The following is a 922746-nucleotide window of genomic DNA, read 5'->3' on the forward strand; positions in this document are numbered from 1 at the left end:
TGGCGGAGAGGCCACACCTGTTCCCATGTCGAACACAGCAGTTAAGCTCTCCAGCGCCGATGGTAGTTGGACTGACGTCCCGCAAGAGTAGGACGCTGCCAGGCTGTTTTAATAAAATTAAGTAAAATAATGATTGATTTTTAACTCAATATATAAGATAATAATAACTTACATGGAGAATTAGCTCAGCTGGGAGAGCATCTGCCTTACAAGCAGAGGGTCGGCGGTTCGAACCCGTCATTCTCCACCATGCAGCCGGCCTAGCTCAATTGGTAGAGCAACTGATTTGTAATCAGTAGGTTGAGGGTTCAAGTCCTTTGGCCGGCACCATCTCTTATTTAGAGCCATTAGCTCAGTTGGTAGAGCATCTGACTTTTAATCAGAGGGTCGCAGGTTCGAATCCTGCATGGCTCACATTTAAATACGCGGGTATGGCGGAACTGGCAGACGCACTAGATTTAGGATCTAGCGCTTCACGGCGTGGGGGTTCGACTCCCTTTACCCGCACCATTTTTAATCAAAGTTTTTTAAATAGTATAGTCAGCGGAAGTAGTTCAGTGGTAGAACATCACCTTGCCAAGGTGGGGGTCGCGGGTTCGAATCCCGTCTTCCGCTCCAGTTTAAGCCGGGGTGGCGGAACTGGCAGACGCACAGGACTTAAAATCCTGCGATAAGTGATTATCGTACCGGTTCGATTCCGGTCCTCGGCACCATAATAGAAAAATATTGCAATGCGCCCATAGCTCAATTGGATAGAGCGTCTGACTACGGATCAGGAGGTTAGGGGTTCGACTCCTCTTGGGCGCGCTTATAGAAACGGGAAGTAGCTCAGCTTGGTAGAGCACTTGGTTTGGGACCAAGGGGTCGCAGGTTCGAATCCTGTCTTCCCGACTCTTTTAAAATTTAATGTTTATAATGGGGGCTTAGCTCAGCTGGGAGAGCGCCTGCCTTGCACGCAGGAGGTCAGCGGTTCGATCCCGCTAGTCTCCACCATTATTTAAAAGCAAAGTTATAGTGATAATTAATTTAACTCGGCGGCGTAGCTCAGCTGGCTAGAGCGTACGGTTCATACCCGTGAGGTCGGGGGTTCGATCCCCTCTGCCGCCACCATATTTGGACCTTTAGCTCAGTTGGTCAGAGCAAACGGCTCATAACCGTTGGGTCGCAGGTTCGAGTCCTGCAAGGTCCACCATAACTTTATATCGCGGAGGAATACCCAAGTTCGGCTGAAGGGATCGGTCTTGAAAACCGACAGGGGCTTAACGGCTCGCGGGGGTTCGAATCCCTCTTCCTCCGCCATTTTTAATTTAATAATATTAGCGCGGGATGGAGCAGTGGTAGCTCGTCGGGCTCATAACCCGGAGGTCGTAGGTTCGAATCCTTCTCCCGCAATTATTTTTATGTAAATATATTTTAGGTCCCGTGGTGTAGCGGTTAACATGCCTGCCTGTCACGCAGGAGATCGCGGGTTCGATTCCCGTCGGGACCGCCATTTTTTAATATAATAATTTAATATAGTGGTTTAGTAGCTCAGTTGGTAGAGCATGTGATTGAAGCTCACAGTGTCGGCGGTTCGATTCCGTCCTGAACCACCATTTAGCCGGCCTAGCTCAATTGGTAGAGCAACTGATTTGTAATCAGTAGGTTGAGGGTTCAAGTCCTTTGGCCGGCATATTTTACGGAAGGGTAGCGAAGTGGCTAAACGCGGCGGACTGTAAATCCGCTCCTTCGGGTTCGGCAGTTCGAATCTGCCCCCTTCCATTAGTATAGGGGTATCGTATAATGGTAATATAGAGGTCTCCAAAACCTTTGATGTGGGTTCGATTCCTACTACCCCTGCATTTTAAAATGGCGGTTGTGGTGAAGTGGTTAACACACCGGATTGTGGTTCCGGCATGCGTGGGTTCGATCCCCATCAGCCGCCCCATTTTTGGGCTGTAGCCAAGCGGTAAGGCAACGGGTTTTGGTCTCGTGACGCGAAGGTTCGAATCCTTCCAGCCCAGTTTTTATAGATTCCTTTGGCGCCATAGCCAAGTGGTAAGGCAGAGGACTGCAAATCCTCTATCACCGGTTCAAATCCGGTTGGCGCCTTAAACTATACTTTCATGCGGAAGTAGTTTAGTGTTTAGAACATGCTTCTTCCTGAAGCAAGACATAGGTTCAAATCCTATCTTCCGCTCCATATTATTTAACTAATTAGAAGACTAATTAGTCTTTTTTTTTAATGAGCCACCGTGGCGGAATTGGCAGACGCGTTGGACTCAAAATCCAATTCTCGTTAGAGAGTGTCGGTTCGATCCCGACCGGTGGTATACATACACTGTGCATAGTGCACAGTGTATTTTTTTTGTTCTTATCGAGAATGTTATATAATGACTACATGATAATTATATATGACAGGGGTTATTTTTATGACTGACAGAAACTATATTCGTCTTCCTTTAGAGGGTATTACTAACTGCAGAGACCTTGGCGGTTATGCTGCACTAAATCAATCTATTACAGAGTGGCATAAGTTATTGCGCTCAAGTGACCTTAGCCTGATGACAGAATCTGATAAAGAAATGCTCTATAATTACGGCGTTAGAACAGTGATTGACTTACGGTCTGATACAGAACTTTAAAATAGTCCTAATCCGCTAAACGGATATAAAGACATGGATTTTTATCATGTGAATTTGCTGGATGTTACTGCAGCTGGCAAAGAAAATTTTAAAGATCTTGATTTAGAAAATGATCCCGTTCTCAGCATGATATATACAGGTCTTATTAAAGAAAAAGAACAGCTTGGTAAAGTACTGCAAATTATACTAAACAGCTCAGGCGGTGTGCTCTATCACTGTTCGGCAGGCAAAGACAGAACAGGTGTTGTTTCTATGCTTTTAATGGGTCTTTTAGGGGTAGACAAACTGGATATCTTAGCGAATTATGAAGTGAGCTATACTTATATTCAAAGTAATTTAAATGAAATGCTAAGTGCGTGCCCATTAAATATTTTGAAATCTGATCCTATAGATATATCGGCAGCGTATGATTCTATTATCGAAAATTACGGAAATTTCTATAAATACTTTGAATTATTAGGATTTAGTGAAAATATTCTCAAAAATTTCATAGATAGTGTAACTTATTAACAATAATCATCTTAATTTATGTTAAAATAAGTTTTTATTGCTTAAATTTATTATTATTTAAAGCAGTAAAAAGTGAGTCAGGAGGATAACAATGCATCCTAAAGAAAATGACGTTTTAAAACATATTAAGGATAACCCTTTTATTTCACAAACAGAGCTGGCTAAAAAAGTAGGTCTGACAAGTTCTTCAGTTGCTGCGATTATTTCTGATCTTGTAAAGAAAGAATTTATACAAGGACAAGCTTACGTATTGAATGCAGAGTATCCAATCGTTTGTATTGGTGCTGCCAACCTCGACAGAAAGTTTTTTGTTGATGAGGAATTAATTCATGGGACATCAAATCCGATTCAGTCTGCACAGTCTGTCGGCGGTGTAGCACGAAATATCGGTGAAAATCTCGGCCGACTCGGCGAAAGCGTCGCTTTAATAACGGCACGCGGGGACGACAGTGAGTGGCAGACGATTCATGATCTGTCAGCACCGTTTATTAATCTGGATTTTGCAGAGTATATAGATGGTCAGAGTACAGGCTGTTATACGGCTTTAATTAGTCACCAGGGCGAGATGGAGTATGGTTTGGCAGATATGAATATATATGACTATCTGACACCTGAAGTACTGATTAAGCAGACATACATATTAAAACGTGCCAAGTGCATCATTGCAGATTTAAATACACCGAAAGTTTCACTCGATTTTTTATGTGCCTATGCAGAAAAGCATGATATCAAACTTGTGCTTATTCCTGTATCAGGTCCAAAAATGAACCGTCTGCCTGATAATCTAGATCCTGTAGACTGGTTAATTGTCAATCGTGATGAAACAGAAACACATTTTAATATAAAGATTAACAGTGATGAAGAGCTGCTGAGATCTGCAGCAATGTGGAATGATGAAGGTGTGAGTCATGTAATTGTTACCAATGGAGTAAAATCCATAGCTTACAGCGAAAAAGACGGCGGTAAAGTATACAGTATCATTCCATCTGACAATGTAGTCGACGTAACAGGCGCCGGGGATTCATTCTCCAGTGCGATTGTACATGGCTGGCTGAAAGGCTATCCAATTGATGATATAGTGAAGATGGCTATGATGAACAGCAAAAAGACAATTGAAACACCGTATACCGTTCGTCAAGATTTAACAGAAAAACAACTTATTAAAGACATGGAGGAAGTTAAATGAATCATTTAATCGAATTACACCCTGATGTTAAAGCAGCCTTAGACAGTAATAAGCCGGTCATCGCCTTGGAATCTACTATTATTTCACATGGTATGCCTTACCCGCAAAATATTGAAATGGCTAAAAAAGTAGAGGATATTGTTCGTGAAGGCGGCGCAACACCAGCAACTATTGCAATCATGGATGGAAAAATTAAAGTTGGTTTAGATGAAGCATCATTAGAAAAGCTGGGTAACTCTGAAGGTGTAGCGAAAGTATCACGACGCGACCTTGCAGAAATCGTTGCTACAAAGCGCATCGGTGCAACGACGGTTGCTTCAACGATGATCTGTGCAGAAATGGCGGGGATAAAATTCTTCGTAACCGGCGGTATCGGCGGTGTTCACCGCGGTGTTGAAGATACGATGGATATTTCAGCCGATCTTGATGAACTTGGTAAAACAGATGTTGCTGTAATCTGTGCAGGTGCAAAATCAATTTTAGATTTAGATAGAACGATGGAATATCTAGAAACAAAAGGTGTGCCGGTCATCGGTTATAAAACAGATGTACTGCCTGCTTTCTTTACTCGTACGAGTGATATTAAACTTAATACGACTGCAGATTCTACTGAAGAAATTGCAAGTATCATTAAAGCAAAACACGACCTTGAACTGGGGGGCGGCACTGTTATTGCCAACCCTATTTTAGAAAGCGATGAGCTCCCTAAAGAATATATCGACCAAATCGTTATGGAAGCAGTTCAGGAAGCTGAAGAGAAAGGCATCGGCGGTAAAGATTCAACACCGTTCCTGCTTGGTAAAATTGTCGAAAAAACAGAAGGTAAATCTTTAGATGCAAATATCAAATTAGTATATAACAATGCTAAAGTCGGTACACAGATTGCTGTAGATTACTTTAATAAGCAATAATTATAAATTCAGACCCTAATCCTTACATTTCTCTAAGGATTAGGGTATTTTTATATATAAGGAACTACATCAATTAAAGAAGGTGCAGAAGTGACTGAGTTTACTAAATATCTCTCGTTAAAACTGGACAGCAGTAAAGAAAATCTGTATGTAATTTCAGATGAGACGGGAAAACGCGAGCTACACAGTTATAACTTAAAAGATGACCGTTATGTAAAAGTGTCCAACGAGAAAGAAAATGTTAAAAATTACTGGTTTGAAGACGGGGGACTGTTAATTGCAACCGATTTTAACGGTAACGAGCGGGAACAGCTGACATATTTTAAAGATGAAGAGACAGTTCAGCTGACGTCGGATGATGATTATTACCATCACTACGGCATTCATATGAACGGGAAGTTTATCTTCTTAAGACATCATAAAGATGGTAAAACATTTGAATTGGTTGAAATATCAAACGGCAGCCGGAAAGTGCTTAATTCGTTTGACACACCGGTTTCAATTACCGGTAAGTTTGATGATTACCATATACTGATGACTCAGGCTGTAAATAATATCGACAAAACAGTCTGTTTGTATAATGTTGATGAGAATGTATTAAAAGAGACCGGTCTGCCTGCAGGGCGTTTCGGCAGCTACCGTTCACTAAATGAAGCTGAGGCTTTGTTTACCAGCGATTATTTAGAGGGACATTTGAATTTATATAAATTAAATAAAAACACATTTGAGTTTAAAAAGCTGACGTACTTTAAATGGGATATTGAAAAAGTGATTGTCCTTGAAGATAAAAATACCGTTATCTTTGAAGTGAACAAGCAGGGATTCTCAAAACTGTTTAAATATAACGTCCAGGATGATCTTCTGGAATCTCTGGATTTTTACTCGAGGGGCGTCATCCATTCATTGGTGAATTCAAATGATAAACTGTATGTGCTGTATTCCGGCATGGTAACACCGCATGCTGTATATGAATTTGATTTAACGAAAAACAGCACGGTAAAATTATTCGGCAATGAAGATATTGATATTGAAATTCAGACAATGCATGCCACGTACCCGTCATTTGACGGTCTGGATGTACCATATTATTTATATGAGCAAAAAGGCAGTCAGAGAGGGACTGCAATTCATGTTCACGGCGGACCGGAATCCCAGGCCCGTCCGGAGTTCAACGAATTGTATTATAAGCTCTATAAAGAAGGCTATCAGATTGCTGTACCGAATATCAGGGGATCAACAGGCTATTCCAAATTTTATATCGGCCTGGATAATCAGGAGAAACGGATGGATGCAGCTAAAGATGTTGTGGCACTGCGCCAGCATTTAATTGACCATCACCAGTCTGATAAAGATAATATATTTATAATGGGACGGAGCTACGGCGGATTTATGACGCTCTTGTTAATTACCCAGTTCCCTAAGTTATGGAAAGGCGCGGTGGATATCGTCGGGATATCACACTTTACAACGCTGCTGTCGAATACGCCGGCATGGCGTAGGGAACAGCGTTCGCATGAGTACGGTTTTATCGGGGAGCACGATGAGTTTATGCAGTGCATTGCTCCGTTAAACAATACACAGAGAATCCGTACGCCGCTCAGAATTTTCCACTCTCATCACGACGTGAGAGTACCGTTTTCGGAATCTGTGCAAATGTATGAAAAAATGACAGAAGAAAACAAAGACGTGGAACTCACGGCTTATGAAAACGAAGGCCATCAGTATTTATATACTGAAAATCAGGACGATATGAACACGAAATTAATTAACTTCTTTAATGAACTGACTGAATAACGATAAAAACCGTTTCACCGGAATCAGGTGAAGCGGTTTTTTTATTCCATCAATTGATTAAATTTATGAAGCAGACGTGCAAACTCTTCAATTTCTGTTTCATCCCATTCTTCAATCATTCTGGAGAAGCGTTTCTGTCTGCCGTATCTGTTATGAGTAAGGACATCCCAGCCCTTATCGTTAATATCATATAAGTACGATCTGCGGTCCGTTTCAGACTGTTTCTTTTCAAGCAGTTCGTCAGCGAGTAAATCAGCCGCCTGTCTGCTGACTGTTGAAATATCGAGGTGAAGTTTTTCAGCTATAAGTTTGACACCCATCGGGCCATTTTTGGACAGAAGCAGCAAAATTAAATAACTGGCGCGTTTCAGCTCCTGTTTTTTATCCTGTTCGGCATTTCGTGATCTCAATGCGCGGACCATCATCGCGATTTCCAATTCCAAAACTTCCACTGATTCATCATTTACCATCTCTATGTACACTGCCTTTCAGATTTTATGATTGACTTAGTAAGTAGTTGTATTATACAATCATTTATTATGTATGTCTATGAAAGAAGGAAAAGGAATGTCTTTGGAAAATAACAAGAACAGTAAATTAACTAAGAACAGCAGAACGATACTTATGGCAGTGCTTCTGTCCGGTGCATTTGCGGCAATACTGAACCAGACGCTCCTGGCAACGGCGATACCGCATATCATGACAGATTTAAATCTGGACGCGGATGTTGCACAATGGCTGCAGTCGGTATTTATGCTTGTTAACGGGATTATGATTCCGATTACAGCATTTTTAATCAATAAATTCTCAACGAGAACATTGTTCTTTACAGCAATGTCACTCTTTGGGCTCGGTACGCTGATTTGCGGCATCTCGCCGTCATTTCCGGTACTTTTAGGCGGACGTGTACTGCAGGCTGCAGGCGCAGGGATTGTAATGCCTCTGATGCAGACGATACTATTTCTCGTCTATCCGCGTAATGAACGCGGGAAAGCGATGGGGATGTTCGGACTCGTCATCAGTTTTGCTCCGGCAATCGGACCGACATTGTCAGGGTGGTTTATCGATATCTATCCGTGGCGCGGTTTGTTCTATATGGTACTGCCGATTGTTGCAATCGACTTAATCGTTGCGTACTTTATATTAAAAAATGTCACGGAAAAAACAAATCCGAAGTTGGATATGACGTCAATTATTCTTTCAACGCTTGGGTTCGGCGGACTGCTTTACGGCTTCAGTGCTGCAGGAAACAGCGGCTGGCTGAGTCTGACAGTGATATTGCCAATTATTATTGGTGCGCTGGCGCTTTATATGTTTATTAAACGACAAAACAGACTGGAAGAACCGATACTGGAATTTGGCGTATTTAAAGATAAAATATTTACTTTATCAACGTCACTTGGGATGATTGTCTTTATGGCGATGATCGGCGGGGCTGTTATATTGCCGATATTCATGCAGACGATGCTCGGATTCAGCGCATTGGAATCAGGCATGATGCTGCTGCCAGGTGCATTGATTATGGGACTGATGAGTCCTGTTACGGGCAGAATGTTCGATAAGTACGGCGCGAAATGGCTGGCCGTCATCGGACTTGGTTTAGTTACGATTACGACAATGATGTTTGCAAATCTGGATACAAAAACGACATTTACGTATCTTGCAGTAGTCAATTCGTTCAGGATGCTTGGTGTCGCGATGGTAATGATGCCGGTGACTACAGAAGGACTCAACCGCTTATCGAATAAGCTGGTACCCCACGGGACAGCGATGAATAATACGATGAGACAGGTTGCAGGTGCTGTAGGTACAGCGCTCCTAGTATCGATTATGACGAATACGATGATTCCTGAAGACGGGGTTCAGGGTATGATTCACGGCGTAAATATGTCATTCCTGTTTGCAGGTGTACTTGCATTTATCGGTTTTGTACTGGCATTCAGACTGCCGAAATCAACAGATATGAATTAACAAAAGCGTGCTGTCAAAAGACAGTACGCTTTTTTATGATTCCTTATTCGCTTGTTTTGATCTGATATACTGGCCGATAATAATGAGAATCAGCCCAATAAACATAAAGTACTGCACGATAAACTCCGACAGCCCGTTTAAAATATCAAACGGATAGAGGAGGCGTCCGGCACTGTAAATCAACAGCACAATAAAAATTAATTTACTCGCCCATGACTCACTGGAGAAAATGAAGTACACAGAAGCGGCTGTGACGATAATAAATAAGACGTAGAGCAGTGATTCTGCGAAAGAAGCATCGAGTGCTGTAATTTTCAGGGCGCTTAGAAATTCTGAGTTCATAAAAAGAATCAATAAATTAGCACTGACAAATAAAATAATAAAAATGAGACCAGATAACATCTGATTATTGCCGCGTCGTGAGGTCTGATGTTTAATGCCGGTATTCATAAAGGGCACCATCAATAAAATTAAAATAATCACTAGAGGCAGAACAAATGAAATGACTATTTCACCCAGAATAAAAATAGTGACTGAAAATAATACAGCAAAATATACACCTAAAATCGCGGCATCAGACCAGTATTTATTACGGTGCTTAGGTAAATCTTTAGATGCTACACGGGCAACATCTTTCGTTTTGGCATTGTAGTATTCCACGTAATTTTTTCCTGAATCAACCATGGATACGGCCATTATATAGAGCTTTTCATACTTCGCATCTTTGGTGACAAAGTGTTTATCAAACTCCTGATTCAGCGAATTAAAAGCGAGCTGGTCATCATCGGAAAGACCGCTGAAGATAGATTCGTACTCTTTTTTATAATCCGTCATAAAAACATCCTTATGTAATATATTACTCATTATTATATCAGACAATGAGTAATATATAATGTTAAATGTTGGCGTTTTCATGGAGGTCATTAGAAATATCAATCTCTTTTGAAACTTTAATTACATCCGCTTTCGACTCTTCGATGACACGGTTGTTGAGGAAGTTGAGTGTAACGGTAATCAAAGCGATAAAGCTGATACTGTGAATAATCCAGTAAGGTAAATTATCGTAGGCAAAACCGTACAACAATGTTCCGAGTAATAGAAAATTTTTCTTATAAAATGTATGAAAGACCTCAGGCACAGCATCAGCTCGACCGTGTATCATTCGCTGTTAGAAGTATGGTGTATCCACTGAGTTTATTTGAATTGGGCAGAGTAGATGAAGCGCGGAGTTCCTATCAGATCATTGAGGATACAATAGCTGATATTAAAGATTCAGTCTTTGCTAAAGAAATGTATATGATTAGAGATATAATATTCGGTTGATTGGTGATGAATCAGAACAGATCATCAGATTTATCACCAAACCCTCCAGAAAAACACCCCCTTACCAAGGAGCACACCAGTGTTCATTGTTAAGGGGGATTTTTAAATCATTTTTTATGCTTTCGAATATTTTTTTGGATAGCCGATTAAAATCGCGATAATTCCGCTGATAATTAATAGTGCAGGATATATTGAATAAGGAATTATTTCTACCGGCGACAGACCCGCAGCGAGTCCTGAAGCGGCAAGCATCTGTCCGCCGTACGGTATGATTCCCTGGAATCCTGCAGCAAATGTATCCAGTATACTTGCAGATTTTCTCGGGTCAACATCGTATTCATCAGTAATGTTTTTCGCCAGCGGTCCGGTCATAATAATTGAAATTGTATTATTTGCCGTCGACATATCTGTGACACTGACTAAACTTGCAATTCCGAGTTCAGCGCCTTTTTTGCTTTTAATGCGGCTCATAATCGTCTCAAGCAGATAGTTGATTCCACCGTAATGACTGACGAGTCCGATCATTCCGGCTATTAATATAGTAATAATTGCTATTTCCTGCATACCTGCAATACCTTCACCGGCAGCTGTGATCAGTGTGAATATATCAAAAGCGCCTGTAAATAATCCGAGCACTCCGGCAAATACTGCGCCGCCGAGCAGGACAATCATTACGTCGACACCCAGCAGTGCAATTATCAGGACAGCAAGGTAGGGCAGTACTTCGACTAAGTTATACGCGTAATTTTCTGTCTGGTCGAGTGAAACATCAGCTGTAATGAAATACAAAATAACGACAGTTAAAATAGCACCAGGCAGCACAATCCAGAAGTTTACTTTGAACTTATCAATCATTTTTACACCCTGTGTACGTGTGGCAACTATGGTCGTATCAGATATAAACGATAAATTATCTCCAAACATTGCACCGCCGATTACTGTCGCTAATGCGAGCGGCAGCCCGATATCTGTCTGTTCCGCAATTCCGACAGCTATCGGTGCAATCGCAACGACTGTTCCCATACTCGTTCCCATTGATAATGAAAGAAAGCAGCAGATAATAAATATTCCGCTTAAAAGCAGACTGCCCGGAAGAAATGTTAAACCGAGGTTTACAGTCGAATCAACGGCGCCCATCGAATTGGCAACACCTGAAAATGCACCGGATAGTAAAAAGATGACGACAATCATCACGACATTTTCCTGTGCAGCGCCTTTTAAGTATGCTGACAGTTTATCTTTAAACGGCTCTTTCAAATATAAAAAGAATCCTGCTACTGAAGCAATAATTGCTGCAACAGTAATCGGCATTGCATTAAAGTCACCTGCGAACAGCCCGGTACCGATAAATAAGGCGACAAATATAACTAAGGGCAGCAATGCGAGTGAGCTGCCTTTTTTATTAGACATCTAAAATCCTCCTAAAGAAAAATCCCCATCCTTTATCTTTAAAGATAAGTGATGGGGAAGTCCTCAGCTTATCTTTGAGCAGTTGATGCTCCTGGAATTAGCACAGTACCAAATGGTCTGTTGCTGAGGTTTCAACGGGCCAGTCCCTTCACCTCTCTGGATAAGAAAATATTTAATTAATGAGATTAAGGATACACGCATGCCTAATAAAGGTCAACATATTAATACTGCTAAGGAAAAATGTTTAATTTACAGAAAACAGGCAATCGATGATTGATGGACTTAAAATAAGAAAATGGATTAAATTTAATTTATTTTAAGTTTGTTACTTGCTTTTTGTAACCATGTGTATTAATATAATTATTGTGATAGTTCGAAAGCGAAGTATTTCATTAAAAATCAAAACAAATCTATGGAGGATGAATTAATTATGGCTAAATTTACAGCAGACACAGCACACTCAGAATTAGAATTTCAGGTAAAACACATGATGGTAACTAAAGTTAAGGGAACTTTCGGTGAGTGGTCAATTGATGTTGAAGCTGACAATATTGAAGATTTCACAACAGCAGAAATTACAGGTAAAGCGAATGCAGCAACTATCAATACTAAAGTCGCTGACCGTGACGCTCACTTAACTTCTGCAGACTTTTTTGATGCAGAAAAATACCCTGAAATGACATTCGAATCAACTAAAATTGAAGGTTCAGGCAAATCATTTAATGTTACAGGAAATCTGACTATCAAAGATGTAACAAACGAAGTCACTATTCCACTTGAATACAATGGTCAAGGTGTAAGTCCTTTCGGACCGACAGTTTACGGTTTCGAGTCTAAGTTCACAATCAACCGCGAAGATTTCGGTTTAACTTGGAACCAAACTCTGGAAACAGGCGGCGTACTTGTATCTAAAGACGTTAAAGTAACTCTTGAGTTACAACTTAACCCTGCTGAAGCATAAGACAGTAGAAGTAGCTGAAAATTTTATATAAATAAATGGGTCAATGTCTCATGATTTCCTTGGATGGATTTCATGAGACATTTTTTATGTTTATAATTAAGTAACGTCATTTATAGAGGAGACTCACTTATGGAACTTAATAAGCGGATATTAGTTGTTGAAGATGACGAAGCGATCAATACTCTACTGTCAGATATTGTTAAAGACAGCAGCTATATACCGCAGTCTGCGTATTCGGGAACTGAAGCGATGCTGTATATCGACCGGGATGACTGGGATCTAATTCTGCTTGATCTCATGCTGCCAGGTATGCCGGGTGAAGAAATATTAGCTGGAATTATCAATGGAAAACAGACACCGGTCATTATTATTTCTGCTAAAAATGAACAGGAAGTAAAAATTAAAGCGCTCAGAATGGGTGCGGATGATTTCATAACAAAACCTTTTGATATTGAAGAAGCGGCTGCACGGATTGAGTCTGTTTTAAGACGGTCATACCAAAAAGAGAAGGTATCAGCTCACATATTAACCTATAAGGATATTATTTTGAATGCTGATGCTAAGACAGTCATTGTGAATAGCAGGAAGATTACTTTAACAGCTAGAGAATTTACGATTTTATCAACATTGATGAAGCGGCCTGACAAAGTATTTTCTAAAGCAAATATTTTTGAAACTGTATGGGACGAACCCTTCCAGGGCGACGATAATACAGTTAATGTTCATATGAGCAATCTGCGCAGTAAGCTTGCGGCAGCAAATCCAAATACTGATTATATTGAAACGGTATGGGGAATGGGTTATAAAATGAAATCTTAATAGATTCTTAAGAATTGATTTAAGACCTTCTTATGAATTAGCTTCTATAATGAATGTATCGATTAAGAAGGAGCGAAAAATATGAGTGAATATATTTTAAGAACACATGAACTCACGAAAACTTATAAAAATCATAAGGCCGTCGATAAAGTAAACATTTCCATTAAGAAAGGGGATATTTACGGTTTTATCGGACAGAATGGTGCAGGTAAATCAACGCTGCTCCGTCTTGTTACAGGCTTGAATTTTCCGAGCGGAGGTTCAATTGAAATTTTCGGTGTGAACACTGAAACGGGCTTAAATGATGCACAAAAGAGAATGGGAGCGGTGATTGAAAATCCTGCACTGTTTTTAAATATGACGGCGAGACAGAATTTAGAAGTACACCGTTTGCAAAAAGGAATTCCCGGAAAATCGTGTATTGATGATGCACTGAGTCTGGTGGAATTAAAGAATACCGGCAATAAGAAAGTTAAAAATTTTTCTCTCGGTATGAAACAGCGTTTGGGCCTGGCAGTTGCACTGCTCAGTGATCCTGAATTTCTTATTTTAGATGAACCGACTAACGGACTGGATCCAATTGGTATTGTGGAACTTAGAGATTTAATTAAAAAGTTAAATCATGAAAGAGGTCTGACAGTACTGATTTCCAGTCATATTTTAAGCGAGCTTTACCAGCTGGCGACGACTTACGGTATTATTCATAACGGTCAACTCATTGAGGAATTAAGTCTGTCTGAGCTGGATGAAAAATGTCAGCAGCATTTAAAGATTAAAGTGGATAACGCCAATAAAGGTGCGACAGTACTGGAAGAGATGATACAGACCGCAAATTTTGAAGTGATGCCGGACGGGTATATTCATTTGTATAACCATCTGAATGATGTCTATACCGTGTCTAAAACATTGACTGACAGCGGCTTAGTCATCGAGCATTTATCTCAAAACGGGGACAGTCTTGAGAGCTACTTCTCAAAGGTCATCGGAGGTGAGCCGCATGCTTAATATGATTCAAGCTGAAATGTTTAAATTAAGACTCAACAAATCATTCTGGGTAATATTGCTGACCTCGCTTGTACTGAGTGCTGTGATGCACTATTTAGCAATCACTGAATGGTGGCAAGTTTATAATACACCGTTTGATGCAGCAGGACTTTCTGAAATGAACGGTCTGTCTATGTTCATGGCACCATTGTTTTTTAATCTTATGATTGGGACACTCGCGGCATTTTATATTTCTACCGATTTTGGTCCAAGCGGTGTGATAAAGAATCAGATTATCAGCGGTAAAAATAGAAAACTGATTTATTTTGTAAAATATATAGTCTACTCTGCAGCTGCAGTCGTGATTGCTGTACTTATTCCGGCAGTGACGGGTATCATACTGAATATCATAATGGGCAACGGTGGAATTTTTACATTTGAAACCATCACTTATCTGCTTGGGGCGTACAGTTTATTTTCCCTCCAGCTTTTGGGTTACACAGCAATTATCAGCCTGCTGGCAATAATTACTGAAGACAGCGGCAAGACAATTATATTCTCGATATTATTCACAATTGTCATGTATATCGTTGAAAAAATGCCGAAGTCAGGTATTATCGAGCGCATCTATGAATATTCTATATTTCAGCAGTTTAATCAGGTCCTTTTCCCCGAACTCGGGATAGAAAGTATTATGACCGGACTTGCTGTCGGTTTAATCACAATGGCAGTACTGTTGTTTATCGGCATGATTGTATTCAGCAAAAAAGAAATTAAATAAAAAAGGCGGGTGATAAGAATGCTTATTATAATACTGATTTTAATCATTGTAATAGTCTTCTTAAGCATCCGCTTATTTACTATTTCTGGAGAAATTAAAAATATCAACAGACAGCTTGCCTCATACAATGATTTAAAGACCGAAAAGAAAATAGATATTAATTTAATCGATAAACACATTGAAACACTCGGATCTGAAATAAACAGGCTGATGGATCATTATGTTAATTCAAACCGTGAAAAAATTCGTTCTGATAATGAGTTGAAAAAAGCAGTTGCAAATATATCTCATGATTTAAGAACTCCTTTAACGTCTATTAAAGGGTATTTGCAAATGATTGAATCATCAAATTTAACTGAGGGCAAACGGCACGAATATTTGTCAATTGCAATTGAACGGTCAAAACATTTAGAACATCTGATCAATGACTTTTTTGAATTGAGCACCATTGAATCCCCTGATTATAAATTGAATGAAGAACAGATTAATCTCTCTCAGCTGGTTAATGAAGCAGTTTTATCTTTTTACAGCAGTTTTAAGGATGTTCATATAGAACCCGGTATAGATATTGAAATGGGTAATGTATTTATTGACAGCGACAGGGATGCGGTATGGCGTGTCCTTGAAAATTTACTGTCCAATGCGATACGTTATTCGGACGGTGAAGTTTCTGTCAGTTTAAAAAAACATGGTGATTATGTTCATATCAGTATTGAAAACAGTACCCGGCTGACGGCAAAGGAAATGGACTTAGAATTGTTTTTTGACAGGTTTTATATAGCAGATCAATCGAGGACACATCAAAGCACAGGGCTCGGTTTATCTATCGTTAAAAGTCTGATGGAAAAAATGGATGGTAAAATTAAAGCATCATATGAGAAGGAGAAATTAACATTGACCTGTATATGGAGGCTGGCAGACTAGGCACTAGGTTTCTAAAAACAATATTAAGGGTAAATATTTAAGATGAAAATTTATAGATAAATTTAAGGAGATGCTGAGTTTGAAACAATTTGACGCCATTATTACAGGTTTCGGCAAAGCGGGTAAAACATTGGCTGCTGAGCTGTCGAACAGAGACTGGAAGGTTGCACTCATTGAAGAAGATGAGATGATGTACGGCGGTACATGTATCAATATTGCGTGTATACCGACTAAATTATTAATGCATGATGCATTGGATGGCAGAGAGTATAAATCAGCGATAGAACGTAAGAACGGTGTCATTGGAAGGCTGCGTGATAAAAACTATCACAGCGTTGCAGATTTAAGCAATGCGACTGTTTTTGACGGCCGTGCGCAGTTTGTCAGCAATAATGAAGTTGTAGTCACTGATAAGAACGGGAATAAAGAAGTGATGACTGCAGATAAATTCTTTATAAATACCGGTGCTAAAAGTATTATTCCTCCAATCGAAGGAGATATAGATTCTGACAGAGTGTACACAAGTACGACGCTGCTTGACGAAGATATTCTTCCTGACAGACTGACCATAATCGGCGGGGGTTATATTGGTCTTGAATTTGCAGTGATGTACAATGCATTTGGTTCAGAAGTGACTGTCATTGTACCGGATGAACAGCTTCTTAAAAATGAAGATTCAGATATCGCTGCTGAGATGAGTAAAGATATGGCGGACAGCGGCATACACTTCTTGTTCGGAGAACGTGCAGAACATGTAAAAGATGATAAAAATAGCATTACAATCACACTATCCGGCGGAAAAGAGCTGTCTTCTGATGCAGTTCTATTTGCAACAGGCCGAAGACCCAACACAGAAAATCTTGGACTGGAACATACAGACATCAGCTTGACTGATAGTGGGGCAATTAACGTCAACAGCCATCTTCAGACAGATGTAGAAAATGTATATGCACTGGGTGATGTTAAAGGCGGTGCGCAGTTCACCTATACGTCATTAGATGATTTTCGTATTGTGAAGGATCATTTATTCGGTGATGGTGAGTACACTTTTGATTCCAGAACAAATATTCATTATACAATGTTTACGGATCCGCCATATTCACGTGCAGGACTGACTTTAAAAGAAGCGGAAGAACAAGGTTTTAAAGCACAAGAAAACAGTATGCCGATGTCAGGTCATCCAAGATCCCATATTAACAATGAACTGCGGGGACTATTTAAAGCAGTAGTGGATACCGAATCTGGTAAAATCCTTGGTGCACACCTTTACGGTGTTAACTCCGAAGAATTGATTAATATGGTGAAACTGGCTATGGATCACGATATTCCATATACAGCACTTCGTGACATGATGTATAACCATCCGGTGATGAGTGAAGCGTTCAATACACTGTTTGATATTTAAATAGACGGGACTGGAAATAAATATCTATATAATAAATCATCCGTACGTCAGCTGACTTGGGGAAATCCCCTTAGGCATCCGGCGTACGGATTTTGTTTTGTGTTATTGTTCCAGTTCCGGATCTACAAACTATATTTTTTTAAAGCTCTATAAACTTTTGACAGCGGGAGACCGACAACGGTATTATAGTCCCCTTGTATTTCTTTCACAAAGACAGCACCAAAACTCTGTATGCCATAGCCGCCGGCTTTATCGTACGGTTCATCACTGTGAACATAATCTTCGATTTCTTCTGCTGTCAGCGTATAAAAAGTGACTCGTGTACAGTCGGAAATAATTTCTTCAAAGTCTCTTGACTTTAATATTGCAGCGGAGTACACTTCATGAGTGCTTCCGGATAAGGCGGTTATCATTTGCCGCGCTTCATCAATCGTGTCAGGTTTTTCGAAGATTTTATCGTTAAAACTGACGACTGTGTCACACGTTAAAATAACTGAATCATCATCCAGATTCAGCATCGACGCTTTTAATTTAGCGGTTTCGATGACTTTAGTTTCAGGATGTGTACTGGTGATAAGATCTTCATCAGCATTTGGAATAACGACTTCGTACTCCAAGCCGACTTGTGAGAGAAGCGTGCGGCGTCTCTCGGATTGAGAGCCTAAAATGAGTTTCATTAATCGTACCTCCGGTAAAAAATATACTGATAATCATTGTCTTTGGCACACAAAACGTTATAATAGCGATATCATGAGTTTTCGATCGAAACATAATAAGACAATTAATTTTAATAATACATAGGTTAAACCTAAATATAAAGCCGTTTGAAGAGGGGAGCAATCATGAGAGTAGAATTGACGAAATACAGAGTTAAAGCAGGAAAAAGCGAACTGGTCGATGAATGGATTGAATATATGCACAATCATATGGATGACGTCCTCATGAACCTCGAGGGCGAGAAGATGTTCGTAGAAACAATTTTTAGAGAAGCATTCAATGATGTGGAATATTTATACTGGTACAGTGTTCAGGACGACAATCATTCAGAAGATAAAATATCTGAAACTGAACTGGACGAGAAACATTTGAAATACTGGGAACAGTGTATCGATAAAACATTCAGACCGGAAGATATGAAGGCTGAAATTGTAATGATTCCTGAGCGTATTAGACGTGCAATGGATTACAATAACGAGTAAAGAGCGATAGAATATAATATGTATTAAATCCGTACGTTAGATTCCCAGTGGGGAAAACGTACGGATTATTTTTGTTTAGAGATGATAGTGTAGAAGTATATTACTTTGTGAGTAGTGTATTGTCATTCAAGCTGCCTTTTCATCTCGTTTTTTTCTTTTATCAATCTTTCAAATTCTGCTTCCAGTTCTGGAGTGGATTCTTCCGATAATTGACTGAGTACCCGGGTAATCTTATTTTCAAGAACCATCATTTCATCTGCTGCATGACTGCGCGGTGCGGCATCATTAGGGTTAACGAGGGTTTGATTTTGAATGTTATATGAAACAGAAGTGGTACTTTCTCTAAATCGTTTATCATGAGAGACGAGAATTAATAAGCCCGGGTAACTTTTCAGCATGTGCTCCAGCGCCTCGATAGAATGTACATCTAAGAAATTTGTCGGCTCATCCAGTATAAGTACTTGACTGTTAGACATTAAAAGCTTGATCAGCTGTACTTTGACGCGTTCACCGCCGCTGATAACAGAAACGGTTTTATAAACATCATCCGCTTTTATATTTAAGCGGGCGAGGGCAGTTCTGACCGTTGTTTCATCGTAGCGGCTGGTGCTGAGAATATTCTCTAGAATACTCGAATCCAATGCCAGTGATTCCAGCTGCTGATAAAAATAGCCAAGCTGTAAGTTAGAGTGTTTATACTTCTCGTAAATAGCATTTAGCAGGGTTGTTTTACCTGACCCGTTTGCCCCGGTAATACACACCTTATCTTCTGCTTTTAAATAGAGAGAAACATCCTTCAGCAGCTTCGTGTTTTCCCGGCTGATATTTTCATGTTCGAGACGGATAATAATTTTACCGCCTAGTTTTTTTATTTCCTGATTATAGAAAATGACCTGCTTATCTTCTTCAGGTTTTTCTTTTTCTTCAAGCTGGTTTAGACGTGTCTGCATGCTGGTTCGGACTTTATCGAGTTTCTTTTGCATTTTATTAAAGTAGGGTGTCTCTGCTGTGATGTACTTTTTAGATGATTTGTCATATATACGGTTGGAGAGAGCTGCCTGTTTTGATTTATTTTCAACTGCTTGCTCCAGATGAGCTTTCTCACGAATATATTTATCGTATTCATCCTGAGCACGCTGTTTGTTGTGAGCAGATATTTCTTTATAGTGCGTATAATTTCCTGGATATATAACAATTCCAGTATCTTCAATTGACCAGATTTCATCTGCAATTTTATCGAGAAAATCACGGTCGTGTGAAGCGATAATCTTTATTGCTTTCTTTTGATTCAGTTCATCGAGCAGCCATGACGCATTTGTTTCATCGAGATGTGTCGTCGGCTCGTCAAAAAGAAAGATACCTGCCGTCTGATTCAGTGCCTGCTGCAGATATATTTTTGTTGTCTCACCGCCGCTTTTTTCAAGAGTATTATTTTTCAGCTGCGGAATATAAATGATTTTCTGGTCAGTATAAACAGTGCTGTGATTGACGATATGTTTTAGTAGTGTTGTCTTTCCACTGCCGTTTCGTCCAATCAGACCGATGGTTTTATATTCCTGCACAGTGATATTATCGATTGAGATAATTGTTTCGCCGTTAATGTCTAAAGTTATATTATTAAGATTCATCATAAAAAATGGCCTCATTTCGTTGTCGAAATAAGGCCGCATTAAGTATAATACAAAATATGCAGGGTATATTTATCTGTAAGAAAAGGATGAATATCCGTGCATGAAATTAAATATTATAGTTGAACTGCGTATGACTACCCTTATTTCGACAGATTTTTCGCATAGTAAATAAGCTTAAATATGTCATAGGAAAAAGGATAATCTACTTCATTGTCCTGCAGTTCACCTCGCACTTGTATTTGTTATAATTAATATAAATCAAGATCATAGATTTTGCAAATAAAGGAGGGATACTATGGACCGCCGCGAATTTAAGAATCGTATCATTGAATACGCTCATTCTATCGGGATAGATGATATCGGGTTTACAACAGCAGAGCCGTTTACCGAGTTTAAAGCTAAACTCATCGATTACTATAAAAATGGCTATGAGTCGGGATTTGAAACGGGCACGATCGAAGAACGGACGAATCCGAAAGCGAGTCTGCCAAATGCGAAAAGTATTATTTCCATTGCTGTCGGCTATCCTAATAAACTGCGAAACGCACCAAAATCAAAACAGGGTGAGCGCCGCGGGATTTTTGCGAGAGCATCATGGGGGATGGATTATCATACCCTATTGAGAAGCCGGCTTGAAAAATTGGAAGCTTATATTAAGCAACTTGATCCTGACATTGATTGTAAATCGATGGTGGATACCGGAGTTTTGAGCGATCGTGAAGTTGCGAGACGCAGCGGGCTCGGTTTTGTCGGCAAAAATGGTTTTGTTATTAATCCAAAGTTAGGGACATATTCCTACTTAGGTGAAATGATCGTGAGCTATCCTTTTCCTGCAGATGAAGGACTCTTGGATTCATGCGGAGACTGCAATATTTGTGTGGACCGCTGTCCAACAGGAGCACTTGTCGGCGACGGCCAGCTCGATTCTAAAAAGTGCATTTCATTTTTAACTCAAACTAAAGGTTTCATGCCGGTGGAGTACCGTTCAAAAATCGGCAACAGATTGTACGGCTGCGATACGTGCCAGCAAGTCTGTCCTAGAAATAGAGGAATTAATACAGAACACCATGAAGATATCGTACTTGAACCGGAAATTTTAAAACCGGAATTGACCAGTCTGCTGCAGATCTCGAACAGAGATTTTAAAGAGACTTACGGTCATCTTGCCGGAGTGTGGAGAGGCAAAAAGCCGATCCAGCGCAATGCTATTATTGCACTCGCGCACTTTAAAGAAAGGTCCGCACTTGATATACTTAAATCTGTTGCCGAAACGGACATGCGTCCGGTCATTAAAGGCACAGCCTATTGGGCAATCGGACAAATTGCCGGTGACGAGGCATTGGACTACATTCATGAACGGTATGGTATTGAGACCGATGATGATGTAAAAAAAGAAATGCTCCTCGGCATTCAAGAAGTGAGTTAGGAAGAAGGAAAATAGAATGAATCACGTTGTATTATATCAGCCGGAAATTCCCCAGAATACAGGGAATATCGCAAGAACATGTGTCGGAACAGGCACACCGCTGCACTTAATTAAACCTTATGGCTTCAGCCTTGAAGACAAGTACGTTAAGCGTGCAGGGCTCGATTACTGGAAAGATTTAGAGCTGTATGAATATGAATCCATAGAAGAGTTTTTTGAAAAGAGCAGCGGTAAATATTATATGATTTCAAAGTTTGGCAAAAAACATTTCACAGATATGGATTACAGCAGTACAGAGGTCGATCATTATTTTGTATTCGGCCGGGAAACAAAAGGTCTGCCGGACTGGCTGAAAGATGAATATCAGGATTCATTAATGAGAATTCCAATGACTGACAAAGTGCGTTCATTAAATTTATCAAATACAGCAGGCATATTAGTGTATGAAGCATTAAGACAGCAAGGGTATCCCGGACTGACATAGGAGGAATTTTTTATGAATGAAGTTATAAAATTATTGAATCATCACCGTTCTTTAAGAAAGTTCACTGATGAAGAATTATCTGAAGAGACAATTAGAACGCTGGTGGGTGCTGCGCAAAGTGCGAGCACGTCCAGTTATGTTCAGGCATATTCTATTATGGGTGTCACAGACCCGGGAAGAAAAAAGCACTGAGAGAAATCAGTACACAGAGTTATGTTGAACATAACGGTCATCTTTTCGTTTTTGTCGTCGATTATTATCGTCATCAGGAACTGGCTAAAAAAACGGATGCAGATATTTCTATTGATAAGACAGAAAATCTGATTGTGGGTGTAGTCGATGCGAGTCTGGCTGCTCAAAATATGGCAGTAGCTGCCGAAAGTATGGGGCTTGGCATTTGCTATATCGGTTCACTGCGCAACGATGTTAAAAAAGCCAGTGAAATTTTAGGTCTGCCTGACGGTGCTTTCCCGCTGTTTGGTATGGTTGCCGGCTATCCGACAGAGGAAGGATCACAAAAAGAGCGTCTGCCATTCGAAGCTGTGTATCACGAAAATACATACCAGCGCATCGATGAAGTAGAAGATGATATCGAAGCATATGATCAGCGCGTCAGCGACTACTACAGTGAGAGAACAGAAGGTAAACGTGACGATAAATGGAGCGGACAAGTGATTAACATGCTCAGTAAAAAACAGCGTCTCGATGTCGATGAAGTACTGAAGGAAAAAGGATTTTTAGGACAGTAAATAATAAAAACCAGCAGAGCTCAGAAAATGAGCTCTGCTGGTTTTTTTAACTCGTAAAGAATTGATCTTTTTGACTTTCGTGCTTATCGAGTGAAATTTGATGATTGGGTATGCCTTGTTTCAGCAGCATATCTACATTTTGTTTAAGGAATTCATCGCTGCCGACAACATAAAATAAAGCATCTTTGTCTGCTGTCAGTTTTTCTGCTGCTTCATAATATTCATCGCGGCTGCTGACAAAGTGTGCAGTCATATTTTTATCGGAATTATTTTTAAAAATATCGGTAAATAAATAGTGTTTAGATGAATCGATATTTAAAGAATGGATTTTTTCTACATTATCGCTATTATTTAAATAATCCAGTGCAAGCGGTCTGAATGTAGCCAGACCGACACCTGAAGACAGCATATAAATATTTTTGCCTTCACGTTTTAACGGCACATTAGTATGCGTTTTAAAAATTGCGGCCTGTTCGCCAATAGCCATATTATTTAAAATATTTTTGAATTTAGATGATTCCTTGCGAATACGCGTGGTAATGCCGATTTTGTTCTCGTCCATCAGCGTTGAAATCGACATGTGGCGAATCAGGCTTCTGTCGGGTTTTTCACCTGTATTGAAGCCTTCGAGGGCAAGGTGAATATGAGAACCTTCGTCCCATGTATAATCTTCCGGGCATTCAAAAATGAAGGTCTTTACTTCGGGCGATTCAGTGACTACATCTATAAGCTTACTCCAATATATCTGCATGTACTTTCTCCTTGTAAATCTTTTTTATAAGTATATTTATCTGTATTATATAACGAGTGATAATAATTCTCAATTATCCGGCTTATATATGATAAGCATAAATTAAAAAAAGCTGAGCAGCATAATGCCGCTCAGCTTGAAAAATTGAATTGAATAAAACTATTCTCTAATTTTTTTCTCCCCGTCATCTTTATATCCCCATTCAGTCTCGCGACCTGCAGTAAGAATTGAAGTCAGGAAGGCTATACAAACCATTAAAATAAGAAATGCTTTCATTATTGATTTGCCCCCAGTACATAGATTAATTACATTTATTATAAACCATTATGCAAAGATTAAAAAGCCTTAGTTGAAAAAAACATGTGACTCATGACTAAATTATTATTTCTTAGCCGGATTACGTTATTTTAATTACAGATTAGGGTAAGATAAATGTAATATAAGATTATATAATAATGCATCGATTATTGGAGGATAAAATTATGGCAATGAATTTTAAAATATTTGAAACGAAAGAACTGACAGACATCTTTGCTGCGGATTTATTGCGCAAGCAGATCCACAACAATCCGGAAAGTATTTTAGCACTTGATGTAAACGAAGATTTAACTCAGGCTTATCAAAAATTTGTCGGTGAAGTAAAAAATCATCCTGCAGATTTATCAGAAGTACAGATTTATGCTGTAGGTTCGGAAGGGCTGGATGTATTTAAAAATCTGGATATTCCATCGTCTCAATTAAACAGCGGCGGTACTGCAGATGACCTTGACAATAAGGGTAAGAAAAAAGTCAATGTTGCGCTGCTTAATTTGAATGCCAATAAAAAAGTTGGATTTAACAATGATAATGATGAATTACTGAAAGCAAAAGAACTCTTTATTTATGCAACGGGGAAAGATAAGAGTGATGTTGTCAGAAGGCTGTATGATGCAGAACTTGAAGGCAGCGGTATGCTTAGTGAAATAAAAAGTCACCGCATGGTCACAGTGGTAATTGATAAAGACGCAGCAGGCGGATTAGACCAAGATATAGTAGAATATTACACTTATAAGTTTGCATAGCTTTTTCTTAATGAATCCTTTCGCAATATAGTATAGACTAGTAATGAATACTATATTTCGGGGGGATTTTTGTATGTCATTTAGAATAGAGCACGATACAATTGGTGAAATTAAGGTGCCTGCTGATAAGTTTTGGGCAGCTCAAACAGAAAGAAGCCGCCAGAATTTTCCGGTAGGCAAAGAAAAAATGCCGATTGAAGTCATTGTTGCATTTGCGCATTTAAAAAAAGCCGCAGCAATTGTTAATAATGAATTAGGGAAATTACCAGATGTGAAAAAAGATGCGATTGTCCATGCTTGTGATAAAGTCATTGCACGCGAACTGGACGAGCATTTCCCGCTTGTCGTATGGCAAACAGGAAGCGGAACACAGAGCAATATGAACGTCAATGAAGTCGTGAGCTATGTAGCGAACGACTATCTTAAAGAACACGGCAGTGATGAAGTTGTGCATCCCAATGATGATGTGAACAAATCACAGAGTTCAAACGATACATATCCTACTGCGATGTACGTTGCGCTCAGCCAGGCAATCGAACATCAGCTGATGCCTTCACTGGATAAACTGCACAATACATTTGCAGAAAAACAAGAAGCGTTCAAAGATATTATTAAAATTGGACGTACGCACTTACAAGATGCCACACCGCTTACTCTGGGCCAGGAAATCAGCGGTTGGGCATACATGCTTGAAAAATCTAAAGAGCTAATCAGCCAGTCTAAAGCACAGCTGGCTAACCTTGCGATCGGCGGTACTGCTGTCGGAACAGGTATTAACGCCCATCCTGAGTTCGGTACTAAAGTGGCAGCACAGCTTGAAAAACAAACGGGGCTGACATTTGTGTCATCACCTAATAAGTTCCACGCTTTATCTTCATATGATGAAGTGGTTTACGTTCACGGTTCATTAAAAGCACTTGCTGCAGACTTAATGAAAATTGCCAACGATGTCAGATGGCTGTCTTCAGGTCCGCGTGCAGGTCTGGCTGAAATTGAAATTCCAGCTAACGAACCGGGATCTTCAATCATGCCGGGCAAAGTCAACCCGACTCAGTCTGAGATGCTGACTATGGTTGTTGCACAAGTATTCGGTAACGATACAGCTGTCGGCTTCGGTGCCTCACAGGGGAACTTCGAACTGAACGTATTTAAACCGGTTATTTTATTTAATACCTTGCAGTCTATTTACCTGCTTGCTGACGGAATGAGCAGTTTCAATGATAACTGTGCGGTAGGAATTGAACCGATTGCTGAAAACATAGATAAATATTTAAATAATTCATTAATGCTTGTGACTGCATTAAATCCGCATATCGGCTATGAAAATGCTGCTAAAATTGCTAAAAATGCACACGCTAAAGGAATCACATTAAAAGAATCTGCGCTTGATTCAGGATTACTGACAGAAGAACAGTATGACGAATGGATTAAACCGGAAGACATGATTCACTCTAAAGAGTAGGGGTTTTTCGATGAAAAAAATAAGCTTAATAGATATCGGATCCAACACGATTCGACTTGTACTTTTTGAATACACAGAAAAACACGGCATAAAAGAAATCAGAAACATTAAAACACCAGCGCGTTTAGCTCAGTACATCGATGCAGACGGCTATATGGCTGAAGAAGGTGTATCAGCACTGCTGAAAATTTTACACAGTTTTAAACAGATTTCCGAAAAATATCATATAACTGATATTTATCCTATGGCGACTGCTGCTATTAGACAGTCTAAAAACCGTGAAGATATTTTAAAGCGCATCAAGGCGGAACTTGATCTTGATGCTAAAATTATCAGCGGAGAAATGGAAGCAGCGCTTGGTTTTGAAGCGGCTGTCCATACAATCAGCTACTGTGATGCCGTGACAATCGATATCGGCGGGGGAAGTACAGAGCTTACTTTTTACGAAGATAAAGAAATTATTTACAGTATCAGTTTGTCTTTCGGTGTTGTGACTTTAAATAAAATGTTTTTTGAAGGCAAAGACCACAATGATAAATCAGCAATTAAAGACACTAAAAAGTTTGTTGAGGACGAACTGAACAAAGTGAACTGGCTCCGTGACAGAAAAGTACCTATTTTAGCCATTGGAGGGAGTGCGCGTAATATTGCGCGCATCCACCAGGCTTTAATCAGCTATCCGATAGCGGGTGTTCATGGTTATACGATGGAAAAAGAAGATTTACATGATGTGTATAAACTTCTTAAAACGACAGATACAGAAAATCTGGATGATATCGACGGGCTAAGTAAAGACCGTGCAGATATTATTTTACCGAGCAGTATCGTCTTTAAAACGCTGTTTGATGTTGTCGGGGCAAATGAGTTTAAATTCAGCCGAAAAGGGCTGCGTGAAGGCATGGCTATGAAGATTATCAGCAAAGATTTCCCGGTCGCATTTAATAAATACAGAGTGTTTGAAGACTCAATAGAACAGCTGGCAAATGATTTTAATCTCGATGAAACAGACAGCAGAAAACGGACTGAAATTGTTGATCGCTTGTATCATGAGCTGGAAAGACTCGGTATTTTATCGTTGTCAAAAACGAATAAAATGATTATGAAACATGCTGCAGGGATTTATTATTTAGGGGACTTTATCGATAGAGATGCGTCCAGTCAGCATACTTACTATTTAATTTCCAACAGTAATATTAACGGGATTATTCACCGTGACCGGGTCAAATTAGCGCTGATCGCCAGTTATAAAAATAAAACTCTGCTGGATTTTTACGCTAAAGAAACGGGCTGGTTCGATGATGAAGAGCTGAGTGAAATTCAGGCGCTCGGTTCACTTGTTAAATTTGCAAATGCTTTAAATATTTCTAATACGGAAATTGTGGACAGTTTGAAAATGTCTGTTTCTGGAGATGACTTCAGACTGGATATTAAATATAACGGAGATCCGATCGCAGAAGAGTATCATGCTGTACGTCAGAAGAAGCATATTGAAAAAATTCTCGGCGGTAATTTGTGGATAGAATTTACAGAATCTTAATATTCATACGCTATAATATTCAAGGGTCAGGAGGATTATTATGTCTTATAAATTAAATGATAAATCATATTATAATAACCGGGAATTAAGCTGGTTGCGTTTTAATTACAGAGTATTAGCTGAAGCAGACGATACGCGTAATCCTCTTCTTGAGCGATTAAAATTTATAGCAATCACAAGTTCTAATCTCGATGAATTTTTTATGGTCAGAGTTGCCGGTTTAAAAGACCAGGTAAAAATGAACTATGCAGAACCGGATACTAAAACCGGAATGACGCCTGAAGAACAGCTTCAGGGTATCGGAGAACTTAACCGTGAAAACTGCCGTATTCAATACGAATCGTATCATGCATTGATGAGCGAATTAGAGGATTTGAATGTCTTTATCAGAAGACCGCATCAGCTTGCAAAACCATTGCAGGATAAGCTGGAAAATCTATTTGATGAAGAAATTCTGCCATCATTAACACCGCTTGGTATCGATGCTTACCGGCCGTTTCCTAAGCTGATGAATAAAAAAATTAATATATTCGTCGACTTATCTAATGAAGTGGGCAAGCAGACAGCAATTGTTCAGCTGCCGACTGTCATTAAACGATTTTATGAATTGTCTCATGAAGGGAAAACATACTTTGTTCTTGCTGAAGACATTATTGAAGAGTATGTGTATAAATTGTTTAACGGCTATCAAATCGACAGAACATTCCCGTTTAGAATTACTAGAAATGCAGATTTAACAATACATGAAGAAGGCGCTGCAGATTTACTTATTGAAATTGAGCGTTTCTTAAAAGAACGAACAAAAGGTGCGGCAGTCCGTCTGGAAATAGACAGAAGCCGGGATGAAACGATTAATGGATCATTTTTAGAGAGCCAGCTGTCACTTCATCCTGAAGATGTGTACCGTTTTGACGGACCGCTGGATTTAACTTTCCTGTTTGAATTAACAAGCAAGTTAAAAGAACGATTTCCAAATCTGCTGTTCAAACCTTTCTTCCCTCAGCAGCCTAAGTTTTTAGGCAGCAGAGATGTGTATGAAACGGCGTTGAAGGAAGATATATTTTTCCATCATCCGTATGAATCATTCCAGCCGATCGTGGAATTTGTTCAGCAAGCCGCGACGGATAAAGATGTTCTGGCAATCAAACAGACCCTTTACCGCGTATCGAGTGACTCACCAATTATTGAATCATTAAAATTAGCAGCAGAAAACGGCAAACAGGTGACTGTGCTGGTAGAGTTAAAAGCGCGTTTTGATGAAGAAAATAATGTACATTGGGCAAAAGAACTTGAAGATGCCGGCTGTCATGTAATTTACGGTATGAACTATTTAAAAACACACAGTAAAATTACACTAGTTGTTAAAAAAGTGAATAAAAAAATAGTGAAATTCGTCCATTTAGGTACCGGCAACTATAATGATTCAACGGCAAAACAGTACACTGATATGGGAATTATTACGACAGATCCGAATATCGGTGACGATGCAGTCAACTTCTTTAACTATTTAAGCGGTTATTCACTTAAACCAGAATATAAAGAACTGCATGTCGCGCCATTTGAAATCCGCGATATGTTTGCAGAACGTATCGACTTGGAAATTGAAAGTCATAAAAAACACGGCAACGGCTACATCTTTGCCAAAATGAACTCACTAACAGATAAGAGAATTATCGATAAATTGCTGCAAGCTTCGCAAGAAGGTATAAAAGTGGACTTAGTCATTCGCGGTATATGCTGTATGAAGCCGGGTATTAAAGGTGTCAGCGACAATATCCGTGTCATCAGTGTTGTCGGCAGATTTCTAGAACACTCCAGAATCTATTATTTCTATCATAATGGAGATAAGAAAATGTTCCTATCATCAGCAGATATGATGACGAGAAATATGATTAAGCGTGTTGAAATATTATTCCCGATTAACGATCCGAGAATTGTGGAAGAATTAATTGAAATCAATAATCTATTCCTCCATGACAATGTCAAGGCACGCAGACAGCTGTCTGACGGGACTTATGAATATGTTAAAAATGACTTGCCGCCATTGAGTGTTCAGGATGAACTGATGAAACGTGCGGTAGAAAATGGAGAACAGAAGAAAACTGAAATGCTGCAGGAACACAGCAATATACTGGAACGGATTAAAAGCCGATTCAGAAAATAAGCTGTACAAATATGCTGCCCGAATCGGGCAGCATATTTTTTATTAAATAAATATCTATCTTCCAGTCCAGATTTAAGTTAGATATCCAGACTGACACTGATTTCTTCATCAGTAATCGGGTGTTTGAATGAAACCTTATAGCCGTATAAGTGCAGGTAGGGTGACGGTGGTCCGCCATACAGTTTATCCCCGACCAGCGGGGCATTTAAGTGCTTCATATGTGCACGGATTTGGTGCGTGCGTCCCGTTTCCAGTTCAATAATCAGTTCTTCATATTTGTCGGTCACTTTTTTATCGATAATATGAGTGACTGCTGATTTTCCAGTTCTTGTGACATGAAAAATATTCGTATGCGGCTTTTTACCCAGCGGCGCGTTTACTGTCTGGACTGCGATCTTACTGTTTTTCTTCACATGACCCATGTAAACACGTTTAATTTGGTTTTCTGCCAGCATATAATCCAGCATTTTCTTCATATAGGCATTTTTAGCCATCAGGACAATACCTGTTGTATCGACGTCTAAACGGTGCACAGCTTCAACATATGCGCTGTGCACGGTGTTGATGACATCATTTACAAGCGTATTTTGTTCAGAAGCTTCATTTGGATGAACTTTTTGACCGGGCGGCTTAGATGCAATCAGCAGGTTTTCATCTTCAAATAGAATGACAGCTTGTTTGCTGCTCTTCTTATAGCTGCTCGCTTCACTGAAATCAGGGAGAATCACCGTGTCGCCTTCAGCAAGTTCTGCTTTTAACGAATTTTGCTTATCGTTGATCAAAATGTCTTTAGACATGCGCAGCCAGTGCATTTCTTTTTTAGGAATATGAAGCGCAATCAGCGTATCTTCCAGAGTGAACTGGTTAAACTTCTGAGGTACAGTAAATTTCATCTTATTCTCCCGCAGCTGCTGTCATAAATTCTTCAAAACCGTCAACTGATCCAGGGTTACCTTCAAGGCGTTCAACTTCTTCGCCGTTTTCATAGTAAACTAAAGTTGGTGTTGCGCTGATGTTGTACGTTTCCCAAGCCTGGTCATATTCTAATACGTTAAGCTGAGTAACTTCGCCGTCGATGCTGTCGAGTGCATCAGTCAGCATTGGTGTCGCTGCCTGACAGTGCTGGCATGTCGGACTCCAGAAGTATACGAACTCACCTTCACCTGAGTTTACGATTTCTTCAACTTCTGCAGGTGTTTTGTTGCTTTGGTAATCTTCGTCTTCAAGTTTGTCGATTGTCGGACCGCTCAGTTCTTCAGGTTCTTTATCAGTATATGGATAATACGCATAGTCCTCTGCTGATTTTTCATTGCCGCCAATAACAACAGCAATAATAATGAATGCTACTACGATTAAACCGATAATGCCGTAAAATATTTTGTTGCCCATAAGTTAATAACTCCTATTCTTTAATCTTTTTTAATGAAAAATGATAAAATGAAAATAATGATAAAAGCAGTCAATGCAAGTAGCGGGATCGTAATGAATCCAGCCCAATTTATATATTGCACTGTACAGGAAACACCCATACAAGAATTGCCGCTCTCACCGAGTGCCGGGATTTTCTGGAGTGCATAGTGATACGTTGACATAAGTATACCAATACCGCTCATCACGCGTACATAGAGGCGGACATGGCTGTCATCTTTTATAATTCCGATAAAAGATAAAATGACAATCGGGTACATTAATATGCGCTGATACCAGCACATCTCGCACGGTTCATACATTCTGATTTCACTGAAATACAGAGAACCGAGTGTGGCGAGCAATGACACGATAAAAATCATTTGCATGTAAAGTTTGTTACTTTTCATATCAGTGCCTGACCTTTCATTATTATTTTGTAACTTACTATTTTATTATAAGTGAAAACGGCTATTTTAAGTGTAACAAATTTCGTACAATTTATTTAAAGAGGGGATAATGATGAAAAGCAAGCTCCAGCTCTTAAAAGATATCGCTGAATTTTTAAATACAGAAACGCATCGCCAGTCTATGATCGACGGTGCTTTAAAAATGCTGATTGATCATTCCAATTTTAACACAGGCTGGATATTTTTTATAAATGAAGATGGAAAACATGAACTGAGTGCACATTATCAGCTGCCTCCGACGCTTCAAAATGAAAATCATACCTACTTACGGAATGATAAATGCTGGTGCGTCAATAAGTTCAATAAAGGGGAGTTATCCAATGCAACGAATATCGTTGCATGCTCAAGGCTGGAAAAAGCTGCGAGAGAAATACCGGATGAAAATAATGGTATTACACATCATGCGACGGTGCCGCTAATTTCAGGGGATGAAACTTTCGGCTTGCTAAATGTGGCGAGTCCCTATACTAAAGAGTTTCAAAAGGATGAGCTGGATTTGCTCGAGTCAGTCGCTTTCCAGCTGGGTTCGACTTTAAAAAGACTGGACTTAACGACGCGCGAAAAAGAAAATATGATTATTAAAGAACGTCAGCGCCTGGCGAGAGAATTACACGATTCAGTGAATCAGATGCTCTTTTCTATCGGTATTACTTCACACGCAGGAAAATCATTGAAAGACTCAGCTCAAAGCGGCCTTGCTTTTGAAAGAATTGAAAATACATCTAAGTATGCCATGAAAGAAATGAAGGCTTTAATATGGCAGTTAAAACCAATCGGTCTTGAAAATGGCATGATCGAAGCGGTGAAGCACTATGCCAGAATTCTCGAATTGGACATAGAAATCACAATGAACGGCTTCTACAATATAGAAGATGATATGGAAATAGAACTTTACAGAATTATTCAGGAAGGTCTGAATAATATTAGGAAGCACTCAGGAACTAAGAATGGTGAGGTGCTGATCGAGATTTCAGAAGAAGAATTGCTGCTCGTTATTAGTGATAAAGGAAACGGCTTTAATCCTGCTGAAACGAATGGCATGAGCCACGGACTGACAAATATGCACGAACGTGTTCACAAGATGAATGGAAAGCTGGAAATCCAATCTGAAATCAATTTGGGAACGACTTTAATGACACGTTTGAAACTCGGAGGGAATTAAATGTATAACATTATTTTAACGGATGATCATCAAGTCGTAAGAGAGGGCATGAAGTTTTTGCTGTCTACGACTTCTGATATCAATGTAGTAGAAGATTTCGACAGCGGTGCTGAAACACTTAAATATTTGGAAACACATCACGATGAGATTCACCTGGTTTTAATCGATCTTGTCATGCCTGAAATGGACGGCATTGAACTGACTAAGTTAATGAAAGAAAAATATAAAAATATTAAGGTGCTCGTTCTGTCCAGCTATACAAGTGAAGAATATATTCATCCTGTTTTTCGAGCGGGGGCGGACGGCTACATCATTAAAGAAATGGAAGTAGATGAGCTGATTGGCTCAATTAAAAGTGTGATAGAAGGGGACAGGGTAATCCACCCTGATATTCTGAAAGTTATCGACAAGACCGGCGATATGCCGCATGAAAGAAATGGACTGTCAAAAAGAGAAACTGAAGTGCTGAAAGAAATCGTCAAAGGCAAGTCGAATAAAGAAATCAGCGAAGCACTCTTTGTGAGTGAAAAAACTGTAAAAACTCATGTCAGCCACATATTGAATAAATTGGAAGTTTCTGATCGGACCCAGGCAGTGATTTATGCAATAAAATTCAATATTATCGATTTTTAGTGTATATTCACAATAAAACTTTCTCCCTTGAAAACGCTTCACCAAGCGTTTTCAAGGGCTTTGTTAGAGATTTCATTCTTATTTTTATGGACAAATCTGTAAACGGCAAAGTATACTTGGATATATATTCAGAGATATAAGTTAAGGGGGATACACATGAAGGTAGGTAACAAACTCACACTCTATATTGTAATCGCTTTAATTGCCGGTATAGCAGTGGGTTCAATATTTAATACAATGGCGGATGCCGCTTGGGTACAATGGATAGATCAGTATATTTTTAACGTTTTAGGACAGATATTCTTAAACCTTATATTTATGGTTGTAGTGCCTGTCGTATTCATCTCTATAGTTCTTGGTGTTGTCAGTGTCGGCGACCCGAAAACATTAGGATTAATCGGAATCAAAACAATGATCTTTTACTTAGCAACAACAGCGATTGCAATTTCATTAGCAATCGGGATTGCATTAGTACTCCAGCCGGGTGAAGGTCAGGCGGACTTACTGAATACCGAAGAAGTATCGGAGTACCGCTCGACTGAACTTGAAGGCGGAGATACAGAACTCGCTATGGAAACGACGTTTGACCAGACATTAATTAATATCATTCCGGATAACTTATTTATGGCAATGGCGGAGCAGAACATGCTTCAGATTATCGCTTTCGCTATTTTCATCGGTGTCGGACTAATTGCAGTTAAAGAAAAAGCAAGCGGTATAATTAAGCTGTTTGAACAGGCGAATGAAGTGATCATGTGGATTGTACTGGCGATTATGAAATACTTTGCAGCGCTCGGTGCATTCGGTTTAGTCGCAACAGCATTTACACAGGCGGGCTTCGGCGCAATTCAGCAGCTCGGTATGTACTTTATCTGTGTGCTGCTGGCACTATTCATTCACTTTGCAGTAGTGTACGGTTCTGTCGTACAGTTCCTTGGTAAACATAGTTTCGTATGGTTTATTAAACAGTTTATGCCTGCGATGACAGTGGCATTCAGTACATCATCATCCAGTGCCGTATTACCGGTATCATTGGAAACTGCACAGAATAAATTAGGTATCAGAAAGAGTATTTCATCTTTCGTACAGCCTTTAGGTGCAACGGTGAACATGGACGGTACAGCAATTATGCAAGGGGTGGCGACAGTATTTATCGCACAGCTGTCCGGAATTGATTTAACAATCGGCCAAATGGCGACAGTTGTTATTATCGCGACGATTGCTAGTATTGGTACAGCAGGTGTACCAGGTGTCGGCCTTGTTATGCTGGCGATGGTACTGACAGCGGTTGGACTTGATCCTGCTGCCATCGGTATTATTATCGGTATTGACCGTCTGCTTGATATGACTCGTACATCAGTCAATATTACAGGTGATGCGACAATCGCACTCGTCATTGATCACCAGCAAAACGTTAAAGAAGGCAAGTTCATTAAAGGACAAAGTAAATATGTCGAAGGTGAAATTGTAAATAAATAAGTACATCTAAGTATGAATGAGAACTGAGACTTCTCATTCATACTTTTTTTGTTTTTAAGCAGAATGAAAGAAAATGTTCAATAGTGAATAATTAGTGAATTTTTTCCTAATCTCTTTAAAATGTAATGATTATCAATTACAATGTATATCAGGTAAATTGATATACGAGCATGATTGATTAGTTTTAATCGCAGTGCTATGAAGGGACGATTTTAATGGATAAGCAGGAATTTACAGAAATTCTACAGTCGAAGTTCAAGATAGTAAGAACGGAGGCTGGATACACCCAGGATGCTATGAGTCATACCATTGGATTATCCAAAAAGACGCTGGTACAAATAGAAAAAGAGCGGATCTTGCCTAACTGGACAACATGTGTTTCGCTTTGTGCACTGTTTAGAGATAGTGAAGTACTGACGAATATTTTTGGCGGCGATCCGTTGGAGCTGACACAAGTGTTGTCACGCGGCTCAGCGATATACCCAAACTATGATAAAGAAAATATATACTGGGAAACACTCGAATCGAATAACGGTTACAAAATGGAATTCAACAAAACAAATTCTATTTACAGAGTATTAAATGCAAATAACCAGCCGGTTCACGCATCTTATATTGAAAGAGAAATACGCACTTACTTTGAACGTAAAAGCAATCGATAAATTAAAGCACCCAGCAGGGTGCTTTTTCTTTTATTTATGTAAATAGTAATATATAGTTATGTAGTTGAATAAGAGGTGAGAATATGAATCCAGTCATTCAGGTTCTTCTGATGGCACTGATCGGTGCACTGATCGGGGGAATGACTAATACAATCGCAATTAAGATGCTTTTTAGACCGTACGAAGCCAAATATTTATTTGGCAAACGGCTGCCGTTTACACCGGGCGTCATTCCAATGAGACGTGAGGAAGCTTCGGCTAAACTTGGCGATATCATTACGGGTCACTTATTAACTCCGGAAGTATTCGAAGAAAAACTGAAGAGTCCGGAAACTGATCAATTGATTATGCATTTCATTGACAGACAAATAGAAACAATTGAGACAGAACGTCTGACACCGTCATATTTTTTAGAACGATTGTCTTCAGGCTTGACTGATAAAATTGTTTTATCTTTTAATGAAGAAATACGTTTAAAAGTGTCTGAAGAAGGCAATAAGCTCTATGGCAGAACCATTGACGATATAATGCCGCCGGACGCTTTAAATGCTGTCGACAGCAAAGTTGCGCATTTGGCTTATGATATCAATGACAAATTGGTTCAATATATATCATCGGATAAAGGATACAGCGATATTTACACTATGGTGGATGAGCTTACAGAAAACCGCGGCCGCCTGGCACGGAGTTTGAAGTACATTATGACGAAAGACTCGCTCACTGAACGTGTTCAGTCCGAACTGCTGAAACTCATTCAGCAGGAAAAAATGATTAATATTGAAAACCGCGTGATTGAAGATGAATATAATAAAATAAAGCAGAGCGAATTGCAGGAACTGACGACGCATTCAGATCTGGATAATATTTTAAACAGTATAATCAAGGTGCTGCAGGAAAAAATTGATATTAGAGAAATATTAAACACACCGATTACAGACTTTAACAAAGAACTGTTTGACCGTTTTAAAAACTATGGAAAATACCAGCTGAAAGATAACTTTATCGAGTATTCAGGAAAAAATATGAGCAAGATCATGAATAAATTGCAGCTGGCTGAAGTGATTAAAAAACAAATCGACAGTTTTGAACTTTCCAAAATGGAATCGCTCGTCATGGATGTTGCCAATAAAGAGTTCAAAATGATTATGCTGCTCGGCTATGTGCTCGGCGGAATTGTCGGAGTCGTACAAGGTGTAATAGTATTGTTTTTCTAAATAGTAAATTTGTGTTAATGTAACACTATCAAACTAAAAGGAGTTTTATATTAATGGTTAATGTATACGATCAGGCGAATGCACTTGAAAGTGCGTTACGTGAATCAGAAGAATTTCAACAAATGCAGGAACTTTACAGCAAAGTAAATGAGGATCCTGAATCTAAAAAAATGTTTGATGAATTTAGAGATATTCAAATGACTTTACAGCAAAAACAAATGCAGGGTGAAGAGCTTTTAGAAGAAGAAATTCAGCAAGCTCAAACTTCAGCGCAAGAAATTGAGAACGATGAAAATATTAAAGGTTTAATGGAAGCTGAACAAAAAATGAGCCAGCTTATCCAGGATTTAAACCGTGTAATTATGAAGCCGATTGAAGAGCTTTACCAAATTAACAATCAATAATTAGAAAAAAGAGATGAGAGGCCGTGCCGGCCTCTCATTTTTGTTATAATATTGAGGAATAGAGTTTTTGATATGAAAGGGTGACCCTTATGGTTAAATTTATCCATGCGGCAGACCTGCATCTGGACAGTCCGTTTAAATCCCGGTCTAAAATGCCAAATAATATACTGGAAATATTAATGACAAGTACATATAAAAGCGTATCGCGCATGGTCGATTTCGCGATAAAAGAAAATGTTGATTTTATACTTATATCCGGCGATGTCTTCGATCAGTCGAACCGCTCTTTAAAATCAGAAATTTTCCTTAAAAAGGAATTTAGCCGATTAAAAGAAAAGGGTATATTCGTCTACATGATTCACGGCAATCACGATCCAATTTCGTCAGGTTTTAAAACAACCTGGCCCGATAACGTATCGGTATTTAAAGAAAATGTAGAAACTTATGAAATGCTGAGTTCAAAAGGCGAGCGTGTTTACCTCCACGGCTTCAGTTATCTGCTGGACGAATCATATGAGAACAAACTGGATGAATACCCGACCAATACTGATAACCGGGGAATTCACATCGGCCTGCTGCACGGCACTTATGCTAAAACAGTGTACGATGCCAAGCGCTATACCGAGTTTAATCTGGAGGCGCTGAATAATAAGCTTTATCACTACTGGGCACTCGGACATATACATGTTCGGTCACAGCTGTCAGACTTGCCCCAAGTTCATTATTCAGGAAACATTCAAGGGCGTCATAAAAATGAAACCGGAGAAAAAGGTTTCCTGCTCGTTCAAGGTGACGACGTATCTTTAAGAACTGACTTTGTACCCGTTCAAGAAGTGATCTTTGAAAATCTTGAACTTGATACTGACACACTAAGAAAAGAGGCGCTGTATCAAAAAATTGTTGAGTTTAAACAAAATCTTAGAGAACAGAGCAAATATATTGTCAATCTTCAGCTCAACTATGACGGCGAAGATGAAATCTCTCAAAGTGATTATGCTGAACTGATGGAATTGCTGCAAGAAGATGAAGTGGATATCGACCAGTTTGTCTGGATTGATAATCTGAACGTCACGTATAATAATGAAGAGCAGATTGCACTTTTAAAAGATATTAAATCCAGTTACTCAGATAATGAAGAACTATTCAGAAGTGCGGTCAATACTTTATATATGGACCCAAATATTAACCGTTACTTGCCCCCAATTAATGAAGTATCGCCTGATGAACTTCTTAAAATGGGCGAAGAACGTCTGAAAATGTTGATGAGGAAGTAGTGAAAATATGAAAATCCTATCGGTGAATATATACGGCTACGGTAAAATTATAAAACAGGAATTCAATACCAATCAGGACTTCGTGCAGATATTCGGTGAAAATGAAGCAGGTAAATCGACGATGATGTCATTTATTCACTCGGTTTTATTCGGTTTCCCTACAAAGAAAGAACAGGAGCCGAGACGGGAGCCCCGTATGCACAATTTATACGGCGGCAAGCTGACTGTGAAATTTAAAGACGAACCAGAACCTGTTGAGATTGAACGTCTTAAAGGTAAAGTTCAGGGTGATGTGAAAGTTTACTTCAAAGACGGAACGAGTAAAGGTGAGGAATGGCTGACTAAAAAATTGAACTATATAGATAAGCGGACCTACCGCTCTATATTTTCATTTGACGTGCTCGGCCTTCAGGATATTCATAAGAATATGACAGAAGACAAACTGCAGGAATATTTACTCCGTGCTGGTGCGCTCGGTTCTCACGAATATGATGAAATGCTCAGTGCCATCGACAAGGAACTGAAATCCCTGTACAAGAGAAACGGCATTAACCCTGTGATTAATACAGAACTACAGGATTTGAATGAATTAAGCGGTAAAATTCGAACGCTTGAAAAAAATGAAGAAGAGTATAAATCGCTGATTAACGATCAGCTGAAAACGCTGGAAAGTTTAAATGCTAAAAAACATGGCCTGAATCAGATGGAAATGATTCGCAAACAAAAGATGAAGGAAGTTATGTATCACAAGGATATTAAGGACTGGAAGCAGCTTGAAAGCAAGTTGAACATAGAACCGGTCAACTTCCCTGAACGCGGTATAGAACGTTATGAATCACTCCGCAACCATGTTAAACAGTCTGCTAAAGATATCGGTCTTCGCCAGGAGAAGCTGAAAACACTCATAGCGGAAATTCAGCATGTTAAACTGCCGGATAAATCAGTAGTCAGCTACTTGGAGGCACTGCAAAAAGAAGAGCCTGAAATTAAGCAGCAGAATTTGGAAGTCATGCGGCTGACAAATTCAATTTCGAATTTAGAAAGTGATATTCTTAATCTGCAAAAAGATATCGGCTGGCAGCAGGAACATCCTGACGTTGATGATTCTAATATCGTCAGGGAATCGGTCCAGTCTCTCTTATCGAAATACGATGAAATTATGCTGGAAGAGCAGTATTTAATTCGTGAAATCGATCATTTAAGAGCAGATATTAAACAGCTGGATGCAGAAATTGAAGAATCCGAAAAAAATCAGATCGATGATACGAGAATGAAAAAGAAACGGGAAGTACTGGACCGGGAGTTTGAACTTGTAGAGAAAAAACGGATGTATCAGCTGATTGAGAAAGATTACGAACGTGAAAAACGAGAACGCGACAGAGTGAAAAACTGGCAGGCGGCACTTATTATTTCAATTAGTGTTGTTGCGATTGCTATCGGTGTCATGTTTATCATCAACAACAGTTACTTATACGGCGGTCTTGGACTCGCTGTCGGTGCTGCAGCACTGTTTATACTCGTAGTAACGAATAACCGGGAACAGGACACACTGAAGACAGATTATCAGCAGGAAGTTGAAAATCTGCAGCAGAATATCGATGATTTAAAAGACGGCTATAATCTCGACTTTGATATCGATGATGCCAAAGATTTAAGACAGGAACTGAAAGGCCTCCGAGGGAAGCGCAATTCATTTTCTGTTAAACTGGATGATTTAAAACAAACGCTTTCAGTCAATGAGGCGAGTCAGGATCATTTAAATACCCAGCTGTCAGAAGCTAAAAATAAATTAAAAGTTAATCCAGAACTCGATGATAAATACATCGTCGATGCGATTTACACGATTCGTCAGATTAAACAAAAACGCCATCAGATTAACAAAGAAGATGAATCGAGAAATAATCTTTATAAACAATTGAATGACTTTGACAGCCGTGTCAGCGAAGAAGTGAGCGGCTTAGGCATTCATTACAATAAGACTTCAGTTTTCCATGAAGCGGCACAGCTTGCGTCTAAATTAAGTAAAGATGAGTCGAGATATTACAGTCTGCGTGAACAGGCTGACTTATTGGAAAATGAAATTACAGTGCTGGAAGAGCGTAACAGAACATCTCAAAAGGAACTGAATCAGCTGCTCGATTATGTCGATGCAGATGATGAAGAAGAGTACTATTACTATGCTAGAAAGCATAATGAATATGTGAATAATGTCAACAGCTTTAAAGAATTGAGCGATAAACTCGACGAAGAGCATTTCGATTACGATATGAGAAATGAGTTGTCGGGACGGCTTCTCGCTGATTTGAAAACAGATGAGGACAATATTAATGGTCAAATTGATAATCTAAACGAACAAATTCAGCTGGAACAGCAGTCGCTCGTCGAAATTAATAACGAAATTAAAGTGCTCGAAAGCGACGGCAAGCTGAGTGAGCTCAATCACTTGTACGGTATGCGTAAAGGCGTTGTGCAAAGTCTGGCGGAGGAATATATGTCCCTGACATACATCCGTATTTTAATCGAGACACATATTAAAGCGATTAAAGACGAACGGCTGCCGATAGTTATTGAAGAGGCGAGGGAAACATTTGAGTTTGTGACTAAAGGCCGCTATATTAATGTTATCTACAATGAAGAGGGCATTTATGTTAAACATAAAAACGGTCAGATTTTCCATCCTCTGGAACTGTCACAGTCGACGAAAGAAATGCTGTACATCAGCTTGCGTCTCAGCCTTATCAGAGCCTTAAAAGGCTACTATCAGCTGCCGATTATTATAGACGATGCATTCGTTCATTTCGACAGCGAACGTACAAAAACGATTCTTGATTACTTTAGAAGTAAAACAGATGATCAGGTGCTGTACTTTACATGTAATTTAAATACAAGTATCCCATCTGCCCAAACGATTAAATTGAAAGAAAAAACGAAGTAGGAGGGTTAAGTAGTGAATAATATTTCATCATTACAGCCTGGAGATTCAGTAGATACATTTTTCCTCATTAAACGCAGTCAGCAGGGTGTAACGACCCAGGGTAAACCGTACATGACAATCGTGCTGCAGGACAGAACCGGTGAAGTAGAAGCGAAGCACTGGAACGTGTCGACTAAAGATATTGAAGTCCTTATACCTGAGACGCTTGTAAAAGTGAAAGGTGATATCATCGACTATCGCGGCAAGAAGCAGATGAAAATTGCCAACTTCCGTCTTGCAACACCTGAAGACGGACTGGAGGCAAAAGACTTCGTTGAAAAGGCGCCGATAGACGGCGATGAATTGTACGATAAAATTTTAGATTACTGTCTGAAGATAGAAAATGGCAGCTTACAGCGTATTACACGCCAGCTGCTGACTAAGTATCGTAAAGAGTTCTCATACTTCCCAGCAGCCATGACGAACCACCATGACTTCGTTTCTGGTCTCGCATATCATGTGTATTATATGCTGCGAACAGCAGATGCCTTATGCGACATTTACCCGTCTTTAAACAGAAGCTTGCTGTTCAGCGGAATTATACTGCATGACTTAGGTAAAGTGAAAGAACTGAGCGGTCCGATTGGTACGACGTATACAAATGAAGGAAACTTACTCGGCCATATTGTAATTGGTACTGAAGAAATTACAAAAGTTGCTGACCAGCTGAATATCGAAGGTGAAGAGGTTATGCTTTTAAAACACTTAATACTGAGCCATCACGGTAAGCTGGAATACGGCTCACCAAAAGTGCCGATGATTAAAGAAGCAGAAATTCTGCACTTTATCGACAATATCGATGCCCGTGTGATGATGATGGATAAACATATCGAAAAGGCAGATAAAGGTAAGTTTACTGAAAGAATTTTCCCGCTGGAATCGCGTAATTTTTACCGTCCAGAAAGCTTTTAATGATTCAAATGAAAAAAGGTGCGCCGCAAAATAATTGCGGCGCACCTTTTTTTATACCGTGATTGAGTTAAATTTACTGAGCGTCTTCTTCTGAATCTGCTTCTTCTGATTCATCAGTTTCTGCTGCCTCTTCTTCTTCAGCATTTTCTTCAGTTGGTGCACCTTCAGATTCTTCTTCACTTGAAGCGTCTTCCTGCTGTGCATTTTCTAAAGCTTCGTCAGCATTTAAGAATGTATCTTCAATATAAGTTTGAATTTCTTCATTCTCGAATGAGACATTATATTCTTCCATTAGATCGCGGTAGCCTTGTAAAGCTGCCTGTGGATCTTCCTGGATATTCTGGTTAACGATTTGTGTTTTAATCGTACGCAGTTCTTCTGCCGGTGTATCTTCGAGCGAAGCGTCTTCATTTAAAATAATGTGATAGCCGAATTGTGATTCAACAGGTTCAGAGATTTCTCCAGGTTCAAGGCCGAATAGAGCAGTTTCAAACTCTTCAACCATTTGTCCTTCGCTGACATAGCCTAAATCACCATTTTGCTGAGCACTGCCTGTATCATCTGAATGCTCAGTCGCCAATTCGCCGAAGTCTGCACCGTCATCCAGCTGTGCTTTTAAATCATCAGCTTGTGCTTTTGCTTCTTCTTTAGTCAGAGGCTCTTCAGCATCTTTACCCTCAGCGGCTTGTTCGCCTTCTTCACCGAATGATATAAGTATGTGTGATGCTTTTCTGACGCTGTCAAATGCTTCTTCATCTGTAATTTCAAAATAATCAGCGAAGTATAAATCATTTAAAGCATTTGATACACGCTGCTGTTTGTATGCGTCGACAGTCATTCCAGGCTGTGATTGCTGCAGCATCATCTGGAAATTATCTTCACCGCCGTACTGTTCAATTTCAGCATCTATCTGGTCATTTAATTCGTCCATATTAATTTCTTCACTGTATTTATCAGTTAGAACCTGATCTAATACAAGCTGGAATGTTTGGTTTGCGACTTGATTTGTACCGATTTGATTCAGTACGTCGTCGGAAGTAATCTCACCCGCATCGCTTGTTGCGAGAACGTCTCCGAATTCAACTTCGCCTTCTTCAGTCGATGCTGAATCAGTATTTTCCTCACTGTCATTGCTGCATGCAGCTAGACTGACCAAACCTAAACCTAATATAAATGGCGCTAATTTCTTCTTCATCAAATTTCTCCTCCCAGTTGCATATACAAGGCATAATATATCATATAAAAAGACCGGTGCACAAATTAAAACACACCGGTCTTTGTAAATATTCAGTTTTTAATGATTATTCCTTACTGTCTTCATCTTTTTTACTGTCGCCGGTCATTTCTGACACAGCAGAATCAGCTTTGTTGGAAATATTTTCGATGTTAGACTGGAGTCTTTCGATGTTTGGATTAATGTCCGCTTGGAAGTTCGAAATCATCGATTTAACTTCATCACCGAGAGTGGAGAAGACTTCACTTGATTCGTGTTTTGTTTTGAGGAAAGAATTTTTAATTTCTTCACCTTCAATTTTAAGCTGGTCCATTTGTGATTTTAAATCATTTGAACCGGTTTTTAATGACTGTTGTAATTCTTTTCCTGATTTAGGTGCATTTAAAAAGGAAATCAGCATGCCGCCTGTGACGCCGACTGCAAATCCTACACCGATATTTTTAAGTTTCATACATTCACATCCTTATCTCAAATCATATACCCGCATTAATATATATTTATTCACTTAATTTGTTTTTAATTGCAGCTTCAATTTCTGTGCGAACTTCTGCAGTATTATTTTCATCTGCTGTGCTGACCCATTTATAGCCAAAACCGTCGTGTTCTTCTTTATAACGCGGAATGATATGGAAGTGCAGGTGAAACACTGACTGTGAAGCGTATGCGCCATTATTCTGTACGACATTTAAGCCGGCAGGTTCAAAGGCATCTTTAACTGCATTGGCAACTTTAGTAATTGTCTTCATTACTTTGGCACCGGTATCTTCATCCAAATCATAAATATTTTCTATCACTTTTTTCGGTACGACTAATGTATGACCTTTAACGATAGGGAAGGCATCCATAAAGGCGATTACATGATCATCTTCGTATACGATATTTGCCGGAATCTCTCTGTCGATAATTTTTTCAAAGATTGTCTTATTCATCTCAATATCCTCCATTAAAAACTTATGATATAGTTTTACTTAAGTATCAGTATACAAATAATTAGAATTATTTAAAAGGAAGTCAGATGATGGTTTTAGAAATAAATGAACTTACAGGCGGGTATTCGAAAGAACCTGTCATTCACGATATCTCTTTTAAGATTGAGCCGGGCGAAATTATCGGCCTGATCGGTTTAAATGGTGCAGGTAAAAGTACGACAATTAAACATATCCTTGGTCTTCTAAGACCGCACAAGGGCAATGTAAAAGTCATGGATCAAACGATTGAAAATGACGTGGAAGCATACCGCAGACATATGGGCTATATTCCGGAAGCGCCAATATTATACGAAGAATTGACTTTGAGAGAACATATTAACATGACAGCGATGGCTTACGGTTTAACACCGGAGCAAGTCGACCAGCGTAAAGGACCGCTGTTAAAACGTTTCCGTCTGGAAGACAAGGAAGACACTTTTCCGAGTCATTTTTCAAAAGGCATGAAGCAGAAAGTGATGCTGATTTGTGCGTTTATCGTTGAACCTGAACTGTATATAATCGATGAACCTTTTCTCGGACTTGATCCGCTCGGTATTGAATCATTGATTGAACTCATGATATCTGAGCGCGATAAAAACCGGTCAATATTAATGAGTACACATATTTTAGCGACGGCAGAACGCTACTGCGACCGATACATCATCATCGATCAGGGCCGTAAAATTGCGGACGGCACACTCGATGAGCTGCGTACGGCAACCGGACTGCATGAAGGTTCGCTGGATGATGTGTATATACAGCTGACTGGCGGGAACAGCCATGAGCAGTAAACTGTTTAACACAAGAATGGAAGAAGATATAAAGATCAGGAGTTATTACGGCAAATTTATATTTAACAGCCATTTCCTCGTCTTTCTGATGATTGCAGGGGGTGTGCTGCTGTATACACTGCTGGGCTTAAGAGAGACGCTCAGTCCGAGTATTTATATCGATGCACTTTGTGCGATTCTAATGGCAGTTGTACTGCTGCCGAAGTACAGGACGCTGTTAAAAGAAGCGGATATGCTGTTTTTGCCGCCTTACGAAAAGAAAATGACTGCATACTTTAAGCGGGCCAATCTTTACAGTCTGTCGCTCGGCCTGGCCTTGCCGGTAATCACTGCTGTTGCAGTACTGATTCTCTTATCTATCGGCCACGGTCTGACAACGATTGTATTGTTCTTTTTACTGGCAGCACTTTTATATTTCAGCGGCTTTAATATCAGAAGGCTGTCTGTCAATACGGGAGCGGGTAAATGGCTGATCACGGCAGTTTTAATTGCCGTAAATTTTATTTCTCTGCTGCTGGTGCTGCTGCATCCTTATTTCATCGCTCCAGCGCTCTTGTGCATCGTTATATTTACTGCAATCATGAAGAAGCAGTCCTATAATACGATATCCTGGCTGGATTACGTGCAATATGAAAAAGAAGCACTGCAACAGTACTACCAGACGGTCAGCATGTTTACGAATGTGAAGCGGATCGACAAGGCCTTTAAAAGAAGACGATTTCTCGACGTCTTTTTATGGACGCCAAAAGCAGACAAGTTTAACAAAAAATATATGTACGAGTATTTATTTTACCGGTCATTCATGCGGGATCACGATTTGCCGATGATCGTGCTGCGCATTATCGTATTATTTTTCATTATAATTTTCTGGATCAGTAATATATATGTGTCGCTGATATTCAGTCTGTTTGGTATCTATTTAATTGTGCTTCAGATGTCTCAAATATATACCGCACAAGCATACTTGCTGTGGCCGAAAGTATGGCCGGTCAAGAGAGCCTATATACAAAAAAGCTACATCAGCTATTCACATAAAGTTGTGTTTATCATTACGCTGATCTTTGCTGTAATGTTTATAGTGACCCAGCCTGCAGAGTTTTTCTATGCATTTCTCTTCCCTGTTTGGGGTTATGTGCTGAACAGAATACTATCTAAATCAATTTATAAAAAAGAAAGAGAGCTGAGCGATTAATCGCCCAGCTCTTCTTTTTCTTCGTCTGTATATTCGTTATCTTCAACAGTGTAATACATTTTGGAAGATAAATAGTCACCGAAGAGAGATTCTTCATTGCGGAATTTCTTCAAAGCTTCAGATGTTAAATATTTTTCAAAGGTATCCGTGTGCTTAAAGTCATTATAAAGACTTGTGTCCGCCCATTTAATAAGAACCAGATAATTCTCATCGCGCGGGCTGATACCCACACGGAAAGAAACAAGTCCATTTAAAGTTTTCAGCTCATCGGCAAAGTCGGACAAGTGGCCTCTTAAAGAGTAGGTCCCGTCGCCGGCTGCCGGTATGTAAAATACAGACATCGGTGTTTCTTCATCCAGTGACCCGCTCTCGTTTATCACTTCATAGGTCATATTTGTTTCAAATATTGATTTTTCCTGATCGTCTTCATAATATAAAACTGCTTCAGAACCTCGTGCGCTCAGTGTTGTCTGAGGATTTTTTTCCTGCAGTGTGCTTAAAAAGTCCAATGTTCCTGTTGTAATGTGCAGATACAATATCCTTCACCTCTATTATTTAATGTTAATTACTCTATACCTTAAACAATACAATGTTAAACACATCTTAAATAGAACGATTTATTGACAAGTGCTGCACAAATAATAATTGTTCTAAAGAATGTGATAAAATGTGTTAATGTATGAATATATAAGATATTAGGGGGTACCACTGTGTTTAATGATACGCTCATTCGAGCAGCTCGCGGGGAGAAGACAGCACATACACCAGTATGGTTTATGAGACAGGTCGGGCGTTCCCAGCCGGAATACAACAAGGTTAAAGAAAAATATTCTTTAATCGAAATTACAAAACAGCCTGAACTGACTGCTTATCTCACAGCGACACCTGTAGATAATTACAATGTCGATGCAGCAGTACTGTATAAGGACATTATTACACCGCTCGCACCAATCGGTATCGATGTGGAAATCAAATCTGGAATCGGCCCGGTAATCGATAATCCTGTCCGCACGATTCATGATGTTGAAAAACTCGGTGAACTGGATCCATTTAAAGATCTGGATTATGTGTACAAAGCAATTCAGATTTTAACTCAGGAGAAACTTAACGTACCATTAATCGGTTTCTGCGGGGCACCATTTACAGTTGCCAGCTATATGATTGAAGGCGGTCCGTCTAAAAACTATCACCGTACGAAAACGATGATGTATAACGATCCTGAATTATGGTTTAAATTAATGGATAAACTGGTAGAAACGAGCATCACGTATTTAACTGCACAAATTAAAGCGGGTGCAAGTGTGATCCAAATTTTCGACTCCTGGGGCGGAGCGCTGAATAAGGCGGATTACAATTATTACCTGGCACCAGGTATGAAACGTATTATCAGTGCAGTTAAAGCACAAAATGTACCGGTGATTATTTTCGGAGTCGGTGCCAGCCACCTGGCAACTGAGTGGGATAAGCTCGGCAGTGATGTGCTCGGACTTGACTGGAGAATGTCAATTACCGAAGCGAGAGAACTCGGCATTACAAAAGCGCTGCAGGGGAATTTAGACCCGGCAATACTGCTGTCCGACTGGTCAATTATTGAAGAACGCGCTAAGAAAATCGTTGAAGAAGGAAATAGAACAGGGCATATTTTCAACTTGGGTCACGGCGTCTTCCCTGAAGTCAGCCCTGACGTTTTAAAACGACTGACAGAATTAGTACATACACACAGTAAAGGATTGTGATTTTAAAAATGGCAGAGAAAAAAGCATTATTAGTAATGGCATACGGCACACCTTATAAAGAATCGGACATTGAACCGTATTACACACACATCAGACACGGCAGAAAGCCGAGTGAAGAAGCACTTCAGGATTTAAAAGACCGTTATGAAGCAATTGGCGGAATTTCTCCTTTGGCAGATACGACTAAACGCCAAGCGGAAGCGTTAGTAAAAACTTTAAATGAACAAAGCGATGATGAGTATGAACTGTTTATCGGTTTAAAACACATTCATCCTTTCATTGAAGACACGGTAAAAGAAATTAGTGAAGCGGGCATTAAAGAAATCCACACAATTGTCCTTGCACCGCATTATTCAAATTTCTCTGTCGGGTCATATAACAAACGTGCGGCGGAGGAAGCTGAGAAATACGGTCTGACTGTAAAATCTGTAGAGGCGTTCTTCCAGCAGCAGCCGTTTATCGATTTTTGGGTCGATGCACTTGAGAAAACTTTTAAAGAAGATATTCCTGCTGATGAAGCGGATCAGACAGCGATTGTTGTCAGCGCGCACAGTCTGCCTGAAAAAATTAAAGAGCATAACGATCCATATCCAGATCAGCTCGTTGCAACAAAAGATTTAATTAAAGAACAGTTCAATAAGGGACATTACTTTGTCGGCTGGCAGTCGGAAGGAAATACACCTGATCCATGGCTTGGACCGGACGTTCAGGATTTAACGCGCGATCTGTTTAATGAACACGGCTTTAAACACTTCGTATATATTCCTTTAGGATTTGTATGTGAACACTTGGAAGTGCTGTACGACAACGACTATGAATGTAAAGTAGTGACTGATGAAATCGGTGCGGTATATCACAGACCGGATATGCCGAATACAGATGCGAGATTCATTCAGGTAATGGTGAACGAATTAATTAAATTGTAATAAGTGAGGCGTTAAGTGTGAAAAGAGTAGCAATCATAGGTGCAGGAATTACAGGATTATCAGCAATGCATTATCTGCTTAAAGAAGGCAAGGATCTGACTGTTGATTTATTTGAAGCATCAGGCCGGGCCGGGGGCAAAGTCAATACTCATAGCCGAGACGGCTATACGATAGAGCTCGGACCTGAGTCTTATTTAGCGCGTAAAGAAGTCATGACAGAACTCGCTTATGAAGTGGGACTTGGTGATACACTTGTCCGCAATCAGACGGGCCAGGCATATATCTATGCTAAAAACAAACTGTCTCCGGTACCAAAAGGTACTATGCTCGGTGTACCTATGGCGCTCTCACCGCTCTTGACGACTGATTTAGTCTCCTGGACGGGAAAATTGCGGGCAGGACTCGATTTTCTAAAACCTGCCATGCCGTTATATAAAGATATTTCAGTAGGAGAATTTTTCCGTGCGCGTTTCGGGGATGATCTTCTGGAACATATGATCGAACCGCTCTTAGCTGGTGTTTACGGCACGGATATAGATCAGCTGAGCCTGATGTCGACTTATCCGAACTTTAAAGAAACAGAAGAGGCGTACGGCAGTTTGATGAAAGGCTTAATTGCTGAGAAAAAAGATAAGCCGGCAGCGCCTAAAACGAAAACCGGAGCATTTCTGCAATTTAAAAATGGTTTGCAATCGTTTATCGACCGGCTGGTCAGCGAAAACGAAAAACGCGGCGGACAGATTCACTTTAACTTCGATGTCACTGCGATTGAAAAAACTGAAGACGGCTACGACCTTACAGCTGACGGCGGCACGCATCATTACGATGAGGTCATCGTCACGACACCGCACTTCCAGTACAAGCGCTGGTTTAAAGATAAAGAATTTGAGTACTTCAAGCATATGGAAGCAACGAGTGTTGCGACAGTTGTAATGGCCTTTGATGAAGAACAGGTGAAAAATACGATTGAAGGTACTGGATTCGTAATCAGCCGAAATATGGATACATCGATTACTGCATGTACATGGACGAATAAGAAGTGGGAACACTCGACACCTGAAGGCAAGGCACTGCTGCGCGCTTATGTAGGGCGCCCCGGTGACTTTATCGTCCATGAGAAGTCGGATGAAGACATCGTCCGTCTGGCACGAGAGGACCTCGATAAAATTATGGATCTCGACGGTGAACCAGAATTCACGATTGTAACGCGGATGATGAATGCGATGCCGAATTATTTTGTCGGACATAAGTATATTATTGATGATATTCAAAAATACGCAACAGAAAACTATCCGGGACTGCACTTAATCGGTGCCTCGCATTATGCAGTCGGACTGCCGGATTGTGTGCAGACCGCAAAAGACACTGCAGAAAAAATATTAAACAAATAAAAATATGATTTTAAGACCTGCTTCCTTTATAATGGAGGCAGGTCTTTTATTATGTACCAGGGGGAAAATACAATGAAGTTTATTTCAAACAACGACATCAAAGATCCGATGATTAATCTGGCGATGGAGGAATATATACTAAGAGAAATTCCGACGGATGACTCTTACTTTCTTTTCTATGTAAACCAGCCGTCGATCATTATCGGGAAAAACCAAAATACAATAGAAGAAATTAACGAACCGTACATTAGGGAGCACGGGATTAAAGTGGTCAGAAGAGTATCAGGCGGCGGGGCAGTGTACCATGATGAAGGAAATCTGAACTTCAGTTTTATTACAGAAGACGACGGAAACAGCTTTCACAACTTTAAAAAATTCACACAGCCGATTGTCGATGCCTTGAAAGAAATGGGCGTTGACGCTGAACTGTCGGGGCGTAATGATATAGAAATAGACGGCGGTAAAAAAGTATCAGGGAACGCGATGTTCACACAAAAAGGACGTATGTTCTCACATGGAACATTAATGCTGGAAAGTGATATATCAGAAGTACAAAATGCACTGAAAGTAAACCCGAAAAAAATTCAGTCAAAAGGCATTAAATCGGTGAGTGCCAGAGTCGGGAATATCAATGATTATTTAGATGAAAAAATAGATATAGAAGAATTTAAAGAAAGGATTCTTGCAAATATATTCGGCGGCTTAGACAACGTCGAAGAATACAAGCTGACAGATGATGACTGGGCGAAAATTAACCAGCTGTCTAAAGAAAAATATCAGACGTGGGCATGGAACTACGGCAAAAACCCTAAATATAACTACGACAACTCTCACAAATACGATGCAGGCTTGCTTGACGTGCGTTTAGAAGTTAAAGGCGGCCGCATTGAACATGCGAAAATCTTCGGCGACTTCTTTGGAGTAGGAGAAGTTGTGGATATCGAAAATCTGCTGATCGGTGTGGAGCACAACCGGGAGCATATTGAAGAAGCGATCAAAGATGTGGATATCAGCCACTATTTAGGACGGATTACGAGGGAAGAATTTTTAGATTTAATTTCGTAACTTACACATTAGAAGGAGTTTTATTTAAGAAAACTCTTTCTATTTATAATATATTTTTTTCTATAGGGAGGATAGCATTATGAATTATATAGGTGCTACTTGGAATAAATGGAATTTACATATTCATACACCTGAGACTGCTAAGAATGATAACTTTAAAGGTGACTGGGATTCATATTTAAATAAGATAGAAGAATCAGATATAAAAGTATTAGGTATAACTGATTACTACCTAATAGAAAACTTCAAAAAGGTAAAAGAGTATAAAGACTCAGGAAGATTAGAAAATATAGAGTTACTAATTATTAATATAGAAATGAGATTAGAAAACTCTACATATGGTGATAAAGGCGTTAATTATCACATACTTTTTTCGGAAGAAGTATATAACTCAATTCAAGAAAAATTTCTAAATAAATTAAATTTTGAATATAATGACCAAACATATAATGCAACTAAAAATGATTTTATTTCTTTAGGTAAGAGTTTTTCGGGAAATGCTAAACTATCTGATAAAAAGGCACTAGAAATAGGTATTGAACAATTCAAAGTTAATTACAAAGAAGTAAAAAGAGTATTGAATGAGAATAAGTCAATATTCGAGGGGAAATATTTAATTGGTGTAGCAAATAGTAGTAATGACGGAGCATCTGGCATTAAAGACAATCAGATGAAGGGGATTAGGGAAGAAATACTTAGATCGTGTGACTTTATTTTTACAAGTAATCCAGGTGATATAAAGTACTATTCAAATTCACATGAGAGAAAATTACCATGTATACATGGTTGTGACGCTCATATCCTTGAAAAAGTTTGTAATCCTGATTTAGATAGAAATACATGGATAAAAGCAGAATTATCATTTGATGGGTTAAAACAAATAACACATGAACCAATTAGTAGGGTGAAAATACAGAAAGATCATCCAGATGAGAAGAAAAACTATGAAGTTATTGAATCGGTTACAATTAATGATGAGTCTAACTTATTTGGAAATCAAAATATTAATTTCACATCGGGTTTAAATACTATTATAGGAGGTAAATCTTCAGGTAAGTCTTTATTACTATATAAAATTGCACAATCAATAAATCAAAGTTTTATAGATAAAATAAGTGATGAAAAATTGTGGAATAATAATTATAAGAATTCAGTAATTGAAGGTTTAGAGACAAACACCATCTGGAGAAACGGAATTAAATCTAATATTGATAATCAAGAAGGTAATATTACGTATATTCCTCAAATGTATATAAATGAACTTGCAGAACGTGAAGATAGTCCGATCTTACAAGAAAAACTAATAAATTTTATTTCAGAGAATAAGCATATAAATACAGAATTAGAACAACTTAATAATCTAGAAAAACAAATTTCTAAAGATAATTTTCAACAAATACAAATAATAGAAGAAAAATCACGGCATAAAATAGATATAGAGATGAAAAAAGCTGAGATAGGTTCTTTGTCAGCAATTACTCAAGAACTAAAAACTTTACAGTCGGAGATAGATATAAGAGTTGCAGAAAGTAATATTGATTCAAAGAATGTTATTAAGTATAAAGATTTAAAAGAAAATATAAAGAACGAATATGAAAAGATAAAAGCCATCGAAAAGTGTGAAGAAGAATTAATAAGTTTACAATCAAATATTAAAGAATATTTCCAGAATTTTGTGAACAGTCTAGATTCTCAAGTCTATCCAGAGAAATTATTGAGTCAATATGACTTATTCAAACAGAATCTAAATAATGATAAAAATACCTTTATAAAAGAAATTGAGCAAGTAAAGAATCATGAAATTACTAATAAAAAAACCATAATTGACACTATTGGTGAACTTGAAATAGAAATAGACCCATATAAAAAATTAATGGAGAAAAAAGATGAAATAGAGAAAATCGAGAAGAAAAAAGTAATAGAGGAAGATAAAATCACTTCTATTGAAAATTACGAAAATGAAATAGAGGAAGTTTTACAATCCAAAAATTCTGCTATTTCTCAGTTAAAAGAGAATACTAAAATCTATTATGAAACCTTAAATCAGGTCATTAAAAGTATAAATAATAATCCTATAAAGTTTAACGATGTAACAATAGTAGCTGAATTTAAGGAAAACACTAAGACATTCGAAACATTCTTAGAAAAAATTAATCAGAGAAGCTATTTACCAAAAGATTTATTTATAAGTGAAGATGAACACTATAAGATAAAGTATAATCCAAGTGATATTGAAGAGATTATTAGTACTATTATTTTAGATACAGATGAACTTTTAAATTTATCAGAATCAAAATTTAAGAAGCATGAAAATAGATACTTAATACTACAATCTTATTTACAGCCAATGTTGAGTTTGCATTTAACAATGAAAGATAATGATGAAGTAATCTCTAAGATGTCACCTGGTAAGAGTGGTTTAGTGATTTTGAAATTGTTAATAAATACGTTGAATGATAATCATCCAATTCTCATTGACCAACCTGAAGATAATTTAGATAACAGAACAATATCTACAGATTTAGTAGACACAATAAGAGAGATAAGCGAACAAAGACAAGTTATTATGGTGACACATAATGCCAACTTAGTGGTTCTTACAGATTCAGAAAATGTCGTGGTTGCTAACCAAGATCGCTTAAAAAAAGAAAACTTTCAATATGACTTTGAATATATAAATGGACCTTTGGAATCTAATATAGTTGAAGAAAATAAAGGTTTATTAAAAGAAAAAGGGATTAAAACACATATTTTTGATATTTTAGAGGGTGGAGAAAGAGCATTTAGTATCAGAGAGAAAAGGTATGAAGTATCATATGATAAATAGAATAGAAGTTTAAAATTATTCAGAGATATAATAAATAAATATAGTAGAGAAAACACAAAAAATCAGGAACACATTTTAAATGTGCTCCTGATTTTTTGTCCATCTATTACAGTTCTTTTAGTAAAGTAGTGTACATCATGAATTTTTCTTCGTTTTTCTCGATGAGTGATTCCTCTATTTTTGCATTATATAATTCTACATTAAAATGGTGCATGGATTCTTGCAAAACAAGATCTGCTGATAAATCGTTAATTGTGTTAATGAAGCCTCTTAATTGATTTGCAGGATAAACTGGTCTTCCCATTTTTAATTACCCCTCTCAAAAATCTATCTTTAACCGAATTATATACCACATTCTCATTTAGGTCAATGATAATGAGAATCGCGAAATTATTTATTCTGATAATTTAAACATAGTGTTCTTTTGTAATCTGCTCAATCTATTGTTTTGAGTAATACCAACTATCCTATATAATATAAGGTAGATTAATGTATTCTATTATATAAAACTAATTAGGAGCAATGAGAATGTCCTTAGATATAAAAAAAGTACAAGAATGGGTAGAGGCTTTAGAATTTAAAAAGATACATAATAAAAATATTTGGGAACTAATAATTAAAAATAGTGTTGTTACAGTCGACTTTGATAACAAAAAAATAATTTATCCGAATAATATAGAGATTGGTAGAACAACTACACTAAATTTTTCTGCAGAGGAAAATTTAGTAGTCTTAGATATTGTAGTTAATTTACTTAAGCAAGGTTATAAAGAGAATAATATTGTGATAGAAAAAGCATATCAATTGGGAAGAAATAAGAAATCTGGAAATGCAGATGTAACTGTCCATAATAATCAAATGGATGTTTTCATGATTATTGAAGCAAAAACTTATGGTGATGAGTTTGACAAGGCTTGGGAAAAAACAAAAAAAGATGGCGATCAACTTTTTAGCTATGAACGTCAAGAAAATTCAGCAGAAGTTTTAATTTTGTATACAAGTAGAATTCAAGAAACCGATATTATCAGATACTATCACGCAATCCCATTAATAGATAATGAAAAATTTCTAGATACTTTAGAAAATCCGAAAAGCTATAATGCAGCAAAAGGTGGTAATGATAAGTTTGAAGTTTGGAGAGATACTTATCAGTTAGACTCTCTAGAAAACGGTGTTTTAGAATTAGATATACGTCCTTATCACGTCAATAAATCAAAGAAATCTATTAAAGATTTGAATGATATTACTCATGACGAAGTCCAACGTAAGTACAATGAGTTTGCCTCGATTTTGAGAAAATATAATATCGGTGGTAGAGAAAATGCTTTCGATAAACTTGTGAATTTATTTTTAGCTAAAATTGTAGATGAAGAGCAAAATCCTGACGACTTACAGTTCGTTTGGAAAGGTGTTACCCAAGATACATATTTTGATTTAGTAGATAGATTACAAAAGTTATACCAGATAGGAATGCAAAAATTTCTAGATGAATCAGTAACATATGTTGCGGAAGAAGATGTATCTAAAGCCTTTAGTCTAACTAAAGACGCTGCTAAAGATGCAGTTCTTGATTATTTTAAACAATTAAAATATTTTTCAAATAGTGATTTTGCATTTTTAGAAGTGTATAATGAGCAATTATTCTATCAAAACTCTAAAGTGCTAGTAGAGTTAATTAAAATGTTTCAGAATAAAAACTTGAAAACCGAAAGTCAAAATCAATTTTTAGGGGATCTTTTTGAAGGTTTCCTTGACAATGGTGTTAAACAATCAGAAGGTCAGTACTTTACACCAATTCCAATAGTGAAGTTCATAGTTTCATCTTTACCGTTAGAACAAACTGGACAGTCACCGAAAGTAATAGACTATGCATGTGGAGCTGGTCATTTTTTAAATGAATTTGCAGAACAAATTAAATCTATATCAGTCACTTCTTCGAATACCGATTTGTATTCGAATATTTATGGGATTGAAAAAGAGTATAGATTGAGTAAAGTAGCTAAAGTCTCTGCATTTATGTATGGCCAAGATGATATAAATATAATATACGGCGATGGTTTGAAAAAACATAGTGAAATAGAAGAAAAAAGCTTTGATTATGTTATAGCAAACCCACCATACTCTGTTAAAGGCTTTCTAACTACTTTATCTTTAAGTGAGCAAGATTCTTTTGAACTTAATAAATATGTTAGTAATACCCATACATTCAACTCTATTGAATATTTCTTCATTGAGAAAGCGTATAAACTTTTAAAACCTGGTGGAATTGCATCTATCATACTCCCTGTATCCATATTATCTAATAGTTTCGTTGTAGATATAGCGATAAGAAAGTTTATATTGAGAAAATTTGATATAGTTTCAATTGTACAATTAGGTAGTAAAACTTTCGGAAGTACTGGACAAAATACTATTGTCCTATATTTGAAAAAGAAAGATTATCCACCAAATATCTCTGATCATTATTTTTATTCAGTAGAACGTTGGTTTAATAATGAAAATGTTCAAAAAGACGATATAAAATTAGTTAAACAGTATTGCTACGATTTAGACATTGACTATGAGAGCTTTTGCACTTTACAACAAGGAAATAATGATGTAGAACCACTTTTTAAATTTGATATCTTTAAAGAATATGAGATAAATTTTTATAAAAGTGCAGAATATAAAAATATAAACAAAAAGAAAATTACAACAAAGTATACAAAAGACATGAAAGAAGCTTCAGAGTTATTTGCCCTAAGAAATTATATTATTGAGGTAGAAAAAGAAAAAGTATTCTATCACGCATTAACTTACAACCAGAAACAAAAAGTTATAGTTGTGAAATCACCTAGTAAATCAGCAGAGATAAAGAAATTCTTAGGGTATGATTGGAGTACAAGAAGAGGTCAAGAAGGTATAAAATATCTTGGAACAACATTATCAGATGAAGAAATGGATGTTTCAAAAAATCAAGCGATAAATAATATTAAAACACCTTTATTTAATCCAGCTGATTTGGATGATCCTACAAAAATCAATACACTGATCAAAAAGAATTTTAAAGATGAAGAACTGGAAATAAGTGATGAAAATAAAGAATATGTATCTATTTTAAATGCAAAAGATTTATTAAACTTTAAAAAAACATCATTCAGTGCTCAATTCAAAACTACAAAACCAAAAGTTATTAAATCTAGTTACCCTGTAAAAGCTTTAGGTAGTTTAGTAGATGTTAAAATTGGTGGAACTCCATCTACATCTAATAACGATTATTATGTTGGTGATAATTTATGGGTGCAAATCTCAGAAATGAAAAGTGACATTATTAATGATACTAACTCGAAAATATCTGATTTAGCTGTTAAAGAGTCTAATGTGAAACTTATACCTAAAGGAACTACATTAATAAGTTTCAAACTCAGTATAGGGAAAGTTGCAAAAGCTGGTAAGGATTTATACACTAATGAAGCTATTGCTGGCCTGGTCCCTCTCACGGATGATATTAAAGACGATTACTTATTTGCATTATTTGATTCAGGAATGGTTATTTTAGATAATGGCAACAGCAAATCATTTGGTAACAGTTTAAATAGTAAGTTCTTACGTGAAGAGATTTTAATACCTCATCCTCCTTTAGCAATACAAGATAAGATAATTAAAATATTTAACGACATTACAAAAAATATAAATAATAATAAAGATTTAATTATTGAAAATGAAAAAGAAATTAAAATGTTGTTAGAAAATCTGCAAAGAAACGAATTAAAAAGTTACAGATTATCTTCTGATTTATTTGAATTAAATATTGGAAGAAGAGTTTTAAAATCTAAATATACAGAAGAAGGAATCCCAATTTATTCGGCGAATGTCATTGAGAGTAGTGCTCTAATAAATGATGATATTGTTAAGGATTTTTCAAAGCCATCCGTTCTATGGGGAATCGATGGTGACTGGAATGTAAGCTACCTTCCTGAGAATCAAAAATTCTACCCTACAGATCATGTAGGGTATATAAGATTAAATACGAATGAAATAGATTATAGATACTTATCTCATGTACTTTATGAGGCGGGTATACAGGAAGGGTTTTCTCGCAATAATAGAGCATCTACTGATAAAATAAGAAATTTAATTTTATCATTTCCTGATTACAGTAAACAAAATCAAACAATGAATAAAATTGATGAAATTAAAGAAGAAACAGCCCAGTTGAATAATGAGATTCAGGTATTATTATCTGATAGAAAAAGAGAAATTATTAATATATTAAAATAACTTATTTAATCCACCTTGATTAAATGTTTATTCAATTAAGGTGGATTAAATTTATTAAAAAGGATATATTTTAACTTTACAATTAAAATCTTTAAGTTGGACATTATTTGAAAAGTAGTTTAAATCTGTTAATAGAATAGTCTAATTCAATAAAATATAGATGATTCATAGAAAAATAATAAATTATTTATCAATTTTTTAAATTTTGCTTAACAATTATTAAGTTTACTGTTGATTTAATTAATATTCGTTGCTATAATGAATCTTGTTCAGTTGAAACATACATACTATTCCACAGTAGCTCAGTGGTAGAGCTATCGGCTGTTAACCGATCGGTCGTAGGTTCGAGTCCTACCTGTGGAGCCATATGGGGATGTACTCAAGTGGCTGAAGAGGTGCCCCTGCTAAGGGCATAGGTCGCATTGCGCGGCGCGAGAGTTCAAATCTCTCCATCTCCGCTTATACAAGCTCAATTCCAAAAGGAATTGAGCTTTTTTTGTGCCGAAATTTACATAGATTAAATTTTGTCATTTTACCTCCAGTTTTTACTCTTAAATGCGAAAGGAATTAAGTATTTAATTTACATCAATGGTGTTATGCTTAAACCATCAAGAGGAGGAAATTTGTGGATAACATTTTAAATTTAATTAATTCTAAGTACTGGGTCATCGTTACGTCTACCGATAATGAGATCGTTTTTGCTACGGAGCGTCACGAGTACACCATATACAAACGCCCGATTTTCGGGTTTCGTTTCACAGTTTCATCACTCATTCATATTGAGCGCCATGATATTATTTTTAAAGATGAAGAGGAATTAATTTCATTTATTAAAACAAATAAGGCTTCGTGGGAAGAGAAAGTCATTTCTCCGATCGCATAACCGCTTTTTAAATACAGCAAAATAAAAAGCCACCTACTCTGTAATATTAAAGACAAGTAATTATACATGATGTCTTATTACATCATATCTTGTTTATAATGTTACACACATTATAAAAATGCACATTACTAAGAGTTAACTTTAGTGGTGTGCACTTTTGTTTTAACTACCTTTTTTCCTGTTTTATTAAAGAGTTTAACATTTTACAATTGCTATGAAAAAACATTATAATGGAATAATTGTTCTTTTTTAAGGGGGCTAATAATTGTATTGGTATGAGTATTGTCCAAAACATGTTATAAGTAAATATCAGCTATTAGTATTTAAAGATAACCAACCCTTTCTACCTTTGACAGATTATTATCAAGATTGTTTAGGGAGAATTGATAAGAGTTCAGCAACATCTTATTTAAGGTGCTTATTACCCTTTTTCAAGTGGCTTGAGGAAGAGAGTAACTATCAGGGAAACCCAGTCCAATGGAATGATTCAGAAGAGAAAATACGTGTGGCTGTTGAAGATTACTTACTGTATGAAATGAGATGTAAGATTCGTGATAAAGATTCGTTTCGTTTTGTAAACTTAACAAATAAAAGTCCTAATACTATAAGCCGTTTTTTATCAGCATTAAAATCATTTTATAAGGCTATGATTCGTTTAAGGTACTATCCATACTATAACCCTTTAATTGATGGACAAGCTATTCTGCATATCTATAAAGATGAATTAAAAGGTGTTCGAGAAGATAAACCTAGAATGCCTTCAGTTGCAGGAACAGAAGACCCTATCATTCATCGAAGATTAACAGATTCCTATTTCAAAGTCATCAATGAAGAATGGCAGCCTCAAATTATTGATGATATGAATTTACCTTATCAAGTTTATCAAGCAGGGAAAAAAGTAAATTGGTCGCAACGTGAAATGATCGTAGCTCGTATGCTATTCGAAACGGGAGCAAGGGCATCGGAAATTATTGAACTAACTGTTGGAGATTATCGTCAGCGTAAAAGTCATCAAGAGGTCAGTACGTTTAACAAAGGGAGTCATGGTAGGAAGATCAAGTTCCTACGTTTTAGTAAAGATACAGTCAAGCGATTGTTTCACTATATATACACCGAGAGAAAATCCTATGATGAAAACCATTTAGAATTTGACCAATTACCTGATGATGCACCAATCTTCTTATCTGCAAATGGCACACCATTTACTTATCACGCATGGTACTATCATTGGAATCGAGCAATGATTGTCAATGAAATGAGTTTAAATCCACATAAAGCAAGACATTGGTTTGTCACTTCCCGCCTAAAAGAAATCTATAATGTTTCAAAAAATGAAGCTGAAATTCAACAGCGTAAAAATGAATTAATTAAATACATGAAATGGAAAAATCCAGATACCATGAATGTATATGAACATCATTTTGACGAAGCAAAACATCGTGAAGCTCATGAAAATATGCTGGAACAAATGGCACAAGGAGAGCGAGAATACACCAAACAACGTAAATCCTCAAGAAAACTAATGCCAACAGTCATCGAAACAACAAATATTGAATTGGTTGATGAAGAGTTACAAGAACTATTAGAAGGGTTGGAATAAAATTGGCTGACACAATGCAACTAAGACCATCAACGGAATGGTATGATAAATGGATTGGTAAAATGGATACAAAGCTAATGTGCCTACAAAATTGCCGAAATGAGTTTTTAATCGACAAGGTAGATGAACGGCTTTTTATCTACCTTAATAGGAATTGCTTAAATTTTGATTGGAAGAATCACCTTTTATTAATTATATTAATTGAAACAACTCAAAAAAAGGATGTCGGCACTACACAACGGATCATCGGGACCTTAAACACACGATTTAAAGATATTTTTACTAATTTTAATATTACTAGACTTTTAGATTTCGATGTGAATGTTCATTTATATTCATATTTGAAGAGTGAAATCTTTCCTAACGATTCTAACAACAAAAGGTTTGATTTATGGCGCTGCTATAGTGTAGCTGAGTACCATACAAAGAAATGGGTTTATAACAACTTATCTTTTGAGGAACAAGAATATTATAAAAAGTTTCTATTGCAACCTACCACATTTGATTCAAGAGATTTTTCATTCCGAAAGTTAGCACTAGAACACGCTCAAGTTATACGTAAAGACGAAACAGATGCTATTGTGCCAATGCTTCCAACGATACGTGCAGAAGCAAACTTACGATGGAATCAAATGAAAAGGCTACGTGAAGCCTTTCATCAACAAATACAAGAGGTAGAAACTAAATCATTATCACTGCCAATTGAATTTTTTTATGATGAACCTGAACGTATCGGAGAGCGATTTCATTTTCGTTTATGGGATAAACCATCCTTTGTATTGCACCACCAGACACATTTTTCGAAAAGTGTTATAAAGCAAGCAACTCAGAGGAAATTAACTTATTCTAATAAAAATAATGCTTATTTCCTAGAATTTATTCGTGCGGAATCACTTGAGGGTGAATCAGAAGGAGAAGGTCTCTGGTTTAACGAATTGATTGAATTTAATGTTCTCGGATATTGGTTTAAAAATAGACCAATTGAAGAACATGAGCGTATTCTAAAGGTTTTATCTTTATGGGGCTACGAAAATGAACATGGGCAAAATCCTACTTCATTTTCATCTAGCCATAAAGGCATTTTAACACCGTCACTTTTTATAGCTTTGAACAAATACAAAGCACAAGGTTTATTGATTGATGTAGAGCCATTTTACGCCGCTTGCACATTTGGTCTATTGGCTACGGATATTTTAACAACCACTGGTGCAAGAATTAATGAATTACTTCAAATCAGTAATACGAAAGAATGTATCCTTATAAAAAAGGTTAAAGAGAAGTTGCATTTCTCATTTAAAGTTATCCCTAAGGGACGAGATTCTATAGAAGAATTTTATATAAGCAAACAGACTATGGAGCATATTCAAACCGTAGCAAGACTGTTAAAAGAGCATTATGCTACCGAGAAAATACCGAGTAATTTATATAGAGGTGTTAGAAGGCATCTTTTCCCTAAACCTATGCCCTATTATTTTCAATACGAAGGTAAGGTGATGAAAAAGGAAACTATATATAGTTGCATTAAATTTCTTCTTCATGGATTGGTTTTTGAAACACAGAGTGGTAAGCCTGTAACAATCAAGACGCACCTTTTACGCCATGCTTTTGCAACAGAAGCAGTCCAGCGACAAAACGTGAATATTGATATTGTAGCAAAGATGTTACATCAAAAGGATTTGAATGTAACATCTTATTACTCCGAACCGACGCCATCACAAATCTCTGAATCAGTAAGTGAATTACATGATGTTATTTCAAGCTATGTTGATATTGATGATGCGTATTTAAGAAGCCCTAAAGAGCTGCAACAGCAATTTGATGAACATGCTGAAAAGGTTGGGGTGTATAACAAAGTATTAGGTGGTACGTGCGTAACTGATTTCGTGTGTCCAATTAAAATGCAATGTCTAGGTTGTAAAGCAAAAGTGCCTGAACCAGACCAAGAGGATGAACTTTTAGAAGTTATTCAATTATCAAAAGATATGGAGAAACGCTTTAAGAGTATCGGATTAGAAGTTGAAGTTCGTAAAGCAAAAGAAATGGCGAAGCAAGCTAAGATCGAATTAAAAGAGATTGACTTGATAAAACAATATAGAAAGGAACGTCATTATGAAACAGCAACAAAGCTTAACCCATTCAGATAAGCGGCAATGGCTCCATAAAGTACATAAGCAACGTAAAGAGCGTTCACTTACTATCGGTATTCAAACAATTGATTTTCTATTAGAACAAACGATTCCTGTAACATATCACAACATTAGTGAGCACTCAAAAGCATTTGATGAAAAAGGAAAAGGCATCCATCAAAATACGATTAAACGAAACGGGGAACTACATTCTTATTATCAAAAGCATAGCAGAACGTATAAAGTAAAAAACACACGTAAAAATCCTGTAATACCTTCTATATTTGACGAAGCATCTTTAAGAAGAATTTCGTCTGAACGTGATGTAAGCATCGCTAAAAAGAGGTATATGCAGCTTTCGAAAGAGGAATTGGCAAATAGATTAATAGCAGTTGAAAAATACGTTGCAGAAAATCAAGAGCGATGGGTAACTAACCAATTTGAGCAGTTCAAATAGAACATTAATAATATACAAAAATAGCCTTGTTAAAAATAATTTAACAAGGCTATTTTAACTATCTTGTTCAACTAACGCGCCCGATTGCTTAAGAAAGCTAGAAGTCATTTAATTTATCTCTGGTATTCAACTTTTAAATTGAATTTGTCTTCGTTTATATACATTCAAGGTGATCAGCCAACTAGTGACAACGACTCCTGTAAAAAGGAATAGCATATTACTATACAAGTAAGTGGATTGATCAAGGTCCATAGGTAGCAACTTCTGATTCAGTAAGCGTACATCCGTTAAATGGCCCGTTAGTTGAAGAACTATTTATCATCATAGTACCATAGTAAAGTATTTAGAAGGCATTAAGAATAAAGTGCTACACATTATGGTCTGGAAACGACAATAGAAGATCGTCTATTGACAATCTTCTATTGTCCAACTAATGCTTATTATAATGTTGCACATTATATAAAAGATACTGATATATTAAGTTCTCTACATTATTTATTGACTTTTAATAAAAATTACAGGCGGCTGATTTCTTCATATTTTATCTTCTTAATATTAACCATTCTTTTAAATACTCGTTACTATAAGATAAATTCCAGTTAATATTAAAATGACATATGTAATATATAAAAATAGTTCTTGGCTGATTTTTTTAAAGATCAGCTGACCGATAACGACACCGATAAAGAGTGCCGGCAGCGCCAGCAATGACATTTTCCATATTTCTGTATTCGTGCCGCCAAATGTGATCTGCATCAGCAGACTTGCAGTATAAGCAAATAAATAGAAGGCAAGTGTCGTACTTCTGAGTACGGTTTTATCGATTTTTGCACCAGCAAAGTAGAGCAAAAGCGGCGGACCGGGTACGCCGATACTTGTCGTTAACAGCCCCGACAAACCGCCCGCAGTATAATCTTTCTGGGGGCTTCTTTTTATTGTGAAATTGCTGATGAGCATGACTGTTAAGATGAGTATCATGATGCCAACTGTCAGTGTTAAAACACTAGTATCCATGAACAGGTAGAGTAGGAGGCCGGCAATCAATCCGGCGATACTTCCTTTAATAAGTTTCTTCATAAGATCTGTGTCAACTTCACGGCGTATTTGGTAAATCATTACTGCTGATAAACAGATTGAGAGTATGATGTTAATCTGAATGGCTTCATGAAAGGGCAGTATGATAAGTAAAAATGGTGTGCCGATAATTGAGAAGCCATACCCCGTACTGGCCTGCAGTGATGCAGCGATGATTACAATTAAAAATAATATTAGGATGTCTTCATTCATATTTCATCAGCGCTCCATCATCTGCGTGTTTAACATTTACTCCATATTAACAAAGGGTTTATCAAAATCCAATTCACCTTTTATTTTTGTAATGTTAATGTTTTCTCCCTGCAGCCATTTTTTAAAATCAAAGATGACCGGTTTTCTATCCAGTCCTATCACAAAAAGCGTTTTAAGTGTTTTTGGTATATAGACTGAAGTATGAATCGTTCCGGCTGAGGCATCGTATTTTGTTGAAGCGATATCTTCATCGAGACTGTTCATTATTTTAAAAGCTTCATAGCTTGAAGTGGTGTGTTGTTGCTTATTTATGATATTTTCTTCACGCTGTCGTGTTTCTTCTTGTCTGTAGCGGTTTTCTTCATACAGCATATGGAAGTAATTGGTACATACATTGGACTGTCTGACTGCAACGTTTCTCGGAGATGCTTCGATGACGTAGGACACGCCGTTTGAATCCTGGACAACGTAACTGAATGAATGTCTGTGGGGAATATCTTTTAACAGTGCAATAGCTTCATGAACGTCTGCACATGTTTCTAAAACCAATCTAGCAATCATACTGCACATAAAACCGTCAAAGGATTTTTTGGTATGTGTAAAGTTATAGCCGATCACGAGCCCCTTTTCATTCATACCGTCATTACGCTCTGTAATTTGCATCGTCGGGCCCATAAAAGCATAGCCGCCGTCAGCTGGCTGGAAGAAAATATACCTGCCTTCATAGCCTCTTGGGTGACTGTCGTAATTTCTGACTCGGTAAATATGGAGCAGCCGCTTTTTGGCGTTTCTAAATAATAGCCGCCGAACATTTTAAAGGCATCTGCCAGACTTACTTCTAGCGCATCTGCCAGACCGTGAATTTCATCGATTAAAGCCGGTGCAATATCTTTAATTATATTTATAGAAGTGTCTGTATCAGTAATAAAATGGCGTTTAGACCGTTTCCCCCATTGTTTTTCACGATTCGGTAAAATGGGGGAGTATTTTAGCTGCTCACCCTGATAATGACCGAAGTCATAATGAGTGCCTCTGAATTGCATCACATCACTGTAATAAGATTGCATAATTGAACTACCTCTTTCTTATAGTAAGACCAGTGTATTATGAAATGAAAAAAGCTGGAAATGATTAGCTTAATCAATAAAATAAAAGGAGTATTTATTCTATTAATTACTAAAGTAACTTGTATGGATAATTGCACAAATATATTTCTCAAAAGTATCTGTTTATCTGGTAAAATTATTAAGGCTTAATTTTGATTGGAAGAAATCATTAACGACAGTTTAAGAATAATAGATAAATTTGGTGAATAAAATGAACCATGGAAAAGGTGAAGGTATATTGATTACATTAGCAGGAACAATCGGAGCAGGAAAAACAGAGTGGGGAAAAGTAATCGCAAAACATTTTGATGTTGATTTGCTGGAAGAAAAAGTTGATGGCAATCCATTCCTGGAAAAATATTATGATGAACCGGAAAGATACAGTTTTCATCTGCAGGTATTTTTCTTAAACCATAGATTTAAAGCGATTAAAAGTGCCATGGCACATCCAAATTCAGTATTAGACCGTTCTATATATGAAGATGCGATGATATTTGCAAGACTTCAGTATGAAAATGGCTCTATGGACAAAGCGGAATATGAAACGTACTTAGACCTGCATGAAAATATGATGCAGGAACTGAACGATTTGTATAAACAGCAGGTACTCTTTAAAAAATCACCTGATTTAATGGTGATGGTTCATGGTTCATTTGATGAAGTCATGAGAAGAATTAAAAAACGCGGCAGAGATTTCGAACAGATTGACGGCAACCCTGAGCTTTATAAATACTATCAAGATCTCTATGATATGTACGAAAATGAATTTGTACCTGAGTACATTAACAAAGGTATTTCACCAGTGTATGTTATAGATATCGATAAGATGGATTTATACAATCCAGAGCATGTCAATGAAGTGCTGGGCGGTATAGAAGAGACCTTGAAGAACGATCGCGGCTTTGTATATCCGGAAGAAATAGAATAGTTTTTAAATATATTTTTAATAACTGTTGACAAAAGAACAAAAGCACTGTAGTATATGAAGAGTAGTTTTTAATCAGCAAATATTTTAATTGTTTCATTCGTTTGAAAAACTCTTAAAATTTTTACATTAACAATTGCAAATATTTAAGTGCAAAAGCACTAGGAGGTTTTTTCTATGAACGAAGGAACAGTAAAATGGTTTAACTCAGAAAAAGGATTTGGATTTATCGAACAGGAAGCTGGAGACGACGTATTCGTACACTTCTCAGCAATCCAAGCTGATGGTTACAAATCATTAGAAGAAGGACAAAAAGTTAGCTTTGAAATCGAAGAAGGACAACGTGGCCCACAAGCTACTAACGTCACTACGATATAATATAGAACTTTCAAGAGACAGCTTCGGCTGTCTCTTTTTTTATGATCTTTTTCAGCAAAAAGAAAAGCCATACCCTGGGTCTGGGTATGACTTTATGAATGTGTAACGATAGATTAAAGTAGCTGAAAATGATTTTTATTAATAAGAGGGGGCCTATTAATTTCTAACTGATAATCATTTTCAATTACTAATATACAATACGCATTGAGAATGAGTCAAGCCTAATTGAGAATCTCTTTCAATTAATTGTGTCTGTTTTGTGTCTGCATTCTAATATGATTACCTGATGGATCCTGTGTTGAGATATAGCCGGCTTCTTTATTCGCAGTGAAGCCGAGAGCGGACAATCTGTCAGCTGCCAGGTTCATCGCTTCAGCTGTTGGGTAGACGACAGTAAAGTAATCCAGTCCGATACTGCCTTTTTCAGATGCAGCGGCACCCAGTCCGTTCCAAATATTCGCTGCGATATGGTGGTGGTATTTCTCACTGCCCATGAATAATGCCTGGCCGCCGAAGTTAAGTATAACTTCGAAGCCTAGTCCTTCAATATAAAATTCATCAGTTTTTTGAAGTTCGCTGACGTGAAGGTGAACGTGTCCCATAACTGTATCTTTCGGCAGACCTTTAAAGTCTGCAGGATCAGGTCGGTCTTTAAGCAGATCTTCTGCATTAAGCTGTTCAGTCACCATGTGAACCTGGCCGTTATTCCAAATCCAGTGTTCAGGCGCTCTGTCGATATAAATTTCAATGCCGTTGCCATCTGGATCATCCAAATATAATGCTTCACTCACATGGTGGTCAGCCGAACCGAGCGGTATTCTTTTTGAAGCAAGATGCATCGTCATTAAAGCAAGATCAGCTCTTTCGGGTAAAAGCAGGGCAAAATGATAAAGTCCTGCAGATCTTGGGTGCGTGCGTTCTTTATCAACCTGGTTTAATATAAGAAGAACATTGTCACCATCAGCTGTTAATTCAGCGTAAGTTTCGTCCTGCTTCAGTACTGAAAAACCAATTGTTTTAGTATAAAACTCTAATGAACGATTTAAATCCTTAATATTTAATGATACTGTTTCTACATATGTTGCTTTGCCACTATGGAATGTCATAGTATTTCCTCCTAATTGGTAACTTAATGTAACCTAGTGTATAATGATTATCACATTATATCAAGTAATAAATTTTACTTTTATTATGTGATGATTTGTGCTATTATATTTTAATAAGGAGTGATATATATGTCCCAAAACGAAATGTGTCCTCGCTTTGAAAAAGCGGTAAATATATTAAGCCAAAGATGGACAGCGCTTTTGATTTACCAAATGCTGGATGGCAATTCCAGATTCGGTGAAATTCAATCAGCAACTGGTGTCAGCGGCAAAGTATTATCAGATCGCCTTAAAAGTATGGAACAGGAAGGGCTTATAAACAGAGAAGTGATTCCTGAAACCCCTGTCGTGATTAAATATACTCTGACAGAAAAAGGACTTTCACTTGAGCCTGTACTAAGAGATATTGAAAAATGGTCTCAAAACTGGATCGAAGAAAAACAAGAAGCTTAAAAAACCTTGAAATCCTATTAGGATTTCAAGGTTTTTTTACTGTTCAGACCACATGCCGGCACCGGCTTCTTTTGCTTCATCTTCAGCATCTCTTAGAAGATCTTCGTACTTATCGTTTGGTTCGTGAACATAGTCTACTGAAGCCAGACCTTCTCTAACCAGTGTTTCATTGACCATTTCTCCGTCAGCATAGACGTATGCTAAATACCTGTCGTAGTGATCCTGTTCTTCTTCGTCGAACTCGACAGTAATCGTATCCGCGTTATCAAGAAGCTCCTGAGTGCGTTCAAAGGCCTCAGCAGCATACGGTTCATCTTCCTCACCGTCTCTGCCGATTTCCGGTGTGTTAATAATTAAGTATCTAAAACTTTCTGAGCTGCCATTGTAATTAAAACGTGTCGTATCTCCGTCGATATGCTGGTCGACAGTCACTTCATTCTCGCCGCCGGACTGCTGTTCATTACTTTCCCCTGAAAAATTATCATTATAAACTGTCACCCCAATAAATAAGAGGAGTATGACAATCATGCCCGGAAGGCCTAATTTTTTTAAATGCCTCGGCCGGATAAATTTATTATTTTTTTGATTATTATTGTTCGCCATTCGATTCTCATCCTTTATAAAATCTGTATTACCTTTATATTATAGTTAATAAGGTCTTAAAACAATTATAATTTCAGTGTTGACCCTGACTTTACGTGATACTTTATACTCGAATTAAAGAGAGGTGAGAAGAAATGAGAACTAAGGAATTAGCCGATATTGCGGGCATCAGTGTCAGAACTTTGCATTACTACGATACGATTGGACTTTTGAGCCCTGAAATTGATCGGGAAAACGGCTACCGTAATTACAGTGATCAAGATGTTTCAACACTGCAGCAAATATTGTTTTTCAGGCAGCTGAATTTTAAGCTGACTCAAATTAAAGACATTCTGAACAGTCCGAAATACCATCAAACCGAAGCGCTGTTAGAGCAAAAAGATATTATATTAAAAGAACAAACACGGCTGAACAATATATTGAAATTAATCGATAAAACGATTCAAGCCGAGAGAGGAGAAATCACAATGACAAATGAAGAAAAATTCAGTGGAGTAGACTTTTCACACAATCCGTATGAACAGGAAGCGAGAGAAAAATGGGGCGATGAGAAAGTAGAACAAGCGAATCAAAACCTTAAAAAAATGGGGGCGAAAGAAGCGGAACGCGAGTTTGATGAGATCTATACACAGCTTGCTGATTTGAGACACTTAGACCCGGAATCAGATGCAGCCCAGCAGGAGATAGGAAAATGGTATGACTTTTTAAATAAAGTAGGGGAATATACACCTGAAATGTTTAAAAATCTGGGTGAGATGTATACAGCAGATGAGAGATTTACAAAAAACATCGATAAATATGGTGATGGTCTAGCTGAATTTATGAAAGAAGCTATGACTGTCTATTATGAGCAGCATAAAAAATAATTCCTTATTTAAGGAATTATTTTTTATTAATTAAGAAAGTGTAAATTTGTTATATGAAAATGGTTAAAAAGACTTGAAAAATAAGGATGAAACCTATAGTATATATAACAGACATTAAATATATGTTAAATAATATTGGCGCGGGATGGAGCAGTGGTAGCTCGTCGGGCTCATAACCCGGAGGTCGTAGGTTCGAATCCTTCTCCCGCAATTTTTAAAATACATAAGTGTGGTCCCGTGGTGTAGCGGTTAACATGCCTGCCTGTCACGCAGGAGATCGCGGGTTCGATTCCCGTCGGGACCGCCATTTAAAACTTCATATATTCAGGTTCAGTAGCTCAGTTGGTAGAGCATGTGATTGAAGCTCACAGTGTCGGCGGTTCGATTCCGTCCTGAACCATATTTGCTTTATTACCTTTAGCGGGTATAGTTAAATGGTATAACCTCAGCCTTCCAAGCTGATGTTGTCGGTTCGATCCCGTCTACCCGCTCCATATGTATTATTCCACAGTAGCTCAGTGGTAGAGCTATCGGCTGTTAACCGATCGGTCGTAGGTTCGAGTCCTACCTGTGGAGCCATTTTGGCCCGTTGGTCAAGCGGTTAAGACACCGCCCTTTCACGGCGGTAACACGGGTTCGAGTCCCGTACGGGTCATACTCAGAAGTGTAATCGCACTTCTGTTTTTTTATTCTGGACAGTTGGCCGAGCGGCTGAAGGCGCACGCCTGGAACGCGTGTAAACGGCAACCCCGTTTCGAGGGTTCAAATCCCTCACTGTCCGTTAATACATTTTAAATCTCTCTCAATTTTTTTGAGGGAGATTATTTTATGTCTCTATTAAATATTTCATATTTTTTTACAGTAAGTTTACTTAAAAAATATTGATTTTTTTGACGTTATCATAGCAATGGCAGAGGATGAGGTGCTATGCATTGACTTGCTTGCGTTTAGAAAAGAATAAAAAAATAGAGTTAAGAAATGCAATCGGTTACAAATAAATCACTGAATCCGTAAGTATATAAATTTATGGTATTTATTTGAAAATATATGTCTAAGATGTGAAAAGTGCTAATAAGACAGTGCAAATTTCCTTAGAGATTCAATGAGAGTGTTTGTTATAGTATTTAATAGACTAATAAATTTCATCGAAAGACCGTAATCACAGGTATTCTATTCCTCGTTTTATGTGTTGCAGAAAAATTTTTAGGTCAATATATATAGAAGAGGAAGTTATAAATTTGGAATCACATTTAAAAGTAAGTCACCCTAAGTTGATGGCAGCTGTTTTAATGTTTGGATCATTCATCGGTTTGTTCGCTGAGACAGCTTTGAACATGGCACTGACTGATATTATGGAGGATTATTCGATTATTGCGAGTACAGGGCAATGGCTGACGACTGGTTATTTACTTGTCTTAGCAATTCTTGTCCCTTTATCGTCATATTTAGTCAGATGGTTTACAACGCGTCAGCTCGTCACAGCAGCCTTAATAATATCTACAGCAGGTGCGTTATTTGCTGTTGCTGCTTCAAGTTTTTCAATGCTGCTGATCGGACGTTTAGTTCAAGCGATTGGGGCAGGGATATTTCTGCCGCTGATGTTTAACGTCGTACTAATGATTTTCCCTATTCATAAACGCGGTGCCGTTATGGGGATCGTCGGTTTAGTCATCACAGCAGGACCTGCGCTCGGACCCACATTGAGCGGTTTGATTATCAGTGTATCCAGCTGGAAATATATCTTTGTAATTATGATGGTGTTAAATATTATTTTATTAATCGTCGGTGCACCGAAAATGGATAATGTTTCGAACATTACTAAACCGAGAATCGATATATTATCTCTGGTTTTATCGACAGTTGCTTTTGGCGGAATTGTTTACGCATTGGCAACATTGGCAGAATTGCCGCTGTCTGACATCAGTATTTGGCTGCCGCTTGCAGCAGGCATTATAGCCTTAATATTGTTTACTTTACGTCAGTTTAAAATGACTGAGCCAATGGTGAATCTGAGAGTCTTTAAATACCCGATGTATACAGTCGGTACGATTTTGATGATTGCTACATTGTTTATCATTTTAACTGTGGCGATCCTTTTACCTCTATATCTTAAGAGTGTATTAGCTTATACAGCAATTGCTGCAGGACTGTTGATGCTGCCGTCAAACCTTTTGAATATTATTTTGTCGCCGATTGTCGGATCCAGTTTCGACAAAGTCGGCGCGAGAGTCTATACACGTATCGGGTTTACACTGATTACAATCGCAGCAATCGTTCTTATAGTAATCATTTCGTCTACAACACCCGTATGGCAAGTGGTTGCTGTACTTTGTATATTATTTGCAGGGGTTGCTATGACTATTATGCCTGCACAAACCAATGCTTTAAATCAGCTGCCGCCTGAATTGTATGCAGATGGATCTGCAGCAATGAATACTTTAACTCAAGTGGCAGGTGCAGCAGGTACAGCTGTTGCAATTACAATGTTCACTGCTGGACAGAATAAGTATATTGAAGAATTTGGCGCTGAAGTCCCTGTTGAATTTTTAGCAGGCGGTATCAACTACGCATTCTACTCAGTATTAGTTACAGGTATTATCGGGCTGATTCTTTCATTCTTTGTTAAAAACAGCCTTCCAAAAACTAAATAGACAGAAACCCATTATATTTTAAAATATAGTGGGTTTCTTTTTTCGATTATTAATTAAAAAATAGAGTGGTGGACGGACCAATTTCTAGTTCTTGGCCATTTTTCAGGTATAATGTCAAGTCATAAATATTTCATATTGATGATGGTAACATTTTCTGATTATTCATTTATGGGTTTTACTATAAAACAGCTTAGTATCAATGATATCAGTAGTTACATACTAAATAATAGAAGTTGGTACTAAGACTAAGTATGAAATAATATAATATAAATTTTCATTAAATTATGAAATGAAAACGTTTACAAAAAGTAAAGACGATGATACATTTGAAAATGTGAAGGGGATAAAAACAGAAAGGGTTATATTCAAAGATTTTCATCTGAAATATAACGATGTCGGGAGAATAGAATATGGAGATTATTTCATATAATGATTTAAGAAATATTATTAAACGCGGCGACGTTATTTCCATCGCTGCTTTATCTGCAGGCAATCTTCCTATGGAAGTGCTGAAGTATTTAGCGGAACAATACGATGAAGATAAGAAGACAGACAATTTAACTTTTGTTGTGTCGAATGATATTAGTGATTTTGATGATGGTTTCGATTTAGATTCTTTCGTTTCAAGAGGAATGGTTAAAAGAATTATAGCGAGCCTGGTAATTGCTTCACCAGTCACGGTCGAAGCAATTAAGAATAACAAAATTGAAGCATATTTTCTGCCTCAGGGTGTTATCGCTACTTCATACCGTGAACAGGCATCTTCTTCACCAGGCATGATTACTAAAATCGGATTGAACACAGTAGTAGATCCCAGAATATTCGGCGGCAAAGTCAATGATCTGACTCGTGAGGAGTTAGTTTCTTTAATTAAAATTAATAATGAAGAGTATTTACATTACGACTTTCCGAAAATTGATATTACACTTTTGCGGGGGACATATGCCGATGAGAGCGGAAATATTTTTATGACTCATGAATCTCATCTCGGTGAAGGTTTCAGTGCAGCTTCCGCAGCAAGACAAAACGGCGGGAAAGTCATTGTTCAAGTGAAGGAGATTATTAAAAAAGGCGACTATAAGCCGAGTGACGTATTTATTCCTTCAGAACTTGTCGATTACGTCGTTGTTAATAAGAATCCAAAATATCATAAGCAGGTGATACAGACATATTACGATCCCGCTTTATCCGGCCATCACAGAATTGTACAGAGCAAGGAGAGCTTTTTAGAATTTGGTTCCAGAAAAATTATTTTAAGACGTTCGGCACAGTTTTTAAAACCGGGACATGCGGTGAGTATCGGCTACGGTATAAATAATGAATTATCAAATGTACTTCGTGAAGAGCAGGCAGAAGAGCTGGTCAAATTGAATATTGATACCGGTATATTTGGGGGAATAATCGGCAGCAGAAATCACTTTGGCATGAACTACAATCTCGATGCGAGAATGCGTCACGAAATGACATGGGATTTCATATTCAACGGCGGCCTCGATATTGCATATTTAAGTTTTGCTGAAATTGATCAGTCCGGCAGCGTCAATGTATCGCAGTTTGGGGACAGAATGAATGGCAGCGGCGGTTTTATCGACATCAGTCAGACTGTTAAAACATTAATCTTCTCAGGAACGATGGTCGTTGGGAGCGAATCGCACTGTGAAGATAATGAACTGATTATTGACCGTGAAGGCCATTCTAAAAAGTTTGTAGAAACAGTACAGAGTCTCGACTTTAATGCAGCGTATTCCAGAGAGCTGGGTCAGAATGTATTTTACGTGACAGAACGTGCAGTATTTCAGCTGACTGATTCAGGATTGGAGCTGATTGAAATCGCTCCGGGGCTGGATTTGAAAAAAGATGTACTGGATCAAATGGCTTTTAAACCCGCAGTAGCTGAAAATGTAAAAATAATGAATAGTCAATTGTTTCAGGAGACTTGGGGAGAGTTAAGGGAATCAATTAAAAATAATCATTAACAAAGGGGAAGATACAAATGAATTATGATTGGATTAAAACAAGATCAGATTACGATGAAGTCAAACCGGCAATTATAGATCCTGCAAAGGGGACGCAATGGTCATATCAGGATTTAAATATACGTGCAGAAAATCTGGCCAATTATTTACAGGATCAAGGTGTTAAACGCGGAGATGTCATTGGGGTTTTTGCACCAAATGATGTTGCTGTATTTGATTTACTTTTCGCTTCTTTTAAACTCGGTTCAGTTTTCCTGCCGATGAACTGGCGGTTAAAACCTCAGGAAATTCAGAGTGTAATTGCTGACTCCGGCGTCAAAATGATTTTTTACTCACTGCGACATAAGGAAAGTTTAATTGGTACACCGGAAGAAATACTGCACATGGATATTGATTCAGCAGAATACGATGAAATCTGTAATCCGAAGTCGCATCGACCATTTGAATCGGTAGATGTTGAAAGTGATGATCTCGCGTCGCTGATGTACACCAGCGGTACGACAGGACTGCCTAAAGGCGTCATGTTTACTTATGAATCATTTGTATCCAATGTAATTAACGCTGCTTTAACGTATAAAGTTACAGGAGACCAGACTACTATTATTTCAACACCGACATTCCACGTTTTAGGCTTGAATGATACAGCACTGCCTCTAATTATGGCAGGCGGAACACTGGTGCTGCATCGTTACTTTGATGGTGCACAGTTGAACGATTTGATGAGCCAGTTTAAACCGGATTATCTGATTATGATTCCAACGATGTATTATGGCATGCTGGTTGCAGATAACTTTGATATTAAGAACTTTGAAAATATTAAATATCTGATTCAAGGCGGATCTTCACCGCTGCCTGCTGTACAGAAAAAATTCGAAAGTATGGGACATACGCTGATTAACGGTTTTGGTTTAACAGAAGCGCCGTTGACTATGGTTAACACGCCGCATCATTCAAAAGTTAAGCCGATGACAATCGGTAAATCGATTATGTACGTCGACAGCAAGCTGCTTGATGAAGATGGCAATGAAGTGAGGATTGGCGAAATCGGTGAGCTGGCAGTGAAAGGTAAAAACGTTACGCCGGGCTACTGGAACAAACCTGAAGAAACAGCGAAAATATTTAAAAATGGCTACTTGCTGACAGGAGATTTAGCTAAAAAAGATGAAGACGGAGATATCTTTATCGTCAACCGCAAGAAAGAATTGATCATTACCGGCGGTGAAAATGTCTTGCCTTCAGAAGTTGAATCGGCTTTATCTGAACATCCAATTGTCCGTACTGCTATTGTTGTAGGGTATGACAGTCCACAATACGGTGAATCAGTATCCGCAGCCATTGTGCTGGCAGAAGAAACGGAGAATTTTGAAGAGATTCTGGACAAACATGTCAGAGAACGGATTGCAGGGTATAAAATACCGAGACTTTACATGCAGATGAAAGACATTCCATTGAATTCTACATCTAAGCCGGACAGACTTGAGATTCAAAAATTGATGAATGAAAAAGCTAAAATACTGCAGACGGAACTTTAAATTTTTTTAATATAAATTGAAAGCGTTATCAAAAATGGAGGAAATATAATGAGTGAAAAAATTGAAACTTTAAAAGAATTGTACCCGGAAGATTTAATGAATGTATCACATGAATTAACGGATGGAGAAGTGAAATTTTTAAAACAGCTGAATGATTTATTAGAAAGCAAATACCGTGAATCTATTAATGATCACTGGGCGAATGCTACAGTACCTGAAGACTTCTTTGATGATATGGGCAAGCTGAACTACTTTAGAAATCCGCTGCTTTTCGAAGGACGTGACGGCGCTAAAATGCCGAGTCAGCTTTTCCAGTTCTTCATGTCATATACTGTAGCCCGGTTCGATGTATCTTTAGTGACTTTACTCGGTGTACACCAAGGGCTTGGCCATAATGCTTTCTTATTTGGCGGCTCAAAAGAACAGGTGGCTCACTATATTCCTAAACTTCAATCGCATGAACTGAGAACGTGCTTTGCACTGACAGAACCTGAACACGGTTCGGATGTCGCAGGCGGCTTAGAAACGACAGCAAAACGCCAAGGCGACGAATGGGTCATTAACGGTGCGAAGAAATGGATCGGCGGAGCGAATGTTTCTGATGTTATTCCTTTGTTTGCAGTAGACGTTGAAACTGGGAAACCAAAAGGATTTATTATCCGTCCTGAACAGGAAGGTGTAGAAATCGATGTCATTGAAAATAAAATTGCGCTTCGCATTATTCCAAATACCAATATCCGTTTAAATAATGTAGTGGTCAAAGAGTCTGACAGACTTCAAAATATTAACAGCTTTAAAGATATTGCTAAAGTTCTTTATTCTACACGTGCAGGTGTGTCTTACATGGCGACAGGTGCGATGGCAGGCGCGCTGCGTGCAACACTCAATTACGTGACTGAACGTAAGCAGTTCGGCAAAGAAATCAGTAAGTATCAGCTGATACAGGAAAAACTTGCAATGATGCAGGGGAATCTGTCACATGCCATTGCCTTATCTGCACAGCTTGCACGCATGCAGGAGAATGGTGAATACGACGAAGTTGCAACGTCGACTGCCAAAATGATGAATGCATTAAGACTGCGTGAATCGGTATCTATGGGACGCGGCATTACAGGCGGCAACGGAATTTTAGCAGAGTATGATATTGCGAGATTCTTCTCTGATGCCGAAGCAGTTTACACTTATGAAGGGACTCACGAGATCAATGCACTGGTGATCGGAAGAGCATTAACAGGCGACTCGGCTTTCATTTAATTCTAAGTGTTTACACGTATACAGATAATTTAATTTGGAGGGTTTTTCATGACGATAAGAAAAGCAACCGTGCTGGGCGGAGGAGTAATGGGCAGTCAAATTGCTGCCCTGCTCGTAAATGCAGGATTAAAAGTAAAAATACTCGATGTAGTCATCGATAAAGAAGATCCAAATAAAATTTCCAGAAAGTCTTACGAAACAATTACTGATAAGAAGAGGCCGCATCTATTTGATTTGGATTTTGCACCGAATTTAACATACGGTAACTTTGACGACGATTTGCAGGGAGAAGATGACTCTGATATTTATATCGAAGCGGTCAAAGAAGAGCTGGATATTAAGCATAATGTATGGAAACTAGTTAAAAAAGTAGCGAAAGACAATGCGCTATTTGCGACGAATACATCTGGAATTCCGATTGAATATATCGCGAAAGTATTCAGTGATGAAGAACGCCAAAGATTTTTCGGCATGCATTTCTTCAACCCGCCGCGCATTATGAAACTGGTTGAAATCATTCCGCTGAAAGATACAGCAGAAGAATCTGTTAAAGCAGCTCAGGATTTTGCTGAAAATAAACTCGGAAAAGGCGTTGTTATAGCCAATGATGTACCGGGCTTTGTTGCTAACCGAGTCGGGACTCAAACGATGAATGATATTATGCACCGGGCTGAAGCGCAGGGGATTTCTATATCTGATACCGATGCATTAACCGGCAGAAGTATAGGGCGTCCAAGTACAGGTACTTACGGACTGAGTGACCTTGTCGGTATAGATATTGCAGTCACAGTCACTAAAGGTCTGCAGCAGGTGCCGGGAGAAGAGAAGTTCTTCCACGACACAAAAATAGCAGAAAAGTTAGTAGAAAATGGTGCGCTCGGCAGAAAGACAAAAGCAGGCTTCTATAAAAAAGTTAAAAACCAAATTCTCGTATTCGATCCAAAAAGCAACGACTACGTGGAACAGTCAAAACCTGAATTTCCGATTCTAGGAAAATTCAGCAAAGATTTAAAAGCAAATATGGATGTTATCTTTAATGCCGATGATGCAGCCGGCTTGTTCATGTGGGAAACAATGAGAAATAATTTCTACTACTCAGCTTTAAACGTGCCTAAGGCAGCATCGGATTATAAAGATATCGACCGTGCTCTAGTATGGGGGTTTAACTGGAAAAAAGGACCATTTCAGCTTTGGGATATGATGGGCTTTGAGCGTGTTAAAGAACGGATGAAAGCGGAACTGGGTGAATTGCCGTCCTGGATTGAAGAACGCACAGAGCCATTTTACGGAAACGAAGAGACGATTGAACGTATCACGCCGGTCAGCCAGTTAATTGAGAGTGAAATTTGGAATCGTGAAGATTCGAACTTGTCTGTTGTCAATACAGATCAGCTGCTCTTAAAACTCCAAAGCGGCAATAACATTATATCTGACGGTTTTGCTAAAGATTTAATTGAGGCAGTGGATTTACTGGAAACTGAAGATTTTTCAAGTATGGTTTTATATGCTGACGGCAGAAACTTCAGTGTCGGTGCCAACTTATATATGATGAAAAAAGCACACGAAATGAAGCAGGTCGATGAATTGGTCGGTCCGGCAATCGATACGCTCCATGAAAGCTTCAGCAGACTGAAATATGCGCTGAAACCTGTCGTTACTGCTGTACAAGGAAGAGCACTCGGCGGAGGCTGTGAATTAGTGCTGCACTCGCCATTTGTTGTGGCAGCGAGTGAAACGTATATCGGTATGGTTGAAGCAGGTGTGGGCCTCCTGCCAAGCGGCGGCGGTCTTGCTGAAATGTCAGACCGTATACTCAGCACCAATCATAAGACGGATGACAAGCAGCAATCGATGAGTGATGTGCTGATGAACATCGGTATGGCAAAAGTATCGACAAATGCTTATGAAGCAAAACGATATGGTTATTTAAGAGATACCGACTCTATTATTCTGAATACTGAAAAACGTGTCGAAGCAGCTTTAAATAAGGCGCGTTTGGAATCCGAAATGAACTATATTCCTAAACCGAAAGACAAGTACATTGCTTTAGGCAGTGACTTTAAAGCGCTGGCACAAGGTATGCTCGATGCTCAGCGGCTCGGACACTTTATCAGTGATCACGATTACGACATTACACTGAAAATTGCCGAAGTACTGTCAGGTGGAGATGTACCGCGCAATACGTATGTGAATCAGCGTTATTTACAAAAACAGGAAAAAGTACGGTTCTTAGAACTGTTGAACAACGAAAAAACATACGCGCGTATCAGCTATATGCTTGAAACAGGCAAACCGCTAAGAAATTAGGAGAAGGTATAAACCAGGAAGGATGAAGATAAATGCAGGATGCATATATAGTAGCTTACGGAAGATCCGCTGCCGGCAGAGCCAAAGGCGGTGCGATGTTCCACGACAGACCTGATGAAATCGCAGCACAGGTATTAAAAGGTGTGCTGAACAGGGTGGACGGTAAATTCAGCCCGGATATGGTTGAAGATGTGATTGTGGGGAACTCGTTCCCTGAAGGACTGCAGGGACAAAACATAGCACGTTCTATTGCTTTACTTGCAGGTATGCCGAATGAAGTACCAGGGCAAACAGTCAATCGCTATTGTTCATCAGGACTTCAAACGATTGCCATTGCATCAAATCAAATTATGGCAGGTCAGGCAGATGTACTGGTTGCAGGTGGTGTAGAGCTGATGAGTGCTGTTCCTATGGGCGGTAATGAGCCGACAAACAGTCCGGTCTTACAAGACAAAGACTCGGGAGTATCATATCCGATGGGCCTAACAGCAGAAATGGTTGCTGAAGAGTATAAAGTTACAAGAGAAGACCAGGATGCATATGCTGTTCAAAGCCATCAGCGGGCGAAAGCAGCCCTTGATGCAGGTCGCTTTGAAGATGAAATTATACCGCTCGAAGTCAACGATGTATCCTACAATGAAGACGGTCCGGTAATATCTAAAAAAGAATTTAAAACAGATGAACATATTCGTCCGGATACGAACATGGAAGGACTGGCAAAACTGAGAACGGTCTTTAAAGCAGATGGGACAGTAACAGCAGGAACATCGGCACCATTAACAGACGGTGCAGGATTTGTAGTAATTATGTCAGGCGATAAAGTTAAAGAACTTGGTGTAACACCAATAGCAAAATTCGTCGGCTTTAAAGCAGTCGGTGTCGATCCGAAACTTATGGGAATCGGTCCGGCATATGCAATACCGGAAGTGCTGGAACAAGCTGGCTTAACAGTTGATGACATGGACTTAATTGAACTGAATGAAGCATTCGCTTCACAAACAGTAGCCTCGATTAGACAAGCAGGACTCGACATTGAAAAAACAAACGTCAACGGCGGAGCTATTTCCCTCGGCCACCCGCTGGGCGCATCAGGCGCTATGCTGACGGCAAGACTGCTTGCTGAAATGAAACGTAGACCTGAATCTAAATACGGCATGGTGACTATGTGTATCGGTGTCGGTATGGGTGCAGCAGGAATATTTGAATACGTAAGATAAAAATAAACTCTCCGGAATTTTACCGGAGAGTTTATTTTAGTTTAATTATTACTTCATTTGGATTACAAGACTGAACCTGGTTGCGACCTAGTTTTTTGCGATATAAAGCCTTTCGTCAGCTGTATCATAGAGTTCTTGAATACTTGTGTTTTCTTCTGGTGATTTTGCAATGCCTATAGAGACAGTAATTTTAACTATCTGTGTGTTGTCGTTAGCGACTATATCTAGATGCTCAATATCACTTCTAATCTTCTCAGCGATCGTATTTACTTCACTTAATGAAAAATCCCTTAAAATAATTGAAAATTCTTCGCCGCCAACCCGTCCAACTGGAGCATCTTTAGTAACGACATTTTTAAGTGTATCTGAAACTTTTTTCAATACCATATCTCCTGTGATATGACCGTATTTGTCACTAATATCACATATTCTGCATAATTTTAGATGGAACTGTTTGATAAAATTAATCCATACTTAATTTTAGGGGATTTATCATATGAAGAAATTGTTTATTTTTTCAGGTTTAACACTTGCACTGGCTGCATGCGGTAACGGAGCTGATGAGGCGAAGAGTGAAGAAACGCATGAGGCGCATGAGGAGAGCGGGGAGCATCATCACGAGCATGTTTTAGATATCAATCTGACTGTGGATAACGAAGCGGATCCGAACGTTATCAGTGTAGAATTATTAAATGACGGCGAGGCTTATGAAGCAGACCGGGTGAGATTTGAAGTTCAGGCGCCTGAAGAAGAAGATACAGTATGGCTGAACGCTGAACATCAGGGCGAAGGTGTGTATACTGCTGAAGCTGCGGAAGTTGAAGCGGGCGAACATACGATTGTTGCGCACATCAACGGACCTGAAGAACTTCACGAACATACAGAAGAAGTATTTGAAATTAAATAATAAATGTATCATTTATAAAAGTTGTTTAGCTTAGTTAATTTAGAAGTTGAACAGTTTGATAAGGCATGTTCCTTGTAACTTTCAAGGGATGTGCCTTTTAATCTTTTCATTATATGCAGGCTTCTTTGGCCGGAAGACAACGGCGATTTCTATTTTATATATTCAACGGTTTTTATCAACACTTATAAAAATAGCGATAGATAGAATAATCAGCAGTATAAAAGCGATACCGATGCCGCTCAAAATTTCAATCATATAGTCGACTCCTTTTGATAATTGATATTCCATATAATGTAACATAATTGTTTTCAATGTACATTTAATGATAAAATTATATAAACGATAAAAAGGAAGTTGGCAGATTGATGGACCCATTATTAGTATGGCTTAATGTTCTTATTTTACTTGTTGCATTCATCGCTTTAGTCGTCGGATTAAGTGTATACTCGTCAAGAAAACGCGCGGATATTATGGTGACTCAGCCCTTGTTAATGATCGATGAGGTCGGCTGGAGAAAAGATGACCGCGGCATGTATAAAATGTTCAGAGTAGAGAACAGAAATAACAACCCGTTTCATATTGAGAAAGTTTATATCAAAGGGTATGACTTCACTACTAAATATCATTACATCAAGGAAGAGGATGAAAATGATGTCGTCATTCTGAAGTTTTATATGCAGCCTGATCAGACGATGAATTTCCGTATTCGTATTATTTACAGAGATTTCAATAACAAATCACATGTCATGATGTCGGTCCGTATGGATATGGAAGGCGGAGAATTGACTTACGAAGCGGAAGGTACGAAGTTTATACTGACGAAAACGAAATAAGTTTAACAATATCTAAATAAAAAGACAGCACATCAAAGTGCTGTCTTTTGTTATTTATTCTTCTGTTGCTTCTTCAGATTCTAATTCAAGTTCAATTTCATGGTCGAGTGATTCTGTTTCTTCAACCGGATTTTCTCTCGCCTGCAGGTGAGTTGGAAGTTCCGGATCTAGTGGCCCGTAAGCAACGACTGTTGTTGCACTGTCGCCAGGTTCCACCATTTCACTGGCAGCGGCTTTGCCGTCTGCAAATTCCCCTTCATCGTCCAGGTCCATCGTATAGTTTTCAGTCGGCGCGTCTCCTGTATCGCTGACTTGGCGAATTGCCATGTCCAGACTGAATGCTTCTGATGGTGTTGAAGTACGTTCAGAAGTATTTGTATACTCAAACTCAACCGCAACAGCTTGGACTGTCGTTTCATTGCCTTCGGCGTCTGTTGCCGGTATTTCAACTGGTGTAAAATTAGTAAAAGTGTAGTCACCGTTTACGCCTGAATATGTCAGTGCGTCTTCTGATGTCTCTTCAGCAGTTTCTTCTTCAGTGCCTGCTTCTTCTGTGCTCTCCCCGTTACATGCTGCAAGCAGTAACATACTCGCCAGTCCTCCGGCGAACAACGTGCGTTTCAACTGCATGATAAAATCCCCCTAAATTGTTTGTTTCATCTACATTATATAGCTCATGTAGTTAAATTACAATTTTACAGAGAAATTATATGCCAGTAATTCCGTAAATGATCAGACCAATCGTCAGCAGCAGTCCCATAATAGTATTCAGTTTACCCATAGAAGCCATTGCCGGTATTAATTCAGGCGGTGTATCTCCTTTTTTCATCAGCATAATCGTCTTCATCGCAAGCGGTATAGACAGCAGCGGAATGAGCAGAAACAGTGAGCCCATCGATGTAAAGAATGTGATGTAGATTAGAAATACATAGCTGAAGATTAGAAGAACTGCAGCTGTCATAACAGCAATCGGCTTACCGACGAGTATAACGTATGTTTTTCTGCCGCTTTCTTTATCTTTTTTACGGTCGCGTATATTATTCGCCATATTCAACAGGCCAATTGTAATGGCCGGCGGAATGCTCATCAGCAGCGGAAATACGTGCAGAGTACCGGTATGGATGGAGAAGGTAATCATAATGATCACAGTTCCCATAAAGAATCCGGCAAAGATTTCACCAAAAGGTGTCCATGATATCGGCACCGGACCGCCGGTATACAAATAGCCGACTGCCATCGATACCGCACCTATGACGAGTATCCACCATGATGAATTAATCGTTATTATAATGCCGATAACGGCAGCAATGCCGTAAAATATAAGTGCAATTGTCAAAACGAGGCGGGGGCTCATGCCATTTCTGACGATGGCACCTGCGATTCCGACGGATTCATGGGAATCCAGACCGCGTTTGAAATCGTAATATTCGTTAAACATATTCGTCGCTGACTGTATTAATATCGTTGCGATTAACATGAGGAAAAACATCCCCCAGCGTATATCAGCGAACAGTAATACACTTGCTGTTCCGACAAAAACAGGCACAAAACTTGCTGTTAATGTGTGCGGACGCGTCAGCATCAGATATTTTTTAAATCCAGTGTGTACTTGTGCTTCCTGCATGACTTTCTCCTTTAAAACATGATGGCTTTAATTTTATCATATTTAAGGGTTGTCCATACACACAGTAGTAAAAAAATGATAAAATAGAGTTAATTATGATGAAAGTAGTGTGACTCATGAAATTACAATCGTCTCGAACATTTATGGAGAATATCAGTCTGGATTCTGACAGGCAATATCTGACGCTGCATATTCCTGTGAGTGAATATAATATTGACGAAGAAAAAATATTTACATATTTTAACGAATCAAAGGGCTCACGCTATTGGTTCAAGTCAAAAGACGGCACTTATAATGTCGTCGGTATTAATTATATAGAAAGCATGTGGCGCAATAAGTTTCAGCCGGAACTAGTCACGGCGAGTAAAAATGCCTTATATGCCAAGCTGCAGCAGGAAGCGCTCGGGGATGATTTGAAATCAAAACTGAGCTTATTTGGCGGGACTTTATTTGATGATAAAGACACGACAGATGAATGGAACGACTTCAAAATGGTTGAATTCCAGCTGCCAGAGTGGCAGTTTGATCTTAAAAACCAGGAAGTGTTTTTAACCCGCAGTAAAGAAGGACTGAATACGGACGGACTGCTGGAAGAAATCGACCAGATTTTGACTGAAATTGAAGAGACGGAAATTACTGAAAAAGAAAAACCCGTCGTTAAAAGTAAAAGAGATATCTTCCCGAAAGAATGGAAGGGACTCGTTGAAGAAGCGGTAAATAATTTAAATGATGAATTTAAGAAGGTCGTTCTGGCCAGACAAAAACTCATTACTTTTGAGTCAAAAGCTAAACGTCTGTATTTAATCAGAAGACTGAAAGATGAAGCGGACACTTATACGATTTATTATGAAAAAAATAAGTCCACCTTCGTTTCAAAAACGCCTGAAAAACTGTTTTCAATTGATGGTGAAGTTCTTAACACTAATGCTGTTGCAGGCTCTATTCAGCGTGTTGATGACCAGGAGCAAAATAAGGTGCAGACCGACTTCCTTTTAAACGATGAAAAAAATCTTTTCGAACATCGGGTAGTCAGAGAATCGATTGTGAATGATATTTCTCCGTTTTCAGAAGGCATGAATTACAAAAAGAATCCGCTCTTAATGAAAAATAAATATATTTACCACTTATATACTCCGATTCAGGCAATGTTAAAAGCAGGTGCTGATGAATTTAATATTCTAAAAGAAATTCATCCGACACCGGCAGTCGGCGGACTGCCGAAGGCATTGGCGAAAGAATATATTAAAGAACATGAATATGGGACGAGAGGACTGTATGCAGCACCGCTCGGTATTATTCATGAAGATAAGGAATGTGAATTTGCTGTCGGACTCCGCTCTATGCTGATTTCAGCACGCAGTGCAACGCTTTTTGCCGGCTGCGGCATCGTTAAAGGATCAGATCCTGAAGCTGAGTTTTTAGAGACAGAAGTTAAGTTCACACCGATGTTGAACGTCTTGGAGGCGACTACTAATGAACTACACACAAGCACTGACGGTACAAACGTTTAGTATTATAGATGCATTATATGAATACGGCATGACAGAAATAGTCATTAGTCCGGGGTCCCGCTCAACACCGCTTGCCATCGCTGCAGAACTGCATGAAGGCATTAAAACTTATATTCATCCGGACGAGCGGGGTGCCGGTTACTTTGCGGCCGGTCTGACTAAAAAAAGACGTCAGCCGGTCGGTATGCTGTGCACTTCGGGAACTGCTGCGGCCAATTACACACCGGCAGTAGCAGAAGCGGGGCTCAGCCACCTGCCTTTGGTTGTAATGACCTCTGATCGTCCGCACGAACTTAAAAACGTCGGCGCACCGCAGGCGATCGAACAGAATAATATGTTTAATAACTTTGTACGCTACCAGACAGAGCTGCCGATTGCAGACGATCACAACAGTGCCGAGTCACTGATTAACGATAAAGTGCTCCAGGCCAGTCAGTATTTTAACGGCATTAATATGGGACCGGTTCATTTTAATATCCCGGTCCGCGAGCCGATTATGCCGGACGTGAACCGTGTCGATTTGTTTAAACGTCAGCAGAAAGATATGACGCCGGCGCTGACGATTCCGGGCAATATAAAGAAATTATCGGGCGCCGGCCTGGTAATCATCGGTGAAACGGCAGAAGATTTAAGTCCGCTCGCACCCATTCTTAATCAGGGCAATATTATCGCTGTCTGCGATCCAAGACAAAATGTGCGGACAATTTTATCAGATGCAGTCGTTAATCACGATATGATGTTTTCGAATTTTGATGAAGACCAGTTTAATACTATAAATGACAATCTTGATTTTATTATCCGAATCGGTGAGCCGGTAACATCAAAACAGACCAATGCATTTTTAAAATCAACTTCAGTGCCGCAATATTTAATCAGTGAATTCCAGGATATTAAACCGTTCCCGGTGACTCCGGATGTCACTTATGCCGGTACTGTAAATGAAATATTGCCGAGATTAATCGGTGAGGATTTTAACAGCAGTCTTAAAGCGTCATTCCTCAATTTATCAAAAGATATTCACAGTTATATCGACAGCAATATTGGCCAGTACGATGATGAAGGCCGCTACGTTTATGATATTATTCAGCAGACTAGTGAAGAAAGGACATTTTTCTTATCGAGCAGCATGCCGATCAGGGATTTTGAACGTTATGATACTAAAGTCCAGCATGATGTCTTTGCAAATAGGGGAGCCAACGGAATTGACGGTGTCATTTCCAGTGCACTCGGCATCGCTGAAAAAGATCAGGTTACTATGCTGATTGGCGATGTATCGATGAATCACGATTTAAACAGTCTGCTGCTTGCTAAACTGGAAAATATCGATTTTACGGTCATTGTATTTAATAATAACGGCGGCAACATTTTCAGCTACTTGCCACAATATGCGCACAAACCGCATTTTGAAAGACTGTTCGGTACACCGCTCGACCTGAATTTTGAACACGCAGCCAATCTTTATGATTATCACTATACTCAGCTTGAATCACCCGCTGATTTAAAGGCAGATATGCTGAATCAAAAAGGACGCCAGCTGATCGAAATTAAAACTGACAGAGACCATAATTTAGACAGCCATAATCAATTAAAAGCGCAGCTTAAAAAGCTGGTGACTGATTTTGAATTTTAATTACGAATATTTAGACCGCGGTAAAAGCCGGACGATTCTTCTGCTGCACGGGTTTTTATCGTCTAAAGAAAGTATGCGCCGTGTCGCAGACGGTCTTAAAGATATTAGAAATGTGATGTTGGTAGATTTACCGGGCTTCGGCCAAACGAAGAGCGCGGATATCGACTACAGTATGGATACGATTGCAGATGGCTTAGTGAGTCTGATGAAACATCATGATATTCATCAGTTTGATGTTCTGGGTTATTCTATGGGCGGACGGACGGCGCTCGCTTTAACGGCGTCCTATCCAAAAATGATTAACAAATGTATATTAGAGAGTGCCTCACCGGGTATTATCGATGCTGAGAAGAGAGCAGAAAGGTACAAAATTGATTCTGAGCGGAGTAATTTTATCGTTAAAGATTATGATGCTTTTCTTAAATTTTGGCAGGACATGCCACTGTTTAACAGTCAGCAGCGTATAAGCCCTGAACTGTTAAACGCCCAGCATCAGGAAAGACTGACTCAGCAGCCAAAAGAGGCAGCGGACAGTCTGCTTAAATACGGCACAGGTGTTCAGCGGTCATACTGGGAAGATTTAAGTCAGCTGGATAATGATTTTTACCTGATTGCCGGCAGTGATGACGAGAAGTTTGTTGCTGTAGCACAATCGATGTCAGAACGCTTGAAAAGTGCTAAACTAAATATAGTTGAGCATGCAGGACATAATGTTCATCTTGAAAATTATCATTCGTACATAAAACAAGTACGGGATTATCTTAAGGAGGATAACTCATGACAAGAGTTTGGGAAACACTTAAAGAATATAAAGAGATAAAGTATGAATTTTACAACGGTATCGCTAAAGTAACAATTAACCGACCGGAAGTGCGCAATGCATTTACGCCGGATACGGTTGCGGAAATGATCGATGCATTTACACGCGCCAGAGACGATCAGCGCGTATCCGTAATTGTCTTAACTGGTGAAGGGGATCTTGCATTCTGCTCAGGCGGAGACCAGAAAAAACGCGGACACGGCGGCTACGTCGGTTCTGATGAAGTCCCGCGTTTAAATGTACTGGACTTACAGCGTTTGATCCGCGTCATTCCTAAACCGGTCATTGCTATGGTCGCAGGTTATGCCATTGGCGGCGGACATGTCCTTCATGTGGTATGTGACCTAACAATTGCTGCTGACAATGCACGCTTTGGCCAGACAGGACCGAAAGTCGGTTCATTTGATGCCGGTTACGGTTCAGGTTATTTAGCGCGTATCGTCGGTCACAAAAAAGCGCGTGAAATCTGGTACTTATGCCGTCAATATGACGCTCAGGAAGCACTGGATATGGGCTTAGTCAATACGGTAGTACCGCTTGACCGTCTTGAAGATGAGACTGTTGAATGGTGTGAAGATATTATGAAACACTCGCCGACAGCGCTTCGTTTCTTAAAAGCTTCAATGAACGCTGATACTGACGGACTTGCTGGACTCCAGCAGCTGGCAGGAGACGCAACACTGCTGTATTACACGACAGATGAGGCAAAAGAAGGACGCGATGCATTTAAAGAAAAACGCGAACCTGACTTTTCTCAATTCCCTAAATTCCCGTAAACTGAATATATTTAAAATCCAACACCCGTCTCTGATGGGTGTTTTTGAGGTGAAGTAATGTCTTATAAATGGCTTGAAACCGCGAGTTTTACTTATCCGGATCATATTGCTGTTAAATATAACGGTGAAACTTTAACGTATCAAAAACTGTATATGCACGCGCATTCTTTAGGGACGCATCTTCAATCATTGAAGAAAAAAAGGGTAGGTTTATATATCGATAACTCTTTGGATTCAGTAAAACTGATTCACGGCTTAATGCTGCTCGGCGTTGAAATGGTCATGCTGAATACAAGATTGACCGCTCTTGAAATGAAGAGCCAGCTGGACGATGTGTCGGTCGATACGGTAATCGCAACACGGTCCTTAGAGATTCCTAATATAAACGTAATTCCTTTTAATGAAATTTACGCGCTGCCGTCAGAGACGTTTATGGTCAACCAGCCGAATCCAGATGATGTATTGTCGATTATGTTTACTTCCGGTACGACCGGGCGGGCTAAAGCTGTGCCTCAAACGTATAGAAATCATGAGGCCAGTCATTTAAACTGTCAAAAGCATTTTATGTATGATGAAACGAGCAGCTGGCTGATGGTTAATCCTGTCTTTCATATTTCGGGGCTGTCTATTTTGTTCAGAACAGTCCTTGTTGGATGTACTTTAATTGTTGAAAACAAATTCAATCCATCTCGTGTATGGCACATTTTAGAACAGGATAAAGTGACTCATACCAGTATGGTGCCGGTAATGCTGAAACGGCTAATGAATTCAAATGGCATCCATTATTTAAAAGGGCTGCTGCTCGGCGGTGCAAGTACGACACCGCATCTGCTTGAACAGTCTATCGAGAAAAATTTGCCAGTTTACAATTCTTTTGGCATGACTGAAACATGTTCTCAAATCGTCCAAATCTCATATCAGGACCCTAAAATTTTGAGTGGTGCAGTCGGCAATGTGGCAGGTTATGATATTAAAATTAAAGAGAAGACGGATGAACTGCTGATTAAAGGGGACAGTGTCGTTAAAGATTATTTAAATGCAGATTTAAAATTAGAAGACGGTTATTTCAATACAGGAGATCTCGCAACTATTGATGCGGACGGCTATTTATATATATTAGACCGCAGGAGTGATTTGATTATCAGCGGCGGGGAGAATATTTATCCCAAAGAAATTGAAGATGCTGTATATATGATGGCGGATGTGAACCGCTGTGTCGTCATTAAAAAAGATGATGAAGAGTGGGGGAGCGTGCCTGTGCTGCTGCTGGAAGATACGGTAGATGAAACGGCACTGCTTGATCATTTAAGTCAACAGCTCGCTAAATATAAAATGCCGAGGGAAATTCACTACGTCGATAAAATACTGATGACGTCGACGGGTAAAATATCCCGAAGTAAAAATCAAAAAATGTTTCTGGAGCAGTAATTACAGGTATGGATTAAGAAGGGCATATTGACCTATGAATTCTTTTTGTTTTTATTTATTGGAACAGGGTCAAAACCGCCTTCGTGGAATGGATGGCATTTTATAATACGTTTGGTTGCCAAAAAGCTGCCTTTAAAAGCACCGTGCTCGGCCAGCGCTTCGAGCGCATAATTCGAACAAGTCGGGTAAAACCTGCAAGTTGGCGGTGACATTGGCGAAATATATTTCTGGTAAAAATGAACAGAGCCGATTAATACTTTTTTCATTAAAGCATCACCTTTATAAAATTAATATAACTATTGTAAGCCGATATTCAAATGAGTGCAACCGGGAGGGGTTTAAATGAAAACATTTACTGATAATCAGGGCAGGCGTGTCACGCTTGTCAGCAGCTATGTTGAAAACACTGAGCATGTGTTAATTATTCCTAAATTTAACGGACAGTTTTTACTAACAAGCCATAAACAGCGCGGGCTGGAATTTCCAGGCGGCAAAGTAGAACCTGGTGAATCATTAGTCGAAGGCGCTCAGCGCGAACTCTACGAAGAAACAGGCGGCCTGGTTGGCAATCTGCACTTTGTCGGTACATATACAGTACATGACGGTGACAGCACATTTAGTAAGGCTGCATTCTGCTGTAATATTGAACGGCTCGATCAGCTGAAACATTATTATGAAACGGATGGGCCGATGCTCGTTGATCATATCGATGATATTAAAGAAGATGAGAAGAGTGAACTGCTAAAAGATGACTGCATCATATTTTTATATAATGAAGTGCGTGAAAATGGCTGTCAGTAATTGAATTTAATTTTCTGACATAAAAATTTCCAGAAAAAAATAATCCGTACGCTAGACTTCGAGGAGTCTAGCGTACGGATTTCTTTGTTTTGTAGTCAATATAATATTAGAATCCGCCTTTTTCAGCAATAGCTGCTGATTCTTCACCGAATTTTTTGAAGTTCTCAATGAACTGATCTTTAAGACCTTGTGCTTTTTCATTGTATGCATCTTTTGATTCCCAAGTGTTAATCGGTGCAAGAATTTCTTCTGGAACACCTGTCACTGATTTAGGAATTGACAGACCGAACATTTCATCTGTCACGAATTCTCCGAGTTCAAGTTCTCCGCTGATTGCTCTGCGTACCATTGAACGCGTGTGTGCCAGATTCATACGTTTACCAACACCGTATTCACCGCCAGTCCAACCTGTGTTTACAAGATATACGTTAACGTTGTGCTTGTCGATTAAATCTCCAAGCATGTTCGCATACACTGTAGCATGGAGCGGTAAGAATGGTGAGCCGAAACATGTTGAGAATACAGGCTGCGGAGTTGTTACGCCGCGCTCAGTTCCAGCGAGTTTAGAAGTAAAGCCGCTTAGGAAGTGATACATTGCCTGATCTTTATTTAATTTCGCGATTGGAGGCAGGACACCAAATGCATCTGCTGTTAAGAAAATAATTGTTTTCGGATGACCGGCAACTGAAGGAATACGCGCGTTATCGATATGATTCAGCGGGTATGCTGCACGAGAATTTTCAGTCAGTGAACCGTCGTCGTAATCCGGATTGCCGTCTGAATCGATAACAACGTTTTCAAGTACAGAACCAAATTTAATCGCTTCAAAAATTTCAGGCTCTTTTTCTTTCGATAAATTAATTGTTTTCGCGTAGCAGCCGCCTTCGATGTTAAATACACCGTCGTCGTTCCAGCCGTGCTCATCGTCACCGATCAGGTCGCGTTCAGGGTCAGCAGATAATGTTGTTTTACCTGTTCCGGATAGTCCGAAGAAGAGAGCAACGTCTTTGTTTTCACCGACGTTGGCGCTGCAGTGCATGCTGAGTACGCCTGCTTCAGGAAGCAGGTAGTTCATAATAGAGAAGATAGATTTCTTCATTTCTCCGCCGTACTCTGTACCGCCGATTAAAATGATTTTCTTCTCAAGTGAAACGAGGACGAACACTTCTGAACTTGTACCGTCAACAGCAGGATCTGCTTTAAATGTTGGTGCAGATACAATTGTAAATTCCGGATCAATTGCTAATGCTTCATCTTTTGTTTCAGGGCGGATAAACATCGTTTTAGCGAACATGTTATGCCAGCTGAATTCATTCACTACTTGCAGTTTAAGCTGTGTTTGAGGGTCAGCGCCGGCATAGCCGTTAAAGACAAATAATTCTTCTTTACTGTCTAAATATGTAGTCACTTTATCAAATAAATTATCGAAAACTTCTTCTGAAATTGGCTGGTTTACTTCTCCCCAGTCAACTTTGTCTGCGGATACGCTGTCTTTGACGATGAAACGGTCTTTCGGACTGCGTCCAGTATATTCGCCGGTCTGCGCACGGAGAGCACCCGTATTAGTCAGTACTGCTTCACCGCGTCTGACAGATGCTTCAACGAGTTCAGCGTTTGAGAGCTGTTGGTGTGTTGATGTCTTATTAACAAGATCTTTGATTAAACTTTTATGATTAACCATGATTCGCCTCCAGAATATTATTCATTTAACACATTATTTAGAAATTAGTATAACACATTAGTTTTTATGTTTACACAATAACAATATAAGGATTATTTATATTGAATTCTATTTTACAACAATAAACCATAAGTTTAAATTATTTAATAGAACAAAAATATTAAGTATTTATTTACTGATATAGTTCTTACAGCTGTTTACAGGCTAAATAATTCTGCTTAATCTTGATTTGATTATTACTATAATGTAAGATGTATTTAAGTTATCTCTTATCCAGAGGTGGTGGAGGGATTCAAACCCTGTGAAGCCAGAGCAACCTCCTTTTCAAGAAAGGTGCTAAAGAATGCAGAGTAATTCTGAGCGATAAGGGAAAAGGGCGAGCCTTTTTCTCTGTTTATTATGGAGAAAAAGGCTTTATTTTTTGCTTTTGAGAGATAGCTAAATTAGCTATAAAGGAGAAATTTTTAAATGTCAGAACGTAAATTATTTACTTCGGAGTCAGTCACAGAAGGGCATCCCGATAAAATTGCAGACCAGATTTCAGATGCGATTCTCGATGCAATTTTAGAAGGAGATCCATACGCGCGCGTCGCTTGTGAGACTGTAGTTAATACAGGTCTCGCTATGATTGTCGGGGAAATCAGTACAGAAACTTATGTAGATATTCCGAGAACAGTCAGAGAAACAGTTAAAGAAATCGGTTATGTCGATGCAAAGTACGGTTTTGATTATAAGACGATGTCAGTACTGACCGGTATCGATGAACAGTCTGAAGATATTGCAGTCGGTGTGAACAATGCTTTTGAAACGAGAGAATCTCAAGGTGTATCTACCGGTGCAGGAGACCAGGGTTTAATGTTCGGCTATGCAACAAACGAAACGAAAGAGTTTATGCCGCTGCCAATTTCATTAGCCCATAAAATTTCACGCCGCTTAACTGAAGTGCGTAAAGATAATACAATTTCATACTTGCGTCCGGACGGTAAGTCGCAAGTCACGGTGGAATATGGAGAAAACGGCCAGCCAAAACGTGTCGATACGATTGTTATTTCAACGCAGCACCATGAAAACATTCCGGCAACTGAAATATATGAAGATATTTTAAAACATGTCATTCAGGCAGTGGTTCCTGAAAACCTATTAGATGAAGAAACTAAATATTTCATCAATCCGACAGGGCGGTTTGTGATCGGCGGGCCGCAGGGAGATGCCGGTTTAACCGGACGTAAAATTATCGTCGACACATACGGCGGCTATGCGCGTCATGGCGGCGGTGCATTCAGCGGCAAGGATCCGACAAAAGTAGACCGCTCTGCAGCATATGCTGCGCGCTATATCGCAAAGAACATAGTAGCAAGCGGTGCCGCTGATAAATGTGAAATTCAGCTCGCATATGCAATTGGTGTATCACAGCCGGTTTCTATTGCTGTCGATACTTTCGGCACAGGGAAATATAATGAAGAAAAAATTACAACAGTCATCAGAGAACTGTTTAATTTATCACCAGATGGTATTATAGATATGCTAAACTTGAGAAGACCAATTTATAAACAAACTGCGAGTTATGGACATTTTGGTCGCACTGACATCGACTTGCCTTGGGAAAGACTGGACAAAGTTGATGCTCTAAAAGATCTTCTTAGAAATAGCTAATTTAAGCAGTTCGGAAAGAGAGGAACAATATGAATACTGATATTTTTACAGATCCGATTTTTATCGCGATCGCAGCAGTCCTTCTTATTATTGCAATCTGGTTTTTAGTGTATTACTTTAAACACCGCAAGGAAGTTAAAGCTGTAGAGGAAACGCATGCGAAAGAAAGAGCATCTCTGGTTGAAAAATACGAGAGTACGCACGAGGAAGAACGTTTAGAGCACAAGAAAGAAATGTCGACTTTAAATGAGAAGTATCATAATGATACGACGCTTCTCGATAATAAGCTTTCCAGTCTGCATCAGTTTACTGTAGATAAAGGCGAATATTTAACAGACCTTGCTTTAATTCAGTTAAAGGAAAAACTTGTTAAAGAGGAAAAGATCCGTGAAACGGATATGATTATTCTTTCAAATATTTATTTACCATCAAGAAATTATACAAATACGCGTAAAATAGACCATTTAGTATTAACACGTACTGGTATTTACTTAATTGATTCTAAATACTGGAGTGGACATATTTTACACGGTGTAAATGAAAATCAATTTGAAGAAGTGCCTTATATCGAATCATTCTTTGATCTTCTTGAACTGAACAAACAGCACGAACAGACATTGATTTTTGAAAAAGCAGATGCTGAAAATGTCTCTGTGAACCATTACAATGGTGTGATTGATGAAACGAAAGTTACTGCTGAAAAACTTAAGAATAAATTTAAATTACAGTATGATATCGTACCGATTATTTACTTTAACCCGAAAGATAATGGTAATTATTCAATTACTAATTATTCTGAAGATCCATCAATCCGAGTGATTGTCGGCCAGGAAGATTTAGAAGCATTCTTCCTGAAATATGTATTCCACGGCAGATTCCAGTACACAGTCAAAGACCTGGATGAAATTGCGAATGCATTAATCGATCAGAGTCTGTAACTCTTAAATTTTGTAAAATAAAATTAATCGTCCTATAATTATTTATAGGACGATTTTTTATTATGGAGGGAATTTTAATGGCAGAAGAACTGATTGTAACTAATCCGGCAACAGGTGAAGAAGCAGGCCGCGTCGACAAAGATACGAAGGATTCGATTGAGAAGAAAATCCGCATTGCCCACGAAAAATTCCAGGACTTTAGAAAAATGAGTGCAGCAGACCGTTCGGACTTACTATTTAAATGGGCGGAAAAAATTGATGAAAATAAGCAGGAGATTGCAGAACTGGTCACACTGGAAGGCGGTAAACCGCTGGCGGAAGCACTGGGAGAAGTTGACTATGCCAACAGTTATATTAAATATTATGCTGAAGAGGCAAAAAGAATATACGGACGCACAGTACCGGCAAACGGTGATGACACGAGAATTGTTGTCACAAGACACCCCATTGGTGTCGTCGCAGCGATTACACCGTGGAACTTCCCGGTAGCGATGATGGCACGTAAAGCAGCGCCTGCAGTAGCAGCTGGAAATACGTTTATCGTTAAGCCGGCCAGTGCAACACCGATGTCGGCGATGAAATTTATCGATTTGGCTGTCGAAGCCGGTTTTGATCAAGGCGTGATTCAATACGTTAACGCTTCCGGCCGGGATGCCGGTGAAATATTTACAAGTTCAGATAAAATAATGAAGCTGACTTTTACCGGTTCAACTGAAGTCGGTAAGCAATTAATGAGTGATGCAACAAGTACTGTTAAAAACGTTACGATGGAACTCGGCGGCCATGCACCGCTAATCGTTCATAGCGATGCGGATATAGAAAAAGCAGTTGATGGGGCGATTGCATCTAAATTTAGAAATGCAGGTCAGACTTGTGTCTGTGCCAACAGGTTTTACGTCCATGAAGATGTACTGGATGAATTCACCGAAAAATTTACTGAAAAAGTCAAAGCGCTTAAAGTCGGAAACGGTATGGATGACGATGTTAAAATTGGACCGTTAATCGATGAAGACGGTTATAACAAAGTGATGAAACACATTGGAGATGCGGTTGAAAAAGGCGGTCAGGTGACGACTGGCGGCAGCGGCAATCATTCAGGCGGCTATTTTGTTGAACCGACTGTGATTACTAACGTGACGGATGACATGATCTGCATGTCTGAAGAAACATTTGGACCTTTGGCGCCGATTCAGAGTTACTCTAATTTAGAAGAAGTAATCAAAAAAGCGAATGGCACTGAATACGGACTTGCAGCGTATTACTTTACTGAAAACTACAAGACGGGTATCCGTTTAACAGACGAATTGGATTTCGGTGTACTCGGCTGGAATAACGGTGCACCAAGTGCTGCTAATATTCCATTTGGCGGCATGAAAGAAAGCGGTGTCGGCAGAGAAGGTGCGCCGGAAGGACTGGAGCCTTATACAGAAACGAAAGTCACATCTATAAAATTATAATTTTAAAAGCGTCAAATACAAAAGATTATTGAACGTAATAAATTTTATACAAGACAAAGAAATCCGTATGTTAGATTCCTATAGGAAGCTGACATACGGATTATTTATATTGGTAATATTTATGCCTCAGCTGTTATGTTTATTTCTCTTTAACGTGATTACTCTTTTCTGCTGCTTCTGCATCTTTTTTAACATTTGAGCGGACAGCTAAAGATAAAAATGCGACGACTGCAGGCATGAACAGCGAATTTAATACATTGACCTGGTCCAGGAAAAAGTACTGTACGGTAAGTAATATCGCCAGAACAATAATGTACATAACAATAAAGCGGATTAATTTTTCTTTATTCATAAGCGCTCCTTTTGTAAGCGTATTCTTACTTAACAGTTTGGCAGTAAAACTAAACAATATCAATAAAAACTTTCTTCTCAAAAAAATATAAATATACGTTGATGAAGTGATGGGGATATTATCAAACTTAACGATGGATGCTTCTTTAGAAACACCGGGCGGAGCCGTTACTATTACAGAGGAAATTCTGTCCTATGTCAATCCGGACAAAACAATGCTGATGCTTCTTTTACTTCTGTCACTTCTGAATGTGTTAATCATTCTGTTTATCATCATTCTCGTTAACAGATGGCTTGCCAACTTGAGAAAAGGCAACATTTTAACTGTACAGAACAGCAAATATATTGAGTATATCGGTTACAGCTTTGTCGCTTTTGCACTGATGGAAATGCTGATGTCTATTGCGGTGTCGCTGCTTATAAAAAGTTCAATCGCAATATCGGAATTACCGGCGGATTTCCGCGAATTCTTTGATATAGAAAACATAGGAATTACTTTCGATATCAATCTTATACCAGTATTCACAGGGATTTTAATCTGGATGATTGCTAAATCTTTAAAATATGGTTCGTATCTGCAAGATGAATACGATCAGACAGTATAGGCGGGGTGAGACAGATGATTGTTGTGAGACTGGACAGAGTACTTGCAGACCGCAAGATGGCACTTGGTGAACTGGCAGAAATCGTAGGGATTTCAAATGTCAACTTATCAAATTTAAAAACCGGCAAAGTTAAGGCGGTGCGATTTTCGACCCTTGACGCTATTTGCAAGGCGCTGAATTGCCAGCCGGCTGATATTTTGGAATATCAGGATGATGAAGAAATGAATTAGATGACGGACTTTGGTTTCCTGTGATACGTTTAATAGTAAGATGACTTCAAAGAGAAATAAGGAGCAGGATATAATGAACGGTACAGGACTTGTTTTAGAAGGCGGCGGTATGCGCGGTATATACACTGCGGGCGTGCTGGAATATTTTCAAAAAGAAGGGATACACTTTCCGTATGTCATTGGCGTATCCGCCGGTGCCTGCATGGCTGCATCGTACTTATCAGAACAGCCGGGCAGAAATAAAAAGGTGAATATCGATTTTGTAAATGATAAACGGTATTTATCGTATATGAATTTAATTAGAAAAGGCGAATTGTTCGGCATGGACTTTATATTTGATGAGATTCCGAATAAAATTGTGCCTCTGGATATTGGGAAAATTATTTCTGGACCTGAGGAGTTTGTTATCGTCACGACGAAATGTGATACGGGAGAACCGATGTACTTTTATAAAGAAGATTACGATGAAAAAACGCTCGGCACCTTGCTGAGAGCATCGAGCTCCATTCCGTTTTTCGCTGAAGCAGTTGAACATAACGGTATTCATATGCTGGACGGCGGCATTGTCGACCCGCTGCCGATTGTAAAGGCGGAAAGTGACGGACTCACTAAAAATGTAGTCGTCCTGACTAAACCGAGAGGCTATTATAAAAAGCCGAGCAAAATATCCAACATTGTAAATTATAAAAAGTATCCAAAAGTCGACGAACGGATGAAAATCAGATATAAACATTACAATGACCGGCTTGATTATATTTTTGAACAGGAAGAAAAGGGTAATATCATTGTGATTGCACCTAGCGCTGATGCGGGTGTCGGACGGACAACGCGCAACCGTGACAAGCTGGAACAGTTATATGAACTCGGCATCTCAGATGCAAAAGAGAAATGCCAGGCGATCAAATCGTTTATAAATGAATAAGAATGATAAGCTTTAGCTGATGCTGAAGCTTATTTTTTATATAATAGACATTGGAGGTGTTGTGGGTGACGGAAGAAAAACTTCACATTGATGATCATGAAGAGCAGATTAAAGATGTTGTTATGCTCGCAGCACGCATTCTGCTGGAAGCAGGTGCTGAAGGGACGCGGACTGAAGAAACGATGAATTACATAGCGTCTCATTATGGTTTTGTTAAAAATAACAGTTTTGTCACGAATACGGTCATTAACTTTATTTTGCACGACCAGTCTTATCCAAGAATTTACAGAATAAAAGAACGGAATACCAATTTAATTAAAATTTCCAAAGTCAATACTGTATCAAGAAAATTAGTTAGAGATGAATTGACACTTGATGAAGCTTACAAAAGACTTGAGGAAATCTATGTTAAAACAATCGCTGGTGCACTTATCGGACTCAGCTTTTTGTATTTACAGGACGGTATTAAAATTGATATTTTAACTGTGCTGTTTGCCGGCGGAATTGGTATTTTAGTCACCGAAATGATAAAAAAACGTATGCGCACTCAATTTATACCGGAGTTCTTTGGAGGATTGAGTATTGTCCTGGCTGTCGTTGCCGGACATTATTTTATTCCCGGAGGGAACTTATCGGTAATGCTGATTTCATCGGTGATGCCAATCGTTCCAGGTGTGCTGATTACCAATGCGATCCAGGATCTGTTCGGCGGTCATATGATGATGTTCACGACTAAATCATCAGAAGCACTCGTCACATCTTTTGCTATCGGTGCCGGTGTTTCTGCAGTTTTAATATTCGCTTAAGAAGGAGAAATGATGGAATGGTTATTAAACTTACTATTTAGCTTTACCGCATCATTCTTTTTTGCTGTCGTATTCGATGCGCCTAAAAAATTATTTCTCCCGGCGGGTATTGTCGGTGCGCTCGGCTGGATGATGGGGCAGACAGCGGGAATGCTGTTCGATTTGCCGCTGGTTATGGTAAACTTTATCGGTGCGTTTACACTGGGGATAATGAGCCATGTCATGGCCAGGGTGTATAAAGAACCGTCGACTATTTTCTTAATACCGGGAATTATTCCGTTTGTACCCGGCGGGCTGGCGTACGATGCGACCAGCAGCATTATATTATCGGATTATACCGGTGCGGTAAATATTATCATGGAAGTCATTATCAGTGCCGGTTCGATCGCAGCAGGGATATTATTTGCAGAACAATTCGCCCTGCTGTTTATTAAAAAAAGACGTGTATTTTTCATGAAAAAAAGATAACTGAGGAGCTTAATTATGGAAATTAGAAATTATCAGGCAAGTGACGAAAGAGGCTGGGTGAGATGCCGGGTTTTATCGTTTTTAGATACGGCGTACTACGACGATGTTCATAGAGAGAAAGAAAAGTTTGAGAATCCATCGATCGAACTTGTCGCAGAAAAGGGTAATCAGATCGTTGGACTGATCGACATTGAATATGACACAGAAGATGAAAAAGTATGTTCAGAAGAGGGCACAGGCGGCATGATTTGGCATTTAGCTGTCCATCCTGATTATCAGAATGAGGGTATCGGCAGCCAGCTGATGGAACGCGCTTCTGAAGAAGCGATTAAATTGAATCTGGAATTTTTAGAAGCATGGACGCGCGATGCCGGCAATTCGGCAGCATGGTTTGAAAAGAACGCTTATAGACAAGTGGATGAGTACTATCATCTGTACTTATCAGATCAGGATATGGCGCATACAGTACAGCCGGGGGATGATAATCTTCAACCTTTATACATGTTCGCTCAGTATACCGGAGATAATATCGAACAGTTTGAATCGATTGAAAGAAAGTATAAATGCATGTGCTACATTAGAAATTTGTAATTAAATGGATTGTTTAAACTAAGATCTGTGATGGTATTGATAAGTGACCCCAGGAGGTGTCTTTTATGTTTACAATAGCAGAATCACTCATCTTACTTGGTACCGACGATGAAAAAGGTACATCAGTGTCGTCAGCGAGCCTGGGATACGGTCTCGCCGGTTCTATACTGGCAGAGCTCGCTATGATGGAACGCCTGAGCCTTGAAGATGATAAAGTAATTATAATCGATGATACATTGACCGAAGTATCGTACTTCAATTCTGTGATTGAAGAAATTAAAGCCGATCATAAAGCGCGTACAGTGGAATACTGGGTAAACCATTTTGCCAATAATACGAAAGCGGTACATGACCCGGTATACTTATCATTAGTCGATAAAGGCATATTAAAAGAAGAGGATAAAACGTATTTTTTCTTTTTCAATACAAATGTCTATCCTACGGTGGATGACCGTCCGGAGCAGGCAATCAGAGCGCATGTCAAAGATATTGTATTTAACGGTAAAGCGCCTGATCCTGAAATTGCACTCTTATTAAGTATAATAAAAACATGTGATTTAACAGCAGAAGTGTTCGGTAAAAAAGATAAGAAAGCTGCTGAGAAAAAACTGGATGAGATAATTGAAAATAACGAATACGGCAAAGCGGTCAGCAAGGCGGTTGAAGACATGGAAGCGGCGATATTAACCGCAGCGACAACCGCGGTCATGACCACAACAGTGATTAATAATTAAAGATTAAGGTAGAGGCGGAGCTTATGCTCTGCCTTTTTCCTGTTTTCATAAAGCCCGGACTGATGTATTATTAAAAGATATTGATATTACAAGTGAGAAGGGTGTTTACGAGATGGAATATGGTTTGTTATCACTGCTTCCGCCGCTATTGGCAATTATTATTGCCATCATTACTAAACAGACCGTCGTTGCCTTATTTTTAGGTGTATGGTTTGGTGCAACGGTAATGAACGGCTGGAATCCCGTTTCAGGCTTTACATATACAGTGAATGAAATTATGGTTCCGTCAATTGCGGACCCGTGGAACGCGTCACTTATTCTGCTGGTTGTATTTACTGGCGGATTCATTAATGTGCTTCGTTCGACAGGGGCCGGCAAGGCATTTGCAGAATTTGCGACGAAGAAAGTGAATACGCGTCAGAAAGGCCAGAACTTTGTCTGGGCAAGCGCCTTCCTGTTTTCTTACACAGAACCGGTATTAATACTCGGAACTGTCACGCGGCCGATTACTGACCGCTTAAAGATATCGCGTGTTAAACTCGCATACATCGTCGATTCGATGGGGAGCCCGGTTGCTTCGATGTCACCGATTAGTGTGTACGCACCTTTTATTACGGGTCTAATCGCGACCCAGCTGGCAGCGCTCAGTTTATCGGAAAATCCATGGTCGCTATTTATACAGATGATTCCGTTCCACTTATACGGAATCTTTGCGATTGTGGGCGTGCTGCTTGTTGTAAATATGAAAATTGATATCGGTCCGATGTATAAAGCAGAACAGCGTGCCATTGAAACCGGTAAATTATACGGTGAACACGATAAACTGATGATCAACGATACTGCTGATGATGACGCTCAAGATGCAGACATCTTCAGTTTCCTGATCCCGCTGGCACTGCTATTTGCAGGGATTTTTGGCGTGATATTCTGGACCGGAGATATCGGCACAAACGGACTGGCAGGGTCATTCTTAAATGCGGATATCATCTTTGCAATTACAACAGGATTTTTCCTCGGTTCAGTCGGAGGAATGCTGTATGCAAAGCTGCGCTACAAACAGCCGCTGGAAGAGCTCTTGAACGGATATGTAGACGGTGTTATGCAGGTTATGATTGTACCTGTCATTTTAGTTATGGCATGGTCAATAGGAACAGTCGCAACTGAAATGGGACTTGGAGAAGTCATTGCGCATTACGCAGGAAGCTACCTGCCTGCATTTTTAGTACCGGTAATTATCTTTTTACTAGGCGGACTGATTGCCTTTGCGTCAGGAAGCTCATGGGGAGTGTTCTCAATTATGCTTCCGATTGCGATTCCTATGGGGATTGCACTTGATTTAGAACTGGCACTAGTTATCGGAGCGGCAATCAGCGGCGGGGTATTCGGCGACCATTGTTCACCAATATCAGATACGAGTATTATGTCGTCCACAGGGTCAGCTGCAGACCATATGGAACATATCCGTACGCAGCTGCCGTATGCAATCATTATTGCACTGTCAGCAGGCACGGGATTCCTGATGACCGGATTAACACAAAATTCAATTCTCGGTATTATTACGACTGCAGCTGTACTGGTTCTGATACTGCTGTTTGTTAAAAACAGAATGAAAAAGAAATATCCAGCTGCATCCGAGTAAAAAAAGCACTGAAATCATTTAACAATGATTTCAGTGCTTTTTCATGTTTGATTCTAATATTTCTTATACCATTTCGGAATAGTCAGTTCAAAACGATCATACCAGCCGAGAATCTCAGTATAGGAACGTCTCATCGTTTTAATTTCTTTATCGCCAAAAGGAAGTGCCCATGGCAGGGAAGACAGCATGTTAGCTGAGATATATAAAAGCAGCAGTTTCCAGAATTCATCCGGCACATCGTTATTAAAATAACCATCGACTCTGCCGCTGGCAAAAGCGGAACTGGTACTCGCTCACCAGGTAATTCTATTGAATTCCTCATATGCTTCACCGGTATCATGACGGTCGAAGTCTATAATATGCAGCTTATTATTGCTGTCAATCAGCATATTGCCAATATGAAAGTCACCGTGGTGCTGCACATTTCTATTATTATCAATCAAGTGTCTATATTTACTGATGGCGTCCATTAAAAGGTGACCGTTATCATACTTCAATTCGCAGTCATTATACATTTTTATTTTTTTATCAATTTTTCTGTTATATCTTGTCTTCCATGATTCTTTGTCTTCACTGACAGGTTTAAAACTATGAATCTCAGCTAAAATTTCCCCAGCTTTGATGCCAAAGTTATACTGCTCTGATAAAGTGAAATTATTAATTACATCTCCTGCATCATTGCCATCGATCCAGTTTAGCAGCAGGAAATAATAAGTATCATTTAAACACTCACCATGTGCAGCAAGTTTGTGAGTAGGGATATTTTTTTCCCTAGATTGCATTAATAAGTCTTTGTGCTCCAGGTACGCCTGCTTATTATTAATATCAGTCATTCTAAGTAAATACTTCTTAGCTTCAGTTACAACGATAAACTTATGATCATTGGACCATCCTTTGTTAAAGGGAGTAATAGATTGAATATTTTTAAGCGGCAGTTCTGATAAGAGAGAATTAATCATCACTTCAGACATTTTAACCATCCTTAATATTAATAAGTTAAGACAATTATAATATACTTGGAGTATCATCAATAATGATATTCGGAAAGTGAGTGATATAAATGAAATTTATCGGGATAGATCTGGCATGGACTTATAAAAACGAAAGCGGCATTTGTGTCATGGATGAGAACGGGGAAGTGCTCATCCTTGAATCTGCAGTATTCAGCGATGAAGATATCGTTAAGATTATTAAAAACTACAGCGATGAAATGCTGCATATCGCAATCGATGCGCCGCTCGTCGTTAATAATGAGACCGGTTCACGTCAGGCGGAACGCGATCTGCAGAGAGGCAGAATCCACGGGCATCGTCTGTTTGCGTTTAACTCCAATAGAACATTTATGACTAAAGCATATAAAGGAATAAGAGGAGAGGTGCTGAGTCAGTTAATTAAAGAACATCTTCCAAATATCAGCATCGGTATGAATGATAAGGGCTCGAATATTATTGAGACATTTCCGACGGGTATAGTAAGCGGCTTATTTCCGGATATTTTTCCGGTTAAATATAAACGTAAAAAAGGAATGACATTTGAAGAAACAGTTGGTCAGATGAAGCTGCTGACAGAACGTATTGGCCTGCTTGAACAGCGGGGTATTATATCCGGATTCAAAGAAAAACTGATGGTGGATGCAGCAGCGATTAACCGGAAACATCATAAGCATCTGGAAGATAAGCTGGATGCTGTCCTGTGTACTTTAGGACATTATCTGATTTATAAAGAGATGGCTGCTGCGAGAAAATTCGGCACAGATAAAGATGGTTTTATACTTCTGCCGGAAGCTCTTGAAGAAATATAGTTTACACTTGTGATTCCTTTCACAATAAGTTATAATATAAGTAAGAAAAACATTCAAGGAGTGAAGTGGTTTATGAAAGCAGTAGTATACTATGACACAAAAGATGTTCGAATCGAAGAAGTGGCTGAACCTAAAGTTTATGCTGAGGGTGTTAAAGTAAAAGTTGCCTGGACAGGTATATGCGGTACTGATCTGCATGAGTATCTCGGGGGTCCAATTTTTATTCCGGGAGACGCGCCGAATGGTGTGACAGGTAAAGAAAGACCTGTAATTATGGGACATGAATTCAGCGGTGTAATAGAAGAAGTCGGAGAAGAAGTTGAGGGACTGGCTGCCGGAGATAAGGTTGTTATCAACCCTGTTCTGACAAATAAGCAGCATGACAATCCTTTATACGATTTCTATAAAGAAGGAACGTTTATCGGTCTCGGGGATGACGGCGGTTTTGCTGATTTTGTCGTCGTACCTGCAGAAAACATTGTTAAACTGAAAGACAGTACTTCCTTGAAAATCGGTGCCTTGGTAGAGCCGACAGCAGTTGCGCTGCAGGCAATCCGTGAATCGGAACTTAAGTTCTCCGAAACGGTTGCGGTCTACGGTGCAGGTCCTATCGGTCTTGTGACTATATTAGCTGCACGTGCAGCCGGAGCGAAAGATATCTTTGTCTTTGATTTATCGGATGAGCGCCTCGAGAAAGCTAAAGAATTTGGTGCAACACATACTGTAAACAGCGGTAAAGAAAATCCTGTAGAGTATATTAAGTCGATTTACCCGGACGGTGTCGACCGGACATTTGAAGTCGCGGGTGTGAAACAGACACTTGAACAGTCTATTCAGTCGACTAGACCGAGAGGCATGGTCTGCATTGTTTCCATCTTTGAAAAAGAAATCGATTTTAATCCGATGATGCTGACAGCTTCAGGAGTAAGAATATCAAGTTCTTTAGGTTATGAACCGGATATCTTTGAAGCGACTGTAAAAATGATTGAAAGCGGCCAGATTGATCCGTCGCTGATGATTACTGAAGAAATAGAACTCGATGAAGTGATAGAAAAAGGTTTCAATAAATTAATTGAAGATAAGTCTCAGGCTAAAATTCTCGTTAAACTGAGCGGGGAAGAATAACTGAATATATACTTTTAAAAACCGCGGTGATTATATCAATCACCGCGGTTTTTTATCTGTTATAGTAGTTTTAAAAGAAGTTTTTAAGAATTTATTAAAGGATTGAGAATATGGAGAAAACATCATGGCATGTACTGTCAAATGGCGAGTATTTAACTGCTTCAAGCAAATTGTCCATGGCGCTTGATGAAGCGGATGCTGTATTAATCGGTGTTGGCGCAGGCATGGCGGCGGCAGATGGTTTTACATATGCAGGACCGAGATTTACACAAAATTTTCCTGATTTCATTGAAAAGTATCGCTGGCTGGATATGTTTCAGGCAAGCGTATTTGAATTTGAAAATTTAAATGAAGAATGGTCATTTTTCAGCCGTTTTGTCGATTTAAATTATATGAGTCAGCCGCTCGGGGAATCTTATATACGTCTGAAAGAATTACTGGAAGGCAGAAATTATCATATTATTACATCCAACGCAGACAATGCTTTTGAAAAAGCCGGTTTTGATAAAAATAAAGTATTCGACATGCAGGGGAAATATAACTTACTGCAGTGTTCAAAAGGATGTACTCCAAAACGTTATAATAATGAAGAGTTAATGAAAGACATGATCGACCGCCAGCGGGGTATGAAGGTGCCTGACGATTTGATTCCATATTGTAAGGAATGCGGTGCGCCTATGGAGCTGAACCGGCGTAATCACACCGATTGGATGGTGGAAGATGCTCGATTTTTCAAAGAGCAGAAATTATATAAACAATTTCTTCAAGAGTATGCCGATAAAAAGCTGCTGATTCTGGAACTCGGCTGCGGGTATATGGCCCCTCAAGTTATTAAGCATCCATTTCAAAATATGACAGAAAATCAAAGTAACAGTTTATATATGACTGTTAATTTGAAAGATTACAGCATACCGCAAAATATAAGAAATCGGACGATTTGGCTGCAGGAAGATATTAAGGACCTGTTATTAAATATTCAGCAGGAACAGCAGTTTACAAAAATGAATTTTTACGAAACGGAGCAATAGCGGATGTATCTTATAGAAGTTAAACGTGACGGCAAATATATTTACGATGGTGCAACGGCGCTCGCCGTACAGGTTTACGCACAAGAAAACCTGTTTTTGGGTGAGGACATGGTGTTTCCATATTTAACAGAACCGCTTGTTCAAGTCGGCCGCTATCAAAATGCACGTGAAGAAGCGAATTTAGAATTTATGAAAAAGGAAGATATTAAGCTGGTCAGAAGAGATACCGGCGGCGGCACAATTTATCTCGATATGGGCAGCGTAAATTTTTGTTTTGTTGGTGATCATTCAAAGACAGATTCCGCTGTCAACTTTGAGCAGATGTACCAGCCGGCGATCGATATACTTAAAGAGTTAGGTGTTAAAAATGTCGAAATGAGCGGCAGAAATGACCTTCAAATCGATGGTAAAAAGGTTTCCGGTGCTGCGATGAATATTGTCAACGGCCGAACATACAGCGGTTATACGCTGCTGCTCGACATTGATGATGAAAAAATGGAAGGTGCTTTAAAGCCGAATAAAAAGAAAATGGCTTCAAAAGGAATTAAATCTGTCCGAAAAAGAGTGATATCGCTCAGAGATTACCTGGTTGACGAATATAAAAATCTGACGTCTAAAGAATTTTATGAATTAATGATTTTAAAGATTTTTAGAACTCAAGACCGAAGTAAAATAAAAACATATGAATTGACTGATGAAGACTGGGCAGGCATCGATCAGCTGATGAATGAAAAATATCATCATTGGGATTGGACCTTCGGTAAATCTCCGAGATACACATATTCAAGAGACGGGCGCTTTTCAATCGGCACGCTTGATATTACGCTCGACGTTGATGAGGGTATCATTCAGCATGCAAAAATATACGGTGATTTCTTTGGAAGCGAAGATATCGGAGCAGTAGAAACGGCACTTGAAGGTGTAAAACTAAAAGCTGACGACTTAAAAACTGCTTTAAGTCATATCGACTTAAAACGGTATATCGGAAATGTTACAGCAGATGAAATTGTTAAGCTGATTATGGAGTAAGATTCAGCATTACGGGTATCGGATAATAACACAGCGTATAAGGAGCGAATGCACAGTGGTGGAATTAAGAATTAATGAAGACAGATTATTAAATAGAATTAACGAACTGGGCGAGATTGGCCGAAATGAAAAAGGACAGCTGACCCGTTTAGCCTTAACTGACGAGGACAAGGCGGGGAGAGATTTATTAGTCAGCTGGTTTAAATCACTCGATTTAAAGGTGGAAATCGACAGCTTCGGAAATATATTTGGCACATGGGAAGAGAATCATAATAAAAAAGAAAAACCTTTAATGCTGGGCTCTCATATTGATTCAGTGATTGATGCGGGTAAATACGATGGAAGTTACGGTGTTTTATCGGGTCTGGAAGTCGTTGAAACACTAAAAGAAAATAAGATTAAAACAGATTTACCAATCACCATCGCAGCTTTTACTAACGAAGAAGGCGTCAGATTCCCGCCGAGTATGCTCGGTTCACTCGTGTATTCAGGAGATTTAAATATCGAAAAAGCACTGGATACGATTGGTATGGACGGTAAAAGAATGGGAGATGAGCTGGAGCGTATTGGTTATAAAGGCGACAAGGCCCCCGGTTTTATTCAGCCGGCAGCTTATATTGAACTGCACATCGAACAGGGACCGGTTCTGGACAAAGAAGAAATAGATATCGGTGCAGTACATAATCTGCAAGGGAACTCGAGACGTGAAATTATATTTACTGGTGAGGCTAATCATGCAGGTTCTACGCCGAACAGCATGCGTAAGGATCCAATGCAGGCTGTGACGTATTTCATGTCGACTTTATATAACTACATTAACAAAAACGGTCTGGATACTGTAGCAACACTGGGGTCAATCCAGCTGGAACCAAATGCAGCAACAATAATTCCTTCCAGAGCCGCATTTACTTTAGACATGAGAAGTCCGTCAGCTGATGGATTTTTAGAAGCGCAAACCTTAGTGCGTGATACGCTTGAAGAAATTAAAGCGGCAGGAAAAATAGGAGTCGAAGCAACAGAATTTGCAATATTTGAACCAGTCATTTTTGATAAAGGCATTGTAGAAAATATTGCAGCATCATCGGATGAATTGAAATTGACATCGAAATTAATGACATCAGGTGCCGGACATGACGCACAGATGATCAACCGTATCGCACCGTCAGCTATGATCTTCGTACCAAGCAAAGACGGTGTCAGTCACAATCCACTGGAATACACATCACCAGAACAACTGGTGAATGGGGCGAATGTACTGCTCCTGACAGCTTCAAAAATAGTCAATGCTAAATAAATCATAGACAGGAGTTAATTTTAACAATGAATAATATTTTAGAAGTCACTTTGTTGAATGAAATTACAGTGCCGGAAGACATTGAAAACATGCTGGTCAATGGCGAGGAAGCGGTAAAATCGTATAAAACATTTCGAGACAGTGTGACGTTTACGACAAAACGTATTATCCTCCGAGATTCTCAAGGTGTGACAGGAAAAAAAGTAGAGTTGTATTCAATCTCTTATAATATTATTAATATGTGGTCTTCAGAAAATGCCAGAGGAATGTTTGATATGAACGCTGAATTAGAACTCTGGACAAGAGCCGGGCAATTTAAAATCAAACTCGATAAAAAGATTGATATACGTGAAATTGATATGCTGATTGCGAACGCAACGCTCTAATTTGTTATAAAATCCTCTAAAAGGGTATTACTAATGTAATATAAATTTTGAGGTGAAAGAAATGGCTAAAAAAGAGAAGAAAATTATTAAAGAAGCATGGCAGGAAACGAAAAACTTAAAAGAAGGCGAAGTTTTTCTGTTAAAAGATTTGTTCAAAGGATATAAATGGAACCGAATTAAAACAGAAACACGAAGCAGCTTAGGCCGTTTATTTTTAGAAAAAGTACAGAAAAAAAAATCAGTCGAAGCAATAGAAAAAACATCATCACAACAGCAGCAGTACAGAAAACTGGGCTAATATTTACTCGGCCGATACAATTTTAACCGTTACTTTACGAAATGCAGCTTGGCAACAAGTTACAGTGATAAGTAACAAGGTTGTGGAGGCTGAGTATGAATATTTCTAATAAAGTATTGAGTGATGAAGTGTTAATTCATGAAAATGTGAAAATTACTAATTGTGATTTTGGCGCATATACAGAAGTCGGTATGTTTAACTTTTTAGAGAACAGCACGTTTGGAGATTATTCTTATACGGGGCAGTTCTGTTTTGTTCAAAATACGGAGATTGGCAAATTCTCAAATATTGCAGCAAATGTCAGAATCGGTCCGACGGATCATCCTTACGCTCGGCCATCATTGCATCACTTTACCTATAGGCAGAAAATGTACAGTTTTGCTGACACTGACGATGAGCGCTTTTTTGACCACAGACAAAGCAGGAAGACATACATCGGGCATGACACCTGGATTGGACACGGGGCAATTATTTCGCCGGAAGTTACAATCGGTCACGGTGCGGTAATTGGTGCAGGTGCGGTAGTGACTAAAGACGTTGCACCGTATGCAATAGCCGTCGGTGTCCCGGCAAAAGAAATAAAGAAACGGTTCAGTGAAGAAATTATAGAAGAATTGCTGCAAATTAATTGGTGGGACTGGAGTCATGAAAAGATAAAAAATCATCTGGAAGATTTCCATTTGCTTATAGAAGAATTTACAGCTAAGCATGCTAAAAACCAGAGGTGACTCTGGTTTTTTTGTTTATCAGTCTAACGAGAACACTCATCAACCTGACAGCAAAAAATGCCCGGCTCATCGAAGAGTCCGGGCATTTTAGTCTATATAAACATACTTCCCGCGATTAATCCGCAGGCAACTGCAACCAGGGTGAAGAATATAGTTACACACGAATATTTTAAAAATAATTTTGTTTTCTTTTCACGGAGCAGATTGAACTGATCCAAAGCGAATTGTGAATAGGTAGTAAAGCCGCCTAAAAAACCGACAGCAATGATTAAATAATACTGTGTATTTTCCGCGACCATTATTGCAACCATACCCATTAAAAATGCCCCGGCAATATTCACCGCTATGGTACCGTATGGCATGTCCTTATTTTTAAATACGGACAGCTGGCTAATATAAGCGCGCAGGCAGGCACCAAGTGCTGCAGCGACCATCATCGTCATCAGGTTAATCATTGACTTTTTTACCTCCCAGCGTAAATCCAAGAAAGACCGCCGCGAGTCCCAGGGATAAATTAATACCGAGGTAGACGATAAACATCAAATAGTCACCGTATGACAGCAGCAAATACTGTTCATAACTCAACATTGAAAATGTTGTAAAGCTGCCGAGAAATCCCGTGATTAAAAAAGCGTTCAAACCCGGTTTCAGTTCTTTGGCGATAAAAATACCAATTAATAAGGCGCCGGCCAAGTTTACGATTAAAGTACTGCTGTAAAATGGCAGCTGGAGCGTAATAACTCCTATGGACAGTAAAAAGCGCAGCAGTGCACCGAGTGCTGCTCCTGCGCCTATACTCAAATATTTATTCATAAAAATTCCAATCTATTTTTTAGTTTTAAATGCTTTGGCTAATAATGCAACACCTGCAACAGCAGCGGCTGCAATTGCACCGTATTTCACTTTATCATTCGATGTGAATGATTTAACGACCAGGTTAAGGTTTTGAGGTCTTTCTGCCAGACGTCTCATGAAATACGCGTACCAGTCCGTACCGTATGGCACATAGACACACATGTTATATCCGCGGGCAACTAAGTCCTGCTGATAGTCTTTACGGAAACCATAGAGCATCTGGAATTCAAATTCGTCTTTCGAAATACCCATTGTTTCGATAAAGCGAATCGTTTTTTCAATGATATTATGGTCGTGTGTTGCAATGGATGTGAAGCCGTTGCCTTCTACTAAATGTGTTTTAATAATTTCAAAATATGACTGATCGATATCTGCCTTGCTCTGATAGGCAATCGTTGCAGGTTCTTTGTATGCGCCTTTCACCAGACGTGTGCGGATATCTTTATATTTTCTGACGTCTTTTTTAGCATCGTAAAAATATGCCTGAATCACTGTACCAACGTTGTCGTATTCTTCAAGGAGCTTATCTAAAATCGTCAGAGACGGTCCTTTAGACAAATAGTTCTCCATATCCAGATTCACGAACATATTTGCTTCTTTAGCAGCATCCAGTATTTCTTTTATATTTTCATAACAGAATGTTTCATCTATATTTAAGCCGATTTGTGAAAGTTTAACCGATGCGTGCACAGTCAGATCTTTTTCATTAACCGCCTTAATCATTTTAATAATATTATTTTTCTCTTTTTCCGCCTCTTTGCGGTCGGATATGAATTCCCCTAAGTTATCAAATGTAATACTCATACCTTGATTATTCAGATCGGCGAAGCGAACGAGAGTGTCATCTACACCTGTTCCTCCGACTACTTTCTGTGCACCAAATCTAAGTCCCATTTTCTTTGACGCATCATTTAAAATCTCGTTTTCCGATAAACCGATGAATAAATCTCTAACTACTCCCATTGCTAATCCTCCTGTAAATAAAGCGTTTTCTTAATGCTGAATTTATTATACCGTCTTTTATAAGAAAAAGGGTGTAAAAGATTTAAATTATTTAATTTTTATAGTTTGGAATGTGACCAACATATGTCTCATTAATGCGTTTCATCTCTTCTAAATCCTCTTCTGTCAGCTCTCTGACAACTTTTGCGGGACGGCCGAATGCTAAAGTGTTCGGCGGTATAACAGTGCCGCCGGTAACGAGCGAACCTGCACCGATAAAGGAATTTTCACCAATCACTGCTTCATCAAGCACAATTGAATCCATACCGACTAAAGCGCCTTTTTTAACTGTGCAGCTGTGGAGCGTGACCTTATGTCCGATCGTGACGTTATCTTCGAGCGTCAGCGGAAGGCCGGGTGTCTGGTGAAGCACAGACAGGTCTTGCACATTGGTGTAATTGCCGATACGAACGGGTGCAATATCTCCGCGGACAACGGATCCGAATAGTACGGATGAGTGTTCGCCGATTTCTACATCTCCGATAACTGTTGCATTGGGTGCGATAAAGGCACTGTCACTAATTTTTGGTGTGTGGTTTTTATAATCGATTATCATTTTGAATTTCCTTTCCCATCTCAAATGTTATAATAAATTCATCATATCAAATTTGCGTATTTTTGTAAGGAGAAAGCTTATGTGGAAGTGGGAGACAGAAAACGAAGCGAAAGGTGTCGCGGTCATCGTTCATGACCTTTTAGAGCACCACGAATATTACGATGAACTGACTGTGAAATTACGCCGTGACGGCTACCATGTCATTATCGGAGATTTACCCGGACACGGTCAGACAACACGTGTAAATAAAGGACATATAAACAGTTTCGATCAGTACATCGAAAGAGTGACGGAGTGGCATAATCTGGCGCGTCAGTATGATTTGCCGACCTTTATTATCGGCCAGGGACTCGGCGGTCTGATCGCACTTGAGGCGCACAGGCAGAACCGCATTCAGTCGGACGGCATTATTGCTTTAAATCCGCTGTTATCGTTTAAACAGTCATTTATGAACCGTAAAAATACGATTTTAACGAGCGTGCGCGTAACGAGCGATGAATCCAGATTTAATTTAGGGATTAAGATGAATTATTTTACTGAAGATAAGCGCTTTTTACAGCGCTATAAAGAAGATGAACTGATTGTTGATAAAGTAAGCTTCCAATGGTATAAAACGATTATCAACCAGATGAAAGTGACATCTGAAAATATGGAAGAAGTCAGTGATGTCCCCATCCTGACTATGATGAGCAGCGACAATCAGATCATTAATCCTTACTTATCTTCAAAATATATTAAGCGGGCTTTATCGGATGATTTCAGATTTGTCATGCTGAATTCTGCTGAACACAGTATCTTCCAAAGAGAAAATATTGAACAGCCTTATTATTTGATGACTCAGTTTTTAAATGCCCAGCTGTTTTCAATCGGAATTATACCGGAATAAATAAACAGGCCGTACGTCGGTTTTCTATTTTGGAAAATGATGTACGGATTATTTAGTTAGCGCAGTTTTTCTATCACTAAAAGAAACGGTGCATTGTTCTTTTGATTGATATATTGATACATGAGTACTTGAGCCTGGTTCTGATCCCAGCTTGTTAAATGATCGAGCAGGGCATCTCTTTCAATTTTACCGCTGTCATGCCCGTGATAGACGACGATAATGATCCTTCCGCCGGCTGTCAGCAGTTTAAATAATTCATTGATGGCAGCAATGGTAGTCTGGTAGGCGGTTGTAATCGATTTATCACCGCCCGGTAAATAACCCAGGTTAAATATCCCGGCTTTTACAGGGGCCTTGACATGGCTGCCGATATTTTCGTGGCCGTCATGAATAAAAGAAATATTGGTTTTCGGATAGTTGTTTTTGGCACTTTCAATCGCCTGACTTTGAATGTCGAAACTGTAGACATGACCATTTGGAACGAGAGCGGACAAATAAGCAGAATCATGCCCGTTGCCGCAAGTCGCATCGATCAGCGTATCTGCCGGATCAACGATTTCTTCGATGAAGTCTTTCCCGGCAGGCAGAATTTTTTTAAACATACATATCAATCCTTTCAGTACCGTTAATTTTATCACAAGAAGGTTGGGTCTATTATGATTACAGCAATAAATTTAAGTAAAACATACGGCGAAAAAACCGCAGTTAAAAATATAAATATCGAAGTGAAAAAAGGGGAGCTGTTTGCTTACCTCGGACCGAACGGTTCGGGCAAGTCTACCACTATAAAAATGCTGATGGGACTCTTGGAACCGACCGAAGGATCAGTCGAAATATTAGGTGAACCGATGGACCTAAACAATATCGAGCTGAAAAGAAAAATCAGTTTTGTACCGGATACCCCGGATATTATCGGCAAACTGACTGGTAATGAATATTTAAATTTTGTCGCGAGCGTCTATAAAATGGAAGCAAATGAATACGAAAAAAAGCGGACAGAACTCGTCGATATGTTCGAACTCGGCAACGATCTCGGCACTTTAGTTGAAGAATATTCCCACGGCATGCGGCAAAAGCTAGTAGTAATCGGCGCGCTCATGCACTCTCCTGAAGTCATCTTTTTAGATGAACCGAATGTCGGTCTCGATCCAAAAAGCAACCGCGAGTTAAAAAACTATTTAACGGACTATGTTAAAAAAGGCAATACGGTCTTTTTAACGACGCACACCCTCAGCCTGGCTGAAGAAATCGCAGACCGGATCTGCATTATATACAAAGGAGAGATTAGAGCACTCGGCACGCTCGAAGAATTGAGTGCTGGCCTGGACGGCTTAAAAACTCTGGAGGACATATTCCTATACGTAACCGGTGAGGAGGATGCTTATGAAGAAGAGCATTCTGAAAGTTGAGTTCCAGTCCCGCCTAAATTATTTTAAAGCGATGAATACCGGAAAAATTATTATGTATTTATTTTTGGCACTTATCGTATTTTCTTTAATTATTCCCGGTATCTGGATGGTTTTAAATATTTTTTTAAGCAATGCTGATGAAATTATGATCGGCAAAGCAATGTTTTTACTGTCTGTATTTATCGTGCCTGTACTGTCTCTTTTTTTAGTCAACGGCATTATAAAAGAAATGTTTATGGATAAAAATATCGATTCCTATCTGGTGCTGCCTGTAACGCCAAAAGCAGTATTCAGTATAAAAATGCTGTATCAATTTACTTTAAAAGTGCTGCCTTTCGTTATATTTTTAAGCATTGCAACAACGACAGCACTGGCTGCACGCTATGCATCATTAGTGCTGTTCTTTTCTCATTTAAGTTATTTTTTATTTCTCGGTGTAATCAGTATCGTGCTTGCTTACGGCATCGTATTTACTGTAACGAAAATATCTTCGGCTAAGCGTGTGGGGGAAGTGCTGACACTGGCAGGCGGTGTTGCCAGTGTACTGCCTTATTTTATCTTTTTAGCCGGCAGCCAGTATTTAATGGACGTGCTCCAATGGATGCCGGATATGAGCAGTGTTTACCAAGGCTTTCTTTACAGTCCGAATAATATGAAAGTCATAATCGGCGGACTGCTTTTAATAGGCGGCAGCATTTTATTAATCAGCCTGATGCTGAATTATGTCACAGCTGCATTTACAAAAGGGCGGAGTCAAACTGGAGCGGTAGCCAGCAAGAAAAAAAGGGGCGCACTAGTTGTAGACTCACCGGTAAAATCATTATTGAAAAAAGATTTAACGATGACCAAAAGGGATTTTAAAGAGTGGTCAGCAGTGCTGCCTCAATATTTATTTCCCTTCGTATTTTTGTATTTACTGTCGACCAACCCGATGATTTTCGGAGGTGAGGCAGGTTCCCATGATCAGATTATGATTTCAATCGCTTTTGCCGGTTCAATTATGATTTCTCTATTCGTCGCTGCGAATAATACGGCGCGGGATGCTCAAATCTATTCATTTTTAAAAATGATGCCGATCAGCGGTCTAGATATCGCTAAAGCAAAATATTTATATAATATTATTACCATTGCCCCAATGTATATATTTATTACGATAATTATTTATTTTATATTGGACGTTCCGTTCACGACACTGCTGTACTCGATCGCAGTTTCTGTATTGTTAGTTATGACGGCAGCACCTTTAGGCATGCTGCTCGGTGTAATGAACCCGGTGGTATCGAAGAAAAATCCTGCAGTCAGACTGGATACTGCGGCCAACGTTATTATTTCAGTCACGATTTTCGCCCTTATATTTTTAATGGGCTATATGACTCAGTTTACCGTGGGATTTGATGGTGAGAAATATGTGCTGAAAGACGGGACGATGCTGATGGTAATCGGTGCTTTAATCGTTTTGAGTATTTTATCGTATGTAATTTTGTTAAAACGGGTCGGTTTGACGTATGATAAAGGATACAATATTACTTATAAGGACTGATATGATGACAGTATATTTCAAGGCGTTTGATGTCGGCTGGCTGAGAATTGAAGCGGATGATGATGCAATTGTAAGAATCGATTACAGTGACCAGGCGGAGCCATCAGATGACATGACACCTGTTGTCGAACAGTGTATTAGAGAGTTAAGTGAATATTTTAAAGGCGAGCGTCAAAATTTTGATGTCAAACTGAATCCTGAAGCAGGCGGTACGGATTTCCAGCAGTCGGTTTGGAAGGAACTCAGAAAGATCCCTTACGGAGAAACGATCAGTTATAAGACACTTGCAGAGCGAATCAGCGGCAGCAATTATTCACGTGCCGTTGCCAATGCGAATGGTAAAAATCCGATTTCGATTATTATTCCGTGTCACAGAGTGATTGCGAGCAATCATACGCTCGGCGGCTATACCGGCGGCCTCGATAAAAAGAAACTGCTCTTAGACATAGAAGGACAATGACAGTCTTGCTATATTGATAAAATTCAGCTATATTTAAAGTATCAGAAGCAGTAGCATACACGTTTTTTTAAGCGAGCCGGTGGCTGGTGTGAACCGGTATAAGCGTTTTGTGAACTTGTCTGTGTGAATTCAATATATTTTAAAGTTGCACATTAATGTGAATGCGGGTGGTACCGCGGTCGTATAGATCGTCCCATATCTTTTTTAGATATGGGATTTTTTTATTTAATAGGAGGAAAACCAATGACGTTTAAGCACAGAGATATTGAAAAGAAATGGCAGCAGCACTGGGAAAACAGCAAGACATTTAAAGCGGAAGATGAAATCGGCAAGGAGAAATTCTATGCCCTGGATATGTTCCCATATCCGTCAGGCGCAGGCCTGCACGTTGGACACCCTGAAGGCTATACAGCGACGGATATCGTCAGCCGTATGAAACGCATGCAGGGCTACAATGTTCTGCACCCGATGGGCTGGGATGCTTTTGGTCTCCCTGCTGAACAGTATGCGATCGATACGGGGAACGACATTCATGCATTCAATGAAAAAAATATAGATAATTTCCGTCGTCAGATTAAAGCGCTCGGTTTCAGCTACGACTGGGACAGAGAGGTTAATACGACAGATCCTGAATACTACAAATGGACACAGTGGATTTTTATCCAGCTGTATAATAAAGGATTGGCTTACGTCGATGAAGTACCTGTTAACTGGTGTGAAGCACTTGGAACAGTTCTGGCGAATGAAGAAGTCATTGATGGCAAAAGTGAACGCGGCGGGCATCCTGTAGTAAGAAAACCAATGCGCCAGTGGATTCTTCGTATTACTGAATATGCGGACCGTCTGCTGGAAGATCTTGATGATCTTGACTGGCCTGAATCGTTAAAAGATATGCAGCGCAACTGGATCGGTAAATCAGAAGGGGCAAATGTCACTTTTGAAATCGACGGTTTCGATGAGTCATTCTCTGCATTTACAACACGTCCGGATACGATTTACGGTGCGACGTATGCAGTACTTTCTCCTGAACATAAATTAATCGATAAAATCACGTCTGATGAGCAGCGTGAAGCGGTCAAAGCCTATCAGGAAAAAGCAGCGCACAAGAGCGAGCTGGAACGTACAGATTTAGCCAAAGAAAAAACAGGTGTATTTACTGGCAGTTATGCAATCAATCCAGCTAGCGGTGAAAAACTGCCGATTTGGATCGCGGACTACGTGCTGGCATCTTACGGTACCGGTGCAATTATGGCAGTACCTGCGCACGATGAGCGCGACTACGAATTTGCTAAGCAGTTTGGTCTGGAAATTATTCCTGTGCTGGAAGGCGGCAATATTGAAGAAGAAGCCTTTACCGGTGAAGGTGTACACATTAATTCCGGTCCTTTAAACGGACTCGGTCTGTCAGACGGCATCGCTAAAGCAATCGCACTGCTCGAAGAAAAAGGAGCAGGTGAAGCGAAAGTTACTTACCGCTTAAGAGATTGGCTGTTTAGCCGTCAGCGTTACTGGGGAGAGCCGATTCCTGTCATTCACTGGGAAGACGGAACGATGTCGACAGTGCCGGAAGAAGAACTGCCGCTTGAATTGCCGGTAATGACTGAAATAAAACCGTCCGGCACAGGCGAATCACCGCTGGCCAATAACACTGACTGGATAGAAGTGGTGAGAGAAGATGGCGTAAAAGGCCGCAGAGAAACGAACACAATGCCGCAGTGGGCCGGCAGCAGCTGGTACTTCCTGCGCTTTATCGACCCTAAAAATACTGAACAGCTGGCAGACCCTGAAAAACTGAAACACTGGCTGCCTGTTGACTTATATATCGGTGGAGCGGAACATGCTGTACTGCACCTGCTTTACGCAAGATTCTGGCATAAGTTCCTCTATGATATCGGTGAGGTGCCGACTAAAGAACCATTCCAGAAACTGTATAACCAGGGGATGATCCTCGGTGAAGGCAATGAAAAAATGAGTAAATCTAAAGGGAACGTCGTGAATCCGGATGATATCGTATATTCACACGGTGCGGATACTTTACGCCTGTATGAAATGTTCATGGGGCCGCTCGATGCTTCCATTGCATGGAGTGAAAACGGGCTCGACGGTGCGAGACGATTCTTAGATCGTATTTGGAGACTCATTATTAACGAAGATACTGGAGAACTTTCAGACAAAGTAGTCGATAAAGACACGCCTGAAATGGTTAAAGTCTATAACGAAACGGTTAAGAAAGTAACTGAAGACTTTGAATCCCTCTTATTCAACACAGGTATTTCACAATTAATGGTATTTGTGAATGAGTCATATAAAGCGGCTGAAGTCAGCAAGACTTATATCAGCAACTTTGTAAAACTATTATCACCGGTTGCACCGCACATTGCTGAAGAATTGTGGGAAAAACTGGGCAACACTGAAACGATTGCTTACGAAGAATGGCCGACTTACGACGAATCTAAACTTGTTGAAGATACGATTGAAATCGTCGTTCAGGTCAACGGCAAAGTGAAAACTAAGCTGGAAATCGAAAGAGATATGTCGAAAGAAGAGACAGAAGCACTAGCTATGGAAAACGATAAAGTCAAAGATGCAATAGAAGGAAAAACGGTACGTAAAGTCATCGTTGTCCCTCAGAAATTAGTAAATATTGTAGCTAATTAAAAAGATACCGCCCGAAGACTGATTATTGTCATCTTCGGGCGGTGTTTTTGTTTTGTATTGTCGTGTTTGGTTTGATTAATGTGTATTTTTTGTCAGGTCATTGGGGTTGGCTCATTGGATGAGTAGGCGGTCTAGACCGCATAATCACCAAAATTACATCATCCCGCAAAATTAACTGCTGGAACAGTGATATCCCGCAACGTAACCGGTGACCAGGGCGCTCGTAATATTATAGCCGCCGGTATAACCGTGAATGTCGAGCACTTCGCCTGCAAAGTGAAGGCCGTTAATTAGTTTGCTCGACATTGTCGACGGGTTGATTTCCTTCAAATTCACTCCGCCGCCGGTTACGAATGCTTTTTCAATAGACTGAGTGCCGTTTACGTTAAAAGTAAAGCGTTTAAAGAATTCTACCAGCGCCTGCTTTTGTGCATTAGATACGTGATGGCCGCTCGTCGTGCCGTCGATTTTTAAATAGTCGAGCACAAATGTAATCAGGCGTTCCTGATGTATATTTTTTAAAATGTTTTTAAGGCTTTTATCGATATTATCTTTAATGGTCTGATTAATATATTCCTGCATTTCTCCCATAGTATATTCGGGGAAAAAGTCGAGCTGCATTTTAATATTTTCCTTTTTCTGTGCGAGTTGTTCCTTATAAACAAACTGGCTGCAGCGAAGTGCTGCCGGGCCGCTCACACCAAAGTGCGTAAAAATCATATCCATCTGGTGGGTAATACGGGGTTTGCCATTTTTCTTCAAGACGGATAAGGCGACATCATCGAGGCTAATGCCTTTTAAGGAACCATCGGTAAAGAAACGCTGATTCGATGTTATCGGCACTTCGGTCGGAAATAGATCAGTCACCGTGTGGCCGAGTGTTTTTGCGAATTTGTGCCCGTCGCCTGTGGAACCGGTTTGCGGCACGCTTTTACCGCCGGTAGTTATGATGACGTTCGAAGCTGTATACACCGAACCGTCTGTCGTTTTAACACCCGTAATTTGCTGGTTTTCCGACAGGACAGCAGCGACTTCGGTTTCAAACTGGATGTCGACTTTATTCGCTTCCAGCTGGTTTAAAAAGACATTGAGCACGTCTTTCGCTTTATTAGAAACCGGGAACATGCGGCCATGGTCTTCTTCTTTTAATTTAACACCGTTTCCTTCCACGAATTTAATAATCGATTCGTTATCGAAAACTGAAAATGGACCGTATAAAAATTTCCCATTGCCGGGGATATTCTGAATAATTTCTTCATAGGGCAGGCGGTTGGTCACATTACAGCGGCCGCCGCCGGAAATCAGCAGTTTTTTGCCTAATTTTTTATTTTTTTCTAAGAGCAGCACTTTGTTATGATTCAGACTCGCAGCGTAAGCTGCCATAATTCCGCTGACACCGCCGCCGATTACTATTGTATCGTACATAAAGTTTTTCTCCTTTTAGTTTTAAAGTATTCCTTTATCTATTATAATGATGGGTATGTTTATTATAGATAAGAAGGGTTAATATATGTCGGATCAGAAAAAGATGTTTCGCGGTACATTTCTTTTAACCGCAGCTACATTTACAACTCAAATTTTAGGAATGCTGTATTTAATTCCATTTTACAGCATTATGGGCGGAGAAGAAAACCTTGCCCTGTACGGGTATGCTTATACACCGTACACGATTATGCTGTCGGTGGCTGCCGCCGGTGTACCCGGTGCAGTATCGAAATTCGTCGCCAAGTATAATGCACTCGGCGCCTATGAGACCAGCCGGAAGTTATACAAATCCAGTCTCTTAGTCATGATGGCGTCAGGTGTAATCGCGTTTCTAGCCTTATATTTTATGGCACCTGTAATCGCCGAAGCACAAAGTGCAGCGGGCGGCAGCGGAGAGCACCGCTGGAGCACTGAAGATATTACAAGTATTATTCGCGTCATCAGTTTCGCTGTAATCGTCGTACCGTTCATGGCAACCTGGAGAGGTATTTTCCAGGGGCATGAATCATTTGGTCCAACGAGTGTATCTTCAGTCGTCGAACAAATTTTAAGAATCGCAGTACTGTTATCCGGTGCTTTTATCGTTATTAATGTTTTAGATGGTTCGATAAAAACCGCTAACGAAATTGCCGTGTTTGCTGCTTTCGTCGGCGCAATCGGTGCGACAGTAACACTCGCTGTGTTCTGGCGAAAGAGAAAACCGATGATGGCAGAACAGCTCGCACAGGATAAGAGCGGAATTAATTTATCTTATAAGGATATGTATAAGGAAATTATCCGATACGGTCTGCCATTTATTATCGTCAGTGTCAGTATACCGGTCGTCTTATTTATCGACCAGATGACACATAATAATGCCTTGTCATTAGCCGGTGTGCCAGGCAGTCTGCAGGACTCCTGGTTTGGTATGCTGAACTTAACGACGCATAAATTAGTCATGATTCCAACTGCATTTGCTTCGGCATTTGCCATTACGATCTTGCCGTTTATTACAAAAAACTATCAGCAGAAATTATTTGATAATGTGCACAGCCAAGTGAAATCGATGATTCTTATGCTGCTGTTCTTCGTTATCCCGGCAGGTATCGGCATGATGATTTTATCTGCACCGATTTATACTGCTTTTTACAGCTATAACGAAATCGGTATTATGATTCTGACATTCTACGCGCCGGTCAGCATTATTATTTCGCTGTTCTCTGTCACGTGCTCTATCGTGCAGGGGATCGATAAGCAGCATCTGACATTCTATGTCGTTATTATTATGCTGATTATTAAAGCCGGAATCAATATTCCGCTGATCATGAACTTTTATACGCCGGGTGCGGTGATGGGGACAGCAATCGCCCTGGGTGCCGGTGTCATTATGAACTTAATCATTATTAAAAAACACGGTAAAATCCGATTCCGGGCGTTCGTTGCACCGATTTTCAAAATTATCGCGTGTGCACTGATGATGCTGTTGTCAGTTGAAGTGGTGTATTATTTATTAATGATGAATATCAATATGGAAGATATGACGAAGATGACTTCAGTCATTACTTTAGTCATTACAGTACCGGTCGGTGTGATTGTGTATCTGTTTATAGGGTTTAAAACAGGACTTGCCGATGAAGTGCTCGGAGAACGGGCAGAGAAAATCCGCAGGAGAGTGAAATTTTTATAATGAGACTCGATAAATATCTTGCGAATGCCAATGTCGGCAGCCGCAAAGATGTCAGCAAGCTGATCAAGAAAAGTTTGATTACAGTCAATGGTGCGGTCGTTAAAAGTCCAAAGGCGGAAGTATCATACGAAGACGAGATTCTGTATGACGGTCTGCCGATCGTGCTGGAAGAATTTATCTATTTAATGATGAACAAGCCGGACGGCGTCATTTCATCGACAGAAGATGGTCCGACAGCGACGGTCATCGATTTAATTGCCCATCCGCAGCAAAACGAACTTTTCCCGGTCGGCAGGTTGGATAAGGATACGGTAGGCCTGCTGTTCATTACGAACGACGGCAAATTAGCCCACCAGCTGTTATCGCCGAAAAATGAGTATTATAAAACTTATTTTGTAACTGCCAGAGATAATGTAACAGATGAAGACCTTCACAAGCTTGAGTCCGGCATCGACTTAAAAGATTTTAAGACGAAGCCTGCCAAGGCCGTACGGGTCAGTCCAAAGGAAGTCGTCCTGTCGATTACCGAAGGGAAGTTCCACCAGGTGAAGCGGATGTTCCAGGCGCTCGGCAACGAAGTCGTTAAGCTGAAACGTACTGGTTTTGCCTCGCTGACACTCGATGAAACATTGAACGAAGGCGAATATAGAAGGTTAACAGAGGACGAAATAAAAAATTTAACAATTTAAGTTTAGATTGGTGATGCAGGGGTATTATTTATATTAAGTCCAATGAAAACAATTTTATAATACGAGGTGTATCAAAATGGGAAAATTATTTAATTTTGTATTTAGAGTCGGTGCAGTACTGGGTATTGCATACGCTGCAAAAAAACTTGCAGATAATAAAGAAACTGTAAAACAGGAATATGCGAAAGCGAAAGAAGATCCGAAAGCTTATGCACAAAACGTGCAGGAAAAAGCGACAGCTAAAGCACAAGATCTGCAAGCTAAAGCACAGGAAGAGTATGCTAAAGCAAAAGAGGACCCGCAGGCATACAGAGAAAACGTTCAGAATAAAGTGACTGACAAAGCAAAAGAAGTACAATCTAAAGCGAACGAGCAAGTCGATGCAGCGAAAGTGAAAGCATCTGATTTACAGTCAAAAGCTAAAGATGAATATGCAAAAGCAAAAGAAGATCCTGAAGCTTACAAACAGAACTTAAAAGAAAAAGGTCAGGAAAAAGCTGAATCAGTTAAAAATGAAGCGAAAAAAGCTCAGAAAAACATGAAGAATAATAGCGCATCAGCAGATGTTAAGCCGGATGCAGAAAATACTGATGACATCGAACAAAGAGAATCAGTTCTTGCAGACGAAGGCGGTATTTCTGAGAGCGAAGTTAATAAGTACGAAAAAGAACACAATGTTGACGTGATCGATGATGAAGGCGAACGTAATGAAAACCACAACATTCACATCGTGACAGATAACAAAAAAGATAATAAATAATCTTTATATTATTCCCTGTGTAAAGGCTGCTCTTCGCGGTCCTTATACGGGGAATTTTTTTGCCTTTAATATTTTGGGATTCTCTGCCGAAAAGTATATAATAGAAGAAAATCAATCTACAAGGGAGCCGATGAACTTGGATGCAAAAGAATTAGTTATTCAATATAAGGATGAGCTGATTAAAGATTTGATGGGTCTTTTATCTATCGACAGTGTAAAAGGAGAGTCTGTTAAAGACGCACCAGTGGGCGAAGGTCCAAAAAAAGCACTCGAATATATGATTGAACTCGGTGCGAAAGAGGGACTGCCGACAAAAGTGGTCGCTAATTTAGCCGGGCATATTGAATTCGGCAAGGGTGACGAATTGTTTGGCGTACTCGGACACGTCGATGTTGTGCCGCCAGGTAAGGGCTGGACGTCGGAACCGTTTGAACCTGTGATTAGAAATAATGAAATCGTTGCACGCGGTGTTCAGGATGATAAGGGACCGACGATGGCTGCGTATTATGCTTTAAAAATTTTACATAATGAAGGCTATGAATTTAACAGAAGAGTACGGCTGATTGTCGGCACAGACGAAGAGTCTGACTGGCAGTGTACTGACGCTTATTTTAAAGAAGAGGAAATGCCGTCTGCCGGATTTTCACCTGATGCTGAATTCCCTGTCATTCACGGTGAAAAAGGGATTACTTCATTTAATATCGTACAGTCCAATTTAAACGATGAGTTTATCGACAGCGATATTGAATTAAAAGCATTCATTTCAGGCGAACGCTACAACATGGTGCCTGAATCTGCCGAAGCCAAATTAAAAGTGATGACGAAGATGAGTGCGATTATCCAAGCATTTGAAGGATTTTTACGAAAAAGCGGCAACAGAGGAAAATACGAGATTGACGGCGGTTTCTTAAAATTAGAGCTCGAAGGTCAGAGTGCGCACGGTTCGACGCCTGAAGAAGGTGTAAATGCCGGTACGGAACTCTTAAAATTCCTGAGTGAAGTAGAACTTGATCAGAATGGCAAACAATTTGTTGATTTCGCGGATCAATATATTGTCGGCAATTTAAACGGCGAGGCATTCAATATGGACTATCATCATGAAGAAATGGGAGACGTCAGTGTAAATACCGGCATGATAAATTATACGGAAGTCGACGGCGGTATTTTTGGTGTGAATCTGCGCTATCCAACAGGATTGGATTTCGATGCAGGCATTCAAGCTCTGAATAAAACGATCGAAAAGACCGGTTTTACAATTGAAGATGTCAGCAATCAGGCGCCGCATTACGTCGATAAAAATGATCCGCTCGTGACTCAATTGCTAAAAAGTTATCAAAAACATACTGGAGATATGACTGAGGCTTATACTATCGGCGGCGGGACATATGCAAGAACACTTGAGACGGGTGTTGCATTCGGTGCCATGTTCAAAGACACTGTCGATACGATGCATCAGAAAGATGAACGGATGAATATCGATGAGCTGCTCTTAGCTGCCCAAATTTATTTAGAAGCACTCTACAATGTGTGCGTCATCAAGTCATAGGGTAAAATCGCCTATTCCCAGACAGATGAAAAACTGTTATACTAACATTTGCTTCTTTGCCTGAAAATATGCAGGCAATATAAATGAACTTCAAGTGATGACATCACTTAGTTAACTTTAAACAACATTTTGTTTAATGTATAATAATATATCTGAACAAAATCACAGTTACTCTGTACTAACATTCAGTTGGCAAAAGTAATCCATCTTTTGTTCTTGAAATAAGACTATAAACCCGATAAAATTTTAAACATGAACTTAATTTGCGCTATCTGATTAAATATATAGCGCAAATTTTTATTTGACCGATGAAACGAGGTGTAAGAATTGGATCATTTCTATCAACTCGGCTGGCAATTAGATCCTTTAGGCGGTTCCTCCGGTGAAGCTTATAAAGCTGAACAGGACGGGCGTAAACTGTTCCTTAAAAGAAATGCCAGCCCTTTCCTTGCGGCGTTATCCGCTGAAGGCATCGTTCCGAAACTCGTTTGGACAAAACGTATCGAGACGGGCGAAGTGGTAACAGCACAGCACTGGAAAAATGGCCGGGAGTTGACTCGTGAAGACATGGGAGGGCTGCGTGTCGCAGCTTTGATGAGTAAAATACACACATCAGAACCGCTCCTCACGATGTTAAAACGTCTAGGCATGAAACCGATGCTGCCGGAAGTATTACTTAACAAAATACAGTCATCATTATCACCAAAAGTGAATGCGCATCATGTCGTTAGAAATGCCATCCAATACCTCGAAAACGCAGTGCCGGAAATTGAGGTTGCCGATTGCAGAGTATGCCACGGTGATGTTAATCATCATAATTGGCTCTTATCGGACACTGACGAACTATTTTTAGTCGACTGGGAAGGTGCGATGATTGCAGACCCTGCAATCGATCTCGGAATGATTTTATATCCTTACATCGACCACAGCGACTGGGGTGAGTGGCTCCATAATTACGGTGTAGAGCTTAACAACGATCTGCACTCCCGTATGAAATGGTACACATTCGTTCAGGCGATTACGATGATTCAGTGGTATGAAGACCGCAAACGATTTACTGAAATGAATGAATGGATTATATTCCTGTCGAGAGTAATGGACAAGGACCGTCTTATTTAATAATTGAGAGTAGTGAATATTTTTGAGAATGCGCAACAAACCCTGGGCGATCGATTATTTGGAATCTAATGCCCATATCGTGGATGTTAACAATACGTACAGTAAAAAAATAAAAACGTTTTTTGATAAGGACCAGCCAATCCACATCGAAGTGGGAACGGGTATGGGCATCTTTATCACGACGCTGGCACAGCAAAATCCGGAGATTAATTACGTCGGTATTGAAATCGATAAAAACGTTATGATCCGCGTCACTGAAAAGGTGCTTGAGCTCGGCTTAAGCAATGTCAGACTGCTCCTTTTAGATGCGAACACACTGATGGATTATTTTAACGAGAACGAAGTAGATAAAGTTTACTTAAACTTCTCGGATCCATGGCCAAAAGTGCGTCATGCTAAAAGAAGACTGACGCACAGCCGGTTTTTATCGAGTTACAAGCAGCTGCTGAAAAAAGATTCTATCGTAGAATTTAAAACGGATAACAGAGGCTTATTCGAATTCAGCCTAATTTCTATGAACGCATTTGGCATGACGTTTGAAAACTTGAATCTGGACGTTCATGACGATGAACCGAAAGAAAATATACGCACTGAATACGAAGAAAAATTTTCTCAGCGCGGACATAAAATTTACTGGATACAAGCATCTTTCTAAGGAAAGGTGCTTTTTTATATTCGTGTATTATTCCCTGAAAGAATGTTAAAATGTAAAGATACAGAACATTTAGAGTGGAGGAATATAATGACACAATTCGATTTTAATCAAAAAACGTCAAGAGAAGGTACATACAGTGTTCAATATGAGGGTACCGAAGCTTTATTTGGAGCGAAAGGACTCGAGCCTTTCTGGATTGCCGACATGGATATACAGACGCCTGTTATGATCAGAGATGCTATTAAAAAACGTCTGGATAACGGGATTTTCGGTTATACGATGTGGCAGAATGAACGGTTTTACGGACCGGTAAAACACTGGTGGAAGACACGCTTTAATATTTCTTTAAACGAAGCGGATATTCATTATGCAGCGTCTGTTTTATATACTGTCGGTGAAGTCATCAGACAGACGACAGAAGAAGGAGACGGTGTTATTTTAACGACGCCTTCATATAATTCATTCCCGAATTTAATCCAGGGCAACGACAGGAAAATTATAGAATCTCCGCTGGTTTACGATGAAGATAAAAAAGAATACTTTTTAGATACTGAATCGTTTAAAAAGCTGTGCGAACGGGATGATGTTTCATTGTACATCCACTGCAACCCGCATAATCCAACCGGGAAAGTATGGACACTTTCAGAACTTAAAGAAATCAAGCAAATTTGTAAAGACAATAATGTCTATTTAATCAGCGATGAAATCCATATGGACTTTGTCAGACCAAAAGAAGATTTTGTCTCTGTTGCATCGCTGCTTGAAGAAGATGATGCTGTGCTCGTCACGACAGGTCTTGGCAAGTCGTTTAACTTAGCGAGTATTCCGCATTCATACTTTATAACGAAAGACAGACATTTAACAGCTGATATTAATTCTGCAATGGGGAGCAGATATAATGTCAACACAGCGTCAAGTCTGGCACTGGCTGCAATAGAAGCGGCATACACAGAGTGCGGGGGATGGATCGATCAGCTGAATGAACATATCGAAGAGAACTTCCAATTAATAAGCGATTATATCGATGAACATCTGTCGGATGTTTTATCATTTGATATTCCAAAAGCGACTTATCTCGGCTGGATCAGCTTTGAGAAATCTGGTCTGGATGCAGCAAAAGTGCATCAGGCACTCGTTGAAGTCGGCGGTATTGCGGTATCACCAGGCAAGCTGTACTTAGACCATGAAAATAATCACTTCAGATTTAATGCAGCATCGAGCAGAGCAAGGATAGAGGATGGCTTAGAACGTATCAGAAAAACGTTTGAACATTTAAGCAAATAAAAAAATCATGGGGATTACTGAACAGTAATCTCCATGATTTCAGCTGTGTAAGGATCTGCTAAAAAGTTATATTTTACAGTATTTTCATCATTGCCGACATGCAGCACGCCGCTGACTGTATTTGTGTTTAGACCGAATCGGTTTTGGCCGTCTGCCTGATAGTCGAGCGAAATGAATGAAATGTTTTCAAATTGAAGATGCAGGTTATCGACGATTTTTTTAGTATCGACTCTGCGGTGGAGTAATAACCACACCAAGAGCGGGATAACGGTAACAGCTAACAATGTAAATATAATTAGATTACGCTTCATATGTACATCCTCCTTATGAAGTAGTTTAACATAGAATATTAAGAAAATAACAACTAAAAGGGGTATTTTTATGGAACTGTCAGAAAAAACGTTAGATAGAATGAAGACATTAACAGGGCTGCATGGGGCACCCGGTTTTGAAGATAAAGTACGTGAATATATGAAAAAAGAACTGTCGGAATATGCTGATGAAATAATTCAGGATGGTCTGGGCGGTATTTTTGCGGTTAAAAAGAGTACAAAGGAAAATGCACCCAAAGTACTGGTAGCTGCACATATGGACGAAGTCGGCTTCATGGTAACAGCTTTAATGGATAACGGCTTTATTAAATTTACGCCGCTAGGCGGCTGGGCATCTGACGTCCTTCTCAGCCAGCGTTTTTCAGTGCGTACGAGTCAGGATGAGGAAATCACAGGCGTCATCGGCAGTGTGCCGGTACACTTTAGAAGAGGCGGCAGCAAAGAAACTAAAATTGAAGATATGCTGCTGGACGTCGGTGCGGATTCTAAAGAAGAGCTTCTTGAGATGGGGATTAATCTTGGAGACTCTATCGTCCCTGAAGTTGACTTTAAAGTGCTTAAAAATGATAAGAAATTACTCGCTAAAGCATGGGATAACAGATACGGCTGTCTGATTGCAATCGAAGCGCTGGAATCTTTAAAAGATACTGAGCTCGACTGCGATTTATATATCGGTGCCAATGTTCAGGAAGAAGTCGGCCTGCGCGGTGCAAAAGCCAGTACTCATATGATTGATCCGGATATCGCTTTTGTTGTAGACTGTTCTCCGGCAAACGATATGATGGGCAAAAAAGATGATCTTGGTAAAATTGGAGAGGGAACGCTTATCCGCCTGTTTGACCGCACGATGATCTTAGCGCCGAGAATGCGTGAATTTCTCCTTGAAACAGCTAAAGAGTCTGATGCTAAGTATCAGTATTATCATTCACCGGGCGGTACGGATGCGGGCAGCATTCATACGTCAAATAACGGTGTGCCGTCAGCTGTAGTCGGAATTTGCTCGCGCTATATTCATACGGCAAACTCAATTATTAATTATGAAGATTATTTGCACGCACATAATTTGTTAACATCGCTGATCAAAAAGGTCAATACTGACACTGTTGATAAAATAAGAGGATAGGCCATGAAAAAATTACTGCACCGCTGGTTTATAGAGGCGATGAGTTTTATGGCGCTCGGTCTGTTCGGCACTTTAATTATCGGCCTGATTATTAATACAATTGCATCTTACATTCCGTCTTTAAGCGGCTTGTCGCTAATTGGCGATACGGCACAAAGTTTAACAGGTGCGGCGATTGGTGTGGCGATTGCTTACGGTTTAAAATCGCCGCCGCTCGTTATTTTTTCTGTGCTCGCTGTCAGTCAGTATGCTTATGATTTAGGCGGTGCGGCTGCGAGTTTCATCGTCAGTCTAATCGTCATTGAAGTTGCACGGCTGTATCAGCAAAAAACCAAACTGGATATTATCGTATCTCCGTTTTTAACGCTTGTTATCGGTCTTTTGCTGGCCGGTCTGATCGGTGAAGCAGTCGGCGGCGTTATGACCGGTCTTGGTGATGTGATCATGTTTGCTACAGAGCAGCGTCCATTTATGATGGGCATTCTCGTCAGCGTCGTTTTCGGTATTACACTGACGGCACCGCTGTCGAGTGCGGCACTCAGCCTGATGCTCGATTTAAACGGTGTTGCAGCAGGTGCGGCTGTTATCGGCTGCTGCTGTCACATGGTGGGTCTTGCTGCGATGAGTTATAAAGATAACGGCATTTCAGGAGTGATATCTATCGGTGTCGGTACATCGATGCTGCAGGTGCCGAATATTTTAAGGAATCCGTTTATTATCATACCGCCGGTTATCGCCAGCGCTATTATTGCGCCGATTATGACTGTCTTTTTCCCGATGGAAAACAATGCAGCAGGTGCCGGCATGGGTACAAGCGGTTTTGTCGGACAAATAATGGCGATCGAAACGATGGGACTGTCTACGTCTACAGTTATAATGGTTTTAGTATTTCATATCGTTTTACCTCTAATTGTAACTCTGATATTCTATAAACTGTTTAGCTTATACGGGTTTATTAAACAGGGCGACCAAGTGATAAGTTTAGGAAAATAATACAGGAGGTAAATCATGAATATATATAAATTACGTGATTTAATTATAGAAAGAATCACTGAAAAAAGAGATGATTTCTCTTATAAATTTGACCGCGAAAATGAAGCGCTTCGGGTTGAAAGAAATGATAACGGTAAGGGAATTACAATTGCCTTATCAAAAGCGCTGAATAAAGCAAAGAATGATGATAAAATTGTAGATGAACTCGTCTATTATATCGACGAGTCATTGACGCGTATGGGCGATGAAAAAATCGATGCTGCATCCGCAATGATTTACCCGGTTGTCAGAGCGACAAGTTTTCCTGACAAATCAAAAGCAGGAGAGCCTTTTATCGTCACACCGCATACGAACGAAACTAATATTTACTACGCGGTTGATTTTGATAAAAGCTATCGTCTGATCGACGAGCCGCTGCTGGAATCTCTCGGCATGTCCGAAGAAGATATGAAAGTGCTGGCAGCGAATAACTTAAAAAATCTGCCGATTGAAGTGAAAAAGCAGACCGTTCAGGAAAATGATTTCTATTTTGTAAATCACAATGACGGCTACGATTCATCCAGAATATTAAATACAGATTTTCTCCATGAAATGCTTGGACAGGCAGAAGGGGAAATGCTGGTCGGTTTGCCGCATCAGGATGTATTGATTATAGCGGACTGTAAAAATAATGTCGGCTACGATATTATGGCTCAAATGATGATGCAGTACTTTACAGAAGGCCTGACGCCGATTACTTCGCTGTCATTTTCATATGACGGTGAAAAACTTCAACCGGTATTTATACTCGGAAAACAGAAAAATTACAGTAATAAAAACAAATAGAGAAGAAAGTAGTGACCAAAGGTGAGACTCACATATAATGAAAATGTCGGAGATGTATTGTTCGTAACGTTAAGAAAGACTGAAGATGTATCCTATGAACATCACGGCGATATTACACTGATTAAAGATAATGATGAAGTGATTGGTTTAAACATTTTTAATGCTGAAAATAATTTATCACTCAGTGATAAGGATATTAATGACTATGAAGTCATGGTACCGGAAATTAATAATCTCCTGAGTAAAAACGGCATTGAAAAGCTTGAATTTGATTTAAAACCAAAATTCATCGTGGGTAAAGTCATCGAAAAAGAAGCGCATCCGGATGCAGATAAGTTAAATGTAACCAAAGTTGATGTTGGGACTGAAGTGCTGCAGATTGTTTGCGGTGCGCCGAATGTTGATACTGAACAAAAAGTAGTCGTGGCACGCGTCGGAGCGATTATGCCTGATGGTTTATATATTAAACCTTCTGCACTTCGCGGCGTAGATTCAAACGGCATGATCTGTTCTAAAAAAGAATTAAACTTAAAAGATGATGGGGTAAAAGGTATTTATGTCCTGGACGACAGTTATAATGTCGGCCAGCCATTCCCGGTCGTATAAAGGTGAGATTAAATGACAAGAAGAAAAAAACGAGAATTTAATAAAGAACGCCACGAACAGGACATGAATAAAGAAGCGTTTAAATTTCCTCTCGATATCGATGGTACAGACAGCAGTGATGACGGTGCGATTCAGCCTTTAGATACACCGCCTGCATACGTCAGAAGACCCCAGCGTGAGACGAAATACAAGACGCATAAGCCGTCGGTCAAACGTCCGACAAGAATGACGATCTCAAAAGCACGCCAAGTACCTTCAGCTGTTTACGGTTTAAATAAGCCGAAGCGGTCTGATCGGGATGAGCGTGAAATTTATCTTGAAAAATTTAAAAATTATAATTCTGTCATTGTCGATAAAATCGTTGAAGAACGTATGCAGCGTGAAAAACGCAAGGACAAGCAGAAACAAAAAGAACAGCAGAAAAGAGCAGAACTGGCTGCACTGAAAAAGAAAAGAGATGCTCAAAAAGCAAACGGTGAAATAGTCAAAGCAAAAGCAGAGCCTAAAAATAAGCAGCATGATACACTGAGTGTACTCGGCAGCAAACAGAATAAACTGCGTGAAAAACAGCAGGCTGCAACAGGTAAACGCATCGGTCCGAACGTTACACAGCCGGGAGTCAGTATTCTCGGCACTGCGCAGGCAGCAGATTATAAAGCGCCTGACAATAATCTGGCTAAACAAATTGATGATGCATTTGACAAATTAAATGTCGAAGGCCGCGTCACCGGCTATACTTCAAACGGCGTAATCGGCCGCTATGAAGTCAAGCTGAACCGCGCCTTTAGAGTCAGTAATATTCCGCGTTTAAATACCGCTTTAAAAGCGGAACTGGGTTTGGATGAACTGCGTATAATGAGTCCATTAATCGGCACGTCGAATATCGGGCTAGAAGTCCCGCTTGCTGAAGTGAGACCGATTACTTTCAGGACACTGTTTGAGGCGAGCAGTTTAAAACTGCGCAAACCCGATTATAAATTTGCAGTCGGTAAAACTGTGGATGATAAAATTTTCAGTTACGAACTATCGAAAGCTGGACATATTTTGATTTACGGCAATCAGCCGAATTACGATACGAACGTTATCGATAATATCATGTTATCTCTGTTAATGAATCACAGTGCACATGAGTTAAAAGTCGCTGTGGCAGCAGCGGACGATACTTATGATGATTATTTAGATGTGCCGCATTCGTTCGGCAGAAGAATGGCGCCGGATGATCCGGAAACGATGAAAATCTTTTTGACAGAACTGAATGAACGCAGTGTTCAGTTTAGAAGAGCACACGTCAGAAATATTCAGAGTTATAATAGCCGTGTGAAGTTTGAATCTAAAAAAGCAACCTTAGTTATTATCATCGATGATCTTGCAGCAATAATAGAAAATAAAAATTCGGAACCGCTGCGCGGCCTGGTACAAATATTAAAACAGGGCAAGCCGCTCGGTATACATGTGATTGCAAATAATATGAATACTGATCAGAATATCCGTTATGAACTGCTGCAGCTGCTGCAGACTAAAATTGCATTTTACGATGCAGAAAACAAAGCAGTCAGCGGCACGGATGAGCTTACACAGGGGAATGATGCACTTGCGGTCATTCCTACCTCGAATAAGCCGAACAGGATTTCTGTTGGTACGGTCAACAAAAATGTCAGACAGAGTGTGTTTGATCATATAAAACATAATAATCGATGAAAGCTTGGTGTAATCGTGAAGAAATATCATTTTATCGGAATAAAGGGTGCAGGAATGAGTGCACTTGCTCAGGTGCTTTTTGACATCGGTCATGAAGTTCAGGGCTCTGATATTGAAAACGAAGTATTTACAGAGGGGCCTCTTAGAAAAAAGGGCATTAAAATATTGCCATTTTCTGAAGAAAATATCGTTGAAGGCATGACCTATATTGCCGGAAATGCTTTTAAAGATGACCATCCTGAAATTAAAAAAGCATACGATATGGGCTATGAAGTCATTCGCTACCATGTATTTTTAGCGGACTTCATGAGTAATTATATCTCTGTCGGCGTGACGGGGTCCCACGGAAAAACGTCTACGACAGGACTGCTTTCCCATGTGATGAACGGTGATGTGGATACGACGTATTTAATCGGTGACGGCACCGGATTCGGCATGCCGGAAAGTAAATATTTTACTTTTGAATCATGTGAATATAAACGTCATTTCCTGAGCTATTATCCGGATTATGCAATCATTACCAATATAGATTTTGATCACCCTGACTACTTTAATGATATTTCAGACGTTGTAGATGCATTTAAAGAAATGGCATCGCAGGTGAAAAAATGTATTATCGCTTATGGGAATGATCCGCATATTAATGAAATTAAAAATCATACACAAAATCTGATTACTTACGGTATAGAGAGTGATGATGATATTTCAGCATACAATATCAGAGTGACAGAAAACGGGACAGCTTTTGATGTGAAAATTAAAGGGGACTATTTTGATACATTTGAAATACCGATGTACGGTGATCATCTGGTTTTAAATTCTCTTGCTGTAATCGGTATCTGTTATTTAGAAAAACTCGATATTGAACTGATTAAAGCGTCATTCTTAAACTATAAAGGGGTCAAACGCCGCTTTACTGAAACAAAACTTCACAACATGGTGATTGTAGATGATTATGCGCATCACCCGAGAGAAATTGAAGCGACACTTGAAACGGCAAGAAAGAAATACCCGAACCGGGAAATTATTTCGGTTTTCCAGCCGCATACATTTTCACGCACTGAGAAGTTCCTAAAAGAATTCGCAGATGTGCTGTCTCAGTCGGATAAAGCATATATTGTCGATATTTTCGGCTCAGCCAGAGAATCAAGCGGCAGCTTATCAAGCATGGATTTAGTCAATTTAATTCCAGAGGCAGAACTGCTGACTGAAGCAGATTTAGAACGGCTCGATAAACATGCTGACGGCGTAATTATATTTATGGGTGCAGGAGATATTCAGAAATATGAGAAACGCTTTACTGAATTATTATCTTAAAAATAACCGAAATTTATCTATAAATAAATGTTTATAACAATGTGAATTAGGTTATGATAATTAAGAATACAGAAAAGAAATAATGGAGGCGTTAAAATGGATTGGCAAATAGTTTTATATATTGCCGCGGGTATTGCAGCAATTGCATTTTTAGTATTATGTGTCGCAATTGCAGTCGTACTGTTCTCGGTTAAGAAAAATCTGGATCACGTAGCCAGTACACTGGATGGCCTGGATGGTCAAATTCAAGGTATTACAAGGGAGTCAACAGATCTCCTGCACAAATCAAATCGTTTAGTTGAAGATATTCAAGGTAAATCTGAAAAACTTAATGCTGTTGTTGATGCAGTACAAGGTGTTGGTTACTCTGTAACTAACTTAAACGACTCAGTCGACCGTGTAACAAACTCAATTACGCATAATATTTCACAAAATGAAGACAAGATTTCACAAGTGGTTCAGTGGTCAAATGTGGCAATGGAAATTGCTGACAAATGGCAGGTCAGACAGCAGCAGAGAAACAGAGCTTACAGCAAAGTAAATACAGACGTAGATGTAAAGTCTGAAAACTTATAAGGCTCATTGATTAATTCTGTTTGGAGGTTAGCTCATGGAAACATATAACAGAGACAGACATGTCAAAGGCGTCGAACGTTACGACTCACAAGTCGAAACTTCGACGGGCCGCGACTTTACATTCGGACTTGCATTCGGCTTATTAGTCGGTGTTGTCGGCGGTCTGTTTATCGCACCTAAATCGGGCGACTCCCTGAGAGATGATATTAAAAAAATCCAGAACTCTATTGCAAGTGACGAGGGCAGCGGATTTTCAATCTCAGAGAAAATCGACGGTAAAGTCAGCGATGTAAAACAGATGGTTAAAGACAAAAAAGCTGAGATGGACGAGAAATCACGAGTAAAAGAACTCGATGAATCTGATGTTCAGCTGCAGCAGCAGGCGATTAAAGAAGAAGTAGAAGACAGTAATCTTCAGCGTCCAAATGTCGTTGACATGTCGAAATACGCTGAGAAATCAGGCACAAAGCCGAAAAAATAAGATAAATGATTCAGTCACACTCCATGTGGCTGAATTTTTTTGTTATAATATTGTTACATATTCAGTACCATTGGCTAAGAAAATTTGGTATGATTAATTAAAACGTTTACATTTTTCACATTAGACTCGGAGGGATATTATGACAGTTACTATATATGATGTGGCTAGAGAAGCAAAAGTCTCAATGGCAACAGTTTCTAGAGTCTTAAATGGTAATCCAAACGTCAAACCAGAAACAAGAAAAAAAGTTAAAGATGTTATAGATAAATTAAATTATCGTCCAAATGCAGTTGCAAGAGGACTGGCGAGTAAAAAAACGACGACAGTCGGTGTTATTATTCCGGATATTTCAGATCTTTACTATTCAGCACTGGCACGCGGGCTGGAAGATATTGCAGAAATGTATAATTACCAGATCATCATTACAAATACGGACCAGGATCCTAAAAAAGAACAGAATGCATTTTTAAACCTGGTCAGCAAACAAGTAGACGGCATTATTTTCTTAGGCGGAAAATTGAGCGAGGCAGTACTTCAGGATATCGAAACTTCAAAAGTTCCTGTCGTCATTTGCGGTTCAGGCGAAGCAGAAAACGATATTCCAAACGTTAATATCGATTATTTTGAAGCAGCCAAAGAAGCGTCCAGGAAACTGATTGCCGACGGCACTAAAAATATCTGCTTCGTTACAGCAGGTTATTCAAGATTCCAGGAATCACGCATGATTACCGGTATGAAAGAGGCATATGCTGAAGCCGGATTAAACGGTGATGATTATTTAATGGTCGAAGATGCTGCCGATTATGAAAAAGGCAAAGAAATCTTCGGTAAGTTGTTAGACACTGACCGTGACGCTGTTATCGTAATCAGCGATGAAACAGCCATCGGTATTTTGCACGGCGGACATGACCACGGTGTAGCAATGCCGCAGCGTCTGCAGATTATCAGCTGTTCAAATACGCGTTTAGTCACGATGGTCAGACCTAAAATTTCAAGTATTGCTGTACCTTTATATGATCTCGGTGCAGTAGGTATGAGATTATTAACAAAACTGATGAATGAAGAATCAGTTGATACAACTTCAGTCGTCTTGCCGTACAGTATAGATTACCGTACAACAACACGATAAAAATAAAACGGAAGCTTTCTCTTTTATGAGAAACAGCTTCCGTTTTTTTATTTATAATTATTGATTGAGATACATCAGAATGCGGTCGAGGGCCGTCTGGTTTTTCTCTGTGATTTCTTCGCGTCTGGGTATGTCTGTAAAGTCATGTAATGAATCTTCCCAGTTTACAGGGAAATCAACTTGGCATTTTTCTTTATAGGTCTCTATAAAATGGTCCGGCAATCTGCCTGAAGGTGCGTCGATATCTTTCATGGCGAGCCATACTTGGCTCCACATGCGCGGAACGACCTGCCAAATATTATAACCGCCTCCACCGACAGCAATCCAGCTGCCGTCTGTGTATTTATCGGCCATGCGGCTGACAAATCTCGGAATTTCTTCATAAGCTTTTGATGTTAATGATAAGTGTGTCATCGGGTCTCTGTAATGGGCATCAACACCGTTTTGACTCAAAATTACATCTGGTTTAAAGGTTTGAATGACCTTTTCCGCACTGGTTTTAAATACATCTAAAAAGGACTCGTCTTCTGTAAAGGCATCGATAGGCAGATTGACTGCAAAGCCGAAACCGTCTTCAGTTCCTCGCTCTGTTGCACTGCCTGTACCGGGAAATAAGTATCTGCCGGTCTCATGTATTGAGTAAGTTACGATATCTTTGCGGTTATAAAACGTCCACTGGACACCGTCACCGTGGTGGGCATCTGTATCAATGTACAGCACTGTTTTGCCGTATTTTTGAGCAATATATTCACAGGCAATCGCAGTATCATTATAGACGCAAAAGCCGCTGGCTTTACCGCTGAAGCCGTGATGGAGTCCGCCTGCTAAGCTGAGTGCTTTTTTAGTCTGATTCGTCATAACGAGGTCGACAGCAGTCAGTGTTGCACCGACGAGCGCAGCACATTTTTCATGCATATTTTTAAAGCTGGGCGTGTCATCTGAATCGAGTCCGTATTTTGCAAGATCTTCAGACGATAATTCATTATTTCCAGCAGCTTTAACGGCATTAATATAATCTTCAGAATGCACTAAAGAAAGTTCTTCATCTGTCGCAATACGCGGTTTGACAATATCATCTGCATTTAAATAGCCGGCATCCGTTAATAAATCCGTCGTTAGCTTTAAGCGCATCTGATTAAAAGGGTGGGTATCATTAAACCGGTATTTCAGCAGTGCATCGTCGTAAACATACAATGGTTTCATTACGACATCTCGCTTGGATCCAGAACTTTAAATCCGGATTCCTTCAATTTTTCTATAGCAATTAACGGATTCATTGCATCGATACGGAGTACGATAATTTTATGGTTTTTCTTATCGGCATCAGGATAAATTGAAATACTGACGATTTTAATATTTAAGTCTTTAAAAACTTTGCCGATTTCAAAAATGACACCCATCCGGTCTTTAATTTTAATTTCTATTATAGAGCCTGGTTCTTTAATACCTGTAAGTTCTAAGAAAGTATTCAGCATGTCTTTTTGAGTGACGATGCCGACGATTTTTTTACCGCGCATAACAGGAATTGCTCCGATGGCAAAATGATAAAAATCTTTAGCGATTTCCTCTACAAAATCGAGCGGATGGCAAGTCGTGACCTGCTGGCGCATTATTTTATTTACTTCGAGATCGAGCGACAGCTCAGCATCGCTGCTTGCAATCGACGGCAGGGCGAGATTAACGTCTTTATCGGAAATAATTCCTGCGAGATTGCCGTCATCGCCGACAATTGGTATATGCCGGATAGAAAGCCGGCTCATCATATTCATAGCATCGTGTATCGTATCGTTAACGTGGAGCGTTTCCACGGGTGAAGTCATAATTCTTTCTACTAACATCTGTCATCGCATCCCTTATTAAATTAAAAATCTGTTTTTAAAGCGTATCTCATCAAATTGCTGCATTTCTTTATCGGTAATATTTTTGCCTATACGGGCCATCAGCGTATTAGCGGGGTGGCCGGTAATTTCCGGATCATTGGTTTGGAATACTTCAAAACCTGCCCGCTGCATTAAGCGGATCATTAAGTTTTTATATTCGTATACATCGAGCCCGCTGTTTTTTAAATCCCAGTGCCAGTAATATTCTGTCGTTATAATAATATAGTTTTCTACAAAATTATCGCGTACAGATAATTCCAGCATTTTACCGGCTAATCCGAGACTTCTGTGCTGGTGGGCAACTTCGATGGCGCCGAGCTCCATGATGAATTCATGGTTGCCGTCTGACCAGCGTTCGAGTGGATCCGGGTGGAGCAGAATAATATAGCCGACAATATGTTTATCTATTTGACTGACAATAATTCTGCCTTCAGGCAAATCAGCGATTTCAAGAAGTGCCTGAAATTGTTCTGACGGCCGTCTGAAGGCATTTAAATTATTATCAAAAGTATATGATTTCAAAGTTTCACTGTTGAGCGGACCTTCGATAATGACTGTGTCCGTATCGGTTTTAGTCTCTGTTTTAAAATAGTGTTTTTGATGCCTCAATGGAACACCCCTTTTAAAAGTAATTAAATATTATATGAAAATATATTCATCATCATTATATATTATCGACTTGACATACTAAAGTGAAAGCGTTTTAATTACTGAATAATTAAAGAAATAAAATAAATCAGTCATTTTCATAGAATTCTGAACTATCTTTCAATATAATGGTACTATGAAAGCGAAATCATAAACATAAACAAGGGGTGTCGTTAAGAATGAAAGTAGAACTTTACAAAGCAACAGATCAGCAATCGAATATGCCGAATTACGAAACGGCAAAAGAAAATTTCTCATGGGAAGACATTGAAAAAGAATTTTCCTGGTATGAGACAGGTAAAGTTAATATGGCTTATGAAACGATAGATAAGCATGTGGATGAAGGTTATGGGGATAAAATTGCCTTACATTATAAATTAGATGATCAGATTCAGTCGTTTACATTTAAAGAGATGAAAGAACAATCCAATAAAGCGGCCAACGTTTTAAAAGATGCAGGTGTTCAAAAAGGGGACCGCGTGTTTATCTTTATGGCACGTTCACCTGAATTATACTTTGCATTACTCGGTGCATTGAAACTGGGTGCAGTTGTCGGTCCGCTGTTTGAGGCATTTATGGAAAAAGCAGTTAAAGACAGACTGGAAAACAGTGAGGCCTCGACGATAATTACTTCGCCTGAACTGTTGTCAAGAGTACCGGTTGATGACCTGCCTGACTTAAAAAATGTCATTGTTACCGGCGGAAATACAGATGAAAAATATATTGATTTTAAAGAAAAATTTGAAGCAGCATCAGATGAATTTGAAATCGAATGGCTGGATAAAGAAGACGGCTTAATTTTACACTATACGAGCGGATCCACAGGTCAGCCAAAAGGGGTGCTGCATGCACAATACGCTATGGTGCAGCAGTACATTTCAGGTAAATACGTGCTCGATTTAAAAGAAGATGATGTTTACTGGTGTACAGCGGATCCAGGCTGGGTGACCGGGACATCCTACGGTATTTTTGCACCGTGGCTGAACCGGGCGACAAATGTAATTGTCGGCGGCAGATTCTCGCCTGAGTCATGGTATGGTGCACTTGAAAAATTAAAAGTGACTGTCTGGTACAGTGCGCCGACAGCATTTAGAATGCTGATGGGCAGCAGTGACAATGCAGTGGAAAAATACGACTTATCTGCGCTAAGACACGTATTGTCAGTCGGAGAACCGTTGAATCCTGAAGTTGTAAAATGGGGGATGGAACTATTTAATCTCCGTATCCACGATACGTGGTGGATGACTGAAACAGGTGCGCATATGATTGTGAACTTCCCGTCAGTAGATATTAAAGGAGGTTCAATGGGTAAACCGCTGCCTGGTGTTGAAGCATCGATTGTCGATGACCAGGGCAATGAACTGCCGCCAAACCGTATGGGGAACCTGGCATTAAAAGCAGGCTGGCCGGCGATGATGCGTGAAATTTGGAAGAATAAACCGAAATACGATTCGTACTTCGTTGGCGACTGGTACATTTCAGGTGACTCTGCCTACCGTGATGAAGATGGTTACTTCTGGTTCCAGGGCCGTGTAGATGATGTCATTATGACTGCCGGTGAACGCGTCGGGCCGTTTGAAATTGAATCTAAACTGGTCGAACATGAAGCGGTGCAGGAAGCTGGAGTCATCGGTAAGCCTGATCCTGTACGCGGGGAGATTGTTAAGGCCTTTATCGCTTTAAGAGACGGATATGAGCCGACAGATGATCTGAAAGAAGAAATCCGTGTATTTGTGAAGAATGGACTTGCGGCACATGCTGCTCCAAGAGAAATTGAATTTAAAGACAGCCTTCCGAAAACGCGCAGCGGTAAAATTATGAGACGTGTCTTAAAAGCATGGGAACTCGATTTGCCGGCAGGCGATTTATCTTCTATGGATGATGATTAAAATGTAAAATTATAAGAAAATTGAAGCTTATAGTTAAAAGCAGACCGTTTGTAATGGTCTGCTTTCAACTTTTATGTCATAATGAATTATGAAGTTGTGAAATCGTTTTACAACGCAAATTATATTTAGGAGCTGAGAAGATGGCACATTTGACTGACCAAGAAATTGCGTCACAAGCCTCAATACAACCAATTCAGGATATTGCAAAAAAAGCAGGTATTCCTGAAGAAGCATTAGAAATGTATGGTAAATACAAGGCAAAAGTAGACATCAACCAACTGGAAGGAAACAAGGAAGATTCTAAAATCGTTCTTGTATCCGCGATGAACCCGACACCTGCAGGTGAAGGTAAATCAACAGTGACTGTTGGTTTAAGTGATGCTTTTAATAAAATCGGCAAGAATGTAATGGTGGCACTGCGCGAACCTTCACTTGGACCTGTAATGGGTGTTAAAGGCGGAGCGACAGGCGGCGGTCATGCACAAGTATTACCGATGGAAGAAATAAACCTTCACTTTAATGGTGACCTGCACGCAATTACTGCAGCAAATAATGCGCTGAGTGCATTTATCGATAACCATATTCACCACGGCAACAAATTAAATATCGACCCAAGACGTGTATCTTGGAAACGCGTTATCGATATGAACGACCGTGCACTGCGTCAAGTCGTTGTCGGTTTAGGCGGACCAACTAGAGGGGTTCCTCGTGAAGATGGTTTTGATATTACAGTGGCATCGGAAATTATGGCTGTACTCTGTTTATCAAACGATATCATCGATCTTAAAGAAAAATTAGCTAAAATTGTATTCGGTTATACTTACGACAAAAAACCAGTAACAGTTGGAGAGCTTGAAGTTGAAGGTGCTTTGGCACTTCTTCTTAAAGAAGCGATTAAACCTAACCTGGTACAGACTATGGAAGGCACACCTGCCTTAATTCACGGCGGTCCATTCGCTAACATCGCTCACGGCTGTAACTCAATTATTGCAACAAACACAGCAAGACAGCTTGCTGATATCGTCGTAACAGAGTGCGGATTCGGTTCTGATCTCGGCGGTGAGAAATTCATGGATATTAAAGCACGCATGGGCGGCTTTAAGCCGGATGCTATCGTTTTAGTTGCAACAATCCGTGCACTTAAGATGAACGGCGGCGTCGCTAAAGCTGACTTAGGCGAAGCTAATGTTGACGCACTTAAAGAGGGTGTTGTGAACTTAGGTAAACACATCGAAAACGCTCGTAAATTCGGCGTTGAGCCGGTAATTGCTTTAAACGACTTTGTAACTGACACTGATGAAGAAAGAAACTTCGTTCTTGACTGGTGTAAAGAACAGGGCGTACGCGTTGCCTTAACACAAGTATGGGAAAAAGGCGGAGAAGGCGGCGTTGACTTAGCTAACGAAGTATTAGCAGCAGTTGAAGCTGGAAACGACTTCCACCACCTGTATGAAGATGAACTGCCAATCGCTGACAAGATTGAAAAAATTGTTACAGAAGTATACGGCGGGGACGGTGTTATCTTAACGGATAAAGCTAAAAAACAAATTGCTGATATCGAAGCTAACGGCTGGGGCAACTTCCCAGTATGTATGGCTAAGACTCAGTATTCATTATCTGACGATCCTAAAAAACTTGGACGTCCGACAGGTTTCAATGTAACTGTCCGTGAAGTTATCGCCAAAGCAGGTGCAGGATTTGTTGTAGCACTGACAGGTGATATCATGACTATGCCTGGACTTCCTAAAGTACCATCAGCGAACAAAATGGATGTAAATGCTGACGGTTCATCAACTGGTTTATTCTAAGCAATATTTAAAGCTCAGAAATCCTTAAGGATTTCTGAGCTTTTTTGTGCTAAGACTATAAAGAAATCCCCTCTGCTGTTGCAGGGGGATTTCATATTTGCTGGGATTAGTTATCCTCTTCATCTTCGTCTTCATCCTCGTCCTCATCGTCATCTGATGAGCTTGAAGATCTTCCGACAGTGTATCTGTCGTCATAAGTCCTTGTCACACGTCCGCGAAGATCGCTGTTTGTCAGTCCGCTGTCAATAGATGCACCCATGCGCGATTGAATTTCAGGGTCGCTGAGTGAGCTCTTATTAGAGAACTGTGTATCTTCAGCGATGAGTCCTTCGATAGGTCTGTCCATGCTGCTTGAGCAGTCATCTTCCAGTTCCATCGTCAGTGCACAGAATTCTTCTTCTCTGACTGATGAAGGCTGCTGGAATTCTTCATAGGCACCCATTTGTTCAGGAGCAACGCTTGTCAGTGCCTGAGCCATATTTCTCCAGTTGTACAGGTGGTAGTACTGCTCATCATCTGTATCATACACTTGAGGAATACTGCGGTCGTAACCCATCCATATACCTAAGGTTACTTTCGGATTAAAACCGATCATCCATGAATCGACGAAACTTTCTGAAGTACCGGTCTTGGCAGACCAGTCGTATACGCCCTGTACAGAATCATAGTAATCTTTAATATGATATACAGAACCTGTCACAAATGATTCTTTCAGCATATCTGCCATTAAGAATGTGGTTGAATCTTTAAAGATTTGTGTTGGATCCTGCTGCTGTTCATAGATGACCTCGCCGCTCGGGTCAGTAATAGTTTCAATCATATAACTTTGGGTCATTTCACCCTCATTGCCGAATGTAGAAAATGCATCGACATTTTCTTCGACTGATACTGTATTTGTACCAAGCGGCAGTGATGGTGTACCTAATAATTCATCTGACACATTCATACCTAAGTTATCTAAATACTGTCCCGGATTATGATCCTGTACTTGTGACCACAGTCTTAAAGTACTCAAGTTATATGAGTTGCTGAGCGCGTGCTTGGCTGAGACTAAACCGTACTCTTCAGTAGAGTAGTTTTGAGGAGAGTAGTTCAGACTTTCAATCGTGAACTCTTCATCCAGCAATACTGTATCCGGTACGATTAAGCCCTGATCGATTGCAGGAGCATAAGTACTCAGCGGTTTCATCGTTGAACCGGCCTGACGGCTTGTTTGTGTTGCGTGATTTATTTCTGATTCTTCGTAATTGCGGCCGCCGACAAAGCCGAGTATTTTACCAGTGCTGTTATCTTTTAGCACCATGCCGACTTCGTGATCAAGCATTGTCTCTTCTTCACTTTCAGTAGCATTGATAGCCTCCAGGCTGCTGCGCTGGCCGTAGTAGCTGAAAGTATTGTCTTTAGTGTCCTGCATCGTATCGTAAATTGTCTTATCAATCGTCGTCTCAATCTGATAACCCTCATTGCGCATTGCTTCGTTCGCTTTTTGAGTGTACTCCTGATTAATTAACGGCGTTGAATCAACGTCCTCACGGCTGATGCCCTCTTCTTCGGCGAGAATATATTTAATAATCTCCACACCGCGGCGTTCTATTTCATCAGTTAAGAACGGGTAATTCTGGTTTGGAACAACCACACTGGATGCCATATTATCGTAAATATTATAAGCAACAGCCTGATCGTGTTCTTCTTGAGTAATCGCACCTTCTGTCAGCATTCTAGACAGAACAAATTCCTGGCGGTTCTTGCCGGCTTCAAGCATTTCTGGTTCTTTCATTGAACCATCCTGGTTGAACGGCGTGTATGCGTACGGGTTTTGAGGCAGTCCTGCTAAAAAGGCACTTTCAGCAATATTTAAGTCAGCTGCCGATTTACCGAATACACCCTCTGCTGCAGATTCAATACCTGCGATGTTCTGACCGTTGGCATTCCGTCCAAACGATACTGCATTTAAGTATGCTTCTAAAATTTCTTCTTTAGACATTATATTTTCAACTCTGAAAGCAAGTAATAATTCCGTTGCTTTACGGTCGAATGTCGGATCGTTCGTCAGCATTTGGTTTTTAACCAGCTGCTGGGTAATGGTACTGCCCCCTGAACTTGCGTCACTTCCGGAAACTTCCTGCAGCGATGCACGCAGGAATGCTTTTGGAACCACACCATTATGTTCATAAAAGTGCTCGTCCTCTGTAGATATCAGTGCATCTGTGACGTTTTCGGAAATATTTTCATATTCAGTGGTATCCCGGATCAAGTCGGATCTTAATGTTCCGAGCACCTCGCCGGAGCCGAATGTTACAGTCGTACTTTCAGTCATTTCGGTTAATGAAGTTAAAATTTCATCTTCTGCCTGCACTTCTTCATCTGAGACGAGTGCTGCAAAGTAACCGAGACCGATACTGAAAAGGAATATCCCAAGCAGAGTGAACGCTAATAGTAAGAATAAAACGACGTTCCATATAGTGTCATATGCAGTAAAGAACGACACTCTGAGCGGGGACCCTGCTTTTTTAAAGCGGGCGACTGTATTATGATATTTGTCCTTCGCAGTTGCTCCGTGAACCTTGTCTTTCTTTTTGTCAGGATCTTTGCGGGAGAACAATCTTTTTATACTATCAATAAAGTCATTTTTCTTTTCCATGCCAACCTCCTATTAAAAAGATTATATCATATGTCCTTCATACACTCATAGTGATAAAAGCCGGTGTAAACATAATGTAATTCAACTTGCTCATCGTATATCAAAATGATAAAAAATCAAAACAATACGAATGGTCAACCTCTGATGCGCTTGACTTTTAAGTGTGTGAATAATATACTAATGTAAATTTAATGAATAATTTGAACGGTGAGAGAAGTAGTAATATGATTTGATTCAGAGAGCCTGCGGATGGTGAGAGCAGGTGAGAATGATATTATGAATACACTCATATTGGTGTTCAGATCGTTATAGAAGACGTACATTCTAATTTAGAGATAAATTGTTTGGTGGTACCGTGTCACGCACCCATACTGTAAAAGTATGGGTGTTTTTTTATTCATTAAAATCATATTATTGGAGGAAATTATGACTACATTATTGGAAGACTTGCAATACCGGGGTATTGTTTATCAGATGACAGACGAAGAAAAAATTAGTGAAATGCTTGAAAATGAGAAAATTTCGCTGTACTGCGGTGCGGATCCAACTGCGGACAGCCTGCATATCGGACACTTAGTGCCGTTCTTAACACTGCGCCGTTTCCAGCAATACGGTCATCGTCCGGTAATATTAATCGGCGGCGGCACTGGTATGATTGGAGACCCTTCATTTAAAGCGGATGAGCGTAAACTGCTGACGGAAGAAGAAGTCGATAAAAACGTAGAATCAATAAAAAAACAAATGGAAAACATTTTCGATTTCAGCGATGATAATGCTGCTCTGATGGTGAATAACAAAGACTGGCTGAAGAATATCAGCTTGATCTCTTTCCTTCGCGATTACGGCAAGCATGTCGGCTTAAATTACATGCTGTCTAAAGATGCGATTCAGTCACGCTTAGAAACAGGAATTTCATATACTGAGTTCACTTATACAATTTTACAGGCAATCGATTACGGTCACTTAAACAAAGAACACGATGTCAGAATTCAAATCGGCGGTTCCGATCAGTGGGGCAACATTACAAGCGGACTTGAATTAATGCGCAGAATGTACGGTACAACGAACTCTGAAGGACTGACCATTCCATTGATCACGAAAGCAGACGGCAAAAAATTCGGCAAGACAGAATCCGGAAATATTTGGCTCGACAGCAAACGTACTTCGCCGTATGAATTCTACCAGTTCTGGCTCAACCAGCGTGATGAAGATGTGATTAAATTCTTAAAACTGTTCACATTTGTAGAACGTGAAGAAATTGAAGCACTGGCTGAATCAGTCGAAAAAGAACCGCATCTGCGTCAGGCTCAAAAACGTCTGGCAGATGAAATAACAGAATTCATCCACGGCAGCCAAGGATTAGAAGAAGCTAAAAAAGTGACAGAAGCACTCTTCAGCGGTGATATTAAGTCGCTGGATGCAGCCCAAATTAAAGACGCTTTAAAAGATGCACCATCTGCAGAAGCAGACAAAGAAGACAGCAGTCTGGTAAACGTCCTGGTCAATGCAGGCGTATCACCATCAAGACGTCAGGCTCGTGAAGATATTCAAAACGGCGCGATCTACATTAACGGTGAAAGAAACCAGGATGTAAATTACGAAATTAATGCAGAAGATAAAATTGACGGAGAATTTACGGTTGTCCGCCGCGGCAAGAAAAAATATACAATTATTAATTATAAATAACAGCAAGAAAAAGTATATAAAGTAAAAAATCCGTACGTTTAGCTCGAGGGAGCCGAACGTACGGATTTTGTTTGTTTAGAAAATAATAAATGCTGCAACGATCACAATCGGTAAAGTGATGACTGTTCTGATCAGGAATATCATAAAGAGTTTCCCAAGGCCTAAAGGAATCTTAGAGCCCAGAATAACACCGCCGACTTCTGACAGATAAATCAGCTGAGTAATACTCATTGCACCAACGATAAAACGTGTCATATCGTTTTGAACATTCTCGATGAGAATAGCTGGTAAGAACATATCAGTAAAACCGATAAACAGCGTTTCACTCATTGCCTGTGCTTCAGGTATGCCGATCAGTTCAAAAAGCGGAACGAATGGCGCACCGAGCCAGGAGAATATCGGTGTATACTCAGCGAGTATTGTTCCGAGTGTACCGATGGCCATAACGATCGGCAGGACTCCGAACCATGTATCAAATACAGTTTTCAGACCTTCTTTAATCAATGACAGCAGACCTGGAGATTTTTCAGCTTTAACCATAGCTTTTTCATATCCCCATGTTAACGGGTTGTGCGTCGAAGGCACTGTTTCTTCAAGTTCAGAACCTTCATTATAATACGTATCTTCGATTCTTGATAAAGGCGGGATGCGCGGCATAATAAGTGCTGCTGTAACACCGGCAACGATAATTGTTAAGTAGAACTGGCCGAACATATGCATTAGACCGATTAAATCCAAGACGACAATCGTAAATGTGATGGAAACAACAGAGAATGTCGAAGCAATGACACTGGCTTCACGTTTAGAATAATAACCGTCTTCATACTGTTTACTCGTTAAAATAACACCGACCGTACCATCGCCGACCCATGATGCTAAGTTATCGACTGTCGAGCGGCCCGGTAATGTGAACAGCGGACGCATAATTTTAGAAAATAAGGTTCCAACAAATTCGAGCAGCCCGTAATTTAAGAGCAGCGGCAAGAAAAATCCAGCAATAATGAATACTGTAAATAAGGTCGGCAGCAGGTCGTTTAAGATCATCGAACCGGTACCGCCGGAAATAATCATTTCAGGACCAGCGCCTAAATAGGCAAGTACTGCAAATACTGCACCGATTGCTCTTAAAATGACCCAGAAGTTTGTAGTATTAAATACATCGTTTAAAAATCCGGAACCGGATTTTAGAATCCAGCTGTATAATATACTCATGACAGCCGAGATCACAATGGTAATCACTACTAACAGGGTAATCGTTTCTATAGTAAGCGTATCTATGATGAAGTTTGCAAAAAATGCAACGGGAACTGTCGTTTCACCGTCTATGTTCAAAGGAACGAGGAACATAAATATACCGATGATTGACGGGATAAAAAACTTTAGGAATGTAATAAATCTCGACATAAAAAACCCTCTTTTTTATAGTAATTTTTAGAATTTATGTAGAATGTACTAAATAATTATACAATATAATGAATAATAGTAAAGAAGTAAACGTTTTCATACGTATTGATTTCCATTATAATGGAATTATAGTGAAAAGGGGAGATATTTTTATGAATATTATTGATACACACTGTGATGCTTTATTGAAACTGCAAGGAGATGCCAGAAACACACACGGATACTTTCAGCAGGAGCGCCAGCTGAATTACTTGAACTCAGATGCTCTCGATATGAATATGGAAAGACGGATTAAAGGAAATGTGAAAGTACAGTTTTACGCTATATTTATCTCTCCGGGAATTCCGGACAATGAAAAATGGCAGCACGCCTTAGAACAGGTCGATGCATTTTACGAAGAAGTTCTGACGATGGAAAACATGGTTCATATTACAAATCTGTCGGATATTAAACAGTTAAAAGATCATGAATACGGCGCGGTGCTGACATTGGAAGGTGCGGATGCTTTCGGCAACGATCTGATGAAACTCCGGACGCTGTTCAGACTGGGTGTTTTGTCTGTCGGACTGGTTTGGAATAACGGCAATCTCGCTGCAGACGGCGTCGGTGAAGTGAGGGGCACAGGATTAAGCGAATTTGGTTTTAAAGTAGTCGGAGAATGCAATAAAAATAATGTACTGATAGATGTCAGTCATTTAAATGTCGAAGGTTTTAAAGATGTCATTGAACACGGCAAGTATGTTTTTGCCAGTCATTCTAATGCAAGAAGTATTCATGATCATCCGAGGAATTTACACGACAGTCAGATTAGCCAGCTGATCGACAAAGGCGGAATGGTTAATATTGTATTCTGTCCATCGTTTATCGGTGAAGGCAAGGTGACTATTGATGATCTGTTAAAACACGTCGATAAAATAATCGAACTCGGGGGAATGGAGCATATCGGCATCGGCTCGGATTTTGACGGTATTACCGAGTATGTCGACGAACTGGAAGATGCATCGCAATACAGCAATTTAATAGAAGCTTTAGAACAAAAATACGGTAAAGAAGCTGCTGAGGGCATTGCTTCAAAAAACTTTATACAGCTATTTTGTTAAAAAGAAAAAAGTCTCGGCACGCCGAATTTTAATAATCGGCTTGCCGGGACTTTTCAAGTTTATTCAGTGCCGCTTTCGGCAATCATTTGATTCACATTTTTTTTAGCAGCATCCATTTCTTCTTCTGCCTGATTAATTTTATCGAGTTCCTCGTTTAAAGTTTCATCGATGGAATCATCAGACAGCGGATTAACAAAAAAGAATTTTTCGTTAAAATTACTGTAGAGCTCCATTAAATCTTCGACTTCATCTAAATAATCCACCATGGCTTCCTGGACTTCTAAATGCTCATCATTACTTAATGTGTAGTTATTAATCGTGTGACGAAAATCGTTCACCTTAGGAATAATTTTTTCATTGATAGTCTGCAAAGCCTTATCCCGATTCGACTCGCTGCTGATGTTTTCGGTCGTTTGATCGAGCATTGTATTCAGCTCGCTGTCGTGGCGTTCAAAAGCACCCAGCATTTGCGTAAAATTTTCTTCGGATTCACTGCTGCATGCACTGAAAAACAGCACGATAAACGGCACTAAAAACACTATTCTTTTCATAATTACACCTCATAAGAATTTAAACGTAAGAAAGACATTTGAAACACTTTTCTTTTATTGTATAATAATCAGGTTACTCTTTTAAACTATATTATATTAAATGTGAGGAATACATATGAACAAAAAATTAATTATTACTTTTACAGTGGGGATATTCCTGCTCGGAATGATGGAATTAATCGTTTCGGGTATTTTGGAATTGATGAGCAGCGACCTCGGCATCAGTCATGCTTTAACGGGTCAGCTGATCACTGTATATGCAGTCAGTTTTGCGCTGTTTGGGCCGATTTTAATTCGTCTGACAGAAAATATGCCGGCAAAAATTGTTGTGCTACTGTCACTGATTGTATTTATTATCGGGAATGTTGTCTTCGGACTGGCCGAGACATTTTTAGTTCTGTCCATTGGACGGGTCATCACAGCGATGGCTGCCGCGGTGTTTATCGTAAAAATACTGGATATGACCGTGATGCTTTCAGAACCGCGAGTTCGCGGTAAAATGCTGGCGCTCGTTTATATGGGCTTTAGTGCAGCGAATGTTTTCGGTATACCGATTGGGACGATCATCGGTGCTCAGTTTGGCTGGAGAGTAATCTTCCTGATGGTTATTATTTTGGCAATTCTAGTCGGACTCGGCGTGATTTTCTTCGTGCGCTCACAAGATCTGACGGACCGTGCACCAGCCGGTGCAGAGAAGAGCCGTTTGAAATCGAAGAAAAACGTTGCTTTATACATTGCAGTCACATTATGTGTATTAATTGGGAATTATATTATTCTCGGTTACATCTCGCCGCTGATGACATCTCACGGTTTCACACTTGAAAACGTCTCATTCGCTCTCCTGACTACAGGAATCGGCGGTATGACAGGGACTTATCTCGGCGGTAATTTAATCGATAAAATCGGTCCTAAGAAAACAGTTATGATTATGATGTCACTATTTCTTGTCAGTATGGCGATTATGCCATTCTTATATGAAACACCGATTTTGTTCTATATTAATATATTTGTCTGGAGTCTGTTCCAGTGGTCGACATCTCCGGCAGTACAGGGCGGTCTGGTTGAAAACGTTGAAGGCTCAAGCTCCAACGTCTTCAGCTGGAACATGTCAGCCTTGAACCTTGGAATTGGTGTCGGCGCCGTCATCGGCGGGGTGTTTATCAGCAACTTCGATATCAGCTACGGCCCATGGCTCGGCTTTGTTATTGTCCTGTGTGGATTGATTGCAGCAACTCAAATTAAACCGCAGCATGTGTAAATTCTTGAATCACTGATAAAATCCTATATAATTAAATCACGGAAAAAGGGAGCGGTTAATGTGTTAATGCGTTTAGTGATAATTATTTTAGCCAGCGTCGCATCGATTTTTGTGGTCAATTATACGGGATTATATATTCTTGATTACACTTGGCAAAATATACTGTATGGTGCGCTGATTATAGTAGCACTTATGATTATATATAAAATTTTGACTAAATTTTTAAAGCTGTTCTTATTTGTAGTCATTGTTGTACCGGTGCTCGGTATTTGTTTTTACTACATTTATTCATACGTGATGGGCGAACCCCCGTCATTTATGCAGTTTTAATAAGGAAACCGAAAATCTCATGTGAGATTTTCGGTTTTTTTTGTTTTGGTATTGCTGGTGGAGGGGCTTGCTGATTATTGTTGTGTGTAAATTGGTTATCGTCCGCTTGTGAGGGTCACAAGAGTGTGTTGATAGAATATTGCCCGCATGTGCGGGTTACAAGCGGGTGTTGATGGATTATCGACCGCATGAGAGGGTCACAAGCGGGCGTTGATGGAGTATCGACCGTATGAGCGGATCACAAGCGGGCGTTGATGGAGTATCGACCGCATGAGCGGATCACAAGCGGCCGCAAATGGATTATTGACCGCATGAGCGGGTCACAAGCGGCCGCAAATGGATTATCAACCGGATGAGCGGATCACAAGCGGCCGCAATCAGATTATCCCCAGCAACCACCCGAATCCCAGCCTCCACCACCAGACTATTGTTTAATTTTCAGTGCTGACGACGTATACTGATTATAAATGGAGGGTGAGCTATGGGGGACAATAATCCGATAGAGTTTAATCAGCGGGTGTTTGAAATTGATGGTGTCAGAGGTTTTGCTTTACTCGGAATTTTAATGATGAATATTATGTCATTTGCCGGTCCGGATATCGATGACAGTTTTACAGGGACGCGCAGTGAAATTTATACAGGTTTCTGGAATGAGTTGTCTCTGTTTTTTATAAATACTTTTGTTACGACTAATTTCTATACTATGTTTTCATTTTTATTTGGCCTCGGGTTTTTCATCTTTCTGTCGAGGGCTGAAACTAAGACACAGCATACGGCTGCGCTATTTTTAAGACGGCTGGGACTGCTCTTAGTTTTCGGTCTCATGCACGGTATTTTACTGTGGTACGGAGATATTTTGTGGACGTATGCAATCGCAGGGCTATTCCTGCTGATTTTTTATAAATTTAAACCGAAAATCAACCTGATTATCGCAGCTGTTATTTTAATTGGCGGTTCTGTGCTGGTTATTTTAAGTACAGCGCTCGTCTATATTTCAGCTAAATATTCGAGTGCTGCCGGTCTAGAGTCAGAAGGGTTTGTGTTTTCATTAAACATGACTGAAACTATTTTAAACGGGACTTATCTGGATATTGCAGCCATGAACGCAGCGATTTTAGGTTTATCGGCTTCCGGTGCGATTTTTGTTATCCCTAATGTACTGGCGATGTTTTTAATCGGCTTGTACGCTGGTCAAAAAGGTGTATTTCAAAATTTAACTGCACATACAGATCTGCTGAAAAAAGCAGCGGTCATCGGCATCGGTGCCGGCTTACCTGTAAAAATATTTACCGGATATTTAACGACCTATCAAGGTGATGACATGGTCTATGTGCAGCTGGCGCAATTATCGAGCACGCTCGGCGGACCTTTAATGTCGATCGGTTATATCGCAGCATTTACGCTGATTTTATTAAAAGTACCGAAGCTGCTTAAGCTGCTGCAGCCTGCAGGGCAGATGGCACTGACGAACTATATTGGCCAGACAGTCATCATGCTGCTTATATTTTACGTTTTCGGCTTATTTAACAGTGTGAATGCAGTATGGTTTATTCCAATTGTGCTCGCGGTGTTTATCGTTCAGCTGATTCTGAGCCATATATGGATGAAGTTTTTCAATTATGGACCGCTGGAATGGATTTGGAGAACGTTTACTTATTTAAAAATTATGCCGATAAAAAAACGGTGAGGGGCTAAGAAATGAAATTACTTATCATTGAAGATGACAGCGTCTTAATGGATGAATTGACTGCTCGATTTAAAGAGTGGGATATCGATGCGTTTGGCATTACTGATTTTAATGATGTGATGAATGACTTTATAAAACATGAGCCGGAACTCGTTATTGTAGATATCACTTTGCCGAAATACGACGGGTTCTACTGGTGCCGTATGATCAGAAATGTTTCCAGTGTGCCGATTATCTTTTTATCGTCTAGAGATCACCCGGCCGATATGGTGATGAGCATGCAGATGGGGGCGGATGATTATGTGCAGAAACCTTTTAATTTTGAAGTGCTGAACGCAAAAGTTCAGGCACTCTTAAGACGGACTTACGAATACCAGCATAAGGAAATCGACGTCTTTAAATTTCGAGATGCTGTCTTTGATTTTAAAAAACTGACGGTTACTGCGGGGGACGATGTCATAGAACTTACGAAAAATGAGTCGTATATACTGTCGATACTGTCACAAAACACGGGGGATTCGGTATCAAGAACGGAGATTATCGAATCGCTGTGGGATGATTCGAAATTTATCAGTGACAATACACTGACAGTTAACGTTAACCGTCTACGTAAAAAGCTCGAGTCTATCGGACTGGATCATGCGATTGTGACTAAAACCGGCATCGGCTATATTTTAAAGGAGTAGATGATGATGTATTTTAAAGAGAATATTCCCATCCTCCTTTTATTCGCGGCTTTTAATATAGTGATTTTACTGATTGGTATACTCGACAGCAGCATTCCGAATGTCGCTGTGACTTATATTTTCCTGTTTAATCTGCTGATTTTTGTCGTGTATATGATTTGGGATTATACGAGAAAACGGTCATTTAATAATGAACTTTTAAAACTAGGTTCACTGAACGATATTGCCGTAATGTCGACAGGGAATACGCCGGCTCAGCGGCATATTTACGTTAAACTCGACGAGCTGAGAGTCGAACATCAACATACAGTCGATAAAGAATCTCGAAAAACACGCGAAAATTTAGATGAGCTGACTCGATTTATCCACGATATGAAAATGCCGGTAACGACGATGAAATTGATGATCGATGATCTAGACGGTTCAGACCGTCAAAAATTATCGGGTGAATGGACGCGTCTGAATGGCATGCTGAACGAGATATTGTATTTAAAACGCCTGCCGAATATTAAAAATGACTTATATATCGAAGATATTGATATAGAGAAAATCTTAAACACTTCTATTAAAAAATTAAGAGATATATGTATGGAAAAAAATATCGGCTTTGATATTCATCTGCATGAAAAGAATGTGCACACAGACCGAAAATGGCTGCAGTTCGTAATGGATCAGATTATTACTAACAGTGTAAAGTACTCTTCTGACAACGACATTGTAATTAAAAGCCAGGTGACAGCAGGCAGAATGCAGCTGTCTGTGACAGATTACGGCAGAGGGATAAAAGAAAAAGATATTCACCGTATATTTGAAGCGGGTTTTACTTCAACGAGTGACCACCATGATGACCAGTCGACGGGCATGGGAATGTATTTAACTAAAGAAGTCTGTGTCGCGCTAGCTATAAATATCGATGTGACATCTGTTTACGGTGACTATACAACCGTAACTTTAACGTTCAGCAAAGCAAATGAATTCAGTAAAATCACTATGAAGTGACGAAAATGTCACTTTATAGTGTTTTTTGTTCGCTGAATCAAACGATGCGGTGAGACATACGGTGTAAACTGTAGTTAATCACTTGAACACAGGAGGAATCAATTATGCTGTTAAAAGCGACAGATATTAAAAAAAGTTACGGAAATAAATTTAACCGCACAGAAGTATTAAAAGGCATCGATATTAGTTTAAACAAAGGGGAATTCGTTTCAATTATGGGGGCGTCCGGTTCCGGCAAGACGACGCTTTTAAATGTGTTAAGCTCGATCGATAATGTGACAAGCGGTCACATTTATATCGACGGCATCGATTTTACAACTTTAAAAGATAAAAAACTCGCAGACTTTAGAAAAAATGATCTCGGTTTTATTTTCCAGGATTATAATTTACTCGATACTTTAACGATTAAAGAAAATATTATGCTGCCGCTGTCCATCCGGACCATGTCTAAACAAGAGGTAGAGCAGCAGTTCGACAGTGTTTCACGCCAGCTCGGTATTTTTGACTTAGCGAAAAAGTACCCGAGCCAAGTGTCAGGCGGACAGGCTCAGCGCACCAGTGCAGCACGTGCTTTTATCCACCAGCCGAAAATTATTTTCGCCGATGAGCCGACGGGAGCCCTCGACTCTAAATCTGCCAGCGATCTTTTGAAAAAACTGCAGCAGCTGAATAATACTTTAGATACAAGCATTATAATGGTGACTCATGATGCAACTGCAGCGAGCTTTTCTCACCGTGTGATTTTCTTAAAAGATGGTCAGGTCTATACGAGCCTGTCCCGCGGTGAAATGACACAGGATGCATACTACAGTGAAATACTGGATACGCAGCGTGTCTTGGGCGGTGTCGTCGATGAAGCTGAATAATTTAGTAATCAAAAACTTCTTACGCAACTTAAAAAACTACGGGCTTTACGTTTTTGCACTCGTGTTCAGTGTGGCCTTGTTTTTCTCGCTGCTAACTTTGACGCTCGATGACACAGCGATGACGGAAATTACGGGAAGCACACCGATGACTGCACTGTTTTCAATCGGTTCGGTGGTCGTCGTTATCATTATTATACTGTTTGTCTGTTTCGCTAATATGATTTTCATCAAGCGCCGGCATAAGGAACTGGCTTTATTTCAGCTAGTAGGTATGAACAGAAGCAAAATATTTAGAATACTGCTGCTCGAAAACTTCTTCATATATTTCGGAAGTTTAATCGGCGGGGTCATACTCGGTTTCTTCATATCTAGACTGCTGTTAATGATTTTACTAAAAATTATGCGGGTAGATATGATGGTGGAAATGAACTTTTCACCGCTGGCATTATTCATTACGGCAGGTGTATTCGTCTTTATCTTTTTCATCTTAATGATTCAGAACTATGTATTTTTAAAACGCACTTCACTGATTAAAATGCTGAAACTGAATAAAACATCAGAGAATACAGGTCAACCGATTGGCAAGATGACGATTATTTTCGGTGCAGCCGGGATATTAATGATTGCAGCCGGTTATTACATGTCTACGGAAATGTTTGACCGGGCAATGGAAAATGGACTGCTGCTGCCGATCTATATGGTTTCTATATTATTCCTGACAATCGCAGGAACTTATATTACCTTTAAATGTTCAGTCGCCTTTGTCTTAAATATGATTCGACGCAGTAAAAACGGGCATGTCAATGTCAACGATGTACTTTCAGTGACGAGCGTCATGTTTAAAATGCGCTCCAACTCATTTTTACTGACAGTCATTGCTGTCATTACAGCAATTAGTATTACAGCGATGTCATTATCGTATATTTCATACTATTCAACCGATAAAATGCTCGACAGCACGACGCCTTACGAATATACAGTTGACAGCTCAGAGAATCTTGATTATTACGAAGAACTGCTGAATGAGAACGGGATTGAAATTAACCGAATTGAAAAATCATTTATGCATTACAGCGTCGTAGGCACAGATGAAAATAACAACTTACAAAATAGTGAGGAGTCCGGCGTGAACGGCAATGAACTCGGTATCGTTATTGCCAGTGATCAAGAATTTGAAGGATTTGATGTTGCGAAAAATGAAACGAAAGTTACAGGAACACTCGCCATACTGGATATGTACTTATCGTTTAAAGAAGGAGATCCTGTCACATTTACGAACGGTGACGGTTTTGAAAGAACTGTCGAAGTGACAGAAACGACAAGTGAGGGTATCCTGCCTTCAAACTTATCATTCGGACTGCCGGCACTGATTGTCGATGATTCAGTCTATCAGGAACTATCAGAGAAACAGCCGGCAGAAAATCAAGAATATGACATGCCATCTGAACTGTATGCATTTAATATTGCCGGCGGCGACACTGAAGAGGTACTTGATATTATGGACAAGGAAGACAATCCACCGTTTGTGTCAAAACAGATGGATTATAACGAAATGGTGCAAATGTCAGGTATGATGGCCTTTATCGTCGGGTTCTTAGGGTTTGCCTTCCTCTTAACATCAGGCTGTATATTATATTTCAAACAGATCGATGAATGTGAAGAAGAAAAAGGCAGTTATACAGTGCTTAGAAGACTGGGCTTCTCTCAAGGAGAAATATTGCGGGGACTGGGTCTAAAAATGATTATTTCATTTGGTATTCCTCTAATTATCGGACTGCTGCATTCGCTGTTTGCAGTAAAATCAGGCTGGTTCATATTCGGAATTGAAATGTGGACACCGACACTGATTGTCATGGGCGTATACACAGTACTGTATTCAATATTTGCACTGATGTCATTGGCTTATTACAAGAAAGTCGTTAAAAATAGTATATAATCATGAGACAAAATGAAAAGGCATAGCCCCGTAAAAAAGTGGGCTATGCCTTTCTTTATAATTGTTATTAATATGTTCAAGTTTTTATCGAATGGTTAAAGCTGTTCAGTCACTTCTTTAAGCAGCGCGCGTTCTTGACCGAGCTGTTTCCTTGCCAGTCCAACTAGCAGATACACGATCGGCGTATCCAGCATGACAATTACAATTTTTGCAATGTATTGCATAAAAATCATGCTGATCAGCACTTTCAAAGGGACTGTACCGAAAAATGCGATGACGATAAAAATACTCGTATCAGCAAGCTGTGTAATCAAAGCTGAGAAGTTATTCCGGAGCCAGAGTTTTTGTTTGCCGTGACGGTCTTTTAACTTATGGAAGATAAAGACATCTAAGTTCTGGCTGACAAGGTAAGAAACCAGGCTGGCAATAATGACTTGAAAACTGCCGCCTAAAATCATTTCGTACTCTGTCTGCATTTCAAAAAACGGGGCAGGGGGCACTTCTACTGCTATGTATATAAAGAATAAAACGATGACTTGTGCTAAGAATCCTGCACGTATTGCACGAGCTGCCATTTTTTTGCCGTAGACTTCTCCGATAACATCGGTGATTAAAAATGTTGCCATATATACAAGTACAGCTGCCGGCAAATCAAATCCTAAAACTGTAAATACTTTTACTGCCAGTATATTTGATACAACCAGCAGTCCTGCAAAGAGCGCGGTCAAATAAAAAATCAATATATTCCCTCCATTAACATTCGGAAGAAATTCTTAGCCATCCTCATTTATCTGTTATCTATCTTTTCCGGATACATATCGTGGTTCATCAAACGGTGGTCTGCCATTTGTTCATATTTGGTACCTGGTTTGCCGTAATTAACATACGGGTCGATTGAAATACCGCCGCGCGGTGTGAATTTGCCCCATACTTCAATATATTTTGGATCCATTAATTCAACTAAATCATTGACGATCATATTTACACTGTTTTCGTGAAAACCGCCGTGGTTTCTAAAGCTGAATAAGTATAATTTTAATGCTTTGCTTTCAACCATTTTAAGGTCGGGAACGTAACTGATATATAGAGTTGCAAAATCAGGCTGTCCTGTCATCGGGCAAAGTGTTGTAAATTCCGGGCAGTTAAATTTAACGAAATAGTCGCGGCCGGGGTGGCCGTTATCAAATGTTTCTAGAATACCTGGGTTATAATCAAATGAATATTCGACGTCCTGATTGCCGAGCAGACTTAAATCTTTTGAATAATCTTCAGTCATAAAAAAATCCTCCTTTAAATAAAAAAACACGCGCCAAAAGGCACGTGAGTCGTGTCTTAGTTTTTTTAAGAGGGTGTGGCTAAGAACCTCTTCGTGAATTTATTTTACAGTTTATTATACATCGTTGGAGCATAAAGGTCCAGACTACATATGACAGGCATTTTTTTGGTATCATTAAAGTAACAAGAGTACGGAGGCATAGTGATGGAAATTAAAAAATTCAAAGTGGGTAATTATCATGCAGAAGTAACAGCCATTCTCGGGGATTCAGGTGTTAAATTTGAAGCGAAACCGGCTGTTGTCATTTGTCCCGGCGGCAGTTACATGTACGTATCTAAACGTGAAGCGGAGCCGATTGCATATGATTTTCTTGCTCAGGGCTATCAGGTCTTTATCCTTAGATATTCCACAATTGGCACGATGATTGAACAAGAGGGCAGAACTGCTGAGCGGGATGAAATGTACAGAATTGCTTCTATGGTTGAGCCGGATAAAATACTGGGCTCCGAGTTTCCGAATCCTTTAATTGAACTGGCGCTGACTATGGCACATATTCGGGAAAATATTCATGAATACAACGTTGACTCTGATCGTATCGGAGTAATCGGTTTTTCTGCCGGCGGTCATTTAGCAGCGAGCCTTGGGGTCCACTGGAACCAGAACTGGCTGCAGGAACTGACAGGTAAGGAATCCAGATGGGTTCGGCCGAATTTCCAAGTTCTCGGTTATCCGATTTTAGATTACGATTTGAACAGAGTGATCGCTAATGAACGCGGTGTCGGAGATCCTAAATTTATGTCGATGGCAGGACGTATGGTGTTCGGAGCAGAAATTACAGATGACACTCTCGACCTTGCAACGATTAAAAATCACGTTTCCGATCAGACGCCGCCGGCATTTATTTGGCATACCGGTGAAGATAAACTGGTATACGTTAAAAATGCGCTGGATTTTGCAGATGCGCTTGAGCGTAAAGGCGTACCTTGGGAACTGCACACGTTCCATAAAGGAGACCACGGTCTCAGCACTGCATCTAAAATAACAGGGAAGGTCAATCCGCATGTTCAAAAATGGGTGCCTTTAATGTTTGAATGGCTGGATGAATTGCAATAAAAAAAACAGCCGTTTTTACTAACGGCTGCGGTTCAAATTAAATTCTAAATATAGCTCTGTATGCTCCGGATAAATTAATTCAACTAATAGATTTTCTTCATCAAAGTCATTCGTTTTTCTCATGCAGGTATATATGAAGTCATCTAAAGATCCATTTTTGGCATCTCTTTGCTTTATCAGTTTAAAAAAAGTTTTCTCATTGGTGGAGTCTATACATTTAACTAATATATTCAATTTACACCAACTCCTCAATATATCAATAACCAGAAATAAGTAAGGGTAAACATAAAAACATTGAGAAAGGCGGTATTGCCATGGAATTTGAAAAACTCAGCACAAAAAATATCGAAGAAATTATGCAGCTGCAGGACCGTGTATATGAAGTGCTGGAACAAAAAGAAGTACTGGAAAAACTGTCTAAAGAAGAAATGGAAAGCTGTCTGAATCAGGGCTATGTTACCGGTGTTTTTGACAACGGTAAACTTGCTGCTCTCCGTATGATGTACATCCCGTCACTAGATGAAAAAGAACACCTGGCTGATGATGTCGGTGTTCCGAGAGACCGCTCAATCTATTCTGAAACTTCGCTTGTCGATCCGCCGTACAGAGGGCAGGGGCTTCAAACAAAAATGGGCGAGTATTTAATTAAGCAGGTGAAAGAGAGCGGGGATTTTGATTATATCTTCTCAACCGTAATGCCTGTTAATCTGGCGAGTTTAAAAGACAAATTTAGGCTCGGCTTTAAAATTATGAGAACAAGATTGAAATACGGCGGGAAAAGACGCCATATTTTATATATGCCTTTAAAAGAAGAGCTGCAGGTCACAGGTGAAGTACTGAAGATTAAGTACGATAACTACGACTGGATGATGAACGACGGCCAGAATTTTATCGGCTATACTTTAAACGGTGAATTTATTGAATATTATAAAAAAGAAAATTAATTTTAAGTTAAACAGAGGTGAATAGAGTGGAAATAGCAGAGAAAATTATTAATGATGCGATTGAATTCAGAAGAGTGCTGCATCAAAATCCGGAATTAAGCACTAAAGAGTACGATACATCTCAGCGCATTCAAAATAAACTGAAAGAATTTAATATCCCTTATCAAACGGGTTTTGCAGACACAGGCGTGCTCGGTATTATTAAAGGGGAACAGGGCGGAAAGATAATCGGTATTCGTGCAGATATTGATGCATTGCCTATCGAAGAAATTTCCGGTGTTGAATTTTCGTCTTTAAATAAGGGTGTAATGCATGCCTGCGGCCATGATGCACATACATCGATGCTGCTGCATGCCGGTAAAGTTTTAAACGATAATAAAGATAAAATCAAAGGGACAATACTGCTGATTTTCCAGCCTGCAGAAGAGTTATCACCTGAGGGCGGTTCACAGCGCATGATGGATGACGGTGTATTCGATGAATATAAACCGGACATGCTGCTGGCTCAGCACGTTTGGCCGGATCTGCCTGTAGGTAAATTTGGTGTAATGGCAGGTCCTATCATGGGGAACTCAGATCGTTTTAAATTGACGATTACGGGGTCCGGCGGTCATGCATCTATGCCTCACGCAACTACAGATGCAATTATAGCAGCGAATCAGGTTGTGACTGCACTGCAGACTATTGTGAGCAGAAACGCGGACCCGATGCAGCCGGCAGTTGTGACGGTCGGCCGTTTTGATGCCGGAACGAAACATAATGTCATTGCAGAAACTGCTGTACTTGAAGGTACGATAAGGACTCAATCGGATGAAATCAAGGAATTGACTAAAAAACGTTTCTTTGAAATCGTCGAACAAGTGACAAGTGCCATGGGTGCTTCAGTAGATATTGAATTTTATGATGGTTACCCTGCAACAGTAAACGACGCAGAGTGGGCGGCTGAACTTAAAAAATCTATTAATAAAATATATGGAGAAGAAGCAACACCAGAACTGCTGCCAAGTCTTGCCGGTGAAGATTTCAGCCGCTTTTTGCAAGCTTATCCCGGCGTATACTACTGGCTTGGAACGTCTGTAGGCGAAGGGCAGAAACCACTCCATAATCCTGCCTTTAAATTGAACGAAGATGCATTTGAGTACGGCATGACTGCCATGGTAAATATGGCGATTGATGCGCTGAATAAATTGGCGGAGGTGTAATGATGACAGAACTGAAGGAGCAGTTAATTAATACTCGGCGAAAATTTCATCGTTTTCCCGAAGTTGGCTTCACTGAGTTTATAACAACTTATGAAATATACAAGGCTTTAAAACCACTTGCATATACTTTGTATTTAGGTGATGATGTGCTTTTAAGAAGCGCACGTGTGGGTTTGCCTGACGACAGCGTATTTGAAAAAAGTTATGATAGAGCGATTAAATACGGCGTACCGAAAGAGTTTTTAGAATATGTTAAAGAAGGTACGACAGGGGTTATAGCAACTCTGGATACAGGGAGACCGGGACCGCACTTTGCTGCGCGTTTTGATATAGACGGTCTGCCGATTACAGAATCTGAAGATGCTTCTCACAAACCAAAAACCGAAGACTTTATCTCGCTCCATCACGGCGAAATGCATGCCTGCGGTCACGACGGCCATATTACGACAGGCTTGTATTTGGCAGAATATATTAACAAGCATAGAGATCAGCTTAAAGGAAGATTCACTTTAATTTTTCAAGCGGCTGAGGAAAGTGTCAGAGGCGCTAAATCTGTCGTTGAAAAAGGCTGGCTCGATGATGTTGATTACTTTTTCTCAAGTCACTTAGGCATTAGAAATTTACCTGCAGGCACTGTCAGTGCAGCTACAACAGACTTTTTAGCCAGCACAAAATTCGATGTGAAGTTCTCAGGTAAATCAGCACATGCAGGCGTTGAACCGAATGCCGGCAACAACTCTCTGCTCGCAGGTTCACTGGCAGCATTAAATTTAAATGCGATTGCCCGTCACGGCGGGGGATCCACTCGGATAAATGTCGGAACAATGACGGCGGGAAGCGGCAGAAATGTTATCGCCGACCAGGCGTACTTGGAAATTGAAACCCGGGGCGAGACAAAAGAGCTCAATCAATATATGTTTAATAAGGCTAAAACCATTATTCAGGCAGCTGCAGATATGTATGAAAATGATGTTGAAATCATTCCGGTAGGTGAGGCGCCGGATGCAGAATGTTCAGCGGAATTAATCGATGCAGTCAAAGAAGCTGTTAAAAACAACAATCACATTACAGACTTAAAAGATACACTGTCATTCGGTGCTTCTGAAGACGTGACGATGATGATGGAAAGAGTGTTAGAAAAAAATGGGAAAGCGACTTATATGCTGTTTCCTTTCGAGCTGGAATACGGGCATCATCATCCGAAATTTGATTTAGATGAGAGCGTTTTACTACTTGCGGCATCAGTATACACAGATATTGTGAACTATCTGATGAAAAACGACTAAATATTTCAAAAATTATAATGAATCAGTTGGACTATTTAGTAAATAATGTTATCTTAAAAATGCGGAAAAAATTTAATAAGTTTTATTTATATACCAAAACAAAGGAGAATTTATTTTATGATACCGTACAAACATGAACCATTTACAGATTTCTCATTAGATGAGAATCGCAAGGAATTGAAAAAGGGGTTTGAAACAATTAAAGAAGACTTTGGATCGGATTATCCGTTAATCATTAACGGTGAACGCATCCTGACTGATAAAAAACTGGATTCATACAATCCGGCTGTAAAATCAGAAGTAATCGGCCGTATGTCTCAGGCTGGAGAAAAAGAAGCACTGCAGGCTATGGACGCTGCAAAAGAAACATATAAAGAATGGAGAAAATCATCATTCCAATTCCGTTCTGATGTATTATTCAAAGCAGCTTCAATCGTGCGTAAAAGAAAATTTGAATTTACAGCTTTACTTGTAAAAGAAGCAGGTAAGCCATGGAAAGAAGCAGATGCAGATACTGCAGAAGCAATTGACTTCCTGGAATACTATGCGAGACAAAATTTAGAATTAAAAGATGGACGTAAAGTAGAATCACGTCCAGGAGAATTTAATAGATTTGACTATATTCCTCTGGGTGTAGGACTCGTAATTTCACCGTGGAACTTTGCATTTGCAATTATGGCGGGGACGACAGCAGCTGCACTGGTAACAGGTAATACAGTGCTGTTAAAACCATCTTCTAAAGCATCAGTAATTGCTTACAAATTTATCGAAGTATTAGAAGAAGCAGGACTGCCTCAAGGTGTTGTTAACTTTATCCCGGGTTCAAGCCGTGAAATTGGTGACCTGTTAGTAGAACACAAAGATACTGCCTTCGTATCATTCACAGGTTCAAGAGATGTGGGTGTCAGCATTTACGAAAAAGCAGCAGTTGTACGTGAAGGACAAGTTAACCTGAAACGTGTTATTGCTGAAATGGGCGGTAAAGATACAATTGTTGTAGACAGCAGTGCAGATCTTGACCTCGCAGCAGATGCGATCGTTAAATCAGCATTCGCATTCAGCGGACAGAAATGTTCTGCATGTTCACGTGTCATCGCTCTGTCAGACGTTCACGATGAATTAGTAGAAAAAGTAGTTGAAAGAACGAATAAATTAACAATCGGCAATCCTGAGGAAGATAATTACATGGGACCGGTTATTGATGAATCTTCAGTTGAAAAAATCCAGAAATATATTGAAATTGGTAAAGAAGAAGGCGAACTTAAAGCGGGCGGTAAAATTGATAATGAAACTGGCCATTTTGTTCACCCGACAGTATTCGCAGGTCTGAAACACGATGACCGTCTAATGCAGGAAGAAATCTTCGGACCTGTTGTCGGCTTTGCAAAAGCAGACAACTTCACTGAAGCAATCGAGTTTGCAAACGATACTGATTATGGTCTGACTGGTGCTGTAATTACTAAAAACAGAGCACACATTGAAGAAGCACGACGCGACTTCATGGTCGGCAACCTTTACTTTAACCGTGACTGCACAGGTGCAATTGTGGGTTATCATCCATTTGGCGGCTTCAAAATGTCAGGAACTGACTCAAAAGCCGGCGGACCGGATTACCTTCAATTACACATGCAAGGTAAAACAACTTCAGAAATGCTGTAAGCAGTTAGTTATAAGAGACCGCTCTAATCAGAGCGGTCTCTTTTTATGAAAAATCATAATGATTGCTATCTTGGTCAAAACTTCCAGTAATTGTTTATTCACAGATACTTTTTATCAAGTATAATGTATAGATATGATTATTAATGGAGTGCAGAAAAGATGAGTATTTTATTCGGATTATTAATTTTTGTTGCAACGATATCTACAGCAGTTCTATATGGCTTGGCCATGCAGGGACACTGGAGCGGTAAAGTAGATAATAGAGCACTGTGGAAACCGGTTTTTGTACTGTTAGGCGTATCAGGTATTTTAATGCTGAACCGGGCGCTGGTTGTCGAAGGCGCATCGATTAATGAAGCCTTCCTGATTCTATGGGTCATGGTGTCGATTGGAATGTTTATATCGATGGCATCGAGCCGTTTTTATAAACTGAAATATAAGGAAAAAGGGAAATTCAAGAAGATTTCCCGCAATGCTTTTATTATCGGTTTTGTTATGTTTCTCTTATTCGCTGTAACATTACCCGGCAGCAATGTAGAAGAAAATGCTGCAGCGACGGAATCTGAGACTGTAGAAAAGGCAGAAACACTTGCTGACAATAATGAAAAAAGAGAAGGTCAGCAAGCAGCTGAAGCTGAAAAATCAGCAAAAGAAAAAGCTGAACAGCAGGAAGAAATTGCTCAGAAGAAAGCTGCTGAAAAAGCTGAAAGAGCGCAAAAAGCTCAGGCTGAACAAGAGGCGAAACAAAAAGCTAAACAGGAAGCAGAAGAAAAAGCTGAACAGGAGAGGGCTAAAGAAGAAGCGGCTTCTATAACAGCAGGACTGACTGCAGTGACACTTTACCGTGTCGTCGATGGTGATACGGTGCATGTGATGGACAGCGATAATAATACGCTGAAACTGCGTCTCCTATTAATTGATACACCGGAGACGGTGCATCCTAATAAACCAGTAGAAGCATTCGGTCCCGAGGCATCTGCGCGGATGACCGAACTGCTCAGCAGTGCAGAAGAATTACATATTGAATACGATCAGGGTGATCAAACAGATCATTACGGCAGGCATTTAGTGTATCTATATGCAGATGGGGTCAATGTCCATGAAATTATGCTGGAAGAAGGACTGGCAAGAGTCGGTTATATTTACGAACAGCAGCGTTATTTAAACGATTTCAGAACAAGTGAACAGTATGCTAAAGATAAGCAGCTCGGAATCTGGTCGCTTCCGAATTACGTCAATACAGACGGAGAAGGGTTTAACAGTGAGGAAGAAGCTGTTGATGAAGCACCGGCACCGGAAGGTTCTTCAGAAGTTCAGCCGGACTCAGGGACAACTGAATATTTCTCAAACTGTAAAGAATTAAATGCTGTATATCCTGACGGCGTCGCCGGTAATCATTCGGCATATCAGCCGAAGATGGACAGAGATAAAGATAATTGGGCATGTGAAAGCTAGTAAAAATTCTAATTAGAGGTTGGCTAATTGGTCAGACCATGGTATATTAAGAGTGTAGTTTTTAAAGTAAAAGTTTAAATAGTTTCTGTTCATTATTTGAAAAAAAACTCTTTTAAATATTTAAAACTGCAAAAATAACACGTGCTTAGCACAAGGAGGTTTTTTCAATGAATGAAGGAACTGTAAAATGGTTTAACGGAGAAAAAGGTTTTGGTTTCATCGAGCAAGAAGCAGGAGACGACGTGTTCGTACACTTCTCAGCAATCCAAGCTGAAGGATATAAAACATTAGAAGAAGGTCAAAAAGTTACTTTCGAAATCGAAGAAGGCCAACGCGGACCACAAGCTGTCAACGTTGTAGCTGTCTAATAAATATTTTCATTTTTAAAGAGACACCTTAGGGTGTCTCTTTTTTTATGTTTTCATATTTTAGATTATATGATTATTTTTCGTACAAAGAAAAGTTTAGTATAATAAATATCATTAATAGTAATCTGTAAATCGGAGGTCCTCTCTATGGGAAAAGATATATTTGTAGGCAATAATAAAGGTGAAATCATATTTCAGGATATTTTTAAAACCATTAGAAATAACGATCGCATCATTTTATCGGAAACTGAACCTTTTCATACATTAATCGACGGTTTAACTGTGCCCAAATCGGGCTTTTTGGAAATTACCGGCGGTGATAATCAGAATGTGAAAATCAGTGCAGGTATGTCGGTTTACGGTGAATTGACTTTGAGAAATCTGACGCTGGATTTTTCCTTAACTGACGAACGTGCCGGAGAAAGGATATACGTCGAAGGGGGCAAGCTGAATCTATATAATGTTACTATCGTTGGCAGCAATCGTTCAGGCAGTCCGGTGATGATTAACGACGGCATACTTGAAGCGAATGACGCTTATATAGTTAAAAAAGCTGGGAAAAGTTATGCTGTTGAGCTGAAGAATAAAAGCAAAGGGATTATACACAGATCTAAAATAGACGGTTATGTCATAACGAATTCTGAAATCTTTTTGGATAACACTAAAGTAAGACATGGTGCTTTTATTAAAGAACAGTCAACGATGGTATCAGATAAGGTCAACTATAATTTTTATCACGCTTCGGATCCGCGGAACCTGTATGTTACAGACAGTAAAATAGTGATTAATCAAGGTGATATTACCGGCGATAAAATAGATAACCCGCTGAGACTCTTTAATTCAAAATTAGAAATGAGAAATAGTAAAATCGTAAATTTAAGAACGAATGGTTTTGGTCTTGAATTAAACAGCAGTACAGCCACGATAGAAAATAGTGAAATACGAGGGATATTCTCCAAAGACTCAAAAGTGAATACTGCAGGAAGATTAACACTTCACAGTTTTTTTGAACTGTATGAGAATAGCGTGATTAAAGCTGAAGAATTGAATATTATTATCGCACAGCCGAATTTTGCAATGCAGCTTAAAGAAAATTCTTCAGCAGAGGTTCAAGTACTGACTTCACCATATTCACCGTTAATCAAAGTAGACAATTCAAGTTTAAATATCGAAACGAGCAAAACCGCCGCTGAGTTAATTACAGCTGAAGTGAGCGGGAATTATACCGTTGAAGGGGATAATATTAATGTAAAGGAGCTGAACGTGCAGACCTTTGAAAATAAACAGTTACATGATCAAAATCAAGACAGCAAACCGGAACTTGAAAAAGGGGAAGCTTTAAAGAAACTGTTTAATTTAACTGGTTTAAATGAAGTTAAATCATCTGTTAAGAAATTTATTAATTTAGCGCGGGTGAATCAGACAAAAAAAGAAAATGGTCTGCCAGTCAGGCAGTCTTCTTTACACTCAGTATATTTAGGCAATCCGGGTACAGGTAAAACAACGGTAGCGAGACTGGTCGGCCAGGTGCTCTATGAAGAAGGTGTGCTGAAAAACAGCAATTTTGTTGAAGTATCCAGACAAGATCTAGTTTCAGGCTATCTTGGAAAAACGACAGAGCAGACATTAGAAAAATTAAAAGCTGCTCATGGCGGTGTATTTTTCCTCGATGAAGCGTATACTTTAAACGCTGAAGGCGGGACGACGAACTACGGTCAGGAAGCGCTCGATACAATATTAAAATATATGGAAGATAACAGGGATGAAATCATGGTCATCTTTGCCGGTTATACGAAAGAAATGTACGATTTCTTTACTATGAATCAGGGACTGAAATCGAGAATTCCGCATTATTTTGATTTTGAAGACTATTCAGCAGAAGAACTAGCTGAAATCGGCATTAAAGAACTGGAACATGAACATTTCCAATTTGATCATCAAAAGTATAGTAAGGAACTAAAGAAAATGTACAGGCGTTCATCAGACAACAGCAATGCCAGGTTCGTGCGTAATTTTAATGAAAAGCTTATATTGGAACAATCCAATAGAGTAGCTGAATCCACTGCAGACTCAGAAGACTTTTTAAAAATTACGGATGAGGATTGGACGAACATGCTCGGTGCAGATGAAAATAGCGACGGCGGATTGAAGGCGCTGTATACTGAGTTAAATCAATTAACAGGACTGGATAATGTGAAGTCCTTTATCAGCGGTTTAATTAAAGAAGCCCAGGCTAATAAAATGTTTGAAGAACGCGGTATGGAAATCGGCAATTCATCTTACCATATGATGTTTACAGGGCCGCCGGGTACAGGTAAAACGACTATTGCCAGACTGATTGCTAAATTCTTTAAACAGCTGGATATTATTCCGGAAGATAAAGTAATCGAAGTCGATCGAAGTGATCTTGTCGGATCTTATATTGGTCACACTGAGAAGAATACAAAAAATGTTATAGAACGAGCGATGGGCGGGGTGCTGTTTATAGATGAAGCCTATCAGCTGTCGATGGAAAACAGTCCAAATGATTTCGGTAAGCAGGCGATAGAAACTTTAATTACTGAACTTGAAAATAAGAGAGATAAATTCATTGTTATTTTTGCCGGCTATACAGAAGATATGCTCCGTTTTATGCATTCAAATGAAGGTCTGAAATCACGTGTGCCGTATACGATTGAATTTCCGGCCTATACTGCAGAAAATGTAGCAGATATCGTATTCAATATGCTGCAGGGCCAATGGAGATTCAATGAAGATTTCTTAAGAATGACTGTAATCAGTGAATACGACCAGCTGGAAGATAGTGAAAAATCAAATGGACGCTGGGCGAGAAATTTTACTCAAAAACTGCTTATGCGCCATAAAAGCTACATCGTGAATGAAGATGTTGAACCTGACAACTTTGATTTTATAACAGACAAAGTGATATTCAGTCTTGGGGAAAACGAATAAAATATTACAAAAAAACACCGAAACCATAAAATATGATTTCGGTGTTTTTAAATTCAGCTTATCTTGAGTAGTACTCAACGATTAACTGTTCGTTAATGTCGGCATTTAACTCACTGCGTTCAGGCAGTCTGTCGAAAGTAACTTCTAAGCTGTCTTTGTTGAAAGTCAGGTATTCAGGAGTGAAGTTGCTTAATTCAACAGCTTCAGCAATGATATCGAGTTTTTGTGATTTTTCACGAACTCCGATAACTTGTCCTGGTTTAACCATGAATGAAGGGATGTCTACACGTTTGCCATCCACAGTGATGTGACCGTGGTTAACTAATTGACGTGCTTGACGCTGAGTGCGTGCAAGTCCTGAAGCACGAACGACTGCATCTAAACGAGTCGCAAGCAGGATCATGAAGTTCTCACCGTGAACACCTTTCATTTTACCTGAACGGTCAAATAAAGTACGGAATTGACGTTCGTTGATACCGTACATGTAACGGAGTTTTTGTTTCTCCTGCAGTTGCATACCGTATTCTGATAATTTAATTCTTTGTGTCGGACCGTGCTGACCTGGTGGGTACGGACGGCGTTCTAATTCTTTGCCTGTGCCTGTTAGGGAAATTCCTAAACGACGTGATTTTTTCCAGATTGAACCTGTAAAACGAGCCATATTAGCTCCTCCTTATGTTTTATAGTATATGCAAAAAACATCATAAGGGGTATAATCTCCTGTCAGGGTATACGCTCTAAAGTGCCTTCACCTCATAGCATTGGTTACGCAGCACACCAACCGCGGGGACCGCATACTTACTCACAATGACTATCCGCTACTTATACTGTTCATTTACACAATAATATATTCTACATCTTCCTAGTCTGTTTGTCAACGTTAAATATAGTCGATTAAAGTCTCAACAAATGCTTTTAAGCCGCTTCTGTCTTCTTCTGTAAAGCGTTCTAAAATTGGGGCGTCGATATCGAGTACACCGATACCTTTGCCGTCTTTGTAGAGCGGCAATACAATTTCAGATTTACTGTTCGCATCGCAGGCGATGTGACCCGGAAACTCATTCACGTCATCGACGATAAAAATATCATTGCCGCGGAATGCTGTACCGCAAACGCCTTTGCCGTTTTCTATACGGACACATGCAGGCAATCCCTGGAAAGGTCCGAGGACTAATTCGTTTGAACTTTCATCATATAAATAGAAGCCGACCCAGTTTATATCTTTCAGAAAATAATTAAGCAGGCTCGAAGCGTTAGACAGGTTGGCAATTCTGTCAGTTTCGTCTTCGATTAAGCTTTTCAGCATCTTATTTAATGTATCGTAATCTTTTATTTCTATATTAGTAAACATTTTATGCCCCCATGCGCTTCTTTATAGTGTGATTTTAAAGAATTATACATTTATATGTTTTAGAACACAACGTTTTGAGCTATAATTGAGTGTATATCTAGGAGGTTAAGTGTATGTGGGTGTATATATTAATCGCGATTATCATTTTGGTCATCGTGACAGCAGCTGTACTGCTGTACTTAAGATCTGTAAAGACACAAATGATCGAAACGCAATACAGCAGACTGCATGAAGTCAATCAGCTTCCATTTAAATTGGATTTAGTAAAATTAAAAAATTACAACCTGCATGGTGAAGCAAAAACGCTTTACAACAACTGGCAGGATGAATGGAACCAAACATTAAATACTCATAGTACACATGCAACAAATGCACTTGAACAGTCGAAAGTAAACGTAGAAAAATTCAGATTTGCAAAAAGTACAAATGATAATGAACTCGCTGGCGAGAATATAAATATCATTAAAAATAAGTACGATGAATTGACTGAAGAAGTAGCAAAGTTCATGGAATCTGTTGAGCAGGGGAAAACCGAAAATATTGAAAGCGAACGTTTGTATCGTGAAGCAAAGCGTGATGTGCTTGCGAACGGCCATAAGTTCGGAGATGCTAAAAAGCCGCTTGAAGAAGTGATTAAAGCATATGAACCTGAAATGGCTAAGTACGAAAAAATGGTAAATGACGGGGATTATCTCCGTGCCAATGAATTTATTTTTAATACGCACAATGAGCTGCTTAACTTAAAAGACAATATGGAAGAAATTCCGCTCTTGATTAAAGAAGTGCAAAAGGAACTGCCACAGCAGTTCCAGGAGCTGCGATACGGCTGCAGAGACTTGCGTGCTAAGGGTTACGACCTGGATCATATTAAAGTGGAAAACAGATTGTCTACATTAAAGAGCAACTTGAACCGTGTAGAACCGCTTGTTGCTAAACTTGAATTAGAAGAAGCAGACTCTATTTTAGAAAATATTCATGATGAACTGGATGATATGTATGCACTGGTTGAACATGAAGTGACTGCTAAGAATAAGTTCGACGGTGAAAAAGATGTTATTACTGACGAACTGTTTAATGCTAAAGCATTGAACTATACGCTGCGTACCGAAATCGATTATATTCAGGAACAGTATCATATCGATGAGTCGGATGTTCAAAAAGTCATGAATTATGAAAATGAAATTGAAAATCTGATTACGATTTACAGTGATATGATTGATGAAACTGAGAAAAATACGACACGCTACAGTGCGATTGTCGATAACATCGACTATTTAAAAAACAATGCACATACCATTCACGAAGAACAAAACAGTATCCAGGAGCACCTGGTTAATCTGCGTGAAGATGATGCAGAAGCGCGTGAAAACATTAATTATGTTAATGACCGCAAGGAAAAAGTATACCGCGAACTGATGTCATCCAACTTAGTGACGCTGCCTGAGCAGTTTATCGTTATGAAGCATGAAATTGAAATGAATATCAGAGAAATTGATAACTACTTCAGCCGCCGTCCGCTAAACGTCGAGTACGTTAAAGCCAAAGTGAACGATACTGTTTTAATGATGAATAAATTCGAACAGGAAGCATACGCCGTAATGAGAGATTCACAGCTGACTGAGCTGATGATTCAGTACGGCAACAGATTCCGCAGTACGGATCCGGATTTAAACAATCAGTTAAATGAAGCTGAGCGTCTGTTTAAAGAAAACCGTTATAAACGTGCACTTGATGTTGCAAAAGATGCAGTCGAAAGTGCAGAACCGGGCAGTGCAGGGAAAATTGAAAAACAATTTGATACAAATTAACAAAATGACTTAGGATATGTCATATCCTAAGTCATTTTATGTGAGAGGTGATCGACGATGATATATTTTGATAATGCAGCGACAACGGCGCCCTTTAAAGAAGCGCTGCAGACATATATGATGACAAGCGAAAGATATTTTTATAATACTGCAAGTATTCACCAGAGCGGTAAAGATGCTGCGAGATTATTAGAAGCAGCACGCGGTCAAATACTCGATTTAATGGATTTAAAAAATTATGATCTTGTATTTACATCCAGTGCAACTGAAAGTAATAATATCGCGCTGCAGAGTATGCTGAGAAGAAAGAAGCCGTTCGGGAAAACAATTTTAACGAGTGAACTTGAGCATCCGAGTATCGTAAATGTACTCGAAGAGATGAAGCAGGACGGTTTTACTGTGAAATATATAAAAACAACAGAGAGCGGGACAGTTGACCTCAGCCATTTAAGAACATTGATGGACAGCGATGTTGTTTTTGTAACGGTTATGGCTGTGAATAATATTATTGGCAGTGTGCAGCCGATTCAGGATATTATACTTATTTTACAAGACTATCCAAAAGTGCATTTTCACGTCGATGCCACCCAGGCCATTGGTAAAGCAGATATCGATTACAATGGTGCAGATACAATGAGTATATCCGCCCATAAGTTTAATGGTGTCAAAGGTGCCGGCGGACTATTCGTCAGAGATCTCGCGACTCTAAAACCGGTCCAATACGGCGGCGGACATGAGTACAATGTCAGAAGCGGCACTGTGAATTTACCGGCGATTGCGGCCATGGCGAAAGCACTGCGTCTGACGCTGTCAGAAGCGCGTCTTGTGAATCAGCGGCTGAAGGATTATAATTTAAAAATTAGAGCAGCAGTTAAGGATTTAAAAGCAGTGTATGTTCAGCCTAAAGATGCACCGTATATAGTGAATGTGTCATTTATCGGCGCTAAAGGTGAAGTTGTTGTGAATGCTTTGTCTAAGAGAGGCATTGCGGTATCTACGACAAGTGCCTGCGCATCGAAACTTGCGACTTTAAACGAAACGCTGCTGGCTTTACACAACAGTGATGAAGTGATCGAAGGCAGCATCCGTATTTCAATGGGACGGACAACATCTGAAGAAGATGTCGAACAGCTGATTACTGCCTTAAAAGAGGTTTATGAAGAATTAGGAGATGTACTAAAATGAAGTTTGATCATATATTAATACGCTACGGTGAACTGACGCTGAAAACGAAAAACAGAATGATGTTCGTCCGTGCTTTGAGAGACAGAATGAACAAGGCGCTGAAATCATTTGATGTAGAAATTAAAGCAAACAGAGACCGGGCATACATCGTTATTAACGATGAAGACCCGCATGAAATAATAGATAAATTAATGCACATCAGCGGTATTTTAAGCATGTCACCAGTCGTTAAGCTGGCTAAAACGGATGATGCGATGAAAGAAACTGCTTTGAAATTTGCTAATGAAATAGAAGCCGGCAAAACTTTTAAAATCGAAGTGAAACGTGCAGATAAGCAGTATCATTTAGACACTTACGGTGTGCAGCAGCTGCTCGGTGATCACGTGTTTGATCACACATCTCACTTAACGGTAAACGTTAAACAGCCGGACTATAAAATACTTGCTGAAATTCGACCAGATGCCATATATATGTATTATGAAACGATTCAGGGACTCGGCGGACTGCCGCTCGGCACGGGAGGTAAAGCACTATTAATGCTGTCAGGCGGCATCGATTCACCGGTTGCCGGTATCGATATTATGCGCCGCGGTGTAGAAATTGAAGCAGTTCATTTCCATTCACCGCCGTATACGAGCCCGGAAGCGACGAACAAAGTGAAAGCGCTGGTAGACATAATGAGCGAAAGAACCGGTTTTGATATTAAACTGCATATCGTTCCGTTTACCGAACTCCAGACAACTCTGTACGATAAAATCCCGGATAATCTGTCGATGACATCGACGCGCCGAATTATGCTCCGTATAGCAGAAATATTAACTGAAAAAATTGGCGGGGAAGCAGTTGTTAACGGTGAAAACCTCGGTCAGGTCGCTTCACAGACTTTAACCAGCATGTATGCAATCAATGAAGTGACATCATTGCCTGTACTGCGGCCGCTGCTGACGCTTGAAAAGAATGAAATCGTTAAAATGGCCAGAAACATGGGGACATATGAAACGTCGATTCTGCCATTTGAAGACTGCTGTACGATATTTAAACCGAAAGCGCCAAAAACAAAACCGTCGCTCGAATCAGTCAAGAAATTTGAAAGTGCAGTAGACTTCCAGCCGATGATTGACAAAGCAATAGACAATATCGAAGTCTATGTACCGTCTCATAAAGAAAAAAAAGAAGATGAATTCAGCGATTTGCTGTAATACCGAATCAGTAATCATCCGCGCGGGAAATCGTGCGGATTTTTTTGTATGATTTATCGATTAAAGTCATTTTGATGTATAGTGGACTTAAATAAAATCTGAAATATAAGGAGCGGAACAGTATGTCACAAGGATCGTTATTTGATCAGGAAATGGATATGACTGCGCCTTTAGCCAGCAGAGTCAGACCGGAAAGTTTAGAGGATTTTGCCGGACAGAAACATTTAATCGGTCACGGTAAAGTGCTTAGAGAAATGATTGAGCAGGATAAAATCTCTTCAATGATATTTTGGGGACCGCCCGGTGTCGGGAAGACAACTTTAGCAGAGATTATTGCCAAAACGACAAAGTCTGAATTTATTACTTTCAGTGCGGTCATGAACGGCATTAAAGAAATCAGGAAAATTATGAATGAAGCAGAGGACAATCGACAGCTCGGTGAACAGACCATCGTTTTTGTCGATGAGATTCACCGTTTTAACAAAGCCCAGCAGGATGCTTTTTTACCTTACGTTGAAAAAGGCAGCATTATTTTAATCGGCGCCACGACAGAAAATCCGTCTTTTGAAGTCAACTCAGCACTGTTATCGAGAACTCGGGTATTTATTTTGGAGCAGCTGTCTGAAGACGACATTACTGAACTGCTAAAAAATGTGCTGAAATCAGACCGGGCATTTCCAGAAACAGAAGTAGCTATCGATGATGACTTATTGAGGCAGATTACTTTATATTCAAACGGTGATGCCAGAACTGCACTGAACACTTTAGAAATGCTCGTGATCAATAATGAAGCAGTGGACGGCAAAGTGACGATATCAGAAGATCTGCTGAATACTTTATTAGATAAAAAAACGCCGTATTACGATAAAAACGGCGAAGAGCACTACAATATTATATCTGCCCTGCATAAATCGATGCGTAACAGCGATGTGGATTCAGCAATTTACTGGCTGAACAGAATGCTTGAAGGCGGGGAGGATCCGATTTACATTGCCAGACGTTTACTCAGATTCGCGAGCGAAGATATCGGCCTTGCTGATAATAATGCCTTGAACCTTGCAGTTAATACATTTCAGGCATGCCGTTACATCGGTATGCCTGAGTGTGATGTTCATCTGACACAGTGTGTAATATATATGTCCATATCTCCAAAATCAAACTCGTCTTATAAAGCAATTTTAAATGTTAAAAAAGACATTAAAGAAACGATTGCTGAACCCGTGCCGCTTCAATTAAGAAATGCACCGACGAAGTTAATGAAGGCGGCGGGCTACGGCAAGGGCTACAAATTAGCCCATTCATATGATGATAAGCTGACTGCCATGTCGACACGTCCCGATAATATTTCATCCCACATTTATTACAAACCGACTGAAGAAGGCAATGAGGCTAAATTAAAGCACAGACTCGAATATATTAATGAATGGAAAGCTTCCCGTAAAGATTAAATATTTACAGGAAGTTTCTCTGCGTCTTATGCCAGAAAGTATTATTGTGCAGTTTAATGGTGTTGATTGTTTTATCGCTTAATTTAACTTTAACTGTTTCAGTATTCTGCACGCTGAGCGCCTCGTTATCCATGCTCATAATTGGATAGTAGTCGACAGAGCGGTCGATGACGAGTGTAATCGGGCGGGCTTTAGATAATAGAAAGCTCGTGCCGAGCGTTCTATGGTGATTGTTGTTTACACTGCCGAGTTCCGTCACTTGCATGGCGCTGATCAAGGGATCAACGACAGCGCCGCCAAGTGATTTGTTGTAGCCGGTCGAGCCGGTCGGCGTAGAAATCACTATGCCATCGCCGTTAAAATGTTCAAATAAAAAGTCATCGATATATAAATCCATCATAATTGTTTTGACCAGACTCGACCGCAAAGTAAATTCATTGAGACAGTAGTTCGGCTGATTGTCATTAATTTTTACTTCAATGACAGGATAGTTCCTGACTTCAAAGTTATTCATTTTGAAAACCTGTTTGATTTCAGCAAGATTATGGTAATTAAAGTCAACATACATATAGTTTCTTTCTTCAATGCCGATACCGATATACATGCAGTCACTTCTAAAATCGTTCTTTCTGACAGCTTGTAAGAAAGCGCCGTCGCCGCCGACTGATGCAACAATACGGGCATCTTCACTGCGTTCAACTGCAGTGATTCCGAGATCTTCAAAAAGTAATTTTAAATCACTGACTATTTTTTTAGAGTTTTTATTATTAGGTTCAAAGAAATAAATAGTATTATTTTCCATCATTCACATACCCCTATTTTATCCGTCTGTGTCACAATCAAAGCTGCGGATATTTTCTTATTTAATTAATTATTTCAAATTATATACCAGTGAGGAAATTATTGCATGACGGCAATTTGTCCAGATTTCCATTTCCTTGATATTAAAAGCATTTATTTGATAAAAAAATTTTTACTGTCGAGCGAAACATAATTAAAAAAGTGTTATCATGACAATGACTTTTAAATTAGGAGGAAATTTTATGAAAAGAATTATCGCTTTAGTGTCAGCCATTGCGATTGTCATTCTGGGACTCGGTACGTCCTTTATGACTTCGTTGTGGGCAAGTGACTGGCAGGATATGTTCGATGAATTCTCAGGGGCAATGGCGCCTGCGTCACAAGTGCTTGAAGAAGGGGATGCCGGCAATAAAATTGCTGTCGTTAACTTTGACGGCGTTATTCAGGATACAGGATCAACTGGCGGCGGCATGTTCGCAGCACAAGGCTACGATCACCCGATGACGATTCAGGCCTTAAAAGATATTGCAGCTGACGATACATACAGTGCAGTATTATTAAATGTTAATTCGCCAGGCGGCGGTGTTTTCGAAAGTGCGGAAATACACAAACATTTAATGGATATAAAAGAAAGCGGTAAAACAATCTACAGCTCTATGGGCAATATGGCAGCTTCAGGCGGCTACTATGTGTCTGCACCGGCTGACCAGATTTTTGCCACGGATGAAACGATTACCGGTTCAATCGGTGTGATTATGCAAAGCATGAACTACAGTGAACTGGCTGAGAATTACGGTATTTCATTCGACGTGTATAAGAGCGGCAAGATGAAAGATATGATGTCAGCTTCAAGAGAAGCAACAGATGAAGAGAAAGAATATATTCAAGGCATCGTCGATACGATGTTCCAGGACTTCGTTGATGTAGTGGCTGACGGCCGCGGCATGTCTGAAGAACAAGTGAGAGAACTCGCTGACGGCCGTATTTATTTAGGCGGCGAAGCGATTGAAAATGGCCTGGTCGACCAGGAAGGCTACTTTGAAGATGCACTGGCTTCACTTAAAGAAGAAATCGGCGGCACACCTCAAGTGGTTGAATTTGGCGGCGTGGAAAACACATCATTCCCGTTCGGTGTTAAAATTCAAAACGCAATTGAAAGTATTACCGGCGGCGGAGAAGTGAAAATGGTTCAGGAACTGATTAATAACCGTCAAGGCATTGAACCGATGTATCTATATGAATAAGGAGGGATTTAGATGGAAGAGCATGCCGTTACAGTAAGAAAAGATACGGATTATATCCAGCAGCTGAAGTTTATGTCGCATTCCAGCTTTTTCCCGAGATTCATCAGTTATCTTATAGATATACTCGTCCTTTGGGGTGTGAGTCAGCTGACCATTGTACCATTATTGACAGTGTTCGGTGTGAGAGATGTGTTCTTCGGTATCGAAGCGCTGTCCCTTGAAAATATTGCGACGACACTCTTGTATTTTATCTACTTTACACTGATGACTTATTTCTTAAAACAAACGCTCGGCAAGATGATTCTCGGTATTAGTGTCGTATCGTCTAAAGGGACTAAATTGACTTTCAGCCAAGTGTTTTTCAGAGAAACTATCGGCAGAATAATTTCTAACTTTTTACTGTACTTGCCGTACTTAGCCGTATTATTCACGGATGCAAAAATAGGGCTCCACGATTTTATCGGTGATACGTATGCAGTGAACAATAAGTACAAGGAATATACAGAAGTCATTCAGCAGGAAATAAGAGAAGATAAGGCTGAAAAACTGCAGGAAAAAGAAGAATACGATCATGTCTCACAACGCAATTTTTAAAAAGCTGATGTGAAGTGTTTGAAGCAGCAGCAGTGATATAATATAATCAGGTAACTAGGACTATCCTAATCATGGATAGTCCATATTTTGTTTAAAGAGGGATATTAATGGCGAAAACTGCGATGGAACAAGTATATGAAGAATTAATCAACAGAATAGATGAAATCGTTAAAAAAGATGAAAAACCGAGATTGGAAGCCTTAGCGGAAAGCCTGCTGCAAGTTGAAGCTGACGGTTCAATGAGCGATATGAGAAAAGCATTTCAGTTTGCTTATCTGTATCAGGTCAAAGAAGAACCCGTTCAGAGCAATCACCAGCTGACGCCGGATGCGATCGGCTATTTAGTCGCGCATATTATCGATTTATTTACTGAAGGCAAGGAAACAGAACTGCTCGATATCGGCAGCGGCACTGGACACTTAGCGATGACAATTAAAGAAATGGTGGATCATGTTAATTTATCAGGTGTTGAAGTGGACCCGGCGCTGGCAGAAATTAACGCAAACTTATGCGAGTTTTTAAAAGTACCGATGTATATTCACCCGCAAAATGTCGTTGAACCGAGCAGAATTCCGACAGGTGATGTTGCTGTCGGTGACTTGCCGGTCGGCTATTATCCGCTGCCAGCAGTGAATTACAAAACTGCATTTGAAGAAGGGCAGAGCTATGCGCATCTTTTAATGCTTGAAGCCGGCATGAATTTATTGAAAGACGACGGGCTCGGGGTCTTTATCGTGCCGTCGAATACGCTTGAAGAAAATAATGAAACGATTAAAAAATATATTTCTGAAGATGCGACACTGCTGATGTTCTTAAATCTTCCGTCGACGATATTTAAAACAGAAAAACAGCGCAAGTCGATTATCGTGCTTAAAAAAGGATTCTCTCCAATGATTAATAACGAAGTATTGATCGGCGATGTCCCTGATTTTAAAAACGGAGCAAAAATGCAGGAATTTTTACGTCAGCTTAACGATTGGCATGAACAATACAGCAGAAAGCAGTGATTGACATGACTAAAATTATTGCGATAAACGCCGGCAGTTCTTCTTTTAAATTCGAACTATTTGAGATGCCTGCAGAAAAAGAAATCGCGCGCGGTCTGATCGAGCGCATCGGACTCGGTGAAGGGAAGTTTACGCTTCAGTCCGCCGCCGGCCGGGAATCGATTGAAAGAAATTTTAAAAACCATACAGAAGCAGTTAACGTCATGCTGGAATCTTTGGTGAGTAAAAATATTATTCGTTCACTCGATGAAATCGAAGGAACGGGCCATCGTGTCGTTCACGGCGGAGAAACTTTTTCTGAAGCCGTTGTAATCGATGAAGCCGTAGTGAAGGAAATTGAACATCTGTCGGAATTTGCGCCGCTCCATAACCCGGCGAATTTAATGGGCATTCATGCCATGGTGGAACTGCTGCCGGACGTCACGCACGTTGCAGTATTTGATACGTCATTTCACCAGACAATGCCGGAGAGCTCTTATTTATACAGTCTGCCTTACAAATATTATAAGGATTATAGAATACGTAAATTCGGCTTCCACGGCACGAGTCATAAATATGTAACTGAACGGGCAAGTAAATTGTTAAAACGGCCGCTGGAAGAACTCAGACTGATCAGCTGCCATTTAGGCAACGGTGCGAGTATTGCAGCCGTTAAAGCAGGCAAGTCGCTCGATACGTCGATGGGCTTTACGCCATTAGCAGGTGTGACGATGGGAACGCGGTCGGGAAATATCGACCCGTCTCTCATACCTTATATTATGGAGAAAACGAATAAAAGTGCAGTTGAAGTGCTGAACGTCTTAAACAGAGAATCAGGGCTCTTAGGCGTCAGCGGTTTTTCAAGCGATCTAAGAGATATTACAGACGAAGCCAAAAGAGGCAATGAACGAGCGGAACTGGCACTGGAAGTATTCGGCTCCAGCATACATAAATATATGGGATCATATGCAGCGAGAATGGGCGGAGTCGATGCAATTATCTTCACTGCTGGTGTTGGGGAGAACTCGGCTTTGATTCGTGAAAAGGTGCTGGACAGTTTAGAATTCATGGGTGTTTATCTCGATAAGAAAACGAATAACCAGACAGTCGGAACCGAAGCGACAATCAGTCATTCCTATTCGCCGGTAAAAGTGCTGGTGATACCAACCGACGAAGAAGTCATGATTGCGAGAGAAGTAATGGACTTGATGGGATGATGCTTCATATGAAATCAGAGCGCTATTTGGAGTGTGTTCATCAGCTGAACAAGATGAGCGATGTATCTTAATATTTAAATTAAAACACCATCTTTGGCGGAATTCTGCTGAAGGTGGTGTTTTATCGGGTATAAAAATAAGAGTGAATCAAATAGGACGGGATGTGTGAGTATGCTGATTGTTATCGATGTTCAAAACGATGCATTTGATGAAAGCGGTTCGAATTATACCGAGTCTGCAAAAAAAATTATGGATGGCATTGCGAAAAGAATCGATCGTGCGGTAGCCAATGAGGAATCTGTGATTTATACGAAGAATTTATATCCGGACTTTGAATATGATGAACGCTCTGCGGCCGCTATTCATTTTGATGAAGCAATTTACCCCGAATTTCTTGAACGCCTTGAAATATATGGGGATGAGTATACGAAAACCTTTTACGGCATACCGCCGGAGCAGGCTAAAAATATATATGAAAACTATAAAGAGGAAGTAAAAACAAATCATATTATTGAATTTATCGGTGTTGAAACGAACGTTTGTGTCCTCGCGAATATTATGGTCATACAGAATATATTTCCCGAAGCAAATATGACAGTGAACAAAAATTTAGTTGCCGCATCCAATCAAGATTTGCATCACAAGACACTTGAAATTTTGTCGAACATGAATGTGTTTATAGTAGATGATAAATGATTGTATCGGGTTGATGATGGGGGATCATCTGCCTGAAAGGCGGTTTCTCCCGTATCCCGTCACTGGCGCACCCACAACGCCCTAACAAACGGAAGCACCAATCCATCACCCCACAAAAACACATAAAAAGGATACCTCAACAAGGTATCCTTTATTTATATCTATTGATTACGTTCTGCATCTATTTTTTTAATGCCTTCACGAACCAACGGTGCTACTTTTTCGCCGAATAGCTCGATTGTTCGGATGACCTGATCGTGCGGCATTGTGCCGACGGGTGTTTGCAGTGTAAATCGCTCTATTCCCATGTGTTCATATAAAGCTATGATTTTTCTTGCGACTGTTTCCGGGCTGCCGACATATAAAGCGCCTTCCGGATCGCACATGACATCGAAGGCTTCTCTTGTATATTCTCCCCAGCCGCGTTCGCGTCCGAGTTTCGACATCGATGTCGATATAGAAGGGAAGAATAAATCCCGTGCTTCGCCGTCTGTATCCCAAATAAATCCATGGGAGTTTGTTGCAACTTTCAGCTTACTCTTATCGTGACCGGATGCTTCACCGATTTGACGGTAAAAGTCTGCGATTCTTGCGAATTGAAATGGGCTGCCGCCAATTATCGCGAGGACTAAAGGTAAACCGAGTTCGGCTGCACGTTTAGCGGATTGAGGTGTACCGCCGCTCGCGATCCAAATCGGGATTTGATCCTGGACCGGTTTAGGGAAAATTTCTGCATCTTTAAGTTCAGGTCTGTGTGTACCGGACCAGTTAATCTTACCGCCTTTTTGCAGCGTTAACAGCAGGTCCAGTTTTTCATTAAACAGCGTATCGTAGTCGTTTAAATCGTAACCAAACAATGGAAATGATTCGATAAACGACCCGCGTCCTGCCATAATTTCAGCACGGCCGTTTGAAATGCCGTCGAGTGTAGAGAAGCGTTCATAGACGCGGACGGGATCGTCTGAAGACAGGACGGTGACACCGCTCGACAGTTTGATATTTTTACTGACCGCAGCGCCTGCTGCCAGCACAACGTCCGGTGCACTGACCGCATAGTCATTTCTGTGGTGTTCACCGACAGTAAATACATCGAGACCCACGCGGTCTGCTGCTTCTATTTCTCGTACGAGTTCCTGCAGGCGTTCTGCATGAGTGATTGTTCGACCTGTTTGAGGGTTTAAGACCGCATCGCCAAACGTATTAATTCCAAGTTCCATAATAACCTCCGCTAGTAATTTTCTTAAGTTTATACGATTTATTCAAAATAAAAAAGCAACGAGCCTCGGAATGAGGCTCATTACTCTTTAAATGATAGTTTTAACTTTAGCGGTTTTCTTTCATAAACTCTTCAGTCGCTACAAGCGGCTCAAAGTCTGTAGGTAATGTTTCAGTACGTACGACGAGCACGTCACATTTAGCATTTCTGACGATTGCTTCGGATACTGACCCGATAATGAAACGCTCTACTGCGTTTAGACCAGTCGAACCACAGGCAATCAAATCTGCGCCGATTTTTTCTACTGCTTTTTTAGGAATAATAGATTTTGGAGAACCGTAGTCGATAATTTTCTCTACATGTTCAACGCCTTTATCCATCGCGGCTTTCTCATATCCGTCTAACAGTTTCTGAGCAAATTCATTTGCACGAGCTGAAATCGAGCGGTCATAAGCCTCAACAGATGCGAATGAACGCGTGTCGATTACGTTGATAATTGAAAGTTTTGAGTTGTTACGTTTGGCAGCTTCGACTGCTTTCTGGAATGCCCATTCTGCTTCATGTGAACCGTCTACTGCAACTAGGATGTTTTGATACTGTAACATTTCTAAATCAACTCCATTTCTTCTTCTTATTTATACTATACCACATGTATGCGCTCTCAAAACTTATAATATTAAGACAATTTTAGACTAATTTATGAATTATTATGATACAATAAATTTGTTTGAGAAAAGGGGGATTTTATAATGATTATTGGAGTACCAAAAGAAGTTAAAAACAATGAAAACAGAGTGGGGCTGACGCCGGGCGGAGTTTACGCATACGTAAAAGCCGGCCATACTGTTCTCGTTGAAAAAAATGCAGGAAGCGGTTCCTTTTTTGAGGATCAGGCCTATGTTGACATGGGTGCGAAAATTGTAGATACAGCTGATGAAGCATGGTCTGCAGAAATGGTAGTGAAAGTAAAAGAGCCATTGGCTGAAGAATTCGATCGTATTCAAGAAGATTCAATTCTCTTTACATATCTCCACCTTGCACCTGAAGAAGCTTTAACACAAGTTTTAGTCGATAAAAAAGTGACGGCGATTGCTTATGAAACAATTCAGCTGCCTGACGGCTCTCTGCCGCTGCTGGCACCGATGAGTGAAGTGGCAGGACGCATGGCACCGCAAGTCGGTGCAGAACACTTGAAAATTATTAACGGCGGTAAAGGTATTCTCCTTAGCGGTGTACCGGGCGTTGAGAAAGCTAAAGTTACAATTGTCGGCGGGGGAGCCGCAGGTACAAATGCTGCCAAAATGGCAGTCGGCCTGGGTGCTGATGTGACAATTTTAGACTTGAATCCAAAACGCTTAAAAGAGCTGGATGATTTATTTGGACCGCGCGTACAGACATTAATGTCGACACCGCTGAACATTAAAGCATCAGTTGAATCGAGCGACCTTGTTATTGGTGCAGTGCTGATTCCGGGAGCGAAAGCACCTAAATTAGTTACTAAAGAAATGATTAAGAACATGGCGCCGGGCTCAGTTATCGTCGATATCGCTATCGATCAGGGCGGTATTTTTGAAACGACTGACCGCATTACAACACACGACGATCCGACATATGTGAAACACGGTGTCATTCATTACGCTGTGGCAAACATGCCGGGTGCTGTGCCGCGTACATCAACAAATGCGCTGACAAATGCAACACTGCAGTACGGTTTATTAATTGCAAATAACGGCTACAAAGAGGCAGTGGCTAAAAACCCTGTAATTGCAGGCGGCTTTAACACATTTAAAGGCCATGTCACTTATAAAGCAGTTGCTGAAGCACAAAACAGAGAATATAAAGATATTCACGATTTACTCGTATAAAGTAAAAGAGCAGCCCAGCGGCTGCTTTTTTTATTTGGATTTTGACACTATTCCATTCAATTATTTCTCTATTACGGTTACATCAAAGGGAATACTTTTCTTCAAGTCTTCAAGCTGCTCCGGCCGAATCAGCGGAATAATGGATAAGCGCTTTTTAACATGCATTTTTAATTTAGCTAAAGGCTGTAAAGCTTTAAAATCTTTAATATCGATATCCCTGAGATCATACATGACACCGGACACATCTTTTTCGATAAAAATCTCAGCCAGCCTGCTATGTAAAAAGTAAGGTACTTGAGTAAAGGCATGGCCGATAATAAAATGCTTATTTTTAATTTCGTTAGATAAAGTCTCAAGCAATACAGTATCTACGTCATGATAGTCGCGGGTAAACACCTGATCGATAATATAACCGTCAGCATCCTGGTGACTTCTGATCGTCTCGATTAAAGTATTTTCAACCATAAAGCGATTTGATTCGTAAAAGTTATTGACCGTAATGAAAATTTCATTGTCCGGTGTAAGTTCGCGCTGCATTTTAGGCAGGATTAAATTCGGCGTATTAAAATCGGGATAGGAAAACAGTACGGGCTGGGCTTCTATCGTCAGTTCATGTGTTAAATATATTTGTTTCATTAACAAACAGCTCCTTATAAAAAATGTTCTATATATATGATTATTAAAAAGTGATTCAGGGAATAGAAAATTATTAACCAAAAGAAAACAGGAGTGGTAATTTTGACTGTAAAATATCATGGACATTCAGTATTGTCATTTAATAGTAACGATACGGACGTGATTATCGACCCATTTATTAGCGGCAACGAATTAACAGATTTAACTGCTGCTGATGTTAAAGCTGATTATATTATACTAACACACGGCCACAATGACCACGTAGGCGATACGATTGACATTGCAAAAAATAATGATGCAACGGTCATTGCACCGGTAGAACTTGCCAATTATTTAGACGGCCAGGGCTTAAAAACTGTCGGTATGAATACCGGCGGGGAAGGCGAATACGAATTTGGCAAAGTAAAATTCGTCCATGCCTTCCACACGTCGAGCTTTACCGATGAAGATGGTGTGGCACACTACACCGGTGAACCGATGGGTCTGATTTTAACAATTAACGGTAAGAAAGTATACGTAACAGGAGATACAGGCTTATTCGGCGATATGGAGCTTATTTCAAAAACAAACGGTCCAATCGACGTCTGCTTTATTCCAATCGGCGACCATTTTACTATGGGTGTTGACGATGCGGCATACGCAGTTAATAAACTGATTAAACCGATTATAGCAGTGCCGGTTCATTACGATACTTTCCCGCCGATTAAACAGGATCCGGAAGACTTTAAAAACAAAATCGATACCGCTTGCCAGATTTTAAAACCGGGCCAGGCAGTCGAATTTTCATAAGTAAATGATATTGAAGCGGTCTGGAAATATGTCTGACATATTTCCGGCCGCTTTTTCTTTTTTACAGTTCAATTATTCGTGCTATGATAAATTTAAGGTGAAATAAAGAAACGGGTGAAGACATGTCGAAACATGAAGATATTTTAAAATATATTAGAGGGCTCCGTGAAGGCAGCAGTTTATCTGTACGGCAAATTTCAGGTTACATGGGAGTGTCTCTCGGCACGAGTTACCGTGCGATTAAACAGGCGGAACAGGACGGTCTCGTCAAAACGATAGAGCGCGTCGGGACTTTTCGTATCGTGCAGCGTGAAGTGAAGAGCCACGGTAAAATAATGTTCCGCGAAGTGAACCGGGTCATCCAGGGTACTGTTTTATCGGGTGAAAACTATCTCGATAAAGAAATATCCAGAATATTAATCGGTGCCATGCAGACTGAAGACCTGGTGAAATATTTAGAACCGAAAGGGCTCTTAATCGTCGGCAACAGAGAAAAGTCTCAGCGAAAAGCGCTTGAAAACGGCGTCGGCTTATTAATTACCGGCGGCTTTGGCACGGGTGAAGAAATATTGAAACTCGCTGAAGAAAAACAGCTGCCGGTCATTTCAACGACGCACGATTCATTTACGTGCGCATCGATTATTCACAGAGAAGTTTACAGCCTGTCGCTGTCACAAAACATCGTCACAGCAGGCAGTTTAATGGTGAGGCAAAAACAATATACGGTCGATATCGAAGATCTCGGCACGGACATTCACCCCGAAGATAAAAATATGATTCTTCTAAACGGCAACCGTTTCGTCGGTGCAATCCGGTCGAGACATTTAGATGAAATGACTAAAGAAAACTATACATCTTATCTGCTGCCGGACTACAGTGCAGAAGAAGATACGACGCTGCTGTCATTAAGGCAAATCATGAGCTGGCATCAGCTGAATATTATACCCGTCGTAGAATCTGGAGATTACAGGGGAATCGTTCACAGAAGAGAAGTATTTAAAAATATCTCTTCCAGAAACTTAAAATCAGGCATGTCGACCGATCAGCTGATCGACAGAGAAATTAAAATCGACAGCAGCAAAATTAATATCAGAGCCATGCCTTTTATGACCGATGAATTCGGTTCCCTGTCTCAAGCTAATTTTATGAGGCTGGCAGAGCGGCTGATTTTAGTCGTCCTGCAGGAAAATCACATTCACAGTTATCACATCGATACTTATAATATTATGAACTTTAAAATTGTGCAGCTCTATCAGGAAATCGAGCTGCAGGGCGTAATTATTGATAAGGGCGAGCAGTTTATCCGCCTGGAAATTGTTCTGAGTGTTCACGGGACGGCGTATTCTAAAGCGACCTTTATGATTCAGCACTTCAATGAGAAATAAAATAACCGGCTGTGATTAATCACAGCCGGTTTTCTAATACATATGTACGATTATTTTTTGTTCTTTTTGGCTTTATTTGCCTTCATTGCTTCGAATTCTTTCCATGCCTGTTCTTCAATGGGCAGGTTTCCTTTAAAATACTTCCGCGCTTTATTAAAATAGAAGAACTGGTAGGCGCCGAGAACGACAAACAGTCCGCCGATTATAAAAGCAACAGTGGTATGGAACTGCAGCATTGAGTTCAAGCCGAAAACGATCAGGAACAAAGCAAGCCAAATTCTAGCAATACTATTGTAATACGCGCTTCTCACATCGCGGACTGTACGAATTTTTCTTACTTTAAAAACGACGAAAAGTATGAATGTGACGACAATCGCTGTGACGAGAAATGACACGGCAAGCGAGTATAAAAATTCCATACGTTACAACTCCAATCTCTTATGTAGTATAATTGATAGATGAATGTAAGTAAATTAATATTGAGGAGTTTCACTAATGTTTAATGAATTAACCGGACACTTAAACGACATAAAAACACATACCAAAGACGTTTTGGATTTAATAGAAAGACACGATGAGATTGTTATTTTAAGACATCAGAAGCCGGATCCCGACGCTTACGGCGCCCAGCTCGGCTTAAGAGCATACTTGAGAAATAAATATCCGGATAAAAGCATTCAAGCCCTCGGTGAAGGAGAACCATCACTCAGCTTTTTAGGTGACATGGACCGGGTGACGACGATTGAATCCCCGCTCGTCATTGTAGTCGATACAGCAAATACTGACCGCATCGACGGCAGTCTCGATTACGCTAAAAAAGTCGTTAAAATTGACCATCACCCGAACGTTGAACTTTACGGCGACGTGTCGATCGTTGAGACCGAAGTGTCCTCAGCCAGCGAACTGATTTACCTGCTGATTCAAAAGTGGGATAAAAACAGCATGACCGATGAAGCAGCTGCTTTATTTTATATGGGCATCGTCGGTGATACAGGGCGCTTTTTATACAACAATACGACACAGTTAACCCATGCGGTGGCATCTAAACTAAAAGAATTCAACTTTGATGCTGCAGGCATGAATAATCTTATGCACCAGTCATCTATTGAGAAATTTAAATATAAAGGCTATTTAATTCATAATGCTGTTTTTACAAATAGCGGTATCGCTTATGTCTACGTCCCAAAATCTGTCATGGCTGAATACGGACTCAGCGTCAGTGAAGCGGGCCTCGACGTTAATATTTTTAGAGAAATTGACGAAGTAAAAGTATGGTTTATCGCTTTAGAAGGTGACGGAGAAATCCGCGTACGCCTGCGTTCAAAAGAAGTCGTTATTAACGACGTGGCAGCTGTCTTTGACGGCGGGGGGCATCCGCTCGCTTCAGGTGTGCGTGTTAAAGATTTAGACGTGCTCGATGAGCTGATTGCAAAAATTGAAGAAAAACTGTAAGAGTAGGTGTTTCAATGCTTAATTTAAATGTGCACAGCGCCTTTGATTTTTTGAATTCAAATATTACTTTAGACCGGTTATTCAGCACCTTAAAAAAAGATGGACAGACTGCAGCGGCTGTAACGGACTTAAACCGCATGCATGCCGTTTACCGTTTTATGGCAGCGGCACCGGCGCATAATATTAAAGCTGTGCCCGGCATGGAAATTATTATTGAAGACGGTATGAACGGAGTACCGCTGGTGCTGCTGGCTAAAAACCGCCAGGGCTATTTGGAACTCGTGCGCCTCAGCGCCATGCTGTCTTATAAAAATTTAAGCCGGACACCTTTGGCTTTTGCGGCTGAAAATATCCATCAGTGTATCGTAATCGGCAAAACTGAGCAGTCGCTTGAAATACTTAGCCAGCTGGCGGCAGATGAAGATGATAAATATACAGCACATGATGTAAAGAACGGTGATCACCGCTACGAAAAAGTGTATTTAAAAGCAGCGCATTACGTTAAACCCGATGAGCGGGGCGCATTGAAAGTGCTGAATGCGATCCGGGACAACGTCAAACTGGATATTGTAAGCGTTGGCAATATGTACGGTGATGATTGTATTCAAACGAGTGATATGATTCCAAAAGAGGCTGAAATTTATTTAAAAAATAATCAGGCCGTGCTTGATAAATGCAATGTGCCGCTGCCCTCAGTTCAGCATACGCTGCCTGTATTTGATAATCCGGATAAGATCAGTTCAAAAGATTACTTAATGAAGCAGCTGAAAGACAAATTTAAACGCTTTGAAGACAGACCGGATGCAGCTGAATATTTAAAACGGTTAAATTACGAATACGGTATTATTACTGATATGGGCTTTGAAGATTACTTTTTGATTGTGGCAGATGTTGTGAACTATGCTAAATCAAACGGTATTTACGTCGGGCCGGGCAGGGGGTCGTCCAGTGCCAGTCTCGTGTCCTATCTGTTAAATATTACGGAAATCGATCCGCTCGAACATCATTTGCTGTTTGAACGTTTTTTAAATCCTGAACGCGTGAATATGCCGGATATTGATATCGATTTTGAAGACTCAAGAAGAGATGAAGTCGTTGAATACTTAATAGAAAAATACGGGAACATGCGGGTCGCGAACATAATTACATACGGGACTTTAAGCGCCAAAATGGCTGCGCGCGATGTCGGCCGTGTGTTCGGTTTTACAGATGATGAGCTGAAGATGATCTCAAACCTGGTGCCGGACGAAGCTGGTGCCTCGCTGGAAGATGCTTTTAGCAGCAAACAATTTAATACATTACTTGAAGCGGACAGTAAATATAAAGCATTCAAAGATATTACTTTAAAAATCGAAGGACTGCCGAGACATACATCGACTCACGCAGCGGGTCTTTTGTTAAGCAGCGAGACGCTGACTAAAAACGTGCCGGTCATTTTTTCAGAAGGGCATGTGATGAGCCAGTGGCCAATGAAAGATGTTGAAGCGGCCGGGCTTTTAAAAATTGATCTGCTCGGTTTAAAAAACTTATCTTTAATCCGCTATATGGTCAGCAGCATTCACCGCACCGATAAATCTTTTTCACTAAATTCTATTCAAGAAGATCCGCGCGTCTATAAAATGCTGTCAAAAGGGCTGACATTAGGTACTTTTCAGCTGGAGTCCGCGGGGATCCGCAGGGTCATTGAAAACTTTAAGCCTGAAAGTCTAAAAGACCTGGCAGCGGTTCTGGCACTCTACCGGCCGGGTCCAATGAAAGAAATCGATAACTTTATCTACAGAAAAGAGCACCCGGAAACGATTAAATATCCCCACGAAGATTTAGAGGATATTTTAAAAGAAACATTCGGCGTCATCGTCTATCAGGAACAGATTATGCAGATTGCCGGTAAAATTGCCGGTTTCAGTTACGGCGAGGCAGATATTTTAAGGCGTGCCATGGGCAAAAAAGACAGAGCAGCACTGACCAACGAACGCACGCACTTTATAGACGGCGCTGTTAAGCAGAAATACAGCACACAGCTTGCAGAAGATATTTTTGATTTGATTATGGAATTTGCGGACTACGGTTTCGTCAAAAGCCACGCGGTCGCATACGGTCAAGTGGCTTATACGATGGCCTATATCAAACTGCATTATCCCGAATATTTTTACGCAGTCATTTTAACGCACCACCGGAGCAACGATGAGAAAATCAGTCAGCTGCTCAGTGAATTAAAAGTAATGCGGATTCAGCTGCAGCCGCCTGATATTAATCAGTCTCTGTGGCAAAACACTAAAGACGAAGGGATATTGCTCGGTTTCTCTATGATCAGCGGTATTTCAAAACCTTTATATGAAGCCATAGTCAATGCTAAAAAAGCCGAAGGGCCTTTTAAAGATATTTTTGATTTGACGGCACGAACCGATTTTAAATTCAATGAGAAGATACTCAGGAATTTAATTATGTCAGGTGCACTCGATTCGTTCGAAGAAAACCGCAAGACGATGCTGCAGACGATACCGGATGTCTTATCGACGGTCAGTGACGGATATCAGCACGACTCGTTCTTAAGCTCCCTCGGTTTTAATCTTAAAAAGGAATATCATTACGCAGAAGAAATGAGCGGACTTGAAAAGATTGAAGGCGAGAAGGAAGCGCTCGGTTTTTATATTTCAACGCATCCGGTTTTATTAAAACACCAGGCGCTGGAATTTATACCGTTTTCGCTGATTCACCATAAGAGAAAGTACGGCAAGTATTTACTCTGCATCGAGGATTACCGGACGATTAAAGTGAAAAAGACCGGTCAAAATATGGCTTTTCTGACTTTAACGGACGGTCATTCGACGATCGACGGCGTCCTGTTTGCTAAAGAGTACTTTAAGTATCATCCGCTCTTACAGCATTCGCTCGTCGCAGCTTCAGCGACATACGGCATGAGGCAGGGGAAACCGCAGCTTGTCATTGATGAATTGTATTCACTTGACGACTATGTTCAGAATTATGTTAAGAAAACCCGAAAGATTTATATTAGAGACGTTGATATTAAGGAAATCTCAGAGCTGCTCTCATCAGACGGTGTGCCGATTCACGATTTTAATACAGGCGACGTCGCCGGTTATATTAAAACGAGCAATATAGAGCCGCTGATTTCTAAAATTCACTATGAAAATATTCGATTAATCGTGTAAATCTATTGTAAAGCAAAAAATAAAATGATAATATACCGTGGTATGACCACTTTAGGAGGAACTAATTTGTCTTTAAAAAGCGATGCATTAGAACTGCACAAAGTTAACCAGGGAAAACTTTCCGTAAACTCAAAAGTAACCTTAAAGGATAAAGAAGCGCTCAGCCTCGCGTACTCGCCGGGTGTTGCAGAGCCGTGTAAAGAAATATATGAAGATGAAAGAAAAATTTTCGACTATACAATCAAAGGGAACACTGTCGGTGTTGTGACTGACGGTTCAGCTGTGCTCGGTCTCGGTAATATCGGTGCTGCAGCCAGCCTGCCTGTTATGGAAGGGAAAAGTGCACTGCTGAAAAATTTTGCAGGCGTGGATTCTTTCCCGATTGCTTTAAAAACGAATGATGTTGATGAGATTGTCAACACTGTTAAATTAATGACACCGGTTTTCGGCGGCATTAACTTAGAAGATATTTCTGCACCGAGATGTTTTGAAATTGAAGAGAGACTGAAAAAAGAAACTGACATTCCGGTCTTTCATGACGACCAGCATGGTACAGCTATCGTTACACTGGCCGGTTTAATCAATGCAGTTAAACTGACAGGTAAAACATTATCATCCGTTAAGGTTGTCTTAAACGGTGCGGGCGCTGCAGGCGTGGCAATCGTAAAACTGCTGCACAGCTTCGGTGTTAAAGATATGATTATGTGCGATTCACGCGGTGCGATTTACGAAGGCCGCCCTGAAGGTATGAACCCGATCAAAGATGAAGTTGCTAAGTTTACGAACAGTGACAATGCTGAAGGCAAACTTGTAGATATGATTAAAGACGCAGATGTCTTTATCGGTGTATCCGTAGAAAATGCTGTGACTGAAGACATGGTCCGTTCGATGAAAGAAGACCCGATTATTTTTGCCATGGCAAATCCGACGCCGGAAATTATGCCTGACATCGCGATCGCAGCCGGAGCAAAAGTTGTCGGCACCGGACGCAGCGACTTCCCGAACCAGGTTAATAACGTTCTGGCATTCCCGGGTATCTTCAGAGGTGCTTTAGACGTTCAGTCGACGCACATCAATGAGGAAATGAAAAAAGCAGCGGTCCTTGCTATTGCTGAAATTGTTAAAGAAGACGAATTGACTGCAGAATACGTTATTCCGGATGCCTTCCACCCTGAAGTGGCGCCGCTTGTTGCTGAGCGCGTAGCAGCTGCAGCGATGAATACCGGCGTGTCCCGCATTAAAGTGGAACCGGGCTATGTATATGATAAAACGAAAAAATTAATCAGCGAACTGAATGGTTAAGCATGGAGACTAAAAAAGGTTTGCAGACAATTCTGGAAGAGATAAATAAAATTATCGAAGATCAGAATATTGGTATCGGTGAGAAGATTCCTAGCGAACGTTATTTAAAAGAACGCCTGAATGTCAGCAGGCAGAGTGTCAGAGAAGCGCTCCGGGCGCTTGAACTGATCGGTGTAATCTATGTAAAAAGAGGCGAGGGCACATATCTTGCCAGCATCGACAGCCACCAGCTCTACACATTAATAGCAAAATATCTGCTCCGCACGGACAGACAATATGAAGAGTTAATTGAACTGATGCATATGATTGACTATTATTACGAACATAAATACGATGGTCAAAAAAGTGTTTATGATGATGATAATCAAGTGGTTAAAAGAATTTATAAACTGCTTGAAAAGTATGCTGACGGATATGAGATTTAACTTCTATGGGGTGTAATAATGTTAAAAGATATATTTTTTAAACTGAACAAAAAAGCAAATGACGAACAGGATAAAGACAGCTCGGCTAAAACTCAGGAAACCATTATGACTAAATGCCCGAACTGTAAAAAAATTCTCTATTCCAAAGATCTGCACAAACGCTTAAACGTTTGTTCCAACTGCGACCATCATTTACCAATTATTAGTACAGACCGCATGGAGGCGCTCTTAGACATCGACAGCGGCAAGCCGTTGTTTTCGAATGTCACTTCTGTGAACCCTTTAAATTTCCCGAATTATGAAGAGAAACTCGCTTCTGATAAAGAGAAAACAGGACTTGAAGAAGCGCTGATTGTATCTCATGGGAAAATTATGGGCTCAGAAGCAGTCGTTGCGATTATGGATCCGCGTTTTCGCATGGGGAGCATGGGTTCGGCAGTCGGTGAAAAGCTGGCACGGACTTTTCAATATGCGACAGAACACAGATTGCCGGTCATCGTATTCACTGCCAGCGGGGGTGCCCGCATGCAGGAAGGGATTTTATCGTTAATGCAAATGGCTAAAGTCAGCGTAGCGATTGAAAGACATAATAAGGCCGGTCTCTTATACATTGCTTACATGACCAATCCGACGACGGGCGGCGTATCAGCGTCATTCGCTTCAGTCGGCGATATTAACCTGGCGGAGACAGGGGCGCTGATCGGTTTTGCCGGCCGCCGGGTCATCGAAGAAACGATTAAAGAAAAACTGCCGGATGATTTCCAGACGGCAGAATTTTTACTCAAGCACGGGCAGCTTGATGACGTCGTTAACAGAGTCAATATGAAACGCTATCTTGGCACGATTTTAAAGATGCATGAAGAGGTTGTGTAATTATGGTATTCGAATTTGAAAAGCCAATTACTGAATTGGAAAATAAAATTAAAGAACTTCAAAAATATGCCCATAAAAATAAGCTGGATTTAACGACGGAAATCAGCTTTCTGGAGAAAAAAGTGAAAGATAAAAAAGAAGAAGTATACTCACAGCTCACACCGTGGCAGCGCGTAGAAATTGCACGTTATATCAAGCGTCCGACGTCTAAAGAATATATCGCAGCTCTATTCGATGATTTTATCGAGTTTAAAGGTGACCGTGCGTATTCGGATGATAACGCAATTATCGGCGGGATTGCTATGTTTAAAGGCCGTCCGGTAACGGTTATCGGCAATCAGCGGGGCATGGATACGAAAGATAATATCGCCCGCAATTTCGGTATGGCGCATCCTGACGGCTACCGCAAAGCCTTACGTTTAATGAAGCAGGCGGAGAAATTTAAACGCCCGGTCATTTGTTTTATCGACACTAAAGGCGCTTATCCCGGCAAGGCTGCAGAAGAGCGCGGCCAAAGCGAGTCGATCGCCAGAAACTTAGTTGAGATGGCTGGTCTGACAGTGCCTGTAATCAGTATTGTAATCGGTGAGGGCGGCTCCGGGGGTGCTTTAGCGCTCGGTGTCTGCAATAAACTGTACATGCTTGAAAATGCTACGTATTCGGTCATTTCACCGGAAGGTGCCGCAAGTATTCTCTTTAAAGATGCATCGCTGAAAGAAATCGCAGCGGAATCTTTAAAAATTACTGCAGCGGATCTGCTTGAACTCGGTGTCAGCGACGGTACGGTTAAAGAACCGTCCGGCGGTGCACATCACGACAAATCATTCGTCTTCCACGAGACGGAGCAGGTCTTAGTCAATGCACTGGCAGAATTAACAGATATGGACGGCGATGCGCTGGTGGATCAGCGCTACGACAAGTACATGTCGATCGGCCAGTACAGCGAATAATAGTGTTTTAATTTTAAGCCGTAGTCTCTATTTAGAGATATACGGCTTTTTTTGTCCCTTAGTCACTTCAAATAGATAGACCGACAAAGCCTAATTATGCTATGTTTAAGTTGACTGACAGGTGGGTGATTAACATGAGGAAAATTGCGGTTTTAACGAGCGGCGGCGATGCGCCGGGCATGAATGCTGCCATCCGTTCGGCAGTGCGTAAGGCAATCTATGAAAATATAGAAGTGTATATCGTGTCTCACGGCTTTAACGGACTGATCCATAACAATATTAAGCGTGCGGATCTCGGCGATGTCGGGGATATTATTCACCGCGGCGGTACTGCGCTGTATTCGGCCAGAAGCGAAGAATTTAAAACTTTAGCAGGCAGGCAAAAAGCAGCTGATAATTTAAAAGCGTTAGGTATTGAAGGATTGATTGTTATCGGCGGTGACGGTTCCTATGCAGGTGCCGATAAACTTCAGGAACTCGGCATTAACACAGTCGGTGTGCCTGCGACGATCGATAATGATATTTTCGGCACCGATGTTACGATCGGCTACGATACTGCTTTAAATACTATCGTCGATATGATCGACAGAATCCGCGACACGGCGACGAGTCACGAGCGGACCTTTATCATTGAAGTTATGGGCAGAGATTCCGGTGAGCTCGCTTTAAATGCCGGTCTGGCAGCGGGTGCAGAAACGATTTTTATACCGGAAAGAAATACTAAAATGTCGGATGTTGCCGAGAGAATCCAAGCGGGGCTTGACCGCGGCAAGAAACATTCTCTGATTGTCGTTGCTGAAGGGGTAATGTCCGCAGAATATTGTAGCACTGAACTGGCAAAGTATATTAAAATAGAAACCAGGATCAGTGTTTTAGGACATATACAGCGCGGCGGCAAACCGAGCGCCGGAGACAGAGTACTCGGCTCGAGACTCGGTGCTTATGCAGTGGAACTGCTCCTTTTAGGACGTTCCGGCGTCGGTGCAGGTGTATCCAGAAACGAATTAACTGCCACAGAATTTTCGTACGTACATGTACAGAACAAACAGTATGACAACAGTATTTATCAACTTTCAAAAGAGCTTTCAATTTAGGGAGGAAATCAAGAATGAGAAATACAAAGATTGTATGTACAATTGGACCGGCTTCAGAATCTGAAGAAATTTTAGAAAAAGTAATTATGGCGGGCATGAACGTGGCGCGTTTGAACTTTTCACACGGCGACCACGAAGAACATAAAGCACGTATAGATACGATTAGAAAAGTCGCAGATCGACTCGATAAAACAGTCGGAATTCTGCTCGATACAAAGGGGCCTGAAATCAGAACGCATGCTATGGAAAACGGCCAGGTTGAACTGGTTCGCGGCCAAAGAATCGATGTCTCTATGACTGAAGTGCTGGGGAATTCAGAACGCTTCTCAGTATCGTATGAAGGACTAATCGACGACGTTGAAGTCGGTGACTTTATTTTACTCGATGACGGCCTGGTTGAACTGGAAATCGATGCGATTTCTAAAGCGGACGGTTTGATTACGACAACTGTTAAAAATAACGGGGTCTTAAAAAATAAAAAAGGGGTTAACGTTCCAGGCGTCAGCGTTAAACTTCCCGGTTTAACTGAAAAGGACAAAGACGATGTTAAATTCGGCATCGAACAGGGCGTTGACTTTATCGCAGCAAGCTTTGTCAGACGTGCCCAGGACGTCCTTGAAATTAGAGAACTGCTCGAAACACATGAGGGCGAATACATTAAGATTATCCCTAAAATTGAAAACCAGGAAGGCATCGACAACATCGATGAAATTCTAAAAATTTCAGACGGTCTGATGGTTGCCCGCGGAGACCTCGGGGTTGAAATTGCACCTGAAACTGTACCGATGATGCAAAAAGAACTGATCAGAAAATGTAATTTACTCGGAAAACCGGTCATTACGGCAACACAGATGCTGGATTCAATGCAGAATAACCCGAGATGTACACGCGCAGAAGCAAGCGACGTGGCCAATGCGATATACGACGGCACAGATGCCGTAATGCTGAGCGGTGAAACAGCGGCGGGATCATATCCGGTTGAAGCGGTCTTAACGATGGCTAAAATCGCAGTCTCAGCAGAAGAGGCTCAGGACTATAAGAAATTATTATCCGACAGAACGAAATCAACGCAGACGAATATGGTAACAGCCATTGGTGTATCCGTTGCTCACACAGCGCTGAATTTAAGCTGTAAAGCAATCGTTGCTGCGACAGAAAGCGGACATACAGCACGCATGATTGCGAAATACCGTCCGCACGCTAACATCGTTGCAGTCACACCTTACGACTATGTTGCACGCCAGCTGAATCTTGTCTGGGGGGTTAATCCGATCGTCCGTGAAGCAGAGAAAGATACGGATGAACTGCTGAATACTTCTGTCACTGCGACGCTGGATAAAGGCTACGCTAACGAAGGCGACTTAATTATCATTACAGCAGGCGTCCCTGCCGGCCGTGCCGGAACGACAAACTTAATGAAACTGCACGTGGTTGGAGATACTTTAATAAAAGCACAGGGTATCGGCGATAAGAGTGCAGTCGGAGAAGTGGTCACAGCGAAAAATTACAATGAGCTTCAGGATAAAGATACGAAAGATAAAATCGTCGTGGTTCAGTCAGTCGATGCGCTGATGACGCCGCTCTTAATTAAAGCAGCGGGCTTAGTGACGGTAGAAGGCGGCTTGACGAGTCAAGGCGCGATTGTCGGACTGAATTTAGAACTGCCGACTATTGTCGGTGCAAAAGAAGCGCTTGAAGTACTGGAAGACGGCATGCTTGTGACGATAGACAGCGAGCAGAGCGTCGTCTACAGCGGCCATGCGCACGTGTTATAAAGATTAGAGGTGTGTTGGATGAAAAGAACGCTCGCGGTTTTACTTGGCAGTTTAATGATATTATCAGCGTGTTCAAGCGGTGAAGATACTGCAGAAGAATCCGGACAGGAAACAGCTGACGAAAGCTCAGAACAAAATCCAGAAGAAGCTGCTGAAACGTCATCTGATGCATCATCAGATGAAGAAAACAATCTCACATCCGCAGATTTAATCAGCAGTGCTGTTGAGAACAGTGACAGTGTAACGAGCTATGAAGCAGCGCAGACAATTAATATTACGAATGCGGATGATGAAAGCACGATTCGGACAATTATGACTTACGGTGAACAAAACGAATTTAAACTGTCGGTGAACAATAACGGAGATATTTTGACCCATTATGTTGTTGACGGCGATCACTTTATTTATCAGAATAACGAAATCTTGAATTCTGATGAAACGATGGAAGCCGAAGGCGGAGACTATCAAACCATAGTCTCATCGCTTGAGAACTATCCTGAAGGTGAAGTGAGTGAGCTGGAAGAAGGCTATGCGGTAACGGTAAATATCGAAGATGCATCAGCTTTTGGCAATGTGCTGGATGAAGAAACTGCTTCGGCAATAGAAGCTGCAGACAGCATTAACGGTACACTGCAGCTGTATTTCAATGCTGACCATGTATTTACAGGCAGCGAATTAGAAGCAGATATTGTCAGCGAAGGTGAAGAAATAAATGTTCATTCGACTGTGGACTACACAGATATCGGCAATATTGAAATGATTGAAAAACCGCATAATATGTCAGAGTAATCGTTAAGATTTAAACTGCCGGAGAAGCCGTATCGGCTTTTTGGGCAGTTTTTTCTTTATCGGAGATAAAACATATTTGCTTGTGGCAGCTATTACTGATGTTAATAATTTATACTTATGATATAATATAAGTTAATTAACTGATACTTATTACTCGAAGCGGGTATTGGTTTATTATGAGCAGAAAGCAGAGTTTTCATGGATTGCGCTTACATTTTGTGTTCTTATTCACAAATATAGCGCCTAAGTAAGGGTAAACAAATCTGTAACAATTTTGTTATACTTGCTTTAAAGATTCTGTTACATATTTAGGAGGGGGATTTATGACTGGAAACAGCGGTTTAGAAGGTGTTGTAATTGGCGAATCAAGAATCAGTTCAATTATCGGCACACAGCTGACTTATTGTGGTTATGAAATAGATGATTTAGCAGAAAATGCTGAATTTGAAGAAGTGGTTTATTTACTGTGGCACGATCATCTGCCAAATGCAGAAGAACTTAAACAGTTTAAAAAGGAATTATTTGAACACGCATTTTTAACTGAAGATGCGAAAGGCTTTTACAAAACATTTGTAGATAAAAGCGTGCACCCGATGAGTGCATTGCGCACAGCAGTATCACTGCTTGCACATACAGATGAAAAAGCTGAAGATCAGTCTGAAGAAGCGACATTATTAAAAGGGATTCGCATTCAGGCGAAAATTCCTTCAATCGTTGCGGCGATTGCCCGTACGCGTGAAGGCCAGGAAGTTGTCGATCCAAACCCGGAATACGGCTATGCTAAAAACTTCCTGTACATGTTATACGGCAAAGAACCGACACCGGTTCAAGTTGAAGCGATGAACAAGGCGCTGATTCTTCATGCCGACCATGAAATCAACGCATCGACTTTTGCTGCACGAGTAATCGTTGCGACATTATCTGATGTGTATTCAGGTGTAACAGGTGCAATCGGTGCCCTGAAAGGACCATTGCACGGCGGAGCCAATGAAAAAGTAATGGCGATGCTGGAAGAAATCGGTTCACTTGATAAAGTGGACAGCTACATCCATAACAAACTCGATAACAAAGAGAAAATTATGGGAATCGGCCACAGAGTATACAAAGAAGGCGACCCGCGTGCGAAGTATCTTAAAGATATGGCCCGCCGCTTAACTGAAGAAAACGGTCAGCCGGAACTGTATGAAATGTCGATTAAAATTGCGCAGATTATCGAAGAAGAAAAAGGGCTGCTGCCTAACGTAGACTTCTTCAGTGCATCAGTTTACCATTCGCTTGGTATCGCACATGATCTGTTCACGCCGATTTTTGCGGTCAGCAGAACTTCAGGCTGGATTGCGCACATTTTCGAGCAGTTTGAAAACAACAGATTAATTAGACCGCGTGCTGAATACAACGGTCATACAGACAGAAAATACGAAGCAATCGAAAACAGAAAATAATCTTTACAGATAAAACTAACGGGGGTTTTTATTTATGGCAGGAGAAAAAATTCAAACTAATAATGGTGTATTAAACGTTCCAAATCATCCGGTGATTCCTTTCATCGAAGGAGACGGCATTGGTCCTGATATTTGGGCTGCAGCAAGCAGAGTAATCGATGCAGCTGTAGAAAAAGCATACAAAGGCGAGAAGAAAATTGACTGGCTTGAAGTATACGCAGGTCAAAAAGCATTCGATAAAACAGGGGAATGGCTGCCTCAGGATACACTCGATAAAATCGATGAATATTTAATCGCGATTAAAGGTCCATTAACAACGCCAATCGGCGGCGGTTTCCGTTCATTAAACGTAACACTGCGCCAGGAGCTTGATTTATTTGCATGTCTCCGTCCAGTAAGACACTACAGCGGTGTACCTTCACCGGTTAAACACCCTGAGCATTGCGACATGCAGATTTTCAGAGAAAACACTGAAGATATTTACGCGGGAATCGAATTTAACGAAGGTACGCCTGAAGTTAAAAAAGTTGTCGATTTCTTACAAGATGAAATGGGCGTTAAAAATATCCGTTTCCCTGAGTCTTCTTCAATTGCTATTAAGCCGGTTTCTAAAGAAGGAACTGAGCGTCTGGTACGTTCTGCGATTAATTATGCAATCGAGCACAACAAACCATCTGTCACTTTAGTGCACAAAGGAAACATCATGAAGTTCACTGAAGGCGGATTTAAAAAATGGGGTTACGAACTGGCTCGTAATGAATTCGGCGACAAGACATTTACTTGGGCTGAATACGACGAAATCGTAGAAAAAGATGGTAAAGAAAAAGCGGATGCAGCACAAGATCAAGCTGTTGCTGACGGTAAAATTATTATCAAAGACTCTATTGCTGATATTTTCTTACAGCAGATCTTAACACGTCCAAAAGAATTTGACGTTGTTGCAACAATGAACTTAAACGGTGACTACATCAGTGATGCACTTGCAGCGCAAGTTGGCGGAATTGGTATCGCACCGGGAGCAAACATTAACTACGAAACTGGACACGCTATTTTTGAAGCGACACATGGTACAGCACCTAAATATGCTGGACAAGATAAAGTGAACCCTTCATCAGTGCTGCTTTCAGGCGTATTAATGCTTGAACACTTAGGATGGCAGGAAGCTGCTGACCTAGTTAACCAGGCGATTGAAAACACAATATCTAAAAAAGTTGTCACATATGACTTCGCACGCCTGATGGAAGGCGCGACAGAAGTGAAATGTTCTGAATTTGGCGATGCATTAATAGAGAATATGCAATAATTCAATTGTAAAATTTTTAAGTAAATATTATACTGGTAAAGTCGCTCGTATGAGCGGCTTTTAATTTTGATACATATTGGAGGATTTTTAGCTGTGGAAGAAAGTAATAAGAAACATGGTTTGTTTCAAAAGTTCTTAGATTTTGTTGAATGGCTGGGTAACAAACTGCCGCACCCGGTTACGCTTTTTGCTTTACTTGCGGTATTGACTTTAATTTTATCGTCAATTTTCGGAATACTTGGAATTTCCGTTACACATCCAGGAGAAGGTAACGAAGAAGTTACCGTCACTAACCTTTTAAATGCTGAAGGAATAAAATATATATTCGAAAGCATGACAGATAACTTTATCAACTTTGCGCCGTTAGGTGTTGTACTCTTAACAATGCTTGGTATCGGTGTTGCAGAACGCTCTGGACTTATAGGCGCAGCTTTGAAAGCGTTTGTATTGTCTATCCCTAAAAACTTAATTACTGCAGGTCTAGTATTTGCAGGGATTATGTCATCAGTTGCTTCTGATGCAGGGTACGTTGTATTACCGCCGCTTGGTGCCTTATTATACTTAGCACTTGGCAGACACCCGCTTGCGGGTCTGGCTGCAGCCTTTGCCGGTGTATCGGCAGGGTTCTCAGCGAACTTGCTGTTAAGCGGTACCGACGTTATGCTTGCAGAATTAACAGCTGCAGCAGCTGCAGTGATTGATCCAGCTTATGCGGATTCAATTAACGTTGCGATGAACTGGTACTTTATCATTGTGAGTGTGTTCTTACTGACATTCGTCGGCTGGTTCGTATCATCTAAAATTGTCGAACCGCGTCTTGGAACATTTACAATGTCTAAAGAGCAGGAAGATGAAATGTCATCAGACGAAGTTGACAACATGCAAAAACTGGAACCAATTGAGAAAAAAGGTCTGATTTGGGCACTTGTTGCAGTTATTATCAGTATTATTCTTGCGGCACTGCTCGTTGCACTGCCAAACTCACCAATGAGAGGACCGGACGAGGTCGGTACTTATATGGATACAATTATCCAGTCACCATTTATGAGTTCACTCGTGCCGATCATTGCAATTCTGTTCTTTATACCGGGACTCGTTTACGGTATTGTAACGAAATCAATTAAAAACGATAAAGACGTTGCAGGTCAGATGACAGACACAATGGCATCGATGGGGATGTTTATCGTGCTGGCATTCGCAGCTGGTCAATTCGTTGCTTACTTTACAGAATCAAACTTAGGTCTTGTGATCGGGGTTTACGGTGCACAGCTCTTAGAAAGCTTAAACTTAACAGGCATTCCGCTCTTAATCGGATTCATGCTTGTGACTGCACTGATTAACCTATTCATCGGCAGTGCAAGTGCGAAATGGGCATTGATGGCGCCAATATTTGTGCCAATTCTTATGCAGCTTGGCTACTCGCCGGAAATGACATCGATGGCTTACCGTGTCGCAGACTCAAGTACAAACATCATTACACCGTTAATGACTTACTTTGCAATCATCATTGCATTCGCACAGAAATACGATAAAAATATCGGTATCGGTACGCTGATTTCAGTTATGCTGCCGTATTCTATTTTCTTCTTCATCTTCTGGGCATTAATGCTGATTGTGTGGAGCCTCCTCGGTATTCCGCTCGGTCCGGATTCACCGATTCATTACTAACATTTATAATAGAATCACCGTACTCTGAAGAGTGCGGTGTTTTTTGTTTTGCTGGTGACAACGGCGAAATCCCGTTGTGAATGAATCGGGTCAACTGCCGGCCCACAAACTAAACCCCATCTTTTTTAATTGGCTAAAATACTGAAGAACTGTATAATTTAATAAAGACTGAATGACTAACTAAGGAGATTATTATGGCTAAGTTAATTCTCATGGATGGAAACAGTATCGCGTTTCGTGCCTTTTACGGATTGCCGCTGTTAACAAATCAGAGCGGACTGCATACAAATGCAATTTTCGGTTATGCACGACTGCTGGAAAAAATTATAAAAGAGGAAGAACCAGATTATTTCCTTGTGGCGTTTGATGCGGGTAAATCGACGTTCAGACATAAGCAGTATACGGAATATAAAGGCGGCAGACAGAAGACTCCGCCTGAATTAGGTGAACAGTTTGCACCGATCAGACAGCTGATCGACACTTACGGTATTAAGCGCTTCGAACATGAAGATTATGAAGCGGATGATATTATCGGCACTTGGACAAAGCTTGCGGATGAAGAGAAGTTTGAAACAATCGTGATTACAGGCGATAAAGACTTAACACAGCTGGCGTCAGATTATACGAAAGTTTACATTACTAAAAAAGGTGTCACGGATATTGAAGTGTATACACCCGAACATGTCAGCGAAGTCTACGATGGATTAAAACCGCTGCAGATTATCGATTTAAAAGGTTTAATGGGGGATAAATCGGATAATATTCCAGGTGTGCCGGGCGTCGGTGAGAAGACGGCTGTCAAATTGTTAAAAGAGTATGACAGCGTCGAAAATGTCCTCGATAATCTCGATAACATCACAGGTAAAAAATTAAACGAAAACCTGACGAACAATAAAGAGACTGCCCTGATGAGTAAAGCGCTCGCGACAATTTACCGCGACATGACTTTTGACTTCGACCTGGAGGATCTTAAATTCACCAGTGAAGATTCAAAAGAAAAATACGATCTTTTCAAAGAGCTGGAGTTCAATTCCATGCTCGACAATATGGAAGCATCCGAGGCAGAAGATGCAGCAGCCTTTACTGCAGAACGGACGGACAGTCTGAATGATTTCGGTGAGGATATCAGCATCTATTTAGAAGTCCACACGGAAAACTATTTACGGGCGAAACCGGAGTTTATCGGCATTGCAGATAAGAATTTTGTGCTCGTTAAAGAAGCAGGAGAATTTGATTCCGACGAGCTCAGCCAGTTTTTAAATACGAGAAATTCCGTCACGACTTATGATTTGAAACGCCAAGTGGCACTGTTAAATCATTTAGATGTCGAGTTCGATCAATTTACAGAAGATATTATGCTCGGCAGTTTCTTACTCAATCCGTCTAAGAAAATTATCGACGTGGCGGAAACGGCGGGACTCTTTAACGTGTCGATTAACAGCGACGATTTTCATTACGGCAAAGGCCGCAACAAAAAGACGCCTGAAGCAGCGGAAACGAAAGATTTTGTTGCCGATAAAGTCCAGGCTATCGACACGGTCGCTGAACCGATGGCTGACCAGCTGAAAAAAGATGAAATGTACGATTTGCTGCATGACCTGGAAATTCCGCTGTCGAAAGTGCTCGTACAAATGGAATTAAAAGGCATTATGATTAAAAAGGAACGTTTAAAAGAAATGGAAGCGGAACTCAGTGAAAAACTGACGGCGATTGAAGAAAAAATATACGGCTTAGCGGGAGAAACATTTAATATTAATTCTCCGAAACAGCTCGGTGTTATTTTATTTGAAAAGCTGGAACTGCCTGTAATCAAGAAAACGAAAACGGGCTATTCTACAGCGGTCGATGTGCTGGAACAGCTGCAGGATAAGCATGAAATTATCGACTATATTTTAAATTACAGAACGATCAGCAAGCTGCAGTCGACTTATGTCATCGGCCTGCAGGCTGAAGTATCTGAAGACTCGAGAATTCATACGCGCTTTAACCAGACGCTGGCTCAGACCGGGCGTTTATCGAGTGTGGAACCGAACCTTCAAAATATTCCAATCCGCCTGGAAGAGGGGCGTAAGATCAGACAGGCATTCGTGCCGTCTAAAGCAGGGAATGTCCTGCTTGGACTCGACTATTCACAAATCGAACTGCGGGTGCTGGCTGCAATTACTAAAGATGAATCGATGGTCGAGGCGTTTACGAACGACATCGATATTCACACCAAAACAGCGATGGAAGTATACGGTGTAGAACTGGATGAAGTGACGCCTTTAATGAGAAGAAATGCCAAGGCGGTTAACTTCGGGATTGTATACGGCATCAGCGATTACGGTCTCAGTCAGAACCTCGGTATTACGCGTAAGGAAGCGGCCAGCTTTATAGAGACGTATTTGAACTCGTTTAAAGAAGTGAAGCAGTTTATGCACGATATCGTGCAGGATGCTAAACGCGACGGCTACGTGTCGACGCTCTTACACCGCCGTCGTTACGTTCCTGACGTAAACAGCCGCAACTTTAATGCCCGTTCATTTGCAGAAAGAACAGCGATGAATTCACCGATTCAAGGAAGTGCTGCGGATATTATCAAGCTTGCTATGGTGAAATATGCCGAGAGCGAAGAAGCTCAGAAATTTAATGCGGAATTATTATTACAAATCCACGATGAGCTGATCTTTGATATACCGGAAGATGAAGTGGAAGACTTTATCCCGGTGATTAAAGATATTATGGAAAATGCGATCGATATCGACGTGCCTTTAAAAGTAGATGCAGGGTACGGTACGGATTGGTACGAAGTGAAGTAGGTGGAATAGATGCCGGAATTGCCGGAAGTTGAACTCGTGAAACAGGAACTCGCGCCGGTTGTGAACTTAACGATTACGGACGTTGTGTTATCAAATTATATATACAAAGGACATGCTGCAGGAAAACGTACGATTGTTAAAGACGATCTAAAGTCATTTATCGACATCGTGACCGGCAAAATGATTGCGCATATCGGACGCCGGGGGAAATATTTATATTTCTTAATCAGTGATGAATTTCAAACGACGCATATCGTCAGCCATCTCGGTATGTCGGGGGCGTATTTTATCGTGTCGGATTTCGATGACATTAAAGAAGCGAATTTTAAAAAGCACTGGCAGGTTATTTTTACTTTGAATAACGGTCAGAAGCTGGTTTACTCGGATATTCGCAGGTTCGGTGAAATGCATACGCACGACAGCCTGCACGATTTCCCGCCATTTGCGCGCATGGCGCCTGAGTATACGGATGAATTTAGCAGGACTCATTTTTTACAGACACTCCGTTCTAAAAAGTTTGCAGAAAAACCAGTTAAGGCGGCCATTATGGACGGGGAAGTGATTCCCGGTGTCGGTAATATTTACGCCGCTGAAAGCTTGTATCTGGCGCATATTTTACCGACTAAAAAGGTGAAAAATATATCCGATAAACGGCTGTCAGAGCTGTTTGAAAGAATTACGGAAGTGTTTGAACTGTCCTTATCGAGAGGCGGTTCGACCATATCCGACTACCGCAGCGTCACCGGCGGCAAAGGTGAAATGCAGCACAGTTTTAAAGTGTACCAGCAGGATAAATGCCCGCTCGGACACGAGCTGAAAACGAAAGTGATTAATACGCGCAATACTTTTTATTGCACAACTTGTCAGAGGTGATGTGAATCATGTATAAAATTATCGGTTTAACAGGTGGGATTGCCAGCGGTAAAACGACCGTGAGCAATTATTTAAAAGACCGCGGCTACACAGTGCTCGATGCAGATCAGTATTCACGACAAACGACGGCGAAAAACGGCCCGGCCCTCCCTCAAATTATCGAAGCCTTCGGTGAAGACATCGTTAACGATGCAGGGGAACTCGACCGTAAGCAGCTCGGCAGCATCATTTTTAACGATGCCGATAAACGCCGGACGCTAAATGAAATCGTTCACCCCTTAATCCGGCAAATGATGAATGCAGATGAAGCGAAATTCGTTCAAGAAGGCCATGTCTTTTTAGACATTCCGCTGCTATTTGAAAACGGGCTGGATCAGCGCTGTGATTTTGTTGTCACAGTCTTTGTAGACCGGGATACTCAAATTAAGCGGCTGACAGAACGGGATGATTTAACTATCGAAGAAGCAGAGGCGAGAATTAACAGCCAGATGCCGCTGACAGATAAAGTGATGAAGAGCAAATACCGTATTGACAACAATGGAAATCTCGACGCTTTATATGAACAAATCGACAGATTTACAGAAGAGTTGGAAAGTATGTGAAAACGCGTTCAATCATAGCTTTAAATGTGTTATACTATTTATGAAAAAACGAACTTTTAAAGGAGCTCTAGTCATGAAAAAAGTTGCAATTAATGGTTTAGGTAGAATTGGAAGAATGGTGTTTCGCATTATCAGCGAATCTGAAGAACTTGATCTCGCTGCAATCAATGCCACACACCCTGCAAGTACGATTGCACATTTACTAAAATACGATACAACGCATGGTACTTGGGACAAAACAGTTGAAGTTAAAGGGGACAACCTTGTTGTAGACGGTAAAGAAATTACTGTAACAAGCGACCGCAACCCTGAAAACTTACCTTGGAAAGACCTCGGCATCGATTTAGTAATCGAAGCAACAGGTGCATTTAACCACGGTGATAAAGCTGCTGCTCATATTAATGCCGGCGCTAAAAAAGTATTATTAACTGGTCCGTCTAAAGGCGGCAATGTGCAAACATTAGTACGCGGTGTGAACTGTGCAACATTAGACACGTCTTCATACGATGTATTCTCAAATGCATCATGTACGACGAACTGTCTTGCACCGGTTGCTAAAGTGCTGAACGATGAATTCGGAATTAAAAATGGTCTTGTGACTACAGTTCACGCTTACACTAACGACCAGATGAATATCGATAACCCGCACAAAGATTTACGCCGTGCGCGTTCAGCTGCAGAAAACATTATTCCAACGTCAACAGGTGCAGCCAAAGCAACAGCTTTAGTACTGCCTGAACTTGAAGGTAAATTAGACGGTATGGCACTCCGCGTACCGGTATCAAACGTATCTTTAGTTGACCTGGTTGTAGATTTAGAAAAAGAAGTGACTAAAGAAGAAGTCAATGCAGCATTCAAGAAATATGAAGCAGATGCAATGAAAGGTATTTTAGGCGTCAGCGAACAGCCTTTAGTGTCAAGCGACTACAATACTGATCCGCGCAGCTCAATTATCGATTCAGACTTAACGATGGTTATGGGCGATAACAAAGTTAAAGTTCTATCTTGGTACGACAACGAGTGGGGCTACTCAGTAAGATGTGTCGAATTAGCAGAAATGATCGCTAAAAATATTTAACAATACTTTCACAGGAGGATAGTTTAAGCTATCCTTCTTTTTGTTATAATAAAAGTAACTATTGGAACGGAGGAATACGGATATGAAATTAGTCAATACAGACGGACAAAACACTGAACTGCTTATCGACGGTGAAACAGCAACATTTAAAGACGGCACTTACGATGTGATTATTCACGACGGTGATTTAAATACCGCCGGACACGTTGCAGCAAATAATTTTATCGTCAAAGAAGACTACATCAAAGATATGATTAAACGATTTAAAGGCCGTAAAGGCAACGTCGACCAGTATGAAGGATTTAGAGGCTTTATGCTGCTTAAAAAAGACAATAAAATGACTGTGCTAACAGGCTGGCAGTCTACGGAAGACTTCAAGGCCTGGGTAGATTCCGAAGCCTTCCAAAATTCACACGTTAAAAAAGAACAGCGCGTGAAATCCGAAGGCAGTGAATATTTAGAAGCAATGCCTGTACGTGAAAACTTCAAAGTTGAAGCATAGACTTATTTTTACCGATAAACAGCTCTGCTGCTCCTGACGGAGACGAGCTGTTTTTTGTTTGATTTAATAGGCGGGTGAGGCCTTGAGAGACTCGACACACCCGCATCCCCGCATTCTTTTTTAAGTTTCCTGCTATCGGTGTTATAATAATTGAAACGAATCTATTACAAATGAGGTGAACATCACATGAGATGTCCAAAATGCCAGGATACGAATTCAAAAGTTGTGGATTCGCGTCATGCAGATGAGATGAATGCGATTCGCAGACGCCGCGAGTGCGAAAATTGCGGCACGCGATTTACGACTTTTGAACGGATTGAACTGTCACCCTTAGTCGTAATTAAAAAGGACGGCACCCGTGAAGTGTTCGACCGTTCCAAAGTGCTGGACGGCTTTTTGAAAGCTTGTGAAAAACGGTCCATTCCCTATGAGGAAATTGAAAAGCGTGCGGACAATGTCGAAGCGACGTTAAGAAATTTAAACAAACCGGAGATTTCTTCGAACGATATCGGTGAATCCGTCATGAATGAATTAATTACTCTGGATCAGGTCGCTTATGTGCGTTTTGCCTCGGTTTACAGAGAGTTTAAAGATATCGACCAGTTGATGGATATCTTACAAAATTTAGAAAAAGGTAAGGCTGACAATGAAGTATAATGAGCGTTTAAAACCGAATACGGAGTTTATCGTGTATCAGCCGGGTAATCTGTCGGGCGATCATTACGAAGTACTCAACAGCTTGTACTTGCCGGTGATCGGGACTGAGGCTTTTGCAATTTATTTATATTTATTTGAATCGACTAAAATATACGATAAACTGGCGGTCCGTTTTCACCGCGAGCTGATGGATGAACTGTCTTTAAATCTGTCCGGTTTTGAGAAAGCGGTCGACAAGCTGGAAGCGATCGGACTGGTCCGGACATACGTTTCCAATAAGGCACACGATGACTTGTTCGTTTACAGCCTGCTGCAGCCGCTGTCGGCGGATATGTATTTTAAAGATCCGATGCTGTCGATGTACTTGTACTCGCAAGTCGGTTCTCAGAAATTTAACGATAAAAAAGAGCGCCTGATTTATCCTGACTTGCCGGAAAATATTACCGAAGTGACGAAGAAATTTACAGAGGTGTTTTATCATGCCAGAGATGCTAAATTTAAAACGCCCCATGAAAATTTCAAGCACAACGAGACGTCGAGAGGGCCTGCAGTATCACTCGATGACTTCGACTTCGATGTTCTGTTCACCCATTTGAAAGGCACGCGCATCGATAAGCAGTTTTTCTCAAAAGAAATCAAACGGCTGATCGTCCAGCTCAGCCAGCTGTTTAAATTAAATGCTTACGATATTAAGCAGGTGCTGCTGCAGTCGACGAGCCCCGAGTTCGGAATCGATAAAGAACGCTTAAAAACTGAAGCCCGCAAATACTATCAGAAGGAATACGGCGAAGTGATTCCAAGTTTTTCAACCCAGGAAGAAGCGGTTCAGCCATCGGGTGATGAGACGTATTTAGAAGGACTCGACAAGGTGAGTCCGCTCGACAGAATTAACGATCTTAGAAGCTACAAGCCGTCTGAAAATGATTTAAAAGTTGTGACGGAACTGATCGTTAAAACCGGTCTCGAAAACGGCGTTTTAAATGTGCTGCTGGAATATGCCATTCAAATGAAAGACGGCGAGCTGCCTTTAAGATACGTGATGACCATTGCTGAAAACTGGGAAAAAGAAGGCTACCGCACGGCAGCGGAAGCTTACCAGTCCATTATGGAATTTAGAGATGCCCAGGAAGAGAAGCGGCGTAAGCGCCAGTTTAAATATTCCGGTCCCGGCGAAGAACAGCCGGCCTGGCTGAAAGAAAAGTCGGATAAAAGACCGGCTGAAAAGAGACAGAAACCGGTTAAAAATGAGCCGGTGAAGAACGATAAGGAACCGAGAAAAACGTTGAAAGACGATGAAGATTTCAGTAAACTGATCGATAAATTCAGGGAAAATTAGGTGAGATAATGGAACCGATAAGCAGTTTCGTTAAAAATTCGGAAAAAATCCGGGAGAATAACGAGCGTATATATAACGAAATTATAAATCATCCGAAGATGAAACAATTTATGGCTGAACATGAAGGCGAGATTACCCGCTCCATGATTCAAAACGATCTGATGATTTTAAAACACTATATCAACCAGCCGGCAGAATGCGAACCTGCAGACGAGGGTGAATGTTTAAGCCATCCCGACGGTTTCATTATCAATCTTGAAATCCGTCAGGGCCGCTTTAACATGCTTTATACCAAATGTCCGGTCAGAGCAAAACACGAGGAATTTATTAAACGGGAAAGCCTGATCCAGAGCTTCCATATTCCAAGAGACGTCAGAGAAGCCACTTTTGATACCATCTTTTTAAATGATGACCGCCGTGATATTTTAAAAAATGCGATAGAAAAAGCCGGCAAGATTGCCAGAGGTGAAGGCTACCGCGGACTGTACATTCACGGTGAATTCGGTATCGGAAAATCTTATATTCTCGGCTGTATTGCCAATGAATTAAAAGAAAAATCGATATCTTCGATGATGATTTACGTACCGGAAATTTTAAGAGATTTAAAATCCGGCTTTAACGACGGTACGACGAATGCCCGCTACGATGCCATCCGCAATGCAGAAGTGCTGATCTTAGACGATCTCGGCGCAGAAGATGTCACGGCCTGGAGCCGGGATGAAGTGATTACGAGTATTTTAAATTATCGTATGGTTGAACAGCTGCCGACTTTTATCAGCTCAAACTTTGCAATTAATGAGTTAAAAGGACGGTACAGCTATACGAAAACGAACGGCAAAGAAGAAACCAAAGCGCTCCGTATGATCGAGAGAATCCGCGCCTTATGTGAAGAAGTTGAGCTGACGGGTGATAATTTAAGAAACTCATAGCTTGATTTTTACAGTGCCTTCGTGTACGATATAGCTATATTTCATTAATAATCCAAGGACAAGACAATTTTTAAATAGTTTATTGAAGAGAGTGCATGATTGCTGAGACATGCATATAAACCGCGAATTGTTACTACCTGCTGATGATACTTCCTTAATCGGAAGTCGGTCGGACCGTTATCTCCAAACTTGAGACACGGGATTTATCTGTGTAAATCAGGGTGGTACCGCGGTAAAGTCGTCCCTATTTTTTTAATAGGGACGGCTTTTTTTATTTTAAATTTATATCAAATTGGAAACGAGAGGATGTTTAGCATGGTTGAAAAAATCGACGTAAGATTCCCGGACGGGAACGTAAAAGAGTTTGATTTCGGCGTCACACCGGAAGAAATTGCCGGCTCGATCAGCCCGGGACTTAAAAAAACTTCACTGGCTGCTAAAGTAGATGGGGAGTTATTCGACTTAACACGTCCGCTTGAAGCTGGCGGTTTAGTAGAACTCATTACGAATAAAAGTCCGGAAGGCATTGAAATTCTGCGCCATTCAACTGCGCACTTAATGGCCCAGGCTTTAAAACGCCTATACGGCGACGTGCACTTCGGTGTCGGTCCAGTCATTGAAGAAGGGTTTTACTACGACTTCGATATCGAGGAAAACATTTCTTCAGAAGATTTCCCTAAAATAGAAAAAGAAATGAAGCGCATTGTGGATGAAAATATTCCGATTGAACGAAGAGTATTATCACGCGATGAAGCGAAAGAATTATTTATTAATGATCCTTATAAACAGGAACTGATCGATGCGATTCCGGCTGACGAACAGGTGACGGTATACTCACAGGGTGAATTTACTGACCTGTGCCGCGGCGTCCACGTGCCGAGAACAGCTAAAATTAAAGTATTTAAATTGTTATCGACTGCCGGTGCATACTGGCGCGGCGATTCCAATAACAAAATGCTGCAGCGCATATACGGCACAGCTTTCTTCGATAAAAAAGAACTCGCTGCCTATATGGATCTTCTGGAAGAACGCAAAGAGCGTGACCACCGTAAGATCGGCAAGGAAATGAAGCTGTTTGAAAATAACCAGATGGTCGGCGCAGGTCTGCCGCTTTGGCTGCCAAACGGTGCGACAATCCGCCGCGAAATCGAACGTTATATTGTAGATAAAGAAATTTCACTCGGCTACAATCACGTCTATACACCAATTATGGCCAATACGAATTTATATAAAACGAGCGGCCACTGGGATCACTATCAGGACGATATGTTCCCGCCGATGGAAGTCGGCAACGAAGAATTAGTACTTCGTCCGATGAACTGCCCGCACCATATGATGATTTACAAAAATGAACGCCACTCTTACCGCGAACTGCCGATCAGAATCGCGGAACTCGGCATGATGCACCGCTATGAAGCGAGCGGGGCAGTCAGCGGCCTGCAGCGCGTCCGCGGCATGGTGCTGAACGATGCTCACGTCTTCGTGCGCCCGGATCAGATTAAAGAGGAATTTATCAGAGTGGTTGAACTGATTCAGGAAGTCTATAAAGACTTTAACTTAAACGACTACAGATTCCGTCTCAGCTACCGCGACCCTGAAGACACAGAAAAATACTTTGACGACGATGACATGTGGCAGCGCGCTGAAAGCATGCTGAAAGATGCTGTTGATGAAATGGGTCTTGAGTATGAAGAAGTGGAAGGTGAAGCGGCATTCTACGGTCCGAAACTGGACGTACAGGTGAAAACAGCGCTCGGCAAAGAAGAAACGTTATCGACTGTACAGTTAGACTTCCTGCTGCCTGAACGTTTCGATTTAACTTACATCGGCAAAGACGGTGAAGAACACCGTCCAGTCGTTATTCACCGCGGTGTAGTGTCGACGATGGAACGCTTTGTTGCCTTCTTAACTGAAGAATACAAAGGCAACTTCCCGTTATGGCTGGCGCCAAAACAAGTTGAAATTATTCCGGTTAACCTGGACTTGCACTACGATTACGCACGTGAAATTCACGACGAAATGAAGAGCCAGGGCATCCGTGTTCATATTGACGACCGCAACGAGAAAATGGGATATAAGATCCGCGAAGCTCAAATGAATAAAATATCTTACCAGGTCGTTGTCGGCGATAAAGAAAAAGACCAGTCGCTCGTCAACGTCAGAAAATACGGTGAAGAGAAACAAGAAACATTTGATAAGGAAGACTTCCTGTATCAATTAATCGATGAAATCAGATTGAAGAAATAAGTTTGACAAAGCGGATTTAATCCTGTATAGTACTAAGAGTTGAAACAAACGGACAAGTTGAAGCTCCCGCTTCACACCCTTAAACGAAAGTGATTGGGTAAATTGGGAAATGCAGCCGCAGTAACTATTGCAGCTGCAAATTCTAAGGCGGGTGCAGTGTGCTGCATTCGCCTTTTTTTGTTCGTTAAATATTTTGGAGGTGCTAAACATAGCTAAAGATCAAACATTGATCAATAATCGTATTCGCGCAAAAGAAGTTCGTTTAATCGGAGAAGATGGTTCACAGCTAGGTATAAAAGCAACGAGAGATGCAATTGAGTTAGCAGAAAATGCTAATTTAGACGTCGTACTTGTTGCACCAAACGCTAAACCGCCTGTTGCACGTATTATGGATTACGGTAAGTTCAAGTACGAGCAGCAGAAAAAAGATAAAGAAGCTCGTAAGAAACAAAAAGTCATTAATTTAAAAGAAATTCGTTTGTCACCGACAATCGAAGAGCACGACTTCAATACTAAATTGGGTCACGCTAAAAAATTCCTTGCTAAAGAAGACAAGGTAAAAGTTTCTATTCGCTTTAAAGGCCGTGCGATTACGCACAAAGACATCGGACGTAAAGTACTTGAGCGTTTTGCTGAAGCACTTAAAGAAGATGGCCAGATTGAACAGAGACCGAAGATGGAAGGACGTTCCATGTTCCTCGTTGTTGCACCGTTTGCAGAGAAAAAATAATTATAATCGGAGGACTTTATCATGCCAAAAATGAAGACGCATAAAGGTTATGCTAAACGAATTAAAAAGACTGGTACAGGCAAATTCAAACGCTCACAAGCGTTCACTAGCCACTTATTCGCTAACAAAACAACTAAACAGAAACGCCAATTAAGAGGATCTGCTCTAGTTGCTAAATCAGATGCAAAACGCTTAGTTCACTTATTAGCTAAATCTGCTAAATAATATTAAAAGGAGGAGTTAGAAATGGCTCGCGTAAAAAATGGATTAACATCTCGTAAGAGACGTAAAAAAGTATTAAAACAGGCAAAAGGTTATTTTGGTGCGAAAAGCACTTTATATAGAACAGCTAAACAAGCTGTAATGAAATCAGGTCAGTATGCATACCGTGACCGCAAACAGAAAAAACGTGAATTCCGTAAATTATGGATCTCACGCATTAACGCTGCTGCACGTCAGCACGACATCAGCTACAGCCGTCTAATGAACGGACTTAAAGTTGCTGGCATCGATATCAACAGAAAAATGCTTTCTGAAATTGCTATCGCTGACGACGCTGCTTTCGCTGAAATCGTAGCACAAGCTAAAAACGCTTTAAAATAATAACGCGTTAAAAAGGAGCACCCATAAAGTTGGGTGCTTTTTTGTATTTTACTGGAAATATTTTTGGCTTTGTCAAATAAATAAAATAACTTGTACGATAAAAAAATAAACCGCCAATTTTTCCTATATATAGGGTAGGGACTACTTTTTATACGGGAGGAATATGAGCGATGATTTTAAGTCACAGAACTGCCGGCGCTGAACTGCTGTTTTACCGAGCTCTAGTTAAGAGGAGAAGATTGTCGTCTGAAGAAGCGAAGATTTTGTCGGTGCTGGAAAAAGGATTTTCCGGTGAGTGCGAATACGACCGGATCTTCGATTCGGCCGGTCACGGCTCAGTATTTGTATTTCGAGATATTTATTTGAAAATCGACGGAGCCGTTGCCCAATACGACAGTCTGATTGTCAGCGATGACGGGATTGTGGTCAACGAAATAAAAAACTACTCGGGTCTTTATCGTTATGAAAACGGGAAGTGGTATATCAGAAAATCTGAAGTGTCGGAAGATGCGCTGTCGCAGCTCCGGCGGGCGATGGGGAAACTGATTAAAATGCGTTATCTGGTGAGGGATGAATTTTCCGTGACCGGCAAAATAGTCTTCCCGAATATTGAATTTCGTCTCGAGACGCGCGATGAGGCGCTACGCGATTCTGTCGTGCTCCGTTCAGAGCTGCGTCATTACCTGATGCAATTTAAAAATATTTACGCCGGCCGATTTGCAGAAAAAATTGCCGCACTGATTCGCGAGCGCATAGTGGCCAACCCTTATTTCGATAAAAGCGCCGATTTCTCAAGCGTGAAAAAAGGATTATATTGCGGGGCGTGCGGCGGGTTTGAGCTGGAGTTATATCATTATCATTTGATGTGCCAAAAATGTGGATCATGTGAGAAAAAGGAAACACATCTACTTCGCGCTATATATGACTTTAAATCTTTATTTCTGAATGAAAAGTTGACCAAACAGCGTTTATTGCAGTTTATCGATTACAAAATTAGCGAACGAACAGTCTATAGATTACTGAATAAGTATTGCAATCGTCTTTCAAGCGGTCCAGGTTCATATTATACGACTAAATATCTAAGTTTCGATCAAGCTTATGAAAAGCATGAGAATTTGAATAGATATAAAGACAAATCATTAGTTTAAATCGTGTTATCAGGCAGATGTGGTGTGTTCATCGACCTGACAGAAAAATTATCAGGCAGATGAGGTGTGTTCATCGACCTGACGGAAAAATTATCAGGCTGATGAGGCGTGTTCATCGACCTGACGGAAAAATTATCAGGCAGATGAGGCGTGTTCATCGACCTGACAGAAAAATTATCAGGCAGATGAGGCGTGTTCATCGACCTGACAAGGGACCCATCCCCAATCCATCATTGTCGACGGCCCTAATTACCGATACAATGATGAAAAAGGAGGGTGTTCACATTGATTCCCCAGTCGGAGATTGTAATTATGGCGGTGGTGGCCGTGATTTCGGTGCTGCTGCCGTTTATTTTTATGTTTGTGCTTAGAAAATGGTTCAAAGTCAGATGGATTCCGTTTTTGATTGGTATTGCTGTCTTTTTAATTTTTGCTTTAATTTTAGAGCAGCTGCTTCATGCTGCGGTACTTAAGCCTAGCGCGGACGGTTCTATAGAATTATTGACTGTTTCACCGTGGCTCTATGTTTTATACGGTGTGCTCGCTGCCGGGGTCTTTGAAGAGACGGGCAGGCTGCTCGCATTTTTAATGACGAAAAAATATTACCGCGATATTGACAGCGCGGTATCGTATGGTATCGGTCACGGCGGTTTTGAAGCCGCGGCGGTTGTCGGAATCAGTATGATTAACGGCATCGTTATCGCTATGATGGTAAATTCAGGTTCGGATGCTTTAAATGCGGTGCCGATTCCAGCGGAGAATTTAATTCAAAGCCAGCCGTGGTATATGTATTCGATTGCGATTTTTGAAAGAATTATCGCAATGATTTTACATATCTCCTTGTCAATTATCGTCTTTTCTGCGGTGATGATGCAGAAAAAATGGTGGCTGTATCCGTTCGCTATTCTGCTTCATGCTTTGGCAAATGTGACAGCGGCCATGTTGCAGTCGGGGCTTTTATCGAATATGTATATCATGTACGCGGGTTTCATAGTTGTGACTGCAGCAACAGCTGCTATCGCAGTAAAATTAGTAAAAATTTACAGGAATCAAAGCGATGCGCTTTAGGATAAAAACCGTCCGGTTCACAATTGAACCGGGCTTTTTTTAATACCGCTCAATCGTCCGTATACCAACTATTATAAAGAGAATGTTGAAGCATCAACATTGTAAGCGGTAACAATTTTTGTGAAAAAGCATAGACAAGGGGGAGTAAATAGACTATATTTGAGTGGTAATTTCATATTAAAGAGAGAAAACAAAGGGGAATCATTTAAATGGAGACATTTGTAACAGCTTTTAATGACATTGTTTGGAGTGCGGCTCTGGTTATTTTGCTGGTATGTACGGGATTATACTTCTCGATCCGCATGCGATTATTCCAAGTGCGATACATAGCTGATATGATCCGCCTAATCTTTAGAGGCGGAAAATCAGAAGACGGAATTTCAAGTTTCCAGGCAATTGCCGTGTCACTGGCAGGGCGTGTCGGAACGGGTAACATTGTCGGTGTGTCTACAGCAATATTTATCGGGGGGCCAGGGGCAGTATTTTGGATGTGGCTGATCGCCTTCCTCGGTGCGGGGAGTGCGTTTGTAGAATCGACTTTATCTCAGATTTATAAACAGAAGGAAGACGGGCAGTATCGCGGGGGACCGGCGTACTACATCGAAAAGGGGATCGGTGGAACGTTCGGTAAATATTATGCACTGCTTTTTGCAGTCGTTACGGTGATTGCCTGCGGTCTCTTATTACCGGGGATCCAGTCTAACTCAATTTCAAGTTCTGCAACCAATGCACTGCCGATGATTGATTCATGGATGATCGGTGCATTTATCGTCGTTATTCTTGCAGTTGTAATTTTCGGCGGAATCCGTTCGATTGCAAACGTTGCGACAGCAGTCGTTCCATTTATGGCAATCGCTTATATTATCGTTGCAGTAGCAATTGTAATAATGAATATCGAAGCGGTTCCAGGCTTAATCGCATTAATCTTCAAGAGCGCATTCGGTCTCGAGCAGCAGTTTGCCGGTACGGTCGGTGCCATGATTATGATCGGTGTTAAACGCGGACTGTACTCAAACGAAGCAGGTCAGGGTACCGGAGCTCACGCAGCAGGTGCTGCAGAAGTATCTCACCCGGCAAAACAGGGTCTGGTTCAAGCGTTCTCAGTATATATCGATACATTATTCGTATGTACAGCAACAGCTTTAATGATTTTAATGACAGGGATGTACAACGTGTCTGACGGAGACGGCGGCTTAATTGTCGATAACGGCGTGTATCAGACGAATGCAGCCGGTGAAAAAGATGTCAGCGGTACGGTAACATTTACTCAGGCCGGCATCGACAGCGCCTTCCACGGCATGGATAATTTCCAGGAAGACTTTATCGGCTTCGGTTCTTACTTTATCGCGTTCGCGCTCTTGTTCTTCTGCTATACGACGATGCTCGCTTATTACTATATAGCGGAAACCAACTTAGTCTATATGCTTAAAGGGCGAATGCAGTGGCTTAAAATTGTACTTGGTCTCGTACTGATTGCGTCTGCATTTTACGGTGCCGTTTCAACAGCAGATTTAGCTTGGCTGATGGGTGACCTCGGCGTCGGGCTGATGGCTTGGATTAACGTTATCGCTATTTTAATCCTGCAGAAACCGGCCTTAAAAGTGTTCAGAGATTACGAGCGTCAATACAAACTGAAAAAACAAGGCAAGCTGAAAGGCGAGATTGTTTACGAGCCTGACCGCAGCGACTTTAAAGATCATAACTTCTGGGTCGATGAATACCCGAGAAGAGATGAAGAAGGATACAGCTATCCGGACAGAAATTAATTCAATTGAAGCACTCTCTTAAACAGAGGGTGCTTTATTTTGCAGTATTATTATTACGGTATCTGAAATATCTTATGGTAAAATAAAATTAACGACTATTTTTAAAGGGGATTTTAAAATGGATAAACAACTCGAAATGTTAAAAGACTTAACGGATGCCAACGGCATCGCCGGCTTTGAAACAGCCATTAAAAATAAAGTAAAAGAGTATTTAAATCCGCTGTCTGACGAAATTGTGGAAGATAATCTCGGCGGCGTTTTCGGCAAGAAAAAAGCCAAAGAGGGCGCAAAAACAATCTTAGTCGGCGGCCACTTAGATGAAATCGGCTTTATGGTGACTGAAATTGACGACAAGGGCTTTATTAAATTTACACCGGTCGGCGGCTGGTGGAATCAAGTGATGCTGTCCCAGCGCATGAGCATTACGACGGGTGACGGTAAAATAATTACTGGTGTAATTGGCTCTAAACCGCCGCATGTTTTAACACCTGAAGCACGAAAAAAACCAGTGGATATTAAAGACATGTTTATCGATATCGGTGTCGCGTCTAAAGAAGAAGCAGAGCAGGCCGGCGTGGCCCTCGGCGATATGATTACGCCGTACACCGAGTTTACAGAGATGGCGAACGAAAATTACTTGCTGGCTAAAGCGTGGGATAACCGTTTTGGTGTTGCGCTGTCGATCGACGTGATGAAAAATCTTGAAAAAGAAAATATTAATATTAACTTAGTGAGCGGGGCGACAGTCCAGGAAGAAGTGGGACTCCGCGGTGCTAAAGTTGCAGCGAATAAAGTAAAACCGGATCTCGCAATCGCAGTAGACGTTGGTCTCGCTATGGATACGCCGGGAATGAAATCCTCAAATGGCACAGGAGACCTCGGCAAAGGACCGCTCGTTCTATTAATGGACGGTTCAAATATCGGGCACGTGCCATTTAGAAAACATATATTAGACGTTGCCAAAACGAAGGATATTCCTGTACAATTACAAGTCATTACCGGCGGCGGCACGGACTCAGGCGCCTTCCATGTATCAAACGACGGCGTGCCGTCTGTATCGATCGGCGTCCCGCTACGCTATATGCATTCAAACGTATCGATTATGCATAAGGAAGACTACAACAATGCAGTCAAACTGGTCACTGAAGTAGTGAAATCATTAAACGACGATAAGGTGGACGAAATCATTTGGTAAAAGAAGTTATTTCTTCAAAAGATAACACGCGCATTAAAAATTACCGCAAGCTTCATACGGCGAAAGGCCGCAAAAAATCAAATCAGTTTTTAATCGAAGGTGTGCATTTAGTAGAAGAAGCAGTCAATTATAAACAGCCTGTCGATACGATTATTATCGAAGACGGCTTTAAACACGATTTAAACATCGATCATTTTAAAGTACTTTACGTTTCAAACGATGTAATGAAATCTTTATCGACTTTAGATACACCGCCTGGTATCGCTGCTGTAGTCAACCAGCAGGCACCCGGTAAAATTACGTATAACAGAGTATTATTATTAGAAGATGTGCAGGATCCCGGCAACCTCGGCACTTTAATCAGAACGGCGGATGCTTTTGGCTTCAAGACGGTAATCGTCACGCCGGAAAGCGCAGACCCATACAACCCTAAAGTATTAAGAGGGGCTCAGGGCAGCCACTTCCACTTAAACATGCTGCAGCGTGGGGCGCTCGAGGCGGCAGAAAGTTTTAAAGGAATTAAAATCGGCACATCGCTCGATGACGCGGTTTACATCGATGACTTTAATAAGCCGGACGGTGATATCATGCTCGTTCTCGGCAACGAGGGCCGCGGCTTGACCGAACGGACGAAACAGCTGATGGATATCAATGCCAAAATCAGTATGCCGGGCATGAGCGAGAGTTTAAACGTAGCAATTGCCGGTGCAATTTTGATGCATCATTTTAAATCTTGATTTTAAGTGTAATTTGGTTATAATTAATGTAACAAAGTTATAAATTTACTTCGGTTGAAGTTAGGAATAAATGATTATCGAGACCGGTCCAGAGAACATTAATATCAGCTGAAAATTAATGTGCGGTTTTAATCAGTGTTCACCTGATTGATGAAGTATGCGGGAGACGCCACCATATCGGCGTATTTAAGTGTCTGCGTATGCAGAAAATTAGGTGGTACCACGGAACTCCGTCCTTTTATGAGGGCGGGGTTTTTTTCTTTTAAATTTATATAAAAATCAGGAGTGATGATATGACAGTGGAAATGGAAACAATCCAGCTCGAGTTTAACGATAAATTAAGCGCAGTCGATAATTCTAAAGCTTTATCGGATTTACGCGTAGAATATTTAGGTAAAAAAGGTAAAGTGACAGGTTTGATGAAAGAAATGAAAAATCTGTCGAATGAAGAACGTCCGGCATACGGCCAAAAAGTCAACGTCTTGAGAAATGAGATTGAAACGGCTATTGCTGAACTGGAAACAGAACTGTCAGCAGCAGCGATGAAAGAAAAACTGCAGGCTGAAACGATCGACGTCACTTTGCCGGGACGCACGATGGATATCGGCGGCTCCAACCCGATCGACCGCATCGTTGAAGACATTGAAGATTTCTTTATCGGCCTCGGTTATGAAATTAAAGAGGGTTATGAAGTTGAACAGGATTACTACAACTTCGAGGCGCTGAACCTTCCAAAATCACACCCGGCGCGCGATATGCAGGATACGTTCTATATTTCTGAAGAGATTCTTCTACGGACACATACGTCACCGGTGCAGGCGCGCACACTTGAAGCGCAAAAGGGTGAAGGCCCGGTTAAAATTATTTGTCCGGGTAAAGTTTACCGCAGAGACAGCGATGATGCGACACACTCACATCAGTTTACACAGATTGAAGGGCTCGTTGTCGATAAAAACATCCATTTAAGCGATTTAAAAGGCACGCTCGAATTATTTGCGAAAGAAATATTCGGGGACGACAGAGAAGTGCGTCTTCGTCCGAGTTATTTCCCCTTCACTGAACCGAGTGTTGAAGTGGATATTTCCTGCTTCAAATGTAAAGGGGCAGGCTGTAACGTCTGCAAACAATCCGGCTGGATTGAAATTTTAGGTGCCGGCATGGTGCACCCGAACGTGCTTGAAATGGCTGGTTTTGATTCAAAAGAATATTCAGGATTTGCCTTCGGTATGGGACCAGACCGCGTGGCAATGTTGAAATACGGTATCGAAGATATCCGTCATTTATATACGAACGATTTAAGATTTATCGATCAATTTATTCCGACAGAAGATGGAGGCGAAGCGCATGCAAGTATCTAAAGAATGGCTTAAGACGTTTATCGACATCGATGTGCCGACAAATGAACTCTCAGAAAAAATTACGCGCGGCGGTATTGAAGTCGACGATATTATCGACTATACGGCGGACATTAAAAATCTCGTCGTCGGTTATGTTAAATCAGTTAAACCGCACCCTGAAGCGGACCGTCTGAACTTATGTGAAGTCGATACCGGTGAAGAAGTGACGCAAATCGTCTGCGGTGCACCGAACGTCCAGGCTGACAGCTACGTTATCGTATCTAAAGTCGGCGGCAGACTGCCAGGCGGCGTTAAGATCAAGCGTGCTAAACTGCGCGGCGAAGTATCGGAAGGCATGATTTGTTCACTGCAGGAAATCGGTGTGAAAGAAGAATTCGTACCGGCTGAATACCAGGATGGTATTTTCATTTTTAATACAGCACAGACACCTGGTGAAGATGCACTGACTGCTTTGTATTTAAACGATCAGGTGCTCGAGTTTGATTTAACGCCAAACCGTAAAGATGCCTTGTCGATGATCGGTGCAGCATATGAAACGAGCGCGCTGTTCGGAGGGGACGTTAAAGCGCCTGAATCATCAGTGTCTGAAATCGATGATGTGATTACGATGAACATCGAAAACAGCGACAGTGAAGCGGTGCCGTTTTACGCAGTCCGCGAAGTGAAAAATGTTGAAATTAAACCTGCGCCGCTTTGGATGCAGATCCGATTAATTAAAGCAGGCATTAGACCGATTAACAACGTCGTTGATATTTCCAACTACGTTTTAATGGAATACGGCCAGCCGCTCCATATGTTTGACCGCGATACGATCGGTTCAGATAAAATCGTCACGCGCCTGGCTAAAAAAGATGAAGCTTTCACGACGCTGGACGGTAAAGAACGCACGCTGACTGAAAATGATATCGTAATTACTAACGGCGAAGTACCGATTGCACTTGCCGGCGTGATGGGCGGCCTGGATTCAGAAGTGACGGCTCAAACTGTCAATGTCGTGATCGAGTCAGCTTTATTCGACCCGGTTAAAGTCCGTAAAACGAGCAGCCGTCTGAACCTTCGCAGTGAAGCATCACAGCGATTTGAAAAAGGTGTCTCTCACGAATTTATTTTACCGGCAGTTAACCGTGCAGCCCACCTGCTTGAAAAATACGCGGGCGGAAAAACGCTTAAAGGTATCGCGAGCGAAGGCGCATTGAACCTAGAGCCCGGCGTCATTCAAACGTCTGCATCATTTATTAATAACCGGCTCGGCACGGATTTATCCCACGCTGATATTTTAGAAACTTTAGAAAAACTTGGCCTTGGTGCTGAAGAAACTTCAGACGGTATTAACGTCATTATTCCGTCGCGCCGCGATGATTTGAAAATTCCGGAAGATATTTCTGAAGAAGTCGCACGGATATTCGGTTACGACAATATTCCTTCAACGCTGCCGGAATATTCAACGATTACACCGGGACGTTTATCGGATGAGCAGAGTGAAGTGCGTGTCATTAAACGCCAATTAAACGCTCAAGGCTTCTCTCAGGCGATAAACTACGCATTAACGAGCAAAAAACGCATCGGTGAATTTACGGATTTAAGTGAGTCGCTCGCTTTACTCATGCCGATGAGTGAGGACCGCGCGGTCTTAAGAACATCGCTGGTGCCGCACCTCGTCGATAACGCCATGTATAATGTGAATCGCCAGCAGAAAAATGTGTCTCTGTTTGAAATCGGTAAAATTTTCGTGACGAACGGTCAGGATCAGCTGCCGGACGAAGTGGAAATGCTTGCGGGAATCGTGACGGGCGAACAGCATAAGACGGCCTGGACGCAATCATTTGTACCGTCGGATTTCTATACGGTTAAAGGGGTGCTCAACGCGCTCTTTGCAAAACTCAGTCTGGCAGAACGCGTATCGTACGTGCAGGCTGCTCCGCACGATGAGCTGCACCCCGGCCGCACCGCTGAAATCTATTTAGACGATAAAAAAATCGGATTCGCCGGCGAACTGCACCCGCAGTACGCTGAGGACTACGATTTAGGTCAGACAGCAGTCTTTGAAATTAATTTAGCAGAAGTGCTGAAAATTAAAACGGGCAGTATTTTATATGAATTCCTGCCTAAATATCCTTCAATGTCACGCGACGTTGCGTTGGAAGTCGACAGCAGCGTCAACGTATCAGAAATTATTGACGTGATTAAAGACGCTGCGCCGAAATATTTAACAGACGTTTATCCGTTTGATATATATGAAGGCGAGCATATGGCAGACGGTAAAAAATCTGTCGCGCTGCACCTGACATATTTAAATAGAGAAAAAACACTGACAGACAAAGACATTGAAGCACTGCACACACCGGTGGAAGACGCGCTGGTTAAAGCAGGCTATACCGTCAGAGGATAGAAAAGTTTTCAAATTTAAGCAGGGACGAGACAATCGCCCCTGCTTTTTTTATTTTTAGGAGAATGCTCGTGGGCGATCATTCGAGGATTTTGGCTGTGGCTTATTTGTGAGCAGGGTTGCGGATTTTGTGCTGAGTTTGCTCGTTTTTTGAGGGATTGTGAGCAGGGTCGTGAAATTTGAGGTGAGCTTGCTCATTTTCGTTGTGATTGTGAGCAGGCTTGCCAATTTTAAGCAGACCTTGCACATTTTCCTTGGGATTATGAGCAGGAACGTGGATTTTGTGCTGACCTTGCTCGTTTTCGTTGCAATTATGAGCAGGCTTGCCAATTTTAAGCAGACCTTGCTCATTATCGTTGTGATTGTGAGCAGGCTTGCCAATTTTAAGCAGACCTTGCACATTTTCCTTGGGATTATGAGCAGGGTCGTGGAATTTGTGCTGAGCTTGCTCGTTTTCCTTGCAATTATGAGCAGGCTCGTCAATTTTATGCTGACCTTGCTCATTTTCGTTGTGATTGTGAGCAGGCTTGCCAATTTTAAGCAGACCTTGCACATTTTCCTTGGGATTATGAGCAGGGTCGTGGAATTTGTGCTGAGCTTGCTCGTTTTCCTTGCAATTATGAGCAGGCTCGTCAATTTTATGCTGACCTTGCTCATTTTCGTTGTGATTGTGAGCAGGCTTGCCAATTTTAAGCAGACCTTGCACATTTTCCTTGGGATTATGAGCAGGGTCGTGGAATTTGTGCTGAGCTTGCTCGTTTTCGTTGCAATTATGAGCAGGCTTGCCAATTTTGAGCAGACCTTGCACATTTTCACCGTCATTATGAGCAGGCTCGTCAATTTTATGCTGACCTTGCTCGTTTTCCTTGCAATTATGAGCAGGAACGTGGACTTTGTGCTGACCTTGCTCATTATCGCTGCCATTATGAGCAAGCTCGCCAATTTTAAGCAGACCTTGCTCATTTTCACGGCGATCACGAGCAGGCTTGCCAATTTTGTGCTATGACCAAGCCCAGCGGCCTATACCGCATCATTTTAATTCCTTGTATTCACATTATGGGATAAGTATAATAAAATATTGAAATAGGTAAATGTGTCAGAAATTATATTGAGATGGGGGCAATGTCACATGAGCGGTAAAAAAACACGCATTGCTGTAAACATATATAATGACTATTATACGCTGGTCGGCCAGGAGGATCCGGCGCATCTGAGAGAGGTGGCTGCCCGGGTGGACAGCGATATTAAAGCGATTGCTTCGAAAAATCCCGGCTTGGATACGAAGCGTAAAGCGGTGCTTACAGCTTGTAATATCATGGATGATTATATAAAGTTAAAAGAAAAATATGATGCGCTCGAACGTGAGAACAGCGCACTGAAAAAGGGAACTAATTTATGACTTTAATACTTTTAATTATACTTTTAATCGGGCTGATTGTCGGTTACCGCCGCGGCGCAGTGCTCCAGCTGCTCCACTTAATCGGTACCATATCAGCACTGATTATCGCTTCATTAAATTACGAAACACTCGGCAGCAAGTTTTATTTAGTGATGCCGTATCCGTCAACTGCACAGGAAAATCCAAATTCCGTACTCAGTGAAGTGGCTAATCTTGAGTATGCTTACTATTATATGTTTGCGTTTTTTATCATTTTTATAGTGAGTAAGGTGATTATTCAAATTATCGTGAGCGGTTTTGACTACTTGCAACAAATTACTTCAAGCGGCTTGTTTTCAAGTATCGCGGGCACAGTGCTCGGCTTGATTGAGGCGGTATACTTACTCGTTGTTATTTTATTTTTCATTGCAACCATTCCTTATTTCCCAATACAGGAAGGGCTTGCTGATTCCGGCCTGGCCTCATTTATAATGGAACACACATTTATAGTATCGGACAAATTAATAGAATGGATACAAGTAGAGTCATAGAGATATGGCTCTTTTTTCGGAGGTAGACATGACTAAAAAAGATGTAATCAGACTGCTCGAGAAAATTGCGGTCTATATGGAATTGAATTTGGAGAACCCGTTTAAAGTATCGGCCTACAGAAAAGCGGCAGCGGCTTTAGAAACTGACGGGCGGACACTCGACGAGATTTCCGATTTCAGCGAACTCAAAGGTATCGGCAAGGGCACGAATGACGTCATTACCGAATTCGTGCAGACAGGCAAATCATCGGTCCTTAAAGATTTAACCGATAAAGTCCCGCCGGGCCTGATCCGTATGCTGAAACTCCCGACCCTCGGTCCGAAGAAAATTGCGAAAATCCACGATGCCCTCGGCATCGATACGCTGGAAGGATTAAAGGCTGCGTGTGAAAACAATGAAGTCAGCGCGCTGTCAGGCTTCGGCAAAAAGACTGAAGAGAATATTTTAAAATCGATTGAAACCGTGCTGAACCGGCCGGAACGCTATCCGATTAACCGTATTTTAAAATTCAAGCAGGTCATCACTGATGTGATCGACACAATCCCGGGCGTGGAACGTTACGATATGACGGGCAGCGGCCGCCGGACCAAAGAAACGTCCAGGGATTTGGACTTTATCGTTAAAGTGGAGGATTATCAATTATTTACTCAGACGATGATTGAACAAAATTTCGTCACAGAAATTGTCTCCCAGGGCGATAAAAAACTATCCCTTGAAATCGAACATGATTTCGATAAAATTAACGTCGACTTCAGATTTGTAAACGGCGACGAGTATATTTCTACGCTGCAGCATTTTACAGGCTCAAAAGAGCATAATGTTAAAATGCGTCAGATTGCGAAAAGCCGCGGCGAGAAAATTAGCGAGTACGGTGTTGAAACACCTGACGGTCTGAAGACGTTTCAATCAGAAGAAGAATTTTATCATTATTTTGATTTACCTTATATTCCACCGGCGATGCGCGAAACAGGCAAGGAAACCGATATCGACATTTCAGAAATTGTCAGTCTGTCGGATATTAAAGGCGACCTGCATATGCACACGGTGTACAGCGACGGTGCCAACAGCATCCGGGAAATGGTTGAAGCTGCGCGCGAAAAAAACTACAGCTACATCGTTATTACCGACCATTCGAAAAGTCTGCGTGTGGCTAACGGCTTAAGTGACGAACGCCTGCTTGAGCAGCTGGAAGAAATCAGGGCAATCGATCAGGAATACGATGATATCGATGTTTACAGCGGGACAGAAATGGATATTTTAGCCGATGGAACGCTCGATTATTCTGATGAAATACTCAGCCAGCTGGATTATGTCATCGCAGCCATTCATTCGAGTTTCCAGCAATCGGAAGAAGACATTATGCACCGTTTAAAAACGGCTATGGATAATCCGTACGTCCGTCACATTGCGCATCCGACCGGACGTTTAATTGGTGTCAGAGACGGTTACCCAGTAAATATGGAAGAACTTTTTGACTATGCCGAAAAAACGAACACAATTTTGGAAATTAACGCCAATCCACAGCGGCTCGACTTATCGAGCGATGCGATCGCCAATCAGAATGTCATGTTTACAGTGAATACTGATGCGCACCATACCGATCATTTAGACTTTATGCATTACGGTGTGTCGACACTGCAAAAAGGATTTGTTAAAACCTCCCAAGTTTTAAACACTTTATCAAGAGAAGAATTTAAAGCATATATTAATAAAGATAAGCAGAGTGATATTAATGAATGATAAAACATTCACCACCCTGGAATTCGATAAGATTTTGAATTCCGTTAAAACATTTGCAATCAGCGATAAGACAAAAGAACAATTAAATTTTTCAATCGTTGAAACGGATTACGATACAGTTGTTAATATTATAGAAGAAGTCGACAATGCATCGACTATGCTGCGCTACCGTCACGTTGAACTCGGCGGGATTAGCGATATTAAACCTTTTGTCAAACGTGCGCAGATCGGCAGCATTTTAGGCGTGAGCGATTTTAACAAGATAAAATCCCTCTTAAACAGAAAAAATATGCTCGAAAGTCTGCTAAAAGCTTTCGAAACGGATGAAATATTCTTACCAAGCATTTCACCTTATATCACCACGCTGGAAGATATCCATTTTCTGTATAAAAGAATCACGGAAACCGTCGACGAAGTCACGGTGCTGGATCACGCATCACCAGACCTGCTCCGCATCCGCAGGAAAATCGGTTCTGAAGAGCAGAAAATCCGCGACCGCCTGAACGATATTGTCAGAAAAAACCAGAAAAAACTCAGCGACAGCATTATTACGATGCGTAACGGCCGCTATGTGATTCCGGTCAACGTCGATTACCGCAATGAATTCAAAGGCATTATCCACGATTCATCTCAAAGCGGGCAGACGATTTACCTGGAACCGTCGGCTATCGTCGACATGACAAATAATATTTCAGGCTTAAAAGAAGAAGAGCAGGCGGAGATTACTAGAATTTTGGCAGACTTAACGAATCAAGTGAACGAAGTTGCAGAAGACTTATATCAGCACGATAAAAATCTCCACCATATCGACTTTGTTTTCGCCCGGGCGAAATACGGTGCCCATATTAAAGGGACCAAACCGCAAATTTCAGAAGATGAATCCATCCGTTTAATCGGTTCTTTCCATCCTTTAATCGACAGTGAAACCGTCGTGAAAAACGATATTATTATCGAACCGGAAACGAAAGCTGTGATTATTACAGGGCCGAACACCGGCGGTAAAACCGTAACGATTAAAACCGTCGGCCTATCGGTCTTAATGGCCCAGGCCGGCATTCCGATTCCGGCACGTGACGGCTCATCGATTTCGGTCTTTAAAAATGTCTATGCAGATATCGGTGACGAGCAGTCGATCGAGCAGTCTCTGTCGACTTTTTCCAGCCATATGACAAATATCGCCAACATCTTAAAAGCGGCAGATCAAGACTCTCTCATCATTTTAGATGAGCTCGGCGCCGGCACCGACCCGGAAGAAGGGGCGGCCCTCGCCATCAGCATTATCGAATACCTGCTCGACAGACAGTCAAAAATTATTTCAACTACGCACTATCCTCAGCTGAAATCTTTCAGCTATACGCGAGAAGACGTCATTAACGCCAGTGTTGAATTCGATGTGAGTACTTTATCGCCAACCTACAGATTATTAATGGGGATTCCTGGTAAATCGAATGCCTTTGAAATATCGGATAAGCTCGGTTTAAATGGTGACGTCATCGAACGTGCCCGCAATTTAACCGGCAGAGATAATATGGAAGTCAACGATATGATCACAGCGCTCGAGCGCCATACGACTGAAGCGCGTCAACATGAACATCAAACGCGCGAGCTGATGAACGAGGCGGAAAAACTGCAAAAAGAACTGACAGACAACAATATGCAGTTTAAAGCATACAAAGAAAAGCTCATGCAGAAGGCAAAAGATGAAGCCAACCGCATCGTTAAACAGCGGGAACAGGAAGCTGCTGAAATTATTAAAGAACTTGAAATGATGAAATCACTCGGCGCGGACAGCATTCAGGAACACGAGCTGATCAACGCTAAAAAAGAACTGTCGGACAGTTATTATCAAAGCGACATTAAAAAAGATATCCGCAATGAAACTGAAGAAGTGCTGCAAACCGGCGACGAAGTTGATGTGCTGACCTACGGTCAAAAAGGGGAAGTTATCGGTTTAAACGGCGATGAAGTGACAGTGCAGATGGGTATAATTAAAATGAAGCTCGATAAGTCCGAAGTGAAGAAACGAAAAGCCAAAAAGGCAGAAAAACCGGTGACCATCCGTCAAAATAAAACGCATGTCAACCGTACGCTCGACTTAAGAGGCGAGCGCTATGAAGACGCCCTGATCCGCCTCGAACATTACTTGGATCAGGTGCTTTTATCGAATTTCAGCGACGTGGAAATTATACACGGCAAAGGGACCGGTGCACTTCAAAAAGGGGTGCAGCAGTACTTAAAACGCCACCCGAAAGTTGCATCATTCAGAGGCGGCATGCCGAGTGAAGGCGGCTTTGGCGTCACGATAGTAGAAATGAAGTAGGTGAACTGATGGATAATTTTGATATGTATAAACTTGCGAAAGTGTTAATTGTTATCAGTGTGTTAATGTTTATAAGCGGGATCATCTATTTGATTTACTTCGTGTAAGCAATACCATTGAGTGAGAATTTGAATTGTTGTATACTTAAAGCATTACAAATATGGAGGTAGTTTTAGATGGCTATAATTGAAGTGAACGATGCAGGATTTAAAGAAGAAATTGGCAGTGGCTTAACACTGGTAGACTTTTGGGCACCATGGTGCGGGCCTTGTAAAATGATCGCTCCAATCCTTGAAGAATTAGCACCTGAAGTTGAAGGCAAAGCAAACATTGCTAAATTAAATGTTGACGATAACCAGGCAACAGCAAGCGAATACGAAGTAATGAGCATTCCAACATTAATTCTATTCAAAGACGGCGAGCCTGTGGATAAAGTGGTTGGATTCCAGCCTAAAGAGCAGCTTTCTGCTTTAATAGAAAAACATGCTTAATTTAAATTAAAGCCGCCAATTTGGCGGCTTTTTTTATAGAGAAGGTGTAACAATGTCAGAACTACAACTTAAACTGTCCGTCCTGCCCGTAGAACCCGGCTGTTATTTAATGAAAAACAGCGACGGTGAAATTATATACGTGGGTAAGGCAAAAAATCTGCGCAGCAGAGTAAGATCGTACTTTACCGGCGCCCATGATGAGAAAACCATGCGGCTCGTCCAGGATATTGTCGACTTTGACTTTATCGTGACTCAATCGGAAATCGAATCGCTGCTTTTAGAAAATACACTCATTAAAAAGCATTATCCGAGATATAACATTTTACTAAAAGACGATAAGAGCTATCCTTTTATAAAAATTACTAAGGAAAAACATCCGAAACTCGTCGTCACCCGGACGGTTAAACCGAAGTCCGGCAAGTACTTTGGCCCGTATCCGAATGCCTACAGCGCCCATGAAACGAAGAAACTTTTGGACAGAATTTATCCGCTTAGAAAATGTAATGTCATGCCGGATAAGCTGTGTCTCTACTATCACATTGGACAATGTCTCGGCCCGTGTGTTTTCAATGTTTCAGACGAACAAAACCAGGAAATGATTGACGGCATCACGAACTTTTTAAACGGCGAAACCGATGGGGTCATGAAAGAGCTGGAAGACAAAATGCAGGCAGCTGCAAAAGAGCTGGAATTTGAAAAAGCGAAGGAATACAGAGACTTAATGGGACACATTGAAAATACGATGCTGAAGCAAAACATGCTGACCAGCGATATGACCGCCCGCGATTGTTTCGGCTATGCGGTGGATAACGGCTGGATGTCTGTTTCAGTGCTCTTTATCAGAAGCGGTAAATTAATTGAGAAAAAAGCAGAAATGTTTCCGATGAACGACGATGTTGAAGAAGAGTTTTTCAGATTCATTATGCATTTCTACGATTTAAACTCTAACCTGATGCCGAAGGAAATTCATATTCCTAAAGAGTTCAATGCAGCACTTCTTGATGAAGCCCTGCCGGCAACGGTTAAAACACCGCTCCGCGGCGCTAAAAGAGAAATGGTGGCACTGGCATCAAAAAATGCTAAAATCGCCGCGGAAAACAAATTCGAAATGATTGCCAGAGACGAAGCCCGCACGATCAAAGCCATTGAAACGCTCGGGGACTTAATGAATATTGAGACGCCGCGCCGCATTGAAGCCTTCGATAACTCGAATATTCAAGGCGCGGACCCCGTCAGTGTCATGGTGTCTTTTATCGATGGCAAACCGTCTAAAAAGGACTACCGCAAATATAAAATCAGAACGGTTCAGGGCCCGGATGATTATGCGTCGATGGCTGAAGCGGTCAGACGCAGATATACCCGCGTCTTAAAAGAAGGTCTGCCGCTGCCCGATTTAATTATCGTCGACGGAGCGGTCGGGCATATGAATACCGTTAAAGATGTTTTACTGAACGAACTGTCGCTCGATATACCAGTCGCTGGTCTCGCTAAAGACGATAAGCACTCGACAGCAGAGCTGCTGTACGGCGATCCGGCCGAAATCGTAACCATGAAGAAAAACTCCCAGAGTTTTTATCTGCTGCAGAGAATTCAAGATGAAGTGCACAGATTTGCGATTTCTTTTCATAGAAATACACGGCGAAAAACGTCTATTGTGTCCCAGCTCGATAATATCGACGGGGTCGGACCGACCAGAAAGCGAAAGTTACTTTCAAAATTTGGCTCAATAAAAAGAATGAAAGAAAAGAATGTGACCGATTTCACAGACATCGGCATCCCGAAAAATGTCGCTGAAAATATCGTTCGAAAACTAAGCGAACAGCCGTAAGGACTTGAATGTATAAATATTCTGCAAAAGATTAAACCCTATCTTGATTTGTAAAATTATTACGGGTAAAATAAGAGTTAAAGTTTGTTGATAATAGATAGGGGGGTCTTTTGTGTCGAATCAAGATTCAGGTTTTTACATTCGCAGATTACATTCATTGCTCGGAGTTATTCCACTGGGTGTCTTTTTAATCCAGCATTTACTTGTTAACTTTACCGCTACATACAGTGAAGAAGCATTTAACTTCGCAGCGGGTATTATGGGTAACCTGCCATTCGTTATTGTGCTCGAAATAGTCATCATTTACTTACCAATTCTGTTTCACGGTATTTACGGTGTTTACATCGCATTTACTTCTAAAAACAATGTGGGCAGATACGGAACATACAGAAACTGGATGTTCCTGCTGCAAAGAATTTCAGGTGTGATTGCGTTTATTTTCATCGCGGTCCACGTGTATCAGACTCGCTTCCAGGTTTTCCTAGGAGAAGAAGTGAACTTCCAGATGGTTGAGGAAGTTGTGGCTAACCCGTTCTGGCTGGTATTCTGGCTTGTAGGGGTCGTTGCAACAGTGTTCCACTTTGCTAACGGTCTGTGGTCATTCATGATCACATGGGGTATTACACAGTCGAAAATGTCTCAGCAAGTAATGAGCTACGTAGCAATCTTAGTATTCTTAGTCATTTCTACAATCGGAGTTATGGCAATATTTGCGTTTGTATAAAAGGAGTGTAAATAATGGCGGATAATAAAGTAATCGTTGTCGGCGGGGGACTCGCAGGTTTAATGGCAACGATCAAAGCAGCAGAATCTGGTGCGAATATAGATCTATTTTCAATTGTTCCGGTTAAGCGTTCACACTCAGTGTGTGCACAGGGCGGAATCAACGGTGCGGTTAATACGAAAGGTGAAGGCGACTCGCCTTACATCCACTTTGACGATACAGTTTACGGGGGAGACTTTTTAGCAAACCAGCCTCCAGTTAAAGCAATGACGGAAGCAGCGCCAAAAATTATCCATTTACTGGACCGTATGGGCGTTATGTTCAACAGAACAGACGAAGGACTTTTAGACTTCAGACGTTTTGGCGGCACGCTGCACCACCGTACAGCTTATGCAGGTGCAACGACTGGCCAGCAGCTGCTTTATGCATTAGATGAGCAAGTAAGAAGCTTTGAAGTCGAAGGTCAAGTCGATAAGTACGAAGGATGGGAATTCTTAGGCGTAGTCGTTGACGACGAAGGCAAAGCACGCGGTATTACTGCTCAGGAAATTACGAGCGGTGAAATTAAAACGTTTAAATCAGACGCAGTAATTATGGCAACAGGCGGACCTGGTATTATCTTCGGTAAATCGACGAACTCAATGATCAACACAGGATCAGCAGCATCAGTCGTTTATCAGCAAGGTGCAGTATACGCTAACGGCGAATTCATTCAAATTCACCCGACAGCAATTCCCGGAGACGATAAACTTCGCCTCATGAGTGAATCAGCGCGCGGTGAAGGCGGACGTGTCTGGACTTATAAAGACGGCAAGCCTTGGTACTTCCTGGAAGAAAAATATCCGGATTACGGTAACTTAGTACCCCGCGATATTGCCACACGTGAAATCTTTGACGTGTGTGTAAACCAGAAACTCGGGATTAACGGCGAAAACATGGTATACCTTGATTTATCACATAAAGATGCGCACGAACTCGATGTAAAACTCGGCGGTATCATTGAAATCTACGAGAAATTTACAGGCGACGACCCGCGTAAAGTACCGATGAAAATCTTCCCGGCAGTCCACTATTCTATGGGCGGATTATACGTCGACTACGATCAGATGACATCGATTCCCGGACTGTTCGCAGCAGGGGAATGTGATTACTCACAGCACGGCGGCAACCGCTTAGGCGCCAACTCATTACTGTCAGCAATTTACGGCGGTATGGTTGCAGGGCCAAATGCGGTAGACTACGTGAAAGATCTTGAAAAATCTTATGAAGATATCGACGATTCAATTTACGACAAATTTGCTCAAGCTGAGCAGGAGAAATTCGACAATATCCTTGCTATGGACGGTACGGAAAATGCGTACGTTATCCATAAGGAACTTGGAGAAATTATGACTGCCAACGTTACAGTGGTGCGTCACAACGATAAACTGCTTGAAACTGATAAGAAAATCGTCGAGTTAATGGAACGCTACAAGCAAATTAACATTAACGATACAGCGAAATGGAGCAACCAGGCCGCATTCTTCACGCGCCAGCTGTGGAACATGTTAGTCCTTGCCCGTGTGATTACAATCGGAGCATACAACAGAAACGAATCACGCGGTGCGCACTACAAACCGGAATTCCCGGATCGTAATGATGAAGAATGGCTGAAAACAACGAAAGCATTCTTTGAAGGACCGAAAGAAGCGCCTAGATTCGAATACGAAGATGTAGACGTGAGCTTAATTCCGCCGCGTGTACGCGACTATTCAGCGAAACATTAGTAGAAGGGGATGGCTAAATATAAATGAGTAATACAGCAACTGAAACAAAAACAATAAAGCTAAGTATTAAACGCCAGGAAAATCCGGAAGCTAGCGCATATTGGGAAGAGTTTGAAATTCCATACCGTCCAAACATGAACATCATCAGTGCCCTAATGGAAATCCAAAGAAACCCTGTGAACGCCAAAGGACAAAAAACAACACCAGTAACATGGGACTCAAGCTGTCTAGAAGAAGTCTGCGGCGCATGTTCAATGGTAATTAACGGCAACGCACGTCAATCATGTACTGCACTGGTTGATCAATATCAGCAGCCGATTAAATTAGAACCGATGAGCACTTTCCCTGTAGTGAGAGACTTGCAGGTAGACCGTTCATTCATGTTCGACAACTTAAAACGCGTTAAAGCATGGGTACCAATCGATGGTACGTATGACCTTGGACCAGGACCAAGAATGCCTGAGAAAAAACGTCAAATCGCTTATGAATTATCAAAATGTATGTCATGCGGCGTATGTCTTGAAGTTTGCCCGAACGTTAACAGCAAATCTAAATTCATGGGTGCTGCACCAATTTCACAAGTTAGACTCTTTAACTTGCACCCGACAGGTAGCATGTCAAAAAATGAACGTCTCGATGCCTTAATGGGTACAGGCGGCATTGCAGAATGCGGAATGGCACAAAACTGTGTTGAAGCATGTCCGAAAGGCATTCCTTTAACAACATCAATCGCCTCTATGCAGCGCGAAACAACATTCCACATGTTCAAATCATTCTTTGGCAGTGACCACGAAGTAAACTAATCTATCTATATATGATGAGGCAGGCCCACCGCTGTTGCGGCGGGCCTGTTTTTGTATTGGGATTGGGTTATTTACCTGAATTGTGAGCAAGGTCTGTGATATTGGGCGTGGCTTGCACGTTTTTGCCTGAATAATGAGCAAGGTCGCAGATTTTGTGCTGATCTTGCACGTTTTTGCTCCAATAATGAGCAAGGTCATAGATTTTAGACTGACCTTGCACGTTTTTGCCTGAATAATGAGCGAGGTCGCAGATTTTGTGATGACCTTGCACACTTTTGCTCCAATAATGAGCAAGGTCATAGATTTTAGACTGACCTTGCACGTTTTTGCCTGAATAATGAGCAAGGTCGCAGATTTTGGGCTGATCTTGCACGTTTTCGCTCCAATAATGAGCAAGGTAGCAGACTTTGTACTGACCTTGCACATTTTCGCCCAAATAATGAGCAAGCTCGCAGATTTTGTGCTGATCTTGCACACTTTCGCCCAAATAATGAGCAAGCTATGCATTTTTATCATCACCTTGCTCACCACCCGCACAAAAAATGAGCAGGATTCCAAGTTTCACATCATTCCTGATCACATGACACGAATATGCACCCATCAATCCATCAAAATAGTGATAGACGCTAGTCAACACACCTCTGTCTATTTTTTTCTTTCGATTTACGTTATTATATTCTTAAAGGATATTTAAGGGGACTGGCTATTATGTATGATGAGCAGGAAACGATATCAATTGAAAAATCATTGCGCTATATCGCGTCGCACGTCAGGGTGAACGGCAGGGAGATTTTAAAGCATCACGATATTTCTCCGCTCCAATTTGTTGCGTTGCAGTGGGTGGGCGACAAGGATGGTATTACGATCGGCGAGCTCGCCAACAGAATGTATTTGGCCCATTCGACGACGACGGATATCGTCGACAAGCTGGAGAGCGGCAATTATGTCAAGCGCAATCGTTCTGAAAAAGATAAAAGGCTCGTCCTCGTCAGCATGGAGGATAAGGGCAAAGAGATTATTCAGCAGGTCATCGATAAGCGTATCGATTACATTGCGAAAATCACAGCCCATTTGAGCGAAGCAGAGCGTGAGGTATTGCCCGGTGCGCTCGAACATGTTTTAAAGGAAAGTGAGAGAATATCTTATGAATAAACCGATAGGAATTATGGATTCCGGCGTCGGCGGTTTAACGGTTATGAAAGAAATTATTCATGCACTGCCGGGAGAAACGGTCTATTATTTTGCCGACAGCTTCAATTGTCCATACGGCCCGAAAAGTCACGAAGACGTGAAGCGTTATACGACAGAGGCCGTCAATTTTTTAATCGATAAAGGTGTCAAGGCCGTGATTATTGCCTGCAATACAGCGACGGCGGCAGTCATGCCGGCCTTGCGTGATGCTGTGGATGTGCCGGTTTACGGTGTCATTAATCCGGGCTCACTCGGTGCGCTAAGAAAAAGCGACAACAACGAAATGCTGCTTCTCGCGACGGAAGGTACGATAAAATCTGGTGCTTACGAAGAAGGTATTCTGAGTCTGGATCCCGATGTGAACATTCACAATCTGGCTTGTCCGGAGTTCGTCACGCTCATTGAAAATCTGGATTACAAAGATCCTGACATAACGAGAGACTGCGTCTATAAAAAACTTGAACCGTACAAAAATACAGAGGCGGACACGGTGATTCTCGGCTGTACGCATTTCCCGATTATTGAACAGTATATCGATGAATTTTTTAACGGTGAGAAACACATTATCGATGCGGGATTTGAAGCGGTGTCGATTGCCCTCGTGCAATTACATAAGAAGAAACTGCTAACGGCTAAAAACGACACGCCAAAGCATCGGGTCTTTATCCACGGGAAAAATGATAACTTTGAAAAGATTATGAACAGCTGGATTCCGGATTTGGAATACAGCATTGAAAATATATATTTACAGGAGCGTATCTCATGACAAAAATAGTAATAGCAAGCGGCAACCAGGGGAAAATCAACGATTTTAAAGCCATTTTTAAAGATTTTGAAGTGACGGGCATTAAAGAATTACTGCCTGAATTCGATGTGGATGAAACGGGCACAACCTTTAGAGAAAATGCGATTTTAAAATCAGAAGCGGCAATGAAAGCTTTAAATTTACCAGTGATCAGTGACGACTCAGGTCTGTCAGTCGAAGCGCTTGAAGGCAGACCGGGCGTATATTCTGCCCGTTATTCAGGCGAAGGTGCGACGGATGAGAAAAATAATGCAAAATTACTGGAAGAATTAAAAGACGTCGACAACCGTGCAGCCTATTTTACTTGTGTGCTGGCTTTATCGATTCCGGGAGAAGAGACGCTGACTTACGAAGGCACTTTAGCCGGTGAAATTTTAAGAGAAGCCCATGGATCAGGCGGCTTCGGCTACGACCCGCTATTTAAAACATTAAAAGGAATTTACCTCGGTGAGATTACATCTGAAGAAAAAGGGGAAATCAGTCATAGAGGTAAGGCACTCGAAAATTTAATGAATGATACTGAAGTGCTGAATAAGCTGAAAAAATAGGGGGATTCAAAAGATGAAAGTCTTAGTCATTAGTGATAACCACAACGAAAAAAATATTTTAACAGAAGTATACGAGACGGTTAAACCCGATGCGGCCATCCATCTTGGCGACAGCGAATTTCCGTATAACGATGAAGAAATGACGAAATTCCTGCGCGTCAGAGGGAATACCGACCGCGATGAGGACTATCCAAAAGAAGGACTGCTGGAAGAAACAGGCATGTTTTATACGCACGGCCACTTATACGGCATTAAAGCCGACCGCATCACACTGACAGACAGAGCCGCTGAAACGGGTGCGAAATATGCGCTGTACGGCCATTCCCATGTGGCAAAAATCGAAAAAATTAACGGTATTTACGCGATAAATCCCGGCAGCATTACATCTTCAAGAAATGAATATCCTGAGAGTTATTTAGTCATCGATACAGATAGTGAAATGGCAGCGTATTACAGCCGCAAACACAAACTGATGGATGAATTTAAGCTCGGCAGCTAAATGCAAGGGGGAATCAAAGCGATGAAAATTAGAGTCGGCGATGCAATTGAATTAAAACAGATTCAAGTCCACGAACAAAAAGATTTATTTAAAGTGGTGGACGACAACAGAAAGCAGCTGCGCGAATGGCTGCCCTGGGTAGACTTTATGAAAAAACCTGAGCAATACGTGCCCATCATTAAAGAGTGGACTGAAATGAACGATGCCCGTGAAGCGATGACGCTCGGCATATACTATGAAGGAACACTCACAGGCACATGCGGCTTCAATACCATCGACGGCTTGAGCCGCCGGGGCCAGATCGGTTATTGGCTGGCTGAAGAAAATACAGGAAAAGGTATTATGACAGCAGCCGTTGCGGCATTAATCGACTACGGTTTTAAAGAAATGGGACTGCACCGGATTGAAATTATTGCAGGTGTAAATAATGAAAAAAGCAGAAAAATTCCGGAAAAGCTGGAATTTACGCAGGAAGCTGTCATGAAAGATTATGAGTTTTTATACGACCATTACCATGACTGCGCACTTTATCGTATGCTGAAAATGGACTGGTTAACGTAAAATTAACATTATATTAAAAAACCTGAAAAATGCATTGACTTTCACTGTCGGGTTTGGTTATAATAATACTTGTGTTAATTAAGCGTGTCCTGGTAGCTCAGCTGGATAGAGCAATGCCCTTCTAAGGCATCGGTCGGGGGTTCGAATCCCTCCCAGGACGTCAATGTTTTATATAAACCCTTACACTGTATAGTGTGAGGGTTTATTTTTGTTTATGAAAAAATTGTAAATATTCATTAATAATGATAAAAACCGTGGACGGCGTGAAGACAGGTTTTCAGGAAATATTAAAAACTTTTATTAAATTTGTAAAATTCCAACAAATGTACCTTCAAGTTTTATATACTAAGTAAGAATACACTTTTTACGGAGATCGAAAATGAAATACAAAAATCGTTTAATTATCCCGACACTTGTTTCCACGAGTCTCCTTGCCTCAACAATTGTGGCGAACGCAGAAGAAGTAGATCAGGACGAGCAGTATTCTGGTCAGAAGACAGAAATCTATTCAGAGAATGAAGAAACATCAGAAACTGATTTAGACACGATTGAGTCAGAAGACGCAGCAGAAGAATCAAACGATAAAGAACCGAACGCCGAAAGTGAAGATGAAGAGACTGAAGAATCAGCTGATGAAGCTGACGATGCAGAAGCGGAAAAAGAAGAGAGTGCGGCAAATTCTGATGCCGTTGAAGAATCAGGAGCGGCAGATGAATCGGAAGAAACTGCTGAAGTAGAAACGTCAGAAACTGCTGAAACAGAAAATGTAAGTGAAGAACCTGTAGAGGAAGCAGAAGAAGCTCCAGCTGAGCCAGTTGAAGAAACGGTTGAGACAGAAACGACTAAAGTTCCAGCAGAAGAAGACATTGTTGAACCTGAAGCAGTTGCCGAAGAAGAGACTGTAGCTGTAGAAGCGCCTGCAGAAGAAGAGGCTGTTGAGGAAATTTCAGAAACAGATGCAGAAGACACTGCGGTTGAAGAAGCAGCGGTCACTGAAGAAACAGAAGCTGCAGAAGCAGTAAGTGAACCAGTCGAAGAAGTTGCTGAGACAGAACAAGTCGAAGAAACAACAGAAGAACTTCCTGTAGAAACTGATCAGGCTGAAGAAACTCACGTATCAGAAACTAATTCTGAAGCAGAAGTTGCTGCCGAAGAGACTGAAGAAGTAGACACAGAAACTTCCGAATCCACTGAAGTGGCTGAAGAGACTACAGACACTGCAGACACAGAAACATCAGTAGAATTAACAGAGAAAGAAGTAACAGCAGAAGATGCTGAAACTGAAGAAGACACTGAAATTCTGGAAGCAGAAGAATCAGATGCTAAATCAGATTCAAAAGAAGTTGACAACAACACAGTAGAAAACACTGAAGAGTCAGCTGAAGCTGAAGCGGATAGTGAAGCAGCAGAAAGCGAAACGCCAGAGTCAGAAGAAGCAGATACATATAAATATGATTCTGAGACTCTGCAGCAAGAACTTGGGAGTTTATCGGCAGAAGAGCAGTCGGCATTTTTAGAAGAGAATGCGGATGATATTGAAGTCGACGAGGAAATGCTGAGTCAATTAAGTGAAGAGCTTGCGGCAAACAATGCAGAGATCAATGCGGATGAAGTCTTTGCGGCAACAAGATCGGTCAGCACAATGTCGTTGTCTCAGGCGATTACAGATATCAACGATTATATCGCTGAAAATAATTTTGAAGTGGCGCCGATCCAGTATGACTATATGCCTGGCTTACCGAAATATGAGTACTACTCAAATCACGGCTGGAATCCGGAAAATGGTGTGGTTGGTAAACCCGAAGGTGTCGTGCTGCACGATGTGGGTAACGACAACTCGACAATTCACGGTGAAATCAGCTACATGACAGAAAATCAGGACAATGCGTTCGTGCACGCTTTCGTCGATGCGAATAACATTATCCAGGTTGCAGACACTGACTATCTGGCATACGGCGCGGGCCCTGTCTCAAACCAGCTGCACATGCATGTGGAACTGGTGCGTCATGATAACGCCCACGACTTTGCTAAATCGATCAACAACTATGCAGATTACATTGCGAATCTTTTATACAAATATAAATTGCCAGTGGTGAGTGCTGAGGAAACAGGAGAGGGAACATTGTACTCTCACGTTGCAGTTTCAAATCACCTAGGTGGAACAAATTCGCCTGACCCGTATGAGTACTTTGCACGCTTTGATTATGCATACAACGATGTCATCAGCTTGATCGGACAGCGTTATGACGATATGTACAATAAACGCACGACGCCGCAAATTGCGATGCCGATTCAAGAAGGCACAACAAGTCTGCAAGGTGAGATTACGCGTCAGAACCGCGGTCTGTATGAAAGTGTAACTGATGTTAGAACGAAAGGTGTCAGTGACCTTTTAGGCGAGACATTCTATGTTAAGAGAACGGCGACTTATAACTATGATGAATATTACCTGCTTGAAAATGAAGACGGGGTTGAACTGGGCTGGATGTATGCCGGTGATGTAATGGCATCGGAATATGTGCCGGAAGAACCGACTCAGCCAGAGGAACCGACTCAGCCAGAGGAACCAACTCAGCCGGAGGAACCAGAAACTCCTGAGGAGCCGACTGAACCTGAAGAACCTTCAGAACCAGAGGAACCGACTCAACCAGAAGAACCATCAGAACCAACTCAGCCGGAAACGCCGGATGAAGACGAGTCTGATGATCAAGAACCGGTTGAAGATGATACGCCTGCAGAAGATGATGATAATAATTCAAATGAATCAGATGACCAGGATGATGAGAATTCAAATGTAGGATCAGACGATGATTCAAATGACGATCAAAATGAAGAAAAACCAGCGGATGATCAAAACAACTCAAATGATGATTCCAACGATGACTCCGACGACACACCTGCAGAAGATGATCAAAACAACACTGACGATGATTCCAACGATGATTCAGACGACACAGCTGAAAATAACAAGCAGGATGATGACGTAAAACCTGAGTCTCCTGAAAAACCGTCTCAGTCGGATGACGATGCTAATGAATCGGATGACAGCAAGGATGATGCAGCTTCAGAGAATAATACAAACGACGATCAATCCGATGATTCTCAACAAGAAAACGACGATCAATCTGATGATTCCAACGACGATTCCAGCAATCAAGAGTCAAACGCTTCTAATGAACAAGATGATGACTCAGATGACACACCTGCAGAGGTGAATGATGATGCAGACGAAGCGGATGACGATGTCACTTCTTCTATAGAAGATGCTGCGACGGGTGTGCGCATTGTCAGCCAGAGTGATGAGCTTAACGGCAAGTCTATCGTTGTCACTGCTATGAATCCTTCCGGCAGCATTAATGCGGATCACGATTTATATGACATTCACGTGCTGAATGCTGATGGTACGCTGTACAGCTTGAATAGCCCTGTCACTGTCTACTTACCGGCGAATGGTTTCGTATCGAATGTTTACTACCTGGGTGATATCGGTGAAACGCTTGAAGCGGTGAATTTCACAACTGACGGCGGCTATGCGGTATTCCAAACGGGCGGCTTCAGCCAATACGCTGTAGTGTACGGCAAGTCTAATGAAGATAATACTTCCGTTGCACCTGTTGTTTCAAACGATAAAGATAGCGATGCCGATGACAGTGCTTCTAATCATGCAAATAATCATTCAGCTGTATATACAGGGCAAGCTGAGGATTCTGATGATGAAGGACAAGCGGGTGCTGCTGATTCAAACGGTTCAGACCAGGGTGGATCTGGTGGAGCTAATGAAACAGAAATGCTGCCAAACACTGGTGTTCCAGAACAAAGTACAACACTATTTGCAAGCATCCTGGCAGCACTTGGCCTCGGTTTCCTGGTAAAGAGAAGAAAAACTACAGATAAATAATTAAATGATATCTTAAGCCTCCGCCTCCATTTAGGTTGCGGGGGCTTCTTTTTATCAATAAAGCATATTTTATTATGAGAAGTTTTATGATAAATTTATTTAATATGATATTTTGTCCCGGTAGCTCAGCTGGATAGAGCGGTGCCCTCCTAAGGCATAGGCCGTGGGTTCGACTCCCTCCCGGGACGTTAATGATTTATATTGATATAGGCCTTTTTAATAACCTACTTGAATAATGGCCATATTTCGTCTACAATTACTTCTCGAGAGACAACCGAATACTCTTGGAGAATGTTGTTGATTCGTATCGGAAGTGTGTTTAAGGGTTAACTTTTTAACCCAATATCACATCAAAGATTACAGGCAGCAATTGCTAAATTAGAGCAGTTTCAGCCAGAGCCTGCTAACTTAATAAACATTTAAAATATAATGCTCTCTAAATAATTTTAGGGAGCATTTTTCTTCAATCATTCAAAACAAAAACAATTTTTCAGCCTGCGAGGAGACTATACATGAGTAAATTTGATGAACAAATATTAGTAGTAAAACGCGACACATTATTTGATATGGAAGCAAATGCCTTTAACGGCTTTATTTCAAAAGATGATAATCGCTATAAGGAAATCGTCAAGACTTTCGGCAGCTTTGAAGTGAAGCGCCGCGGCGATATGGAAGAGGATCCGGCTTACAAGCAGCTGATCAGCTACTGCATCATTACCAACGACGATGAAACGCTCGTTTACAAACGTCTTGAAGGTGGCGGGGAGTCTCGTCTGCACGGTCTGTTATCGATCGGCGTCGGCGGCCATATGAACGACGTGGCAGAGGAAGATGATATCGAAGGCAAGCTGAGAATTAACGCAGCGCGTGAGCTCTCTGAAGAGGTCGGCTTAGCAGAAGATGATGTAAAAAATATAGAAATCCACGGCTTAATTAATGACGACGACAATGAAGTCGGCAAGGTTCATATCGGGCTCGTCTTAAAAATCGACGTGGATAAAAATAAAATTATTAATAACGAAGTGGACACGATTGCACTCGAGTGGGTTAAAAATGACGTTCTCGAAACGATGTCGCCTTACGAATCGTGGAGCGAGCTAATTATCCGTGATGCGTATGGACAATAAGGTCACGAGCCACCAGCGCTTTATTAAAAAGTTCGAGCGCGATTTAAAATCGTATTTCGAAAGCGGTGAAAATGACCGCTTTTTAAAAACATTTAACCGCTATACAGCGCTGACAGAGCCGTCTGAGCATGCTGAGGAAATGCTCTACGAAACGCTCTTACAGGCGAACCGGCAAGGCGAGCTCGTCGATTATACGCTCGAGCAGATGAACAGCGGCGACGGCAATTACGAAACGCACATGGTGTATATGCTGAAAGCCTTAAACGATATGGGCAATTACGAAGAGGTGCTGGAGTTTTCCAGCCACTTACTCGACGAGCCGATTCCCCAGGGCTTTCGCATCGATATCTTATCCTTAAGACAGCATGCGGCCAATAAGCTCCGCGGGATTTTTACCGATAAAACACCCGATGTCACGAGAGAGACGTTCGATTCCTATCATTTGTTTCAAAAGCTCGAGTTTTTAGAGCAGATTACTGAGACGCATGATTTAGCTTATATCGATCTGATCATCGAAGTATTTGACGAAACAAAAAGAAATGAATTGCAGACGGCAATGCTTTTATATTTGCACAGCGTGCGCTACAATGGTACGCTGAAAATTGAGAAATGCGGTGTTAAAATGGCGGTTAAGCCGTCTGAGCTGACTCAATTAGAGGACTACTTTATGATAGACGACGTGCTGCAAAAAGTCGTCGACGAAGTCGAAGCGTTCAACCCGTCATTTACCGAAGCAGCGAAAGAGCTCATTATGGGCCACGCAATTTATATGTATCCTGTGAACCCAGGCTTTACGAGCAATGCTTTCGTCAGTGCCTATTTAAGCCGCATCGAAGCGATGCTCGGCATGGAAGAAAGTGCTGCAGCTGACAAAGAAGTTGTGGACTGGCTCGATAAACTGGAGCGGGAGATTGCCGAAAACTCGCTGTAAATCAATCATTTGAATCAGTATATGTATGTGTTATAATATACAGGTTAATTGAAAAACGACTTAATGGAGGAAAATGTATTATGTCTCAAACATGGGAAAAACAAGAAGGTAACGAAGGAATCTTAACAATTACAATTCCGAGCGCAGAATTAGATACTGCTTTAGATGAAGCATTTAAAAAAGTATCAAAAGAAGTCAGCATGCCCGGATTCAGAAAAGGTAAAGTACCGCGTCAAATGTTCGAGAAACGTTTTGGTGTAGAATCACTTTATCAGGATGCATTAGACATTCTTTTACCTGCAAATTACGGAAAAGCTGTAGACGAGGCTGGTATTACACCAGTTGCTCAGCCTGATGTGGAAGTAGAACAAATCGAAAAAGGTAAAGATGTTATTCTTAAAGCAACTGTAACGGTTGAGCCTGAAGTTAAACTTGGCGAATACAAAAACCTTGAAGGTGAAGAAATCGATACTGAAGTGACTGACGAAGAAGTCGATCACCAAATCGATCACATTTTAACAGAGTACTCTGATTTAGTTGTTAAAGAAGAAGGTACTGTTGAAGAAGGCGATGTCGCAACTATCGATTTCCACGGTTTTGTTGACGGTGAAGCTTTCGAAGGCGGACACGCTCACGACTACGAAATCGAAGTCGGTTCAAACTCATTCATTCCAGGCTTTGAAGAGCAAATGGTCGGCATGGAAATCGGCGAGGAGAAAGACGTTAACGTCACTTTCCCTGAAGAATACCACGCTGAAGAGTTAGCTGGAAAAGAAGCAGTGTTCCAAGTTAAAGTGAACGCGCTGAAACAAAAAGAAACACCTGAATTAACTGACGAATTTGTCAGCGAATTAGAAAACCGCGACGCTAAAACTGTCGACGAACTAAAAGCTGAACTTTCTAAAGAAGTTAAAGCTGAAAAAGAAAACAACTACGAAGTGACATTGAAAGAAAGCTTAGTTGCAAAAGCAGCTGACAATGCTGATATCGATGTACCGGATGCAATGGTGGATACTGAAACTTCACGCATGCTTCAGGAATTCGAACAAAACTTATCACAGCAGGGCTTAAACCTTGAACTTTACACTCAGCTGTCAGGTCAAGATGAAAACGCACTCCGTGAACAAATGAAAGAAGATGCTTTAAAACGCGTCCGCACGAACTTAACATTAAGACAAATCGCTGATGAAGAAAATATCGAAGTGACTGACGAAGATGTTGATGCTGAATTAAACCGTTTAGCAGAACAATTCGGCATGCCGCTTGACGATGTTAAAAAAGCACTTGGCGATGCAGAAATGATTAAAGAAGACGTTAAAATCCAAAAAGCTTTAAATGTCCTTGTAGACAACCGTAAAAAAGCTGAGTAGGCTGTAACTGAACCACATAGATGAGGAGCTCTGCACGTATCGTGTAGAGCTTTTCATCAATATGCAGCTCAATTGATTTTATGCGGCTTTTTTAGTATATTTTATTGGAAGTATATAATGAGGTGTATATAAATGTTTAAATTTAACGAAGACGATACAGATTTAACTTGTTCATTCTGCGGTAAAGATCAGGAACAGGTCAAAAAACTGATCGCAGGCAGCGGCGTATATATTTGTAACGAATGTATCGAACTGTGCTACGAAATTATAGAAGAAGAACTAAAAATGGATCACACTGCTGTATTTGACTATATTCCTAAACCTCAGGAGATTTTAGAATCACTTGACGAGTATGTCATCGGCCAGCTGAACGCGAAACGCGCACTGAGTGTGGCAGTATATAACCACTACAAACGTATTAACAACAGCAATGAAGACGAAGTCGAAATCGCGAAAAGCAACATCGCTTTAATCGGCCCGACAGGGAGCGGTAAAACACTCCTTGCTCAAACGCTGGCTCGTTCATTAAACGTGCCGTTTGCCATTGCTGATGCAACAAGTTTAACTGAAGCAGGTTATGTCGGCGACGATGTGGAGAACATTCTCCTTCGTTTAATCCAGGCAGCGGACTTCGATGTTGAACGCGCTGAACAAGGCATTATTTACGTCGATGAAATCGATAAAATCGCACGTAAGAGCGAAAATACTTCGATTACGAGAGACGTATCCGGTGAAGGCGTGCAGCAGGCGCTCCTTAAAATTCTTGAAGGAACTACTGCAAGTGTACCGCCTCAAGGCGGACGCAAGCATCCGAACCAGGAATCTATCCAAATCGACACGACAAATATTCTCTTCATCCTCGGCGGAGCGTTCGACGGCATGGAAGATATTATTAAACGCCGCCTCGGCGACAAAGTGATCGGTTTCGGCGGAGCGACTGAAGACTTTACGGATAAGGATGCCTTAATGGCTAAAGTCCGTCCGGACGATTTACAAAGCTACGGTCTGATCCCTGAATTTATCGGCCGTGTACCGATTATCAGCTACTTAGAAGAGCTCGATGTCGATGCACTGAAATCTATTTTAACTGAGCCTAAAAATGCGCTCGTTAAACAGTATACGAGAATGATGGCGATCGATGACGTTGAACTCGTCTTTGAAGAAGATGCACTCGATGCGATTTCTGAACTGGCGATTGAACGTAAAACTGGTGCCCGCGGTCTCCGTTCTATTATTGAAGAACGCATGGTGGACATTATGTTTAAAGTGCCGTCTAACGACGACATTAAGAAAGTTGTCATTACGAGAGAAACAATTATCGACGAAAAGGATCCACTCATTTACGATGCGGACGGTGAAGAAATTAAAGCAGACAAGAAAAGTGCATAAATTATAAAGGCTGTCATTGCGACAGCCTTTTTTAAAGGAAGTGACTCTATGAAAATTAATCCAAGCAATGTAGATATTATTACCTCAGCCGTCAGTCCGGAACATTACCCGGAAACAGGCTTAAAAGAAATCGCCTTAAGCGGCCGGTCCAACGTCGGGAAATCATCATTTATTAATGCAATGTGCGGCCGTAAAGGTGTGGCTCGCACTTCATCAAAACCGGGTAAAACCATTACCCTGAACTTTTATAACGCGGATAACAAATTTGTCTTCGTCGACGTGCCGGGCTACGGCTATGCTAAACAGTCGAAGTCAGAACGCGAAAAGTGGGGCGGCATGATCGAAGGTTATTTAACTGAAAGAAAAACACTGACATGTGTCGTGCAGCTGGTCGACCTGCGTCATCCGCCGACAGCCGATGATATTTCAATGTATGATTTCTTGAAATATTACGAACTGCCGGTAATTATCGTTGCAACGAAAGCCGATAAAATTGCCCGCGGTAAAATCCAGAAGCATATCAGTATTATTAAAAAAGATCTGGAAATGGAAGCTGAAGACCAGATTTTCCCATTTTCTTCCCTGGACAAGCGAAATCTGCCTGAAATTATGACAGCTTTACAAAAGTTTGTGTAGAAGGCTTGATATCACACTAATTTATAATTAGTATAAATAGGGAATACACGAAGGAAAACAGATTTTATTTGTGAGTTAAGCTTTGAGGGGGCATAATAGTGCATATTATTGCATTAAGTCTAAATTATAAACAAACCGGCGTAGAAGAACGTGAACAGGTGACCTTCCAGGATGAAGAGGTTGTTGAGGCGCTGCACAAACTGCGCGAGCAAAAGAGTATTTTAGAAGCAGCGCTGCTGTCGACCTGCAACCGGACAGAACTCTATGTCGTCAGCGATCAGGAACATACGGGGGCGTATTATTCGAGGAAGTTTCTCTCGGACTGGTTCGATGTGGACTTTGAAAAAATTAAAGAAATGACAGATATGAAAGTCGCAGACGATGCAGTCACGCATCTGTTTAAAGTGACTGCCGGACTCGATTCCATGGTACTGGGTGAAACGCAGATCTTAGGACAAATCAGAGATGCTTTCCTCACTGCCCAGGAAGAACATACGACAGGGACGATCTTTAACAAGCTGTTTAAAGAAGCCATTACAGTCGCTAAACGCGGCCACAGCGAAACGGACATTTCTAAAAATGCAGTGTCTATTTCTTATGCAGCTGTGGAATTGGCGAAACGTATTTTTGCCAACGTTAAAAAGAGCCGCGTCCTCGTTGTCGGTGCCGGTGAAATGGCAGAGGAGTCTTTACTTAATTTAACGTCGAACGGCATCGAAGACGTCGTCGTCTTAAACCGTTCATTAGAAAAAGCAGAACAGCTGGCTGAGAAATTTAAGGGCCGTGCTGAAAATCTGCATGCTCTGGAGTCAGAATTAAAAGAGGCGGATATCGTGATTTCGAGTACGTCATCACCGGGTTACGTCATTACTAAAGAGATGATGGATACTGTGACGAAAGCACGCGGTGCTTCACCGTTAATCTTAATCGATATTGCACTGCCGAGAGATATTGATCCGGCGATCGATGTCAGTGACAGCGTTTATATGTACAATGTCGATGATCTACAGGGTCTCGTCGATGCCAATCTCGCTTCAAGAGAACAGGAAGCAGAGAAAATTATGGCTATGATCGACGGCACGACTGCGGAATTCGAAGACTGGCTCGCTGTCCAGGGTGTCGTGCCTGTTATTCAGGCGATGCGCACTAAATCGCTTAAAATTCACGATGAAACGATTCAATCATTGGAGCGCAAGCTGCCGGATATGACCGAACGCGACCGCACGGTGATTTCAAAACATATGAAGAGTATTATTAATCAAATGCTCCGGGATCCAATTATCTTTACGAAAGAAATCGCAGGCGATAAAGGGCGCGATGAAAAACTGGAAGACATTATGGCCATGTTCCATATAGAAGAAGAGGTTGAAGCAGCTAAACACGAAGCCGGCAATAAGCAGAGAGAAAAACTGCAGGCGCGTAAAGAGCAGCTGAACCTTAATTAGCAGGGTGGATATCGAATGGATATGATGTTCCGCATTCAAGAAATTATATTACTATTTTATTTTATCAGCCTTTCTGCACTGTCATACGATTTGTTTTTAAGAAATCGACAAGTCAGAAAGGTTTCTCTGTATGTGCTGACACCAGGCGTGATTTTGCACTTCTTATCGGTCGGCCAGCTCGGCCTGACGCTTGGCCGCATACCGATACTGACACTGGCAGAGAGCATTTTTACTTTGAGTTTTGTCTTTATATTAATCGGGCTCATTCATTTTTGGAAAACAAAATCGGAATTTGTCCTCGCATTTTACTTAGTGATTACTATATTTTTAATGACATTTTACACATTTTCTTCGCTGAATTTCAGCTCGACAGCACTGACGCTTGAAATCGTCAACGAACTGCTGATCGTTCACGTCGGGGCCGCACTGTGCGCCTATGTCATGTTTTTTATCGGCATGCTGAATGCTGTCATTTACTTAATTCAGCGTCGAAATTTAAAAAAGAAACAGTTTAACCGTGCGTTTTTCTCGCTGTTTAGTATCGGCACTGCAGAAAAAGTTATGCTCAGAATGACTTTTATCGGTGTGATTTTCATGAGTATAAGTATTATAATAGGAATCGTCTGGGGACTTCAGATTATCGGCTTGAATGTCCTCTATGACCCGAAAGTTATCGGGACCATTTGTGTTATTATTATGTACACCATCATTTTAGCTTTAGTTAAAATGAAACACGATACACCGCGTTTCGCGGTATACAGCATTGCGATTTTCGTCCTGGTTATGCTGAATTATTTAATCGTTTCGGAACTATCCAATTTTCATTTCTGGTCACTATAAGGAGAGTATAAATCATGAGAAAAATTATCGTCGGTTCACGCCGGAGCGGGCTTGCTTTGACACAGTCCAAACAGTTTATAAATAAGCTGCAGAACAAGTTCCCGGATGCTGAGATCGAAATTAAGGAAATCGTTACGAAAGGCGACCGCATCGTCGACGTGCAGTTATCTAAAGTCGGCGGCAAAGGCTTATTCGTTAAAGAAATTGAAGAAGCGCTGAAAAACAAAGAAATCGATATGGCCATCCACAGTTTAAAAGATGTGCCGAGCGAACTGCCGAAAGGCTTTACCATTGCCTGCGTGCCGGAGCGTGAAGATATGCGCGACGCATTTTTATCGAATAACAAAGTCTTATTTAAAGATTTGCCTAAAGGCAGCGTTGTCGGCACGTCAAGTCTCCGCCGCGGCGCCCAGCTAAAATCGATGCGCGAAGACATTACAGTCAACTGGGTCAGAGGCAACATCGATACCCGCATTAAAAAAATGGAATCGGGCGAATACGATGCGATTTTACTTGCGGCTGCCGGCTTAAAACGTATGGGCTGGAGCGACAACGTCGTTACGGAATATTTCGACCCTGAAGAATTCATTCCGGCTATTGCCCAAGGGGCACTAGGCATTGAAGTGCGCGACGATGACGCGGAATTAATCGATATGCTAAAAGCCGTACACTCAGAAGATGACGCGACATGCACCACAGCAGAGCGCACATTTTTAAAACGGATGGACGGCAGCTGCCAGGTGCCAATCGGCGGCTACGCGACATTGGAAGACGGCGAGCTGTATTTAACCGGCCTCATTATGTCTGAAGACGGAAACGAACGCTATGTTGTTAAGAAATCTCACAATGACCCGGTCGAGCTCGGCAATATCGTTGCTGACGAAATGGAAAAAATCGGCGCTAAAGATATTATCGATATGATTAATGAGAACAATGCCAATCAGTAAACCCGTCGTTTACGTGACCCAGTCGACTTTCGATTTAGCGGACGACACTCTATTAAACATCGTTCATGCACCGCTCATTACGACCGAGACGCTCAGCTTTGATGCGTCAGTCTTAAATCAGCACTACGACTGGCTCGTTATGACGAGTAAAAATACGGTCAAACATTTTTTGCCGTATTTTGATCAGCTGCAGGCCGATCGTATTTCAAGCATCGGCGTGAAGACGACCGAGGCCTTAAACAGCAGCGGCATTCAAGTGGATTTTGAACCGTCGACCTATACTCAAGAAGGCTTTATCGAAGAGTTTGATATTCGGCCCGGCCAAAAGATTCTTTATCCCGCCAGCGCTAAAAAACGCCCTTTAATGCGGGATTATATGAAACAGTCCGGGGCAGATGTCACTGAAATCGATTTGTATTATCCGAAAGTCTATGAACAAACGATAAAAACCATTAAAGAAAATATTTCATCGATCGATTACTTAACGTTATCGTCGCCGTCTGCGGTGGACAGTCTGCTCGGACAGATTGATCAAAAGGCTTTGTCCGGCATTCAGCTCATCGCCATCGGCCACGTGACACAATCGAGATTAAATCATTACGGCTTGAAGGCTGTAACGCCGGAGCATGAAACGCTCGGCCATATGATTGAACTGATTAAGGAGAGTATCAAACAATGAATTTTGACAGACACCGCCGCTTAAGAAACAGCGGCTTTATGCGCGACATGGTCAGAGAAACACACTTGTCTAAAGACGATTTAATCTATCCGATTTTTGTCGTTGAAAAACCGGACGTCAAAGAAGAAGTACCGTCTATGAAAGGGGTCTACCAGATTTCATTAAACCTGCTTAAAGAAGAGCTGGATGAAGTCGCAGCCCTCGGTATTAAGAGTGTGATTTTCTTCGGTATTCCGAATGAAAAAGATGCGGAAGGGACAGGCGCTTACCACGATCACGGTATCGTCCAGGAAGCCTGCCGCTTGTCTAAAAAACATTATCCACAGCTGCTCGTTATTTTGGATACTTGCCTGTGCGAGTATACAGACCACGGCCACTGCGGTTTAATCGATCCAAACACACAGGACGTCGATAACGACGCATCACTGCCGCTCTTAGTACAGACAGCAGTATCCCAGGCTAAAGCCGGTGCGGATATTATTGCACCGAGCAATATGATGGACGGCTTTGTTGCCCATATCCGTCAAGGCTTGGACGATGCAGGCTACAGACATATTCCCATTATGAGCTACGGCATTAAATACGCATCTAAATTCTACGGACCATTTAGAGATGCTGCAGAATCAACACCTTCATTCGGCGACCGCCGCACTTACCAGATGGATCCGGCTAACCGTTTAGAAGCGATGAGAGAACTGGACAGCGACACGAAAGAAGGCGCGGATATGATGATCGTAAAACCTGCCTTATCTTATCTCGATATTATCCGCGACGTGCGCAACCGTTCGGATATGCCGATCGTCGCTTACAACGTCAGCGGAGAATACGCGATGACTAAAACAGCGATCGATATGGGTCTGATGGATGAAGAAGTGATTGCCGAGCAGATGATTTCCATGAAACGTGCCGGTGCAGACTTAATCATTACGTATTTTGCTAAATATCTTGCTGAAAAAATTGATAAGGGAGAGATTTAATATGTATAACACATCTAAAGAATTATACAGCCGTGCAGTCGAAGTGATGCCGGGCGGAGTCAACTCGCCGGCACGCGCCTTTAAGTCGGTTGCTGAGCACCCGTTATTTATGGATCACGCTAAGGGTTCGCGTTTATACGATGTCGACGGCAATGAATTTATCGATTACTCCTTAAGTTTCGGTCCTTTAATTTTAGGTCACGCAGACGAAAAAACAGTTCAAAGCGTTCAGGAAGCAGCAGTAAAAGGAACATCTTTTGGTGCGCCGACTGAGCTGGAAACAACAATGGCTGAACTGGTCATGGAACGCGTTCCGTCGATCGAAATGATCCGCATGGTATCGTCGGGAACTGAAGCGACACTGGCAGCATTGCGTCTCGCCCGCGGCTTTACCGGCAAAAATAAAATACTTAAATTTGAAGGCTGCTACCACGGCCACAGCGACTCGCTGTTAATTAAAGCAGGTTCGGGTGTTGCGACACTTGGACTGCCCGATTCACCCGGTGTGCCGGAAGGGACGGCTAAAAATACAATTACTGTTCCTTACAACGATAAAGAAAGCCTGCAGCAGGCCTTTGACGCTTTCGGCGACGATATCGCTGCAGTGATTATGGAACCGGTAGCCGGAAATATGGGTGTTGTACCGCCGGTTGACGGATTTTTAGAATTCGTCCGTGAAATTACCGAACAAAATGATGCGCTTTTAATTTTCGATGAAGTGATGACAGGCTTCCGTGTCGGCTATCACTCAGCTCAGGGCCACTTTGGCATTACACCGGACTTAACATGTCTCGGTAAAGTTATCGGCGGCGGACTGCCGGTCGGCGCCTTTGGCGGCAAGAGAGAAATTATGGAACGCATCGCACCAGCCGGTGATATTTACCAGGCGGGGACTTTATCGGGTAACCCTTTAGCGATGAGTGCAGGGATTGCCACTTTAAGCCAGCTGAATGAAGACAGCTACAAGTACTTCATTAAATTAGCAGACCAGCTTGAAGCCGGCCTAAAAGAAGTATTTGCTAAACACGATACACCGATCACGATTAACCGTGCCGGTTCAATGATCGGCTTCTTCTTAACAGAAGGCCCGGTGATCGACTTCGACAGTGCCAATTCGAGCGACTTGGAATTATTCAGAGCGATGTACCAGGCACTCTTAGAAGAGGGTGTTTATTTACCGCCGTCACAATTTGAAGGCATGTTTTTATCAACAAAACACACTGAAGCAGATATTGCACAAACAATTCAGGCATTTGATAATTCATTAAGTAAAGTTACGGGTAAATAATTTAAATTTTATGCTTCATGACTGTGAAATTATGTGTATAATAGTGGATGATAGTATAAATGGGGGGTAGTCATAATGAGTGATAAAAAACGTCCAGCTGGTAAAAAAGTAGATGGCCAGCCTCGTTATATCGAAAATAATCCGTCGGCGAGTACAAAAGGTACTAAACACCTGTACTGGCTCGCACCGTTAATTATTGCAGTATTAATCGTGCCATTACTTATTTTCCACTTAGGCAGCGGCGGCGGTGAAGAAACCGCTTCTGAAGAAGGTGCTTCAACAGAAGAAACTGCTGATTCAGGTGAAGAATCAAGTGAAGAAGGCGGCGGCGAAGGTGAAGAAACGGCATCTAGCGGCGACGTCGACGCAGAAGGCATTGCACGCGATAACTGTGCATCTTGTCACGGTCAAGACTTTTCAGGATCAATGGGTCCAGCTTTAGCCGGAACAAGTCTTTCTGAAGAAGATTTCACAACAACAGTTCGTGAAGGTCAAGGCTCTATGCCTGCTTTCAGTGCAGATCAAATTGCAGATGAAGAATTAACAGCAATGTACCAATTCTTCAGCGAACAATAATACTTAAAATAAAGAGACAAACTCGTATTGTATGAGTTTGTCTTTTTCTATATCCAGCACAATTTGGGAGAATTGATAATATGAACACAGGGGAAAAGAAAGAAGGGATGACAGGGCGGAATTTAGTCATTGCCATACTAATTGTCGGCGCCTTCGTAACGATTTTAAATCAGACACTTTTAGTCACCGCAGTACCGGTTATTATGGCAGATTTAAATATTCCGTTCAGCACAGCGCAGTGGCTGACCACCGGTTTCTTTTTAGTCAACGGCATTATGATACCGGTATCCGCCTTTTTAATTAATAAATTCACGACGCGTAAGCTCTATATGACCGCGATGATTCTATTTACAATCGGTACAATCATCGCTGCAGTATCTCATGTCTTTCCGATGCTGCTGGCAGGACGAATACTGCAGGCCGGTGGTGCGGGGATCATGATGCCGCTGTCGCAAGTTATTTTACTGCAGATGTTTACAGTCGAAAACAGAGGAAAAGCGATGGGACTGTTCGGGCTGATTATCGGATTTGCACCAGCGATCGGTCCGACCTTGTCAGGCTACATCGTCGAATTCTGGCCGTGGCGGACGCTGTTTATCATTATTGTGCCGCTCGCTGCTATAAATATAGTATTTGCTTATTTTTATATGCGCAATGTTACAGAACAGACCAATCCGAAAGTCGATATATTATCGATTATTATGTCGACACTCGGCTTTGGCGGAATGTTATACGGATTTTCAGTCGCAGGCGTATCAGGCTGGACGAGTCTTGAAGTCATCCTGCCTATTCTGGCCGGACTGTTTATCGTGCTGCTGTTTGTTCGGCGCCAGTTCAAGCTGGTTCAGCCAATCTTGGAAATCCGCGTTTTGAAAAACCCTTACTTTTTAATGGCCTCGCTGATCGGGATCATCATCTTCGTGTCGATGGTGAGCGCCAATAATATCGTGCCGGTGCTGATGCAGGACATGCTCGGCTTTACCGCCTTTCAATCCGGGCTGTCACTCTTGCCGGGCGCTTTAGTGATGGGAGTCATTTCCCTAATTGCCGGCTGGCTCTTTGACCAGTACGGTATACGGATACTGACATTTACCAGTCTGATACTAATACTCGGAACATCTCTGATGCTGTCATTTTTAAGTGCCGATACAACATTTACTTATATTACGATTGTGTACACGGTGCGCCTGGCGGGCGTTGGCCTGTCTATGATGGCACTCACGACATACGCCATGAACGCGCTGGACAATCATATGATTGCACACGGCACCTCGCTGAATAATACGATGCGACAAATTGGCGGCTCCCTGTTCACCGCGCTCTTTATAACTATAATGACCGGTGTCGCATTTAATATATCCGGCGGCGTACCCGATGCAGACGCTGAAATCACTGGAGTCAATTGGACCTTCAAAGTAGCCGCAGCCCTGGCAGCAATCGGACTTGTACTCGCACTTTTCTTAAAAGAACAGGAACGGGTAGTGAGCGAACGGGACTAGAAGGGTGTGGTGGGTGGTGGATTGCTTATTGACCGCTTGTGAGTGGTTCATGCGGTCGCAACTTGCTTATTGACCGCTTGTGACCTACTCATGCGGTCGCAACTTGCTAATCAACCGCTTGTGACTTACTCATGCGGTCGCAACTTGCTTATTGACCGCTTGTGAGTGGTTCATGCGGGAGTGACTTGCTTATTGACCGCTTGTGACCTACTCATGCGGTCGCAACTCGCTTATCAACCGCTTGTGACTGGTTCATGCGGCCGCAACCAGCTAATCAACCGCTTGTGACTTACTCATGCGGTCGCAACCAGCTAATCAACCGCTTGTGACCTGCACAAACGGTCGCAACCAACTAATCAACCGCTTGTGACCTGCACAAACGGTCGCAACCAGCCAGCAACCAGCCAACAACCAGCCATAAACCCAACAAACCCAACACCCCGCCAATCGTGTAAAATGCAACTTACTTTATATCAACTCTAATATAAGTTATTATTATAGATGACACTTGAATAGATAAGGTGATTTTATTGAAAGTACTTCGTTTACTGCTGCTGTTTGTCGCTGCTGCCATTATTTCATACGGATTGGATGCACTCGGCATGATTTTGCCGTGGCTCTTCGGTTCGATGATTGCAACGATTATATATATCCGTTTGATTCCACGGGCGCTCTATTTTCCGCGCTGGCTCGGTGATCTCGGGGTTTTCATTATGGCCATCGAAATCGGTTCGACTCTGACGCTCGATGCTTTAGCGGATATGCGCGCTGATTTGTTTAATATTTTCTTAATGACGATTCTCGTTCTTATTTTAAGTTTGATTTTATCCCGGCTCTTTATCTTCTTAACGAAAAGTACGCCGGAAACGGCGGTTTTAGCGTCTGTTCCGGGTGCGCTGTCTCAAATGCTGATTATGGCTGAGGAGGAGGAGCGTGCGGATATTCTGCTCGTTACGCTGACTCAAATGTCCCGTATTATTTTAATTGTTTTAATCGTGCCGTTCGTCTCGGGGCTTTTCCAGCCGGTGTCTGATCTCACGGCGGATCCGGTCGAGGTCAATTATTTAACGGAGATTTTCTCCCTGCCCATGCTGATTATTCCTATCGCTGCGGTCGTTCTTATTTATCTTTTAAACAAGATAAACTTCCCGGCTAGCCTCATGCTCGGGCCGATTATCGTGCTCATCGTCTGGAATTTAACGACGGGTGTCGAGTTTTCTCTGGATTTACAATTTATTAACGCCGCGCAGATTCTTTTCGGTATTCGTATCGGATTGCAAATTGCATCGCTGATGACTCAGCTGAATAAGCGCTTGATTTTTTCGATTATGCTGCAGAATTTAATTTTAATTTTCGGCACTATGTTTATCGTCTATATGTTCCAGCTGTTTACATCGCACCAGTTTAACGACTTATTCTTAAGTGCGGCACCGGGCGGACTCGGACAGATTATCGTTATTGCGATTGAAACGGGCGGTAACATCGCTATGATTTCCAGCTATCACATCTTTAGAATATTCTTCATCATTATCGTCGTCGTGCCGATCGTCGGCTATTATTTAAAATATCTCAACAGAAAACGGAAGAGACAGTCTTAAAGACAGTCGTTCTTGACAGTTTTTTAAAAGTCGCATACTATTAACTTATATTAATAACAGAGACACAGAAGAGTAGCTGTATGCGGGACATGAAGAGAGTAAACGGCGGTGGAAGTTTACCGGTGCATAGAGTGAAAGTAGCCTGTGATAAGTTTTGCGTCAAAGTTTGAGTCAGCACCGTCTGATTCAGATGAGTAATGTGAGACGTGCGGTGAGCGTTAATCACCAAGTTGAGATGCAGGTATGTTTGTAATGCCTGAATTTAGGTGGCACCGCGGAACTCCCGTCCTATTTATGGACTGGAGTTTTTTTGTTTTTAAAATTAAAAGGAGTGATCGTTATGGAAATGCCGAAAAAGTATAATCCGGCTGAAGTTGAACAGGGCAAGTATGAAAAGTGGGTAAAAGCAGGCGTCTTTAAATCAGATGTTGAGAGTGATAAAACACCGTTTTCTATCGTCATTCCGCCGCCAAACGTAACAGGCAAGCTGCACCTTGGTCATGCCTGGGATACGACGCTGCAGGATATTATTACGCGTATGAAGCGCATGCAGGGCTACGACGTGCTGTACTTGCCGGGGATGGACCATGCGGGGATTGCAACGCAGGCTAAAGTCGATGCGCGTCTGCGTGAAGCGGGCATTAACCGTCACGATATCGGCCGCGACAAGTTTTTAGAGCATGCTTGGAACTGGAAAGAAGAATATGCGGGACATATTCGTGCACAGTGGGAAAAACTCGGTCTCGGCCTCGATTACGATAAAGAACGCTTTACCCTGGATGCCGGACTGTCTAAAGCAGTGCGTAAAACATTCGTAGATTTATACAATAAAGGGCTGATTTACCGCGGCGAATATATCATTAACTGGGATCCTGAAACACAGACGGCGCTCAGCGATATTGAAGTGATTCATAAAGATATCGAAGGTAAATTCTACCATGTTAAATATCCTTTAACGGATGGCTCCGGCTTTTTAGAAATTGCCACGACGCGTCCGGAAACCATGCTCGGTGATACTGCCGTTGTTGTCCACCCGGATGACGAGCGCTACAAAGATTTAATCGGCAAAACTGTGACCCTGCCGATCGTCGGCCGTGAACTGCCAATTATTGCGGACTCCTATGTTGAGCAGGAATTTGGTTCAGGTGCCATGAAAGTGACACCGGCACATGACCCGAATGACTTTGAAATCGGCAACCGCCACGACCTTGAACGAATTAACGTTATGCACCCGAACGGGGTAATTAACGACCTCGGCGGCGCCTATGCCGGCATGGACCGTTTCGATGCCCGCAAGCAGCTGGTCAAAGATTTAGAAGACCAGGGCTATATGCTTAAAATTGAAGCGCACATGCACTCTGTCGGCCACTCTGAGCGCAGCAACGCGATTGTAGAGCCGTATTTATCTACGCAGTGGTTTGTCAGCATGAAGCCGCTCGCTGAGAAAAGCTTAAAAAACCAGGAGACAGACAAGCGAATCGACTTCGTGCCGAACCGTTTTGAACATACCTTTAACGGCTGGATGGAAAACATCCGCGACTGGGTGATATCAAGACAATTATGGTGGGGCCATCAGATTCCTGCCTGGTACCATAATGAAACAGGTGAATTGTACGTCGGTGAAGAAGCACCGGCAGACAGCGAAAACTGGACGCAGGATGAAGACGTACTGGACACTTGGTTCTCAAGTGCCTTGTGGCCGTTCTCGACCATGGGCTGGCCGGAAGAGACGCCGGACTTGGCGAAATACTTCCCGACTAATGTTCTCGTCACAGGTTACGATATCATCTTCTTCTGGGTGGCGCGTATGATCTTTTCATCGCTGGAACAGACCGGAGAGAAGCCGTTTGATGATGTGCTCTTACACGGCTTAGTCCGGGACGAACAAAACCGCAAAATGTCGAAATCGCTCGGCAACGGTGTGGATCCGATGGACGTGATTGATAAGTACGGTGCCGATGCACTGAGATACTTCTTATCAACGGGCTCAACACCGGGTCAGGATCTCCGTTATTCAGATGAAAAAGTAGAAAGCGTCTGGAACTTTATTAATAAGATCTGGAATGCATCGAGATTTGCCTTAATGAATATCGGTGAAGACTTTACACTGGCAGATATTAATTTAGCGGGTGAAAAATCACTAGCGGATAAGTGGATCTTAACGCGCCTCAACGAAACGATTGCAGATGTGACGCGTCTGTCAGACGATTACGAGTTCGGTGAAGTCGGCCGCGTGCTGTATAACTTTATATGGGATGACTTCTGTGACTGGTATATTGAAATGGCGAAAGTGCCGATGAATGACGGCACAGAAGCAGAAAAACAAATGACGCGTTCAGTGCTCTTATATACGCTGGATAAGATTTTGAAAATGCTGCATCCATACATGCCGTTCGTGACAGATGAAATCTATCAGACGATTAATACAGAGACATCTATCGTTGTCAGCTCTTGGCCGACAGTTGATGATTCATTAACTTTTGAAGATGCATCTGCAGAAATGGAACTGCTGGTTAATATTATTAAATCAGTCAGAACGACACGCAATGAAGTCAACACGCCTTTATCTAAACCAATTGATATTAAACTTGAAGTAAAAGACGACAACCGCCGCGCGGCAGTCGAGCGCAACAAGCATTATATCGAGCGCTTTACCAACCCTGAACATTTAACAATCGCAGCGTCTATCGATAAGCATGACGATGATAAGACAGACGTCGTTAAAGGGGCAACAGTCGTGCTGCCTTTAGCAGGTTTGATTAATAAAGAAGAAGAGATTGCCCGTCTTGAAAAAGAACTGGACCGTTTAAACGGGGAGTTAAAACGGGTGTCAGGTAAATTAAACAACGAGAAATTCGTCAGCAATGCACCTGAAAAAATCGTCGATGAAGAAAGACAAAAACAAGCGGGCTACCAGGCGCAGTATGAAGAAGTTGAGGCGCGCCTAAACAGCCTGAGAGGTGTGGAGTAGCCTATGAACTATCAGGAGAGCCTGGACTGGATACACGAACGGACGAAATTCGGTATTAAACCCGGCGTCAAACGCATGGAGTGGATGCTTGAACAACTGGACCACCCCGAAAGAAAAATTACCGGCGTGCATATCGTCGGTACGAACGGCAAAGGCTCGACCCTGTCGTATATGAGAAACGCTTTAAACTACAACGATTATACTGTCGGTACGTTCACGTCGCCTTACATCGAAGTATTTAACGAGCGAATTTCAGTTAACGGCAATCCGATACCGGATGACGATATTGCACTGTTAGCGAATATCGTCAGACCGGTATCCGAACGCCTGGTGGCTGAGACCGATTTAGGTAATTCCACTGAATTTGAAATCATTACCATGATGATGTTCGTCTACTTCGGCAACGTCAATCCGGTGGATTACGTATTGATTGAAGCGGGCCTCGGTGCTACGCATGACTCGACTAATGTCTTCAGTCCGGTCATGACGCTCTTAACGAGCATTGGACTGGATCACGTTGATATTTTAGGCGACACTTTACTCGATATTACTAAAGATAAATCCGGCGTCATTAAAGAGGGGATTCCTTTAGTCTTTAACGTCAAAGACGATGGCTGCCGCGATCATATTTATAAAGTGCTCGATGAAAAAAATGCTAAAGGGATTGAACTAGAACGGGATATTATACTGACTCAAAACGGCGAGGAATTCAGCTTTAAATACGGCAGATTTGATTTTGATGATATTAAGCTCGATATGCTCGGCCGCCATCAGCAGGAAAATGCATCGATTGCGATTGCAGCCCTCCTTGAAATGATGGAAAGAGGTTTAGTGAAACTGGATGTTAATAAGATGATCCAGGGTGTGGAAAGTACATTCTGGACCGGTAGAATTGAGAAGATCAGCAATCAGCCGCCGATTATTTTAGACGGTGCGCATAACAATGAAGCGGTCGATGCACTCGTTGAAACGATGAGGGAGACTTACGGTGATAAAAAAATTACCGTCTTATTCTCTGCCGTTAAAGGCAAGCCACTCGATACGATGGTTTATAAAATCGGCATGCTGGCAGATACCTTTAATGTGACGGAATTCGACTTCTTTAAAGCAGAAGACGGCGAAGTACTGTTTAACGCCATCGATCATCCGGATAAGCATTTTGTTAAGGACTATATCGATTATATTAAACACTTCGACGGGGAACTTCTGTTAATTACAGGCAGCCTGTACTTTATCAGCGAAGTGAAAAAAGGTTTAAGAGAAGAGTAGGCGGGTAAGTGACTATCAAGCAGCTGGGGTGCTATGCCCCTGCTGTTTTTTCTATATAAAAAATAAAAAAAGAGCGCCGAAGCGCTCCGAATAAGAAAATAAATATTATAAACCAGTATTATCTTTGTTTTTTTCTTCAACAGCTTTTAATGAATCTCTCATTTCACGGAGAAGCACTAACTGTTCGTCTTCAACATCTTCTTCAACGAAACGGTTTTTAGTCAGTTTGTTAACGACTTTAACGAATACGAATACTGCTGCACCGATAATAACGAAGTCGATAATTGCCTGGATGAACACACCGTATGTAATACCCATGTATACCCAGTCTGAAGCGAAATCAGTATCGCCGAATATTAAAGCGATTAAAGGCATGATAATATTTTCTACGAGTGCCTGAACGATCTTACCGAACGCTGCACCGATAACTACTGCGACTGCGAGGTCTAAAATGTTCCCGCGCAGCATAAAATCTTTAAATTCCTGCCACATAAAAAAACCTCCTGTAAATTTATAATTTCTAACTTTTTTATATACTACACCATTTAAGACAGATTACAAGAGTTAATTTACACCTTAATATTATCTTCACACGAATTTACAAGCACAATATTTATAACCTTTAGTTATGAATGCTATAATTAAAGATAAATAAAAGTTAATCTTATAACAAGCTTATTCATATCAATAGTTTGCTTGAAAGCATTTACTTTATATTGGGAGTAAGTATACAATTAAGATGACTAAATTTAGAGGGGGCTTTTAATGATGTCAAAGAATGTGAAGGATAATTCTCGTCAGACATTAACAGTAAACGGTAAAGACTATACTTATTACAGCCTGCAGTCACTTGCAGACAAAGGGATGAGCAAGTCTGAAAACTTGCCGTATTCAATCCGTGTATTACTGGAATCAGTACTTAGACAATATGACGGCCGCGTGATTAACGATGATCACGTCGAAGCGTTAGCAAACTGGGACAAAGGGGATATTAAAGGTAAAGAAGTGCCATTCAAACCTTCCCGCGTTATTTTACAAGATTTCACAGGGGTGCCGGCGGTCGTCGACCTTGCATCACTCCGTAAAGCAATGGACGACGTTGACGGCGACGTTCAAAAAATCAACCCTGAAGTGCCGGTTGACTTAGTGATTGACCACTCAGTACAGGTCGATGAGTACGGCAGCACAAACGCACTGCAAAAAAATATGGATTTAGAGTTCTCACGCAACATGGAACGTTACGAGTTCCTGCGCTGGGCAACGAAAGCATTTGATAACTACCAGGCTGTTCCGCCAGCAACAGGGATCGTTCACCAGGTAAACTTAGAATATCTTGCTAACGTTGTGCACAATAGAGACAATGTACTCTTCCCGGATACTCTGGTCGGTACGGACTCTCATACGACGATGATTAACGGACTCGGCGTTTTAGGCTGGGGTGTCGGCGGTATCGAAGCTGAAGCGAGCATGCTTGGACAGCCTTCATACTTCCCGGTGCCTGAAGTTATCGGTGTACGCATGACGAATTCACTGCCTGAAGGGACAACAGCAACTGACTTGGCACTTAGAGTGACTGAAGAGCTGAGAAAGAAAGGCGTTGTTGGTAAATTTGTAGAGTTCTTCGGTAAAGGGGTCACTGAATTACCGTTGGCAGACCGTGCGACTATCGCAAACATGGCGCCTGAATACGGTGCGACTTGCGGCTTCTTCGCAGTCGATGATGAAACACTGGACTACTTAAAATTAACTGGACGCGACAGCGAGCATATCGATGTTGTCCGTGAGTATTTAAAAGAAAATAACTTATTCTTCGACGCAGCAGTCGAACCGACTTACACTGACGTTGTTGAACTTGACTTATCTACTGTTGAATCGTCACTGGCTGGACCGAAACGTCCGCAGGACTTAATCAACTTATCAGATATGAAAGAAGAATACAGAAAATCAGTGACAGCTGAAGCAGGCAACCACGGCCACGGCTTAACTGAAGATGAGTTCAATAAAACAGGCACTGTTGAATACAACGACGGTGACAAAGATGAACTGAAAACAGGTGACTTAGTCATCGCGGCGATTACTTCATGTACGAACACATCTAACCCGTACGTTATGTTAGGTGCCGGTCTGATTGCTAAAAAAGCAGTTGAAAAAGGACTGACTGTTCCTAAATACGTGAAGACATCACTGGCACCGGGTTCTAAAGTCGTTACAGGCTATTTAGAAGATGCCGGCCTGCAGCCTTACTTAGATCAGCTCGGCTTTAACCTTGTCGGCTACGGCTGTACGACATGTATCGGTAACTCAGGTCCATTGCGTCCTGAAGTAACGAAAACAATCGTCGACGAAGATATGCTTGTATCTTCAGTCTTATCCGGTAACCGTAACTTTGAAGGCCGTATCCACCCGTTAGTTAAAGCCAACTACTTAGCTTCACCGCAGCTGGTTGTTGCTTACGCACTGGCAGGGACTGTCGATATCGATCTTAGAAACGAACCGCTTGGACAAGATAAAGAAGGCAACGATGTCTATATGAAAGACATCTGGCCGTCAATTAAAGAAGTCAGAGACACTGTAATGTCTACAGTGACACCTGAATTGTTCAGAAAAGAATACGAAACTGTGTTCAATTCCAACGAAACTTGGAATGCAATCGATGTGACAGATGCACCGTTATACGATTTCGATGACAGTTCAACATATATTCAAAACCCGTCATTCTTCCAGAACCTATCTAAAGAAGCAGGTAAAATCGAGCCGTTAAACGGTCTCCGTGTACTTGGTAAATTTGGAGATTCTGTAACGACTGACCACATTTCACCAGCAGGTGCGATCGGTAAAGATACGCCGGCAGGTAAATGGTTAATCGAACAGGGCGTGTCACCGCGCGACTTTAACTCATACGGTTCACGGCGCGGTAACCATGAAGTAATGGTGCGCGGAACATTTGCGAACATCCGCATTAAAAACCAAATCGCACCGGGCACAGAAGGCGGCTTTACGACTTACTGGCCAAACGGTGAAGTGATGAGCATTTACGATGCATCACAAAAATACCAGGAAGACGGTACAGGACTTGTTGTTGTCGCCGGAGACGACTACGGTATGGGCTCAAGCCGCGACTGGGCAGCCAAAGGAACGAACTTACTCGGTGTTAAAGCCGTTATCGCTGCAAGCTACGAGCGTATCCACCGTTCTAACTTAGTGATGATGGGCGTCTTGCCACTACAATTTGTCAATGGTGAAAACGCTGAAGACCACGGCTTAGACGGTTCTGAAACATTCGATATTAATATCGATGAAAGTGTTGTCGCTGGAGAAATTATCGATGTCGTTGCAAGAAAAGAAAACGGCGAAGCAGTTACATTCCAGGCTAAAGTGCGTTTCGACTCTGATGTTGAAGCGGATTATTACAGACACGGCGGAATTTTACAGCTTGTACTCCGCAACAAAATTGCTTCATAAAGAACTGAACAGAAATAAAAAATCCATCAAAGCACTGCTTTGATGGATTTATATTTTGCTTTAAAATATTCTTTTTGTCTTACATAAAAGTAATTTTAGGCTCAGTACCGGCTTTAATCCGCTTCATGTTGGAAATATGCTTGATGATAACAATAACGGCTAAAATCACACCGAAACCGATCATAAAGGGATCTCCTGTAAACATCACTGAGATCAAAAGCGCAACGGCTGCGAAAACACTCGACAAGGAAACGTATTTCGAAATCTTTAAAGTGATTAAGAATGTTAAAATTAAAACGAGAAAAATCAGGGGACTGGCTGCAAGTATTGCACCGCCGCCTGTGGCAACTGCTTTGCCGCCTTTGAATTTTAAAAAGATCGAGTAAACGTGTCCAAGTGCTGCGACAACACCGAATATCACGACTGGAAAATCTCCGGTTCCGTCAACCAGCATAGCTGTCCATACGGGTATGGCGCCTTTCAGCAGATCGAGAATAAGCACGACGATACCGGCTTTTTTGCCGAGTATGCGGAAGGTGTTTGTCGTTCCGACATTGCCGCTGCCGTGTTCGCGCAAATCAATTTTATAAAAGGATTTGCTGATAATCAGACTGAATGGAATAGAGCCGAAAAGGTAGCTGAATATTAATAAAATAATAACTGTATACACTAAATTATCCCCTTTTGCTATCAGGTACTAATAGTTTACCATAAAATATTATTTTCGCACATAATTATATAAAGTAGATAATAATATTATTATGTAAACTTATTATAATTTGTTGCAAAAATGCGGGTTTTATATAAAAATAGATAAGTAGATTAATTTAACGAACATACGTTTGTATTGTTTGTAGGAGGATACAGACTTGGCTAAACATACTGGATATACTGATGAGTCCATTCAAATATTAGAAGGTCTGGATGCTGTAAGAAAGCGTCCGGGCATGTATATCGGTTCAACGGATACGAGAGGGCTGCATCACCTCGTATATGAAATTACCGATAACGCTGTCGACGAAATTATTAACGGTTACGGCGATGAGATCAATATTACGATTAATACAGATGAAAGTATTACCATCCGCGATAACGGCCGGGGACTGCCGACAGGCATGCACTCGACCGGCCGTCCGACAGCTGAAGTGATTTTTACTGTCCTGCACGCAGGCGGCAAATTCAGCTCGGATAATTACAAATCCGCCGGCGGACTGCACGGTGTGGGGTCATCTGTCGTGAATGCACTGAGTGAATCGATGTCTATTAGAGTGTTTCGTGACGGCAAGATTCATACGCTGTCATTTAAAGACGGGGGCAAGGTCGACCAGCCTTTAAAAGAAGTGGGCAAGACGAAAGAAACGGGAACGGAAGTTACATTTAAAGCGGACCCGGAAATATTTAAACAGACGATCGCCTTTAACTTTGAAACGATCGCTGAACGCATGAGAGAATCTGCCTTCTTAACAAAAGGCTTAAAAATAACGATTCATGATCAGCGTTCAGATGAAGAAGAAATCTTCCAGTTCGAAGACGGTTTAAAATCATTTATCGAATTTTTAAATGAAGGTAAAGATGATATCGGCAATATCGTGATGTTCGAAGGTACGCATAATGAAATGATGGCAGAAGTCGCTTTTCAGTTTAACGACCAGTACTCTGAAACGATCATCTCTTTCGTTAACAATGTCCGAACGAAAGACGGCGGGACGCACGAAGTCGGTTTTAAAACCGGTTTTACAAGAGCTTTTAATGAGTACGCCCGTAAAATCGGCGAATTAAAAGCGAAAGATAAAAACTTAGAAGGCAGCGATATCCGTGAAGGGCTGACGGCTGTTATTTCAATTAAGCTGCCCGAACACCTGCTCCAGTTTGAAGGCCAGACTAAGGGCAAGCTCGGGACGTCTGAGGCAAGAAACTTAATGGAAACGCTCTTAACTGAGCAGCTGCCGTATTTCTTAGAAGAAAACGGGGCCTTATCGACTCAGCTGGTTAAAAAGGCCATTAAAGCTCGCCAAGTGCGTGAAGCGGCGCGTAAAGCACGTGAAGAAGCACGAAGCGGTAAGAAAAATAAATCGAGAGATACTTTGCTGTCTGGTAAATTAACACCGGCTCAGAGTAAAAATGCTAAGAAAAATGAATTGTTTTTAGTCGAGGGGGACTCTGCCGGCGGTTCAGCTAAGCAGGGCCGTGACAGACGTTTCCAGGCGATTTTGCCGCTCCGCGGTAAAGTGATTAATACTGAAAAAGCAAAATTTGAAGATATTTTTAAAAATGAAGAAATCAATACGATTATTCATACGATCGGGGCAGGGGTCGGCACCGACTTTAAAGTGGAAGACACGAACTATGATAAGATTATTATTATGACCGATGCGGATACGGACGGTGCGCATATTCAGGTGCTGCTCTTAACCTTCTTCTTTAACTATATGAGACCGCTCTTTGAAGCCGGTAAGATTTATATTGCCTTGCCGCCTTTATTTAAATTAGAGAAAAAGGGCAAAAAGAAAGACGTTAAGTATGTCTGGACAGAAGATGAACTGGAAGCGGCTCAGCTTGAAATGGGCAATGCGGAACTGCAGCGCTACAAAGGTCTCGGGGAAATGATGGCCGAACAGCTGTGGGAAACGACGATGAATCCAGAGACGCGCACGCTGATTCAAGTCCGCATCGAAGACGAAGCCCTGTCCTTAAAACGCGTAACAACACTAATGGGGGATAACGTTGAAATCAGACGGAAATGGATCGATTCCAACGTGTCCTTTACTTTAGAAGAAGGCAACAGCATTCTTGATAATCAGGATGTAGAAAAATTAGCAGAGAGTGATGAAGATTATGGCCGAGCATAACCCTTTACAGCAATTAAAATTAGAAGACGTGATCGGAGACCGCTTTGGGCGCTACAGCAAGTATGTCATTCAGGACCGTGCAATACCGGACGTGCGTGACGGCTTAAAACCGGTGCAGCGGAGAATCTTATACGCTATGTATAAAGAAGGCAATACTTTCGATAAGAACTACCGTAAAAGTGCTAAGACGGTCGGTAACGTGATCGGTAACTATCACCCGCATGGGGAGAGCAGTATATACGATGCCATGGTCCGTTTAGGCCAGGATTGGAAAATGCGTGAAGAACTCATTTTAATCCACGGCAACAAAGGGAGCGTCGACGGCGATCCGGCGGCAGCAATGCGTTATACGGAAGCGAAGCTCGCTGAAATTTCCAATGAACTCCTCAGAGATTTAAATAAAAATACGGTGCCGTTTATCGATAACTTTGACGATACGGAAAAAGAACCGTCTGTACTTCCGGCGAAATACCCGAACCTTCTGGTCAACGGCGCAACGGGGATTTCAGCGGGTTACGCTACAGACATTCCGCCGCATAACTTAGGTGAAGTCATCGATGCGACCTTAAAAGTGATCGATAAGCCGGCAGTGTCCATCGATGAACTCCTGGAAATAGTCAAAGGCCCGGATTTCCCGACAGGCGGGATTATCCAGGGTAAGAAAGAACTTAAAAAAGCATATACAACAGGCCGCGGCCGCGTTGTTGTCCGGAGTCTCGTATCTAAAGAAGAAACGAGAGGCAACAAGGTAAACATCGTCATCACTGAAATACCGTATGAAGTCAACAAGGCGAATATGGTTAAAAAGATGGATGAGATCCGCGCAGACCGTCAAGTCGACGGCATTATCGAAGTGCGTGACGAAACGGACAGAGAGGGTATGCGTGTCGTCATTGAAACACGTAAAGACGCCAATATCGATGCCATCATCAACTATCTGTATAAGAAGACGGATCTGCAGGTCACTTATAACTTTAATATGGTGGCCATCAGCGACCGGGCACCGAAATTAATGAGCTTAAAAGATATTCTGGAAGCTTATATTAAGCACCAGCAAGAAGTCATTACCAACCGCTCTAAATTCGAACTGGAACATGCAAAAAAACGCATGCATATTATCGAAGGGCTGATTAAAGCCTTATCGATTTTAGACGAAGTGATCCGGACGATCAGAGAGTCGGATAATAAGCGTAATGCCAAAGAAAATCTGATTGAACAGTTCAGCTTTACTGAGCAGCAGGCAGAAGCGATTGTTATGCTCCAGCTTTACCGTTTAACGAATACGGATATTCAGGAGCTTGAAACTGAACAGAGCGAGCTCGACTTCCAAATCAATCAGCTGACTGAAATTTTAAATGATGACAAGAAATTAAAATCAGTCATTAAAACTGAACTGAGAGATATTAAGAAAAAATATGCTTCAGAGCGTCTGACGACCGTTGAAGATGAGATTCAGACGATTGAAATTTCAAAAGAGCAGTTAATTGCGAAAGAAGAGACAGTCGTGTCTTTAACGAAAGAAGGCTATGTGAAACGGACGAGTCTAAGAAGCTATAATGCATCGAATCCGGATGAGCTAGGGATGCGTGACGGTGATAAGACATTATTCTCAAGCATGTCTCACACATTAGAACAGCTCTTAGTCTTTACTAATCTCGGCAACTATATGATCATCCCGGTTCACGGCCTGCAGGATATTAGATGGAAAGATATGGGGCAGCACTTGTCGTCCCGCTTTAATTTAAAACCGGGTGAAGAGCCGATCTTTGCAACGACTGTAGAGAAATATGACGACAGCCTGTCCATCGTAATGGCTAGCAAAAACGGCCAGGTGAAACAAACGGCTTTAAGCGAATTTGAAGCGACGCGTATTTCACGTCCAATTATGAATATTAAGCTTAAAAACGACGATCAAGTGATCGGTATTTCTATTTCAAATACCGGCAGTGAATCCTTGCTGTTTGTCACTCAAAAAGGCTTAACATTGAAATATTCACTCAGTGAAGTCTCTGCAACGGGACTTAAATCTCAAGGTGTAAAAGCCATGAACGTTAAGGCAGACGACGCGCTGATCTACGGCGGCTTAATTCCTGAAGAAGGCAATTTAGTGACTGTGTCCAACAGAGGGGCAGTGAAACGGACGAGTCTCGATACTTTTGATACAGGCGCAAGAGCCCAGGTTGGTTCTATGCTGTATAAAGATATTAAATCGAAACCGCACAGAATCGTTGCAGCATCAGTGACGGCTGCAGGGCAGGATCAAACGGTAGAACTCATCTCAGAAAGTAATACGCATACACTCCGCGCCAATGAAGTACGACTCAGCGGCAAGTATTCCAACGGCTCCTTTGTCGTTGAAGAAGAAAGCTTCGGTGTGGTGACGGATGCTTACTTTAACCTTATATAAATATAAAGCAGGATGGGTGAAATAAATGGAACAAGTATTTAATGTGTTTGAACAGGCAGTAAACTTCGCGAATGATTTACTTTGGCAGGAAGTGTTAATCGGTCTTCTGATAATTGCCGGACTGTATTTTTCTTTTACTTCTAAATTTGTACAGTTCCGCTGGCTGAGGATTATGTTCTCATCACTCGGTGAGAAGCGGGCGAACATGCCGGATGGTTCCAAAGGGATTTCATCTTTCCAGGCCTTTACAATCAGTGCTGCCCAACGTATCGGTACAGCCAATATCGCAGGGGTCGCAACGGCTATCGTCGTCGGCGGACCCGGTGCGGTCTTCTGGATGTGGATTGTGGCACTTTTAGGTGCGGGGACGGCTTTCTTTGAAGCGACGCTCGCACAGGTATATAAAGTACGCGATAAAGAATCAGGATTCCGCGGGGGACCTGCCTATTATATGGCGAAAGGCTTAAATCAAAAAGGCATTGCGTATGTCTTTGCGGTACTGATGACGATTACTTTTGGTATTGTTTTTGTTATGCTGCAGTCGAATACAATTGCGAATGCCTATGATGAAGCCTTCGGCGTCAATCCAACAATAAGCGGTGTCATCGTGGCCATCGTGGTCGGCCTGGTTATATTTGGCGGGGCCAAATCGATCGCCAATGTAGCGACAGCGATCGTACCGGTTATGGCAGGACTTTACTTAATCTTAGTCGCAGTCATTTTAGTGATGAACTACGATATGATTATTCCGATGCTGCAGACCATCGTTGTTAATGCCTTCGGTATTGAAGAAGTATTTGGCGGAGCAATCGGTGCTGCCATTATTAACGGCTTCCAGCGCGGACTCTTATCGAATGAAGCGGGTATGGGATCGGCGCCGAATGCGGCAGCATCAGCAGCCGTCCGTCACCCGGTTCAGCAGGGACTGATCCAGTCACTGGGCGTTTACTTCGATACGATTATCGTCTGTACAGCGACAGCGATCGTTATTTTAATGTATTCAGACCTGAGCTTTGGTGCGGATGCACCGCAGGGCATACAAGTGACTCAAGCGGCAATGGATCAGCAGTTCTTCGGTTTCGGTGGAACGATTATTGCAGTATTTATTTTACTGTTTGCCTTTTCGACGATTTTAGGGAACTACTTCTATGCACAGAGTAACTTAAGCTTTATCGTAGATAATAAGACAACAACCTTTGTATTTAGAGCCGTTGTCGTCGTTATGACGGCAGTCGGCGCGGTCTTAGGCGTCCAATTAGTATGGACATTGGCCGATCTGTTTATGGCGCTTATTGCAATCATCAACTTAATGATGGTTGTGGCACTCAGTCCGCTGGTATTTGAACTGATGCGGGATTACAAAGAACAGAAAGACAGAGGAGAATCTCCGATATTCTTTGCTAAAAACATCAGTTACAAGTTGCCGGATGATAACGAGTGGGGTGATGAGGATTATCGTAAAGATGACCCTGAAGATTATAATAAGTAAATCCAGGACATAAATCCTGACTGTAAATAAAAGACTGTCCCGGGCGCACTAGTGCATCCGGGACAGTCTTTTATATTATTATTTAACTTTTAGGCTTAATCATATTACTCTCAAATCTGTTCAGATTTTTAATTTTACCAATTATGACGAGAACATCGTTCTCCAGAATGTTCATCTGGGGATCCGGCGGTACGATAACTTCTTTATTACGCTTAATCGCAATAACATTTAAGCCGAATTTTTCACGTATACCAATATTAATCAGTGCAGAGTTAATGAATCGTTCATTGGCATCATATTCCACTATGGCAGTATCATCCGATATTTCCATATAGTCGACAAGAGACATATTAACCAGCTGATTTGCGAGACGTATGCCCATTTCTGTTTCCGGGTGCAGGACATTGTCTGCGCCGACTTTTTTCAGCAACTTGCCGTGGTGATTACTTTGAGCTTTGGCAGTAATGCTTTCGACACCTAATTCTTTTAAAATCAAAGTACAAAGAATGCTGGTTTGTATATCTTCGCCAATCGCAATAATGACTTCATCATAATGTTCGATACCGATAGTTTTAAGCATTTTCTCATCAGTGGCGCTGCCGACGATACATTCAACAGCGTAGTCTTCATAATACTTGACCTTACTTTCGGATATATCTATTACCGTGACATCTGCTGAGAGCTTATGTAATTGTTTTACTGCACTGCCTCCAAATTGCCCGAGACCAATGACCGCAATTTCTTTAGTCATACTGTTCACCTGATCATCTTAAGATTTGTAGTATCATTTTTTGATTCTTCTATATTATCCAGTATAACTTTTTCATCATAAAGAATGAAATGTTCCGGATAGTAGAAGCACACCTGCTTGATGTGTCAGACAGATAAATAGTACTTTAATGTTATTGCCGTCAATTTTATTGCGGTGTAAAATTGAATTGTGATAAGGTATCTATTATGTCTAAACACCAGAAGGATGCACATATGGAACTTTGGGATTTATATGATAAGAATAGAAAACTGACAGAACACACAATGGTCAGAGGAGACGAGATGCAGCCTGATACATATCATCTTGTGATTCATGTGGCTATTTTCAACAGTAATAATCAGATGCTGATTCAAAAACGCCGGCATGATAAAATCGGCGCACCGAATATGTGGGATATTTCAGCAGGCGGCAGTGTGACTGCAGGTGAAACGAGTCAAGCCGGTGCCATGCGTGAAACTAAAGAGGAATTGGGATTAGATATTGATCTACATAATCAGCTGCCGCACCTCTCAATAACATTTGAACGGGGATATGATGATATATACATTGTGAATCGTGAAGCGGATATCAATGAACTGGCAGTGCCGAACGACGAAGTATCGGATGCTAAGTGGGCAACGATTGATGAAATTTATAAAATGATCGATGACAGAACATTCGTCAACTACCGTAAAAGCTTAGTTCAGCTGCTGTTTGATATGAGATATCAGTACGGTGCAGTAAAAAGAGATTAATATAAAGAATTTAATAGAGGAGAGATTACATGACCAAGTGTGCAAGCTGCAATAAGCAGTGGACCGGCTTGTTATTATTTAAAGGGCATTTTGCTTCAGAGAACGGAGTGGAGTGTGATTACTGTCATGAGAAACAGTATGTATCGGAGAAATCGAAAAAACGCATGATTATTCCGATGCTTTTAGTGACAGCAATGTTATTAATAGGACTGTTTGCGCCGCCGTCAATTACTCAATATTTCTGGGTGTATATTACGATTACAGCGGTCACCATAATATTTATGTATGTGAGTCTGGAACTGACCAACGTACCGCCTGAAGACAAGAAAAGTAAATAAATCCAGGTAACACAGGGAGATTATTTCTTACCTGTGCTATTTTTCTGAATTTTTGATATACTTCTGTAATATATAAAAAGAAGAAGGTAATGATATGTCCAATCAACTGCGTATCGGTTCAAGTATTTACATTAATTACATACTGCTCGGCATGATCAACTTAATTATTGCTTTACATATGGGCTTTCTGACTGAACAGCTCAACACAGATGCAGCAGCAATCTCGGCTTTAATATCGGCTATCGGTATCGGTAAGCTGATTGCCTTATCTTTTGCAGGTAAGTTATCAGATAATCTTGGAAGAAGACCAATGCTGATTACAGCGTGTTTTCTGTACGTAGTGTTTCTGGTTGCGATACCATTCGCCCCTACATATACAATTGCATTTATGTTCGCACTGCTGGCAGGAATGGGGAATTCTATTCTTGACACGAGTTCGTATCCGGCATTGATAGAAGTGTTCAGAAAGCGTTCGAGTTCGGCTACAGTATTAGTCAAAGCATTTATGTCGGTGGGTTCGACGATTCTGCCTTTAATGATTACGTTCTTTATGGCGCGTGATATGTTTTACGGCTACACCTTCTTTATCATGGCGGGTATTTTCTTATTTAATGCGCTGCATTTAATGACGCTGAAGTTCCCGGAAGCGAACGTGCTGGAAGAAGAGCCTAAAGAAGAAAACAAACAAGGTAAAAAACCAGTCAAGAAGTTAATCTTCAAAGAGAAACCGAAGTTTCTGCGCGAAGGCATTACAGTCATTGCGATCGGTTTTACGTCGGTGGGATTGTTTTTAATTATCCAGACCTGGCTTGCGACTTATGCTGAAGAAGTGGTCGGTCTGCCGGAAGCGCAGGCAATTAATCTTCTGAGTATTTACAGTTTCGGCGGCTTTGCGACGGTTATTATTTTAGCGACCCTGCTTGACAGATTGTTCAGACCGATTACGGCTTTAATAATCTATCCCTTAATTGCGATTGCAGCACTCACGACACTGCTCTTTGTTGAGAGCTATACAATACTAATCATCATTGCGTTTATACTGGGTATGGCGACATCAGGACTCTTCCAGCTGGCGGTGACCCTGATGGCGCAGTTCTTCCCGGAGAAAAAGGGAACGAGCACTGCCTTTGTGACCTTGTCATCGAGTATCGGTTTTATTACACTGCCTTATGTGACGGGACTGATTAACCGCCATATCGGAGTGTCTTATGTATTTATGTTTGAAATTATTATCGCAGTGATTGCGGTTATCCTGGCAGCATTCATATCCTACCGCTACCGTAAGGTGTTTGATCTTGAAATCAGAAAACCGGTAATGTGGCGGAATCCGTAGGAGGAAATCTTTTGGCTAAAGTGTTTTGTATCGTACTGATTGTTCTAGGCTTTGCTTCGCTCATCAATGGAGCGACCTTATTATCGTCTAATCTGCTGCTGGCTGCAGTGAATATATTTGCTGCCTTGATCCTGCTGTATGCAGGCTTCAGTACACTGAAGAGCAGAAAAGAAAATAAGAGAGAAGAGCAGAAAGACTCTTAAGCAAGAGGGACAAGATGAATTAGACATCATAAGAGGCTGAAACATTGTAAACCAATGATTCAGCCTCTTTCTATGTTTTACAGTAAAATGTTATAATCATTCTGATGAGGAGTTGATGAGATGAGACATACCGCTATGTCATTAATCATACGCCGGAGCACTAATTCATTTATTTAAGAAGTGCTTTCATGAAATACTGACATCATTTCATAGAGTACTTCTATAACAGGAGGAAATTAGAAATGAACAAATTAAAGGTGTATGAATATAACCAGATTAAAAGTTTAATTAAGAAATTATTAAACGTATACAGAACGAATGATATGACATCACATAAGAGTCATAAAGAATATATTTTAAATGACATTAAAAATGTGTTTGAAGCTAACGATATGGATTCGTCAGAATTTATAAGTGAACTCGATGATATAAAAATTTCTAAAAAGAAAACTGAGCTGCTGCTTGAGAAATTAAAAGCAGATGTGGAAGATTTTGAACTGCCTTCAAAAAAAGAAGTAGATAAGCTGTTTAAAAAGGTGAAGAAATTAAATGTGCCTGATCTGGATCAGGTGGATACAAAAACTACTGTATTTTTAGCCTGGAATGACCTATCTGCCAACAGAAAATATTTTGTCTTTAAAAATAGAGATAATGAATATGAGGGTATGTTTGGGGAACTATCGGTTAATAAAATTAAAGGGTTCTGTAAAATTTGTAATCAGGAATCTCAGGTATCCCTGTTTTTAAATAAGTCGAAAACTTCGGGTATGGGTAACTATACGAAAAAGGGCGATTATATTTGTCATGACAGCGATGTGTGCAACCGGAATTTAGAAGATATCAATCATCTGTATGATTTTATAGAGCATGTAAAATAAGAAAAATAGACCCCTTAGCTGAAATTCTTTTCAGTTAAGGGGTATTTATATGCTGTAACTTAGAACAATCCTTTAAATAACTCTACGATTCTATCCCAGAAGCTTCTGAGTGAATCCATGAAGGAAGAAGCTTCTTCAGAGTTTACAATGTCCTTACCGAGTTCTGATGCTTTGTCTTTCGCATCCTTGAAGCTGTCGCTTGATGTGATTCTATCGAGCAGGTCTTTAGAACTGTTGACCAGCCTGTCTGCTTCCTCACCGGTAAATAATCCGGAGTCTTTAATGTTCATAATAATCACGATAATACGGTCAATCTGATCCTGTGATAATATTCCGTCTAGACCGTTTTCTGCTAATTTTTCATCGACGATATCTCTGACCTGGTCTTCAGTGACGTCGCCGTTAAAGTTATTGACAATTTCAACTTTAACTTCGGTAATTACTTTGTTCAGCTGTACTTGTGAGAAACCTTCAACATTTGAGTTTTCTTCAGAGATGTCTGAAATGGTTTCGAGTTCATCCTGAGCGTTCCGTGTTTTTTCAGGGTCAATCTCTTCACCTTGTGCTTCAAATGCTTTGTAGACACCGGTTAAGGCACTTTCACCTGTAACATCCTGTGCTGCTGCGATGGTCACGTCAGCGTCTGTAATGCCTGAAGTGAGCAGGGCATTCTGGTAGGTTTCCTCAGAGATTAAAAGAATCTGGCCCATGTCTTCATTAATATCAATGTTGAGACCGTCACCCTCAGATGTTTGTATAATACGGATACTTGATTTCAGTACACTGTTATCGTAGTTCTGATTGATGTATTGATTGACGTCTTCTGAGTAAACGTAATCGACGATATCGGTATCTTCTGAACCGAGTAAGTTTGCTGTTTCATTTTGAAGATTTGAATCCTGTTCTAATGCGGCACCGTAGACAGTGACGGCATTGTCCCATTCACTTGCTGCGTTGGCATTTTGAACGCCGAATGGAAGCATTGCAGCGATTAATGCGGTTGCAAGTAATTTTCTAATCATAGTGTTAACTCCTAACTGATTTTTTCTTATAATACTATAAATGTAGTATCGTATCTATTTTAAACAATATTTATTAAAAGATGATTAAAGACTTGAAAGGATTTAGATTAAACTAGATGAGGAATTATTAAACATTGATGATTAAACTCATTATATCTTTTGTGTTGAGATTGTAGTTTATTTTTAGTATATCCAGAGTTATAGTTCTGAACTTTTTCTAGAAAAGTAAGAAGGATGATGAGCATTAAGGAACTTAATTTTATTTCTTATTTCTGTTAGCTCCTTTAGGATAGGTTCAAATTCATAATCTTCACCCATAAAGTATAAGGAATGTTTAGAAGGTTGATAAATACGAATGAATTCATGTGGTTCTATTCCTTGAACCATATGAAGATCAAAAAATCCGTTAATTACAATATTTTTATTTTTTGATATCCTGGACCATTTAGCTATTCTTTCATCAATATGTTCAAAGTTATTCCTAAAAATTCTTTCCTTGATTTTCATATCACTAGTAATATTTAAAGTTTCTCTTAAAGGTTTTCTTTTTTCATAAATCTTTTTATTACTGCCCCAAAGGATTTTAGAGATGTTAGCAGTAGCATTTAAAAATGAAGATATATATAACCAAAAAATATCATTATCTTCTTCTTGTGATTGCATATAACTAATTAATTTAACGTATGATTTAACAGCTATGTCGCATTGGAATTCTAATTCATTTGCTAGAACATCTAATTCTCGATCTATACTCAAAGTATTTAATTCCTTTCACAATAGAAATAATTATCTACATTATCAAATGGATAAGTATGGTGCCAATTTCAATTATTACTTTGAAGTTTCTCAACTAGGAAATTTATTAAATTAGTTCGAACTCTTAAAAAGTATTGAATATATTTTAATGATCTGTTTTATTACTTGCTACTTTTGAAATAAGCCCACTTCTTTAAGTGGGCTTATTTCTTATTCAGTTTGTAAAGTGAAACCAGGATTCTCTATAAGATTTTCTTGCTCTTCAATCAAAAGTAATTCCTGGTTGATCTTCTGCTGGAGCTTTTCTTTTTTGTCTTCACTCAAATCATCTTTAATCATTTTCTGTTCGTACTTCCATATTTTCTGCATGGAGTTTTCGATATTCTTTTCGTGAGCGTCGATGCGTTTCTGTTCTTTCTTCTCTATAGACATATACAACATCTCCTAACTTGTACTATCAATATAACAAGGATGTGGGAGAAGTCACAAATTATAAGAGTTCGGTGTTGTATAATACAGCTTTTGCTTTATAAAAATTTCAAGAAAGCGTACAATAAGTGCTTAAGAAATAATTAGGGGTATTGCAATGGACAAAAGGACGATGAGACGGACTGATAAAGAAGAGTACAGTACTGTCACAAAAACAAGAGTAAGAAAAAGAGGCTTTATAATTTTAGGGGTTTTTGCGCTGATTGCAATTATACTTTTATATATTTTTTTCAGTTTTAGATCAGGATTGAATATCGCAAAAGAAAATGGTGTGGAAAACACCGGTGAAGAGTTTAACCCGATAGATAATCACGATGGTAAAATAACGATAATGATTATTGGTAAAGACAGGATGGATGAAGGTGCAGAGCGTACCGATGTCATTATGCTTGGCCAGTATGATTATATGCAGAAGGAAATGAAACTCGTTTCTATAATGAGAGATATTTACGTAGATATACCTGGCTATCAGAGCTATAAAATTAATGCGGTATATTCGCTCGGCGGGGTAGAACTTCTCCGCGAAGTGATGGCACATAATTTTGATATTAATGTAGAAGAATACGTAACGGTGGATTATGACGCTTTCATGGAAACAGTGAATGTTGTCAATCCAAATGGTGTCACTATAGATGTAGAAAAAGATATGTCGGAAAAAATTGATACTGAATTGAAGCAGGGTGAACAACAGCTTAATGGTAAGGATTTGCTTGCCTACGCGCGCTTCCGTAATGATGAAGAAGGTGACTTTGGACGGGTCAGACGCCAACAGCAGGTGTTAAGTGCAATTCAGGACGAAATTATCAGTGTCGGCGGTATTGTTAAACTGCCTAAAATACTTGGAACAGGTATGGGTTATGTTGATACCTCGATGACGAACAAGGAAATGTACCGGATGATTATGAGCTTTATGATCAGAGGGGATAAGGATATCGACACGATGACCCTGCCTCTTGATAACACGTATCAGTTTATGGATACGAGTCATACGGGCAATGTAATTGATATGGATTTTGAAACTAACAGTGCGGCCTTGAAAGAGTTTTTAAATAACAGTAACTCTAATGAAGAGAATGAAACAGAAACTGAATAAATATGTTAGACAATCTCGGTTAAATGACAACTGAGATTGTCTTTTTTTGTTATAAAAGAATATTAACAGTTAAAATTCTTAAATTTTTGTCATTTATAACGAAAATGTGATAATTCTCATATCTTTTTTAAATATTACGATATATAATTAGTTCAGAATCTAAGTAAACAATTTTAATAATATATAATAAAATTACAAAATATTAACAAAAGTACTGTTGTAATGTGTTATAGTTACTTAAAGAAATGTGATGAAGAAATGTCGGAGGCTGTTATGGAAGAAACATTGAATTTGGAAGATATTCTAGAAGTCATTAAAAAGAATTTTTTGATGATAGCAATTATGACACTGTTGTTTGGATGTATCACAGCTTATGGAACGATTTTTTTAATGACACCGCAATACGAGGCTAAAACGCAGATTTTAGTCAGTCAGGCTCAGGAAACTGAAGTAGTAAATAATCAGGATATTCAAGCGAGTCTGCAGTTAATTAATACATACAGGGACATTATAAAAAGCCCGACAGTGCTGGATGACGTAGTGAACAATTTGGAACTACAAGAGTCATCATCAGCTATATCAAATAAAATTGAAGTGACAAATCAGGATCAGTCACAAGTGCTTACTGTAACAGTCACAGATGAATCTGCACAAAGAGCCGAGGATATTGCCAATGAAGTTGCAGCAGTATTCCAAAGTACTGTACCTGAAGTAATGAATGTGGATAACGTATCAGTGCTTGCTGCAGCAGATATTGGAGAAAATCCATCACCTGTATCACCGCAGCCGGTTATTAATATAGCAATTGGATTAATCTTAGGATTGCTGATTGGTTTAGGTATTGCTTTCTTAAGAGCATTTATGGACAAGCGTGTTCAGACTGAAGAAGATGTAGAAAAATATTTGGAATTGCCTGTACTCGGTACAGTTGCAAGATTTAAAAAGTAGGGAGGGTTTAATATGTTTGGTAAAAAGAATCATAGAAAATTCCAATCGGGACCGAGGGAACTTGTTGTTGAAAGAGAACCGAAGTCACCGGTTAGTGAACAGTTTAGAACAATCAGAACGAATATTACATATTCTAACATTGATAATCCTGTAAAATCCGTACTTTTTACATCGGCGACTCCGAATGCTGGTAAATCTACAATTGCGGCAAACGTTGCTATTGCGTATGCACAGGCAGGTAAAAGAACATTGTTACTGGACGGCGATTTAAGACGGCCGACAACACACTACACGTTTGAAATGCAGAACGTGCGCGGATTGTCGACAGCAATTATTAATGAGCTGCCTTTAAATGAAGTAGCAAGAGAGTCTGGAATTGAGAATCTCGATATTATTACTTCTGGACCGATTCCACCGAATCCTTCAGAATTATTGTCATCAAAGAAAATGAATCTGTTTATGAAGATGGTTACTGATCATTATGACATGGTTATTATAGACTCGCCGCCGGTACTTGCTGTAACTGACTCACAGGTGTTGAGTCAATTGACGGATGCGACAATTCTTGTAACTAATGTAGATGATAATAACAGGGACAGTATTTTACAGGCAAAAGAACTGATGGAAAAAGCCGATGCTAATATTATTGGTGTTGTATTAAACAATAAGAAGATGGATAACAAGAAAGACAGTTATTACTATTACTACGGGAGTGAGTAGTGAATGATTGATATCCATAATCACTTGATGGTCGGAGCAGATGACGGTCCCGCAACAGAACAGGATGCATTAGATTTGCTTCACCAGGCACAGGAAAATGGAATTACCGACATCATCGTAACCCCACATCATTATAGTGGGGATTTCGTTAATCATGGAAGTAAAATTTTAACTGAAATGGAAGATTTAAAAAATATTGTTAAAGAGAATGATATTAATATTAATGTCTATCCGGGTCAGGAAATCAGAATTAACGGCGATCTTGTTGAAGAGCTTGAAGCGGGATTGAATCTTTCATTGAATCATTCTTCTTATGTATTGGTTGAATTCCCGTTTACAGAAGTGCCGGCTTATGCAGAAAAACTATTCTTTGAATTGCAGATGAAAGGTTATACACCGGTGATTGCTCATCCTGAAAGGTGTAGACCATTAAAAGATAATCTTGAAAAATTATATGACTTCATTGAAAAAGGTGCGATTGCACAAGTCACTGCAACTTCTGTAGCCGGAAAACTTGGTGAAGGACTTCAGCGAGCAAGCCTGAAAATGATTGAGAATAATTTAATCCATATTGTCGGCAGTGATGCACATCATGCTGAAAATCGGCCGTTTCTGCTGAAAGAAGCATACGAAATAATTGAAGAAGAGTTAGGTGCATCGTATGTGAAATATTTGAAATATAATGCAGAAGCGATACTTCATAATAAGGAAGTTAAAGTGAAGGCACCGGTTCAGTATAAATCAGATAGTAAGAAAGTTAAAAAGAGAAAGAAATTTTTAGGTCTATTTTAGGAAAAGGTGTGTTGGAATGGGAGCAAAAGAAAGGTACTTCTTACTCTTGTTAGTGGATTCAATCATAGTTACGTTTTCGGTGTTTGCAGGATATTATATTCTGGCGCCGTTTTTTTTGGCATACACGTTGCCTGAACTGGCAGTGACTTCAATAGTACTACTAATTAGTCATCATGTATTTGCTTACATATTTAATTTATATCATCGTGCCTGGGAATATGCGAGTGTACGTGAACTCATTTCTATTACTCAGGCAGTCACTGCTTCAATAGTCACAACATACATATTAAATATATTGATATTCCACACAACCTTTACAAGATTAATGGTAATTACTTGGATGATGCATTTAATTCTTATTGGAGGATCGAGACTCTCATGGAGAGTTTGGCGTAAATATTTCATTGGTAAAAGTTCTAAAGAAAGTAAACTTGTCCGTACTTTGATTGTAGGTGCGGGTAAGGGTGGTTCGATGTTAGTTAGACAAATGCTTGATACACCTTCGATGGGAATGAATCCGATTGTTGCTGTGGATGATGATCCATTTAAACAAAAGATGGAACTGAACGGCGGAGTAATAGTAGAAGGAAAACGTGAAGATATTCAACAGCTGATTAAAAAATATGATATTCAAAAAGTGGTCATAGCGATTCCTTCGTTATCAAAATCAGAACTTAAAGAGATTCATAGCCTTGCAAGTGCAGACAATGTTGAAGTAATGATTATGCCAAATATTGATGATATTATGTCTGGTCGAGTAGAAGTAAATGCTCTAAAAACAGTAGAAGTTGAAGACCTTCTGGGAAGAGAACCTGTAGAACTTGATACTGAAGGAATAGAAGAACAAGTAAGAGGTAAAATTATACTAGTTACTGGGGCTGGAGGCAGTATCGGATCAGAGATTGTTAGACAGATTACGAAATTCCAACCGCGTACAATTATAATGCTAGGGCATGGAGAAAATAGTATTTATTCTATTTTAGAAGAGGTTTCTAATTTTAATAATAACGTTGAGTACATTCCAATTATTGCAGACATTCAAGATAGAGAAAGAATTTTTGAAATTTTTAATGAATATAAGCCTAACATTGTTTATCATGCCGCAGCGCACAAACATGTTCCATTGATGGAATATAATCCTAGAGAAGCTGTGAAGAACAATATACTAGGTACAAAAAATACATCAGAAGCATCTTGTGAAAATGGAGTCTCAAAATTTGTAATGATATCGACTGATAAAGCTGTGAATCCACCTAACGTTATGGGTGCAACCAAAAGAGTTGCAGAAATGATAATTCAATCACTTAATAAACAATACCCTAATACGACATTGGTAGCAGTAAGATTTGGTAATGTTTTAGGGAGTCGTGGATCTGTTATACCTAAGTTCAGAAAACAGATTGAAGATGGCGGGCCGATTACTATCACAGATAAAAGAATGACACGATACTTTATGACTATTCCCGAAGCTTCTAGATTGGTAATCCAGGCGGGTACTTTAGCAGAAGGCGGAGAAGTTTTCGTTCTGGATATGGGAGAACCTGTAAAAATACTAGATTTAGCTAAAAATATGATTACGTTAAGCGGTTATAGCGAAGAAGAAATAGGTATTAGATATAGTGGCATCAGACCTGGAGAGAAGTTGTATGAAGAACTTCTAAATGAAGATGAAATACATCCAAATCAAGTCTATTCAAAAATATATATAGGTAAAACCGCACTGTATCCATTAGTAGAAATTAACAAGTTCATCATTAGTCTCGAAGAAGAAAATAACATTAAAGAATTATTGCTTAATTTTGTTAATAAAAATAAAGTGTAACGATTATTTTTTACTAGATGTAATTTATTAAAGTACGTAAGTTTATTCTATAAATAGAAAGAAGAAATTACTAAAGAGCATATATAAAATCCATAGGTAAGGAGTAATCTGAATATGTACTTGAAAGTAAAGAGAAAAATTGATTTTATATTATCTTTGTTAGCTATGATATTATTATGGCCATTATTTCTTATATTGGCGGTAATTATAAAAATTGATTCAAAAGGCCCTGTATTCTTTAAACAGAAACGTATAGGAATGAATAAAAAATATTTCTATATATTAAAATTTAGAACGATGAGAACAGATACTCCTAAAGATACACCTACGCATCTACTAGATAATCCAAATGTTTTTATAACAAAAAGCGGGAGATTTCTTAGGAAAACTAGTTTAGATGAACTTCCGCAAATTATTAATATATTAAAAGGTGAGATGAGTATCATTGGTCCAAGACCAGCACTATGGAATCAAGATGATCTTATAGAAGAACGGGATAAATATAATGCAAATGATGTACCTGTCGGTTTAACTGGTTGGGCACAAATCAATGGACGAGATGAATTATCAATTCCATTAAAATCTAGACTAGATGGAGAATATGTTGAGAATATTGGACTAAAGATGGACGTTAAGTGTTTTTTTGGGACAATATTAAATGTAGCAAAAAATGATGGTGTTGTAGAAGGTGGAAGAAAAGGTATCGGTGATGAAGAGTCTTCAAGTAATAAGGAGAAATATAAATGAAAAAAATTTTAGTAACTGGTAATAATAGTTACGTTGGAAATGGTTTAATTACATGGTTAACGAATTGTCCGAATGATTACTCTATTAACACCATTAGTTTACGTGATGACTCTTGGAAACAGGAAAGTTTTTCAGGATATGATGTAGTATTTCATGTTGCAGGAATTGCACATGTTTCCACAGATCCAAGTATGGAGAATCAATACTATAAAGTGAATCGTGATCTTACTAACGAAGTTGCTCAAAAAGCAAAAAAAGATAAAGTAAAGCAATTTATTTTTATGAGTAGCATTATAGTATATGGAGACAGTAGAAGTGATAAAAGAATAATAAAACTAGATACAATTCCTACCCCTAGTAACTTTTATGGAAATAGTAAACTTCAAGCGGAAGAAAAAATCATGCCACTTAATGATGCTAATTTCAAAGTTGTTGTCGTAAGACCACCAATGATATATGGAAAAGACTCTAAGGGAAACTATCCTAAACTATCTAAAGCTGCAAAGAAACTTCCTTTTTTCCCTGATTTTGAAAACCAACGAAGTATGCTTCATATAGACAATTTATCTGAGTTTATCAAATTAATGATTGATAAAGAAGAAAGTGGTCTTTTCTTTCCGCAGAACAAAGAATATGTAAAAACTAGTTCAATGGTGCAAATGATTGCTGAAACTCATGGCAGAAATATAAGGTTAACAAAACTATTTAATCCTATTATCAATGCCATGTTAGGACGAGTTGGGATTATAAATAAAGTTTTTGGTAATTTAGTATATGAAAAGAGCATGAGTGAATATAAAGAACAATATAGAGTGAAAACCATGAAAGAGACGATAGTTGCTACTGAAAAATAGCGAAAGAGGTCGGTTCAATTGAAAAAGCATATTCTCGTTATTGCACAATATTTTTACCCAGAACAATTCAGAATAAATGATATTTGTACTGAGTGGGTTAATCGTGGTTACAAAGTAACAGTTATAACCGGTATCCCAAATTATCCTCAGGGTGAATATTACAAAGGTTACGGATTATTTAAAAAAAGAAAAGAAACATATAATGGTATAGAAATTATTAGAATTCCGCTTGTAGCAAGGGGGAACAATTCAATAATGTTATCTCTAAACTATTTATCTTTTGTAATATCTGGATTCTTCTGGAAAACATTCACAAAAATAAAAGCTGATTATGTATACATATATGAAGTGTCCCCTATGACCCAAGCTTTACCTGGTGTCTGGTATGCAAAAAAAAGAAAGATACCTTGCTATCTATATGTAACAGATCTTTGGCCAGAAAATGTAGAAATTGTTACAGGAATTAAGAATAAGGCAGTTTTAAATACAATTGGTGCTATGGTTGATTATATTTACAAACATTCTGATAAAATATTTACATCTTCTAAAAACTTTATAAAGTCTATTAATAATCGTGGAGTTCCAATAGAAAAGTTAGAATTTTGGCCTCAATATGCAGAAGACTTTTATACTCCAGTTGATAAAGAAACGGTAAGAGTTCCTGAAATTCCTAAAGATAATAAATTTAATATTATTTTTGCTGGTAATATTGGAACAGCACAGGGACTAGGTATACTTCCAGAGGTTGCTCGCTTATTAAAAAAACAGGAAATTAATGTTCGGTTTAATATAGTCGGAGATGGACGTTTTAAAGATAAATTAATGGGCTTAGTAAATACATATGAGGTTACTGAAATGTTCAACTTCATACAAAAACAACCTGCGACTAGAATCCCGGATTTTATGTCCGTATGCGACGCAACATTGATAAGTTTATCAAAAAATAAGGTTTTTTCCATGACGATTCCAGCAAAAACACAATCATGTTTAGCATGTGGGTTACCAATAATCGTATCAGCGGATGGAGAAATACAAGATGTTATTAATGAATCTGGAGCAGGAGTATGTAGTGATGCGGGAGATGTTCAAACATTAGCTTCAAATATTCAACATTTAGTTTTTAAAACACCTGCAGAAATAAAACAAATGTCAGATAATGCAATTCAGTACTCTAAGTTAAATTTTAATAAAAACAAATTATTAGATAGTATGGATCGTTGGTTTGAGATGAGTAAATGATTTAAAAGAAGGGAGTTTAATAATGTTTAAAGATAAAACGTTGCTAATAACTGGAGGAACAGGTTCCTTTGGAAATGCAGTTTTAGATAGATTTCTTGAAACTGATATAAAAGAAATACGTATATTTTCTCGTGATGAAAAAAAACAAGATGATATGAGGAAAAAATATAAAAATAAAAAAATATCATTTTATTTAGGTGATGTACGTGAAAAAGAGAGTGTGAAAAATGCACTTTATAATGTAGATTATGTTTTTCATGCAGCGGCGTATAAACAAGTCCCAAGCTGTGAATTCTTTCCTATGGAAGCTGTTAAGACTAATGTGATAGGTACAGAAAATGTGCTTACTGCATCAACTGAAAGTGGAGTGAAAAAGGTAATCTGTCTTTCTACTGATAAAGCAGCGTATCCCATTAATGCTATGGGGATTTCCAAAGCTATGATGGAAAAAGTATTCGTGGCGAAATCAAGAACTGTACCAGTAGAAAACACATTAATTTGTGGTACACGTTATGGCAACGTAATGGCTTCTCGCGGATCAGTTATTCCATTGTTTATAGAGCAAATCAAAAATGGCGAACCATTAACTATTACAGATCCTGATATGACTAGATTTTTAATGAGTTTAGAAGATGCGGTAGAATTAGTTGTTTTTGCATTTAACAATGCTAATGCAGGAGATATTATGGTTCAAAAATCACCTGCTTCTACGATTAGAGACTTAGCTGTAGCTATCAAAGAATTATTCAATGCTGAAAATGAAGTTAAAATTATCGGTACTCGTCATGGTGAGAAACTATATGAGACTCTTTTAACTAGAGAAGAACATTTAGTTGCAGAAGATAAAGGTGATTTCTACAGAGTACCTGCAGACACAAGAGACTTAAATTATGAGAAGTATTTTGATAAGGGAGATAAAGAATTATCTACCCAAGACGAATATAATTCGCATAACACTAAACGTTTAAGCATTGATGAAATTAAAGAGAAACTCATAGAATTAGAATATGTTCGTGAGGAGTTAAAACAATGGAAAAATCACTCAATGTTGTTATAACTGGCGCTAATGGTTTTATTGGAAAGAATCTTGTTGCTGAATTAAATAAGAACGAAAATCTTATTATTAAGAAAGTAGTAAGAGATACTTCGAAAGACACATTAAAAGATTATCTAAGTAAAGCAGATATCGTTTTCCATCTTGCTGGTGTAAACAGACCTAAGAACGATAGTGAGTTTATAGAAGGTAACAGAAACTTTACGAATGAAATTATTGAGATTATTAAAGAGCAAGATTATAAACCAGCAATAGTTCTTTCTTCATCTATACAAGCAGTAAGTGATAATGCATATGGTCTCAGTAAAAAAGCTGGGGAACAAGTATTGTTAAACTTCTCAGAAGAGTTTAAATCTAAAGTCTTTATTTATAGATTACCTAATGTTTTCGGTAAATGGTGTAAACCGAATTATAACAGCGTAGTGGCTACTTTCTGTCACAACATTTCACATAATATTGACATACATATTAATGATGAAAACCATATGCTGAATTTAGTATATATTGATGATGTTATTAAAGAATTTAAATCACTTCTTGATGACTTTGAAGATTTAAAATCAGGATTTAAAGAAGTTGGTCCAGTTTATGAGATTACTTTAGGAAAACTGGCTAGTAAATTGGAGTCATTTAAGTTAAGTAGAGAGAATCGTATGGTTCCAGATTTGAGTAAAGGTCTATTCAAGAAATTATACAGTACATATTTAAGCTATTTGGATATAGATGAGTTTGCTTATAATTTAAAAATGAACGTTGATAACCGTGGATCATTTACAGAATTTTTAAAGACAGAAGAAAATGGACAAGTTTCGATTAATATTTCTAAACCTGGAATTGTTAAAGGGAATCATTGGCATCATACAAAAAACGAAAAATTTTTAGTAGTTTCAGGTGAGGGTGTCATCAGGTTTAGAAAGTATGGTACAGATGAAGTAATTAAGTATCATGTGAGCGGAGATAAACTTGAAGTGGTTGATATACCAACTGGATATACTCATAACATAGAAAATTTAGGACATTCAGATATGGTTACGGTAATGTGGGCAAATGAGTTATTTGATCCAAACAATCCGGATACTTATTTTGAGGAGGTTTAATTTATGAAAAAATTAAAGGTTATGACGGTAGTAGGTACACGGCCGGAAATCATTAGATTGTCAGCAGTGATTAATAAACTAGAATCTTCTGAAGCAATTGAGCATGTACTTGTACATACAGGTCAGAATTATGACTATGAGTTAAATGAAGTATTCTTTAATGACTTTAATTTAAGGAAACCTGATTATTTCTTAAATTCTGCAACAGGAACTGCTGTTGAGACTATAGGTAATATACTAATTGCAATTGACCCTATACTTGACAAAGTAAATCCCGATGCATTTCTAGTATTAGGAGATACTAATAGTTGTTTATGTGCTATTGCAGCTAAAAGAAAGAAAGTTCCTATCTTCCATATGGAGGCTGGAAATAGATGTTTCGACCAGAGAGTACCGGAAGAAACAAATAGAAAAATAGTAGACCATATTTCTGATATGAATCTTACATACAGTTCTATAGCAAGAGAATACTTGTTACGTGAAGGTCTGCCAGCTGATCGTATAATTAAAACTGGAAGTCCTATGAAAGAAGTAATCAATTCAAGGTTAGAAGATATTGAGATATCAAAAGTTGTTGAAGATCTCGGTTTAGAAAAAGATAATTATTTTGTAGTTTCAGCTCATAGAGAAGAGAACATCAGCTCAGACCGTAATTTCAATAATTTAGTTGAAAGTTTAAATGCTATTGCAGAACAATATGATATGCCGGTTATAGTAAGCACTCACCCTAGAACTCAAAAAAGAATTGATGAGTTGAATATAGCATTTAACAAACATATTAAGACGGTTAAGCCATTAGGATTCAATGATTACATTAAGTTACAGAAAAGTGCTAAAGCAGTTTTAAGCGATAGTGGGACAATTAGTGAAGAGACAGCAATTCTAGGACTAAAAGCATTAAATATAAGAGAAGCCCATGAGCGCCCTGAAGCTATGGAAGAAGCTGCGGTGATGATGGTAGGTCTTGAGAAAAAAAGAATTTTACAAGGATTGAATATTTTAAATCAACGTATCACTGAAAAACATGAAGTGAAGGATTACAATATTACAAATGTTTCTGATAAAGTGTTGAGGATTATTGTTTCGTATACAGATTATATTAATAGAAAAGTATGGTTAAAATAAATGAAAATTGTTGTTTTTGATGTTCCGGCTTCGACAGGTGGCGCTTTGTCTATATTAACAGATTTTTATAAAGAGACAATTTCGTATAAAAATGAAAAAATTGAATGGCATTTTATTCTTAGTACACCAGTGTTTAGAGAAGAACAGAACGTTAAAATCCATAATTATCCATGGATTAAAAAATCTTGGCTTCATCGATTATATTTTGATTATTTTTATTCAAAGAAGATTATTAAACGTTTAAATCCTGATAAAATTTTTTCTTTACAAAATACATTAATACCTAGTAATAAATATCAAATTTTATATGTTCATCAAGCAATACCCTTCAGTAAATATAAAATAAAAATTAGAGAAAATTTTAAACTTTGGGTATATCAGAATATTATAAGTAAACTTATATTTAAATCTATTAAAAAAGCAGATCAAATTATAGTGCAAACTCAATGGTTTAAATCTGCATGTATAAAAAAGACAAATATTAATTCTAATAAAGTTACTGTAGTAAACCCGCGAGTTCCTAATATAGAGGTAAGCGAATTTTATTTAGAACAGAATCCATATCGTTTTTTTTATCCTGCTTCGTTTGAATTATATAAAAATCATCAAGTAATATTCGAAGCAATTAAGATATTAAAAGATAGAAAGGTAAATAATTTTGAAATAATCCTTACTATTGATGAAGATTCCATTAAAAAAAATAAAAAGCTATTAAAAACATATCAAAAATTAGACTTGCCAATAAAATACATGGGACAGCTTTCTCACAGCGAAGTATTAAATTTTTATAAATCATCAATACTAGTTTTCCCCTCATATATTGAAACTTTTGGTTTACCATTAATAGAGGCCAAAAAAAGTAATTCTATTATACTTGTGGCTGACGAACCATATTCTCGAGAAGTTCTAGAGAACTACAATAATGTTTATTTTTTTAAATGGTATGATGCAGATGAATTATCTTCATATATGCATGACATTATAAAAGGTGAAATAAAGACTAATGGAAAAAAATGTGCTACAAAAAATGTTGAAAACTCTTTAGTCGAGAAAGTAATAAAATTATAAAGGATTGACTGGTATGAAAATCGTACACATTAACTTATGTGGTCCTGTTACAGATAACTGGACATATCAAGATAATTTATTAACTAAATATCAAGTTAAAAATGGGCATGAAGTTACAATGATCACATCACAGTATGTATGGGGAACAAATGGTAAAATAACTATCGACAATAAACAACTTTACATTAATGAAGATGATGTTAAAGTTATTAGATTAAAAAACAAATTTAAAACTAATATTAATTCTAAGTTCAAACTATACAAAAATTTATTCCGAAATATCAATAAGGAAAATCCAGATATAATTTTTGTGCATGGAGTACAATTTTTAGATTTACTCACTATTATTAAATTTATGAAACACAACTCTAAAGTAAAATTATATATAGATAATCACGCTGATTTGAATAATAGTGCTCAAAACTTTTTTTCAAAATGGATTCTACACAGAGTGATTTGGAGGTTTTTAGCGCAAAAAATATTACCGTATACACAAAAATTTTATGGTGTACTGCCAGCACGAGTAAAATTTTTGGAAGATTTCTACTCTATACCTTCAAATTTAACTGAATTATTGGTATTAGGGGCAGATGACGAATATATAAAAAACTACATTAATGATGAGAGAGTAGTGAAAAGACGTCGGGAATTTGATATAGATAAAAAAGATTTTCTAATTGTAACAGGAGGGAAAATTGATAATGGAAAAAAGCAGATTATTAATTTAATGAAAGCGATTAATAATATAAATAACGCAAATTTAAAATTATTGATATTCGGATCAATTGATCCTACTTTAAAACAAGAATTTGACAAAAATTTAACAGAAAAAATTCGATATATAGGTTGGATAAATGCTAAAGAAACATATGAAATATTTAACACAGCTGATTTAGTTTGTTTCCCTGGAGGTCATTCTGTTTTTTGGGAACAAGTTGTAGCAATAGGTAAGCCCTTGCTAGTTAAAGACTTAGATGGTATATCGCATTTGGACTTTGGTGGAAACATAAAATATTTAAGGAATGATTCTTCAAATGAAATGACCACAAAGATTAATCAAATATTAGCAAATGAAAATGACTATATCAGAATGCAAGCAGTTGCTCAGAGTAGTTATAAAGAGAATTTCTACTACTCTGTAATAGCGAGGAAAAGTATTGATAATTGATGTTGGAATAAACAAGAAGATATAGTTGAGGTAATAAAATGAATTTTAAAAAAAATAAAATTTTCTCTAGCTTTTTAATTATTTTTACAGGCACTGCATTTGCTCAACTTCTTAATATCTTATTTTCTCCTATAATTACTAGAATATATACACCAGAGGAATTTGGGATAGTAGCGATCTTTACAGTCTTTATCGGGCTTTTTAGTATAGCTACATTAAAATATGAAATGGCGATTCCAATTGCGAAGTCAGATAACCAAGCTTTAATTCTATTTATTAGTTCTGTACTTATTTCAATTTTTTTCAACTTATTATTATTGTTGAATATATTTTTATTTAGAACTCAGATTAATAATATTTTTGGATTTGAGAATTTCGAATACATTGTTCTGTTAATACCATTGGGTGCTTTACTAATATCTTTATTCAATATTTCAAGAGAATGGGCTATAAGAAAAAATTTATACAAAGAAATTTCGAAAGCAAGCGTCATACAAAGTGCTAGTGGAAACATAGCTAAGGTAATTTTTGGATTACTCGGATTTAGTGTGATGGGCTTAGCAGTTGCGAGAATAGTTACTGGTAGTTTAGGTTTTTTATCGTTAGCAAAAGGAGAATTTTCTAGATTAAAAAATATTTTACGAGATACAAAACTTAAAGATATATTTAATGTACTTTACCGATTCAAGGATTTTGCATTTTATATGGCTCCTAATAGTTTAATAGTAGTCTTTGCCACACAATTTCCACTTTTAACTATCAGTGTTTTATTCGAACCGGAGACAGTAGGTTATTACTCACTTGCTCATACAATTATTATGCTCCCAATAGCTATTATAGGTGATTCAATTGCAGATGTTTTTTATAGTGAATCAGCAAAATCAATTAAAAATAAACCTTTAAGTATTATTGCTTTATGTAAGCGAGTGGTATTAAAAATGGCATTAATTTCATTTATACCAGCAATTATTTTAATATTATTAGGCCCACGCCTCTTTGTGTTTATATTTGGTAATGATTGGTATTACGCAGGAGTATTTAGTCAGTTACTTAGTATAGTATTAATAGCTAAGATGACTTTCCATCCTGTGAATAAAATATTTGAATTAATTGAGAAACAAAAATACAAGTTTTATATAAATCTAATTCAAATTCTATTGTTATGTGTACTATTTGTTATTAGTTACAGTTTAAATATAGAACCCGTACATTACATTTTTATTTATAGTTGTATTATCTTTTTTATGAATGGAATACTTTTTACATGGTCTTATGTATTACTGAAAAGATATGTGAAAATTTGATTTTCTTCTTACTTTTAATAATCATCTGCACTATAAAAACACAAATACTTATGGTTAGAAAGAAATTATTCATTACTTATCTACATTATGGGTGAAATTTCATTTTTAAATGAAAAAAATTAATAAATTAAAATAAGGAGAGATTATATGTATAAGTTGAGCGAAAAATTATTAAATAAAGATGCCACGCTTTCAGTGATAGGGCTTGGATACGTAGGGTTACCAATCGCTTTTGAATTCTCCAAAATAATGAATGTTGTAGGATTTGATATAAATTCCGATAAGATTAAGATTTTGAGAAAAGGAATAGATCCGACAAAAGAAATTGGAAATGAAGCTGTTAAAAGTTCTGAGATAAATTTCACATCTGATGAGAAATTACTTAAAAATGTAGATTTCCATATTGTATCAGTTCCGACCCCTATTAAAGTTGATAAAACTCCTGACTTATTACCGATTCAGAAGGCTACTAAAACTATTGGAGAAAACTTAAAAAAAGGGGCATATGTAGTATTTGAATCTACAGTTTACCCAGGTGTTACAGAAGATATATGTATTCCTATACTAGAAGAAGAATCTGGTTTAGTGTGCGGTGTTGATTTTAAAGTAGGTTATTCTCCGGAACGAATTAATCCAGGCGATAAAGTTAATACTTTAAAAAATATAATTAAAATTGTATCAGGTGTGGATAAAGAATCTTTGGAAACAATATCTGAAGTTTATGAGTTAGTTATAACAGCTGGGACCCATAAAGTAAATTCTATTAAAGTAGCTGAAGCGGCAAAGGTTGTCGAAAATAGCCAAAGAGATATTAATATAGCATTCATGAATGAACTAGCTGTAGTTTTTGATAAAATGAATATTGATACAAGCCAAGTTTTAGAAGCCATGAATACAAAATGGAATGCATTGCCTTTTTATCCAGGGTTAGTAGGTGGACATTGCATTGGGGTTGATCCATATTACTTCATATATGAAGCTGAAAAATTAGGATACCATAGCCAGATTATATTATCAGGAAGAAAAATAAATGATTCTATGGGTGAATATATCGGAAATACTATTGTGAAAAAATTAATAGAAAGTAATAAATTAGTTAAAAATGCTAAAGTAGTTTTGTTAGGTGTTACTTTTAAAGAAAATTGTCCTGATACAAGAAATTCGAAAGTATTTGATATTGTAAAGAAACTGGAAGAGTTCGGTATAGAGGTAACATATGTAGATGAACAGGCTGATAAGAAAGAAACTAAAGAACTATATGGTATTGATTTAGAATCTATCGATTCTATAAAAGATGCAGATTGTTTAGTTTTTGCTGTAGCTCATAATGAGTTTAAAGACCTATCATTAAATAAAATAAATAGAATGTTTAAACAAAATATAAACGACAATGAAAAAATAGTTATTGATGTTAAGAATATTTTTTCTAGTCAGCAGTTATCTAATTATGGATTTAATTTTTGGAAGCTTTAATTAGCAATATAGGAGTGAATCGATGTTGCTAAAATTAAAAAAAAGTTCAATCGAAACAGTACTGCTAACAGTTATCTTTTTATTAAGTTTATTAAATACTTTTACGCTATTATTGTTTTATGTGTTGATATTATTTCTCTTTATGCAAAAAAGTACTGGTGCTTTAAAAATAATAATATTAATCTTTATAAGAACAATAATAAACCCAGAATTAGCAGTGTCGACTAACACACTTGAATTTGTAAAGATGGGGATATTGTCATTATCTGGGTTATATTTAATAAGTAAGTATAATGAGATTCATTTGAGATATAAATATAAATTAAATCCAATACTTTTAACAATTCTCTTATTTTTTATATATAATATTTTTGTTTCTCTTTTTTTCGGAAGTTTACCCATAGTATCAATAGCAAAACTTGTTTTTTATGTTTTGGTATTCTGTGGTGTTATGATTGGAGTAGCACGTAGTAGCTATACATTCAATGTATTTTATTGGTTGAAAAATTGCCTAACAATTATACTATATCTTTCATTGATTACAATCCCTTTACCTTTAGCATATGAAACTAATGGACGTGCATTTCAAGGTATTTTAGATCATCCTAATATGTTCGGCATATTTTTTGTTATGTATCTAGCGCTTATAGTATCTGGGCCACTTAAAAAAATGGACTACCTTAATATAATTATGACACTCGTTATGATAAGCATTTCCGATTCAAGGACTGCTCTAATTTCTGCACTAGTAGTTTTGAGCTTAAAAATTTTATGTTCATTATTGTTAAAGCCAACATATATAAACCTAGCTTTAATTTCATATAGTTTGATTATATTCGTACTCTTCTATGAAAAAATTGTAGATCTTTTTATAGACTTTCTTGCTAAAGGTGGATCGATTGATAACATTTTATTTTCAAGAGAATCTCAAATTGGGAACTTAATATCTAACATACAATTAAATCCTATATGGGGTAATGGATTTAGCACCCCTGTTCTACCTTATAGAAGTTTTTTATTTTCTACGGATGCTATTGTGGAACCTGGGAACTTAATTCTTGCAGTTATATCGTACAGTGGATTAATAGGTTTTATTATTTTTTTAACATATATGTGGTTGATTTTATTTTCAAACAAAGAAAGTCTACTGAAGAGGTTATATCTTTTTATTACTCCTATAATTGTAAGTATGGGAGAAATGGTTTTCTTCAGTAGTAATAGTATCGGTCCATTTTGTTATATATTATTTGCAATTTATATTATATATGACGAAAAGAATTATGAAAATTCGAAAGCATCTCTGTAGTTCATTATTTTTAAAATTCCTTAATTGCATTATGATATTAATAATAGATAATTGTTCAGCTAGTTTTAAAAATTTTGGAGTTAAAATTTCGATTTATATAACTTTATAGGCGTACTGGATACGGCGGAATAATAAAACGCAACAAAGAAGGATAAGCACATAATAAACAAAAAGACGGAAATTTATTTATCATTTGAAGAAGTCTGCATACGACTTCGTATTTCAGACACTCGATGTCTATAACTTAAGAGTCAGTAATTCTACGGTGATGTGTCTATTTTGACTGAAATCCAGGTGTACGGATACGATTTTATAAACAGCTTTCAAAAAATGATATACTTGAGAAAGAGTGTAATACGGTAGATTTTCACGTATATCAGAAATTCAACTCATAATATAAAGAATATAAGGGAAGAAACGACATTCCGACAATTGGGAAGAGAAACGCTTAACATATTTTAAGATACTTACTTGTTAAATAATATTAAACCGTTTCTTAAGACCTTTTAGACAAGTGAGTTATTAAAAAGGTTGGTTAAATTTAAAACAATGATATAGTTTTTGAATATGCTGAAGATTCCATCCATTATATTATAAGTGAAAATATTTTAAAAAATATAGAGACGCGTTAGGCTAATCATATTTATTGATTTAGATAATATATCTACTCTATCATACAAGTTCAAGATAGGTTACTCTTTAATTAATATGCTATCCCATAGTATATCAGTGAATTTCTTTAAATTATTATTTCTACAATGAATAAATCTTATTTCATATTAAAGAAACACTTAAACCTATATAAATTGAAATTAAATTATAATTGTTTGCATTTTTATTATGCATTAATGAAAAACACATATATGTTATTTCATAGATGTGTTTTATGTCTTGAAACTTTATTATTTCGTCTTAAATTTTAGTCATATTATGATAATAAAAATTAATACTGTATAAGGAATATCTAAGTAATAAAATTTTTAATCATTCTATAATGAGTGAGATAATCAATGCAATGTTAATGTTCTTAATAAATTTTAAACAATACTGTGTTTGTATATTTAAATTAAATCTAGTTGTGAAACACAAGTAAATGTTTTTTATCTTTTCATTATAATATGTTTAACTCCAACAACTCCTTATCGGATAAGTTTATCCAATCTCCATACAGGGTAAAACTAATTTAACATATCTAATTAGGAGTGTTTAAATGAATTCAAATATGCCAAAAGATTCTGGTTTTGACAAGACTTTAAGTATTCTTAAAGAAGGTTATGAGTTCGTCATGAATCGTGACAAGGAGCTTGACACAAACATTTTCGAAACGCGTGTCCTCGGTGAATAGACAATCTGTCTCACAGGCAGTGAGCAGGCTGAACTGTTTTACGACAATACCCGCTTCAGACGCAGTGACGCTGCACCCGCCAGAGTACAAAAGACGCTCTTCGGCGAAGGGGGCGTCCAGGGTCTCGACGGTGATGCGCACAAAAATCGTAAAGCGATGTTCATGTCTTTAATGGACAACAAGGCCATGGATGAGATTGAGGATTTGACAGAGAAATACTGGCACGAATTTTTTGCAGAAATCAATTGGAACGATACTGTGGAGTTATACGAAGCAGCGAAGGTAGTACTTCTGCAGGTTGCCTGCGACTGGGTCGGTGTTTCGCTGAAAGGTGAAGATCTTGAAACTCGCGCGGGTCAGATTGTTGATTTATACGAGTCGCCTGCAGCGCTCGGAATCCAGCACTGGAAAGGGCGTAAATCACGGTCTGAGGCTGAGGACTGGATTCAGGGGCTTATTGAAGGTGTGCGTAATGGTGAGATTGAAGCGGATAAAGACAGAGCGCTCTATCAGTTCGCTATGCACAAAGATTTGGACGGCGAGCTTTTAGATTCTCAAATTGCGACAGTGGAGCTCTTAAATCTTATCCGTCCGATTAATGCCATTAGTGTCTGGGTCGCCATGATGGGTCTTGCTCTTCATGAGCATCCGGAGGCAGCAGAAAAACTGCAGGATGCTAATCAGGAGCAGCTCGAATGGTTCATTCAGGAAGTCAGACGCTATTATCCCTTCTTCCCGGTCGCAGTCGCACGTGTGGCGATTGATTTCGAATGGCAGGGCTATGAGTTTAAGGAAGGAACTTTAACGCTGTTGGACTTATACGGTACCAACCGTCATCCTGATGACTGGTCAGAGCCTGTAGTATTTTCTCCAGAGCGTTTTGAAGGCTGGCAGCAGACACCGTTTAACTTTATTCCGCAGGGCGGCGGATCTTATGACTTCGGTCACCGCTGTGCAGGGGAGTTTATCACCATAGTCGTCATGCGGACAACGCTCGACTTTCTGGTCAATCACTTGGAATTCGAAGTGCCGGACCAGGATTTCAGCTTTGAATACAACGATATTCCAGCTGTGCCGAATGACAAAGTGAAAATAAAACCGACGCGTTTAAAATAACTGAAATAATCAAATGAAATTGAATGGAGAAGGATGGGGGAAAATATTAACCCCCATCCTTTTATAGAATCATTTCATTTAATAATTGACCGTACATACCAATATTATTCTCAGATAAGAGATGACCGTAATTTTTAAGAATGATTCTTTCAGTTTTCCATCCCTGATCTCTGTAAAATCTTTCACCTTGTTTGCTTGCTGCCAATGCATTAAACGGGTTCTCATCATTAGAATCCCCGGTATCATTCTCTCCAATAAACCAAGTTATCGGGAAACTTCCATCAATTACATCTTCTTTTCTAAGTGATTCATTCAATTCTCATCAGACTTTACTTTCTATTTAAGTTATATGTGCTATTATAATGCTTATTAATGAATCAAGACAACTGGGAGATAACCATGAAAATAAGAATAACAGTCATCATCATATGTATTGTTTTAATGCTGATGGTGACATCAGTCATAGACAGCTTTAATCATAATGAGACAGACATACCAAAAAAAGCGGATGTTATTATTATGCTCGGCGGCGGAGATAAGGGCCGTATGGAAAAAGCAGCCGAACTGTATCATGAAGGCTACGCGGACTATGTCATCATTACACCGGAGAGTGAGGATATCTATCCGCAGAGTACAGAATTTGCTGTGGAGCTGGGTATACCCGAGGGTGCCATTATAGAAGAGTATGAAGCAACGAGTACTTATACTAACGCAGTTGAGTCATTTAAGCTGATGGACGAACACGGCTTTGACAGTGCTCTTGTTGTCACCAGCGACTATCACCTGAAGCGGTCCAAACTGATTTACGACAGAGTCGGTGATGGGCAGTACGACTTGAAATATATCGCAGCCCTTGGTGCAGGCGGTGAAAAGTGGAACGAAAGATCTTATGCAGACAGAATCTGGTTCAGTGAATTTTACAAGCTGTGGGGATACCGGCTCGGCTTATACAACTTTATAGATGTGCCGGAGGAAGAAACGGATCTGTAAATTATCAGTCAAGCAAAATTACAAAGATTCATATATGAAGAAGAGAAGCCAGCCCGAGCCGGGTTGGCTTATTTTTAAAGTCATTTTACTGCTTGTTTTCAATATTATAATTAATGACTTCTTTTGCAATCATAGCGAGCAGACTTATCATAATCCCCACACCAACGAGTAAATACATCATTGTGAATATTTTTCCTGTGCTGGTAGAAGGACTGACTCCAGCTTCTACACCTGTCGGGATAAGACTGACTACTCCGAAGTAAACTGCATCAAGCACATGCCATCCCTCTACCTGAGTATAAAATAATGTGCCGGACAGCAGTATTAAAAATAATGTAAGCAGCAGGGACTGAAAAACTGGCCTTGCCATGGCTTTCCCGAGGGCTTTAAGTAAACGGGCAGCAGTTAAGAAAAATGAAATCATAGTTTTACTTCCTTTTTAAGAAAATGTAATGAATTGTTAAATAATATTATATCATCAGCATATGCTGAAACAAAAGATTCGGAAAAAGAAAATTTTTAAATTTATAGGGATAAACGGTGAACTTGGTATAATAGATTGGACATTAATTTAATAGTAAATGGGGAATTTATTATGCCAAGAAGAACCTATGATAAACAATTTAATATTCAAGCCGTTAAGTTAGTTATGGACGGCGAGTTTTCAGTTAAAGAAGTATCAGAACAATTAGAAGTCATCATAACATTTTAGCAGTTACACCTGGATTCGGTGTTTTATATGCAATTTCCCATTTTTAATCATATTATATGATATTTTGCACTGATTCAGGCGATAACTTGTACTATAATTAAGAAGCTTCAATTTTTCAGGTCCTGAGAAGAAAACAGGGCAGATGCTAAGCGTGTCTAAAAGTCACAATACTTATGAGAATTTGGACACAGTATTTATTTAAACAAAGTTCAGGAGGCTTATAATGAGTCGAATCAATGTTTTATTTATAGGATTCATGCTTTTCTCTTTATTTTTTGGCGCTGGCAATCTTATTTTCCCGCCTCTGTTAGGCTGGGAATCCGGGGACAATTTTGGGCCTGCGATTACTGGTTTTCTCATCACAGGTGTTCTTTTACCGTTTCTGGCCGTCATGGCTGTAGCACTGGAAGATAACGGTTTAATCTCCATGGGGAGCCGTGTGCACTATATTTTCGGCATCGTCTTTGCTATCATTATTTATCTTTCTATTGGTGCTTTTTATGGAATTCCCCGTGCTTCCAGCGTGGCTTATGAATTAGGTTTCCAGCAGATTTTTAAAATTGATGGCAGATGGGGCGTTTTTGTATTTTCACTGATATTTTTCACTATTACATATTTAATCAGTTTAAATCCTAAAAAAATTGTGAACCGCATCGGGCAATATCTGACACCCATTTTACTGCTTGTTTTAGCTGTGCTTGTCATCCAGTCTTTTATGACATTTGAGAACGTTTCCTCACCAGCTGCTGGAAAGTACGCATCGGCGCCTCTGGTTGCCGGAATCCTGGAAGGATATTTCACGATGGATGCGGTCGCAGCCCTGGCGTTCGGAATTGTCATCATCAATGCGCTGAAAGATAAAGGTGCAGCATCCAAAAAGGAACTCGTCAAGGGGACGCTTGTCTCTGCTCTTGTAGCCGGGACAGGTCTCGTTGCGGTTTACTTTTCTTTAGGCTGGATTGGCCGTGTGATCCCGGGAGAGACCAGCTTTCAAAACGGCGCTGAAATCTTAACCTCTGCATCAGGTATCTTATTTGTTACCAGCGGAAATATTTTGTTTGGTCTTATCGTCATGCTCGCATGTCTCACTACATGCGTCGGACTCATCAATGCCTGCTCAAGTTTTTTTAACGAAATTTATCCAAGGCTGTCTTATTCCCACTATGTTACTATTTTTGTCATCATTGGGTTACTGGTATCCAACTTAGGCTTAAATATGATTTTGCATGTGGCAGTGCCTTTATTGAGTTTCATCTATCCTATCGCCATTATTCTGATTATTCTCAGTTTGTTAGAGCATATTACCGGAAAGAGCAAAACAATGTTCCAGCTTGCGGTAGCTGTGACAGCTTTCTATGCACTGTACGAAGCATTGGTCAGCATCGGGTTTGAACTGGAATTCCTCACCGGCCTGTTAGATATCGCTCCCTTCTTTGAACAGGGACTCGGCTGGGTGCTTCCCGGCTTTCTTGCAGCCATGATCGGTTACGGAATAGATGCAATTAAGAACAAGCCTGTCGATAAATCCCGACAGAATGAGTAATTATAAAATCAGTTTGATTACAGTCAGCGCTTTACCTTTAAGCAGATAAAAAATAAGCCTGGCAATGACCAGACTCATCATCAGTCCAATATTAATTCGACGTCGGACTGGAAGCGTATTTCGCATATTTGGAATCTAAAGTATTCGCAAGTATGGCCGTTTCAAAGCCGAAGGCGCGCATGACTAAAAGATGGACTTTCGCCTGGGTCAGCGTATAGACAAACCACGGCAGGGTCGGTTCATATTCATGAATCGCGACCAGCACTTCGTTTGTATCAAGAATTCTTCTGAACTCCAGGCGCGCCCGTCCGTCTTTTCTTTCCTGAGAAAACCTGCCGCCTTTAATATAGTAGAGAATCCGGTCTTCATACGATCGTTCTTCCGAGCGTTCCAGTATCAGAATCGGATTGTTAAAGAAGGGCAGGGTAATGGATGTTTCAGCATTCTGGACCTGTGTGGTAATGAACTTACCGCCGATTCTCGACAGCCAGTTGACGTAATAGTCCGCTGTATCATCGATGGACCACTGTTCCGGTATGCGTATACGCTGGACGGATTTCACATCATTTTTTTCAAGATCTATTCTACTCACAAACTCCGGAGCAGACGGGGTATTCTGATCCATTTCACCGTCAAGCGCAATTTGAACACTTTCTTTAAAGGTTGTCGGCGCATTCGAAATCCCTTCGACATAATTCTTTTTGCTCATGACCATATTGTGCGACAGACTCTCCAGTAACGGATAGACCATTTCTTTTGGTTTCTGGGCAATCAGCCGTACCCATAACTTCGACAGGAAGATGGGTATAATCGGCAAATCCATCATCGGCAGTTTTTTACCTACAACTTCCGCTGTCTCCTGGAATAATTCTTTGTAAGTTTTCTCTTTTGGCCCGCCGATATCGATGGACTCATTTGCTTTCGGCTGACGTTTTACGACTTTCGATAAGCCTGTAATCACATCTTTTAAAGCAACCGGATGCGTCCGGTTATATGCCCATGCTGGCAATACTAAAGCGGGCAGCCGTTTAACGAGGTTATACAGTATCGGGAAAGATGACCCTTTTGGTCCGACAATGAGACCCGCTCTTAAAGTGGATACCGGAATCCCGTAGGAACCGAGAATTTTTTCGCACTCGAGCCGGCTGGATAAGTGTTCTGACAACTTATCGTCATCGGGTATAATCCCGCTTAAGTAGATAATCCGCTTCACACCTTTACGTTTCGCTGCCCATGCAAAATTATCTGCGAGGATGGCGTCCATATCCTTAAACTTCGCCTGGGAGAGTTTGGAAGACGGCTGCATAGAGTGGACTAAATATATCGCGATATCAATATCTTCCATAACATTTTCTATATCGATCTGAGAATATAAGTCCGCTTCTTTCCAGGTTACATTCTGTTCATCTTCTTTATTTTTTGTATTCCTTGAAATGGCAACAATCTCGTGATCATCTTTCAGACTCTCTAGTAAATTGCCGCCGATGTAGCCCGATGCCCCGGTTAACAAGATTTTCATCTTCTCACTCCTTAAACTTAATATCTTATACTTATACCCGTACTTATAAAAAACAGTCTTTATAGAGTGAAATGTGCAGCGGAATATAAACTGCTTTGTTTGTAAAATTGATGAATAGAAGGAGGAGTGATTATCAAGGGTTAAATACGATTTTACATAAAAGACTGTTATAATTACGGGTGCTACAGGTGATGTTGGAAAATCAACAGCAAAAGGATTTGGAGAAAGCGGTGCGAATGTTGTCATCGGTGATATTGATGAACGTGCAAAAGACACAGTGAAATTAATTGAAGATATTGGCGGCAAAGGCATTTTCGTTAAAGCCGACGTCACAAAGCCAAAGGATGTTCAAAACCTCTTTAAGACAGCAGTGGATACCTACGGCGGTTTAGATCATGCATTTAATAACGCAGGCGTCTTAAAAAAATCCTATAAATTTTCCGATATTCCTGTAGAGGATTACGATACAGTCATGGCTGTTGATGCTAAAGGTGTATTCTTAACGACTAAATATGAGATTGATTATATGAGAAAAAAGGCGGCGGTTCTATCGTCAACACGGCATCCGTTGCAGGAATGGTTGCAGACCCTGAGATGACGCCGTACATTGCAGCAAAACACGCAGTAATCGGTTTAACTAAATCAGCAGGATTTGACCATGCCAAAGAAGGCATTCGTGTTAATGCACTTGCTCCAGGTCTTACAGAAACAGAAATGACTCAAGCTTGGAAAGACGACCCGGAAAAATGGGCGCAAATGACAGGCGGCAACCCAATGAATACTGCAGCCCAGCCAGAAGATATTGCGGATATGGTTTTATTCTTATGCTCTGACTCAGCTAAATTTGCTAATGCACAGACATTCACTGTCGATGGCGGACAAACAGCACATTAATTGAATATAAGCCTCCGATTCAGAACACTGGATTGGAGGTCTTTTCGTATTTACTTGACGGGTAATTTCTGTAGTGATTAAATATGATAGAAAGACTATCAAAATATAATTTGTATTTATTATTGGGAATGAGGAGAGGGAGACATGGGAAGATTAACAGATAAGGTTGCTGTCATTACAGGAAGCGGTTCGGGCATCGGCAGACAAATTGCTTTAACTTACGCAAGAGAAGGCGCAAAAATTGTCGTTGCTGATTTTAATGAAGAGGGTATGGACCAGACCGTCAGCCAGCTGAAAGAAATGGGTGCTGAAGCCATTTGAATTAAGGTAGATGTGACCGTTGAAGATAATATCGCGTCAATGATTGATCAGACAGTCGAAGCCTTCGGGACAGTCGATGTTTTGGTAAACAATGCAGGAATTTCAGATAATATGCTCGCTGCAAGCAACGTTACCGATGATGTGTGGGAACGGGTTATGAATATCAACGTAACAAGTGTCATGCGGGCTACGCGTAAAGTACTGCCGATTTTCCAAGAGAAAGGTCAAGGAAATATTATTAATATGGCATCAATCTCCGGTTTAACAGGCTGCCGCGGGGGATTGGCTTATACTGCATCCAAACATGCGGTGATCGGTATGACAAAAAACGTCGCGTCACAATATGGACCGGACAACATCCGTTGCAACGCTATCAGACCTGCACATGTGCCTACACCGCTGACAACGAATATGTCGAACATCGACACCTTTGGTATGGAAGTCGCGACACGCGGTGTCAATATGATGACCAAGGCGGGCACTACAGAAGAAATCGCCAATATCGCGCTCTTTCCTGCGTCCGATGAATCCGCTTATATTAACGGCGTCACAATTGCAGCTGACTTTGGCTGGAGTGCATATTAATAGATAAATATAGTTTCACAAGCTATTGGGAATACTTCAGATGGCTTTTTTAAATAAGTTTATCGAACTATTTAACGGTATTACCGATTTAAAAAGAGTTGTCTCTCATATACTTTAAGTAATTTGCAGTGTATATTTTAAATTTTAACTTCCCCATACCTCAAAAGCATTAACTACTAATGAATCTTTAACTTTAGTTTCAACTGCTGATAGAATTTCTCCAATTTTCTGTGGTAATTCTTTAGAATTTGTCAGAGACGGTTGACAAGCTACTAATTTTCCACGAATAGGTATATTATCATTGAGGTATTGATTTAAATTATTTAAATCACCTTTTATGACTTCTGCGTAATTTTTTTTATTTCTATCTTTAATTTTTTTCTCTAAAACGTATGAATTCTTAATCCAATTAATAGATTTGATACACTGACCGACTACCTCATAAATATCTCCGGCATTATTATTTTTACTAGTAAGAGAAGAAGCGCTTTTAACATGTACTAATTGGACTTCTATTAGCTTTTCATTTTTCTTTAAAGTAATATAGTCAGCCATTTCACCGGTACCATGATCATAAAATATATAATCATAGTTTGTACTATAATCTTTAAGGTATAACTCTAATGCCTCATGTATAGAAAGTAGGTTGGTATTTCGTTTGTCTTTTTTAGAGTAGAATTCTTTCCTAATATTTGTTTTGTAGCTTTCCCAATCTATTGGGATTATATGTTTTTTATCATAGGGTGTGATATCTTTATATCCCTGTGTTATTTGTTCCTGACTAATCATCTTTAAATTACTTGTGTAAAAAATTAATGGAAATTCATTTAGATAGTCTGCTAAAGATAAATTTTGGTGAGCAACTTTTACTTTTATATTATCTGAATCCCTCAGAGAAGAATAAGAACCTTCTAAATCAATGGAAATTACACTTTTTAAGTTTTCAAATTCAGCTAAGATTTCTAATTGTTCAGTATGTACTTTGAAAATGCTGAAGGATATATCAGTAATATTATACCCAGGGTATGAAGAGAGAGTATGATTTCTTTCATATGTTTTTTGATTTAGTTTACACATAAAAATGCTCTCAGGATATTCAGGGAGAGGCAAATAGTCATAAGAAGTTTCAGTTAAAAAATCTTTATCTAAAGAAAGCTTTTTAGAATTTTTAGAAAACCAATCGACCAATTCTTTTATCCCGCCATAAGTATTAGACCAAATTTTTGATGACGAACTGTAACCAATAGTTTCACTAAACTCTTTTTCTTTGACCTTACAAAATACATGTCCTGGTGAATAGAGCTCTCCAGTGGTGGCATTGAAGGTCGTGCTAACATCGGATCCACTACTAATTTTGTAAGACTCGCCATCACCTTTATTATTAGCTAGTCCTGCATTAAAAAATTCGAAGTTATTATATCCTGAAAGTACTTTATGAATCTCTTTTAATTTAAGTTTTTTGCAACGTTTTCACCACAAAATTGGTTGCACATATACTTATATAATTGTTCGCTTTTAAGGCTAGAATTAATATATAAAGTTGTGCTGCTCATCGTATTGTGCAATTATACACTCATAATTAGAGTTGAAAATATTTGAATCATTATTTGTCCACCTTGGTTTTTCGTGTTTCTGAAAGATGAGAACGCTCGTATTTATATCACGATAAATATAACTTTTAAATAGGTTGTAACCAGATATTTCTATACTCGCCTCAATATTAAAATATGGAGTTCTAAAAACTTTTGCATGATAGTTTAAGTTTATGGAATAAAGATTAAACTCGTTTTCTAAATTATCGTTGAGTTCGAAGGCTTCTATAAATTGTTGATTTGATACTTCCTCTTCAATTCTCTTCTCTGATAAATTGACTATAATATTATTCCACACAGCATCTTCTCTATATAAGTTGATATTCTCAATTAATAATTCTTCATTATTAACTGCTATAAACTTAGCGGATCCTAGTTTTTCATCTGATATCCTTGTAAATCGTCCTATAAACTGCAACGTAGAGGCTAGAGAACGATGAGGCTGATGTATTACTGCTATTTTAAGGTTAGGGAAATCAAAACCTTCAGCCATCATATCTACGCATATCACACCATCTAAGTCTTTCTTCAACAGTTTTTGAATAATACTTTGAACATGTCGTCTTGACTTTGAACTATCAACTACCTCAAGGGAAAGATTTGTATGAGTATCATAAATATTTTTGAGTAACTTAGCATCTTCTTTAGATTTGTACGTATCATAATCGAGTTTCTGTATCCTTGCTCTTTGTCACGAATAAAAATTTCTTCAGCAGTTTTAGCTAAATTCTCATCATTATTTCCACTGTGTTCTTCTACCGCGATATATTCTACTTTACTGTAAATATTATCTTTATAAGCTAGAGATAATGGATAATCATATATGTAATCGGCTTGGATTTTTTTATTATCTCTTCTGAATGGGGTAGCTGTAAAAAGTAGGTGTTTACTAAAATTCATATTTTCAAGTACCGCTTTCCATGTTTTAGCAGGTTCATGATGAGCTTCGTCTATTATTATAAGATCAAATTGGTCTCTAATTTGATGCTCAGATAATGTTAGTGCGCATATAGGTGTAGCTATAGTCACATTACAATTTTTTATATCAGATATCATACTGTCTTTAAATTTTGAAGACATTTCAAATATTTTCGGTTTAACCATTTTTTTTGGAAAAGCACCAATTTTATTTAAAGTTTTTAGTACCTTAAAATCATTCGCCATTTGTGATCTTACTAAATAATAGCACCTTTTTGAGCATTTCTAAGCATAACTTTTTCATCAAAAAAGTTAATCTGTTGATAATGTGATTTAAAATAGTTATTCATTACCTAAAACCTCTCTCATAATAGCGTTAATGTAATTTTAATAATAAATTATAAATATTTAAAATTTTTGAATTAATTTACAAAATATGATAATTTTGAAGTTGATATAATTTCTCTCAGTTGTGTTTTATATTTGTAGGTGTTGTCTCATTATTATGTAGAAAAGAATGATTAAGAAATTTATCAATAAAATAGGAGAGTGATTTAATGGAGGTTCATATTTCAGAACACGATCAAAGTCAAATAAACTTCATGGATTTTTCGACTTTAAACGATCATACTTGGGATTTAGATTATCTAAATGCATGCGTTTATTATCATCAACTTAAAGATTCTGTTAGATTGTCTGAAAATAATTTTGCCGTAGAGTTACTTGATACTAATATTACTAATATATTTAATGATATTGCTAGAGAGATTAATTCTATAGTAAATATAAGAGAGTCACCTATAAAGTTCTTGGGACAAGATGTTATACAATTAGTTGATAACAACTTTGTTACAAATCCCTACACTAATAATAATGGAGAAGTGCGATATCTTGCAGATGCTGCTTCGCCAGAATTTAAAGGGTTTTTAAGTGGTGCATATGGTGAAGCAATTGTACAGTACCTATTTAATCAGTTTAAAAGTAATGGTAGCTATTCGATAGCAAAGCTTGAGAGAAAAAGAATTAAAACCCCAGATTTTATTATATTTGAAAACAGTAGTAATACACCTCATTCATTTTGGGAAGCAAAAGGTACTGTTAGCCATTTGCCAAGTGCTGATAAATTAAAAGAAGAAAAAGACAATCCTCAAAAACAGATTCAATCTATTTTAACTTTTTTACAAGCTGAAGGATTCCAATTTAATAACAATGGCGTTTTTTCTAAGGTTCATGTACCAGTTTCACAAAATAATAGGTTAAGAACTCGAATAGTTGACCCAGAAATAGCGTATGCCTTTAATTTACCTAATGTACTGTTAGAAGATTATATTTTATTGGGTACTTACAAAGATTATCCAGTTGACAAACTTAAAGAAAATTATTTGGCTTTTAAAAAGCAAGATAAATATCAACAAAGCCAATTAGATAGAGAACGGAAAAATTTATATGATAAGTATTCATTTTTAATTAAGGATAAATCTACAAATAACAAAAAAGATTATGAAAAATATTTAGAAGAAATAAAATCATCAGTTGAATATAAAGACATTCTCAAGGAGCAAGATCAGTATATTGAGTCGCTCTTACCAATTATTGGTGAGCCTACAGTGGGTAAGTTCTATAATAAAGTTAATAAAATGGAAGAGGACTTGATTATTCAAATAGCTCAAAGTTTAAGAGAGAATAAAGATTGATTTATTACATTATTTATTTTAACCATAAGTAACCCGATATACTCTAGAATTTAACTAGTTCCGATGATACGTAGTAATAAAAAACCCCTAATCTATGGATATTGGGGGTTTTTATAGTGTATTGGAAGTCATCCAGTTAATTTTCATCATCTTATCATTTCTAATATAATTGTAGTAATATTGTGACAACTACTATTCTATCCAAAAGGGGAACTGACATGACATTTGAAAAGATGGATGATTTTATTCGGCAGCACTGTGACGATCACCTGGACCAGCTGTTTAACTTACTCAAGATTAAAAGTATCAGCGCCGACACTGATGAGATTAGAAATTGCGCCAATGTATTAAAGGTCGACATGGAAAGTCTTGGTATTCATACTGAGATTATCGAAACGGCCGGCAATCCGGTCGTTTACGGTGAAATTCTAAACGATAAAAACCGCTTCACCTTGCTGATCTACGGCCACTACGACGTCCAGGCTGCAGAACCGCTTGAGCTCTGGGATTCGAATCCTTTCGAACCTGAAATTAGAGACGGCAGAATATATGCACGGGGTGTCGGGGATAACAAAGGTCAGCTGATGGCTCAATTGCTCGGACTGAAGACCTATCAGGCGCTCTACGGCGAGCTTCCCATTAACGTGAAGTTTATCTTCGAAGGTGAAGAAGAACTCGGCAGTGTGCATCTGGCGGAGTTTGTGGAGAATCACAAGAAACTGCTTGAAGCGGATTTAGTCTATACGTCGGATGGTTCATCCCACAACAGCGGTAATCCTTTAATTCTGCTCGGTGTCAGAGGAGTGCTGACGCTTGAAATGACGGCGAAAGGTGCGGATTTTGATAACCATTCCGGCAATACGGGCAATATCGTGCCGAATCCTGCGTGGAAGATGGTTGAGCTTCTGAACACTATGCGTGATGATAACGGCAAGGTGCTGGTGGATGGTTTTTACGATCATATACGCGAGCCGAGCGATAAAGAAATCGAACTCCTGAAGCAGCTGCCTTACGACCAGGCAGATATAGCAGAAAAAATCGGCTATAAAGATTTGGATATGGACGGGGCGTCCTACTACCATAAGCTGACCATGGAACCGACTTTTAATATTGCGGGCATAGAGAGCGGTTACACAGGTAAACATGCAAAAACAATTATTCCCGCGAGTGCGACTGTCAATATGGATATCCGGCTGGTGGCGGACCAGGACCCGGAATACGTATTTGAGAAAATTGAAGATCACGTGAAGAAAGTAAATCCAGACGTGGTTGTGACTTATAAAGGCGCCATGCGTCCGTCCAGAACACCGGCGGAACTTGAGATTGTTCAGGTAGTGACGGATGCTGTGGGTCACGCCTACGGCAAAGTACCTTTAGTCCAGCCGAGCATGCCGGGCTCACTCCCGGACTATGTGTGGACAGAAATATTAAACACGCCATCCATCATTATGCCGTACGCCAACTTCGACCAGCACAACCATTCACCCAATGAAAATTTGAAAGTAGAAAACTTTTTGAATGGGATTAAATGCACGTGTAATTTGGTGAAAGAGTTGGGAGAATGGTCTAGGGAGTAAATTAAAATAAAGTGATATTTTCGAGATATTTAGAATATAATATTAGGTTTTGACAACTACTATAGAATCATGGGAAATAGGGCGTTCTACCCCTAATGGATCTGCTACCAGATTAATGCAGCTGATGGAAAAGAACCCGCCGCTCAAAAAATCTCTCAAGAAAGCGATTGAAAAAGAGAAATCAGATGAAAATGATAAACATTTAGTTGATAGAAATAATTTAAAAAGAAACGGCTGAATTTTTGTATTTGTACAATGTCTGATGATATAATTAACTCACAAAAAGGAAATCCATTGCTTTCACCGAAGCCCTAATCTATGGTCGTAGATTGGGGCTTCATTTTATATTTTAAACAATAAGATTGTCTCAAACTGGCAATTAGATTCACATTATGCTAAATTAAAGGTAACAAAAATAGTACACATTACTTCACCAAACCCCCAAGTGCTGGGCTGAGCGCTTGGGGGTTTTTTGGTGTTTTATCGCCTATTCTTTTCTTTGCTGTTCAAGCCAGTACCTAAACAGCTGCACGATGCACCCGACGATAATCGGGCCAACGAGATATACAAAAATAGTACACATAATACTCCACCTCCTCCCGGTCAATATTTCGCCCGGGATGGATAGGCGATATTTCAATTATACCAAAAATAGAACATTCGTTCGATTTATTTAGAAATTTTAAAATATAACTCCGCTATTTTTCGCACTTATATGCTAATATAGAACATATGTTCTATATAGGGGTGATATTCATGTATGACTACAGTGTTTGTCCGCACTACGATATTCTGTGCATTGATTTAAAGAGTTTCTTTGCCAGTGTGTCATGCAGGCTGAAGGGTCTGGATCCGAAGACAACCAAGCTCGCTGTGGTAGGGGACACAAAGAGTATCGGTTCCGTCGTGCTGGCAGCAACGCCCGAGTTAAAAAAGCTCGGTATTAAAACAGGGTCGCGGCTGTTTGAGATTCCTGCGCGCAGCGATATTTACATTATCAATCCTTCCATGAAAATCTATTTGGATTACTCCATGCGTATTACGGAAATTGCACTCAAATACGTCGCACCTGAAGATTTCCATCAGTACTCCGTCGATGAGTTCTTTATGGATGTCACACACAGCTACAAACTGTTTGCCGCTTCACCAAGGGAGCTTGCCAAAAAGATAAAGGACGAAATCTATGAAACGACCTTAATCGAATGTGCGGTCGGAATTGGTGACAATCTGCTGCTCAGCAAGGTTGCACTGGATCTTGAAGCCAAGCATATGCCGGACGGGATTACCGAATGGCGCTATGCCCATGTCAGGGAGAAGATGTGGCATATTAAGCCTTTGAGCAAGTTTTGGGGCATTAACAAGAAGAGTGAGAAGAAACTCAACCAGCGGGGGATTTTTGATATCGGTGATTTAGCCAACTATCCGCACGAGCACTTGAAGCGGGACTTCGGCATTATCGGAGTCGACTGGCACCTGCATGCCAACGGTATTGATTTCAGCAAAATCAGCGAAAAGCATAAAGTACATTCGCCTTCGATTGCAAAGAGCCAGATTCTCATGCGCGACTATAAATTCAGTGAAACGTATGTCGTGCTGTTTGAACATGTCGATGAGGTGACACACCGGCTGCGGCTCATGAAGCAGCTCGTGCGTACCGTCCAGTTTTCCGTCGGCACAAAAGACGGTCATATATACCGCAAGCAGTTTACGATTAAAGAAGGCACGAACAGCGAGGACATCATTATTAAACACGTCTGGCAGCATTTAAAACAAATCGCAGACCCGTATGCGCTGTACCGGACCATCAGTGTCACGTTAACGAACTTTATCCCCGACAGCCAGAAACAGGTTTCACTGTTCCAGGACGTCGATAAGATGCTGAAGGAAGAAGCATTGATGAAGACGATCGATGCGCTGAAAGTGAAATACGGACAGCTCAGTGTTATGCGGGCAATCAGCTGCACGGAAGCCTCTACACTGAAGCTCCGGGAAGGTTTAATCGCGGGACATAAAAGGTAGATTACAGGTGAGGAGTGATATGATGCGGATATTAGTGCTCGGTTTATCAATACTGAACTTAATCTATCTGATTACGACAATCGCCGCCAATGAAGCGGGCAATATTTACCTGTCGCCGATCGGTCTGCCGTATTATATTGCCATCGGTCTCGCGATTTTAAGTGTGGTCATCCTCTTAATTACGAAAACCGGCGAAGGCAGAGCGAAGAAATTGAGTTTGTCTGCAATACTGGTTAACGTCGTAGGAATCTTTTTAGTGAGTATATTGTTTATGTAGGTAGGGGAAGCGTCCGGTGCACATCAGAAAGTCAGGAGTTTTTTATTTAGTGTCCATGTATTATTAGAAAATCGATTATATGCTATCAAAAACTATAATGAAATGTCAGCAGAGAAATGGGAAGAGTATAGAGAACACCCTATTTATAAATTATTTGAAAAAGTTGTTTATCTTAAGAAAATAGTGAATGTCAAAGTCAATTTAATTTGTGAATGAACTCTTTAAGCGTGCTTCATCCGGTATGACTTATCTATGATTCTATAACACTTAACATGGTGGGGTTGGGACAAAAGCCCTGAAAAATAAGAGAAATGGGTTGGAAATCTTAATTTTAAGATTTCCAACTCGTTTTTTGTTGATTTGAGTATAGAAAGTACAGATTGCGCCACGAGTTTTCTAAGGTTTACTGCCATTAAGGTAATGCCAAACTCGTTACGAACCTGATTATTCCCACGAACAGACATCCCAGTGAACCCCAAATTCGCCTTCAAATTCCTAAAAGTCGTTTCGACATCGATTTTACGTTACGCATAGCGTTGTCGACCTTCTGGGCTTTAAAATACTCCAAGTTCATATTTTTTTGAATCTGTGTCGGTTGGTCTGGTGAAGATGTTTTACACAACGCCATCAACAGACAATCCTGACAATCTTCATATATTTTAAACACACGCTGGTATCTTGTCGACGTGAGTCGTTTTTTTAAAAAAAAGGTAACCGCCGGTTGTTTGGGTAAACGTAATAATCATCAATGCCATTATATTCCTAATGATTCGGATGCATCTCATCACCTTCATATTTCTTTTTTTGTTCCTTGTGGTAAGTGTTGTAAGGAATCAATGCCTGACGCTCATATTTGTCAGCGATACATTCATAGTTGGACTCACTTTTGTAACCGGCATCGGGGACAATGTATTCCGGTAAGTGCTGAAATATGTGCTGCATTGTATGCAAAAACAGATTGAGGATGCAGGTATCGGTCGTGTTCCAATAAATATCGTAATCCAACACAAACTGATTATTCGTCGCAATTTGTAAGTTATATCTGGGTTTTAGTTGGCAGTTCTGCATATAATCATCTTTTATGCGCATGAATGTTGCGTCGGTGTCGGTTTTGGAATAGCTGTTGCGGTCTCTCATCAGTACCAGCTGGGTTTGATACCATCATTCATAAATTTCCTGACTCCTTCGCGTACGTCTTTTCTCATAGATATCCTCCTTCAATGTCATAAGAAAAGCATACAAAAAATGTAGGCAAACCAAGAATTCTAAATTGCCGATTTCCTAAAGGCAAAGATTTTACTCGCAAATATTCAATATCATTCTGCTCAGCTTCATATTGAATAACAATTGGCGAAGATTATCTCCGATTAAAGTAACAGCGGTGGTTTCAAGAGTGCGATGGTTGGTATGTTCATGTACCTCCCAACGCATTACAAACCGTAAAAGGAGGTAATACCTGCTTGTTTCCGATTAGTTAACCATATTATATTGCCGTTGAACTTGCAATGTTAAACGTAATTATACTCTAAATAACACAAGCTGGAGAAGCAATAAAGAAGAAACTCAGCTGTTGTCAATACTGGATAATGTGGTAGGGGTATTTTTAGTGAGTACATTGTTTATGCAGTATAGATGAAGCGCCCGATGAATAGGCTGATCACTGTTTTTATACATATTCAAATGATTAATTGAGAAAGTGTAATTAGAGCTTGTTTTAAATATGCCTCGAGTATACTCTTAGAGTATAAAATTATTGTAAATTTTTAAAATGTTATTAATTAGTTATAAAAAAAGATTTATTATGTACTGTATAATTAAAGTATTTACTATTTTAGATAAAGGGGTTTTTGAAGTGAAGTTTTTTCAAAAGAAGGTAAATCAAATACCTACTACTAACTCTCCAAGTGGTATTTATTTGGTTAGAGATAATTGGAATGATTATTGGAAGTATCAAACTATGTTTGATTTTTATTACGTAGAAAAAGATGAAGTTTTTAAACATATAGGAAAAATTAAAATAGGTAGGAAAGGGTTATCAATAGCAAATATAGAAGAGGGACAGTCTGGACACAAAATGTTAGAACTTCCAGACACATTTGAACAACTCTCGGATGAATATTTTTCCTTGGGGCAAGATGTTTCATATTATGAAAATCTTAAAAAAGTTATAAATAATTTTGAAGTTTTGAAAGAATTATTGAAGAAAATTAAAGATATGGCGTTAGACTTTGACATTTATGAGCAAAATCAACATGAAGATTCCATGAGAAATTCAATAACTAGAGATTTTTCTACGCTGACTATCAGAGGTCAGTTTAATAGGGTTATAACTGGTCAAGCAAAATTAACTAAATACAAATTTGGATACAATATTGAAAATGCAGATGAAACTCTTGACTTTAGAGTAACCCCTAATACATTTCCCCCATCAAATGTCCAAGTTTTAATAGGCAGGAATGGAGTAGGAAAAAGTTATTTACTACAATCTATGATTAAAAGTATTGTGAGAAATGAAAATGATAAAAGTTATTTTGTTAGCGAAGATGAACAATCTATCGATAATATGTTTGCCAGTTTGATTGGAGTTTCTTTTGGCTCATTTGATGATCAATTACCTTCCAGTGATAAATTAAGTAATAATATAAACTATCATTATGTAGGTTTGCAAGATACTTCAGATAAGGCATCGGAAAGTGAAGATGATGCTAAAAAAAATACATCGAATAATTCAGTGGAAAAAGTAGAGGATAGACTAAATGCATTGGCGACATATTTCTATGAAAGTTTAGAAAATATAAGTGCAAATACTGATAAGGTAGAACAATGGTATAGAGCTCTCTCTACTTTAGAGCGTGATTCGGTGTTTAGAGAGTTAGAAATAAAAGAATTATTAAGAAAAACGGATAATAGAAATTATCCAATACAGAAAGAATATATAATACAATTTTACAAGAAGAATTTAAGTGCAGGTCATAAGATTGTCTTGCTAATTATTACTAAATTAACTGAATTAGTAGAAGAAAAATCTTTGGTTTTAATTGATGAACCAGAAAATCATTTACATCCACCACTTTTATCTCTTTTAATAAGAGCTATATCTGATTTACTTACATATAGAAATGGAGTAGCAATAATAGTAACGCATTCTCCGATAATAGTACAAGAAGTTCCTAAGGATTGTACATGGATTTTAACTAGAAATGGGAAATACCTTAGTTTCGATAGACCAATAATAGAGACATTTGGCGAGAATACAGGAATATTGAACCGAGAAATATTCAGGATGGAGCTTACAGATTCGTCTTACTATGATTTAGTTAAAAAAATGGTTTTAAAGAAAGACAGTGTTGAAGAAGTGTTTGAAGAATTTGATAATCAATTAGGTTCTGAAGCGAGAGCAATGGTCAGAACTCTAATGTATCAAAAGAAAAAAAGCGAGGATAAGACATGAGTAATACAAGGTTAAATATACCTGAAATAAATTTTGATGAAATGTTTAAAAGTTGTACGGAAAATGTTAAAACTACTGAAGAGAGGAACAGAATTCGTCTTGAGGGTTACTTAGATATCTTACAAAGAAACAATAAAACGTATGTTAGTAACATGCAAGAGACAAAGAGATTTAGTGAATGTTTCCCTTATAAAAAAGATTCTATGGAATACTCTACTTTTAAAAAAGATATGAATTGGCTTTATGAAAAAAAGTTTTCAAATAAACTTCATAATGAAAGGAAATACTATGATTTGATCAATAAAAACGTAAAAAATAAAAGATGTCCATATTGTCTTCACTCGGATATAGATGAAATAGATCATTACTTACCTAAAAGTAAATATCCATCACTTGCTTTGACAACTGAAAATTTAGTTCCTGCATGTCATAAGTGTAATAATAAAAAATTAGAGAAAATAAGATTATTTCCCCATCCTTATTTTGATAATGTAGATATGTATACCTTTATTCAATGTAAGATAAATTTTACAAACACTACATGTGATTTGATTTTAGATTATGAAATAGATGAATCTGCGGTACCTTCTACATTATATATTAAAATTAAGAACTTTGTAGATATCACTGAGAGGTTACATGACTATAGTGTTCATGCAGCAAGTGAATTTAATATTAAAAAAAGAAGTTTAATTAGAAATTTAAAATCTGGTAAAGAGTCCCTTATAGATGAAATTCAAGATGCATTAATTGGACATGAATTAGAATTAGGAAAAAATTGTTGGCAAGCTGCTTTTTATAGAAGTTTATTGAAAAATATAGATAAACTAATCAAGTATTTAGAAGTTATACAAATGGAAGAAAATATACTTAAATAATGAAAAATATTATATAAATACTGATGTCGCAGCTATTTTATATAGGCTGCGTCATTTATTTATCTTGAATTGATAGAGCTAAGTATATAAAAAGCTGAATTAGAGATTTTATTATCTTGAAAAAAATAAATCCAAAATTATTAGAAAGCAATTATAGTGATATTTAAGTAATTTTAAAATCAAAGCTAATATTTAAAGCAATATTTGCTGTTTTCCAATGTGGCGATTCACTTAGATACGCTAACCGAAGAAATTCAAGACAAGAAATTCAAATTGTCGACAATACTGATTAACATAGTAGGAATCTTTTCAGTCAACATGTTATTTATGTACATTATTCAAATTGAAAAATGTAAAAGTTATTCAGCAGTTCTTCCAACCAAGGCTGTATAGGTTCTCGATTTCTAAAAGATACAAAGTTCATGTATGTTTTATCTTCACAAAAGGTAACGTTTTTCATCTGAAAAATTGACCATCAATATGTTCTCGTTAGTAGTTTTATTAATAAATACGTTCCCATGCATATATTCAAATAACGATGCGGTTTTAAATCCATGCTAGTCAGGTTATTTTCGATTTTCTTAAAGAGGTATTTAATTAATATTTTTTCTGAATGTCTTAGAGGTAACTATAAAATCTTCATCGTTCAGCTAACACTTATCGTGGCCTTCCAATGTTAATAGATAAAAGTTCACTTTTTTATTTCGTTTATCAGTTATTATGTAATTTAATTAGAAGGATAGATGTAATCAGAAGTTTTTAAAAATAATGAGTATTATATTTATCGCCAGATAGTCCAATCAATAAAAAGTCATTTCAAAAACTCATTTAGTCTTTCTCACTGCTTTTGAGACTAATTTTTAGACGGTTATTTACTCTCTTTACGTTTATTTTGCCAGTAACGGTAAGAAATCCAAATGGCTGCGAGCGTCGTCATCCAGGCTGTAACCAGGATAATGCCGTTAAAGAGAGACTGATGGGCTGCGAAGGCGCCAAGGGATACAAGTGAAACCTGCCCCGGGATGGAAGCAACCAAGGTTGCTGACAAAAAGACGTACTGGCTGATACCTAGAGCCCCTGCACCGTAATTGACTGGCCAATAGGGCAATCCTGGAATCAGTCGTGCTGTACACATGGCTAAGAAACCTGCATTATTCAAATATTTTTCAACCGTCGGTCCATGTCTGCCAAGGAGTTTGAATGTCAGGTTTTTACCTGTGAGTCTCGCTAACCAGTAGCCAATCCAAGAACCGAGCAATATGCCGGTAAAAGAAAATAAGCTGCCGGCAAGGACACCGTATAGAGAACCTGCGACTAAGGCCGGAATAGTGACAGGGATCGGGGTAATAGCAATCAGGGCTGTAATGCCGATAAAAATCAGCCAGCCAGCCCAGCCGTATCCTTGAATCATCTCTTTTAAAACTGCAGGTTTTGGAATATGTACATTAAAACTTAACCATATCAATATGCCTATGAATACTACTAAAGTTAATAGGGAAATGATTGAACGGAGAGAAAAATCATCGGTATAATCTTTTTCTGAATTCATTATGTTTCCTCTTTCTCCGAATTTTTATCGGATGATATATCTCTTTACTTTAACTAAGGTCTTAAGAAAAGGAAATAGATATTTAAAAATTTTAAAACTATAGGAGGCAGCTGTTCTATGCGTATTTATACTGTCGGTCATTTTGATTATTCACTCGATAAATTTCAGGAAATGCTGCAAACAGCAGATGTGACATTCGTGATGGATGTGCGGGCATTTCCTGACAGTAAAAGCCATCCGCAATATAATCAAGAATCATTTCAGGTGTGGCTAGAAGACAATGATATAAAATATTTTCATAATAAGCTGCTCGGCGGACGACGAAAACGGTCAGGCACTGTAGGGGAGAATTTAAATGAAGGCTGGAAAAATCAATCATTTCATAACTACGCAGATTACACGCTGACAGACGACTTTAAACAAGGCATTAAGTTGCTGATGGAAGATGCGAAAGAAAATACAGTCGCTATTTTATGTGCTGAACGCCATCCTTCCAGATGCCACCGTTTAATCGTTAGTAACTGGTTAACTGCCCATGATGTGGATGTCGGTCATATAATAGTGAATAATAAAGGTGAAATAGAAATAGTCCCGCATCAGCTGGGACAATGGGGTGCCATGCCGATCATAGAAGAGGATGGGGAGGTCGTTTATCCTAAGAAAACAACGAATAATGTTAATCTATAATACGTTAAAGGTATTCAACCCATTAGAAAAGTCATTTCTTTAATTTAATCTCTTCATCTTAATTGAGCGAAAATATAGTAAATACAACATGAAAAGTATATAATATTATATATAAACAAACTAATTGGAGGCTATATATCATGACATTAGACAGAGTTGCAGTAATTACAGGTTCGGCTCAAGGTTTAGGTAAAGGTATTGCAGAAAAATTAGGCGAAAACGGCTTTAAAGTTGTATTAAGTGATATTAATGAAGAAGTGCTTAATGAGACTTTAGAAGAACTTAAAGGTAAAAACTACGAAGTGACAGCAAAAGTTGCAGATGTTTCAAAACTGGACGATCACACTGCGCTGGTTAAACATGCAGTAGATACGTTTGGTAAATTAGATGTTTATATAAATAACGCTGGTGTTGAAGGCGCAGTTGAGCAGATAGAGAATATTACTGAAAAAGATATTGATTTTGTTTTAGATGTTAACGTTAAAGGTGTCCTATTTGGAATTCAGGCAGCAGCCAAGCAGCTCAAAGAGCAGGGCCACGGCGGAACGATTATCAATGCATCAAGTATTGCCGGGCATGAAGGTTTCGACTTCCTGTCAACTTACAGTGCATCTAAATTCGCAGTGCGCGGCTTAACTCAAGTTGCGTCGAAAGAATTTGCCAAAGACGATATTACCGTTAATGCATATTGTCCTGGTATTGCGGCAACAGGAATGTGGGAACGTTTAGATGAGAAGTTTATGGATGTTATTGGTACTAAGAAAGGCGAAGCATTAGAACAATACGCTTCTTCTATTTCTTTAGGACGCACCCAGGAACCAAAAGACGTGGCGAACTTAGTAGCATTCCTTGCTTCTGAAGATGCAGGATATATTACTGGTCAGGCTATCTTAACTGATGGCGGTATTGTCTATAGATAATCTTCAAATTTTTAATCTGTAAAAGCGGAGCACCCCTAATCAGATATTTCTGATTAGGGGTGCTCTTTGATATTTGAGGTATAGCAATGAAAATGGTCAGGTTAACACTACTGGGGAAATGCTGAGGCGAATTGCTCAAGTTTTCATTAAACATGGTAATAATATTTTGTAATTATCATTATCAACTTAAACTTATATTTCTTTAAAACTCTTACATAATATTTTAATAATGTTACAATGATCTAATGTAGGATATATTTGTAAATACGATTTTTATGAAAAGATACGGGTGTAAATAATAGGAGGATAAAGAAATGGCAAAAGAGTTAGATAAAGTAGACGTTGTGACGATCGGTGCCGGCTGGACAGGCGGTATCGTCGCTGCAGAAACAGCTAAAGAAGGATTAAAAGTTAAAAGTTTAGAGCGCGGGGGCTACCGTGATACGACAGACTATCAGCATATACATGATGAATTGAAGTATGCTCAGCGTTATGAACTGATGCAGGACACTTCAGTTGAAACTTTAACATTTAGAAATACCCGGGATGAACAAGCACTTCCTGTTCGCCGTTTAGGTTCATTTTTACCAGGCAGCGGACGAGGCGGAGCCGGTACACACTGGAATGGGCAAACTGACCGTTACATGCCATATGATTTTGAAATTAAGTCAATGACAGAAGAAAAATACGGGGAAGAAAAACTCGGAGAAGATTCCGGTCTTCGTTATCGTGACTGGGGTGTCACATTTGATGAGATGGAAAAATACTATGATAAATTTGAAAAAACTGCCGGAGTCAGCGGTGAAGAAAACCCGCTTGGTGAGGAGCGCTCCAGTCCTTATCCAAACCCGCCAATGCTTAAAACTAAATCTTTAAGACTGTTTGAAAAAGCGGCGAAAGAACTGAATCTGCATCCCATTATGATGCCGTCTGCCAACATGTCACAGAGTTATGAGAATCCTGATGGCGAGGTTTTAAACCAATGTCAATACTGTGCATTCTGTGAACGCTTTGCATGTGAGTATGATGCAAAAGCAACACCTGACGTGACAGTGTTAAAAACAGCAGAAAAAACTGGAAACTATGAAATACGTTATAATTCAAACGTTACTGAAATTGTTACTGATAAAGATGATGATAAAAAAGTAACTGGTGTGAAGTTCATAGACACTATGACGCATGAAGAATTTTTCCAGCCAGCAGATGTTGTTGTACTAACGAGTTTCTTATTTAATAACTATAAGCTGCTCAGAGTTTCAGATATTGGAGAACAATATAATCCTGAAACAGAAAAAGGGACACTCGGAAGTAATTATTGTTATCAGACTGGTTTAGGTGCTACCGGGTTCTTTGATGAACAGTTTAATACATTCATGGGTGCAGGTGCACTGGGTATGATTCTGGATGATTTTAACGGTGATAACTTTGATCATGATGATCTTGATTTTATACACGGAGGATCAATCCACTTTACTCAAACAGGTGCCCGTCCTATTTTATCGAACACAGTTCGTAAAGATACGCCTGAATGGGGAGAAGAATTCAAAGAAGAATCAATTAAAAACTTTACAAGAACATTAGAAGTATATTCTATGGCGCATACAGGACCGCATAAAGATCACTACCTGGACTTAGATGACACATACAAGGATGCATTTGGAAATCCGCAGGTCATGCTCACTTACAATTGGACAGAAGAAGACAATGCAAGAAATAAATATCTGACAGGGAAATGTAAGGATATTATGGAGAAGATGGGTGCAAAACATATAGACGTATCAAATGATGATATCGGTGCATATGATATTGTACCTTATCAATCAACAAATATTTCAGGTGGTACTCCGATGGGTACAGAACCTGAGAACAGCGTAGTTAACACTTGGCTGCAGCATTGGGATCGTGATAACTTGTTTGTTGCAGGATCCAGTACGTTTGTACACAACTCAGGAAACAACCCGACAGGAACAGTCGGCGCGATAGCGTATCGTTGTGCTGAAGGAATAATTAAATATCATAAAGATAACCAGAGATTAGAAAACTAAGACAGACACAAACACACGCAAATTTTGCGTGTGTTTTTTTATCTTTTCAAGTTAATAACTTAATTAGAAAGCAGGAAATCATCGGGTCGTCTTTTTGTAATGATTTCAAGAGAAAGCTCCCCCTAAAGTAGTTTACTTTAGGGGGAGCAGATTAAAGGACGATTTTTCTTCTTACTGTTCGCTGAAGAAAGTGTAGAGTGCAGAGAGCTCTTCATCTTTAATTTGATCTTCGCTGAAAGCAGGCATCTGTCCTTGGCCATTTCTTACGATTTCGCTGAACTCATCCTCGCTGAGACTCATACCTGCAAGCGCTGGACCCATACCGCCTGAGAAGTCTTGACCATGACATGAAGCACAGTTATCACGAGCGATACTTTCAGCATCGACATCACCGCTTGAAGCGCTGCTGTCTTCTTCTGTTGCAGGTTCTTCAGATGCCTCTTCTTCGCCACTCCCGCAAGCTCCGAGAATGAGAACCATGGAAAGACCGCCGGCCATTAGAAATTTCTTCAAATTCATAAACTGACCCCCTCAAAATTTTAAATACTGATACACCTTTAATATATCACAATTTTAAGCATTACGGAATAATATCTGCAATCGTTTTCATTAATTTTGGATTTATTCGACCGAATCATGAATGTCATTCTTAAAATCTTTAATATGTATAAAAAAACAAGGCCTTTAAATATTGAAAAAGAGCAGGATAATTCCTGCTCTTTTATTATTCATCTTTCACTTTTATCAGTCTCAGACTGTTCAATGCCACTAATATCGTTGCGCCCATATCAGATAATATCGCAATCCACAGTGTCAGCCATCCAGGGATAACTAACAAGAGAGCAAGAACTTTAATCGCTATGGCGAACGTAATATTCGCTTTAATGATATTCAAAGTCTTTCTGCTCAGCTTCACAGTAAATGGCAACTTCTGCAAATCATCTCCCATTAAAGCAACATCTGCGGTTTCCAGTGCAGTATCCGTTCCAGCACCGCCCATCGCAATACCAACCGTTGAAGCAGCTAAAGCGGGGGCATCGTTCACGCCGTCGCCAACCATACCGACATGTTTGTACTTCTCTTTGAGTTTATTAATCGCATTCAATTTATCTTCCGGCATTAATTCAGACTGTACGTCTGATACACCAACGTGTTCAGCTATAGCTTTCGCCGTACTCTGGTTGTCACCAGTCAGCATCACCGTCTTATCGATGCCCACTTCATGCAGTTTCTGAATCACACGTTTACTCGTCTCGCGGACTTCATCCGCCACTGCAATGAGTGCGAGCACTTTATCGCTTGTACCAGCAAGCATCACTGTTTTACCATGTTCCTGAAGTGCTGTCACTTCTTGCTGGAGCTCTGAATTGAAGTTTGGTGTGTTTAACTCTGTGAATAAAGCCGGACTGCCGATGTAATATGTTTCATTATTAACATCACCCTGAATGCCCCGTCCTGTAATAGAAGAGAAGTGATTGATTACTATATTGTTATAATCTGCATTCATACTGTCGGCTTTTTTGATAATTGCTGAAGCCAGCGGATGCTGCGAACGGTTTTCCAGTGCGCTGACAATAGACATCAGTTCAGTTCCATTCGTGTCGCTGTCTAGAACTTTGTAATCAGTTAAGGCAGGAACACCTTTTGTCAGCGTGCCAGTTTTATCAAATGCGATGGCTTTTAAGCCGCCCATCTCTTCAAGGTGAATACCGCCTTTAATTAAAACCCCGTGTTTTGCCGCATTACCGATGGCCGAAACAATCGATATCGGTGTTGAAATTACCAGGGCACATGGACAGCCGACGACCAGTACAGCCAGCCCCTGATATACCCATGTGGACCAGTCTGCATTAAAGAATAACGGCGGGATAATTGCCACTAAGAGTGCAAGCACCATAATCACCGGTGTATAGTACTTCGCGAATTTATCCACAAAGGCCTGAGCCGGTGCACGTTCTCCCTGTGCTTCTTCCACCAGATGGATGATTTTTGAAATCGTCGTGTCTTCTATGAGTTTCGTAATTTTAACTTCCAGAAACCCTTCTTCATTCAGAGTGCCTGCAAATACTTCATCGTTATTGGATTTCTCTACAGGCAGTGACTCACCGGTAATGGCTGACTGGTTTACAGATGAGTGACCGGAAGTAATAATGCCGTCCATAGCAATCTTCTGTCCGGGCTTCACCATCATAATATCATTTACTTTTATATCATCGACATGGACCAGCTGTTCATGGCCGTTTCTTTTAATGAGCGCTTCTTTCGGCACAATATCCATTAATGAGCTGATTGATTTTCTGGCACGTTCCATTGAGAATCGTTCCAGTGCTTCACTGATTGCGAATAACACAACAACAATCGCAACTTCTGCCCATTCGCCGATTAAGACACCGCCGATGACTGCGACAGTCATCAATGTTCTCATATCAAATTCCAGTTTTGTTAAATTGATTAACCCTGTTTTCAGCATATTACTGCCGCCGATCAGCATGGACGCGATAAACAACAGCGGCGTTAAAATATTATCGTTGCCGTTAACTGCCATCGATATAAAACCGAAGGCAATTAAAAGAATGGAGTAGAGGAGGGTGCTGTGTTTTTTAAGGAAAGGGTCTTCCTCTTTTTTATCATCTGTCTTCTGATTTGTGACGCCGATTTTCGTTTCCGGTGTGACTTTAAGGTTTTCAAACGCACCTGCCTGCTCCAGTTCGTCTAGAGTTGCTGTACCGTATACCGAAATTTTGGAAGCACCGAAGTTTACTTTGGCGTCCGTTACTTCCGGAAGTTTTTGAACGTTGCCTTCAAACTTTCCTGCACAGTTGGCACATGAAAAACCCTGTACACGGTAAACTGTTTTATCCGCTTCAGACATTGGCCGTCACTCTTTCCCCGGACATGAGTGCAAATGTTATCAGCTGTTTAATATTCGGATCTTTCAATGAATAGAACACCAGCTTGCCTTCTTTACGTGATGTCACGATACCTTCCTTATGTAAGGTGCGCAGGTGATGGGATGTATTCGCGATTGTGATATCCAGTATCAATGCAATATCACAGACACATAGCTCATCATCCTGACAGAGAATATATGTAATCTTCGCTCTGTTCTTATCCGCAATGGCTTTCAGCATTTGCGACATACCCGCAATGTCGACTGTCTTTATATTTTCCTGAAGTCTGTCTACCTTGTCTTCGTCGTAGCAGAATACTTCACATACGTCTTTATTAGTCATGGTCCACCTCTATATTAAAGTATTTACTTGATTGTAATTATAGAGTGTTTTATCTTATTATTCAAGTGGATACTATAATGAGTTTTAAAAAAAAGATAAGCGATGATTAACCGCTTATCTCTTTTAGTTCAGTTCGTACTGTTCGCTGACGTAATCGATAATTTTCGTCAGCTGTTTGACCCGGGATGCATGGACATGTTTCGAAATGGTCGACACAGATCGTTTTGTCAGTCTTGCGATTTCCTTCTGAGTAATACCTGTTAAATAGTACTGCATGACTTCCTGCTGCAGCGGGGTCACGGTTCTAAAAATATCAGTCGCATACATTAACGCAATTTCGATACCCTTCGGCATATCCGGACTTGAAAAATCCTGTACTTTCGATTTTTTAATCGCTTGAAGGGCGTCTCTGACAGCTTTTATAGCAGGATGATCCCAGCGCTCCGGATTGTATTCAGGGTAGTAGTCATCCACAGTATGGAAACTGCATTTTAAGGGAAAGCCTGAAGCCGGCCACAATGACTTAGCGTAAAATGCTAAGAGAATAGAGTAATACGGCTGGGATGATAAGATGAACAGCTCTTCCCCCATACGGTAGTTCATATATAATTTACTATCAGATGAGTTTAAACTGCGGAGTTTTCCTTCGATATGAGAAAGATGGCTGTATATCTCAGGCGGTGCCTTACTACTGTTCGATACATCTAAAATCAGCATGGAAATAATGAGAACCCGCTCCTTTAATAATATAGCTGTATTATATAACAATTCGCCTTAAAAGGCGAATTGTATAAAAAGAGTTCGCTTATAAAGGCGAATTTTATAGATTTATAAATATTAATGTCAAGAAAAAATAGAGTGCCCGGCGAGTCGCCAGACGCTCTAATTTTAAAATTTAATTATTCTCATTCCGTGCATTTCGCCAGTAGCGGTAGGAAATCCATGTAGACACCAGCACCAGTATCCAGGCAGAAACTAAGATAATCCCGTTAAAAAGATTTGGATGAGCAGCGAAGGCGCCAAGAGATACGAGTGAAATTTGTCCTGGAATCGAAGCAATGAAAGTTGCGGATAGAAACACATACTGATTCACACCTAAAGCACCTGCACCGTAATTGACCGGCCAATATGGCAAGCCCGGCATCAACCGTGCAGTACACATGGCTAAGAAACCTGCATCACTTAAATAATCTTTCACTGTCGGTCCATGACGGCCAAGAAGCTTAAACGTCCATTTCTGTCCCGTAAAACGCGCCAGCCAAAAGCCGATCCAAGACCCGATCATAATACCGGAAAATGAAAAGATACTGCCGGCAATGACCCCGTACAGAGAACCAGCAACTAAAGCCGGGATTGTTACAGGGATCGGCGTAATGGCAATCAGCGCTGTAATCCCAATAAAAATTAACCAGCCCGCCCAGCCGTAGCCTTGAATGATTTCCCTTAAAGCATCGGGACTGGGTATATCTACATTAAAACTCAGCCAAATTAATAAGCCGATTACTATGATTAAGGTCAGTAAAGATAGGATTGAACGCAGAGAAAAAGCATCAGGAGTATCTTTATTTGAACGCATGATATGTCCTCTTTCTTGAATACATTATTTTATATATGAAGATATACTTCCTTTTACTTTACCTGTGACCTTCACAAAAGGAAACTGGTTTTTATCTTATAAATTATAAAAAGTAAGTGGTGTATAATACAGGTGAAGGTAAAACGTGGAGAGGCGGCGGTTCGATGCGGATATATACGGCGGGGCATTATGATTATGCGCTGGAGACGTTTTTGGAAATGCTGAAGAAAGCAGGAGTCACCGAGTTCATGGATGTGCGGGCCTTTACAAACAGCAAAAAGCATCCGCAGTACAACCAGACGGCGTTGCGGGAGTGGCTGGAAGCACACGGTGTGGAAGTGAAACATATTGTTGTGAATCATCAGGACAAGATAGAAATCGTGCCGCATGAATTAGGACAATGGGGTGCGATGCCGATTATTTAAGATGATGGTGAAGTGGTGTATCCGGTTAAGGATGATTGAAATGATTACTATCGATTCTAAAACTAATAAACAAATCGCGAAGAACCTAGAAATAGGAGGAATATGTGATAGATGCATCTCATTTCGGAGAATCCTCTAAATCAGGGGTGCATTTTTCGTATAGATGGGTATAGGAAAGTATTGAATACATAATATGTCGGGAGGAAGATGACAGTGAAGCGGTTGAGTATTTTACTGTTGATTTTATTTGTAGGTGCCTGCAGTAATGATGAGAATGCATCAAATGAAGCGGAGACTGGGGAAGAAAGCTTGGACACAGAAACTGTAGAAAGTGATGAAATTTCTGAATTGGAAAAAGAAAATGAATCATTGAAACAAGAGCTGGCTCAAAAAGAGAAGGAAGAAGCGAAGAAAGCTGAATCTGACAGTGATGGCGAAAACAGCAGTGAGTCAGAAGAGAGTGTAAACGAAGAGGAGAATGAAGCGACGGAAGATACTGATGCAGAGAATGAGACAGCTGCAGAAGAGAACACGTTACAAGAGTTTACAGATGCGGAAAAGCAGGAAATGAATCAACTCTTTTATGACTGGGCGGTTGAACGAGCTGAGATTGGCGGTATGGCTGTTACAGAAATGTACTTTACTCATGGTGCGGCTGGCTATGGTGACTGGTATGCAGTGACTCCAGACGGTGAAGTCCAAGCCCAAGATTTAGATAATCCCGGATTCGATCATTTTGATATTCATGCAATCGGGGGTGTGGCCTTTTATCAGCCTGAAAGTGGAGATATTGGAGCAGATAAAAACGCACCTTTCCCGAGTACCGCTGAAGGCTATTCCAGATTAGCCCAGCCGGATACGAATGTTCATAAATATATGCTGGCGGATAATGGTGTCGTCTATGAGTTGATCGGCAAGAAAGAAAATATAAGTTTTTCTTCGGGATTCGGAGAATACAATGATGATGGGTCCAGAGGAGAATATGTCCCTGACGTGGCATTCGAAGTCTCGGGAGACCAGGATGCCCAGAAGGAATGGCAAAGAATACTGGGAATGTATCAAAAATAAAATTTTGTGAAGCGGATTAAGAATAAGAGGGATGTTTTCTGTGAATAGCAGAGAATATGCCTCTTATTTTTTGTTTGATTATGGGGAATTGACCGCTTGTGGGGTCTCATGCGGTAGTAAATAGATTATCGTCCGCTTGTGAGAATCTCATACGGATATAAGTAGTTTATCGATTGCTTGTGAATCGTTCATACGGTCGCAACCGGCTAATCAACCGCATGAAGTCCACTCAAACGGACGCAGCCTCTAAACCTTCAAAGATTTTCGAGGTTCATGTTAAATTGAGAGTGATATACTATGGCTATATAAAGGAGTGGAGCCAGCTTATGAAAAAAGAGAAATTAATAGAATGGGTAAAGCCATATAACAATGATGACAGCCATCCATATTATCGTCCCTTTGTTGTTCAGAGCAAAGACAAGAAATATGATATTTTCTTAGCGGGTATTAATCCGGCCACTCCCATTTACAGAAAAGATATTGATTTAAATCTCTATACTGATTTACTGACGGATTATGCTGAGTTTTATAAAATGTATAACAAAGTAAGAGAAGGAAACAGTAAACCGAAAATGTCACGGACGCGACTGGGGATTACCAGTTTTGTGAATGAGATACAGAATCGTACGAATGAGAAAGTGTTAGAGACGAATGTAGTACCTTACCCGACAAAAAATAAGAAAATATTAAAACAAACAGATTCTGGAGTTATTGCACATGCATTATCACTATTTCATGCAGTGCTTCTTGATCATTCACCAGGCACTGTCATTATTTACAGTAAAGGCAGTTTGGAATATTTTGTGAAAGTACTGTATGAGAATAAGCTGATCGATGCTAAGCCTTCAACTAAACTAAAGATGTCTGACCTTGAAAACAGCAGCGTGCCTTTCTTAGAATTCACCTATCCGACCGGCAAACAGTGCAGTGTTTTCGTATGCAGGCATTTTATGTATTATGGAAAAGAAGGAAAGACTTATTCAGTGTTTAGAGATAAAGTAATTAATCATATTAAAAATAATAGTTAAGATAAAAACAGACACTCCTTTTTGAAATTTGGAGTGTTTTTTTATCTGGGGATAAAATATTAGGGTAGAGTAATAATAGTACCTATAAAATTTAGGCAGTGCCGCCTTATGTAATTAGATGAAACACAGGCTGAAATCTGTTACTATATTAGAGATTGAGAATTGATGAACGGGAGTGCCATTATGCAATTTACTGAGTTAACGCTAGATGAATTTAATGACTATACGAAGATTCACTTCAGTCATTTTACCCAGATGGAACAGAATTATAAATTAAAAACTGACAGCGGCATTGAAACGTATTTGGTCGGTGTGAAGGATAATGAAGAAGTAAAGGCAGCGTGTCTGGTGACTTTGACGCCTGTTATGAAAGTGTTTAAATATGCATATACTAACAGAGGCCCGGTTCTGGATTACAGTGATGAAGCGGTGTTCAATACTTTCTTTGAAGGTTTGACGAAATTCTTAAAACCGAAGAAGGTCATGTACCTGCGTGTCGATCCTTACGAGGTCATTAATAAGCGCAATCACGAAGGTGAGATTATCGAGTCGATGAACAACGATTATATTTTCGATAATTTTAAAGCTTTAGGCTACGCGCACGACGGCTTTAGAAACGGTTTTGATCCTGTTGTTCAGGTGCGCTGGCATTCTGTGCTTGATTTGAAGGATAAAGATAAAAAAGAAGTGTTCGATGACATGGATAACTTGCGCCGCCGTAATATTAAAAAGGCAGAAAAGCACGGTCTCCATATTAAGTATTTAGATTTGGATAATATCGATATTTTCCGCAAGTTTATGAAAGATACGTCTGAGATGAAGGAATTCTTCGATAGAGATGACAGTTTTTATATCGACCGTAAACGCTACTTTAAAGATCAGGTGATGATCCCGATGGTTTACGTAGATTTAGAGGATTATAATGCGTCGATTGCACAGGATAAGAAGAAGATGGCGAAGAATCTCGATAAGGCAGAACGTGCTTTAGAGCGTGATCCGGATAACGAGAAGAACCAGAATAAAGTTAAGAATCTGACTGAGCAGGTTGAGAACATTGACGCCAAGCTGACTGAGGGCGAGAGCCTACTGCAAACGCACGGTAAGGAGCTGCCGCTGTCGAGTGCGTATTTTATCGTCACACCGCATGAAGTGACTTATCTTTCCGGCGGTACGGATAACGATTTCAGGCATTTTGCCGGCAGTTATCTGATTCAGTGGACCATGATTCAGTACGCGCTGGAACAGGATATCGACCAGTACAATTTCTACGGCATCAGCGGTGATTTTACCGAAAATGCTGAGGATTACGGTGTGATTCAGTTTAAAAAAGGGTTTAATGCAGTGGTCAATGAGTATATCGGTGACTTTATTAAACCGATAAACGGTGCGGCCTATAAAGTCTACACAGGCTTGAACAAGCTGCGGAATTAAATAAGAGAAAGAGTGAATCTCATGAAGTTTGTTGAATTAACGGATCAGGAATATGCGTCATTTATCGAAGAAGGGCATGAAGCGGCTTTCTTCCAAATGATTGAAAATAAAACCAACCGGGAAATGACCGGTGAAATTGTTAAACTGCTCGGTCTTAAGGATGATGCTGAGAAAGTTGTCGCGGCATGTCTCTTTACCTTGCAGCCGACAGTCATGGGCAAATATTTTTACTACTCAAACAGAGGACCGGTATTGGATTACCACAATTTAGAGCTGGTTCGTTTTTACTTTGAGGGCTTAACTGACTACTTGAAGAATAATAATTGTTCTTACGTGAAAGTCGATCCGAACTGGATTTACAAAAAATACGATAAGGATGTTGTTGAAAAGGATGACTATCCGGCACAGGATTCGGTCATTGAACTGTTAGAGTCTCTCGGCTACGGCCACGAAGGCTTTACGCGCGGTTATTCTAAAACGTCTCAGGCGCGCTGGATGAGTGTGCTCGACGTGTCGCCGTTTGAGAACGAGCAGCAGCTGATTAAGTCATTCGACTCTCAGCGTAAGCGCAATATGAAAAAAGTTCAGAAATACGGTGTCGAGCTCAGATTTTTAGAGGTGGATGAAATCGATAAGTTCGTGAAGCTCTATGCGGACACTTCAGAGCGCCAGGGCTTCTTTACGCACCCGGATCCTAAAAAGTATTTCTCGAATTTCAAAAAAGCTTACGGCGATAAAGTGCTTATACCATATGCTTATATCGAACTCGATAAGTACGTCGCAAACTTAACGGCTGAATTGGAAGACGTGACAAAACGTCTGACAGCCATGCAGGCCAAAGAGCATAAAAACGAGAAGACTTTAAATAAAATTAAAGAGATGGAAAAACAGGTGTCGAACTTAACCGGCGATCTCGATGAAGCGAAAGTTATTCACGAGAAAGAAGGCAATGTGCTGGATCTTGCTGCCGGTATTTATTTCGAAACACCATATGAGCTGGTCTATAACTCAGGAGCCAGCACTTCGGAATACCCGCAGTTTGTCGGGCCGTATAAAATGCATCTCGAAATGATGAAGTATTGTATTGAACATCATATTTCACGTTATAATTTCTACGGCGTCAGCGGAGATTTTTCTGAAGACGGCGAGGACTACGGTGTTTATCGATTTAAGCGCGGTTTTAATGCTGAAATTGAAGAGCTGGTCGGTGACTTCGTTAAAGTCATTGCACCGCTGCAGCACAACGTATATAAAGTGAAAGCAAAATTGGGACTGAATAAGTAAAGAGAAAGGTTTGATCCAGCGATGGAAGTAAAACCAATAACAGAAGCAGCATTTAAACAATTTGAAGAAAATTATACTGGGCATATGCATTACTTCCACGATGAATTATTTTACGATTACATTTCAAACGTGAATGAAACGCATTTGTTAGGTCTGTTTGACGGTGATGATTTAATCGGCGTCTCTATGCTGAGCGCGACATCGGTTCTGAAGAAATTCAGACTGTTTACGTCTCATACCGGACCTTTAATTCAGGACTTTTCTAACGAACGGTTGAAATTCTTTTTAGAAGAAATCGATCAGTATGCGAAGTCGCACGGCGCCCTGCAGATGATCCATTCACCGTACACGGTCTATCAGATGCGTGACGAAGACGGTAATGTGGCGGAAGATGACCCGCAGAATAACCGTGAACTTATTTCTTTATATGAAGATTTAGGCTATAAACATCACGGCTTTACGACAGAACTGATTACCGAGGAATTGTTAAGATTCCAGGCCGTCATCGATGTCGATAAACCGCTCGATGATATTTTAAAGCAGATGGATACGACGACGCGTTATAATACGCGCCAGACGGAAACCATGCCGCTGCAGCTGAAACTTTTAGATGAAGATGAATACGATAAATTCATCCAAATATATAAAGAAACAGAAGAACGCATCGGCTTTGATCCTGTGCCGGCAGAGAAAATTAAAAATCTGCTGAACACGCTGAAAGACCGCATGTTCTTAGTGCTGACCCACGTTAACGTGGATGATTATTTAAAGCAGCTTGAAGACGAACGCGATATAGAACTGGATCATATTGCGGAAATCGAAGAAAAAGCGGCCAATGGCACAGCGACGAAGCGCGAGAAAAAACGCGTCAACGAACATAAAGAGCAGCTTGCGAGTAAAGACAAGCGGATCAAGAAGATGGAAGAATTCAAAGCGGAATTCGGGACGGAGCTCGATCTGTCGGCAGGAATGTACTATTATAATAACCATGAAATGGTCTACCTGTTCAGCGGCAGCTATCCGGAATTATCCTTCTTTAAAGGCACCAACTTCGCCACTTGGGAAATGATTAAAAAAGCGCAGGAAATCGGCGTCAAACGTTTTAATTTCTTCGGCTTAACCGGGGACTTTACCGAAAACGCACAAGACTACGGCGTTTACCGCTTTAAACGCGGCTTTACCCCGTATATTGAAGAACTGCCGGGCACCTTTGATAAGGTATTTAACAAACCCGTATACGCAATAGCAAAAAAGCTAGGCAAAATATGATGATTTGAATGATTGACCGGAGCAGCGGGTGCTGCTCCGGTTTTTTGTTTGGGTTGGGGGTTTAGGTTCGCTGAGGGTTGGGTGAATTTGGTGAATTTGATGCGGGATTGCGGGTGAATTTGGCCACAATGACGGGATAAGGGGCGTATCGGGTCACTGTGGGAGCGACAATGACGGGATAAGCATCATTATCAGGCAGATGAGCGCTATTCATCGACCTGACAGCGCATTTATCAGGCAGATGAGCGCTATTCATCGACCTGACAGCGCATTTATCAGGCAGATGAGCGCTATTCATCGACCTGACAGCAGATTTAACAGGCAGATGAGCGGTATTCATTGACCTGACAGCGCATTTATCAGGCAGATGAGCGGTATTCATCGACCTGACAGTGAATTTATCAGGCAGATGAGCGGTGTTCATTGACCTGACAGCGCAAATAACATTGGGATTTAGAAGTTTATCGTATGAATTGGCTTGGAATTCGTGTATAAACGGGGTGAGAGGGTATAATGAAGTTGAATATAGAAAAGGAGGCGCTGCAGGTGGCGGTCAGTAAGCCGATTACGGTAGATTTTGCGGAGTTTCAGGCGGATCCGAAGGCCGTGTTTGATTTGGCTGAGCGGGAGAAAAGTGTTGTGCATGTGATGGACGGCGAAAAAATTGCCAGTGTGGTGATGAGTCAGGCGCAGTATGCGTTTGCGCTGGATGAAATCGAATCGCTGTACGATGTGATTGATGAATTGACGGTAAATGATGATTTGGCCAATTCGGATGAAAAGACGTATTCGGTGAGCGATGCAGCGTTTGAGCGGATTAGGGATTGGAAACCGGATGAAGGCTGGGATTAATCATCCGATGATTTTCGTTTCATTTTACAACAGCAACAGCTGATGCTATAATATATGTATAAGCAAAGTGTCCAGCATGGAAACACCGAACGCCCAATCTACTGTCATAGATTGGGCGTTTTTTAGTGGTGTATTGGCGGCTGTCCGGTTAGTCATCATCATCGTTCAGCCAATAAGTGAACAACGACACGATCACTCCGACGGTAATCGGGGCAACCAGTAATTCCAGTAAAGTGTCCTGCATGGTGTCACCTCCCTCCATGCTATACGCACAGAAGTGGGGCCGGACAGCTTTATTAATTTTATCATAATATAATTGATGATACATAATTAAATGAATATTCAGATAATTTAAACCGATAAAATAGTGTGGTCTGTATGCGTGTCATTTATATGAAAAATATCAACGTATATAAGGATTGATTGGAATGAATCCAGCAGCGTTTAAAATTCAGGAATAATGGACGTCTTATAGTATTTATATAAGAATTGGTCAAAATAAACGTAAAATGATGAAATCTATATATTAGTAAAAAACGGCTAAAATGGACAAATTAATGAGTCATTTTAAGAACTTGAGCTGAAGGATTATACGTGAAGAACATTAAATGAGCTGAGAATGGCTGAGTTAAATATAGAAAGACGCTAAGAACGGCGGCTGAATAACAATCCGCAGCATATGGATTCATGATGTGAACTTAAATCAGCATATAAATATAAACAACAAATCAATACCAATATACTTATAAACAGCAATGATTTTACAGACCTATTTTAAAATACTTACTAAAGTTTACATAACATATATTATAGGAAGTTGTATATACAGCATAATATGGCGAGTATATAGTGACCTATTCCCGTTGACTATGTTTTAGAATCCCTAAAACGGATATATATAGTACTGTGTTCGAAAAATTAACTTCGGAGGGATATTATTATGGCACCATTTTTCAAAGTTTATCATAATGACGATAGAATTCAGGAAGATATTGCAATTCTAAAATCCAATCAAGTAGAAAAAGAAAATATTTACGTCCTCTCTCACGATGACGATCGCACAGACCGCATCGCTTCCAATGCAGACGCGAATACAATCGGCGCTGCTGAGCAAGGTTTAGCTGATGCAGTTAAAACGACTTTCGAAAAACAAGGTGATGAACTTCGCAATAAGTTTGAAAATATCGGCTTCTCTAAGGAAGAAGCAACGGAATATGAAGCAGAACTCGATAAAGGCGGCGTGTTCTTAATCGTAACTGATGCAAACGGTGTAGATTTAGATGCTGCACTTTCATAAAATATTGAAATAAAAGAAACCAGCTGTATCCCCCCCCACTATATTGGGCGGTGCAGCTGGTTTTTCTTTTCGCCCAAACAAAAAAACGCTGATCAATAAGCGTTTTAATTCTGGTATTAAATTTCCTTTTTTCGTTCGGCTTCCTCGATCGTTTCTTCTGCCTGACGCAATTCTTTACTGTGTTTGCGATTGCGGTTGACGACCCAAATCGACATTGTAATGACGAATGACAGTACTGCTAAAAATGCAGCGTAGCCTAAGAGCGGCTGCCATTCCAGATTGTCGTAAAAGTTCGGCAGCACGAATGCTGCGATCCCCATCACTATTAGTGTCAAAATAGGCATTATCATGTATTTTTTCAAGAAAAATGCTACAGCAAGTGATAAAATGATCACCGCTAAAATTGAATATAAGTAAAACTGAAAGTCATTGACCATATCCTCACCTCGTTCAATTTATACCCGCTTTCCCCTCCTTTTACTCATTTTGCTATGAATATACAATATTCAAAATTTTATGTATAATATAGTGTGTAACAGAGGGATAAATAACCAGGGAGATGATTTAATGTCAGAATTACAGCACAGACAGGATGTTGACGTCAATTATACGTGGAATCTGAGTCCTCTATTTAAGGACGATGATGCTTGCCGGACGGCAATTGATTCTGTGAAGACGAGTATCGATGCGTTTGAGGCAGATTTTCAAGGACAGCTTAATGATGTCTCTTCTGCTGTCAAAGCGATCGACAGCTACCGGAGCATTTTAGAACAGTTTGTTTTAATCGGTACATATTCGAACTTGCGCTTATCAGGGGACCGCAGTGATCAGGATGCTCAGAAACTCGGTGCACTGGTCGGTAATGCGGGGACAAACTTAAGTTCGAAAACCAGCTTTTTACAAAGTGAATTATTAGCGAAAGATGAATCTTTCTTAAAGGAGATTGCTAAAGAGAAAGAGGAATATACAGGATTTATTGAGGATCTGCTCCGCAATAAACCTTACCAGCTCGACCAGAATGTTGAAAAAGCGCTCGCATCATTTTCTTCAGTCTTCAGCGGCGCATACGATCTTTATCAGAAAACAAAACTGCTCGATATTGATTTCGGGACCTTTACTGCGAACGGTGAAGAGTATTCTTTATCGTATTTAGCGTTTGAAGGCGGCCTCGAGTCTAATCCGGACAAGGCAGTCCGCCGTGCGGCGTTTAAGAAGTTTTCTGAATCGCTGAAGCAGTATGAGCATACGACTGCCGGGACTTATGACATTCATTTAAAACAGGAGAAAGCTGAGGCTGACCTCCGCGGCTACGATTCCGTGATTGACTACTTGCTGCATAAGCAAAAAGTTGACCGCGAATTGTACGATCGTCAAATCGATGTCATTACTGAGGACCTTGCGCCGCATATGAGACGCTATGCTAAGCTCCTGCAAAACGTTCACGGACTCGATAAAATGCGCTATGAAGATTTAAAAATCCCGCTGGATCCTGAAAGCGAGCCGGAAATCAGCGTGGAAGAATCGCGCAAATATATTCTGGACGCCTTAGGTATTATGGGTGAAGATTATACGGAAATGATTAATCGTGCCTACGATGAGCGCTGGATTGATTTTGTTGTTAATAAAGGGAAATCAACAGGCGCATTTTGCTCCAGCCCGTATGGTTCACATCCTTTTATCTTAATCTCGTGGTCTTCTTTAATGGAAGAAGTATTCGTGCTGGCACATGAACTTGGCCATGCCGGTCATTTTTACAACGCCAACCGCGCGCAGAATATTTTCGATACGCGCCCTTCTATGTACTTTATCGAAGCGCCGAGTACGATGAATGAAATGCTGATGGCGAATCACTTGCTGAAAAATTCGGAGGATCCTAAGTTTAAACGCTGGGTGATCAGTTCGATTATTTCACGCACCTATTACCACAACTTTGTCACGCACTTATTGGAAGCAGCGTACCAGCGTGAAGTTTACAAACACGTTGATAATTATGAAACCGTGACGGCTGAACTGCTGAACGAAATTAAACGCGGGGTTATTGAAAAATTCTGGGGCGACGATGTTGAGATTACCGAAGGCGCTGAGCTGACTTGGATGAGACAGCCCCACTACTACATGGGTCTTTATCCGTACACTTATTCTGCGGGCTTAACTATCGCGACGGAAATGTCGCAGCGTATTTTAAACGAAGGCCAGCCGGCTGTCGATGATTGGCTGAAAGTGCTGAAAACAGGCGGTAAAGAAACACCGGTTGATTTAGCGAAGATGGCAGGCATCGATATTACGACCGACGCCCCGCTGAACAACACTATAAAATACGTCGGCGCGCTCGTAGACGAATTAGAAGCGCTGACGAAAGAAATTGAAGGCTAAATTTGAATAATAAGCTGGAGGAATCTGCGGATTCCTCCTTTTTTGTTGGTTTTATATTTTGTGAGGGGGTCTAGTCGGCCAATCAAGCTTGCTCATTGTCCGAGTAAAGGGTCTAGTCGGCCAATCAGATATGTTCATTGTCCGAGTAAGGGGTCTAGTCGGCCAATCAGTTATGCTCATTGTCCGAGCAAGGGGTCTAGTCGGCCAATCAAGCTTGTTCATTGTCCGAGCAATGGGTCTAGTCGGCCAATCAGATATGTTCATTGTCCGAGTAAGGGGTCTAGTCGGCCAATCAGTTATGCTCATTGTCCGACAAGCGCCCAACGCCACCCAAAAAACCGCAAAAAAGCGGAATCCCCATATATAATTCCGGGATTCCGCCTAATCAGTCAATATTATATTATTTTTTTAAGTGCGTGACGCCGTTAACGAATTCGATGCGGCCTTCTTTTAGTAAACCGCCGAGTGCGCGTTTGAACTGGCCTTTTGATAAGTTGAATGTTGCTTTAATGTCTTCAGGGGAACTCTTATCCGAGAATTCCATCATATCACCGTGCATCTGCATATATTCTACGATGCGTTCACCGTCGGTGCCTAAGCGTTTATAGGCTTTTTCTAAAAATGAGCCGTTGACTTCGCCTTTATCGTTTATACCGATGACGCGGAAGTCGACTTCCTGGCCGAGGCGCGGTTCCTGCTCGCGTTCGGTTTCGTGTACGAAGACTTTGTAGCCTTCTTCAGATAAAATAAAGGTGCCGACGCGCAGCAGACGGTAAGGACGCCCTTTCAGCCACTTGTTGCCGAGTGTTTCATAGTCTTCTTTTGTCAGCGGCTGGAATTTTTCATCGACTTCGGTTTCATTAATTAAGCGGCCGTACATTTGATCGTCAGCTTCGACGCGGACTGTCGCGTACACCATATCGTCGACCTGCGGCCAGACTTCTTTCATGCGCGGCAAGTCGATCCACGGAATTAAAATTTCGCGCGGAGAGCCGATGTCGAGATACGCACCGTCACGGTTGACCTCACTGACGCGGGCATAGCCGAATTTATTGGCGTTGATGCTCGGCAGATTCGGTGTCGCAAACAGTTCGCCCGAACGGTTTGGATAGATAAAAACCAGCACCTCTTCGTCGATATCGTAATCTTTATCGCCTTCGATTTCGGAACGGTTCATACGGATATACTTGTCGTCTTCTGTAACGAGCGTGTAAGTCGATCCTTCTTTTTTAATTACTTTTAAAAACTGTGTAGTACCTGAAAGTTTTGTCATATAGACTCCTCATTTAAATTGTTTCTATTGTGTATTTTTCGTTTATCAGTTAATGTTTAATATTGCGTATTTTTAATAGTAAGCACACGGATGAACAGATTAGCATATTTAAATAGTACCATATTTATGGTATTATTTCTTATGAATGTCCATATAAAAATGATTGTTTTAATATAAAGGAGAATGTACATGCTGCAAGTTAGCGACGTGAGTCTGAGATTTGGCGACAGAAAATTATTTGAAGATGTAAATATTAAATTTACACCCGGGAACTGCTACGGTTTAATCGGTGCAAATGGTGCCGGGAAATCTACATTTTTGAAAGTTTTAACTGGTGAAATGGATTCGGACGGACACGTAATTTTAGGACCGGACGAGCGCATGGCGTTTCTTCGCCAGGATCACTTCGGCTACGAAGATACTCGCGTACTCGACGTGGTGATGATGGGCCACGAGAAACTATGGTCAATTATGAACGAGAAAAATGAAATTTACATGAAACCCGATTTTTCTGATGAAGACGGCATCAGAGCGGCTGAGCTCGAAGGTGAATACGGCGAAATGGGCGGCTGGACAGCAGAAAGTGACGCTGAAACTCTCCTCCACGGCCTCGGTGTCACTCACGATTTAGTCGATAAAACGATGGGTGAAATCGATAATACAGCGAAAGTTAAAGTGCTCTTGGCACAAAGCCTCTTCGGCAACCCTGACGTCCTGCTGCTCGATGAGCCGACCAACGGTCTCGATATCGAAGCGGTGCAATGGCTGGAAGAATTTTTAATTAACTTTGAAAACACTGTGATTGTCGTATCCCACGACAGACACTTCTTGAACAACGTATGTACGCATATTGCGGATTTAGACTTCGGCAAAATCCAGCTGTACGTCGGCAACTACGACTTCTGGTATCAGTCAAGCCAAATGGCTCTGCAGATGTCTCAGGATCAAAATAAGAAAAAAGAAGAAAAGATTAAAGAGCTTAAGGACTTCGTTGCACGTTTTAGCGCCAACGCTTCTAAATCCAAGCAGGCGACGAGCCGTAAAAAAATGCTCGAAAAAATTGAACTCGATGATATTAAACCGTCATCCCGCCGCTACCCTTTCGTCGGCTTTACAGCGGAAAGAGAAATCGGCAACGAATTATTAACGGTTAAAAATTTATCGTATGCAATCGACGGCGAAACGGTACTCGATGATTTAACGTTTACTTTATCCCCCGACGATAAAATTATTTTAACCGGCGGATCTGAGCTGCAGCGCACGACTTTACTGCGCATTTTAGCGGGCGAAGTCACACCGGATTCCGGCAGCGTCAACTGGGGTGTGACGACTTCACAGAGCTACTTCCCTAAAGATAACTCTGACTACTTTGAAGGCGTTGATTTAAGCCTGGTTGAATGGCTGCGCCAGTACGCACCGCCTGAAGAACAGACGGAAACATTCCTCCGCGGCTTCTTAGGCAGAATGCTGTTCAGCGGTGAAGAAGCGAAGAAAAAAGCAAGTGTCTTATCCGGTGGAGAAAAAGTACGCGCCATGCTCAGCAAAATGATGCTGTCTCAAGCGAACGTACTCTTACTCGATGAACCGACAAACCACCTTGATTTAGAAAGTATTACAGCAGTAAACGACGGTCTGAAGAAATTTAAAGGTTCTATTATCTTTACTTCACATGACTTAGAGTTTATTAATACGATCTCAAACGCAGTGCTCGACATTAGCGATAACAAGGCGTTAGTTAAGGAAATTGGCTACGAAGATTACTTAAGAGAAAAAGGAATTATTAAGAACTAAGAATTATCTGTTTACTTTGAATCTTTTGTTATGTATAATGACAATCAACATCAAAAACTGAATAGTACGGATGAGGCGCATCGATCAATAGTACTCATATACTTAACTTCTGCGAAAGTGTATATGACGAAAGGGTGAGATGCCGAAATGGTCAGCAACGCAGCTGCGGGCCGTTGGATTCACAGGTTAAGAGCTATGGATTTGTCATTATTTGAAAGAATAATGGAGGGCATCGCTTGTATATAAAATTTTAAACAAGTCCGGTTGCCGGGCTTGTTTTTTTAATTTCTATTCAGAAAAAACTTCCAGGAGGCTGTATTATATGAAACTTGCAATCGTTGGTGCCACAGGTGTTGTCGGTACAAAGATGATCGAAATGGTCGAACAGTATGAAATCCCCTTTGATGAATTAGTCCTTTTTTCATCAAAGCGCTCAAGCGGCAAGAAATTAACGGTTAAGGGTGAGACTTATATTGTTCAGGAATTGACTGAAGAAAAAACGGCAGACGGATTTGATTACGTCATTATGAGTGCCGGCGGTTCGACGAGTGAAAAGTTCGCTCCCCTATTTGAACAGAGCGGCGCGATCGTTATCGACAACTCGAGCTTTTGGAGAATGCACGAAGATATTGATTTAATCGTACCGGAAATTAACGCACCGCTCTTTAAACGCAATATCATCGCTAACCCCAACTGCTCGACCATCCAGTCGGTCATTGCACTGCAGCCTTTATACGATACATTCGGTATTAAACGCGTCCACTATGCAACTTACCAGTCGGTATCCGGTTCTGGTGCCGGCGGCATCAGAGATCTTGAAGAAGGTGCCAAAGGGGCTGAGCCGACGACCTACCCGAAACCGATTTACAATAATGTGATTCCTCAAATCGATGTATTTTTAGACGACGGTTATACGAAGGAAGAAGTCAAAATGATCGATGAAACGAAGAAAATCTTAGGTGATGACTCGCTGCAGGTGACTGCAACATGCGTCAGAGTGCCTGTCATTTCAAGCCACAGCGTTCAGATAAACGTCACTTTAGCTCAGCCGGCATGTGAAGAAGAAGTGAGAGATGCCTTTAGAAATATTCCGCATATCGTACTCATGGATAATCCTGCCGAGGGCGTTTATCCGACACCGTACGAAGCGACTGATGAAAATGAAATTTACGTCGGCCGCATTAGAAAAGATCCGACTTTAGAAAATACATTCCACGTCTGGTGTGTCGGCGATAATATTCTTAAGGGCGCAGCACAAAATACAGTGCAGATTTTAAAATCATTAATTGATCACAAATAAGGAGAGATATATATGAGTCCGATTTTTGAAGGTATTGGCGTTGCTATGACCACCCCGTTTAAAGACAATCAGGTGGATTACGATGCATTCAGAAGACATATAGAATATTTAATTGACAACAATGCTCAGAGTTTAATTATTAACGGCACGACCGGCGAGTCCCCGACGCTGTCAGATGAAGAAATTAAAAATCTGCTGAAAACAGGTGTTGAAACGGTTGCAGGCCGCGTACCTGTCATTGCCGGCACCGGCACGAATTCCACTCAGAAATCGATCGATTTATCGATTTTTGCTGAAGAAACCGGTGCGGACGGCGTCATGCTGATTACCCCCTACTACAACAAGAGTAACCAGCGCGGTTTAATCGCCCACTTTACGGCGATTGCCGATCAGATTAATATTCCTGTTATTTTATATAACGTGCCGGGACGCACGGGCATGTCGATCGAAGCTGAAACGGTGCTCGAACTCAGTCATCATAAAAATATCGTTGCTCTAAAAGATGCAGTCGGTGATTTAAACTACACGATCAATGTTTTAAACCTTGTTGATTCTGAATTTTCACTATACAGCGGCAACGACGATAATTTGCCGGACTTTACGGCGCTCGGCGGCAAAGGCTTAATTTCAGTCGTCGGCAATGTCATTCCGGGTGAAATGCAAGATATCTATGAAGGGATGAAAGCTGGCGACCAGACAGCAAGAAGCCGTTTTAATACGCTTATGCCCGTCATTAATGCAGTCCAAATCGACGTTAACCCGATTCCGGTTAAAGCCTTAACAGCTGAACTCGGCTTCGGTGAATATGCACTCCGCCTGCCGCTCTTGCCTTTAGAAGAAGAAGTGCGCCAGCCTATCGTCGATACATTCAATGCCTTTAGAAAAGGTGTGAGAGTATGAGAATACTCTTAATCGGATACGGCACCATGAATAAAATTGTGGCGGATTTAGCAGTTGAAGCCGGCCACGAGATTGCGGGTGTGATATCCTCAAGTCAGACGGATTATACTGCTTTTGAATCAATCGATGAAGCCAAGGCAGACGTGGCCATTGATTTTTCCAATCCGGAGCGTATATTACCGCTGATTAAACAGCCCTTCACTACGCCTCTGGTCGTGGCAACAACTGGACAAAAGGAAGAAATCGTCGCTGAACTTCAGGCACGTTCTAAAGCGGCACCGGTCTTTTTCAGTGCCAATATGAGCTACGGGGTGCATGTGTTAAATCAGCTGCTGCAGTCAGCGCTGGAACAGCTTGGCGATTACGATCTTGAACTGATCGAGCGCCATCACAATAAGAAGGTCGATGCCCCGAGCGGCACCCTGGTTAAACTGCTTGATACGGCACTCGATGCCCGACAAGGCAGCTATCCGGTCTACGACCGTTCTTCAGTATCACAGCCCCGCTCAGTTGACGAAATTGGTGTCAGTGCGATTCGCGGCGGGACGATTGTCGGCCAGCACGATGCGATATTTGCCGGCCACGACGAAGTCATTGAATTAAAACATATCGCACAGTCTAAAGATATATTTGCCAATGGCGCGATTAAAGCAGCGGAAAGCTTAATTAATAAAAGTAACGGATTTTACGACTATAACAACATATTCTAAGGAGATTTTACACGATGGAAAAATTTACAGCAGAAGAGATCATTCAGTACATTTCAGATGCGGAGAAAGCAACACCGCTAAAAATATATATTAACGGCAGCTTTGAAGACGTTGAGTTTAACCCATCATTTAAAGTATTCGGAACAGCGGATTCTAAAACTATTTTTGCAGATGCACGCGACTGGGAGAAGTTTTATCCCTCAATAGAAGATAAAGTAACGGATATCGTCGTTGAACAGGACCGCCGCAACTCAGCGATTCCTTTAATGGATTTAACGAATACTAAGGCGCGTATTGAACCGGGTGCATTTATTCGTGAACACGCAGTCATCGGTGACGGCGCGGTCGTTATGATGGGCGCGTCAATTAATATCGGTGCGATTGTCGGCGAAGGGACCATGATCGACATGAACGCAGTTTTAGGCGGGCGTGCAACGACTGGTAAAAACGTTCACGTCGGTGCAGGTGCTGTCTTAGCGGGTGTAATTGAACCGCCAAGTGCCTCCCCTGTCGTTATTGAAGATGACGTATTAATCGGTGCCAACGCTGTGATTTTAGAAGGCGTGACTGTCGGCCAAGGTGCGATTGTTGCTGCTGGTGCCATTGTTACAGAAGATGTTCCAGCAGGTGCAGTCGTTGCAGGGACACCGGCACGTGTCATTAAACAAGCGAGCGATGTGACCGGTTCTAAAAAAGAAATTGTCCAGGCACTGAGAAAGCTGAACGATTAACATGTCTGTCTATGACGAAGAACTTGAATTTGTCACAGCGCACCGGAGACATTTGCACCAGCATCCGGAATTGAGTTTAAAAGAATACAAGACGACTGAATATATAAAATCTGTCTTAACAGATTTAAATATTAACCATTATCAAATTTTAGATACCGGTGTGATCGGTGTGCTGGAAGGCAGCAGCGAAATAACGCTGGGCTTTAGAGCAGATATCGATGCCCTGCCGGTGCAAGAGCAAAATGACGTCCCTTATAAAAGTGCTGCAGACAATGTCATGCATGCGTGCGGCCACGACGGGCATACGACTGCCCTCCTCTTATTCGCTAAACGCCTTAAGGGGCTTCAAGATCAGGGCCAGTTAAAACATAACTGTGTCTTAATCTTCCAGCCGTCAGAGGAATCCAATGCCGGAGCGAATTTAATGATTAACGCCTGGCAGACGCGTCCGGACTTCGATGCCATTTTCGGTGTGCATTTAATGCCGGATGAAGATGAAGGACTCGTGCTGTATAAAAACGATGAACTGACAGCCAGCGCCACTGAATTTCACTTTAGAGTAAAAGGTGCCAGCGCCCATGTGGCTCAAAAGCATCAGGGAATTTCAGCGCTCGAGGCTATTTTAAAAATCGCCGCAGAAGTCGGCAATATTCAGCAGTTTCATTTAGACGGCCTCAACCGCAATATTATTCATATGGGGCAAATCAGTTCGGGTGAAGCGGTGAATACAGTGCCTGCCAATGCATCGCTCAGCGGCACGATTCGCACTTACCAGGCAGCAGATCTTGCTGTCATTAAAACGCAGCTGACTAAAATTAAAGAGGCAGCGGAATTATTGTACGGCGTAACGGTTGAATTATATTATACTGAGGGCTATCCGGCAGTGAATAATGACGCGGACTTAAAAGCGCCGGTTGAACAGTCAATCAGTGCAGCAGGACTGTCCGGTATAGAAAAAGATAAGCCGTATTTATTCGGCGAAGATTTTAGTTTTTATAATAATATTGGTAAAACGTATTTTGTCTTTGTAGGCTGCCGCAACCTTGAAAAAGGATTTGCATCGAGTCTCCATACCGATACGTTTAACTTTGATGAGCGCGTGCTGATCAAAGTCGCAGATTATTATCAGGCACTTTTAAACAATTACTAATAGCAGGGAGACATAGCCATGGGCGGTACTTTTCAAATCGATGAAGCGCAGTTTATTAAACAGGCAAAGCAGTTTCAGCTGCCGAATCAAACGATCGCGGTCGTTAAAAATAATGCATACAACTACGGACTGGAATTTGCAGTGAAAGCATTCGCAATTTCCGGCATCCGGGCTTTCGCCACGACATCTATGGATGATGCGGTGAAAATCCGGCAAATGTGCGGTGAACATGCCGACATTATTTTAATGAATCCGACGGCAGACTTTAAACGGGCGCGCATGTTTAATCTGCATATCACCCTGCCCTCTGCTGCTTATTACGATACATATAAGCACGAACTGGCCGGCTTAAATCTGCATATAGAATATGCCGGTCTCTTTAACCGTTCGGGTTTGACTGACATCAGCGAGCTTGAGTATATTTTAAACGATATGAAGCAATTAGATCTCGACTTAAGCTTTACCGGTCTGTGGACTCATTTCGGCTATGCCGACGAATTTGACGGTATCTATGAAGAAGAAAGCGCTTTGTGGCAGCAGTTTGTTAAAGACGTGAAGGCATTAGGAGTGTCGCCTGCTATGATCCACGCTCAGAACAGCGCAAGCTATGTCAGAGACGGCTTGTTTGATGATCATAGCCACGTCCGTCTCGGTATCGGTCTATACGGCTCAAAACCGTTTAATCATTTAGACGATAAAGATTTTATCCAGCCGTCGGTTTTATCAGCACCGATTATTCAGTTCAGAGATTTAAAAGAAGGTATGGCACTCGGCTACGGTGCAGCATTTAAAGCCTATGCAGACTGCCGTGTGGCAATTGTTGATATCGGCTACGGCGACGGCGTACTTCGTGCACGAGCCGGTTATGAATGTGAAATCGGCGGACAAACGTATCCGATCGTCGCTTTAATGATGAGTCATATGGCTGTGCTGGTCGATGATGACGTCACAGCGGATATGGATGTTTATCTGTATAACAGCCGGCTGCGCATCGATAAATTTACCGAGCTCGGTGTCGGTGCAAACTCAGAACAGCTGGGAGCTTTAAATTATCAATCACTAGGGAGAGAATTTATATATGACGTTTAATTATTCAGCGGGAGAACTTCAAATCAGAGGACATAAAATTAGTGATATTGCGAAAGAATACGGCACGCCGGTTATCATATACGATGAGTTGTATATGACAGGCATGATGAAGAAATATCACAATATATTAAACAGTCATAACCTTTCCTACTCCGTATCCTATGCGTCTAAAGCCTTCAGCAGTATACAGATGATCAAACTGCTGGATGCTGAAAATATGGAGCTGGATGTCGTCTCGATCGGTGAATTATACACGGCTTTAACAGCCGGATTCCCGGTTGAGGATATTCATTTTCACGGCAATAACAAGACACCTCATGAAATCGAGTACGCTCTGGATTCCGGTGTGCGCTTCTTTATCATAGACGGTTTGGATGAAATCGGTCTGATTGACAGTTTAGCTGGTGATTTGGCGCCGGATGATTTAGTCAAGGTGCTGATCCGCATTAACCCGAGCGTTGAAGTGAATACACACGATTATATTTCGACCGGACAGGAAGACAGCAAGTTTGGTCTGTCGCTGTCAAACGGTGCGGCTAAAATAGCAATTGATTTGATTGATAAGAGTACGCATCTTGATTTTAAGGGCATCCATTATCATATAGGCTCTCAGCTCGATGACAGCACGCCGTTTGTTAACGCCATTACTAACGTTTACGCCTGGCTCGACGAACATGATATAAGTATAGAAATATTGAACATGGGCGGCGGATTTGGCGTCAAATATGTCGACGGTGATGTGAGATTCCCGATTGAGTCAGGCTTTGACCGGATCATCGGTCATTTGAAGGCAGTCGCTGCTGAATCCGGCCGCGGCATGCCGCACATTATGATTGAACCCGGCCGTTCGATTGCCGCTGAGGCAGCCATTACCGTATATGAAGTCGGTACCATTAAAAATATACCGGGCGTGCGTAAATACGTCTCGATTGACGGCGGTATGAGCGATCACATCCGTACTCCTTTATACGGAGCAGAATACGACGTGCTGCCGGTGCGTGAAGCTGCAGGAGACCGTGCGGCAGTGAATGTCGTCGGCAAACTATGCGAATCCGGCGACATTATCGGACAAGGTAAAAAGCTTCCGGCCGATTTAAAGCGCGGGGACCTGCTGGCAGTGCGGACAACCGGCGCCTACCACTACTCCATGGCCTCGAACTACAACCAGATGCAAAAACCAGCGGTAGTCTTTGTCGGAGAAAGTCATGTGCGTCAAGTCATTAAGCGCCAGACACTGGAACAGCTGATTGAAAACGACGTAATGTAAGCTATATAAGGACGCACCGGCATTTTGGATGCCGGTGCATTTTTTGTGTGGGTGTTTTTTGATTCAGTCGGCCAATGAGCGCGTTTGATTGTCCGACTAGGGCCCTTACTCGGCCAATGAGCGCGTTTGATTGTCCGACTAGGGCCCTTACTCGGCCAATGAGCGCGTTTGATTGTCCGACTAGGGCCCCTTACTCGGCCAATGAGCGCGTTTGATTGTCCGACTAGAGTCCTTACATGGCCAATGAGCGCGTTTGATTGTCTGACTAGAGCCCTTACATGGCCAATGAGCGCGTTTGATTGTCTGACTGGAGCCCTTACTCGGCCAATGAGACAGTCACATCGACCTGACAATAGATCCACTTTAGTCTATTTTAATAAACTGCTGAGTAAACACCTTAGATCCGCCGCACTTACTCTAAATTCCCATAAAAAAACAAGCACCCGGAGTCTATCCGGGTGCTTGTTTAGTAGTTACAAATTATTCTAATGAATCAATTTATAATTATAGTTTAGCAACGTTTGCAGCTTGTGGACCGCGGTCGCCTTCAACTACTTCAAATTCTACTGCTTGGCCTTCTTCAAGTGATTTGTAGCCTTCTTGGTTAATTGCTGAGAAGTGTACGAATACATCGTTTTCTCCTTCAATTTCGATGAAGCCAAATCCTTTTTCTGCGTTGAACCATTTCACTGTACCTTGTTTCATTAATAAAATCCTCCAAAAGACGTAAATTATCAATAAGAAGAACTTACTGATGATTCATATTATACAATATACTTTGTTATTTTGCAAATCGATTTCCAACAATTGTGTGTCTTTTTCAAAATTAATTATACAATTCATTATTTTCCGTCATTATCGGCGTGTAGTATATTTGGACGTCTTCATCACAGTCTTCGCAAAACTCGATTTCGCATGCGTTAAAGAATGCGTGCATGCCATATTTTCCTGTGACATAGCTATTGTAGTCTTCTTTCATCTGCTTGATTATTGATTCGTAGCCGGATATCATGTCTTCTTTTGCTTTAAACGGATGCCTTTTTATTATGTCTTCCTGCCAGCCTTCAAACAGCCACCAGCCTTCATAATCTGCTTTAACGATCACGACTTCATACATGTTTAAAACTCCATTTCATAGCCGATATTATTAATCATTATAAACGCGTATAATTAGCATTATCAAGCATAACGCTTTATAATTGTAAGAAATAGCCTCATATATATTAAGGAGTTTTGAACGATGAAGAGAAATTTTTCTCATTTCATTGCTTCCGTGATTGCCGTTCCGGCAGGTCTGGTTGTCTGGCTTTTATCGTCTAATGTATTGGATATTCATATGTTCTTAGACGTAGTCGCCGGTATCGGCGGATTTGGGGTATCCTACCTCCCCGCCCAGCGCATTTCACATAATAAGCATTTAGAGAAACTAAAACTGACGAACAGTGAATATAAGTATATAAAAGAACAGCTTGCTCAGGCGAAAGAGCACACAAATCGTTTGCGTTCCAGCTATATGAATATCAGATCGCTGAAAGATGCGAAAATGGTATTCGATATTAACAGGATCGTTAAAACGATTATTTCATCTGTAGAAGATGATCCGAGACAGTTTTACAGCGTTCAGCAGTTTTTCCACTCCAATCTGGAGACGGCAGTCAATACAATTGAAAAGTATTTATATTTGTACAAGATGCCGGGGAAATCTAAAAATGAACGCATTCAGCTGCATGAGACGCGTCTGTCAATGTTAGAATTGAAACGTACGCTGCAGTCCAACTTGTCTCATATGAATCAGAGCAGCTACCAGGATTTAAATGTCGAACGCGACTTGATTAAGATGAATGCAACACGTGCTAAAAAACGCCAGGCAGTGCTCGATAACAAGCTCGGTAAACAAAAAATCAATTTGAAGCGAAATGAAAAATCAAAAGTAAAAGAAAAATTACATCGGGGTGAATAGAATGACTGAAGATAAAAATATTAAAGATGAATTATTGATGGATCCATTTAAACAGGCAGATGATAGTGATGACAGTCTTGTACTGGAGCCTGAGAAAGCAGCTGCTGCCAGCCGTCCGGCTGACAGTGAAATGCTGACGACGTATAAGGAACAGTTCAGCGAGGCGGATCTTAAGTCCATTCGGGAAATTAAAGACAAAATTGAACCGCTGGATAATGATGCGCTGATTACTTACGGTGCCAATGCCCAGCAGGCTATGTCGAAGTTTTCTCATCAGATGCTGAATGAAGTTCAGTCTAAAGATGTGGGACCTATTGGTGAAACTTTAGAAGAATTAATGAAGAAATTGAAAGAAATCGATCCAGATGAACTGACCAACGAGAAAAAAGGCGTCTTTAAACGCCTCTTTGGCCGCGTAAAACGTTCAGTGAACGAAATGATATCAAAACATCAGAGTATCGCTTCACAGGTCGACAGAATATCTATCCAGCTGGAACATGCTAAAGAGGTGCTGGTTAAAGATGTGAACATGCTGGACGGCTTATATAACCAAAACAAAGATTATTTTGATGCGATTAATATTTATATCGCTGCAGCAGATCTTAAAAAAGAGGAACTTGAAAATGAGACCCTCCCCCGCCTGAAAGCGAAAGCTGAAGCATCGAATAACCAAATGGACGTGCAGGACGTCAACGACATGATGCAGTACATCAACCGTCTTGAAAAACGCGTGCACGATTTAAAACTGTCGAGACAAATTACCCTGCAGTCTGCACCGCAGATTCGCATGATCCAAAATATTAACCAGACTTTAGCAGAAAAAATTCAAAGTTCAATTTTAACGAGTATTCCATTATGGAAAAACCAGATGGCGATTGCACTGACCCTGCTCCGTCAGGAATCAGCGTCTAAAGCCCAGCAGGAAGTAACGAATACGACGAATGATCTGTTGACTAAAAACAGTGAAATGCTGAAACAGAACTCTCTCAGAACAGCTACTGAAAATGAGCGCGGCATCGTCGATATTGAAACGCTGAAAACAACTCAGGAGAACCTGGTGACGACGATCGAGGAAACACTCAGAATTCAATCAGAAGGCACTCAAAAACGTAAATCTGCTGAAGCTGAACTCGTGACTATGGAAAAAGAACTGAAGGAACGACTGCTCCAGCTTAAAGATAAACACCGCTATTAATTATAAACTTTATAGACAAAAAAGCACTTCTCCGTTTGGAGAAGTGCTTTTTTCGTAACTCGAGCGAAAGCTCATTCACAAATATTTTAGTCCTACACTGTCATTCAAACAACTTTGACTGACAGTGTGAACCAAATCCCAGCTCAAAATTAGGGTTCCTCAGATACTTTTTATCTTAAGAGTACTCTACTCTCGGTTTCTTCAAGCCGATTAAGTAGCCGACAATGTAACCGACAATCATTAATGGAATCCATTCAAAACTGTTAGCGAACAATGGCAGTGATTCGAGCCAGCTCATTTCGACCCAGCCGTTTCTGTGTACAACGGATATGATCGATAATATTGAAACGAGAATAACCGGAATTTGCAGACTGAGTCTTGGTGACGGTAAGAAGTACGTCAATATTAAGAGCAGTACTGTCGTCATAGCGACCGGATAAATAATCGACAGAATCGGTACGCTTGTTGCGATAACCTGGTTCAGACCCTGGTTTGCAAGTCCGAATGAAATCAGTACGAACAGAACCACCCATACTTTATAAGGGATTTTAGGAATGATGCTGTTAAAGTATTCAGATACAGATACGATTAAGCCAGTTCCTGTTGTTACACATGCGAATAATACGATCGCACCGAGTAAAATCGGTCCAAAGACGCCGAATACATCATTACTCATAAATGTTAAGAGGAAGGTACCCAGGTTCTGATCATCGACAGCTGTACCGCCGAGATCAACTCTGTTTGCCAGCCAGCCGAGTGAAATGTAAATAGCAGCTAAGAGGATAGCAGCAAGAATTGCTGATTTTATCGTACCGATCAGTAACTCTTTACGGTTTGTAATACCAAGCTGACGTATCGAGTTCAGCACGAGTACACTGAAGGCAATTGCTGCAATGGCATCCATCGTTAAGTAACCTTCAGTAAAGCCTGTTGTAAATGCTGCTGATCCTTCAAATGTTTCAGCGGCAGGAACCACTGGATTATTGAAGTATGTATAGCCTGCAACGACGATCAGCAGTACAATTCCTATCAAGAGTAGCGGTGTTAGTATTTGTCCGATACTGTTCACGAGTGTGCCTGGTTTTAGACTTAATAATAAAACGACGATAAAATAAACTAATGAGAAAATAAGCAGCCACATCGCTGAATTACTTTCTAAAAATGGCACGACTGACATTTCATAAGCTGTTGTTGCTGTTCTTGGTATTGCGAAAAACGGTCCAATTGTTAAATAAATCGCAATTAGGAAAATTACTGCAAAGGCCGGGTGAATATTTTTTAGTGATTCTTTATACCCGCCTTTAGAAATCGATCCGACGACAACTCCCAGTAAAGGAAGTCCGACGCCTGTCAGGACGAAAGCAAGAATTGCTGTCCAGAAAAATTCTCCGCTTGAAAAGCCGAGTGCCGGTGGGAAGATTAAGTTACCTGCTCCGAAGAACATGGCAAATAATGTAAAACCGACCATTATGACTTGTTTTGTACTCATGGTAATCGCCTCTTCTGTAAATAATTAGTATGTCATAATTCTACAACACAACTATAAATAAATCTATAAATTTTTGAAATTATCTGACTTTTTAACTATAAAAAATAAGTCTTATAGAAGCCGCCGACTTTTCCTGAATTATCTATGACAAAAATATATTCTTCAGTTTCATTAACGACTGTATATTCTTTGCCGACTGTCAGCATATCAGATACTTTATATTTTGCTGCATCCACATGTTTGACAGTAACAGTTCTTAGATTGCTATTTTCCCATTCATTTTGAATCATTGTTTATCCTCCTGATTAAAAAAGAAAAGGTATCCTATATCTCGAGGATACCCTTCTCTTATTATATTATTTGTTTTTCTTAGCCTTCTAACAGAAGATCTTCAGGGTTTTCAATCAGCTCTTTAATTGTTTTCAGGAAGCCGACTGATTCTGCACCGTCGATAATTCTGTGGTCATAGCTTAGCGCTACGTACATCATTGGACGGATTTCAATATCGTCACCGACTGCAACAGGACGTTTTTGAATCGTGTGCATACCTAAGATTGCAGCCTGTGTACCATTGATGATTGGTGTAGACATCAGTGATCCGAACACACCGCCGTTAGTAATTGTAAATGAACCGCCGGCCATATCATCAAGAGATAATTTTTTATCTTTCGCTTTTTGAGCCAGGCTTGCAATATCATTTTCAATTTCAGCGAATGTTTTGCGGTCAGTGTCGCGGACAACCGGTACGACAAGGCCTTCATCTGTAGATACTGCAATTGAAACGTCGAAGAACTCTTTGTAGATAAAGTCCGTTCCGTCAATTTCAGCATTTACAGCCGGGTATTTACGAAGTGCAGCTGTTGCAGCTTTCGTAAAGAATGACATGAAGCCGAGTCTAGTGCCGTCGTTACGATCCTGGAAGCTTTCTTTCTTGCGTTTTCTCAGTTCCATGACGTTAGTCATGTCGATTTCATTAAATGTTGTCAGCATAGCAGTGTTTTGCGATACATCTAAGAGACGTTTTGCAATAGTTTGTCTGCGGCGTGACATTTTTTCGCGTCTAACCGGTTTTTCTGGCGCTGCATCTGCTTTTGGTGCAGCCTGTTTTGTTTCAGCTTTAGCGTCTGCTTTAGGCGCTGGTGCATTGCCGTGATTTTCAACATCCTGGCTGCGTACTAAGCCGCGAGGATCAGACGGGTTGATGTCTGAAATTTTAATGCCTTTTTCACGTGCTAATTTTCTTGCTGATGGTGTTGCAACGACTAATTCGTCATTTGAATCGTCTGCTGCTGCTTCAGATGCTGAAGATTTCTCTTCAGTTTTTTCTTCAGCTTTTGCTTCTTCTTTAGCAGGCGCTGCGTCAGCTTTCGGTGCGCCGCTGCCTTCGCCGATCACAGCGATGACTTGTCCAACTTCAACAGTATCGCCTTCTTCAGCTTTAAGTTCTGAAATAACGCCGGCTTCTTCACTGACGATTTCAACGTTTACTTTATCAGTTTCAAGTTCGAGAACATTCTCGCCCTTTTCTACTGAATCTCCAACTTGTTTAAACCAAGTAGAGATTGTTCCTTCTGTAATTGATTCTGCTAATTCAGGCACGATAATTTCAGCCATTTTAATATATACCCCCTATTATTTTAAAGCTTTCTCAATAATGCTTTGCTGTACGAGTTTATAAGATCCGCCGTTACCTTCTGCAGTCGATGCACTTGCTTTTCTGCCGACGTAATTCAGTTCTGCTTTAGCAGGGACTAAGTCGAGCAGATAAGGCAGGATAAAGTGATATGCACCTTGGTTTTGCGGTTCTTCCTGAACGAAGCGCACTTCTTTCAGATTAGTTAAATCATCGAAGACAGCTTTAATTGCTTCTGCAGGGAACGGATACAGCTGTTCCAGTCTGATGATTAACAGCTCATCATTTTCTGTTTCAGCTTTCGCTTGTGCTTCCAGCAGATCGACTGCGACTTTACCGCTGGCGATGACTGCTGTTTTAACTTTAGTTTTCTTATATTCAGGCACGATAATTTCGTGGAACTGATTGTTTACAAATTCGCTGACCGGCTGGCTCGCTGTTGCGTTACGCAGCAGACTTTTCGGTGACATAACTACCAGCGGACGCATTTTTTCTGTGTTTAAGTACTTCGCTTGTCTTCTTAACAAGTGGAAGTAGTTTGCACTGCTTGATAAGTTCACAACAGTCATATTGTTTTCTGCACATAACTGTAAATATTTTTCCAGTCTTGCAGAAGAGTGTTCAGGACCTTGACCTTCTTGCGCGTGCGGCAGCAGAAGTGTCAATGCAGTTCTTTCACCCCATTTAGAATGTGCAGATGACATGAATACGTCGAAGATCGGCTGCGCCATGTTTGAGAAGTCGCCGTACTGTGCTTCCCAAATTGTCAGTGCGCTGTTGTTTTCAACGTTGTAGCCGTATTCATAGGCAACGACTGCCATTTCAGTTAACGGTGAGTTATAAAGCTCAAATGATGCTTTAGCGTCACTGATATTGTGGAGCGGCGTGTGTTTCTTGCCTGTTTCTGGATCGTGCAGCACTGCGTGACGGTGTGCGAATGTACCGCGCTCAGCGTCTTCCCCTGTAAAGCGGATCGCTGTGCCGTCCTGGTTAATCGTTGCAAAGGCTAACGCTTCTGCATGTGCCCAGTCTACAAGTGCACTGTCATCTTCAAACGGTTTTTTGCGGCGTGATAAAACGTTGTTCAGTTTTTTCATCGGCGCAAAGTCTTCCGGATAGTCAAGCAGTTCTTCGTTAATTTTAGCCAGTCTGTCGAGGGTAATATCTTCTTCAACTTCGTTGGCATGACCTTCTAAAATTTCATCCGGCGTCTTGATATCTTTAGTGACGACTGTATCAGCCTTATCGATTTTATCGTGCTCGGCTCTTAATTCATCCTGAATCGCCTGCATGATATTGTTTTTATCTTCTTCTGTAATGACGCCTTCACTAACAAGCTGGTCGCCGTACAGATTATCGATAGATGGATAGTTGTTCACTTCGTTATAAAGCTCAGGATTCGTCGTCATCGGCTCATCCATTTCGTTGTGGCCGTAACGGCGGTAACCGATTAAGTCAATGACTAAATCTTTTTTGAATTTCTGACGGTACTGAATCGCAATGTCGATGACGCGGAGCACGTACTCCGGACGGTCAGCGTTAACGTGGAATACCGGCATATCGAAACCTTTAGCAATGTCTGATGCATATAAAGTTGAACGTCCGTCCCACTCTTCAGTCGTAAAGCCGATGCGGTTGTTAGTAATGATGTGCAGTGCACCGCCGACAGAATAACCTTCTAAGTTAGATAAGTTCATTGACTCAGGGTTGACACCTTGACCTGGGAAGGCAGCGTCACCGTGAATAATCACGCCGACAGAGTTATCGACATCGTGAACGGCTTTGCCCGCTTGATTCGTCTGTTCCTGTTGAGCGCGTGTGCGTCCTTGAACTACAGGACCGACGATTTCAAGGTGTGACGGGTTATTCGCCAGAGTGACAGTCTGTTCAATCCCTTTGTCAGTTCTTGTTTTCACCCCGCCGAGGTGATATTTAACGTCGCCCATCCAGCCGTTAGTCAGTTTTAATGAACCATCTTCCGGCAGGAATTTCATAGGATCAGTCGACATAAACTCACTCAGCATCATTGCGTACGGTTTTTGCAGCGTATGCGTCAGAACGTTTAAACGTCCGCGGTGCGCCATACCGATTTGCAGGTGTGGAATGTTTTCTTCAGCCATGCGCAGCAGCAGGTGGTCGAGCATTGGTACAAGCGAGTCAACACCTTCGATTGAAAAGCGTTTTGCGCCGACGAAGTTTTTGTGAAGGTATTTTTCAAATCCTTCAGTTTTTACTAATTCTTTAAAAAGGTGAAGTTTTTCTTCATTTGAAAGATTAATTTCTCCATGACTTTCAATGGCATTCTGAAGCCAGTCTCTTTCTTCGCTGTTGTTAATATGAGTGTATTCATATGACAGCGGAGAAGTATAGAGCTGTTCTAAATAGCGCGCTGCATCCAGTGCGTTATCGAACTTGCTGCCAAGTGCTTCTGAAACGATATCCGCTGGCAGGCTTTCCAGATCAGCATCTGTAAAACCGTAGGCATTAAAATCAAAGTCAGGTGCATTGTTGATTTCCGGTTTGTATAACGGATACACATCTGCTTTTAAATGACCATATTGTCTGATGTCATTTAACCACTGTAAAATACCTTTGATTTTGTCCTGTCCGGCTGAACTGAGTGCTTTCTCCGATTGACGAGTATTACTTCCTTCATTTGTTGAAATGCTTTCGAATAAGAGCTGCATTTCTTCCGAAACTGAATTTGGGTCTTCTTTGTACATGTCAAAATACTCAAGAATCATACCCAGATTTGTTCCAAATCTTACAGGAGCATTCTCAACTTCATTTTGTTGCATTGTACTGCCACCTCTTTATATTTTTTAAATACTCTTTACATCTTAAATTTTACCATTTTACCAAACTACATGAAAGCGTAATTGTTTATGTTCACCAATGTTTGACAATTTATTTTTTTGGTTTTGGGAATTTAATGTGAACCGTCGTAGATTCCCCTTCTGCACTTGAAATCCAAACTGTTCCGCGGTATAATTCAACAATTTTTTTGGCGATGGATAAGCCGAGACCATTGCCGCCCTGATCGCGGCTTCTCGATTTATCGACGCGGTAAAATCTGTTGAATACCTGATCGATTTCCTCTTTTGGAATACCGATGCCGCTATCCGTAATTTGAATCTCAATACTGCCGTCATCAGCAGTCTCGGATGACACTGTAATGTGCTTATTCTCCGTATCGAATTTTATGGCGTTATCGAGGAAAATAATCAGCATCTGCTCAAAGTGATAATTATTGATCGGGTACATGACTCTGCCCTGCTCAAGCTTCGCTTCAAACGTATAATCCGGGTGAACTTTATCGAGACTGTCAAGCCGGCTGGTGATTTCATCGTTTAAATTAATATACTCATTTAACAGCGAGCCTTCCCCTTCGTTTTTTGTTAAGAGAAGAAGCTCCTCCACCAGCTTGTTAATGCGTTTCAATTCTTCAATTGAAATGCCGAGCGACTCATCGAGCACTTCCGGGCTGTTTCTGCCCCAGCGGTTAATCAGCTGCAGGTGACCCTGAATAATTTGCAGCGGGGTGCGCAGTTCGTGAGACGCATCTTCGACGAACTGTTTCTGCTGATTATAAGACTCTTCCAAGGCGCTCATCATATTATTAAAGGATTCAATCATATAATCAGTCTCAACAATATTAGTTTTTAGATCCAGACGTTCGGCGAAGCCCTGGTTTTCATTTTTCTTCAGCTGACCGGTAAACTTGCCGATCGGCTTAACCATTTGAATCGAGAAGAAATAACTGATAATCGACGTAAATGTAATCGATAAAAACCCGATAATCGTCGCGATGAACAGCATCATGCGAATAATCGTATTGTATTCGTTTAAAGGATGGACGACCGTCACATAGCCGTGCCAGTAATCCGACTGAAGCATTCTCGTGCCGACGAGATGATCCTCGCCGTCGATGCTCCGTCTTTCAATCACCGGATTGACAGTCGCTTCAAAATCCGTATCGATATCGAGCGTGGACCTGACCGGCCAGCGGTAGACCTCTTCCCCGCTCAGCGTGTATAGCCCCATTTGCTGGTTATCGTAGAGGCTCGTATAGATTTCCCTTTCAGAAATCGAGTTGAACGGCTGATTTTCATACAGGGAACTGACGTCGGATAAGCTTCTCGATACCGACCGGTACTCCTGGTCCTTTAAATAAACACTCGTCGCGTAAATTAAAAGCGAGCTGAATAAGAGATAAGTAATCGTAATAATGAGAATCGATAATTTCAGCCACTGGCTTCTGAGTGAAGTGGACGCTGTCATTGGCGGATCACATATCCGACACCGCGTACAGTCTCAATCAGTTTATCCTTGCCAAAAGGCTTTAACTTATTGCGCAGATATCTGATATACACATCGACGACATTCGTCTCGACTTCACTGTCGTAACCCCATATAATATCGAGAATCTGTTCGCGCTTCATGACGATGCCCATATTTTTCACGAGCAGATGCAGCAGCTCGTGCTCCGTTTTAGTCAGCTCGATTGGCGTATCATCAATGGCAACCGTATAAGCTGACGTATCGATAGAAATCCCGTGCAGATCGAGCGTATCGTGACTCGTCTCAGCCGACTTGTTGCGGCGCATAATCACTCTGAGGCGCGCCAGCAGCTCTTCAATTTCAAAGGGCTTCACGATATAATCATCCGCCCCGTAATCGAGACCGACGACTTTATCGTACGTGTCACCTTTGGCCGTAATAATTATAATCGGCGTATCTTTCGTTTTCCGAAGCCGTCTGCAGACTTCGAGACCATTCAGCTTAGGCAGCATCAAGTCTAAAAGAATGACATCGTAATCATTCTCCGATGCCAGATTAAACCCTTCCTGGCCATCCTCGGCCAAAGTTACACTGTAGCCTTCATGGCCTAATTCCAATTCTATGAAACGGGCTAAATTCGTTTCGTCTTCAACAACTAATACTTCCGGCATAAGCCTCACCTACTTTGTCTACATATTATCATGAAATATTTAAAATTTGAAAACTAAAGCTGTGTTCTGGCTGATTCCCGTGCGGGCTGGGTTCATTTGGAGGATAAAGAGCGGGGTTTGGCGAGGATTTTTACTTAGGTGATGAGCACAGTGTCAGTCAAAGCTGTTTGACTGACAGTGTAGTTTTTTAAGTATCTCGGGAATCCTTTTTTGGGCTGGATCTCGGTCACAGTGTCAGTCAAAGTTGTTTGTCTGACAGTGTAGCTCTTTTAAGTATCTGCCAAATCCTTTTTTGAGCTAAATCCAATCCACAGTGTCAGTCAAAGCCATTTGACTGACAGTGTAGCCCTCCCTACAAAAAGTATCTGCCAAATCCCACAAAAAAAGCTCCCCGTCCGGCGTCCGCCGGACAGGGAGCTGATATATTAACTTACAATTGTATTCGGTGTTTCCATCATGTAACTCTGCTGTTTAATCAGCAGATTAGTTTTAACTTCCGGCCACTCGTCATCGATAATTGAATAGATGATTAAATTGCGCGGCACACCATGAAGGGCGCGTTCTTTACGGATGACGCCTTCTTTCGTAAAGCCGATGCGCTCGATGGCCTTGTTGCTGCGGACGTTTCTTTCATCTGCCCGCACTTGGACGCGCATCAATTTTAAGACTTCGAAGCAGTATTCTAAAAGCAGGAATTTGCTGTCGGAGTTTATAAATGTGCGCTGGGCTTTCGTGCCGAACCAGGAGGCGCCGATTTCTGCGCTCTGGCGTTCGTAGTCCATATGCTGAATCCGCGTGGCGCCGACGACTTCGCCGGTTGCTTTTAATATGACAACAAACGGAATTGAAGTCAGCTGATTACGCAGTTCAATTGCACTTTGAATCCATTCGCTCATGGCTTCTTCAGTGGTTGCCTGAAACAGCATGTAGGTCCATATACTGTCGTGATTAATTTCCTGCAGTTCTTTTGCATGACTCAGCTGCATGGGCACCAGTCTGATTCTGTCGTTTTCGAGCGTAATGTTTTCGTATAAATTTATTGCCATATTTTCTCACCTCGCGTTATATTTTCAGAAAGCAATTTCATTATAGGTCCTGGAAATATTTTAAGCAATAAAAATATGAGCAAATAAATTTATTTAAATCAGCGCCGGTTTTTTAAGCTTATGATGGAGCAGCGCACTCGTGCCGACAACGACTGCCAGACCGATGACAACGCCGGCCAGCACGTCTGTTGGATAGTGCACGCCGAGGTAAACTCTGGATGATGAAATCATCAGTATAAATGTCGCACATACGGTCATCAACAGTGCTTTATTATTTAAATTAGTATGACCGATAATCGTGCCGAGCGACCCGAAAAATATCGTTGATCCGACTGCGTGACCGCTTGGAAAACTGAAGCCCGAAATTTCAATCAGACGAAGGAGAGACGGACGCTCGCGGTCGAATGAATGTTTCAGCGCCGGAACTAAAATCGTCGATGCCAGCATTGAAATAACGATAAAGAGCGTATGAATCTTTAATTTATACAGCATTAAAATTGAAATTAGAATTAAAGACATTACGATCATCGATAATACTTCGCCGAGCTGGGTGAAGCCGAGCATCAGCGCCGTCGTTATAAAACTTTCCGATGCGTAAATGAATTCGTAGACTTCGCGGTCGATCCAGCGGCCGAGTCTCGATTCATGAAAGATGGCGATAACGCCGAATATTAAAGTGAAGACTAGAAATAAAGACATTTTTTTCTGGCGGCTCACTGTGACGCCTCCTCGATTAATTTGTCTGCAAGCGATGCAGGTTCAAAGCCGTGCTTAAACTGAGTCATTTTATAAGTGATTTCACTGTAATTTTTTTCGATAAAATCCAGTTTCTCAAATAAGTTCTCCCGATTCAAATGCTCTTCCTCGAGCAGTTCAGCGTAGCCCTGTTTTTTAAAGTACTTGGCATTTTGAATTTGATCGCCGCGGCTCTGATCTAAACCGAGCGGGACGAGAATCATTGGTTTTTTTGCCAGCAGCAGTTCAAATATTGCGTTAGAGCCGCTCCGTGAAATAACAATATCGCTAATTGCCAGCAAATCGGCGAGTTCGTCGTTAACAAATTCGTACTGTATATAGCCGGGGCTTTTAATTTTATCGTTTGTATTGCCTTTACCGGTTAAATGAATCACCTGATATTTGTCAGTGAGTGCGTCGATATTAGCATGCACAAATTCATTAATCTTTTTGGCGCCAAGTGAGCCGCCCATAATAATGACGACAGGTTTAGCCGAATTAAAGCCGGTTAAAGCATGGCCTTTTTCGTTGCTGCCGGCTAAGAGCTCGGGACGAATAACTGGTCCGAGATATTCAGCGTTTGTATCAGTGAACTTGTCGACTGTTTTTTCAAAAGTACAGTACACTTTAGTCGCAAATTTTCCGGCGATTCTATTAGCGAGACCCGGCGTTAAATCCGATTCGTGAATATAGACCGGAACATCTGTCGCAGCCGCTGCCAAAACGACAGGAACTGAGACGAAGCCGCCTTTAGAAAAGACGAACAGCGGTTTTTCACGTTTTAAGATTTTCTTGGCATCGGTGACGCCTTTAACCACTTTAAAAATATCTTTTAAATTTTCAAATGATAAATAACGGCGCAGCTTGCCGCTTGAAATTTCATGATAAGGAATATCGAGATCTTTAATAATATCTTTCTCGATTCCTTTTTTTGAACCGATATAATGCGGTTGGACATTTTTCTTTTCCAGTTCAGGGATTAAGAGTTTGTTCAGCATCACATGGCCGACTGTACCGCCGCCTGTCAACATCACTTTTTTATTTTCTGAAACCATACGCGCCCTCCATAATACTTATTGACTTTACTTTAAACTATTTATTATTCAGCGACAAGAAAAATTCCGTACATGCTCTCGCCGGTACGGAATTTTATCTTATTCTTTGTCTTCTTCTGTTAAATTCTGCTCATCTTCAACGACCGGCGGAATGTGCGTGGCATTATTCCGGGCCTGCTGTTCGATTTCTTTAATGGACATGTCGCCGTTAATATAATCGATTAAATAATTGAGCTGAGCATCGTTGTTATTAATTTTCTCGCGGATATCGCTGAGTAATTCCGTTGTTGTATCACCTGTGACAATGCCGTCGGCTTCCAGGTTTTTATCGTTTTGATAGCTTGTCACTGCCTGAGTCAGATTTGCATCGAAATTCTCATCGAAAGTTGTAATATTGTAGCCGAGCTCATCGAGTGCGACCTTAATGGACAATACTTTTTCATTCGTCTGACCTTCTGTGAAGACTTCGTCTTCGGTCAGAAGCTGAATGCGGTAGTAATCCGGATTAATCAGTTCGATATCCGGTGTAATGCCTTCGTCCTGCACCCATGTTTTTTCAGGTGTCAGCCATTTAGTGTTCGTATATTTCAGCATAGAGTTATCTTTAAACTCTGACGTCCGCTGTACGACACCTTTACCGAATGACGTTGTCCCTGCAATCTGCACGTCAGTTAAATCATTTAGAGCGCCTGTAAATACTTCTGAAGCACTGGCTGATCCTTCATTGATTAAAATGTAGACATCATCGAATGATTCTGTATTCTCATTTTTCTCATTTTCAGTGACGATTTCCTGCTGATTGCCCTGGTTGTCTTCAAGGTAAAGCGCAGTCGTATCAGGATCGACGAACTGGTTGATCAATGTCACGGCTTCGTTTAGCAGACCGCCTGGATTATAGCGGAAGTCGACGATCAGTTCTTTGACACCGTCTTCTGCTGCCTGATCGATAAATTTACTGAACTCATCGGTCGTGCCCTGCTGGAATCTGTTGACACTGATATGGCCGACGCCTTCAATTTCTTCGTAAGTGACACTGTCGATGTGAATCGTATCTCTCGTGACGGTAACATCTGATGAGCTGCCCTCGCCGCGCTGAATCGTTAAGACAACATCTGTGCCTTTTTCACCGCGGATCAGCTGGACTGCATCCGTCGTCGTCATACCTTCAAGCGATTCACCGTCAACAGCAAGAATCTGGTCACCCGGTTCAAGGCCTGCCTCTTCTGCAGGTGATCCCTTCATCGGACTGGAAATGATAATCTTGCTGCCTTCCTGCATCACTTCAGCACCGATGCCTTCAAAGTCACCGGTAATGCTTTCTTCGAAGTCGCCGGTTTCATCGATATTCATATATTCACTGTAAGGATCTTCAAGTCCTTCGACCATGCCGCGGATCGATGATTCAATGAGAGCGTCAGAATCGACATCCTCGTAATAGTTTTCAGTCAGCGTATCGTAGACGCTGTACAGTTTAGCAAATTCAGTACGGGTATCCGTGCCGACGTTAACAGCGCGTTCCTGGTTATTGGAAATTGATATTGCTGTAATAATCACACTGATTATTATCGTCGTTAAAATAATGACGATAAACCAGAATATATTCATTTGAACGGAACGGGTTTTTCGCTGTTCGTTCGGTTGCTTGTTATCTTCGCTCAAAATATGCACCTAATTTCTACCTATGTATTACTCATATATTATCAGTTTAGCGGCCTAAAGAAAAGAAAAGAACAGTGAAATCACTGTTCTTCATCATGATAGATATATTATTTTCCGATAAACGGCACTGCTGCATCGAGTGCAACTTCAATCATATCGTTGAAAGTAGTCTGTCTTTCTTCTGCAGACGTGACTTCGCCTGTAATCAGGTGATCAGAAATTGTCAGAATAGCAAGCGCACGCGCTTTGTATTCTTCAGCAATAGTAAACAGGGCTGCAGATTCCATTTCAACGGCAAGTACTCCGTAGTCAGCGAGCTGCTTCGTGTCTGTTTTAGAATCGTAGAAAGAGTCTGCTGTGTAAACATTGCCGACTTTAACATCGAGACCGCGTTTTTGAGCTTCGTTGTAACTCGATAACAGCAATTCAAAGTTTGACGTCGGAGCGTAGCTCACATTGTCGAACAGTTTAGTGTTTTGGAATGAGTCAGTCGTTGCACTTTGTGCAATCACAACGTCGCGGACTTTAACTTCTTCTTTTAAGGCACCGGCCGTACCGACGCGGATTAAGTTTTTAACGCCGTAATCGCGCATTAATTCATGAATGTAAATCGAAATTGACGGAACACCCATGCCTGTACCCTGTACAGAAATTCTTTTGCCTTTGTAAGTTCCTGTATAGCCGAACATGTTGCGGACTTCGTTGTAGCAGACCACGTCTTCTAAAAATGTTTCAGCGATATACTTGGCACGGAGCGGATCCCCCGGCAGTAAAATAGTATCGGCGATATCGCCTTTTTGTGCATTAATATGAACACTCATACTTTCATCTCCTCTATGATTGTAGCCATTCTTTGTAATCTGAAAAACTTTCATCAAACGTATCTAATGATATATTAAGATACGGGTTCTTTTCAAGATAATCTGAAATTTCATGGTAATTATTTGAGTATTTTGGAAAAGACATGTCGTCAGCGATATGATTTGCCAGTTTACCGGTGTCATTTTTCGCACCGGCTTGTGTTTTCATATACTGATAATATGGACGGTCTTTCATATTACTCACCGGACTCTAAGAGATTGACGTATTCACCGTAGCCTTCTTTTTCAAGATCTGCTTTAGGAATAAAATCAAGCGCTGCAGAGTTGATGCAGTATCTTAAACCGCCGAGTTCTTTCGGTCCGTCGGGAAAGACGTGGCCGAGATGGGAATCTGAAGTTTCACTTCTGACTTCGGTGCGGCGCATGCCAAAAGTCGTATCGAGATGTTCCGATACGTCTTCTTCGGACGCTGATTTGGCAAAGCTCGGCCAGCCGCATGAAGAATCAAATTTATCATTAGACGTAAACAGCGGCTTGCCGCTCAGTTTATCGACGTAAATCCCCTCTTCGAAATGTTTCCAGTATTCATTTTCAAACGGTGCTTCCGTACCGTTCTCTTTCATCACTTGTCTTTCAAGATCTGACAGTTCATTAATATCTTTTCTAGCCATTATTTTTCACCCCATACATTTTCGACGAATCCTTGTCGTCCTGAACCTTTATAAAAAGCATTGTAATGCCCTGTATTTTTCTTGTAGAAATCCTGGTGTTCTTCTTCTGCTTTGTAGAAATTTTTATACGGCAGCACCGGCGTATTAATCGATGCGCTGAAAATTTTTGCTTCGTCGAGTTCTTTAATGACCTGCAGTGCGATTTCATGCTGGTTCTCATCGTGATAAAAAATCGCCGGCATGTACTGCGGTCCGCGGTCGCCAAACTGGCCGCCGATATCTGTCGGGTCAAATGTTTTAAAGAAGATTTCAAGCAGTGCGCGGTAGCTCATCGTATTTTCGTCAAAGTCGATTTGCACGGCTTCTACGTGGCCTGTTTCACCTGTAGAGACTTGTGCATAAGTTGGATCGGGCTCATCCCCGTTAGAGTAGCCTGAAATAATTTCATTGACGCCGTCCCACTGATCGAACGGTTTAATTAAACACCAGAAACATCCGCCTGCTAAAGTTGCAGTTGCCATAATTTAATTCCTCCTAAAAAGTGTTGTTAATTGAAAAATACCATGCATCGTTTTCATAGTCTATTGTATCGACCTGAAGTTCGACGCCAAAATACTGTTCGAAGATCGACATATCGATTACAATGGCCCGCTCCTCTTCGCTCATCTCAATACCTGCAGGTAAATCGACAAGATTTCTGAGCGCGGTATAGAGCACATCTCCATTGATAGGCAGACCCGCTAAGTTTAAATCTGTCAGCTCGATAATAATCGTATTGCCGCTGACGACGGGTTCACCGGAAATGCTCGAGTTAATATCGAAACCGAGCAGCTGTTGAGCAATATCGACATCGATGCCGTTCGTATTAATATCCACTGTGAATTCTTTATAGGGAATATTTTCGTTAATGAGCGATTCGACTGTACTATTCGATAAAATAAATTCTATATCCTGCGGTTCTTGCGCAGACTCATTTTGAGCTGTCTCTTCATACGACTGATTAAAAAATAAAAAGACAGCAATGAGACAAACAATGTTAATCGCCAGCAGGATAAAAAATAAGGTCATCCATACTTTTTTAGTCATGACTTACAGCCTTCTTGTCAGCTGGAAGAAAGTATGCGGATAGCGGTTTTTATCGTCTTGAATGCCTTTGATTTTTGATTCCACGGTCCATTGATTTATATCGTAGGACGGGAAGAAAGTGTCTCCGGCAAAGCTGGCGTCGATGACTGTAATATACATTTCATCGACCAGGTGCATGGCCTGTTTGTAAATCGTGCTGCCGCCGAAAATAAATACTTTACCGGGCAGAGATTCAATCTCTTCAATCGAATGAATCACATCGAAGCCTTCTGCCGAAAAGTTTTGATTGGACGTGAGTACGACATTTCTCCGGTTCGGCAGCGGTTTTTTTAAGGTTTCAAATGTTTTTCTGCCCATTACTATAGTATTACCCGTTGTCAGTTCTTTTAAATGTTTTAAATCAGCCGGCAGACTCCAGGGCATATCGCCCATAAAGCCGATGACGTTCTGTCTGGCGTGTGCCACGATTAATGATACCATCTTCATCCTCCTATACTGCAATCGGCGCTTTGATTGCCGGGTGGGATTGATAATTTACAATTTCAAAGTCTTCGTATTCAAGTTCGAACATCGATTTGTCCGAATTAATTTTTAAGTCAGCTGCCGGATAGCTCGTCCGTGATAATTGAGTATTGACCGCATCGTAATGATTGGAGTAAATATGCGCATCCCCAATCGTATGAATGAAGTCGCCTGTTTTTAAGCCGCATTCTCTGGCTACGAGCGCCAGCAGCAGACTGTAGCTCGCGATATTAAATGGAATGCCTAAAAAGATATCCCCGCTCCGCTGGTAGAGCTGCAGGCTGAGGACGCCGTCGGCTACGTAAAACTGAAACAGCGTATGACACGGCGGCAAGGCCATAGTCTCGATCTCAGCCGGATTCCAGGCGCTGACGATATGCCGTCTTGAGTCCGGCTTGTTTTTAATGCCGTCGATCAGATTTTTAATCTGGTCGATGACTTCGCCGTTTGGCCCTTGCCAATGGCGCCATTGCTTGCCGTATACATTGCCGAGCGTGCCGTATTTTTTACTAAAGGCATCATCCGATAAAATCCGCGCTTTAAACTCATCCATCTCATTTTTGTAGTCTGCCTTAAATGTTTCATCAGTCAGTGCTCTACGGCCGAAGTCTGTCATATCCGGGCCGGTATAGTCGGATGATTCAACATATTTTTTAAAGGCCCACTCGTTCCAAATGTTGTTATTGTAGCCGAGCAGATATTTAATATTCGTATCCCCTCTTAAGAACCAGATTAACTCTGTTGCAACGAGTTTAAAGGATACTTTTTTTGTCGTTAACAGCGGAAAACCTTCGTTTAAGTCAAAGCGCATCTGGTGGCCGAAAACGGATTTTGTGCCGGTATTTGTACGGTCTGTCTTTTCTGTGCCTTCAGTCATTACGCGGTTCATCAGCTGGTGATACGCATCATCAAATGAATTCATAAAAATCACCCTTTTCTTTTATTATGTAATTCTATATAATTAATATTAACGACAGAGAAAATATACGAGTGATCGGAGTGTTTTGAATGGAAATTTTATTCACAATCGGTTTAACTTTACTTGCAGGCTACATGATTACAATGTGCATCTACGAGTAATATAATACTTATGAAAAAAGGAAAGGGCATGCCCTTTCCTTTTTTATTTTGCACAGTATTTATCGAAATCTTCTTTTAAGTCCATCATAATATCTTCAATCGATCTGTTTTCAATATTTTCACGTGCAGTAAATGACACCAGCTCTTTGCCTTTAAATAAAGCAAATGACGGGCTGGATGGGGCTGCATCAATATATTCGCGCATGGCGGCAGTCGCCGGACGCTCCTGGCCGGCAAATACTGTAGCCAGACGGTCAGGTTTAACCGGGTTCTGATTAGTGACAGTCACAGCTGCTGGTCTTGCCAGACCTGCTGCACAGCCGCAGACACTGTTAATTACAACGAAAGTTGTTTCGTCTGCCTTAGAGTTATCCATAAAACCGCGGACGTCATCTTCAGTTGTTAATTCTTCAAAATCGTAATTTGTCAGTTCTTTTCTCATCGGTTCTGCAATTTCTCTCATATATGCCTGATATGCATCCATGTTTATCGCTCCCTGTTCTGCATTTGTTTCCACACGCTGCCGAGTGCGGACTCACCCTGTTCAATACGGGTGATCGCCATTTCTATTTGCAGTCTGACGTCGTATTGTGAATCATCCTGATGTGGACGCAATGCTTGGAGACTGCTTTCATCTCCCATTTCATATATAAACATGGCAGCGCGCCAACGGACGATTGGGCTCTTGTCACCCAGTGCCTCGTACATATCTGTCAAGCCTTCTTTAAAGCCTAAATCACTGTATGCATCCGCAGCCGTTCTTCTGACCGGCACTGCCCGGTCTTTCATGGCCTGGCTTAAATACTGCAGTGTCTCTTTTGATTCAATCATGGCCAGCAGACTGACTGCAATACGTCTGACCTGCATCTTCTCATCATCTAAAGCATGGGATAAGAGCGGGTAATCCGCTGCGTCCGGCGTATCAAAATGACTGAGCATATACAGCCTTTCTTTCCAGTCTTCAGTATTTTTAAAGTCTTCAAGCGATACTTTAAAATACTTTTTAGGTGCAGGCTGCACGCGATTTTTTGCTTCGTCAGTCATCTGCTTCAGCACATCAGCCGGGTACAGGGCTTCAAGCTCTTCGATCACTTCTGTAAAGACGTCCTCCGGGCTGCCGTAACGAGATGACAGACTTTCCCACTTACGTGAGAAAATAATATTATCTTCAGGTAGAGTCGCTGCTGTGACAGCTTGTGTAAAACGGTCCGGCAATTGGCGGCGGTGTTCTTCACCGTCATTTAACTTCACTTGGTAAGGAATCCCTTTAAAAGTAAGAACCTGAGTGTCTACTTCACCGAAGTTTGACTCAGGTGTCAGCCTTTTTTTGTATCACCGGCATCAGTCTTGTTAAATGTCGCCTCAATTTCAGGAATCAGATCATCCCATTCAACTTTCGCTTTTTTATCTACAGAGATAAAATCAAGCGCATGAAAGACGCTGGTTACACTTTCAAGTTCAAGAACACGCGCGATAAAAGCCGGTGTATCCTCTGTGATCTCTTTATAAGTTGAAGATTTCATGTCCTGTTTTGTTTCATTAACAGTAATCTTCATAGTATTTGGACTTGGTGTCGGTTCTATTCTAACAATTTCCATGGTGGTGCCTCCAGTATTATAGTTTATTGCCGTACATTTTCATATCAATGCCGACGGAACATTCCGTAATGCAGAATGAATGGGCAGCGGACTTGCTGCCTTCAGTGCGGTTAACTTCTTTTAACAGACATCCTTTGCAGTAGGTCTGTTCCAATTTATTAATTTTTTCAAGTACTTTCGTATCCATTATCATACCTCATTATTAAAATTACGGCATCATTAAAAGAATAGATTTTTAGTCTTTATATGATTTTCTCTCTTTATACAGGCACGCCTTTGCTAAATTGTCCGCACCGCGATTATTTTTTCTCGGTGTATGAGTAATTATAAACATATCGAGTGCATTTGTTAAAGGAAGGAGTTTGTCAAAGTACGATTTAAATACTTTGTTTTTAACGTGCTGTTTATCGAAAGTATCTACAATAATTTTAGAGTCTGTATAGACAATCATCGATGTAATGTCGAGCGCAGCCGCTTCACGTACAGCAAACAGCAGCGTGGCCCACTCCGCTTCATGGTTGTCCATTTCACCGAGAAATACCGTCTTTTCAAAATTTAGCGTATTGTCTTTAATAATGACGGCACCTGCAGCGAGCTTAGGATTTAAGCTGGCTGCGGCATCGATATAAACTTTAGCCATCGTTATCACCTGAAGTTTAAAGTGGATAAGTATTTTTGTGCGACGCTGAGGTCATGATCAGCAAGAACATTGTTAATATGCACAGTATCCAAATTTAAGCGGCTGTTGTCCATCATAGTATCTATTTTAAGCGGGACATCCGTAATGATGCGGGCCAGTCTTTGCGACATCTGCAGAGACTCCATATCATTATTGATCTTCTCCTGCATTTTTGGCGTCAGCGTATCGAGATTATTTAAGAGTGCTTCGACGGAGCCGTGAGTCTGAATGAGTTTTAAAGCCGTCTTTTCCCCGATGCCCTGGACACCTGAATAGCCGTCACTCGCATCTCCCATCAGCGCCTTCACATCGATAAACTGCTCGGGCGTAATGCCGTACTGGTCTAAAAAGGCATCGTAGTTGTAATGATGGTATTCTGTATAGCCTTTTTTTGTCAGCCAGATTCTGTTGGTCCGGTTAATCAGCTGCAGTAAATCACGGTCGCCGCTCACAATAGTTAAATCATCGATATGCTGTGCCACTGTGCCGATGACATCATCCGCTTCATAGCCTCTGACACCGTCCTGGTAAAAGCCGATATCGTGAATGACATCTTTAATCATGTCGAATTGCGGCACCATTTCTTCCGGCGGTGCGACCCGGTTGGCTTTATAGCCTTCGAACCATTCATTGCGCACGGATTTCGAGCCCATATCCCAGGCGACGATGACATGGTCAGGCTGGGTGAGTTCTAAAAGTTTAAAGGTATGTCTCAGCATGCCCTGTACGCCGTTTGTCGGCAAGTCTTTCTTGTTGTACATAAACTGATTGCGAAAACTTGTCGCGTAAAAGTGACGAAACAATAAAGCCATGCCGTCGATAATAAGTGTATGCTGGCTCACATCTGTCTCCTCCGTTCTATTCTATAATATTTTGTACTTGTTTCAAGAGCGCTGTATCCTGATCGTAATCTTCTCTCGATATTTCTTTCGGTGCTTCTTGCAATGCCTCAGTAATTGAACTTAAGTCATCTTCAAGCTGGGCATCGAGTAAGTTCGTATATTCTTCAGCCAATGTTTCCATTTGCTGTTTAAGCTTATCTGTATCGATCGACTGAACGATGGCAATAGCCATATCGAGCAGCGCATCTCTGTATAATTGAGTTTTGTTTTTATGCTGGTAGAGTATTTTATCGAACGGTGCGAGTACATCCCCGCCGATTTCTATGACCGGCTCTTTAGCTTTGGCACTTTGTACAGATAAAGTCCCGGGTGTCCCCGACTGATCGAGCCGTTCGTTAAACTGAGTAATCATCTGCAGCGTTTTTTGGTCCGCCTGGCGGTAAATCGCGTTAAACGCAATACTCGTCTCCAGTGTCATAAAGCCCTCGATGTTTTGAGTCAGCATGGCTTTATTTTCTTTAATGTAATGCTTATTGCTCATTTGAGACACGGTGAGTATGCCTTTTAAATGATCGTAGAGCTGCAGTTCCAGCCGCTTAGTTAAGTAAGTCAGAATAATATCAATTTCCTGTTTTAAAGTATCATTCAGACTGGCTGCCTGCATACTTGGAAGATCATTTAATAAGTGCTGTCTGCGTTCAATCAGCTGCCTGCGCTCTTCTCCGTTATCTTCATACTGGCGGAGATTACTCTTTAATGTATTGACGAGCTGGCTTTGTGTTTCCTGTAAAGTTCTGTATTGCACGTTATGCGATTCTTTATCTGCAATAGCCATAATGTCTTTTTCAGCGGCAGTAAAGTATGCATCTTCGCTTTCAAGCGCCCGTTTACTGGACACCGGATACAGCACATGCTTAATATTCATCGTATTCAGTGCGTTTCTCATATAGTCGAGGACTTTGTCTTTATCGTCTTCTGACTTCATTAAATCAACAGCATTGATAATGAATATAATCGGGAAGTCCTTCCCTTTTAAAGATTGAATGTAATGCAGGAAGGTTTCATCTGACCGTGAGAACACATGATTGTAATAAGAGACGTAAATAATCATGTCGCTTTCAGTAATAATATCTCTCGTTTCTGACGTGTGACGGGCGTTAATAGAATTAATACCCGGCGAATCGATCAGCGTATAAGATTCTGTAACTTCTGTGTCTAATGAGACATTCGCTTTATGAATAAAAGTCGAATCCTGATCATTGCTGATTTTTTCAATCAAGATATTCGTATCGATCGTCACAGTCTGGCCGAGTTCATCTTTATACTGATCGTAATTTTCCAGTATGCCGGCTAAGAGCGGTTTATACGTTTCATCCGCCTTGGCAATATTTTTACGGATCCATTTTTTATAGCCTTCTGCTGTGTCGTGCGTCTCTCCTGATAAGGTACTGAGCGTATCGATTAAATCCGCTTCAGATTTATAGACAACAGTGCTTGTAGGTTCGTTATTGATCTCTGTAATTGTTGCCGTCGTCGGATTTGGACTGGTCGTTAAATACTTATGACCAAGCAGCGCATTAATAAAGGTCGTTTTACCTGCACTAAATCCGCCAAAGACACTAATATTCGCCTTGTTGTTTTCAATCCGTGATAATTTATCTTTAATCAGTTTATGATACTCCGAGTATCTTTGTGACTGCTCGAGCAGATGGCTTAATGCTTTAAACGGTTCGAGATTAATATCCGAATCATTGTTAACCGTAAATTCATTATGTCTACTTTCTTGTATAATATTGTTATTATCTTTATCGAACGATAAAGTAATCTCTTCTAAGAGATTCAGCTTATCGATCTCATCATCCATATGAATATAGAAGTGACGGTAGTTCTGTGTATCGAGCGAGTCGATTAGACCGAGCAGTGATTTGGCTTCTGTATACAGTGCCTTTTCAGACTGCAGTGTCGTCTGGGCTTTCACTTCCCCATTATCTTCTGCTTTTAGAGTCTCCAGATGGCTGTCTGCTTGTTCTGATACCGCTTTGACTAAAGCAGACTTCAGCTTATCGAAGTAATTTGTAATATAAGTCTGGTTTAAGGACGTCATCTTTTCATCTCCGAGATAGGCTCGGTCCCAAGTGAATTTAAAAGGCTGGCCCGTTAAACTGAGCGACTGAAAGAAGCTGTTAATGTTAGCGTTGATTTCCGTTTCAATGACCGGCTGTATTGCAGTATCAACATCGGCGAGTGCCTCATTGTACATGAGCGCTTCTTTTTTCTTTTTACCAAACAAGCCGCCGGCTTTCTTTTCCCCTGCCATCACTTTTAAATATTCCGTAATGGCATCCTTAACTTGGTGCGGGAATAAGTAGCTGTCTTTAACGAGTTTTTTCACCGACTCTTTAACATGTTCTCTTAAGACGTTCTCGTCGCTTCTTAAGTCATTGACTTCAGCTTTAGTGATTTCGCTGTTTAAATAGTCGATGCGTTCAGCTGCTTTGTCGGCATTTAAAGGATAATCGAGCTGCAGATCTTCTAAGCGTTCATCGAGGGCATCTCTTAAATAGACCAGCTGTTTATCTTCTATATTTTTTGTAATTCTTTCGTCATAAGCCGCTTCAAGTGTACTGCGGTCCGCTTCGGTCTTTTTAATAAATGCTTTTAAGTCGTCGATTTGATTATACGGCGACTCGTAAATAGACGTTGTAAAAATATGAGACGGCTGGATCGACCAATTGGACAGCGTTGCTTTGACACGGTTTAAAAATGTATCGAGTGTAATTTCAGCGTCATCGTGTTTATCGATCTGATTAATAATGAGTACGAGCGGAATATTAAGGGCTGCAATTTCTTTTAAGAGCGTTAAATTATGCTCGCTTTCGACGTGGTTATATTCAACCGTAAAGAAAATTAAATCGCTGTTCAGTAAAAAACGGTTGGCAGATTCTTCGTGGCTGTCATTATTCGAATCGACACCCGGCGTATCTTGAAACACTGTCCCTTGCTGATACTCATCGGAGTCGACTGCCATAGTAATGGCCTGAATATCTAAATCTTTAGTGTTTAAAGATTTTAAGTCTGAATAGTTATCGACAACCGCATACTGATATTGGTTTATAAAGGCGTGTATATTATCATCGCCGCCGATTTCCACAGATACCGTATTACTCGTCGTCGGTACGGGTGACGACGGCAGTATTTCTTCACCGAGCAGGTAATTAATCAGACTCGATTTCCCCGCAGAATAATGGCCGATAAAAGAAAATACCAGCTGTTCGTTATACGTTTTCTGAATGGCGTGGTCAATTTGCGATACGAGGGTATCATTGTCCGATTTCAGAATTTCTTTTTTTAATTTATAGAGCGTATTAAGTGTTTCTCTGTTTTCCCCTTCTTGTGACAATTATTCTTTCACTCCCCAGTATTGGAAGAACGTCGTTTCAATATAGCCGTTAAACAGCTTTCTGCGTTTCGTTGCTTTCTTGCCGACAATTTCTTCAAACTCTTTATTTGATGTCATTAAATAGACATTCAATGACGGGTAATCATTCATTAACGTTCCGATTTTACTGTACATAGCTTCAACCGCTTTGGCTTCCCCGATCCGTTCACCGTATGGCGGGTTGGTAACGAGCTGTGCATTTTTATCGAGCTGGTTTAAATCGTGCACATCGAGCGTTGTAAATTCGATATCATCTTCCAAGCCGACTTCTTCAGCATTTTTAACAGCGATATTCACCATGTCGCTCTCGATGTCAGACGCGTATATTTTAAGCTCTTTATCGTAATCCGCTTCATTTTCACACTGCGTGCGCACTTCTGTCCACAATTCTTCAGGAATAATGTCCCATGATTCAGAATCAAAGGTGCGGTTTGAACCGGGCGCAATATTGCGGGCTATCATCGCTGCTTCTAGCGCGATGGTACCCGAACCGGTAAAGGGATCGTAAAGCGTCTTGTCCCCTGTGTAATTTGCCAGCTTCAGCATGGCTGCTGCCAGCGTCTCTTTAATCGGTGCATCGCCTTGTGCCACTCTGTAGCCGCGTTTGTGGAGTGCATCGCCGCTCGTATCGACTGTCAGTACAGCTCTGTCTTTTAAAATATTAATATCTATTTTATAGCGCGGACCGTCTTCAGGCAGTTTGCCTGTCATTTTAAAGGCCTCTTTTAAATGTTCAACGATCGCCTTCTTAGTAATCCGCTGCACGTCAGGGACACTGTACAGCGTCGATTTGTGGGAGCGCCCCGTTACCGGGAACTCTGCGTTTGGTCCTAAGATATCTGATAAAGGCAAGTTCTTCACAGCTTCAAACAGTTCGTCAAAGGTTTTAACTGTAAAGTCTCCGAGGACAATTCTGATCCGGTCGACCGTGCGGAGTTTTAAATTAGTTTCGACGATGGTCCGCTCGTCGCCTTCGAAATATACGCGGCCGTTTTCGAGCTCGGTCTCTAAACCGAGCGCTTTAATTTCATCCGAAACGACGCGTTCAAGTCCCATCGGTGTGTTGACAATAAATTTAAAGTTCATATAAGACGCTCCTAAAGTTTGATTTACCTATATTATAGTATGAAAATGGGCATAAAAAAAGCTCTCCTGTATTGGAGAGCGTTTGTGTCTAGTCCGGTTTCTCTATAAGCCATGTTCTGTCCCGCTGTGCTGCATTCGTGCACTAGTATACACTCGCACATTGGTGATAATCATCTGTCTATATTAAATTAATAATATCTCTCCGCCAGTTGAATTCCTGTTGGAAAGTGCTCCTACCTAATTTGGATTGCTCACTCGAGGGGTTTACCGCGTTCCACCTTCAGCATTTCTTTTGAAGTTCGTCACTGTGGCACTTTTAAAGCTACTCTATTCATATGCAGTAAGCACTTAGAATATTTCGCAGCCGTCAAGATATCTATATATCATTGCCCAGACTTATTGTTTCATCTGGCACGAACACTACGGCCATCTCAGGTCCGTGTGAGCATGGACTTTCCTCTATGCAGTCTGGCTGCATAGCGATTATCCGAGTTACCGTCTGTATTATTTTAAAAAATCTTAAAATACCATATTAAATTATACTACTGTTTTGTCGCGCTGCCAAAAACTTGTTTTTCAAGACTCGACAGACGTTTTAAAATGTCTATCTGCTGATTTTGACCATTGCCGCCCTGAGTGCGTGTGTTTGTTGCCACTCTGATACGGAGATCTTCAACTTCTTTTTTCAATCGTGCATTTTCATCTTCAAGTTTTTTAATGTTATTGTTCATGTCTGCCATTTTTTGATAATCACTGATAACGTCGTCAAGAAAACTATCTACCTCTATCGGTTTAAAACCTCTAAGTGATTTTTCGAATTCCTTTTCGAATATATCTTTTGCAGACAGCTTTAGCGTATAGTCACTCATACTTACACCTCTCAACTATCATATCTGTCATTAATGAATTCATTAATATCATCAAATTGTATTCTTTCAATATTATAATGACTTTTCTCACTTAATTCAAGCATTACGCTGAATATATATTTTAAATTTGTTTCTGTCTCGCTGTCGTAAACAATTAAACCATAGTCCGTATGCGACGTAATGAACTGATTAATTGCTTTGAACATGCCGGGATCGCCGTATTCACGCTCAAAAATAAACTGATGAAAGTCCGCATGCTGTAAAATGTTATTTAAATTAATCTGATCCGACTCGCTGTAGCGGTCGTCAAATTTGTGAAACGGTTTTAAGACACCGAGCTTAATATCGTATTCTTCTTTTAAATCGATAATTTCATTCGCCGCGTACATTTCTATTCCCGTATAGCCCTGGATGATAAACCACTCAGCCCCCTCTTCAATTAAATGAATAATTTTTGAGCGGAGCAAGTCCCGGAGCACTTTCACTTCGGGCTGGGAGTCTTTAAAGATGCCAAGTTCGTAATGGCGGTAGCCTGTAATAAATACTCTCACAGTAAATCTTCCTTATGTGCGTGGTTAATCCACATATTGATATATTTGAATTTTTCGTGGTACAGCTTTAAACTGAAACGGGATATATGGCAGCTCATTAAGAGCTCCATCAGCTCATCGCTCATCGTCTCTTTGACCTGTTCGGTGAGCCGCTCATCCGTATTGATGTGCAGCAGCTGGTCTGCCAGCACTTTATATTGATTTAAAAACGGTTCAATTTCTGTTTTAAAGTCAAATTCATAGCCGTCTTTGGCCCGGCTGTACCGATGCTCAATTTGATCGAGCATGTGCCGGTAGTCGCTGTATACAGCATTTCTTGACAATTTGGTCACACCACCTATAATAATGAAATGTTAATCAAACTCTAATTAATATATAATATTAAGTATATATAATAATAGTTTGGAGTGCGAATTAAATGAAGTACCCTCAAGGTGTAAGAAAACAGCAGTCCGACTCAGCACAGCGCAGTAATGAAATTAACTACGGCCAGCGCGGCATGACACTGGAGAAAGATCTCGATAAGACCAATCAGTTTTATCTGGATTCCAAGCGGGCCATTATTCACAAAAAGCCGACGCCGGTGCAGATTGTCGATGTTGATTACCCGTCACGGAAAAAAGCTAAAATAACGGAAGCGTACTTTAAAGTACCCTCGACCAGCGATTATAATGGAATATATAAAGGGAAATATATCGATTTTGAAGCCAAGGAAACCCGCAACAAAACCCGCTTTCCTTTCATTAATATTCATGCGCACCAGGTCGAGCATATGCGCGCCTGCCATAACCAGGGCGGCATCGTCTTTATCATTCTTAAATTTACCGTCCACGATGAAGTCTATCTTTATCCGTTTGAACATTTCGTTAAACATTGGGACGTATTTTTAGCAGATGGCAGAAAGTCTATCACCTATGCTGACATTAAGAATGAGAGTATTTTGCTACCAATAAAATACAATCCGCGTTATGATTACTTAGCTGCAGTTGACGAATTTTATTTTGAATAGGGAGAATATATATGGAATCGAATTTTAAAAGGAGTAAACAGCCTGACAAGAAATCCGAACAGAAAAAGCAGTCGAAATCCAAATCATCAATTATTAAAAAAGTGTTTTTATACGGTGCACTGCTTGCACTGGTCGTCCTTGTTATCGGTGCGGTGCTATTTGCATACTACGCATCACAGGCACCGGCTTTCAGCGATGAAAAACTGAAAGACCCTGTTCCCGCTGAAATTTATGATAATAACGATGCACTCGCGACCACCCTCTTTCAGGGGCAAAAACGGGAATACGTCAGTATAGAGGATGTACCTGAACAAGTGACAGATGCAGTCCTCGCCATTGAAGATGACCGTTTTTACGAACACGGCGCCATTGACTTTATCCGTCTCGGCGGTGCAGTCGTGAGCAACATTACAGACGGCTTCGCCTCACAGGGCGCCAGCACCATTACTCAGCAGGTCGTTAAACGCGCCTTTCTGACTGAGGAACAGACACTGGAACGTAAAGCCCAGGAGGCTTACCTCTCCTACCGTCTGGAGCAGGAATATTCTAAAGATGACATTTTAGAAATGTATCTGAACAAAATTTTTTACTCGGACGGCATCTACGGTATCCGTACAGCCAGTCTGTATTATTTCGATAAAGAACTCGCAGACTTAAATATCGCAGAGAGCGCTTATTTAGCCGGCCTGTCGAACTTGCCGAACGTCTATAACTTATATGTAGACCCTGAAGCGGCTCAAAACCGTACAGATACAGTACTCTACCAGATGCTTCAGCACGAGAGAATTACACAGGCAGAATACGATGAAGCCATTAATATCGATATTACAGAAAACCTAGTCCAGCGCGATGAAAGTGAACGCGCATCGACAGAACAGGAAGATCCGGAATACGCATCATACATTAATCATATTAAACGGGAATTACAGCAGCATGATGAGTTTAGAAACAGAGATATCAATGAAGTGTTATCAAGCGGCATTCAGATCTATACAAATATGGATACAGAAGTTCAGTCATACTTACAAAATATGACGAACAACCGCAACTACTATTACAACGATAAATTCCAGAGTGATGATTTCAATATCGCTTCGACGATACTGGATACATCAACCGGCGGACTGGTTGCAATATCCGGCGGACGGGATTATCAGGATATTGTCGATAATAACTTAGCGCTCGTCCAGCATAACGTCGGTTCGACGATGAAACCGTTCCTGGCTTATGGACCAGCTATAGAAAATATGGAATGGGCAACCAATCAGACGATTCAGGATGAGCAGTCATATACACCTGAAGACAGTCCGAACAATACGATCTACAACTACGATAACCGCAGTCACGGCAATGTCACGATGCGGGATGCATTAAGACAGAGCTTTAACGTGCCAGCTGTTAAAACATTCGAGACTGTTAAAGAAGAAGCCGGCAACTCAGCGCCTGAAGAATTTGCGCGTCAAGTTGGACTCGACTACTCGACTAAAAATGAGGGCGAATATACACTGTCATTTAACGATGTCCTCGGCGGCGGCGAATCACGCTTCAGTCCCCTGCAGATGGCACAAGCCTATGCAACACTCGGTAACAACGGTGAATTTAATGAGGCGCAGTCTATCCGTTATATTGTAACGGCAGAAGGCGAAAAAATTGAATTTGACAATGAGACGCATAAGGCAATGGAAGATTCGACAGCATTCATGCTGACAGATATGCTGAAAGACACATTTGAACCGAACGGCAGTGCCGACTACATTCAAATGAACGGCTTAAATATTGCAGCAAAAACAGGAACGACATCTCTCGATACCAGCATTTTAGAAGAAAATAACTTGCCGAATAATGCTGCCAAAGACGCTTGGATTGTCGGTTACACACCGGAATATACAATGAGTGTCTGGACTGGCTTCGATAATGCCAATGCAGGCTATTCGGAAGACAAGCTCTTTATCGGTACAGATGAACACATTACACCGCAATGGTTCTTTAGAGATATGATGCAGTACATCAGCACATATAATGGCCAGGACTTTGAACAGCCGGACAGCGTTGAACAAATTAACGGTGATGAATTCGCAGTTGCTGGCGGCGGATTCTGGAACAATAACAGCAGCAGTAATAATGATTCAAATTCTGACAGTGACAGTTCTTCCGGCAGTAATTCGGATGACAACTCGTCAAACGGTACATGGAGCTGGGAATACAACGAAGATGGTGAAATCGAAACCCAGGGCGACGTCCCTGAAAGCGAATTGCCGGACGACGCCGAACTCGCAGAACCTGAGAGCAGTGAATCAGGAGCTGGATCTGGATCGGATTCGGATGCAGGCGGCAGTGAAACATCAGAACCGGAAGAACCCGCATCAGAAGACCCCGGAGCCGATGGCTCCGGTTCGGGATCAAGCACTGAAAGTGAATCAGGAGCTGGATCTGAATCAGACTCTGAAGCGGCTGACGAAGAATAATATAGTTCAAATCCCCAATCACATAAGATTGGGGATTTTTTTGAGCTGGGAGTGAAGATTTTGAGTTGGATTTTGATCACAGTGTCAGTCAAACCTATTTGACTGACAGTGTAGACCTAAAAGTATTTGAGATATCCTTTTTAGAGCTGGATTCTGATCACAGTGTCAGTCAAACCTATTTGACTGACAGTGTAGACCTAAAAGTATTTGAGATATCCTTTTTAGAGCTGGATTCTGATCACAGTGTCAGTCAAACCTATTTGACTGACAGTGTAGACCTAAAAGTATTTGACATACCCTATTTTGAGCTGGATTTCTGTTCACAGTGTCAGTCAAACTTATTTGACTGACACTGTACCCCCTAAAATTCTCTTCAACCGTTAAATCCACCAGACAAACCCCCATCTAAAAACATATCAATCCCAAAACAAAAAAGCCGCACCCTATACATTAGGATGCGACAAAAAAACTAAATATTAACCAAGCCTTGTTTCAATCGTTTCTGCCCTTCCCGGCACTCGGCAAGAAGCGGGCATTCATGGCATTTTGGGTTTCTCGCCAGGCAGTGATAACGGCCGAAGAATATTAGCTGATGGTGGGTTTTGCTCCAGCGCTCAGCGGGAATTTTTCTCATCAGTATTTCCTCAACTTGTAGCGGCGAGTCTTTGTAGCGCGCGATACCCAGCCGCTTTGATATGCGTTCAACGTGTGTATCGACAGCGATTCTCGGCGTATCGAAGGCAACGGAAAGAACGACGTTGGCAGTTTTCCGGCCGACTCCGGCGAGCGAAATTAAATCGTCATAATTGCCGGGGATTTCGCCGTTGTATTTATCGATTAAATCCCGGCACAATTTCTGTATATTTTTCGCTTTTGTCCGGTATAAGCCAATGGTTTTAATATATTTTTCAATCTCTGTCACTTCGACTGACAGATAGTCTTCCGGCGTTTTAAAGCGTTTAAACAAACCTTCTGTCACCCTGTTGACCCCGACGTCTGTCGTCTGTGCGCTTAAGAGCACGGCAATGGTTAACTCAAAGGGATTGGTGTAATTGAGTTCTGCTTCTGCATCGGGAAACATTTCTGCGATAACGTCGATGAATTCCATCGTTTTCTTCTTACTTGTTGTCAAGTCTGCTACCTCCATCGAGCCATGATATAACAGGCAGTCCTGTTCCTTTCACCGGCTCGCTTTTCGATGTGCTGCTCAATATGCGTTCGACATACTGCAGCGATGTAATATTACTCTTATAGGCGATATCCACCGCGTCCTGAATTTGTTCCGGCTGGTAGTTCGAGTCGTTCATCCAGCTGTTTAACCGCTGATATTCGTTCGGACTAATCGTCCGGCCGTACAATTGCTCGATGTACTCGAATAGCTCACGGAGTGTCGTATCATCTTTTTTCGGCTGTTTATCCTCTAAGACGATAAAGTCCTCGAGCTTATTGTAAAGCGGTTGGAAGTTATACGTTTCAATGTACTTGCCGTCGAGCTCATGTGTATCCAGCTCGAGCAGCCGTTCTTTAATCAGCGACTGGATGATATGCGTCAGACTGCTCTCGTTTAAAGTTGTACCCTGCAGCAGCTGGCTGAAGTCCATTGGCGTACTGCCCGATCTGTCCTGTTCGAGCAATTTAATTAAAATAATAACGCCTGCCTCATCGAGGCCGAGTTTAGCATAGTTATCCAGCAGTATTTTATTGACTGGAATTGTAATATATTTTAAATAATCGTTAACCACAAGTTTCCCTCCAATAACATAATGGAGATATTAGGCAGCCTAACATCTCCATTGATTTTATGGGTATAAACGATTTAATAATCTTGGGAACGGCGCAGTTTCTCTCACGTGCTGGACGCCTGAGAACCATGCGACTGCACGTTCTAAGCCGAGACCGAATCCTGAATGCGGCACACTGCCGTATTTACGCAGATCTAAATACCATTCGTAAGCTTCTACATCAAGGCCTGACTCCACAATACGCGCTTTCAGCTCATCGTAGTCAGAAATACGTTCACTGCCTCCGATAATTTCGCCGTAGCCTTCAGGGGCGATTAAATCAGCACACAGTACTGTACGCGGGTCTTCCGGATTTGAGCTCATATAGAATGATTTAATGGCTTTCGGATAATTGACGATAAAGACCGGTTTTTCAAAGCTGTTGGCAATTTCAGTCTCATGCGGAGAACCGAAGTCATCGCCCCACTCGATATCATCGAAGCCTTTTTCATGCAGTAAATCGATCGCTTCTGTATATGAAATACGCGGGAACGGTGCTTTAATTTTTTCAAGTGCTGTCGTATCGCGGCCGAGTGCTTCTAAGTCCAGTTTGCAATGTTCGAGTACATTTTTAACCAGGTATTCTACATACTGTTCTTGAACCACTAAGCTGTCTTCATGATTGTAAAATGCCATCTCAGGCTCGATCATCCAGAACTCGATTAAATGACGGCGTGTTTTTGATTTCTCGGCACGGAAAGTCGGACCAAAAGTGAAGACTTTGCCGTGTGCCATTGCGCCGGCTTCAGCGTACAGCTGACCGCTTTGTGACAAGTAAGCATCCTCATCGAAATATTTAGTATGGAATAATTCCGTCGTACCTTCAGGAGAACTGCTCGTTAAAATCGGCGAGTCAATTTTCTTAAAGCCATTGTCGAAATAAAAGTCATATGTGCTCTTAATAATCTGGTTTCTAATGTTCATCACAGCATGCTGTTTTCTTGAACGAAGCCATAAGTGTCTGTTATCGAGTAAAAATTCAGGGCCGTGTTCTTTCGGTGTAATCGGATAGCCTTCATTGTTTTGAATAATTTCAAGTCCTGAGACTTCCATTTCATAGCCGAATGATGACCGCTCATCTTCTTTAATCGTACCGGTCACATACATCGATGCTTCCTGGTGTAATCCTTTAGCAGCGGTAAAGAGTTCTTCATCGTTTGCTTTAACGACAACGCCCTGCATAAAGCCGGTACCGTCGCGGAGCTGTAAAAACTGCAGCTTGCCGCTGCCGCGTTTTTGCAGCAGCCAGCAGCCGATTGTAACTTCCTGGCCGGTATATTTTGGTGCCTGATTAATAGAAATTTTCATAGATAAACTCATCCTTATGCGTTAGTTTTTTCTTCAATAAAGTCTTTAATACGTCTAATAGCTTCGTTAAATGAAGCCTCGTCTATAGAGTAGCTGATTCGTGCATATTCCGGTGCCCCAAAGCCTGAACCCGGAACAAAAGCGACATGTTTTTCACGGAGGATGTCTTTAACGAAAGCATCGACTGTGTCGTAGCCGCACTGCTCTGCACATTTTTGAACGTGCGGGAACAAGTAAAAGGCACCTTCCGGTTTAATACATGTCATATACGGTATGCTTTCTATTTGCTGGAAAGCGTTGTCGCGGCGTGCTTCAAATGTTTTTCTGTACGTTTCAGTATGTTTTGGATCCATATTATATGCAGCAATGGCACCGTACTGAGACGGTTCAGCAACGCTGGTCGTCGACTGGGAAGTCAGCGAAGCGAGTGCTGAAATCAGCTCTGCATCACCGCAAGCATAGCCGACTCTCCAGCCGGTCATGGCGTGTGATTTGCTGACACCGTTAACAATTATTGTCTGTGCTTTTATTTTATCATTTAATGATGCAATTGAAACATGCGGTGTGCCGTAAGTCAGCACTTCGTATATTTCATCGACGACGATGATGATCTCGGTTTCTGCCAGTACATCTGCCAATTGCTGCAGTTCATCTTTCGTATAGACTGTCCCTGTTGGGTTGTTTGGAGAATTCAAGACCAGCATTTTTGTTTTTTCTGTCATATGGGCTTTTAAGAGTTCCGGTGTTAATTTAAAGTCAGTGTCTTCAGTCGTTACCGCAGTGACAGGTTCACCGCCGGCAATTTTAATTTGTTCTGTATAGCTGACCCAATACGGCGAAGGCACGATGACTTCATCGCCTTCGTTTAAAGTCGCCATAAAGATATTATACAGCACTTGTTTAGCACCGTTGCCGACGTAAATTTGATTTTCATCGTAAGTCAGATTGTTGTCTCTCTGCATTTTTTCAGCTATGGCCTGACGGAGTGCCGGCAAGCCTTTAGATGCAGTGTATTTCGTGCGTCCTTTTTTTGAAGCATCGTATACTGCATCGATAATTTCATCCGGCGTATTAAAGTCCGGCTCCCCTGCTGACAGGCTGATAACATCAACACCTGCAGCTCTTAACTGTCTTGCAGTATTCGTAATTTCAATCGTTTGGCTGGGTGTAATCGATTTGACCTTTTTGGATAGTTCCATGATGCAGCAGTCTCCTAACAAATTGGTTTTCCTTATTATAAATCAAAAAGCAGTGCTTTAAAAGATTCTCTAGTGTCATGAAAAATATTTTCTTCAGGGAAATATTTTAAAAAGGCATTTTTATACGGCTTAGTCATTATTCTGTCATCGAATAAGAGTACGACGCCTTTGTCTTTATCGCTTCTTTTCACTCGGCCGATAATCTGTCTGAAGTGAATGACAGCTTCCGGTAAATCTTCTGTATAAAAGTCTCTGAAACTGTCGCCTTTAGGGACAGGGAATGGCAGTTTTGTCAGCATCAGCGCCTTGTCTTTATCGCTGACGAGATTAATACCTTCAGTAAAAGTATAGGTGCCTAAGAGCAGACACTGACTGAGCTGATTGTATTGATTGAGCAGTTTTTCGTTGTTTGAGTTATGAGCCTGCCTTAAGACAGGTATCTGCTCGAACAGCTCAATATCTTCAGTATAACTGTATACTTTTTCCAGCAGTTCGTAATTTGAGAATATAACGATCAGCTTGCTGTCTGTCTCGCTTAAATACAAGGCAATGTAATCGAGAATATCGATTATATAAAGAGAGTCTTTCACATCGTAGCTGCTGATATCGTTCGGTATAAACAGCTTGATGTCATTATACATCTGACTATTCTCCATGACAGTCGTTTTAAAGTCATAATCTCCGAACCAGTATTTTAAATGCTTAAAGTTGCCGTGAACTTCCAGCGTGCCGGACAGTAGTATTTGGCAAGGGATCGCTCTCAGTGCATCTGCCAGCGTATCGAGCACATCGGTGCGGATAGTAATTTCCGTCTTTTGGAAATTTTTGTTCGCTTTAATATGATAGTCGTCATATTGCAGAGCATAGCTTAAATTTTTCAAAGAATGATCGAAAAAATGCATATGATTATACAAAGCCTGATAGCTGTCAGTGCCCCTGATCGTACTGAGGAACATATCTGTAAATTTCATCAGGTTATCCAGTGTGTCTAAAGCATCATCCAGCTTTTTAGCTGTCACCTTCTGAAACAGAATATCGATATTTTTATTTAAGTTTACGACGATATCCTCAAGTAAATATAAGGACACTGCACTGTTACTTTTACTGTAGTCAGCGAGCAGACGGTCCTGATTAATTAGACCGACCTGGCCGATAAAGAACTTCAATTCCGGATAGCTGAACTTGCGGCGTTCTTTTAAGTCGAGCGCTTGTTTTAACTGGTGCGCTTCATCGACGATTAAAGCCTGAATACCGTCCAGGCTGTTTAAACAGTCATTTAAGAAGTAATGGTTGGTAACGATAATCGGCACTTTTTTTGCATTCGATAAAGCCCGTTTAAAGTAAAAATGATGCTTTTGATCACCGGCTTGTATCCGCATCGTTTCGTAGTATGATTTTTCAGGTCCTCTTAAATTCACTTCGGATAAGTCGCCCGTTTCTGTTTCTAAGAGCCAGACGAGCATCCGCATTTTTAAAAAGCAGATTTCAGGATTAGTATCGTCGAGTTCTAATAAGGCTGTAAACGCACTTAAGTCGAGATAATTGAGCTTTCCTTTTAACAGCGCAAACGGCGTATCATATGAGACCACTTGTCTCAGCAGCATGAGCGATTCTTCAATTAGCTGATTCTGAAGAATCTTCCTGGAAGTCGAGACGACCACCTGGGCATCGTAGTCTGAATAATAACTGAGTGCCGCAATTAAAAAAGCGTCGCTTTTACCGAGCCCGGTATAGGCTTCGATGGCATGATAATTTTCATTGACCAGGCTGTCGTAAATTAAAAGTGCCAAATCATATTGATCTGTTCTGTATTCATTATCCGTAATGTCCAGATATTTATAATATAAATCGTGGACGCTGACCGGCTGAATTTTCTTATGGCTGACTTCGGTCTCTTTGATGTAAAACTGGTTGTAGCTAATAATGCCATCGTCATTGTCATCCGTATATCGGTTTAAAACAGAAAAAAGCAAATCTGTTAAATTGGTCCGCATGGATTTAGACAGATGGTAAATTTTTATTAGTGTTTCTCTGTGAAGCTGGGTCATTTTCTTTAATATATGAATGAGTATTTCCGCTGTGGCATAGGCATCTTCGTCTGCCCGGTGCGCCTGGGACAATTCAATCCCGAGATCGCCTGCAACTAAGTGCAGCTGATAGCCCGGCACTGTCGGTAGAAAGATTCTCGACAGTTCGACCGTATCGATCTTTTCAGCAGGATTATAAGAAATACCTGCTGAGTCAAAGGCAGTTTTTAAGAAATTTAAATCAAAATCGACATTGTGTGCGACAAAAACAGCATCTTTCAGCTTATCTTTAATATCCGCAGCAAGGTCTCTAAATTTCGGTGCCCCGATCAGCATATCCGGTGAAATATTGGTCAGCTCCCGTATAAACGGGGACACATTTACTTCATCGCTTAAAAAAGTATTGTATTGTCCGGTAATTTCAAAGTTGCGCACGAACACAATACTCAGCTGAATAATATTATCTTTTTTTAAATTGTTTCCAGTCGTTTCAAGATCGACGACTGCGAAAGTTTTATTTAACATTATATCACCAGGTTAAATTTCAATATCGGCACTGATCACCTTATGTATGTTGTGGTCGTCAGTCAAAATGACTAAGTAACCTTCATCAGTAATGTCGAGCGCTTTGCCCTTAAATGTTTCATTTACAGTTGTAATTTTCAGTTCCCGATTGAAAATTACAGCATGTTCCAGCCAATGCTCTTTAATAGTGCTGAACGGTTCACTTAAAAATTTACCATAATAAAATTCTATTTTTTTAAACAGAATGCCGATAAAGTGATTCACATCGAAATGATCCTCTGACAGTTCATCGCGAATCGCTGTCGCTGTACCGAGCTTCTGTGTTTCTTCGGACTGTTTTATATTAATGCCGACACCGCAAACAATCGTATCGACGATATTGTCTGTACTGATGACTTCAGTTAAAAATCCGCATACTTTTTTATCGTTAATAAAAATATCGTTTGGCCATTTTATACCGCTGTTTAAACCTGCAGTCTCGCGTATCGTTTCACTGATGGCGAGCGACATAAATAAATTAAAGACAATCATATTATGATTGCTGATGTTCGGTCTAAAAACCAGCGACATATATAAACCCGCGGCTTCAGGCGACAGCCATTCGCGTTTAAAACGGCCGCGTCCTTGTGACTGATGGCCGCTTACAATTACTATATTACCATCATGCTGGTCTAAAATCCTGAACGCGTGGTTTTGAGTGGAATCAATTGTCTTTTTATAGATTAAAGTCTCGAACAGCTCTGACTTTTCAATTTCTGCTCTTAACAGCGTTTCATTTAAACGGTCCGATGTTTCAAGCAGTTTGTAGCCCTTATTCGTTACAGCAATGATATTATAGCCGTCTTCTTTCAGTTTCTGAATATTTTTCCAGATGGCGGTTCTTGATACACCGAGCTGTTTGGCAAGTTCGGCACCGGAAATAAAATCACTTTCCGTCAGTAATGATAATATTCCCGTTTTCGTTTTTAACATGTGTCTTCACCCAATTAATTATTTCTGCTTCATTATTTTTAATTTTGCCTAAGACGACTTGTCTCTCGACTGCAAACAGACAATCCTTCAGCCATGGCCCGCCCTTAAGTCCGAGAGCAGCCATCAAACTATTGCCGTTTACAGCTAAAGCGCTTCTGTCAGCAATCGGCAGCTGCACTTTGACGGCAGCGGCTTCACTCAGCAGCTCCCCTGCTTCATTTAAGAAGCTGTTATCTTTAATTATATCACTGACCAGCTGAAAAATGTCCGTTTCATAACGGTAAGCCAGTAATTTTGCATCGATTTTTTCATTCAGCTCATCCAATAAGTTCAAGGCTTGTTTAATGACTGTTTTTGAACGGTTAGACAATTTTAATTCCGGTAAATGACGCTGTAAATCACGCGCTTTATAAATCTGAATAACAGCTTCTGCTTCCAGTGAAGAAGCGACAGAATTTAAATAATTATCTTTAGAAATATATTTAAAAAACGGCATATATTTCAGCAGGCTGTCCGCTATAATATTTTTGGCGTCCGCTGTATTAATACCGCTGTATAATTTTTCAAGTTCAGCAGTCATTCTTTCAACTGCTATATGCTGCAGCAGTCCGGCATGTTCTTTAACTGCAAGTTCTGTTTCTTCGGACAAAGTGAAATCAAGCTGGGACATAAAACGCACTGCTCTTAACATGCGCAGTGCATCTTCGTTAAACCGTTCACTGGCTTGGCCCACAGTGGTAATCAGCTGTCTCTTTAGATCTGCTGCGCCATGGTAAGGATCATAGAGATCCATAGTCTGGGTCATGGCCATAGCGTTTATAGTAAAGTCTCTGCGGCTTAAGTCCTCTTTTAAATGCAGGGTGAAATAGACCGCGTCCGGTCTCCGGTGGTCACTGTAGTCCCCTTCAAGGCGGTAAGTCGTCACCTCAAAAGGTATATCATCCATCATGACGATAATCGTCCCGTGCGCTTTACCGACATCGATTGTTTTATCGAATAATGATTCAATCACGTCAGGCAGCGCATTGGTCGTAATGTCGAGATCGTTGACCGGACGCTGCAGCATATAGTCCCGCACTGCCCCGCCGACAAAGTAGCCTTCATAATTATGATGTTCCAGCTGATCAATTATTTTTCTGCCAGCTTTAAAAAGTGTCTCTTTCGTCATTATCTGCACCTGCTTGCAACTTAATATATAAATTTTCGTATTCTGTAACGATTTTTTCCATGTTAAACCGTTCGTTGACATCTTTTAACATTGCCTGCTGCATCTTTTCATACAGCGCCTCATCATTTAAGAGCCGAATTAAATGTTCAGCTGCCTGTTTATAATTGCCAATCTCAACAACATAGCCGGTCTGTTCGTGCTGGATGACTTCTGAAATACCGCCGGCAGTCGAACCAATCGGAACGGCCCCGCAGTACATGGCCTCCAGCATAGCAAGACCGAAACTTTCTTTGGCACTTAAGAGCAAAAATGCGTCACTCAGTTTGTAATAGTCGCTGACATCTGTCTGCTGGCCGGAAAAATGAACCCGGTCTTCAATGCCTAAGTCACTGACGAGCGTTCTGATGCTGTACATATCAGGTCCATCGCCAACCAGCACTAAATGACAGTCGATGGATTTAGAAGTTTCGTAAAAAGTTTTGACGATATCATCGACGTTTTTAATCTTTCTAAAGTTAGAAGTATGCATCAGCACTTTGGCCTGCTCTGGTATATTTAATTTTTCTTTGAGTTCTTTTTTAATTTCCAGACGATTTTCTGTATTAAAACGGGATTCATCGACGAAGTTATAGACCGTTTTAATATCGCTTTTCGGCTGAATCAGATCATACGTTTCCTGTGTCAGACTGTTGCTGACTGATGTCGTTATATCGGAATGATCGATGCCGAATTTTATAGCGCTGACCAGTGACATGTCGTGGCCGAGGACGGTAATATCCGTACCGTGAAGCGTCGTCACGATCCCGACGTTTTTTCTGTGAGACATCTGCCTTGCCAATATACCGCAGACAGCATGAGGAATTGCATAATGCATATGAATCACATCGAGCTCATAGCGGTCGATGACTTCTGATATTTTACTCGATAAAGTAATATCATACGGCGGATATTTAAAAACGCTGTAATCATTCACTTCGGTCCGATGCGTGTATATATTATCATAATTATGTCCCAGGCGAAACGGCACACTGGACGAGATAAAATGCACTTCGTGGCCGCGTTCCGCCATTTGAATACCGAGCTCTGTCGCTATGACTCCGCTGCCGCCGACACTCGGATAACATGTAATTCCAATTTTCATAATTATGCACCACAATTCTTAAATTTATCGTTAATCATTACTCATTATAATGAATATATGTATATAAGGGAAATGAATCCGTTTATAAAAAAACAAAAAACAGGCCCTCTTTTTAAAGAGAGCCTGACTAATATAAAATTAGTTTTGGTTTCTTGCGATCATGATAAAGCGTAACAGTTCAGCCACTGCCACTGCTGTTGCTGCAACATAAGTCATCGCTGCTGCGTTCAGTACTTTTTTAGCGTGGCGGTATTCTTTACTGTTCACAATATTTAATTCTTCAATCTGGTTCATGGCGCGTCTGGATGCATCGAACTCAACCGGCAGTGTCACCAGCTGGAATAAGACTGCGAATCCCATTAAGCCGATACCTGACCAAAGCAGAATTTCACCAAGTCCGCCGCCGGCTGCACTTTGTGCAGCAGTTAAAATAATACCTGCAATAATCAGGAAGTAAGAAAAGTTACTGCCTAATTGTGCGAGCGGGAACAAAGCTGAGCGGAAGTTTAAAAACTTATAGCCGGTCGCATGCTGAATCGCGTGCCCGACTTCGTGAGCGGCTACTGCTGTGCCTGCAACACTCGGATTGTCGAAGTTGCCGGGAGAAAGGACGACCTTTTTGTTTTTCGGGTCGTAGTAATCTGTTAAGACACCTTGACCGCGTTCAACTGAAACATCGTATATGCCGTTTTCCCGGAGGATATCTTCTGCAACCTGCTGGCCTGTCAATCCGCTTGTAGAACGTACTTTTGAGTACTTATTGAATGTGGATTTGACATTCATCTGTGCAAGCATTGGTACAATCATTAGAATTACAAAATAGATTATAAGATACAAGTTAGTCCCTCCGTGTAGTTCATAATGCTATTTTACTAAATAGCTTTTATATTAGTCAATTATTTGTGTCCCGCTTTGCAAGCTTATACAAGAGTATGAGCACAATAACTGTCAGCCAGAAAGCAAGATAGCCGATTTCACTCGCGTACGGATGCAGATTGCCATATCTCGGATACTGCATATACACATAGTCAATTACGTCATTATGAAACAGCCAAATCGCTGTGACATAAAAATGCCAGGGCTTGATTTCTATATATGGTAAAAACATAAAAGCCATTACCGCCATAGCTGAATGTGATGCAATCAGCATCAGCCCGATCCAAGAGACAAAGCCCATATCGATAAAGTTCCATAAGTTCATAATAACGGCCCAGACACCGTATTTTATCAGCGTAGTAAATGCCAGTGCATCGATCAGACCGAATTTTTTATTAAATAAAATCAGCAGGATGAGAATACACAAAAACAATGTCGCTGTCGGGCTGTCCGGAACAAAGGGATAGAAATACCAGGGCGTAATCGACAGCTGGCCGCCGTACCATATATAGCCGTAAATTGTACCCGCAACATTGCAAATAAGAAGAAAGATTAGAAATATGCGGTTGAACATTAGCTTGTATAAGTTATATATCATCATTTCACCTATAAGAAGACCCTTCTGTTGCCAGAAGGGTCATTATTATTATTCTGCTGATTCTTCAGTGTTAGCTGCTTCGTCTTTCGTAGTCAGTTCGAGACCTGCAACATATTCAGAAATTGCTGTAATTTCTTCATCTGTCAGCTGTCCTTCAAAGGCAGGCATTTCACCTGTACCATTTCTGACGAAAGATTCAACCATTTCCGGAGCCAATTCAGGTTCGATTAAGTTAGGACCTGACCCCCCGGCAAGTTCACCGCCGTGACAACTCGTACAGTTCGTACGAATTAAATCATTGAAGACAGGATCTTCTGCATCTAAGTTAGAGAAGACAATCTGCCCCTGCTGATTTTGCTGCTCCCAATCGTGGTAAGCAACAGATTCCCAAGTAGTATAGAAAATGATACCTATTGAAAGGAGCATCATTCCTGTTGCTACAGGACGTTTTTTCCAGTGACGTTCTTTTTTGCCGTCAAGCCAAGGTGCAAGAAGTAAAGCACCGAAAGCAATACCAGGAATAATCATGGCGCCGACAACGTTAAACGGACCTGAAGAATATGTGTATTTAAGAATCTGATAAAGGAAAAGGAAATACCAGTCAGGCAATGGAATATAACCTGTATCAGTTGGATCTGCCATACGTTCAAGCGGTGCGGGATGCGCAACCGTTAAACATAGGAAACCGATTAAGAATACTGCTCCGACCAACCATTCTTTGAGCAGATAATCGGGCCAGAACTCCTCTGTACGACCAGGGAATTCTGAATAGTCACGATTTAATTTTGGTTTATCATATTTTCTAATTCGTGAGTCACCGACAAAAGTGAGACCTTTACCGCGTTTCATATATTTTCCCTCCCCTTATAGTGGTCCTGAGATACCCTGTCTGCGTATCAGAATAAAGTGAATTGCCATTAATACAAATAGTGCAGCAGGCAGGAAGAATACGTGGATGGCAAAGAACCTTGTTAGTGTCTGAGCACCAATTATCGTTGAGTCACCTGCTAATAGTGTTTTAATCCATTCGCCGACGAACGGTACACTTTCAGCAATATCCAAACCTACTTTAGTAGCGAATAATGCTTTCATGTCCCATGGCAGCAAGTAACCTGTGAATGCGAGTCCAAGCATAACTGCAAACAGCAGCACGCCGACAACCCAGTTCAATTCACGCGGTGACTTGTATGCACCTGTAAAGAATACTCTGAGAGTATGTAAGAACATCATGACGACTACTAAACTTGCACCCCAGTGGTGCATCCCTCTGACAATAACACCTGCGGCAACATCTTGCTGCAGATAGTATACAGAGTTCCAGGCATTAATAATGTCTGGTACGTAATACATAGTTAAAAACATTCCAGATAAAATCTGGATGACTGTAATAAAGAACGTCAGTCCTCCAAAACAGTAGACGAAAGCGGAGAAGTGATAGGCAGGGTTTACATGCTCTGGCACTTCGTGATCAGCTACGTCTCTCCAGATCGGGGTGATGTCAATTCTGTCATCAATCCAATCATAAATACGATTTAGCATTTAATTCCCTCCTATACCAATTCATTCTCTTTTACTGCACCGATTGTAAGGAATCCATCTGATTCTCCTACTTCGAACATATCAAGCGGTCCGCGAGGCGGAGTTCCCGGTACATTGGCGCCGTTCTTTTCATACAGCCCATTATGACATGGACAGAAGAATCTATCCGGGTTAGCGGCATCACTTGCCCAAGAAACCGTACAGCCTAAATGCTTACATACAGGTGATAACGCTACGATCTGATCGCCATCGCGATAAACCCACGCGAAATCGGTCACTTCACTTACATACCAGCCGTCTTGCTGTTCGAATGTGAAGTCAACACTGACTGGTTCCTCAGTGATATCATCCACCGAAACACTTGTAGTAATCATGTCACCTGCAGAAGATTCCTGGAAAAGTGGATCAAGTGCAAATCTTCCCATTGGCAGAATCATTCCTGCCGCCATGAATGAGCCTACACCCATTAATGAGTAGTTCATAAATTGGCGTCTTGTTACTTTTTGCGACATTTTTCTTTCCCCCCTCAACGCACATACTTTTACATATAATATAACTAGGACATTTCAATTTTAGCTTATTAAAAGTGGACGGTCAATATTGTTTTCAAATAATCGACACATCTTATAAAGCAAATTGTGTAATTATACTTTTAATTATTGATTCCACACATTAATGATCTGTTTGATCACCGATTTCACTTCATCATTAATAATCGATATTTTCATGTTGTTATCCATATCGCTGATGGGAATGCTGTTTATTTTAATATTATTGACACCTTCAGATTCAGCTGCATCAAATGAAAGACTGATTACTTTTTTAAAGCCGTATTCAAACAGCTGATCTTTATATGTGATGAGCGAGTCTGTATTGCCGCCGACTGCAGTCAAGGCCGGTGTTATCAGCAGACGGCCTTTCAGCTGTTTCTCAAGCTGGACTGTCACATGCTGAATCAGTTCGAGATTGTTTGCGTGATGCAGCATATTGCCGTCAAAATCAATATTCATTACAGGAACGATTGCTGTATCAACAAATTCGATTTCCTCTTTTAATACTCGTAAATCGCGATTATTATAAAGCACTATGACTAACCTCTTTTATCGTTTAATTTTTGGAGTTCACCCGTCAGTTCGATAAACCGCGCTTTATCTTTTGAAATCAGCGCTTCATCGATCAGACTCTCCAGTTCTTTAATATCTTCGCTTAAAATTTCATCGTTTTTCATCAGTTCCTCACTCATAGCCTGGTTATAGCGGAGATCATTTTTAGAAAAGATAAATTCGACGTACAGCGCATCGGTCTTGTTCAGGTTCAGCTCGTGAAAAATCATTTCACCGTTGGCAGTTACTGTACCGGATTTTTCAAACATTAAAGTCGGCCGGTTTGTTCTGCTTTCAGCGATACGCAGTTTTCTTTCCAGGCCGGAATTGGTAAATGAAATATTGTGCGTAATCAGAGGATGGGATTTTATAAAATTTAAAATCCACACTGCCGTATGGTCTTTGAATTCATAATTATATAAACAATAATTTATAAAATCTTTTTTAAAACTCGTCTTCCTCACCTGCTATTCGTTCGTAATCCAGCTGCCATTCCAGATTATCGGGTTCTAGTTTAATTAGTTTTTCAAGCACATTTTTTCTGCTGTGATGATTAATCTCAGTTAAATAGTAATAATAATCTGTGTAGAATTCAACAGAATCCCCGATCAGATGACTCGCATCTTCATAATATTTAAGGGCTTGTTCGTCGTTTTCATTTTCAGCTTCAATTTTAGCTAATAAATAAATGGACTCCCCGCTCAGGGCATTGAGATCTAGATGTTTAACGTAATCGTCAATCGTCTCTGTCTCACCTGTTTTTAAAATACTTTCAAAGAGCATGAGATAGGCATCATCGTAATCTTCGTCGAGTGAAGTCGCTATACTGAAGTTTTCAACGGCTTCTTCAGGCTTATTTTGTCTGAAGTGCAATCTGCCGATATGGAAATAAATCAGTGCGTTTTTATCGTTTTCACGCAGGTAGTTCTGCAGTGTTTCAAGCGCTTCATCCAGATTGTGCTCTGTCTCGTATATGTTCATTAAGAGAATATAAGCGTTGATAAAGTACGGTTCATTGTCGATAACTTTAAGGAGCAGCGACTTGGCGCGGTCGTATGCTTTTAAATTGTATTCGAGCAGCGCTTCTTTATAAAAATCTTCGTTTGAATAATGCTCATCCGGCACGCTGTCGAAATAGGCACGCGCATCTTCAAAGTTTAATAAATTAACATATATATCGGCGAGTCTTAAACCGATCATAACGCCGTTCACTTCTTCGAGTCCTTCGTTCAGCACTGTTTCGTAAAAACGGACTGCCTCTTCTAAGTCACCTAATGTGTAATACAGCTCTGCGATTGCAAAGTCGATAATAATATCATCGCTTTGGGCCTTCGCTTCGAATAACAGCCGCACAGCGACATCATTCAAATTCATCTGCTGGAATATTTCGGATTTCAGCATCAGCACAGTTGGTGTTTCCGGACTGTTGTTAATCAGTGTCAGTGCATCGTCAAGACGTGCTTCGCTAATATATGAGTCGACGATGTAACTGATCACGTAATCATCGTGGTCCACATTGTCGTTTAGATGCAGAAACACTTGTCTGGCCTGATAGTCGAGCCCTGCGTTGTGCAGTGCATCGCCGAGCACGAATAAGGCTTCGAGCGATTCTTCGGAATGGAACTGATCCAGACTGTTTAATATATAATTTAAATCTTCTTCCGGATAAGACCCCTGACGGAGCTTATCTATAATACTGAGTATATCTTCCTGCATATTACCGGTCCTTTCTTAAACGCTCTAAATCATTAATAAATGAAGGGAACGATACGTCTATTGCGCTTTGATCATCTATTTGAATATGAGTTTCTGCTGCAATCGCCATAACGATCAGCATCATAATGATGCGGTGGTCATGATAGCTTTTAAACATTTCACCGGCTTTTACTTTACCGTAACCCGGCATGATTTTAAAGCCGTCTTCGTATTCTTCGAAATTGACGCCGAATTTTGACAGTTCGTTAACGACTGCTGTAATTCGGTCGGTCTCTTTAAATCTGAGTTCTTCAGCACCGCGGACAGTGCTGTCGCCGTCAGCGAACACACCGAGCACTGCGAGAATCGGAATTTCATCGATTAAACGGGGAATTATTTCGCCGTCAATATGAAACGGTTTTAATTGTTCCGTATAGCGGACTCTAATATCACCAAACGGCTCCCCTTTTGAATCGTGTTCTGTAATGGTAATATCTCCGCCGCACATTTTGACGACATCGATGATACCCGAACGCGTTTCATTTAAGGACACGTTTTCAATAGTTATATCTGAGCCTTTAGTAATTAAAGCGAGGACGATTAAAAATGCGGCAGATGAAATATCTCCCGGCACTGTGACGTTTGAAGACGATAAATCTTTGCCGCCCTTCAGCGTGACAGTATTTTCATTCACTGTAATATCCGCGCCGAACTGTGCCATCATCAGCTCCGAATGGTTGCGGGACTGGTGGGTTTCATGAACGATTGTTTCACCGCTTGTAAAGAGTCCCGCAAATAAAATGGCGCTTTTTACTTGGGCAGAGGCAATCGGCATCTTATATTCGAGCGGTTTTAATTGTGCCGGCTGAATATTGACCGGCGGGTACTTGCTGTCTTTTAAAGTGATATCAGCACCCATTTCAGACAGCGGAATCACAACGCGGTCCATCGGGCGTTTAGCAATGGTTGCATCTCCTTCAACCGATGCAGTAATCGTTTTAAGGCCGGCAAGGAGTCCTGTAATTAACCGTGTTGTTGTGCCGCTGTTGCCGGTGTAGATTGTGTCTGATGGTGACTTTAAGTGATCGTGTCCCTTAGATACTACTGTAAAATCGTCACCCTGACGCGTCACTTCGGCACCGAGCTGGCGCATATTGTCAAATGTTCTAAGCGTATCGGCGCTAATTAAAGGACTTTTAATATGTGTCGTGCCTTGACTTAAAGCACCGAGCATCAGCGCACGGTGAGTAATCGATTTATCGCCGGGCACGCTGGTTCTGCCTGTGAATGTACCATTTAATAATTGTTTCATATGCGCTCCTTTAACTTCGTCAGCATCATTTTAAGATCACTGACTTTAATATCGGTCACTGTCAATGTGTTCTCATCTTTAAAAAGCACGTAGCTGATATAATCGCTCTTATGATTTTTTTTGTCTTTTTTAATCAGCTCGAGCATTTCATCGACGTCCATGTCTGTAATCAGGCCGACTGGATAGCCGTGATGTTTCATATAATCGACGTAATAATCCAGTGCAATCTCCAGCTGATACACTTGATTTGAAATATATAAACTTGCAATAATTCCGAGCATGACTGCCTGGCCGTGAGGAATTTTATACTTATATTCTATGGCATGTGCGAGCGTATGACCTAAATTTAAAAATTTACGGCTGCCCTTTTCATGTTCATCTTCAATAACGATGGTCATCTTTGTTTCAATACCTTTAATTATAAAAGGTGTGAGCGTCTTAAGATCAATCGTCTCTTTTGTTGCCTGGAACAAGTCTTCAGTTAATTCCGGGCTGTGAATCATGGCGTGTTTAAATACTTCGCCGAAACCGCTCAGTACTTCTGAGCTCGGCAGTGATTTTAGAAAATCGAGATCGTAAATCACTGCTTTAGGACGGTAAAATGCACCGATTAAATTTTTGCCGTGCTTAGAGTTAATGGCCGTCTTGCCGCCGATCGCTGAATCATGGGCCAGCAGTGTCGTCGGCACGTGAATGTAATCGACGCCGCGAAGAATAGTACTGGCGATAAAACCGCCCGCATCGCCTGTCGCTCCGCCTCCGATAACGACGATTAAATCATTTCTTTTAATGCCAAAGGCAAGTAATTCTTCCATAGTGTGCATTAAAGGAGAAGCGTATTTAAACGATTCTCCTCCAGTGACGACCAGCGGTGCTTCTATAAATGATAATTTACTGTTTTTGTAAATGCCGTATACATGTTCATCGATAAGGTAATATACATTATCATACTGAGCTGTGTATTCAGACAGCTGACTTTTGAGTATATTTTCTGCAACGTGAATTTTGTAGTTATTATCTTTATAAGCCGTCGATATATCCATATTAGTACTCGCTCAGACGTTTGTTATATAAATCGAGAGATGCTTTTAAGTCGCCAAAGTCATCGCTTGGAAACTTATCGAGAATTGCTTCTGCCACTTCGATTGCTACCATATGTTCAGCTACAATGGATGCGGCCGGCACAGCACAAGGATCACTGCGTTCAATCGTTGCCGTGAATGCTTCTTTCGTATGAATATCGACACTCATTAAGGGTTTGTATAATGTCGGAATCGGCTTCATTACACCGCGGACAACAATCGGCATGCCCGTCGTCATTCCGCCTTCAAAGCCGCCGAGGTTATTAGAACTGCGGTAGAAACCGTCCTCGCTGTCGAATTTAATCTCATCCTGGACTTGTGATCCCGGCGTTTCTGCCATTTTAAAGCCCATACCGAATTCAACACCTTTAAATGCGTTAATGCTGACGATGCTGCGTGCAATTTTAGCATCGAGTTTACGGTCGTAATGAACGTGAGATCCGAGACCGACCGGCGGGTTTTCTACGATAACTTCGACGACACCGCCGAGCGTATCCCCTGCCTTTTTAGCAGCATCTATTGCCTTTTCAGCTTCTTCTGTCGCCTCGTTAGAAATCATCCGCACACTTGAGCCGTTAGATTTTTCACTTAAAGTCTTGTAATCATAGGCACCGTCATCTGTTACTGCACCGATTTTTGTAACTCGGGAAGTAATGTTGATATCGAGTGCGTGGAGCAATTCTTTGCACAGTGCACCGACTGCAACACGAGCGGTTGTTTCACGTGCTGAGGAACGCTCCAGAATATTTCTCAGATCATGATGGTTATATTTCATACCGCCGACTAAGTCAGCGTGACCCGGACGGGGCTTAGTAATAATGCGTTTCATTTCCTCTTCTTCTTCTTTACTGATCGGTTCTGACCCCATTATTTTTACCCAGTGCTTAAAGTCATCATTGTTGACTTCCATCATAATTGGGCTGCCGAGCGTCTTGCCGTGGCGGACGCCTGAACCGAATTCAAATGTATCCTTTTCAATCTGCATACGGCGTCCGCGGCCGTATCCGCCCTGACGTTTAAACAATTCCTCCTGCATGCGTTCTTTATCGATTGGCAAGTTCGACGGAAATCCTTCAACGATAGCATTGACTTTTGGACCGTGCGATTCTCCTGAAGTTAAAAATCTCATTGTAAGCACCTCTATTTGAATTATTTATATATATGAAAAAAAGACTGAGTAATGTTATTACCCAGCCTGGTTTATTGTTCTTAGTAAATCCAAGCGCTGTTTGATAAGTCGTAATCAAGCACTTCAGATTCGTCGAAGAATAAGTTGATTTCTCTTTCAGCACTTTCAGGTGAATCTGAACCGTGAATAATGTTTTTACCGACAGTTAAACCGAAGTCGCCGCGGATTGTTCCCGGTGCAGCTTCCTGAGGGTTTGTTGATCCAACAACTAAACGTGCAGTTTTAATAACGTTTTCACCTTCAAGAACCATTGCAAAAACCGGTCCGGAAGTGATGAATTCAACAAGCTCGCCGAAGAAAGGTCTTTCGCTGTGTTCACCGTAGTGAGTTTTAGCTAAGTCTTCCGATACTTGCATTAATTTAGCACCAACGATTTTGAATCCTTTGTTTTCTAATCTTTCAACGATAGGTCCGATAAGATTTCTTTGGACACCGTCCGGTTTGATCATAAGAAATGTTTTTTCCATTATAATAGCTCCTTAAATGTGATTTCGAATATTATTTTAGCATTTTCTCACATGTCATTACAAATTAATTTCTTCTGTTTTTTAACATATCTGCAATTTCGATAAAATATTGTTTAATCGGCGCGTCGATATGTTCAGTTTCAGCCAGTGCTGCATCGAGATGTTCCGTGCTGACTTCGAGTGCCCGGTCGAGAGCATCGGTATTTAAAATGTACTGAATCAGCTGCTCAGGATTTTCTTTAGTCTCTGAAAATTCCTCAAGCATTTTTTTAAATTCAGCGTCGCTGTCTCTTAAAAGCAGTACAGGCAATGTGTAATGACCGTTTTTGATATCGGAATAATTCGGTTTGCCAAGCGTACTAGTGCTGCCTGTAAAATCAAGGCAGTCATCGATAATTTGGAAACTCATACCGATATGATAGCCGTACGTGCTTAAATGCTGCATCAGTTTATCATTGAGTTCAGCAGCATAGCCGCCGAGTTCGATGCTCAGAACGATGAGCAATGCCGTTTTACGGTAAATTTTTCTATAGTATTCATCGAGGCTCTGACGGGCATCGAATTGAGTATCGAACTGGATCAGTTCACCCTGGACGATTTCCCGTATGCCGCTAGAATAAGTTTCATGGAATTTAGGGTTGTTAATTTTACTGACTATTTGCAGCGCTGAAGACAGCAAATAGTTGCCTGTATTAATTGCCTGAAAATAGCCGTGTTCGTAAAACACAGTCGGTTTTCCGCGGCGGAGTGCACTGTCATCGATAATATCATCGTGTACCAGTGTTGCCATATGAAGCAGTTCGAGACTGGCGCTCGTTTTTAAAACATCTTCATAATGTGCTGTGTCCCCCAGTTTCCCGGCGAGTATTGTAAACATGGGACGCAGTTTCTTTCCCCCAGAGTTATACAGCTGAAAACTCATATCGTTAACGATAGTGCCATTTGGTTTCAATGACGATTTAACAATTTTTTTGACGCGGTTAAGTTCCCCCGACATAAATTTTTTTAATGGTTTCACATTGCAGCCTCAATTGGTTTGTATCCGATATGAGTTGCTGCAGTACCAAATGTATGAGGGATTACTTTGATATTTATATAGCCATTTTGCTGCATCATAGTTTTCAATTCCTCTTTAGATAGAAACTTGCTGGTCGATTCAAACAGCCAAGTATACTCCTGGCCGCTGCCGGCAATTTTCTCTCCAAGAACAGGCATGATTTTGCCGAAGTAAATTTTAAAACCAAAGTTCATCAATTTGCTTTCAGGATTGGATGTTTCAAGAATAACCAGCTGGCCGCCGGGTTTTAAGACGCGGTAAAATTCTTTAATACCGCTCAAATAGTCCGGTAAATTACGAAGACCAAATCCAATCGTCACGATATCAAATGTATTATCGTCATACGGCAAGTCTGTCGCATCGCCCTGGGTCAGTGTAATATTATTAAACTGAGCTGTTTTGCCGGCAGCGACTTTCAGCATATTTCCACTGAAATCAAGGCCTGTAATTTCGGCTTCCTGATTTTCTGCCAGCTGGATTGTCCAGTCACCAGTGCCGCAGCACAAATCCAGCACCTTTTGGCCGGGTTTAACGAAGATTTCTTTGTTAGTCCGGTTGCGCCAAATCGTGTGCTGATTAAAACTGATTATGTCATTCATATGATCGTAATCATCTGAAATGGAGTTAAAGATTGTCTGAATTCTATTTTCTGTTTGCATTAGCGTTCACCTTTAGTATTTATTATGTAGGCCAGTTCTCTTTGATCCATGTTTTTAATTACACGGTCGAGAATATTATCGAGATCAGACTTCACATATCCATTATCTATTAAATACAATAGCGGTGCAAACAGCAGATACTTTAAGTCGCTGTCAGTCAGCACTTTTTTATCTTCGTACTGTCTCGACTTTTTAGATGACAGTTCTTTTGATATGCCCACCATATCATGTACGACCTGCATTTCTCCGTGCTGAGACAGGGCTGAATAGAACTCGCTGAAATAGAAATCTCCTGTCAGGACATGCCCTTCCCGATTATTAACATCCGGTACCTTATCGAGCTGATTTAATGCATGTGTAAATAACAGCACCGCATCGGAAATATATTTTTTATGTATTATATTATTATTATCTGAAAAAAATTCTGTGATTTCATTCTGCTCCAAATCATCAATTAAATCCTGGAGCTGTGAATCATTATAGGGTTGCACGGCTGAGTATTTCATAAATATCACCTTATAAATGAATAGACCTAACGTTTCAAAGTTAGGCCTAGTAGATAAATTATTTAACTGCGTCTTTAAGTGCTTTACCAGCTTTAAATGCAGGTACTTTAGATGCTGGGATTTCGATTTCTTCACCAGACTGCGGGTTGCGGCCTTTTCTTGCAGCACGGTCACGTACTTCAAAGTTACCGAATCCGATTAATTGTACTTTCTCGCCTTTTTGGAGAGAACCTTGGATTGATTCAAAAACTGCGTCTACTGCAGCTCCTGCTTCTTTTTTTGTAAGGTCAGCTTTATCGCTGACAGCGTTGATTAAATCTGTCTTATTCATCTGATAGACCTCCTATAATCTGTATAATGATTTTATCATTATGTTTTGACTTTACCATACGGGCGTAGGGACTGCAACGGATTTAAACGTTTTTTCGCTTAAAAACTGCATGAAATTAACTTTTGTGAACGCTCGTCATAAATATTGCTTCATTATTTTCATCGACTGTCATTTCCGGTGAATAAATCGGCACAATCGGTGTGTATTCATACAAGATTGGACGAATATCCTCCCCTGTCTCAAAGTCGAGTCCTTCGTTTTCTATCATCATATTTAAATCATCTCTGTAGTCGACGATAAAGTCCTGGCCGCCGCTGTAATATACATTCAGCTGCTGTCCTGTGTACGGACTCGTTACCGTCGGGTTTTCAGTCAGATTGTAATGATCGAGATCCAGCTGATAGACATTCGGACCGACCTGGTCTCCGAGTTCAACGTGCTCGCCCATACCGTTAATACGAAGACGCAGCGAACGGAGCTCCTCGATAATTGCAAGGTCTGCAATTTTCACTTCAGGATCTTCTTCTGCATTTAAAATAACGTATTGAAAATTACCGCCGTTTTCATAAGCTGTCGTGGGAATATCGCTTAAATATTCAGGCACGATACTCGTAAACTCAACTTGATAATCTAAATATTCAGCAGTGTCGGACGTTGTTTTAATCGGTAAAATTCCGCCCTCTGCTTCCTGAAAGTTATCGACTGCATTTTGGACGTTCTGAATATCTGTTTCTGGCGGAATGTTACTCCCTGCCCGCTCATCTTCAGGATATAGACAGCCGCTTAATACTAACAATGCGAGTGCCATTGTGAATACATAAGTGAATTTACGCATGCGTGGATCCTCCAATAACGAGAATCATCAGCAGAAAGGCGAGTATTAATAATACCCATGCAATTAAAGAAACAAGAATACTGACAAAACGAATAGTAATTACAAACCTTGCCAGATATATTAATACTGCTGCAAGTGCCATAAAGCCGATCGACACAAATGACACCCACATTAAGTCCATTCTAGAAATATCAAACATACATTTACCTCTAACTATTTACTATTTTTTATTTGGCTTTCGAGCAGTTGTTTTAAGCCTTCCGATTCTGACGTTTTTTCGCGTTTCATTAAAGCGGAAAACGCTTCGTCTTCGCTGATATCATTAAATAAATATCCGTACAGCACTTTTGTAATCGGCATATCGACATCGTATTTCTCAGCGAGCTCGTAAGTGGCCCGCGTCGTATTGACGCCTTCGACGACCATACCCATTTTTTCTGTTGCCTCTTCAAGAGAGAGTCCGCCGGCGAGCATTTGTCCGCAGCGGTAATTTCTCGAATGCTGGCTGGTGGCAGTCACGATTAAATCGCCCATGCCTGCCAGTCCTAAAAATGTCAGAGGATTCGCACCGAGCTTAGTGCCGAGTCTGGCAATTTCATGCAGGCCGCGCGTAATAACGGCGGCTTTTGGGTTATCGCCGAAGCCGTAGCCGGACAGAGCACCAACAGCCAGCGCAACAATATTTTTGAGCGCTCCGCCAATCTCTACACCGACCATATCATTATTCACGTATACTCTGAAGTAATCCGTCATAAAGACATCCTGAATAATTTCAGCGCCTTTTGAGTGAATGGAAGCTGTGCTGACAGTCGTCGGCTGTTTTTCAGCTACTTCTTCAGCATGGCTCGGTCCGCTCAAGACACAAATATCCGAAACGTATTCTGGATCAAAGACTTCTTCAAGCACTTCTGAAACGCGTTTATACGTGTTCAGTTCCAGTCCTTTTGCAACGTGCACGATCAGCACTTCTTTACTCAAGTCCTTGAGCAGCTGATTAATTTCAGCTGCGACAGAGCGCATGGCATTAACAGGAACTGCCAGTACGAGAACCTCTCCGTGGCTGACAGCTTCTTTTAAAGACGATGTTGCTTTAATATCCGATGCTAAATCGATATTTTTTAAATACTGGCTGTTAGTGTGTGACTGATTAATTTCCAAAACAGTATCCTGATTTCTCCCGTACATCATGACCCGATTGTTATTATCATTCAAAACCATCGAGAGGCTTGTACCAAAACTACCTGTTCCAATGACTGAGATGTTCATATTGATACCTACTTTCTAATTTCGTTTACGGCTGATGATGTGAATCGGTGTGCCGGTAAAATCAAAGGCTTTTCTAAGCTGATTTTCAATATACCGTCTGTAGCTGAAGTGCATCAGCTCAACATCATTGACAAAGAGTACAAATGTCGGGGGACCGACACTGACCTGCGTCCCGTAATATATGCTTAAGCGGCGGCCTGTGGAATCAGTCGGTGTCGGATTCATGCTGACACTGTCGACGAGCACTTCGTTTAAAGTGCTGGATTTCACGCGCATATTGCTTGAAGCGTATGCTTGCTGAATAAGCGGGAATAATGTCTTCAGACGGACCTTAGTCGCTGCTGATACGAAAGTAATCGGTGCATAATCTAAATACTGGAAGTTAGATCTGATATCCAGTTCGAAATTGCGCATCGTTTTTTCATCTTTTTCTACAGCATCCCACTTGTTGACAACGATAATAATCGCACGGCCTGCCTCATGTGCCAGACCGGCAATTCTTTTATCCTGTTCTCTGATACCTTCTTCGCCGTTAATGACGACCATAACAACATCGGAACGTTCAATCGCTCTGGTTGCTCTGAGGACAGAGTATTTCTCTGTCGCTTCGTACACCTTGCCGCGTTTTCTCATTCCAGCTGTATCGATTAAAGTGTAGTCTTCTCCGTCGTATGTATACGACGTATCTATTGCATCACGGGTTGTGCCTGCAATGTCCGAGACGATAACACGTTCTTCACCGAGAATGGCATTAACCAGACTCGATTTACCAACATTTGGACGGCCGATTAACGACACTTTAATCGCCGGATCTTCTTCTACTTCAGTCTCTAAAGACTTAAAGTGCTGGACGACTTCATCCAGTGCATCGCCGAGACCTAAACCGTGCGATCCTGATACCGGCCATGGTTCGCCGAGACCAAGCTGATAAAACTCATATATCTCACTGCGCATTTCATAGTTATCAATTTTGTTAACCGCTAAAACGACAGGTTTTTTAGACTTCTGTAAAATACGTGCAACAAATAAATCATCGCTCGTTACACCGTCTCTGCCGTTCACAATCATAATAATAACATCTGCTTCAAGAATGGCGATTTCAGCCTGCATTTTAATCTGCTGCTGAAACGGCTCATCCTTAATTTCAATACCGCCGGTATCAATTAAATTAAAAGTATAATTTAACCAGTCACCTTCAGCGTACAATCTATCTCTTGTGACGCCCGGAGAATCTTCGACAATTGCCTTTCTTTCTCCGATAATTCTGTTAAAAAGCGTGGACTTGCCGACATTTGGCCGCCCTACTACTGCTACTGTTGGTTTATACATTGTTACCCTCCCTGTATGCACATATATTTTAACACAAATAAAATAAAGAGCGATAGTATCATCGCTCTTTATCATGAGTGAATTCTAATATTATAAGTCTAAATCTTTAAATCGATCTCCGAAGACGTCGCCTAAAGTTGGTGCGTCATCATCCGTATCGTCAGTGTAAACTTGTGAATTCTGTTCCTGTTTAGCCTGTTTCGGTCTAGCCGGCGCAGATTCAAGTGCTTTGATAGACAGTGAAATTTTCTCGTTATCCTTATCAAGGCCGATAATTTTCACTTCAATTTCCTGTTCTTCTTTAAGAACATCAGATGGTACGTTGACGTGGTCGTGTGCTATTTCTGAAATATGCACCAGTCCTTCAACACCCGGTGATACTTCTACGAAGGCACCGAAATCAACAAGGCGCTTAACAGTACCATTCAGTACGTCGCCTGTATCATGCGCATCGATAAATTTATTAAATGGTGATTCGCCAGCTTGTTTAATAGACAGGCTGATGCGTTCCTGTTCAGGATTAACATCGAGCACTTTAACATTAACCTTCTGGCCAATTTCTACAGCATCTTCAACACTGTTAACGCGGCTGTAGCTTAACTCGGAAATATGAGCCAGGCCGTCTACGCTGCCGATGTTAATGAATGCACCGAATGAAGTGGTTCTGACTACTTCACCTTCGATGATGCTGCCGATTTCAAGATCCTGAAGTTCCGCTTGGCGATGTTTAGATTTTTCACCTTCAACAATGCGCTTGCGGTTAAGGATTACCCTGTTTTTCTCCTGGTCAATGTCCTCTACTTTAACTTCGAGAGTTTGACCTGTGAACTGCTCAAGATCTTCAATATATTCGTCAGAAAGGAGTGATGCAGGGATAAAACCTCTGACACCGACGTCTAATACAAGACCTGCTTTAACTGCTTCTACAACAGTACCTTCAAGCGTTGCATCAGCATCCTGTTTCTGTTTTAAATCTTCGTATGCTTTTTGTTCATCGAGCTTGCGGATTGAAATAATGATGTTTTTAGCATCATCTTCAACTTTGATTACTACTGCAGTGATGGAATCATCCAGTGCAATAATATCATTCGGGTGCTCGATACGTTTGTTTGTAAGCTGACTGATTGGAATTATGCCCTCGTAGTCAGAATCATCGACTTGAACTTTTACAAACTTATCTTCGATGTTAAAAATTGTACCTGTTACTGTGTCACCTACTGCAAACGGACCGTTTTCTGCCGTTTCAGTATCGTTCTGTACCTCTTCGCTGTTGTCAGGTGCATTATTTTCCTGTGTTTCTTCGATGTTTGAATCTTCGTTCTTAATGTCTTCTGTCGTCATGTGCTTGCCTCCAATTACTATACAGTGTATATAAATAACTTCTTACAATTCAAAGCTTTTGTCAAGTGATTATTCAGAAAATAGTAAATTGTTTAGTTTTTCTTCCAATTTACGAGTTAAATCTTTACGGGAGTTGCCAGCTGCTAAAAATTCTTTAGTATCAATCGGTTTCCCAAATACAATTGTAACACCTTTTTTTCTATTATACTCCCCTTTTATAATAACGGGAACAATCGGTGCTTCAGATTTGGCTGCAATGAAGCTGGCGCCTTCCTGTAAATCCTGCAGTTTTGTAACGTCCCCCTTGTTGCGGTGGCCTTCCGGGAAGATCAGCAGACAGCGATCTTCTTTTAAAGCATTAATCGATGTTTTCAAGGCCGCTCTGTCACTTTTGCCGCGTGAAACTGGAATGGCATTTAACTTCGGAAATACTTTGCCGATGACCGGCAGTTCAAAGAGTTCAGATTTTGCAAAAAATGACAGCTGACGATCGAGTGCCAGGCCGACTAATGGCGGATCAAAGTCCGAGATATGATTTGAACAGAGCATGACCGGACCGGTTGCCGGCACTCTGTCTTTGCCGATGACTGTTATTTTAAATCTGAGTTTGTAATATCGGTTAAGTAAAAATTTTGCAAATTCATACATAATCACTATACCTCCAGTTTATCTTCGACCAGCTGAATGATCTTGTCTTCGGCTTCTTCAATCGATAAATAACTCGTATCGAGGAGAATTGCGTCGTCAGCCTGGACGAGGGGTGAAATTTCTCTCGTGCTGTCAATCTGATCGCGGCGGATGATTTCATCTGTCAGCGTTTGTAAATCGATGGTATTGCCGCGTGCTGTTTCTTCAAGCAGCCGTCTCTTTGCTCTGACTTCAGGTGATGCCTGCATAAAGATTTTCACTTCAGCATCCGGCAGTACAGTCGTGCCGATGTCCCGGCCGTCCATAACGACGCTGTCAGTGCGGCTGATTTTGCGCTGCATATCAACGAGGTAGGATCTGACTTCCCCGATTGCAGACACGCGGCTGACACTGTTCGTAACTTCAGGAGAGCGGATTTCTTTAGAGACATCTGTTCCGTTTAAGTATACTTCGTCATTAATACCAAACGTAATATCGATATGCTCGGAAATATTTTCAATAATCTTGTCTCCGTGCTCAAGCACGTACAGTGTAACTGCCCGGTACATGGCACCGGTATCAATATATAAAAATTGTAATTTTTTTGCGACGCGTTTTGCAATTGTGCTCTTGCCGGCAGCTGCCGGTCCGTCAATTGCGATGCTGATTTGTGACATTTGATGGCCTACTTTCATTACGGTATTATTAATTCCTGCCCGACACTCAGACTGTCCGGTGTGACGCCGTTCGCTTCCATAATGCGCTGAACATTTTCAGAACTGCCGTCGCCGTAATACTGAATTGCAATACGGTATAAATTATCCTGAGGTGTGACGACGTGGGATGCATTGGCGTTTTGTGTTTCAGAAGGTTCGGTCTCTGTTTCAGTTTCCGGAGTTTCTGTTTCTGCTGCAGTTTGAGATTCATTGTCAGCACTTTCGTCTGCTGTTTCTGCGTCATTTGCCGACTCATCTTCTTCATTCGAAGCTTCTTCAGAATCCTCACTGTCACTGCTGTTTTCAGTCTCTGACTCTGCAGGTTCATCTTCCTTACTCCGTATCGCATTAAGTGATGCGTCTTCTAACTCCTGCAATTCTTCTTGGGAATAATTTGCTTCAAGATCGCTCGCTGCTAAGTCGCCGCTGCGGTTTTCAGCCAGCCGTCTTTCGTGCTCGGCTTTTTGAGCCTGCAGCGCTTCATTAAATTCTGCAGAGTTTTGATCCTCTTCTTCACCCTCAGCACCGCCCTCAGCAGTTTCTTCAGATGCATTTTCATTGGCCAGATTAATTTCATCGTTTAAAGACGGCCAGAAGTTTGAAAAGATTAAGAAAGCAAATAAGACTGTAATCGGAATTAAGACAAGTACTGCGATAAGCCATGGAAGCATCCGTTTCTTGCCGCTGCTGTCTGTTTTTTGTTTTTTATTTCCTGCAGTTTTAGAAGCTGCACCAATACTGCCAAGTTTTTCTTTTGAAACTTTCAGCTCATTTTTAATACGATTTTGATAGGCTGAAAATTGACCGGCAAAAAAAGCTTTTCCCTTTGCAGCATTTTCTGCACTGAAATAACCTTTCAGCTTATCCGATAAAGTGTTATCTTTTGGCTGTTTTTTTTGTTCAGGCTTTTTTTTATTCGGTTCTTTGGTGTCACCGGCTTCTTTAGCTTTATGACGTGCACTGCGGCTCAATTTTTCATGTTTTGGCTCTTCGGATTTTTTGCTACCTGCACTTTTTTTACTAGACTTTTCATCCTGTGCACGCTTATGGTTCATATCTTTGTAAAAATCATCTTTCATAGCGCATTCTCCTAGTAAACTCATTCTTAAGTTTAATTATATATTGTTTGTATGGACATTTAAAGAGTAATCATACTTACGGTGTATTGTTGACGAATTCGATTTTTGTTCATTGATAATTTTTTGATTTTCTCTTAATATAAGTTATGAACTAATCGTAAACGTTAAGAGGTGAAATATATGTGCGCAAAAAAGTACACTATTGTTGATCAGGATACTTGTATCGCATGCGGTGCGTGTGGTGCTGCAGCACCAGATATATATGATTACGATGACGACGGCATTGCTTACGTCATTCTGGATGATAATAAAGGCGTAACGGCAGTGCCGGAAGACCTGCTTGAAGACATGGAAGACGCATTTGACGGCTGTCCGACAGACTCAATTAAAGTTGAGGACGGGCCATTTGACGGCGATCCATTAAAATATGAGTAAAAATTAAGAAGAGGACATTTCTATTTGAAGTGTTCTCTTTTATTAAAAGCATGGGTCCTGTTATTCATAGGAACTATGCTTTTTAATTTGGGTTATTGCTGTATCCTGCTTATGATCAGCTTCCGGACGACGTCGTCAAATTCACCACGTCATCCCAACGTCTCCGGACGACGTCGTCAATTTCACCACGTCATCCCAACGTCTCCGGACGACGTCGTCGAATTCACCACATCATCCCAACGTCTCCGGACGACGTCGTCATTTTCACCACGTCATCCCAGTGCTTCCGGGCGACGTCGTCAAATTCACCACGTCATCCCAGTGCTTCCGGACGACGTCGTCAAATTCACCACGTCATCCCAGCCCGCTCCCGCCCCGCTCTCCTTGTCAAATCAGCCTTTTTATCAATATACAGCTGCAGAATACAAAAAACACCCTTAAAGTTGAACGCTAAGAACAAATTTAAGGGTGAAGTCTGTATTAATTTTAAGAACGCGCTATTTTAATACCGTTTTTTAAGGAGCGGCACTGCTTTTTTGTAAATAATATAGCAGATAATACTTAAAATAATTCCTTTAACAATATTAAATGGAATAATACCGGCCGTAATGACTGTTCTCAGGTTATTAATTATATCTGTCTGATCCACGATTAAACCGTAAGCTGGCAACAGTACGAAATAGTTTAAAATTGCCAGTGCCAGCGTCAGCACTATCGTACCTGCGACGAAACCGGCAATCAGACTTTTAGCAGTCTGGCGTTTGTAATAGAAAAAGTATACCGGCAGCAGGAAAGAAAATGCTGCAAGCAGATTGGCAATCGGGCCGATCGGCTCCGATGCCATTAAAATACTGAACAGCACAATTTTCATAATGATGATCAGTGAACCGCCGATGCCGCCGAATAATACAAAACCGATAAAGGCCGGTATATCAGATAAATCCAGCATTAAAAATGGCGGCAGAAACGGCAGCGGGAATTGTATCAGCATCAAAATAAATGACAAAGCACTTAGGATACTGATGTAAATTATTTTTCTGAGTCGCTGTCTGTCCATTTAGCTCATTCCTTTCTATTTTCCGGGAGTTTAATTGTAAATGTTGTTCCCTCGCCGACAAGGCTGTCTGCTGTAATTGTGCCGTCGTGGTTAGTGATAATATTGCTGACGATATACAGGCCGAGACCAGTGCCGTGTTTGCCTCTGGTTCTTGCCTCGTCCGCTTTATAAAACCGTTCGAAGATATGTTTTAAATTCTCTCTCTTAATACCCGTTCCTGTATCTTTCACTTCTACTGTGATATAACCGTCATCTTCACGAGAAACATTAATTGTAATGACTCCGCCGGCTTTTGTATAGCGTATTGCATTATCAATTAAATTCGTAAAGACCTGATTCAGTTTATCGTAATCGAAAGGAAAGACGACAGTATCAGCAGGAATGTTAATTTCGAGCGTCAATTCGTTATCTCTCATTTCAAAGCTGAAGCGCTGTTGAAGTTCCTCCAGCAAGATGTTAAAGTCCTGCGGCGTAATATCGTAGAGTACTTCGTCTGAGTCCATACGGGCGATGATTAACAGTTCGTTGACCAGTTTATTCATGCGGTCGGATTCGTCTTTAATGATTGAGACCATCTCTTTAACTTCATCAGGTTCTGTAACGATATCGTCGAGCAGCGCTTCTGAATAGCCGCTCAGCATGACCATTGGTGTTTTCAGTTCGTGAGATACACTCGAAATAAAATCAGTGCGCATTTTTTCTGTATTATATTCATCTGTAATGTCGCGAATCAGTACTGTTACGCCATTTTCTTCCTCTGATGATTTGACAGGAGACATGGCGACCTGCAGATGCTGATCGTTCATATCCAGACTCTCCAAATGCGGTTCATCTGTTTTTGATATGTCTTTAAGCATGTCTTTAAATTGCCCGAAGGCTTCTTCATTTTGCTGGAACTGCTCGAAGTACCAGCGGCCTTTATCGTTTGAATAAACGAGTTCTGCGGATGTATTAAAATATATGATACCGTTTGACAGTGATGAAAACACCGTTTCTCTTAAGTTTTTCTCGTGTGTCAGCTCACTGATTGTATTTTTTATATTATCGTTCATTTTGTTAAAGGCTAAAGTCAGCTCGCCGATTTCGTCTCTCGACGTCACTTTAAGCTGATTATATTTACCGCCTGCTGTTTTGAACGACGCATTTTTTAATGCGATTAAAGGTTTGGTAATTCTTGAAATTAAGAAAAATGCAAAGAATGTCGTAATCAGGAACAAGACTGCCGCACTGATAATTAAAATAATTAAAACGGTCATGTACGACTGGTTAACCCGGTCCAGATTGTCGTATTTAATAATCGCGGTATCTGACTCAAAGTATTCGCTTAAATCCGATACTTTAACCATGAACTCACGTTCATTAATATCGTTAACGATAAAAGTGCTGCTCGCTAAGTTTTCAGATATCATTTCGTTATAAATTTCTTCTGCAATTTCATTATCACCAGCGATAAAGGTGCCATCGCTGTAAATGATTAGATTTTCTTCAGCTGCCAAATACGCATCGTTTAAATCAAGCGTATGATTGCTGAGCACAACGTTTTCAATCCGGGTCAGTTCAGTTTCAAGCTGATCTTCGGTCGTGCTTAAGGCGTAGTTTCTAAAGTAAAAGCTCAGAATGAGTGAAAATATAATTAAAACTGTAGTCACTATCATTAAGATAGTAAACCACAGTTTCGTTACTACACTGGAGAAAAAACTCATTTATCGTTAACCTCGAATTTATAGCCGATACCCCAGACAGTATGAATCATCTGGCTCGCTTCCGGTGATACCTTATTCAGTTTTTCTCTGAGCCGTTTAACGTGCGTATCAACCGTTCTTAAGTCACCGTAGAAATCGTAATTCCAGACTTCTTTCAGCAGCTCTTCGCGGTTGAATACTTTGTCCGGACTTTTCGCTAAGAATAAAAGCAGTTCATATTCTTTCGGTGTTAAATTCACTCTCTTTTCATCTGCCATCACGCGGTGTGCGTCATTATCGATGACCAGGTGTTCGTAGACTATCATATCTTTTGCTGAAGAATCCTTTTCGATAAAGGCCGTTTCAGAAGAACGTCTTAAAATCGCTTTAACACGGAGCACTACCTCGCGGGGTGAAAACGGCTTAACGATATAATCGTCAGCACCGACTTCAAGTCCCTCAACGCGGTCGCCCTCCTCGCCTTTAGCTGTCAGCATAATAACGGGTGTTGATTTTTCTTTGCGCAGTTCTTTTGCGACTTCAATCCCGTCCATTTCAGGCATCATTAAGTCGAGCAGAATACAATGGAAATCTTCATTCATTGCCAGCTCAAGTGCGGCTTTGCCGTCACCGGCTTCCGTAATTTCATACCCTTCTCTCGTCAGGTACAAATTAAGCAATTTACGAATACGTTCTTCATCATCGACGACTAGTATTTTCTCTGTCATAATTACCCTCTTTTCATATTAAGCGTAGGAATGCAGGCCGGATACAATTAAGTTAATTGCAATCAGGTTAAACAGAATCAGTATGAAACCGCCAACGGCTAACCAGGCAGATTTCTCGCCTTCATAACCGCGGTTTAAGCGCAGGTGAAGGAAGATCGTGTAGAACATAAATGTAATGAACGCCCACGTTTCTTTCGGATCCCAGCCCCAGAATCTGCTCCAGGCCATCTGTGCCCAAATGGCAGCAAAGAATATGCCGCCGAGTGCAAAGAGCGGGAAACCGATAATAACTGAACGGTAGCCGATTTCATCCATCAGGGCAAGATCGGTTTTCTTAGTCAGCGGCTTAACGAGTGCGAATAATCGTTTTCTAATAATCAGCCGCACGATGCCGTAAGTAATTAAACCGATAATAATTGACCAGACCACTGTGTTTAACGAGTGTGCTTTAATTACCGGCGGCAGGTCGATACCTAAGTGGAAATGTTCTGTCGGTTCGTATTCATTATCACCGACATGTTCAACCGGAATGGCGTCATTGTAGTTCACTATGCTCGGCAAGTGATATTCTGCAATGACCTGTTCGCCCTGCTTGTCCGTATAGTAGAATTCATCGTTATAACCGACAACATATTGCATAACAACTGTTGTCACCATGTACATAATGACTGATAAAATACCGATCATTATGCCTTCTAAAATGCGTGCACGCCATGATTTTTCATCTGCAGGAATTGCTTTGACAAGATAGATCAATCCTGCGACTGCACTCATCGACAGTATACCATAAGACAAGGTTACAGTAATAACGTGAATCGCCAGCCAGTTACTCTGCAGCGCGGGAATCAGCGGCTGAACATCTGTTGAGAACAGGCTGCCGTATCCTAAGAGCAGCAGGGAAATCGGAATGGCAAACAGTCCGAACACTTTTGCTCTGAAATAGTGGTAAGTAATTAAGAAACCGCCAATCAGCATAATTGAGAACATGGCGATAAATTCATACATGTTCGATACTGGTGCATGCCCTGTTGCGAGCCAGCGGAAGATAAAGTACAAAAGCTCGAGTGCGAAGGCAATAATGATCGTCCAGATTGATATTTTTTCATATTTTTTTGATTGTGATTTTGACTTAATACTGATGCCGAGCGGTATAAGCGCAACCAGCAGCAGAATAAATGCGATAAATATTAGTATGTTACTCAGTGATAAAAATGTTGACTCCATAATCTAAACACTATCCTTTCAGCTTATCATTTTCCTCTTTTTCCTGTTTATCATAAACCTGGGCTAAATGATGAGTTTTGAGTACTGCATTCATCTCTTTTTTCAGTCCAAAGTAGTTTTTGTTAGTGTGAGCAGCTATCTTCATCGTATCACCGTCAGCATTAATCCAAATTCTTCTGTGATTAATGTATGAACCGATAAATAACCCGATAAGGAAAATTACAAACCCTGTAGCAATAATCGGCATTGATAAGTCTTTTTTCAAGGTCAGTACACTTGCCATGTGTTCTTCTGCTTCTACGAACTTAATGCTGTATTCGTTGTCTTGTGTAATGTCTGTCGAGTTCATAATCTGCAGCAGACTGAGTTCGTTTTTGTCGCCGGTGCTGACTTCAAAGACAAAGGCCGGATTCGTCGGAACCGGTGTTTCAGATACGAGCGTACCGTTTTCATCAATTTCTAAAAAGTCTGGTGAATAAGCTTTCATGTTGATAGTGACATCGTCAGTAATATTGTAGCTGTCTTTCGGATCGTCGAGACTGACTTCGAAGTTATCACCGATAACGTTGCCTTCACTGTCTTCCAGTCTGAAAGTCATCGATTTCATTTGAGAGTTGTCGTAACTCGACTGATACAATTCATAATCATCAAAACGGTAAGGATGGTTAACTCTAATACTGTAGTCATCCACTTCCTCTAAGTCAGGTGATGAGCCGACGATATCAGCCGATTTGTTTTCATACATAGTAATGTCCGTCTGGAAGTTGCTGATCGTCATTGCCTGGTTGTTTTGCAGTGACTGATCGAAGACTGTGCCGGAATCTTCATCGTATGTATCGAGTGTAAAGCCTTCATTCTTAACGTAGTATTTACCTTCTGTCGTCGGAATGCTGACTGTTTCGCCTTCTTGAGCGTAAATCAGTTCATCGACGTAAACGCCTGGGAAAAATCTCAGCATACTGCCTGCCAGTAAAATAATTAAGCCGGTATGGTTAATGTACGGGCCCCATCTGGACAGACGTCCCTTTTCAAACAAGTAGTTGTTGCCGTCCTGTTTCAGCTTATATTTTTTAGCTGTAAAAGATTTTGCGATGTCATCCGGATTAACAGATGTATCGTATTCGTTAAAGACGCGCTGGCGCTTAAAGAAAGAGTCGTGCTTTTTAGCACGCTGATTTTTAAGCGATTTATACAGCGGCACCCCTCTGTCAACGCTGGCAGCGATTAAGGACAGGGCAAGCATCCCCATTAAAAGAACAAACCACCATGATGAGTACAGCTGGGTAAAACCGAGTTTGTAATACAGCGTACCGAACGTACCGTACTGCTCAGTATAGTGCTGCAGCGGATCGACACCGACCGGAATAAAGTATTCCTGCGGTAAAATAGTACCAATCGCAGCTGCGATAGCGATTAATGCAATAATAGTGACACCGATTTTAATGGATGTGAAAAAATTCCATATCTTATCAAAGATACTTTGTGAGCGGACTTTTGAACGTACTGCACTGCCGTCGTAGCGCATTAAATCTTTTATTTTTTTCTTGTCGTAATCTTCATTAATCATTTTCCCGCAAGACTGGCACAGCTGAGTGCCCGGAGGATTAATATGACCGCAGTGATTACATTTAATTTCTTTTAATTCCATAGTAGGTCATCCTATTCCAGAGATTCGTCTATAAATGTGTAGATATCCTCTTTCGTTAGCTGATATTCCTGTTTTTTAACGACTGTGCCTTCTTTATTGATTGCTATAGTCGTCGGCAGCGGACCGATATTATATGCTTTCGTTACACTGCGGTTTTTATCGAGTGCAATCGGATAATCGAGGTTCTCAGATAGTCCTGATAAAAACTGTTCAATCTGCTGGTTATTTTCCGACACGTTGACGGCGATAATTTCGTAATCTTCATGTCCTTCATTGTAGACCTGATTCATGTCAGGCATTTCTTCGCGGCACGGTTTGCACCATGTCCCCCAGAAGTTTAAAATAACCCCTTTTTCATCGGTAATTTGAGACAGTTGAATTTCTTCACCGCTCAATGTTTCAAGTTTAAAATCGACTGCTTCGTCTCCGACGTTTACCGTTTGAGTGCCGTCCCTCAAATTTAAGTAAAGCGTAATGCCTAAGAGTGCTGCAATCGTTATGATTGTACCTGTACGAATAATTTTTCTAGTTCCTTTTTTCAACGTCAGGCCCCTTTCCAAATTGATATAAACCGCAATAAAATGCGTACGTAGCAATTATTATAACACTACACATTTTGTTGCGGTTTGACAGTATTATGACATTTAAACGCTTACTTATTACTGTTGGCAATCAATTTCTTCACTTCGTGCGGTTTTAAGAAACGGTATTCCCCTTCTTTTAAGCCGTCCAGTGTTAGGAAATCGAAACGGATCCGGGTCAGTTTTGTGACGTTTAAACCGAAGTGTTCAAACATTCTTCTCACCTGGCGGTTGCGTCCTTCATGAATGGTAATTTCTAAAATCATGTCTTTGCCGCCCTTGTCGCGGATGACTTTTAAATCACACGGTGCAGTTAAGCCGTCGTCGAGTTTAATCCCTCTTCTCATTTCATCCTGCTGATGGCGGAGAAGAATGCCATCTGTTTTAACTCTGTAAGTTTTCTTCATTTCAAATTTCGGGTGTGTCATATGCTGGGTAAACTCACCGTCATTCGTTACGAGCAGCAGTCCTGATGTATCGTAGTCGAGTCTGCCGACCGGATAGAGTCTGGCATCGATATCGTGGAAAGCATCGATGACAGTATCTCTTTTTTTATCATCTTCAGCTGCTGAAATTTCCCCAGCCGGTTTGTAGTATAAAATGTGTACGGGCTCTTCTTTAGTCAGCAGCACACCGTCTACTGTCACCTGATCTTTGTCAGTGACCTGCAGGCCGGGTTCTGTTACTTTTTTGCCGTTAACAACAACGCGTCCTTCTTCGATCAGCTTATCTGCCTTACGTCGTGAAGTAATACCTGCGTCTGCAATTTTTTTATTAATACGAGTTGTTTTCATTGATTTTGCTCCTTTAAGCTATTGAAGAACAGATCTATTTCTTCCTGTTCTGCTATCATATCATCTGCCGGCAAGTCGTCTAAAGACTTAAGACCGAATATTTCTAAAAAGCTCTGGGTCGTCTCAAAATACTGAGCGCGCTCATCTGTAATGTTTTTCTTTTTTACTAACCCTTTATTGATCAGCGTAGAAATTGGACCGTCTGACTGAATGCCGCGCACGCTTTCGATACCGGACCTTGAAATCGGCTGATTATAAGCAATGATAGCCAGCACTTCTAAGGCAGCCTGCGATAATTTCTTAGCCGGCCGGTCATCGAGGACGCGCTTAATATACTTTTCCATTTCTTCAGTCGTCTTTAAAAAGTACATATCTCCGTGATTGACGATCGTAAAATGTTCCTTGTCGTACTGCTTCACTTCATTTTCAAGCTGCATTTTTGTTATCGGCACATGCATCATCAGCGTTTCTTCACTTAAACCTAAGTCACCGGCGATGTATAATAACCCTTCGATAATATTAATTTTTTCCAAAACTTATGCCAACCTTTCAAGCTCAAAATCATCTTCTGTAAGCAGTGTAATCTGATAGAGATTTTGACTGATGTAATCTAGAATAGTAATAAATACTTGAACGACTTTGTTTCTCGGTTCGTTAAAACTGAGCAGTTCAGTCATTCTCATCGATTTTTTATGTTCGAATTTTGACGCGATAAAAGAAGCCGCCATATCTTTAGTGTACTCTTCTTTACGAACGACGACGTAAGCATCTTCGGTTAAAGAAACGCGGGATTTGACTTTGCTGTAAGCTTCCAGCAAGTCGTTCAGCGACAATTCGAGCGTCGTGCTGTCGTCATCCTCGTCTTCAAACAGATGCGGTGCCTTCACGAAGAGATGCTGGTTTTCTTCTTTTAACTTATTCAATTCTTCAGCATATAATTTATAATTTTGATATTCTATTAGCTGGGACATTAATTGTTCGCGGGGGTCTTCGTAATCCTCATCCGCCATCGGCGGTTCCGGCAGCAGCATATGGCTTTTAATTTTAACCAGCTCGCTCGCCATGACGAGGTAATCGCTCGCAACGTTCAGCTCGAGTTCTTTCATCTGATTAATGTATTCCATGTACTGTTCAGTCAGCATCTTCATTGGAATATCGTATATATCGATTTCCAGTTCTTTAATCAAATGAAGGAGTAAATCGAGCGGTCCTTCAAAAACATCTAATTTTACTTTATAGGCAGTCATTATAAAACCTCAATTTTAGGAGTGATACGTATCGATAAAGAAATACTTTTACAATTCTTTAACGAATTAATTATAAAGCAAGATTACTTCGAATGCCATGAAATCATGGAAGAAGCTTGGAAAGATAAGGGGGAATTCACAAAGGGAGATCCGGAAGTGTTCATGGTGCTCATTGTTACCGGTGAATATCATTACCGCCGGGACAATGTTATCGGTGCTGCAACATCTTATAAACGTGCGCTGAAATTATACGAACAGCATAGGTATGATGTTGGTGAATTTGGCTTTAAAGATGAGCTGGTCGATATGCTCCGGGAAAGATATATCCATTTGGCCGACATCCCATTCGTTCCGCTGCAGTACCCTGTCGAAGACTGGGTCTATGAAGGGCTGTATCAATTGCACGGTGCAGAATTTGAATCGTATACCGCATTTACTTTGTCATTGCTGGAACGCTTTGAAAAAGATGAAACCATCGTCGATAAACACAAGCTCCGTGACCGTGAAGAAGTCATCGAAGCGAGGCTCGAAGCGTTGAACCGCAAATTGATGAAGCGAAAATAAGCGGCGGCATGGGATTTGGGTGCGTGTCCCGTCATTGTGAAAACGACAATGACGGAATAAACGCCATAAAACAAGAACGGTCCAGGCACTAGTGCTTGGACCGTTCTTAATTATTATACAAATACCATCCAATATATAAATCCCCATACGATACTCAAAAGGAGTATGCCGAAGAAGATGACGTATCTTGCTTTTTTCATTTATTTCAGTTCCTTTAAGAAGCTCGTGCCGTGTGTTTCATAGTCGACGCCGAAGTTTTCAGCGATTGTTGCAGCAACGTTGCTGAATGTCTGGCACTGGCTGATTTCTTTAAAGTCTAAGTCTTTGCCTGATGTGATTAATAATGGGACGTATTCTCTCGTATGATCAGTTCCCGTATAAGTCGGATCGTTACCGTGGTCGGCTGTAATGATTAACAGCTCATCTTCACCGAGTTTTTCAGTCAGTTCAGGCAGTCTGTCGTCGAATGCTTTTAGGGCATTACTGTAGCCGACAGGGTCACGGCGGTGGCCGTATTCTGCATCGAAGTCTACTAAGTTTAAGAATGATAAGCCGTTAAAGTCGCGGTCCATTACTTTGAGCAGTTTATCGACGCCGTCGTCATTATTTTTCGTACGGACTGCATCGGTAATGCCGCTGCCTGTGAAGATATCGTTAATTTTACCAATCGCGATAACGTCTTTATCGTTTTCTTCTAAAGCGTTCAGCACAGTTTTACCAAATGGCTGCAGCGCATAGTCGTGACGGTTTTCTGTACGCTTGAACTCACCTTTTTTAGAACCGACAAATGGACGGGCGATTACACGGCCGACTAAGAATTCAGGGTCTTTTGTCATTTCGCGCACTTTTTCGCAGATGTCGTATAGTTCTTCAAGTGGAACGACTGCTTCATTTGCTGCTATTTGAAGCACAGGGTCGTTTGATGTATAAATAATTAAATCACCGGTTTCAATCTGGTGCTCACCAAATTCTTCGATAATATCAGTACCGCTGGCTGGTTTGTTGCCGACGATGCCGCGTCCGGTTGCTTCAGTGATTTTGTTTAAAAGTTCTTCCTGAAAGCCGTCCGGATATACTTTGAATGCTGTATCGATATTTAAACCAGCAATTTCCCAGTGGCCAGTCATAGTATCTTTACCTTTTGATACTTCCTGCATTTTCGTATAGAATCCTTCAGTTTTTTCCTGCTGATCAACGCCCGGCAAGTCATCGATATTGCCGAGTCCGAGTTTAGCTAAATTCGGCAGCGTATTTGGATGAGATTCCAGCGTATGTTTTAAAGTGTGTGTGCCTTTGTCTCCAAAGTCTGCTGCATCCGGCGCTTCACCGATACCTACAGAATCGAGAACGATTAAGTGAATCTTTTTGTACATAATTTTTATACCTACTTTCTTGGATGGAACTGCTTATACATTTCTCTAATTTTTGTCGCAGAGATTTGAGTATACACCTGGGTTGTTGAAATATCGGAATGGCCGAGCATTTCCTGGACTGCACGGAGATCTGCCCCGTTTTCAATTAAATGCGTTGCAAATGAATGTCTGAACGTATGCGGCGTAATATTTTTACTGATCCCGCTGATCAGAACATATTTTTTAATCGTTTTCCACAACCCCTGCCGGGTGAAACCTTTACCTCTGTTCGTAAGAAACAGTATATCAGTATTTTCGTGCTTTAATAACATCAAACGCTGATTTTTTATATAATCGTTTAATTTTTCTGCAACATATTCAGTCGTCGGGACGATTCTTTCCTTGTCCCCTTTACCGTATACATGAATAAAACCCATATCCAGATTCAAGTCGCTGAGCTTTAAATTAATCAGCTCACTGACTCTGAGTCCGCTGGCATATAACAGCTCCATAATGGCATTATCCCGAATACCCTGAGGCGTCTTGTCCGGTGCCTGCAGCAGGGTCTCCATTTCTTCGATTGATAATACGACCGGCAATTCTCTTTCTTCTTTTGGTGTCGACAGCCTGAGTGCTGGATTTGTGTCTATAATACGCTCAAACTGCAAAAACTGATGGAAGTTTCTGAGTGTTGACTGCACCCGTCTGATGGTTTTAGAGCTTTTATTGTTTTCCGATAAAAACTGTAAAAATGCTACGAGGATTTCAGTCGTTATGTCTTCGACTCCCGTAACATTCTCATCTTTTAAATATTGGCTGTATTGTTTTAAATCCTGCTTATATGATGAAATGGAAGCATCACTTAAACCGCGTTCAATTTTTAAATACGTTAAGTACTCATCGATATGACGATTAAGCATCCGTATTTCCTTCTTTCCCTTTGCACTCGCTGCAAATGCCGTGGAAGGTTAATCTGTGATCGATAATATCAAAGTTAAAATCGCGGCTGACAATTTTCTCAACATCTGTCAGTAAATCTTCCTCGACTTCTTCCACTGATCCGCAGTTAATGCAAATTAGATGATGGTGAAAATGCTGGGCACCTTCTTTTCTTAAATCATATCTAGACACACCGTCGCCGAAATTCACTTTATCAAGTACATTCAGTTCATTTAAGAGCTCCAGTGTCCGGTAAACTGTTGCCAGTCCGATTTCCGGATATTTATCTTTAACTTTCATAAAAACGTCTTCGGCACTCAGATGAGAGCTTTCGTTTTCGAGCAATACTCTCACAGTGACTTCACGCTGTGGAGTTAATTTATAACGAGCATCGTGCAATGCTTCTTTAATACGCTCAATTCTAGTTTCCACAACTGCACCTTCTAACTTTTAAATTCTTATTGATAACAATTATACATAAAAGAGAATGATTTTCAATCTTATTGATAATGATTATAAATAACTTTCTCTTTGAAGTACGTGATGAACAGCGACAAGTGTCTTGCCGTCTCTAAATTCACCATTGTCCATTTTCTCTTTCAGCTCGCTCAACGGCACTGTGACGACGTCTAAAAACTCATCGTCTTCCAGTTTTAAATCACCGAAAGTAATATCTCTTGCTTCATATAAATGAATCAGTTCATTTGAGAATCCGGGAGAAACATAAAACTCATACAGTTTTTTTATGTCTTTGGCAACGCCGCCGATTTCTTCTTTTAATTCTTTAATGACTGTTTGATCGGGATGTTCATCAATTTCAATTTTTCCCGCGGGAATTTCCAGCAGTACTTCTTTAGTTGAAATGCGGTATTGTTTAACAAAGTACATATATTGGCTGTCCGTCGCAATAACTGCAACTGCCCCTTTGTGGTAAACTACTTCTCTGTAAGCCTCTTTACCATCAGGTAAGTCGACAGTCAGTCTTTTGACATCGATTATTTTACCCTGGTAAATATCTTCCTCTGAGCGTTTAGTTTCAGTTAAATGTTCGTTAGAAATATTAATCACCGCTTTTTCAAATTTACATTAAATATATCATATAATTTTATAAAAATAACAATTTGATAATTATAACGGGATGATATAATAATATATGTTAATAATAAAGGAGGACCATAATGAATAATTTCATTAAATGGCTGGGCGCTTTGTTCGTCTCAGCAGCCGTGCTGTTTATATCTCTCGGCTATTTTGCATCATCCCAGATTATGTTTTTTAAACTCCGGGACGTTGAAATAGTGAAACGCCGGGAAACACGTGCCAAGCGCATGAACTTGGAAGAATACGATAAACTTCCTAAAGACATTGTGAATGTCCGATCTAAATTCAGCTACAATATCAGTGCAACATTTATCTACCCGAACGACACAAATAAATGGATTGTTATTTGCCACGGCGTATCGGAAAATAAACTCAGTTCGACGAAGTACGTTAATTTATTTACCGGACTCGGTTTTAACTGTGTTGTATATGATGCCAGACGCCACGGCGATTCAGGTGGTGTCGATTCAACATACGGTTTCTATGAGAAATTTGATTTAGAAGCTGTCATTGACTACCTGCTGGACAATTATGGAGATGATATAGAATTTGGTGTCCACGGCGAATCGATGGGCGCAGCAACAACTCTGCTGTACGCCGGTGAATTATCAAATAAGGCGAAATTCTATATTTCCGATGCTTCATTTGCTAAGTTCAGCGATCAGCTGGCGCATATATACAGCTCGTATTCACGCGTCGCATCACCGGTTGTACTGTTCTTTACTTATGTCTTTTTAAAAGTCCGCAGCAAGTTCAGTCTATATCACGTGTCACCGGTTAAAGTTGTCGACAAAATCGAACAGCCGGTCTTATTTATTCACTCTAAACGCGATTCTTTCATTCCTTATGAATCAACGGTTGAATTATATAAGAAAAAAAGAGGACCGAAAGAACAATGGTATCCTGCCCGGGGCAATCACGTTGAAAGTTACAACCGAAATCCCAAGCAGTACCGTCAAACGGTCGCTGAATTTATTGAACGTTACGCGGGATGGGAAGTTCAAAATAATCAAAAGCAATAGCGGCTTTGTCATTTAAAGCAGCACTGACTTCCCTGATATCTTCATCTGTATATCTGCTGCTGATATGTACGAATAGCAGCTGTTTGTAATTCAGTTCTGAAAACATATTGAGCACCTGGTTAATTTCCGAATGGAAATAATCATGTGCTTTTTCTTTTTCATCTTTTAAAAATGTCGCTTCGTGCACGATCAAATCTGCATTAAACAGCTGATTTAAATAGTCTTCTTTACTATTTAATCTCGTATCGCCGTGCACTGCTATTTTTCTGCCGTAAATCGTTTCACCGATAAAATCAGCGGTTTGATATTCCTTACCCTCAACTGTGAATGTTTCACTGGCTTTGATTTTACCGTAAACGGGACCGGGCTTTAAGCCGAGTGCCAGCAGTTTATCGGTCAGCAGCTCGCCGATTTTGTCATTCTCTTTAAAAATATAAGCAAAGGAATCGATACCATGTGATAATGGAAGCACACGGACTGTGAAATCATTCAGCCGAATGGTCATATCAGCTTCGACTTCTATAATTTCAAGCGGGTAATTGAGCGTGCTTTCAGATATTTTGAATGTTAAGTCCAGCCATTCTCTTAAACCGGCTGGACCGTAAATCGTCAGCGGAATCCCCTCGCCGCCTTGAAATGCCCGGGACGATAAAAATCCGGGCAGACCGAAAATATGATCGCCGTGCAGATGCGTAATAAATATATTTTTGATTTTAGATGGTTTAATATGAGTATGGAGTATGCGGTGCTGCAGCGCTTCACCGGCATCAATTAAAATATATTCATTGTATTCAAGCACGCAGTCTATAACAAAGCTCTGCGTATTTCTATCTTTGGACGGCAGCCCTGCTCCCGACCCCAAAACAGTAAATTTCATTTCGACACCTCGTTAATTAATTGCTTCATTATATCATATAATGAGTTGTGTTTTTAAGCCGGGGGTGGAATAATAAATAAGAGTAAACTAAGTAAGGTGATTACATGGAAACGATTCGTTTTGTAGAAAGATTTATCGTGTATATAGAAGACCACCTCAGAGAAGATATCGATTTCTCAGAGGTTTTGGAGAACATGGGTGTAGAACAAAAATCATTCCTGACGATATTTACATCTCTCGTCGGTATGACACCCGCTCAGTATCAGGAAAAGCGCTGCATGACTGAGATTGCCTATGAAGTGTTTCAGGGACATAGACGGCTCGTTGATATTATTAAATATTACGGCTACCGTGATGTGGATCAATTTAAGAAAATATATAGCCGCACGTTTGGTATTTCAGTTCATGAAACTGAACGTAATATTAAAAAAATGGATCTGCTCGACTTTATTTCTTTTGAAGTTGTACCGACGAAACAGCCGAAATACAAATCTCAGCGCGTTTTTATTAAAAGTTTTCGTTTAATCGGCATCGCCCAGTATTTTGATATCAATTCATATCATTCCAGCTATAAGTACAAGTTTTTAAAAATACTTGAACGCGAAGGTTTAATCGATGAAATACTCAGATACAATGATGGTTTTGTAAAAGGTATCTTTGTGCAGGAACGCGTAGTAGATAATGAAATCGAAATATTTGTCGGCACAGCGAGCAATCAACAGACTCCGTTTGATGAAACATTTACAGAATCGATGTATTATCAAATATTCGATACGTCGGGAGCACCGGATTCAGCAATCGACCAAGTCTATGAGTATATTTTCCGCAGATGGCATTTCAGAGAAGAAGTGAATTTAACTTGCGACTTCTCATTAGAACTGATCAAACACACTTATTCGCTCGATGATGCGGACACAAAAATTCAAGTCTGGCAGGCCTTGGATGAATAAGATTTATTCTATTTGAACATAAAAAATGGGTTGAAACTAAAGCTCAAAGAATATCATCTAATTTATACAAGACAAAGAAATCCGTACGCTATTCCCTTAAGGAGTCTAGTGTACGGATTATTTATTCTGGAGATATTTATTTTATTATTTAACTGAATTATTTCTTTTCGTTTGCGTAGTGCACTTTAACAATTTCAACGATTAAATCAGTCATTTTATACAGTTCTTCAAGCGGCATGCGTTCACTTGTCGTATGAATATATTCGTAGCCGACACCGAGAATAGCTGTTGGTACGCCCTGGCCGTGGAAGATATTACCGTCACTGCCGCCGCCGAGACTAATAATATCAGCTTGTCGGCCAATATTTTTTACAGCTTCTGCTGCTGTCGTAATCACAGCTTCATCTTCTTTTGCGTGGAGTGATGGATACATTAAATCAACCTGCACGTCAGCGCTTCCTCCGAGAGCTTTTGCTGTTTCTTCGAAAGCAGTTTTAATTTTTTCAGATTCAGCCTGCAATTTTTCATCTGACAAACTGCGGACTTCGGCTAAAATTTCTGCGTGGTCAGCAACGATATTTGTTGCCTGTCCGCCTTTAATAGTCCCGATATTTGCTGTCGTTTCTTCATCGATGCGGCCAAGCTCCATTTTACTTATTGCTTTAGCAGCTAAGTTAATTGCACTGATGCCTTTTTCAGGTTCAATACCGGCATGCGCTTTTTTACCGTAAATCTGTGCTTTGATCTTAGTTTGTGACGGTGCACGGTTAACAATAGTACCGACCTGGCCCGTTCCGTCTACTGCGTAGCCGAATTTACTTTTAATGTTTTTAATATCTAACGCTTTAGCGCCAACGAGACCTGTTTCTTCACCGACCGTAATGATGACTTCTACATCACCGTGCGGAATGTTTTCTTCTTTTAGAACTTTAACAGCTTCGATCACTGCAGATACCCCTGCTTTGTCGTCGGACCCGAGAATTGTCGTTCCGTCTGAGTATACATAACCGTCCTCAATATGCGGTTTAACACCGACGCCTGGTGTTACCGTATCCATGTGAACCATGAATGCAACAGCTGGAATGTTTTCTTCACCTTTAAGCGTGTAGATTAAGTTCCCAGCGCCGTAGCCTGTCTGTTCTCTAGTATCGTCTTCAAAACCGCTTAATTCCAGTTCAGTTAAAATATTTTTTAAATAATCTGCAACCTGGCGTTCTGCACCTGATTCAGAATCGATTTGTACGATTTCTAAAAATTGTTCTGTTAGTCTGTCTTTGTTCATAAAATTATGCCTCCGGTAGTTGATGAATTGGTTTGTATTCATGTATAGTGATGATATCAATAAATTCTTAAGGATGATGGACGAATGGGTAACAGAAAAGTACAAAAATTTATTATATGGTTCATGGTAATATTAATAGTAGTTTCCGGCCTCTTAATGGGCGTCAGCTACTTAACTTCATTTTAAATACTAGAAAAACACCCTCTTTTGGCAGCGAGCTGCCAGTTGAGGGCGTTTTTTTATGCTTCTTTACCGTATTCTTCGAACCATGCTTGAATGCCGGTCATGACGCTCATAATTTCATGACCTTCGATTTCGTGGCGTTCGATCATATCCACGATTTTTCCGTCTTTGAAAAAGGCGAATGATGGAGATGACGGTAAATAATCCGGTGCTTTGTCACGCATCTGCTCAGTTGCTTCTTTGTCCTGGCCAGCAAATACTGTTAAAAGCTGGTCAGGGCGCTTGTCGAAGTTTAGAGAGTGGATGGCAGCAGGACGGGCGATTCCTCCGGCACAGCCGCATACGGAGTTAACCATGACTAGAGCTGTACCCTCTTTGTTTAAGTGCGCCTCTACATCTTCCGGTGTACGCATTTCCGTATAACCGGAATCAGTTAATTCCTTGCGTGCATTTTGTACTAAATCCTGCATGTATAAATTAAAATCTAAGTCCATATTAAAAACTCCTTTGTCCGACTCGTAAAAGTCTTATCACTACTGTTTATTTTATCGGCCAATAGAGCGTTTGTAAAGTTAATAAACTGAATCGGCATCCGGATCGAGATTTTCAATTTTATCTTTTACTGCCTGCAGGAATTGTCCCGCTGCGAGACCGTCGAGCACCCGGTGGTCGATAGACAGACACAAATTCACCATATGGCGTGCTGCCAGCATATCTCCGATAAATACCGGTTTTTTCACGATCGATTCAACTTGGAGTATAGCAACCTGAGGCTGATTAATAATGCCCATAGACTGGATTGAACCGAATGCACCCGTATTATTGACAGTAAAAGTGCCGCCTGACATATCGTCGCCGGTCAGTTTGTTTGAGCGTGCTTTATCAGCTAAAGTGCTGATGGATTTGGCAATGCCGGTAAGTGACCGTTCATCAGCATTTTTAATGACCGGTACGAACAGTTTATCTTCATTAGCCACTGCAATAGATAAGTTAATATCATCATGCACGGTAATTGTATCTCCGTCCCATGAGCTGTTTAAGATAGGATAATCTTTCAGCACTTCTGATACGGCTTTGACGAAAAAACTGAAGAAAGTTAAGTTATAGCCTTCCTGCTCTTTGAATTTTACTTTGTGTTTATTACGCAGGTTAACGAGATTTGTCGCATCCACTTCCATCATCAGCCAGGCATGCGGAATTTCGGTTTTAGACTGAACCATGCGTTTAGCAATTTCTTTACGCACGCCCGTCACTTTTATAGATTCACCGCTTTGAACAGCCGGCGCTTTTTTAGCTTGAACTTCTTCAGCCGGTTTTCCAGCTGATTTAACAGCTGCTGCAGTCTCTTTAACCGGTCCGTTCTCTAAGTATTTCTCGACATCCTTTTTAGTAATTCTGCCGTTAAAACCAGTACCTGTTAAGTTATTTATATCGATTTGATGTTCCCCGATTAAACGCATAACGACAGGAGATAATCTACGGCCGTCTTGTTTAGCTGCAGCCGGTTTTTCAGTTTTTTCAGTTTGCGTTTCGTCTGTTTCAGCCGCTGCAGTTTCAGCTTTTTGATCTGGCTGATCATCCGGCGGTGTTTCCTCACCGGCTACCTCAATTTTACAAATCGGCACGCCGACGTCTACTGTATCGCCTTCTTCAACCAGGATTTCAGTAATTACACCGTCGTATACAGACGGGACTTCAGCAGTCACCTTGGCAGTATTTACTTCGCATAACGGATCGTATTCATTGACGGTGTCACCGACTTTAACCAGCCAGTTTTCTATCGTCCCTTCAGTCACACTTTCTCCGAGCTTAGGCATCGTTATTTCAGTCATAGTATTCACCCCTTAATATTCGCTCAGTTCGAGCATTTTTTTATATATCTTCTCAGGATTCATCATAAAGTAATCTTCCATTGGCGGTGCGTAAGGCATCGACGGCACATCGGGTCCTGCGAGCCTCATAATTGGTGCATCGAGATCGTACAGGCAGTTTTCTCCGATAATTGCAGATACTTCACTGATCAGGCTGCCCTCTAAATTATCTTCGGTCACCAGCAATACTTTACCCGTTTTACTGGCAGCTTTAATAATCGCTTCTTTATCGAGCGGGTAAAGCGACCGTAAATCGAGTATTTCAGCTTGATAACCGTCTTTTGATAATTGTTCAGCGGCCTGGATTGCGTAATTTACACATAATCCGTAAGTGATAACTGTAATATCATCACCTTCACGTTTAATATCCGCTTTATCGAGCGGGACTGTATATTCTCCTTCAGGCACTTCACCTTTAAGCAGGCGATACGCTTTTTTATGTTCGAAAAACATGACGGGATCATTATCTTTAATTGCTGCCATTAATAAGCCTTTTGCATCAGCAGGTGTTGACGGCACGACGACTTTAAGTCCCGGTGTTGAAACGAAAATAGATTCGATGGACTGAGAGTGGTACAAGGCACCGTGAATACCGCCGCCAAACGGCGCTCTAATAACCATTGGCGCATTCCAGTCGTTATCGGAACGGTAGCGGACTTTTGCTGCTTCATTTAAAATCTGGTTAACTGCGGGTAAAATATATTCAGCAAACTGAATTTCAGCAACCGGACGTTTGCCCATCATGGCTGCACCGACACTCGTGCCGACTATATTACTTTCGGCTAGCGGTGTATCCAAAACGCGCATCTCGCCGAATTTTTCCTGAAGACCTTCGGTCACTTTAAAGACGCCGCCTTTTTTACCGATATCCTCACCCAGTACAAATACACTTTCATCCTGTTCCATCGATACAAACAGCGCATCGCGGATCGCATCGAGATAAGACATTTTAACCATTGTCTACCTCCTCGTAAACGTGTTTTAAAGCATGCTCTGCTTCAGCATAAGGGGCAGCTTCCGCAGCTTTTGTTGCTTGATTTACTGTGTCTTTAATTTCTGCTTCAGCTTCTGTCAGCCAATCTTCATCGATTATATTTTCATCGAGTAAATATAATTTAAAAGACTCGAGACAATCGTCTTCTTTATTTTTAGTCAGTTCATCCGCTGTGCGGTATTTATCATCGTCATCGGATGAATGCGGCGTTAAGCGGATCGACAAGGCTTCGATTAATGATGCCCCTTCACCGTTAATTGCCCGTTCTCTCGCTTCTTTCATCACTTTATATACTGCGATTGGATCATTGCCGTCTACCTGCTCTCCGTGCATGCCATAGCCGATTGCGCGGTCGGACAGTTTGTCAGCAGCATATTGCAGATGTGTCGGCACGCTGATTGCATATTTATTATTTTCTATCAGGCAAATAAACGGAAGTTTATGTACGCCTGCAAAGTTTAGCCCTTCATGGAAATCACCTTGTGAAGTTGAGCCTTCTCCTAAAGTAGCTAAAGATACACGTTTTTCCCCGTCCATTTTCATGGCGTAACTCGCACCGACTGCATGAGGGATTTGAGTCGTTACGGCAGATCCTTGTGTCATAATATTACTCGCCTTTTTACTGAAATGACCGGGCATCTGACGGCCGCCGCTTTGTACATCTGCACCGCGGGCAAAGGCAGACAGCATCGTTTCTTCTGGAGTCATGCCAAAGTGTGTCACGAGTGCTAAGTCTCTATAGTAAGGATTGATAATATCATTTTCTTTATCGAGTGCGAAAGCTGCACCGACTTGAGTCGCTTCCTGGCCCTGGCATGAAATGACAAAGGGCAGTTTTCCCGCGCGGTTTAATAACCACATGCGTTCGTCAAGACGTCTTGAGATCAGCATGGTTTTATACATTTGCTGCAAGTCTGATTCAGTTAAATCTGTTTCTTTATAAGATAGCAAAAATGTCACCTTCCTAAACGTGAATTGCGATACCTTCGGCATCGAGTCCTATTTCCTTAATAATCTCACCGACTGATGGATGAGCAAAAACTGCACTCGACAGTTCTAATGCTGAAGCATCCATAAATTTAGCCAGCGACAGCTGGTTAATCAGTTCAGTCGCGTGCGCACCGACGATCGATGCACTTAATATGTCGCCGTTTGGTGCAATGTTCATTTTAATAAAGCCTGTTCCATCATTGTCTATGACGGCTTTAGCAATAGAAGACAGCGGTAATTTATGTGTTTTAAACTCTATTTTATCTGCCTTTAACTGCTCAGTGGTCGGACCAATCGAGGCAACCTCCGGCGACGTATAGATACATCTGGGTACATTGTCGTAATTCATCTCAAGCGGCTGATGATCCGTAATGTGTTCCGCTGCGATCAGTGCTTCTTCTATGGCAACGTGAGCCAGCTGGTAAGATGCTGTCACATCGCCGACTGCGTATATGTGCGACTCGTTTGTCTGCTGATATTCATTGACTTCAACGATACCGTTATTGACTTTAACTTTAGTATTTTGAAGGCCGAGATCTTCTGTGTTTGCCTTTCGCCCAATCGCAACAACAGCATGATTAAAGTATTCAGCTTGGCCGTCCAGCGTAATAGAAATACCGTCATCTTTAATATCGGTATCTTCAGCATTCAGTTTAACACCCGTTTTAACAGTTACGCCACTCTCAGCCAGTGATTTTGCGACGGCTTGTGCCACGTCTTTATCTTCAGTCGGTAAAATTTGAGCTGCGGCTTCGATAATTGTAACGTCCGTACCAAATGCTGACAGTACCGTTGCAAATTCCACACCGATGACCCCGCCGCCGACAATGGCAATTTTTTCAGGTATATGTTCTAAATCCATTAAATCATCACTCGATAAAATCACTTTACCGTCAAATGGCATAAACGGCAGCGCTGCAGGTTTTGAACCCGAAGCGATAATAACAAAATCATTGACGAGTATTTCGCTTTCTTTGTCTTCATCTTCATAACTGACACTGACAGCGCCTGCTAAAGGTGAAAATAAGGAAGGTCCGAGTACTGTTGCTGTGCCATTATAAATGTCTATTTTATTTTTATCCATCAAATATTTAATCCCGTTTTGCATCTTATTCACAACGGTATTTTTACGCTCGACGATATTTTTTATATTAAACGAAGGTTCTGCAGCGTCTATTCCGTACATATACGCGTGCTTCATCGTGTTGATCACTTCAGCACTTTTTAAAAAACTTTTCGTTGGAATACATCCTTTGTTTAAACATGTTCCGCCGAGATGTTCTTTTTCAACGACTGCGACTTCCTGACCGAGCTGGCTCAGTTTAATGGCAGCAATGTAGCCGCCGGTTCCGCCGCCGATGATTACAGTATCGTAATTTTTAGTCATGACTTCCCTCCGCCTTGTAAGTTTTTAATAATGTTCTGTCATTTGAGACAGTATAGGCACCGTAAGCCAGCGCCTCCATTTCAAATTCCCCCGGATAAATGGTTACAGGGGCAATAAATGAAATATAAGGTGTGATGAGATCCATTACATAATTGCTGTAGCTGACGCCGCCGGTAAAAATAATCTGGTCAACTTGACCCCGAAGGACAGCTGCCTTAGCACCGATTTCCTTGCCTATTTGAAAGGCCATGGCCTCCAGCACCTCAGCGCTGTGACGGTTGCCATTATTAATATCAGCCGTAATATCTCTGACATCTTCCGTATTTAAATGAGACAGCAGTCCGCCCGCTTTAGAAATTAAATGAATCATTTCATTTTTAGATAAATTACGTTCTGCCATGTATTTTAACAAACCGTCAGCCGGCAAGCTGCCCGCTCTCGTCGGACTCATCGGTCCGTCCCCGTTCAGGCCGTTGTTGACATCAATTACCTTGCCGAGATGATGTGCACCGACTGTAATGCCGCCGCCCATATGTATGACAATTAAGTTTAAATTCTCATAGGTTTGACCGACGCTGTCAGCATACTTTCTCGCTGCTGCTTTTTGATTTAAAGCATGGAATATTGAAGTTCTTTTTACATTTTTAAGTCCAGTGTATTTAGCTTCGTTACACAATTCATCAACGACGACTGGATCGGTAATGACTGCTTCAATCCCATGATTTTTAGAAAACTCCGCAGCAAGTATTCCGCTTAAGTTTGATGCATGGTCACCGTATTTTCCTGATGTTAAGTCTAGAAGCATATCATCGTTAATCAGATAGGTTCCGCCTTCTACCGGATGGAGCAGTCCGCCGCGGGAAGCGACGATACTAATATCTTCAGGTGTTATCCCTGCTTCTGATAAAAACATCATCACCGTATCGTAACGTGCTGCTTTTTGAGCAGAAATATCTTGACTGATTAGCTCCTTGTCATGGGAGTAGGTCTTAACTATGTGGCAATTTAAATCCCGGAAGAGCGCAACTTTCGTAGTTGTACTTCCGAGATTTAATACAAGTATAAACTTTTTCATCATTATTTTCTTCCGGAAAGGATATTTTTATCTGATTGAGAATAAACGCTTTTCACATTTTGAATTGCTTTTATACGGGATTCAGCCAGATGATCTGCTGCCAGCTGAGGTGAAATGTTTTCCTCTTTAGCAATCGTGAAAATTTTATCTATTTGGTTGTAAACATCGTTCACTTTAGCAGTTGCGCGTTCTTTGTTGTAGCCTTCCAGCTCATCAGCAACGTTAATAACACCGCCTGAGTTTACGACGTAATCCGGAGCATAGACGATGCCTCTGTCTTCTAAGGCTTTACCGTGCGTTTCAATATCTAATAGCTGGTTATTGGCACTGCCGCAAATCGCTTTCACTTTCAGCTCTGGAATCGTCTTGTCGTTTAAAATGCCGCCAAGTGCACAAGGTGCAAAAATATCTGCATCGACGCTGTAAATGTCATCCAGACCGACTGATTCAGCGCCGAAGTCATCTACTGCACGCTGGACTGCTTTTTCGTTTATATCTGTAACGATCAATTTTGCGCCGGCTTCGTGAAGGTGTTTACACAAGCTGTAAGCGACGTTGCCGACACCTTGTACAGCCACAGTTTTATTGCTGAGATCGTCGCTGCCGAAGGCTTCTTTCGCTGTACGTTTCATTGCAACATACAAGCCGAGTGCTGTAAATGGACTCGGGTTGCCGCTTGAGCCGTAGGCTTCGCTGACACCGCACACATAATCTGTTTCCTGATAGATAAAGTCCATATCTTCAACAGTCGTACCGACGTCTTCTGCCGCAATATAGCGTCCGCCGAGGTTGTTAATGTAGCGTCCGAGTGAACGGAAAAACGCTTCTGATTTATCTTTTGAAGCATCACCGATAACCACTGCTTTTCCGCCGCCTAAGTTTAAACCGGCTGCAGCATTTTTATAAGTCATCCCTTTAGCCAGTCGGAGCACATCTGTAATCGCGTCTTCTTCACGCTCGTAATTCCAAAATCTAATGCCGCCGAGTGCTGGTCCAAGGGTTGTATCATGTATACATATAATCGCTTTAAGGCCGCTCGCTTTATCCTGGCAAAATACCAGCTGTTCGTAGTCGCCCTGTTCCATTTCAGTAAAAATCATATTAAACTTCCTCCTTGTTGTGTTCTAACATTTTAATTGCCAATTTAATTGAATTATACTTCTCTTCTTTTGAATCTGCACGTGAAGTCAGTACGAATGGAACTTTCAGTCCCGTAATCATTCCGGCAACATGTGCCCCTGCCGACGTGATCAGCACTTTATACAAAATATTTCCGGCATCAATATGCGGCATAATCAGTATATCTGCGTCACCTGCGACTGGTGATTCGTATTGTTTAATCTCAGCAGCCTTTTTGGACATGGCCAAATCATACTGCATTGGACCGTCCACTATGGCATGGTCAAATTTATGAGACTTTACTATTGTATCATTAGTTACCGTAGAAGCTATTTTTTCATTCACTTTTTCAACTGCTGACAGCAAAGCGACTTTTGGTTTTTCAATGCTGAGCTTTCTCGCTACCGCCGCTGCATTTTCTATGATTTTAATTTTCGTCTCTGCGTCGGGATCGATATTCATTGCAGCGTCGCTGATAAGCACCGGCTTGCCCCTGTTAGGAAGACTAAATAAAGCAACATGTGACAGCAGTTTTTGATCAAGCAGATTTAATTCCTTGTTTAAAACCGATTTTAGAATCACACCGGTAGAAATCAAACCTTTCATCAGTATATTTGCATGGCCGTCAGCTGTAAATTGTGCAGCATTTGATGCACAGCTTTGATCACCGGCGCTGTCGTGGATTTCGACTTTGTATTTTTTATAGTCAAAATTCATGGCTGTAAATGACGATAAAATATTATCCCTGTTGTCAAATAAGTGCCATTCTATATCGAGTTCCATTGCTGAATCCATTACCAGCTGAAGCAGGTCAGGTGAATCAGCTCTCACGAGTGCGATTGATGCATGGCTGTTAAAAGTACTCTTTAAAGTTTCATCAAAATTCATGATTTCGCCTCCTCACTGTATTATACAATAATTAAGTAAAAAGCATTTGCCAGACCCTTATTGTAAGCCCTTACAAAAAGCATACATTTAAATTCAGCAAAAGAAAAGCGGATTAAAAATGTTTAATTATTGAGAATATTTACGCCTTTTATTTCATTAGGCCGTCATAAAATATAAATTTAACTTTCTAGTATTTATTGTATAATGTAAGAGATAAATGTTTTATAGGAGAATACTATGCTGAAAATAATAGCTTTAATAATATTGGTCATTCCCGGAATAATTGCGGGAGTCGGAATAAAACTAATGCGTGACAGCATGTTCGGAATCGTTATCGATCCGTTTACTTATACAGCACTGCAGTTTTTTATCGGTCTTCTAATGACTGTTTTTGGAATATGGTTTATCGGAGGCTACCTCCTTTACCGTGAGAGAAAAAACAAGCGCGCTCAGGAGCGCTTCATGAAAAATGCAAAAAAATCCAGCGAAGATTAATCTTCGCTGGATTTTAGCAATTCTTTGGCGTTCATGCGTGCAGCTTCTGTTATTTTAGACCCGCTGATCATACGAGCGATGTCTTCTATTTTATCATCGTAATTTAAATACGAAGCCGTCGAATGGGTTCTGTCACCTGTCACTGATTTTTTAACATGCAGCAGATGATCGGCTGTCGCTGCCGCCTGCGGCAGATGAGAAATCGCAATGACCTGACGCTGTTTTGATAAGAGTTTCATCTTCTCCACCATGCGCGCTGCGACCTGGCCGCTGACTCCCGTATCAATTTCATCAAAAATAATCAGTGAATCACTGTCGAATTCAGAGAATATTGTGCGGAGTGCGAGACTGACTCTCGATACTTCTCCGCCGGATGCAATTGCTTTCATCGGTTTAAGCGGTTCGCCTTTGTTCGTGGCAATTAAAAATTCTGCATCGGTAAAACCGAGCGGATTAAAATGAGATTCTTTTAAGGCGATTTCAAACTGGACATCCGGCATCTCGAGATCGCTTAATTCGCGTCTCAATTTACTTTCAAGAAAATGTTTTCTTTCCTCCCGGTAGCTGTGCAGTTTTTTAGCCGATGATTCCATTTTATTAAACAGTTCTTGCTGTTCCTCTTCCAGTCTGCCGAATGACTGCGATATATTTTCCAAATCGTCAATATCTGCCTGCAGCTCCTGCTGAAATTCTAAAAGTCCGCTGTATGTCTTAGTATATTTCCGTTTTAATTGGTTGAACTGATTCAATCTCGACTGAATTTCATTTAATCTTTCAGCATCGTAATCAATCGATGACAAATCATTGGAAACATGTGAATTTAACTCGGTCAATAAGTAATATGCATCCGTCAATGTATCTTTATAAGATGTATATGACTCATCGAATTTAGTGACCGTATCGAGTGACTGATTAATATCATACAGCATGCCCTGGGGCGGATACTCGCTGACAAGCAGCGCTTTAATCTGGCTGAGGGAGGCATGAATATTTTCATAGTTGGATAAAAACTCGAGCTCATTTTCAAGCTCTTCTTCTTCATCTTCTTTCAGCTCCACAGCGGACAGTTCATTATACTGCATTTTCAGTACTTCAAGCTGTGTTAACCGGTTGCGGTCTTTATATTCCAGCTCTTCAATACGCTTTTTAACGGAATGATAGGCATGGTAGTGACTTTGATATTCTGTAAATATGTCTTCTTTTCCGAGCCCGATATAGCGGTCCAGATATTCAATCTGTTCGCCTTTTTGAAGTACTGTCCCCTGTGAGGACTGAGACTGTATTGACAACACCAGTTCCATAATTTGTTTTAAGTTATTTAAAGTAATCATCTGGTTATTAATTTTAATCAGACTTTTACTGTTTGCCATGACTTCTCTTCTGATAATGTATAATTCATCTTCTGCGATACCGAGCGATTCGAGCACACGGCTTAACTTACTGCTGGCAGGAAAATCAAAAACACCTTCGATGACTGCCCCGCTGCTGTTATAGCGAATATCTTCTGCAGAAGCTCTGCGCCCTTCTAAATAGCTGATTGCCTCGATAATTTTCGATTTACCAGCTCCCGACTCACCGGTAAGCACGGTCATGCCTTTTGAAAAATCCAGCTCGATATTTTCAAGCACGGCAAAGTTTCTGACACTTAGTCTCAGTAACACATTTAACACCCCAATTAAATAAGATTAAAAATACGATCCTTAATTAATTGCTGTGATTCTTCATCACGGCAAATTAACAGACATGTGTCATCGCCGCATATCGTTCCGATTACTTCTTCCCACTCCAGCTGGTCAATAATAGCTCCGATAGACTGAGCATTGCCCGGCAGCGTTTTTAGAACGAGCAAATTCCCTGTAAAATCGAGCTTAACAAAACTGTCCATTAAGTAGCGTCCCAGCTTTTCAAGCGGGTGGTACTGTCTGTCTTTAGGCATGCTGTAAACATATTCTCCGCCTGGTGAAGGCACTTTAATCAGCTGCAGTTCCTTGATATCTCTGGAAACTGTTGCCTGTGTCACATTAAATTTATGCTCGATCAGCTTGTCAACGAGCTCTTCCTGTGTTTCGATCCGGTTGTTCGTAATAATTTCTCTGATTTTAATTTGTCTGATAGATTTGTTAGACATTAAAATCCCCCCTTTTTAAATGAATATATGTATATTTATTCATCATATTATCATAGAGCGGCTGCCTTGCATAGCAAAAACCAAAGACATCAGCCGTATACTACGGAACTGATGTCTTTGGTTGTGATTGCATATTTATTTTCTTTCTTATTTGATATAAAGAACAAATATTCTGTATTGCCTTTCGTTCCGGTAATGGGAGACTTTTCTATAGCCTGGACATTAAATCCGAGAGTTTCGGCTTCAGCTAACACGCGCTGAATCACTTGAAAGTGAGTATCTGGATTCGTAATAATCCCGTTTTCTTCACGTTCTTCCAAATAGCTCTCGAACTGCGGTTTTATCAGTGCGGCAATATTTAATGGCTGGCTGAACAAACTTTCAATATGACGGAGAATCGGCACTATCGAGGTAAATGATACATCGATGGATATGACCTCCGGCAAAGGATCAAAGTTTTCAATCACCGTCTCTTTAAAGTTGGTCTGTTCCATTACACAAACACGGTCGTCAACACGCAGTTTATAATCGAGCTGATTTGTGCCGACATCAACAGCATAGACAAATCGCGCCCCGTGCTGCAGGGCACAATCTGTAAATCCGCCAGTCGATGAGCCGATATCGAGCATGACTTTGTCTTTAACATCGAGACCGAGCACATCAATGGCATGTTTTAGTTTCAGGCCGCCTCTTGATACAAATTGTTTTACATTTTTAAATCTGATATGTGCTTTTAGAGGATCGATTTTATCGGAAGCTTTGTAGACCGGTTCATTATTATTTAATACTTTGCCTGCCATAATCAGCTTTCTGATATCATCGATTGAGCCGACGTTAAAATGTTCAAAAATATAATCATCTGTTCGTATTTTTTTCATGACTGACCCCTATCAGCTGTTTGGTGCGAAGCGCGATATTATCTTTAGTAATTCCAATATCACGGAGTAAGAGATCCACGTCACCGTGCTCGATATACTCGTTATCGATACCGAGACGCTGAATTTTATTCGTAAACAGCTGGTCGCTCATAAATGTTGAAACCATGCTGCCGAGACCGCCTGTCAGCATTGACTCTTCAATGATAAAGAGCGGTGAATTGTCCTGTCCGAATTCTTTCAGCATCGATTCGTCCATCGGTTTAATAAAACGGGCATTTATAACTTTAACGCTGATGCCTTCAATTTCAAGCAGATCTGCAGCTTCCATGACTGTTTGAAGTGTTGGACCGTAAGAAATTAAAACAGCTTCAGAACCTTCTCTCAGAACTTCCCAGCTCATGTCATCAAGCGATGCTCTGTCAGCTTCCATATCGACACCGAGAACGTTGCCGCGCGGATAGCGGATAGCCATCGGTCCTGTTGTATTTAATGAAAAATCAATCATCATTGCTGCTTCTTTTTCATCTCGCGGCATCATCAAAGTAATATTCGGCAGCGGTGAAATAAAGCTGATATCAAAGACACCCTGGTGGGTTTCTCCGTCCGCTCCGACTAGTCCGCTCCGGTCGATACCGATCAGTACATCTAAATTTTGTCTGTCAACATCGTGCAGCAGCTGATCGTAGCCGCGCTGCAGGAAAGTTGAATATATTGCGAGATACGGTTTCATACCCGCGGCTGCCAATCCTGCTGACATTGTTACCGCATGCTGTTCTGCAATGCCGGTATCAAAAAATCGCTCCGGCAGTTCGCTTTGGAATTTAGTCAGTTTGCTGCCGACCGGCATGGCCGGTGTTAAGGCAACAATCGTGTCGTCTTGATGGGCCCGGTCGAGTACAGTGTTTGACATAAAGGCACTCCAGGACTCAGTTTTCTTCGTACCGAGCACTTCTCCTGTATCGATCTTATAAGGTCCGAGACCATGCCAAATACCCAGCTTATCGTGCTCTGCAGGATGATAGCCTTTACCTTTTTTAGTGATCACATGAATAATTACCGGCCCGTCGTACTCTTTCGATGTTTTAATGGCCGCACCGAGATCTTCAAAATTATGGCCGTCAACGGGTCCGATATATTTAATACCGAGTTCTTCGAAGAAAATGCCGTCGACAAACATGTATTTCGTACTGTCTTTAAAACGGTCTGCTAAGTCTCTGAGTGTCGTGCCGACTTGAGGCAAGCGTTCGATAAAGCCTTCTGCGCCGTGTTTAAATTTGTTGTATTGAGTGTTTGTACGCATTCTTCCGAGCATATTATGAAGTGCACCGACATTTGGTGCAATACTCATTTCGTTGTCGTTTAAAATAATCGTCATATTGGTTTTGTCACTGCCGATATGGTTTAACGCTTCAAGCGCCATACCGCCTGTCAGTGCACCATCGCCAATAATCGGTACAACGTGATTTTTTTCACCTTTAATATCACGTGCTTTGGCAAACCCCATTGCTGCAGAAAGTGAAGTCGATGAATGGCCCGCTTCCCATACATCGTGTTCGCTCTCCCGCATTTTAGGAAAACCGCATAGGCCTTTATATTGTCTGAGCGTCGCAAAATCTGCGCTTCTGCCCGTTAATATTTTGTGTATATATGCTTGATGTCCTACATCGAAAAGCAGTTTATCGGACGGGGAATCAAAGTACTTATGAAGTGCGATTGTCAACTCAACAACACCTAAGTTTGCTCCAATGTGGCCGCCTGTCACTGCACATGACTCGATGAGGAATTCTCTAATGTCACTTGCTAGCTGTACGAGCTCTTCTTCATTTAAGTTTTTAACAAATGATGGCTCGTCAATACTATATATATTCATATAGCAACCACCTTTAATTTTACTATTGATAATTATAACACTTTACTGTTCTGACAAAAAGAAAATGATAATCCATACTTGCATATGAATTATCATTGATCTCTTTGTGCGAACATCTGAACGATTTCACGCAAGCCTGATACAGCAATTGAGTCATCCAGCTTGTTTAATATGCTGTAAGCTTCTTCCTCTTTTTTTCTAAGGGCTTGTTTAGCACCGTCTATACCAAGTTCACTCACGTAGGTGACTTTGCCTTTTTTCTCATCACTGCCCGTGTTTTTGCCTGTAAGTTCAGGATTGCCTTCTAAGTCCAGAATATCATCTTTAATTTGAAACAGCACGCCGATAACCTCGCTGAAACGTTCAAGTTCACTTTGAATATCTTCATCTGCCCCGGCAATAATACATGCAGCTGTTACTGGTGCTTTGATTAATGCCCCGGTTTTAAATGTGTGTATTGTCTCCAGCTCATCTAAAGATGCGGTTTTCATTTCAGCTTCAATATCCAGCATTTGACCGCTGATCATGCCGGACTGGCCTGCAGCATCAGAAATCGTTTCTACAAGTTCGATGCGTACTTCAGCGGATAAAGACTGATCTTTTGCAATAACATTAAAACTTTCATTGAGCAAGTTGTCGCCGGCCAGTATGGCAGCAGCTTCACCAAAAACAATATGATTCGTCGGTTTGCCCCGGCGGAGTTCGTCGTTGTCCATTGCCGGTAAATCATCATGAATTAACGAATACGTATGAATCATTTCGATTGCGGATGCTGCAGAAATCCCTTGATCTAAATCAGTACCGAGCGCATCTAGAGCTGTAAATAAGAGCAAAGGACGGAGGCCTTTGCCGCCTGCCTCAATGGAGTATTTACTCGCTTCGTAAATCGTTGCTGAGTGTTGAAAGCTGTTTAAATGAGATAAAATATGGGCTTTGACTTTATTAATATAAGCAGTATTATTCCTCATCGGATTCGTTATCCTTATTAAGCTCTTCTACTTTTAACTCTGCGTTTTTTAAAATATTATCGCATTCCTGTGAAAGTTTAATGCCTTCCTGGTACAGTTCTAAAGATTTCTCCAGAGAAATCTCTTCTTCATCAAGTGATTTTACGATAGTTTCCAGCCGAGTCATTTTCATTTCAAAAGTCTGATCATTTTTCGTCATCTGTATTCACCTCTGTCACTTTCGCGCTGACCGTGCCTGAATTAAACGAAGTTTCAATCACATCGCCAACATTTAAATTTTTTGCGTCTGTTACTATTTTATTATTAAAGGTTGTATAAGAATAGCCTCTTTTTAATATTTGCACCGGGCTGACGGATTCGAGCACATTAATATTGGCAGCTAAACGTTCTACTTTTTGTGAAATCATCATTTTCATCTGCCGGTTTAAATCACCGGAGGTTCTTTTAAGCTCCGACTGATACTTCTGTATATCCGGTGCCGGATTGTTATACGCCAGTGCCGACATGTATTTATCGAGTCTGTGTCTTAAGTTTAAAAGCTCTTGGGACATAAAATTATCCAGAGTGGATGATAAATCACGCAGGCGTTCGGTTTGTTCAGTATATAATAAATTTGGATTTTTAAATTTATAGTAATTTGATAAGTTATCCAGCATTTGACGTGAATTGCTGATGCGGCTCAGCGTCAAATTATCGAGCTGTCTGTGCAGTTCGCCGAGACGTGTATTTAAGTCTTTAATATTCGGTACTGCCTGTTCAGCTGCCGCCGTTGGTGTCGGTGCGCGTAAATCACTGACATAATCGACAAGTGTAATATCAGTCTCATGACCAACGCCGGTAACGATCGGTGTCTTCATGTTAAATACAGCAAGAGCCACTTCCAGCTCGTTAAAGGTCCATAGATCTTCAATAGAACCACCGCCCCGGGCAAGAATCACCGTGTCTGCCTTAAGTGCGTCTGCCCGCTTTAAATTATCTATGACACTGTCTTTACTGCGGCCGCCCTGGACATATGTATTTAATGTGGTGACTTTGACTAGCGGATATCTGCGGCTTAAAGTTGTAATCATATCTTTAATCGCAGCGCTGGTCGTCGAAGACACAATGGCTATATGTTCCGGAAACGCTGGGAGCGGCTTTTTGTGTTCAGTCTTTAAATACCCTTTTATCTTTAGCAGTTCTTTGTTCTCTTCCAGTTTTAAAAACAGCTGGCCGATACCGTCAATCTGCATTTCTTTAACGTAAATCTGATACTGGCCGCGCCGTTCATACAAGGTAATATTACCCGCCAGCAAAACATTCTGCCCTTCTTCAGGTTTGAAATTCAGTTTGTCGGCATCATAGCGGAACATGACCGCACTGATGACTGACTGATCATCTTTTACAGAAAAATAAATGTGGCCGTTCGTATGATGCTTAACATTCGACAGCTCACCTTTAAGAAAGACCCGTTGGAGATACGGGTCTTTTTCAAATTTATATTTAATATATTTAGTTAAGGATTGAACCGATAAATACTTAGTACTATCCATAGCCATGTCTATCTATCCTTCATTCTGCACAGCGAAATTCTTTAAGACACCGTTAACAAAACGGTGGCTGTCTTTATCACCGTAATTTTTTGCGAGTTTAACCGCTTCATCAATAACAACCTTGACAGGTGCACCGTGACTCAGCAATTCACTCACAGCAAGGCGTAAAATATTTCTTTCTACTTTGGAAATACGCTCGATCGTATAGCCGGTTAAGAAACGGCTGATTTCCTCATTTACAGCATCCTGATGATGCACATAGTAATCGATGACTGATTTAACAAATGTCTCAGTCTGATACACCTCGTAAAAACGCGTGTCTTTTAGCTCGACAACACTTTTATCAATTTGGAATAACAGCTGAAATGCTTTCTTTCTTTGTTCATGTCTTTTCATGCTTACACCTAAACCTATCTATTAACTTATTTAATAATATTAACGATGTGCACGTTCGTTTCGTTAACCGTGACTTCGAGCATATCATTTACAGCTTGTTTAACATTTTCCTGAATACGTTCAGCAACACTGTGAACGTTTCGGTCAGTAGATAATACTACATAAATTGCGATGTGAATCTGGCCGTCGCTGGTCTCAACTTTAACGCCGCGACCGCGGAACTTTTTCCCAATCTTTTCGATATTACCACTGGCAAAGTTATTTTGCAATGAGTGAACACCTTTAGTCTCTTCTACCGCAATACTTGCAATGACTTCAATCACTTCACTGGAAATCTCAATGCTGCCGAAATTTGTATTATGATTTTGTAAAATCATACAATCACCTCACTGGTATATTATATCACGTGATGACGCTAATATTAAATGGTTTGCTAAAGTATGTGCTAAACAGTACGGAGCTGTTTTCTTATCTTAAATATATGGTTATTTTGGAGTTTAGTCAATTACTTATGAGCCGGTATCGGCACGTCTGTTCTTATCCGGCTTTATAAAATAAAAAATGACCAGCCGAAATTAACTGGTCAATAAAAATATATATTTCGGATTATCAATAGCATATTGTGCTTCTTCCGGTGTGAACTGCTCCCCGTATTCGGAGACGAGCTGATCATAAATACCCGCTTTAGACATACTCATTATTTCTGCGTAATTGTAAGCACTATTTAATGCTGACTCCCACTCCCTCGGAACTTCACCTGAATCAGTTTCAGAGAATCCAGGTTTATTGGTTATGTGAGGGGTCTGGTCGGCCAATGAGATAAGTTCATTGGCTGAGTAAAGGGGTTAGTCGGCCAATGAGATAGGTTCATTGGCTAAGTAAAGGGGTTAGTCGGCCAATGAGATAAGTTCATTGGCTAAGTAAAGGGCCTGGTCGGACAATGAGAAAATCTCATTGGCCACCCTATCTAACACCCACCCTGCAAAAGATAAAAACCCGTTTCTCATAATAAGAAACGGGCTCTAAATCAATCTATTTCATTATATCCTGTTCTTCCAGGAAGTTAGTATTATAGTTATTGTTTAAAAATGCATCGTTCAGCAGCAGATTTTGATGGAATGGAATTGTTGTATCGATACCGCTGATTTCGAATTCTCCTAATGCGCGTTTGGCAGTTTTTACTGCTTCATCACGGTCTTTGCCGTGAACGATTAGTTTAGCGATCATCGAATCGTAATACGGCGGGATCACATATCCTGCATATGATGCAGTGTCCATTCTGACACCGAAGCCGCCCGGCTGAAGGAAGCCGGTAATTTTGCCTGCTGACGGCATGAAGTTTTTGTACGGGTTTTCTGCATTAATTCTAAATTCAAATGCATGGCCTTCAAATTTAATATCTTCCTGCTGATATGGAATCGGTTCGTGCATCGCAACTTGAATTTGAGATTTCACAAGGTCTACACCGGTAATCATTTCTGTTACAGGGTGTTCGACCTGGATACGCGTGTTCATTTCCATGAAGTAATATTTATGATCGTTCAAATCGTAAATAAATTCAATCGTACCGGCGCCGATGTAATCGATGCTTTTCGCTGCACGAACGGCTGTTTCTCCCATTTCACGGCGTGTTTTTTCACTGATTACCGGGCTTGGTGCTTCTTCAACGAGTTTTTGCATTCGGCGCTGTACTGTGCAGTCGCGCTCGCCCAAGTGTACAACGTTGCCGTGGTAATCTCCGAGTACTTGAATTTCAACATGACGGAAGTTTTCAATATATTTTTCAATATATAAACTCTTATTGCCGAAAGCACTTTCCGCTTCCTGCTCAGTCAATTTATAATTCTGAGTCAGCTCTTCTTTTGATCTCGCGACTCTGATCCCTTTTCCGCCGCCGCCGTGGCTGGCTTTAATAATAACAGGGTAGCCGATTTCCTCAGCGATGTCATATGCATCTTCTAATGATTTAACGACACCGTCACTGCCTGGTACCGTCGGTACATCTGCTTCTATCATCGTTTTCTTAGCAACATCTTTAACACCCATTAAGGAAATGGTTTCAGACATCGGTCCGATAAATATTAGACTTGATGATTCGCACATTTCAGCAAAGTCGCTGTTTTCAGCTAAGAAACCGTAGCCGGGATGGATCGCATCGCAGCCCGTTGTCTGTGCAATAGTGATAATGCCGATCATGTCCAGATAACTGTCTTTAGAAAGTTTTGGTCCGATGCAGTATGATTCTGTCGCTAGTTTCCGGTGTAAACTATCCTGATCTGCTTCAGAGTATATACTGACCGTCTCGATTCCGAGTTCATGACATGCACGGATAATTCTTACCGCAATTTCTCCTCGGTTGGCTATTAAGACTTTTTTAATCATCGTAATTTAAATAATGGCTGATTGTATTCAACCATATCTCCATCATCGACTAGGATTTCAACAATTTCACCGGATACTTCTGCTTGTATTTCATTGAATAATTTCATCGCTTCTAAAATACAAACGACGGATGTGCTGGTTACTTTGTCACCCACTTTGACGTAAGCTTCTTCTTCAGGAGAAGGTGCTTTGTAGAAAGTGCCGACCATCGGTGCTTTTACAGTAATCGCTTCTTCTTCAGCTGGAGCAGCAGCTGCTGCCGGCTGAACTGGAGCTGATGTTTTAGTTTCTGCAGTCTGAGGGACTTGAGTCACTGCAGGTGCTAATTCTCTTTTTAGTTTAATATCTACATCTTTGTCTTTATAAGAAATTTCAGTAAGCGATGCCCGCTCCATTTTTTCAATTAAAGAATCGACTTGTTCTAAATTCATTAGTTTTACTCTCCCATAAAATAATATGTACTACATTTTACATAGGTGGTCATACCAATTCAAGTATAAATTAAGAGCAGCCTTTTAAAACTGCTCTTAGATTGTCTACGCTCTAGAGACGTATGACCCTTCTTCAGTATTAACGACAAGCATATCACCCTGGTTAACAAATAATGGCACTTGTAATGTAACGCCTGTTTCAAGTGTTGCTGATTTAGATGCTCCGCTTGCTGTGTCGCCTTTAATTCCTGGTTCTGTTTCTGTAACTTCGAGTTCAACAGTTTTTGGAAGTTCGACACCTAAAGTTTCACCTTCGTACATCATAATAGATACAGGCATATTTTCTTTTAGGAATTTTAATTCATATTCAAGCTGATCGCCGGGAATTTCAAGCTGCTCATATGTGTTGTTATCCATAAATACATAGCTGTCGCCGTCAGCGTATAAGAACTGCATTTTATTATTATCAATCTGAGCTCTGCCGACTTTTTCACCAGCTCTGAAAGTTTTTTCCTGAGTCGCTCCAGTACGGAGGTTTTTTAATTTACTGCGGACAAAAGCCGCACCTTTACCCGGTTTAACATGCTGGAAATCTAATACTCTCCAAATGCCACCGTCTACTTCTACTGTAAGTCCTGTTTTAAAATCGTTTACTGAAATCATGTGTTTCCTCCTATATTGTCTGTTTTATACGATAAACAGCTTTTTGCTGCTGTGTGTTAACTTTTTAAGACCCTTTTCAGTGACTACAGCATCGTCCTCTATACGGACGCCGCCTAAGCCGTCGACATAAATGCCGGGCTCTATCGTAATTACCATGCCGGGTTCTAAAGTCATTGTACTTTTTTGTGACAGTCCTGGCAATTCATGAACTTCCAGTCCTAGTCCGTGACCTAATGAGTGGCCGAAGTGTTCGCCGTGTCCCTTAGCTGAAATCACATCACGTGCAATACTGTCGGCTTCTTTGCCTGTCATGCCCGCTTTAATTTCATCCAGTGATTTTAACTGGGATTCGAGAACGATATTATAAATCTCTTCCATTTCCGGCGAGACTGACCCCACAGCAAATGTACGTGTAATATCCGAGGCATAGCCTTTGTACCATGCGCCGAAATCCAGTGTAACCATATCGCCATCTTCGATCACTTTATCAGAAGCTACGCCGTGAGGAAGAGCCCCTCTGTGTCCGCTGGCAACGATTGTATCGAAACTCGGACCGCTGGCTCCGAGGCTGGTCATGTGTGCTTCCAGCTCATTTTTAACTTCCAGCTCAGTCATACCGGCCTTAACGTAAGTTAAAATGTATTCATAAGACTGATCTGCAATTTCACATGCTTTAATAATTAAATCCAGTTCTTCATCTGTTTTAATTAAACGGATTTTTTCAACCTCACCTGTTAAAGGCACAACATCAAAAGATTTGCTCAATTGGCTGTATGTATTGTAGTTCACGTGCTCCCCTTCAAACCCAATACGTTTTAAACCTTTTGAATTCATAAATGATACGATAGATTCGAGCAGACCTTTTTCCTGCAGAATAAATTCAAATTCTTCAGCTTGTTCTGCCCCCTGTGCTTTATATCTGAAGTCAGACATTAAAAATCTCGATTCTTTTGTAATGATGAGTGCGCCGCTGGATCCAGTGAACTCGCTTAAATAACGTCTGTTTTCAGCACTCATTACCAGTAATGCATCAAGGCTTTCTCTTTCCAGCAATTGCTGGATTTTATCAAATTTAATCATTTCTCCTCCACCTCTCAGTAATCATTTTACATGAAATTAAAATCTATTTCATTTTCTTTTTATATTTTAACGCTAACATGTTAAAATAGTCTAATGAAATATAGGAGAATATGCGATGAAACTTAGACTTTCTGCACTTACATTATTATTGCTTGCTGCGGGCTGTCAAAACAGCTCACCTGAAGCAGAACTCAGTGAAAAAGAAGAATATAAAAGTGAACTCGAAGGACTGCTGCAGACTGAAAAAGTCCGAAATCAGCAGCTTACTTTGCATTTAGAAAATCTGGATACGCAAATCGTAAACTTCGAGCGCGACAGAGATAATCCAAATATTGAAAAATACGTCGGCATCGTGACTGATTATGCTGATGATCTAACGGCGCAGTTAAATCAGCTCAATGAATATATTACTCAGTACCGTAACGATGAACAGCTGAATACCGGAGATATTGTAAAAACGAGAGATGATATTCAGGAAACAGTTGAAACATACAATAACGCTGTCGGAGAATTGGAACTGACAGAAGTTCTGGACAGGGAACATTCCAATATAGTCCTTGCCAATGAAGAAATCACAGAAGCTGTTAATCAGATTGCAGATGCGATGGCATCTGAAGATGACGACCTTTTAAATGAGTCGATTGAACGGCTGCAGCAGGCAACAGAATACTTGTAGAAAGAATGATCAAAATGACAAAACCAGTTTACGGCGGCCAGGCAGTGCCTGAAGGTGTGATGTTCCAGTCAAAGACTCATATGTCCACAGCGATTAGACGAACAAACGGAGAAATTGATTATTTTGATATGCCGAGACCGAATCAGCCGCTATTGACAAAATTAAAGAAAATCCCATTAATACGCGGCAATGTCGCGATTATAGAATCCAGTGTCTACGGCATGAAGCATATGGATTTCGCAGCAGATCGCTACGAACGGCATCCGTCGGAAGATCATAAAATAGCTGATGAGAAAAAATCGGTGAATACGACTAAAGTCGTGCTTTCTACTGTAATTATCGGTATACTTACATTTTTAATTGGTAAATTTATACTGACCCTGATTCCGGTATTTGTCGCCGAAGTATTTTCCGGCATTATTCCAGGCAAGTTCGGACAGGTTGCACTGGAAACAATAATTAAATTAATTATACTGCTAGGCTACATATATTTGCTGTCGCTGACACCGATGGTAAAAGGGCTGTTTCAATATCACGGTGCGGAACATAAGGTCATTAACTGTTTTGAATCCAGCCTGCCGCTGACTGTAGACAACGTTCAGGCGCAGTCACGACTCCACTATCGCTGCGGCAGCTCGTTTATACTCTTTACAGTGCTCGTCGGCTTTGTCATATATATGTTTGTTCCGGTAGATCCTTTGTACGTTAGAGTGTTGAACAGAATTTTACTGATTCCAGTCGTACTCGGGCTGTCATTCGAAGTACTGCAGTTCACAAATAAGATGAGATCCGTGCCCGTTTTAAAATATTTGGGACTGCCCGGATTATGGCTGCAGTATTTAACGACAAAACAGCCGCAAGATGACCAGGTTGAGGTCGCAATATCTTCATTCAACCATCTTTAAAGGAGTGATAAAAAATGAAAAGAGCTTTGGTAATTATCGTTTTAGTCATTGCAGCTGTTGGTCTGCTGATGAACCTGGATGTCGTTTTAAATATGATTTTCAGTTCACTGATTTTTCTTCTAGTGCTGGGCTTGATTATTTACGGGATATATTACTTCTTTATCCTGACAGAAGATCAGCGGAAATATAGAAAAGCATTGCGTAAAGCAAAACGTAAACATCGTAAAAAATAATACACATATATATTAAGGAGAGGTTTTTTAAGTGGAAAGCTGGATTATAGCATTAATTATATTAGCAGTAATAATCATCGTCCTGGTGATTAACGCCTTCATTTCAATGAGAGGTGTCAATATGCTGACAGAAGAAGAGTTCGGCAAGGATTTAAGAAAAGTACAGCTGATTGATCTTCGTGAAAAAGATAAATTTGAACACGGACATATTATGGGTGCAAGAAACATGCCAATTTCATCATTTCAAATGAAAAAAGGCGCTATTCGTAAAGATGTGCCGGTTTACCTGTACGATCAAAATGGACGTACAGCATTAAGAGCAGCACGTATGCTGAAAAAAGACGGCCACAAGGATTTAAATGTTCTTAAACAAGGTATTGCGAAATGGACAGGCAAAATCAAGTCTAAAAACCGCTAATGAAATATAGAGCACACGGCTTAATGCCAGGTGCTTTTTTTGTATAAAAAATCCCGCAGGCCTCAGCACTGCGGGATAATAATTGTATTAGTTTTTATGGAATGGAGATTTAACAAATTTAGCAGGTACTTCTTTAGAACGGATCTTGATGACAAATTCTTTGTCTGCTTCATAGAAATCAGTATCGACTAAAGCGAAACCGATTGAACGTTTTGTCGTCGGCGACTGCGTACCGCTCGTCACGTAACCGACTCTATTGCCGTCGTTATCGAAGACCTCATAGTCAGTACGCGCAATCCCTTTTCCTGTTATTTCAAATGGAGACAGACGGCGCGGTGCACCGTTTTCTTTTTGCTCTTTTAAGACCGGCTGACCGATAAAATCACCTTTGTCCACTTTAACAGCAAATCCAATACGTGCTTCCAGCGGAGAAATTTCCGGTGTAAGATCCTGACCGTGAAGCGGCAGTCCTGCTTCTAAGCGAAGTGTATCGCGGGCACCGAGACCACATTCTACAGCACCATTATCTACAAACAATTTCCACAAATGAAGCGTGTCCTCAGGCTTGCAGTATAATTCGAATCCGTCTTCGCCTGTGTAGCCGCTTTGTGAGATGATAACGTCTTTACCGTCAACTTGAGCGTCTGTTACAAAATTAAACATTTTCAGTTCTGACAGATCAGTTTCAGTAAATTTCTGAACCAGTGCTCTAGCATTGGGTCCCTGAACAGCAAGCTGACCGTAATCTGCAGAAACATTTTCTACAACTGCATCATAGCCTTCGATTCCTTTTAGCCATTCGAAATCACCGTCTGTATTGCCGGCGTTCGGGATTAAAAGATAATCCTGATCAGCAAGTTTGTAAATCACAAGGTCATCGATGACGCCGCCTTTTTCATTAGCAATCGTCGTGTATTGAGCTTTGACATCAGTTAACTTAGTGACATCATTCGTAAGAGCATAGTTTAGAAATTCCTCAGCCTGATTGCCTGTAACGTGAATTTCTCCCATGTGGCTGACATCGAAAATACCGACATCTTCTCTGACTGCTGTGTGTTCTTCTTTGATGCTTGAGAATTGAACGGGCATTTCCCAGCCGCCGAAATCGACCAGTTTTGCACCGTTTTCATGGTAGTACTCATTTAAAGGTGTTCTTTTTAACTCACTCATTACAATTTCCTCCTCAAATAAATAAAACAGGACAGTGAATATTCGCTGTCCTGTTGAAATACTCTTCAGGATTACGTCGCAATACTGTCCTTTTGCCTGAGAGATTCACCGTTTAACGGCTTGCTCCTTCGGCGACGCTGCCAGCGTTCTCTCCAGTATTATTCACCCGTAACTGTCTTTTGAATCCGTATTCATTATACTCATAACATATTTCAAAGTGCAAGCCGAAAAGCCCGCGTTTTACTGCTGCTGTTTGCTAAAACTGATAATTGCTTCAGCTGTATTTTCTATCGGCTGAGCAGTGCTGATTTCTTTATCGGAAAGCGCTTGATATTTCTTCAGTCTGGATTGATAAAGATTCCTCACCGTTTCAATATCCTGATTGCCGAGCGGACGGTTGTCATCCGCCTGGATTCTTTCGTATAGATTTTCAAATGGTGCGTTTAAGAAGAAAACAGGCATTTCTTTTTGCGCTTGAAGCAGTTCGTATGACTTATCAAAAGTCACGACTCCGCCGCCTGTTGCGATGATTACATCTTTACTCAAAGTTTCTGACAGCGCCTGAAATTCATATTTTCTAAAGGCCGCCTCCCCTTCTTTGGCAAAAATCTCAGGAATAGTTTTATTGGCGATTACTGGAATCACTGCATCCAGATCAATCACTTGTTTATTAAGTTTTTTACCGAGTTCATGTGCGATCGTCGTTTTGCCGCACCCCATAAAGCCGATTAATATCATTATTTTCACCTAATTTATTATTTGATCAATTTTATTAATATAGATTTCTATTAAACTCATTCGGATATCCAAAATCAGCTGAAATCTACTATAGTAATGATAGTATACCCCGATTAAATATATAAGTAAAAAGTAGACTGATAAACTGAAAAACCCGTCATTTGTTAAAGGTGTATGTTTCATCAGCATCCCCTTTCAGCTTCAGTGTAATTAGACCGTTTGATTCATTTAGTATAAATGTATCGATATTAAACATCAGAGTGACGAAGCCGTCCCCGTCTATACTCTTTATAATCCGTCCGTTCTGATAGCGGTATGATACTTGCCCTCTGTCGGTTTTAAACTGTATCACAGATGCATTTGATATTTTAATGTCTGAAGAGGCGTCGTAAGTTTCCATAATATCCATAGTAAAAATATCCAGATCATAGTCATCATCTATCGGTTCGAGCGCTTGGAATACCGATAAAATTCCCGGCATCACAGCCATAATTAATGCTGCCGTCATAAGTGACAGCAGCATTTCCAAATAAGTGAAGCCGTCAGCTGCATATTTTTTTAAGTCTGTCCTCACATGCAATCCCCGCCTCTTTATAAATTAGTTTTGCAGCTGCTGTAAAATCTTCAGGCGAATCATAGCGGCCTGAGGCAATGTAAATTTCTCTTAAAGTGTTCAGGCGTTCAAGACTGGCCTCATTATTTTGCAAAATAAATATTAAACCGGGCAAGGTCAGTACAATAACAGTGAAAATCGACAGTGCGAGTATGCTGTCGATTAGCAAAAAACCATTATGATTCAATTCTAAAACGTCCTTTCAGTATTTGGAAAATAAATTTAACGCTGTCTTTATCACACGATAAATACACTGTGCCAAAAGCACTGGTATCACCGTTATTTCTATAAGTAAACTGCTTAAGTCCATAGTCTTCCAGCCGGCAGGCTGTTAAGCTGTAGTGAGAAACTAAGTGGCGTTCACGGTTTCGGACTTCAACTGTTTGTTTGTCGTAATTCATAAATACTGTAAATGACTGATTTTTAGCCAAGGCATTCATCTGTGCCCCCTGGTATAAGTAACTGAGGTTTTTAAGCTCATCTTCTGTGCTGCTGTGCCGGTATTCAGGTATATGCGGCACGGAAATTAAAATAATACTGCTGACTAAAAATAAAGTCAGCAGCATTTCAAGCATGGTAAATCCGCTATGATCTCGTCGCTTCGCCATTAGTAATCGTAATAGAATCTCCATTTTGACAGCTGACCTGATCAGCCGTTAAGTAATCCGGAACCAAATCTTGAATCGATGCAGGACCAGCACCTTCGTTTAGTGTATAGGCTTCGATTTGGCTCTGTACCATTCTGACCTGTGCTTCACAGCCGGTATCCTGTACGTTGCGGCTTTGAGCAGCGATATTCGGAATAATTAATATAATCAGCACAGAGATAACGAGCAGCACCAGCAGCATTTCGATTAATGTAAAACCGTCTTCTTCATTTCTAAGTTTGCGTTTAATAATTTCTCTCATAATATATTCCTCCTGAATTATTGGATGTTAGACATCATGTTAAATATCGGCAGAACGATCACTAAATACAGACAAACGATTAAAAGTCCGAGAATTAGAAATATGACCGGCTGAATTTTCTTCGTTAAATTCTCTATTTTGATTATTATATTTTCAAGAGAATATTCACTGTAGATGATTAATTCCTTGCCGACATCACTGTTGTACTCACCGTGGCTGACAAATACAGCCAGTCTCTGATCCAGCACATTCTGCTGTTCGATGGCTTCTGACAGCGATATTCCGGCCAGCAGTTTTTCTTCAAGCATGCGAGCTGTCATATTTAAATAACGGTTAATCGTCTGCGTTTTAAGCAGCATAATAATTTCTTTTACTTCGAGTCCGTTATTTAAAAAATAGCCGAACTCTCGCGAAAAGCGGTAGGTCACATAATATTTAAAATAAGTTCTGACAAGCGGGATGCTCAGCAGCATATGTGCAGCTCTCTTAGTATTTTTCATACGTGTGATCAGCAAAATCGTAACGCTGATAAGCATTATGATTATCAGCACACCGAGTGCCGTGTAAGGCAAATAGTTCAATATAAATGTCAATATATTGACGAGTGATGTTTTATCCGCCTGCATGGCACTGTATAAATCGTTAAACTGCGGAATGACCGTATAGTTTAACAGCACCAGCATAATGATAAAGATCGATACAAGCACCAGCGGATACTGCAATGTTTTAATCAGCTTCTGAACAGTTTTTCTGCGTGTGTTTAAATATTCTCCGGACTGTTCTAAATTGGTAATAATTTCTCCGTGAATTTCTGCAAATGATACCTGCATAATAATCGACTTTGAGAAGCCCAAACTTTTAAGTACAGCACTTAAAGCGGCACCTGAATTAATCAATGCGAGTGCAGCGGCTTTATCTTGTGCTTTGATGACTTCGTACTGCTCCGTTAAGAATATTAAGGCCTGCTGCATCGTAAAACCGTTCTTTAAAAGTGCGGCAAGTTTAATTAAAAAATGCGCATCATATTTGCCAAGCTTATTGGAAGGTCCGATTGTAATATTCAAATTCTTCATCGGTCAGTCCTCCTTCCTTATGCATATCGCTTAATTTATCTCCGATAGTTTTATAATTTGGATGATCACCGTTTAAATGCAGAGCGATCATTTCGGCATCTATATATTCATAGACGATAAAAGAGCCCTGCTCTGCATGAATCAGCCGCTGGTTGACGATCAAAGAAATACTTTCAGTCATTTCTTCTTTGAATAAACCGTAGTCTTTTAAACGGGTCAGCGTGCTTAAAGCACTTTTTGAGTGAAAGGTTGAAATAACTAAGTGGCCTGATAAGCTGGTTTTTAATAATTCCTCAGCAATAATTTTGTCCCTGATTTCTCCAAAGAGCACTATATCCGGGTCACAGCGCAAAACGCCGCGTATCAGCGGTCCATAACTTAAATTGGCTTTGTCATTTATTTCGGCCTGGACGACGTGATCAATGTCAAACTCAACGGGGTCCTCGATACTGATAATTTGCCGGGTCTGTTCAGCAGCAGTTTCGGCTGCCAGTCTGTACATGACAGTGCTTTTTCCTGAACCTGTAGGTCCTGTAAATAAAATAAGCCCTTGAGACAGCTTCATATACTCAAGTAAAAAGTCGTAATCCGACTGGTTATAAAAAAGTTCTGCAGACGTTTTTTCTGCACTGTTGTTCAGCAGTCTGATGACTACAATTTCTTTCATAATGGTCAGCGGAAGTGTACTGACACGGATATTGCACAACAATTTACCGATGTAAAAACTAGTCCGGCCGCTTTGCGGGATTTTGTGCTCGTTAATATCCAGTTCTGCAATGAACTTTAAATAGTTAATCAGCCGTTTCAGCATATCGGTTTCCAGCATGCGGACGGCTGCCATCTTTCCGCGAACACGTTTTCTAACCGATCCGCCGGTTTTTTCAAACGTAATATGAATATCGCTCGCTCCGCTGTCATATGCATCTTTAATAATTGATTCTGCTAACTGTTTCAAAAAAACACCTCCTACCCTATATATAGGCAAAAAGTGCGATTTCCTTTTAAAAAAGTCGTTCAAATACAAAAATAGTAAAACTGCTTAACTTTTTACACCAACTCATATAGTTTTGGAATTTAATTACAGCGAAATAAATGTAATTCCTATTTACATTGTTGAAAGTATTATCTATAATTAAAGCTAATGATATGTGAAAGTATTCAGGTGGGAGGATGTATCACATGGATAAAGTATTTAAAATGCTAGGATTCTGGACTGCAATGTTTGCAATTCTGTTCTACATCGGAGATATGGTTACAATGACTTTATTATTCGTTGCACAGACTGGCTTCTTTGTTTTACTGGGATATATGAAATTAACTGAAAGAATGTACATGTACGTATTCGCTGCATATTTAGTGATATTCTTTGTCGGCTTTACATACTACACAACATTCTTGCTCGAACCATCATTTGGGAATCAGCATTAATCAAAAAAGGCAGGAACATTTTATGTTCCTGCCTTTTTAATATGGAAATTACCGGACGTAAGGGTTATTTTCTTTTTCGTCACCGATTGTGGTCGGTATATTATGACCTGCGTATACAGTAGTTGCCGGATCCAGCTTAAATAATTTTTCTTTAATAGAATACATGAGTTCAGCTTCCGAACCGCCGTATAAGTCTGTGCGGCCGACACCCTTATTGAACAGCACGTCCCCTGATACGATAAAATCTTCGAATTTGTAAGATAAAGAGCCCGGTGAATGTCCGGGTGTATGAATGACATCGAATTTAAAGGCCCCTAGCGTGCACGGCCCTTCTTTTAAGGTATTTGGTCTCACAGAAGAAGTGATCTCCTCAGTGAATCGAATTGAGCCGTTTTTTGAGGTGTCTGTCAGCCAGTCCTTTTCTATATCTGACATATACACTTCTGCACCTGTAAAAGCCTGCACTTCATCCAAAGCGCCAAAATGATCGTAATGTGTATGAGTTAACAGGATAGCATCTACCGGCAGCCCGATATCTTTCAGTTTGCCGATAATTACTTTAGCTTCTGCTGAAGGATCGACAAGCAGAGCACTTTCTTTCGTACTGATAATGTAGCAGTTTGTTGATAATGCACCTAAAGGCAATCTTGTTATTTTCATTAATAATCACTCTCCAAAATGTTCTCGACAAAAGTATATATTAATTATACAATATTATTAAGTGATTGTTTAAAGAGAATGATTAGGGGGTCAACATAATGCCTTTCTTCGATACAGGAGATTTATTTACTATTGGCGGATTAACGATTAGAATCGGTGTTAATGCACTTGCTATTTTAATGGGTCTGGTAGCTGTTTTTGGAATCATCGGGCTATTAAACTCAATGAAAGCTAAAAACTTACTGGGTGCCGCTTTCAGTGCAATTACAGTACTGGTCTTTGGTCTTTGGGCACTGGCAACAATCTTCACATTCGGCTATCCGGATCTCGGTTAATTAAAAAATGAAATGTTAAAATCCCTTCCGTTATTTAAACGGAAGGGATTTTTTATTTACATATGATTTTTAGCAACTTCTATTTGCTGTTTTACTGATTCTGTGCCTGTCGATCCATAACTGACTCGTCTGTTAACAACAACTTTTGGAGATAAAATATTATAAATATCATCCTCAATAACTTCGCTGGCATCTTTAAATGCCTCCAGTGTCAGATCTTTTAAGTAGATACCCTGGTTAATGCATGTCAGTACCAGTTTTCCTACAATTTCATGGGAGTCTCTGAACGGAATACCTTTCGCTACTAAATAGTCGGCCAGTTCTGTTGCATTTGAAAAGTCTTCATTTACCGCTGCTTCAAGCACTGCTTCATTAATCGTTAATGTTTCAAGCATGCCGTTCATAATTTTAAGCGACCCTTTAATAGTCGTTAATGAATCGAACAGCCCCTCTTTATCTTCCTGCATATCTTTGTTGTAAGTTAGAGGCAGACCTTTTAATAACATCAGCATAGCCATTAAATGTCCGGATGTGCGGCCTGTTTTACCGCGGATTAATTCGGCCATATCCGGATTTTTCTTCTGGGGCATCATAGATGATCCCGTTGTAAATGCATCGCTTAATGTGACGAAATTCGCTTCATCTGTCGTCCAGAATATTAACTCTTCTGATAATCTTGATAAGTGAACCATAGACAGAGAAATGTTCGACAGTGTTTCAACGATATAATCTCTGTCGCTCACCGCATCCATGCTGTTGTGATATATGCCTTCAAAACCCAGGTCATCCTTAGTCTGGAAACGGTCGATGTTAAATGTCGTACCGCTGATTGCACCTGCACCTAATGGTGATAAATCAATACGCTTTAATGAATCGTTAAAACGGGATTTATCGCGCTCCAGCATCCAAAAGTAAGTCATAATATGATGTGAAAACAAAATTGGCTGAGCACGCTGCAAGTGTGTATAACCCGGCATAATGACATCGATATGTGCCTCGGCTAAATCGATGATGGTCTGCTGCAGCATTTCTGTCGCTTGTATGACTGCATTCACTTCTTTTTTAACAAATAAATGCATATCAGTCGCAACTTGGTCATTTCTGCTTCTGGCTGTATGGAGCTTGCCGCCGGCAGAACCGATTTTTTCAATCAGCGCTGCTTCAACGTTCATATGAATATCTTCACGAGAGACGCTGAATGTTAACTGACCTTTATTATAGTCCTCTAATATGCTTAGAAGGCCGGCTTTAATTTGACTGTATTCATCTTCAGAGATAATATTTTGTGCTGCCAGCATGCCAGCATGCGCTAGGCTGCCGTTAATATCTTCTTCGATTAAAACTTTATCAAAATGGATGGAAGCATTAAACTCTTCCACCCATGATATTGATTCTTCCTGGAACCTTCCGCCCCAAGCCTTTTTACTCATCCACAGCAACTCCCTGTTCAAGCATTGCTTTAACTTTAGTCGGCAGTCCGAAGATTTCGATGAAACCGACAGATGCTTCCTGGTTAAATGCATCTTCCTTAGTATATGTTGCCAATTTTTCATTATAAAGACTATTTTCTGATTTACGGCCGGTTACAGTAACATTCCCTTTGTACAGTTCTACACGCACCTCACCGTTAACCGGCTGCTGCATATCTTTTAATGTCGCTCTTAAAGTATCGGATAACGGTGTAAACCATAAGCCGTTATACACTTGTTCTGTATACTTCTGTTCAATAACCGGCTTGAAGTGTGCAATGTCTTTCGTCAAAGTAATGGTTTCAAGGTCGTGTTTAGCAGTTAAAATAACTTTAGCTGCAGGTGTTTCATATATTTCTCTCGATTTAATACCAACGAGTCTGTTTTCAACGTGGTCGATTCTGCCGATACCGTGCTTGCCAGCTACGTTATTTAAATGCAGAATCAATTCGTGCAGTTCATATTTTTGACCGTTAACAGCAACAGGCAGCCCTTTTTCGTAAGTAATTAAGAGCTCTTCAGCCTCATCCGGTGCATTTTTAACATTTGCTGTCAGATCATATGCATCTTCCGGCGGTGCTGCCCAAGGATCTTCGAGAATACCGCACTCGTTACTTCTGCCCCATAAGTTCTGGTCTACTGAATATGGTGAATCTAAATCGATTGGAATCGGAATATTGTGCTCTCTTGCATATTCGATTTCTTCTTCTCTTGACCATGTCCATTCACGAACCGGTGCGAGCACTTTTATTGTCGGGTCCAGTGATTTAATTGCCACTTCGAAACGCACCTGGTCGTTCCCTTTACCAGTACAGCCGTGTGCCACGTAATCTGCATGTGTTTCATGAGCAATTTCCACTAATTTTTTAGAAATCAGCGGACGGCTGAGTGCTGAAACAAGCGGATATTTTTCTTCATACATTGAGTTGCCGTAAATTGTATATGCAACAAAATCTTCTGCAAATTCTTTTTGTGTATTAATAATGTGACATTCGCTGGCACCCATTTTAAGTGCTTTATCATGTACCTGATCCAGATCTTTACCTTCACCGACATCGAGACATACAGCCACTACGTCGAATCCTTTATCGATAAACCACTGAATCGTTACGCTTGTGTCTAAACCGCCTGAATATGCTAAAACTACTTTTTTCTGTGCCATTTATGTCACCTCATAAGTTTATTTGTTTTCTTGATAATTAATATACTAACATCATAAACTTACATATTCAAGTATATTTATACATAATATTAATTTGCTTCGTCGACGAGGATCTGCAGCTCTTTATCTTCTATCGGAGAGTCAAGCTGATCTATGGCTTTATTCATATTTTCATAGTCCTGAACTTTTCTGTATTCCAGTATTTTTTCTATGGCTGCCAGTTCATTCGACGGGTCCATTTCATAGCTCTTATCCACATACTCCTGCCCTTTTTCTTCATTGCCGCTTTCACGGTATAATTCGCCGAGTATATAGTAGGTCATATCAGTTGCGACTTCTTTGTTAATTGAATTATTTACAACCTGCAATGCCTGGTCGTACTCTTCATTTTCATAATAGTACATTGCTTCATCATCCATGGGATGGATGGATGTTTGCTGGTTCATACCGTAATGGCTGAACATTGTAAACAAAATAAGTACAATTAAGGCGATAATTGTACATTTAATTTTAACTTTCCTAAAGTTGAAAATGACACCGAGCAGCAGTCCAATGATTAGTCCGCCGATATGTGCATAATGATTAATATTTGCCGTAAACATAGATAAGGCTGAAACTACTGCAAATACAACGATAATCTGGATTATTAATTTTACTTTGATTTTTCTAGTGAGTAATAAATACATAATAATTAATCCCAGCAGTCCGTATACAGCTCCGCTGGCACCGAGTGAAATACCCTCGGTAATAAAAACGAGCGAAAACAGGCTGGCAATCGTCCCTGATGCCAGATAAGTAATCAATAAGTGCCATGGTGTATAAATACCTTCCACGAATTTACCGAGTATATACAGGGCAAATATATTAACTAGAAAATGGCTGATACCGGCATGTAAGAAAGTGCTGGTGACGAGCCTGTAGTATTCACCTGATGATACCTCGTAGTGACTGACTGCTAATAGATTGGTCAGTTCATCTGTATGAAACAGATGAATAAAGATTAAGTTGATTAAGAGAACGATTGTATTTAAAGTAACGAGCAGAAGCGTCATCGGTGTAAACTTAATCATATATTTTTCAAAAGGATGACGGGACATCAGTCTGCGTTTATAAAAACTGTCATCTTTCGTTTTTTTATATTTCAGATCAATTTTGTAAAATGGATTTGAGATAATTTGTTCCAGATTTTTAACGGTGCGGTGATTCACCCGCAGCGTTTTTGATTTAAACTTCCTTGTAAACTTTTTATCTGTCAGATGATATAAATTTATCGTTTTAACTTTAAATCCTGCAGTACGGCTAAGGTTATCCTGAGAATCGAATATGTTATCAGTTATCGCTTCGAGCTCACTGTCAGTTAAGTCCAGGTCGATTAGACATAAGAGTGTTTTCTTTTTAATATCTTTTAGCCAGATAATTTCAGTCGAGCTGTCGTAGTGAAGAAAATCATAATTTGTATACTTTGCAACTTCAAAGGCTGCCTGCCATTTATTCTTCATTATCTCTCACTTCTTTTGTCCTTAAAATTTCTTTGTCTGTAATTAGAATGTCTACAGGCAGATCATGCGGCTGGACGATTGTTTCTCCCAGCTGCTCACTAAAAATTACAGAAGCAGTATCTCCTTTGAAAGTCGTTAAAAAGCGATCATAGAATCCGCCGCCGTAGCCAATACGGTAACCGTCAGTACTGAAAACCAGCCCAGGGACGATTAAAAGATCTACATTATTATTTACAGCTGCATCTGTATTTGGAATGGGTATACCCTTTTCATCACTGCCGACTTCGTCTCTCGAAGTCAGACGGTGAAAAGTCATAGACTTGTCATCATAGTGACACTGTGGTGAATACACTTCGATGTTAAGTTGAATCATTTCGTCAATTAACTTCCATGTATTATATTCTATTTTCATAGGCAGTACGATGCCGACGCTGCTGTACTCCTTATGTTTAATGAATTCTAAGGCGTTCGCTGTAATGCTGTTTTCAGCTTCTAATCTGTTGTCTTCAGATATTGACTTTAACACCTTGATCATATTCTGACGTATTTCTTTTTTAGTCATAAAAATTCCCCCCGCTAATATTTTTACGCATACAGTTATTCTATATGAATATAGAAAAAACCTCCAGAATAACTGGAGGCTTGATAGTTACTGATATTTATTCTTTTCGTATTGTTCACCCGTCTGGATGAAATATATGTGCTCAGCAATACTTTTAATGTGATCGCCGATACGTTCCAGATATTTTGCTGTCAGCTGTATTTGGCCGGTTAAAAATGCATCCGATTCTTCAAATATATCGGAAGTCGTAATTTGAACAAACACTGCATCGATATCCTGATCCCGCGTGATGATTTCATGAAGCAGATCAATATCCTTTTCTTTAAATGCTGTGTATACATCTTCCAGCATTAGTGAAGCCAGCCGCTCCATCGTTTTAAAACGGAGAAGCGTACGCTCATTTGTAATCTTAATGCGCTTTCTGACTTCGGCAATGTTGCCAATATTATCACCGATACGCTCGAGATCATCAGCGATTTTAATGCATGAAATAATCAGTCTTAAATCGCTGGCCACTGGTGCCTGTGTTGTAATTAAATTAATAGAATGTGCATTAATAGCTGCTTCCATCTTATTAATCTCAACATCAGCTTTAACTAAATTTCTGGCTTCTTCTATATCATCCGCAACTAGAATTTCAACAGCTCTGGCCAATCTTTTATGACATTCTTTACCAAGTTTAATACATTCGCTGATCAGTGATTCAAGTTCATCCTGGAACTTCTCACGATAGACAGTCATATTTTAACCGAATCTGCCGGAAACGTAATCTTCCGTACGTTTGTCAGAAGGGTTTTCAAAAATAACATTCGTATCATCTGATTCAACAACATAACCTTGGTAGAAGAAAGAAGTTCTGTCTGATACACGTGCAGCCTGCTGCATGTTGTGCGTTACGATAATAATGCTGTAGTCTTTTTTAAGTTCCTGCATTAAATCTTCAATTTTAGTCGTAGAAATCGGATCAAGTGCACTCGTCGGTTCATCCATTAGAATAACTTCGGGTTCAACAGCCAATGCACGTGCAATACAAATACGCTGTTGCTGTCCGCCTGATAATCCATATGCATTATCATTCAGACGATCTTTTACTTCGTCCCAGATTGAAGCGCTGCGCAATGATTTTTCTACTACTTCATCAAGAATAGATTTCTTTTTAATACCGTGTACACGAGGACCGTATGCAACATTGTCATAGATTGATTTAGGGAACGGGTTTGGTTTTTGGAAAACCATACCTACACGAGTTCTTAATTCTTCAACTGACATGCCGCTGTTGAAAATATCATCTCCGCGGAATTGGATTTCCCCTTCTGTACGAACAATTGGAACGAGTTCCGTCATACGGTTTAATGATTTAACAAAAGTTGATTTCCCGCAGCCTGATGGTCCAATAATTGCATTGATATCATTTTCATGGAAAGTCAGATTGATATCTTGAAGAGCGTGATTATCACCGTACCAGAGATTAAAGTTTTTAGACTGGAAAACAATCTCTTTGTCCTCCTGAATAATTGAATCTCTTTTATCATTTTGCGGCTGTGTATTTTCTTTTACTGTAGTTTTGACACTTTTTAGTTCTGCCATATATAAAACTCCTTTAATGATTAATATCTTTTAGAAAACTTATTACGTATGAAAATTGCGACTGAGTTCATTAGAAGCAGGATCACAAGCAGTACGATAATACCTGCGGCTGCAATATATTGGAACTCCTCAGCTGGCATTTTAACCCAGCTGTAAATCTGCATCGGCATTGCCTGGAATGAATCTAAAACACTTGTCGGTGTGACGAGCAGTGTCGTCGGCACCCCGATAACAACAAGCGGTGCTGTCTCACCAATTGCACGTGATAGTGCAAGAATAATACCAGTAATGATACCAGGTATTGCGGCAGGTAAAATGATTCTTGATACTGTCTGCCATTTAGTTGCGCCCATACCGACTGAGGCTTCTCGCACTGATTCAGGAACTGCACGAATCGCTTCCTGTGCTGAAACAACGATAACCGGGAGGATCATTAAAGCAAGTGTTAATCCTGCAGCAAGCACAGAGTTGCCAAGCGCAAGCGCTCTAACAAACATTGCGAGTCCTAAAAGACCGAATACTACGGATGGAACACCAGCAAGGTTAGAAATATTTATTTTAATGAAATCTGTAATTTTATTCTTTGGTGCATATTCTTCTAAATACAATGCTGTACCGACTGATAAAATAATTGCAACTGGTGCAGTAACAAGCATCAGCCAAAGTGATCCGATTATTGCTCCGAAAAAACCGGCATTTTCAGCTCTGCTCGAGTTGAAATTAGTCAGGAAGTCCATGTTCAGACGATCCCATCCATCCATCAGTGTATCTGCAATGAGAAGAATCAGTACTGCCAGTCCAAACATTGTACAAAGAAAGAATAACCATTTTAAAATCTGGTTTCTAGATTGTCTGCCGGGACGCTTTTTAGCGATAACATCTTTATCTATCAACGTCATGCTTAGTAATCCTCCTTGTATCTGTTAGTGAACCATGCTGCGATGATATTCATTAATAATGTCATTACGAATAATGCCATACCTACCGCAAACAGGCTGTAGTATAAGTTTGTACCGAATGCAGCGTCACCTGAAGTGATCTGAACGATAAATCCGGTCATCGTCTGCAGCGGCTCTGTCACATCGAAACTTGCGTTAGGAGTAGAACCTGCGGCAATAGATACGATCATTGTTTCACCAATTGCACGTGAGATCGCAAGTACAAATGAAGCGATAATACCTGAAAATGCAGCTGGGATAACTACTCTAATTGTTGTTTCAAGACGTGTAGCACCCATTCCTAATGAGCCTTCTCGCATTGAAGCCGGTACTGAACTCATTGCATCTTCACTAAGACTTGCAATCATAGGAATAATCATAATACCAACAACTATACCTGCTGATACTGCATTGTATAAACCAAAACCGCTGTATATTGATTGGAGGATCGGGTTTACAAAGTTAATTGCAAAGAACCCGTAAACTACGGTTGGAATACCTGCAAGTACTTCTAAAATAGGTTTAATAATACGTCTGACTTTTTCAGTTGCGTATTCACTTAAGTAAATGGCAGCACCTAGACCGATTGGCACAGCAATGATGACTGCTATTATTACAATTTTAAGCGTGCCCATAATAAGCGCCCATATTCCCCATTCACCATCACCTACGTACGGCTGCCAGGTTGCTGAAGTCAGGAATTCAGTAATTGGCACTCTGCTGAAAAACTCTAGTGATTCTGTAATAAGGGTTACTAAAATTCCAATTGTTGCAAGAACGGAAACCAAAGTAATTAATATTAAAATGACTGGAATAATTTTCTCGAACACATTGGATTTGTTTCGTGTATTTTTTACGATTTGATCTCTGATTTTATTATTGCTCATCATAAGCCTCTCTTTACTTTAAAAATGGACGGGATAAAAGCCTCCCCGTCCATTTGTTATAAGATTTTATTTTCTTATTGTTCTAAGTTTGGAAGTTTAGCAAGTTCTTCTTCAAGCGCTGCGTCTTCAAGAGGTACATATCCAACTTCCTCAGCTGCTGATTGTGAATTTTTAAGAGTGAATTCCATGAATGTGTGGAAAGTTTCATTCTCTTCTAATACAGCATTATCAGCATATACGTATAGTGGACGAGATAATGGATAAGAGAAGTCCATTACATTTTCAAATGAAGGTTCAACAGCTTCTTCGCTGTCAGGACCTGAAATTGAAACTGCTTTAAGTGAATCTTGGTTTTCCTGGTAGAAACTGTAACCGAAGAAACCAATTGCATTTTCGTCTCCAACTACTGATGAAACAACTTGGTTAGTATCCTGGATAAGCTGACCTTGAACGCCCTCTTCTTCCATTACTTCTTCATTGAAAAAGTCGTGAGTACCATGTGACTGGTCTGGACCGTATGCAGTGATCGGTTCTTCAGGGAAGTCTTCACGAACATCTGACCAGTTAGTCGCTTCGCCGCTGTAGATCATTTTAAGTTCTTCGAACGTTAAATCTTCTACAAAGTCGTTAGCCGGGTTAACTGCTACAGTTAAACCGTCAGTAGCTACTAGGAATTCTGTCCATTCGATTCCAGCTTCTTCAAGAGCATCAATTTCTTCCTGCTCAATACCGCGTGATGCGTTAGCAAATTGTGCTGAACCTTCGATTAACGCACTGAAACCTGATCCAGTTCCGTTACCTCCAAGTTCAACTGCCACACCGTGGTCTGCGTTAAAGTCTTCAACTAAAAGGTTAAGTATAGGGAATACTGTAGATGAACCTTCACCAGCGATTTGCTCGTCATCTTCGTTTACAGTACCTGTAACTTCTGCAGATGAGCCGCCTTCAGCGCTTTCGTCTTCAGTATCTTCCTCAGTAGATTCTTCAGTACTTTCTTCAGTACCTTCGCTTTCTGTACCTTCTTCAGTTGACGCATCTTCACTGCCAGTGTCTTCTTCTGATCCTGAGTCAGAACAAGCCGCTAAAATGAACATTAAACTCATTAGTAGCGCAGCAAGAAACAAATTCTTCTTCATAGCTAAAATTCCTCCAATTAGTATCTAGTAATTTATCTTACATTCATATTCTAGAGTACTATTGTAAATATAAAATTAATTGATTGTTAAGGTTATGTAAATATAGAAAAAAGGCATTAAATCAATTGATTTAATGCCTTTTAAGACTAATAACTGCCATATTCTAATTGAGTATAGAAATCTTCTGCATCGTAATTATATAGAGGTTTACTTTCCTGACCATAGTACAGTTCGTAGTATTTCTCTATAACATCCTGCCCCATATACTGTGCAGGGAAGAAGGGAACGGTACTCGGCATAGTCGGGAATATTATAGAAAATGCCATGTCCGGTTGATCGTACGGTGCATATCCGAGATAAGTCTGATTCAGTACGGGATCGCCGTCACGGAAGCTTTCTGCTGTACCCGTTTTGCCGGCAGCCTTAGGTTCTAAATCGTGATAAGCATCCCAGCCTGTGCCGTACATATCTCTGCTCTCATCATGCGTATTGAATACATCGTAAAAACCATTTTGAATCTGATTCAGCTGGTTATCAGTCATCGGAATGGTATTTAAAACATTTGTCCCGTATGAATTCAAGACAGGTCCTTTATCATTTGCGTTGCTGCCTCTGACTTCTTTAGCTAAATGCTGCTGGACGCGTTTGCCGTCTGCAGCAAAAGTAGACATGTACTGAGACAGCTGCAGCGCAGTATACGTGTCATACTGTCCGATACTTAAGTACAGATAGTTCATAGGGTTCGTCAGCTGAGGTGACAGGCCGATTGCTTCATTTGGAAGATCGATTCCGGTTGACACACCCAGTCCAAACTGATTTAGGCCGTTTCTTAAATCATAACCGGCTTCTGTAACATCGGTCGGCAGCGGCATATCGGCACTATATTGTTCTCCCATTAAAGCGAGGGCAATTTTGAACATGTAAGTGTTGGAAGAAACCATCAAGGCCCGCTGATCGTCTACCGGCACTTGATCATTACGGTTAAAGAAGGAGCTGACCGTATCAGTGCCGGCAAAAGTCATTGGTTCATCGATCAAAGTTTCTCCGACGTCGAGTACATCTTCCTGGTAACCGGTTGCCACCGTCGCACCTTTTACAGATGAACCCGGTACATATGTGGCGGTCAGTGTGCCGTAATCATAATCGACAATATCACCGTCTTCATTAATATGTTTACCGACCATCGCCAAAATATCACCATTATTTGGATCTTGAACGACGAGCTGAACAGTGTCGATATATTCAGGAATAATCGTATAATCTATATCACCGTTCTCTTCGTCCATTTCAACAATTTCTTCAGCCATTTCACGGATGCCTGTCAGGTGATGTTCTGCAATTTTCTCAAGCTCAAGCTGCAGTTCAATATCGATAGTTAAATATAAATCTTCACCGGCTTTACCTTCTTTGATTGTTTCTTCTCCTGTGACTCTTCCCGACTTGTCAGTCGTATATTTAACTTGAGGTTTTTCACCGCGAAGAACATTCTCATACTGGAATTCTAAATAAGATTTACCTACTCTGTCATTTCTTGAGTAGCCGAGCGCCTGATAGTAATCAACGAGTTCACGCGGCAGTCCTTCTTCATTCGTTGACACTTCTCCAAGTACTGTACGCAGTGCTGCATCGTAAGGGTAATTTCTCTGCCAGTCTAGACCGGTTGAAATTCCTGCCAGCTGTTCTAAATCTTCATTAACACGAGCAAATTCTTCCTCTGTAACATCTTCACTTTTTACAATGACAGGATTCAGCTCGCTGGCTGAGGCCATTTGAACATAAACTGCAATGACGTTAAGATCTTCTTCATTTAAAACTGAATTTGCAAATTCTTCATCGATAGTGCTGTATGCATCTTCATTAAACTCATTTTGAGATATTCCGCCGTTTTCAAGCAGCGTCACTTGTTCCGGCATGATTGCTGACAATTCACCGGGATAGTTGTTAATAATGTAATCCTGCTTATCTCTAAGCGACAGTGTCTCAGTGTCCATTTGAATGTATGAGCTGAGGCTTTCAGCAACATCCATTATTTCAAAATTTGACATATTTCTGTGTCTTGTAAAGTAAATTGCTTTTTCTGCTGTATTGCCGACGAGTAGATTACCGTTGCGGTCATATATTTCACCGCGGGGGACACTCTGATTGATTTCGACATATTGAGCATTCTCAACCTGTTCCTGATATGTATCACCGAGAACAATTTGCAAATAGCCGAGCCGTATAATTAATACTAGAAATAAAAGAAAAATAATCAGCATAATTATATTAATACGCGACCGCAGCACTTGTTTATTGATTGCATCTAAGCTTTTAATTTTTGCTCGTTTCAAACCGCATCATACCCTTTTATAAAGTCCACATCATTTTAACATATTTATAAGCAGATAAGCCAAAATAAAAAAGACAGAGGATAAATCCCCTGTCTTCAATATATTACTGTATTATTTAGCAGTTTGGTATAATTCGTTAACTTTATCCCAGTTTACTACGTTCCAAATCGCGCTTAAATATTCAGGGCGTTTGTTTTGGTATTTAAGGTAGTAAGCGTGTTCCCAAACGTCAACACCAAATACTGGAGTTTTACCTTCAGATACAGGGTTGTCCTGGTTAGGCGTGCTAGTAATTTCTAAAGCACCGTTGTTAACAACCAGCCAAGCCCAGCCTGAACCGAAACGTCCAGCTGCTGCTGCTTCAAATTCTTCTTTAAATTTATCAACTGAACCGAATGCAGATTCGATTGCTTCTTTCAGCTCACCTGAAAGTTCTTTTTGTTCTGGTGAAAGTAATTCCCAGAATAATGAGTGGTTAAGGTGTCCCCCACCGTTATTACGTACCGCAGTCTTGATGTTTTCTGGTACAGCGTCTAAGTTTTTAACAATTTCTTCGATAGATTTAGACTCGAGATCAGTACCTTTAACTGCGTCGTTTAATTTTGTTACATAAGTGTTATGGTGCTTAGAGTGGTGAATCTCCATCGTTTCTTTGTCGATGTGTGGTTCTAAAGCATCATAAGCATATGGTAATTTTGGTAATTCAAAAGCCATAATTAAAAATCTCCCTTCAAAATTGTTTACATCCTAAATATAGCAATTTGATGTTAAAATAACAATTAGATTGCTTAATGTTTTATTAAATAAGACTAAGGTCTTATTATTTCACTTATTAAGGATGAGAGAATGAAATATTTTGATTTTATTAAACGTCTCGTGACATTTAAAAAGTATCCTCTATTTCGTACAGTACCCTTTCGGTACCTGCTGTTAAACATATTGATTCTATCTGTTTTTATTTCACTGCCGGTGATCACTTCTCTGACATCGACGGTCAATACTTTTGGACAGCTGACAGAAATAGATGATGAAATACCTGATTTTCAAATTGATAACGGCGTATATCGGGGTGAGGACAGTCTGATCAGTTTAAATGAAAATGAAGTTCTGTTCACATCCGAAATTACTACTGAAAATGCAGATGAGCTGTCCAGCTCGGTGCTGTTCGCATTTCTTAATGACGGCATTTATATCAGCGGCATTCAAAATGGCACATTCAGCTACAGCTTCATCGGAGATATTACCGATGATGAGTCGCTCAAACAATTCGTTACGAGCCAAATGTCGAGTCTGTATTTTTATATTTTTCTGTACGTTGCTATTTATATAGTAGTTATTTATTTTTTCATTTTTACTTTAATGCTGTTTTTATCGCTGTTCTTAAGTTTTACAGCAAAATTAGCAGGAAGAAAAACAGATTATATGAACTGGTTTAAAATTGGTTCTTATATCATGATGCTGCTCAGCCTGCCAATTGGAATTATCGCAGTGTTCACTGAAACATTTTACTGGTTCATACTATTAATTGCTCTGATTCCTTATTATTACTACTTGAAAAAACTGCCGCAGCAAAAGAAAACGCATTCGTAATGCAAGATGGTTACATTTGTCTCGTTTTTTTATTATAATGTAATTATGAATTAGAAAGAATTTTAGATTAGGGGCTTGTATATGTCTGGAATTACACATCGTACACAAACTAGAAAAGTTAAAGTTGGCGATCTTACTATCGGCGGAGCCGATGAAATTATCATTCAGAGTATGACAACAACGAAGACGCATGATGTTGAAGCTACGGTTGCTCAAATTAACGAGCTTGAAGAAGCAGGATGTCAGATTGTTCGCGTTGCATGTCCAAAAGAAGAAGATGCGCTCGCGATTGCAGAAATTAAAAAGCGTATCAATATACCGCTTGTTGTCGATATTCACTTCGACTACAAACTTGCATTAATTGCTGTTGAAGGCGGTGCAGATAAAATCCGTATTAATCCGGGTAATATCGGACGCCGCGAAAAAGTCGAAGAAGTCGTTAAAGCATGTAAAGCAAAAGGAATTCCAATCCGTATCGGAGTTAACGCCGGCAGTCTCGAACGCCATATTATTAAAAAATACGGCTACCCTACTGCCGACGGTATGGTCGAAAGTGCACTGCACCATATTAAGATTTTAGAAGATCTGGACTTCCACGATATTATCGTATCTATGAAAGCATCAGACGTTAATCTCGCTGTTGAAGCGTATGAAAAAGCTTCTAAAGCATTTGATTATCCGCTGCATATCGGAATTACAGAAAGCGGCACATTGTTTGCAGGTACTGTTAAAAGTGCTGCTGGACTTGGCACAATCATTTCTAAAGGTATCGGAAATACAATGCGTATTTCTCTGTCTGCAGATCCGGTTGAAGAAATTAAAGTATGTAAAGAGCTTCTCAAAACTTTCGGACTTGCCAGCAACGCGGCAACGCTTATCGCCTGCCCAACATGCGGCCGTATAGAAATCGACTTAATTGCAATTGCTAACGAAATGGAAGAATATATATCCAATGTTAAAGCACCGCTTAAAGTCGCAGTTCTCGGCTGTGCAGTAAATGGTCCAGGTGAAGCACGCGAAGCCGATATCGGTATTGCCGGTGCACGTGGTGAAGGACTCTTGTTCATGCATGGTAAGACGGTACGTAAAGTACCTGAAGAAACAATGGTTGATGAACTGAAAAAAGAAATCGACATTATGGCTGAAGCTTATCATGAAAAACAGCGTCTCGAAAAAGAAGAAGCCGAAGCGAAATAATTTTTAAAACAAACAGCCCGAATTCCAACTATAGGAATTCGGGCTGTTTGTTCTTAATTTTTATCGGCAGGCTTCACATAATCCGTAAAGCTCAACCTTGTGACTGTTAATTTTTACACCATCCAGTTCATTTTCCCATGTCTGTACAGGACAATACTGGACGACGCGCGTTTCACCGCAGCTTTCACAAATAAAGTGGTGGTGATGATGATCCGTACATGATATTTTATATTGCATTTCTCCTGAGAATGTCGTCTGTTCCAATACATTGATATCTTTCAGTGTATGAAGGTTCCGGTAAATAGTATCGTAGCTGATTCCCGGATATTCCTTATTCATCATTTCCTGTATTTCTTTTGCAGATAAATATCGTTCGTCTTCCATGAACAGTTCTATCATGCGCAGGCGTTTTTTTGTCACTTTAAATTTTGCATCTTTCAGCATGAGTTCGTAATCAGCGAGTTCTTTGTGCATTTTTAACCACTCCTACACGATTTAATACAAGCGTACATAATAAAATAGCAATAGATACGAGAACGATTGTACCGCCTGGAGAAATATCCAGGTGGAAACCTAAAAACAGCCCTGCAATCACTGCAGCTTCTCCGAAAAGTATACTGACAAACATCAGCTGTTTAAAGCTAGATGTAATTCGCATCGCACTCGCCACAGGCAGGGTCATCATCGCACTGACTAAAAGTATTCCGACAATGCGCATCGATGCACTGATAACTAGTGCAACCAGGATGATAAATATAATATGAATATACTTGCTCAGTTTCATGACACCGGCATATTCTTCATCGAATGATATAAAGAACATTTCCTTATAAAGGAAAAAGACGAACAGGACAACAATCACACCGATTATACTAATTAAAATCAGATCGCTGAAACTGACAGCGCTAATGCTGCCGAACAGATAACCGAAGAGGTCCTGATTAAAACCATTGGCCAGCGACAAAAATAAGACACTGAGTGCAATGCCGAGACTCATAATAATCGGTATTGCAATTTCCGAATAATGTTTATACAAACCTCTCAGCTTTTCAATTCCAAGTGCACCGATCACCGAAAAAACCACACCTGAAACAACAGGATTAATCACTATATTAAATATTGACGTTAAATATACTCCAAATGCAATACCGCCAAGTGCGACATGACTCAGCGCATCAGCGATTAACGACAGTCTTCTGACGACGATGAAGGTCCCGAGCAGCGGTGCAATTAAACCTACGATAATTCCGCTGATAAAAGAATACCTCATAAAATCATAGTTTAGTATTGCCTCTATCATTTACAGCACTCCCTCTGGTGATTATGCGATACGAGCTGCAGAGGAAAACCGTAGATCTTTGACAGTTCAGCTTCACCGAGATTTTGGAATTCTGTATTCGTACCGTGGAAATGAAGATGTTCATTTAAGCAGGCGACTCTGTCAGCATTGTCGACAACAACACCAATATCATGTGTTACGAGCAGAATCGTTACATCTTTTTCTTTTAATTTAAATAGCACATTGTAAAAATCTTTCACATGTTTACTGTCTATACCTTCTGTCGGCTCATCCAGTACTAATATAGAAGGGTTATTAATCAATGCACGCGCGATAAAAACACGCTGTGCCTGACCGCCTGACAAATTAGATACATTTTGGTATTTAATATGGCTGATATCAAGCAGTTCAAGTGTTTTATCGAGCTGTTCATTGTCTTTTCTATTAAAGCGCTTGAATAAACCTTTCTCTTTAGTCAGTCCGCTCAGTACGACTTCTTTCACTGTTGCAGGAAAACCTTTGGCATGGGCTGCAGCCTTTTGTGATACATAACCGATATCCTGCCAGGCATTAAACGATTTACGATTTTTACCGTTAATCAGTATTTGGCCCTGCTGCAGTTTATATACGCCGAGTATTAATTTTAGCAGTGTAGACTTTCCTGATCCATTTGGTCCGACAATAGCTAAAAATTCTCCTTCATTAATTGAAAAAGAAATATTCTGCAGTGCAGGTGTTGCTTCCATTTTATCTTTATACTCATACGTGACATCTTTAATTTCAAATACTGGCACAGCCATTAGCAAGACTCCTTTTTTTATGTCCTGTTATATTGTACAGGAATCATTACGCTTTGTAAATAGTAATGATTACGAAAAAGAGCGTCTCATATGAGACGCTCTTTTTACAATTAAATTATTCAACTTCCGACATTGCCGGATTAATCTTAACAAGCAGACTCGGGTCAAATTCACCCGATTTAATCATTTCTATTTCATGCTTATATGGTGCATTACGGTTATTCTTATCCGGCCCGACAAATGGAGTTTCTAATATTTTTGGAATATCGGTAAATTCCGGATGATTAATAATGTAATGCAGTGCATCAAATCCAATATGACCAAAACCGAAGTTTTCATGTCTGTCTTTATGCGCCCCTGCTTCATTTTTTGAATCATTCATGTGTAGTATCTTGATGCGGTCTATACCGATGATTTTATCAAAATGGTTTAAGACCCCATCAAAATCATTCTTAATATCGTAGCCGGCATCGTGAACATGGCAAGTATCAAAGGTGACGCTTAATCGTTCGTTATTTGTTACACCGTCAATAATTTGAGCAATTTCTTCAAAAGTTCTGCCGACTTCTGAGCCTTTTCCTGCCATTGTTTCTAAAGCAATATGCACATCGTTCTCGTTAGTCAGCACTTCATTTAATCCTTTAACGATCTGTTTAATTCCAGCTTCACTGCCTGCACCGACATGAGAACCGGGATGAAGAACGATCTGTTTTGATCCCAGCGCTTCGGTGCGGACAATTTCTTCTTGCAGGAAGTCAACACCGAGATTAAAAACGTGATCTTTTTCGGTATTGGCAATGTTAATAATATAAGGTGCATGAACGACGAAGTTTTTAATGCCATGCTCTGACATGGCCTCATGTCCCTTGTCGATATTTAAATCCTCTATTTTTTTACGGCGTGTATTTTGAGGTGCACCGGTATAAATCATAAATGTAGATGCACCGTAACCTGCTGCAGTTGTCACTGATTCTTCAAGCATTTTCTTGCCGCTCATCGATACATGTGAACCCAATAGCATTTATATCAACCTCTGCTTATTTATCTTTTTGCTTGCGTTTTTTCTCATTGCGGGATTTAGCTTTTGCATAACGGCGTCTTTCCTGACGTTCCAGCTCTTCTTTTTGGAACTTAATTTTTTTCTTATAGCCAGGTTTCACTTTTTTAGGACTGCGCACTTTATAGTTCTGTGTTTTATTTGTTTTACTGCGTTTAGACCTGCCTGTACGCATTGTCCGGTCTTTAATCTCTCTTAATTCTCCGCCTCTGATGTCTTCATGATTAAAGACGTAGCCTTTTTTCTCAAGTAAATCAATTTCGTTTTCTTCACTCGGTTCGTATAAAGTAATTGCGACACCGCTGTATGTCCCTCTGCCGACACGGCCGACTCTGTGCGTGAAGAATTCAATCTGTTTTGGAATGTCGTAATTAATGACATGTGATGCGCCGTCGAAATCGAGGCCGCGTGAAGCCAAGTCGCTGGCAACTACCCAATGGTAATCGAGATTTTCAATCTTTTTAATTTCCTGAGTACGTTCACGCGGTTTTAAGCCGCCGTGAAACAGTCCAACATTGATGCCAGACTCTTTTAAATAAGAAAAGAGTTCGTCAGCGCGTTCGCGTGAATTGGCAAAAATCAAACCGATATAAGGTGTAATATTTTGAGTAAGCTGCAGTGTTTTTTCTAATCTGCTGCTGCCTTTAACCGGAACTAGACTATAATGAATTGATGCTTTGTTAAGCGGAGTATCAATAACTATAATTTCAGTTTCACCTATATATTTTTCCATAAAGTGTTTTAACGGTTCAGGGATAGTGGCCGAAAATACCAGAAACTGGCTGTCAGTCGAAATGCGGTTGGAAATATAATCGACATCTTCCATAAAGCCGAGGTCTACCATTAAATCGGCTTCATCAATGACAATAGCGTTTGCTGCATGAATATCCAGCGCCTGGCTGTCGATTAAATCTTTAATACGCGTTGGCGTACCGATAACAAGCTGCGGATTTTGACGTGCACGTTCTTCGTCACGTTTCATCTCCGTACCGCCGACAAATGCACGGCAGCTAATTTCATCGAATGATTCGAGTACTTTTTTTGCCATATGATCGAGCTGTCTTGCAAGTTCTCTCGTTGGTGCCATAATGATAACCTGCGGCACTTTTTGACTTTCGTCAATATTGTAAATCAGCGGCAGTAAGAAGGCATGGCTTTTTCCGCTGCCGGTTGCAGATTGTGCAACAACATTCCCGCCTTTTAAAATACGCGGAATGACGCGCTCCTGTACTAGTGTTGGATGAGTAAACCCGATGTTCTCTATTGCATCGAGCATTGTATTGTTAAATTCAAATCTTTTAAATGCATTTGACATATATGTCACCTGTCCCTTTCAAACTCCTTATCAATTATAACTAAAAATGCATTTTTACGCTATAATAATCGTTCGGTCATTTGGATGATTTGAATATTGCAGAAAATTAGTTATAATCAAGAGTAAGGAGGAGTTCAACTTATGGATATTATTAAAATCTCACCACGCGGATACTGCTACGGTGTTGTCGATGCGATGGTCATCGCCCGCAACGCTTCACTCGATAAGTCTCTGCCGCGTCCCATATATATTTTAGGAATGATTGTACACAACAAACATGTGACTGATGCATTTGAAGAAGAAGGCATCATTACGCTGGACGGTCCTAATCGCCTTGAAATCCTCGAACAGATCGAAAATGGCACAGTTATTTTTACTGCACACGGTGTATCGCCGCAAGTCAAAGAACGGGCTAAAGAAAAAGGCCTGGTCTGCATCGATGCGACATGCCCTGATGTGGAGTTTACACACGATCTGATCAGAGAGAAAACTGCTGATGATTACGATGTCATTTATATCGGGAAAAAAGATCATCCTGAACCTGAAGGCGCTGTGGGTGTATCTCCGGATCATGTTCACTTAATCGAAACACCAGAAGATGTTCAGGCACTGCCTGACGGACTGTCAAATAAGAAACTGATCGTTACCAACCAGACGACGATGAGTCAATGGGATGTCAGTCACATAATGGAAGATCTAAAAGTCAGATACCCGCACATCGAAGTGCATAAGGAAATCTGTCTCGCAACACAAGTCAGACAAGAAGCTGTAGCCGAACAAGCCGGCGAAGCAGATTTACTAATTGTTGTAGGTGATCCGAAGAGTAATAACTCTAACCGATTGGCACAGGTATCTAAAGAAATTGCACATACTAATGCTTACCGTATCAGTTCGCTGAATGAACTGAAAAACGAATGGCTTGAAGGTGTTGAAAAAGTAGCCATAACTGCAGGTGCATCCACACCGACTCCAATCGTTAAAGAAGTTATCGATTATATTAAAAATTATAACATCGAAGCTCAAACTGCACCTGAGTCACATGTGCCAATGGCAAAAATTCTCCCTAAAATTAAGAATCCAACTCCAGTAAAAGTAATGGAGTAATAAAATAACCGCAAAATCTAATAACAGATTTTGCGGTATTTTTTTATTCAAATGGATTGGTTGAAATTGTCGAAGCTTCCACCGGCACATCTATTTTCTGTGCAAGCAGTTCAGCAAGTCCTTGTTTCATTATCACTTCTAAGTAATGCCCGGCATCAATAATATTAAAACCGGCAGCCTTTGCATCATATGCTTCGTGATATTTGACGTCACCTGTAATCAGCACATCAGCACCGCTGTTAAATACATCATCAGCATAGCTCATTCCAGAGCCGCCGATAACAGCAGCTGTTTGAATAATATCATCATTACCTTTTACCGTATTTACAATATTAATCCCAGTTTTCACCCGGATTAATTCCGTGAGACTTTCCAGTGTATCCCCGTAATTAAATTTCACACCGAGTCCTGTTTCCGATGCTTTATCCAGAGAAAGGATATCATAGGCAGGTACTTCATATGGATGATATTGCATTACAGCATCGATGACAGACTGCTGGTCCTTACCGTCGAACATACATTCAATCACAAACTCATCGACATGTTCCTTTTGACCGGCTTTGCCGATTGCAGGATCAGCTGCCTCTCCGGGAATGAATTGGCCCTTTACCTCGTACTCATAACTGACTTCTGTATACTCACCCATAGTTCCTGCCGGAGAATATTTCAATAAATTCTCTTTGAATTCATCTTTTGCTTCAGCATTAATATTCACTCTGAGCTTTTTAAAATTGCCAGTCCGCGGCAATAGAATTTCAGTTTCATGAAATCCGAGTGCTTCTGCAATCATATGGCTGACGCCGTTGGACTGATGATCCAGGTTAGTATGCATTGCTATCATATTAATATCTTCTTTAATCAGTTTTCTTATTACTTTGCCTGCACCTTCATTAACTACTTTGGACGCATTAGGAAAGATTAGAGGATGATGACTGATAATGACGTTGGCTTTTTTAATAACAGCTTCTTCTACAGTGTCTATACTGCAGTCGAGCGCGGTAATAATCCCCGTGACATTATCATCCATATTACCGACTAGAAGTCCTGTATTATCCCAGGATTCACTATCGGAAAATGGAGCGATATCATTCAATTCTTTTAAAAGGTCACTTATCTTTAACATTCTCCAGCACCTCATCAACATATTTAAGATTAGATTCAAGACGTTCTACTTTATCTATATTCTTCTCTCTGTCGTTGATACCATTTAAAATTTTCTCTATATGACTCTTTTCACGTTCCAGCTGAGCGATAAACACAGGCTCTCTTTTTTTAATATTTTCAGGACCGAAACGCAGTTCAGCTTCACTGTAATCCACAGTGTCTTCTGAATAATCAAAAACTATAATATCGTAAAAATGAGGTCCGTCTTTTAATTGCAGTTCTTCAGTAATTTTGTAATTAAGTTCTGCCATGACTTTACGGATAGGATACGGATATGTATTCGCCTGTATGATAAAACGCGGATGATCTTTGACGAATTTCATACCGTCTTCAATTATACTGGCAATTAAAGGACCGCCCATGCCGCATATCGTAATTGTATCCATGTCGTCTACGGATCTCAGAATTGATAATCCATCACCCAGTCGGACGATAATCTCATCCGACAATTTATTTTCCTGAACATTTTTTACAGAAGAATCATAAGGCCCTCTGGCTATTTCACCGCAAATTGCATTTGTAATTATGTTTTCCTGAACAGCGTAAATAGGTAAATATGCGTGATCGGAACCGATATCGACGAGTGTATCACCAAGAATATATTCAGATACTGTCTTAAGTCTTTGATTTAACATTTTCTCACTCCTGTATATTAAAAAAAGACTCCCATCTATTGAGAGTCTTTTTTATAAGTAATTACTGTTCAGAAAAGAACTGGTATAAAGCTGTAAGTTCTTCGTCTGCAATCTGATCTGCAGAGAATGCCGGCATTGAACCTTTGCCGTCACGTACTGTTGTAGTGAAGTCTTCTTCAGCAAGACTAGTTCCAGCTAATGCAGGACCCATTGCGCCGCTGAAGTCTTGACCGTGACATGAAGCACAGTTATCACGAGCGATACCTTCTGCATCAACGTCGCCGCTTGAAGCTTCGTCTCCACCGCCTGATTCCTCAGAACCTTCTTCTGTTGCTACATCTTCTTCACCATCGTCAGTTGCGCCTACACCAGAAAGTAAGAACACAAGTCCGATTCCTAAGAAAATAATCAATAAGAATGGAATTATAGGATTTTTATTCATCATGTTACCCCCTCATCTGTTATTCATGTTATCTCATATATAATTGTATATCAATTTGTGTCAAAGTCAAAACAATTTTGTGAAAAAATTACACTGTTAATCCATAAAATCCTTTAATTTCTTACTTCTTGACGGATGTCTCAGCTTACGGAGCGCTTTCGCTTCGATTTGTCTGATGCGTTCGCGGGTCACACCGAAAACTTTGCCGACTTCTTCAAGCGTGCGTGTTCGGCCGTCATCGAGTCCAAAACGGAGTCTAAGTACATTTTCTTCACGATCAGTCAGTGTATCTAAGACATCTTCAAGCTGTTCTTTCAGCAATTCATAAGCTGCATGATCAGAAGGACTTTGAGCTTCCTGATCTTCTATAAAATCTCCCAGATGACTGTCGTCTTCTTCACCGATCGGCGTTTCAAGTGAGACAGGTTCCTGAGCAATCTTAAGAATTTCACGTACTTTTTCTGCTGGCAGATCCATTTCTTCCCCGATTTCCTCCGGAGTCGGCTCACGGCCTAAATCCTGCAGCAGCTGACGCTGGATACGAATCAGTTTATTAATAGTTTCCACCATGTGAACCGGTATACGAATTGTTCTTGCCTGGTCAGCAATCGCGCGCGTGATGGCCTGGCGGATCCACCAAGTGGCATAAGTTGAGAATTTAAACCCTTTTGTAAAGTCGAATTTTTCAACTGCTTTAATTAAGCCCATATTACCTTCCTGGATTAAATCGAGAAAGAGCATACCGCGCCCGACGTAGCGCTTAGCAATACTGACAACAAGACGAAGGTTCGCTTCAGCCAAACGGCTTCTGGCAATGTCATCACCCTGTTCAATACGTTTCGCAAGTTCAACTTCTTCTGCTGCTGTGAGTAAATCAACACGTCCGATTTCTTTTAAATACATGCGTACTGGGTCATTAATTTTAACGCCCGGCGGTGCACTCATATCGTTGAGATCGAGTTTATCATTCGTATCAGACGAGTCTTTTTCGTTAATCATCTGAATTTCATTATCATTTAATTCATCGAAAAACTCGTCCATTGCATCTGAATCTAATTCGAAATTTGCTAACTTATCAGCAACTTCCTCGTGTGACAGCTGGCCGTCTTTTTTACCTTTTTCCAGCAGGAATGCTTTAGCCTGCTCAACAGATGTGAATTCAATTTCCTTCGTGTCAGGTGTAATTGCTTTTTTCTTCGCCATACTGTGCCTCCTAATTATCAAAAACTACATTTTGTAAATCCGATTAAGCTCAATCAGTTCCTGTGTCAGCTTAATCTGCAGTTCTATATCATTTTCCTGTTCCGCAATTTCAAGTTTGCGGTTTAATTCCTGTTTTTCGTTTTCACTATTTCTTATACCACTTAAATCTTCCAGATAATCATTTATTTCACTATGTGAGACATCTTCATGAATCGACATGCCGTCCAGTTCAATCAGTGTGTCCGTCAGTGCGGGATCAAGATAATTAAGGGCAAGAGAAAGGTCGAAAACGTCATGTGTTTCAAAATAAACACAAAGTCCTCTAACTATATCATAATATGGCTTGTACGTTAAGACATACTCATCCAGATTATCTTTATATTCCATAAGGTAAGAAGGATTGGTCATCATTATTCTTGTTACATATCGTTCTTTTTTCTGTCTCAAAGACAACTGGGCATGAACCGGTTCGTCTATTGGATAATAATCTTGTGTCTGTTGAACAGGTTCAGGTATTTTTTTAGACAACACATTTTTATCGACACCGAAAATAGAACTGATGGAAGTGACCAGGCGCTCTGCTGCAATTCTGTCTTTAACATACTTCAAATCGCCGGCAATAATATTTAAGTTCTTAGAAAACTTCATATCGTTCTCTTTGGCATCATGCCGGAGCATCTCTGCTTTAAAGTGCAGATAGTGCTGCTGGCGCTCATCGATAAACTGCTCGAATTGCTTATCGCCATATGTTTCAATATACTCATCCGGATCCATTTTGTCAGGGATCTTCTGCACGTAGACATTCATGCCCCGCTGCAGAAGTATATCCCCTACTTTCAGCGTTGCATTGCGCCCGGCACTGTCACCGTCAAACATTATCGTGACGTTCGATGCCAGCCGTTCAAGCAGATTTAAGTTCTCCTGGCTGAGTTCCGTCCCCATAGTTGCGACGATATGTTTCACTTTTGTCATTTTAACTTTCAGAACATCGAGATGCCCTTCCATTAAAATAATATTATCGAGTTTTCTCACGTATTTTCTAGCGTCATGTAGGTTAAAAAATAATTCGCGCTTTTTAAAGATTTCTGTCTCAGGCGTATTTAAATACTTTGGTTCACTGCCGTCAACACTTCTTGCAGTAAAACCGACATGGTGGCCCTGATGATTTTTAATCGGAATCATGATACGCCCGACAAAACGGTCGTAATATGAAAAGTTCTCTTCATTTCTCGATAACAGACCCGCCTGGTATGCAGTCTCTTCATTGTAGCCTTGTTCGAGTAATGCATTTTTAGCAAAATACGACATATTCGGTGCAAACCCTATTTTCTCACTGCGGATCAGTTCTGGACTGAATCCGCGGTCAAGCATATACTGCAGCGGTTTTTCACCTTCGTTAGTATTCATCAAAAGATGATGATATAAATCCGTCATATAATCGTGCATGCGAATCAGCGTCATATCGCTTTCTGCAACATCATTCGTTTGTGTATCTATTTTTATATTCAGCGGTTCTCCGAGTTTCTGGGCCGCTTCAGCAAATGAAACATTCTCTATTTCCATTAAGAACTGAAAGACATTACCGCCTTTTTTACAGCCGAAACAGTGCGCAATCTGTTTATCCGGACTGACGGAAAAGGACGGTGTCTTTTCATCGTGAAACGGACAGAGACCAACATAGTTTCTGCCTCGCCGTTCAAGTTTAATGTAACTTGCGACTAACTCGGTAATGTCGGTCTCGTCTTTTATTTTTGCTATAGTTTCCTCGGGTATTCTCACACTATCACCCTCTAATATTACTCTCACTATCTACATACTTCATAATTGCATTTGCCGTTTCTTCGATTGCCTTATCCGAGACATCGATAACGGGGCAGCCGATTTTCCCTATAATTTCATCGAAATATACAAGTTCTTCTTCTATACGGCGGCTGTTGGCATACATAGCCGTATCTTTTAAGCCGAGCTGGCTTAAGCGTTCTTTACGTATTTTGTACAGCGTATCCGGATTAATTCTGAGCGCAACACACTTATCCGGATTGACGTCGAACAGTTCAGACGGCGGTTTAACTTCCGGTACAAGCGGAACGTTCATTACCTTGTATTTTTTTAGTGCTAAAAACTGTGACAGCGGTGTTTTTGACGTTCTTGATACGCCGAGGAGTACGATATCCGCTTTTTCCAGACCGCTCGTATCCTTGCCGTCGTCGTATTTGACGGCAAATTCGATCGCTTCAATTTTCTTGAAGTAATCTTCATCAAGCCGGTGCACCCTGCCCGGTTCATTATAAGGTTCAAGTCCAGTCGCCTTGGCAATCTGATCCATCAGCGGACCCATTACATCTATATAAGCAATCTCTTCATTATTCAGTTCTTCAGCCATATATTTTCTAAGGGTTGGAGTAATTAAAGTATATACGACAATTGCATTTTTACTTTTGGCTAAATCAATCACATCATCTACATCTTCTGTATTGTTTACATAAGGATAGCGATCGATGACATTATCCGGTGCATCGATTTTAAATTGTGACAGACATGCCTTGGTAACAAGTTCACCTGTTTCTCCTACTGAATCTGATGCTACGATGATTTTAAAAGTCGACATTATTTATTCACTCCATTAAGTTTACAAATACTTTTGTAATATTGGTTTTAGTAATTCTGCCTATCACTTCAATTTTACCGTTTGTTTCTTTAACAACCGGCAATGAATCAATCTGCCTGTCGATAATCTGTTTGGCAACATATAAAAGCAAATCATCCGGATAACACATAGTTATACCCGGTTTTTGAGTCATCACTGCACTGACTGGTGTATTTTCTATATCATCAAAGCTCATCGTGCCCTTCAGCAAATCTTTTCTTGAGACGACACCTTCCAAAGACTGTTCACTGTCAATCACATAAAGAGTCCCGACATCTTCAAGGAACATCTTCACGATTGCATCGTATATACTCGTTGTTGTTGTAATTAAGATCGGCAGACTTTGGACATCTCTCACCAGTATGTTATTGACTTTAAGTGCAATCACATCATTGGTCTCCTTGCCCGTATAGAAATACCCGACACGCGGCCTCGCATCTAAAAAACCTGACATAGTCAGTATTGCTAAATCCGGCCTTAAAGTGGCACGGGTCAATGACAGCTGCGCGGCAATCTTGCTGCCTGTAATCGGTCCATGCTGTTTTACTATGCTTAATATTTTTTCTTGACGTTCGTTCAGTTCCACGTACTCACTCCCAACATAATATATTATATAATATTTACCGGCATAAAGAAATATCCTCGCACTTGCATTCGTCAGAAGGTAATTATATAATGAGCTTAAGCGAGTTAAGGACGGTGTGAGCTTAACAGAGAAAATGGCATATAATTTAAAATCACTATTTAATTAATCTTATATATAAAAGCGAGTTTTATACTAAAATGGGTGGAACCGCGGGCATTGCTCGTCCCTGGATAGCATTTTTATGCTGTCCGGGGATTTTTTCGTACCATCCCTGCTTTTTATATAAGTTAATAATAAAAAGGAGCTGCATTAACAATGAATATGGACACAATTGTAAACTTGTCAAAAACAAGAGGATTTGTTTTTCCAGGAAGTGAAATTTACGGCGGCCTTGCAAACACTTGGGATTACGGCCCACTCGGCATCGAACTTAAAAATAACGTAAAAGCTGCATGGTGGAAAAAATTCATTCAGGAATCTCCATACAATGTCGGTCTCGACGCTGCGATTCTGATGAATCCTAAAACTTGGGAAGCATCCGGTCACCTGAACAACTTTAATGACCCGATGATCGACTGTAAACAATGTAAATCACGTCACCGCGCTGACAAACTGATTGAAGATGTTATGCAGAAAGAAGATGATACTTTCGTTGCGGACGGCTTGTCATTTGAAACAATGAAAGAACTTATCGACGATAAAAATATCGACTGCCCGACTTGCGGTGCTCACGATTACACTGATATCCGCCAGTTCAACTTAATGTTTAAAACATTCCAGGGTGTTACTGAAGGTTCTACAAACGAATTATTCCTGCGTCCCGAAACAGCACAAGGTATTTTTGTAAACTACAAAAATGTTCAGCGTACAATGCGTAAAAAACTGCCATTTGGTATCGGACAAGTCGGTAAATCATTCCGTAACGAAATTACACCGGGTAACTTTACTTTCAGAACCCGTGAATTTGATCAGATGGAACTCGAATTCTTCTGTAAACCGGGTACTGAAATGGAATGGCAAACTTACTGGAAAGAATTTGCAGTTAAATGGCTGAAAGATTTAAACTTAAAAGAAGAAAATACCCGCCTGCGCGAGCATGACGAAGATGAACTCTCTCACTACTCTAATGCAACGACAGATATTGAGTACAAATTCCCGTTTGGCTGGGGCGAGCTCTGGGGTGTTGCCAGCCGTACAGACTATGATCTACGTCAGCACATGGAACATTCAAATGAAGATTTCAGATATCACGATCCTGAAACAAATGAGAAATATATTCCATACTGCATCGAACCGTCACTCGGTCTTGACCGTATGACACTTGCATTCTTAACGGATGCTTATGAAGAGGAAGCACTCGAGTCAGGAGAATCACGCACAGTGCTTCGTCTGCACCCGGCTCTGGCACCGTATAAAGCAGCAGTGCTGCCTTTATCGAAAAAACTGAGCGAAGATGCTATGGAAGTATACAGTACTATTGCGGGTGACTTTAACGTTGAATTCGATGAGTCACAATCAATCGGTAAACGTTACCGCCGTCAGGATGAAATCGGTACACCTTACTGTATTACTTTTGACTTCGATTCTCTTGAAGATAAAAAAGTCACTGTAAGAGACCGTGATACAATGGAACAAACACGTATAGCAATTGACGAACTTCACGATTTCCTGTCATCAAGAATTAAGTTTTAAAAGCTGAGGTGCCCCTTACCGGGGGTGCCTTTTATACATATTTTTATTAATGGAGGATGCATATGAAAAGAGGCACGCTGCTTATTGCACTGCTCCTCATACTCAGCGCATGCGGTACAGACGAAGTAGAAACGATGTCTTACTACGGCAATACGATGGAAGAATTTGAAGCAATAAATCAGCACAATGAGACGTTTTCTTCTGATGATATGGAAGGAAAAGTCTGGCTGGCGAATATGATATTTACAGAATGTGTAACTGTCTGCCCGCCGATGACACAAAATATGACCGAGCTGACACAGGAACTGGACAGTCAGGGCCTTGAAGATATTGGTATTATCAGCTTTTCAGTCGATCCCGAAACGGATAGCCCGGAAGTGCTCAGTGAATATATGAGCTGGTATAGCCCATCAGAAAATATAGAATGGCAAATGATGACCGGTTACGATTTTGAATATATTCGTGACTACGCTCTTAATAACTTTAAAACAGTAGTTAAAGCGCCGCAGGACGGTTCAAATCAAGTCATGCACGGTACAGGCATATACTTAATCGATGAAAACGGTACGCTTATTAAGGATTACACTGGTGTCGATGCCGGAGATAACACATTTGAGACAGAAGAAATTGTAGAAGATGTTAAATCAATGACTGCTAATTTGAATTAGCAGTCAAACTTGAGTCCTGAAACAGAGGATGATCGAATGTAATGCATTCTAAACAAGCTAAAAAAACCGTACGGCAGATCACCATGATTAACTGCCGTACGGTTTTTTTTATTTAAGCGGTTCGATTAACTTTCTGCTTCTGAAATAGACTCCGCTGTATTCATCGTAAAGAACTTCGATAAATTTAAGCAGCTGTCTTGCAAGTGCTTCAGATATTTTTATACTGTTAATGTCATCCAGTTTAACCTGTTTTAAATAGAGTGCGAAATACAGTACTCTGTTGCTGACGGCGATTGCCCGTTCCATCGTTTCTTCTGACAGACAGTCCGTACAGATGACATTGTGATATTTAAACGAATAGTGGCTGTACTTTTTATAATTTGGCTTGCCGCATACTGCACAAGTAACAAGGTTAAGCTCACCGCCGTATGCCGGCAGCATCTTAATCAGAACCAGTGATGTGACTGCATAATTTTCATTGCCTTCATCGAGCAGCTTAAAACCTTTTTTCAACAGCCGGTAAAATGCAGGTTCCGGCCTGTCATCCTCTAAGGCTCTTGTCACCACTTCGAGGACATAGCTGGCGTGCGTGTACACGTCAAAGTTTTCATTGATATTTTTATAACGCTCAGTGACATCGACGTCATTCAGCGTCCCCATGCCTTTAAATCTGTTATAGGTAAACAAAGCTTCGAGGTAGCCCTGGCGGAGTGTAATAAATTGATTTCTCGGTTTATTAAATCCGCGGACCATTAGAGGCACCTGTTCCCCATTTTCTGTTAATACAGTAATAATCCGGCTCGACTCGCTGTAGCTCGTCTGCCGGATCATCATACCGGTTTGCTGATAGATCATTCTCTCACCCAGTTTTAGTATTCTTCGTCTTTATATCCAAGCGATCTGATGAATGTCGGCTTATTGCGCCAGTCTTTCTGTACTTTTACCCACAGTTCTAAATACACTTTGCTGCCGAGTAAATTTTCTATATCCTTACGGGCTTCACGGCCGATTTCTTTAAGCATTTTACCGCCCTTGCCGATAACCATGCCCTTTTGAGATTCCCGTTCGACGTATATCAGGGCTTCAACTTTAACTTTTCCGCCCTCGTCATCACCTTTCATTTTAAGCACTTCGACTCCAATGGCATGAGGCAGCTCCTGGCTCAACTTATGCAGCGCTTTTTCACGAATCAGTTCACTCACGATGAAGTGCTCCGGGTGATCGGTAATACGGTCTTCAGGGTAATACATCGGACCTTCTGGAAGATGGGATTCAATCACAGATAAAAGACGATCAATATTATTGCCCTGCAGCGCAGAGATCGGTACAACATCACTGAATTCAAGTTTGTCTTTGTACACTTCTATTTGTTTAATCAATTCATCCGGATGGATTAAATCAATTTTATTTAACACTAATATAATCGGTGTTTTCGTATTTTTAAGCATATCAATTATAAATTCGTCACCGCGGCCAATTTCTTCAGCCGCGTTAATGATGAACAGAATCACTTCAGTTTCCCGTAAAGTATTGCGGGCAACTTTCATCATATGCTCGCCGAGCTGGTGTTTCGGTTTGTGTATACCCGGTGTATCGATAAAAATCATCTGAGCCTTGTCTTTAGTATATACCCCTTGAATTTTATTTCTTGTCGTTTGGGGTTTGTCAGACATAATTGCCACTTTTTGTCCGAGTACTTTATTCATAAATGTTGATTTACCAACATTCGGTCGTCCAATTATGCTGACAAAACCTGATTTAAAACCATCGAAATCCATTATTCCATATCCTTCCCGCTAAAACCGAGCGGCAACAGATCGTCTACCGTACGTTTTATTACTTCGCCTGATTTACTTGTTAAATAAACTGGCATATCATCGTGGCATAACTCTTTCATTACTTGTCTGCAGACACCGCATGGGCTGGCAGGTTCAGGCGAATCCGTTATAACGACAATCGCTTTAAATTTTCGTTTATTATTAGCATAGGCACTGACCAGCGCTGTACGTTCCGCACAAATAGCAGCTGGATGGGCAGCGTTCTCTATGTTTGCCCCGTATATATATTCATCATCTTCTGTAATTAGCAGGGCACCTACATTAAAATTTGAGTACGGTGTGTAGGCACGTTTCTGTGCATTTTGAACTTCTGTCAGCCATTCTTCTTTAAAAATTCCGTCGTTCATACTTAGTCCTCCTAATATTTAAACAAAATACGGCAAGAGGATAATCATACCGGCAATTACAGCATATAAACTTGAAAAAATCACTGCCGCAGCTGCGATATCCTTCGCATAGCGGGCAAGTATATGGTAATCATCGGTAACTAAATCCACCGTATATTCTATTGCACTATTTAATATCTCTGTAATTAAAACTAAAAATATTGCTGTTATTATAAACAGCCACTCAACAGCGGTAATATTTACAGCAAAACAAATAAATATAACTGCCATTGCAATGATTATATGCAGTAAAAATTTTCTGTCTTTCTTAAACAGCTGTACAATTCCCTGGAGAGGATGTTTAAACCGATTAAAATTAATCTCTGGTCACACCGTAAGCATTGAGTATTTCTTCCTGCTTACCATTCATAACCGCTTCCTCATCGCTCTCCATATGATCGTAGCCCAGCAGATGTAAAAAGCCGTGCAGGCTTAGAAATAACAATTCACGGCGGTAGCTGTGCCCGTAATCAGCGGCCTGCTCTTTGGCACGGTCACTGCTGATCACAATATCACCTAAAGTTCTCGGTGCATCATCGGGAATAATATTTACTTCGTCTTCTTCAAGTGCAAAAGAAATCACATCTGTGACACTGTCTTTATCCCGATAATCTCTATTAATATTTTTAATTTCCTCATTAGAAACGAATGATACTGATACTTCTGCATCTCCCGCTTCTTTTAAATAATCATAGGCAAATGATAACAGTTCTGAAATATCTTTCATTTCTGACTCTGCTGCATAATTATCCTCGTTTATAAAGTCTATATTGATCATAAGTGTGCATCCTTTTCATACGCAAGAATTATTTTAGAAACAAGCGGATGTCTGACGACATCTGTTTCATCCATGCGTTTAATGGCAATGCCTTTAATATTTTCAAGACGTTTGACCGACTCTACCAGTCCGCTTTTCGTAGCGCCTGGCAAGTCAATTTGCGTTTCGTCTCCGGTCACAATCATTTTCGAGCCGAAGCCGAGACGTGTTAAAAACATCTTCATCTGCATTTCAGTAGTATTCTGAGCCTCATCTAAAATAACGAATGCTTCATTTAAAGTTCGACCGCGCATGTATGCAAGCGGTGCTACTTCTATAACGCCGCGTTCAATCAGGCGGTCGGTCGTTTCAACACCGAGTACAGCATGCAGGCCGTCGTACAGCGGACGCAAGTATGGATCGACCTTTTCTTTTAAATCACCGGGAAGGAAACCGAGATTTTCTCCAGCTTCAACTGCAGGACGAGTCAGCACAATTCGTTTAACCTGGTTTTCTCTCAGCATTTGACAGGCAATAACCACAGCTAGGAATGTTTTACCTGTTCCTGCGGGTCCGATACCGAATGTTAAATCATGTTTACGGATATTATCGACATACTGTCTCTGACCGGTTGTTTTTGCTTTAATACTCTTGCCTTTTACATCTTTAGCAATTTCCTCGTTATAAAGATCTTGTAAATATTCGATGGTATCATTTTTCGCCATCATTCCAGCCGACTGAACATCTCTTAATGAGATCGACATTCCGCGCTGGATTATTTTTAATAAGTGAAGCAGCACATCCTCAACCAATTCGACATTTTCTTCATTCTCTCCGCTGACTGTAATTTCATTGCCGAGCGTGTGAATCTTAACGCCGAATTCGTCTTCAAGATATGTGATGTGTGCGTCATTGGCACCTATTAAAGCCTGAGCTTCGTCAAGGCTGTCTATATTAATAATATTAGGCATTTACAAACCCCTTTATAATAGTCTTGTCTATTTAAATTTACCACTATCATATGCTGACTGCAATTATTTCAGAACAGTATAAGTTATAACTCCACCATTTATTTTACTAAAGAAAAAACCGGACGGGCTATCCCCATCCGGTTGATGCTGCAGCTTAATATCAGCCGAGCTTTTTCTCTTTATTCTGTTTTGATTTTGGTTTGCTGAGTATCTCTGACATAATTATACCGTTTACAAATGATTTTGAATCAAATGTTAAATCATCAGAAGTAATGTTTTTACCATTGCCTTGGCTGTTATTTCGCTGCTGCATTTTACTGCTGTCTTCACCAAGTGAATACCTTACCTCTTCAGCGACATCTTTACCGAGTCCTCTCACTTTTTCAGCGCGTTTATTATAGCCTTCAGTATATACACTTTCTTTAGCATCTAGTGCGCGTTTAGCATGTTCAGACCGGTCGGTAACCTTTTTTTCAAAATCTGATAAATTTTTAGAACTGTTCGCTCTGCTGCGGGATTTTTGAATTGTTTCCCGTTCAGGACGTCTGCTTTGTTCTCTATCTCTCTGTCTATGACTCTGCTGTTCACTTTTCTTTTGATCAGTTTGTGTATGTCCGGCAGATTCAGTTTTGTTGAACTCCTCATCAAATGCCTCTTGCAGCGTCTGGAAGAATCCTTTTTCTTCTTTTTTTGCCGTCCCGGTATCAGGCTGTCTTTTACGGGGTGCTGTCTTTTGCTGTCTGTCCAGCTTAGACGTATCGATATTGCGCCCGCCTTCTTTTTCTTTGTTGTTTTTACTGCCGACGATTGAAGAGATAATACCGAGGATGACAATTAGTACTGGAATAAACTCCATACTATATCACACCCTATTCTTCTTCGTTAAATTGTGTAGGGTTTGTCATTTTATTGATTGAATCTCTCATGCTGGTATCTGCTTCTACATTTTTAAGATCATAATAATCAGTTGCTGATATATTACCGTCTTCTAATGCTTTAGCAAATGCAAGAGGTACTCTGGATTCTGCTTCTACTACTTTCGCTCTCATTTCCTGTACGCGCGCTTTCATTTCCTGCTCTTGTGCTACGGCCATTGCACGGCGTTCTTCTGCTTTAGCCTGTGCAATATTTTTATCTGCAACAGCTTGTTCAGTTTGCAGATCCGCACCGATGTTTTTACCGATATCTACATCCGCAATATCAATTGACAGAATTTCAAATGCTGTCCCTGCATCGAGACCTTTAGCTAATACAGTTTGAGAAATACGTTCAGGATTCTCAAGTACTTCAGCGTGTTTGGTAGATGAACCGATTGTTGAAATTACCCCTTCACCTACACGTGCGATGATTGTTTCTTCACCCGCACCACCAACGAGTCGTTCAATATTTGCTCTCACTGTAATTCTTGCTTTCGCTTTAACTTCGATACCATCCACTGCAACACCTGCGATAAACGGTGTTTCAATAACTTTAGGGTTAACACTCATCTGTACTGCTTCCAGTACGTCACGCCCTGCTAAGTCGATGGCTGCACAACGTTCAAATGTTAAGCTGATATCTGCGCGCTGGGCTGCGATTAAAGCATCGACAACGCGGTCGACGTTACCTCCAGCTAAGAAGTGAGATTCAAGCTGGTTTGTAGTCAGCTTAATACCCGCCTTATGCGCTTTAATCATCGGATCGATGACGCGTTTAGGTTTAACACGTCTTAGACGCATACCTACTAATGTGAAAATACCTACTTTCACACCTGCTGCAACTGCAGAAATCCATAAACCGATTGGAACAAATGACAGTATAAATGCAATCGCTATAATGATTACTACAAAAATAAGTAATGTGACGAGTGCACCGCCTGTAATAAATGCTAAATTCATTCTCCACTCTCCTTGTTTTTAATCTTCAACTGGTCTGACTACAACTCTCGTCCCTTCGACGAAAATAATTTTAACTTTAACATCGCTGGGAATATACGAGCCTTCTGCAACCGCATCGATACGTTCATCTCCGAGACGAATAGTCCCTGATGGTCTCAGAACCGTATGCGTCACTGCGATTTCACCGACTAAATACGAGCGGTCATCGAAAGATGTATACCCCGATTCCTTATCCGTTGCATCATTTAAAATCAGACGGTTCAGAAATGGAATTTTACGCTTCTTATGTTTCACAAATATCACCCACTCTATAATCACCATAATAAAAATTACGGCTAAGAAAATACTGTACAAGAATACATTCCCGCTGACGGTCAGTATACTGGCACCAAATAAAAGTACACCGATAAAACCAAGCACCATTCCAATTACAAAAAACTCTATTAAAATAAGAAAACCGCTCAGTAAAATCAGTATCAGCGTCAACACACTGGCGCTGCTAGTAAAAAGGTGACCCGAGAAGAAAATAAATATCGACAGAATACTCAAAACGCCAATAATATTTATCTTCTCAGAGAAGAGCTGATAGACTATGCCCAGAAAGAAGATTGATAATAATAGAAATGCAACAACGGGTGAAGTTACAAGATCTATATAAATATTGAGAATATCATTCATCATATAAATAAGTACCCCCCATGTACATCCCTCCTGATTCCGATTATACATTAACTGCACTCAAATGAGAAATGCAGACGCAAAAAAACAGCGTACAATTATGTACGCTGTTTATATATATCACCTATCAGAGGGAAGAGTGATATTACTTGAATTTACGCTTGCGCGCAGCTTCAGATTTCTTCTTGCGTTTTACGCTTGGTTTTTCGTAAAACTCTCTTTTACGTGCTTCTTGGATCGTACCGTTTTTAGAAACTGTACGTTTGAAACGACGCAGAGCATCTTCAATTGGTTCGTTTTGCTTAACAACTGTTTTTGACATTTGTTTTCCCTCCCTCCGATAATGCAAAAGGCTAATTCACATAGTACTATACTATGTACTAAATTATTATAATATATGACCGTACTTTCAGTCAACTTTAAATTTAGTAATCGCTGTCAGAAACTGCACCTTTAACAATAGCGATACCGCTTGATGCACCGATACGAGTCGCACCGACTTCAATCATTTTATCAGCATCTTCAGCCGAACGAACACCGCCGCTCGCTTTAACACCCATGTCTTCTCCGACAGTCAAACGCATTAAAGTCACAGCTTCAACTGAAGCACCCGGACCGTTAAATCCAGTCGATGTTTTAACGAAATCAGCGCCTGCTTCTTTGCAGATTTTAGATACAGTTACAATTTCGTCTTCGGTTAACAGTGATGACTCAATAATGACTTTAACCAGTGCTTCTTTGTTTGCCGCTTTTACGACACTTTCAATGTCTTCTTTAACATAATCCAGATTACCTGCTTTAAGCTGGCCGATATTAATCACCATATCAACTTCATCCGCACCATTTGAAATTGCATCTTTCGTTTCGAAAGCTTTAACTTCTGAAGTCGTCGCTCCGTGAGGAAAACCGATGACAGTACATACTTTAACTTCGCTGTCTTTTAAATTTTCTGCTGCAGTTTTCACCCATGAAGGCTGGATGCAGACACTGAAGAAACCATGTTCATCGGCTTCCTGGCACAGTACTGAAATGTCCTGTTCAGTGGCTTCAGGTTTTAATAAAGTATGGTCAATATATTTTGCTACGTTCATTTTACAGACACTCCCAATTAATTATATTCAAGCTTATGATAGCATAAAACTGTTATTCATAGAAACTGCCAATTACAGAAAGCGCATAGAGCGGTGCGGTCTCGGCTCTTAGTATCCTTCTGCCGAGTGCAACATTGTCATACGCTTTAAATAAGTCAGCTTCATTTTTAGAAAATCCGCCCTCGGGTCCGAAAATAACTGCGATAGAAATGCCGTTAAAATCGTTGAGGACATTTTTAATAGAGCGTCCGCTGAGGTTTTCATCCTCGTTAGCAAACAAAACCAAATCAAAACTGCTGAAGTCTATCGATTTTAAAGTGCCGGAAAATGTTAATGACGGCACTTTTGTCCGCCTGCTTTGTTCAGCAGCTTCTGTAGCTATTTTTTCATACCTTTTTTGCCTGTTCTCTTCTTTTTTGCTGTTCAATTTAACAACACTGCGGTCAGCCTTGTATAATACAAAATCTGAGACACCCAGCTCTGTAGACTTCTGGACGACAACATCCATTTTTTCACCCTTTAAGAGCGGTGAAAATAGAGTAATATCAACAGGAAGCTCAACTTCATCACCGATCGCTTCCATTACTTTAAAAGTAATATTTTCAGCATCAGTTAATTGAACGATATATGCAATACCCTTATTGTCGACCACTGTAAAAAGATCATCAACACGTGCACGCATGACATTTTTAATATGGTGAATATGTTCTGTATCCATAGTGTAAGTCTCATGGACTTCAACTGTCTGATCGATAAAATAACGCTGCATTACGACACCTTCTCAGCTAAGATCGCAACCCAGCCGTCTTCTTCAAGCACTTCTTTAATAGCAAATCCGCATTCTTTCATATGTGCAGTAATTTCATCCTGCTTTTCAACGATTATACCTGAAGCGATAAACCGGCCATTCTCGTTTAATAATTCGTATGCATCGTCGATCATATCATCGATGATATGTGCGAGAATATTAGCGACAATTACGTCATAATGTTCAGTTTCATCTTTAAGCAGATCAGCAGGCATGACTGAAATTTCATCGTCACAGCCGTTTAAAACAAAGTTTTCTTTAGAGACCTGCAGCGACAGCTCATCAATATCTGTTGCTTTAATTGAACGTGCACCAAGCAGATATGCACCGATTGATAAAATACCTGAACCCGTGCCGACATCGATGACCTTATCGTCAGCTTTAATAACATCTTCAAGCAGAGTCAAACAGAGGCTCGTCGTTGCATGATCCCCCGTGCCGAATGCCATACCCGGGTCAATTTTAATCACTTTATCACTATCGGCTATATCAGCATCATCATACTCCCAGGAAGGAACGATGAAAAAGTTTTTTCCGACTTTAAAATTATGAAAGTATTTCTTCCATTCATTTTCCCAGTCCACTTCATCAATCAGTTTTGCACTGATTTCAATATTGTCTTTACTTTTTAAAGGCGTCTCTTTAACAAACTGTTTTATATCATTCAATTTAGAGTCTATATTCTGCGTTTCATCGAAATAAACGAGAATCCTAATATCACTTTCAGGATAGTCTGTCGGATCCAGTCTGAACTTATCGTCAAAATTATCTATTTTTGACTTTAAAATATCAACGGAATGTTCGACAGAAACACCTTTTGAAATTGTATTTAAAAATATCGACAGTTGTTCTTCGTTCTCTTCTTTAGTACTGATACTGACTTCATGCCATTTCATAGTTTACTCACCTTTGAAGAATCGTTTTGTTTTATCGAAAATATTTTCCTGCTGTTCGGTTATTGTTTCACCGTTAACGTCTGCAAGATTTTTAAAGATTTCTCTTTCCTGTTCTGATAATCGCGTCGGCGTAACAACCGTTACAGTTACATACTGATCACCGTAGCCGAAGCCCTGAACGTTTTTAACACCTTTTTCTTTCAGTCTGAAACGTCTGCCTGACTGAGTCCCTGCAGGAATCGTCAGCATAACTGAAGAATTAATTGTCGGCACTTTTAATTCATCGCCGAGCGCTGCCTGGGCAAATGAAATTTTAAGTTCATAGTGAATGTCGTCTCCGTCACGTGTAAATTGCTTGTCCTGTTTGACTCTAAATACAATATACAAATCACCTTGAGGACCGCCGTTTATACCAGGTTCACCTTCACCTGATAAACGAATTTGCTGGCCGTTATCGATACCTTCAGGGACTTTAACTTCAATGTCTACGTTTTTAGATACTGTGCCGTGTCCGTTACAGTTATCACAAGGATGTTCAATTTCCTGACCAGTACCCGCACAAGTTGGGCAAGTACGCTGAGTTTGAACACGTCCAAACGGTGTATTTTGTTCGACAGCAACATTACCGGAACCTGAACATGTTTTACATGTAGATTTAGATGTGCCCGGTTTTGTCCCGTCACCATCACAGACATCACATGTGACATCTTTTTTAATCGTTACAGTTTTAGTCGCACCGAATACTGCTTCTTCAAAAGTGATGGTCATCGTGTACTGCAAATCGTCACCTTTTTGAGGTGCATTTGGATCTCTGCGTCCACCGCCGCCAAAGAAGGAACTGAATATATCTTCAAAGCCGCCGAAACCGCCGCCTCCTGAGAAGCCGCCGCCGCCAAATCCTTGAGAATTCATACCTTCATGACCAAAACGGTCGTATTGTGCCCGTTTATTCTCATCTGACAGAACTTCATACGCTTCTGCAACTTCTTTAAATTTTTCGTCGGATCCTTCTTTCATATCCGGGTGATATTTCTTTGATAATTTACGGTATGCCTTTTTAATTTCATCTTGCGTTGCATTTTTATCTAAACCTAATATTTCATAAAAGTCTCTTTTAGCCACAATTTTCCCCTCCAACAGTCAATATAATACCATTTAAAAAAGTCAAAGCCAATGCGTTTGGCTTTGACTTAAGTGTTGAAGATTTTATTTTTTATTTTCGTCGTCGTCTACTTCTTTATAATCAGCATCGATTACATCGTCATCTGCTTTCTCTTCAGATGCTCCTGCATCTCCTTCAGCTGCCTGCTGCTCTTGTGCCATTTGTTCGTAAAGTTTAGTTGTTACACCTTGAACAGCTGTTTCAAGCGCTTCTTTTTTCTCTTTAATTGCGTCTAAGTCGCTGCCTTCAAGTGCTGTTTTAAGTTCAGTTTTAGCTGTATCAATTTGCTCTTTTTCACTGTCTTCAACTTTGTCGCCAAGGTCTTCAACAGCTTTGTCTGCAGAGAATATCAACTGGTCTGCTTCGTTTCTCAGTTCAGCTTCTTCTTTTCTTTCTTTATCTGCATCAGCATTTTCTTCAGCTTCTTTAATCATTCTGTCGATATCTTCGTCAGTTAAGTTAGAGCTTGATTCAATAGTGATTTTTTGTTCTTTGCCTGTCCCTTTATCTGTCGCAGTAACATTAACAATACCGTTTTTATCGATATCGAATGTCACTTCGATTTGAGGTACACCTTTAGGTGCCGGCGGAAGATCAGTTAACTGGAAACGGCCGAGAGTTTTGTTATCGCTCGCCATCGGTCTTTCACCTTGAACGACGTGAATGTCTACTGCAGGCTGGTTATCCGCCGCTGTAGAGAATACTTGTGATTTGCTCGTAGGGATTGTCGTGTTTCTTTCAATAAGAACTGTTGATACATTCCCCATTGTTTCAATACCCAGTGATAATGGCGTAACGTCGAGAAGTACAACATCTTGTACATCACCAGTTAAGACACCGCCCTGTACTGCTGCACCCATAGCGACAACTTCATCAGGGTTAACGCTGCGGTTAGGTTCTTTACCAAGTTCTTTAGTAATTGCTTCCTGTACTGCAGGAATACGAGTAGAACCGCCGACTAAAATAATTTCATTTATATCTGATTTGCTGACGCCGGCATCTTTAATCGCCTGACGTACAGGTCCCATAGTTCTTTCGACTAATTTATGAGTTAATTCTTCGAATTTAGCACGAGTCAGTGTTGTTTCTAAGTGTAATGGACCTGCTTCACCTGCAGAAATAAATGGTAGTGAAATTTGTGTTGAAGACACACCTGATAAATCTTTTTTAGCTTTTTCAGCTGCATCTTTCAAACGCTGCATTGCCATTTTATCTTTAGATAAGTCGATGCCTTGTTCTTGTTTAAATGTGTCTACCAGGAAGTCGATAACTAAGTCATCGAAGTCGTCACCGCCGAGACGGTTATCCCCTGCTGTTGCCAGCACGTCAAATACGCCGTCACCCAGTTCTAGAATAGATACGTCAAACGTACCGCCGCCAAGGTCGAATACAAGGATGTTTTCTTCTTGTTCCTGTTTGTCTAAACCGTAAGCAAGCGCTGCTGCAGTCGGTTCGTTAATGATACGTTCTACTTCAAGACCTGCAATGCGTCCAGCATCTTTAGTTGCCTGACGTTCAGAGTCATTAAAGTAAGCCGGAACTGTAACGACAGCTCTTGTTACTTTTTCGCCCAGGTAGTTTTCAGCTGTTTCTTTTAAGTTTTGTAAGATCATTGCTGAAATTTCCTGAGGTGTATATTCTTTATCTTCTACTTTTTCAACATGTTCTGTACCCATATGTCTTTTTACTGACATAATCGTGTTAGGGTTAGTGATAGCTTGACGTTTAGCTACTTCACCAACTTGGCGTTCTCCATTTTTAAATGATACGACAGAAGGTGTTGTACGGTTACCTTCAGCATTTTGAATTACTTTTGGTTCTCCGCCTTCTAAAATTGATACTACTGAGTTTGTTGTTCCTAAGTCTATACCGATTACTTTACTCATTTATATATTCCTCCATTTAAATTAATATTATTCGCTTACTTTGACCATAGAAGGTCTGATGACCCGGTCTTTTAATATATAACCTTTTTGGAATTCTTCAATCACGATATCGCTCTTTTCGTCTGACGCTTCTGTCATCACTGCCTGATGGAAGTTAGGGTCAAACGGCTGATTCAGCGCATCGATTGCTTTAATGTCATGTTTTTCAAGTGTTTCAACTAAGTTGTTGTGCACCATTTCAACACCCTTATGCAAGGATACAAAGCTTTCATCAGAGCCTTCGATAGCGAGTGCGCGCTGCAGGTTATCCAAAACCGGCAATAAGTCTTCGGCAAATTTTTGATCCTTGTACTTATTGTTCAGTTCGGCTTCCTGACGGTTGCGGCGCTTAAAGTTCTCAAACTCAGCATAGAGTTTTAAGTACTTGTTCTCGCTTTGTTCAACTTGTTCTTTTAATGCACTGATTTCTTCTTCCGGTGAAGGTTCAGGTGTTTCTGAATCATATAAAACATCTTCTTCCTGCTCTATAGTTTCAGCAGTATTAGATGTTTCTTCCCTTTCTTTTTCAGCAGCTGCATTTTCTGCAGCCTGGTCAACTTTTTCTTTTTCTTCTTCGTTAGTCAATACCTACACTCCTTTTTTAAATGAGTGAAGCAATTTAATAACGTGTTTATAACCCATTAATTCAGGTCCAACAATAATTAAATTACCACTCAGTCCAGCGTGGTCGAAATTCGTTGTAATGACTGAAAGTGATTTATAACTTTCATCCAGCTCATCACCGAAGTAGATGCTGACATCGTTTGATGTAAATTGTTCAACTGAATTGTACAGCGCTTCGGATTCGATATCACCGTATAAATGTTCAAGCGTCTCAACTTCGTTTCTCATGTCCTGCAGTAAATAATTAAATCCTGCATGACCCATCGTCCGGTTTTCTGTATCGGCGGCTGCTGTAATTTGTGCAGTCACTTGATTGTACAGCGGTCTGATTTCCGGAGGCACATAGGGATTATTTTTTAAAATTACCAGCGTGTCTCCGAGATTTTTGTCGAACAGCAGTTCATTAAAAATTGTACTCAGCTTTTGAAAATCATCTATCGTAACATTGCGGTCAGTTTTAACAGGCATTTGCCTGATGGACCCGCTGTTTAAGACGATAATCGCAATACTGGCAGTATCGGTTAAAGGCGTGATGTACAGACCTTTAACGGTCTCATTAGAGGCCTTCAGCGATACTTGGGCCAAGTACTTCGTCCGGTCGCTGATAGCCAGCGCCAGTTCATCTGCTAAATTTTCAATGCTGCCTGCCTTTGAAGTCAGCTCTAGAGATTTAGACGGTGACTGTTCAATTTTAAGTTTAAGTTCTTCGATGTAAAATTTTAGAGCTTTTCTTGACGGCACACGTCCGGATGACGTGTGCGTTTTAATTAAATAGCCCGCATTTTCGAGTTCAGCCATATCGTTTCTGATCGTCGCACTCGATACATCGAAATTATATTTGTCTAATAAATATTTGGAACTTATGGGTGTCATTACATTTAAGAAATCATCTACGATAAATGTAAGAATGGTTTCCTGCCTTTCTGTTAGCAAAGAATCACCTCGTTAGCACTCTTCTCTCTTAAGTGCTAATTACAATTTATCAAATAGGTCAAAGAATGTCAACAATTAACCCGTATTAATTTACTAGAGCAGAAATTCCATGAAAACATCATTGCCAATCATGCGTCCCGCCTCAGTTAAATATATATGTCCCGCCTTTCTTTTAAGCAGATTTTTCTCGGTAAGCTTTTTAAGGACATCACCGTATACTGCATCGACAGGCAAGCCGTATTTTTCATTAAAACGGACTTCGCTGACCCCTTTATTTAAACGAAGACCTAAAAACATCTCTTCTTCATACTGATCATTTTTAGTCAGCTCTAACTGCTCTTTCACTACAGAGCCCTGTTCATTCATATTATTAATATAATGCGTCACCGGTTTAATATTGTAATATCTCGCACTGCCTGTATAGCCGTGGCTCCCCGCACCTGCACCGATATACGGTTCGTTCAGCCAGTATGTTTTATTATGCATCGATTCATATTCACTTTTAGCAAAATTAGAAATTTCGTATTGAGGATAACCCAGTGCATCGAGCCCAGCAATAACTTTATCGTATTTTTCGCCTTCTTCTAAACTGCCCGCAATACTCATTGTTCCCTGCCTGATTTTGTTATAAAAGACTGTATGCGGTTCAATGATTAGTGAGTACCACGAAATATGTTTCGGCTGCAGTTCCTTCACGTATTTTAAACTCATATCGATATCATCGAACGTCTCACCAGGCAGATTGTACATCAGATCTAGAGAGTAATTAGTCAGTCCTATTTTTTCCAAGTGATTAACACTCTTAAAAATATCATCAAAATTATGCGTCCGGCCGAGCACTTTCAATAAGTCGTTATTAAAAGTCTGCACACCGAGACTGACCCGGTTCACACCGTAATGATTCAGCACATCCAGTTTCTCAGTGGTCAGTTCATCGGGATTTGCTTCAAAAGTAAATTCATCGGTGACGGTAAAGTGTTCCGTCATAAATTTGAGCAGGCGGTCGAGCTGACTGACAGTCAGCGCTGTAGGCGTACCGCCGCCGACATAAATAGTTTTGAGATGCTGCTTGTCATATTGTCCCAGTTCCTTAATAAGAGCGTCGATATACTCGTCTACAGGCTGATTTTTTATAAGAACCTTATTGAAGTCGCAATAAGTGCAGATTCGGTTGCAAAATGGGATATGGACATACATACTATCCATTAAATTCCTCCTAAAATTAGAGGAGAAATCAAATGATTTCTCCTCTTAGTGTTGTTAATCGTCATCCATTTTTAGTACTGCAAGGAAAGCTTCCTGAGGTATTTCAACGCTGCCGACTGCTTTCATTTTCTTCTTGCCTTCTTTTTGTTTCTCTAACAATTTCTTCTTGCGGGTAATATCTCCGCCGTAACATTTAGACAGAACATTTTTACCCATCGATTTAATATTTGTCCGCGATACAATTTTCTGGCCAATCGCTGCCTGGATCGGCACTTCAAACTGCTGTCTCGGGATGATCTTTTTCAATTTTTCAACAATCGCTTTACCCCGGTCATATGCAAAGTCCTTGTGGACGATAAAACTCAAAGCATCGACTTTTTCTGAATTCAATAATATATCCATCTTAACAAGTTTCGATTCCTTATAGCCGATTAAATCATAATCAAGCGATGCATACCCCTTAGTATTAGACTTCAACTGGTCAAAGAAATCAAAAACTATTTCCGATAAAGGGATTTCGTAAATAATATTCACACGCACATCATCCAAATAATCCATCGTCATAAAGTTTCCGCGTTTCTTCTGGCAAAGTTCCATCACAGCACCAACATAATCGTTCGGCACCATAATCTGTGCTTTAACGTATGGTTCCTGAATGCGTTCAGTCTTTTGCGGGTCAGGCATCTGAGCAGGGTTATCCACACTGATCGTCGTCCCGTCAGTTAAGTCGACACTATATATTACAGATGGTGCTGTTGCAATTAAATCTATGCCGAATTCACGTTCAATTCTTTCCTGGACAATTTCCATGTGAAGAAGCCCGAGGAAACCTGTACGAAAACCAAAGCCTAATGCTTGAGATGTTTCAGGTTCATATTGAAGCGATGAATCATTCAATTCAAGCTTTTCCAGTGCTTCTCTCAAATCATTATACTTAGCCGAATCAATCGGATACATACCGCAGAATACCATAGGATTCATTTTCTTATAGCCTTGCAGCGGTGCTTCAGCAGGGTTATCTGCACCGGTTATTGTATCCCCGACAAGTGAGTCGCCGACTCTTTTAATCGAGGCAGATATATAACCGACATCGCCGACAGTCAGTTCATCTACAGCCAGCTGCTTCGGTGTATTAATACCGACCTCGCTGACTTCGAATTCCTTGCCGGTAGCCATCATGCGGATTTTATCGCCCGCTTTTACCGCTCCGTCCATTATACGGATTGATGAAATAACACCGCGGTAAGGGTCAAAAACCGAGTCAAAAATTAAAGCCTTTAAAGGTGCTTCAGGGTCACCTGCTGGTGCAGGCACATCTTTAACGATGCGCTCTAGAATTTCTTCAATACCGATATTTGCTTTGGCAGAAGCATGGATAGAATCCTCTTTCGGGAGACCGATCACATCTTCGATTTCAGCGCCCACTCTGTCTGGATCTGCCGCAGGTAAATCTATTTTATTTACAACTGGAATCAATTCTAAATCGTTATCAAGTGCTAAGTACACGTTGGCCAGCGTTTGAGCTTCAATACCTTGTGCAGCATCAACAACGAGCACAGCACCTTCACATGCTGCTAACGAACGCGACACTTCGTATGAAAAATCGACGTGTCCCGGTGTATCGATTAAATGGAAAGTGTATTCTTCCCCGTCTTCAGCCGTATATTTTAAACGTACAGCGTTCAGCTTTATTGTAATTCCCCGTTCTCTTTCAATATCCATAGAATCCAAAAGCTGCGCTTTCATATCACGGCCTTCAACAGAACGCGTATTTTCAAGCAGCCTGTCAGCGAGAGACGACTTGCCGTGATCTATATGAGCAATGATAGAGAAGTTCCTAATATTTTCCTGTCTTTTTAAACGTTCCATATTGTTCATTTAAAATCCAACTTTCTTCATGTTTACAATGTTATAATTATATCAATGCACAGCACATACTTCAATTCATTTCGGATTGATTATTGCATATTAAGTTTATATTTGGTAAAATATCTGTTGTTGCAATAAAAGTTGTACAACTTTATGTCGGAGGTGACATTATGCCTAATATTAAATCATCAATCAAACGTGTTAGAACTAACGCAACTGCTCAAGATCTTAATATCGCTCAGAAAAACGCTATGCGTACTGCAGTTAAACTAGCTGAAACTGCTAAAAGCGAAAATGCAGATAACAAAGATGAGTTAGTTTCTAAAGCTGTCAAACTTGTTGACAAAGCTTCTAAACGTAATCAAATTCACGCTAACAAAGCAAGCCGTATGAAATCAAAATTAATGGCTAACTAATAAAAAAACCTTCAGTGATGAAGGTTTTTTTATTTTGCCTTTATATTTCCAGTATAAATAATTCAAATAGAGCATTCCGGTCGAGATAGCTCGACTTAAACTTATAATCAATGTCCCGGCATATAATCATTTTTTTAAGCAGTGCATCCAGCGGATACATACGCGTATGGCGCATAGCCAGCTTAACGCGGTAAGGATGGACTTTTAATGTCTTAGCTATATTATCTTCCTGATAGCCTTCCCCATTTAATATCTTTACCTGATACAGTAGTCTAAACTGCCCGATAACTAAATGGAGCAGCTTCATCGGTTCTTCCTTTTGAAGGATCAATTCCCTGGCAAGTTTAACTGCCTTTTCTTTTTCATTTTTCAATATAAAATCTGTCAGCAAAAAGACATTCTGCTCAAGTGATACACTGACGACATTTTCGACATCCTGAAGACTGATATTACCATCGCAGTATAATAATAATTTCGATACTTCATTATGTACCGCTTCATATTTATAACTTGTTTTTTCAAGCAGCAGATTGAGGGCTTCTGAAGATATTTCAACATTTTGGCGGTCTAGTACAGAGCGCACGTAATTCATCAGTTCTTTTTCAGTCATCTCATTTATTTCAATTTGTTTGCCGCGTTCTGTTATTAATTTTGTTACTTTTTTACGCTTGTCGAGTTTTTCAGAAATTACCGTGAATATAAGCAGCGTATCATCATTTTTATTTTGTATATAATCGATCAGTAAATCGATATTGTGCTCAGCAGAACCACCTGCTTTCTGCGCTGTAAACAAAACAGCTTCTTCAATTACAATCACTTTTCTATCTGTTAAAAATGGCAGGGTCTGCGCTTCTTCAATAATTTGTTCTATCGCTGTTTCTTTATAATTTAGTTTAGTAAAACTAAAATCATCGAGTGTTCCTGCATAGTCTTTCGCAATTGTTTTAATCTTGTCTTCTATGCGGATAATGTTTGTGCCATACACAAGCTGCAGCAATTCCATAAATGATGCTCCTTAATTTTTATAAATCTATTATAGCTTTTTTTAAGATTTTAGCCTATACTGTAACTAAGTGTTTAGGGGGTAATTATATGAATAAGTTTGAGAAAAATGTTCAGTCAAAGAATAATGACGTTATCGATGCAGGTCTGGCTTTCGTAGTTGGATTTGTAGCACTTACTGTCATTTATATTATTCCGCAAGTATTCGCTATTATCGCTGGATAAGATGCGTTGATCAGGGCCGGCTATCCGGCTCTTTTTTTATGTCTTTTTTTAAACACTCATCTTGATCAGGCGCTAGTTTTGCACGGATACATATTGTATCATGATTTATACTAAACTCCACCATTCCGAGAGTATTTGTGCCTAGAATTCTAGTGTCTCTGAGTCTTTCTGTCACACTGTCGTGAGGATGTCCGTAACGATTATTCTCACCTGCAGATATTAAAGATATTACCGGATTGACTTCATTTTTAAATTCTTCTCCTGTCGATGTATCACTGCCGTGGTGCCCCACTTTTAAAATATCACTTTTTAAATTGTAGTGTTTAATAAGATTCTTTTCTGTACTAAGACCTATATCACCAGTAAATAATACCGAGAAACGATTTAACTGCACCTGCAGCACAACAGACTGTTCGTTTGAATCAGCTTCAGTTTCAGGAAGCTGCAGATGACTAAATTGTATATCCCCTGTTTGAAAAGAGTCCAACTGACTGCTGTCGACAATCATATTTCTGATTTCGGGTTCGAGCTCAGCTGCCCATTCATCAAACTTCACATCTTGTGTATTCATAATAATATTTCCGGTTTTCTTTTTATTAACGACATGTATCACTTCCCCGCTGTGATCGATATCAAGATGACTGATAATGATTAAATCGATAAAATCTATACCCTGCTCTTTTAAATACGGCAGCAGTGTTTTTTCACTGAGTTTAATTCTGTTTTCATCAAGCTGAAATTCTCCGCCTGTGTCAATCAGCACCGTTTTATAATTGCGGTGGTCCTGTATTACAAAAGCATCTCCCTGGCCGACGTCCACCATTGTTACAGTAAACTGCTTATTAAACTCCTGATGATTTATTACAAGTACAGCTGTGAAGATAAGAATAGACAAGGCAATTTTTTTAAACTTGAAAAACAGTGCATGTAACGTCATACGGTATGTAATAAATAAAAGTATAATCAAAGATAAGACTGACAAATTTTTAATAGGCAGACGGTGTTTAAAATTATCAGCTATTAAGTAAATCAGACACTTTATGAAAGTAGAAATCCATTGATATATTTCATCGATAAAAGGCGGGAAATAGAATAAGTTCAGTACATTAAAAATAATAATCCCAGGGAAAATTATAAAAGAAAACAAAGGTACAAAAACAATATTTAAAATCAGGCCGCTGATACTTACTTCATTAAAGTGAATCAGAATAATAGCCAATGTTGAAAGTTCACTGATTACAGTAACTAAAATCAGCTGAATAAAACCGCTGTACTGCATAAACAGTGGCCGTGTCAGCAGTATAAAGTACGTTGTAACATATGAGAGCTGAAAACCCGCGTGAAACATTACGTAAGGATTGATCAGAAGCTGGATAATCGCGCTTAAAGAAATAATTGCCAAATACGGTTTCTTTTTAAAAAATGAGCTGATTAACAAAAGCACACCCATAAAAACTGCACGAAGCACACTTGGAGAGAAAAAATTCAAGCACAAAAAGAGGATAAGAGATAGAATAATTAATATTTTTATAGTATTTAAGGGCAGTTTAAAAAACTTTAATACTGCAAATATAACTGCTGATAAAAATGCGACATGTGTACCTGAAATGACATAGAGGTGATAAATCCCAAGTTTCTGCAGAGCATCAAAAAAATCAGAACTTATATAATTTTTATTGCCGACTGATAAAGTCAGCATATCAAATTTGTAATCATATTCAGTCGCACTCAGTACTTTTATCATGTAGCTGTGGCGTAATTTATTAAATACCTGCTGCAGGGTTAAATCAGCAGGCAGACAATTTAAAGCTGCAGCATTGTCTACATATATCCTGCCTGAGAGTTCATTAATCTGCAGTGACTGCACGCCGTCTTTCTTTATAAAATTACGCTGCTCACTTGGAATTTTAACCGGTAAGATACCGCTGCACTTATAGCCGATGGGAATGGCTGCTTCTTGTGCTTCGTCATATAATTCATATTTCTTCCCTTTATTTGATACCAGGTAGTGGATGCTGTCTGTATAATATTTATAGCCGTCAATCGTTATATCATGCAGCGTATCTTCAGCTAAATCATTGTCAGCTGTGTAATATACATAAGCAGATAAAACAGCAACAGCTGTCAGTGCAAATTTAAAAAACAAGCTGCAGTGTTTTAAATAACAGCTGTAGAGTAAAATGGCATAAAAAAATAAGCCCATCACTGGACTTATAATTATTGTACTTCCTGTTACGATCGCTATAAAACTGTAAAATAAAATCACTGTACCGACTCAAAATAAGAATTAATTGTACCGCTGTCCAGTTCGATTAATTCATAATGGACATTATTTTTATCAAGCAGTTCTATAGCGTATGGATGGTTTTTATAATCCGCACGATAATAAATGTTTTTTATGCCCGCCTGAATCAGCGATTTAGTACAGTTGATACACGGAAAATGTGTCACATATACTGACGCGCCTTCTGTCGATACACCAAACTTCGAACATTGAAGCAGTCCGTTTATTTCAGCATGTATCGTTCTGATACAGTGACCGTCTTCTACGTAGCAGCCCTCGTCTATACAATGTACTTCGCCGGATACTGAGCCGTTATAGCCCCCGGCTATAATCCGATTGTCTTTGACGATAGTCGCACCGACACTCAGTCGTTCACATGTCGAACGGAGCGACAAAAGCATCGCTTGAGCCATAAAGTATTCATGCCAATTAATTCTCATACTGCCACCTCAGTTTATTGTGATATACGGTTTAAGATTTTCAAATGTTTTGTCACCGATACCCGGTATATTTTTTATTTCTTCCAGTGTCGTAAATAGGCCCTGTTCTTCCCGGTAAGTTAAAATTGCCTGAGCTTTTTTCTCACCGATACCGTTTAGAGTGGTTAATTCAGCTATACTTGCTGTATTAATGTTAACCTGACCCGCTGCAACATTTTCTTTAGCAGCTGTGCTGAATGTTTTTACTGCAGTTTCATCATCAATTTCACCTTCATAAGGAATATAAACAACCATCTCATCTGTCAGTTTTGCCGACTGATTGACAGTTAACAGATCAGCATTCTCACTTAAGACAGCAACATCGAGAACATTCTTTACTCTGGCGTCAGCCGGGAGTTCATAAACACCCGGTGAGACGACCGCACCTTTTACTTCGACAAACACTGTAGTTGGCAGCTCAGGCGGTTCAGCAGCTGATTCTGATATATCCTCAGTATCTTCGCTGTATTCAAAACTCAGCGTCTCTTCAGGCTGATTGATAAAGCTCACCAATAAATACGTAAAAACTATCAAACCCGCTGCAATCGCTAATACATAATACTTATACTGATTTAAAAATGATTTTATATCCATGCCTGTTCCTCCTATAAAAAGTACCTCTCATACTATATATAGGGAAAAACGGCGTTTTATTTTTTTTTCGTACAAGTTAATTTATAAACTTGTATTTTTCAAAAAATTATTTCTTTACAATGTAAAAGTTTCTTTCAGCTACTTCTGTTATAACATTAGAAGTATCAAAGTCACTGAAACTTTTATCAATCGTAAAGCCGGCATCAATTATCATTTTTAATATTTCACTATGTTTATATGTTTGCTGATAATGAGTTTCTTCGTACTTTCTGTACAAATCTGCTGATTCTTTAATGAAAAATGTCAATTCATGCCAAACACTGAGTGCGTGTTCGCCGGGAATCGTTTGCCAGTTATAAAAAATATCGTCCGTGCTGTCGCTGTACAATTCATAATTAAAATCATTCAGCATTTTATGTTCGGTATGAACATCAAACAAAAATGTTCCCCCGTCATTTAAATGATTTCGGACATTTTTAAGCACTTGCATAAATTCAGCCTGGGATGGTGCATAGTTCAGCACATCAGCGGTTGCGATGATTAAATCAAATGATTCGTTTAAGTCCATCGTAATCATATCAGCGAGAATATATTCACTGGACGGATCATTTACTTTTGCAGTATTAATCATCCCCTGTGAATTATCGATACCGAGTTTTCGCGCGGCATCAATTTGTTTTAACACCTCACCGGTGCCTGCACCGATATCGAGTACTGAAGAGCTTTCGCCTTTCACTTCGGTAATAATATCAAGCCACAAATTATACGGCATATCATAATTTAAAATATCGTATACTTTGGCGAATGTTTTGTATTCGCTAGCCTCCAATAGTATCACCGGCATCTTTAAATAAACGTTCTAAATTATAATATTCGCGCTCCGGTTTTAAGAATATATGAACGATAACATCGCCGACATCACAAAGAATCCATTTCCCCTGCTTTTGTCCCTCAATTTTTATATCCAGACCATTTTTATGTGCAGTATCTCTGACTTCATCACTGATAGCCTGAGCCTGACGCTCAGAATTACCGTGGCAGATAATAAAGTAATCCGTTACCGGACTCGTTTCTTTTACATTATATATTTTTATATCAGCCGCGCGCTTGTCATCGCAAGCTTCAGCCATTAGTTCCATTAATTCTTTACTGTGCATCCTGTCACCCCTTAGCCATATTGTAATAATTAAGACATTCAATTGTCTTGTGGTAAATTGTCTGATCTTTATTAAGCAGATGTCTAACATTTGCTTTTGTAATTGTATACACTGCCAGATCAAGTTTTTTTTCTGTAAATACTATATCTCTAATTTCATCAACACCGGGCTGGGTGCGTTTTGGTTCAATATAATCTGCAGTAAAGATAATTTTTTCAATTATCCCCATTTCTTTAGCACCGGAAGTATGATGCGCGATCGCTTTTAAAACTTCCGAATCAGTATAATTAAACTTGTTCTTTATTTTGACTGCTGCGATCGGACCGTGCAGCACTTCAGTTTTATACTCCAGCAATTCCGGATCGAGCTGTTCATTTGTGACTGTCTGGTACATTTTACCAAGCTCATCATATTTAGAATAATCGTGCAGAATTCCTGCCAAATAACATTTGTCGGGATCAGCTTTAAAAATTTCTGCCATTTTTAAAGCGGTTTCTGCCACGCGTTCACAATGTTTAAATCTTTTTTTGGGTAGTTTTTCTTCTGCTACTTTTAAAGCCTCTTTACGTTTCATATAATCGCTGCTCCTTAATGTATCCGTACACATTTTCATGCATTAAGTGCCTGACTTCAGTATTTGATTTCAGCCTTTGTCTAATCAGTGAAGATGAGACTTCTACTATATTCGTACTCAGTTTTATAAAAGGTGCAGTGACCTCATATAATTTATCATCTCTGTCCAGTACGACAAATGTAGCAAGTTCATGCAGTTCATCTGACCGTGACCATTGATCAAAGGCCAGAAAGTGATCTGTACCAATGATAAAATACAAATCATCCTCCGGATATTTCTCTTTCAAATATGTCAGTGTATCAAAAGTATACGTTACGTGATGCTGATCAAGTTCATATGTGTCTATCGTAACAAAATCATAATCTTCCACTGCGGTTTTAAGCATCTTTAAACGATGCGTGTTGTTCGTTCTTGCATCGGTTTTTAATGGTGAGATAAAGGTCGGTATAATAATAATCTTATCGAGATTCAGTCCGATATAAGATTCAACGAAGGCATTGACATGTCCGTTATGAACCGGATCAAAAGTACCACCGAAAATACCTATTTTCATGGCAGTGTAATTTCTTTGTTATCCTTCGATTCTCTGTACAGCACAATAGTATTACCCATTACCTGGACCAGTTCTGCATCAGTCGCACTGATGAGTGATTCCACGATAGAATCTTTATCTTCCATACAGTTTTGCAATACCGATACCTTTACCAGTTCGCGTTTTTCAAGTATATCTTCAAATTGGTCTGTAAAACTTTCTGTTACGCCGTTCTTGCCTACTTGAAACAACGGTTTTTCATGATGTGCCAAAGAGCGCAAGTAACGTTTTTGTTTACCAGTTAAAGTCATTATCTTTCCTCCATATAATTTAATAGTGCTTCCTGCACTGCGTGATTGCTGCCTGTTTCACCTGTCCAGATTTGAAATGCATCCAGCGCCTGGTTCACCAGCATGCCAAGCCCGTTTTCACTTTGTTTAAAATAAGTCATAAAAGGCGTTGTTGCCGGATTATATATCAGATCCATGCCCGCAGTCTTGTCATTTATAAATGCGGGATCCAAATTCATTATCTCAAATACATCTTCACCCTTTAAGCCCAATGGTGTTGCATTAATTACAGCATCGTAAGTGCCGCCTTTAAATTCAGTATTCAACACTGCTGTAAAATCATCACTTTTAAAAGTTTTAAAACTGTCTGACCGTCTCGCGACTATCGTCACATCATCGCCGTTATCAGCGTGTGCTCTGTGAACAGCTTTAGCAGCACCGCCGGCACCGAGAATGAGCACTCTCCGCTCAGCTTGTCCAAAAGCACTGTTAAAAGCCTTCATATAGCCTGTGACATCTGTATTGTAACCGTAATATTTTCCGTCCACTATATGAACCGTGTTAACTGCACCTATTTTTTTTGCTTCGGGCGCAATGTCGTCCATATACTGCATAATTTCTTCTTTATGAGGCACTGTGACATTAAAACCGTTAAGTTCAGATTCTGCTGCGACCGCTTTAATTGTTTCGAGCGATTCAGGAGCGATCTCAAGCGCCTGATATGAATCATTCATATTGAGTGCTTTAAAATTTGCCTCGTGAATCAGCGGTGACAATGTATGACTTAAAGGATAGCCAATGACAACATAATTCAATATTACTGCACCCCTTTAAATATAGTAGAACGCACTGAAACATTAACACCTTTCGGTACAGTTACGGTAACTTTTGCCTGTTTAGTAACTGACACAAATGTCAGGCCGCTAATCAAAATATCACTTGCTTCATTCAGCTTAAATTCAAATTTATCATAATTTTGGCTTAAATAAGGCTCATCAATTTCAGGCGGCGCAAGCAGTCCGTTGTAATGTTTATCGTAAAATTCATCAGCATTCTCCGTCTTCGTACGATGTATATTTAAGTGGTGATTGCGGTAAACAGAAAAACTGTTCGAGCCGCCTTCTGTATAATCGACACGCGCCAGATTACCGATAAATAAAGTCTGTTCACTGTTTAACTGGAAAGTTTTTGCTTTGATTTCCTTGTCCGGTGATACATATTTTAAATCTCGTGTTTTGACATAATGTGAAATTTGAGAATCGACGACTATCCCCGGCGTATCGTAGAGTGTCTGAGTATCTCCAAGCGGAATATCAATCATGCCGAGAGTTGTTCCCGGTATGTTGCTCGTCGTAATAACATTTTTCAAACCTGTATTATCTTCCAGAAGTTTGTTGATTAAAGTCGATTTACCTACGTTTGTCGTACCGACAATATAGACATCTTTACCGTCAGCCATGTCACTGATTTTTTTCATCAGGACATCGAGATTTTGCCCTTTTAAGGCACTGATTGCAATAGTATCGTTTGCCGTAATCCCTGCATCTTTAAGCATTTTTTTTGCGCGTTCAACCAGGCGGCTGACATTTGTCGATTTCGGGAATAAGTCCGTTTTATTAATTATAGCCAGTACTTTCTTATCACCGACAATTCGGTTAAACGACGGTATGATACTGCCTTCAAAATCGAATACATCGATGACTTTAACGATCAGGCTGTCCGTTTCATAAAGTGAATTAAGCATTGTTAAAAAGTCACCTGAGTCCACGTTCAGCTCCTGCACTTCATTATAATGTCTTAATCTGTAGCAGCGCTGGCAAATCGGTTCTTCTTTATGAAGTCCGCTTGCTGGAATATAGCCCTCTTCATTTTTATCTTCTGTTTGTAAAATGCTTCCGCATCCGACACATTTAATTTCAGTCACATTAATCCTCCCAGTTAATCATGTTTTTACTTCTAAAGTACTTCATTATAACACGTTCTATTCTGCGGTTTAAGTATGTCGCCCAGCCGTCTTTTTCTTTAACAGGGACAACGAGAATACTGTTTATATTCGCCCGGTTGGCACCGAGGACGTCTGTCATCAGCTGGTCGCCGACCATAATCGTATTTTTCTTTTTTGTACCCAGCAGTTTCAAGCCCTGATGAAAATTACCGAGCATTGGTTTTTTTGCCTCTGCGATATATTCAATGCCATGCGGTTCAGCAAAAGCCGAAACCCTTTTCTTATTACCGTTCGACAGAATAAGCAATTTAATATTAGATTCATTTAAAGTTTTAATCCATTTCAGTACATTATCATCGGCATCTGCTGCATCAAAAGCAACAAGTGTATTATCAAGATCAGTCATGACCGCTTTAATGTTATGTGCTCTTAAAAATTCAGGTGTAATGTCCTCATACCGTTTAACAAAATGACTTGGCAGAAATTTATCTTCTATTATTTTCATACTATCTCCCCGGATATTAAATTCATATATACACAAAAAAAGCACCTTAAAATTAAGGTGCGCATGCTTTACTCGATTATTTCTGAATCTTCTGTGTCAGTTTCAGTAAATACAACGAAACCGATAATAACCGTTATTACAATTGAAAGGATCATTAAAAATAACATAGTAACCTCCACATCACAGTTCTCTTAATAATGATTTTACAACTTCAGACGAATGAACACAAGCTTTCGCTAAAAATTCTTCGTAATTCATATCTGCTGTATCGTCTGCTGAATCACTCATTGAGCGGATGATCACAAACGGTGTATTAAATTGCCAGCATGTCTGAGCGATACTTGAAGATTCCATATCAACACACATCGCGGCTGGAAAATGAGAATATATATTATTTTTTTCTTTGTCGCTGTCTATAAATGAGTCTCCGCTTACAACGAGACCGCTGCCGCCAGAAATTTCTTCATTTAAGGATAAAGCATTCAGGGTCAGTTCAACTAGCTTTGAATCACTTGGATAGACTTCCGGCATGCCCGGCACCTGACCGTATTTATAGCCGAAAGTCGTTGCATCCACGTCGTGATGAATGACTTCTTCAGATACGACCATATCTGTTACTTTTAAGTTTTCACCCATAGCACCGGCGACTCCGGTATTGATTACACATTTGATATCGTAGCGTTCGAGTAAAAGTGCAGTAATTATACTGGCATTCACTTTACCGATACCGGACTGGACAAGAACAATATCCTGCCCTTCCAGTCTGCCGATATATGCCTTTGCATGTGCAATCTGTTCCTCTTTATTAATAAACATCGCACTTTTCAGAAGTTCAACTTCCGGTTCCATTGCACCGATGATGCCGACAGCCTGCTTAGTCAATTTTAACAATCTTCACTTTCATTTCGCCGCCGTTAGGCAATGCTACTTTAACTTCATCTTTAAGTTTGGCACCAAGTAATGACTGCGCCATTGGTGATTCATTTGAAATTTTCCCTTCAAATGGATCTGCTTCTGCACTGCCGACAATTTGGTAAGATTCTTCATCGCCGTCTGGAATTTCTTTAAAAGTGATTGTTTTACCTAGTGAAACAGTATTATTATCACCTGTATCTTCAATAATTACTGCGTGTCTGATCATTTCTTCGATTTTAGTAATCTCTTTTTCTACGAAGCCCTGTTCGTCTTTCGCTGCATCGTACTCAGAGTTCTCAGAAAGATCTCCGAAACTGCGGGCAACTTTAATTTTTTCTACAACTTCCGGTCTTTTTACTGTTTTTAACTCTTCTAAATCTACATGAAGCTGATCAAAGCCAGCTTGAGTCATTGGGTATTCTTTTTTGTTTTCCATCGTAAATCCTCCGTTATTTAAATTACTTCTAATATTATTATTCGTTAATCAGCGAGCGTATTTTAGTTGTGATAATGTCTATCGCCACCATGTTTTCGCCGCCTTCTGGAATGATTATATCACTGAAGCGTTTAGTCGGTTCGATAAACTGCAGGTGCATTGGACGAACAACAGACAGATACTGTTCAATTACGGAATCAAGTGATCTGCCGCGTTCTTTAATATCTCTGCTGAGCCGGCGCAGAATTCGAATATCAGAATCCGTATCGACGTACAGTTTTACATCCATAAGATCTCTGAGTGTTTCGTTTTCAAGCGCAAAAATGCCTTCAATTATAATCACTTCTTTTGGCTCAACTGTAATCGTTTCACTGCTTCTCGTATGATTTGCATAGTCATATGTCGGAATATCGATTGTTTCACGGTTCATTAACTGCTTTATATGTTCAATTAATAAATCGTTATCAAAAGCGAATGGATGATCATAGTTTGTCTCCAGACGTTCGTCCATCGTTTTTTCACTTTGGTCTTTGTAATAGTAGTCCTGTTCAATCAGCACTATACTGTGACCTTCTAATGATTCCATAATTTTTCTCGTCACTGAAGTTTTTCCTGAACCGGATCCTCCAGCTATACCGATAATTGTCGGCTTGTCCATTTTGCTACACACCCTTAGTAAATTACCAGCAAGCCGTCGCCGACATTTAAAAATGACGTCGAATACTCGCTGTCTTTCATGGCCTGGTTAAAATTTCTAACCTTGTCACGCAGTTTTCTTTTGTTTCTGTTTTCAACATTATCATCTGTTATGAGGCCCCGGACAAATATATTATCAACGATAATTAAAGCATCATCAGTTAAATATTCTTTGTATTTATCAAAAAACAGCTGATTATTACCCTTTGAAGCATCAATAAAAAGAAAATCAAAACGCCCGTCTTTTAAATCAACTTCTTTGGCATCCGCTAAAATCGCAGTAATTTTATTTGAAAAACCGGCTGCATTAATATTATCTTTTGCAAGATTATGACTGGCTTCATCTTTTTCTATTGTCGTCACATGCACACCGTCAGCTGCACTTGCAAAATGCAATGCACTGTATCCAATTGCAGTACCAATTTCAAGTATGTTTTTTGCACCTTTAATCTGAATGTATTGTTTCACTACATTTAGTGCATCACTGTCAATAACCGGCACGCGGTTTTCCAGCGCATACCGGTGAATAGCAGGGAACAGTTCTTCCATTGTATTTAAATCTCTTACATATTTTATAAGTTCCATATCTAATCACCATATACAAAAAATACAACTGATAACAATAGTTATCAGTTGTTAGTCCATTACAAAAGATAGTACCATATTCAAGCACTTTTGAAAAGTGCTTATTGCTGGCTGTCTATATATTCTTCTCTGTTAGCGAGATGTTCCTCATAAGTTTCAGCAAAGTGGTTATTCCCTTCACTGTCAGCTAGGAAGTAATAGTAATTCGTATCTGATGGATTCATCGTACTCTGCAGCGATTCCTGACCCGGTGCCGCAATCGGTCCCGGTGTTAATCCGCTGTGCAGATATGTGTTGTACGGGTCTTCTACTTCCAAGTCCTCATATAAGACAACATCCTGGTGCTGACCGAGTGCATAAAGCACTGTCGGGTCTGTCTGCAGAGGCATGGCCGGGTTGACAGACATGCGATTTAAAAACACACTCGCAATGCGTGAACGGTCTGCCAGAGATGTCGCCTCTTCTTCTATTAGAGAAGAGAACGTTAAGAATTCATGGAAAGTCAATGCTCTGTTTTCACCTTCATAATCAATTGCGTACTCAGGCACTGACGTAAACAGGCTGTAACTGTTTGCTTCGGTCGCATTCAGCATATCTCTGATCAGCTGTTTTAAATCAGGTTCTTCTGTCGTAATGTCATACGTTGCTGGATATAAATAACCTTCCAGCGGATATTTGATATCTTCTGCTAATATTTCATCAGTCAGCATCTCAGGATATTCGCTGATCAGTTCTTTAATAAATTCATCATCGTCCATTAATGCCATGAAATCATCTGCTGAAACCGGCAGATTGTTTTCAAGCTGCAGGCCGATTTCTTCCACAGTATAGCCTTCCGGCACCGTTACACGGTGAAGGACTTCCTGATATACAGTTCCCGATTCAAGCGTTCTGGCAATCTGTTCAAAGTCCATTGCCGGTGACATCTGATAAGTACCCGCCTGATAACTGGAAATACTGTTTAAACGTAAATATAATTCAAACATCGTACCATTTTTTACTATGCCTTCTTCTTCAAGAATATCTCCGATATCACCTGCAGAATAACCCTGGTCGATCGACAGCTCAACTGTTTCTGTAGAATCTTCGTCCACCGGCTGCAATCCGCTTCTTATGTACAAAAAAGCAGATATAATACCAATAATTAGAACAATAACCAAAGCCAGGACGATAAACAGAGTCAGGTACGATGAGACATTTTTAGAAAATCTGACGTCGTCGTATTTACTCATATGTTTCTCCTATCTGAAAAAATAGCTTCCAATATAAAATTGGAAGCTCAAGTATTTTTACTCGTCGTAGTCATCCATTTGTGTGTTAACTACTTCTTCAATCATGTCCCATTCATCATCTGTTTCAACCGGTAAGAATTTACCGCCGTCACCGTCTTCGTCAGGAACGTTAATCATCGGAATCAGTTCTATATCTTCTTCATCATCACTGAAGTTTCCTTCTTCTGCTAAGATGACGTAGTTTTTATCGAAATCCGGGTGGTAAAACTCCAGCATCTTACGATAAAGTACTTCAGAACCATCCTCATCATAAAGTGTCAGCAGTTCTTCTTCTTTGTTAAATTCAGTGTTTTCTTCGCTCATTGTTATGCTCCTTTGTGGGGTTATCCAAGTACCCCTGTAATATAAATACCGCTGCCATCTTGTCGATGACTGCTTTTCGTTTCTTGCGTGATAAATCAGCTTCCAGCAGCGATCTTTCCGCTGCAACTGTACTCAGACGCTCATCCCACAGAGTAATTTTAACATCTGTGAGTTCAAGCGCAAGTAATTTGGCAAAATACTGAGATCTCTCACCGCTTTCACCGATGGAGTTGTTCATATTTTTAGGCAGTCCGACGACGATTGTGTCCACATCATTTGCTCTTGCAATTTCTACAACCTGATCGATGCCGTAATCACCTTGCGGTGTATTTATTTTAAGCGTTGTCAGTCCTTGAGCTGTCCATCCGAGTGCATCGCTTAAAGCTACACCTATCGTTTTAGTTCCTACATCCAGCCCGAGAATTCTAACCATTTATCTCTTTTGTTACATAGTTTTTAACCAGGACTTCCATAATCTCGTCACGTTCGACATGGCGAATCTGATTCCGTGCTTCGTTATGGCGCGGAATGTATGCGGGATCTCCGCTTTGAAGATATCCGACAATCTGGTTAACAGGATTATAACCGCGCTCTTCCAGCGTTTTATAGACATTTGTGAGCACTGCTTTTACGTTTTCTTCCTTCCGTTCATCAACACTGAACTTCATTGTTTTATCGAACTGGTCCACAAAAAGCACTCCTATTCCTACTTCTGTATTTATAATCAATTATAACATTTTAAAAATACTAAAGAAAATCTTTAATATATTCGTCAACAAATTGTAATGCTGCTGTTATACTCTCGATATTTGTTCCGCCGCCCTGGGCCATATCCGGTCTGCCGCCGCCTTTACCGCCGACAATATTCGCCATGCCTTTCATAATATCTCCGGCACGCACTTTATCTGTCAACGCTTTTGGCACTGTGACGACCAGAGAAACCTTATCCCCTGTTACAGCGGCAAGCGCTACAATTGAATCTTGATTTTGTGATTTAATTAAGTCCATTTGTGCACGCAGATCTTTGCCGTCTTCTGCCTCTACTTCTTTTCTAATCACCTGTACGCCGTTCACTTCAGTTGTCGCATCACTTAAATCATTGAGCTGTGATTGCTGCAGTTCTTTTTTCAACTTGTCGTAATCGTGCTGCAATGCTTTTTTATCTTCGAGCAGCTGATCAACTTTATGTTCAACATTGCTGATTTTAGCTTTAACTTTGCCTGCAATATTTTCAAGTGCCAGTTCACTCTCTTTGTACAGGTCCGCAGCATATTTGCTGGTTACTGCTTCGATGCGGCGTATACCTGCACCGATACCATTTTCAGAAACGATCTTAAAGAGTCCGATATCCGACGTATTTCTCACGTGTATACCTCCGCACAGTTCTACGGAATACTGATCGATATCGACGACGCGAACAATGTCGCCGTATTTTTCTCCAAAGAGTGCCATTGCCCCTTTTTCTTTCGCTTGATCAATTGGCATTTCCTCGATTGTTACATTCAGTCCCGCATAAATTTTTTCGTTTACGATGTTTTCAATTTCTGTCAACTCATCATTAGTTAATGACTCTAAATGCGAGAAGTCAAAACGCAGACGTTCTGCCTGTACTAGTGAACCTGCCTGATTGGCATGTTCACCGATAACATCTTTTAATGCCTGGTGCATCAGGTGAGTTGCAGTGTGGTTTTTCATAACAAAACGGCGTTTTTCACTATTCACTTTAAGAGTGTAGCTTTCTCCGCTCTGAATTACACCCTCAATGACACGGATAACGTGAACATTTTGACCATTCGGCGCTTTATAAACATAATCCACTTCTGCTGTTCCATGAGCATTTGAAATGATGCCTGTATCTGCAATTTGTCCGCCGCTCTCTGCATAGAAAGGTGTTTCTTTAAAGATAACTTCAGCCGGATTTTCACCGCTGTACTCCTGAACGATTTCATCATCTGACACTATAAAGCGCAATTCACTGTCACCCTCTGTATTCTCGTAACCCGTAAAGACACTCGGTTCTGTAATACTGTGGAAGGTTTCAGACTGAACCTGCATGGAGTCCCCAGATTTCCTTGCATCTCTGGCACGCTGTTTCTGTGCTGTCATTTCTTCGTTAAAAGCCGACTCATCTACAGTCAGCCCGTCAAGTGCAGCATATTCAACTGTCAATTCATAAGGAAAACCATAAGTGTCGTACAGTTTAAAAGCATCTTTACCTGAAATTATTTTATCTCCGGCAGCCGCTTGATCACGCAACCCCTGATAGATTTTAATCCCATCGTCCAGCGTTGTCAGGAATCGTTCTTCTTCACCTTTCACGACGTCTTTAATGAATGATGTTTTCTCTTTCACATTCGGATAAAATCCGCCCATCACTTCAGCAACTACATCGACCAGGCGGTACATGAATGCTTCCTTAATATTTAAATCCTTGCTGAAACGCACGGCACGGCGGATTAATCTGCGGAGAACATAACCCCGTCCTTCATTTGACGGCAGCGCGCCGTCAGCTATTGCAAATGATACGGTTCTGATATGGTCTGAGATAACTTTAAATGCAGTATCCAGTGCATCTGATACGCCATATTTTTGTCCGCTGACTGTTTCAATTTCTCTTATAATCGGCGTAAATAAATCCGTATCGAAGTTCGTCTTCGCATCCTGGATGACGCTCGTTATTCTTTCAAGACCCATGCCGGTATCAATGTTCTGTTTGGGGAGGGGTGTGTAGCTGCCGTCCTTATTATGGTTGAATTCACTGAATACCAGATTCCAAATTTCAAGATAGCGTTCGTTTTCTCCGCCCGGATACATTTCTTCAGCCGGTGTTACGGTATCGTATGCCTCACCCCGGTCGTAAAATATCTCACTGTTTGGCCCGCATGGTCCTTCACCGATATCCCAGAAGTTACCTTCGATTCTAATAATGCGTGATTCATCGAGTCCGATAACATCTTTCCAAATATTTAGCGCGTCATTATCTTCAGGATGAACAGTGACATAGAGCAGGTCCTTATCAAAACCTATCCATTGATCATCCGTTAAAAATTCCCAGGCGCGGATAATTGCCTCTTCTTTAAAATAATTGCCGATAGAAAAGTTTCCGAGCATTTCAAAGAATGTATGGTGACGTGCTGTAAATCCGACATTTTCAATATCGTTAGTGCGAATGGCTTTTTGTGCATTGACTATACGCGGATTTTCAGGGACGACCCGGCCGTCAAAATATTTTTTTAATGTAGCTACACCTGAATTGATCCAAAGCAGTGAATCGTCATCGATCGGCACGAGGGGCGCACTCGGTTCAACCATGTGATCATGCGCTTTAAAATAATCTAAAAACATTTGACGTATTTCATTACCAGTTAATTTTTTCATTATCATCACTCCTGTAATTTATATAAAATAATACAAAAAAACCGCCCCTTAACAAAGGGACGATTGCTACCGCGGTACCACCCAAATTATGACAAAGTCATCACTTTAGTATATTTTCACCTGACTGAAAAGCAGCACATGAACAGATAATCATTGTTTTCACCAGCCACAATGTCTCTTAAATTTATTATCTGCACATTCAAAATTTCAGCTTGAATTCATTCCAATTATAATTTTTTAATCATCGGGTGTCAACAAATTCGTAAGGTGTAACTGTATCCATACCAATCATCGGATCCACTGTCATATTTTCTATCATTTCTTCTGTCAGATAATCGGGCAGTTCTGCTGGTTCTGTTTCGTAGACTTGGCAGTATTTTTGTAAAAACTGCTGCAGCATCGTGTTTCTCGGAATACCTTCTCGTTTAATCGCACTGTAGAATGCATTTTCGTCGCCGCAAATGATGAGCGATTCTTTAGCTCGGGTAATTCCTGTATACACAATATTTTTCATCAGCATATGATAGTAGCTTGAAACAATCGGCATAATTACAATCGGGTACTCGCTGCCCTGAGCCTTATGGATACTCGTACAATACGCATGGGAAAGTTCAGTCAAATCGCTTCTTTCATAGGCAATTTTTACATTGTCATAATCGACAATCAGTGTATCCTTATCGACGTCATCTGTATCTTTAAAATAAATATTATCGATAATACCTGAATCTCCATTAAAAATATTATCTTCCGTCCGGTTAATCAGCTGGATGACCTTATCATCTGTACGATATACTTTATCGCCAAATTCTATCTCTTTTTTACCATCTGCTTCTGGATTTAAAATCCGCTGCAGTAGCTGATTTAAGTTATTAATTCCCGCAGGTCCTCTGTAGATCGGTGCAAGCACTTGAATATCCCGCATATCGTAACCTTTGTCCACTGCTTTTGAAACGAGTGTATCAACGACTTCTGCAATTTGATTAGTCCCCGCAGGGATAAACAGCCTGTCTTTAAACTTGTCGTTTATATTCATGGGTACTCCGTTATCGATATCGTAAGCGAGCTTAACGATTGATGAGCCTTCACCCTGACGGTAAACAGTGTCTAAAATAGTTGTTTTGATAACACCTGAACCAATTAAATCTTTGAAGACTGTCCCTGGTCCGACGGAGGGCAGCTGGGCACTGTCACCGACGAAGACAAGCTTAGTATGCGGCATCACATTTTGCATGAACTGATAAAACAGCCATGTGTCGACCATTGACATCTCGTCGACGATAATGAGTTCCGCTTCAATCTCGTTATCGATAATATCATCAACTGCTGTATCCTGACCCCAGCCAATCAATCTGTGTATCGTACTTGCTTCAATACCTGACGTATCTGCCATCCGCTTCGATGCACGTCCGGTCGGCGCTACGAGTTTAATTGGATAATTTTTCGGTTCGTAAGAATCATAGTCCTCATATTCAAAAATTTCCTGATATAAAGTAATAATTCCTTTAACGATTGTTGTTTTCCCAGTTCCCGGCCCGCCGGTAATTATCGATACTTTTTCTGTCAGTGCATTTAATATTGCATGGCGCTGATTATCGTTATAGCCGATACTTAAAGACTTTTCGATCGATTGGATTACATCTTTTGCCTTATCCAGATCAATTTCATCTGGATTATCCCTTAGAATATGACTCAGTTTTTCTGCCGATTTATGTTCTGAGTAATAGATATTCGGCAAAGTGACCCGGTCTTCAGTAATAATCAGCTTTTTATTTAAGGCCAGCTGTTCAACAGCCACTGATACATCTTCCTGACTAAAATACTCGGCGGCATTATTTAAACGTTCCAGCGTTTTATCCTGTAGTTCCATGTACATAATATAAGTGTGGCCGATACTGGAAATTTCGTCATTCAGCGTATACATGACACCCGCAACGAGCCGTTCCGGATCGCTTGGTTCAATACCGGCATTAATGGCAATCTGATCCGCTTTCTTAAAGCCGATGCCAAAAATATCACTGACCAGCTGGTAAGGATGATTTTGAAGTACATTCAGCGTATCTTCTTTATATGTATCGATAATTTTTGACCGTTTTGACGGTTCAATATTTAATTTAATCATTAGTAGATATGCTTCGTCTGCGGCATTGGAACTGCGGACTGTTTCAGTTATCTGCAGTTTTTTTGCTTTAGTTAAACCGCTTACGTCATTTAAAGCATTATCATCCTTAGTAATTTTACTTAAAGCATCCAGGCCGAGCGCCTCGACGATCTTTTCAGCTGTTTTCGTGCCGATACCCGGAAATTTATCGCTGGAGAAATACTGTACGAGCCCCTGGCTCGTATTCGGTATTTCTTTTTTAAATTCAGATGCACTGAATTGCTCGCCAAAACGTGCATGCTGAGTCACTTTGCCCGTAAATTTATAGCGTTCAGATTCTTCAATATCATGAAAATGACCGGTAACAATCGCATCTTCTTTAAACTGGGTATTCGTTTTCTCCACAGTAACACGAAGCACATGAAACCGCGTATCTTCACTCATGAAGATAACACGGTCTACATCGCCAATTATATAAAGTTCATCATATATAGATGTCTGTGCATCATGTGCCATATTGATCTACTCCAGCTCTTCAAATTTTTTTAGTGCATGATGGGCTAAATGATGGTCGGGCTGTATCGCTGCTGCTTTTCTAAAGTGTTCACGTGCCGACTGAACATCCTCATTTTTCATATAAACAGCTAGGCCAAGATTGTATTCTGCATCTGCGTGATCTGTCTTTTCTGTTACTGATTTCAAAAGCTTGACAGCCGGTTCATACTGTTCCAGCTGACACAGTGTTAAGCCGTAGAGAAAACTGATATCCGTATCTTCCGGACGGCTGTTATGTGCAGTTTCAAAAAATGGAATACTCATTAAAAAGTCGCCGCTGTTATGATAAGAACGGGCAATCATCATATTTAAATCCCCGTCTTCATGATGCTTATCGTATACATTTAAGTACAATGTCAAAGCTTCTTTATAACGTTCTGCATTAAAATATAAGTTGGCAAGAGTATAGCAGGCACTGAAACTGTTCGGTTCAAGTACGAGCGCCTGCTGCAGGAAGCGTTCAGCTTCTTCCACTTTGCCAATTGTGCTTAAGACGACCGCACCATTAATATAATGCGTTTCATCGTCAGGGTTTTCATCAATCGTTTTAAAAATTAATTCCAGCGCTTTTTCATAGTCTTTATTTTCAATATACTTTTGATATGAAAACATTAGGCTAAGTACTCCAGCACTTCGTTATTTCTTAATACAGTATCGATTGTTGCACCGCCGATGACCCGGTCGCCATCGTAGAGGACAACTGCTTGTCCCGGAGTGACTGCACTCGCGCTGTCATATGAAATTTCAAGCTGGTCGTCGCCAGTGACTTTCACAGTAACCGGCACATCTTTTTGACGGTATCTGAATTTAGCAGTACATTCAAATGTTTCAGGCATAGGATTGATAAAATTCACTTCGCTGGCAAGAAGACTCGTAGACAGCAGCGCTTCGTGGTTATCCCCTTGTACGACGTACAGCTCATTCGTTTCCAGGTTTTTACCTGCAACGAAATAAGGACCGCCGTCCCCGCCGATTCCAAGACCCTGGCGCTGTCCGATTGTGTAATACATCAGACCGTCATGCGCGCCTTTGTCTTCCCCTGTTTCCATGTTGATCATACGGCCTGGATTGGCAGGAAGATAAGTGCTGAGGAATGTTTTAAAGTCCCTTTCGCCGATAAAGCAAATTCCCGTAGAATCTTTTTTATCTTTTGTTGCTAAATCGTATTTATGAGCCAATTCACGCACTTCAGGCTTTTCTAAATGTCCGAGCGGGAATAAAACTCTTGATAACTGTTCTTTAGTCAGCTGGTTTAAAAAGTAAGTCTGATCCTTGTTGTTATCGACACCGCGGAGCATTTCTACATTCTCACCGTCGTGAGTTACACGGGCATAATGTCCTGTTGCCACGTAGTCCGCTCCAAGTTTCATTGCATGGTCTAAAAATGCTTTAAATTTAATTTCCTTGTTGCACATTACGTCAGGGTTCGGTGTCCGCCCTTTTTTATACTCATCGAGAAAATATTGGAACACACGGTCATGATACTCTTTTTCAAAGTTTACAGAATAATAAGGAATGCCGATTTCTTCTGCGACCAGTCTCACATCTTCGTAATCTTCAGTTGCAGTACATACTCCAAATTCATCTGTATCATCCCAGTTTTTCATAAATATACCAACGACATTGTAGCCCTGATCGAGCAGCAGTTTCGCAGTCACTGAGGAATCAACGCCTCCGCTCATCCCAACGACTACTGTCGTATCTTTATTCGTCATTATAAATCTTCCTCTCTTAATTAAATAAATCCTTGGTCTTTTAATTTTGTATATATACTTTTAAGCTTTTCTGCAATAAATGTCATATCGTCTTCAGTCAGTTCTTTAGAGAAACTGAATCGTATGGAGCGTCTCGCTCTGTCTTCAGAGTACATCGCCTGTATGACATGCGACGGCACTACAGTCCCTGCGTTGCAGGCAGAACCGCCCGAAGCGTATATTCCTGCCATATCCATAGCTGTCAGCAAATATTCCGATGTCGTCCACGGGAAGTACAGATTAACGATGTGATTCGTCTGAAAAGCAGTGCTGCCATTAATTTCAAACGGCACTTCCTGTGTTTGTAATTCACTGATTAATTTTTCTTTCAATGCTTTAAGCACTTTTGTATTTTCTTCCCGCTTCTCTTCTGCCTGAGTCATCGCCAGACTCATAGCGTGGGCATAAAGTGTGTTCTCTGTTCCCGCACGGCGTTCTTTTTCCTGGGAACCTCCGGTCATTATTCGATTCAGATGGGTATTCTGTTTGATAAATAATAAACCGATTCCTTTAGGTGCATGAAGCTTATGGCCGCTTAAAGTCAGAAAGTCACAGCCGAGTGACTTAGTGCTGATTTTAAGCTGCCGGAATGCTTGGACAGCATCGACATGAAGGAGTGCATTACTTTCAGAGACTGCTTTTCTTATTTCTTCCATCGGCTGAATTGTGCCTGTTTCATTATTAACCATAATAATCGAAACAAGTTTCGTTCTTTCACTCAAAGCATCTTGAAGATCTTCTATGCTGATTTGTCCATGCTCATTAACATCTAAATATGTCACGTCTGCATAGTCTTCCATCGCCTGATAAGTTTCTTTTACAGAAGCATGTTCAACAGACGTCGTAATAATATGCGGTCTCTCATAATAAGACACAATACCGCGGATGACCATATTATTCGCTTCAGTGGCGCTGCCTGTGAACACTATTTCATCCGGCTTTGCCTCAATCAGCTCAGCTGCATTTTTGCGTGATTTCTCATAAAATGCCTTACCTTCTTTACCGATTCTGTGAATGCTTGACGGATTGCCGAATTTATCAGCATTGTCGAGCATACTTTTTAATATTTCCTTATCTACAGGTGTCGTGGCTGCGTAATCCACATATATTGACATGTTATCCCTACCCATCATCTACTTTTAATTCTTATAGATTTTACCACGTTCAGGCAGATATTTATACTTTTCTGTTTGAGTATTAGAGAATACTATATGATAAATAAAATTCATGGAGGTTTCAAGATGGCAAAACAATTAAATATATCAGTGCTTAATTTAGTGCCTGTCAGAGAAGGCTCTGATGCAACTGGTGCTTTTAAAGATATGATCACACTTGCAAAACATGTCGACGGCACATCTTATCAGAGGTACTGGATTTCTGAACACCATAACATGGTATCAATCGCATCCAGCGCAACACGCCAGCTGATTCAGCATATTTTACAAAACACTGAACATATACGTGCCGGCAGCGGCGGTGTGATGCTGCCCAATCATTCGCCTTACATCGTTGCAGAAGAGTTTGGCACTTTACATGCTATTTTCGGCGACCGTCTCGATCTCGGTCTGGGGCGTGCACCGGGTACAGATATGATGACGGCCAGTGCCATTCGCCGCAATAACCACGACGGTGTTTTTTCTTTCAGTGATGAAATCGAGGAGCTGCAGAGATATTTATCAAATTCAGGCACTTCTCTCATCGCATATCCCGGCAATAACACCCATATCCCGCTATACGTACTCGGCTCATCTACGGATTCAGCTCATATTGCGGCAAAGCTGGGGCTGCCCTATGCATTTGCTGCCCACTTTGCACCGGCTCAAATGAAAGATGCTTTTACGATCTATGAAGCTGACTTTAAACCCAGTAAACAGCTGCAACACCCATATAAAATGGTGTCTAATAACGTAATCCTCGCTGACACTAAAGAACAAGCAGAATATATTGCAACAACACACTATCAAAATATTCTCGGCATGTTCAGAAATAATCGCCAGCTGCTGCAGCCGCCTATTGATTCCATGGAGGGCATCTGGTCACCACGTGAAAAAAATGCCATTCACAGTCAGTTCCCGCTGCAGTTCTTAGGAACAAAAGACGATGCAGTCAAACATCTTCGGGACTTCCAGACAGCATTTGATGTCGACGAAATTATTGCTGCTGCTTATATTTACGATATGGATGCTCTATTAAAGTCTTATGATTTATTTGAAGACGCTGTGAAAGAATATAATGAACAGAATAGCTAGAAATTAAAATCACCCGGCTTTCGTCTCTATTGAGAAACAGCCGGGTGATTGTTGCTGATTATTCTTTTTTTCCGTCTTTTGTATAGGCAATGACAGAAGATGATTTGTTATTAGCAATCTCTTCAGCACGCTCTAAAGCATCGGTTTTATATTTATACGTCCCTGCGGCGCGTTCAGCTTTAACAGACTTTACTGACCATTCTTCTTTATCATCATCGTATGAAACAACAACATCTTCATCAAGAAGGTCAGGATTTGTATCACTCGTATCGTGAGAATCATTTTTTGACGGATTTTTTTCTTCATCAAATGCTTTCAATTCTTCTTCAGATGCAGACTCGTACCATTCTTTACCTTGTGAAATGGCAATCGGTATCGCCCGGTCTTCACTATATCCGCCGTCCAGCAGCGCATTTGCAATATCGATCATCTTTTTTCTTTTCAATGCGTCAAAGTTTTTTAGAGAATCCGGATAATCCTGCATATTCCAAGCCATATTATCAGCCCTCTTCAGCTTAAATTATGATTCTTTAATTGTTTTCCCTTTATAAGTGCGGCTAAACTCAAGATTTAGTATATACACTGACAATTTCATGATGGACATTGTCTATCATTTTTAAGTTTTCCAGGACGGAATCAAGTTCAGACTCTTCGGCGAGTGTCAGCACCGTCGGCCCTGCACCGCTGATTACCGTAGCTACTGCACCTGCACTTAGAGCTGTCGTTTTAATCTCATCAAATTCTTTAATTAAAGGCTGACGGTACGGTTCATGGAAACTGTCTTTCATCATGAGTTCCCCCATCAGCTTATAGTCTTTGTTCTGCAAGGCTAAAATCATCACATTAGCTAAAGCATTTTCAGAGACTGCTTCGTCCCTCGTATAAGCATTTGGCAGTACATCTCTCGCTTCTTCGGTATTGATTTCATATTCTGGAACACTGACAATTAAACCGATATCGTCGAGGTTTAAATGATAGTAATGCAGCTCGCCATTGCCGTAATATCCGACAAATGCACCGCCCGTAATACACGGCCCGATATTATCCGGATGACCTTCGATGATACAGCCGAGCCGGACTTTATCGTAATCGCTTAAATTTAAATCCAGAAAATGATCAGCCAGTTCAATACCGGCAACGATTGCACTGGATGACGAACCGAGACCGTGAGATAGAGGAATTTCACTCTGCATTTCAATATGCATTGGCGGCAAGTCCTTACCGTATCTTTTTGCAATACTCCTCGCCGTTTTAAAAACGAGATTTGATTCATCAGACGGCAAAACGGATAAAGAAAAATCTTTAAACGTCACTTCAAAAGTGTCTGCTAAATTCGCATCAATGTATAAGAACTTATTTACCGCGACGCCGATAGAATCAAAGCCCAGTCCAAAATTAGCACTCGATGCTGGTATTTTCAATGATAAATCTGCCATATTACTGTCCTAAACTTTCGATATAATCGATAATCGCCTGCTCATCAAGCGGCAATTTCTTCGGCTGGTCGAGTGCAACTTCCATTGCAGTATCCGGGTCTTTTAAACCATTGCCCGTTAATACCGCAACAACTGTTGCACCTTTTTTAATGCTGCCATTTGCCACTGATTTAATCACACCCGCCAGTGAAGCTGCTGAACCGGGTTCACAGAAGACACCTTCAGTCGATGCCACTTTTTTATACGCTGATAAAATCTCTTCATCCGTTACTGAATCTATAATACCGCCGGACTCATCCCGAGCCGCTTCTGCTTTTTTCCAGCTGGCCGGATTGCCGATTCGGATAGCAGTACCTACAGTTTCCGGCTGTTCGATCACTTTTCCTTTGACGATCGCCGCGGCACCTTCTGCTTCAAATCCATACATTTTAGGCAGCTCTGAACCTTTTTTTTCATTGTATTCTTTAAATCCTTTCCAGTATGCAGCTATATTGGCTGCGTTGCCGACCGGAATACATAAATAATCAGGCGCCTTATTTAAAGTATCTACTATTTCAAATGATGCTGTTTTTTGACATTCAATACGGTAAGGATTTAATGAGTTAACCAGTTCAATACCATCGCTGTCTTCAGAAATTTTCCTGACAATTTTCAAAGCATCGTCAAAGTTGCCGTCAATTGTAATTGTTTTGGCCCCTGCCATCATGGCCTGTGTCACTTTACCAAGTGCCACTTTGCCTTCAGGCAGTACAACGATTGAATTTAACCCCGCACGTGCTGCATAGGCTGATGCTGCGGCAGATGTATTTCCTGTCGACGCACAAATTACAGTATGCGCCCCTTCTTCTTTTGCTTTTGCAACAGCCAGCACCATACCCCGGTCTTTAAATGAACCTGTGGGATTCAGCCCTTCAAATTTAGCATGCAGCTCGATGCCCAGTTCTTCAGATAACTTCTCAAGTTTAATTAATGGCGTATTTCCTTCGTATAGTGTCAAATTTGGTGTATTGTCATTCACCGGTAAATACTCTTTATATTCTTCTAAAACACCCTGCCATGCCATTATTATTCAGCTCCATTTATTTTATACACTGCTTCAACTGCAAGTGCATCTTTAATATTTTTAAGTTCTGCTTCATTGATTTTAACTGTTTTTACTGCTGTTTCAGCTGTACTAATAATATCAAATTGAATATCTTCCGATGCTAAATACGCTTCTGTTTCACTTAAATGTGCGTTAAAGCGAATGTAATACGCGCTGTCTGCTTTCTCTTCTGTCTTCAACCCGTATTCTTCGGGGCGGACACTGCATTCTGACTTTACAGTTACGCTGTTGATCATATCGCTGACAACCGCAGATGCTGTTTCGTAGCCGCCGGCTCCCGGACCGTAAAACATCGCTTCTTTAATCATATTACCGTTAACGAATACAGCATTTTTTTCATAATGCACGTTTGCAAGCTGATGTTTTGTACTGACAAATATCGGTTCAACAGCCAGGTGATATTTATTCTCTATTTCTTCAGCTACACCCAGCAGTTTTAATGTTAAACCAGCATTTTCAGCTAATTTAATATCTTTAATATCTACAGCTGAAATTCCTGTTAAATCTACATCTTCTAATTTAAACTTTTTATTAAATGCTAGTCTTGCTAAGAGCAGTGTTTTTCTGGCTGCATCGATTCCTTCGACATCAGCAGTCGGATCTGCTTCTGCATAACCGATTGCCTGTGCTTCTTTTAAAGCATCCTGATAAGTCCATCCGTCGAATGTCATTTTCGATAAAATATAATTCGTCGTCCCGTTTAAAATCCCCATAACCTTACTGATTTTATTTGCATTCAGACTGTGCTGCATCGTGTGGATAATCGGGATTCCTCCTGCGACGGCTGCTTCATAATACAAATGGCTCTGATGTTTGTGTGCAGTGCCTTCCAGCTCGTCAATATGAATCGCCAGCATATCTTTATTTGCGGTCACGACAGGAATACCACGGCTTAAAAATGAATGAATAACATCCTTCGTGCTGTCAATACCGCCCATCACTTCAACTGCAAGATCGATGTCCGCATTTTGGATTTCATTTATATCATCGGTCACTCGAATGCCCGATACATCAGCGTTTCTGGTTTTTTCGGTGTTTGAAACCAGAATGTGGGTAATGGTAAAGTTCACCCCTGATGATGAATGTATCAAGTCTTCGTTTTCTCTCAGCAGATTAATGACACCTGTACCTACTGTGCCCAAACCGAGTAAAGCAATTTTTTTATTCATAGTGACCTCCAATATTGTTAGTATGAATACTCATATTAGAGCGGTTTGCAAAAAATTTCAAGAGATTATTCTGAAAACTCTACACTTTTCTAAACTTTTCCTGTATTATGAAACCTTAAAAATAATATAAAAAAAGGTGTTTATTATGAAAGTAGCTAAATTTGGCGGAAGTTCCCTGTCTAACGCGGCACAAATTCAAAAGGTGTCGGCGATTGTTAAAAATGATAAAGATATAAAAACCATTATCGTCAGTGCACCGGGCAAACGGCATGATGAAGATATTAAAGTAACAGATATGCTTATTTCACTATGGCAAAGTAAAGTGTCGAATATCGGTACTGAAGACATATTATCGGACATACTAAAACGCTACGCATCTATTATTGAAGACTTGTCTATCGATCATTCGCTCATCGACGATTTCGAAAGTATTTTAAGAAATTATCTAGAGACGATACATGACCAGGCCCTCTTACTCGATGCACTAAAATCACGCGGAGAAGATTTCAACGCGCGCCTAATCAGCAACTATCTCAACACACTTGGTATTCATGCAAAATATGTATCGCCAAAAGAAGCCGGCATAACTGTCACAGATACACCTGCAAATGCACGGTTAATCCCTGAATCCTACGATGAAATCAATAAACTGAAAGACTACACTGAAGATGTGCTCGTTATTCCCGGATTTTACGGCATTGCAGAAAACGGCAATATCGTCACTTTTGCACGCGGCGGTTCCGACATTACCGGTGCTATTATCGCACGGGGGATTAAAGCAGATATTTACGAAAATTATACTGATGAATCCCATATATACGCAGCTCATCCAGGCATCATTGACGACCCGTACAAAATTGAAGAAATTACTTACCGTGAAATGCGTGAACTCGCATATGCCGGTTTCGGTATTTTCCACGATGAAGCATTGGAACCTTTATATCAGGAAAAAATTCCGGTCATGATCAGGAATACAAATGCACCGCATATTGAAGGCACTAAGATCGTGCCTGAAAGAACGCTCGATCCAAATGTTCCGGTCATCGGCTTCAGCTGTGATGAAGGCTTTACATCTATATCTCTCCACAAATATTTACTGAATAAAGAAATTGGTTTTACCCGCAGAATCCTTCAAATCCTTGAAGATTACAGAATCTCTTACGAGCATATGCCGTCTGGAATCGATGATATTTCAATCATTATGCGCAGCAGCCAGTTCGACAATAATGATTCACTCGATAAAATTATCGAAGAAATCAACACGCAGCTGCAGCCTGAATGGATTGAAGTTGAAGAAGATTTAAGCCTGCTCTTTATAGTTGGACTCGGTATGGCCCGCCAGGTCGGTACCGTCAGCCGTGTGACAGGCGCACTGGCTGAGGAAAAAGTGAATATCAGAATGATGAATCAGGGTTCAACTGAGTACAGCATGATGTTTGCAATTAAAACTGAAGATCATGTTCCTGCGATCAAAGCTTTATTTAAACAGTTTTTCTAAGTAATTATGCTTTAACATAGACGGATTGAACTCTATAATGGAATATGTATATAAATTTTAGGAGTGACCGGCTATGAGCCTTCAGACACGGGTAAAATATATTAACCGCTACCGGGAAATTGCGATGCAGTTTTCAAAAAGCGGACTCGGCTTCATCATTGAAGAAATCGGTTTAGACCGGGTACTTTCCCTGCCTAAACGTATTCTTCTCCGCCAGCAGAACGATGAATATCTGGAAAAAACGTATGCCGAGAGAATACGGATTTTTATCGAAGAAATGGGCACGACTTTTATTAAACTTGGACAGATTGCTTCCACACGTGCTGATTTACTGCCGCCGGATTTAATCAATGAACTGGAAAAACTTCAAAGTCATGTTTCTCCTTTTCCAGCGTCAGATGCACGCGCCCTGATCGAAGAATCACTGGAAGCGGATATCGATGATATTTTTATGATTTTTGACGATGTGCCAGTCGGCTCAGCATCTATCGGCCAGGTTCACCGGGCTATGCTCCATACCGGCGAAGATGTCGCAGTTAAAGTACAACGTCCGAACATTGAAAAAACTGTCCGGACCGACCTTGAAATACTCCGTCACCTCGCTTTGCTTGCGGAAGCCAATCTCGAATGGGCCCGTAACTATCAAGTGACCGATATGATCGATGAGTTTTCAGATGCCCTGATTAACGAACTGGATTACACGATCGAAGCTCGAAATGTTGAGCGTATCGGTAAAACTCACCGCAATGATAAAAAGGTAAAAATACCTGAAATATATTGGGATTATTCTTCTAAAAATGTCATGGTCATGGACTTTATAAAGGGTACACCAGTTAACCAGCTGAAAAAACTGGATGAACTCGGCATTAACAGAAGCATGGTCGCAGATACGTTAGCGCGTTCTATTTTTAAACAAATTTTTGAAGAAGGCTACTTCCACGGAGATCCGCATCCAGGCAATGTCAATGTACTCGATGACGGCACTGTCGTCTTTTTAGACTTTGGCATGGTTGGCCGGCTGACCAGTGATCTTAAAAATAACTTTGGTTCACTGCTGATTTCCCTAATGAAACATGATTCAGATGGTGTCGTTAAATCCATTGTAAAAATGGGTGTTGTTCCGGCTGACGTATCCATACGCGATCTTAACCGCGAGGCAGAAATTATGCGGGATAAGTATTACGATGTTCCGCTCGCCAAACTTAATTTCAGCGATGCAGTGAACGATTTATTTGGCATTTCCAATAAATATAAAATTAAACTGCCGCAGGATTTTACAATACTGGCAAAAACCCTGCTGACACTTGAAAGTGTCGTCAGCCAGCTCGATCCGGATTTCAGTATTATGGATGTTGCCGAACCTTTTGGCAAAGCGCTCCTCTTAGAACGCTACAATCCAAAAAACCTGCTGAATTTCCAAATCGATGAAGTACAGCAGCTCGGCAGCGAACTGAGAGAAGTCACAGAAAATGTCCATACTTTCTCTAAAGGATTAAGAAATCAAAATCTGCCGATAGAAATTGATGTTAAAGGACGCTCAGAATTTTCCAAACACTTGGACAGAGTCATTAACAGGCTGTCCTTCAGTATTGTTTTACTCGCCTTCAGTATAGTCATGGTCGGCTTAATCGTCGGCTCAGCTATTTTAGGTGAAGGCAGTATTATATTCAGAATACCAATTATTGAAATCGCAGCAATCTTCGCAATGGGCATGTTTGTTTGGCTGCTCTGGTCCATTGTTAAATCCGGCCGGTTTTAAATATTTAACAGAAAAAAACCGTACGTCTGACTCCCTGAATAATCGGGAAGCCAGCGTACGGATTTTATCTTATATATAGAACATATAGCCGTCGAATTCATCGGTATCATTGTCTACAATATCATGTAGTGTCGTATGATCCAGTACATCATTCACAGCATCTCTGACACGTTTCCACAGAAAACTTTCATTTTTAGTTTCCTGATTGTCAGCATCGACGATCATAATATTTTCCTCAACTGCACTGAAAACCTGACCGACAGTAATCTCATCCGGAGCATAGTTCAGCTCATAACCGCCGTAAGCCCCTCTTGTGCTCTTAACCAGTCCGTCTTTTTTTAAATTCGCAACGATTTGCTCTAAATACAAATCACTGATATCGCGCTCTGTTGCGACAGATTTAACACTCCGCTTTTTAACACCGTAATCTTTCGCCAGTGTCAGCATAAAATATAAACCGTATCTTCCGCGAGTGGATATTTTCATTGTTACACCTCAATAATTTTAGTTCATATGTTTTTTATATTATAATTAAATATAACATATCTTTTAAAATAAGGTGAATAACTATGAATAAACAACCATTAAGTTACCGCATGAGGCCCGAATCGATTGACGAAGTGCTCGGACAGCAGCATCTCGTTGGTAAAGGCGGCATTATCAGACGGATGGTCGACGCGAAAAGACTGTCTTCAATGATACTTTACGGTCCGCCGGGTATTGGCAAGACGAGTATTGCCAGTGCGATAGCAGGATCAACACAATATAAATTTCGTACGCTGAACGCAGTAACAGATACGAAAAAAGATATGCAGATAGTGGCAGAAGAAGGTAAGATGAGCGGCAGTGTAATCTTACTCCTCGACGAAATTCATCGTCTTGATAAGGCGAAGCAGGATTTCCTGCTGCCCCATCTTGAAAAAGGCACCATTATTTTAATCGGTGCAACAACATCCAACCCATACCATGCCATTAATCCGGCCATTCGCTCCAGGACGCAGATTTTCGAATTGGAGCCGCTGGATACTGAAGATATCAAAGCAGCAGTCCACCGTGCTTTAGAAGATAAAGAACGCGGCCTCGGTGACATGGATATTAAAATCGATGAAGAAGCCGTGGAACACTTTGTCAGTTCAGCTCACGGTGATGTCAGAAGTGCATTAAATGCCCTCGAACTCGCTGCTTTAAGTACAGAAAAAGATGACAGCGGAACGGTAAATATCAGTTTGCAGGATGCACTCGACTGCATGCAGAAATCCGCTTTCTTACACGATAAAGACGGAGACATGCACTACGACGTCATGAGCGGTCTGCAAAAATCAATCCGCGGCAGCGATGTCGATGCCTCACTTCACTATCTGGCCCGATTGATTGAAGCCGGAGATCTTGTGACAATTGCCAGAAGGCTTTTAGTCATCAGTTATGAAGATATATCACTCGCTAATCCGAACATCGCATCCCGCACACTCGATGCAATTATCAGCGCAGAAAGACTCGGATTTCCTGAAGCTCGAATTCCTTTATCCCAGGCAGTCATAGAACTGGCGCTGTCACCAAAATCCAATACAGCGATTTCCAGTATAGACAGTGCATTGTCGGACGTCAGAAAAGGACGCGGCAGCGCTATGCCTAGACACCTGCGCGACGGTCATTACAAAGGCGCCAAAGAACTCGGCAACGCAGTCGGTTACAAATTCCCGCACAATTATCCAAATCACGTTGTCGCCCAGCAATATCTGCCGGACAGTCTAATCGATAAACGTTACTTTAAAGACGACGGTATCAGTAAATACGAAGCATCATTAAGTGAAATTTACCATAACTTAAAGAAAATGAATAAAGACAGTAATTATGGTCGAAAAAAATAATTGCTTTGTGATAGGTATAGCCCGCCAATTTTGGCGGGTGTTTTTGATTTTTGGAGATATCGATTTTGGTACACTGTCAGTCAAATCAGTTTGAATGACACTGTCGGATCAAAATGACGGGAATTGACTTAGTTTATCCTTAAATCTTGGTACACCGTCAGTCAAATCACTTTGAATGACACTGTCGGACCAAAATACTGGAAATGAACTTAGTTTATCCTCAAATCTTGGTACACTGTCAGTCAAATCACTTTGAATGACACTGTCGGACCACCCGAAACCCAAAGCGCCCTACTGACTCGCTTATCGCAAGTCAGTCGCTCAAACATAATTTTTCATCCGCCCTATGTAAGCCAGAGCCCAAAAACCCACAAAAAAATAGCCATCAAGTAAACTTGATGACTACCGAAATACCCAACTTAAGCCGTGTGTTATAGTTGATTATTTTGGCCTGCTATTTGCAGGTGGGTGCCCTGTTTCCGACTCCAAACGTCCTACAACATACATAGGCATGTTTTTCGAAGGAAAACCTATTAAGCTCCCGATAAAAAAAGTGTTAGGTCAAAATATAATTCAACACATCACGAACTCTTCAGGAATTTCTATTAATATTATAATACCACATTTTTTCTAGAAGTAAAACAAAAAGCTTGAAAGCGCTTTAAAACACTTGGCAAATATCGATGTGACAGTTTTCGCAATTGATCAGATGGCGAAGTTTTTCGATATTATGAATGGTAATAATTTTTTGCTGAACTGAAATAATCCCCTCTTTTTTCAGTTCACCCAGCAGCCTGCTGACGACTTCTCTTGAAGTGCCGCACATCAGACCGAGTTCTTGATTGGTAATCTTTACCGAAATTCGCACACCTTCCGGCACGGTTTCCCCAAATGAGTTAGACATTCTGATTAAATTTGAACACACAGCGCCAAGCTTGCCGTACATCACGCTGTCGCGCATTTTAGTCATCGCACGCTGACGGTCAATTTCCATCCACTGCATCCACTCGTTTTTTATCAGCTCATCTTCAAGAATCATCGACTCAAATGATTTTTGCGGCAGGCGCACTACAACAGCATCGGTCTTTGCCTTGGCTGAGGCTGCATGTGTTTTCGGTCCGCAAAACAGAGTCACCGCACCGAATATTCCATTTTCATCGAGCAGGTTCGTTGCCAGCTCTATGCCTTCTGACTGCATTCTGCTGATAAAAACCTGACCGCTTTTTACTGTGTATATATAATCTGTCGGATCTCCCGGATGGTATATGTATTCACCCTTCTTCATGCTGATTATATTACCTTTTTCTTTGATTAAACCAATCAGACGTTCAGGATAAAATATAGTGTTTTCAGTCATAATTATCCCTCCATTATTTAATTAAATTTTATCACAAAATGTGATATTTATCACTTTTTTAAAAATGAAAGTATTTTACAATTTACCTATAGAAAACGTAAAAGAAGGTGAAAACATGACTGAGAAAAAGGACAGAAACGAAGAAGAAAAACAGCATCATGATGCGGATGATCATCATAAGCTGGACTTGCGCGGCACCTTTATGATGGTTATGACAATTGGCGGACTAATGGTTTTAAGCTGGTTCGCAGTATTTATATTATTTATGGAAAGGATGTAAGGTGAAACGATATGCATAAATTCGAGAAAATCTGGCTTTCTGCCGGAACAGCGTCTCTAGCTATATTTTTAATTATTATCGGTATTTCAGCTGTTCACGGCGGCCACACACCTGCTGCAAGCGGCATTGAAACAATTAATCCGGAACACGTTCGCGATGATGCCCGTTTTAAAGAACCCGGCTTAAAAGAATCAGCTGACGATGACTACGATTATGATTTGTACTTCGTTGCCAGTGCATTTATGTACGAACCTGGAGAAGTTGAAATCCCCTCTGGTTCAACAGTAAAAATTCATGTAACGAGCCCAGATGTGGTTCACGGTTTCCAAGTGGTCGGCACTAACATTAACATGATTGCCGAACCTGGTTTAATCTCTACATATGAAATGACATTCGATGAACCCGGCGAACATCTAATTGTTTGTAATGAATATTGCGGTGTCGGCCATACGGATATGACTTCTATGATTAATGTTGTTGCAGGAGGTGCTGACAATGAGTAACTACACTGGTGAAGAAATTTTCTCAAGTAAAACTAAAGTTGATAAAAGAGATGGCAAACTCGTTCTTGCCAACATGGCCTGGGTGGCATTCGCACTCATTATCGGCGGTACTGCGGGTCTACTTCAGACGCTCGTCCGCTCTGGACAATTCGAACTGCCGTTTGGCATCGGCTATTACCAGCTGTTAACACTGCACGGTGTCGTATTAGCGCTGGTAATGACTTTCTTCTTCATTATGGGATTCCAAATCGCAGCCTTATCCAGAACTGCTGGTGCGTTTAGTAATACAGAGCGTCGTCTGGGCTGGATTGGATTTGCGGTAATGACTGCCGGTACTTTAATGTCGGCAACGATGATCGCGCTTAATGAAGCAAGTGTACTTTATACATTTTACGCTCCCCTGCAGGCTCATGTTATCCACTACATCGGTTTAGCACTTGTAATCATCGGTACATGGATTTCTGTTGCAGGACAGCTAATGAGATACTTCAGATGGAAAAAGGAAAATAAAGGACATAAGTCACCCCTGTTAAGCTACATGACGGCAATTAACAATGTCATGTGGATTGTTTGTACAATCGGTGTGGCAGCGACCGTCTTATTCCAGTTTATTCCATGGTCCCTCGGCTGGGTCGACACGATAAACATCACCTTAAGCCGTACTTTATTCTGGTACTTCGGCCACCCGCTCGTTTACTTCTGGCTGCTGCCGGCCTATATGGTCTGGTACGTAGTTATTCCTAAAGTACTTGGCGGCCGCGGTTTTTCAGATAACTTAGCCCGTTTAGCATTCGTACTGTTTTTATTCTTCAGTATTCCTGTAGGTATTCACCACCAGCTTGTCGATCCCGGTATCGATGCGTTCTGGAAAGGACTGCAGGTTGTCTTAACCTTTATGGTTATCGTTCCGTCACTGATGACAGCTTTCAGTATGTTTGCAGTATTTGAGACTTACGGACGGTCACAGGGTGCGAAAGGACTCCTCGACTGGTTTAAGAAACTGCCTTGGACTGATGCGCGCTTTGTACTGGTCTTTATCGGCATGTTATTCTTCATTCCAGGCGGACTCGGAGGTATTATTAACGCATCAGGTCAAATGAACCAGGTGATACATAACACGATATGGGTGGTGGGTCACTTCCACATTACTGTTGGTGCACCTGTTATTCTGACTTACTTTGCAGCAATGCTGTTTCTGCTTCCGCATATTACAGGAAGAAAAATTGATAAAATTGCGAACAGACTCGGATTATTCCTCGCTTATACTTGGGCATTCGGCATGGGTATTATGTCATTTGCAATGCACTGGGCAGGTCTTCGCGGTGCACCGAGACGCTCACAGTACTCAGAATACGGCGGAGCTGAAATTGCAAACGAATGGATCACATATCAAGTGATGCAGGCTGTCGGCGGATCCTTCCTGCTGATTGCAATTATTATAGCGATTCTCATGTTCTTAAAACTGATTACAGGACCGAAGGCAGACCAAGCTGAAGAGTTCCCTGTAGCAAGATTCATGGATCAGGATGCACCACTCTTAAAATGGGTTGAAAACTGGCGCTTACTGATTATCATTACTATATTCCTGATTTTAATTGCCTATACAGTACCGATCACTCAAATGTTTACAGAAAACATTCCTGGTGCCAAAGGCTTTAAACTCTGGTAAATTCAAAGAAAAAACACTGGTTTTATACCAGTGTTTTTTCTTTGCTATTTTCTGTTTTTAACTTTTTTGCTTGAAAATAATTAATTACTAAATGAATGATCAGGGCAACAATTACAAAACCGATTCCTATACCGAACATATTCAGGAAGAAATATACAGGTTCGTTTAAATCATTCAGAAACGGCCTGTCTTCCGTATAGAAATAATTACTGCCGATTGCATTGTTTAACAGCTGCATACACGTTAAGTAAACAGCAAACGTGACTGCTGCCTGCAATGCTCCCCGAATTGACGGTACGAATCCGTTAATAAATGAACGGATAATGGGATAGATAATTATTAGGCTGTGGAGCATAAAGAATGAAATACCGAGCATGTGAATTGCCGGAGATATTCCGACAGGGTAAACAAATGATGCATATGCAAAAATTCCCCAATAAAAAATAACCTGATCCAGCCATGGTTTCCTAACAAAAAATTGGATGATGATTAAGTAACACACGACTCTGCAAATATGCAGCGGCAAGGAATCTGTTACAGTGAATTCACCAACAATAAAGTAGTAACTGGCACTAATAATGCGCTGGACAACAGCTACAATTAATATTCCAAGCATGACCTGCTTAGGGTATTCCTTAATCTGCTTACGAAATGTGAATACTGCAAACAAAATAACAGAAATACCGATAAGATACATCAAATGGTTCATATCTCCTATTTGTACCAGCGGTGCGTTTGGATCGAGAAATGACTGCATATGCGCCTCCTTGAATATAATAAATAAACTGAGATTGTTACAATCTCAGTTTACCTAATTTGCCTAGTCTTTTTCAACATCCAGGTCTATATGAAGTTCTTTTAATTGGTCTTTTGACACATCTGACGGTGCATCCATCATTAAGTCGCTTGCATTTTGTGTTTTAGGGAAGGCAATCACGTCTCTAATATTGTCGGATCCTGTTAAGAGCATCACAAAACGGTCGAGTCCGTAAGCAATGCCGCCGTGCGGCGGGGCACCATATTTAAAGGCTTCTATTAAGAAACCGAACTGGCTGTCGCGTTCTTCATCTGAAAATCCGAGTACTCTGAACATTCTTTCCTGCAATTCGGCGTCATTAATTCTTATCGAACCGCCGCCAAGCTCGTAGCCGTTCAAGACGATATCGTAAGCATTCGCCTTCACTTCATGTGGTGCAGACTCCAGCTTATCAATGTCTTCAGCTTTAGGTGAAGTAAATGGATGGTGCGCTGCGAAATAGCGGCCGAGTTCTTCGTCGTATTCAAACAGCGGCCAATCCGTTACCCAAATAAAGTTGAACTGTCCTTTATCAATTAAGTTTAAGTCCTTAGCCAATTTATTGCGGAGGTTACCAAGTGAAGCGTGAACAACTGAATCTTTATCTGCTGCAAATAAAATTAAATCGTTTGCTTCCAGAGTCAGCAATTCGCTTAATTCGGATTTTTTATCTTCGTCGAAGAATTTGGCAATCGGTCCCTGCAGTCCTTCTTCATTCATCTTCATCCATGCCAGGCCTTTGGCACCGTAATTTTTAACGAATGCTTCCAGTTTATCTATATCCTTACGCGAGTAATCTGAAGCAGCATCTTTAACGACGATAGCTTTAACAGATCCGCCTGATTCTACCGCAGATTTAAATACTTTAAAATCAACGGATTCACTGAAGGCAGTTAAATCCTGCAGCTCCATGCCAAAACGTGTATCCGGTTTATCTACACCGTAACGCGCCATAGCATCATCAAAAGTAATACGCGGGAACGGCGCAGGTATATCGAGCCCTTTAACAGTTTTCATAACATGCTGGATTAAACGTTCGTTCATCTCGATAATATCTTCCTGATCGGTAAACGATTTTTCTATATCAATTTGTGTAAATTCCGGCTGTCTGTCTGCACGCAGGTCCTCGTCGCGGAAACATTTAACAATCTGGTAATAGCGCTCCATGCCTGACAGCATTAACAGCTGCTTGTAGATTTGCGGAGACTGAGGCAGTGCGTAAAATTCACCCGGGTGTACACGTGACGGCACTAAGTAATCACGGGCACCTTCCGGCGTAGATTTAGACAGCACCGGTGTTTCAATATCCATAAAGTCCTCTTCTGCTAAAAAGTCTCTGACTGCTTTATTAATCACTGAACGAGTTTTTAAAATATTTTGCAGTTTAGGACGGCGCAAGTCAATATAGCGGTATTTCAGACGCGTATCTTCGTTAATATTATCGTCACTTACTTGAAACGGCGGTGTTTTCGCTTTTGATAATATTTCAATATGTTCAGCGTATACTTCTATTTCACCGGAGGCAATATTTTTATTTACCTGTTTCTCATCACGCTGTTTAACAGTCCCTTGTATATCGACAACGAACTCCGTACGGATCTTATCGGCAACAGTTAACGCTTCTTTTGAAACATCCGGATTAAAGACGACTTGGATCAATCCTTTTTTATCTCTTAAATCGATAAAAATCAGTCCGCCTAAATCTCTGCGTTTTTGAACCCAGCCCTGCAGCCTTACAGTCTCTTCTTTTTTATTTATTGTGACTTCATTTGAATATATACGTTTCATTTATATTTCCTCCATTGTGGAAATCATTTCTTCGAATGATAACTTTTTCGTTTCGCCTGTTTGCATATTTTTAAGATCAGCTGACTGGTTTTGTATTTCATCTTCACCCAGCACAATTGTATACCGTGCATTTTTTCTGTCAGCATCTTTCATCTGTGCTTTAAGTTTACGGTTTTCATAGTCCATATCTGCACTGATACCGCGGTTTCTTAATTTGTGGAGCAGTGTACCGGCCAAATCGCGCGCTTCATCTGTCATTGTGCAGACATATAAATCAAGCCCTTTTTCATTGGGGATGTCTATCCCTTCAGCTTCCAAAGCTAATATTAATCTTTCAATGCTGAGTGCAAAACCAATACCTGTTTTATCCGGACCGTCCATCATTTCTAACAGGCCGTTGTAACGTCCGCCGCCGCACAATGTTGTAATGGCACCAAATCCGTCAGCATTGCTCATCAGTTCAAACGCTGTGTGCGTGTAGTAGTCGAGGCCGCGTACAAGATTGTAGTCGACTGCGTAAGCAATATTTAAATCATCGAGTTTTGCTTTGACTGTTTCAAAGTAATTTTTAGACTCATCATTTAAATAGTCATACATGCGCGGGGCATTTTTAACCAGTTCATGGTCTCTGTCTTTTTTACAATCCAAAATACGCATTGGATTCGTGTGAATACGAGATTGGCAGTCCGAGCAAAATTCACCGATTCTCGGAGAGAAATGCTCAACAAGTGCCTTATTGTATTCATTGCGGCTTTCCATATCACCGATTGAATTGATCACCAGCTTAAGATTTTTCAAGCCGAACGACTGATAAATATGCATCAGCATGCTTAGAATTTCTACGTCGATCAGCGGATCTTCAACACCAATTGCCTCTACGCCGAACTGTACAAATTGACGATATCGGCCTTTTTGTTTACGTTCATAACGGAACATCGGTGCTACATAAAATAACTTAACCGGCTGTTCCACATTGTGCTGCATTTTATTTTCAATATAGCTGCGGGCTACCGGTGCAGTTCCTTCCGGACGCAGTGTTAAGCTGCGGTCCCCTTTATCCTGAAATGTATACATTTCTTTATTTACGATATCCGTTGAGCCGCCCACTGCTCTGACAAACAGATCAGTTGATTCGAACATCGGTGTGCGGATTTCATCGTAGTTATAATTTTTCGCAATTTCTTGAAGTTTTTTCTCGATAAACTGCCACTTATATGACTCTTTCGGCAGTATATCCTGTGTGCCTCTCGGTACCTGTATCATAATATCACTCCTGGATTAAATTTTTGAAATTAAAAAAACCTTATACCGAAAACGGTATAAGGGACGAAATGGTCGTGGTGCCACCCTAAGTTCAGCACGAAAACGTGCACTCTATTACAGATAACGGCTGTCACCGCTGTATAAACAGTTCCTGTTGCGAAGTGTCGGCAAATATCTTTTAAAGCATTCACTTTCAGCCCCGGGTGAATGTCTCTGTGTCTTTTTATAGATATCCTCTTCGCTTTGGAATTAATTATTTAGTTGAATTATTCTCTTTATAATAGTCAGATTGCTTCGCTTTGTCAAGCTAACGGCTTAAATAACTGTTGATTCCTTCGGTAATTGCTGTCACCATTTCATCCTGATAATCTTCCTGATTTAAAATATAATCGTCAAACTCATTGCTTAAATATCCGAGTTCAATCAGTACACCTGGGTAGTCCAGCTGCCAGACGACCTGATACTGCATTACCTGATTGCCCCGGTTATACAATAAAGAGTGTTCATCGAGCGCTGCATTCAAATGCTGGCCGAATGCTTCCTGGTTTGGATAGGTATAAAAGGTCGTGAAACCGGATATTGCTGGATCGTCAAAAGCATCACTATGCAGACTGATAAACAAATCCGCTTCAACTTTACGGTCATCGAGACTTACCGTATCATTCTCCCCGCGGGTCATAATGACTTCTGCACCGCTGTCTGTCAATTTTTCTTTCAGCTTAGATGCAATAGAGTAAACGACCTCGTCCTCATTTTCACCATACTGACTCGGTGCCCCTGGATCGCTGCCGCCGTGTCCGGGATCCAGAGCAATCGTCGTCCCGCTGAAATCATAACTTACTTGATCATTCTGTGAAAAATCCATCGTAATCAATTCTTCAGGCTCATGTATAACGGCTTTATAAAAGTATACTGCCAGTAAAACGATACCGAGTGCAATAATGATAAAAAAGAGCGGCTTAACGTACAGATGCTTTTTATACTTCAGGAAATTTCCGATTGCATTCAGAGTGTTTTTGAGAATTGATTTAATTGAATCCATTAGATAATTTTACCGCCCTCGGCCTCGTAAATAATAGTAATCGGCCCGTCATTTGTCAGTCTGACATCCATATGCTCGCCGAAGAATCCCTCTTTAACTACGATATCTTCGCTTCTCAGCGCCTCATTAAACACTTTGTACAGCACTCTCGCATCATCTCCTGCTGCAGCTTCGGTAAAGCTTGGACGATTTCCTTTTAAAGTTGACGCATACAGAGTAAACTGCGATACGCTTAAAATTTCTCCGCCGACTTCTTTAATCGATAAATTAATCTTGCCGTCTTTATCTTCAAAAATTCTTGCATTGGCAATCTTTTTAGCCAGCACCCTAGCATCATCTTCAGTCGATGTTTTGCTGACACCGACTAATAAACAGTAGCCGTCGTTAATTTCATTGTACATTTCGTTATTGGCAACCAGTGCATGAGAAACTTTCTGTAATATAATTTTCATGTTTTCCCCTCACTTAAATACGCGTTCAACGCTGTATATGTCTTTCAGCTGTTTAATTCTGTCAACTGTCCGGTGCAGTTCATGTTTGTTCGGCACCATAATCGATAAACTGACTTTGGCCAGTTTCGTTTCATCAGCCAGCCCGTTCACTCTAGTAATCGGCACTTTTAAACTCGCTACTAAATTTAAGATTTCATTGACTAAACCGTTTCGGTCGTAACCCGTAATTTCCAGATCCACCTGATAACGCTTGTCGACATTCTTATTGCCGACCCATTCGACGTCGATCAGGCGTTCTGTTTCATGAACGATATTCGGACAAGTTTTAACGTGAACTTTAACCCCATGTCCTTTAGTAATATAGCCGATAATATCATCGCCCGGAATCGGGTTGCAGCACTTGGATAAATTAATCAGCATATTATCCATACCCTCGACATAGACTCCGGATTCAGTCGTAATATCTTTATAATGATGAGTACGGTCTATCTCTTCTATTTGGTTGGATTGAATTTCCGCTTCTTTTTCTTTAATTTTTTCAAGCAGGCGGTTTGTCACTTGATTCACTGTCACTCCGCCGAAACCGATCATTGCAAAGAGATCATCTTCCTCCCGCAAATTATAACGGGCAAGCACGTTGCCGACATTATCGTCCTGAATGACATCATCGGGATTGTAGCCGCGGTTTTTAATTTCAAGCTCTACTGACTGGCGCCCTTTTTCTATATTCACTGCTCTGTCTTCTTTTTTAAAGAATGAGCGTATTTTATTTCTGGCGCTAGACGTTTTCACCATTTTAAGCCAGTCAATACTTGGTCCGTATGACTGCTTGCTGGTTCTAATTTCTAAAATATCTCCGGTTTCAAGAACGTGGTCAATCGGAACAATTTTACCGTTAACTTTAGCTCCGACCATCTTATTACCGACTTCTGAATGGACCTGATAGGCAAAATCAATAGGTATTGCACCCTGCGGCAGTTCAATAACATCACCATCCGGTGTGAAGACGTATACTTTATCGCTTAATAAATCAGTTTTTAACGCAGCCATAAATTCTTCGGCATCCGGATTGTCTGTTTCGTTGCCTACAATATCTTTAAACCAGTCCAGACGGGCATCGAGCGATGCTTTGTTTGCATCGACACCTTCTTTATATGCCCAGTGTGCCGCAACACCATGTTCTGCAATTTCGTGCATTTCATGCGTTCTGATTTGGATCTCTAGCGGATCCCCGTTCGGACCGACGACAGTCGTATGGAGCGACTGGTACATATTCGGTTTCGGCATCGCAATATAATCTTTAAATCTGCCCGGCATCGGGCGCCAGATCGTATGGATAATACCGAGTGCAGCATAGCAGTCACGAACGTCCTTTACGAGTACGCGAATTGCCAGCAGGTCAAAAATTTGTTCGAACTGCTTAGACTGCTTCTGCATCTTTTTGTAAATGCTGTATATATGTTTTGGACGGCCGGACAAACTGTGAGAGACTGAGCTGTCGTCCAATTCGAAATCAATTTTTTCAATCGCTTCCTGAATGACTACTTCACGCTCACTGCGTTTTTTCTTCATCAGGCTGACAATACGGAAATATTTACCCGGATCTATATATCTGAGTGCAGTATCTTCCAGTTCCCATTTAATACTGGAAATACCTAAACGATGGGCTAACGGTGCATAGATTTCGAGCGTTTCTTTTGAAATACGCACTTGTTTCTCTTCCGGCATCGCCTTCAGCGTTCGCATATTATGCAGTCTGTCTGCGAGCTTGACTAAGATCACCCGTATATCTTTTGCGATAGCGATAAAGAGCTTGCGGTGGTTTTCAGCCTGCTGCTCCTGATGGGAACGGTATTTAACTTTTTCTAGTTTCGTTACCCCGTCGACGATAATGGCTACTTCTTCATTGAACATGCCGATTAAATCATCGTAAGTATACTGTGTATCTTCAACGACATCGTGTAAAAATCCTGCCACGATTGTCGGTGCATCCAGTTTCAGTTCGGTTAGAATTCCAGCGACCTGCACAGGGTGTGCAATATAGGGCAGACCATTTTTACGAAACTGACCCTCGTGTGCTTCTTTCGCCAGCCCATACGCTTTTTTAATCATTTGCATATCACTGTCATCAAGATAGTCTCCGCACATTTTAAAAACATCTTCTGCTTCATAAGGGTATTCCTTATTCATGATCACACCACCCTTTTTAAAAAATTAGATAATAAAATAATAATACTACAAATATATGCCTAAAGAAACAGCGCCTATAGAAAAAAGCCTGTAATTACAGGCTTTTCTTAGCTTTCATAAGTGATAAGAGAAATTGTATCATAACCTTCCAGCAATTCCATTCCATTTAAGTATTCCAGTTCAATCAGGAATGCAATTCCAGCAACAATGCCGCCCATCGCTTCGATTAATTTAATCGTTGCCATAATCGTTCCGCCTGTTGCAAGGAGGTCATCTGTAATCAGTACGCGCTGACCGGGTTTAATCGCATCCTTGTGCATAGTCAAGACGTTCGTACCGTATTCGAGATCATACTCAAATTCCAGCACTTCGCGCGGCAGCTTGCCTTTTTTACGTACCGGAGCAAAGCCGATACCCATACTGTAAGCGACCGGACAGCCGATGATAAATCCGCGAGCTTCAGGTCCAACGACGATATCGACATCTTTTTCTGCAGCATATTCCACAATTTGGTCAGTGGCATACTTATATGCTGGACCGTTATCCATAATTGTCGTAATGTCTTTAAAACTGACACCTTCTTTGGGCCAGTTTTCAACTTCTGATACATACTGTTTTAAATCCATAATATCCTCCAATTTACGTTGTAATTAAAGTACGTAAATAATCTTTCATATTTTGGCCGGAAGACATTTTTAGTTTGGCTTCGGCTTCAATTTTAGTCGTTAAGCGTTTTAAATATTGACTGTTTTCTATATTAATTCCGCTGTGAACTTCATCCTTATATACTATACCATTTTCAAGACGAATACGTGATAAATCTGCTAAAATATCGGTAATAATTTTTAAGTTCTTCATGGACGTGCCGATTTTTTTAGCCAGATAAGGTGCGTGAATCGTTAAATCAATTGAAGCATCTTTCGCATTCCTTATAATTTCATCGGTCTGTTCGATCAGCTGTTTAGATGGCAGGCCTTCGAAGAACAATTCATTTTTATCATTGAATATAACGATAATTTTTGAAGCCTGCAGCCCTTTCATCGTAATTTTTAAGTCTTCGAGATCATAAGGAATATCTCTTAAGACAACGGTATCTACTGCAATCGGCAGGCCTTCGCCATAAACGAAGTAATTTTCTTTGCCTTTGTTATCATCACTTGTAACGAATATATCATCTTTTGATATTTGAGTGAAATCCTGTTCATTTTTCGCCCGCATGTCGATAATCTGCAGGTCGTCAATTTTCGCATCCATCAGCACCATCTGCAAACTGCGCTTATGATTAAAATCATTAATATTTAAAGTGCCGATTAAACTGATTTTATCGCCCGGCTGCACTTCCTTATGGAGATAGCCGAATTTAAACCCGATGACATCAATCGCAATATCCTGCAGTGTGATTTTAATGTGTGACAGGTCTTTGCCGACCTGACGAATACTTTTAACTGTCTGATTGGCCATCATAAAAACGGGTGAATTAAAATCTTTGCCGAAGGGCTTTAATCGTTTAATCCGTTCGAAATCTTTCAGCGTTAAATTATCTGCGGTTATTTTATAGTCGATATACTGAACCGGCTTTAAATTCAAACCAAGGTTATTAAAATGCGCTGTCACTGTTTCTTTAAACTCTTCCATTGAATCCTCGTAAACTGTTATGCCTAATGCCTGGGAATGACCGCCTAATGAATCACAGAATTCCTTGTATTCTAAAAGCACACCGAGTAAATCCATACCTTCGACAGATCTTGCCGACCCTTTAAAGACGTCGAAATCACGAGTCATAACGATGGCCGGCTTGCCGTAGGCATCTACCAGCCTTGAAGCAACAATACCAAGAACACCCTGATGCCAGTCTTCACCTGCTACAATATTTATTTCGTTATCCACATTGACCTGACTTTTGGCTTCTTCGTATATTTCTTCAACCAGCGCTTTTCTTTCTGTATTTAAGCCTTCGATCTCTGAAGCAATCTCATAAGCCTTGTTTTCATCGTCCGCGAGCAACAGCTCGACACCGATAGAAGCTTCATCCATGCGCCCTGTTGCATTTAACCTCGGTGCAATGGTAAAACCGATAGTTTCCTCATCTATCACACCCGAATGACTGCTCATTTTTAATAATGATGATAGTCCCAATGGCAGACGGGCATTCAGCTCGCATAAGCCTTTAGTGACCAGACATTTATTTTCATCTGTCATAGAGACAATGTCAGCAACTGTACCGATGGCCACGTAGCCAAGGTATTCATCTTTAGCGAGATCCAGTGACTGGAGGACTTTATATGCCGTTCCCACACCCGCAAGAGCCTGGAATGGATAGGAAGATTCAGGAAACGCTGCATGAACAATAACCGCATCGGGTATTTCTTCCTGAAAAGCATGATGATCGATAATCACCACATCGATATCATTATCTTTCAGCAGCGCTATTTCATTGACTGCTGCGACACCATTATCCACAGTAATGACAAGGTCTGCGTTCCCCACGACTTCAAATTCAAAGAAATCGTAATTTGGTCCGTAGCCGTGCTCCATTCTGTTTGGGATAAAATAAAATACATTTTCATTTTGTGATTTCAAAGCATCGTATAAAATTGCTGTGCTTGTAATGCCGTCAGCATCATAATCACCATAAATTAAAATACGGGAGCCTTTTTCAAGATGTTTCTTTATCAGTGCTGCAGCATCATTAATTTGTGGCATGTACTGATAATTATATTCTGCAGGCGACATGATTTCATCAACTTTGCGCTGTGAAGTAAAGCCGCGATTTTCAAGGAGAGTTGCTTCTAAATGATTTAATTTATAATCTTTTTTAATTTCTTCACTCAATTGTTCCGTACGTTCTCTGACCTGCCATGTATATTTTGAAGTAAACATTATTATCACCTTTTTAAAAAACGCCCGGGAAAACCCGGACGTTTTAATTTACTGATTTTATACTACTACTTTATCATCATTTTTAGATTTTTCATCGTAAACAACAAGTTCTCCGCCCGATTTTCTCAGCTGTCTGCGTTTTAGAACGCCCCATAGCTGAATGGCAATGAAGAATGATGAATACACACCGCTGACTAAGCCGATTAAGAGCGCCAGTGAGAAGTTGAAAATCGATGTCGCACCAAACAGCACGAGCAATACGACAACGACGATGACAGTTAATACTGTATTAAGCGAACGAGTCGCCGTTTGTCTGAGTGACCGGTTGATAATAATATCAATCTCTTCTTCACTTCTAAGCACTTTAATTTTCCGGTTATTTTCACGGATTCTGTCGAGCGTTACAATCGTATCGTTTATAGAATAACCGACGACTGTAAGTACTGCAGCAATAATCGTAATATCCACTTCGATGCGGAAAATAGAAAATACTGCGAGTATCATAAATACGTCGTGCAGCAGTGCGATGACTGCAGGTACAGCCATCCGCCATTCAAATCGAATCGAAGCATAGATAATAATACCAATCGAAGCGATAATTAAAGCGATGATGGCATTTTGAACCAGTTCCTGACCGATAACCGGACTGACAGTGCTGACCATCGGCTCGCTGCCGTACAGTTCACTAAAGTGCGTCTGCATTGACGTCACTTCATCTTGAGATAAATCAGTACCGTATCTGGCAACGATTGTATTCTCGCCTGACATCGTCAGATTTTCCGGCGGGATACCGAGTTCAGTTAACTCTGTTTCAACTTCTTCTGTTGTTGCACTGCCGTCAGTCGCAATATCCGCCCGCGTACCGCTGGTAAAGTCGATACCGAGATTTAATTTAAATATGAAAAGGATAATGAGTCCGGCAGCGACAATGATACCGCTGAATGCGAAAAACTTATTTGCATGCTTAACGAAATCAAAGCGGTCCCACGGCGTCGTTAAATCTTCAATCTCCTTACCTTCGGAAATCTTGTAAGTATTTTTTTGTTTAACACCAAACAAGCCGATTTTACGATTAAAGTAATTTGATTTCACGATTAATGACATAATGACACGTGTTAAGAATACTGCGGTAACAAAGCTCATTAAAATTGATAAAAGAAGCATGGTCGCGAATCCTTTAACACTGCTCGTACCAAAAATAAACAGTACAATGGCTGCGATCAGCGTTGTTAAGTTGGCATCGACAATCGTCCATATAGAAGATGATGCCGCTTTTTTATAGGCGTGTTTTAACGTCCGTCCAATACGGAGTTCATCTTTTAGACGTTCATATAAAATAATATTAGCATCGACCGCCATGCCGACACCGAGAATTAAAGCGGCGATACCCGGCAGTGTCAGCACACCGCTGATTGCGTTAAAGCCGGCAATTGTCAAGTATATATACACAGTCAATGTAACAACTGCCACGAGTCCCGGCAGTCTGTAAAACACCAGCATAAATAGAAATACGAGTCCGACACCGATTAATCCTGCTGTGACTGTTTCATCCAGGGCCTCTTCACCAAACTGTGCACCGACAGAAGTCGAATACACTTCAGTCAGTTTCACAGGCAGCGAGCCTGAATTTAAGAGCGCAGAAATATTCTGTGCACGTTCGACACCTTCCTGGCCGTCAAAACCGCCTGATATCATAACATCCGTAGAATTTATAGGCTGAGAAACAGTTGGTGCCGATATAAATTTAGGATTTTCTTTTTGAACTTCTTCTCTGAATGAATCTTCACCCTCAGTGAAATCCATCCATATGACCATCAGGTTTTCACCGGCAGGTTTTTGAGAGATTTCTTCGGTCACTTCTCTGAACTTATCACTGTCTCTCAGTTCAAGGGATACCATTGCATTATTCATCTCATCAAAACCTTGTGATGCACCGCCCTGAACCAGGTCTTTACCTGATAAGAGAACGTTATCATCAACATCCCGAATCGTCAGCTCCGCCTGCGTACTTAACAGTTCACGGGCTTCCTGCTGATCATCGATGCCGGCAAGCTGGACTCTGATCCGGTTATTATCTTCAATTTGAATATTCGGCTCCGATACACCGAGCACGTTCACTCGTGAATCCAGTGTAGATGCCGTACTTTCGACGGCACTGTCATCGATCGTATCTCCTTCTTCAAGCGGTTCAACCTGGTAAAGAACTTCAAATCCGCCCTGCAGGTCGAGACCTAGATTTACATCTTTCAGTACATCTTTCAGCGTTAATCCGATTGCTGTAAACAATACAACAACTATCATAAGAGCAATTATTAATTTACTAGACTTCTTTTTCACGTTGCCACCTCTAATTTATACAATGTGTTAAGTATAACGCTAAAATTTATAAAGATAAATAAAAAAAAGCCGACATCAGCCGACTTAGATCATTGTATTATTTTACAACTTCTTTTAAAGCAATACGGTCAAATTTAAGTACTGCTGCTTCATCAGTGCGCAGGTACATGTGTTTCTGGTCAAAAGATTCAACCGTGCCGTGCATGCCACCGATTGTTATGACCTGATCGCCTTTTTGAAGTCCAGCCTGCATTTCCTGAACTTGCTTTTGTCTCTTTTGAGCCGGGCGAATCATTAAGAAGTACATAACTAAAACTAAAACGATAATCGGTGCTAAAGTTACGAGTAATTCCATTCTGCAATTTCCTCCTGCTTAGAAATTTTTCGGATTTTCTGTATTCAATCCGTAAGATTCGAAAAATGCTTCTTTAAAATCTAATAAATTATCATTTAAAATGGCAGTTCGAACATCTTCCATCAAGTTTAACAGAAAATACAAGTTATGATAAGTAGTAAGTCTTAATCCGAGAATCTCATTTGCTTTAAATAAATGTCTGAGGTAAGCCCGGGTATAATTTTTACAAGTATAGCAGTCACAATTTGGATCAAGCGGTGTGAAATCGCGCTCATATATTTTATTTTTAACGACGACACGTCCTTGTGATGTCATTGTCGTACCGTTTCTTGCAATACGAGTCGGCAGCACACAGTCGAACATATCGACACCTCTGATAACACCTTCGATTAATGCATCCGGAGAACCAATCCCCATTAAATATCTCGGTTTATCTTCAGGTAGCAACGGCACAGTTTCTTCCAGCACTCTGTACATGACGGGTTTCGGTTCACCGACAGATAAACCGCCGATTGAATATCCCGGGAAGTCCATAGACACTAAATCTTTGGCACTTTGCTCACGCAGGTCTTTATATTCACCGCCCTGGACGATGCCAAAAAGCGCCTGGTGTTTATCGTGTCCTTTTTTAATATGATGGTTTAAACCGCGTTCTGCCCAGCGCGTCGTACGCTCGACGGAATTTTTCACGTATTCGTGAGTCGACGGAATCGCAGCACACTCATCGAAACTCATCATAATATCAGAACCGAGATCATGCTGAATATCCATTGCGCCTTCTGGTCCTAAAAATAATTTAGAGCCGTCGAGGTGACTTCTAAAATGTACGCCGTCTTCTGTAATTTTTCGGCGGTGGCTTAAACTAAAGACCTGGAAGCCGCCGGAGTCAGTCAGAATCGGCTTATCCCAGTTCATAAATTTATGAAGCCCGCCGGCTTCTTTTATAATGTCATTGCCGGGCCGGAGCCATAAGTGATATGTGTTCGATAAAATAATCTGAGACCCGATATCCGCCAGCTCTTCCGGAGACATTGATTTAACCGTTGCAAGTGTTCCAACCGGCATGAAAATCGGTGTATCAATTACACCGTGCGGTGTATGCAGTTTACCGAGACGCGCACCGGTCTGCTTGCAGGTTTTAATATGCTCATAGCGAATTGCCATTATATTCACCTCTTGTAAATTTAAATTCTAATATAAAATCATCGCATCACCGAAGGAGAAGAATCGGTATTTAGATTCAACTGCGTGGGCGTATGCATTTAAAATATTCTCTCTTGAACTAAAGGCACTGACCAGCATAACGAGTGAAGATTTCGGCAAGTGGAAATTAGTAATTAAAACATCCACTGCTTTATATTCGAAGCCCGGATAGATAAAAATATCCGTAAAGCCTGAAGCTGCCTTAAATTCACCGTGGTCATGGATAATCGTTTCAAGTGTGCGTGTACTTGTCGTGCCGACACTGATAATTTTCTTACCGTCAGCTTTAGCTTGATTCAGCATGTCCGCAGCTTCAGCTGTCATAGTATAAAACTCACTGTGCATTTTATGGTCTTCAATAGTTTCCGCTGCGACCGGACGGAAGGTTCCAAGTCCGACGTGAAGCGTAATGTAAACAATATCGACACCTTTATTTTTTATTTCAGCAAGCAGTGTCTCAGTAAAGTGCAGCCCCGCTGTCGGTGCAGCAGCTGAGCCTGATTCGCGTGCAAAAACTGTCTGGTAACGGTCTTTATCGTCCAGCTTTTCTTTAATGTATGGCGGCAGCGGCATTTCACCGAGTTCATCCAGAACATTTTCTAAAATGCCGTCGTAAATTAATTCCATATGATGGATACCTTCATCGAATTTTTCAATACAAACAGCTTGAAGTTTACCTTCACCAAATACTACTTTAGTACCGGGACTCACCTTTTTTGATGGCCGGATTAAAACTTCATAGCCAGTGTCGATCGGTTTCAGCAGCAGCATTTCGATTTTAGCCCCTGTGTCTTCTTTAATGCCAAACAGTCTTGCCGGCAGGACTTTCGTGTCGTTCAAAACGAGCACATCTCCTGCTTCAAAATAATCTGCCACATCGTAAAAGTGTTTATCCGACAGCTCGCCTGTTTGTTTATTTACAGCGAGAAGCCTTGAATTTGTCCGTTCTTTCAACGGTGTCTGTGCGATCAAATTTTCAGGCAAGTGAAAATCAAATTCATCTAATTTCATGTGTGTCCTCCTAGTCAGCTTAATCCATCTCAATATTTTTAAAATATTCGAAGGATTTTGCTGTGGCTTTACGCCCTCTCGGTGTGCGTTCTAAAAATCCGCGCTGGATTAAATACGGTTCATAGACATCGTTTAAAGTCACGACCTCTTCACCGATTGAAACTGCGACTGTTTCAAGTCCGACAGGTCCGCCGCCGTATGTTCCAATAATTGTTTTCATAATTTTATGATCGATAGGTTCGAGTCCTTCCGGATCAACCTCAAGCACTTTCAATGCATAATTAGTCGTATCGAGGGTAATTGCTTCTTCACCCTTGACCATGGAAAAGTCTCTGACCCGGCGCAGCAGTCTGTTGGCAATTCTCGGTGTGCCGCGTGACCGTCTCGCCATCTCAGACAGACTGTCTTCTGGAATCGCAACTTCGAAAATATCCGCAGTCCGTTCAATAATCAATTTAAGACTGTCTAAATCATAGTACTGCAAACGCAGCTGGACACCGAAACGGTCTCTGAGCGGCGCCGACAGACTGCCAAACCTTGTCGTTGCACCAACGAGTGTAAACGGCGGCAAATCGATTCGGATGCTTCTTGCTTCATCGCCCTGGCCGATCACCACATCGATAAAGAAATCTTCCATTGCCGAGTAGAGAATTTCCTCTACAAATCTCGGCAATCTGTGAATTTCATCGATAAAAAGTACATCGCCCGGTTCTAAACTGGATAAAATGGCAGCGAGGTCTCCGGCACGTTCGACTGCCGGTCCGGATGTCGTTTTAATATTCACATTCATTTCGTGTGCAATAATATTCGCCAGCGTCGTCTTGCCGAGCCCCGGCGGACCATGCAGTATCACATGATCCAGGGCTTCTTCCCTCATTTTTGCGGCCTCGATAAATACACTCAAATTATTTTTAAGTGCATCCTGTCCGATGTACTGCTGTAAACGTGTCGGACGTAGCGACAGTTCAAGCGATACTTCATCATCGTGCTCATGCTCATCTAAAATACGTTCATCCATTACTTCACCCCGTTTAATTTAGTAATAGTTTAAGACCGGTTTTTACGGCTTGATCGACAGAACTAATGTCTTCTTTTTCAAGTTTTTTCTCTATACGAGTCAGTTCACGTTTAGAATAGCCCAGTACCTCAAGCGCCATCAGCGCCTCTTCTATATAAGAAGCTGAAGCATCTGCTGCTTTAATTTCAGTGACTGCTTCCATACCTTCCGGTTTCAGCTTGCCTTTTAAGTCCAGAATGATCTGACTGGCACTCTTTTTACCGATGCCCGGAAATTTCTGCATGAACGTATGATCTTCTCTGTCAATCGCGAGGATGATTTCATTCGGCGTTGCTGCAGCAAGTATAGCCAAGGCACTTTTCGGTCCAATCCCTGTAACTTTCAGCAATGATTTAAACATCGACTTTTCACTCTCGCTCATAAAACCGTAGAGAATTTGAGCATCTTCTCTGACAATCAGCTCTGTAAAAATCGTTACATCCGTACTGATATAGCGTTCCAGGCGAAAAGGATTCGGTACTAAAAGCAAATAACCGATCCCGCCTGTTTCTACTGTTACGCCTGCTGGTTTAACTTCCGTTAATTTACCTTTTATATACTGATACATTTATAATCACCTATTCTACAAATTCAAACTCTCCGCCTAAAATGCGCACGATATCCCCGGCTTGTATACCCCGGTCTCTCAGTGCATCATCTATGCCCATTGTACGCATTTGTCTGGCAAATCTGCGCACCGCTGCTTCACGGTTAAAGTCAGTCATCATAAAGAGTCGTTCAATCGCACCGCCTGAAACAACGTAAGCACCGTCATCATCACGGGAAATTGCAAATTTATCCGGATCTTTTTCATGACGATAAACAACGCGGCTCTCCGTTTCAATTTCTTCTTTAATTACAGGCTGCTCTTTCAGCAGATCTGCAACTTTGTATAACAGCTGATCGATATTTTCACCAGTCGCAGCTGAAATTTGTACTATCTCACTGTTTGTATCAATACCATTTATAAAGTTATTAATAATTTCTTCATCATGATCAATTAATTCTACTTTATTTAATGCAATCACTTCCGGACGTTCCAGTAATTCTTCGTTAAAGAGCGCCATTTCACGGCGGATTGTATTATAATCCTCGATGGCATCTCTGCCGTCTGTTTCAGAAATATCAACGACGTGAACGAGTACTTTAGTCCGCTCAATATGACGAAGGAACTGGTGTCCTAAACCTGTACCGTCTGAAGCGCCTTCTATAAGACCCGGCATGTCCGCCATAACGAAAGTTCGGCCGTCTTTAGTCTGCGCTACCCCGAGATTCGGCTGCAGCGTCGTAAAATGATAGTCCCCTGTTTTCGGTTTAGCCTGAGACACAGTGCCGAGCAGCGTTGATTTACCGACACTTGGGAAACCGACGATACCGACATCTGCCATCATTTTCAATTCAAGCGTCACTTCCAGTTCATGACCCGGCTCACCATTTTCAGCAAAATCCGGAGCCGGATTACGGCTGGTTGCAAAACGCGAGTTTCCACGTCCGCCGCGTCCGCCTTTAGCAATGACTGCCTGTTGACCATGTTCAATCAAATCAGCAAGTGTTTCATTATTTTCTTTATTCTTAACAATTGTACCTGGCGGTACTTTTAATACTAACGGCGCACTATTTTTCCCGTGCATATTAGAATTCATTCCATTTTCTCCGTGTGTTGCTTTAAAGTGGCGCTGGAATCTAAAGTCCATTAGAGTTCTAAGTCCTTCATCGACCTCCATAATAATGTCTGCGCCATTACCGCCGTCTCCGCCTGAGGGTCCGCCCATCGGAATATATTTTTCTCTGCGATATGCCACCAGACCGTTACCGCCATTACCAGCTTTTAAGTATACGGATACGTAATCTATAAACATAACACTCACCTCCATGTATTAATTTCTGTTTTTAATTATAGCATTCATAAAAAAAGACATCAGCAGAAGCTGATGCCACAAAATTATTATTTAGCTTCCTGATATACAGAAACACGTTTTTTGTCGCGTCCGAAACGCTCGTATTTAACAACACCATCAATTTTAGAGAATAGCGTGTCGTCTCCACCACGTCCTACGTTTTCTCCTGGGTGAATTTTAGTACCGCGCTGACGGAATAAAATAGATCCGCCTGTTACGAATTGTCCATCTTGTCTTTTAGCACCAAGGCGTTTTGATTCAGAGTCACGACCGTTTCTAGTCGACCCAACCCCTTTTTTCGATGCGAAGAACTGCAAGTCTAATTTAAGCATTCATATACACCTCACTCATATTCAAGTTTTATAAATTCGTTATATTCTGATTCAATAGTTTTCAATGACACAATCATAGTTTCCAAGATCGTTTGAACGCTGTCATCCGATGCATCTTCAAGCTTTACGCTTAAGTATCCACCTTCGTCCGCCATATCGACGTCCGGTTCACAGTCAGTCAGCGCATAAAGCGCATTAACAGTTCCGAATACAACTGCCGAAGCACCTGCACATACGAGATCTTTGCCGTGGACATCAAAATCCGCGTGTCCGCTCATCGTAAATCCGGTAATTCTCTGTTCACTGTCCTGCTGTATGATAACTTTAATCATTACGCGTTGATCTTGCCGATTGTTAATTTAGTATACGGCTGACGATGACCTTGTTTACGGCTGTAGTTTTTTCTGCGTTTGAACTTGATAACATTAATTTTCTTACCGCGTCCGTGCTTTTCAACTTTAGCTGTAACAGTTGCACCTTCAATTGTAGGAACACCAACTTTAACGCTGTCGCCTCCAACAAAAAGTACTTTGTCAAATGTGAAGTCCGCGCCTTCTTCAACTTCTAATTTTTCAACGAAGATTGATTGGCCTTCTTCAACTTTTACTTGTTTTCCACCTGTTTCGATGATTGCAAACATACTTACACCTCCTATTATTTAAGACACGCCACTATAGGTGGGCTTTTGCCGCTTCAACCTATATATGTGCGGTTGACGTTTACGTTTCATCAACTACTGTATTATATAAAAAATATATGCCATTGTCAATTAGTTCTCCTGAATTCTTTTCTTACTTTAGCAGTTTGAACCGCCAGCACGTAAAGGACGACGAAAAACAGAGCATTAATCATGACACTCGGTACTGCTCTCAGCGCAACGTAATCAAAAATCGGCATCGATATAAGATCGAGCACACTGTAGACAGCGTATTGATATAGATCAAATAAAAATGTATTTAACAGCACCACAAAGGCCATTGCCACGAAATCTCTGTAAAACACTCTGAACGCCGTCTGCATAAAAATTACAAATGCAATAAAACCGAAAATGTGAATACCGTAAAGAGAGCCGATATACACGTCCAGCATTATACCAAACAGCACTGCAAAAAACATACTGATTCGTGGACCCGCATAAATAGTCAGAAGGAGAATATACATAAATAACAGCTTCGGCACAAAATAGACTTCTACGCCGAACATCATCACGGGACTAAAACCGGTAAAGGACATATCCAGATACATTAAGACAATACCAGCTATAAAAATTACTATCATCTGCATACAAGTCAGTCCTCCAGTGATTCAGGGTCGCGTTTTAAAACGAATACCGTATCTACATCATTCAAATCGCTGTTCATCTGAACATGCGCATTTTGACTTAGACCGTACTCATCATTTTCCACTTCGACGACTGTCCCGATCACTATACCTTCCGGAAAGGCTCCTGTCAGACCCGATGTATATACTTCATCGCCCGTTTCAAGTTTAACCTGACTCTTAATATTTTCTACAACCAGCGCATTATTTTCAGTATCAAAATTGCGGATATTACCATATACGGCCTCACCATCGTGTCTAACCTCAACGGACATATTATTTTGTGATGCGTTCGTTGATATCATTTCGATAAAGCTGGAATTGCCGTTGACACGTGTAACAATCCCGATCAAACCTTCTGAGGTTGACACTGCCATGCCTTCTTCAATACCGTCTTTCTCACCTTTATCTATAGTGAAAGAATCCAGCCACTGGTCTGGCGAGCGTGAAATCACACTGGCATTGATCGTCTCATAATCCATATTCGAACTGACATCCAAAGATTCACGAAGAGACTCATTCTCTTCTGCCAGCCGCTCGTTATCCGCCTGCAGCTGCGGGAGCATATCCAGCTGCTCTTTTAATTTCTCATTTTCTTCCAGCGCACTGAAACTTCCTATTATATCTGAAAAAATATTTCCGATAAATCCGAACGGTGCATTGACAGCTTTTTGTGTCACTGCAACCGAATCACCGGTAAATTGTTCTGCTTTCGTTGTGGAATCTCTATCCGTCAGCGAAAAGCCAATTAATGCAATTAGTACTACTATGCCAAACAGCACGATTAACATGCGGTTTCTATTAAAAAACTTAGTCACTCTCATGCCGCCCCCAAAAATTAATATCTGGGTAAATAATACCACATTTAATCACAGACTATAAACTAATCTCACCAGAGATTTTTTATCTCGGCCAGTCTTTTTGTAAATGCAGTTAAATCCTGATCGTCCACAGCAAGTGAAATTCTAATATAATCTTCCGCTCTGCTGCCAAACGGCTTGCCCGGTGTCACTAATATCGACTGTTCTTTAAGCAGATATTTAGTGAAGCTCTCTCCATTGAACCCGTCAGGCACTTTTATCCAGCCGAAAATCCCGCCTTCAATCGGTTCTAACGGAATATTTAAGTCTGCCAGCGCATCGCTAATAAATGCTTTTCTTCTATTAAATATTTCATTTTGTGCCGGAATCAGTTCATCTGCATTATCGAGCGCTGCAATTGCAGCATCCTGTGTCACACCAAATACCCCGGCATTCGTATGATCCTGGAATTTATTAATACTTTCAATCATATCCTTATTGCCTGCAGCGAAACCGATTCTGTAGCCGGACATATTGAATCCTTTTGATAAAGAATATATTTCAATTGCAGTATCGAAGTTTGGATCGCTCGTTAATATGCTGGGATGCTTTTCATTGTAACCAAAAGCAGCATAGGCAAAGTCGTGAACAATCTGAGTTTGACTTCCTTTAAATCTTTTAATTACATCGTCAAAAAATGTTTGATCAGCAGCAGCGCCGAGCGGGTTTGACGGATAATTTAAATAAATTAAATCCGTATCTTCCAGCTCATCTGACAGCGCATCAAAGTCCGGCAGATAATTGTTTTCTTTAAGCAGCGGCATATCGATCAGTCTGGCACCGGCCAATTCCACTGCAGTAATATAATCCGCATAGCCCGGATTCGGCAGCATAATGCCGGCTCCCGGATCAACATGCGCCAGCGGGAAATTAACGAGTGCATTTTTCGTACCGAACAATATCGCGATGTTGTCATCTTCCAGAGTCACACCGTAAGTTCTTTTATAAAATTTTCTAATGCTTTCCTTTAATTCAGGCTTGCCGCGAAATGCACCGTATTTCTGATTTTCTTCTTTATCGATTGCTGTTTTAACTGCATCTGTGATGACCTTCGGAGTTTTACCGTCAGGAATACCGACAGCGAAATTTAAGAGCGGTTTACTTCCCGTTTCAAGCTTTTCATTCATCATGCTGCTGAAATAGCTCGGCGATAGAGCGTTTAATAATTTACTGCTCATTTATTCGTCCTCCTCCGGTTTATCGAATCCTTTAAAATCAGCATCGATGACTTCATTAAATTCGTCTGACTGAACTGCATTCAATAAATCTTCTTCTAGTTTACTGCCTTCATCTTCTTTGTTAATAACGATTTGATTTCTAAAGTATTCATTCATATTTTCCAGTGTCAGCGCATCGTCCAGATTCATTTCACTGGCTAAAGCGAAGTTGCCTGGTACTAAAGATAAACCAATCTGGTCAACACTTCTCGGCAGCTGTCCCGCATCCTGGAATATAAATTCAAGATTTTTCTTATTATCAATAATATCGGCTTCTTCAATCGCAAACATATCTGCATCTTCACTAATAGTAATCAGACCGGCATCCTGCAATGTTAAAAATCCGCGGCTGGAGTTAACCGGATCTAAGGGTAAAGCCACTTCACTGCCGGATGAGATATCTTCAACAGAGTCATATTCACTGCTGTAAAGCCCCATTGGCGCCGTAGGCACTTGAACTATATTTTTTAAATCCGCATCATTTTCTTCATTATAACTTTCCATGAACAATACGTTCTGGAACAGGTTGGCATCCAGGTCTCCATTGGCCAGCGCATTGTTCGGCTGAATATAGTCGCTGTACTCAATGATTTCTACTGTGTAACCTTCTTCTTCAAGAACTGGTTTTAAAGCATAGGTTGCCATATCGGCAAAAGGACCGCTGGATGCACCGATTGTGATGACCTCGCCTTCATCTTCATATAGAAGAATGCTGGTACCTACAATGACAACAAGCGTACCAATTAAAAACATTATTATCCCGCGCATTTATTTTTCCTCCCCTCTGTTTGAAATGAAATCTCCTGCCCACTGAACAATCTGAACGATAATCACCAGCACAATCACCGTAATAATCATCGTTAATGTGTCATAGCGGTAATAACCATATCGGATTGCAAGATCACCGACACCGCCGCCGCCGACAACACCAGCTGTTGCACTAAAGGCAATAATAGAAATAATCGTCAATGTAATGGCCTGCGTAATGCTTTTCTTCGCCTCAGGAAGCAGAACATCCGTGACGATTAAATAAATTGGTGCACCGCCTGCGATACTCGCTTCGATCACGCCGTCTTTAACTCCGTTAAAACTCGATTCCACCAGGCGTGCAAACAGCGGTACTGCTGCGATAGATAAGGCAACACTTGCAAAAACCGGGCCGTGAGATGCATTGACGAGCCATGTTGCAAAGGGCATTATCGCCACGATTAAAATAATAAAAGGGAATGACCGGATGATATTGACAATCCAGCCGAGCGTTGCATTTAAAGGCTTTATTTTAAAGAGCAGCGGATGCTGCGTAATATATAACAGTATGCCGAGAGGCAAACCGATTAAAACTGCAAAAAATATTGAAATTGAAACCATCAGTGCTGTTTCAAGCAGTGCCCGATAGAGTAATGGCCAAAGCTGACTGAAATTATCCAATATAACCCACCCTTTCTATACCGTTTGTTTCATCGATATGTGTTTTTAGTCTGCTGATTTCTTCTGTTTCCCCCGACACCTGGAACATCAAGAAACCGAGCGGCTGGTCTTTAATATATTCAATCCGGCCGTTTAAAATACTAATATCTAAATCAAAATCCCTGTACAGCTGATTCAAATAATTCTCTTCAGCATTTTCACTTAAAAACTGAATGGTAATAATTTGATTTTCAGACGATTCTGTAATTTGTTCCGGCACTTCAAAATTATATATTTCCTGCACAAAATCTTTTGTAATTTCTGCTTTTGGATGACTGAACAACTCATATGTTTCGCCGCTTTCAACAATTTCACCGGCTGACATCACGCCGACTCGGTCAGCAATTTCTTTAATGACTTCCATCTCATGAGTAATGATGACAATAGTGAGCCCCAGAGATTTGTTGATACTTTTTAATAGATTTAAAATGCTTTTCGTTGTATCCGGGTCTAAAGCGCTCGTTGCTTCATCACAGAGTAAAATATCGGGGTTATTCGCCAGCGCTCTCGCGATACCGACGCGCTGCTTCTGCCCCCCGCTTAAATTCGAAGCGCTGATGTTTGATTTATCGTTTAAACCGACGAGATTTAACAACTCCTCAATACGTGCCGGAACATCTTTCTTATCATATTTACTTGCTTTAAGTACAAACTCTATATTTTCATAGACCGTTTTTGATTCTATTAAATTAAACTGCTGGAAAATCATACCGATTTTCTGGCGTCTGATGCGAAGATCTTTAGCTGACATCTCAGTTAGATTATCATCTCCGACAGTGACAGTACCCGATGACGGCTGCTCTAATAAATTGATTAATCTGAGCAGTGTACTTTTCCCAGCTCCGGAATAACCGATTAAACCGTAAATTTCACCAGTCTGAACTGATAAAGACGTCGGTTTCAGTGCCTCCACTGTCCTTCCTTTTAAATAATAAGTTTTAGATACGTTATCCAGCTGAATGCTCATGTATTCCCTCCTGTACGATATAAAAATATATTAAAAAGCCATTTATCTAAATAGACAAATGGCTGTGTTTCATTATCTTTCAAGCCGATGCCTGCAGGATTTAGCACAGTACTTGAAAAGCCTGCTGCTGAGACTTCATAGGGCCTGATCCCTCCATCTCTCTGGATAATTACATATTTAATTGTATATCATACTAAAGTAACAAGGATTAATTGTCAAACAATTTTTAATTATTGCTATTTAGGCAGTAATTTCTCTTCTATAAACAAACTTGCTTCGGCAATATCTGCAAATATATCGCTTATTGTAGCCTTTAACTTTTTTAGTAAACTGATAGCCGCATTTTGGACATTCATATAAATACGCATTGCCTTTATAGTGATAACTTCTCGTTTTAGAAATCCCCAGCGCATCCAGCGTCTGAATAAACTCAGCATCGGAATCACGAAAAGGTTTATTTAAAGTATAGAGCGCGTAATGTACACATTCATGATAGAGTACATCTAAAATCGCTTCCTGGTCATTGTGAACGATAAAATTATAAGACATCACAATTTCTTTAGAATATACTGATTTATTTTTGTATTTTATTAGAAAAGCACCGAGCTTTGACTTCATTCTTTTAGATATGCGTATAGATATATTTAAAGGAAGATTAAAATTTTCTAAGAGAAAAGCCTCAGCATAATATTCTAGTGTTTCTGTTTTCAAATCATCACCTGCTTTGATAAACTTTCTTAAAAAATGCAATAAAAAAAGGGAGATCTAAGTCTCCCTAACAGATAAATAATATAATATGATATCTAGGCCAAAGGCACTATCGAAGAACGAGTGAGTTAATGATATGAAGAGTATAGCTTTAACTTATGTGTGTTCGTTCTGTTATGTATTTCTTAATATATTCTCATTATATTTTAATGTTCGGCACATTTCAACCCAATATTCGTATTTTCTGACTTTGTAACCTCGTTGTAATAAACATGGTAATATTTCATTATATTTCTGCCTCATTAGTGTAATTATTACTCATTTTAGCAAATATAGCAAGCGGACTTTTGAAATTTACCTAAAGTAATTTCAAATGGCCTGTTTATCTTTTGCAATTACAAGATGCATATCCACCGTAATATCTTTATTCCCCTGACTTGAAAATGTTTCAATTTGATCTCGCTCTGCATGCCAGCCTAACGGCGTCATCGATATTAAATTTTTCAAGGCTGCTTCATCCAGATTTTTAGTATAAGTCATACGCTCTTCACTAATAATTTCGACGTTTTTCTTCATCAATTCTACAGTATCATTGTTTTCATACTGGCTCTCAGCTGTATTATTAAATAACGCGTGCCGGATTTCCTGTAAATAGCCGCTGCCTGGAATGATTTTTATAATCAAACCGTCTTGAGTCAGAATCCGTTTAAACTCTGAGTAATTGGCAGGGGATAAAAAGTTTAATATATATTTGCATGATTGATCTTTAAGCGGCGGATTAGCAAGGTCTCCGACAAACCACAGCGGCTGGTCATAATGTTTACCGGCCATTATAATGCCTTCTTTTGAAATATCCAGACCAATACCTCTTATGTTTTTGTCATTCACCTGATCCAGTATGCTTTGTAAATGAGATCCTTCTCCAGAACCTGCATCAAACAGCAGCGTGTATTCCTCTGCCTCAGGCTGAATCAGTTCAGCAATCTTTTTATGAATCGGCTCATACAAATCTGCTTCTGTAATAATATTATGACGGGCATGAAACAACGTATCATCATACTGGCTTGATACTGGTTTCTGCAACATATTGACATACCCTTGCTTAGCAAAGTCGAATGTATGGTTATTACAGCATTTTATACTTTTTAGGTCATCTATAGTGACTGTTTCATGACACAGCGGACATCGTAAACTGCTGCTGATGTCAGATGCATTAAGTGCACTCTGTTCGCGTTTTTTCATCGTTAACACCTTCTGATTGGATTATAATTTTTATCAATTTTACTTATCAAAAAATAATTATAGCATAGCGAATTATTAAGTTTGTAAATATATATTTATCATTCTAATATTCATGGTATCTTAGATGTAATCTTAATATCATAGGAGACATACATGAAAAAACTTCGTATACTGTTAGAAATTCTCATCGTTTCAACACGTCTTGGTTTAACTTCATTCGGCGGACCGACTGCCCATCTCGGCTACTTCCACACCGAATATGTCCGCCGCAAAAAATGGATGGATGAAAAAAGTTACGCAGACCTGGTCGCCTTGTCACAATTTCTGCCGGGTCCCGCCTCCAGTCAGGTCGGGATCGGTGTCGGTGTTATGCGCGGGGGCGTTTTAAGTGGACTGACTTCCTTTATTGGCTTTACCTTACCGTCAGTCATCGTACTAATGATTTTCGCTTCATTGTTAACTACATTTAACATTGCAGATGCCGGCTGGATTCACGGCTTAAAAATTGTTGCCGTAGTCATCGTGCTGCATGCCATTATGGGAATGGGTAAAAATCTTGCACCGGATACACCAAGAAAAGTTATTGCGCTCTTAGCTCTGTTAGGCACCTTATTATTTCAATCGGTGTTTACACAAGTGGGTGTCATACTTGTCGCTGCGGTCATTGGTTTTATTCTTTTTAAGAATAATGAAGAAGATGATCATCAGTCAGCATCCTTTCCAATTAAAAAGAGCGCTGCTGCTGGCTGTTTAATTTTATTTTTCATCTTACTATTCGCACTGCCTGCCCTTCGTGAACTTACCGGCTCCTACTGGATTGCTGTAATCGACAGCTTTTACCGGTCCGGTGCACTCGTCTTCGGAGGCGGTCACGTTGTCCTGCCGCTTTTGGAACAAGAACTTGTGCCTATGGGCTGGATTAGTGAAGAGGCGTTTTTAGCAGGTTATGGTGCAACTCAGGCAGTTCCCGGTCCCCTGTTTACATTCGCGGCCTATTTAGGTACTGTGATGAACGGCTGGATAGGCGGACTCATCGCGACTGCTGCGATATTCCTACCTGCATTTCTTTTAATACTGGGCGCCCTGCCTTTTTGGGATATGCTTCGTAATAATGCTAAAATAAAAGGTGCAGTCATGGGTGTGAATGCTGCCGTAATCGGTATTTTAATTTCTGCACTTTATACTCCTATTTGGACGAGCTCAATTTTACAAGCTGTTGACTTCGCACTCGCTGCGGTATTGTTTGTTATGTTAGTGTATTTCAAGCTTCCGCCGTGGGTCATCGTTGTCACCGGCGCACTCGGCGGAACATTAATCGGATTACTGTAATATGAAAAAAACAGCTGCAAATTAAATTTGCAGCTGTTTTTTTATTTTAATATATACTCTGCCTGGACGATAATTTCATTAATTATATCTGAAGCAGGCTGTGTTTTCACTATAGGACGAAGATTCTGCCCTGCCCACAATGACATGTATTCAGGATTATCATTTTTTGAAGCAGCATTTCTAATACTTTTAGTTGCTGAGTTTTGATAAGGATAAGCCAAAGGTTCAGCCTTAAATCCTTTTATATACTGATTCAATATCCCTCTTGCAGGACGTCCGGAAAATACTTTTGTTATTACAGTGTCTTCTTCATTGCTGTCTATTAACTTTTCTTTATAGACCTGGTGGATTCCCGCTTCATCACTCGATAAAAACCGCGTTCCAATTTGAACACCTGAAGCGCCAAGTGCTAGTGCTGCCACAAGACTTCTGCCGTCGTTTACACCCCCGGCAGCTATGACAGGGATTGTCACTTGATCTTTAATCTGAGGCACGAGTGAGAACGTCCCAATATCAGCACCATTTTTATGACGGCTTAATTCAAAAGTACTTCTGTGACCGCCGGCATCAGAGCCTTGTGCCACAACAGCATCTGCCCCGCTTTTCTCAGCCAGTATCGCTTCTTCTGCCGTAGTCACCATTACAGTGATTGTCATCCCTCTATCTTTAGCAAGTATCACCTTATCTTCAGGCAGTGTACCAAAGGCTGTGCTGATGACAGGAACCTTTTCCTCTATTAATACATTAAATTGATCTTCAAAATAATCTGCTGCATTAAATTGAATGTCTGACTCACTTATACTTAAATCTCTGCCGATGTTCAGCAGTTCCTGTTTCACTGCCTCTTTTTCATTTTGCTTTGGCTCGATGCCATGTTCAACACAAAATAAATTTACAGCAAACGGCTGGTCAGTTAATTTCCTTATTTCAGCTATTGCCATTTTGATATCTTCAGATTTCATATAAGCAGCACCGAGCGTTCCGAGTCCCCCTGCATTACTTACACTTGCGACGAGTGCCGGTGTCGTCGCACCGCCGGCCATACCCGCCTGGATAATCGGATATTTTATCTTTAATAAATCACATAAGTCTGTACTCATCGTCAGCATTGAATCATCCCCTCTACTTATTTCAGCTCATAAGATTATCAATATCATAGCATATATGTTAAAACTCCATTCTGTTCAAATCAGAATGGAGTCAACTTAAGAACTTATTCAGGTGTTTTTGAATTATTCATCACTTTAACGATTTCAACATTTGTATGATCAACAATCATATCCTGCTGACCGTCTAGGCCCGCAATTTTCTCCATATCAGATGCATCCAGAGAAAAATCATGTACTTCTAAATTCTCTTTCATACGTTCTGAACGAACAGACTTAGGAATAATGACAACATCCCGATCTAAATGCCATCTTAAAATGACTTGTGCAACAGTTTTATTATGTTTATCAGCAATTTCTTTAAGCATAGTATTTTCTAAAATTCCATGCTTGCCTTCTGCTAAAGGTCCCCAAGATTCAATCTGCACACCATATTCATCCATTATTTTTTTAGCTTCAGTCTGCTGTACAAAAGGATGCAGTTCGACTTGATTTACAGCTGGAACAATGGTTTGGTTCATAATTAAATCGACTAAACGTGCGGCATCAAAGTTAGATACACCGATTGCTTTAATTTTACCTTCACTATATAGTTCTTCCATTGCACGCCATGATCCGTAATAATCACCGTAAGGCTGGTGAATTAAATATAAATCCAGATAATCTGTACCAAGTTTTTCCAGAGATTTTTCAAATGCTGCCTTTGCAGACTCATACCCTTGATCTTCAACCCATAACTTGCTTGTTAAGAAGATTTCTTCTCTTGGCACACCGCTTTTTTTAATCGCTTTGCCGACACCTTCTTCATTACCGTAAGTCGCAGCAGTATCCAGACTGCGGTAACCTGTTTTCAATGCGTCAAGTACACAGCGTTCAGTTTCCTCAGGACCGATTTGGAAAACCCCGTATCCTTCAATCGGCATTTCAATCCCATTGTTCAATTTAACAGTCTGCATTAAAAATCCCCCGTTTTGTAAATTAGTAATCATTAACTCTCTTTGCTTTTATTATACAGCTAAATGAACTCATATAACAGACTGCACTTTTTTCATGATAGCCGATATAATTTGTATTGTTAAATATATTATTGGGGAGCAGATTATATGGATGAAAATATAGAACCCTTAGATAGAGGACCGTTTTTCCACGGTACAAAAGCCGCATTGAATATAGGCGATTCACTCAAACCAAACTATCAATCGAACTTTCAGAACAAAAAATCTAATTACATTTATTTCACTGCCGCACTGGAAGCTGCAAAATGGGGTGCTGAGCTGGCTGCATCAGATAATCAGGAAAGAATTTATATTGTCGAACCCGCAGGAGAATTCGAAAATGATCCAAACCTTACTGATCAAAGGTTCCCCGGCAATCCGACCCGCTCCTACCGTTCATCTGAACCGGTAAAAATTATTGCTGAACTAGGTGTCTGGGAACGGCATTCTGATGAACAGATTAAACAGATGCTGGAGTCACTGGAAGAATTAACGAAACAAGATAAAAATATTATTTATGATTGATTTCGTTGAAAATTCACCAGTCTGATGCAAAATATAGTTTATATTTTTTATTGTCGATAAATTTTGCATGATAGAAATCTGACGCTGCCTGATTAATATACGAATGGTACAGTCTGTCGTATTCATATGTACCAAAAAACGGTCCCGGATAAGATGGCAGCAGCAGATTTGCCTTTTCAGGTGCATAGCGTATTTCATTTAATCTGATATATAGATCATTGATGATATCTTCTTTTAAATGAATTTTTCCTGGATTAGCGATATTGTAATTCGTTTCAAAATATCCCTGCAGTGCATTAAATTTTCTGTAATAGCTGTACTCTATTATTTCACCTGTGTCATTATCTTCAAGTAGCAAATACATATCCAGTCCCATTCATTTCCCTCCATTATATGTAATTCATTTCTTTAAGCGATACGTATTTACCATCACCAATAATAATATGATCCAAAAAATCCACCCCGATTAAATCGCCGCATTCTCTTAATCTCTTAGTCACTTCAATATCTTCATTTGATGGTGTCGGGTCACCGCTCGGATGATTGTGAACACATATAGGTACACTTTATAGCTAAATTACTTTGATTATAGGAAAACGTTATATTATCAATGTTTCATTAAAATCTAAAAGCCTTATTAGTAATGAAAATAGGCTATATTGTACTTTGTTAAAAAAGTAGTTTCTATGCAATAAAAAAAGAGAAACAACACTATTTACGTTGTCTCTCTACATTGAAAACTATTGAATTAGTTTGTGTATGAGTAAATTTCTCTTTTCCTCAAGTAGTTCGTTTTCATAACCTAAATTAAAAATTCTGTCTGAAAGTATACCTGTTTCTATTTCAAACATTTTTAGCAATTTTATATTTGGAGAAGCAAACTTTACCATATTCAACATATTATTTAGTAATAGATTTTTTAAATCAACAAGCTTTACACCTGTCGTATCTGACAATCTATTAAAAAATAGCTTACCTTTATCTTTCATGTTATCTGTGAGCAGATCGATTTCTTTTAGTAATTCTTGTATTCTCAATTCTGAATATTGTGTTCCATTCACTTTTGAAATGGAATCTTTAAAAATATCTACAAAAATATTATTACGTTGATCGATTTTCATTTTTCTTTTAGTTTGATACTTAAATCCTAATCGTAAGAAATGAATCATCGCTGGTAGTTTAACTCTTGAATCTTCATTATGTATCATACGCTTCAGTCCTATCCTTAGTTTTTCAAGTTCTTACTTAATACATCAACTTAACTTATTATATATTACAACCAGTTATATATCTAACTCACAAAATATAGAATGATATAGTTTGCTGACCATTTTCTAAATATTGCTCTAATTAGAATATATAAACAAAAGACACCCTCAAATGGGGATTGCTAGTAGTGATGGAAATAAACAAGCGGAATGACAGGCTTTGAGCGGAGACAAAACCCGAGTAATGAACAAACTGTGTTCATTACTCGGGTTTTATTATTTAATAACTATAACTTATTATCCTTTATACCTGTAAACATCTTCAGTCAACATTTCCTCTTCTCTCAACCAACGAGTTCCTGATACCTCAGGTAAAAGACTTTTATATTTACCGACATTTAAGATGTGTAGATGCCCAACCTTATCTATATTAACGGAATTAATGTTTGCAGTATTGTAAGCTGGCGCATGAATATGAATTAATAGTTGCTCTACAGCACTGATTTTATCATGCCATATTTCGTGTGATGGAGTTACTTGACCACTTAATCTACCAATATAAATGATGAAATGATTTTCTAACCAATACGAGTGTTGTGTTATTCTCGTATAAAATGTCTGCTCATTTGCTTGTCCAATATATAATAGAACATTTTCTCCGTAGACAAGGTGATTTCCATAAATTTGATAGATGCCATAATCCGTTTCATAGTTGTTTAGTGACCTTAAATCTTCGATACGAAAAGGACCTTCCCACTTTAACTCTAAATTAACAATTTGATATTTAAGCATAATTATCAGGTGTTTGTGACCTTAACCACTTGTATAAATCTTTTGCAATAAATGAATAAATCGTATTGTAGTATGATTGGTCAGCATCAAATAATTTTCCATATGCAGATTGATTTTCGGTATATTGTTCTAAAATGAAGTCTTGAAATTGTTCTTTGAATAAATTATTCTCAAACATCTCCACACTATTATTCCTTGCCATATTTACTAATTTTGCATCTGCACTTTTTCTAAGGGTACGGTGCATTGTTTCGACTAAGACTCGGTCACCCTCAGTAAAATCTTCTGGAAAACGTTCGTTTATTCTTTGGATAATTTCTTCTAATCTATCGTGTTCATCTGTCGGTTTAACAGTCGCATCTACAGTACCTGGATGTTCTAACATACCGCTTCCATCATCTTCTGCTATAAGCGATATTTCTCCCTGAAAGTCTTCTTGTAATTTGTAATATTCTAATTTTACTTTATCATCAATACTTATCTTTTCACGCTTTTCCTTGGGGATAAACTTAAGTAAGAAACCTGTAAAGATACTTTCCTCTAGTAAATCTTTATCAAAAGTTCGGTCAATTTGTGCAATGTAGTTATACCACTTATTAAAATTACGTAATGTCACCCTAAAACCATATTGCACATCTTCTTCTAGTTCCTCATAACGACCCAGTATTGGTTTGAATAAGCTGGATAATCTGCCAAGTAATCGTTCGTCTTGTTTATTACCTGCTTGTTCATTTATTTTCATTACTTGTTTAATGTCGTCATCATTATAAACATAAAACTTTCTTAATTTACTTTGTGTATCATAAATAAGGTTAATATTAATTTCTTCTTTTAATGTTGTCGCTTCATAGAAAGGTTGGAAAGCTTCAAATATTTCTTCCTCTGTATTGACAAAGTCTAAAACAAATGTATCTTTTTTACCTGGCATGGTTCGATTTAAGCGTGATAAAGTTTGTACTGCTGTCACACCACGTAATTTCTTATCGACAAACATCGTGTGAAGTAATGGTTCGTCAAAGCCTGTTTGATACTTTTCTGCAACGATTAGTAAATTAAAATCGTCACTATGGAAAACTTCTTTCAATTGATTTTCTTGAATCCGTTCTCCAAACTTTGTGATATTTAATTTCGGTTCCGTATATTCTTCGCCATCATCATTTACTGTTCCTGAAAACGCAACAAGGACATCTAAATCTTCATAACCCTTTTCTTCAATATATTGCTTAAATTCCTTCATATAACGGACGGCATGTAATCTGGATGATGTGACAATCATTGCTTTCGCTCGTCCATTTATAGCTTTTTTGGTTACTTCTCTAAACTGTTCAATGATAATTTCTGTTTTCTGCCTTAATACCCATGGATGGAAGGACTGATATCTAGCAATCGCTCGGACAGCTTCCGTTTTTGGTAATTCAGGATTTTCTTCTATTTCTTTTGCTATACGATATGAAGCCTTATAGGTCATATAGTTGTTTAAGACATCTAAAATAAACCCTTCTTCTATCGCTTGACGCATTGAGTAAATATGAAAAGGTCGATAGCTGCCATCTTTTTGCCTTGTCCCAAACATTTCAATCGTTTTTTCTTTCGGTGTAGCTGTAAAGGCAAAGAAGCTCAAATTGTTATGCTGTCCTTGCGAAAGTAGTGTTTTCACAAGTTGATCTTGATCATCTAAAGATTGGATTTCAATTTCTTCTTCGATTTCTTGGTATTCCTTTAAAGATGCTTCTTTATCTGCTAAAGCTTGCTTTAACTTTTGCGCACTTGAACCTGTTTGAGATGAATGAGCTTCATCAACAATGATGGCAAAATTTCGTCCCGCTACACTATCTATCTCATCGTAAATGACAGGGAATTTTTGCAAGGTCGTAATAATAATCTTCTTTTTATCATTAATGGCATCTTTTAAATGTTGGGAAGTTTTATTATCCCCGATTGTTTCAACTTGCCCTGTCGTATGTTCAAAACTGAGTAATGTATCTTGTAACTGCCTATCTAAGACAGTTCGGTCTGTCACGATAATGATAGAGCTATAGATTGGCTCATCCTCTTGATTATGTAAAGAAGCCAAATGATAGGCTAGCCAGGCGATACTATTAGATTTTCCTGACCCTGCTGAATGTTGAATTAAATAATTTTTTCCAGAACCATATTCCTTCGTATCTGCAACTAACTTTTTCACGACATCTAGCTGGTGATAACGTGGAAAGATAAGAATATTCTTCTTTACTTCTAGGTTCATAAACCGTTCAATAATATCCATGAGTTGATTGCGCTTTAAGACTTCTTCCCATAAATAAGAAGTTGGATAACCTTCAGGATTAGCTGGGTTCCCTGCACCCCCCACATTTCCTGGACCATTGGAGCCTTGGTTAAATGGGAGAAAATATGTCTTATTTCTAGCTAGTTTCGTTGTCATGTAGACATCGTAATGATCTACTGCAAAATATACGAGAAAGCGAGTGTTAAACTGAAAAACAAGTTCTCTTGGGTCACGATTTTGTTCAAATTGCAGTTTTGCATGTTGGACATTTTGACCTGTATATTGGTTTTTAAGCTCTAAGGCAACAAGCGGTATCCCATTTACAGCGAGTACCATGTCAATAGAGTTACGATTGTTTGTACTATAATAAAACTGGCGAATACAGTGAAAACGATTAGCTTCATATAGCTTCAAGTTATCATAACTGATGGATGAAACGGGACGGAAATAAATGACACGGAAATGAACACCACGGTCCCGCATTCCCTTGCGTAGAACGTGTAGTAGTCCATGTGTTGTTACTTCTTCATTAAAACGCCTGACAAAACGGTCTTCCGCAGCTTCTTTATAAATAGAAACATACCGCTTCCAAGCACGTGGTTGGGTTTCTTGAATGAAATCAATCAAGACACTAGCATCCATTCCAATAGAAGAATCATAGTTGGTATCAGCAAAAGACACAGACTGCCAACCGCCTACATTCGTTAGCACAGTTTCAATATCTTGCTCAAAGCGAATTTCCTTTTTCTCCAGCATAAAGCTTACCCCCTTTACACTTCTTTTTTCCCTGTTACATATTCATAGATTAAGGACTTCTTATAATCTTCAAGTTCTTCAATAACTTTTGTTTTATCAGCGATCAGCTTGTCGATACGAGATGTTTGTTCGTCTAAGTAGGAGACGATTTGGCGTTGTTCTTCTATTGATGGTACAGGTATTCTAATGCTTTCGATTTCACTTCCAACAATACTAGGAATAGCAGTTTGGGTTGAATAAACATCCCAGGGTAATGATATTAAGATATAATAGAGCCATCTTGGAAAAGCTCTATTTTCAAAAATATGTGTATAAAACATTGTATCAACTGTCCAAAAAGGTTGGTTAATTATTAATGGTTTTCCTATAGTACCCTTCCTACCGAACAATACAGACTCTTTATCATACAATTTTGTATTTGTATACTTAAATACTCCACCTGAACCAAATACGGGTATATGCCCACCATCGGTTTCAATCTCTTTACCATTCATCACTTTGGCGACAGTTTTAATTTGATTTAGTCCCCAGCGACTAGGAATAGCTCCAATCCACTCAATCCCACTATCTTTCATTTCCACATTCGGGTCTAAGCCTTTTGTCACCGCTTCTGTTATGAGTGATTGTTTGTATTTTTTTAGTTCTTCGATGGATTGTTGGGTTTGTTTTAATATATTATCAACTTTTCGTGTGATTTCATTTAATATTTTAACTATTTTCTCTTGTTCTTTTAGATTAGGATAAGGAACAGGGTTATTATTTACTTGATTAACTGTTATTTGCGGAATTGCTGTATTATCAAATTCAAACCAATTATCTTTTAATCCATCACCGCAATATTTTAGAAACATTATATTGATTTCATTTGAAAATACTTTACTGTATATGGTTGTCTGTGTAGATGTTGCTGTTTTATCTACAACTTTAATGTGTCCTATTGAGTTCCCGCGAGCAGGGATTACCAAATCTCCGCTCTCTAATAATAGTTTTTTGTTTTCTGTATATCCAAAAAATTCATTTCCCTGAGTCGCACTATATACAGGTATTGAATCCTCTGTCTCTCTATCTAATAAATCGCTTTTCAATAGAGTTATACCCATTCCAGACTTCGCAAACCTTTTATATTTTACCAAAAGCCAATCCTCCGGAATCTCTCCAATCCATTCAATTCCGCTGTCTTTCATTTTTCTAGTCAACGTTTTCCACATCCTTCCCTGATAGTGCTTGGAAGTTTGCGACAATTGATTCCTCTAATTTTTTGATGCGTTCAGCAATGACTTCTGAAGGCTCTGGTGCTGTATACTTATAAAACAGTCTTGTAAAGGGAATTTCATAACCTATCTTATCTTTTTTGCGGTCCATCCATGCATCTGGGTTGAATGGTAATACTTCTCTCTCAAAATAGGCATCTATATCTTCTTTTAAAGGAATGTCTTCTGTGTCACGTAATTTCGCATCAGGTTTTGGGTCACCGTTCTTTTTACGGTCGATTTCTCCATTTTCATCTTTCAACGGACTTTCCACAGTGACACGTGTAAAACCAAATTCTTTATTATCAAAAACTTTCGATTCAACAACACGTTCATCTAAGTAATATTCATCATTAGTAAACTCTCCGTAAGCTTTGACAATCATGTCACGACATTCTTCCGAAATATCAACACGCTTTTCACCAATGTTCTTCCTACGTTTTTCAAACATCTTCGAAGCATCAATGAGCTGCACTTTTCCTTGACGTTCAGCAGATTTATTTTTCGTAACGATCCATATGTATGTTGAAATACCTGTGTTATAAAATAAATCATTTGGCAATTGAACAATCGCTTCCAACCAATCATTTTCAATCACATACTGGCGGATTAAACTTTCACCTGCTCCTGGATTACCAGAAAACAATGCCGACCCGTTATGAATAATTGCCATTCGTCCAGTCTCTTTTAACTTTGAAATCCCGTTTAACTGAAACAATAATTGCCCATCACTGATTCTTGGTAGTCCAACCCCGAATCGCCCATTTTCACCAAGTTCATGTTCAGCCTTTACAGCATTTTGGTCACCCTTCCAATCAATCCCAAATGGAGGGTTAGAAATACAGTAGTCAAAAGTATAGCCTTCGAAAGCATCTTTTGATAGGGTACTGCCTAATGCCATATTGTCTGGATTTCCTCCACGAATCATCGTATCAGCCTTTGCGATTGCGTATGTTTCAGGGTTTAATTCTTGACCAAAGGTTGCAACTTCTGCACTTTCATTCATCTCATGAATTCGTTCTGTCATGGCTGACAACATTTGTGATGTACCCATCGTTTGGTCATATACCGTCTTCACCACATCTTTTCCAGTTAAAGTATCCTGATCTTCAACTAACAATAAATCTGTCATTAAATAAATAATATCCCTGCTCGTAAAGTGTGCCCCAGCTTCCTCGTTATAACTTTCCGAGAATTTTCTGACAAGTTCTTCGAAGACATATCCCATATCTGTACTCGTCATCTTGTCTGGGCTTAGATCAACTTCTTTTTTACTAAATTCCTGGATGACATAAAAGAGGCGATCGTTTTCTGCTAAATTACTAATCTCTAAATCGAATTTAAAGTTAGCTAGAATATCCTGCATATTTTCTGAAAAGCCATTTATATAGGCTCTAAAGTTTGTTTCAATATTTGCTGGGTCTGCAAGCAATGTTTCGAAGGTATAAAGATTCGTATTATAAAATGAATAGCCCGAAGCATTCGTCAACATTTTATTCCGCATGGTGTCATTCATATTTTCTGTTTTCTTTGCGACATCTAATACAGCATCACGAGTTGGTTTTAAAGTATCATGTAATCGTTTGATCACTGTCATCGGTAAAATTACCTTACCGTATTCATGAGGCTTATAAAGTCCGCGTAAAATATCTGCTACACTCCAAATTAAATTAGCCTGTCTTTGTACATTAATTGATGTTTGTAAGTTTCGATTAAATTCATTCATTTTGTTCGCTCCTATTTCTCAAATTCTAAAATATCATCCACACGACAATCTAAAGTCATGCAGATTTTTTCAATACTCTCGAGTGATATGTATTCATTTCTTCTCATCCGTGTCGTAATATTTCCCGAAAAACCTGCTTGCTTTTCTAATTCTCTTGTTGTCATATTTCGTTCATCTAATAAGTGAAATAACTTTTCATAACGTACACCCATTTCACTTCCTCCTCATCTTGAACGATTTCTTTCTACCTACCTATCATCATATCACGAGGACGTGAAGCGGTCGCTTAAAACTATAAATATTCGTATATTTTTGTCGATTTAAATAGATTTAATTTTCCTTTTTTAAAAAGGGGTTCGAATCGGTGAAATTATTCGCTTATAGGTGAGGGACATATTTACAACTGTGAAATTTGTCGAAAAGATTCATAAGTGAAAAGACAGATTAGACAAACACACAGATGGATCATTCCCCTCATCGTTCCTTGACAATTGAATAGCTTTAAAAATTTACAGGTAAAGGAGGTGTGTATTTTCTGTGTGTGATATTGAAAATATTCCAGCGGAAATGAAAGAGCATGATATATTTTGCTGCTGGAAAGAAGAAATGCGAAATGGAAAGAAAGCAAAAGTACCGTATAACGCAAGGACAGGCAGTCGTGCAAGTCCAAATGATTTAAGCACTTTTTCTTCGTATGAAGATGCGGTGAAAGTCATGGATGACTATACTGGCATAGGCTTCATTGTCAGCCATGACATTTGTGCCATTGATTTAGATGACTGTGTCAATGAAGCGGGAGAATTAAACGAAATTGCACAAAACATTTTCTACAATTAGTGAAAAAGCATACAGAAATCAGTACAATCAATCCTGAATTAATACGGGAATTTGTCGATAAAATTATCGTCTACCAAGCAGAGAAAGTTGATGGAAAACAAGAACAACGCATTAAAATCTACTACAACTGTATTGGAGCAATTGAAATAGAACCAAATGCAAAGATGCAGACCAGTTGATTGGAACGTAAGGTGGCGACTCCTGCGGGAAAAGCATGAGTCTTGAGACCCCGCAGGAAGTGAACTTCTTCCGAGGAGGCTCAAGCCATGCCCGCGGAAAGCGTCCACCTGAAGGGCAAATCAACGGTGTTAGAAGGCAAGATAAAAAGTAGTAAATAAACTCGCAGCAATAAACGGGACTAATGGAACTTTTGTAATATTTTTATGTGCAAACAGTTCTAGTAAAATCACAGCAAAACCGCCAATAATATAAGTGAATAAAAAGGTGAAAATGAAGAAGTCGAGCGGTGTAATCATCGTTAATACCGAAAATAGCTGAATATCGCCGTAGCCTATTTTTTCTTTAAACAAAAGATAGAAGATATGCAGCACTGCGACAATAAATAGATCAGTTCCTGCTTCTAAATACTCAAGATCAGTTAAAAATAAACCGGAAATAAATAATAATATCAACATATGAGATGGAATAAGCATTGTATCGTAATCATAAATGGACAGCGGAATTATAATACTGACTAATAAATAATAAAGCAGCATATTGTCATAGCTGAGCGGTACAATAACCGGCAAAACGAAGAGTACAATTGTCAGTATTTCTACGAATAAATAACTATTTGAAATCTTAAACTGACAATGCCTGCAGCGTCCTGCATTTTTTAAAAAGCTGATCACCGGTATTAAATCGCTGATACTCAATTCATTTCTGCATGAATCACAGTGGCTTCTTCTCGTTAAGAATGAAATATTATCAGTTTGTGTCAGTGCGTAAAGAAACGATGCAAGTACGCCGCCCATGATTATTAATAGAATCATATTTAACCTCCGCTTCGTGATAATCACAATATAAGGACAAAATAAATTGTTGTAAAATCGCAAAAATTTAATAACTGTGTCATAATCTGCGCAATTTTTTAATTTTTTTATCATTTTTACGAATAAAGAAAAATTAGATGGTCAGTAATTGAAAATTTGTTAATTTATTATTAAACAGAAAAAATCCGCACACATTTCTGTGTACGGATTGAGCAATTTGCTTAAACTTATTCGTATATACCTTCCGGTACAGTTATACCGCTCTCATCATACTCTCCATAATTACCGAGACCGGATGCAATTTCTATATGCAGCATTTCACCCTCAGTAATACCAGGTGCAGACGACATATAGGCAATATGAACCAGCTCCTGGCTTTCCTTATCTACTACACCCACTACCCCATTCTTCTGCTGAGATGTATCGGCATTAGTAAACTCAACGTTGAATAATGTACCGAATGTATCATGCAGTACAGTTTCTGTACCGATGTTATGAAGGTAATAATTATCATCATCTTCCGATACATTTATAACTTCTGAACTCTCCATAAATGCATCGTAAAGATTAGAATATGAACCATAATATATTTGATCTGCAGGTGCCTGTCCTGTATAGTCATTCCACATTCCGCCCTCATTTACGAACAATGATTCCGAATTTGCATAAGCATAAGGAACGACAGTACTTGTTGCAGGATCGAACTGTCCAGAGAACACTTCCATCTCTTCTCTTTCATCAATCTCTGCTGTCAGCCCCGCCATATCATTATCTGCTGGTGTTTCAGTATTACCTGCAGCATATAAATTAATAACCATAAATGTTTCAGCATAATATGTTGTGACATCTTCTTTAGGCATCATAACTTCTTCAATAGATGCATCTGATTCACTTGCGCTGCTGAGCGTTTCTCCAATACCGGAGTTCAACTCAAACTTAGTTGTCATCTCAGTACCATCAGCACCTGTCACAGTCTCATCAATGGGAGCAAAGTCTATATTCCTTTGCTCTGACGTGCCAGCTGCAGTATCTCCTTCGGCATCATCTGAAGCAGCATTGTCTGAACTGTCATCTTCCATTGAACTATCAGACTCTGTTTCTGTGCCGGTTTCACTATCTGTATCCGACTCAGTGCCGCTGTCCATTTCTGAATCAGACTCTGTATCTTCGCTTTCTGTTTCCGCTGAATCTTCACTTTCTGAGTCATTCGTTTCTTCCGTCGCGTCTTCTGATGCATCCCCTTCTGCATCAGTTTCAGTGTCTGTTTCAGACTCAGATTCCGTTTCTGCACTTTCTTCTTCTGCAGCATCATCTTCCGCCGTTTCTTCTGCTGCATTGTCTTCAGCTTCTTCTGTCGTTTCTGCACTTTCTTCTGCTGGTTCTTCAGATTCTCCGGATCCGCATCCTGCTATAAACAGTAAACTTGCAAATAGCATCATTAAATACTTAATAAAATCCATCCCCTTTGAATATATTTAAATAACTCAAATGATATTATGTAACATTCCCTGTAAATTTTAAAATAAACAGAATATTACTAATTTTAGACATAAAGTTGACACAAAGGCACATCTCTTCATTAAATTCTGAATTGATTAAATTGTTCGTCATTTTATTTTCTCAATGATAAACTGTTTTCATATATACAAAGGGGGATTTAAATTGAGTTTAAAAGAAAAGCTTTTTCAAAAACTTGAAGAGAAAGAACAGCAGATGATTGAAACGAGACGGCACTTGCATGCCAATCCGGAACTTTCATTTAAAGAGGAAAATACAGCTAAGTTTATCGAGGATTTTTATCGTGACAAGGATGTTAAAGTTACGGCAAATGTTGGAAATGGTTACGGGATTATCGTTGAGATTAACGGTAAGTCTTCAGGACGGACGATTGGACTCCGTGCTGACTTTGATGCCTTGCCGATCCAGGAAGAAGCAGATGTTGAATTTAAATCGACGAATGACGGCGTGATGCATGCTTGCGGACACGACGTACATACCGCTTACCTGCTCTATTTAGGTGAAGCGCTGATTGAATTAAAGGATGAATGGAACGGAACGATAAAACTGATTCACCAGCACGCAGAAGAAGTGCCGCCGGGCGGTGCCAAAAGTATTGTTGAATCAGGTATTTTAGATGATTTAAACGAAGTTTACGGTATTCACATTTTCCCTATGCTGGAAGTCGGCCAGGTTGGTTTAATTTCAGGCAACTCTATGGCCGGCCGCTCTAACTTTGATTTAACCATACAGGGTTCAGGCGGGCATGGTGCAATGCCTCATACAACACATGATGCACTTGTTGCCGGCAGTTACTTTGTCGCTGAAGCACAAACGATTGTCTCCCGACGTATGGATCCAATGGACTCTGTCGTTGTGTCAGTTACAGCGTTCGATGCACCAGGCGGCTATAACGTCATTCAGGATAAAGTGACGCTTCGGGGGACTGTCCGCTATTTAAATGAAGACAATAAAGTACCTGCCTATGAAGCAATGAAAAAAATTACTGAAGGTATAGAAAACTCATTTGATGTTAAATGCGACTTAGACTATGTGTATGACTATCCTGTTGCATACAACCACCCGCAGGAAACTCAATATGTTGAAGATATTCTTACACACAGTGTCGGTACCTATCTTGATGAAATCGTGCATCCTAAACCATCCAGCGGTTCTGAAGATTTTGCTTACTACACTCAAAAAACACCAGGGACATTTATTCATGTTGGTTCAAAGCCTGAAGGTGTAGAACATCCATATCCAAACCATCACCCTAAGTTTGATGTACATGAAGGCGCACTTTTAATCAGTGCTAAAACATTAGGGTATGTCGTCCTCGGCAGACTTGAGGGTTAATGTAATTTATAAACAAAAGACAGACAAAGGGGTTTGATTACATGTCAGGTATGGATTTTGCCAACTCCCCTGTCGTATGGATTTTCGGTTCTGCGATAGTGGCGCTGGTTATTTTTCAGGCAATAAAATTTTTATCGTTATCTAAAAAAGCAGCTAGAGAAATTGGTATGAGTGATTCAGAAATCAAACGTGCAGTTAAAACAGGCAGTATTACTGCAATCGGTCCATCAATCGGGATTATTATCGTTGCTGTTTCACTGATTTCATTAATTGGAAATCCGCTGACTATGATGAGGATCGGTGTCATCGGTTCAGCTCCCATTGAAAGTATGGGTGCACAACTGTCTGCAGAATCTGCTGGTGCTACATTGGCTGGTGAAGGATTTACACCTGAAATATTTAATCTCGTCGTATGGACTTTATGTATCGGCGGTGCCGGCTGGATGATATTTACATTCTTCGCCACACCTTACTTAAGTAAAATTCAAACCAAATTAACAAGCAAGCCTAAAGGTGAATATTTAATGAGTATAATCGCCAGCGGTGCCATGATTGCTGTGTTTGGATCATTAACCGGCGCTGAAATGATTAAAGGTGCACCTTATATTTTTACGGCAGCAGTGGCTGTAATTTCATCACTCACTTTTAACTATATCGCGAATAAAAAAGGAATTAACTGGCTGAAAGAATGGTCACTCGGATTCTCAATCCTGATCAGCTTAGCTGCAGTTTATTTCTTTATATAAAATGGAGGGGTTTTAAATGAATGAATTTAGAGCAGCCTCTCACAGATGGGGCCGTATTACTATAGGGTTAGGAATTCTTATATCATTAGCAATGCCGTTATATATATCATTTGTTATGGGATATCATCCCGGTTTTTCATTAATTATTAACAGCTTCCTAGCCTATGCAGCTGTTGTAGCGATTGTCTGGTTTTTAGAACCGATTATGTACTTCCCTGTACTCGGTGTTTCAGGAACTTATGTTGCCTTTTTTACAGGTAATATTTCTAATATGTGCTTACCGGCAGTTGCATCGTGCCAGGAAGCAGTTGGTGTGGAACCCGGAACCGATAAGGGTGAAATTGTCGGTACACTGGGAATCAGTGCAGCATCACTCGTTAATAAGATTATACTTATTCCTGTAATATTAGCAGGCTTATGGCTGTTAACAGTCATACCGGAAAGTGTTCAGGAAGTATTTCCATATGTACTCCCTGCAATATTCGGTGCCGTTCTTGCACAGTTTGCCGGAAAGTATCCAATCTACGGTGTGTTAGCGCTTATTATCGGAATACTGGTCAATATGGCACCTATTCCATTATTCACTAAAAATGTACTCTGTATTGTTCTGCTAGTATGTATTATGCTGGCTGCAGGAAAATTAAAATCTAAGAAAGCTTAAAATAAAGTCCCCGGAATCTAATGATTCGGGGACTTTATCATATTGTTATACATTCCAAATCAGTCTGGATATAATGGATTTGAAATTACACATCTCTTTAATCACCTCCCGATAACTTCAACAATTTTCACCATGGCACCCGATTTCGGACGACAGTGCACGAGATTTAATCCGCCTCTATCCGCGAATCCTTGTCACACCGCATATTGGATCAAACACAGATGAAGCCCTTAGCAACATGAAAGAAACCAGCTTTGAAAACTTTGAAGAAACATTTAAAACCGGACACTGTGATAATTTATTATAGAGCACATGAATTCACCCGAAACCATCTGGTTTTGGGTGTTTTTTCTAGCTTTGTGAGTTTTGGGCGACGTCGTCATTTTCACCACATCATCCCAAACCCTTCGGACGACGTCGTCATTTTCACCACATCATCCCAAACCCTTCGGACGACGTCGTCATTTTCACCACATCATCCCAAACCCTTCGGACGACGTCGTCATTTTCACCACGTCATCCCAAACCTTCCGGACGACGTCGTCATTTTCACCACGTCATCCCAAACCTTCCGGACGACGTCGTCATTTTCACCACGTCATCCCAAACCTTCCGGACGACGTCGTCATTTTCACCACGTCATCCCAAACCTTCCGGACGACGTCGTCATTTTCACCACGTCATCCCAAACCTTCCGGACGACGTCGTCATTTTCACCACGTCATCCCAAACCTTCCGGACGACGTCGTCATTTTCACCACGTCATCCCAAACCTTCCGGACGACGTCGTCATTTTCACCACGTCATCCCAAACCTTCCGGACGACGTCGTCATTTTCACCACGTCATCCCAAACCTTCCGGACGACGTCGTCATTTTCACCACGTCATCCCAAACCTTCCGGACGACGTCGTCATTTTCACCACGTCATCCCAAACCTTCCGGACGACGTCGTCATTTTCACCACGTCATCCCAAACCTTCCGGACGACGTCGTCATTTTCACCACGTCATCCCAAACCTTCCGGACGACGTCGTCATTTTCACCACGTCATCCCAAACCTTCCGGACGACGTCGTCATTTTCACCACGTCATCCAAACGTCTTTTTTTTCTGTATATTCGCCTCTTAATAGCTATGTTGCTTTCTAAATTCCAATCCTCTCGCTCTCCACATAAAAAAAAGCGATACTTTCACATGAAAGTACCGCGCTTTATCAAAAATATTATTGTAATCTCTTAATAACTGCTTTAGCAACAGCCTCAGCTGATGCGGGGTTTTGCCCAGTAACAAAACTGCCGCTGGACACGACGTTTTCTTCTCCAGCTGCACCAGCGACGAAACCTGCACCGTTTTCTTCAAGTTTTGTTTGAAGCATAAATGGCATGTCCTCAGATAATTTTGTAGCATCTTCCTCAGCATTAGTAAATGCTGTCAGCTTTATACCATCCACTAAATATTTTCCATCTTTAGTTTTGGCATCCGCAAATGCTGCAGGGCCGTGACATACTGCACTGACAATTCTGCCTTGATCTTTAAAGTATGCCATAATATTTTGAATATCAGGGTCTCCAGGGAAATCGTACATCGCACCGTGTCCGCCAGCTAAGAATATCGCATCATAGCCTTCGTATACAACATCTTTAACACGCTCGGTTTTCTGAAGCAGCTTTGTAACTTCAGTAAATTTCTCATCATTACTGCCGTTTTCTACAGAGTTCGGGTCAACAGGAACACTTCCGCCTTTAGGTGATGCAATATCAACTTTAAATCCGGCACTTTGGAATGCAATATAAGGTTCTGCTGCCTCTGACAGCCAAACACCAGTTGGTTTATCTTTGTCACCTGAAATTCTATCGTGGCTTGTCACAATTAAAAGTATAGATTTACTCATAGTTATATCCACTCTCCTTTTTATTTATTTACCCTGATTACTTAAACACTAATCTCAAACTGATACAAAGATATAAGCATATTTAAACGATAAAAACCGCTATCCATAAGGACAGCGGTTCTGCTTTATTCTTCATCTTTTTGTTCTACCAGTTTTTCTACATCGGACACTACTTCCGCCTGCGGGAAGGTATTGTCGCCGGAGTCAACTCCAGGGTAGTCTTTAATAATTGTTCCGTTCTCATCGATTAAGTAGAACGCTGTACCATGCGTGACCTGGTCACTGCCTTCTGGCGGCGGTGCAACGATTGTTTTGAAGTTATCTTCAGCAAATCCTCTAATAAATTCATAATCGTAACCTGTCAGGAACTGCCAATCTGTATCTTCAGGAATATCATACCATCCTGCATATTCCGTTAAAACTTCAGGTGTATCGACTTCAGGATCAACAGAGAAACTCATTACTCCATAGTTCTCGATGCCCTTTTCATCCAATTCCTGTGTGACCTGAGTCATATTTTGAGTCATCGGCGGGCAAACAGTCGCACAGTTCGTAAAGATAAAGCTGAGGAGCCATACTTTACCATCCATATCTTCTCTAGTGAACGTTTCATCATTCTGATTCGTCACTTCGAAGTCCTGTATTTCATCACCGTACCGGCTCATCGGCTCTACTGCGCCTGCACTGCATGCTGATAAAAACATCAGTGAAGCCAAAACCGCAATTAACCACTTTTTCAAGTGTGTCCCCTCCTACATTTCATCTTACTACCAATGTTATCAAAAATTAAAAATTCTGTGCGTGAAAATTATGCACTTTCTATGACTAATCATTGTCTAGAGGGTCACAATTTTGGTCGTACTCCGCTCATTATCCGGATTCACATATAAGATGTGCTCCATACGTTCTTTCAATTCTTCGACGTGCGAGATGATGCCGATTGTTTTTCCTGTTGTCTGCAGATCAATCAAAGTAGATATCGCAACTTCCAGTGTTTCGTGGTCGAGCGTGCCGAATCCTTCATCAATCAGCATGGTATCCAGTGTAATTCCGCCGGATTCCTGCTGCAGCGTTTCATTTAAAGCGAGTGCCAGTACGAGTGAAGCCTGGAAAGTTTCTCCGCCGGACAGTGAATTAATATTGCGTGCCTGGTTATTGTAGTAATCAAAAACTTCTATATCCAGGCCGCTGTAACGGTTCACTTTTTTCTGACTCCGCTGCAGTTTATAACGGTGGTTCGTCATGGCCGTCAGTCGGACATTGGCGAGTTCTAAAATACGTTCTAAGTAATACGTTAAAACATAGCGCTCCAGCGAAACTTTTTGTCCCTTTTTCCCCTGCACTGCATCGACGAGTTCATTCAGCTGGCTGAATTCATCATAAGATGCATTAAACGTATCAATTAAACCGGATAAGTAATCCCTCGACTGGAGATTGCGATTTTTTCTTTCGTTAACAGCAGCATAATATTCGCGGGCTTTATCGAGTGTTTCTTCTGCTTTTTTAACATTTTTGTCATCTTTTTCAGTATTAACTTTCTCTTTGGTCTCGAGGTTTTTAGACAGCTCATCCAGCTGATTTTTAAGCGTTCTATTACTCTCATCAAATGTTTTAACCTTATCTTTTTTATCAGTAATCGTTTCATCATTAATAATACTGTGGAGCACACTTAAATCGGTGAATTGATGTTCAGACATAAAGGCATCAATACTCTTTTTAAATTTCTTCATACCTGCATCTGTTTTATCGAACTCTGCAGTCAGCGACTTCACCGCTGCATCCGTCACTTCTTTTTGTTTAGTCAGTTCATTGACCGTCTCTTTTAACTGATTCAGATTGCTCTGAAATTCATCGATGGATTCTTTTTCCTGAACCATAAATTGTTTAAAGTCAGGAAAGTTTTCAAAACCGGTCGCTTCATTGAATTCAACTCGCTTATCTGACAGCTGTGCATCATTGTTTTTGAGTTCTTGTAAATTTAAAGTTAAACCGTGCATTGCTTCATTTTTTGAAGAAATATCTTTGTTCAGCTGATCTTTTTTCTGAATGTCTTCATTTGTCTCTTTAAGTGCCGCTTCAATCTCATTTTTTTCTTCTTCTACTGACTTCAGTTCAATATGAAGCATGTCCTGATCCTGATATTCTTTATCTTTCAAGACCTCATCAATCACATCGATTCTCATTACATATTTTTGATTGGCTGTTTCGAGTCTGCTGATTTCGTCATTAATTGCAGTCAGCTCCATACGGTCTTCGTCTGACAAACCAGCGGATTCAGGGAAAGTCAGCACAGTCTGTTCACAGACCGGGCACGCTGTGCCCGGTTCAAGGTGATTGATTAGATGATTAATCGTCTGAATTGTATCCTCATCATAGCCTGCTAAATTGCTGTTAAATAACGACAATTTGTCTTTTTGCGCATTTACCGCATCGTTATTCTTATCAATACTGTGATTGATTTCCAAACGTTCGTTAATCAGCTGCTGATACTGTTTGGCCGATTTAATATCTTCAGTCAGACGATTATACTTGCCGTTAATATCCCCAACTTCCTGCTGCAGCGCCAGAGCGACCGCATGCGTCGCAGTCAGAGACTCAAATTCAGCTCTCATATTTTTAATATTTATCTCAAGCAGACTGATTTCATCTTCTTTTTCTTTCAGTTTTTGTTTACTGTCTGTAATATCCTGATTCAATGTTTCATAATTAGAAGATAAAAACCCTTCCATCTTAAAATACTTCTTATGACGCTGGTTTATATCCGGAAGTTTTTTTTCAAGCTCTGATAATTCATCTGTTTTAATTTTTAGATTATCATTCAGCTCTTCTTGTCTCGTTTTCTCTTTACCGAGTGAATCGGTCAACTCCATAATAGACTCATCTAATTCCTTATGACGGAGCAGTTCGTATTTAATTGCAGACACTTTGTCGAACTGGCTGATCTCATCACGCCAGCTGTCGATAGATGCAGCCTGCTGATTCAACTGTGTGTGTTCGTCTGTTAAGGCGTTTATTTTATCTATTTTTTCGTTATGCTGGGTTTTCTCTACAAGAATCTTTTGTTTTTCATCCAGCTCAGTTTTTAATCTTTTACCCTCTTCAGCGAGTTCTTCCAGTTTCTTCTGATAACTGAAGTTGATGCCGTCATTATATTCAAGAATCATCTTGTAGTTTGGAAAGTCATGCTGTTCGGTGATATCTATATCTTCTGTGTGGATGTGCTTAATCTGCTCGTTAATTCTGAGATCCAGTTTTTCCGCTTCTTTAGACTGTTCTTTTAACTTCTCTTTTAAATTTAATTCAAAGTTTAAAAATCGCCCTGTCTGAAACAGTGTACGCAAAATATCCTGCTTATCTGTACTTGAAGAAACGAGCAGTTCTTTAAATTCACCCTGGGGCAGGATTAATATTTTTCTGAACTGATCTCTATTCAATTTAACAATATCTACTACTGCATCTCTGACTTCATTTAGCTTGGATGCGATAATGTCACCATCTCCGCTGTACAGTACTGCCTTTGGCGGTGTCGCACTCTTATTGCCCGGTTTATGATATTTCAGCGTCCGCTCGACAGTGTACTGTTGGCCTCTAACTTCAAATACTAATTTGACTTCAGCCTGCTGATTATCCGGCGCGAATTGACTGCGGAGTGATTCCTCGTCACGGCCGGTCGTCGATGCACTCCCGTACAGAGCGTATACTATCGCATCAAAAATCATCGTTTTCCCTGAGCCTGTCCGTCCGCTGATTAAAAACAATTTATTGTTGAGGCTCTGGAAATTAATTTCTTCAGACTCAAATGGTCCGAAATAATTTACTTTCAAGTTAATCAGTTTCATTTGGCTCTCCTAGAAAATATGACTTAAACATCGACTTATCAAAGTCAGTGACATCTCTGTCCAGCGTTGTTTCTATAAATGATTGGTAAATATCTTCGTCACTCGTCGTTGTCATATCGACCGTTGTCAGCTCTGATGCACGATCTTCAAGCAGCGGCTTTAATTCGAGTGTATTCGGATAGATCATTTTAATTTTACTCATCGGCTCCGTGACGTAGCTCATATTCGATAATTCAAATTTAAAATACGCATCTTTATCTTTAAAAGTGACCGTTTCATTGATCACATCTTCGTAATCACCTGTATAAACAACTACATCATGCTGCGGCTCAAGCGGTATAAAAGATACTTTTTCTTCTTTTGTATCAATGATCCGGAATCCTTTAGGCTGCTTCCATTCTGAAAATGAATATTTTAGCAAGGAGCCGCTGTAAAATGACTGTGTACTGTTGACTGCAAACGGATGATGGAGGTGTCCTAAAAGCGTATAGTCAAAATGATTGAAGGTATCTTCCGCGACCGCTTCACTCAAACCCATCGATAAGGGACGTTCAGAATCACTGGCAATACTGTCAGATAAGTACAGATGACCAATCAGTATGTTGGTCTTACTGTTATCCAGCACGCTGTTAATTTTTTCGAGAATTTTATCGTAAGCATCCTGATGAGACTCGATACTGTCATCCTCAAAATAATTTCTCGCTTCCAGCACTTCGATATGCGGCAGAAGATAAAAATCCGTATCCCCGATTGTAACCGGAAGATGTGCATTGTCTATTTCAGTATTTATGTAAAAATCTGTCGCTTTAAACCACTCGCTGCCGTAATTCAGTCTTTCCCGGCTGTCGTGATTGCCGCTAATGACAAGTAGCGGTTTTTTAAGAGTAATATTTATACGATAAAGCGTGTCGTTCGCTAATTTCAAAGCGCGCTGAGAAGGATTGGCGCGGTCAAAAATATCCCCTGCGACAACGACCAGATCAATATGTTCTGATTCAATTTTTTCCATTAAACGCTCAAGTATATACGATTGATCATCGATCAAATCGAGACCGTTCATCTTGCGTCCAATATGCCAGTCACCCGTATGTAAAATCCGCATTGCAGTCACCTCTTATTTTCATTATATTGATTTTATCATATTTATAATAAGACGAAAGACTCTCACCGGCAAAAGACCGGGAGAGTCTGATTTTATTTGAGCTGCTGGATTGTAATAATTAAATCATCTAACTTGCTTTCCATGCGGTGAAGCAGGAAGAAAGTGATTACCACCGGAAATCCAACGTCGCTCACAAAAGGTATCCAGTCCATTTTACTTCAGCACAGTTGTTGCTGTATTAACGATTTTTGCAGAGTACAAAGAAACCGGGATTCCTTGTGACGGACGCATAATGTCTTCCGCGATTAAACGCGCTGCTTCCGCTTCTACTTCTTCAGCCGTAATACCTTCTTTTGGATTGTTTACAGTTAGGGTAAATCTTTTATTTTGATTTGTGTTAAAAACGAGTACTAATTTTTCATCCATTGCTTTTCCTCCTCTCTATTTAAATATTAAATGTGATTACTGAACGATGTGTGTCACTACTTTTTCAACGATAGAATACTGTTCGCCGGTCAGATTTTCGTATACACTTGCCAGTGTATTAATGCCGTCGTCACTGGCATCAGTTGCCAGACGATTCAGTGTGCGCGACTTAGTCACTTCTTTACCCTCTTCGTTCAAGACGAAGTAAAATAACTTTGCACTTAGGCCTTTTATCATGTTCCCACCTCCCTTCACACTATATATCGTCACAAATAATTAAATGGACAAACAAAGTTTAAAATCTGTATAATGTGAAGTAAGTAGAGGTGATTACGATGTCATTTGATATTTTCATGATTTTAATTGCGATATGGACATTTATAATGCTCGGTGCAATGGCTATTGGCGGTTTTTTCATGTTTAGAAAATTTCTGAGACGGATGCCTAAAGGTGACGGCTATTCAGAACTTGACTGGCAGGATTTTTATATCGAAAAAGCGCTGCCGCTCTGGAATCAAAACGCACGGGACCTGTTGAATGAACTGGTCAGCCCGGTTCCTGAACTGTTCAGAGATGTAGCTAAAGAAAGAATTGCAGGAAGAATTTCTAAAATCGCTTTAGATGAAGGTGTAAAGACCATTGAGCTCGATCAGATAATGAAGGGCTATATTATTGCAACGCCGAAGAAAGATCATAAATTTATGAAGAAAAAATTAAAGCAGTTGGATATAGATTACACGCCTTATTTAGAACTGTTTGAACTGGCGGATGATGAGAAACAGAAATTCTCAATTTTTGAACAAACTGAAAAAGTAAAAGCAGACAGCAAACCATCTTAAAATGGCTTGCTGTTTTTATTTGAAGATTTTAGGCGTTCATTTATAAAATCCAAATAACCGTTGTCTTTTACAGGTCCGCTTCATCAAAATCCAACTCTGCCAATACAAAAAACAGGCCATCAGCTGATGGCCTGCTGTTTCTTAAATTCGTTGTGTTTTTTCAGCATCGACAGACGCCAAATTCCTATCATGACGAAGGCCAGCAGGAAAAACATGCCGCCGATTTCGCCAGGTGTCGTGTTTAGCGAGAATATATATTTCAAAGCGATTCTTAACAAAAGCAGCCCCATTAATATTATAGGGAATGCTTTGGTCTGCTTAACGTACAATTCATCACGCTTCACTTCGTATTTCGTCGTCCATATCAGGACGATAGAGAATACGGCACCAATAATAACTGTTTCCGCAATATGAACCCAGGATAACCTGAAGTAAGGAAAGATATACATCAATGCGCCTGTAGACATCATGATGGGCGGGATGACTATTTTCTTTAAAGTCAACGGCGTTTTGCTCGCATGCTTCCGGACAAAAATCACGGCAATCCCCATGACTACTGCCCCGATCGATGCAATCAGAAAGAGTTCTTCTTCGATTGATTCTAAAAACTCTATCATCTTAAAACCCCTGGAAGTCTCCAAAGAACGGCTGCAGCCAAATAATAATCTGCGTTAATCCGTCAAAGTATAATAATATTCCCATCAGTATCATGATTACGCCGCCGATTTTCATAATTACGTTTGAATATTTTAACATCCAGCGTGTCTTCGATACGAAGAAGCTTAAAACGAAGAACGGCACGCCAAAACCAATACAGTAAACGACCATCAGCATTAAAGCGTTGCTCGGTGCTGAAGCACTCATTGCAAAAATTGCACCGATGATCGGTCCGTTACATGGTGTCCAGCCTGCTGCAAATGCCATACCGATTAATATGGAACCGATAAAGCCCGAAGGTCTATTTTTAAATTCTACTTTATGGTTTTTCAGCAGGAAATCAAATTTCAGGACACCTGTGATCACCAGTCCAAAGACAATGATTAAAATGGCTCCAATTTGACGGATCAAATTGCCGTACTCTACCAGATAACCGCCTAAGAATGATGTTCCAAAGCCTAAAGCGATATAAATAATACTAAATCCTATTAAGAAAAACAATGTATGTAAAATGGCTCGCCCATTAAATTTCTGTTTTTCAACCTCGTTGTAGCTCATGCCTGTAATATACGACACGAAGGCCGGGAAAACCGGCAGTACACACGGGGACACAAAACTCAGTACACCTGCTCCAAAGGCAAGGAGAAATGTTACTTCTGATCCCATTAAAATACCCCCATTCAGAATTAGTATATCAAATCTGACGGGGGCTATGAATATATTAAACTGATTAATTATGACAAATTATTGTTGACTGTTTTGCAACTTGTACATTTTATAGTAAATTCCCTTTAATTGAACCAATTCATCATGTTTGCCGCGTTCAACAATTTCACCTTTATTTAGAACGAGAATTTCATCGGCGTCTTGAATTGTCGACAGTCTGTGCGCAATGGCTAAAGTCGTTCTGCCGCTTCTCATTTTCATTAATGATGCTTGAATTTTTTCTTCGGTGGAAGAATCTATATTTGCTGTTGCTTCGTCCAGGATTAGAATTTTAGGATCCGTTGCCATCGTTCTGGCAAATGCCAGCAGCTGGCGTTCTCCGCTCGAAAAATCCGCACCTTTTTCAACGACTTTTTCATCGTAGCCGCGCGGCAGTTTATTTATGAAACTGTCCGCACTGACAAATTCAGCTGCACGCTTCACCTGTTCAAAAGTCATCTCGCTGTGGTAAAGCTTAATATTCGACGCTGGTGTCCCGTAAAAAATAAATGGATCCTGCAGCACCAGACCGATATTTTTTTTCATTTCTTCTTTAGGCAGAGTTTTAATCGAATGTCCGTCAATTTCAATACTGCCATGTTCAAACTCGTAAAACCTCATCATTAAGTTAATGATAGAACTCTTGCCTGAACCGGTATGACCGACAAGTGCTGTCGTCGTCCCCGGGGGTACTGTAAAACTGATATTTTTAAGCACATTATTTTTTCCGTCATAACTGAAAGTCACATCTTTAAACTCAACACAGCCGTTCGTTATTTCCTGGTTTTTATCAGCAGCCTGAGCTGGTTCATGACGATTTTCATCGAGGAGTGTAAATACTCGTGACGCTGCAACTAGTGCTTGCTGGAATATATTTAAATTCTGACTGACCTGATTAATCGGTTCAAAAAAGCGCTCCATGTATTGAATGAAAGCAAAAATAACACCCGCTGTCACCGAAGTTTCAAAACTTAAAAATCCAAAATAGCTTAAAATAACAACGATGGACAAGATATAAATCATGTCGATTGCCGGCCTCAATAACAGGCCGTCCAGCTTAATTGTCCGTATATTATATTGATAATGTTCCTCGTTAATGACTGCAAATTCTTTTCTCAATCTTTTCTCCTGATTAAAGACCTGAATAATTTTCATACCTTCAATCGATTCCGCAAGTTTTGCATTCATATCACTTAAAAGACTGCGGGCTTGAGAGAAATATCGTGCAGAATATTTACGGTAAGTCAGCAAGATAAATACAATAACAGGCATAAAAATCAGTGCGATAAACGCCAGTTTGACATCGAGTATAAACATCATCACAAAGCTCGAAATTACCATGAATATTGCCATTAAAAATGTCCCAAGCACTGAAGTAAACATATCGACAATTGCCTGCGTGTCATTTGTCAGCCGGGAGACTACACTGCCGGAGGGGACTTTATCGAAATAAGTCATGCCAAGCTTGCCTATTTTTTCAAAGGCATCAATTCTCAATTGCTGAATCACTTTAAAAGCGAGGCGCTGTAGCAAATATATTTGCCAGTAGGTCGTCAGTACAGCGATAACATTAACGGTAATAAAAGCAATTATTAACCACATAATTTCGTCTTCCGGAAAAATCGAGGGTGTTAAATAATTATCGATAAAAATCATGACGAGATACGGTGTCATGACGCCCATTACAGTTGAAATAACAAGCATTGAAAATGCCAGTATCAACAATCCTTTAAAAGGCACTGTATATTTCAGAAGACGTACTAGCACTTTAAGCTGATCTTTCAGCGTTAAGTTAATCACATCAGCTGTCATTTCGGTCCCCCCTTTCCAGCGTTTCATCAAGGTCCTTCACTAGATGCTGACGCAGTGACTGCGCTTTAAATGTGTCATAATACCATCCTTGATCCTGAGTCAGCGACTCATGCGTACCTCTTTCTATAATGCGGCCATTTTCCATCACTAAGATTAAGTCTGCATTTCTGACCGCACTCATACGATGAGCGGTAATTATATTCGTTTTCCCGCTTCTATTTTCTTCAATATTTTTTAAAATTGCAGTTTCAGTTTCAGCATCGACTGCAGACAAGGAGTCATCTAGTATTAATATTTCAGGATCTTGAATCAAAGCCCGGGCAATCGAAATCCGCTGTTTTTGTCCGCCGGACAATGACACACCCCGTTCGCCGACGACAGTTTCATATCCTTCAGGAAACGATAAAATATCCTCATGTATATAACTGAGATCCGCAGCACGATAGACAGCTTCAATATTAATATCGGGATCAGTAAATGCGATATTATTTTTAATACTCGTTGAAAACAAAAAATTATCCTGGGGCACATACCCGAATAAATGCCTCAGCTTTTTAATATCATATTGCTTAATATCGATATCATTGACCCTGACAGTATTGTTGTCTGCAGTATCAAATTCACGAAGCAGCAGCCTGATAAGTGAACTTTTTCCGGAACCCGTGTGCCCGACAATACCTAAAGTCTCGCCCTCTTTTAAAGTAAAATGAATATCAGAGAGCGATACTTCATCTTCACCGGGAAAGGCAAAACGGTCAATATCAAATGTAATATTTCCTGAAGGCAGACGATCAGTTGTTACTCCATCATCGATATCACTGGCCGTGTTCATGATGTCTTCAATTCGTTCGTAGGATGCTTTCCCGCGTTCGATTAAATTAAAGAACCAGCCGAGTGCCAAGAGCGGCCAAACCATCATACCGAGGTAAGTTGTAAACGTGACCAGCTGGCCCAGAGTAATTTCATCTGCAATCACCATACGTGCGCCAAAAAATATAGACAGAAAATAGCTGATTGCAATAATCGCTGTAATTGTCGGATCGAACAACGCATCAACTTTGGCTACTTTTAAGTTCTTATTCACAACATCATCCGATAAGTCGGCGAAGTCTTTTAAATCTTCGTTTTCGTAGCCGAAAGTTTTTGTAACTTTGATACCCGCAATGGACTCCTGGGTTTTATCGTTTAAAGAACTGAAAGCCGCTTGAGCAACACGGAACAGCCTACTTAAAATCGTGCCGTACCAGCTCGTTAATATCACCATAAAAGGCAGCGGAATCATCGCAATTAAAGTCAGTTTCGGACTAACGGTCAGAGCCATAGTAATCAAAACTGCACCGCCCGTAATGACCGAATCTGCGATTGTTAAAATCCCCGCGCCTGCCGTCATCTGAACGGCATTAATATCATTTGTCGCATGCGCCATCAAATCCCCTGTCCGGCGTTTGCCGAAAAATGAAGGCGACATAGATGAATATTTTTTAAACAGCTGCTCGCGCAGCGTCAAACCGAGTCTGTTCGAGGCACCAAAAATCATAATGCGCCAAAAAAACCGGAATATGTAAGTTAAAACCGCAACAATAATCAGCATGACTCCGAATAAAATCAGCGTATTTGAAGTCAGAGTATCTGTCGTAATTAAATCGATCACCCGCCCGATGACTTGCGGCGGCACCAGTTCCATCAAAGCGACCAGTCCAAGCATTAACAAACCGATTAAATAACTTTTCTTCTCGAGCTTAAAAAACCAGCCGAGCTTTTTAAACACACGCATTGGTGCTCTCCCCCTTTGTTCCACAGCACTAATTCATCTTGAATTTTACCATATATTTCGGAAATTGAAATAAATCTTACGGCTGATTTAAACATGTTTTATATGCATAAGAAAAACCGCAGCTTTTTTAAGCCGCGGTTTGAAAATCCAATTATTTTAATATGACAAGCTTGCACCCGGACCGACCGGAATTCCTAAAAACATCCAAATGACAAACATAATAATCCAGGCAATCAGGAAGACGACGGAATATGGCAGCATTAATGAAATGACTGTCCCGATTCCATTTTCTTTACCGTAGCGCTGGGCAAAAGCCACAACAAGCGGGAAGAATGGCATGAGCGGCGAAATAATATTCGTCGATGAGTCGCCGATTCTATACGCAATCTGAGTCACTTCAGGCGCAATGCCCAGCTGCATGAACATCGGCACGAAAATTGGCGCCATAATGGCCCATTTCGCCGAATCCGCTGCAATAGCCAGGTTGATCAGCGTCGTAATTATAATAAAAACAACGAGCACCGGCATGCTCCCGATATTTAAATTCTCTAACAGACTCGCGCCGTTTACAGCAATGATCGTTCCCAGGTTAGAGAAATTAAACAGTGCAACGAACTGAGCTGCAAAGAATATCAACACGATAAAACCAGCCATTGTCTCCAATGAACCATCCATTAATTTAACGGCATCTTTATCGTTTTTTATCGTCTTATTGATTGCACCGTAAACAAGACCCGGCACGAGGAAAATCAGCATCATTATAAAAATGATACTCGAGATAAATGGCGAACCGATAATGCCGCCATCTTCACCTCTTAACGGTGAGCCGGGAAAAGCGACCAGACTTAAGATTGCGATTATCGTAATCACTGCAGAAATATTCGCCCAGTTTAAAGCCCGTTTTTCCTGCTTATTTAAATCTCTGTTCTCACTGACTTGATTGTTATCGAAATCAAATTTTTTAAGACGCGGTTCAACGATTTTATCAGTAATAATTGTCCCTAAAATAACGACCAGGAAGGTTGAAATGAACATGAAGAACCAGTTATCCGTCGCATTGACGATATAGTTGGCATCTAGAATACCTGCCGCTTCAGTTGTAATCCCTGATAAAAGCGGATCATTCGTTCCGATCAATAGGTTAGCAGAATAACCTCCGGCAACACCAGCGAAAGCCCCAGCAAGACCTGCTAACGGATGACGTCTAAAACCTAAGAATATGATTGCACCGAGCGGGACGAGCACAACATAGCCGACACTGGCAGCGACGTTTGACATCACACCCATAAAGACAACAATCGGAGTCACAAATTTACGCGGTGCTTTAGTCACAACATTTGTCATTAAGGAACTGATATAACCGCTTTTTTCAGCAACGCCGACACCGATCATTGCGACTAAAACAGGACCGAGTGCCACGAAGGTCGTGAAGTTTTCAACAACACTCGTAAACATAAAGCGGATTCCGTCACCGGTTAATAGACTGACTGCTTGCACAGTTAATTCTTCCTGCTCGCCAGATTCCGGATTAATTCCCACATAGCTGACGCTGACACCCGTTAAATATAAAACATGAGAAATAATAATCACTAACAATGTAAGTATTAAAAATATAGTTACGGGATGCGGTAATTTATTACCGGTATATTCAATCCAGTCCAGAACTGAACGTTTTTCTTTCAAACTTTTATTCATAGTAAACCCCTCTAATATAGAATCGCAGTTCATTATACTACGCCTTATTACTTTTTACTAGTGAGTAAGTTTATGATAATAAATGAATGCGTTTTCCGATTTATCGTATAAGTTCAAAGACAAAAAGAGAAGCACCCAAAGTATTTAACTTTAAGGTACTTCTCTTCACTTTTATTCTGCGTTGCCAAATGATGCATTTTCAAGTCGGATATTTCCAACAGGGTCAAGTCCAATATTGTTTACACCGTCATTGTTAACACCAAGCAGGAAGCTGGTATGGTTTAAATATACGGCAGGTGCATCATCGATAAGAATCTGCTGAACTTCACTGTAGGCTTCCTGACGGACTGTTTCATCTGCAGTTGTCCGTCCTTCATCCAGTAAAGCATCAACTTCTTCATTGCTGTAGAATGAACGGTTTCCTGGTGCGCCAAAGTTTTTAGAATGGAACAAAGCATATAAACCGTAGTCAGCATCAGCTGTTACCGTTGTCCAGCCGAGGATAAACATATCATGTTCCCCGTTAGCAGTCTGATCGAGGAATGCACCCCATTCTGACTGCTGGATTTCTACTTCAATCCCAATCTCACTTAAAGCACCTTGAATATATACTGCCGAATCGACGATCGCAGAATCATCGTTCACCCATAATGTTGTTGAGAAGCCATCCGGCTGGCTGGATTCACTTAATAATTCCTGAGCTTTGTCGATATCAACTTCGACACTTTCAAGACCTTCATCGTATCCCCAAACATCTGGTGCCAGCGGACTTTGCGCCGTTATACCGTAACCATCGTACACACCGTCAATAATCTGATCACGATCAACCGCATAAGCGATTGCCTGACGGATTAACGGGTCATCAAACGGTTCCTTGTCCATATTAAAACCAAGGTAGTTCATGCGAACAGAGTCACTTTCAATTAATTCTGTTGCATCGGCACTTTGTATTCTTTCTGCACTTGCTGTATCTACTTCTGCGGCGATATCAATGCCGCCTGTTTCCAGTTCAGCAAGACGTGCCTGAGTTTCAGGAATTACTCTGAAAATAACTTCGTCAAACTCACGTTCCCCATTTTGGAAATCCTCAAATTTTTCAAGCGTTACAGAATCACCAGGTGAACGATCTGCGAGCTGCAGGTGATTGGTACCATCAGTCTCATCACCAGTAACGGAACCGATGTATTCGCTGATTTCATCAGCAACAGCCTGGAACTCATCCCCGCCGGCTTCACGAAGTTCATAATACTCTTCTAATGTCACATCACTGCCGGCTTCATCTAATGCAGCCTGGTAGTCTCTGTCGATTAAATCTTTACTCATAATCCCACCTGCATTATGCGATAAATGCGCAGGCAGCGGAGCAAAAGCGTAGGCTGTATGTAAGTTGACTTCATAATCTCCAACGACTTTTACTTCTTCAATCATTTCGTAGAGGAAAGCCACCTGTGATGCAACGGCCGGGTCATTAACACGGTCAATAGTCGCTTTTACATCTTCAGCAGTGAACGCCTGGCCGCTGTGGAAAGTCGTTCCTTCACGCAACTTAAAATTCCAAACTGTATCTTCTGTTGCCTCCCACTCGGTCGCAAGACCTGGAGTTAATTCCAGATTCTCATCCTGGAAAATTAATGACTCGTAAATATTACGGCGAATCTGAGCACTCGCCGAGTCATTTGAACCATGAGGGTCAACAGTAACCATATCTTCCGACATACCGATATTTATCGTCCCGCCGGAACCATCCTCTGCGTTCCCTTCTCCACCAGCTGCTTCATCGACATTTTCATCACTTGAACATGCCGCTAACACTAGCATCAGTGTAAGAAAAAGTACATATGTAAATCCTTTTTTTGCCATTTATGTTAACCTCCAAAATATTTTGATAATTTGAATTATATAGAAAATAATGAATTTATGCAATATGATAATTTTTTCGCATAAAAATAAATATAAGATACAATTAAATGTATAAAAATACCCTTTAACTGCAATAACAGCTAAAGGGTATTTCCAGATAGATTATTTAAATCTTACATCTCTAAAGTGCAATCCGCCTGCTGGATCCACTTCAATTCCACTCACTTCAGATTCATTATAACCTGCTGCGAATTGAGCGTGGAAAAGATATGACATTGGAGAATCTTCTACTAGTATATTTTCAAGTTCAGTATAGATGTCCTGGCGGGCAGCCTCATCTACTTCTGCACGACCTGCATCTAGCAATTCATCCACTTCCGGATTGTCGTAGAATGAACGATTTCCTGCTGCGCCCTGATTTTTAGAATGGAACAGAGCGTATAAACCGTAGTCAGCATCACCAGTAACAGTTGTCCATCCTAAGATAAACATATCGTGGTTGCCGTTAGCTAAAGTTTCTAAGTACGCGCCCCACTCAAACTGTTCAATTTCAACATTAATATTTAATTCTGCAAGTTCATTTTGAATATAAACTGCTGTATCGATAATTTGCTGATCATCATTAACCCAAAGCGTTGTGTCAAAGCCATCGGCCATATCTGTTTCATCTAAAAGTTCTTTTGCTTTATCAATATTGTATTCTTGACCTTCAAGATCTTCAGAGTAACCCCAAACATTAGGTGCTAAGGGCCCTTTCGCTGGAATACCCATATCATCGTATACGCCAGTCACAATTTCTTCTCGATTTATTGCATAAGAAATTGCTTGACGAACTTTCACATCTTCAAATGGTTCTTTATTAATATTAAATCCAAGGTATGACATACGAACAGAGTCTGCAGAAGTTACCGCAGTATCTGCACCTTCTTCAACACGTGCAATATTTGAAGAATCGACATCTGTTGCAACTTGAATTCCACCTGTTTCCAGTTCAGCGATACGTGCTCCGTTTTCTGGAATCACTTTAAAAGTAACATTTTCAAAGTAGCGATCTCCGCCTTGGAAATCTTCAAATTTTTCTAATACTACTGAATCACCTGCACTGCGTGAAACAAATTTTAAATGGTTCGTTCCGTTTGGTTCATTAGAAACCACAGTTCCTAAATGTTCACTGATTGCCTCTTTAACTGTATCGTACTCTTCACCGCCTGCATCACGTAATTCATAATATTCTTCCAGAGTAACGTCTGATCCGGCAGCATCCAAGGCAGCCTGATAATCAGCATCGATTGTTGCTTTAGAAATTATTCCCCCTGTATTATGTGCAAGATGACTTGCTAAAGGTGCAAAAGGAATTGAGGTATGTATATTGATTTCATAATCGCTGACAACTTCAATTTCTTCAATCATTTCAAATAGGAAAAGTACCGGTGATGCCATCGCTTCATCCTGTACACGATCAAACGTCGCTACGACATCTTCTGCAGTAAAATCTTCACCGTTATGGAAAGTTGTTCCTTCACGAAGTTTGAAATTCCAAGTTGTCTCATCTACTTGTTCGTATTCTGTCGCTAGACCTGGTGATAATGACATATCCACGTCTTGGAAAACTAATGTTTCATATATATTTGCTCTTACTTGGCGTGAAGCTGAATCATTTGAACCATGGGGATCTGTCGTTACCATTTCCGCCATCGTACCAATCGTTAAATCTCCAGTTTTTTCACTGCCTTCACTATCTTCCCCGCTTGCTGCTTCATCGACATTTTCATCGCTTGAACATGCTGCCATGACAATTAAGAAAGCGATTACAAATATGGCTAAAAAATTTTTGCGCTTCATTGCTGTATTTCCCCCTTAGTTTGATAAAGTTATTATATCCATGTGGATGCTAAAATTGCAATAATCTTCTAAAAATTAAATATATATAGAGTTTTAGTGGTGTATTGGTGTTGGGTTGCAATGAACTTCGGTCATTGAAACGCAAATCAGACTGCTCGCTAATGACGCCCGCTCATTGAAACCCAAACCAGCTTGCTCGCCAATGACGCCCGCTCATTGAAACCCAATCCAGCTTACTCGCCAATGACACCCGCTCATTGAAACCCAATCCAGCTTGCTCGCCAATGACACCCGCTCATTGAAACCCAATCCAGCTTGCTCGCCAATGACACCCGCTCATTGAAACCCAAACCAGCTTACTCGCCAATGACGCCCGCTCATTGAAACCCAAACCAGCTTACTCGCCAATGACGCCCGCTCATTGAAACCCAAACCAGCTTACTCGCCAATGACGCCCGCTCATTGAAACCCAAACCAGCTTACTCGCCAATGACGCCCGCTCATTGAAACCCAAACCAGCTTACTCGCCAATGACGCCCGCTCATTGAAACCCAAACCAGCTTACTCGCCAATGACGCCCGCTCATTGAAACCCAAACCAGCTTACTCGCCAATGACGCCCGCTCATTGAAACCCAAACCAGCTTACTCGCCAATGACGCCCGCTCATTGAAACCCAAACCAGCTTACTCGCCAATGACGCCCGCTCATTGAAACCCAAACCAGCTTACTCGCCAATGACGCCCGCTCATTGAAACCCAAACCAGCTTACTCGCCAATGACGCCCGCTCATTGAAACCCAAACCAGCTTACTCGCCAATGACGCCCGCTCATTGAAACCCAAACCAGCTTACTCGCCAATGACGCCCGCTCATTGAAACCCAAACCAGCTTACTCGCCAATGACGCCCGCTCATTGAAACCCAAACCAGCTTACTCGCCAATGACGCCCGCTCATTGAAACCCAAACCAGCTTACTCGCCAATGACACCCGCTCATTGAAACCCAAACCAGCTTACTCGCCAATGACGCCCGTTCATTGAAACGCAAACCATCTTACCCCCATACCACCACCCCATCCCCACGCACAAAAAAACACGCACTGTCCGCCAGCGCGCGTTTCATCAAAAAGTCTTTACTTTTTCTTGTCTTTTTTAGCTTGTTCTGATGATTTATTCATCATACTCAACATTTGATTAATTTTTTTCTGGGAAGGTTTTTGTCCCATTTGCATCATCATAATTCTGAGCATGTCTTCATTAATAGGAGGGTTCTTCTCCAAGTAATCCATCATGTATTTTCTAGAGATCCAAAATCCTAATGCGAAACCACCAATGAGGGCTACGATTACAATTAGTATCCATATCCAAGTCGCCAAAAATGCTCACCTCTTTTCCGTGTAAACCACTATTTAGTTTACATTAACCAACCTTTAAATTCAATGCTTATTTGTTACGGATAATGTTCGACAGATTTTCAACAGTGAAGCCGTAGCGTTCTACTACTTCTCCGCCTGGCGCACTGGCACCAAATGTGTCAATTGTCAGCAGTTTACCTTTAATGCCGACAAATCTGTGCCAGCCGAGGCTTGCAGCCATTTCTACTGCTGTACGGTTGTCGATATCAGTGTTGAGTACTGATTCGATGTACGCTTCATCCTGGTTTAAGAATGCCTGAACATTAGGGATAGATGCGACTTTAATATTCACACCGTCTTCTGCTAATTTTTCAGCTGTTGCCACTGCCAGTGATACTTCACTGCCTGTTGCAAATACAATTGCATCGCTTCCACCGTCATATGCAATGTAGCCGCCGCGTTTTACGCCTTCTTTAACCACTTCAGAATCGATATCCAGTACAGGCAGATCTTGACGTGTCAATACTAAAGCTGTCGGTGTGTCCACAGATTCTAAAGCTGTTTTCCATGCTTCACGTGTTTCATTTCCGTCTGCCGGACGAATGACGTTTAAGTTAGGAATTGCACGGAGTCCTGCAAGCTGTTCTACAGGTTCGTGTGTCGGACCGTCTTCACCAACTGCAATTGAGTCGTGTGTAAATACATATGTTACCGGCAGTTTCATTAACGCACTGAGACGCACTGCAGGTTTTAAGTAGTCACTGAAGACAAAGAATGTTCCTGCATACGGATAAAGCCCGCCGTGTGCTGCCATACCGTTAATTGCAGCCGCCATAGCAAATTCTCTAACGCCGAACCAGATGTTGCGGCCGCCGTAGTTATCTTTACCGTAGTCGGATGCTTCTTTAACGTTTGTTTTATTACTGCCTGCAAGGTCAGCTGCACCGCCGAAGAATGTCGGAATCGCTTTTGATAATTCCTGAATCATATCTCCTGAGTTGCCGCGTGTCGCTTTTTTAGTTCCCGCTTCATATACCGGTAATTTATCAGCATAATCTTTAGGCAGTTCACGCTGAACTGCAGCAGTGAAGTCATTGTAGGCAGCTTCGTTCGATGTTTTAAACGATTCAAGGACTTCATTCCATGCTGTCTCTTCTGATTCGCCGCGGGCAATCAATGTTTCGTTAAAGCGTTCGTAAACTGAATCATCAACATCGAATGTTTTTAAATGATCGAGGCCGTAAGCTTCGTAAGCACCTTGACGCTCAGCTTCACCTAACGGTGAACCGTGGGCATCGGATTTTCCTGATTTATTTGGTGCACCGTAGCCAATTACTGTCTTCACTTCGATTAGTGACGGCTTATCGCTTTGTTTCGCTTCTTCAATCGCCTGATCGATTGCGTCTAAGTCATTGCCGTCTTCTACACGGAGGTAATGCCAGTTATACGCTTTAAAACGCCCTGCTACATCTTCAGAGAAACTCTTGTCGAGGTCGCCGTCTAGCGAAATATCATTTGAATCATAAAGTACAATCAGTTTACCCAGACCTAAGTGCCCGGCAAGTGATGCTGCTTCATGTGAAATACCTTCCATCAGATCACCGTCTGAAGCAAGGACATAAGTATAATGGTCAACGACTTTGTGATCATCTGTATTAAATGTCGCATTGAGATGTGTTTCAGCCATTGCCATGCCGACGCTCATTGCAAAACCTTGTCCCAGCGGACCTGTTGTTATTTCTACGCCGTCAGTATGTTTGAATTCAGGATGACCTGGTGTTTTTGATTCATACTGTCTAAATTCCTTTAAATCATCCATTTCCAGAATACCTGAAAGATGAAGCAGGCTGTATATTAACATTGAACCGTGACCCGCGCTCAGCACGAAACGGTCTCTGTTAAACCAGTCGACATTTTTCGGATTAAAGTTTAAATGTTTTTGCCATAATACATATGCCATCGGCGCTGCACCCATTGGCAGTCCAGGGTGACCCGAGTTCGCTTTTTCAATCGCATCAATACTTAAAGAACGGATTGTATTGATTGCTAATAAATCAGTCTTATCAAATGACATTTACTTTCGACTCCTTCAATTCTCTTCTATTATTATTTTTTATTGCGTAACGCCTTTACTTTGTCAGGGGTAACATCATTACCTTCCGGATCAATCACTTTAGTATTTTTTATCTGATTCTTAAATGAACTTCTAAAGTTTGATAAATATTCCTCTCTTAATCCAGTCAGCTCTTTAAGTTCAGCTTTAGATATATTATCCTCGCGTTTTAACTTAGCCAGCTGGTTAAGACGTTTTAATTTTTTATCATCTAACATGAGCTCCACCCTTTCCAATATAATTTACCATAAAAAAGGTGCGGAAACCAAACGGTCCCGCACTTTAATAGACAATATATACACTTATTAGCTAATTTCTGCTGGAAACTTCATAATTCATCTGCTGATTAAGCATTCCGCTGCTGATAAAGCCATTCATTTCTTCATTGACAGACGATTCATCTGCTGGTTCTTGTCCGGTTTTTTTCTCATCATCAATCGTCGATGCAGAAACAGTCCCGTTCGTCTCCTGTTCGGTTGAATTTTCACTTGTATCTTCACTAACTGCTGTAGTTTCTTCAGAATATACGTTCTCCGCATAATCCGGTTCTACCATATTAAAACTATATAAAAGCCCGAAGTTTAGCATTACGACAAATAAACCTGTGAGAGTTTTGAAATCTTTCTTAGTCATTACTATCCACTCCTTAGAACAAATGTTTGTAATATCAATATAACAGAACACGTGTTCGCAGTCAACAAAAATACGAACAAATGTTTGTAAGTGCATATCGAATATGATAAAATTTAAGTAACATAAGGCTGGAGGTAAAAATATGAAAGATTTAACAGACAGACAAAAAGATATTTTTCAATATATAAAGCGCAGCGTAAACGATAAGGGCTATCCGCCGAGCGTGCGTGAAATCGGCAATGCCGTGGGATTACAGTCAAGCTCTACTGTACACGGCCATCTGGCCAAACTGGAAACTAAAGGATATATTAAACGCGACCCGACAAAACCGCGCGCTATTGAAATTGTACAGGCTGTCGATGACAATGCCTCGCCGGTCATTCACGTTCCTGTACTCGGTAAAGTGACAGCAGGTCTGCCGATAACAGCCGTAGAAAATGTTGAAGAATATTTCCCGCTGCCCGAACACTTCACTTCGAATCATAACAGCGAAATCTTTCTATTAAATGTTTCCGGAGACAGTATGATTGACGCAGGCATTCACGACGGCGACCGCGTCATTGTCCGCAAACAGAATATCGCACATAACGGTGAAATTATCGTTGCAATGACAGAAGACGATGAAGCAACGGTTAAACGCTTTTATAAAGAAAAAGGCTATTACCGTCTGCAGCCGGAAAATACATCTATGGAACCTATTTACTTAGACAATGTTATTGTCCTCGGTAAAGTGGTCGGCCTGTTCAGAGAATTTATTTAAGTCATATTAAAACCGCCTCAGAATTTATCCTGAGGCGGTTTTTTTTAGTGCTGGCACACCGTACAATTCACTATTTATTTTTGTAAATAATTTTCTGTATAGTATGGGACATTCTCACGATCATATTCAATGCCGACACCGACATAATCAAAGGATTCATTCAGTGTATTCACTCTATGCGACGGTGAATTCAACAGACTGTGATGAGCAAATATCGGTGACGTATGTCCCGTTGCAATATTTTCCCCAGCCAGCCGGAAATCAACTGATCCATTGATCAGGCGGTCTTTTAAAGTGCTGCCGTCAGGCGAATCATGATTAAAATAATTATTCTCAGCCATATCCAGGCTGTGGTAATACGCGACTTGATCCGCTGATTCATCACGCTCCAGCGTCTCATAGCCATATTCCCCGCGTGATGCATTAATTAAATTAAAATGCATGACTTCGTTATCTTCCTGTGACGGATGATTATACAGTTCGTTAATCTCAATCACTTCATCTTTATTTATAATGAGCATGCCGTTCGCTTTATAATTTTCATGTATATCGTAAAAGAAATATGCATAATAATTCCCTACATCGAACACGTCGTATTCCTCATGCTCAACTTTCAGACGCTTCCACTGCTTCCTAATGTAATCCAGCGGCTCACCGTAAGTTTCTCTTAGCTTATCACGATCCATGCCTTCAATACTCATTTTGCCAAATGACACATCGCCTGAATTTGTATAACCGCCGGTAACAATTCCGTCCCGAACCAGCGGCATATGAAAGGCACCAGGTGAATTCATCATAACGAAGTCCCCTTCGTATTCAGATTGAATGACAGTTTGATTCGTCGTGTCAAAAGCAGAGCCCAGTGAGTAATCAATATTTGTCTCCTGGGTACCGTGCACCTGTTCTATTTTTGACGTATCGTAATTTGGAATAATATTTTGCTCCAGCCAATGATTAAAATAATCTTCCGTCAGACCATCTTTAAAATCATAGGATTGTACAGCCGGTACGATAAAAAACAGAACCGTATATAAAATTAACAATGTAAATATTCGTCGTACCATATGTTTCCCCCATTAAAGGCTGACGTATAAATTATCGATCAGTCGCGCTTTTTTAAATTGCACTGCAATGAATATAATAACATCCTCGTCTATATATTCAACGGATTTTAAACCGTGTGCAGTGTATATCGCGAGATCATCAACTGTACCGCTCGTCTGTTGTTCGATATGCAGTTTAATAAATGACATGATTTTATCAGTATTCACAGTACCGTTTTTGATCTGTTCGCCGGCATTCAACAAAGCGGTATATATTTCAGAGGCTTCATTAAATTCTGCTTCACTTAAGTTGACATTGCGCGAACTTTTAGCAAGTCCGCTCTCTTCGCGCTCTGTCGGTACACCAATAATTTTAACCGGAATATTAAAATCCGATGTAAACTGCTCGATTATCATCAGCTGCTGGCGGTCCTTTTGACCAAACACAGCAATATCCGGTTGAATAATATTAAAGAGTTTACCGATGACCGTCACGACACCTTCAAAATGCCCAGGCCGCTTCACACCGTCTAACACATCTGCCATGGTGTTAATACCGATTTTAAATTCCATCTCCCCAGGATACATTTCAGATACTTCAGGATGAAAGACTATATCTGCACCTTCAGCTTCACAAATACCGAGATCTCTTTCCAGATCCCTCGGGTAGCTGTCGTAATCTTCGTCAGGACCAAACTGCAGCGGATTGACAAAAATACTGACAGCCACAATGTCAGCGTGTTTTTTTGCTTCTTTAATTAGTGCCATGTGCCCTTCGTGGAGATAGCCCATCGTCGGCACTAGTGCGATTTTTTTATCTTTATACGATGATAAAAGTAATCTTGCTTCTTTAATTGACGCTGTATGCTGCATCTATTCAAACACCCGTTTCTTATATGTTGTTTCTTCTGCTGGGAATAATCTGCTTTTCACTTCATTGCGGTAATTTGTCAGACCTTCTTTGACGACCGAATTTAAATCGGCATAAGGTTTTACAAATTTAGGCAAGCGGTCACTGCCGTATTGCAGCAAGTCATGGTAGACAAGCACTTGACCATCAGTATGAATCCCTGCACCGATACCAATTGTTGGTATGTTCACAGACTCAGTCACCTTTTTAGCCAGATCCATTGGAATTGCCTCCAGCACCATCATTGAGGCACCTGCGGCTTCCAGCGCCTTGGCATCTTCAATCAGCTGGTCAGCCTGTGCCTTCTCACCTGCCTGCATTTTAAAACCGGTAATACCGAAATGCTGCGGCGTTAAACCTAAATGCCCGCACACAGGCACCCCTGCTTTAACGAGGCCCGTAATCACTTCAATTGCATCTGCACCTTCCAGCTTCAGCATATTTGCATTACTATCCTGATACAGCTTAATACCGTTTTTAATGCCTTCATTCACACCGGTATGATGGGAGCCAAAAGGCATATCCGCTATAATAAATGTATTAGCCGCGCCGCGTCTCGCTGCTTTGGCATGATGAATCATATCATCCAGAGTGACTTGTACCGGCGACTCGTAGCCGAGAACGACCATGCCGAGAGAATCCCCCACTAGAATTATATCCGCTTCCGCTTCTTCTGCAAGCTTTGCAGAGGGATAATCGTATGCTGTTACCATCACTATTCTGTCTTTGTTTTTCATGCTGACTAAATCTGCTGTCGACTTCATAGTTTCCCTACTTTCATAAATTAGTTATAATTATTTTACCACAGAAATCGTAAAAAATAACGGAGTGACATTATGAAAATAGGTATTATCGGCGCCGGTGCTGTCGGCAGCATACTCGCCAGAGAATTAAATAAGCTGCCGGAAAATGAGTTCCAGCTGACGGTTATGGCGAGAACTGCTAGAAACGGATTTACTGTACTTGAAGATGGGATTAAAATATTCCATGACATTCCAGTGCATGACATCCTGAGCGTCAAAGACACATTTGATGTTCTTTTTATCGCGACAAAAACACCTGCCCTGTTAACGCTGAAAGAGACAATTAAAAATATGACTCACGGCAATTCTGAAATTATCTATGCACTAAACGGCGTGGGTTACGACGATATGTTTGCCCAAGGAATTCCTTCCGTTGTCTACGTCAGCGGCCAGCAGCATGACGAATACATCGAACACTTCGTCAACCAGAAAATCATATTACCAGACCAGTCATTTACATACCTCGACCGCTTAATCCAGATAATAGAGAATGATGAATCCATTCACTTCGACCTTGTTAAAGATAAACATTTCGAGCAAGTAAGATATGAAAAACTGCTGATTAACGTCGGTATCAATTCAGTGACTGCACTGTCTAAAAACACTGCGAAAATATTTGAAGATGACAGTATGGTGCGATTAACTAGAACACTCTTAAAAGAATCCATAGACATCGTTAATAAAAACAGTCAGACAGTTTATATTTCTCCGGATTTTATCGATTATGCGATGGAAATGTATATGAGCTATCCGAGGGAAATGGGTACCAGCATGTATTATGATGTGATGGCAAATAGAACGACAGAATATCAATATATCCAGGGCTTCGTTTATAATTTAAAGACAGATGATCACCCGCCGACTCCTGTACTTGATACGGTGGTCACACTATTGAGCGGTTATGAGAAATTATAAAAAAATCATCCTAGGTGAAATCACTTAGGATGATTTTTGTTAGGATGACTGCAATTCACAGATTATGGCTAAGTAGCCGAATTGATTAATGACTTCTCCCATAAAATTCTGCATATTAATTTTTTCCTTTTATATTATTTTTACATCACGTTCCGCAGTATGTTTTAAAGTTGGGATCCATATCATCCTCACCCGGTGCATCGAGATATTTACCGCCGAGTTTATCGTTAAACGGTTTTGAGACAGCTTTTAATAGCTGTTTCAGTTCACCGTAGTTGCCTGATACTGCTAAATCAAGCGATTTTTGAACTAAATGATTACGGGGAATAAAACTTGGATTTGCCGCATTAGCAACAGTATTAATTTCATTTTTAGATGCCTTGTGTGCTTTCTTTCTCGCCTGATATTTTTCAAACCAGTTAATAAAATCGCTATCGTTAAACATCGGCAGTTTATCGTAGTGCGTTAAATATAAATCACGGAAAGTGCGCGTATAATCCGCTTCGTACTTAAACATAAAACCGAGCAGCTCATCGATCATCTGAACATCGTACTGGTCTTCATAATCCATATCGAGTATACCCAGTTTATTACCCATTAAAGTAATATATTTTCTATTATAATACAGCGGATATTTATCGAGTACTTCCTGCGCCTGCTTAACCGCCTCATCCTGACTGCTGTTAAACAGCGGACACAGCGCCTCGCCGAGCTTGCTTAAATCCCATTGTCCGATAGGCGGCTGATTTTTATAACGGTAGCGGCCCTCTGTATCGATTAAACTGTAATACGTATCGGGATTATATACATCGATAAAGGCACATGGCCCGTAATCGATTGTCTCGCCCGAAATTGTAATGTTATCGGTGTTCATGACACCATGGACAAAGCCGACAGCCTGCCACTCAGCAATTAACTCAGCCTGCTTCCTGACAACAGCATCGAAAAACATTAAATACTTCTTCTCTTCATCAAGCGGAGATAGATAAGGGTAATGGCGTTCGATTGCAAAGTCAGCCAGCGCTTTAAGTTCGTCTTTCGACTGGCGTGCAGCATATTCAAATGTACCGACTCTTATATGAGAACTCGCGATGCGGGTTAAAATGCCGCTCGGCACTTCTGTCTGCCGCACCAGATGCTCGCCTGTATTGACTACAGCCAGCGCCCGGGTAGTACTGATGCCGATATTTGCCATATACTCGCTGATAATATACTCTCTCAGCATAGAATCGATCGGCGCACGTCCATCGCCCTGTCGGGAAAACTTCGTTGCACCGGATCCTTTTAAGACAACATCAAACTTTTCTCCATTTGTGTTATGCTCACCTAGAAGCACATTTCTTCCGTCGCCAAGCATATTCAGTACGCCGAACTGATGGCCCATATAGGCCTGTGCAATTGGAACAGCAGACTCCGGCAGCTGATTGCCGCTGAAGAATGCCGCATCATTTTCGAGTTCTTTTTCATCTATATCCAGCAGCCTTGCCAAATGGTTATTAAATAAAACGACTTCCGGTGCTTCTGATTCTTCCGGTTCATACGGCGACCAGAAAGTCCGGGGCAGTGTTTTATAATCATGGGTGAAATTAAAGCCTTTATACATTGTAAAATTCTCCTCCCGATACACGCGTTCTGTAATAATCTCTAGTAATTAAGTATACTATAGATAAATATTGTTTCATAATAGAATACCCCTCTTTAAAAAAGTTAAAAACTTTTGTTAACAATTACAAAAACAGGGTATAATTAATTCATATAGAAATAGGAGTTGGAAACATGTCAAATGGTAATAGTCGTGCTTCCTGGAAATATGCATTTGCCTATACCGGCATTGTTGTCGGTGCAGGCTTTGCTACTGGTCAGGAAGTACTGCAGTTTTTCGCTAGTTACGGATTAATCAGCTTTTTAGGTGTTGTTTTAACAGGCCTGATCGTAATGTTTATCGGCCGTCAAGCAGCTAAATTAGGATACTCTACGCATGCAGAGTCCCACGTGCTGCCGCTGAATACCTTATTCGGCAAAAAGTTTGGTCTCGTTATCGATATCATTCTTGCCTTCTTCTTATACGGACTCGCAATTGTAATGATTGCAGGAAGCGGTGCAACTTTTAATGAAGGCTTTGGAATTCACCCGCAAATCGGAGCAATCATACTAATTGTACTGGCATTAATTACTTTACTGATGGACTTTGAAAAAATCATTTCAGTCATTGGAGTGATTACACCAGTTTTAGTCGTTGCGATGTTCTTTATCGCAGGTTACAACGTCTTAAATCCGATGGTGCCGCTGTCAGAAGTTAATCAGTATAATGATGTATCCAGAACACCAACAGGCAGCTGGTGGTTTGATGCAATTACTTATGCAGGCTTTACGCTTGCTACAGCATTCAGCTTTTTATCAATAATGGGGTCTGAATCTGCCCGCCAGTCAATTGTCAGACGCGGTGCAATATACGGCGGACTCATCATCATGATCATCATGCTGCTGATCAACTTCGGTGTACTGTCAATTATTCCGAATGCTTATGATGTATCATTACCGACAATGGAAATGGCAAACAACGTCGCACCTTGGTTCGGTACAGCCTACTCAATAATTATCATTTTACTGATTTATAACTCAATCGTCGGATTTTTATATCCTTTCCTTGCCAGATTCTCTACGCCGGGAACGAAAAAGTATAAAATTCTGCTGGTTGGTTCATTGGTAATCGGCTACTTCGGTACTTATGTCGGTTTTGTTGAACTTGTTAATATCATCTATCCATTATTTGGCTATGTTGGTATGGTCATCGGTATTATGCTGACTGTCCGCTGGGTTTATTTAAAATTCAAAGCGCGTCAGCTGGCAGAGAAAATATCAGACAATGATGAAAAAGAACAATAAAATAGCACTTATACCCTTTACATGGCATAAATGTCATATAAAGGGTATTTTTTTCTTTATCCATGTTTATCTTTTTGTGAATAGTTTATATATAAGTTATGTAAACTACATACGGGAGATGAAATTATGTCACAAGGTAAAAACCGTGCTTCCTGGAGAATCGGCTTTGCATACGCTGGTATTTTAGTCGGCGCCGGATTCTCAACAGGACAAGAAGTTTTACAGTTTTTTGCAAGTCACGGCATGGTGAGTATATTTGGAATTATACTCGCTGCACTTATACTTATGTTTGTCGGTAGACAAGCAGCAAAACTTGGTTTTCGCTTAAATGCGGAATCACATGAAACACCGCTCCGCGCACTCTTTGGTGAAAAAGTCGGTCTGGTTATCGACTATGTTCTCATTTTCTTCTTATACGGAATTGCAGTCGTTATGATTGCCGGCAGCGGAGCAACATTTAATCAGGCGTTCGGTATACATCCTCAGTTAGGGGTATTAATTCTAATACTGTTAACATTCGTTACCCTGCTGCTTGATTTCAATAAAATCGTTAATATTATCGGCGGTATAACCCCTCTATTGATAGTAGCCGTTGTGATTATTACCGGCTATAACATTTTGAATCCGTACGTTCCTTACTCAGAAGTGAATAACTACGTAGATTCTTCAAGAACACCATCTTCATTCTGGTGGTTCGATGCGATTACTTATGCTGGTCTTGCACTGGCGACGGGGTTCAGCTTTTTATCGATTATGGGATCAGAAGCACAGAGACACGCCATTGCACGACGCGGTGCAATATACGGCGGTTTGATTTTACTCGTTATGATGCTCTTAGTTAATGTCGGTGTCCTTTCTATTATGCCGACCGCAAACGAAGTCCCGCTGCCTGCTATGGAAATGGCGGACAATATGGCCCCTTGGCTCGGCGCAGTTTACTCAATTATTATTATTCTTTTGATTTATAACTCGGTGGTCGGCTTAATGTATCCATTCTTGACGAGATTTACTGAACCTTACTCCAAAAAATATAAAGTAATGATGGTTATTTCTTTAATTGCAGCTTTCATCATTTCAAATGTCGGTTTCGTCGAACTCGTTAATATCGTTTACCCTATTCTGGGTTATATCGGTCTCGCAATATCAGCAGCCCTGCTCGTCCGCTGGATCATGAACAAGAATACGAAGAAAAAACTGCTGTAATTGAAGTTTATCCCTCATCCTTAAAGGCGGATGAGGGATTTTTGTTTGGAATACGCGTTTTTTGTATGTGTGATGACAACGGCAGGCTACCGTTGTTAATGACACGCGCATACTTTCAAACAATCTATTACTTTTTACACAAACACGGTTATGGCAAGCCCAAATTTGTGGTATTATGTTCTCTTGTCTTACTAAATTAGGAGGAGATTTTTGTGCAAGCACAAAAAGATGCAATTAAATTTGCTTTTGCCTACACAGGTATTGTTGTAGGTGCCGGGTTCTCAACTGGACAAGAAGTTTTACAGTTCTTTTCAAGTTTTGGCCTCTGGAGTTTTGCAGGTGTAGCGGTTGCTGCCATCTGTGTATTATTTATGAGCAGGCAGACTGCTAAGCTGGGATACAGATACGATGTTGTTTCTCATGAAGTACCATTACATAAATTATTTGGGAAAACTGCAGGAACTTTAATCGATTATATCTTTGCTTTTTTCATGTACGGCATTGCTGTAATTATGATTGCCGGCAGCGGTTCGGCTTTTGAGGAAAGCTTTGGTATTCAGCCATGGGTGGGTTCAATCGTCTTGTTATTCTTAGTATTTTTCACCCTGCTGATGGATTTCAATAAAATTGTTTCAATACTCGGTTCAGTCACACCATTTTTAATCATTGCTGTCTTGATAATTTCGCTCGTTAATATTTTCAATCCGGACGTCGTATTAAGCGAAATAAATCAAACTGCAAATATCAGTCAGACACCGACAGGTCTGTGGTGGTTTGATGCAATTACTTATTCCGGTGTAGTCATCGGCGTGGCATTCAGTTTCTTATCAATTATGGGTTCTGATGCGGATAAACATTTCATCGCCAGACGCGGTGCAGTTTACGGCGGTATTATCTTCATGATCATGCTGTTCCTTTTGAATGCGGGTATGCTCGCTGTACTGGATGAAGCTAATCATGTTGCCTTACCGACACTGGTTATGGCTAATGCCATCCATCCGGTTTTCGGCACTATATTTTCAATCATTATTATTTTACTGATCTACAATACAGTTGTCGGCTTAATGTATGCTTTCCTGGCCCGCTTTACTCAGCCTTATTCTAAGAAATATAAAGTATGGCTGGTCATTGCACTGATTGTTGGTTATGTTTTAACATTTGTCGGATTTGTCGATCTGGTTAATTTCTTCTATCCAATCTTCGGTTACGTAGGCGTTCTAATTGGTATCGGCTTACTCATTCGATGGCTGATGAATAAAAAGACATCAAAAAAACTTCTGTAAAAACAGAAAAAGCGTTGAAGACTGATTGAGTCAGTCTTCAACGCTTTTTAAATATTATAATTTAATTCTTGTACCTGCTTTACCTTCCAGTGCAAGAACTGCTTCATCTAATGAACAGATGATACCTTCTTTGCCTTCGTGTTTAGCGAATGCAATAGCAGCTTCAATTTTAGGAAGCATAGAACCTGCCGGGAATTGTCCGTCAGCAACGTGTTTTTCTGCTTCTGCCACGGTAATTTCTTCTAACTTCTGTTCGTTTTCTTTTCCGAAGTTAATATATACGTTAGGAACGTCTGTCAGCATCATGAATACATCTGCTTCAGTTTGTTCTGACAGTTTTAATCCTGAACGATCTTTATCGATTACCGCTTCAACACCGTGAATTTGGCCTTTTTCATCACGGTAAATTGGAATACCGCCGCCGCCTGATGATACGACGATTGACGTGTCAATTAATGTTTTAATTTCTTCAACACCATGAATCACTTTAGGTTCCGGTGAAGGCACAACGCGTCTGAATCCGCGGCCTGCATCTTCAGCCATTTGGAAACCTTTTTCTTCAGTCATTTTTTTAGCTTCTTCTTCTGTAAAGAATACGCCAACAGGTTTTGTTGGATTGTCGAAGGCTTTGTCGTCTTTGTCGACTTCAACCATTGTAAGCAATGTGACAACGTTAGTGTCGTCCCCGCCTTCGATTAAACGGTTTTTAAGTGCAGATTCCATCATGTAGCCGATCATACCTTGTGATTCAGCATTATTGACGAAAATAGGCATTGCAGGAATTTCTTCTTTTGCTGCTTCGTTTTGAGCAATGATGTTACCGACTTGAGGTCCGTTACCGTGTGTTACAACAATTTTGTGGCCGGCTTCAGAAATTTCCACCATGCGGTTTGCTGCGTTGACGACGTTCTGGTACTGATTTTCAAATGTTGCTTCTTGTTTTGGCTGTAAAATTGCGTTACCGCCTAATGCTAAAACTACTTTTTTACCCATTATTTCATCTCCTGTTTAATGTCATATATATTCCGTACAGCGTATCCCGTCCTGAGCTTGAACCCAGTTCAAGCAGGGCATCCATCGAGTCTGTTCCAGGTGAATCACCGATATCCGTGATCCGTCTTGAAAAAATCCCGTCCAGTGCCAGTCTGATAAAACTCTCACTGACAATGGTCGTTACATTTTCACGAATATAGGAAGACAGTGTCTCAAGATGCTTTCCAGCAATGAACGGCTCCAGACAATGGACATACAATATGCCTGTAATCATATCATCGCCCGACGGTGTCAAACCCTGCCCCCTGCCGACTAAATAGCCGAGCGGGAAAGCAGCTTCGCTGTTGCCGAGATCAGTAATAATACGGCTTAAGATATCACTGCTGAAATCTCCGCTGTTATAATCGCTGAAATCGTAATGCTTTACAGCATGTTTGACTGCTGCTGTATTTTGCGTGCTGACTTTATTATATATAAAAGTTTCGGCATGTTTTAAATTCAGCATAAAATCATGATGATTGATTGCACCGGTATCAGTCTTTAACAAATCACCCGTTTGCAGTGATTCTCTAATATGATGCATCGTGTATTTATTGATGGTAATACCGAAAGGAAAATAGCCGTTCTTATCAGTGCCGATAAAGATCAAATCATTATTATCGTTAACAATATTGAAACCGTTAGTAAAAATACTGTGCACACGCATTCTTTGATTGTTTTTTAACAAGGAAAGTGCGATCTCACCGATCGCACTTGCTTCATATATCATTTATGCTTCAAAACCTAATTTAGCAGCATAAGCTGTAATTGCTTTTTCGAAACATTCGATTGGCGGGTTAACTGTACCTGCACCAATTTGTCCGAAGCCTGCAACTTTGTGTGCAATACCTGTATTAATTACAGGAAGAATGCCTGTTTCTACAACTTTACGTGCATCAATTCCAGTTGGCGCACCTTTGAAATCCCAAGTTGGAATAATGAAGTTAGGGTTTTCCTGTTCTGTAATTTCAGCCATATTATTGCTTGTTTCAAGTGCATCACCAAAACCGCCTGAACCAACAAAGCGTGTTACAGCAGGCGCTGCAATCATAGCCATACCGCCGACACCGATTGTTTCAGTGATTGCTGAGTCACCGATATCTGTATTTGCATCTTCAGCTGAGTAGCCTGTGAAGTACAGACCTTGCGGTGTATTAACCGGTGCAGTAAACCATTCGTCACCCATACCTGCGATACGGATACCGAAGTTTTCACCGTTACGGCACATTGCAGTAACGATTGTACCGTGTTCGATCGTACGTGCTGCGTCAGTCATCGCTTTACCTGTAGCCATAGCAATGTTTAAGAAGAACTGGTCAGTGTCAGCTAAGAACTGCATTACTTCTTCGCGTTTTTCTAATTCAACATCTTCTAAGCTTGTGATTGCCGGAGCAACTTCTTTTAGGAATGCTAATGATGCTGCAATATTTCTTTGGTGGAACTCATCACCCATAGCAATTGCTTTGGCAACAAGTACGTTGACGTTTAAGCCTTCATCCATTGTTTTAAGTGCTTTTGATAATACTGGAGCTAAAACATCTTTCATCCAGTGAAGACGAGTAATAACCTGATCACTGTAAGAACCGAAACGGAGTACTGCACCAATACCTTCGTTTAAAGTACAGTAGGCTTCGTTGCCGTGCTCTTTGTTAACAACAACGACAACAGGCATGTTCATTGACGTAATGCCGCCCATTGGACCTACTGCATTCACGTGGTGACAAGGGATAAATTTAATTTTATCGTTTTCAAGCAGTTCACGTGCGCCCTGCTCGTCGTCAGCCCAGCCTTCGAAAAGGATAGCGCCAACACATGAACCCTGCATAGGGTCTGTCATATTTTCATATTTAATTGGAGGACCGGCATGCAGTAATACATGCTCAGTCAGTTCTGGAATTACTGTATGTGCAGGAACAACATCTGTTAAGAAAGGTGCTGCACCAATCATTTTTTGAACGACAGCTTTATTTGCTTCATTTATAGTTTGGTAAGCCATTATACATTCTCTCCTTCATAATTGTTTAAGAATTGAAGTACTTTCATCAGCTTCTCATCGCCGCCTGCAACTGGACGCCAGTTAAATTGTACAACTTCTGCGCCGCTGTTTTCGACTGCTTCAGTGAAGCTCTTCAGACCGATGTTAATGACGCTTGGATTGTTAGAAATCAGGCTCATCATCTTGTCGTCTACTGACAGATCTTCTGTTCCTTTGTCGAATGATTTCACTTCAAGTTCAGGCTGAGCAACTTTGCCGCCAATCAGTTCGATTGCTGTGCGAACCATTTGATCGTTAGTGTCGCAAATTACTGCACCGGCATCTTTAAGAATTTGACGCTGTTTGTCGTAACCTTGTGCATCTTTATCAGTACCGACAACAGTTGCAAGTACGACAAGTGAGCGTTCTTCTGAAGCTGCTTTGTCTGTAATACGTTTAATTGTTGGTGCAAGTTCTGATGCCATATCAGCATGTGAACCGTAACCGATCACGTTGTCGAGCATAATTACTGCAGTATCTTCACTGTCAGCAGATGTTTCAAGTTTTTCAATACGTTTTTCAGGGTCGATCATTGGGTGAGGCTTACCTTGAGTGTACATATCGTCACCTAAGTCAATCACTTCGTGAGATTCTGATTTATAAGTGAAGCCTTCATCTTTAATTTCTTCTTCGTTCATTGTGTGCTTGATCATCATTGCAGCTTCACTTGCCAGTGTACCGCCTGAATAATAAGCTTTGATTCCTTTTTGTTCAGGTTCAAAGTCAACTTCAATACCTTCGATTGAAGATGGTGTAAATTTAACTTCTTCACCGTTAGAAAGCTGTACAGATGCCACAGCAGTTTCTTCAAGTGTATAAGCATGATAAATGCCTGCTTCTTGATATTCAGGTTTCGCACCTAAGAACAAGGCAACGACAGGTTTATCGATTGAACGGAGCAAGTTTTCTACTTTTTCCTGTACTTCTTTAGCCGGCGGCTTAGAAATAACAGTAATGACTTTAACTTTTGGATCCTGGTTTAAAGCTTTAATGCTGTCGAGCATAGTGATTGCGCCCACTTCTGTAGATAAGTCGCGGCCGCCTGTACCGATTGCATTTGTGACACCTTTACCTAAACGGTCGATAATTGTTGTTACTTCCTGGATACCTGTACCGGATGCACCAACTACGCCGATGTCGCCTTCTGCAACTGTGTTAGTAAATGCTAAAGGCACGCTGTGAATAATACCAGTACCGCAGTCAGGTCCCATTACAAGAAGTCCTTTATCATGTGCAAGCTGTTTCAAACGTACTTCGTCTTCTTTAGGAACGTTATCACTGAACATGAATACGTGAAGACCATTGTGAAGTGCGTTCTCAGCTTCCATTGCTGCGTAAGTTCCCGGAATTGAAATTAAAGCCATGTTCGGGTTGTTGGCTAATTCAAGTGCACGGTTCCAGTTGTGAGCTTCCTGGCTTTTAGCTGAATCGTCAGATCCGCTTCCGCCTGCAAGTTCAGTATCTACTGCGTCATTGACTTCATCAACTTTTGATTCATCATCAGTATCCACAACGATAACGATATCGTTGGCACTTGCAGTTTCAAGTTCAGGTGTGCCTAAGTCTGCACCTTTAAAAATATCTTTGTTGGCAGGTGTCCCCATCATTACTGATGCTTTGTTAACACCGTCCATTGCACTTAACTTCTGGCTTAAAAGCATTAATACGATAGAATCCTGATACGTATTTTCTTTAATAATTGTATATAACATCATGTACCTCCATTTAATATTTATTCTGCAAATCTATTTTTGCCGTGGTAACGATCATAATGAATATCATCGCTCACGAGGTAGTCATATATTTCATCGACAATTTCGATGCCGTCCGCATCGTATTTTTCTGCACGCATTTTACCGCGTTCACCTGGATAATTCACTTCTGTAAATCCTGGAGCCGGTGCTTGTTCTTTTAACTCATCGAGCATCACTGACAACTGCTTTTTAAAGGCAGTGACATCTGTAAAATGAGCAGGATTAATCACGATGTGCAGCTGGCCGAGCTGTCTGCCTGCAGATAAGTCCTTGTACATGCTTGACACATGTACGCCGTGCGGCAGGCCGAGTAAGCTGCCGGATAAAATATCCACCATCATCATTAAGCCGTAGCCTTTTGGCCCTGCAACCGGTACGAGTGCGTGAACATCTCTTGAGTTTGTCGTCGGTTCACCTTTATCATTTACTGCCCAAGTGTCAGGAATGTCATTGCCTTTTGAACGGGCATCGAGTACTTTGCCCCAAGCTTGTACAGTGGTTGCCATATCGAAAGTAATAATTCTTTCATCGTTTGTCGGAGCAGAGAAAGCAATCGGGTTGGTGCCGAAATAGGGTTCAGTTCCGCCAAATGGGACAACCATTGGATCTGACTGACATACCGAGATAGCAACCATATCTTGTTCCGCTGCTTTTTCAACGAAGTAGCCGAGCGCGCCGGAATGTGAAATGTTTGTCATGCCGACAACTGCTACACCATTTTCTCTAGCCATTTCAATGGCTTTTTCCATACCCTGTTTTGCCACTTGGTGGCCCGGGCCGTTATCGCCGTCTAAAATAGCCGTCGACGGTCCAGTTTTTTCAAATTTATAGTCCGGATCGTTTGTAATGCCGCCTTTTGCAATACGCTCAGCATAATACTCAACGCGCACAGCACCATGAGAATGAATACCGCGGTGATCAGCGAATGTTAAAACATCGCTGATATCACTCGCTGCATCTTCTTTTAATCCGGCTTTTTGGAGTTTATCCTTCATTAAATTAAATAGTTCTTCTTTTGACACGCGCATTTACAAAACCTCACTTTTTAATATGGTGTATCCGATTTTAAGAATTCCATGATGTCTTCAGGAATCGGGATACCCGTTTTTTCGTATTCAGCTTTTTGCGCTTCCATCAGTTCGCCAGGATAGTATACCTGATCAAAACCTGTTGCCGGTTTATTTGCATGAAGCTCTTCTACCATCGTATCCATTTTTTCTTCCAGTGCATCTCTCGTACTGAAGAAATCAGGATTAATTACGAGGTGGAACTGTCCAAGTCTGCGGTATTCGCTCAAATCTTTATACATACTTGAAACGTGTTTACCGTGATTTAAACCGAGTAAACTACCAGATAAAATATCCACCATCATCATCAGACCGTAACCTTTTGGTCCTGCAACCGGCAGCAATGCGTTTACTGCATAAGGGTCTGTTGTCGGGTTGCCGTCTTTATCGACTGCCCATGTGTCAGGAATATCTTTATTTTTACTGCGTGCATCGAGGATTTTTCCCCATGCCTGAACTGTTGTTGCCATATCAAAAACGATTGGTGTGTCGTTTTTACGCGGCGCAGCAAAAGCAATCGGATTCGTACCGAAGTAAGGTTCAGAACCGCCGAATGGTACAACCATCGGATCGGACTGACATACTGATAAAGCAACCATGCCTTGTTCAGCAGCCTTCTGGACGAAGTAGCCGATAGCGCCGGAGTGGCTCATCTCGCTGACACCGACAGCGCCAATGCCTGATTCTTTAGCGAGTTGAATTGCTTCTTCCATCGCCTCATAAGCCACGTAATGACCGAGTGAATTATCACCGTGATACACACCTGTAGAAGGTCCGGTTTTTTCAAACTTAAGTTCCGGCTCTAAGTTAAAGCCGCCTTTAGCCGCACGTTCAGAGTAATACTGCATGCGTACTGAACCATGTGAGTGAATACCGCGTTCATCCGCCCAGACAAGCACGTCAGCTGCACGGTCAGCAAATGTATCCGGCACACCGTTTAGCATAAGTTTGTCTTTGAATAAACTGCGGAGTTCTTTAGAATTTGAAGTGACCAATTTCTCTGACATATCATTGCCTCCTGAATGATTAATTAAATTTCAACATCTCTGTTAGCATCTTTAGAGTAAATGTAAGAGAATGACTCATCCAGACCTACAGCGTAAGTTGCCTGCAGTGCATATGCACCCATGAAGATATAATCGCCTTTATCAACCGGCATCCAGTTGTTATCAAGATTGTACATGCCGCGGCCGCTCAATACGTAAGCACCGTGCTCCTGTACGTGCGTTTCGATATAACCGTGTGAAGCACCTGGTTTAAACGATAAAATGTGGAAGTTCATATCATAAGCAATATCAGCAGGCAGCAGATCCTGGACTAATACTTCGTCCATGCCTTCGTATGCTTTAGCTTGAATATCGTTGACGTTTCCTGTAACGATTTCCGGTTTGCCGACGCCTTTAGCTTCCTGATAACGTTTTTTGTAAAGGAACAGTCTGCTGTCTTCGCCATTGTTATTATTAACGAAAGTCAATTCAAGGTGAGGTGGCACGTAGATATAGCCGCCTTCAGACAGTTCGAATGACTCACCGTCTACTGTTGCAGTGACATTGCCGTACACGACATAAAGGAAAGTCTGAACGCCGTCTCCGCCGAATCCTTGTGTATTTCCACCTTGATTTTTAACCGTTACTAAGTAGTCAACAAAACGTGCACCCATACGCGGTGAACCTAAGATTGACATGTCGCAGTCGTCAAAGCCCGGTACGACATTGTTTACTAAGCCGTCCGGTGTTAATACCGCATAAGCATCTTTCTTAACTACTGAACGTGTTTCTAAGAGACCTTCTCTGTATCCTTGCTGATGATTTAAATAACCCATTTTAATATCTCCCTTTCTTAAACTCTGTATATATTTAATCTATTTATTATTTTAGTAAGCTAATTTGTAAAGTGTTTCAGCCAGTACTTCGATACCTTTAACTAAGTCATCGACGTCAGTTTCTTCTTCCACGTTATGTGAAATTCCGCCGATTGACGGCACGAAGATCATTCCTGTCGGCATGTAGCCTGCAAAAATTTGTGAATCATGACCCGCACCCGAAGGCATTACTTTATATGATCCGCCTGCGACTTTTTCTGCTGATTCTTCAATCAGATTAACAATTGAATCATCCATCAATGCCGGTGATTGTTCCATCCACAAGTTAATATCTGCAGTCATACCGTATTTGTCTGCAACCTCATTAATTGTTGATTCTACAGTTTTAGCGAATGCATTCAGTTCGTCTTCATCGATATGACGTGTATCTACTGAAAATTCAACTTCGCCGGGTACGACGTTAACTACGCCCGGAACCGGTTTAACACTGCCGAAAGTCACAACTAGTGGATCGCCGATATCGCGCGCTTTTTGTACGAGCGTCTGTGCGATTTCAGTAAAGGCAACGACTGCGTCTTTACGATAGCCCATCGGTGTTGTCCCTGCGTGGTTGGCTTCACCTTTTAAGTTGATTGTGTAGCGTTTCTGACCAACGATGCCTGTAACAACACCGATTTGTTTCTCTTCTTTTTCTAAAATCTGGCCCTGCTCGATGTGAACTTCAACGAACGCTTTAATGTCGTCACGGACTTTATCGTCTGTTCTAAAATCAAATCCTGACTCTCTCATTGCATCGACAAACTTAATACCTTCGCCGTCCGCAATATCTTTAACATCGTCGTTGTTTTGCAGGTTGAAGAAGTTTTTAACACCCCAGAAAGTATATGGGAAACGTGATCCTTCTTCTTCAGCAATCGACAGTACTTCAATAGTACGTTTCGGCTGTCCATATTTTTCTTTCAAGTAAAGTGTTGCGATTAATGCACTTAAAATACCAAATTGTCCATCGAGATGTCCGCCTTCTGCGACAGTATCGATATGCGATCCGCTCATAATTGTTTCATCAGGCAGTTCGCTTCCAATCAAACGGCCTGAAACGTTGCCGACTGCGTCGCTTGATACTTCAAGTCCGTTTTCTTTGAAGATGTCCTGCAGTGCACTGACTGCCTGGCGCCATTCTTCAGAATATAGTAAACGTGTAATACCGCGCGGCTCTAATCCCCCGTAACTTGTAAACTGTTTATCCAGTTTTAGAAAGGTTTCACGAATATCCATTGTTTTATCCACTCCACTCATTTTATTTCACTTTTAATTATAGATTTAAATGTTACTTCAGGCATTGACAGTTTTCACAATCATAATTTTTCAAATTATTCACTTTAGACAAATACACAAAAATTCATTAGTCTGTATAATAGTTAAAGTAAATAAAAGGAGGTTTTTCTTAATGACTGCAATCACTATAAAAGAAACTGACACGTATATTCTATCTGGCAGCCTGTATGAAAATACCGCAGCAGATACATCTGATGTGCTCGGCACATTAATATATTTGCATGGCGGCGGACTCGTGTTCGGAGAAAAAACGGACCTCCCTTCAGAATATTTAGAAGTGCTGAGACGTCGTTTTAACATCCTCGCTGCTGATTACAGATTAGCGCCGGAATCTGATATAGATGATATCTTTACCGACTTACATGACATATATCACTTCGCAGCCGGTTTGAAACACGAAAACATATATATTATGGGCCGGTCAGCCGGTGCCTATTTGAGTCTCATTACAGCGCGCGACTTCAATATCGCCGGTGTCATTGACTTCTACGGCTATTTCAACTTTACCCATACTGATTTTAATTACTTGCCGCACGATCAAAAACATTTATCTCACCTGTTAACTGAAGACCTGGCAACCAGCAATGTCAGAAATTACATCACTGTAAATGAACCCCCGGACCCAAGATATCTGCTCTATTTATATTACCGCCACAAGGGGAATTGGCGCGATGTTTTAAGTGTCGATACAGAAAATAATGCCGATAAATACCGCTTGACAAAAAACGACCTCGCTTCGCTGCCGCCTATCTTCATCGTTCATGCAAAAAATGATCCTGACGTCCCGGCATTTTTCAGTAGAAAAATTGCTAAAACTGCACCGGTCAGCCAGTTTATTGAAGTCGATACAGCGGTTCATAACTTCGACCAGACAGTCAGCGAAGAGAATGTTGAAATCTACAAGTGCGCTGTACAGTTTATGGCAGACCACACTTGATGAATTGACCTGTTCTGCAACATTATTAAAAAGCTCCGTGCAATCAAAAATTGCACGGAGCTTTAATATTATTTATAAAAATTTACCAATTTTAAGGTCGCTGACGCCATTTTCAAGTGAGTAGATTTCCTCACCGCGTAAAATAGTTGAAGCCACCTGCGCACCGATTTCACGTCCGATGTAAGGACTGATCTGGTTGCGGTATTCGAGCGCTTCTTTTTCAAGTGTATAAGGTGAGTCGCCTTTAATCAGTACAAAGTCAGCGTCATATCCAACTTCAATACGGCCCTTGCCTTCAAGATCAAAACGTGCTGCAACATTTGAAGCAATAATATCAGAGAATTGAACCAGTGACATGCCGCGTTTTTGAACTGCTTCATCAAACAGCACATCCACATTGTTCTGGATACCTGAAATTCCGCCCCATGCTTTAAATGCATCATCTGTATCTTTTAAATCCGGCGTACATGGAGAGTGGTCGCTGGTAACGAACATAACTTTACCGTCAAAAACACGTTCCCACATACCTTCAAGGCGTGATTTTTCGCGGATTGGCGGTGAACATTTTACAACTGGACCAATGTCGTCGAGCTCTTCTTTATAGAAGTAAAGATAATGCGTACAAGTTTCACATGTAATATCCACGCCGTCGTTTGCCGCTTCATTAATTAAATCAATGCCCTCTTCACAAGCAACGTGAACGATGTGCACACGGCAGCCTGTTTCACGAGCGAATAAAATAATTTTTTGAATCGGTTCGATTTCAGTAAATACCGGACGTGAATCTACATAAGCCGCCAGCGATTTTTCGCCGCGTTCTTGTGCAAGCTGACCGAGTTTATCTGTAATCGGTCCGTTCTCTGCATGAATTGACAGGATCTTACCAGTTTTCGCAATTTGACGCATTCCTTCATATAAAGAATAATCGTCAACATTCATGAAGTCTCCTTCAATAGAACGATCTCCTGCTGTTGCGACGAAAGCTTTATATGCAACAACGCCGTTATCGTCGAGCTCCTGAATGCCGCCGTTCAGATTAAATGGAACGAGTCCGCCGTAACTGTATACATCAACAGACAGTTTGTCGTCTCCAGCAGCAAATTTTTTCTCGATTGATTCTTTGTCTACAGTAGCTGGAATTTGGTTTAAAGGCATTTCGATAAACGACGTGACTCCGCCTTTTGCCGATGCACGTGTTCCTGTATCGTACCCTTCCCAATGGTCGCGAATACTGCCGCCCGGTTCACTGATGTGTACGTGAGCGTCGATCATACCCGGTGATACGATTAAACCTTCTGCGTCGACAACGCGTTCTGCATCTGCATCAATAGTATCGGCAATCGCTGCAATCTTACCGTCAGTAATACCGACATCGACATTCTTTTCTCCGCCTGGTAAAATTACCAGACCGTTTTTTATAATCAAATCAAAAGCCATATATAATTCCTCCTGATCATTTTTATCAAAACGTAAACTTAAACCTGCATTCAGCTGTCCGTTTTCTTTACCCTTATTCAAAGGCATAAAACGCGCCATGGGGTATTATATTTACGTTTTATTTATTATTAGTGTACTATTATATGAAGAAATAAATATAGTTAAAATATTACGTCTGAATTTTAAATTTGTGCATTTTGTACAAAATTTTAAATATAGAATTATGGGTGATGAATAAGTGGTATCAATTAAAGAAATATTATCCTTGGAACGTTTCAGTAATTTTACTTTAATCAATAATAAAGCAGATCTCTCCCGCGAAATTACCAGTGTTGATATAACAGAAACGCCGGATGTTAAAGATTATACGTCCCAAAATACACTGATGCTGACAACTGCTATGAACTTTAGAGATGATCAGGAGGCACTGATTCATTTTATCGATGAGCTGAACAGCGTACCGGTTGCAGCACTCGGCATTAAATTATCACGTTTTCTTCATACTATTGATGATAAAGTCATTAAACATGCGGATGCCCTTGGATTTCCGTTAATAGAAATTCCGGAAAACTGGAAGCTCGGCCAGGCGACACACAGCATATCAACTTATATTTCAAAAAACGAAACAGAAAAATTATATTATGCTTTAGAAGTTCAGCAGCGCATGAATTCTATGCTGATTAAAGAATTCAGTGTAGAACGCATGCTGAATCAGCTCAGTCAGTTTCTCCGTCTGCCGCTGATTCTCGTGAATCCTTTTTACAAAGTAGAAGTAACAAGCAACGATTTTAATAATAACCAGAAACTGCTGAAAGAAAATATGAGATATTTCAATACGGTCTACCTGCCGGAAAAAGAACATTTAAATGTCGATTTCAACAGTAAGATTGCCGTTTTTGAAGTGCGGGCTTTCTCGTATTTCCCTTATTATTTAATTGTTTCAAATTTAGAGACGATCAGTTATCCTTTCAGTCATCTGGCAATAGAACAAGCGATTAACTCACTGTCATTCGCACTTTATAAAGATTCGAGAATACGCGCAACGGAACAGGAAGATGTGAACCTGCTGTTCAGTTCGCTGATTAACACTACTGAAGGATCTCCAATCAGTTTAGAAAGTAACCCGGAGTTCTTTGAACGGTATCATTTAATCGATTCATCATATTATAAAGTGATTATATGCGGAATTGATCCGGGCAGTGAAATTGAAAATTCCGAGTATGTCAGCGAACGGTATCAGCTGACTTTTGAATGGCTGCAAAGCGTACTCGTTACACTCGACCCAAACATCAGTATTTTCGGTTTTGGCGATTCTAACAAATTTGCTATCCTGCTCCAGGATAAGCATGAATACTATGAAGCCTATTGCAGACATTTGCAGCAGGAATACAAAAAATTCTTTAAGGAATCCTTGTCATTTGGGATCGGCAATGAAGTATCTGACTTCACTCAGATTCATTCATCCTTCCTCGAAGCGCTGGAAACCTTTGATCTTTCAAAGAAAGATGGCATGACAGAGTTTCTGGAAGTTTATCGTCCAAGAAATTTTGAAGAGCTGCTGCAGCTTTTACCGCAGGATAAAGTTCGCCCCTTTGTGCACAGCACACTTGGGGATCTGGCCTTCCCTTCAAATACAAAAGATAAGGAACTGAAAAAAACACTGCAGATTTATATGGATAACCAATGTGATATTACGAAGACTTCAAATGAAATTTTCGTGCATAGAAATACTGTTAAGTACCGTATAAATAAATGTGAAGAAATGCTGAAAGTAAATGTTATGGATCCCGTCCATTCGCTTAACATACGTCTCGCTTTGTTTATTTCACAGCATATCCAGAATGATTAGTTGTGAACAGTCAATAATTATTAAAACACTCATTGTCCAATGTGAACAATGAGTGTTTTCCTTTTCAGGCGTATACTATAAGTAGTTAAAAATTTATAGAAGGCGTACTTCATGAACGAATTAGAAAAAAACGGCTCCCAGTACTATAAGAAAATTATAGTCGCTTTAGTACTTGGTTGGGTCGCGATCTGGATTTACAGAACGATACTAACACCAATCTATCCTCAAATTCAAAGCTCCTTAGGTGATGTTTCACAATCACAAATTGGTCTTATCGCTTCTGTTTACTTCTTTGCTTATACAGGAATGCAAATTCCCGCAGGTGCACTGGCTGATAAATTTGGTCAGAAAGCAGTCTTAATACCAGCATTTATCGGGTTTGCAATCGGTGCAGTCGTACTTGGTACATCGAGCACAATCATTCAAGTTTACATCGGTTCACTGATTGCCGGTCTAGCAACAGGTAGTTATTACGAATCAGCATACAGTTTATCAGCAAAACACGTGCCAAAAGACAAGAAAACTTTTGCCAACGCAATTATCAGCAGCGGTTCTGCTGTCGGTATGGTAATCGGTCTTATAGGTTCTTCAGTTTTAGTCGGCGGACTTAATATCGAATGGAACTGGATGCTTTACGGTACAGCGTTAATTATCCTCGGCGTCACATTTGTATTCTTCATCAACATCAAGAGTGATAAAAAAGCTGCCGTAATTGAAAACCCAGAGAATGCTGAAGCCACTTCAGCAGATATCGTCACTGATCAAGAAAATGATGTATCACTATTCTCAAGCAAGCACATTACAGTTTACTTTACCTATTTCGCAGTGTGTTACGGTTACTACATGATCGTGACATGGTTACCGTCGTTCCTAGTTGCTGAAAAAGGATTCGCACAATCAGATGTGGGTTATGTTTCAGCCTTAGTTGCTGTTGCAGGTATTCCAGGTGCCTTAATTTTTGCCCGTCTGATCGACAGAAGACAACAGGATCGTTTGAAATACATCCTGATGCTGTTAATCGTTGCAGCAATTATGATTGGTCTGACAGTATACTCCCCAGCACCTTGGGTACTATATATCGCACTGATTATCTACGGATTAATGGGTAAACTGGCTATAGACCCGGTACTGATTACTTATGTATCAGATTCTGTTCCAGAGCATAAAACAGCAAAAGCGCTTGGTCTGTTTAACTTCTTCGGAATGGCATCATCAGTCGTTGCCCCTTGGCTGACAGGTTATATCGGTGACGTTACTGGATCACAAGTCCTTGCTTTCTACATCGGTTCAATCTTACTAATTGCCGCAGCAGTATTTTTCTTCTTTGTAATCTACCTTAGAAGCGGAAAAGAATCACACGCTTAAATATATTTATAAAAGCAGCGGAGTCATCTATTTAATAGATATCTTCGCTGCTTTTTTGTCTTGAATTTTATAATTGCTCACTGACGAAAATGAGTCCCCTCTTTTGCAGGGGACTCATTTATTTTATTTATTAAACTGTTAGAACGGGAATACATGCAGGTCGATACCGTAAACGACCGGCACCCACAGATAAACCACAACGATAATGATAACTGAAGCAATGACATTCAGCCAGAACCCTGTTTTAACCATTTCTGCGATACTTACCTTATTTGTTCCAAAGACAATCGCATTCGGCGGTGTTCCGACAGGCAGCATGAAAGCACAGTTTGCAGCCATTGCTGCCGGAATCATTAAAGCAAGCGGATGAACATCAAGAGCAATCGCAAGTCCTGCAAGTACAGGTAAAATCATCGTTGCTGTTGCTGTATTTGATGTGAACTCTGTTAAGAACAGTATTAAAATTGCCACGATAGCAATCATCAGAATCAGCGGCATGCCGCCTACACCTGCGAGCATTTCACCAATCCAGGCATCTACGCCTGTGGCAACTATAGATCCAGCTAAAGCCAGCCCGCCCCCGAACAGAAGCAGAACGCCCCAAGGCAAGTCTTTTGCGACACCCCAGTCGAGAACACGCCCGTTTTGTTTCTTCGATGGAATCAGGAACAGAAGAACAGCAGCGAACATCGCAATGGAACCGTCGCCGAGCATTTCTGTAAACGCGAACTGATCGAAGAAAAAACCGCGCATAATCCATAGGGCTGCTGCCAGGATGAATATTACCAGCACCCATACTTCTTCTCTTGTCATTTTTCCAAGCTTTTCAAGTTCATCTGTGATAATTTTACGTCCGCCCGGCAGTTCTTTCATACCGTGCTTAAACGAGAAGTAATTCATATATGCCCAGGCAATCGCAAGCATTACAATGACTACCGGTATACCGACGAGCATCCACTGGGCAAAGTTTAATTCAACATCAAAAATCTGTCTCATCTGGCCTGCCAGTATAATCAGCGGCGGCGTTCCGATTAAAGTACCGAGTCCGCCGATTGTTCCTGCATAACCGATACCGAGGACGAGTGCTTTCTCAAATAATTTAACATCGCCTCCGAGTTCCGGCGTTGATAACGAATGTGCTTCTTTAATAATTGCAAGACCGATTGGAATCATAATCATTACTGCTGCTGTATTGGATACGAACATTGAAAGCAAGGCAGTAGAGACCATAAAACCAAGTAAAATTGTTGCTGTTGTCGTACCTATAGCTTTAATAATAGACAGGGCAATACGGGTATGTAAATTCCATTTTTCCATTGCTACGGCGAGTAAGAAACCGCCTAAGAATAAGAATACTATGTCATCTCCGTAAAAACTTGCTGTTTCCTGATTTGACATTACTCCACCCATCGGGAACAGAACCAGGGGCAACAGCGATGTGGCTGGAATCGGAATAGCTTCGGTGACCCACCAAGTTGCTATCCACAATGCCGCAGCAACAACAAAGATGCCTGTGCTGTCCAGTGAATCGGATTTTAAAAACAGCAGAGCCAGAACAAAAAGCAGAGGCCCTAAAATTAAACCGATTAATTGAGCTTTACTATATGCTTTCCTGTGCTCTTCAGGCGAAGGCGCACCGGTCGCTGCATTTCTTAAATCTTTAGTACTAAAAAACTTGAGTAATGATTTTGTCCTTTTGGATTCACTCCAAAGGTTATCATAACTTTTTTGGACAACTCCTCTATCTTTGGAATCGCTCACAAAAATCCCCCCTAAAATAAACATGATTTGAATTTATCATAAATATTCAGATAAATCTATATAAATTTAATGTTTACTGATAAGTTTATCTTATTATTAAAATCATGTAAGCGCTTATAGTAAGAATTGTGCGAATAGTTTGTACCCATCTTTCATAAAAAAACCCAAAGCTGATGTGAGCTTTGGGAAGGTCTTACTATTTAATATTAATTTAATTTTCTACATGCTCTACTCTTTTATAACCTGATTCATCCAGCAGGAATACCGCAATAATACCGACTGCAAGCAGGCCGCCTGCAAGGTAGAAACCCATATCCAAGTTTCCTGTAACATCTGTAATGAAACCGGTAATGTACGGTGCTAAAATTGATGCCGACATTCCGATAAAGTTATAAATACCGAATGAAGTTGCAAGACCGACACGCGGTGCGTTATTAGCTACAACGGCAATCAGTACAGGGTTTGTACTTAACTTACCAACGATACCATAAACGATGAGTGATACATAGAGTACCCATATCTGGTCGAAGAGTACTATAGATATTGTCGATAGAAAAGCCAGCGGAACCATTACTAATAATACCGGGCGCTGCTTGCCTAATTTATCTGACAGCCATCCGAAGAACAGCATACCAGGAATTGATGCCCATGGTACTAATGATGACACGAAAGCAACACTTGAGCCGCTGATGCCGCGTGCTGTTTCAAGGTAGTACGGCAGCCAGGTCAGAATTACGAAGAAACCGTAGATCGAACAGAATATAGTGATAAAAGCCAGTATAAGGTTTCTATTTTTGAACAGTTCCGATACTTTCAGTTTCGCCGGCGCACCGCTTTCGCTCGTTGGCGCCTGATAACCGGGCGGGTGCTCCTTCACTATAATCCACATAATAATACCGATCACAATTACGATAACACCCATAATCCAGAACGGTGTACGCCATGACATGTCCATTTCCTGAACTGTAATACTGGAAATCCAATACCCGGCTGACATACCGATAGCCATACCACTGTTAATAATGGCACTGCCGAGTGTCAGGCGTTTTTGCGGAATTGCTTCAGATGATAATCCGTACTGCGGTCCGTAGAATACCCCCTGGAAAGTACCAGTCAGGAACCACATCATCAGGAACATATAGAATGTTATCATCTGTCCTGAAACTATTGCAAGCACACCAAAGCCGATAAAGGCAGGGATAATCATTTTCTTCCTTCCGAATTTATCTCCGAGATAGCCTGAAGGAATCTGTGTGACAGTATATCCTAAGAAGAACAGACTGCTCAGAAGGCCGAGCTGGGTTGCGTTAATGGCAAATTCAGACTGAATATTGGTCATAATCGGATTTAAAATTGTACGCGTTGCATAAATCGCAATCCATCCGAGCGTAAAAACAATGACGATTTTTATCCAGTAGCTGTTGGAAAGTTTTTTGTTTTCCATGGTTAATCTCCTTTTATAATATTTTTATATTATGATCACCTTATATTTTACAGGACCTCTCCAGATATTACTTTATCTATAGTAGATAAAATTTTTATATACATTGTGCAAAACATCACAAAAAACTGGTGTGAAAATAAGTTTTATAAAAATATTTGTATAATTGCGTTAATAATTATATTATTAACAGTACAAAAAAATAAAAAGACGAAGGATGATGCGCATAATGGCAAGTTTACAAATAAACAAAAGACTGATCATGACACCTGGACCTGTTGCAGTGGATCCGAGAGTATCCCAGGCTATGAGCAATTCTATTCTTGGACAATTCGATCCGGAATTTACCGGAATAATGGATGAAACTATGGAATTAATCCGGAAATCATTTAAAACTGAAAATAAATGGTCATTTCCAATAGACGGCACAAGCCGTGCCGGCATCGAGGCTGTAATTGCCAGTATCGTTGAGCCGGGCGACAAGGTACTCGTTCCGATAATCGGACGTTTCGGTTACCTGGTGACTGAACTGGTTGAACGGGCCGGCGGTGTCGTTCATACAATCGAAGCGCCGATGGGAGAAGTAATCCCTGAGGATGATATTATAAAAAAAATGGATGAAGTACAACCTAAAGTTCTGACAATTATTCACGGAGAAACATCGTCCGGCCGCCTGCAGCCGATTCAGAAAATTGGACATGCAGCAAAAGAACGCGGCATCTTTACTGTAGTCGATGCAGTGGCAACTTATATGGGCCAGGATATAGCGGTTGATGAATGGGCACTCGATGCAGTAATCGGCGGTGCCCAGAAATGTCTGTCGGTGCCGTCGGGAATTACTCCGATTACCTTTAATGAACGTTTCAGCGATGAGATCAATAAGCGGAAACGCGTGGAAAAAGGAATACGTACAGAGAATGACAAGTCGACATCCCATTTCATTACGAGCAACTATCTGGATTTAACCCAGCTGCAGGACTACTGGGGCGAACGCCGCTTAAACCACCATACAGAGGCAACGGTAAATGTATACGGGCTGTATGAAGGACTGAAACTCGCAGTAGCTGAAGGAGTAGAAGCACGAGCCCGCCGTCACAGCTATCACCACGAAGCGATGAAAGAAGGAATAAAAGCACTCGGTCTTGAGCTGTTCGGTGATGAAGAACATGAGATGCAGATGGTCGTCTGCGTTAAAATACCGGAAGGAATTAATGACGCGGAATTCCGTGCTGAGTTGCTATCACGCTTCGGTGTTGAAATTGCCGGCACCTTCGGTGCGGCTGCAGGTAAAATCTGGCGCATCGGTACTATGGGACATGTTGCTGAAAAACAGAATCTGCTGAACTTCATTACTACATTCGGTGTGTTTATACAGTCGCAGGGAGCAGACAATATTGACCCTGCCGCTGGATTAAAAGCGATGACAGACTTTTACGATAACAATTCACTATAACCTGAAGAGCCCGGATCCTGCTTTAACATTCGAGAATCCGCCTTTCATTTATTTCAGCGTAAAAAGGCTCGGAAATCTTAAATTCAAGATTCCCGAGCCTTTTATCTTATTGTCCCAGTTTCTTTATATACTCCGCACTTCAAGAGAAGTTACCAGACTTAAATTAACGTAAACTTCTCCGCCGCTCCGACTCGGAAGTTTCACAAACTGATTATCTTCAAAAGTACCGTCGATTAAGCCGAGCAGCTCATTTACCGCTTCTGTCTTGTTCACTTCCATCGTCGATCCGCCGATATAATGAATCGTAATAATCTGTTTCATTTCCTTCACCTCTTTGTAAACTATACCCGTATTTTATAACTTTAAAAATGTTAAAATTGAGCATATTAAGGAGTGATATTATGTCACAGGGTGAACGTAATTTACAGGAAATGCACGGAACAAAACGCCGTGCAGATGCTTTTTACAACAATCAGATGATCGACTATTTAAATACGGAAATGCAGGAGTTTGTGAAAGCCCGGCAGTTTTTGTTCATGTCGACAAGCGACGCCGGCGGCAACTGTGATTCGACCTTTAAAGCTGGTGAACCGGGTTTCGTTTATATAATAGACAATAAACGTCTCATGTACCCGGAATACCGCGGCAACGGTGTCATGGCATCGCTTGGAAATATTACTGAGAATCCGCATATCGGCCTTCTGTTTATCGATTTCTTTGAAGATCAGATCGGACTGCACGTTAACGGTGCTGCTGAAATTATTGAAAACGATGAACTACATACAATTATTCCGGATAAAAACACCCGAACTGCTCTTTTTGCACAGCACGAAAACCGGACAGAACTCTGGGTCGTGACGACAGTGCATGAAGCTTACATCCACTGTTCGAAACATATCCCTAAGCTCGTCGATACGAAAAATCTAACTGACTGGGGAACCGATGATACTAAAAATCTAACTGACTGGGGAACCGATGATACTAAAAAAAAGGGCGGCGACTATTTTAAAGTGAAACAAAGTAAAAAAGAGCGGGAATAATTATTATTGATTATGCAGTACATCAGCTGCCGTCTGTTTCATCTTTTCAACATAGGACTTACCGAGTTCGTTTTCAATAATTTCAAATGCCTCTTTGGACATAAACGGCCTGTATTCTGCATGGTGAGCATCGCTTGCCACAATTTGAATCAGGCCTTTTTGTATCAGCTCTAGTGAGTTCTCCTGCAGGTCGCTGCCGAATTCTCCGCATACGGAAGCCGCTGTCACCTGGGCCAGCGCTCCCTCTTTAATTAAGCGCGCTAAAATTTGCTCATTTTTAACAAGCGGACGGCAGCGTTCGGGGTGGGCAATAATCGGAGTAAGTCCGAGCTCCCGGAGGGCCGTAAAGACTTCATCCACATCTTCGCGCAGTTCCGTAAAAGAAAACTCGATAAGAATATATTTGCTGCCGGCCAGTGTCAAAGCTTCTCCCGTTCGGAGCTCCTCAATCAAATCATCGTTGATTCGGATTTCCTGGCCCGGATGCACTTTGACAGGCAGCTGGTGTTTATCGATAATATTTTGTACTTCAGAAAGCTTTTCTTTTACAATATCAGCAGGTGTATTATACGTACCGCTGTGATGATGCGGCGTACAGATAATATCTGTAATGCCTTCGTCCGCTGCCTGATTGAGTAAATCCAGAGTTTCTTCTTCAGACTTCGGACCATCGTCTACGTTGATTAATAAGTGATTATGAATATCTATCATTAAATCTCTCCATTCACTGTAGTCACCTATATTATACCGCGGATTAGTGCTTAGATAAAAATATCCGTTTTGATTTAACAAATCTCTTACAAATGTATATCATTTTTTAACAGGATTTGATTTTCACTTAATTATTCAGCACATCTCTGCAGATCCTTCTTTAGGCGTTTTCCTGCCTGAATCAGAAGGTGCTGATATTCATGAATCAGTACTACCAAAAGAAGTCAAAACAGTGATTGTTAAAAACTTCCCGAACAGCTTCCTTAAGACTGATCTTGAAAGTAAATTAAGAGACAATGGTGTCACAAAAGTAATTGTTATCGGCATGATGACGCATATGTGTATTGATGCGACAGCAAGAGCTGCGGTAGATTTAGGATTTGAAATGACAGTGATTGAAGACGCATGTGCTACACTCGATCTGTCTTATAATGAACATGATGTGCCGGCAGAACAGGTTCACTACTCATTCATCGCAGCTTTAAACGGTATGTATGCAGAAATCACATCAACAGAAGATTTTCTAAAATAAGGTAATATATTAAAAGCCAGTCCGAAAATACTCGGGCTGCCTTTTTTGTATGCGGAGAAGCTGGAAGTTGTTTCCTTCCAATTAACTTCTATTTACTGTTTAATAATTAAATAGATTAAAAAAGCCCCCCTTTACAGGGAGCCTTGTTTTAAAGATGTTAATTATAAATCGCTGAAACTTGTAATTTTCAATTCAAGTGTTTCCGGGTCATACTCAATATTATAGCGCGTTAAATATGTCGCAGGGTCATCGATATCATCATGCATTCTGCGTGTTTCTGCATCAATTACAATTGAGTTGCCGTCTTTGCTGTAGTTGCTGAACGATACCCGCTGAATATCCAAGTTTCCAAATGAATCACTGTCGAGATTGCTTTCCAGAATATCCAAAATATCAGAACCTTCGGCAATGTATGGTTCAACCTCACCGATATCATCAAACATGTACATAAACTCCAGAGCATTTAAGTAATCTCTGACCAGATTTTCAACATTTGATTCCATATCTTCTTCAAACGATTCCCGGGTTTCTTCAATCTGTTCCTGTTCTGACACTTTCTCCTGCTGGTCATACATTGCTTCTTCGTCAAATTTCACTTCAAGAGTATAGTAAGGAATAGATTGGTCATAATCGGAAAACAGTTCTTCACTATCTTCATTTATATTAAGCGTTACGCTGTCCATGTTAAAAGTTTCACCGCCGTATTCGACTGTGCCTTCTATTACGTATTCCTCATTATATTTAAATGGACCGATTTTCGGATATGAATCGAGTTCTTCATCCTCTGCGAACGGTTCGCCGTTCAATGTCAATGAAATATCTTCGCTGCTGATATCCAAACCGTAGAAAGAAAGTGCAGGTACAATCAGTTCTACGTTATAAAGATCTGCATTCAAAATACCTTCTACTCTATCATAGGACTCTGCAAAGTTAACTTGCACTGATGCGTTATATTCTTCTGATTCATTAATAATTCCGGTACCTTCAAAATTATATTTACCCGGAATCAGTTCGTTAAACTTACTGTCGCTAGTATCCCACGATACAGTTTCACCATTAAATTCGTAGTTAAAAGTATCCAGTCCGCCGCTTTCTTCAACATATACATTGGATTTCGGAATACTAAACTGATAATCATCGAAGAATAAATATTTAGAACCGTTTTGTTCAATCGACAGCAGCGTATGCAGGCCGTCATGAATGTCATTGCCGGGCACACCGTCACTCAAATACGTCTTTTGTTCATTAATCATGTCTTCATACTGAGACATGCCGATTTCACTGTCTACATAAGCAAAGTAAGCCAGTGCTTCTTCTTCTGATATATCAGTGCTGACTGCTTTTTGAAATGACTCTGTGTCTTCACTCGTTACAGCTTCACTGATCTCGTCGTATGCAGCGTCCGGAGACGCCATATTTTCAAGTATTTTATAAATTATAAACAGGGCAATAATCACTGCTGCTGCAATGCTGATAATCATAATTAACTTTTTCTTTTTCTTCGGATCCATAGGTTCGCGCGCGACATCATCTGAAGCTGTCTGTGACGTCACATAAGCCGGCTGCTCTTTCTTTTCCTCGTCTTGTGCGGCTACAGTCGTACCGCAGTGAGTGCACACTTTAGCGTTATCGCGAAGTTCATGTCCGCAATTCTTACAAAATTTCATTGGCTCCTCCTAATTTAAAACATAAATAAGTCTTCCATATAATACAGGGATTGTGCAATTGCGATACGGACTAAAATATAATAAATAATTGCATTAATAATGAAGTAAATAATTAATGAGTAATAGCTGTCAAACTTCACATTGTGATTCTGTGCGTACCTCAGGAAAATATAAATTGGTGCTGTAATAAATAACAGTGATCCAACTACCCAGAAAAGCATACCGATTTCCACCAGTGTAATTGCTGAAAAGCCAATTGCCACTACAAACAAGCCGAGTACAATCGTTGTTGAAACAGAAAAGTCATGCAGAATCTGCTGCCAGCTCCTCGCATTTTTTAACAATAAAACATTCATGAGCATGGTGACCCCGTAATAAATTGCAATCAATACTGCCAGCACGAAGAAAATTCTAAACAGTACAGAGAATGGAACTGACGTGTAAGGTCCTGCCAGCGACCGCCCCATAATAAAGAAGAGCAGACTGACAATTACTGCTGCCATACCAACCGTCCCAGATGTAACAGATGGAGCGTAAATTTTGTCAGCTCCTATCATTCTTCCCGGTCTTAAAAAAGAATTTTTAATAAAAGATAAAACCGTTTTAAAATATGTATTTCTGTTAGGCGCTGAAGTGCCTGCTTTTCCTTGCTGATTTGTATCAGACACCATCTTAATATGACCGTTGTCAGGCTCGTTTCCTGTGATTTTTGAAACATCTGTTCCGCACTCTCCGCAGAAACGGTCACCTTCAAAAATCTGCGCTTTACAATTTGGACATTGCATAAATTTTCCTCCTTTTCCTTATTTACTTTAATTATAACAATCATTGCTTTTTTAACAATAACTTATCTGAAAATTTATTCTTATAAACCAGATAAAAAGAACATACATTTAACTATTTTCGCCAATATTTTACAGGTAGTTCTTTAAAGAATATATAAAGTTCATATATTGAGATTAATTTATATACATGAGATGGTATTATGTTTAGAAGTATTATAGCTTCAAATCACAAGAAATTTCATCTTGCCCCTGTCAGACAACAGAGTGAGTGCGGTAAATGATATTCCAACAAACAAAGATATTAATTTGATTAATCATCAAAATAAAAGAAATAAGATTGAGCGATAATTAAAAAGCAGAGGTGTAAACGTTAATGAGTTTACACCTCTGCTTTTATTAATTTAGGATTATCCTGAGATTTTCTATTCAGTCGACTTGCCGAACTTTCTGCGTTCCGCTTCAAGTTCCAGGTCGTCCACTTCGTCATCTAGATATGTTTCATCAGGAAGATTTTCTATCGGTTCATTGTAAGACACAGGACCGTCGAGAATCTCTTCTTCTACTGCTACGTTCTCTATTCTGTCTTCGACATCTTCGGCTTGTTCTCCGCCGTAAGTATACGCTCCGCAATTCGAACAAATAGCAGTTTCATCGGTGAGTTTCGCACCGCAATTTTGACATGCATCCATAATGTAAACTTCTTTTCAGTTTATGTTCTTAGACAAATACCCTTATCAAAGATATCTAGTCATTTCAGCATCAAAAAAACTTCCCGGCAACACCGGGAAGCAAGCTTTAGTCTTCATCCGCACGGCCAAAATCACTGCGTTCTTTTTTCTGCTGTTTATTTAACTCGTCTTCAGGATAATTCTCTTCCGGCATATCTTCCATTTTGTTATCTTTACCGGGACCATTTAAGAACTCCTCTTCAGGTGCTCTTTCCTGAATCAGACCATTAGCATCTGTGAAATTCTCATCATCGCGGATAAACTCTCCGCAATTTGGACAAACTCTTGTCCCTTCCAGTACTTCTTCACCGCAATTTTGACATGTCACCATAGGAATCACTCACTTTCAGTAAAGTATTTTCTAATAGATAAATACCCGATTAGATATATATTAGTCATTTATTAATCAATCAAAATAAAAAAACCGTCCTTAATACAAATTAAGAACGGTGCAAATTTAAAATTATACCAGCTGATCTTTAAACATATCATCGTAAAATGACAATGTGAATACCGAGTAGAATGATACCAGCGGTGACTGGATTAAATTGTTTTTCCATGCTGTTTCAAAGGCATTATCGATGTTGTAGTCCAGCACTGTTGTATAGAATACATCATCGTAAATCTTGCTGAGAACATGGTTATTGCTTGCCTGCAGCTGAGTGATAACAATCTTCAGTGTTTCGTTCATGTCACCCGTGTTCTGCTCTACGAGACGCAGCAGCGGTTCTAATTCTTTAGTCAGCTGAATCAGCTGTTTACGGATTTCCTGGTTTTTATCTTCAAGTTCTTTAGGAAAATCTAGAGGATAAAAATCCTGATCCGTTTTTTCAAGCGTGAATCGTTCTAATACTTCAAACTCCGAAGGATACTGAACTTTATCCTCTTCACTTAAAACACCATGAGTACTTTGCATCAGAGACAATCTGATTAAATCGATTCTAACGAAAGCACGGCAAAGTTCGACGACTGATAAATGGTTGAACCCTTCTTCCTTAAACTGAGCTAAAATGTCATCCAGTTTTTTGGACTGTGCTTCAATCATTTCCGGCAAACGTGTCATCCGATATGTGAAGTTTCTATAGTCTGTCTGATTCAATAATTCTTCTTTAGTTTCTTTATAACTCTTCATGTAATCCCCTATTCTTTATGTCATTATTAACAGTTTAACATACAGTGGATTAAAATTTGATGCTCCTGCTGATTTTATTACTGATATCTTAACCGGGATACTCTTCTGTATCTGCTCTTATTATAAAGCAGTTTGTCTTTAGTAAAGAATTTATAATTCCGCAAGAGATATAATACTATCTTCACAGCTTCAGATGAATATTCGAGCAGTGTCGTTTGATGATTAACGCCTATAAATTTTAAGTTTCTGCTCCCGTTAAACACCTTATTAAAAACCATTCTGGTGCGGAAAATGTGGTATTGGCTCGTAACGATGATGACATGACTGTAATGTAACCTGGATAGTATCTGCTGAATTTCTACTGCGTTGTTGTAAGTGGTCGTTGAGAAGTATTCTGTGAGGATATGACGTTCGTCTATATAATCGTAGCTGGAGTTTAAAAGATCTTTCGTACCGCGGAGTTCGTTATCATCATTAAAAGATGTAATGAGTATATGTGCCTGATCATAATCAAATTTTTGATATATATCCGCAACTGCTTTAAAGCGACGGTAATCACCGTCAAGGTAAACAATTAGTGTTTTACTATCATAAGACATAACAGTACTCACCTCATCTGTATTGTTACCTGCAGTGTAATAATACAGTATTTAGATACAGTTTTAGATGCGTAAAATTAGTGTAAATAAAAACCGTGAGACTAATAAATGATATGCCCCTGTAGTAGACACTTAAAAAATAAACTATTTTACGGGGAGTATGTCATTGTCGTGTGGGCACAAAACACTATATCGTTTTTTTACCTGACTACTTGACGGGCAGCAGTTTAAACATCTCACGGCTTTTTTTAATTTTATAGTCATCCCTTAACACTTTTTCCGCATAAATAGGGAAGAATTCCCCAACTAAACTATGATTGGAGTAATTCCCCAAATCCAGTTCATATGTTGCTTTTCTTGTCAGTGTGAGATAATCTAAAAAATGAATCGCATGCTTAGAATATCTCGGTTCTCCTTTCCCAACATGATAAAAAATATGTGGTCTACTCTTACATTTATCAATTGCGTTAAAAATTAAAGAATCAATTAATAGAAGACTACTATTATCATATTCACCCGCTAAATGTTTAATCAACTTTTTTCCTTTTGCTGTATGTCTATGAATCCTACCTAGATATATTGTAGGTGATCCAACTAATGCACTCCCAAAATTATATTTAAAAGTAAAATATAGCGCAGCAAAGCCACCTTTACTAGAACCAAATAAAATTGTATCTTCTTTTTCTATGTTCAATTTTTCCATGACGCTTCTAATCAAATTAATGATTTTAACCTCGTAATTATTATTCCCATTATAATATGAGCATGTCGTTGGCCCAGTCAAAATATTTTCATCCGATAAATAAAGGATATTTGCTTTGTATTCCTGGAATACTTTAAAATAATTAAATCTATTGTTTTCAATAGAACTTGAAAATACTATAATAAGCTTCTTTGAGTCTGTCTGTTCAAACAAAGAATAACTGAGTTCATTTTCTATATCATAAGTTATTGGAAATATATTTTTCTTAGATATAATTTCCCACTTATTCTGTTCCTTTTCATAGAATGCATAGGAATAATTATAATGAGTTTCTAAGTGATAAGAATCAAGGTTAATTTCTTCCAAGTTATTATAATTACTTTAGATACAATAGTTTTATTAGTATCATTATTTATCAATTGGAACTTTAATTGAGATTCACTAATTGGAACTTTAACATTTATTTTAGTAAGTTTCGTATCCATTATTTGATTTCTCCATTTATCTCTCTTCTAGTTTTTCACAATCATTTCTATGACAAAAAAATTCACTTTTAAAATACCTCTTTTAGACTGTACTCATCTAGACGAAATTGATTTAGTCAGCAAGAAAATATTTAGATTCGGAAATTCCGTATTTATTCTGTTTTTATAAAATAGAATAGATTACCGTACTCGACTATCCTGCTATTTTCCACTAACTTTTTGTAGCTAATTTTCCATGTTTGATAGTTTTCATCCTTCCGCACTACACGATATTCAAATGGAGTTGTTTGAAAAATGGATTTATTCCGATCTTTCATTCTTTTCAAAATTTTTGTGCCCTCAGGCTTATCGAGAAATAGAATAGAAATTTCCTCAAAAATATTTATGTATCCGAATAGAGTTACCCATTAGTATATGTGAATACTTGAGGGTATTATTTCTCACACGTTTAATTATTAAAAATGTGCTCCTTTAACTACTACATGAGCATCACTATACATTAAAATGTAATAACTACCTTCCAAATAATTAGAACTATAAATATTATCATCAATTTTAGTAATATAAAAATATCTAGTAGAAGCCACCCCTAAATTCAAATATTCACCTAGTTTCATTTGGTTCGCACAATATCTAAATTTCACTTCTAAACTTGGGTATCTTAATTGTAAAATTTTAATTTCATTTTCGCTTAATTAAAATCATGTGTCATTATTATTGCTTCTATCTCTACAAACTCTTGATCCATCAATACCTTCAAAATACTATTAATATTCTGTTGACGTATAATCGATATAATGCAACTAATATTTTATTGATAATGAAAGTTTGCTTGGAATAAATCAAAAAAATAACCTTCTAAATTAATATATTTAGGAAATACAATGATACATATAGAATTTTTACGATAACTCTTTCTTTGCTCTTTAATAACTAAACGATTTAAATATTTTTCATTGATTATAAAAGTACCTAAAAAAGAAGCTATAAAAAGAGTTTGTTGGCATATAATGCTATCATGTTGTCTTAGTTCTAAAGAATATATCTTTGATTTCTCTATAACATGGATATGCGTTACTTACTACTAAAAATTTATCCCTCATTGCTAGACTCCTCTATTTAATTTACTGTATTGTAAAATAATAATTTTCTTCTTCAAAACTGATTTTAATTTCTTTTTTTCTATTTTGATATTTATATTTTCAAACTCCTTACTAACTATTAAATTGACATGCCGTGAATCAGTTCCTCTTGATTCTATAATTAATTTATTCGTTTTTGTAATTTTATTGAACTTATATGATATCCAATTATCATGTTTATTTGATTTATCTAACATGTTTATATTATTAAACAAACTTTTAAATATTAATCCTGGTTCATCTATGGAATAAGTTTTATCATTAATATGATTAATTGTTATATCAGGATTAAATATAAAGTTAGAAACAAATGTTTCATCTTTTTGAGTATGAAATTGATCAATAATAATTAAAGTTTTAAACTTTTTAAGATAAATAACATTTCTATTTATACTATATATATCAGTAATATTTGTAGCGTTTAAATGAAGTGTTTCTTGTGTATTTTCATGTATACTAGTAGCAAACTTATTTTTTTTAAGCGAGCTTCCTTGATGCTGTTTTATAAATGGAACATTATAGGCACTTTCAGATATTATATATTTTCTAATCTCACTTTGGTAATCATAATTATACTTTCCAGAGTCAACTAATATCTCTGTATTATTTACGTAATATAGTATACCTAATAAATCTTCATGTTTATGGGTATGTTTCAAGAAATTATTCTTCATGTATAGCCAATACTCTTGGTTTTGAAATACAAAAATACCACTTTCATAATCCATGACTTCTGTATAATTTTTTTATTAATAAATTTTGTTAATGACGTATCACCCACCATGGGCAGATTTTCATTCGGCATCATTAACTTAGATAAATAACTTTTTGAATTTTTAATAATCTCTAAAATCTCATATGATAATTTAATGTCTAGCTGATTTAAAACTTCTTGGACCTGAGATATTATATTTAAACTTAACTGGTGGTATTCGGGTGAGTTCTCCAAATGAATTCCTTGACTGGAAAAATCTCTTTTAATGAATTGATTAAATCTTGATATAGCTATAGACTCAGCTTCCTTTCTCATTTCTTCATCAGGATGATAGTAAGCTAAAATTAATAATGATCTATCCATCATTAATCCGTGGTTGTTGAGTTTATAATTATTATTATCCAATAAATAGTTTAAATGCTTATCTAAAATCTCATTGTACAGATTGTAATCATATTCTACCTCGGTCGTTTCAAAATAGTAGATAAAGTTCAAAACTCTTTCAGCTACTGAGTGCTCATTCCAAGCATTGCTATTATTCTCATTAGCACTCCACCAATTTTTAATAATTTTATAAGTCAATAAATCATATTTATTATTTACATTCCTTGCAAAGTATGTAAGATCCTTAACAATCAACAAGGAATGGAAGTAAACTAACACTGTCTTGTTTCCAATACTACTATCCGTCCAGCTATCATTCCTATCGATATAAGGTAAATTGGGCTTAATGTACAATTGTTTGTTTTCCAGAAATGAATGTATTCTCTCCTTATACTTAGAATTTATTTTTATAATATTAGTTATCATCTCTTACCTCTACTTCTTAATAAATAAATAAATAAATAGCAATACAGATTAACTGTATTGCTATTTATATTTATACTAGAATTTTTGAATATTACCGTAGTTGTAGTATTGAACTTCAGAGAAATTATTCGGTACTACATTCTTCGTATCAAAAATTACTTTGTCTTTCATTGTTTCAAAATCGTTATCTGTTAAGATTTTGAACTCACTGTGGTCGCTTAATACTAATACTAATGAAGAATCAGTCACTGCAGACTTCATATCCTTCTCAACAAAGTCCATCTTCACATGCGGATCGTAAGTATTTACTTCCAGTCCTTCTTCTTTACGAAGCAGTTCGTAAATATCAAACGCCGGTGATTCACGAATATCATCCACATCACCTTTATATGTTAAACCGAAAACAGTCACTTTGTTGCCGTTCAGTTTAGACAGCATTTTTTTAGTAATGCTTACTACATATTCAGGCATAGACACGTTGATTGATCTTGATAACTGAATTAATGGAGATTCTTCCGGTGCTTCAGCAATGATGAAGTAAGGGTCTACAGCCAGGCAGTGCCCTCCGACACCAGGTCCCGGTGTATGCAAATTAACGCGCGGATGCTTGTTAGCCATTTCAATTACTTCATGAACGTTAATATCAAGACGGTTACAAATCATAGCAAGTTCGTTCGCTAGTGCAATATTCACGTCGCGATAAGTATTCTCCATCAATTTAGACATTTCCGCTGTCTTAGCGTTTGTCTCAATCATTTCACCCTGTACAAATGTACCGTACACTTTTTTACCTGCTTCAACACACTGAGGCGTCATACCGCCGATAATACGGTTGTTGTACACAAGTTCTTCCATAATTTGACCGGGCAGTACACGTTCCGGACAGTGGACTAAGAAAATGTCTTCCCCGATTTTAAAGCCCTGTTCTTCAAGGTAAGGCGCAACGTGGTCGTCCATCGTACGCGGTGCTATTGTTGATTCTACGATAACAGTATCACCTTTTTTAAGTAATGGAACAATCGATTTAACGCCGCTCATTACAATAGAGATATCTGCTGATTTATGTTCATCATTATTGTTTGGTGTAGGAACCGCAATAATATATGCATCTGCTTCTTCTGCAGTCGTAGACGCTCTGAATTTGCCTGTTTCAAGTACTTCCTCAAGCGCTTCCTGCAATCCAGGTTCTTCGATATGAATGGTTCCTCCATTCAGCATATCTACTGCTTCCTGTTTAATATCGACACCCAGTACATCAACGCCGTGTTTTGCAAACATAATTGATGTCGGCAAGCCGATATAACCTAATCCTATTGTTGTTAGTCTCACTCTGAAAACACCCTACCTTTTCTTATATAAATTACTCTGCTTTTCTTACTATACCAAAACTTTTTACATTAAAAAGGTTAATTTTTTGTAAATAGTGATTTAACTCCTGTCTGTCGTTCTTTTTAGCACTTATAACGGTCACTGCACTGTCAGCAAGTTCTAAAAAAGCACCGTAATTTTCACACTCTTCAAAAGGCGGACCGATAAGGAAAATATGGTCATAATAGCTTTTCAGCGGGCTTAATTTCGACAGTACATTGTGGTCGCTGAACTTAGCCATCAATTCCTCTTCATCCATTTCTTCAACATGAATAATATCGAGTTTTTCAAAGGCTGAATGGTTGATTGCTTCACTTAAAAACATCGAATTTCTTAAAGTCGTAAACAAGTTCGGTTTTGCTTTTGAATGGATATACTCTTCCACTGCCTCAGTGCTTCTGCTGTCGAGATTAACAACCAGCACCTTATCTTTTAATTCCGTGAGTATATAAGCAATATGCATCGCAGCATCAGTCACTGCCATTCTCTTATTTACAGAAGAGAATATGGTTTTGTTATTGGGATTGTCGTGATTTTCATTTCTTATTGCTATAGCTGTATCATACAGCTTGTTAATTATATCTTCGTCAAAGTTATTGAATCTGTCTTCCGTTTCGCTCATAGTCTCACTCCTAGAAAGTACCGAGGGTTCTTTCACCAAGATAGTGCTCGATATCTTCTTCAGTACTTATATTTCTATTACTAAGCGCTGTCACAATACCGATGCCGGCACCGATTAACAGCGACAGTAAAATGATCATTATTTTTAAAGCGTCATTTTGTGTCTCATAGACATTCAGAGCAGTGCTGTCAATTGTTATAGCACCTTCTTCTGCCAGCATATCCATAGCCTGAGCTTGAATGGAATTGTAATTAATTCCCGGTTCAGTCGTAATTGTCAGATGTAAAATGTCAGATCCCGACTGGCCGTCTGCAGCGGCTACAAGAATATTATCCGATGCCTTGTTCACAGTTTCGTTAAACTGAATATTTAAATTTGCAATCGTATTTGGTTCGAGCCCGCTTTCTAAGGTATAATATTCTTCGTACGTTGTACTCATCGGCGGTATGAAGAAATTAACAGCTGTACCTACTACTCCGAGTGCCAATGTCCATATGATAATATTAAGTAAATTTTTCTTGAAAAAATACATACGCCGTCTCCTTGTCAGTGATTCATCTTATATTATACTATTAAGGTGGCGAAATAGAAAACATTCTACGAAAAATACCAAGGAGCATTTTTATGAAAATCGATATTATCGGCAGCCAGTTTGCCGGCCGTTTAACAGAATTCAGAAGTTTCCCATATGATGTAAATAATTTCGTGACTGGCCAGAGTTTCCTGTCACTCTTATCCAAGCCTTACCCTGCTGCAATGAAAGACCTCAACACATCGGACATCGTTAAAATCTCAACTGCGCACAGAGACTTGAACAAGGCGAATTTAAACAAGCTGCAGGAATCCCGGGCTGAAGTTTTAATGGTTGATCTCTTGAGCGAAATGAATACGCTTGTCAAATATAACGGCTCTTATTTCAACAGACAGTCCTTCGAGCTGCTCGACGAGGCAGTGGATTATGAAGAAGTCCGTAAAATTGAACAATTCAAGGCGCTGAAACAGCATTTAAATAAAATACTTGAACTGACATCCTTTTATAAACAGGTCATCCTAATAGACGTGTTTCCGAACAATGAACACGATGATTTCATTGCCGGCATCTATGAACTCCTGTACAACAGCATTGACAATAAGCTTGTACTGAGTGCTGATAACAAAGGCGTAACTGACATGCTGGATGCCCCATTGAAATATACGAGGGCCTCGTCCAGCAGCTCAGAAAATTCAACTCTGACAACTACGAAAACCAGCTTCTGTTCGACGAAAAACTGGAAGATAATATTCTTTCTGTCTATATGAACTATATTGAACCGAGATACTATATATATGAACTTTATAAAGACGGAAAGCCGTATAAGAAATCTCACCGTACCGATTCAAGATACTGTCAGTTTATACTGGATGAGCCAGGGGAATACCGTATTCGAGTGACTGCTGAAAGTGACAAAGCCAAACCGAGATTTTCTGAAACCTATGTCTACAAACCATTGACTGCCGGCAAAGAGAGTCCGGACTCTGAATATTTCGACGCGGCGTTTATACAGCCTGAAATAAAGCTGAAGGCAAAAATACCCGTTATCAGGTAAACCAGGAAGGGTACGTTCTGCACATCGCCCCGGTCCCCCCTTAGGCCGAGTCCGAATATCACATAGAAGACTCCGACCTGGGCTGCCGGCATCAGTATCGCCCACAGTATTCCCAAATAGTGATTTGCGTATTGTGCTTTTATATTGTATAAACTTAACTTCCATATTAATGGGAGGTTCTCAAAGTTCTCTTTTAACAAAGCAAAGACATTTTTCATTATGTAAGCTCCAATTTATAATTTCGAAATTAATTATACGCTTAATTTAAATAAGTGTCACTACACAATAGCGACACTTATTCTTTATAGCTCTATCATATTCTTCTCAGAGAGTTCAGTCAAAGACATTTCGAGCGCATATTTCACGTGTTCGATATGCAGCCCGCCCTGGGCATACACTGTGTACGGCGCTCTGATCGGTCCGTCTGCCGACAGTTCAAGAGAAGCACCTTGCACAAAGGTTCCCGCAGCCATAATAACAGGATTCTGATAGCCCGGGATTAAATCCGGAATCGGCATGAAGCGCGCATTTACCGGACTTGCTTTTTGAATCATCTGAGTGAATGTTATCATTTCTTCTTCATTATTAAACGATACACTCTGAATTAAGTCTGTGCGCGGTTCAGTATATCTTGGTGATGGTTTCATATTGAGCTGTTCAAAGATATAACTCATCATTAAAGCGCCGTTAATTGATTCCATCACAGTATGCGGTGCCATAAAGAAGCCCTGATACATATCAGTCAGAGCATTTAAGCTTGCCCCCATCTCTTTGCCGACACCAGGTACAGTCAGGCGGTAGCTGACACGTTCAATAAGTTTTTCTTTCCCTGCAACGTAGCCGCCCATTTTTGCGAGTCCGCCGCCCGGGTTTTTAATTAATGATCCCGCCATAATATCCGCACCCGCTTCAAGCGGTTCTCTCTCCTCGGCAAATTCACCGTAGCAGTTATCCACGAAAATAATGACTTCCGGATGTTTTTCTTTAATTACTTTAATTATTTCTTCTATTTCATTAATATTCATCGATTTACGCGATGAATATCCTCTCGAGCGCTGGATACCGACAATTTTAGTATTTTTATTAATACTGTTTAAAATTGTCTCAACATCAAACTGATCATCTTTCAGATCAACTGTATTAAAAGTGACACCCATTTCCATCAGACTGCCGACATCGTCCGCGCTGCTGCCGATAACTTTCTCAAGTGTATCGTACGGAGTTCCTGTAATATACAGCAGCTCATCACCATGTTTTAAGAGGCTTAACAGCACCAGGCTGATTGCATGTGTCCCCGAAATAATCTGTGTCCGCACTAAAGCATCTTCTGCTTTAAAGACATCTCTGTATATCTCTTCAAGCTTATCGCGGCCGACGTCATCATAGCCGTATCCTGTCGTGCCGCTAAAGTCGCTTTCTGTGACTGAATGCTCAGTAAAAGCACTCATCACCTTTTTAAAGTTCTTATAGGCAATATTTTTATTTTCTTTAAAGTACGGCTGCAGCGCGTCTTCTGCCTGCTGCATTAAGTCTGTTATTTTCGCTTCATTATTCACTTCTGTCATCCTTCTCTGTTATGCGTTCTGAAAAATTACCCTCGGGTTCAAATCCGGTTATATTTACTTTTTCTTCATCCAAATCCACATTTTCAACGATCGTTTGGCGTTTTAATCTGTACAGCTTATCTTGTCTCGCCAGCGGTATCGTCGTTTCATACGCTTTAAAATGTTTGGTCATAAACGTTTCGATATCCATTAAAATATCTTGAGCCGCCATATTTATATTTACAAAATGATGCGGGGCTGCAGGCAGCAGTCTTTTCTCATCATTCAAGTCCGTCTTATTAAATAAGACCAGCTGCGGTATTTCTTTCATATTTAGTGAATCGATCAAGTCGAGCACCGTATCATACTGGTTTAGAATATCCGGTGCATTATTATCGATCACGTGAATAATAAAATCGCTGTCCGCCGCTTCTTCCAGTGTTGATTTAAAACTTTCTACTAAAGTTGTCGGCAGTTTTTGAATAAAACCGACCGTATCTGAAATAATACATTGAAAACCTGACGGCAGCACCATTTCACGTGTCAGCGGATCGAGTGTTGCAAACAATTTATCTTCCTGCAGTGTTCCTGCATTCGTCAGCGTGTTAAACAAAGTCGACTTGCCCGCATTGGTATAACCGATTAAAGAACATTTGGTGACTTGGTTCGATCGGCGCTTGTCACGGTATCTCAGCCGATGACTTTCGACGACTTTTAACTGTCTTTTAATATCGCTGATTCTTGAATTAATATGTCTCCGGTCTTCCCTATGCCTGCCCCTAAACGAGATAAATTAATCCCCTGCCCTTTTAATCGCGGCACTAAATATTCCAGCTGTGCAAGTTCCACTTGCAGTTTACCTGCTTTCGACTGTGCTCTTAAACTGAATATATCTAAAATGACCTGAGTCCTGTCTATCACACTAGTATCCAGCAGGTTTTCTATGGCTCTATTTTGACTGGCCAAAATTTCATCATTGACGATGGCATAGTCAATATCTTCATACTGCATTTTGACTTCTTCTAAAAAGCCGCTGCCCACGTAGCTTTTTCTGTCGATCGATGTCCGGTTCTGGATATGCGTACCGATAATTTCTATTCCTATCGATTCAGCCAGCTCCTTAAGCTCACGGACTTCCGACGCCACATCTTTATTTTGTACAGTGTTCGTCGCAAGGATTATCCCTGTATGTGTCATATTCATGACATGCGCCTCCAATTTTCTTGTTTATTATTACAATATCATGTTTATCGCATATTAATAAGGCTATATTATAATAACAAATAGTATGTATAGTGATACGGAAAGGAGGATCATAATTATGAAAACTACATTTTATGATCTCTCAGCAGAAGACGCGGATGGTAAACAAATTAATATGCAGGACTTAAAAGGCAAGGTCATACTTATTGTAAATACAGCAAGTGAGTGCGGCTTCAGCGGCCAGCTGAAGGAACTTGAAAAACTGTATAAAGAATATCATAATATCGGCCTCGAAATCCTTGCATTTCCATCAAATAACTTTATGAATCAAGAACCCTGCTCAGCAACAGAAGCCCGGGATGTTTACGGCGAACAGCACGGTGTCTCATTTAATATAATGGAAAAGATCGATGTTAAAGGCGATAATATACATCCCTTGTTTAAATATTTAACAGAAGGAAAATCAGGTTTAATTACTAATTCCGTTAAATGGAACTTCACTAAGTTTTTAGTTACACGTGAAGGTGTAGTCGCTAAACGCTTCCCGCCTCAAAAATCTCCGCTCGATATTGAAAATGATATTAAAAAATATTTAGCGGGTTAAACATGAAAGACCGGACAGCCGTCCGGTCTCTTTTTATGCACGTACAAATGTACTGATTGCATGCTTATATATAATTTGAACTTTCCCCTCTGAATCCAGCTCAACTACATATTTATCAAAGTCGTTGATTTTCCCCTGCAGCTGGAAACCGTTCATTAAAAACACGGTAATCTCCTGTCCTGACTCTTTGTACTCCCCTAAAAACGAATCTTGCAAATTCATTTAATTCTCCCCTTTTGTTTGTAAGAATTGATATATATCCCGAAAGATTATATCTGTACTTGCATACGTGATATCATACCAGTGCACATCCAGCTGATTGCGGAAAAACGTCAGCTGACGTTTTGCATATTGCCGCGAGTGTGCCTGAATGCGTTCCATTACGTCAGTTAATGCCGCTTCCCCTTTGAAGTACGGCAAGAACTCCTTGTAACCGATCGCCTGAGCTGCTGTCTTAGACAGCCCTTCTTTTTGAAGTGCTGCGACTTCTTCTAAAAGCCCTGAATCAAACATTTCAGCCACCCGCTGGTTAATTCTGTCATATATCACACTTCTGTCAGCACTTAGGCCTACTAAGAATGTATCATATTCCTTCTTTTGTGTATACGCTTTCTTTTCTGTTATATCAAGCTTTTCCTTGACCAGCTGTCTCACAATTCTCTTTTTGTTATTCGGGTGAATATCCGTATCCGGCTGAATTTTTAAAAGTTTACTGTACAGTTCTTCCTGTGAATATTTTTCAAATTCATGCGTTAACCGCTCGATATCTTCCTGGTCCTCATCATTAAACTGATAGCCGTCGATCAGCGCTTTAATATAATGACCGGTACCGCCAGCAATTAACACCCGCTTATTTCTGGACTCAATATCTTTAACCAGCGCTTTCACTTGATTTTGAAAGTCCGACACAGAAAATGTCTCGTCAGGATTTAAAATATCGATTAAATGATGCGGTACACCGTCCATTTCCTCAGCGGTTATTTTTCCCGTGCCGATATCCATGCCTTTATACACCTGCATTGAATCCCCGCTAATAATTTCTGCGTTAAATTCTTTTGCAATTTTAATCGATAACGCCGTTTTACCGATGGCAGTCGGCCCGACTAATATAAGTAATTTACTTTTCTGCATAGTGTTCCACCCATTTTACAATGTTCGAGAATACGCTGCCTCTATTTTCTTCAAACAATACTTCATGTCTGGCATTCGGTACCAATTCTAATTTCACATCGTTAAATTGACGCGATAAACGCCAGTTCAATACTTCAAAGTCTCTGCCGAAATGTGAAAAGGGATCATCGGCACCACCAATTAAATAGTACGGAATATCTTTATATTTCTTAATTGTTTTAACTGAATCAGCATGACGGATATGTTTCAGAATTTCAGCCAGTGCTTTAACGCTCATGGACTGGCCGGCATGAGGGTCCGCATTATATTGAAGGACGTGATGTTCATCTGCTGACAGCCAGCGGTTTTTCACTGATCCTTTAAAATTGCCGTCGTAGCCGAAAAATGCCAGTTTGTTCACAAGCTTTGATTTACTTGAAGGAATGATCTGTGCAAGCGTCTGCATGAAAATGTTCGCGACAGTATCACTTAAGGCGACTTTACTGCCGGTCCCAACGATGACAGCGCCGTCGTATATATCCTCTTCAAGCAGACATCTCAATAAGATTGAGCCCATAGAATGCCCCAGGCCGATATGCGGTATATCTGCCGGCATGGACTTGCTGACCACTTTTGCATCATCCATTAACTCTCTGAAGGATGAAAAATGCCCCAAATTTTTTGATTTTTCATCTGAACCGTGCCCTCTGTGATTATGGATCACACAGTGAATATCGTTTAGCGCGAGATAAGTTAAAAATTCTTTGTAGCGGTCTTTATGCTCTGCCATGCCGTGCAGCACTTGAACACTCGCTTTGGGATGTTCCGGTACATAGTGCGTCACTGCAATACTTCGATCTTTGTTCCTCATCGTGCGGTGAATAATCTTCAATGGATACCCCCCTTATTTCATAATACGGTTAAACATTCTTTCAATTTCATAGGTCGTCATATGAATAATCACCGGTCTGCCATGCGGGCAAGTATACGGTGAATGGCATTTGCCCAGCTCTTCGAGCAAGGCGGTCATCTGGTTTTTATCGAGATAGTGATTGGCTTTAATCGATTGCTTACAGCTCATCATAATCGACATCTCTTCACGATACTTTTTCACATCGAAGTGATCGGTATGAGATATAAAATCAATCAGGTCGTTGATATCCTCTTCCGGGTTTTGAGCTTTAATCCATGAAGGGTAACGCGATACCGTATATTGTTTCATGCCGCTTTTTTCAATATCAAAACCGAGCGACTGAAGTTCAGAAAGTTTCTCATCAATCGTAATCACATCATCAAAGCTAAATTCGAAAGTGTAAGGGATGAGCAGCGGAATGCCGTCATCTTCTTTAATAATATTTTTATAAATATATTCATATTTAATGCGTTCCTGAGCTGCGTGCTGATCCATTAAATACATACCGGTTTCGTTCTGCATAATGATATACGTGCCGTGCAGCTGGCCGATGATTTCTAAATACGGCAGCTTCTGTTTTTCAGGCAGCGGTTCCTGTTCGACGAAAGCTGGAATATCTGCCGGCTTGCCCGTTTCTTTTTGAACTGGTGTATTCTGTTTAAATGGATTTGTATACGGCTGTTTACTTTGTAAGTCTTCCATGCTTTTTTCTTGTCTGAACGGTGTTTGAGGCATGTGTTTTGCAGGCGGTTCATAAGTATCGATATGTTCTCGGATTTGTTCTTCTCTCTTAGTAAAATCGATTGCCGGCTGATCAAATTGTTCCTGCTTCGGTTTTTTATGTTCGACTTCAGGAATCAGCTGTGTTTCCATTAAACCATTTTTTACTGTGTCTTCCATCAGTTTTAACAGTTCAGCTTCTTTAGATAATTTCACTTCAATTTTTGAGGGATGAACGTTCACATCGATTAATTTAGGATCCATCGTAATATTTAAAAAGACGAGCGGATATTTATCTTTCGGCTGCAGCGTATGATAAGCATTAATAATACTCTGTGACAATTTAAAGTGACGCACGTGGCGGTTGTTAATACTTAAATTAATATAGTTGCGGTTGCTTCTTGTCACTTCCGGTCTGACGATAAAACCATCAATCGTGTAGTCCGGACTCGTGCCGCTGACCGGTATGGCATTACTCGATACCTGGGTACCGTATAGAATATTAATGACTTCTTTTAAGTTGCCGCTTCCTGTCGTTTTAAAACGGTCCTTGCCGTCAAACACTAAACGGAAGCTGACATCCGGATTGTTCAAGGCCATCCGCTGCATAATATCGATAATTTTTCCCGTTTCAGTGCGCAGGTTTTTAATATATTTTAAACGCGCCGGAGTATTAAAGAACAGATCTTTAATTTCTATAATCGTTCCGGGGCGCTCATGCCAAACGGTATCTGTTTCGTAGTCGCCGCCGCTGATCACCATTTTAAATGGTGTTGAGCCCTCGCTCATACTTTGCAGCGACACTTTCGCAACCGCACCGATACTCGCCAGCGCTTCACCCCTGAAACCGAGCGAGCGGATTTCAAATAATTCATACGCGGTATCGAGCTTGCTCGTCGCGTGTCTTTCAAATATCAGCGACCGGTCTTCATAGTCGATGCCGCGGCCGTTATCGACCACTTTAATCGACTCCATGCCACTGTTTTTAATAAACACTTCGATCACCGTCGCACCGGCGTCGAGCGAATTCTCTGTAATCTCTTTGACGATTGAACTCGGACGCTCGACCACTTCGCCCGCAGCTATTTTATTTTGAATATGTGCAGGCAAGACGTGAATCTGTCCCATGTTTAATCCTCCTTCGCTTTATTAACCAAATCATGCAATGTGTTCAGCGCCGCCATCGGCGTCATATTATTTAAGTCCAGGGCAGTTAATTCAGCTAACAGTTTTTTATCTTGTTTAGTAACGGTTTCGCTGTCATCGAGCGGCAGTTCCAGCTGGAAGATATCATCTTTTGCCGCCGGCTGCTGATTAAAGTTCTGGCTTTCATATGAGCTTAAATAGTCTGCTGCCAGTTCCGTGACTCTGTCCGGCAATTCTGCCAGTTTTGCCACGTGGATGCCGTAGCTTTTTTCTACTGCACCCGGTTTGACTTTGTGCAGGAAGACGAGCTTGCCGTCATATTCCGTTGCTTTAACGTGGACGTTTGACAGTCCCGACAGGCTGTCTTCTAAGTTTGTCAGTTCGTGGTAATGCGTAGAAAAGAGTGTTTTCGCCCCGATTTCATCGTGAATGTATTTCAGCATTGCCTGAGCGAGTGCCATACCGTCATAAGTACTGGTGCCGCGGCCAATTTCATCGAATATTAAAAGCGAGTCTTTCGTCGCATGCTGGAGGGCAGTATTTGCTTCCATCATTTCAATCATGAAGGTCGATTTACCGCTCGATAAGTCATCGCTCGCACCGATTCTCGTATAAATCGCATCGAATATCGGCAGTTTAGCACGTGCGGCCGGCACTCTCATGCCCATCTGAGCCATAATAATAATCAGCGCAATCTGGCGCATATAGGTCGATTTACCCGACATATTCGGTCCGGTAATTAAATAGATAAAATTATCTCCGGTCATCTGCAAGTCGTTCGGCACATAGGTATTTTCGTTCAGCATGCGTTCGACAATTGGATGGCGTGCATCGGTTAAGTCGATGGATTTATCTTTTGTGAATTCCGGCTGAATTAAATGATAGTCATTTGATACGAGTGCAAATGATATCAGTGTATCCAGTGTGGCAATCTGCTCAGCTGTCCGCTGCAGCCTTGTGACGTAGGCCATCATGTCTGTACGGAGTTCAGTGAACATATTGTATTCCAGTTTAACGCTGTCATCTTCAGCGGTCAGAATCTGGCTTTCCATTTCTTTAAGTTCCGGTGTGATAAAACGTTCGGCGTTGGTTAAGGTCTGCTTGCGGTTGTATTCGTGTTTTTCTGCATCGAAGTTCATGGCCTGGACTTTCGATATTTCTAAATAGTAGCCGAATACTTTGTTAAAACCGATTTTTAAATTCTTAATGCCCGTCCGTTCTTTTTCTGTTTCCAGATAGTTGTTCAGCCACGTCCGTGCGTTATTGCTGATGTCTCGGAGTTTATCGAGTGCGTCATCGACACCGTCTTTAAAGATTTTCCCTTCTCTAATCGTCTTAGGCGGTGTATCCGTTAAGACGACAAGACGCTCGAAAGCATCTTCTAAGCTGTCGAAGTCTTTAAAAGTTTTAGTCGATGTCAGCTGTAATGAATTCAACAGCGCTTTCAAGTCCGGCAGTCCGTGCAGCGAGTCTCTTAATTGGACCAAATCTTTAACATCCACGTTGTTAAAAGCAAGACGCCCAACGAGACGTTCGATATCGTAAACGTGATTGAGTATATTTGTCAGACCCTGACGTTCTTCGTAGTTATCGATTAAAGTCGACACGATAGACTGGCGGTTTTCAATATCTGATTTCGTTACGAGCGGTCGCTCGATGAGCTTTCTGAGCTGGCGTTTCCCCATCGGTGTTTCCGTACGGTTTAAATACCAGAACAGCGAGCCTTTTACTTTTTTCGTCTGCAGATTTTCTAACAGTTCGAGATTTGATATTGCTGCATAATTTAACTTCATAAACGTATTAATCCGGTGCTTTTCAACAGTTTTTAAATGCTTCAGTTCCTGCATATTTTGAGCCCGGATATAATTTAACAGCAGATTGATTGCCTGGTGTTCCGTTACATCATCTTCGTAATCGTAATCCGAAGGCTGCTCCGCTTCAAATACTGTATAGAGCGGCGGATCATTATAAATTTGATGAATGAGCCCTTCGCTCTCCTTGTTCGTGACGAGTTCCCGCGGAGTGAGCGTTTCTATCTCACTCTTCAGTTCAGAGCTGTCACTGGTGCTGAAGGCAAAAATTTCTCCTGTTGAAATATCGGCGTAACTGACTTCTGTTAAACCGTCTGTTTCCGTCAAAGCAAGGATGAAATTACTCACGCCATCTTCCATACCGAAATCATCGATTAATGTACCCGGCGTAATCACACGGACGACCTCTCTTTTAACCATGCCTTTGGTCGCTCTCGGATCTTCCATCTGTTCGCAGATGGCCACTTTATAACCGTTGTCGATCAGTTTGGCAATATAGCCCCGCGCAGAATGGTAAGGCACGCCGCACATCGGTATAGGATCCTGGCTTTTATCGCGTGAGGTTAAAGTAATTTCGAGCACTTTCGCTGCAGTAATTGCATCGTCGTAAAAAAGCTCGTAAAAATCGCCCAGTCTGAATAAAAGCAAACTGTCCGGATGATTATCTTTAATTGAAAAATACTGTTTCATCATCGGTGTTGGTTCCCGCATCTTAACACTTCCTAAATTAATCTTGTCGTATTATTATAACATGCACGCTGTCTTATATCCGCAGTAAGGCACCCCGCTTTTCCAATTGTTTTAAGATGAAATACGAGACCGCTGAGCCGATTAAACTCGACAGGAAGAAGGCTGCAGCAACAGCTGTAAAAATGTTCGTATCGAGGTTCAGAATTCGGATTAAAGGATAGAGACTGAGCGCCCCGATGATGCCTGTACCGAGTACCTCACCGAGCGCTGCCAGCGGTAATTTCTTTGTGAACTTGTAGAGAAGCCAAGCGGCTAAGGCACCGATCATGCTGCCGGGAAAGGCGAAAACTGTCCCAGTTCCTGTTAATACTCTTAGCGTTGACGAGATAAACGCCTGAACAATGACCCAGGGACCGGTCATCACTGCACCGAGCACATTTATTAAATGCTGCATAGGTGCCGCTCTGATGATACCGATTGGAAAGGTGATTATTGAACTCAAAATTACGTTCAGCGCGACGAAAACTGCGGTAAGTGTCATATTTTTTGTGAATTTATTGATATTGATGGAGAATCCTCCTTTTGTTTGAATGGATTGTTATGTTTGTGGTGGTGGAAAGTGGTATTCAGCCGCTTGTGCATATCACAAGCGGACGCAAATTGGTTATCAGCCGCTTGTGCACACCACAAGCGGGCGGAAATTGGTATTCAGCCGCTTGTGCACACCACAAGCGGGCGGAAATTGGTTATCAACCGCTTGTGAATATCACAAGCGGACGCAAATTGGTTATCAGCCGTTTGTGCACCTCACAAGCGGGCGGAAATTGGTTATCAACCGCTTGTGCACACCTCAAGCGGACGCAAATTGGTTATCAACCGCTTGTGCACACCTCAAGCGGGCGGAAATTGGTTATCAACCGCTTGTGCACACCACAAGCGGGCGGAAATTGGTTATCAGCCGTTTGTGCACCTCACAAGCGGGCGCAAATTGGTTATCAACCGCTTGTGCACACCTCAAGCGCGCGACCACAACCCAGCAAAACAAAAAAGCACCGGAACCTGCTCAAATTTTGAGAGATTTCAGTGCTTTTTAATATAATAAAGTTTTATTTAAATTGATCGGGATCGCGGTTTGGTTTGTTGCGGATGGCTGCGCCGGTTTCACCTTGCAGTAAATCTCCGCCTGTACTTTCAATGACTTCGCTCGTTACTGTTGAGCTGATTGCATGTGATACCATTTGCAGCAGTTCGTTTACACCGGCTTGTGATTCTTTAAACTGGTTAACGAGCGGCATTTCATTTAGTTCATCTTCGATTTTAGCCAGTTTTTCTTCCGTCATTTGGTAGGCGCGTTCTTTGCCGTAGTTTTGGAAGTTTACTGCTTGCTGCTGAAGGCTTTTCAGACTTGCCATTTTTTCACGGATTTCCTGGTTTTCATGAATTTTAGCTTCTGCTTTTTGGAAAAATTCAACCTGTTCCGTATCGGCCATCATCTTACCGAGCTTTTTTGCTTCTTCTATTATTTCATTCTTAGTATACATTCGAAGTTCCACCTTTATGTTCATATATAGTTTTCATTATATATGATAGCGGTGATTTATTAAATGTAAATCTCTCGATTCGTTTGTCAAAGTACAAAAAATGCACACCCAGCCTGGAGGTGTGCATAACGAATCTATGCCACTTCCCTACGCTGGCATAATCCAGATCAGGTATTAAGAGTATGTCTCAGCCCGTTTCCGGGCACCTCCAGTGGTTGAGCGTATTCATTTATTCTATCTTAACTGACGCATTCAAAGATGTAAATTTATGATAAACTTCGCTTACTGATTTACCATATCATAATATTTACCCTGCAGCTGAAGCAGCTCATCTTCTGTACCAGATTCCAGCATTTCGCCCTGGTCCAGCACGAAAATTCTGTCGACGGCTTTTATCGTGTTGAGTCTGTGGGCAATAATGATACTCGTCCGGCCTTTCATTAGTCGTTCCAGCGATTCCTGGATTTTCAGTTCGGTTATAGTGTCGATACTCGAAGTGGCCTCGTCGAGTAAGAGTATCGCCGGATCAGTAATCAGTGCCCGGGCGATGGATATCAGCTGTTTTTGACCTTGCGAGATAAAGCCTTCGTCTAAGTCGAGTACCGTATCATAACCTTGTTCGAGCGTCATGATGAAGTCGTGGGCATTCGCTGTTTTTGCCGCCTCCACTACTTCGTCATCTGTTGCTGTCAGCCGGCCGTAGCGGATGTTTTCACGTATGGTCGCTTCAAATAAGTACGGATCCTGCAGGACAAAAGCCGTTTGGGAGCGGATGGCGCTTCTTGAGTAATCTTTAATATTCTCACCATCGACACGTATTTCACCTTGGTCTGTCTCGTAAAATCGCGCTAACAGCTGCATGACTGTAGTTTTACCTGCCCCGGTTGCGCCGATTAAGGCAACGGATTCACCGGATTTCACTTCAAATGATAAGTTTTTTATCGTTGGATGCTGCTGGGTTTTGCTGTAGGAGAAAGTGACGTTATTAAATTCAATATGACCCTGAATTGTTTTGTTAGTAATGCTCCCGTCGTCTGACTCAGCTTCAGTATCGAGTATTTGGAAAACGCGCTCCGCTCCGGCAATTGCCGAAAGCACCTGGTTTAACTGGTTCGATAAATCAGCGAGCGGCCGTGTGAACTGACGGGCATATTCTGCAAATACAACGATTGTTCCGACTGTGACCAGACCGTTTGTCGTCAGGGCAAGTATCCCCCCGGCACCGGCAACAATAGTAAATGAAATATTGTTCAGCATGTTCATCACTTTCGGGATAAAGCCCGAATACAAGTTGGCCCAAAACGTCACTTCTCTTAAGTTTTTGGCACGGACTTCAAAGTTTTCAACTGCCCGATCTTCCTGAGAAAAAACCTTAACGATTTCCTGGCCGGAGACAATTTCTTCAATGTAACCGTTTAGTTCACCGGTCCGGCGCTGACGAATCTTGTATAAAGGTCCTGTACGATTCGTAATAAATCTGACGCTGATAATCAGGAGCGGAATAATCATCGCTGTTAAAAATGTTAACAGCGGGCTCAAATACAGCATGACAGAAAACGTCCCGATTAAAGTGACGATACTTGTCGTAAACTGAATGAACGATGAGTTCATCGTCTGCGATAAGGTTTCAATATCGTTGGTCATGCGGCTCATCAGTTCACCGTGCTGGCGTTTATCGTAAAATGTCACTGGCAACTCCTGCATGTGTTCGAATAAACGGTGTCTCAAATTGTAAATCGTACGCTGGGACAGGCCGACCATCAGGTAAGCCTGTATAAAGGTCGTCAATGACAGCAATACATAGGTCGCGAGCAGTATGATTAAAATACGAAACAGTCCGTCAAACGCCCGCGGGATAAAGTAATAATCGACGATGCGGCCGACGAGAAAAGGTCCGACGATACTGAGTAAACTCGTTACGATAACAAGTGAAATGATAAAATACAGACGCTTTCTTTCACCGCGCATAAATTGCCAAATGCGTTTTAAGGTCTGGCCCATATTATCGGCTTTATTTTTATTCGACTGTTTAGTTTTAACAATATCCTCTTTAGTAACAATGCGTTCGTGGCCAAATGGGCGTGTGAAAAAGTTACTCATCGATATGGCCCCCTTTTTGCTGGGATTCGTAGATCTCTCTGTAAAGTGCGGATGTTCTTATTAATTCTTCGTGCGAACCGAGTGCAGATATTTCACCGTCATCCAGCAGCAGTACACGGTCCGCCTGTTCTGCAGTAGAAATCTTTTGCGTAATCACGATGCGCGTGACGTTCTCACCTTCAAGCGCTCCCCACAGATTATTTTCTGTTCTGACATCGAGTGCAGAAGTCGAATCATCCAAAATTAAAATGGATGGTTTTCTGACCAGTGCCCGGGCGATTGACAGACGCTGTTTCTGCCCGCCGGACAATGTCACGCCCATTTGTCCGACCGGTGTATCGTATGTGTCATCAAAATTCATAATATTATCGTGAATCTGTGCTTTTTCCGAAGACATGAAGACATCTTCTTCTTCAGCGTGCAAGTTACCCCAGAGTAAATTGTCGTAAATACTGCCTGTGAATAAAATGGCACGCTGCGGCACATAGCCGATTGTCTGACGGAGATCTGCCGTCGGCCAGTCACTGACATTTTTACCATTCACAGTTACGGTGCCGTCTGTCGCTTCGTACATTTTCGGAATCAGGCTGATCAGAGAACTTTTACCTGACCCCGTACCACCCATAATGACAAAGTTTTCATTGTCGTAAATCTCAAAAGATATATTTTTTAATACATACCGCCCAGTATTCGGATATTTAAATGAGACATTATCAAACTTAACCGTCCCTGCCTGTTGACTCGGTTCATATGTATTTTTATCTTCTTTAGAAATCGGCGAATGAAGAATTTCACTGATTCTGTCGCTGCTCGCTTTAGCGCGGGATGAAGCGATAATCAGAAAGGCAAACATCGAGAAGCCGCCCTGCATGCGCAGCGCATAGTTAATGACTGCGACGATTTCTCCGACAGCCACTTCATTGGCCTGCAGCAGATCAGAGGCAACCCAGAGTACTAAGAGCAAACTGCCGTTCATAATAATAAGAAGGACAGGTAAAATCGATTCCATCAGTCTGAGTGCAAATATCGTATCGTCCCTTAATTTAGCTGCGACTTTAGAAAACTTGCCGGTTTCGTATTGACCTGAGTCATTGGCTTTTATCAGCCTGACTGCTTCTAAATTTTGCTGAATAAAACGGTTGATCCTGTCCAGCCAGTGCTGAACCCGGAGGAAAATCTCCGCTCCCTTTCTCGCCGTGAAAAACAGAAAAATTGCGAGCACCGGTGTCAGCATCGATAAGTAGAGTCCGAGCGTCGGATTAACGATAAACGACATAACGAGCGAGCCGATAACGAGCAGCGGCGCGCGGAACAGAATGCGCAAACTCATGAACAGAAGCATCTCTGTCTGCAGCACATCCTGAGTCATTCGCGTAATTAAACTCGATGTTGAAAATTTAGACAGTGTTGCCAAAGTAAAGTGCTGAACACGGGTAAAAATAGCGAGTCTTAAATCATAGCCGAACATGTTTGTTAAATGACTCGTAAAATATGTATTGAAAATCCCCGCGAGAAAGGCGACGACTGACACACCGAACATGATCAGCAGATACATAATGACATTATCGACATTATTAACCATAATCCCGTTGTCGATGACCTGCTGGATAAAGAGCGGCTGAATCAGCTCGACTACCAGTTCAATCAGCATGAAAATTAAAGCAATAACAATCATCCATTTGTATTTCATAGCATAGCGGTAAACTGTTAACATTGTAACCATCCTTTGTTTCTGTGACGTGAGCGATTTCCTGCTATCCTCTTCGATCGCAGTATTTCGAAAACCGAATTAATTATATTATGCCATAAAACTGACATAATTTTCACTAAACTTGACCGATTTTAAATATTTCTTTTTAAACGATTAAAAACGGACACACCTTTTAAAGATGAATCCGTCTTGTAATTTACTCTTCAATTTTAAAGTTTTTAATTGTTTTACTGTCCGTATCGATAATTACACCGCTGATGACACCCTTGCCCTCGTCCGGTACGACGTGGCGTTCCGGTAAATTCGTAATGAATCGGCGGATGACCTCATCTTTTCTAATACCTAAAATTCCATCTTTAAAACCGGTCATACCGACATCAGTGATGTAAACTGTACCGTTTGGCAGACGCGTGGCATCATTTGTCTGCACATGCGTATGAGTACCCACTACAGCATTGACCCGGCCGTCTAAATGATAGCCCATTGCAATCGATTCGCTCGTCGTTTCACTGTGAAAATCAACAAAAGCTGCGTCGAATTCATTATTATCGAGAATCGTATCAATCACCTTGAATGGATTTTCGATCGGTTCCAGGAAACTGCGCGCTTGCAAGTTGACAATTAACAGTTTTTTACCATTAATGTTCACGATGCGGCTGCCGTCACCCGGCGTGCCTTCCGGGAAGTTCGCCGGGCGCACCATTTTCACATCCGAATTGAGCAGATCATACACATCGCGCTTAGCAAAAGCATGATTACCCAGCGTGATAAAATCCGCACCGCCGTTTAATATTTCTTTATAAGTACTCTCAGTAATCCCTTTGCCGTGCGCTGCATTTTCACCATTTACAATCGTAAAATGTGCACCGTGCTCTTTTTTAAGCTGCGGCAAATAATTCTTAATCATGCGGCGGCCAATTTTTCCAACCACATCACCAATGAATAAAATTCTCATCAAATCACCCTATCTATTAGGTTTATTATACATTATTTTTGTTAGGAATTCTCTAGTGGATTGGGAGGGGGTTTGCGTTTTGTGTTTGGGTTGCGAGGTGCTGATTCTTTTGTGGCCGCTTGTGACTCGCTCATGCGGTTGATAACTCTGTTGCGGCCGTTTGTGACTTGCTCATGCGGTCGATAACTCTGTTGCGGCCGCTTGTGGTCCGCTCATGCGGTCGATAACTCTGTTGCGGCCGCTTGTGACTTGCTCATGCGGTTGATAACTCTGTTGCGGCCGCTTGTGGTCCGCTCATGCGGTCGATAACTCTGTTGCGGCCGCTTGTGACTCGCTCATGCGGTTGATAACTCTGTTGCGGCCGCTTGTGACTCGCTCATGCGGTCGATAACTCTGTTGCGGCCGCTTGTGGTCCGCTCATGCGGACACTATTTGGACGATACATACTTTACTAGCTTATCTTTATATCTCGGTTCACCTGCAGAGGCTTTTGCAGCTTTTAAATCATAATATTTAAATATATGAACCGAACTCCTGCCCTGACTTTCTAAATTGCAATATTTCTTTAAGATACGGCCGACAGCCGATTTTTTAATTTCATAATTTATTAATTTCAATATTGCATTTTTGGTAATCGGCTGATTATAAAATAAAAATTTATAATCATTGATCGCACGTAAAACATGCGTTTCATATGTTTCTCTTGTGCCGCATAAATTACAGGTAAAATGAAATTTGTTTTTTTCCAAATCATAACTTTTACATTCCCCGCAATATAATCCAAGTTTCAACATTGAAATATCTGGGTTTTTATCGAAAAATTCATTTGAAACTTTGTGCTTATTAATAATATTTGCTATCTTTTTCGCTCTATTCCCCCTGTTTCGGCTATTTAATTTTTTCATATAATTTCTCACATAACTCCGAGTCACAGTTTTTTCAAAAACGGTCTGATCCTCAGCGGTCAGTCTGAAATCATCATTGATAAAAATCAAACTACCCTCGACATCAAATTTCACATCTGAATTTTTACTTAGTTTAATCAGTTTCCCTTTAGCCCTTCTGAGTTGCGAAAAAGCATCATCTTCAAGCAAATATCCATTTTTATACCAATTTTCTTTTTCGTAATGCAAATCTCCCTGAAAATTTTTGATTTCATTGATTGTCACATTTTCATCTGAAATGACAATGCTGTCATACTGAGTAACAGAACCGCCAATTTTAAGATAAAGATCTCTAAAAATATAAACATTTTGATGACCGACTTCATCAAAAATCTGATCGTACAAACATTCACCTTCAAATCCCTTTTGAATATTACTAAATTGAAACTGTTCATCCGGACTTAAATTCCTTCTAGCTGCCAGTGCCTGATAATATAAAAATTCTGCAGGTACTTCCCGTTGATTTATAAACATATTTTCGCCTCCCTTAAATTTTGAAAAAGATCCTCCTACCCTATATATAGGCGAAAAGTGCAATTTCCTTTTAAAAAACTTAAGTAGATACAAAAATAGTAAAACTGCTTTACTTATTACACAAACTCATTTATTTATTCCATTTTATGTATGCTCAATTTTAAGTGAAAAATTATAGTACTGATAAAGTAATTCTTATACTATTAACCAGGGATTTCGGCCGCTGTTGCGCCCGCTTGTGACTCGCTCATGCGGTCAATAACCCGGTTACTCCCGCTTGTCACCCCCTCATGCGGTCAATAATCAATTTACAACCGCTTGTCATCCACTCATGTGGTTGATAATCCATTTACGCCCGCTTGTGACTTGCTCATGCGGTCGATAACCCATTTACTCCCGCTTGTCACCCCCTCATGCGGTCGATAACCCATTTACAACCGCTTGTCATCCACTCATGCGGTCAATAATCAATTTACAACCGCTTGTGTCACTCACAAGCGGCCGCAAACCCCAAAAATCCCTCAAAACTGAGCAAAATCCCAAAAAACACCCAAAACACTCAATATAAAACAAAAAAAGATCAGAGACCGCAGTCTCTAACCTTTTATTTAGCGTATTCTATGGCCCTCATCTCACGGACAACTGTCACTTTAATGTGTCCTGGATATTGCAGTTCGTCTTCTACACGTTTCTTAATGTCTCTTGCAAGACGGTGTGCTTTTAAGTCATCGATATCTTCAGGGCTTACCATGACACGGATTTCGCGTCCTGCCTGAATGGCGAATGTTTTTTCTACACCGTCGTAACTTTCTGCAATGTCTTCTAACCGTTCGAGTCGTTTAACGTAATTTTCTAAAGTTTCACGACGTGCGCCTGGGCGCGCGGCTGAGAGTGCATCTGCTGCTGCTACGAGAATTGAAATGACACTTGTCGGTTCGACATCACCGTGGTGTGACTGAATCGCATTAATAACCGTATCTTGTTCTTTGTAACGGGTTGCGAGTTCAACTCCGATTTCAACGTGGGAGCCTTCAATTTCGTGGTCGATGGCTTTGCCGATGTCGTGCAATAATCCTGCACGGCGGGCTAAAGCAACATTTTCGCCAAGTTCGCTTGCAAGCATTCCTGCAAGGTAACCGACTTCAATCGAGTGCTTAAGTACATTTTGTCCGTAACTTAAGCGGTATTTCATCTTACCTAAGTGTTTTGAAAGTTCCGGGTGCAGATTGTGAATATCGAGTTCAAATGCTGCTGCTTCACCTGCATCGCGAATTTCAGTTTCCATATTGCGGCGGGCTTTATCCACCATTTCTTCAATGCGTCCAGGGTGGATGCGTCCGTCTTGAACGAGTGCTTCAAGCGCACTTTTCGCAATTTGTCTTCTGATTGGATCAAATCCTGAGAGAATCACTGCTTCAGGCGTGTCGTCGATAATTAAATCGACACCTGTCAATGTTTCAAGGGTTCTGATATTACGTCCTTCACGACCGATAATGCGGCCTTTCATTTCGTCATTTGGTAATGAAACTACTGAAACCGTAGACTCACTAGTATATTCGGCTGCATAACGCTGTGCAGTTAATGCAAGCAGCTCACGCGCTTCTTTATCTACTTCGCGGGTCATTTTTTCTTTCTTGTCTTTCACCATTACAGCCATATCATGTGACAGTTCATGTTCTACTTGTGAGAACAGTTCCTGACGTGCTTCATCGCGCGTCAAGCCGGAGATGCGGGATAATTCTGTTTCTTGTTGACTTATCTTTTCATTAATCTCAGTATCCTTGGCATCAACCATTTGCTGTTTTTCTTCAATTTTAGCTTCTTTGTTTTCCAGCATGTCATCTTTCTTATCGAGTGATTCACTCTTACGATCGAGCGATGTTTCACGCTGCAATAATCTGTTTTCAAACGCTTTCAAGTCAACGCGCTGCTGATTCATATCGCTGTCAAAAGCTTCTTTCAGATTTTGGTTTTCTTCTTTCGCTTCGAGCAGCTTTTCCTTTTTCAGGTTTTCGGATTCCTTTTTAGCTTCGCTGATAATGTGCTCAGCTGAAGTTCGGGCATCCTGCTGCTTTTTCGTCAAAATGTTTTTGACTATAAAATATCCGATAACAACACCTAGAATAATACCAATCAAGATAAAGAGAATGTTTATAAAGTCCACAATAAACACCTCCCTAACTAAGGTTCTAAAGTGTGTTAAATATAATATGAGTACTAATTAAAATATTATATAATTCAATTCTAAATATAATCATATAGAAAATCAAGCACGAGTATTTTTTATACCCGTGCTTGATTTATTTTACTTCTTTAAGAAGCTTCACTATATTATTTGTCAGTGTCTTCACTGCTGAATAAATCTGTTTCTTCCTCAGCGTCTGCATTGTTTTCGTCTTCAGGAATGTCTTCGCCAAAGCCGAGTGCAGAACGCAGTTTGCGTTCGATTTCTGCAAACAGTTCCGGATTTTCTTTCAATGTTTTCTTGGCATTTTCTTTACCCTGGCCTAGACGTTCACCATTGTAAGAATACCAGGCACCGCTTTTTTCTACGATGTCTTCTTCGACACTTAGATCGATGACTTCACCTGTGTGGGAAATCCCTTCACCGTACATAATATCGACTTCTGCCACTTTAAACGGCGGAGCCACTTTGTTTTTAACAACTTTAATCTTAGTTCTGTTACCGACGATGTCCTGACCAATTTTAAGGCTTTCGGCACGGCGGACTTCAAGACGGACTGAGCTGTAGAATTTTAGCGCGCGTCCGCCCGTTGTTGTTTCGGGGTTACCGAACATGACGCCGATTTTTTCACGAACCTGGTTAATGAAAATTGCTGTTGTATTACTTTTAGAAATGGCACCGGAAAGTTTTCTTAAAGCCTGTGACATTAAACGTGCCTGCAGACCCATGTGAGAGTCTCCCATTTCACCTTCGATTTCAGCTCTCGGTGTCAGTGCTGCTACTGAGTCGACAACAACCATGTCTACAGCGCCGCTTCGGACGAATGCTTCTGTAATTTCAAGTCCCTGTTCACCAGTATCAGGCTGAGAAATATAAAGATTGTCGATATCGACACCTAATTTTGTTGCATATTCCGGGTCAAGTGCATGCTCTGCATCGATGAATGCTGCGATGCCGCCGTTTCTTTGAACTTCTGCAATGGCGTGCAGTGCGACCGTCGTTTTACCTGATGATTCCGGTCCGTACACTTCTATAATACGGCCCTGCGGATATCCGCCTACGCCTAATGCTCTATCTAATGTCACCGATCCTGATGAAGTCGTTTTAACTTTGCGTCCTGCATCGTCGCCGAGCTTCATAACGGCACCTTTACCAAATGACTTTTCCATGTTTTTAATAACAGTATCTATCGCTTTATGTCTCTCGTCCATAATGTACCTCCAGTCGTAATCTCATAAATTATTATATCATGCACAATTTAAAAAAGCGAATATATGTTCGCTTTTAATTTCAAAAACCTAATAATTGCGAACAGTTTTTATATAACCGTCAGCTATTCTTCTAAAACTAATAAAACTGCAGTAAAATCACCGCAGTTTTTATTTATTCTTATCCGCCTTAAACACATCTCGGCCTTTATAAAAGTATTCGATTGCAGACAGTATCGTAAAGAATACTGCGATATACATAAATAAGTGTCCCAGTGAAAACGGCAAGTATGATGTAAAGATGTCTCCGAATAATAAGAAGACCAGTGCAAACATTTGAAAGACTGTTTTAATTTTGCCGAGCTGCCCTGCTGCAGATACGAAGCCCTGCTCAATTTGCAATAGACGCAGTCCGGTTACTGCAAATTCCCGTGCGATAATTACAACTGCTATCCAGCTTGAAATCGTATGCCATTCGACTAAGACGATCAGCCCGGCAGCGACAAGCAGTTTATCGGCTAATGGATCGAGGAATTTCCCCATATTCGTAATTAAATCCCATTTACGTGCTAAATAACCGTCTAAAAAATCGGTCAGTGCTGCAACGACAAATATAATCGCCGCGATAAACTGTTCGGTTAAAATCTCTTCGCCGCCTAAAAATGTCATGCTGCCAAAGCCGAAATCAAGGAGTGCAAAAATTAAAAAGACGGGAATTAAGACGACTCTGAAAACCGTCAGCCAGTTAGGTATATTCATTTATTGTCACTCCCTCGTTATGTTGAATTGATAATAGACTGTGACCGTGTCGCCCCGCTGGGAGTTATCGATTTCAGTCCCGTTTAAAGAAATATTAAATGATGTCGAGTTGCCGAGTGCAAGGTTAATCACTGTTGCCTCAGAATCGATGTCAAAGCTGCCGCCGTCGGATTCTTCATACAGATAATTGTTCTCTAGATCATCTGTTAAACTGATCCATGACGACTGCTCGCCGCTTAGTTCAAGTGTTAGATCATCCGGTGCCGTGACATTATATATCAGCGTATTGCCTTCACGGTTAACGAAGTTTACTTCAGCAGAAGGCTCGCTTTCAGCTTCCTCAGCGGGTTCTTCTTCTGAATCGTCTGCACTTTCTGTCTCTTCAGGCGTCTCTTCTGCAGTATCTTCTTCTGCCGCAGGCTCTTCTGCTGACTCATCTTCCGTCTGTTCAGCCGCTTCTTCGGTTACCTCGTCACCAGTATCATACACTCGTTTCGTCTCGAAGATCTCTCCTTCGGAGCCGATTTGGAGAAGCACCAGCCAGACGATAAAGAGCACCCCGATCATCGTAATAAAGCCGATCAGCACTTTTTTCAAGTACTGTAAATCCTGATTGGATTTCCGGTTACGCTTTTGATTACCGGTCTTGGCACTTGGAATCTCATCGCTGAAGCGTTCAATAATCTGTGTTTCATCGAGATTTAAAAAGCCGGCATATTTCCTGATTAGAAAATGCGCATGCTTCGGCTCAGGCAGCTGAGTTAAGTCGCCTGCTTCAATGATCTGGATCACGCTGCGCTTGATGCCGGAACCCTGTTCCATTTCTTTTAAGGTGACACCTGATTTTTCACGTTTATTTTGTAAATATGTCCCAAGTTTCATAGTTTGTTAGCTCCAATTAGAAAAAGTCCATATTGTCACTTTCGAACCAGTGACGTTTCTTATGTTTTTCATAAGTAATTTCCTGATTTTCATGTTCGCGGATTTCAATAATATAATCGAAATCATCCTGCGTCAATTTAAAGAACGGATCATCGATAAGTAAATCAGGATGTTCGACAACTGTCGTCCCGTCATATTTAATCACATCATTTACGAGTCGTTTATGATCGGTGTTCGTCGATTTCGATGTCACCGCACCGTCGATAATATAAACATTGCCTTTATCGTATTCCTGCTTGTGCAGACTGGTGCGTTCCGTTTGTTTCAGCATCGTTGAAGATAAGAAGAGCCACTTGTCGCCTGCGGACACACTGCCGGCAACCACCGATTCTGTTTTACCGACACGCGGCATACCGCGCACGCCGATTAAGAACGTCTCGTCGATATCGAAAAGTATGGCTAAAAAGTCAACGACCACACTAATTTCAGCGCGGGTAAATCTGAAAATATTTTTATTTTCTTCAGCCCGTTTTATAAATCTTCCGTGGCGGAGCGTTAATCTGTCTGTAATCGTCGGTTTTCTCATTTTACCAACTTCAATTTCATCGACATGTTCACAAATCCATTTAAAACGTTCCAGCTTCCACAAATCATCAGTGCGGATTAAAAGTGCACGCTGTGATACTTCGACCCCGTTGATTGTTTTAATGCTGAGACCGATATTGCCCATTAAACTTAAAATATCACCAAGCAGTCCCGGACGGTCGTCCAGGTTTTTATATTCCAGATAGATTTCCTCATCACGTTCAGGATAAAAAGCAGGTTGTTCAGTATTCACGTATACCAGCCCCCGTTAATTTTTAAAACTTCTCCTGTAATGCTGCGTGCCTTATCCGACCTTAAATACTCTACTGCAGAAGCAACTTCTTCCGGCTCAATTAAACGGCCCTGCGGAAGATCTTCAAGCATCATGCTGATATCACTTTCGTTCAGCTTTAATGTCATTTTACCACGGACGACACCGGGTGCTACAGCGTTAACTGTAATATTTGACGGCGCAAGTTCTTTTGCCAATGATTTGACCAGTGTTTCCTGGGCACCTTTAAATGCAGAATACACACTTTCCATACTGGAACCGTATGTACCCCAAACACTCGAAATCACAATAATACTCGCACAGTCACTGTGCCGCAGTTTACCGAGCAGCGACTGGATAAAAGTGATCAATGCTCTAATACTGACATTATACTGCTTGTCGACTTGTTCCAGTGAAGTATCCTGAATCAGTTCAAACAAGGCTTCCCCTGGTGTAAAAATCAATGTATCAACAGTATCGAATTCTTCAAGTTTCCGATCAATCGCTTCTTTTGTAAACGGCTGTGATAAATCTAAATAGTAATGCCTGCTATTATAAACCGGTGTGTTTCGATGTGAAAAAGTAATCAGATTATGGTTCTGTAAATTACCGTGGATGCTTTTTCCGATATCACCTGTAGCACCGACTAAAACAATATTACTCATAGGCCTTAACGATGACTTCAACCATATTTTTCGTGTCGATCGAACTGTTGAAATAGCGCTTTACATCTTCCAGTGTAATACTGTCGATGACTTTAGGCACGTTATATAAATCATAGCCGTCAAAATAATATTTAGTGTACTGATTGGCAATATATTCAGGCGAGTTCAGACTCGTTAAATAATCACCCATTAATTCACGTTTTTGGCTCTGCAGACGTTTTTCAGTAAAAAAGTCTTTTTCTTTCACTTCATCGATAATACGGGTAATTTCAGCTGTAAATGTTTCCGGATTATCTGTCTCTGCTGCCATAAGTGTATGTCTTGCCAAGGTTTCTTCCTGGTAGGCAAAATTAAACGAATCGTCAATAATGCCTCTGTCCAGTAAATCTTCATAGTACGGTGATTGTTCTCCGAAGACCATATCGAGTGCAAAAAGCATCGCTGAATCGCGTATTTCTCTCGTCTCGTTATCACTGTCATCCGGTAATGCTTTAAAGCCGAGCATCACTTTAGGTGTCGATACCGCCAGCTCCATGACTTTTTTAGATGTCTTAACAGCGTAAGGCTCTTCAGGGAAGTAACGCTCAATATTCGAAGGTTCATAGTCAGGACGGTTATTTTGATGTGCTTCTATATAATTAAATGTTTCATCAATTTCAAAATCACCCGCCAGAATCATCACCATATTGTCCGGTGCATAAAATGTCTTATGGCAAAGATATAAATAATCTGCCGTAATATTTGAAATCGATTCGAGCGTCCCCGCTATATCGATAGCGACTGGCGAATTTTCATACATGGCGTTCAGCGTTTCATGATAGAGACGATAGCCGGGGTTGTCCTGATACATTTTAATTTCTTCATTGATAATACCAATTTCTTTATCTACTTTTTCTTTTGTAAAATACGGTATTTCAACCATATTCATCAGCAGATCCAGGTTTTCAAAGAAGTTTTCAGTCGTACTGAAAAGATAGCTGGTTCTGTCTATCGACGTAAATGCATTGGCCGATGCGCCCATTTCAGAAAACTTGTTAAAGACGTCGCCCGCTTCTTTATCGAACATTTTATGTTCTAAAAAGTGTGCGATACCGTCTGGCACATGATGCACTTCTCCATTTGCCTTAAAGTGATTATCAACAGAGCCGTACTTCGCCGTGTAAGTCACGAACTTTTTGTTGTAGCCTTTTTTATCGATGATAAACACTTCTAAACCGTTGTCCATCACCTGTTTATGGACGACTTCGTCCAGATGATCATAATGTTCAGTCGTATATTTATTTGTCATCATCGTCACCGCCTTTTAGCGTAAATACTGTATCAAGCTGAATTTTTTTTGCTATTTGAATGACATCATCTTTTGAAATCTTTTTAAGCTGTTCTGTCCAGGGCGCCTTCGGCGCTTTCACCGATTGTTCTTTTAACAGGGAATTGTAATTTAGTGAAATTAAGCCCCGCGGTTTATCCATCGATTCTTTTCTTGATGACAGCATATTGCGTTTAATTTCTTCGACAAAGGATGCTTCAAAGTCACCATCAATAACACGCTGAATCTCTTTTTTCACTGCGTCTTCAAAGATTTGAATATTATCATTATCCACTCCGGCTAAAACAAACATATAGCCGTTTTTAACATCCACTTGAGAGTGAATAGAATATGCCAGACTTAATTTCTCACGGATATTAGTAAATAATAAAGATGCCGAGCTGCCGCCGAAAAGCTGATTAAACACATTTAAGCTCATGACATCTTTACTGTCTTGGTACTGAACTCTGAAACCTAAATTAACTTTAGCCTGTTCAATTCGTTCATGCGCTGTCTCATATTTCACTTCTGACACGGAGCGTACCGGGTATCCTGTATAAGGATACATTTTTGCCGTTTCCCGGCTGTGCAGTTGAGATAAGTAATCGAAAATATTATCTTCTACTTTACCTGCGGCGAGAATCGACATATCGTCCGATGCCATCATTTTTTCGTGGGCTGCTTTGACATCTTCCAGTGTTAATGTTTCAAGCGTTTCTAGATCGCCAAACGATAAATGCTTATAGTCTTCCGTTTCAAACATCGTTTCCAGCAGCATTTCAAATGCCCGCTGGGAATAATTATCACGCATGCTTTTTAAGCGGTTGGTCATCAGGCGTTTTTCGCGCTGGAAAAATGCCTGGTCTGAGTCATCGTAATTAAAAGGAGAATACAGCACATCTTTTAAGACTGCCGTAATATCACCGAGCATATCCATATCTTCCATAATAAATTTGCCGTTAACAAACTCAATTGAAAATTTAACGATATGATCGCTGCCCTTTTTTACGACATTCGATGTTAAATGTGCACCGTAATGTTCTGCTAAATATTCTAAGAGGGCTGCATTTGTCTTAAACTTATCCGTCTGTTTAATCATCATTCGGCTCAACAGACTGCGAACAGTGGCCTCCCTGCTTGTGAGCGGTGTTCTAAAATACACGCTCACAACAACAGTTTTAAATTTTTCAGTATATATTTTTACAATTGGCACATTATTAATAATTCTTTTGTCTGTATCCTGCATTTAAAAACTCCTAACTAATCTTCGTGGTTTTCAATCAGAACACTCCGCGGTTTAGAACCGCTTGCCGGTCCGATGACGCCGTTTGCTTCTAAGTCGTCAACGAGACGCGCTGCACGGTTGTAGCCGACTCTGAACTGACGCTGCAGCAGACTTGCTGACGCGCGCTGTTCTTCAATGACAAACCATTTAGCATCCGGGTATAATTCATCTTCTGATTCGACCGGTGCACTGACTGTCTCTTTCTGATTCATTATAACTGATTTCTCATAATTTGCTTTCATTTGATCTGTAATGAACTTAACGACATCCGTCACTTCATCATCATCTAAAAATGCACCTTGGACACGAATCGGTTTAGAACGGCCTGAAGGCAGGAACAACATATCCCCGCGCCCAAGCAGCTTCTCTGCGCCCATAGAATCGATAATCGTACGGGAGTCCGTCTGTGAACTCACACTAAAGGCAATTCTGGACGGGATATTCGCTTTGATAATCCCTGTGATGACATCGACGGATGGGCGCTGTGTTGCGATAATTAAATGAATACCAGCTGCACGCGCCATTTGTGCGATACGCGTAATCGATGCTTCCACATCTTTAGATGCGACCATCATTAAGTCTGCAAGCTCGTCGACTATTACGACGATATACGGCAATTTCTGAACCTTTTCAGGATCGTCTGCCTGGCGGACTAAATACTGGTTATAAGCTTCGATATTTCTCGTGTGCGACGCGCTGAATAAATCGTAACGGCGCTCCATTTCGCTGACGATACGGTTGAGGGCATCGCTCGCTTTTTGAGGATTGGTTACAACCGGCGCTAATAGATGAGGAATGCCGTTATAGACATTTAATTCAACCATTTTCGGGTCGATCATCATCAGTTTAACTTCGTGCGGCTTGGCATTCATCAGGATACTGATAATAATGCCGTTAATACATACCGACTTACCGCTTCCCGTTGCCCCTGCAACTAGCAGGTGAGGCATCTTATTCAGTTCCGCCATAATCGGCGCCCCTGAAATATCTTTACCAAGTGCGACTTCCAGCGGGTTATCCGATGATTTTCTTTTCAGCACTTCTCTTAAAGTGACCATGCTGACGACGGAGTTCGGCACTTCGATACCGACTGCAGATTTGCCTGGAATCGGCGCTTCGATACGGATATCTTTAGCAGCAAGACTTAAGGCAATATCGTTTTGCAGATTTATAATTTTAGAGACTTTCACACCGACATCCGGCTGAATTTCAAATTGCGTCACTGCCGGTCCAATTCGAATCTTAGAAACTTTGGCATTCACACCGAAGTTTTTCAGCGTATCTTCAAGTACACGGCCCTGCTGTATCACTTCTTTATTGCTGACTTTTTCTGTCGGTTCAGCATCATTAAGAAGATCAATGGCAGGCAGTTTATACTCGATTAACTGCTTCAGCTCTTTATCATCAAACTCTTCGAACTCGCTGTCACCCGTCTCACCTTCAGGCACGTCATGCGCTAAATCGTCGTCAGGCGTGTCGTATTCCAGTTCTTTCTTCTCGACAGCCTCTTCTTCGATTTGTAAATCATGATCCGCTTGTGTCTGCTTATCAACCGTCGGCGTATCTTCGTATTCTTCCATAAGAATTTCTGAGTCGTACACTTCCGGCTCTTCATATTGTTCTGCTTCTTCGAGCAGCTGAGCTGTATCCGGTTCTGGTTCTTCAGTTTTCTTGGCAAAACGGGATTTACGTTTTTTCTGAGTCCGTTTTTCAACAGTCTCTTCTTCAGCTGGAGATTCAATAATCGGTTCAGCTTCTTTTTTAGGCGGACTGGTTTTCTTCGTTTTCTCTTTCTTCGGACGGTTTTTAAACCATTCAGCAATTCTATTAAACAGAGCTGCCAGTCCGGCGCCAATTGCTGTTAGACCGCGGATAACAAAAGTAAAGTCGTTTCTAAGCGACTCTTCGATACTCTTGTGACGGACGATCAGAATGCTTAAATAGATAAAGATTAAGCCGATTAAAAGCGTTCCGAAGAAACTGATGCCTGTCGCTGAAAAATTGAACAGCGTCTGGCCGATGGTTCCCCCGCCGGTGAAGTCAAAGCCCGGCTCCCTGGTCATCGTCAGCATATCGTTAAATGTATAATAGCTGTCGATTCTCTGTCGGTCGGATAAATACAGGATAGAATGCAGCAGGAAAAGCAGTCCAAACTGCATCATCAAATAACCGAGCATGCGTTTAGTGAAAGGAAATTTTAAATGTGTCGCCAAATAAAAACTCGCGAGTAAAAGCACGAGGTATGTAAAGTAGCGGCTTGTACCAAAAAGAAAATTAAAACCGGCGTCTGCATATTCACCGACGAGGCCCAGCTGAAATGCTGTAATGATAAGTAAAATAATAATGATTAAGGCGAAACTGGCATAATAGGTTTTCTTATCATTATTTTTCTTCTTCGCAGTGCGCTTTCGTTTAGTCGCCATCTTTTACCACCTTCTTTTTCAGTTTTAATTATAAGAACGGAGATATAAGGTTATCCTAATATCTCCGCTCAATTTTAATCTATTATATTTCAGAAATGATTGGAATAATCATCGGACGACGCTTCGTTTCATCGTATAGGAATTTACCGAGGTCATCTCTGATATTTTGTTTTAGAACACTCCACTCAATCTTGCCGGCACTGATGTTATCTTCGACAATACCTCTCACGTGTTCGGATGCCTCTTTCATCAGCTCTTCCGACTCTTTAACGTAAACAAAACCGCGCGATTGAATTTCAGGTCCCGCTGTAATTGCTCTGGCTTCACGGTCAATCGTTACTACAGCGATAAAAATCCCGTCCTCTGACAAGAGTCTTCTGTCGCGGAGTACAATATTTCCGACATCGCCGACACCGCTGCCGTCGATCAGTACATTGCCTGCTTCGACTTTTTCAGTGCTGAACATTTTCTCGCCGTCATACTGAACGACGTCTCCTTTTTCAAGAAGGAAGATATTTTCAGCTTTCACGCCTGTTTCTGTTGCCAGTCGCGCGTGAGCAATCTGGTTTTTAAATTCGCCCTGAACCGGTATAAAGTGTTCAGGTTTAAATATATTCAACATCATTTTAAGCTCTTCGGCATGGCCGTGGCCTGAAGCGTGAATATCTTTAGATGGTGTGTTAATCTGTGCGCCGGCTTTAACGAGTTCGTTAAGCGTCGAGTACAGAACAACTTCCATATTAGATGACGGTGTCGTTAAAATATAAACTTCATCGCCTTCTTTAATATTCGTCACTTCGTGCTGGCCGCGCGACATTTTACCAAGCGCTTCGATCGGCTCACCCTGCGAACCGGTTGCAATGATGACAACTTCGTTATCAGGATAGTCTTTAATTTCGTGGCTCGGTAAGAGCAGGCCGTCCGGAATATCAAAGTAACCGAGTTTTCTTGCCACTTTGAATGAAGATTCAAGCGTGCGTCCTAAAAAGGATACTTTACGTTTAGCTTTAGCTGCATTCGTCAGCACCTGCTGAATGCGCACGAAATTCGATGCATAGCAGGAAACGATAATCCGGTTTTTTGATTTTTGGAAAGCATCTGAAATATGCTCTTCAATTAGATTTTCTGCAACATTATAACCCGGCTTTTCTGCCTCAGTCGAATCACTGATTAAAGCGAGTGTCTTATTCTTTTCTGCAAGTGAATACATCTTCGCCATGTTGTAGTCGTAGTTGCCTTTAAGACTCTGGTCGAATTTAAACTCACCGGTATAGACAATGGCACCGTATGGTGTTTTCATGCTGATACCGTAAGAATCAGGAATACTGTGAGACGTCTCGAAAAATTCGACGTCTGTATTTCCAAAGGTCATTACAGATTCATTGTTAATTGCATAAAATTTAACTTTCTTCTTAACGTTCTTCTCTTTCAGACGTTCTTTAATTAGTGCAAGTGTTAAACGCGAACCGTAAATTGGAACGTTTAAATCTTGAATAATGTATGGAATTGCTCCGATTGAGTCTTCGTGCCCGTGGCTGACAAAAATCGCTTTAAGGCGATCTTTGTTTTCCAGCACATATGAAATGTCAGGTATCACAATATCGATACCGAGCATTTCGTCTTCCGGGAACATCAGACCTGCATCTAAGATAAACATATCGTCGTCGACTTCAACGACATACATGTTTTTTGCAATCTCACCAACGCCGCCGAGAGGAACGATTTTTACATGTGCTTTTTTGTTTTCTTTCTTCACATTTATGTCCTCCTTGTTAACTTCCGGCAGTTCTATTTGTCTTCTTTTTGTTCTTTATCTTCTTTATCTGCTTCGAGCAGCACTTTGCGGGATGCGTTGACGCGACCCTGTCTGTCGATTTCAGTCACTTTAACACGCATTTTATCGCCTAATTTAACGATATCTTCAACTTTGTTGACACGTGATGTGTCGAGCTGGGAAATGTGCACTAGTGCATCTTTACCCGGGAAGAGCTGAACAAATGCACCGAATTTTTCAATGCGGCGGACTTCTCCGTCGTAAATCTCTCCCACCACAGCTTCTCTAGTAATATCTTCAATAATTTGACGAGCTGCTTTAATCGCATCCTGATCTGATGAACCGATGTAAACTGTACCGTCTTGTTCGATATCCAGTTTAACGCCTGTTTCATCGATAATTTCATTAATTTTCTTACCGCCTGGTCCAATGACATCGCGGATTTTAGCAGGTTTAATATGCATGACTTCAACTTTAGGCGCGTGTGCTGATAATTCAGTGCGCGGCGTGTCGAGTGTTGCAAGCATATTTTCTAAAATGTGCTGGCGGCCGATGCGCGCCTGCTCTAATGCTTCTTGTAAAATCGCTTCGTCTAAACCGTCGATTTTAATATCCATTTGAATGGCTGTAATCCCTTTAGGTGTTCCTGCCACTTTAAAGTCCATGTCGCCGAGCGCGTCTTCCATACCCTGAATATCGGACAGGATTGTATAGTTATCGCCCTTTTTAACGAGCCCCATCGCAATTCCTGCAACCGGTGCTTTAATCGGCACACCTGCATCCATTAATGCAAGTGTCGAACCGCAGATTGATGCCTGTGATGATGAACCATTAGATTCAAGCACTTCAGATACGACGCGAATCGTATACGGGAAGTCCGTTTCATTCGGAATCACTTGCAGCAGTGCGCGTTCACCTAATGCGCCGTGGCCGATTTCGCGGCGGCCCGGTCCGCGGATTGGTCCAGTTTCACCCACAGAGAAGTTCGGGAAATTGTATTGGTGCATGTAGCGTTTGTTATCTTCAACGCCCAGACCGTCGATAATCTGGTGTTCGCCAAGACCGCCGAGAGTTGCAACGGATAAAGCCTGCGTCTGACCGCGGGTGAATAAAGCAGATCCGTGAGCGCGCGGCAGTAGACCGACTTGTGAATTTAATGGACGGATCTGGTCCGGTTCACGGCCGTCAGGACGGACTTTATCGTCTGTAATTAGACGGCGGACTTCAGCTTTAACAAGCTCGTCGAAAATATCTGAAGCATCCGACACTTGAGCGTCGTAGTCTTCAGCCTCTTCGTCAAGACTTGCAATAATATCCTGTTTGACTTCAGTGATGTTCGCTTCGCGCGTCTGTTTGTCAATTTCCTGGATTTTAGCGTACAGATCCATCGATTCAGCTTGCGTTGTAATCTGTGCACGGAAATCTGCGTCGATTTCTTCAATGACTACTTCGCGTTTAACCGGATTGATTTGTGCAATCGCATCATTTTGGAACTGTACCATCTCTTTAATGTTTTCATGACCGAACAGAATCGCTTTTAACATAATATCTTCAGGTATTTCCTGTGCCGCTGCTTCTACCATGTTTACTGCGTCGTAAGTACCGGCAACTTGCAATTCAAGCTCCGATTTTTCCATTTGTTCAGTCGTCGGGTTGATGATAAACTCCCCGTCGATCAAGCCGACAGTCACTCCTGCAATCGGTCCGTCAAACGGAATATCCGATACGCTGAGCGCCATCGAAGAACCGAGCATTGCTGCCATTTGCGGAGAAGCATCATTGTCAGCGGACAGGACGATAGACATCACCTGTACATCGTGACGGTAGCCGTCCGGGAATAGTGGACGAATCGGTCTGTCGATTAAACGGCTGGTCAGCGTAGCATCTTCACTCGGACGCCCTTCACGCTTGTTGAAACCGCCGGGAATTTTCCCTGCTGCGTACATTTTTTCCTCGTAAGCTACTGTTAACGGGAAAAAGCCTATGTTTTTCGGTTCTTTCGAACCCGTTGCTGTAGAGAGCACTACTGTATCGCCGTAGCGTACTAGTACAGACCCGCTCGCCTGCTTAGCCATCTCTCCGTACTCTATAATAAGCGGGCGACCGCCCCACTCTGTTTCAAACACTTGTTTAGTCTGTTCATTCATAATATGTTTTCTCTCCTTAGCTTTGGCACTTATAATTATCATATCATTTTTGTCATAAAATATATATATAAAAAGGAATTGGAGGCAGGTGAGGTAAGGATGCTGGTAAAGGATGTGGCAGGGCTGCTGGTTTGGTTTGCTTTGGTTCGGTTCGGAGCGGTTCGGACGACGTCGTCGTTTTCACCACGTCATCCCAAGCACTCCGGACGACGTCGCCATTTTCACCACGTCATCCCAAACAGTCCGGACGACGTCGTCGTTTTCACCACGTCATCCCAAGCACTCCGGACGACGTCGTCATTTTCACCACGTCATCCCAAACAGTCCGGACGAAGTCGTCGTTTTCACCACGTCATCCCAAGCAGTCCGGACGACGTCGTCATTTTCACCACGTCATCCCAGACGCTCCGGACGACGTCGTCGTTTTCACCACGTCATCCCAAGCACTCCGGACGACGTCGCCATTTTCACCACGTCATCCCAGACGCTCCGGACGACGTCGTCATTTTCACCACGTCATCCCAAGCACTCCGGACGACGTCGCCGTTTTCACCACGTCATCCCAAGCAGTCCGGACGACGTCGCCGTTTTCACCACGTCATCCCAAGCAGTCCGGACGACGTCGTCGTTTTCACCACGTCATCCCAGCGACTTTTCTCTCTGCACCTGACCACCCTTTTTAATATTCCGGTATCTCCCGTTGGACGGTGCCTGCTTGAGTGCATCTTCGAAATCGTAATATTTAAACTTATACTCTGTTTCGTTTCCTTTTTTCTCGATAGTACAATACTTAAGTAAATAGCGCTGTACCACGCGGATATCAACACAATCACCCAGCAGGTTCATTAGACTGCGGCAAGTCATCGGCTGCTTATAAAATAAAAACTTGTAATCGCTGATTGCCCTGACGATATGCGTTTCTTTTGTTTCTCGGGTATGACAGGATTGGCAAGTAAAGTGATAGCGTCCCTTGTCCAGCTCAAAACTCCCGCAGCCTCCGCAGTATAATCCTTTTTGAAGTGAATCGGCATCCGCGCATTTATCAAAATACGGATTTTCAATGATGCGTGATTGGATCAGATCGGCAAGACGGCCGGCATAGTCCGTATTGAATGCGTTTTGAAAACTTCTGAAGTAACGTTTTAAATCGAGACGAATCACCGTCTTTTTCCAAATTGAATCGTCATCTGAATACAGACGAAAGTCGTCGTTTGGAAACACAACCTTGCCGGAAATACTAACTGTAAGTCTTTCTTCACGGAAAATACCGTAGAGTTTGCCGATTGCTCTATCGAGCTGAATATAGGCGTTTTCGCTTAGCACGGAATCGTTTTTGACGAATCGGCTGTCTTTATAATGGTATTCCCCGCGGTAGTTTTTAATCTCGTTGACAGTAATTTCGTCACCGCTGATAATGATGCTGTCATACTGCGCACCCGACCGCTCTTTTCCAAGATAAACATCTCGGAAAATCAGCATGTTCGAATGGCCTGTTTGATCAAGAATTTTATCGTATAAAATTTCTCCTTCAAAACCGTTTTGCGACGAATAAAGTAACCTTTTTTCTTCTGGGTTTAACTGTTTTCGATAGCTGAGCGCCTGAGTAAATATTAGTTCCGGCGGCATGTGCCTGTCCGTTAAAAACATATGACCGACTCCTTAAAGTATTTTCTTACTTTAAATATAGTCGAATTCAAAAAGTTTCCCAGTAATACACTGCGAAATTACAAAAATCGCAAAACTGCATATAAAAAACCCGACTCTCTGAGAGAATCGGGTGTAATTTGTAAATTAACGGCGTAAACCAAGTTTAGCGATTAAGTCACGGTATCTAACAACGTCTTTGTTGCGCAGGTAAGTCAGTAGGTGCTTACGGCGACCTACCATTTTAAGAAGACCTCTTCTTGAGTGGTGGTCTTTTTTGTGCGCGCGCAAGTGTTCGTTTAATGTGTTGATTTCTTCTGTTAATACTGCGATTTGAACTTCAGGTGACCCTGTATCAGTTTCGTGTACGCGGTATTCTTCGATTAGTTCTGTTTTTCTTTCTTGTGAAATTGCCATTATAATTCCTCCTGTTTTTTATAAATACACCTGTATCCGAGCATGCGTCGGAGTTTCAACAATACCAAGATACGGTACTCGTCATATTATAAACGTTTACGCCCTCTTTTTCAAGTGCTGATTCTCTAATCAGACTTTAAAAGTCTTTCAAGAGATCGCGGGCAATTTTAGCATCCGAGTCAATTGCTTCGATTAACGGCTCAAGTCCGTCGAATTTTTCTTCGTGACGAACAAAGTTGTGCCAATGTATCGTTACGTTTTCGCCGTAAATATCGCGGGCGAAATCAAAAATGTACACTTCAGTCGTTAGACGCGCATTGTCGTGGAAAGTTGGTTTAACACCGACACTCGCAACACCTTTATACAGCGTATCATCATTTTCAATCGTCATCGTGACAGCATACGAGCCTTTAGCCGGCATGAAGTAACGGTAGTTCGGCTCGATATTAGCTGTTGGAAAACCAATTGTACGGCCGCGTTTTTCACCCTGGACAACGATGCCTTCAATGTCGTAGGCACGTCCGAGTGCTTCGTTTGCTTTATCGAGTTCGTGGTTATCTAAATATTCGCGGATGCGTGTCGTTGAGACTTTGTCATCCAGCATGATGTGCTTATTGACTTCTGTCGTATTAAATTCATCGTACTGTTTTAAATCAGTCACTGTACCGCTGCCTTTTTTACCATATGTATAGTCAAAGCCGGCGATGACTTCTTTAATATTACTGCCGATAATATACTCTTTGACGAAGAAATCCTTGTCGAGCCCGGCAAATGCACTGGAGAAATTAATAACGAAAACGTAATCAATATCGAGTTCTTCCAGTTTTTTCATTTTGATGTCGAATGGTGTTAAATAAGTCGTGCGCTGTTTTTTAGGATCGAGTACGACAGAGGGATGAGGATCGAATGTCATAACTGCTTTTTTTAAACCTTTTTTTTCTGCAATGCCCTTCATCGTATCGATCACGTCGATATGTCCTAAGTGCAGGCCGTCAAAAAATCCTAAAGCTGCCGCTGACGGCTCTATATTTGTAAGTACTTCATCGTTTGGATAGTGTAATTTAATTATTTCCATAAGTCCCCCATAAGTTGTTAAACATTTTAAATGGTTTTAACTGATCAGGTTTTTCCGGATGTGTTTTATAAATTCCGAGCGGCATGTCACCGCGGGTAAATAAAATAGTATCGAGCTCAGTTAATCCCAGCATTGTTAATATATCACTTTTTACTACTTTTTGCCCGTGTGTGATTTGAAATAATAAATCTTCCTCTTGAATATCATGTTTCAATATATCTCCAAGTACATCGATAACCGGAATCGGCTCCGCTTTTACAGTGCCGTCCTGCAGGTCTTCGAGTTTGACTGCCTGGTCAATTGAAAAACCGCATGATGCTGTCCGTCTTAAATATGACATATGGGCAGGGTAACCAAGTGCTGCACCAATGTCTACGGCGAGCGTTCGGATATATGTCCCTTTAGAACAGACTACATCGATATCAAATGACACTTCTCCGTCTTCAAATCTGACGTCGGATGTCAATTCCAGATGTTTAATTTTCACAGTCCGGCTCGGACGCTCAACTCTGATGCCTTCACGGGCATACCAGTACAGCTTCCGACCATTGACACGGACAGAACTGTACATCGGCACAGTCTGTTTATAATCTCCGGTAAACTGCTCTAAAACTGCTGCAGCCGCTTCACTGCTTACACTGCCATCCTCAAGCTCCCCTGATTCAAGTGTTTCACCCGATGCATCTTCAGTGTCGGTTGTGCGCCCGAGTGTGACAGTCGCGCTGTAGCGTTTATCGCGTTCCTGTAAAATTTCAGTCAGCTTTGTCGCATCCCCAATCACAATCGGCAGCACACCAGTCACAGACGGATCCAGCGTCCCCGTATGTCCAACTTTCTTCGTGCCGAGGACGCGCCGCATTTTGTAAATAACATCGTGCGATGTCATACCGGCCGGCTTATCCACCACAATGACACCGTGTATATTATTGTTTGCCATTTATATTCACCTGCTTTATTTATATCACACGATAAAAAACCGCACCCGGCTCCCGGCGGGGAAATCGAGTGCGGTTTATATCGTCATGCTTACTTGTCGTCTCTTTCTTTAATATCGCTTAGCAGCGATTCAATTCTTTGACCGTAGTCGATTGAATTGTCGTATTTGAATTTAATATCCGGTGCTTTACGCAAACGAATATTAGAGGCAACAGCTTTTTTAAATAGACCGTTGAATTTATCGAGCACTTCCTGCACGAATTCTCTGTTGTTGTTCAGCGACGTGTAGTAAGCAGTCGCTGTTTCATTTTCTTTTGTGACTTCAACTTCAGTGATAGTCACCATGCCGATGTCAGGTTCTTTCTCTGTGACTGTCGTCCGGATTTCTTCGCTGAGCACTTTTTTAATTTCTTCTGCAATGCGTTCATTTCTCGTAGACATAATTATTTCCTCTCAATCTCTACCATTACGAATGGCTCTATTTGGTCGCCCTCTTTGATATCGTTGAAGTTTTTAATTGTCAGTCCGCACTCATAACCTGTCGTTACTTCTTTAGCGTCGTCTTTAAAGCGTTTCAGCGTATCGAGTTCACCTTCGAAAATAACGATGCTGTCACGAATGACGCGGACTCCGCTGTCGCGTGTAATTTTACCGTCTGTAACGTAAGCGCCGGCAATCGTACCAACTTTAGATACTTTAAAGATTTCACGCACTTCTACATTACCGATGACTTGTTCTTCGAATTCAGGATCAAGCATACCCTTCATAGCGAATTCAATTTCTTCGATTACTTTGTAGATAATACGGTGAAGTCTCATATCAATTTGATTCTGTTCCGCAGCGCGTTTAGCATTCACGTCTGGGCGCACGTTGAAGCCGATAATAATCGCGCTTGAAGCGTTAGCCAGTGTGACGTCTGATTCATTGATCGCACCGACACCTGTATGGATGATGCGAACGTTAACGCCTTCGACATCGATTTTCATCAGTGAAGCTGCGAGTGCTTCAACATAACCTTGAGCATCACCTTTGATGATGATATTGAGATCTTTCATCTCGCCTTCTTTCATCTGTTCAAACAAGTTGTCAAGAGACACTTTCTGGTTGACTTCGCGGTCTCTCATAATTTTGTTTTCGTGGCGTTTTTCACCGATAGAACGTGCTTTTTTATCGTCTTTAAATACGACGAAACGGTCGCCCGCTTCAGGCACATCGTTGATTCCTGTAATTTCTACAGGTACCGACGGGCCTGCAGATTTAATGCGCTGACCCATATCTGAAACCATTGCGCGGACTTTACCGTATGTCGAACCGACAACGATAGAATCTCCAACGTTTAATGTACCGTGCTGAACGAGCAGGCTTGCTGCAGGTCCGCGTGATTTATCGAGTTCTGCATCGATGACTGTACCAACTGCTGGCATATCGCTCGTCGTTTTCAGTTCTGAAACTTCACCGACCAGCGTAATCATTTCAAGCAGATCATCGATTCCTTCGCCTGTTAATGCTGAAAGCTGAACGAAAATTGTGTCGCCGCCCCAGTCTTCAGGGTAAAGACCATGTTCACCAAGTTCAGTCATTACACGGTCCGCGTTAGCTGTCGGTTTATCCGTTTTGTTGACTGCAACAATAATTGGTACTTCCGCTGCTTTAGCGTGGTTAATCGCTTCGATTGTTTGCGGCATCACACCGTCATCTGCTGCAACAACTAGAATTGTAATATCAGTAACTTGAGCACCGCGTGCGCGCATTGTTGTGAATGCTGCGTGTCCCGGTGTATCAAGGAAAGTGATTTTATTGCCTTCATGTTCGATCTGGTAAGCACCGACATGCTGAGTAATTCCGCCGGCTTCGCCCGCAGTCACTTTAGTATTTCTAATAGAGTCTAACAACGTTGTTTTACCGTGGTCAACGTGGCCCATAATCGTTACGACACTTGGACGTACTTCGTCGAGTGTTTCTTCTTCCAGATCAAAGAAGTTAGTCAGATCCGACTCATCAGTGTGCACTTCAAGTTCAGAAGTAAAGCCGTAGTTTTCTGCGACAACTTCGACTGAATCCTGGTCGAGTGACTGATTGATATTCGTAACGATACCAAGCATGAATAGGTCTTTTACGATTGCAGAAGAATCTACGCCGATTTTATCTGCAAGTTCTCCGACAGTAATGCCTTCTTCATAAGTGAAGTGTTTTTCTTTAGGCTCTTCCTGTTTTGTTTCAGGTTTTTTAGCTGCAGCAGGTTTTTGATTTTTACTATTTTGCTTGTTTTTTTGGTTTTGTTTATTATTTTGCTTATTGTTTTTGTTTTCCTGGTTCTGTTTATTGTTGTTCGGCTGATTTGCAGGTTTTTTAGCTGCAGGTTTGCTGTCCTGTTTTTTGGAATTTTTTTTGAATTCCGCATCCAGCATTTTAAGCACATCGTCCTCTATTGAAGACATATGGCTTTTAACCTCTACTTTTTTCGACTCTAAAAAGTCGATAATTTCCTTGCTTGTTAAGCCGATTTCTTTGGCGTATTCATGAATTCTAATTTTACTCATTGAACCAATCCCTTCTATAGGAGCTCTTTTATCTTTCTGGCGAATCCCTTATCGGCAATTGCCAGGACGACCCGGTTATATGATCCGGTCGCCTGAGACAGCTCTTCGTTTGTGTACTTGTCAACTAGCGTGACATCATATGTTGTACATTTATCTTTTATTCTCTTACTGGTACTTTTACCCGCATTTGCTGCCAATAACACAAGTTTTGTTTTACCGGTCTTAATAGCTTCAAGAGCCTTTTCTTCACCGGTAATTGTTTTCCCTGCGCCAGTTGCAAGTCCGATGTAATTTAATATTTTATCATTCATCGTTTTGGAATATCCTCTCTGTAAATGAGGCGGATAATCTCATCGTAGACCGGGTCAAGTGTTTCGGTACTTTTACCGAGAACTTTTTCAAGCACTTTTTTAGCACGTGCATTATTGACTTTGTCGAGGTCTTTAACGACGTAGCTGCCGCGGCCGTTTTTCTTGCCTGTTGCGTCAGCTGCAACTTCGCCCTCTTTCGTTACAACGACGCGGATTAAATCTGCTTTTGGATGCATTTCATTCGTCAGGATGCATTTTCGCATCGGAATTTTCCGTGCCATGTCAATCACCTCTAGTCGTTTACGATGCCAGCTTCTTCAGCATCGGATTCGCTCTTAATATCGATTTTCCAGCCAGTAAGTTTTGCAGCGAGACGTGCGTTTTGTCCTTTTTTACCAATTGCTAAAGACAGCTGGTGGTCAGGTACGACGACGACTGTCGATTTGTTTTCCTCATCCACTTTAACACTTACGACCTGCGACGGGCTGAGTGCATTTTTCACGAAGACTTTAGGATCTTCATCCCACAGAACGATATCGATTTTTTCGCCATTTAATTCGTCAACGATTGCTTCGACACGCGCACCTCTCGCACCGACACATGAACCGACAGCATCGACGTCTGGATTTTCTGCATGAACGCTGATTTTAGAACGCTCGCCCGCTTCACGAGCGACACTCATAATTTCTACAGTACCATCAAAAATCTCAGGCACTTCTTCTTCAAAAAGACGTTTTAAAAGATTTGGATGTGTTCTTGAAACGAAAATCTGAGGTCCTTTAGTCGTCTGTTCAACCTTGTTGACATATACTTTAATTCGTTCATTTGGAATATACGATTCTGTCGGCATGCGTTCTGACTCTGCTAGTACTGCATCAGTTTTACCGAGCTGAATATAAACAAAACGGTGGTCAACACGGTCGATCAGGCCTGTCAGCACTTCGTCTTCTTTACTAATAAACTCATCGTATAAAATACCGCGTTCTGCATCTCTAATGCGCTGCATTACTGCTTGTTTGGCTGCCTGAGCACCGACGCGGTTAAAGTCATTCGGAGTGACATCTTCATCATACGGATCTCCGATTTCATATGCAGGGTTGTATTCCTGTGCAGTTAAAAGATCAATCTCAGCAGTCGGATCTTCAACTTCTGCAACGACGTCTTTTCTTGAGATTACACGGTAAGCACCGGTTTCCATATTTAAATCGATAGTGACGTTTTTATGATCACTGTAGTTTTTCTTGTATGCAGTTATCAGTGCCGCTTCAATTGCATCAGTCAGCACTTCCATTGGAATATTTTTCTCTTTATGAATAAATTCAACTGCATTAATCAGTTCTTGATTCACTCAATTTTCCTCCATTCTATAATAAGACAGCTTTTCTTATTGTTGCGATTTTATCCCGATCCACTGTAATTGTTTTTTTACGGGTTTTCACTTTGTAGTCGATTGTCACGGAGTTTTCATCGTAAGCAGTTAAAACACCTGTCCACTCTTTTTCACCGTCAATCTGCTGATACGTTTTAACGTAAATACCTTTGTTCAGTGTGAGTTCTAAATCTTCTTCGTCTTTAATCGGACGCTCTGCTCCAGGAGATGACACATCTAAATAGTAAGCGCCTTGAACGAGATCCCATTCATCGAGCTTAGCGCTGATTACTTCAGAGAACGCTGCACAATCGTCGAGTGAAATACCGCCTTTTTTATCCAGATAAATACGCAGGAAAAAATCTGGTCCTTCTTTAACATAGCCGACTTCAACCAGCTTTAAATCGTTGTCTTTTGCAATTGGCTCGACATGAGTAAATATTTTTTGTTCTGTTGTGTTCACGTCAAAGTCCCCCTTTCAAAACTAAGAGAAGAACGGGGGAAACCCGTTCTTCTCCTGCAGACTGAGTATTTTTAATCACTAATATTATACCATAGGCATATAAACCGCGCAACAATGCTAGATGTCAAATATCGACAGCTGAGCTTTGTCCGGCAGATGATCAAGACTGCCGAGCTCTGTTAAGTAGTCGATCAGTTTTTGTGATACGCCGGCTTTTTTATTTAAATCCTCTTTAGAGATAAAGCCTTCGTCATCTCTCGCTTCAACGATCCGTTTCGCAACGGATGCCCCGAGACCCGGTACAGCGATAAACGGCGGAATCAGCGTATCGCCTTCAATTATAAAATCAAAAGCATCTGATTTGTCGACGCTGACCGGCTGCATTTTAAAGCCGCGCTGTGCCATTTCATTCACGAGTTCCAGTACGACAAGCGTGTCTTTTTCTTTTTTCGACAGCTCCTGGAAATTCTGGTTCAGTTCTTTAACCCGGTGACGGATAGTTGATTTATCTTTTACCATCGTCAATAAATCAAAGTCAGTCGCTCGGACTGTAAAATAACTCGCATAGTAAAACAATGGATGGTGTACTTTGAAGTAGGCAATACGCACTGAGTTTAATACGTAAGCTGCAGCGTGGGCTTTCGGGAACATGTATTTAATTTTTTTACATGAATCGATATACCATTTTTCAACACCGTTATCTTTCATCGCCTGTTCGTGCTCTTCAGTCAGTCCCTTACCTTTACGCACTTTCTCCATTATGTTGAAAGCGAGACTCGGTTCAAGGCCTTTGTACATCAAAGTCACCATAATATCATCGCGGCAGCCGATAACATTCGATAAGTCACACGTCCCTTTGCGGATTAAATCCTGGGCATTGCCGAGCCAGACATCCGTTCCGTGAGACAGACCTGATATTTGGACAAGTTCGCTGAACGTCGACGGTTTCGTGTCCTCCAGCATCTGGCGGACGAAGCCTGTGCCGAATTCAGGAATACCGAGCGTCCCTGTTTTACATAAAATCTGATCCTGGCTGACTCCTAAAGACTCTGGTCCGCTGAAAAGTTTCATCGTTTCATCATCATCAGTCGGCACTGTCGTCGGATCGATGCCTGACAGATCCTGCAGCATGCGGATCATCGTCGGATCATCGTGCCCCAGTATATCCAGTTTCAGCAGGTTGTTATCGATAGAGTGGAAATCAAAGTGCGTTGTCTTCCATTCAGCTTCGACATCATCTGCAGGGTATTGTATCGGTGTAAAATCGTAAATATCCATATTGTCCGGAACGACGATAATCCCACCCGGGTGCTGACCAGTCGTACGTTTAACTCCGCTGCATCCTAACACAAGACGGTCCACTTCAGCGCCGCGTTTGTGCAGGCCGTTATCGTTTAAATATCCTTTAACGTAACCAAAAGCAGTTTTCTCAGCGACTGTGCCGATTGTTCCTGCACGGTAGACGTAATCTTCACCGAACAAGTCTTTCGTATAATTATGAGCTTTCGGCTGATAAACACCACTGAAGTTTAAGTCGATATCCGGGACTTTATCCCCTTTAAAGCCTAAAAACGTTTCAAACGGAATATCCTGTCCTTCTTTAATCAGCTCGACATTGCAGCTGCTGCATTTTTTATCCGGCAGGTCATAGCCGCTCGATACTGAGCCGTCGGTAAAGAACTCTGATTCTTTACATTCCGGACAGACGTAATGCGGCGGCAGCGGATTGACCTCGGTAATCTCTGTCATCGTCGCTACCAGACTGGAGCCGACAGACCCCCTGGAACCAACTAGGTAACCATCGTCGAGGGAGCGTTTAACGAGCTTATGAGAAATTAAGTATATTACGGCAAAACCGTTGCCGATAATACTTTCCAATTCTTTCTCCAGACGGTCTACGACGATTTGCGGCACGTCTTCACCGTATAAAGCTTTAGCGTTATCGTAGCTCATCTGTCTGATTTCTTCTTCTGCACCGTCAATTTTCGGCGGGAACAGATCTTTTTTAATGACTTCAACGCGGTCGATCATATTCGCGATCTTCTGGGTGTTTTCTACGACGATTTCAAATGCCGTTTTTTCATCCAGAAAGTCGAATAATTCCAGCATTTCTTCTGTTGAACGAAAATGCGCTTCAGGCAAATTGCCGCGTGACAATGGATTACCCGGATTTGATTTAACTAAAATATCCCGGGATAATTTATCCGATTCTTCCAGATAATGCACATTACCTGTCGCAACTACTGTTTTATCAAGTTCTTTACCGAGTTTAATTATATTTTCAATAATTTCTTCCAGCGTTTTTTCGTCGCGTACCACTTCCCTGTCTAAAAGACGCTGATACAGCGGTTTAGGGAAAACTTCAAGATAATCGTAGAAGTGCGCTTTATCTCTCGCTTCCTCGTATGATTTTTGCATCATCGCCGTAAAGACCTCACCGTTATCGCAGGCACTGCCGATCAAGAGCCCTTCTCTGTGTGCCTCAAGAACCTGGCGTTTAATTCTCGGTGTCTTATAAAAGTGTTCAGTTAAGGATAAGCTGACAATTTTAAACAGATTTTTAAGTCCCGTATTGTTCTGAACAAGAATTGAAACGTGCGTCGGCATGGCGCGTTTATAAGAATCGCTGTTGGACAGACTCGAATTAATATCCTTATGGTTGACAATCCCGTAGTCGCGTTTAATCTGCGCCATCATTTTAATAAAAATATAAGCCGTTGCCTCAGCATCGTATATCGCTCTGTGATGCTGAGTTAATTCGACGTTATATTGCTTGGCCAAAATATTTAAGCCGTGTTTTTTCATTTTCGTGTTTATCGTGCGGGATAATTCCAGCGTATCGATGACACCATTTGTTGATTTGCCAAACCCTTCTTTTTCATAAGCTTCATCGATAAAGCCCATATCAAAACTCGCATTATGGGCAACAAAAATCGCATCACCCACCCATTCTTTAAAGTCGGTAATGACACTGCTGATGTCCGGCGCGTCGACGAGCATATCATCGGTAATCCCCGTAATTTCTTTTATCAGTTCTGACAATTTCTCACCCGGGTTGCTGAATCGTTCAAACTTATCGATGACTTCACCATTTCTCACTTTTACGCCGGCGAGTTCAATAATCGAATCGTATTTTGACGACAAACCTGTCGTCTCAACGTCGAACACGACAAACTCATGCGTATCCAGCGAATAATCCTGAGGCCGATAGGCAATCGGTGCCCCGTCATCGACCAGCATACCTTCCATACCGAAAATCATTTTAAAATCTTCGTCGCCAGCCACTGCATTAAAAGCATCAGGGAAAGCCTGAACATTATTATGATCGGTAATTGCAAGTGCAGAGTGACCGTACTGTTTGGCACGTTTAATATATTCAGTAATACTCGTCATGCCGTCCATCTGGCTCATCGTTGAATGCAAATGCAGCTCAACGCGTTTCTTATCTGCTCTATCCTGTTTTGGTTTTTTATTAATCGCCGTTAAGTTGCGGATATTTAAAACCATATCTTTAGTGAATTCATCGTATTCCACTCGGCCTTCGATGATGACCCAGTCTCCCGCTTCCAGCACGTCGAAAACTTCATCGTCGTTTTTACCGTGGCGGGAAAACATTTTCGCCATAATTGAATCCGTATAATCGGTCAATTTCAGCTGCAGTATTTTACGGCCGCTTTTAAGATCGCGGACTTCTTTAGAAAATATGTGTCCTTCAATTTTCACGCTGTATTCTTCATCAAAAATATTTTCCAGCGGTCGCACACCGTCAAAGGTTTGAGGTTTGCCGATTTGTTTAGGCACATTGCCCTGGCGTTCCATCTGTTCTTCCTGCTTTTCCCGATCTGAGATAAACTGTGTAATCAGCGCTTCTCTTTCGTCATTAATCCGTGTTTCGAGTGCTTCTGAGCGGGATGACTGCAAGTCATCATCAATTGTCACTTCAAGGCCGTTTAAATGAATACCGAAATATTTATAAGCGTTTAACAGATTGCCGTTTATATGTTTATTAAAATGAGACTGTTCAATGGCATTTTTAACCGCGATATAAAGCACACCATCTTTGAGTGATTTATACGTTCTTTCCAGCTGATGTTTTATATTATCGTTAATCGTTAAACTGTTGACAGCGAGCGGAAAGTAATCGGTAACCAGCTGTTCATCATATTCACCCGCTGCCATAATCAGCTCAGTTTTTGCGATATCTTTAAATGCTTCTTTTATACTGGTACTCATCAATTGGTAGAGCGCACTCGGTATAATGCGGTCTGTTTTTAAATGAAACTGCCAAATACGCGCATCATCATCGACAACAACGCGTGACAGTTCGGCATTTTCTAAATAGTTATTCTGAGTAATGTTTGCCTGTTCAAGTAAAACTTTTAATTTATCTTGGCTTTCCAATTAGAAAACACTCCCGTTTAAAAATTCCATATCCAAATCTAAGCGGTCTGCTTAGAAAAACGCGTAAATCTAAGATTTACGCGTAGTCATTGTCTGCCAGATATGATGTTAGTTCTGTAATGTTTACTTCTGCCGATTCTTCGTCCTGACGGCCTTTTACTTCAACGATTCCGTCTTTCGCACCGCGGCCGACGACGATTCTTACAGGCAGTCCGATCAGTTCTGAGTCGGCAAATTTAACGCCTGCACGTTCATTTCTGTCATCGTACAATACTTTGTGATTTTTCGATAAAATATCGTAAATTTCATCAGCAGTATTCGTAATTGTTTCGTCTTTGGTATTCGCTGTAATGACATGAATATCAAAAGGTGTGACTGATTTAGGCCAGTAGATTCCTTTATCGTCATGATGACCTTCGACAATTGCAGAAAGTACCCTTGAAATTCCAATACCGTAACAGCCCATCAATACAGGTTTGGCACGGCCGTTCTGATCCAGCACATTAAAGTTCATGGACTCCGAGTACTTCGTACCAAGTTTAAACACCTGACCGACTTCTATCCCCCGCATAAATTTAGCAGGACCTGAGCCGTCAGCAACGATTTCACCTTCGTTAATAAATCTGAAGTCAGAAATACCTGAAGCTTCAAAATCACGGTCATGGTTAACATTTAATAGATGATAACCAGTTTCATTAGCACCGACAGGGTAATTTCTCATCGCTGCCACTTGATAATCTAAATATACAGGAATTGAAGAATTTACAGGGCCTAATGAACCTGGTGATGCATTCAGTTCAGCTGTAATTTCCGCGTCTTCTGCCATTTCTATAATTTCAGAATTAAAGTAGGCTTTCACTTTCACATCATTTAATTCCTGATCACCGCGGATGACGATCATTTTTAAACCGTCATCTGTTTTAACGACCATAGTTTTCGTCGTCAAAGTTAAATCTGTCTTTAAGAAATCCGCCAGTTCTTTAACTGTTTGAATATCCGGCGTTGCAATTTTTTCTGTTTCAAGCATGGCCTCACTGCTGCTTTCAGCAGGTGCTGAACATTCTGCTTTTTCAATATTGGCAGCATAGCTGCTCTCATCTGTATAAACAATCGTATCTTCACCGATATCTGCCAGCGCCATAAATTCATGTGTATGGCTGCCGCCGATAGAACCGCCGTCAGCTTCGACTGCCCGGAAGTTTAAATCCAGTCGTGTAAAGATGCGGCTGTAGGCATCGTACATATCCCGGTATGTCTGATCGAGCGATTCTTCATCGATATGGAAGGAGTATGCATCTTTCATAATAAACTCGCGTCCGCGCAATAGGCCGAATCTCGGTCTCAATTCATCGCGGAATTTTGTTTGAATCTGGAACAATGTTAAAGGAAGTTTTTTATAACTTTTTAATTCATCGCGCACGAGAGCGGTGATGACTTCTTCATGTGTTGGTCCAAGAGCGAATTCTCTGTCGTGACGGTCGCTGACTCTCATCAGTTCTTTACCGTATGCGTCCCATCTGCCTGATTCTTCCCATAATTCACGCGGATGCAGCACCGGCAGATGTACTTCTGCACCGCCGATGTTCATCATTTCCTCGCGTACTATATCCTGAATATTATTCAGCACCAGCTGTGTAATTGGCAAATATGCGTATATACCGCGTGCGAGCTGTTTAATCATGCCTGATTTCAACATCAGGCGATGACTTAAACTTTCGGCTTCTGTTGGTGTTTCCCTAAGTGTCGGGATAAACATTTGTGATTGCCTCATATTATTTCACTCCTATAAGAAAAATGTTTTTATATCATTCCAGGTGACAAGCACCATAATAACCAGAACAAACAGTACGCCGATTAGCTGGATATTCAGTTCGACTTTTCTGTTTAAAGGACGTCTGAAAATACCTTCGTACAAGACGAACAGTATCCGTCCGCCGTCCAATGCCGGAATCGGCAGCAAGTTCATTATACCTAAGTTTACGCTGAGCAGTGCAGTAAAATTCATCAGTACTAAAATACCCTGAGACGCAACTGACTCTGTCACTTTATAAATACCGACCGGGCCGTTCAGCATATCAAAACTGAAAGTGCCGGCAAAAATTGTACCGATCATATTGACGACGAGTTCAAAGATTAATGACATGCTGGATACAGTTTCCTGTATGCCCCACCAAATTGGAGCGATAATGCCGCTTTCGAAATCTCTGCCGACACCGATAATCAGTCTTTCCTGTACCGTGCCGTCAGGCAATTCCGTCGATTCAACGACCGGCTCCAAAGTTTCAGTCCGCGTATCGTCTCCCGAAGCGATAACGAGTTCCTGAGGGTTCCCTTCGCCTTCCTGGATCAGCTGAGTCATATGTGCCCAGCTGTCGACTTCATTGCCGTCTATAGACTCGATGCGGTCACCTGACTCTAAGTTAATCTCAGCTGCAGGAGTATCTTCAACGACTGTACCGACAATCGGTTCATCTACTGGTTTCCCCTGTATAAAGAAAAGTATTGTAAACAAGACAAAAGCCAGCAGGAAATTGAACAAAGGACCGGCAAACAGTGTTAAGAAACGCGCCCAGACGCTTTTCGTTTCAAATCTTTCAGATACGGGGGCAATTCTTTCAAGCTCAGAGTTTTCAACGAAATAGCACTCGTCGCTGAAATAATACGTCCGTTCTGTATTATCATTCAGTTTAAGACCCGTGACATACATTTTTTCTGAAATATCACTGTCTGTGACTTCGATTTCTTCAACTTGCTGGAAGTTGTGTTTATCATCCAGCAGTATGTGTGTAATTTCATCATTACTGTTTAATTTAATATTGATACGCATTCCTGCATTCAGCGGGTTGACTTCCATATCTTTTGAAGCCATTCTGACGTAACCGCCGATCGGCAAAAGCCGTACGGTGTACTGTGTATCGTTGTATTTATATGAAAAGATTTTCGGTCCCATACCGATCGCAAATTCGGGACACATAATACCTGCGCGCTTTGCGAAGAACATATGACCGAATTCGTGCACGGTAACCAAGAGACCGAAAACAACTATAAATGCTAAAATACCTGCCACTTATTTCACCTCATATTCGATTTGTAGCGCGCGTCAAGTTCGAGGATCGTTTCTAAATCAGGATTTTGAATATTATTGTGTTGCAGCATACGTTCTTCAACAATTTCTTCAATTTCCAAAAACTTAATTCTGCCCTGTAAAAATTCAGCCACTGCAAATTCGTTAGCCGCATTCATCACAGTCGGCAGAGTACCTCCTGCTTCCAGCGCATCATAAGCGAATTTTAACATTTTAAAGCGGTCAAAATCCATTGGTTTGAAATTCAGCTGTGTTAATTCATTCATAGATAATGGATTATTTTTATGAATTCTCTTTGGATGGGTAAATGCATACTGGATCGCCGTTCTCATATCCGAGTTGCCAAGCTGCGCCATAATACTATTATCGATAAACTCCACCATAGAGTGAACGATGCTTTCTTTGTGCAGCAGAGTAGTAATTTGTGAAACTTCTACATCGAATAAATGTTTTGCTTCTATGACTTCAAAACCCTTGTTCATCATAGTGGCAGAATCGATAGTAATCTTTTGGCCCATAGACCAGTTTGGATGATTCAAAGCATCTTTCAGCGTCACTGAATGAAGTGCTGTTCTATTTAAATCTCTAAAAGATCCGCCGCTGGCTGTAATGATAATTTGACTGATTTCTTTTTCATTTTCCCCTTTTAAACATTGGAAAAGTGCTGAATGTTCTGAGTCTACAGGAATAATATTTACATTATTTTCGCGTGCTGCATTCATTACGATATCGCCGGCAGCGACTAAAGTTTCCTTGTTAGCGAGCGCAATATCGATGCCCGCTTCTATAGCCATAAGCGTCGGACGGAGTCCGACACTGCCTAAAATTGCTGTTAATAAAAGGTCTGAATTATAAACTGCAACTTGATTGAGGCCCTGTTCCCCATATGTAAATTCAATATGAGGATAGTCTTTTTGCAGCGCTGCAGCATCATTTTCATCCTGCACCGAAACGAGCGGCGGATTAAAATCCCTTAACACTTCCTGCAGCTGCTTAATATTTCTTCCGGCAGACACTGCACCGAGCTTAAAGTGCTCCGGATTATTTTTAATGACATCGAGTGCCTGGCTGCCGATCGAGCCGGTCACTCCGAGTATTGAGATTGTTTTTATCATAGAATTCACCTGTTATTATGAAATAATCGGTAAGATGTTCATCAGAGGAAGCACGAAGATGAAACTGTCAAAGCGGTCTAAAATACCGCCGTGTCCCGGTAAAAATGTACCTGAATCTTTAACGTCAAAGTGACGTTTTAAAGCAGACTCAACAAGGTCGCCCATCTGCCCAAATATGCTGAGGACAATAGTAAATGGAATTAACAGCCAGAGTGAACCTTCCATTACGCCGAAGGACACAAAGACTATCGGTATAATGGCTGAAACCAGCGTACCGCCGACCGAGCCTTCGATTGTCTTATTCGGGCTGATCTGCGGCCACAATTTACGTCTGCCGAAAGCCTTGCCTAATATATAAGCACCTGAATCAGTCAGCCAGACGATCAGGAGTGCATATAAAATATAAATTAAACCAGCTTCCCGTGTCTCAAAGAAATACATGAAGCCGATACCGATGTATGCGACTGCAAGGACGCAAAAGCCCATATCAACGAATGTAAATCTGTTTTTAGATACCACAGTCGTCGACAGCATTATTAATGCCAGTCCAACGATTATTTCCAGCTGGTATTCAGCAATGTTCGGAGAATAGGACTCCTGCGGAATTAATACCATACACAAGGCGATTAACGATAAAATGCCCGGCAAAGAAAATATATGAATCCTGTTCATCTTTAGTATTTCATACAAACCCGTAATCGCCATGAGGTAGACTAATACTAAAAGCGGCCAGGAACCCATAATGACAATCGGCAAAAATAACAGCAGTGCAATTACTGCAGTTATTGTTCTAGTCTTCATCTATAGCATCCTCCTCATTTAAGCCTCCAAAACGCCGTTCCCGCTTTTGATACTGAAGAATTAAATCATCCAGTTCATCGGTGGAAAATTCCGGCCACAGCGTATTTGAAAAGAACAGTTCGCTGTATGATGCCTGCCATAATAAGAAATTACTCAGCCGGTATTCACCTGAAGTTCTAATGATCATTTCAGGATCCGGCATATTTTTAGTCATCAGATAATCATCGATCGTTTTGCTGTCAATATTATCGGCCTGCAGTCTGCCTGCAGATATATCAGCTGCAATATCTTTTACTGCGCCGATTAATTCATCTCGGCCGCCGTAATTTAAAGCGAAAACAAGAGTGAGCCCCGTATTTTCAGCAGTTTTATCAATTGCTGTGCTGACAGCTTTACGCGTATGTTTTGGCAAGGCTTCGAAATCACCAATCGTTTTTACTTTTACATTTTTCTCAATTAATTCAGGCAAAAATGTACTTAAAAAATCGGTCGGCAATTTAAGCAGGTAGTTAACCTCGCTTTTTGGCCGTGCCCAATTTTCTGTTGAAAACGCATAGAGCGTTAAATATTTGAGATTAATATCCGCAGCATGTCTGACGATGCGCTTAACATTCTGCATTCCTTCATAATGACCTTTTATGCGCGGTAAATTGCGCAACTTTGCATATCTGCCGTTACCATCCATAATCATTGCAATATGTTCAGGTACTGGTCTCTCAATCAGGGATTTATCTTTAGTGGCTTTAAACATGACAATCCTCCGTGCCAAATATGTATCTGTAGTTAATTTTTATATACTTCTTCAATTATTTTATTTTAACATAGTTATATAATAAAAAAACAGGTAAGTCCCCTTACCTGTTTGAGTAATTATACTGCAAGAATATCTTGTTCTTTTGCGTCGCAAATTTTATCGATTTCTGCAATGTACTTATCAGTCAATTTCTGAACGTCATCAGTCAGACTTCTCAGCTCATCTTCTGAAATATTGCCGTCTTTTTCAGACGCTTTCAGTTCATCGTTGGAATCGCGGCGCACGTTACGGATGGCAACTTTAGCGTTTTCGCCTTCTTTACGCGCATCTTTAACAAACTCTTTACGGCGTTCTTCTGTCAGCTGAGGTACAGTAATACGGATTAAAGTACCGTCACTCGTAGGGTTGACACCAAGGTCTGCCATTTGGATTGCTTTTAAGACACTGTCAACAGAGCTTTTATCGTATGGTGTAACAACAATCATACGCGCTTCAGGAACAGTAATGCTTGCCAGCTGATTAAGCGGTGTTGGTGCACCGTAGTAATCCACATTTACACGGTCAAGCATGCTTGAATTTGCAGCACCTGTACGGATAGATGCAAGTTCACGCTGCAGACTGTCAATTGTTTTTGACATCTTATCTTCAGATGTTTTCAGAACGGATTCACTCATTTTAATATCTTCTCCTATTGCTTCGTAATTTTAGTGCCGATCGTTTCACCGGAAACAGCACGTTTAATATTACCTTCTTCTGTAATTGAAAATACCACAAGCGGGATGTCGTTGTCCATACAGAATGATGATGCAGTCGCATCCATCACCTGAAGATTTTCCTGTAACATTTCAATGTAAGTCAGATTTTCGAATTTAACAGCTGAGGAATCGTGTTTCGGATCTGCAGAATAAACGCCGTCGACGTTATTTTTACCCATCAGGATAACATCTGCTTCGATTTCTGCTGCACGAAGTGCTGCTGTCGTGTCAGTTGAGAAGTACGGATTGCCGATACCTGCTGCAAATATAACTATGCGGCCTTTTTCAAGGTGACGAATCGCACGTCTTCTAATATAAGGTTCAGCAACTTGCTTCATTTCAATTGAAGTCAGCACTCTGGTTTCATGACCGAGCTGCTCTAAACTGTCCTGCAAAGCTAAAGAATTCATAACTGTTGCAAGCATGCCCATATAATCAGCAGTCCCTCTGTCCATACCGAGATCACTGCCTACTTTTCCGCGCCAAATATTTCCGCCGCCGACGATAATTGCCATTTCTACGCCCATTTTCTGTGCTTCAGACACTTGTGACGCAATGTTTTTAATGACTACCGGGTTGATCCCAAAACCATCGTCACCAGCAAGCGCTTCTCCGCTGAGCTTTAGTACGATACGATTAAATTTAGAAGTTTCAGCCATGTTTTTCAATCCTTTTCATTGAATTTATTACTTAGAAAAAAAGACACCGAAGTGTCTTTTAAATAAATTTATTTTTTAACTTGTCCTAATACTTCATCAGCGAAGTTCTCTTCGCGTTTTTCCATACCTTCACCAAGTTCGTAACGTACGAAAGAACGCAGTGATGCATTTTTAGTATTTAGATATTGCTGTACAGTCTGATCAGAGTCTTTAACAAACGGCTGATCAACGATGCAGATTTCTTCTAAGAACTTACGAACTCTTCCTTCAACCATCTTGTCGACGATTTTTTCAGGTTTACCTTCGTTTAAAGCTTGCTGACGCAATACTTCACGTTCGTGATCAAGTTCAGACTGATCAACATCTTCACGAGATACATATTTAGGGTTAAGTGCTGCAGCGTGCATAGCAACGTCTTTAGCAATTTCTTCATCAGTTGTACCTTCAACAACAGTTAACACACCGATGCGTCCGCCCATGTGCATGTACTGGCCGAATGCGTCGTTATCTGTTTTAGTTTCTACAGTGAAACGTCTGATGCTTAATTTCTCACCAATTGTTGCTACAGCGTTATTCATTACTGAAGTAACACTTTCACCATCAATTTCTGAGTTATATAGAGTTTCAACATCTGCAGGTTTAGTTGCAAGGATGTGAGATGCGATGTTTTTAACAAGTGTCTGGAACGCTTCGTTACGTGCAACAAAGTCTGTTTCAGAGTTAATTTCAACGATTACTGCTTCATTGCCTTCAGAAGTAATGTAAACAGCACCTTCTGCAGCAATGCGGTCAGCTTTTTTAGCTGCTTTCGCAATACCGTTTTCACGGAGGTAGTCGACTGCTTTGTCGAGATCTCCATCAGTTTCGATTAGCGCTTTTTTACAATCCATCATGCCAGCGCCTGTTTTTTCACGTAATTCTTTAACTAATTTTGCTGAAATAGCCATTGTTCAGTCCTCCATATAATTGTTTTAAAAAAGGTGATAAGTATTACGCTTATCACCAAGATTTCAATTAATTATTGTGCGTTTTCTTCTTTAGTCTCAGCTGAAGCTTCTTCTTTTTCATCTTCTTTTAAGTCGATATTTTGTTCTGCTGCAACTTCTTCATCAGAAATTCCGCGCTGACCTTCTAAAACAGCGTCTGCCATTTTGCTTGTCATCAGTCTAACGGCACGGATTGCGTCGTCGTTAGCAGGGATAACGTAGTCAACTTCGTCCGGATCACAGTTAGTGTCGACCATTGCGACGATAGGGATTCCAAGTTTTTTAGCTTCTGCAATTGCGTTGCGCTCTTTACGAGGGTCAACGATGAAAATAGCACTAGGCATTTTCTTCATGTTGCGGATACCGCCTAAGAATTTGTTTAAACGTGCATATTCTTTACGCAGTTCAACAACTTCTTTTTTAGGAAGTACTTCGAAGATACCGTCAGCTTCCATTTTTTCAATTTCAGAAATTCTCTTAATACGTTTGCTGATTGTTTGGTAGTTAGTAAGGATACCGCCTAACCAGCGCTGGTTAACGTAAAGCTGCCCTGCACGTTCAGCTTCTTCTTTTATAGCATCCTGTGCTTGTTTTTTAGTACCAACGAACAGAACTTGTCCGCCTTCTTCAGAGATTGACTTAACGAAGTCGTAAGCCTCTGCAACTTTCTTAACTGTTTTTTGTAAGTCGATAATGTAGATGCCGTTACGTTCCGTGAAGATGTATCTGCTCATCTTAGGGTTCCAGCGGCGTGTCTGGTGTCCGAAATGTACACCTGCTTCAAGCAATTGTTTCATAGTAATTACTGCCATGATTTGTTTCCTCCTAATTGGTTTATACCTCCAGCATCGTGCTGAATAACCACCTGCTTCAGGCACCGGTTACTCCCATACTTTGCTGTGTGTATTTGGTCTTTTGACCGATTAATACTATATCACATATTTTCTTTGGCTGCAAGCTTAACTCTCTTTGCGAAGTTCCGGCAGGAAGTCTTCTTTTTTAACTTTGATAAATGTCCCTTTCATACCTAATGAACGGGATTCAATTACGCCTGCACTTTCAAGTTTGCGGAGGGCGTTAACGATAACTGAACGCGTAATACCGACACGGTCAGCCACTTTAGACGCAACGAGCAAACCTTCATCTGCATCGAGTTCATCAAAGATATGCTCGATTGCTTCGCGTTCTGAGTAAGATAAAGAACGGATTGCCATAGCAATACTCGCTTTATCGCGTGCTTTTTGTTCAACTTCTTCATTTTTCTCACGCATAATTTCCATACCGACAACAGTTCCTGAATATTCAGCAAGCACTAAATCATCTTCAGAGAATTCATTTTCTCTGCGGCCAAGCACTAAAGTACCGAGACGGTTGCCTCCGCCGTAAATCGGCACGATGCAAGTTTCAGAATCCTGATATGGATCTTCCGCCGGGAAAATTGTTAAGTCATCTTCAAAGGCAATGTTTTCGCGCGTTTCAGTAATGCGCATAATTTGCTTCACATAGTATTCAGGGAACTGTCTGTTGTCGAGCATGTCGACGATACGTTCATTTTCAATAGTCTGTACGACACCAATACCGAGCAGTTTACCTCTTTTTGAAACGATAAATGTATTACATTCCAAAATACGGCTTAACTTATCTGCGACTTCTTCGAAATCGACTTTAATGTTTGAACTGCCCTGGATTAAATTATTAATTTCACGTGTTTTTTGTAATAAGGTTGGCATGATATTTCACTCCTGTTAATTATAAAATAAATTCGCTTAAGTTTTTGTCTGTAGAAATATGGTCAAGTTTTGAATCGACGTACTGCTTAGTAATTTCAACATGTGCACCCTGCATGCCGCTCGCTTCAAACAGCAATTCTTCGAGCAGTGTTTCCAAAATGGTATGCAGACGGCGTGCACCGATATCGTCTGTCGATGAATTCACCTTGTAAGCAATCTCAGCCAGTGCTCTGATTGCTTCATCTGTAAATGACACCGTAACATCTTCAGTTTTCAGCAGTGCTTCGTACTGCTGAAGCAATGAATTTTTAGGTTCTTTTAAAATTCTTTCAAAGTCGTCTGTCGTCAGTTTATTCAGTTCAACGCGGAGCGGGAAACGCCCCTGCAATTCAGGAATCAGATCGCTCGGCTTGGCAACGTGGAATGCGCCGGCACCGATAAAGAGAATATAATCTGTTTTAATCGAACCGTATTTCGTCTGAACAGTAGAACCTTCGACAATCGGCAGTATATCTCTTTGTACCCCTTCACGGGAAACATCTCCTGAGTTTTGGCTGCCTTTGGCAATTTTATCGATTTCATCGATAAAGATAATACCTGTCGTTTCTGCCAGCTGTATTGCTTCATCGTTGACGTTATCCATATCGATCAGTTTTTCAGCTTCTTCATCGATTAAGTACTGACGCGCCCGCTTAACAGTCATCGTCCGTTTTTGTTTTTTCTTAGGCATTAAGTTCTGCAACATGTCACCCATACCGTTGTTATCCATGCCCGGCATCATCATACCGAGCTGATTAGAACTTTCGGCCACTTCAATCGTAACCTTTTCCTCTTCCAGCTGGCCGGCGAGGAGTTGAGACTTAATATCCCGACGTTTTAAGCGGATAGAATCATCGACCTCTTCTACTTCATCATCTTGATTTTGCTGGTTCATCAGCATTTCGAATGGATTATTGCTTTCCGGTTTCTTTTTCTTACGCCCCGGAGCCAGCAGGCCTGTCAATCGTTCATTAGCTAAATTCTCAGCATCTTCTGCCACTTCGTTTTTCTTTTGATCTTTAACCATACGGACAGCACTGTCGACCAGATCTCTGACCATCGATTCAACATCGCGGCCAACGTAGCCGACCTCAGTATACTTAGTCGCTTCAACTTTCGTATACGGGCTGCCGGTAATTTTAGCAATCCGTCTTGCAATTTCAGTTTTACCGACACCTGTCGGTCCAATCATCAGAATATTTTTCGGAATCACTTCTTCTTTTAATTCATCATCGAGCAGCATTCTTCTGTAACGGTTGCGCATTGCGATCGCTACTTTTCGCTTCGCTTCCGACTGGCCGACAATACTTTCATCGAGCCGTGCTGTAATTTCTTTTGGAGAAAGATTGTTGTTTGACATTTATTTCACGCTCTCTTTTAATCGATTGTTTCTACTATTATATTACTGTTAGTAAACACACAGATCTCACTCGCTAAAGTCAGGCTGTCTCTGGCAATCGTTTCAGCACTGAGATCCGAACCGTGTTTTTTAAGTGCACGGCCGGCTGCCAGCGCGTAGTTGCCGCCTGAGCCGATTGCGAGAATGCCGTCATCCGGTTCGATGACCTCGCCCGTACCTGAAACGAGCAGCAGATTGTCTTTATCCATGACAATCAGCATTGCTTCCAGCTGGCGGAGAATTTTATCCCCCCGCCACTCTTTAGCCAGTTCCACAGCTGCACGCTGTAAATTGCCGTTGTACTCGTGTAAGTTCGCTTCAAACTTTTCGCTCAGCGTAAAAGCATCTGCTACACTGCCTGCAAAGCCGGCAATCACCTGGTCGTTGAACAGGCGGCGTACTTTTCTCGCCGTATGTTTCATTACGACCTGATTACCGAGCGTTACTTGACCGTCTCCAGCCATAGCCATGTTGTCTTTGTGTTTAATCGCAAAAATCGTCGTCAATTATGTCACCTCTTCTTATTACTCGGGTGTGCATTTAAATAAGTCTTTTTAAGCTGTTCAGTCGTTACATGCGTATAGCGCTGCGTAGTCGATAAAGACTCGTGGCCGAGCAAATCCTGCACTGCCCGTAAATCTGCTCCGTTGTTCAGTAAATGTGTTGCAAACGTGTGCCTGAAAGTATGCGGATGAATATCGAGATGAAGTGCGCTGCGTTTAACAACCATATCAATAATATGACGCAGTCCGCGTACAGTCAGCGGTCCGCCTCTGTGATTGACCCACATCGCATCATTTTTGAGTATGTCTTCGCTGTATATATCCACATAGTTTTTCAATGCCTCCGCTGCACGGTCGTGAAACGGCACAACCCGCCATTTCCTTCCTTTACCCAATACCCGAATCACCTGCACTGTAAAATCAATATCGCTTAATCTAAGCCCGATTAATTCAGATGCACGCATTCCTGTTGCGTAAAGCAGCTCTAGAATCGCCAAATCCCTTTCATACATCTTATGATCAGCATCCAGTGAATCAAAGAGCGCTTCAATTTCATTCGGATATAAAAAGTCAGGCAGCACTGCTTCTTTTTTCGGAAACGGCAAAGCCGCAAACGGATTAATATCGACGCAGTCCCTGTCAGCTAAATAATTATAATAGCTTCGGAGCGTCGATATCTTTCTGGAGACACTCGATTTTTCCAAGCCTCTCCCGTACAGCATTGCCAGGTAATTTCTTGCATCAATATATTTAAATGCTGGTACTGATAAACTTTCTGTCTTTAAAAAAGTTATGAATTCATGAATATCATTATCATAACTTCTAATAGAATGATCTGAAAAATTGCGCTGATACTTAAGCATCCTTAAAAAGTCACTGACGTAAATATCATCACCTCATTCTTTGTCTGAATTTTATCATAATTTAAAATATTTATCCAAGCAATACAATATTCACTTGTTCGAATTTAAACAACATTAGCTATTTTAAACCATTTGCCGATAAAATGCACTTAATTGTACAAATATTTATAATTCAGTCAAAAATACATACAATGATAGCGCATACACGGAAATAAGGCTAAATTGGCGTGGTGAGTTTGGGTCACACTGTCAGTCAAATAGGTTTGTCTGACACTGTGGGACTTTTATCTGGATAAATTCCAGTTTTACTCGTGAGTTTGGGTCACACTGTCAGTCAAATAGGTTTGACTGACACTGTGACCCGAATATTATCCACTCACAAAATAAAACACCGTACCTGACCGGGTACGGTGTTCTCTTATTAGCTTGCGTCTTCTGTGTAATCACAGTTTGTACATTTAACTTGTGCTTTTTTACCTTTTTTCGTTTCGACGAGATAGTGTTCACATTTAGGGCAGTCTCTGCCGATTGGACGATCCCAAGATACGAAATCACATTCAGGATAGCGTTCGCAGCCGTAGAATATTCTGTTTCGTTTAGATTTACGCTCGACGACTTCGCCTTCTTTACAAGTTGGGCATTTAACGCCGATTTCTTTAACGATAGCTTTCGTGTTACGGCAGTCCGGGAAGTTTGAACAGGCCATGAACTTGCCGTAGCGTCCCATTTTATAAACCATAGGCGAGCCGCATTTCTCACAGTCTTCACCGACTGGTTCATCTTTGATTTCTATTTTTTCCATTTCTTCTTCCGCACGTTCGACCTGCGGACCGAAGCCTTTATAAAACTCATCGATCACCTGGCGCCATTCTTTTTCGCCTTCGGCTACTGAGTCTAAGTCTTCTTCCATATTGCGGGTAAAGGCAATATCGATAATATCAGGGAAGTACTCAACTACTTGTTCGTTAACAATTTCACCGATTTCTGTCGGGATAAATCGTTTCTGATCCATTTTCACATAGTTGCGTTTTTGAATCGTATCGATTGTCGGTGCGTAAGTAGACGGACGGCCAATCCCCGATTCTTCCAGTGTTTTAACCAGACGGGCTTCAGTAAATCTCGGCGGCGGCTGAGTGAAGTGCTGAGACGGATCGATTTTTTCCGAAGTCACCGTTTCGCCTTCGTTCATTTCCGGCAGTTTACTATTTAAATCATCTTCACCGTCATCTGTGCCTTCGATGTAGATCTGCATGAACCCTTTGAATTTTATCGTCTGCCCAGTACTTCTGAACAGTACACCATTGTTGCTTAAGTCAATTTTTACCGTGTCGAGAATGGCAGGTGCCATCTGGCTCGCGATAAAACGATCCCAGATCAGCTTGTAAAGTCTATGCTGGTCTCGGCTTAAATATTGTTTCATATTATCTGGCGTACGAGCAGCCGATGTTGGACGAACAGCTTCATGGGCATCTTGCGATGATGCTTTGTTCGCCGTTTTCTGCGTGCCTGTAAATTCCTTGCCGTATGTTTCTTCTATTAAATCATACGCTTCATTTTTAGCCGTCGGAGATATGCGGGTGGAGTCCGTTCTCATATAAGTGATGAGCCCGACTGTGCCTTGTTTTTTAATATCGATCCCTTCATATAACTGCTGAGCCAGCATCATCGTTTTACGCGCTTTGAAATTTAACTTGCGCGCCGCTTCCTGCTGCAGTGATGACGTAGTAAACGGCTGAGCCGGGTTACGTTTTTTCTCTTTCTTCTCAACTGAATCGATATGGAAGTCTTTCCCGTCAATCTGATTCATAACATTATCGACGTCTGCTTTAGTATTCAATTTCGTTTTTTGTTTATCTGATGCCAATTTATTAAATTTACCAGTAAATTTTGAACGTCCTGTTTTAAAAGTTCCTTCAATTGTCCAGTATTCTTCCGGAACGAATTTACGGATTTCATTCTCACGATCGATAATTAATTTTAAGGCAACCGATTGAACTCGTCCTGCCGATAAACCTTTTTTAACTTTTTTCCAGAGTACCGGAGAAATGTTATAGCCGACTAGACGGTCCAATATGCGGCGGGCCTGCTGAGCGTCTACCAGCTGCATATCGATTTCAGATGGTGTTTTAAAACTTTCTTTTACCGCATCTTTTGTAATTTCATTAAAGACGACACGGTAATAATCATTATCTGGACCCAATGCGTGGCTTAAATGCCAGGCAATTGCTTCCCCTTCTCTGTCGGGGTCACTTGCCAGGAATACTTTCTTCGCTTTTTTTGCTTCTTTTTTTAATTCTTTCAGTAATGGGCCTTTACCCCGAATTGTAATATATTTAGGTTCGTAATTATTTTCAGTATCGATTCCAGTTTGACTGCGCGGTAAATCTCTCACGTGTCCCATGGAAGCTATCACTTTATATCGTTTACCGAGGTACTTTTCAATTGTCTTTGCTTTCGCAGGTGATTCTACGATAACTAAATTGTCTGCCACTCTGCTGCCTCCTCATTCACTTTTAATCTATTCAAGACCAAATGATACACAGTCAAATTTTACTTTGTCAATGAAAATCGACTGAATAAAAATCCCGGCACAGCAAATTTCAACTGAAATCTGCCTGTATATCACTTGCTGCTGTTACGGCTGAAGCACCTTCTTGAATACGTAAATTCGTACCGGCAGATAAGGGCGATGTAATATTCCCAGGCAGACAATATCCGTTTCTATTTTCATCCAAAGCCATCTCTAAAGTGATCAGACTGCCGCTTTTTTCTTCCGCTTCAGTGACGAGAACACCTTGTGCTGCACCGGCAATAATTCGGTTTCTGGCCACAAACTGCCATTTATTTATCGGCGTATCGGGCGGATATTCGCTGATGGTAATATGGTCCTGTTCCATTTGCCTTCGAATGTCCGCAGTAGTTTTTGGATAATGCGTGTGATGACCGAAAGCAAGCACGCCGATTGTCTTCATATTGTGTTCGACAGCAATACGGTGAGCCGCCTCATCAGCGCCGTAGGCAAGTCCTGAAACCACCGCAATGTTGTCTAATTCAGGCAGTATTTTTTCTAATGCTTTTTTAGTATATCCACTTGCTTTTCTGCTGCCGACAACGCCGAGCATTTTTTCTGATAAAATCGATAAATTCCCGCGATAATATAAAATATAAGGAAAATCATATATTTCTTTTAATAAAGGTGGATAGAGTTCATGTTCATAAGTAATATAACCAATATTATCTTGATCCAGCCGGCGTATAATATCATGCCTGTTCAGCGTTTTTGTCCGCTGAATTTTCGCGTACAATGACGGTGTTATATTGCCTTGCTGCTGAATCGTTAAATATTCTTTTGCTGTCACCCCTGCAAAACTCATCAATAATAAATCCATCGCTGCCCCCTGTATATATTTGTTTATAAGTCACTTATATTATAGTAGGTTTTTATCTTGCCTGACATTTCAATTCAGCAACAAAAATTTCCATAAAAATACAAAAAAAGACGGTAATCTGTTAAGATTACCGCCAATTTCAATCACTTGAGTGATTTATATTACAATTATTTTACTGTTAAGCATTTTTCGTAAAGACCGTCTTCTTTTTTGATGCGCTCAATTAGAGTTTCACCAATTTCTGAAGGAGTTGCAGCAGTTTCGATTCCGCATTCGTTCATGATACGGATTTTTTCGTCTGCTGTCCCTTTACCGCCTGAAATAATCGCACCAGCGTGGCCCATGCGTTTTCCTGGAGGTGCAGTTTGCCCGCCGATGAAGCCGACAACAGGTTTAGTCATGTTATCGCGAACCCATTCTGCCGCTTCTTCTTCAGCAGTACCGCCGATTTCACCGATCATTACTACAGCGTAAGTTTCAGGATCTTCGTTGAATTCTTTTAATACATCGATAAAGTTCGTTCCGTTAACCGGGTCTCCGCCGATACCAACAGCAGATGTCTGACCGACACCTTCTTGTGTTAACTGATGAACTGCTTCATAAGTTAACGTACCTGAGCGTGATACGACACCAACGTGTCCTTTTTTGTGGATATAGCCAGGCATGATTCCAATTTTAGTTTCATCGGCAGTAATAACACCTGGACAGTTTGGTCCGATTAGACGCGTTTCTTTATCTTCTAAATAACGTACAACTTTAACCATATCTAATACTGGGATATGTTCAGTAATACAAATTACTAAGTCTAATTTTGCATCGGCAGCTTCCATAATTGAGTCCGCTGCGAATGGTGCAGGCACATAGACGACAGAAACTGTCGCGCCTGTTTCTTTTTTAGCTTCTTCAACAGTGTTGAATACTGGAACACCTTCAACATCCTGTCCACCTTTACCAGGTGTCACACCAGCAACGATTTGAGTACCGTACTCAAGCATCTGCTTTGTGTGGAATAGTGCTGTTGAACCAGTAATACCCTGTACAATTACTTTAGTATTTTTATCTACAAATACAGCCACAATATATTCCTCCGTTATTATTTATTTTCATTTACAGCAGCAATGATCTTCTGTGCACCTTCAGCCATCGTGCTTGCTGGAGTGATTGCAAGACCTGAGTCTGCAAGAATTTGTTTACCTTCTTTAACGTTTGTACCTTCTAAACGCACAACTAGCGGGATGTCTAAGCCGACGTTATTCACTGCTTCTACGACACCTTGTGCGATAACGTCACATTTCATAATTCCGCCGAAAATGTTGACAAAGATACCTTCTACAGCTTTATCACTTAAGATAAGTTTGAATGCTTCAGTTACTTTCTCAGCAGTCGCGCCGCCCCCTACGTCGAGGAAGTTAGCAGGCTTTCCGCCGAAGTGGTTAATTGTATCCATCGTTGCCATAGCAAGTCCGGCACCGTTAACCATACAGCCGATATTACCTTCTAAAGCGATATAAGCAAGATCGTGTTTTGAAGCTTCGATTTCTTTTTCATCTTCTTCATCAAAGTCGCGTAATTCTACAACGTCTTTGTTTCTGTACAATGCGTTAGCATCGAAGTTTACTTTTGCGTCTAATGCGATAACTTCACCTTCGCCAGTCGTTACAAGCGGGTTGATTTCCATAATTGCCGCATCTTTTTCAGTAAATACATCATATAAAGAAAGCATTAATTTAGCTGCTTTGTTTACTGATGCAGTTGGAATATTAATATTGAACGCAAGTCGTTTAGCCTGGAATGGCAGAAGACCGACTGCAGGATCGATTATTTCTTTAAAAATCTTTTCAGGAGTTTTTTCTGCCACTTCTTCGATTTCAGTTCCGCCTTCTTCAGAACCCATTAAAGTAACGCGGTTCGTCGCGCGGTCAATTACGAAACCTAGGTAGTATTCGCTGTCAATATCGCATCCTTCTTCTACAAGAAGACGTTTAATTTCAGTCCCGTCCGGACCGTTTTGATGCGTAACTAATACTTTACCAAGTAATTCCTCAGCGTATTCTTTAACCTCATCTAAAGATTTTGCAATCTTAACGCCGCCTGCTTTACCACGGCCACCTGCGTGGATTTGAGCTTTGACAACGTAAACATCTGAATCAAGTGTTTTTGCAACTTCTACTGCTTCTTCTGGTGTAAGAGCAACGTCACCTTTAGGTACGTTTACACCCATTGAGCGAAAAATTTCTTTTCCTTGATACTCATGGATATTCATGATTTTCCTCCTAAGACTTTTTAATAAAGCTTGCTACTTAATTATAGGAAATCTGTACTGGATTGTAAACTTGTAAGTGACGATGATTTCAACAAATTATCGTTATTTTGCGAAAGTTTGAAAAACATTTCACAAATTGTATCTAATATATTACGAAACCGCACTATTATCGTGTTTTTACTCAATTCATTGTGAAAATAAACACTTAAAAATACTATCTGATCATACTTTTTACCGGTTCGAAAGTCTTTCTGTGGATCGGCGACGCCCCGTATTTTTCCAGTGCCGCTAAATGATCTTTTGTACCGTATCCTTTATGATTTGAAAACCCGTAATCCGGATATTCTTCATCGTATTCAGCCATCATGATGTCCCGTGTAGTCTTCGCCATAATCGATGCTGCAGCAATTGAATTCGATACAGCGTCCCCTTTAATCAGCGAAGTCTGTTCAATATTGTTATCCAGTGTCATCGCATCGATTAAAAGATAATCCGGTTTAACAGTCAGCTGATCCAAAGCCCTCTGCATAGCTATTTTTGTTGCGTTGTAAATATTATGCTGATCAATTTCTGCCGCACTGGCAATACCTATGCCGTATTCAGCAAGTTCCATAATTTCCTCACGAAGCTGTAAACGTTTTGCCAGCGGTACTTTTTTAGAATCATCAAGCCCGATAATTTTATGATCTTCAGGCAGGATCACTGCTGCTGCCACGACATCACCAGCCAGCGGCCCTCTGCCCGCTTCATCAATGCCCGCAATAATCATATCTGGATGTGTATTTTCATGCATCATCATGGTTTCGTATTTTTTTATTAAATCCGCTTCTTTTTGGAGGATGCGCGCCCTTGATTTAAGCGCGGCCTGCACCCCTTTTCTGTCGTCTAAATTGTATTCAGAGGCCGATAAATCGCCCATGGTTTTTATCTTGTTAATTTCGAGTTTTATATCGCTTATCTTCATATAATTATTCAACATCCTCAGCTAAGTCAAATGTAAATTGTCCTATTTTTGCATTCCGTGTATCGTAAATCACACGCTCGGTCACACGTTCATAATCGATTTCATTGCCGCTCATTTTAAAACCGCGCGCTGTGCCGATAGCATCGAAAATATCTACGATTTCAGTGTCCGCATCGATATTAATATTATAAAATGTTTTCAGCTCATCAAGGTGATGCTGCTGCATAAATTTCAGTGCAAAAATCGCAATATCATCGAGCGTGACAACATTGTCTTTAATCGCACCAGTTAAGGACAGTTTCTGACCGATTGATTCATCTTCAAATTTTGGCCAAAGTACTCCCGGTGTATCTAGAAGCTCCATTTTTGACCCAGCTTTAATCCACTGCTGCGCTTTAGTCACACCAGGTGTGTTACCGGTTTTTGCTACTTTCCTTTTAGCAATATTATTAATAATCGTCGATTTACCCACGTTTGGAATACCGACAATCATTGCCCGGATTGCACGCGGATTAATTCCTTTACGCGCCATGCGGTCAAAAATCTCCTGGGTTGCCTCAACCACTGTATTTTCAATTTTCTTCAGCGCATTTTGCTCTTTACCGTTCAGGGCTATAGGATAAACACCCTTAGCTTTAAGATGATTAATCCAGCGGTCTGTTTCCTGCTTGCTGGCCATATCTTTCTTATTCAGTACAACCACTCTCGGCTTCTCGCCAATAACGTGATCGAGCATCGGATTTTTCGAGGCGTATGGAATACGCGCATCCAAAATCTCGATAACGACATCCACCTTTTTCAAACTCTCTTCAATTTGACGGCGCGCCTTAGCCATGTGCCCCGGGAACCAGTTAATTGACATATACGGTTGCCCCTTTCTCTATCGTTTCGTTATATTTTCGTTTTTATCTTCCCTTTATATTTTATCATGATTTATGTGTGACTTGTGAGAGAGAATGTTGTGCAGATTGAATTGGAAGTACGTTTTAGGCCTACACTGTCAGTCAAGTGCGTTTGTATGACAGTGTGACTCAGAATTTGGTGAGAAAGGCATATTTTTTCAATAAAAGCCCTACACTGTCAGTCAAATCACTTTGAATGACAGTGTGCTCCTAAATAAGACAGAAAAGCCAAACTCATTTAAGATAATCTTTATATTTTCTTCCTGGGATTTCTTTTCTCATCGCTTCATCAAAATCATAGTACTTAAATTTGTAATGGGTGGATTTTCTTCTTCCTTCAGCGTAGCAGTATTTATTTAATGCTCTGAACACTGTTCGATAGTCGACCATTTCTCCAATAAATTCCATGATTCTTTTTGTAGTCATTCGGGCAGAGCCAAATAAATATTTAAAATCGCTCATTGCCCGAACAAGGTGGGTTTCAGTGCTTTCACGGGAACCGCATGATTGACATGCAAAATGGAAGTACTGTTTTTTCAGATAAAAACTCCCGCACCCGCCGCAGTATAGTCCATTCCTGATTGAGCCGAATTCGACTCCAAGCTTAAAATATGGATTCGCAACAATATGTTGTTCAACCAGGTCCGCCAGTTTCGATGCGAACTCCCCGCTGTACTCATTTTCAAAACTGCGGAAATAATCACCCATTTCAGATCTCAAGACAACTTGATTCCATAAGTTTTCTTCCCGGCTGTATAAATGAAAATTTTCGTCAGGGAATATTAATTTTCCGGTCACTGCAAAGTCATAGCCAAGCTTTTGTCTTAATCGCATTAATTTACCCGCAGCGCGCCTAAGCTGGCTGGGCGCGTCGTCAGGGAGTATGTAATTGCCTGTATACCAGCTGCTGCCTTCAACTCTGTATTCGCCTGTGAAGTTTTTAATTTCGTTCACTGCAATACCGCTCTCCGTAATCAGTAAGGCGTCGTACTGTGTGATTGAGCCTCCGATATTTAAATATATGTCCCGGAATATGTACATATTTTGATGTCCAGTCTGATCGAGTATCTCATCATACTTTTGTTCTCCTGTAAAACCCCGTTCCAGCCTATTCTTTCTGTCATATGAATCTTTATCAAGTGAAGCACGATAATTCAAGGCGCGGTAATATAACAGTTCTTCGGGCAATTTTCGTTCGGTGGTGAACAAGTCGTTATCCTCCTGAATATTTTATACTTCATTTATATAACAAAAGACAACATTTTAAAACAAAAACACAACGAATCGTCAATTCAATGTCTTTCCACAACACAACAAATCGTCACTTCAATATCTCCCACTATACAAAAAAATCCCCAAACCTTTACAGGTTCGGGGATTTAAAGCGGTCCTATCGGATTTCTCTGATACGAGCTGCTTTACCGCGTAAGTTACGCAGGTAGTAAAGTTTAGCACGACGTACGCGTCCACGGCGAACAACATCGATTTTCTCGATTTTAGGCGTGTGAACTGGGAATGTACGCTCAACACCAACACCGTAAGAAATTTTACGTACAGTGAAAGTTTCTGAGATTCCGCCTCCGCGGCGTTTGATTACAACACCTTCGAAAAGCTGGATTCTTTCGCGGTCTCCCTCTACGATACGTACGTGAACTTTAACTGTGTCTCCTGCTTTGAATTCAGGGACATCAGTTTTTAACTGATCTTTGACGATAGAATTTAATAATTCTTGTGACATAATATATCTTCTCCTTCTTCCAATTATCTTGCCCGAGTTTCTTTGACAGCGGATGATTGTGATATTTACGTGTATTTACACTCGTACAATATTACCATACAAGCTGTGACCATTCAATCACTTTTATAAATAAAATAAACTTTTTACTCGTCCAGTAAATCCGGACGGCGTTCTCTTGTGCGTTTTAAGCTTTCTTCATGACGCCATTCCTCAATCAGCTTGTGATTACCGGATAATAAGACGTCCGGCACTTTCATGCCGCGGTACTCTCTCGGACGGGTATAGTGCGGATGTTCAAGCATACCCGTCGAGAACGAGTCTTGCTGGTGGCTGGCTTCATTGCTCAGCACATCGGGAATTAAACGGACAATCGCATCGGTCATTGCCATAGATGCAAGTTCGCCGCCGGTTAAGACGTAATCCCCGATTGATACTTCGTCGGTAACGAGTGAGCGAATACGCTCATCGTAACCTTCATAATGTCCGTTTATAAAAACGACATTGTCTTCTTCTGCAAACTCCTCGGCCATCTTCTGATCAAAAGGTTTCCCCTGCGGGCACATCAGTACAACGCGTTTAGAACCTTTGATTTCAAGACTGTCCATCGCTTCAAATACAGGTTCCGGTTTTAAGACCATGCCCGCACCTCCGCCGTATGGATAATCATCGACTTTGTTATGTTTATCGTTTGAGAAATCACGGAAGTTAATCATATGATAATCAACGATGCCCTTATCCTTAGCGCGTTTTAAAATCGATGCACCGAGAACCCCTTCATACATGTCCGGGAACAGTGTTAAATAATAAATATTCATTAATCCAACAATCCTTCGAGTGGTGTAATTTCAACGATGCCGCTTTCGATATCGACAGTTTTAACCACCTGTTTGATATAGGGAATTAAATATTCTTTCTCGCCTTCAATTACCCAAACGTCATTAGCGCCTGTGAACATCACTTCTGATATTTTACCAAGCTCTGTATTATCATCGAGATTGATGACCTTTAAGCCGATAATATCTTTAATGTGATATTCATTGTCTGCAAGATCGAGATCTTCTCCGCTTTCTTCGATAAACACATCCTTGCCTTTTAAATGAAGAATATCATTCATGTTCGATACCTCTTCAAATTTTAACAGATGGAAATTTTTATGAGTCCGGTAAGATTGAATGACGAAAGTCTCCCCGCCGATTTCAAGTTCATTGCCTGCGGCAAACCGTTCCTCTAAAAAGTCGGAGTTGCTTAATATTTTAACTTCGCCTTTGACACCGTGAAAGTTAACTAATTGACCAATTTTAATTCCCAAGATGAACACCTCTTATAAAGAATAAAAAGACACACTGATAAAGTGTGTCTTAATGCAAATCAACAAACACTTTCTTTGACGAATCTCTGTCAGCGCTGGAAACGACGATGCGGAGCGCTTTGATAAAGCGTCCGCCCCGGCCGATAATACGGCCGACATCGGATTCATGCACGCTGATTTTATACGAAATCTTATGCGTTGTCTCGTCACTTGTAATGACGAGTGCTTCCGGATAATCCAGCATCGGTTCAAGAATTGTTTGAAGTAATTTGTCCATCGGAATTATTTCCCGAATTTAGCATTGTGGAACTGTTCCATGATGCCTCTGTCACTGAAGATGTTACGTACAGTGTCGCTTGGTTTAGCACCATTTTGCAACCACTCTAACGCTTTTTCGTTGTCTAATACAACGTTATCTTCAGATTTAGAAACCGGATTATATGAACCGATTTGTTCGATGATTCTACCATCTCTCGGGCTGCGTGCGTCCGCAACTACGATACGGTAGAAAGGATTTCTTTTAGAACCCATACGAGTTAATCTAATTTTTACTGCCATGTGTGAAAACTCCTCTCTTTACTTCTTTTCGACTTTCTTATCATAACAAACAGAAACACACATGTAAAGAGTTTTTTCTTTACGTGTGTGTTTTTATTTTAAAATGGCAGTCCCATGTTGCCGAACGGGTTTTTGCCTTTCTTTTTACCGCTTGTCATCTGCTTCATCATTTTCTTCATATCGTTAAATTGTTTCAGCAGACGGTTAATTTCCTGCAGTGAACGGCCGGAACCTTTAGAAATACGTTTTTTACGGCTGGCGTTCAGTTTCTCAGGGTGTTCGCGCTCATCGAGCGTCATAGAACGGATAATTGCCTGAACGTGATCAATTTCCTTGCCTGAGAACTGCATTTTATCTAGTCCTTTGATCTTGTTGGCACCAGGCATCATTTTTAAGAGATCATCCAGCGGTCCGAGTGTTTTCACCTGATCCATCTGACCGAGGAAATCATCTAAAGTAAAACTCGAATCTTTCAGTTTCTTCTCAAGTGCTTTTTGATCTGCTTCATTAACGTTGTCCTGTGCTTTTTCGATAATTGACATCACATCGCCCATACCGAGAATTCTTGATGCCATACGTTCCGGGTGGAAGGCTTCCAGGCCGTCCAGTTTTTCAGATACCCCGATAAATTTAATCGGTTTTTCTGTAACCGAGCGGATAGACAATGCAGCCCCGCCTCGTGTGTCGCCGTCCAGTTTAGTCAGCGTCACTCCGGTAATATCGAGTAAATCATTGAAACTTTCTGCGACGTTGACCGCATCCTGCCCGGTCATCGAGTCGACGACGAGCATAATTTCATTTGGATTTGAAATTTCTTTAACGTTTTTCAGTTCGTTCATCAGCGCTTCGTCGATATGAAGACGCCCGGCTGTATCGATAATTACCGTATCCAGGTGTTCTTCCTTAGCGTGTTCCAGTGCCCGTGTCGCAATTTCTTCAGGTTTAACCTGATCGCCGAGTGCGAAAACAGGAATATCAATTTGCTTGCCGACTGTTTGCAGCTGATCAATGGCTGCCGGACGGTAAATATCTCCCGCGACTAAGAGCGGGCGCTTATTGTGTTTTTTACGAAGATGCAGCGCCAGCTTGCCTGCCGTCGTTGTTTTACCGGCACCCTGCAGACCGACCATCATTATTACAGTCGGCGGTTTTTGAGACAGATTAATCTTTTGATTCTCTCCGCCCATCAGTGCCGTTAATTCTTCCTGAACAATCTTAATGACCTGCTGGCCGGGTGTCAGGCTCTGCATGACATCCGCACCGAGGGCACGTTCTTTTACATCATTAACAAACTGCTTAACCACTTTAAAGTTAACGTCCGCTTCAAGGAGTGCAAGGCGCACTTCCCGCATCATGACTTTAACGTCAGATTCAGTTACTTTACCTTTACCTTTAATACGGTCCATTGTGGACTGCAGTCTTTCTCCAAGACCTTCAAAAGCCATAGTAGTGTCCTCCTTAATCTAATTTCTCAAGTTTATCTATTATCTGTTTAACGTCCTCAGTTATATTGCCGCCAAGCTGTTTCTTCAGCTTTGCATACAAATCCAGACGTTTATTAAAATTTTTATACATGCCAAGTGTTTCTTCATATTGCTCCAGCATATCTCGTGAGCGCTTAAGGTTATCATAGACAGCCTGCCGTGTCACGTTCATCTCTTCTGCAATTTCGCTGAACTGAAAATCTTCCAAATAATAGAGTTCTATATATTTCTGCTGTTTTTCAGTTAACAGAGATTGATAAAAGTCGTACAGATAATTCATCCGCATCGTGCGTTCTAAATCAGTCGTCATTTTTATCTTCCTCTAATTTTTCTTCGAGTGCATCCGACTCCTGAATCATATCAGCAAATAAGCCGTACACATAGTTTTCTGCATCGAACGGCTGCAGATCATCCAGCTGCTCTCCGAGACCGACGAATTTCACCGGAATACCGAGTTCATTTTTAATAGCCAGAACGATACCGCCTTTAGCCGTCCCGTCAAGTTTCGATAAAATAATACCGGATACATCCGTCACTTCTTTAAATGCTTTCGCCTGGCTGAGTGCATTTTGCCCAGTCGTTGCATCGAGCACCAGGAGTACTTCGTGCGGTGCTTCCGGCACGACTTTTTGAATGACTCTTTTAATTTTAGACAGCTCATTCATTAAGTTGCCTTTATTTTGCAGACGGCCTGCAGTATCACAGAAGAGAATATCTGCGCCGCGTTTTTTCGCTGCATTCACTGCATCGTACATTACCGCTGCTGGATCAGAACCTTCTGCCTGTTTAATAACATCTACACCGACACGGTCGCCCCACACTTGCAGCTGGTTTATTGCCCCGGCACGGAAAGTATCACCTGCTGCCAGCATCACTTTCTTGCCTTCCTGCGTATATTTATGAGCGAGTTTGCCGATCGATGTCGTTTTGCCGACACCGTTAACGCCGACCATTAATACGACTGTCAAACCGTCGCTGTTAATAGTCATTTCATCTGACAAGTCACCGTTACGTTCATATATTTCAACCATTTTTTCAACGATAGTCTCTTTTAAATCAGACGTTTCAGTAATGTTTTTCAGCTGCGCTTCTTTACGCAGTTCTTCTGTTAATTCCATCACAGTATTAAAACCGACATCGGCTGAAATCAGCACTTCTTCCAATGCTTCAAAGAAATCTTCATCGACGGTGCGGTAGCGTGCCATAAGCGCGTTGATATCCTGCTGGAATTTGTCGCGGCTCTTTTTAAGCCCCTGTTCAAACTTATAGCTGAGCTGTTCCTGTTCCCACTCTTCGAATTCATCGAGTGAAATCAGACCGTCATCAAGCATATCCGTCTGCGACTCGAGCGAAGCCGGTTTTGCTTCTTCTGTTTTTTTCTTGCGTCTAAAACGGTCAAAAATACCCATTAAATTCCTTCCTCTCCTGCCGGTGCCGGCTCTTCATAATTTTTCAAATCGACGCTGATCAGTTTCGTTACTCCTTTTTCCTGCATAGTAACACCAAACAGGCGGTCCGATTCTTCCATCGTACCCTTACGGTGAGTAATAACGATAAACTGCGTATCATGCGACAGTTTCTTTAAATATTTTGCGTATCTGGTGACATTTGCTTCGTCGAGCGCCGCTTCGACTTCATCCAGTATTATAAATGGACTGACTTTAACTCTCAGTACACTGAACAAGAGACTGATTGCAGTCAGTGCACGTTCGCCGCCTGATAACAGCGACAGCGAAGACAATTTTTTACCCGGCGGTTCGGCAAATATTTCTATGCCGGAATCCAGATAGTTGCCTTCTTCGAGCAGTCTGAGTTCCGCCCGGCCGCCACCGAACATATCGGTAAATACTTCCTGGAAGTAATGATTCACTTGATAGAATGTTTCTTTAAAGCGTTCGGATACTGCTTCATCCATTTCGCCGATGACATCGAGCAGAGTTTGGCGGGCACCGATTAAATCTTCTTCCTGTTCTTTTAAGAACGTATAACGCTCGTTGACCATTTGGAACTCTTCGATTGCACCGATATTTACAGGTCCAAGTTCTTCGATACTCTTTTTGTTTAGACTGATTTTCTGACGCTTGGATTCAATATTGCTGAATTCGCTGAATCCTTCTCTGGCCAGTTCGTAAGTCATTTTGTATGTCTCGCTTAAATACGCCATCTTATTTTCAATCTGCGTATCGATACCTTCCTCGGCAGCGGAGTCAATTCTTAACTGCTGCTGGCTCGCATCCGCCTGCTTGCGCAGTTCATTTTCTTTTTCGGTTTTCTTCTTATAATCTTCTTTAATCGCTGTAAGCTTCTCTGTAATTTCTAAAAGATTGCTGTTGATTTGCTCAAGTGATTTTGACAGCTCAGTTTTGTTCTCTTTCAGCTCTGAAATATTCATCGTTGAAAGATCATCATTCACCATATCTGCTTCACTCTTCGTATTTTCGATATTGTATTGCACACTGCTGATATTTTCATTGATGCGCTCAATTGCTGCATCAGTAAAACGCATTTCGCCTTCTAATGTTATTTTATCATTATTCAGCTGCTGGAGTTCACTTTGAAGCTGTTCGAACTGTGCATCTTTTTCACTTTGTGACTGACTCATCATATCTAAACGCGTGTTAATATCAGTCATCTGCTGTGTGTATTGCTCAATTTCAGCATCAAAGTTGCCTGCATCTTTGTTCGTCGACATGCCCTCTACTTCGCGTTTTAATTCAGCTGCAGTCTCTCTTTCTTTCGCCAGCGTAAATTCAAGCTGGGTCACTTCCTGCTGCAGTGCATCATGTGATGCACCGAATGAAGTTCCCGCTTCTTCCAGCTGTTTCAGCTGAACAGTGGCATCTGCAATTTCTTCTGAAGCATTATCAACCGCTTCTTTAAGCGATGATGTCTGTGTGGAATAGTCTTTTATTTTTTCTGTTATATCAGCGATTTCTTTTTTTGCTTCCATAATCGAACCTTTACGGTTGCGGGAGCCCCCGCTCATCGCTCCGCCCGGCATTATCGTTTCGCCGTCCAGCGTAATAATACGGACCCGCTGGCCGGTCGCTCTCGCCAGTGCAGAAGCGTCGCTCATATTTTCTACGACAACTGTCGTATTAACGAGGTGAAGTAAAATTTTGTGATATTCGCGTTTAATATCTGCAACTTCAGAAAGAATCTGATAATCAATATTCGATGCCTGAAGAGATTTTTCTACATCGACTGACAGATGCCGTTCACGGATCGTATCGAGCGGCAGAAAGGTCGCAAAACCAAGCTTCTTCTGTTTTAAATATGAAATCGCAGTTCGGGCATTATGCTCCACATCCATAACGATGTTCTGGCTTGCCTGACCAAGCGCCGTATCGAGCGCGGTCATATATTCAGCCGGTGCTGAAATTAATTCGCCGACTGCACCGATAACTCCGGGAATGCTGTCTCTATTTTTAAGCACTGCACGAACACCCGGATAATAGCCCTGATAGTTCTCTTCCATATTTTTCAGCATATCGAGTTTTGACTGCTGGTTTTGGATAAAGTTCTCTGCCCGGCTGTAATCACTTTTCGCTTTATCGTACTGGCTATTCAGCTCGTTGAGCTTATTTCTAACATCTTTATAGTCATTACGTGCTGACGTTAATTTTTCAGCCGTTTCATTGAGCGCCTGACTTTTCTCTGAAAAATTTGTTTCCAGCGTTTTAATTTCTTCATTCACCGCGGTTAAGCGTTCAGTTTTATACTGAATACTGTCTGCGAGTTTAGTCTGTTCATCCCGGTTACGGCGTTTATCGTTTTCGAGCGTTGTCTTTTTGACCATCAGCTCGTAGTATTCGTCTTTCAGTTTTTCAATATTGCTGTCGTCCGTCGACTGCACAACATTCAATTCACGTTTTTTGTCTTTTACGGACTTGGCAAGCTGTACACTGTTGTCTGTCATGTCTTTCTTTTTCTGTTCTTCCTGCTTCAGTGATGCTGTTAGAGTGTTCAGTTCTTCTTCATAGTTTTTCAGCCGGTTTTCTAAATCCTGCTTCAGCGTTTCTTTATTCGTTTCGCGCTCTGCATATAAAGCGATGCGCCCTTCAATTTTTTCAAGTTCCCGCGTCGTTTCCAGCAGCGTCTGATTCAGTGTGCGCTCTTGCTGCTGCAGGCTTTCCCTTTCCTGTTCAAGCCCTTCGAGTGCTGAAACTACTTCTTTTAAAGTTTCCCGGGCTGATTCCAGACCGGCTTCTTCTTTTTTAATCCGTCCGGCAATCTCTTCAAGCTCATTTAACAGATTCATCGTATCAAAGACGTTTACTTCAATATCGCTTTGAGTCATTTCTTCCTTCAGCGCCAGGTATTCTTCTGCAATGGCACTTTCACGTTCGAGACGTGTCACACGCGAACTGATTTCTTCGATAATATCATGGACACGTGCTAAGTTCTGTTTAGTTTCATCCAGCCGTTTTTCAGACTCCTGTTTGCGGTTTTTATACTTCATTACTCCCGCAGCTTCTTCGATAATTTTACGTCTTTCAACCGGTTTGGCTTTTAGTATTTCATCGACCTGACCCTGGCTGATAATATTGTAGGCATTTTTACCGAGTCCTGAATCTAAAAACAGTTCCGTAATATCTTTTAACTTAGATTTTTGACTGTTGATAAAATACTCGCTGTCGCCATTTCTATACAATTTTCTCGAAATGACAACTTCTTTATCGTCACCGAGCGTTTTATCGTCGTTATCCAGTATCAGACTGACCGATGCGTAATTCATCGAACTGCGGTTGACAGTGCCGTCAAATATAATATCTTCCATTTTAGATCCGCGCATCATGCGGGCGGACTGTTCACCGAGTACCCATCTGATGGCATCGGTAATGTTGCTTTTGCCGCTCCCGTTCGGACCGACGACAGCAGTTACACCGCTGTCAAATTTAATATTGACCTTATCTGCAAATGATTTAAAACCATGCGCATCGATTTGCCTTAAAAATACCATCTATTTTACACCTCTTGGCCAAGTGCATTGAGTGCACTTTTAGCTGCTTGTTGTTCTGATTCTTTTTTCGATAATCCCATACCTTTTCCGTACATTCTTCCGCCGATTGACACTTCGGTCTCAAACTGACGATGGTGGCTCGGCCCTTTGGAACTGACGAGTTCATAAGTCACGCTCTCCTGGAAGGCCTGATGTGCATATTCCTGCAGCATTGTTTTGTAATCGATGACCGCATTGTAATCTTCCGAAGTAATATGCGGGTAAACGAAGTCTTTTAAAAACTGCTCGGCAGCCTGATGACCCTGATCGAGATACAGTGCACCGAGAAATGCTTCAAATGCATCACTTACTATTGATGGACGGTCTCTGCCGCCTGTTTTATCTTCGCCGCGTCCGAGCAATATTAGTTTCGGCATGTCGAGTTTCGAGGCAAATACTACAAGTGAAGGTTCACACACGATATTTGCACGAAGTTTTGTTAATCTGCCTTCAGGCAGTTCTTCGTACTTATTAAAAATATGATCTGACACCATCAATTCTAGTACCGCATCGCCGAGAAATTCGAGACGCTCATTGTTATATCTTTTATCGAGTCCTAAATCGTTAATATAAGAACTGTGCATAAATGCCTGCTGATAAAGACCGATATTGCCAGTTGAAATATTAATTCTTCCAGCAAATGTTGTAAATAATTCGTTAAATTTCTGCAGCTTCTGTTCAGCTGATTTGTCCGTTTTCACTTTATTTAATACGACTTGAAAATCCATATATTCACCTCATCCATTTTACTATTATTAATATATATTCACAAAGAAAAATCCACTTCATCATAAGTGGATTTTTCAAGTGTTTTATTGTTCTTTTTCAATTTTGTCAATGAAATCTAATGCGTCGCCTACTGTGTTGATTTTTTCAGCTTCTTCATCAGGGATTTCCATATCAAACTCATCTTCAAGTTCCATCACTAATTCAGCGATATCAAGTGAGTCTGCACCAAGATCATCTTTAAAAGATGCTTCTCTTGTTACTTTTTCTTCATCGATGCCAAGTTTGTCAACGATGATGTCTTTAATTTTGTCAATGTTAGCCATTATTCAATTCACCTCCCTTAAATAATATCACAGCTTTTAACCCATGTACATACCGCCGTTGACGTGTATAACCTGCCCTGTGATATACGATGCTTTATCGCTCGTTAAGAAATTGACAGTATTTGCAATGTCTTTCGCTTCGCCGAAATGTTTCAGCGGAATTTGCTGCAGCATGCCGTCTTTAACATCGTCACCGAGAACATCTGTCATATCGCTCTTAATAAAACCGGGTGCCACACCGTTTACGGTAATATTTTTTGATGCCAGCTCTCTTGCTACAGATTTTGTAATGCCGTCAATACCTGCTTTTGTTGCAACGTAGTTCGTCTGACCGGCATTACCCAGTGAACCGACAATACTTGAAATATTAACGATGCTGCCTGACTTTTGACGAATCATTGGACGGGACACGCTCTTAATTACGTTAAACACACCTTTTAAGTTTACGTCAATCACATCGTCAAATTCGCTCTCTTTCATGCGCATTAAGAGATTGTCTCTCGTTATACCTGCATTATTAACTACAATATCAATTGAACCGTAAGTATCTGTAATGTATTTAATCATCGCTTTAACGTCGTCGGCGTTTTGTACGTGGCACTGATAACTTTCAGCTTTGCCGCCATTATTAATAATTTCCTGCACCACAGCCTCTGCTTTATCTTTTGAACCTGAATAGTTCACGATAATTGTATGCCCTTCAGCGCCAAGTGTCAGTGCGATTTCACGGCCAATGCCGCGTGATGCACCTGTAATTAATGCAATCTTACTCATTTAAGAATCCCTCCGCTTGTTCAAATGTATCGATATTTGAAGTCGAAATCTCTTTAGTGATTTTCCGGACCAGACCGGACTGCACTTTCTTCGGCCCGACTTCAACTGCTTCTGTAACACCGAGTGATGCTGCTGTCTCTACGCATTCTACAAAACGGACCGGATGCGTAATCTGTTCAACGAACTGATGTTTAATCGTCGCTGCATCCGTTTCAGCTTTAGCGCTGACATTTTGTATTACCGGAATGTTTGCATCTTTAAACTCAATCGTTTCAGTGAAAGTTTTAAATTCAGCTCTTGCCGGTTCCATTAAGTGCGAGTGGAAAGCCCCGGATACTTTTAAAGGAATAATACGGCGTGCGCCTCTTTCTTTAGCCAGTGCTTTAAAGCGGTCAACTGCTTCAGTATCTCCGGATACAACCACTTGATCAGGCGCATTAATATTCGCCGGTGCTACTTTAGAATCGCCTTCTGACGCACTGCTGCATGCGTCTTCAAGATCTTTAAAGCCCATGCCGATAACTGCAGCCATAGCCCCGCTGTCCGCCTGGCTCATTAATTCACCGCGTCTAGTCACGAGTTTAACACCATCTTTAAGCGATACTGTTCCCGCGTGAACGAGTGCAGGCAGCTCACCGAGAGAATGTCCGAGTAAGTAATCCCCTTTTAGACCAGTTGCAGCAAGTACAGCCAAACTGTGCGCAAATAAGGCAGGCTGCGTATATTTCGTATCGTTTAATCTGTCGTCATCTTCACTGAACATAATTTCTTTTAAATCGAAATCAGTATATGAAAAAATTTCATCGAGCACGGCGCGAGCTTTATCGTTTTGTTCGTATAAATCTTTAGCCATGCCGCCGTACTGGGCACCTTGTCCCGGGAAAATTATTAATTTACTCATTGTTTTCACCTATTAACTCTTTAATTTTGTCGATAGTACCTGAGTCTGCCATAATCTTCGCCTGTTTCACTGCGTTGACTATCGCAGTCGGATCGGAAGAACCATGCGCTTTTATTACATTGCCCTGTAGACCCATCAGCGGCGCACCGCCAAATTGTCTGTAATCAAGCATGTTTTTAAGTTCTCCAAAATCATTTTTCATCGCCAGTGCAGCCAATTTATTGACTGGACTTTTCAGCATAATTTTTTTCACTTCACCGAGCAGGCTTGAAGAAGTTCCTTCAATCGTTTTTAACACAACATTCCCTGTAAAGCCGTCAGTGACTGCGATATCAATATCGCCTGTCAGAATGTCGCGCGTTTCGAAGAAACCTGTAAAATTCAAATTGCTGTTTTTAAGCAGCTGATACGTTTCTTTAGTCAATTCCGTTCCTTTAATTTCCTCACTGCCGTTGTTAATTAAACCGATTGTCGGATTTTTACGCCCTTCAATATTTTCCATATACACACTTGCCATCTGCGCAAACTGCAGTAAATGATTCGGTTTGTTTTCAGAGTTGGCACCCATATCAAGCATGAGCATCCCTTTACCTGAAGTCGTCGGCAGCATCGTTGTAATTGCCGGACGGTCGATCCCTTTAATACGCTTAACGCCGAACAGGCCGGCACTCATTATTGCACCGGTATTCCCTGCTGAGACAATTGCATCCGCTTCATCATCAGCAACTGCTTTGACCGCTCTGACAAGCGAGCTGTCTTTTTTCTTTCTGACAGATTTTACGGGATCATCATCCGATTCAATCTTCTCTGTCACCTCGATGAACGTAACACGCGGGTGATTCCCGTTATAGCTGCCCGCTAAGCCGAATGCCAGAATCTCTATATCCTGAAATTCATCCGCAGCCAGCAGTACACCTTCTTCTATCGCTTTCGGGGCATTATCTCCGCCCATTAAATCTACAGCAATTTTAGTCATCGTTTACTCACCTTCATCTTTATAATACATTTCAAATTTACCAGTAAAAATTATTTTTCCATCGACTTTCGATTCTACTTCGATGTGTGCTTTATTATTGTCCATCGCTGTTACTTTCGCTTTCGCGACAACTTTATCGTGTAATTTTGCCGGACGTTTAAAATCCACCGCCGCATGCTGAGTTAAAGCAAGCGGTTCATCGATTAAAGCCACACACAGCGAGTTCGCCTGAGCGAACAGAAAATGTCCACGTGCAATTTGATTCTTTTCAAACACGTGACCTTCTTCTACGATAAAAAGCGACAGCGCGCTCTGATTCAATTCAATATCGATAATTTCTCCGACTACTTCTTGAATCGACAGTGAGCGGATTTTATCAACACCCTCACGCGCTACATTCTTAATGCGGGCACGCAGCTCAGGAATGTTCAATTCCAGCCGGTCCAGCCGTATCGTTTGAATCGACACATCAAAAATATTAGCCAGCTGCTCATCCGTTAAGAACGGATCTTCAGTAATATGAGATTCTAAACTTGATTGACGCTCCTGTTTTTTTAGCTTCACCATTCTGATTCCTCTTTTAGTAGTTGGTATTAACATCTATATATAACACTAAAATCAGTATATAAAACCTGGCTCCTTATTTCAATTAATTTGGGAAAGTATTTTTATTGTGAGTCATAGCGTTTGCTGATGGGATTTATTTGAAGGGGGGCTACACTGTCAGTCAAATAGGTTCGAATGACACTGTGAGATGACAGGCTGGATTTTTGGGGATTATCGCGACTTTTTGCGTCTACACTGTCAATCAAATGAGTTTGATTGACACTCTGAGCTAAGCAACCAGCTATTTTATCCCTTAAATATATAAAAAACATCCGAATCTCTGAATATAAAGATTCGGATGCTAAATATATTATGCGCTAACCAATTCAGCTTTAACGATCAGCCGTTTTTCAAACAGCAGCGTCTCTGGATTGTATTCTTCACATGTGATTAAAGTAAGTTCCTGGGTCGCACCTTCTGTCTGGTCAAGTACACTGACTTCAGACGGGTCGACTTCGAATATTTCCTTAATTTCATATACCCGTGTTTCGTCTCTCGTAATGAATTTAATTTCATCACCGACAGCCGCACGGTCGATATAATTAAATCGGATTCCTGCCCCTTCAACGCGGTGGCCGGCAATTGGAATGTTCTGCATATCCAGATTATCTGTTTCTTCTAAAAATCCTACGCCGTTACGCATTTTTTCTTCAGTCAGGGGTCCTAAATATACCGGTTCTAATATATCTGCACTGGCAATTTCCAGTATTCCAGCCATATCTTCACCGATGTTAATTCCTTCTGTGTCCTGCTCGATTCCTGTTACAAAGGTTTCTATCGGGTTCAGTTTAACATGTTCTTTTTCAACATCGTTTGCCTGATATGCAGTAATGATCTGCTCGTTGACCTGATCTGTAAAATATTCACGAATATCCTGCCAGAAAAACAGCATGATTGCGGCAATAATCATTAATACTCCAAGCAGTCTAATCAAAATCCTCATGAATATTTCCTCCCGTCAGTGTTATAAATTGTTAGTTTCATATACTTTAACTGCCTCTTCTCTCGCTACTTCGAGAATTCGGTAATCTTCAGTAATATCCGCTACTTTAAATTGCGGCAGACCGCTCTGGCGTACACCGAAATAATCGCCCGGTCCTCTCATTTCGAGGTCTCTTTCACTCAGCACAAACCCGTCAGTCGTACTTGTCATAATATCCATTCGCTGCTTGGCATTTTCCGTCTGCGGGTCACTCACCAACACACAGTAACTCTTCTTGCTGCTTCGCCCGACACGGCCCCTAAGCTGATGGAGCGTTGATAATCCGAAACGTTCTGCGTTAAATATAACAATGGTGGTTGCATTTGGCACGTTTATGCCGACTTCAATGACTGTTGTCGAGACGAGCAGCGGTTTTTCCAGCGCCTCGAAGGAACGCATCGCTTCATTTTTCTCTTCAGCTTTCATTCGTCCGTGAACTAAAACGACATCTTCCGGACTGAAGTAGTCTTCAAAAATCTGGTAAATTTCATAGACGTTTTTCAAATCCAAAGTTTCCGATTCTTCAATTAGTGGTGCAACGATATAAGCACTGTGTCCTTTATCGATTTCAGATTTTACAAAATTGAGTACATAATCGATTTCTTTAAATCTGCGCCACTCTGTCTCAATTGGAATTCTGCCTTTCGGCATTTCCCGAATAACGGAAACATCCATATCCCCATAAGCGGTAATCGATAAAGTTCTCGGTATCGGTGTCGCCGTCATGTACAGCACATTTTGCCGGTAAGCCTTGTTATTCAATTTCTCCCTCTGATTCACACCAAACCGGTGCTGTTCATCGGTAATAATAAAAGACAGCCGGTCAAATATTACATCATCTTCTATCAGCGAATGTGTACCGACCAAAAGATCGATTTCACCCGCTTTCAAGCGGGCGAGTATCTCTCTTTTTTCAGCCGGTTTCGTCGTTCCGGTCAGTTTTGCGATAGTTAATTTGTCACCGTAAGTATCTTTAAAACTTTCGTAATGCTGATTGGCCAGTACTTCTGTCGGCACCATCACCGCACTTTGCTCGCCAATTGTTTTTACTGCATAAACACAAATTCCGGCAACGATCGTCTTACCGCTCCCGACGTCTCCCTGCAGCAGACGGTGCATCGATATGTTCTGCTTAAAGTCGCGGCATATATCATTGACACTCTTTTTCTGATCTCCTGTTAATTCAAAAGGCAGCGTATCGATAAATTCCTTTAATTCATCGATTTTATAATCGACGATAAAGCGCTCATTTCTCACGCGTTCTTTTTGCCGGCGCGCCATAATTTTAAGCTGATAGTGATACAGCTCATAAAATTTAATTGTCCGTCTGGCATTCGCCACCGTAACACTGTCTTTCGGGAAATGCAGCGCATACAGCGCCTCACGGACAGGCATCAATTTATATTTCGCTCGTAATTCGTCCGGCAAATCGACGTTAAAAGTTGCTGTTTCAAAAGCTGACTGGACTATTTTTTGAAAGGTTTTCGACTGCATAACGCCGCCGAGCGGATATTTAACCTGGTAGCCGCCGCCTGCTTCAAAGATTAGTCTGCTGCCGTTAATTTCCAGTTTATTGCGGTTAAACTTACCGTATAGACGGGCAAATTCACCGTTTATAATTTTATTTTTCAAATATGGCTGATTAAAAAAAGTAATTTTTACATATATACCGTCGATATCCATAAAAAAAGTCAGCCGGCTTTTGCCCTTACGAAAAAAAGCAACTTGCGGCTCAGTTTTAACAGTACCCTCCACTGTTAAATTCATACCGTCCGCTGCTTCGTTTAAATTGACCACGCTGTGGTCTATGTAGCTCGTCGGCAAGTGGAAGAGTACGTCATTCATCCCCGTTATCTGCAGGGATGATAATTTTTCTGCCACTTTGTCGCCGACGCCTTTTAATTCTTTAATACTCCTGTCAGGGCTTTGAACGACATGGATGCCGCTCATTATTTCGCACCGAAAAGTTCAGCTTTTAAGCGTTCTCCCGTCGGAGTTCCTGCCAGACCGCCGCGGCCCGTTTCACGGAGTGCTGACGGCATTGTTAAGCCGATTTTGTACATTGCTTCAATCACTTCATCTGCTGGGATACGCGATTCAATACCCGCAAGCGCCATATCTGCAGCTGTCAGAGCGTTTGTTGCCCCTGCTGCATTACGTTTGACACATGGCACTTCAACAAGACCGGCTACCGGATCACAGACGAGACCCAGCATGTTTTTCATAGCAATCGCAAAAGCGTGGGCACTCATCTCCGGCGTACCGCCCGCTAATTCAACGAGGGCGGCTGCAGCCATTGCACTGGCGCTGCCAACTTCTGCCTGGCAGCCGCCCGCCGCACCTGAAATGCTTGCATTATTTGCAACGACAAAACCAAATGCGCCTGAAGTAAAGAGAAAACGGATTTTCTGTTCTTCAGTAATAGACGGGTCTTTTTTAACCATGGCAAATAAAACACCGGGTACGACACCTGCTGACCCTGCTGTCGGCGTGGCACAAATTTTACCCATAGCGGCGTTCACTTCGTTAGTGCTGACTGCATTAGCTATAGCTAACAGATTCAGTTCCCCGCTTAAACCTTTGCCGGAATCAATGTACTTCTGCATTTTAACTGCGTCCATACCTGTTAAGCCTGTAGTCGAATGCACCCCTTCGATGCCTTCTGCTACAGCGCCTTCCATCGTATCAAGATTTGTTTTCATCGTACTATATATATCGAGACGGCTTTGTCCTGTCGCTTCCATTTCCTGCAGCATCATTACTTCAGATAAAGGTATGCCTTCTGACAGCGCACGTTCTACTAATTGATTTATACTGTTAAACATATCGTCATCCTCCCGTCATTTCTATTACACGGTCGACACCCTTGACCGCTCTAATTTCTTCTAATGTTGAAGCTGTCACAGTGTCATCCAACTCGACAGTCATTAAAGCAACCTGCCCTTTTTCTTTACGCGACACGCTCATCTGTGAAATGTTCAGCTGCTCATCGCCGAGTTTAGTCGTCACTCGGGCAATCGTTCCGAATTCATCTTTGTGGAATACTAGGAGCGCATGATAATTTCCTGAAATATTAATGCTGTAGCCGTTAATACTCACGAGCTCAATCTTGCCGCCGCCGATGGACACTCCTTCAATTACGAGTTCTTCTTCGCCTTTAAACAAATGAAGCACTGCTGTATTTGGATGCGAACGTTCTTCATTCATTTCTATAAAATTATAAGTTAAATGATTATTTTCAGCTTCTTTTTTAGCATTGATAATCCGTTCATCATCAGTATCGTAACCGAGAATACCGCCGAGCAGAGCAACGTCTGTTGCATGCCCCTGATACGTATCGCGGAATGATCCGTACAGATAAATATCTACCTTGCTCGGCTGGCCGCCGAATAAACTTCTTGCGAGCATACCGATTCTGGCTGCCCCTGCTGTATGTGATGATGACGGTCCGACCATAACCGGTCCTATAATATCAAACACGCTCTTAAACTTCATAACGTCCCCTCCTAAAGTCCAAAAAGCCACATCGGAATAACCGATGTGGCTGTTATTGTTATTCGACAGATATTAAATAACTATATACCGGCTGCGCACCGTTGTGAATTTCAAATTCAACATCTTCGTGGCTGCCTTCTATACTATTAACGACTGCCTCAACTTCTTCTTCGCTGCCGCCTTCACCGATTAATATTGTTATGATTTCTGTCTCTTCATTTATCATTTCACTGATAAGTGTATGGAGTGTATCTTTTTTGCTGTCATTGGCTGTAATGATTTTTCCGTCAGCAATACCCATATGCTGATCTTTTTTAATCTCTATACCGTCGATTTTAGTGTCCCGGACTGAGTATGTGACTTGCCCGGTTTGAACGTGGTTCAGAGATTCGCTCATCGCACGTTCGTTATCTTCAAGTTCAGCTTCAGGATTAAAGCTCAGCATACTCGTCAGACCTTCTGGAATCGACGTTGATTTAACTACAGCTGCAGGCACGTCTAAGACTTTAACAGCCTGCTCTGCTGCCATTATAATATTTTTGTTATTAGGAAGTATAATAACCTGTTTTACATCCGCATCTTTAATCACATTAACGATATCTTCTGTTGCAGGGTTCATCGTCTGTCCGCCGTTAATAACGTGTGTTACACCGAGACTCTTGAACAGTTCGTTAATGCCTTCGCCTGATGATACTGTAATGACTGCTGTATCGTAAGATTCTTTTTCTGCCGCTGCAGTATTTTTCTCACCGTGGACAGTTCTAAACTGTTCGCGCATGTTTTCTACTTTCATCTTAATGAGTTCACCGTAAGTTGCTGCATAAGTAAATGCCTCACCCGGCGTTTCAGTATGCACGTGAACTTTTACGATCTCGTCGTCATTAATAACCAGCAGAGAATCACCAAATTCGCTCATCTCTTCACGGAATTCATCTTCTTTAAATTCGCGCTTTTCATCTTCAAAACGGACCATAAATTCAGTACAGTAGCCGAATTCAATGTCATCCACGCTCATGAAGTCATCGAAATCATCGTTGTGATCGTGGCTGTCAGCATTTAAAAGTGCTGATTCCTGACTTTCGTCTGCTTCGATTTCCTCACCTGTCAGTGCGCTTAAGAAGCCTTCGTAAACGTAAACAAGACCCTGGCCGCCGGAATCAACAACACCGACTTCTTTTAATACTGCAAGCAGTTCAGGTGTACGTTTAAGCGAAGCTTTCGCCTCTTCAAGTGTTGCAGACATGACGTCTACCAGCGATGCATCTGAGTCTTTAAATTCTTCAGCTTTTTCACCAGCATCTTTAGCTACAGTTAAAATTGTCCCTTCAACAGGTTTCATCACTGCTTTATATGCAGTTTTAACGCCTTGTTTTAATGCTTCGATAAATTCGTCTGCATCGATGTCTTCTTTACCTTCTATCGCTTTAGAGAAACCTCTGAATAACTGCGATAAAATAACACCCGAGTTTCCGCGGGCGCCCATGAGCAGTCCTTTAGAGAAATGTTTCCCAACATTTCCGATATGCTTGTCATCAAGCGGTTCAACTTCCGCCGCACCTGAAGACATCGAAAGATTCATATTCGTACCAGTATCGCCGTCAGGAACGGGGAAAACGTTTAATGAATCGACATAATCAGCATTTTTCTTCAGATTACGTGCTCCGCCTAAGATCATTTGGCGGAACATCAAGCCATCTATTTTATTCATTGTATTGTAAATCCTCCCCAACTATTCGTCTCCGCCGATAATGCGTACACCTTGTACGTGTATATTTACAGCTTCAATACTTAAGCCTAATGTTTTTTCAAGTTTATATTTTACAGTAGATTGTACGTTTGATGCTACTTCTGAAATCTTCACACCGTAACCGACGATAATATATAATTCTATCGACAGTTTCGCTTCATTGTGTTCAACAATTACTCCGCGTGAATAATTTTCTTTACCTAAAAGTTCTGCAAAACCGTCACGAACCTGGTTCTTTGAAGCCATTCCGACTACACCATAAGATTCGACTACAGTACCGCCCGCAATATTTGCGATTACGTCTGTAGAAATTTCTATTTTACCTAATTCATTTTCTATTTCCAGCGCCATTAATTTCGCCTCCTAATACATCATTTCATTATAAGCAAATTTTCACCGGAAATACAAGTGTTATTAAAGTATTTCTCAGTCAATAAAATTTACTTTCCGAAGTTTTCTTGTCGGTTTATTATATCATATTTAACCTTTTCATTGCGTTTTAATCAGTCCATAAGAAAAAGCCTGCACATCAGAGATGCAGGCTTTCACCAATAATTTTCTTATTCTTCTTCCTCATCAGTTTCTGCCGGTGCTTGCGGAAGATCAATCATAACACCTTCTCCGCCGATGGAAATCGGCTGTGCACCACTCCATTTTTCAATCAGCTGCTGCATCAGTACTTCTTCACTCAGTGATTCCTGGATGATTCTGTTTGCCTCGGCTTCACCTTCAGCTTCGATGCGTTTTCTTTCAGCTTCTTCTGTTGCGATCAGTTTATCAGTTTTTTTACGTTCAAGTTCCTGAGTCGCTTTAACTCGGTCATCTATCGCTTTTTGTGTTTCGGCATCAGGCTGCGGCGCACTCAGCATAATGTCCTCAATGATAATGCCGTCTTTTTCCAGATCGTTTTTAGCGATTTCAATCGTCTCCAATTTAATATCCCCGATGCGTTCGCCAAATGCCTGGATGACCGTATATTCCGATACTGTTTGACGCAAAGCATCATTAATACGTGTTTTTATGTAACCTTCTTCCAAATCTTCTATCGTTATGTTACCGAACTTTTTATATACTGCCGACGCTTTTTCGCTGTCGACGTGATAGTTCAGTGAGACAGGCATATTGATTGTTTTGCCGTCGATTGTCGCTACGGCCAGAGATTCATAGTTTTTATTCTGCGTGCGGACCGGATATTCGATGACGCGTTCTGTCGGATAAACTAAATGCCAGCCTTGTCCAAGCACTTCATCTTGTACGCCGCCGTTAATACTGTATATAACACCGACATGTCCGTTTTCAACTTTTGATACCATCAAGATTAAACCCGCGATTAAACCGGCGATAATAATAACACCGATACCTATTGCTGCATACATCTTCTTCATTTTTCCTTCTCCATTTCTGCTGTTAAAAGTTCTAGCTCTTTAATTTCTTCTTCAAGCATTTTGGTTTCCACAGTGTGCCCATATTTTTTTAAGTTCGCATCCAGTGAAATATTTTTACGTTTTATTTCATGCTTAAGTCTCTTCACTTCGTCATAAGATTCGTACTTATGACCCAGCGTCCTGAGTTCATGACGGAAAATATAAGCGAGTGCAATAATTAAAATTGCAATCATTATTCCTGCAAAGAGTATTAATTTAAGCATCTTCCTTTCCCCCTTTTTAAGACCTTCTCTTCACCCTGAGTGACTTTACAGTCTTTCTGCATTTTTAACACCCGACTATCGTATCATGCATCGACATTCATTAGACACACGAATTTACATTTTTACTTATAAATTAAAATTATCTCCGGCTGATATGCCGCTGTTTTTAATACAAAAAATATAGACAATACCGGACAATTCATGTATCATAATTAAAGTATGCATAAAGAAGATATGAAATGATTATGTAAATTAAATTAAAGGAGTGGGATAAATGGTCAAAGAATGTTACGTAACAGGACGCAGATCTAGATCTGGTAACAACCGTTCTCACGCGCTTAACTCAAGCAAAAGAACTTTTGGAGCTAACTTGCAAAAAGTTAGAATCATGGTTGACGGTAAACCTAAAAAAGTTTGGGTTTCAGCTCGTGCGCTAAAATCAGGTAAAGTTGAACGTGTTTAATACTTCAATTTAAAAACTGGTATCACTTATTAAAGTGATACCAGTTTTTTTATGGCTATGTTTTTAAAAGACCGCCAGCAGCCAGACGATAAACATACCGACAAATATTGCAGGAATCATGTTGCCAACGCGCATCTGAGTCACATTCAGCATATTCAGACCAATTGCGAGAAGAATAACCCCGCCTGTCGCACTGACCTGGTCGACCATCATATCTAAAATTTCCCCGGGTATAAAATTAGCAATCTGTCTCGCGCTGATTATAATCGCCGCTATATAAAAGAAAGTCGGTATACTCGATAAAATGACGCCTCGGCCGTAGGCTGTTGTCATGACGAGCGCGATAAAGAAGTCCATTGTCGCCTTCGTATAGAGCACATCATTATTGCCCTGCAGCCCGGCATCCAGACCGCCGACAATTCCCATGGCGCCGACGATAAAAATCAGCATCCCCGAAATCAGACCTTGAGAAATATTACCGCCGTGTTTGTCACCGAGACGGACTTCCATTAAATGACCAAAACGGTTGAGCAGTTCTTCCAGTTTAACCACTTCACCGATGACTACCCCGATGATGAGTGATATCAGCGTCGTTAAAATATCGGTTGCACCGACGACCATCTGAATCCCCATCGTAATAATAAACAGTCCCTGAATTTTCATAATTGCATCTTTAATATGCTCAGGAATAAAAGTAAATACCATTCCGAGCGCGCCGCCGATAATAATCGCTAAGGAGTTAGCGAGTGCACCTGCAAATATCATTCACTCACCTCTAGTCTGTTGATTTAATCATTAATATATCTTGATCAGTTTTAATATCGGCTGCATGATTTTTAAATTCATTACTCACCGTCAGTGTTTTTCCTATACTTACGTATGTATCCTCTATATCATATTTAAAACCTCTCAAAGTCAGCAGCGTTTTATCGTATAGAGGTATAAAGGATACATATTTTTTAAATCCATCACTTTTCACAGTATGACTGCCCGCTGTCAGCAGGACGATTTCATTCTTTTCGTTAATTAAGCGAAGCTCAATCGCCCGCAGTTTTTCATGTGCGAGCAGATGGATGTTCATCAGCTCATGATCTTTTCTGCCGCCGAGCGCACCGTATACATCGATTGACTCTGCACCCTCTTCTGCAAGCGATAAAAGTGCCAGTTCACTATCTGTATAATCCTTAACTCCCGGTACAATGTCGAAAGTTAAATGTTCTTTAAAATTTTCAATATCTTCAGCTGACACACTGTCGAAATCACCGTAGGCTCTCTCAACATCAATTCCCGCTTTTAATAACCCTTTAACTCCGGCATCGACACCCGTCCAGGGGCCGTCTTTAACTGGGGTAAAAGGGACGTCCCTTAAAAGCACGTTAAAGTGTTTCATTTAATCATTCCTTAAACCGGAAATTACGGCAGCTGCATCATCTGCTTTAAACAAATAAGACCCGCTCACTAAAAGATTTGCCCCGTGCGCTTTGCAAATTTTTGCAGTCTCATTATTAATGCCGCCGTCGACCTCGATCTCAAATGGATTATCGATTGTTTTTCTAATATTGACGAGTTCGTCGAGCTTTTCGGCACATGATTCTATAAAGCTCTGACCGCCAAAGCCTGGATTAACTGTCATAATCAAAACAAAATCCACATCGTTTAAAAGATGCCTCACCGCTTCAACAGACGTTTGAGGATTCAGCGCAATTCCCGCTTTCATGCCTTTACTTTTTATCAGCTGTACTGCACGGTGAGCATGCGGTGTTGCTTCAATATGGAAGGACAGCATATCAACGCCCATCGCTTTAAAGTCATCTACAAATTGAGTCGGATCGTATGTCATTAAATGAACATCAAGCGGAATTGACGCTTTTTCAGCAATCGCCTGGCAAACTGGAATACCATAAGAAATATTCGGCACAAATTGTCCGTCCATTATATCTAAATGAAAAATATCTGCACCTGCAGCTTCCATTTTTTCAATGTCCGCTCCAAGTTGTGAAAAATCACCTGCAAGCAGTGAAGGTAAAACTTTAACCATGTCTCTAGTACCTCTCTTTTCTATTATCGATCTCATTATATATTTTTACATAGCTGTCGTAGCGGGACTGCGGCAGTTCACCGGCCTCCACTGCTGCTTTAACACCGCACTTCGGTTCGTTAATATGCAGACACTCTCTGAATTTGCACTGATACTGATTAAAATCAGTAAAACAGAACTTTATATTGTACTTATCAATATTTAGAAATTCAATTGTTGAGAATCCAGGTGTGTCCGCTATAAAACCGCCGTCTATACTAATCAGCTCGACATGACGCGTCGTATGTTTGCCGCGGTTTAATGCATTTGATATTTCATCCGTTTTTAAATCGAGATGCGGCAGCAGTGTGTTCAGCAGCGTTGATTTCCCGGCACCTGACTGGCCGGCAAGAACGCTCAGTTTGTCTTTAAAGACATCCTGCAAATCTTCATTGATATGTGCTTTATCGGTAAAGTAAACGTCGTATATACCGCTATATACAGTTTTAATTTTTTCGATTAAATCCCAATCATCATTTAAGTCATTTTTAGTAACGACGATTACCGGCTGTATGTCATTTGCTTCACTGTATGCAATAAAGCGGTCCAGCAGATAAAAACTGAAATCCGGTGATTTTAAGCTCGCTGTGAGAAGAATCTGGTCGATATTTGCCACCGGCGGTCTGATTATCGAATTTCTGCGCGGCAATATTTCAGTAATATAGCCTTCATCGATATTTTCAATCTGAAATTTTACATAATCTCCGACAAGCGGGCTTTCGGCAGTTTTTCTGAAACGGCCGCGTGCACGTGTTTCATACACTTCGTTATTTGATTCTACATAATAAAAACCGCTCAGCGCTTTAATAATTTGTCCTGTCTGCATATAACACCTCAGATTAATTTAACTTCTATTATATTATAACAACAATTTAACTGTGTTAAAATTGAATTTGTAAAATAGAGCCAGGAGGTTATGAAATGGATATAAATATATCACAAATTGACACAGTACAAGGGGACTCAAATAATGTTATTATCGATGTCCGAGAGTCTGATGAACTGAAGGAAACAGGTTTTTTACCCGGAGCAGTTCACTATCCGATGAGCACTTTTAATTTAGATGATTCGTCCTTGGATAAAGATAAAGATTATTACATCGTCTGTAAAGCCGGCGGCCGTTCAAAACGCGTCCAGGAATATATGAAAGCCCACGGTTATGATGCTTACAATATCGAAGGCGGTATGAGCGAATATACAGGTCCGAGAAACTTCGTCTAAACACATCAGTAAAGTCTATAAAAAAATGCGCAGTTCACAATTTGTGAACTGCGCATTTTTTTATTCATTATCTTCTGTCGACAACTTCTTGAACATTTTTAATTACAAAGCCGCTCTTAACGTAGCCTGGAATACTGTTAAGATCTACTGTTAAGTCCTGTTCAGGCACATCGTAAGTCACTTTTTCTGCAAAGTATTTCATTGTTTCTTCCATAATAATTACTGTAATCCACTCACCGGCACAACGGTGGTTAGTCCAGTAATCGCCGCCGCCTTGGGGAATAAGGTCAAACGGTGAACCGTCCCATCCTTCAAATCTTTCCGGACGGAATTCATTTGGATCTTCCCAAAGTGATTCATCATGCAGAGTTCCGTATACATCGATCGCAAGTCCGTGACCGGCAGGAATCGTAACACCCTGGAAATCGATGTCTGTCTTCGCTTTACCTGGCAGGAATGGAACGAATGGGTAGTAACGGCGAACTTCCTGTGCAAATTTATATGCATAATCAGGTTCGCTCTTAATTTTTTCGCGTGATACAGGATTGTCATGCATTGCTAAGAGTCCGAATGAAACGAATCTGTTAATCGCAATTAATGGACGGAAAGTGTTCATTAAGTCGATTGCGCAATTTCTTGAATCCATCGGGTTGCCTAAATAGTCTTCCCAATGTGCAAATTCGTAAAGGGCCGTTCCTTCAGGCGGGTGAATATTGCCTTTACGCGTTTCAAGAATTTGATCTTCAAGCCAGTCTTCCACACGGCGGCGGGCAGCTTTGGATTCTTTATATCCTTTGAACACGCCTCCGAGCCCTTTGAATGAATCGATCATAATATCCATATCTGTTGCAATTCTTTCGATTTGTTCCGGCGGCGCCTGTACACCTGCCCAGCGTGTACCGACTTTAGTCAGAAGCACGATAGATTCACGGTAAATATTTACCTCATCCATGCTTTCCATACGCTGAGTATTCGCCTGCCATAAAGTACGTGTCAGTTCACGCACATAGTTCAAGTTGCCTTCAGTCATCAGGCTCATGAATAGTGCTTTTCTGTCGACGTGCTTCTTGCCGTCGATAGTATGGATTGCCCCTTTACCGAAAAGCGTGTTAACGATGCGTTTTGGCAGCATGCCCTCACGCTGAACGATATCGTTATTGTAGAACATTTCTGCCCCTTCTTTACCTGTCACTACAGCGAAAGGCTTACCGCCAAGTGCTTTCGTTTCAAATACTGTAGTATTTAAGCGATTTCGCTGATTTGTTGTGTAAAGATATCCCTGTTTCATTACTTTCAAAGTATTATCCAGGCCTTTATCCCTCTTAAGTGATGCCATAATTTCATTCCTCCAATTCGAATGTACCTCACCATTATATATAAACAGTCAGGCCAATGCCAATATTTACTTGTTATCTACAGTTTCCTTTATAACTTCTTTCCCGTCAACTTCTACGCGATATTGACCGGACGTTCCCTCTTGTAAAATGAGTGAAATTGTGTGATTAGTATCTTCAGTAATTTCAATCGTTTCTGAAACTTCTTCTATATCATTGTCTTTATCCTCGATATAAATTTCTGCTTCAAGCGGCTCAGCTTCGGCATCAGACTCAGAGTCACTGTCCTCTTCACTGCTGTCTGAACTATTGCCGCTTTCTTCACTTTCAGGATAAGGAATATTTAAGGAGATTTGATACGTCGTTTCCTCCGGCGGTTCTTCACCGAGAGAGACAATGACGTTAATTTGTGATCCCGGCAGGAAATCTCCGTAACTTGGATCTTGAGACACAATCGCGCCTTCCGGTACTTCATCGCTGTAAACTTCAGTCGTTACATTAACGATAAAGCCCTGACTTTCAAGTTCTGCTCTGGCAGCTTCCAGCGATGTGCCTGCATAATTTGTAATAGGAATCGGCGCTACACCGTCAGACACTGTAAATGTAATCGGGCTGCTGTCAGGTGTCAGTTCTTCCCCTTCAGCAATCGACTGTTCGAGTATTGTCCCGGGTGCCTCATCACTGTATTCAGTTTCAGATTGTATGTTAGTAAAACCGGCCGCTTCAAGATCAGTCTTAACGTCTTCGAACATATCACCGACATGATCATTCATAGTATACGGTTCTTCACCGAGACTGACCAGCATATCCACACTGCTGCCGCGTTCGACATCAGTGCCGGATACCGGTTCTGTTTCTATTATCATACCCTCTTCAAAATTCTCATCGTAGGTTTCAGACACTTCTCCTGCAACAAGATCTTCAGACAGCAAGTACTCTTCTGCTTCTTCAACGGTTGCATTTTGCAGATTTTCTAAACTCACTGTCGGCGACTGGCGCGGCCATAATAAGTAAACTATGACGGCAGCGGCTGCCAAAAGAAATAATAGAATAAATAAAATCCACGGCCACTTGCGCCGCTTCTTCTTCGGTTCTGTTTCTGCTTCATTATTTTCCTTTGACACAGGTTCTTCTTCAGCAGCTTTAACTGGTTCTGATGGTTTTGCTGCCGGTATGGGAGTCACCATAGTTTTTTCCTGTTCTTCTTTCTTAACCGGCTCATAAGGTTCTGAAATATCTTTATAATAAACAAGTGCGGATAAAACATCATCTGCATGCCTGTATCTGTTAACCGGTTCTTTTTCTGTACATTTCATTATTATATTTTTCAGGCCGACCGGAATATCTCTGTATTCAGAAATATTCGGGAAAGGTTCCGATATATGCTTCAGCGCAACTGATACGGCGGTCTCCGCTTCGTATGGCAGACGCCCCGTTAAAAGTTCAAACAGCATGACGCCAAAAGAATAAATATCAGTACGTTCATCCGTATTTTGACCCTTAGCCTGTTCAGGCGAGATGTACTGTACAGAACCAATCACTTGATTGGTCTCAGTCATACGCGTTTCACTCAGTGCTTTCGCAATTCCGAAATCTGTGATTTTTACTCTGCCGTTTGTATCCAGCAAAATATTCTGAGGTTTAATATCACGGTGAATGATGCCCCGGTCATGGGCATGTTCTATGCCGCGAAGCGTCATCATAGCTATTCTGATGACTTCATCGATATCCAGCGGACTGTTTTTTAAAATATGTTCTTTTAAATTCACACCGTGAACGACTTCAGTGACCAGTATGTGATATTCATCCGTTTCGTCAACATCAAGGACGCTGACTATATTCGGATGTGACAGCTGAATCGTACTTTCCACTTCCCGCTGAAAACGGCGGACTGATTTTTCCTTATCTAATGGATCCGCTTTGATCATTTTGACGACCACTTCACGATTTAAGATAATATCTGTCGCCAGATAAACGGAACTCATCCCGCCGCCTAAGTATTTAACGATTTTATAACGTTCAGAAATAACTTCGCCGATCACTGGCTGTCACCTGCTTTCAGGTCAGCAAGTAAAACGCTGATATTATCGCGTGAATCTTTATTTTGTGCTGACAGTGTTAAACCGCCTGCTTTTTCCGATAAACTCAGTTTAGTACTGTACATCATGTGATGAATTTCATCAGCTCTGACTTTATCTGTCAGACCATCTGTTGCCAGCACTATATAATCGTACTGACGGCCGCGAAGACGGAACACATCAGCCTGGATCATTTTTTCAGTTCCCATAGCTTTTGTAATTAAGTTACGGCGCGGATGTGACAGTGCTTCTTCTTCTGTTATTTCACCGCTCGAAACGAGAACATTAACAAAAGTATGATCTTCAGTGACCTGTTCAATTTTACGGTTATTCATAACATAAGCCCTGGAGTCCCCGACATTTAAAACCAGGATCGATGATTCGATTACTGCAACAAGCACTAATGTAGTTCCCATTCCGCTGTACTCAGGATTTTCATCCTGATAGTCGTAGAGCGCTCGGTTTGTTTTCGTCACCAGCTCGCGTAAAAAATGCTCTGCTTCATCAATATTAAACAGGTTGTGACTTTGCCAGGCATCTTTGATCTGATCGTATACGAAACGGCTCGCCACTTCGCCGTATTGATGTCCGCCCATACCGTCTGCGATTAAAAGCAGCGGCTGGCCGGTGCGGTTATAAAAATGGCCTGTTAAATCTTCGTTAGTCTCTCTGAAATTTCCGCAAATACTTTTCTCTATAATTTTCACGTTTACCCCTCCTGCAAAAACGTTAGCTGTCAGACTTTTTAAATCTCGCTATGAAGAAACCGTCGGTTTGATGCTCATACGGAAGGATTTGTCTGTATGGTCCCGTAAAGTTGAACGCCGGAATGCTGAAATTATCAAACTCAATGTCACTGTGCTTTTTCTTAAATGTATAAGCAACATTTTCATTTTCCAGCTGATGAATGGTACAAGTTGAGTAAATCAATACACCGTTTGGTTTTAAGTAGTTTTTTACATTATCTAAAATTTCCAGCTGTAATTCAACTAAGTCGCCGATACTCTCTTCATTACGCTCGTATTTAATTTCAGGCTTCCGTTTCACTACACCGAGACCGGAGCACGGGGCATCGACGATAATACGATCGTATAATCCTTCGTAGGAACCAGTTGCAGCATTTTTAATAAAGGCGTCGTAGTTGTCGTGCTTCAGCCGCTGTCCTTCATTATCGATCAGCGTAATTTTATGTTCGTGCACATCCCCTAAAGAAACATGTCCGCCGTCCATGGACTCAAGTGCATGAAAACCTTTACCGCCCGGTGCACTGCAGGCATCTAAAATCTGCTCGCCGTCTGCAGCTTCAAGTGCCATGTTCACAAACATTGATGACACATCCTGTATAGCGAAAAAGCCGTCTTTGTATGATCTGCTCTGCGTAATATTCTGACCGTTAAATTCGACAGCATCCGGATGCAAGTCTGATGCTCTGACATCATAGCCTTCGTCTAAAAGCATTTCAATCAGATTATCCCGGTCTACCCGCTTTTTATTGACGCGTAAATACATTTGAGGTTTTTCGTTCAGAGATTTTAAAATATTTTCTGTTTCTTCCAGGCTGTAATGCTTAAACCAGTGTTTGACTAACCATTTCGGCATACTGTATTTAAGCGATAAACGCGATGCATCATTTTTAATATCATCAATCAGTGGCCGTTCCCCTCTTAAATAAGCACGGAGAATACCGTTAATCTGTTTTCCTGCCTGCAGGCCGCCGCGCTCTTTAGCAATTTCAACTGCCTCGTTGATTACAGCAAAATCCGGCACGCGGTCTAGATATTCAAGCTGATATACAGAAATCAGCAGCAGGTAGCGCTGCCAGCGTCGTAATTTTGTTTTGATGAAAGGTCTCACGTAATATTCAAGTGTCAGCTTATGCTGCAGCGTACCGTATAATATTTCAGTCAACAGTCCTCTGTCTTGTGCATTTAACTCTTCAAATCTTAAAGCCTCATTTAACACGATGTTGCTGTATGCTTTATCATCGATAACTTCTTCATATAATTCTAGTGCCAGTGATCTGACTGTCATTCGCTCTCACCCAGTTTTCTGCCGATTAAAGCACTATTATTATTAATAAAATCAAGCGCATTATTTTTCTTCTTGCCTGCGAGCTGAACTTCTGTAATATTCACCAGCTTATCTTTTGCAGCAACGAAAAAACCGTTGTCGCTCTGACCTGTAATCGTACCCGGCGCGGCGTCTGTATTTATCTCTGTCAGCTCAGCACTATAGATTTTCAAGCGCTTGCCGTCGAGGATTGTGTGCCCGACCGGCCAAGGTGCCAGTCCTCTAATATGATTAAAAACGTCTTTTGCCCCTTTGTTAAAAGTAATAACTTCATCGCTTTTTGATATGTTCGGGCTGAAAGTTGCTTCCTTATCATTTTGCGGTGTCCGCGGGTTTTTACCAGTGAGTACGTCAGGCAGAGTTTCCATTAATAATGACGCACCGACCCGGCTTAATTTATCGAAAAGACTGCCGGTATTATCACTGTCGGTTATGTTGATACTTTCTGATGAAATAATATCGCCAGCATCAAGCTTTTTAGCCATATACATAATCGTTACACCCGTTTTACTGTCACCGTTTATTACCGCACGGTGAATCGGTGCGCCGCCTCTATGTTTAGGCAGCAGTGAAGCATGAACATTTAAAGCACCATTAACTGGTATATTTAAAATACTCTCCGGCAGCAGCTGGCCAAAAGCCGCTGTAACAATCAAGTCCGGATTAATATCTGACACTCTTTCCAGCGCTTCTTCCGACGTCATTGTTTCAGGCTGGTAAAGTTCAATACCGAGTAGTTTTGCTGCAGCAGCTACAGGCGGGTCCGTCATTACTTTTTTGCGTCCGACAGGACGGGCGGGCTGGGAAATAACCAAATCAACGCCGTAAACTTTATGCAATTCTTTTAATATCGGCACAGAAAAATCCGGCGTACCCATAAAGATAATTTTAGTCATGTTAAAACTCCTACATTATATATTGTGGATCGACATCTATTTTTAAAGACAGTCCTGTTTTTTTATAAATTTGAGTATATTTTTCATCGAGTGCATTCAGCACATTTTGCAATGCCGGCTCTCTCTTATATTTAAGTAATATTTGAAATCTGTTCTTATTTTTAATCCGTTCAATAGGACTCGGGGAAGGACCGATAATAATACTGCTGTCACTGACATTATCAACCAGCGTCTTATGAATATCAGTCGTCGCTTCCAGACAGTCTTTAATACGTTCTGCCGAAACGGTAAACAGGATATGGAAATAATACGGTGAGTAGCGGGCAAACTTCCTAAACTGCATTTCTTTTTCATAAAACTCAGTATAGCTGCCGTCCGTTGCCAGCGTAATTGCATAATGTTCCGGGTTATAAGTCTGGAAAATAATCTGTCCCGGCAGCTCGTGCCGGCCGGCACGTCCGGCGACTTGAGTCAGCAGCTGAAAGGTGCGTTCATTTGCCCTGAAGTCAGGCAAGTTCAGCATCGTATCCGCATTTAATACACCGACCAGCGTCACATTAGGATAATCGAGACCTTTGGCAATCATTTGAGTACCTAACAGAATGGGCGCTTTTTCAGTTTCAAAGCGTGATAACAACTGCTCATGCGCCCCTTTTCTTTTCGTTGTATCGACATCCATTCTAATAATATCCACATTGAATGTGTCTCTTAAAATTTCTTCTACTTTCTGGGTGCCGGTTCCTCTAAAGGTTACATCAGTCGATCCGCAGTCCGCACATTTTTTTGTCACCTGCTCTTCATAACTGCAGTAGTGACACAAAAGACTATTGTTATTTTTATGATAGGTTAATGAAATATCACAATTCGGACAATTCGGCACATGACCGCAGTTCTGGCAGATTTGAAAGTTGGCAAATCCCCTTCTGTTTAAGAGCAGTACGGTCTGTTCGCCTTTCTTAATACGTTCATGAATGGCCGTTTCTAACTGTCTCGATAAAATCCCTGAATTGCCATCCTTATGTTCATCGCTCATATCCACAATTTCCGCTTTCGGCATTTCCTGCATTGCCGGCCGATGTGTCAGCTCAAAGCGCTTATATACATCTCTGCTGCTTCTGGCATAGGACTCAAGCGATGGAGTTGCCGATCCTAAAACGACTGGACAGCCATGATATTCCGCCCTTAACTTAGCAGCTTCTGCGGCATGGTACATCGGACGCTCAGACTGTTTGTAAGTCGTTTCATGTTCTTCATCGATAATAATTAGCCCGATATTTTTAAATGGGGCAAATACAGATGAGCGGGCACCGACTGATACTCTGGCCCGTCCGTTTTGTATTTTAAGCCATTCATCGTACTTTTCACCGTGAGAAAGTGCCGAGTGCAGTACTGCAACATCGTCGCCGAAACGGGCTTTAAACCGGTTTACCATTTGTGGTGTCAGCGCAATTTCCGGTACGAGCATAATCGCTTCTCTGCCGTTATCAAGCGCTGTTTGAATCAGCTGCAAATATACCTCAGTTTTACCGCTGCCCGTAATACCGTGAAGTAAAAATGTTTCATTGCTTTTTGCCAAAAGTGCCTGATTGATGTTGGTATAGGCATCGGCCTGCTCTTCGGTTAATTCTTTTTTATAATCTGCTTCAAATACTCTCGATTCATACGGGTCTCTTTCAACAACCATATCAAGTTTTCTGACATAGCCTTTTTTCTCAAGTTCCCTGACGATGGCTTCGGAATATCCTTCACTTTTTAAAGTCTGCAGCAGCATAGGTTCGCTGCTGTCTTCGATCAGCTGCAGCGCTTCATATTGTTTCGGTGCACGTTCAAGCGGCGCCTTATTTACATAAAGGGACTGCACACCTTTTTGAAGCTTCTGTCTGGTGTGCTGCTTGATTAATATATCTTCATAAATGTCCCCCGCCTGAATATACGGCATAAGTTCTGCTAAACTTTTAGTCGATAAATTTTTCGTTTCTATCTCACTGTTTTGTGCATAGCTTTCATATAAAAACTTCGCTTCACTTGATGCATCATCAGCCAGTACCAGCACTTTTTTTGATTTTGTTTTTAAAGCGACCGGCAATATCGTTTCTATTACTGAAATATACGGTTCTATATAATAATCTGCCAGTTTTTTTGATAAGTGGATAAGTTCGCCGGTTAAGACCGGTTCAACATCCATTACTTTTACAATTTCTCTGACTTTTGAAGCAGGTACATCACTTGTGTCATGTATTTCCATGACGTAAGCCTGCACGTGTCTCGGCCCAAAAGGGACGAAGACACGGTGACCGACTTGAATCACACCTGCTAAATGATCAGGAATTTTATAGTCGAACAGGCGGTTAACGTCTTTTGAATTCACTCCGACAATCACTGCTGCAAACATCAGTCCATCACCTTACCGGCAATGACTGCTGCAATTTCTTCGGCCAGCGCTGTCTTAGGCATTTTAGCCAACGGTATTTTTTCGCCGTCCTTAAACAGCATCGTAACTTCATTATCGTCACTGTTCATACCGATGGATGTGTCGGAAACATCATTCATAATAATCACATCAGCTTTTTTAGCTTGAAGTTTACCCAGTGCATAGTTTTCTACATCTTCGGTTTCTGCTGCAAAACCAATGACATACATGCCGTCGCTGTGATGGCCGGCATATTTTAAGATATCTTCGGTTTCAGTCAGTTCAATCACCGGCGGGCTGCCGGCTTTCTTTTTAATTTTCTGTCCGCTTTTTTCTTTTACTGTAAAGTCGGACACTGCTGCTGTGAATATGCCGATGTCAGCATCCAAGTGATTTTTCACTGCTTCGAACATTTCTGCAGTCGATTCAACATCGATGACCGCAGAAACGTTAGGTGCTTGAATACTGACCGGACCACTGACGAGTATAACCTCAGCACCGCGGCGGCTGAAACTGTCTGCGATGCTGTAGCCCATTTTCCCGCTCGAAAAATTAGAAAGGTAGCGGATCGGATCCAGACGTTCTCTCGTCGGCCCAGCTGTAACAAGCACTTTTTTACCTTTTAAATCCTGCTTCCGATTCAGCATACTGTTAATTTTCTTCATAATATCAGGCACTGATGCCAAACGGCCTTTAGCATTATAACCGCAGGCAAGAAAACCCGTTTCCGAGTCGATAAATTCTACACCCTGGCTGCGGAGTTTATCGATATTTTCTTGAACGGACGGCTGTCGGAGCATATGCACATTCATTGCCGGCGCCATTAATACAGGTTTCGTATTGGCTGCGAGCACGTTCAGCAGCATATTATCGTATATGCCATTGGCGAATTTGCTGATTGTATTGGCTGTAACCGGCACAACTGCAATAATATCTGCCCATTCCCCTATATTAATATGCGCAATATGACTAGGATCTTCTTCTAGAAATGTATTAGTGTAGACGTGGTTTCTGCTGATAGCCTGAAAAGCAAGCGGCGTCACAAATTCCGTTGTATTGTCAGTCAGCACGACGCGGACTGCATGTCCGGACTGGATAAGTTTACTCGTTAAATCAATCGCTTTGTAGCTTGCGATTCCCCCTGTAACACCGAGGACAATATTTGCCAAATTAATCACCTCTTTAAAAAAAGCTGACAATTTCTTGTCAGCATAATTATATCTCTTTTATTTGTGTACAGTCACTTTTCCGGCTGCAATCTCTTCAAGAGAATAGCCGACATTTGTTTTAGAACGGTATGAATCGAGAACTAATCCTTCAGGGTTTTCCTGTAATTGTCTCGCACGTTTCGCTGCCATTGTTACGACAAGATATTTAGAATCTACATTCTTTTTAAGTTCATGACCTGCTGGGTATAACATTAATTATTTGCCTCCAGTAAAAGTTTTCTTAACTTGTTTTCAACACGTGAACGTTCAAGATGACTGGCTTCTACGATACACTGCACTTTTTGGCGTGCGGTATCAACATCATCATTAATGACGACATAGTCATATAAGTTCATTAAGTTTAATTCGCGTTTGGCTTCTTTAATACGGTGATCTATTACTTTCTGAGAATCCGTTCCGCGTCCGATCAATCGTTTTTCCAGCTGCGCCAGTGTCGGCGGAGCTAAAAAGATAAATAATGCATCCGGGAATTTTTCTCTGACCTGTTTAGCGCCTTCGACTTCAATTTCCAAAAAGACATCGTGACCTTCTGCAATTGTATCTTTAACGTAATCTACCGGTGTGCCGTAATAATTACCAACGTATTCAGCGTACTCGATGAATTTATCCTGCTCAATTAAAGCTTCAAATTCTTCGTGCGACTTGAAAAAGTAATCTATGCCATCACGTTCGCCTTCTCGTTTCTGTCGTGTTGTCATTGAAATAGAGTATTTAAAGTTCGTCTCTGGATGATCGAAAACAGCTTTTCTCACTGTGCCTTTTCCGACTCCCGAAGGTCCCGAGAGAACGATGAGCAATCCTTTATCAGATACCATAGAATGTAACCTTTCTAATTTTGATTACTTCTTAATGTATCACAGATCAAGCAAAATTTCATCAATTAAAGCGGACAATAAAGAGACATTCATGATAAAATAACAGTTAATCATTTTGAGGAGGATTCGCCATGGCTTTTGACGGAAATTTTACACACGCACTTGTAGAAGAACTGGGATTTTTAGTGCGCGGTAAAATAAATAAAATTCAACAGATGGACAATTCATCTCTTCTTTTTAAAATGCGTGCCGGTGGGAAAAATCATCAGCTCTTATTAAGCAGCCATCCGATGTATGCCCGCTTTCATATCACAGAGCAAAAATATGAGTTTCCATTTGAACCGCCGATGTTTTCACGTATCTTAAGAAAACATATCGAAGGCGGTATTATTACTGACATTAAACAGCTTGGCAATGACCGCCAGGTGCATATTCATATACGTGCGATAAACGATATCGGTGATGATATTGAACGCATACTCATATTAGAAATTATGGGCCGCCATTCAAATATTATTTTAACAGATACCGCTTATAAAATTATCGACAGCATTAAACATCTGACACCAAATAATAATGTCAGAACGATTATGCCGGGCTTTACTTATGAAAACCCGCCGACAGATAAAAAACTGAATCCGAGAACTGAAGAATTGAACGAACTGCCGAAGTTTATCGATTTCAATTCGGGTAAATTAAAGCGCCAGATTTTAAAAAATATCGAGGGCTTCAGTCCGATTTTCATAGATGAAGTAGAATCCCGGGTTAAATATTTCAATACTGATAATATCGTGCCGGCGATTAAAGAAACGCTCGACGCATCAAAAAATATTCAGCCTGTGTACTATAATCTTAAAAAGCCGATCTTTTACTTTACACCGCTGACCCACTTAGGTGAACCCGATAAAGTATTCAGCAGTTTAAGCGAATTGCTCGACGACTATTATCACCGCCGCTATCAGATAAGTTTAATCCGCCAGAAATCATCGGATTATTTGCAGGTAATTGAACGCGAACACGAGAAAGTTATTCGTAAAATTACTAATCTGGAACACGATTTAGAAGAAGCTGCTGAAAAAGATAAATATCAAAAATACGGGGAATTAATTACTGCTTATATGCACAGCATTAACAAATATCAGAATTCTGCAGTGGTGATGGATTACTATACAAATCAAGAAATAGAAATTCCATTAGACCCCCAGCTCTCTCCAGCAGAAAATGCCCAGCGTTATTATAATAAGTATAATAAGCTTAAAAATCGTGAAAAAGTAGCCAGAGAGCAGCTCCGACTTGCACATATGGATGTAGAATATTTCAGTAATCTGCTCCACCAGATGGAAAATATTACGACACGTGATGAAGTCGAAGAAGTCCGGCAGGAACTAATCGAGCAGAAGATCATTAAAGAAAGAAACCGCGGCAAGAAGAAAAAGAAAGTCAATAAAATTAAGCTGCACGAATTTAAAACGACCAGCGGACTGCCAGTATTTGTCGGTAAAAATAATAAACAGAATGATTATTTAACCAATAGAAAAGCACAGAATAATCATCTGTGGTTCCATACGAAAGACATACCGGGATCACACGTCGTTATCGCACATAACTCCAGTGAAGTTTCAGAAGAAGATATTTTAGAAGCGGCCATGCTCGCTGCCTTCCATTCAAAGGCCGGCCAATCAGCCGGTGTACCGGTGGATTATACTGAAATTAAACACGTTAAAAATATTCCAGGCACCAAACCCGGCTTTGTCACATACAGCGAACAATCAACTGTCCTAGTTGACCCCAATGCAGACAAAGTTGAAGAGATGAAAAACGAAAATGAATAAAATTATATGAGAAAAGCGCCGGATTCCCGGCGCTTTTTTGTTTGATTACTTTGTTTGGCGCAGTGCGGCCGCTTGTGATTCGCTCATGCGGACGCAAACTAATTATCAGCCGCTTGTGATTCTCTCATGCGGCCGCAAACTGATTATCAACCGCTTGTGGCCCCCTCATGCGGCCGCAAACGGATTATCAACCGCTTGTGACCTACTCATGCGGCCGCAAACTAATTATCAACCGCTTGTGATTCGCTCATGCGGACGCAAACTGATTATCAACCGCTTGTGGCCCGCTCATGCGGCCGCAAACTGATTATCAACCGCTTGTGGCCCCCTCATGCGGACGCAAACTGATTATCAACCGCTTGTGGCCCGCTCATGCGGACGCAAACTGATTATCAACCGCTTGTGGCCCGCTCATGCGGCCGCAAACTGATTATCAACCGCTTGTGACTCGCTCTTACGGTCGCAAACTAATTATTAACCAACCCCAAATCCACACAAAATCATAGTCCGTCTCTAAATTCCCGGACTTCCCCAGCGCTTTTAGTATCCAGCGCGCCCCTGCTTTCAACAACTTCAAGGAGCGTGTCTAAATCACATAATACTTTGTACGGACAGCCGGCCGTCTGGAATTTATCGTCTGCGCCTTTAATCCCGTATGAAAATATGGCAATGACTCCGATAACTTCGGCGCCGTCCGCCCGGAGGGTTTCGACCGCGTTCAGGCTGGACCCGCCGGTTGAAATTAAATCTTCTACAACAATGACTTTTTTACCGTCTACTGCAGCGCCTTCGATTTGGCGCGCCGTCCCGTGGCCTTTTTTACTGCCTCTGACATAAGCTGACGGCTTATTCAGACGGTCTGCAATCAATGTCGCATGTGGGATCCCGGCAGTCGCAGTGCCGACAATGACATCTGCCTCACCGAATGAGCTGACTTCATCGATTAACAATTGAATTACTTTTCGGTGGGCTTCGACGTTGCCAAGTATTTGTCTGTTATCGCAATATATTGGTGATTTTATCCCGCTTGCCCATGTGAATGGTGCTTTAGGTGACAGTTTCACAGCATCGATATCGAGCAGAATTTCTGCAACTGAAGTATGCATATTATTCTCCCTCCCATAATCGTTTAATTTCAGCGTAGGCTGCCGGCGGATTTTCATGCTGAGTAATCGGACGGCCGACGACGATATAGTCGGAACCTAGCAGTCTTGCTTTTTCAGGTGTTACGACGCGCACCTGATCGTTCGTTTTATTATTTTGAAGTCGAATACCCGGCGTTACCGTTAAAAAATCAGCCGAGATTTCGTTATGAATCATTCTGCTTTCTAGCGGTGATGATACTACGCCGTCAAGTCCAGCCTTATACGCGAGTGATGCATAGTGCAGCACACTGTCTGTTAGGGAGAGTGATGTCTGCTGTTCACGCTGCATAGTTTTCTCATCCGTACTCGTCAATTGTGTCACAGCAATAATTTTACCGTTTTGATTTTCTTTTCTAAAAGCTGCAGCGCCGCGTTGCATCATATCAAAACCGCCTGCTGCATGGACGTTTACCATATCCACATTAAGTTTGCCGAGTACCGACATCGTCCGCTCTACAGTGGTCGGAATATCGTGCAGTTTTAAGTCTAAAAAGACATCGTGACCATAGGCTTTTATCACGTCGATAATTGCCGGTCCGCTTTGCATATATAACTCCATCCCCACTTTAACGTAGAGTGTTTCATCGAAGCCGGCGAGAAATTCTTTCGCCGCTTCATATGTACTGAAATCTAAAGCAATAATCGGTTTCGCTGTCATTTTAAAAATCCTCCTAATGTGTTAAAGAAACGCGCGTCCTTTTATATCGTGAATGTGATTTAAATTCATATTGTGAACTTTTTCTTCCAATTCATCGATCAGCACTTTGCATATATACGGGTTTGTAAAGTTCATTGTCCCGATGGCAACAGCATCTGCGCCTACACTGATAAAATCCAGAACATCATCGGCAGTTGCGATACCGCCCATGCCGATGATTGGAATATCGGGCAGTGCCTGGCGGACCTGATAGACCATATTCAAAGCGATCGGTTTAATAGCAGGTCCGCTTAATCCGCCGGTTTTATTTGCTAGAAGCGGTTTGCCTGACTGATCGAGCCGCATGCCGACCAATGTATTAATCATGGTAATACCATCTGCTGCTTCAGCAACGCTCTTTGCCATTTCAACAATATTAGTGACGTTCGGGGACAGTTTAACATAGACAGGCTTCTGACTGACATCTTTAACTGCCCGCGTCAGTTCCAAGGCTGTTTTTGGATCCGTGCCAAACTGAATACCCCCTTCTTTAACGTTGGGACATGAAATATTTAATTCAAGTGCGCTGACGTTGGCTGCCTGAGATATTTTTTCTGCGACTGCTGCATAGTCTTCGATTTTTGTTCCAGCCACATTTGCGATAATCGGTACATCAAACTGTTCGAGATATTTCAATTCGTGTTCGATAATATGATCCACACCCGGATTTTGCAGTCCGATTGCGTTCAGCATACCACTGGATGTTTCAGCAACACGCGGTGTTGGATTACCCGGACGCTCATGTTCAGTCGCTGCTTTTATCATAATGGCGCCTAAATCAGATAGATCATACAGTTTTGAAAACTCTTCGCCGAAGCTGAAACAGCCGGACGCCGGCATAATCGGATTTTTTAAGTCGAGTCCGGGTAATGATATTTTCAATGGATTCATCACAGCACAACCGCTCCTTTTCTAAATACAGGGCCATCCGTACAAATTTTAGCCTGGCCGCCGCCTGTCATTTGACACACACAGGCATAGCACACGCCAAAACCGCAGCCCATTCTTTCTTCCAGCGATATAAAGCCGTCCATCGGCATCGATTCATCGAGCACTTTTAGCATTACTTTCGGTCCGCAAGCATAAAATTTATCGAAATTATCATCTAGGTGTTTAAGGATATCTGTAACAAAGCCCTCAGTACCGTAAGTCCCGTCAGCTGTTGCAATATATGTATCTCCCAGCGCTTTAAACTGCTGTTCGTAAAAGACATCTTTTTTACTGTTAAAACCGAGAATATGTGTGGTTTTGACCCCTTGTTCATTCAGCTGTTTGGACAGTTCAAATAAAGGCGGCACGCCAATGCCGCCCCCGATAATCACTGCATGGCTGCCGGCTTGAGACTGTGTAATATCATAGCCGTTGCCGAGCGGCATGAGTACATCCACCGCATCCCCCGGACGTATTTCAGCAATTTTTTTCGTACCCTGGCCCTCTGCCCGAAAAGTAATTGTAATCTGATTATTTTCATAATCGATTTGTGAAATGGATATCGGTCTTCTCAGAACATGTTCCGTCGATTTCCCCACTCTGACGTGAACGAACTGTCCAGGACGAAGTGTGTATTCATTTAGATTTATACTTAAGACCAGTTCAAAAATGTTATCGGCAATTTTACTTATTGATATTGCACTTGCAGACTGCAGCATATCAACACTCCTGTCTTTTACTTATTATCGTATACGATTTTTCCGTCAGCGATTGTCATCACAATGTCGCTCGTCAGATTTATACCGTGAAATGGTGTATTTTTGGCTTTAGAGACAAATTCATTTTTATCGAGTTTATATTCTCTATTTAAATCTATCAGTGTCAGGTCTGCCGGCTTGTTCGCTTCTATCGTGCCGCTGTTCAGTCCAAATACTGCACTCGGTTTTATTGTCATCCAGTCAATCAGCTGCTGCAGTGTAAAGACACCTGTCTTCACTAATTTTGTATAAAGTAATTGGAATGCATTTTCAATACCGACAATGCCAAATGGTGCAGTTTCAATCCCCGCTGCTTTTTCATCTTCATGATGCGGTGCGTGGTCTGTCGCGATAAAATCCAGTGTCCCATCTAGCAGTCCCGCAATCAGTGCCTCTCTGTCATCTGAACCTCTTAAAGGCGGATTCATTTTAAAATTCGGATCTTTCTCAGTAATATCATTCTCATCGAGAACAAGATGATGCGGTGTGACTTCGGCTGTCACTTTAATACCAGCGCGTTTGGCATCTCTGATGACGCGTACACTTTCTTTAGTTGAAACGTGACAGACATGATAATGACATCCTGCTGCTTCAGCGAGCAGTACATCTCTCGCAATTTGTGTCGACTCTGTAATTGCCGGTATCCCTTTGACACCCAGTTTTTCACTCGTTTTACCTTCGTGTATCGCACCGCCGTAAATCAATGTGTTCTCTTCTGTATGCGCCACGATTGCCATATCAATTTTAGCAGCCTGCTGCATAGCACGGTACATCATATCTGCACTTTGAACACCGACACCATCGTCGGTAAAGGCAAATGCACCGCCTTGTTTCAAGCTGTTAAAATCGACGAGCGTTTCACCTTTTAATCCTGTTGTAATCGACACGTAAGGTAATACTTTGATCACTGCATCCTTTTCAATGCGGCTGTTCAAATCATTCAGTCTTTCTGCAGTATCGATAATCGGCTGGGTATTCGGCATCGGACAGATTGTCGTAAATCCGCCGCGGGCTGCAGCCTTAGTTCCGGATTCAATTGTTTCCTTGTGTTCAAAACCAGGTTCTCTTAAATGGACGTGAACATCAACCAGACCCGGTGTTAATAGTAAACCGCTGCAGTCTATAACTTCTGCATCAGCCGAAAGATTTTTGCCCGTTTCTTTTATTTTACCGTCCTCTATTAGAACATCGATTATTTCTTCTTTATTATTGTGTAACAGCGTAGCGTTTTTCAAAAGCATTGGTCTTGCTCCCTTCTCCGTCTAATACTGACTCTAATATACTCATGCGCATAAAGACACCGTTCGTCATCTGTTCAAAAATAACACTCTTGTCACCTTCTACGACCTCATCTGTAATTTCTACGCCGCGGTTTATCGGCGCCGGGTGCATAATCAGTGCATGGTCTTTCATCTTGTTCATACGTTTCGTGTTCATGCCGAATTGCTGATTATACTCTTCTTTGGCCATGTTGTTATAAGCATCATGACGTTCGTGCTGAACGCGCAGAAGCATAACGACATCGCAGCTTTCTACTGCCTGATCAATTGTAATTTGCGGGATATTCAATGCATCATCCTGCAGTTCAGGCGGACCAGAGAAGTAGACTTCTGCTCCCATTTTAGTCAAAGCCTGGGCATTGCTTTTAGCGACTCTTGAATGTTTAATATCCCCGACAATTGCGATTTTCAATCCGCATAATTGTCCTAAATGCTCATAGATTGTCATCATATCAAGGAGGGATTGTGTCGGATGTGAGCCGCTGCCGTCACCGCCATTTATTACAGGTATATTCAAATTGCCGAGCGTCTCATAGTACTTATTATCCGGATGTCTGATTACAAGTGCATCTGCACCGATTGCTTCAAGTGTTTTACACGTATCGTAAAGAGATTCTCCTTTAGAAACTGAACTCGTTGAAACATCGAAAGGCAGGCGTTCAACATTCAAATTTTTCTCGGCCATTTCGAAGCTCAGCTTAGTACGCGTCGAGTTCTCATAAAATAAGTTAACAACAGTTTTATCGTTTAATTTCATTACTGTTCTGCCGTGTTTTATGTCGATTGCTCTCGTAATTAATGCTTCGATTTCCTTCGGGCTCACATGTTCCATGGATAATAAGTTTTTCATTCAGTTCCTCTCCTTTTTAGGTAAAATCAAATTGAGAATAATTCCTGCAACTGCAGCGAGGGCCATTCCTTCGAGATTGAACGGGATGTTGCCGATAGTAAAGTCCAGGTGTGCCTTGCCGATACCGATGACCAGAATGACTGAGGCAATCACCAGATTTCGTTTATTATCAAAGTCAATTTTTGCGTCGACCAGCATACGCAGTCCGCTGGCAGCAATAATACCGAACAGCAGTATGGACACTCCTCCCATAACCGGTGAAGGGATACTTTGGACGACTGCTGTAAACTTGCCGACAAAACCGAGAATGACAGCCAGTATTGCGGCTCCGCCGATCACCCAAATACTGAATATCCGAGTGATTGCAAGGACCCCGATATTTTCACCGTAAGTCGTTGTCGGCGGTCCGCCAATCGTGCTTGAAAACATCGTTGCCACTCCGTCACCGATTATCGAACGGTGCAGTCCGGGCTTTTTAAAGAAATCCCGGCCGACAATTTTATTGATGACCAGCTGATGCCCGATATGTTCCGATATCGTGACAAAGACAATTGGCAGCATCACCATGAACAAGCCGAGATTCATCGTTGGTGTGTAATCCTGATAAGGGATGTAAAGTTCCGGCATGGCCAGCCAGCTTGTGTTCTTAATCGGCTCAAGGTCAACAATGCCGAACAACAAGGCTGTAATATAACCGCCGATGATACCGATTAAGATCGGGATGAGACCGAGCACACCTTTTAAGAAGACCGAGGCCAGTATGGTGATAGTCAGTGTAATCAGAGCAACAATGATATAAGTCATGCTGTAGCCTTCCTGGTTGCCTGAGTCCGTATACATCGCCATATCTACTGCTACTGGTGCAAGACCGAGACCAATCACCATAATGACCGGACCAACGACAATCGGCGGCAGCAGACCAATCAGCCAGTTAGAACCGGCCAGTCTAATGACCAGTCCGATAATGACGTAGAGTATGCCGGAGAAAAAGAGTGCTGTCAGCACTTCACCGAGTGAATTCGCACCGAGTGCGATAGTGATCGGTAAAATAAATGCAAAGCTTGATCCAAGATAGGCTGGAATCTGTCCTTTAGTAATTAAAATATAGAGCAAGGTGCCGATTCCGCTGGCAATCAGTGCTGCACTTACAGGAAGTCCGGTTAAAAAAGGCACCAGCACTGTCGCACCAAACATTGCAAACAGATGCTGAGAACTTAAGAGCAGACCCTGAAAAAATTTCGGTCTCTCATGTACATCGAGCTCCGGTTCCACCGTACGCTCGTATATTTCATCTTCAAACTTCGCCATGTTACAGTCCCCTTTTTCTTAAAGTATTGTGACGCTGGATTCCTGATCGACTTCTTCTACTTTGACTGAAACTTTTTCTGATTTAGATGTTGGGATGTTTTTACCGATGTAATCGGGTCTGATCGGCAGTTCTCTGTGTCCTCTGTCGACTAAAATTGCCAGTGATATCATCGTCGGTCTTGCTGTATTTAAGATGGCATCGATTGCTGCTCTGATTGTGCGTCCTGTCTCCAGCACATCGTCGACGATGACGACACTTTTATCACTAAAGTCCGTATCGACGACGACTGCGTTTTCTGTATTAACATCTTCCGGCCGGTCATCGCGAAAGCCGCTAATGTCGATTGTACCTGTCGGTAATGTTATCCCTTCAATTTCAGCAATTTTTTCCTGAATTCTCTTCGCCAGATGCTCACCTCTCGTCTTAATGCCAAGCAGTACTATGTTTTCGCTGCCTTTATGTTTTTCTAAAATTTCATGAGTCATGCGTGTCACCGCTCTTTTGATTTGTGCATTGTCCATAATTATTTTTGCTGGCATTATTCTTCCTCCATTTTTTTCATAAAAAAAATACTCATGTCAGAAGACATGAGTATAGAAACTATCCTATATTTTGCACACAGAATTTTAACGCAAACTGCCCATTTCGGCCCAGCTCGCTATTCTGTATGCGGTTCACGTCTTCTCAGCCTCACAGGACTAAAATTTAAAGACTTCGTATTCAATTGATTGGAATTATCATACCAATCCGCACATTTTAAGTCAAGCTGTTTATTACTTTTCTTTTAATTTTAATTCTTTTAAAATATCGGTAAAATATGCTGGCAACTCTCTTGTGAACATCAGGCGTTCTCCCGTTTTAGGATGTGTAAAGCCCAATGTTCCCGCATGAAGCAGCTGGCCGTCAGTTTCCAGTGTTTTTCTCGGACCGTATTTCGGATCTCCAGCCAGCGGATAGCCGATATATTTCATATGCACTCTGATTTGGTGTGTACGGCCGGTTTCGAGAATACATTCGACAAGTGTAAAGTCATCAAATCTTTCTAAAACATTAAAATGAGTCACAGCATCTTTGCCCTCATCGACAACAGCCATATCCTGACGCTCTTTAGGATTACGGCCAATCGGCGCTTCAATAGTCCCGAGATTATGCGGAATGACACCGTGAACAAGTGCAGTATATTTTCTTGTGACTGATTTTTCTACCAGCTGGTCAACTAAATGACGGTGAGCCACATCATTTTTAGCAACCATTAATAAGCCGGAGGTATCTTTATCGATTCGGTGAACAATACCCGGTCTAAGTTCTCCGTTAATGCCTGATAAATTATCAAGCTGGAACATCAGACCATTAACCAGTGTACCGGATGCATGCCCTGCAGCCGGGTGAACGACCATGCCGCGTTCTTTATAAACGACAGCAACATCTTCATCTTCATATACGATATCGAGATTTAAGTCTTCAGGAACAATATCCGCTTCGACATTTTCACGTTCAAAAAACTCTATCAGATCATCCGTTTTCACTTTATAATTCGGTTTGACAGTTTTTTGATTGACCGTAATGTGACCCGACTTAACGCGATTTTGTATATCTGTACGGGATGTATCGGGAACGATGCCTGCCAGTACTGTATCCAGTCTTTCGCCTGCATTTTCTTCAGTTATAATTACATTCATTTTTTATTCTTACCTCTTCCCGTTATAAATACTTCGATTAACAATATAATCACGCCGACTGTCAGTGCACTGTCAGCCACATTAAAAATAGGGAAATCGTAATTAATAATCAGCACATCGACAAAGTCCACCACTTCTTGAAACAAAAGGCGGTCGATAAAATTACCGAGTGCACCTGCCATTAAAAGTGTGATGCCGACCTGCATCAATAAATTGTTTTTCGCTTCTGTCTTATAAAAATATATTAAGAATACGAGTACAGCGACGGTAATAATGTAAAAGAACAACATGCGTCCTTCAAACATACCCCAGGCTGCACCGCTGTTGCGGTGGGAAGTAATTTTTAAATACTCCCCGATGACGGGAATCGATTCCCCGAGAGACATTTGTGTTGCAACTAAAAACTTCGTCAGCTGATCAATTGCGAGCACGATGATGCCGACGATTGCCATCGGTAATATTCTGTATTGTTTCATCTCTTAAGCGTTGTCCACAACTTCACGGCAGCGCGGGCAAATATCATCATGGCCGCTGACGATTGAATCAGCCGTAGAATAGTTCCAGCAGCGATTACAGCGCTCGCCGTCCGCATGTTCAACTTTAACAGTCACGACGTCGTACTCAGTACCGTCAGCCACTGTGTCAGCCACTTCAACCTGCGACACGATAAAGAACTGCTCTAAGCTGCCTTTAATATCAGCGAGATTAAAATCAGCAGGCTGTGTAATGGTTACTTTAGCATCCAGCGATTTACCGATGACTTTTTCATTACGTGCAGTTTCAAGTGCTTTATATACATCATCTCTTACTGCCATAAATTTCTGCCATTTTCTGACAAGTGCCGCATCTGCTTCTTCACGTTCCGGATAGTGCTCAAGGTGAACACTTTCTTTGTCCGTGTGCGGTGTATGTTCATAAATTTCTTCAGCAGTGTGAACTAAGACTGGTGCTAAAATCAGATTTAATTCTTTCAAAATTTTATAAAGAACTGTTTGCAGACTGCGTCTGATCGGTGCATCTTCAGCTTCGATATAAAGAATATCTTTACCGTAATCCAAATAGAAGTTAGACAGATCAACGTTGATAAAGTTCTGTACCGTCTGATACATCGTAACGTAGTCGTAACGGTCGTATGCATCCAGCATAAATGTTTTCAGTTCAGCAAAGCGGCTGTACATGTACTGATCCACTTCATACAAGTCTTCATATGCTACATTATTTTCTGCCGGATTAAAATCATTAACATTACCTAATAAGAATCTGAAAGTGTTGCGGATCTTACGGTACACTTCTGATACTTGTTTTAAAATATCGTCAGATACTCTGACATCTTCCTGGAAGTCCGATGACATCACCCACAGGCGGATAATATCTGCGCCCATCTGCTGCATAACTTTTGTTGGTAAAATAACATTGCCGAGTGACTTAGACATTTTTTTACCTTTACCGTCCATAACGAACCCGTGAGACAGCAGTTCTTTATATGGAGAATGTCCTTTTGTAGCGACACTTGTAATCAGCGATGAGTTAAACCATCCTCTGTACTGGTCAGAACCTTCAAAGTACAGGTCAGCCGGATATGTTAAGTTTTCTCTGTAATCCAGCACACCGCGATGTGTTGAACCTGAATCAAACCATACGTCCATAATGTCAGTTTCTTTAGTAAATTGACCATTTGGTGCACTTTCATGCGTAAATCCTTCAGGAAGCAGATCTTTAGCATCCCATTCAAACCAAATATTTGAACCGTGCTCTTCGAACAATGTTGCAACATGTTCAAGCACATCTTCATCGATAATTTCTTCACCGTTTTCACCGTAGAAGAAAGGAAGCGGCACGCCCCAGACACGCTGACGTGAAATAACCCAGTCACCGCGGTTTTTAATCATGTTGTACATCCGTTTACGGTTCCATTCCACTTGGAATTTCGTATCCATCAGCGCATTTAGAATATCTTCTCGAACGCCTTCAATCGATGCAAACCATTGCGGTGTCGCGCGGAAAATAACAGGTTTCTTCGTCCGCCAGTCATGCGGATAAGAGTGAGTGAAGAATGCCATTTTTATTAACGCACCTGCTGCTTCAAGATCTTCCGTAATCACTTTGTTGGCGTCATCATAAAACAGACCTTCGTATTTTCCTGCTTCTTCTGTAAATACACCTTTATTATCGACAGGACTTAAAATATCTAAACCGTATTGCTGTCCGACTTTAAAGTCATCGTCCCCGTGTCCAGGCGCAGTATGAACCACACCGGTACCAGCATCAGTAGTCACGTGGTCACCTAAAATAACAAGACTTTCACGATCGATTAACGGATGCTGTGCTGTAATATATTCAAGATCTGCACCTTTAAATTCTTTAGTGCGGGTAATTTCTTCTTTATTGAACTCTGCTTCATCAGCAAACTGATCGAGCAGGTCTTCAGCTACGATATATTCCTCGCCTTTATAATTAAACTGAACATAATTTAAGTTTTTATGAACTGCTAAAGCTAAGTTTGATGGAATTGTCCAAGGTGTTGTTGTCCAGATAACAAATTTAACTCCTGTATCAACTACATCTTTGCCATCTTTTACTTTAAATGAAACATAAATAGATGGTGATTTTTTATCCTGATACTCAAGCTCTGCTTCAGCCAGTGAAGATTCACTTGTCGGAGACCAGTAAATCGGTTTTTTCCCTTTATAAATCAAACCTTTAGCTACCATATCTTTTAAAACGCGAACTTGTGATGCTTCGAACTCAGGTTTGTAAGTTAAATACGGATTATCCCATTCGCCGTCTATCCCCATACGTTTAAAGCCATCACGCTGAATATCGATTTGTGAGTTAGCGAATTCGATACATTTGTTACGGAATTCCTCAATCGACATCGATTTTCTGTCGACACCTTTATTTGTCAGCGCTTGTTCAATAGGCAGACCATGTGTATCCCAGCCGGGCACGTATGGTGTATAGTAACCTTGCATCTGTTTGTTGCGGTTAATCATATCTTTAATAATTTTATTCAGTGCATGACCCATATGAAGGTTGCCGTTTGCATACGGCGGTCCATCATGCAGCACAAAAGGTGTATTGCCTTCATTCAATTTTAATTTTTTGTTATAAAGGTCGATGTTTTCCCAGTGTTCCTGCATTTTTGGTTCTTTGTTAACGAGTCCGCCGCGCATTTTAAATGCTGTTTTCGGCATTAGTAGAGTGTCTTTATAATCCATTATAATTCTCCTTTTTTATAATAAAAGGACTCTAAGCAAGTTAAGGGGCGAATGACCGCGGTACCACCCTTCTTGACTGCTTAGAGTCCACTTTGTTTACTTATATTTTATAAATCATTAGTGATTTCAAAACCTTCATCATTGCCGGAGCTCTCACCGTCCTCCGATCGCTGCATTCTAATGAAAGCCTGCATGTCTAATAATACATATTAATTATGCTAAATATCTTACAATTCGTCAATGTAATTTTTCTATTTGTCAGATTCATCATTCTCAAATCCAAGTAATCTTTCCCAATCTTCAGTTTCCAACAGGTCGAGCTGGGCTTGAATCAGCATCTTATAACGTGCTCTGAATATTTTCGCCTGACGTTTTAAATCTTCATTATGCTGTATCATGTGATCACTTTGCTGAGTAGCACGGCTGATAATCTGTTCTCCTTCAGTTTCAGCTTTTTTAATTATACTGTCACCGTAATTTTGAGCACGTGCTTTAATGTCATCGCCGGCTTTAGCTGCACTCAAAATTGCTTCTTGAATTGATGATTCAACACTCTTAAAGCTGTTTAAGTTTTCCTGACGCTCGTTCAGCATCTCTTCCAGCTGAGCAATCCGATTATCTTTCTCATCCAGTTCACTTTTCACTTCTTTTAAATGCTGTCTGACCGCCTGTTCATCTAAACCGCGGTACACAGTTGAAAATTTTTTACTTACAACTTCTTCTCTATCCAAACTGTTCACCTCAATTATCAGTTACTATCATTACTTCCAGCCGGTATTTTCCTTTTTTTGTTTCGGCTATTTGTTCTGTTACCGTAAAGCGGCCGAAGCCTCTGACCGAAATTATATCGCCGGTTTCTATTATAAACGATGGTTCATCGACTATCGAATGATTCACTTTAACCTTTTCTTTTTCTATGCGTTCCTTAGACTTTGCTCTACCCTCTTTTAGGACCAGTGAAACGATTGAATCGATACGGTAAGAACTGCTGAGAATAGATACAGCTTTAGTATTAACATGTGCATCGATAAAATCATTATGCGGCACTTCAGTTAATTTTAAAGGTGCATTTTTTATTTTAGTTAATTCTCTTTTAAATAAGTCTGCAAAAGGGGATGTCACAGCGAATTGTATTTTATCACCGTTAACAATGTCACCGATAAGCGCACGATCTACCCCGATACTCATTATTGCCCCCAGTAAATTCCGATGTGACAGAGTAACGAATTTGTCTGGATATGATACTTCAAACACTGTAATCTCAAAATCATCCGCCGTATATACAAAGTATGCCGGCAGGAGCAGTGCCCTTAAGCGTTCTCTCTCGCTGTTCTTGCCGCCGCCGTAATAATGGACAGAAATATCCGGATATTGACCGCTTAAACTTTCAATCATTTTCTGTTCGCGGGGATTTAAAAAATCAGTTAAAACAGCATAGTAATTATTAGATGCCTGTTCGAACTTACTATTTAATAATGTCAGTATTTCGCCTTCTTCCGGCCTGAAATGCTGATATATACCTTTCATAAAATCACACCTTAATAAATAATGGAGATATTGGTTTTACCAATACCTCCCTTTAAGAAACCCAAACAATCAGGACTCTGAATATTTCGTTTAAACCAAACGCGAACAATCTCATCACAATAATTAAAATTATCGGAGATAAGTCCAGCACGCCGCCTAATGGCGGAATCATACGTCTGAATGGTTCGAGCAGCGGCTCGTAAATTCTGCCTAAAAAATCTCCAAATGCAGATTCTCTTAAAGCCGGCAGCCATGAAGATAAAATATATATGATGAGTCCCCATGTGAAAATCGGCCAGACAAAGTTAAAAAATTGCCAGATGTATATTAATATTTGTACTAAAAATGAATTATCCAAACTAACTCTCCTTACATTTCATCGAAAAACTCTTCTTTGTCAGAAATTTCGCCTTCAACACCGAAACTGTTCGGTGTACATAGGAAAATATCTGCACCGACTTTTTGAATATCGCCTTCTAAAGCATATACGGTTCCGCTTAAAAAGTCCACGATACGCTTTTTCGGAATCGAATCAATTTTAGTTAAATTAACCAGCGCAGCACGATTGCCTTTTAGTTCATCGGCAATATCCTGTGTTTCTGCAAATACTCGCGGTTCAAATAAACATACTTTTGTATTTTGATCATTAACAGGCATTGTTCGATTCTCCTTGCTGCTTGCTTGATTTACTTTTCTTTGATTAAGCTGCGGTTTCTGAGTTTTTGGTTTAGCTTTTGTTCTTGTCTGCTGTTTTGAATGTATCGTCTTGTCATTAGTCTGTGCTGTTTTTTTAGGTGCCGCCTCTTTTGGACGGCTAGCCGGCTGTTTACTGGTATTCAAATTCGTCACTTTAGCAGGTTCTTTTTTCTGTACAGGCTGCTTATCCTGGACAGGTACTTCTTCTTCCACATCTACGACGAATAAATCTTTTATAAACTTTGTAATAGCCATTTTTCTCACCTAGCTTCCCATAATTTTACTGCCTATTCTTATGTAAGATGCACCGTTTTTTACTGCAATCGGATAATCATTGCTCATACCCATGCTGAGTTCTTTAACTTCCGGATATTTTTGCATCAAAGTATCCCGTAAATTGCTAAGACCGGAAAATGTTTGTTCTATAACTTCAATGTCTTCTGTGTGCGGTGCCATAGTCATCAGGCCGATTACTTTGACATAATCGTAATCTTTAAGTGTTTCAAGAAAGCCTTCGACGTCTTCAGGCTTAAGACCATGCTTTGATTCTTCATCAGAAACATTTACCTGTATAAAACAGTTTACAACATGCTGGGCTGCCTGTTCAATTTTTTTTGCTACACTTTCGCGTTCAAGTGAGTGTAAATAGTACAAGTCTTCGATAACGTCTTTTACTTTTCTAGACTGCATCGTTCCGATAAAGTGTACTTCAGCATCTGCAGGCAGAGCCTGACGTTTTTCAATAAAACCTTCGATACGGTTTTCACCAAAATGTCTTACACCTGCTTCATATGCAGCAAGTGTTTCTTCGACCGAATGATACTTTGTCACAGCGATAACATTAACATTGTCGCCGACTTCATTTTTAATTTCTTCAAAATTTTCTTTGATCATTATTCTTCACGCCTTCCGATAAAAGCCAGTGCGCGTCCGGTATTCCCTTTTTCCAAACGAAATGAGAAAAAGTCATCCATCTCTGTGCCAAGTCCTGTCACACTGATATTCGCTTCATTTATACCGGCCTCTATTGCCTGGTGTTTATTCACTTCTTTTAAATCGAGCAGCCAGCCCGAATCAGTTGCCTGATAAGCACTGCCGGTCAAAGGTTTTAGCGCGTTAATCACCGCATCATCCACTTCGTAATAAGCCTGGTTGATACCGACACCGATAATCACTCTTAAATCATTTTTGCTGCCTCTATAACTGTTTATCAGTTCGGCTGTAATTTTTTCTGCGGTGCCGCGCCAGCCTGCATGGGCAAGTCCAGTAAAATTATCAGACACACTGTAAACATAAACGGGTATGCAGTCTGCATAGTTCATAGTAAGCAGAATTCCTTTATCATAAGTATAAACAGCGTCTATATTATCCATGCCTTGACCAAGTGACTTTACGTTAGTGCCGCGGTCTAATTTCGAGACTTCCAAAACGTTGCCGCCGTGCTTTTGAATCGGCAGCATCCATGACGATACAGGAAAGTCTATTTCTTCTGCTAGCGCCAATTGATGTGCATGGACATTATCTATTTCATCACCAATGTATAATGCCATATTAAAACTGTTTTTTGGATAGGTACTTTGGCCATTATGACGTTTAGTATAGCCGAATGTCAGCTCTCTTCTGTCATTGCCCCAATAGAATTTGTATTCTTTGAACACGTTTTCATTTGTCAAATTATCCCCACCTATAAAATAAAGGAGATATTGGGATGCCAATATCTCCGATATATATACAAAGCAAAATTTATCTTCTGCGTCTTTCTCTTCTTGAGCTGTTACCTTTTAAGAATGTCGGAACATCCGGCTCTTCTTGAGATCTGCTGTCAAATCTGTCCGGTTCACGTGTGAAGCCTTCATCTTCAGCAATATCCCTTGAGTTATATGCAGGCGGCTGGTTAAAGTTGCTGCCTCCGCCGCGTGTTTGAGTTTGTTCACTTTGTTCAGCTGGTCTTTCAGAAGATCGCTGAAGCGTTTTTTCATTGAATCCTGTAGCAATTACAGTAATTACAATTTCATCTTCGAGTTCAGGATTAATAACAGTACCGAAGATCATATTAACATCTTCATCTGCAGCATCCTGAACGATGTCAGCTGCTTCCTGTGCTTCAAACAGAGATAGTGACTCTCCGCCTGTAATATTCATCAGGACACCTTGAGCACCGACGATAGATGTTTCAAGGAGCGGACTTGAAATTGCTTTTTTAGCCGCTTCAACTGCACGGTTTTCACCAGCTGATATACCAATACCCATCAGTGCAGAACCTTGGTTTTGCATGATAGTTTTAACGTCTGCAAAGTCGAGGTTAACTTCACCGCTGACTGCGATCAGGTCTGAAATACCCTGAACACCTTGGCGAAGCACGTTATCCGCTTCTTTAAATGCTTCCATCATCGGTGTAGATTTATCTACGATATCAAGTAAGCGATCATTTGGGATAATAATCAGTGTGTCAACCGCTGCTTTCATTTGTTCAACACCAGCAGCAGCTTGTGTTTGTCTCTTTCTTCCTTCAAAACCAAATGGACGTGTAACAACACCAACAGTCAGTGCGCCCATTTCTTTTGCAATTTTAGCAACGACTGGTGCAGCACCTGTACCAGTACCGCCGCCCATACCAGCTGTAACGAATACCATATCCGCACCCTGGATTGCATCTTCAATTTGTTCGCGTGATTCTTCAGCAGCTTTTTTACCGATGTCAGGATTTGCTCCCGCACCCAGACCGCGTGTTAATTTTTCTCCAATTTGAATTCTTGACTCAGCTTTAGATAAGTTTAAAGCTTGGCCGTCTGTATTAATAGCAATGAATTCAACGTTGGACATTCCGTCCTCAATCATGCGGTTAACGGCATTATTACCGCCGCCGCCAACACCGATAACTTTTAACGTCGCCATGTGGTTGAAACCTTGTTCAAATTCTAACATTAATCTTTCCTCCCAAATGTACTTCTACTCAAATAAATTTTTAAATATTTTTTTAACTTTAGTGCCTAGATCGCCTTTTTCTTTCGGCTCTCTGTCAGAGTCTTCCAGACGATTGTCAGCGTCATCATCAGTATAATCCTCGTATTCATCATCAGCATCATTTTCAGATGGAGATTCTTCAATACTTTCTTCGTCAGGATAGTTGTATTCATCTTCATATGAATCATCATCCTGTGCTTCATCCCGATTTACCTGAAGCTCATTCTCTTCTTTACGTTTAGCAAACAAGCCTGTAAAGAAATTACCTGTTTGAGCTTCCTGTTCATCATCTGCTGCACTGTGAGATTCAGCTTCTGGATAGTCGTCATAATTATCAATTGTAACATATTCCAGTAACTCATCAAACATTATTCCGCTTGATAATACAGAGATTGCGCTTGTAAATTCAGGTTTTCTTGCACCCATTTGATTCGGTACGTGAACTCTTACTTTTTCAGCAACGAGATCCTGCATCAATTCTTTAATACCTCGAATATTCGCAGTACCGCCTGTTAATACAAAGCCGCCTTGTACATTGTTGATGCCGTTAGCAGCTAAGTCTTCAAAAATACTCATCAAAGTATCTTCAATAACCAGTTCAATCACATCTGCCAGATCTTTCGACGTTACTTCTGCCGGTTCAGCAGAGTCATTTTGTACGAGTGATACTTTCTCATCATCGCTCGCAAGGTCGAAGAATGCATGACCGTACTGTTCCTTAGCCTGATCAGCTTCATCGTAAGATGTATTGAATTCTTCAACTAAATCAAGTGTGATTTCACGTCCGGCAATGCCGACACTGTTTGCATATTTTAATGAACCTCGCTCATAATAAGCGAATTGAGTTAAATCAAGACCCATATCAATAACGACAGCACCAAGTTCTGCTTCAGCATCTGTCAGTACGTGCTGATAGTTTACCGCATCTGAATACACATCTAAAATTGTTAAGCCTGCTGCTTCAACACACTTAACAATATTAATTAAGAGCGTACGATTCGCCGTAACGACCCCCGCCTTAACAGCCAGACTTTCTTCTGCGATCATTTCTTTTGGATCGTTCACTTCATGCAGACCGTCTACGATAAAAGAAACCGGGTAAACGCTGACTACTTCATTTTGCCCTGCAAAATCGTGCATGCGGACATTTTCCAGCAGCTCTTCTATATGTTCACCATTAATTTCTGTGGCTTCTCCGCCGAAGCGTATTGCTTCCTCTCCAAATTGTATATGCGTATCCGCAATTGGGATTTTCACAAACACTTCATCGATATCTACACCTGAAGCGATTTTTGCTTTTTTAATTGTATCTGTAATTGCATGTTTAGCCTGATCAAAATCATTGATCATCCCTTTAGAAACCCCATCAGTGAAGGTTTGACCGGTACCGATTACATTCACACCGTTGTGAAATTTTTCGCCGACCACTACTTTGACACTAGACGAGCCGATATCAAGGGCAACATAATAATGTTCCTTCACCTTATTGCCTCCTACACAGCCTTTTTCATATTACTATTTCTAGTTTACATTATACTCTGATTAATGTGAACTATTTCAAAACATTTGTTTTACTTTATCTGTCTTTTATTCTTCTGCAGTGCTGTCGATACCGCCAAGTGATGACCTGACACCCTCGAGCGCTCCATTAATATCTTCGATATATCCTGCCTGAGTCGGTTCATTATATATATTATCTTTAATTTCCCGTGCATCAGCACTGTCGTACGGTAAATAGCTCGTTCCGACTTCCATATCGATAATACCTTCTGATTCATCGCCGATTTCATGGCGGATACCAATGTAATAGTTCATTTTCTCACTGAACGTTTCGTAATCGGCAACAATTTCCTGCCCGTCATTCATAAATACATGAATTCTCCGCATCGAATTATCAGTCGGCCGGAAGTATATTTCGGAAATACTTTCCAAAATATCCACTTCAATATTATTCAGCGCCTCGACCAGGGCATCGAACTCTTCGCCTTCAAAGTTATAAATAATCGGAGCATTCCTCGGCGCAGTTGGATATCCGCGTTGTATTCTGCTGTTTTCAAGCACCGGGAAATACAGTGTATCACTGTTAATGTATGCAATTGCCTTATACTCATTCACATTAACCGTAATGCCGTTTGGCCAGTCTCGGCTGACGGATACATCTTCAATTACCGGCAGCAATTCAACATTCTCCTCGGCTTTGCCGGCGGAAATACTGAACATCTTATCACCGGTACTAAAACCGATACGCTCTTCAAGCTCTGCTTCAGATACGAGGCTGTTGCCCTCAAAGTTAATTTCCTTCACATCGCTGGCACTCGAAAATACATACCATAATAAAGCAGCTAGAAAAAGAACAAGAAGTACGATCAAGGCGATATACATATGTACGCGTTTAAACTCGAATTTCTTTTTCTTCTGTTTCGGAGTATTTCTTTTTTCTTGTTTTTTACTATTCTTTTTAGCTGATTTTTCTTTTTGACCAGTCTTCTTCTCTTTATCGTCAGTTTTTTTAACATCTGACTGCTCGTCATCAAAATCTTTATAATGTTCGATTTGCAATGATAAGTCGCCATCTGATTTTTTTTTATCATCCGGAACTTTTTGACTGCCTTTTTTTGCTTCAGCCTTATTAACATCGCTTTTAGGTTCTTGTTCTTTAGCAGGTTTGGCTTGTTCATTGTCTTTGCTTAAAGCAGATTTTAGAGTATAGCCCTGATACTCAGCATTCTGACGTTTCTTTTTAAGTTTTTCTTTTATATCATCTATATTATTGTCGTCATGAGCCATCGGCTATACCTCCTTTAAATTCTAGTTCAATTTTGCAAAGCCTTCTTTAAAATGATCGCCGCGCCGTTCATAGTCTTTATACTGATCCCAGCTCGCACAAGCGGGTGAAAATAAGACTGTGTCCCCCGGCACTGCATGACGGTGAGCAAGTGCCACACCCGTGTACGGATTATCCGTCAGCTCTGAAGGCACATTCATCTTCTCTGCCAGGGCAGTGAATTTAGCTGCCGTTTCACCAAAAGTAATAATATGCTTAACGTGACCGGCATACTGCATTAACTCATCCAGAGTCTGACCGCGGTCTAAACCGCCTGCCATCCAGATCACTGGTGTATCAAAACTTTTTAAGGCAAATGATGTTGCCAAATTATTCGTCGCTTTAGAATCGTTGTAATACATTACACCCTCTGCGGCACCCAGACGTTCCAGCCTGTGAGCAATACCGCTGAAAGTAGTCAGAGTTTTTCTGACAGCATCAATGCTGACACCATGTGCGTGTGCTGCAAGCAGCGTCGCCAGTATATTTTCAATGTTATGATCACCTTTTAGAACAATATCTTTAATCGGCATGACAACTTTACCGTGAACGATTAATTGTCCATTGTCAGTGCAGGCATCTGCCGGACCATCAGCATCAAAATACTCAATTCGGCATTTTATATCGTGTCCATCGAGCAGATGCGCCTGTTTTTTATTAAAGATTAATAAATCATCTTCGGTCATATTTTTAAAAATAGACAATTTAGCGTTTCTGTATTCTTCAACAGAACCGTGGTAGTCTAAATGGGCTTCATATATGTTAGTAACCACCGCAATATTTGGTCTGAATTCTCTGATTCCCATCAGCTGAAATGAAGATAGTTCCATTATAAGCGAATCATTATCGGCTGCTTCCATAGCTGCATCTGTTGCGGGATAACCGATATTTCCGCATAAAATCGGATGTTCATTATTTTGTTCAAGCATTTCACCGAGGAGATAAGTACATGTCGTTTTACCATTTGTCCCGGTCAGAGCATAAATCGGCGCTTCGCTTATATGATGAGCAATTTCAACTTCTGTAATAATTGGAATATTTCTGTCCGCTGCTTCTTTTAAAAATGGAACAGTATAAGGAATACCCGGGTTTTTAACGATTAGATCCGCATTATTTAAAAGATTGACCGGATGGTGGCCATCCACAATTTCAACGCCCCAGCCTTTATATTTTTGTTCCGCTTCTTCATCCGAGAACACTTCGTTAGTCGTCAGGGTTACATTGGCATTTAACCGAACCAGTGCATCTACAGCACTTTTGCCGCTTCGGCCATAGCCCAGCACAATAACGTTTTTGTTGTCGTATCCGCTGAATGATTTCATCTTACATCACTCCTAAAATTATACCGATAATCCCGGCAATCAATCCGACTGACCAGAATACAATAACGATTTTCCATTCATTCCATCCTGACAGTTCAAAATGATGATGGATTGGTGTCATTTTAAAAATTCTCTTGCCTGTCGTTTTATATGACGCGACCTGGAGCATAACACTCGCAGTCTCAACTACGAAGACGATTCCGATAATTAAAAGCAGCAGGCTGTTGTTTAAAAGAATCGAGACAATCGCAATAATACCGCCGAGTGCCAATGACCCAGTATCTCCCATAAATAATTTAGCAGGATATTTATTATAAATTAAAAATCCAATCAGCCCGCCGATTAAAATGAACAGGAATAATGCAACTTCCATTTCTCCTGTCATCAGGCTGATAACAAGAAATGATGCGAATGCGATAATCGAAGTCCCTGTCGATAATCCGTCAAGACCGTCAGTTAAGTTAACTGCATTGGAGAATCCAACCAGCCAGAAAACGATCCAGACGACAAAAAATATACCCAGCGGGATAAAGAAATCTGTCCCCGGAATCTGTATGCCGGCCTCGATATCCGGAATCCAATTGATCATTATAATGTAAATAATAACTGCCACTGCAATTTGCGCCAGAAACTTCTGTTTTGATGATAAGCCTGCATTATTTTTTTTAACAACGATAATGTAATCATCGATAAAACCAATCAGTGCAAAACCGAGCGTTACGATAATCAGTACAAGCATTTTATAAATATCATCGACAAAAAACACGCCGATGACAGAGAGGAGTATTGTCACTGCGATAAATGACAAACCGCCCATCGTCGGTGTTCCTGTTTTAATTAAATGACTCTTAGGTCCTTCTTCACGAATGGACTGGCCAAATTTCATCCTTTTCAGCAAAGGGATTAATACCGGTATTAAAATTGCAGTGAGCACAAGCGCCGCTGCTAAAAATATATAGTTCATAGCTCCTCCTAATCGTTCGGGTCGTTAGACGACAGAGTGACTTCTACTGCAGTATCCTCAGTGACTGCCGTCCCGCTGTTTTGTGACTGGCTCTTAACATAACCCTCTCCTTCTACAGTAACTTCAATACCCATAAAGTCACCGAGTGTCAGTGCCTCCCGTTTAGAAAGCCCAGTAAAGTCCGGAAGAGTTAAATCGCCCTCTGTTTTCACAAATAAGGAATCATAAGGCAGCAGCCTGTCGTCTTTTGGATAATGTTCGACAATTTCATTGCCGTTCCCGACTACTTTTACATCAATTGTATCATTTAATTCATCGGTCAAGGCATCGATTTCCTTACCTGTATAATCACCGATTTCAACTACGCTGTTTTCTTTGGAAACATCTGCTTCAGATACTTCTAAATATTTAAGCGTCCTTTCCATTAACGGATTAAATCCGCGTGCAACCCCATTGTCCCAAGTTTCACTTTTATTTTCACTGGCCAGTTTAATACCGTAATACACAATGACCTCCGGGTCATCTTTCGGTGCATAGCCTAAAAATGAAGTAAAGAACTGGTAGTCGCCGTCCATATATCCGCCGTTTTCCGGATCGTAAATTTGTGCAGTTCCCGATTTACCCGTCACTTCATACTCATCTGATTTGTACTGCGGGTTATGGTCAAGCGAACCGCCGATTAACGTGTTCATCTCGGATACCGTTTTTTCAGCCGCTTCCGGCGAAATAACCTGACTCACTGTTTCTTCTTTGCCATCGTAAACAACGTCACCAGCATCATCTGTAATTTCGTCAACGACGTAAGGTTTTTTCATTTCCCCTTCATTCAAGAGCGCAGTCATGCCCTGGATCAGCTGTATAGGGGTAACTGTTGATGTCTGTCCAAATGAAGTTGTTTTTTGCTGTAATTCATTGTCCCAGGCAATTTGCCCTGCTGATTCAGTCGGGAATTCAGAGCCGGTCGTTTGACCGAAACCAAATTTCTGATAATAGTCGAGCATTTTATCGGCACCGACTTTATCTTGCAGAATCATCATCAGAACGTTTGATGAATACTGCATGCCTTCGTTATAAGTAATGTATCCCCAGCCTTCTGTTTCCCAGTCATATATTGTCGTATCCATAACATCCATAGACCCGGAAGTATAGACAGTATCAGGGTCATAGACACCTTCTTCAATTGCAGCTGCAAGACCGAATACTTTAAATGTAGACCCCGGTTCAAATGAATATTCGTAAAGCATATTCAGCCAGCTCTCACCGAACCCTTCACGAGTTTCCGGATTAAATGACGGCCGCTGGCCGCTGGCGAGAATTTCCCCTGTATCTGCATCGGCAACAACAGCAATCAATTCTTCAGGTTTAAAGTGCTCATCCATATCATTTAATGTTTCTTCAAGATAGAGCTGAATATTAGAATCAATCGTTAATTTAACATCGTGTCCATTGACCGGCGGTTTAACATTATCGGAGTTTGGTACGATATAGCCCCATACATCCTGATCATAATCGATGCTGCCGGGCTCGCCTTTTAAAAGATCGTTATAAATGCGTTCAAAACCGAGCTGGCCGTCCAGTTCATTTGATTCATTATTCATTTCCGCATAGCCGATTAAATGCGATGCAAATTGTCCATTAGGATAAAACCGTCTCGTTTCCGGTTCAAATACAATGCCGGTCGCTTCAGATTCTTCCAGGAACTTTTTATCGTTATAGGAAATATTTCGGCCTGCCTGGCCAAGTTCCATCTGGAACTGTCCTTTTTCTATGTTTTCTTCAATTTCTGTTTGAATGTCTTCTTTCGACATGTCGATGACTTCTGCCAGCAATGATGCCGTTTCTTCTGGATTACTGACATGGTTCGGATAATTTTCATCCGTTATAATTGCGATTCTGTACGCTTCCATATCGGATGCCAGCACGTTGCCCGCACGGTCGACAATATCTCCGCGTTCAGGCTCATTAATTGCACTGACCGAGTATTTATCCTCACCGCGCGCGACCAGGTCTTCATCATCTATCGTTTGAAATACCATTAATTTTGTAAATTGCCCGATAATCAAAAGAAAAAGCACTCCTATACCGAAATATATCAGGAGTGCGCCTAGTGGTATCTTACTATTTTTAAGACTGAATTTGCGTCTAGTCTTCCCCATACTTTTCTACAACCTTTACATTGCTATTGTTCAAATCTAAGCCCAGTTCCTGAGCTTTTTCATATATACGATCGTAGGAAGCAAGGTAGGTAACCTCAGTGTTTAATTCACTGATTTCACCCTCTTTAACTGAGATGCTTTGTTCTATAGATGATTTTTCACTTTGATAGTTATATGCTTCCATTTTTAAAGATAGCACATATATGGAAACCGCTGCAATCAGAACTGCCAGCGCTATGTAAATAGTCATTTCCATACGCTTAATCCCAACGACTTTTGCTTTTCTCTGGGTTTTCGGCTGACTGTCGGATTCTCTGTATACTTTTTTGGCAGGGGCTGTTTCAGTATATCTTTCTACTACCATGTCAACACTTCCTATACTTGTTTCTCAGCAATTCTAAGTTTTGCACTGCGTGCACGCGGGTTGGCCTCTAAATCATCGCCCTCTGCGATAATCGGTTTGCGGTTCACTCTTTTTAATACCGGCTCGTATCCTTCGGGAATAATTGGCATATTCTTTGGCAGTTCCGGCCCTTTTTCGTATTCAACAAACATCTGTTTACATATTCTGTCTTCTAAAGAGTGGAAAGTAATAACCGATACACGTCCGTTTTTATTGAGCAGTTCTATCGCTTGTTCCAGCGAACGTTCGAACACTCCAAGCTCATCGTTGACTGCAATTCTAAGTGCCTGGAAGATACGTTTTGCAGGGTGGCCTCCGGTTCTTCTAAACTTCTGAGGAATTTGTGATTTTATTATTTCTGCGAGTTCTGTCGTCGTTTCAATCGGCTCGATTTTTCTAAGACGTTCTATTTCTCTGGCAATCTTCTTAGAAAATTTCTCTTCGCCATATCTGAAGAAAATACCGACTAATGCTTCGTAAGGATATTCATTTACAATTTCGTATGCGTCGAGTGATTGCGTCTGATCCATTCTCATGTCGAGCCGTGCTGTCTTAGAGTGGCTGAAACCGCGTTCGGTTACGTCGAGCTGCGGGCTCGACACCCCGAGATCGTACAGAATGCCGTCGACACCAGTCACACCTTTTTCTTCAAGTGCTGCTGTTATATTTTCAAAATTTGTATGGATTAAAGTAATGTTATCGTGATCTTTAAATTTTTCCCGGGCATTATTTATCGCTGTCATGTCCTGATCAAATGCATAAACATGGCCAGTTTCAAGCTGTGACAATAAATAAGAAGTGTGTCCGCCGCCGCCTAAAGTAGCATCGACGTATATGCCGTCCGGCTTAATATTTAAACCATCGACTGTTTCTTTTAGTAAGACTGAAGTGTGGTTAAACAATTTGTCACATCCCTAAAGGTCAAAATCAATTAAATCTTCTGCTATATCTTCAAAGTTATCTTCAGATTCTGTATAAAAGTCTTCCCATGATGAGGAATCCCAAATTTCAATTCTGCTCGATACACCAATTACTGTGCAATCTTTTGATAATCCTGCATATTCTCGCAAGTTTTGCGGGATATTAATACGTCCCTGTTTATCAATTTCCACGTTGGTCGCACCTGAGAAGAATAATCTCGTAAATTTACGGGCATCCTTCTTCGTCAGCGGCAGTGTTTTAAGTTTTTCTTCTATGCGGCTCCATTCATCTTCTGTATATGCGAATAAACAGCGATCAAGACCGCGCGTAATGACGAATTGTTCATCGAGTAATTCTCTGAATTTACTCGGCACAATAATGCGGCCTTTCGTATCCAAATTGTGTTTGTACTCACCCATGAACATATTCTCACCCCGCTATACATTTAATTTACCACATCTCCCCACTTTCCTCCACAAATTATAAAAAAGATTGCAAAATTTTTTCGTAAAATAAAAAAGCGATTTCTCCATTTGGAGGAATCGCTTGATAATTATAGGTTTTCTAACTTTTAATCAGTATTAATTTATCAGTGTAACTGAGTGGGGCATAATCCCAATTTTTCGCCGAAAACTGCCAAGGATGGTAAAGTCTTTCCTGCAGTGCCCCATTAGGCATTAATTTTTCGCTTAATTCGTCTAAATTATTCAATTCACTTCTTAAACTCCGCTTCACATCGACTGAATACCGTTTTTTTAAATAATCCAGCTCGTTTATATGACGCTGTTTATTACCGTCGATAATTTTCTTATTAAAGTATTCATCTGCGTATTCATATAGCGGATGGAATGCCTGTTCAAGAGATTCTTTTACCCGTTCAATCTCCTCGGCAATTTGATCATTTGTATGTGCGCCGATTAAAGCTTCTTTACGGGAATTGATCGTTGCAACAATATTTTCATCCAGTTCTATATCGTATCTTTCTAGCAATTTGGCCGTTCTGCTATCGATCTGCATGAACTCCATCCGTTTCATAACGATTGGCATGCTGACATTCATTGCTTCAAATACCTTGTGGAGTTCCCCCCAGTAAGACACCTCTGCACCGCCGCCTAAAAATACTGCGGTATTAAACAGCATTTCCTGCATCAGCGGCCGGGTGACTACATTATTTGAAAACTCTTCAGGCGTCTGCTGAATTTTATTTTTAATATCTTCAAATGTGAAAGTTTCTTCTCCGAGAGAATATTTTCCTTCTTTTTCTGTCAGCAGCGAGCGGTAACTCGATGTATTGCCAAATAGATGTACATTCGTTTCTGTTTGAATTGTCGGCGATTGATTGACCGTTTTTAAAAATGACGCCTGGCCGGTTTTAAATGCCTGGTCAATTTCTTTATGTTTCTCAAACATTTTATTTAAAATCGGCACTTCCAGCTGTCTTGCTTCTGTTAAATGGGAATTAAAAATAATCAGACCGTCATCTTTAAATGTGTCGTGAACTAAACTGTGGAACAATTCTGTCCAAGTTGTACACTGTTCAATTGATTGAGCGACTTTCTCTTTCAGCGTCGCTGTATATTCCGAATCGCCAATATAAGAAAGGATCCTATCCAGCGTTTCGGTCATTGCTTTTTTATCGTACTGATAAAAACCGACGCTCATCGGCACAGACAAATTCGGTTTGTAGCTCACTTTCACACGGCGCTTATAATATGCATCGTACACATGCGTATGATTCACTTCATCAAAATCGTGGTCTTCCCCCGCAATCCAAAACACCGGCACTGCGTCATAATCGTGCTTTTCCTTAATTTCTTTAGTGACAACTAAGATAGAAATTATTTTGTGGATGATATAAGACGGGCTCATAAATAAACCGGCCTGCTGACCGGCAATCACTGCCCTGTGTCCATTTTTCAGCAGTTCTAAATTGTTATGCTGCGCTTCGGTCATTTTGTACTGAGACATATCTTTTTCGATTATCTCACCGAGCGCTCTGGTATGATCGTGCGCCGGACGGCCAAGCACAGTCTTAAGACTCTCTTCGTCATACGATAAACCGCCGTAAAATTGTTTATGGCCGGTTATTTTATGTATATTGCTAAAAAAGTTAATCGTTTCAAAATGCATAAATAGTTCTCCCTAAATTAATCGTTATTCAAAGTATAAAAGTTATTTAAATATAAAACAATTGAATGGCTTGCTAATTATGAATATACTAGATAAAAAGGAGCGTTGCCAAATGTCAAAAGTAAAAAATTTAGCTATTAATTACAAAACAGCAGAAGAATTTAAAAAATTCCGCGAGTACGGCTCTCAAGAGCTGCACATGATTGATGAACTGGAAGCTAACATGATCGATGCAGATATCGACTCCCCATTCTATGGAATCTACCTGGGGGAAGAACTCGTTGCCCGCATGTGTCTATATCGCCGCAAGGATGCTGAGCATCCGATCGATAATGACACAGCTGAATATTTAGTGATTTGGAAACTTGAAGTGCTAGAAAAATACCAGGGCAGAGGATTCGGCAGCGAACTGATTGAATACGCAAAATCATTCAATCTTCCGATAAAAGCCATCAGCCGCTTCCAGAACTCCCGTGATTTCTTTGAAAAACACGGCTTCGAAAGTCACGAATATGACATCGAACGTGATTTAGCTGACGAGTCATTAATGTGGACACCAAATTAATATGGTTTTAGTGAACTTAACCGAAACGGCATGCCGTTTCGGTTTTTTGATTGATACTCAATTACACCATCACTTCCCCGGCCTTAAACACCAAAAAAATACCCCCGTAAAGCATCCGCTTTAACAGGAGTATCCAAATATAAATATTTGATTAGTTAGCTACGACTTCTTCGCCTTTGTAGCTTCCACATTCTTTACATACACGGTGAGCTAATTTAGTTTCACCGCAGTTTGAGCATTCTACCATACCTGGTACTGAAAGTCTCATGTGTGAACGACGTTTATTTTTACGTGTTTTTGATGTTCTTCTTTTAGGTACTGCCATTATTTTTCCTCCTCATCGTTTAGCTTTAAAGCTTCTAGTTTTTGTAATCTCGGGTCGACAGCCGGTTTTTCATTAGCTGCTTCCGATTCATCCATTACTGTCCAACCACTTGCTCCTGATGACCCGGGTAGTTCGTCACTCTCAGTATAAACTGTCGGTAAGTTAACGATCAGCAGTTCTCTGACTACAGGCTCCAAGTCCAGCGTATGGACTAATGGATGGATGTTGTCATCATCTGCTTCTTCGTCTTCTTCAAGTGTTTCATCAAACACTTCAACAGATTGTATTTCGAGTGGCAGACTGACTGCATTTCCGCTTCGGCTGTCGATCATCTTAACAACCGCCGATATGCTTAAGTCAACATCTACTCGTTGACGTCCGATAAACATCTCGCCGGATACCACAGTATCATCTATAGCAAGTATGTCCGCACGATCATACAATGTGTCAAACTGAACAGTTTCATTAAAAGTGAATTTTTCATTGGTATACTTCCCTAGTTGTGAAAGCGACCATTTCATACAATTCCACCTCTTATGAGCACAACAGATATTGTACAATTATAAAGAAAAAGTGTCAAGTTTTTTTCTTAACAAATAACTTCAATCTGTCTAATATTTTGATACACTTAGTATAACATCTATCGGGGGTTTATGTATGAAAATTTTATCATTAATTACAGAGTACAACCCATTTCACAATGGTCACATTTACCATATAGAACAGGCAAAAGCATTGACATCACCCGATGTCACTATTGCGATTATGTCGGGCAGCTTCACCCAGCGCGGCGAAATCGCAATTACAGATAAGTTTAAACGGACAAGAGCCGCGCTCGAACACGTCGACCTCGTTGCGGAGCTCCCCTTCCTAAATGCAGTCAGCGCTGCCGATGATTTCGCCCGGGGCGGCGTCCATATTGCTAACCTGCTGCACTCAACAGATTTAGTCTTCGGCAGCGAATCCGGCAATATCGATACGCTGTTCCAGGCCGCCGAAGCGTCGCAGTCACTTAAAGTTTCTGATGAATTCAATTCGCTGCTTAAAAAAGGATACAGCTATCCGCGCGCAATGAGCGAGCTGACTAAAAACACGCATTATTCTTCTCCGAACGATACGCTCGGTGTCAGTTATATTAATGCAATCAGAGACATTGATGCACCGATTAGACCCGGGACGATTCAGCGGATGGGCAACAATTACAGCGACTCGTCTTTATCATCTGCAGCTTTTTCCAGTGCGACAAGTCTGCGTACTGCTTTATTTAACGGCGACACTGAAGAAGCTAAAAAGTTTATGCCTGAAGGACTCGTTACGGCCATGATGAATGACCATCTCGCTTCTAATGAAGATTTATTTAAAACCCTGAAAACAATTATTTTAAGCCGGTCGCCTGGAGAGCTTAAAAGTATTTATATGATGACAGAAGGTCTTGAGCACCGTCTGCAGGATAAAATCCGCGCTGCCGCCAGTTATTCAGAATTTTTAAGTTCGGTGAAAACGAAAAGATATACATGGACGCGGCTCAGCAGACTCATGATTTCTATACTATTAAATATTACCGAAGACCTTATGGCAGAATATACGCTCCCTGATCACGTGAGAATTCTCGGCATGACACAAAACGGCCGCCAGTATTTAAAACAGCTCGGCAATGAAAACATTATTACTAATGTTAATAAAAAAAACCGTGACCTCGTGTCACATGAAGTGACGGCCACGGAAGTATACAACACATTTACCGGCGGAAAGAGTAACGATTTCAATACACCGGTTATTATTGTTCCTTAAATTTTTCTTTTAAAGCATCTTCTATTAACGGCGGTACGATATCTTCTATCTTGCCGCCGTATTTTGCGACTTCTTTAACAATCGAAGATGATATGAATGAATAATTATTATTTGTCATAATGTACATCGTTTCAATGTGGCTGTCGAGCTTTCTATTCATGCTCGTCAGCTGCATTTCGTATTCAAAGTCACTGACAGCGCGCAGCCCTCTAATAATCGCATCTGCACCCACCTGCTGGCAGAAGTCGATTAACAAGCCGTCGAACTGAATGACCTCGACTTTATCCAGATGTTTTGTAACTCCTGAAATTAAATCGATGCGCTCTTCAGGTGAAAACAATCCTTTTTTTGATGAATTTCTTAATACTGATACGTAAACCTTATCAAAAATCTTACAAGCACGTTCAATAATATCCAGATGACCATATGTAATTGGGTCAAAACTTCCTGGCACTACTGCTATTTTTTGATTTGTCACAATCATCCCCTACTTTCCTTCGTGATTAAGCAGCCACACTTTAATTGAGCCGTATTCATTTTCCCTTATAATATTAAAACCCTCATGGTTAAATGCTTCATTTTTACCGGCTTCAGCGACAATTCGGCCGCCGTCATTTAAAATATTATACTCTTTAATAAGTGCAAGACTTTTATCGATTAATTTTTTGTTGTACGGCGGATCTAAAAAGATTAAATCAAAGGATTTTTCACGTTTTGCCATCGCTTTAAGTGCTCTTTTAAAATCATTTCTGAATACTTCTACCGGCTCATCGATATCTTTCGTATTCTCTTTAATTATTTTGATCGCGTCACCTGCACCATCGATAATCATCGCACTGTCAGCGCCTCTGCTCAGCGCTTCTACCGCCAGACCACCTGTGCCGCCAAACAGGTCCAGTACAGGGCCATCTATCTCTCCGAGCATACTGAATATGCTTTCCCGCACTTTGTCCGTTGTCGGACGTGTATCATTTGATTTTAACGTATGTAATTTTTTCGCTTTGTATTTGCCGCTGATAATTCTCATAAGTATTGCCCTTTCATTTGGCTCCCTGGTCATATATTATATTGTTAGGAGTTGATTACATGCAAAAGTTCATAACGATGGGTGAAGGCTACCACGAAATATTTGAATTGCAGGCTTTGATTGAATATAATCATGAACGTGTCCAGCATGCAATATTTTTAAGCAACGATCAATCACCCGCTACATTTTTACTGGTGATGAAACCTGTTGAACAAAATGTTCAGGCCATCTATACTATTTTTAACGGTATCGCTTATAATGAAGGCCAGGGTAAAAAGTATCAGTTAATAAAATCATGGTGTGAGGATAAAGACCTCAGCATTGTTGAATTTTCAACAAAACCGCCGGAAGAGTTCTATGAAAGAGAACAGTTTTACCAGTACTTGACCGGCATTTTAAGATTAAATCATCTGATTTTGCCGATGACTTAAATTATATAACGCGGTAATCCCGTTTTTCATGATCTTCAGTATTATATTCGCGTTTTATATTTGGATATTCGCTCATTACAATATCGGTAACAAATTTTAATTTTCCGAGATCGGCGAGCGTTTTATCGAGATCGGCTTCATCGATATAGAGCAGCACGTATTTCTTATCTTTATTAACATAAATTAAGTGTCCGTGCCGTTTCAATTGTCGAATGAATTTATTTTGTTTAAAATAAACATATATACCAATTCGGTTAACTATCATTGACTGACCCACCTATCTAAATCTTTAGAATCATAATAACATATTTTCATTATGTTTTTTAATGAATATCTCATGGAGGTTTCTAACATGGCAAAATGTTTTAAAAGAATGGTTACAGCAGTCGGAGTCGCAGCCGGAATTACTATCGGACTGTGGGCAGGAACAAAACTGACGAAAGAAACAAAAGTAAGAGATATCAAACCGTATTTCAAACAGCGTTCACCTTACATTTTCGCTCACCGCGGCGGTATGGGGCTCGCACCTGAACATACGCGCATCGCTTTCGACAAAGCAACAGAATTTAATGTTGAAGGATTTGAAATTGATATCCGTTTAACGAAAGATGAAGAAATTGTAGTCTTCCACGATGCATATGTAGACAGAACATCTAACGGTGCAGGAAAAGTCAGCAATCTGACACTGGCTGATTTAAAAGAGTTAGATTTCGGCTATCACTTTACAGATGTCGAAGGCAATCATCCCTACCGCGGCCACGACAAAGCAAAAATTATTACGCTGCGCGAATTAATTGAGGAATACCCTGGCACGCTGATTAATCTGGATATTAAAGATGATCCTGAAACGTATGCAGGCAGTCTGGTGCCAAGTCTTCTCTACCGTCTCATTACTGAACTCGGTGCGGAAGACCGCATACTCGTTACAAGTTTCCACGATTCTCAAATTAAACAGTTTAACTTATACGCAGAAGGCAAAGTTGCTCTCGGCGCAGGTGTCGATCAGGTCAGCCGTGCATTCTTCCTGCACCGCAGCGGATTCGGCCATATGTATGAACCGGCAGCAGACACATTCCAAATCCCTGTAGAATATAACGGTATTCATTTGGATACACCGCGCTTTATCGAGTTCTTAACGAGCTTGAATATCGCTGTCGGCTATTGGAATATTAACAAGATGGATAAGATGGATGAACTGATTCAAAAAGGTGCCCACACTATTGTGACTGACTACCCTGATATCAGCTATCATCTGCTTAAAGAAAGATATTAATTCAGAGTTATTTAAGACCCGCTTAAAGTGCGGGTCTTTTTCTTTTTCAAATAAAAAAACACGCTCTGTCATCAGAACGTGTATGTATATATTAACCTGCGCAGCTGCAGCTTCCGCCTGTTGCACAGCCGCTGTTTGAACTGTTTGAGAAAAATGGATTACTGCTCACGATATTTGCATGCGGACTGACCGATTGACCGACGATGAACAGTATTTCGTCCAGCAGCGACTGCAGCTGAAACTCTGCTCTTCGGTACTCCATTATAATCGGATGCATATCCAGCATTTTTTTGTACTGGTTAATCTCCCTGCGTTTTGAACTGAAGTCCGGATGGTATTTGCCAAATCGTTCAACATCGATAAAATCTTCTTTTAAACGTGCAAAGTGTTTAATCATATTTCTGACTTCATCGTCCGTATCCAGGAGACCTTTATATTTACAGTAGTTCTTATACTCTTCTGTATTCATAACCATATCGTTTAGAGAGTCTAGCGAATCCATAATTTCAAAATCCATAGTTGCCAGCATATAATCACCTCTCCTCATTCATTTTATCATAATGGTACTTTTGTTACTATATCATAAATACCATTTGCAACTGTTATTGTAATAGATTAAAATTAGGGTAATGGAATAATGATAGGGGGCAAAATGATGGTTTTTGAAAACTCAGGTATTGAAAATGTAGTCATTCCGCAAGGCTCGCTGCAGGAAATTATGAACCACAATGGTTGTGTTCTTGGCGGCAGCTGGGATTATGAACGTATGACTTTCGATTATAAATACGAAATTCCTGAAGGTATTTATTACTTACGTTTTCCAGGATATGCAGTAGACGGTGACGTCGGTGCAAATAATGCTACATTACAGCTGATGGATCCATACATGGGTAAACATTACTATCCAACTGGTATCGAATACGGCAGCGATGAAGTATTCCCTGAACGCATTGTTGAACATGCGATCAGTAAAATCAGAACAATCGGTAAAGAACTGACTGAAGTTGCCAGCTTATAATTTAATAACTGGCTACATAAAAAACCTCTTACAGAGATCTCTGTAAGAGGTTTTCTTTAGTTCTGATGGAATATTGCGTTCCATAAGCCGGTCGTTTCTCCGCCCGGATATAAAATATAAAGAATAATATATACCATTATGCCTGTTACTGCTGTGAAGAACCAGATCGTTGCAGCCGTCATGCCGAATTTTCTATGCTGACGGAGTTTGTTTTTCTTACCGGTATAAACTTGTATACCTCCAAAAATACCGCCCGTCGTTGCCAAAATGATATGACTGACAAGGAATATCACATAATATAATTCTAATGACTCAGGTCCGCCAAACTGAGTGTTTCCAAGAAATATTGTTTTCGATACGTATATAATAAAAAATAGTAATGCTGACCAGGCTGCCAGAGTCATGAATTTTTCATGAGTCTGAACGTTGCCTTTTTTTATATGAAAAATACCGATGCTCATCAGTATCGCACTCAACACTATAAATGAAGTGCTTATTGTGGGCAGTACAAAATAAATATCCAAGAATAGTTCCTCCTATGCTCTGAAGCGATTGTGCATGTCTTTTTGTGCTTGTGCTTTAGCCAATGCCTGCTCAGTAATTTGATCTTCATTCCTGCGTTCTTCATTAAACCATTTGAAGAATATATGTGCCAGCATAACGCCGAAAAATACTTCCTGTAGAACTTTCATAATAATTCCGCCCGTCTGCTGATCCACAAGCGGTGTTGAATTAGAGAAATATTCCGGTCCGGATATCATACCGGCACCAGCGATACTGTCCAAGATGCCTGACGGCACACATAGTTCCATAGCGCTCAGCCATGCCTCACCATCGGTAAATGTAGCATACATTGGATTACTTGCAAAAATGATCAATGCGCATGCTGGCGTGACAAATGCACCGATACCAAAGATATAGAGCAGTTTAAACAACCCGCCCATCTGTTCTTCTTCCGGTTCAACTTTATTGAACATCGGATAAAATGCCATAATCGCTGTCAGGAACATGATCGCAAGTGCAATAGTATGTAAAGTTGCACTCATTTTCAAGTTATCCATAACGACCGGTAAGTGATATATTGAAAACGCACCGATTAAAAGCATCAGTGTAACCAGCGGTTTTTTCTCGCCCAGACTCAGCACTGGTCCAATCACCGGCAGTGATGCTATATATTTTTGTAAATAAGCCGGCACACTGAAATATACAAGCGGTGCAATTAAAAATAATACAAAAGCCATCTGCACCATGTGGAATGTAAACAGAATGTGACTTAAAATATCGACCGGTCCGCCATACATGAAATACAGTAATATCATATTTACAGCAAACAATGACCCCTCTTTTCTCGTCAGCGGGCGACCGCCTTCAAATTCGTCATACCATCTCGTCGTTACAAGATAAAATACCGTTGTAACAAGAATGACGAAAGCCAGGAAAAACGGGCTCCAGTTTGCCATGAATCCAAAAATCTTTATAGAAGTTATATTTTCCATCCGTACCACCTTAAATTCGTCCTATTACTTCTAGTATAAATTTATTAAATGTATAACTCAAGACGATAAAAACACACAAAGTGACAAACTATTGACCAAAAAAAAGATGACCTCACCTGGAGGCCATCTTTTTTCGTATTAAATCGGCTGTCCGATCCATACGATATAAATGAATGTGACACAGAATGCAATTGCAAAGAACATGCCGACAAGCATAAACAGTTTAGCGAATTCATGTCCTTTATCTTTCATGTGCATGAAGTAATAGAACTGCATTATCACTTGAATGAATGCAAAGAGCATTACAGCGCCCATAATGAATGTCGCGTTGAAGTCCAGTGCGACCATACCAAATGCCATAAACGTTAAGAAAATCATAAATGAAAATCCGGTAAGCTGCAGACGCATCTCTTTTGTACGCTGACGTCGAAGATTTCTCAGCTGTAAATCTGTCATTGATTTAGTTTCCAGTTCAGACATCTATAACACTCCTAACAAGTAAACAATTGTGAAGATGAATACCCAAACAACGTCAATGAAGTGCCAGTATAGTGCTGCTGTGTTAACTTTAGCCGCTGTATATACTGATAAACCGCGCGTTGCATTACGGATAATCAATCCTGTAATCCAGATCAGACCAATAATAACGTGGAATCCGTGAGTACCGATAAGAATATAGAACGAACTACCAAAAGCACTTGATCTGAAAGTATGACCAATGTGAACATATTCGTAGAACTCATATAATTCCAATGCCAGGAACCCAGCACCGAGTAATACGGTAATTGCCAGCCATAATTGCATCTTAGTGAAATTGTTATTACGCATGTGATAAATAGCATACACACTTGTCAGTGACGATGTAAGTAGCAGCATCGTCATGACAAATGCAAGTTCAAGGTGGAACAGGTCAGCTGCGAGCAAGTGATCTGAACTCGGCACGCTGTCTTTTAAAGCAAGGTAAGTCGCAAATAATGATGCGAATAATACTGTCTCTCCGCCTAAGAATGTCCAGAAACCGACGAATTTATTTTTACCTTCGAGTGTTGCTGTCTCCGGGTGCTCAGGCCACTGTTCATTAGGGACATTATATTTCATTTCAGCCATTACTTAGCACCCCTTTTCTGTTCTTCAAGATCTCTTAATACTTCTTCTTTTGGTACATAGTAGCCAAGATCATCTTTAAATGAACGTGTAATCATTGAGATAAATGTAATTGCAAGTCCGATTGCAAGTACCCAACCTGCCCAAGGTCTAACTGGAAGGTCTGCTACTGCATCGATCGCCCATTCTTTACCTGAAGCAAAGTACAGTGAACCGAATGAAGCAACGAATAATCCAAATGACATTACGAACGGAATGATAGAATTGTTCGGCATATGGAAATCATCAAGTGACTCTGCCGGAAGCATTTCTCCATTTCCTTCTTTTTTCTCAAGCCAGAATGCATCAAGTCCGCGGACTAATGGAATCTGTGCAAAGTTGTAATATGGTACAGGCAGTGGTAATGACCACTCAAGTGTACGTCCGTCGCCCCATGGATCACGGCCGACTCTTTCATTTTTAACAACTGTCATAATAATGTTAATTACTAACACGATAACAGCCAGAGCCATCATTAATGCTCCGATGGTTGATATCATGTTTGCTGCGTTATAACCTTGTCCATCAAGATATGTGAACACGCGGCGCGGCATTCCCCATAGTCCGAGGAAGTGCTGGATAAGGAACGTCATGTGGAATCCTAAGAAGAATAACCAGAACGTTACTTTACCTAATTTTTCATTTAACATCGTTGCGAACATTAACGGCCAATAATAAGTCAGTCCGGCTAACAGTGCGAACACAACACCGCCGACAATTACATAGTGGAAGTGAGCAACGATAAAGTACGAGTCATGATACTGATAGTCAGCTGGAGCAACCGCCTGCATAATACCTGTTACCCCACCCATAACGAATGAAGGAATAAATGCTAAGGCGTACATCATAGGAGTAGTAAATTCTATGCTTCCTCCCCAGATTGTAAAGATCCAGTTAAATATCTTAATACCTGTTGGTACTGCGATTGCCATGGTAGCTAAAGCGAAAATAGCGTTAGCTGTCGGTCCAAGACCAACTGTAAACATGTGGTGTGCCCAAACCATGAATCCGAAGAAACCGATCAGCACTGTCGCAAATACCATCGCTGAGTATCCAAATAATCTCTTACGTGCAAATGTCGCGAATATTTCAGAGAATATACCAAATGCCGGAAGAATTAAAATGTAAACTTCCGGGTGACCGAAGATCCAGAATAAGTGTTCCCAGATAATCGTGTTACCCCCTGCTTCTACAATAAAGAAGCTTGAACCAAACATACGGTCAAAGATTAATAAGAACAGACCAACTGTTAACGGCGGGAATGCGAAGACAATCAGTACACCTGCAACAAGTGTTGTCCATGTCATTAATGGCATTCTCATATATGTCATACCTGGTGCTCTCATTGTAATAATTGTAGTTACAAAGTTAATACCTGAAATTAATGTACCTGCACCTGATACTTGTAACCCAAGTGCATAAAAATCAATACCGTGTCCCGGTGATTGAATTGACAGTGATGCATAGCTTGTCCAGCCTGCATCCGGTGCTCCGCCCATGAACCATGAAAGGTTAAGGAAGATACCACCGAAGATAAACAGCCAGACACCTAAAGCATTTAGGAATGGAAATGCTACGTCACGCGCACCGATTTGGAGCGGAACTGTAGCGTTCATAAACGCAAATAGTAATGGCATAGCCGCTAAGAATATCATCGTTGTTCCGTGCATCGTAATTACTTCGTTAAACAGTCCTGCTGATAAGAAGTCATTATTCGGCACTGCAAGCTGAAGACGAATCAGCATTGCTTCAATACCGCCGACAACGAAGAAGAAGCCTCCGGCAATTAAATAAAGAATAGCAATTTTCTTATGGTCAACTGTTGTTAAATATTCCCAAATCGTTGCACCAAAACCGCGTTTTTTCGCTGTTGCTTCTGACATTGCTAGTTACCCCCCTCTTCTGACTCTTCTTCTGCAGCAGGTTCTTCTAATGACGAAACGTCTCCAGAACCTTCTTCAACTTTAAGTTCCATTAAGTATGAAGCAACTGCATGTATTTCATCGTCAGTTAATTCGTATGCTCCAGTCATTCTGTTATCAGGTTTAAATGCTTCTGGATCTTTGATCCATGCTTCAAGATTTTCCTGATTATGTTCCATGAAACCTGCGATTAAATCACGGTCACCAAAGTTAGTTAAGTTAGGACCCATTGATCCTGGGCTTGTCGGTGTTGCTGCGTGACAACCCATACATGAGTTATTGAAAATTTCCTGTCCGCGCTGAGCATCTTCAGATGAAGCTTGTACAGGTTCTTCAATTGTTTTCATATCTGCAAGCCATTGGTTGTATTCTTCTTCAGGCAATGCCTTAACTTTGAAGTCCATCAATGCGTGAGACGGTCCGCAAAGCTCAGCACATTTACCGTAGAACAAACGATCCGCTTCCTGTGCTGACTCGTCATCAAATACTAAGTAGAAGCTGTTAATTCCGTCGATGTTAGTATCCATCTTACCACCGGCTGCCGGCACCCAGAATGAGTGTTTTACATCTGTACCCTGCAGGTTGAAGTATACTTTTTGATCTGTTGGGACGACGAGTTCCTGTGATGTGACAACTTCTTCGTTAGGATATTCAAATTCCCACCAGTACTGATTTGCTTGAACGTTAATGACTGTTTCTTCAGCATTAACATTACCTTCAGCATCAGTCATTGCATCAGTGTCTGCCTGTTTAAATACGAAGTAGACAGTTGGAATCGCTAAAACGATAAGCAGAAGAATTGGAATTGATGTCCAGATGATTTCAAGTGTATGGTTACCTGAAACATCTTTAGGTTCAAAGTCTTCACCTTTTTTACTTCTGCGGCTCTTCAATACTGCAATTGTAAAGAGAACTGTAACAACTGCGATAACAAGAATCATTATAACAATCGATAATATCATCAAGTTAAACTGTTCTTGTCCAACTTCCCCGGCAGGTCTTAAAGTACTTAATTCATTCTTACCACAGCCAGCCAGGAAAAGAGTAAGTGCAGAAACTAATAGTAGTGCCTTACCTTTTAAAAAACTTAAATTCATTGTTAGACCCCTCTTTCATTCATTTACTTTTTAAATATTCACAAGTAAGCCGGCTACGATGATCATGACAAAAAATATCACAACATAGTTGAGTGAAAAGACAAATATTCGCCCGGCATAGCGATTATAGTCTGTAATCCGTTTGAACTGGTTAATACTTAAATAAAACCATATAACATTAAGTACCGTTGTCAGTGCAACAAACCATATGCCAAGTTCAAACATCATAAGTGGTGTGAACAAAAGAAGTGACACCCAAAAAATAATGGAGTTTCTAGTGCGAACATTACCTTTTACGGAAGGCAGCATGGGTATGCCTGCCTCTTTATATTCATCACTGCGTTTAATGGCAAGTGCATAGAAATGAGGCATTTGCCATATAAACATTACGATAAACATCGACCACGCTAATATATGTAGATCAGGCTCGAAAACAGCCCAGCCTATTAGCGGAGGCATCGCTCCAGGAATTGCTCCTATAATTGTGTTTGAGACAAGATGTCTTTTGGCGAATATCGAATATACAACTGCATAGCCAAACGCTGCGATTAACCCAAGAACTCCGACAGCGGTGTTGATTATGAACAGCATGATCAATCCGGTTCCAAGCATAGAGAATCCAATGGTTAAAATCTCTTTGCCTGAAAACGTACCATCAATACTCGGCCTCGCCTGTTTCGACTTCATCAGCCGGTCAATATCTCTGTCATAGAAATTATTAAGGGCACAAACGCCTCCGATGACAAGTGTCGTACCGAGAAGCATCAGCAGCATCACTGGAATAGCTTCAAAAAATGAAATGTTATAATACATAACAGCAAAAAATCCAGCTGCAAACGCAGGTATTAAATTCGCTTTAATTATGCCGTCCTTGATGAGTGTTTTAATTGCCTTCAGTTTTTTACTGCGTGCTGTTTGATGTACCTCCTGCTGGTAAACATCACTGTGCATCTATACGCCCCCTTTCATAAACAAACACATTTATCTTTAATAATAGATTATCCCGGTCACATTTTCTATACATATTTGAAATAAAATTGTTACTTTTTGCATTGTTCATGAATTATTCATCAATATGTCTGATTATATGCGGGAATCTGCTTTATACTCTAAGAGTATGGTATCAATCTCTACACTCATTAATTTTACCATAGTTTTATAAATTGTTAAGAGCTATTCAAAACTTTGCACATTGCAAAGAATGATATTCTAATATATATTTATTAATTGAATAGCGAACAGAATCGCGATTTTTTGAGGTGTTGCATTTGTATAGAAATTTAAAAATTGTAGCAGTCATTACGACGCTGATCATGATCTTTGTCCAGATTGGCGGTGCACTTGTTACAAAAACCGGTTCGGAAGACGGCTGCGGAGAAACATGGCCGCTCTGTCACGGTCAGCTCATACCGAGAGACTGGCCGCTCGACACAATTATCGAAATGGCACACCGAGGAGTTTCAGGCTTGGCTATTATCTTCCTATTAATATTAGGATATATGGCTTGGAAACAAATTGGACATGTCCGCGAAGCCAAGTTCCTTATCTATGTATCACTCAGCTTTATACTGATTCAATCATTAATCGGTGCAGCTGCTGTTATTGGTATATGGGAAGGCGACTTTATACTCGCTGCACATTTTGGCATATCACTCATTTGTTTTGCCGCTGTCTTCCTGTTGACACTTCTTATATTTGAGGTCTCTCACGGACAGCACGAACGCAAAATAATTGTCAGTCCATTTTTAAGATATAACACAATATTGATTACCATCTATATATATTTTGTTATTTACAGCGGAGCCTTAGTCAGACATACCGATTCTTCACTGGCATGTACTGAATGGCCGCACTGTATGCCGGGATCAGTACTGCCGGCAAACTTTTACCAGGCAGTACAGATGGGACACAGATTTCTCGTTGGTATTTTAGCCATCTGGATGCTGCTGATTCTTATTCATGTGCTTAGAAAATACAGCCGGTCACCGATTATTAAAAAAGGATGGATTATTGCATTTACGCTCTTGATGATGCAGGTGCTGACAGGAATGCTTTCTGTATTCACTCAGGTCAATATTTTTATCGCCCTGTTTCACGCCTTATTCATCACCCTCCTTTTCGGACTCCTGTGCTATTTCATTATGCTCCTGTCGAGAAATAAATAGTACGAGTTAATCAAACCTTTAATTCCTTTATGTGAATTAAAGGTTTTTCTGTTTTTACATAATCTTTATACAATCGGGTATATGTAATTCAATAAAATAAAATATGCAAAGGATAGTGATTGTATTGAAAGATATTTTCGTCTTATTAAAAAAAGGCAGCATGGCTTCTTTAACTGCTGCCATCGTTAACTTTATTTTGGCAGGCTTGAAAGGCGCCGCATTTTTATTAACAGCAAACGTCGCAATGTTTGCAGAAATGATGCACTCTTTAGGGGATGCTATTAACCAAGTCTTTGTTTTTATCGGCTCAAGCCTGTCAAAAAAAGCACCGACTGAGCGTTTCCCTTTCGGCTTTGGACGGCTGGTCAATCTCGTCTGTCTGTTCGCCATCGTTATTGTCGGTATACTGTCTTACGAAACGCTGATGGAGGGAATTCATCATATTATCGAGCCGCTGCCCGTCAATCCAGATACAACGATGCTGCTGATTAATATTGGTGTGCTTGCTGTCGCTGCAGTACTTGAATCCTTTGTTCTCTATAAGGCCGGAAAAGAATTGCTCCAGCAGGCAGAACAGCCTCATGACGGGATTAAGCCTCTGACACTGAGCTTTAAACATATGAACAGAGCAAAACCGGCAACAAAACTTGTATTTTTAGAAGATACCGTTGCAACTCTGGGTGCCGTGCTTGCGATTATTGCTATACTGATTGGCCGTTTTACTGGATTTGCCCAATCTGAAGGTATTGCTTCAGTACTAATTGGATTAATGATGTTCTATATCGTTTATAAAGTATTTATGGAAAATGCAGCCGGCGTACTTGGTGAAAGCGATCCGCATATGGAACAGCGGATTTCCCAAATTGTTTTAAGACATGATGATATTAAAGACATTCAAAAATTATTTGTGCTTAAAGAAGGCGATGCATTGCACGTAGAAGTTGTCGCCGAGGTTTCACCTGACTTAACGGTTGATTACACTAATGAATTACGCGATAAAATAGAAGCACTGATTTTAAAACAGAGTCATGTTGCCGACGTCAATATGGAGTTCGAAGTCGATGACGGCAATCGTTCATGGCCTAAAACCCAAGATCAGCTAGACACAAAATCTAGACAAAAAGAACGTTTTTAGATAGAAAAAAGGATTGCCAAGTATTCGGCAATCCTTTTTAAATCCCTCTATTTTTCAACTCTATTTCTTTTTGTTTCACGTGTTTTGCTGCGATAACAAGCAAGCCTATCGCAATAGACACACTAAGGAATGAAGATCCCCCGTAGCTTAATAACGGCAATGGCACACCCGTTAACGGAATAATTTTTGAAATCCCGCCAATATTTATAAACACCTGCATCGTAATGTACATCGCTACCCCGATACAAATAATTCTATAAAATGTATCCGTTGAACGGTGAGCATACGTTAACGCTTTAATGATAATAATCAGATACAGCGCTATGATGACAAGTACACCGATCAGACCAAGCTCTTCTGCAATAACAGCCATAATAAAGTCTGTATGCGGTTCCGGCAAATAACCAAGTTTGATGACTCCGTTCCCGATACCGGTTCCGAACAAACCGCCATTAGAAATTGCAATCAGCGAGTTCGTCAGCTGATAACCTGTTCCCATCGGATCACTGAAAGGATGGAAGAATGTATCAATACGGTGCATTTGATAGGCTGACAAAACAGAGCCTGTTGCCAAATATCTGATACCCGCAACCATGCCCATTGCCAGTACTCCAATTAAAGCAGACCAGCCTAATATTTTAAATGGAATCCTTACATATAAAAACATGCTCAGTATAATTGCAGCAATAACCATCCACGTTCCCATATCATTTATCATGACAAGTCCCGACACAATCAAGATAAATACCAGCGGGAATATGCTGGAGTAATCATCGTTGCTGATACGTTTTTCGCGCCTTGAATATATGTAAGCCAAATATAAAATGGCAACTACTTTAAAGAATTCTGATGACTGGAGACCGAATGGTCCAAAACTGATCCAGTTCCGCTGACCGTTTACTTCGGTACCAAAAAACATAGTAATTAAAAGCAGAATGATAATACCGATCAGCATAATCAGCTGAACACCTTTCATTTTGAAAAAGTTTCCGCTCATAAAGTAAGTCATAAAAAAGACCAAAGCGAAACCTAAGATGATAAACATCAGGTGTCTGATATAGTAATGTTCAGAGTTCCCTTCATTCATCTGAGCCGGCACCATACTAGCACTGTATACCATAACCAGACCGATCAGCGACAGTGCAACATATGCGATAAGTATTAAAAAATCTACGTACTTTGAATATGATTTTACATAGTGAAAGAAATTTTTTATAAATTGCACGTCTGGTCCCTCATTTAAAAAAGTCTAAAGAAATATTCTTTAGACTCGATTCTTTTCTCTTTCCATATATGCTTCGTGTACTTTAGATACTTCAACTTCAAGGTGATCCAAAATAGCACGTCCATCTTGTGCGTCAACTAAGCCAAGTCTTACTGCAAAATTTATCTCTTTCGATAAGCCGAACATTTGAGTATCCAGAACTTCTTCAAATACAGGACACTGGGGCATCGTTAAATTTTCCATTTGAACTTCGATTAGTTGGAGAATTCTGTCGGCGTCTTTGTCCAATTGTTCATAAGCAACTCTACTCATTTGTTTTTCAACAGACACGCGGTTCCCCCCTCGTTTACTCTTCATAAAATTTTATCTTAACACTCATGAAAAAGCAAGTAACATCATAAAATGCATTCTTAGTGATTCCTGATTTCTATTGTATAATTTTCGTATAAACTTTGCTATAATTTCTAATCAAAGGGAGCGATATAAATGATAATTCAACTTACCGGAAATGTACGGTATCAAATCACTTTGGATCCATCAACATGGATATTTGATGACCGTAAAATAATATTAGAAGATCTGCTGAGACAAACTGAAGATGGTGAAGAGATTACTTTCAATGACGAAACTGAATGGAATCGTCAAATTATCGAAGGTGAAACGAAACCGCCTACTTTAAAATCTGAGAAGAAACACAAGAAACGTGAACTTCTCGAAAATTCATTTGTGATCGGTCTCGCACCATTTTTAGAATATGCTGAGGCATACGATAATGAAGATGCAATCATTAAATTTGTACATAATGACGGAGAAACAGAATTGGCATATAAAGACCGCGAAACGTTTTATGCCCACTTCTCAAATAAAGGTAAACGCCTGCACGAGGACGGTCTATTTGATCTGCTGGTCGTCGATGAAGACGGCAGGGAACAAAATCGACTCGAATATGTTACTAAAATCGAATTTCAATAAAAAAAAGCTCCGGAAACTTTAATAATTAAAGTTTCCGGAGCTTTTTAACTTACTTTGCGGGCGGGCCTTTCGGCTGAGTAATATTTCCTTCTTTTCTTTCCTTATGCAGTCTATATCTGTAACCTGCCAGTACAATCGCAATGACGACCAGACATTCTGCTACAGGGTAAAAAGCACCAAAGAAAGTTAAGAATATTACACCGATAAACATCAGTATATAAATGACAACTGTTTGCCATAATTTAACTTTGCGGGCAAATCCCAGCTGGTAGACGATTGCACACAGTACGAATATCGTAATGAATAAATACCACATACCAGTCTCAGGATTAGAATCAAGACCGTATACTCTCCCGAAGAAAGTGAGTCGTTCTTGTAGATTAGTCCCACTTTGTGCGTTCAGGAGAATGAGAGGGTTAAACAACTGCCTCACTCCACTTCGCTATAATTACTTGCTTTTTTTATTGGCTTTTTCACGCGCATTTTTCTCTAGAATTTTTTTGCGCATACGGACTGTTTCTGGCGTAATCTCCACAAGTTCGTCCTCATTAATATATTCAAGTGCTTCTTCAAGTGTTAATGATCTTGGTTTTTTCATTGTTGTCGTCTGTTCTTTTGTTGCAGAACGGATGTTGTTGGCTGCTTTAACTTTAGTAATATTTACGCCAAGGTCATTTTCGCGTGAGTTTTCTCCGACGATCATACCTTCGTATACTTCAGTACCCGGTTCCATAAAGTTAGTTCCGCGTCCTTCTAAAGCAAGAATTGAGTATGTGCTTGCAGCACCTTTATCAATTGATACAAGTACACCATTTCTTCTGCCGCCGATACGGCCTTTAACTAGCGGACGGTATTCTTCAAAAGTATGGTTAATAATTCCGTAACCGCGTGTCAAAGACATGAATTCAGTACGGTAACCGATGAGACCGCGGGCAGGGATAAGGAATGTCAGGCGCGTCTGTCCATTGCCTGTCGTTACCATGTCGAGCATTTCACCTTTACGGGCCCCCATCGATTCGATAATGCTTCCTGTGTTCTCTTCGTGCACGTCGATTTGTACACGTTCGAATGGTTCGCATTTTACACCGTCAATTTCGCGTACGATAACTTCCGGTTTAGACACCTGGAGCTCAAAGCCTTCACGTCTCAAGTTTTCAATCAGGATTGATAAGTGAAGCTCGCCGCGTCCTGAAACTTTCCATGCATCCGGCTGATCCGTCGGATCTACACGCAGTGACACGTCAGTTTCTAATTGGAGCATTAAACGATCTTCAATTTTTCTTGCAGTGACGTGCTTACCTTCGCGGCCGGCGAATGGCGAGTTATTAACTGCAAATGTCATCTGAAGTGTCGGTTCATCTATGTGAAGAACCGGCAATGCTTCTTGAGCATCCGGAGGAGTGATTGTCTCTCCGACGTTAATGTCTTCCATACCGCTGATAGCGATTAAGTCTCCGGCTTTGGCACTGTCAATTTCAACTCGTGTCAGTCCTAAGAAACCAAAGATTTTTGAAACACGGAATTTTTTAATCGATCCGTCGAGTTTAATCAGTGATACAGTTTCACCGACGTTAATCGTTCCGCGGAATACGCGTCCGATACCGATACGGCCAACATAGTCGTTGTAATCCAGTAATGATACTTGGAATTGCAGCGGTTCGTCGCTGTTATCGACTGGCGCAGGCACATAGTCTAAAATCGTATCGTAGATAGACTGCATGTTTTCATCCTGTTCGCTTGGGTCTAAGCTTGCTGTACCGTTCATAGCTGATGCGTAAACAACCGGGAATTCCAGTTGTTCATCATTAGCATCTAATTCGATAAAGAGTTCAAGAACATCATCCACAACTTCTTCTGGACGTGCACTCGGTTTATCGATTTTGTTTACTACAACAACCGGTTTTAAGTTTTGTTCCAATGCTTTTTTAAGCACGAAACGCGTTTGAGGCATCGTACCCTCATAGGCATCGACAACGAGAATTACCCCGTCAACCATTTTCATAATACGTTCTACTTCTCCGCCGAAGTCAGCGTGTCCCGGTGTATCTAAGATATTAATACGCGTATCTTTATAATCGATCGCTGTATTTTTGGCAAGGATTGTAATCCCGCGCTCACGTTCTATATCATTTGAGTCCATGGCACGCTCTTCAACGTGTTCATTTTCACGAAAAATTCCAGACTGTCTTAACAGCTGGTCTACAAGCGTCGTTTTACCGTGGTCTACGTGTGCAATAATTGCAATGTTTCTAATATTTTCTCTCAGGTTCATCAAGAGGATTTTCCCTTCGTATATAGAGTATCTTTATAACCGTAACAGTATACCATAGTTTTTACCAATTTGAACAATCAAGATTTCAATTTTTATGATATAATTCGAAATAAGACAAATGACTTTTAGGGGAATACTTATGGAAAAGAAAAAATCAAAGGCTGTATTTTTCATACTTGCTGTATTGGCTGTGTTAATGATGATTGCATTTTCAGTCTTCATTGCTGAAGAGATGATTATCTTTGCAATCCTTACAGTCGCAGTGTTTATTGGTATATTCGGTGTCGGTTTTACACTGAAGAAAAAGTACCGTGAAAACGGCTGGCTGTAACTGCAATTTTCGCATAACTGCTTATTTATTATAACAGATTTCCTTTTATGTATTAACAAAAAAAGGAAATCTGTTATATTTTTTTGACTGTTTTTAAATTATCGTCTTTTGACGACAATTTCAGCCCGTTTAATAATGGACCTATCATTGTTAAAGGAGCTTATATATGAGACAAAAAAATGAGAAATTGAAAGTATATGAATTTTTATATAACCGTCTGCCTTTTAGCGATAACGAAACTGAAGAGTATGAAGCAATGCAGCGCATGGATTTACTGGAAGAGCATTTTGATTTATATCTTAGAAAGATCAATACAAAAAACATGGAACTCCACTGGCATTGTGAAGTGGTCGTCGGCACTGAGCACGAAATGATCAACGTGCTGATTGCAACCGAATACTGCTATTATTTGTTCGTTCTGCACGACTACTCAGGAGAACATTATATTAATCCGTTTAATATTTTAATCAACAAACAATACGAGGCTGTATATGATTTAAACCGTACAGCTAAAATCTATGATAAGTTCAAAGAGTCTCTGATTGATGAAGGCAGCTTCCAGCGTCCAATTATTATTAAACATGTCGTTATGAACGAGACATTCAAACTGGCAAAGCGGCCTTCCGATCAATTCCTGACACTTAAAAATCTGCCCTTTTATTTAAAAGCAATTGAACACAGTGCTGTAATTCGAAAAAAGCATCTGCGTCCGGACTTGCGGACTTAAAATACCGTGCGAAAGTCTCAAATAAAACTTTCAACGAGTTTTCATACGGTCTGAAATGCACCCATTGCAATCAATTCGAGCTTGCACTCTTAAGCGGCAAACTCTCACTCTGCGAGTCATGCCGCACTGTCCATAATATAGAAGTCCTCTTAAAAGCATATTTCGAGACACTGGATCTTTTAAATGTACCCATGTGCTTTACAAAAAAAGAAATTAAGCAGCATATCAATCTAACTCTTTCAAGCTACGCTTTAAACAAATATATTAGAAACTCATTTACAAAAACGTCTAGGCATTCCCAATATTATTATTATAAATTGTGAAAGTCATCATGAAAGTCATGGAGCGTTTTATCATTTTTAAAAAATTCGAGTATATCCAAATGGATCTCAGGATTGCCGCTTATTACGCTCGTCGTTCCAAGTAAAGGCAGTTCATTACCGTGTATATCCGTCGTTTTGTAACCTAGCTCACCAGTAATGATTTGCCCGCCTGTATAGTCCCAAGGATGAAGTTTAATAAAGAGCAGTGCGGCAATCTGTCCTTTTGCAAGCATAGCGAATTCCAAAGCTGCTGAGCCGTATGACCTTACACTTCTGGAAGCTGCCATAATATTAAAAAAGGAATCTTTCGTTGCTTCCCTCAAAATACGTTTCGGGTTTGTGGCAATCAGCGATTTACTCAACGGTTCATTTTTTGCATGAGCCAGCGGCTGATCATTTAAAAAAGCACCTTGTTTGTACTTAGCATGATATAAATCACGTTTCATGCAATCGTAAATTAAGCCGCAATATGGTTCACCATCAATGAAAACACCGATGGATATCGCAAAATTTTCTCCCTGATGCACGAAATTTAAAGTGCCGTCGATTGGATCGACAATCCAAATAACCCCTTTTGTATCAGTAATATTTTCGCCGTGACCCTCTTCACCGATAATACGGTGGTCCGGAAACTTTTCTTGTATTTCTGTATATAAAAACTGTTCAGTTTCTTTATCGACATCGGTAACCAGATCATTTGGATTAGATTTACTGTCGACCTTAAATTCTTTCGTCATGCGCGTTTCAACAAATTGCCCGGCTTTAACGATTAATTCTTTGCCAAAGTTATATATATCCATGAAAACACCTCAATCATTTGATTGCTAACCAACTTTATTTTATCATAAGAGAGACCTTTTGAAAGGAGCTCAACCTCTATGAAATATACATTTACACAAACTGACTTCGATGTTTTTAATATCGACGGCCTTGAAAACAGAATGGCAGCACTCATTCAGCATACGCGTCCTAAGCTGGAGGCGCTCGGTGAACATTTCAGCCGCTACATAACAGAAATGACCGGAGATGAAACGTTTGCTCATGTAGCAAAACATGCACGCCGGACGACGAATCCTCCGGATGATACATGGGTGGCTTTCAGTACCAATCCCCGCGGCTATAAAATGATGCCACATTTCCAGATTGGCTTATATAACAATCATGCCTTTTGCATGTACGGCATCATTTATGAATCTAAAGATAAACAGCGCCTGGCTGAAAACTGGCTGAAAAATATAGAAAAATTCGATAAACTGCCGCAGAACTATGAAATTTCACTCGATCATATGAAACCAGAAAAAACACCGCTCAGCGCGCTTAAAGAAGACGACCTTAAAAAAGGTCTGATTAGACTTCGAGACGTAAAAAAAGGTGAGTTTTTAGTTGGTAAAGTATATAAACCCGGTGACAAAGAATTAAGTTCTGATTCAGTATTTATCGAAGATCTGGAACAAGTTATGGAAAATCTCGTTCAGTTTTATCATCAAAATTAAACATTAGAAAAACAAAAAGCCGTAAATCAGTTGCCCTGGAAGACATCTGATTTACGGTCTTTTTTATAATACAGTAATTTTTTCTCTCGTTAACGTTTGATGATTAGACTTTAATGAAAGTTCCTGAATTTCACTCATTCTTCCCAAGTCTAAATTGCCTCCGCTGACGATAACGCCCGTATGCTCGGAATCAATTTTGTCATTAAATGCCAGCAATGCGGCCAGTGCGGTTGCACCTGCACCTTCGACTAATGATTTTGTACGCTCTAACAAATAGACCATTGCATAAGCAATTTGGCTTTCTGATACGCAATATATTTCATCGACATAATCTCTGACAACCTGCTGCGTTAATTGTCCGGGCTGTTTAACTGCAATACCTTCTGCTATAGTGCTGCAGCTGTCTAAAATAACATGATCGTCTTTGCTGTAATATGATTTAAACATCGACGGTGCATTTGCAGCCTGCACACCAATAACTTTAATAGAAGGTTTAATCATTTTTGCAGCGACTGCGATCCCGCTAATTAAACCGCCGCCGCCGATTGGAACAATAATCGTATCCAGATGAGGGATTTCTTCCAGCATTTCAATACCGATTGATCCCTGGCCAGCCATTATATCGTAATCATCAAATGGATGGACATAAGTCGCTCCGGTCAGTTTTTTATGTTCTAAAGAAGCTGTAAATGCTTCCTGGAAACTTTGACCCACGATTTTTACATCTGCCCCGTATCCTTTAGTTGCTTCTACTTTAGCTGATGGTGTTCCTTCAGGCATAAAAATCGTCGCTTTAGCACCTTTACTTTTAGCAGCCAGGGCAACCCCCTGGGCGTGATTGCCTGCAGAAGCAGTCACCACACCTGCAGCCAGTTCTTCAGCACTCAATTTTGACAGTTTGTACGACGCCCCCCTGTATTTAAAGGCACCCGTTTTCTGATGATTTTCCAATTTCATATATACATTTTTACCGGTCTTTTCGTTCGTCGTCTGTGAAGTGATCACAGGTGTTTTGTGCACTTTCCCCTGCAAGTATTCCATAGCATCTCTGACTAAATCATTATTTAACGAATTCCCAAAGAATCACGCTCCTCAAAAGCTGTTATTTTATCTTCATTTAATAAAGTTAATGCAATGTCATCCCACCCATTTATTAATTTTTCTTTATGATAGGCTGGGATGTCGAATTCAAACTTATCGCCATTGCTGTCCGTAATTTTCTGTTCTTCTAAATCAACGGATAAATAAAAATCTCCTGATTTCGCTTTGTTCTGCCAAGCTTCGATTTGTTCTTTTGGCATCTTGATTAAAATAATACCGTTTTTAAAAGCATTTGAATAAAATATATCTGCAAAGCCTGGTGCAATAATCACTTTATAGCCGTAATCAAGCAGTGCCCACGGCGCGTGTTCGCGTGATGATCCGCAGCCGAAGTTATCACCCGCAACAAGTATTGATGCACCATCAAATTTAGGATCATCCATATCAAAATTCTCACGTTTAGAGCCGTCTTCATTAAACCTCCAGTTATGGAAAACAAACTCTCCAAAACCCGTGCGTTCGATACGTTTTAAAAACTGTTTTGGGATAATCTGATCCGTATCGACATTGGAACGCTCAAGCGGATATACTTTTCCTTTATGTTCTGAAATTGCCTCCATTTGAATCCCTCCTAAGCCATGACTTGTTCCTGGTATTTTCTAACATCTACAAAACGTCCATTGATTGCTGCAGCCGCTGCCATTTCAGGGCTGACCAGATGCGTTCTGGCACCATTCCCCTGACGGCCTTCGAAGTTCCTGTTTGAACTCGATGCACAGCGTCCGCCGGCAGGTACTGTATCGTCATTCATCCCGAGACAGGCACTGCAGCCGGCATTACGCCATTCAAATCCTGCATCAATGAAGACTTTATCGATGCCAAGTGCCTCAGCTTCCTGTTTAACAAGGAAAGAACCTGGTACAACAATCGCCTTAACACCTTCTTTAACCCGGCTGCCTTTAATGATATCTGCAGCGCGCTGCAGATCAAGAACACGTGAGTTCGTACATGAACCGATAAATACATGATCGATTTCTATGTCCGTAATCGGCATACCTTCCTCAAGTCCCATATATTCCAAAGCACGTTTTGTTGAATCCTCATCTTGTGAACCGCTGATTGTCGGCGTTGCTGCACTGATAGGCACCACCATGCTTGGATTCGTCCCCCAGGATACTTGAGGTTCGATTTCTGAAGCATCAATTTCAATCGTCGAATCGTACTCAGCACCTTCATCTGTAGCAAGACTCAGCCATTCTTTCGACAGCGCTTCGAATGCTGCATTGTCTTTAGGAACATAACGGCGCCCTTTCAAAAATTCAACTGTAGTCTTGTCAGGTGAAATTAATCCGGCACGCGCCCCGCCTTCTATAGACATATTGCATACTGTCATACGGCCTTCCATTGTTAAATCACGAATGGCTTGCCCCGTATACTCCACCACGTGTCCAGTTCCAAAGTCCACACCGAATTTAGCGATGATTGCCAAAATCAGATCTTTTGCTGTTACACCAACGCCAAGTTCTCCAACAACTTTAACATTCATTGTTTTCGGTTTATTCTGAGTCAAAGTCTGTGTTGCAAAAACGTGCTCCACTTCACTTGTGCCGATACCAAAAGCAAGTGCCCCAAAAGCGCCGTGTGTTGAAGTATGGGAGTCACCGCAGACAATTGTTTTACCTGGCTGAGTCAATCCCAGCTGCGGGCCGATAATATGAACGATGCCCTGATCTGGATGATACATGTCTGCCAGTTTAATACCAAAGTCTGCACAATTTTGTTTCAAGGCATCCATTTGTTTCTGAGCAATTTTATCCTGCGGATTCTCTCTGTCTTTCGTCGGAACGTTGTGGTCCATCGTAGCAAACGTTAAATCCGGACGACGGACTTTTCTGTTATTTAAACGCAGTCCTTCAAAAGCCTGAGGGGAAGTCACTTCATGAATTAAGTGCTGGTCGATGTATAATAAATCAGGCTTGCCTGCTTCTTCATGAACGACATGCCGTTCCCAGATTTTTTCAATTATTGTTTTCTTCTGAGCCATGTTAATCTTCTCCTTTAACTTTTTATAAACTGCTGATAATTTTTTCTGTCATTTCCGTCGTCGTTAAATTTGTTCCGTTCTCAATATTAAGATCACTTGTTTTATAACCTGCTGCGAGGACTTCTTCAACCGCTTTTTCTATTGCAGCTGATTCCTCATTCATACCAAATGAATATCTAAGCATCATAGCAGCAGACAAAATCATTCCGATAGGATTCGCTTTGTTTTCATTTGCGATATCAGGCGCTGATCCGTGAATCGGTTCAAATAATCCGAGACCTTTATCATTAATGCTGGCAGATGGCAGAACACCCAGTGAGCCTGTAATGACAGAAGCTTCGTCACTTAAAATATCTCCAAAAAGATTTTCTGTAACGATGACATCAAAGTATGATGGATTCGTAATCAGTTTCATCGCTGCGGCATCAACAAGTTCATGTTCAACGGTGACATCCGGATATTCCGTGCTGATTTCATTTACTATTTCGCGCCACATACGGCTCGATTCAAGTACATTTGCTTTATCAACAGATGTTAAATGTTTTCTTCTGACACTTGCAGTGTCAAAAGCTTTTCTGACAATCCGCTCTATTTCACCGCGGGTATAAGTTAATGTATCAACAACACTTTGCCCGCCGTCGCGTCTTTCGCTCGGCTGCCCAAAGTACAAACCGCTTGTCAATTCTCTGACAATCATTAAATCACTGCCGTGAACGATACTCTGCTTCAAAGGTGATGATGATTCCAGTGAATTAAAAATTGTCACCGGCCGCAGATTTGCAAATAAATTAAAATGTTTGCGGATTTTCAATAATCCCTGCTCCGGCCGCAATTGCCCTCCGGCCCATTTGGGGCCGCCGACTGCACCAAGTAAAATTGCATCTGCCGCTTCACATGCTTCGATTGTTTGTTCAGGCAGCGGATCATTGAATTGATCAATGGCGTTCCCTCCAATGGCGTGCGACTCAGTTGTAAACTGATGACTGAATTTTTCACCGACAGCTTTAAGCACCGCTTCGGCTGACTGCATAATTTCCGGCCCGATACCATCTCCGGGAAGTGTTACTATATGTTTTTCCATCGCTGATTTCCCCTTTTATGCCTTCGCACGTTCAATAGTTTTCGCAGACTGTTCACTCATCAAATAACGGTTGACCGCATTAATATATGCGTTCGCTGATGCTGCGAGCACATCCTGCGCTGTACCGCGTCCTGAGAATTGATGATTATTAATTTTTAGCTGTACACGCGATTCAGCCAGTGCATCCTTGCCGCCGCCAACTGAACTGATTTGATAATCAAGAAGATTTGTCGATTCTGCAACCACTTCCTGTATTGCTTTATAAAGTGCTTCAACACTGCCGGAACCAGTTACTTCATGTGTGACCTGTGATTGATCAGGTGTCATAATCAATATGCTCGCTTTAGTCTGACCGTCCTGTTCATAATTCACTTCAAAATTTTCCAGAACATAGCGGGAAATATTTGAAGCATCTGTTTTAATTTCCATAATGATAGAATAAATATCGTCATCTGTAACTTCTTTTTTATGATCGGTTAAGGTTTTAAAACTGTTAAAAGCTTCTTTAAGTTCTTCATCGTTTAATTCAACTTTAAAAGATTTTACTTTATCTTTGAATGCGTGACGGCCGGAATGTTTACCGAGGAAGAGTGTGTTTGCAGAATCCGCTGACACCCCAACCAGTGCTGGAGAAATAATTTCATATGTTTTTGCATTTTTCAGCATGCCGTCCTGATGAATACCCGCTTCATGTGCATAAGCATTTCTGCCGATAATTGCTTTGTTAGGCTGAACAGGCATGCCTGTCAGTTTAGCAACAATATCGCTGGACCGTTTAATTTCCTGCAAATTTAAACTCGTTTTATAGGGATAAAAATCACCACGAATATGCAATGCTACAGCGATTTCTTCAAGTGCTGCATTCCCGGCGCGTTCGCCGATGCCATTAATAGAACATTCAATTTGAGTTGCACCGTTTTCAATCCCTGCAATTGAGTTTGCGACTGCCATGCCGAGATCATTATGACAGTGCGTTGACAGGATGGCCTGATCTATATTAGAAACATTATCAGAGATATATTTGAACATGTCTCCGTATTCTTTTGGAGTCGTATAGCCTACTGTATCCGGCAAGTTAATAATTGTCGCACCTGCTTCTATGACAGCTTCAATAATCTCTTTTAGAAATGGCAGTTCTGTGCGTGATGCATCTTCGGCTGACCATTCAACTTCTTTGAAAAGTGTTTTTGAATACTTCACCATGTCTACTGATGTGTCGATGACCTGCTGCTTATCCATCTTAAGTTTAAATTCTCGGTGAATCGGGCTCGTTGCTAAAAATATATGAATTCTGGGATTGGGTGTGTTTTTTAGCGCTTCGTAAGCACGGTCAATATCATGTTTTTTCGTTCTCGCCAGTGCAGTGACCGTCGACTGTGTAATCGTATCTGCTATAAGTTTTACAGATCGAAAATCACCTTCTGAAGAGGCTGGAAATCCCGCTTCTATAACATCTACACCGAGTCTTTCGAGCTGCTTGGCAATCTCCAGTTTCTCTTCTTTATTTAAATTGACACCAGGTGATTGCTCACCATCTCTCAGTGTTGTATCAAAAATTTTAATATCAGTTATATCAGTCATAATATCCGTCCTCTTCTTAAGTTTTTTAATTATCTGATTGGGTTTTTAACAAATGGCATCAGATCTCTAAGTTCTTGTCCAACTGCTGTAATCGGGTGTTTATATTCACTATTATTAATGGCGTTAAACTGAGGACGTCCAGCCTGATTTTCTAAAATCCAGCCTTTTGCAAACTGTCCATTTTGAATTTCTTTTAAAACGTCTCCCATACGTTCTTTAGTTTCTTCATTAATTACGCGGGGCCCGCTGACGAAGTCTCCCCATTGTGCTGTATCTGAAATTGAATAGCGCATATTTTCAAGTCCGCCTTCATACATTAAGTCGACGATCAGTTTTAATTCATGGAGACATTCGAAGTAGGCAACTTCAGGCTGATATCCTGCTTCTGTTAAAGTTTCAAATCCTGATTTAACAAGTGACGTTAATCCGCCGCAAAGTACTGCCTGCTCGCCGAAAAGATCTGTCTCTGTTTCTTCCTGGAACGTTGTTTCTAAAACGCCTGCCCGGGCAGCACCAATGCCTTGTGCATATGCTTTTGCAACATCTGCAGCTTTGCCGGTAACATCCTGGAATACTCCGTATAATGCAGGTACACCTGCTTCTTCCTGATAAGTACGTCTCACTAAGTGACCCGGTCCTTTAGGTGCAACTAAAAATACATCGATATTATCCGGCGGCACAATTTGGTTGTAATGAACGTTAAAACCATGTGCAAATGCCAGTGCACTATTTTCTTTCAGATTATCTTTGATTTCTGCCTCATATACTTTTTGCTGTCCTTCATCCGGCAGCAGCACCATCGTTACATCTGCATCTTTTACCGCCTCACCGACTGTTCTTACATCAAAGCCGTCCTCTTTTGCTTTATCAAAAGATTTCCCTTTTCTGAGGCCGACAACGACCTTATGCCCGCTGTCTCTTAAGTTTTGTGCGTGTGCATGCCCCTGTGAACCATAACCGATTACTGCGACTGTTTTTCCTTGTAAGCTCTCTGTGCTGATATCTTTATCATAATAAACTTTTGCCATAATTAAATTTCTCCCTTATATATGTTTTATGTTGTTAAACACTGAGTGTTTTTAAATCCTGAACGTTTTTTTGCTGTCCGCGTCGGAATGCAGTGACACCTGTTCTCGACAAATCTTTTATACCAAACGGTGACAGCAGTTCGATCAAAGCATCGACCTTATCAGGCTTCCCTGTCACTTCGATAATCAGAGAAGTTCTTGAGACATCGAGCACCCTCGCTCTAAAAGGTTCGATAATGCTTTGTACTTCGCCTCTGGTTGTATTATTCGCACCCACTTTAATCAGTGCAAGCTCTCTTGAAACAATTTTTGATTCGGTAATATCATCCACTTTTAAAATATCGATTTGTTTGTGGAGCTGCTTAGTCAGCTGCTCAGAGTTTTTATCTTTAGCAATATCGACAACAATTGTCATTTTTGATATTCCTTCAGTTTCTGCTGCTCCGACAGTGATACTTTCGATATTAAATCCTCTTTTGGCAAGCATCCCTGTAATACGGTTTAAAACACCGCTTGAATTTTGTACTGTCAATGTGATTACTCGCTGCATGGTCTCACTCCTATCATTTCATGATTCCCTTTGCCTGCTGGGACCATAGGATATACTAGATCTAGTTTTTCAACCCTTGCATCGATTAAAACCGGCTCATCAGATGTCAGAATATCTTTTAGTTCATCGTCAATTTCATCTTCTGAAGTATATCTGACTGATTTTATACCGAAACTTTCGCCGAGCTTCACAAAGTCTGGATTTGTCTGCATCAGTGATTCTGAATAGCGTTCATCGTAAAATTTTTCCTGCCACTGTCTGACCATACCGAGTGCTTCATTATTTACAACGATGACTTTTACCGGCAGGTTGTACTGTTTTAATGTTGCAAGCTCCTGCATTGTCATTTGGAAGCCGCCGTCTCCGACGATAGCAACGACATTTTTATTCGGAAAGGCCAGCTGTGCTCCGATTGCCGCCGGCAGTCCAAAGCCCATTGTGCCAAGGCCGCCTGAAGTGACAAAGTGATTTGGCTGATTAAATTTATAAAATTGTGCACTCCACATCTGATGCTGGCCGACATCTGTCGTTACAATTGCATTTCCTTCAGTTACTTTGTATACCTGTTCGATAAACCATTGCGGAGAAATCAATTCTTTCGTTCTGTCATACCATAATGGATTTTCTTCTTTATCCTGCTGGGTTTTATGAATCCAGCTGTCAATAGCTTTCATATCGCAATGTCCCTGGTTAATTAGCTCCAGTGCTTCTTTTACATCAGCTACGACCGGAATTTGAGTTGGAATGTTTTTTCCAATCTCAGCAGGATCGATATCAATATGTGCAATTTTTGCATGAGGCGCAAAATCACTTATCTTTCCAGTTAATCTATCATCAAATCTCGCTCCGAAGTTTATTAGTAAATCTGCATCGTGTACTGCCATATTCGCTGCATAAGTCCCGTGCATTCCTGCCATTCCAAGGAAATTTTTATCATCCGCATTGAAGGCTCCAAGTCCCAGTAAAGTTGAAACTACCGGGAGATTGTAACGGCCAACAAATGTACGAAGTTCCTCTGATGCATTAGCAAATTGGATTCCGGCACCGGTTAAGACTACCGGACGTTCTGATTTTTCAAGTGCTTCAAGTAATCTATTGATTTGCAGCGGGTTCGGTTTTGTTGTTGGCTGATAGCCTGGAAGACGAATCTCATCATTTTCAGCCGTTTCTGCTGCTGCTTCTGAAATATTTTTTGGAATATCTACAACAACCGGTCCCGGTCTGCCTGTAGAAGCAATATGAAAGGCTTCTTTGACGATGCGTTTTAAATCCTTTACATCCGTCACTTGATAATTATGTTTTGTTACCGGTGTAGTTAAACCAATAACATCTGCTTCCTGAAATGCGTCTGTACCGATGACTTTCGAAGAAACCTGCCCTGTAAAAGCGACAATCGGCAGTGAATCCATCATAGCGTCAGTGATACCGGTAATCAGATTAGTCGCACCCGGTCCGCTTGTCGCGATTACTACACCGGGTTTACTGCTCACTCTTGCATAGCCTTCAGCTGCATGTATCAGACCTTGTTCATGTCTGCAGAGAATGTGTTTGAATGAACTCTCATGTCTGTACAGCGCGTCGTAAATCGGCAGTACTGCACCGCCCGGGTAACCAAATACAGTATCAACGTCCTGTTCTGCCAAAGCTTCAACTAATAAGTCAGCACCTGTTTTTATATTCTCAGCAGTTTCTTCTGAGTGTTCAACTTCAACCTTCATACTTTTTCCTCCTTACCAGCATAAACTGAAATAAAAAAAAGCTCTTTTTCCCTAAAGATCATATAGTAATGACCTTGGGGAGAAAAGAGCCTTTCACGGTACCACCCAAATTCGTATGCATCTTCAGATACATACCTCTGCAACTGGCATTGCCAGTTAAAAATGAATAACGAGTTTTAACCCGTCCCTGCCTACTTGATTCAGCCGGGCACTCAGGGATGAGATTCTAAGCCGCTATATTCTGAGTTCGCACCAAGCACTCAGTCTCTGAAAAATATTTTGCGGCGTCGACGTTCCCTTCAACGCTTTAAGTTCCAATATTTGAATTGTTAGATTATTTAATTTTCTTAATGAATGTATAATACCCCGCTATTTCAACAAAAGCAACCATAAAAATCGAATTATTTTAAATTATCTAACATTTCAGATAATGTAATCGTTTACAACGCTGATATATACGCTTCTTATATAATCAATGTTTTTTATTAACTTTTTACACTTTTATAATAATCTCTTCACGCCGATAAATAAAAAAATCCGTAAACAGGATCCTTAATCAGAATCCAATTTACGGAGCATCTGTTATTTTTTATTCGGCAAGTCATCTCTGTTAAAGAAATCAGTAATCGCACCTTTAGATGACGATGATACCATATGTGCGTATTTACCTAGCACACCTTTGGTATGAAGTGGAGGCAATACAAGTTTTTTGCGTCTTTTTTCCAGGTCTGCGTCAGAGACATTAAACGACAATTCTTTCTTATCCTGATCAATCGTTACAATATCACCTGTTTTAATTAATGCCACGTTGCCCGCGTCCTGAGCTTCCGGGGCAATATGACCGACGACCAGTCCGTGCGTCCCCCCGCTGAATCGTCCATCGGTTAAGAGTGCAACATCTTCTCCAAGGCCTTTACCTACGATAAGGCTTGATAAGGAAAGCATTTCCGGCATTCCCGGTCCCCCTTTTGGACCAACATAACGGACAATGACCACGTCGCCTTTAACGATGTCATTAGCCATAACCGCTTCAATCGCTTCCTGCTCGTTATCAAATACTTTTGCCTCACCGACATGGCGTCTGACTTTAACACCTGAAACTTTAGCAACCGCACCTTCGGGTGCAAGGTTTCCTTTTAAGACGATTAATGGGCCGTCTGCACGTTTTGGATTTTCAAGCGGCATAATTACATCCTGCCCCGGTGATAAATGGTCGACTTCTGCCAAGTTCTCAGCAATCGTTTTACCAGTTACCGTCAGACAATCGCCGTGGATATATCCTTTTTCATGAAGATATTTCATTACACCCTGAACACCGCCAACATTAAACAGATCCTGGAACACATATTTACCAGATGGTTTTAAATCGGCCAAATGAGGCACTTTTTCCTGGAATTCATTGAAATCTTCAATCGATAATTCAACTTCTGCAGCATGCGCAATCGCAAGGAGATGCAAGATCGCATTCGTTGATCCACCAAGAGCTAATACTACAGTAATTGCATTCTCAAATGCTTCACGTGTTAAAATGTCCCTCGGATAAATTTCTTTTTCTAAAAGATTGAGTACTGCTTTCCCCGCTTCATATACATCCTGTTCTTTTTCTTTAGTTACTGCAGGATTAGAAGCAGAACCAGGCAAGCTTAGTCCCATTGCTTCAATAGCTGCTGCCATTGTATTCGCTGTGTACATTCCACCGCAGGCACCAGGGCCGGGACAGGCAGCACATTCTACTTTTTTCAGTTCATTATCTGAAATATCTCCGTTGTTCCATTTGCCGACACCTTCAAAAACAGATACCAGGTCAATATCTTTACCTTCATGGCGTCCCGGAGCTATCGTACCGCCGTAAACAAATACAGCTGGAACATTCGTATTGGCAATCGCAATTGCACATCCGGGCATATTTTTATCACAGCCGCCAATCGCAACGAAAGAATCAAAATTCTGACCTGCAACCATCGTTTCAATAGAATCCGCAATAATATCGCGTGACGGCAGCGAGAAGCGCATACCAGGAGTTCCCATAGCAATACCGTCCGCTACCGTAATCGTATTAAACTGTACCGGAACACCGCCTGCTTCTGATACACCTTCTTTGGCAAATTGCGCCAAATCATTTAAATGCACGTTACATGGTGTTGTTTCTGCCCAGTTGCTGACAACACCGACTTGAGGTTTTTTAAAGTTTTCATCGTTAAAGCCTACTGCACGGAGCATTGCTCTGTTAGGTGCTTTTAAGCCGATATCATCATATACATGAGAACGAATTCTTATATCTTTTTTTTCTGTCATAATAAATCCCGCCTTTTGATTATTTATTAATTCTCTTTTTAAGTTTCACTGGTATTAACTTTGGACTCTTTTGAATTTGTTTCTTCGACATGTTCATCTTTACCAAGCTTGCTCAGCCAGTTTGCAATAATCGATCCGGATATATTGTGCCACACACTGAAAACTGCACCCGGCACTGCTGCGATTGGTGAGAAATGAGTCGCAGCAAGAGTAGCCGCCAGACCTGAGTTCTGCATACCGACTTCAATCGATAATGTTTTTGAATCTTTAAGATCAAATCTGAACAGTCTCCCCAGTAAAAATCCGACCAAATAGCCGAGTAAATTATGAAGTATAACGACAGCAAAGATTAACAGTCCTGTCGACGCAATATTTTCAACATTTGTTGAAACAACAGCTGTCACTACACCTATAATACCAACAACTGAAATAAGCGGCAGTACATCCACTGCTTTATCAACATGAGTACCGAGCAGGTATTGTACTGCCACACCTAATGCAATCGGAATCAGGACTATTTGTATTATTGATATAAACATAGATGAAAACGAAACAGGCAGCCAGGCGCTAGCCAGCAGCAGAGTTAAGGCCGGAGTAATTACTGGTGCTAATATAGTTGATACAGCCGTAGCTGTTACAGATAAAGCCATGTTTCCTTTTGCCAGAAAAGTCATGACATTACTTGAAGTTCCGCCGGGTGAACAACCGACCAGAATAACACCAATAGCAATTTCTGCCGGCAGTTGGAACAAGTATACTAGTCCTAACGCAATGAGCGGCATAATCGTATATTGTGCAACCACTAAAGTTATCACTTCTTTAGGAGCAGTAATGACTTGTTTAAAGTCTTTTAATTTTAATGTCAGCCCCATGCCGAACATAATTATTCCAAGCATTAGACTTATGTATGGAGCAAGCCATGTAAATCCGCCAGGTACTGCAAATGACAAGACAGCAAATATTATGACCCAAATACCAAACGTATTACCTAAAAACGTACTCAATCTTATTAATGCATTCACATGTACAACCTCCATATTCTCTTTATTAATTAAGTTATAAGAGGTATCATATCAGATTTTCAAAAAATATAGAACATGAATATTTGATTATTTAATAAATTCAGATAACTATGTATGAATATAATATGTCATTCACTTGATTCTATCGCTTTGTTATCGTTTACAAATTCTTTAATTTTTTTGTGTAAATTTCCATAAAATAAAAAAGCTGAAGGGGTAGCCTCCAGCTTTTTGTAAAAATATTAACTTCTGTTTCTGCGGTCGACATTATCTCGTCTTGTTTGAGAAGGATCTTCCATCACAGAATCATTCACATTATCAAATTCAGTTTCACTACTGCGTTTATAATCATTATTTCTAGTATCCGCAGTATTATCTACGATTTTTACATCGTCAGTGTCATCGATACGGTTAAACTGGCGCGTGCTTTCAATATCATCATTGCGAACTGAATCCGCATCATTATAACCATATTCACTATCGTTACTCTGACGTATTTTAACATCGTCTTCTCTGTCAGTCATTTGGCGGTGCTGGCCGCTGTCGCTGACTGCATTGTTTCTCTGATTGCGGTCTTTACTGTTTGTATAAGCGTCTCTGTTATTATTTAAGTCATTTGCATGATTTCTCTCGTCATAAGTGTTATCGTCACGCGGACTTTCATTTTTAATTACGAGATCTTTACGAGCAAACAGCAGAATTGCTGCAATTACAAAAAACAGTGATGAAATCAATGTTACACCTAATGGTGCTGCAAGTATTGCTGCAATCAGCAGCAGTATACCAGAGAGAATTCTGCGTTTCATATTCAATAGACCCAGAATTGCTACGATAAGCGGCAATACCAAGTACAGTGCAACCATCCATGTATTGCCCAGCATAGAAATAGTCAAGTCAATCACTGCCTGCGGATCCGCACCTTGCAGATTCATACCTGCCATTTCTGCTTCCATCTGTGCAGTCAGGTCATCAATCATCGCTGAATCATTCATAGTAACTAATGAGAAAAACAAAATACCTGCTGTAATTAATAATAAGATAATCCAGCCAAACCAACCGAATATTTTTTCGGCAATGCGGCTGACAGGTTTAACAGTCTGTGTGTATTCTTTTGCCATAATAAGCCTCCTAAATTGTCTTTATAAATTAATACCCATAGTTGCATAAGTTTAATCAATTTAGGCAATTACGGTTTAATAATATCTGCAGCTTCTGCAGTTTTAAGCTGTTTAATCAACAAATACGGTACATAGCCGCTGGCTTTTTCATATTCTTTAAACATTTTCTTTTCTTCGGATTTTGACGGGACAATTTCTTTGAAATCATTGTATGCTTCTTCAAATTTCCCAGCCAGCACCCCTTCTTCATAACCGATCTCAACTGCCTGATAAAAAGACATGACATGCAAAATTTCTTCCGTAGTCCAGTCAGAATCCAGCGGATAAGAGTATTCTTCATTCATAATATATACCTCCACATAAAATAAAGACCAGAGCAGTACACCCTGGCCTTTAAAGTTTATAAAATTACATTGAGTGAATCGGACGTCCTAAAGCAACTTCTGCTGCTTCCATCGGAATTTCACCTAATGTGGGATGTGCGTGAATTGTTAACGCGATATCTTCAAGAGTCATGCCCGTTTCAACTGCAAGTCCGAGTTCAGAAATAATGTCTGAAGCACCGTTACCTGCTACTTGAGCACCGATTACAAGACCGTCTTCTTTACGCGCCACAACTTTTACAAAACCATCTGTTTTGTTAAGTCCTAATGCACGGCCGTTTGCCTGGAACGGGAATTTACCAGTTGAAACTTCAATGCCTTTATCTTTAGCTTGTTTTTCGTTGTAGCCAACTGTCGCAAGTTCAGGTTCAGTAAAGCATACTGCAGGCATAGCGATGTAATCTACTTCAGATTTTTCACCGGCAATTGCTTCTGCTGCTACTTTACCTTCATAGCTTGCTTTGTGAGCTAGAGGCAGTCCGTCTACGATATCACCGATAGCATAGATATTAGAAATACTTGAACGGGACTGTTTATCTACGTCGATCAGTCCGCGGTCAGTCATCTTGATGCCCAGCTCTTCTAATCCAAGCTCATCAGTATTTGGTTTACGGCCAACTGTAACGAGTACATAGTCCGCTTCGATTTCCTGTGTTTCGCCTTTAGCTTCGTATGTGACTTTAACACCATTTTCTGTTTCTTCAGCAGATTTAGCCATTGCTTTAGTAACTACAGTCGCATTTTTAGCTTTAAGATTTTTCTTAACAAGCTGAGTCATTTGTTTTTCAAATCCGCCTAAAATGTCGTCTGTACCTTCTAAAATAGTCACTTCAGTACCAAAGTTTGCGTATGCAGAACCAAGCTCAGTACCGATGTAGCCTCCGCCGATAACAACAAGTTTTTCAGGCGCTTCTTCAAGTGAAAGTGCACCAGTTGAATCTAAAATGCGGCCGCCGAATTTAAAGCCTGGAATTTCGATTGGACGTGAACCTGTAGCGATGATTGCATTTTTATACTCATAAGTTTGTGACTGCTTATCATCCATTACTTTAAGTTTGCTGTCGTCTACGAAATACGCTTCGCCTTTAACAACGTTAACTTTGTTGCCTTTTAACAGCATGTCTACGCCGCCGACAAGTTTGTTTACTACGCTGTCTTTAAATTCCTGAACTTTAGAGAAGTCTAATTTAACTCCTTCTGTAATAACACCCATGTCTTCAGAATTTTGAGCTTCCTGGTAACGGTGTGCTGATGAAATCATCGCTTTAGACGGGATACACCCGACGTTTAAGCAGACACCGCCGACATTTTCTTTTTCAACTATTGTTACACTTTGACCAAGCTGCGCTGCACGGATTGCAGCGACATAACCGCCGGGTCCTGCACCAATTACAATTGTATCTGTTTCAATAGGAAAATCTCCAACTACCATTTAAACTACCCCTCCATTAATAATAAATCAGGATTATTAAGCAAACGCTTAATGTGATTCAATGCATTTTGAGCTGTTGCGCCGTCAATTTGTCTATGATCATAGCTTAGTGACAGTGCCAGTACACGAGCTGCTACAATTTCGCCATCTCTGACAACAGGCTGTTCTTCAATACGTCCAATTCCTAAAATAGCAACTTCAGGCTGGTTTATAACTGGTGTAAACCATTTACCGCCTGCAGAACCAAGGTTGGAAATTGTTACAGATCCGCCTTTCATTTCATCAGATGAGAGTTTGCCATCTCGCGCTTTACCCGCTAAGTCGTTAATTTCATCCGAAATTTCAAACATAGACAGTTTATCAGCATCTTTAACAACAGGCACAACTAAGCCTTTTTCTGTGTCTGCTGCAATACCTACATTATAATAATGTTTCTGAATGACTTCAAATGTTTCGTTATCAATTGAAGTATTTAATTCCGGATATTTTTTCAATGCTGACACAAGAGCTTTAACAACATAAGGAAGGAATGTCAGTTTGACACCCTGCTCTGCTGCAATTTCTTTAAATTTCTTGCGGTGTGCCCACAATGCATCGACTTCTACTTCATCAATGTGAGATACGTGCGGAGAAGTGTGTTTAGAATTTACCATTGCTTTAGCAATTGCTTTTCTCATTCCGCTCATTTTCTCGCGCGTTTCAAGATCGCCGGCTGCTTGTTTACGAGCTGCAGGCGCTTGTTCTGACTGTTCTTCAGTTGAAGCTGCTTCGCTTGCCGTCTCTGCAGACACTTGTGAATCACTTCCGAAGTTTTCAATATCTTCTTTAAGGATGCGTCCATTTTTCCCCGTTCCGGTTACTTCTTTAATATTCACATCATTTTCACGTGCAAATTTACGGACAGAAGGCATTGCTATAACAATTTTATCACTGTCAGCTGATGCTTCTTTTTGCGCTTCTTTATTTGGAGATTCTTCAGAAGCTTCTTTTTCATCCGCTGGTTTTGCTGCATCGTCTTCCTGTTTTGAATCTGTTTTTTCAGTTGGTTCAGCCGCTTCTTCTGAGGCTGTGTCTTCACTGCCGTCGTCTATTGTTACAATAGTCGTGCCGACCGTCGTGACTTCGCCTTCTTCGACATGAATCTTAGAAATCGTACCATCTACAGGTGATGGAATTTCTACGACTGCTTTATCGTTTTGAATTTCGACTAATACATCATCTTCGCTAATTTTATCGCCTTCGGCTACTAGCCATTTAGCAATTTCCCCTTCGTGAATTCCTTCACCGATGTCCGGGAGCTTAAATTCAAATGCCATAATTATTCCTCCTATTTATAGACTTTAGAAATCTAACACTTCTTTTGCACGTTCAATAATATCATCTTTGTTTGGCAGCCATACACTTTCAGCCTGTGTGAACGGATATACAGTATCAGGTGCAGTCACGCGTTTGATTGGCGCTTCGAGGTGTAGTATCGCACGTTCTGACAGTTCAGATACTACATTCGCTGCAACCCCTGCCTGGCGCTGCGCTTCCTGAATAACTACTGCTCTGTTAGTTTTCTTAACTGATTCGATTAAAGTCTCATAATCTACAGGAGATACTGTGCGGAGATCGATTACTTCAGCGCTGATGTTTTCTTTAGCAAGTTCTTCAGCTGCTTTCATTGATTCCTGCACCATTGCACCATATGCAATCAGTGTTACGTCTGAACCTTCCTGTTTAACACTTGCTTTGCCGATTTCAACTTCATATTCCTCTTCAGGAACGTCTTCACGGAATGAGCGGTATAATTTCATGTGTTCTAAGAAAATAACCGGATCGTTAGAGCGGATTGCTGAGATTAATAATCCTTTAGCATCTGTCGGGTTAGACGGAATAACAACGCGCAGTCCAGGAGTCTGGGCCATCAGCCCTTCTAATGAGTCTGCGTGAAGTTCAGGTGTATTAACGCCGCCGCCGAATGGCGCACGAATAACAATTGGAGTCGATTTGCTGGCACCAGAACGCACTCTGTGACGAGCGATTTGACCGGCAATTCCGTCCATAGCTTCAAATAAGAAACCAAAGAATTGGATTTCAACAATCGGACGGTAGTTTTCTAAAGTTAAGCCTAAACCTAATGACACTATACCGCTCTCTGCAAGCGGTGTATCGAATACACGGTCGACGCCAAATTCTTCCTGCAAGCCTTCTGTCGCACGGAATACCCCGCCGTTAACACCAATATCCTCACCAAATAAGAGGACATTTTCGTCATTTTTCAGTTCTGTAGCCATTGCATTAGTAATTGCTTGTATCATTGTCATTTGTGCCATAATTATTTAGACTCCTTTCCTTTGTAGTACTCGTACTGTTCTTCTAAGTTAGATGGTTTTACATCATACATGAGATCCATCAGCTCAGTAACAGTTTGTTTATCAGTTGCATCAGCTTCTTTAATTGCCGCTTTTACATCTGCTTTAGCCTGTTCGATAATCTCATCTTCTTTATCTTTAGACCATAATTTTTTGCCTTCTAAATACGTACGGAAACGTACGATAGGATCTTTTTTCTCCCAATCGCTGTCTTCGTCTGAAGTTCTGTATCTTGTTGGATCGTCACCGGCCATAGTGTGCGGACCAAAACGGTAGCACAGCGCCTCGATAAGTGTTGGGCCTTCTCCCGCCACTGCACGGTCACGTGCGTCTTTAGTTACTTTATAAACTGCAAGCGGGTCCATACCGTCAACTAAAATTCCAGGAATACCTGCTGCTACAGCTTTTTGAGCTAAAGTTTTAGCTTTACTTTGTAATTCTCTTGGTGTTGAAATCGCGTAGTTATTGTTTTGGATAACGAAAATTGCTGGAGCGTTAAAGGCACCTGCAAAGTTAATACCTTCATAGAAATCCCCTTGTGAAGTACCGCCGTCACCAGTATATGTGATTGCTACATTGTCTTTACCGCGTTTTTTAATACCGAGTGCAGCACCTGCAGTTTGTACATACTGCGCACCGATAATAATTTGCGGGCTGAGCGCATTTACCCCTTCTGGGAACTGATTGCCTTTATAGTGGCCGCGAGAGAATAAGAATGCCTGAGTTAATGGCAGACCATGCCAGATTAACTGAGGAACGTCACGGTAACCGGGCAGAACATAATCCCCTTTAGATAATGCATAGTGACTTGCAATTTGCGATGCTTCCTGTCCTGCAGTTGGAGCATAGAAACCAAGACGGCCTTGACGGTTTAACGCTGTTGAGCGTTCATCAAGTACTCTTGTCCATACCATTCTCGTCATTAATTCTACGAGTTCTTCATCCGATAATTTTGGATCCATGTCTTCGTTGACGATTTCGCCTTTTTCATTCAAGATCTGAAACATTTCAAATTTTGCTTCTATCTCTGAAAGAACATCAACTGGATTCAATTTTTCATTTGCTGCCATGTGTGTTCACAATCCCTTCTAATTTGTTTTCATTATCTTCATCTTATCACACTACTGTTCTAACAGTAAATCAAATACAGGTATAACAGATTGATACAGTTCATGTCTGGCAACGTTTTCAATAATGATACAGTTAAATCTGTTATAGTAACACTTACGATTATTAGTTATTTTCAAATATTTGTTCTATTTCGCCTTTTAACTGGTTAATCTTCTCAGTTTCTGATGCAAAACGTTCTGTTGCTTCACTAATCGGTTCATTATATTCTGCAATTGTATTTAAATGTTCGTCTACAGTATCCTGTGTTATATCTTCTTCACCTAAATATTCAAACAGCGCCTGCTCCGCATTCAATGCTTCTGTATATGTATCAGTCATAGAACCGTGCGCATCGTAGCGTGCGTCCATGGATGTAATCAGCGAGTCAGCCTGTTTCTTATATTCCTCATTCGAAATATTTTCTGCAGCATCTCTGGCACTGTCAAATACTTCGTTCGATGATTCAATCAATGTGCTTTCTTCCTGCAAAAGTTCGAGGCGCTGTTCAGTATTCTCTGTCAGCTCACTGCTTATGTTGTTTATATCTTCAATAGATGCCTCATTCAGCTCTTCCTGCAGCGCAGCCTTTTCCCCTTCCAGCGTATTGTACTGTTCGTTTAATTCACCAAGTCCTTCTTCTTCTGATAAACTCGCAGCAAATTCATCATAAAAATCATTCAGTTCTGATTCAGCATTGCTGCAGCCGCTTAAAAACAGTGCTGAACCTGCGATAAATAATAAAAATTTCTTCACTAGAAATGTACCTCCGTAGTATTTAGGTTTAGTCAGTATTTACAATACCATTTTAACTTAAATGTATTGTATAATAAACCAAGTGTTTGAAACAAAGGAGGTTTTATCGTGCTTACTATGAAAGATATTGTGCGCGACGGTCACCCTATGCTGCGTAAAAAAGTAGATGAAGTGACATCGATTGATGCACAAACAATAGAAGAATTAAAGAGCATGAGAGAATATCTGATTAATTCACAAGATCCTGATCTGAGTGAAAAATATTCTCTCAGACCGGGTGTCGGCCTTGCCGCACCGCAAATCGGTCTCGACAAACGCATGATTGCGATCTATGTTGCTGATGAAGACGGCAAACCGGAATATGACTACATGCTGATTAATCCTAAAGTAAAAAGCCATTCTGTTAATGAAACGTTTTTACCTAACGGCGAAGGCTGCCTGAGTGTTGACGAAGAATACGAAGGCATTGTTCAGCGTAAAAAACGGATCCGCATCAGTGCACAAAACATTAACGGTGAACAGATTGAAATTAAAGCTAAGGGCTTTTTAGCTGTCGTTCTCCAGCACGAACTTGATCATTTAGACGGAGTAATGTTTTACGATCACATCGATAAAAATGCGCCGTTTGATCCAACAGATAATGCTCAGCCGCTGGAATAAGGCGGAGTAAAAAAGACGGTAGCTGATTGCAATCAGCTACCGTCTTTTGATTAAATAAATTCATCTTTTCTGACATTAAAATAAATATTTTCCTTATTCAACTCAGCAGTCAGTGTCTTCATCTCTTCTTCGTTAATAAATACAGGATCTTCTCCGTGGGGCATATACATATCGGTATTCGTATCTTCATTACTTCCGTAATCATCATATAAATAATTCATGATGATCCGCTCATCTCTAATATTGAACTCGATTCCCTTAAACATTTTGTCTGTACGCAGCTTTTCATTTTGGATTCTCGACATTATCTGTTCTGTATTCAAAGTTTCCCCTCCCTCTTCCTATTATAAAGTCTTTGCAAGTACTGAGTCTATATTGTAAAATGAGAATAAGTATATAAGGGCGTGATAGTATGCTAAGAAGGTTACGTGAGAAACTTAAGAAAAAGTTGAAAAGCATCCTCGGCAGAAATGGTTTATTGCGCAATGAATATATGAAGGGCAAATAGGCCTTCGAATAATGTGCTTAAAATTTTTTAGGCACATATTTTTATTTTTTGCATTTATATATATTTATATTTAAAAAGATAATTAATTAATAAAGGAGTCATAAATTATGGCAGTATTTAAAGTGTTTTTCCAACAAGACATGGACACACGTATCATTAGAGAAGATACGCAGATTTGTTATGTAGAAGCAGAAACAGAAGAAGAAGTAAGAAAATATTTAAAGAGCAACAAGACAAACATCGAATTTATCCAGGCACTTAGTCCCGCGCATCTGGAATATGAACAACGTACTAACGAAGACTTTAAAGTTGAGACTATCGCGTAATGACGCTCGAATCAAATGAAGTAGGTGTATTCGCTCTTGGGGGACTGGGAGAAATCGGGAAAAACACTTACTGTATCGAGTATAAAGATGAGATTATTATTATCGATGCAGGGGTCAAGTTTCCGACAGATGCCGAACTTGGCGTTGATTATGTAATTCCTGACTACACATACTTAAAAGAAAACGAAGACAAAATCAGTGCACTGATTATTACGCACGGACACGAGGATCATATCGGAGGGATTCCTTTCTTATTAAGACAAATCTCCGTACCAATATATTCCGGCCCGCTTGCTTTAGGTTTAATTCGCAATAAACTGGAAGAACATCATCTGCTCAGCCAGACAAAGTTAATTCCAATCGATGAAGACAGTGTTTTAAAATTCAAGCACATGGATATCGAGTTTTACTTGACGACTCACTCTATTCCAGAAGCATACGGGGTTATCGTCCGTACACCTGAAGGCAATATTGTTCACACAGGTGATTTCAAATTTGACTTCACACCTGTTGGGGAACCAGCCAACATTGCTAAAATGGCAAAACTGGGTGAAGAAGGTGTCCTAGCGCTTTTATCCGACTCTACAAATGCCACTGTCCCTAATTTTACAATTAGTGAAAAAGAAGTCGGTCAAAATGTTGAAGATATATTCCGCAAATGTACAGGCCGTATTATTTTCGCCACTTTTGCGTCTAATATTTACCGTGTGCAGCAGGCAATAGAAGCTGCTGTAAAATTCGACCGTAAGATCTGTGTCTTTGGACGCAGTATGGAGAACAATATTAAAATCGGTCAGGAACTCGGTTATATCACAGCTCCGCCTGAGACATTTATCGAGCCTAAAATGATTAATAAAATAGAAAAGCATAAAGTTATGATTTTATGTACCGGATCTCAAGGTGAACCGATGGCTGCTCTTTCACGTATTGCCAACGGTACTCATAGACAGATCAGTATTATCACTGATGACACTGTAGTGTTCAGTTCTTCACCAATCCCTGGAAATACACTCAGTGTAAACAGAATTATAAATGCGCTGTACAAAGCTGGGGCAGATGTCATTCATGGTAAACTGTCTAATATCCATACGTCAGGTCACGGTTCTCAGGAAGAACAAAAACTGATGCTTCGCCTGATGCAGCCTAAGTACTTCATGCCGATTCACGGTGAGTACAGAATGCTCGATCTTCATAAGAAATTGGCAATTTCAACTGGTGTAAAAGAAGATAACATTTTCGTCTTTGAAATCGGTGATGTACTTGCCCTGACTAGAGACAGTGCACGTTTCTCACACCGCGTCACAGCGGGTACGATATTCGTTGACGGCAACGGTATCGGAGATATCGGCAACATCGTCTTAAGAGACCGTAAATCTCTATCAGAAGAAGGACTGGCGATTGTCGTCTTGACAATTGACTTTAAAACGGGTGAACTATTAAGCGGACCTGATATTATCTCACGCGGCTTTGTTTATATGAGAGAATCATATGGATTAATTCGCAGTGCTGAGAAGAAAATCAGAGACGAAGTCAGAACATTGCTCGAATCTAAAGAAAATGTTGAATGGTACAATGTTAAGCAGCTGATTATTGAAGAATTAAGCGGCTTCCTGTACAACAAAACAAAACGCCGTCCGATGATTCTTCCTATCATTATGAGAGTCAACGATGAAAAATCAAAATAATAGTAACAATAAAACCGCTGGAAATTTAATTCCAGCGGTTTTATTAATAACTTTTAATTTTAAGAACCTTCTTTAAAATCTCTTTGTTTGTATATGAAGAAACCTAAAATTATTAATATAAAGCTGATGACAATAATCGTGAAAAACACCAAAGGATTAAAATCTTCCGTTGGCATTTCAGGGAGCCAGCTCTGGATTGCTATTTTAAATATCCAGTCAGGCATATCTAAAATATTTCCAAAATAATTTATCAGAAAAGAAATAATCAAATAAATATATACAAATTTCCCCATCTTTGGAATTGCACCCAGTATTAATCCAGATAACCCTGTATAAAATAATACTGCTGGTAAAAAATTGAAACCGGCAATCAAAAATTCAAAAAATTTCATATCAGACTTCCCTTCCATTACTGCAACTGCGGTAAGGCCAAGGCTGCCGGCAGCTATAAATATACCCAGCATGCCAGTTAAAACAGCTAAGAAAATATTACTCCAATAAAGCTTTGCCCTCGTTACTGTCGTTACATAAAATTGACTCAAATGAGAACGTCTTTCCTCTTTGAACAACTTATTAATAATAGCAATAGGTAAAATCCCTACCATAGTTATTAGAACCATCATTATAGTTGCTGTAAAGGATTCTTCTATTGTAAAACCTGATGCAGAAAACATACCTTGAAGTAAGTCGTTACTTTCAATAAAACTTTCCATACTGCCATATATAGATCCATAAGCTGCTCCCATTACTGCAAAACTTATCATCCAGGCAAGAATTACACCACGATTCAATCTGAAAAACAAACCTTTTACAGATAGCAATGATTTCCGCGCCCTTGCTCTGCCTTCTTTTTCAGGAAGATAACCTGCACCTAAATCACGATGTTCTTCAAGAATAAAAGAAGTAATCATCATTATTATTGAAAACAGCAGCGCAAAAATAATAGGCTGCCAATTATTATCAGTAAACGGATACGTTAAATATGTCCAGCCGACGGGATTCCACATTGATAATGATTCATTATTTATGTCAGTTCCAGCTCTGATAATATACATTAAACCAACGAAACCGAGCGATGAGCCTGTAGCTGAAGCAGAATTTGGCATAAGCTGACTCATTAATAACCCAATTGATCCGCCAAGAATACCTGCGGTACCAACAGAGCTTCCAAACAAAATAGATCCCGCTACAGTCATTGACTCTGCACCATAACTAACCATTATTCCACTGATTAAAAGGGCAAGTAGTATATTTATTAAAATAACTTCTAAAATTGTCGCCAATGCGTTTGCCTGACGTCCAACTTGAAATGAACGAACGATTTCAATAAGTCCTTTATCTTCTTCCTTTCTAGTATGACTGACAGTGTGAAGGATAGAAACTATTATAGAGAGTAAGCCGCAGAACAACAGCATCTCATGAGCATACATCGCTCCAAGTGTATAATCTTCGGCGTTATCTACTGATGTTTGACCAACCATTGATATCATTGCAGGATTTTTAAGGGTTTCAAACATTCCCGTTAATCCCTGACCTTTTGAAATCTCTTGAAATGCAGGAACAAAAGCAGAAGAGAAGAGACCAATACCAAGCACCCATATAATAATCTGTTTCCAATCCCGCTTAAAATATTGCACAAACAATAAGTGCCATCCTGAAAATTTTTCTTTCATTTTTAGATCTCCTTTCTTTTATTTATGTATATAATGCTTCATAAATAAATCTTCTAGTGCCGGCGGTGATGATTCAAATTTTGTTACACCAATTCGACCTGCTTTCAGTAAAACACTGTTTAGATGATGATGGTCCACATCAAATTTCACACTGTGCTTTGTTTGATAGAAATTATATACACCAGCTAAGTCAGCAATTTCAGAAGCATCATTTTCTGTCTCCAATATAATATGAGAGCGAGTTAAGTGCCGCAGCTCATCAAGAGTTCCTGATTCTACAATTTGACCCTGGCGTATAATCACTATCCTGTCAGCGAGGCGCTCTACTTCACTAAGAATATGTGAAGATAGTAAAATAGCTTTACCCGCTTCTTTAAGCGCTTTGATTTCTTCCTGAAATACAACTTCCATTAATGGATCAAGACCTGATGTGGGTTCATCAAAAATATAAAAATCCGAATCAACAGATAAAGCAGCAATCAATCCAACTTTTTGTCGGTTCCCTTTGGAATATGATTTAGCTTTCTTTTTAGGGTCAAACTCAAAACGTTTAATTAAATCGTCTTTTTTAGATTGGCTTCCGCCGCCGTGAAGTTTTATAAATAAATCAATAATTTCTCCGCCTGTCAGACCGCTCCATAAGTTTACATCACCAGGAACATAAGATATACGCTTATGAATATCAATACTATCCGACCAAACATCTTTACCGAATATTTCAGCATTGCCTTTATCTCTTTTAATAATCCCCAATAAAATACGTATTAAAGTTGACTTACCAGCACCATTAGGTCCTATAAAACCAATAACCTCTCCAGAATTCGCGGTAAACGACACATCTTTCAATGCTTCAAATTTTCCAAATGTCTTTTTAATACCTTCCACTTTCAATATTTCTGACATTATTATCGCCTCCAATTAATTTCCTGTGTTATTTATAAAAAGTCTGTTTTAATATCTCCGCATACTTATTCCACTCTTTAATATAATATTGTCCAAAATCTTCACTATTTTTAAAACTGTCAATTTCTGCAATCGACTTCTCTCCAAATCCAAACATCGTCCAATTTAATATTTCTATCGCTTTGTCAACGTCAATATTATCTTTAAAATTAGAATAATCGATGTTTTTATATATCTTTTTCAGCCCTTTATTGTATATTTCATTAACACTTTCATTTATTTCATTTTTGATTTCCGGATTATCTTCTTGTATACACGACTTTAAAAAGTCAAATACAAGAGGAAAATCAAGCTGGACCTTTAATTTCTCTTGGCCAACATTTTCAATTCTTTTGAAAAGATCATGTTCTGTTAAATCTACTTTTTTATAAAAACTTTCCATTATTTGAATACTCCAGCTGATTAAATACAAATACAAGTCTTTCTTGCTTCTAAAATAATTGAACAATGATCCTTTAGAAATATTTGCATTTAATACAATTTCATTCGTTGATGCATCATCAAAACCATTTCTGACAAATTCCTCGATAGCTGAATTAATAATGACCTGCTGTTTTTGCTTTGTTAAATTTTTAAATTTTGTATATATAATAAACACACCCTTTATTAAATAATGACCAGTTCAGTCAATATAACACCATTGACCAGACTAGTCAATTTATCAATAAAAAAACACCGTCAGAAAAATCTGACGATGTTTAAAATATTACTATAACTTATCCATGTAATTTTCAAAATGATTCAGCTGTTCATCGCTGCCAATTAAAATTAAAATATCTCCGGATAATATACTAATATTTGGATCAGGGCTCACGATTAAATCGTTATCCCGTTTAATCGCAATAATACTGATACCAAATTTTTTGCGCATATTTAAATCATTAATCCGTTTATTCTCAAATTTTGCACTTGACGTGAATTCTATAATTGAGTGATGATTTGATACTTCCAAGTACTCTACAACTGATGACGATACTAATCTGTGTGCAATTCTACGTCCCATATCCCTTTCAGGGTGGACGACTGTATCGGCACCGATTTTTTCAAGCACTCTGCCGTGATAAGAATTCTGAGCTTTGGTCGTTACTTTTTTTACACCCAGGTCTTTTAAAATTAATGTCGTTAAAATACTCGATTGTATATTGTCACCAATCGCTACAATCACATTGTCATAATTTTTTATACCCAGACTTTTCAGCATAGCCTCATCAGTAGAGTCCCCTATGACACCTTCTGAATAATAGTCCTGATACTCGTTGACACGGGCTTCATCCGTATCGATAACGAGTACATCTACATCCATTTCACTTAACTCCATAACGATGCTGCCGCCAAATCGGCCTAATCCAATTACTGCGATTTCTTTTTTCATAGTCTCAACCTATTCTGTATGTTACTAAGATTTTTTATTCCCTTTAACATAGTCCTTATCAAACAAGAACAATCTCGCAAGCAGGATTAATGATGGAATTAATAATAGTAAACCTAATACAAAGACTGCTGTCAATGCAAATGCCATATTTTCATTGACGACAGAGTCATTAATATTAATATACGGGTAAAGAATGTACGGTAGTTTACTGATACCGTAACCGTAAAATGCAAAACCGTACTGCAGCATAATCATAATAAAAGCTGTACCGTAGTTGCGGCGTTTCCATATTAAGAATACTGCAACAAGCATGGCCAGCAGGCTTAAACCGAATAAGTACCAGTAATTCTGCGCACTGACAAAGTGTTCGTAGTTATGTGATCTCAGTCCTAAAAATGTGAACTGAGTAATTACGAGCGTTGGCAATGTCCAGATTAAAAACCATGTTCTGGTTAAGTCACTGGCTCTTTTATCTTCAGCTTTTGATGCATAATATGTCAAGAAACCGCTCGATATATAGAGCACTGAAATAATTGCCAGAAATACGACTGACCAGCCATAGGTGCTTAATATCAAGTCTGTGAAATTCAAGTCGATGCCCGTTGCAGTTTCTTCAATATATCCGCCTTCTGAAATAACGAGAGCGACTGAAAGTGATGCCGGAATTAATAGTCCTGTAATACCATATAATGCCGACCATGATAGTTTGCTTTCTTTATTATTTGAGTTAAATGCATAATATGAACCGCGTATCGACATCAGTATCAAAGCAAGTGATCCAGGAATTAAGAGTGTCGTGCCTAAATAATAAGCAGTATCCGGATAAAATCCCACAATGCCGACAAAGAAGAAAACAAAAAATACATTTGTCGTCTCCCATACCGGACTCAAATAACGGGCAATTATTGGACTGATGATATTATCATCGCCTGTAAGTTTTGAGTAGAAGTTGAAGAATCCTGCTCCAAAGTCAATCGAAGCAATAATGACGTAGAGGTATAAAAATGTCCACAGAACCGTTATACCGATTATTTCATAATCAAGGCTCATGATAAACGACCTCCTTCGCCTTTATATACATTGCCGGATTCACCGTACCACTTCAGCTGGTCCGCTTCAGCAGATTGGCCTTTAAACATCCTTAACAGAACGTATATACAAGTGATGCCGAGAACTGTATATAACACTGCAAATGCAATCAGCGTTATACCGAGGCCATCTGCCTGAGTGACCGCTTCTGATACTCTCATATAACCTCTGATGATCCAAGGCTGCCGGCCCATTTCAGCCAGGAACCAGCCTGCTTCTATCGCCAGGAAACTGAGCGGTCCTGCGAGAGCGTACAGATATAAAAGTCCCGGATGATGCTCGTTCAGTTTCGTCCAGCGCTTCGTAAACTTAACGATAAAGTAAACTGCTGCGACACCGAGGCCGTACATGCCAAAGAATACCATCAAATCAAAGAAATAGTGGATGATCAGAGGCGGCCGTTCATCTTCAGGTATATCATTTAGACCTGTCACTTCTGTATCAAATGAATTATCTGCCAGGAAACTAAGCGCCCATGGGATTCTCAGTTCATATTTAACTTCCTGTGTTTCCTCATCGAGTATACCGAAAAGTACTAGATCGGCTCTCTCTTCAGTTTCAAAGTGCCATTCGAAAGCCGCCAGCTTTTCCGGCTGATTTTCGTGAAGAAACTTAGCTGAAAAGTCACCTGCAAGGATTGTCAAAGCAGCCATTATTACACCGATTGACATCATTACTTTTAAACCTTTTTTGTGATACGACTTATCTTGCTGATGTGTCGATCTAAGGAGTTTGACAGCACTGATCGTTCCCATAAGAAAGGCAATGGTCATATAGGCTGTAACGACGACGTGAAATACCCGCACCCATGAAGATGGGTTAAACATTGCTGCCAAAGGATCAATGTTTAGCAATTCCCCGCCTTCAAAATCAAATCCTGCCGGCGTATTCATAAACGAGTTCACTGTCGTTATAAATACAGCTGACAACGTAGAACCGACAACAATTGGTATGTTTAACAGCCAGTGATACCACCGATTTTTAAAACGGTCCCACGTATATAAATATATTCCTAAGAAAATCGCTTCAAAGAAAAATGCAAAAGTTTCCATAAATAACGGCAAGGCAATAATCTGTCCGCCGAGTCTCATAAAGTCAGGCCAGATTAATGACAGCTGCAAACCGATAATGGTACCGGTCACTACACCCACTGCAACTGTTACTGTATAACCTTTTGCAATACGGCGTGCCATAGTTAAATAGTGTGCATCGTTTTTCCTCAACCCTAAAAATTCAAGAACCATAAATACAATTGGAACACCGACGCCGATTGTGGCAAATATGATATGAAACCCTAAAGTCATACCAGTCAGTACTCTGCCTATTAATACTTCATCCATCTAAACTCACCCCATATTCATACAACCATTATAACTGTTTTAGTCCAGTCTATTAAATAAGAAGGTATATAATTTAGTGACATATTTGTGAATAATTTAACAAACAAATTTTTAAGCTTGCGGATTAGTGTCACTTATATTGACTTTGCTGTGGAAGTACAAGCCGATAATTACCATCAGTAAAAGACTCGTTATAGCAATACGTGACGCGACTGTACCTAAGTCACTCAAGACGAGTGTAATTGTTCCGTAAATAAAAGGTCCTGCTATAGCACTCATTTTGGCACTGAAAGCAAACAGACCAAAGAATTGTCCTTCTTTTCCAACCGGTGATAATTCAATAATAATCGTCCGGGAGACTACCCAGACAGAACCCATCGCTATTCCAAATAAGCTTGCTGCTATCCAGAATGTCCACATCGGCAGCGGAATTGCAGCGATAGTAATCGCAACCGCGAGCAAGAGTCCGATTATACTGAATGTCGGTTTTGAACCGTACTTTTGATTGATAAAACCAAATACAAGCGCACCGACAATACTAAACAGTGTCGCAACCATAAATACAATTAGAAAAACACCCGACTCAAAACCTACAACCGTCGTTGCATAGGGCTGCATCATAGCAATTGCTGTTGCCAAAGCATCATTAACGAAGAAATACGCAATCATAAAAAAGAAGATAGAAGGATATTTTCTCGCTTCTTTAAAAGTATGGTAAATATCTTTATAACCTTTTAAGAAATTTTGCTTAGGTTTAACTTTTTGAGCCGGGTCCTTATTAATTAAAAATAATGGCAGGGCAAAAATCAGGAATAGTATTCCGCTCAGCCAGAATGCATTATGAATACCGCTGTCACCGACGATTAAGAGAACTGAAAAGATACCAAACAAAGTCCCTAAGTAACCGAGCGATACTCCGAACCCTGAAATTAACGGCACTTCTTTTTTATTACCGAGTGACGACAGCATACCGTCGTAAAAAACGTTGCCTGAGCCATATGTGAATTTAGCAAATACGAAAAGCATAATCGTTAAAAACAGACCGTTTGGAATACCAAGTATAGTCCCTGTATTCATACCGCCAAAAAGACCCATTAATATCGAGGCAGCAACTGTAAGAAGTGTAAAAATAATTATATACTTTTTACGTTTCCCCGATCTGTCCATAAGCACTCCGAATAATGGTGAAAATAATATAAGCAGCAAAGCACTGCCTGCATTGGCATATGCGATAACTGTAGATGATATTTGTTCCAGCCGTTCATCAGTGCCGATTATTTCTGTTATGTATTGCGGGAAAAACAAAGTAACAATGTTTGCGGAGAATATTGTGTTGGCAAAATCAAAGAATGCCCATGCGAGTATCGGCAGTGATAAAAATAAAACTGCAGGTTTACGGCTTTCTTGCTTCATGTATATACTTCCCTTCATCATTTAGTAAAAAAGACATGCAGAAAACTTCTGCATGTCCAGTGTACTATACAATATTTAAGATTAAGTTAAGTTTAAGTGTTCCTCGATTAAATAAAGTACATCTTCCGCACTGTCACAAGACAATACTTCTTCACTCAGATGTTCCATATCCGTTTTTTTAATTCCGGAAACATACTCCCGGATTGACAGCAGGCTTTTCGGACTAACTGAGAGTTCATCAATCCCGAAACCGATGAGCAGTGCAATCGACTTAAAGTCGCACGCCATTTCACCACAGACACCGACCCATTTATTATTGCTTCGGCCGCTGTCTATTACTTTTTTAATTAAACCAAGCACGCTTGGATGATACGGCTGATATAAATCACTGACTTGATCGTTCAGACGGTCAGCTGCCATCGTGTACTGAATTAAATCATTTGTACCGATAGAGAAAAAGTCCACATGTTTCGCCAGCTGATCACTGATCATCGCTGCTGAAGGTGTTTCGACCATTATACCTACAGCAATATCACTCAATTCTAGATCATTTTCAGCTTCGAATTGTTGTTTTTCTTCAATTAGCAATGCTTTTGCTCTGTTAAACTCATCGATTGTTGTTACCATCGGGAACATTACTTTTAAATTGCCGTGTTCACTGGCACGAACCAGTGCACGCAGCTGCGTTCTAAAAATTTCTTCATTTTTTAAAAGAAATCGAATCGACCGCTCCCCTAAAAATGGATTACTTTCTTTAGGTAAATTTAAATAAGACAGTTCCTTATCTCCGCCAATATCAAGCGTGCGTATAATCACAGGTTTGTCAGCCGTTTCTGACAGAACTGTTTTATACGCTTCGAACTGCTCTTCTTCTGAAGGCAAGTTCATTCTATTCATATAAAGAAATTCAGTACGATAAAGTCCAACACCTTCGGCATCATTATCCGTCACATCATTAATATCTTCAGGTCCTTTAATATTAGCAAATAAGCGGATATTAATACCATCAAGAGTTTTTGACTCCTTACCGATATAATCTTTTAATTTTTCTTCCCGCTCTTCCTGGGCCTTTTGTTTCTCACTGTAAGCAGCCATTTCTACTTCAGTCGGTTCCAGAATGACATCACCGCTGTAACCGTCAATAATGACATTATCTCCGTGTCTGACTTTAGAGATAATATTAGAGATTCCGGATACTGCAGGTATATTTAAACTGCGGGCAATAATTGCCGAGTGGCTCGTCGTCCCGCCGTTAGCGGTAATAATACCTTTAACATACTTACTGTCCAACTGCGCTGAAGCTGATGGTGTCAACTCATCGGCTACAACTACTACAGGCTGATCCACCTCAGTTAAATCTGTCAATGCCACACCTTGTATGTTTGCTATTAAACGCATACAGATGTCTTTAACATCAAGTGCGCGGGCTTTCATATACTCTGAGTCGAGAGATTCAAACTTGGTTATATATGATTTCCCCGCCTCTTGTATTGCTTTTTGCGCATTATACAGATTATTAATGTTGTTAATGATCTGCTCATTAAAACCAGGATCGTCCAGCATCATAATATGCGCATCAAATATAGCTGCACTGTCTTCGTCGAGATGTGATCCCACATTTTCTCTCAGTTGACGAAGCTGGATATGAGCGTGCTGAATACTTTCTTTGTATGCTGATATTTCTTTATCAACCTGAGCTTTGTCGATTGTCGTTTCCGATACTTCAATTTCTGCTCTTGTGGAAATAAATATGCTTCCAAAGCCGATTCCTTCACTCAATTTTAAACCTGTAATAATTTCCGGCATTAGTCAGTCAGTCCTTCGCTAGATAAAGTTTCAGAAATTGCTTCAATTGCTTCTGCATCATCTTTGCCGTCTGCATAAATAGTAACTTCTGCGCCTTTTCCTACGCCTAGTGACATTACTCCCATTATTGATTTTAAGTTTACTTTTTTACTGTTGTATTCGAGTTCAATATCCGATTCGAATTTTGTTGCCGTCTGCACTAAGATTGTAGCCGGGCGTGCATGAATCCCGGTTTCGTCGATAATTAGAAATGACTTTGTTTCCATTATGTTTGCTCCTTTAAGTGTGAATTTCTCAATGATTACACTTATTTTACACCACTTTTATGATTCCTGCATTGAACTGTCTATATTTTTTGAATTTAAATAAGAAACGCACTTGTCGATATGATCATTGCCGAGCTTTTTCATCAGGAAGTAACTGATCATTGCTGTTGAACCTTGTGTAACTAGAGGAACGACTCCGAAACGTCCGCCTGATTTACGCTGCTTTTTACTTATCTTATTTACTGCGTAGCCAATCGTTTTACGGGCGACGAACTCTCCTCCGACACTCGATATCATTACAGCTGCTCTCGTTTTCATATCATCGCTGTATTTCGCCACATCATCATGAGTAATCCCGAATATTTCTTCTATCTCGCCGGTAATCTCATTGAGCAGCTTCATATCTGTCCCGACATCAAGCAGCGGTATAGGCAGTGCTGCCGCTAATGCGGAATATGTCGCTTTAGATTTTACATGTTCGCGTGCTTCTTTTGCACGTTCTTCAATTTCTATATTTGTTAATGGTTCAGCCATAGTTAATATCTCCTTCAAATTTCAAGTTTATATTATATGCTATACCCGTTTTTTATTTTTTCGAACTTAAAACACTTTTCTCGATGTTAAAAACTTATAAATAATACTTGCCGCCATAGCACTCGTTCTATTTTCGATATCGAGGGGCGGAGAGACTTCGGAAACATCAAAACTCTTCAAATTATCCAGCACTGCAAATTTGGCTATCAAATCATGTATCTCTTCTGCCGTATAGCCATTAGGACTTGGTGCGCTGACACCAGGTGCTGCAGCCTGCTGCAGAGAATCCATACATAACGTTAAAACAACTGCATCGTAATCTGACAGAGCGTCGATCACTTCGTTTACTGCATCGGTCTGTCTGACTTCATCAATTGAATGGTATTTCACATTAAATTCATCTGCAGTATCATACAGTGTTTGAGTATTCCCTTGCGGCTGCAAACCTAAGCAGTAATAATCCACTTGTTCATCGCTGGATAAAATCTGATAAAACATCGTGCCTGATGAAGGCCTTTCATTGCGAAGATCAAAATGAGCATCCAGATTAACAATTGCCAGCTTGCCTTTAAAGGCTTTTCTCGCCCCTAAATAATGACCGTAGAATGTCTCATGTCCGCCTCCTATAATTACTGGGAAACTGTTGTTTTTATAAATATCGTATATGACATTGCCCAAGTCTTTCTGAGACTGTTCCAAATCCTCTGTCCCAATCACTGTACCGATATCATACAGCGGTTTTGTGTATGCATAAGAAGCCATTTTTTCTCGTACTTTAAACGGTCCTTCTGCCGCACCTGCAGTTCCTTTATTGCGTCTGATGCCTTCATCTGAACTGAATCCCGCTATAACAGGCACATTTTCTTCCTGTTTATATTCCTTTATGATTTGATGAATTCGTTCATGTACAGATTCATTGTCAGTCCGTCCCTGATAGTTATATTTTTCTATTTGAGCCATCATTTTCATCTCCTTTAAATTCTTTAAAAATGCTGATTAATAAGAGCGGTGTCAGTAAAAGGACTAAAAATACATTGAACGGCAGTATGAACAGAGATAATTCAACATCTTTAAACAATGTAATATACAAACTGACCGTTACATTCAGCCACAGAATAAAAATTACAATCATCTGTCTGTGATAATATTTATTTTTCAATAAATTCATAATCGTAAAGTACAGGTATAAAAGTGCCAGTACTAACGTTATTAATAAATTCACCCATTCGTAAATGGTCTGCATATCATTTAGTCTGAAATATCCTTCAACAAACACACCGTTGCGATTATTAAATTCTAAAAAGACGAATATTAGTACGATAATGCCAAATAAAATTTCAATGTAATTCACTTTAAACCACGCAGGCAGATCAGTCTCGAAAAACTGTTTCAGCTTATTTAAAAACTTATTGCGGAAGTCGTAAAGTTTTTCGGAAAACCCTAAATAATGATCAGGTGTAAATTTAGCAGCTTTTCTGCTTTTTTTATTTAACCTCGATAATTTTTCCGGATCATTCTCAGATGGTTTTTTCAGCAGGTTGTTCGCTTTTAATAAAAACACTCCGACCCACAACGCCATAAATGAAGATACCCAGACCATAGCAAAGAACAGATTAATACTCAGTACATCTGTCGGAGTAATCGTCGATTCAATATTTGAATATACAGCGTTCTGCGTCAGAAAATATGCTATACCGTAAAACAGCAGAATAATCATATAATGTTCTTTACGGTGAGCTGGATTCAAATACTCATTAAAGACACTGAACAGCAGATGAATAATAAAGGCAAGAAGAAACATTAATGCCCATAGTCCGTATGCTTGAGTCATCAAAATCGTTGTCACAATAAACAGTACAAGTGACAGTCCGATAAAGAAAAATGTAATCGGCACATCGTACTTTGTCGTCGTCTTTATCCATGAGCCGACTTTAAACATAAACAGTCCGAACAAAATTATTAAAATTCCTGCTATAATCGGAAATCCTCCAATCATAGCTGACAGCATATTCGATACTTCTAAAAAGAAAGCACTAATTAAATCAAAAATCGTTTCGATTTTATCTTCCTGAACAGATACTTCTTCATTTCTAATTTGCCCGGTGTTGAATAAAATAAAAAGACCTAAAATAATAAAAAATATACCGAGTATATAACTGATAATCACTTCACTGCGATTCCTGAGTTTCTCTATCATTCTGTCACCTCAATTGTTCCTATTATATTAAACTTAACGATAAAAATCATTCTTCAGCTTATTTATGTTTGAGCTTCAAATTTCCGGTTATATAAGTTATTAACAGATAATAATATAATACATGATATCTCCCGATATCCGACTCATCCATATACTTAAGTTTTAACGTAAGAGTAAGGCATTATTATATCATTTTAATGCCTTTTACTCATGTAAAGAGGCCGGCTTTGATGTGCATTGCACTTTGCCGGCCTCTTTTATTAATTTGTTAGCATCGCTCTGTGAGCGATGTCTGTCCTGTAAAAAATCTCGTCTTTATCAAATTCTATTTTATCGACACAGCCGTAAGCTGCCTGCAATGCTTCTTTTATCGTCATGCCTGTACCTGTTACAAGCATCATTCTGCCGCCTGAGGATATATAGTCTCCTTCTTCAGTTTGAGCGAGTCCGCTTATAAAACTTCGGTCCATCACTTCATCTGTAAAAGAAATTCCTATGCCTCGTTTATATTCAAAGGGATATCCCGCTGTTGCCAGCATGACACCTACTGTGTATCCTTCTTTCCAATCGATTTTCATTGGCTGTTTTTTCTGTACATGTTCAAGTATGGAAGCAAAGTCGCTGTCGATCATCGACAGCAGCACCTGAGCTTCAGGATCTCCGAATCTCGCATTATATTCAAGAACTTTAACACCATCGTCTGTCAGCATAGCACCGAGATATAGTACTCCGAAATAACTCAATCCTTCTTTAACCATGGCTAAAGCAGTCGGTTCTATGATTTTCTCTATCGCTTCCTGCCTGACCGCTTCACTGATATGAGTAACTGGTGCATAGGCACCCATTCCTCCTGTGTTCGGTCCCTTATTCTTGCCAAAGGCACTTTTATGATCCTGCGCGATGACTTCGAAAGTATGCGTATACTCTTCATTTACCATAACCATCAGCGAGAATTCTTCGCCTTCTAAATATTCTTCGAATATGAGCGGTTCCATCTCCCCGTCTTTAGACGGTTCACCTAGTATTTTAAGGGCATCCAGCCCTTCTTCAACACTGTGTATAATAACGACACCTTTACCTTCTGTCAGACCGTCTTTTTTTATTACATAAGGCGGTACTGCAGTTTTTATATAAGATTCAGCAGCATCATAATTCACAAACACTTGAAATTCAGCTGTAGGTATATTATATTTTTTCAGCAGATTTTTAGTAAAAGATTTACTTGTTTCCATCTGTGCTTCTTTTTTACGCGGACCAAAAACCGTTAAGCCATATTCATCAGTTAAGAAGTCCGCCAGTCCAAGTGATAGTGGTTTTGCATCCCCAATGATGACCCAATCCACTTGCTTTTCAATACATATACCGGCAATTGCATCAAAATCATCCTCATCAACGCGGTACATGACCTCGCATATTTCTCTCATCCCCGCATTCCCCGGTATTGCAAAGATATTTTTAACACTTCTGGCATTTGCCAACATCTTGACAATGGCATGTTCTCTGCCGCCTTTGCCAATTACTGCAACGTTCATAATTATTCCCCTTTCATAATGTCACACTTATGTAATATGAACTTAACATTATTATAACTTAAATTGATTAACACTACTAATTTCCCGATATTCATATTAAATTATATCTATAGCATTTTCTTATGTTTTTCGAGATAATGGAATAGACAAACTTTTAGGGAGGATATTTAATATGACTGCAGAATTACTAAACGGCCGTGAAATTGCTAAGGATTACCGTGCCGGATTACAAAATGAAGTTGAAAAATTAAAATCGATGGGAATTACACCAAATCTTACGGTGGTTATTGTAGGTAACGACGGTGCTTCATTAAGCTACGTCCGTTCAAAAAACAAAGCTGCTGAAAAAATTGGCATGGAGTCATCTATTGTTCGTTTAGATGAAGATACTTCTGAAGAAGATGTGCTGGCAGCAGTTGAAAAGCTTAATCAGGACGACAATGTGAACGGTATCCTCGTTCAAGTGCCGCTGCCAAAACAAGTAGATGAAAATAAAGTACTCGAAGCGATTGCACCGCACAAAGATGTCGATGGCTTCAGTCCAGTAAATATCGGCCGTTTATATACTGGCCAGCGCACTTTCGTACCATGCACGCCGCTTGGTATTATGGAATTACTAAAACATACAGGATCTCTGGAAGGTAAAACTGTTGCTGTTGTTGGACGTTCACACATCGTCGGCCAGCCGGTTGCAAAACTTTTAACGAATGAAAATGCAACAGTGACATTAATGCACTCACGCACGAAAGATATGGTTGAATCACTTAAAAACTTTGACGTAGTTGTCAGTGCTGTAGGAAAACCAGGCCTAATTAAAGGTTCCGACCTTAAAGAAGGCGCTGTAGTTATCGATGTCGGCAATACAGTTGTCGATGAAAAATTGGTCGGAGATGTTGATTTTGAATCAGCTAAAGAAGTAGCAAGCTATATCACTCCTGTTCCAGGCGGCGTTGGCCCACTCACAATCACTATGGTATTAAATAACACACTTTTAGCTGCTAAATGGCATAACGAAGATAAGTAATCTTTATCAAAATACTTTTAAAAGCATTTTAAAATAAAAGAAACCGCAGCTTCCCTTTGAAGTAAAAAAGGAGAAGCTGCGGATTTTTTAATTATCCTCTTATAATAATATACACAAGGTATATAATATACATACTTACCAGTATGCCGCCTGTAATACGCGACAGCTGGTTTTTCCACAAAGCGATAATCATAAGTACTGCGGAGATAAATATGAGTACCCAAACATCTGTAAATAAAGAACCGCTGACACCCAGCGGGCTGATTACTGCAGATAAACCTAGAACGAACATTATATTAAAAATATTACTGCCGATCAGGTTGCCGAAAGCCATATCAGCCTCACCTTTCATTGCTGCTGATACTGATGTCGTTAATTCAGGCAGAGATGTACCAATCGCAACAATCGTCAATCCTACAAGCGCCTGACTCATGCCGAGTGATAAAGCTATTGAAGAGGCGCTGTCAACAACGAGATCACCGCCGAACACAATACCAGCCAGACCGATAACAAACAAGGCAATATTTTTAGTCCAGCTGGAATCGTTGCCTGCCGCTTTTGCCTCGTCATCCATAGTCGATTCTCTCGTGCGTCGTGCTTTAACAAATGTATAATACAGGAATAAAGCAATACCCGCTAAAAGTATAATGCCATCAATACGGCCGATCGCGCTGGCCTCAGCTGAAAACAGCAGCCTGTCAGACATAAATATAAGCACTAGTACAGCCGCAATCAATGAATACGGAATCTCTCTAATTTGAGTATCTTTTTGAACAATTATAGGTGATACTAATACTGTTATCCCGAGCATCAGAGAAATATTTATAATATTACTTCCGATAACGTTCCCGATAACCATATCACCATTGCCCTCGAGGGCAGCAATAATACTGACAACTGCTTCCGGTGCACTTGTACCGAGCGATACGATTGTCAACCCGACAATCATTGGAGAAATATGCAGTTTTCCGGCAATTGCCGAAGCTCCATCTACAAAATATCCTGCACCTTTAATCAGGAGTATAAAGCCAACTACTAATAATATATACGTCAAAATTCCCACTCCATCTCTTTACTATTCTTGGTCGTTAATAAATAAGTATGCTAAAATTAAAAAAAGTATTGTAAACTTAAAGGTGTGATTAAATGAATACAAATACGCTCATAAAATTTTTAATTGGCGCCCTTCCCGTTGCTCCGGTTGCAGGCGATTTCGTTAATACTGAAACAGCAGAGACATCTCAGTCTCCGGACCAGGCTTATGAAAATTACGATGGTCCAACCATGCAGGAAGAAATATCCAGCCATTCGGGCAATATACCTGCACTAAAAGGTGTAAATAATATAAATGTTAAAACAGGTGATAATTTCGATCCGCTGGAAGGTGTTTACGCTTTAGACAATGAGGACGGCAATATAACAGATAATATAGAAGTAACAAATAATACTGTTGATACTAATACTCCAGGTACATACAGCGTATCCTACCGCGTTGAAAATTCACGCGGCGGCTACTACGAATACGTACGTCAAATTACCGTTTCACAAGCAGAAACAGATCCAATCGCTCCCGTGCCTCCGACTGAAGCACAACTCGGCAATACTGATGAAGAAACTACGGAATCATCTCCTGAATCCAGCAGCGTTATCTTCGAAGGAACAGATGATTTAACCATCAGCGCTGGAGAATCTTTTGATCCAAAAGATGGAGTCAGCGTTATAGATGTCGATGGTACAGATATCAGTAATCAGCTTTATATTTCCGGTGAAGTCGATAGTGAAACTCCTGGAGAATACACTATTGCCTATGCTGTCTTCGACAGCTTCGGTGATCCTGCTGCCGATGCACGTACAATCACAGTAGAGTAATCCATAAATAACAGGCTGCAGCAAATTGCTGCAGCCTGATTTTATTTTACCCTAATTGTCTTGTAATTTCTGCATTAAATTGATCAAGATCATCAGGTGTGCGGCTTGTTGCAAGATTATTGCAAACAGCAAGTGCACTGTCTTCCCATTTAGCACCAGCATTAATTAAATCATTTTTGACATTTTTAACACTTGTAACCTTTCTGTCTGTTAATAATCCTGTATCTACTAACAGCTGAGGTCCGTGACAAATGGCGAAAACTGGTTTATCTTCTTCAAGAAAGTGTTTTGCGAATTTACCAAATCTGTCTTCCTTATCTCCGCGGAGACTGTCTGGTGAAAATCCGCCTGGGATTAACAATGCATCATAATCTGAAGCTTCAGCGTCTCCAATTGACAGGTCTGCCTCGAAATTCCCGCCTTTTTTACCTTCTACTGTTGAACCGTCCGGAGAAATCAGCACTGTTTCATGTCCCGCTTTCTCTATTTGTTCTTTCGGACTTGTATATTCAATATCTTCGACTAAGTCTGTCATAATTACAGCAACTTTTTTGGTCATTGTTACATTCCTCCTGTAATAATTATTGTGCTTACTACTCTTCCCGTCAGCTTATAAATTAAACATAAAAAAATCCCGAAAAACGGGATTAAAAAATTATTTTACAGTGATGAGCTCTTCGTTTTCCAGAGCCAATTTTGCACTGCCTTCCTCAACTTCTTTTAAGTATTTTTCACTATTATTAATATGAATATCTAAAAATTCCTGATGCGATACTTCATCACTGCCAAGCATTGATTTAAATTCAATAATTGCCAGTGAACGATTTGAGATAGCAAGCAGCAGATCATCTTTTATTTCTTGTATATACTGTTGATCTCTCTTTGTCAGACTTTCCGGTATTGCAATACCTTCAACTTCTTTTTGCAGCTCCGAAAAGCTGTTGTTTAAAGAGGTTATTTCGTCGGCGGCATCAGTCATCTGAAGTGTGTCGTATTGATAAGCATTATAGAGCGGAGTAAAATACTGATCCCAGACGTTAAAGATATCATCATGTGCTGCGTTAAATTGTTCTGCAATGATGCCGCGGGAAATAATACTGGTTTCATTTGAACCGCTGATCGTGTTTTTTAATATATTTTCATTATGGCCGCTAAAGTTAAGCGTGTTGTTTGCTGATATATTTGAATTATTGCCGCCAGCCGATATAACTACATTACTCATAGTAAAATGTGTTTTTGCTGCGAATTCTAAATTATCTGCTTTAGAAAATTCTTCATTTTGATTGCAGCCGACGAGCAGTAATACGAAGACGGCTAATATTATATGTTTCAAGTTATAACCCCATATACGATGACTTTTCATTTCATACATAGAGTATTGTAACACAGTTGTAACCTTGTTGAAATATAATATTCCCTCTTCAATTTTCTTTAGTACCATACAGTATAAATAATAGAGCAGGCAATAATCATCGTCAGAATAGACAGCGGTGCACCGACTTTAACATAGTCGGTAAATTTATAACCGCCGGGACCATATACAATTAAATTGGTCTGATAGCCAATCGGCGTCATAAAGCTGGCAGATGCTGCAATGGCAACTGTTACAATCAGTCCCATATAATCAATTCCTAAAACACTGGCAATTTCAAGTGAAATTGGAAACATCAGTACCGCTGCTGCACTGTTGGTTATTATTTCCGTGAAAATGTTTGTGACTATATAAGTGATCACCAGCACACCCAGTATTCCTAGCGGTGTTGCAAGCGTTGTGAGTCCGCTCGCAATGTATTGTGCCAGCCCGGATTCTGTCATCGCTTCACCGACAGCAAATGCGCTTGCAATCAGCAGTATGACATCAAACTGGACAAACTTCTTTATTTCATTTGGTGTAATGAACTTAAAACCGATTAATAAGACAACGAGCAGCAGCATGGCTTCAAGCATTGACAGCCAGCCAAGTGTGACAGTAAGAATCATAGAAATGAGCGCAATTAAACCAATCCAGCCCTTTCTCATATCCTGATTTAAATTCTCTGGCGGTGCCACATCATTCACGACGTAAAAGTCCGATGAATATTTATTATTTTCGATAAATGCATTATCTGCTAAGAGCAGCAGTGTATCGCCCGTTTTGAGAACGATATCGCCTACCCTGCTCTTAATCCTCTGATTATTGCGGTGTATTGCAATTACACCAGCATCGTGGCGTGCTTTAAAATTAGCTTGTTTCAAAGTTTTATTCAGCAGTGATGAGTTATGAGAAACAACCGCTTCGACTAAATGACTGTCTTTATTTTTAACATCATCGAGCGTTAATTCTGTCCCTGTTTTAATCGTTACACCTTTAAATTTTTGTATTTTTCCAATGGTATTTAGAGAACCGGAGAATATAATATGATCCCCTGTTAATATTTTCGTATCACCAGCAACCGGATATACTCTGCTGTTATTTCTAATAATTTCTATAATATAAATGCCGTCAAGTACACTGGAACCGAGCTCAGTCACTGTGTTCTTCTGATATTCAAAATTATCTTCTATTATTGCTTCGGCAAGAAACTCTTTAGTCTCCTGACTGATTTGATCTTTTGCACCAAGATGCTCAGGCAGCAACTTGTAACCGACTGTAGACAGATAAATAATTCCTGCAATTGTAATCGGAACTCCGACAACTGTCGTTGTAAAAAATGAAAAGCCGTCCATGCCGCTGCCGAGCAGAAGACCGTGCACAACAAGCGTTGTAGACGTCCCGATCATGGTAATCGTTCCGCCCAGTATAGTCATATATGACAGCGGAATTAAAAACTTGGAAGGACTTAAGCCGTTATCAACGGCCCAGTCTCTAATAATCGGTGTGAGTGCGACGACTATTGGCGTATTATTAAGAAAGCCTGATGCGAATCCAATCGGCAATGTTACCTTGATCATACTTTTCCTGGCATCTTTTGCTTTTCCAAGCAGCCTGTATACAATCATTTCTATAATTCCATGCTTCTGTATCGCTCCTGCAACTATGAATAAGAGCAGGACAGTCAGCATCCCTTCGTTAGAAAAGCCCTTTAAAGCTTGTTCACTGCTGATTACACCGCTTAAAAGAAAAATAACAAGTGCAAGAAATATTAAGAAATCAGCACGAATGACCTCAAATGACAGACCTATTAACATTAGAATGATAATAATTGCGACAAAAATCATTTCTCCCGTCATTCAATCTCCCCCGCTGCAATGGTATTCTGAATCTTAAAAATATTTTATCATATTTGTATATTTATCTATATAATAGAGCTGCTTAATTGTTTCTTTTTTAGCGGATACCGTCTCTCGTCGATCTCGGTTTTGATTTAGAAAAGCCGAGCCATTTCATTACTCTTTTAATTACCGGTACATGGAGCAGCATAAACTCAAGTACTTTTAAATCCCGCTTTACTCTATGCGGCTCTTTTAACAATCTGTACAGCCATTCCAGCTGAAATTTAATCCAGATAGACGGCGCACGTTTTATCTGGCCGCTCAGAACATCAAAACTTCCGCCGACACCGATAAATATCCCCTTCTCAAATTTATCCATGTAATGATAAATCCAGCCTTCCTGGCGTTTTGCACCTAATGCCACAAACACAATATCGGGTTGAGTTCCTGCTATTTTGTCAGCGAGTTCATCGTCAAATCTGTTGAAATAGCCATTTTTACGTCCTGCAATAACTAAATCTGGATAATCTCTCTCAACTCTTTTTGTCACTTTGACATTTACATCTTCCGATGCCCCTAAAAAGAAGACACTTTTCTTATGATCAGATGCATATTGCAGCAGGTCGAACATCATATCTACACCTGTCACACGTTCTACTATTGGATTATTAATCAGCTTAGATGCATTAACAACACCGATGCCGTCAGCAAGTACGTAATCTGCACTTTTAACAACCGTCTTAAAGTCAGGATCATCCCGTGTGGCAATAACCACCTCAGGATTGGCAGTGACGATAAAACACTTTTTATTCTGCTCTATTGACGGATAAACTATATTTTTTAAAAAAGAATATCTGGAAATATTTATAAAATTTATATCCATCAATTTTACGGTTTTATATTCTTTCGTCACTGCTGCACTTCCTTTCTTAAACGTTTTTTAATATTTTCTTTACTTATGAATGTTACACTGTGAATATTAAAGTCTTATGAAAAATTGGAGTGAATTTTATGGTTACTGTATTTGCGCACCGGGGTGCTGAATCCATCTCACCTGAAAATACTAAAGCTGCATTTAAATCAGCAATTGAATGCGGTGCATCAGCTATAGAACTTGATGTTCAGCTGACGAAAGACGGCGTTCCTGTCGTCGTACATGATTACAAGTTAAAACGCTACAATAAAAAGGCAAAACTGGCAGTGAATCAATACACTTTTGAAGAACTGCAGTCGATAGATGTCGGTAAGTACTTCGATGAAAAATTCGAAGGTGAAACTATTCCTTCTTTAAAACAAGTTTTTGAACTGATTCCAGACCATATACTGCTTAATATAGAAATTAAAAATTCACCTGTCGCACATCAAGGTATTGAACAGAAAGTTGCAGACCTAGCTATTGAACATTACAAGCTTGATAATATAATCGTGTCATCATTTGACCATTTGGCATTGCAGCGTATCGGTGAAATTAACGCGCAAATTAAGCTTGGTTTTCTTATTCATTATCCAATGATTAATGCCGGGCGTTATGTCAATATGACCGGTTTGAATGCTGTCAGTATTCATCCCTATAAAAAAATTGCAGATGAATCATTTATTGCTGAATGCCATAAGTATAATTTAAAAGTCTATCCCTACACCGTATCGACTAATAAAGAAGCAGCACGCCTTATAAATATAGGCGCGGACGGCTACTTTACCTCTCTCGAAACTTTGTATTAAATATACATTATAATTAAAATTTACAAACAGCTTATCATTAATAAAATCCGCACGTATTGCTTATCGGGGAAGACTCTCGTCTCAATGATGCCCTAAAAGAATACGTACGGATTTTTTACAGCAATCATTAATTATTGCTGTCATCATCATCATTTAATTCTTCCATATCACTCACAACGTTATTGCTGTGGATCCAAACTGATTCGCTCTCACCTTCAATAACACCTTGATACCAGACATTATTGCCAATTAAAATCGTTTCATTCACATCAAAAATCAGTCCGCCGTGATGTTCGAGTGACTCATGAACATATTGACGTTTGCCGCCCCATGGTTCGCTCGATGCAAAACCGCGTCCTGTTAAATAAAATATTTTCTTGTCATTGTCCACTAGTGTATGAACGTGAGATGATGTTTCAATACCTCTAATCCAGCCGATTACTCCGTCTTCTCCGCTTGGCTGTGTACTTAAAAGATAGTAGTTTTCAAATTGATAAGTTGCCTCTCGCTTAACGTAATATACCTTATTTTTTAAATGCTGTGCATCAGATTTATTTTCATCATCGTTTGGCGATTGATAGACATAAGTCGTATATGCTTTTAGATGCGCCAATCTGCTGACAGGACGCACGGAATATGTGTGGGATGCTTCCAATTCCTCATCGTCATCCAGCACCATTAAATCGCCAAGGTTTTTATACTTGTTGTCAGCTGGATCTTTCGACATTATTTTATTTCGATAGATGTCTCTTTCATCTTTTTGCATATTTTGCCATTTCATTAAAAAGGCTTCGTAGAGCGGCAGGACATCTTTCACTTCTCCGAATGCTTTAACACGTCCGAATTCAAGCCAGAGAATCTTATCACAGAAAGTTTTCATCTGGCCGATTGAGTGACTGACAAAAATCATCGTTTTACCCTGATCTTTAAATTCCATCATTTTCTTCAGGCTTTTATCGGCAAACGCTCTGTCACCTACTGAAAGGGCCTCATCAATAATTAAAATATCGGGGTCGACTTTAACACTGATTGCAAAGCCGAGTCTCGATTTCATGCCGCTGGAATACGATTTTACCGGCTGGTCGATAAAATTCTCCAGTTCGGCAAATTCAATAATCTCCGGTTCAAGTTCTTTAATTTCATCTTTTGAAAAACCGAGCATTAGACATTTTAATTCGATATTGTCACGTCCGGTTAAATCATCATTCAAGCCTGCAGCTACAGCAATTAGTGCCGGCTGCCCGTTAACTTGAACTTCTCCGCTCGTTTCAGGTACTATACCTGCAATTATATTAGACAGCGTCGATTTACCAGAGCCGTTAATACCAATAAAACCGACCACATCTCCCTTGTCCGCTTCAAAATCTACACCGTTCAAGGCATAAAAATCTTCTCCGCGGCTCGTAGGACTGATCAGGTCAAGCATACGCTCTTTCTGATTGCTGTACTGTTTATATTTTTTAACGACATTTTTAGTAATAATAGCTTTTGTCATATTTAAACCCTCTTATAAGTAGTCGATAAAGTTGCGTCTGAATTTAACGTGCAGTACTGAACCGATCAGCAGCATTACGAACATTAGACCCCAGAAGTACAATGAATACTCCCATGCTGTGACAAGATACCACTCTGTGCCGAAAAATGCTGCCCGGTAGCCTTCTATAAGGTATACTAACGGATTCAGCTTCATCAATACCATCAGTGTTGGGAAATCCGACAGCATAGTCAGCGGCCACAGGACACCTGATAAGTAGAGCAGCATGCGTAAAAGCGAGTTTAGGAGCAAGTGAACATCACGGATTAAAGTCGACAATGTTGACGTGATTAAAGCAAATGCATATATCAGTACATATGAAGCAAAAATAAAATACAAGATTTGAATCATGTAAATGCTGACATAATACCCTGCAAATTGAAAGACGATAAACGCTAATACCAGCATAATAATATGAGTATAAAATTTAGAAAAAATAGGAATATTCGGTATTACGCTTAAAGGGAAATTCATTTTAGACAGCATTTTCAGTCTCGTATATATCGACTTTGATGCTTCGATACTTGCCTGATAGAAAAACGTCCAGACGACAAACCCTATAAACAGCCAGTAGAAGAACGGCACTTCTATTCCGCCCATTTCAATCGGCGCACGGGACCTCAACGTACCGAAAACAAACCAGTATATTAGTATGCTGATGACCGGTGTCAGCACTTCCCAGACAATCCCTAAATAGTTATTCTGGTTTTTGCTCTTCACATCATATATAGACAGACGGCGCACCAGATAAAAATGGGCAATCTGTTCCTGTAAAACTTTCCACATAGATTTCATAAGTTAGTCACAACCTCAAATTTTCATCAATGATGAATTATACAATTTTACTTCTCAAATAACAAATAACTTCATCAGCAACACGCTGAGAGGCTTTGCCATCTTCTAAAGAACAAAATCTGTTTCTGAATTCAGCTGTATTATATAATTCATTAAAGTTTTCAGTTTTAGTTTTGTTAATCTCTTCTAATAATGCATCCGTTGTTTTAACGAGCGGACCCGGTGCTTTATTTTCAAAGTCGAAATAAAATCCTCTCAGTTTGTCTCTGTAATTATCGATATCATACGTATAGAAAATCATCGGTCTTTCTAAGTTCGCATAATCGAAAAATACAGAAGAATAATCGGTAATCAGCATATCAGAGATCACATACAAATCACGGATTTCTTCATATGAAGAATAATCATAGATAAATCCTTCATATCCGCTGATGTCCAGATTCTCACTGACCAGATAATGAAGTCTCAGGATGATAATATATTCATCAGACAAAGCTTCATACATTTGCTGCATATTAAATTCCAGATTAAATTTATATCTGCCTTTACCGTGGAAAGAATCATCCCGCCACGTCGGTGCATATAAAATTATTTTTTTATCTGCAGGTAAATTTAAATCCTTTTTCAAATTATTCACAGCTTCTTCATCACTGTTCGTGAATAAAAAGTCATTGCGGGGATAGCCTGTTTCGAGCATTTTATCATCAAATTTAAAGGCTCTTTTAAAAATTTCAGTTGAGTATTCATTAGGTGAAATTAAAAAGTCCCACTTTGCTGATTCCCTTGTGAAATTTCGTTTATAGCGTTCTGTATCTGTACCAGGCATATGCACTTCGTCCATATCCGTTGCCAGTTTTTTAAGCGGTGTCCCATGCCAGGTTTGCAAATAAGTCGTCCCTTTAGGCTTAGGAATCCATAACGGCAATCTGCTGTTTGAAATCCACAGCGTTGCTTTGTTCATATAAATCATCCAGCTGAGTGAAAATCTTCTGATATAAGGCAAATCATAGCGTTCAAATACTTTTTCGTAACGCTTGTCGACACTCCACATAAATCTGTACTCTGGATAATGTATAGACATATATTCATATAAGGCGCGGGGGTTATCACTGAATTGCTTGCCTAAAAAACTTTCAAAAATAATCAGTGAATGATCTTTATTAAAAGACTTGCCTGAGAGCCAGAATAGTATTTTATATAATTTTAATGCTAACTTTTTAATTTTTCTCATTTAATTACACCTGCTAAGTTTTCATATTTATCTTGTGCTATAATTCATAATACTACAAAATACTATAATTTTGCTTTATCGGAGGTAAATTCACATGAAAAAAGTAATCACATACGGTACATTCGATTTGCTCCATACCGGACATATAAATATTTTAAGACGCGCCAAGGCACTTGGAGACTATCTAATTGTTGCTGTGTCAACAGATGAATTTAATATGCTTAAGCATAAAGAGGCATACCATTCATTTGAAGAGCGAAAACAGATACTTGAGGCGATTAAATATGTCGACGAAGTCATCGGCGAAGATAACTGGGATCAGAAAGTCAGCGATGTTAAAAAACACAATATCGATGTCTTCGTTATGGGAAATGACTGGGAAGGTGAATTTGATTTCCTTAAAGAGCAGTGTGAAGTCGTTTATTTGCCAAGAACTAGCGGTATATCTACGACAAAAATTAAAGATGATCTGAAACATAAGAATGATTAAAGAAGCGGCAATCGCACTTTATTTGTTCATACTCAATATTATATTCAACTTTTTCAGCCTGTTTCCTATAAAAAATAAAACAGTTATGCTGACATCGTTCGGCGATAATATGGAATATTTAATCGAAGATATTAATGCTGAAACCCAATCTGACATATTTGTTTTAAAAGAACCGCGCTGTAGAAAATCATTTGCTGGTGTTAAAGATCGCAATATCATTCAGTTCAGTCCAAAAAATCTCCTGTCATTGTTTAAGGGGATGTATCACTTAGCAACCGGAAAATATATTTTCATCGATAATTATCATGTCGTTCTGGCTGCATGTAATTTTAGAAAAGACGTCACTTGTACACAGCTCTGGCACGCTAACGGTGCGGTAAAATACTTCGGCTGGAGAGATAAAACGATTGCCAGCCGTCCAGACAGTGCGTATAAGCGCTTTGAGAAAGTTTACAGCAGGTTTCATAACTTTGCAGTCAGTTCGGATGAAATGGCGTATATATTTGGAGAAGCTTTCAACAGTAAAAAGGACAGTATGCTGAAAACAGGAATGCCGAGGACAGACTTTTTTTACAATACACAGGCTATGCGTATAGAGAAAAAAAATCTTTATAGTTTATTGCCTCAGCTCAACAATAAAAAAGTACTGCTGTATGCACCGACTTTCCGCGACAATCAGCTTAACGCTGCTCGTGTTGCCCTTGATCTTGAATTAATGAAGAAACAATTAGGTGAAAACTGTCATCTGCTGTTAAAACTTCACCCGGCAGTTGAATTATCTAGTTTGAATAATAATGATTTTGTAACTGATGTATCCAGCGGTTATGATATCAATGCCTTATTGACTGTGACCGATATACTGATTACCGACTACTCTTCCATTCCTTTTGAGTTTTCTATATTAAATAAACCGATGATATTCTTTTCTTATGATCTGGACGATTACAAAAAAGAACGCGGCATCTGGTTTAACTACGAAACTTATATGCCGGGACCAGTCGTTTTTAATACACAAAGTGTTATCTCAGTTATTCAGAAAAACATTTTTGATATGGAGAAAATTAAAGACTTTAATAAACAATGGAACAAATACAGTGATGGTTCAGCATCAAAAAGATTAGTTGAATATATTTACAATAAGTAAAGGACGGAAACTGAAGTTTCCGTCCTTTTTCTTATTCATCATCAGCGAGCATCTGTATTTTTTCTACGACACTGTTATAAATACGTTCTGAATTATGATGATCCTGATATTTAAAAATACCAGTAATATCGGGCTGTTCCGACTTAAAATTTAAGTTGATTTGATGTTCTATTAGATCGATTAAATCATCTTCTGTCCTTGCAATTTTACCGATAAATGTATGGAAGAGCGGACGCAGTTTTCCTTGTCTGAAAAACTTCCTGACATCAAAGTGATAATAGATGACCGGTTTGTTCATCAGTGTGAAGTCAAAGCTGACACTTGAATAATCAGTAATGAGTAATGAATGTTCAATCAGCAGTTCCTGAACCGTTTTAGTCCCCAGCCGTATAAAGTTAATATTATTGCTCGGATTTAAAATTTCATCATTAAAATACATTTGAGCTCTGTAATGCGGATAGAAATTCAGCTGGACATCATTGTCCTCGAGCAATTTAATCAATCTCTCATTATGAATCAGACCGTTGTAGTTATGGAAATACTGGCTAGTTAGAAACGCATCATCAGTATTAATCCAGTCCCGCCAAGTCGGCATCAGGAGAATATCTTTAGTTTTGTTGCCGCGCGGCAGTGAGTCAAAACGCGCCAGACCGGTAATCGCTACATCTTCCTCATCGTAACCGAGTTTCTTCATTACAACATCATACTTCTCTGGTTCGCTGCTGACAATAAATAAATCAAACGGCAAATCATAATATTTTTTATGATATTCCACGCGCTTTCGTCCGAGCACGCCATGCTGCAGAAAAACTTTAACCGTATCTTCAAAACTGAAAAAACCTCTGGCTGGTTTATAAGGCAGCAGATTTTCTAAATCATGTGTCCCGAGCAGAACCCCTGCTTTAAATGCGATATCAAAATGCTCTTTTGAACCAAATGGCAGGACATGTGTATCTGATTTTATTTTTTCATAATCCGGCGCACTGCTTTCAATCGTATAATACGCATTGACTGATGTATGCTCTCTCAAGTACTTATAAAATGCATAACCATTGTCCTGGGCAGTGTCATAGCGCTCACCCACCAGCCACGTATTATAATCTTTCTTATGCGCTTCTCCAGGTATAGATGCTTCTTTAGGGATTGAGAACGTTTCAATTTTTAAATTGTCAAAAGGCGTTGTTGTAATTAAATAATAGTGTGTATTCCCTTCACTGTCAGTCTCAGTACGGCTGCCGTAATAATTATCTTTTTTATAATCGGAAAACTGATATTTTATCTTTTCTTTACGGATAATATCACCGTCTGAATGTACCATAGCAACGAAAACATCGAGAATTGTTTTATCTTTACTTTTGATTTCTTTTAGATTCAGCTCAGCTAAATTGATATTAAATTCTTCTTCAGCTTCCACAATAATATTTTCTTTAGAATAACGGTCTTCGATAATTAAGTACGGCTGGCAATCGATAAAGTTTTCCGTTCCCCTGATGAAACCATCAAAATTAAACTGATCAATTTCAGTCACCTGCCGTTTGAAACGCGGTCTTGATACTTTAAACCCAAGCGCCTTATCTTTTCTTTTATAAAACCAGAGCTTTATATTCTCATGTTCAAAATCGAGGACACGTCGTTCACCGAAACCTAATTCATCCAGTTCGCTGACATCCGGCTGTATTACAAGCGGTTCTGCTCCGCCAGTTACGAACTTGAATCTCTTTCTCGTAAAATCTTTTACCATAGTGCTTACTGGTACACGGACTGTGATTTCATTTGCACTGATTCTTTGAACATCAAATGCCGCTTCTTCTCCAGAGATTGTATCTGCAACAATCATCTGGCTGATATCTTTATTATCTGTATATGAAAATGACATAAGTATATTATCGCCGTCAATATTACAAGATGCCTGAGTCATTTCCATTTCGTGATTATCTATAATTGTAAATACTTCATTACCCTCGCGTAAAAACTGTAAATTATGATCTTTTGTCGTTAAATTTTGTTCTGAAATATTAATATTTACCGGTGTCATTTCAAAGCCCTGGACAAGATAAAGTACGCCTCTTCCCATTGTGACATTGTTAAAATCTTCAGCTGTAATGACGGACAGTTCTCCCTGATTTTGGAATTCTACAATTTTGTTCGGATATAAAAGCGCTAAATTATAACGCTCCATGTTACGGTAACTGTCAAAAGTTACACTAAGCTTTTCATAAGAAGTATTCATTTTTTCAGCCTGTACAGCAGACTGCTTAAAAGTATACTCAGCTAGAAGATGCTCTAAAATTAAAGTCCCGTTCACTAAGATGTTATAATATTTCCCTAATTTAAAGAACGATGTCTCATTGAGAATATTTTCATCAGCATCAATAATCATATTTTTACCGTTAACCGATACGGCTATTGTTGAATTCCCTGTGAGGTTTTTAAAGACATTATTATGCAGCTGAATCGACAGCCTATTTTTCTCGATAGAATAATCCAGAGATTCAGTATATTCTCCATTAGACAAGACGATATTCAGCTTGTCATTCAAATTAAAATTATAAAAGTTTTTCAGCATCAGGTTAATAATGACAAAGTTTTCATGAGCCGTAATGTCCTGCAATGTCACTTTTCTAATTAATAATTCCCGCATGCTTTTGGGTATGATTGTTTTTAACGTATTTTTTATTGTACTCATTTAAAAAAACCCCTAAAGATTATTAAATATATTTTTCTCAGTAAATTCATTTTACAATAAAATAGCTTTTCTTAACATTAATAAAAGAGTTTAAGTAACAATATTGTTACTTAAACTCTTTATCGAATATGAAATCATCAAGTTTTTCAATATTTGTCTCCCAGAGAAAATGGGATTTCAGCAGCTTTTTAGAATTTTTTCTGAGTCTGGATTCGAGTTCATTATCACTTTTAATTGTTTTTATTGCTTCTGTAAGTTCTTCAGACGTTGCCTTAACCTTAGCATAGCCAACATCATGCGACTTAATTAGATTGCTGGTATAGCCGCCTAAATTTGTCACAACAGGTACACCTGATGCAATGCCGTCAATCACTTTCCCAGGCAGTACATTTAAAAATATCTCGCTGTCTTTTAGTATAGACAGCTGAATGTTGGAATTCCGTATTTCAGCTAAGCACTCTTCCCGGGTCTTCTCTTCTTCAAAAGTCACATATTTAAAATCCTTGTATTCTATATATGACTGAAACAAGTGTGCATTCATTCCGTACCCGATAATTTTAAAATTGATTTTATTCTCTTCCAGTTGATGTGCCATTTCCTGAAGTTTTTCATAACTTTGCGCAAAGCCAATATTTCCGGTATAGATGACCCTGAATTCATCTGGCGGTTCTTTAAACTCAACTTCATTTTTTGCAAATGCATTAGGTAAAAACAATACTGGTTTATTTTTTACCATTTTCTTTAAATAGTATCTAAATCCTTCGTTATTAATCACTATTTTATCAGACTGTTTATAGAGCATCTTTTCCATAAATTTAAGCACCGGGTAAAACATACTGATATTCATCTTATCAACATCCCGTACACTGTCCGGCCATAAGTCGCGAATTTCAAGGATCCGCTTAACTTTTTTATCTTTCTTTTGGAAAAAAGCAGCCCATGGTATAAAAATATTAGGTGTCGTGACATAGACTGTATCGTATAGATGCTGATATTTTTTGACATAAACACGCACTTTATAAGCGAGTTCAAAATAGTAAAGCAGACGAAATGCCATTGATTTACTCTGCTTATTGGTTCTCATCTTCAGTCTCATGATATCTTTCGATTGATTTATAATGTCACTGCTCCAATACTTCTCCTCTTCATACATCTTTGCATTCGGATAAGCTGGATTAGTCGTAAGCACTTCTACATCATGCTTTTTTGATAACTGAACATACAAATTTTTTAATCTGTTTGCTCCTGAACCAATTTCCGGATAAAAATTCTGTGTGATTAATAATATTTTCATAAGTCACCTTAAATTACTTTCTAAGTTAATACATAAAATTAACATTCGTTTTATTATAACAAAATTACGCACCCTTTTAAATTAAAGTTTGTCGTATAAATTTTTCAAAATGATCTTTTCATTTTCCCAATTATAATTTGTTTTTGCCTTAATAGTATTCTCTTTAAATTTTATTCTCAACTCCTCATTATTGATCATTTTTAATAATGCTGATTCTAAAGATTCTGTACTTCCCTCTTCAACGACTATTCCTATTTCTTCATTTTCAATTACTCGTTCTATTTCAGGTAGATTCGAACCAATTACAGGTACATGTGCCATAATATACTCGAAGAGTTTATTTGAGGATGCCGAATAATGATTGAAGTTCGTATTTTCTAAAAACTGTATACCGATATCAGCTGATTTGGTATAACTGCGAAGCTGCTTATACGGAACTCTATCAATAAATATCACTTTATCTGTCACACCAATTTCATAATGATAATCTATCAAATTTTGACGTTCTTTTCCGTCTCCAATCATAATCAACATGGCATTCTCTACATTTTTAAAAGCATCCAGAAGCTTAAATAAACCTCTGCCTTCCTGCATACCGCCTTGATACAGTACAATTTTTTTATTTTCCGGTATATTAAATTGTTTTCTCAGCGGAAATGGTGTCACATCGTTAATATCATAGAGTTCTGAGTAGTTATGTACCGGCGTGGGGCGTTCTTTGTACAAATCATTATGATAATCAGCTCTCGTATCATTTTCAACGATGACATGATCAGTAAAGTTCAGCATAAATTTCTCTATTCTATATATTTTCTTAAAATTATAATGCGTGCGGCTGGTTTGCACTTCATGTGAATCATAAATTAATGTTTTTCTGTTAAAACGCAGTTTTGCACAAACAATTCCCTGTATTAAAGTGTTTAAGTCATGTGCATGATACACATCAGTATCATACTTTCTGCCGAGCATTATCATTTTTAACATCAGCAGCATATTCGGAACGTGCTTAGTCAAAACAGAAGATTTTATTCTGGAAGTTATAAATTTCGGCAATTCCCATTTTAATGGGCGGTTAACATAAATATTCGCTCTTACTTTTTCGCTTGAAGAAAGATGCTGTTCAGTCAATTCTTTCTTGGCAATAATTGTTACTGTATAATTTAAATCAGCAAGCGCAGAAGCTTCCCTCATTACTCTTGCATCATTGACAAAATTATTCCACACAAACATCGTTACCTTTTTCATTTGCAACCCTCTGATTTTTAATATATTGTTTTAATTTATGTTCAAATAACATTATAATAGAGTTTAGTCTATTTTAAAATCTTAATAAGAAATGGGTCTTAATATTTATGAAAAAAATAATTTGGACAATAGTTATTGTCCTGCTGCTTATATTAATTGGTGTCGGAATTTATATACTCAGCCTATACAATACTTTTGATCAAGGTGTCACCAGTTCTTATGAACCAACTGACAGAGAACGTTCAGACTTACGTGAAGAAGATGCAACAGTAGATGAAAGCTTCACTGTTTTAATTCTAGGTACAGACGAAAATGATTCACGTGCAGAAAAGGAAAATCTGGACAGCAATGATTTTCGTACTGACAGTATGATACTGGCAACTTTTGACAAAAATAATGATGATGTAAAACTGGTTAACATTCCCCGCGATACACTCGCCTACATTGAACCCGAAGGATACTTCGACAAAATAAATCACGCCCATATGTATGGCGGTCCGAGTGCATCCATGGATGCAGTAGAGAAATTATTAAATGTGCCGGTCGATTACTATGCCCGTATTAATATGGCAGGTGTCGTCGACATTGTTGATTCAGTCGGCGGTGTTGAATTTGATGTTCCTTTTGATATGAACGAACCAAACCAGCATGACAACGGCAGAATTGAACTGGAGGCCGGTGAGCAGGAACTGAATGGAGAAGAAGCACTTGCTGTAGTAAGAAGCAGACGCGTCGATTCAGATTTAGGACGCGGCAACAGACAGATGGAACTCGTCGAAGCTGTTTTAAGTAAAGTTAAATCATCAGGCGGCCTGACTAAAATTGATGACTTAATCAAAGTCGTTGCAGACAATACTAAACATAACTTTAAAACAAAAGATATACGTGAACTCGCATCATATTATGCATTTAATGACATTTCATTTGAATCCACTCAACTGCATGGAACGGACTACTGGGCTCAAGGTAACGGCGGTTACTTCTACAGAGCAGATGACGAACACTTATTTGTACTTTCAAATACAATCAGCTCTATACTTGAATTAGATCCATCAGAACCTTATGATCTGCTGCAGCTGAGAATTGGTGATTATTTAATCCCATATGAATATATGGATGACTATATGCTTACAGAACATCGTCCTGAAACTATCCCTTACTTTGCTGAAGAAGGGTACGAAAGTCCTTATGGTAATGGATTCGATACTGAAGAATTTGATTATGAAGAATCAGAAATTGAGGGTGAAGGCGATTTAGAAGATACGACTGATGAAGAAACAGAACAAAACAGCCAGAACCCTCAAAATGAAAACAGCGGCGGTCAGGAACAGCAAAACGGTAATAATAATCAGGATGAACAGTACTACGATGACGGTACTCAAACAGATGAATATTACGATGACGGAACAAACAACCAAGATCAACAGTATTATAATGATGGAACAAACAATCAAGACCAGCAGTATTATGATGATGGCACACAAACTGATGAGTATTACGAGAGCAACACCAGCAACTCACAGAACAATGGCTACTATTATTAATTAAGCGGAGGTGGCTGCTTTGAGAAAATCATATGATAAAGTATCAAATATTCATGAAATGATGGATCACCTTGAAGAGTTAATAAAAAACAGCAACCAGCCCAAAATTGAAAATGAATATTTTTATATGAACCATGAACACAAGGAATTGTACTTATCATTAAGAAGTTACTTTTCTGAATCCAAAAGTAATCCGTCGGTAGATGCTGCATGTTATATTACTGCTATACCGGAAATATATGAACACGTTAATATATTTGATTATATATTTCCGCTGGACTGGGTACAAAAAGATGGCAAATTATCCGATGAATTTAAAAAATTAAAACCGCACATGCAATATATTGCCCTGGCTGCGGCGGAAGCAAGTAATATTAGATTTAATACACGCCCTGCCCTGTCACTCGGGATGGATTACTGGAATATTGAACAGCTTAAAGTATTTTGGCAATATACAATCATTCGAAGAAAAAATGCGATGTAGGTGATAAATATGGAACTTAAAATTACTGATGATCAAAAATATTACAACCAGTGTTTGGAAATAAGAAAAGAAGTTTTCGTTGAAGAACAAAACGTGCCGCTGGAAATGGAAGTCGATGAGTATGAAAAAGAATCGGTTAATATACTTCTTACTCTTGATGATCGTCCCTTAGGAACAGTGAGATATAGAGATATCGGTGATGGTCTTATCAAAGTTGAAAGAATGGCAGTAAGAGAAATTGCCAGAGGCCTTCACCTTGGTCAGGCTCTTATGAACTTTGTTCATATTCATGCTGAAGAGAATGGTTTCACTCGAGCCAAGCTCGGAGCACAAGTCCATGCTATTAAGTTTTATGAAAAACTGGGTTATGAAGTGTCCTCAGATGAATTTGACGATGCAGGTATTCCTCATAAATATATGGAAAGAAATTTATAAAATTAAAAAATGAGTCCTGATAATCAGGACTCATTTTTTTTATGATTTTCTGTTAACTTGAACAGTGTTTCTTTTATTTCCTCAATATTTCCAAGTTCACTGCCGACTACTCTACTATTATTATCTTTAACAATTTCACTGAGAACACTTCCATTTTCATATAACGACCAAATGTCGGTTCCTGATGAAATATAATCACTATATTTTGAAGCCAAATACGGATTTTTCTTCATATAATCCTTTGTATTTGCATCACTTAATATCAGACAGTCAAACTCCTTAGATGCATTAAGAAATTCAAAATATTTCAAATATGTGTTAACTTGAACAATGTCTGACACATTCTGGGTAATAACCTGACTTCGAACTTTTGAAGTATCATTTGTAAAAATATAAAGTTTAGCTTTAATATTGGCGTCTTTAACAGTTTTAGCAATATTGATAATATCTGAAGCACTTCTTGTTTCGTAAAAATTACCAAAATAACCAATGTTGTACTCACTCTGGTCCAATGAGACATAATGCTTATCTATATCATAATAATATTCGTCAAGTGATGGATGTTTAGAAATAACCGATTTCTTATAAACCATATTTTGAAATTCTTCACTGAAGCGTTCAAGCATAACTGATTGTTGGTTAATATTAGTGAATACAATTTCATCAGCAAAAATAAAGGGCAACACTTCACACATATTAAATAAATTATTATTTACATATTTCTCAAAATTTCTTGGCACTTTTTTCTTTAATCTTTTTACTTCTTTAGCGGAAAAATACCCTGCTTTTCTCTCTTGATTTTTAATATCAAATAAAATTGGATCAGAAAACTCTGCTATCCATTTTATATTATTATTTTCCTCTTTAAATTCAAATGCTGCCATATGAGATCCTGGCCATAACGCTCTGCTGTAAATCTGATTATACTTATACAACTCTACACGCTTTTTAACTTTATCCACGAACGATTTTATATAATTTGCATTGGAAAACGAGGATACAGTATTTATCATATATTTTGTGTCGATATACGGATTAGCGATAACTTCCAAAGAAGGATCCATTGCTCTAACATCGGTCATATCATTAAAAACAACATCGACAGGCTGTTTTCCCTGATTGATACGTTTTGCCATTACGACACCGCTTGTATCAACAAAAGGAGGGAAGCAATAACTGATATATAACGTTTTAGCCAGGTCCTTATTAACTTGCTGATACGGATAAAATTCATCCTGCTTAAACTTAATTAAGTCCGTAACCTTACTGTATTCTTCTATGTTCTCTAACAAATATTTATTAATGAATAATGCCTGGGAGCGCATTCTATCTATGATTAAATTTCTTACATCAAGATTATCTTCATACTGCAACAAACTCTGCAGTGCATCTATCACATTGATTCTATCTAAAACATTAAACTGAAAAGATATTTTCGTTCTGGACAAAGTTCCTTGACCTTTATATCTGTAGTAAACAGCCTGACTTTGATTAATTTTAATAATCGGTTTAAATTCAGTAACTAATGCTGCATAAAGCACAACATCTTCCCCATTATTTAACTTCTCATTAAATTGTGTGTTTAATAAGAAGCTTGTAGGGACAATTTTGGCACCATTCAAAGATAAATTTTTCCCTACATCAAAATAACTGTTTGGATACTGATTTAATCTCAGAAGTTCTTTATTAATCACATTATTACCGTGATCATCCCTTGTTTCAACAATTTCATGCAACTGATTTAATAAGATAGTATAAGGTTCCGCTTCTGATAATGAGTTCTTCAAGTAATCAAATGACAGTGTATCATCAACATCAAGGAAAGTTATATAAGAGTAATCGGCATTATTAATACCTGTATTTCGAGCAGTACCTACCCCTTTATTCGAATACAATACTTTATACTTAAATGGTTTGTCCAACCTACTCAATAATTTTTCGCTTTTTTCATATTCTCCGTTGAAAACAAAAACTGCCTCAAAAAATTTGTAATCTAGTGATTGTCTTTTTAAAGAATCCACAAGATTTTCTATAAAATTTTCTCCCTGATGAACAGGAATAATCACACTTATTCCATTTTCCAAATCATTATTTGGAAATAGAGTGACTTCCTCTTGAACTTTTTCATCCGAAAGTATTGAGTTTTTTATTTCTTTTATTTCTTTCAATCTCTCTCTAATCTTTAAATTAGACATACTCATACACTACTTTCTGACAAACTTTATCATTTTCAAACCTACTCTAATTGGAAGAAAACTTTGATACTTCTTAATCTGTCTATTCAATCTGTCATTCTCATTTTTTAAAACTGATATTTGTCTATCGATATTCTTCAGTTCATTTAAAGCTCTTTCTTCCTTATCTAAGGACTCTAAAGCTATTCTTTTTAATTCTTCATAAGTTAATTTATTCATTATATAAGCACCTTATAGATATTGAATTGCTTGTAAATAACCCATCACAACAATAATAACCGAAAAAATCATTAAAAGTATGCTATTCCCTATTCCAAACTTAGTATCATTTTTCTCTGGAAGGTAAGATGTTGTTCTTTGTCCATCAACCATAGCCTTCTTATATCGTTTTTGAATGTGCTTAGGTTTGATATTATATCCTCTGACAAAACGTGCGTACAAACCAACAACTGGCATGCAATCTCCATACTCTTTAAGTTCTCCAAAATGGATCCATGCAGCTTTATTACACATTTGCTGTATTTGAGGAATGGAATGACTTACAAAAAATATTGTTCTGCCTTCTTCTCGAAATTCTTTCATTTTATCGATACATTTACTCGCAAAAGTATCATCGCCAACTGAAAGTGCTTCATCAACTATAAGTACATCAGGGTCTGTGTGAACTGCTATTGCAAATCCAAGTCTAGACATCATCCCACTTGAATAAGATTTTATTGGCTGATTTAAAAAATCTTCTAGTTCGCTGAAAGCTACAATATCGTCATATCGCTCTTCTATATCTTTCTCACTCAGTCCATGCATCAAACATTTCATATGGATATTTTCTTCACCTGTCAGCTCCATATTCAATCCTGCTGATATAGCTATTAGTGATGGTTTACCATCTACATGAATTTCTCCTGAAGATGGTACAGTTACCCCCCCAAGTAAATTTGACAAAGTTGATTTACCCGATCCGTTTAATCCTACTATACCTACTGAGTCCCCAGGTTCAACTTCAAATGATACATTTTTCAGAGCATGATAGTATTCCTGTTCCTTATTCATAAATGGAATCATCATTTTCCATAGTTTCTTCCTGTTACTCGTCGTATTAAAAACTTTTGATACATTGTCAACTTTTACTTTATAATTCATTTATCCCACTTCCAAGTCTGTATTAATTCAGACATTTTATATTATCTACATTATACAATGGCTTGCCAATATTATTAGCAATCTTTGTGAATACTTTACAATATTCATGGTAGTCACGTTGATGAACACTATATAAATTATCTTCTTCAGTTAAATCTAAAACACTATTTTTTTCTGTAAAGGCCCAAATTTTACTTGTACTTCCCCTGTAATCACTAAGTTTAGACGGTACATATGGATTATAGGGTTTAATACCTTCAGTCTCCGCATCAAAAATGAGTAATACATCCATTAAATTAGTTAGATTCAAAAATTCGAAATATGGGGCATACTGATTTATTTCTATATACTCTTTATAATCACTTTGCTTATAGAATCTCATTGTTTTCTTATTAAGATTAGTAAACACATGTATTTTAAAATTATTTATATTATTATCGTATAGTTCTTTAGCTACTAATTCAATTTGTCTAAACCCGCGTGTGTCATAAAAGTTTCCAAAGTAAGCGATATTTATCTCTCTCTGGCTGACTTTGTAGAATGATTTTACAATATTGTACATGTTGGAAGGCAGTGTAGGGTGTTGACTAATCACCGCTTTACTTATTACAAGGGATTTAATTTCCTCATCAAAACGTTCCAACATATAACTCATTTGATACTCATTTGTAAATATTAGCTCATCTGCATACAGGAATGGAATAACTTCACACACATTGAATGAATTATCATCTATCAAATCCCTATATTTTTCGCCAGTGTATGATTTTAGCATTTCAATGTATTCGTCATCTTCAATTGGTGCGTACCTGATATTTGATGATACATCTGTATACAACGGATCTGAAAACTCAGCAATCCATTTAATATTAGAATTACTTTTTTTAATTTCGAAAGCTGCAAAATGAGAGTGCGGGAACATCACTCGCGAATATATTTCTTCGTATTTATTTTCATACATCATGTATTTTTCATACGAACCCTGAATATATTCTTCAATACTTGTCCAGCTGCTGAAAGCCTGCTTGCCTGTCAGTACAATTTGAGAATCTAATAAATGGTGCATTATATTTATTAACTTATTATCCTTATTTCTAATACGGCTCATATCATTTGAAACTACATCCACAACGTCTCCTGACTCAAAAATACGTTTAGCCATTACATTACCACTTGTATCATTAAATGGTGGGAAGCAATATGCAAGTACAAGTTTTTTTGCATCACCTTTATTTAACGTTGAATAATATATATTTTTAATACCGATAGATTTCATTTCATTAATAAGTGTTTTCTTACTAATAAGTCCTTTATCAATATAATTTTTCAAATTTGATGTAAATATTTTATTGAAATACTGAAGTACGTCAGACACCTTTTCATCGTACCGTTTTGATATTTTATGATCTATATATTTTAAACACATTAAAATTTCTTTATAACCAGCAGGAACCCATCTATCAAGTTCACCACTTACACATATGTCTTCATTTATAATAATTTCACCAGTTAAATTCACTACAGCCATTAAATTAGACATCCATATATTAAACTTGAATGAAAAATGGTCGGTGAAAGTATGATGAAAAATTAAATTAGCAGGTATAATGCAATTAGTCTCTCGAATAATTTTTTCCGTTGTTTCTGGATTAAATTGATTAAACTCAAGACTGATTTCATCAATAAATTTTTTATAAATTTTAGCATCCAATGAATTATTGTTGCTTATATCTGTAAGATATATTTTTTCATTGTTAAAATCCAATGTACCTTTTTTAAATTGAAGTGCTAAATTTTCATTTATGATAATAACATGAGAATATTTTATATATATTTTGGCATCTTCAATTGAGCCATAAACTACTGTATCTCGATCATTTTTGTCGACTTTAAGAGCATTATATATTTCTGGTTTTCCAGTGACATATACAATATTAATATTAGTAATTCCACTTAAAGAGGAGGCACTATCCAGTGCTGTTTTCACAGATTGTGATACAAATTGAATGACCGTCAGTCCAACAGGATGAGTTTCTGATAAAGATGAAATTACATTATTGATATATTGTGAGTTTGCATCCGCAGTATTGATTCTATTAATTACCTTCATTAATATCCTCTTTTCTTATTCCAGTATGCAACCTGCATTTTACCGAGTTTAGAACTTCGCAGCTGATCCAGTCTCTTCAACGACTGTTTATATTTCTCCATCAAATCTAAGTATCTTGTTTCTAGATCATTATCATCTACGTTACCAACGGTATGGTACAGCTGCTGTTTTTCCCTCTGGAGCTTATTTATTACTTCATTATTTTTATCATATTCTCTAAGCAGACTTTCTACAATTTCAAGTTCATATGATTTTTTCTTCTGCTTGACATTTATATTAAGAACTCTGTATTTTTCCACCAGATTAATTTCACTTATACCTGGCATTAAATAATAATTATTATTTTTATAATTAATATCTTTAATATTTTGTGTCGATTCTAGTAAGTCTTCATTAATTTGATTATCATCTATAATGAATGTTATTTCTAATTCCCATGATGAAAAATCGTTTATGATTTTCCATGTATCTCCAACATGAAGACTAGTTAAATCAATATATTTTGGTATATTATAACTTGCAAGCTGAGTCAATGAATCATGAAAGCTGTCTGTCTCGCCGGCTCTAAGAATTATGGATTGTCCTTCGCCCTTGTCATCCAGTTCCATAAAAATTTTATTCATCATTTAACATCCTTTTTAAAATTCACCTGTATTTTTTCAAATACTCTTGAATTATCTTTCAAACTTTCTTTGGCATAAGCGGTGATAGTATATCTGCCCGCAGGTATATCGAATGAAAATGCATTTGCTTTTTGATACCCAGTTTTTATGGTTTCTATTTTTCCTTTTCTATCAATAAGATCTATCGCATATTCCATAGTATCTCCTGTCGCATCAATTACGACATCGAGTGTATTCGTTTTTTCAATCAATACATCGTTTAGTCGCAATTTTGGGGAAGCATTATTTACCAATTCACTCGTTTCTCTCATTATTGCTTCTATATGATTTTCTAAGTCATGATAAGCCTTTTTCCAGTTTACTTCTGCCATTAGTAATCACCTCTACTTCTTTGCTTATAACTGTATCTATACCGGCTTGCTGTTTTATACTTTTTGATGCTTGTTCACTGATTTTTTTAAATTTACGCGGATGCTTATATAAGTATTCTAGGTGCTCTACCATGGCTTCTACGTCATCTCGCGGAGCAAGCATTCCAGTTTCTTTATGTGTAATGAATTCAGGAATTCCCCCAATTGCATTAGTCACTGGAACTAATCCGCTGCTCATTGCCTCTCCCAGGGAAACCCCTTGGGAATCATGTCGTGAAGGCCCAAGGTATATACCATGACCTCTATGAATCTCAGGTATATCATCTTGTTTTACGAAACCTTTATGGAGATGAACATTTTCAAAAGTCTTTAATGGATTTGTCAGTACATTAAATAACTTACCATCTCCATATATGTTAAATTCAAGTTTCTTAAAATATTTTTTTCTGCTTAGTTTTTTAATTACTTCTACGGTTAAATCATTTGCATAGTTTTTAGCTGTAAAAGGTCGAATACTGCATATTTTAAAGCGATCGTCACTTGATTTTTTTTGATATTTGAATAGCTCATTATCAATAATATTATGTATTATATAATATTTTTCAGGTACGACACCAACATACGGATCAACATAAAGTTCTTTAAAACGCCGCGATACATAAATAAAAGTAATATTTAAATCTTCTCGTGTCATGATATCTCTCAGAAACTCTCTCTGCGGTTCAAACACAGTATCTTTTCTCTCCAGCATATTATCCAGCTGATTGATATTTTCTAAGAAATTATAGTACCTTCGATGCCAGGCCTCTGCTTCAAATCCATGAAGCCAAACAACAATATACGGTCTCTTCTCTTCAGAGAGCTGTTCTATGCCGTGAAACATTTTCTTATTAATGAAATGAAATAACACTGTCGAATAATCATTTGCTTTTAAAAATGATGCAATCTGGTATTCGTCCATGTATTTAATTTGTACTCCGTCATAATATTTATCCTTCAGTACTTTAGTTGTTATTACGACAATATCAACATGTAAACCTTCTTGTTGATATGCTTTCACTCTCCTGTGCAAGAAGCTGTTTGAATACAAGTTCTCCAGGGTCGGATATGCATTGCATATCATTAAATACTTACGCATGTTTAACCATCCTTATAAATAATCTACTAATTTGTATCGGAATTTTATGTGAAGGTAACTGCCAATCAATAACAATACGATTGTGATTGCCCAAAAATATAAATGCTGTTCGATCGTACCGTAAAATAATCCGTCACCATATATCAAAGCATTACGGAAGTTCTGGACCAAGTAGGCAAATGGATTTAAATCAGATATCATTTGCAGTAAGCCGCCTCTTTCACCTGGCTGCCAAAATATTGGCGTTAGGAAAAAACCCATTCTAATAATGTTTTGCAGTAAATTTCTGAAGTCACGCACTAATATAATTAACGTACTCATTATTAAATTAATCGCAAAGATCAAAGCAAATGATGCAACTACAAAATAAATAAGCATTAAGAAATATAGTGGGTTAACAAAACCTTGAAATACAGAAATCAACATTATAATTAATGTCATAAACGATAGATTAATTAAGCTGTTCGTAAATGAGATAGACAGCAAAACGCTGGAGGGGAAACGCATTTTTGTTACGAGTCCAAGCTGTGCATATATCGCATTTGAACCTACATTAATCGCTTGAGAAATAAAAAGCCAAGGGAATAGCCCAGAAATTAGATACACAATAAATGGTATCTCAGCCTCCGGTGCTGTTGCACCTCTCAGCCCCAAACCAAAAATCAAATAATAGATAGCTGCTTGCATAAGGGGCTGCAGTAAGTTCCAAAATAAACCAAGATAATGGTTTGAATACTCACTTTTTACATTGTAAATAGATAACTTCCATATCAAATGGATATTCTGAAATTGTTCTTTAAATAAAGTTATAGCGTGATTCATTATTTTCCCTCTTATTATGTTCACTTTTTAAAATTAATATTTGTATCTTATTTATTATAATAGTTATTTATAACTGTGTCATTTAAAAACAAATATTAAAGAAAAAAGAGCAGACAATGTCCACTCTTTGCTTAAATCCTATTTGATACCTAGAAAAAGAACTCTAGTAGGTTTAGTTAAACTAAATATATAACCAAGTATTACAGGTATTATTACTCCTAAAATTGTAAATTCAAAAGTCGTTACGTTGTAATCCAATATTGTTCTGAAAAATATATTTACAGGTAAATGCAGATACATGATTACTTATAGAAAACTTCCCAATAACTTTTAACAATTCCTTTATTGGAAATCTAGTTATCAAGTTGCTGATATATATGATTGGCATAAAGAACAACAACGGTATTATTATATCCAGAATAAAATGATTGTAGCTGCTCATTCTCAGATTTAAGTAAAAATCCAAATAGCCGTTCACATCAATTAGAATTGCGAGAACAGCCAAAAATGCTGATACAAATGCAATTGACAATGAATCATGATATTTACTTATAATGTTTCTACAGTAGTAACCTAATGAATAATAGAAAATTGCAATCATAACTACATTGATGTTCCACGGCCAGTCTATTTCTGTAACTACTTGTAAATGACCAGCAATAAACATAACAGCAATGATGGAAAATTGTATCCATTTATAAAAATTAGCGATAATACCTAGAAGAAGTTGTGTAATTAGCAGTACAGTAATGAACCAAAATACACCATAAGGTCCCTGCAGACCACTTCCCCCATATAAAAGATTATATAAATGCTCTGGTAGCAAGCTTAAATTCTGTATATTAAATATTATATAGATCGCTATTCCATATACAAAATACGGAAGCATCATTCTGAAAGTCTTATTACTTGCCCAATTTATATGATTTTTAAAAAGTACTGGTTTAAATAATATACCTGATAAAAAGAAAAATAAAGGCATTCTAAACCATCCTATGTATATATCTAAGTACGCGTGACCAGCATGACCAAGAACAACCAGTATAATACTGATAGCTTTAGCAATATCCAGCCATTCTATTCGTTTTTTTTCCACAATATCACCATTCTGAAATTCTTTAGTTAAATATGCAATAATTAAATCGGGTTTAATCTTAGCACATTTAATCTTTACTGTCCCTCTACGCTTCCACAATTCGTCTCAGCTGTTCCAGTTCAACGAAACCGATTGAATTTTTCTCATTCAGCTGTACGTATGACGGCAGCTTGCCTGCAGCTTCCAGCGACTTTTTACTGACTTGGAACTTACCGACAATGACCATCACTCTATGCACCAGTGTGGCAAGTTCATCGATAATTCCCTGATTCAGTTTGGATACTTCCAAATGAATAATCGGGTTTTTACGTTCTTTTGAAGGGAACATAATCGTCCGAATCCATTTCAGTTCACTTGAAGTCAACTCGCTCTTCGTTTTTAATTCTAAAATTAAGAACGGGAATCTGTCTTCTTCTTTAAATGCATTCTCATACTGCAGTTTAAAATGATAGAGCTCAAATCCATGTTCTTCGTATCGGATTAAGTATTGATGTTTTTCCTGCTGAACGAAAAATACTGTCCCGTATTCTACATGTGAACCTGATTCCTGCTCTTTGAATTTATCGACTACATTTACCAGCTGAGAATAATCCAGAAGCACCTGACCTGCCTTATGCCCTTCTTCCGATTTTTTCTGAGTCACTGTTATTTCCACCTTGTCTGATGACAGTGTCACTTTTTCTTTTCCGTGGAACAGGCTCGATGTTTTTAAGTTGTGGAATTCTCCATATGTATAACCCATCGTTTTTATGTGAGGCAGATAAGCATTAAAAATCAAATCTTCCTGCACCAGTTTATTCAACAGCAGATCTACTGTTGATTCGGCCGGTACATCGACTTTTATAATTGAAATACCACTCTCGTAATCTCTCACTTTAACTTTTAGTTTCAAGTTGCTCTCTCCTTCTCGAACTGAACAAATGATTTTAATATATCCACTCTCATGGCGACTAATGCCGCATCTTCATACATTGATTGTACTTTAACATCCCGCAGTTGAGAACTGTTTGAGGGAATTTTCTCCGTGATAAATTTCATAAAGGTAATTGCATAATCTTCTTTTACATTTGTTGTCTGGTAAGGGACAAAGAAATCCGTCACATGATTATTGTAAAACCCTTCGAGCTGCGGTCTGCTTTTATCGCTGTTATCATGCCAGGCTTCATCATAGTGTGACCAAAATCGCTCTTTGTGATCCGCAATAATCGTACCGTCTTTAGCACATGACATATCCGTCGTCTGACATGATGCATCAAAGTCTTCGATCGGCAGCGAATAAATATGACCAAATTCATGGATTAGATTACGGTACTGCGTCGCCTTATGCATATTGTCCCTAACGTCCATAGCAAGCACTGTACCGTCTCGCTCTATTGAAACATAGGCTGAAGTGTTCCCTTCGCCGTCTGAAAATAATCTAAATTCATTAATATCACTAATATATTGATGAGGAAAAACATAGCTGAAAACATCCCACATCCTGATGAAATTTTTTTCTTCATCTACGGGCAGCGGATTAACCGCTTCTCTTTCGGCCAATTCATAATCTTTTACACTGTAATTAATAAATGTCGTCCGGCTTCTGTTTTCAAAAAAGATATGCGGTTCATCCTGTAAATCAACATATTCTTTTAACTCGCTTAAATACTGATCACCAAGTTCAGTACACTCTTCCACTGTCTGACATTCAGCATGATCAACTTCAAGTTCCCAGTCGATATTCGCCTCCACATGTGAATTGTCACTGTCGATAGTTTCAAGAAGTTTAAAGCCGACTGTAAATATTATTACGAGTAATACTGCGAGTGACAGCAGCTGCAATACAGCTTTACCGGACTTATGGATCTTGTCTTTTGGAATACTGCGGTTTTCAGCAATTTCACTGCTGATAAAATCTCTATCGATTAATTTCTGTTTTATATCATTGATATGATACTGATAATTCGGTATTCCGCTGTTCTCAAGATAGATCATTTCATCTTCATGAACACTCCTAGGCGTGTATTCACCGCACGTAAAAATGACTGTATCTATTTTATTTTTTCTGGCAAAGTTTAATATGCATCTGAAATCTCTCTCTCCGATATCTGTCGTTAAAATAATCTTTTCCACCGTAGTTAAATACTTTGCTTTCGCCTTAAATGTATCGTAAATATTTGAGCTGCCGGTAAAATAGTCATGGGTAATCAGGCCGTAAGGTGCAGATACATCATATGCCGAAGCAGTATTCACGCCGTGCTCCTGCAGCACCTTTTTTAAGTCACTTGTCAGTCGTACTTCCTCAGAACTGAAATTTGTATGAATATAGACATCTTCATAAGTATGCTGTGCGGTCAAAGCGGCTATAAAATGACCGCCGGCAAGGTGCTCTGATTCATCTTTATATATTCCTCCGGCTGTCAAAATAGCCATTTCTACGCCTCCATATCCTTGTCTTTAAAATATCTTTTTAGCGCTCTTTGATGTTTCACTGTCCTGTCTAATATGAATAATGTTTTTTCATATTGTTTCTTAGCGAATTTATAATCATAATCTGTGGCAACTTCACGGCCGTCTGCAAAAGTAATGATCATCTTTCCGGCCTTCATTTTAAAGTCGATCAGCTGGCGCAAATTAACATAGAATGGGTTTTTATATTTGCAGCCGGCAAGCGGAAACAGTACAAATTGAAATTTCTCATCGATTACAATCGGCTGCTGCCTGTGAATATTATGTATCATTTTAACATTTTGACGCTTCACTTTAATACTGCTCGAATAAAAGTATACAAGCGTTTCATCAATCCATTTTTCTGAAGTCTTTCTACAGTATATTATACCATCGGTATGAACCGCACGGCATAAGTACTCCGGATGCACAACGGGTTCAATATATAATACTTGCGGTGTCAGTTCGGGCACAGTCAGCATATCCTCACCTCTTCTTCAATTTGCATAAGCAACTTTATTATACCCTCAAGTTAACTTATTTAACATAAATATAACGAATGTTAACAAAAATGATGAATAACTTAGAGTTGATGTGATATTTTATCGTTTTAGAGATTTTAAAAACTGAATATACTGCCTTATATTACAAGTATCCGGAAATACTTCAGATGAATCGATTCATTTAAGGGACATCTTAAATGACTGTAAATGATAAAATTCTCGCCTACGAACCGATGATTCACAGTATTATTCATAAATTGAATATTATTTACGATACCGATGAATACATGCAAATCGGCCGTCTCGCTGTACTGGAAAGTATTAAGAAATTCGACAGCAGCAAATCGGCCTGCACTGAAGCCCAATTTGTCTATACATTAATCCGCCAAAGACTCATCGACGAAATACGTAAGGTTGCCCGCTATCAATCCCGTGTTTTACCAGCTTCTGATCACGCAGTATTTTATAATAGTATTACTGATGATTACACTACAGAACATCCGGCGGCTGGCAATTTAAATAAAAGAGAAGAACGCTGGCTGACGCTGACTTTAAAAGGATACGCTTTAACGGAAGTTGCAGCAGAACTGTCAGTCAGCGTATCAACTGCTAAAAACATCAGGCGGTCTGCACGTGAAAAATTGAAAGTATACTTTGATAAATAAGGGCTTTAACTTGTTTTAATTTGTATTTATGGTAAAATGTCAGTCATTATCGCTATTGTAGTGGAGGAATTGACATGGACGCAAAAAAGAAAGAAAAAGAAGAATTAGACGTAAAAGTTGGTAACATTGTAGAATTTGATAACATGCTCGGTAAAGTTGAAAAAATTAACGATAACTCTGTAATCGTTGATATAACGATTAATGATAACTTTGACGAACACGAAATGTTCGAAAAGACTGTCGTTAATCATAAAAGATATAAAATTGTAAATGACTCAACAGAGTAGGACGCAGCACACGCGGATGGCTTTAGCCATTCGCTTTTTTTGCGGCTTTCATTGACAACCATACAGATTTAAATATATATTTACATTAACATTGAAAATCTTCCAAAGTGGGTATTTATATGAAAAAAATTCTATGGAGCATCTTTATTATTTTAGGGATTGTTCTGCTATGTGCAGTGATTTACATTCTTTACCTGTTTAACGCTTTCAACAGCGGTGTGTCAGATTCTTATGAGGAAATTGACCGTGACCGCTCCGAACTCCGTGTCGACGATGTCGATGCTTCAAATGATAATTTTACAGTGCTTATCCTTGGTATTGATGCCGATGCTGAGAGAACTGAAGGCGGTCAGATCAATGCTGATCATTTCCGTTCAGACACTATGATATTAGCAACATTTGACCGTGATAATGACGATGTCAAAATGGTCAGCATTCCACGTGATACACTGGCTTATATTGATTCGATGAATTACTTTGACAAAATCAACCACGCTCACGCATTTGGCGGTCCAGTCGGCGCCATGGGTGCTGTCGAGTCGCTGCTTAATGTACCGGTCGACCATTTTGTCAGAGTTGATATGAACGCTGTCGTAGAAATTGTCGATGCAATCGGCGGTGTTGATTTCGAAGTACCATACGAAATGAACGGTCTGCAGCCAGGTGTTCAGCACTTAGACGGTGAACAGGCTTTATCAGTCATCAGAAACAGAAGCGTCGATTCTGATTTAGGACGCGGTGTCCGTCAGATGGAACTGATTGAGGCAGTATTTAAACAGGCCCAGTCATTCAGTACGCTGTCACAAGTTAATGAATTAATTAATATCTTTACAAGCAATACCAGCCACAACTTTGCGACCGGCGATATCCGCTCGCTCGCATCATATTATTTATTTAACGATGTTGCTTTTGAATCATCACAGCTGCAAGGTACAGGATTTACAAGTCAATCCAACGGTGTATACTACGCTTGGCCGGACGAAGAGCATCTCTTCGCCTTATCCAACACTATCCGTGACATTCTTGGACTGGATCCTTCAACTGCCAATGATTTAATCAGCATCAGACTCGGCGAACAAATCCAGCCGGTCACTGAAGTCAGCACAGATCTTCTGGAAAACTACACTCTGGACAGTGAGCCTGGCTATGCCGAAGATGGTGCAGAAAATCAATACGGTGACGGTTTTGGAATCGAATAAAACAGCAAGAAAAAAACGATCTGCTCTGCAGATCGTTTTTTTATATCAATCATTCATTTACAAATATCTATATACCAGATCCAGATATTCTATATCCTCCGCAACTTTGGAAAACTCCTTATCCCTCACACTGACACTGTGTCCAAGATATTCAAATGTATTCACTCTGGTTTTAAAACGCAGATTAAGCTCCATAATATGTCCGTTATGGACATGATGATACAAAGGAACAGCTTCCCCGTGAATTCTAGAAGTTGAATAAGGCGATGTCTGTTTTTCAAAATCTTCTTCGTAAGGTGCACCTGTAATAACTATTCCTACACCTTCTAAACTGTGTTTCAATTTTTCTACCGCTTCTTGATTATCAGTAAATTCAGAGACAAAAACAATGACGTAATCCGGATTTTCTTTGCCGTGTAAATAACGCAGCCATTTTTTTAATGCAGCTGATAAATCCACTGCTGAGATCTGTTTAGTTTTTTCTTCTGCAGGACCGCCGTAACTTCCAACGACTGCAAGTTTCATATTATTCATATTCAGAATTCTGTATGGCTGTCCATAGTATGGTTCATTAGTAAACTTTTGAACAATATTAGTACTGATCCATGGAAAATATGATGTTCTCATCGCCTTGCTTGTACCGCTTATATTTTTAAGATCATTAACATTCAATGTCGCAAATTTATAACGCAGATGGTTCATACTCATTATATTTGGATTTTGCGGACCGTTGGTCTTTGAAGATGAACCGATTGCACCGCCGAGATCACAAAATACCGGACGTTCGTATTCTTTAATATTCATACTGTTTACAGCACTTGAAATTTTACCGAATGTCACGCCTGTTTTTTTACCGAGCCGATCGTTCATATGCTGTGTAATATATAATTTAACGTTAAAGAATTCTGATACCATACATTTCACTCCCTCTGAATCAGCCTACCATCAGGCGCTCTTCAGAATATTTATAAGTCAGTTCGCGCTGTCTGCTGGAAATTGCCAGCAGGAAAGATACAAATCCAATTCTGCCGATAAACATAAACGCCATTACAGTCAGTTTGCTGACTGTGGATAACTGCTCTGTAATACCGGTTGAAGTCCCTGTCGTACCGAAGGCCGAGGTCACTTCAAATATAATTTGCGTCAGTGTAAACTGATGACCGTCTGCAATCAGCACAATCAGCACACCTGAGAAGACAAGACCGACGGCCAGTGTGAATACCGCAAAGGCGCGTTCAATATCTTTTCTGGCAAGTCGCCTTTGAAAGATATTAATATGCTGGCGTCCTCTCGAAAATGCTATCAGGAAGAGTATCAAAATAGCAAATGTTGTAGTCCTGATTCCCCCGCCGGCGCTTGAAGGTGATGCCCCAATAAACATCAGCACACTCATAATCAGCTGAGTGGCTTCGCTGAGCTGATCCACTGCGACAGTGGTAATCCCGCCGCTCCTCGTACTGGTCGATAAAAACAGACTCGATAACAGCGATGAAAATATATTTTTATCGGCAAAGTACCTGGCTGACTCCAGCAGGTATATAACCGCAGCACCGAGCACCAGCAGTATTCCATATGCTGAAACAGCAACTTTTGTAAATAAGGAAAAACGAAAACCCGGCGATTTTTTACTGAAAAAGTGTTTCAGTTCTATTAGTACCGGATAGCCAATAGCTCCGAGTGCAATCTGGCACATTACAGGTATTTCAATAAAAATATTGCCTTCGAGATGAGTCAGTGAATTACTGTATAAATCAAGACCGCCATTAGTCGTTGCCGAGACAGATAAAAATGTTCCGTGCAAGATGGCATGCGATAAACTCCCGGTCTCTATATAAAAATAAGTAATGTATATGAGTGCCCCTGCCACTTCAACTGCAATAAGCAATGTAATAATATCCTGCACCAGTTTGACTGCTCCGGACATTTTATATTGTGCATTATCTGCAATAATCTGCCTGCGTTCTTTGACCCCGATTTTTCTTCCCAATAATATCCACAGCAGTGTTCCCACTGCCATAATACCGATACCGCCAAGATTCATTAAGAACATCAGCAGAATGTAGCCTTGTGTATTAAAGGTCTCAACAATCGTTACAGGGCTTAAACCGGTAACTGAAATAGCCGATGCCGCTACAAACAGCGTATCGATAAATGGAATATTTCCTTCCCGGTAAAATACAGGTATGCTTAAAAGCCCTGTAGCCGCAGCGAGCGCCAAAAAATAATACAGCAGAATTGCTCTTTGCGGACTTAAGTTTTTAAACCACCGCCGTAATTTTTTCAAATGATTATCTCCAATCAATAACAGTATATTTAAGTTGATAGCCACATTATACAATAAAAAAAGGAATCCCGATTAAAGGATTCCGTTAAAATTTATTTTATTTATTCCAGCGTTACAGTTACAGATTGCTGCTCGCCGTTCCGGAAGAAATCAATTGTCATTTCTTCTCCGCTTTCTTTAGCATAGTAGAGATGCTGTCTTAATTCCACCATATTATTAATCGGCTCACCGTCAAGATGAGTGATCACGTCGAGTTCCTGTAATCCTGCCGCTGCTGCAGGAGAATTCTCCTGCACACCGCTCACTATGACGCCGCCTTTAACATCTTCCGGTAATTGCAGCTGATCGTAGACTGGTGAAGATGCTACATTCAAGAGATCCTGCAATGTAATACCAAGGAATGGTCGGATGACTTCCCCATTTTCTTCAAGCTGGCTCGTCACTTCTTTAACTTCATCTACCGGTATTGCAAAACCGATTCCCTCAACTGAAGCAATTCCGACCTTCATAGAGTTAATACCAATTAAACGTCCATTAGAGTCTATTAGAGCGCCTCCAGAGTTACCTGGGTTAATGGCTGCATCAGTCTGAAGCACGCTCGCTTCCCAGTCATTTGACCCGTTTCCGTCCAAGTCAACAGGGACTGAACGGTCTAGACCGGAAATAATTCCCTGTGAAACTGATCCCGAGAATATTTCTCCGAGCGGAGAACCGATTGCTATAGCAGGTTCACCCACTAATAAATTACTGCTTTCTCCAAATTCTATCGTTGTTTCTACAACATCAGACGGAATACTGAGCACTGCCAGATCTGTCCAAATATCTGTACCGACTAATTCCGCGTCAACTGAATCGCCGCTTTCCAGATTAATTTTTATCTCTTCAGCTCCGTCAACGACGTGGTGGTTAGTCACAACATATGAAATGTCGCCGTCAGTTTTATATATGACCCCTGAACCGCTGCCCGCTTCTTCTGCTTCATCGGAACCTTCAGTCATTCCAGGTATAATTGACTGGATACGCTGCATATTAATGACCGACACCACTGCAGGTTTAGCTTTTTGCACCGCCGCAGTAGTATCCGTAATTACTTTGTCCGTATTTTCTTCCTCCAGCTGCTGCTTGACTTCAGATAAGTCCTGGCTTGAGTCTACTTCAGAAGCAGTCTCTTCATCAGTTCCCGTTTCTTCGCTGCCGTCGTCATCACCAGATGTAAATAAGAGATAAAGACCGAGGACTATTAACGCGCCCACGATTCCGGATATAATCGGCAGGATAATAGATTTAAAGCCGCCGCCTCCAGAACCTGCACCGCTGCGTTTGTTATTAGACCCGCTTACATTTCTATTATCTGAAACTTCTTCGTCAGAATTAGAAATGCTGTCGTTTTGAGACACCGTATCGTCTGTCTCAAACTCCCGTTGTGCTTCACGGGATCTGGTAAATTCAAATTGGTTTTCAGCGTCTTCTGCTGATTGATTTTTATCCGTGAAGTTGCGTGCCGTCCGTCTGTATTTTTCTCTGTCAATCGGACGCTTGTTCTCATCGCTCATAATAATCACTCCATCATCAATACTTTACAAATAATTATAAAGCCTTTCAAAAAATCTTTCCAATTATAACCGCTGAAGTTATGCTTCTTTTGTCTGTTCAGTTTTCTTGCTGCCAGCAAACCAGCCGACAAGTACAATAATAACCATTACTGCCCAGAAAATTATTTTCCAAGTTGTTGAGTGCGGAAATTCAGCAGGAATAATACCAACTGCTTCATGTGCAAGTGTCAGTACTGACAGCTTCACGCCAACCCAGCCGACGATTACAAACGCTGCGACTTCAAGTGACGGACGTTTTGCCAGGAGTTCCACAAAGTAATTCGCGAAGAATCTCATTATGATTACTCCGATGAGTCCGCCGATAAGCATCACAGTATATTGTCCGGCATTCACACCGAAAAAGTCTCCGCCGACTGCAGGCAATGCTAATGCGATAGCTGCAGCTGCAAGAATTGAATCTACTGCAAAGGCAATATCTGCCAGCTCAACCTTCAAGACAGTCATCCAAAAACCGGATTGTTTCTTTTCTTTTTGTTTCTCTGCCAGTTCTTCTGAAGGTTCTTCTTTATTTTTTCTAAGTGCGAGAAGGTGTGAAATTGATACGTAGAATAAGTACAGTGCGCCGAGCGCCTGAACCCACCACCATTGTACGAGCCATACGAGCAGCAATATGGCAATCACACGAAATACAAATGCCCCGAGTAATCCGTAAAATAAAGCTTTCTTTCTTCTGACAGGGTCTAAATGTCTGACCATAACCGCAAGTACGACTGCGTTATCTGCTGCCAGCAGCCCTTCGAGTCCGATCAGCACAATCAGCACCCATGCATATTCTAATAATACTGCTGTATCCATATGTGTTGCCTCCTTTATAATTAAACACAAAAAGAGACCTAAACAGACATCTGTGCGTATGTTTCGCATAAATATCTGTTAAGGTCTCACGATACAATAGTTTATATTGCTCAATGCACCGGGATCGCTCCGTAATGACGATACATTGATAGTTTCCTATTCGTTACTCCCCTTAAATGCAGGTTCGTTTTATGTGTTTATCAGTTCTTTATTTATATTATGTTACTTCATGTAAAAAGTAAAGACAATTTTACAGCAGGCTGTATAATTTTATTTCCGGATATTTATCTGCAAACCAGCGCATGGCAAAATCATTTTCAAACAGGAATACCTGCTGATCATAACGGTCATATACCAAATTGGCACGCGGTGAGTTCATAGAATCTTTAATATCTTCTTCGTTTTCAACCCAGCGGGCAATTTTCTTGCCGACGGGCTCCATTATAATATCCGTGTTATATTCATTTTTCATGCGGTGTTCGAATACTTCAAACTGCAGCTGTCCGACTGCACCTAAAATCGGCTGATTTGTATGCATTGATTTATAGTACTGAATTGCACCTTCCTGGACCAGCTGTTCAATTCCCTTATAGAAATGTTTCTGTTTCATTACGTTCTTAGCAGAAACTTTCATAAAGAGTTCAGGGGTAAACTGCGGTAAATCAACGTACTCGCGTTTTTTGCCGGAATATAAAGTATCGCCGATCTGGTAGTTTCCAGTGTCGTATAAACCGATAATGTCCCCAGCGTATGCTTCGTTAATCGTTTCTTTATCGTCAGCCATAAACATCGTCGCACGAGTGATTTTAGATTTTTTCTTGTTGCGGGCAAGTGTCGCATCCATGCCGCGCGTAAACTTGCCTGATACTACTCTCATAAAGGCCAGGCGGTCGCGGTGTTTCGGATCCATATTGGCCTGAATTTTAAAGATAAAACCTGAAAAATCATCATCTGTCGGATCGATTTCCTGACCTTCTGTAGTCTCTCTGCCGGTCGGCTGAGGGGCAAAGTCAACATACGTATCCAGGAATTCTTCTATACCGAAAGTGGACAAAGCAGACCCAAAGAATACTGGTGTCAAATCACCTTTTGCAATTTTTTCTTTGTCGAATTCATCTCCCGCTTCTTCAACCAGCATAAATTCATCGATAGAATCTCTATAAGCAGAATCTGCTTCGATTTTATGCGGTTCTGCCAGCTGATAATCATCATCCAAAGTTAATTTATCTTCTTCTCTAAATGGAGTAATTGTCCGGTCGCGGCGGTTAATAATACCAAAGAAACTTGGTCCCATTCCAATCGGCCAGGTCATCGGGTAGGTTTCTATTTCAAGTGTGGACTCAATTTCTTCCAGCAGCTCAAATGGTTCTTTACCCATGCGGTCAAGCTTATTGATAAATGTAAAAATTGGAATACCGCGCATTTTACATACCTTAAATAATTTCAGCGTCTGCGGTTCTATACCTTTCGCCGCATCGATTACCATGACAGCTGAGTCCACAGCCATTAAAGTGCGGTAAGTATCTTCAGAAAAATCCTCGTGTCCCGGTGTATCCAGAATATTAATTTTATAACCATCAAAATCAAATTGCATAACTGAACTCGTTACACTGATTCCGCGTTCCTGTTCTACTTTCATCCAGTCACTGGTTGCAAACTTTCCAGATTTTTTCCCTTTCACTGTCCCTGCCTCACGTATCGCTCCGCCGAACAGCAGCAGCTTTTCCGTTAAGGTCGTTTTACCCGCATCCGGGTGGGAAATAATCGCAAACGTTTTACGTTTCTTTATTTCATTCTTGATATCCATTATTATCTCCTTGCTCATTTCTGATTACTGTCAGTATTGCTTTACCGGCAGTTTTGCTTTCATTTTCGTCAAACAGCGTAAATAGATGGATAATAATTTCTTCCATCATTTCGTCATCGGTCAACTGTTCATCCACCTGCATGGAAAAAGCCAGTTCCGGTATGCTGATGATATACGTATCTTCAACATTGCTTATATATACTCTGCAGGATATATCATTAAATTTTACTGCTGCCGTCAACATACTCCTCACTCCGGTATTTTCTATACGCAGCATCGAGAGCAATTAAATCATCCCGATGGGGCATTTTAACGTAGTCTTCTACAATTTGATAAGGTTCGCGTCCTTTACATGCCAGAATAATCGTATCACCCGGCTCTGCATTATTCACAGCGTGAATAATACCTTCTTCTCTGTCTGTAAATGATGTGAAGTTGTCGTGTACCGCACCTTCCTCCAGCAGTTTTACGAGCATAGCCGGATCATCATTTGCCGGGTTATCCGGAGTAAATATCGCATAATCAGCCAGCGTTGCAATTTCTCCCATTTCAGCGCCTTTTGAATAATCCCGTTCACCCGTCATGCCGATTAAACAAGTCAGCTTGCCTGAAACGAAGGGCTGCACAGTATTGATGACTTTTCTCAGTGCATCCGGTGTATGAGCAAAGTCGATAATAATATTTACCGGCAGTGACGGATCGAGTACTTCCAGTCTGCCGTCAACAGGTTTCATAGCCGGAACCGCTTCTAATATTCTTTCGAACTCATAACCCTGGAGCCATTCGCTTATAATTGCACACATTAAGTTTTGTATATTGTACTCTCCGACAAAGGGAGAATTCACTTTAAATCTTCCCTCAGGCGTATTTAAAGTAAAATTAAAACCTTCAAGACTGCCTTCAATTTCAGTCGGATAAAAATCTGCAGTACTGTCCATGCCGTAAGAAATCGTTTCAAACGGTGTCATATCTTTATAGACTTCAGACCACTTATCATCGTTATTCAGCACAACATATTTATGTTTTTTTACATCCTGGCCGAGCTGAGAAAATAGCAGGCCTTTAATATGCCCGTATTCGTCCATGCTGTTATGAAAATCTAAATGATCCTGCGTTAAGTTTGTAAAAATTGCAATATCGAAATTGACTCCAAAAGTGCGGCCCAGTTTAAGACCGTGAGAAGATACTTCCATCGTAAATACTTCTGTATCATTTTCATGCGCTTCTCTCAGCCGCTTATGAAGACGAGTCGTTTCCGGCGTTGTATTTGCTGATACAATATGATCTTCATTAATCATAAAGCCATTTGTGCCGAGATACGCACTCTTCTTGCCCAGTGCCATGCTCAAATTATGAATCATAGTCGAGACTGTTGTTTTGCCGTTTGTACCGGTAACTCCAATCATCGTTTGTGATTCGTGCGGAAAATCATATATATACTCTGCAAATAGTGCAGCAGTTTTTCCTGGATCTTTTACGACTAACAAACCGACGTGGTCAGGTAAATCAATATATCTGTCTGCAACTATAAAACGGCAGCCGCGCTGAATCACGTCATCCGCGAAGTACAATCCGTCAGTCTGATGACCTTTAATTGCCACAAAAACAGAATCCTCGTGCGTCTCCCGGGAGTCACTTGTAATATCCTTGACAGTTTCCGGAAAATTTCCGTACGTGGTTTTTATCTTTAACAGAGATAGAAGCATGGTTGATTTCATCTCAATTACCACCTTTCAACTTAAATAATTATACATGAAAATACCCGCTTAAAGATAGAGATAAGTCATTTTTCATAATAAAAACAGGCGGAGTGAGCATTTGCCCATCCGCCTGTTAAAATCTTATCTTATTTCTCTGCTTTCTTTTCGTTCTTTTCCTGCTTTCTTGCTTCTTTTCGCTCTTTTCTCTTAATCAGAATAATACTGAGTTCATATAGCAGTATCATCGGAATTAAGGTCACCATGTGAGTAAACACATCCGGCGGTGCGATCAGAGCCGTAATTACGAGCAGGATAAAGTACGCGTATTTACGCATCGATGTCATAACATCGACAGTTAAAAGTTCAATATGATGCAGGAATAATGCTACGACCGGAAGCTGGAATACCAGCCCAAACGGTATGGTTGTAATGAGCAGGAACGACATGTATTCATCTGCAGTTACCAATACGTTAAAGTTTTGCTCCCCCATTTCAATTAGGAAGAAGTAACTTAACGGGTGGACGATGAAATAGCCGAACGATAGACCCATTACGAAAAGCAGCAGCATTACAGGTAAAGATCCTTTAAGGAACTGTGTTTCCTTGTCCACAAGACCGGGTCTCATAAACTGCCATAAGAACCAGCAAATAAACGGTATGGAAAAACCGATACTGATTGCGCCGGAAGTTCTTAAATAGAAACGGATAACTTCAAACGGTCCAAGAACAACGATTTCAGCACCCTTAGATACAATCGGGAACCACCATCCAACTGTAGAGAAGATGATTAAAAACCAGACAGTTATGGCAACTGCAGATTTTATCAATACTGCTCTCAAGTCTTCCAGATGATCGGTCAACGGTGCATAAGGATCTTCCTTCGTTACTTTTTTCCGTTTAGTTACAAGTTCCGGCTCATTGTTTGTATCCTTCTTTTCCGAACCTTGATTATTATTTTGCTTTGGCTCCATTATATATCACCTTATTCTTCTTCTAGGCGTCTGTTATCTTCAGCATATTTAATAATACCATCTGCACAGCGGTATGCAAGTGCCCCTACTGTAGCAGTCGGATTATATCCGCTGTTGTGCTGGAAGTTTCCGGCACCGACAACAAACAGATTGTCGCGGTCCCAGTGCTGCAGATAATTGTTAACAACACTTGTTTCAGGACTTGCTCCCATCGTTGTCCCGCCCGTGTTATGCGTAGACTGATAAGGAGCGATATTATAGTCCGTCAGTTCAGCATCAAGATCAACTTGGCTCGCACCCATTTCTTCAAGGATTTCTCCTGAACGTTCTGCAAGATATTTTTGTCTTGCTCTGTCCTGATCAGTAAAGTTATAAGTCAGACAAACTAACGGTACACCATATGCATCGGTGTATTCTGTATCCATACTTAAATAATTTTCTTTATGCGGACTTGTGGCACCCTGCCCTGAGACAGAAAGTACTCTTGTATAATTTTTTATAGACTCTTCTTTAAATTCCTCGCCCCATGATGGTGTATCACTTGGCACAGGATTATTTAAAATTGGTCGGGCACCTGTTTGAGTTATAGAAATATTTCCGCCGTGAAGGAAATCTAAGTCTTCATGGTCGAAGTTATCGCCATTATAGTCATCCAGAGCCATGCCCAGTGAACCGGCACCCATGAATGTATTGAACTGCTCATCAAAGAAGCCAGTCGCTCCGCCGAAGATTTGATAACAGTAGTTACGACCCAGCGTACCTTCTTCAGTTTCAGGATCGTACTGCTCACCGATATCTGATACAGCAAGTAATTTATAGTTATTAAAGATATAACTTGTCAGAGCGACGATATCAGCCGGTTGAATAAATTCTTCACCCGTCATAACATCGACAAACTTAACTCCGCTTACTTTTGAATCATCATCTTCATCTGTAATAATTTCTACAACGTTAGCTCCAACACGAAGCTGGAACAAATCGCTTTTTTGAGCTGTTTTAATTACCGTTACTTCGGGTGTTGCCTTAGCGTCGTATTCACAAGCAAAACGCTCACAGAAAGCACAGTACTGACAAGCATTAATCGTTTCCCCGTCCGGGTTCTCATACTGCTGGCTGAGGTTTGCTGAAGGCATCATAATTGGATGTAATTCCATATTAGTTGCAGCTTCTTCAAACATTCTTAAGCTGCGTGATTTTAACATCGGAGGTGTCGGGTACGACTCTGAACGATCTCCACCTAATGGATTGTCTTCGCCTGAAATACCAGCAGTCTGTTCAAAAGTATTAAAGTAAGGTTCCAATTCATCGTAAGTGATGCCCCAGTCTTCCCAGCGGTAGCCGTCATCTTCTTGCAGTTTGTCAGAACCATAGCGCTCTTCAGTCATCGATTTAACTTCAAAATCGTACGGCAGGAATCTCCAAGTCTGTCCATTCCAGTGCGTCCCCGCACCGCCTAAATTTTCACCAAGGAGGAAAGAACCCTGTTGGCGCATCGGTAATGCATCTTGTTCTCTGCTGTTTCTAAAAGTCATCGTTTCCTTTGCAATATCCTGCATTAATTCATAACGGACTGCATATTTCAATTCGTCATGGACGTGCTGATAATCTTCTGTGCCGCGCTTTTTACCGCGTTCCAGCCCCATGACAGATAAACCTGCTTTCGTCGCTTCTGCAGCGATAATACCGCCTGTCCAGCCTACACCAACCGTTACTACATCTACTTTGTCTAAAGTTGTTACCATATAAAGTTCTCCTTAACTAATTTTAATTTTTTACTCTTCCAGTCTCTGTGGTGAATAAAGAAAGTTGATAATCCCTACTGTATATCGGTAAACCAATGCACCTCAATAACTATCTTAAAAAGACAACCCAGACCCCGATGAAGCTCACCGGAGTCTGAAATAAAACATAATGTTTTTTAGTGAGACATACCAAATACCGGTTCCGGTTCAATTTCGTGGAACTCGTCATCTTCAATATACTGAATATATGACATTTGGTGACCTGGGAATTTTTTCATCTTCCAGCCGGCCATACCGCGGTTTCCGCGGTAAACCGGGTCTGCATATGCGCCCTCAATTGTTGCAGAGCGAAGCATTGTAAAGAAGTAGCTTGATGTCGCTGTCTTAGCAGGCACACCAAAGTCCACATCTCCGCTTTCAAAGTCAGTTAAAATCTCATCCATCTGACCATCTTCTAAGTCTGCGAAGTTTGCATCGTGACGGCTGTTCGCTTCTTCATTCAGCTTGTTAATGCCAAGCATGAAGTAGTCGCGGCGATTTAAGTTTGATTGATATCCTTGTGTCGGCAGGCCTTCTGCAAATGGTCCCTGCATGTATTCTTTAGAGTTAAAACCATATTGACCAGTCAGCTGACCGTCTAAATAATATGCACAGCCGAGTTCGATTGCTCCCGGGCCTGATTCGCTTTCCGGGAAGATGCGTTCCATTGCTGCCGATACTGTGTCGAAGTCAGTATCGTTTGAAAAGAAGACGCGTGAGTTATCATTAATTCCGCCTGTTTGCTGTTGTCCTGATCCTGTTTCTTCTGAAGCCGTGTCTTCACTCGTTGATGCTTCTTCTGATGATGATCCGTCGAGGTTAAATCCGACTAATCCGCCGAGTAAAGATCCTCCTATAATACCACCTGTTGCAACACCGGTAGTTTTTAAGAAGTCGCGTCTTGAAAACTGTTTTTCATCTGGTGTTTTTGCCATTACTACTCCCCCTAATAGAACTAATTTATTTTATATTATATACTTATATTTTTAAATGTATATTGATAATTTACAGTTTACACTTTTTTTTATGATTCTAAGCGCCCTGGTGATTTAGAATACTCGATGATTCCTTCGGCACAACGGTAAGCCAGTGCACCTACTGTAAGTGTAGCATTATATCCGCTCATATGTGCATAGCTTCCGGCACTGACTGCGAATAAGTTATCGCGGTCCCAGTGCTGCAGCCAGTTATTAACAACACTTGATTCAGGATCTGCACCCATTTGCAGCTGGTCAATTAACCCGCCGTGAATAAAGTCAAGATCAGTATGGTCGAAGTTATCACCATTATAGTCATCCAGTGCCATACCTAAAGCGCCGGCACCCATGAATGTGTTGAATTTCTTCTCTTCGAAGAATCCTGTCGCACCTGAGTGCAGCTGGTAGCTGTAGTTTTTACCAAGCGTACCTTCTTCAGTTTCAGGATCGTATTGCTCACCGATATCTGACACAGCAAGAAGTTTGTAGTTGTTAAATACATAACTTGTTAAAGCAACAATTTCTGCAGGCTGAATGAATTCTTCACCAGTGACTGTATCTGTGAATTTAACACCTGTAACTTTCGAATCATCGTCTTCATCTTTAATGATTTCTGTTACGTTTGAGTGCAGACGTAAAGTAAAGTTATCCGATTTTTGAGCTGTTTTAATAACAGTGACATCCGGTGTTGCTTTCGCATCGTACTCACATGCAAAACGTTCACAGAAGGCACAGTATTGACATTGGTTAATTGTTTCACCATCTGGATTTTCATATTTCTCACTCAAGTTTGCTGAAGGCAGCATGAATGGATGAAGTCCAAGTGATTTAGCACCTTTTTCAAATAATTTTAAAATTGGTGTTTTTAATAATGGCGGTGTCGGGAAGTCTTCCGAACGCTCACCCCAGAATGGGTTAGTGCCTTTATCTTCACCGGATACACCCATCGTTTTCTCGATTTTAGTGTAATACGGTTCAAGTTCATCGTATGTGATACCCCAGTTCTGCCAGTGGTATCCTTTATCTTTTTCAAGTTTTTCTTCCCCGTATTTTTCTTCAGTCATCGATTCAACTTCAAAGACATACGGTAAAAAGCGGTTTACCATTCCATTCTAGTGTTTACCTGCTCCGCCTAGACCGTCACCCATTAAAAAAAAGCCTAGCTGACGCATCGGTGACGCTTGCTGATCCGGTTCATTACGGAAAGTAAGCGTATCTTTAGATACGTCCTGCATTAACTCATAACGGATCGAATATTTCAGTTCATCATGTATGTGCTGATAATCTGAAGTCTCGTAATTTTTACCGCGTTCCAGACCGACTACTGTCAATCCTTCTTTACTTGCTTCAGCGGCAATAATTCCGCCAGTCCAGCCGACCCCAACTGTGACTACGTCTACTTTATCTAATGTTGTTACCGATTCAAAACTTCCTCCTGTAAATATAAAACATACTAAATGCTTATATAAAAATGTATTTTATAAAAATTGTAAAAACTTTTTATACCATGACAGCATAAGTGGTATAATATATATTAAATCGTATTAACATTCACAAGCTTGCCTGTGAAGTAACTTTTAGATTACCTGCGTTATTTTGATGAATTTTAAATTCAAAATCATTTTCGCCAGGTGTGCTGTCAGCCATATTGACCACCCTTCTAAAATATAATATGATTAGATTATATACTAAATTTGACAATTTTAACATAGGTGGTGGAAATTTTATGTCATTCTTTAAATTATTAACGTGGAATAATAGTCACATGGATTTACGTTTTGTAGAAGACGACTTACACGGTAAAGTGAATATTACTAACGTTTACAACGATGATCGATATGTAAATATGGACAAAGTTAATAAAAAATACGATGCTGAATTAAAATCTGCACAGCGTTCGATTAACTCTAACAGAATTATGATGCTCGTACTTTTTACACTTGCTGTATTTTTACCGGCTGTTCTTTTAGGCGTCATCCAGGGTAATGTACTCTTAGTCGGCGGTGTAATTGTCTATGCAATTATTGCTTACTTCTTAATGGAAGCAATCAATCAAGTGCAGATGAACAGAATAATGTACGATATTTCAAGCGACAAAGAAATCCATACGCAGCCTTAATCAGGTGCGCATGGATTTTTTTATTCCTTTCCTTTCGATGTATCGAGCCTCTTTAATTCTCCATACAATGCAGTTTTAGTAAAAATTACCCCTGAAGTCTTTTTCCCGCACGCGATAAACACCTGTGCACCGTTATCCATACATCTCAGCCACCAAAACCCGTCATTATCATACAGCTTATCGAAACTAAATTTCACATTTTTCTTGGTTATCCCTATTTTTCTGCCTGTTAAAGATGGAAAATCCCGAATATTGATAACATGCTCAGTTTCAAATATTCCCGACCACAGCCAAGCTGCTTTATACTTTTTTTCTGCGATATTTATCGTCAGCGGATTAATACCGCTGCAGACAAAATTCCTTTCCCCGTTAATATAACCGTATTTTTGAAACTGAATATGCAAATGGCTGTCCATTCTGACATTTTGATAATTCGTATTGCTTTGAAACCCTATAATTTCTCCTTGTTTTACACGCTGCCCGAGCCGGACTTTGAGCGGCCTTGCAAGATGGCCGTAGATGACTTGATAACCCAAGTTTTTGTTAGCCACAACAACGGTACACCCAAAATTCCCAAAATTATTCGTTCCCGCGGTAACTATACCGTCAAATACTGCTGGAATCGGTGCCCTGTCGTATTTCACAAGATCAAATGCTCTATGATAGCCGCCGCAATATTGATCATAGTTATAACCGTTTACTGTGTAATTCCTTAATCCCCATATACCGCTTTTATACCTTGCTGGATCCGACGTCACTTTAAAACCCTGACTGATTAAATAAGCAATTGGATTCATTTTATTCCTCCTTTGTGTTCTGTCCTATATATCGGAGGAAGTAAGTAAAAAAGACAAAGAAATCCGTACGTTAGACTCATCGGGGAGCTAACGTACGGATGATTTATTCTGGAGTTATTTATGCCCCAGTCCGGTTCTTTACTGTTTAACTGGATTTAGTAATATCAGTCATCATTGTATTTTTCAAGTTCTGACGGTATTTCCAAATATTTTGTATAATTGTTTTAATTACTGCATAAGTCGGTATCGCAACTAAAATACCAATAAATCCGGCAATATTACCAGCTGCAAGCACGATTGTAATAACTGTGAGCGGGTGCAGTGCTAACGACTGACCCATAACGTTCGGTGTGATTAAATTACTCTCAATCTGTTGAGCAACTAATGTAATAATCGATACCCAGATCAGCATAATCGGATCCTGAATCAATGCCAGCAAACCGGCAGGAATAAATGCTACCCATGGACCGACAAACGGCACAATATTCATAAATAATGCAAATATTGCTAAGAGCAATGCGTAATCTAGACCGATGATTGTATAGCCTATATATAAAATAATACATAATATAAAGGATACCAGCATCTGACCCTGAATGAATGAACGCAAAGTCTGGTCAATATCATGCAGAAGTTCTACAAGAAATTCTTTAAATGTCCCGCTGAACGGCGAAGTCATAGACGGAATAAATTTATTATGATCCTTCAGCATGAAGAAGAAGAAAAATGGTCCAAGAACTAGAGTCAGCAGCACACTGACAGTGCTTGTTACGATTGTAATTGCATTAGAGACAAATCCGCTCAGCATATTCGTACCCATATCCAGTGCATCCTGTGTCACTGACTGCAGGTCGATATCAAATGGCAGGCGTTCTCTTTGACTCAATAAGTAATTCGTTATATTCTGCACTTCACTTTGCAGAATTGGCAGTCTGGAAACTAAATTCTGCACCTGTTCTGTAACCATTGGTGCGACTGTCAGCGCAATAATCGCAATGACGATTAATATTATAATGAAAATTGCAAGAATACTAACGAGCCTGTGCGCCTTGCGTTTTTCTAAAAAGCGCTGTATCGGTTCGGTTATGTAGTATAGCAGTCCGCCTATTAATACCGGGAAAAAAATTGTCATTATTATCGTAATAAAAGGTTCGAATATCACTTGAACCTGCATGACGAGTAAAATAATAACAAAAGTAATAATAAGTGCTATACCGCTTTGAAACCAAAGTTTATTAGTCATAAAGTGGCACCTCTAAAGTCTATTATTTTGTTCATATTATATCATTGCTGGCTGTAATTTCATACCAAATAGAAAGGCTTATTATAAATATATGTTATCTCTATCGACAAATTGGTAATATACAATATAAGGAGGCGTTAATATGGATAAAACACCAGGAAAAGTTCACAGCACTGTTCTCAGCTCGGAGGTGTGCGGTGAAGATTTCGAAGTACAATATTACCTGCCTAAATCTTATTCAGATCTTTATAAGTATAATGTTATTATAACTTTCGATTCGCAGGACTTTTTTAAATACGGGCAAATTGAACGTCTGATAGAAAAAATGGAAAAGGACGAAGAACTGGAACGCACTATCATCGTCGGCATTCCTTATCCGTCTGTTGATTGGCGAAATCACTACTTCAGTCCCAACGGTGAGCATCATGAAAAATTCGTCACCTTTGTCGGCCGGGAACTTAACAGTTTTATCGACAGTAATTTTAAAACACTTAAAATGGCAAACAGCCGTCTGTTAATGGGCGAAAGCCTCGCCGGCAGCTTTGCTTTATCAGTCGCGCTGACCTATCCAAACACTTTTAGCCAGGCACTTGCCTTCAGCCCGTTCGTTGACGGGGCATTTATCGATCGTTTTAAAAATAATATGAGTATGATCAATTTAAATCTTTACCATACTATCGGTACAAAAGAAGATGATTTTAAAACGATTATGGGTCAGCAGGCAGATTTCCTGACTCCCAACCGTGAGCTGAATGAAGTACTGGAAGCTGAACCGCTCGAATACACATACCGGGAATTAGAGGGCGGACATATTTGGAAAACATGGAAGCCTGAGCTGAAGAATGTACTACTTCATTATTTTGGATAGAAAACGTATACATTTATTTTTGTAAAATGATATACTTGAAACAAATCGTTTAGGGAGGCATTTTAAATGAAATTTGGAATAGCATTATTTCCATCAAAAAAACTTCAGGATACTGTGAACCAATATCGTAAGCGTTATGATGCTAGATACTCATATATCGCACCGCATATTACAGTTAAAGAAGCTTTTGAAGCAGAAGAACATGAGAAGCCGCAAATTGAAGAATTTATTAAAAGCGTGGCATCTAAACACCAGCCTACGGAAATTGAAATCAAAAAGGTTTCAAGTTTTGCTCCAAAAAAACAGGTCGTTTACTTTAAAGTTGAACCCAATGAAACATTAACTTCAATTCACGATGCTTTTAACGAAGGCGGATTTTACGGCGATGCAAGTCATCCATTCGTACCGCACTTCACTCTTGCACAAGAGGAAACTGCTCAAAAATTTGAAGACGTACTCAGTCATTTAAAAATGATCGGTATCGATCACAGTGAAACACTGGATAAAATCAGTTTATGTGTTCAGCTGGAAAACGGTATTTGGCACGTCACAGATACATTTAAATTAGGTCAGTAAAAAAGACATAAAAAAACTCCCGCTAGGGAGTTTTTTTATGCCATGATATGGTAACCGCTGTCTACGTGAAGCACTTCACCAGTCATACCGCTCGATAAGTCACTCAAGAGGAATGCAACTGTATTGCCAACTTCAAGCTGATCAACATTACGTTTAAGTGGTGCACGTTCCGCAATCTCTTTAAGAATTGTTTTAAATTCTCCTACTGCAGATGAACTTAAAGTACGTATCGGACCTGCTGATACCGCGTTAACACGGATACCCTGTTCTCCAAGATCATACGCAAGGTAGCGCACACTCGCATCAAGCGCAGCTTTTGCTACACCCATTACGTTATAGTTAGGCATTGCACGTTCTCCGCCTAAATATGTCATCGTTACGATGCTGCCGTTTTCATTCATAATTTCTTTAGCATATTTTGATACAATCGTTAATGAGTATGCACTGATATCGAGCGCCATTTTAAAACCATCACGAGACGTTTCGCTGAAACCGCCTGTCAATTCATTTTTATCTGCAAAGGCAATGGCGTGAAGCACACCGTCTATGCCGTTTGTTTTTTCTCCAATTTCTTTAAATGCTTTTGCAACATCTTCGTCGCTTGTTACGTCACACTCAACGATAATGTCGTGGTCGCCTTCAAGATCAACAAGAAGTTTATCTAACTCTTTGCGGAATCTTTCGCCTAAAATAGTAAAGACAAGGGTTGCACCCATTTTATCTAAAGCGCGGGCTGCACCCCATGCAATACTTCTTTTGTTGGCTACACCCATAACTACATATGTTTTACCTGATAAATCCATTCAGAAATCCTCCTAATTCATCCCTAGTATTAGTACCTACTACTAATCTACATTTTCTTAAGCATTAATGCAAGAAATAACACTACAATAAGCTCGACATAAATACATTTGCGAGTGCAAAATAAATTAAAAGACTGATAATATCATTCGCAGTAGTAATAAACGGACCGCTTGCAATGGCCGGGTCAATACCGATTTTATTCATTAGCAGCGGTACAATGGTACCGATAATTGTCGCTACCGACATCGAAGCAAGCAGGCTGCCGCTGACGATAATGCCGAGTACCGGCTCCTGGTACATCACAATAATAATTAGAAAAATTACAATACCGCAGACAAGGCCGGTTATAAATCCGGACCCCAGTTCGCGGCCGGCGAGCTTAAGTTTGCTGGATTCTTTAATCTCACCGGTGGAAATCCCGCGGATGGCTACAGCCAGAGACTGTGTTCCTGTATTTCCAGCCATCCCGCTTATCACCGGTATAAAGGCGCTGAGCAGAACTACCCGGGCCAGAGTATCTTCAAAAAATGACAGCATCCAAGCTGTGATCATTCCCATAAAGGTAAGACCAATCAGCCAGGGCAGACGTTTTTTAGCAGTTTTAACTGCTGAATCCGACGTACTTTCGTTATCACTCATACCAGCAAGTCTTGAGTAGTCTTCCCCGGCCTCTTCGTGAATAACGTCCATAATATCGTCGGCTGTAATAATACCGACTAAATGATCCTGGAAATCGACAACCGGTACAGCAAGGAAGTCATAGTCTCTCACAATTTGTGCGACTTCCTCCTGGTCATCCGATACTCTAACTGACACGACGCGTTCAGTCATGACATCTCCAATATATTCATCATCATCTGCAATAATCAGTTCTCTTAAAGAAATGATCCCTGCAAGATGATTAGCTGGGTCTGTGACAAATAAGTAATAGATCATTTCCGAGTCCGGCGCAACTTCTTTTAAAAAGCGCATCGCTTCACGTACCGTCATCAAGCTGTTGATGCTGACGATCTCCGTCGTCATGATACCGCCGGCAGTATCTTCTTCGTAATTTAAAAGACTGCGTATTTCCGCTGCATCTTCTTTATTCATGAGCGGTAAATATGTCGTCATTTTTTCGCGCGATATTTCATTTAAAATATCCACGGCATTATCGTACTGCATAGCACCGATAATATGCGCTGCATAACGCGCATCGATTTTATCCAGCAGTTCTTCATACTCGTCTGCTTCAAGTTCAAGCAGATCGAAGAAATCAGAAACTTCTTCCGGACTTAAAAATTCATATAAAGTATTTCTCTGTTCATCAGTTAAAGACTGGTATATTTCACTCTGTTCATAATTGTGAAGGTCGATAAATATCTCTCTGAATCCATCGAGATTTTCTTCATCAAGATAAACAGCCAGACTTTGTCTGACTTCTTCTAAATTTATTTCTCTATCGTCTCTAGACATGTTTTTACCCACTCTCAACAAAATCTTTTATGAAATAAATGAATCGTGCACTCTTTGCCAAAATGGGAATGGCCTGAAGCGTGCAAAACGGATTTTCTCTTCAGCTACTGAGAATTGAATCGATTTTACGCCCTTATGAACTAAATTGACGTGATCAATCGTCATTTGATATTCTTCGCTGTTCACCGGTCTGACGTTGACGAAATGATGCTTCGGTAAAACGAGCGGAGAACCGACCGTTCTGAACACACGATTATTAATCGAAGCGATTTCAGTCATCTGAACCGCTTCAATTGACGGATGTATAATGGCGCCGCCTAATGCCTTGTTATAAGCAGTTGATCCTGAAGGTGTGGAAATACACAAGCCGTCTCCCCTAAATCTTTCGAAGTGGCGGTTCCTGATATCGACATCCATAACGAGCGTCGAACCGTTGGTCATTCTGAGCGTCGCTTCATTTAATGCAAGGTATTTTGTTTCCATGCCTACTTTATCGTAGTGAATCATTACTTCTACAAGCGGATACTCAACGATTTCATAGTTATCATTTTTAAGTGCTACAATCAGCCGCTCAACTTCATCCTGTCCCCAGTCTGCGTAAAAACCGAGATGGCCGGTATGAACACCGACAAACGAGACGTCGCTGACTATATGCTGATAACGGTGAAATGCCTGAAGCAGTGTCCCGTCACCGCCGACAGAAACTACAATTTCCGGAGATTTTTCATCGAGTACCATATCCATTCCAAGCATATAATTTTTCATCTTATCCGTTAAAGCATTCGATTTAGTATCCCCTTTTGAAACTATAGAAAATTTCATTTCATCACCTGATTTCTTTATATATTACGCTTTTTGGAAAAATATTTCTGCGCTTCCTGTACTTCTTCTCTGATTTCAGACATTTCCTTGTCCAGCAGATTTGCTGCTTCTGCTGCATTTTGCAGCCTGTTTTTAATCTCAGGCGGATATTCTCCTGAATATTTATAATTCAGAGTGTGTTCAATTGTCGCCCAGAAATTCATCGCCAGCGTGCGAATTTGTATTTCTGCGAGAATATTAATTTTGCCATTCACACTTTCAACGGGATATTCGATAATTATATGATATGAACGGTAGCCGCTTTCCTTAGTATTCTCAATATAATCTCTCTCTTCAATCACCCGCATATCTTCTCTCGATTTGATATGTTCCGTTATGACATTTATATCATCAACAAACTGGCACATAATTCTAATACCCGCTATATCGTACATTTGTGCACGCAAACTATCGTATGGAATATTTCTTGTGCTCGCTTTTTCTATTATGCTCTGAACAGGTTTAACTCTAGACGTTACGAATTCGACCGGCGAGGACTGACTCGTAATCTGATAATCTTTTCGAATACCTTTCAGCTTGATTTTAAGTTCTTCCACCGCCTGTCTGTACGGGGCTAAAAATATACTCCATTCTTCCAATTCTATTCATCCTCCAGACTCCACTGTAAAGGCCGGTATTTTTTACTTCTGACGATATATATTCTACCATAACCGGTGAATTCTTATATATACAATCTGTTTGCTTTACAGGTTAAAAAAATTTAAGGATAATAACGATGAGGAGTGGTGGTAATGTTCGAAAAAGAAATAGAGTTTAAAAATCTGCTCACTGAAAGCGAGCACAGTAAAATTAAGAACGATCATTTCCCTGAAAAAAAACCGCTGCAGCTGGTCAATTACTACATAGATAATAGTAATCTTGACTTGATTAATAACCTGCTGATGCTCCGCATCAGAGTGCAGGATCAGAAGCAGCTGATGACAATTAAAATCCCGGACCAGCGTCACGTGGTCTATGAATACTCCGGCGAGACCGATATAAATCTTGCTGAGGGCGTTAAAATAAATGAACGCAGTATCCCTGAAAATATAAGAGAGCAATTAATTAAAAGAAACATACCTGTTACAGATTTTGCAATCCAGGGTGCGCTGACGACAGAGCGTTTTGAAAAAGAGTCCCACAGTGGACTGCTGGTGCTCGATAAGAGTACTTATCTCGGGGAAACTGATTATGAATTAGAATTCGAAGCCCCCGATGTCAGCACAGGACAAGCAGAATTCACACATATCCTAAATAAATATGGTATTGTACGACGAGAAGAAATTGTTAAAAGTGCACGTTTTTACAATGCTTTAAAACAGCAGAAAGGGGTGTACTGATGCCTTTAGCTTACAAAGAAATCGGCGAAGAAAAGCTGTATGAAATGATTGATATCTTCTACGGCTATGTAAAGAATGATGACCGGATTAACCATCTCTTCCCCGACGATTTAACAGAAACGGCCTATAAACAGAAATTATTCCAGACTCAATTTCTCGGCGGTCCTAATTTATACAACGAGCAATACGGTCATCCGATGCTGAGAGCCCGGCACGGTCCGTTTATTATTACTCCCAAAGCAGCAGAAGCCTGGCTGGAAAATATGAATCAGGCTATACTGGATGTCGGTATCCACGATGAATTACGTGAATATTTGATGGCACGCTATACACTGACTGCAAAACACATGGTTAACAGTCAAGATTAGATCCCGTCAACAAAAATATAGAGGTGAAATACGTGAGCAAAAATAATAGTGAAGACATGCTGTTATTGGAGCAGTCGGATCACACAGTCGAAATATTTTATTTTTTTGATCCATTTTCAGATGACTGTATTACGATGGAACCCATAATAAATAAATTATTAATAGAATACCGTGGACATATAACAATTAAAAAGATACTGGCACCATCCTTATCTGTATTGACTAAATGCCAGGCACAATCGACTTCGAGCGACGATAACGTCGCGCTGGCATACAAAGCGGCCGAGATCCAGGGACAGTCTAAAGCACGTGCTTTTATCAGATATATTTTTAACAGGATTAACCCGTCTAATACAATATGTACAAAAGAGATGATTGACGACAGTGCAAGACTGGCAGGCATCGATTTAAAATCTTTCCACGAAGATCTGCATTCTTCTTCACTCGATGCCATGCTGAAATATGACTTGTGCGTTTTCAGAGAGATGGATATAGACAACCTTCCTGCAATGGTTTTCTTTTCAGGTGATGCTAAATCTGAAGGCGTTAAGATAGATGGCTCATACCCCTATCATATATACACTTATGTAATTAATGAGCTGGTCGGCATCGAAATAGAAAAAAGACAGCTGCCTAGTATAATCGATTACATCAGAGCACACGAACTCGTCAGCTTTGAAGAATTAAAAACGATATTTGAATGGCGTGCAGGCCTGCTTTTAAATGAACTGAAAAAATTGCGGCTCCAGCGCCTAATCGATGAAGTCAGTTTAAACAACCAATCATTTTATCAGCTTAAACAGTCCTCCTTGCCTCTTAAAACTAAAGTATAAAGTGAAAAAACATCCCGTTACTGCTGAAAACAGCCTATACGGGATGTTTTTTGTATTATACTGAAAGGAACAAGGGGGCACATGTTCATGATTAAAGACTTAATCTCTCAAATTACTATTTTTAATACACTGACTGACAGTGAGCAGGAAGAGATTGCCAAAATTACTCATGTCAGAGCATTTCATAAATCAAATCATTTATTTTATCAGCAAGATGAAATGAAGTATTTCTTTTTTATACTGGAAGGTAATATTAAAATTTACAGAATCAGTTCAGGGGGCCGTGAACAGATTGTTAATTTTTTCGGTGCTGGAGAAATGGTGCCGCATCATGCAATCTTTCGCGATGATCCATATCCTGCCAATGCTGTTTCTATGAATGAAACGACAGTGCTGATGATCAGTAAACAAGATTTTGAGACACTGTTGAAAAACCAAAGTGATATTATGATGAAAATGTTTAAATATCTGGGTTCGATGATCGTCGACCTGCAAAATCGGCTGTATGATAAAATACTGCACCCGGCTGACGAACAGCTGCTGCGTTCAATTTTAAGACTTGCCGGCAGTTATGGCGAAGACATCGATGAAAACAACTCCCTGATAACACTCCGTGTCACAAAACAGGATATCGGCAGTATGATCGGATTGTCACGAGAAACAGTCAGCCGTAATATTTCTCTCTTTAAAAAGCTCGGACTGATGTACGAAAATAAAGAAGGATTTATTATTCTCAATACCGGAAAAATCAATGACTATATTACTGTAAAATAATTAACTGCTGTCCTTTTCAAAATACTGCCGCTGATCTGTAAATAGTATTAGCAGTACATAAATCAAAATACTTATTGCCAAAAACATAAAACCGTAGCCTACTGTTTTCTGATCTGTCATTAAATAGTTATTGCAGAGTGTACTTTCTGAAAAGACATATAAATAACTCATCACAGAAAATATGACACCAAGTACAAGAAAGAACACGACTTGTGATGCTTCACGCAGTTTTGGCCAGCTGTCCCTGATCGGCACTCCTGCCAGAAAAGGCAGCGAAATAAATTTGAAAAGTTCCACTGTCCACAGCTCAAGCGACTCATCCATCGTTCTCGGCAGCAGCCAGTACAAAATAATCACTAAAAACAGCAGCAGCCCCGGATACCCAGATTTATTGAAATTCATAAATAAAGCGGGGAATTTTTTCTGTATAAACGGTGCCATTAAAAGACCTGAAACTAAAAGCAGCATCATCTGCATGTGCATATGCATCGCCATAATAGACTCCAGCAGATGACGGACAGGCGGCAGTGCGAGAAACAGGAAAAGTGCCAAACCATAGTAAAATTGTCTCATCACTTTTCCTCCTGTTCTCTTAGATATTTCTCTAAAATTTCAGCAGCTGTTTCAGGATCTTTATAATCCAGCACTTCTATTAAGCGCCCCTCAGGATTTAAAATATAAAATGACGTATTATGCTGGTAATCAGCATCTCCCTCAGGAATTACAGTCACCCCGTAGACACTAAGCAGCTTTTCAAGTTCCTTATCATCAGGCACTCTCAGCATTTTCCAACTTTCAGCATCTGCATTAAAGTATTCTGCATAGCGTCCGAGTACTTCTACTGTATCCCTTTTTGTATCAAACGAAATACTTAAAAACACCAAATCATCTTCAAAGTACTTACCTTCTGTCAGTTCATATACATGTTTCATATTTGTGGACATCTCAGGACACGCCGCTGCACACGATGTATAAATAAACGTCATCAGTACGTGCTTATTTTCAAATTCTCTAAAATTATATGACTCACCTGTCTGGTCGACAACTTCAACGTCAGGAAATTCTGGAGGCTGTGCCTGTAAATCCTGTACGCGCTGCTGTTCCATCGTAAATGCAGTGAAACCGTTTGTTGTAAAAAACAGAAGGATGATACCGAATACGACGATACCGATTCCCGCAGCAATGTCTTTTTTCACAGTATTCATCCTCCTTTATTAGTTTAATGTTACCACGTTCTGATTGGCGGTGATCCAGGCGGTGCGTTTTCTATAATATCGATTATCGGTACTACATACCCCATCGATATAATAACGATAGCAAGCACAACCCATAAGCCCCAGTTTTCCGTCCATTTCGGCGTATGATGCAGTCCTTCATCAGAAGCCGCCATGAATTCCGTATAACCTTTTGGTGCAAAGAACATTAAGTTGAACACGATATAAACCATGAGAACCACACCTGCAAAGAGCAGTGTACCGCCTGCCCCTACAAACAGCAGGTATGGATCCCAGCCGAGTGCTGTCGCACTTTCACCGTAAGTTGTATATTCTGTTCTGCGCGGTGACCCCATCAGGCCAACCAGCGACATAGATATTGTCATGAACAGCATGCCGACTGTCCAAAACATCGTCTGCCATATACCAAGGTTATGAATTTTAGCGGTCATAACCCGTCCTGACAGATGTGGAATGAGCCAATACATCAGTCCAAAGAAAGTCAGTACAACTGCCACTCCGACAGTAACATGAAAATGTCCAACGACCCACATCGAGTTGTGGACAACCTGGTTCAGCTGGTTATTTGTCTGTGCAATCCCTCCGGCTCCACCGAAGATAAATGAAATCATCGCCAGCATAATCGTAATGAAACGCACATCTTTCCAGGGCAGTTTAAAGAACCAGCCGAACAGCCCCTTGCCGCCTGCATGACGGCCAGCACGTTCAAGTGTCGCAAATAGTGCAAATGCAGTCATCAATGAAGGGAAACCGATAGCAAGACTCATGAATAAGTGCATAAATTTAAGTCCTTCAGTAAACCCTGGATCCACAATCTGATGGTGGAACCCTCCTGGAACGTTGAGTATAACGATTAAAATAACGACCAGTCTCGCCAGACTGTCACTGAATATTTTACCGCCGATTACTTTTGGCAGCACAATATACCATGCCGACACTGCAACCAGATACCAGACGTTAACAAGCGTATGGCCAAAACTCCAAAACAATGTTCTGGTGAGCAGTACATTTATCGTTTCAGTCCAGCCGAATGCCCACGGAATTAACATTAAGACTTCCCACGTCACACCGAGCAATCCGAATGTGACGAGCAGGTATACCCCTACTGCGAAGAAGGCAAACAGCGGCAGATGTTTCCCTCTGTTTCGTTTCTTCCATGTAAAAGCACTAATAAATACACCTGCTGCTGACAGCCATATACTCAGTACTACGAAGACCAAACCGATATAAAACCACGGGCTCGCAGCCATTGGCGCGTAGAATGTATACAGTACTGTTGCTTCTCCTGACAGCACCATCACTGTGACCAGGACCGCTCCAATGATAAAGCTCGAGTAACTCAGCCAGCCGAGCACTCTGACGGATTTAGATAGTCCGCCAAGTACGTAATCCACAGCTGAATATAAATATCCGTTCATAAACAATGTCGTAAAACCTAAAATTAAAAAGATTCCGTGTGCAGTTAACAGTTCGTAATAATTCAGTCCGCCAACAATTTCAAGCACACCCGCTCTGTTCAATCCTTGAATGAGTCCGAACAATCCGCCAAGCAAGAGCAGGATGAAGGCTGTTGCAAAATTTGTCAGTGCCAGGGTACTCACCTGAACTTTTCTCAATTTATCCATGCCATCACCCCTCCACCGTTATCGTTGCGGACATCATATTGTGTCCGGTGCCGCAATATTCATTACAGATCATAATGAATTCTTCTGACTCGTGAAATGTCTGTGTAATTTCTTGTATATGGCCAGGCACGACCATCGTGTTCAGGTTTGTATGAGGCACGTTCACGCCATGTACAACGTCTTTTGACGTCATAATGAATGTTACTTCTGCACCTTGTGGCACAGTAATTTCATTCGGAACAAACTGAAAGGCTTCTAATGTCATAACGACTTCATACTGATTTTCCCCTACTTCGTATACTCCCGGCTTATCAAAAGGAGCTGTTGAATCTACTTGTGCAGGGTCTATCGTTTCTTTGTGACTCGGCGGCCCCATGCCGAGTGCAAATGCCTGATAGCCAGTAATGCCCATAGCGATAATAATTACAGCCACTGACAAAATGAGCCATATTTCTTCATATTTGTGCATTTTCACTTTTATTTCCCCCTCTTTTTAAAAACGCATAATAAATAATATAAGCAGTACGAGTGTCCATAAAACAATTGCCCCGCCGACAAATACAATTGTTGAAAACAGTGTACCTTTCAACGAATCTCTGTTATCAGCCGCCGGCTGTTTTTTACTTTCATATTCCTTTAACATAGACGTCCCTCCCTGAACTTTATTTCCTTACTTTAAGTATAGAAAAATAAAAAAAACCATCTGTGACATATATCACAGATGGTCATAATTATTTAAAATATTCAGTTAAAATTGCGCATAAAAAAAGTAGCACATCTTCTATAATGTGCTACTCAAACAAAGGGGATGGGAGAAATTTCTCACTGTTAACAAAGGGGTATGTTTCAGTGATAAAATTTTCATGAGTTAAATATAGCATGGTTATTAGCACCAAGCAACATTTTGAACATTTTTTCACATTTTTGTCATAATGAAAACGAATTCACAATCTTATTTCTCTAATTCATCCAGTAATTGTTCAAATTCAGACAGCTGCGTTTCGAAAACTGTCAGTGCATTTTCCACAGGCTCACTTGTCGTCATATCGACGCCGGCATTTTTCAGTATTTCAATTGGATAATTTGATGATCCCTTTTTAAGGAATTCATTAATGTAGCGCTGAGCTGTACTTTCCCCTTCTTCCAGTACTTGTTTAGACAAGCTGGCTGCTGCAGAGTAACCCGTCGCATACTGGTAAACGTAATAGTTCATGTAGAAGTGAGGAATTCTTGCCCATTCCACATCGATCGCTTCATCGTAATCTACTGCTTCACCGAAGTATTTCATGTTTAGTGCGCCGTAGACTTCATTCAGTTTGCCCGCAGTTAATGGCTCTCCTTCTTCTTTCATTTTATGAATCGCGTGTTCAAATTCAGCAAACATTGTCTGACGGAACACAGTACCTCTGAATCCTTCAAGCTGCTCATTTAATAAGTACAGCTTCTGTTTTTTATCGTCCAGATTTTTAAACATGTAATCTGCAAGCAGTGCTTCGTTAAAAGTACTTGCGACTTCAGCAACGAAAATCGAGTAGCCGCTCGTATTGGCTGGCTGATTCTTGCGTGAATAATAGCTGTGAACAGAATGTCCAAACTCATGAGCAAGTGTAAATAAATTATTCACATTATCCTGCCAGTTCATTAAAATGTAAGGATTTGTGCCGTATGTTCCAGAAGAATACGCACCTGTACGTTTACCTTTATTTTCATATACGTCGACCCAGCGGTTTTCAAGACCTTCTTTAACGATATCAACATATTCGCTGCCGAGCGGCTGAAGTGCATTAACCAGCCATTCTTTAGCGTTTTCATATGTCATATCGAAATCTGTATCTTCGACTAGCGGAACATACATATCATACATTTTTAATTCATCTACACCTAGGAATTTTTTACGCAGTTCTGTATAGCGGTGCAGTATATGGAGATTATCATTCACAGTATTGACGAGATTATCGTAAACACTTTCAGGAATATGATTATTTGATAATGCCTGATGACGGCTGGATTCGTAACCTCTAACATTGGCGCTGAATACATGAGTATTGACGACACCTGCCAGAGTCTGGCTCAGCGTATTTTTAAATTTGCTGTATTCGCTGTAAAGATTAGTATAGGCAGATTCACGCAAAGTTCTATCCGATGATTTTAACAATTCCACAAAGTTTCCCTGTGTCAGCGGATGTTCTTTGCCATCTGAATCTACGGCCGGTTTAAATTCGATATCTGCATTGTTAAACATGCCATATACCTGTGTTGGTGTATGCATCACTTCTCCAGCTTGTGCCAGCAGCTGTTCTTCAGCGTCACTTAAAACATAAGGTCGCTGCTTATTCAATTTCTCAAGATCAAATTTAAATTCAGCCAGACGCTCGTCTTCTGCAAATTCTTTTAGCGTCTCTTCCGGAATTTCCATAATTGCCGGTACAAGGAAACTCCATGCCGTTGAGTATTTGACGGCTAGTGATCTTGCACGGCTTTCAAGTGCACTGTAAGTATCGTTAGAAGTATCCTGATCGTGTTTTAAATGCGCATAGACAAATAGCTTCCCAAGTTCAGTATCTAGTGATCTTTCAAGTTCCAAAGCATCTGCGAGTTTTGCTGCAGAGTCAAAACCGTCTTTGAATTTCTCGTTATCTGCAACTTTGTCTTCAAGCGCTTTATAAGCTGTCTCAAAATCTTCATCACTTTCAAATATAGTTGTTAAATCCCACGTATTCTCAAGCTGCTGTTCTTCTCTTGTAATTAATTTTCCCATAGTAATAACCTCCGTTTATTGTTAAAGCAATTTTCTCAATAATTGCTTATTTATTCAAGCAATATCTTTCGAAATCCGAAAAACTTTTAAATAGAAAGCGAGCAGCGACTGAATCAAAATATTTTTTTCTGGTGCGTCTGGCAAAGTTCTTACTTTTATATAATCATAAAAGTCTGCACGATTAAAAATCCCTTTCGATAAATGGTAATAGATGTATAACTTCCATTCGACTGGTGAATTTATTATATATTTTTCATGCAAACTGGTAATATATAGAAATTCAGGCAAAGACTCTTGAGTCAGACCCAATTGATACATATATGTCAGCGTCTTATTCTGAACTGATTTTTGAGATTTTTCCCGCCTGATAATCCGCTTCATCATATTTTTTGTTAATTTAAAAGTGTCTTCCCAGCAAGGGCTCCACATCGGTTTAATAACTTCACTGATTTCAATTTTCTCTTTCTTGTATAGAAAATAATTCAGTCCTGCAGTATGACCGATATGCCAGGCATTAATTTCCAGCGTCTTCGAATGAATTGTATAAACAGCATCATTTGTCATCGTCGACATTTGGAAATGATTCAAATGCAAAAATTGCCCTTCCTGTTTTAATTCTCTTTCATCCAGCAGCCACATTACCTTCATTCCTAACTTATAATAGCCCTCAGTTCTCGACAGTATTAATTCCGGGCTGATTCTAGATAATTGTATTTCCAGCGCCCAGTATTTGTTAATTAACAGATCGGGTATTTGTTCAATACTTTCCAGATAAAATTCCATTGCCGTATCATAGTATTTATTCAGTTCGAGGTACAAATCATGCTTGAGCTTTAAATGCAGCATGGATTCCCGTTTATATAAATATCTGCTGCATTGCATTATATGCTGGTGTGAGAAATGCGGAACTTTTATATTTCCAGCCTTTAAAACGACGGGTGTATCACAGACTGGACAAAAATATGACTGCTGTTTTTTGGCTTCCTGTGCAAAAATTTGATTGCCATTTTCATCATTTGCAATATACATAAAAAAACCTCCTTACCCTATATATAGGGAAAAAGGAGGTTTTTTTATTTTTTCGTACAAGTTATTTAAATTTCTTGAAAATATCTTCTAACCTGTGCACGAACATTGTTACTCATTATAATTTTTCCATATTCATCCAGTAACGCACTGGCAATAGATGTCGGTTCGCTGTATTCAAGCAGCTTAGACTCAATGCCTTCCATACTGTCAAAATGTGTTCTGTAATCGAAGAAGACCTGATAATAATATTTACCATCCATTACATAAAATAAATCTTCGTATAATGTTTCATCGACTTCAACTTCATGAGTATATTTTATAAGATTTTCAAAGTCACTAAAGTAAACCATCAGCGGTTCATTTATGACTGGAACATCAAACTTGCTGCTGTCATTTTTACGATCATCGATGGTTTTATCGATAAATGATTCGATTTCCCTATTTTCCATATTCATAGCATAGGGCTCCATACCGTATGGATCATGTTCATGTTGGGATTTAGACACAACGACTTCTATACCTTTGTCGAACGCGTGCACTTGAATCCACAGTGGACCATCCAAAGCAAAGTCATCTGTTTGCTCATTATTTACTTCGTCCATAATCGTCCAGAAAAATTCTTCGCCGCGCTGACGGTTCATCCATAAATCTTCCTTGTTAAAACCGCGGCTCTCAATATCTGAGTACGTTAAAAAGAATTTAATGGTTGAGTCGTTCACTCTTTCAATTCTCATCCTGCTCACTCCCTTACCATCATTTCTGCCTATTATACTAACTATTTTTATATATTACCAAATTTTAGATTTGTCTTATTATTATATGTTAAAACGCCCGCAGATAGCAAATCATCTGCAGGCGTTCTGAACTTCATACATATATCAAATTATTCATCATACTTATATTTCTTATAATTCTGCCAGGCGTTTAGCTTCAATCAGATGCAATGTTCTAATGCTGCGCGGTAAAAAGCGTCTAATTTCATCTTCGTTGTAGCCCACTTGTAAACGTTTCTCATCCATAATAATCGGACGTCTCAATAATCCTGGGTTCTCCATAATTAAAGTATACAGCTCATTCATAGGAAGGCTTTCAATATCAACATTTAATTTTTGGAAAGTTTTAGAGCGAGTCGAGATAATTTCTTCTGTCCCGTACTCTGTCATTCTTAAAATAGATTTAACTTCGTCTAAAGTTAATGGTTCAGAAAATACATTGCGTTCTGTATAAGGAATATCATTTTCCTGCAACCATGCTTTTGCCTTACGACATGACGTACAACTTGGAGAAGTAAATAGTACTACCATGTAACTCACACTCCAATTTTATAATTCTAACAAGAGTCTATACCCGTTTAAAGTCTTCTCTAAACATTCCATCAGTATGTAACTCCGCCTCTTGTTGACAATTCTTATTATAGGTAACAAACATTAAAATAAAATGAGAATATTGTAATAATCTTAAAAATTATTAATTAATCTGAAATTAAAAGTAATGTTTATGTGCTAAGAACTTATGTTAATTATAACATCAAAGTTGGTCAAAGTATATACATCTGACGAATGACTTATACGATTATTTGTTTTGTTTCAATATAAATCCCGTCACTTGATTGCACATCAGTTAAAAGAGTATTAATATTAGGATACTAACTAAACTATGTAGGTGACATAAATGAAAACATTATTTTCAGGCGTACAGCCAAGCGGTATTCCAACACTTGGAAACTATATTGGCGCATATAAACAATTCGTTGAACTTCAGGACGAATACGATTCATATTTTTGCATCGTCGATCAGCATGCAATTACGGTACCTCAAGACCGTTTAAAACTCAGAGAAAACTCCCGTGCCCTTGCAGCAATTTACTTGGCAAGCGGTCTGAATCCAGAGAAAATATCTCTATTCATTCAAAGTGAAGTCGCGGCCCACGCTAAAGCAGCATGGATGCTGCAGTGTACTTCTTATATCGGTGAACTGGAACGTATGACTCAGTTTAAAGATAAAGCAAGAAAGCAAAATCAGCGTGACGGTATTTCAGTCGGCCTGCTGACATATCCGGCTTTAATGGCGGGAGACATTCTGCTTTATAACGCTGACGTTGTACCTGTAGGTGAAGATCAGACTCAGCATATTGAATTCACACGCAATGTCGCTGACCGTTTTAATACTAAATATAATGATATTTTCACTCTGCCGGAAATTAAATTGCCAAAAGTCGGCGGCCGCATTATGAGTTTAAATGAACCGACTAAAAAAATGAGTAAAAGTGATGACAATCAAAAATCATTTATAACATTGCTCGATGATCCAAACCAGGCAGCGAAAAAAATTCGTTCAGCTGTGACGGACTCTGATACAGAGATTAAGTTTGATAAAGAAAACAAACCTGGAATTTCCAACCTGCTTACAATCTACAGTTCTTTATCAGATAAAACCATCGATGAACTGGTAAATGATTATAAGGATTCAAGCTACGGAGACTTCAAGAAAGATTTAGGCGAAGTCGTTAAAGAGTTCCTTATTAAATTCCAGGAGAAGTATAATTACTATCTGGAAAGCGACGAACTTGACGAAATTCTCGATGCAGGGCGCGATAAAGCCGCACTTAAAGCAGACAGAATGGTAGAAAAAATGGAACGCGCTATGGGACTCGGCAGAAAAAGAAGAAGATAATTTAAGGTAAATATATTGATCCGGGCAGAGTTTTTAATTCTGTCCGGATTTTTGTGTTTTGCTGGTGTTATGTATAATTATGGGTCCTGTGTAGGCATGTAAACTTATTTGTGTGTCGTCGCCGATGTGACGACGTCATCCGGAAGGCTGCGGACGACTTCGTGGTTTTGACGACGTCATCCGGAAGGCTGCGGACGACTTCGTGGTTTTGACGACGTCATCCGGAAGGCCGCGGGCGACTTCGTGATTTTGACGACGTCATCCGGAAGGCCGCGGACGACTTCGTGATTTTGACGACGTCATCCGGAAGGCCGCGGACGACTTCGTGATTTTGACGACGTCATCCGGAAGGCCGCGGACGACTTCGTGAACCAGTCGAAGGCACGCAAACCTCAAAACACGGCCAAAATCACAAAAAACACGCGACATATAATATATCGCGTGTCCTTGACAAGGGGTGCACTTTATTTCAATAATCTATTCTTCGTATTTTTTAAATACCAGTGTTGCATTATGGCCGCCAAAACCAAGGCTGTTTGATACTGCATATTTAAGATCTGCAGTTACCGGACCGTTCGGCACATAATTCAGGTCACATTCCGGCGCCTGATTTGTTAAGTTAATTGTCGGGTGGACCTTGCCGTCGCGAAGACTGCAGGCAGTAATGATTGCTTCCATACCGCCGGCACCGCCGAGCATATGACCCGTCATTGATTTCGTAGAGTTAATTAACAAGTTGTCCGCATGTTCTTTAAATACTGTGCGGATTGCTATTGTTTCAAATTCATCATTGTACGGTGTACTTGTTCCGTGAGCATTGATGTACTGCACGTCTTCCGGTTTAATTCCTGCATCTTTCAATGCTTCAGACATTGCACGTGCGCCGCCTTCACCGTCCGGCGCGGGTGCTGTGATGTGATGCGCATCTCCAGTTGAGCCGTAACCAACGATTTCAGCATAAATTTGTGCGCCGCGTGCTTTCGCATGCTCCAATTCTTCTATAACAACAACGCCGGCACCTTCACCCATGACAAAGCCGTCTCTGTCTGCAGAGAACGGACGTGATGCGTAGTCGGGGTCGTTAGAGCTTGATAACGCTCTGTTTGCCTGGAAACCAGCGACACCCATATTAGTAATCGGCGCTTCAGTTCCGCCCGTAATCATAGCGTCTGCCTGACCGCGTTCTATAATTTTAAAAGCATCGCCGATAGAGTTTGTTCCTGTCGCACATGCTGTAACTGTTGCACCGTTTGGTCCTTTAGCACCTTCACGGATAGATACTTGTCCGCTTGCCATATCCGGAATCATCATCGGTACGAAGAATGGACTGACACGTCTCGGACCTTTAGTTGTTAAAGCGATAAATCCATCTTCAAGTGACTGGATTCCGCCGATTCCAGAACCGATCCATACACCAATGCGTTCTGCATTACTGTCGTCGATCACAAGCCCTGAATCTTTCACCGCTTCTTCAGCTGCAATCACTGCAAATTGTGTAAATTTATCCATACGGCGTGCTTCTTTTCTATCTATAAAATCTTCAATATTTAAATTTTTAACTTCTCCAGCAATATGAACATTGAATTGTTCTGTATCGATATTTGTAATTTCTGCAATACCATTTTTACCCATTAATGCATTTTGCCACGTTTCTTTTGCTGTATTACCAATCGGTGTTACTGCCCCTGTACCGGTAATGACAACTCTTCTTCTAGTCATTAAGAATCCTCCTTCTTAGTACCCCAAGTTAAACATACTGCGCCCCATGTTAAACCGCCGCCAAATCCGACTAAGACAATATTATCTCCCGGTTTGATACGGTTTCGTTTCACTTCATAATCCATGCTGAGCGGTATTGATGCTGCCGAGGTGTTTCCGTATTTATCTACAGTTACACTCATTTTATCATAAGGCAGTCCCATTCGTTCTCTCGCTGCATTCATAATTCTAATATTTGCCTGATGCGGAATCAGCATGTCGATATCATCTTTATTCAGACCAGCTTTATCTGTCACTGCGACACTTGATTCTCCCATTTGTCTAACGGCAAATTTAAATACTTCACGGCCGTTCATGCGAATATATCCAAGCTCTTTATCGCCGTACAGATATTTCGCACCCGAGCCTTTGCTGCCGAGCTCGAATGATTTAATACCAAACCCTTCATCTACTTCACCGACTACAACTGCACCGGCACCATCGCCAAATAGTACTGCGGTTGAACGGTCGTCAAAGTCAGTGATATTAGTCAGTTTATCTGCACCAACGACAAGAATATTTTTATAATTCCCGGATTTTACGAACATTTCCGCAGTCGATAGCCCGTAAATAAATCCTGTACATGCGGCCAGCTGATCCATAGACGGCACATTATTAAGGCCTAGCCGTTCCTGAATTAAGTTCG

The 922746-nt window shown here is 40.3% G+C and carries 894 protein-coding genes, 34 tRNA genes, 1 rRNA gene, 2 other RNA genes, 9 pseudogenes, 7 riboswitches and 2 other annotated features (1 of these 949 only partly in view); of the genes and pseudogenes, 377 read left to right on the forward strand and 563 right to left on the reverse strand.

Translation table 11 applies throughout. From position 1 onward, the window contains the following. From rrf to IEU81_RS00145, 28 genes and pseudogenes are all read left to right on the forward strand, one after another. Positions 1-104 (forward strand): 5S ribosomal RNA (gene rrf, locus IEU81_RS00005); the annotation flags it as partial. A 70-nt stretch (positions 105-174) separates the two neighbouring features. Beyond that, positions 175-250: transfer RNA gene (locus IEU81_RS00010), tRNA-Val, on the forward strand. Between the two features lie 4 nt (positions 251-254). Continuing rightward, positions 255-330 (forward strand) — tRNA-Thr (locus IEU81_RS00015). 11 nt (positions 331-341) lie between these two features. Continuing rightward, positions 342-414 (forward strand) — tRNA-Lys (locus IEU81_RS00020). A gap of 11 nt (positions 415-425) precedes the next feature. Then, positions 426-510 (forward strand) — tRNA-Leu (locus IEU81_RS00025). Between the two features lie 33 nt (positions 511-543). Beyond that, positions 544-618, forward strand: a tRNA-Gly gene (locus tag IEU81_RS00030). Positions 619-624: 6 nt separating this feature from the next. After that, a tRNA-Leu gene (locus tag IEU81_RS00035) sits at positions 625-713 on the forward strand. Positions 714-733: 20 nt separating this feature from the next. Then, positions 734-807 (forward strand) — tRNA-Arg (locus IEU81_RS00040). Positions 808-817: 10 nt separating this feature from the next. After that, positions 818-891, forward strand: a tRNA-Pro gene (locus IEU81_RS00045). Positions 892-917: 26 nt separating this feature from the next. Then, positions 918-993, forward strand: a tRNA-Ala gene (locus IEU81_RS00050). A 40-nt stretch (positions 994-1033) separates the two neighbouring features. After that, a tRNA-Met gene (locus tag IEU81_RS00055) sits at positions 1034-1110 on the forward strand. A 5-nt stretch (positions 1111-1115) separates the two neighbouring features. Next, positions 1116-1192 (forward strand) — tRNA-Ile (locus tag IEU81_RS00060). A 14-nt stretch (positions 1193-1206) separates the two neighbouring features. After that, a tRNA-Ser gene (locus tag IEU81_RS00065) sits at positions 1207-1299 on the forward strand. 21 nt (positions 1300-1320) lie between these two features. Continuing rightward, positions 1321-1392, forward strand: a tRNA-Met gene (locus tag IEU81_RS00070). 24 nt (positions 1393-1416) lie between these two features. Next, a tRNA-Asp gene (locus IEU81_RS00075) sits at positions 1417-1492 on the forward strand. A 27-nt stretch (positions 1493-1519) separates the two neighbouring features. Beyond that, positions 1520-1595, forward strand: a tRNA-Phe gene (locus tag IEU81_RS00080). Between the two features lie 4 nt (positions 1596-1599). Then, positions 1600-1672 (forward strand) — tRNA-Thr (locus IEU81_RS00085). Between the two features lie 8 nt (positions 1673-1680). Then, positions 1681-1761, forward strand: a tRNA-Tyr gene (locus IEU81_RS00090). A gap of 7 nt (positions 1762-1768) precedes the next feature. Further along, a tRNA-Trp gene (locus IEU81_RS00095) sits at positions 1769-1839 on the forward strand. Positions 1840-1851: 12 nt separating this feature from the next. Then, a tRNA-His gene (locus IEU81_RS00100) sits at positions 1852-1927 on the forward strand. 4 nt (positions 1928-1931) lie between these two features. Continuing rightward, positions 1932-2003: transfer RNA gene (locus IEU81_RS00105), tRNA-Gln, on the forward strand. Positions 2004-2020: 17 nt separating this feature from the next. Beyond that, positions 2021-2091, forward strand: a tRNA-Cys gene (locus IEU81_RS00110). Between the two features lie 16 nt (positions 2092-2107). Next, positions 2108-2182: transfer RNA gene (locus IEU81_RS00115), tRNA-OTHER, on the forward strand. A 46-nt stretch (positions 2183-2228) separates the two neighbouring features. Next, positions 2229-2312: transfer RNA gene (locus IEU81_RS00120), tRNA-Leu, on the forward strand. 99 nt (positions 2313-2411) lie between these two features. Further along, positions 2412-3134: pseudogene (locus IEU81_RS00130) on the forward strand (tyrosine-protein phosphatase). A 91-nt stretch (positions 3135-3225) separates the two neighbouring features. Further along, the gene (locus IEU81_RS00135; protein ID WP_092598895.1) at positions 3226-4320 is read left to right on the forward strand and encodes a carbohydrate kinase; all 1095 of its coding nucleotides are present in this window, start codon (positions 3226-3228) and stop codon (positions 4318-4320) included. Beyond that, positions 4317-5231 (forward strand): pseudouridine-5'-phosphate glycosidase, encoded by a 915-nt coding sequence (locus tag IEU81_RS00140; protein ID WP_186089729.1) that lies wholly within the window; start codon positions 4317-4319, stop codon positions 5229-5231. The genes IEU81_RS00135 and IEU81_RS00140 overlap by 4 nt, the downstream gene beginning before the upstream one ends. Positions 5232-5321: 90 nt before the next feature. Continuing rightward, positions 5322-7025 carry an alpha/beta hydrolase family protein gene (locus tag IEU81_RS00145; RefSeq protein ID WP_092598901.1) on the forward strand — a complete coding sequence of 568 codons (1704 nt, stop codon included), beginning with the start codon at positions 5322-5324 and terminating at the stop codon, positions 7023-7025. A gap of 41 nt (positions 7026-7066) precedes the next feature. Here the strand turns inward: IEU81_RS00145 and IEU81_RS00150 are convergent, their stop codons facing one another. Next, on the reverse strand, positions 7067-7468 hold the full coding sequence (locus IEU81_RS00150; protein WP_186089731.1) for a MarR family winged helix-turn-helix transcriptional regulator: 402 nt from the start codon (positions 7466-7468) through the stop codon (positions 7067-7069). Between the two features lie 124 nt (positions 7469-7592). Between IEU81_RS00150 and IEU81_RS00155 the strand changes: the two genes are divergently transcribed. Next, positions 7593-8996 (forward strand): DHA2 family efflux MFS transporter permease subunit, encoded by a 1404-nt coding sequence (locus IEU81_RS00155; RefSeq protein ID WP_092598907.1) that lies wholly within the window; start codon positions 7593-7595, stop codon positions 8994-8996. A gap of 33 nt (positions 8997-9029) precedes the next feature. Here the strand turns inward: IEU81_RS00155 and IEU81_RS00160 are convergent, their stop codons facing one another. Then, the gene (locus IEU81_RS00160; protein WP_186089733.1) at positions 9030-9860 is read right to left on the reverse strand and encodes a hypothetical protein; all 831 of its coding nucleotides are present in this window, start codon (positions 9858-9860) and stop codon (positions 9030-9032) included. A 31-nt stretch (positions 9861-9891) separates the two neighbouring features. After that, positions 9892-10158 (reverse strand): hypothetical protein, encoded by a 267-nt coding sequence (locus IEU81_RS00165; RefSeq protein ID WP_186089734.1) that lies wholly within the window; start codon positions 10156-10158, stop codon positions 9892-9894. 14 nt (positions 10159-10172) lie between these two features. On the opposite strand from IEU81_RS00165, the gene IEU81_RS00170 reads away from it, so the two are divergent. Next, entirely contained in the window at positions 10173-10319 is a 147-nt protein-coding gene (locus IEU81_RS00170) for a hypothetical protein (RefSeq protein WP_186089736.1), read from the forward strand. Between the two features lie 114 nt (positions 10320-10433). Here the strand turns inward: IEU81_RS00170 and IEU81_RS00175 are convergent, their stop codons facing one another. Further along, positions 10434-11729 carry a Na+/H+ antiporter NhaC family protein gene (locus IEU81_RS00175; protein ID WP_186089738.1) on the reverse strand — a complete coding sequence of 432 codons (1296 nt, stop codon included), beginning with the start codon at positions 11727-11729 and terminating at the stop codon, positions 10434-10436. A gap of 65 nt (positions 11730-11794) precedes the next feature. Next, positions 11795-11896, reverse strand: a riboswitch (SAM riboswitch). A gap of 263 nt (positions 11897-12159) precedes the next feature. Between IEU81_RS00175 and IEU81_RS00180 the strand changes: the two genes are divergently transcribed. From IEU81_RS00180 to IEU81_RS00205, 6 genes are all read left to right on the forward strand, one after another. Further along, the gene (locus IEU81_RS00180; RefSeq protein WP_186089739.1) at positions 12160-12690 is read left to right on the forward strand and encodes a YceI family protein; all 531 of its coding nucleotides are present in this window, start codon (positions 12160-12162) and stop codon (positions 12688-12690) included. 129 nt (positions 12691-12819) lie between these two features. After that, positions 12820-13509, forward strand: a complete 690-nt coding sequence (locus IEU81_RS00185; RefSeq protein WP_186089741.1) for a response regulator transcription factor — start codon at positions 12820-12822, stop codon at positions 13507-13509. An 81-nt stretch (positions 13510-13590) separates the two neighbouring features. Then, on the forward strand, positions 13591-14514 hold the full coding sequence (locus IEU81_RS00190; RefSeq protein WP_186089743.1) for an ATP-binding cassette domain-containing protein: 924 nt from the start codon (positions 13591-13593) through the stop codon (positions 14512-14514). After that, complete coding sequence (locus IEU81_RS00195; RefSeq protein ID WP_186089744.1) at positions 14507-15274, forward strand: ABC-2 transporter permease family protein; 768 nt, start codon at positions 14507-14509, stop codon at positions 15272-15274. The genes IEU81_RS00190 and IEU81_RS00195 overlap by 8 nt, the downstream gene beginning before the upstream one ends. An 18-nt stretch (positions 15275-15292) precedes the next feature. Further along, entirely contained in the window at positions 15293-16198 is a 906-nt protein-coding gene (locus tag IEU81_RS00200) for a sensor histidine kinase (RefSeq protein WP_186089746.1), read from the forward strand. 79 nt (positions 16199-16277) lie between these two features. Next, entirely contained in the window at positions 16278-17603 is a 1326-nt protein-coding gene (locus tag IEU81_RS00205) for an FAD-dependent oxidoreductase (protein WP_186089747.1), read from the forward strand. Between the two features lie 122 nt (positions 17604-17725). On the opposite strand, the gene IEU81_RS00210 is transcribed toward IEU81_RS00205, so the two are convergent. Continuing rightward, on the reverse strand, positions 17726-18280 hold the full coding sequence (locus tag IEU81_RS00210) for a Maf family protein (RefSeq protein WP_092598940.1): 555 nt from the start codon (positions 18278-18280) through the stop codon (positions 17726-17728). A gap of 165 nt (positions 18281-18445) precedes the next feature. Between IEU81_RS00210 and IEU81_RS00215 the strand changes: the two genes are divergently transcribed. After that, positions 18446-18802 carry a DUF6176 family protein gene (locus IEU81_RS00215; protein ID WP_186089748.1) on the forward strand — a complete coding sequence of 119 codons (357 nt, stop codon included), beginning with the start codon at positions 18446-18448 and terminating at the stop codon, positions 18800-18802. Between the two features lie 122 nt (positions 18803-18924). Here the strand turns inward: IEU81_RS00215 and abc-f are convergent, their stop codons facing one another. Further along, positions 18925-20433, reverse strand: a complete 1509-nt coding sequence (abc-f, locus tag IEU81_RS00220) for a ribosomal protection-like ABC-F family protein (protein ID WP_176760649.1) — start codon at positions 20431-20433, stop codon at positions 18925-18927. A gap of 295 nt (positions 20434-20728) precedes the next feature. On the opposite strand from abc-f, the gene queG reads away from it, so the two are divergent. The 3 genes and pseudogenes from queG (at position 20729) to nfsA (ending at position 23092) form a co-directional block, all read left to right on the forward strand. Beyond that, positions 20729-21859 (forward strand): tRNA epoxyqueuosine(34) reductase QueG, encoded by a 1131-nt coding sequence (queG, locus tag IEU81_RS00225; RefSeq protein ID WP_186089749.1) that lies wholly within the window; start codon positions 20729-20731, stop codon positions 21857-21859. A gap of 16 nt (positions 21860-21875) precedes the next feature. Further along, positions 21876-22343, forward strand: a complete 468-nt coding sequence (gene trmL, locus IEU81_RS00230; protein ID WP_092598952.1) for a tRNA (uridine(34)/cytosine(34)/5-carboxymethylaminomethyluridine(34)-2'-O)-methyltransferase TrmL — start codon at positions 21876-21878, stop codon at positions 22341-22343. A gap of 12 nt (positions 22344-22355) precedes the next feature. Continuing rightward, positions 22356-23092 (forward strand): annotated as a pseudogene (nfsA, locus tag IEU81_RS00235) (oxygen-insensitive NADPH nitroreductase). Positions 23093-23138: 46 nt separating this feature from the next. Here the strand turns inward: nfsA and IEU81_RS00240 are convergent. After that, the gene (locus IEU81_RS00240) at positions 23139-23843 is read right to left on the reverse strand and encodes a dihydropteridine reductase (protein ID WP_186089751.1); all 705 of its coding nucleotides are present in this window, start codon (positions 23841-23843) and stop codon (positions 23139-23141) included. A gap of 482 nt (positions 23844-24325) precedes the next feature. Here IEU81_RS00240 and IEU81_RS00245 point away from each other — a divergent pair, with 482 nt between their 5' ends. The 4 genes from IEU81_RS00245 (at position 24326) to IEU81_RS00260 (ending at position 30067) form a co-directional block, all read left to right on the forward strand. Then, positions 24326-24904 carry a sugar phosphate isomerase family gene (locus tag IEU81_RS00245; RefSeq protein WP_092598961.1) on the forward strand — a complete coding sequence of 193 codons (579 nt, stop codon included), beginning with the start codon at positions 24326-24328 and terminating at the stop codon, positions 24902-24904. 73 nt (positions 24905-24977) lie between these two features. Continuing rightward, entirely contained in the window at positions 24978-26366 is a 1389-nt protein-coding gene (gene fumC / locus IEU81_RS00250) for a class II fumarate hydratase (RefSeq protein WP_092598964.1), read from the forward strand. A 10-nt stretch (positions 26367-26376) separates the two neighbouring features. After that, positions 26377-27903 carry a Ppx/GppA family phosphatase gene (locus IEU81_RS00255; RefSeq protein WP_092598967.1) on the forward strand — a complete coding sequence of 509 codons (1527 nt, stop codon included), beginning with the start codon at positions 26377-26379 and terminating at the stop codon, positions 27901-27903. 40 nt (positions 27904-27943) lie between these two features. Next, a complete protein-coding gene (locus IEU81_RS00260) occupies positions 27944-30067 on the forward strand; it encodes an RNA degradosome polyphosphate kinase (protein ID WP_092598970.1) in 2124 nt (707 codons plus the stop codon). Positions 30068-30144: 77 nt separating this feature from the next. On the opposite strand, the gene IEU81_RS00265 is transcribed toward IEU81_RS00260, so the two are convergent. Genes IEU81_RS00265 through IEU81_RS00275 form a run of 3 tightly spaced genes read right to left on the reverse strand, consistent with a single transcriptional unit; the run spans position 30145 to position 31884 of the window. After that, positions 30145-30960, reverse strand: coding sequence for an RluA family pseudouridine synthase (locus tag IEU81_RS00265; RefSeq protein ID WP_092598973.1), 816 nt, complete (start codon positions 30958-30960; stop codon positions 30145-30147). Position 30961: 1 nt separating this feature from the next. Then, on the reverse strand, positions 30962-31456 hold the full coding sequence (locus tag IEU81_RS00270) for a thioredoxin family protein (protein WP_092598976.1): 495 nt from the start codon (positions 31454-31456) through the stop codon (positions 30962-30964). Between the two features lie 20 nt (positions 31457-31476). Then, positions 31477-31884, reverse strand: coding sequence for a disulfide oxidoreductase (locus IEU81_RS00275; protein ID WP_092598979.1), 408 nt, complete (start codon positions 31882-31884; stop codon positions 31477-31479). A gap of 112 nt (positions 31885-31996) precedes the next feature. Here IEU81_RS00275 and IEU81_RS00280 point away from each other — a divergent pair, with 112 nt between their 5' ends. From IEU81_RS00280 to yhaM, 9 genes are all read left to right on the forward strand, one after another. Then, complete coding sequence (locus tag IEU81_RS00280; RefSeq protein WP_176760650.1) at positions 31997-33106, forward strand: GAF domain-containing sensor histidine kinase; 1110 nt, start codon at positions 31997-31999, stop codon at positions 33104-33106. Beyond that, on the forward strand, positions 33107-33739 hold the full coding sequence (locus tag IEU81_RS00285) for a response regulator (RefSeq protein ID WP_092598985.1): 633 nt from the start codon (positions 33107-33109) through the stop codon (positions 33737-33739). Between the two features lie 156 nt (positions 33740-33895). Continuing rightward, positions 33896-35218: a dicarboxylate/amino acid:cation symporter gene (locus IEU81_RS00290; protein WP_092598988.1), complete on the forward strand. Its 1323-nt coding sequence runs from the start codon at positions 33896-33898 to the stop codon at positions 35216-35218. Between the two features lie 215 nt (positions 35219-35433). Beyond that, positions 35434-35880 (forward strand): helix-turn-helix transcriptional regulator, encoded by a 447-nt coding sequence (locus IEU81_RS00295; protein WP_186089752.1) that lies wholly within the window; start codon positions 35434-35436, stop codon positions 35878-35880. An 83-nt stretch (positions 35881-35963) separates the two neighbouring features. Further along, positions 35964-37094 (forward strand): DUF445 family protein, encoded by a 1131-nt coding sequence (locus tag IEU81_RS00300; RefSeq protein ID WP_092598994.1) that lies wholly within the window; start codon positions 35964-35966, stop codon positions 37092-37094. Between the two features lie 53 nt (positions 37095-37147). Continuing rightward, entirely contained in the window at positions 37148-37498 is a 351-nt protein-coding gene (locus tag IEU81_RS00305) for a YlbF/YmcA family competence regulator (RefSeq protein ID WP_092598997.1), read from the forward strand. Positions 37499-37587: 89 nt separating this feature from the next. Then, positions 37588-38772 (forward strand): metallophosphoesterase family protein, encoded by a 1185-nt coding sequence (locus IEU81_RS00310; protein WP_092599000.1) that lies wholly within the window; start codon positions 37588-37590, stop codon positions 38770-38772. Between the two features lie 7 nt (positions 38773-38779). Next, positions 38780-41707: an ATP-binding protein gene (locus IEU81_RS00315; protein ID WP_186089754.1), complete on the forward strand. Its 2928-nt coding sequence runs from the start codon at positions 38780-38782 to the stop codon at positions 41705-41707. Between the two features lie 12 nt (positions 41708-41719). Next, positions 41720-42658, forward strand: a complete 939-nt coding sequence (gene yhaM, locus IEU81_RS00320; protein WP_092599006.1) for a 3'-5' exoribonuclease YhaM — start codon at positions 41720-41722, stop codon at positions 42656-42658. Positions 42659-42731: 73 nt separating this feature from the next. Here yhaM and IEU81_RS00325 read toward each other — a convergent pair whose 3' ends face one another. The 3 genes from IEU81_RS00325 to IEU81_RS00335 form a co-directional block, all read right to left on the reverse strand. After that, complete coding sequence (locus IEU81_RS00325) at positions 42732-43853, reverse strand: peptidylprolyl isomerase (RefSeq protein WP_186089756.1); 1122 nt, start codon at positions 43851-43853, stop codon at positions 42732-42734. 106 nt (positions 43854-43959) lie between these two features. Then, positions 43960-44343, reverse strand: coding sequence for a YtxH domain-containing protein (locus IEU81_RS00330; protein ID WP_092599012.1), 384 nt, complete (start codon positions 44341-44343; stop codon positions 43960-43962). Between the two features lie 46 nt (positions 44344-44389). After that, complete coding sequence (locus IEU81_RS00335) at positions 44390-44821, reverse strand: HIT family protein (RefSeq protein ID WP_092599015.1); 432 nt, start codon at positions 44819-44821, stop codon at positions 44390-44392. An 89-nt stretch (positions 44822-44910) separates the two neighbouring features. On the opposite strand from IEU81_RS00335, the gene IEU81_RS00340 reads away from it, so the two are divergent. Beyond that, on the forward strand, positions 44911-45651 hold the full coding sequence (locus tag IEU81_RS00340; RefSeq protein ID WP_186089757.1) for an ABC transporter ATP-binding protein: 741 nt from the start codon (positions 44911-44913) through the stop codon (positions 45649-45651). Next, complete coding sequence (locus IEU81_RS00345; protein WP_186089759.1) at positions 45641-46843, forward strand: ABC transporter permease; 1203 nt, start codon at positions 45641-45643, stop codon at positions 46841-46843. The genes IEU81_RS00340 and IEU81_RS00345 overlap by 11 nt, the downstream gene beginning before the upstream one ends. Here the strand turns inward: IEU81_RS00345 and IEU81_RS00350 are convergent. Beyond that, positions 46840-47379 (reverse strand): hypothetical protein, encoded by a 540-nt coding sequence (locus IEU81_RS00350; RefSeq protein ID WP_186089760.1) that lies wholly within the window; start codon positions 47377-47379, stop codon positions 46840-46842. The two genes, IEU81_RS00345 and IEU81_RS00350, sit on opposite strands and share 4 nt — an antisense overlap. A 174-nt stretch (positions 47380-47553) precedes the next feature. On the opposite strand from IEU81_RS00350, the gene hemE reads away from it, so the two are divergent. The 5 genes from hemE (at position 47554) to IEU81_RS00375 (ending at position 54788) form a co-directional block, all read left to right on the forward strand. Further along, positions 47554-48579 (forward strand): uroporphyrinogen decarboxylase, encoded by a 1026-nt coding sequence (gene hemE, locus IEU81_RS00355; protein WP_186089762.1) that lies wholly within the window; start codon positions 47554-47556, stop codon positions 48577-48579. 8 nt (positions 48580-48587) lie between these two features. Next, positions 48588-49505 carry a ferrochelatase gene (gene hemH / locus IEU81_RS00360; RefSeq protein WP_186089763.1) on the forward strand — a complete coding sequence of 306 codons (918 nt, stop codon included), beginning with the start codon at positions 48588-48590 and terminating at the stop codon, positions 49503-49505. Between the two features lie 17 nt (positions 49506-49522). Beyond that, on the forward strand, positions 49523-50896 hold the full coding sequence (hemY, locus tag IEU81_RS00365) for a protoporphyrinogen oxidase (protein WP_186089765.1): 1374 nt from the start codon (positions 49523-49525) through the stop codon (positions 50894-50896). 72 nt (positions 50897-50968) lie between these two features. Next, complete coding sequence (gene lplA / locus IEU81_RS00370; RefSeq protein ID WP_186089767.1) at positions 50969-51961, forward strand: lipoate--protein ligase; 993 nt, start codon at positions 50969-50971, stop codon at positions 51959-51961. A gap of 79 nt (positions 51962-52040) precedes the next feature. Then, positions 52041-54788 carry a TrlF family AAA-like ATPase gene (locus tag IEU81_RS00375; protein WP_186089768.1) on the forward strand — a complete coding sequence of 916 codons (2748 nt, stop codon included), beginning with the start codon at positions 52041-52043 and terminating at the stop codon, positions 54786-54788. A gap of 106 nt (positions 54789-54894) precedes the next feature. Here IEU81_RS00375 and IEU81_RS00380 read toward each other — a convergent pair whose 3' ends face one another. After that, positions 54895-55092: a hypothetical protein gene (locus tag IEU81_RS00380; RefSeq protein ID WP_186089770.1), complete on the reverse strand. Its 198-nt coding sequence runs from the start codon at positions 55090-55092 to the stop codon at positions 54895-54897. A 224-nt stretch (positions 55093-55316) separates the two neighbouring features. On the opposite strand from IEU81_RS00380, the gene IEU81_RS00385 reads away from it, so the two are divergent. The 7 genes from IEU81_RS00385 to IEU81_RS00415 all read left to right on the forward strand — a co-directional run bounded on the left by IEU81_RS00385 (position 55317) and on the right by IEU81_RS00415 (position 64114). After that, positions 55317-59048: an N-6 DNA methylase gene (locus IEU81_RS00385; RefSeq protein WP_186089771.1), complete on the forward strand. Its 3732-nt coding sequence runs from the start codon at positions 55317-55319 to the stop codon at positions 59046-59048. 291 nt (positions 59049-59339) lie between these two features. After that, positions 59340-59414 (forward strand) — tRNA-Asn (locus IEU81_RS00390). Between the two features lie 3 nt (positions 59415-59417). Next, positions 59418-59506, forward strand: a tRNA-Ser gene (locus IEU81_RS00395). Positions 59507-59673: 167 nt separating this feature from the next. After that, positions 59674-59931 (forward strand): hypothetical protein, encoded by a 258-nt coding sequence (locus tag IEU81_RS00400; RefSeq protein WP_092599046.1) that lies wholly within the window; start codon positions 59674-59676, stop codon positions 59929-59931. Positions 59932-60196: 265 nt separating this feature from the next. Continuing rightward, entirely contained in the window at positions 60197-61531 is a 1335-nt protein-coding gene (locus IEU81_RS00405) for a tyrosine-type recombinase/integrase (protein ID WP_092599049.1), read from the forward strand. Positions 61532-61533: 2 nt separating this feature from the next. Then, the gene (locus tag IEU81_RS00410; protein ID WP_308807819.1) at positions 61534-63675 is read left to right on the forward strand and encodes a site-specific integrase; all 2142 of its coding nucleotides are present in this window, start codon (positions 61534-61536) and stop codon (positions 63673-63675) included. Beyond that, complete coding sequence (locus IEU81_RS00415) at positions 63641-64114, forward strand: hypothetical protein (RefSeq protein WP_092599052.1); 474 nt, start codon at positions 63641-63643, stop codon at positions 64112-64114. Before IEU81_RS00410 ends, IEU81_RS00415 begins: the two co-directional genes overlap by 35 nt. Before the next feature lie 126 nt (positions 64115-64240). Here IEU81_RS00415 and IEU81_RS00420 read toward each other — a convergent pair. The 4 genes and pseudogenes from IEU81_RS00420 to IEU81_RS11075 all read right to left on the reverse strand — a co-directional run. After that, positions 64241-64405 (reverse strand): annotated as a pseudogene (locus IEU81_RS00420) (tetracycline efflux MFS transporter Tet(L)); the annotation flags it as partial. Between the two features lie 276 nt (positions 64406-64681). Next, positions 64682-65401: a sulfite exporter TauE/SafE family protein gene (locus IEU81_RS00425; RefSeq protein ID WP_186089775.1), complete on the reverse strand. Its 720-nt coding sequence runs from the start codon at positions 65399-65401 to the stop codon at positions 64682-64684. A gap of 36 nt (positions 65402-65437) precedes the next feature. Then, positions 65438-66112, reverse strand: coding sequence for a C45 family autoproteolytic acyltransferase/hydrolase (locus IEU81_RS00430; protein WP_308807829.1), 675 nt, complete (start codon positions 66110-66112; stop codon positions 65438-65440). Then, complete coding sequence (locus tag IEU81_RS11075) at positions 66034-66468, reverse strand: C45 family peptidase (RefSeq protein WP_308807820.1); 435 nt, start codon at positions 66466-66468, stop codon at positions 66034-66036. Before IEU81_RS11075 ends, IEU81_RS00430 begins: the two co-directional genes overlap by 79 nt. Positions 66469-66718: 250 nt before the next feature. Here IEU81_RS11075 and IEU81_RS00435 point away from each other — a divergent pair, with 250 nt between their 5' ends. Both IEU81_RS00435 and IEU81_RS00440 read left to right on the forward strand, forming a co-directional pair. Then, positions 66719-67435, forward strand: a complete 717-nt coding sequence (locus IEU81_RS00435) for a deoxynucleoside kinase (protein ID WP_092599061.1) — start codon at positions 66719-66721, stop codon at positions 67433-67435. A 174-nt stretch (positions 67436-67609) separates the two neighbouring features. Next, positions 67610-67810, forward strand: coding sequence for a cold-shock protein (locus tag IEU81_RS00440; RefSeq protein ID WP_092599064.1), 201 nt, complete (start codon positions 67610-67612; stop codon positions 67808-67810). A gap of 242 nt (positions 67811-68052) precedes the next feature. On the opposite strand, the gene IEU81_RS00445 is transcribed toward IEU81_RS00440, so the two are convergent. Then, positions 68053-68916, reverse strand: a complete 864-nt coding sequence (locus IEU81_RS00445; protein WP_186089776.1) for a VOC family protein — start codon at positions 68914-68916, stop codon at positions 68053-68055. 129 nt (positions 68917-69045) lie between these two features. Here IEU81_RS00445 and IEU81_RS00450 point away from each other — a divergent pair, with 129 nt between their 5' ends. Next, positions 69046-69369, forward strand: a complete 324-nt coding sequence (locus tag IEU81_RS00450) for a winged helix-turn-helix transcriptional regulator (RefSeq protein WP_092599070.1) — start codon at positions 69046-69048, stop codon at positions 69367-69369. Positions 69370-69405: 36 nt separating this feature from the next. Here IEU81_RS00450 and IEU81_RS00455 read toward each other — a convergent pair whose 3' ends face one another. Continuing rightward, on the reverse strand, positions 69406-69972 hold the full coding sequence (locus IEU81_RS00455) for a thermonuclease family protein (protein WP_092599073.1): 567 nt from the start codon (positions 69970-69972) through the stop codon (positions 69406-69408). 134 nt (positions 69973-70106) lie between these two features. On the opposite strand from IEU81_RS00455, the gene IEU81_RS00460 reads away from it, so the two are divergent. From IEU81_RS00460 to IEU81_RS00525, 14 genes are all read left to right on the forward strand, one after another. Beyond that, the gene (locus IEU81_RS00460) at positions 70107-70838 is read left to right on the forward strand and encodes a MerR family transcriptional regulator (protein ID WP_186089778.1); all 732 of its coding nucleotides are present in this window, start codon (positions 70107-70109) and stop codon (positions 70836-70838) included. Positions 70839-70977: 139 nt separating this feature from the next. Next, positions 70978-71049: transfer RNA gene (locus IEU81_RS00465), tRNA-Met, on the forward strand. A 20-nt stretch (positions 71050-71069) separates the two neighbouring features. Next, positions 71070-71145: transfer RNA gene (locus tag IEU81_RS00470), tRNA-Asp, on the forward strand. Positions 71146-71165: 20 nt separating this feature from the next. Further along, positions 71166-71238 (forward strand) — tRNA-Phe (locus IEU81_RS00475). 20 nt (positions 71239-71258) lie between these two features. Continuing rightward, positions 71259-71332: transfer RNA gene (locus tag IEU81_RS00480), tRNA-Gly, on the forward strand. Between the two features lie 10 nt (positions 71333-71342). After that, positions 71343-71417, forward strand: a tRNA-Asn gene (locus tag IEU81_RS00485). Between the two features lie 4 nt (positions 71418-71421). Beyond that, positions 71422-71493, forward strand: a tRNA-Glu gene (locus IEU81_RS00490). A 38-nt stretch (positions 71494-71531) separates the two neighbouring features. Then, positions 71532-71619, forward strand: a tRNA-Ser gene (locus IEU81_RS00495). A 457-nt stretch (positions 71620-72076) separates the two neighbouring features. After that, positions 72077-73489, forward strand: coding sequence for a DHA2 family efflux MFS transporter permease subunit (locus tag IEU81_RS00500; protein WP_231957106.1), 1413 nt, complete (start codon positions 72077-72079; stop codon positions 73487-73489). A gap of 410 nt (positions 73490-73899) precedes the next feature. Beyond that, positions 73900-75465: a fatty acid degradation protein FadX gene (fadX, locus tag IEU81_RS00505; protein WP_186089779.1), complete on the forward strand. Its 1566-nt coding sequence runs from the start codon at positions 73900-73902 to the stop codon at positions 75463-75465. A gap of 17 nt (positions 75466-75482) precedes the next feature. Beyond that, the gene (gene fadD / locus IEU81_RS00510; RefSeq protein WP_186089781.1) at positions 75483-76997 is read left to right on the forward strand and encodes a long-chain-fatty-acid--CoA ligase FadD; all 1515 of its coding nucleotides are present in this window, start codon (positions 75483-75485) and stop codon (positions 76995-76997) included. Between the two features lie 48 nt (positions 76998-77045). Next, a complete protein-coding gene (gene fadE / locus IEU81_RS00515; RefSeq protein ID WP_186089783.1) occupies positions 77046-78251 on the forward strand; it encodes an acyl-CoA dehydrogenase FadE in 1206 nt (401 codons plus the stop codon). Between the two features lie 48 nt (positions 78252-78299). Beyond that, positions 78300-80558 carry a 3-hydroxyacyl-CoA dehydrogenase/crotonase FadB gene (fadB, locus tag IEU81_RS00520; protein WP_186089785.1) on the forward strand — a complete coding sequence of 753 codons (2259 nt, stop codon included), beginning with the start codon at positions 78300-78302 and terminating at the stop codon, positions 80556-80558. Positions 80559-80590: 32 nt separating this feature from the next. Beyond that, on the forward strand, positions 80591-81775 hold the full coding sequence (locus tag IEU81_RS00525; RefSeq protein ID WP_186089787.1) for a thiolase family protein: 1185 nt from the start codon (positions 80591-80593) through the stop codon (positions 81773-81775). Positions 81776-81862: 87 nt separating this feature from the next. Here the strand turns inward: IEU81_RS00525 and IEU81_RS00530 are convergent, their stop codons facing one another. Continuing rightward, positions 81863-82243, reverse strand: coding sequence for a GGDEF domain-containing protein (locus IEU81_RS00530; protein WP_308807830.1), 381 nt, complete (start codon positions 82241-82243; stop codon positions 81863-81865). Positions 82244-82271: 28 nt separating this feature from the next. Here IEU81_RS00530 and IEU81_RS00535 point away from each other — a divergent pair, with 28 nt between their 5' ends. Both IEU81_RS00535 and IEU81_RS00540 read left to right on the forward strand, forming a co-directional pair. Beyond that, complete coding sequence (locus tag IEU81_RS00535) at positions 82272-82682, forward strand: hypothetical protein (RefSeq protein ID WP_186089790.1); 411 nt, start codon at positions 82272-82274, stop codon at positions 82680-82682. A gap of 365 nt (positions 82683-83047) precedes the next feature. Continuing rightward, positions 83048-83515, forward strand: coding sequence for a hypothetical protein (locus tag IEU81_RS00540; RefSeq protein WP_092600187.1), 468 nt, complete (start codon positions 83048-83050; stop codon positions 83513-83515). Between the two features lie 54 nt (positions 83516-83569). Here IEU81_RS00540 and IEU81_RS00545 read toward each other — a convergent pair whose 3' ends face one another. Both IEU81_RS00545 and IEU81_RS00550 read right to left on the reverse strand, forming a co-directional pair. Beyond that, positions 83570-84145, reverse strand: coding sequence for a DUF4352 domain-containing protein (locus IEU81_RS00545; protein WP_186089791.1), 576 nt, complete (start codon positions 84143-84145; stop codon positions 83570-83572). A 76-nt stretch (positions 84146-84221) separates the two neighbouring features. Then, positions 84222-85139 (reverse strand): 1,4-dihydroxy-2-naphthoate polyprenyltransferase, encoded by a 918-nt coding sequence (locus tag IEU81_RS00550; protein WP_186089793.1) that lies wholly within the window; start codon positions 85137-85139, stop codon positions 84222-84224. A 143-nt stretch (positions 85140-85282) separates the two neighbouring features. Here IEU81_RS00550 and IEU81_RS00555 point away from each other — a divergent pair, with 143 nt between their 5' ends. The 5 genes from IEU81_RS00555 to menE are packed head-to-tail and all read left to right on the forward strand — an operon-like array spanning position 85283 to position 91304. Beyond that, complete coding sequence (locus tag IEU81_RS00555) at positions 85283-86650, forward strand: isochorismate synthase (RefSeq protein WP_231957110.1); 1368 nt, start codon at positions 85283-85285, stop codon at positions 86648-86650. After that, positions 86613-88280: a 2-succinyl-5-enolpyruvyl-6-hydroxy-3-cyclohexene-1-carboxylic-acid synthase gene (gene menD, locus IEU81_RS00560; RefSeq protein WP_186089796.1), complete on the forward strand. Its 1668-nt coding sequence runs from the start codon at positions 86613-86615 to the stop codon at positions 88278-88280. Before IEU81_RS00555 ends, menD begins: the two co-directional genes overlap by 38 nt. Next, positions 88270-89061, forward strand: a complete 792-nt coding sequence (menH, locus tag IEU81_RS00565) for a 2-succinyl-6-hydroxy-2,4-cyclohexadiene-1-carboxylate synthase (protein ID WP_176760677.1) — start codon at positions 88270-88272, stop codon at positions 89059-89061. The genes menD and menH overlap by 11 nt, the downstream gene beginning before the upstream one ends. Beyond that, the gene (gene menB, locus IEU81_RS00570; protein ID WP_092600204.1) at positions 89058-89876 is read left to right on the forward strand and encodes a 1,4-dihydroxy-2-naphthoyl-CoA synthase; all 819 of its coding nucleotides are present in this window, start codon (positions 89058-89060) and stop codon (positions 89874-89876) included. The genes menH and menB overlap by 4 nt, the downstream gene beginning before the upstream one ends. Positions 89877-89933: 57 nt before the next feature. After that, complete coding sequence (gene menE, locus IEU81_RS00575) at positions 89934-91304, forward strand: o-succinylbenzoate--CoA ligase (protein WP_186089798.1); 1371 nt, start codon at positions 89934-89936, stop codon at positions 91302-91304. A gap of 32 nt (positions 91305-91336) precedes the next feature. Here the strand turns inward: menE and yidD are convergent, their stop codons facing one another. Then, on the reverse strand, positions 91337-91570 hold the full coding sequence (yidD, locus tag IEU81_RS00580; RefSeq protein ID WP_092600210.1) for a membrane protein insertion efficiency factor YidD: 234 nt from the start codon (positions 91568-91570) through the stop codon (positions 91337-91339). Between the two features lie 76 nt (positions 91571-91646). On the opposite strand from yidD, the gene ytkD reads away from it, so the two are divergent. After that, on the forward strand, positions 91647-92105 hold the full coding sequence (ytkD, locus tag IEU81_RS00585) for an RNA deprotection pyrophosphohydrolase (protein WP_092600213.1): 459 nt from the start codon (positions 91647-91649) through the stop codon (positions 92103-92105). A 106-nt stretch (positions 92106-92211) separates the two neighbouring features. On the opposite strand, the gene pckA is transcribed toward ytkD, so the two are convergent. Next, complete coding sequence (gene pckA / locus IEU81_RS00590) at positions 92212-93786, reverse strand: phosphoenolpyruvate carboxykinase (ATP) (protein WP_186089800.1); 1575 nt, start codon at positions 93784-93786, stop codon at positions 92212-92214. 266 nt (positions 93787-94052) lie between these two features. Then, positions 94053-94156, forward strand: a riboswitch (SAM riboswitch). A 98-nt stretch (positions 94157-94254) separates the two neighbouring features. Here pckA and metK point away from each other — a divergent pair. The 3 genes from metK (at position 94255) to IEU81_RS00605 (ending at position 97834) form a co-directional block, all read left to right on the forward strand. Further along, complete coding sequence (gene metK / locus IEU81_RS00595; protein WP_115884049.1) at positions 94255-95439, forward strand: methionine adenosyltransferase; 1185 nt, start codon at positions 94255-94257, stop codon at positions 95437-95439. 29 nt (positions 95440-95468) lie between these two features. Further along, positions 95469-96377 (forward strand): nuclease-related domain-containing protein, encoded by a 909-nt coding sequence (locus IEU81_RS00600; protein ID WP_186089801.1) that lies wholly within the window; start codon positions 95469-95471, stop codon positions 96375-96377. Between the two features lie 77 nt (positions 96378-96454). Next, entirely contained in the window at positions 96455-97834 is a 1380-nt protein-coding gene (locus tag IEU81_RS00605; RefSeq protein WP_186089803.1) for an NAD-dependent succinate-semialdehyde dehydrogenase, read from the forward strand. Between the two features lie 139 nt (positions 97835-97973). Here IEU81_RS00605 and IEU81_RS00610 read toward each other — a convergent pair whose 3' ends face one another. Next, entirely contained in the window at positions 97974-98186 is a 213-nt protein-coding gene (locus IEU81_RS00610) for a hypothetical protein (RefSeq protein WP_186089804.1), read from the reverse strand. A 109-nt stretch (positions 98187-98295) separates the two neighbouring features. Here IEU81_RS00610 and IEU81_RS00615 point away from each other — a divergent pair, with 109 nt between their 5' ends. From IEU81_RS00615 to IEU81_RS00650, 8 genes are all read left to right on the forward strand, one after another. Next, a complete protein-coding gene (locus IEU81_RS00615; RefSeq protein WP_186089806.1) occupies positions 98296-98790 on the forward strand; it encodes a DUF2975 domain-containing protein in 495 nt (164 codons plus the stop codon). A gap of 14 nt (positions 98791-98804) precedes the next feature. Next, positions 98805-99020, forward strand: a complete 216-nt coding sequence (locus IEU81_RS00620) for a helix-turn-helix domain-containing protein (RefSeq protein ID WP_092598221.1) — start codon at positions 98805-98807, stop codon at positions 99018-99020. A 73-nt stretch (positions 99021-99093) separates the two neighbouring features. Next, positions 99094-99942, forward strand: a complete 849-nt coding sequence (locus tag IEU81_RS00625; protein WP_092598224.1) for a patatin-like phospholipase family protein — start codon at positions 99094-99096, stop codon at positions 99940-99942. Between the two features lie 122 nt (positions 99943-100064). After that, on the forward strand, positions 100065-100748 hold the full coding sequence (locus IEU81_RS00630; RefSeq protein ID WP_186090763.1) for a threonine/serine exporter family protein: 684 nt from the start codon (positions 100065-100067) through the stop codon (positions 100746-100748). 12 nt (positions 100749-100760) lie between these two features. Then, a complete protein-coding gene (locus IEU81_RS00635) occupies positions 100761-101216 on the forward strand; it encodes a threonine/serine exporter family protein (protein ID WP_092598228.1) in 456 nt (151 codons plus the stop codon). A gap of 15 nt (positions 101217-101231) precedes the next feature. Then, positions 101232-101807, forward strand: coding sequence for a GNAT family N-acetyltransferase (locus IEU81_RS00640; RefSeq protein WP_186089808.1), 576 nt, complete (start codon positions 101232-101234; stop codon positions 101805-101807). A 65-nt stretch (positions 101808-101872) separates the two neighbouring features. Beyond that, complete coding sequence (locus IEU81_RS00645; RefSeq protein WP_186089809.1) at positions 101873-102541, forward strand: GOLPH3/VPS74 family protein; 669 nt, start codon at positions 101873-101875, stop codon at positions 102539-102541. 112 nt (positions 102542-102653) lie between these two features. Beyond that, a complete protein-coding gene (locus tag IEU81_RS00650; RefSeq protein ID WP_186089811.1) occupies positions 102654-104180 on the forward strand; it encodes a Na+/H+ antiporter NhaC family protein in 1527 nt (508 codons plus the stop codon). A 53-nt stretch (positions 104181-104233) separates the two neighbouring features. On the opposite strand, the gene IEU81_RS00655 is transcribed toward IEU81_RS00650, so the two are convergent. After that, positions 104234-104416, reverse strand: a complete 183-nt coding sequence (locus tag IEU81_RS00655) for a hypothetical protein (protein ID WP_186089812.1) — start codon at positions 104414-104416, stop codon at positions 104234-104236. A 57-nt stretch (positions 104417-104473) separates the two neighbouring features. Beyond that, positions 104474-105151: an aminoglycoside phosphotransferase family protein gene (locus tag IEU81_RS00660; protein WP_186089814.1), complete on the reverse strand. Its 678-nt coding sequence runs from the start codon at positions 105149-105151 to the stop codon at positions 104474-104476. A gap of 89 nt (positions 105152-105240) precedes the next feature. Between IEU81_RS00660 and IEU81_RS00665 the strand changes: the two genes are divergently transcribed. From IEU81_RS00665 to IEU81_RS00700, 8 genes are all read left to right on the forward strand, one after another. Beyond that, entirely contained in the window at positions 105241-105981 is a 741-nt protein-coding gene (locus IEU81_RS00665) for a DUF429 domain-containing protein (protein WP_186089815.1), read from the forward strand. 72 nt (positions 105982-106053) lie between these two features. Next, a complete protein-coding gene (locus IEU81_RS00670) occupies positions 106054-107106 on the forward strand; it encodes a 2,3-butanediol dehydrogenase (protein ID WP_186089817.1) in 1053 nt (350 codons plus the stop codon). 110 nt (positions 107107-107216) lie between these two features. Next, positions 107217-108134 carry an SIR2 family NAD-dependent protein deacylase gene (locus IEU81_RS00675; protein WP_186089818.1) on the forward strand — a complete coding sequence of 306 codons (918 nt, stop codon included), beginning with the start codon at positions 107217-107219 and terminating at the stop codon, positions 108132-108134. A 3-nt stretch (positions 108135-108137) separates the two neighbouring features. Further along, complete coding sequence (gene lplA, locus IEU81_RS00680) at positions 108138-109163, forward strand: lipoate--protein ligase (protein ID WP_186089820.1); 1026 nt, start codon at positions 108138-108140, stop codon at positions 109161-109163. Positions 109164-109218: 55 nt separating this feature from the next. Continuing rightward, entirely contained in the window at positions 109219-110457 is a 1239-nt protein-coding gene (locus tag IEU81_RS00685; RefSeq protein WP_186089821.1) for a Zn-dependent hydrolase, read from the forward strand. A 26-nt stretch (positions 110458-110483) separates the two neighbouring features. Continuing rightward, positions 110484-110843 carry a PH domain-containing protein gene (locus IEU81_RS00690; protein ID WP_186089823.1) on the forward strand — a complete coding sequence of 120 codons (360 nt, stop codon included), beginning with the start codon at positions 110484-110486 and terminating at the stop codon, positions 110841-110843. 61 nt (positions 110844-110904) lie between these two features. Beyond that, on the forward strand, positions 110905-111141 hold the full coding sequence (locus IEU81_RS00695) for a DUF1413 domain-containing protein (RefSeq protein ID WP_186089825.1): 237 nt from the start codon (positions 110905-110907) through the stop codon (positions 111139-111141). Between the two features lie 95 nt (positions 111142-111236). Further along, entirely contained in the window at positions 111237-111869 is a 633-nt protein-coding gene (locus IEU81_RS00700; protein ID WP_186089826.1) for an LbetaH domain-containing protein, read from the forward strand. 92 nt (positions 111870-111961) lie between these two features. On the opposite strand, the gene crcB is transcribed toward IEU81_RS00700, so the two are convergent. The 4 genes from crcB to IEU81_RS00720 all read right to left on the reverse strand — a co-directional run bounded on the left by crcB (position 111962) and on the right by IEU81_RS00720 (position 114282). Next, positions 111962-112324, reverse strand: a complete 363-nt coding sequence (gene crcB, locus IEU81_RS00705) for a fluoride efflux transporter CrcB (protein WP_186089828.1) — start codon at positions 112322-112324, stop codon at positions 111962-111964. After that, positions 112317-112682, reverse strand: a complete 366-nt coding sequence (locus IEU81_RS00710) for a fluoride efflux transporter FluC (protein WP_186089830.1) — start codon at positions 112680-112682, stop codon at positions 112317-112319. Before IEU81_RS00710 ends, crcB begins: the two co-directional genes overlap by 8 nt. 12 nt (positions 112683-112694) lie before the next feature. Beyond that, a complete protein-coding gene (locus IEU81_RS00715) occupies positions 112695-113687 on the reverse strand; it encodes a proline dehydrogenase family protein (protein WP_092598279.1) in 993 nt (330 codons plus the stop codon). 91 nt (positions 113688-113778) lie between these two features. Then, positions 113779-114282 carry a gamma carbonic anhydrase gene (locus IEU81_RS00720; RefSeq protein WP_186089831.1) on the reverse strand — a complete coding sequence of 168 codons (504 nt, stop codon included), beginning with the start codon at positions 114280-114282 and terminating at the stop codon, positions 113779-113781. Positions 114283-114361: 79 nt separating this feature from the next. Here IEU81_RS00720 and IEU81_RS00725 point away from each other — a divergent pair, with 79 nt between their 5' ends. Beyond that, positions 114362-115168 (forward strand): alpha/beta fold hydrolase, encoded by an 807-nt coding sequence (locus tag IEU81_RS00725; protein ID WP_092598284.1) that lies wholly within the window; start codon positions 114362-114364, stop codon positions 115166-115168. A gap of 56 nt (positions 115169-115224) precedes the next feature. On the opposite strand, the gene mnmM is transcribed toward IEU81_RS00725, so the two are convergent. After that, entirely contained in the window at positions 115225-115770 is a 546-nt protein-coding gene (mnmM, locus tag IEU81_RS00730) for a tRNA 5-(aminomethyl)-2-thiouridylate-methyltransferase MnmM (RefSeq protein ID WP_186089833.1), read from the reverse strand. A 54-nt stretch (positions 115771-115824) separates the two neighbouring features. Here mnmM and IEU81_RS00735 point away from each other — a divergent pair, with 54 nt between their 5' ends. The 4 genes from IEU81_RS00735 to leuS all read left to right on the forward strand — a co-directional run bounded on the left by IEU81_RS00735 (position 115825) and on the right by leuS (position 121235). Then, positions 115825-116577 carry an ABC transporter ATP-binding protein gene (locus IEU81_RS00735; protein WP_186089834.1) on the forward strand — a complete coding sequence of 251 codons (753 nt, stop codon included), beginning with the start codon at positions 115825-115827 and terminating at the stop codon, positions 116575-116577. Continuing rightward, positions 116552-118117, forward strand: a complete 1566-nt coding sequence (locus tag IEU81_RS00740; protein ID WP_092598293.1) for a hypothetical protein — start codon at positions 116552-116554, stop codon at positions 118115-118117. Before IEU81_RS00735 ends, IEU81_RS00740 begins: the two co-directional genes overlap by 26 nt. A 4-nt stretch (positions 118118-118121) precedes the next feature. Beyond that, positions 118122-118577, forward strand: a complete 456-nt coding sequence (locus IEU81_RS00745; protein WP_176760641.1) for a methylated-DNA--[protein]-cysteine S-methyltransferase — start codon at positions 118122-118124, stop codon at positions 118575-118577. A gap of 243 nt (positions 118578-118820) precedes the next feature. Further along, entirely contained in the window at positions 118821-121235 is a 2415-nt protein-coding gene (leuS, locus tag IEU81_RS00750) for a leucine--tRNA ligase (RefSeq protein WP_186089836.1), read from the forward strand. 171 nt (positions 121236-121406) lie between these two features. On the opposite strand, the gene IEU81_RS00755 is transcribed toward leuS, so the two are convergent. Continuing rightward, on the reverse strand, positions 121407-122660 hold the full coding sequence (locus tag IEU81_RS00755; RefSeq protein WP_092598302.1) for a BaiN/RdsA family NAD(P)/FAD-dependent oxidoreductase: 1254 nt from the start codon (positions 122658-122660) through the stop codon (positions 121407-121409). 85 nt (positions 122661-122745) lie between these two features. Here IEU81_RS00755 and IEU81_RS00760 point away from each other — a divergent pair, with 85 nt between their 5' ends. The 7 genes from IEU81_RS00760 (at position 122746) to IEU81_RS00790 (ending at position 130439) form a co-directional block, all read left to right on the forward strand. Beyond that, on the forward strand, positions 122746-124386 hold the full coding sequence (locus IEU81_RS00760) for a putative polysaccharide biosynthesis protein (protein WP_186089837.1): 1641 nt from the start codon (positions 122746-122748) through the stop codon (positions 124384-124386). Further along, a complete protein-coding gene (locus IEU81_RS00765; RefSeq protein ID WP_092598308.1) occupies positions 124386-125075 on the forward strand; it encodes a pseudouridine synthase in 690 nt (229 codons plus the stop codon). Before IEU81_RS00760 ends, IEU81_RS00765 begins: the two co-directional genes overlap by 1 nt. Positions 125076-125151: 76 nt before the next feature. Continuing rightward, positions 125152-125835: a hypothetical protein gene (locus IEU81_RS00770; protein WP_176760634.1), complete on the forward strand. Its 684-nt coding sequence runs from the start codon at positions 125152-125154 to the stop codon at positions 125833-125835. 136 nt (positions 125836-125971) lie between these two features. Next, complete coding sequence (gene pepV / locus IEU81_RS00775) at positions 125972-127381, forward strand: dipeptidase PepV (protein WP_268884125.1); 1410 nt, start codon at positions 125972-125974, stop codon at positions 127379-127381. A gap of 327 nt (positions 127382-127708) precedes the next feature. Then, a complete protein-coding gene (locus IEU81_RS00780; protein ID WP_092598314.1) occupies positions 127709-128500 on the forward strand; it encodes a phosphotransferase family protein in 792 nt (263 codons plus the stop codon). 22 nt (positions 128501-128522) lie between these two features. Beyond that, a complete protein-coding gene (trmB, locus tag IEU81_RS00785) occupies positions 128523-129155 on the forward strand; it encodes a tRNA (guanosine(46)-N7)-methyltransferase TrmB (RefSeq protein WP_186089840.1) in 633 nt (210 codons plus the stop codon). An 87-nt stretch (positions 129156-129242) separates the two neighbouring features. Beyond that, positions 129243-130439 carry a MalY/PatB family protein gene (locus tag IEU81_RS00790; protein WP_186089842.1) on the forward strand — a complete coding sequence of 399 codons (1197 nt, stop codon included), beginning with the start codon at positions 129243-129245 and terminating at the stop codon, positions 130437-130439. A 14-nt stretch (positions 130440-130453) separates the two neighbouring features. Here IEU81_RS00790 and IEU81_RS00795 read toward each other — a convergent pair whose 3' ends face one another. Beyond that, a complete protein-coding gene (locus tag IEU81_RS00795; RefSeq protein ID WP_092598322.1) occupies positions 130454-130750 on the reverse strand; it encodes a hypothetical protein in 297 nt (98 codons plus the stop codon). Positions 130751-130820: 70 nt separating this feature from the next. Between IEU81_RS00795 and IEU81_RS00800 the strand changes: the two genes are divergently transcribed. From IEU81_RS00800 to ccpA, 9 genes are all read left to right on the forward strand, one after another. After that, positions 130821-131894, forward strand: a complete 1074-nt coding sequence (locus IEU81_RS00800; protein WP_092598325.1) for a M42 family metallopeptidase — start codon at positions 130821-130823, stop codon at positions 131892-131894. A gap of 3 nt (positions 131895-131897) precedes the next feature. Continuing rightward, positions 131898-132887, forward strand: a complete 990-nt coding sequence (locus IEU81_RS00805; RefSeq protein ID WP_092598328.1) for a PTS sugar transporter subunit IIC — start codon at positions 131898-131900, stop codon at positions 132885-132887. Between the two features lie 15 nt (positions 132888-132902). Continuing rightward, on the forward strand, positions 132903-133712 hold the full coding sequence (locus tag IEU81_RS00810; protein WP_092598331.1) for a DUF1444 family protein: 810 nt from the start codon (positions 132903-132905) through the stop codon (positions 133710-133712). A gap of 21 nt (positions 133713-133733) precedes the next feature. Then, positions 133734-134318 (forward strand): YtpR family tRNA-binding protein, encoded by a 585-nt coding sequence (gene ytpR, locus IEU81_RS00815; RefSeq protein WP_092598334.1) that lies wholly within the window; start codon positions 133734-133736, stop codon positions 134316-134318. A 12-nt stretch (positions 134319-134330) separates the two neighbouring features. Next, positions 134331-136016 (forward strand): DNA translocase FtsK, encoded by a 1686-nt coding sequence (locus IEU81_RS00820; protein ID WP_186089843.1) that lies wholly within the window; start codon positions 134331-134333, stop codon positions 136014-136016. A 15-nt stretch (positions 136017-136031) separates the two neighbouring features. Next, positions 136032-137333: a UDP-N-acetylmuramate--L-alanine ligase gene (gene murC / locus IEU81_RS00825; protein ID WP_186089844.1), complete on the forward strand. Its 1302-nt coding sequence runs from the start codon at positions 136032-136034 to the stop codon at positions 137331-137333. Positions 137334-137429: 96 nt separating this feature from the next. Then, a complete protein-coding gene (locus tag IEU81_RS00830; RefSeq protein ID WP_092598342.1) occupies positions 137430-137909 on the forward strand; it encodes a DUF948 domain-containing protein in 480 nt (159 codons plus the stop codon). A gap of 34 nt (positions 137910-137943) precedes the next feature. Beyond that, positions 137944-138390: a YtxH domain-containing protein gene (locus tag IEU81_RS00835; protein WP_092598345.1), complete on the forward strand. Its 447-nt coding sequence runs from the start codon at positions 137944-137946 to the stop codon at positions 138388-138390. 139 nt (positions 138391-138529) lie between these two features. Further along, complete coding sequence (gene ccpA, locus IEU81_RS00840; RefSeq protein WP_092598348.1) at positions 138530-139519, forward strand: catabolite control protein A; 990 nt, start codon at positions 138530-138532, stop codon at positions 139517-139519. A 57-nt stretch (positions 139520-139576) separates the two neighbouring features. On the opposite strand, the gene IEU81_RS00845 is transcribed toward ccpA, so the two are convergent. The 3 genes from IEU81_RS00845 to IEU81_RS00855 are packed head-to-tail and all read right to left on the reverse strand — an operon-like array spanning position 139577 to position 142008. Beyond that, positions 139577-140722: an acetoin utilization protein AcuC gene (locus IEU81_RS00845; RefSeq protein ID WP_186089845.1), complete on the reverse strand. Its 1146-nt coding sequence runs from the start codon at positions 140720-140722 to the stop codon at positions 139577-139579. After that, entirely contained in the window at positions 140722-141357 is a 636-nt protein-coding gene (locus IEU81_RS00850; protein WP_186089847.1) for a CBS and ACT domain-containing protein, read from the reverse strand. The genes IEU81_RS00845 and IEU81_RS00850 overlap by 1 nt, the downstream gene beginning before the upstream one ends. Before the next feature lie 18 nt (positions 141358-141375). After that, positions 141376-142008, reverse strand: a complete 633-nt coding sequence (locus IEU81_RS00855) for a GNAT family N-acetyltransferase (protein WP_186089849.1) — start codon at positions 142006-142008, stop codon at positions 141376-141378. A 218-nt stretch (positions 142009-142226) separates the two neighbouring features. On the opposite strand from IEU81_RS00855, the gene acsA reads away from it, so the two are divergent. Together acsA and IEU81_RS00865 are read left to right on the forward strand one after the other, a co-directional pair. Further along, complete coding sequence (gene acsA, locus IEU81_RS00860) at positions 142227-143936, forward strand: acetate--CoA ligase (protein WP_092598360.1); 1710 nt, start codon at positions 142227-142229, stop codon at positions 143934-143936. 140 nt (positions 143937-144076) lie between these two features. Further along, positions 144077-145744, forward strand: coding sequence for a formate--tetrahydrofolate ligase (locus IEU81_RS00865; RefSeq protein ID WP_186089850.1), 1668 nt, complete (start codon positions 144077-144079; stop codon positions 145742-145744). Positions 145745-145850: 106 nt separating this feature from the next. Here the strand turns inward: IEU81_RS00865 and IEU81_RS00870 are convergent, their stop codons facing one another. Next, entirely contained in the window at positions 145851-148385 is a 2535-nt protein-coding gene (locus IEU81_RS00870; protein WP_186089852.1) for a transglycosylase domain-containing protein, read from the reverse strand. A 423-nt stretch (positions 148386-148808) separates the two neighbouring features. Here IEU81_RS00870 and tyrS point away from each other — a divergent pair, with 423 nt between their 5' ends. Then, on the forward strand, positions 148809-150071 hold the full coding sequence (tyrS, locus tag IEU81_RS00875) for a tyrosine--tRNA ligase (protein WP_092598566.1): 1263 nt from the start codon (positions 148809-148811) through the stop codon (positions 150069-150071). A gap of 75 nt (positions 150072-150146) precedes the next feature. Here the strand turns inward: tyrS and IEU81_RS00880 are convergent, their stop codons facing one another. Beyond that, positions 150147-151475, reverse strand: coding sequence for a YjiH family protein (locus tag IEU81_RS00880; protein WP_186089853.1), 1329 nt, complete (start codon positions 151473-151475; stop codon positions 150147-150149). Positions 151476-151627: 152 nt separating this feature from the next. Between IEU81_RS00880 and IEU81_RS00885 the strand changes: the two genes are divergently transcribed. Then, positions 151628-152575 (forward strand): dipeptidase, encoded by a 948-nt coding sequence (locus tag IEU81_RS00885; RefSeq protein ID WP_186089855.1) that lies wholly within the window; start codon positions 151628-151630, stop codon positions 152573-152575. Positions 152576-152634: 59 nt separating this feature from the next. On the opposite strand, the gene IEU81_RS00890 is transcribed toward IEU81_RS00885, so the two are convergent. Beyond that, complete coding sequence (locus IEU81_RS00890) at positions 152635-153126, reverse strand: hypothetical protein (protein WP_186089857.1); 492 nt, start codon at positions 153124-153126, stop codon at positions 152635-152637. Between the two features lie 115 nt (positions 153127-153241). On the opposite strand from IEU81_RS00890, the gene IEU81_RS00895 reads away from it, so the two are divergent. From IEU81_RS00895 to IEU81_RS00925, 7 genes are all read left to right on the forward strand, one after another. Next, positions 153242-154384, forward strand: coding sequence for an MFS transporter (locus tag IEU81_RS00895; protein ID WP_186089859.1), 1143 nt, complete (start codon positions 153242-153244; stop codon positions 154382-154384). 60 nt (positions 154385-154444) lie between these two features. Continuing rightward, entirely contained in the window at positions 154445-154714 is a 270-nt protein-coding gene (locus IEU81_RS00900; protein ID WP_092598381.1) for a hypothetical protein, read from the forward strand. 481 nt (positions 154715-155195) lie between these two features. Further along, positions 155196-156401: a DUF418 domain-containing protein gene (locus IEU81_RS00905; RefSeq protein ID WP_092598384.1), complete on the forward strand. Its 1206-nt coding sequence runs from the start codon at positions 155196-155198 to the stop codon at positions 156399-156401. Positions 156402-156412: 11 nt separating this feature from the next. Beyond that, complete coding sequence (locus IEU81_RS00910) at positions 156413-157087, forward strand: response regulator transcription factor (protein WP_092598387.1); 675 nt, start codon at positions 156413-156415, stop codon at positions 157085-157087. A gap of 6 nt (positions 157088-157093) precedes the next feature. Then, on the forward strand, positions 157094-158086 hold the full coding sequence (locus tag IEU81_RS00915; protein WP_186089860.1) for a sensor histidine kinase: 993 nt from the start codon (positions 157094-157096) through the stop codon (positions 158084-158086). A gap of 101 nt (positions 158087-158187) precedes the next feature. Next, positions 158188-158952, forward strand: a complete 765-nt coding sequence (locus tag IEU81_RS00920; RefSeq protein WP_231957184.1) for an ABC transporter ATP-binding protein — start codon at positions 158188-158190, stop codon at positions 158950-158952. Then, positions 158897-160888 carry an ABC transporter permease gene (locus IEU81_RS00925; protein WP_231957112.1) on the forward strand — a complete coding sequence of 664 codons (1992 nt, stop codon included), beginning with the start codon at positions 158897-158899 and terminating at the stop codon, positions 160886-160888. The genes IEU81_RS00920 and IEU81_RS00925 overlap by 56 nt, the downstream gene beginning before the upstream one ends. 95 nt (positions 160889-160983) lie before the next feature. On the opposite strand, the gene IEU81_RS00930 is transcribed toward IEU81_RS00925, so the two are convergent. Both IEU81_RS00930 and queF read right to left on the reverse strand, forming a co-directional pair. Next, positions 160984-161628: a queuosine precursor transporter gene (locus IEU81_RS00930; RefSeq protein ID WP_092598399.1), complete on the reverse strand. Its 645-nt coding sequence runs from the start codon at positions 161626-161628 to the stop codon at positions 160984-160986. A 47-nt stretch (positions 161629-161675) separates the two neighbouring features. Then, positions 161676-162164 (reverse strand): preQ(1) synthase, encoded by a 489-nt coding sequence (gene queF, locus IEU81_RS00935; RefSeq protein WP_186089863.1) that lies wholly within the window; start codon positions 162162-162164, stop codon positions 161676-161678. Positions 162165-162214: 50 nt separating this feature from the next. Continuing rightward, positions 162215-162260, reverse strand: a riboswitch (PreQ1 riboswitch). Positions 162261-162368: 108 nt separating this feature from the next. Here queF and IEU81_RS00940 point away from each other — a divergent pair. The 8 genes from IEU81_RS00940 (at position 162369) to IEU81_RS00975 (ending at position 173143) form a co-directional block, all read left to right on the forward strand. Next, positions 162369-163277, forward strand: a complete 909-nt coding sequence (locus IEU81_RS00940; protein WP_186089865.1) for an alpha/beta hydrolase — start codon at positions 162369-162371, stop codon at positions 163275-163277. Positions 163278-163591: 314 nt separating this feature from the next. After that, positions 163592-164221: a GNAT family N-acetyltransferase gene (locus tag IEU81_RS00945; RefSeq protein ID WP_186089867.1), complete on the forward strand. Its 630-nt coding sequence runs from the start codon at positions 163592-163594 to the stop codon at positions 164219-164221. Positions 164222-164247: 26 nt separating this feature from the next. Beyond that, positions 164248-165423 carry a M20 metallopeptidase family protein gene (locus IEU81_RS00950; RefSeq protein ID WP_186089868.1) on the forward strand — a complete coding sequence of 392 codons (1176 nt, stop codon included), beginning with the start codon at positions 164248-164250 and terminating at the stop codon, positions 165421-165423. 2 nt (positions 165424-165425) lie between these two features. Next, positions 165426-166709 (forward strand): amidohydrolase, encoded by a 1284-nt coding sequence (locus IEU81_RS00955; protein WP_231957114.1) that lies wholly within the window; start codon positions 165426-165428, stop codon positions 166707-166709. 117 nt (positions 166710-166826) lie between these two features. After that, the gene (gene pruA / locus IEU81_RS00960; protein ID WP_186089871.1) at positions 166827-168368 is read left to right on the forward strand and encodes an L-glutamate gamma-semialdehyde dehydrogenase; all 1542 of its coding nucleotides are present in this window, start codon (positions 166827-166829) and stop codon (positions 168366-168368) included. A 159-nt stretch (positions 168369-168527) separates the two neighbouring features. Further along, positions 168528-169823: a thermonuclease family protein gene (locus tag IEU81_RS00965; protein WP_186090765.1), complete on the forward strand. Its 1296-nt coding sequence runs from the start codon at positions 168528-168530 to the stop codon at positions 169821-169823. 167 nt (positions 169824-169990) lie between these two features. Then, positions 169991-170191: a cold-shock protein gene (locus IEU81_RS00970; protein ID WP_092598426.1), complete on the forward strand. Its 201-nt coding sequence runs from the start codon at positions 169991-169993 to the stop codon at positions 170189-170191. Between the two features lie 147 nt (positions 170192-170338). Beyond that, positions 170339-173143 carry an AAA family ATPase gene (locus tag IEU81_RS00975; RefSeq protein WP_186089873.1) on the forward strand — a complete coding sequence of 935 codons (2805 nt, stop codon included), beginning with the start codon at positions 170339-170341 and terminating at the stop codon, positions 173141-173143. Between the two features lie 58 nt (positions 173144-173201). Here the strand turns inward: IEU81_RS00975 and rpsD are convergent, their stop codons facing one another. Together rpsD and msrC are read right to left on the reverse strand one after the other, a co-directional pair. Then, positions 173202-173804, reverse strand: a complete 603-nt coding sequence (rpsD, locus tag IEU81_RS00980; RefSeq protein ID WP_092600043.1) for a 30S ribosomal protein S4 — start codon at positions 173802-173804, stop codon at positions 173202-173204. Positions 173805-174023: 219 nt separating this feature from the next. Then, a complete protein-coding gene (gene msrC, locus IEU81_RS00985; RefSeq protein ID WP_092600046.1) occupies positions 174024-174494 on the reverse strand; it encodes a free L-methionine (R)-S-oxide reductase MsrC in 471 nt (156 codons plus the stop codon). 113 nt (positions 174495-174607) lie between these two features. On the opposite strand from msrC, the gene IEU81_RS00990 reads away from it, so the two are divergent. From IEU81_RS00990 to IEU81_RS01005, 4 genes are all read left to right on the forward strand, one after another. Then, positions 174608-176302 carry a septation ring formation regulator EzrA gene (locus IEU81_RS00990; protein ID WP_092600049.1) on the forward strand — a complete coding sequence of 565 codons (1695 nt, stop codon included), beginning with the start codon at positions 174608-174610 and terminating at the stop codon, positions 176300-176302. 57 nt (positions 176303-176359) lie between these two features. Continuing rightward, entirely contained in the window at positions 176360-177487 is a 1128-nt protein-coding gene (locus IEU81_RS00995) for a cysteine desulfurase family protein (protein WP_186089874.1), read from the forward strand. Then, positions 177484-178686 carry a tRNA uracil 4-sulfurtransferase ThiI gene (gene thiI, locus IEU81_RS01000; RefSeq protein ID WP_186089876.1) on the forward strand — a complete coding sequence of 401 codons (1203 nt, stop codon included), beginning with the start codon at positions 177484-177486 and terminating at the stop codon, positions 178684-178686. The genes IEU81_RS00995 and thiI overlap by 4 nt, the downstream gene beginning before the upstream one ends. A gap of 122 nt (positions 178687-178808) precedes the next feature. Then, on the forward strand, positions 178809-180134 hold the full coding sequence (locus IEU81_RS01005; protein WP_186089878.1) for a replication-associated recombination protein A: 1326 nt from the start codon (positions 178809-178811) through the stop codon (positions 180132-180134). A 4-nt stretch (positions 180135-180138) separates the two neighbouring features. Here IEU81_RS01005 and IEU81_RS01010 read toward each other — a convergent pair whose 3' ends face one another. Beyond that, positions 180139-180939: an NAD kinase gene (locus IEU81_RS01010; protein ID WP_231957116.1), complete on the reverse strand. Its 801-nt coding sequence runs from the start codon at positions 180937-180939 to the stop codon at positions 180139-180141. 238 nt (positions 180940-181177) lie between these two features. On the opposite strand from IEU81_RS01010, the gene sppA reads away from it, so the two are divergent. From sppA to IEU81_RS01035, 5 genes are all read left to right on the forward strand, one after another. Continuing rightward, on the forward strand, positions 181178-182179 hold the full coding sequence (gene sppA / locus IEU81_RS01015) for a signal peptide peptidase SppA (protein WP_186089879.1): 1002 nt from the start codon (positions 181178-181180) through the stop codon (positions 182177-182179). 12 nt (positions 182180-182191) lie between these two features. Beyond that, complete coding sequence (locus IEU81_RS01020) at positions 182192-182773, forward strand: RDD family protein (RefSeq protein WP_186089881.1); 582 nt, start codon at positions 182192-182194, stop codon at positions 182771-182773. Between the two features lie 107 nt (positions 182774-182880). Then, the gene (locus tag IEU81_RS01025) at positions 182881-183780 is read left to right on the forward strand and encodes a class I SAM-dependent methyltransferase (RefSeq protein WP_186089883.1); all 900 of its coding nucleotides are present in this window, start codon (positions 182881-182883) and stop codon (positions 183778-183780) included. Between the two features lie 5 nt (positions 183781-183785). Further along, a complete protein-coding gene (locus tag IEU81_RS01030) occupies positions 183786-184976 on the forward strand; it encodes an acetate kinase (protein WP_186089884.1) in 1191 nt (396 codons plus the stop codon). Positions 184977-185147: 171 nt separating this feature from the next. After that, positions 185148-185672: a cysteine hydrolase family protein gene (locus IEU81_RS01035; protein ID WP_092600069.1), complete on the forward strand. Its 525-nt coding sequence runs from the start codon at positions 185148-185150 to the stop codon at positions 185670-185672. 161 nt (positions 185673-185833) lie between these two features. Here the strand turns inward: IEU81_RS01035 and IEU81_RS01040 are convergent, their stop codons facing one another. Beyond that, complete coding sequence (locus tag IEU81_RS01040) at positions 185834-186889, reverse strand: LLM class flavin-dependent oxidoreductase (protein ID WP_186089886.1); 1056 nt, start codon at positions 186887-186889, stop codon at positions 185834-185836. Between the two features lie 106 nt (positions 186890-186995). Then, positions 186996-187493, reverse strand: coding sequence for a universal stress protein (locus IEU81_RS01045; protein ID WP_092600075.1), 498 nt, complete (start codon positions 187491-187493; stop codon positions 186996-186998). 144 nt (positions 187494-187637) lie between these two features. Here IEU81_RS01045 and ald point away from each other — a divergent pair, with 144 nt between their 5' ends. After that, complete coding sequence (gene ald, locus IEU81_RS01050; RefSeq protein ID WP_092600078.1) at positions 187638-188753, forward strand: alanine dehydrogenase; 1116 nt, start codon at positions 187638-187640, stop codon at positions 188751-188753. Between the two features lie 60 nt (positions 188754-188813). On the opposite strand, the gene IEU81_RS01055 is transcribed toward ald, so the two are convergent. After that, complete coding sequence (locus IEU81_RS01055) at positions 188814-189389, reverse strand: hypothetical protein (protein WP_186089887.1); 576 nt, start codon at positions 189387-189389, stop codon at positions 188814-188816. 102 nt (positions 189390-189491) lie between these two features. Between IEU81_RS01055 and IEU81_RS01060 the strand changes: the two genes are divergently transcribed. Together IEU81_RS01060 and IEU81_RS01065 are read left to right on the forward strand one after the other, a co-directional pair. Next, on the forward strand, positions 189492-190178 hold the full coding sequence (locus IEU81_RS01060) for a metal-dependent hydrolase (protein WP_092600084.1): 687 nt from the start codon (positions 189492-189494) through the stop codon (positions 190176-190178). Between the two features lie 122 nt (positions 190179-190300). Further along, the gene (locus tag IEU81_RS01065) at positions 190301-191563 is read left to right on the forward strand and encodes a DRTGG domain-containing protein (RefSeq protein WP_186089889.1); all 1263 of its coding nucleotides are present in this window, start codon (positions 190301-190303) and stop codon (positions 191561-191563) included. 50 nt (positions 191564-191613) lie between these two features. Here IEU81_RS01065 and IEU81_RS01070 read toward each other — a convergent pair whose 3' ends face one another. Then, positions 191614-191982, reverse strand: coding sequence for a YtpI family protein (locus IEU81_RS01070; protein WP_092594985.1), 369 nt, complete (start codon positions 191980-191982; stop codon positions 191614-191616). Between the two features lie 76 nt (positions 191983-192058). Here IEU81_RS01070 and IEU81_RS01075 point away from each other — a divergent pair, with 76 nt between their 5' ends. The 31 genes from IEU81_RS01075 (at position 192059) to pheT (ending at position 229825) form a co-directional block, all read left to right on the forward strand. Then, positions 192059-193015 carry a DHH family phosphoesterase gene (locus tag IEU81_RS01075; protein ID WP_092594983.1) on the forward strand — a complete coding sequence of 319 codons (957 nt, stop codon included), beginning with the start codon at positions 192059-192061 and terminating at the stop codon, positions 193013-193015. Between the two features lie 14 nt (positions 193016-193029). Further along, complete coding sequence (locus tag IEU81_RS01080) at positions 193030-196188, forward strand: DNA polymerase III subunit alpha (protein WP_186089890.1); 3159 nt, start codon at positions 193030-193032, stop codon at positions 196186-196188. A gap of 66 nt (positions 196189-196254) precedes the next feature. Beyond that, positions 196255-197490 (forward strand): NADP-dependent malic enzyme, encoded by a 1236-nt coding sequence (gene ystJ / locus IEU81_RS01085; protein ID WP_092594979.1) that lies wholly within the window; start codon positions 196255-196257, stop codon positions 197488-197490. A 2-nt stretch (positions 197491-197492) separates the two neighbouring features. Then, the gene (locus tag IEU81_RS01090; RefSeq protein WP_092594977.1) at positions 197493-197915 is read left to right on the forward strand and encodes a FadR/GntR family transcriptional regulator; all 423 of its coding nucleotides are present in this window, start codon (positions 197493-197495) and stop codon (positions 197913-197915) included. A gap of 18 nt (positions 197916-197933) precedes the next feature. Further along, positions 197934-198788, forward strand: coding sequence for an acetyl-CoA carboxylase, carboxyltransferase subunit beta (gene accD / locus IEU81_RS01095; protein WP_092594975.1), 855 nt, complete (start codon positions 197934-197936; stop codon positions 198786-198788). Positions 198789-198790: 2 nt separating this feature from the next. Beyond that, positions 198791-199738 (forward strand): acetyl-CoA carboxylase carboxyltransferase subunit alpha, encoded by a 948-nt coding sequence (locus tag IEU81_RS01100; RefSeq protein ID WP_092594973.1) that lies wholly within the window; start codon positions 198791-198793, stop codon positions 199736-199738. A 134-nt stretch (positions 199739-199872) separates the two neighbouring features. Continuing rightward, positions 199873-200832: a 6-phosphofructokinase gene (pfkA, locus tag IEU81_RS01105; RefSeq protein ID WP_092594971.1), complete on the forward strand. Its 960-nt coding sequence runs from the start codon at positions 199873-199875 to the stop codon at positions 200830-200832. A gap of 14 nt (positions 200833-200846) precedes the next feature. Then, positions 200847-202607 carry a pyruvate kinase gene (gene pyk, locus IEU81_RS01110; protein ID WP_186089892.1) on the forward strand — a complete coding sequence of 587 codons (1761 nt, stop codon included), beginning with the start codon at positions 200847-200849 and terminating at the stop codon, positions 202605-202607. An 18-nt stretch (positions 202608-202625) separates the two neighbouring features. Further along, the gene (locus tag IEU81_RS01115) at positions 202626-203396 is read left to right on the forward strand and encodes a hypothetical protein (protein WP_186089894.1); all 771 of its coding nucleotides are present in this window, start codon (positions 202626-202628) and stop codon (positions 203394-203396) included. A 323-nt stretch (positions 203397-203719) separates the two neighbouring features. Continuing rightward, positions 203720-204838, forward strand: a complete 1119-nt coding sequence (gene citZ / locus IEU81_RS01120; RefSeq protein ID WP_186089895.1) for a citrate synthase — start codon at positions 203720-203722, stop codon at positions 204836-204838. Positions 204839-204872: 34 nt separating this feature from the next. Then, positions 204873-206141, forward strand: a complete 1269-nt coding sequence (icd, locus tag IEU81_RS01125) for an NADP-dependent isocitrate dehydrogenase (RefSeq protein WP_092594963.1) — start codon at positions 204873-204875, stop codon at positions 206139-206141. Positions 206142-206234: 93 nt separating this feature from the next. Beyond that, the gene (locus IEU81_RS01130; RefSeq protein ID WP_186089897.1) at positions 206235-207809 is read left to right on the forward strand and encodes an AbgT family transporter; all 1575 of its coding nucleotides are present in this window, start codon (positions 206235-206237) and stop codon (positions 207807-207809) included. A 194-nt stretch (positions 207810-208003) separates the two neighbouring features. Then, entirely contained in the window at positions 208004-210607 is a 2604-nt protein-coding gene (gene polA / locus IEU81_RS01135) for a DNA polymerase I (protein WP_186089898.1), read from the forward strand. Between the two features lie 9 nt (positions 210608-210616). Beyond that, positions 210617-211480: a bifunctional DNA-formamidopyrimidine glycosylase/DNA-(apurinic or apyrimidinic site) lyase gene (gene mutM, locus IEU81_RS01140; RefSeq protein ID WP_186089900.1), complete on the forward strand. Its 864-nt coding sequence runs from the start codon at positions 210617-210619 to the stop codon at positions 211478-211480. 8 nt (positions 211481-211488) lie between these two features. Beyond that, on the forward strand, positions 211489-212082 hold the full coding sequence (gene coaE / locus IEU81_RS01145) for a dephospho-CoA kinase (RefSeq protein ID WP_186089902.1): 594 nt from the start codon (positions 211489-211491) through the stop codon (positions 212080-212082). Between the two features lie 73 nt (positions 212083-212155). Next, a complete protein-coding gene (gene gap, locus IEU81_RS01150; protein ID WP_092594951.1) occupies positions 212156-213160 on the forward strand; it encodes a type I glyceraldehyde-3-phosphate dehydrogenase in 1005 nt (334 codons plus the stop codon). An 82-nt stretch (positions 213161-213242) separates the two neighbouring features. Next, positions 213243-213662: an antibiotic biosynthesis monooxygenase family protein gene (locus IEU81_RS01155; RefSeq protein ID WP_092594949.1), complete on the forward strand. Its 420-nt coding sequence runs from the start codon at positions 213243-213245 to the stop codon at positions 213660-213662. A 186-nt stretch (positions 213663-213848) separates the two neighbouring features. Then, on the forward strand, positions 213849-214319 hold the full coding sequence (nrdR, locus tag IEU81_RS01160; protein ID WP_186089903.1) for a transcriptional regulator NrdR: 471 nt from the start codon (positions 213849-213851) through the stop codon (positions 214317-214319). Further along, positions 214309-215655, forward strand: a complete 1347-nt coding sequence (locus tag IEU81_RS01165) for a replication initiation and membrane attachment family protein (protein WP_186089905.1) — start codon at positions 214309-214311, stop codon at positions 215653-215655. Before nrdR ends, IEU81_RS01165 begins: the two co-directional genes overlap by 11 nt. An 8-nt stretch (positions 215656-215663) precedes the next feature. Next, positions 215664-216584, forward strand: coding sequence for a primosomal protein DnaI (gene dnaI, locus IEU81_RS01170; protein ID WP_186089907.1), 921 nt, complete (start codon positions 215664-215666; stop codon positions 216582-216584). 315 nt (positions 216585-216899) lie between these two features. Next, complete coding sequence (gene thrS / locus IEU81_RS01175; RefSeq protein WP_186089908.1) at positions 216900-218831, forward strand: threonine--tRNA ligase; 1932 nt, start codon at positions 216900-216902, stop codon at positions 218829-218831. Between the two features lie 199 nt (positions 218832-219030). Continuing rightward, on the forward strand, positions 219031-219561 hold the full coding sequence (infC, locus tag IEU81_RS01180) for a translation initiation factor IF-3 (protein WP_186090767.1): 531 nt from the start codon (positions 219031-219033) through the stop codon (positions 219559-219561). 21 nt (positions 219562-219582) lie between these two features. Beyond that, the gene (gene rpmI / locus IEU81_RS01185; RefSeq protein ID WP_092594939.1) at positions 219583-219786 is read left to right on the forward strand and encodes a 50S ribosomal protein L35; all 204 of its coding nucleotides are present in this window, start codon (positions 219583-219585) and stop codon (positions 219784-219786) included. A gap of 21 nt (positions 219787-219807) precedes the next feature. Next, positions 219808-220164 (forward strand): 50S ribosomal protein L20, encoded by a 357-nt coding sequence (gene rplT / locus IEU81_RS01190; protein ID WP_092594937.1) that lies wholly within the window; start codon positions 219808-219810, stop codon positions 220162-220164. A gap of 170 nt (positions 220165-220334) precedes the next feature. Continuing rightward, positions 220335-221312 (forward strand): nuclease-related domain-containing protein, encoded by a 978-nt coding sequence (locus IEU81_RS01195; RefSeq protein ID WP_186089910.1) that lies wholly within the window; start codon positions 220335-220337, stop codon positions 221310-221312. Between the two features lie 312 nt (positions 221313-221624). After that, positions 221625-222380, forward strand: coding sequence for a YhfC family intramembrane metalloprotease (locus IEU81_RS01200; RefSeq protein ID WP_186089911.1), 756 nt, complete (start codon positions 221625-221627; stop codon positions 222378-222380). 209 nt (positions 222381-222589) lie between these two features. Beyond that, positions 222590-224146, forward strand: a complete 1557-nt coding sequence (locus IEU81_RS01205) for an alanine/glycine:cation symporter family protein (protein ID WP_186089913.1) — start codon at positions 222590-222592, stop codon at positions 224144-224146. Positions 224147-224264: 118 nt separating this feature from the next. Continuing rightward, a complete protein-coding gene (locus IEU81_RS01210) occupies positions 224265-225341 on the forward strand; it encodes a M42 family metallopeptidase (RefSeq protein WP_092594930.1) in 1077 nt (358 codons plus the stop codon). Continuing rightward, positions 225335-226078 (forward strand): TrmH family RNA methyltransferase, encoded by a 744-nt coding sequence (locus tag IEU81_RS01215; protein ID WP_186089914.1) that lies wholly within the window; start codon positions 225335-225337, stop codon positions 226076-226078. The genes IEU81_RS01210 and IEU81_RS01215 overlap by 7 nt, the downstream gene beginning before the upstream one ends. 305 nt (positions 226079-226383) lie before the next feature. Continuing rightward, positions 226384-227436 carry a phenylalanine--tRNA ligase subunit alpha gene (gene pheS, locus IEU81_RS01220; RefSeq protein WP_186090769.1) on the forward strand — a complete coding sequence of 351 codons (1053 nt, stop codon included), beginning with the start codon at positions 226384-226386 and terminating at the stop codon, positions 227434-227436. Next, positions 227423-229825 (forward strand): phenylalanine--tRNA ligase subunit beta, encoded by a 2403-nt coding sequence (pheT, locus tag IEU81_RS01225; RefSeq protein ID WP_092594926.1) that lies wholly within the window; start codon positions 227423-227425, stop codon positions 229823-229825. Before pheS ends, pheT begins: the two co-directional genes overlap by 14 nt. A 100-nt stretch (positions 229826-229925) precedes the next feature. On the opposite strand, the gene IEU81_RS01230 is transcribed toward pheT, so the two are convergent. Further along, positions 229926-230528: a hypothetical protein gene (locus tag IEU81_RS01230; RefSeq protein WP_231957117.1), complete on the reverse strand. Its 603-nt coding sequence runs from the start codon at positions 230526-230528 to the stop codon at positions 229926-229928. Positions 230529-230555: 27 nt separating this feature from the next. Here IEU81_RS01230 and IEU81_RS10955 point away from each other — a divergent pair, with 27 nt between their 5' ends. The 10 genes from IEU81_RS10955 to sdhB all read left to right on the forward strand — a co-directional run bounded on the left by IEU81_RS10955 (position 230556) and on the right by sdhB (position 241424). Next, positions 230556-230828 (forward strand): hypothetical protein, encoded by a 273-nt coding sequence (locus IEU81_RS10955; protein WP_231957118.1) that lies wholly within the window; start codon positions 230556-230558, stop codon positions 230826-230828. A gap of 123 nt (positions 230829-230951) precedes the next feature. After that, positions 230952-231221, forward strand: coding sequence for a cell division protein ZapA (zapA, locus tag IEU81_RS01235; RefSeq protein ID WP_092594922.1), 270 nt, complete (start codon positions 230952-230954; stop codon positions 231219-231221). Continuing rightward, positions 231218-231751, forward strand: coding sequence for a CvpA family protein (locus tag IEU81_RS01240; protein WP_092594920.1), 534 nt, complete (start codon positions 231218-231220; stop codon positions 231749-231751). The genes zapA and IEU81_RS01240 overlap by 4 nt, the downstream gene beginning before the upstream one ends. 28 nt (positions 231752-231779) lie before the next feature. Next, entirely contained in the window at positions 231780-233492 is a 1713-nt protein-coding gene (gene polX / locus IEU81_RS01245; RefSeq protein ID WP_092594918.1) for a DNA polymerase/3'-5' exonuclease PolX, read from the forward strand. Beyond that, positions 233485-235812 carry an endonuclease MutS2 gene (locus IEU81_RS01250; RefSeq protein ID WP_092594916.1) on the forward strand — a complete coding sequence of 776 codons (2328 nt, stop codon included), beginning with the start codon at positions 233485-233487 and terminating at the stop codon, positions 235810-235812. Before polX ends, IEU81_RS01250 begins: the two co-directional genes overlap by 8 nt. A 176-nt stretch (positions 235813-235988) precedes the next feature. Then, complete coding sequence (trxA, locus tag IEU81_RS01255; protein WP_092594914.1) at positions 235989-236303, forward strand: thioredoxin; 315 nt, start codon at positions 235989-235991, stop codon at positions 236301-236303. A 52-nt stretch (positions 236304-236355) separates the two neighbouring features. Then, positions 236356-238131, forward strand: a complete 1776-nt coding sequence (gene uvrC / locus IEU81_RS01260) for an excinuclease ABC subunit UvrC (protein ID WP_186089917.1) — start codon at positions 236356-236358, stop codon at positions 238129-238131. Between the two features lie 112 nt (positions 238132-238243). Beyond that, positions 238244-238855, forward strand: coding sequence for a succinate dehydrogenase cytochrome b558 subunit (locus IEU81_RS01265; RefSeq protein ID WP_092594910.1), 612 nt, complete (start codon positions 238244-238246; stop codon positions 238853-238855). A 14-nt stretch (positions 238856-238869) separates the two neighbouring features. Beyond that, positions 238870-240621: a succinate dehydrogenase flavoprotein subunit gene (gene sdhA / locus IEU81_RS01270; RefSeq protein WP_092594908.1), complete on the forward strand. Its 1752-nt coding sequence runs from the start codon at positions 238870-238872 to the stop codon at positions 240619-240621. 23 nt (positions 240622-240644) lie between these two features. Next, the gene (gene sdhB / locus IEU81_RS01275; RefSeq protein WP_092594907.1) at positions 240645-241424 is read left to right on the forward strand and encodes a succinate dehydrogenase iron-sulfur subunit; all 780 of its coding nucleotides are present in this window, start codon (positions 240645-240647) and stop codon (positions 241422-241424) included. A gap of 67 nt (positions 241425-241491) precedes the next feature. Here sdhB and IEU81_RS01280 read toward each other — a convergent pair whose 3' ends face one another. Further along, entirely contained in the window at positions 241492-241899 is a 408-nt protein-coding gene (locus tag IEU81_RS01280; protein ID WP_186089919.1) for a hypothetical protein, read from the reverse strand. A 233-nt stretch (positions 241900-242132) separates the two neighbouring features. On the opposite strand from IEU81_RS01280, the gene IEU81_RS01285 reads away from it, so the two are divergent. The 24 genes from IEU81_RS01285 (at position 242133) to IEU81_RS01400 (ending at position 268468) form a co-directional block, all read left to right on the forward strand. Beyond that, a complete protein-coding gene (locus IEU81_RS01285; protein WP_092594903.1) occupies positions 242133-242576 on the forward strand; it encodes a MarR family winged helix-turn-helix transcriptional regulator in 444 nt (147 codons plus the stop codon). Further along, positions 242569-243381, forward strand: coding sequence for a glutamate racemase (gene murI / locus IEU81_RS01290; protein ID WP_092594901.1), 813 nt, complete (start codon positions 242569-242571; stop codon positions 243379-243381). The genes IEU81_RS01285 and murI overlap by 8 nt, the downstream gene beginning before the upstream one ends. Then, entirely contained in the window at positions 243378-243968 is a 591-nt protein-coding gene (locus tag IEU81_RS01295) for an XTP/dITP diphosphatase (protein ID WP_186089921.1), read from the forward strand. Before murI ends, IEU81_RS01295 begins: the two co-directional genes overlap by 4 nt. A gap of 13 nt (positions 243969-243981) precedes the next feature. Beyond that, positions 243982-244467, forward strand: a complete 486-nt coding sequence (locus IEU81_RS01300; RefSeq protein ID WP_186089922.1) for a metallophosphoesterase family protein — start codon at positions 243982-243984, stop codon at positions 244465-244467. 21 nt (positions 244468-244488) lie between these two features. Next, entirely contained in the window at positions 244489-245028 is a 540-nt protein-coding gene (locus IEU81_RS01305; RefSeq protein WP_186089924.1) for a GNAT family N-acetyltransferase, read from the forward strand. An 86-nt stretch (positions 245029-245114) separates the two neighbouring features. Then, positions 245115-245188, forward strand: a tRNA-Arg gene (locus tag IEU81_RS01310). Positions 245189-245407: 219 nt separating this feature from the next. Continuing rightward, a complete protein-coding gene (locus tag IEU81_RS01315) occupies positions 245408-248926 on the forward strand; it encodes an LPXTG cell wall anchor domain-containing protein (protein ID WP_186089926.1) in 3519 nt (1172 codons plus the stop codon). Positions 248927-249040: 114 nt separating this feature from the next. Further along, a tRNA-Arg gene (locus tag IEU81_RS01320) sits at positions 249041-249114 on the forward strand. A gap of 324 nt (positions 249115-249438) precedes the next feature. Next, positions 249439-250053, forward strand: a complete 615-nt coding sequence (locus tag IEU81_RS01325) for an NUDIX domain-containing protein (protein ID WP_092594891.1) — start codon at positions 249439-249441, stop codon at positions 250051-250053. Next, on the forward strand, positions 250043-250984 hold the full coding sequence (locus IEU81_RS01330) for a hypothetical protein (protein WP_186089927.1): 942 nt from the start codon (positions 250043-250045) through the stop codon (positions 250982-250984). The genes IEU81_RS01325 and IEU81_RS01330 overlap by 11 nt, the downstream gene beginning before the upstream one ends. An 80-nt stretch (positions 250985-251064) precedes the next feature. Then, positions 251065-252354 (forward strand): trigger factor, encoded by a 1290-nt coding sequence (tig, locus tag IEU81_RS01335; protein ID WP_186089929.1) that lies wholly within the window; start codon positions 251065-251067, stop codon positions 252352-252354. Positions 252355-252486: 132 nt separating this feature from the next. Next, on the forward strand, positions 252487-253743 hold the full coding sequence (gene clpX / locus IEU81_RS01340) for an ATP-dependent Clp protease ATP-binding subunit ClpX (RefSeq protein ID WP_186089931.1): 1257 nt from the start codon (positions 252487-252489) through the stop codon (positions 253741-253743). A 48-nt stretch (positions 253744-253791) separates the two neighbouring features. Continuing rightward, positions 253792-254379, forward strand: coding sequence for a ribosome biogenesis GTP-binding protein YihA/YsxC (yihA, locus tag IEU81_RS01345; RefSeq protein WP_092594883.1), 588 nt, complete (start codon positions 253792-253794; stop codon positions 254377-254379). Positions 254380-254477: 98 nt separating this feature from the next. Then, positions 254478-255824, forward strand: coding sequence for a glutamyl-tRNA reductase (gene hemA / locus IEU81_RS01350; RefSeq protein ID WP_186089932.1), 1347 nt, complete (start codon positions 254478-254480; stop codon positions 255822-255824). A gap of 15 nt (positions 255825-255839) precedes the next feature. Then, entirely contained in the window at positions 255840-256664 is an 825-nt protein-coding gene (ccsA, locus tag IEU81_RS01355) for a cytochrome c biogenesis protein CcsA (RefSeq protein ID WP_186089933.1), read from the forward strand. Between the two features lie 14 nt (positions 256665-256678). Further along, positions 256679-257611, forward strand: a complete 933-nt coding sequence (gene hemC, locus IEU81_RS01360) for a hydroxymethylbilane synthase (protein WP_186089935.1) — start codon at positions 256679-256681, stop codon at positions 257609-257611. Next, the gene (locus tag IEU81_RS01365) at positions 257589-258290 is read left to right on the forward strand and encodes a uroporphyrinogen-III synthase (protein ID WP_186089936.1); all 702 of its coding nucleotides are present in this window, start codon (positions 257589-257591) and stop codon (positions 258288-258290) included. The genes hemC and IEU81_RS01365 overlap by 23 nt, the downstream gene beginning before the upstream one ends. Further along, on the forward strand, positions 258287-259267 hold the full coding sequence (gene hemB / locus IEU81_RS01370; RefSeq protein WP_186089937.1) for a porphobilinogen synthase: 981 nt from the start codon (positions 258287-258289) through the stop codon (positions 259265-259267). Before IEU81_RS01365 ends, hemB begins: the two co-directional genes overlap by 4 nt. Before the next feature lies 1 nt (position 259268). Then, positions 259269-260555 carry a glutamate-1-semialdehyde 2,1-aminomutase gene (gene hemL / locus IEU81_RS01375; RefSeq protein ID WP_092594872.1) on the forward strand — a complete coding sequence of 429 codons (1287 nt, stop codon included), beginning with the start codon at positions 259269-259271 and terminating at the stop codon, positions 260553-260555. Positions 260556-260630: 75 nt separating this feature from the next. Further along, positions 260631-261131, forward strand: coding sequence for a c-type cytochrome (locus IEU81_RS01380; RefSeq protein WP_092594870.1), 501 nt, complete (start codon positions 260631-260633; stop codon positions 261129-261131). A gap of 80 nt (positions 261132-261211) precedes the next feature. Beyond that, the gene (locus IEU81_RS01385; protein WP_186089938.1) at positions 261212-262630 is read left to right on the forward strand and encodes an MDR family MFS transporter; all 1419 of its coding nucleotides are present in this window, start codon (positions 261212-261214) and stop codon (positions 262628-262630) included. Positions 262631-263160: 530 nt separating this feature from the next. After that, positions 263161-264228: an AbrB family transcriptional regulator gene (locus IEU81_RS01390; protein ID WP_092594866.1), complete on the forward strand. Its 1068-nt coding sequence runs from the start codon at positions 263161-263163 to the stop codon at positions 264226-264228. Between the two features lie 340 nt (positions 264229-264568). After that, a complete protein-coding gene (locus IEU81_RS01395) occupies positions 264569-267199 on the forward strand; it encodes a valine--tRNA ligase (protein WP_186089940.1) in 2631 nt (876 codons plus the stop codon). A 3-nt stretch (positions 267200-267202) separates the two neighbouring features. Then, positions 267203-268468, forward strand: a complete 1266-nt coding sequence (locus IEU81_RS01400; RefSeq protein ID WP_186089942.1) for a bifunctional folylpolyglutamate synthase/dihydrofolate synthase — start codon at positions 267203-267205, stop codon at positions 268466-268468. A gap of 105 nt (positions 268469-268573) precedes the next feature. On the opposite strand, the gene mscL is transcribed toward IEU81_RS01400, so the two are convergent. Further along, on the reverse strand, positions 268574-268960 hold the full coding sequence (gene mscL / locus IEU81_RS01405) for a large conductance mechanosensitive channel protein MscL (RefSeq protein WP_092594860.1): 387 nt from the start codon (positions 268958-268960) through the stop codon (positions 268574-268576). Between the two features lie 276 nt (positions 268961-269236). On the opposite strand from mscL, the gene acnA reads away from it, so the two are divergent. Further along, positions 269237-271930, forward strand: coding sequence for an aconitate hydratase AcnA (acnA, locus tag IEU81_RS01410; protein ID WP_186090770.1), 2694 nt, complete (start codon positions 269237-269239; stop codon positions 271928-271930). A 79-nt stretch (positions 271931-272009) separates the two neighbouring features. Here acnA and plsY read toward each other — a convergent pair whose 3' ends face one another. Beyond that, positions 272010-272600, reverse strand: a complete 591-nt coding sequence (plsY, locus tag IEU81_RS01415) for a glycerol-3-phosphate 1-O-acyltransferase PlsY (protein WP_186089944.1) — start codon at positions 272598-272600, stop codon at positions 272010-272012. Positions 272601-272799: 199 nt separating this feature from the next. Between plsY and parE the strand changes: the two genes are divergently transcribed. From parE to IEU81_RS01430, 3 genes are read left to right on the forward strand one after another with little or no spacing between them, the layout of a single operon-like run. After that, positions 272800-274779, forward strand: coding sequence for a DNA topoisomerase IV subunit B (parE, locus tag IEU81_RS01420; RefSeq protein ID WP_186089946.1), 1980 nt, complete (start codon positions 272800-272802; stop codon positions 274777-274779). Beyond that, entirely contained in the window at positions 274757-277186 is a 2430-nt protein-coding gene (gene parC, locus IEU81_RS01425) for a DNA topoisomerase IV subunit A (RefSeq protein WP_373867762.1), read from the forward strand. The genes parE and parC overlap by 23 nt, the downstream gene beginning before the upstream one ends. A 25-nt stretch (positions 277187-277211) precedes the next feature. After that, positions 277212-278675, forward strand: coding sequence for an alanine/glycine:cation symporter family protein (locus IEU81_RS01430; RefSeq protein ID WP_186089948.1), 1464 nt, complete (start codon positions 277212-277214; stop codon positions 278673-278675). Positions 278676-278757: 82 nt separating this feature from the next. On the opposite strand, the gene IEU81_RS01435 is transcribed toward IEU81_RS01430, so the two are convergent. Further along, positions 278758-279426, reverse strand: coding sequence for a potassium channel family protein (locus tag IEU81_RS01435; RefSeq protein WP_186089950.1), 669 nt, complete (start codon positions 279424-279426; stop codon positions 278758-278760). A 206-nt stretch (positions 279427-279632) separates the two neighbouring features. Here IEU81_RS01435 and IEU81_RS01440 point away from each other — a divergent pair, with 206 nt between their 5' ends. The 5 genes from IEU81_RS01440 to IEU81_RS01460 all read left to right on the forward strand — a co-directional run bounded on the left by IEU81_RS01440 (position 279633) and on the right by IEU81_RS01460 (position 282933). After that, positions 279633-280181 carry an NUDIX hydrolase gene (locus IEU81_RS01440; RefSeq protein WP_231957122.1) on the forward strand — a complete coding sequence of 183 codons (549 nt, stop codon included), beginning with the start codon at positions 279633-279635 and terminating at the stop codon, positions 280179-280181. 29 nt (positions 280182-280210) lie between these two features. Continuing rightward, a complete protein-coding gene (locus IEU81_RS01445) occupies positions 280211-280519 on the forward strand; it encodes a TIGR04104 family putative zinc finger protein (protein ID WP_092594847.1) in 309 nt (102 codons plus the stop codon). A gap of 94 nt (positions 280520-280613) precedes the next feature. Then, positions 280614-281852 carry an MFS transporter gene (locus tag IEU81_RS01450; RefSeq protein WP_186089951.1) on the forward strand — a complete coding sequence of 413 codons (1239 nt, stop codon included), beginning with the start codon at positions 280614-280616 and terminating at the stop codon, positions 281850-281852. An 11-nt stretch (positions 281853-281863) separates the two neighbouring features. Then, on the forward strand, positions 281864-282055 hold the full coding sequence (locus IEU81_RS01455; RefSeq protein ID WP_092594843.1) for a hypothetical protein: 192 nt from the start codon (positions 281864-281866) through the stop codon (positions 282053-282055). 242 nt (positions 282056-282297) lie between these two features. Continuing rightward, positions 282298-282933 carry a FusB/FusC family EF-G-binding protein gene (locus IEU81_RS01460; RefSeq protein ID WP_186089953.1) on the forward strand — a complete coding sequence of 212 codons (636 nt, stop codon included), beginning with the start codon at positions 282298-282300 and terminating at the stop codon, positions 282931-282933. Between the two features lie 59 nt (positions 282934-282992). Here the strand turns inward: IEU81_RS01460 and IEU81_RS01465 are convergent, their stop codons facing one another. The 3 genes from IEU81_RS01465 to IEU81_RS01475 all read right to left on the reverse strand — a co-directional run bounded on the left by IEU81_RS01465 (position 282993) and on the right by IEU81_RS01475 (position 285143). Beyond that, positions 282993-283955, reverse strand: a complete 963-nt coding sequence (locus IEU81_RS01465) for a DUF1002 domain-containing protein (RefSeq protein ID WP_186089955.1) — start codon at positions 283953-283955, stop codon at positions 282993-282995. Between the two features lie 198 nt (positions 283956-284153). After that, positions 284154-284711 carry a hypothetical protein gene (locus tag IEU81_RS01470; protein WP_186089956.1) on the reverse strand — a complete coding sequence of 186 codons (558 nt, stop codon included), beginning with the start codon at positions 284709-284711 and terminating at the stop codon, positions 284154-284156. A gap of 210 nt (positions 284712-284921) precedes the next feature. Further along, on the reverse strand, positions 284922-285143 hold the full coding sequence (locus IEU81_RS01475) for a hypothetical protein (protein ID WP_186089958.1): 222 nt from the start codon (positions 285141-285143) through the stop codon (positions 284922-284924). Between the two features lie 154 nt (positions 285144-285297). Here IEU81_RS01475 and IEU81_RS01480 point away from each other — a divergent pair, with 154 nt between their 5' ends. The 18 genes from IEU81_RS01480 (at position 285298) to IEU81_RS01560 (ending at position 305471) form a co-directional block, all read left to right on the forward strand. Beyond that, on the forward strand, positions 285298-286293 hold the full coding sequence (locus IEU81_RS01480) for an LCP family protein (RefSeq protein ID WP_186089960.1): 996 nt from the start codon (positions 285298-285300) through the stop codon (positions 286291-286293). A 273-nt stretch (positions 286294-286566) separates the two neighbouring features. Continuing rightward, positions 286567-287241, forward strand: a complete 675-nt coding sequence (locus IEU81_RS01485; protein WP_186089961.1) for a YveK family protein — start codon at positions 286567-286569, stop codon at positions 287239-287241. Positions 287242-287253: 12 nt separating this feature from the next. Further along, positions 287254-287961, forward strand: a complete 708-nt coding sequence (locus IEU81_RS01490) for a CpsD/CapB family tyrosine-protein kinase (protein WP_186089963.1) — start codon at positions 287254-287256, stop codon at positions 287959-287961. Between the two features lie 3 nt (positions 287962-287964). After that, positions 287965-288753, forward strand: a complete 789-nt coding sequence (locus IEU81_RS01495; RefSeq protein ID WP_186089965.1) for a tyrosine-protein phosphatase — start codon at positions 287965-287967, stop codon at positions 288751-288753. A gap of 16 nt (positions 288754-288769) precedes the next feature. Further along, a complete protein-coding gene (locus tag IEU81_RS01500; RefSeq protein WP_186089966.1) occupies positions 288770-290575 on the forward strand; it encodes a polysaccharide biosynthesis protein in 1806 nt (601 codons plus the stop codon). A gap of 114 nt (positions 290576-290689) precedes the next feature. Beyond that, positions 290690-291322: a sugar transferase gene (locus tag IEU81_RS01505; protein ID WP_186089968.1), complete on the forward strand. Its 633-nt coding sequence runs from the start codon at positions 290690-290692 to the stop codon at positions 291320-291322. Next, positions 291319-292176, forward strand: a complete 858-nt coding sequence (locus tag IEU81_RS01510; RefSeq protein ID WP_186089969.1) for an NAD-dependent epimerase/dehydratase family protein — start codon at positions 291319-291321, stop codon at positions 292174-292176. The genes IEU81_RS01505 and IEU81_RS01510 overlap by 4 nt, the downstream gene beginning before the upstream one ends. 18 nt (positions 292177-292194) lie before the next feature. Further along, positions 292195-293415, forward strand: a complete 1221-nt coding sequence (locus tag IEU81_RS01515; protein WP_186089971.1) for a glycosyltransferase family 4 protein — start codon at positions 292195-292197, stop codon at positions 293413-293415. A gap of 22 nt (positions 293416-293437) precedes the next feature. Then, positions 293438-294472 (forward strand): polysaccharide biosynthesis protein, encoded by a 1035-nt coding sequence (locus IEU81_RS01520; protein ID WP_186089972.1) that lies wholly within the window; start codon positions 293438-293440, stop codon positions 294470-294472. Next, the gene (locus tag IEU81_RS01525) at positions 294445-295566 is read left to right on the forward strand and encodes a polysaccharide biosynthesis C-terminal domain-containing protein (RefSeq protein WP_186089974.1); all 1122 of its coding nucleotides are present in this window, start codon (positions 294445-294447) and stop codon (positions 295564-295566) included. Before IEU81_RS01520 ends, IEU81_RS01525 begins: the two co-directional genes overlap by 28 nt. Positions 295567-295569: 3 nt before the next feature. Beyond that, a complete protein-coding gene (wecB, locus tag IEU81_RS01530) occupies positions 295570-296691 on the forward strand; it encodes a non-hydrolyzing UDP-N-acetylglucosamine 2-epimerase (RefSeq protein WP_186089975.1) in 1122 nt (373 codons plus the stop codon). Then, positions 296692-297759, forward strand: coding sequence for a glycosyltransferase (locus IEU81_RS01535; RefSeq protein WP_186089977.1), 1068 nt, complete (start codon positions 296692-296694; stop codon positions 297757-297759). Between the two features lie 13 nt (positions 297760-297772). Further along, the gene (locus tag IEU81_RS01540) at positions 297773-298927 is read left to right on the forward strand and encodes a glycosyltransferase (RefSeq protein ID WP_186089978.1); all 1155 of its coding nucleotides are present in this window, start codon (positions 297773-297775) and stop codon (positions 298925-298927) included. Between the two features lie 38 nt (positions 298928-298965). Next, positions 298966-300231 carry an oligosaccharide flippase family protein gene (locus IEU81_RS01545; protein WP_186089980.1) on the forward strand — a complete coding sequence of 422 codons (1266 nt, stop codon included), beginning with the start codon at positions 298966-298968 and terminating at the stop codon, positions 300229-300231. Between the two features lie 147 nt (positions 300232-300378). After that, positions 300379-301704 (forward strand): nucleotide sugar dehydrogenase, encoded by a 1326-nt coding sequence (locus tag IEU81_RS01550; RefSeq protein ID WP_186089982.1) that lies wholly within the window; start codon positions 300379-300381, stop codon positions 301702-301704. A 22-nt stretch (positions 301705-301726) separates the two neighbouring features. Continuing rightward, positions 301727-303010, forward strand: coding sequence for an O-antigen ligase family protein (locus tag IEU81_RS01555; RefSeq protein ID WP_186089984.1), 1284 nt, complete (start codon positions 301727-301729; stop codon positions 303008-303010). A 1210-nt stretch (positions 303011-304220) separates the two neighbouring features. Next, the gene (locus tag IEU81_RS11040) at positions 304221-304355 is read left to right on the forward strand and encodes a hypothetical protein (protein ID WP_268884127.1); all 135 of its coding nucleotides are present in this window, start codon (positions 304221-304223) and stop codon (positions 304353-304355) included. A gap of 162 nt (positions 304356-304517) precedes the next feature. Beyond that, complete coding sequence (locus IEU81_RS01560; RefSeq protein WP_231957124.1) at positions 304518-305471, forward strand: cytochrome P450; 954 nt, start codon at positions 304518-304520, stop codon at positions 305469-305471. 61 nt (positions 305472-305532) lie between these two features. Here the strand turns inward: IEU81_RS01560 and IEU81_RS01565 are convergent, their stop codons facing one another. Then, positions 305533-305787: a hypothetical protein gene (locus IEU81_RS01565; protein WP_186089985.1), complete on the reverse strand. Its 255-nt coding sequence runs from the start codon at positions 305785-305787 to the stop codon at positions 305533-305535. An 83-nt stretch (positions 305788-305870) separates the two neighbouring features. Here IEU81_RS01565 and IEU81_RS01570 point away from each other — a divergent pair, with 83 nt between their 5' ends. Next, positions 305871-306461 (forward strand): YdcF family protein, encoded by a 591-nt coding sequence (locus IEU81_RS01570; RefSeq protein ID WP_186089987.1) that lies wholly within the window; start codon positions 305871-305873, stop codon positions 306459-306461. 85 nt (positions 306462-306546) lie between these two features. Here IEU81_RS01570 and IEU81_RS01575 read toward each other — a convergent pair whose 3' ends face one another. After that, on the reverse strand, positions 306547-306885 hold the full coding sequence (locus IEU81_RS01575) for an ion channel (protein WP_092594833.1): 339 nt from the start codon (positions 306883-306885) through the stop codon (positions 306547-306549). A 171-nt stretch (positions 306886-307056) separates the two neighbouring features. On the opposite strand from IEU81_RS01575, the pseudogene IEU81_RS01580 reads away from it, so the two are divergent. Further along, a pseudogene (locus IEU81_RS01580) lies at positions 307057-307158 on the forward strand (transposase); the annotation flags it as partial. Between the two features lie 238 nt (positions 307159-307396). Continuing rightward, positions 307397-308716 carry a branched-chain amino acid transport system II carrier protein gene (brnQ, locus tag IEU81_RS01585; protein WP_186089990.1) on the forward strand — a complete coding sequence of 440 codons (1320 nt, stop codon included), beginning with the start codon at positions 307397-307399 and terminating at the stop codon, positions 308714-308716. Positions 308717-308807: 91 nt separating this feature from the next. On the opposite strand, the gene IEU81_RS01590 is transcribed toward brnQ (IEU81_RS01585), so the two are convergent. Next, positions 308808-310235, reverse strand: coding sequence for an NAD(P)H-binding protein (locus IEU81_RS01590; RefSeq protein ID WP_186089992.1), 1428 nt, complete (start codon positions 310233-310235; stop codon positions 308808-308810). A gap of 172 nt (positions 310236-310407) precedes the next feature. Here IEU81_RS01590 and IEU81_RS01595 point away from each other — a divergent pair. Then, positions 310408-311129: pseudogene (locus tag IEU81_RS01595) on the forward strand (SDR family NAD(P)-dependent oxidoreductase). A 144-nt stretch (positions 311130-311273) separates the two neighbouring features. Then, positions 311274-312035: pseudogene (locus IEU81_RS01600) on the forward strand (glucose 1-dehydrogenase). A 144-nt stretch (positions 312036-312179) separates the two neighbouring features. Here IEU81_RS01600 and IEU81_RS01605 read toward each other — a convergent pair. The 3 genes from IEU81_RS01605 to IEU81_RS01615 form a co-directional block, all read right to left on the reverse strand. After that, positions 312180-313223, reverse strand: coding sequence for a hypothetical protein (locus IEU81_RS01605; protein ID WP_186089993.1), 1044 nt, complete (start codon positions 313221-313223; stop codon positions 312180-312182). 339 nt (positions 313224-313562) lie between these two features. Next, positions 313563-314306, reverse strand: coding sequence for a helicase-related protein (locus tag IEU81_RS01610; protein WP_186090775.1), 744 nt, complete (start codon positions 314304-314306; stop codon positions 313563-313565). After that, positions 314210-314791 (reverse strand): DEAD/DEAH box helicase, encoded by a 582-nt coding sequence (locus IEU81_RS01615; protein WP_186089995.1) that lies wholly within the window; start codon positions 314789-314791, stop codon positions 314210-314212. The genes IEU81_RS01610 and IEU81_RS01615 overlap by 97 nt, the downstream gene beginning before the upstream one ends. Before the next feature lie 311 nt (positions 314792-315102). On the opposite strand from IEU81_RS01615, the gene IEU81_RS01620 reads away from it, so the two are divergent. The 3 genes from IEU81_RS01620 (at position 315103) to IEU81_RS01630 (ending at position 318054) form a co-directional block, all read left to right on the forward strand. Further along, entirely contained in the window at positions 315103-316239 is a 1137-nt protein-coding gene (locus IEU81_RS01620) for a hypothetical protein (RefSeq protein ID WP_186089997.1), read from the forward strand. A gap of 218 nt (positions 316240-316457) precedes the next feature. After that, complete coding sequence (locus IEU81_RS01625) at positions 316458-317816, forward strand: M20/M25/M40 family metallo-hydrolase (protein WP_186089999.1); 1359 nt, start codon at positions 316458-316460, stop codon at positions 317814-317816. Positions 317817-317865: 49 nt separating this feature from the next. Continuing rightward, positions 317866-318054, forward strand: a complete 189-nt coding sequence (locus IEU81_RS01630) for a helix-turn-helix domain-containing protein (protein WP_186090000.1) — start codon at positions 317866-317868, stop codon at positions 318052-318054. Between the two features lie 249 nt (positions 318055-318303). On the opposite strand, the gene IEU81_RS01635 is transcribed toward IEU81_RS01630, so the two are convergent. After that, entirely contained in the window at positions 318304-318399 is a 96-nt protein-coding gene (locus tag IEU81_RS01635) for a type I toxin-antitoxin system Fst family toxin (RefSeq protein ID WP_156897220.1), read from the reverse strand. A 173-nt stretch (positions 318400-318572) separates the two neighbouring features. Between IEU81_RS01635 and IEU81_RS01640 the strand changes: the two genes are divergently transcribed. Beyond that, positions 318573-319835, forward strand: coding sequence for a Y-family DNA polymerase (locus IEU81_RS01640; protein ID WP_186090002.1), 1263 nt, complete (start codon positions 318573-318575; stop codon positions 319833-319835). Positions 319836-319854: 19 nt separating this feature from the next. Continuing rightward, on the forward strand, positions 319855-320112 hold the full coding sequence (locus IEU81_RS01645) for a hypothetical protein (protein WP_186090003.1): 258 nt from the start codon (positions 319855-319857) through the stop codon (positions 320110-320112). 221 nt (positions 320113-320333) lie between these two features. On the opposite strand, the gene IEU81_RS11080 is transcribed toward IEU81_RS01645, so the two are convergent. Together IEU81_RS11080 and IEU81_RS01655 are read right to left on the reverse strand one after the other, a co-directional pair. Next, positions 320334-320630: a transposase gene (locus IEU81_RS11080; protein ID WP_308807831.1), complete on the reverse strand. Its 297-nt coding sequence runs from the start codon at positions 320628-320630 to the stop codon at positions 320334-320336. A 244-nt stretch (positions 320631-320874) separates the two neighbouring features. After that, entirely contained in the window at positions 320875-321249 is a 375-nt protein-coding gene (locus IEU81_RS01655) for a transposase (RefSeq protein ID WP_186090005.1), read from the reverse strand. A gap of 715 nt (positions 321250-321964) precedes the next feature. Here IEU81_RS01655 and IEU81_RS01660 point away from each other — a divergent pair. Then, entirely contained in the window at positions 321965-323563 is a 1599-nt protein-coding gene (locus IEU81_RS01660) for an AAA family ATPase (protein ID WP_186090007.1), read from the forward strand. Further along, complete coding sequence (locus IEU81_RS01665) at positions 323560-324441, forward strand: HNH endonuclease (protein ID WP_186090008.1); 882 nt, start codon at positions 323560-323562, stop codon at positions 324439-324441. The genes IEU81_RS01660 and IEU81_RS01665 overlap by 4 nt, the downstream gene beginning before the upstream one ends. Positions 324442-325309: 868 nt before the next feature. On the opposite strand, the gene IEU81_RS01670 is transcribed toward IEU81_RS01665, so the two are convergent. Next, positions 325310-325990 (reverse strand): TVP38/TMEM64 family protein, encoded by a 681-nt coding sequence (locus IEU81_RS01670; RefSeq protein ID WP_231957128.1) that lies wholly within the window; start codon positions 325988-325990, stop codon positions 325310-325312. A gap of 117 nt (positions 325991-326107) precedes the next feature. Here IEU81_RS01670 and IEU81_RS01675 point away from each other — a divergent pair, with 117 nt between their 5' ends. The 3 genes from IEU81_RS01675 (at position 326108) to IEU81_RS01685 (ending at position 329642) form a co-directional block, all read left to right on the forward strand. Beyond that, positions 326108-326677, forward strand: coding sequence for a DUF488 domain-containing protein (locus IEU81_RS01675; RefSeq protein ID WP_186090009.1), 570 nt, complete (start codon positions 326108-326110; stop codon positions 326675-326677). A 140-nt stretch (positions 326678-326817) separates the two neighbouring features. After that, entirely contained in the window at positions 326818-327597 is a 780-nt protein-coding gene (locus tag IEU81_RS01680) for an acetoin reductase (RefSeq protein ID WP_092594820.1), read from the forward strand. Between the two features lie 314 nt (positions 327598-327911). Further along, on the forward strand, positions 327912-329642 hold the full coding sequence (locus IEU81_RS01685) for a GMC family oxidoreductase (protein ID WP_186090011.1): 1731 nt from the start codon (positions 327912-327914) through the stop codon (positions 329640-329642). A gap of 171 nt (positions 329643-329813) precedes the next feature. Here IEU81_RS01685 and IEU81_RS01690 read toward each other — a convergent pair whose 3' ends face one another. The 5 genes from IEU81_RS01690 to IEU81_RS01710 all read right to left on the reverse strand — a co-directional run bounded on the left by IEU81_RS01690 (position 329814) and on the right by IEU81_RS01710 (position 334451). Next, positions 329814-330161: a c-type cytochrome gene (locus IEU81_RS01690; RefSeq protein ID WP_051239057.1), complete on the reverse strand. Its 348-nt coding sequence runs from the start codon at positions 330159-330161 to the stop codon at positions 329814-329816. A gap of 205 nt (positions 330162-330366) precedes the next feature. After that, positions 330367-332514, reverse strand: a complete 2148-nt coding sequence (locus IEU81_RS01695; protein WP_186090012.1) for a heavy metal translocating P-type ATPase — start codon at positions 332512-332514, stop codon at positions 330367-330369. Further along, entirely contained in the window at positions 332507-332875 is a 369-nt protein-coding gene (locus IEU81_RS01700; protein WP_186090014.1) for an ArsR/SmtB family transcription factor, read from the reverse strand. Before IEU81_RS01700 ends, IEU81_RS01695 begins: the two co-directional genes overlap by 8 nt. 123 nt (positions 332876-332998) lie before the next feature. Next, positions 332999-333592 (reverse strand): sigma-70 RNA polymerase sigma factor region 4 domain-containing protein, encoded by a 594-nt coding sequence (locus IEU81_RS01705; RefSeq protein WP_186090016.1) that lies wholly within the window; start codon positions 333590-333592, stop codon positions 332999-333001. 178 nt (positions 333593-333770) lie between these two features. Then, positions 333771-334451 (reverse strand): TVP38/TMEM64 family protein, encoded by a 681-nt coding sequence (locus IEU81_RS01710; RefSeq protein WP_186090018.1) that lies wholly within the window; start codon positions 334449-334451, stop codon positions 333771-333773. 116 nt (positions 334452-334567) lie between these two features. Between IEU81_RS01710 and IEU81_RS01715 the strand changes: the two genes are divergently transcribed. The 8 genes from IEU81_RS01715 to IEU81_RS01750 all read left to right on the forward strand — a co-directional run bounded on the left by IEU81_RS01715 (position 334568) and on the right by IEU81_RS01750 (position 341808). Further along, positions 334568-334876, forward strand: coding sequence for a DUF488 family protein (locus tag IEU81_RS01715; protein WP_308807821.1), 309 nt, complete (start codon positions 334568-334570; stop codon positions 334874-334876). 213 nt (positions 334877-335089) lie between these two features. Continuing rightward, positions 335090-335944 carry a hypothetical protein gene (locus IEU81_RS01720; protein ID WP_186090020.1) on the forward strand — a complete coding sequence of 285 codons (855 nt, stop codon included), beginning with the start codon at positions 335090-335092 and terminating at the stop codon, positions 335942-335944. A 326-nt stretch (positions 335945-336270) separates the two neighbouring features. Then, complete coding sequence (locus tag IEU81_RS01725) at positions 336271-336972, forward strand: hypothetical protein (RefSeq protein WP_186090022.1); 702 nt, start codon at positions 336271-336273, stop codon at positions 336970-336972. A gap of 183 nt (positions 336973-337155) precedes the next feature. After that, on the forward strand, positions 337156-338403 hold the full coding sequence (locus tag IEU81_RS01730; protein WP_186090023.1) for an aminoacyltransferase: 1248 nt from the start codon (positions 337156-337158) through the stop codon (positions 338401-338403). Between the two features lie 21 nt (positions 338404-338424). After that, positions 338425-339687, forward strand: coding sequence for an aminoacyltransferase (locus IEU81_RS01735; protein ID WP_186090025.1), 1263 nt, complete (start codon positions 338425-338427; stop codon positions 339685-339687). Between the two features lie 21 nt (positions 339688-339708). Next, positions 339709-340956, forward strand: coding sequence for a peptidoglycan bridge formation glycyltransferase FemA/FemB family protein (locus IEU81_RS01740; protein ID WP_186090026.1), 1248 nt, complete (start codon positions 339709-339711; stop codon positions 340954-340956). A 199-nt stretch (positions 340957-341155) separates the two neighbouring features. Then, a complete protein-coding gene (locus IEU81_RS01745) occupies positions 341156-341299 on the forward strand; it encodes a hypothetical protein (protein ID WP_186090028.1) in 144 nt (47 codons plus the stop codon). A gap of 170 nt (positions 341300-341469) precedes the next feature. Further along, on the forward strand, positions 341470-341808 hold the full coding sequence (locus IEU81_RS01750; protein ID WP_186090030.1) for a hypothetical protein: 339 nt from the start codon (positions 341470-341472) through the stop codon (positions 341806-341808). Between the two features lie 148 nt (positions 341809-341956). Here IEU81_RS01750 and IEU81_RS01755 read toward each other — a convergent pair whose 3' ends face one another. Continuing rightward, positions 341957-342052 (reverse strand): type I toxin-antitoxin system Fst family toxin, encoded by a 96-nt coding sequence (locus tag IEU81_RS01755; protein ID WP_186090031.1) that lies wholly within the window; start codon positions 342050-342052, stop codon positions 341957-341959. 696 nt (positions 342053-342748) lie between these two features. Between IEU81_RS01755 and IEU81_RS01760 the strand changes: the two genes are divergently transcribed. Next, on the forward strand, positions 342749-343105 hold the full coding sequence (locus IEU81_RS01760) for a YflT domain-containing protein (RefSeq protein ID WP_092594795.1): 357 nt from the start codon (positions 342749-342751) through the stop codon (positions 343103-343105). 116 nt (positions 343106-343221) lie between these two features. Here the strand turns inward: IEU81_RS01760 and IEU81_RS01765 are convergent, their stop codons facing one another. Beyond that, complete coding sequence (locus tag IEU81_RS01765; RefSeq protein WP_092594793.1) at positions 343222-343542, reverse strand: DUF2651 family protein; 321 nt, start codon at positions 343540-343542, stop codon at positions 343222-343224. Positions 343543-343672: 130 nt separating this feature from the next. On the opposite strand from IEU81_RS01765, the gene pepF (IEU81_RS01770) reads away from it, so the two are divergent. Then, positions 343673-345478 (forward strand): oligoendopeptidase F, encoded by a 1806-nt coding sequence (gene pepF / locus IEU81_RS01770; RefSeq protein WP_186090033.1) that lies wholly within the window; start codon positions 343673-343675, stop codon positions 345476-345478. Between the two features lie 400 nt (positions 345479-345878). On the opposite strand, the gene IEU81_RS01775 is transcribed toward pepF (IEU81_RS01770), so the two are convergent. Next, a complete protein-coding gene (locus tag IEU81_RS01775; protein ID WP_092594787.1) occupies positions 345879-346751 on the reverse strand; it encodes a CvfB family protein in 873 nt (290 codons plus the stop codon). Between the two features lie 189 nt (positions 346752-346940). Here IEU81_RS01775 and IEU81_RS01780 point away from each other — a divergent pair, with 189 nt between their 5' ends. The 8 genes from IEU81_RS01780 (at position 346941) to lysA (ending at position 355689) form a co-directional block, all read left to right on the forward strand. Continuing rightward, entirely contained in the window at positions 346941-348542 is a 1602-nt protein-coding gene (locus IEU81_RS01780; protein ID WP_092594785.1) for an ABC-F family ATP-binding cassette domain-containing protein, read from the forward strand. Positions 348543-348604: 62 nt separating this feature from the next. Further along, positions 348605-348783, forward strand: a riboswitch (Lysine riboswitch). A gap of 81 nt (positions 348784-348864) precedes the next feature. Then, the gene (locus tag IEU81_RS01785; RefSeq protein ID WP_092594783.1) at positions 348865-349842 is read left to right on the forward strand and encodes an aspartate-semialdehyde dehydrogenase; all 978 of its coding nucleotides are present in this window, start codon (positions 348865-348867) and stop codon (positions 349840-349842) included. Between the two features lie 12 nt (positions 349843-349854). Next, on the forward strand, positions 349855-350742 hold the full coding sequence (gene dapA / locus IEU81_RS01790) for a 4-hydroxy-tetrahydrodipicolinate synthase (protein WP_092594781.1): 888 nt from the start codon (positions 349855-349857) through the stop codon (positions 350740-350742). Then, positions 350739-351452 carry a 4-hydroxy-tetrahydrodipicolinate reductase gene (dapB, locus tag IEU81_RS01795; protein ID WP_092594779.1) on the forward strand — a complete coding sequence of 238 codons (714 nt, stop codon included), beginning with the start codon at positions 350739-350741 and terminating at the stop codon, positions 351450-351452. The genes dapA and dapB overlap by 4 nt, the downstream gene beginning before the upstream one ends. A gap of 14 nt (positions 351453-351466) precedes the next feature. Beyond that, positions 351467-352183, forward strand: a complete 717-nt coding sequence (gene dapD / locus IEU81_RS01800; protein ID WP_186090035.1) for a 2,3,4,5-tetrahydropyridine-2,6-dicarboxylate N-acetyltransferase — start codon at positions 351467-351469, stop codon at positions 352181-352183. A gap of 1 nt (position 352184) precedes the next feature. After that, positions 352185-353333, forward strand: a complete 1149-nt coding sequence (locus IEU81_RS01805) for a M20 metallopeptidase family protein (RefSeq protein WP_186090037.1) — start codon at positions 352185-352187, stop codon at positions 353331-353333. Positions 353334-353351: 18 nt separating this feature from the next. Continuing rightward, on the forward strand, positions 353352-354422 hold the full coding sequence (locus IEU81_RS01810) for an alanine racemase (protein WP_186090039.1): 1071 nt from the start codon (positions 353352-353354) through the stop codon (positions 354420-354422). Then, positions 354412-355689, forward strand: coding sequence for a diaminopimelate decarboxylase (gene lysA, locus IEU81_RS01815; protein ID WP_186090040.1), 1278 nt, complete (start codon positions 354412-354414; stop codon positions 355687-355689). The genes IEU81_RS01810 and lysA overlap by 11 nt, the downstream gene beginning before the upstream one ends. Before the next feature lie 504 nt (positions 355690-356193). On the opposite strand, the gene cspA is transcribed toward lysA, so the two are convergent. Further along, positions 356194-356394, reverse strand: coding sequence for a cold shock protein CspA (cspA, locus tag IEU81_RS01820; protein WP_026859816.1), 201 nt, complete (start codon positions 356392-356394; stop codon positions 356194-356196). 121 nt (positions 356395-356515) lie between these two features. Beyond that, a complete protein-coding gene (locus IEU81_RS01825; RefSeq protein ID WP_092594769.1) occupies positions 356516-356806 on the reverse strand; it encodes a DUF1033 family protein in 291 nt (96 codons plus the stop codon). A 123-nt stretch (positions 356807-356929) separates the two neighbouring features. Here IEU81_RS01825 and IEU81_RS01830 point away from each other — a divergent pair, with 123 nt between their 5' ends. Beyond that, positions 356930-357649 carry a 5-bromo-4-chloroindolyl phosphate hydrolysis family protein gene (locus IEU81_RS01830; protein ID WP_186090042.1) on the forward strand — a complete coding sequence of 240 codons (720 nt, stop codon included), beginning with the start codon at positions 356930-356932 and terminating at the stop codon, positions 357647-357649. Between the two features lie 130 nt (positions 357650-357779). Then, positions 357780-358844 carry a toxic anion resistance protein gene (locus tag IEU81_RS01835; RefSeq protein WP_373867774.1) on the forward strand — a complete coding sequence of 355 codons (1065 nt, stop codon included), beginning with the start codon at positions 357780-357782 and terminating at the stop codon, positions 358842-358844. A gap of 175 nt (positions 358845-359019) precedes the next feature. On the opposite strand, the gene brnQ (IEU81_RS01840) is transcribed toward IEU81_RS01835, so the two are convergent. From brnQ (IEU81_RS01840) to IEU81_RS01975, 28 genes and pseudogenes are all read right to left on the reverse strand, one after another. Then, positions 359020-360333, reverse strand: coding sequence for a branched-chain amino acid transport system II carrier protein (gene brnQ / locus IEU81_RS01840; protein ID WP_092594763.1), 1314 nt, complete (start codon positions 360331-360333; stop codon positions 359020-359022). 95 nt (positions 360334-360428) lie between these two features. Further along, positions 360429-360623 (reverse strand): DUF6501 family protein, encoded by a 195-nt coding sequence (locus tag IEU81_RS01845; RefSeq protein WP_186090044.1) that lies wholly within the window; start codon positions 360621-360623, stop codon positions 360429-360431. Between the two features lie 79 nt (positions 360624-360702). After that, positions 360703-361947, reverse strand: coding sequence for a 2-oxoglutarate dehydrogenase complex dihydrolipoyllysine-residue succinyltransferase (odhB, locus tag IEU81_RS01850; RefSeq protein ID WP_092594759.1), 1245 nt, complete (start codon positions 361945-361947; stop codon positions 360703-360705). An 18-nt stretch (positions 361948-361965) separates the two neighbouring features. Then, the gene (locus IEU81_RS01855) at positions 361966-364764 is read right to left on the reverse strand and encodes a 2-oxoglutarate dehydrogenase E1 component (protein WP_092594757.1); all 2799 of its coding nucleotides are present in this window, start codon (positions 364762-364764) and stop codon (positions 361966-361968) included. A gap of 109 nt (positions 364765-364873) precedes the next feature. Further along, on the reverse strand, positions 364874-366247 hold the full coding sequence (locus tag IEU81_RS01860) for a HAMP domain-containing sensor histidine kinase (protein ID WP_092594755.1): 1374 nt from the start codon (positions 366245-366247) through the stop codon (positions 364874-364876). Next, entirely contained in the window at positions 366244-366918 is a 675-nt protein-coding gene (locus IEU81_RS01865; protein ID WP_092594753.1) for a response regulator transcription factor, read from the reverse strand. The genes IEU81_RS01860 and IEU81_RS01865 overlap by 4 nt, the downstream gene beginning before the upstream one ends. A gap of 425 nt (positions 366919-367343) precedes the next feature. Further along, positions 367344-367964, reverse strand: coding sequence for a GNAT family N-acetyltransferase (locus IEU81_RS01870; protein WP_092594752.1), 621 nt, complete (start codon positions 367962-367964; stop codon positions 367344-367346). Positions 367965-368057: 93 nt separating this feature from the next. Further along, entirely contained in the window at positions 368058-368681 is a 624-nt protein-coding gene (locus tag IEU81_RS01875) for a phosphatase PAP2 family protein (RefSeq protein WP_092594750.1), read from the reverse strand. Next, complete coding sequence (murG, locus tag IEU81_RS01880) at positions 368678-369754, reverse strand: undecaprenyldiphospho-muramoylpentapeptide beta-N-acetylglucosaminyltransferase (protein WP_092594748.1); 1077 nt, start codon at positions 369752-369754, stop codon at positions 368678-368680. The genes IEU81_RS01875 and murG overlap by 4 nt, the downstream gene beginning before the upstream one ends. Before the next feature lie 99 nt (positions 369755-369853). Then, a complete protein-coding gene (locus IEU81_RS01885; RefSeq protein WP_373867763.1) occupies positions 369854-371422 on the reverse strand; it encodes a S41 family peptidase in 1569 nt (522 codons plus the stop codon). 98 nt (positions 371423-371520) lie between these two features. Beyond that, complete coding sequence (gene deoD / locus IEU81_RS01890; protein ID WP_186090047.1) at positions 371521-372234, reverse strand: purine-nucleoside phosphorylase; 714 nt, start codon at positions 372232-372234, stop codon at positions 371521-371523. Positions 372235-372247: 13 nt separating this feature from the next. Beyond that, positions 372248-372469 carry a YozE family protein gene (locus tag IEU81_RS01895; protein WP_092594742.1) on the reverse strand — a complete coding sequence of 74 codons (222 nt, stop codon included), beginning with the start codon at positions 372467-372469 and terminating at the stop codon, positions 372248-372250. Between the two features lies 1 nt (position 372470). Then, positions 372471-372905, reverse strand: coding sequence for a peptide-methionine (R)-S-oxide reductase MsrB (gene msrB / locus IEU81_RS01900; protein ID WP_186090049.1), 435 nt, complete (start codon positions 372903-372905; stop codon positions 372471-372473). After that, positions 372905-373426: a peptide-methionine (S)-S-oxide reductase MsrA gene (gene msrA / locus IEU81_RS01905; RefSeq protein ID WP_186090051.1), complete on the reverse strand. Its 522-nt coding sequence runs from the start codon at positions 373424-373426 to the stop codon at positions 372905-372907. The genes msrB and msrA overlap by 1 nt, the downstream gene beginning before the upstream one ends. A 13-nt stretch (positions 373427-373439) precedes the next feature. Then, positions 373440-373991, reverse strand: a complete 552-nt coding sequence (locus tag IEU81_RS01910) for a DUF2140 family protein (RefSeq protein ID WP_092594736.1) — start codon at positions 373989-373991, stop codon at positions 373440-373442. 3 nt (positions 373992-373994) lie between these two features. Continuing rightward, on the reverse strand, positions 373995-374471 hold the full coding sequence (locus IEU81_RS01915) for a dihydrofolate reductase (RefSeq protein ID WP_092594734.1): 477 nt from the start codon (positions 374469-374471) through the stop codon (positions 373995-373997). A 10-nt stretch (positions 374472-374481) separates the two neighbouring features. Further along, positions 374482-375435 carry a thymidylate synthase gene (locus IEU81_RS01920; protein ID WP_186090052.1) on the reverse strand — a complete coding sequence of 318 codons (954 nt, stop codon included), beginning with the start codon at positions 375433-375435 and terminating at the stop codon, positions 374482-374484. A gap of 201 nt (positions 375436-375636) precedes the next feature. Further along, positions 375637-376077 (reverse strand): BrxA/BrxB family bacilliredoxin, encoded by a 441-nt coding sequence (locus IEU81_RS01925; RefSeq protein WP_092594730.1) that lies wholly within the window; start codon positions 376075-376077, stop codon positions 375637-375639. A gap of 2 nt (positions 376078-376079) precedes the next feature. Then, positions 376080-377191, reverse strand: a pseudogene (locus IEU81_RS01930) (conserved virulence factor C family protein). A gap of 16 nt (positions 377192-377207) precedes the next feature. Beyond that, positions 377208-377378 carry a zinc-finger domain-containing protein gene (locus IEU81_RS01935; protein ID WP_092594728.1) on the reverse strand — a complete coding sequence of 57 codons (171 nt, stop codon included), beginning with the start codon at positions 377376-377378 and terminating at the stop codon, positions 377208-377210. A 48-nt stretch (positions 377379-377426) separates the two neighbouring features. Beyond that, positions 377427-377831, reverse strand: a complete 405-nt coding sequence (locus IEU81_RS01940) for a ribonuclease HI family protein (RefSeq protein ID WP_092594726.1) — start codon at positions 377829-377831, stop codon at positions 377427-377429. A 5-nt stretch (positions 377832-377836) separates the two neighbouring features. Further along, positions 377837-378712 carry a 5'-3' exonuclease gene (locus IEU81_RS01945; protein ID WP_186090054.1) on the reverse strand — a complete coding sequence of 292 codons (876 nt, stop codon included), beginning with the start codon at positions 378710-378712 and terminating at the stop codon, positions 377837-377839. 16 nt (positions 378713-378728) lie between these two features. Beyond that, positions 378729-382112 carry a dynamin family protein gene (locus IEU81_RS01950; RefSeq protein WP_186090056.1) on the reverse strand — a complete coding sequence of 1128 codons (3384 nt, stop codon included), beginning with the start codon at positions 382110-382112 and terminating at the stop codon, positions 378729-378731. Further along, the gene (locus IEU81_RS01955; protein ID WP_092594720.1) at positions 382113-383237 is read right to left on the reverse strand and encodes a THUMP domain-containing class I SAM-dependent RNA methyltransferase; all 1125 of its coding nucleotides are present in this window, start codon (positions 383235-383237) and stop codon (positions 382113-382115) included. A gap of 100 nt (positions 383238-383337) precedes the next feature. Then, an RNA gene (gene rnpB, locus IEU81_RS01960) (RNase P RNA component class B) lies at positions 383338-383732 on the reverse strand. A 47-nt stretch (positions 383733-383779) separates the two neighbouring features. After that, the gene (gene gpsB, locus IEU81_RS01965; RefSeq protein ID WP_186090058.1) at positions 383780-384106 is read right to left on the reverse strand and encodes a cell division regulator GpsB; all 327 of its coding nucleotides are present in this window, start codon (positions 384104-384106) and stop codon (positions 383780-383782) included. An 11-nt stretch (positions 384107-384117) separates the two neighbouring features. Then, positions 384118-384657 (reverse strand): SLOG family protein, encoded by a 540-nt coding sequence (locus tag IEU81_RS01970; protein WP_092594716.1) that lies wholly within the window; start codon positions 384655-384657, stop codon positions 384118-384120. Beyond that, complete coding sequence (locus tag IEU81_RS01975; RefSeq protein WP_231957130.1) at positions 384654-384980, reverse strand: DUF1798 family protein; 327 nt, start codon at positions 384978-384980, stop codon at positions 384654-384656. The genes IEU81_RS01970 and IEU81_RS01975 overlap by 4 nt, the downstream gene beginning before the upstream one ends. 95 nt (positions 384981-385075) lie before the next feature. Here IEU81_RS01975 and recU point away from each other — a divergent pair, with 95 nt between their 5' ends. Beyond that, on the forward strand, positions 385076-385666 hold the full coding sequence (recU, locus tag IEU81_RS01980; protein WP_186090059.1) for a Holliday junction resolvase RecU: 591 nt from the start codon (positions 385076-385078) through the stop codon (positions 385664-385666). Between the two features lie 11 nt (positions 385667-385677). Beyond that, on the forward strand, positions 385678-388131 hold the full coding sequence (locus IEU81_RS01985) for a transglycosylase domain-containing protein (RefSeq protein WP_186090061.1): 2454 nt from the start codon (positions 385678-385680) through the stop codon (positions 388129-388131). Between the two features lie 469 nt (positions 388132-388600). On the opposite strand, the gene nth is transcribed toward IEU81_RS01985, so the two are convergent. The 32 genes from nth to IEU81_RS02145 form a co-directional block, all read right to left on the reverse strand. Beyond that, entirely contained in the window at positions 388601-389239 is a 639-nt protein-coding gene (nth, locus tag IEU81_RS01990; protein ID WP_231957187.1) for an endonuclease III, read from the reverse strand. 10 nt (positions 389240-389249) lie between these two features. After that, positions 389250-389873 carry a DnaD domain-containing protein gene (locus IEU81_RS01995; RefSeq protein WP_092594708.1) on the reverse strand — a complete coding sequence of 208 codons (624 nt, stop codon included), beginning with the start codon at positions 389871-389873 and terminating at the stop codon, positions 389250-389252. Between the two features lie 57 nt (positions 389874-389930). Further along, positions 389931-391220, reverse strand: a complete 1290-nt coding sequence (gene asnS, locus IEU81_RS02000) for an asparagine--tRNA ligase (RefSeq protein ID WP_186090064.1) — start codon at positions 391218-391220, stop codon at positions 389931-389933. A 14-nt stretch (positions 391221-391234) separates the two neighbouring features. Next, complete coding sequence (locus IEU81_RS02005; protein WP_186090066.1) at positions 391235-392419, reverse strand: pyridoxal phosphate-dependent aminotransferase; 1185 nt, start codon at positions 392417-392419, stop codon at positions 391235-391237. 35 nt (positions 392420-392454) lie between these two features. Continuing rightward, a complete protein-coding gene (gene dinG, locus IEU81_RS02010) occupies positions 392455-394971 on the reverse strand; it encodes a helicase C-terminal domain-containing protein (RefSeq protein ID WP_186090068.1) in 2517 nt (838 codons plus the stop codon). A 12-nt stretch (positions 394972-394983) separates the two neighbouring features. Further along, entirely contained in the window at positions 394984-395943 is a 960-nt protein-coding gene (locus tag IEU81_RS02015) for a biotin--[acetyl-CoA-carboxylase] ligase (RefSeq protein WP_186090069.1), read from the reverse strand. Continuing rightward, complete coding sequence (locus IEU81_RS02020; RefSeq protein WP_176760549.1) at positions 395897-397111, reverse strand: CCA tRNA nucleotidyltransferase; 1215 nt, start codon at positions 397109-397111, stop codon at positions 395897-395899. Before IEU81_RS02020 ends, IEU81_RS02015 begins: the two co-directional genes overlap by 47 nt. Next, the gene (bshA, locus tag IEU81_RS02025) at positions 397089-398252 is read right to left on the reverse strand and encodes an N-acetyl-alpha-D-glucosaminyl L-malate synthase BshA (RefSeq protein ID WP_186090071.1); all 1164 of its coding nucleotides are present in this window, start codon (positions 398250-398252) and stop codon (positions 397089-397091) included. Before bshA ends, IEU81_RS02020 begins: the two co-directional genes overlap by 23 nt. Before the next feature lie 138 nt (positions 398253-398390). Next, on the reverse strand, positions 398391-399089 hold the full coding sequence (locus IEU81_RS02030) for a zinc metallopeptidase (RefSeq protein WP_256333916.1): 699 nt from the start codon (positions 399087-399089) through the stop codon (positions 398391-398393). Between the two features lie 55 nt (positions 399090-399144). Then, entirely contained in the window at positions 399145-399702 is a 558-nt protein-coding gene (locus IEU81_RS02035) for a DUF1405 domain-containing protein (RefSeq protein ID WP_231957131.1), read from the reverse strand. A 72-nt stretch (positions 399703-399774) separates the two neighbouring features. Next, positions 399775-400575, reverse strand: a complete 801-nt coding sequence (locus tag IEU81_RS02040; RefSeq protein WP_092594691.1) for a menaquinol-cytochrome c reductase cytochrome b/c subunit — start codon at positions 400573-400575, stop codon at positions 399775-399777. 15 nt (positions 400576-400590) lie between these two features. Next, on the reverse strand, positions 400591-401265 hold the full coding sequence (qcrB, locus tag IEU81_RS02045) for a menaquinol-cytochrome c reductase cytochrome b subunit (protein ID WP_092594689.1): 675 nt from the start codon (positions 401263-401265) through the stop codon (positions 400591-400593). A gap of 11 nt (positions 401266-401276) precedes the next feature. Further along, the gene (locus tag IEU81_RS02050; protein WP_092594687.1) at positions 401277-401777 is read right to left on the reverse strand and encodes a QcrA and Rieske domain-containing protein; all 501 of its coding nucleotides are present in this window, start codon (positions 401775-401777) and stop codon (positions 401277-401279) included. A 144-nt stretch (positions 401778-401921) separates the two neighbouring features. Then, positions 401922-402350 (reverse strand): DUF2487 family protein, encoded by a 429-nt coding sequence (locus IEU81_RS02055; RefSeq protein ID WP_186090073.1) that lies wholly within the window; start codon positions 402348-402350, stop codon positions 401922-401924. 5 nt (positions 402351-402355) lie between these two features. Beyond that, positions 402356-402832: a YpiB family protein gene (locus tag IEU81_RS02060; protein WP_186090074.1), complete on the reverse strand. Its 477-nt coding sequence runs from the start codon at positions 402830-402832 to the stop codon at positions 402356-402358. Further along, positions 402813-404084 (reverse strand): tetratricopeptide repeat protein, encoded by a 1272-nt coding sequence (locus tag IEU81_RS02065; RefSeq protein ID WP_092594681.1) that lies wholly within the window; start codon positions 404082-404084, stop codon positions 402813-402815. The genes IEU81_RS02060 and IEU81_RS02065 overlap by 20 nt, the downstream gene beginning before the upstream one ends. 1 nt (position 404085) lies before the next feature. Further along, entirely contained in the window at positions 404086-405375 is a 1290-nt protein-coding gene (gene aroA / locus IEU81_RS02070; protein WP_186090076.1) for a 3-phosphoshikimate 1-carboxyvinyltransferase, read from the reverse strand. Continuing rightward, complete coding sequence (gene aroB / locus IEU81_RS02075; protein WP_092594677.1) at positions 405372-406418, reverse strand: 3-dehydroquinate synthase; 1047 nt, start codon at positions 406416-406418, stop codon at positions 405372-405374. The genes aroA and aroB overlap by 4 nt, the downstream gene beginning before the upstream one ends. Position 406419: 1 nt before the next feature. Further along, positions 406420-407586, reverse strand: coding sequence for a chorismate synthase (gene aroC / locus IEU81_RS02080; RefSeq protein ID WP_092594674.1), 1167 nt, complete (start codon positions 407584-407586; stop codon positions 406420-406422). 80 nt (positions 407587-407666) lie between these two features. After that, positions 407667-408113 carry a nucleoside-diphosphate kinase gene (gene ndk, locus IEU81_RS02085; RefSeq protein WP_092594672.1) on the reverse strand — a complete coding sequence of 149 codons (447 nt, stop codon included), beginning with the start codon at positions 408111-408113 and terminating at the stop codon, positions 407667-407669. 64 nt (positions 408114-408177) lie between these two features. Then, positions 408178-409131 (reverse strand): polyprenyl synthetase family protein, encoded by a 954-nt coding sequence (locus IEU81_RS02090; protein ID WP_186090078.1) that lies wholly within the window; start codon positions 409129-409131, stop codon positions 408178-408180. Next, positions 409128-409829, reverse strand: coding sequence for a demethylmenaquinone methyltransferase (locus tag IEU81_RS02095; RefSeq protein ID WP_186090079.1), 702 nt, complete (start codon positions 409827-409829; stop codon positions 409128-409130). The genes IEU81_RS02090 and IEU81_RS02095 overlap by 4 nt, the downstream gene beginning before the upstream one ends. Then, the gene (locus IEU81_RS02100) at positions 409829-410320 is read right to left on the reverse strand and encodes a hypothetical protein (protein WP_186090081.1); all 492 of its coding nucleotides are present in this window, start codon (positions 410318-410320) and stop codon (positions 409829-409831) included. Before IEU81_RS02100 ends, IEU81_RS02095 begins: the two co-directional genes overlap by 1 nt. Before the next feature lie 73 nt (positions 410321-410393). Then, positions 410394-410666, reverse strand: coding sequence for a non-specific DNA-binding protein Hbs (gene hbs, locus IEU81_RS02105; RefSeq protein WP_092594664.1), 273 nt, complete (start codon positions 410664-410666; stop codon positions 410394-410396). Between the two features lie 115 nt (positions 410667-410781). Next, on the reverse strand, positions 410782-411501 hold the full coding sequence (locus IEU81_RS02110; protein WP_176760548.1) for a YphF family lipoprotein: 720 nt from the start codon (positions 411499-411501) through the stop codon (positions 410782-410784). Beyond that, complete coding sequence (locus tag IEU81_RS02115) at positions 411494-411700, reverse strand: DUF2768 family protein (protein WP_176760547.1); 207 nt, start codon at positions 411698-411700, stop codon at positions 411494-411496. The genes IEU81_RS02110 and IEU81_RS02115 overlap by 8 nt, the downstream gene beginning before the upstream one ends. Positions 411701-411714: 14 nt before the next feature. Beyond that, a complete protein-coding gene (locus IEU81_RS02120; protein ID WP_186090082.1) occupies positions 411715-412767 on the reverse strand; it encodes an NAD(P)H-dependent glycerol-3-phosphate dehydrogenase in 1053 nt (350 codons plus the stop codon). A gap of 15 nt (positions 412768-412782) precedes the next feature. Beyond that, the gene (gene der, locus IEU81_RS02125; protein WP_092594660.1) at positions 412783-414096 is read right to left on the reverse strand and encodes a ribosome biogenesis GTPase Der; all 1314 of its coding nucleotides are present in this window, start codon (positions 414094-414096) and stop codon (positions 412783-412785) included. A gap of 90 nt (positions 414097-414186) precedes the next feature. Beyond that, on the reverse strand, positions 414187-415437 hold the full coding sequence (gene rpsA / locus IEU81_RS02130) for a 30S ribosomal protein S1 (RefSeq protein WP_092594658.1): 1251 nt from the start codon (positions 415435-415437) through the stop codon (positions 414187-414189). Between the two features lie 69 nt (positions 415438-415506). Beyond that, complete coding sequence (locus tag IEU81_RS02135) at positions 415507-416085, reverse strand: lysophospholipid acyltransferase family protein (RefSeq protein ID WP_231957134.1); 579 nt, start codon at positions 416083-416085, stop codon at positions 415507-415509. A 5-nt stretch (positions 416086-416090) separates the two neighbouring features. Further along, entirely contained in the window at positions 416091-416759 is a 669-nt protein-coding gene (gene cmk, locus IEU81_RS02140) for a (d)CMP kinase (protein ID WP_231957136.1), read from the reverse strand. Beyond that, entirely contained in the window at positions 416759-417859 is a 1101-nt protein-coding gene (locus tag IEU81_RS02145) for a LysM peptidoglycan-binding domain-containing protein (RefSeq protein WP_186090084.1), read from the reverse strand. The genes cmk and IEU81_RS02145 overlap by 1 nt, the downstream gene beginning before the upstream one ends. Positions 417860-418039: 180 nt before the next feature. On the opposite strand from IEU81_RS02145, the gene IEU81_RS02150 reads away from it, so the two are divergent. Continuing rightward, a complete protein-coding gene (locus IEU81_RS02150) occupies positions 418040-418294 on the forward strand; it encodes a ferredoxin (protein ID WP_092594654.1) in 255 nt (84 codons plus the stop codon). Positions 418295-418796: 502 nt separating this feature from the next. On the opposite strand, the gene IEU81_RS02155 is transcribed toward IEU81_RS02150, so the two are convergent. From IEU81_RS02155 to IEU81_RS02195, 9 genes are all read right to left on the reverse strand, one after another. Continuing rightward, a complete protein-coding gene (locus IEU81_RS02155; RefSeq protein ID WP_092594652.1) occupies positions 418797-419351 on the reverse strand; it encodes an ECF transporter S component in 555 nt (184 codons plus the stop codon). 5 nt (positions 419352-419356) lie between these two features. Next, positions 419357-421006 carry a HAMP domain-containing sensor histidine kinase gene (locus IEU81_RS02160; RefSeq protein ID WP_231957137.1) on the reverse strand — a complete coding sequence of 550 codons (1650 nt, stop codon included), beginning with the start codon at positions 421004-421006 and terminating at the stop codon, positions 419357-419359. A gap of 44 nt (positions 421007-421050) precedes the next feature. Next, on the reverse strand, positions 421051-421761 hold the full coding sequence (locus tag IEU81_RS02165; RefSeq protein WP_092594648.1) for a response regulator transcription factor: 711 nt from the start codon (positions 421759-421761) through the stop codon (positions 421051-421053). An 18-nt stretch (positions 421762-421779) separates the two neighbouring features. Continuing rightward, positions 421780-422985: a c-type cytochrome biogenesis protein CcsB gene (gene ccsB, locus IEU81_RS02170; protein WP_186090087.1), complete on the reverse strand. Its 1206-nt coding sequence runs from the start codon at positions 422983-422985 to the stop codon at positions 421780-421782. Positions 422986-422995: 10 nt separating this feature from the next. Next, positions 422996-424633: a cytochrome c biogenesis protein ResB gene (locus tag IEU81_RS02175; protein ID WP_186090089.1), complete on the reverse strand. Its 1638-nt coding sequence runs from the start codon at positions 424631-424633 to the stop codon at positions 422996-422998. An 11-nt stretch (positions 424634-424644) separates the two neighbouring features. After that, entirely contained in the window at positions 424645-425175 is a 531-nt protein-coding gene (locus IEU81_RS02180) for a redoxin domain-containing protein (protein WP_092594642.1), read from the reverse strand. A gap of 110 nt (positions 425176-425285) precedes the next feature. Continuing rightward, positions 425286-426008, reverse strand: a complete 723-nt coding sequence (locus tag IEU81_RS02185; protein ID WP_092594640.1) for a pseudouridine synthase — start codon at positions 426006-426008, stop codon at positions 425286-425288. Further along, complete coding sequence (gene scpB, locus IEU81_RS02190) at positions 426005-426541, reverse strand: SMC-Scp complex subunit ScpB (protein WP_092594638.1); 537 nt, start codon at positions 426539-426541, stop codon at positions 426005-426007. The genes IEU81_RS02185 and scpB overlap by 4 nt, the downstream gene beginning before the upstream one ends. Before the next feature lie 3 nt (positions 426542-426544). Further along, positions 426545-427255 carry a segregation and condensation protein A gene (locus tag IEU81_RS02195; protein ID WP_092594636.1) on the reverse strand — a complete coding sequence of 237 codons (711 nt, stop codon included), beginning with the start codon at positions 427253-427255 and terminating at the stop codon, positions 426545-426547. 21 nt (positions 427256-427276) lie between these two features. Here IEU81_RS02195 and IEU81_RS02200 point away from each other — a divergent pair, with 21 nt between their 5' ends. Next, positions 427277-427819 carry a DUF309 domain-containing protein gene (locus tag IEU81_RS02200; protein ID WP_176760545.1) on the forward strand — a complete coding sequence of 181 codons (543 nt, stop codon included), beginning with the start codon at positions 427277-427279 and terminating at the stop codon, positions 427817-427819. Between the two features lie 200 nt (positions 427820-428019). Here IEU81_RS02200 and deoB read toward each other — a convergent pair whose 3' ends face one another. From deoB to IEU81_RS02220, 4 genes are all read right to left on the reverse strand, one after another. After that, the gene (deoB, locus tag IEU81_RS02205) at positions 428020-429201 is read right to left on the reverse strand and encodes a phosphopentomutase (RefSeq protein ID WP_092594632.1); all 1182 of its coding nucleotides are present in this window, start codon (positions 429199-429201) and stop codon (positions 428020-428022) included. Positions 429202-429203: 2 nt separating this feature from the next. Then, positions 429204-430091, reverse strand: coding sequence for a site-specific tyrosine recombinase XerD (gene xerD / locus IEU81_RS02210; protein ID WP_092594630.1), 888 nt, complete (start codon positions 430089-430091; stop codon positions 429204-429206). Continuing rightward, positions 430084-430542 (reverse strand): ferric iron uptake transcriptional regulator, encoded by a 459-nt coding sequence (fur, locus tag IEU81_RS02215; RefSeq protein WP_092594628.1) that lies wholly within the window; start codon positions 430540-430542, stop codon positions 430084-430086. Before fur ends, xerD begins: the two co-directional genes overlap by 8 nt. Before the next feature lie 81 nt (positions 430543-430623). Continuing rightward, positions 430624-431178, reverse strand: coding sequence for an NUDIX hydrolase (locus IEU81_RS02220; protein WP_231957140.1), 555 nt, complete (start codon positions 431176-431178; stop codon positions 430624-430626). 110 nt (positions 431179-431288) lie between these two features. Here IEU81_RS02220 and IEU81_RS02225 point away from each other — a divergent pair, with 110 nt between their 5' ends. Then, positions 431289-432233: an alpha/beta hydrolase gene (locus IEU81_RS02225; RefSeq protein ID WP_092594626.1), complete on the forward strand. Its 945-nt coding sequence runs from the start codon at positions 431289-431291 to the stop codon at positions 432231-432233. Here IEU81_RS02225 and IEU81_RS02230 read toward each other — a convergent pair. Beyond that, positions 432184-433110, reverse strand: a complete 927-nt coding sequence (locus IEU81_RS02230) for an MBL fold metallo-hydrolase (RefSeq protein WP_186090090.1) — start codon at positions 433108-433110, stop codon at positions 432184-432186. The genes IEU81_RS02225 and IEU81_RS02230 overlap by 50 nt on opposite strands. Before the next feature lie 104 nt (positions 433111-433214). Between IEU81_RS02230 and IEU81_RS02235 the strand changes: the two genes are divergently transcribed. Further along, positions 433215-434060, forward strand: coding sequence for a helix-turn-helix domain-containing protein (locus IEU81_RS02235; RefSeq protein ID WP_186090092.1), 846 nt, complete (start codon positions 433215-433217; stop codon positions 434058-434060). Between the two features lie 157 nt (positions 434061-434217). Here IEU81_RS02235 and IEU81_RS02240 read toward each other — a convergent pair whose 3' ends face one another. Then, positions 434218-435342 carry a M20/M25/M40 family metallo-hydrolase gene (locus tag IEU81_RS02240; protein ID WP_092594620.1) on the reverse strand — a complete coding sequence of 375 codons (1125 nt, stop codon included), beginning with the start codon at positions 435340-435342 and terminating at the stop codon, positions 434218-434220. An 84-nt stretch (positions 435343-435426) separates the two neighbouring features. On the opposite strand from IEU81_RS02240, the gene prli42 reads away from it, so the two are divergent. Next, positions 435427-435528 carry a stressosome-associated protein Prli42 gene (gene prli42 / locus IEU81_RS02245; protein WP_143016391.1) on the forward strand — a complete coding sequence of 34 codons (102 nt, stop codon included), beginning with the start codon at positions 435427-435429 and terminating at the stop codon, positions 435526-435528. Positions 435529-435581: 53 nt separating this feature from the next. On the opposite strand, the gene IEU81_RS02250 is transcribed toward prli42, so the two are convergent. From IEU81_RS02250 to IEU81_RS02285, 8 genes are all read right to left on the reverse strand, one after another. Beyond that, on the reverse strand, positions 435582-436019 hold the full coding sequence (locus IEU81_RS02250; protein ID WP_186090093.1) for a BrxA/BrxB family bacilliredoxin: 438 nt from the start codon (positions 436017-436019) through the stop codon (positions 435582-435584). Positions 436020-436097: 78 nt separating this feature from the next. Next, positions 436098-437357, reverse strand: a complete 1260-nt coding sequence (locus IEU81_RS02255; protein ID WP_186090094.1) for a dihydrolipoamide acetyltransferase family protein — start codon at positions 437355-437357, stop codon at positions 436098-436100. 12 nt (positions 437358-437369) lie between these two features. Beyond that, positions 437370-438353 carry an alpha-ketoacid dehydrogenase subunit beta gene (locus IEU81_RS02260; protein WP_092594614.1) on the reverse strand — a complete coding sequence of 328 codons (984 nt, stop codon included), beginning with the start codon at positions 438351-438353 and terminating at the stop codon, positions 437370-437372. Then, the gene (locus IEU81_RS02265; RefSeq protein ID WP_092594612.1) at positions 438346-439341 is read right to left on the reverse strand and encodes a thiamine pyrophosphate-dependent dehydrogenase E1 component subunit alpha; all 996 of its coding nucleotides are present in this window, start codon (positions 439339-439341) and stop codon (positions 438346-438348) included. The genes IEU81_RS02260 and IEU81_RS02265 overlap by 8 nt, the downstream gene beginning before the upstream one ends. A 13-nt stretch (positions 439342-439354) precedes the next feature. Continuing rightward, on the reverse strand, positions 439355-440767 hold the full coding sequence (gene lpdA, locus IEU81_RS02270) for a dihydrolipoyl dehydrogenase (RefSeq protein WP_186090096.1): 1413 nt from the start codon (positions 440765-440767) through the stop codon (positions 439355-439357). Further along, positions 440760-441845: a butyrate kinase gene (gene buk / locus IEU81_RS02275; RefSeq protein ID WP_231957142.1), complete on the reverse strand. Its 1086-nt coding sequence runs from the start codon at positions 441843-441845 to the stop codon at positions 440760-440762. Before buk ends, lpdA (IEU81_RS02270) begins: the two co-directional genes overlap by 8 nt. After that, entirely contained in the window at positions 441845-442942 is a 1098-nt protein-coding gene (locus tag IEU81_RS02280) for a Leu/Phe/Val dehydrogenase (protein ID WP_092594608.1), read from the reverse strand. Before IEU81_RS02280 ends, buk begins: the two co-directional genes overlap by 1 nt. A 1-nt stretch (position 442943) precedes the next feature. Continuing rightward, a complete protein-coding gene (locus tag IEU81_RS02285) occupies positions 442944-443849 on the reverse strand; it encodes a phosphate acyltransferase (protein WP_186090098.1) in 906 nt (301 codons plus the stop codon). A 237-nt stretch (positions 443850-444086) separates the two neighbouring features. Here IEU81_RS02285 and IEU81_RS02290 point away from each other — a divergent pair, with 237 nt between their 5' ends. After that, on the forward strand, positions 444087-444344 hold the full coding sequence (locus IEU81_RS02290; protein ID WP_186090100.1) for a DUF2627 domain-containing protein: 258 nt from the start codon (positions 444087-444089) through the stop codon (positions 444342-444344). Here the strand turns inward: IEU81_RS02290 and recN are convergent. The 14 genes from recN to IEU81_RS02360 form a co-directional block, all read right to left on the reverse strand. Then, on the reverse strand, positions 444341-446005 hold the full coding sequence (gene recN / locus IEU81_RS02295; RefSeq protein ID WP_186090101.1) for a DNA repair protein RecN: 1665 nt from the start codon (positions 446003-446005) through the stop codon (positions 444341-444343). The genes IEU81_RS02290 and recN overlap by 4 nt on opposite strands. 14 nt (positions 446006-446019) lie before the next feature. Continuing rightward, entirely contained in the window at positions 446020-446472 is a 453-nt protein-coding gene (gene ahrC, locus IEU81_RS02300) for a transcriptional regulator AhrC/ArgR (protein WP_035808715.1), read from the reverse strand. 89 nt (positions 446473-446561) lie between these two features. Next, positions 446562-447350, reverse strand: a complete 789-nt coding sequence (locus IEU81_RS02305) for a TlyA family RNA methyltransferase (RefSeq protein ID WP_092594602.1) — start codon at positions 447348-447350, stop codon at positions 446562-446564. Further along, positions 447328-449220 (reverse strand): 1-deoxy-D-xylulose-5-phosphate synthase, encoded by a 1893-nt coding sequence (gene dxs, locus IEU81_RS02310; RefSeq protein WP_186090103.1) that lies wholly within the window; start codon positions 449218-449220, stop codon positions 447328-447330. Before dxs ends, IEU81_RS02305 begins: the two co-directional genes overlap by 23 nt. Before the next feature lie 92 nt (positions 449221-449312). Continuing rightward, the gene (locus IEU81_RS02315) at positions 449313-450188 is read right to left on the reverse strand and encodes a polyprenyl synthetase family protein (protein ID WP_186090105.1); all 876 of its coding nucleotides are present in this window, start codon (positions 450186-450188) and stop codon (positions 449313-449315) included. Further along, positions 450178-450387 carry an exodeoxyribonuclease VII small subunit gene (gene xseB, locus IEU81_RS02320; RefSeq protein WP_186090107.1) on the reverse strand — a complete coding sequence of 70 codons (210 nt, stop codon included), beginning with the start codon at positions 450385-450387 and terminating at the stop codon, positions 450178-450180. The genes IEU81_RS02315 and xseB overlap by 11 nt, the downstream gene beginning before the upstream one ends. Further along, complete coding sequence (gene xseA, locus IEU81_RS02325; RefSeq protein ID WP_186090108.1) at positions 450374-451720, reverse strand: exodeoxyribonuclease VII large subunit; 1347 nt, start codon at positions 451718-451720, stop codon at positions 450374-450376. The genes xseB and xseA overlap by 14 nt, the downstream gene beginning before the upstream one ends. 12 nt (positions 451721-451732) lie before the next feature. Next, positions 451733-452116, reverse strand: a complete 384-nt coding sequence (nusB, locus tag IEU81_RS02330; RefSeq protein ID WP_092594594.1) for a transcription antitermination factor NusB — start codon at positions 452114-452116, stop codon at positions 451733-451735. Positions 452117-452142: 26 nt separating this feature from the next. Continuing rightward, positions 452143-452493, reverse strand: coding sequence for an Asp23/Gls24 family envelope stress response protein (locus tag IEU81_RS02335; protein WP_092594592.1), 351 nt, complete (start codon positions 452491-452493; stop codon positions 452143-452145). 198 nt (positions 452494-452691) lie between these two features. Next, positions 452692-452931, reverse strand: coding sequence for an Ltp family lipoprotein (locus tag IEU81_RS11045; RefSeq protein ID WP_268884129.1), 240 nt, complete (start codon positions 452929-452931; stop codon positions 452692-452694). Between the two features lie 217 nt (positions 452932-453148). Continuing rightward, positions 453149-454495: an acetyl-CoA carboxylase biotin carboxylase subunit gene (gene accC, locus IEU81_RS02345; RefSeq protein ID WP_092594995.1), complete on the reverse strand. Its 1347-nt coding sequence runs from the start codon at positions 454493-454495 to the stop codon at positions 453149-453151. Next, the gene (accB, locus tag IEU81_RS02350; protein ID WP_092594588.1) at positions 454495-454929 is read right to left on the reverse strand and encodes an acetyl-CoA carboxylase biotin carboxyl carrier protein; all 435 of its coding nucleotides are present in this window, start codon (positions 454927-454929) and stop codon (positions 454495-454497) included. Before accB ends, accC begins: the two co-directional genes overlap by 1 nt. 105 nt (positions 454930-455034) lie before the next feature. After that, positions 455035-455592 (reverse strand): elongation factor P, encoded by a 558-nt coding sequence (gene efp, locus IEU81_RS02355; RefSeq protein WP_092594586.1) that lies wholly within the window; start codon positions 455590-455592, stop codon positions 455035-455037. A gap of 24 nt (positions 455593-455616) precedes the next feature. Beyond that, positions 455617-456672 (reverse strand): M24 family metallopeptidase, encoded by a 1056-nt coding sequence (locus IEU81_RS02360; RefSeq protein WP_092594584.1) that lies wholly within the window; start codon positions 456670-456672, stop codon positions 455617-455619. A 115-nt stretch (positions 456673-456787) separates the two neighbouring features. On the opposite strand from IEU81_RS02360, the gene IEU81_RS02365 reads away from it, so the two are divergent. The 4 genes from IEU81_RS02365 to IEU81_RS02380 are packed head-to-tail and all read left to right on the forward strand — an operon-like array spanning position 456788 to position 458904. After that, positions 456788-457348: a hypothetical protein gene (locus IEU81_RS02365; protein WP_092594582.1), complete on the forward strand. Its 561-nt coding sequence runs from the start codon at positions 456788-456790 to the stop codon at positions 457346-457348. A gap of 5 nt (positions 457349-457353) precedes the next feature. Continuing rightward, the gene (locus IEU81_RS02370) at positions 457354-458253 is read left to right on the forward strand and encodes a DUF1385 domain-containing protein (protein ID WP_373867764.1); all 900 of its coding nucleotides are present in this window, start codon (positions 457354-457356) and stop codon (positions 458251-458253) included. A 14-nt stretch (positions 458254-458267) separates the two neighbouring features. Further along, complete coding sequence (locus IEU81_RS02375) at positions 458268-458486, forward strand: SA1362 family protein (protein ID WP_092594578.1); 219 nt, start codon at positions 458268-458270, stop codon at positions 458484-458486. 31 nt (positions 458487-458517) lie between these two features. Beyond that, positions 458518-458904, forward strand: a complete 387-nt coding sequence (locus IEU81_RS02380; RefSeq protein ID WP_231957145.1) for a rhodanese-like domain-containing protein — start codon at positions 458518-458520, stop codon at positions 458902-458904. A gap of 87 nt (positions 458905-458991) precedes the next feature. On the opposite strand, the gene gcvT is transcribed toward IEU81_RS02380, so the two are convergent. The 8 genes from gcvT to IEU81_RS02420 form a co-directional block, all read right to left on the reverse strand. Further along, positions 458992-460074, reverse strand: coding sequence for a glycine cleavage system aminomethyltransferase GcvT (gcvT, locus tag IEU81_RS02385; protein WP_092594576.1), 1083 nt, complete (start codon positions 460072-460074; stop codon positions 458992-458994). Positions 460075-460148: 74 nt separating this feature from the next. Continuing rightward, a riboswitch (glycine riboswitch) is annotated at positions 460149-460240 on the reverse strand. A gap of 74 nt (positions 460241-460314) precedes the next feature. Beyond that, positions 460315-460812, reverse strand: coding sequence for a shikimate kinase (locus tag IEU81_RS02390; protein WP_209725794.1), 498 nt, complete (start codon positions 460810-460812; stop codon positions 460315-460317). Between the two features lie 157 nt (positions 460813-460969). Next, a complete protein-coding gene (locus IEU81_RS02395) occupies positions 460970-461386 on the reverse strand; it encodes a competence type IV pilus minor pilin ComGF (protein ID WP_186090112.1) in 417 nt (138 codons plus the stop codon). Beyond that, positions 461355-461612, reverse strand: a complete 258-nt coding sequence (locus IEU81_RS02400; protein WP_092594570.1) for a hypothetical protein — start codon at positions 461610-461612, stop codon at positions 461355-461357. The genes IEU81_RS02395 and IEU81_RS02400 overlap by 32 nt, the downstream gene beginning before the upstream one ends. Then, entirely contained in the window at positions 461602-462033 is a 432-nt protein-coding gene (gene comGD, locus IEU81_RS02405) for a competence type IV pilus minor pilin ComGD (RefSeq protein WP_186090113.1), read from the reverse strand. Before comGD ends, IEU81_RS02400 begins: the two co-directional genes overlap by 11 nt. After that, entirely contained in the window at positions 462011-462334 is a 324-nt protein-coding gene (gene comGC, locus IEU81_RS02410) for a competence type IV pilus major pilin ComGC (RefSeq protein WP_092594566.1), read from the reverse strand. The genes comGD and comGC overlap by 23 nt, the downstream gene beginning before the upstream one ends. A gap of 17 nt (positions 462335-462351) precedes the next feature. Continuing rightward, the gene (gene comGB, locus IEU81_RS02415) at positions 462352-463407 is read right to left on the reverse strand and encodes a competence type IV pilus assembly protein ComGB (protein ID WP_186090115.1); all 1056 of its coding nucleotides are present in this window, start codon (positions 463405-463407) and stop codon (positions 462352-462354) included. Beyond that, complete coding sequence (locus IEU81_RS02420) at positions 463370-464362, reverse strand: ATPase, T2SS/T4P/T4SS family (RefSeq protein ID WP_186090117.1); 993 nt, start codon at positions 464360-464362, stop codon at positions 463370-463372. The genes comGB and IEU81_RS02420 overlap by 38 nt, the downstream gene beginning before the upstream one ends. Positions 464363-464586: 224 nt before the next feature. Between IEU81_RS02420 and IEU81_RS02425 the strand changes: the two genes are divergently transcribed. Then, positions 464587-464835 carry a DUF2626 family protein gene (locus IEU81_RS02425; protein ID WP_186090119.1) on the forward strand — a complete coding sequence of 83 codons (249 nt, stop codon included), beginning with the start codon at positions 464587-464589 and terminating at the stop codon, positions 464833-464835. Positions 464836-464883: 48 nt separating this feature from the next. On the opposite strand, the gene IEU81_RS02430 is transcribed toward IEU81_RS02425, so the two are convergent. Further along, positions 464884-465495: an MBL fold metallo-hydrolase gene (locus IEU81_RS02430; protein ID WP_092594558.1), complete on the reverse strand. Its 612-nt coding sequence runs from the start codon at positions 465493-465495 to the stop codon at positions 464884-464886. A 98-nt stretch (positions 465496-465593) separates the two neighbouring features. On the opposite strand from IEU81_RS02430, the gene IEU81_RS02435 reads away from it, so the two are divergent. Beyond that, positions 465594-465830, forward strand: coding sequence for a DUF2759 family protein (locus IEU81_RS02435; RefSeq protein WP_092594556.1), 237 nt, complete (start codon positions 465594-465596; stop codon positions 465828-465830). Positions 465831-465886: 56 nt separating this feature from the next. On the opposite strand, the gene argH is transcribed toward IEU81_RS02435, so the two are convergent. From argH to IEU81_RS02490, 11 genes are all read right to left on the reverse strand, one after another. Next, on the reverse strand, positions 465887-467260 hold the full coding sequence (gene argH, locus IEU81_RS02440) for an argininosuccinate lyase (protein ID WP_186090121.1): 1374 nt from the start codon (positions 467258-467260) through the stop codon (positions 465887-465889). After that, positions 467253-468461, reverse strand: a complete 1209-nt coding sequence (locus IEU81_RS02445; protein WP_092594552.1) for an argininosuccinate synthase — start codon at positions 468459-468461, stop codon at positions 467253-467255. The genes argH and IEU81_RS02445 overlap by 8 nt, the downstream gene beginning before the upstream one ends. Before the next feature lie 89 nt (positions 468462-468550). Next, positions 468551-469960, reverse strand: coding sequence for a rhomboid family protein (locus IEU81_RS02450; protein ID WP_186090122.1), 1410 nt, complete (start codon positions 469958-469960; stop codon positions 468551-468553). Then, positions 469950-470522, reverse strand: a complete 573-nt coding sequence (locus IEU81_RS02455; protein WP_092594547.1) for a 5-formyltetrahydrofolate cyclo-ligase — start codon at positions 470520-470522, stop codon at positions 469950-469952. Before IEU81_RS02455 ends, IEU81_RS02450 begins: the two co-directional genes overlap by 11 nt. A gap of 87 nt (positions 470523-470609) precedes the next feature. Then, a complete protein-coding gene (gene phoU, locus IEU81_RS02460; RefSeq protein WP_186090124.1) occupies positions 470610-471263 on the reverse strand; it encodes a phosphate signaling complex protein PhoU in 654 nt (217 codons plus the stop codon). 3 nt (positions 471264-471266) lie between these two features. Then, positions 471267-472109 carry a phosphate ABC transporter ATP-binding protein PstB gene (pstB, locus tag IEU81_RS02465; protein WP_186090126.1) on the reverse strand — a complete coding sequence of 281 codons (843 nt, stop codon included), beginning with the start codon at positions 472107-472109 and terminating at the stop codon, positions 471267-471269. A 20-nt stretch (positions 472110-472129) separates the two neighbouring features. Continuing rightward, entirely contained in the window at positions 472130-473008 is an 879-nt protein-coding gene (pstA, locus tag IEU81_RS02470) for a phosphate ABC transporter permease PstA (protein WP_186090127.1), read from the reverse strand. A gap of 2 nt (positions 473009-473010) precedes the next feature. Then, positions 473011-473937 (reverse strand): phosphate ABC transporter permease subunit PstC, encoded by a 927-nt coding sequence (pstC, locus tag IEU81_RS02475; protein WP_092594539.1) that lies wholly within the window; start codon positions 473935-473937, stop codon positions 473011-473013. A 71-nt stretch (positions 473938-474008) separates the two neighbouring features. Continuing rightward, positions 474009-475070, reverse strand: a complete 1062-nt coding sequence (locus IEU81_RS02480) for a PstS family phosphate ABC transporter substrate-binding protein (RefSeq protein WP_186090129.1) — start codon at positions 475068-475070, stop codon at positions 474009-474011. A 146-nt stretch (positions 475071-475216) separates the two neighbouring features. Continuing rightward, on the reverse strand, positions 475217-477400 hold the full coding sequence (locus tag IEU81_RS02485) for a peptidoglycan D,D-transpeptidase FtsI family protein (RefSeq protein ID WP_186090131.1): 2184 nt from the start codon (positions 477398-477400) through the stop codon (positions 475217-475219). A 111-nt stretch (positions 477401-477511) separates the two neighbouring features. Further along, entirely contained in the window at positions 477512-478114 is a 603-nt protein-coding gene (locus IEU81_RS02490; RefSeq protein WP_092594535.1) for a superoxide dismutase, read from the reverse strand. A gap of 132 nt (positions 478115-478246) precedes the next feature. Between IEU81_RS02490 and IEU81_RS02495 the strand changes: the two genes are divergently transcribed. Then, positions 478247-478990, forward strand: a complete 744-nt coding sequence (locus IEU81_RS02495; protein ID WP_186090132.1) for a DUF1189 family protein — start codon at positions 478247-478249, stop codon at positions 478988-478990. A 75-nt stretch (positions 478991-479065) separates the two neighbouring features. Next, a complete protein-coding gene (gene ispG / locus IEU81_RS02500) occupies positions 479066-480187 on the forward strand; it encodes a flavodoxin-dependent (E)-4-hydroxy-3-methylbut-2-enyl-diphosphate synthase (RefSeq protein ID WP_186090134.1) in 1122 nt (373 codons plus the stop codon). Between the two features lie 60 nt (positions 480188-480247). On the opposite strand, the gene IEU81_RS02505 is transcribed toward ispG, so the two are convergent. The 5 genes from IEU81_RS02505 to IEU81_RS02525 form a co-directional block, all read right to left on the reverse strand. Beyond that, positions 480248-480661, reverse strand: a complete 414-nt coding sequence (locus IEU81_RS02505) for a Fur family transcriptional regulator (RefSeq protein ID WP_186090135.1) — start codon at positions 480659-480661, stop codon at positions 480248-480250. Then, entirely contained in the window at positions 480642-481487 is an 846-nt protein-coding gene (locus tag IEU81_RS02510) for a metal ABC transporter permease (RefSeq protein ID WP_092594527.1), read from the reverse strand. The genes IEU81_RS02505 and IEU81_RS02510 overlap by 20 nt, the downstream gene beginning before the upstream one ends. Further along, positions 481484-482266 carry a metal ABC transporter ATP-binding protein gene (locus IEU81_RS02515; RefSeq protein ID WP_092594525.1) on the reverse strand — a complete coding sequence of 261 codons (783 nt, stop codon included), beginning with the start codon at positions 482264-482266 and terminating at the stop codon, positions 481484-481486. Before IEU81_RS02515 ends, IEU81_RS02510 begins: the two co-directional genes overlap by 4 nt. A 115-nt stretch (positions 482267-482381) precedes the next feature. After that, positions 482382-483287 carry a deoxyribonuclease IV gene (locus IEU81_RS02520; RefSeq protein ID WP_092594523.1) on the reverse strand — a complete coding sequence of 302 codons (906 nt, stop codon included), beginning with the start codon at positions 483285-483287 and terminating at the stop codon, positions 482382-482384. A 16-nt stretch (positions 483288-483303) separates the two neighbouring features. Then, entirely contained in the window at positions 483304-484638 is a 1335-nt protein-coding gene (locus IEU81_RS02525) for a DEAD/DEAH box helicase (protein ID WP_092594521.1), read from the reverse strand. Between the two features lie 141 nt (positions 484639-484779). On the opposite strand from IEU81_RS02525, the gene IEU81_RS02530 reads away from it, so the two are divergent. Beyond that, positions 484780-485742, forward strand: coding sequence for a 4-hydroxy-3-methylbut-2-enyl diphosphate reductase (locus IEU81_RS02530; protein ID WP_092594519.1), 963 nt, complete (start codon positions 484780-484782; stop codon positions 485740-485742). Positions 485743-485785: 43 nt separating this feature from the next. Here IEU81_RS02530 and IEU81_RS02535 read toward each other — a convergent pair whose 3' ends face one another. The 7 genes from IEU81_RS02535 to ccpN form a co-directional block, all read right to left on the reverse strand. Then, on the reverse strand, positions 485786-486865 hold the full coding sequence (locus IEU81_RS02535) for a Nif3-like dinuclear metal center hexameric protein (RefSeq protein ID WP_186090137.1): 1080 nt from the start codon (positions 486863-486865) through the stop codon (positions 485786-485788). Then, complete coding sequence (locus IEU81_RS02540; protein WP_186090139.1) at positions 486849-487541, reverse strand: tRNA (adenine(22)-N(1))-methyltransferase; 693 nt, start codon at positions 487539-487541, stop codon at positions 486849-486851. The genes IEU81_RS02535 and IEU81_RS02540 overlap by 17 nt, the downstream gene beginning before the upstream one ends. Positions 487542-487602: 61 nt before the next feature. Further along, the gene (locus IEU81_RS02545; RefSeq protein ID WP_186090140.1) at positions 487603-487983 is read right to left on the reverse strand and encodes a c-type cytochrome; all 381 of its coding nucleotides are present in this window, start codon (positions 487981-487983) and stop codon (positions 487603-487605) included. A gap of 96 nt (positions 487984-488079) precedes the next feature. After that, the gene (gene rpoD / locus IEU81_RS02550; RefSeq protein ID WP_186090142.1) at positions 488080-489186 is read right to left on the reverse strand and encodes an RNA polymerase sigma factor RpoD; all 1107 of its coding nucleotides are present in this window, start codon (positions 489184-489186) and stop codon (positions 488080-488082) included. Between the two features lie 24 nt (positions 489187-489210). Then, on the reverse strand, positions 489211-490965 hold the full coding sequence (gene dnaG / locus IEU81_RS02555; RefSeq protein WP_186090144.1) for a DNA primase: 1755 nt from the start codon (positions 490963-490965) through the stop codon (positions 489211-489213). Positions 490966-490969: 4 nt separating this feature from the next. Continuing rightward, complete coding sequence (locus IEU81_RS02560) at positions 490970-491794, reverse strand: pyruvate, water dikinase regulatory protein (RefSeq protein WP_092594507.1); 825 nt, start codon at positions 491792-491794, stop codon at positions 490970-490972. A gap of 7 nt (positions 491795-491801) precedes the next feature. Next, the gene (gene ccpN / locus IEU81_RS02565) at positions 491802-492419 is read right to left on the reverse strand and encodes a transcriptional regulator CcpN (RefSeq protein WP_092594505.1); all 618 of its coding nucleotides are present in this window, start codon (positions 492417-492419) and stop codon (positions 491802-491804) included. A 315-nt stretch (positions 492420-492734) separates the two neighbouring features. On the opposite strand from ccpN, the gene IEU81_RS02570 reads away from it, so the two are divergent. Together IEU81_RS02570 and IEU81_RS02575 are read left to right on the forward strand one after the other, a co-directional pair. Then, a complete protein-coding gene (locus tag IEU81_RS02570) occupies positions 492735-494111 on the forward strand; it encodes a glycine--tRNA ligase (RefSeq protein ID WP_092594503.1) in 1377 nt (458 codons plus the stop codon). A 62-nt stretch (positions 494112-494173) separates the two neighbouring features. Then, a complete protein-coding gene (locus tag IEU81_RS02575; RefSeq protein WP_186090145.1) occupies positions 494174-494779 on the forward strand; it encodes an SCO family protein in 606 nt (201 codons plus the stop codon). 108 nt (positions 494780-494887) lie between these two features. Here the strand turns inward: IEU81_RS02575 and recO are convergent, their stop codons facing one another. From recO to lepA, 19 genes are all read right to left on the reverse strand, one after another. Next, the gene (gene recO, locus IEU81_RS02580; RefSeq protein WP_186090147.1) at positions 494888-495634 is read right to left on the reverse strand and encodes a DNA repair protein RecO; all 747 of its coding nucleotides are present in this window, start codon (positions 495632-495634) and stop codon (positions 494888-494890) included. 14 nt (positions 495635-495648) lie between these two features. Continuing rightward, positions 495649-496557, reverse strand: coding sequence for a GTPase Era (gene era, locus IEU81_RS02585; RefSeq protein ID WP_092594497.1), 909 nt, complete (start codon positions 496555-496557; stop codon positions 495649-495651). Next, positions 496557-496964 carry a cytidine deaminase gene (gene cdd / locus IEU81_RS02590; RefSeq protein WP_092594495.1) on the reverse strand — a complete coding sequence of 136 codons (408 nt, stop codon included), beginning with the start codon at positions 496962-496964 and terminating at the stop codon, positions 496557-496559. Before cdd ends, era begins: the two co-directional genes overlap by 1 nt. Positions 496965-496982: 18 nt before the next feature. After that, positions 496983-497324, reverse strand: a complete 342-nt coding sequence (locus IEU81_RS02595; protein WP_186090792.1) for a diacylglycerol kinase family protein — start codon at positions 497322-497324, stop codon at positions 496983-496985. Beyond that, positions 497320-497781, reverse strand: a complete 462-nt coding sequence (gene ybeY, locus IEU81_RS02600) for an rRNA maturation RNase YbeY (protein WP_092594491.1) — start codon at positions 497779-497781, stop codon at positions 497320-497322. Before ybeY ends, IEU81_RS02595 begins: the two co-directional genes overlap by 5 nt. Continuing rightward, positions 497778-498731: a PhoH family protein gene (locus IEU81_RS02605; protein ID WP_092594489.1), complete on the reverse strand. Its 954-nt coding sequence runs from the start codon at positions 498729-498731 to the stop codon at positions 497778-497780. The genes ybeY and IEU81_RS02605 overlap by 4 nt, the downstream gene beginning before the upstream one ends. A 160-nt stretch (positions 498732-498891) precedes the next feature. Further along, positions 498892-499587 (reverse strand): hypothetical protein, encoded by a 696-nt coding sequence (locus IEU81_RS02610; protein ID WP_092594487.1) that lies wholly within the window; start codon positions 499585-499587, stop codon positions 498892-498894. A gap of 13 nt (positions 499588-499600) precedes the next feature. Continuing rightward, complete coding sequence (gene floA, locus IEU81_RS02615) at positions 499601-500608, reverse strand: flotillin-like protein FloA (RefSeq protein ID WP_092594485.1); 1008 nt, start codon at positions 500606-500608, stop codon at positions 499601-499603. Positions 500609-500626: 18 nt separating this feature from the next. Next, positions 500627-501289: an NfeD family protein gene (locus tag IEU81_RS02620; RefSeq protein WP_231957147.1), complete on the reverse strand. Its 663-nt coding sequence runs from the start codon at positions 501287-501289 to the stop codon at positions 500627-500629. Positions 501290-501431: 142 nt separating this feature from the next. Beyond that, a complete protein-coding gene (gene rpsU / locus IEU81_RS02625; protein ID WP_026858185.1) occupies positions 501432-501608 on the reverse strand; it encodes a 30S ribosomal protein S21 in 177 nt (58 codons plus the stop codon). Between the two features lie 103 nt (positions 501609-501711). Continuing rightward, the gene (deoC, locus tag IEU81_RS02630; RefSeq protein ID WP_092594481.1) at positions 501712-502377 is read right to left on the reverse strand and encodes a deoxyribose-phosphate aldolase; all 666 of its coding nucleotides are present in this window, start codon (positions 502375-502377) and stop codon (positions 501712-501714) included. Positions 502378-502429: 52 nt separating this feature from the next. Further along, positions 502430-503146, reverse strand: coding sequence for an RsmE family RNA methyltransferase (locus IEU81_RS02635; protein WP_186090150.1), 717 nt, complete (start codon positions 503144-503146; stop codon positions 502430-502432). Further along, entirely contained in the window at positions 503146-504081 is a 936-nt protein-coding gene (gene prmA, locus IEU81_RS02640; protein ID WP_092594477.1) for a 50S ribosomal protein L11 methyltransferase, read from the reverse strand. Before prmA ends, IEU81_RS02635 begins: the two co-directional genes overlap by 1 nt. A gap of 3 nt (positions 504082-504084) precedes the next feature. Then, the gene (dnaJ, locus tag IEU81_RS02645; RefSeq protein WP_092594475.1) at positions 504085-505203 is read right to left on the reverse strand and encodes a molecular chaperone DnaJ; all 1119 of its coding nucleotides are present in this window, start codon (positions 505201-505203) and stop codon (positions 504085-504087) included. 84 nt (positions 505204-505287) lie between these two features. Further along, on the reverse strand, positions 505288-507129 hold the full coding sequence (dnaK, locus tag IEU81_RS02650; protein ID WP_186090152.1) for a molecular chaperone DnaK: 1842 nt from the start codon (positions 507127-507129) through the stop codon (positions 505288-505290). A 27-nt stretch (positions 507130-507156) separates the two neighbouring features. Beyond that, positions 507157-507753 carry a nucleotide exchange factor GrpE gene (gene grpE / locus IEU81_RS02655; RefSeq protein WP_186090153.1) on the reverse strand — a complete coding sequence of 199 codons (597 nt, stop codon included), beginning with the start codon at positions 507751-507753 and terminating at the stop codon, positions 507157-507159. A gap of 3 nt (positions 507754-507756) precedes the next feature. Next, entirely contained in the window at positions 507757-508725 is a 969-nt protein-coding gene (gene hrcA / locus IEU81_RS02660) for a heat-inducible transcriptional repressor HrcA (RefSeq protein ID WP_186090155.1), read from the reverse strand. Between the two features lie 93 nt (positions 508726-508818). Next, on the reverse strand, positions 508819-509931 hold the full coding sequence (hemW, locus tag IEU81_RS02665; RefSeq protein WP_186090156.1) for a radical SAM family heme chaperone HemW: 1113 nt from the start codon (positions 509929-509931) through the stop codon (positions 508819-508821). A gap of 54 nt (positions 509932-509985) precedes the next feature. Next, positions 509986-511809, reverse strand: coding sequence for a translation elongation factor 4 (lepA, locus tag IEU81_RS02670; protein ID WP_186090158.1), 1824 nt, complete (start codon positions 511807-511809; stop codon positions 509986-509988). A 161-nt stretch (positions 511810-511970) separates the two neighbouring features. Here lepA and rpsT point away from each other — a divergent pair, with 161 nt between their 5' ends. Next, a complete protein-coding gene (gene rpsT / locus IEU81_RS02675; RefSeq protein WP_092594463.1) occupies positions 511971-512216 on the forward strand; it encodes a 30S ribosomal protein S20 in 246 nt (81 codons plus the stop codon). A gap of 40 nt (positions 512217-512256) precedes the next feature. Here the strand turns inward: rpsT and holA are convergent, their stop codons facing one another. Beyond that, entirely contained in the window at positions 512257-513219 is a 963-nt protein-coding gene (gene holA / locus IEU81_RS02680) for a DNA polymerase III subunit delta (protein WP_186090160.1), read from the reverse strand. Positions 513220-513308: 89 nt separating this feature from the next. On the opposite strand from holA, the gene IEU81_RS02685 reads away from it, so the two are divergent. Beyond that, positions 513309-513443, forward strand: coding sequence for a YqzM family protein (locus tag IEU81_RS02685; RefSeq protein ID WP_092594459.1), 135 nt, complete (start codon positions 513309-513311; stop codon positions 513441-513443). Between the two features lie 10 nt (positions 513444-513453). On the opposite strand, the gene IEU81_RS02690 is transcribed toward IEU81_RS02685, so the two are convergent. From IEU81_RS02690 to IEU81_RS02805, 24 genes are all read right to left on the reverse strand, one after another. Further along, positions 513454-515646, reverse strand: coding sequence for a DNA internalization-related competence protein ComEC/Rec2 (locus tag IEU81_RS02690; RefSeq protein ID WP_186090162.1), 2193 nt, complete (start codon positions 515644-515646; stop codon positions 513454-513456). 59 nt (positions 515647-515705) lie between these two features. Further along, positions 515706-516167 (reverse strand): ComE operon protein 2, encoded by a 462-nt coding sequence (locus IEU81_RS02695; protein WP_092594455.1) that lies wholly within the window; start codon positions 516165-516167, stop codon positions 515706-515708. A gap of 9 nt (positions 516168-516176) precedes the next feature. Next, entirely contained in the window at positions 516177-516800 is a 624-nt protein-coding gene (locus tag IEU81_RS02700) for a ComEA family DNA-binding protein (RefSeq protein ID WP_092594453.1), read from the reverse strand. Between the two features lie 106 nt (positions 516801-516906). Next, a complete protein-coding gene (locus IEU81_RS02705; protein WP_176760542.1) occupies positions 516907-517629 on the reverse strand; it encodes a class I SAM-dependent DNA methyltransferase in 723 nt (240 codons plus the stop codon). Continuing rightward, the gene (gene rsfS, locus IEU81_RS02710; protein ID WP_186090163.1) at positions 517619-517957 is read right to left on the reverse strand and encodes a ribosome silencing factor; all 339 of its coding nucleotides are present in this window, start codon (positions 517955-517957) and stop codon (positions 517619-517621) included. Before rsfS ends, IEU81_RS02705 begins: the two co-directional genes overlap by 11 nt. Positions 517958-517961: 4 nt before the next feature. Beyond that, positions 517962-518531 (reverse strand): bis(5'-nucleosyl)-tetraphosphatase (symmetrical) YqeK, encoded by a 570-nt coding sequence (yqeK, locus tag IEU81_RS02715; RefSeq protein ID WP_186090165.1) that lies wholly within the window; start codon positions 518529-518531, stop codon positions 517962-517964. Next, positions 518521-519084: a nicotinate (nicotinamide) nucleotide adenylyltransferase gene (nadD, locus tag IEU81_RS02720; RefSeq protein ID WP_186090167.1), complete on the reverse strand. Its 564-nt coding sequence runs from the start codon at positions 519082-519084 to the stop codon at positions 518521-518523. The genes yqeK and nadD overlap by 11 nt, the downstream gene beginning before the upstream one ends. Next, positions 519081-519374: a ribosome assembly RNA-binding protein YhbY gene (yhbY, locus tag IEU81_RS02725; protein WP_092594443.1), complete on the reverse strand. Its 294-nt coding sequence runs from the start codon at positions 519372-519374 to the stop codon at positions 519081-519083. The genes nadD and yhbY overlap by 4 nt, the downstream gene beginning before the upstream one ends. Then, on the reverse strand, positions 519374-520168 hold the full coding sequence (aroE, locus tag IEU81_RS02730) for a shikimate dehydrogenase (protein WP_231957149.1): 795 nt from the start codon (positions 520166-520168) through the stop codon (positions 519374-519376). The genes yhbY and aroE overlap by 1 nt, the downstream gene beginning before the upstream one ends. 2 nt (positions 520169-520170) lie before the next feature. After that, positions 520171-521277 (reverse strand): ribosome biogenesis GTPase YqeH, encoded by a 1107-nt coding sequence (gene yqeH, locus IEU81_RS02735; RefSeq protein WP_186090169.1) that lies wholly within the window; start codon positions 521275-521277, stop codon positions 520171-520173. Between the two features lies 1 nt (position 521278). Beyond that, the gene (locus IEU81_RS02740; RefSeq protein ID WP_092594436.1) at positions 521279-521803 is read right to left on the reverse strand and encodes a YqeG family HAD IIIA-type phosphatase; all 525 of its coding nucleotides are present in this window, start codon (positions 521801-521803) and stop codon (positions 521279-521281) included. A gap of 180 nt (positions 521804-521983) precedes the next feature. Further along, entirely contained in the window at positions 521984-522685 is a 702-nt protein-coding gene (locus tag IEU81_RS02745; protein WP_231957151.1) for a 5'-methylthioadenosine/adenosylhomocysteine nucleosidase, read from the reverse strand. Continuing rightward, positions 522678-523154, reverse strand: a complete 477-nt coding sequence (gene greA / locus IEU81_RS02750) for a transcription elongation factor GreA (protein WP_092594434.1) — start codon at positions 523152-523154, stop codon at positions 522678-522680. The genes IEU81_RS02745 and greA overlap by 8 nt, the downstream gene beginning before the upstream one ends. A gap of 37 nt (positions 523155-523191) precedes the next feature. Continuing rightward, entirely contained in the window at positions 523192-523812 is a 621-nt protein-coding gene (gene udk, locus IEU81_RS02755) for a uridine kinase (protein WP_092594432.1), read from the reverse strand. A gap of 14 nt (positions 523813-523826) precedes the next feature. Continuing rightward, the gene (locus tag IEU81_RS02760) at positions 523827-524435 is read right to left on the reverse strand and encodes an O-methyltransferase (protein WP_092594430.1); all 609 of its coding nucleotides are present in this window, start codon (positions 524433-524435) and stop codon (positions 523827-523829) included. 101 nt (positions 524436-524536) lie between these two features. After that, complete coding sequence (gene mltG, locus IEU81_RS02765) at positions 524537-525667, reverse strand: endolytic transglycosylase MltG (protein WP_092594428.1); 1131 nt, start codon at positions 525665-525667, stop codon at positions 524537-524539. A 57-nt stretch (positions 525668-525724) separates the two neighbouring features. Further along, positions 525725-526030, reverse strand: coding sequence for a DUF1292 domain-containing protein (locus tag IEU81_RS02770; RefSeq protein WP_092594426.1), 306 nt, complete (start codon positions 526028-526030; stop codon positions 525725-525727). Further along, positions 526011-526463 carry a Holliday junction resolvase RuvX gene (gene ruvX, locus IEU81_RS02775; RefSeq protein ID WP_186090171.1) on the reverse strand — a complete coding sequence of 151 codons (453 nt, stop codon included), beginning with the start codon at positions 526461-526463 and terminating at the stop codon, positions 526011-526013. The genes IEU81_RS02770 and ruvX overlap by 20 nt, the downstream gene beginning before the upstream one ends. After that, on the reverse strand, positions 526456-526719 hold the full coding sequence (locus tag IEU81_RS02780) for an IreB family regulatory phosphoprotein (RefSeq protein WP_092594422.1): 264 nt from the start codon (positions 526717-526719) through the stop codon (positions 526456-526458). The genes ruvX and IEU81_RS02780 overlap by 8 nt, the downstream gene beginning before the upstream one ends. 58 nt (positions 526720-526777) lie before the next feature. Next, a complete protein-coding gene (alaS, locus tag IEU81_RS02785; protein ID WP_092594420.1) occupies positions 526778-529408 on the reverse strand; it encodes an alanine--tRNA ligase in 2631 nt (876 codons plus the stop codon). Between the two features lie 241 nt (positions 529409-529649). Next, positions 529650-532022 carry an SF1B family DNA helicase RecD2 gene (recD2, locus tag IEU81_RS02790; RefSeq protein WP_186090172.1) on the reverse strand — a complete coding sequence of 791 codons (2373 nt, stop codon included), beginning with the start codon at positions 532020-532022 and terminating at the stop codon, positions 529650-529652. A gap of 6 nt (positions 532023-532028) precedes the next feature. Next, positions 532029-532673, reverse strand: coding sequence for a tetratricopeptide repeat protein (locus IEU81_RS02795; RefSeq protein WP_092599727.1), 645 nt, complete (start codon positions 532671-532673; stop codon positions 532029-532031). Beyond that, complete coding sequence (mnmA, locus tag IEU81_RS02800) at positions 532673-533776, reverse strand: tRNA 2-thiouridine(34) synthase MnmA (protein ID WP_092599730.1); 1104 nt, start codon at positions 533774-533776, stop codon at positions 532673-532675. The genes IEU81_RS02795 and mnmA overlap by 1 nt, the downstream gene beginning before the upstream one ends. 20 nt (positions 533777-533796) lie before the next feature. Then, positions 533797-534930, reverse strand: coding sequence for a cysteine desulfurase family protein (locus IEU81_RS02805; protein WP_186090174.1), 1134 nt, complete (start codon positions 534928-534930; stop codon positions 533797-533799). A 126-nt stretch (positions 534931-535056) separates the two neighbouring features. On the opposite strand from IEU81_RS02805, the gene IEU81_RS02810 reads away from it, so the two are divergent. Continuing rightward, positions 535057-536064, forward strand: a complete 1008-nt coding sequence (locus IEU81_RS02810; protein WP_186090175.1) for an LLM class flavin-dependent oxidoreductase — start codon at positions 535057-535059, stop codon at positions 536062-536064. 58 nt (positions 536065-536122) lie between these two features. On the opposite strand, the gene IEU81_RS02815 is transcribed toward IEU81_RS02810, so the two are convergent. The 4 genes from IEU81_RS02815 to IEU81_RS02830 form a co-directional block, all read right to left on the reverse strand. Beyond that, the gene (locus IEU81_RS02815) at positions 536123-536560 is read right to left on the reverse strand and encodes a DUF2188 domain-containing protein (protein ID WP_092599741.1); all 438 of its coding nucleotides are present in this window, start codon (positions 536558-536560) and stop codon (positions 536123-536125) included. 67 nt (positions 536561-536627) lie between these two features. Next, on the reverse strand, positions 536628-537500 hold the full coding sequence (gene thrB / locus IEU81_RS02820; RefSeq protein ID WP_186090176.1) for a homoserine kinase: 873 nt from the start codon (positions 537498-537500) through the stop codon (positions 536628-536630). Between the two features lies 1 nt (position 537501). Then, complete coding sequence (thrC, locus tag IEU81_RS02825; RefSeq protein ID WP_186090178.1) at positions 537502-538563, reverse strand: threonine synthase; 1062 nt, start codon at positions 538561-538563, stop codon at positions 537502-537504. Positions 538564-538565: 2 nt separating this feature from the next. Continuing rightward, complete coding sequence (locus tag IEU81_RS02830; RefSeq protein ID WP_186090179.1) at positions 538566-539774, reverse strand: homoserine dehydrogenase; 1209 nt, start codon at positions 539772-539774, stop codon at positions 538566-538568. Positions 539775-539919: 145 nt separating this feature from the next. Between IEU81_RS02830 and IEU81_RS02835 the strand changes: the two genes are divergently transcribed. Both IEU81_RS02835 and IEU81_RS02840 read left to right on the forward strand, forming a co-directional pair. Next, positions 539920-541272 (forward strand): aspartate kinase, encoded by a 1353-nt coding sequence (locus tag IEU81_RS02835; RefSeq protein ID WP_186090181.1) that lies wholly within the window; start codon positions 539920-539922, stop codon positions 541270-541272. Positions 541273-541345: 73 nt separating this feature from the next. Next, positions 541346-543031 (forward strand): ABC1 kinase family protein, encoded by a 1686-nt coding sequence (locus IEU81_RS02840; RefSeq protein ID WP_186090183.1) that lies wholly within the window; start codon positions 541346-541348, stop codon positions 543029-543031. Between the two features lie 69 nt (positions 543032-543100). On the opposite strand, the gene IEU81_RS02845 is transcribed toward IEU81_RS02840, so the two are convergent. Next, entirely contained in the window at positions 543101-543517 is a 417-nt protein-coding gene (locus IEU81_RS02845) for an RrF2 family transcriptional regulator (RefSeq protein WP_092599758.1), read from the reverse strand. A gap of 83 nt (positions 543518-543600) precedes the next feature. Between IEU81_RS02845 and IEU81_RS02850 the strand changes: the two genes are divergently transcribed. Continuing rightward, positions 543601-544899 (forward strand): replication-associated recombination protein A, encoded by a 1299-nt coding sequence (locus IEU81_RS02850; protein WP_092599760.1) that lies wholly within the window; start codon positions 543601-543603, stop codon positions 544897-544899. Positions 544900-545306: 407 nt separating this feature from the next. Here the strand turns inward: IEU81_RS02850 and ssrS are convergent. Continuing rightward, a non-coding RNA gene (ssrS, locus tag IEU81_RS02855) (6S RNA) lies at positions 545307-545501 on the reverse strand. A 59-nt stretch (positions 545502-545560) separates the two neighbouring features. Continuing rightward, a complete protein-coding gene (locus IEU81_RS02860; RefSeq protein ID WP_092599763.1) occupies positions 545561-546256 on the reverse strand; it encodes a Crp/Fnr family transcriptional regulator in 696 nt (231 codons plus the stop codon). Positions 546257-546320: 64 nt separating this feature from the next. Between IEU81_RS02860 and IEU81_RS02865 the strand changes: the two genes are divergently transcribed. Genes IEU81_RS02865 through IEU81_RS02875 form a run of 3 tightly spaced genes read left to right on the forward strand, consistent with a single transcriptional unit; the run spans position 546321 to position 548708 of the window. Further along, positions 546321-546536 (forward strand): hypothetical protein, encoded by a 216-nt coding sequence (locus IEU81_RS02865; RefSeq protein WP_143016450.1) that lies wholly within the window; start codon positions 546321-546323, stop codon positions 546534-546536. An 11-nt stretch (positions 546537-546547) separates the two neighbouring features. Next, a complete protein-coding gene (locus IEU81_RS02870) occupies positions 546548-547039 on the forward strand; it encodes a cupredoxin domain-containing protein (RefSeq protein WP_092599766.1) in 492 nt (163 codons plus the stop codon). Then, positions 547032-548708, forward strand: coding sequence for a b(o/a)3-type cytochrome-c oxidase subunit 1 (locus IEU81_RS02875; RefSeq protein ID WP_186090184.1), 1677 nt, complete (start codon positions 547032-547034; stop codon positions 548706-548708). Before IEU81_RS02870 ends, IEU81_RS02875 begins: the two co-directional genes overlap by 8 nt. A 22-nt stretch (positions 548709-548730) precedes the next feature. Here IEU81_RS02875 and IEU81_RS02880 read toward each other — a convergent pair whose 3' ends face one another. The 26 genes from IEU81_RS02880 to IEU81_RS03005 all read right to left on the reverse strand — a co-directional run bounded on the left by IEU81_RS02880 (position 548731) and on the right by IEU81_RS03005 (position 575093). Further along, positions 548731-549465, reverse strand: a complete 735-nt coding sequence (locus tag IEU81_RS02880; RefSeq protein ID WP_186090186.1) for a YwaF family protein — start codon at positions 549463-549465, stop codon at positions 548731-548733. A 63-nt stretch (positions 549466-549528) separates the two neighbouring features. Beyond that, the gene (aspS, locus tag IEU81_RS02885) at positions 549529-551292 is read right to left on the reverse strand and encodes an aspartate--tRNA ligase (RefSeq protein ID WP_186090188.1); all 1764 of its coding nucleotides are present in this window, start codon (positions 551290-551292) and stop codon (positions 549529-549531) included. Then, on the reverse strand, positions 551293-552555 hold the full coding sequence (hisS, locus tag IEU81_RS02890) for a histidine--tRNA ligase (RefSeq protein WP_231957154.1): 1263 nt from the start codon (positions 552553-552555) through the stop codon (positions 551293-551295). Between the two features lie 307 nt (positions 552556-552862). Then, positions 552863-553597: an N-acetylmuramoyl-L-alanine amidase family protein gene (locus IEU81_RS02895; RefSeq protein WP_092599778.1), complete on the reverse strand. Its 735-nt coding sequence runs from the start codon at positions 553595-553597 to the stop codon at positions 552863-552865. Next, positions 553597-554049, reverse strand: coding sequence for a D-aminoacyl-tRNA deacylase (gene dtd, locus IEU81_RS02900; RefSeq protein ID WP_092599781.1), 453 nt, complete (start codon positions 554047-554049; stop codon positions 553597-553599). The genes IEU81_RS02895 and dtd overlap by 1 nt, the downstream gene beginning before the upstream one ends. A 9-nt stretch (positions 554050-554058) precedes the next feature. Beyond that, complete coding sequence (locus IEU81_RS02905) at positions 554059-556239, reverse strand: RelA/SpoT family protein (protein ID WP_186090190.1); 2181 nt, start codon at positions 556237-556239, stop codon at positions 554059-554061. 107 nt (positions 556240-556346) lie between these two features. Beyond that, positions 556347-556865, reverse strand: a complete 519-nt coding sequence (locus tag IEU81_RS02910; protein ID WP_186090192.1) for an adenine phosphoribosyltransferase — start codon at positions 556863-556865, stop codon at positions 556347-556349. Between the two features lie 13 nt (positions 556866-556878). After that, entirely contained in the window at positions 556879-559119 is a 2241-nt protein-coding gene (gene recJ, locus IEU81_RS02915) for a single-stranded-DNA-specific exonuclease RecJ (protein ID WP_186090194.1), read from the reverse strand. A gap of 57 nt (positions 559120-559176) precedes the next feature. Continuing rightward, positions 559177-561456 (reverse strand): protein translocase subunit SecDF, encoded by a 2280-nt coding sequence (gene secDF, locus IEU81_RS02920; RefSeq protein WP_186090195.1) that lies wholly within the window; start codon positions 561454-561456, stop codon positions 559177-559179. Between the two features lie 97 nt (positions 561457-561553). Continuing rightward, on the reverse strand, positions 561554-561811 hold the full coding sequence (gene yajC / locus IEU81_RS02925; protein WP_092599796.1) for a preprotein translocase subunit YajC: 258 nt from the start codon (positions 561809-561811) through the stop codon (positions 561554-561556). Between the two features lie 18 nt (positions 561812-561829). Further along, complete coding sequence (tgt, locus tag IEU81_RS02930) at positions 561830-562978, reverse strand: tRNA guanosine(34) transglycosylase Tgt (RefSeq protein WP_208454709.1); 1149 nt, start codon at positions 562976-562978, stop codon at positions 561830-561832. Positions 562979-563002: 24 nt separating this feature from the next. Further along, entirely contained in the window at positions 563003-564025 is a 1023-nt protein-coding gene (queA, locus tag IEU81_RS02935; RefSeq protein WP_186090197.1) for a tRNA preQ1(34) S-adenosylmethionine ribosyltransferase-isomerase QueA, read from the reverse strand. A gap of 19 nt (positions 564026-564044) precedes the next feature. Then, positions 564045-565043 carry a Holliday junction branch migration DNA helicase RuvB gene (ruvB, locus tag IEU81_RS02940; RefSeq protein ID WP_092599805.1) on the reverse strand — a complete coding sequence of 333 codons (999 nt, stop codon included), beginning with the start codon at positions 565041-565043 and terminating at the stop codon, positions 564045-564047. 13 nt (positions 565044-565056) lie between these two features. Next, complete coding sequence (ruvA, locus tag IEU81_RS02945; protein ID WP_186090199.1) at positions 565057-565650, reverse strand: Holliday junction branch migration protein RuvA; 594 nt, start codon at positions 565648-565650, stop codon at positions 565057-565059. Between the two features lie 10 nt (positions 565651-565660). Beyond that, positions 565661-566941 carry a GTPase ObgE gene (gene obgE / locus IEU81_RS02950; protein ID WP_092599811.1) on the reverse strand — a complete coding sequence of 427 codons (1281 nt, stop codon included), beginning with the start codon at positions 566939-566941 and terminating at the stop codon, positions 565661-565663. A gap of 86 nt (positions 566942-567027) precedes the next feature. Next, a complete protein-coding gene (rpmA, locus tag IEU81_RS02955) occupies positions 567028-567312 on the reverse strand; it encodes a 50S ribosomal protein L27 (RefSeq protein ID WP_026858248.1) in 285 nt (94 codons plus the stop codon). Between the two features lie 11 nt (positions 567313-567323). Then, positions 567324-567644 carry a ribosomal-processing cysteine protease Prp gene (locus tag IEU81_RS02960; protein ID WP_092599815.1) on the reverse strand — a complete coding sequence of 107 codons (321 nt, stop codon included), beginning with the start codon at positions 567642-567644 and terminating at the stop codon, positions 567324-567326. After that, positions 567644-567952, reverse strand: coding sequence for a 50S ribosomal protein L21 (gene rplU / locus IEU81_RS02965; RefSeq protein WP_092599818.1), 309 nt, complete (start codon positions 567950-567952; stop codon positions 567644-567646). The genes IEU81_RS02960 and rplU overlap by 1 nt, the downstream gene beginning before the upstream one ends. Before the next feature lie 11 nt (positions 567953-567963). Next, positions 567964-568036, reverse strand: a sequence feature (ribosomal protein L21 leader region). 41 nt (positions 568037-568077) lie between these two features. Then, positions 568078-568596, reverse strand: coding sequence for a rod shape-determining protein MreD (gene mreD / locus IEU81_RS02970; RefSeq protein WP_186090201.1), 519 nt, complete (start codon positions 568594-568596; stop codon positions 568078-568080). A 5-nt stretch (positions 568597-568601) separates the two neighbouring features. Further along, positions 568602-569450 (reverse strand): rod shape-determining protein MreC, encoded by an 849-nt coding sequence (gene mreC, locus IEU81_RS02975; RefSeq protein ID WP_092599878.1) that lies wholly within the window; start codon positions 569448-569450, stop codon positions 568602-568604. A gap of 71 nt (positions 569451-569521) precedes the next feature. Further along, positions 569522-570670, reverse strand: a complete 1149-nt coding sequence (locus IEU81_RS02980; protein ID WP_092599824.1) for an aminotransferase class I/II-fold pyridoxal phosphate-dependent enzyme — start codon at positions 570668-570670, stop codon at positions 569522-569524. Further along, positions 570671-571477: a MetQ/NlpA family ABC transporter substrate-binding protein gene (locus IEU81_RS02985; RefSeq protein WP_186090203.1), complete on the reverse strand. Its 807-nt coding sequence runs from the start codon at positions 571475-571477 to the stop codon at positions 570671-570673. Next, positions 571478-572077, reverse strand: coding sequence for a methionine ABC transporter permease (locus IEU81_RS02990; RefSeq protein WP_092599881.1), 600 nt, complete (start codon positions 572075-572077; stop codon positions 571478-571480). A 52-nt stretch (positions 572078-572129) separates the two neighbouring features. Further along, positions 572130-573143 (reverse strand): methionine ABC transporter ATP-binding protein, encoded by a 1014-nt coding sequence (locus IEU81_RS02995; protein WP_186090204.1) that lies wholly within the window; start codon positions 573141-573143, stop codon positions 572130-572132. 69 nt (positions 573144-573212) lie between these two features. Beyond that, a riboswitch (SAM riboswitch) is annotated at positions 573213-573315 on the reverse strand. 68 nt (positions 573316-573383) lie between these two features. After that, on the reverse strand, positions 573384-573893 hold the full coding sequence (locus IEU81_RS03000) for a SprT-like domain-containing protein (protein WP_308807822.1): 510 nt from the start codon (positions 573891-573893) through the stop codon (positions 573384-573386). A 327-nt stretch (positions 573894-574220) separates the two neighbouring features. Further along, positions 574221-575093, reverse strand: a complete 873-nt coding sequence (locus IEU81_RS03005) for a putative RNA methyltransferase (RefSeq protein WP_186090208.1) — start codon at positions 575091-575093, stop codon at positions 574221-574223. Between the two features lie 153 nt (positions 575094-575246). Between IEU81_RS03005 and chrA the strand changes: the two genes are divergently transcribed. Then, positions 575247-576422: a chromate efflux transporter gene (gene chrA, locus IEU81_RS03010; RefSeq protein WP_186090210.1), complete on the forward strand. Its 1176-nt coding sequence runs from the start codon at positions 575247-575249 to the stop codon at positions 576420-576422. Between the two features lie 41 nt (positions 576423-576463). Here chrA and IEU81_RS03015 read toward each other — a convergent pair whose 3' ends face one another. Together IEU81_RS03015 and IEU81_RS03020 are read right to left on the reverse strand one after the other, a co-directional pair. Then, the gene (locus IEU81_RS03015; protein WP_186090211.1) at positions 576464-577531 is read right to left on the reverse strand and encodes an NAD(P)H-dependent flavin oxidoreductase; all 1068 of its coding nucleotides are present in this window, start codon (positions 577529-577531) and stop codon (positions 576464-576466) included. A gap of 104 nt (positions 577532-577635) precedes the next feature. Then, positions 577636-578484, reverse strand: a complete 849-nt coding sequence (locus tag IEU81_RS03020) for an aldo/keto reductase (RefSeq protein ID WP_269461379.1) — start codon at positions 578482-578484, stop codon at positions 577636-577638. A 147-nt stretch (positions 578485-578631) separates the two neighbouring features. Between IEU81_RS03020 and arr the strand changes: the two genes are divergently transcribed. Then, complete coding sequence (arr, locus tag IEU81_RS03025) at positions 578632-579048, forward strand: NAD(+)--rifampin ADP-ribosyltransferase (protein ID WP_186090214.1); 417 nt, start codon at positions 578632-578634, stop codon at positions 579046-579048. A gap of 13 nt (positions 579049-579061) precedes the next feature. Here arr and IEU81_RS03030 read toward each other — a convergent pair whose 3' ends face one another. From IEU81_RS03030 to IEU81_RS03065, 8 genes and pseudogenes are all read right to left on the reverse strand, one after another. Then, on the reverse strand, positions 579062-579424 hold the full coding sequence (locus IEU81_RS03030) for a hypothetical protein (RefSeq protein WP_186090216.1): 363 nt from the start codon (positions 579422-579424) through the stop codon (positions 579062-579064). 13 nt (positions 579425-579437) lie between these two features. Continuing rightward, positions 579438-579605: pseudogene (locus tag IEU81_RS03035) on the reverse strand (JAB domain-containing protein); the annotation flags it as partial. A gap of 183 nt (positions 579606-579788) precedes the next feature. Next, a complete protein-coding gene (locus IEU81_RS03040; protein WP_186090218.1) occupies positions 579789-580256 on the reverse strand; it encodes a restriction endonuclease subunit S domain-containing protein in 468 nt (155 codons plus the stop codon). A gap of 297 nt (positions 580257-580553) precedes the next feature. Then, positions 580554-581048 carry a GIY-YIG nuclease family protein gene (locus IEU81_RS03045; RefSeq protein ID WP_186090219.1) on the reverse strand — a complete coding sequence of 165 codons (495 nt, stop codon included), beginning with the start codon at positions 581046-581048 and terminating at the stop codon, positions 580554-580556. Next, positions 581041-584070: a type I restriction endonuclease subunit R gene (locus tag IEU81_RS03050; protein ID WP_186090221.1), complete on the reverse strand. Its 3030-nt coding sequence runs from the start codon at positions 584068-584070 to the stop codon at positions 581041-581043. The genes IEU81_RS03045 and IEU81_RS03050 overlap by 8 nt, the downstream gene beginning before the upstream one ends. Positions 584071-584084: 14 nt before the next feature. Further along, complete coding sequence (locus IEU81_RS03055; RefSeq protein WP_208454706.1) at positions 584085-585266, reverse strand: restriction endonuclease subunit S; 1182 nt, start codon at positions 585264-585266, stop codon at positions 584085-584087. Further along, entirely contained in the window at positions 585259-587046 is a 1788-nt protein-coding gene (locus tag IEU81_RS03060) for a type I restriction-modification system subunit M (RefSeq protein WP_186090224.1), read from the reverse strand. Before IEU81_RS03060 ends, IEU81_RS03055 begins: the two co-directional genes overlap by 8 nt. Before the next feature lie 11 nt (positions 587047-587057). Continuing rightward, on the reverse strand, positions 587058-587258 hold the full coding sequence (locus IEU81_RS03065) for a helix-turn-helix domain-containing protein (protein ID WP_186090225.1): 201 nt from the start codon (positions 587256-587258) through the stop codon (positions 587058-587060). Positions 587259-587652: 394 nt separating this feature from the next. Here IEU81_RS03065 and IEU81_RS03070 point away from each other — a divergent pair, with 394 nt between their 5' ends. Further along, entirely contained in the window at positions 587653-587883 is a 231-nt protein-coding gene (locus tag IEU81_RS03070) for a hypothetical protein (RefSeq protein ID WP_209725791.1), read from the forward strand. Further along, complete coding sequence (locus IEU81_RS03075) at positions 587883-588062, forward strand: DUF4368 domain-containing protein (RefSeq protein WP_231957158.1); 180 nt, start codon at positions 587883-587885, stop codon at positions 588060-588062. The genes IEU81_RS03070 and IEU81_RS03075 overlap by 1 nt, the downstream gene beginning before the upstream one ends. 129 nt (positions 588063-588191) lie before the next feature. Here IEU81_RS03075 and IEU81_RS03080 read toward each other — a convergent pair whose 3' ends face one another. Both IEU81_RS03080 and IEU81_RS03085 read right to left on the reverse strand, forming a co-directional pair. Then, positions 588192-588875, reverse strand: a complete 684-nt coding sequence (locus IEU81_RS03080; protein ID WP_186090229.1) for a prepilin peptidase — start codon at positions 588873-588875, stop codon at positions 588192-588194. Positions 588876-589102: 227 nt separating this feature from the next. Next, positions 589103-590335, reverse strand: coding sequence for a hypothetical protein (locus IEU81_RS03085; protein ID WP_186090230.1), 1233 nt, complete (start codon positions 590333-590335; stop codon positions 589103-589105). Positions 590336-590537: 202 nt separating this feature from the next. Here IEU81_RS03085 and IEU81_RS03090 point away from each other — a divergent pair, with 202 nt between their 5' ends. The 3 genes from IEU81_RS03090 to IEU81_RS03100 are packed head-to-tail and all read left to right on the forward strand — an operon-like array spanning position 590538 to position 593135. Continuing rightward, entirely contained in the window at positions 590538-591728 is a 1191-nt protein-coding gene (locus IEU81_RS03090; protein ID WP_231957159.1) for an amidohydrolase, read from the forward strand. A gap of 41 nt (positions 591729-591769) precedes the next feature. Continuing rightward, complete coding sequence (locus IEU81_RS03095; RefSeq protein ID WP_186090234.1) at positions 591770-592474, forward strand: DUF5058 family protein; 705 nt, start codon at positions 591770-591772, stop codon at positions 592472-592474. 16 nt (positions 592475-592490) lie between these two features. Continuing rightward, complete coding sequence (locus tag IEU81_RS03100) at positions 592491-593135, forward strand: small-conductance mechanosensitive channel (RefSeq protein ID WP_186090235.1); 645 nt, start codon at positions 592491-592493, stop codon at positions 593133-593135. A 1223-nt stretch (positions 593136-594358) separates the two neighbouring features. Here IEU81_RS03100 and IEU81_RS03105 read toward each other — a convergent pair. From IEU81_RS03105 to IEU81_RS03135, 7 genes are all read right to left on the reverse strand, one after another. After that, the gene (locus IEU81_RS03105; protein WP_186090236.1) at positions 594359-595027 is read right to left on the reverse strand and encodes a type 1 glutamine amidotransferase domain-containing protein; all 669 of its coding nucleotides are present in this window, start codon (positions 595025-595027) and stop codon (positions 594359-594361) included. Between the two features lie 125 nt (positions 595028-595152). Beyond that, positions 595153-595767: an SCO family protein gene (locus IEU81_RS03110; protein WP_092599138.1), complete on the reverse strand. Its 615-nt coding sequence runs from the start codon at positions 595765-595767 to the stop codon at positions 595153-595155. A 96-nt stretch (positions 595768-595863) separates the two neighbouring features. Next, a complete protein-coding gene (locus tag IEU81_RS03115) occupies positions 595864-598866 on the reverse strand; it encodes an AAA family ATPase (protein WP_186090238.1) in 3003 nt (1000 codons plus the stop codon). After that, a complete protein-coding gene (locus tag IEU81_RS03120; RefSeq protein ID WP_092599144.1) occupies positions 598853-599968 on the reverse strand; it encodes an exonuclease SbcCD subunit D in 1116 nt (371 codons plus the stop codon). The genes IEU81_RS03115 and IEU81_RS03120 overlap by 14 nt, the downstream gene beginning before the upstream one ends. A gap of 92 nt (positions 599969-600060) precedes the next feature. Then, positions 600061-600180 (reverse strand): YvrJ family protein, encoded by a 120-nt coding sequence (locus IEU81_RS03125; RefSeq protein ID WP_092599147.1) that lies wholly within the window; start codon positions 600178-600180, stop codon positions 600061-600063. A gap of 1 nt (position 600181) precedes the next feature. Continuing rightward, positions 600182-600394, reverse strand: a complete 213-nt coding sequence (locus tag IEU81_RS03130; RefSeq protein WP_186090240.1) for a DUF2922 domain-containing protein — start codon at positions 600392-600394, stop codon at positions 600182-600184. Positions 600395-600430: 36 nt separating this feature from the next. Then, positions 600431-600631, reverse strand: coding sequence for a DUF1659 domain-containing protein (locus IEU81_RS03135; RefSeq protein ID WP_092599153.1), 201 nt, complete (start codon positions 600629-600631; stop codon positions 600431-600433). Positions 600632-600729: 98 nt separating this feature from the next. On the opposite strand from IEU81_RS03135, the gene IEU81_RS03140 reads away from it, so the two are divergent. Then, positions 600730-601233 (forward strand): DUF2621 family protein, encoded by a 504-nt coding sequence (locus IEU81_RS03140; protein WP_092599156.1) that lies wholly within the window; start codon positions 600730-600732, stop codon positions 601231-601233. Positions 601234-601352: 119 nt separating this feature from the next. On the opposite strand, the gene IEU81_RS03145 is transcribed toward IEU81_RS03140, so the two are convergent. From IEU81_RS03145 to IEU81_RS03195, 11 genes are all read right to left on the reverse strand, one after another. Further along, positions 601353-601850, reverse strand: a complete 498-nt coding sequence (locus IEU81_RS03145; RefSeq protein WP_092599159.1) for a CcdC family protein — start codon at positions 601848-601850, stop codon at positions 601353-601355. 1 nt (position 601851) lies between these two features. Next, positions 601852-602556, reverse strand: coding sequence for a cytochrome c biogenesis CcdA family protein (locus IEU81_RS03150; protein WP_092599162.1), 705 nt, complete (start codon positions 602554-602556; stop codon positions 601852-601854). A 78-nt stretch (positions 602557-602634) separates the two neighbouring features. Further along, positions 602635-604407, reverse strand: a complete 1773-nt coding sequence (locus IEU81_RS03155; protein WP_092599165.1) for an ABC transporter ATP-binding protein — start codon at positions 604405-604407, stop codon at positions 602635-602637. Next, positions 604397-606181, reverse strand: coding sequence for an ABC transporter ATP-binding protein (locus IEU81_RS03160; protein WP_186090242.1), 1785 nt, complete (start codon positions 606179-606181; stop codon positions 604397-604399). The genes IEU81_RS03155 and IEU81_RS03160 overlap by 11 nt, the downstream gene beginning before the upstream one ends. 156 nt (positions 606182-606337) lie before the next feature. After that, positions 606338-607876: an AbgT family transporter gene (locus IEU81_RS03165; RefSeq protein ID WP_186090244.1), complete on the reverse strand. Its 1539-nt coding sequence runs from the start codon at positions 607874-607876 to the stop codon at positions 606338-606340. Between the two features lie 171 nt (positions 607877-608047). Next, positions 608048-609736: a glutathione ABC transporter substrate-binding protein gene (locus tag IEU81_RS03170; protein ID WP_186090245.1), complete on the reverse strand. Its 1689-nt coding sequence runs from the start codon at positions 609734-609736 to the stop codon at positions 608048-608050. 162 nt (positions 609737-609898) lie between these two features. Beyond that, on the reverse strand, positions 609899-611578 hold the full coding sequence (locus IEU81_RS03175; protein WP_186090247.1) for a glutathione ABC transporter substrate-binding protein: 1680 nt from the start codon (positions 611576-611578) through the stop codon (positions 609899-609901). A gap of 1132 nt (positions 611579-612710) precedes the next feature. Then, positions 612711-612953 (reverse strand): YneF family protein, encoded by a 243-nt coding sequence (locus IEU81_RS03180; RefSeq protein WP_092599180.1) that lies wholly within the window; start codon positions 612951-612953, stop codon positions 612711-612713. A 67-nt stretch (positions 612954-613020) separates the two neighbouring features. Beyond that, the gene (gene tkt, locus IEU81_RS03185; RefSeq protein WP_092599183.1) at positions 613021-615006 is read right to left on the reverse strand and encodes a transketolase; all 1986 of its coding nucleotides are present in this window, start codon (positions 615004-615006) and stop codon (positions 613021-613023) included. 32 nt (positions 615007-615038) lie between these two features. After that, positions 615039-615263, reverse strand: coding sequence for a DUF896 domain-containing protein (locus IEU81_RS03190; RefSeq protein ID WP_092599186.1), 225 nt, complete (start codon positions 615261-615263; stop codon positions 615039-615041). A 91-nt stretch (positions 615264-615354) separates the two neighbouring features. Further along, a complete protein-coding gene (locus IEU81_RS03195) occupies positions 615355-615678 on the reverse strand; it encodes a hypothetical protein (RefSeq protein ID WP_186090248.1) in 324 nt (107 codons plus the stop codon). A 142-nt stretch (positions 615679-615820) separates the two neighbouring features. Here IEU81_RS03195 and lexA point away from each other — a divergent pair, with 142 nt between their 5' ends. Beyond that, on the forward strand, positions 615821-616438 hold the full coding sequence (lexA, locus tag IEU81_RS03200; RefSeq protein WP_092599192.1) for a transcriptional repressor LexA: 618 nt from the start codon (positions 615821-615823) through the stop codon (positions 616436-616438). Positions 616439-616512: 74 nt separating this feature from the next. Here the strand turns inward: lexA and IEU81_RS03205 are convergent, their stop codons facing one another. From IEU81_RS03205 to panB, 3 genes are read right to left on the reverse strand one after another with little or no spacing between them, the layout of a single operon-like run. After that, positions 616513-617502 carry a CAP domain-containing protein gene (locus tag IEU81_RS03205; protein WP_186090250.1) on the reverse strand — a complete coding sequence of 330 codons (990 nt, stop codon included), beginning with the start codon at positions 617500-617502 and terminating at the stop codon, positions 616513-616515. A 12-nt stretch (positions 617503-617514) separates the two neighbouring features. After that, complete coding sequence (panC, locus tag IEU81_RS03210) at positions 617515-618354, reverse strand: pantoate--beta-alanine ligase (RefSeq protein ID WP_186090252.1); 840 nt, start codon at positions 618352-618354, stop codon at positions 617515-617517. Continuing rightward, positions 618355-619155: a 3-methyl-2-oxobutanoate hydroxymethyltransferase gene (panB, locus tag IEU81_RS03215; protein WP_092599201.1), complete on the reverse strand. Its 801-nt coding sequence runs from the start codon at positions 619153-619155 to the stop codon at positions 618355-618357. 72 nt (positions 619156-619227) lie between these two features. Between panB and IEU81_RS03220 the strand changes: the two genes are divergently transcribed. Then, positions 619228-620109: a ketopantoate reductase C-terminal domain-containing protein gene (locus IEU81_RS03220; RefSeq protein WP_186090253.1), complete on the forward strand. Its 882-nt coding sequence runs from the start codon at positions 619228-619230 to the stop codon at positions 620107-620109. Positions 620110-620254: 145 nt separating this feature from the next. Here the strand turns inward: IEU81_RS03220 and IEU81_RS03225 are convergent, their stop codons facing one another. Then, positions 620255-621712 carry a protein adenylyltransferase SelO gene (locus tag IEU81_RS03225; protein WP_186090255.1) on the reverse strand — a complete coding sequence of 486 codons (1458 nt, stop codon included), beginning with the start codon at positions 621710-621712 and terminating at the stop codon, positions 620255-620257. A 173-nt stretch (positions 621713-621885) separates the two neighbouring features. On the opposite strand from IEU81_RS03225, the gene IEU81_RS03230 reads away from it, so the two are divergent. From IEU81_RS03230 to IEU81_RS03240, 3 genes are all read left to right on the forward strand, one after another. Further along, the gene (locus IEU81_RS03230; RefSeq protein WP_186090257.1) at positions 621886-622995 is read left to right on the forward strand and encodes a YkvI family membrane protein; all 1110 of its coding nucleotides are present in this window, start codon (positions 621886-621888) and stop codon (positions 622993-622995) included. A gap of 126 nt (positions 622996-623121) precedes the next feature. Next, positions 623122-624198, forward strand: coding sequence for a YkvI family membrane protein (locus IEU81_RS03235; RefSeq protein ID WP_092599212.1), 1077 nt, complete (start codon positions 623122-623124; stop codon positions 624196-624198). Between the two features lie 212 nt (positions 624199-624410). Then, positions 624411-625481, forward strand: coding sequence for a YkvI family membrane protein (locus IEU81_RS03240; RefSeq protein WP_186090258.1), 1071 nt, complete (start codon positions 624411-624413; stop codon positions 625479-625481). Positions 625482-625535: 54 nt separating this feature from the next. Here the strand turns inward: IEU81_RS03240 and arcC are convergent, their stop codons facing one another. The 8 genes from arcC to allC are packed head-to-tail and all read right to left on the reverse strand — an operon-like array spanning position 625536 to position 634466. Further along, on the reverse strand, positions 625536-626474 hold the full coding sequence (gene arcC, locus IEU81_RS03245) for a carbamate kinase (protein ID WP_186090260.1): 939 nt from the start codon (positions 626472-626474) through the stop codon (positions 625536-625538). A 4-nt stretch (positions 626475-626478) separates the two neighbouring features. Further along, positions 626479-627243 (reverse strand): oxamate carbamoyltransferase subunit AllH family protein, encoded by a 765-nt coding sequence (locus IEU81_RS03250; protein ID WP_186090262.1) that lies wholly within the window; start codon positions 627241-627243, stop codon positions 626479-626481. Beyond that, positions 627244-628509 (reverse strand): YlbE family protein, encoded by a 1266-nt coding sequence (locus tag IEU81_RS03255; RefSeq protein ID WP_092599223.1) that lies wholly within the window; start codon positions 628507-628509, stop codon positions 627244-627246. Beyond that, the gene (gene fdrA / locus IEU81_RS03260) at positions 628509-630260 is read right to left on the reverse strand and encodes an acyl-CoA synthetase FdrA (protein ID WP_186090264.1); all 1752 of its coding nucleotides are present in this window, start codon (positions 630258-630260) and stop codon (positions 628509-628511) included. The genes IEU81_RS03255 and fdrA overlap by 1 nt, the downstream gene beginning before the upstream one ends. 20 nt (positions 630261-630280) lie before the next feature. Continuing rightward, positions 630281-631330 (reverse strand): ureidoglycolate dehydrogenase, encoded by a 1050-nt coding sequence (gene allD / locus IEU81_RS03265; RefSeq protein WP_092599229.1) that lies wholly within the window; start codon positions 631328-631330, stop codon positions 630281-630283. A gap of 17 nt (positions 631331-631347) precedes the next feature. After that, positions 631348-632376, reverse strand: coding sequence for an ureidoglycolate dehydrogenase (allD, locus tag IEU81_RS03270; RefSeq protein WP_092599232.1), 1029 nt, complete (start codon positions 632374-632376; stop codon positions 631348-631350). 23 nt (positions 632377-632399) lie between these two features. Continuing rightward, the gene (gene allE / locus IEU81_RS03275; protein ID WP_186090265.1) at positions 632400-633191 is read right to left on the reverse strand and encodes a (S)-ureidoglycine aminohydrolase; all 792 of its coding nucleotides are present in this window, start codon (positions 633189-633191) and stop codon (positions 632400-632402) included. Positions 633192-633242: 51 nt separating this feature from the next. Beyond that, positions 633243-634466 carry an allantoate deiminase gene (allC, locus tag IEU81_RS03280; RefSeq protein ID WP_186090267.1) on the reverse strand — a complete coding sequence of 408 codons (1224 nt, stop codon included), beginning with the start codon at positions 634464-634466 and terminating at the stop codon, positions 633243-633245. A gap of 172 nt (positions 634467-634638) precedes the next feature. Here allC and IEU81_RS03285 point away from each other — a divergent pair, with 172 nt between their 5' ends. After that, complete coding sequence (locus IEU81_RS03285; RefSeq protein WP_186090269.1) at positions 634639-635463, forward strand: alpha/beta hydrolase; 825 nt, start codon at positions 634639-634641, stop codon at positions 635461-635463. 72 nt (positions 635464-635535) lie between these two features. Here IEU81_RS03285 and allB read toward each other — a convergent pair whose 3' ends face one another. After that, positions 635536-636900: an allantoinase AllB gene (gene allB / locus IEU81_RS03290; RefSeq protein ID WP_186090799.1), complete on the reverse strand. Its 1365-nt coding sequence runs from the start codon at positions 636898-636900 to the stop codon at positions 635536-635538. Between the two features lie 238 nt (positions 636901-637138). Between allB and IEU81_RS03295 the strand changes: the two genes are divergently transcribed. Further along, positions 637139-638749, forward strand: coding sequence for a PucR family transcriptional regulator (locus IEU81_RS03295; protein ID WP_186090271.1), 1611 nt, complete (start codon positions 637139-637141; stop codon positions 638747-638749). A gap of 111 nt (positions 638750-638860) precedes the next feature. Next, positions 638861-640114, forward strand: coding sequence for an MFS transporter (locus tag IEU81_RS03300; RefSeq protein ID WP_186090273.1), 1254 nt, complete (start codon positions 638861-638863; stop codon positions 640112-640114). 138 nt (positions 640115-640252) lie between these two features. On the opposite strand, the gene IEU81_RS03305 is transcribed toward IEU81_RS03300, so the two are convergent. Both IEU81_RS03305 and IEU81_RS03310 read right to left on the reverse strand, forming a co-directional pair. Beyond that, positions 640253-641875, reverse strand: a complete 1623-nt coding sequence (locus IEU81_RS03305; RefSeq protein ID WP_231957160.1) for an SLC13 family permease — start codon at positions 641873-641875, stop codon at positions 640253-640255. A gap of 211 nt (positions 641876-642086) precedes the next feature. After that, positions 642087-643319: an MFS transporter gene (locus IEU81_RS03310; RefSeq protein WP_186090276.1), complete on the reverse strand. Its 1233-nt coding sequence runs from the start codon at positions 643317-643319 to the stop codon at positions 642087-642089. 226 nt (positions 643320-643545) lie between these two features. On the opposite strand from IEU81_RS03310, the gene IEU81_RS03315 reads away from it, so the two are divergent. Beyond that, entirely contained in the window at positions 643546-644769 is a 1224-nt protein-coding gene (locus IEU81_RS03315) for a pyridoxal-phosphate-dependent aminotransferase family protein (RefSeq protein ID WP_186090278.1), read from the forward strand. Positions 644770-644892: 123 nt separating this feature from the next. Here IEU81_RS03315 and IEU81_RS03320 read toward each other — a convergent pair whose 3' ends face one another. Then, a complete protein-coding gene (locus IEU81_RS03320; protein ID WP_186090280.1) occupies positions 644893-645090 on the reverse strand; it encodes a hypothetical protein in 198 nt (65 codons plus the stop codon). An 80-nt stretch (positions 645091-645170) separates the two neighbouring features. Between IEU81_RS03320 and IEU81_RS03325 the strand changes: the two genes are divergently transcribed. Then, entirely contained in the window at positions 645171-645809 is a 639-nt protein-coding gene (locus tag IEU81_RS03325; protein WP_186090282.1) for a pyridoxamine 5'-phosphate oxidase family protein, read from the forward strand. A gap of 3 nt (positions 645810-645812) precedes the next feature. Here IEU81_RS03325 and IEU81_RS03330 read toward each other — a convergent pair whose 3' ends face one another. Then, a complete protein-coding gene (locus IEU81_RS03330) occupies positions 645813-646520 on the reverse strand; it encodes a tyrosine-protein phosphatase (protein WP_186090284.1) in 708 nt (235 codons plus the stop codon). Positions 646521-646662: 142 nt separating this feature from the next. Here IEU81_RS03330 and IEU81_RS03335 point away from each other — a divergent pair, with 142 nt between their 5' ends. Beyond that, entirely contained in the window at positions 646663-647052 is a 390-nt protein-coding gene (locus tag IEU81_RS03335) for a cysteine hydrolase family protein (RefSeq protein ID WP_268884140.1), read from the forward strand. Positions 647053-647213: 161 nt separating this feature from the next. Here the strand turns inward: IEU81_RS03335 and IEU81_RS03340 are convergent, their stop codons facing one another. The 12 genes from IEU81_RS03340 to IEU81_RS03395 form a co-directional block, all read right to left on the reverse strand. Next, entirely contained in the window at positions 647214-648719 is a 1506-nt protein-coding gene (locus tag IEU81_RS03340) for a TcaA second domain-containing protein (protein ID WP_186090286.1), read from the reverse strand. A 14-nt stretch (positions 648720-648733) separates the two neighbouring features. Beyond that, entirely contained in the window at positions 648734-649504 is a 771-nt protein-coding gene (locus tag IEU81_RS03345; RefSeq protein ID WP_186090288.1) for a zinc ribbon domain-containing protein, read from the reverse strand. 422 nt (positions 649505-649926) lie between these two features. Continuing rightward, the gene (locus tag IEU81_RS03350; protein WP_186090290.1) at positions 649927-650193 is read right to left on the reverse strand and encodes a zinc ribbon domain-containing protein; all 267 of its coding nucleotides are present in this window, start codon (positions 650191-650193) and stop codon (positions 649927-649929) included. 106 nt (positions 650194-650299) lie between these two features. Continuing rightward, positions 650300-650563 (reverse strand): zinc-ribbon domain-containing protein, encoded by a 264-nt coding sequence (locus tag IEU81_RS03355; RefSeq protein WP_115884599.1) that lies wholly within the window; start codon positions 650561-650563, stop codon positions 650300-650302. 132 nt (positions 650564-650695) lie between these two features. After that, positions 650696-651364 (reverse strand): hypothetical protein, encoded by a 669-nt coding sequence (locus IEU81_RS03360; protein WP_186090291.1) that lies wholly within the window; start codon positions 651362-651364, stop codon positions 650696-650698. Positions 651365-651441: 77 nt separating this feature from the next. Continuing rightward, entirely contained in the window at positions 651442-651963 is a 522-nt protein-coding gene (locus tag IEU81_RS03365) for a YdcF family protein (protein WP_186090292.1), read from the reverse strand. A gap of 208 nt (positions 651964-652171) precedes the next feature. Then, a complete protein-coding gene (locus tag IEU81_RS03370; protein WP_186090294.1) occupies positions 652172-653032 on the reverse strand; it encodes an accessory Sec system protein Asp2 in 861 nt (286 codons plus the stop codon). Between the two features lie 1224 nt (positions 653033-654256). After that, positions 654257-655021, reverse strand: a complete 765-nt coding sequence (locus tag IEU81_RS03375; protein ID WP_186090296.1) for a heparinase II/III domain-containing protein — start codon at positions 655019-655021, stop codon at positions 654257-654259. Next, positions 654964-655818 carry a heparinase II/III family protein gene (locus IEU81_RS03380; protein ID WP_186090297.1) on the reverse strand — a complete coding sequence of 285 codons (855 nt, stop codon included), beginning with the start codon at positions 655816-655818 and terminating at the stop codon, positions 654964-654966. The genes IEU81_RS03375 and IEU81_RS03380 overlap by 58 nt, the downstream gene beginning before the upstream one ends. Positions 655819-655893: 75 nt before the next feature. Continuing rightward, positions 655894-657147, reverse strand: coding sequence for a nucleotide sugar dehydrogenase (locus IEU81_RS03385; RefSeq protein WP_186090299.1), 1254 nt, complete (start codon positions 657145-657147; stop codon positions 655894-655896). 31 nt (positions 657148-657178) lie between these two features. Next, complete coding sequence (locus IEU81_RS03390) at positions 657179-657808, reverse strand: ParA family protein (protein WP_186090300.1); 630 nt, start codon at positions 657806-657808, stop codon at positions 657179-657181. A gap of 10 nt (positions 657809-657818) precedes the next feature. Next, positions 657819-658340, reverse strand: coding sequence for a hypothetical protein (locus IEU81_RS03395; RefSeq protein ID WP_186090302.1), 522 nt, complete (start codon positions 658338-658340; stop codon positions 657819-657821). A 92-nt stretch (positions 658341-658432) separates the two neighbouring features. Here IEU81_RS03395 and IEU81_RS03400 point away from each other — a divergent pair, with 92 nt between their 5' ends. Both IEU81_RS03400 and IEU81_RS03405 read left to right on the forward strand, forming a co-directional pair. After that, a complete protein-coding gene (locus IEU81_RS03400) occupies positions 658433-659107 on the forward strand; it encodes a DUF6270 domain-containing protein (RefSeq protein ID WP_186090304.1) in 675 nt (224 codons plus the stop codon). After that, positions 659104-659394, forward strand: coding sequence for a hypothetical protein (locus IEU81_RS03405; RefSeq protein WP_186090306.1), 291 nt, complete (start codon positions 659104-659106; stop codon positions 659392-659394). The genes IEU81_RS03400 and IEU81_RS03405 overlap by 4 nt, the downstream gene beginning before the upstream one ends. 302 nt (positions 659395-659696) lie before the next feature. Here IEU81_RS03405 and IEU81_RS03410 read toward each other — a convergent pair whose 3' ends face one another. The 3 genes from IEU81_RS03410 to IEU81_RS10970 are packed head-to-tail and all read right to left on the reverse strand — an operon-like array spanning position 659697 to position 662141. Then, positions 659697-660959, reverse strand: coding sequence for a methionine gamma-lyase family protein (locus IEU81_RS03410; RefSeq protein WP_186090307.1), 1263 nt, complete (start codon positions 660957-660959; stop codon positions 659697-659699). Next, positions 660943-661728 (reverse strand): GTPase HflX, encoded by a 786-nt coding sequence (gene hflX, locus IEU81_RS10965; RefSeq protein ID WP_308807832.1) that lies wholly within the window; start codon positions 661726-661728, stop codon positions 660943-660945. The genes IEU81_RS03410 and hflX overlap by 17 nt, the downstream gene beginning before the upstream one ends. Next, positions 661653-662141 carry an HflX-like GTP-binding protein gene (locus IEU81_RS10970; protein WP_231957161.1) on the reverse strand — a complete coding sequence of 163 codons (489 nt, stop codon included), beginning with the start codon at positions 662139-662141 and terminating at the stop codon, positions 661653-661655. The genes hflX and IEU81_RS10970 overlap by 76 nt, the downstream gene beginning before the upstream one ends. Positions 662142-662259: 118 nt before the next feature. Between IEU81_RS10970 and IEU81_RS03420 the strand changes: the two genes are divergently transcribed. Next, positions 662260-662745 (forward strand): glutathione peroxidase, encoded by a 486-nt coding sequence (locus IEU81_RS03420; protein ID WP_092595469.1) that lies wholly within the window; start codon positions 662260-662262, stop codon positions 662743-662745. Positions 662746-662778: 33 nt separating this feature from the next. On the opposite strand, the gene hfq is transcribed toward IEU81_RS03420, so the two are convergent. Genes hfq through thiW form a run of 6 tightly spaced genes read right to left on the reverse strand, consistent with a single transcriptional unit; the run spans position 662779 to position 669676 of the window. Continuing rightward, positions 662779-662967 (reverse strand): RNA chaperone Hfq, encoded by a 189-nt coding sequence (hfq, locus tag IEU81_RS03425; protein ID WP_092595467.1) that lies wholly within the window; start codon positions 662965-662967, stop codon positions 662779-662781. Beyond that, positions 662968-663876, reverse strand: coding sequence for a tRNA (adenosine(37)-N6)-dimethylallyltransferase MiaA (gene miaA / locus IEU81_RS03430; RefSeq protein WP_186090311.1), 909 nt, complete (start codon positions 663874-663876; stop codon positions 662968-662970). Next, positions 663863-664747, reverse strand: a complete 885-nt coding sequence (locus IEU81_RS03435) for an alpha/beta fold hydrolase (protein WP_186090312.1) — start codon at positions 664745-664747, stop codon at positions 663863-663865. The genes miaA and IEU81_RS03435 overlap by 14 nt, the downstream gene beginning before the upstream one ends. Positions 664748-664759: 12 nt before the next feature. After that, complete coding sequence (gene mutL / locus IEU81_RS03440; RefSeq protein ID WP_186090314.1) at positions 664760-666616, reverse strand: DNA mismatch repair endonuclease MutL; 1857 nt, start codon at positions 666614-666616, stop codon at positions 664760-664762. A gap of 2 nt (positions 666617-666618) precedes the next feature. After that, positions 666619-669156: a DNA mismatch repair protein MutS gene (gene mutS / locus IEU81_RS03445; RefSeq protein WP_186090315.1), complete on the reverse strand. Its 2538-nt coding sequence runs from the start codon at positions 669154-669156 to the stop codon at positions 666619-666621. 52 nt (positions 669157-669208) lie between these two features. Beyond that, complete coding sequence (thiW, locus tag IEU81_RS03450) at positions 669209-669676, reverse strand: energy coupling factor transporter S component ThiW (protein ID WP_186090317.1); 468 nt, start codon at positions 669674-669676, stop codon at positions 669209-669211. 41 nt (positions 669677-669717) lie between these two features. Between thiW and IEU81_RS03455 the strand changes: the two genes are divergently transcribed. Then, positions 669718-670209, forward strand: a complete 492-nt coding sequence (locus IEU81_RS03455) for a hypothetical protein (RefSeq protein ID WP_186090319.1) — start codon at positions 669718-669720, stop codon at positions 670207-670209. A gap of 32 nt (positions 670210-670241) precedes the next feature. Here the strand turns inward: IEU81_RS03455 and IEU81_RS03460 are convergent, their stop codons facing one another. The 70 genes from IEU81_RS03460 to IEU81_RS03805 form a co-directional block, all read right to left on the reverse strand. Next, positions 670242-670676 carry a YlbF/YmcA family competence regulator gene (locus tag IEU81_RS03460; RefSeq protein ID WP_186090321.1) on the reverse strand — a complete coding sequence of 145 codons (435 nt, stop codon included), beginning with the start codon at positions 670674-670676 and terminating at the stop codon, positions 670242-670244. A 127-nt stretch (positions 670677-670803) separates the two neighbouring features. Further along, positions 670804-670896: riboswitch (TPP riboswitch) on the reverse strand. Between the two features lie 62 nt (positions 670897-670958). Next, positions 670959-672776, reverse strand: coding sequence for an ABC transporter ATP-binding protein (locus IEU81_RS03465; protein WP_092595450.1), 1818 nt, complete (start codon positions 672774-672776; stop codon positions 670959-670961). Next, positions 672769-674499: an ABC transporter ATP-binding protein gene (locus IEU81_RS03470; RefSeq protein ID WP_308807823.1), complete on the reverse strand. Its 1731-nt coding sequence runs from the start codon at positions 674497-674499 to the stop codon at positions 672769-672771. The genes IEU81_RS03465 and IEU81_RS03470 overlap by 8 nt, the downstream gene beginning before the upstream one ends. Before the next feature lie 184 nt (positions 674500-674683). Beyond that, positions 674684-675442, reverse strand: coding sequence for a TIGR00282 family metallophosphoesterase (locus IEU81_RS03475; RefSeq protein ID WP_092595446.1), 759 nt, complete (start codon positions 675440-675442; stop codon positions 674684-674686). Positions 675443-675870: 428 nt separating this feature from the next. Continuing rightward, entirely contained in the window at positions 675871-676860 is a 990-nt protein-coding gene (locus tag IEU81_RS03480) for a nuclease-related domain-containing protein (RefSeq protein WP_092595444.1), read from the reverse strand. 604 nt (positions 676861-677464) lie between these two features. Further along, positions 677465-679024: a ribonuclease Y gene (rny, locus tag IEU81_RS03485; protein WP_186090322.1), complete on the reverse strand. Its 1560-nt coding sequence runs from the start codon at positions 679022-679024 to the stop codon at positions 677465-677467. A 167-nt stretch (positions 679025-679191) separates the two neighbouring features. After that, positions 679192-680256, reverse strand: coding sequence for a recombinase RecA (gene recA, locus IEU81_RS03490; protein WP_092595440.1), 1065 nt, complete (start codon positions 680254-680256; stop codon positions 679192-679194). 168 nt (positions 680257-680424) lie between these two features. Further along, a complete protein-coding gene (gene pgsA, locus IEU81_RS03495; protein ID WP_186090324.1) occupies positions 680425-681012 on the reverse strand; it encodes a CDP-diacylglycerol--glycerol-3-phosphate 3-phosphatidyltransferase in 588 nt (195 codons plus the stop codon). A gap of 6 nt (positions 681013-681018) precedes the next feature. Further along, positions 681019-681894: a helix-turn-helix domain-containing protein gene (locus IEU81_RS03500; protein ID WP_092595436.1), complete on the reverse strand. Its 876-nt coding sequence runs from the start codon at positions 681892-681894 to the stop codon at positions 681019-681021. 16 nt (positions 681895-681910) lie between these two features. Next, entirely contained in the window at positions 681911-682732 is an 822-nt protein-coding gene (locus IEU81_RS03505; RefSeq protein ID WP_231957162.1) for a DUF3388 domain-containing protein, read from the reverse strand. Next, on the reverse strand, positions 682729-683415 hold the full coding sequence (locus IEU81_RS03510; RefSeq protein ID WP_092595434.1) for an SDR family NAD(P)-dependent oxidoreductase: 687 nt from the start codon (positions 683413-683415) through the stop codon (positions 682729-682731). Before IEU81_RS03510 ends, IEU81_RS03505 begins: the two co-directional genes overlap by 4 nt. Then, positions 683408-684703 carry an EF-P 5-aminopentanol modification-associated protein YfmH gene (gene yfmH, locus IEU81_RS03515; protein WP_092595432.1) on the reverse strand — a complete coding sequence of 432 codons (1296 nt, stop codon included), beginning with the start codon at positions 684701-684703 and terminating at the stop codon, positions 683408-683410. The genes IEU81_RS03510 and yfmH overlap by 8 nt, the downstream gene beginning before the upstream one ends. Then, the gene (gene yfmF / locus IEU81_RS03520; RefSeq protein WP_186090325.1) at positions 684693-685967 is read right to left on the reverse strand and encodes an EF-P 5-aminopentanol modification-associated protein YfmF; all 1275 of its coding nucleotides are present in this window, start codon (positions 685965-685967) and stop codon (positions 684693-684695) included. Before yfmF ends, yfmH begins: the two co-directional genes overlap by 11 nt. A 14-nt stretch (positions 685968-685981) precedes the next feature. Next, the gene (locus IEU81_RS03525) at positions 685982-688429 is read right to left on the reverse strand and encodes an FtsK/SpoIIIE family DNA translocase (RefSeq protein ID WP_186090327.1); all 2448 of its coding nucleotides are present in this window, start codon (positions 688427-688429) and stop codon (positions 685982-685984) included. Between the two features lie 82 nt (positions 688430-688511). Then, a complete protein-coding gene (locus tag IEU81_RS03530; RefSeq protein WP_208454707.1) occupies positions 688512-690185 on the reverse strand; it encodes a ribonuclease J in 1674 nt (557 codons plus the stop codon). A gap of 32 nt (positions 690186-690217) precedes the next feature. Beyond that, on the reverse strand, positions 690218-692350 hold the full coding sequence (gene pnp, locus IEU81_RS03535) for a polyribonucleotide nucleotidyltransferase (RefSeq protein WP_186090328.1): 2133 nt from the start codon (positions 692348-692350) through the stop codon (positions 690218-690220). Positions 692351-692989: 639 nt separating this feature from the next. Then, positions 692990-693997, reverse strand: coding sequence for a nuclease-related domain-containing protein (locus IEU81_RS03540; protein WP_092595422.1), 1008 nt, complete (start codon positions 693995-693997; stop codon positions 692990-692992). Positions 693998-694141: 144 nt separating this feature from the next. After that, the gene (rpsO, locus tag IEU81_RS03545; RefSeq protein WP_186090330.1) at positions 694142-694411 is read right to left on the reverse strand and encodes a 30S ribosomal protein S15; all 270 of its coding nucleotides are present in this window, start codon (positions 694409-694411) and stop codon (positions 694142-694144) included. A 136-nt stretch (positions 694412-694547) separates the two neighbouring features. Further along, a complete protein-coding gene (gene ribF, locus IEU81_RS03550; protein WP_092595418.1) occupies positions 694548-695486 on the reverse strand; it encodes a riboflavin biosynthesis protein RibF in 939 nt (312 codons plus the stop codon). Further along, the gene (gene truB, locus IEU81_RS03555) at positions 695473-696423 is read right to left on the reverse strand and encodes a tRNA pseudouridine(55) synthase TruB (protein ID WP_092595416.1); all 951 of its coding nucleotides are present in this window, start codon (positions 696421-696423) and stop codon (positions 695473-695475) included. The genes ribF and truB overlap by 14 nt, the downstream gene beginning before the upstream one ends. An 89-nt stretch (positions 696424-696512) precedes the next feature. Then, on the reverse strand, positions 696513-696863 hold the full coding sequence (rbfA, locus tag IEU81_RS03560) for a 30S ribosome-binding factor RbfA (RefSeq protein ID WP_092595414.1): 351 nt from the start codon (positions 696861-696863) through the stop codon (positions 696513-696515). A 2-nt stretch (positions 696864-696865) separates the two neighbouring features. Continuing rightward, positions 696866-698962, reverse strand: coding sequence for a translation initiation factor IF-2 (infB, locus tag IEU81_RS03565; RefSeq protein ID WP_188352517.1), 2097 nt, complete (start codon positions 698960-698962; stop codon positions 696866-696868). Between the two features lie 14 nt (positions 698963-698976). After that, positions 698977-699273 carry a L7Ae/L30e/S12e/Gadd45 family ribosomal protein gene (locus IEU81_RS03570; protein ID WP_092595409.1) on the reverse strand — a complete coding sequence of 99 codons (297 nt, stop codon included), beginning with the start codon at positions 699271-699273 and terminating at the stop codon, positions 698977-698979. Further along, entirely contained in the window at positions 699270-699554 is a 285-nt protein-coding gene (rnpM, locus tag IEU81_RS03575) for an RNase P modulator RnpM (RefSeq protein ID WP_092595406.1), read from the reverse strand. Before rnpM ends, IEU81_RS03570 begins: the two co-directional genes overlap by 4 nt. 11 nt (positions 699555-699565) lie before the next feature. Continuing rightward, complete coding sequence (nusA, locus tag IEU81_RS03580; protein WP_092595404.1) at positions 699566-700621, reverse strand: transcription termination factor NusA; 1056 nt, start codon at positions 700619-700621, stop codon at positions 699566-699568. 16 nt (positions 700622-700637) lie between these two features. Further along, positions 700638-701105: a ribosome maturation factor RimP gene (rimP, locus tag IEU81_RS03585; RefSeq protein ID WP_186090331.1), complete on the reverse strand. Its 468-nt coding sequence runs from the start codon at positions 701103-701105 to the stop codon at positions 700638-700640. A 117-nt stretch (positions 701106-701222) separates the two neighbouring features. Beyond that, a complete protein-coding gene (locus IEU81_RS03590; RefSeq protein WP_186090333.1) occupies positions 701223-705506 on the reverse strand; it encodes a PolC-type DNA polymerase III in 4284 nt (1427 codons plus the stop codon). A 76-nt stretch (positions 705507-705582) separates the two neighbouring features. After that, the gene (locus tag IEU81_RS03595) at positions 705583-707277 is read right to left on the reverse strand and encodes a proline--tRNA ligase (protein WP_092595397.1); all 1695 of its coding nucleotides are present in this window, start codon (positions 707275-707277) and stop codon (positions 705583-705585) included. 12 nt (positions 707278-707289) lie between these two features. Beyond that, the gene (rseP, locus tag IEU81_RS03600; protein WP_186090334.1) at positions 707290-708573 is read right to left on the reverse strand and encodes an RIP metalloprotease RseP; all 1284 of its coding nucleotides are present in this window, start codon (positions 708571-708573) and stop codon (positions 707290-707292) included. Positions 708574-708578: 5 nt separating this feature from the next. Beyond that, the gene (locus IEU81_RS03605; protein ID WP_092595551.1) at positions 708579-709703 is read right to left on the reverse strand and encodes a 1-deoxy-D-xylulose-5-phosphate reductoisomerase; all 1125 of its coding nucleotides are present in this window, start codon (positions 709701-709703) and stop codon (positions 708579-708581) included. Positions 709704-709721: 18 nt separating this feature from the next. Continuing rightward, positions 709722-710507, reverse strand: a complete 786-nt coding sequence (locus tag IEU81_RS03610) for a phosphatidate cytidylyltransferase (protein WP_186090336.1) — start codon at positions 710505-710507, stop codon at positions 709722-709724. Continuing rightward, a complete protein-coding gene (uppS, locus tag IEU81_RS03615; RefSeq protein ID WP_092595391.1) occupies positions 710497-711258 on the reverse strand; it encodes an undecaprenyl pyrophosphate synthase in 762 nt (253 codons plus the stop codon). The genes IEU81_RS03610 and uppS overlap by 11 nt, the downstream gene beginning before the upstream one ends. A gap of 119 nt (positions 711259-711377) precedes the next feature. Next, a complete protein-coding gene (gene frr / locus IEU81_RS03620) occupies positions 711378-711935 on the reverse strand; it encodes a ribosome recycling factor (RefSeq protein WP_092595389.1) in 558 nt (185 codons plus the stop codon). Between the two features lie 14 nt (positions 711936-711949). Next, positions 711950-712675 carry a UMP kinase gene (pyrH, locus tag IEU81_RS03625; protein WP_186090337.1) on the reverse strand — a complete coding sequence of 242 codons (726 nt, stop codon included), beginning with the start codon at positions 712673-712675 and terminating at the stop codon, positions 711950-711952. A gap of 68 nt (positions 712676-712743) precedes the next feature. Further along, the gene (gene tsf / locus IEU81_RS03630) at positions 712744-713622 is read right to left on the reverse strand and encodes a translation elongation factor Ts (protein ID WP_092595385.1); all 879 of its coding nucleotides are present in this window, start codon (positions 713620-713622) and stop codon (positions 712744-712746) included. A 71-nt stretch (positions 713623-713693) separates the two neighbouring features. Continuing rightward, entirely contained in the window at positions 713694-714473 is a 780-nt protein-coding gene (rpsB, locus tag IEU81_RS03635; RefSeq protein WP_092595383.1) for a 30S ribosomal protein S2, read from the reverse strand. A gap of 147 nt (positions 714474-714620) precedes the next feature. Next, positions 714621-715391, reverse strand: a complete 771-nt coding sequence (gene codY / locus IEU81_RS03640; RefSeq protein WP_186090339.1) for a GTP-sensing pleiotropic transcriptional regulator CodY — start codon at positions 715389-715391, stop codon at positions 714621-714623. Between the two features lie 19 nt (positions 715392-715410). Beyond that, complete coding sequence (hslU, locus tag IEU81_RS03645; RefSeq protein WP_186090340.1) at positions 715411-716790, reverse strand: ATP-dependent protease ATPase subunit HslU; 1380 nt, start codon at positions 716788-716790, stop codon at positions 715411-715413. A gap of 17 nt (positions 716791-716807) precedes the next feature. Beyond that, positions 716808-717335 (reverse strand): HslVU peptidase proteolytic subunit, encoded by a 528-nt coding sequence (hslV, locus tag IEU81_RS03650; RefSeq protein ID WP_256333934.1) that lies wholly within the window; start codon positions 717333-717335, stop codon positions 716808-716810. Positions 717336-717340: 5 nt separating this feature from the next. Next, the gene (gene xerA, locus IEU81_RS03655; protein WP_268884141.1) at positions 717341-718219 is read right to left on the reverse strand and encodes a site-specific tyrosine recombinase/integron integrase; all 879 of its coding nucleotides are present in this window, start codon (positions 718217-718219) and stop codon (positions 717341-717343) included. Positions 718220-718616: 397 nt separating this feature from the next. After that, positions 718617-720686: a type I DNA topoisomerase gene (gene topA / locus IEU81_RS03660; protein ID WP_186090343.1), complete on the reverse strand. Its 2070-nt coding sequence runs from the start codon at positions 720684-720686 to the stop codon at positions 718617-718619. A 109-nt stretch (positions 720687-720795) separates the two neighbouring features. Next, positions 720796-721584 (reverse strand): DNA-processing protein DprA, encoded by a 789-nt coding sequence (gene dprA, locus IEU81_RS03665; protein ID WP_186090345.1) that lies wholly within the window; start codon positions 721582-721584, stop codon positions 720796-720798. A gap of 167 nt (positions 721585-721751) precedes the next feature. Next, a complete protein-coding gene (gene sucD / locus IEU81_RS03670) occupies positions 721752-722660 on the reverse strand; it encodes a succinate--CoA ligase subunit alpha (RefSeq protein ID WP_092595371.1) in 909 nt (302 codons plus the stop codon). Between the two features lie 17 nt (positions 722661-722677). Continuing rightward, positions 722678-723847: an ADP-forming succinate--CoA ligase subunit beta gene (sucC, locus tag IEU81_RS03675; protein WP_186090346.1), complete on the reverse strand. Its 1170-nt coding sequence runs from the start codon at positions 723845-723847 to the stop codon at positions 722678-722680. Between the two features lie 214 nt (positions 723848-724061). Further along, complete coding sequence (gene rnhB, locus IEU81_RS03680) at positions 724062-724826, reverse strand: ribonuclease HII (RefSeq protein WP_373867766.1); 765 nt, start codon at positions 724824-724826, stop codon at positions 724062-724064. Next, a complete protein-coding gene (ylqF, locus tag IEU81_RS03685; protein ID WP_186090350.1) occupies positions 724816-725673 on the reverse strand; it encodes a ribosome biogenesis GTPase YlqF in 858 nt (285 codons plus the stop codon). The genes rnhB and ylqF overlap by 11 nt, the downstream gene beginning before the upstream one ends. A gap of 274 nt (positions 725674-725947) precedes the next feature. Continuing rightward, entirely contained in the window at positions 725948-726922 is a 975-nt protein-coding gene (locus IEU81_RS03690; RefSeq protein WP_188352518.1) for a nuclease-related domain-containing protein, read from the reverse strand. 181 nt (positions 726923-727103) lie between these two features. Further along, positions 727104-727451, reverse strand: coding sequence for a 50S ribosomal protein L19 (gene rplS / locus IEU81_RS03695; RefSeq protein ID WP_092595361.1), 348 nt, complete (start codon positions 727449-727451; stop codon positions 727104-727106). A gap of 143 nt (positions 727452-727594) precedes the next feature. Further along, positions 727595-728266: a tRNA (guanosine(37)-N1)-methyltransferase TrmD gene (trmD, locus tag IEU81_RS03700; protein ID WP_092595359.1), complete on the reverse strand. Its 672-nt coding sequence runs from the start codon at positions 728264-728266 to the stop codon at positions 727595-727597. After that, positions 728266-728760 carry a ribosome maturation factor RimM gene (gene rimM, locus IEU81_RS03705; RefSeq protein WP_186090353.1) on the reverse strand — a complete coding sequence of 165 codons (495 nt, stop codon included), beginning with the start codon at positions 728758-728760 and terminating at the stop codon, positions 728266-728268. The genes trmD and rimM overlap by 1 nt, the downstream gene beginning before the upstream one ends. Before the next feature lie 49 nt (positions 728761-728809). After that, positions 728810-729037 carry a KH domain-containing protein gene (locus tag IEU81_RS03710; RefSeq protein WP_092595355.1) on the reverse strand — a complete coding sequence of 76 codons (228 nt, stop codon included), beginning with the start codon at positions 729035-729037 and terminating at the stop codon, positions 728810-728812. 5 nt (positions 729038-729042) lie between these two features. Beyond that, entirely contained in the window at positions 729043-729318 is a 276-nt protein-coding gene (rpsP, locus tag IEU81_RS03715; RefSeq protein WP_092595353.1) for a 30S ribosomal protein S16, read from the reverse strand. Between the two features lie 98 nt (positions 729319-729416). Further along, entirely contained in the window at positions 729417-730763 is a 1347-nt protein-coding gene (ffh, locus tag IEU81_RS03720) for a signal recognition particle protein (RefSeq protein ID WP_092595351.1), read from the reverse strand. Positions 730764-730776: 13 nt separating this feature from the next. Then, entirely contained in the window at positions 730777-731112 is a 336-nt protein-coding gene (locus tag IEU81_RS03725) for a putative DNA-binding protein (protein ID WP_092595349.1), read from the reverse strand. Continuing rightward, positions 731102-732211 carry a signal recognition particle-docking protein FtsY gene (gene ftsY / locus IEU81_RS03730; protein WP_186090355.1) on the reverse strand — a complete coding sequence of 370 codons (1110 nt, stop codon included), beginning with the start codon at positions 732209-732211 and terminating at the stop codon, positions 731102-731104. The genes IEU81_RS03725 and ftsY overlap by 11 nt, the downstream gene beginning before the upstream one ends. Further along, positions 732211-735765: a chromosome segregation protein SMC gene (smc, locus tag IEU81_RS03735; RefSeq protein WP_186090357.1), complete on the reverse strand. Its 3555-nt coding sequence runs from the start codon at positions 735763-735765 to the stop codon at positions 732211-732213. The genes ftsY and smc overlap by 1 nt, the downstream gene beginning before the upstream one ends. 5 nt (positions 735766-735770) lie before the next feature. Then, a complete protein-coding gene (rnc, locus tag IEU81_RS03740; protein ID WP_092595343.1) occupies positions 735771-736532 on the reverse strand; it encodes a ribonuclease III in 762 nt (253 codons plus the stop codon). Between the two features lie 84 nt (positions 736533-736616). Beyond that, the gene (locus IEU81_RS03745; protein ID WP_026867576.1) at positions 736617-736856 is read right to left on the reverse strand and encodes an acyl carrier protein; all 240 of its coding nucleotides are present in this window, start codon (positions 736854-736856) and stop codon (positions 736617-736619) included. Positions 736857-736892: 36 nt separating this feature from the next. Continuing rightward, positions 736893-737630: a 3-oxoacyl-[acyl-carrier-protein] reductase gene (fabG, locus tag IEU81_RS03750; RefSeq protein WP_186090359.1), complete on the reverse strand. Its 738-nt coding sequence runs from the start codon at positions 737628-737630 to the stop codon at positions 736893-736895. Beyond that, entirely contained in the window at positions 737623-738531 is a 909-nt protein-coding gene (gene fabD, locus IEU81_RS03755) for an ACP S-malonyltransferase (RefSeq protein ID WP_186090360.1), read from the reverse strand. The genes fabG and fabD overlap by 8 nt, the downstream gene beginning before the upstream one ends. Next, entirely contained in the window at positions 738524-739507 is a 984-nt protein-coding gene (gene plsX, locus IEU81_RS03760) for a phosphate acyltransferase PlsX (protein ID WP_186090362.1), read from the reverse strand. Before plsX ends, fabD begins: the two co-directional genes overlap by 8 nt. Before the next feature lie 3 nt (positions 739508-739510). Beyond that, complete coding sequence (gene fapR / locus IEU81_RS03765) at positions 739511-740074, reverse strand: transcription factor FapR (RefSeq protein WP_186090364.1); 564 nt, start codon at positions 740072-740074, stop codon at positions 739511-739513. A 349-nt stretch (positions 740075-740423) separates the two neighbouring features. Beyond that, on the reverse strand, positions 740424-741056 hold the full coding sequence (locus IEU81_RS03770; RefSeq protein ID WP_186090366.1) for a sortase: 633 nt from the start codon (positions 741054-741056) through the stop codon (positions 740424-740426). A 21-nt stretch (positions 741057-741077) separates the two neighbouring features. Continuing rightward, positions 741078-743045: an ATP-dependent DNA helicase RecG gene (gene recG / locus IEU81_RS03775; RefSeq protein WP_186090368.1), complete on the reverse strand. Its 1968-nt coding sequence runs from the start codon at positions 743043-743045 to the stop codon at positions 741078-741080. Beyond that, entirely contained in the window at positions 743045-743920 is an 876-nt protein-coding gene (sdaAA, locus tag IEU81_RS03780) for an L-serine ammonia-lyase, iron-sulfur-dependent, subunit alpha (RefSeq protein WP_186090370.1), read from the reverse strand. The genes recG and sdaAA overlap by 1 nt, the downstream gene beginning before the upstream one ends. A 4-nt stretch (positions 743921-743924) precedes the next feature. Beyond that, the gene (sdaAB, locus tag IEU81_RS03785) at positions 743925-744590 is read right to left on the reverse strand and encodes an L-serine ammonia-lyase, iron-sulfur-dependent subunit beta (protein ID WP_186090371.1); all 666 of its coding nucleotides are present in this window, start codon (positions 744588-744590) and stop codon (positions 743925-743927) included. Between the two features lie 58 nt (positions 744591-744648). Continuing rightward, positions 744649-746298: a DAK2 domain-containing protein gene (gene fakA, locus IEU81_RS03790; RefSeq protein ID WP_092595327.1), complete on the reverse strand. Its 1650-nt coding sequence runs from the start codon at positions 746296-746298 to the stop codon at positions 744649-744651. A 21-nt stretch (positions 746299-746319) separates the two neighbouring features. Further along, complete coding sequence (locus IEU81_RS03795) at positions 746320-746688, reverse strand: Asp23/Gls24 family envelope stress response protein (RefSeq protein ID WP_092595325.1); 369 nt, start codon at positions 746686-746688, stop codon at positions 746320-746322. Between the two features lie 209 nt (positions 746689-746897). Then, the gene (locus IEU81_RS03800; protein WP_092595323.1) at positions 746898-747722 is read right to left on the reverse strand and encodes a prohibitin family protein; all 825 of its coding nucleotides are present in this window, start codon (positions 747720-747722) and stop codon (positions 746898-746900) included. Next, positions 747719-747985: a hypothetical protein gene (locus IEU81_RS03805; protein ID WP_186090373.1), complete on the reverse strand. Its 267-nt coding sequence runs from the start codon at positions 747983-747985 to the stop codon at positions 747719-747721. Before IEU81_RS03805 ends, IEU81_RS03800 begins: the two co-directional genes overlap by 4 nt. A gap of 274 nt (positions 747986-748259) precedes the next feature. Here IEU81_RS03805 and rpmB point away from each other — a divergent pair, with 274 nt between their 5' ends. Beyond that, a complete protein-coding gene (gene rpmB, locus IEU81_RS03810) occupies positions 748260-748448 on the forward strand; it encodes a 50S ribosomal protein L28 (protein WP_092595319.1) in 189 nt (62 codons plus the stop codon). Between the two features lie 63 nt (positions 748449-748511). Here the strand turns inward: rpmB and IEU81_RS03815 are convergent, their stop codons facing one another. Genes IEU81_RS03815 through rsgA form a run of 4 tightly spaced genes read right to left on the reverse strand, consistent with a single transcriptional unit; the run spans position 748512 to position 751351 of the window. Then, positions 748512-749213: a DUF554 domain-containing protein gene (locus IEU81_RS03815; protein WP_092595317.1), complete on the reverse strand. Its 702-nt coding sequence runs from the start codon at positions 749211-749213 to the stop codon at positions 748512-748514. A gap of 10 nt (positions 749214-749223) precedes the next feature. After that, on the reverse strand, positions 749224-749838 hold the full coding sequence (locus IEU81_RS03820) for a thiamine diphosphokinase (protein ID WP_186090375.1): 615 nt from the start codon (positions 749836-749838) through the stop codon (positions 749224-749226). Beyond that, positions 749839-750486 carry a ribulose-phosphate 3-epimerase gene (gene rpe, locus IEU81_RS03825; protein ID WP_092595313.1) on the reverse strand — a complete coding sequence of 216 codons (648 nt, stop codon included), beginning with the start codon at positions 750484-750486 and terminating at the stop codon, positions 749839-749841. Positions 750487-750490: 4 nt separating this feature from the next. Beyond that, a complete protein-coding gene (gene rsgA / locus IEU81_RS03830) occupies positions 750491-751351 on the reverse strand; it encodes a ribosome small subunit-dependent GTPase A (RefSeq protein WP_186090376.1) in 861 nt (286 codons plus the stop codon). Between the two features lie 95 nt (positions 751352-751446). Here rsgA and IEU81_RS03835 point away from each other — a divergent pair, with 95 nt between their 5' ends. After that, positions 751447-751746 carry a rhodanese-like domain-containing protein gene (locus IEU81_RS03835; protein ID WP_186090378.1) on the forward strand — a complete coding sequence of 100 codons (300 nt, stop codon included), beginning with the start codon at positions 751447-751449 and terminating at the stop codon, positions 751744-751746. Between the two features lie 67 nt (positions 751747-751813). Here IEU81_RS03835 and IEU81_RS03840 read toward each other — a convergent pair whose 3' ends face one another. The 9 genes from IEU81_RS03840 to gmk all read right to left on the reverse strand — a co-directional run bounded on the left by IEU81_RS03840 (position 751814) and on the right by gmk (position 762578). Then, positions 751814-753082 (reverse strand): cytochrome P450, encoded by a 1269-nt coding sequence (locus tag IEU81_RS03840; RefSeq protein ID WP_176760560.1) that lies wholly within the window; start codon positions 753080-753082, stop codon positions 751814-751816. A gap of 66 nt (positions 753083-753148) precedes the next feature. Beyond that, positions 753149-755122, reverse strand: a complete 1974-nt coding sequence (gene pknB, locus IEU81_RS03845; protein ID WP_231957163.1) for a Stk1 family PASTA domain-containing Ser/Thr kinase — start codon at positions 755120-755122, stop codon at positions 753149-753151. Further along, entirely contained in the window at positions 755119-755865 is a 747-nt protein-coding gene (locus tag IEU81_RS03850) for a Stp1/IreP family PP2C-type Ser/Thr phosphatase (RefSeq protein WP_092595305.1), read from the reverse strand. Before IEU81_RS03850 ends, pknB begins: the two co-directional genes overlap by 4 nt. Before the next feature lie 22 nt (positions 755866-755887). After that, a complete protein-coding gene (rsmB, locus tag IEU81_RS03855; protein ID WP_186090379.1) occupies positions 755888-757189 on the reverse strand; it encodes a 16S rRNA (cytosine(967)-C(5))-methyltransferase RsmB in 1302 nt (433 codons plus the stop codon). Continuing rightward, on the reverse strand, positions 757186-758124 hold the full coding sequence (fmt, locus tag IEU81_RS03860; RefSeq protein WP_186090381.1) for a methionyl-tRNA formyltransferase: 939 nt from the start codon (positions 758122-758124) through the stop codon (positions 757186-757188). The genes rsmB and fmt overlap by 4 nt, the downstream gene beginning before the upstream one ends. A 10-nt stretch (positions 758125-758134) precedes the next feature. Beyond that, positions 758135-760516 (reverse strand): primosomal protein N', encoded by a 2382-nt coding sequence (gene priA, locus IEU81_RS03865; RefSeq protein ID WP_186090382.1) that lies wholly within the window; start codon positions 760514-760516, stop codon positions 758135-758137. Continuing rightward, complete coding sequence (coaBC, locus tag IEU81_RS03870) at positions 760516-761703, reverse strand: bifunctional phosphopantothenoylcysteine decarboxylase/phosphopantothenate--cysteine ligase CoaBC (RefSeq protein ID WP_092595297.1); 1188 nt, start codon at positions 761701-761703, stop codon at positions 760516-760518. Before coaBC ends, priA begins: the two co-directional genes overlap by 1 nt. A gap of 57 nt (positions 761704-761760) precedes the next feature. Next, complete coding sequence (gene rpoZ / locus IEU81_RS03875; protein WP_092595294.1) at positions 761761-761955, reverse strand: DNA-directed RNA polymerase subunit omega; 195 nt, start codon at positions 761953-761955, stop codon at positions 761761-761763. Then, entirely contained in the window at positions 761955-762578 is a 624-nt protein-coding gene (gene gmk, locus IEU81_RS03880) for a guanylate kinase (protein ID WP_092595292.1), read from the reverse strand. Before gmk ends, rpoZ begins: the two co-directional genes overlap by 1 nt. Positions 762579-762709: 131 nt before the next feature. Here gmk and IEU81_RS03885 point away from each other — a divergent pair, with 131 nt between their 5' ends. Continuing rightward, a complete protein-coding gene (locus IEU81_RS03885; protein WP_186090384.1) occupies positions 762710-764410 on the forward strand; it encodes an Rqc2 family fibronectin-binding protein in 1701 nt (566 codons plus the stop codon). Positions 764411-764910: 500 nt separating this feature from the next. Here the strand turns inward: IEU81_RS03885 and pyrE are convergent, their stop codons facing one another. From pyrE to bshC, 27 genes are all read right to left on the reverse strand, one after another. Beyond that, positions 764911-765516, reverse strand: a complete 606-nt coding sequence (gene pyrE / locus IEU81_RS03890; RefSeq protein ID WP_186090385.1) for an orotate phosphoribosyltransferase — start codon at positions 765514-765516, stop codon at positions 764911-764913. 1 nt (position 765517) lies between these two features. Continuing rightward, the gene (pyrF, locus tag IEU81_RS03895) at positions 765518-766213 is read right to left on the reverse strand and encodes an orotidine-5'-phosphate decarboxylase (protein ID WP_092595286.1); all 696 of its coding nucleotides are present in this window, start codon (positions 766211-766213) and stop codon (positions 765518-765520) included. Positions 766214-766234: 21 nt separating this feature from the next. Then, positions 766235-767143: a dihydroorotate dehydrogenase gene (locus IEU81_RS03900; protein WP_092595283.1), complete on the reverse strand. Its 909-nt coding sequence runs from the start codon at positions 767141-767143 to the stop codon at positions 766235-766237. Then, entirely contained in the window at positions 767143-767901 is a 759-nt protein-coding gene (locus IEU81_RS03905; RefSeq protein WP_176760559.1) for a dihydroorotate dehydrogenase electron transfer subunit, read from the reverse strand. Before IEU81_RS03905 ends, IEU81_RS03900 begins: the two co-directional genes overlap by 1 nt. A 17-nt stretch (positions 767902-767918) precedes the next feature. After that, positions 767919-769181 (reverse strand): dihydroorotase, encoded by a 1263-nt coding sequence (gene pyrC, locus IEU81_RS03910; protein ID WP_092595281.1) that lies wholly within the window; start codon positions 769179-769181, stop codon positions 767919-767921. Next, entirely contained in the window at positions 769147-770070 is a 924-nt protein-coding gene (locus IEU81_RS03915) for an aspartate carbamoyltransferase catalytic subunit (protein ID WP_186090387.1), read from the reverse strand. Before IEU81_RS03915 ends, pyrC begins: the two co-directional genes overlap by 35 nt. Next, the gene (locus IEU81_RS03920) at positions 770071-771378 is read right to left on the reverse strand and encodes a solute carrier family 23 protein (protein WP_186090388.1); all 1308 of its coding nucleotides are present in this window, start codon (positions 771376-771378) and stop codon (positions 770071-770073) included. It lies immediately after the preceding gene. An 18-nt stretch (positions 771379-771396) separates the two neighbouring features. Continuing rightward, entirely contained in the window at positions 771397-771918 is a 522-nt protein-coding gene (gene pyrR / locus IEU81_RS03925; RefSeq protein WP_186090390.1) for a bifunctional pyr operon transcriptional regulator/uracil phosphoribosyltransferase PyrR, read from the reverse strand. Positions 771919-772152: 234 nt separating this feature from the next. Continuing rightward, positions 772153-773058, reverse strand: a complete 906-nt coding sequence (locus IEU81_RS03930; RefSeq protein WP_092595273.1) for an RluA family pseudouridine synthase — start codon at positions 773056-773058, stop codon at positions 772153-772155. Continuing rightward, a complete protein-coding gene (gene lspA / locus IEU81_RS03935) occupies positions 773055-773534 on the reverse strand; it encodes a signal peptidase II (protein WP_186090392.1) in 480 nt (159 codons plus the stop codon). Before lspA ends, IEU81_RS03930 begins: the two co-directional genes overlap by 4 nt. A gap of 3 nt (positions 773535-773537) precedes the next feature. Continuing rightward, positions 773538-776276, reverse strand: coding sequence for an isoleucine--tRNA ligase (gene ileS, locus IEU81_RS03940; protein ID WP_092595269.1), 2739 nt, complete (start codon positions 776274-776276; stop codon positions 773538-773540). Between the two features lie 251 nt (positions 776277-776527). Then, positions 776528-777016, reverse strand: coding sequence for a DivIVA domain-containing protein (locus IEU81_RS03945; RefSeq protein WP_373867767.1), 489 nt, complete (start codon positions 777014-777016; stop codon positions 776528-776530). 1 nt (position 777017) lies between these two features. Then, entirely contained in the window at positions 777018-777803 is a 786-nt protein-coding gene (locus IEU81_RS03950; protein WP_186090393.1) for a YlmH family RNA-binding protein, read from the reverse strand. Positions 777804-777855: 52 nt separating this feature from the next. After that, a complete protein-coding gene (locus tag IEU81_RS03955; protein ID WP_092595263.1) occupies positions 777856-778161 on the reverse strand; it encodes a YggT family protein in 306 nt (101 codons plus the stop codon). An 11-nt stretch (positions 778162-778172) separates the two neighbouring features. Next, complete coding sequence (locus tag IEU81_RS03960) at positions 778173-778754, reverse strand: cell division protein SepF (RefSeq protein ID WP_092595261.1); 582 nt, start codon at positions 778752-778754, stop codon at positions 778173-778175. A 9-nt stretch (positions 778755-778763) separates the two neighbouring features. Then, positions 778764-779393 (reverse strand): YggS family pyridoxal phosphate-dependent enzyme, encoded by a 630-nt coding sequence (locus IEU81_RS03965; protein WP_231957164.1) that lies wholly within the window; start codon positions 779391-779393, stop codon positions 778764-778766. Continuing rightward, a complete protein-coding gene (locus IEU81_RS03970; protein ID WP_231957165.1) occupies positions 779393-780172 on the reverse strand; it encodes a purine nucleoside phosphorylase YfiH/LACC1 family protein in 780 nt (259 codons plus the stop codon). The genes IEU81_RS03965 and IEU81_RS03970 overlap by 1 nt, the downstream gene beginning before the upstream one ends. A gap of 70 nt (positions 780173-780242) precedes the next feature. After that, on the reverse strand, positions 780243-781424 hold the full coding sequence (gene ftsZ, locus IEU81_RS03975; protein WP_092595257.1) for a cell division protein FtsZ: 1182 nt from the start codon (positions 781422-781424) through the stop codon (positions 780243-780245). 24 nt (positions 781425-781448) lie between these two features. Then, positions 781449-782945 (reverse strand): cell division protein FtsA, encoded by a 1497-nt coding sequence (ftsA, locus tag IEU81_RS03980; RefSeq protein ID WP_092595255.1) that lies wholly within the window; start codon positions 782943-782945, stop codon positions 781449-781451. 105 nt (positions 782946-783050) lie between these two features. Continuing rightward, positions 783051-784250 (reverse strand): cell division protein FtsQ/DivIB, encoded by a 1200-nt coding sequence (locus IEU81_RS03985; RefSeq protein WP_186090395.1) that lies wholly within the window; start codon positions 784248-784250, stop codon positions 783051-783053. Between the two features lie 21 nt (positions 784251-784271). After that, complete coding sequence (gene murD, locus IEU81_RS03990; RefSeq protein WP_092595251.1) at positions 784272-785609, reverse strand: UDP-N-acetylmuramoyl-L-alanine--D-glutamate ligase; 1338 nt, start codon at positions 785607-785609, stop codon at positions 784272-784274. 1 nt (position 785610) lies between these two features. Next, a complete protein-coding gene (gene mraY, locus IEU81_RS03995; protein ID WP_186090397.1) occupies positions 785611-786573 on the reverse strand; it encodes a phospho-N-acetylmuramoyl-pentapeptide-transferase in 963 nt (320 codons plus the stop codon). A gap of 8 nt (positions 786574-786581) precedes the next feature. Then, a complete protein-coding gene (locus IEU81_RS04000) occupies positions 786582-788636 on the reverse strand; it encodes a PASTA domain-containing penicillin-binding protein (RefSeq protein WP_231957166.1) in 2055 nt (684 codons plus the stop codon). A gap of 79 nt (positions 788637-788715) precedes the next feature. Then, the gene (ftsL, locus tag IEU81_RS04005; RefSeq protein WP_092595245.1) at positions 788716-789093 is read right to left on the reverse strand and encodes a cell division protein FtsL; all 378 of its coding nucleotides are present in this window, start codon (positions 789091-789093) and stop codon (positions 788716-788718) included. An 11-nt stretch (positions 789094-789104) separates the two neighbouring features. After that, positions 789105-790034, reverse strand: a complete 930-nt coding sequence (gene rsmH / locus IEU81_RS04010) for a 16S rRNA (cytosine(1402)-N(4))-methyltransferase RsmH (protein WP_092595243.1) — start codon at positions 790032-790034, stop codon at positions 789105-789107. Positions 790035-790046: 12 nt separating this feature from the next. Next, positions 790047-790478 (reverse strand): division/cell wall cluster transcriptional repressor MraZ, encoded by a 432-nt coding sequence (gene mraZ / locus IEU81_RS04015; RefSeq protein ID WP_092595241.1) that lies wholly within the window; start codon positions 790476-790478, stop codon positions 790047-790049. Between the two features lie 139 nt (positions 790479-790617). After that, complete coding sequence (gene bshC / locus IEU81_RS04020; RefSeq protein ID WP_186090400.1) at positions 790618-792183, reverse strand: bacillithiol biosynthesis cysteine-adding enzyme BshC; 1566 nt, start codon at positions 792181-792183, stop codon at positions 790618-790620. A gap of 112 nt (positions 792184-792295) precedes the next feature. Between bshC and IEU81_RS04025 the strand changes: the two genes are divergently transcribed. Further along, positions 792296-792748 (forward strand): N-acetyltransferase, encoded by a 453-nt coding sequence (locus IEU81_RS04025; protein WP_186090402.1) that lies wholly within the window; start codon positions 792296-792298, stop codon positions 792746-792748. A 151-nt stretch (positions 792749-792899) separates the two neighbouring features. Here the strand turns inward: IEU81_RS04025 and rpmF are convergent, their stop codons facing one another. Both rpmF and IEU81_RS04035 read right to left on the reverse strand, forming a co-directional pair. After that, positions 792900-793073, reverse strand: a complete 174-nt coding sequence (rpmF, locus tag IEU81_RS04030) for a 50S ribosomal protein L32 (protein ID WP_092595235.1) — start codon at positions 793071-793073, stop codon at positions 792900-792902. After that, positions 793073-793594 (reverse strand): YceD family protein, encoded by a 522-nt coding sequence (locus IEU81_RS04035; RefSeq protein WP_092595233.1) that lies wholly within the window; start codon positions 793592-793594, stop codon positions 793073-793075. Before IEU81_RS04035 ends, rpmF begins: the two co-directional genes overlap by 1 nt. A 136-nt stretch (positions 793595-793730) precedes the next feature. On the opposite strand from IEU81_RS04035, the gene IEU81_RS04040 reads away from it, so the two are divergent. Continuing rightward, positions 793731-794864 carry a nucleotidyltransferase gene (locus IEU81_RS04040; RefSeq protein WP_092595231.1) on the forward strand — a complete coding sequence of 378 codons (1134 nt, stop codon included), beginning with the start codon at positions 793731-793733 and terminating at the stop codon, positions 794862-794864. Here IEU81_RS04040 and coaD read toward each other — a convergent pair. After that, positions 794851-795342: a pantetheine-phosphate adenylyltransferase gene (gene coaD / locus IEU81_RS04045; RefSeq protein ID WP_231957167.1), complete on the reverse strand. Its 492-nt coding sequence runs from the start codon at positions 795340-795342 to the stop codon at positions 794851-794853. The two genes, IEU81_RS04040 and coaD, sit on opposite strands and share 14 nt — an antisense overlap. A 9-nt stretch (positions 795343-795351) precedes the next feature. Continuing rightward, positions 795352-795924: a 16S rRNA (guanine(966)-N(2))-methyltransferase RsmD gene (gene rsmD / locus IEU81_RS04050; RefSeq protein ID WP_092595227.1), complete on the reverse strand. Its 573-nt coding sequence runs from the start codon at positions 795922-795924 to the stop codon at positions 795352-795354. A gap of 26 nt (positions 795925-795950) precedes the next feature. Here rsmD and IEU81_RS04055 point away from each other — a divergent pair, with 26 nt between their 5' ends. Next, a complete protein-coding gene (locus IEU81_RS04055; RefSeq protein ID WP_092595225.1) occupies positions 795951-796322 on the forward strand; it encodes a DUF7147 family protein in 372 nt (123 codons plus the stop codon). Position 796323: 1 nt separating this feature from the next. Here IEU81_RS04055 and IEU81_RS04060 read toward each other — a convergent pair whose 3' ends face one another. After that, entirely contained in the window at positions 796324-796587 is a 264-nt protein-coding gene (locus IEU81_RS04060) for a DUF2129 domain-containing protein (protein ID WP_092595223.1), read from the reverse strand. Positions 796588-796674: 87 nt separating this feature from the next. Here IEU81_RS04060 and IEU81_RS04065 point away from each other — a divergent pair, with 87 nt between their 5' ends. Next, positions 796675-797595: a glycerophosphodiester phosphodiesterase family protein gene (locus tag IEU81_RS04065; protein WP_092595221.1), complete on the forward strand. Its 921-nt coding sequence runs from the start codon at positions 796675-796677 to the stop codon at positions 797593-797595. Positions 797596-797686: 91 nt separating this feature from the next. Here IEU81_RS04065 and IEU81_RS04070 read toward each other — a convergent pair whose 3' ends face one another. After that, positions 797687-798124 carry a YlbF/YmcA family competence regulator gene (locus IEU81_RS04070; RefSeq protein ID WP_186090404.1) on the reverse strand — a complete coding sequence of 146 codons (438 nt, stop codon included), beginning with the start codon at positions 798122-798124 and terminating at the stop codon, positions 797687-797689. Between the two features lie 126 nt (positions 798125-798250). On the opposite strand from IEU81_RS04070, the gene IEU81_RS04075 reads away from it, so the two are divergent. Next, positions 798251-798613 carry a YugN family protein gene (locus IEU81_RS04075; protein ID WP_186090405.1) on the forward strand — a complete coding sequence of 121 codons (363 nt, stop codon included), beginning with the start codon at positions 798251-798253 and terminating at the stop codon, positions 798611-798613. A 56-nt stretch (positions 798614-798669) separates the two neighbouring features. On the opposite strand, the gene IEU81_RS04080 is transcribed toward IEU81_RS04075, so the two are convergent. The 7 genes from IEU81_RS04080 to cyoE form a co-directional block, all read right to left on the reverse strand. Beyond that, positions 798670-799137, reverse strand: a complete 468-nt coding sequence (locus IEU81_RS04080; protein ID WP_176760558.1) for a DUF420 domain-containing protein — start codon at positions 799135-799137, stop codon at positions 798670-798672. A gap of 12 nt (positions 799138-799149) precedes the next feature. Next, positions 799150-800109 carry a cytochrome c oxidase assembly factor CtaG gene (ctaG, locus tag IEU81_RS04085; protein WP_186090407.1) on the reverse strand — a complete coding sequence of 320 codons (960 nt, stop codon included), beginning with the start codon at positions 800107-800109 and terminating at the stop codon, positions 799150-799152. Between the two features lie 138 nt (positions 800110-800247). Further along, positions 800248-800589, reverse strand: a complete 342-nt coding sequence (locus IEU81_RS04090) for a cytochrome C oxidase subunit IV family protein (protein WP_092595213.1) — start codon at positions 800587-800589, stop codon at positions 800248-800250. Continuing rightward, a complete protein-coding gene (locus IEU81_RS04095; RefSeq protein ID WP_092595211.1) occupies positions 800590-801216 on the reverse strand; it encodes a cytochrome (ubi)quinol oxidase subunit III in 627 nt (208 codons plus the stop codon). Beyond that, positions 801216-803135 (reverse strand): cytochrome c oxidase subunit I, encoded by a 1920-nt coding sequence (locus tag IEU81_RS04100; protein ID WP_186090409.1) that lies wholly within the window; start codon positions 803133-803135, stop codon positions 801216-801218. The genes IEU81_RS04095 and IEU81_RS04100 overlap by 1 nt, the downstream gene beginning before the upstream one ends. Positions 803136-803137: 2 nt before the next feature. Beyond that, positions 803138-804271: a cytochrome c oxidase subunit II gene (gene coxB, locus IEU81_RS04105; protein WP_092595207.1), complete on the reverse strand. Its 1134-nt coding sequence runs from the start codon at positions 804269-804271 to the stop codon at positions 803138-803140. 30 nt (positions 804272-804301) lie between these two features. Beyond that, positions 804302-805222 (reverse strand): heme o synthase, encoded by a 921-nt coding sequence (cyoE, locus tag IEU81_RS04110; protein ID WP_186090410.1) that lies wholly within the window; start codon positions 805220-805222, stop codon positions 804302-804304. Between the two features lie 308 nt (positions 805223-805530). On the opposite strand from cyoE, the gene IEU81_RS04115 reads away from it, so the two are divergent. Both IEU81_RS04115 and IEU81_RS04120 read left to right on the forward strand, forming a co-directional pair. Then, a complete protein-coding gene (locus IEU81_RS04115; RefSeq protein WP_308807824.1) occupies positions 805531-806436 on the forward strand; it encodes a COX15/CtaA family protein in 906 nt (301 codons plus the stop codon). Positions 806437-806560: 124 nt separating this feature from the next. Then, a complete protein-coding gene (locus tag IEU81_RS04120) occupies positions 806561-807571 on the forward strand; it encodes a cation diffusion facilitator family transporter (RefSeq protein ID WP_186090807.1) in 1011 nt (336 codons plus the stop codon). 37 nt (positions 807572-807608) lie between these two features. Here IEU81_RS04120 and IEU81_RS04125 read toward each other — a convergent pair whose 3' ends face one another. Next, on the reverse strand, positions 807609-808796 hold the full coding sequence (locus IEU81_RS04125; protein ID WP_186090414.1) for an FtsW/RodA/SpoVE family cell cycle protein: 1188 nt from the start codon (positions 808794-808796) through the stop codon (positions 807609-807611). Between the two features lie 39 nt (positions 808797-808835). Beyond that, on the reverse strand, positions 808836-809108 hold the full coding sequence (locus IEU81_RS04130; RefSeq protein ID WP_373867769.1) for an Fpa/YlaN family protein: 273 nt from the start codon (positions 809106-809108) through the stop codon (positions 808836-808838). A 174-nt stretch (positions 809109-809282) separates the two neighbouring features. Between IEU81_RS04130 and IEU81_RS04135 the strand changes: the two genes are divergently transcribed. After that, positions 809283-809768, forward strand: coding sequence for a hypothetical protein (locus IEU81_RS04135; protein WP_092595197.1), 486 nt, complete (start codon positions 809283-809285; stop codon positions 809766-809768). 49 nt (positions 809769-809817) lie between these two features. On the opposite strand, the gene IEU81_RS04140 is transcribed toward IEU81_RS04135, so the two are convergent. Together IEU81_RS04140 and typA are read right to left on the reverse strand one after the other, a co-directional pair. Further along, entirely contained in the window at positions 809818-810192 is a 375-nt protein-coding gene (locus tag IEU81_RS04140) for a YlaH-like family protein (RefSeq protein WP_231957169.1), read from the reverse strand. A 24-nt stretch (positions 810193-810216) separates the two neighbouring features. Then, positions 810217-812043 carry a translational GTPase TypA gene (gene typA / locus IEU81_RS04145; protein ID WP_092595192.1) on the reverse strand — a complete coding sequence of 609 codons (1827 nt, stop codon included), beginning with the start codon at positions 812041-812043 and terminating at the stop codon, positions 810217-810219. A 136-nt stretch (positions 812044-812179) separates the two neighbouring features. Here typA and IEU81_RS04150 point away from each other — a divergent pair, with 136 nt between their 5' ends. Continuing rightward, positions 812180-812371 (forward strand): DUF5325 family protein, encoded by a 192-nt coding sequence (locus IEU81_RS04150; protein WP_092595190.1) that lies wholly within the window; start codon positions 812180-812182, stop codon positions 812369-812371. Positions 812372-812537: 166 nt separating this feature from the next. After that, the gene (locus IEU81_RS04155; RefSeq protein WP_092595188.1) at positions 812538-813098 is read left to right on the forward strand and encodes a hypothetical protein; all 561 of its coding nucleotides are present in this window, start codon (positions 812538-812540) and stop codon (positions 813096-813098) included. A 310-nt stretch (positions 813099-813408) separates the two neighbouring features. Here the strand turns inward: IEU81_RS04155 and IEU81_RS04160 are convergent, their stop codons facing one another. Beyond that, the gene (locus tag IEU81_RS04160) at positions 813409-814221 is read right to left on the reverse strand and encodes an inositol monophosphatase family protein (RefSeq protein WP_186090418.1); all 813 of its coding nucleotides are present in this window, start codon (positions 814219-814221) and stop codon (positions 813409-813411) included. Between the two features lie 78 nt (positions 814222-814299). Between IEU81_RS04160 and IEU81_RS04165 the strand changes: the two genes are divergently transcribed. Continuing rightward, the gene (locus IEU81_RS04165) at positions 814300-814914 is read left to right on the forward strand and encodes a YktB family protein (protein WP_186090419.1); all 615 of its coding nucleotides are present in this window, start codon (positions 814300-814302) and stop codon (positions 814912-814914) included. Between the two features lie 63 nt (positions 814915-814977). Here the strand turns inward: IEU81_RS04165 and ilvA are convergent, their stop codons facing one another. The 17 genes from ilvA to IEU81_RS04250 all read right to left on the reverse strand — a co-directional run bounded on the left by ilvA (position 814978) and on the right by IEU81_RS04250 (position 834427). Next, positions 814978-815955, reverse strand: coding sequence for a threonine ammonia-lyase (gene ilvA / locus IEU81_RS04170; RefSeq protein ID WP_186090421.1), 978 nt, complete (start codon positions 815953-815955; stop codon positions 814978-814980). 23 nt (positions 815956-815978) lie between these two features. Continuing rightward, a complete protein-coding gene (gene leuD, locus IEU81_RS04175) occupies positions 815979-816575 on the reverse strand; it encodes a 3-isopropylmalate dehydratase small subunit (RefSeq protein ID WP_186090423.1) in 597 nt (198 codons plus the stop codon). 11 nt (positions 816576-816586) lie between these two features. Further along, positions 816587-817999, reverse strand: a complete 1413-nt coding sequence (gene leuC, locus IEU81_RS04180; protein ID WP_186090424.1) for a 3-isopropylmalate dehydratase large subunit — start codon at positions 817997-817999, stop codon at positions 816587-816589. Positions 818000-818021: 22 nt separating this feature from the next. Further along, positions 818022-819080: a 3-isopropylmalate dehydrogenase gene (gene leuB / locus IEU81_RS04185; protein ID WP_186090426.1), complete on the reverse strand. Its 1059-nt coding sequence runs from the start codon at positions 819078-819080 to the stop codon at positions 818022-818024. A 15-nt stretch (positions 819081-819095) separates the two neighbouring features. After that, on the reverse strand, positions 819096-820652 hold the full coding sequence (locus tag IEU81_RS04190) for a 2-isopropylmalate synthase (protein ID WP_186090808.1): 1557 nt from the start codon (positions 820650-820652) through the stop codon (positions 819096-819098). Positions 820653-820690: 38 nt separating this feature from the next. Beyond that, the gene (ilvC, locus tag IEU81_RS04195; RefSeq protein ID WP_186090428.1) at positions 820691-821689 is read right to left on the reverse strand and encodes a ketol-acid reductoisomerase; all 999 of its coding nucleotides are present in this window, start codon (positions 821687-821689) and stop codon (positions 820691-820693) included. A gap of 34 nt (positions 821690-821723) precedes the next feature. Continuing rightward, positions 821724-822239, reverse strand: a complete 516-nt coding sequence (gene ilvN / locus IEU81_RS04200) for an acetolactate synthase small subunit (RefSeq protein WP_092595170.1) — start codon at positions 822237-822239, stop codon at positions 821724-821726. Continuing rightward, on the reverse strand, positions 822227-823957 hold the full coding sequence (ilvB, locus tag IEU81_RS04205; protein ID WP_186090429.1) for a biosynthetic-type acetolactate synthase large subunit: 1731 nt from the start codon (positions 823955-823957) through the stop codon (positions 822227-822229). Before ilvB ends, ilvN begins: the two co-directional genes overlap by 13 nt. A 72-nt stretch (positions 823958-824029) precedes the next feature. Further along, positions 824030-824269: a binding site (T-box leader), on the reverse strand. A gap of 270 nt (positions 824270-824539) precedes the next feature. Further along, positions 824540-826252 carry a dihydroxy-acid dehydratase gene (gene ilvD / locus IEU81_RS04210; RefSeq protein WP_092595166.1) on the reverse strand — a complete coding sequence of 571 codons (1713 nt, stop codon included), beginning with the start codon at positions 826250-826252 and terminating at the stop codon, positions 824540-824542. A 38-nt stretch (positions 826253-826290) separates the two neighbouring features. After that, positions 826291-827274 carry a bile acid:sodium symporter family protein gene (locus IEU81_RS04215; protein ID WP_092595164.1) on the reverse strand — a complete coding sequence of 328 codons (984 nt, stop codon included), beginning with the start codon at positions 827272-827274 and terminating at the stop codon, positions 826291-826293. 242 nt (positions 827275-827516) lie between these two features. Beyond that, positions 827517-828392: a DUF4064 domain-containing protein gene (locus tag IEU81_RS04220; RefSeq protein WP_186090431.1), complete on the reverse strand. Its 876-nt coding sequence runs from the start codon at positions 828390-828392 to the stop codon at positions 827517-827519. Between the two features lie 68 nt (positions 828393-828460). Next, positions 828461-828736, reverse strand: a complete 276-nt coding sequence (locus tag IEU81_RS04225; RefSeq protein ID WP_092595160.1) for a UPF0223 family protein — start codon at positions 828734-828736, stop codon at positions 828461-828463. Between the two features lie 64 nt (positions 828737-828800). Further along, a complete protein-coding gene (gene lpdA / locus IEU81_RS04230) occupies positions 828801-830207 on the reverse strand; it encodes a dihydrolipoyl dehydrogenase (protein WP_186090432.1) in 1407 nt (468 codons plus the stop codon). A 5-nt stretch (positions 830208-830212) separates the two neighbouring features. Further along, positions 830213-831523: a dihydrolipoamide acetyltransferase family protein gene (locus tag IEU81_RS04235; RefSeq protein ID WP_186090434.1), complete on the reverse strand. Its 1311-nt coding sequence runs from the start codon at positions 831521-831523 to the stop codon at positions 830213-830215. Positions 831524-831547: 24 nt separating this feature from the next. Beyond that, a complete protein-coding gene (locus IEU81_RS04240) occupies positions 831548-832525 on the reverse strand; it encodes an alpha-ketoacid dehydrogenase subunit beta (protein WP_092595153.1) in 978 nt (325 codons plus the stop codon). A 2-nt stretch (positions 832526-832527) separates the two neighbouring features. Then, complete coding sequence (pdhA, locus tag IEU81_RS04245; RefSeq protein ID WP_186090436.1) at positions 832528-833634, reverse strand: pyruvate dehydrogenase (acetyl-transferring) E1 component subunit alpha; 1107 nt, start codon at positions 833632-833634, stop codon at positions 832528-832530. Positions 833635-833797: 163 nt separating this feature from the next. Further along, positions 833798-834427, reverse strand: coding sequence for a YkyA family protein (locus IEU81_RS04250; protein ID WP_186090437.1), 630 nt, complete (start codon positions 834425-834427; stop codon positions 833798-833800). A 108-nt stretch (positions 834428-834535) separates the two neighbouring features. Here IEU81_RS04250 and def point away from each other — a divergent pair, with 108 nt between their 5' ends. Next, positions 834536-835087, forward strand: a complete 552-nt coding sequence (gene def / locus IEU81_RS04255) for a peptide deformylase (RefSeq protein ID WP_186090439.1) — start codon at positions 834536-834538, stop codon at positions 835085-835087. Positions 835088-835137: 50 nt separating this feature from the next. Here the strand turns inward: def and IEU81_RS04260 are convergent, their stop codons facing one another. After that, entirely contained in the window at positions 835138-835410 is a 273-nt protein-coding gene (locus tag IEU81_RS04260) for a hypothetical protein (RefSeq protein WP_092595145.1), read from the reverse strand. Between the two features lie 292 nt (positions 835411-835702). Between IEU81_RS04260 and IEU81_RS04265 the strand changes: the two genes are divergently transcribed. Both IEU81_RS04265 and rnjA read left to right on the forward strand, forming a co-directional pair. After that, positions 835703-835921 carry a DNA-dependent RNA polymerase subunit epsilon gene (locus IEU81_RS04265; protein ID WP_092595143.1) on the forward strand — a complete coding sequence of 73 codons (219 nt, stop codon included), beginning with the start codon at positions 835703-835705 and terminating at the stop codon, positions 835919-835921. Further along, positions 835921-837606, forward strand: coding sequence for a ribonuclease J1 (rnjA, locus tag IEU81_RS04270; protein WP_186090441.1), 1686 nt, complete (start codon positions 835921-835923; stop codon positions 837604-837606). Before IEU81_RS04265 ends, rnjA begins: the two co-directional genes overlap by 1 nt. A 59-nt stretch (positions 837607-837665) precedes the next feature. On the opposite strand, the gene IEU81_RS04275 is transcribed toward rnjA, so the two are convergent. From IEU81_RS04275 to purD, 13 genes are all read right to left on the reverse strand, one after another. After that, positions 837666-839279 (reverse strand): ABC transporter permease, encoded by a 1614-nt coding sequence (locus IEU81_RS04275; RefSeq protein WP_186090442.1) that lies wholly within the window; start codon positions 839277-839279, stop codon positions 837666-837668. An 18-nt stretch (positions 839280-839297) separates the two neighbouring features. Further along, positions 839298-840182, reverse strand: coding sequence for an ABC transporter ATP-binding protein (locus IEU81_RS04280; protein ID WP_186090444.1), 885 nt, complete (start codon positions 840180-840182; stop codon positions 839298-839300). Positions 840183-840210: 28 nt separating this feature from the next. Next, positions 840211-840840, reverse strand: coding sequence for a TetR/AcrR family transcriptional regulator (locus IEU81_RS04285; RefSeq protein WP_231957170.1), 630 nt, complete (start codon positions 840838-840840; stop codon positions 840211-840213). Positions 840841-840951: 111 nt separating this feature from the next. Beyond that, on the reverse strand, positions 840952-841614 hold the full coding sequence (locus IEU81_RS04290) for a potassium channel family protein (RefSeq protein ID WP_092595135.1): 663 nt from the start codon (positions 841612-841614) through the stop codon (positions 840952-840954). A 24-nt stretch (positions 841615-841638) separates the two neighbouring features. Beyond that, positions 841639-842664 carry a cytochrome d ubiquinol oxidase subunit II gene (locus IEU81_RS04295; protein WP_092595133.1) on the reverse strand — a complete coding sequence of 342 codons (1026 nt, stop codon included), beginning with the start codon at positions 842662-842664 and terminating at the stop codon, positions 841639-841641. Next, positions 842661-844043 (reverse strand): cytochrome ubiquinol oxidase subunit I, encoded by a 1383-nt coding sequence (locus tag IEU81_RS04300; protein WP_186090445.1) that lies wholly within the window; start codon positions 844041-844043, stop codon positions 842661-842663. Before IEU81_RS04300 ends, IEU81_RS04295 begins: the two co-directional genes overlap by 4 nt. A gap of 111 nt (positions 844044-844154) precedes the next feature. Further along, the gene (locus tag IEU81_RS04305) at positions 844155-845456 is read right to left on the reverse strand and encodes an MFS transporter (RefSeq protein WP_092595129.1); all 1302 of its coding nucleotides are present in this window, start codon (positions 845454-845456) and stop codon (positions 844155-844157) included. 81 nt (positions 845457-845537) lie between these two features. Continuing rightward, entirely contained in the window at positions 845538-847262 is a 1725-nt protein-coding gene (ptsP, locus tag IEU81_RS04310) for a phosphoenolpyruvate--protein phosphotransferase (protein WP_186090447.1), read from the reverse strand. Continuing rightward, positions 847262-847528, reverse strand: coding sequence for a phosphocarrier protein HPr (locus IEU81_RS04315; RefSeq protein WP_092595125.1), 267 nt, complete (start codon positions 847526-847528; stop codon positions 847262-847264). The genes ptsP and IEU81_RS04315 overlap by 1 nt, the downstream gene beginning before the upstream one ends. Before the next feature lie 57 nt (positions 847529-847585). Further along, positions 847586-848062 (reverse strand): hypothetical protein, encoded by a 477-nt coding sequence (locus IEU81_RS04320; protein WP_092595123.1) that lies wholly within the window; start codon positions 848060-848062, stop codon positions 847586-847588. A gap of 66 nt (positions 848063-848128) precedes the next feature. Then, positions 848129-849022, reverse strand: a complete 894-nt coding sequence (locus IEU81_RS04325) for a formimidoylglutamase (RefSeq protein WP_092595121.1) — start codon at positions 849020-849022, stop codon at positions 848129-848131. Next, positions 849000-850259, reverse strand: coding sequence for a lipoteichoic acid stability factor AuxA (gene auxA, locus IEU81_RS04330; protein WP_231957171.1), 1260 nt, complete (start codon positions 850257-850259; stop codon positions 849000-849002). The genes IEU81_RS04325 and auxA overlap by 23 nt, the downstream gene beginning before the upstream one ends. A 260-nt stretch (positions 850260-850519) precedes the next feature. Further along, on the reverse strand, positions 850520-851791 hold the full coding sequence (gene purD, locus IEU81_RS04335; protein ID WP_186090448.1) for a phosphoribosylamine--glycine ligase: 1272 nt from the start codon (positions 851789-851791) through the stop codon (positions 850520-850522). Positions 851792-851963: 172 nt separating this feature from the next. On the opposite strand from purD, the gene IEU81_RS04340 reads away from it, so the two are divergent. Next, a complete protein-coding gene (locus IEU81_RS04340; RefSeq protein WP_092595117.1) occupies positions 851964-852815 on the forward strand; it encodes a bifunctional 5,10-methylenetetrahydrofolate dehydrogenase/5,10-methenyltetrahydrofolate cyclohydrolase in 852 nt (283 codons plus the stop codon). Positions 852816-852906: 91 nt separating this feature from the next. Here the strand turns inward: IEU81_RS04340 and IEU81_RS04345 are convergent, their stop codons facing one another. After that, positions 852907-853869, reverse strand: coding sequence for a calcium/sodium antiporter (locus IEU81_RS04345; RefSeq protein ID WP_186090450.1), 963 nt, complete (start codon positions 853867-853869; stop codon positions 852907-852909). Positions 853870-853961: 92 nt separating this feature from the next. On the opposite strand from IEU81_RS04345, the gene IEU81_RS04350 reads away from it, so the two are divergent. Then, positions 853962-854684 (forward strand): immunoglobulin-like domain-containing protein, encoded by a 723-nt coding sequence (locus IEU81_RS04350; RefSeq protein WP_092595113.1) that lies wholly within the window; start codon positions 853962-853964, stop codon positions 854682-854684. Between the two features lie 46 nt (positions 854685-854730). Here IEU81_RS04350 and IEU81_RS04355 read toward each other — a convergent pair whose 3' ends face one another. The 4 genes from IEU81_RS04355 to IEU81_RS04370 all read right to left on the reverse strand — a co-directional run bounded on the left by IEU81_RS04355 (position 854731) and on the right by IEU81_RS04370 (position 858759). Next, positions 854731-855243 carry a type 1 glutamine amidotransferase domain-containing protein gene (locus IEU81_RS04355; RefSeq protein WP_092595111.1) on the reverse strand — a complete coding sequence of 171 codons (513 nt, stop codon included), beginning with the start codon at positions 855241-855243 and terminating at the stop codon, positions 854731-854733. 96 nt (positions 855244-855339) lie between these two features. Continuing rightward, entirely contained in the window at positions 855340-856017 is a 678-nt protein-coding gene (locus IEU81_RS04360) for a hypothetical protein (protein ID WP_186090452.1), read from the reverse strand. Positions 856018-856115: 98 nt separating this feature from the next. After that, on the reverse strand, positions 856116-857894 hold the full coding sequence (locus tag IEU81_RS04365) for an SLC13 family permease (protein ID WP_186090454.1): 1779 nt from the start codon (positions 857892-857894) through the stop codon (positions 856116-856118). A gap of 97 nt (positions 857895-857991) precedes the next feature. Next, positions 857992-858759: a WecB/TagA/CpsF family glycosyltransferase gene (locus tag IEU81_RS04370; protein WP_092595531.1), complete on the reverse strand. Its 768-nt coding sequence runs from the start codon at positions 858757-858759 to the stop codon at positions 857992-857994. Positions 858760-858887: 128 nt separating this feature from the next. Between IEU81_RS04370 and IEU81_RS04375 the strand changes: the two genes are divergently transcribed. Next, positions 858888-859598 carry a glycerophosphodiester phosphodiesterase gene (locus IEU81_RS04375; protein WP_092595105.1) on the forward strand — a complete coding sequence of 237 codons (711 nt, stop codon included), beginning with the start codon at positions 858888-858890 and terminating at the stop codon, positions 859596-859598. 127 nt (positions 859599-859725) lie between these two features. On the opposite strand, the gene tagH is transcribed toward IEU81_RS04375, so the two are convergent. The 3 genes from tagH to IEU81_RS04390 are packed head-to-tail and all read right to left on the reverse strand — an operon-like array spanning position 859726 to position 863158. Then, entirely contained in the window at positions 859726-861093 is a 1368-nt protein-coding gene (gene tagH / locus IEU81_RS11085; RefSeq protein ID WP_186090456.1) for a teichoic acids export ABC transporter ATP-binding subunit TagH, read from the reverse strand. Between the two features lie 12 nt (positions 861094-861105). Then, positions 861106-861927, reverse strand: coding sequence for an ABC transporter permease (locus IEU81_RS04385; RefSeq protein WP_092595101.1), 822 nt, complete (start codon positions 861925-861927; stop codon positions 861106-861108). 37 nt (positions 861928-861964) lie between these two features. Next, on the reverse strand, positions 861965-863158 hold the full coding sequence (locus IEU81_RS04390; RefSeq protein WP_186090458.1) for a CDP-glycerol glycerophosphotransferase family protein: 1194 nt from the start codon (positions 863156-863158) through the stop codon (positions 861965-861967). 94 nt (positions 863159-863252) lie between these two features. On the opposite strand from IEU81_RS04390, the gene tagD reads away from it, so the two are divergent. Beyond that, entirely contained in the window at positions 863253-863648 is a 396-nt protein-coding gene (gene tagD, locus IEU81_RS04395) for a glycerol-3-phosphate cytidylyltransferase (protein WP_186090459.1), read from the forward strand. Next, positions 863641-864792 carry a CDP-glycerol glycerophosphotransferase family protein gene (locus IEU81_RS04400; protein ID WP_186090461.1) on the forward strand — a complete coding sequence of 384 codons (1152 nt, stop codon included), beginning with the start codon at positions 863641-863643 and terminating at the stop codon, positions 864790-864792. Before tagD ends, IEU81_RS04400 begins: the two co-directional genes overlap by 8 nt. Positions 864793-864823: 31 nt before the next feature. Here IEU81_RS04400 and IEU81_RS04405 read toward each other — a convergent pair whose 3' ends face one another. The 3 genes from IEU81_RS04405 to IEU81_RS04415 all read right to left on the reverse strand — a co-directional run bounded on the left by IEU81_RS04405 (position 864824) and on the right by IEU81_RS04415 (position 870017). Continuing rightward, positions 864824-867478 carry a CDP-glycerol glycerophosphotransferase family protein gene (locus IEU81_RS04405; RefSeq protein WP_186090463.1) on the reverse strand — a complete coding sequence of 885 codons (2655 nt, stop codon included), beginning with the start codon at positions 867476-867478 and terminating at the stop codon, positions 864824-864826. Between the two features lie 106 nt (positions 867479-867584). Next, the gene (locus IEU81_RS04410; RefSeq protein WP_186090465.1) at positions 867585-868772 is read right to left on the reverse strand and encodes a glycosyltransferase family 4 protein; all 1188 of its coding nucleotides are present in this window, start codon (positions 868770-868772) and stop codon (positions 867585-867587) included. Between the two features lie 81 nt (positions 868773-868853). Then, the gene (locus IEU81_RS04415; protein WP_186090466.1) at positions 868854-870017 is read right to left on the reverse strand and encodes a glycosyltransferase; all 1164 of its coding nucleotides are present in this window, start codon (positions 870015-870017) and stop codon (positions 868854-868856) included. A gap of 107 nt (positions 870018-870124) precedes the next feature. On the opposite strand from IEU81_RS04415, the gene IEU81_RS04420 reads away from it, so the two are divergent. From IEU81_RS04420 to IEU81_RS04430, 3 genes are read left to right on the forward strand one after another with little or no spacing between them, the layout of a single operon-like run. After that, the gene (locus IEU81_RS04420; protein WP_186090468.1) at positions 870125-871561 is read left to right on the forward strand and encodes an LCP family protein; all 1437 of its coding nucleotides are present in this window, start codon (positions 870125-870127) and stop codon (positions 871559-871561) included. 10 nt (positions 871562-871571) lie between these two features. Then, positions 871572-872045, forward strand: coding sequence for a DUF2538 family protein (locus IEU81_RS04425; protein ID WP_231957172.1), 474 nt, complete (start codon positions 871572-871574; stop codon positions 872043-872045). A gap of 9 nt (positions 872046-872054) precedes the next feature. Then, positions 872055-872480, forward strand: a complete 426-nt coding sequence (locus IEU81_RS04430; protein WP_092595083.1) for a GNAT family N-acetyltransferase — start codon at positions 872055-872057, stop codon at positions 872478-872480. A gap of 23 nt (positions 872481-872503) precedes the next feature. On the opposite strand, the gene IEU81_RS04435 is transcribed toward IEU81_RS04430, so the two are convergent. From IEU81_RS04435 to IEU81_RS04490, 12 genes are all read right to left on the reverse strand, one after another. Next, positions 872504-874675, reverse strand: coding sequence for a glycosyltransferase (locus IEU81_RS04435; protein ID WP_186090470.1), 2172 nt, complete (start codon positions 874673-874675; stop codon positions 872504-872506). Between the two features lie 9 nt (positions 874676-874684). Next, the gene (locus tag IEU81_RS04440; RefSeq protein ID WP_092595079.1) at positions 874685-874894 is read right to left on the reverse strand and encodes a hypothetical protein; all 210 of its coding nucleotides are present in this window, start codon (positions 874892-874894) and stop codon (positions 874685-874687) included. 12 nt (positions 874895-874906) lie between these two features. Next, positions 874907-875815 carry an ABC transporter ATP-binding protein gene (locus tag IEU81_RS04445; protein WP_186090471.1) on the reverse strand — a complete coding sequence of 303 codons (909 nt, stop codon included), beginning with the start codon at positions 875813-875815 and terminating at the stop codon, positions 874907-874909. A 22-nt stretch (positions 875816-875837) separates the two neighbouring features. Further along, entirely contained in the window at positions 875838-877925 is a 2088-nt protein-coding gene (locus IEU81_RS04450) for a hypothetical protein (protein WP_186090472.1), read from the reverse strand. Then, on the reverse strand, positions 877925-878548 hold the full coding sequence (locus IEU81_RS04455; RefSeq protein WP_186090473.1) for a hypothetical protein: 624 nt from the start codon (positions 878546-878548) through the stop codon (positions 877925-877927). Before IEU81_RS04455 ends, IEU81_RS04450 begins: the two co-directional genes overlap by 1 nt. Beyond that, positions 878548-878919 (reverse strand): hypothetical protein, encoded by a 372-nt coding sequence (locus IEU81_RS04460; protein WP_186090474.1) that lies wholly within the window; start codon positions 878917-878919, stop codon positions 878548-878550. The genes IEU81_RS04455 and IEU81_RS04460 overlap by 1 nt, the downstream gene beginning before the upstream one ends. Beyond that, positions 878885-880057 (reverse strand): glycosyltransferase family 4 protein, encoded by a 1173-nt coding sequence (locus IEU81_RS04465; protein WP_092595069.1) that lies wholly within the window; start codon positions 880055-880057, stop codon positions 878885-878887. Before IEU81_RS04465 ends, IEU81_RS04460 begins: the two co-directional genes overlap by 35 nt. A gap of 12 nt (positions 880058-880069) precedes the next feature. Further along, a complete protein-coding gene (locus IEU81_RS04470) occupies positions 880070-880879 on the reverse strand; it encodes an ABC transporter permease (protein ID WP_186090475.1) in 810 nt (269 codons plus the stop codon). A 232-nt stretch (positions 880880-881111) separates the two neighbouring features. Then, positions 881112-882074 carry an acyltransferase family protein gene (locus tag IEU81_RS04475; RefSeq protein ID WP_186090476.1) on the reverse strand — a complete coding sequence of 321 codons (963 nt, stop codon included), beginning with the start codon at positions 882072-882074 and terminating at the stop codon, positions 881112-881114. After that, positions 882061-882867 carry a hypothetical protein gene (locus IEU81_RS04480; RefSeq protein ID WP_186090477.1) on the reverse strand — a complete coding sequence of 269 codons (807 nt, stop codon included), beginning with the start codon at positions 882865-882867 and terminating at the stop codon, positions 882061-882063. The genes IEU81_RS04475 and IEU81_RS04480 overlap by 14 nt, the downstream gene beginning before the upstream one ends. Continuing rightward, positions 882864-884387, reverse strand: a complete 1524-nt coding sequence (locus IEU81_RS04485; protein ID WP_186090478.1) for a hypothetical protein — start codon at positions 884385-884387, stop codon at positions 882864-882866. Before IEU81_RS04485 ends, IEU81_RS04480 begins: the two co-directional genes overlap by 4 nt. Before the next feature lie 2 nt (positions 884388-884389). Next, positions 884390-884884 (reverse strand): competence protein ComK, encoded by a 495-nt coding sequence (locus IEU81_RS04490; RefSeq protein WP_092595059.1) that lies wholly within the window; start codon positions 884882-884884, stop codon positions 884390-884392. A 218-nt stretch (positions 884885-885102) separates the two neighbouring features. Between IEU81_RS04490 and IEU81_RS04495 the strand changes: the two genes are divergently transcribed. From IEU81_RS04495 to IEU81_RS04505, 3 genes are all read left to right on the forward strand, one after another. After that, positions 885103-885570 carry a sigma-70 family RNA polymerase sigma factor gene (locus tag IEU81_RS04495; protein ID WP_092595057.1) on the forward strand — a complete coding sequence of 156 codons (468 nt, stop codon included), beginning with the start codon at positions 885103-885105 and terminating at the stop codon, positions 885568-885570. A gap of 74 nt (positions 885571-885644) precedes the next feature. Beyond that, positions 885645-885857 (forward strand): DUF2187 family protein, encoded by a 213-nt coding sequence (locus IEU81_RS04500; protein WP_092595055.1) that lies wholly within the window; start codon positions 885645-885647, stop codon positions 885855-885857. A gap of 119 nt (positions 885858-885976) precedes the next feature. Continuing rightward, the gene (locus tag IEU81_RS04505) at positions 885977-887056 is read left to right on the forward strand and encodes an LCP family protein (protein WP_092595053.1); all 1080 of its coding nucleotides are present in this window, start codon (positions 885977-885979) and stop codon (positions 887054-887056) included. A gap of 57 nt (positions 887057-887113) precedes the next feature. Here IEU81_RS04505 and IEU81_RS04510 read toward each other — a convergent pair whose 3' ends face one another. The 11 genes and pseudogenes from IEU81_RS04510 to IEU81_RS04560 form a co-directional block, all read right to left on the reverse strand. Further along, positions 887114-887971 (reverse strand): bifunctional UDP-sugar hydrolase/5'-nucleotidase, encoded by an 858-nt coding sequence (locus IEU81_RS04510; protein WP_186090479.1) that lies wholly within the window; start codon positions 887969-887971, stop codon positions 887114-887116. A gap of 19 nt (positions 887972-887990) precedes the next feature. Continuing rightward, positions 887991-889340 (reverse strand): TrkH family potassium uptake protein, encoded by a 1350-nt coding sequence (locus tag IEU81_RS04515; RefSeq protein ID WP_186090480.1) that lies wholly within the window; start codon positions 889338-889340, stop codon positions 887991-887993. A 101-nt stretch (positions 889341-889441) separates the two neighbouring features. Then, on the reverse strand, positions 889442-890893 hold the full coding sequence (locus IEU81_RS04520) for a S1C family serine protease (protein ID WP_186090481.1): 1452 nt from the start codon (positions 890891-890893) through the stop codon (positions 889442-889444). Positions 890894-890971: 78 nt separating this feature from the next. Beyond that, on the reverse strand, positions 890972-891748 hold the full coding sequence (locus IEU81_RS04525) for a TerC family protein (protein WP_186090482.1): 777 nt from the start codon (positions 891746-891748) through the stop codon (positions 890972-890974). 250 nt (positions 891749-891998) lie between these two features. Next, positions 891999-893555, reverse strand: coding sequence for a peptide chain release factor 3 (locus tag IEU81_RS04530; RefSeq protein WP_186090483.1), 1557 nt, complete (start codon positions 893553-893555; stop codon positions 891999-892001). Further along, positions 893539-893799: a YueH family protein gene (locus tag IEU81_RS04535; RefSeq protein ID WP_186090484.1), complete on the reverse strand. Its 261-nt coding sequence runs from the start codon at positions 893797-893799 to the stop codon at positions 893539-893541. Before IEU81_RS04535 ends, IEU81_RS04530 begins: the two co-directional genes overlap by 17 nt. After that, positions 893774-895273 carry a UDP-N-acetylmuramoyl-L-alanyl-D-glutamate--2,6-diaminopimelate ligase gene (locus IEU81_RS04540; protein WP_186090485.1) on the reverse strand — a complete coding sequence of 500 codons (1500 nt, stop codon included), beginning with the start codon at positions 895271-895273 and terminating at the stop codon, positions 893774-893776. The genes IEU81_RS04535 and IEU81_RS04540 overlap by 26 nt, the downstream gene beginning before the upstream one ends. A 128-nt stretch (positions 895274-895401) precedes the next feature. Then, positions 895402-896226 (reverse strand): twin-arginine translocase subunit TatC, encoded by an 825-nt coding sequence (gene tatC / locus IEU81_RS04545; protein WP_092595037.1) that lies wholly within the window; start codon positions 896224-896226, stop codon positions 895402-895404. An 11-nt stretch (positions 896227-896237) separates the two neighbouring features. Continuing rightward, positions 896238-897968, reverse strand: a complete 1731-nt coding sequence (locus IEU81_RS04550; protein ID WP_186090486.1) for a GMC family oxidoreductase — start codon at positions 897966-897968, stop codon at positions 896238-896240. Between the two features lie 176 nt (positions 897969-898144). After that, positions 898145-898942 carry a gluconate 2-dehydrogenase subunit 3 family protein gene (locus IEU81_RS04555; protein ID WP_092595033.1) on the reverse strand — a complete coding sequence of 266 codons (798 nt, stop codon included), beginning with the start codon at positions 898940-898942 and terminating at the stop codon, positions 898145-898147. A gap of 89 nt (positions 898943-899031) precedes the next feature. Beyond that, a pseudogene (locus IEU81_RS04560) lies at positions 899032-900429 on the reverse strand (GMC family oxidoreductase N-terminal domain-containing protein). A 320-nt stretch (positions 900430-900749) separates the two neighbouring features. Between IEU81_RS04560 and IEU81_RS04565 the strand changes: the two are divergent. Next, positions 900750-901103 (forward strand): hypothetical protein, encoded by a 354-nt coding sequence (locus IEU81_RS04565; RefSeq protein ID WP_231957173.1) that lies wholly within the window; start codon positions 900750-900752, stop codon positions 901101-901103. A gap of 20 nt (positions 901104-901123) precedes the next feature. Here IEU81_RS04565 and IEU81_RS04570 read toward each other — a convergent pair whose 3' ends face one another. After that, a complete protein-coding gene (locus IEU81_RS04570; RefSeq protein WP_186090488.1) occupies positions 901124-901900 on the reverse strand; it encodes a M23 family metallopeptidase in 777 nt (258 codons plus the stop codon). 145 nt (positions 901901-902045) lie between these two features. Next, entirely contained in the window at positions 902046-903143 is a 1098-nt protein-coding gene (locus IEU81_RS04575) for an AI-2E family transporter (RefSeq protein WP_186090489.1), read from the reverse strand. Between the two features lie 142 nt (positions 903144-903285). Between IEU81_RS04575 and IEU81_RS04580 the strand changes: the two genes are divergently transcribed. Beyond that, the gene (locus IEU81_RS04580; RefSeq protein ID WP_186090490.1) at positions 903286-904011 is read left to right on the forward strand and encodes an alpha/beta hydrolase; all 726 of its coding nucleotides are present in this window, start codon (positions 903286-903288) and stop codon (positions 904009-904011) included. A gap of 66 nt (positions 904012-904077) precedes the next feature. Next, entirely contained in the window at positions 904078-904587 is a 510-nt protein-coding gene (locus tag IEU81_RS04585) for a 2'-5' RNA ligase family protein (protein WP_092599902.1), read from the forward strand. Between the two features lie 35 nt (positions 904588-904622). On the opposite strand, the gene fabI is transcribed toward IEU81_RS04585, so the two are convergent. The 4 genes from fabI to yjbM all read right to left on the reverse strand — a co-directional run bounded on the left by fabI (position 904623) and on the right by yjbM (position 908306). Beyond that, entirely contained in the window at positions 904623-905390 is a 768-nt protein-coding gene (fabI, locus tag IEU81_RS04590) for an enoyl-ACP reductase FabI (RefSeq protein WP_092599905.1), read from the reverse strand. An 82-nt stretch (positions 905391-905472) separates the two neighbouring features. After that, positions 905473-906846 (reverse strand): magnesium transporter, encoded by a 1374-nt coding sequence (gene mgtE / locus IEU81_RS04595; protein ID WP_092599908.1) that lies wholly within the window; start codon positions 906844-906846, stop codon positions 905473-905475. 27 nt (positions 906847-906873) lie between these two features. Continuing rightward, positions 906874-907668, reverse strand: coding sequence for an NAD kinase (locus IEU81_RS04600; RefSeq protein WP_092599911.1), 795 nt, complete (start codon positions 907666-907668; stop codon positions 906874-906876). A gap of 17 nt (positions 907669-907685) precedes the next feature. Beyond that, positions 907686-908306: a GTP diphosphokinase gene (gene yjbM / locus IEU81_RS04605; RefSeq protein WP_092599914.1), complete on the reverse strand. Its 621-nt coding sequence runs from the start codon at positions 908304-908306 to the stop codon at positions 907686-907688. A gap of 153 nt (positions 908307-908459) precedes the next feature. Between yjbM and IEU81_RS04610 the strand changes: the two genes are divergently transcribed. The 4 genes from IEU81_RS04610 to IEU81_RS04625 all read left to right on the forward strand — a co-directional run bounded on the left by IEU81_RS04610 (position 908460) and on the right by IEU81_RS04625 (position 911022). Further along, positions 908460-909047 (forward strand): CYTH domain-containing protein, encoded by a 588-nt coding sequence (locus IEU81_RS04610; protein WP_186090492.1) that lies wholly within the window; start codon positions 908460-908462, stop codon positions 909045-909047. After that, positions 909047-909415 (forward strand): globin domain-containing protein, encoded by a 369-nt coding sequence (locus tag IEU81_RS04615; protein WP_092599920.1) that lies wholly within the window; start codon positions 909047-909049, stop codon positions 909413-909415. Before IEU81_RS04610 ends, IEU81_RS04615 begins: the two co-directional genes overlap by 1 nt. Before the next feature lie 56 nt (positions 909416-909471). Beyond that, a complete protein-coding gene (locus tag IEU81_RS04620; protein ID WP_186090812.1) occupies positions 909472-910248 on the forward strand; it encodes a DsbA family protein in 777 nt (258 codons plus the stop codon). A gap of 87 nt (positions 910249-910335) precedes the next feature. Then, complete coding sequence (locus tag IEU81_RS04625; RefSeq protein ID WP_176760672.1) at positions 910336-911022, forward strand: Crp/Fnr family transcriptional regulator; 687 nt, start codon at positions 910336-910338, stop codon at positions 911020-911022. On the opposite strand, the gene IEU81_RS04630 is transcribed toward IEU81_RS04625, so the two are convergent. The 9 genes from IEU81_RS04630 to spxA form a co-directional block, all read right to left on the reverse strand. Further along, a complete protein-coding gene (locus IEU81_RS04630) occupies positions 911023-911595 on the reverse strand; it encodes a hypothetical protein (RefSeq protein WP_186090494.1) in 573 nt (190 codons plus the stop codon). It abuts the gene before it with no gap. Then, positions 911595-912218, reverse strand: coding sequence for an SCO family protein (locus IEU81_RS04635; RefSeq protein WP_186090495.1), 624 nt, complete (start codon positions 912216-912218; stop codon positions 911595-911597). Before IEU81_RS04635 ends, IEU81_RS04630 begins: the two co-directional genes overlap by 1 nt. A 29-nt stretch (positions 912219-912247) precedes the next feature. Next, positions 912248-913882: a cbb3-type cytochrome c oxidase subunit I gene (locus IEU81_RS04640; RefSeq protein WP_186090497.1), complete on the reverse strand. Its 1635-nt coding sequence runs from the start codon at positions 913880-913882 to the stop codon at positions 912248-912250. 4 nt (positions 913883-913886) lie between these two features. Then, on the reverse strand, positions 913887-914351 hold the full coding sequence (locus IEU81_RS04645; RefSeq protein ID WP_186090814.1) for a cytochrome c oxidase subunit II: 465 nt from the start codon (positions 914349-914351) through the stop codon (positions 913887-913889). Between the two features lie 24 nt (positions 914352-914375). Beyond that, a complete protein-coding gene (locus IEU81_RS04650; protein WP_186090499.1) occupies positions 914376-914525 on the reverse strand; it encodes a hypothetical protein in 150 nt (49 codons plus the stop codon). A gap of 309 nt (positions 914526-914834) precedes the next feature. Further along, on the reverse strand, positions 914835-916640 hold the full coding sequence (gene pepF / locus IEU81_RS04655) for an oligoendopeptidase F (protein WP_186090500.1): 1806 nt from the start codon (positions 916638-916640) through the stop codon (positions 914835-914837). Between the two features lie 54 nt (positions 916641-916694). Next, a complete protein-coding gene (locus IEU81_RS04660) occupies positions 916695-917669 on the reverse strand; it encodes a competence protein CoiA (protein ID WP_186090502.1) in 975 nt (324 codons plus the stop codon). A 65-nt stretch (positions 917670-917734) separates the two neighbouring features. After that, entirely contained in the window at positions 917735-918403 is a 669-nt protein-coding gene (locus IEU81_RS04665) for an adaptor protein MecA (RefSeq protein ID WP_092599940.1), read from the reverse strand. A gap of 171 nt (positions 918404-918574) precedes the next feature. Beyond that, positions 918575-918973 (reverse strand): transcriptional regulator SpxA, encoded by a 399-nt coding sequence (spxA, locus tag IEU81_RS04670; RefSeq protein WP_026860018.1) that lies wholly within the window; start codon positions 918971-918973, stop codon positions 918575-918577. A gap of 367 nt (positions 918974-919340) precedes the next feature. Between spxA and trpS the strand changes: the two genes are divergently transcribed. Beyond that, complete coding sequence (gene trpS / locus IEU81_RS04675; RefSeq protein ID WP_186090503.1) at positions 919341-920342, forward strand: tryptophan--tRNA ligase; 1002 nt, start codon at positions 919341-919343, stop codon at positions 920340-920342. Between the two features lie 477 nt (positions 920343-920819). Here trpS and fabF read toward each other — a convergent pair whose 3' ends face one another. Together fabF and IEU81_RS04685 are read right to left on the reverse strand one after the other, a co-directional pair. Then, complete coding sequence (fabF, locus tag IEU81_RS04680; RefSeq protein WP_186090505.1) at positions 920820-922061, reverse strand: beta-ketoacyl-ACP synthase II; 1242 nt, start codon at positions 922059-922061, stop codon at positions 920820-920822. Continuing rightward, a protein-coding gene (locus IEU81_RS04685; RefSeq protein ID WP_092599949.1) for a beta-ketoacyl-ACP synthase III crosses the window boundary here: on the reverse strand, positions 922061-922746 show its 3' portion. 271 nt of this gene lie beyond the right edge of the window; the window shows 686 of its 957 coding nt (coding positions 272-957); its start codon lies off the right edge, out of view; the stop codon is at positions 922061-922063. The genes fabF and IEU81_RS04685 overlap by 1 nt, the downstream gene beginning before the upstream one ends.

This window comes from Jeotgalicoccus aerolatus (genome assembly GCF_014635205.1).
Taxonomy (GTDB): domain Bacteria; phylum Bacillota; class Bacilli; order Staphylococcales; family Salinicoccaceae; genus Jeotgalicoccus; species Jeotgalicoccus aerolatus.

Bases quoted from the DNA above. Each gene is read 5' to 3' on its own strand.
- pyk (WP_186089892.1), top strand. From the start codon at position 200,847: ATGAGAAATACAAAGATTGTATGTACAATTGGACCGGCTTCAGAATCT.
- rsfS (WP_186090163.1), bottom strand. From the start codon at position 517,957: ATGCACAGTAAAGAATTAATGGAACTAATGGCTGAAGCTTGCGATGAC.
- IEU81_RS03310 (WP_186090276.1), bottom strand. From the start codon at position 643,319: ATGGAAAACAAAAAACTTTCCAACAGCTACTGGATAAAAATCGTCATT.
- IEU81_RS04430 (WP_092595083.1), top strand. From the start codon at position 872,055: ATGGAACTTAAAATTACTGATGATCAAAAATATTACAACCAGTGTTTG.
- IEU81_RS01315 (WP_186089926.1), top strand. From the start codon at position 245,408: ATGAAATACAAAAATCGTTTAATTATCCCGACACTTGTTTCCACGAGT.
- wecB (WP_186089975.1), top strand. From the start codon at position 295,570: ATGAAAAAATTAAAGGTTATGACGGTAGTAGGTACACGGCCGGAAATC.
- mltG (WP_092594428.1), bottom strand. From the start codon at position 525,667: ATGAGTAAATACGACGACGTCAGATTTTCTAAAAATGTCTCATCGTAC.
- IEU81_RS02910 (WP_186090192.1), bottom strand. From the start codon at position 556,865: ATGGATTTAAAACAGTATGTATCAGAAGTTGAAAACTGGCCCAAAGAA.
- IEU81_RS03540 (WP_092595422.1), bottom strand. From the start codon at position 693,997: ATGTTTTTAACGGACAGGCACATGCCGCCGGAACTAATATTTACTCAG.
- IEU81_RS03190 (WP_092599186.1), bottom strand. From the start codon at position 615,263: ATGTTAGATGATAAAAAATTAAAACGTCTTAACCAGCTGGCTAAGTTA.
- murG (WP_092594748.1), bottom strand. From the start codon at position 369,754: ATGGTTTCAGAAAATAAAAAAGTGATGTTGACAGGCGGCGGTACAGTC.
- rpmF (WP_092595235.1), bottom strand. From the start codon at position 793,073: ATGGCAGTACCTAAAAGAAGAACATCAAAAACACGTAAAAATAAACGT.
- IEU81_RS00740 (WP_092598293.1), top strand. From the start codon at position 116,552: ATGAAGAAGAGCATTCTGAAAGTTGAGTTCCAGTCCCGCCTAAATTAT.
- IEU81_RS00300 (WP_092598994.1), top strand. From the start codon at position 35,964: ATGAATCCAGTCATTCAGGTTCTTCTGATGGCACTGATCGGTGCACTG.
- gpsB (WP_186090058.1), bottom strand. From the start codon at position 384,106: ATGAGTGACTATACGCTAAAGCTGTCTGCAAAAGATATATTCGAAAAG.
- IEU81_RS01250 (WP_092594916.1), top strand. From the start codon at position 233,485: ATGAATGATAAAACATTCACCACCCTGGAATTCGATAAGATTTTGAAT.
- abc-f (WP_176760649.1), bottom strand. From the start codon at position 20,433: ATGATGAATCTTAATAATATAACTTTAGACATTAACGGCGAAACAATT.
- pyrF (WP_092595286.1), bottom strand. From the start codon at position 766,213: ATGACAGCGAAACCGATTATTGCTTTAGATTTCAGTACATATGAAGCG.
- mnmA (WP_092599730.1), bottom strand. From the start codon at position 533,776: ATGACGAATAAAGATACGACAGTAGTCGTTGGGATGAGCGGAGGCGTT.
- IEU81_RS02235 (WP_186090092.1), top strand. From the start codon at position 433,215: ATGGAAACGATTCGTTTTGTAGAAAGATTTATCGTGTATATAGAAGAC.
- IEU81_RS04165 (WP_186090419.1), top strand. From the start codon at position 814,300: ATGAAATATACATTTACACAAACTGACTTCGATGTTTTTAATATCGAC.
- allD (WP_092599232.1), bottom strand. From the start codon at position 632,376: ATGTCAGAGAAATTGGTCACTTCAAATTCTAAAGAACTCCGCAGTTTA.
- leuS (WP_186089836.1), top strand. From the start codon at position 118,821: ATGACGTTTAAGCACAGAGATATTGAAAAGAAATGGCAGCAGCACTGG.
- rpmB (WP_092595319.1), top strand. From the start codon at position 748,260: ATGGTCAAAGAATGTTACGTAACAGGACGCAGATCTAGATCTGGTAAC.
- IEU81_RS01775 (WP_092594787.1), bottom strand. From the start codon at position 346,751: ATGACAAAACTTTCAGGTACTACACAGTTTTTAAAAGTAATTAAAAAA.
- IEU81_RS03080 (WP_186090229.1), bottom strand. From the start codon at position 588,875: ATGATTCTATTAATAATCATGGGCGGCGTACTTGCATCGTTTCTTTAC.
- IEU81_RS03255 (WP_092599223.1), bottom strand. From the start codon at position 628,509: ATGGCTTACCAAACTATAAATGAAGCAAATAAAGCTGTCGTTCAAAAA.
- spxA (WP_026860018.1), bottom strand. From the start codon at position 918,973: ATGGTAGTACTATTTACTTCTCCAAGTTGTACGTCATGTCGTAAGGCA.
- IEU81_RS00310 (WP_092599000.1), top strand. From the start codon at position 37,588: ATGGTTAAATTTATCCATGCGGCAGACCTGCATCTGGACAGTCCGTTT.
- allC (WP_186090267.1), bottom strand. From the start codon at position 634,466: ATGGATATTCGTGAAACCTTTCTAAAACTGGATAAACAGTTTACAAGT.
- IEU81_RS03835 (WP_186090378.1), top strand. From the start codon at position 751,447: ATGGATATAAATATATCACAAATTGACACAGTACAAGGGGACTCAAAT.
- thrC (WP_186090178.1), bottom strand. From the start codon at position 538,563: ATGGCATGGCAGGGTGTTTTAGAAGAATATAAAGAGTATTTACCGGTG.
- IEU81_RS03065 (WP_186090225.1), bottom strand. From the start codon at position 587,258: ATGGGTGTACGTTATGAAAAGTTATTTCACTTATTAGATGAACGAAAT.
- IEU81_RS04265 (WP_092595143.1), top strand. From the start codon at position 835,703: ATGGCAGTATTTAAAGTGTTTTTCCAACAAGACATGGACACACGTATC.
- msrA (WP_186090051.1), bottom strand. From the start codon at position 373,426: ATGGCAACTGCAACTTTAGCAGGCGGATGTTTCTGGTGTTTAATTAAA.
- IEU81_RS00440 (WP_092599064.1), top strand. From the start codon at position 67,610: ATGAACGAAGGAACAGTAAAATGGTTTAACTCAGAAAAAGGATTTGGA.
- thrS (WP_186089908.1), top strand. From the start codon at position 216,900: ATGGTTGAAAAAATCGACGTAAGATTCCCGGACGGGAACGTAAAAGAG.
- IEU81_RS04300 (WP_186090445.1), bottom strand. From the start codon at position 844,043: ATGGATGAAGTATTAATAGGCAGAGTACTGACTGGTATGACTTTAGGG.
- lplA (WP_186089767.1), top strand. From the start codon at position 50,969: ATGAAGTTTATTTCAAACAACGACATCAAAGATCCGATGATTAATCTG.
- ylqF (WP_186090350.1), bottom strand. From the start codon at position 725,673: ATGTCAATTAACTGGTTCCCGGGGCACATGGCTAAGGCGCGCCGTCAA.
- tkt (WP_092599183.1), bottom strand. From the start codon at position 615,006: ATGTCATTTGATAAGACTGATTTATTAGCAATCAATACAATCCGTTCT.
- IEU81_RS00165 (WP_186089734.1), bottom strand. From the start codon at position 10,158: ATGATACACGGTCGAGCTGATGCTGTGCCTGAGGTCTTTCATACATTT.
- IEU81_RS01445 (WP_092594847.1), top strand. From the start codon at position 280,211: ATGACCAAGTGTGCAAGCTGCAATAAGCAGTGGACCGGCTTGTTATTA.
- brnQ (WP_092594763.1), bottom strand. From the start codon at position 360,333: ATGAGTACAAAACAAGTCATAATGGTCGGTTTTACATTATTTGCCATG.
- bshC (WP_186090400.1), bottom strand. From the start codon at position 792,183: ATGCATTTTGAAACGATTAACTTTTTTAGCAATATACATAAAATAACC.
- ribF (WP_092595418.1), bottom strand. From the start codon at position 695,486: ATGGAAATAATTAAATTACACTATCCAAACGATGAAGTACTTACAAAT.
- IEU81_RS02480 (WP_186090129.1), bottom strand. From the start codon at position 475,070: ATGAAGAAGAATTTGTTTCTTGCTGCGCTACTAATGAGTTTAATGTTC.
- leuC (WP_186090424.1), bottom strand. From the start codon at position 817,999: ATGGCTCAGAAGAAAACAATAATTGAAAAAATCTGGGAACGGCATGTC.
- IEU81_RS00330 (WP_092599012.1), bottom strand. From the start codon at position 44,343: ATGAAACTTAAAAATATCGGTGTAGGATTTGCAGTCGGCGTCACAGGC.
- IEU81_RS00915 (WP_186089860.1), top strand. From the start codon at position 157,094: ATGTATTTTAAAGAGAATATTCCCATCCTCCTTTTATTCGCGGCTTTT.
- qcrB (WP_092594689.1), bottom strand. From the start codon at position 401,265: ATGCTAAATCGTATTTATGATTGGATTGATGACAGAATTGACATCACC.
- IEU81_RS03350 (WP_186090290.1), bottom strand. From the start codon at position 650,193: ATGGATGCATGTCAAAATTGCGGTGCGAAACTCACCGATGAAACTGCT.
- IEU81_RS00745 (WP_176760641.1), top strand. From the start codon at position 118,122: ATGACAGTATATTTCAAGGCGTTTGATGTCGGCTGGCTGAGAATTGAA.
- IEU81_RS02830 (WP_186090179.1), bottom strand. From the start codon at position 539,774: ATGAATAAAAAAATTGCTTTACTCGGTTTGGGCACAGTAGGTACAGGT.
- IEU81_RS02840 (WP_186090183.1), top strand. From the start codon at position 541,346: ATGAGCCTTCAGACACGGGTAAAATATATTAACCGCTACCGGGAAATT.
- dnaI (WP_186089907.1), top strand. From the start codon at position 215,664: ATGGAACCGATAAGCAGTTTCGTTAAAAATTCGGAAAAAATCCGGGAG.
- IEU81_RS02835 (WP_186090181.1), top strand. From the start codon at position 539,920: ATGAAAGTAGCTAAATTTGGCGGAAGTTCCCTGTCTAACGCGGCACAA.
- IEU81_RS04040 (WP_092595231.1), top strand. From the start codon at position 793,731: ATGAAAATTTTATCATTAATTACAGAGTACAACCCATTTCACAATGGT.
- IEU81_RS04615 (WP_092599920.1), top strand. From the start codon at position 909,047: ATGCCTTTAGCTTACAAAGAAATCGGCGAAGAAAAGCTGTATGAAATG.
- asnS (WP_186090064.1), bottom strand. From the start codon at position 391,220: ATGAAAATTTCTATTAATCAGGCACCAAAATATACCGGCCAGGAAGTT.
- IEU81_RS02240 (WP_092594620.1), bottom strand. From the start codon at position 435,342: ATGAACAAAGACAGACTAACAGAACAATTTTTAGAAATCGTACAAATC.
- IEU81_RS04025 (WP_186090402.1), top strand. From the start codon at position 792,296: ATGTCAAAAGTAAAAAATTTAGCTATTAATTACAAAACAGCAGAAGAA.
- IEU81_RS01635 (WP_156897220.1), bottom strand. From the start codon at position 318,399: ATGTGTACTATTTTTGTATATCTCGTTGGCCCGATTATCGTCGGGTGC.
- IEU81_RS04315 (WP_092595125.1), bottom strand. From the start codon at position 847,528: ATGGAAACAAAGTCATTTCTAATTATCGACGAAACCGGGATTCATGCA.
- IEU81_RS01295 (WP_186089921.1), top strand. From the start codon at position 243,378: ATGACAAAAATAGTAATAGCAAGCGGCAACCAGGGGAAAATCAACGAT.
- IEU81_RS01575 (WP_092594833.1), bottom strand. From the start codon at position 306,885: ATGATTTCATTTTTCTTAACTGCTGCCCGTTTACTTAAAGCCCTCGGG.
- IEU81_RS01165 (WP_186089905.1), top strand. From the start codon at position 214,309: ATGAAGTATAATGAGCGTTTAAAACCGAATACGGAGTTTATCGTGTAT.
- lspA (WP_186090392.1), bottom strand. From the start codon at position 773,534: ATGAAACAATACAGAATATTACCGATGGCAATCGTCGGCATCATCGTG.
- IEU81_RS04640 (WP_186090497.1), bottom strand. From the start codon at position 913,882: ATGGATAAATTGAGAAAAGTTCAGGTGAGTACCCTGGCACTGACAAAT.
- IEU81_RS01665 (WP_186090008.1), top strand. From the start codon at position 323,560: ATGAGTAATACAAGGTTAAATATACCTGAAATAAATTTTGATGAAATG.
- IEU81_RS00555 (WP_231957110.1), top strand. From the start codon at position 85,283: ATGGAGAATATCAGTCTGGATTCTGACAGGCAATATCTGACGCTGCAT.
- trpS (WP_186090503.1), top strand. From the start codon at position 919,341: ATGAAAACATTATTTTCAGGCGTACAGCCAAGCGGTATTCCAACACTT.
- ctaG (WP_186090407.1), bottom strand. From the start codon at position 800,109: ATGGAAAATATAACTTCTATAAAGATTTTTGGATTCATGGCAAACTGG.
- IEU81_RS02620 (WP_231957147.1), bottom strand. From the start codon at position 501,289: ATGATGAATGATATTCTCAATATTTATATAGATCTTGTAACTTCACCC.
- ruvB (WP_092599805.1), bottom strand. From the start codon at position 565,043: ATGGATGAACGTATTTTAGATGAGCATGAGCACGATGATGAAGTATCG.
- IEU81_RS02365 (WP_092594582.1), top strand. From the start codon at position 456,788: ATGAAACTTAGACTTTCTGCACTTACATTATTATTGCTTGCTGCGGGC.
- IEU81_RS00880 (WP_186089853.1), bottom strand. From the start codon at position 151,475: ATGTCGAGATTTATTACATTCCTAAAGTTTTTTATCCCGTCAATCATC.
- udk (WP_092594432.1), bottom strand. From the start codon at position 523,812: ATGGACAAGCCGACAATTATCGGTATAGCTGGAGGATCCGGTTCAGGA.
- IEU81_RS00735 (WP_186089834.1), top strand. From the start codon at position 115,825: ATGATTACAGCAATAAATTTAAGTAAAACATACGGCGAAAAAACCGCA.
- pepF (WP_186090500.1), bottom strand. From the start codon at position 916,640: ATGGGAAAATTAATTACAAGAGAAGAACAGCAGCTTGAGAATACGTGG.
- IEU81_RS01860 (WP_092594755.1), bottom strand. From the start codon at position 366,247: ATGACAGCGTCCACTTCACTCAGAAGCCAGTGGCTGAAATTATCGATT.
- IEU81_RS02985 (WP_186090203.1), bottom strand. From the start codon at position 571,477: ATGCGCGGGATAATAATGTTTTTAATTGGTACGCTTGTTGTCATTGTA.
- IEU81_RS01685 (WP_186090011.1), top strand. From the start codon at position 327,912: ATGGCAAAAGAGTTAGATAAAGTAGACGTTGTGACGATCGGTGCCGGC.
- IEU81_RS00200 (WP_186089746.1), top strand. From the start codon at position 15,293: ATGCTTATTATAATACTGATTTTAATCATTGTAATAGTCTTCTTAAGC.
- IEU81_RS00870 (WP_186089852.1), bottom strand. From the start codon at position 148,385: ATGGAAAAGAAAAATGACTTTATTGATAGTATAAAAAGATTGTTCTCC.
- IEU81_RS03325 (WP_186090282.1), top strand. From the start codon at position 645,171: ATGTCACAGGGTGAACGTAATTTACAGGAAATGCACGGAACAAAACGC.
- coxB (WP_092595207.1), bottom strand. From the start codon at position 804,271: ATGAATTTAAGTTTTTTAAAAGGTAAGGCACTACTATTAGTTTCTGCA.
- IEU81_RS04320 (WP_092595123.1), bottom strand. From the start codon at position 848,062: ATGGCTGAACCATTAACAAATATAGAAATTGAAGAACGTGCAAAAGAA.
- IEU81_RS04520 (WP_186090481.1), bottom strand. From the start codon at position 890,893: ATGAGCGATGAGAACAAGCGTCCGATTGACAGAGAAAAATACAGACGG.
- ruvA (WP_186090199.1), bottom strand. From the start codon at position 565,650: ATGTATCAGTATATAAAAGGTAAATTAACGGAAGTTAAACCAGCAGGC.
- IEU81_RS03130 (WP_186090240.1), bottom strand. From the start codon at position 600,394: ATGGATGAAAAATTAGTACTCGTTTTTAACACAAATCAAAATAAAAGA.
- IEU81_RS01830 (WP_186090042.1), top strand. From the start codon at position 356,930: ATGAAGAGAAATTTTTCTCATTTCATTGCTTCCGTGATTGCCGTTCCG.
- IEU81_RS02535 (WP_186090137.1), bottom strand. From the start codon at position 486,865: ATGTTAAAGATAAGTGACCTTTTAAAAGAATTGAATGATATCGCTCCA.
- pruA (WP_186089871.1), top strand. From the start codon at position 166,827: ATGATACCGTACAAACATGAACCATTTACAGATTTCTCATTAGATGAG.
- IEU81_RS02015 (WP_186090069.1), bottom strand. From the start codon at position 395,943: ATGTTAAAAACGAAAACGGGAATATTATCATTACTGACGGAAAGTGAT.
- IEU81_RS02260 (WP_092594614.1), bottom strand. From the start codon at position 438,353: ATGGTTAAAATGTCTTATCTCGATGCGATCCGCGATGCGCTGTTTGTA.
- menD (WP_186089796.1), top strand. From the start codon at position 86,613: ATGAACTACACACAAGCACTGACGGTACAAACGTTTAGTATTATAGAT.
- acsA (WP_092598360.1), top strand. From the start codon at position 142,227: ATGAAAGTAGAACTTTACAAAGCAACAGATCAGCAATCGAATATGCCG.
- IEU81_RS04600 (WP_092599911.1), bottom strand. From the start codon at position 907,668: ATGAAATTTTCTATAGTTTCAAAAGGGGATACTAAATCGAATGCTTTA.
- IEU81_RS03405 (WP_186090306.1), top strand. From the start codon at position 659,104: ATGAACTATATTGAACCGAGATACTATATATATGAACTTTATAAAGAC.
- IEU81_RS01045 (WP_092600075.1), bottom strand. From the start codon at position 187,493: ATGTTACAGTATCAAAACATCCTAGTTGCAGTAGACGGTTCACATGAA.
- IEU81_RS04060 (WP_092595223.1), bottom strand. From the start codon at position 796,587: ATGATAGTTAACCGAATTGGTATATATGTTTATTTTAAACAAAATAAA.
- IEU81_RS01440 (WP_231957122.1), top strand. From the start codon at position 279,633: ATGTCTAAACACCAGAAGGATGCACATATGGAACTTTGGGATTTATAT.
- xseA (WP_186090108.1), bottom strand. From the start codon at position 451,720: ATGGATAGTACTAAGTATTTATCGGTTCAATCCTTAACTAAATATATT.
- IEU81_RS04305 (WP_092595129.1), bottom strand. From the start codon at position 845,456: ATGAAGCAAGAAAGCCGTAAACCTGCAGTTTTATTTTTATCACTGCCG.
- IEU81_RS02795 (WP_092599727.1), bottom strand. From the start codon at position 532,673: ATGTTTTCATATCAAAAGTATATTGAAAATAAAGACTATGAAAAAGCG.
- rsgA (WP_186090376.1), bottom strand. From the start codon at position 751,351: ATGCAGACAGGACAAATTATTAAAGCGCTGAGCGGTTTTTATTATGTA.
- nadD (WP_186090167.1), bottom strand. From the start codon at position 519,084: ATGAAAATAGGTATTTTCGGTGGTACTTTTGATCCGGTTCATAACGGA.
- IEU81_RS01070 (WP_092594985.1), bottom strand. From the start codon at position 191,982: ATGGAATTTTTATACTCGCTTGCCGTGTCATTTCTCGTCACAGCGATT.
- dapA (WP_092594781.1), top strand. From the start codon at position 349,855: ATGAGTCCGATTTTTGAAGGTATTGGCGTTGCTATGACCACCCCGTTT.
- IEU81_RS01040 (WP_186089886.1), bottom strand. From the start codon at position 186,889: ATGGAACTTGGAATTAATACGTTTGGCGATGCGGTCTTAAACCCTCAA.
- IEU81_RS01955 (WP_092594720.1), bottom strand. From the start codon at position 383,237: ATGAACTTTAAATTTATTGTCAACACACCGATGGGACTTGAACGCGTC.
- parC (WP_373867762.1), top strand. From the start codon at position 274,757: ATGAAGATTATGGCCGAGCATAACCCTTTACAGCAATTAAAATTAGAA.
- IEU81_RS00600 (WP_186089801.1), top strand. From the start codon at position 95,469: ATGAATACTGATATTTTTACAGATCCGATTTTTATCGCGATCGCAGCA.
- pfkA (WP_092594971.1), top strand. From the start codon at position 199,873: ATGAGGAAAATTGCGGTTTTAACGAGCGGCGGCGATGCGCCGGGCATG.
- IEU81_RS02695 (WP_092594455.1), bottom strand. From the start codon at position 516,167: ATGAGAATTAATTGGCATGAATACTTTATGGCTCAAGCGATGCTTTTG.
- dnaK (WP_186090152.1), bottom strand. From the start codon at position 507,129: ATGAGTAAAGTAATCGGTATAGACTTAGGAACAACAAACTCAGTAGTA.
- IEU81_RS02845 (WP_092599758.1), bottom strand. From the start codon at position 543,517: ATGAAAATATCCACTCGCGGAAGATACGGTTTATATTTTATGCTGACA.
- pyrC (WP_092595281.1), bottom strand. From the start codon at position 769,181: ATGCTTTTGAAAAACGCTACGCTGTTACACAATAATAAAGAAGAAATA.
- IEU81_RS00835 (WP_092598345.1), top strand. From the start codon at position 137,944: ATGGAAACATATAACAGAGACAGACATGTCAAAGGCGTCGAACGTTAC.
- IEU81_RS03165 (WP_186090244.1), bottom strand. From the start codon at position 607,876: ATGAATAAAAGTTTGAAAGAAAAACGTTCAGTTCTGGACTGGATTGAA.
- IEU81_RS04525 (WP_186090482.1), bottom strand. From the start codon at position 891,748: ATGGATACAGCAGTATTATTAGAATATGCATGGGTGCTGATTGTGCTG.
- dtd (WP_092599781.1), bottom strand. From the start codon at position 554,049: ATGAAAATTATATTACAGAAAGTTTCTCATGCACTGGTTGCCAATAAC.
- IEU81_RS02005 (WP_186090066.1), bottom strand. From the start codon at position 392,419: ATGGAACTATCCAAAAAGGTCAAATCGATTACACCCAGCCAAACGATT.
- IEU81_RS01550 (WP_186089982.1), top strand. From the start codon at position 300,379: ATGTATAAGTTGAGCGAAAAATTATTAAATAAAGATGCCACGCTTTCA.
- IEU81_RS00945 (WP_186089867.1), top strand. From the start codon at position 163,592: ATGGAATTTGAAAAACTCAGCACAAAAAATATCGAAGAAATTATGCAG.
- IEU81_RS00640 (WP_186089808.1), top strand. From the start codon at position 101,232: ATGGAAATTAGAAATTATCAGGCAAGTGACGAAAGAGGCTGGGTGAGA.
- IEU81_RS01870 (WP_092594752.1), bottom strand. From the start codon at position 367,964: ATGGCAATAAATTTATACGAAAACATTACGCTCGAAAACGACAGAATC.
- IEU81_RS03885 (WP_186090384.1), top strand. From the start codon at position 762,710: ATGGCTTTTGACGGAAATTTTACACACGCACTTGTAGAAGAACTGGGA.
- IEU81_RS03050 (WP_186090221.1), bottom strand. From the start codon at position 584,070: ATGCTGGAGAAAAAGGAAATTCGCTTTGAGCAAGATATTGAAACTGTG.
- acnA (WP_186090770.1), top strand. From the start codon at position 269,237: ATGTCAAAGAATGTGAAGGATAATTCTCGTCAGACATTAACAGTAAAC.
- lysA (WP_186090040.1), top strand. From the start codon at position 354,412: ATGACGTTTAATTATTCAGCGGGAGAACTTCAAATCAGAGGACATAAA.
- IEU81_RS00955 (WP_231957114.1), top strand. From the start codon at position 165,426: ATGACAGAACTGAAGGAGCAGTTAATTAATACTCGGCGAAAATTTCAT.
- rnc (WP_092595343.1), bottom strand. From the start codon at position 736,532: ATGGATTTTCAAGTCGTATTAAATAAAGTGAAAACGGACAAATCAGCT.
- rpmA (WP_026858248.1), bottom strand. From the start codon at position 567,312: ATGCTTAAATTAGACTTGCAGTTCTTCGCATCGAAAAAAGGGGTTGGG.
- IEU81_RS00905 (WP_092598384.1), top strand. From the start codon at position 155,196: ATGGGGGACAATAATCCGATAGAGTTTAATCAGCGGGTGTTTGAAATT.
- IEU81_RS02255 (WP_186090094.1), bottom strand. From the start codon at position 437,357: ATGACTGAAATAACGATGCCTAAGCTCGGAGAAAGTGTGACTGAAGGG.
- IEU81_RS01300 (WP_186089922.1), top strand. From the start codon at position 243,982: ATGAAAGTCTTAGTCATTAGTGATAACCACAACGAAAAAAATATTTTA.
- IEU81_RS04225 (WP_092595160.1), bottom strand. From the start codon at position 828,736: ATGAATGAAGAATACTCTTATCCGCTGGATTCTGACTGGACTACGGAA.
- IEU81_RS04530 (WP_186090483.1), bottom strand. From the start codon at position 893,555: ATGGATATCAAGAATGAAATAAAGAAACGTAAAACGTTTGCGATTATT.
- mreD (WP_186090201.1), bottom strand. From the start codon at position 568,596: ATGCAGATGATAGTAATTTTTATAGCTGGTATTGTCTTAATGTATCTG.
- IEU81_RS01855 (WP_092594757.1), bottom strand. From the start codon at position 364,764: ATGCAACAAAATGAAGTTGAGAATGCTCCTGTAAGATTTGGAACAAAT.
- IEU81_RS02020 (WP_176760549.1), bottom strand. From the start codon at position 397,111: ATGACGAAAGAGACACTTTTTAAAGCTGGCAGAAAAATAATTGATCAG.
- IEU81_RS00170 (WP_186089736.1), top strand. From the start codon at position 10,173: ATGGTGTATCCACTGAGTTTATTTGAATTGGGCAGAGTAGATGAAGCG.
- uppS (WP_092595391.1), bottom strand. From the start codon at position 711,258: ATGTTTAAAGCCACTAAAGATAAATCCCTGATTGAGAGACCAGTACCT.
- IEU81_RS00160 (WP_186089733.1), bottom strand. From the start codon at position 9,860: ATGAGTAATATATTACATAAGGATGTTTTTATGACGGATTATAAAAAA.
- IEU81_RS01985 (WP_186090061.1), top strand. From the start codon at position 385,678: ATGGAATCGAATTTTAAAAGGAGTAAACAGCCTGACAAGAAATCCGAA.
- IEU81_RS03030 (WP_186090216.1), bottom strand. From the start codon at position 579,424: ATGGGACTGGATATGTATTTGCTACTTGAAGATAATGACACAGGTGAA.
- IEU81_RS02305 (WP_092594602.1), bottom strand. From the start codon at position 447,350: ATGAAAAAAATACGAACAGATGATTATATTTTTGAACATTTTAACGTC.
- IEU81_RS01765 (WP_092594793.1), bottom strand. From the start codon at position 343,542: ATGGTCAATGACTTTCAGTTTTACTTATATTCAATTTTAGCGGTGATC.
- msrB (WP_186090049.1), bottom strand. From the start codon at position 372,905: ATGGCTAGAAAAGATATTAATGAACTGTCAGATCTTGAAAGACAAGTG.
- miaA (WP_186090311.1), bottom strand. From the start codon at position 663,876: ATGCAGAAAAGTAAATTACTTATATTAGTCGGGCCGACTGCCATCGGT.
- prli42 (WP_143016391.1), top strand. From the start codon at position 435,427: ATGGGTAACAGAAAAGTACAAAAATTTATTATATGGTTCATGGTAATA.
- IEU81_RS02160 (WP_231957137.1), bottom strand. From the start codon at position 421,006: ATGATAGTGACTACAGTTTTAATTATATTTTCACTCATTCTGAGCTTT.
- IEU81_RS01845 (WP_186090044.1), bottom strand. From the start codon at position 360,623: ATGATTCAAAATGAATGGGAAAATAGCAATCTAAGAACTGTTACTGTC.
- IEU81_RS03465 (WP_092595450.1), bottom strand. From the start codon at position 672,776: ATGAGTAACTTTTTCACACGCCCATTTGGCCACGAACGCATTGTTACT.
- IEU81_RS01380 (WP_092594870.1), top strand. From the start codon at position 260,631: ATGAGTGATAAAAAACGTCCAGCTGGTAAAAAAGTAGATGGCCAGCCT.
- IEU81_RS02860 (WP_092599763.1), bottom strand. From the start codon at position 546,256: ATGACTGAAAACACTATATTTTATCCTGAACGTCTGATTGGTTTAATC.
- IEU81_RS02880 (WP_186090186.1), bottom strand. From the start codon at position 549,465: ATGCAGTCATTTCTCGATCCAAACGCACCGCTGGTACAAATAGGAGAT.
- IEU81_RS03965 (WP_231957164.1), bottom strand. From the start codon at position 779,393: ATGATCAAAGAAAATTTTGAAGAAATTAAAAATGAAGTCGGCGACAAT.
- IEU81_RS00845 (WP_186089845.1), bottom strand. From the start codon at position 140,722: ATGAAACCATTGTATGTTTACGACGATGCACTGCTGAAATACCGGTTT.
- comGB (WP_186090115.1), bottom strand. From the start codon at position 463,407: ATGAAGAATTTGAATATTACAATCGGACCTTCCAATAAGCTTGGCAAA.
- IEU81_RS01500 (WP_186089966.1), top strand. From the start codon at position 288,770: ATGGGAGCAAAAGAAAGGTACTTCTTACTCTTGTTAGTGGATTCAATC.
- IEU81_RS00895 (WP_186089859.1), top strand. From the start codon at position 153,242: ATGAACAAAAAATTAATTATTACTTTTACAGTGGGGATATTCCTGCTC.
- IEU81_RS00700 (WP_186089826.1), top strand. From the start codon at position 111,237: ATGAATATTTCTAATAAAGTATTGAGTGATGAAGTGTTAATTCATGAA.
- recD2 (WP_186090172.1), bottom strand. From the start codon at position 532,022: ATGGCACATGATGCACAGACATCTATATATGATGAACTTTATATAATT.
- pyrH (WP_186090337.1), bottom strand. From the start codon at position 712,675: ATGGCTGAAACTTCTAAATTTAATCGTATCGTACTAAAGCTCAGCGGA.
- IEU81_RS02455 (WP_092594547.1), bottom strand. From the start codon at position 470,522: ATGACTAAAAAAGAAATACGTCAGAATATGATCAAGGTGTTAAAGTCA.
- IEU81_RS03400 (WP_186090304.1), top strand. From the start codon at position 658,433: ATGAAAATCGATATTATCGGCAGCCAGTTTGCCGGCCGTTTAACAGAA.
- IEU81_RS01435 (WP_186089950.1), bottom strand. From the start codon at position 279,426: ATGACTAAAGAAATTGCGGTCATTGGTCTCGGGCAATTTGGAGGCAGT.
- IEU81_RS00940 (WP_186089865.1), top strand. From the start codon at position 162,369: ATGGAAATTAAAAAATTCAAAGTGGGTAATTATCATGCAGAAGTAACA.
- IEU81_RS00965 (WP_186090765.1), top strand. From the start codon at position 168,528: ATGAGTATTTTATTCGGATTATTAATTTTTGTTGCAACGATATCTACA.
- IEU81_RS02360 (WP_092594584.1), bottom strand. From the start codon at position 456,672: ATGATTAAATTTGATAAAATCCAGCAATTGCTGGAAAGAGAAAGCCTT.
- sdhB (WP_092594907.1), top strand. From the start codon at position 240,645: ATGAGTAATACAGCAACTGAAACAAAAACAATAAAGCTAAGTATTAAA.
- fabD (WP_186090360.1), bottom strand. From the start codon at position 738,531: ATGAGTAAATTAATAATTTTCCCGGGACAAGGTGCCCAGTACGGCGGC.
- phoU (WP_186090124.1), bottom strand. From the start codon at position 471,263: ATGACTGTCTATCGTGAGAAGTTCCAGGATGAACTTGAATCACTGATC.
- mscL (WP_092594860.1), bottom strand. From the start codon at position 268,960: ATGTGGCAGGAATTTAAAGATTTTATGCTGCGCGGGAACATTTTAGAC.
- mgtE (WP_092599908.1), bottom strand. From the start codon at position 906,846: ATGTCTAGAGACGATAGAGAAATAAATTTAGAAGAAGTCAGACAAAGT.
- IEU81_RS00175 (WP_186089738.1), bottom strand. From the start codon at position 11,729: ATGTCTAATAAAAAAGGCAGCTCACTCGCATTGCTGCCCTTAGTTATA.
- IEU81_RS04095 (WP_092595211.1), bottom strand. From the start codon at position 801,216: ATGGCTGAAATGAAATATAATGTCCCTAATGAACAGTGGCCTGAGCAC.
- IEU81_RS01705 (WP_186090016.1), bottom strand. From the start codon at position 333,592: ATGCTGATTTTAGATGTATCGAACAGTAGTAAGGCACCGCCTGAGATA.
- pheT (WP_092594926.1), top strand. From the start codon at position 227,423: ATGCAAGTATCTAAAGAATGGCTTAAGACGTTTATCGACATCGATGTG.
- fadB (WP_186089785.1), top strand. From the start codon at position 78,300: ATGACGATAAGAAAAGCAACCGTGCTGGGCGGAGGAGTAATGGGCAGT.
- IEU81_RS01805 (WP_186090037.1), top strand. From the start codon at position 352,185: ATGTCTGTCTATGACGAAGAACTTGAATTTGTCACAGCGCACCGGAGA.
- trxA (WP_092594914.1), top strand. From the start codon at position 235,989: ATGGCTATAATTGAAGTGAACGATGCAGGATTTAAAGAAGAAATTGGC.
- auxA (WP_231957171.1), bottom strand. From the start codon at position 850,259: ATGATAGAGAAACTCAGGAATCGCAGTGAAGTGATTATCAGTTATATA.
- coaE (WP_186089902.1), top strand. From the start codon at position 211,489: ATGTATAAAATTATCGGTTTAACAGGTGGGATTGCCAGCGGTAAAACG.
- rplU (WP_092599818.1), bottom strand. From the start codon at position 567,952: ATGTTTGCAATCATCGAAACAGGTGGAAAACAAGTAAAAGTTGAAGAA.
- IEU81_RS00545 (WP_186089791.1), bottom strand. From the start codon at position 84,145: ATGCAGTTGAAACGCACGTTGTTCGCCGGAGGACTGGCGAGTATGTTA.
- IEU81_RS01675 (WP_186090009.1), top strand. From the start codon at position 326,108: ATGCGTATTTATACTGTCGGTCATTTTGATTATTCACTCGATAAATTT.
- IEU81_RS00850 (WP_186089847.1), bottom strand. From the start codon at position 141,357: ATGTTAGTAGAAAGAATTATGACTTCACCCGTGGAAACGCTCCACGTT.
- IEU81_RS01540 (WP_186089978.1), top strand. From the start codon at position 297,773: ATGAAAATCGTACACATTAACTTATGTGGTCCTGTTACAGATAACTGG.
- sdhA (WP_092594908.1), top strand. From the start codon at position 238,870: ATGGCGGATAATAAAGTAATCGTTGTCGGCGGGGGACTCGCAGGTTTA.
- IEU81_RS01810 (WP_186090039.1), top strand. From the start codon at position 353,352: ATGGGCGGTACTTTTCAAATCGATGAAGCGCAGTTTATTAAACAGGCA.
- comGD (WP_186090113.1), bottom strand. From the start codon at position 462,033: ATGGCGAAGCGACGAGATCATAGCGGATTTACCATGCTTGAAATGCTG.
- IEU81_RS03205 (WP_186090250.1), bottom strand. From the start codon at position 617,502: ATGGTACGACGAATATTTACATTGTTAATTTTATATACGGTTCTGTTT.
- rnpM (WP_092595406.1), bottom strand. From the start codon at position 699,554: ATGGCACGGAAAATTCCGATGCGAAAATGCATCCTGACGAATGAAATG.
- hemC (WP_186089935.1), top strand. From the start codon at position 256,679: ATGAGAAAAATTATCGTCGGTTCACGCCGGAGCGGGCTTGCTTTGACA.
- ftsZ (WP_092595257.1), bottom strand. From the start codon at position 781,424: ATGTTAGAATTTGAACAAGGTTTCAACCACATGGCGACGTTAAAAGTT.
- IEU81_RS03840 (WP_176760560.1), bottom strand. From the start codon at position 753,082: ATGGCATCACTTAAGAGGGATAAAGGCCTGGATAATACTTTGAAAGTA.
- IEU81_RS04035 (WP_092595233.1), bottom strand. From the start codon at position 793,594: ATGAAATGGTCGCTTTCACAACTAGGGAAGTATACCAATGAAAAATTC.
- IEU81_RS01825 (WP_092594769.1), bottom strand. From the start codon at position 356,806: ATGTATGAAGTCGTGATCGTTAAAGCAGATTATGAAGGCTGGTGGCTG.
- IEU81_RS04150 (WP_092595190.1), top strand. From the start codon at position 812,180: ATGGAAAAGAAAAAATCAAAGGCTGTATTTTTCATACTTGCTGTATTG.
- cyoE (WP_186090410.1), bottom strand. From the start codon at position 805,222: ATGCACAGTGATGTTTACCAGCAGGAGGTACATCAAACAGCACGCAGT.
- tsf (WP_092595385.1), bottom strand. From the start codon at position 713,622: ATGGCTATTTCAGCAAAATTAGTTAAAGAATTACGTGAAAAAACAGGC.
- IEU81_RS03115 (WP_186090238.1), bottom strand. From the start codon at position 598,866: ATGAAACTGATTAACTTGAAAGTAAATTATTTCGGACCATTTGAGTCT.
- IEU81_RS03045 (WP_186090219.1), bottom strand. From the start codon at position 581,048: ATGCTTAAATATCAAATTGTTAATTTAGAGTTAAAGTGGGAAGGTCCT.
- IEU81_RS04295 (WP_092595133.1), bottom strand. From the start codon at position 842,664: ATGAGCCTTGATTATGAAATAATCGGTATAACGGTTCTGTGGACATTT.
- IEU81_RS03105 (WP_186090236.1), bottom strand. From the start codon at position 595,027: ATGAGTAAATCTATACTTTTAATTGTGACAAGCCACGATAGAATTTCA.
- queG (WP_186089749.1), top strand. From the start codon at position 20,729: ATGGACCGCCGCGAATTTAAGAATCGTATCATTGAATACGCTCATTCT.
- IEU81_RS00325 (WP_186089756.1), bottom strand. From the start codon at position 43,853: ATGAAGAAGAAATTAGCGCCATTTATATTAGGTTTAGGTTTGGTCAGT.
- IEU81_RS04625 (WP_176760672.1), top strand. From the start codon at position 910,336: ATGATTAAAGACTTAATCTCTCAAATTACTATTTTTAATACACTGACT.
- IEU81_RS01545 (WP_186089980.1), top strand. From the start codon at position 298,966: ATGAATTTTAAAAAAAATAAAATTTTCTCTAGCTTTTTAATTATTTTT.
- IEU81_RS01080 (WP_186089890.1), top strand. From the start codon at position 193,030: ATGCTTAATTTAAATGTGCACAGCGCCTTTGATTTTTTGAATTCAAAT.
- fakA (WP_092595327.1), bottom strand. From the start codon at position 746,298: ATGAATAAAATAGATGGCTTGATGTTCCGCCAAATGATCTTAGGCGGA.
- rpsB (WP_092595383.1), bottom strand. From the start codon at position 714,473: ATGGCAGTAATTACTATGAAACAATTGCTTGAAGCAGGTGTACATTTC.
- IEU81_RS00610 (WP_186089804.1), bottom strand. From the start codon at position 98,186: ATGAATAAAGAAAAATTAATCCGCTTTATTGTTATGTACATTATTGTT.
- IEU81_RS03070 (WP_209725791.1), top strand. From the start codon at position 587,653: ATGCGAAATGGAAAGAAAGCAAAAGTACCGTATAACGCAAGGACAGGC.
- uvrC (WP_186089917.1), top strand. From the start codon at position 236,356: ATGTCAGAACTACAACTTAAACTGTCCGTCCTGCCCGTAGAACCCGGC.
- menE (WP_186089798.1), top strand. From the start codon at position 89,934: ATGTCTTATAAATGGCTTGAAACCGCGAGTTTTACTTATCCGGATCAT.
- IEU81_RS02530 (WP_092594519.1), top strand. From the start codon at position 484,780: ATGGATATTATTAAAATCTCACCACGCGGATACTGCTACGGTGTTGTC.
- queA (WP_186090197.1), bottom strand. From the start codon at position 564,025: ATGAAATTAGATGAATTTGATTTTCACTTGCCTGAAAATTTGATCGCA.
- odhB (WP_092594759.1), bottom strand. From the start codon at position 361,947: ATGGCTGAAATTATCGTGCCTGAATTAGCAGAATCAATTACAGAAGGA.
- IEU81_RS04355 (WP_092595111.1), bottom strand. From the start codon at position 855,243: ATGACCAAAAAAGTTGCTGTAATTATGACAGACTTAGTCGAAGATATT.
- IEU81_RS01025 (WP_186089883.1), top strand. From the start codon at position 182,881: ATGGCGAAAACTGCGATGGAACAAGTATATGAAGAATTAATCAACAGA.
- IEU81_RS01735 (WP_186090025.1), top strand. From the start codon at position 338,425: ATGAAGTTTGTTGAATTAACGGATCAGGAATATGCGTCATTTATCGAA.
- ileS (WP_092595269.1), bottom strand. From the start codon at position 776,276: ATGGATTATAAAGACACTCTACTAATGCCGAAAACAGCATTTAAAATG.
- mutS (WP_186090315.1), bottom strand. From the start codon at position 669,156: ATGCGGGAACCAACACCGATGATGAAACAGTATTTTTCAATTAAAGAT.
- nth (WP_231957187.1), bottom strand. From the start codon at position 389,239: ATGGAATTCATCGACGTTATCGCAGAAATGTTTCCCGATGCAGAAGCA.
- IEU81_RS01200 (WP_186089911.1), top strand. From the start codon at position 221,625: ATGGCGGTGGTGGCCGTGATTTCGGTGCTGCTGCCGTTTATTTTTATG.
- IEU81_RS03815 (WP_092595317.1), bottom strand. From the start codon at position 749,213: ATGATATTTGCAGGTGCACTCGCTAACTCCTTAGCGATTATTATCGGC.
- IEU81_RS04275 (WP_186090442.1), bottom strand. From the start codon at position 839,279: ATGAAAGAAAAATTTTCAGGATGGCACTTATTGTTTGTGCAATATTTT.
- IEU81_RS03365 (WP_186090292.1), bottom strand. From the start codon at position 651,963: ATGTCTTATGATAGTAAAACACTAATTGTTTACCTTGACGGTGATTAC.
- IEU81_RS02335 (WP_092594592.1), bottom strand. From the start codon at position 452,493: ATGATTTTACAAAATCATAATACAAATTTCGGCAGCATTGAGATTTCC.
- IEU81_RS00425 (WP_186089775.1), bottom strand. From the start codon at position 65,401: ATGAATGAAGACATCCTAATATTATTTTTAATTGTAATCATCGCTGCA.
- IEU81_RS01115 (WP_186089894.1), top strand. From the start codon at position 202,626: ATGAAAAGAACGCTCGCGGTTTTACTTGGCAGTTTAATGATATTATCA.
- IEU81_RS03770 (WP_186090366.1), bottom strand. From the start codon at position 741,056: ATGAGGATTTTGATTAGACTGCTTGGAGTATTAATGATTATTGCCGCA.
- IEU81_RS03040 (WP_186090218.1), bottom strand. From the start codon at position 580,256: ATGATACATAATGAAGATTCAAGAGTTAAACTACCAGCGATGATTCAT.
- IEU81_RS01925 (WP_092594730.1), bottom strand. From the start codon at position 376,077: ATGGATGCATATCAGGCATATATGAGAGAAATTGCAGAACCGATGAGA.
- IEU81_RS03170 (WP_186090245.1), bottom strand. From the start codon at position 609,736: ATGGCAAAAAAAGGATTTACATATGTACTTTTTCTTACACTGATGCTA.
- alaS (WP_092594420.1), bottom strand. From the start codon at position 529,408: ATGAAAAAATTAACTGGTAATGAAATACGTCAAATGTTTTTAGATTAT.
- IEU81_RS01065 (WP_186089889.1), top strand. From the start codon at position 190,301: ATGTCGAAACATGAAGATATTTTAAAATATATTAGAGGGCTCCGTGAA.
- mutM (WP_186089900.1), top strand. From the start codon at position 210,617: ATGCCGGAATTGCCGGAAGTTGAACTCGTGAAACAGGAACTCGCGCCG.
- deoD (WP_186090047.1), bottom strand. From the start codon at position 372,234: ATGAGTGTTCATATTAATGCACAAAAAGGCGATATCGCCGATACTATT.
- IEU81_RS03155 (WP_092599165.1), bottom strand. From the start codon at position 604,407: ATGACAGCTGATGTGATTAACTTAACGCTGAAAGATCAGCTTAAAGTG.
- rpsD (WP_092600043.1), bottom strand. From the start codon at position 173,804: ATGGCTCGTTTTACAGGTTCAATCTGGAAAAAATCACGTCGTTTAGGA.
- IEU81_RS00970 (WP_092598426.1), top strand. From the start codon at position 169,991: ATGAATGAAGGAACTGTAAAATGGTTTAACGGAGAAAAAGGTTTTGGT.
- IEU81_RS02525 (WP_092594521.1), bottom strand. From the start codon at position 484,638: ATGTCAAATGCATTTAAAAGATTTGAATTTAACAATACAATGCTCGAT.
- zapA (WP_092594922.1), top strand. From the start codon at position 230,952: ATGAGCGGTAAAAAAACACGCATTGCTGTAAACATATATAATGACTAT.
- ftsY (WP_186090355.1), bottom strand. From the start codon at position 732,211: ATGGGTATTTTTGACCGTTTTAGACGCAAGAAAAAAACAGAAGAAGCA.
- IEU81_RS01520 (WP_186089972.1), top strand. From the start codon at position 293,438: ATGTTTAAAGATAAAACGTTGCTAATAACTGGAGGAACAGGTTCCTTT.
- IEU81_RS02870 (WP_092599766.1), top strand. From the start codon at position 546,548: ATGCATAAATTCGAGAAAATCTGGCTTTCTGCCGGAACAGCGTCTCTA.
- IEU81_RS04460 (WP_186090474.1), bottom strand. From the start codon at position 878,919: ATGGCAGAAGTAAACTGGAAAAAGGCTTATCATGACTTAGAAAATCAT.
- IEU81_RS04450 (WP_186090472.1), bottom strand. From the start codon at position 877,925: ATGAAGGTAATTAATAGAATCAATACTGCGGATGCAAACTCACAATAT.
- IEU81_RS00525 (WP_186089787.1), top strand. From the start codon at position 80,591: ATGCAGGATGCATATATAGTAGCTTACGGAAGATCCGCTGCCGGCAGA.
- IEU81_RS00770 (WP_176760634.1), top strand. From the start codon at position 125,152: ATGGGAAAATTATTTAATTTTGTATTTAGAGTCGGTGCAGTACTGGGT.
- yqeK (WP_186090165.1), bottom strand. From the start codon at position 518,531: ATGAAACGTAAAGAGGCTTTAAAAGTAGCAGAAGAAAAACTACCCAAA.
- IEU81_RS04435 (WP_186090470.1), bottom strand. From the start codon at position 874,675: ATGTCTAATTTAAAGATTAGAGAGAGATTGAAAGAAATAAAAGAAATA.
- IEU81_RS04385 (WP_092595101.1), bottom strand. From the start codon at position 861,927: ATGAAATCTATGTGGAAAGTTTTACAGGAACAGATTGCCCATTTTTAT.
- efp (WP_092594586.1), bottom strand. From the start codon at position 455,592: ATGATTTCAGTAAACGATTTTAAAACAGGACTTACAGTAGAAGTAGAC.
- rpsU (WP_026858185.1), bottom strand. From the start codon at position 501,608: ATGTCAAAAACAGTTGTTAAGCAAAACGAACCAATTGAAGATGCTCTG.
- IEU81_RS03160 (WP_186090242.1), bottom strand. From the start codon at position 606,181: ATGCGTGTGTTTAAAAAGCTCGGCTGGTTTTTTAAGCTCGAGAAGAAA.
- IEU81_RS00615 (WP_186089806.1), top strand. From the start codon at position 98,296: ATGGGGATATTATCAAACTTAACGATGGATGCTTCTTTAGAAACACCG.
- IEU81_RS04100 (WP_186090409.1), bottom strand. From the start codon at position 803,135: ATGTCAGAAGCAACAGCGAAAAAACGCGGTTTTGGTGCAACGATTTGG.
- comGC (WP_092594566.1), bottom strand. From the start codon at position 462,334: ATGAGAGAAATTATTAAACGCAAACTTAGAAATGAAGAAGACGGTTTT.
- IEU81_RS04280 (WP_186090444.1), bottom strand. From the start codon at position 840,182: ATGTCAGAAATATTGAAAGTGGAAGGTATTAAAAAGACATTTGGAAAA.
- truB (WP_092595416.1), bottom strand. From the start codon at position 696,423: ATGGCAAACAATAATATACACGGTGTCATTGTGGTGGATAAGCCGGCC.
- gmk (WP_092595292.1), bottom strand. From the start codon at position 762,578: ATGGTATCTGATAAAGGATTGCTCATCGTTCTCTCGGGACCTTCGGGA.
- IEU81_RS02375 (WP_092594578.1), top strand. From the start codon at position 458,268: ATGAAAAGAGCTTTGGTAATTATCGTTTTAGTCATTGCAGCTGTTGGT.
- IEU81_RS04580 (WP_186090490.1), top strand. From the start codon at position 903,286: ATGGATAAAACACCAGGAAAAGTTCACAGCACTGTTCTCAGCTCGGAG.
- IEU81_RS01510 (WP_186089969.1), top strand. From the start codon at position 291,319: ATGAAAAAAATTTTAGTAACTGGTAATAATAGTTACGTTGGAAATGGT.
- IEU81_RS01760 (WP_092594795.1), top strand. From the start codon at position 342,749: ATGGCACCATTTTTCAAAGTTTATCATAATGACGATAGAATTCAGGAA.
- IEU81_RS01400 (WP_186089942.1), top strand. From the start codon at position 267,203: ATGAACTATCAGGAGAGCCTGGACTGGATACACGAACGGACGAAATTC.
- fapR (WP_186090364.1), bottom strand. From the start codon at position 740,074: ATGGTGAAGCTAAAAAAACAGGAGCGTCAATCAAGTTTAGAATCTCAT.
- IEU81_RS00535 (WP_186089790.1), top strand. From the start codon at position 82,272: ATGAAGAAATTGTTTATTTTTTCAGGTTTAACACTTGCACTGGCTGCA.
- IEU81_RS00305 (WP_092598997.1), top strand. From the start codon at position 37,148: ATGGTTAATGTATACGATCAGGCGAATGCACTTGAAAGTGCGTTACGT.
- IEU81_RS01325 (WP_092594891.1), top strand. From the start codon at position 249,439: ATGAGTAAATTTGATGAACAAATATTAGTAGTAAAACGCGACACATTA.
- IEU81_RS03120 (WP_092599144.1), bottom strand. From the start codon at position 599,968: ATGCGGATTTTACATACGGGTGACTGGCATATTGGACGCAAGATGAAC.
- IEU81_RS01305 (WP_186089924.1), top strand. From the start codon at position 244,489: ATGAAAATTAGAGTCGGCGATGCAATTGAATTAAAACAGATTCAAGTC.
- IEU81_RS03470 (WP_308807823.1), bottom strand. From the start codon at position 674,499: ATGGTTACAATGTTAACAGTTTACCGCTATGCTATGAAATACAAATGG.
- IEU81_RS01385 (WP_186089938.1), top strand. From the start codon at position 261,212: ATGAACACAGGGGAAAAGAAAGAAGGGATGACAGGGCGGAATTTAGTC.
- pdhA (WP_186090436.1), bottom strand. From the start codon at position 833,634: ATGGCAGCAAATGAAAAATTGAATCCAGTTGATGTTCTTTCAGAGATA.
- yfmH (WP_092595432.1), bottom strand. From the start codon at position 684,703: ATGACAAATAAATATACGACTGAACATTATGATCATCTGGACGAAGTC.
- IEU81_RS01465 (WP_186089955.1), bottom strand. From the start codon at position 283,955: ATGATTAGAAAATTACTTGCAACCGCATTAATCGCTGCAATGCTTCCA.
- IEU81_RS03340 (WP_186090286.1), bottom strand. From the start codon at position 648,719: ATGAAATTTTGTAAGAATTGCGGACATGAACTTCGCGATAACGCTAAA.
- allD (WP_092599229.1), bottom strand. From the start codon at position 631,330: ATGCGCGTGTCAAAAGAAGAACTATTTAATTTAATGAAGGATAAACTC.
- IEU81_RS01240 (WP_092594920.1), top strand. From the start codon at position 231,218: ATGACTTTAATACTTTTAATTATACTTTTAATCGGGCTGATTGTCGGT.
- IEU81_RS02685 (WP_092594459.1), top strand. From the start codon at position 513,309: ATGAATAAGTTTGAGAAAAATGTTCAGTCAAAGAATAATGACGTTATC.
- IEU81_RS00155 (WP_092598907.1), top strand. From the start codon at position 7,593: ATGTCTTTGGAAAATAACAAGAACAGTAAATTAACTAAGAACAGCAGA.
- IEU81_RS02980 (WP_092599824.1), bottom strand. From the start codon at position 570,670: ATGAGCAGTAAATTATTAAACGCTCTATCGCCGAGCTATTTCAGCAGC.
- ybeY (WP_092594491.1), bottom strand. From the start codon at position 497,781: ATGATCAATATAGACTTTATAAACGAGGATAATTATGCAGCAGAGTCA.
- IEU81_RS00795 (WP_092598322.1), bottom strand. From the start codon at position 130,750: ATGAAGCGTAATCTAATTATATTTACATTGTTAGCTGTTACCGTTATC.
- IEU81_RS04065 (WP_092595221.1), top strand. From the start codon at position 796,675: ATGGCAAAATGTTTTAAAAGAATGGTTACAGCAGTCGGAGTCGCAGCC.
- IEU81_RS04445 (WP_186090471.1), bottom strand. From the start codon at position 875,815: ATGAATTATAAAGTAAAAGTTGACAATGTATCAAAAGTTTTTAATACG.
- plsX (WP_186090362.1), bottom strand. From the start codon at position 739,507: ATGACTAAAATTGCTGTAGATTTAATGGGCGGAGATAATGCCCCGAAA.
- IEU81_RS01205 (WP_186089913.1), top strand. From the start codon at position 222,590: ATGGAGACATTTGTAACAGCTTTTAATGACATTGTTTGGAGTGCGGCT.
- IEU81_RS00140 (WP_186089729.1), top strand. From the start codon at position 4,317: ATGAATCATTTAATCGAATTACACCCTGATGTTAAAGCAGCCTTAGAC.
- IEU81_RS02875 (WP_186090184.1), top strand. From the start codon at position 547,032: ATGAGTAACTACACTGGTGAAGAAATTTTCTCAAGTAAAACTAAAGTT.
- rpoZ (WP_092595294.1), bottom strand. From the start codon at position 761,955: ATGTTATACCCAGCAGGTCATGAACTTAAAAAGAATGTAGATTCTAAA.
- IEU81_RS03745 (WP_026867576.1), bottom strand. From the start codon at position 736,856: ATGGCTAACATTGACAAAATTAAAGACATCATCGTTGACAAACTTGGC.
- IEU81_RS01330 (WP_186089927.1), top strand. From the start codon at position 250,043: ATGGACAATAAGGTCACGAGCCACCAGCGCTTTATTAAAAAGTTCGAG.
- IEU81_RS03195 (WP_186090248.1), bottom strand. From the start codon at position 615,678: ATGACTAAGAAAGATTTCAAAACTCTCACAGGTTTATTTGTCGTAATG.
- IEU81_RS01780 (WP_092594785.1), top strand. From the start codon at position 346,941: ATGCTGCAAGTTAGCGACGTGAGTCTGAGATTTGGCGACAGAAAATTA.
- IEU81_RS01750 (WP_186090030.1), top strand. From the start codon at position 341,470: ATGAAGTTGAATATAGAAAAGGAGGCGCTGCAGGTGGCGGTCAGTAAG.
- msrC (WP_092600046.1), bottom strand. From the start codon at position 174,494: ATGTTTACTAATATAGAAATAAAAGATTACGATACATTAAATAAGATG.
- ccsA (WP_186089933.1), top strand. From the start codon at position 255,840: ATGGATATGATGTTCCGCATTCAAGAAATTATATTACTATTTTATTTT.
- rpsP (WP_092595353.1), bottom strand. From the start codon at position 729,318: ATGGCAGTAAAAATTAGATTAACTCGTATGGGTTCTAAAAGAAATCCT.
- IEU81_RS04240 (WP_092595153.1), bottom strand. From the start codon at position 832,525: ATGGCACAAATGACAATGATACAAGCAATTACTAATGCAATGGCTACA.
- IEU81_RS03930 (WP_092595273.1), bottom strand. From the start codon at position 773,058: ATGAATGTAATTATAACTGAAGAAAATGCAGGCGAAAGACTGGATACA.
- IEU81_RS00135 (WP_092598895.1), top strand. From the start codon at position 3,226: ATGCATCCTAAAGAAAATGACGTTTTAAAACATATTAAGGATAACCCT.
- IEU81_RS00270 (WP_092598976.1), bottom strand. From the start codon at position 31,456: ATGGGCAACAAAATATTTTACGGCATTATCGGTTTAATCGTAGTAGCA.
- pepF (WP_186090033.1), top strand. From the start codon at position 343,673: ATGTCAGAATTACAGCACAGACAGGATGTTGACGTCAATTATACGTGG.
- nusB (WP_092594594.1), bottom strand. From the start codon at position 452,116: ATGAAAAGACATGAACAAAGAAAGAAAGCATTTCAGCTGTTATTCCAA.
- yajC (WP_092599796.1), bottom strand. From the start codon at position 561,811: ATGGAATTACTCGTAACTTTAGCACCGATTATCGTTTTAGTTTTAGTT.
- IEU81_RS04370 (WP_092595531.1), bottom strand. From the start codon at position 858,759: ATGGATATAAATTTTATAAATATTTCCAGATATTCTTTTTTAAAAAAT.
- IEU81_RS00645 (WP_186089809.1), top strand. From the start codon at position 101,873: ATGTTTACAATAGCAGAATCACTCATCTTACTTGGTACCGACGATGAA.
- IEU81_RS03095 (WP_186090234.1), top strand. From the start codon at position 591,770: ATGTCAGGTATGGATTTTGCCAACTCCCCTGTCGTATGGATTTTCGGT.
- pyrE (WP_186090385.1), bottom strand. From the start codon at position 765,516: ATGCATACTTCAGTTGCAGAAATTCTGCTCGATATCGATGCTGTGAAA.
- IEU81_RS00335 (WP_092599015.1), bottom strand. From the start codon at position 44,821: ATGAATAAGACAATCTTTGAAAAAATTATCGACAGAGAGATTCCGGCA.
- IEU81_RS01785 (WP_092594783.1), top strand. From the start codon at position 348,865: ATGAAACTTGCAATCGTTGGTGCCACAGGTGTTGTCGGTACAAAGATG.
- IEU81_RS00975 (WP_186089873.1), top strand. From the start codon at position 170,339: ATGGGAAAAGATATATTTGTAGGCAATAATAAAGGTGAAATCATATTT.
- IEU81_RS04570 (WP_186090488.1), bottom strand. From the start codon at position 901,900: ATGAATCCAATTGCTTATTTAATCAGTCAGGGTTTTAAAGTGACGTCG.
- IEU81_RS02760 (WP_092594430.1), bottom strand. From the start codon at position 524,435: ATGGAACTTATAAAATATGTAAGAGATTTAAATACAATGGAAGAACTG.
- rpmI (WP_092594939.1), top strand. From the start codon at position 219,583: ATGCCAAAAATGAAGACGCATAAAGGTTATGCTAAACGAATTAAAAAG.
- IEU81_RS01210 (WP_092594930.1), top strand. From the start codon at position 224,265: ATGGATAAACAACTCGAAATGTTAAAAGACTTAACGGATGCCAACGGC.
- trmL (WP_092598952.1), top strand. From the start codon at position 21,876: ATGAATCACGTTGTATTATATCAGCCGGAAATTCCCCAGAATACAGGG.
- IEU81_RS04325 (WP_092595121.1), bottom strand. From the start codon at position 849,022: ATGGCTCAAATAGAAAAATATAACTATCAGGGACGGACTGACAATGAA.
- IEU81_RS00890 (WP_186089857.1), bottom strand. From the start codon at position 153,126: ATGAAAAGAATAGTGTTTTTAGTGCCGTTTATCGTGCTGTTTTTCAGT.
- rpsO (WP_186090330.1), bottom strand. From the start codon at position 694,411: ATGGCAATTTCACAAGAAAGAAAAACAGAACTAATCGAAGAATACCGC.
- IEU81_RS01920 (WP_186090052.1), bottom strand. From the start codon at position 375,435: ATGAATTCATTTGATGATGCGTATCACCAGCTGATGAACCGCGTAATG.
- yfmF (WP_186090325.1), bottom strand. From the start codon at position 685,967: ATGCAGGATACAGACAAAAGAATTATTAATAATGTGCCAATTGTAAAA.
- crcB (WP_186089828.1), bottom strand. From the start codon at position 112,324: ATGATTAACCTGATGACGATGATGGTCGCTGCAGCACTTGGTGCCTGC.
- mnmM (WP_186089833.1), bottom strand. From the start codon at position 115,770: ATGTTTAAAAAAATTCTGCCTGCCGGGAAAGACTTCATCGAAGAAATC.
- IEU81_RS03900 (WP_092595283.1), bottom strand. From the start codon at position 767,143: ATGAATCCATTGAAAATATCATTACCCGGACTCGACTTAAAAAATCCG.
- IEU81_RS01505 (WP_186089968.1), top strand. From the start codon at position 290,690: ATGTACTTGAAAGTAAAGAGAAAAATTGATTTTATATTATCTTTGTTA.
- lplA (WP_186089820.1), top strand. From the start codon at position 108,138: ATGTATCTTATAGAAGTTAAACGTGACGGCAAATATATTTACGATGGT.
- gap (WP_092594951.1), top strand. From the start codon at position 212,156: ATGAAAAAAGTTGCAATTAATGGTTTAGGTAGAATTGGAAGAATGGTG.
- ftsL (WP_092595245.1), bottom strand. From the start codon at position 789,093: ATGGTAGTAGAAAGATATACTGAAACAGCCCCTGCCAAAAAAGTATAC.
- IEU81_RS02805 (WP_186090174.1), bottom strand. From the start codon at position 534,930: ATGTCAATATATGTGGATTACGCAGCCACGACACCTGTAGATAAGGAA.
- IEU81_RS00275 (WP_092598979.1), bottom strand. From the start codon at position 31,884: ATGAAAAGTAACAAACTTTACATGCAAATGATTTTTATCGTGTCATTG.
- IEU81_RS03950 (WP_186090393.1), bottom strand. From the start codon at position 777,803: ATGAAAGGTATATATCAGCATTTCAGGCCGGAAGAAGGCGAAATACTG.
- IEU81_RS04540 (WP_186090485.1), bottom strand. From the start codon at position 895,273: ATGAAATCAACCATGCTTCTATCTCTGTTAAAGATAAAAACCACGTAC.
- IEU81_RS03315 (WP_186090278.1), top strand. From the start codon at position 643,546: ATGGCAAGTTTACAAATAAACAAAAGACTGATCATGACACCTGGACCT.
- IEU81_RS02895 (WP_092599778.1), bottom strand. From the start codon at position 553,597: ATGGATTCAATTAAATCAATTCTCAAAAACACTCTGAATGCAATCGGA.
- IEU81_RS04075 (WP_186090405.1), top strand. From the start codon at position 798,251: ATGGTTTTTGAAAACTCAGGTATTGAAAATGTAGTCATTCCGCAAGGC.
- IEU81_RS01155 (WP_092594949.1), top strand. From the start codon at position 213,243: ATGAAATTAGTCAATACAGACGGACAAAACACTGAACTGCTTATCGAC.
- trmD (WP_092595359.1), bottom strand. From the start codon at position 728,266: ATGAATATTTATTATTTAACACTGTTCCCGGACATGTATGAAGGGGTT.
- lexA (WP_092599192.1), top strand. From the start codon at position 615,821: ATGAAAGATTTAACAGACAGACAAAAAGATATTTTTCAATATATAAAG.
- IEU81_RS00190 (WP_186089743.1), top strand. From the start codon at position 13,591: ATGAGTGAATATATTTTAAGAACACATGAACTCACGAAAACTTATAAA.
- dapD (WP_186090035.1), top strand. From the start codon at position 351,467: ATGGAAAAATTTACAGCAGAAGAGATCATTCAGTACATTTCAGATGCG.
- IEU81_RS01655 (WP_186090005.1), bottom strand. From the start codon at position 321,249: ATGAGAGACCGCAACAGCTATTCCAAAACCGACACCGACGCAACATTC.
- IEU81_RS04350 (WP_092595113.1), top strand. From the start codon at position 853,962: ATGAATACAAATACGCTCATAAAATTTTTAATTGGCGCCCTTCCCGTT.
- IEU81_RS03475 (WP_092595446.1), bottom strand. From the start codon at position 675,442: ATGAGAATTTTATTCATTGGTGATGTGGTTGGAAAAATTGGCCGCCGC.
- IEU81_RS01910 (WP_092594736.1), bottom strand. From the start codon at position 373,991: ATGACTAAAAAAGTATGGATGACCTTATTTTTTATCCTGCTGGCGATT.
- IEU81_RS01755 (WP_186090031.1), bottom strand. From the start codon at position 342,052: ATGCAGGACACTTTACTGGAATTACTGGTTGCCCCGATTACCGTCGGA.
- IEU81_RS02960 (WP_092599815.1), bottom strand. From the start codon at position 567,644: ATGATTAAAGTTATCATACAGCAGGACAGTGAACAGAGAATTACCGGA.
- IEU81_RS02065 (WP_092594681.1), bottom strand. From the start codon at position 404,084: ATGCAGGAAGATATACTCAGTATTATAGATAAGCTCCGTCAGGGGTCT.
- chrA (WP_186090210.1), top strand. From the start codon at position 575,247: ATGAAAAAACTTCGTATACTGTTAGAAATTCTCATCGTTTCAACACGT.
- ilvN (WP_092595170.1), bottom strand. From the start codon at position 822,239: ATGCAGCGAGTAATCACATTGACAGTACAAAATTCAAGCGGTGTTTTA.
- IEU81_RS00810 (WP_092598331.1), top strand. From the start codon at position 132,903: ATGAATATATATAAATTACGTGATTTAATTATAGAAAGAATCACTGAA.
- IEU81_RS04415 (WP_186090466.1), bottom strand. From the start codon at position 870,017: ATGAAAAAGGTAACGATGTTTGTGTGGAATAATTTTGTCAATGATGCA.
- IEU81_RS00865 (WP_186089850.1), top strand. From the start codon at position 144,077: ATGGCACATTTGACTGACCAAGAAATTGCGTCACAAGCCTCAATACAA.
- IEU81_RS00435 (WP_092599061.1), top strand. From the start codon at position 66,719: ATGAACCATGGAAAAGGTGAAGGTATATTGATTACATTAGCAGGAACA.
- IEU81_RS00180 (WP_186089739.1), top strand. From the start codon at position 12,160: ATGGCTAAATTTACAGCAGACACAGCACACTCAGAATTAGAATTTCAG.
- IEU81_RS02435 (WP_092594556.1), top strand. From the start codon at position 465,594: ATGCCTTTCTTCGATACAGGAGATTTATTTACTATTGGCGGATTAACG.
- IEU81_RS02115 (WP_176760547.1), bottom strand. From the start codon at position 411,700: ATGTTTGATATTTCTAGAATGGACTTAATGTGGGTGTCATTTGTGTCG.
- IEU81_RS01525 (WP_186089974.1), top strand. From the start codon at position 294,445: ATGGAAAAATCACTCAATGTTGTTATAACTGGCGCTAATGGTTTTATT.
- IEU81_RS03100 (WP_186090235.1), top strand. From the start codon at position 592,491: ATGAATGAATTTAGAGCAGCCTCTCACAGATGGGGCCGTATTACTATA.
- IEU81_RS00760 (WP_186089837.1), top strand. From the start codon at position 122,746: ATGTCGGATCAGAAAAAGATGTTTCGCGGTACATTTCTTTTAACCGCA.
- IEU81_RS01695 (WP_186090012.1), bottom strand. From the start codon at position 332,514: ATGTCTGAAGCGGATAAAACAGTTTACCGTGTACAGGGTTTTTCATGT.
- sucC (WP_186090346.1), bottom strand. From the start codon at position 723,847: ATGAATATCCATGAGTATCAAGGAAAAGAAATTTTTCGCTCAATGGGT.
- hbs (WP_092594664.1), bottom strand. From the start codon at position 410,666: ATGAATAAGACAGATTTAATCAACGCTGTCAGCGATAAAGCTGACCTT.
- IEU81_RS02770 (WP_092594426.1), bottom strand. From the start codon at position 526,030: ATGAGCGAAGAAAACACTGAATTTAACAAAGAAGAAGAACTGCTGACA.
- IEU81_RS03225 (WP_186090255.1), bottom strand. From the start codon at position 621,712: ATGTATAAAGGCTTTAATTTCACCCATGATTATAAAACACTGCCCCGG.
- IEU81_RS00245 (WP_092598961.1), top strand. From the start codon at position 24,326: ATGGCAATGAATTTTAAAATATTTGAAACGAAAGAACTGACAGACATC.
- IEU81_RS00725 (WP_092598284.1), top strand. From the start codon at position 114,362: ATGTGGAAGTGGGAGACAGAAAACGAAGCGAAAGGTGTCGCGGTCATC.
- IEU81_RS01495 (WP_186089965.1), top strand. From the start codon at position 287,965: ATGATTGATATCCATAATCACTTGATGGTCGGAGCAGATGACGGTCCC.
- IEU81_RS01895 (WP_092594742.1), bottom strand. From the start codon at position 372,469: ATGAAAGACCGTCCATATTATCAGTATATGAAAACACAAGCCGGTGCG.
- IEU81_RS04220 (WP_186090431.1), bottom strand. From the start codon at position 828,392: ATGGCAAAAGAATACACACAGACTGTTAAACCTGTCAGCCGCATTGCC.
- IEU81_RS02690 (WP_186090162.1), bottom strand. From the start codon at position 515,646: ATGGGCTTATTTTTTTATGCCATTTTACTCTACAGCTGTTATTTAAAA.
- sdaAB (WP_186090371.1), bottom strand. From the start codon at position 744,590: ATGAAGTTTAAGAGCGTGTTTGATATTATAGGACCGGTTATGGTCGGA.
- fmt (WP_186090381.1), bottom strand. From the start codon at position 758,124: ATGACTAAAATTATCTTTATGGGTACGCCGGATTTTTCTGTGCCGATA.
- IEU81_RS00455 (WP_092599073.1), bottom strand. From the start codon at position 69,972: ATGGCGAACAATAATAATCAAAAAAATAATAAATTTATCCGGCCGAGG.
- IEU81_RS04340 (WP_092595117.1), top strand. From the start codon at position 851,964: ATGACTGCAGAATTACTAAACGGCCGTGAAATTGCTAAGGATTACCGT.
- IEU81_RS03140 (WP_092599156.1), top strand. From the start codon at position 600,730: ATGTCATTTGATATTTTCATGATTTTAATTGCGATATGGACATTTATA.
- IEU81_RS03330 (WP_186090284.1), bottom strand. From the start codon at position 646,520: ATGATAGATATTCATAATCACTTATTAATCAACGTAGACGATGGTCCG.
- rpsT (WP_092594463.1), top strand. From the start codon at position 511,971: ATGCCTAATATTAAATCATCAATCAAACGTGTTAGAACTAACGCAACT.
- rnjA (WP_186090441.1), top strand. From the start codon at position 835,921: ATGACGCTCGAATCAAATGAAGTAGGTGTATTCGCTCTTGGGGGACTG.
- ccpA (WP_092598348.1), top strand. From the start codon at position 138,530: ATGACAGTTACTATATATGATGTGGCTAGAGAAGCAAAAGTCTCAATG.
- IEU81_RS03795 (WP_092595325.1), bottom strand. From the start codon at position 746,688: ATGGCGCTGGAAATAGAAAATGAATTAGGTAAAATAGAAATTTCTACA.
- IEU81_RS00240 (WP_186089751.1), bottom strand. From the start codon at position 23,843: ATGCAGATATATTGGAGTAAGCTTATAGATGTAGTCACTGAATCGCCC.
- IEU81_RS00540 (WP_092600187.1), top strand. From the start codon at position 83,048: ATGGACCCATTATTAGTATGGCTTAATGTTCTTATTTTACTTGTTGCA.
- priA (WP_186090382.1), bottom strand. From the start codon at position 760,516: ATGTTTGCAGCAGTGATTGTCGGAGTGAATTCAAAAGACGTTAACCGC.
- IEU81_RS01680 (WP_092594820.1), top strand. From the start codon at position 326,818: ATGACATTAGACAGAGTTGCAGTAATTACAGGTTCGGCTCAAGGTTTA.
- IEU81_RS04660 (WP_186090502.1), bottom strand. From the start codon at position 917,669: ATGTATATTGCAAATGATGAAAATGGCAATCAAATTTTTGCACAGGAA.
- IEU81_RS02570 (WP_092594503.1), top strand. From the start codon at position 492,735: ATGAATATGGACACAATTGTAAACTTGTCAAAAACAAGAGGATTTGTT.
- IEU81_RS03410 (WP_186090307.1), bottom strand. From the start codon at position 660,959: ATGACAGAAGTGAATAATGAAGCGAAAATAACAGACTTAATGCAGCAG.
- IEU81_RS03480 (WP_092595444.1), bottom strand. From the start codon at position 676,860: ATGTTTATAAATCAACGGGAAGTACCTGCAGAATTTTTATATTATCAG.
- IEU81_RS04500 (WP_092595055.1), top strand. From the start codon at position 885,645: ATGGACGCAAAAAAGAAAGAAAAAGAAGAATTAGACGTAAAAGTTGGT.
- IEU81_RS04130 (WP_373867769.1), bottom strand. From the start codon at position 809,108: ATGAGTAGAGTTGCTTATGAACAATTGGACAAAGACGCCGACAGAATT.
- ahrC (WP_035808715.1), bottom strand. From the start codon at position 446,472: ATGTCTAACAAATCTATCAGACAAATTAAAATCAGAGAAATTATTACG.
- ccsB (WP_186090087.1), bottom strand. From the start codon at position 422,985: ATGGAGTCAACATTTTTATCACTGAGTAACATACTAATATTTATCGCA.
- IEU81_RS03175 (WP_186090247.1), bottom strand. From the start codon at position 611,578: ATGAAGCGCAAAAATTTTTTAGCCATATTTGTAATCGCTTTCTTAATT.
- IEU81_RS02120 (WP_186090082.1), bottom strand. From the start codon at position 412,767: ATGAACATCTCAGTCATTGGAACAGGTAGTTTTGGTACAAGCCTCTCG.
- mutL (WP_186090314.1), bottom strand. From the start codon at position 666,616: ATGGGACAGATTCACGTCTTGCCTGCACATATTCAAAATAAAATAGCT.
- IEU81_RS02095 (WP_186090079.1), bottom strand. From the start codon at position 409,829: ATGCAAACAGAAAATAGAATTCAGACAATCTTTAACTCCATTTCAGAT.
- IEU81_RS03395 (WP_186090302.1), bottom strand. From the start codon at position 658,340: ATGTATTTTTTCAAGAAAAATTTACTTAATATTATCATATGGACATTG.
- clpX (WP_186089931.1), top strand. From the start codon at position 252,487: ATGTTTAAATTTAACGAAGACGATACAGATTTAACTTGTTCATTCTGC.
- infB (WP_188352517.1), bottom strand. From the start codon at position 698,962: ATGAGTAAAATTAGAATTCATGAATACGCCAAAGAAATCGGCTTAACA.
- IEU81_RS01055 (WP_186089887.1), bottom strand. From the start codon at position 189,389: ATGAAACAAATATATTTAACACATGAACTGACGATAGAAGCCCAGCCC.
- IEU81_RS01030 (WP_186089884.1), top strand. From the start codon at position 183,786: ATGACTAAAATTATTGCGATAAACGCCGGCAGTTCTTCTTTTAAATTC.
- IEU81_RS02035 (WP_231957131.1), bottom strand. From the start codon at position 399,702: ATGTTCAACCGCATATTTCTAATCTTTCTTCTTATTTGCAATGTTGCG.
- IEU81_RS01005 (WP_186089878.1), top strand. From the start codon at position 178,809: ATGTCACAAGGATCGTTATTTGATCAGGAAATGGATATGACTGCGCCT.
- cspA (WP_026859816.1), bottom strand. From the start codon at position 356,394: ATGAAACAAGGTACAGTGAAATGGTTCAACGCAGAAAAAGGATTTGGC.
- ilvA (WP_186090421.1), bottom strand. From the start codon at position 815,955: ATGGAATACTTGCAGGGGAAAGTGCACAAAACACCTGTGATCACTTCA.
- IEU81_RS03005 (WP_186090208.1), bottom strand. From the start codon at position 575,093: ATGAAAAAACGCGAACAGAGTGCACTTAATGCATCTGACATCAGCAGC.
- cmk (WP_231957136.1), bottom strand. From the start codon at position 416,759: ATGAAAGTAGGCCATCAAATGTCACAAATCAGCATCGCAATTGACGGA.
- era (WP_092594497.1), bottom strand. From the start codon at position 496,557: ATGGATTTCGATGGTTTTAAATCAGGTTTTGTCAGCATAATTGGACGA.
- IEU81_RS04420 (WP_186090468.1), top strand. From the start codon at position 870,125: ATGAAAAAAATAATTTGGACAATAGTTATTGTCCTGCTGCTTATATTA.
- IEU81_RS03725 (WP_092595349.1), bottom strand. From the start codon at position 731,112: ATGACGACTGATTTAGAACGCACGATGCGGATGAATTATCTGTACGAC.
- hemW (WP_186090156.1), bottom strand. From the start codon at position 509,931: ATGGATAGTATGTATGTCCATATCCCATTTTGCAACCGAATCTGCACT.
- IEU81_RS04535 (WP_186090484.1), bottom strand. From the start codon at position 893,799: ATGTTGACGGCAGCAGTAAAATTTAATGATATATCCTGCAGAGTATAT.
- IEU81_RS04505 (WP_092595053.1), top strand. From the start codon at position 885,977: ATGAAAAAAATTCTATGGAGCATCTTTATTATTTTAGGGATTGTTCTG.
- IEU81_RS02390 (WP_209725794.1), bottom strand. From the start codon at position 460,812: ATGATATTAATCGGCTTTATGGGGTGCGGCAAAACGACGATCGCACAT.
- ilvC (WP_186090428.1), bottom strand. From the start codon at position 821,689: ATGGCAAAAGTTTATTATGATAAAGATATCAGCACAGAGAGCTTACAA.
- IEU81_RS03230 (WP_186090257.1), top strand. From the start codon at position 621,886: ATGTCAAATGGTAATAGTCGTGCTTCCTGGAAATATGCATTTGCCTAT.
- IEU81_RS02050 (WP_092594687.1), bottom strand. From the start codon at position 401,777: ATGTCGCAAAAAGTAACAAGACGCCAATTTATGAACTACTCATTAATG.
- nrdR (WP_186089903.1), top strand. From the start codon at position 213,849: ATGAGATGTCCAAAATGCCAGGATACGAATTCAAAAGTTGTGGATTCG.
- IEU81_RS03805 (WP_186090373.1), bottom strand. From the start codon at position 747,985: ATGCTTAAATTAATACTCTTTGCAGGAATAATGATTGCAATTTTAATT.
- IEU81_RS04470 (WP_186090475.1), bottom strand. From the start codon at position 880,879: ATGAATCACGCTATAACTTTATTTAAAGAACAATTTCAGAATATCCAT.
- IEU81_RS01915 (WP_092594734.1), bottom strand. From the start codon at position 374,471: ATGGTATCATTAATCGTGGCACACGCCAGACAGAACGTCATCGGCTTT.
- panB (WP_092599201.1), bottom strand. From the start codon at position 619,155: ATGAAGTCGACAGCAGATTTAGTCAGCATGAAAAACAAAGACAGAATA.
- ald (WP_092600078.1), top strand. From the start codon at position 187,638: ATGATTATTGGAGTACCAAAAGAAGTTAAAAACAATGAAAACAGAGTG.
- thiI (WP_186089876.1), top strand. From the start codon at position 177,484: ATGAAGTTTGATCATATATTAATACGCTACGGTGAACTGACGCTGAAA.
- IEU81_RS01010 (WP_231957116.1), bottom strand. From the start codon at position 180,939: ATGATGGAAAATAATACTATTTATTTCTTTGAACCTAATAATAAAAAC.
- IEU81_RS02495 (WP_186090132.1), top strand. From the start codon at position 478,247: ATGAAATATTTTGATTTTATTAAACGTCTCGTGACATTTAAAAAGTAT.
- thrB (WP_186090176.1), bottom strand. From the start codon at position 537,500: ATGGCAGATTTATCATTGAAAATACCAGCATCGAGTGCTAATTTTGGA.
- IEU81_RS03595 (WP_092595397.1), bottom strand. From the start codon at position 707,277: ATGAGGCAATCACAAATGTTTATCCCGACACTTAGGGAAACACCAACA.
- IEU81_RS02545 (WP_186090140.1), bottom strand. From the start codon at position 487,983: ATGAATAAAAATCCTATAATTCCATTCTTATTGATTATTTTCTTAGGA.
- prmA (WP_092594477.1), bottom strand. From the start codon at position 504,081: ATGAAATGGCATGAAGTCAGTATCAGTACTAAAGAAGAGAACGAAGAA.
- IEU81_RS02135 (WP_231957134.1), bottom strand. From the start codon at position 416,085: ATGTATGAATTTGCAAAATTTTTACTTAACCGATATTACAAACTCAGA.
- IEU81_RS02145 (WP_186090084.1), bottom strand. From the start codon at position 417,859: ATGAAAGATGATTTTTACAAAGATATGAACCATAAGCGTGCACAGGAT.
- rpoD (WP_186090142.1), bottom strand. From the start codon at position 489,186: ATGGCGAAGAAAAAAGCAATTACACCTGACACGAAGGAAATTGAATTC.
- IEU81_RS04645 (WP_186090814.1), bottom strand. From the start codon at position 914,351: ATGCACAAATATGAAGAAATATGGCTCATTTTGTCAGTGGCTGTAATT.
- IEU81_RS04160 (WP_186090418.1), bottom strand. From the start codon at position 814,221: ATGGATATATATAACTTTGGCAAAGAATTAATCGTTAAAGCCGGGCAA.
- fabI (WP_092599905.1), bottom strand. From the start codon at position 905,390: ATGGATTTATCAGGTAAAACATATGTAGTTATGGGTGTAGCCAACAAA.
- ilvD (WP_092595166.1), bottom strand. From the start codon at position 826,252: ATGACAGAAAAAAAAGATATAAGAATTCGTTCTCATGTATATGATGAT.
- yidD (WP_092600210.1), bottom strand. From the start codon at position 91,570: ATGAAAAAAGTATTAATCGGCTCTGTTCATTTTTACCAGAAATATATT.
- brnQ (WP_186089990.1), top strand. From the start codon at position 307,397: ATGAGTCGAATCAATGTTTTATTTATAGGATTCATGCTTTTCTCTTTA.
- IEU81_RS02815 (WP_092599741.1), bottom strand. From the start codon at position 536,560: ATGGCTTGGAATATGCAGGATTATCCGGATTCTCTAAAAAACTTTGAC.
- IEU81_RS02905 (WP_186090190.1), bottom strand. From the start codon at position 556,239: ATGAATAAGGAATACCCTTATGAAGCAGAAGATGTTTTTAAAATGTGC.
- rbfA (WP_092595414.1), bottom strand. From the start codon at position 696,863: ATGTCTACGAGAAATGAACGCATTGCAGAAGAAATTAAAAAAGTGCTC.
- IEU81_RS00660 (WP_186089814.1), bottom strand. From the start codon at position 105,151: ATGTCTGAAGTGATGATTAATTCTCTCTTATCAGAACTGCCGCTTAAA.
- aroB (WP_092594677.1), bottom strand. From the start codon at position 406,418: ATGGATATATCGACGGCTTATAAAGATAATAACTACAAAATTCACGTT.
- IEU81_RS03145 (WP_092599159.1), bottom strand. From the start codon at position 601,850: ATGATAGAGTTTTTAGAATCAATCGAAGAAGAACTCTTTCTGATTGCA.
- fadE (WP_186089783.1), top strand. From the start codon at position 77,046: ATGAGTGAAAAAATTGAAACTTTAAAAGAATTGTACCCGGAAGATTTA.
- IEU81_RS00800 (WP_092598325.1), top strand. From the start codon at position 130,821: ATGGAACTGTCAGAAAAAACGTTAGATAGAATGAAGACATTAACAGGG.
- IEU81_RS02225 (WP_092594626.1), top strand. From the start codon at position 431,289: ATGAATAATTTCATTAAATGGCTGGGCGCTTTGTTCGTCTCAGCAGCC.
- IEU81_RS00670 (WP_186089817.1), top strand. From the start codon at position 106,054: ATGAAAGCAGTAGTATACTATGACACAAAAGATGTTCGAATCGAAGAA.
- murI (WP_092594901.1), top strand. From the start codon at position 242,569: ATGAATAAACCGATAGGAATTATGGATTCCGGCGTCGGCGGTTTAACG.
- IEU81_RS03710 (WP_092595355.1), bottom strand. From the start codon at position 729,037: ATGGACAAATTACTTCAAACAATTCTTGAACCGATGCTGGATTATCCG.
- metK (WP_115884049.1), top strand. From the start codon at position 94,255: ATGTCAGAACGTAAATTATTTACTTCGGAGTCAGTCACAGAAGGGCAT.
- IEU81_RS01940 (WP_092594726.1), bottom strand. From the start codon at position 377,831: ATGGCTAAAGTTTATATCGATGCCGCAGCCAGCTTAAATCCTAAGCTC.
- IEU81_RS00690 (WP_186089823.1), top strand. From the start codon at position 110,484: ATGAATAATATTTTAGAAGTCACTTTGTTGAATGAAATTACAGTGCCG.
- IEU81_RS03375 (WP_186090296.1), bottom strand. From the start codon at position 655,021: ATGGATTATGAAAGTGGTATTTTTGTATTTCAAAACCAAGAGTATTGG.
- IEU81_RS02995 (WP_186090204.1), bottom strand. From the start codon at position 573,143: ATGAGCATTCAGCTGGATAACGTATCTAAAACTTATTATTTAAAAGGA.
- IEU81_RS00820 (WP_186089843.1), top strand. From the start codon at position 134,331: ATGACAAGAAGAAAAAAACGAGAATTTAATAAAGAACGCCACGAACAG.
- IEU81_RS02430 (WP_092594558.1), bottom strand. From the start codon at position 465,495: ATGAAAATAACAAGATTGCCTTTAGGTGCATTATCAACAAACTGCTAC.
- lpdA (WP_186090096.1), bottom strand. From the start codon at position 440,767: ATGACTAAAAATTACGATACTGTAATCATCGGCGGCGGAACCGGCGGC.
- arr (WP_186090214.1), top strand. From the start codon at position 578,632: ATGGATGAAAATATAGAACCCTTAGATAGAGGACCGTTTTTCCACGGT.
- IEU81_RS02505 (WP_186090135.1), bottom strand. From the start codon at position 480,661: ATGCACAAAGAACTCGCTGATTACGAACTCATGCTGAAAGATGCAAAA.
- arcC (WP_186090260.1), bottom strand. From the start codon at position 626,474: ATGGGTAAAAAAGTAGTTTTAGCATTAGGCGGTAACGCAATTTTACAG.
- IEU81_RS02155 (WP_092594652.1), bottom strand. From the start codon at position 419,351: ATGGACAGACAGCGACTCAGAAAAATAATTTACATCAGTATCCTAAGT.
- IEU81_RS00345 (WP_186089759.1), top strand. From the start codon at position 45,641: ATGAGCAGTAAACTGTTTAACACAAGAATGGAAGAAGATATAAAGATC.
- IEU81_RS00280 (WP_176760650.1), top strand. From the start codon at position 31,997: ATGAAAAGCAAGCTCCAGCTCTTAAAAGATATCGCTGAATTTTTAAAT.
- IEU81_RS01620 (WP_186089997.1), top strand. From the start codon at position 315,103: ATGGAGGTTCATATTTCAGAACACGATCAAAGTCAAATAAACTTCATG.
- IEU81_RS01365 (WP_186089936.1), top strand. From the start codon at position 257,589: ATGAGAACAATGCCAATCAGTAAACCCGTCGTTTACGTGACCCAGTCG.
- deoC (WP_092594481.1), bottom strand. From the start codon at position 502,377: ATGAACGTAGCAAAATATATTGACCATACTTTATTAAAACCTGAAGCC.
- smc (WP_186090357.1), bottom strand. From the start codon at position 735,765: ATGGTATTTTTAAGGCAAATCGATGCGCATGGTTTTAAATCATTTGCA.
- IEU81_RS04390 (WP_186090458.1), bottom strand. From the start codon at position 863,158: ATGAGAAAAATTAAAAAGTTAGCATTAAAATTATATAAAATACTATTC.
- IEU81_RS01640 (WP_186090002.1), top strand. From the start codon at position 318,573: ATGTATGACTACAGTGTTTGTCCGCACTACGATATTCTGTGCATTGAT.
- IEU81_RS04465 (WP_092595069.1), bottom strand. From the start codon at position 880,057: ATGCGTAAGTATTTAATGATATGCAATGCATATCCGACCCTGGAGAAC.
- tig (WP_186089929.1), top strand. From the start codon at position 251,065: ATGTCTCAAACATGGGAAAAACAAGAAGGTAACGAAGGAATCTTAACA.
- IEU81_RS00340 (WP_186089757.1), top strand. From the start codon at position 44,911: ATGGTTTTAGAAATAAATGAACTTACAGGCGGGTATTCGAAAGAACCT.
- IEU81_RS01475 (WP_186089958.1), bottom strand. From the start codon at position 285,143: ATGTCTATAGAGAAGAAAGAACAGAAACGCATCGACGCTCACGAAAAG.
- allE (WP_186090265.1), bottom strand. From the start codon at position 633,191: ATGGGTTATTTAAATCATCAGCAAGGATACAGAGAAGGTCTCTTAGAA.
- IEU81_RS00830 (WP_092598342.1), top strand. From the start codon at position 137,430: ATGGATTGGCAAATAGTTTTATATATTGCCGCGGGTATTGCAGCAATT.
- bshA (WP_186090071.1), bottom strand. From the start codon at position 398,252: ATGAAAATTGGAATTACATGTTATCCGAGTGTCGGCGGCAGCGGAGTC.
- IEU81_RS02990 (WP_092599881.1), bottom strand. From the start codon at position 572,077: ATGGTTTCAATTTCAATATTTTTTGCAGTTTTAATCGGTTTGCCTCTC.
- holA (WP_186090160.1), bottom strand. From the start codon at position 513,219: ATGGAATTGCTGCAGCTTGTGTATGGCACAAACATTATCCGCATAGAA.
- obgE (WP_092599811.1), bottom strand. From the start codon at position 566,941: ATGTTTATAGATTACGTATCCGTATACTTAAAAGCTGGTAATGGCGGT.
- IEU81_RS00790 (WP_186089842.1), top strand. From the start codon at position 129,243: ATGACACAATTCGATTTTAATCAAAAAACGTCAAGAGAAGGTACATAC.
- fabF (WP_186090505.1), bottom strand. From the start codon at position 922,061: ATGACTAGAAGAAGAGTTGTCATTACCGGTACAGGGGCAGTAACACCG.
- IEU81_RS02450 (WP_186090122.1), bottom strand. From the start codon at position 469,960: ATGAAGAATAAATGGCAGGCAGCCTTTGAAGTTGCAAAGTATACAAAT.
- IEU81_RS02445 (WP_092594552.1), bottom strand. From the start codon at position 468,461: ATGGCACAGAAAAAAGTAGTTTTAGCATATTCAGGCGGTTTAGACACA.
- IEU81_RS00635 (WP_092598228.1), top strand. From the start codon at position 100,761: ATGGAATGGTTATTAAACTTACTATTTAGCTTTACCGCATCATTCTTT.
- menB (WP_092600204.1), top strand. From the start codon at position 89,058: ATGACAAGAGTTTGGGAAACACTTAAAGAATATAAAGAGATAAAGTAT.
- IEU81_RS03150 (WP_092599162.1), bottom strand. From the start codon at position 602,556: ATGGGATCAGAAGTAACATTTCTCCTTGCCTTTGGAGCAGGTGTACTG.
- IEU81_RS02520 (WP_092594523.1), bottom strand. From the start codon at position 483,287: ATGCTATTGGGTTCACATGTATCGATGAGCGGCAAGAAAATGCTTGAA.
- cdd (WP_092594495.1), bottom strand. From the start codon at position 496,964: ATGAACGACGGAATTTTTAAAGAAGAATGGCTGACAGAAGTTCAAAAT.
- recA (WP_092595440.1), bottom strand. From the start codon at position 680,256: ATGGACGAGAGACATAAAGCGATAGATACTGTTATTAAAAACATGGAA.
- IEU81_RS02700 (WP_092594453.1), bottom strand. From the start codon at position 516,800: ATGGATATAAAATCATTTTTAAATCAGTATAAGTATTATGTATTAGCG.
- IEU81_RS01035 (WP_092600069.1), top strand. From the start codon at position 185,148: ATGCTGATTGTTATCGATGTTCAAAACGATGCATTTGATGAAAGCGGT.
- IEU81_RS01395 (WP_186089940.1), top strand. From the start codon at position 264,569: ATGGAAATGCCGAAAAAGTATAATCCGGCTGAAGTTGAACAGGGCAAG.
- buk (WP_231957142.1), bottom strand. From the start codon at position 441,845: ATGATGAAAAAGTTTATACTTGTATTAAATCTCGGAAGTACAACTACG.
- IEU81_RS04090 (WP_092595213.1), bottom strand. From the start codon at position 800,589: ATGTCTGAACTGGAAACTAAATCAATGACAGATTTACAGCTGAGAAAT.
- IEU81_RS04610 (WP_186090492.1), top strand. From the start codon at position 908,460: ATGTTCGAAAAAGAAATAGAGTTTAAAAATCTGCTCACTGAAAGCGAG.
- IEU81_RS04565 (WP_231957173.1), top strand. From the start codon at position 900,750: ATGGATTTACGTTTTGTAGAAGACGACTTACACGGTAAAGTGAATATT.
- IEU81_RS03985 (WP_186090395.1), bottom strand. From the start codon at position 784,250: ATGGCTCATGACGACAATAATATAGATGATATAAAAGAAAAACTTAAA.
- IEU81_RS00260 (WP_092598970.1), top strand. From the start codon at position 27,944: ATGTCTTATAAATTAAATGATAAATCATATTATAATAACCGGGAATTA.
- IEU81_RS01745 (WP_186090028.1), top strand. From the start codon at position 341,156: ATGAGCGCTATTCATCGACCTGACAGCGCATTTATCAGGCAGATGAGC.
- IEU81_RS04365 (WP_186090454.1), bottom strand. From the start codon at position 857,894: ATGACGGGAGAAATGATTTTTGTCGCAATTATTATCATTCTAATGTTA.
- IEU81_RS02540 (WP_186090139.1), bottom strand. From the start codon at position 487,541: ATGTTAAATCAAAGACTTAAGACAGTATCTGAATATATTCTTGGTGAT.
- fdrA (WP_186090264.1), bottom strand. From the start codon at position 630,260: ATGTTATATACAATTATTAAAGAAAATACGTATCAGGATTCTATCGTA.
- IEU81_RS03510 (WP_092595434.1), bottom strand. From the start codon at position 683,415: ATGAGTAATATTGTTTTAGTCGGTGCTACAGGTGATATCGGAAAAAGC.
- IEU81_RS04455 (WP_186090473.1), bottom strand. From the start codon at position 878,548: ATGAATAAAATTTTTATGGAACTGGATGACAAGGGCGAAGGACAATCC.
- IEU81_RS03220 (WP_186090253.1), top strand. From the start codon at position 619,228: ATGAAAATAGGTATTATCGGCGCCGGTGCTGTCGGCAGCATACTCGCC.
- IEU81_RS02250 (WP_186090093.1), bottom strand. From the start codon at position 436,019: ATGGACTTAGATTTTAATTTATACATGCAGGATTTAGTACAAAATGCA.
- IEU81_RS03500 (WP_092595436.1), bottom strand. From the start codon at position 681,894: ATGAAACTTGGGACATATTTACAAAATAAACGTGAAAAATCAGGTGTC.
- hslU (WP_186090340.1), bottom strand. From the start codon at position 716,790: ATGTCAAACAACAATCTTTCTCCAAAAGAAATTACAGCACGGCTCGAT.
- IEU81_RS01285 (WP_092594903.1), top strand. From the start codon at position 242,133: ATGTATGATGAGCAGGAAACGATATCAATTGAAAAATCATTGCGCTAT.
- IEU81_RS03525 (WP_186090327.1), bottom strand. From the start codon at position 688,429: ATGGCGACTAAACGAAAGCGCACTGCGAAGAAGAAAAATAATGATAAG.
- IEU81_RS03235 (WP_092599212.1), top strand. From the start codon at position 623,122: ATGTCACAAGGTAAAAACCGTGCTTCCTGGAGAATCGGCTTTGCATAC.
- IEU81_RS04400 (WP_186090461.1), top strand. From the start codon at position 863,641: ATGATTAAAGAAGCGGCAATCGCACTTTATTTGTTCATACTCAATATT.
- accB (WP_092594588.1), bottom strand. From the start codon at position 454,929: ATGAATTTAGAACAAGTCGATTCTTTAATTGAAAAAATGGAGCGGGCA.
- IEU81_RS02560 (WP_092594507.1), bottom strand. From the start codon at position 491,794: ATGTCGACTTTTAAAATCATCGTAGCATCAGATTCAGTAGGAGAAACA.
- sdaAA (WP_186090370.1), bottom strand. From the start codon at position 743,920: ATGTTTAACAGTATAAATCAATTAGTAGAACGTGCGCTGTCAGAAGGC.
- IEU81_RS03085 (WP_186090230.1), bottom strand. From the start codon at position 590,335: ATGGATTTTATTAAGTATTTAATGATGCTATTTGCAAGTTTACTGTTT.
- IEU81_RS02230 (WP_186090090.1), bottom strand. From the start codon at position 433,110: ATGAAATTTACTGTTTTGGGGTCGGGAGCAGGGCTGCCGTCCAAAGAT.
- IEU81_RS02290 (WP_186090100.1), top strand. From the start codon at position 444,087: ATGCTGAAAATAATAGCTTTAATAATATTGGTCATTCCCGGAATAATT.
- IEU81_RS11040 (WP_268884127.1), top strand. From the start codon at position 304,221: ATGAATTCAAATATGCCAAAAGATTCTGGTTTTGACAAGACTTTAAGT.
- IEU81_RS03390 (WP_186090300.1), bottom strand. From the start codon at position 657,808: ATGAGCGAAACGGAAGACAGATTCAATAACTTTGACGAAGATATAATT.
- IEU81_RS04070 (WP_186090404.1), bottom strand. From the start codon at position 798,124: ATGCTGGCAACTATGGATTTTGAAATTATGGATTCGCTAGACTCTCTA.
- IEU81_RS00715 (WP_092598279.1), bottom strand. From the start codon at position 113,687: ATGGGAGTAGTTAGAGATTTATTCATCGGTTTATCGGAAAACGAGATT.
- dapB (WP_092594779.1), top strand. From the start codon at position 350,739: ATGAGAATACTCTTAATCGGATACGGCACCATGAATAAAATTGTGGCG.
- IEU81_RS01740 (WP_186090026.1), top strand. From the start codon at position 339,709: ATGGAAGTAAAACCAATAACAGAAGCAGCATTTAAACAATTTGAAGAA.
- IEU81_RS02575 (WP_186090145.1), top strand. From the start codon at position 494,174: ATGAAAAGAGGCACGCTGCTTATTGCACTGCTCCTCATACTCAGCGCA.
- IEU81_RS03420 (WP_092595469.1), top strand. From the start codon at position 662,260: ATGAAAACTACATTTTATGATCTCTCAGCAGAAGACGCGGATGGTAAA.
- IEU81_RS03345 (WP_186090288.1), bottom strand. From the start codon at position 649,504: ATGCAATGTCCAAATTGTAAAGCGCAGATTTTTGAAGGTGACCGTTTC.
- IEU81_RS00375 (WP_186089768.1), top strand. From the start codon at position 52,041: ATGAATTATATAGGTGCTACTTGGAATAAATGGAATTTACATATTCAT.
- IEU81_RS00805 (WP_092598328.1), top strand. From the start codon at position 131,898: ATGAAAAAATTACTGCACCGCTGGTTTATAGAGGCGATGAGTTTTATG.
- rpe (WP_092595313.1), bottom strand. From the start codon at position 750,486: ATGGTTAAAGTTTTACCTTCACTGCTTGCAGGTGATTTTTCACAACTT.
- IEU81_RS01700 (WP_186090014.1), bottom strand. From the start codon at position 332,875: ATGACTAATAAAGACGTATGTGAAGTATTCTGCTACGACGAAGACAAG.
- IEU81_RS03285 (WP_186090269.1), top strand. From the start codon at position 634,639: ATGACTGCAATCACTATAAAAGAAACTGACACGTATATTCTATCTGGC.
- rnhB (WP_373867766.1), bottom strand. From the start codon at position 724,826: ATGTTGAATAATTATATGAAGATAAGCGATATAAAACTCGAAATTAAC.
- pyrR (WP_186090390.1), bottom strand. From the start codon at position 771,918: ATGCCAGCAAAAATAATTATGGACAATGCACAAATCAAAAGAGCGGTG.
- IEU81_RS04510 (WP_186090479.1), bottom strand. From the start codon at position 887,971: ATGGTATCAGAATTCTTTAACGTTAAATTATATATTACACAGCATATG.
- IEU81_RS01555 (WP_186089984.1), top strand. From the start codon at position 301,727: ATGTTGCTAAAATTAAAAAAAAGTTCAATCGAAACAGTACTGCTAACA.
- IEU81_RS04550 (WP_186090486.1), bottom strand. From the start codon at position 897,968: ATGGTAACAACTTTAGACAAAGTAGATGTAGTAACGGTTGGTGTAGGC.
- thiW (WP_186090317.1), bottom strand. From the start codon at position 669,676: ATGACACTTACCGCAGTTTTCGTCGCGCTGAACGTAATTTTGAGTTCA.
- IEU81_RS00990 (WP_092600049.1), top strand. From the start codon at position 174,608: ATGTGGGTGTATATATTAATCGCGATTATCATTTTGGTCATCGTGACA.
- gcvT (WP_092594576.1), bottom strand. From the start codon at position 460,074: ATGAGTGAGTTAAAAAGAACACCTTTAAATGAGTACTACCATGAAAAC.
- IEU81_RS00415 (WP_092599052.1), top strand. From the start codon at position 63,641: ATGAAACAGCAACAAAGCTTAACCCATTCAGATAAGCGGCAATGGCTC.
- IEU81_RS00625 (WP_092598224.1), top strand. From the start codon at position 99,094: ATGAACGGTACAGGACTTGTTTTAGAAGGCGGCGGTATGCGCGGTATA.
- IEU81_RS00195 (WP_186089744.1), top strand. From the start codon at position 14,507: ATGCTTAATATGATTCAAGCTGAAATGTTTAAATTAAGACTCAACAAA.
- IEU81_RS02195 (WP_092594636.1), bottom strand. From the start codon at position 427,255: ATGACTGCCTATAAAGTAAAATTAGATGTTTTTGAAGGACCGCTCGAT.
- IEU81_RS02605 (WP_092594489.1), bottom strand. From the start codon at position 498,731: ATGCCTAATATTATTAATATAGACAGCCTTGACGAAGCTCAGGCTTTA.
- floA (WP_092594485.1), bottom strand. From the start codon at position 500,608: ATGAATTTAGCATTTATTACAGGCGGTGCACTCGTCACATTACTTATT.
- IEU81_RS03355 (WP_115884599.1), bottom strand. From the start codon at position 650,563: ATGGTGACATGTCAAAATTGCGGTGAAGAAGTACTGGAAGGGACAAGA.
- IEU81_RS03015 (WP_186090211.1), bottom strand. From the start codon at position 577,531: ATGCTGACGATGAGTACAGACTTATGTGATTTATTAAAGATAAAATAT.
- panC (WP_186090252.1), bottom strand. From the start codon at position 618,354: ATGCAGCATACAGCGTCAATTAAAGAAGCAAGATTACTTTTATCATCG.
- IEU81_RS02865 (WP_143016450.1), top strand. From the start codon at position 546,321: ATGAAAGTATTTTACAATTTACCTATAGAAAACGTAAAAGAAGGTGAA.
- IEU81_RS03380 (WP_186090297.1), bottom strand. From the start codon at position 655,818: ATGATAACTAATATTATAAAAATAAATTCTAAGTATAAGGAGAGAATA.
- IEU81_RS00550 (WP_186089793.1), bottom strand. From the start codon at position 85,139: ATGCAGGAAGCACAAGTACACACTGGATTTAAAAAATATCTGATGCTG.
- IEU81_RS04575 (WP_186090489.1), bottom strand. From the start codon at position 903,143: ATGACTAATAAACTTTGGTTTCAAAGCGGTATAGCACTTATTATTACT.
- hemB (WP_186089937.1), top strand. From the start codon at position 258,287: ATGAATTTTGACAGACACCGCCGCTTAAGAAACAGCGGCTTTATGCGC.
- IEU81_RS01490 (WP_186089963.1), top strand. From the start codon at position 287,254: ATGTTTGGTAAAAAGAATCATAGAAAATTCCAATCGGGACCGAGGGAA.
- IEU81_RS03060 (WP_186090224.1), bottom strand. From the start codon at position 587,046: ATGAATGAATTTAATCGAAACTTACAAACATCAATTAATGTACAAAGA.
- IEU81_RS04490 (WP_092595059.1), bottom strand. From the start codon at position 884,884: ATGCTGACTGTGCCCGAACTGACACCGCAAGTATTATATATTGAACCC.
- IEU81_RS01615 (WP_186089995.1), bottom strand. From the start codon at position 314,791: ATGGCGAATGATTTTAAGGTACTAAAAACTTTAAATAAAATTGGTGCT.
- IEU81_RS11075 (WP_308807820.1), bottom strand. From the start codon at position 66,468: ATGCAATCTTATTACAGTGATGTGATGCAATTCAGAGGCACTCATTAT.
- IEU81_RS01865 (WP_092594753.1), bottom strand. From the start codon at position 366,918: ATGCCGGAAGTATTAGTTGTTGAAGACGAAACGAATTTAGCCCGTTTC.
- IEU81_RS01835 (WP_373867774.1), top strand. From the start codon at position 357,780: ATGCTGACGACGTATAAGGAACAGTTCAGCGAGGCGGATCTTAAGTCC.
- ptsP (WP_186090447.1), bottom strand. From the start codon at position 847,262: ATGCCGGAAATTATTACAGGTTTAAAATTGAGTGAAGGAATCGGCTTT.
- IEU81_RS01480 (WP_186089960.1), top strand. From the start codon at position 285,298: ATGGACAAAAGGACGATGAGACGGACTGATAAAGAAGAGTACAGTACT.
- leuD (WP_186090423.1), bottom strand. From the start codon at position 816,575: ATGGAGGCAATTTCAGAACATAAAGGAAAAGTATATCCGCTTGAGCGT.
- IEU81_RS03460 (WP_186090321.1), bottom strand. From the start codon at position 670,676: ATGTATACTAAGAATGAAATAATAGAAGAAGCAAAAAAGCTCGGTAAG.
- polX (WP_092594918.1), top strand. From the start codon at position 231,780: ATGACTAAAAAAGATGTAATCAGACTGCTCGAGAAAATTGCGGTCTAT.
- IEU81_RS00995 (WP_186089874.1), top strand. From the start codon at position 176,360: ATGATATATTTTGATAATGCAGCGACAACGGCGCCCTTTAAAGAAGCG.
- pnp (WP_186090328.1), bottom strand. From the start codon at position 692,350: ATGAATGAACAGACTAAACAAGTGTTTGAAACAGAGTGGGGCGGTCGC.
- IEU81_RS04055 (WP_092595225.1), top strand. From the start codon at position 795,951: ATGCAAAAGTTCATAACGATGGGTGAAGGCTACCACGAAATATTTGAA.
- codY (WP_186090339.1), bottom strand. From the start codon at position 715,391: ATGCCAACCTTATTACAAAAAACACGTGAAATTAATAATTTAATCCAG.
- IEU81_RS03135 (WP_092599153.1), bottom strand. From the start codon at position 600,631: ATGATAAAAGGCCTAAGTGCAAAGTTATTTTACTTCGTCTTGAACGAA.
- IEU81_RS04630 (WP_186090494.1), bottom strand. From the start codon at position 911,595: ATGAGACAATTTTACTATGGTTTGGCACTTTTCCTGTTTCTCGCACTG.
- yihA (WP_092594883.1), top strand. From the start codon at position 253,792: ATGAAAATTAATCCAAGCAATGTAGATATTATTACCTCAGCCGTCAGT.
- IEU81_RS01460 (WP_186089953.1), top strand. From the start codon at position 282,298: ATGAACAAATTAAAGGTGTATGAATATAACCAGATTAAAAGTTTAATT.
- IEU81_RS03300 (WP_186090273.1), top strand. From the start codon at position 638,861: ATGAACGAATTAGAAAAAAACGGCTCCCAGTACTATAAGAAAATTATA.
- IEU81_RS00445 (WP_186089776.1), bottom strand. From the start codon at position 68,916: ATGACATTCCATAGTGGCAAAGCAACATATGTAGAAACAGTATCATTA.
- IEU81_RS00765 (WP_092598308.1), top strand. From the start codon at position 124,386: ATGAGACTCGATAAATATCTTGCGAATGCCAATGTCGGCAGCCGCAAA.
- IEU81_RS00620 (WP_092598221.1), top strand. From the start codon at position 98,805: ATGATTGTTGTGAGACTGGACAGAGTACTTGCAGACCGCAAGATGGCA.
- IEU81_RS04155 (WP_092595188.1), top strand. From the start codon at position 812,538: ATGAGACAAAAAAATGAGAAATTGAAAGTATATGAATTTTTATATAAC.
- IEU81_RS02740 (WP_092594436.1), bottom strand. From the start codon at position 521,803: ATGAAAATAATAGAAGATAAATTTCTGCCAAGTCATTTTGTTAAACGG.
- IEU81_RS04665 (WP_092599940.1), bottom strand. From the start codon at position 918,403: ATGAGAATTGAAAGAGTGAACGACTCAACCATTAAATTCTTTTTAACG.
- aroC (WP_092594674.1), bottom strand. From the start codon at position 407,586: ATGAGATTTTTAACTTCAGGAGAATCGCACGGTCCAAAAGTCAATGCT.
- IEU81_RS00885 (WP_186089855.1), top strand. From the start codon at position 151,628: ATGAATATTATTGATACACACTGTGATGCTTTATTGAAACTGCAAGGA.
- IEU81_RS01730 (WP_186090023.1), top strand. From the start codon at position 337,156: ATGCAATTTACTGAGTTAACGCTAGATGAATTTAATGACTATACGAAG.
- citZ (WP_186089895.1), top strand. From the start codon at position 203,720: ATGACTGGAAACAGCGGTTTAGAAGGTGTTGTAATTGGCGAATCAAGA.
- frr (WP_092595389.1), bottom strand. From the start codon at position 711,935: ATGAGTGAATCCGTTCTGAAAACATCTGAAGATAAGATGTCAAAAACA.
- pstC (WP_092594539.1), bottom strand. From the start codon at position 473,937: ATGATGAGCAATAATAAAATCAGAGATCAAATCGTAAAAAATACACGA.
- IEU81_RS02490 (WP_092594535.1), bottom strand. From the start codon at position 478,114: ATGGCTTTTGAATTACCAAAATTACCATATGCTTATGATGCTTTAGAA.
- IEU81_RS02175 (WP_186090089.1), bottom strand. From the start codon at position 424,633: ATGGAATTAAAAGAAATTAAATGTAATCACTGCGGTCATATTAATCCT.
- ruvX (WP_186090171.1), bottom strand. From the start codon at position 526,463: ATGGTTAGAATTCTCGGGCTGGATGTAGGAACTAAAACGATAGGTGTA.
- IEU81_RS01625 (WP_186089999.1), top strand. From the start codon at position 316,458: ATGACATTTGAAAAGATGGATGATTTTATTCGGCAGCACTGTGACGAT.
- IEU81_RS03800 (WP_092595323.1), bottom strand. From the start codon at position 747,722: ATGAAGAAGATGTATGCAGCAATAGGTATCGGTGTTATTATTATCGCC.
- IEU81_RS00695 (WP_186089825.1), top strand. From the start codon at position 110,905: ATGGCTAAAAAAGAGAAGAAAATTATTAAAGAAGCATGGCAGGAAACG.
- IEU81_RS01485 (WP_186089961.1), top strand. From the start codon at position 286,567: ATGGAAGAAACATTGAATTTGGAAGATATTCTAGAAGTCATTAAAAAG.
- IEU81_RS02635 (WP_186090150.1), bottom strand. From the start codon at position 503,146: ATGCAGCGTTATTTTATCGATCAGACAGTTGAAGTCCATGAGACTTAC.
- accD (WP_092594975.1), top strand. From the start codon at position 197,934: ATGTTAAAAGATATATTTTTTAAACTGAACAAAAAAGCAAATGACGAA.
- IEU81_RS01535 (WP_186089977.1), top strand. From the start codon at position 296,692: ATGAAAATTGTTGTTTTTGATGTTCCGGCTTCGACAGGTGGCGCTTTG.
- IEU81_RS02370 (WP_373867764.1), top strand. From the start codon at position 457,354: ATGATCAAAATGACAAAACCAGTTTACGGCGGCCAGGCAGTGCCTGAA.
- sppA (WP_186089879.1), top strand. From the start codon at position 181,178: ATGAAAAGAATTATCGCTTTAGTGTCAGCCATTGCGATTGTCATTCTG.
- IEU81_RS02110 (WP_176760548.1), bottom strand. From the start codon at position 411,501: ATGCGTAAATTCACTTATGTATTCACAATGGCACTCGCATTGTTAGTA.
- mraY (WP_186090397.1), bottom strand. From the start codon at position 786,573: ATGAACTATATATTTTTAGCAGCGGCGCTTGTGCTCACTGCAATTTTA.
- IEU81_RS03915 (WP_186090387.1), bottom strand. From the start codon at position 770,070: ATGAAAAACTTATTATCCATGGAACATGTGAGCCCGAAGGAAATCGAA.
- ndk (WP_092594672.1), bottom strand. From the start codon at position 408,113: ATGGAAAAAACATTTCTTATGATCAAACCGGACGGTGTCCAAAGAAAT.
- IEU81_RS04410 (WP_186090465.1), bottom strand. From the start codon at position 868,772: ATGAAAATATTATTAATCACACAGAATTTTTATCCGGAAATTGGTTCA.
- IEU81_RS04620 (WP_186090812.1), top strand. From the start codon at position 909,472: ATGCTGTTATTGGAGCAGTCGGATCACACAGTCGAAATATTTTATTTT.
- xseB (WP_186090107.1), bottom strand. From the start codon at position 450,387: ATGACGAAAAATGATCAGACTTTTGAAATGAAAATGACTCGGCTGGAA.
- IEU81_RS04135 (WP_092595197.1), top strand. From the start codon at position 809,283: ATGATAATTCAACTTACCGGAAATGTACGGTATCAAATCACTTTGGAT.
- IEU81_RS01430 (WP_186089948.1), top strand. From the start codon at position 277,212: ATGGAACAAGTATTTAATGTGTTTGAACAGGCAGTAAACTTCGCGAAT.
- IEU81_RS02810 (WP_186090175.1), top strand. From the start codon at position 535,057: ATGGCAAAACAATTAAATATATCAGTGCTTAATTTAGTGCCTGTCAGA.
- aroA (WP_186090076.1), bottom strand. From the start codon at position 405,375: ATGAAACAATTATTAAATGGTACATTCACAGGCAGAACCAGCGTGCCC.
- ffh (WP_092595351.1), bottom strand. From the start codon at position 730,763: ATGGCTTTTGAAGGTCTTGGAGAAAGACTGCAGTCCACAATGGACCGT.
- IEU81_RS02150 (WP_092594654.1), top strand. From the start codon at position 418,040: ATGTGCGCAAAAAAGTACACTATTGTTGATCAGGATACTTGTATCGCA.
- IEU81_RS00380 (WP_186089770.1), bottom strand. From the start codon at position 55,092: ATGGGAAGACCAGTTTATCCTGCAAATCAATTAAGAGGCTTCATTAAC.
- greA (WP_092594434.1), bottom strand. From the start codon at position 523,154: ATGGAAAACAAAAAAGAATACCCAATGACTCAAGCTGGCTTTGATCAG.
- IEU81_RS01725 (WP_186090022.1), top strand. From the start codon at position 336,271: ATGAAAAAAGAGAAATTAATAGAATGGGTAAAGCCATATAACAATGAT.
- IEU81_RS00210 (WP_092598940.1), bottom strand. From the start codon at position 18,280: ATGAAACTCATTTTAGGCTCTCAATCCGAGAGACGCCGCACGCTTCTC.
- IEU81_RS04375 (WP_092595105.1), top strand. From the start codon at position 858,888: ATGGTTACTGTATTTGCGCACCGGGGTGCTGAATCCATCTCACCTGAA.
- IEU81_RS03320 (WP_186090280.1), bottom strand. From the start codon at position 645,090: ATGAAACAGATTATTACGATTCATTATATCGGCGGATCGACGATGGAA.
- fabG (WP_186090359.1), bottom strand. From the start codon at position 737,630: ATGAGTAAGATTGCATTAATTACAGGTGCATCACGCGGCATTGGCCGT.
- hisS (WP_231957154.1), bottom strand. From the start codon at position 552,555: ATGATACAGGTACCGAGAGGCACACAGGATATACTGCCGAAAGAGTCA.
- ytkD (WP_092600213.1), top strand. From the start codon at position 91,647: ATGAAAACATTTACTGATAATCAGGGCAGGCGTGTCACGCTTGTCAGC.
- rplT (WP_092594937.1), top strand. From the start codon at position 219,808: ATGGCTCGCGTAAAAAATGGATTAACATCTCGTAAGAGACGTAAAAAA.
- recU (WP_186090059.1), top strand. From the start codon at position 385,076: ATGAAGTACCCTCAAGGTGTAAGAAAACAGCAGTCCGACTCAGCACAG.
- IEU81_RS00285 (WP_092598985.1), top strand. From the start codon at position 33,107: ATGTATAACATTATTTTAACGGATGATCATCAAGTCGTAAGAGAGGGC.
- IEU81_RS03960 (WP_092595261.1), bottom strand. From the start codon at position 778,754: ATGGCTATTACAAAGTTTATAAAAGATTTATTCGTCGTAGATGTGGAA.
- aspS (WP_186090188.1), bottom strand. From the start codon at position 551,292: ATGAAACGTATATATTCAAATGAAGTCACAATAAATAAAAAAGAAGAG.
- pstB (WP_186090126.1), bottom strand. From the start codon at position 472,109: ATGGCAGAACTAAAAAGTGTCAAAACTACAGTAAAAGAAAATACACAG.
- queF (WP_186089863.1), bottom strand. From the start codon at position 162,164: ATGACTGAAGATTATTCAAAAGATTTAAGTCTGCTCGGCAATCAGGAC.
- IEU81_RS01100 (WP_092594973.1), top strand. From the start codon at position 198,791: ATGGTATTCGAATTTGAAAAGCCAATTACTGAATTGGAAAATAAAATT.
- hemL (WP_092594872.1), top strand. From the start codon at position 259,269: ATGTATAACACATCTAAAGAATTATACAGCCGTGCAGTCGAAGTGATG.
- mraZ (WP_092595241.1), bottom strand. From the start codon at position 790,478: ATGTTCATGGGTGAGTACAAACACAATTTGGATACGAAAGGCCGCATT.
- IEU81_RS02515 (WP_092594525.1), bottom strand. From the start codon at position 482,266: ATGGCTGTGCCAGTATTTGAAATTAAAGATGTCACGTATGAGTATAAA.
- IEU81_RS03020 (WP_269461379.1), bottom strand. From the start codon at position 578,484: ATGCAGACTGTTAAATTGAACAATGGGATTGAAATGCCGATTGAAGGA.
- IEU81_RS00385 (WP_186089771.1), top strand. From the start codon at position 55,317: ATGTCCTTAGATATAAAAAAAGTACAAGAATGGGTAGAGGCTTTAGAA.
- IEU81_RS00910 (WP_092598387.1), top strand. From the start codon at position 156,413: ATGAAATTACTTATCATTGAAGATGACAGCGTCTTAATGGATGAATTG.
- IEU81_RS02610 (WP_092594487.1), bottom strand. From the start codon at position 499,587: ATGGAGTTTATTCCAGTACTAATTGTCATCCTCGGTATTATCTCTTCA.
- IEU81_RS01195 (WP_186089910.1), top strand. From the start codon at position 220,335: ATGATTTTAAGTCACAGAACTGCCGGCGCTGAACTGCTGTTTTACCGA.
- yhbY (WP_092594443.1), bottom strand. From the start codon at position 519,374: ATGACTTTAACTGGTAAACAAAAACGTTACTTGCGCTCTTTGGCACAT.
- IEU81_RS01590 (WP_186089992.1), bottom strand. From the start codon at position 310,235: ATGAAAATCTTGTTAACCGGGGCATCGGGCTACATCGGCGGCAATTTA.
- IEU81_RS00185 (WP_186089741.1), top strand. From the start codon at position 12,820: ATGGAACTTAATAAGCGGATATTAGTTGTTGAAGATGACGAAGCGATC.
- rpsA (WP_092594658.1), bottom strand. From the start codon at position 415,437: ATGACGACAGAAGACATTAAGAACGAAGATTCAAACATCGAAGAAACA.
- IEU81_RS01935 (WP_092594728.1), bottom strand. From the start codon at position 377,378: ATGGATACGAAAGTACTTGAAAAAATTAATAAATTGGAACAGACCTAC.
- IEU81_RS01560 (WP_231957124.1), top strand. From the start codon at position 304,518: ATGTCTTTAATGGACAACAAGGCCATGGATGAGATTGAGGATTTGACA.
- lpdA (WP_186090432.1), bottom strand. From the start codon at position 830,207: ATGGTAGTTGGAGATTTTCCTATTGAAACAGATACAATTGTAATTGGT.
- IEU81_RS00215 (WP_186089748.1), top strand. From the start codon at position 18,446: ATGAGAGTAGAATTGACGAAATACAGAGTTAAAGCAGGAAAAAGCGAA.
- pheS (WP_186090769.1), top strand. From the start codon at position 226,384: ATGGAAACAATCCAGCTCGAGTTTAACGATAAATTAAGCGCAGTCGAT.
- pgsA (WP_186090324.1), bottom strand. From the start codon at position 681,012: ATGAATATACCTAACTGGCTGACGGTTTTCAGAGTCGTCTTAATTCCC.
- IEU81_RS03905 (WP_176760559.1), bottom strand. From the start codon at position 767,901: ATGCTGCAGTCTGCAAGTGCAATATCAATAAGTAAAATTGCCGATAAC.
- IEU81_RS04405 (WP_186090463.1), bottom strand. From the start codon at position 867,478: ATGAGTACAATAAAAAATACGTTAAAAACAATCATACCCAAAAGCATG.
- IEU81_RS02040 (WP_092594691.1), bottom strand. From the start codon at position 400,575: ATGAAACGCGGTAAAGGTCTCACTTTTGTCGGTGACTCACGAATTAGA.
- IEU81_RS02280 (WP_092594608.1), bottom strand. From the start codon at position 442,942: ATGATTTTTACTGAAATGGAACAGGGCGACTACGAACAGCTGGTATTT.
- IEU81_RS04440 (WP_092595079.1), bottom strand. From the start codon at position 874,894: ATGAATAAATTAACTTATGAAGAATTAAAAAGAATAGCTTTAGAGTCC.
- rsmD (WP_092595227.1), bottom strand. From the start codon at position 795,924: ATGACCAGGGAGCCAAATGAAAGGGCAATACTTATGAGAATTATCAGC.
- rplS (WP_092595361.1), bottom strand. From the start codon at position 727,451: ATGTCACAAGAATTATTAAATTCTATCGTCAAAGATCAGTTAAAAACT.
- IEU81_RS00315 (WP_186089754.1), top strand. From the start codon at position 38,780: ATGAAAATCCTATCGGTGAATATATACGGCTACGGTAAAATTATAAAA.
- IEU81_RS10970 (WP_231957161.1), bottom strand. From the start codon at position 662,141: ATGAATATGACACATACAGGGATAATCCTTGCGACGAACACTGTACAA.
- fadX (WP_186089779.1), top strand. From the start codon at position 73,900: ATGGAGATTATTTCATATAATGATTTAAGAAATATTATTAAACGCGGC.
- IEU81_RS04235 (WP_186090434.1), bottom strand. From the start codon at position 831,523: ATGGCATTTGAATTTAAGCTCCCGGACATCGGTGAAGGAATTCACGAA.
- IEU81_RS01710 (WP_186090018.1), bottom strand. From the start codon at position 334,451: ATGCGTTCAAATAAAGATACTCCTGATGCTTTTTCTCTGCGTTCAATC.
- IEU81_RS03125 (WP_092599147.1), bottom strand. From the start codon at position 600,180: ATGGACTGGATACCTTTTGTGAGCGACGTTGGATTTCCGGTGGTAATC.
- IEU81_RS01690 (WP_051239057.1), bottom strand. From the start codon at position 330,161: ATGAATTTGAAGAAATTTCTAATGGCCGGCGGTCTTTCCATGGTTCTC.
- IEU81_RS04290 (WP_092595135.1), bottom strand. From the start codon at position 841,614: ATGAAAAAAGAAATCGCAGTAATTGGATTAGGCCGATTTGGCGGCAGC.
- IEU81_RS04650 (WP_186090499.1), bottom strand. From the start codon at position 914,525: ATGTTAAAGGAATATGAAAGTAAAAAACAGCCGGCGGCTGATAACAGA.
- leuB (WP_186090426.1), bottom strand. From the start codon at position 819,080: ATGGAAAAACATATAGTAACACTTCCCGGAGATGGTATCGGGCCGGAA.
- recJ (WP_186090194.1), bottom strand. From the start codon at position 559,119: ATGTTTACTTCAAAATATACATGGCAGGTCAGAGAACGTACGGAACAA.
- IEU81_RS00265 (WP_092598973.1), bottom strand. From the start codon at position 30,960: ATGAAATTTACTGTACCTCAGAAGTTTAACCAGTTCACTCTGGAAGAT.
- IEU81_RS01570 (WP_186089987.1), top strand. From the start codon at position 305,871: ATGAAAATAAGAATAACAGTCATCATCATATGTATTGTTTTAATGCTG.
- IEU81_RS04555 (WP_092595033.1), bottom strand. From the start codon at position 898,942: ATGGCAAAAACACCAGATGAAAAACAGTTTTCAAGACGCGACTTCTTA.
- IEU81_RS01645 (WP_186090003.1), top strand. From the start codon at position 319,855: ATGATGCGGATATTAGTGCTCGGTTTATCAATACTGAACTTAATCTAT.
- icd (WP_092594963.1), top strand. From the start codon at position 204,873: ATGGCAGGAGAAAAAATTCAAACTAATAATGGTGTATTAAACGTTCCA.
- IEU81_RS03360 (WP_186090291.1), bottom strand. From the start codon at position 651,364: ATGAAGAGTTATAAAGAAACTAAAGAAGAATTATTGAATCAGACAGAC.
- hfq (WP_092595467.1), bottom strand. From the start codon at position 662,967: ATGAATTTGCAAGATTCGTTTTTAGGGGAGTACAAAGAGTCAGGACAG.
- allB (WP_186090799.1), bottom strand. From the start codon at position 636,900: ATGGCTTTTGATTTGATTATAAAAAACGGTCTGGTAATTTTACCAGGC.
- IEU81_RS03820 (WP_186090375.1), bottom strand. From the start codon at position 749,838: ATGAAACACTTTAACGTGCTTTTAAGGGACGTCCCTTTTACCCCAGTT.
- dprA (WP_186090345.1), bottom strand. From the start codon at position 721,584: ATGGATTTATTATTGATGAGTTTTGCAGGGGTGACAGCAAAAGAATAT.
- IEU81_RS00290 (WP_092598988.1), top strand. From the start codon at position 33,896: ATGAAGGTAGGTAACAAACTCACACTCTATATTGTAATCGCTTTAATT.
- IEU81_RS02850 (WP_092599760.1), top strand. From the start codon at position 543,601: ATGAATAAACAACCATTAAGTTACCGCATGAGGCCCGAATCGATTGAC.
- dxs (WP_186090103.1), bottom strand. From the start codon at position 449,220: ATGAATATATATAGTATTGACGAGCCATCATTTGTTAAAAACTTAAAT.
- IEU81_RS02165 (WP_092594648.1), bottom strand. From the start codon at position 421,761: ATGACAGAGAAAATACTAGTCGTCGATGATGAAGAACGTATTCGTAAA.
- lepA (WP_186090158.1), bottom strand. From the start codon at position 511,809: ATGAACAATATGGAACGTTTAAAAAGACAGGAAAATATTAGGAACTTC.
- IEU81_RS02315 (WP_186090105.1), bottom strand. From the start codon at position 450,188: ATGAGGAATAATACTGCTTATATTAATAAAGTCAAAGCCCATATTTTA.
- recG (WP_186090368.1), bottom strand. From the start codon at position 743,045: ATGAGCGGCATCCATGTCGTTCAAAGCCCTGACAGGAGTATTAAAGAA.
- IEU81_RS02185 (WP_092594640.1), bottom strand. From the start codon at position 426,008: ATGAAAACAACTCGTATTAATAAAAAAATTGCAGACGCAGGTATTACT.
- IEU81_RS00755 (WP_092598302.1), bottom strand. From the start codon at position 122,660: ATGTACGATACAATAGTAATCGGCGGCGGTGTCAGCGGAATTATGGCA.
- IEU81_RS00460 (WP_186089778.1), top strand. From the start codon at position 70,107: ATGAGAACTAAGGAATTAGCCGATATTGCGGGCATCAGTGTCAGAACT.
- argH (WP_186090121.1), bottom strand. From the start codon at position 467,260: ATGAGTAAAAAGGCTTGGGGCGGAAGGTTCCAGGAAGAATCAATATCA.
- ilvB (WP_186090429.1), bottom strand. From the start codon at position 823,957: ATGAAGGTTGAAGTTGAACACTCAGAAGAAACTGCTGAGAATATAAAA.
- IEU81_RS02425 (WP_186090119.1), top strand. From the start codon at position 464,587: ATGGATAAAGTATTTAAAATGCTAGGATTCTGGACTGCAATGTTTGCA.
- IEU81_RS00255 (WP_092598967.1), top strand. From the start codon at position 26,377: ATGAAAAAAATAAGCTTAATAGATATCGGATCCAACACGATTCGACTT.
- IEU81_RS00665 (WP_186089815.1), top strand. From the start codon at position 105,241: ATGAAATTTATCGGGATAGATCTGGCATGGACTTATAAAAACGAAAGC.
- IEU81_RS00675 (WP_186089818.1), top strand. From the start codon at position 107,217: ATGGAGAAAACATCATGGCATGTACTGTCAAATGGCGAGTATTTAACT.
- pstA (WP_186090127.1), bottom strand. From the start codon at position 473,008: ATGACGTTGATAGATAAAGATGTTATCGCTAAAAAGCGTCCCGGCAGA.
- IEU81_RS04495 (WP_092595057.1), top strand. From the start codon at position 885,103: ATGACTGTAAATGATAAAATTCTCGCCTACGAACCGATGATTCACAGT.
- IEU81_RS04485 (WP_186090478.1), bottom strand. From the start codon at position 884,387: ATGGCTATTTTGACAGCCGGAGGAATATATAAAGATGAATCAGAGCAC.
- der (WP_092594660.1), bottom strand. From the start codon at position 414,096: ATGTATAAACCAACAGTAGCAGTAGTAGGGCGGCCAAATGTCGGCAAG.
- dinG (WP_186090068.1), bottom strand. From the start codon at position 394,971: ATGTTAAATAAAACTTTCGCAGTCGTCGATCTTGAAACGACTGGAAAC.
- rsmB (WP_186090379.1), bottom strand. From the start codon at position 757,189: ATGACAGTCAGATCACTGGCACTAGAATTATATGAAGAAGTTATCGAT.
- IEU81_RS00450 (WP_092599070.1), top strand. From the start codon at position 69,046: ATGTCCCAAAACGAAATGTGTCCTCGCTTTGAAAAAGCGGTAAATATA.
- IEU81_RS00295 (WP_186089752.1), top strand. From the start codon at position 35,434: ATGGATAAGCAGGAATTTACAGAAATTCTACAGTCGAAGTTCAAGATA.
- polA (WP_186089898.1), top strand. From the start codon at position 208,004: ATGGCTAAGTTAATTCTCATGGATGGAAACAGTATCGCGTTTCGTGCC.
- IEU81_RS00650 (WP_186089811.1), top strand. From the start codon at position 102,654: ATGGAATATGGTTTGTTATCACTGCTTCCGCCGCTATTGGCAATTATT.
- fumC (WP_092598964.1), top strand. From the start codon at position 24,978: ATGTCATTTAGAATAGAGCACGATACAATTGGTGAAATTAAGGTGCCT.
- tagH (WP_186090456.1), bottom strand. From the start codon at position 861,093: ATGACAAAAGCTATTATTACTAAAAATGTCGTTAAAAAATATAAACAG.
- IEU81_RS00720 (WP_186089831.1), bottom strand. From the start codon at position 114,282: ATGATAATCGATTATAAAAACCACACACCAAAAATTAGTGACAGTGCC.
- IEU81_RS01020 (WP_186089881.1), top strand. From the start codon at position 182,192: ATGGAAGAGCATGCCGTTACAGTAAGAAAAGATACGGATTATATCCAG.
- hemH (WP_186089763.1), top strand. From the start codon at position 48,588: ATGGCAGAGAAAAAAGCATTATTAGTAATGGCATACGGCACACCTTAT.
- fadD (WP_186089781.1), top strand. From the start codon at position 75,483: ATGAATTATGATTGGATTAAAACAAGATCAGATTACGATGAAGTCAAA.
- IEU81_RS04585 (WP_092599902.1), top strand. From the start codon at position 904,078: ATGAAATTTGGAATAGCATTATTTCCATCAAAAAAACTTCAGGATACT.
- IEU81_RS01090 (WP_092594977.1), top strand. From the start codon at position 197,493: ATGGAGACTAAAAAAGGTTTGCAGACAATTCTGGAAGAGATAAATAAA.
- purD (WP_186090448.1), bottom strand. From the start codon at position 851,791: ATGAACGTTGCAGTAATTGGCAAAGGCGGCAGAGAACATGCCATTGTC.
- IEU81_RS01670 (WP_231957128.1), bottom strand. From the start codon at position 325,990: ATGAATTCAGAAAAAGATTATACCGATGATTTTTCTCTCCGTTCAATC.
- IEU81_RS00710 (WP_186089830.1), bottom strand. From the start codon at position 112,682: ATGAATAAATATTTGAGTATAGGCGCAGGAGCAGCACTCGGTGCACTG.
- tagD (WP_186090459.1), top strand. From the start codon at position 863,253: ATGAAAAAAGTAATCACATACGGTACATTCGATTTGCTCCATACCGGA.
- IEU81_RS00605 (WP_186089803.1), top strand. From the start codon at position 96,455: ATGGCAGAAGAACTGATTGTAACTAATCCGGCAACAGGTGAAGAAGCA.
- IEU81_RS03250 (WP_186090262.1), bottom strand. From the start codon at position 627,243: ATGATATATGAAGCAAGTGCGATCGGTGAGATCGCACTTTCCTTGTTA.
- murD (WP_092595251.1), bottom strand. From the start codon at position 785,609: ATGAAATCATTCAGCGGATACGACAACAAAAACGTTATTGTGCTGGGC.
- IEU81_RS03920 (WP_186090388.1), bottom strand. From the start codon at position 771,378: ATGGCGAAGTTTGAAGATGAAATATACGAGCGTACGGTGGAACCGGAG.
- pckA (WP_186089800.1), bottom strand. From the start codon at position 93,786: ATGGTTAATCATAAAAGTTTAATCAAAGATCTTGTTAATAAGACATCA.
- IEU81_RS03570 (WP_092595409.1), bottom strand. From the start codon at position 699,273: ATGAATGATAAAATATTAAATTACATCGGACTTGCAACTGGCGCAGGG.
- recO (WP_186090147.1), bottom strand. From the start codon at position 495,634: ATGATCTATCAGCAAACCGGTATGATGATCCGGCAGACGAGCTACAGC.
- IEU81_RS02510 (WP_092594527.1), bottom strand. From the start codon at position 481,487: ATGATAGAGGCAATACTAAACTATGATTTTATGAGGTATTCTTTTATC.
- xerD (WP_092594630.1), bottom strand. From the start codon at position 430,091: ATGCTTAATCGTCATATCGATGAGTACTTAACGTATTTAAAAATTGAA.
- IEU81_RS01450 (WP_186089951.1), top strand. From the start codon at position 280,614: ATGTCCAATCAACTGCGTATCGGTTCAAGTATTTACATTAATTACATA.
- IEU81_RS00630 (WP_186090763.1), top strand. From the start codon at position 100,065: ATGCTCGCAGCACGCATTCTGCTGGAAGCAGGTGCTGAAGGGACGCGG.
- IEU81_RS01075 (WP_092594983.1), top strand. From the start codon at position 192,059: ATGTTTAATGAATTAACCGGACACTTAAACGACATAAAAACACATACC.
- IEU81_RS03610 (WP_186090336.1), bottom strand. From the start codon at position 710,507: ATGAAGACTAGAACAATAACTGCAGTAATTGCACTGCTGTTATTTTTG.
- tatC (WP_092595037.1), bottom strand. From the start codon at position 896,226: ATGGAGCCAAAGCAAAATAATAATCAAGGTTCGGAAAAGAAGGATACA.
- IEU81_RS02285 (WP_186090098.1), bottom strand. From the start codon at position 443,849: ATGAATTTTGATGAAACTTTAAAGAGTACTTTTAACAGCCATGCATCA.